Here is a 922,746-nt window from a genome sequence, read left to right on the forward strand (position 1 = left end):
TGACTCCTAGTACATCGATCGTATTATCAGCAATTATCTTCAATTCCTCTGGTGTGCTGTCGAACAAAACATTGGCATCACTCAAGATCTTAACTAGTTTCTTAGGGAAATATCCTTTCACAGCAGGATCTAGATACATATTGTCATCCCACAACGTAGCAAATTCTGCTGCCTTGACATCTTCTGGGTCATTAGTTGCAGGATAAGCGGGAGTGAGGTTTAGAATAGTTCCGATTTTACTATCAGCATTATTCTCCTTACGCCACTTGTTAAACCTCTCTATGGCTTTGGCAGATGCCAAGTTGATATTATAAGCAACTTGAACGGCTGCTGGTCCGTCAACTTTTAGTGGATAATGGAATTGATACAAGTATTCACCATCCAAAATCACCTTAGGCTCATTAAATGTGAACCAGTGTTCCACTTTACTACCGAATAATTCAAAGCACTTTTGTGCGTAATCAGCGAATAGATCAGTTACGTGTTTGGATTCCCAACCACCATACTTTTTGTACAATTCAATTGGTAAATCAAAGTGAAATAGATTGATATAAGGGGTTATTCCATTGTCTAATAGGCAATCAATGACGTTGTTATAAAACTTGACACCATCCTCATCAACTATGCCAAGGTCAACATCAGACATCAATCTTGTCCATTGAATAGAGGTACGCAATGAACGAATACCAGTCTTAGCCATCAACTTAATATCTTGTTTATAATCATTGTAAAAATTAGACGCAGTGTCAGGTCCTACTCCATCGTAGAAATCTTTGGGACTTTTTTCATACCAATAATCGAACACATTTTGATTGGCCTTATGAAAGTTACCTTCAGATTGTGGCCCAGATGTTGCTGCACCCCAAGCGAAGTTCTTTGGAAATTCGAGCATTAATTTACCTCCTTATCAGGATAAGTTTGAAGAAAGTCGACCACTGCCCCACGTAAGTTGGCTTCATCGGTATAATGACAAGCTACCACCTTTGGCTTAATAGATGCAATTTCTACAATATCTCTGATTTTTTCAATTTCTTTATCCACTGATGGAAGCAAATCAGGATTATTTGAAACAGCTCCACCAAGTACTACTAACTCTGGATCAAAACTATATTGTAAATTATAAATTCCTTTAGCTAACGAATAATACATTGTTTGGACTTCTTGTTGGGCACGTTTGTCTCCATTATTAGCGAGATCAAAGACTTCTTTGCCGGAATAATTAGAGATTGGATCTGATGCAGCGTTATATCTATTGGCAACGTTAACCGGTGTGCCTAGGTTACTGAGCGTGTTCTCATTATCAGATAACATGAAGCCAAATTCTCCACCGAACAAGTGGGCACCATGCCAGATCTTGTGATTAATGATCACTGAACCACCGACACCCGTTCCAATAATCAAGAAGATCAAGCTATCAACATCTTTACCGGCACCAGAATCAAGTTCTGCGAGTGCTGCACAATTAGCGTCATTTTCAATGCTTACTGGAAGGCCAAACTTTTCTTCAAGTGCTTGTTGAATCTTGAAGTTATGAATGTAAGGAAGAGCTGAAGCTCCTTCTATCACACCGGACTTTTTGTTAACGGCACCTGGTGAACTGATTCCTACACCAACGATCGATGCAGTTTGTTTCATCTGATTAACTTTGTCGACTAGTTCGTTGTAGAACTCTCCTAGTGTTGAAGGAGTTGGTATCGACTTTAATTTTTTCAACTTATTATCTTGCCACATGGCGAATTTTATAGATGTTCCACCAATATCGATCAAACCCAAATTTTTCATTAATTACGACCCACTTTCATCTCAAACGGCGCCAATGGTGCTCCGTATTCATTAAATATCGTACATTGAGGGTGATTTTTATACTCATATCTAATCTCTATCGCCTGTTTTGCATTAGGGATCATTATTGTATCGCCTAGTACATAGACCTCTTGCTTGATCCATTGTTGGTTATTTCTGATCAGCATGTAAGCGTTACCCTTTATACTTAATGTTACGGCATTTTTGGCAAATAGCAATAACCCTTCACTTACAACTTCTTGTTTGTAAATTGTCGGTGTATCACTATACTGAATTCCTGAAATAATATCTCCGAGACGAGTTCCTGCAACTCGCTTTGATTCTGGGTGAATATTATGTTTATCACCAGTATCTGCTATAGAAACTAGATGAACATCACCAATTCTTTGGACTACGCTTAATTGACTCTGTCTAATCTTGGCCCAAGAATCCTTTGGTTCATCAAAGTAACCTGGCAACTGGACTACATAAAATGGCAATGAATTATCCTTGAATAACTTCCTCCAACTAATAATTAAACCGTACAACAACTTCTCATATACTTCTGGATTGGGTGCATCATTTTCACCTTGGTACCAAACAACTTTGTTGAATGAATAATTCTTAATTTTTTCAATCATTGTATGATATAGCCCATTTGGTCTCAGAAATGACGTATTCGTCATTGGAGGTGGCCATGGTGTATGTCCCACTTTATCCTTGGCATCACTCAAAGAAACTTCTGGATACTTTTTGGTGAACGCGTCTAGCTTAGTATTGTGATCATCGACTTTGGCATAATATGCACTAAGTTCTTCTTTAAAGTCATCCTCAGTCTTTTTATCGACTGCCTTATGAAATGGCTCTATAAAGGTAGAAACTAATAATGCATCATTTTGTAAGACTTCTTCTGGCACCCAAGATGATGCCGAAGTCCCACCTTTGTAACAGTCAATAATTCCAACTACTTGATTCGGGTGTATCTGCTTAATACGTTTTAGCATCCAATATCCAACGGCCGATAGACTACCGACTGTTGTATCTTTTACCATCTTCCAAGAAGGGGTGAGTAAATCATCTGGTAAAGTCTGTTTCTCATCTTGATACTCAAGCTTTGGGATATTTATATAGTAGGAATCTTTAAAGTCTATATCATTTACCTGTTCTTGGTACTCACAGTCATTCTTGAACTCATACTCGATATTTGATTGACCAGTCAAAAGGATAACTTGTCCGGTTTGGACATTTTTGACGGTTAATTGGTCATCTAGACTTTTAACTTTCAAAGTTGTTTTAACATTTGTGTCTATTGGTGCGACTGACACTACCCAATTGCCACTATCATCTGAAGTTGTACGCAATACTTGATCATCTATCTCGATATAAACATCAGTATTACTAACCGCAAGACCGCTTATCTTAAAGGGTTTGTTTGCAGGTATAATCATGTTTTCTGAATATATGGGATCAAGTCTTAATTCATCACTTGCCATAGAATCATTCCTTATTCTTAAGAGAGTTTATTTCTTCATGTAGATTAATAACTTTTTCAGCAACAGTCATCATAATATCGGCTGAAATGAAATGATCTTGTGAGTGAATCAGCATAATTGATTTTTCAACCTTTTCACCATTCATCTCATCTGTCATCCATTTAGTTTGGATATTGTGTGCCTCATGCAGTGTTTTATGTGCTTCTTTTAATTCTTCTCTAGCTTTTTTTATATCGCCAGTTTCAGCTGTACTCATTGCTGTAATACATTGTGACTTAGCAGTTCCTGCAACTGAGATCAACTCCATGGCTCTTTTTAATTGTTTCTCATCCAAGATATATTCCTCCTATGCACCAAGTGCTTCTGTAGCAGCATTTTCCATTTCTTTATCAGGATTATCAGGATTCAATTTGTTATCCATTCTAATAAATGGAACGTAGATTGCAGTTGTAATAAGAACGATTACTGCTTGTACGATCAATCCGTTGATAGAACCTGTGTACAATAGCCCTGAAAGTAATGTTGGTACCGTCCAAGGAACGTTATTAACGATAGGTCCGATGAATCCGATTCTTGTGAAGAATAATCCGATATAAAATGCCAATGGTTGTGCAACTAACCATGGAATAAAGTACAAAGGATTCAAGATAATTGGTAGACCAAATGTAACTGGTTCTGAAATATTAAAGATAGCAGGCATTAAGGCAATTTTTGAAACCTTTTTGGCAGCTAATCTCTTTGAAAAAAGCATTAAAGCTAAGACTGGTGATACTGAACATGATCCAGCAGCAACAGTTGAAAAGTTCATAAATAATGTTGAATAAACGTGTTGTGCTTGGCCTAGCATATTCTGTGTATCATTGATATTCCATGTTAAACCAAAGATTGGACCCCAAATTGATGTTGGGTGAATACCGAACCATTGAAGTAAACTCCATGTGATCTGTGATACAAAGGCGAACAATCCTGTACCAGAAATAGCAAGTGCTGGCTTTTGGAGTGCTGTTAGTAATAATTCTGGCATTGTTTCGCCAGTGAATGTTGTACTGATACCTGTAAGGATAATGAAGACACCCATTGTGATAACACCAGGAATCAATGATTCAAAACTACGAGCAACTGCAGGTGGAACTGAATCTGGCATCTTAATAGTAAAGTTCTTAGCAAGTACCTTATTGTAGATCCAGACTGCAAATCCAGAGATAAGTAAGGCGGCGAAGACACCTTTTGTACCAAAGAATGTAGTATCCATATAGTTCAAAACATCGATAGGCTTCTTAGCACCATCTGGTGTGTATTGGAATTTCCAAGGCATACAGATGAAGAATGCACCTAAGGCATAAAGAACTGAAGTCATATGTTCCTTACTCTTTGGGAAATACTTACGTGAAAATGTATGTGAAAAAATAACTACAAGTAAAATAGCGAAAGTATTCAGAGAACCATTTGAAACTAATCCAATCAAGTTCCCAGTCGTTGTTAAACCATTAAATAATCCTGACTTACCCCAAGCAGCCCAAGAACCACTGATGAGTCGTCCAAGTCCCAATCCTTGTTTACCAAAGATAAGACCATTAGTAGGATCAACGAAAACATTTTGAATCATGATAGCAAATCCGGCAATCATTGATGTAGCAGCAACAATGATGAACGAATCACGTAGTGTCAAGAGCAATTTGTTCGCAGCGATTTTACCGGCAGTCTTGGTAAATTCAGCTTGGAACTTTTGGTAACCTTTCCCTTTAGCCATATTAATCTATTCCCTTCTCTTTCAATACGTCTACTAATACTTGACCATCCATACTACCGAACTGTTGCATAGTTAATAGGATAACTTTTGTATTTGGATGGCCTTCTTTAGTCTGATCAAATGCCCAACCAATTTGTGGTGCTAGTAAGATAACATCTACATCGTCCCCAACTTCATCGACCATACCAAAGTCATAGGCATCGACTTTTACATCCTTCTTCTCAGCATCGTAAACCTTTTGCATTTTTGCCCCGATTAGACTAGTGGAAAATCCACCGCTACAGAAAATAGCAATTTTCAATTGTTTCATAATTGAAACCCCCTTCGTTTTTGTTAACGGTTTCATTATAAGTTCAGTCTCCACTTTAAGTCAATACAAATTATTAATTTGTTATAACAAATTATTTTTGACATAAAAAAAGACATCAAATTATCAAAATGCAAATAATTAAATGTCTTAAATTGATTCATGTATTGAAAATTGTGATGATCGAATGTATGTATATGCATACTCAAAAATCTGTCCATTATCCAAAAAAGACCTTTGCTCCACTGTTATCAGCGGTTCAGGCTCAACTAGACCTAGCTTTGTTTTCACTGGTTCAGCAGACATTTCACTTGATATTGTCCGAATGCCTGAATCGACATCTAGGTCCAACTCCTTGTCGATAAAGTCATAAATGGACCCCTTTAAAGAATCCATCTGCATCCCTTGAATAATTTTTACAGGCATAAATATCTTTTGTAGCGCAATGACAGTATCTTTGTCTTTAATTAAACGTTCGATTCCATAGGTGAAGTCGAACTGATTGATATTCAACTGATCCATGACCTCACCAGATGGTTTATCAACACCAAAATTCAAAAGTTCAACTTCGTATTTGTTGAAATCAAATATTTCTAAAGATCTTTTACCATTATTGAATCCAGTATTTGCTTGATTGTCTTTAACAAAGGTCCCAGAGCCTTGGATCCTATAGATCAGTCCTTCATCTACCAGTATATCCAAGGCCTTTCTAACGGTGATCCGACTAACATTTAGTGAAGTCGCAATCACAGTTTCTTGAGGTAATTGTTCATTGATTTGATATTCTTTTTCTAAGATCTGCTGTCGTAAACGATTCGCCACCACCACATACTTGGGTGTTTCTTTCATAAATTTTCCTCCGACATCATTACACAGCATCTAAAATTTGTTATAACTATTTCTAGATGTGTCTTTGCTATTATAACGCATTTACTAAATAATCATATAGTGACTTATAGTATCAATATTAACCCATTTCAAAACTGATACCCACAAAAAAACAACAATAAAACAAAACAAAATGTTTAAACACTTATGACTATAAATTTATTCATAAAGGTTATACAATAAAGTGGATAATTGTCTTTTTTATGTATTTTTTACATAGACTCACTTAAATATGCCTATTGGGAGGAATAATCTTGGAGGACTCATTGAATATTCTGGCACCAATATCTGGAAAGGTCATTGATTTAACCACGGTGAATGATCCTGTATTTTCAAAAAAAATGATGGGAGAAGGTTTTGGGATTCTCCCCAGTGATAATTATGTCACTTCACCAGTATCCGGAACTATCACGCTAGTGGCAAAAACTAAACATGCTATAGGAATCACTACACCAAACGGTGTTGAAATCCTAATTCACATGGGGATAGACACTGTAACTTTAAATGGTACCCCTTTTGAGATCCACGTCAAAGTAAACGATAAAGTATCAGCTGGACAACTTATCGCCATTATGGACCTTACTGCAATAATAAAGTCTGGAAAAGACCCGACTGTCATAGTCGCAATAACCAACTCTGATAAGTTAAACGACATCAAGATACATCTTGGAAAAGTTGATTCTGGTCAAATAGTCGCGACTACAAAGTTTCATTCAAATTCTGACAAAGAAGTCGATGTCCCAACAAATTACCATCAAATAGCCGAAGCAATCATTCAAAATATCGGTGGCGTTGAGAACGTATCTTCGCTCATTCATTGTATGACAAGACTACGCTTCTATCTTATAAACGATAAGTTGACTAATGATTCTGCTATCAAGAATATTGATGGAATTATAAACATCGTTCGTGCAGGTGGGCAATATCAAGTTGTCATCGGTCCATCAATTGACGATATTTATGCTGCTGTAGTTGATATTCTTGGTCCCAAATTATCACAAAATAATTCAATTAAAAATGACGCACCGAAGAGTTTTTGGGCCGAATTCAAGAATTACCTGAATTCATTCATCCATGTTCTGACAGGTTCAATGCTTCCTATCATTGGGCTTCTAGGTGGATCTGGTATTTTGAAAGGAATCCTTGGTGCACTTTGTGGATACGGAATCTTGGAGAAGTCCAGTGGCACTTACTTATTATTCTCAGCCATTGGAGATTCTCTATATTACTTCCTACCAATAATCCTCGGATTCACCACCGCAAAAGTACTTGGAGCAAATCCGATCACGATGGCTGTGGTCGGTGGAGTATTGACCTATCCGTCATTAATCACTGCTGGTAATGAAGCGATTCAACTGACGGTGTTTAGAATACCGGCTCACATCATGAGTTACACGTCGTCTGTCTTCCCAATAATATTTGCGGCTTGGGTGGGAAGTTACTTGGAGAAGTGGCTAAAGAAAGTCATCCCTTCAGTGATTCGCTCAGTCTTCCTTCCCATCATAGAAGTGATTCTACTTAGCCTATTGATATATGTCGGAGTCGGCCCAGTTATGCTTTATTTGAGCAAATTATTATCTCTTGGGGTTGAGTCAATTTACTTTGTAAATCCTGCTTTAACAGGCGTATTAGTCTCTGGATTATATCAAATATTAGTAATATTCGGACTACATTGGGCGATCATTCCCATACTAGTCAACGACTTAGCCATCAATGGGCACAGTTACCTCAATGCCATGATCTCAGTAACTATGGTCGCTCAAGGTGCTGCTGCAATGGCCGTTGCACTAAAAACTAGAGACAAAAAATACCGTGATCTATCCTGGGCAGCAACTCTTTCAGCCTTTTGTGGCGTTACTGAACCAGCAATCTACGGTATTACTTTGAAATATAAACGTATTTTCATTCTATCAAATATCGGTAGTGCCATCGGGGGATTCCTTGCTGGATTCTTCAAAGTAGATGCCTATGCCTTATCCGGCTCACTTATCGGCTTTCCAGCTTTTATAAATCCCAATGTCGGAGTTACTTCCAATCTACAAGGATATGTTATCGCCCACATAGCTACTCTGATCGTTACATTTATCTTAGTTTTTGTTTGGGGCGATAAAGATCCTGTTTCAAATTAGAACGACTTGAAATCTACCATTGAAAAGTTGTTGGGAACATACCTAGTTTGCGTGTGCTCAAATAGACTTCCAGTATCGGTATAAACAAACTTAGTTAACACACCTACACAGTTCATATCGTCAATATCCAACACCTGCATATCACGTTTGGTGGCTGATTCTACTGTAGTAGTTGAACGTTCAGCCGCAATCTTAAATAGATTATTATCACGAATATATTGATAAATAGAACTCTTAGCATCTTCAACCGTCATATCCTTCAACATGCTCTTGCGGAAGTAACTATTATCAACAACAAGGGCATTGCCGTCAAATAAACGTAATCTTTCAATATAAAATGCCTTATCACCTGCATTAAAAGAGGTGATTTTTTCGATTCTTTCATCTACTTCAACTTCTTCAAAGGATAAAACTTCAGTTGAAAGTTCTTGAATGAACTTGTTCTGTGGAAATTTTTTTAATCCTTCAAATCCTATATTATTATCAGCAGTAAATACGACCTTATCATCACGGATAGGTTCTAAAACAACTACTCCACGTCCTTTAACGGCATAAACAAGCCCATCACTTTGGAGTTCTTTTAGTGCACGTCTGACGGTATTTCTAGTCACATCAAATCGTGCTGCAAGATCTTCTTCACCAGGTAATGTATTTCTTGGTGGATAGACTTGCTTATTGATCTCATCTTTCAATGTGTCATAAATGTCAGAATATAACTTTTTTGGCATGGTAGTTTCTCCTCAATTAAGCAAATTATGTGGTATATGTTTAAACATATGTTAAAATTGGTTAACAAATTATAGGTGTTTAAACATCTACAATCTAGTAAGATTATAACATATGATTACATCATTTGAACTGAATTATATAAAATAATAATAATAATTTATCATCGAATGACTTTATCTGGAGGACAACCATGACAATAGTTAATACCTGGACTCAAGAATTCTCGTACTTCCCAAATATTAAGCGTATCAATCATAACAAAACCCAAACCATGACCGTATTCCAGTCAATAAGTACTAACAAGATACGGATATTGGTCAATAACCAATACGGTAGACTGCCACTAGAGATAAAGAGTATCAAGATCATTGTCGCTGATAAGACTTATGACATCAAATATAATAAAAAAACGAGCTTCAGTATTGCCGCAAAGCAAAGTATCTGGAGTGATTGGCTTACTGTACATCTGATGGAAAATAGTTACTTCAAAATACAGATCACCGCATTCAACCGTTCTATTCACACATTAGGATCGACCATTTCATCCGACATAATCAGTTGTGACAACTACCAAAGTGGCGAAACAAGCTACTTCTTCGGTGTATCTGCCATTCAAGCTGATACCAGCTCCCTGATTGAAAAACTGGCCTTTTTTGGAGATTCATTGACCAATCAAGGGACCTTTACTGATGCCTTATCCAAGGTGATGTCCAAAGAGAATATTGTTACTGCTAATTATGGAATATCTGGTAATCGTCTTTTACATAAGGGTAATAGTACTTCCAAGTGGTCCAGCAGTTTTGGCCCTGCCGGAATCGATCGTTTCCAAAAAATGATTGATGAATTCTGTCCAAATACTATTGTATTACTAGAAGGGACAAATGACTTAATGCAACCTGGAACTGGAACTCCTCTAAAAGAATTACCAACTGGCGAAGAATATATTGCTGGCCTAAAAGGTATCGAAAAAACATGTCAAAAAAATAATATCAAGTTGATTTGTTTAACGATTCCTCCATTTAAGGGATCTATCATTGATGGCATAGCTGCCTGGAATCCTGATAAGGAAAATATTCGAATACAGATTAATAATTATATTCTTGAGATCCCGCACTCTATTGATTTGGCAACTTTTGTTAGTAACGATGAGCAGACTCAATTATCTGATGAGTTTGATTGTGGTGATCATGCACATTTTTCCAAGGCTGGTGGTAAGCTTATTGCTCAGTTCTTGGAAAATAGTCTTAATGGTTTATATGTTTAATTTTTGATTGTACAATTTATCCTTTTCCTTGTTTGCTTCGCAAACGCGTAAAAACACACAATTTCTTCCGCTTAGCGCTAAAAATGGGGTCTTCACTTTCGTGAAGGCCCCATTTTTGATTGTACAATTTATCCTTTTTCTTGTTTGCTTCGCAAACGCGTAAAAACACACAATTTCTTCCACTTAGCGCTAAAAATAGGGTCTTCACTTTCGTGAAGGCCCCATTTTTGATTGTACAATTTATCCTTTTTCTTGTTTGCTTCGCAAACGCGTAAAAACACACAATTTCTTCCACTTAGCGCTAAAAATAGGGTCTTCACTTTCGTGAAGGCCCCATTTTTTGTGCTAATGCTCGGAAATTCCCGTGTGTTTTTACGCTCTACTCCTGGAACTGGCTATTATACATATTTGCATAAAATCCATTAACTTCCATCAACTCATCATGTGTACCTCGTTCAATAATCTCACCATCTTTTACTACTAAGATAATATCAGCATTCTTAATAGTAGAAAGTCTATGGGCGATGACAAATGAGGTCCTACCTTTCATCAATAGATCCATTGCTTTTTGGATTTGTTCTTCGGTTCTTGTATCAACTGAACTTGTGGCTTCGTCAAGAATCAACATTGGTGAATTCTTGATCAATGCTCTAGCAATGGTCATCAATTGTTTTTGGCCGACTGATAGACTGATTGAATCATCTAAAACTGTATCGAGTCCTTTTGGCAAGGTATCGATAAAGTGATCAATACCAACAGCCTTGATGGCTTTTTGAATTTGTTCTTCGGAAACATCTTTCTTGTTATATACTAGATTATTTCTTACTGTATCATCAAATAACCATGCATCTTGAAGCACCATATCGAATTGATCACGTACGTCAGAACGTTTCATATCTTCAATATCGACGCCGTCCATTTTAATCGTTCCACTATTCATATCATAGAATCTCATCAAAAGATTAACTGTCGTTGTCTTACCTGAACCTGTAGGACCAACGATAGCAACTTTTTGTCCGGGTTTAGTATGAACTGTAAAATCTTTGATAATTGTTTGACCTGGTAAATATCCAAATTTAACATGGTCAAATTCAACATCACCAGTTACTTTTGGTACTTCGACATCCTTGTCAGAATCATCTATTTCTTCTGCTTCTCCCAAGAATCCAAAGACACGTTTCATTGCGGCTTGAGCTGATTGTAAACTGGCAAAAGCTTGAGCTATTTGTGATAGAGGTTGTGAGAATAGACGTACATAAATCATAAAGGCAACGATAGTACCCATACTGATCTTACCGTCAATTGCCATAACTCCACCGACGATACAGACCATCACATATCCAAAGTTACCAACAAATCCCATCAACGGTTGCATGATACCTGACATAAATTGTGATTTCCAAACTGAATCGTACAATTTATTATTCATCCCATCAAAGTTCTCTTTAGCATCATCGGCATAATTTGAAGTCTTAACGACTGCGTGTCCTGAATAAATCTCTTCTGTGTAACTTGAGATATCGGCCAAACGGTTCTGTTGACTATTGAAGTACTTTTGAGATCTACTCATAATCACAATAGTCAGTACAAATCCTATCAACACTGAAACAATCGCTGTGATACTCATAACAACATTTGTGATAAGCATCATGACGACACATCCGATAAACAAAGTGATAGATGATATCAATGTACCTAGACTTTGGTTCAATGATTGTCCCATTGTATCCAAGTCATTAGTAACTCGACTCAATGTGTCACCTTCGTTATGAGTATCGAAGTAGTTCAGTGGTAATTTATTGATTTTGTGAACAATATTATTTCTTAGTTTTTGTGTAAACTTCTGAGTTACTGTGGCCATTATGAATCCTTGACCATATGACATCACTGCCCCAGCAACGTAAATAATTCCCATGATCATAGTTATCTTAAGTACTTGAGCAACGTCTATTTTACCCATCAATCCATTAGTGATAAGATCAGTGATCTTGCTCAATTGACTGGGTCCAATTATAGAAGTAATACTGCCTAGTGCAGCGAAAACTACAGCAAACAGTACTGGTGCAATGTAGGGTCTACCATACTCTACTACGCCATCTTTGATATTGATATCTCTGGTATTTGCTCTACGCATTAGGCAAGTTCCTCCTTTGATAGTTGTGAATAAGCGATTTCTTGATATACTTCATTATCTTTGAGCAACTCTTCGTGAGTTCCTTGACCGACAACTTGTCCTTTATCAAGAACAATAATCTGATCAGCATCGATAATAGTACTGATACGTTGGGCAACAATAACCTTAGTAGTATCTGCATCTTTTTCTTTTAAGTCATCACGTAACTTTTTATCCGTCTCATAATCTAGTGCTGAAAATGAGTCATCAAACAACAATATTTCTGGTCGACGAGCAATTGCACGAGCAATCGCCAATCTTTGCTTCTGACCACCTGAGAAATTATCACCATGTTGAGCAACATTAGACTCTAAACCATCTTCTTTTCCCTCAACAAAATCACGTGATTGTGCAATCTCTAGTGCATCATAGGCATCTGAATCACTTATATCATCAGCTTTGTTAGAACTCTCACCAAAGTCAATATTGCTCTTGATGCTGCCACTAAATAAGACAGCCTTTTGTGGGATATATCCGATTCGATCATTTAGTTCTTTTTCTGAATAATCTTTAACATTGACACCATCAATTAATACTTGACCATCTGTAGCATCATATAGACGCGGAATAAGGTTCAAGGCTGAACTCTTACCACTACCAGTGGAGCCAATAAGCGCAATAGTCTGACCCTTTTGTGCTTTAAATGATAGCTTAGCAACAGCTGGTATCTCAGCATCGGGATATTGGAAACTTACATTTTCAAACTGAATAGTACCTTTCTCACTTGGTTCTTTGGTTGTTTCATTATTGAATTTAATTGTAGGATCAATATCCAACACATCATTGATTCTTCCTGCAGATACAGTTACACGAGGAAGAATTACAAAGATAATCGATAATAATAAGAATCCTAAGATAACTTGAATAGCATATGATGAGAACACGATCATGTCACTGAACAGCGACAATCTTTGGGCTCCACTTGCTTGTTGAATAATAATGGCACCAATAGCGTATACAGCTAGCGTCAATGAACTAGAAATGAAGCTCATTCCCGGATTCATTAATGCCAAGACACGGTTTGCATACAGGTTCGTATTAGTTAAGTCATCATTGGCTTTGTTAAACTTGTCATTTTGATATTCTTCTGCATTGTATGCATGTACTACTCTGACACCTGATAAGTTCTCTTGTGTAACCAGATTCAATCTATCAGTAAGCTTTTGGACCATTTTGAATTTGGGTTGAACTTTGGTCAGAATAAATGTCAACATTATACAAAGTATCAAGACGGCAACAGCTGTGGCAGTAGTCCATTGCCATCCCTTACCAGCAATTTTAGTGATAGCCCAAACTGCTGTGATCGGTGCTTTGATAATAACTTGAAGACCCATAGCAACGAATTGTTGGATCTGAGTAATATCATTTGTTGAACGTGTTAGTAAACTTGAGACTGAAAAGTTCTTAATATCTTGTGTAGAATAATCCATGACTTGATTGAAGACGTCTTTTCTCACTCTAGCCGTAAATCCACCGGCAATCTTGGCGACGAAGTAGCCAGTTACAATGGCTACTAGAACACTTAGAACTGATAACAATAGCATCATCAATCCAGGTGCTATAATATCTCCAATAGTCGAGCCTTTAGTTTCAATTTTTTCAGTAATTGTGGACATATAACTTGGAATACTCAATTCCAACCAAACTTGAATGACAATGAAGGCTGTACTGATCACCATCATGCCATATTCTTTTTTGTTCATTCTGCTAAGTAATTTAAACATTGGCAACTCCTCTTTGTACGAGTTCGTACACGTTTCTATACGTTAAAAAATAAAATGCTTATTCAGCATTGTCATGGATCTTTCTTAATACTTTAAAAAATACCTTTAAATCTTCGGCTGAAATATCCCGCTTTAAAGAATTCTCTAAGTGGTCGGCTGCAGTATCTATCTTATTCATCTCTGACATGGTCTCTTTTGTTAATCTGATACGTTTGTATCTGGCATCATGCTCAGAAGGTGTTCGCTCCACCATGCCGTTTTTGACCATGCGACTTACTAGTCCACTAGCGGTGGATTTACTGATAGACATTGCTTCTTCAAGATCCTTTTGGAAAACTTCTTTGTTTTTATTACGATAGAAGAAACCAATGGCCATACTTTGAGTTTTTGACATGGGACCTTTGCCCTCATGAAAAATCGGATATTCGCTTTTTACGTAGCGATCCAACTTCAAATGCAGATTCCTAACTTGAAAAATAATTGTTTCTCGTGGATCAATCATATAATCCCTCCATAATTTTCATATGTTAGTTCGCATACGAATAGTTGGCATGCGAACTATATTACTTTCTTTTTATTACGAAGTCAATACTTTGTTACTAAAAAATTAATTGGACGAAAAAAAATGCTTTATAACCTTGATGGTTATAGAGCATTTTTTCTACATAATTGTAGGATTAAGTAAATATTTCTAATCCAGTAAAACAACTCCAACCCCTACTAACCCAGGGCCAGTATGAACACCAAGTGCCGGTCCGACTTGGCCGAAGAATTGTTTACTACCTTTAATATTATCTTCACCAAGTAAGTCGACCATTCTTTTACCTGCGACTTCATCGGCACCATGACCTACCGCCAATAAATAGTCCTTGTGTCCATCGACAAACTTGTTAACAAAATCAAGCATTAACTTCTGTCCCTTTTTCATCCCACGAGCCTTAGCAGCAGTTGTATAGATACCTTCATCGTTACAAGTAATAATTGGAGCAAGCTTCAACATATTACCAACAACTGATGTTACCAATCCAATACGACCACCGGCACGTAAGTATTCTAGAGTTGGGATACAGAAATAAACCACCGTGTTATTGATCATTTTTTTAACACCTAAGGCTACCTCTTCATAACTCTTACCAGCATCGACCATATCCTTGGCTCCAACACCAATCAATCCTGCGGCAACGGCAACTTGCTTGGTATCAAAAGCTGTAAAGGTGAATCTGTCATCATCTTCAAGCAATACCTTCAAGAAGTTGTATGTTCCACTAAGTCCAGATGAAACAGATATTGAAATAATATGGTCATATCCATCATTGTGTATCTTATCCAACATATCAGTAATACACTCACCACTTGGAAGCGACGTCTTTGGTATCTCTTTATCTAGGTTGTTATAGACTTCAATCGCTGTAATATCTATTCGATCCTTATATGTTTTATCTTTATAAATAATCTGTAGTGGCAATTCATAAACGCCAGCCTTTTGTAAATATTCCTCAGGAATATCGCAACAAGAGTCCATTAATATAGCAATACGTTCTGTCATTTTTCTTCACTCTTTTCCTTTGAGGAATTCTCATTATCCAGCAACAATATCTTCTTAGTTACCCATTTTGATGCAAAAGAAATTGTTACCATCTCAACCATTAGATACTCGGATGAATCATTACCCTGTGACAATTTTTGTTCTTCAGCCCGATGGTTGATCATTTTTAAAGCCATCTCTTGTTTCTCACAGAAAAAGTCAAAGGCATTATCAATCCCACCATTTAGTTTGGTCATTAATTCAATGCCCTCTTCAATCTCATTAATAGAAACAACTTGCTTCAAGAATGTGATGGCAATCAAATATGCCAAATGTTCTCTGGTATATCTTTTTTTGACTGGATGTGGTAAAAGTCCATTTTTAACATAGTTATTGACCATTGACGCTGTCACTATCGGACCATCATCCAACCAGATGGGACCGAGATATTTATCTATTAAGGTTAATAATTGATCTCGATATAAATCCAACTCAGGCAAATCTGCCCAACGTGGTAACTTGAATTCTTCTAAATTATCTAACCATTTCTTTAATTCATCCATTAAAAGGCACCTCTTTATAATTACTAATACAATTTATCATAATTCTAAATACTATTCAATCTAGTTTTAATAACTAGATAATAATAAAAGTAAAAAAGCTAAATAATTTCGGCTTTTCTTTGTAACATATGTATGGGGAGGGTTATTAAATAAACAATTAAAAATTATATCAATAAACAATACTATTTCACAGGCTACCATTAGGATATAAGAATTCACTTCTGTAGAATATTATTCATCGGAAGTTCAGACGGTGGCTAACTAATTAATTAATTATATTAAGGAGTGATGCCTATGGAATTTCGCGTTATTGAGTGTCCCTTCAGTGAGGGTGGACATGACGGTCTTTCAAGTGTTATCTCTAATGATTGCTTTTGCGTTGTTAGTTATTGAAATTCTGAAATTTAACCGAAAAAAATAACCGCTGATTTTGACTTTGGACAGTCATGCGGTTACTTTTTCGTATGATAAAACCACCGCCTTGGCGGCCGATTCTTCACAGCAAGCCAGTGGGGCTTGCTTTTTTATTACACCGAAAGTATAACAAGGTTACTTTGTTTTTTCAATTTTTAAACATCATACTTTTATGATACTGATTGCATTCAAATCTAACGTAATAGAATCATTAGATAAGTTTATTAATTAAGAATTATATCAATAAACAATACTATCTCACAGGCTACCATTAGGATATAATTATCCACTTCTGTAGAATATTATTCATCGGAAGTTCAGACGGTGGCTAACTAATTAATTATCTGTATTAAGGAGTGATTCCTATGGAATTTCGCGTTATTGAGTGTCCCTCCAGTGAGGATGGACATGACGGTCTTTCAAGCTTTATCGCTAATGATTGCTTTTGCATTGTTAGTTATTGAAATTCTGAAATTTAACCGAAAAAAATAACCGCTGATCAAGACTTCACCAAGTCACGCGGTCATCTTTTCGTGATACGGTCACCGCCTAGGCGGCCGATTCTTCACAGCAAGCCAGTGGGGCTTGCTTTTTTTATTACACCGAAAGTATAACAAGATTCTTATGCCATATCAATTCTTAACATTTACAAAATCATGTGTAAAATTCTATCAAAATTTATTTAAAAAATGGTACTAAAAACTCCATTCTAATGATTGCTTTTGCGTCGTTAGTTATTGAAATTCTGAAATTTAACCGAAAAAAATAACCGCTGATTTTGACTTTGGAGAGTCATGCGGTTACTTTTGTATGATAAAACCACCGTCTTGGCGAATGGTTCTTAAAAGCAAGCCAGTGGGGCTCGCTTTTTATTACAACGAAAGTATAACAGGTTTAACTGCTATATCAATCAATTAGTTTGACGTCGTACTAACGCTATTACCTGATAAGCAATCTTCTCACCTACAAGAGTAATTAAGGAACCAAATAGAATCACTACGATCCCAATAATAGTACGTCCACTGATAGCCTCGCCTAGAATAAATAGTGACAAAACTGGGGCTAGTGCTGGTTTGATCAAGAAGATCAATGAAGCTTGGACAATTCCAACTTCTTCCATTGATACAAAATACAAACCAAACGCAACTCCTGTAACTAATATTGAAATATACAAGATCAATGGCAATGTTTGTAGCGTTATACCCTTAAAGAACGGTATATTTACAAACTCGCTATAATGGGCTGGTAAATTTTGTGCTATCGGTGTATGACTTAACAACATCAAAGCACCTAATTCCAATGCACCAAATAAGAATGCAAAGCAGGTCATAGACAATCCATTGATCCCAATCTTACTTCCATTGACACGTGACATAACGCCATAAACACCGAAAATTATCGATGATAATAATCCTAAGATTATTCCGGCAGGATTTGACAAATGGAACGGATTAATAATTATTAACAATCCTACTAGTGTTAGAACTAATGCAAAAACATTGGTTCTTGATAGTTTCTCATGTAAAAATATGAATCCAATGATCAAACCAAAGATTGGGTTCGCACTCAAAATAATGGCAATCACTGAAGCTTGTGTAACTTGAATAGACAACTGATATAGTGTCATGCTGACAACGACAATAACAAAACCTGTTAATGCACATCGAGCATAATCACCTAGTGACATTTTAATATTATTCTTTCTGAGATGAAGAATTGCAAATGGCGATAATGCCAATCCACCAAACAAGAATCTAATAAAATTCAATTCAACTGGATTGAATTGACCACCAGCAATTTTCAAAGCAATTTCCATAGAACTGAATAAGAACATCGGTATTATTATGTATAAAAAACCTTTTAACTTCAAAACGTCTCTTTCATCCCCTAAATAGTAAAGTAACAATAATAGTTTACTCCTATTACTAGGGTAATTTTAAGGGGTGTTATCATGAAAACGTTTTTAATTGGTAAATATATTTAATTCCAGAAATTACAAATACTGGAATTGCAGGAATAAATATTACCATTAAGTAAACCACATTACTTAACCTCGCCGTTCCCATAACTTCATTAAAGAACGGAGACATAGTAACAAACAATGAACTTAATGCAGAGAACGATACTGCAATAATCAATTTGGAATTACTGAACGGATTCCGATTGAATAGCGTTTTGGAACTGCGTGCATCGAATACATTCCACAATTGGCCAAATACCAAGGTCAAGAATGCTACTGTTTGGACTTCTCTAACTTGCATACCACTTCTGGCAGCCAATACAAAGGCGATAAATACGACTAATCCCATGGTTACTCCTCGCACAATAATTCGACTCAACATCCCGTCAGAGAGAATTGATTTATTCGTATCACGAGGTGGATCGTTCATAATATCCGATTCGGGAACATCGTACCCCAACGCAAATGATGGCAGTGCATCACTCACCATATTGACCCACAGAACCATTAGAGCCGTTAAAGTCGGTGTATTACTAGAAACATTACCAATATCTCGTGTAATGAGAAGTAAACCAAACATCAACGAGAGAACTTCGGCAACGTTAGTTGTCAGTTCATGTCTCATGAAGTTTTTTATATTAGTAAAAATCGTTCTACCGGCTTCAACAGAATGTTCTATTGTTGTAAATTTATCATCCAGTAATATCAAATCAGCTGAATCTTTTGTAACGTCTGTACCGTTGATTCCCATTGCTACACCAATATCCGCCGTTCGTAACGCTGGTGCATCATTAACTCCATCACCTGTCATCGCAACCACTTCACCATGTCGTTGCAATTGTTTAATGATTCTTTGTTTGTGTTCTGGAGATACTCTGGCATAAACCCTTAGATTTTCAACCTCGTCATACAATTGATCATCTGATAATTGATCAATTTGTTTACCTTCCATTACTGGCGCAGTGGTATCCGCAATTATTCCCAACTTAATAGCGATAGCTTGAGCTGTTTTTGCATGATCCCCGGTGATCATTACTACATTTATCGAGGCGTTATGTAGCGTCTCTACTGACTTTCTAACTTCCTCACGTGGTGGATCAATAATGCCTGCCAATCCCAACAAATCAATATTTACTTCTAATTGTTCCATTGGTAAGTTCATTGCTTCATCTTCAGAAATAACTCTTTCACCAACTGCCAGAGTACGAAGTGCTGATTGTGCAAATTCGTTGACCTTTTCTTCAAAGGCTTTATTTTCATCTGTCATTACCGCTTTTCTCAATAAAACATCGGGAGCACCTTTAACCAATACTTTAAACGTGTCGCCATTCTTAATTACCACACTCATCATTTTTCTAGTACTGTCGAATGGGAAAATACGTAAAATATCATAGTCCTCTACTGATTTTTGATTGAGCAATTCATGTCGATTCAAATTCATCTTCAACCCTAATACGACTAAAGCAACGTCGGTTGGATTACCAAAGGGAACATAATTATCATTTTCATCCTTTGAGATATTGGCCTCATTGTTCAAAATACTCGCAATAACAAATGGCTTTGCCAATTCCACTTTATCCTTAGGAGTTATTTCACCTAATGGATTATATCCTCTACCTTCAACATCGAATTCAATTCCTTTAGTAAAGAACTTTGTTACGGTCATCTCATTCTTTGTTAATGTCCCAGTTTTATCTGAAGCAATAAAGGTAGTAGATCCGAGCGTTTCAACACTATTCAATGACTTAATTAAGCCTTTACTTTTAGTTAACGAAGTCGCTCCAATTGTTAAAACAATCGATAACACTGCTGGTAGTGCATCTGGTATTGCCGCTACAGCAAGAGCGATTGCAGTTGATAATATTGCCGCAAAACTAGTAAATGAGAAGGTTCCTGTAACTAACCATGTCTTAAGGGATCCAGCAACTAAGGTAAATAACACTACTCCAATCGCTACAAACATCAATTTATGTGTAAGATCATCGACAGTTTTCTCGATGGGAGTCTTTTGATTATCGTCATCATTCAATAATTCCGCAATTTTACCAAGCTCAGTATCCATCCCTGTGGCAGTTACCACAGCATATCCGTTTCCGTTAGTAACAGTTGAACCGGAGTATCCCATATTTTTACGGTCACCCAAATCGGTCTTTTCGGGTAATTCTTCAACTATCTTAGTGATTGGATCTGACTCACCTGTTAAATGTGCCTCTAAAACTTGTAACTCCGAAACCTTTATCCATCTCACATCAGCTTCAATAAAATCTCCAGTTTTGGCGCTGATAATATCACCTGGCACCAACTGATCAACTTTTATTTTGTTCCAATTGTTATCACGTAATACTGAAGCTTGGTGATTGTTCATCTCCCTTAAACTATCAAGAGATTTTCTGGCATTCATAGTTTGCCAAACTGATAGTCCACTATTTATAAAAATCAGGATCAAAATTGCGATTGCTTCATAAAAAGAGGACATTGCATGTTTCACATTGCCACCTGACAGATCATATATCCCACTTATCAAAGATAACAAAACCGCTAGCAAAAGAATTATTACTAGTGGTTCCTTGAATGAATCTATTAAAATTTTCCAGATAGGTGTGGGAGGCTCTTGTTGGATTTCATTTTTCCCATACTTACTAAGCCGTAGTTGTGCGTCTTTGTCCGTCAATCCTTCATGACGATTTGTTTTTAATTCATCTAAAACGTCATTTTTATTCTGATCATAAAACATTATAAGCCTCCCTAGATTTGATTTAGATTTAGTCCTAATTATTAATTAGCCTTACTTTATATTTTAACAATTTTTAACCCAATATACGAATTTTAATCATTATTTGAGACATAAATAATTATATTATGATATTTTATTCCTATTATATATAGTCAGAAAAAAAGTGTGACAGAACACAAGTCTTCGTACAATACACGAAAACTTATGTGTTCTGTCACACTTTTTAAATTATTTTGTAAATCCTGCTTTTGTACTATAACCTTTGCCAGCAGTTAGATCATATTGGATCAATTTATAATCCTTCATCAATTTCTTTTGCTTCTTAGTTAAATCCTGATATGAAATACTCTTGCCAGTCTTTTTGTTAACGTATAAACTCTCAGAATTCCCAACTGTACTTTTGGCCATAGCCGGTTCATCTTCTTGAATCTTTGTTAACATCGCATAAAATGGCGTTACTTTTTGGCCCATTTGTTTATATGCCAAAGCTATGAATCCATTGGGATCGGTAATCTTAGTATTCTTACTTATTTTCTTAGTTCCATAACCATGGTTTATAGCATATTTATTACTATAGATAAAGTAGTCAGTCTCATGTTGCGCAACGTTATACTTCTCCATACTATTACCATCATAAATACCAGGTAAATGATCCCCATACCAAACAACTGTAATGGGCTTTTTAATACTGTCCAGCTTACTTAGAAATTCCTTAGTCGAGGTATCGGTCAAACTGATTCCCTTTGAGAAATTCTCAACTTGTTTCGTATTTTTCCCAGCACCTGAACCACTAACTTTGAAGTTACTATTCTTATACTTATTAGTATAAGGCATATGATTTTGCATAGTTACTAGACTTATAAACTGACCATCTTTAACATGATCGACCTGCCAAAGGACATTTTTATAAGACGACTCATCACTCACATATTGACCACCGTCAGCTGTATCAGTATATTGAAGTGCTAAATCCCCAGTAGTATTGATATTTCTGAAAGTTTGAAAACCAAACTTCTTATATACACTAGCTCGGCTATAGAAATTACCAATGTAAGGATGTATTGCTGATTTAGTATCAAACTGATTGGTGATATTCTCTGGGTTAGTTTGTTTCTGCACTAGTTGAACGTATGGTGACTGTAGGGACTTGGAAAATTGATTATATGCCAAGCCAGTGAAGGTCATATATTCCATATTAGCCGTACCACCACCGTAGCCTGAACTGAGCATCAAACCAGATGTAGTGTTTGCTTTGATATTACGAATATTAGGCATAGAGTCGGTATTAACTTTAACGTTAGGAACTCTACTAGGATCTGAGAAGCTTTCACTCAGAACATAAATCAAAGTCTGTTTATTAATATTGCTATTAGGCCGATTCTTATTAATACTCTCGGCTTCTTTTTTATACTTTTTAACAATTGAATCAATCTTACTTTGACTGTATCCTTTTGGTTCATCCATCACATTGACTCGTACATTAGTCAAGAAAGTAATCAGTGGACCATTGCTGTTAGTTTCCCAAATCAAATTAGCAGTGAAATCAGAACGTCCTGCTTTTGTTAAAAACTTATTAGTCAAGGATCCCTCATCATTAGCAGAATAGAAACTCCCTAAACTCAAAACAGCTAATAATAAGAAGACAATTCTAGTTTGCCATTTCATTCTAAGTAAATATTTACCAAATCTATGTTCCAAAAAGATACAAATACCAATTCCGATTATTAATACGATTGCTACTTCAATAACCAATTTCAAACTGATCATTGTCAAAAGCTCTTTGATATTGCTCAAGAACATCAAGTCACTTGGTAAGATCGGTTCAGTACGATAAATAACTTTCAATCTATTGGCAATAGAGAAAATCAAAAAAACGACATAAAATAACGCCGTTGAATAGAAGAAACGATTGATAATCCCAAATAAACCAATATATATGAAAAATAGTACTAGAACTGTGACCAGATACATTCCCGGGAATGTTGAAGTAGCGTTGGTAAAGGCGAATGATAGTGACCCTGTTTGTGAATAATCAATCACCAACCCCATAATGAAGGCTGATAATATTATAAAAATGAACTGTAAAATATATATTTTATTAAATCTTTTCATTAATGAAACATCCTTATACTTGCATAATTAACTCTTTTATATACTAACCCATATTTTTAATAAATGGAAAATTAATTGAAGATTTGAGTTGTATCAACATATTGGATTCTGATCTAAACAAAATAACCGCTATTTACCAACGTAAATACCGGCTACTTCATATCAATCATCTGATCAATTCATTTTTACCATCACAAGCTAGATAATCAAAAATATCTTCCTTATCAAATAGCGGTGTATCATTCAAAGACTCTTGTGTAAGTACTGAGTTAGCAACTGCAAATCTCAACGTATCTTCATATTTCCAGTTTTCGATCAACCCCGTTATAACGCCACTAGCAAATGCATCTCCGCTACCAATGCGATCTAGAACCTTTACCTCTCGCAATTTTGACTTATACAATTGACCATTATGCGCTATGAACCCTTGGAAATATCTTTTATGCTCATCACTTTTACGATTACTACCTGCAAAATATTCTATATCATAATCAGCTGAAAATTTGGCATATAAATCGGATTCCTTTATCTCTGCATAATCCAACAAATCAGTTAAATCACGCTTACTTCCAAACGCAATATCAACATATTCAAGCATCTCTTGATAAAGTTCCTTCATCATTTGATGACTATTGTTTTCATTTAGACCCATACGATAATTAAAGTCAAAACAAACTTTAACACCTTTTTTGTGCGCTACTTTGGCTAACTCTAGTGCAGCAGATCTAGTTTCTTTAGTTAAACTCAAAGCAATTCCACAGATATGAACATAATCCACTCCTTCAAGTGCGGAATTAAAGTCATATTCATCTGGACCCGTAATACAAAACGAACTAGATAATCTATCTTGATAGGTAACGCGTTGTGGTCTTGATCCGTGACCCAATTCAACGAAAAAGCTTCCCAAATATCCATTAGTGTAACCAACTAAACTATCATCTATACCCAATTTCCTTAAATCAGCTACAGCCTTCTTACCCAAAGAATTATCAGGAACTTGAGTAATCATACCCGTCTCATATCCCAAATGGGATAAGCTGCCTAGTAGGTTAACTCCAGTTCCAACTGTTGACATAAGTACCGTGTCACTCTGCTCTAAGAGCATGTGCTCTGGTACGGTATAACGTAGCATTACTTCACCAAAAGCCAAAATTTTCATCGACTTGACCTCTAAAACTTCTTGATGATTTCATACAATTTAGCAACATCACTTGGTCTAGTATCTCCAGTTGATTTATCAATGATAGAGCTATAAACATGAGGAATAACACGTTTAACTCCAGCACTTTTGGCAATTGATACTATTTCCTCAAAGTTATCTAAGTCAATACCACCAGTTGGTTCAAGGTCAAAGTCATTCTCTGCACAAGCTTTAGCAACGGCTTTGAATTCTTCAATATGTGCTAGTCCCTTCATTGGGAAATACTTGATCGATGAGCCACCCATATCTTTCAATAGTGCAATGGCAGACTCTATAGGAACTTGTGTTTCTGTTGATTGACTGCTCAATGGACCAGTAGCAATGTTTACAAATCCAACTTTGCCTGTAGGTGAAACCAATCCATTAATAATTGTTTCATCTTGACCTAACAATGCACGACTAGCTCCAACTCCAGTAAATACTTGGTTAACGTGTTGTGGTTGAACTTCTTTGGAAACTCTAGCAACCATGCCACTTTGATTAGGATCTCCAGCACCAAGACCAACTGAAACGGCGTTATGGATCACTTCTTTATATTTAAGCATATCTGAAATAGCTGCTTCATCTGTTGGATAGTTCTTTGTTAATACACCAAGAACTACATGTCCTTGTGCTGCGTCGTAACATTCCTTAGCATTCTCCACTGAATTAGCTAGTACATTTAAGCATATTCCGTTATCTAAATAATTAGGTTTCAAGTCCATTATAGAGCCTCCATAATTTCTTTCATTCTTATAATAATTTGATCCATTTCAACATCATCAACTGATCTAATATCAAATTCGATAATACCAACATTGACACGATACTCGCGTGCGTAGATAGCTATATCGCCGTTACGTAACTGCTCACATATTTGCTCTGCCTTATCAGTTTTGACACTTGCTCGATAAATATCTCTACCTGCACCATCTTGAACAATTTTTACATCCAAACCAATAGATTGGAGTTTTTCAACAAACGGTTCCAAGCGTTTTATCATCTGCTGACCATTTTCAGGTCCTTCATCTAGATACTGCTCGATTGCACTAGTAAGTCCAATGATATTTTCTTTACCAATCTTCATCGCACGTCCCATGCCTTTGCTTTGTATCCTGGCCCAACTGATATATTTTTCTTTACCAAAAACGACACCTGAAGCAGGACCCTCAATCGACTTGGCACCGCTATATATCACTGCATCAACACCCATTTGTAGATACTTGGTTAGATCTTCCTCAGCGGCAGCATCTAAAACTAAAGGTAAATCGTGCTTGTGGGCAACCTTTATTGCATCTGGAATTGATAACATACTCTTTTGCACAGTATGATGACTCTTGATATATAAAATTGCAGCTGTCTGTTCAGTAATTTGCATTTCAATATGTTCTGGAGTACACATGTTGGCATATCCAGCCGGGATCATCTTTGCCCCAGCAACACCAAGCATCACATCTACTGGTGCACCGTAATCGACGTCATGTCCCATTGGAAGGATTACTTCGCGCTTAGTGATTCTTGTAGTATAAGGATGATATACATGATACATATCACCTTGACCAATGATTCCGGCTATTACTTGAGCAATACCAGCTGACGCTGAATTAACTATCAGAGCATCTTATGAACCAACAAGTTTGGCAATATATTTTCCAGTTTGTACAACCAAATCAGACATTTCAAAGAAATTTTGTCCACCAATCTTTTGTGCCTCAGCGACTTTGTCAGACACTTTTGAAACTCCAAGAATGGTCATTTTCCCATCCGCATTAATTACGTGTCTCAAATTGTACTTTTCATATACATCCATTTAGATTCCTCCAATTGAATACACATTACCGCCGACAATACTGTACTTCGGTTTGACAAGTGTATCAGTAATTCTTGTATTACCATTTGAATCCGTTAATTCCTTACGTCCATGTTTGATATCAAATATTGTCACATCGGCATCATATCCAGACTTCAATAACCCTTTTCTCGATAAACCAAAGTTCTTGGCGGGACGACTTGTTATCATTGGGATTATCTCTGAAATTTTATATCCCAGTAATAGTAACTTCTCAATACAAGTGGACATATCATAAACTGGCCCATCTTCTCGATTATGATGATAAATATCAGTACTCAAAGTTTCGGGATATAACTTATATTGTTTAGCAATCTCAGCTGTGTGGAAGTTAAAGCTATCAGTCCCATGTCCAACATCGAAAATAATGCCATGCTCATAGCCATCTTGGACAAAGTCCTTGATATTGTCATTTTCATCCAAAATACCATTTGTTTTGCCGTTAAAGCAGTGTGTCATAATGTCGCCTTTATCCATAATTGTCATTATCTCTGACAATTCAGGAGGATTAGTACCCACGTGAACCATTAGTGGTAGATGTTTATTGAGCTTCATTTGGAAGTACTTTGCTTCAACCAGTGGATTGATACCGTTTGAGACCACGACAGACTTACTGATTCTTGCCTTAATTCCAACGATAAAATCAGGATATTCATCGACTGCTGCTTGCAGTTTTTGAAGATTCAATCTTCGCATATCCCCCAGCTCATCTTGTGCTAAAATACCAGTCTCAGAAATATTGATCATAGCGTAAACGTTAGTCAGCTTGTCACGGGTACGTGTGTAAAAGTCCTTGATATTATTGGCTCCGGTTGACCCCGCATCAATGACAGTCGTAACGCCGGTTTTATATCCATCTTCGTCTGGATCATCATAATACAGTGTTAATTTTTCATAACAATGTACATGATCATCAATCCAGCCCGCAGAAACGATCGATTGTCGTTCCAGGTCAATTGTTTTGTCTGCCACAACGTTTCTTATCTTGGAACTAACACGTTCAATTTTTCCATTTGTAATCAACAATTCGATTGGTTCTAAATATTCATTCAGTCCATTCTTTATGTATAAATCGGCCATTATTAAATTTCCTCCAATTTAAACTTAGCCCATGGAGTTATGTAGTCTAATAAAAATAGCTCTTGGTCAGATATTTCTGCGACTTTATTCTTTCTTTCATCACTATGAGCTTGTAGAACAATCTGTAACTCATTTTTATATTTCCCGAATTCATCGTTACCAATGACAATGTCACCACGTTTGAATTCATGTGAGCAATCATTTTTAGGGTTCTTCTCTGCCTTATACTTTTTACGCACTTCAGTTGATCGAACCACTAGATTGGTAATATCACCACGTCTGACATGTTGGTTATCCAATAAAATTTCTTTTTCAACCTTATGGATACAATCACAAAGTTTCACATCAAAGGTAACTTGATATCTATTCAAATTGCCCAATCTGTCCAATTCTTCATCCGAAGCATAGGCGTTACCAATAATCACACAATCGATCAATCCAGTGGCAAATAAGTGCTTAGCCTGTAATTCTATTGGCAGATCTCTGTGCATCTCTAATGTTGGTAGACCATCATTAATACTCCAAGGTCCAATTTTACCGACTTGCGATGTAATAAAGGCAGCGGTTTGAATTCCTTTTTCTTTGAAACGACGTGAACAGGAATTGAAAAAATCAAGTGGTAGTCCTGTTCCACGTTGTGGATAAAAGTTGTGACAGCCGTAAATGAAAGGTTCATTAGCGCAATAGGATAAGATATTGTTCAAATAATCGACATCATTACTCATATTCAATTCAATATTTAATTGCTGTTGATTGTATGAGATCATAGCTTCCTTGCGACCGTCAAATCCTTCATCCAACCTGATACCGTCTGCACCTAATTCAGAGAAGAAACTCAAATCCTGATACGATATCCCTAGTTGATCAAATATGCTAGGGGCAACATCTAGTGTTATCGTATACCCGAGCTTTTTGGCATAAGAAATTAAATCACGATACTTTTCTATGACTGCTTCTTTTCCACCACTAACTTCAAGCATACTCATAAATATTCTAGAAAATCCATGTTGAGACGCTTTAAGTAAATATGCTTTATCCTCATCAACATTACTGTGGTCGGGATAAACTGAGACTCCTAAGGTTCTCTTTGTCATACTTTTTTACCGCCTTCCATATCTGAAAAAACGTTCAAATATTTATTCGAGATGACTGTTGCTAGATAAATTGTTGCTAAAATCACTAATACGGCTGTAATTTTAAGTAACATTCCTATTGCTGCGACAACTAACAAAATCAGTAACGATCTTAGAATTGTTTTACCAGCTGAAATGTTTTTTAGAAATTTGGGCATGATTTTCTTTTGAACCAAAACTTCACTTAATAAGAAGAATCCTGCCAATCCAATCATGTAATACATAATTTTTACTCCTTAGCCAACTGTTGTTTTTCAAATACCTTAAAGAATGGGTAATAGATTGCTAGGTCAATTAGGAAATTGACACAAGTTAAAATCAGCGCTGGAATACTCCAGTTTGTACTGATAAATGCTCCCAGTGGACCCGGTACAGTGAACGGCAATCGAGCCATCATCATTGGGACGACTCCAGTAATAGTTAAGATATATGAAAGTGTACCTGTAACTAATGGTGCGACAATGAACGGAATACCTAATATTGGGTTCATAACGATAGGTGCACCGAAAACAATAGGTTCGTTGATATTGAATAATCCAGGTAGTATTGCTAATTTACCCAAATCCTTTATATACGCTGACTTAGAGAACATGAACAAAATGACAAGTGCCAAAGTACCACCGGCACCACCGATCCAGATGAACCATTGTAAGAATTGTTCTGTAAAGATTGTTGAAAGGTGATGTGCACTCGTTCCACCAGCGAATTCACTCATGTTTTGTGCAATTGACATTTCCCAAAATGGACGAACGATTGGATCCATTATAGCTGCACCATGAATACCTAATGTCCAAAATCCTGTAATAAGGAAGATTGTCAATAGTCCACCGAATAGACTGTTTCCAACCAATATACCCTTCAATGGCATTAAGATAGTGCTTAGAAATGATGCAATATCAAAATCAAAGATGTATCTTACTATCCAAAAGAAAAACAATATTACTGCTGCTGGAATTAATGCAACAAATGAATTAGATACTTCTGGTGGAACTCCATCTGGCATCTTGATCGTAATATTCTTATTTTTTAAGAATCGATAAATTTCAACGGTCAAGAGTCCAGTAACGATTGATGCGAAGAGTGATGACGCACTTAGATTAGCGATATTAATATATCGACCGGCATCGATCACTCCATTAACATTTTTTAATACGTGTACGGGTGCTGCTGTGGAAACTAAGAATGCTAAAACAGCTAACATACCATTGGTGAGTTTATCTAACTTGTAACTTTCGGCCAGTGAAGAAGCAATCCCAAAAGTTGCATATAAGGCCAGAATACCAACAGTGTATCTGAATGGTATATCCAAAATTTCCTTATATGGTGCAAGGAAATTGGCTACTGACTCAATTGGTATATTATTGATAATCGTAAAGAACGATCCCACGATAGTAAGTGGTAGTGTTGAGATTATTCCCTTACGAATAGCTGTCATGTGGCGTTGTGTTCCCATTTTATTGGCAATTGGTAAAACCTTTGCGTTAAGCATATTAACAAAATTATCCATATAACCCTCCTCAATTCGATTACATCATAACATCATAACATTATAATGTAAACGCTTAATACGAAATTATATTTCGTATTCAATTTCATATGGAAACCTATTAGTATCATAAAGTGCTACAGAATATTCAATGACATTTTCAAACCTATCAAAGCCCTTGCGTATCCGTTTAATTGCCAATTCATCAGTTGTTCCAAGTATTTTTTTGTCATCATCACCAAGCTTTACTGCTCTAAAATCATCTTTGAAATTATAAATATCTTGTCCGCTATCCTTTAAAATTTTATACAGAGATTTATGACGTAAATCCTTTAATTCATCTTGAATGCCAACATTGGGAAGATAATGTTCAAAGATAATGAACGGCTCTTTATCAAGTGAATATAAGCGTTTAATATACAAGACTTTTTGTTGCGATTCTTCAAATGGTGTCCCAGCTGGATCGACTAATTTGATTTGTAAAATTTCTTTGGTCAAGTCGCCATGATCATTAACAATTGACGAGAAAGATCTTGCTTTAGACAATTTATTGAAAAGATTATTACTGATCACCTTAGTACCAATACCACTTTTTTTCTCCAAATATCCTTCAGAAACAAGTAACTCAACTGCTTTTCGTATCGTTATTTTACTAACTTTATACATATCTTCTAGTTCATTTTCAGTAGGGATCAATGTTCCAATTTCATATTTATTCGACAGAATATTCTTCTTGATATCCGCTGCAATATTCTGATATAAAGTACCTGTTATCATATGTTTCTCCTTTGATAAAGATTTAATTAAACAGTATATCATTACATTATTATAATACATATATACATTATCAAATATCCAAATAGCAATATATTAATTTTATCCGTTAAAATTAATTATAAACAAAAAGGACAGATCAACTGTCCCTACACACTCCAATCACCTATTAAGTTTTACTTTAGAAACTCTAGTCTAACAGCATTTAGCACCGCTATAACGGTGACACCAACATCGGCAAATACCGCTTGCCACATGCCCACAAATCCAAATGCACCAAGAATTAAGAACAATACCTTGATACCGATGGCAAAGCTGATATTCTCCATCACTATTTTCCTAGTTACTTGAGCTATTTTTATAGTTTTAGATACTTTGGATGGTTCATCACCCATGATAACAATATCGGCAGCCTCAACAGCTGCATCACTTCCAAGTCCTCCCATAGCAAATCCAATATCTGCACTGGTTAAAACTGGCGTGTCATTAATACCATCACCGACAAAGGCGACTTTCTTGTTGCGTTCTCTAGATTTCTTTAATAAGTCAGCTACTATATTGACTTTATCTTCAGGTAATAATTGAGTAAAGGCTTGATCAAGGCCCAATTTATTTGCAGTTTGTAAGCCAACAGACTCATTGTCACCGGTTAACATAACGCTCTTAATTCCACGTTTATGTAATAGTTCTATCGCTGATTTAGCATCATCTTTAGGTTCATCTGCAATGACAATACTTCCCATGAATTCATTATCAGCACTAACGTATACGATTGTCCCGATATTATCATTTTTGATAATATCAATTCCACGCATTGATTTGGCATTGCCAACCACGATCATCTTGCCATTTACAGTTGCGCTTATTCCTTGCCCAGCACTTTCATTAACATTGCTAACAACAAGTGATCGTAAATCACCCTTGAAGGATTTCTCAATTGACTGTGCAATGGGATGGGTCGAATTCTGCTCTACAGCAGCAGCATAGCTCAATAATTCTTGCTTACTAATACTCTTTATTGGAGCAACGTCGATCACTTCAAATTTACCCTTAGTCAAAGTACCCGTTTTATCAAAAGCAATTGTATCTACATCATTTAACAACTCCAAATAACTGCTGCCTTTAACCAAGACGCCTTGCTTTGAAGCAGCTCCAATCCCACCAAAGAAACTTAGTGGTACAGATATAACCAATGCACATGGACAAGAAATAACTAGGAATACTAATGCTCTAGAAATCCACATACTCCATTCACCAGTGACCAATGGTGGTAATATTGCCAACATTAATGCCATAGCAACAACAATAGGTGTATATATCTTTGCGAATCGAGTAATGAACTTCTCTGCAGGAGCCTTTTTGGCACTCGCATTTTGAACCATATCCAAAATTTTGACTACTGTAGAATCACTGTATTTTTTAGTTACTTTTATTTCTAAAGTACCATTTTGGTTGATAGATCCACTCAATGCTTCATCATCTATCGTCAAACTTTGTGGCATTGACTCACCTGTTAAAGCTGATGTATCAACATTTGAGTTTCCCGCAATAACTACTCCATCTAAAGGGATCTTTTCACCTGGTTTAACGACGATCACTTGTCCTATTTGAACCACACTAGGATCAACATGCTTAGTTTTGTCAGACAACTTCAAAGTCGCAAAGTTTGGCTTGACCTCTAGTAGTGCTGAGATTGATCTCTTAGAATTATTTGTAGCAATATCTTCGAACAAGTTACCTACTTCGTAAAAAAACATTACAGCAACAGCTTCAGGATACTCGCCTAATACAAGTGCTCCGACAGTAGCAATAGTCATTAAGAAATTCTCATCAAATATTTTACCGTGAAAAATGTTTCTAACAGCTTTAAATACAATTCCGCCACCAATGACAAAGTAGCCGATAAAGTAAAATAAGATACTAATATTTGGTGCCAATAATTTACTGAATCCAATAATCATAAATATGGCCGAAATAATTAGTTTCCAAATTCTTACAATAGATTCTTGATCCAATTTATTTTTAGACTTTTTTTGTTTATTTTTAACTCCATATTCGGATTGGACATTATATAATTTCATTATAAACGTCCTCCTCTCAGTAATGTAAGCGTTTATATGAATATATGAGCATTCATTCATACTTCATGTATAATATAATATATCCTATATAGAATTTCAATGATTTCTTGAGAAAAAGGTGAACTAATGTCAGCAGCAGATTTTCCAGAGCAAGAACATCAAAATGCTCTAAACCATCTAAAAGAATCGATGCCAGCTAATGAAGAATTAGAATCAATAGTAGGTATATTTAAGGCGTTCGGTGATATGACACGTGTTAAAATCATTCTGGCATTGGCCAAAACACCTTTAAGCGTTGGCGAAATAGCTGACACTTTAGATATGAGTCAATCTTCAATATCCCATCAATTGAGCCTCTTGCGCCAATTAAATCTAGTTTCAAGCGTTCGACATGGGCGAAATATTCATTATCGTTTAAGTGATCAGCATATAATTACTATTTTTAATCAGACCAAAGAACATATTGTTGAAGATGAAAATGATCAATAAAAACTTCGAAGCGAATTTGCTTCGAAGTTTTTTTATTACACCCATTGACTTTTAAAATTACCGAACTATAATGAATTTTGTAATCAGATAGTGAGTGCTCACTTTCTGATAATGATTAAGTTTATAGATGAGGAGTGATATATCATGTTTACAACAATATTTTGGATTTTGGCCGTTTGGTTCATAATTAACCTTATTTGGATGTGGAATAAACGTGACGACAAACAATTGCAAAAAACTCTAGGCTGGGTCAATGTAGTTGCAGTCATTGCAGGATTTTGGACTTTCTATGCAGCTACCAGAGTTGGTAATATCGAGACTTGGTTCAATGTCTTGAATTATGTCAACATTGTGATTGCTGCCACCCAATTATATCTTGGTTATCGTAATGGTGACGGTCACAGTGTCAAACATGCGTAATTTTTTTAAGTGAATTTTAGTATACCCTTGATGAAGCTGGCGCAAAGAAAATTTTGTACCAGCTTTTTCGATATTACTATCTTATAATTGTACTAATATGTAAAATGAGGTTAATAATGAAAAATCTAATTGAAGTTTATAAAGAATCTCCTGAAACCAGTAACATGACAGATAAGCAGATGAAAATTTTCCGATCTGCAATCAAACTTTTTGCTCAAAAAGGATATAAGGATACTAGCACTAAAGAAATAGCTAGTGGAGCTGGTGTTTCTGAGGGTAGTCTATTCAAACGTTTCAATAATAAAGAAGACTTGTTGCTAGCAATACTCAAACCCATTTCACGTGTCATATTACCTGAAGTACTAGTTGAATTATCCACAACCGACCAACAATATGACCATTCTAATTTGCAAGACTTTATTAATGTGCTGGTACGCAACCGCCTAGAATTCTTCATGGAAAATATCGATGTAATTAAAATATTTGCTAATGAATTTATTTACGATGAAAAAATCAGACAAGATATGGTTGCTGAGATGCCACGTGAATATATTACTAATATCAATAACTCATTTGATAAGTTGAAATCAGATCAACAGTTGATTGAGTGGGATAACGTAGAAATATTCAGATTTATTTTTTCGAATATCTTTGGTTATATTGCACAACATTACTTCTTATTTAAATCACCAAAATGGAATGAGAAAAAGGAAATAGATCATTTGGTCGATTTTTTAGTTAAAGGCTTAACTCCAACTATCAACTAAATTACTCTAAAACTTTCATCCATTTGTCTAGCTATCACAATACGTATTTATTCCAAAATTTTTTCTGATAAATAATAAGTATTTATAGTTATTTTTCTGAAAATTTACATGTTTTTTACATAAAATTTACTCCATATTTACATTGGTTCGATATGATTAAATAGATCAAAAATATTAAACCCATGAGGAGAGATTCTAATGAAAAAGACTAAGTCCCTTGTTATCACGAGTTTGTTGTTTAGCACAATGATTTTGAACCCTAGCGTTATTAATGGTGTTATGGTCCAAGCCGCTGCCAATGAAGCCCAAGTTGGACAAGTTGAACCAGGTAAACCAAATCCAGTTACTCCACCTACTACTGCCACAAAAGATGTTACTGTAATTTATTTGGATGCAGCAACAAAAAAGCCAATCGATAACATCAAAAACGGTACAGTAACAGTCGATAAAGACGCTACTTCTGTTGATGAAAAATTAGTTAAAGCTACAGATGGTTTTAAGCTTTCTGAAAAGCAAGACTACACAATTAACGACAAGGGAGAAATCAACGTACTTGTAACTCCTGATTCAGCTGTAAAACCTGATGACAAGAAAACTAAGACAATTACTGTAACTTTTGTTGATACTGATGACAGTAAAGTAACTTTCAATTCATCTGTAGAAGTTCCTAAAGATGCTACAAATATTGATAGTTCAAAACTTAAGGATATTACTCCCAGTGGATATGAAATTTCTCTTAAAGAACTCATAGATATTAAAGATAATCATATTACTGTTTCAGTTAAGAATTTATTCAAAACTGTAACGATTAGATTCCAAGATTCTACAGATAACACTAAAAAGTTTGAATCAACTACTATGAAAGTAGATAGAAAAGCTAAAAAAGTTAAAGGTTCAACAATCAAGGCTCCAAAGGGTTACGTAGTAACCGGTAGAGAACTAATCACTATTAAAAATGGTCAAATGCTTGTTCACATCAAACCAGCAGATTATAATGCAGGTCACGTTGCAAGCAAATCAGATATTTACGTCCACTATATCAACGATAAGAATACATCTGCTAAATTCAAAGAAGCAATTATTAAAGATGTTGCAAGTGACATCACTTCTATTGACAACTCATTAGTAACTGCACCAAAAGGTTACAAAATTGTTGAAGGTCAAAAATTCAATATCAGTTACGGTATGATCAAGGTCCATGTTGTTCCTTCTACTACTAAACCTACTGCACCTACTAAGCCCACTAAACCCGGCCACTCAAATGGCTCTGGTGCAACAACCACTCACGCAAAGCACAAAACAACTGTTCACTTTATTGACAAAGAAACTGGCAAAACAATTCACTCAACATCTATCACTGGTACAGAAGGTCAAAAACACGAAATTGATTTACCAGAAAACTATGAATTAGCTACTGGTGAAACAAATAAGACTTCAACTGGTAAAGCAGATAAGACTATTGAGATCAAAGTTGTTAAGAAAGCTGTAAGTGGTACTATTACTAACCACAAAACAGTTATTTCATCATTGCACGTTGCTACACTATACTCAAAAGATGGTAAAGCAATCAAGAACCGTGCAATCTCAGCAAATTCAAATTGGGCAGCTGATAAGAAACTTGTTCTTAATGGTGTAACTTATTATCGTGTTGCTACTAATGAATGGGTGAAAGCTAGTGATGCATATGAATATGTTGCAGTTAACAAGTCTATTACAACTTCTGGTCACACAGCCAAAACTTTATACAATTCAAATGGTACTGTAATTAAAAGTCGTGCCCTTAGTGCTGGATCAGCATGGCACACAGATAAGACAGCTACTATTAACGGTAAAACAATGTATCGTGTTGCTACTAACGAATGGGTACTTGCAAGCGATTTAGTTTAATTTCAATATTACTCTCCCTGATTAAATATAAATGAAACTAAAATTCACGCAAAAAAACAGCCAATTGGCTGTTTTTTTTTTAATTCTCAAATAAATAAACTATGCTTCCATTTAATTCAAAATGTCACTGAAGTTTTTAACGCTACTTTTGATTAGTTTACAAAAGCATTACCTAACAACCATACCAGACGTTAAGTAACGCTTAGTGAAACAGAAAATACTAATTTATATTGCTATGACACAATAATATCGATAATTGTATTTTTTTTAGTGTTCTCAGTCTTTTAAAATTTGACAGTCAAACTTGCGCAACCAACTGCTACCCGGCCACATGGCTTTTCTTTACTCTTCATAAGCTAAAACCTCATCAGACAAGGGTTCCGCCTTTAAAAACAAACTAAGTACTAGCAATAATCCAGCTAATGGAATTCCCCATCCGAATACCGTTTGAAATGCCTGTAACTGGCTAAGCGTTGGTTTAGCCAATTGTGCTGTTAAAATGACCCCAAAGATAGCTGATCCAAATGCTCCACCTAATGTTTTAAAAAAGTTCAAGGTTCCAGTAGCCGTACCTAAATCCTGGACAGCCACAGTATTTTGGCCAACTAACAGCGATATCTGCGTAAAAATACCAATACCTATACCAATTGGAATTTGCCAAATCATCATTGACCAACTGCTAACTAATTGTGATAACCCGTAAAAGCCGACTAACATTAGTAAGGCTCCAATGATTGGCAGTATTTTATACTTGCCAGTTCTCTCAATAACTATTCCAGCAATCATTGTACCAATAATCAACGCGACTAAAGTTGGAATAATATAAAATCCTGTTCGACTGGTTGTCACTCGATAAACTCGTTGCGCCACCATTGGTACATAAATCATCGCCATAAATAGTGCGGCAGTTGATAATGCAAACATAAGACTTGCTAAGTTGAACGTACCATTATGAAATAATGTTAATGGCGTTAACGCACTCGTCTTAGCTCTTTGCTCGACCACTATATACACAGCTATTAAAATTAAATCTCCTAACAGCATACCCAGCATCATTAGTGACTCCCAAGAAAACATTGTTCCACCTAACGTGACCATTAATAGCGTTAATGTTGTAATACCAGTGGCCAAAATGCCCCCTAAATAATCAATTTTAATCGTCATCGGCTTTGTTTGTGGTAACTGCAATTTGAATCCCAAAATAACCATTGCAACAATGCCAATGGGCAAATTGATAAAGAAAATCCATCGCCACGTTAAGTACTGTACAAAATAACCACCTAATACCGGCCCGGCAATCAACGCCACCATGCTAACTAATCCGAACAAGGCTTGATACTTACCACGTTGACGAGCCGGAACCAAATCAGCAAGTACGGCTTGGACTAACGAATTCAATCCCCCCGCTCCGATACCCTGAAAACCACGAGATAAAATTAATACTAGCATCGATGTAGACAATCCACTCATTAACGATCCAATCATAAATAGTCCTAACGCAAGTTGTAAAATTCGTTTGCGCCCAAAAATATCACCCAATTTACCAAAAATAAGTGTCATGACGGCACTCGTCAAGAGAAAGCTAGTAATTACCCACACCGATTGATTTAAATGACCCAACTCCTTTACAATCCCATTGAGTGCCGTGGTTGTAATAGTTTGATCTAAAGTTGCCATAAATAGAACTAAACCCAAAGATAAAAAGAGCCAATAACTATTTAAACGTTTTTCTAATTGCATTCTATCCACTTCTCCAATTAAGTAACTGAGTTACTTTTTATTTTTATAAAACAGGGCAATTATATAAACTCCACTAAGACATGTCAATAAAAAGTTACTGAGTTACTTTTTTAGAAAGATATGTTATAATTACTTCATGGGAAAACGAGAAATTAAAAAAGCTGCTAAACGGCTTGAAATCTTTAATGTGGCTACAAAACTCTTTGTTCAATTTGGTTATGACAATGTCACTACGGCTGAAATTGCCACTCAGTCACACATTGCTAAAAAAACGTTATTTGAATATTTTTCATCGAAGGAAAATATTATTTTTGACCATGAAACCAATTTAATCGATGCCTTAATTCTTGCATTACCTCCTGAAAGCAACATCTGGGAAGCTTTTATTGCTTTTGTTCGTAAATCTATCATGACCCCAAAATCCCGACAACAGTCCATCATTCCAGAAGCACTGCAGCTCCCGCAAATTATCCAAGATAGTGATGTCTTAACAGGTCGATTACTTAAAATGTGGGCACAAGATGAAAAAAAATTATCTGCTTATTTCCAAACAATTGGGTATGCAGAGGCCCCTGCCCAGGCCTTAGCAATGATTATGATTAACATCTTACGTCAACTATTTGCTACTGAAATTCCATTTGAAACTTTATTGGCGGCGCACGTTGATATTGCAAAACTAATAAGTAATACACCCAATAATTAATGCGCTTCGTCAAAAAGAGCATCACCAGATGAGTTGTCCTCGTCCAGTGATGCTCTTTTTACTCCATTTTATTTTTTTAACCAAAGTATTATTTAAATTAATTTCAAACGTAATAACACCTTTAATATATTAATTTTCAACTCTCAACATTTAGTTTTCAAACAAATAAACTACAGTTCCATATGGAGGTAATATGATGTCTCCACTCTTAACTACATCTGGAGAATCATAGTTACTAATAAGCTTTTTACCACTGCCACTTAGTTCAGGGATATTTACAACCTGACTATCAGTAGCAAAATTGCCAGCAACAAACATAGTGCCTTCACTACCTTTTCTCAAGTAGCAATACGTCTTTGAATTGTCCTTATCTAATAACTCATATTTTCCTGTAGTAATTATCGGTAACTCATGTCTCAATTTTATTAATTTTTGGTAATAATAGAAAACTGAGTTCTTATCTGATAGAACATTTTCGACATTAATTTCTTTATAATTAGGATTTAATTTAATCCAAGGATTTACTGTAGAAAATCCTGCATTAGCCTTGTCTGACCAAGGCATTGGTGTACGTGCATTATCACGCGACTTAAGGTAAACACTACGCATTGTAAAATCTTTAGGTAATTTATATTGATCAATAAAACGATGATAAGTATTAAATGTCTCAATATCAGTATAATCATCAATTGACTGATATTTAGCATTTGTCATACCCAGTTCTTCACCTTCAAAAATAAAGGGTGTTCCCTGTTGCATATGTAAAATGGTACCGAGCATCTTAGCAGATTCAACTCTATATTTACCATCGTCATCCCCAAACCTAGTAACAGGCCGAGCCTGATCATGATTACTCCAATACAAGCTATTCCAACCGTCATGCTCATACATAGCATTTTGCCACTCTGATAATACCCTTTTCAAATCAACAAGTTTGAATCTTTTATCTGAATATTTACCATATTTACCATAATCCAAGTGCATATGATCAAAGTGAAAGACCATATTTAATTCTTTTCTAGAAGCATCAGCGTATAAAACACCATCCTTAGAAGACGTATGTGGTGTCTCACCGACTGTCATAATATCGTATTTACTCAATACTTCACGATTCATTTCTTGTAGATAATCATGGACCTTGGGGCCATTGGCAGCACCGGCATAATAACTACCTAATTTTCTGTTTTGAACTAATGGACCGTCTGGATACTTTGGATCTTTAGAGATCAAAGAGATTACATCCATTCTGAAACCATCTATTCCACGATTTAGCCAGAACTTCATAATATCGTATACATCTTGTCGAACATTGGGATTCTCCCAATTTAAGTCTGGTTGTTCTTTAGCAAACAAATGTAAGTAATATTGTCCTAGTTTATCGACATAATCCCAAGTTGATCCACCAAATGAAGATCCCCAATTATTGGGTGTTTCATCAGGTTTTCCATCTTTCCAAATATAATAATTATGATATTTACTATCCTTACTCTTCAAAGCATCCTTGAACCAAGGATGTTCACTAGAAGTATGATTAACAACCAAATCAAGAATTATTTTAATGCCCATTTCATGTGCACTATTCAAGAGAGTTTCAAACTCTTCATCAGAACCTAATCTTGGATCTATTTTACGATAGTTACTAATATCATAACCATTATCAACTTGTGGAGAAACATAAATTGGATTCAGCCAAATTACATCTACTCCTAATTTTTTTAAATAACCTAATTTTTCAGTAATACCAGCAATATCACCGATACCATCATTATTGGAGTCATTAAAGCTCTTAGGATAAACTTGGTAAACTACACTATTCTTCCACCACTTTATATCATTCATCGTCATCATCGACCTCAACTTGCATAGTATTCACATAAACAATAGCCTCTTTGGCCTGTGAAATAAGTTCTTCAACTTTGCTTGTTGTTAAATACTGATCAGTTGGTTCCATTGCTAACGACAACGCCAACGGTAAGTTCATACCACTAATAATATGTGTGTGTGCACGTGTACGGTAACTGAAGAACTTCTGATTGACACTTCCTGCTGTCATATCTGTTAGAACAACTATTTCAGTATCCTCTGGTTCATCCATAAGATCTTTGATCTTATTTTCGATTGGATCATTATCCATATAGGCTGATAATGTTTCAACTTTGGCCACTCCACCAGTAATGAAGTCCAGTGTATCAGCCAATCCATCAGCTAATTTATGATGTGAAGCTAGTATTAATTTACGTTTCATTTTTATTTTCCCCTAAGCTTTAAAGATTCCTAAGAATGTACCCACAAGTGAAATGGCAATTACTAACAAAATAACTCGTGTTGGTGTCCATTTTTTATTTCCTAATAATTTAAAAATCAAGAATGTAAGTAATGCTGGCAATAATGCTGGCATAATTTTGTCAAAAATACCTGTTTGTAAATTAAGTGTTACTTTTCCAAATTGAAATTTGACTGGTGCGGATATCTTGACCACTGTAGCAATCAATCCTCCAACAACACTCAAGCCCATAATGGATGCGGCCTCTGTAAAAATTGTCAACTTGTTACCTAATGAAGTGATAAGTTTGGTACCAGATGTGTATCCAACATCAAACAACTTTAACTTTAGGAACCAAAAGGCTATGTTGGCAATCAACCAAACGATTGCTCCTAAAGGATTGCCTTGAAGTGCCATGTATCCTGAAATAGAACCCATAATTGTTGGCCATAATACCCAAACTAAAGTATCTCCAACACCAGCTAAAGGACCCATCAAACTTGTTTTTAATGACTGAACAGCATCCTTTGCTTGAATACCATCACGTTCCTCCATTGCTAATGTTGCTCCAAGGATCATTGATGACATTACCGTTGTAGAATTGTAATAGTTAAAATGATTATTTACTGCTGCTTTATACTCATCATCATCTTTATAAATTTTGCGTAAGACTGGTGCCATTGACCAAGCAACTGCTGGACCCATTTGAGATTCATAATTAAAAAGATTGCAGGCCATAAAATTGTAACGAACAGCTACTCTTCTTCTATCTTTTTTTGTTACTTTATATTTATCTACATCATTCATCGTAATCATCATCCTCATCATCACTAGTTGCACCTGTTACGGGCTCACTGACCTTCTTTGATTCACTGAAGAAGTACCAATATGCACCAGCAAAACCGATCAATGCAATACCTAATACTCCAACGTTCAAGTAAGCTGCTAGTACAAATCCAACAATTATATATGGTAGGAACTTCTTAACTGGCATGTAATGTAGTAACATTCCAATACCAACAACTGGAAGCATTCCTCCTGCGACTGTCAAACCGTCTGTAACCCAAGTTGGAACAACTTTTAAAATAAATGTCACAACCTCTGGACCGAAAAATACAATCAAAATTGCAGGTAATGCTGTTTGTAAACTGAATAGAATTGGTCCGAGCCAAGCTTCTAGATTCATCTTTTTCCATTGAGAATTGTTATTATCTGATTGCATTTTATGTGCTAAGAAGTTAGCAATAATTCTAGCGACGACCTCTAATTGAATGGCTAAAAGTCCTACAGGTAGTCCAACTGCAATTGCTGATTTAATACCTGTTCCCGTACGTGTTGCAATGAAAACACCGATAATTGTAGCTAATCCATAATTAGGTGCGGAAGCACCACCTAAAGCTGCTACACCTAGCATCATCAGCTGAAATGTACCAGCAATCGTTAATGCTGTTGTTAAATCACCCATTATTATTCCGGCAATTGTACCAACAATAACTGGGAACCAAGACATGATTACAAGACCATTTTGATCAATTGTCATATAACCTGCCAATATTATTATTAATATATCCTGTAGTAATTGAATTCCAGACATGATAAATCCCCCTAGCCTTTATATGGTTCTTCTGTATCTGTTGGTACATATTGAATTACAGTTGGTATGTTTTTGTCTTGAATAGTCTTTAAATCTGATTTTTCTTTATCGTTCAATGCTACAAACTTAGTAACAGGAACACGTCCATCTTCATTGAAAATAATTCCTAGATCTACTTTGGGAATTTCAACTCCTGCATCAATTAGCTTGATCAAAGTTTCTGGTTCCTTAACTAGTACAAAGACTCTTTGTGCATCATATTTGCCACTTGTAAAATTAGTAATAGCCTTCTCAGTATTGATAATTGACATACCTGTTCCTGCTGGCTTTGACATTCTCATGCTTGCTTTGATATCTTCGTTTTGACTAATCTCATCGTCAACAACCATGAATCTCTTAACTTTCAATGCTTGTGCCCATTGGTTAACTATAAGTCCGTGAACTAAACGTTGATCTATTCTTGCTAATACTACTGTCATAATAAAATTCCTCCATTTGGTATCGATACCATTTTTAATTTTAAAAAAAGAATATAAAAATATTCTTCTTATGCTGACTGTCTTGGTATAACTTCAAGTTTTAATAATTCTATGTTTCTTTCCTTGTTTCCATCAAGTTCCGATATCATCACTTGTGCCGCCTTTATTCCCATTTCATCAACTGGTTGCCTAATTGTGGATAAAGGTATATTTAATTTTGAGGACATCGGCTGATCATCAATCCCTAGAATTCCCAGCTGAGAAGGAACTAAAACGCCACGGCTTCTGGCCTCTTCTACAATTCCGGCGGCGACTTCATCACTACCTGCAATGATCGCATCTGGCTTATCTTCTAATTGAAGAATCGAATCCAGAATGTTGTTTCCGTCCTCTTCTGTATGTGCGTTATAAAATATCAAATTAGAGTTATAACTCATATCAGCATCTTGTAATGCATCTTGGAAACCATGGAATCTATCTGAATCAAAATCACTACCTAATGGTGCAATCGACAAGGTTTTTCTACCCGTTGCATATGCAATATTCTTGAATCCTTGTTTTATCAGATATTCTGTTCCTGACTTCAATCCTTGATACTGATCGGCATATATCATTGGAATTGGCAGGTCTTTCAAGTACTCGTTAGCAAGTACAATCTTGCCGAATTTGAGATATTCACTTATTACAGACCATTCATTTTCCAGCGAACAAAGGATTACGCCATCTACTTGTTGCATTTTCAAAAGTTCCAATGCATTCAATTCCTGCTTCTTACTTCCATAGGTTTGAACAATTATGGTGTTGAACTCTGCACTTACTAATGTACGTTCAATTGCATCAATTAAATGTGAAAAGAATGGGTTAACAATTCTTGGAACAACTACAGCAAGAGATTTCGAGCTTGATCCTCTCAATTGTCGTGCCGCTGGTAAAGGAACATATCCCAATTGGTTCATTGCTTCTTTAACTAATTTTCTTTTTTTAGGAGAAACATGTGGACTATCATTTATGACTCTAGAAACAGTAGATACAGATAATCCCGCTAATCTTGCTACATCTGAAATAGTTGCCAATGATATTTTCCTCCCTTCATGAAATCGTTATCATGACATTATAATAGCAAGCGTTTACATAAATGTCAATAGTTTTTGGTATCGATTTCAAAAAAACATTATATATCATTATTCTCAATATAAAAATCATATAATCTAATCGAATCCACTAAAAGTAAGCGCTATATCTATGTTAAACTAGTACTAACAGCAACAAACAAAAACAAACAGGGGGGTGATAAAAATGAAATATACATATAAAATGAAAGCATCGCAAGAAGCTGTCTACCAAGCATTAATGCGTGAACAACTTCATTATTTCCAACAATTCATCCCTGGTCTAAAAAAGTTAAGACCCAGAGTTGAAATAAACAAAAAGCTACAAACAAAACAAAGCAAAAAATCTGTTGATACAACGATCAAGGTATCTGAGATTAAGCAACCAGAATTATATATTCAAGAAGCAGACAGCTCCAATGGTCATATCGTTCAAACATTCAATATTGTTAAGACTGGAGAAACCTGTGAGTTGGTATATTCTGAAGACATGTACACTATCAAAGGTGGCGCAAAAAGAAGCTACGGCTTATTGACCCCTCTTTACAAATATTCATTTAATTCCGCATGTAAAAAACGTGGTATATATTTGGATAAAGTTGCACTTGAACGTTTCACAAAATCTGAAAGTAAAATTTAATTAAGCAAAAAAAGAGCGATCAACTTAAAAGTTGGTCGCTCTATTATTTTACAAATTAATCATTACTTGTAGCAGGATCTGAAGTTGTTTCTTCATTATTCTTCTTCAAATTCTCCATAACAAAGTCTAATGCTTTCTTAGAATCTCTAGTCAATGCAATATATTGTTGACCTTTTGTAGCAACTAATTGGATACCTAAACGATCAGTATCAGCTTTCAAATCGTCGTAGTAAATTCTAACTTGTGGAGCCAAGACAACTAAGTCAAAGTTTGGAAGAATATCACGATGTGATCCGTAAGCTCCGGCACTAGCGATAATAGGAACATTATACTTCTTAGCACCGTCTGTTAAAGCGTTAGCTAGTTGTTCACTTGTACCACCACCGGCACAAAGAACAAGGACTCTAATTTGATGATCTAATTTGGTAATATCTGATGGATCGGAAACTTTATCATTTGAATCTGTATCTTCTGTTGCAACTTCTGGAGTTGCTGTAGTACTTGAACCAGTTGAAGAACCGGCTAACGCAACGCCATCTGTATCTTCTGCTTCTTCTTTTTCGAGATTTTCTGCTTCTTCTTTAACCAAAGTAGCATCGTAAGCTCGGCAGAATGGTAGGTAAATCAATGTATCTAGAACTAATAATAATACCATCAATACTAATGAAATTGGTTGGAAGTTCGTATCAAAGAATGCACCAATTGGACCAGGTATGGCCCAGGATAGAATGTACATAAACCCACGCATACCTAGAACATCGATAAAGAACTTACCAATAACGACGTTTACAACTGGAGCCAAAACGAATGGTATGAAGAAATATGGATTCAAGATAATTGGAGCACCAAACAATAGTGGTTCGTTAACGGCGAACATTACAGGAATAAACGACGCTTTACCGATAGCCTTCAATTGCTTAGATTTCATTAAGAACATAAAGATAAATGGAACAACGAAAGTAGCACCAGTACCACCAAGTTCACCAACGAAGTTACCGAAGTTTTCTGTTAGTGAATGGAATGGGAAATTACCAGCTTTGAACAAGTCCAAGTTAGCAGTAGTGTTACCGTAAAGTGCTGCTGTAATAGCAGGTTTTACGATTGAAGGTCCATGGATACCCATAAACCAGAACAAAGGAATCAAGAACCAGATGAATGCCATACCAACGTAACTTTCAGCACCCTTGAATATTGGAGCAATCAATGTAGCAATCATTTCTGAGAACGGAACATTTAACCAAGCACGTACACCTACATCTAATAATCCCATGATAATAATTGAAAATGAGAATGGGAAGACGTCACGGAAGACTTGTGAAATTGTACCAGGAACTTCCTTAGGCATTTTAATAGTAATATCTTTTTCAACACAGAACTTATAAACAAGTACTGTGATAAAAGCTGAAACAAAGGCTGAAAGAATACCCTTTGTACCAAAGTAATCACCAACAAAGGCACCAGATTTTGTTTGGCTGATAGCCAACATCATAAATCCTGCCATTGAGGCCATTTGTGTAGAAGTAGCGTTAATAAATCTACTTCCTTTGATACGCTGGTTCATTGAACCAGTCAAGGCTCTAGCCGTAGTACCTGCAACATAGAATCCAACGAATCCCATGGTGTAGTTATAGATCTTATTGAACCAATCATTCAAGCCAACCGGTAGATTGACATGGAACAATGGTGGAATATTCGTCAACATAATGAAGACTGACGAGAACAAGATAATTGGCATTGCTGCTAAAAATCCGTCTTTGATAGCCATCAAATAAATATTTTTTGAAATTTTATCAAAAAACTTTTGATGCTTTTCCAACTTATCAATGATAAATTGCATAATATACACCCCTCTTGTATTTTTAACGCAGATAATTAGAATAATAATTTCGTAAAAATAGGTCCTCAATGGAACGACTAATTACCGCGCCTAGTGATTACATCAGAAGTTCTGGTGCAATCACTAGGATCGGTAAACTACCAATCCCATAAAAAAATGACCGCAACACTAGATACAGTAGGATTATTGTCCTACTGATATCCAATGCCGCGGTCATGCCTAATTTGATAGTAACAATCCACGTCTATTAAATTTATTTCATCGTATCTGCAAGTGCCTTGTACCACAAAGCACTCTTCTTGATATAACGTTTTTGTGTAGCAAAATCGATAAAGAACAAACCATAACGCTTATTGTATCCATTGGCCCATGAGAATTGATCTTGTAAGGACCAGATGAAGTAACCATTAACATTGACTCCCTCGTCTCTTGCACGAAGAATTGCTTCCATGTGTTGATCAACAAAGTCGATACGTTTGTCATCCTCAATAATAGTGTCGTCTTTAACATCCTCAGGTAATTCTTCCTTCAATCCCAAACCATTCTCTGTGATGAAGATTTCTTTACTCTCTGGATAATCTGTACTTACACGTTTCAAGATATCGTACAAACCTTCTGGATAAATGTTCCAATCCCAGTCGGTTGTAGGGATATTAGGATTCTTAACTGCTTGGCCAACACCCTTGAACTTGAATGATGAAGTACCTTTTTCACCTGTACCATTGAAGTGATTAGTGCTATCACCAGCATATGCGGCAACAAATGATGGTTGATAATAGTTCAAACCAAAGTAATCATTTTGTGTTGAAGCTTTCTTCAAGATATCCATATCTCCATCTTGAATATCCAACTTGGCATCATTAGCAGTAAGTATTTCATTGATAAGTTTCATAGTTTTGTCGCTATACTCACCTTTGAATGTACCGTCTAATAAGAAGGCATTCATGAAAGCATCTTGAAGATCAGCAGCGTGTTGATTTTCTTTTTTTTCAGGATATGGATAAACTGGTTGAAGTACATGGATCAAGCCAATTTTACCGTCATATCCGCCATCTTTGAACAAGTTAACTACACGGGCATGAGCCAATAGTTCATTATGTTCAGCTTGAATAGCACTTGTAACATCAAACTTGTGGTTTGGTGGGAAGTTACCTTGGATATATTGTGAGTAGGCAAGTGAAATCAATTCATTGATAGTGAACCAATGTTTGATCTCTGTGAACTCATCAAAACAGAACTTAGCATACTCAACGAAGTAATCGATATTCTTTCTGTTCAACCAATCACCATCATCAAAGAGTGTCTTTGGTGAATCGAAGTGATGTAGTGAAACATAAGGCGTGATTCCTTGGTCGATGCATTCTTTGAACAATCTGTGATAGTAATCAACACCAGCTTGAACTGGTTTACCGAAACCTTCTGGGAAGATACGTGTCCAAGAAATTGATACACGGATCGCATTCAATCCATATTTCTTAGATAGTGAAATATCTTCAGGATAACGATTGTAAAAGTCACTAGCTGGATCTGGTGAAAAACGACCTTGTTTCTTCAAGTAGTCATCCCACATTGTTTTACCTTTGCCGTCTACTTTAGTAGAACCTTCGACTTGATACGCTGCAGTAGCTCCACCCCAGACAAATCCTTTTGGCAATTTCTTAACTCTGTTTAATTCAATATCCAAATCGTTACCTCCTCAAATTTTTGTAATAGGTTTTATCCCAACTTTTTCTCAATTTTATTGATTCTATCGTATTCATCAATGAAGAATTCAACTTCATCTTTCAACATCATTGTTGTCATCAAAGTATCTTGACCATGAACCATGATAAATGTGACGTCCATGTCTTCGCCACCAGCTTCTTTACTTAGAAGCTTTGTTTGTTCATTATGTGCATCATTGATGGAATCGTTAGCTGACTCAACTAGCTTATGTGCAGCTTCAATATCACCATCACGTGCTTTTCTTAGTGCTGAGATCAAATCTGTCTTAGCATCACCTGCATAAGCCACGATTGAAAAACCTGTCATTGAAATTTCTTCTTTAGTTGCCATTTGAATTTCCTCCTAATTTAACTATTCGACGATGTCGTCTCAGATTCTTGAATCAATCTTTGAATATGGATAATGAAGTAAACTAATTCGTTATCGTTCAAAGTGATATGAAGGCTTGATTGTAATTTGTCAGTTATTTCATTCGCAATCTCAAATGACTTTGGGTAGAGCTTTTGAAAATCTGATTCTATATCTTGACTCAATAACCTTTTATCTTGTTCATTAGTCTGTAATCTTTCAACCAAATACTGCAGATGGATCATCAATCTATCAAAGTAATTCTGATTGGTGATATTACGTGTAATGCCATATTCCTTAAAGACACTTTGCACCACTTCGTTCACTCTAGTACTGGGATTTTCTTCTTTGGGATGATCCTCTTGCTCAGTACCACGAGCGTTGATAAAGTGCAGTGCCAATGCTTTAGTAGCATCATTTGGAAAATGTACATTTAAGTCATGATTGATCATTTGTAATGCCTTATCTGCGATCTTATATTCAGTTGGATAGCGCTCGCGAATATCTGGAACTGTACTCTTCTCATACTTACCTGCCATTAAATGCTTGTAGGTCTGTGAGATATGATCTGTAAGCGTTACATAAATATAATCAAGCAATGGATAATGGTAAGTTTTCTTGGCCATTTCAATAATGGAAAAACTTGTCATTGTTATATCTATTGGAACATCCTTGAGTAGGGATCCGAAGCGATGTCTTGCTTCATCAGTATCTAGATAAAAGATTCTTTCAACTGACGCTGGTAAAACCTCATCTCCACGACGTCTTTGAAATCCGACACCACGGCCTTGAATAATGGCTTGTTTATTTTTATCAACATCCACAAGCACTGTGTTGTTATTGTAGACTCGATTTACCACCAACAATATAATGCCTCCCATCGGATGAAAAATGACCATAAACCCACAGTACGTTCTGGGATTTATGGTCATGCCTAATTTAATAGTAACAATCCATTTATTTACTTAACTTACAAAATTCAGTGTACACTTTGTAAGCGCTTTTTGCAAACGATTTCAGTAAATGCTTTAGTAAACTTTGTTTACTATGCGACAAAAAAAAGAAGTACATCTTTCGACATACCTCTTCCATGTTCAATTATTCTATTTTTCGTTTTCGTAAATACGTACTTTACTCTTAATAATACTCTCGCATAAGTCAGCGTATGAAATACCAGCGGCCTTGGCCTCACGTGGCATCAATGAAAGTGGTGTCATACCAGGTAATGTGTTAGCTTCCATGACATATAATTCACTATCACGTAATAAGAAATCAACACGTCCATAGTTACTCATACCTAAGGCTTCAAAAGTATCCTTAGTCATTTCTTGCATACGTTGATGTGTTTCATCATCAAGATCTGGAGGAGTAATGAAATGTGTAACATTATTCTCAACAAACTTGTGTTGGAAGTCATACCAACCAGTATCAACTGTGATCTCAACAGCTGGTAATGCATGGTTATCAACCATAGCTACTGAGAATTCTCTTCCTTTGATATATTCTTCGATCAAAACTTCTTTATCAAATCTCAAAGCGTCTGCGATATTGTCTTTAAGTTCTGATTCATTTCTGATGATATGTGTACCAACACTTGAGCCACCATTTGATGGTTTAACTACCATTGGGAAACCAAATGGTATATCATCAGCGGTGATATCACTTGTTGTTGTAGTTGTATAATCAGCTGTTTGAATGTGATTTTGGACAAAAACTTCTTTAGAGAACTTCTTATCCATAGCAATTCCTGAAGCTAGCGATCCGCTTCCTGTATATTTAATATCAAAGACATCAAAGACAGCTTGCATCTTACCATTTTCACCATCTTCACCATGAAGTCCCATGTAGACGATATCGGCATGTTGACAGATCTTCAATACATTCTTTCCAAGTAGTCCAATAGTGTCATCTTTACGCAAAGCATTGATCTTTTCGTCAGTCAAAACTTCATCCGCAATAACCAAGTTCTTTTCGTCTTCTGGTTGAGTAGTGAATAAATCATCGATTCTTTCTTCTTCTACATCTACTCCAAGAAATGAATCAACATATGCGACTTCATAACCCTTACTTCTTAATGCGTTTGTAATCTTCACACCTGAAGATAAAGAAACGTTTCTTTCGGTACTTCTACCACCTGAGAGGACAACGATTTTCATTGTTCGTTTCACCTATTCTTTCTTTTTTTATAAATCAAAGCGATTTCCTAGAACCTATAGGATACCACAAACACTATTTGTTGACTATTTTAAGCGTTTACATTTAGACGATTGTTCCAAAATTCTCGAATTATTCATATTTTTTTGGTTTAATGTAGACAAGGAGGATTTGACTCGTGAAAAAGTTAAATATTGTTTTACTTAGTTTAGTATCTTTAATCACCTTTGGGATTTTTACCACTCAAAGTGTTAAGGCAGACAGCCTTAGTGACCAACCGGTAATGACGCTTGGTACATCATTGACTGATAGCCAAAAGCAAGGTACGATCTCTGCTTTATCATCACAGATCAGTGGTAGTGATAGCAACTATACTACCGTTACTGTAACAGGTGATACCTTAGTTAAGTACCTGAACCCTAGTGGAAGTTCTTTTACAAGTAGTTCTGGTGTATGGTCATCAGCCTTGATCCAAAAGACTTCATCAGGTTCTGGTATTAACGTAAAAATCGTCGATTACAATGGTACCAACAACATTACTACCATCACAGCTGACCAATATCGAAACGCTGCAATTACTGCTGGTATCAGTGATGCCAATATATACGTAACTTCAGCTACTCAAATTGACGGTTCCGGTGCCTTAGCTGGTATTTATGCCGCATATGCAAGTACTGGTAATTCACTGAATCAAAGTCAAGTTAACGCTGCCCAAAACGAAATGGGTGTTTTAAGTGGAATAACTGACGCTAACAAAGGTACTGACGGATATACTGATAAGCAATTGAACAACGCTGTTGCTGGTATGAAGTCAGACATTGCTCAAAAAGGTACTAATATTACCGTTAATCAAATCACAACTATTGTTAATAACAACTTACAAAGAAATGATCTACAAAATATCATTACCGATAATCAAAAACAAAAGATTATTAACTTAATGGTAGAAATAAGAGATTCTGGTGCCTTGAAGAACTCTAATTTTAAAAAACAAGCTTCACGGTTAAGTAGTGATATTACAAGTAAGGCTAAGAATCTCTTCAACAACTTGGATACTCAAGAAAATCGTAACTTTATTCAAAAGATCTGGGACAGTATTGTTTCATTCTTCCAAGGTCTCTTTAATTAGGATTTAGGTTAGGATTTCGGAAACGCAATTTGAATCACAATTTCTTCTCTTTTGAATCTTTTTTAGGCCTTTTAGTACTTTGAGCTTGTAACCTTTCTACTCAAACTTGCTGAAATGCGATTCAAATCTTGGTTTCTTCTCTATTGAATCTTTTTTAGGTCTTTGAGTGCTTTGAGCTTGTAACCTTTCTACTCAATCTTGCTAAAACGCGATTCAAATCACAATTTCTTCCGCTTAACGCTAAAAATGGCGGTCAACACTTTCGTGTTGGCCGTCATTTTTTGTGTTAATGCTCGGAAATTCCCGTGATTTGAATCGCTCTGCTCTCTACATTTTATCCATGGTCTCATTCAACAACTCATCAACGCGGTTATTACCAACGTTTGTCGCATGTCCTTTGGTCCACTCAAAGGTCTTATCTGATACTGTTGGTAACAATTTATCTAGTTCTTTCCATAATTCAACATTGATTGGAACTTTTCCATCAGCTTTTTTAAATCCGCGGCGTTTCCAGCCATTTAACCAATTTTTCGTTATGGCATTAAGTACATATTGTGAATCTAAAATGAAGATTATCTTCCTATTATTAAGTTTCAATTCATTCAATCGTTTAATGCTCTCAATTAGAGCCATAATTTCCATTCGATTATTTGTGGCACCGAACTCTCCATCGGTTCCTTCAAACACTTTGCTCCCAGCGTTGATATGATATGCCCAGGCTGCTCGATCATTACTTTTGACGTGTCCACCTTTGACGTTTCCATGATTACGGGATCCACCGTCGGTATAAATAACGATATCGAAGTCTTTAATATCACTAGATTTGTTGGTCTTAGTCTTTGGTGTATATGAATCCTTACCCTTCAAAAATTCTTTAGCCTCAGCTTCTGTAGTGAAGCTTTTATAACGGGCACCGGTAAAACCGTCAACTTGACTCTTACATTCTGCCCAAGAACGATAAATTCCCGGATTTTTGCCACGTCGTACTGCGTAATATTTTTGCACTGTCTTACCTCGTCTGGTTATAATTTTATACTTTTCATTATATAATAGGTTAGCTGGGGTGAAACAATGGAAAATAAACAATGGCCGATATTTTATATTCACGGCTTTCGTGGTGGGGACTACACGACTGAAAAAATGATTGAGTCTGCATTGAAGTTTAATCATAAAGACGAATATTTAAAAGCTACAATTAGTTGGCGTGGAAAAATCACATATGAAGGAACTTGGACTAGTGATCATCATCCAATAATTCAAGTTGTTTTTAAGAACAAATATGTCGGAAGTACGCAGATATCATACTGGTTATCCAAATTACTATTCAATCTAAGAACTAAGCATGAATTTGATACTTATGATGCAATCGGGCATTCACTTGGTGCTGTAGCTTTACTTTTGGTTAATTTAAAAGAGAAGCTTCATCCCTATATGCCTAGATTAAAAAAGCTAGTTACTATAGCTGGTCCATTTAATGGCATATTAGGTCTAGGGGACCTTCCAAATGTCAACCGTATTAAGCCTGATGGCCGGCCGGCCTTTATGAGTCCGACTTATTTCAGAATTTTTATGGGTAGGAATTCTATATCAGACGATTTGAGAGTCTTGAATATATACGGTAATGTTGATGATCATTCAAATAGTGACAAATATATTTCGGTGACATCTGTAAAATCAATTTCATATATTCTTAAACCTCGTGTCAAAGAATATATTGACTATCCAGTCAACGGATCCAAGGCTGAACATTCTCTTATGCACGATAATTCAGAAATATTAAAGCGAGTAAATAATTTTATTTATTCCAATCCATTAACATAATATTTAATTTATGGTTTATTTAATTGTTTATTTATGTTAACTTGGTTTGTTAGTAACCGAACCATTTAGGAGGGCGACTTTATTAAATCTTTTGAATTATTTAAGTTAGATATTAAACGTACTTTAAAATCAACGCCGGCAACTCTTTTGATGCTAGCGCTGATTATTTTGCCATGCCTTTATTGCTGGTTTAATGTATGGGCATTGTGGGACCCATATTCCAATACTAGTGATTTGAAAGTGGCTGTTTATTCTGATGATCAATCAGTTAAATTAAACGACGAAAAAATTGCGATTGGTAAAGATCTAATTGCCAATTTAAAGAAGAACGATGGTTTAGGATGGACATTTGTCGACTCTAAACAAGAATTGAATCAAGGGGTAAAGGACGGTAGTTATTATGCTGGTATCTATATTCCCAAGAATTTCTCCAAAGATATTATTAGTTTTGCTTCTGGAAAAATAAAGAAGCCTACTTTGGTATACTCTGTTAATCAAAAAATAAACGCTGTTGCGCCAAAACTGACCAGTTCCGGAGCGACGACTCTGCAGAATACAATTTCTGAAGAGTTCATCGGAACCGTCAGTAAGACAATAACTAATGTCTTGAACAAATCTGGCGTAGAAATTGAAAATAACCTACCAATGTTACGTCGTTTATCCAGTCTATTAGTCACGACTGATGATAATCGCGATGAATTACAAGACATCATGGACAAAGTTAAACAAGCTAATACAATCGTGCCTGATTTAAATAACAAATTAAGTGAAGCAAACGAAATGTATGGCTACATTCCACAATTAAATACTGATGCACAAAAGCTCGTTACATTGAATAACTTCTTACCACTAGCTGATTCCGGTGGTACCGCTGTAAAACAACTTCAAAATAAAATACCCGAAATCCAGAGTGCTGGTACTCAGATCAACACTGTTGACACTGATTTTAGCCAAATTTCCAACTTAATGGATAGCAGCATAACTCAGGTCAATAACGGTATCAATGTCATTACATCAGTGGAAAACGTTATGCCAGAAGTTACCGAATTTGGTAAAAGTGCCCAATCTAGCGTTGAAGATGTTAATAACAATCTGATCCCAAAACTCCAAAAGGCACTGCCAGTTATTAAATCAACTGTCGATACTGGATTATCAATGGTTTACAACTTATCCAAACAGATCAGTACTTCAGCAACCAATATAAATACCTTGATCGATAAAATCAAAGAAAATCCTGATAATGATCAGGTACAGTCACAGTTAAAGACGGTACTTCAAAATATCGCTGATAATGGTGCACAGATTGGGAGCGTGGCTAAACAAGTCGCTTCTACATTAACTGATCTGCAGAATACTTATAATCAACTTGCCTCTCAAAACGGTAAGGAACAAACAACAAAACTTGATCGACCAATCAAATTGCTCAATAACTTAGAACCCTTAGGGAATACCTTGGCAACACAGGCCAACTACATTCTTGATAATTACGACAATTTGAGTACTGATGAACTGCAAAGCAAATTGACTGAACTAGCAACACAATCAAATACTCTTGCTGACCAAGTGACTTCGATCCAAAATCTTGGGATTATAGATTCTGTCTCTGATACTATATCCACTACTCAGTCACTGTTAACAAGTGCCAGTACCGTCTTAAGTGACTTAAATACCAGTGTCATCCCTGAGATTCCAGCGTTATTGAACAATACCAAAGGAATCCTGCAAACAGCTCAAACTTATCTACAGAAGTATCAACAACAATTGCCCGCAATCGGTAATGAAATTCACGATGCCAACACATTGCTCAATGGCAATATGAGTAACATCGTTACAGGAATCAATGTTGCCAATGACTTTTATAACAATGACTATCCTAATTTAAAGAAAAAATTAGCTACGGCAACTTTCTTCGTTCAATATCAATTACCTGAAATTGAGAACCAGTTAAGTACAACTTTGAATCTGATCAATACTAAAACACCAGAATTAGAGCAATCACTAGCCGCAGCTAATGACTTCGCTGTAAACGACTGGCCTCAATTAGAAAAAGACGTTCATCACTCTGCCAAGTTATTAAAAGCTGGGACAAAGGATGTCGATCTTTCAGCCATTATCAAATTAATGAAGGCTGATGCTAATACTGAATCTGACTTTTTCTCCAATCCAGTCAAATTGAAGCAAGACAACTTGTATAACATCCCTAATTACGGTTCAGCTAGTGCACCATTTTATCTAGCCTTATGTATTTGGGTCGGAGCCCTACTCCTATCTAGTGTTTTCACAGTTCACTTCAAACTAAACGACAAAGAAAAACTTCGATATGGTTTCAAGCAACAATTCAATGGACGTTACTTAACTTTCTTCTCATTGAATCTATTCCAATCAATCGCAGCATCCCTAGGTAATATCTTCATATTACATGCATACGTTCAAAACAAAGTGGCACTAGTCTTGTTTGCTATGTTGATAAGCTTTGTCTTCATATCTATCCTGTATTCACTTGTGCAGATGTTTGGGACAGTTGGTAAAGGACTTGGAATTATCATCTTAGTACTATCAATTTCTGGTGCTGGTGGTAACTTCCCGGTTGTTCTATCAGACGGATTCTTCCGAGTCATTAATCCATACCTACCCTTCACATATGCGGTAAACTTATTCCGTGAAGCTGTTGGTGGAATTTATTGGCCGAATGCAATCAAAGACATTGTAGTTTTACTAGCCTTTGGTATCGTATTTTACTTGATGGGACTTCTACTAACCGAAAAATTGAAACCACTGATCAATAAACTTCACAAGAGTGCTAAGAAGAGTATGATAATCGAATAATGACAAAATTAAAATCTTACAGACCATTTATAACAAAGAATTTTTTATGGGAATTCCCAACGCATTTTAAATTAAAAGAAGCCAGTGAATTTCTTGGTGACAGCATCGCTGAAACAACTGATTATATCAGTAATACTGCCAAAAACATTATGCGCAACAACAGTATCTATTGGTTTTTACAAGATAAGCGTACTAAGGAACTAGTTGGATTGATTGCTGTTGAAAATATTGATCAAGATAAAAAATCCGGAAAATTAGTAGTACAACTATCCGTTACAGACTCTATCGACAAAGAAGAAATCGCCGATAGATTAGTGACTTTTGTTAAAGAACAAATTGACCTTGATACTTTGGAATTCGAAGCCTTGGACCACATAGTTCAAGAAAAATTCACAAATAATGGTTATAATATAAGTAGTAAAGAATTAAAGAGGAGTTAACAATAAATGTATGGATATTTAGGGTATGGCTTTGGCCCCACTTTCATCTTAGTTATTATTGGTATTGCTATAAGTTTGTGGGCGTCATGGTATGTCAAGCACACTTTTAACAGGTACGACCAATATGACAGTAGTCGTGGCACTACCGGTGCTGATGCGGCTCGTTATATTCTGGATCAATCAGGTCTCCAAAACATCCAAATCAATCGTGTCAGTGGTAATTTAACAGATAACTACAATCCTGGTAATAAGACGTTGAATCTATCAGATTCGACCTTTGCTTCTACCTCAGTTGCGGCTATCGGTGTTGCTGCCCATGAATGTGGACACGCTATCCAAGATAAGAATGCTTATGTACCAATGCGTGCAAGAGCTGCATTAGTTCCAGCTGTGAATCTTGGATCTAATTTCTCCATTCCTTTGATCTTTGTTGGTATCCTTTTAGGAAGAAACCACACTTTGATCATGGCAGGGATTATCTTGTTCTCACTAGTTGTATTGTTCCAATTGGTCACTTTACCAGTTGAATTCAATGCCTCTGGACGTGCAATAAAGATACTTAGTTCTGGTGATTTACTTGAAAAGAACGAAGTACCAATGGTAAGAAAAGTCCTTGGTGCAGCCGCTTTAACTTATGTTGCTGCAGCATTGTCATCAGCACTTCAATTGATACGTTTGATTTTGATATTTGGTAATAACCGAGATTGAAAGAGCGTAACAACACGCGAATAATTTATGAGCATTAGCTCAAAAAAAGAGCCTTCACGAAAAGTGAAGGCTCTTTTTTAGCTAAGCGGAATAAATTGTGTGTTGTTACGCCTATGCAAATCAATCAATATAAAAAATCAACAATCCCAAATACATACTAATCATCTCACCTGTATAAATAGATTTTATTGACGAATTGGGATAAACTCTTTTATATGAAATAAAGGGGAGTTTATATATGATTGATGTCTGGATTATTTGGTTAATATTAATTATTTTATTACTTAATACAATATCAGCACTTATCACCGTCTTCCACAGACCTAGAAATATCGTTACGACCTGGGCTTGGATCTTAGTTTTAATCCTCCTACCGATAGTAGGGTTTTTAATTTACGCTTTCTTTGGGCGTGGAATTGCTCAAGAGAAAATATTCAGTATCAGTAACCAAAAGCACGTTGGTTTAGATCAATTAAAACTAATGGAAATTGCGGATACAACCAAACGTAGATTAATTGAAAATCAGAATAATAACAATGATCCTGCCACAAGATCGGATCAAACACATTATGCAGATCATATTATTAAATTCTTCAATGAAACCGAAGAAGCTCCTTTGACACGACATAATAAAGTAGACTTGTTCTTTGATGGTAAAGAAAAATTCGAAAAAATGTTTGAAGATGTTAGAAACGCCAAAGAAACAGTCCACGTTGAATACTATGCTTTCATAAAAAGTGACATCGGGGACGAGTTTTTGAAACTTCTGACACAGAAAGCTAAAGAAGGACTCGAAGTACGCTTGATTTATGATCCATGGGGTTCAAATGGAACACGTAAAAGCTGGTTTAAGGATTTTGAAGCAGCCGGCGGCGAGGTCCTCCAATTTATTACCTCTAAAAACGTTATTGCCAAAACTCGACTCAACTATCACTTGCATAGAAAAATCGTTGTTATTGATGGATGCATTGGCTGGACAGGTGGATTCAACGTTGGTGATCAATATGTAAATGTTACAGAGAAATTTGGATATTGGCGTGACACCCATGTCCGTATAAAAGGTGTCGCTACTTTACTTCTACAGGAACGCTTCTTCCAAGACTGGAATGCTTCTATTGAAAAAAGTGAAGAGGCATTGGTATTTGACGAGAAGTACTTCCCATCTGATAAGTTCGATGACACTGACAATTCACCTATTCAAATCGTCAGTGACGGACCAGATAGACGTGAAGAGGTACTAAAAGATGGCTTCATTGATATGATTGTCAGTGCAAAAAAAAGCGTTTGGATTCAATCACCTTACCTAGTTCCTGACGATCCTATGTTTACTGCTTTAACAATTGCGGCCAGATCAGGAGTTGACGTCAGGATCATGATCCCATGTATGCCAGATCATCCCTTCATCTATCGTGCCACACAGTATTACGCTAACTTACTAACTAGTTATGGTATCAAGATCTATAGCTATCAAAAAGGGTTCTTACACGCCAAAGCTAGTGTCTTTGATGGCAAGATATGTACTGTTGGATCAATGAATCAAGACTTTAGAAGTTATTCATTGAACTTTGAGGCAAATGCCTTCATCTATGATTCTAAAGTTGCTCACAAAATATCACGTGCCTTTGAAAATGATATGAAAGATAGCCTTTTGATAACGCCTGAAGTAATTAAAAGTCAGGGTCATTGGTTGCATTTCAAACAAAGATTTTCTAGATTATTATCACCTATTCTATAGAACAAAATACAATTTCTTCCATATAAGCCAAAAAAATGATATTTACTTGCGTAAATACCATTTTTTTTGATTTATACACGAAAACTGAACGTGTTTTGGTGCACTCTAATTTTGAAAGCGTAATAAATTGTGTTTTATTCCGCGATTTAGTAAATTTAAGAAACAGAAAAGCAAAAGAGCTTTTCTTTAAACAAAGTTCTCACTGTTCATAATCTCATCAATATCCATGTTTAATGCCTTGGCAACTCTAGTACCGTAATCTTTATCGGCTCCATAGAATTGTTTGATTTCTAATATCTTGATCTCATCTTTCTTCACTTGTCCAAGATTATCTTTGATCGTTTCGATCAATCGATCCTTTTCCTCATCAGACATCAATCTGTAAAGGTCACCGGGTTGAGTCGTATAATCAACGTTATGACTATATGCCTGATTACCGGCCATTCCTTCAACTTCGTAATGTTTGATTGCTGCATTAGGAACTTCTTTAGGGCCATCAAATGAGTTAGGTTCATAGTTAACTCCTGAACCTTGATTGTCGCTCTTCATTGCTCCATCACGTTCATAATTATGTACTTCAACCAATGGTCTATTTACCGGTAGATCTTCGAAATTAGCACCTAGTCTATATCTTTGCGTATCCTTATATGCGAACAATCTACCTTGTAACAACTTATCAGGTGAAGGTTCAATACCAGGGACAAAGTTAGCTGGTGATACAGCAGCCTCTTCAACATCTGTGAAATAATTCTCAGGATTCTTGTTCAAGGTCAACTTACCAACTTTTATCAACGGATAGTCTTTATGAGAAACAACTTTTGTAACATCAAAAATATCCCATTTATACTTCAAACCTTCTTCATATGGAATTATTTGAACATACATATTCCATGATGGAAAGTCGCCTTTATCAATGGCATCGAACAAATCATCTTGTAGATAATCAGTATTTTCAGAGGCAAGTTTATCAGCAAGTTGTGCTGAAATATTCTTAACCCCTTGATTTGACATCATATGGTACTTGATCCAGAACTGTTCTCCATCTTTATTGACCCACTTGAATGTATGTGAACCGTATCCATTCATAGTCCGATATGAAGCTGGAAGTCCACGATCACCCATTAAGTAAGTCACTTGATGTAATGACTCAGGTGAATGTGACCAAAAGTCCCACTGCATATCTTGAGTACGTCTATTAGTTTTGGGATCACGTTTTTGAGAATGGATAAAGTCAGGGAATTTCAGCGGATCATTCACAAAAAATACCGGTGTATTATTACCGACAATATCGTAATTACCCTCTTGTGTATAGAATTTAATAGAAAATCCTCTAACATCTCTAACTGTATCTGGATAACCTTTCTCACCAGCAACTTGAGAAATTCTCATCATAATAGGTGTTTTCTTACCTGCTCCAGAAAATAGATCAGCTTTTGTATACTTTCCCATATCATTTTCTAGTTCAAATACTCCTGTAGCACCCGCACCCTTAGCATGAACGACACGTTCGGGAATACGTTCTCTATCAAAATGTGCTATTTTTTCCAACATATCATAATCTTGGATCAATACAGGTCCCCTTGAACCAGCAGTTTGTGTATGTTGATTATCTGCAAAAGGTTGTCCGGCTTCCGTTGTAAGTTTCTTTGTCATCGTTTAATTCCTCCACATGCATTATTATGCTATTACATAATCGAATTATATCTAAAAATTGTCAAATAAATCAAACTATATACAATCGCTATATTATACGTATATATGCCATACATCTTGTACAGTAAGGGATAAGTCCGTTTAAATAAATGCTATTGTAAAGTTTTAGCACTATTTATGTTCAAAAAAGACAATAATAATTATTTATAAAATGCAGAGCATATCAATTGCATAATTATTATCTTTCACATAATATTAAATTTGTTAAATTAATTGATTAAGGAGAATAATTTTATGATTAACAGAATATCTTTAGAGTCAGAAGCTTTAGCTATTTGTGAGGGAACAGATCCACATCCACGTATTTATGAGGGATCAGCCGATGATGGTAGAAAGATCCTAAATGATCTTCAAAACAGCCCTGTAACTAAGAGTAATGTGGATATACAAGATGTAGCCGTAGATACAGGAGAATGGGGTCAAATCAACGTACGTATTATTAGACCTGAAGCAAACTATGGTAAATTGCCTGTTATTTTCTACATTCATGGTGCTGGTTGGGTGTTTGGTAATGCCCATACACATGACAAACTTGTTAGAGAACTTGCCCTAAGAACTAACTCAGTCGTTGTCTTCCCTGAGTACAGCCTATCTCCAGAAGCAAAATATCCAACAGCCATCGAACAAAACTACGCCGCTTTAAAATGGGTTGAAAAAAACGCTAAAGATATCAATGTAGACATTGATAAACTAACAGTTGCTGGTGATAGTGTTGGAGGTAACATGGCTACTGTTATGACATTAATGGCAAAAGAACGTAAGGGTCCACAGATTAAACAACAATTATTATATTACCCTGTAACTAATGCCAACTTTGATACTGAATCATATAACACATTTGCAGATCACTATTATTTAACAAAGGAAGGAATGGAATGGTTCTGGGATCAATACACAACTGACCCTGAACAAAGAGCTGAGATCACTGCCTCACCTTTACGTGCAACTAAAGAACAACTTGAAGGATTACCAGATGCAATGATCCTAAATGGTGAAGCCGACGTTTTACGTGATGAAGGTGAAGAATATGCCAGACACTTACGTGAAGCCGGCGTTGATGTAACTCAAATCCAATTCCAAGGTATGATCCATGACTTTGTAATGATCAATTCATTAGATGAAGCAAAAGCTACTAGAGCTGCTATGGACGCTTCTACAAAGTGGTTAAACAAGAAGAACAACAAATAATAATCAATTAACACTACATACGATTTCCACAACAAAAAAGTGTAACAAGGCATGCCTTCTGAGTACAAACATGTTTGGTTACACTTTTTGTGTATCTTCAAATTTAATAAATCTAAACACTATCAACCATAGTCCAATCAAGTGTACCTTGATAATCACCAGAGAGCTGTGTTCCATCAAGATTCAATAATAATCCTCCATCATCATCCCATAAGAGTTGTTGATTTCCAGACCCATCATCTCCTATTGTAGATGGAATCGAACCATTAAAGATACTTTGGTTATTGTCATTCAATGTGACAGTTTCACCATTTTCTTTTTTAAATATCAAAGAATCGTTCAAAACGTTCCCTTCAGTCGATGTTAATGGACTAGATACTTTCACCTCTATCGACTTGGTCAGTGGTTGAGCTGGATATGAATAATTGTGAAAGATTATTCCCCAGTCACTTTGACGCTGAACCACACCTTTGGCACTAGGTAGTGACGCTTTAAAATCAACCGATGGGACCTCAATAGATGCTTCATAATATGGTTCTTGTTGCCAAACAATCGTCGAATCACTACTGGATGGATTCGCATAAAGGTTGTATATATCATCTACTGAATAAGTTGGACCTTTTGGATCATGGTCAGTACCATTTAGGACCGTTTGCCAATGATCACTGATATTTGTATAGACCTCAGAAGTAGTATCATCAAAGATCTCCGTGTCATTACCGGGTGGCGTAACTAAACCAATATTACTAGACAGAATAGTCTTGGGGCCTAAGTTTATCTTCCATAAACTGTCAGTACCAGAAAGCGCATCACCCATATCAAGATTGGTAGTATCCCAACTCGAAAGATCCAGTGTCCTTAGTGAAGTATCACCTTCAAATATTGATGACGCACTCGATACCTTGCTCAGGTCAAACTTGGAGACATCGATACTAGTAAGGTTTTTACATCCCGAAAACATTTCACTAATAATAAATGCTTTAGAAAAATCGAAGTTTGCGACCACATCTAGGTTGGTAAATGTCGTATTAGTAAACATATTGGAAAAATTAGTACATTTGCTAGTATCCCACTCTTCTAGATTCAGCCCGCTAAGATCATTCAATGAACTATTTGAAAACATCGTATCCAAACTAGTAGTACTACTAGTATCAAAGCTACCTAGTAAGGTTGTTAAATACTTAGTATTAGAAAACATCCATGACATATTCAAAACTTTACTCGTATTAAAATTGGACAGATCTAGTGTCTCCATGTTACTAGACGCAAACATCAAACTGAAATTCGTTACATTCTCAGTAGTGAATTTACCACCCATATTGATAACAGGATAGGCTGACATCTGTGTGAACATCGACTGCATGGAAGTTGCACTGCTTGTATCCCAATTCGACAAATCAATCTCGGTCAATTTAGTACATGATCCAAAGAACCAAGCAAAATTCTCCACTTTAGATACATCCCAATTCTCAATATCATCAAGAGATTCTTGTCTGGAATTATAAAACATATACTGCATATCTGTGACCTGACTAGTATCCAAATCATTCAATCCCGTAACTTTCAAAGCACTGTCACCAGCAAATAATCTGCCCATATCGACCACATTAGAAGTATCCCATGTGGATAGATCGAGTGTTTTTAGTGAAACAACAGTATCAAACATCCCGTGCATATTAGTTGTTTGACTCGTATCAAAGTTCTTAATACCAGAAATCGTCGTTAAAACTGGACAACTCTTAAACATGTTGGACATATCGTAAACGTTACTAGTATCCGCATTAGTGACATCTATTGTTTTCACATTCGTCAATGAAGCGAATAAGTTCGACGAATCCTGATTGAAAATAACTCCATCATCAATTTTGACGTTAACAATATAATCCACATATGACATCCAATTTCCTGCACCAGCATCTAAAGTTCCTTCATGAATGGTCAAAGTACCATCGGAATCGACATCCCAATCACAAGTCCCAAATACTCCGCTCATCAAAGAATCGTCTTTTGGCTGAATCACAGAAACTGCATCACTACTTGTTGCCTCAGACTCTAAGATAGCATTAACATCCATTAACCGCTGAATCTCACTGTCGTTTTTAGAGGCATGCACAGTTACACCTCTGCAGACAAATAAACATAGTCCGCCCATTGCTATTATCCCAGTCAAAATAGTTTTCCGGAATTTAATGGAAATTTCGTATGTACTATTTTGTGCCATATTTCACCTCGCAAGATTATACATATCAAATAAATTATATTTTAATTATTACATATAATTCACTTTTTTAAATTTATTTTTGCTCAAAATGATAATATGTATAATTTACTGATATTCTTACTGGCAAAATAGCACTATATATCTTGTTCGATCGTTCCAACTGCAAAATGATGATCTTCTGGATCAGAGAAGTTAAATACCAATTGATCTCCTTGAGTGGATATCTCACTAATAGTATTCGCAAACATTTCGATCCTGTCATGAACTTCTCGGATATCGTTAGTCAAAAACATCAATGATGGCATTTCCAAAGAGACCATAGGTGAATATTCTCTGATGAATTCTACATCATATAGGTTGATATTGACTTGATCTAGTACACTCAATTTAATTTCAGTGCTGGTATCGATCATTTCAGTTTCTTTGATCAACGTTGCTCCCAAAGCATCCTCAAAGAATCTGGCTATTAAATCTACATTTCTTACATACAACATAACTTCAAGTTTTTGTAACATAATTTCCTCCAAAAAAAAAGATATACTTCACCAGAAGTATACCTTACTTAAGTAATAAGAGTCTGTGATGGTACTTAGACTCTTTCATACATTTGTTTAGCTATTCTCTTAACCGTTCTACGGTGATATAGATCATTGCCTTGTCCCCAGAAAATAAAGCTTAGCGAGATATAGATTATTGAAACTAATATATCTAATAAATCCAATCCTAATTGCTTTGATATTAACAACCAAAGAATAAATCCGATTGAGACAATTGGAATGATTGCCCCCATCCAATTGATTGAATTATTGGCTAAGACATATTTCTCAAGCAATAACGCAACTAGTGATCCCGCAACAAATAAAATTTCCCTCATAAATACGTCCTCCCCTAAAACAACGTGTTTTTTGCACCATTAAAAATGGTAACATAGTTATTTTCAGAAAATAAGGAATTAGTATTATGAAAGCGTACCCAACGGCAATTATTTCTCTTTTCTAATTAATGGACGTATTTCTTGAATGTTATCAGCGAAGACAAGTGGAATTATAATTCCGGTCAATTTATGCGGTGTGAGTTTCATCCCATCCTTGACCCACTTTTTCAGAACACTTTGAAGTCCTGCCATCAAATAGACCTCTTGATAAGCATCTATATCCAAGTTTATGGGATCAAAGTTCTCAAATAACTTCTCTAACAGACGGGTTTTCCCTTCTACGAAAACCAAATTGCTGAGCCGTTTATGATGATAGAACTCATTCAAGACCATCTCCATACCTTGCATTGGAGAATTGACCATCTCCGAATTGAGTGATTCTAAGAACTCAGCTTCAATATTATCAACACAGCCATATACATCATCAAAATAACGATAAAATGTCGTGCGATTAATATCTGCTAACTTACAGACTTCTGTCACTGTAATATTATTGATAGTCTTGCTCTCAAGTAAAGACAACACCGCGTCTTGTATTACCTTTCTAGTATATTGAGCTCGACGGTTGTTTTTTATTCCTACCATATAAGTAACACTTCCTTTGCGTCATTAATGCAACAAACTACCCAAACGTGTTACACTTACAACAAATTATTTATAATTGATGATTGTTTTTTAGGTAAAAAATTTCTATTATATGAAACATGGTGTTGCAACAATGCAATTTTATCAAAGTTGACTGTAACATTACAAATCTTAAATAAAGGGAATAAAATATGCTGGAATTAAAACACATAAAGAAGTATTTCTATGTCGGCGATTCTGTTACCAAGGCTCTTGATGATGTTTCTGTATCATTCAGACCAAAAGAATTCGTCGCTATTTTGGGACCTAGTGGTTCCGGTAAAACCACTATGCTCAACGGAATCGGTGGATTAGATATATATGATTCTGGTGACTTAATTATTAAGGGTAAATCAACTAAGGATTTTTCTGAAGCAGATTGGGATGCTTACCGTAACAATTCAGTTGGTTTCATTTTCCAAAGTTACAATATTATCGGACATCTAAGTATTCTAGACAACGTCGAAATGGGTATGACACTTAGTGGTGTTGATAATGCCGAAAAGAAAGACAAGGCCATTAAGGCTCTTGAACGTGTTGGTTTAGGACCACATATGAACAAAAAGCCTAACCAATTATCCGGTGGTCAAATGCAACGTGTTGCCATCGCTAGAGCTATCGCCAATGATCCTGAGATCCTTCTTTGTGACGAACCAACAGGTGCTCTGGATACTGAGACCAGTGTTCAGATCATGGAACTTATCAAAGAATTATCCAAGGAACGACTAGTAATCATGGTTACTCATAACCCTGATCTAGCTAAAGAATACGCAAATCGTATCATCAACTTTGCGGATGGTAAGATTCAAGATGATTCTAATCCATATTCAGAGGATACAGACAAAGATAATTTCGAATTAAAGAAGACCAAAATGACATTTTGGACAGCTTTGAAATTGTCATACACTAATATCAAAACTAAAAAGGCTCGTACTTTCCTGACTGCCTTTGCTTCCAGTATTGGTATCATCAGTATTGCCATTGTTTTGGCGCTGTCTTCTGGATTCCAAAAGCAAATTGATAAGACTCAATCCAATACACTTGCACAATTTCCAATCACTATTTCACAAGTTGCATCAAGTCAGACTGCCCCAACTACTAATGACAATAAATTAACGAAGTCTAAGAAGACCAAAGTTACTGCCAAGCTAAGTCAAGCTGACAAAGCAACTCACGTTAACAAGATAACCAAAAAGTACACTAAATATATCGATAACATCGACCCTGAATTGAGTAAGACAATTACTTATACTTATTCAACTGGTATGAACTTACTTAGCGAGAATAACGGCAAAGTCAAGACTGCCACGTTCTCAAATACTGATAGCAGTAGTGCCAATACAGCCAGCGCTATGACAAGCGCCATGGCAACATCAACTGGTATCGGTGGTTCTGTTTATCCTAGTGGTAAAAATGGTCAGGCATTTTTGAAGAAGCACTACAAGGTAGTATCTGGATCAATGCCTAAGAGTGCCAACGATGTTGTTTTATTGGTTGATAGTGATAATTCAACTAACATTAACGCATTGAAGAACATTGGTCTAACAGTTAAAGATGGTCAAAAATTCAACTTTAACAAACTTGTTGGTAAAGAATTCAAAATAGTTAACAACAATGATTATTATAAGAAGTTAGCAACTGGAACATTCTTGCCTAACTCTGCTGACTCAACACTTTATAACAATAGTTCAAACACAACTGTAAAGATCTCTGGTATCTTGCGTGTTAAGTCAAAATCTTCAGAGAATATATTAGCTTCTGGTATTGCATATAGTGATAAATTAACGAAGAATATCATCAACGCAAACAAGAACTCTGATATTGTTGAAGCTCAAAAGAGTAGCAGTACTAACGTCTTAACTGGTGCTAGTGTTGAAGATTCAACAACTAAATCTACACTGATCAGCTACCTTGGTGGATCAACAACACCAGCAAGCATCATGATTTATCCAAACAACTTCAAGAATAAAGACAAAGTTCTCAAGTACTTGGACAAATACAATAGTGGTAAGAAGAAATCTGATAAGGTTATCTATACAGATATGGCCGGTTCAGTTTCCAACCTAACAGGTGGATTGATGGACGCCATTACTTACGTCCTAGTTGCCTTTGCAGGTATCTCACTAGTAACAAGTATGATCATGATTTCAATCATTACCTATACATCAGTCCTTGAGCGTACCAAAGAAATTGGTATTTTAAAGGCATTGGGTGCTAGAAAGAAAGATATCACCCGAGTATTTGATGCTGAGACAACTATTCTCGGTGTTGCATCCGGTGTATTAGGTGTGGTAATTGCCTACTTGGCAACATTCCCAATTAATATCATCTTAAAAAATATGACAGATTTGTCTAACGTTGCACAATTGAACCCAATACATGCAATTGTCCTAATAATTGTAAGTACAGTTCTAACAGTACTTGGTGGACATATTCCTGCTCGTATGGCAGCTAAGAAAGACGCCGCTACAGCGCTTCGCTCAGAATAGAGCGATACACAACACGGTTAATTTCCGAGCATTAACTGAAAAGGGAGCTTGTGACATAACTCTACATTAAAAGAGCCTTCATACAGAAACGTTCGGTTTCCGTATGAAGGCTCTTCTTGTATAATAAAAGAATAATAAAAAAAGAGCACCGGTCCGAACACCGATACTCCACGAAATCACCCTCGAAAGGATGTTCCAAATTATGTTCAATAATTATAACATAAATCAGACAAGTTTAAATATGGCAATCGAATTTATTCCAGAGAAAGATCACGAAGCGTATTATATCAATGAATTAGTGGAATCTATTGAGTTTCACGATAGTTATGAGACAGGACGTCCGCGTGAATATGATTTGCGGGCCGTCCTAAAATTAGTACTATTTTCATATCTTAGAGGTCGCTACACTTGTCGCCAAATTGAGCGAGAAGCTCGCGAGAATATCTATGCACGTTGGTTGACTCAAGAACACGTTCCTTCATATCGCACAATTGCACGCTTTATAGTTTCCGACGAAGCTATGGAGATGATTCAATCAAGTTTTGAATCTATGCGTAGCTTTTTAGTTGAACATAACTTGATTGACGATTGTGTATTTATTGATGGGACCAAGATTTTGGCGAATGCCAATAAATATTCGTTTGTCTGGAAGAAGAAAATCATTCATTATGATGATTTAAACCGCGAAAAAGCTGAAGTCATTCTAAATGAAATAAAAGAAGTTGAAACCACTGCCTTTTCAGAATCATTACCCATGGACTATGATAATTTAGATTTGACTATTGCTAAGTTAGAAGAACGAATTGAACAATTGGATTTAAAAGTAGAAGAAACCAAGAAAATCTCTCCTAACTCTGCGAAGCGGGTGCGGAGAATAATGAAATCCAAGTTAAACAAGACAAAACATATCAGTGAGAAGCATGATAAATATTCAGAAGATATGAAGATTTTTGGTGAACGTAATAGCTTTTCAAAAACTGACCATGACGCTACATTCATGCGAGTCAAAGAAGACCCAATGCAAAACGGACAACTGAAACCTGGATATAACCTACAGATTGCCACTAGTAATCAATTTACCTTGGATTATGATCTGTTCTGGAATCCAACCGATACTCGTACCTTGATTCCATTCCTCAAAACTCTGGAGACCCACCGAGTTTTAGGACGTTTCATAGTGGCTGATGCAGGATATGGTTCAGAATCTAACTACAGATATATTGAAGATGAATTACTAGACCAAACTTCCTTGATTCCTTACGGTACGATGCTCAAGGAAAATAGTCGTAAATGGAAATCAGATGAAAAGAAAGTTCTAAACTGGGACTACCATGATATCGATGATTATTACATTGATCCCAACGGTGTTAGATTCAACTTTCTAAGAGTTACTATTAGAACCGATAAATATAAATTTAAAAGACAGTTTCGTTGTTATAAAGCCGAATCAAAAGATGAGAATCAAGAAATAATTGATGCGGCATTTAATAAAAGTGGAGGTGTCAGATATATTTATATTAATTCTGAATGGGAATATTTCAAAGCACATGAACGAGAGAAGCTTTATGGTAAAGTTGGGGCAAAAATATATGCCCAACGAAAAATCGATGTAGAACCGGTTTTTGGACACCTTAAGGCTTATTTGCATTTTACCAGGTTCACGGTTCGTGGAACTGATAAAGTCAAAAGCCAAATGGGATTAGCCTTAATGGCAATGAATATGGGAAAACTAGCCAAAAGAATGGCTTTTTCTTTAAAAAACAAAAGGACCAGAACAGGAAATCTTCGGATTTCCAAGTTCTGGTCTTATTTTTTATGGAGTTTTGTCACAAGCTCTTTTCAATTAAGCGGAAGAAATTGTGTTGTGTATCGCGTTTACGAAAATAATTTGAGAAACAAACATAGTTTCCCGTGAAACAATCTAAGACATTCTAAGTGATTTGTTAGATAATGGACATCTGGGGGGTGTACTAATGTACAAAGAAATCACTATCAAACAATTATTCGAACTATTGAACAAACAACTTGGTAGACAAAACTGGTGGCCTACTCATAGCACTGAAGAAATGCTAGTCGGGATGATTCTTATCCAAAATACCAACTGGAAAAACGTTGATAAATCCCTTTCCAACTTACAAAAAGCAACAGGATTTGACTTGGATAAGTTGCTAGATTTAACACTTGATGATTTACGTGACTTAATTCAGCCTAGTGGATTTTACAAAAACAAATCAATCTACGTTCGTTCCTTACTTACCGCTTACCGTGATGAATTCAATGATTGGGAGAAATTATCCACTCAATCATTGCGAAAAAGACTATTAAATCTAAAGGGGATCGGCAATGAGACCGCCGATGTATTACTACTCTATTATTTCCATCGTTCTACCTTTGTAGCAGATAATTACTGTATGAGATTATTCATGAATCTTCATGCTTTCACTGAGAAACCAACATATATGCAACTAAAGAATTCCGTTCAAGCAGACTTTGACTTCACACCAGATCAAGCTAGTGAATTTCATGCTCTAATAGATGAATTCGGAAAGTTAAAAAGCGACTTTTTTGATGGCTATCAGCTAGTTTTACCACGCTCACTTACCTAGAATGCCATAAAAGAACACACGAGCCAAGCCATTTGAGTACTTTTTAGTAACAATATCCTTGGTCTTTTTGGCTGTTGCTGGATTCATAAAATAACTCAAAATCATATCAACATACATCAATACCACTTCATCTTGAATGTCGTCACTGATCATATTTTCAGCACGACCCTGTTTCAAAATTTTCCTCCAGAATCCATCTTTACCAGTGTTATATGCTTTCATAACCCGGTCATCCCCATTGGCAGCTTGAAACTCATCAATCATGAAACCCATGAAGTCTTGATTGATGACATTGACCTCACTACTACCAAAGGCTAAGATACTTTCGATCTTTTCTTTGAAGTTCATATTTGATTGTTCCAACTTTTTATCATAAGCTTGATACCCTTCAACAATCATATTGATCATGACTTCTCTAGCAAGCTCAATTTTACTGGGAAAATACTTATACAATGTCACTTGTGACGAATGTGCCTCCTTTGCGATTTCTGCAATGGAGGTATTTTTATATCCATTAGTAGTAAAAGTCTTAGTTGCCGACTTCAAAATGTCATTTTTCTTTTGATTCTTACGTTTTTGGTTATCTGACATAATTTTCTCCCAAAATTTTTTTAAACAATATTTCATTTTTTATACTGGTACATCAATACATTAATTTTCAAATGACAGAATAGTTCATTTCAGCGATATTTAGATATTGACACTTGATATCTTCACAACTAATATACTCTTTGATAAATGAACTATTCAAGAAAAATATTTCATTTTGTTTTAAATTATTCAAGTTAATTGCTCATATTTTGTAAAGGGGATATCTATTATGCAACAAACTAATAACGCTATTTTACATGTTGATCATCTACAAAAGAATTTTGGTAAATTTCAGGCTTTAAAAAATGTTACTTTTGATGTTTATCCTGGGGAAATTTTTGGATTCATCGGCCCTAACGGTGCTGGTAAATCAACAACTATTCGAACACTTCTAGGGATTTTGCGTGCATCGGGTGGCGTTGCTACTTTATTTGGTAAAGACGTCTATAAGGATTCCGTGTCAATTCACAAAAAATTGGCTTATGTACCAGGCGATGTCTATCTATGGCCAAACTTGACCGGTGGTGAAATTATCGATTTGTTTTTGAAACTAGGAAATACTAAACATAACAGTAAAACCGATGAGATGATTAAACGATTCCAATTTGATCCTACCAAAAAAGCTCGAACTTACTCCAAGGGTAATCGTCAAAAAGTCGCTTTGATTGCTGCTTTTTCAACTGATGCCGACTTTTATATATTTGATGAACCAACATCAGGTCTTGATCCATTGAATGAGGAAATATTCCAAAAATCAGTAATGGAGCTAAAAGATCAAGGCAAATCAGTTCTGCTATCGAGTCATATCCTATCAGAAGTTGAAAAAATGTGTGATCGTATCGGAATAATTCGTAGTGGTGAAATCGTTGAAACTGGTTCACTTTCTGATATGAGACATCTAACTAGAACTGTCATCCAATTTCAAACGATGAAACCAACGCCTGAATTAAAAAATCTAGAAGGTATCCATAATGTTAAGTTGGAAAACAGTGGTTTAACAACTTTCTCAGTTGATTCTGACAAGATTGGTTCTGCTATGAGTTATTTGGCAGATAAGCAAATTGTTTCGTTACAATCGACTCCCCCAACTCTTGAAGATCTATTCATGAGATATTATTCGGATGAAAGAAGATAGACTATGGAAAATCGTAATTTTCATCAAACTTGGTTTTTAACACGTTTCAGTTTAAAACGTGACTGGCTAAAATTGGCTCTTTGGTCAGTTACTTTGATTGTTTTATTTGCGGCCGTTGCGGCTAAGTTCACAACTATCTATGACAGTCAGGCTTCAATAGATGAAATCGTCAAAACTTTAAAATCTCCATCAATGGTCTCATTATTTGGGAAATTATCAGGATCAGGTCCTTATACGACTGCGGATGTCTTTGCCGGTGAGATGACCGTCTTTATGGCAATGATTGCTGCCGTTATGAACTTTTCGATCATAATAAAAAATACCCGTGGTGAAGAAGATTCTGGATTATTAGAAATAATTCAATCTCATTCTGTGGGTAAACTATCCAATCTCGCTTCATCTTTGATTGAACTACTAATTATTAATTTAGTTATCGGTATCTTTTATAGCCTTGGATTACAATTTGCTGGACTATCTGGAACTGATACCAATGGTAACTTCTTATTGGGATTAGGATTAGGTGCAGCTGGATTCATGTTCGCCTCCATTGCAGCATTGATGGCACAATTAGTGGACAATTCTCGTTTTGCCATGATTCTTTCATATATCATATTTGGCATAATGTACATTGCCAGAATGTCGACTGATATCTCCAATCCAAACTTAACTTGGCTAATACCATTTGGATGGGTCGAGAAGTTTTCAACTTATCAAGATAATAATTGGCTACCAGTATTCTTGATGCTAGGGTTGTCATTGATTCTGTGTATAACGGCGTTATGGATCAATAATCATCGTGATATTGGTTCTGGAATCATCGCTACAAAGCCGGGACGCGCTACAGCATCAGTATTTCTACGTGGTCCTTTAAGTCTATTTTTTAGACTACATCGTACTTCGATCATCGTTTGGATAATTGGATTAATGATTCTAGGATTCACTTACGGATCGATCTTTAATACCATTGGTGACATTCTCAAAACTAATCCAACAATGGCACAATTAATAGGTGCCAGTGCTGTTCATAAGGCAAATGTTGTTATTATCAAACATTTTGTAGCTATTCTAATGATAGTTTTTGCCTGTTTAGCACTATTCCCAGGTATTCAAATTATCAATTATCTAAAAACTGGTGAAAGCAAAGGCTATTTGGAATTGATCCACTCTAAACCTGTAAGTAGAAGCTACTTATTTACCAGTATTTTACTTCTTGGTATTGCGACAAGTGTTGCTACTTTATTTGCCAGTATGATGGGACTCTACCTAGGTGGTATGTCCGTTATGAAACATCCAGTTGAAATGTCAGTATTCCTTAACAGCTTTGCCGCTTATCTGTCTGCTTTACTTGTAGTACTTGCAATAAGTGGTTGTATAGTTGGACTTATTCCTAGATTTTCAAGTTTTAGTTATCTATATATTGGTTTTGCATTATTCTCTGGATATTTTGGTAAATTGATAGATTTGCCAAAATGGGTCGCAAAGTTGACACCTTTTGGATACATCCCTGATGTTCCCGTTGGAAAAATTGATCCCGGTACTATGTGGTGGCAGCTTGGTATTACATTTGTTTTGATAGTTGTTGGATATATTGGTTATTCTTGTCGTGATTTGAAGAGTTGATTGTTTGCTTCGCAAACGCGCCACAATACACAATTTCTTCCGCTTAATCTAAAAGAGGCTGGTATTTGCATTCGCAAATATCAGCCTCTTTTAGATTAATGCTCGGAAATTACCCGTGTATTGTGGCGCTCTAAATTTGTCCTACTTCGACTTGTACACCAGAGGACAACTTCTTACTTAAATAATCTTGTATCGTTTTATATGAAGTATTAAAACTCATCTGTATTTGTTGTGGACGATTTGTATTAAAAATGACCGCAACTTTTGGTTTTCTTTGTGGAACTTCTATTGGAATCAGCGTTACATGAACTATTTGAGAGTAATCAATAACGCCAGAATAGAATCCATTCATCACGACTTTTTTCTCGCCAATTCCACCGACACCATTCATAATGGTGAGAGTTATAAATGCAGCAGTCATTATGATATATGGTAAGTCACTGCTGGCTGAAAACAACAGCCATGATCCGATAAATGCAGCAAAGATCAACGATGAAACTTTATAGATCGATCGTATCTCGATTTGTGACTGCCAGTATATGTTAAATACTGCCCCGGCTAGAAAAATTACATCTACTACTATTATTAGTATGTCCATATGGCCTCATTCCTTTTTATGTAATTGTAAGTTAGTATCCATCTTTTTACAAATTATTACTTTGATTCAAATCAATTTTCTTGTTGTTAAGCCAACCTAAAATTAATTTTTATTCTTGTTTAAAAAACTACTATAACATGATATCATATTGAGAGATTAAAAAGGGGGATACAAGCTTGAGTGATAAAAACAAAAAACACGATAGCCTGATCCATTACGCAAACGGTCCTTCATTAGAAGAAATAAACGATACCGTTGAAATTCCCAAAGACGCTGGATTCTTCAAGACACTATTAGCATATAGTGGTCCCGGAGCTCTAGTTGCCGTTGGATATATGGATCCTGGTAATTGGGTTACTTCCATCGCTGGTGGTGCTCAATTCAAATACAAACTTTTGACCGTCATTTTGATATCTAGTTTAATTGCCATGTTACTTCAATATATGGCTGCTAAACTAGGGATTGTAACTGGTCGGGATTTGGCACAATTAACAAGAGATAGAACCACCAAAAAGGTAGGTTTTGTACTCTGGATAGTTACTGAGCTAGCTATCATGGCAACTGATATTGCTGAAATAATCGGTTCTGCCATCGCTTTAAAATTATTATTTGGTATTCCAATTCTTTGGGGTGTTTTAATTACAGCCTTTGACGTGTTGCTTCTATTAATATTAATGAAACTTGGATTTAGAAAAATCGAAGCTATTGTAGCCGCATTGATTCTAGTAATTTTAGCAGTATTTATGTATGAAGTTATTCTAGCTCAACCTGATTGGGGACAGATGGTGATTGGATTCGTTCCTGATCCAGTTATTCTACAAAATCAAAGTATGCTTTATATTTCATTGGGTATTGTTGGTGCTACGGTAATGCCGCATAATCTATACTTGCATTCAAGTATCTCACAGGCTAGAAAATATGACCGTGCAGATACAAAGAGTGTTAAACAAGCTGTTCGTTTCTCAACTTGGGATTCAAATATCCAATTAACACTAGCATTTGTAGTTAACACCCTACTATTACTTCTAGGTGCTGCCTTATTCTATGGTACAAAGAGTGACTTAGGTCGATTTGTTGACTTATACAACGCACTACAAGATCCAAAAATTGCCGGTGCTGTTGCTAGTCCAGTATTAAGTATTCTTTTTGCTGTTGCACTGTTGGCTTCAGGTCAAAACTCAACTATCACTGGTACTTTATCAGGTCAGATTGTTATGGAAGGTTTCGTCCACATGAAGATGAAACTTTGGGTAAGACGTGTTATCACACGTTTGCTATCCATCTTACCTGTTATCGCCTTTGCTGTTATTTATCACGGTAATGAAGCAAAAATCGAATCATTATTAACATTCTCACAGGTATTTCTGAGTGTTGCGTTACCATTCTCGATTTTTCCACTAATTGCCTTTTCTAGTGATAAGAAGTTAATGGGTGAATTTGCGAATAAGAGTTATATCAAGTACATCGGGTACGGGATTGCTGTTATTCTAACTATTCTAAATATTTGGTTAATCTTCACAACTCTTAAAGAGGTCTATCATTTCTAAGATTTGTTCTAAAAAGGGACTGCGACATAATGCTTTTTTATGTCACGGTCCTTTTTTTGTTATAATATATACATAGACAATATGGTAATATACCGTTTGTAAATAAATATATTTTAAGGGAGCAAACCTGATTGAATGCACTTGTAAACATGTACGGACCGTTCTTCGACCTTCATAATTGGGCAACCGTTATTGAATCCGGCGAAGATTGGTTAATAATTTTATCATTAGTTGTTATGGAATGTATGCTATCCGTCGATAACGCTGTGGTCTTGGCTGCTCAAACACAGTCATTACCTAACAAAGTCGAACAGGAGAAATCTCTATTCTACGGATTATTTGGAGCGTATATTTTTCGTTTCCTAGTCATTGGTATAGGTGTATACCTGATCAACTTCTGGTGGATAAAGGTCCTTGGCGCTGGTTATTTATTCTACTTATTCTTAAAATACTTCTTTCTTGATAGAAGAAAAAAGGATAAGAAAGTTGAAGTTCCAAGTAAAAGACCTGAACCAACAGGCTGGAAAAAGCACATTCATATTTCTAGATTTTGGCAAGTTGTTATCTCAATCGAATTAATGGATATCGTATTCTCAATTGATTCTGTTCTAGCATCCCTAGCCATCTCAAGTAATCCAGTCATTGTTTTGATCGGTGGTATGATTGGAATCTTAGCAATGCGTGGTATTGCAGAGCTTATCATGGGTTGGATGGAGAAAATCCCTGAATTACAAGGAATGGCATATTTCTTGATTCTCTTCATCTCTGTTAAGTTATTCTTATCTATTCCAGCAATCGATATTGAAGTTCCAAATATGTTATTCGTAGCTGTATTGGTAGTTTCGATCATCGTCACTTTGATAATTCATTATATGAATAAGCGAAAAACTAATAACTAAATATAAAAAAGGTTCTAGTACCCACAAAGTGGATGCCAGAGCCTTTTTCTATTTACTATGTCTGAATTTGGAAGGAGTAAATCCTGTATATTTCTTAAAGGTTTGACTGAAATAACTCAATCTCGTAAAGCCTAATTCATTAGATATTTCTTGGATATTCATATCGGTATCTTTTAACAAAAACATAGCTCGTTGAACTTTTCTTGCATTGAGGTAAACTGAAAAGCTCAACTTTGTTTCTTTCTTAAATAACTTACTGAAATAATAATCAGACAAATATGCCCTATTAGATACCTGATCAAGTGTTAGGCGTTTATCCAAATTATCATCAATGAACTCAATTGCGGCAATAATTGCATGATTGGATGTCGAAAGATTCTTTAATTGTTGCAGCGCAATGGCTTCATTATCATCTAACTCTTCAATCATCGTATCAACATTGACGGGTTGTTTGATTAAGAATTCATCAATTCCTCTATTATTGATCAACAATCTTGCCATTCCCTCAAATAGAAACTTGAGGAACTCTGCTTGTTTTTGTAAATTTTGTAATATTACTAAATTATCTGGACCGGGATTTTTATCAACGTCATGCGCAACGTAAAGCTTCCCAACCATCTGATTAATGGTAGTAACTCGAATAGGAACATTCGTTAATTCAATGTGATATTTGAATCGATTCTTACTCAAGTCAGCAAAATTGCTGACTGTATCCAGTCTTGCAAGAATACTTTTTTTAGGAATCTCATCTATAGTTACATATAATAGTGAATCATTATTATCCAAGACAAAAATAACCAGATCGTTGGTTCTGGCATAATTTTGTAATACTCTGATCAATGCTTTTTCGTTACTAGAAAGAAGGGTCGCTAAGTCGAATTCCTCCATTATTATCCATCCTGTCCTATTTCATCACTATTATTATAAAGTCGATAGATGTTTTCTTCAATTATTATTAATTAGTTTATTAAGATATTCTTCCAAAACTTCTGCATTGTTACATTCTTCATCCTTTGCACCGTATAAGAATAGAACATCTTGTTTTTTTAATTCTTCTTCGACTATTTTAATAAATTCTGTTGTATATTCATTATTTTCGATCTCTTTTGTATATTTGATTTCAAATTCTTCATACTTATCTTCGTCATGTCCGAACCATTTTCTTAACTCTGTTGAAGGTGAAATATTTTTAGCCCACAAATCCAGTTTGGCATTAATTTTGGATATTCCACGTGGCCACAAGCGATCAACCAAAATTCTATATCCAGCGGGTAAGTCCTTGTTATAGATACGTTTGACAACTATTTTTGACATAATATATCCAACCTCTTTTTGAATTAATTTCGCTATCATTGTATCATAGCTAACGTTAGTCATTTTATAGGAGGATTTATGCAGACCGCGAAAGAAATAATTTCATTTCAAGATGTAGCAAAAAACTACCGTGGCGGCAACGACGCTGTCGAGGATATCAACATAACAATTAACGAGGGGGAGTTCGTCTGTCTAATTGGAACATCTGGTTCCGGAAAGACCACAACTATGAGAATGATCAATCGTATGATTGAACCTAGTCGTGGAAAAATCATTTTTAAAGGAAAGAATCTTAAGACATTCGACCCTGTTAAGTTACGGCGTACAATCGGATACGTTATTCAGAATAATGGACTAATGCCTCACATGACCATCAAGGACAATATTACTCTTGTTCCTAAACTACTCAAATGGTCACAGGATAAAATGGATCGTAAGGCTGTGGAATTAATAAAATTGGCCGATCTTCCTGAAAGTTATTTAGAGCGCTACCCTGCTGAACTATCTGGTGGACAACAACAAAGAATCGGTGTCGTTCGTGCCTTAGCTGCCGATCAAGACATTATCTTAATGGATGAGCCATTTGGTGCCTTAGACCCTATCACACGTGACGATCTACAAGAATTAGTTAAACATCTTCAAGAAGAACTTGGTAAGACTATCATCTTTGTTACCCACGATATGGATGAGGCATTAAAATTAGCAACACACATTGTCATTATGGATAGTGGTCATATTATCCAAGATGACACACCAGACAATATCTTACAGCATCCCGCTTCTGACTTTGTTAAAGAGCTATTAGGTGAAGAGCGTTTGCTTCAAGCTCAACAAAATACTCTATCTGTCAGTGACATCATGTCAAAAAATCCTGCCAAGATCACACTTGGTCAATCTCTTGCTGAAGCTATTAGAGAGATGAGTTTGAAACACGTTGATAACCTTTTGGTTACAGATGATAACAACAAACTCAAAGGTTTTATCGATTTGGAGACCATAAACGACCGCTACTCGAAGTATTCGAACGTTTCGGACATCTACCAACCAAATCGTTTTAAGGTCAAGACAACGTCATATTTGCGTGATACAAGTGAGCGTATTTTGAAGCAAGGCTACAAATACGTCCCTGTTATCGACAATGACAATAACCTTATCGGTATAGTTACTCGTGCTTCCTTAGTAAATATCATCTACGACGCTATTTGGGGTAGTGAAGAATTGGATAATCCTGAAGGCATCAAATTACCTGAGTCAATTGCAAAGGAGAGTGATAATGCATGATTACCTTTCTGAACCAGCATGGCTCTGAATTGATAATCAAAACCTGGGAACAGATCTATATCTCAGCTTTTGCCATTATCCTCGGAATTATAGTTGCTGTACCACTTGGCATTCTTCTGACTCGTTACGATAAAACAGCCAAGTATGTCATGTCTATCACTGGGATGCTTCAAACCATCCCTTCACTAGCTTTGTTAGCTTTGATGATCCCGATATTTGGTATCGGTAAAGTCCCAGCTATTGTTGCTTTGTTTATTTATTCATTATTACCAATTTTACGTAATACATATATCGGTATGAAAAAGGTCAATAAGAACCTACTAGACGCAGCCCGTGGTCTGGGGATGACCACGATGCAGTCCATTTTTAAAGTTGAGATACCAATGTCCATGCCTATTATTATGTCTGGTATCAGACTATCAACTGTTTATGTTATTTCTTGGTCTACTTTGGCGTCATATATCGGTGCCGGTGGATTAGGTGATTTCATCTTTAACGGACTTAATCTTTACAATCCAAGTCTTATTATCGGTGGTACTATACCAGTTACTATTTTGGCAATTTTAGCCGATTATTTACTAGGTATATTTGAGAAAAAAGTTACGCCAAAAACTAAACGCAGTGAGGTGTAATTATGAAAAAAACATTCAAAAAATTATTAACAATTATATCTCTTTTAACAATGTTACTAGTATCTGGTTGTGGTTGGCCCGGACTCGGGTCTGGTTCTAAAGATACTATTCGAGTTGCCAGTCTTTCTACAACTGAGTCTATGATCGTGTCAGAAATAATCATGGAACTTATTTCACACGAAACTGATTATAAAACCGAGATCGTCAATAACTTAGGTTCTAATCAACTAGTGCACGCCGCTTTGATGCGTAATAACGCTGATATTGCCGCCGAGAATTTTACCGGTGACGAATTGATTGCTACTTTGAAACATAAACCAATCAAAAATCGTGCTAAAGCAAACCGTACTGTTAAACGACTCTACAATCAAAAATTTGATCAAACTTGGTTCCCAACTTATGGATTCGCTAACACTTATAATATGTTGGTAACACAAAAGATGGCCAAGAAGTATAACTTACACAATATCAGTGATCTGAAAAAAATTGCTCCAAACATGAATATTGGTGCTGATAATATCTGGATCAACCGTCCTGACGATGGTTACCCAGCCTTTTCACGTGCTTATGGATTCACTTTCAAACGTGTCTATCCTATGCAAGTTGGACTAGTCTATTCTGCTGTAGCTGCTGGTAAAATGTCAGCCGTCTTAGGATATTCTACTGATGGTCGTATCAAGAGTTACAACTTGAAGATATTACCTGATAATAAGAATTTCTTCCCTCCATATGATACAAGTATGGTCGTTAATAATAGCTTATTAAAGAAGCATCCTGAGTTAAAACCATTGCTTCACAGACTAGATGGGAAAATATCGTTATCACAAATGCAAACAATGAACTATGAAGTCGATAATAATCTCCGTGAACCGGCAGATGTCGCTCGAGAATTCTTACAAAAAAATAACTATTTCAGAGGTGATAAATAATGGCTGATCAGCCGCTATGGAGACAATTGATCTTTTATTTCACACACAACGGAATATACGTGCTAGAACAATTTGGTAGACACTTTTTGATCTCATTTTATGGTGTTTTGATTGCTGCTATAATTGGTATTCCATTAGGAATATATATTGCCAATCATTACAAACTTGGTAATTTCATCATCAGTATCGCTAACGTTATCCAAACTGTCCCATCCCTTGCCATGTTATCCATTATCATGTTGGCATTAGGATTGGGGCCAAATACAGTTATCGTAACGATTTTCCTTTATTCACTACTACCAATACTCAAGAATACATATACTGGAATGCGAAACGTTGATCCAAACGTTATTGATTCGGCCCGTGGTATGGGGATGACTGGATTGCAATTACTATATATGGTCAAGCTTCCACTAGCAATGTCAGTTATAATGTCTGGTATTCGTACCGCTATGGTCGTTGCTATTGGTAATACTGCCATCGGTTCCTTCGTTGGCGCGGGTGGTCTTGGTGACTTGATCATTCGTGGTACCAATGCTACTGACGGTGCACCATTGATACTTGCCGGTGCCCTGCCAACTGCTCTAATGGCAGTTATAACCGACTTATTGATCGGTCTGCTACAGAAATATTTCGAGCCAACTAATTACATGAAAAAATAGTTTTTTAGCACTCTACTATTCAGAGTGCTAAATTCTTGAATTTCCCCCTGACCAGGTACTATACTGTATTTGTAATGAAGGAAAGGAAGTAATTGATATATGGCAAATGAAATTATGGATCGTCATAACGATACTTTAAGGGACTGGTTTGGTAATTCATTAATGAATAACTTCCCTACATTTTTCAATGACAGTGATATTGATACCGTATTGAAAACCGACATTAAGGAATCTGATAAGGACTACGAAGTCAAAGTAGACATGCCAGATTTTGATAAGAAGAATATTGACATCAACTATCAAAACGATACATTAACAATTAGTGGTCACCGTGACAGTTTCAACGATCATGAAGATAAAAATGGAGATATGATTATGAGTGAACGTTCTAACGGACGTTTTGCAAGACAATATCACTTACCAGCAGTTGACGAACAAAGTATCAAGGCTGATTATACTGATGGTGTTTTGAAGATCACACTTCCAAAAGTTGAAAATAAAAAAGAACTCGGTCACCACATAAATATAGGTTAATAAAAAAGTGAAATCGCATCTGCGATTTCACTTTTTTTGTTTCTTAAGTATTGAATATACAACAATCAACATTATCCAAAAGGCGATGGTAAATATCATCGCCAAACGAGTACTTGAAATTACCAGCAATAATATCAATATTCCAATAAAAAATATCAAACTAAGATAATTTGTATAAGGATATCCAGGCATCTGATATTTACCAAGATGTTTAGTCTGGTGTCTATAAACTACATGAGTCCACAAAAGCACTATCCAAACAATAATAAAATTGATTGTGGAAATCGTGGCGATAAGACTGAAGACACTTGCCGGCATAACATAATTCAGTAAAACTATGACCAACAAAGCAACACTAGAAAACATCAATGACCAAATTGGTACACCATTATTGCCAACCAAAGACATCTTCTTAGGTGCGTTCCCCTTGGCACTTAATCCATAAAGAGTTCGACTGGTACTGAAAAGGCAACTATTGGTAGCTGACAAAGATGCCGTCAAAACTACAAAGTTCAATATTCCTGCTGCTCCTTTAATACCGATTCCTGAGAATACTTGCACAAATGGACTGATATCTGTGGTTATCTGGTTCCAAGGATATACGCTCATGATTGCTACCATAGCTCCAACATAGAACAATCCGATCCTAATAGGAACTGAATTGATGGCCCTTGGTAGATTAAGTTCTGGATTCTTAGTCTCACCAGCTGTGATTCCCACCATTTCGATACCGACAAATGCAAAGACGACCATTTGAAATGACATTAAAAATCCGCTGATACCAGTCGGAAACATCCCACCATGACTGATCAAGTTGCTAAACCCAGCATTACCACTGCCAACTGGCAACTTGAAGATTGCCATTCCTATACCAACAACCACTAGAACAATTATCGCGATAACTTTGATCATTGAAAAGCCTGATTCCATCTCACCAAAAAGTTTAACATTAACAAAGTTCACAGTGACCAAAATTAGCAAAATGACCAGTGCTGACAACCATTGTGGAATAATTGGAAACCAATACTTGATGTAAATACCAGAGGCAGTCAGATCCGCCATAGCTAAGGTGATCCAACAAAACCAATATGCCCACCCAGTAACGAATTCGGCTCTATTCCCCAAATATTGTCGAATAAACTCTAAAAATGAATGCTTAGTAGTATCCGATAGTAACAATTCACCAATTGCACGCATCATCAAGAAGCAAAATAGTCCTGTTATCAAATAAGAAAAGATGATCGATGGTCCGGACTTATGGATTGCTTCACCAGAACCTAAGAATAGCCCTGTTCCAATAGCACCACCGATTGCTATCATCTGAATATGTCTACTACCTAAAGACCTAGATAGTGTTTTCTTCTCTTCCATATTTCACACTTCCTTACATCATTTTTTGTGGTAAATCGATAACATCACTATCCAAAAGATAATTGTGATGATCATTGGAATCCTAGTTGTATTTACAAACAATAATAAAATCAAAATTGCTATAAAAAATATCAAACTAATATAATTACTAAATGGATAAAGTGGCATCTTAAAAATCTTGATACCACTAGGATTTTTCTTTCTGAACAATAAATGTGTCCAGATGAGAATTATCCACACAATAATAAAGTTGATAGTTGAAACTGTCGAAATCAAACTGAATACATTGGATGGCATAAAGAAATTCAAAGCTACGATCACTAATAAAGCTGTCGCAGAAAATATCAATGACCAGACTGGAACTCCGTTATTGCCGACTAATTTGAATTTCTTTGGTGCATTACCCTTCAAACTCAAACTATAAAGAGTCCGGCTAGTACTAAATAGACAACTATTAGTGGCCGACAATGACGCCGTTAAAACAACAAAGTTCAAAATCCCTGCAGCTCCATTGATACCGATTCCTGAAAAGACTTGAACAAAGGGACTAGTAGTTGTTGAGATCCTTTGCCAAGAATAAACACTCATGATGGCTATCATTGATCCAACATAGAACAATCCGATCCTAATCGGTAAGCTATTGATAGCCTTTGGAAGATTGATCTCAGGTTCAGCCGCCTCTCCAGCAGTCAATCCGACCATTTCAATCCCAACGAAGGCAAAAATAACCATTTGAAATGACATCAAAAATCCCTTAAATCCTGTCGGGAAAAATCCTCCATGACTTACCAGATTGGAAAATCCTGCATTCCCACCTGTAACTGGTGTGTGCAAAAAAGCCATCCCAACTCCGATCACCACTAATGCAATAATGGCGATGATCTTTATCATCGAAAACCCAGTTTCTAATTCTCCAAATAACTTCACATTAACAAAGTTCATTAAAAATAAAATTATCAAAATAACCAAAGCTGATAACCATTGTGGAACACTTGGAAACCAATACTTGATATAAATACCAGAAGCAGTCAGATCCGCCATGGCAACCGTGATCCAACATAGCCAATATGCCCACCCAGTAACGAATTCGAATCGGTCACCTAGATAAATTCGAATGAAATCTAGAAACGAATGTTTCGTAGTATCTGATAATAATAATTCTCCAATTGCACGCATCATGAAGAAACAAAAGAATCCTGCAATCGTATATGCCAGAATAATTGATGGTCCAGCTTCATGGATAGCACTACCAGAGCCTAAAAATAGTCCTGTACCAATTGCTCCACCGATTGCTATCATCTGAATATGTCGACCTTCAAGTGACCTTGAAAGTGTTTGTTCTTTTGTGGTAGATTTTTCTTTCATAAATAAACTTCCCTTGATTAAGTTGCAAAAAGCGTTAAAAAAAGACGTCTCTACTACATTTCTGTAATAGGGACGTCTTTAACGCGGTTCCACCCAAATTTGCAATTTCTTGCATCTCTTAAGCTTATATAGGTAGCTGTCCTGTAAATTAGAGCACCATTTTCATTGCTAATTTTCAGCCTAGACTAGCATCTCTTTGGATAAACATGTGTATAGTATAAATGGCATAGTATTAAAAAGCAACTAACATTATGAAAAAAGAATTAATCTATACCAATTATAAAAATGAAAATTCACACTTTTTTCACATTTTGGAATTATTTTTTTCATATTCTTTGGGTATTATAGTAATTGTAGATGAGAGATACAGATATCCCTTTTCTCACCCCCCTATAACATATATATTTAATCCCCTATTTGAAGACACTCCTCCCCAGGGTGCCTTCTATTTTTATTTTTTTAAGTATCAAGTGGTAGTAGTTCTTAACAAAATAAGTTATACTAGTACTCGATAGATATTATATCTATCTTAAGGGAGACAACTATTGTTGTCATTTAAAAAATGGACAAAGAATTTTAATTATAAAAAAGACTTATCATAGACAAGTGGCTATTCAGATTCACATAATTTTCACATTTAACAAGCAAATACTTCATGATAGGCCTGTATTATATAAATTGTAGATAAGAGATACCATAATCCCTTTTCTCATCCCCCCTATAACAATATTTAATCCCCTATATAAAAATACTCCTTCCCCGGGAGTATTTTTTTTTTGTGTATTTTTAGACAAAAAAAACAGCCCTACGTAAACGTAGGACTGTATGTGATGAGGTGCAGCGACCTTCCGAACGTTTTCACGCCGGTCGCGTACCCTCATCTCGGTTTGGCACCATTACTAGTATTGCATGTTTAGTTAACATAAGTCAATATAATTATCCATTCAACATTTTATCGATGTCATCTTGTTGATAATCCTCACACAACTTACCACGTCGTATGAACCTTGATGGTACAGCTTCTTTGATTATTTCATCTTTAAATAATAATTCAAATGACTTCTCACCTATTTCAGATAAACGATGATCAACACTAGAAAAGTCCATCAGAAAACTAATCGGTAAATTCTCCTGTCCGGTAATAATAATATTCTCTTGTTTCATTTCTTGTAACTGACGTTTAGCACCTGCGGCGATTTCATCCCCGTTACAAAAGATAACTTGTAAGTCAGGATCGTAGTTAACAAACTGAGCAGCTGCAGTAATACCGTCAAACATCGTCTTAGATTCACGGAACAACAATTTGTCACTGACTTCTTCACCAAATACTTCTTTATAAGCTTCAGTTGTTAACTTGGCACTTTGACTAGTGTTCTCACTTCGACTTACCGTCAATCCAATGTGAGTATAACCGTTATCCTTTAGTGCCTGCAGTGCATTAACGAATGATTCTTTCCTATTCGTATAAGCCGACGACAATGGATAATTAAAAGTATCCTCACAACAAGTTATCGGACCATACTTCTTGTACTCTACTAGTTTCTCAAACGATACTGCTCTAGAGGTAAATATCAGTCCATCAAAAGCATGATGCTTCAACATATCTAAAAACTTGGTCTCTTCATCTTGATTATAATTTGACTGCAGGAACGTGGCTTGATAGTTATTGGAAAAAGCTGTGCTAATAATGGCATCAGCCAATTTTTGAAAGTATGGGTGATTAACATATGGCAAAACAACGCCAACACGAGAAGTCTTCCCCAGACTCAACGCTCTAGCGAGATCATTTCTATGGTAATTGAGACTTTTCATTGCCGTTTGGATTTCTTCAGCTGTTTTGTCAGACACATAGCCCGTTTGATTGATAACTCGCGAAACTGTTGAAATGGAATGACCTGATACTTTTGCTACATCACGAATATTTGCCATAATTCATCCTCCTAACTCATCTACTTTAATGGTACCTTATGAAACCAGTTCTACAACAAAAATATCTTTTTCGAGAATTGTTATCAGTTTATACAAATATTTTTGTAACATACTAGTATTGTTAGGTAACTACATCTGATTTTGAGGCGAATTATACACATTTATGACCAAATTTATAAATCTTCACAATTTCTTCACATTTTAAATACAAATGATTCACACTTACACGGTAATATATTACTTGTAGATGAGAGACATAAGCCTCTTATCTCGTCCCCCCTATAACATATATTTAATCCCCTAAAAACACATAAGAAGCATTCCTCCCCAGGATGCTTCTTTTATTTTTTTGAATTTTTCATTAGAAATAAAAATTTTAAAATGGTACACTCTTGTTCTAATTTAATAACGCATAAAAACAGCACGTCAACTTGTTTAGTTGGGTGCTGTTTCGTATGCAAAAAATAATAAGGAGCGTGTCATTTTGGAATTTCAACAAAAATTACCACAAAACTTAAAAGAATCACTTATTTTCATGGGGATCATTTCTATTCTCTCTGTAAATATCATTGCACCTATCATTACAGGACTACAAATGGGATTCTCAATTCCACATTACTTGATGGCTGTACACAACATGCCATTTATCTGGATCAGTGTCGTTGCCCTAGTTGTCATAACACAAAAACCAGCCGAAAGATTATCTCGTCGATTCTTAAAACAAGACTCATCATTTCGTTCTACAATGCTGATCAATACAATCTGTAATGTCTTACTTATGTCACTTGTTCTAACCATACTTTGTTCATGGATCGGTGCACGTAACATAACGATGGAACCCATCAATCATTTCTTTATCAAATGGCCTAGAAACTACGCAATTGCCCTAATTGTTGAAGCTCTGATTGCTCAACCACTTGCTCGTTTGGCCATGTCATTGATGCACCGTAATACAATTTCAGATTAAAAAAATAGCTGTTGTTAGCTGTCAAACTATTTTAATTTGACCACTACAACAGCTATTTCTTTCACTTTTATTATATTTTCTTTGTACCGACGTGAATCGCTGCCGATTTCATCATTAACTCTTTGGTCTTTATATCTTCAAAACCAGCATTTTGATACATTTCAACGAGTTGTGAAATACTGACAAATTTATTAACTGAATCATCCAGATATTGATATTCATCTTTCTTAGAAGCAAAAACTTTACCCATCATAGGCATCAACTTATTAAAATAAAGCTTCCAGCCTACTTTGATAACAGGTGTTTGCACTTTGAACGCTTCAAGACAAACGACTTGCCCACCTGGTTTTAAGACACGATATATTTCTTGTAGAACTTTGTTGGCATCTGGAACATTCCGTAGCCCAAAGCCAATAGTTACTACATCGAAACTTTCATCCCTAAACGTCAGATCCATAGCATCTCCTGCTAATAACTCAACGTTTTCAAGGCCTGATTGTCCTACTTTTGATTGACCGATCTTTAACATTTCTTGACTAAAGTCCATCCCAGAAACTCGAGCTAACGGGAATTGTTTACCCAATAAAATAGTCCAATCAGCCGTTCCACAACAAAGATCCAAAATGCGCTTAGGATGGTTGGTAATCATAGAAGTGGCCTTAACTCGCCATTTCTTATGCGTACCTAGACTCATGATAGAATTCATCTTGTCATAGTCAGTCGCAATCGTATTAAAGGTCTTTTTGACGTCGTTTTCCGAAACTTTATTAGTTAATGTCAAAATTACACCTCAATTATATGTTTAGTTAATGTGATTCATTCTTCCATAGTACAACATATATCTCTTACCTGTGGCAGAAATCTTGTATTTTGATACTCCGGCATTATCCGGTTGGATAATATTAGATATATCTGAAGCATTAGTTACGACTTTCATAAATGAACGACTAACGAATCCATGACAGACCACAAGGATCTTTTCGTCACCTTTTTTAGTCATATCAGACATGAAATCATCGACACGTTTGTACACATTAGAATATTCTTCACCATCTTTTGCATACTTTGTGTAGCCTGGTAATAGGAAGTGATTCTCGTCAAATACGTCGGGATATTTGGCTATCATTTCTGTTTCAGTTTTGCCATCCCAACTACCATAATCAGCTTCCAATAATCTATCATCAAATTTAATTTCATGAACATTTTGGTTCAAAATATCTGCTGTTTGTTTAGCTCTCAATAAAGAACTTGAGTAAACCTCATCAAACATATTAATATCAATATTTTTTTCAAGTTCTTCTACTTGTTCAACGCCCTTTTTATTTAAAGGCTTGTTAGTAGACATTCCATTAATCCGACCCTCATAATTTGTGTCGGTCTCTCCATGTCTTACAATGTACAATTCAACCATAAAAATTTTCTCCTCTGTTAGCGCTTTACATTCTACTATTAAGTATTCCATTCTTGCTGTATCTTTTCAACTCTATGTTGACTTATCTTTTCAATTCTATTATGATTAAGAAAATCAAATAGTCCTTTAACATTGGTCCCGTGAGGCTAAAAAGGTACACGTAAAAGTCTTTTATTTCGCATACACGGGATAGAGGACTATTTTTTTCTAAAAATAATTGGGGGAACAAATATGGATGCAAACGACAAGTCCTATAGAAATCCTGAGGCGGTCATTGACCTATATGAAAAGCCACCACTAAGCACTTGGTGGCTTTTATCACTACAGCACTTATTCTCAATGTTTGGAGCAACAGTTCTAGTACCGTTACTAATTGGATTAGATCCTGGTATTGCGTTATTTAGTTCTGGTATTGGTACAATTCTTCATATTCTAATTACCAAGGGTAGAATTCCTGCCTACATGAGTTCGAGTTTTTCATTCATCGTTCCAAGTATTGCTTTAATGAAAACAGCCGGATACGCCGGTGTTGCACAAGGTACTATCGCTGTTGGTCTTGTATATTTGATAGTCGCACTTTTGATTGCGTTTATTGGCTCTGATTGGATCGATAAGGCTCTACCACCAATCGTTGTTGGACCAATTATCATAGTTATCGGATTGTCAGTTGCTAGTAACGCCGCTGACAACGCCATGATGAACAATGGACATTATGACTTGAAATACTTCATTATTTCAATGATCACATTATTCTTAACAGTATTATTCAACATGTACTTCAAGGGATTTTGGAGTAACATTGCTATCTTACTCGGTATCGTTTGCGGTTATGGTATCTCTGTTGCATTTGGTATCGTTGATTTTTCACAGGTCATTTCTACACCTTGGTTCAAATTACCAAACTTCGAATTTCCATTCATTAGTTATACACCTAAAAAAATCTATTGGGATGCCATCTTGAGTTTTGCCCCAATTGCATTCGTTACAATGGCTGAACATCTGGGCCACATCATGGTTCTTGATGAATTAACACACAGAAACTTCTTCAAAAATCCCGGATTACATAGGACACTTGCCGGTGATGGTACAGCTTCAATCTTCGCCGGTTTGGTCGGTGGTCCTCCTATTACATCATACGGTGAAAATATCGGTGTTATGGCTGTTAATAAGATTTTCTCTGTTTACGTTATCGTAGGTGCTGCTATATTCGCTGCACTGTTCGGTTTTGTTGGTAAACTTAGCGCCTTGATCCAAACAATTCCCGGACCAGTTATTGGTGGTATCAGTTTTGTCTTGTTTGGTGTTATTGCATCTAGTGGATTGAAACTTCTTGTCGATAACAAAGTCGACTTTAATAAGAAACATAACTTGATGATTGCCTCTGTAATCTTAGTTATCGGTATCGGTAATGCCTACTTGAAAGTTGGAAGCTTCCAATTCACAGGTATCGGTGTTGCCACGATTGTCGGTATCGTATTGAACTTAATTCTCCCTAAAAAAGCTTTATCAGAATAATTATTATAATTCAGCAGATAGCCCAGCTATCTGCTTTTTTAGTTTCTTACCGATATCTGTATCCCCGACCGTTTTGCGCTTAGCTGATTGTTCAATAACACGCTTTGTGGAAACAACATCGGTCATATCGGCTATAGCCTTTTGACGTGTCGTGAATGGTTCATGAGTGACCAATTGTAATCCATATGAATTATAAAGTAGCGTGTATCCACCAATACCTGTGGTTTTGTGATATGGCTTGGACATCCCACCATCAATGACGAATATCTTACCATTTGCCATAATTGGTGAATGTCCTGATTTGACTGGTGTATGTCCATTTATTATGTGGCCAACTTTGGCATCCAGTGAGAATTCATTGAGTAATTTATCATCGAACCACTCTTCTTTACGCAATGAATAATACGGATTCTTTTTTTCGTGTTGTAATACTTTGTCATCAACAAAATAACGCTCAAACGTTGTCATAGTAGCTTTACCAAATAGTGGTGACAAGCTTCCTGTCCATAAATACCACAAAATATCTGAATTATAACAGTCATTTACTTGGGGATGGTCAAAGGCCTCACGTAAAGTTTTATCGAACAGATCAAATAACTCTTTACCAGAATACTTCTTGTCGCCAAGTTTAAGACTCAACATTTCACCAGCATCATCGACTGGAACACAGCCATGTAGTAAAAGGTTACCGTTATAACGAAGGTACATCGAACCATTTTTAACCATGTAATTCATATGTTTGTGTAACTTCTTCGAGTTAACGAATTGAGTTATCAAATCATCGACAACACTTGCTTCATCAGCTGTTAATTCATATGGTGAGGTTTTATCAACTAGTTGGAAGCACCCATTCATAACGCTGTAATTTTTATCAGAAATAGTTATATATTCTCTATCATCACTGAGTTTACCCAGCATTAGACGATTTGACATTTTAAATGACGGATTACGCTTAATTGCTTGTCCCTCTAGTTTGAATTGTATGATTGCAATCGCTTGTTGAACACAATTATTGCGTTGTTCTGCTTCAGGAGTGATTTTTGTGCCTGTATCAGACTTAGGATCAAATGATTGTTTGGGCTGATAATTCTTCAAAGCAAACTTCTCTAGCTTACTGAAGTCTATTCCATATGATTCACTCAAAATATCCAAATTATCGTATCTGGCACTTATCCTAACTAGATTAGCCATACAAAGTTTGGAACCAGATACACTTCCGATCCAAAGAATATCGTGATTACCCCATTGAAAGTCGATACTGCTACAGTTCTTCATTAAATGTTCTATTATTAGATCAGGATGTGGGCCACGGTCATAAACATCACCGATAATGTGTAAATGATCTACGACCAATTTTTGAATCGTGTGACATGTGGAGATAATGAACGCGTCTGCCATATTTAATCTAATGATACTATCCATGATTTCGGAATAATAAAGGTGCTTGGTCCCATCACTTAGATCAGCGTATAACAATTCTTCAGTTATATAGACAAAGTCACTATCCATCGCCTTTCTAACCTTGGAACGTGTGTATTTATTGGCTGTATACTGCAACATTTCGATCAAGTTATTAAAGGTAGTTATATACCACTGATTCAACTCATCATTACTTTTGAACTTAGTTTTGGTCTGTCTTAATATTTCTGAAGGATAATAAATCAAAAAGGCCAGTTTTTTTTGGCTATCATCAGTTAAGCGACCTGTAAACAATTCACTTATCTTTTGTTTGGTATTACCAGATCCATTGCGCACAATATGTGCGAACTCATCATATTCTCCATGAATATCACTGACAAAAGCCTCAGTTCCTTTCGGTAAATTCAAAATTGCTGAAAGATTAATAATTTCTGACTTAATTTCATTATCACTTGTGAATGTATTTTTCATAAAATTAGCTATACCTTTCGTATATAAATAGTCATCATTACTGTCACATATAAACAATTCGAACTATACCAAATTGTCGAACGTTTTACAAGAATCACAAAATCATTTGCGTTAAAATATTTATATGGAGGTATTAATATGACTTTAAATTTGGAATCCACAGTTACATTGAACAATGGTGTTCAAATGCCACAAGTTGGATTAGGTGTTTGGAAAGTAAATAACACTGGTGCTTCACAGTCCGTTCAATGGGCTATCAAGCATGGCTATAAGGCTATCGATACAGCAAAACAATATGATAACGAAAAAGGTGTTGGCTTAGGTCTTAAAAAAGCTCTCGCTGATAATAATATGAAACGTGAAGATATTTTCTTAACAACAAAGATTTTTAATGGTGATCAAGGATATGATTCAACACTCGAACAATTCAAGGGCCAACTGAAACGTCTTCAGACTGACTATGTCGATCTTTTATTGATCCACTGGCCAGTTGATGGAACATATCTAGAAACTTGGCGTGCCTTAGAAAAGATCTATCATGATGGTTATGCCCGTGCAATTGGTATTTCTAATTTCGATATTACCAAAATGAAGGATATCCTTCTTAACGCATCAGTTAAACCAGCTGTTAATCAAATGGAATTCAATCCACTTTGCCAAGAAGAAGATATCAAAGCATTCTGTGACAAACACAATATCTATCTTGAAGCATGGTCTCCACTTGGTGGTGGGGCTGTTCTTGGCGATACACGTTTGAAAAAAATCGCTGATAAATATAATAAGTCAGTTGCACAAGTTATCTTGCGTTGGGACTTACAACGTGGAATCATTACAATTCCTAAGTCAGTTCACGAAGCACGTATCATTCAAAATGCCGATATCTACGACTTTGAATTGGATGATAAAGACGTTGCTGAAATCAATGGATTTGACGAAGACAAACGTAGTATTTGGTATGGTGGCTTCTTCTGGCATGGCAATCCGGATGGATATAAAGATGAAGTTGACGTTTGGGACGATTAATTTGTTTTAAGTAAAAGAAATAGAGTTTTCTTGATTTCTTACTCAAACTTGCGGTGCAAACGCGAGCCAAACCACAATTTCTTCCGCTTGGTTAAAAATAAGGTCTTCACTTTCGTGAAGGCCTATTTTTACGCCAATGCTCGGAAATTCCCGTGGTTTGGCTCTCTCTATTTAATTTTAACTTCTTCGGCATGATTATTACGATTTAGGATTCCTTCTGCAAAAGTAATTGATTCCTCATTATCTATCAACATTCCACTAAGATATGAGTTCTCAATCAAATTAACAAATTTATTTGTTCCAGAAGCCAATCCAACGTTGGCCCAGATATTGGTGTCAATTAGGTTATCACCAACGATAGCGATGCTTTGAATTGCATCCAGTTCATCCTTTTTTAGATACTTTTCACGTCCGTTTATTTCCACGGTGGAAATAGCGCCATATCTCAAATTATAGGTTTCAAGTGAAGTTCCAAGTTCCCATTCAAAGTCTGTAGAAGGTCTAACGGCAAATTTAGTATCACCATCACCTTCAAGTGAGATTCCGACAATGTTGTCATAATCAAACAATGGGACTAAGAATTTATCAAAGGCACGCTCGATCGTATAACTCTTGATCAGTCTGGTAGGATCTCCATTGAAATAAACATCAAATGATCCATTGCTAAGTTCTCCGATGATAACAGTCTTAGAATAAACTGACTCAAATACTTCAGAGTTCAATAATGGTTCTCTATTTCCACGTTGAAACTTTGATACCAAGGAATTCTCTCTAAAAGGTGAAAATTTCAAGTCCATTTGTTCTAAGTAACGATTCATTCTCTCGTACGTATCGATCATAATATTATCTGCTTGGGAATCACTGTTTTTAAGTGCAATGCGAATAGTGAACGGTATATTCATACTATTGATTGTTTTGTTTAAAAATTTAATCATAGACAATTACTCCTTTATTCAGATTAGTTTTAGTATTTAAATTTTAAGTTTTAATGTGAGTCTATCTCAACTCACAATTCTATTGTAATGAAATTATGTGAATAAAATATGACATAACTCTGAAATTTCATAAGCTTTTACAGAAAAAAATCTCCCAAGAACTTATTCTTGAGAGACTTTCATTTTAGAAATATTTTTTTGGTACTAAAAGATCCATCTCGGAAGTTGATTGTTCCCAACTTTCCATCTACCAACATACCTGTTAAACAAGCACTATCAATTAACTCTGGGAATCTTTTCGTTCCCGCAGAGATACCGGCATTGGCCCAAACAACGGAATCCATCATATCATCACTGAGTATTGTAACTTGTTCCATTTGGCCAACTTGGCTTCTAGGGACACGTTCAAAGTTGAAATTATTGACTGTTGCTACTGACCCACTTTGCATATAGTAAGTAGTCAGTATTTTCTCATCCGATCCAGGCTTCAAAATATTGACACTCCAACGATAATCAGATCCACGACGTGTCTCCATCTTGATATCCTCACCACTTTTTAGTGAGATACCTTCAATATCTAATTCATTAAGTAACGGCTTCAAATATGCATCAAAGACTTCTTCCATTGCCCAACTTTTGACCAGGCCAGTTGGATCATACTTGCCATTGAAGTAGGCACTGAAATAATGCTGTGTCATTTGTTCAGCACCAATAGTCTTGTCATATACCATTTGAAATGGCTCTGAGTTGATTAGAGGACTCTGATCACCTTGTTGAAATTTTGATACCAGTGAGTCTTTCTTTTCAATCGAGAATTCATCATCTATTTGATGTAAGTCGATCTCGATATGGTGCTTAGCCTTATCTAAGTCCTGTTGGATTGATCCATCCGGATTTGTGGTGGCCATAACAATATTAAAAGTGGTATTCATTTGTTTGATTGCTGAAGTTAGGTAGTAGTATTTAGTTTCATCGTCCATATATAGTTCTCCTTATGGTGTATTTATATCGCTAAGATATATTGTTTTCATATGATAAGAAGAATTATAGATGGTGAATGTGAATAAAATGTGATGTGAATTTGTTTATAATTTGAAAAATGAGTGAACATGAAAAAGGGATTCAGTCTTCACTCACGTGACTACTAAATCCCTTTAATTTGAAAATATTATTTTATTTTGTAGTATCAACAATATTCTTAGGTGTTTCACCGTCAATCAAGGCCTTATTTGAATCAAAAGCAACAGTTATCATGTTATGAACGGCTGTTTCTGTATAAAAAGCATTATGTGGCGTGATAATGACATTGATACGTTCTGCCAAGTTCTTGATCTGTGGGTTTGGCAAATTATCAATACTACCCCACTTCTTACCAAATACAGAGTTCTCGTTATCCAAGACATCTAATCCAGCAGCACCAATTTTGCCGCTGTCTAATCCTGCAATCAATGCATCTGTATCAATCAACTCACCACGAGCACAGTTAACAATGAAAACACCATCTTTCATTTGTGCAATGGCATCTTTATTGATCATGTATTTGTTGCTATCAAATAACGGAACGTGCAATGTAATGATATCTGATTGCTTGTAAACTTCCTCAAGGGTATCAACGTACAGTCCTTGTTTCTCAATATCATCGTTATGATATACATCATAAGCAACAACCTTTGCACCGAATCCTTGCAATATTTTGATAACTACCCGGCCAATATGGCCAGTTCCAATTACACCTATAGTTTGTTCACGATATTCTCTACCAATCGTTGGTGCCCAAGTAAAGTCTCCATTATCAAACTTAACGTCAACTTCTGGAACACGACGTAACAGTCTTCCCATTAATAAAACGGTATGTTCAGCAATGGCATTGGGTGAATAAACTGGAACATTAGTTAACTTCATACCAAAATCATTTAAGTCTTTGAATTCAAAATTATCGAATCCCACATTACGAATAGAAATGGACTTAATACCAAATTCCTTCAATTGCTCTAGTGCTCCACGCTCATATGGTGTTGTTTGTAGTGTCACGACACCATTTGATCCCTTTGCCAACTTAGCTGTATCTGGTGTTAAAGTATCGCCAGTATAACCAACCTCAATCTCAGGATTTGCGGCTTCCCACTTCTTCAATGATGATAATTCATCGTCGCGAATTCCGTAAGCAAAAATTTTCATAATTTGTCATTCTCCTTTATTATTAGTCTCCATCTGTATCATATCTGTTTAAGATGTAGATAGCAAAGACAACGATAACTGCACCGATAATTTCGGGAATATTGACACTATATGATAGGAATATGACACTTAGTACAAGTGTGGTAAATGGTTGTACTGCATCTGTGATACTAATAGTTGCGGCCGTTGTATATTTTGTACTGAAGACCATTAACAAGAATGCGACCACGTTACTCAAAAGAATCACCGTTATAACGCCAATCAATGACTTGGTTGATAAATGTGGTGGATTGATCCATATTGGCGTGAAGAAATTAGAAAACACACCAGCAATCAACATTCCCCAACCGGTAACTAATAATCCATTATGCTTAGCAATCAAGCGTTGTGGGATAACAATATACAAAGCGGCCGTTACACCACTTCCAACTCCCCAAAGTACTGATGAGAATGGAATCGATAAGTGAGATATGTCTCCTCTTGTGATCAATAGCACTACACCAATCAATGCTAACGCAAATGAGATAATGTCTATTCTCAAAACTCTCTTGTGACTAAATACTATTGCACCCACCATAATGAACAGTGGTGATAGATACTGCAAAATTGTAGCGGTAGATGAATTACCTGTTTGAATTGCATAAAAAAATGTATACATATTAGCGAATAAACCAAAAATCGAAAAGGCAACTAATGTAAGAGTATCCTTCCATGATTTGAAAATTGAAAAGAATTCCTTTTTCGGTAATATGAACAACGCAACAACCAAAAGAATGACCCCGGCAACTAAAGTTCTAGTTCCAACAAACCACATGGCAGGGATATTTGCATCCTTTGCGACGATTTGCTGAACAGCACCTGAAATACCCCAAGTAACTGATGCAAGGAAGGCTAAGAGAAAACCTTTGCGCAAAGTTTTCTTAGCTATTTGCTTACTTTCTTCCATTGATATTTTCCTCCTGAAAATGTAAAAAGCATTAATAGAATTATTATACAGTTTAGTAAATGAAAAAGCTTGAAAAAAAACTCGCGATTAAAATCATCGCGAGTTAATTAATTCTATAAATTCTTATCCATATCAAATGTTAGTTTTGATAATGTGATTCCTTTTGTATAAAGTTGACCGAAGAATTCATGTGACTTATCAGCCATTTCTTTAACAACCTTTTGGTTTCTATCAGTTAAGAATTGTACAAGTTCTTCGCCTGAATAATTCTTAGCCAACTTATCAGTTTCAGCAACACTCATCTTAAGGTCTTGTCTGATTTCTGTAAGGAAGTCAATGTCAGATTGAATGAACTCTGAATAATGTGATTCAATTAGAACTGACAAAGCGTTGTACATCCAGTAAGCATCTTTGAAGTTGAACTTTAATGATGCATCTTTAAAGCTATCATCAGTATCATTCATATTTGTATAGAATGGGATATATGGTGTATATGTTGGGAATCCAATACATAACCACATAATAGCTGAGAACTCTTTAGGAACATCATTTCTTATTTGAAGAACATGTGAGTTTTGTGTTCTATTCAAGCCAATTGGACGATAACGATACTTGTCATCATCTGATGCATCTGTACTGAATGGGTCAAATGGTGTTTCGTTGTAGTGTGAACCAAGGACATATTCAATATCATCAACAGAGATCTTGTGTTCTGTTTTCATGATAAATGGCAATTCGCCATCTTCTGGATCTTGTTCGATCTCTGGATTGAAGAACTTTTGACCAAACCAAACACGTGGTGTGTTGTAGTGTCTGTCCTTCATATTGTCTGTACCAAATATATGACGGAAATTAAATCCAGTCTTATCTGTGTTCAAGTGATTTGATTCAACGAATTCTTGAATATTATCTGACCACATGAATTGGGCAGAATCGTTAAAGTCAACTTGTTGAATTGAGACACGGTTAGCACAAACGGCATAACTATCATCAGGTATTCTTTGAGCTACCCATTGGTGACCTGTAACGATTTCCATGTACCAAACATCATCTTTATCACTGAATAATACAGAATTACCAGCTGGTGAACCGAATTGTTTGATCAAATCACCAGTACGTTTTACAGCGGCTTTAGCTGAATCAACAAATGGTAGGACCATACGAACTATAACATCTTCATCCATACCATCTTTCACTAGTGGATCAACTGCTAATGCACGTTCGTTACCATATGTACTCTCAGTGGCAGACATAGCGACGTTAGCACCATTAATCCCACTTTCATCGTAGTAACCAAATTGTTTGTAATCTACGTTAGGAACGGCTGGCCATTTATAGTTATCTTCTGGGATCTCTGCTTCAAAGCCGTTAAGCCATGATTTAACAATACGTCCCTTTTCTCCTTTAACAGCCTTGTTCAATACAAAGCTATGTGGTGCGACTGCAAAAAATGTATCGTCATTTCTAGCAATCATAGTAGAACCGTCCATGCTGGCATTCTTACCAACTAAGATAGTTGTACAAGCATCATCCAAATGATTTTTCTTCATTATTGTGAAATCCTCCTAATTAATACTAGTTTATATTTTATCATAATTGAAAACGGTTATCATTTACGAGTTGCTTCCATTTATTTCCGAATTAGTGATATAATTTTTAAAGTAAAGTTATAAAAAGAATAGCAAATCACGAACTAAAACGTTTGTAGTAGGATTTTAGTTCGTTGTGAATTGGCTATTTTCATAAATATATCGGGGAAGGTACAAAATGGACTTAAAAATGCACGATTCTGAAGATTCATTCTTCAAGAATCTACTACTAGGATTTCAACATTTGCTGGCCATGTATTCAGGGGATATTTTGATCCCTATCTTACTTGGTGCAGCATTGAATTTTTCTGCCACACAAATGACATACTTGATTTCAGTAGATATCTTCATGTGTGGTGTAGCCACATTGCTACAAATCAAGCGTACACCACTTACTGGTATTGGATTACCAGTCGTTCTTGGCTCCGCGGTTGAATATGTAACGCCGTTACAAAATATTGGTCAACATTTTGGCCTTGGATATATGTATGGTGGAATTATTGCTGCTGGTATTTTTATCTTATTAATATCAAAGGTATTCTCAAAATTAAAGAGATTCTTCCCTCCAATAGTTACTGGTTCTTTGATCACACTGATTGGATTCACATTGATCCCAGTGGCTTTCCAAAATATCGGTGGTGGTGATGCCACTGCTAAGAGTTTCGGTGATCCTACTGACTTGTTACTAGGATTTGGTACTGCACTTCTTATTATAGTTATTAATATCTGGGGTAGAGGTTTTATAAAACAGATTTCAATCCTTATCGGTATCGTTGCTGGTACCATTGCCGCCATTGCCATGGGTACTATGGGATTTTCTAGCGTTCATAACGCTCACTGGTTCCAATTACCACAACCATTTTACTTCGCTACTCCAAAGTTTGAATGGTCATCTATCGTTATTATGTTACTAGCATCATTAACTTGTATGATTGAATCAACCGGTGTCTACTATGCTTTGTCAGAGATCACACACCGTGAACTGGATGAAACAGACCTACAACATGGTTATGCTTCCGAAGGTATCGCCGCTATTTTAGGTGGTATCTTCAATACATTCCCATATTCAACTTTCTCACAAAATGTGGCTATCGTTGAATTATCAGGTATCAAAAAGAACAAACCAGTTTATTTCTCGGCATTCTTATTGATCCTTTTGGGATTGATTCCAAAAGTTGGTGCTATCGCCACATTGATCCCAACGTCTGTACTTGGTGGCGCTATGCTGATCATGTTTGGTACCGTTGGTGCCGAAGGAATCAAGATGTTAACTAAGGTTGAAATGAGTAGTAACAACCTCTTGATCATGGCCGTTGCCATTGGTCTTGGATTAGGTGTTACCGTTCAACCTACACTTTTGCACTTCTTACCTTCAACATTACAAACGATCCTAAACAACGGTTTAGTTGTTGGTAGTTTTTCAGCCATTATCTTAAATATAATTTTGAATCCTAATACAAAAAAATAACTTCGTTTCTACTCAAGTTTGCAGTAAAAACGCGTGCCAAAACACAATTTTCTCCGTCTAATAAAAAGAAATCGATACTTACTTACGTAATTATCGGTTTCTTTTGCATTATACTCGAAAACTGAACGTGTTTTTCACGCTCTTTTTTTTTGCCCAAGAAAATTGGTTATTAAAGCCCAAATTGCAGGAATAAGATATAGTGGACTAACGATTCCAGCCAATAATAAGATAAACGACCACAATCCACTACCATCATGCATCCTCTTGATTGCAAGACCAATGACTACTTGAATTGCTATATATCCAACAACTAATACTAATCCGGCAATCATCAAGAAAGGTGTTCGTGGTAAATAATAAATCATAGAATAATTATTAAAAATTCGTATGATATCAAAAATTACAGCACCATTGACAATAATCATAATTTGCCACGCCAATAGTTGTGGTAGCGTATTTTTATTTTTCATAGCAATCTCCTTTTTCCTACACTACAGAATATCATAGTTACTATTTTTTAACTTGAAACAAATTTGCCTCTTTTATTTTCAGAAATTAGAGTTACACTTAATAACACAGTTTATTAGAGAATAATTAATCTTCTAATATAATTCAAAGAAAGAGGGATCTGTTATGAAAATTTATGTATTTGGCGTTCGTGGAGATGAAGAAGCACCACTAAAAAAGTGGGCCTCAGAAAATCCAGACGTTAGTATAGATTATACGACTGATATCTTGACTTCCGAAACTGCAGATAATGCAAAGGGTTTTGACGGCGTTTGTTCCGTTCAACGTGAGCCATATTCCAGAGAAGCATTAAAGAAGCTGCATGATTTTGGAATCAGTAAGTTATCAGTTAGAAACGTTGGTACTGATGGATTTGATTATAAGGACCTCAATGACTTCTCATTTACATTGACCAATGTTCCCGTCTATTCGCCTAATGCCATTGCCGAACACGCATCTTTTCTAGTTGGACGCCTGCTTAGACGTGTGCCAGAATTCGATAAGAAATTTGAAAATGGTAATTTCAAATGGGCCCCTACTATTGGTACTGAGATCAGCGGTAAAACCGTTGGTGTCATTGGTACCGGACATATCGGTAGTGTCTTTGCTCGAATTATGCAATTTGGTTATGGTGCCAAAGTGATTGCTTATGACATCGACCCCAATCCTGCCCTTGAAAACCTCGGCATCTACGTGGATTCACTGGATGAATTGTTGGAACAAGCTGATATTATCTCCTTGCATACTCCACTGGAACCACAAGATTATCACATGATCGATGCTGATGCTATTTCCAAAATGAAGCAAGGCTCATACATCATCAACTGTGCTCGTGGTGGACTAGTCGACTCTCAAGCCTTAATTGACGGATTAGATTCTGGTAAGATTGCTGGTGCCGGACTAGACGTTTTGGATAATGAAAATGGTATCTTCCAAAAAGACTTTGGCAGTATCGACGCTGTTCCTAATGAAAAATTCAAGAATCTAGCTAAACGTGATAATGTCATTATCACCCCACATACCGCCTTTTATACTAAAAAGGCCGTACATAACATGGTCTACGAAGCAATGGACACTCAAAAGGCCTTGTTAAGTGGAGAAATCACCAAAAATATTGTTGATACTAAAGAATTTGCAAAAACCGTTTGACAAAGTATTGAACCAGGTGTAACTTATTCACCAATAAATGATTAGAAGTTATTTAATCTTATTAGACGTTGAAGAGAAGAGTAGATTAACGAGTAGTTTGAATAGTGACCGTTAGATAGTGAAAAGACGGAGCAAAAGTTGATCGAAGATGAGCTTGGAGTCTTACCTAGGTGAAAGCCAAAGGTACGCAAGGATGCGATATCATCCCGGACATGTTAGTGTCGTTGAGGTATTTTGGGTAATCAAAATACGAATTAGGGTGGTACCACGGTAATCGTCCCTACATTACAGAGTAATTCTGTGTATGTAGGGACGATTTTTTTTATTTTAAATTTAAAAATTCTCAGGAGGAAAATATTATGACAAAAACACAAACAAAAATCGGTTTTCAACACGTTGGTAGTTTTTTGAGACCAGATGTATTAAAACAAGCTAGAAAAGACTTCGAAGACAAAAAAATAGATCAAACAACCTTGTCTGAAGTTGAAGATGAAGCAATCAGGGATTTGGTTACTAAACAAAAGAACGCTGGATTAGATTATGTTACCGATGGTGAATTCAGACGATCATATTGGCATCTTGATTTCTTCTGGGGATTTGAAGGTGTCGGACATACTGAAGCTGATGAAGGATATGACTTTTCAAGAGGTAGATCACGAAATGACACTGCCGTCCTAACTGATAAAATCAGCTTCAACAAAGATACTCACCCATTCATCCAGCACTTCAAGTTTCTCAAGTCAGTCACTGACGATATCGGTGGTGTCCTTCCTAAACAAACGATTCCAGCTCCCGCACAATTGTATCGTGAGTTGACTCGTGACAAGAACGAAGATGCTCTCAAGCGTATCTATCCTAACGAAGAAGATCTATATGCCGATGTAGAAAAAGCTTATCACGATGCACTTCTAGCCTTTTACGAAGAAGGTGCACGTGTGATTCAATTGGACGATTGTTCTTGGGGTAGATTGTTGGACAAGAAATTTGTCGCAACTCCTGAGGGTAAAAAGCTAGTGGATGGACGTGTTCAAGATATTTATTTGGAACTAAATAATGGCGCTATAAAAGATCTACCTGATGATTTAACGATCAACACTCACATTTGTCGTGGTAACTTCCACTCTGACTTTCTTTTCTCCGGTGGTTATGGTCCTGTTGCTGACAATCTCTTTGGAAAAGAAAATGTTGACACTTATTTCTTGGAATATGATTCCAAGCGTTCTGGTGGTTTTGAACCTCTAGCTAAAGTATCTGGTGACAAACGTGTAGTTCTTGGTCTGATCACTTCTAAAACAGGTGAATTAGAAGACCGTCAAAGTATCATTGATAGGATCAAAGAAGCCAGTCAGTATCTTCCATTAGATAGATTATGGCTATCAACTCAATGTGGCTTCGCTTCTACTGAAGAAGGTAACGTTATTACAGATGAACAACAATGGGCAAAACTTGCCTTGGTAAAATCAATTCAAACAGAAATTTGGGGTAAATAATTATGACAAAAACAACAACTAAAATCGGATTCCAACATGTAGGAAGCTTCTTAAGACCAGATGTTTTGAAACAAGCTAGAAAGGATCTCGCAAATGGTACGATTGATCAAAGCGAGTTAACTGACATTGAAGACGAATCCATTCGTGATCTAGTTTCTAAAGAAAAGAATGCTGGACTAGACTATGTTACTGATGGTGAATTCCGTCGTTCATATTGGCACCTAGACTTTTTCTGGGGCTTTGAAGGAATCGACCATATTCATTATGGTAAAGGCTACAACTTCGCCCATGAAGAGACACGTGACGACACGGCTATCTTATCTGGTAAAATCAAATTCAATGCCAATACACATCCCTTTATCAAACACTTCCAGTTCCTGAAGTCAGTTACCGATGACCTGGGTGGTGTAATCCCTAAGCAAACTATCCCAGCCCCTGCTCAACTCTACATTGAACTAGTTCGTGGGACCAATGCTGACAAGATAAAGGAGTTTTACGATACTGATGAGGATTTATATAAAGATATCAAAAAAGCTTATCACGACGCTATTTTGGCCTTCTACGACGAAGGTGCACGTGTCATTCAACTAGATGATTGTTCATGGGGCTTGTTCCTTGACGCAGGCTTCTTAGCTACTCCAGATGGTAAGGCTTATGCAAACTCTGGTATCCAAGATATTTTACTAGATTTGAATAACGGTGCTATTGAGGATTTGCCAGATGATTTAACGATCAATACACATATCTGCCGTGGTAATTATCACTCTGACTTTGCCTTTGCTGGTGGATATGGTCCTGTTGCTGATACAGTCTTTGCCAAGGAGAATGTTGATACTTATTTCCTAGAATATGATTCAACTAGAGCCGGTAATTTTGAGCCACTTGCCAAGGTATCTGGTGACAAACGTGTGGTTCTTGGCTTGATTACTACTAAATCAGGTGACCTTGAAGATCGTCAAGTGATTATTGATCGTATCAAAGAAGCCAGCCAATATCTTCCTTTGGACAGACTATGGCTATCAACTCAATGTGGCTTTGCTTCTACTGAAGAAGGTAATGTTTTAACTGAGCAACAAGAATGGGACAAGCTTGCTCTTGTTAAATCTATTCAAGAAGAAGTTTGGGGTTGATTTAAATATATGTAAACGTTTCCGAAAAGAGTTATAATGGGTTTGTAAAGAAATTCATTAGATTGTTGGAGGTGTTGATCATGCTAGATATTATTGCTGATATTTTCAACAAAATTGTAGACTATACAATCAACTTCGATTGGTGGGGACTTAAGTAGCTTACGATTTTGTAAGAAGAATGTAAGTGAAACAAATGTAGAATTTACCAAAAAAACTTTAGTATATTTCTCAGGAGGTAAGGATAAATGAGAAGTCTACTAAAGTTTTTATTATTATCAGCTACTATTATAGGATTGGCGTACGTTGGGGCCTGTGCGTACACTAGGGACCGTACGGACCAATTTTCCCAGGCACTGGGACAATACAACTTCTTGGTCAAAAAAGAAGCACGCTACGTAAAAATCGATAATGCCAAAGGTCGTGATGAAGATGGCTATGGCAACTACAATTATAATCTGGCTAGTTACGATGCAGATGGTGATGAGCACCCTATCCAGTTCACAGGGATGGGCAAATTAAAACAAGATCATTACTTAGAAGTAACTACTAAAGGTGCTTATGTTTATACTTACAAAGAAGTTTTCAAAAAAGATATGCCCAATAATGTTTACGATAAATTAAATAATTAGAGATTTGTATGAAAAAATGCCTTGGCAGTCACTTTCGTGATAACTAAGACATTTTTTTTGAAATTATTCGAAAAAAAAAGCCAACAAAATTTAATTTGTTAGCAAAACCGCTATTATTTAGCAGCTTTTTCATCACGACTCTTAAGGAATTCTTTAACGGCTTGAGTTTTTGCCATGCGTTCTTCACCGTTCTTAGAGTTAACGGGACGGCGGTGGCCTGTATAGCCTTTATGTGTATTTTGTGACATCTAAATCCCTCCTCCCTTTTCTAGTATTGTCTTATTATTCAACCCTATTATTGTAAAGGAATCTGTCAAATTATTCAACAACTAATTTATATTATATTTTGATTTAAAAAAAGGCCAATCGATATATGCTCGATCAGCCAAAGAAAACCGTATCAATTGTTTTCATTTAATTTATAATTTTAACCTAAATCATTTTCAGTTTCTAGTTTGCTCGCTTTATTAGTTGATTCTTGTCTATCTTTCTTTTCAACGTAATCTTTAGAATGTACGCGGAATGCTAATAAGAATCCTAAGACGGCCAATACTAATGTAAAGGCGAATCCATAGTGAGCACCATTTGTGAATGCTAGTGAAGTTGAGTGTCCACCATTAGCGAAGTAGCTGTTTTGACCAGCACTCAACAATAGTGTAGCGACACCTGTAGCTACGGCACCAATAACTTGTTGGAAAGTATTGATGATAGCTGAACCATCGGCTGATTGATATTCATTCAATGAATTCAATCCATAAGTTTGTGATGGTGACATTGCTAGTGGCACACCGATCATAAGAACGATATGGGCAGCAATGATATAACCTAGTGAACTGTTCTGATTACTAAATAAGAACATAACAGCACCAATTGCTGAAACTAAGAAACCAAGACGTGCCAACCATTTTGCACCGATACTATCGTATGCACGACCAGCACCAAATGATACAGCAGCATTAATAATACCACCTGGTAACATAACAACTCCTGTTAATGCAACTGCTACTCCAAGTCCATTTTGTAGGTACATTGGTAGTATATACATAGCAGACAATGTAATACCAAAGTTAAGCATAACAAGCACTGAACCAGTAACGAATTCAGGTCTACGTAATACGGCAAAGTCCAAAGTTGGAGTCTTTGCTTTCAATTGTTGTCTGATATAAACAACTAATAAAATTACACCCGCAATTAATGAAACAATTGCGACTGGAACATTACTACTTAAATAACTAACACCAAAGACGATTAAGCCAAAACTGATTGTTGAAAGGAAAATAGCTAGCCAATCAACAGCTGGTTTAGTTACTTCGAAGACATTTGTTAGATTCTTTTCCATAAATACTAATGCTATTAATAGGAAGACAATGAATGAAACAAAGATCCATCTCCATGAAGCTACACCTAAGATAATACCGGAGATTGTTGGTCCGATAGCTGGTGCAAACATGATAACAAGTGCTGCAGCACCAAGAGCGGCACCTAGCTTGTTAGGTGGGAAAATTCTCATAGCAATTGAGAACATTAATGGCAAAATCAACCCTGTAGCGATACCTTGGATCATACGGCCAATTAATAAAATAGCGAAACTTGGTGCAATCGCTGCAATAATTGATCCGATAATGAAGTCAAGTATTCCGAAACGAACTAATCCCCTAGTTGAGAAATGTTTAGTTAATAAACTTGAAAGTGGTAGGACGATGGCAATGACAAGCATATAGCCTGTAACTAACCATTGTGCTGTACCAGTTTCGATAGAAAAAGCTTTCATAATAGATGGAAGAGCAATATTTAATGATGTTTCACTAAACATTCCTACGAATCCACCGATCAAAACACCCATTAAAGCCAAATATGGATGCTCTGGTTTTGTATTGATTTGAGATTTACTCATAGTTACCTCCGTTTTTGTTGCAACAGTGGATTAATATACCAGAAAAAAAAAGTTTTCGTAAGTTTTTTCTGAAAATTTTTTTATTTGTTTACAAAAATTGGCATAATTTCGTTGTATATAGAGGTAGGAATGCGGTTTCTTGTTATGAAAAAAATATCGATTGAGAAAATTTTGATTTCTCAACCGATATTTTTTTAATAAGCCTTATCTATTAATGGAACGAGCCATTCTTTGAATAGCATGACGTTCACCACGAATAGCTTTACTTAGTGCATAGATATTATCAATTGGTGATTGAATTCCCCATGCAGCGTCTCCGATATGTTGAATATCAACACCAATAATCTTATTTCTAATGGCGATATTCTCGATATAGCTTGCACCAGAACCTTCTTGACTAGTACCGATTGTACTCATTACCAGAGCATTTTTGCTATGAGCTAATTTAACGATTTCTTTCAACTCTGCATCATCTAACTCTGGAACTGTACCAACTGCAGGAACCAAAATAACATCAGCACCAGCTTCCAAGAAGCTTTCAGTTGCCTCTTTACTTACGACTGGCTCATTAACACCGGCACCATGCATCTTACCAGCGATGACTAGGCCTTTGAAATTAGCCTTTGCAACCTTGATATTGGCTGCAATTTGAGCATTTGTCACACCAGTTCCTGGATTACCAGTTAAAACAACAAAGTTGAATCCTAATTTAGCGACCTCTTTAATGGTCTTCTCACTGGCCATTCTGCCTTCAGGAATAATCAATCTATCTTCTGACATATCGGCATTAGGATCAACGGGTTCAAGGTTAACACCAATAGGTCTTCCAACTAATTTTTGCAATTTTTTAATACTTTGTCCATCATGATGTGCTTTAGCTGTTGCTAGAGTGCCTTCACCCTCATATAATCCCAATATCAATGGGTTCAAAACATCTAAGCCGTTTAACAGAATCAAATCTGCACCAAAGGCTGCCGCAATTTCTGAAGTTGTTAATCCATCTAGTGCTTCGTGGCCAACGACGTTTTCGCTTAAAACGACACGACCTTCACTGGCTTTGATACTTTGCTTTAATTCTTGGCCGTTCATTGCTAAGACTTCACTTGTATTTGCACTAATTAATCTTTTTACCATACTTGGTTCTCTCCTTGATTGTTTTTTTCTTAAACTGGTTACAATAACTGATTGTGTTAACTTTATTATCCACTAATTTCATTAAGTTAAAATGCATGTTAAGGCGCTGTTTATTTTTGTTTCCTAAACGAGCTGCGCAAAGCAACTTCCTGTGCTTACTACGATTAACGATTGCGTCAACTTCGTTGCCACTATCATTAACCTAGGTAATGCTCAGAAGTTAACCGCTTTGCTCCGCTCTCTATTTTTGCGCAAAGCAACTTCCTGTGCTTACTACGATTAATAATTGCGTCAACTTCGTTGCCACTATCATTAATCTAGGTAATGCTCAGAAGTTAACCGCTTTGCTCCGCTCTCTCTAGATTTCTCCAGCTTCTTCAAGCTTTTGTTGTTTATTCAATGTGTACATGAATGGGAAGTAGATAATTACATCTAATACGACATTGACTAATTGTAATACTGAACCTGTCCAACTATTTGTTGCTAAAAATCCAGAAATAACTGGAGGCATTGTCCAAGGTACAACGGCTCCTATTGGTAATGGAACGATTCCTGTCTTCATGGCAAAATATGTTGTGATTGCATTGACGATTGGAGCTAATACGAAGGCGATTACTAGTGTTGTATTCAAAACAACTGGTAGACCAAACATTGTTGGTTCGTTGATATTGAATAATCCTGGTGTAATTGTCAATGGTGCTAGGATCGTGGCTTGTTTACTGGCTTGGTGTGTAATTACTAAAATACCGATACATAATACCAATCCGATTGTGGCACCGCCACCACCCATATATACAAAGTTATCAATAAATGGTTGTGTAATAATGTGTCCACCATGTGCAAGATCAAGGTTACCAGCCTTGAACAATAGACGGTTGGCATCAGTATTCATCAGCCAAATTGGTTGAATGATTGGATTGATGATGTTCCCACCATGGATACCAACAAACCAGAACAAACTGTTAAGCATAATAGCTACAACTGTCCCGCCTAATGTATCTCCTAATAAACCTAGTGGTTTCGACAAAATATTTAATAATAGTTCATGGGCATTACCGATTCCTGTCCATTCAAGAACTGCATAGATCAAACCGAAAAACATAATAATAACGGCACCTGGAATTAAGGCGCTGAATGACTTAGAAACGGCCGGTGGAACTGTTTCCGGCATCTTAATTTGAATATCGTGATTAATAAACCATTGGAACACATATCCTGTGATCAAACCTATAATAAGTGCGATAAATAAACCTTTACTACCTAAGTATCCATAAGGCATACCTTCTAGCGGAACTTTGTCCCCACTCATAATACTTGGTGTAAGTACGAAGAATGATGAAACAGCAATAACACCAGCTGATTTACCATCAGTCTTATATTGCTCAGCATAACTCGATGCAATACCAAATGCACCAATCACACCTAATAGTCCAAATGAACCATTAGTGATTTTGTTGAACACATCAGCAACAGATACACCATGCGAACTTGTAGCTGCAATCCAATTTGTCCATGCGGTTATTGGTAAACTTCCTAAAATAAGAAATACCGAACCAACAATGATCAGTGGCATTGATAACGCTATACCATCACGAATGGCAATCAGTGGTTTAAATCCACCAATTTTAACAGCAACAGGCATCAATTTTTTCTCAACGAATTCACTGATTCCTGAGTTTTTTTCCTTTGACATAGATCTCACTCCCTCAACTAGTTTTGTAATCGATTACAGCTGAAGTGTAGCATTGCGGTATAGTCCCATTCAAGAAGTAAATATAAATTTATTGATTTTTGATATATTTATAATGCTTACAATCCCGTAATTTGGGTATCGAATTGATATTATTTTTTTTATTAAATTTATTTTCTAATTTATAGTTATCTCACTATTCGTGATTAATTTGAACCATAAAGTGATGAATTGAATTCAGGCAAATAATCTAACATCGAGCAAAACTTTTATTAGAAAATTCTTCACTTTTCTAATGTATCGCTGTATTATTAGAACAATATTAACAATAAGAAAGGCGAACATTATAACTTTCGAGTTTTAATTTGTTCGCTAGAGGCAAAATTATATGGAATATCTCAAATTAATCGGCATTGTAATCATTATATTAGGTTTTGCCCTCCATTTTGATACATTGGCCGTTGTTATTACAGCAGCTTTGGCAACTGGATTGGCATCTGGAATGTCAATTACTCACTTGCTTTCATTACTCGGACAAGGATTCATGGACAATAGAATGGTCTCACTTTTCCTAATAACTCTTCCAATGATTGGAGTCGTTGAAAGACATGGCTTAAAGCAAGCTGCAGTAAACGGAATATCCAAACTCAAGCACCTTTCACCGGGTAAAATTTTGAATCTTTATCTAGCTATCAGAGAGATAACTTGTGCCTTTGGTATTGCACTGTCTGGTCAAGTTCAGTTCATTCGTCCCTTGATTAATCCTATGGCACAAGCTTCTGCCAGTGTTAAAGGAGCTTTATCTCCAAAAAAGGTCGATTTGATAAAGGGCCAGTCAGCCGCAATTGATAATATTGGTAACTTTTATGCCCAAAACCTCTTCATTGCATCCAGTGGCGTATTGTTGATGTCTAGCACGATGAAATCCCTAGGACATGCAGTCTCACCAAATGAGATTGCTCTATATTCAATTCCTGTAGCTTTAATCGCTTTTGTTCTAACATTTTATTACAATATGAGATTTGATAAGAAGCTACAAAATTAATTTTAAGGGGATCATCTCTAATGAACACAAATAATATTTTAGAGTTTTTCTACATGTTGATCGGTTTGATTATGTTATTTTCTAGTATCGAATCATTCCGTGATAAAGAGAATCCTGCCAGAATTGGTACAGGTCTATTTTGGTTGATACTAGCTGTCATATTCGCCTTTGGTGAAGCAATACCAAGTTTTATCGTTGGAATCTTAGTTGTTTTGATTGGGGTCCTTTCATTATTCAAACAAGTAAAAGTCGGACGTATCAAGGAAGTAGACAGCAAAGTAGCTGAGAAATCTGCCAAAAAATTGGGTGCTTGGTTGTTCTTTCCAAGTGTTGTTTTAGCAATCTTGTCCGTCTCGATCGGACAATTTACTTCACTTGGTGGACAAGTCGGTATTGGTATTGCCTCAGTTGTTTCGTTGATCATCGCTATAATCATGACCAGATCCAGTGGTAAAACTGCTTATCATGATAGTGAGAGAATGGTTAGATCAGTTGGTACTGCCGGTATTCTACCGCAACTACTGGCCACTTTAGGTGTTATCTTCACCGCTTCTGGAATTGGGGACTTAATTTCCAAATCTATTTCAGGAATTTTCCCAGTTGGTAATCATCTACTCGGAGTCATCTTATACGGTGTTGCCATGGCTGTATTTACAATGATCATGGGGAATGCTTTCGCTGCCTTTGCGGTTATCACGGCTGGTATCGGTATACCGTTCATAGTCATGCAAGGTGGTTCACCCATTGTTGTTGCCGCATTGGGGATGACTTGTGGATATTGTGGTACTTTACTGACACCAATGGCTGCCAATTTTAATTCACTGCCAGTGGCTTTAATGGAAATGAAAGATAATCTCGGTGTCATAAAGCAACAGATACCAATTGCCTTCTCATTATTAGCTATTCAAATAGTTCTCATGTATGTACTAGCATTTTAAAAAATTAAGGAGAAAATTTATGAAAATTTTAGTTACAGGCTTTGATCCATTCGGTACCGACAAAATCAATCCAGCTATTGAAGCAGTCAAAAAACTTCCTGACAATATTTCTGGTGCAGAAATTATCAAACTGGAGATCCCAACGATTTTTAATAAATGTGCTGAAGTAGTACACAAAAAAATTGAAGAAGTTAAACCAGACTACGTCTTAGATATCGGACAAGCCGGTGGACGCTTTGCGTTAACACCTGAACGAGTAGCTATTAACTTTGACGATGGAAGAATCAAGGACAACGCCGGATATCAACCTAGAAATACTCCAATCCATGAAGACGGTCAAAACGCCTACTTCACACAATTGCCAGTTAAAGCTATGGCAACTGCCATTCAAAATGCTGGACTGCCCAGTTATGTCTCAACTACTGCCGGCACATATGTCTGCAATCACATCATGTATCAAGTCCAATACTTCATTGATAAGGACTTCCCTGACTTAAAAGCTGGATTTATGCACATTCCATTTTTGCCTGATCAAGTTGTTGACAGACCAGGTACAGCTTGCTTGTCGCTGGACGATGATGTCCGTGGTATCACTGCTGCTATTGAGGCTATTGTTCAACGTGATGGTAAGGGTGATCTGGATGTTATTGGTGGTAGTGTTGATTGATTAGATGATAGTAATAGTTTTGAATACTTGAAATAAAAAAGATTCTCATCGTTTTTGATGAGAATCTTTTTATTTCTTACGGATATTAATTGTAAATCATAGTGCCGTTACAAAAGTTAAAATGCCTAAAACAATTCCAGGTAGATTAGCGATTATTACTGGCCAATCCTTTTTTCTTTTCAATAATCCGTAAGAAACCCACAAAGTGCTGTTCAAGGCGGCACATAACGGCTGTAAAGGGCTGCCTTTACTACCAGCCAAATTATTCATTATTTGTGGAATATAAGAAACATACATTAGTATCGAGAAGATTGTTGCTAGTCGACTAACATAAAACAACATATTTTTATTTGCTCTTTGAATTTTTGGTTGATTCATATTTTCCCTCAATATTTCAAATTATCACTAGATAGCATTCTTCCATTAGTATCAATAACACGTTTGTACCATTCAAAAGATTTCTTCTTAGTACGTTTCATAGTTCCATTACCCTGATCATCTAAATCTACATAAATCATTCCATATCTTTTTGACATTTGACCAGTTGAAGCACTAACTAAGTCAATACATCCCCAGGGAGTATATCCAATAATATCAGCACCATCAGATATTGCATCTCCAATGGCTTTGATATGGGATCGTAAATAATCAATCCGATAATCATCGTAAATTTTACCGTTATCTTCAACTTTGTCCTTAGCACCTAATCCATTTTCAACCACAAAAATAGGCTTTTGATAGCGATCATACAACTCATCCAAAGCAATTCTTAATCCAGTTGGATCAATTTGCCAATCCCAATCATTGACCTTCAAAAATGGATTTCTGACACCACCCATCAAATTTCCGGCTACTTGCTCATTAGAAATCCCAGTAACCTCAACTACAGTCGACATGTAATAACTGATAGAAATGAAATCTACTGGATAATTCTTAATCTGTTGCAAATCAGGTTCCGTGATTTCTAAATCAGACATTTCAAAACCATACTTAGAAAACAAACGCTTTGTATATGCTGGATATTGTCCGCGAATTTGGACATCTCCACAGAAATAATTGAAATCTTGATTATTTTGCAAGTTTGCTAACTGATTCCTTGGATCAGAATTATATGCATAAGAAGTCGCATATAACAGCATACAGCCAACCTTGATTTTTGAATTGAAATGGTGTGCAATTTCGACCGCCTTAGCACTGGCAACGAATTGGTTATGCCAAGCTTGGAAGACATTTTGCTTGTCATTACCTCCATTACTTGGAACTAATCCTTGACCCATAACAGGATGCTGCATAGCAGAATTGATCTCATTAAAAGTTAAGAAGTAATGAACCTTATCACCAAATGACTCGATGACTGTCTTGGCATATCTTTCAAAGAAACCAATCAACTGACGATTCTTCCAGCCTCCGTAGTCCTTAGCCAAAGTTAGGGGCATCTCATAATGAGATAACGTAATCACAGGTTCAATTTTATATTTCAAACATTCCTCAATGATGGCTCCGTAGAACTTCAAACCAGATTGATTAGGTTCTTTTTCATCTCCACGAGGATAAATACGACTCCAAGCAATAGAAAAGCGATATGATCTAAATCCCATTTCAGCAAACAAAGCGATATCTTCTCGATAATTATGGTAATGATCAATTCCCAAATGATTTGGATAATTATATTTTTGCTCATCAATTTGCCATTTGAAATCTGGTGATTGAACTACTTCAAATCGTTGCTTTCCTCCGGGAAGTGCATCAGCTATGGACAAACCGCGGCCATCTTGATTGAAACCACCTTCCAATTGATTAGCAGCCGTAGCTCCTCCCCACATGAACTCTTTAGGAAATTCATAATTACTTTTTTTCATTTATACACTACCTACACTTTTAAATTCTTTGTCACCTATTTCAAATTTTGAAATAGCACCGTATAAATTAGCATTATTATAAAATTTTGAACTGACAATTTTAGGCTTTTCTAAAGTTTGATCAACAAACTCATTCTCAGACCTTAATTCGTCAAAAGCTTGTTTTATACCTTCCACAACAATTTTTTGACGTGAAATCCCTCCACCAATAACATATTGATCTACATCCAATACTGTTTGCATATTGTGAATTAATAATGCAATACTCCAGCAAAAATCTTTAAATCGAGCTTGAGCAAAAACATCCTTATTTCTAATTAATTCAAATACTTGTGGACCATCATTTTGATCTACTAAATTATAATGACTAGCAATATCTTGAACTAGCCCTACTGCAGATCCTTTTCCACCCATTAAATTATCTTTATCAAACTTGCCACAACTCATGAAACTAACTTCACCAGCTTGGCAGTGGCTTCCATAAACTAAGTGATGATTCAAAACTATTCCAGAACCTACGCCAGTCCCTAGAACCAACATAACTCCATTATTAATGTCCTCCAATGAACCTTGCCACATTTCAGCTAAAGCAGCAGCCTTAGCATCATTTTCAACAAAGATGGGCAACTTTGTATCAAGTGCCTCTCCAAATGAGATGCCATCTAAAAAGGGAAGTGAACCTCCAAAGCTAACCCTTTTGTCTTTAGCATTAACTTTTCCAGGAACACTAATACCGATACCAGACGCTTGATGGAATTTTTGAATAATTTCATTAAGTCTCTTTAAGAATTCACTTTGCGAAGTCTTGATAGTATCTTCAGAATATTTCTTCAAAAGTTGTCCTTGATCGTTGATCAAGGCATATTTTAGTTTGGTTCCACCAATATCAAAGGCTAAATAGGTTTTCATTTATCTATCTCCTACTCTATTTACTATTACCATATTTTTTATTATCGTGATTCTGTTATTATTAATTTGTTAGTTATCACTTTTTTTTAACAAATAAAGCTTTTTAATTGAGGTACAAATATGAACTTTAAAACAATTACTGACTATTTCCATGATGCAACTAATCTATCGATCTTTATTTTTAACATCCAAAATAAAGATATTTATTTATCTAAAACTCCCATTACCCCGATGCTACCGAATAATCTCAAAATAAAATTACTTAATAATATCAATAAAGAAATAACAATCTCAATTTTTTCAAATATTGGTGCCATTGCTACTTTTCAACTGAATAATACAAAGTTCATTATTTGGGCCACTTCAAATGCCATTACAGGTAATGGAAAATACGATGATAAAATTCCATTAATTGACTTTAATACTTTTAAATCACAGTTGACTCTCTTCTACATATCCTTAACTCAAGACACCCCTACATTCTCTAGTAATCAACTAGATTTAATTGATTATGATATTATTGATCGTCCCAACCAACAAATCGAATCATTCAATGAACATAAGCCATCACACAATGGTTATCTAGCTGAACAAAAAATGTTACTTGGAGTTGAACATGGTAATCTCAATGAATTCAACGACAATTACGTTAATTTCATGAATAAAGGTAACTTCGGAGTTCTATCTCCTGATGATCTACGAAGTAAAAAGAATATTACTGTGGCTGCAACAACCTTATTTACCCGTGCTGCCATTCGTGGTGGTATGTTTGCTGAAGATGCCTATAATTTGAGCGACGAATGTATTAAAAAGACCGAGTCCATCAGAAATATCACTAATATTTACGAATACACACGAACGATTGGTGAGAGATTTGTTAAAAATGTTGCTCAAATCAAGCGTCAGAACATTCCCTCAATCATTTATCGTGCTCAAGAGTATATTTATGATAATTTATCTACTGTAGAAGATGTCGGAGAAATTGCCCAAAGTGTGGGCTGCAGTAAATCTTACTTGATGCATCTCTTTAAAGACACCACCGGTATTAGCGTTATAGAATTTCTAACGGCTCAAAAGATACTTTCGGCTAAGCAATTGTTAATCTTCACACAATTACCAATCAATGAAATTGCCACCTTAATGGGTTATAAAAATCAGTCACAACTATCACGTACTTTCAAAAAAATGACCGGAGTATCACCCATTAACTTCAGAAAAAGCCAACATATTTAAAAATACTCGATTCGTTTTGAATCGAGTATTTTTATTTGAGAAAGTTAGCAATCTTATTCAAAGCTTGATTTGTCTCAGGCATATCGAATAAAACAAATACGTGGAATAAATCTTGCCAAACATTCCAAGTAACATCCACACCAGCTTTTTGGCAGAGATAATTCAATATTTTTGAATCATCATATTTAACTTCTTCACTACCACAATTGATCATTAATGGTGGAAAGTCAGTAAAGTCTCCATAAATTGGTGAAACTAGTGGATTTTTAGCATAAGGATTGTCAAAATATGGAACTGGATCGCCAGCTCCTAAAAGCATTGGGTCACGTTCTTGCATCAAAAACTCTGAGGCTACTGTATTAATCTGCGTAATAACTGGTGAAAAGACCGCAATTCTATCAGGCAAATCTTCACCAGCGGCTTTTAATTGCAGCGTTAGAGTTAACGCCAACGTAGCCCCAGCGGACTCACCGAATACGACAACATGTTGATACTTTTCTTTCAAGAATTTATACGCTGCAACTACATCCTCTTGAGCAGCGGGATGCTTAGCCTCAGGCCATTGTCGATAGTCGACTGAGAAACCGTCATAATTTAATCTATTTAACAGTCCAAAACAAAGATTTCTTCTTGATTTAACTGAACCTGTCGCATACATACCACCATGAATGAATAACAATACTGTGTCATCCTTACTATTATCTAATTGATAATATTCACCTTTAACTTCATCATGATATTCTTCTAATTTCATATTATTGGGAATTGGTACACCATTATGATTATCGGCATCAGTTCTCAAGAATGCCACCTGATCAGCTTTCAGACTGTCAGTTTGTTGTTGCTTAATAGTTTTAGCAATTTCAATTGCTTGTTTTGCCTGTTCACTTAACATGTTTTTACCTCTAATTTTGAGTTTTTATATTATTGGATAATTTATCAATTTCTTTATATTCCAATTTCGAATAATTAATACCTGCTACAGCTGAAAAAATGAACAATACTGCAAAGATAACTAAACCGGCTTCGAAAGTGAAACCAGGCTCTAAATTGTTAAATAATGACGAAATTCCTTTAGCAAAGTAAGGCGAAATTAATGTACCAACATTTGCACAAGTCATAACTACAGACGTTGAAAAAGCAACTTGACTCGCAGATGTCATTCTATTGATATTAGCAATCATTGATGACATAAAGACTGATACAGAAATACCTAACAAAATAACTCCAATTGCACTTACAAATAAAGAATGCGAAATACTTAATAGTAAAAATGATACTGTTGAAAATCCTAATCCGAATGTACTTGTGTATTTAAACCAATGCTTTTGAATATACATAAACAAGAATCCACCCGCAACCATTGCAAAGGCCATTAATCCAAGCAAGGTACTTGCATCAGACGCCGTTCCATAGTTTCTTGAAACAACTAACAAAGCAAACTTAATTGAAATGAAGGCAAATGTTGCATTGAAAAGGAAAGCAAATGTAGCTAATAACCAAATTTTTCCATCAACTTTTTTACTGCTCTTACTTTGACCACTATCAGTTACTGTTTCTGAAACCATTCCAATTGTCTTTGGTACATAAATACCAACTAAAAGAATAATTGGTAGAACAATTAAATAGACCCAATATGACATTTGCCAACCACCATTCAATAAAACACCAGCTGCAAAAGTCATGATAAACATTCCTAATCCTTGACAAACACTTGATAATCCAAGCATTTTTTGTTGATCACGTCCCTTATATAATTGAATAATTAAAGATTGTGAGAAAGACATCAGTAGACCAGTACCCAACCCTAGGACAACTCTTGACACAAGAATCAATGAGAAATTCATTGTAATTGCTGGAACAATTCCACCGATAAATATCAAAACCAACCCAGACATAATAGTTCTTTTGATGCCGATAAAATCTGCCACAATATTACTAATGGGTGTAAAAATAATAATTCCCAATGACGGAATTGTCATCAATAACTCAATAGTTGTAGGACTAATATTCGAAAAGCTCTTCATCATTAATGGTATGGTAGCAGCCGTTGCACCTGTACTAACCGTAAAGACAGACAATATCAAAATTGCAAAACGTGTCATTATTTTTTTCATAATTACTTATCCTTTTTTATTTGTTCAATTTTATAATCCATGAACATCTGATTAATTCGGTCAATCTGTGTTTGAGTTAATGGTGAAAAACCAATGCCTTTCATTTCTTGACTCAACTGCAAAATCGAATAATCTTTGAAATGTTCCATATTGCCAGGTAAATTGAGAAAACCCCAGAATGGAACCAGTTTATTTAACTTATTCGTAATATCTTTATTTCCAATGAACTTAGCCAATGCTGTATGGATGTCAAAGTTGTTCACCAACGGAGTTGTGGTTTGATAACTAATTTCATGGTGGCCATTTGTTAAAATATCTCCGTTCTCATGCTGCACCCCATCGGCTAGCCATGTTTTGGTCTTGGGTAATTCAACCACGGCAGACTGATTATAAGGTAAGTCCAGTATTACTTTGACTACACTACCTGAACTAGATATCTTCCAAGCCACTCTGACTTGTCCAGTAGTTAATTGTGTATAGCCTTCCATAGAACTAAACTTCGGACTAATTTCTGGTTTGATGACCAGTTGGTTGCCTTGTTTAATTCCTAATAAATATTCATAAGCCCACTGCATCACGGCACCAGTCGAATAATGATTTAATGAATTCATCCCATTATCATTAATTTTTCCATCTGGGTTAACCGAATCCCAACGTTCCCAAATAGTTGTAGCACCTAATTTGACCTGATAAAGCCAGCTAGGGTAATCCTCATTTAAAAACAATTGTACGGCTAGTTCATTTTGATTATTTTGTGATAATGCTGGTAGTAATGCCGGAGTTCCAACAAAACCAGTTGTTAAATGATTTCGATCTTTCTCAATTCTTTCTACCAATTTATCTGCTAATTTTCTTTGATCACCATGTGGGTATAGTCGTAGATTTAAACATATGGATAAAGCAGTTTGAGTATCTGTAATTAAACGACCACTTCCGGTAAAGAACTCAGTAATAAAGGATTCTTTTATCTTTTCTGATAGTAATTGATAATATTCATGTTCTCGTTTGGCATTTAAAACTTCAGCACTGTCAGCAACTATTTTGACCGATTGATAATAATAAGCACTGGCAATTAATTCATCTGGAGTTTTGCCTTTCAAATGCATAATATCTTCAGTATCTAAAGCCAACCAATCTCCTAGTTGATCTGCATCTAACCATAGAAATTCATTACGTGTTTGCTTAGCATAGTCATGAACCCAATCGACCCATGACATCATTGCTCCAAAATTCTGAAGTAAAACCGATTTGTCCTTGGTCCTGAGATAACTTATCCATGGAATAATAGTTGCAACATCACTCCAAACGGCTTTTCCACCATCGTCACCGTCAACAGCTGGTACGTAAAGTGGAACTTTTCCATTGTTGATGCTCTGCTCAACCGCTATATCATAAGAATATTTACGATTAAATTGGTAAGTATCCATGTTGTAACTAGCCGTTTTAGCAAAAATTGCTGCATCTCCGGTCCAACCTAATCGTTCATCACGTTGTGAACAGTCTGTCGGAACATCCATAAAATTACTCCGTTGCCCCCATTGAACATTACTGAATAATTGATTAACTAACTTATTATCTGATTTGATATTGCCAATTGATTCCATATCTGAATACAAGGCTCTGGCTTGAAAATTATCTACGTCAAAATCATTAGGAAAACCAATTAGTTTGACATATCTAAATCCAAAATAACTAAAATGTGGCCTTACTGGATGTACTTGTCCATCACTGACATAAGTAAAGGTGGCTCGAGCAGATCTTAAATTACCTCGATATAATTCACCATTTTGAATGATTTCACCATACTCTAATTCAACCTTGGTACCTTTAGGTAGTGTATTTTTGAAAGTAACCCAACCAGCCATATTCTGACCAAAATCTAGTACAACTCCATTACTTGGTGTGATGATTTTTTCTTTAACCCTAAATGATTCATGTTCTTTGATCGGTAAACTGAGGCGATCTTTTAAATGCTTGCTTGGTTGCTCAAAAGTCTTTAATAGTAATTTGTTTGCTAGGACTGTTTGATCAAGATCTTCACCATAATAAATTCCCGAATGAGTAATCTGCGAAGATTGAGCCTGCCAAGAATCATCCGTGCCAATATTGTGTTCAACTCCAGCATTATCGCTATAATCAATTTCAGCATTCGCCATCAAGGCATTACCATATTGGTTTGCCTTGCCACCATGCTCCTTGATACCTAATTTTCCTCGATACCAACCATCACCTAAACTAATCCTTATCGTATGCACCCCTGGTGATTGAAGGAACTTAGTAATATCATGAGTCGCAATTTGAACGTAATAATTATAATTAGTAAAACCTGGTGCTAAATATTCAGTTCCAATTTTTTGATCATCAATATAAACTTCATAAACACCTAAACCACTAACATATAGTCTTCCTTGAGAAACTTCCTTAGGTACATTTATTTGTTTAATTAAATTTAGTCCATGAATACTGGCATCATCAGTTCCAATCCATTGACTATTGTTAAACCCCGTCATCAATCCTGTTTCAAAAAACGCGCTTTTTGAAATTATTTCTTGGGTATCTTTTAATTCAAATTTCACATTATATCTGGTTTTACTTTGTAATTGAAAAACTGGTTTAAAAATTAAATCTTCGGCAATTTGCCATTCTGTTTTAAAAACAATTTCATTATCAGTAGTGATTATTAATCTTTTTTTCAAATTGTCGGGATATTTATCTGCATGAATCGTCCCATTAATGAATAGATCATTTAATTCAAATCCAATAGGATTGTTCATGTGGTTTATTCTTATTTGTTCAATCTCCAAATCATATTCCCCCAATCCATTTTACGTAATCGCTTACAATGAGTATGATATTCGTTATTCAAACGTTTAATTACTATATCGTGTTATTTTTTGGCTTATAGTGCTTATATCTTCGTAAAAAAAACCTCATTCTGTTTGGAATGAGGTTGAAGTATTTTATTTAGTTTTGGGGAATATATCTTATTTCTAATTAAAATCATGAATTATAGGGTTCAAGTGATTATTCATCTAGATCAGTACCATCAATAATTCTATGTAAAAAACTTTTGCCATTTTCTGGTGGTTCAATATCAAAGTATTCTGCACCAGTAGCCCCAACATCGGATAATGTTGATCGATCCCCGACGTACTTATTATGTGTGCCTTCCTTATAAATCATTAATGGTGTACGTTCTCTTGTATGCAAAGTGGAACCTATCGTTGGATCATCCCCATGATCTGCCATAACAATTAAAATATCATCACCTGTATATAAGGGTAGGACTTCATTTAGCTTTTTATCAGCTTTTTCAAGCACATCTGCATAACTCAACGGATCTTCAGCATGACCGGCTAAATCCGTTTCTTGAATATTCATAAACAGTAATCCATTTTTCATATTCTTTGATTGTTCAATAAACTTATCAAACAAATAATTGGTATCAACACCAGGAAATTTTCTATCCGTATTTACATTAATAATATCGGATGTTTTCCCTATCAAAGATACATCAATATTATTTTCATGCAACATAGTCGGTAATTGTACTTTAGGGTCAATTCCGTATCCTAGATGTATAACATGATAATCTTTATTATATACACCGGATTCTGGAGCTGACACACCAACATATTTTCCATGTTCTATTTTACGTGCCTTTAAAATATTTTTAAGATTTACCCCTCGACCTCCAAAGGCAATAACACGTGAAACTTTAACAACACTTCGAACTGAATCACCTAACCTAGTTATCTCATCGAATGACATCTCATCTAAAGCTGCCGTCACGTTATATACTTGACCCGGATCTGCTTCCAAGTTATCACCTATAGTTGCACAATTATTTACTAATAATAATTGATATCCCGGATCGCCATATCTCTCAATTTCAAAACCATCTTTTTTCACTTGATTTTCAATGGTATCAATAACCTCATTAAATGGCTGTAATAATGGCATCTTAGGTTTAGTCCCCATAATTTCTTGGTGGGCCAAATATGAATCTGCACCATGATGCATCAAATTAGAGGTACCCCAGTTTGCAGTATTAGAGAATTTTTTATCTCCTCTTTCTTCACCAATAGAATTCATTAATCCCAATTTTACTAGATTGGGGATTTGGATCTGTGGAACTGCCTTAATAATATTTAAGGCAGTGTTTGAACCAATATCATCTGGACGAACATTAGGAACATCGTCCATTGCACCTACTCCAAAACTATCTAACACAATTATTCCAAATTTACCCATATCATTTAACTCCCTTCGGTAATTCTCTACCTTGACTATCATATAAACCAACCAGTCTTGGATTGCTTGTGTGTAGTCCTCTAACTAATGCAATTGTGCTTCTGGTTACGAACATTTGAGTTCTATATGCCATTACAACTGGTAAACCAGATTTAAATTCTTTATTTAGTTCCAAATAGTAATCAATACTCGAATTATCTAGTGGAAAAACTTCTGCATGCTCAATCTCATTACCATTCTTTACTATTACATTCTTCAAATGACCTCTTCTGTAATATCCGCCACCAAAAACAAAGCTATGGTTTTTAAAACTATGTGATATTTCACTTACATAACAATATGCTGGCTTTTCTGGCAATTTTTTTACAGCATGCATAGGTGTGGTCCCAGTAATGGAATGCCCTGGCTCTCCTTCTGTACCACCCAGTTCCTTAATTAATTTAAGCGATTTAGTAGCGGTTGCTGAGGGTAAACTAACGACAGAACAATTTAGTTCATGCTTATTAAAAATATCCTTAGAAGCCTTTATCGTTGTCATATTAGAGGTCTTCTCATACTCACATTTTTTTTCATCAAAAAGAATAGCGGGAAATGTCGTGATACCGACAATCTCAAGATTCGATAATTGTTTCAATTTCTCTAACTGATTGTCCAATTGCTTCAAAGTAAAACCACCAACTTGACCAGGATATATATCATCTTTATCATCTTGGATTTTTAAAATAATTTTTTGAACTTTATTACTGGATCTTGCAGCCTCATTCAAATCAAAGGCATTTTCATACGAGAATATTGTGAAATACTTAGTTCCGTAATCAATAATCTTTTTGAGTAACATTTTTGGTACCTGTACTAAATGACCAACATTTCCTAATTTCAAATTATTGTTCATAAATACTTCAGCTTCTCTATAATCAACAACGACAGCATTTTCTATCCCCGCTGATTCAATTTCTTTTGCTATTATTGGATTTCTGCCTAATTGTTTTGTCATATAAAGCAATTCGATTCCATACTTTTTTGCTTCGACAACCATTTTTTTTGTGTTTTCACTTATCATGTCTAGATCTATGACATATGTGTCTGGTAATATTTGACCAGTTTTATGTAAATCAAAGGCAAAATCAATTAATTCCGGATTTAATTCTTCAAGTTTTTTTAAAAACATTATCCCACCACCTCATTAATACTACTTTTAAGAATCCGAATTATAGTATCAGCACCACAACGATATGGATTAATTCTTATAGTGGTTTTTAATAGATTGGGATCGTACTCTTTAAATGTTCCTGAAACTCTGTAGAACATTGGTACAATTTCATATTTAGATTCAGCACCCACTGGATTAGGTGCTGCACCAAGAGAACTTGTATATTTCAATACCTCTTCAGCTATTGGTTTTTTAAATTCTACTAATAAAACCTTAGACTGGGCATTGGCAATATATGCATAAGAAATTTCTGATATTTCTTTATTATTAAGTCGTTGAACTAACTCATTAACAACATTTGCTTGATTTGCTAATGCAACCGGAGCATATGTCAATCCACGTAATACATCCAGAGCCTCATGTCCCTGTACCTGTGAACCACCAGAATAATTCTCTTTTTTAAGTAATTCTATTTTCTCCTTATCACCCACAATACATCCGATACCTTCAGGGCCTAATAGCTTAAAGGTTGAAAAGCAGCTTAGATTAGCACCTAATTCGACACCAATTTTTTTTACTTTCATTACTGCATAATTGTCATCTGTAATTATTGGAATATTAGGATACTTATTTTTAAAAAACGAAATAACTTTTTCTATTGAATATGAGTCTTCTGGCTGTTGTCTTGTATATTGAATTAAAATCGCCGAAATATTATTGGGTAATATTTGATTCTCAATATCGTTATAATCTATTTCAATGGTTTTTATTCCCATACTCTCTATTGATACTTTTGTAGTTGGATATACTGGCGCTCTATGAACAAGTACTGTATCTCCAGGATGTAGTACTGAATGAAGTGCCAATCTAATTGCCGCTGTTCCCGATCCTCTAACTAGCATTGCCGCATCTGTTCCAAAAAAACTAGCTAAAATTTCTTCCACTTTCTTTGTATATCTTGGTTGGTTTAACCCAGGAACAACACCTAGATCACCTCGGCTTAGCATTTCATTTCCCATGAAATAGCGTGTCATAATATCAACTAATTTAAATTGTTTTTTTAACGCTTCCTCTATGGATATGCTCTCTAGTGGGTATGTTTTAAATTTAGGCATTAAAATCACCATAGATTCTTTGTGGATTATCTATTAACATCTTATTAATAAATTCTTCTGAAACATTGTTCTTTTTTAATTCGGGAATAAACTTATCTAATAAATATGAATAACCATTACCACCATTTTCTTTGAGATGTGATTTTCTTGTAATATCCATAGACATAACGACTTGGTCCGTATACCCTGCTTTTTCAATATCTTTAAGCATCTTGGTTCTCACTGTATCTGATAAATAGTTATTTTTACCAATTGTGTCAAATTCGACATTTATTCCAGCTTTTAGCATATCGATAACATAGTCAGAGTTTGCGGATAGATCAACATGTCCAATGACAATTTTACTTAAATCAGCTTGTTTTCTAGCAAAATAATTAACTTGTTCATGTCCTAACGTCCCAATAGATGTATGCGTACTAATTGGACATCCAGTTTCCTTCTGAGCAATAACAGCCGCGTTGAATACCTTTTCTTCACCTATGGTCCATTTGTTCTGAGTCGTGGCAATTTCACCAATAACACCGGCTTTTACATTTGTACCCTTAATTCCTTTCTGAATATCCTCTATCATACCTTCTGCCAATTGATTTACTGACAATCTAAAAACTTCAACTGGCAGAAAAGCATCTTGGTAAAACCCTGTAGATTGAACAATATTTATTTTGGATTTCTCAGCCACAGTTTGCGCGTATGGAATATTTCTTCCCATACCTCTATTGCTCATATCAATAACATTCCTTACACCTTTTACATAGAGATCCTTAAATTCTTGAATAACCAATTCTTGGGAATCAAGATGACAGTCCTCATTGTGTTTAACTTCTGACAAATCAATTGGAATATGCTCATGTGAATAAACCATACCAGGTACTAACATTTATAAAATCCTCTTTCTGTTCAAATTAAAATAACATTATTAATCTCAATATATTCAATAAAACTCCCAAAACAATTGCCGCAATTGGCCCAACTGCCATGTCTACTAAAGGTTTCTTGGCTTTCTTATTTAAAAGCCAAAAACCTATTACCCAAAAATATCCCAAATTGGGTGCCATCTTATTACATGCCAATGCAGCACCAATAAGTAATGCTATCGCTATTGTGTCTTGTAACGATGTTCTGATATGTTCTCCCATATCTCTTAATCCAGGGAATTTATCCAATCCTTTAGCAGTAGCTGAAAGAGCTTGAACCTCAATCCACATCCAAACAAATCCAGCTAAAAACGCAAGAATTGGTTGTCCTTTTAATAGCAAACCAATAACAAAGATAATGGTTGTTCCAGCCATACCATAAACGCCAGTTACAATAGCAGTTGAAAATACCAACGGAATAAATCCAATAGCACGTGCAAATGTCGCAATAGCCGCTTCCATAACTTGGTTTTTAACCAATAATTGTTGTGGTAATACATCAACAGCGATTATCAACATACTTGATGAAGCAGTAATCAAACCTCCCATAATGGACAACCAGATCCAATTACTCTTAATTCGACCCACACGTTTTGAAAATACGTTCACCAGTCCAGCGTTTGAATTACCATCACCCTTGATTTGTGCAGCAAAGTAAATCATCGCTATCATTGCAACTAATAAAGACATGCCAATTGCATTCAATGTAACCGTCATACCATCAACTTTGAATGTACCGAATTTTGTGGCTAAAAGATAAGCTAAAAATGTTAGGCCAAAAGTAATCATTCCCTTTTTAGGCCCATGTTGACTTGCAACCGAAAGTGCTGGAAACGCACAAAAAGCTAAAAGGATCGGACCACCTAATAATGAAAGTGCTGGCAAGAAATTAAATGGCAACATCTTAAATAATGAAACGATTGTGGAAAGTCCAAATAACAATCCAATACCATAAATGGCACCAACTACACCTGCCATTGCTGTACCCCATTTAGTATCCGGGGTCCATGTACCAATAATATCTGCTGCAAGCAAAATACTATGTGCAACCAGGATTGTTGATCCAATTGAAACTGGTATACCAAAGCCTATAATCAGTCCAAAACTAACTGCAAAACTAGTAGCTGCTAGTTCCTTCCTGGTTATTTTTCCTTCCAGATATTCGGGCATAATCGGTCTTAATCCATCGTTAAAAACAGCAATACCACGGTTAGCCAAAATAGACCCAACACCTCCAACCGCGGCAATTAATACATAGTTAATCAACGTAGTAACGTTCATTTTTATACCATCCTTTTTTTATTTTCAATATACTGTATAATGTATATTGAAAGATAATTAAATATAAAAAAATTATTTCACTAGATATTTCACTAAAATGGGTAACACTGTGTCTTTTGTATTTATAGTGAATCCAAATGCAACTTTACCTTTACCGTTAATTTCTTCTGCAATTTCTTCCTCAGATAATACCTTGGATGGAGATGCGACTGTAACAGTATGAGTTGATCCTAGTAATGCTGTTGCCATTGCAAGAGCTCCACCTGCACCAGTTTCACAAGCACCAATATAATAATCTGCTTCTCCATTTTTAATTGCCATTGCTGCATCCAAATCATTTTTGATAAAAATATCAACCTCCTTATCACCAATCAATTTTACTAGTGTTTTTTTTATATCATCTTTCCCCATTTGCCCACCAATAACAATTCTAATCATTTTGATTCCTCCTTAATATATTTAAAACATGTAATAGTATATATTGTGTTTCATCTTCATTAAACTTTACTGGTGCTTTAAATTTTAAATCATTCCAGACTGATATGGCAATTTTATACTCTGGTTTACCACTTATTTGTTTCCACATTTCATCTGGCATTCTATCAACAAGTTCATTATCTAGTACCCTACCAATTGCGACCGATAAATGGATCAATAACATTTCATTATCATTACTGTAATAATTTGTTTCAAAATAATCATCAACATCAACTAAAAATTCAAAGGAATCTGAATCTAATTTTCCCATTTCCTTTAAAAGATTTAACTTTTTCTCTGTAGTTTCTTCCATATATATCACCTCCTCAATATTCAGGTAGAATCTCCCCAGATATCACCTCTTTTTGAACAAGAGTGATTTGATTATCATCCGCGTATCTTTGTACAATTTCTTTAATAAACGAATTGTTCTTTTTACAAAGTAATGCTGCACGAGACGACTTATTTACCAAATCGCTATCAATTGAATCGTAAGATACTGGGTAATTCTTTTCCTCCACCTCGTCTCTATTCCAGATAGCAGCGTCAATTTCCCCATTCTCAATTCTTTGTACAATTTGATTGTATGGCGTTTCAATTAATTGGACATTATGATTTTTTACAATTTCTTGTGTCAAAATTTTATAATCTATCGAATGGGAATCCACACCAATACTCATTCCGTCATAAATAAAGTTATTTTTACCTTTTTTATGTACAATTACATGTTCTGAGACATAAGTTTTTTGTGGAAATAAGGATATTAGATCCACATCGTTATTCTTCAATAAATAATCTGCAGTTAATCCAGAAGTAACTATAAAATCATATCGATTACTCTTTAAACCATTTAATCTATTTATTGATCCGTTAACATAGGCTAGATTAAGATTAAGCTTTTTATCTTCAAAGGCCCTATAAAATCCTGTACTGAGTCCTTCATAATACTTGGTATAGGGTAACGGCATAGCACAAACAATATTTCTATCGTCCAAATAATTAAGTAATTTGTCTTGATTTTGATCAACCAAATACGTACCCATATGCCCCTTGGATAATGTCTTAATTGCCCCATCATTTTTTAAAGTTTCCAGAGCACTTTGCATGGTTCCTCGTGAGGTATTTGTTTCCAGACATAATTCATCTACAGTAGGTACTTTATCCCCAATTCCTAATGTAAAAAATTTCTTTGCTAAATAAATCAAAGCAATACCTTTTTTTTGATATTGTGTTTCCTTCATTATTGCATCTCTTTTCCAATATACAGTTTTTAATATATTGCTTTCAACGACATAAGTGTATGCCCTTACATCACTGTTGTCAATATTCTTTTTTTTAATATAATTTTTTATAACACAAAAAGAATATCTATCCTTTCAACATTAATGAATTCATTACAATCCATTTACAAAAAAGAGGTTAGATATTCCTTAATAATTGTACTGTAAAATTGTTATTATTCATAGATGTAAATCACCTAGAAATAATTCGGTATTACTTTTATCTTTTCAATATATTCTCTGACTGTACCCACTTACTGATATTTCCCTTATGTTTTTTCACATATTTAGAATAAATAATATCCAACTGAATGAGCACAGGAATCTGAGGTGAAATATTTCCCAAAGCTTCGTCTGCTGAAAAGTTCGCTGCATAGACTGTTTCCTCACAATAATCAACAATTGGAGAATCCTCATTCGAAGTAATCATTAAAAACTTAGCTCCTTTTGTTCTTCCCACTTTAACAGCTTCCAACATATCCTTGTCCTGACCGCGAAGGGATGCAATTAGTACCAAATCTCCTTTTTGTAAAGAACTAGCCGATAAAGATATAGAGTGTTGGTCACTATAAACCTGTATCACTTTACCAAATCTTGCAAATTTGAATTCAAAATCATTACCAGCAAATGAGTTAAATCCTAATCCCCAAAACATGATAATCCTTGTAGCATCGATAAGATCACAGAAGTTCTCTACTGCTTGACTACGATATGCGGCATCACTTCTCGTGGCCAGAGCATGATAACTAGCGGTAACTGGGGTGGATATATTACTAGCATCCTCAGTTTGATCATTTAAAGAAAGACTATATAAAAAGATCAGTTCTTTGAAGTTATTTAATCCCAATTTCTTACAAAATCTTGTAATTGATGGCGGTGAAACCGAAATTTTTTTTGCTAATTCACTAATACTTAATACTTCTTGTTTACTGATAAAATAATCAGCAATATTTTGTTCTACCGATGTAAAACTATTTCGATGGGATTCAATTAATAAGAATAAGTCGTCAACCTTGTTTTCCATACAGTTACCTTCAATCTTATTTATTAATTTTTATCGTTTTGACCTCACCAGGCTTAAAATCACCACATGAAATATTTTTCATTTTGCCCATGCTTCTTTTTAGTCTTCCAACAAAGTCAGTTTCACTAATAAAATAGAAGTCATTTAATAATACCAAATCATTTCCTCCACATGAATGCTTACTTGGATTATAAACCCTTAAGAGCCATCCTGACTCGTCTTGACTCTCAGTTAAGCTACTAAAAATAAGATTCTTATTTTTAATTTCTAGAAACGGATTACTTTCAATCTGCTTGTCGAGTGGCTGCATTACAAAATACTTCAGAGTATTAGTAAATAAATTTAGATTTTGTTCCTGATAAAACGGCTGACTTATCGCATATATTTGGAAATTCTTCATCATTTCAGCAGGCATGAATCTATCATTTAATTGCAACGCAAATTTAAAATGAAGTTTCTCTATTAATTGACTATCAGGAGTAGGTATATAGGTAAATTGATTACCTGATGCGACACCTGGTCTCCTGATCAAATCTGGTCTACCTAAAAATCCAACAGAACGGAATAACGTAAGTGCAATCTGATTATAATTTTTACCGATAATTTGATACTCTTTATTACCTTTAGCCATAACAGTCCAGCTAGAGTCATCATTATGAACATTTACGTAATGGAGCATAGGGAAAATTGCTGTCGGCTCTTCCTTCCAGCCGAGTTCTTTCCAATCCCTTAAATGAGGATCTACTACTGAACGTCTAATATATCCAAACCCAGTATCTGCATATGAATATTGTGATTCAATATCAGAATTAAAAATTGCACGCATGCGATGATCTTTAACGTCATTCTCAATATCTAGATGAAACTGAATTTGATTATCTCTATCTAGAGTTAATTCTAGTTCATAATTAACGATTCCAGAATTGGTTTTGTTGGCTCTTTCGTCTAAGTCTTTAGGTAAATTCCATTGACCAGTAAGTATCATTTTTTGACCAACTTTACCGTTTTGAACTTTAACTGTGGCATCATTGTAATTCAAATAAATTATATTATCTTTATACGCTGGTGAGTAGTCGTAAGTGTCACCTTCATCTCCGCCATCTTCAAAGATCAAAAGTTTTTCAAATTCTTTATTATTTTTTAAATCCAGTAATGTTAAATCGCCGTTTGAATATTTAATTCTAAGATCACCATTTGAAATTGAATTAGATTCTGTATGGCCTATTACCTCAGCATTACCCATTTTGGGAACTAATTTTAACTTTTTCCACTGCAATGATGGCAACGTTATTTTAGCCTGACAATGAAAAATATAATAGTAATCTGTCTCTTTATACTGAGATTCATCTCTTTTTATCTGGCCATTATATTTCTTCTCAATATCTAAGATATCCACCAATATCTTTTTATCATTATCATATAAATCAAAGTCTTTATTCTTTAATGATACGTTGAATTTTACTATTTTTTCAGTGTTAAAAGGTAGTGTATTAAAAAAGGTTAAATCATTGGGCTCCTTATTCTTTTGAGATTCAGAAATTTTTCTAGTTAAATAATCAACTGCAGAGTACGATAGTTGGTCTGCCTCTTGTAATCGATCCAAAATGATTTTATTAGTTTTATCACTATTACATCCCCCAGCACTATCGTGGGCATGATTTCTTACAATTAATTTCCATATTTTATTTAATAATGATTTTTTATATTCTATTCCCACTCTATCAGCCATGACCATTAAAGGTTCCAGTTGGTAGATCATTCTACGTTCTACTTTGTCATTTAAATACTTTTGATCATATCGTGAAGAATATATAGATCGATGTATTTTGGATACTGAACTATTAATGAACTCACCAGAAACATTATCCAAAGCATTTCTTTTCATATTCATTTTAATGAATAAGGCAGGATAATTACTTTCAAAAAGTTGGATATCTTTATCTTTCAAAGCGTCATTATAGAATTTGATTCTATCTTTTAAATTATAATCAACATATCTTTGATCTCCACCCACTGGCAGGGCAATATCATCAATCGTTGTACCACTAATAACTGTTTTCATCGTGGAGTCTACATTGTCGTCGTCAATTAAACCAACACCAACAAAATATCCATCTTTGATATTCAACGTAGTTACATTTGATCCATCTTCAGAATTCCAAACAAATTCACGATTCCTCGTTTTATCTTCTGACAAACCCCTCCAAAATAATGCATTAGTAATACCCATACCATTATAGATTTTAGGCATATCAGCAGCTTGACCAAAAGAATCAGGTAAATATCCTATTCTTTGACTTCCACCTAATTTATCAGCCATCTCCATCCCTAAGGACAAATTTCTTACAATTGATTCACCGGTAACAATCATCTCATCTGTCTGCGTATACCATGGCCCAATAAATAAACGGCCGTTTCGTACCCACTTAGATAATTCTTCTTTTTTTTCAGGATAGGCATCCAAGTAGTCATCCAAAATACTCATTTGACCATCCAACAGATAATAATCAACAATCTGATCTTCCAGTGCTTTAAAGACTTCATCCATATGATATACAAACTGAATTATTGCCTCATTCCTAGTAAAATACCATTCAAAATCCCAATGTGTATGTTGAATAACATGAATATTTTTCATCGTCTTTTCTCCTCACTATTAAAAAAATGGGAAGACACGTCCTTCCCATTTATCATTTTCTATATACCTTCAATCGTTTCTGTCAAAATTTTGGAATCATTATTTTTTAAAACATTTTCTCTAAATTCATCATCCATTAATTTCCTAGCAATTTTGCTCAACAATTTTAAATGTTCCTTAGCTCCATCTTTAGGAATAGTTAAAAAGAATCCAACTTGAATTGGTTCACCATCTAGTGCTTCCCAATCGATCTTATTATCGAATTTAACTAGGAACAATCCTGGTTCAAGTACACTTTCATCATTACTATGTGGAATTGCTATACCATTCTTAAATCCAGTAGTTGCCTCAATTTCACGAGCCTTCAATCCTTGATAAAAAACTTCATAGCTATTGACATATCCACAATTCTCGATAAATTTTGCAACATTTAAAAATGCTTCATCCTGTGTTTTGCTTTCATGGTCATAAAAGATATGTTCTTGATTAAAAATACTAGTTTCCATCAAAATACCTCATTCTATAAATTATTCAGTTTCAGAACTGTCGAACTGCTCCGCAGCCTCAAGTACCGCATCACTTCTAGTTAGACCTATGATGAGCGCTGTAACAGCAATTCCTGCAGACACACAAAGTATCCATGTAATAAACGGAATTGGTTGTTCGATATATCCAATAAAAGTACCTAAAGGAGAACCGATCCCTCCGTAAAACTTACATCCAGTTGCGGCTACTAATCCACCAGCAACCGCTGATCCTGTGACATTAGCTATAATCATTCTGATTGGATCGGCGGCAACAAACGGAATTGCACCTTCAGTTACACCAACTAACCCCATACCTAATGCGGCACTAGCGGCTGTCTTTTCATCCTTGGAAAACTTCTTCTTCCAAATAATTGTGGCTAACCAAACACCTAAAGGTGCAACTGATATTGCTGCTTGTGAAGCAGTTTGAGGAACGAAGTTAGCATGAGTTGGTCCAAATTTAGCCATGGTATCAGTAAAAACAGCTGTACCAAAAATCAAAGCTGTTTTGTTAACTGGTCCACCTAAATCAAATCCCATCATGGCACCAATAACCGCCCCAAGAACAATAGGAGCACTAGTTGAATTTTCATTTATCCAATTCAACCATGAATACAACCCGTCCATCATTGCAGCTATAGGTTGTCCAATTACATAAAAAACAACTAATGAAATAAATAATGTCGATATAAATGGAATAATCATAATTGGAACAATAGGTTGAATAATCTTAGGCCATTTGACCTTCTTTAACAATTTAACAAAATAACCAACAATGAATGCAACTAGTAGTGCCGAGATAAAACCACCACCTGCTTTTGCATGTAATAAATCAGCATCATTAGCGATATATGCCCCAATCATTGCTGGAGCTATCGCAGGTTTATCAGCTATTGAATTAGCAACAAATCCTGCGAACAAAGGAATCATTAATTTGAATCCAACTTGTCCTACCTGAAATAAATTGGACATCAACATTCCCATTTGCGTATGTGTGTCAAATCCCCATTTAACAATTCTTCCCATATCATCTCTTTGGAAAGCGTATAAATTCGCTATAGTTAAAATTAATCCCGCAGCAATTACCATTGGGATCATATATGAAATACCACTCATTACATGTGTAAAAAATGTGGTCTTTTCTTTATTGTTACCAATTTGAATCTTACCAACTTTGCTACCTTTTTTACCAAAAACAGTTGCTTCTTTTTCAGCTTTTTCAATTAATGCTTTTCCATCATTAATGGCAGCATTTGAATCTGTAACGTACAACCTTTTACCTGTAAATCTGATTGGATCAATTTTTATGTCCGCAGCTACAATAACTAAATCTGCACTACTGATATCTTTTTCCGTTAAAACATTTTCTGCTCCTATGGCACCATTAGTTTCAACTTTAGCTTCATAGCCCATTTCTTTTGCAGCTTTTTCAATTGATTCAGCTGCCATATATGTGTGAGCTATACCAGATGCACACGCGGTTACCGCTATAAGTTTTTTAGACATTTTCATTCCCCCTTGCTTAATTTATAAATTTATATTAATGTATTTATATTTTTTAGTAAACGCTTTCAAGCTATCTTGATTTCATTTACTCTTTAAATGAAAATACTGAAATAAATTTCACGAATATTTAAAGTAATCGAGTAGGAGGTAACTTTAGTTACCGACCTCTCACACCATCGTACGTACAGTTCCGTATACGGCGGTTCATTAATTTAAGCATTCTGAATAGACTGGAATTTCTTGGACATATTTATTAGTCCGAGAGATTCCAGTTTTTTATTCGTTAGAGTGTATGACAATGTCTTACGGATATTAATTGTAAATCACAGTGCTGTTATAAAAGTTAAAATCCAAGTCGTGTGTATCAAAAAAAGGACATCGATTTTAACTATCGATATCCTATAAATTATTTGAGCATTTTATTAAATTATACCTGCTGCCATATGTTTGTTCATTTCAGATTCACTCAAAGTTCTCTTAGTGAAACCTAAAATCAAGGCAGTAATAACGGTACCTATTAAAATACAACCTATATATAACAATGGTTTATTACATGCAACCGGTATAACAAATATTCCACCATGTGGGGCTTGAAGTGTAATATTCAACATCATGCTTAAGGCACCACCAACTGCACCACCAATAACATTAGCGGGAATAGTTCTCAATGGATCAGCAGCTGCGAACGGAATAGCACCTTCTGTAATAAAGCAGGCCCCTAGAATCCAGTTTGCTTTACCTGCTTCTCTTTCTTGATTAGTGAATTTATTCTTAAATAATAATGTGGCTAACGCAACTCCTAATGGTGGAACCATACCACCAACCATCAAAGCAGCTGATGGTCCATAAATTTTAGAAGCAAACATTGCCAAGCCAAAAGCCGAAGCTGTCTTATTAATTGGACCACCCATATCGGAAGACATCATTCCAGCTAGTACAGCTCCCATAACGAAGGCACTTGATCCATTCATTGATTTTAACCATGTAGTTAAGAATTCATTTAAGTTCGACATTGGTGTATTGAGAATAAAGAACATGACGAATCCAACGACAAATGTTGCCAATAACGGAATCAACAAAACTGAGATCAAACCTTGATACGTATGTGGAATATTTTTAGTTTTCTTGGTGATCAACTTCGTTATATAACCACCTAAGAAACCAGCTAACATACCACCCAAGAAACCAGAACCACCATTCATGGCCATCATTCCGCCAATCATACCTGGTGCTAATCCTGGCTTATCAGCAATACTCCATGAAATATAAGCAGCTAAAACTGGAACATATAACTTGAACGCAGCGTTACCACCCATTTCATTAAAGAATGCCGCCCAAATATTATATTGGTCACTCTTAGGATCACTAGCATAAATACCAAACATGAATGAAATAGCGATAAAGATACCACCGACTACAACAAAGGGAATCATATAAGACACACCACTCATGATGTGGGTATAAAATGCTCTAGCAAAACTACTGCCTTTACCTTCATCCTCAGTCTCTTCACTCTTTATTTCTTTATCTGATTTAACATAGCCTGAACTCAAAGCTAATGCATCATCAACAACTTTTTGTGGCTTATCAATGGCTCTTTTAACAGGGATATCTAAGAATTCTCGTCCCTCAAACACATCGGTATCTACCTTAACATCATGTGCTACAACGATTGCATCTGCTTCAGAAATGTCTTTAGCAGTGAGTTTATTCTCCACTCCAGTGGATCCGTTGGTTTGAATCTTATATTTCATCCCACGTTTCTTAGCTTCATTCTCTAATGATTGAGCAGCCATATAGGTGTGCGCAATTCCAGTCATACAAGCCGAAATACCAATTAAGTATTTACCACCATCTTCAGTTACTTTCTTAAGATCATCTTCTTGGGACTTCGTTTCATCTTGTTCAATCAAGTCTTTGTATATTTCATCTTCAGTCATAGCCGTCAATAATTTAGCACGAAAAGTTTCATCCATCAGAAAAGTTGAAATAGTCGATAACATCCGTAGATGTTCATCATTGGCACTTGCTGGTGCAGCAATCATAAATACTAAATTAACAATCTCTTGTCCCCATTTAATTCCACTTAAATTTTTGAGAATAACAATAGTTGCTTTGTCTACACCTTCTGATTTTCCATGCGGTATGGCAACACCATAACCAACAGCTGTTGATATCTCTTCTTCTCGTTTATTGACCGCTTTTTGAAAAGAGGGTATATCAGAAATATATCCATTTGCTCCAAGTAGTGAACTCATCTTTTCGATAGCTTCTTGTTTACTCATGGCTGTATTAGAAATAATGATATTCTTTTTGTCTATCACATCTTTAACATTCATAATTTTCCCCTTCTAAATCAAATGTTGATTTATTTGAAATACAAGCTAGCCTTTCCAGTTGAGTTGAACAAATCCATCTTATATTCAACAACGTCTTGTGCCGCTTGGCGTGCACTAGGCATTAATACATTTGGTTCATAATCATCAGGCTTTTCAACCAATGTCTTACGTAGCTGATTAAAGAATGCTGTCTTCATATCAGTTGAAAGATTGATTTTAGCAACACCATGCTTATATGTCTTTCGAATTTCTTCATCCTTATTATCAGAACCACCATGTAATACCAATGGAATATCAACTGCTTCGTGAATCTTTTCCAATAGATCAATTCTTAATTCTGGCTTTTCAACATGTGCATAGTGGCCATGACGTGTTCCAATAGCAACAGCTAATGTATCGACTCCTGTTGCCTCAACAAACTTCTTAGCATCTTCAGGTTTTGTATAAAGGATTTCATTAACACCGTTACTGTCAACGGACAATTCATTACTTCCAATTGTTCCTAATTCTGCTTCTACAGAGACGTTTACAGCATGTGCTGCTTCAACGCATTTCTTAGTAATAGCAATATTCTTTTCCCATGGTTCAGCAGATGTATCAATCATTACTGAACTATAACCATTTTGAATACCTTTAAGAACATCTTGATAAGTTGCTCCATGATCAACATGAATTGCCATTGGAATACGTGTACGATTTACAGCTTGTCTTACATAAGCAACAAAATCTTCACCAACATAGCTCAATTCATCAGGATGAATTTGAATAATTGCTGGAGCATTCTTCTTTTCAGCAGCATTAATAATGGCCTCTACAAACTCACTATTTGAAACATTATATGACCCAACCGCAAACTCATTCTTGTAAGCTACATCTAGTAAATCAACCATATTCATTAACATTTTAATATCCTCTTTCTTTATTCCATACAGAAATAAAATCCTGTTTATTTTTTGTTTCTAGTAATTTCAATACCGTATCTAAGTTATTGGTATGTACATATACGTCCCTAAAAAAACCCTTATTAACTTCCAACTGTTCAGATGGAATATATACAATAATCAATCTAACTTTCTGATTTCCCCATGTAATATTGGATTTATTGATACCAATTATTACATGAGGGTTATACGAAAACTTGGTTAAAAATGGATGTGGCAAAGCAGTAAAGTTACCAACATCCGTACTAGACATCCCTTCCCGATCCTTAAAATTAGTAAATAAACTTGAATAACCAGCTAATTCTAATAATTTTTCTATAGCAGAGATATTCGAATCCTCATTTATTCTGAAATAGTCAGCAGCATTTATTAAATTTGAAGTTCCAACTGTTGAAATAAATCTTTGAACACTTTGAATATCCATACTGTTAAAATTTCTTGAAATATGTATTAATTTGTCATTTGTATAATATTTAGGATCAGGATATTCGACAATTGTAGTTAAAACTAAATCAAATTTTTCAAAATCTACTGATTCAAAATCGTGGACGATTTTTACTATTTGAATATTTTGGAAAAACATCTCAACTTTGTTCTTAATTAGCCTTGTTTCTATTTGCTTATTATTTACGATCAAAAGCACTTTTAATATTCCGTCTTTTCCTTCATTCAAAACTAATTGAATATGTATTGATAAATATGCGATTTCAGATTCTGGTATAGACAATGAAAGTCGCTTTTTTAAATCGTCATAGATAAAACTCGAAATAGAATAGGCAAATAAATATTCATGTTTTAATTCAGTAAAATAAGGATTGAAAATTGGTATCTTCTCTTTGATTGGATTTAAGAGTCTAGCAATATGATTTACAATTTGATTCTGATAATTTTCATTGGAATACACCGGAATATCAAAATACTTTTCTGCTTTGAATAGTGTTTTCTTTATTGTTGAAATCGTTGACTCATCATTCAAAATTATTTTTGGATTTGTAATATCTAAAGGTAGTGCCAAAAGATAATATGTTAGACTTAGCAATTCCTCTTTAGTCCGTTCAAGTTTGAAAGTATCTATCAAGTCACTAGCCAATTTATATTCTGCAAACTCAGAAACGACATTTTCATAACTGGCCAGTTCCTTCACATGATTTTGATTTTTTATACGATCATTCATAATTATCATATGAATGATTAGCTTGACATAAGTCCAATATTCAACGGTGCAATTATGCGCCGTCAAAATATTATCAATTGCTTTTATATTTTTAGTTAGTTCTTTAATATTGGTCATCTCATTAAAAAAATTATATAATCGTGAAATCAATTTATCTTTAGAGAATATCTTTAATGGAACCAATTCCTCAAGAACCAATCTTTTAGACTCTTCACTTCCAACTAATCTAACCCCCGTAAAAATTTTTGATTCAAATGACAGGCCAATATCAAACTGCTTTATCTTCAAAAATAATTTTTGGATTTTACTACGAATGCTTTCACTTGAATACGAGAGTCGATCAGCAATTACATCAATCTGGGTATACCCAGTACTATTTATAAGTAATAATGCAATTTTAAATAAGATTTCATCATCACTGTCCGAATCATTTTCACTAATATCTTTGGAATCATATTTACTTTTATCGATTTTGTATCCTTTGGCGGTGGAAATAATTAACCTCTCACCATTGGAAAGCTCATTAACTTTAGCTACATAATTTCTTATGCTCCTCTCTGTTACACCAACTAATTCAGATAACTGTTTGTTAGTAATAAAGTCTTTTTGTTGCAGCAGCACATCTAGCATTTTATTAATATTCTTATTCATAGTATTTTCCTAACCAAGTTATTAATAAGAACTACTATTGCTCATCAACAGTTCCTATTATATTTTTTAAGTATCCGCTTACAAAGTTACATTTTTTTCCTATAGGTAGGAAACTTTTCCCACTAAACGGAAGGTATCTTATGCTACCAACTTTCATGCTGAATACACAAAAAAATAGCCATATCCCTAAAACTTAGGAATATGGCCATCCAAAAATCATCTCTTTTAAAATTTTGTAATTTCTTGACATAAATATTTTCTGATAGAATCCAAATTGTTAATTCTTAACAGCATATATATGTGCACCATTTACAAATAAATACAGTTTAACCTTGTTAAAACGATTATTTTTTAATTTCTACTAAAAAGATAAATACACAACAATCAAAATAAAAGCCATCATAAATCTGACGGCTTTCGTTTAATACTCGATGCCTAATTTAAATTACTATTCAATACAGAATACGCTCTGTCGTTCACTAATCTTAATGGGAACAAGACACTGTGATTCAAATGTTTTATTAAGTGTTTTGACTCTCTGCTCAATTTGTCGTACTCCAATCACTCCCATTTCATAAAAGTTCTGTGAAATACTAGTTAGCTGAGGTTGGACGATTTTACACATTTCAGTACCATCTATACTTATGATAGATAGGTCTTGGGGCACTCTCAATCCAAAGTTACGAGCCTGATTCAATATTCCTATCGCGGTTAAATCACTTGCGGCAACGACTCCTGTAATCTCAGTGTCTTTTCCAAATTTTTTCATAGCTAATTCTCCGGCAACATAACTATAATCCCCATACTCCAACCAGGATTGTTTAGGAGTTATACCATTTTCTAACAATGCTCTCGTATATCCAGCAGTTCTTAATCTACCAGTATACGGATATTTATCCAATCCAACTAATCCTATTTTACGATGACCATGTTCAATCAAATATTTAGTAGCAGTATAACCAATTATTTCATCGTCTGAGCTAACGAAGGGTCTATCATCATCAAATCCCATGGATAAGAAGCAATAGGGTGTATTTGATTCATCTAATAGCTTTAAATTATCCTCTGATAAAGCAATGGATAGCAATAAAACTCCCATAACCGGACGTTCGATCACTGTTAATAATGCCTTTTTTTGTTCCTCAGTGTCAGCACTACCAGAATACACGACAATTAAATTGTATCCGTTTTTTGATGCTTCTGCTTGTATTCCATCGATTATTTCACCGGCAAAATTTGTCTTAACAGAACTGACAACTGCCGCAATAACATTACTCTGCTTTTTAACCAATTCAACTGCAGCTTGGTTTTTTTTATATCCCAGTTCTTCAACTGCTTGTTTTACTTTTTTTTCAGTTTCAGGTGTATAGTATTTGGATTTTCCAGATAAAACGCGAGAAACGGTTGATGGCGCGACTCCGACTTTTCGTGCAATATCTTTTATTGTTGCTGACATTCAACCATCTCCCTACTTTATAATTGATTTCAATTTCTAAACAATAAAGAAGCGGTTTTATATAACCGCTTCATTAAGTATATTATTATTTACCTTCATGAACAATGGCGACTGAAAATCCACCAATGACCATAGCAACAAATCCAATAATCATCATCATACTTTGACTATTTCCAACCATTGGGAAAATAATAAAGCTGGCCAATGATCCAATAATCTGTGGTAAACAAACAGCTATATTAAATAGTCCTAAATATGATCCATTGTTTTGTCCATCCAATGATGTTGTCAACATTGCAAATGGAAGTGTGTTGATCGTAAAGTTTCCAATCCCATATAATGCAAATGCGAAGAGTGCTACCCATTGATTTCCTGTAGTAGCAACAATAACAATACTGATTGCATCTGCAAACAAACCAAATGAATACCAGAACTTACGTTTTGTTTCCTTAGTTTTGGCATAATACAATCCCCAAAGTAGAGCAGCAACACTGTAAAATGCAGTCATAACCCCGTACCAATTACCTGCAGCTTGGAAACCTGCAGATACAGGATCACTTGTGTGCCAAATATTATTGGCCATAGCACCTGTTGCATATGTCCATGTATACATAATTCCAATCCAACTAAATAATTGGACTACTGATAATTCCCAGAAAGATCTTGGAGCCTTTTTAAGTAATTTCCATAAACTTGGTGTAACCTTTTGTTTCTTTACATCTATTTTATGGTACTTAGCATATGTCTCAGGATCATATTCTTTAACATTAAAAATAGTGATTAAACTTGTAATTAGGAGCATCGCTGCACCAACTAAATATGCCCATATTACTGTTAATGGTACCTGTCCTTTAGGAGCAGTGTTCGATACACCAAATTTAGTAAGAATAAATGGTAATAATGCCGCTAAAATTCCTCCAGCATATGAAAAAATTTGTTGCCAAGACCAAGCAATATTTTTCTGACCTTCATTAACCATGTCACCGGCAAGCATCTTGTATGGAGCTAAACAAACATTACTAAATAAATCCATTAATGCAATAGCAACGGCTGCATATATCAGAGCCGTCATAGACCCATATCCAAACCCTAACGAACCAGTAAATGGCAACATGATCATTACAATAACTGTTATCGGAGCACCAACTAATAGATAAGGAATTCTTCTTCCCCATTTAGTCCAAGTGATGTCTGAATATTTACCTAACAATGGCTGAACAAACATTCCCAATAATGGAGGTAATAAGAAGAACCATCCAAGATTATTTGGATTTACACCAATTGTTTGGGTAATTCTACTCATTTGTGATCCCTGCAATGTAAATGCCATATTTACACCTATACATCCAAAGGTCATAGCAAAAATTGTTTTCATTGGTAATGTTGGCAATGAATTATCGAATCCAAATGATTTTTCATTCTTTTCTACTTTTACCGACATATTGTCGGATTTTGCATCTGAAGATTTCAATATTTGACTTTCTCCTTTACTAATTAAAATTGATACACCTTAGCTTCATAAGGACGTATTTTATCACCTTGATCATTTGAATAATTGGAGATTATTTCTTTGGCATTATCTGGAATGTCATATTCACGTTGTAATTCTTTATCAGTGTAATTAGCAATAATAAGTAATGTGCCATCTTGACTCTTACGTGTATATGCATATACATCTGGATCTTTATCATTTCCATCCACTAATGCATAAATACCATCTGTAATAATAGGCATTTCATGACGAAGCTTAATTAATTTTTGATAATAATAAAAGATTGAATCATGATTAGCCAAATCCTTTTTAACATTTATCTGCTTATAATTATGATTCAAATGCTCCCATGTTTTACCTGTTGAGAATCCAGCATTTTCAGTATCATCCCATTGCATTGGAGTTCTGGCATTATCTCTACTATGAATTCCTAAGTATTTCAACATTGTTGGTCCATCAAGTAAATGTTGTTCATCAACAATTTGATGGTAAGAATTAATAGAATCAAGATCGACATAATCATCCAAGCTCTTGAAGTTTGCATTTGTCATACCAATTTCCTCACCCTCAAATATGAAAGGTGTTCCTTGCTGGAAATGTAAGATAGTGGCTAACATTTTTGCACTCAAAACACGGTATTCCTCAGTTGAATCATTTCCATACCTTGATACAACACGAGGTTGATCATGATTATTCCAATATAATGAATTCCAAGCTTCCCCTGCCAGTGCAGTTTGCCATTTAGTTAAATTGGCACGTAAATCAGTTAATGTGGCTTTTCTATCTGACCAGTGACCTAAGGCTGGATTTTTATTACCATCTAACCCCATATGCTCAAACTGGAATACCATATTTAATTCTTTACCGCTCAAATTGGAATATTTTTTAGCTTCCTCAGTCGTAACTGCTGGAGCTTCACCCACTGTTACCATATTGTGATTACTCATTACGTTCTTATTCATTTCTTGTAAAAATTCATGGATACGATGACCGTTTGCAACTAGTGGTTCAGGATTGGCATAAAGTTCATCGGATGCTTTCTTGGCATCAGGCAATCCATTTGGCTTAGAAATATAATTGATTACATCCATACGGAAACCATCAATCCCTTTATCAGCCCACCAATTCATCATGTCATATACTGAATGGCGTACATTGGGATTTTCCCAATTTAAATCCGGCTGTTGTGGTGCAAATAGATGCATATAATACTGACCAGTTTGATCATCATATTTCCACGCTGGACCAGTAAAGAATGAACCCCAATTATTTGGTGCCTTATCATCTTTTCCATCACGCCAAATGTAATAATCGCGATATGGATTATCCTTACCTTTACGTGATTCTTGAAACCATTTATGTTCATCAGAGGTATGGTTAACAACAAGATCCATCATTATTTTCAATCCTAATTTATGTGCTTTGTTGAGTAACTCATCAAAGTCTTCCATATTACCAAAATCAGGATTAATGGCACGATAATCAGCAATATCATATCCATTATCAATTTGTGGTGATTTATAAATTGGACTTAGCCAAACAATATCGACTCCTAGCTTCTTAATATAATCTAATCGTTTCGTAATACCTGGTAAATCACCAATTCCATCACCATTACTGTCTTGATAGCTAGCTGGATAAACCTGATAAACTACTGAATTCTTCCACCAATTTTTCAAAATAATCTTCCTCACTTTTATATACATTCTAATTAAGCAAACGTTTGCTTAATTAGAATGTAAACCTTTTCATCTTTATAGTCAAGCAAACGTTTGCTTAATTAGAAAAAATGTGGTTCCTAAATAAAACTTGCGCTAGTAACTGCCAATTTTACATTTTAAATAATATAAAATGTAAATATTCTTTTAAAGGACCACATAGATAGGTAAGCAGATAACAAAGAAACAGCTATTAAGAGTTACCAGTAAGAGATTACATTATGAATTTAAGCCTGTTGAACCCATCCCTTCACGATTCAGAATAAAATACTTGGTGAATACGAAGTATGAAATGATAATCAATCTATACTTGCATCAAACAAAAAAACATATCTGACATCTATGCTCACAGACTTTAATTATTATTACCACAACTCAGGAGTAGATTTGTCGATAAAAATTGTTCCTCAAGCAAAACAGCTAGTAAAAAAATGTTCTAAATTCTACAAAGAATTTCCAAATCTAGATTATCAAGGCAACTGTTAATCCAAGAAAAAAAGCGGGCCATTTCGGCATTAGATTATTTTTGGAGGATATCCAACAGGTAGATATTTTAGAAGAACCACCAACTGCAATTTACGATAATACTAGATAAAAAAAGGATGCAAAATTTGCACCCTATGATTTAAAAAAATATAGATTTCTTCGTTAATAGCTTAATGAAATCATTCTCAATACATTATAATTTCTTTTTTAACAATTTATTGTTAGACGACAAATTAAAAGAAATTTTTTTTGCTTTCTCTGGTTCCTTATCAAGAATATTATTTATTTCTGTACCAATTTCAGTAACCAAATTCACTACCAGAGCATTACCCATAAGAAAATATCTTGCTGATTTAGTTATTCCATCAATATCTGTCCAACCTGATGGAAAAGTGTTGATTTTTTCGGCTTCCTCTGGTGTCAAAAATCTCTGTCTATTATTCTGTGGATCAACAATTACATGTGACATTCTATTAATGCTATGTTCAGATGTAACCATTGTCCTAGCAGGTTTGTCTATGCTATCAGGATACTGAACCTTCCCCATTGCATAAGGATATCTATGACCATCCTTAGTTTTCTTAAAAACAGATGATTTATCTCTAAGCTTCATCATTCTATTAATAGATTTATCAGATAGATACAGAGATTCATCATTAACATCAGTATCAATTATATCCCTAATTGTTATTGAGTTTCTTGTTTTCGCAACGTAGTTAGAAAAATATGCATGATTATCCATCATAAAACCAATTTTCTTAAATCCACCCTTTATACTAAAGTTTTTAGAAAAATCCGATAACTTATTTAGTTTATCGCTGTTTAACGACACGTCCTGAACAGATTCAATTTTTTCATTTGGTAAATTAACGTTAAATGGGCCCGAATGGTTTAACATATCAGCAGGAACTTTTACGTTAAATTCATTTTTAATATCATTGAAATAATTAGTACTTTTATGGAACGCGAAAATAAAGGTTCTTCTTCTTCTTTGAGGAAATCCATAATCAGCAGCATTGACTACTTTCCAGAATACCCCATATCCTCTATCTGAAAGTGTTCTTAGTATCATACCAAAATCCCTTCCTGGATTGTTACTTTTTACACCAGGTGATGTCAATAGTCTATCAACATTTTCAAGGAAAACGAATCTCGGCTTTTTTTCATCTATTGTTCCTATAATATCCCACCAAAGTACACCTTTTTTACCTTGCATGCCCATGGAATGTGATACGGCTTGAACCACTGAATAATCCTGGCATGGAAATCCACCTACCAATAAATCAAAATCAGGTATTTCCGACTTTTTGACTTGGGAAATATCTTCATTAACAATTTCCTTATTACCAAATCTTTTTTTATAAACCTCATATGCAGCCTGTATCTTTCGTTCCGGCTCATACTGATCAGCCCAAACAACACGGAATCTATCAGAACTATTCTCTAATCCCAATCTAAATCCACCGACCCCTGCAAAGAGTTCTGCCACACGAATATCTTTCATTGCCCTATAGTTTCATCCTTTTACGTTCTGAATTAATTAAATCTCTCACAGTATTCAAATAATCATCAGAAATTTCTGGTTTTAGAACATCGCCATCAATGGACTCCTCCATTCTGGCCTCTTTTTCTTTCAATTTATTATATATTTGGCCATCAATAAATCCTAAACTATTAGATTCATTTTTTGTTTGTAAATAATAATATCGGGTATGCTGGTTGGGTGGGAGGCCTAACCTATGAATTCTATCACGTGATTGTAACATGAATGTAAGATTAAAATTATATTCAAAATACACAGCATCATGAACACTTTTATGCAACGATACTGATTCACCTAAAGTTTGTGGATTAGAAATCAAAACATTAACTTCAGAATTTACGTCCAAAAATTCATCAATTAATCCCTTTCTATCTTCATGCTTAGTTGCCCCATATACAATATAAGATTTTATACCAATTTCTTTCAACTGATTATTTATCTTTTCTAGTGTACCTACAAAGATACCCCAAATCAAGATCTTTTTGTTTTCCATAACCAATTTTTTTACTAATTCAATACCAGCATCAAATTTTGGAGAATCAATATTACTTAAATCAAAGTCAGAGTACGTTTTTACTAATTTTTCCTTCTTACTAGGAACATCTATTTCTTGATAAAAATCTTCTTTACTAATCATATCTATATCATTATCAAAACCCATATTAGAATAATCTATTTTATTCTTCAACAACTCCGGATTTGTTGATACCTGAATCAATCTAATAAAAATAGCTAAAGATGATTTTTCATTTGACCATATAGATTCCGCTAATTCTGATTGATTTAGAGACGGCTTTTTTACCAGAAAAATATCCGGATCAGCCGGAGGAACTTGTAATTGTGTCTTATTTGTTCTCCAAAAGAATGGTGCAATTTTTTTATTTATGTCCTGCACTTCAAAATAATTGGGCTTTTTCAAATCACTTGTAGACCATCCAAAAAAAGATTCATATTCATTACCATACAATATATGTAGAAAATTATATATATCAATATAACTATTGGGTAGTGGTGTTCCTGTCAATACAAATTTAGATTTTGCATTCTTCGACAGTTCCAATGCTTGCAACGCTCTCTTACCAATTGGGTTTTTTATTCTATGAACTTCATCAAACACAAGCATTGTATCTGAATTAATCAAGTCCTTTAATTGATCCATATATTTTTCTAAAGATTCATAGTTAACCAACACTAAATTAGATTTGTTCCAATTTCTTCTAATGTCACCATCAAAATTCAAATCTTGTGTATCTATACATACTAATCGCTTTTTTTCAGAATGATTTCCAAAAACACTTTTGAATTCTCGCTTCCATGACTGAAATGCGTTAATTGGAGAAATAACTAAAATTCTATTTATTTTTTCTTCAGATTGTATTTTATCCCTATTTAAATAAGCAAATACACCCAAAATCATTGCTGTTTTACCTGAACCAGGGACGGAAAAATTTGCTGCTCTTTGCATCATATATTCATAAAATGCGGCTTTCAAATGAAGAGATTTAAACTTTCTTACAACTTCAGACTGTACAATATTAGAAAAATGTATAAATTCATCATCATATCTTGAGTCGGTAGTGTCTTTCAGCACCATTCCTTGGGTTTTATATGCCTTGATAGAATATTTTTCTTTACTAATCATATCAATAATTCTAGGATCAATAACGAATTGTATTATCCGATTATTTCTTTTATTCAATCTTTTTAATCTCTCATTTATTAAATCAATAACAGTTTGAATGTCTTGATAAACCAAATCAGATTTAAGGACATATGATTTATCGTCACAGTATTCTCCAAGGTTTCCTTCCATACGAAGACGTCTATCCCTTTGTGAAATATTATCTTTTGTCAAATCCTTAAAAATAATTCTGTCACTATTATCTATGAATTCTAGTTTAAAGATATCTTTATCAGAATCCGTGACTTCATCAGAAGACATAAGTTTACTATTCATTTCTTTCACTCCTGAATGTGCAAAATTCTTGTATTGTTTTATATTCTGATATATTAAAGAATCAATACGTATGGTAATTATCTCTCGTTCTACACCATTCCATAATTTTGAAAAACGCTCTTTATTCTGTAGAATACGTTGTCTACCATTTTCCCCAGAATCCCAGGATGTATCAACGGAAAGACTCTCATAATTGTCCCTTAGTCCACCTATTGATTCATTCGCTGAACCAGTAAAAAAAACAGTTGCATCATTTTCATCAGTTATAAGACCAAACTTATCATGAAAAATTCCCTTATGATTCCTTAAAAAAGCAATTTTTATATTAGCCTGATTGTTTGCAATCATATAAGCCAAATCGCCTAGATTTGATTTCAAACTTTCATTTAATTTTAATTTTTTCTTTTCAATATATGACACTTTATTTAAAACGTCTCGATATTTATAGCCTTTTTTCATCTCGTCGAAATCAGATTCTGAAATATCTTTTGATAGTATAAACTGAACTTGACCGCCATTAGCCGCTAATCTATCAAGACCTATCGAATATAAACTAAGAGCCTTAATCGAAAAATATGCGGACACTCTTTGATAATATTTTGCTCCACTAAGTAGAGGAACATAAAGTTCCTCTGCTAAATTATCTAATGATGTTGTGTAAGATCCTTTAATACTATCTTTCACCTTACAACTAATCATAGTATTTAATTTCCTTGAGATTCCCGACAATATGATAAAGTTTATTTAGAACATCAATCGCATCTTTATATTCATCGGCATTTAAAGCTTTTATATCTTCATTACTGACGTCAGTAACATCATTCAAGGCACTTCTTATGTTATTTAGTGCCTTTTTTCTACCTTCATCACTTTTTCCACGACGTACTAACTGATTTGAATATATCAATAATTGTTCTGCTGAATCACCTGCATTCTTATCTTCAACTATTTTAGTGGATACATCTTCAGCATTCTCAATCACATTGCTCTTTTCGTTATGATACGCATCATATATATCATCAACAAAATCTTGAGTTTGGTTCAAGTATTTAGATTTCTGAGGGGTATCTATAATATTCTCCAGAATTTTACGAATATCTCTAGTAATATCTCCACCTTTTGAATATAAAGAACTCAAAACTGCAAATATTACCTCTCTAACACTTGATTTGTCTTTACCTTTGTATTTTCGTAGTGCTCTAGAAATTTCATGCATTGGTCCATCCAATTTCATATCTTTCGCTAAATAATATGCATTTTCAGGAGCGTTAACAAACTGCAAATACTCAATTATTAATTTTGCTTCTTCAATATCAGTATTCACAGTTCGTACATTTTTATTTCCTTTTTTAGCTGCATATTCTTTAGCTGTAACTATCTTTTGAACTTTAACCGCATCATAAACATCAAAAACTCTGTCAATAGGATCATAATCAATTTTTTCTTCTCTACCAAACTGTAAATCTACTTCCAATAACTTAATATTCTTTTTATCAATATCAGTGGACATGTCAAGTGGAAGTATAACTGCTTCAAAATATTGTGAAATCTCCTTGCGACTTTCGATTTTACGAAGTGCCGTGTAACGCCTATTTCCATCAATCACTCGCCCATCATTCAATACAACTCCTGGTTCTTGCTGACCTTTTTCATCTATTGAGTCCATAGTCAAGCGCATTGATTCTTTATTAGAGTTATATATAAGATTTTCAAGTATTTGATTATATTCCGGGTCTTGGTTGTCTGTGGCAGGCGCAAAATCATCTATCCCACGCTTTACGATAAAACGCTTATACGCCGTATTTATTCGACCATTTTGATTGTTATAATATAAATACTTAAGAGGTATTCTATAAACATCAAAATTAGTTTTGTCAACTCCTGAAATACTCAATTTTTTTACTGCATTAGTTTTCACAACTTCATTTTTATTAATAAGTTCATTCAAAGAAATCATTATAACCTCCTAATGGTTAACAACTATCATCCAATATAGCGCTTACATGTGTATTATAACAAATACAATTCAATGATTAATCCACATATAGTATTATATTACATGAATAAACGATTTCTTTTTCTAAATATTTTTAAAAATACACAATTTGTTAAAATATTAATAGAAATAATTATGCCCGCTGGTATCTAACCATAACTTAATTAAATCCTATATTAACCCAACAAAAAAAGGCACATCCCAAAGGACATGCCAAATCAAACCAATCTAATACCAAGCAGGTTTATCCCCATCAGTACCAGGTTTATCAACACCAACAGACTCGCGGTTAAACTTATCAGGTGCTTGTGTAATATCAACAACCAATTGGGCAATCGACTTACGTGAAACCTCAGTACCCTTGAAGGTTTCATCTTTTTGTGTAGTCTCATAATCAACTTCGTCTTTATCAGTCAACCAAGCTGGACGAATAATTGTATATTCCAAATCTGAATCTTCGACAACTTTGGCAGCGGCTGCATAAGTAGTAATGTAGCTACCAAGTGTACTGTTATTCCACTCACCAAACTTGCCGGGAACTTCGTCATAAATTCCAAGTGTTGAAATCCAGATTAAGCGTTTCACACCTGTAGCGTGCATGGCTTCGACAACTGCCTTAGCTTGCTGCTCAATATTTCCACCAGCAAGGTTAGCATAGACAACATCAACGTCTTTCATTGATTCAACCAATGTCTTTTCATCAGTAGTATCTCCACCAACGATTTCAACCAATTTATTATCAATATCACGTAATCTTTCGGGACGTCTCAAGTACAATCTCAAACTATTATTAGTTGAATCCAAATATATTTGTGTTGCTCGGCGAGCAATCTTACCATTAGCACCAAGTATTAATACTTTTGTCATTATTATATCCCCCTGTTTTCTTTACATTCTCACTATAGTTTAGATCAATATTTAATACAAAAATAGCTTCTCGCAAAATTAAAATAGACATAACTTTGATAATTATATTTATACTGTCATTTATTAGTTACCGCTTCCATTTTATCAAACAGATAAGAAGCAGTCCCAATTTACAATGATTTAATATATTTTACTTCAAAATATCACTCTGAACTTGATCGATCATCTGACCGTAGGCGATAGGTCCTTTATATTGCCAACTAGAGTCGTCACCATACTGAAACAAGTTACCATTTTTAACAGCGGGAATATTCTTCCACAAGGAATTCTTAAACAAACTAGCATCCTTATCACTATTAACTAAGAAGATATAATCAGCATCTAACTTGGCTAACTTCTCCAGTGAAACTGACGACCAATCAGCTGTAGCTTTTTTAGAAACTTCCTTAACTAAAGCTGGTTCCTTCAGCTTAAGATCACCATACAATAATGCCCCACTGGCTGACTTGTCACTAACTATAAATGCCGAATTATTAGTTACCCACAATACAGCGGCTGATTTTCCAGAGGCCTTTTGCTTAAGATTTACACGAGTCTTCTTAACTTTTTTATCATACTTTTTCAAGACTGACTTAGCTTTATCGGACTTATTAACTGCTTTTGCCACATCCAAGAATTGAACACGCCAACTTACATTTTCTCCATTTTTAACGACATAAGTTGGGGCGATTTTTTTGTATTGTGCATATTTGCCATTTTCCACTGCACTATTAGTTCCCATTAATATCAAGTCTGGCTTTGCTTTAGTCACAGCCTCATATGGCAAAGTGTAGTCGATCAAAGGAACATTTTTCAAATCCTTCTTCAAATATTCCTGGGTTCCAGAACCATTCTTTACTGACCACTGTACGACTGGTTTAATACCTAATGCCACCAAGTAATCCTCCAAATAACTACCAACTACCCTTTTGGGATGAGTTGGAAGGGACACTCTATGTCCCATGTTATCCTTCAAAGAACGTGTCGACTCTGAACTATTACTACTATTACTACAAGCCGTTAATAATACCGCAAAAAATACTGTCATCATCAATAATACTCGAACAAATTTATTCTTCTTCAAAATATTCCCTCCCAAATTCACTTGTTACCACAAAACATTAGTAGATACCCTGATTATCAACGGAATAGCTAACAAAAGTCAATAGAATGTAGTAAAATTAGGCCATAAAATATAACCTGAGTATATTACTTTTATACCTAAAATATGTAATATGTGATTGGGATTTGGAGGAGATATTATGAATATAATTGAAACTAAAAATGTCTGTGTAAGCTACGAAAAGAAGCTGACTATTCATGACCTGTCTATCCAAATTCCAAAGGGTCAAATAACTACTTTAATCGGGCCAAATGGTTCTGGAAAGTCTACCTTGATCAGAACGATAGCTCACTTACTACAACCATGTGACGGTGCTGTATTTCTAGACAGCAAAGATATCTGCAATCAAAAAACCAGTAATATCGCCAAGGAACTGGCAGTTCTTCCACAATCAAGTAGTACTGTAAATGATCTAACAGTCAAAGATCTAGTAACCTTTGGCCGTATTCCATATCGTAAACACTTTGCACCACTATCAAAAGTCGATCATGAAAAAATCGACTGGGCCATGGAAAAAGCATCATTACAAGACTTACAGAACAGAAATCTCAGTACCCTTTCTGGTGGTCAAAGACAACGTGCCTTTATTGCTATGGCAATTGCTCAAGATACCGATACGATCATACTTGATGAACCAACAACTTATCTAGACTTGACGCATCAATTAGATGTTATGCTCTTGATCAAAGATCTCAACGAAAAAGAACATCGTACCATCATCATGGCGTTACACGACCTCAATCATGCCGCTAGATTCTCTGACCAATTGATTGCTATTAAAGATGGTACGCTTCAAACAAGTGGTCCGGTTCAAAAAGTCATTACTCGTGACAATCTTCGGAGTATCTTTAATATTGATGCCAAGATCATTGAAGACGACAACAAACCAATGATCCTCACCTATAATCGTTGGAAAAACGGTGTTGCTATATGACAACCAAAAAATTCACTTTCCACTTAGTTTTCGAACTAATCATACTATTTGTGTTGCTTATTTTAAGTATCCGTTATGGCGCCAATCAAAATAGTAACGGTACTGTTTTTAACTCTATATTTAACTATCAAAAAGGAAATCTTGATCAACAGATCATCCGACAGATCCGGCTTCCACGTGTCATTGGCTCCGCAATCATCGGAAGTGCTCTAGCTTGTAGCGGTGCTCTAATGCAAAGTGTCACTAAGAACCCCTTGGCAGACTCTGGACTACTCGGAATTAATTCCGGTGCTGCTTTGATGTTGACGATTTGCTTTATTTTCTTCCCCAAATTTTCAACCGAACAAACAACTGTATTCGCAGTAATTGGAGCTTTGGTAGCTTCGGTTCTAGTCTTTGGAATCAGCTCAATGAAACACTCACAGATGAATCCAGCTATCCTAGTACTAGCTGGTATGGCAATTAGTGCCTTTTTCACCGCTATAAGTGAAGGGTTAGCACTTATTACCCACCTCAAGCAGGACTTGGCCTTTTGGCACTTTGGTGGCATGTCTTCGGTCAGTTGGTCACAACTAACTAATCTGGGACCTTTTATTATTATTGGACTTATTGTCGCACTACTACTTTCACCAAGTTTGAATCTGTTAAATCTAAGTGACGATTCGATCCAAAGTCTCGGTAAAAATACGAATCTGGTTCGTCTACTTTCACTACTTTGTGTCGTTATATTGTCAGGAATCTCAGTAGCCTTAGTGGGCGCTGTTGCCTTTGTTGGTTTAATCATTCCACATATTGCTAGATTTCTAGTCGGCACAGATTATCGCAAGGTAATGCCATTGACACTGCTTCTTGGAGCCAATTTGACTCTTTGTGCTGATCTAGTTGCCCGCACAATAAATCCACCAAATGAAACACCGTTTGGCATCATTATTTCATTAGTTGGTGTGCCATTCTTCATTTATTTGGCCAGAAAGGATGGTCAAAATATATGAAAAATAGAAAGTTGTTCCTCTGGATAACAAGTTTGATTATCTTAATAATAATTCTAGCCGTTATAAATTTGAACACTGGTGAGATGCGTGTTTCGCCAAGTGAGATCTTACAATTGGTCATCGGTAAAGGTACATATGAGAATTCTATTGTTATCTTCAACTTTAGACTACCACGTATCATTGTTGCTATTCTTGTCGGATTTGCCTTGGCGATTGCTGGTAATGTACTACAGATAACTACTCAAAATCCCATGGCAGACACAAGTTTCTTAGGCATCAATGCTGGAAGTGGCTTGGCCGTTATGTTATTCATCGCTTTTGTTAAGGATCAAGATGCTAACTTGTTCTTATTGCCATGTTTGGCCTTACTTGGTGCCATTTTCAGTACTGCACTAGTCTTTATTTGTGCATACAAAAAGGACACCGGTATAACGGCAAATCGCTTATTGTTGACTGGTGTCGCATTATCCGGATGTTTTTCATCCGTTATGGTCTTGTTCACCTTGAAATTATCACCAGAGAATTATCAATTCGTCATGAATTGGTTGACTGGTAGTATTTGGGGAACTAGCTGGTCGTTTATTTTGATATTTATCCCTTGGTTTGTCATTTTCACTGCCTTGATCTTCAGTAAATCAAAGATTCTTGATACCTTCAATCTTGGTGACGACTCCGCTAAGTCGCTTGGAATTTCACTCAAAAAAGAACGTATCATCTTAATTGGTTCAGCTGCCATTTTGGCTGGTGTCAGTGTATCCATCTCTGGATCTATTGGTTTTATTGGATTGATAACTCCAAATCTTGCTCGTCGTGTGATTGGATTTAGAAGTAGTAAGCAACTAATCTTATCTGGATTCTTAGGAAGTTGTCTACTAATCGCCTCTGACACACTTGGCAAAATCATAAGTACTACGACCGAACTTCCCGTCGGTATCATCGTCGCAGTTATTGGTGCACCGTATTTTGTATACATTTTGATCAAATCTAACGTATAATTTCACCTTTATTCGTCCTTTTTACAATTAGTCATTTCCACATGCTATAATTTGGATGTAATATATTGTCTCAAGGAGGCTTATCATGACAAACAATGTGGCCCACTTAATCAAGGTTGCTTCAAATGAGATCTCACGTAGTATCAATGATTTTGCGTCTAAATATAATCTGACCGGTACACAGGTACAAATAATAGATTTTCTAACTAGTCTACCGGAGAAAAAAGATATTTTTCAAAAAGACGTTGAAGCTGAATTCAATATTCGACGTTCAACCGCAACCAATATCCTTAAGAATATGGAAAAAAAGGATCTTATTAAACGTGTCCAAGTTTCAAGTGATTCACGATTAAAAAAAATCATCCTTTTACCTAAATCAACTGAATTAAAAGGTGCAATCGATAAGTTCATGAAAGAAAATGATCAAAAGATTCTCTCAAGTCTTGGCGCATTTGAACGTCTCGGTTTCACCCGTGCATTACAAAAGTTACCTGAAAAACTCAAATCAGATAAAAAGTGAGGTACTAGTTAAATGAAGAAAGTTATTATGGATTGTGATCCCGGAATCGACGATGCTATTGCATTGACAGTTCTATTGGCACATCAAAAACAAGTCGACCTTATTGGTCTAACGACCGTAGGTGGCAACGTTTCACTAGACAAAGTTACTGCAAATGCCAAAAAATTACTGACCTTTCTGGGTTCCAATACACAACTTGCCTCTGGACAATCACAACCACTAGTTAAAGAGATAGAAACTGCTGGTGAAATTCACGGTAAGACTGGTATGGATGGCTATGACTTCCCTAAAGAGAGCAGTGACTATCCATTAACAAGTCATAACGCCGTTACATTCATGTATGACAAAATTTCTAATTGTGACCAAAAAGTGAATATTGTTGCAACGGCCCCACTTACCAATATTGCTCTGTTACTAAAGACTTTCCCAGATGTCTCTAAAAATATTGAACATATCTATATTATGGGTGGCTCAACCTTGCAAGGTAACATAACTACTGCTGCTGAATTCAATGCTTATGTCGATCCAGAGGCTATGAAGATAGTCTTTGATTCTGGATTACCGATTACTCTTTCTGGCTTGAATTTAACTGAGAACAAAGCCTACATGACAATGGATGAGATTGATCATATCCAGGATTTAGGTAAAGTCGGCGTTATGGCACGCTCAATTCTTGAGTTTTATTCTTCAGCTGAACTTGCTAAAGGTATGACAAAAATTCCCGTTCACGATGCTTGCGCCGTTATGAGCATGCTTGCTCCAGAATTGTTCACCAAGAGTACCAATTATTCAATTGATGTCTCACTTTCAAATGATCAATTCCGTGGTATGACTTATCCTGACCGCCGAGTTTATTCTGAAGAACACAACAATATCGAAGTTTTGGAAGATGTTGACCGTGAAGCTTTTGTTCAATATCTGTTTGACTCTATCGCTTCTTATAAATAAATTGGTAACGAAAAAACCGACAATTAATGTCGGTTTTTATTTTTTCTAAGGTGTTTTTTTGCTTTCTTTTAAACTACTAGTGCTCCTCTTATTTACTTCTCAAATTTGCGGCTTAAACGCGCACCAAAACACAATTTCTTCCGATTAACGTACATAGGACGTCATTCACATTCGTGAATGGCGCCCCATATTATGTTAATGCTCGGAAATTTTCGTGTTTTGGTGCGCTCCTCTAGAACTTAGCAAGTCCTCCAGCTGGATTACTCCAATCTGGTGATTGTGCGGTAACAACTAGCTTATCATTCACAAAGGCATTAAGTCCTAATTGACTCATTTCTCTTCCATAACCTGACCCTTTAACACCGCCAAATGGTAGCTCTGGCAAGGATACTAAGAATGAATTTACAAAGACCATACCTGTTTCAATTTTACTTGCAATTTCTTTGCCATGTGCAGGATTTCTTGAAAGTACGATGCCACCCAAACCAAGTTCTGAATCATTAGCTAGGTCAATTGCTTCTTGATCACTGCCTACTTTGAACACTTGTGCCACTGGTCCAAATAATTCATCGTAAAATTCAGGATTATCTTTAGTAATATTTGTCAAAATAGTTGGTTGGATAAATTGACCAGGTAAATCAATAGGCTCATTTCCAAAGGCAACTTTTGCACCACCTTCAATAGCCTTATCAATCTGCCCTTGTAATTTAGACTTCGCACGTGCTGAATTCATTGGTGCATAAGAAGTCTTTGGATCCATTGGATCTCCTGGTTTCAACTTTGCAAAAGCCACTTTTAATTTGGCTAAGAACTCATCATACAAGTTATCGGCAACGATAAATCTCTTATTTGAAGTACATACTTGACCATTATTGTAGATACGAACTCTCCAAGCTAGATCAACAGCCATATCAACATCGGCATCGGATAACACGACAAAAGCGTCTGATCCACCTAATTCCATTGAGTTTTTCTTTAAGTTTTTACCGGCAACGGCTGCGACTGATTGACCACCACGTTTTGAACCAGTCAGTGCAACTCCTTGTATACGAGAATCTGCAATGATGTCACTAACTTGGTCATAACTGGCAAACAAGTTAGTCAAACTACCATCTGGTGCACCTGCTTCTTTAACAATCTTTTCAAACGCTTCAGCAGATCCAGGAGTATTTGAAGCATGCTTCAAGATCATTGGGTTACCAACTATGAAGTTTGGTGCAAAGACACGCATTATTTGATAGTACGGAAAGTTCCATGGTTCAACCATCATCAATACACCGGTTGCTTGATGAAGTATCTCAGCGGCACCAGTGGCTTTTGTAGATATTGGTGTTGGTTTCAACAAGTCTTCGCCATTTTCTGCATAATAATCAGCAATGATCGCGCACAACTCCACTTCACCTTTTGATTCATTCAAAAGTTTACCCATGTCTATTGTGGCAATTTTTGCTAGCTCATCTTCATTTTTTCTCAATAATTCCGCAATTTTATGCAAAATTCTAGCACGATCAGCTATAGGTTCATCGCGCCATTCTTTATATAGTGCATGCCCAGTACTCAAGGCCTTTTCGATTTCATCAGCCGTTGCATCTGGGTATGATTTCACAAGTTCATTATTATATGGATTAACTGTTTTATAAGCCATTTTAATCGCTCCTAATATTCAAAGAATTGAAATAAACTACACCTGAGTTACGGTTTTATTGTAACTTAATCGTTTGTTTTTACAATTATTTTAACTCAAGCGCTTACATTAATAGAATGAATTATTAGGAGATTATTAATTTGATATTTGAAATTTTCTTAGACTAATTCGCCGGAAAGCTCAGTATAATCAACTCCCAGACTATCGCTAACGGCCTTCTCAGTTAAATTACCATGGTAAGTATTAATACCGCTCATAACAGTATGATTAACACTGGCTCTTTGAATCCCTTCATTAGCAATCTGAATCGCATACGGGAGAGTTGCACTGGATAATGCTTCTGTGGCAGTCTTTGGAACGGCTCCGGGAATATTGGCAACTGTATAATGGACAACTCCATGTGATAAGTAGATCGGATCTTCATGTGTTGTAGCTTTAATGCTAGTTTCAAACATCCCACCTTGATCAATCGGAATATCCACCACAACAGACCCCGGTTCCATACTCTCGACCATTTCTTCTGTAACAAGTTTTGGAGCGACCGCACCTGGAACTAAGACAGCTCCAACAACCAAGTCAGACTGTTTGACGCACTCAGCAATATTGTGAGGATTGGACATCAAAGTGTGAATCCTACCGTCAAAGATATTCTCTAATTCAGCCAATCTCTGTGCATTGATATCAAGAATCGTCACGTCAGCACCCATTCCAACTGCCATCTTAGCAGCATTGAATCCCACTGTACCGGCTCCAATAATCGTTACTTTACCCTGTCGAACTCCAGGTGTTCCACCTAGTAACAACCCTTTTCCCTGATGAGGTTCTTCTAAGAAATGTGCACCAACTTGTACTGACATTTTCCCAGCAATCACACTCATTGGAACTAACAATGGCAATCCGCCTCTTGGTCCAACCATTGTTTCATAAGCGACCCCAGTTACTTTGTTATCCATAAGTGCATCTGTCAAAGGTCTATTTGCGGCAAGGTGTAAATATGTATAAATAATTAAGTCTTCACGGAAATACTTGTACTCTGAAGCTATCGGCTCTTTGACCTTAATCACCATTTCACAGTCCCAAGCTTCTTTGGCACTTCCAATTGTGGCACCTATTGATTCATAGTCTGTATCGAGATATCCGGAACCTACACCCGCACTGGTTTCAACAACTACTGTATGTCCAGCCTTTATTAAGTCTGAAACACCGGCTGGGAACATTCCTACACGATCTTCTTGGCTCTTGATTTCTCTAGGTATACCAATCTTCATTTTGAATTCTCCTTTGTTTTTGGAATCGTTTTCCTTAATATGGCTTGAGCATATCATATAATTAATCCCTTCACAATATCAAAAAATATATAATACCTTTTTCCAAAGTAATCCTTGATATGAACGAATTCACCACTAAAAATAAATATTTTATTTTGAAATATTCACAAGATATTTTCGATATTGAATTTTGGATCCACGATACACTCACACCCAAAACCAATTTCAAAATATTACGTCTCAAATCAATGTTTCACCTTGATAAATCAACCTAGAAACCGTATAGTTATAATATTGGTATATTCCACATAGGTACCAACAAGTTCTATAAAGGAGAACAAATTATGGTACTAAAATATCAAGAAATCGCAAGTGACTTAGCTAATAAAGTTAATAATCATGACTACACTGACAAACTTCCCAGTGAAGGTGAATTGATGACCGAATATGACGCCAGTCGCAATACCATTCGTAACTCACTAGACATTTTGTATAATCAAGGATTGATCAAACGTATCCAAGGTAGTGGCTACTTCGTCAACACTGCATTACACGGTGAAGATTACGTTATGAACCTAGCCAACAAAGTAGGAATGAACTCGCTTGGCGTTAAATATCCGATAACTTCCAAAGTTTTGAAGTTAGAATCAATTCAAGCTGACGATAAATTGGCTAAAATACTCGAATGCGAAGTCGGTGCGCCAGTATATTTCATACAACGACTTCGCCACAGTAACAACAAACTCTATGCACTAGAAACGACATATTATTTAAAGGAGTTCATCCCCTATCTTAATAAAGAAATCTGCGAAAAATCTATCTTCAGCTTCATCATCGAAAATTACCACATTTCGATTAAAAACGCCGATGAATATGTTACTATTCATAATTTAACAGCCACTGAAGCCAAGATTACTGAACGCACTGAAAATTCACCAGCTTTGAGAATTGAGGAAATAAATTATCTCAAAAGCGAGCGTCCATTCAATTATTCTAAAACTTGCTACTTCCAAGATGATTTGACACTTTATTATCATGTAAGTAACTACCTAAACTAGAGAGTGAAAAATACCGGGAGATGCCGAGCAGTGCCTAGACTATTGAATGTATCACAAAATGATACATTCAATAGTCGTAGCAAGCACAGACATCTGGTATTTTTCACTCGTTTCAACCAAAAATGTGATGGTAGTATTACTCAAATTTGCAGCGAAAACGTATGCCAAAGCACAACTTTCTCCGTTTAGTTCAAAAAAGCCTAGCATTTACTTTCGTAAATACTAGACTTTTTCGTACTATACTCAAAAGCTGAACGCGCTTTGGCACACTTTATATTTCACACTATCTTTAATCAGTAACAGCATCCCCTGCATCAGCAGCGATTTCTGCACCTTTTGCTTGTTCTTCTGTATATAACTTATTATCGTAAAACTTGATGAATGGATAGTAAATCACTGTGGCAGCTAGTGCTGTTACAACACCCAACACTGCACCTCTCCAATCACCACCGGTACCAATAAATCCACTTAGACCAACTGGTGATGGCCATGGAACTTGAGCAATAACAGCATGGACCATATGGAACTTAATAGCAAAGTAACTGATTGAAGCAGCTACCATTGGAGCTAGGAAGAATGGTACAGCCAAATATGGGTTATAAACCATTGGCATACCGAAGATAATAGGCTCATTGATATTGAAGATCGATGGAACAATGGCAGCCTTACCAAGAGTCTTCAATTGTGTAGATCTGGCAAATAATGTAATGAAAATAACCATACCTAAAGTAGCACCTGAACCACCAACTGTAACGAACATGTTGTTGAATTCACCAGCGAATGGAATATTTCCACCAGCTTGGTTAGCTTCCATATTTGCTAAAACAATAGGTGTAAGGAATGATGTGATGATTGTAGCACCGTGAATACCAACGATCCACAAAGCATGAATCAAGAAGTAAATGACCATGACACCAAGCCATGAACTAGCTAAGTTAGTAACGAAACTAAATGGAATTGAGATCATCTTGAAAATATCTGTTCCAAGAGCAACCAAAGTTCCGTTGATGATCAAAACAACAAATACAATAACAAATGTTGGAATCAAAGCTGTAAATGAACGTGAAACACCTGTTGGTAATGTATCTGGCATCTTAATGATCCAGTTACGTTTAACACAGAGACAATATAATTTAACAGCTAGAATCGACATAATAATTGCTGTAAAAATACCACTAGTACCTAATCTATCGATTGTTGCACTCATACGGAATCCATTAACAACTGTTTCTGTAGAAGTGATTGAGTTAACAAGCTTCAATGTTCCACCCTTAACTACCAATTCTGGTAGACATAAGAAGAATGCGAACATTGATAAAAGAGCACCGTTAAGCGGATTAACAGAGATTTTCTCTTCATGAGCTTGAATCTTGGTATATTCGTAACCAAAAACCAAACCAAAGTATAACGACAAGATTCCCATTGTACATGTATTAGCTAACATGTATAGGTCACTAAATTTGAAAAATGTAGCGTCGAAGAATCCCTTTAGAGCAGGAAATGTATCTGGCAAAATATTCAAAACTAAGAACATTGAACCCACGATAGTGAACGGAATACTGGCCATACCAGCTGCCATAACACCACGAACGATTCTGAATTGAGATAGTTTACCCATTGGCCCCATAAGGTATTTTTCCATAAACTGGAATACTTTATTGTTACTATCCATTTCTACTTCTCCCTATAATATATTTTATAGATTTATCGAATTGCGATAATCCTTAATTCTCGATAATGACTTGTCTAATCCATTACTGATATTGTAAATTTTGCGTTCAAGTACCAGACATCCCAAAGCCCCAATTATTAGGATACTGATCATAAAATTGGCTCCGTTTGGACGTACAAATGGAAATATCTCTGAAAACATTGATGTATAGCTTAATCCAGCCATTATCAGATTAACTAATAACTGTGCCAAATAATATCTGAAAGCATGCGGTACATCGTTTCCTCGATCATGATATTTCTTAACTTGTTCAACTATCACAAAAATAGAACTGATCAAAAGTAGCGCGGGAATAATAGCGGCAGGCTTGTGATAACCTGCGAGTAATATAAACCAATACATATTGGCGAAGAAATATCCGGCTGTTAGATACCGAATCAGTAAGAATCGATTAAAATACATACTGCGAATACTCACCTTGTTCTTATTTCTCTCGAAATCTTTCTTTTCAGCATCAGTCATTAAATATTCCTCCATAAATAGTTGAATTAAGTTAAATCTGCTCCATTGGACTCAATAACTTTCTTATACCAATAGAATGAATCCTTACGTGAACGTTCCATTGTACCAACACCTTCGTCATTTTTGTCCACATAGATAAAGCCGTAACGCTTATCCATCTGACCAGTTCCGGCAGAAACAAGATCGATACAACCCCAAGGTGTGTAGCCCATTAGATCAACGTGATCTAAGACAACGGCCTTTTTTACTTCCTCTAAGTGAGCTCTTAGATAATCGATTCGATAGTCATCGTGGATCTCTCCGTTGGATTCAACCTTATCAAATGCTCCTAAGCCATTTTCAACAATGAATAATGGTAAGTGATATCTATCAGTCAATAGATTCAATGAATATCTCAAACCAATTGGATCAATTGGCCAACCCCAGTCACTAACTTCCAAATAATCATTTTTGGCGATGACATCACTAGGATCTACCAAGTGATCGGCATCTATTTTGTCAGCTGAAACAGTCATTGATTGGTAATAACTGAATCCTACATAATCAACGACACCCTCACTCAGAATTACTTTATCCTCTTCAGTAATGTCACTACGGTAGCCGTTACGCTCAATGTATGCTTCAGTTTCCTTAGGATATTCACCGAATACATGCACATCTGAGAACCAGTTACGACGTTGGTCAACGCGTTGTGCCAATAAGATATCCTTTGGTGCTGAAGTCTTAGGATAAACTGGTGTGTAATTGATCATACAACCTATCTCAAAGTCAGGATTGATCTTTCTGGCTTCTTTGATTGCTAGTGCTGAAGCAACTAATTCATAATGGGCAGCTTGATACATTGCTGCTTCGTTATTTGTGTCCTTTGAGAAGATAAGTCCAGAATTAGTTGTCATCATGAATTCATTGTTAAACGAACTCTGGTTGTCAATTTCATTGAAGGTCATCCAATACTTAACTTTGTTCTTGTAACGCTTGAAACAAGTCGTCGCAAATTTAACGAAAAAGTCGATAACCTTGCGATTGGCAAAACCACCATATTCCTCAACTAGGTGATAAGGCATTTCAAAATGAGCTAGTGTGATTACTGGTTCGATTCCATATTTGTGACATTCATCAAATAAGTCATCGTAAAATTTCAACCCTTCTTCATTTGGTTCCTGCTCGTCCCCCTGTGGAAAGATTCTTGTCCAAGCGATAGATGTTCTGAAACACTTGAATCCCATTTCCGCAAAAAGTTTTACATCCTCTTTGTAATGATGATAAAAATCTATTGCCTCATGATTAGGATAATTCTTACCCGGGATCACTCCATCAGTGATCTCACGTGGTGTTGTATTTGATCCAACCGTCATAACGTCAGCAACAGATACACCTTTACCACCATCTTGCCAGCCACCTTCTAATTGATGAGCGGCAACAGCTCCTCCCCACAAGAAGCCATCTGGAAATTTCATTTCAGACATATAATTTGCACCTTTCTATATTAATTTTATGAAACCGTTTTCTCTACAAGCACTAGTATAATTTGTTGGTACTAATATTTCAAGTACCAATATAATTTAATTGTTAGACAAAATAAAAAAATCGCTATCTCACGCTGTTTAGGCATGTAATAACGATTTTTTATTTAGTGTTTTGGTAAAAAATACATACTTTAAAAATCCTTTGGTTACTTTCACAAATAACTATGCTAAGTTGAAACTATAAACATTTTATTTGGGGGCAGTCAATGAAGCTATGGCATAAGATATTTTTCATCACAATAGGTCTGATTGGATTCATCAGTCTTTGCTTTGTCATTTGGATTAATTATCGTGAGGTTATTGAGACCTTCTTTACCTATACTTTCGACCGCCAAACATTAATCAACTTATTACGGCATCAGGGTAAACATAATATAATTCTATTCATGGCAGTAATAGCTATTGGATCAGCTATTCCCGGTATGCCAATTGCGGCAGTAGCGGTTCTAACGGGGGTCTGCTTTGGTAACTGGCTTGGATTTGCCATAAATGTAGTTGGTATTTTCCTTGGAAACTTACTATCACTATACATTTTAGGCAAATTTCCACACAAAATTAGACCAAGTCGCTTTCGTCCAGTAGCTGATCATCTCAAAAATATGCGCCATCCCCGATTAGGACTTAGTATCGGCTATGCTGTGCCAATGTTGCCAACTCTATTAGTCAATTACGCAGCACTAGAAATGCAAATATCGTTAAAAAACAAGGCTATGTGTATCTTAATTGGTTCCTTACCAGTTTCATTTCTTTACGCATTCGGTGGCAATGAATTGTTAGTGGGAAATACAAAGGCAGGCGTTATAATATTGGCTCTAATCTTATTATTATTTGGATTATACGAAATCATTAAACGAGATCAACGTATTTTGAAAGCTAATGATTAATTCGGATATTCAATAAACTGGAATTCTTTAGGCATATTTATCAAGCCAAGGAATTCCAGTTTTTCATTTATCAAAAATATAATAATTACACCATAAACAGAATGTTTACTAAACTAGTGATATATTGGAATTAACATCAAACTATAATAGAGGTATGAATCATTGAGTGAAAAGAAGTTTAACATCGGAGTAGATGCCGGTGGGACCAAGACTAGAGCCTGTTTATTCGATGGAGACACTGTAATTTCAGAACCCATCACTGACATGGGTAATCCAGTAGAGAATTATGATTTGGCAATGAACAATATTCAATATGCAATCGACTCTGTTTTGCACGATAAAAACATATCGTCTACAGATGTATCTTGTATTGGAATCGGTTGTGCTGGCGCAGATTCATCTGGATTAGTTCCAATTATGGTGCACTCGTTTGAGAAGAAATATAAAACTAAGATAATTATAAAAAGCGACGTCGTTATGAGCCACATCGCCACATTCAACAACAAAGACGGTGTCTTGTTAATATCTGGTACTGGGTCAGCCGTCATCAATCGTGGCAACGACAAATTCATCAAAAAAGGTGGTTGGGGACCAACAATCGGTGATCAAGGTAGTGCCTATTGGATTGGCATTCACTTCGTTAAACAACTGACTGAATATATGGACGATAACCCTGTTGAAAAGGGATTTGAAGAATTGGTTCCTAAACTTCAAGAAACACTCAAAGATAGAAAAGACATTATCGATACAGTTTATTTACGACCTAAGAAAAATGTCGCAAATCTGTCATTAATAACGCTTGAATTCCCAGATAATCTTTATGTTAAAAAACTATTGAACTATGCCGGCCTTGAATTGAGCAAGATGGTACTATCAGTAATTACTTATCCTGAAAATACAAATCTTGCCATTGAAGGTAGCGTCATCAAGAATAATGCCGTTGTCCGTCATGCGATGGAACATAACTTAACTAAACATGGTGTTAAATTCACTTATCGTGATACTGTTTCCGGTTCACATGGGGTTTTATTTTTGAGTTAAAATGTCTAATAACGCATGGCTTTTTCCGCTAAAGTTCAAGACACATTTCGATATTCTTTCTACTTGTTTGCTTCGCAAACGCGTAATAACACATAATTTTTTCCGCTTAATTTAAATATTCCTAGCAATCACGATGTGATTACTAGGAATATTTAAGTTAATGCTCGAAAATTGCCCATGTGTTATTACGCTCTAAATCAATCATAAGCATTGCCACCACTATGCCCACCAACTAGTGAAGCTCGACTTTTAGCAGTTCCAGCATCCAAAAGTGAACTAGCCTTGATCAGTGAATTGAAACCAAAACGTTTACGAATATCATCGACCAAATAATCCAAGTCGTGTGCCTTGATCTGTTTATCTGCCTTTTGGAAAATATCCAGCTGCAGGTCATTATCATCAGTTAGATCTCCAACACTGACACTGATATTCCTAACTATTTCACCGTTATATAGCTCTCTAAACATCAACAATAACTGCGCTACAATATCTTTATTCAAATTAGTGGCTTCAATTTTCTTAGACTTACCAAACCCACTTTTATCACTGATCTGATTGAAACCAAACCCGACATATAAATGGATATTTCGTGCCATCTTATGTCTTGAACGGATACGTGATGCCACCTGCTCACCTATTTCTCTTATGACAATTTCAATATCACGTTGTTTAGTGTAATCCCGTGGCAATACTTGTGAATTACCAAATGACTTAGACTTAGCGTGGAACTTTTGCGTTAATATTGACCGATCCACTCCCCAAGAATGTGCGAAAAGTTGTTCACCAACGACGCCGAATTCTTTTTTTAACCAGTAAGGATCATAACTGGCCAATTCTTTTATCGTATAGATACCTAATTTGTTCAAGCGTTTTTCTGTTCTTTTGTTCACTCCCCAAAAGTCAGTTAAGTTATCGATCTTCCAAACCTTATCCGGTACATTTTGATAGGACCAATATGCCATGAAACTCTCATTGTGCTTGGCTTCATTGTCTAGTGCTAATTTGGCCAGCAATGGATTATCTCCAATACCAACGGTCGTATACAAGCCCAATTTATCTCTAACTTCCCTTTGAATCCTTCTAGCGACATCAAAAGGTGTCTTGCCAAATAACCTCCAAGACTTGGTCAGATCCAAAATACTCTCATCAATTGAATATGGATGTAGATCTTCGTCAGCGACATATTCTCTGAAGATATTATTGATCTGTAAGTTACGATGTATGTACAAGTTCATCCGAGGTGGGACAATTATCATTTCTTTTAACATCGGTAAGTCACATCCGTGCGAAACATTATTCTTAATGCCGTATTTTTTCTTCGCCATTGGAGAAGTTGCTAGTACCAATCCACTGCCGGTATTATCTGCCCTCGACATCACGACTAGTACTGCTTCAAGTGGATTGATTCCCAGTTCGACACATTCACAGCTTGCATAAAATGACTTGTTATCAATGGCAAATATCAATCTGCGTGGTTCATTTTTGTAATCATACACTTCTATCGCCTACCGTTCTCACGTTTCTAATATTATCAAGTTTGACCTTTGTTTCATTGACCATTACGGATTCTTCATTATATCCGAGTACATTTCCGTCAATTTCACACGGTATTTTCCCCTCTAAGTCAAGATTGTTCTCTTGAACGATCACTGTTAATCCACTACTAAAGGAATTGAACAATATCTGTCCTATCTCTTCTTCACTTTGTTGCGGAAGTATCTCAATAATGGTATTTCGCTCTTTGTCTTGTTTGGCCCACTTAATCGTATGATCACTGAGGTAGAACCCCTGCCACTTCTTCATCCCACGATCATTGTAGTTGGCAAAAAACTTATTTAATTCATCATCAGAAAGCATTCTATCACCTTAATCACATTATACGAACGCATGTTCTAAAATGCAATAGTGAATCTTTCTAGCTTTAACAAAATACTCATCAACGAAGATACAAAATAATAAATACCACTTAATCCAATAAAAATATAAATACACTTACTTACTAACTCTAAGTTCATATGGTCAAGTAATTTGCCGGCAACAAAAGTTCCAACTCCGGCACCCACTATTCCTATTAAAATAATCGGTAATTCATTCAAAGTTATGATTCCATTAAAAATCCTAAATGAAGACGTAAATAACATATCAAACACAAAAAAAGACTGAACGGTCGCCATATATTCTTCTTTGGAATCCGACAATGACAAGAAATATAACGCCATTAACGGTCCACCGATACCAAACAGGCCACTGAAAAATCCTGATATCAATACAAATATGACCGCTACCCAAAGTGGGAACTTCTTTTGTGCTGAAGTATGTGTAAACAAAAAATACAATGATAATGCTATCAACAAGCATCCCAACAACACTCTAGATATTTGAACATTCATCATCCCACCTAGATGAATCGATGACGATGCTACGACTGCATATAAAATAAACGGCCAGACTATTCTCTTTAACTTGATATAGTGACGATAATGATACGCCATCATAACAACTGAAATAACAGGTATCATCCCAGCAACACCAGCTGCTTTGGCCATGGGCAAAATACTTGGTAAAAATACCATCAAAACTATTGCTGGACCAAATCCTGTCAGTCCTTGAACTAATCCAGCCAAAATACCGGGGATAATTACTAAATACCAAGGCATGTAAATATTCCTCCTCTAATTTACTAACGAACTCATAGTCGAATTTTGAAATTTTGCAATCAGGTCATGCATTGAACTTAGGGATTCAACTTCCCCATTAATCAACCAAACTCGCCAGATAGAGTAAACTCCAGCACTCATGAAACTAACCCAGTACTTATGCTGAGTCGCAGTTATTTCAACAGGCAACTTTAGTCCTTCGTAAAACTCTAACATATTATCGTCAAATATATTCTGAATAATATACTCAAATCCCCTATCAATCGACAATTTAAGAACATCAGCATATCTAACGAAAAATTCGCCAACTTTACTTAGCTTATCCTCTTTTGAAGACTTTTCTTTTACTTCATCAAATTGCGCTGTTATCAGTGGTTCAAAATAACTAATCAATAGATCATCTAAGGTATCAAAGTTTCTATAAAACGCCATTCGACTGACTCCAGCTTTTTTTACTACTTGGCTGACAGTTATTTGATTCAAGTCATTATGTTTCAACAGTTGCAACAATGCCGTAACTAGATATTCTTTGGAATCCTGCTTAATTAATTGTGCATGCTTGGTAGCTGCCATTACAATTTCTCCATTCTGTCACAGATGCCTTCAATTTCCTTGAAAACACATTACTGTCATTGTAATATTCATCTACAGACGTTACAAGTGTAACGACAATAAAAAAAGAGGAATTTAAAATGACAAACAAATTAGTAGTAGTAACCGGTGGAAGTGGCTTTATCGCATCACACATTATTATCCAATTATTGCAACAAGGATACTCAGTGCGCACAACAATTCGTTCTCCCAAGAAAATCGACCTAATCAAAACATTGTTAACTAATGGAGGAATTACTGACTTTACAAACTTATCATTCATGGAAGCTGATCTGACAAGTGATGATAATTGGAAAGCAGTCATGGCTGGTGCAACTTATGTAATCCACCCCGCTTCTCCCACACCAACTTTGAATTTTAAAAATGAAGATGAGATGATTCGCCCCGCTGTAGATGGTGTCTTAAGAGTCTTACGTTCAGCCAAAAATGCTGGCGTAAAACGAGTGGTTTTAACTTCAGCATATGGTGCGATCTTTGCTGGCCACAAGAATCGTACTACACCGTATACCGAAAAAGATTGGTCAGATTTATCTTCCAAAAAAATTCATCCTTACCAAAAATCAAAGACAATGTCGGAACGTGCAGCTTGGGATTTCATCAAGAATCAAGATTCCTTAGAACTAGCTACTGTTAATCCAGTTGCTGTAATGGGCCCAGTATTGGCATCGGATTATTCCCATTCAAACATCCAGATCCAAGAATTACTCGAGGGTAAAATCAAAGCTGTACCCAATGTTGATTCTGGTTATGTAGATGTCAGGGATGTGGCCAGTTTACATTTGAAGGCCATGGTTTCACCAAAAGCTAAGAATCAAAGATTCCTAGCAACTACCGGAGAAACACTGTCTATGCTTGATGTCGCTAACATTTTACGAGAAGAATTCCCTAAATATGCCAATAAATTACCCAAGAAAACCATTCCCAATATAGCCGTCAAGACTGCTGCAATGGGTAACCAACAATTGAAAATGATTGCTTCATTAGTTGGTGAATATGCAGAAACAAGCAATAAAAAAGCTGACACAATATTAGACTGGCATCCACGTAGTTCACGCGTTGCCATTATTGCGACAGCTCAATCAATGATCGATTTAGGAATTGTAAAATAGATATTTCATTTGGCATTATATTTTCCAATTGTTTCACATGGAACATATGGTATGGTAAATAATTTGTACACTATATATGGTATTCAATCACTATTTTTCCATCTCATCGACACCCCAATTACAGATTGCATCCATAACTGGAACCAATGACTGACCACGGGTAGATAAACTATATTCAACTTTGGGTGGAACTTGTGGATATTCTTTTCGAATAATCAACTTGTCACATTCTAATTCTTTCAAAGAGTTGGTCAAAGTCTTGAAGGAAATACTTCCAACTGCTCTTTTTAGAGCATTATATCTAATTGGTTTCTTATTCATCGACAAAGCATACAAAATGACGATTTTATATTTTCCACCAATCAAATTCAGTGTATAGGCAAAGCCAGTATCTGATAATTTAATATCTTTAATATTCGAAATATCTTCCATTACACTCTCCTTTGGGTTAGTACCGCACTTTAATTACCGTACTTGTTTACTGGATAAGCATAACATATACTTCAATTATCAACTAAAAGGAGACATAACTTTGAAAACAATAATCTATTCACACCTATACGATGGCAGTTTCAACCATGCCATTTTAGATAGACTAACAAAAACATTCGACAATCAAAAAGCTGACTATCAAATAATTAATCTATATAAAGATGGATTCAATCCAGTACTATCTTCTGAAGAGCTTCGTAACTATAGCAAAGGTGAAAGCTTCGATCCACTCGTTAAAAAGTATCAAAAAATGATCAGTGATTCTGATGAATTAATCTTTATTTTCCCAATTTGGTGGCATAATCTACCTGCAATACTAAAAGGGTTCATAGATAAAACCATGGTCAAGGGATTCGCATACAATGAAGACAACGGTTGGACTGGACTATTAACCTATATTAAGAAGACCACCGTAATCACAACTTCTACAATAACCAAAGAGTATCTAAAAACTGAATCTGGCGATCCAATCCAAGGTGTATTCATCAACCGAACTCTTGCCGATATTGGACTCAAACCTGAAAATACAAATTGGATTCACTTTGGCGAGGTAAATATCACCAGTGACGAAGTTAGAACTAAGTTTCTAAAGGATTTACCAGATATTTACAAAAATTAATTACTTATGATAAGTTCTATGATTGATGATCATAAATGATCGATAGATCTGTTCAGTCATAACAAGTCTCATCAACTGATGTGGCAAAGTGAATTTTCCAAAGCAGATACTATAATCAGCCCGCTTAGTGACTTGTGGACTAACGCCTAGAGAACCACCAATGACAAAGGTAATATCACTAGTCCCATATGTGGATAAGTCATCGACTTTCTTAGCTAATTCTTCAGAGGTCAACTCTTTACCACGCAGATCCAACAAAATAACATATTCCTTGTCTTTGATTTTAGACAGTATTCTTTCACCCTCGACTTCTTTAACGTGCACATCTTCTGCGGCACTTAAGTTTTCGGGGGCTTTTTCATCCGGGCATTCAACAATTTCAAACTTACAAAAGGCTCCCAATCGCTTAGAATATTCCGCAATTCCAGACTTTAGATACTTTTCCTTTAATTTACCGACTGTTACTAGTTTTATGTTCATAACTACTCTCCTATGAAACTTTTTAATTAATTACGAATTTTATTTATATTCAACTTATACACAAAAATAAAAAGTTTGTATTAATATGTGGAACATATCAAAAGTCTATTATACCAGTGATTACATGATACTTCTATACAATCAAATTAGTCTTATCAACAGGGTTATTACCAACTGTGGATAACTTTTCGACAGTAGTTTAACTAAATTTTGTCCACTTATCCACAAGTTATCCACATCTGTGGATAAACGTATTTTATTCACGCGATAAAAACACGAAATATATATACACTTTGTCCAATAAAAGTTCAAAAAAAAGCGTGAAACCAGTATTTCGTGGTTTCACGTTTCATTTTACGAAGAAGTTTTTTTAGTTAAATGAACCTTTGTGGTTTTGAGCTTACCGTTATGATAATACGAAACGCTAACTGTGTCACCGACTGAATGCGAATACAAAGCGCTATGTAGGTCAGCAACCGAACTTACAGTTTTGTTTCCCAATTTAACAATAACATCATTCTTTTCTAACCCAGCACTCTTAGCAACTGAGCCTGATGTAGTACTGTAAATTACAACACCTTTAGTGATCTTACTTGGCAATTTCAAACTAGACTGTGAATCATCAGTGATTTGATCAAGATCAACTACTTTGATTCCAAGTGAAGGACGTTCAACCTTACCATTTTGAACTAATTGATTGATAATCTTAACGACTTCATTACTTGGTATGGCGAATCCGATCCCCTCAACTGAGGTTCCGTCAGTATTTGATGCCAACTTCATTGAATTGATACCGACTATTTGGCCTGCCTCATTAACTAGCGGACCACCAGAATTACCAGGGTTAATCGCTGCATCGGTCTGAAGTACTGTAGCCTCACCAGTAACTTGTCCTGTGTTTTGATCTTGTGTTTCAACTGTTCTATTAGTGGCTGAGATGATACCTTGTGTCACTGTTGTCGCATATTGGCTTCCAAGTGGTGATCCAATGGCAATTACAGGATCCCCTGGTGAAACGTTATCAGAGTTACCAAATGATGCTGTGGCAGGAACTTTATTACCATCTATTTCTAGCACTGCCAAGTCAGTTGTAGAATCACTACCAACTAATTTAGCTGAGAACTTTGTACCATCTTCAAGAATTACTTCAAGAGAATCCGAGCCTTCGACAACGTGGTTATTAGTTACGATATATCCCTTACCGTTTTGTTTGGAATAAATCACACCAGATCCTTCGCTATATTCTTGCAGATCAGTTGAATTAGTCGACGATGAAGAACTATCTGATGAATCACTATTAGATGAGTCACTGTTAGACGAATCACTGTTACTATCTGAGCTATCCGATGATGAACTACTATCACTATCACCAAACAGATCTCCAAAAATTGAAGAAAGGCTCCCATCACTAGAAGACTGTTCTTTTTGCTTTTGTAAGTTAATAACAGAAACAACTGCGCCATTTACCTTCTTGTATGCTCCAGTCATCGTAGTAGCGGTATTGGCCTTGCTATTACTTACTTGAGTAGTCCCAGCTGCATTGTTTGAAGCACTACTCGACACTGAAGAGTTATTGCCGAAGTAATTAAATCCTGCAAATGCCACACCGACACCTAACATTGCTGAAATAAACGCAACTAAACTAATTTTCCACAAAGAATTACCCGATTTAGAATCTCGCTTGTTACCATTATTGCTCATTCTAGAATCGTTATTTTGGTTATTATCGTTATCCATTATATAATCACTTCCCCAATAGTCTTTATACCTTAATATAAGCTTAAATTTTGAACAAATTTTGAATTTTTTATATAAAAATAGAGACTTTTTACAGTCTCTATTATAGTAAATATTACAAAGTTATCAACGGATCCGCAACTTTGGGATCTGTATCCATAATCTTGAAGTCATGTCCAACTCCAAAGTCATGTTGTTCCAAGATATCAGTTACTGATGTTCTGGCAACAGTCTTAGTATTATTTTCAGGACTTAAATGACCAAGGTAGATCTCCTTAGTCTTATTACCGATCACATCCATCAAAGTTCTGGCACCATCATCATTGGACAAGTGACCCTTTTCACTCAGGATTCTTTGTTTCAAAGGCCATGGATACATCCCGTTACGTAACATTTCCACATCATGATTGCACTCCATCAAATATGCATCAGCATTTTCAATAGTCTTTTGCACCTTCTCAGATACATAACCAGTATCAGTCAAGATAACAAATGTCTTGCCATTATGATAGAACTTATAAAACTGTGGATCGGCCGCATCATGTGACACCGCAAAACTTTGAATATCCAAATCGTCTAAAGTCATGATCTTGTTGTGTTCAAAAATGTTCTTCTTTTCATCTGGTACTTTACCAATTTTGGATGCCATAGCGTCCCAAGTTTTTTGATTAGCATAAACATTCAGATCATATCGTCTAGCTAAAACTCCAACACCTTGAACATGATCAGAATGTTCATGGGTCACAAACAAAGAATCAATATCATTGATATCTTTGCCGATACTATCAAGAGATTCCTTGATCTTTTTACCAGACATACCTGCATCAACTAGAACATGATGTTTGGGTGTCTCAATATAAGTCACATTACCTGAACTGCTACTAACTAACACACTTACCCTTAAATCATCACTCACTATCGTCACTATCTCCCGTTGTCGTCTCAGTTGTCGTTGCCTTAATAATATTACCTGTAAAGGCGTTGACCTTTTTCAAAGTATCGACTTTGCTATCTTTATTTTGAATTGTCACAAACCAAACTGGAATATAAATCGTACTTCCCTTGGCCTCTGTTAACTTAGAATAAGCTAAGTTTGCATAGACGATCCGAGAGTTATTAGGAATTTCAGAATTCGTATAAAGGTTAGAAATAACATCCTTCTCACTCTTAGTAACTTCTTTTTCGTGAAGAATCATCAAATCGTCTACATAAGTCTGTGTATATCCAATGACTTTTTTATTATCGACCTCAAAGGTAACACGTCCTGTCTTATCGTACAACTCTCCAACATCATCAGTTTGTGCATAAACTATCTGTGAGGAGCTTGAAAGCTGTGGTGCGTACTTATATTTCGTACCATACAAGACATTTGATTCTTTCTTCAAAAAAGCATTCAATTTAGATTCTTTATTATTAGATGTAATAGAAATTGGTTCAGTCAATGAACTGTCCAACTTATGATCAGTCTCATCATATTGAAGTTCTTGATTCTTCAACTTATTAATGTGCTCTGCCAAATCATTATTCGGACGAGAACCCAAGTAATAAGCAGCACCAGACTTCGAATCTAGTTTTCCAAAGCTAATATCACGCTTACGCATCTCAGTAACAGTTGATGTCGTCGTGCTACCACTAGAGACAACCTGTTGGCTATTACGAAATGACAACAGTAAGAAAATATCCAGTGAACAGAAGACAATCAAAAATATTACTTCAATTCTTCTAAAATCCATTGTTATTCCTCCTCTGCAGTATCATTTGTCCAGTCAACATATGCTTTCCAGTGGCCGTTGATTTTAATGTAGTACGTTGGTGTTAAGTCGATTACATCCTCGTTGTCAGATTCACTTTCCCATTGATACCCAGCTTGAATATCTTGGATATCATTAGGTGAATAACCAGCTTTTTCCAATCCTTTTAATATTGAAGTCGTTGACTTCAAGGTAGTCGCAGATTGTTCAGATGGAACTGGAACTTCCAATATCTTATTCAAGAATGATTCTGTAGTTCCATTACGACTGAACTTGATTTTGATGGAGCCAAATTGACTCTTCTTAAAAATTGGGAATCCTTCGACATACTCCCGATACGTCAACTCTTTGTCATCCCAATCAGCGTCGTATAAACGCAAATTAGATACAGAGTTTTGTAAACTTATCGCCTTATTATAACCACGTTGGAAAAACGCTAAACGATCCTTTGGCACTGAAGTATCTGTATAATCATAAAAGCTCAGCTCGCCTTTAGTATGATCAGAAATGAGGCGCTTAGTTTCACCATAGTTATAAGTATAGATATCGTCGTCTTTTGAAGTTACTAGATCATTACTATCAGAATCAAACAATGAAGTCGTAAACTCACTATCCTTCTTCTCACTCATAACGTATGAATAAGTTCTTAGTTTCACGGGCTCTGTATAGAAGGTGAATACACCATGTTTCATTAGATTCAAACGTACCGCCAAGTTGATATTAGCCTTACGTGCTAACTTCAAAATGGGCTTCGATAGTGCGTCCTTTACTCTAGCACGATACACAGCATAGTTTTTATCATTGGCCAAATAAACGTACTTATCATTTTTATTATTGACTGTAAAAATTATTCTATTGAAGGAATAATCGCTCGAACGTCGTAACGTTGAGTTATCCAGTAAATATCCCAAAGTCTTCACAGAAATATTCGTTGGATAAACGAGTTGGACTGCATTAGATTGTTGGATCGTCTTTTGATATCTAGCTCCATCTTTAGAGAACAATTTCTTAGGCTCACCGATATTCCAATCTTTCATAACTTTTTGCATACTCATCGAAATATTTTCTTCACTATTATAAATAAGATGTTGACTGGTACCATTTTGCCAAATAACTTGTGTTGGACTCATTACTTGATCGATCGGTATCTTATTTTTATCCGATTCAGTTGTTGTAACATCGATATTTCTTCCACGCTGATAACGGGCAGTATTGGTCCAAATGAAAAAGGACAGGACAATACTTGTAACTACTGCTATGACTAGCAATACTTGTACTATTAATCGGCTAAATTTCATCCCATTCTCCTCCAGTCTCATTAGGGTCAAATGGTAAGGAAATATAAAATGTTGATCCCTTACCCTCGGCACTATTTACCCAAATTCTACCTTTGTGTTGTTCCACGATCTCTTTGGAAATAGATAATCCTAAACCAGTACCTCCTTGTTTTCTAGATCTGGCCTTATCAACACGATAGAATCGATCAAAGACTTTCTTGATATCCTTTCTAGGAATACCTAGTCCCTCATCAGAAATACTAATGATGATATGCTTATTGGTCTCAAGCAAGCGACACGTTATAACGCCTCCATCTGGAGAATACTTGATGGCATTATTCATAATATTATCAACCACTTGAGTCATCTTATCTGTATCGATCTCAACCCATAGGTCTTTATTAGTGAAAATACGCTTTATACGATAATTTTTAACGACTTTTTTATCGTCTTCTTTAGCATCGGCTTTTTCTTTTTTCAACATCATATCAAATCTATCAAGGATATATGAGAAGAATTCATTAAAGTTAACTAATTCCTCGTCTAACTTGGATCTACCTTGATCCATTCTAGAAAGACTCAATAGATCTTGAATCATACGGATCATACGATCTGTTTCTTCTGCAGTAACGTTCAAGAATTGTGGTGCTAGCTTTTGATCCTTCCAAGCTCCATTATTCAAAGCATCAATATAACTACTGATACTTGTCAAAGGTGTACGTAATTCATGTGAAACGTTAGAAACGAACTGGCGACGTTCACTATCGATCTTTTGTTGTTCAGTGACATCATGTAAAACACAGACCATACCACTGATAAACCCACTATTCCTCTGAATCAAAGAAAAATCAGCGTTCAATATCAATGAATTATCGCCATTAACATCGTAATCTTCAGCGTCTTCATTATTATCATTAGTCTCGATAACCATTGGATCGGGATTCTCTAATAATTGATCAAAACTTACTTTGTCACTAATACCAAGAACTTCTACCAGTGACTTTCCATCAGCTTCATCTTCATCTTTATTCAAGAATTCCTGAGCCATTTCATTGATTACCGTTATGTTACCCAAACGATTGGTAGCAATAACACCATCAGACATCTGGGTCAAAACACTATCCAGCCTTCGTCGCTCAGACTCTGAATTCTCAGTAGCCTCTTCAACTTTGACTGACAGGTCATTAACAGCCATGGCCAATTGTCCAAGTTCATCTGGTGAATAAACACGAACTTGTCCAGAATAGTCACCTTCAGCCATTCTCACAGCTTGTTGTTTCATTTCATCAATCGGTCGTGTGATTGCCCTAGAAATGAAAATGGCAATAATTGCTCCCAATAAACCGGCAACTAAAGACGCCGTAAGGAAAATAACAATAATATTGTTGATACCCTGATAGACTGACTCCATGCTGGCACGAACGTAGATAGCACCAACCACAGTACTATTATCAGTTGATGAAACTGGCGTGATCAATTCATATGAACTACCAGTCCCCTTATCATAATATATCTGGGTTATTTTCTTATCACTACTAATACTCTGTTTGATTTGGTCCTTCATCGTTTTGGTCCCAACGATAGTAGATTTATCAACATCCTTAGTTCCAACGATAATACCATTACGATCAACCACTTGAATATCAGTAATATTGGAGTCATTTCTAGCAAAGTCTTGGATAACGTTGCTGACGTTAGTTCTAGTTTTGTCATCATTATCAGTTAAATTCGTTGAAATTTGATTAAGGTCATATGCTGGAACGACGACTGAGTCTTCAAACTGACTAACATTTTGTTCTTCCAATTGACGTACGAAATAAGCCCCAATTATTTCAATTGTGACGATCAAAATTAAAATAAAAGATAATCCGATTTTGAAATTAATCGAATGTAAAAACACGAATCTATTTTTCAAAATATTTCCACCTATAAATTGCAATATATACACTACATTATACAGCTTTAGAGATAACAAAAAAACTGGCTCGTATTAAGAGTCAGTTTAAAGTGTTAGACTTCTGCATCAGGATCCCTGAGGTAGTAGCCCACACCACGTCTAGTCATAAGCCATTCCGGCTGACTAGGATTATTTTCAATTTTTTCACGAAGACGACGAACCGTGACATCCACAGTTCTTACGTCTCCAAAGTAGTCATAACCCCAAACTGTTTGAAGTAAGTGTTCACGTTTCATTACTTGACCAATGTGTTGAGCTAAGTAATACAATAATTCAAACTCACGGTGAGTTAATTCGATTTCTTTACCATTTTTAGTTACAGTATAAGCTTCGGGTAGAATAGTTAAATCACCAATCTTGATCTCACTATTCTTATTATCATCGTTATGTGCGTTTCTTTGAGATCTTAACCGAGCTTTTACACGAGCAACTAATTCACGATTAGAAAAGGGTTTAGTTACATAGTCATCAGCCCCAAGTTCCAAACCAATAACCTTATCAATTTCGGTATCTTTAGCGGTCAACATAATAATCGGTGTATCTTTTGTCTTTCTTACAGTTCTAGCCACTTCTAGACCGTCAATAACTGGTAGCATCAAATCGAGTAAAATAAGATCTGGATCATCTGCTTCTACTTTGTCCAATGCTTCCTGACCGTCAAAAGCTGTTATGACTTCATATCCTTCATTTTCCAAATTATACTTAACAATATCGGAAATAGGTTTTTCATCATCTACTACTAGAATTTTTTTTGCCATATTATCTCTCCTGACGTAACCATTATACTAGTTATATCCTATTAAAACAAAATAGACGTAAAATAAGCTTAAAAATGAAAATATAAAATATTCCCTGATTTTTTAAAAATCCCATCAAATAATCCCATTATTGAAGTGGAAATCTAGAAATAACCTACTTTTTATACTTTTTTAATAAACTTTTTAAAAAAGTACTTGCTTACTATTTTATTCGTATGGTATTATATATCTCGTTGATTGATTCAACACATCTAACAAATGGGTGGCTAGCTCAGCTGGCAGAGCAACGGACTCTTAATCCGTGGGTCCAGGGTTCGATCCCCTGGCCACCCATCATATAACACTTAGCTGATATTATTGAAGTTTAATACTTCGATATGTCAGTTTTTTTGTGTCTTGGACAATATAAATAATCAGTACTTTTATTACCTTAAGATTTAGATAAATAACTATTAATAGATATTCATCTATTAGATAATATTAACTGGTAGCAAGTTAAGGCGGTGGCTATTTCTGAAAGGCTGGTGGTGCTTATGGTGTAATTTGCCTAAGTGGTTCACATCAAAATGAAGGGGGTAGCCTACTACGGGTCTAGATATCGTTACGTCTTTGATCGTAAAATTCACAGGTATTATTCTAACAAGTTCTATTTTGCTAGAATCTATGATTTTACTAGTAAAAGCGTGGCGTGTATTTATCAAGACATTAAAAAAGTAGACCGCTGATAACTTTGGCGAGTTTATCGGTCTACTGTTTCAAAATATAATTAAGCCACCGTCTTAAACGGGCTATCTGGGGGATGTTCACGCATCCCTCTTTTTGATGCTTTGAATACAACCTAATTCTATCAACAGCTTATAAAACTGTCAACACATCAAGATATTATCATCACTTAAAACGAACATTACAATATATTTTAATAAATCTAAACAACAATATATATTCAAACGTTTTCTACGCCAATTCCAAGCGTTTAAATTAGACGAATTTAAACTACCTCTTATAAAATAAAATTAGATTATTCGAGGAGGATTCATCATGGAGCAACCGTCAGAGCCAGAATCACAGATTATTGGAATTTTGAATAACATGCACATTCTTTTTGATAGGGAACGAACTTTTTCCAATCTGATAAGCAAAACAGAAAACGTCTTATTACCTGTTGATTTCGCATTAAATATCAACGGATTTTTGGCAATAATTGAATATAATGGTTCACAACATTATAAAGCCAAAAATAATACCGACAGTGCACAAGATGCTTTGAGGAGACTAAGTGCCAATGGAACCGCCAGACTCAACTATTGTAGTAAAAATGATATCCCAATACTAATAATTCACTACAAGGATAAAGAAAAGATAATAAAAATAATCTCTTCTTTTATTGATGATGTTAAAAACAACATTCATGGCACCACTAAAGCCTATACCCAACACACTAAGGCCTATTTTAGGAATATTCCCTACCACACTTTTGAAGTAGATCCCACCGGACCGATAAAACCTATTCAAGTTCACGAAAACGATAATTTGGGATATTTGAGTCTAAGCAATGACGCCATTGTTTGGACAAAAAAAGAGCTCGACACCCTACTTTCCAGAACCAAATATTATGAACAAAAAGTTCAACAATACAAAACTGTCACCGCTGATCTGGTTTTAACGATTGATTCATTGCAACATGAACTGGTAGAAAAAGACGCACTACTGCAACATGTTGACTCTACTCAACAACCTGTAGAGACTATAGAAGCTGAAACAAAACCAAAAATACAACTAGATTTCACCGATAAATATTCGACTTCCTTAGAATTCAAAGGTGACTTTAGAAAAACTAACTCCCCCAGAAGTCAATTAACTGATGACGCTAAGATCTTTATCAAAGCTTTATCAAAACATCACGAAAAAGTATCAGAGATTCAAGATTATTTACAGAACAATTATCATGAAAACATATCACTGACTACATTGAAGAAATGTATTCTTTGATCCAGAAAATAATTCGTTAATTAATATTAATAATTACAAATTCATCCCTCTCTAGTATTATTATCAAAGTAATTAGAATTATCGGGGGATTGAATATGGGGAGTTTTCGACTTTTTAAAGAGCAAAATAGTAATTTTTGGCGATATTTCTGGAAATACAGTCAGGTTATTATTCTTGTTCAATTGATTATTAATTTTATCCTGGTACCAGCCTTAAGCGTTCTAACAAATTGGGTGCTTGCACTTGGCGGCATCAAGTATGTCTCATACACTAACTTACTAAGTATCCTCACCAAGCGACCCTTGGTATTTATAGGATTAATAGTGATTTTATTATTGATATTATTATTAGTATTCAGTCAATTTGCGCTAGTACTAATCAGTTTTCAGGCCATTAAATCTCAGGCAAACTTGCGTTGGAGAGATTATTTAAAGACTATTTTCAAAGAAATCACGAGTTTACCATTCAAGGCTTTTGGATTCTTTTTGTTATACTTTCTGATTATCACGCCTTTTGCCGGGATTGGCTTCTCATCTAATTTACTGAGCAAAGTAAAAGTTCCAGAATTCCTTTTAGATTGGCTCTTTACGGAACACTTACCATTTGGAATTGCACTAGTTATTATTTATCTAGCTATTTTCTACATTGGTGTTCGCTGGCTATTTGTCCTCCCACTAATGATTTTTGACAATCGAAGAATTAAAAACGCAATACATCAAAGTTGGAGTATGACTAGAAATAGAACCATCCATTATCTGGTCACTTTTCTTTATATTTTTATCGTTATAACGGTGTTCTCATATCTATTATTCGGGATCATCCTAGCTGGTCAATGGGGCTTTGATCACATATCTACCGTTAGTTTTCCAATTGCCATTGTTAATTTGACCTTAGTCCAATTCATCAATATTTTGATCAGCCTATATGCCACTTCAATGTCAGCACTCCTAATTCTTAGTGAAACAAAAACCCAATATGTTTATAATCCTCGCAAGAATCGTTCTCACAAATGGTTCTGGATGATTTTGGCAGTAGCCACCATATTCAGTTTTATGAGTTACGACACAATGTACTTTAAAGGATGGTTGATGGAACGTCCTGCTACTATTTCTCATCGTGGTGTTGACGATAAAAATGGTGTCCAGAATTCCATCGCAGCACTCAAACTCACTTCTAAATTAAAACCTTCCTATATTGAAATGGATATTCAAGAAACAAAAGATCACCAATATGTGGTTTATCACGACAACACTCTTAAAGCTCTGGCTGGAATAAATAAGCGCCCTAGTCAAATGACTCTGGCACAATTACAGTCAGTAGTGATCCATGAGAATGGTAAAAGCGCGCACATTGCTAGTTTTGACGACTATCTTGCTACGGCAACTAAACTTCACCAAAAACTACTCGTTGAATACAAACCGGTCCGAGGCAATAGTGATGAGTTTGTAGAGAATTTTGCCAAGAAATATGGCCACCAACTGAAAAAAAATGGTGATATGGTACATTCTTTGAAATACAGCTACATCGAACAAAGTAAAAAGGACATGCCAAATGTCCCTGCCGACTACATATTGTCATTCAATCTAACTGGGGTTCCTATAAGTGATGCTGATGGATTTACAATGGAATACACCACTTTGAATTCTAGTTTTGTTGATGGAGCACATGCGATAAATAAGAAAGTATACGCTTGGACAGTCAATGATACTTCGGCTATGAGTCAAATGATGTTTCTAGATGTCGATGGAATAATTACAGACAATTTGTCTGATTTAAAATCCAAAATAAGACGTAATTTTGATCAAGCTGGCTATTCCAAGCGTATTTATAACTATATTTTACAAATGCAAAATCCATTTTAGATATATAAAATCATATTTTGTGAAATCCCTTTCACTAATTAATTGACTAGCCTTCCAGTAACTACGATAATAGACTTGTTATTAACTGAAGGAGGAAACAGAATGAAACAACGTAATATTGGTGAAACAAGTTGGGAAACTTCTGCTGTTGGTTTGGGCATTATGCGTATGAACGCATTAACTTCTGATGAAGCAGCAAAATCAATCGACACTGCTTATAATAGTGGCATTAACTTCATTGATGCTGCTGATATTTATGGTGGCGGAGATTCCGAAAAAATCTTCGGTGAGGCTATGAAGAAGACTAGTGTTAAGCGTGACGACCTCTATATTCAATCCAAAGGTGGAATTGTCTCTGGTGTTCGTTATGACTTCTCCAAACAACATCTATTAGATGCTGTTGATGGATCTCTAGAACGTTTAGGCGTTGACTATTTGGATTCATTTTTACTTCACAGACCAGATCCATTAATGGAACCAGAAGAAGTTGCTGAAGCATTTGATGAATTACAAAAATCAGGAAAAGTTCGTCATTTTGGTGTTTCAAACTTCAACCCTCAACAATATTTGATGGTACAAGAAGCTGTCGACCAAAGACTACTAGTTAATCAATTACAATTCAGTATCATGCATACAGGAATGATTGATTTTGGAATGCATACAAATATGGCTGATACACGTTCTATCAACCATGATGGTGGTATTCTTGAATTCTCTAGACGTATGGGTGTTACCATTCAAGCATGGTCACCTTTCCAATATGGAATGTTCGAAGGTGTATTTATCAACAACGATAAATTCCCAGAATTGAACAAGAAATTACAAGATCTATCTGACAAGTATGGCGTATCCAAAAACGGTATCGCTACAGCTTGGATCTTGAGACATCCTGCAAATATGCAAGTTATTATCGGAACAATGAATCCCGAGCATATTGCTGATAGTGCAAAAGGTGCAGATATCGATCTAACCAAACAAGAATGGTATGATATTTACTTCGCTGCAGGTAACGATTTACCATAAAATATCAAAAATATATTGACTGAGAAATTATTCTCAGTCAATTTTTTTACTATTTTTTAAATTGGTATATATAATAACCGCTTATATATCAAGCATAAATTAATAATTGGGCTAATTTCTAGATACTAGTGTTGTAAGGAACTATAATTCATGGTGAATCAAATAAGGGCATTTATTTACTAAGGGAGATGTTAATCATGAGAATCAAAAGGACGTCCTTTTTGATCAGCATGGTTGCAATTCTAGTAGCTCTTCTAGCTTGGATAGTTCCTAATTCTGGAATTGTAAAAGCAGCTACTAACACAAATACCCAACCAGAAAGTAGTATTGATGTATCTGGTTTGGGGGCAAACGATGCAATCATTTATGATCCAAATGGCAATCCCATTTCAAGTAGTGATCCACTTTATACTTGGAATAATTACAATGTAACTTATAATTGGTCCATTGCTGATGGTGTACCTATAAAAGTCGGTGATACAGCAACTTTTGAGTTACCAAGTTCCATAGCACCAACAGCTGACTTGAACAATGTACCTATGTACAATGAAGACAATGTCCAAATTGGTACATTCTCTATCAAAGCTGGTTCTAAGACCGGTACTATTACATTCAACAATGTCTTATCTTCAACAACAATAGATAGAAGTGGACATTTGAATTTCCACGTTAATGGTACCAACACCGATAGCGATAATCCCGGCTATCTAGATTGGAATATTAACAAAGTTGGTTGGTTATATGATTACGATGAAAACGGCCTTCCCAAATATATTGTTTGGAATATAGCTTTTAACCCAAGAAGTGAAAACCTATCTAATGTCGTTATACATGATAATCTAGGACCTAATCAGAAATATGTTGAAGGATCTGCTTATGCACCCACTGGTGGATATAACAACACTGGTAACTTCATTCCTGACGGTGGTGTTCTAAGTCCAACTGTTACTCAAAATGGGAGTGATCTTCAATTCCACTTTGGTAATGTTTCATCAGCCGTTGACTTAACATTTAGAGTATTGATCAACGTCGATCCATCAATTGACAATGTTTGGCAAAACAATGCTTCTTTAACATCAGATCAATTGACTGGGGACGTAAGTAGCAACGTTCAATATGGTGGTTCTGGTTCCGGTACTGGTACTAACGCCTTAGGAAACGTTGTATTACAAAAGATCAACTCCTCCGGTCAAGGATTGGCTGGAGCTGTCTACGAACTAAAGAATAGTGAAGGAAATGTATTAATAAGTGAAGCTACTGTTGACGAGAATGGTCAATTAGCCATTCATGATATACCTGTCGGAAACTATACTTTAACAGAAGTTAAAGCTCCTGAAGGTTATGAATTGAATACCACACCTATTAGTTTTGCTATTTCTGGAGCAGCCAATAATCAAACAATTAACTTGAGTCAAGAAGATATTCCAGAAACTACTACCGTCCCTCCAGTCGAAGAACCGGATACTGGTAATGTAGTTCTCAACAAGAAATCTGCGGATCTAACACAGGTATTACCTGGCGCAGAGTTTGAATTATTGGATTCTAGTGGCAATGTTATTCAAAGTAACCTAGTTACTAATTCCGAAGGAAGAATCGTCGTCAATGGCTTAAAAGCTGGTGATTATTCCTTTAGAGAAACCAAAGCTCCTGAAGGATACGAGCTTTCAACTGAATTGATTCCATTCACCGTTACAAAAGATCAAACTGTCGAAGTTGAACAAGATGATAATCCTATTGAAACCGAAGAAGATTTTGGTGATGTAAAATTCCTCAAAACTGATTCCAACGGTACACCTTTGAAAGACGCCGTCTATGAGCTTAAAAACAGTGACGGTTCAGTGATCGGTAACGACTATACTACCGATTCTAATGGTCAAATACTCATTGATAATTTACCTGATGGACAATATACTTTGACAGAAGTTAAAGCTCCGGATGGCTATGAAATCAATAAAGAACCTATTGAATTCTCTGTTGAAAAAGGTAAAGTTGTAGAACTTAGTGCTAAAGATGAAAAGACACCTACTACTACTGAACCTTCTGAACCCGAAGAACCTTCCGAGCCAGAGGAACCAATAGAACCTGAAGAACCTAGCGAACCTGAGAAACCTGTTATTCCTGGTGAGCCTGAAGAACCCGGTGAACCTGAGAAACCTGTTATTCCTGGTGAACCTGAGAAACCTGTTATCCCTGGTGAACCTGAAGAACCTAGCGAACCTGAAAAGCCTGTTATCCCTGGTGAGCCTGAAGAACCTAGCGAACCTGAGAAACCCGTTATCCCTGGTGAACCCGAAGAACCCGGTGAACCTAGTGAACCTGTCATTCCTGGCGAACCCGAAGAACCAAATGAAAATAATGATAATGATCAAGAATCAAGTGGTGGGTCATCTACAGAGAATCCTTCCACAGGTTCTCCTGACAATGTAAATTCAGGACAATCTGGAAACTCTGAATCATCTGGAGAATATATGAACAGTGGTTCAAAGAAATTCCCTCAAACTGGTGATCAACAAAATGCTTTAATTACATTAATTGGATTTATTGTTTTAATTGGTATTGCTGGATTTGAGATCAATCATAAACATGTATAAAAAAAGGAGTTCACTTCAAGGTGAACTCTTTTTTGATGGTTATAGTTTTTAGCAAAATGCATCATACTGCATTCTAGTCTTACTTTGTCTTTAAAATGCAGTATGATGCATTTTCAACTTATTTTCCCTTCAAAATGCAGTATAATGCATTTAGGAGGTACAATTATGTTAATTCACAGACCGAATTATTTAAATCAATTAATTTCATTCAAAGATACTGATGTAATAGAAATAATAACTGGTGTTCGTCGTTCCGGAAAATCAGTACTGATGATGTTATACAGAGACTGGTTACTTCAACATAACGTACCCGAAGATCATATTATTTATATCAATTTTGAAGACTATAAGATGCAATTAATAAGAACTGAGAAACAATTACGTACCATTTTTGATGCAAAACTAAAAGAAAATGGGAAAATGTATATCTTACTTGATGAAATTCAAAATGTTGATGGATGGCAACGCCTAATTAACGGTATACGTGTTAGTTTCAACTGTGACATTGTTGTTACAGGATCTAATGCAAACATGTTATCAGGTGAACTAGCAACATTGTTAAGTGGAAGATATGTGGAGATTCCAATATTCCCACTCTCCTTTCCAGAATTTCTCGAAGCAAAGAATATACCCACAGATTCACGCAAAGTTGATTCTGCCTTTAATGAGTATACACGCTATGGTGGTTTCCCAGCAGTTGTACTCGCAAATGAGGCCGTTAAAGACCAGATTTTAAAAGGAATATATGACGCAGTGTTGTTAAACGATGTTTCAATGCGAGGTAATATTAGGGATCTAGTTGCACTTAGGTCACTCGTAGGATTTCTATCCGATAATACAGGACAATTGATTCAGCCTACAAAAATTGCTAATACGTTAAAATCGAATGGTTTAGATATCAGTCCACACACTATATCTAGATATTTAGGCTTATTAGAAAACGCGTTTTTATTTTACCGTGCTCAACAATATGACTTGCGTGGTAGACAATACTTAAAAACCTCTGGAAAATATTTTGTGGTTGATTCTGGGTTGAGACGTTTAGCTGTTGAAAGACGTGATGGCAACTACAGTAATCAACTTGAAAATATTGTCTACATTGAACTTCTAAGACGCGGCTTTAGAGTCTCAGTTGGCAAGCTAGACACTAAGGAAATCGACTTTATTGCTAGAAAAACTGACGAAACTATATACATTCAAGTAACTTACGAACTACCTAAAAACTCGCATGAAACCGACAATCTATTACAAATACCGGATAATTACAAAAAGATTGTCATCACACAACAACACTACGAATTTGATAATATTGATGGAATCCCAATTATAAATATAATCGATTGGCTTTTAAATGAACATTAACAAAAGTCAGAACATGACAAAACGCGTCCAGCTTTCGAGTATAGTACTAAAAAGTCCAACATTTACGAAAGTAAATGCTGGGCTTTTTTGAACTAAACGGAGGAAGTTTCGTTTTGTCATGCGTTTTCACCGCAAATTTGATTAGAAAAAGAGTTATTTAACAGTTCCATTTAAGTAATTATTTCTTTCCTCATATATATTATGAAGCTTTTTTTGAAGCAATACAAGACTGTTATTTACACATCAAACGGACTAATATTAGGTACCTAATATTAGGAGGTATCATAATGGAAGATATTTTCAAAACTGAACAATCTCACTTAAGCTATGTTTACAAAACACTGCAAGACACCTTACAAAGTATCAACGAATCATTGGATACAAATGCCGACACCGCTAAAAGCTTTAAGAAAAAATCCGGCCAAGAAACTGCTCTTAACTTTGACAGTTATGCCGATAATCTAGATACCTTTGCAGCAATCGAAACTATGAATAAACAAATAGATTACTTCAATAATAAGCAAACACAACTGCAAAATATCAAATCAAACATAACACGTCTATTACCGGCACCATACTTTGCTAAAATGGATCTAAAATACCCCGATGAAGAAGAAATATCTTCCTTTTACATTGGTTCAGCTGGATTCTCTAAAACAACTGAAAATCCAATGATACTAGACTGGCGCTCTCCCATTGCTGACTTATATTACAACAACAAAATGGGATCGACTACCTATAACGCTAACAATAGAGCCATAAATGTAACGGTTAAAACACGCCGACAATTCTTGCTCCATGACGATGTATTACAAAATATATTCGACAGTAATCTGGCGATAAAAGATCCACTACTTCTAGAGACACTTCAAAAAAGTAAGAATAACGAAATGAACTCTATTACTGCAACGATTCAAAAAGAACAAAATACCATTATTCGAGATACTACCAGTCAGGCTCTACTAGTTAATGGTATCGCCGGAAGCGGTAAGACTTCTGTAGTTTTACAGAGAATAGCTTATTTACTGTATCATTATCGAAATCAAATAATATCCAATAATGTATTACTACTGACACCCAACTCTTTATTTACTAGCTATATCAACAAGGTCTTACCCAGTTTGGGTGAGGAAGCGCCGTTACAAATGACGTTTGAGCAAATGCTTGAGCCTTATATAGATGAAAAAATCGAATTCGAAGATAATTCCAGTCATCTATCATATATTTCAAATAACTTGAGTAATCTAAATATACCCGAAAAGTCATTCAGAAATATCAAATTGAATGGCTTAAGTATTTTTAACAAAAGTACTATCAAAAAAATATTTGATCAGACGTCAAAATCCATTACGATTGATAAAAGAATCGATGCCACGACAACTGTCATGATAGGCATCATAGAAGAAAATATCGAGTCCAATTCACGAGATGGTAAATTCCAATCTCAATTATCTGAACTAACTGACCTGCAACAAGAAAGAATTTTTGGCCACAACATAACGCCAAATTCAGATAAGACCACTCAATTAGCAACTAAAAAAATGTTGTTTTATCGTAACCGAAAACTAATCAGTTTAATTAAACATAAGAAGTATTTAAATATCAAAAGTATCATCCAATTAATTTTAAATACTGATAGTTTAAATCATTTGGACTATGCATATACCAAATTACGACTACTTAATTTGACTAAAAAAGACTTAAAATTCGTCATGATAGATGAAATTCAAGATTATTCACTCGATCAAATAATCTTCATGATTGCTGCCTTTCCTAACGTGAAATGGACTCTTGTTGGGGATGAATTCCAATCTATCAGAGAATCAAACACGCCACTTAAATTTGATGATTTGAAAGAATTATTTGCACAAAATAATATTAAGACAACACAAAAAGATCTCTATACTAGTTATCGATCCAGTGGTGAAATAACCAAGGCTTTTGTTGCACATGGCTCCACAGAACTAATTAACCGTATAAAGATTATTCAAACTGGTGGTATTAAACCACAATTCCTTGTTAATAGTGGTATCAATGAACTAATGGAACATCTTAAGGCCCAGATGACATCCCTAAATAAAGACACCTTGTCAGCTGTCATTACTAGCGATAGCGATCTAGCAACGACTATTGGTCAAAAATTCAATATTCCCATTATTTCAAATAGCGATAGATTACCTCAAAAAGGTATTGTCGTCTTACCACTAATCCTGGCTAAAGGATTAGAATTTGACGACGTTATTATCGCTGATGCTGGGTCGACATATTACTTGGATAAAGACCTGGGTGAGAATAGACTTTACACTGCCTTTTCTCGAGCTTCTAGGAGTTTAGTGGTTAATGAAACTATTTTTTAACTTCCCGATAAACCAAATAAGAAGTAATCGGCACAGTCATAATAACACCAATTGCACAGATCAACATAGTGAGAACCTCTGCTACAACCAACTTATCATTGATAATATCAAAGACATTATCATGTAATGAGTGAATCAAAAAGAACAACGGAAAAGTGCTAGCAAAGAAATTAAATAATAAGGTGTTAGTCTGTGTGTTTAAAATACGATTACCGACTGAAAATCCATCACTGAATACTTCTGATGGTGTAAGAGTTGGCTTGCTCTCAACAATTTCATTCAATCCACTAGTGATTGCGACACTTGTTTCAGAAATAACACCTAGACTATTAACAATAATAATTGCGACTGCCAATTGAGGGAACGAAACTCCTGCCGCTAGTGAAAATCCTTCTAATTCTTCTTGATCTTCCACACCCATACCATGGGCACTTGCCCAATATTCCAGTGGAATAGTAAGCAAGATAATAACTATTGTAATCAATATTGAAGTTTTAAAGGCGATATTAGCTGTACTAGGGTTTTCGACATTCATAAAAATGGCAACAACCAAAATGATTATCGAAACGATCGATGTAGTTATTAACACATTGAATCCATCTGCTATAAGTATCAATAATCCAATAATAGAAACAATATTAATAACTAAACCGAACAACAAAGAAAATCCACGTCCACCAGCCACTAATAACAGTAATATTACAAAGGCTCCAAACAAATACAGCATTAAACTGGCCTCCTAGAAATCATTTTACTAGCAATAAAACTAGTTATTGGCACTGTTAGAACGATACCAATTGCACTGATCAATAATTGTGCAAATCCTAGACTCAATGTCATTTCAAAGGTGTACCCAATTGAATTACCATTGCTTAGATACAATAAGACAACGTTCAAATGTTCCGCTATAACGATAAAAAGTAAGATGTTGATCAGTGGCCCTATCAGTTCTCTACCAATATTGATTCCTGACTTAAACAATTTCTTTTCAGTCACATCACTAACTTCTTTTTTCATCTCTATTAATGAAGATGAAATATCCATCGTTTCATCCAAGATGACGCCTAGAACACTGAGGATAACCTGCGATATAAAGACACTAAAATATGGCTGCAAACCAAAATCAGTCAACTCCAAATGGATGCTGCTATATCCAGACAATTTCATTAAGAAAATGCTCAATACTATAGATACAGTCGTCGCTATAACGGTACTGGAATATGCCATCAAAGCATCCATTGTAGGACCTAGGATGACGATCAACGCAATAGCTGATATCAACAGTGCCATTATGATTGTTAACAATAGTAATGCACTGTTTCGCGTATTAATTAATAGTTTTATAAATCCATAATAAACTACTAAATTTAACAAAACGCTGGTAAACAATTTACCACGGCTGAACTCCATACAAAATAATAATATAACGACTAAACTTATCGCAAACACCACGACTGTATCACGCTTAACATCATTCAAAGAATAATGTCCACCCGCCTTAGTCAATAGGACCTGTTGGCCCTTTCTGAATTGTTGATCGGTCAATTGTGATTGATAATAGGTATTTTTCAAAGATATTTTATTACCACGTTTGGATGTATTCAAAAAACGACCATTTACCCTTTGTGTTACCTGCGTATCAGTATTCTTATACTCATCAGTATTTTTTTCTTTATTCAAAATCTTTACTGATTCCACTTTTATAACTGGTTGCGAATATAAAAAGGAATCAAAATGTGTAAATATCGTTGCGACCGACATCAATGCAACAACAATTATAATTTTTAGATATTTTTTACTCATATTTCCACCACTCAAAACATTATTATTTACTTAACATTACTTAGTAATTATACTATTTTAAAAATTATATTATCACTTATTTGTAAAATGAGTATAACCCCTGTATATCAAGGAGTACAACGAAAGACATACTTGAATTATTATAATCAAGTGAGGGAATCGAACAATTAAATGTTGACAAACTTTTGAGTTTGAAATATGCTTTTTGACATCAACTACTCAACTGAGTTCAGCTGAAAAAAACTGTTAGGAGATTTTACTTATGAAAACTATTATTTCTCTAAACATCGTCAATAAGCGTTGGCAAAGCCGATAATTCAGGTTGATCCGATATGGATATAACCTGAAAAGGATTGTATCCGTGTCGGCTTATTAAACTAGTTTAAAAAACTTAAGCCCGCATGGAATTTCTTTAAATCTATGTGGGATTTTTTTGTCCAAAGACAATCTCACACGCTATGAGATTGTCTTTTTGTTTTCTATAATACACAATATCTTGGGGGAGAAAAAATGAAACATACCAAACGTTTATACGGAACTATTATCTTCTTATTTGCCTTTTTGATCTTTGCTTTTTTCTATACAGGTCACAACGAAAAAGTAGCCAAAAATAAGATTCCTAAAGTCGGCGTACTTCAATTGATGTCACATCCGGCCTTGGACCAAATCAATCAAGGACTAGACGATACACTAAAAAAGCATGGTTACATCAATGGTAAAAATATCAAAATTGAATTTCAAAACGCTCAAGGTGACCAAAGCAACTTAAGAACCATCAGTAAACAATTCGTTCAAGACAACGTTGATGTTGCAGTTGGGATTGCTACTCCATCAGTTCAGTCACTGAAGAATGCTACTTCTACTATTCCTATTGTCATGGGAGCTGTTACTGATCCTAAAGGGTTTGGTATCATCCCCAGCAATACTAAACCAGGTGGGAATATTACCGGCGTATCCGATCAAGCCCCACTTGAAAGTCAATTGAAGTTAATTAGAGAAATTATGCCAGATCTTAAAAATATCGGAATCATCTATACTTCAAGCGATATGTCAGCCACTACTGAAATGAAAAAAATGAAGAAAATTGCTGCCAAACAAGGACTTAACGTCACTGTTTCAAGTATCAGTAATGTAAATGATCTCGAGCAAGTCTCAACTAGTCTTTCACAAAAGGTTCAAGCAATCTTCGTCCCAACTGATAATACAGTTGCCAGTGGTATGAAGCTTCTATCAAGTATTGCTGCCAAACAAAATATCCCAGTTTTCCCAGCCGCAACAACTATGGTTAAAGACGGCGGTCTTGCTACTTATGGACTAAGTCAATATGAATTAGGTGAACAAACTGGTGAAGACGTTGTTAAGATACTTCGTGGTAAAGGAAAGCCCGCTACAATGCCTGTCACATTTATTAAAAAGGGACATTTGATATTGAATGAAAAACAAGCTCAAAAACTTAATATCACGTTCCCAGAATCAGTCATCAAAAGAGCTCAAAAAGAAGGGAAGATCATAAAATGAATTTAATAATATCAACTATTAGTCAGGGCTTCATTTGGGCTATTATGGCCATTGGTCTTTACATCACATTCAGAATTCTCGACTTTCCCGATATGACTGTTGAAGGAAGTTTCCCACTTGGTGCAGTTACTACCGTAATCATGATTCAACACGGCTACTCACCTGAAATATCCTTACTGGTCGCATTTTTATTCGGCTGTTTAGCCGGTTTTGCTACATCTTTCATGTATACAAAATTACATATTCCCAGTTTATTAGCTGGAATCTTGACCATGACGGCGTTATATTCTGTTAACTTACGGATTCTTGGTAAAGCTAATATGTCCTTAACTAAGTCAAACAATATTTTTAACAGCTACGGATTAGACAAGTTACCGGTTAACTTTAACGGTATCATCTTAGGAATCATTATCATCGCTATCATCACTTCACTATTGATAATCTTTCTCAATACCGAAAAAGGACAGGCTGTTATTGCTACTGGAGATAACGAAACAATGGCCGCTTCTATGGGTATCAATACTACCGTGATGAAGTTCATTGGCATCATGGTCTCAAATGGTATCGTTGCGCTAACTGGTGGATTAATCGCCCAACAAAATGGTTTTGCCGACGTTAACATGGGGATTGGCTCTATCGTTATTGGTTTGTCAGCAATCATTATCGGTGAGGTGATTTATCCAGATGTTCCATTAAGCATCAGGATTATCACAATAGTTATTGGTAGTATCGTTTATCGTTTGATCTTGATGATCGTTCTTCAACTTGGTTTCAATACCAATGACTTAAAGTTGATTTCAGCGATTATTCTAGCGTTATGTCTAGCTCTTCCTACTATTAGAGCTCAATTTTTCCAAGCATTCAGAAATGGGGTCAAAAGCAAATGAAATCATTATTAACTATTAAAGATGCTGTAAAAACTATTTATAACGATAATCAGAATCTGAATATCCTAGATGGCATCAACCTTACTATCAATCCACAAGACTTCGTTGTTGTTTTAGGTACTAATGGAGCTGGTAAATCCACGCTACTAGATGCTATCACTGGTGCCAACACCTTAACATCTGGAAAAATCCTTTTGAATGATGAAGATATTACTCAAAAAAATCTGCCAAAACGTAGTCGCTATATCAGTCGTGTCTACCAAGATCCAAAACTAGGCACATCCCCACGTATGACAGTAGCTGAGAATTTGTTACTAGCCAAACGACGTGGTCTACCCAGACGTTTACGTTTACGCAGATTAAAGGATCATATGGAAGAATTCAAATCATTTACGAAGGATCTTCCTACATTAGACAATCGTTTGAATACATTCACAGACAAATTATCTGGTGGTCAACGTCAAACTTTGAGCTTCTTAATGGCAATTATTCAACAACCTCAACTACTCTTACTAGATGAGCATACCGCAGCCCTTGACCCTCAAACTAGCCAAGAACTTATGGAACTTACAAACAAAGTTATTCTAGAAAAGAAATTAACTTGTCTAATGGTAACTCACAACCTATCTGAAGCAGTTCAATATGGTAATCGTTTGATCGTTCTAAAAAAAGGAAAGATAGTTCTTGATCTAGATCAAGAAGCTAAATCCAAATTAAAAGAAGTAGATCTACTGGAATATTTCTAAAATTAATTACACCTCAATTGAGGTGTTTTTTTTATTATGTATTTATTAGAAAATCTCTTTTGTTAAGTTGATAGTAAGCGCATACCCTTAGTCACAACAGATATAATAAAATTAGAAAGTCTGTAATAAACATTTAAAAAATCCTTGTTTTATCGCGAACAAGAGTGTACTCTTTTTATTAATTTCCAACGAAGAGTTGGGATGATTATATTTCACACATCGAGAAAGGATGATAGCAATGAATGTTGGTCTTGTCGGAGTTACTGGTTATAGCGGAAGTGTACTTTATGAGCTATTACGACGACATCCTAATGTTGACCAAGTCAACTTATATGGACATGCACAAAAAGTAGCACAATCTTTGAATGAAGTGTTACCTCAACTGCGATCACGATCTAGCATATTGCCTTATGATCCTGTAGAAATCACGAAAAATAATCAAGTTGTCTTTTTTGCAACAAGTGCAGGCGTTACGACGAACCTGGCCACTCCATTTATTGAAGCCGGCTTTCCAGTAATCGATCTCGCCGGAGACTTTCGTTTGAAATCACGTGAGACTTATAAGAAATGGTATAAAAAGTCTGCTCCTAAGACTGAATATCTAGAAAAGTCACACTACGGACTAGCCGATTTTTATGAAGTTAACGACGCCAAATATGTCGCTAACCCTGGATGCTATGCCACAGCAACACTACTGGCACTAGCTCCACTAATTCAAAATCACCTAGTTGATACGTCATCGATCGTCGTGGATGCCAAATCCGGTACTTCCGGAGCAGGAAAGAAACCAAATGAAATGACACATTTCACTAAAACAAATGAGAATCTACAACTGTATAAGGTTAACCAACATCAACACATTCCAGAAATTGTTCAACAATTACAGATTTGGGACAAAAGCGTACCTTATATTCAGTTTACGACAACACTATTACCACTGACACGTGGAATAATGGCCAGTTGCTACGCAAAGGCAAAGCCTGAAATAACTGAAGATGATGTACGGAATGCTTTTATTCGAACATATTCAGATGACACCTTTGTGAATGCTACTGAAGGAGTTTTCCCAACTTTAAAACAAGTTGTCGGAACTAACTTCTGTGACATAGGTTATCAATTAAACCCTGTTACCCATCAAATCGTAATAGTCAGTGTTATTGATAACCTCCTAAAAGGTGCAGCTGGACAAGCAATTCAGAATTTCAATTCAATGTTTAACTACACACCGGAAACAGGCCTAGATCTAACGCCTGTTTTACCTTAGGAGGATTTTTTTATGCAAACATCTTTAGAAAACACCAGCGAATATCAGATTATCGAGTTCACTTGGCCAAAAGGTTACCAATCAGACGGTCTGCACGCTGGACTTCGTAAAGTAAAGAATGATATGGGCTGGATTTATTCAACTACTCCAGCAAAAGCAGCTGGTACTTATACAACTAACCAATTCCAAGCTGCCCCAACTACTCTAACTAAAAATACTATTAATAAAAATCACACCTTACAAGCCATTATCATGAACAGTGCTGTTGCCAATTCATGTACTGGAAAACTTGGTGAAAAAAATGCTTTAACTACTCAAAAATTAGTCGCTGAAAAACTTAATATCAACCCTGACTTGGTTGGTGTTGCTTCAACTGGATTGATTGGGGATCAGTTACCTATGGATATCATCACAAAAGGTATCGAAAAACTACAACTGACTGACAACACTGAGGTTACTAATGCAGTTCTAACAACTGATAAGCATGCCAAAACAATCAGCATTCAAATCGATATTGATGGTAAACCTGTTACTATCAGTGGATTCTGTAAGGGGTCTGGCATGATACATCCAATGATGGCAACAATGTTAGGATTCGTTACGACCGATGCAAATATTGAAGATGGCCTATTACAAGAAATACTTAGTTCAGAGGTCGACTCAACCTTCAATCAGATAACAGTTGATGGTGATACATCTACTAACGATATGGTTGTCACAATGGCTAACGGACAAGCTGAAAACACTGAATTAACCAAAGACAGTCCAGATTACCCTAGCTTTGTTTCCGCCTTTCATGAAGTATTGAGCACCTTGGCACAAGATATTGCCGAAGACGGTGAAGGCTCAACTAAGCTAGTCGAAGTCAACGTACAAAACGCCGCTACACACGACGATGGTCAAAAAGTTGCCAAAGCAATTGTCGGTTCTAATCTTGTTAAATCTGCAATTTTTGGTGAAGATGCCAATTGGGGTAGAATCGTGGCCGCCATTGGCCAAACCGACGCTACAGTGGACATTGAACACACATCAATATGGCTAAATGACTTACCTTTAGTTGTTGACAGTCAAGCTGCTGACTTTGACGAAAAAGAAATGAAACAAGCATTATCAAATAATAAAATCACTATTCTAGTAGATCTGAATTCTGGAACTAGTACCGGACAAGCCTGGGGCTGTGATTTAACCTACAATTACGTCCGAATTAACGCCACATACAAAAGCTAAAACAAAAAAATAAAGTATGAGGTGTTAATAATGGAAGGTACAATCGTTATCAAAATCGGCGGAAACGCTAGTAATCAACTACCAGATACATTTTTCCAACAAATCAAGAATTGGTGGGATATGGGTAAACATGTCCTAATTATTCATGGTGGTGGTCCACAGATCTCCAAATGGAGTGAAATGTTGAACCTATCTGTCAAAAAAATTGACGGTATCAGAGTTACCGACGATGCAACTTTGGATGTTACAAAAGCTGTCTTATTAGGCATGGTCCAACCCAAGATCTGCCAATATCTGTCAGAATCTGGATTACCAGTGATCGGTATGAACGCCAGTGATAATCATCTTATTACAGGTGAATATCTTAATAAATCTGAATACGGTGAAGTTGGTAAAGTCACTGGTATCAATAAGCAATGGCTTGATGAAGTCCTTGAAGACCAAATTGGTGTGCTAGCCCCACTTGCTCAAACAAGTGATGGTCAGTGGTTAAACGTTAATGCTGACATGGCTGCCGCTAAGATTGCAGTGGAATTAAACGCCGAATCATTAGTTCTAATAACTGATGTCCCAGGCGTCTTAAATTCCGGCAAAGTAGTTTCTCAATTGACTGAAACCGATGCAGATGATCTATTTAAAAAAGACATCATCAAATCCGGAATGATGCCAAAAATCAATGCTTCTTTCGCAGCACACAAAAATGGTGTCGATCAGACATTCATCACAAACGATTTAAGTAAACCGGGAACTCATTTTCAATAAGTTTAAACAAAAAAATCAATGGAGGTTCATTATGGAACATGTATTCCCTACTTACTCACGTTTTCCATTCGACCTAGTCAATGGACATGATGTATATCTGGACGACAATCACGGCAAAACATACCTAGATTTCACTAGTGGTATTGGTGTTTGTAGCTTTGGATATAGTAATGAAATAATTCAACAAAGTGTTGAAGAACAAATCAAAAAAGTTTGGCATATTTCTAATCTTTACGAGAGTGAACTACAAGATAAAGTTGCTGACCAACTTTGTAACGATGATCAACTTGCCTTCTTCTGTAACTCTGGTACCGAGGCCAATGAAGCTGCCTTCAAATTGGCACGTAAAGCCAGTGGTAAATCAACTGTTATTGCGTTTAACAATGGATTTCACGGACGTACCTATGGTTCAATGTCACTGACTGGTAATCCTGATATAAGACGTGGCTTTGAGCCATTAGTACCAGATATAATCTTTGCCGACTATAACGATGATGCAGCAATCAACTTGATAAATTCAGACGTTGCGGCCGTTATTCTAGAAGTTATTCAAGGTGAAGGTGGCGTCAACAACGGTAACAAGTCTTGGTTGCAAGGTATTCAAAAAGCCTGCCATGATAACGGCGTTATATTAATCATTGATGAGGTACAAACTGGTATCGGTCGTACTGGTACTAAGTTTGCCTTTGAACAATTCAACCTTGACCCAGATATTATCACTTCAGCAAAAGCACTTGGTAACGGAACACCCATCGGTGCCATGATCGGTAAAAAGAAGTTTGCTAAGTTCTTTGGACCTGGTACTCATGGAACTACATTCGGTGGTAATAAAATTTCTCTTGCTGCTGCAACTGGTGTTTTACAACAATTAACTCCTGAATTTTTGGATGGTGTTCAAAATAAATCTAAGACTGTTTGGGATTATTTAAATAACGAGATTGCTCCTCTAAACTCGGTTACAGATATTAGTGGATTGGGACTCATGATCGGTATTCATATTGATGATAAATTCCCTGTTGGTGATGTAATCAGCCAACTACAAGACGCTGGCTTGTTAACTCTGTCAGCTAAATATAATACTTTAAGATTACTTCCACCACTTGTTATGAGTGAAGAAGAGTTGCTGAATGGTCTTGAAAAAATCAAACTAGTTTTGAAATAACATGACTCTTTTCCTACTCAAACTCGCAGTGAAAACGTGTGCCAAAACACAATTTTCTTCGTTTAATAAAAAATAAGTAGACATCCACGCAAGTGGATGTCTACTTATTTTGCATTATACTCGAAAACTGAACGTGTTTTGTCGCACTCTGCCTTTTTGTGACTAAATTTGATCAAATGCCTGCTTCAAATCATCTAATAGATCTTTTGAATCTTCAATACCGACTGATAATCTCACTAATTCATCTTTAATACCATTTTGTAAGCGGATTTCACGAGGAATGGCAGCATGGGTCATGACTGATGGAACCTCAATCAAACTTTCAATTCCACCTAAGCTTTCAGCTAGATCAATCAACTTTAAACTCTCGACAAACTTCTTAGGGTCTAAGCCTGGTTGTAGTTCAAATGAAATCATTGCTCCAAAGGTATTCATCTGTTCCTTAGCAATTTCATATCCTTTTGACTCCTTATTACCCGGATAATAGATCCTTGCGACTTTGTCATTATTATTCAAATAATCATAAACAATCCTAGTGTTCTCATCATGGACACGCATACGTACACCCAGTGTCTTAATTCCACGCATCAATAACCAACTATCATCTGGTCCCAGCACACTTCCGATTGAATTCTGTAGGAATGCCAAGTCTTCAGCAATCTTGTCGTCACTTGTAACAGCAAGGCCTGCGACAACGTCACTATGACCACCAAGATACTTAGTAGCACTGTGCACAACGATATCTGCACCTAGTGTTAATGGATTCTGATTATAAGGTGTCGCAAATGTATTATCAACAATAGTCTCCAAATTATGTTTCTTGGCAATTTTGGCGATTCCTTTTATGTCAGTAATCTTTAACAATGGATTAGTTGGTGATTCAAGGTAGATTGCCTTAGTGTTTTTTTGAATAGCCTTTTCCACTGCATCAAAGTCACTAGTGTCTACTGATGTGAATTCTAGTCCAAATCGTTTTAGAACTTTATTGATCAATCTAAACGTTCCACCATAGACATCGTTTCCTACAACTATGTGGTCACCAGATGAAAATGTTGAAAATACTGCATGAATTGCAGCTGATCCAGAAGCAAATGCGAATCCATATTTGCCATCTTCGATTTCAGCAATTAAAGTCTCTAATGAAGCACGAGTGGGATTGCCTGTGCGTCCATATTCCCACTTAGGACCAGCTCCTAGTTTGTGTTGGTGAAAGGTTGAAGAGCGGTAAATCGGTGTTGAAACTGCCCCTGTCGTTGGATCTTCACTGAAGCCACCGTGAATAAGTTTTGTATTGAATTTCATAATAAATATCTCCTTTAATTTTTAGTTATAAATATGTTTACTTAAATAACGTTCACTAGAATCTGGGAACACCGTTACAATCGTTGAATTGCTTGGTAAGGTTCTTGCTACCTCTAAACTAGCCGCCAAGGCCGCTCCACTGGAACTTCCAGCAAACAATCCTAGATTTTTTGCCATCCATCTAACGTAGTAAAATGCATCATCGTCGTCTATGGTTTGAATATCATCAACTTTGATTTCTTTAAAGAATGGTGGGACAAATTCGACTCCTATACCTTCTGTTCGATGAGAATGTTTAGGCCCTCCATTTAGAATTGAACCAGCAGGTTCAACGGTGATCGACTTCATTTCGCGATTTTTTTCTAGCAATGCCTTGGCTGTTCCAACAAATGTACCACCACTACCTGCCCCCGCTACAAAGGCATCTATTTTCGTTGGTATATCATGTAATATTTCTTGGCCCATTGTCTTGTAATACGTCTGTGGATTAGCTTCGTTAACGAATTGCATCGGTACATAAGAATCATCTATTTGTGAGGCCAAGTCACGTGCTTTTTTTATTGCTCCGACGATACCATCTTCAGCCGGAGTATTGATCAATTCAGCACCTAGGGCTTTCATCAAAACTTGTTTTTCTTGACTGAACTGGTCTGGAACAACTAACTTCACTGTCAAATGATACTTTTGTGCTGCCAATGCAACACCGATCCCCGTATTACCGGCTGTCGGTTCAATAATTGTTGTTTTATCTTTAATAAGTCCTTTTTCAATTCCATCCTCAATTAAATTGACACCTAAGCGATCCTTAATGCTCCCACCAGGATTGAACATTTCCAATTTAGCGTAAATATTGCTTCCGTTAGGTACCTTTATATCAAGTTTCATTAAGGGTGTATTGCCAATAGTTTGGTAAATATTATCAACTAACATTCATCTTCTCCTTAAAATTATATAAAAAAAGGGTGCAGATAATTTTATCTGCACCCTACACGATTATCACTAAACTTTGAGTTCATCGAAAAATTAATTACTCAAACTAGTGGACCGCATAAAGTGCGTTCCACAACAACAACTGTTCTTTGTTTGAATATTAATTAATAACATATCGAAGAACCTCCCGTTTGATTTATGCTTATGACAATAGGCCTATCTACAAAATTTGTCAAACACTTTTTAATCGTTATAACGCCACACTAGTCTGATAATTCCTTGATACAGTGTTGCAAAGCGGTTCTTACAATATCTTTATTCTCTGATCCCATTACATTAATGATCCGCCTTTCTGTTTCATTAAAGTAATCATCGATCTGTTTTGCCAGTGAATGTGCCTTAGGTGTCAAAATGATTCTTTTCAATCTAGCATCTGACTTTACAGGGACTCTTACTAATAGATCACGATCCTCCATTAATTTTAATGAGCTAGTGGCAGTTGCACGTCTAATATTAAATTCTTTTTCAACATCTTTTTGAAAAATATCTTGGTTGTTTTCTTCGTGAGATACATAATCAATAATACTGATCTGCACACTGGTCAATCCAAGTGTTTGCGCATATTTCTCTGCATCTCTATTAACTGCATTATTTGCCTTTTTTATCAGTATACCAAACAATCTATCCATGTCTCTCACTCCTATTGTTATAATTCTAACATTTAATTTATACTAGCACATATAGGGTCAATTGTGTTATAACTTCTTTAGTTAGTTTGAATTCTAACAATAATCTAGAGAGGAATTTTATATGAATCGTCAATTAAATTCAAAATTAATAATTTCAATTATCGCCACAGGACTTCTTTCCTTTTGCGGTGTTGTGGTCGAAACCGCCACAAATATCACTTTCCCAGTTTTAATGAAAGAATTCAGTGTCTCAACTTCAACCGTTCAATGGATGACTACAGGATATCTACTTGTTGCATCAATCATGATGCCTCTTTCAGCTTTTCTAAAAAATAGTTTCACATCAAAAAAACTGTTTTCTACTGCATCAATCCTCTTCATTCTTGGACTACTGCTTGACGTAACTGCGCCAACCTTTATCCAACTAGTTACCGGTAGAATAATTCAAGGAATCGGTGCTGGTATTGCATTACCATTAATGTTCAATATTATTTTGGAACAAGCTCCAATTAATAAAATCGGCTTCTTAATGGGATTAGGAACACTGGTCACAGCAGTTGCACCAGCAATCGGACCAACGTTTGGTGGATTAGTCGTTGATACTTTCAACTGGCGCAGTATCTTTTTATTCCTACTACCAATCGTAATCCTGGCTCTTATCTTAGGTCTTGTATCTATTCAACAAGTAACCAAGCCAAAACGTACCAAGCTAGATTTCATTGGATTGATCTATATAGCTTTGACCTTTGTAGGGATCATAGTCGGCTTCAGTAATTTATCTACTATCGTTACTAGTCCGATGAACTTTTTCATTCCTTTTGTTATTGGTGTTATCTCCTTATTCTTGTTCTTAAGACACTCCGTTAAATCAGACAATCCACTTTTGAATCTCAACGTATTTAGTAACAAATCATTTTCACTTCATCTTGGTGCTTACTTCTTGATTCAACTAATTGCCTTAGGTATTTCCTTTATCCTTCCCAACTATATACAATTGGTGAACAACAAAAGTGCCTTGATAGCGGGATTAATCGTTCTACCAGGTGCAGCGATTGGAGCAATTCTAGCACCATTGAGTGGAACTATTTACGACAAGCTTGGTGCCAGAAAACCTATAATGACTGGAATAATACTTGAAATCATCTCCTTGTTACTATTCTTTATACTTGGTAAAACATTGACTATCACTACGATCCTAGTCATCTATATCATCTTGATGCTCGGTATGGGGTCAGTCATGGGGAATACAATGACCAATGCCTTACAACAGCTAAATGAGACGCAAATTGCTGATGGTAACGGTATGTTCAATACCGTCCAACAATTTGCCGGAGCGGTGGGTACTTCAATCGTTTCAACCATCATTGCCTTCTCCCAGAACTCAAACAGCAGCCTTACTTATTCAGCTAAGACTGCCATCGGCGCACAACACGCATTTTTATTGTTGTTGATATTCATCCTGATTGCTTGTTTAAGTTTAAATCATGCTACCAAGAATTCCAAATAACCCCCCATACTCAATTTTTTAGAACTTTACTTTTTTGCTTCATATTTTATGGCTGCATAAGAAGTATCTGTAGTATTGAAAAAATCTACATCGATCACCTTATTGTCACTTTTCTCTAGTCTTTCAATTGTCATATTCAAATTTTCCGTAAAAATATACTGTCTCTCGGACTCCTCAGCTTCTTCATGATACGGAACCAATTTAATTTGTAACATTTTCTAATGCCCCATCTTCATTATATTTTTCACTACACGTACTATATAACATGTTTTATTGATGAACTGATCCTAATTGCCGTGAAATTTTAGTTTAAAATATTTAATATATAATTCCTAAGTATTATATTACCCAATAATCAAAAAAACACGTACTATCTTCTGTTCAAATTGCATTCATTCTAAACTAAGGTAAAGAATGACCCAAGCATGTCTGAATTACTGAAGGAGTATACGAATGATTAATGAAATCGGTAAAATAATACGTGACAAAAGAAGGTCACTAAGTTTGACCATTGAACAATTGGCTGAAAAGGCTGATGTCAGTGAGAGTTTAGTTTCACAGCTTGAGCGTGGTGTTAATAGCAACATCTCAATAAATAAATTGGAAAGAATCTCTACTGCTGTAGATTTGAAATTGCCCGACCTTTTTGATAAGCCTGCAAATAATGGTATCAAGTACCTCGAGTTACTCGACTTTTTAGCTGACCTTCCCCGTGATAAAAGAGAAGACATATCTGACAAGATCTTAGCGCTATTATCTTCGATGCATACTTTATAGAATATTGATTTCACTATAAAATAAGATTCAAATACATCCGATAAACATTGGTATCATGAACCACTCTCAATATATTACAGATTTTTTAGCAATACAATATGTTTTATGTATTGTATTGAAAATAATTTATAAAAATACGCATTATAAACCATGCAAAAAAAACGAACCCGTATAACGAGTTCGTTTTTTTGTATCTCTATATTGCACTCTTTTTATGAGCTTCACTACTAAATAAATAAACCAAAATTATAATAACCAAAATAATTAAAATCAATGCCGAAAGCATAATATTATGAATTCCTGAAAAGAAGATTCGTTTCATCTCTGGAACGACAGCCTTTGGTAATTCCTTAGCAACTGCCGCGTTGCTCAACTTATTCATCATCGACATTGTAATATGTCCATGGCTTCCTCTGACACCCTTGATCAAGGCTAAGTTTAAAATGACTCCATAAATTGATGACATGAAAGTTTGACTCAAAATCCTGACTAAATAAGCAAATGAAGTGGAGATTGGTACATCTCGTTGTTCGACATCAAATTGCACAGCAATCAATAACGCATTGAAACAAATACCAACACCGAATCCTTCAAAAACACCCATTATCAATAAGAAGGTATAACTAGCGTTTTGACTAGCCCAAAACAATCCGGCAAAAGAAATCAGAAACGAAAGCGTACCAATAGCAATGATCACATAGCGACTCATTCTTCGTTGCATAAACGGCTCCAACTCTGAGCCAATGAAGTTAGCAATTGCGCCCGGGATTTGAGTCATCCCACCGATTAAAGCAGTGAGTCCCATAATTCCTTGAGCCCACATTGGTATATAGATATTAAACGCTACAAACGATCCCCATAATAAAGCAAATAAAATCAAATCAATAACTAATTTTTCATTTTTGAATAAACGATTAGGCACAATCGGGTCTTCAACCTTTTCCTCAACTCGCGACATCCAAAAGATTAACCCCGCTCCTAAAATAATAAACACTAACGTAATCCAAATTGATGAAACTCCAAGTAACTGAATTCCAATCAAAAACGACGTTAATCCAAGAACCATTAAAACAGCTCCGAAATAATCGACCTTTTCTTCATTCAACTTCTCTTTAATATTGAAGTAAATTGAAACGATCGTTATCGAAAGTAATGCCAAAGGTAAATTTATATAAAATACCCAATGCCAACTGAATGAATCAACGATCCAACCACCAATCAGTGGACCAACGATAGACGTTCCACTGAATCCAGCTGAGGCAATTCCGATAACTTGTGAACGGCGTTTTATATTTTTGAAAATTTGTGAGTAGATGATGAACGGAATAGTGTTCATCCCACCAGCACCGATCCCCATGATACTTCTAGCGGTGATAAACCAAATAATGTTGGGAGCTAGTCCTTGAAACAAGGCTCCAATCATGAAAACAATTGTAGCGGTGATATAGGCAACTTTGTTACCCTTCTTCTCCCCAAACTTACTCCACAGTGGTGTTGAAACTGCCATCCCTAACAAGAAAATGGCTACGATCCACCCCATGTATTGAATACCATGCAAATCACTAATAATTGCTGGCAATGCAGTATTGATTATTGTTGCATCGAGTCCAGCCATCATATTCGACAAAACTAACGCAAAAGTAACCAGAATTTTACGATTTCTACTCATGTAATTACTTCTTCCCCTTATATTTTTACAAATGAAAATAAGACTTACACAGTTGTGCAGAGTCTTATTTCAGAAAACATTCAACTACGATTTCCATTACCATACACAATTTGTCATTAATTATAGGCTTATTTTTCTAATCAAACAAATAACCTTATAATTTGCTGATGCGCTCAAAAATAATTATTAACAACTTCAATTTTACTTAAATTTTCTGTGGAAAACGTGTGACAAAATTCCACTTTTTTCACAGAATTCGCTAAGCGCTTGTGACACATAAATGGTTTTCTTACGAAAACGTGTGACAAAACACAATTTTCTCAATATAAGCCCAAAAGGCGATTTTGACATTACTGGTTTTCTAGCGAAAACGTGTGCCAAAACACAATTTTCTCAATATAAGCCCAAAAGAACCCGTATTTACATGCGTAAATACGGGTTCTTTTGGGCTTATAAACGAAAACTGAACGTGTTTTGTCACACTCTAAATATTATTTAATATCTTTAGCAGCAACCCATTCATTTGTAGCAACTTTATACATCTTTTCACCATTAATAGTAGCCATCTTAGTTGTTAACCAGCTAGTCTTGCCACCTAATCCACGGTTTTTAATTGCAGTTCCATCGGCTTTATACAAAGTTGTACTACCCTCAGATATTGTTGTAACAGCGGTTTTATCAGCCTTTACAATTCCATCAGGTAGCGTTGCATCTGTATTAGTGTCAGTATCCGTGTTTGTATCAGTATTTGTGTCTGTACTTGTACTGTCACCTTCAACAGTTACATCAGAACCTTTAGCCCACTCACTTGTAGCTACACGATAATAAGTTACTCCATTTAAGACCAACTTCTTATCAACTGACCAAGCTGAATTTGGTGCTAGGGCACGTGACTTAATAGCACTTCCATCGACTTGATATAAACTTACATTATCTTTGCCAGTTGTTACTACACCTTTAAAGCTAGAGATAGGATCAACCTTTGTTACTGTGACGATTTGTGTATTACCATCTGTTTGGATGGTTACTGACTTATCACTAGCAGCATATCCACTAGGAATCTGCTCATCAGTTAAGTCTACTTTATCTCCAACTTTTTCTGATGAAACAGTAGTTCTGCCGACTTCTGATTCGTCTGCAGTTTTGAATATAATATTGTTTGAAACAACCTTGTTAACAAAAACTGATTGTTCATATGATTTAGCACCATTAGCGTTAACCAAAGTAATAGTCTTATTACCAGCATTTTGTAATGCATATCCTGCTGGAATACTGTTCAAAGTTTGTGTTGAACCCACAGCACCAGTCAATGTTTCAGTTCCAACCAAATTGTTAGTTGCATCATAATAACTGATATTAGCAGTAACGTCTGTATCAGCATCTTTTGTAGCAGCTGCAGTTACTTCTTCAGCAGCGTTAACTACTGCAGGTGTTGTTGTTGCTCCAAAAATCAAACTTGAAAATAAAATACCACTTAAAATTATCGATCTTCTCATACTTAGTATTCCCTCCGATTATAATAACTACCTATAATATAATCTTGGGGGAACGTATGTGCAAGGTTGATATTACAAATGTTAGAAGACTGTAACAAATTATTTCATAGAAATAACAATTTTACCTTTAGCATGATGTGATTCACTAACCTCTTGAGCAGCTTTCACACCATCTTGAGTGAATGGATGTGTGCTATCAATGATAACTTTAACAACGCCTTCACTCACCAAATTAACTAGTTGTGTCAATTGTTTACCATTTGGTCTCAGCCAAATACTTTGGGCGGTGATATCTTTTGCTTTCGCCAAATCTTCATCTATATTGCCTGCAATGGTAATGAGTCGACCACCTTGTTTCAGAACAGAATAGCTCTTAGCCAAGGTATCGCCACCAACAGTATCAAAAACGGCATCTAGGTCATTCAATTCCTTTGAAAAGTCAGTATCATGATAATCGATCACACGCTCAGCTCCCAGACTCTTCAAGAATTCTTCGTTCTTAGCACTAGCCGTCGTATACACATGTGCACCAATATGTTTCAACAATTGAATGGCAATGATACCAACACCACCGGCACCTCCTTGCATGAGAACTTTTTGTCCAGGTTTAACTTCCAAGTAATCATATACACCCTGCCAAGCTGTCATTCCAGCCAATGGTAATGCAGCAGCTTCTTCATATGAGACATTCTCCGGTAGTAAAGCTAATTTATCCTCTTTGACTGCTGTATATTCAGCATAAGTTCCACGATTTGTTAAATCAGGACGGGCCAAGACTTTATCGCCAGTCTTGAATTCTTTAACCTTTCGTCCAGTTCTTGTAATAACACCTGCAACATCCCAACCTAATATAATAGGAAACTTTAATGGGATCGATTCTGCCAAATATCCCTCACGAAGTTTCCAGTCAATTGGATTGACCGATGTAGCTTTCACCTCAACCAATACTTCATCATCGGCTATTTCTGGAATAGTGATGTTTTCCATTTGTAGTTTATCTACATTACCGTACTCATTAATAACTACTGCTTTCATTAAAAATCCCCCTCACAATGCATTTTAACTATGTCTTAGTACAATATGTCAATATTACCAAATTTTCAAACTTTTTGTTTGAAAACGTTTTCTTCGAAAAAAATAAGACAATTCTACCAACAAGGAGTATGATAAGTCACATGATATTAATACAGGTGTTCAGTATTAATGAACACCTTCAAAGGACGGGATTTATTTATGGAGAAGAAAACATTAAGTCGGAGCCTTTCATCTAGACAAATGCAGATGATCGCTCTTGGGGGAACAATCGGTGTCGGACTATTTATGGGGTCAGCTTCCACCATCAAGTGGACCGGTCCATCCGTATTGTTGGCTTATGCTTTAGCAGGGCTAATTCTTTACATGGTCATGCGAGCCCTTGGTGAAATGCTCTATGTGGATCCTTCCACTGGTTCATTTGCCAAATATGCTACAGAATATATCCATCCTGTTGTTGGTTACTTAACAGCTTGGAGCAATGTCTTCCAGTACTTAGTAGTAGGAATAAGTGAAGTTATTGCTGTTGGTACTTACTTGGAGTTTTGGTGGCCCAGTATGCCAAAGTGGATTGCCGGAGTTGTTGTAGTTGTCACTTTATGTGTCGCTAACCTTACTTCTGTTAAAGCTTATGGTGAATTGGAATTTTGGTTTGCTTTAATCAAAGTTGTCACAATTATTTTTATGATTATTCTTGGTCTTTTAGTTATTATTTTTGGTGTTGGTAACCATGGTCATCCAGTTGGTATCAGCAACCTTTGGGTTAACGGTGGATTTTTCACCGGTGGATTAAAGGGATTTGTTTTTGCGTTATCAATTGTTGTTGCCTCATATCAAGGTGTTGAAGTTATTGGTATCACTGCCGGTGAGGCTGAAGATCCACAGAACAATATCGTTCGTGCCATCAGATCGATCGTTGGTAGAATCTTGATTTTCTATATTGGAGCAATTTTTGTTATCGTATCAATTTATCCTTGGGATAAGTTAGGAACAATTGGTTCACCATTTGTTGAAACATTCGCCAAAGTGGGAATTACTTTTGCGGCTGAGATCATCAACTTTGTTATGTTAACTGCTGCTATGTCTGGTTGTAATTCTGGTATCTTCAGTTCCAGTCGTATGCTTTATACACTAGGACTAGAGAAGTACTTACCCAAATCATTCACTAAGTTATCTCCACACAAAGTTCCTTATATACCAGTTATTACAATTTCGGCTGGTATCTTAATTGGTTTGATCTTGAATTATACTTTGCCAGTTTTATTCCACACTTCTAGCAACATATTCGTTATTGTTTATAGTTCCAGTGTTCTACCTGGAATGGTTCCTTGGTTTGTTATCTTGATAAGTGAGCTTAGATTCAGGAAACAAAACGCTGAACATATGAAGAATCATCCCTTCAAAATGCCACTATATCCTATCAGTAACTACTTATCTATCGTTGCCTTACTGATAATCTTAGTATTCATGTTTATGAACCCTGAGACTACAGTGTCACTAATGGTCGGAGTGGTCTTCTTAATAGTAATGACTGCTATCTACTTCCTACATGAACGTGGTAGAGATCATACACAAACTAACGCAACTTCAACTGATGAAGCCTTCGCTGAAGAAGACGAAAAATAATTTACGAACAATCTATATACAAATAGTCCATAACCGTAATGGTTATGGATTATTTTTGTATAATTATGATATTAAATTGGCATATTTTCATAAAACTACGTACTTTTCTGAAAATATATAGTATTATTAAAACAAATCAAATTAGATTAATTTATGTTTAAGAAGGGTGAATAACAATTATGAAAGAGGAAAAATTAAAACGAAGTCTTTCATCTCGACAAATGCAGATGATCGCACTGGGTGGAACCATTGGTGTTGGACTATTCATGGGGTCAGCTTCTACCATCAAGTGGACTGGTCCATCAGTATTGTTAGCTTATGCACTGGCCGGGTTGATTCTTTACATGGTTATGCGAGCACTTGGTGAAATGTTATATGTTGATCCTTCAACTGGTTCATTTGCTAAGTTTGGTACAGAGTATATCCATCCAGTGGTCGGATATTTAACCGCCTGGAGTAATGTGTTCCAGTGGTTAGTCGTTGGTATCAGTGAAGTTATTGCTGTTGGTACTTATTTGAGCTTTTGGTGGCCTAATGCCCCACAATGGATCGTTGGAGTGATAGTTGTCGTTACACTATGTATCGCTAATTTAACCTCTGTTAAAGCTTACGGAGAACTAGAATTTTGGTTCTCACTTATCAAAGTCGTTACTATTATCTTCATGATCGTTTTAGGTTTTTTGGTAATTTTATTTGGAGTTGGTAATCATGGTCATCCAGTTGGTTTCAGTAATCTCTGGGCAAATGGTGGATTTTTCACCGGCGGTCTTAAGGGATTCATCTTCGCATTATCGATCGTAGTTGCCTCGTATCAAGGTATCGAGGTTATTGGTATCACTGCTGGTGAAGCCGAAAATCCTAAAGAGACCATAACACATGCGATTCGATCAATTGTCGGTAGAATTTTGATTTTCTATATTGGAGCAATCTTTGTCATAGTAACAATCTATCCTTGGAACAAATTGGGCACAATGGGATCTCCATTTACTGAGACATTTGCCAAGTTCGGTATCACTTTTGCGGCTGAAATAATCAACTTTGTTGTTTTGACTGCTGCTTTGTCGGGTTGTAATTCTGGTATCTTCAGTTCTAGTCGTATGTTATATACATTAGGTATAGAAAACCGTCTTCCAAAGGCATTCACCAAGTTATCTCGCCATAAAGTTCCCTATCTGCCAGTAATCGTTATATCTACTGGTATTCTAATCGGTTTGATTCTTAATTATGCCTTACCACTTATTTTTCACACTTCAAATAATATCTTCGTCATCGTATACAGCTCTAGTATTTTGCCTGGTATGGTCCCATGGTTCGTTATTTTGTTCAGTGAATTAAGATTCCGGAAACAAAACGCTGAACAAATGGTCGATCATCCCTTCAAAATGCCCTTTTATCCCCTTAGTAACTACCTTTCCATTGCAGCTTTAGTAGTTATTTTGTTCTTCATGTTCCTCAATCCTGAAACTACAGTTTCATTATTAGTTGGTGTAGTATTTCTAGTGGTTATGACTCTGATATATTTCATTAGAGAACATCGAATTGATAAAAATGACAATGTAAGAAAAGATTAGTTTTCACACAAGATTGATTATGGTGTAATATAAAACACATATATTTTTTAAAGAGGCAATTTATATGGGAGTATTTTTTCAAAGTGTTCAGGGAATTTTAATTATCATTATTTTAATTGCAGTTGGTTATGTTTTGGCTCAAAAAAAGTGGTTCTCAGATGAATCAACCAAAATGATCGCCAAACTGGTTACACAAGTGGCTTTGCCAGCTTATATGATCTATACGATCACACACGACTTTACAGCCGCAAAACTAATTAAGTTATTACCTAATCTAGTGATTCCATGTTTATCTATGACTATCCTTATTGGAATATCGGTCATAATGATAAAGGTGCTTCACATTGATAAGGATCATCAAGGACTATTTTCATCAATGTTCTTCAATTCAAATACCGTATTCGTTGGTTTACCAGTCAATATGGCCTTATTTGGACCAGAAAGTCTACCTTATGTTTTGGTTTACTATATGGCCAATACGACCTTCTTTTGGACATTAGGAACTTATTTAATCCAAGTAGATGGCGAAAAAAAAGGAACTTTCAATTGGAAGACAACTATCGGTAAGTTGCTATCACCACCATTATTGGGTTTCATTATTGGTTTGATCTTAGTTATTCTACATATTCAGTTACCAAACTTTCTAATGTCTGATTTCCAATATGTTGGTAATTTAACGATCCCACTATCAATGATATTCATTGGTATTTCAATTTCTAACGCCGGTTTGACCAACGTCACCTTCCACAAGGAAAACGTCGGAGTGTTATTTGGAAGATTCATCTGTGCTCCACTATTGATGAGTGCCTTATTTCTATTCATTCCCGGCCCAGCATTAATGAAACAAGTCTTCATCATCCAAGCTGCCATGCCAGTCATGACCAACGCTCCAGTCGTTGCCAAGCTTTATCATGCGGATTCTAATTATGCGGCTATTATGGTCACAGAAACAACCGTTCTTAGTTTGTTCGTGGTTCCAGTTTTGATGATGATTATCAAATAGAACGTAACCATACACGGGTAATTTTTGAGCATTAACCTAAATAGTCCTAGTAATCACAAAGTGATTGCTAGGACTATTTAAGTTGAGCGGAAAAAATTGTGTATGATTACGCGTTTGCGAAGCAAACAAGGAAACAAAGTTAATTTTTAAAATTTGAAATTGACCAAAGGATCATATTTATCGTTATTCCGACAAATACAAATGGTGGAATAAAGAAAGTTATTAACAGAGAAATAAAGTTTATAAAAAATGATATCCATTCCAAATTTTTTGTTCTATTTATAATTTTCCCCGATTTAGTATCTGCTACTTTCTTGGTTACACTGTTTCGTAAAAAGGCAAATGACATATTATACAAAAGTATATTCACAGCATATAAAATTGCAGGTACTCTGGCGAGAATATCCGACCCCACCCAAGCTGTAGTTGCTGGTAACAACGATACCCAGAAAAGTAAGATTATATTGTACCAAAGAATTCTATTATCTATTTCTTTTACATGGACAAACAGATAATGGTGATTGATCCACATAGTTGAAATAGATAGAAAGGTAAATATATACGTAACAAATTGTGGCACTACACTTATAAGTGCATTGATACTATGATTATCCTCTGGCAATCGTAGTTCAAGTGTAAGTATGGTTAATATTATTGCCAAAACGGCATCAGTAAATGCCTCAAATCTCTCCTTTTTCATAATAATCCCCCTTATTCACGATAATCCAACACCAATGATTCAGATATCAGTAATTCACTATACACATCATAAATATATTGTGCCTCACTCAGTTCGACACCATCTAATAATTCATATAGAAATTCGCGTTCTTTTTCAAATGTATTCATCAAGATCTGTCGTTCCTCAACAGCTTGAAAACCACTGAAAGCATAACGTCTATTATTGACTCCTCGCCATTGAGCTAAGAATTCCTTAACTGTAGTCTTTCTTGTCTGATCCAACAGATCAAACGTGACACTTTCTTTAACAGCCGGTGATATCTCTAAGTCACGAACATAATTTATACCAACGCCAACCATCTTTTCTCTAACCCTTTTGGACTTAAGTAAGATGTCATCATCATCCAAAATTGGATTCAAGATGAACTTAAACAATATTGTTGGTACCAGCATACTCAAAATAATCACGACTGTTTCAGTCAAAAGTATCAAATCAAAATCAGTCCCTTTGATGCCCATTTCTGATAACGAAAACGAAAGAGCTAACGTAACGGCGCCATGAACCCCACCAAATGCAAAAGTTACAGCTTCAATTTTTGAGTTCTTAGACAAGAACCTGGCATATAGATACCTGATCGTCGTTGAAACCACATAGATAGTTATTCCGATCCACAGCCATTTCAAAGTTGTAGACAATTCAACCCGTTGGTCAGTTACAATCCTAGCAATTGAGATTCCAAGTACCACGAATACATAACTATTCAAAACTCCACCAACAAAACTGACCGTCTGATTGAAAAAGCTTAGATAGCGAGGTATCGAGAATCTACTTCGGCTCATTTCACCATTGAATATCAATCCGGCACTAACTACTGCAATGATTCCTGATAACTCGATTCTCTATGCCACTAGATAGATCAAAATCGGCGTTGCAAAGTAAATAAGTAAGTGTGATGAGGTCTCATTGAACCGACTTCTGATGATCATCTGACGAATAACCATCGTTATGAACGCTACACCTGCACCAAGAATTACTCCTCCCACTGCAGAAATCAAGAAATCTCCGAAATTTCTCGTGTATGATAATTCACCAGTTTTGAACCACAAGACAGCTGCTTGCAACAAGATGATTCCTGAAGCGTCATTAAATAATGACTCCATTTTCAAAACTACTTCAGTTCTTTTAGGAACATCTCTACCCTCACGTACTGAATCTAGCGCCGTTGCGTCCGTTGGTGTACTAATGGCGATCATAATTAGCGCCAACGGTAATCCAACCTTGAATATCTTATTAACTGCAAACAATCCAACCGTTGCTGAAATCAACGCCAAAATAATTGCGGTCCCTAAAATCTCCTTGAACTTTCTCTGAACCAAAAAGCTTCTCGTTTGTTGTCCATCAAAGAATAATAACGGTGCAATAACAAAGGACATAAAGAATTCTGAATCAAAGCCTATGACCAGCTTACTTATAAGAGGAATGCATGCAAAAATAATACCCATAAATAAATTAATATAAGTCCTAGGTATTACTTTGATAAACTTGGCCGCCAAATTACTAATGGCAACTAATACCAAAATAATGACTGCTGAAATATACAGATCCATATTCTTCCTCCCCTCAAAAAAATACAGCTCCCTTCAATTAGAAAAGAACTGTATACAAAGTTATTATTGAGATTATATTAAGACAATTTTTTTGTCAATTAATTAGTTATATTACTTATTGATATATGCGTGAATACCACGCTCTAGTCGATTCAAGCCATCTTGAACCCGTGACTTATTAGTAGCCAAGTTCATACGCAAAAACTCACTACCATTACCACGATACTTAGTACCTTCAGCAAGATACAAGCCAGTTTCTTTTCTAATAAACTCGTTTAGTTCAGCTGAATCATCTGTGACTTTAGTACAGTCGATCCAAGCTAGATAGGTGGCATCGCTTTTTAGAACAGTCAATTCAGGAATGTTTTTAGCAACATAATCAGACAATAGTTGACGATTAATACTGATATATTGTCTCAATTCACTCAACCAATCATGTCCCTTAGTATAGGCCGCAATTGTTCCATCGATCGCCAAAATCCCTGGTTCATTATGTCCATCTATAGAGATAGCACGTCTAACTTTGTTACGTAGATTCTCATTTGGTACAAACAAAGTTGATGCATGTAACATCGCTAGATTGAAGGTCTTAGTAGGTGATACCAGTGAAATACTGTTATCAATAATTGACTCATCCAGTGAAGCAAATGGAATGTATGAGTTATTTGGCATTGATAGATCACCATGGATCTCATCAGAAATAATCAAGACATCATTGTCCTTAGCCAATTGACCAATACGGCTCAATGTCTTTGCATCCCAAATATGTCCTGTCGGATTATGTGGATTGCAAACGATCATAACTGTAGTTTGTGGGTCAGATAGCTTATTTTTAAGATCTTCCCAATCAATCTGATAAGCATCGTTTTTATATGTAAGTTCACTGTTAGTGACATTACGTCCATTACTCTCAATTGCCTTATAAAATGAATTATAATTAGGCTCTTGCAACAGAATATTATCACCAACATCTGTCAGATGACGGATTATTGCTGAAATAGATGGCATAACTCCAGTACTGAAGACCATCCAGTCAGTCTCCGGTTTAAAATTGTGCTCCAGTTCAAACCAGTTCTTTACAGCTTCATAATAACTGTCCGGAACGAATTGATAGCCAAAGATCCCGCCATCAATTGATTTTTTCATAGCCTCCATAATTTCTGGTGCCGTTTGAAAATCCATGTCAGCTATCCACATAGGAAGTTCATTTTCCAAAACATCCCACTTCTCAGAATTAGTGTTACGACGATCAAACTCTTTATCAAAATCGTATGACATAATTTCACCCCTCAGTATTCATTGATTCAAATATTATCACTTTCACACTAGAAAAGTTTGTGTTAAAACTTCTATAGTACTCAAATTTATATTATACTAATATGATTAAAAAAAAATTAAAATGGGAGGCTTGAGTATATGCCGTCATTTTTCAGAAAAAAAGACGTTATAAATGACCTTAAAAATAAGGATACTGTCCTGGAGCGAACGCTAGGCTCAAAAGATCTGATCATTATGGGAGTCGGTGTTATCGTCGGTTCCGGTATTTTCATCACCCCAGGTATTATTGCCGCAAATTATGCTGGACCTGGTGTTATTTTCACATACCTCTTCGCAGCACTAGTTTGTATTGGCGCAGCATTTTGTTACTCCGAGTTTGCTTCAACTATTCCCTTAGCAGGTAGTGCTTACACATACTCTTATTCAGTTTATGGCGAAGTAGTTGCTTGGATAGTTGGCTGGTCGTTAGTATCTGAGTACCTCTTTGCGGCCGCATCAACGGCTGTCAGCTGGTCAGCATACTTTCGTAACCTATTAGCTGGATTTGGCATAACTCTCCCCAAAGCCTTACAATCGGCCGCTAACACAAGTGGTAATTCACAAGGAAGATTCGACATTATTGCCTTTGTGATCGTCTTGTTAGCGACAGTATTACTACTTCAAGGATTGACTGAATCAGTCAAGATCAATGCCATCATGGTCTACGTTAAGATATTTGTCATCTTATTATTCGTAGTCGTTGCCGCATTCTTCGTTAAACCCAAAAACTACAGTCCATTTCTACCATTTGGCTGGAGTGGTATCGGTAAAGGAGCATCAGTGGCATTTTATGCTTTCTTAGGCTTTGACGTCGTTTCAACTGCTAGTGAGGAAGTCAAGAATCCCAAAAGGAACATGCCGATTGGAATTATTGCCTCATTATTGATAGTCGCAGTTTTGTACAGTCTAGTATCCTTTGTCCTAGTTGGAGCGGTCAATTATAAGCAACTAAACGTTGCCGATCCAGTGGCACATGCACTAAATATCCTCAATCAAAATTGGGCATCAGGAATTATTTCACTTGGTGCCGTTATGGGAATGACGACTGTCCTTTTAGTAATCATGTATGGTGGTACTCGTTTGATCTACTCATTCAGTCGTGATGGCTTATTACCTAAGGGGTTCAAGTCCGTCAATAAGAATAGTATTCCTGCAAATAGCACAGTCTTGGTAGGATTAGCTGCAGCAATCGCAGCGGCTGTTTTACCAATTGAAAAAATAACTGAATTGGTCAATATCGGAACATTACTAGCCTTTGCCTCGACCTCGATCGGTGTCATTTTTCTTCGTCATGGTAAGAACACACGCGACTTGAAACCGGCGTTTAAAGTACCGCTATATCCAATCTTTCCACTGATTTCATTCTTTGCCTGCATCTATTTGATGACACAATTACAACCATTCACTTGGCATATGTACGGTATTTGGACTGGAATCGGTCTAGTGATTTACTTCGGTTATGGATATGGTCACAGTTTGATCAACAAGAAAAAAGCTAATTCAAAACGTATTTAGAAGCTCTTCCTTTACCAATGATTTTAATAATAGATTGTTCCCTTAATTCAGATAAAGCACGTTTGATGGTGATTTCACTATATTGAGGAATCAATTCAATTAAGTCACGTTTTGACAATGGTCTCAATTCACTTTGTAAATATTTTAAAACTAAGTCAGATGCTGAAACAGGCTGATCTTCTAAAGTATCTATTCTTTCATATAAGTTACGATATGCTTGTAAAACAATGCTTAAGAAGTAATTAATGAACGGCTTATAATCATTTTTGTTATCAAACCAATCTATTGAACTAGCTTTAAGAGATGAGTAATAATTCTCTTTTGTCTTCTCTATCAGCTGCTCAATACTAATATATTTACCAACATCAAAATCACTTTTGTACATTGTCAAAAGTAACAACAACCGAGACATTCGCCCATTACCATCGTTAAAGGGATGAACGGAAACAAAGTCAAAGATAAAAATTCCAGTCAATATTAATGCTGGAATTTTTTTTTCTTTCACTGCGTGATTATATTCATCACATAGGTTCTCAATTAATCCTGGCGTTAAATGAGATGGCGGTGGCATAAAGCGTATCTCCTTTTTACCATCAGAGTACTCTGTAATAATCTGATTGTCAGAATCTTTAAAATGACCACCCCAAGTACTATCTGTGTAATTAAATAATCTCTTATGTAAAGCCAATATTGAATTCTTACTAATAGGAATATATTGGAAATTATCATGAATCAAAGTTAACACATCTCGATACCCAGAAATCTCAGCCTCACTTCTATTATGAGGTTGCGTTTTATCTTCCACCAATTGCTTAAGTCTAGTATCACTGGTATATATTCCTTCAATTCTATTCGAAGCATCTGTACTTTGAACTTTAGCAATATCGACTAAATGGTCTAATACCGATTGAAAGTTAATTTGAACATTGAATAATTTTCCACGTAATTCATATATTTGATTTAACTTATTCACTATTTCATCGTTAAAAATAAATTCATTTAGGTCGGAGTAATTGAATTCTTTCAAGATCATCCCCTCCTTTTCGGTATCATTATACTATAAATGATACCGAAAAGAATTGAGTGATACCAAAAAAAACTAGCGTTATGGTCATCGCCATTAACGCTAGTTTTTTGTATTATTTTCTTATAGAACTACCACGTGTTTACCACTATATTTACCAGACTCTAAGTTTTCTTGAGCTTGACCAACTTCTGCTAGGCCATGATAGACTTTGGCAATCGGAACAGCCAATTTATCCTGTTCGACTTCCTTCAAGATATCATTAAATACCTTTGCTGGTAGATCATTAGCCTCACCAGCATAGCTCGTAAGAAAGGTTCCTGTTGGAATCATAAATGGTGAAAATTCATCTAAGGTCCACTTGCCTGACAAAGCACCTACGAAACACAACTTACCGCCCTCTTTTAAGAAGTTAATATCTTGAAGTAAGGATGTAGTACCAACCAGTTCTAACACTTTGTCCACACCATCAGGCATAATTTGATGCATGTTCTTTTCAAAGTCTTTATCATCCAATAATGGATAAGTTGCTCCATATTTTTCTAGAGTCGTTAAGCTCTCAGAATGACGTGTCGTTGAAATGACCTTTGCCCCAAGATATTTTGCTAGACTAGCTGCCATTAAACCAACTGTTGATGATCCACCTCGAATTAAAAGCGTCTCATTTTTTTGTAGATCTAATCCACGACTAAGTGACCCATAAGCCGTCTGTAACATCTCAGGTAAAGCACCGATAGTTCCCCAGTCAAGGTCAGTCGATATTGGTATAACGTTTTCTTCTTTGGCTTGTGTGTACTCTGCATAGGCGCCATCAATGGATCTTCCCAATCCACCCATCATCGTGGCTACCTTTTGACCAACTTCAAATGAACTGTTCTCACCAACTTCAGCAACTACTCCGACGCCTTCGATTCCTAGTATTCTTGGAAAAGAAAAATCAGCTGATGATTCCCCTTTACGACTAGTTACTTCTGACTCATTCACACCAAAGGCTTTGACCTTTATAACGACATAGCCTGGTTTTATCACTGGTCGATCTACTGATTCAGGTACCAATTCTTTTGTACTCGATTTTTGACTAATACGAATTGCCTTCATTTTATTGTCCATTATTGCATCTCGCTAACTTTATATTTTTAAACAATTGCTTTTTTACTACCGAATTCCATATCCATTGGTCGAATGAATGACCATGTTGATTGGATGACTTTCCAATCACTGCCTTCTTTTTGGTAAACTTCAATGCAATTGTATCGCATATCATTTAGGGATGTTTTTGCAAATAATTGATAAGTTAATACTGCCATATCCACACCGCTTTGTACTCTGGGATACAACATATCATATTTATCAGCAAATAACTTCCCTTCAACATTAGCTAACACCATTTTTTTGATTTCTTGATAAGTATCGACCCGTTTTTCAACAACACCATCAAAGTAAGAAAAGTTATTTTGTGACCAGATATCTAAGTATCCAGACGTATCGCCTTTAAACCACTTGTCTAGTGCACCTTTTTCTAGTGAGATAATCTTATTTGTTAGCGCTTCATTTGATTGTTCGGTCATTTATATTCTCCTTTGCTTTGTCACATCACGATACATTTCATTGTATGCCGTAACGTAACGTGACAGTCAACAAAGGATTTTTATACCAAAAAAGAGACCTTCCGGTCTCTTTTTAATTTGCCATTGGTAGTGATACTGGTAGGTTAAGTTTCTCGTAGCCAATATTGAACACTTGATCAGTATTACTACTATTTAGTACTTTTACATAGCCGGTTTCTTGGAATCCTGCTTTTTTAATAACATGTTGCATACCGAGATTTTCTTGATGTGTATCCACTCTGATGCCTTTAATTGACAGATTCAGTGCTAGTTCATCTAATACAGCATTGAACAGTTTCGTAGACAAACCAAGACCGCGATGCTTTGCGGAGACTGCTACACGATGTAGTGAAATATATTCACCCTCATCAGTTAACCATTTTCCGTCCAAAGTTTGATAGCTCATATCTGGACCCGGAATCGCTGAAACAGTGCCTAGGATTTCCTCATCTTGCGCCAGAACAAAGTTGTACCCATTTTGAATATCGTGGACTAAGACATCCATATTCGGATATTGTCCTCTCCATTGATTGATATTCTGGGCCGCCAGATGGGCCTTTCCTTCCAAGATAATTTGTTCGATTTGTGGTAGATCTTTCATTTCCGCATGACGTAACAACATTGTTCTCACTTCTTTACTTTTTATTTATCTCACTTTTTAATGCTTAGATATCTAAGCGTTAAATTATCGATAATTTAAGTTATAATACCAAAGTAACTGACTGTCAAGCATTTAATTATTAAATATCTAACTATAAGAAACTTAACCTATCAAACGTTATTACAGCAGGCTTATGATATAATTTATATAATTATGTAACGCTGGAGGAAACCATGGATGAGTATGCCCAGGAGATAAACGATTTATTACACTCAATACTTTTTAATCAACAACGACTCTTCAATGAAAAATCAAACAAATACGACTTAACAGTTCAACAGGCAAGAACCCTTGAACTGATCGAAAAGACACCCGGAATGATTCAGCGTCAGATTGCCGAATCATTGAGTATTCGAGATGCTAGTGTATCTAGTATGTTGAAGAATCTTGAACGTGACGGTTATGTTATCAGACGACGTGATCGTCATAGTGACCGTAATAAACGGATTTTTTTAACTGATAGAGGAACTTCAGTTATTAAAGAGTTGGGACATATGTTTGCTGAGGTTGAAAATCAAGTTGTTGAATCTTTATCTTCTACAGAAACTCAGGGATTACTCACGTTACTTCATAAAATGGATAATGAAATCAGTGAATGAAAAGGAGGTTTACTAACATGTCAAAAATATTCATTACTGGATCAACTGATGGACTCGGCTTATTGGCCGCAAAAAAGCTTTCATCAATGGGTCACGAAATTGTTCTACACGCCCGCAATCAAAAGAGAGCCGAAGATGTACATCAAGAATTGCCAAATTCTAAAATACTGATTGGGGACCTTTCTAACCAATCTGAAGTTAAAAATTTGGCCAAACAAATTAATGATATTGGACCTTTCGATACGATAATCTATAACGCCGGTGTGGCTTCTGCCAGTCACCAATTGATTTTCAAAATAAATGTATTGGCTCCATATTTACTAACAGCCTTGGTTGATAAGCCGAAACGACTTATCTATGTTTCATCAGGCATGCATAATGGAGCTTCTCTAGATCTTAACAATCTTGAAACAAACACTGATTATTCTTCATCCAAACTTCAAGTTTTGATACTGGCCAAAGCAATAGCTAGACTATGGCCAAATATTGCAACAAATGCTATTGATCCTGGCTGGGTACCAACCAAGATGGGTGGAAGTGGTGCTAATGATGATTTGGAACAGGGTTATGCTGGCCAAGTTTGGTTAGCAAGTACCAAAGATTCTTCAATTACTGGACAATACTTATACCATTTGAAACCTAGTCATTATGATAGTCGTGCAGACGATACTTCTTTGCAGGAAGAATTGTTAGATCAATTGGCAAAAATCACTGGTATACAACTGCCTCATTAGTTGTTTTGAAAACATTTGATTATAAAAAAATTGCTCGATTTGTTATGGAATAAGTTGTTTCATATTTTTTAGCGATGTTGTAAACATTTAGACCTTTCATTTTTCCCTGCTCTATATTGATGAAACGCGAGTCAAAACACAATTTATTCCGCTTAATTTAAAAAAGGCTGATATCTGCATACGCAAATATCAGCCTTTTTTAGATTAATGCTCAAAAATTATTCGTGTTTTGACTCGCTCTGAGTTTTAACGTACTGAATAATTAGGAGCTTCTTTTGTAATAGTAACATCATGTGGATGTGATTCTTTCAATCCGGCATTTGAAATTTGCACAAATTGTGCATCCTGTAATTCGATTAAGTTATGTGCACCGACATAGCCCATTCCTGAGCGTAGTCCACCTAACATTTGATAAATCACATCGCCAACGGCACCTTTAGCAGCGACACGACCTTCGATACCTTCTGGAACTAGTTTATTTGCTTCGTTAACTCCACTTTGGAAGTAACGATCTGATGAACCATGTGACATAGCAGCTAAACTACCCATTCCACGATAAGTCTTAAAACGGCGTCCTTGATAAATCTCGAAATCGCCAGGTGCTTCATCAGTACCAGCGAGCATTGAGCCAAGCATAACGGCGTTACCACCACCAGCTAGAGCTTTTACCATATCACCTGAATACTTGATACCACCATCAGCGATGATAGTCTTGCCATATTCATGAGCAACGCTAGCAGCGTCATAAACGGCTGTTAATTGAGGAACACCAACACCAGCAACGATTCTTGTTGTACAGATAGAACCAGGTCCAATACCTACTTTAACGACATCAACACCGGCATCGTAAAGGGCACGTGTACCTTCTGCTGTAGCAACATTACCAGCAATCAATGTAGCATCTGGGAATTTTTCACGAATATCTGAGATCTTACGCAAAACACCTGCTGAATGACCATGTGCTGTATCAATAATAATTGCGTCAGCACCAGCATTGAGTAATGCAGATGCACGATCAAATGTGTCGCTTGTAACGCCGACTGCAGCAGCTACAAGGAGTCTACCATATTGGTCTTTAGCGGCATTTGGGAACTGTTCAACTTTTTCAATATCCTTAATAGTTACTAAACCACCCAAACGACCTTCTTTATCGATCAATGGTAATTTTTCAATCTTGTATTTTTGTAGAATCTTTTCAGCATCTTCTAATGAAGTACCAACTGGAGCTGTAATCAAATTTTCGTGAGTCATAACAGTATCAATTTTTACTGAGTAATCACTGATAAAGCGAAGGTCACGGTTCGTAATAATTCCTACGAGTTTTAATTCTTCAGTATTAGAAACAATTGGAACACCGCTTATACGATAAGTATGCATTAAATCCTCAGCTGCACTTACCGGAGCGTCTACAGTTAGATAGATTGGATCGATAATAACTCCGTTTTCAGAACGTTTAACTTTTAAAACTTCGTCTGCTTGTTGTTCGATAGACATATTCTTATGAATAACACCCAAACCACCTTGACGAGCCATTGCGATGGCCATTGGTGCTTCTGTAACTGTATCCATACTTGCACTCAAGATTGGTGTATTCAACTTTATGTTCTTTGCTAATTGAACAGACAGATCAACCTCGTTTGGCAAAACATGACTTTCTGCAGGTATCAATAAAACGTCATCAAACGTGAATCCTTTTTTATCAAATTTTGTTTCCCATGCCGACATGAAGAAGCCTCCTATTTTTTCGTTTTACCTATTATATATAGATAAAATTTATAAACATGGTAGCTGATTTTCACGCGTTAGTCAATCAAACCGGGCCAGTATCCTGAAAAAATGAAAAAGTTTTTATTTTCATTTTTTTATTGAAAATGAGTTCAAAAATATTTTTTTACAATTAAATGCTAAAAAAGAGTTTGTGACATAACTCTTTTTCTACTCAAACTTGCAGTGAAAACGCGTGCCAAAACACAATTTTCTCCCTATAAGTCCAAAAAATCTATATTTACTTACGTAAATAACGACTTTTTGGACTTATAAACGAAAACTGAACGTGTTTTGTCACGCTCTCTTCCTAAACTATCGATCCATCTTAACGGCAACGACATCATAATTCCATATATTTCTCTTCTTCAAGTAGAATTCAAACGCCCGTTTTTCAAGACATAGTTGATATTTCAAGACATTATCTCTCTTTTCAATTGACTCATTGATACGATATAATTTGTGATTACGGTGTTTCATAAGATATCGCTCCGTCTTTTCATCCATGGAGACTTTTGATATTTCATGACTGTCTATTAATAAAGTGCTGCACGCAAAAATCATTCTTCGCCTTAACAGATCATTTACAATTAATGCTAAAATGATGCAGGTCAATACTAATAAAGCGATTCCTCCGTATATTTTAAATAATTCAACATTTACTCTATCCATTTTTATCAACTACTTTGTCTGATTTATTTAAATTTATGGTATCATTTTAAAGTTTTTTCTATCAATTCTTACGCTCAAAACGTGATTGACTAATAGTACATATCACGTAAATTAGTTATTATCACAATCTATCGAGGTGGCAATTATGTCCAGAAGTTGGTTTGAAATTTTCATCGGTGCTTTACTGGAAGTGATCTGGGTTTCTGCAATGAAACACAGTCATTCACTTATATCAGCAGTCATCGTTATCGCAATTTTGATTTTTAGTTTTTATCTTATGATCGACGCCAGTAAGAATATCCCCGCTGGTACGACCTACGCTGTTTATGTTGGTCTAGGATCGCTATTTGTCGTATTAGCAGGCGTTTTGGTCTATCACGAGTCATTTAGTTGGGCAAGGCTGTTTTTCATAATCCTCCTAACTATCGGCGTAATAGGGCTCAAAGTTGTAACTGATATTGAAGAAAGACAGGCACATTAATGGATTGGATTTTTCTAATATTAGCCGGTTGTGGTGAGATGTCTGGAGTGACCTTTTTGGGATTTTACTCTGCATCTAAGAAAAAGCTGGCTCTAGTCGGTATGGTTACTTCGTTTGTCTTCAGTTTTTCATTATTGTATTTATCACTACAGACACTACCCATGTCAATTGCCTACTCCATTTGGACGGGAATTGGAGCAGCTGGTGGATCATTGATGAATATGTGGATATTTCACGAATCTAGAAGCTTCAAACGATTCTTTTTTATTTTTCTGATCATCATTGCTGTGATCGGTCTCAAATTTGTAAATTAATTAGCGTAACAGACATAATTGTATTTAGAAAATTATGATTTGTTACGCTTTTTTATTATTATTCAATAATTATTTATTGTTTATCGATAAAATAATGCTATACTCAAATTACAAATCATTACGAGGTGCTTCATGAAAAAAGAGACGATATTTTTGAGAATAACAATCTATGTTTTTGCACTAATCATGGCAGCTATATGCATAATCGTTGCTCCACATTATATTATTGGAGCCAATAACCTGATGCCAAACAAACCAATACTAACAATCATCTTTGGTGTTGGATTGTATGCGACTGCTATTTTATTCTACTTAGTTTTATATCAAGCTATGAAACTACTTAATCTAATCGATCATAACTCAGCATTTTCCAACAAGGCTGTCATCGCACTTAAAACCATCAAGATCTACGCTTATATCATGTGTGCAATCTATATTCTTGAATCACCAGTTTTCTTTGTATTCGCTGATAGAGACGACGCCCCTGGGGTAATCCTAGTTTGTGCCGTTTTGGCAGGAGCTTCATTAGTCATCGCAATATTTGCTAGTATGTTACAAAAGCTCCTCCACCATGCAATCGAAATCAAATCAGAAAACGACCTTACTATCTAGGAGGTTCCTATGAAAATATCAACGATTTCTTTAAGACTTATCCTCTGTATCATCGCTGCCTTATTAACATCTTTTACAGTGTCAATGTTCCCATCCCTCCTTATGTTCATGCATGATAACGGCGTTACGACCTTCAATATAGTAACTTTTGGAATATTACTTTTTGCTTCAGCAATCTGTTCATATGGGATAATTATCTTGGCTTGGCGCTTATTGTTCTTGATAGATCGTAATCGCTTGTTCTCAGGATCCAGCATCTTTACCTTTAAAATCATCAAATACCTTTTCTATACAATCGCCATCGTTTATTGCTTAGCCGTATTTGGTGTTTTTAAACTTATCAGTATTCAACACATCCCCGCACCCTTTGTAGTAGAAATTATCCTAATAATATTGGGCACAACACTCGGTGTATTCACCAGCCTATTACAAAGAATCATGCAAAATACTGTAGAGCACAGAAGTGATCCGTCTAAATCTCAAACAATATATTTACGTATAATTCTTATTATTCTAGTAATCTTCTTAACATTGATTCTTTTATACTTATTCCCTAATTTCATCTCTGGTGGATATGAAAATAAGCCATCTAATGCCGTCAAAGTCTTCTTCAGTCTGGGATTATATCTCTCCGGAATCATATCCTATCTCATAATTTACTATTCTTGGAAATTACTGTATCTTGTTGATAATAAGAACCTTTTCACCAAATCTGGAATACTTTCTTTGAAGAGGATCAAACAACTATTCTTTTCTATTACCATTATTTATGTGCTCTTGTCACCTATTTTTACGCAAATAGTCTCTGACGACGACTCGCCAATTGGAGTATTGTTAAATGTCTTTTTAATTATGCTTTCTTTGATGCTTGGCCTATTTGTCAATGTTCTCCAAAAAAATTCCACACGTGTAATGAATCCTAATTCAGAAAAAGAGTTAAACCTATGATAGTAATAAACTTAGACGTTATGTTAGCAAAAAGAAAAATGAGTTTAACGCAACTCTCACAAGAAGTTGGCGTCACAATGGCCAATTTATCCATCCTCAAAAACGGTAAAGCCAAAGCTATGCGATTCTCCACTCTTGAAGCGATTTGTCAGGCACTAGAATGCCAGCCTGGCGACATTTTGGAGTATAAATCAAACCTCTGAATCAATAATTATGGTAAAATCCTCGTACATACTATCTTTAGGGGGATATGTTATATGAAAAAATTGGTCCGCGATAAAATACCAGACATTGTCGGAGACAAAGCAAAATTTGATATATTATCTAATCAAGACTATCGGTCCCTTCTTCGCGACAAATTAGTTGAAGAAGCCACAGAGGTTAAATTATCTACAACTCGCGCAAACCTTGTTGAAGAACTAGGGGATCTTGAAGAAGTTATGCGTGCAATATTAGAAGATGCATCAATAAATTATGAAGAAATGGATAGCATTCGCCAATCAAAAGTTATGCAACATGGTAAGTTTGAAGGCAAACATGTTATGCACCTCCAAGATAATTAAATATCAAAAGGATCCGACAAGAAATTTGTCGGATCCTTTTTTAGGTAGGTGAGATATTTGTTATTATTTTGTATGCATTGCTTTAGGGTGTAGGACTGATTCCTTAGTTGGAATTGTCTTATCACGTCCCAAGTACATTTGATAATATGGCGGAACATTATTGACTAGATGTAATAGTTGTTGAGTAACAAGTGGAATCGACTCAGGAGTAATAGTTGGCAGGTCACTTTCTGTGACTTTACCGCTGATACCTCTGAATCTCTTGATACGTTCTAAGAGATAACGAACATCATAACGAGAAGGGTTCACTTCTAAGACGTCTTTTTCAACCCCTAGTAATTCATATACCGCTTCTAATCCAGTTCGGACTGAAGTTTCAACTGTAAAGACAACGTCATCATCAATTTCGATGAATTGTCCTAATAGACCTAGATTTGTACAACCATCGGGAACGACTTTTGGACGATCACCTAATTTTCTTGGCATGAACTGACTTGTACAATAAGGCATCATTGCTGTAGACATATAAGTATGAGCTAAAACTTCATCCTTAATATCCAACATACCCAAGTGATACAAGAGTTCTGTCATGATTTCGTCGCCGGTACAGTCCCACATACGCTTATTTACGTAATTACCAACATTTTCACCGTATAAACCATATCCCCAGCCAACTTCTTCATCATCTGCTTGGTATGGGAAAAATGGCTTATGATGGATTTCAAATGACATATCCCAATTAGAATCTTTAAATGTCATCAAACCACCTGTACCGGCCTTACTACCAGATAATTCTTCAATACGTTTGAAGAACTCCGGATAGTCTTTAACAGTTGGGAAAAATGAGATCCACTTAGTTTTATCTATTTGACCAAGGAATTTCTCAGGATGACCAAATTTAACATCTTTTTTAGCCAAATTCTTCCAAATAGTAAAAGTTCCCATATCCTTTGTATCGGTATTAGTAATAGCAACTGTTTTGTTGTCACCAAATGTACTATTTTCACTGATAGAACCGGTAGTTACAAATACTAAGTCCTGCATGGCAACAGGAATCTGCACTTTTTCACCATTCTTATGGGCTAGTATTTCTTGAACAGTGTCATTTTTATCATCTAATGCCAAATCGTATACAGCAAAGTTATTTACAAAATTAACACCTTTGTCGATCAAGAATCTCTCGATAGGAAGAATAATTGCGTCATATTCGTTATATTTAGTATGAATGAATCCCTCGAGATATTCATGACGACTTATAAAGGTGAATCTTTGCCAATAACGACGACATTCAATAACACTGTGATAATCTTTGAAAGCTAGTTGGCTGTGGAAGCAAGTCCAAAAATTAGTTCTGAAGAAATCTTTATCAAAGAAATCATTCAAACTCTTATCAGCTAGTTCTTCCTCAGAAGAAGCAACAATCTGACTCATTGCTTGTGCATATTGCGGAGCAAGCTTGTATTCATGATAATGACCATCGATCTTACCCTGGTCGACAATTACACGTGCTTCACTATGAATAGGCTCATCACGATTGAAATCAACAACATCATCAAGTACCGTTCTTCCCTCATTTTCTAGTGAGGGGATCTTACTACAAAGATACCAAAGACACTCCATGTATGGTTCTAATTCACGTTCAGCACGACAGAGATAGCCTTGATTACTCTTGGCTCCATCCATAGAACCACCCATAACTGGCTTCTTTTCGTAGATGGTAATATTCTTGGCTGGCATTTTAGCATCATCAATCAAGAATACTGCGGTAGCTAAACCGGCGATTCCTCCACCGACGATATTAGCTTTACGAGCATCCACTCCAACAACTTTTTTGGGATGATACATAGTTTTATAAATATTCATATTACGGCCTTCTTTCATTTTGTATCTGCCATGAACCAACGATAATACCGTTATATGATTGAAACAATTTACAAAAAAAGAGATATGTAAACTATCTTTACACATCCCTCTATCTGTAAATCTATTTAGCATATTTATTAAGTGCCTTTTTGAAATCACCTTCAACTAAGACTCCAGTTTGCTCAACTATATCCTTAGGATCATCCTTCATTCCATCTTTGACCCATTCAAAAATCAAAGAAATAAATGCCAAACTATAAAAGTGAGCAATGAAATCCTTATGATTCTGCTCAACTGACATATCAATGGCCTGACGTTCCACGACAACGATAATGTAGCTATAGATGACCTCATATAAATACTTCTCCAACAAATCACGATAGACTGATTGATAAGTATTCAACACCAAATTCTTATTCTTTTTGATTTCTATCATGACATTATAGAAACCACGTTGCCAATTCTCATAATCAGAAACATTGGCCAAAGCCTTATCAGCCGCTTCACTTGCAGTCCACTCCACTAATTCATATATGTCTGAAAAGTGATTATAGAATGTTTGCCGTGTCAAATCACAACTAGTCACGATATCTTTAACGGTGATTTTGTCGACCTGTTCATTTTGAAGAATTGATACTAGTGAATCAGACAGAATTCTCTTAGTACTGACTTGCATATAACTCATCCCTTCGAAATCATAAAGTCGTTGGGATAATTATATAATTTTTTTAATATTATTTCTCATTTTCTTGACGCTTGATATTTTCCTTACTCAACAAGTCGTATTGTTCCTTATAATCCAGATATAATTTCTCAGAATCATTCATATTACGCTTAACATTTTTCAATTCTGACTCTAATTCCGCGTCTGAATAATCTGACAAATGTAGCTGTACATGGAACGTTTCATTATACACATTGCTTACATATCGATAACTAACTTGCCCAAACGCGACCAATCCGTGTCCAACTTGTTTCATACTTGGCTTTTCACTGAAATGATCGATACTTTGAACTAACTTCTTACTAACACGACCATTCCAATAAGTGATCAATGGTCCCGCGAAGAAAGCGACGATAATAGTAGCGATACCAACTGGTCCACTAGCCAAAACTGCGGCCACTAAGAAAAGAATATCTTGGATCATTCTGGCAATTTTATATTTAATATGTAGTCGAGCTGATGCAATTGGCGCAATAGCATCATATGGTGCAACACCCAGACTTGGTGTCATATAAATCGATGTACCAAATGTAAACAATAATAATCCAATCACTAAGTCTGCGACAATAACTAAAGGCGTTACACTACCGCTATAAAAGTGTTGATAGAGTTGTGAGAACCATTCGATCTCATAACCGACCAAGACCATATTGAGAATAGTTCCGATACCGATCTTCTTACGATCCAAAATGACAATGAAAACAAAAATAATCAAATTGACTCCAAGTTGAAATGTTCCTAGACTCATATTGAATCTAGCAGATAGTCCTGTATTCATGGCTGTAAAAGGATCCAGACCTACTCGACCCTCACGCAAAAAGGCCGCTCCTAATGACAAGATCATAATCCCAATAAAGGACATAATAGTCTTCATAACCGTATTAACGATCTTATTTCTCACTTGCTGATTATTTGATTTACCTGATTCATCCATATAAATCCTCCTGAAAAGTCTAAGATTACAGATATCTTAAAAGGATTACCAATTCATTGCAAGCCGTTTACACATTGTGAACAAAAGGAAAACGGTTTATTATAGTAGAATACCCTAAGAGGAGGGAATAATTTATGGAGATTCTCACTTTATTTCTAGTCGCACTAGTTGCACTAGAACATATTGGAATTGCTTTTTTAGAAATGTTTGCGGAGCCAAAAAAACAAGCAGCCGCCTTCGATATGCCTTTAGATTTTGTTAAACAAAAAAATGCTCAACTTGCTCTATCCAACCAAGGAATTTATAACGGTATGCTGGGAGTACTTATCCTAGCAATGATCCTTTTCTTTACTGGTTCAGTTTTAAAGATCATCATGATCAGTTTGATGATATATATCATTGTTGTTGCCGTATATGGTGCTTTTACAGCTACTAAAAAGATTCTTTATTTACAAGGATTACCTGCATTGATTGCACTTATTTTTGTAATTGTATTCTACAAATAGGAAACAGATAGGAAATTATCGATGAAAAAAGATTCACTACTTAAAAGTTCACTCTGGATTTCGATTTCTGGTATTTTTTCAAGAATTCTAGCTGTTATTTACATTATTCCCTGGAACATCTGGATCGGTGCCGCTTCACTTGGTGCCGCCAATGCGTTATATGGGAAAGTTTATAATATCTACAATCTTTTCTTGATCATTGCTACAGCAGGTATCCCATCTGCTATATCCAAAGAAGTCGCCGCGCATAATGCTCTGGGGCGTTATGATCAATCTGAAAAGTTACTCAAAAAATATACGTTTTATATGACTTTGGTAGGGATTGTCCTTGCCGCGTTGATGTTCTTTGGTTCTAAATATGTCGCAATAATATTTGCCGCTGGAGATATGCGTGTTGTTACACCCATCAAGTATTTGAGTGTAGCGATTTTGATTATTCCCGCTTTAGGAATAATGCGTGGTTATATTCAAGGATATGCTTTCATATCATTCTCTGCCTTTTCACAAGTTATTGAGCAAATTGCCCGTGTTGCCTACATGTTGTACGCAACATATACCATTATGGTCATTCAAAATGGTAGTTATACTAGTGCTGTTAACCAATCTACCTTTGCATCATTCATTGGAGCTACACTAGCTTACCTGTTCCTTATCTGGATGAGGTTACGTGTTAGAAAGTCAATTCCTGCAGAAGACATTAAGACCTCTGCTGAGGTTCCTGATAGTGAATTAACACAAGTCAACTTTGGCTCAATGTTGAAATCAGCTATTCCTTTCTTACTAGTAGATACGATCATGACTGTTTTGCAGTTATTTGATCAAACTAGCTTTGTACTTATCTACCAAAATGTTCTCCACGCTAGCCAACATACTATCGATAATCTTTATTCTATGTTTGGATTCCAAGCTAACAAGTTGATCATGGTCTTAGTATCTCTTGCAATCTCTGTTTCCGCATCAGTTATTCCGGCCCTTTCAGCACAAATAAGTCGTAAGTCTAAGTTTGAAGATATCCAGAAATTGCTTAGAAACATGGTTCAATTCACTATTTTCATTATTCTACCTGCAACCTTTGGGATGATGGGAATCGGTCGTCACCTCTGGACTGCATTTTATATACCTAGTTCACTTGGTACAGCCATTCTAGCAGTATCATGTATTGAAGCTTTCTTCTATTGTATATTCATGATTTTGGAAAATATCTTACAAGTAGATAAGAAGACTAAGACATCTATGATCTACCTAGCACTTGCCTATTTAATAAAAATAGCACTTCAATATCCATTAACCATTTATATGGGGGCTTTTGGCCCAGTTGTCGCAACGACAATCGCCTTCATGGTCATGGGACATTTTGCCTTCAGAATCATTAATAAACAATACCAACTAATTGATAAATTATTAGGATTAAGTTTACTAAAGATCTTTCTTGATTCAGCCATTATGTTAGTAGTCGTCTACGGTGCTGACGTGTTATTATCTAACTTCATCAATGGTCAAACCAAGATTGGAGCCGCCATTATCCTATCTATATGTGCCGTTATCGGTATTATCGTTTATGGATACTTAACTTATAGAGATGGCTCTTTGAAGATCCTCAAAGCTATCCGTGGTACTGATATTTATTAAGGCTTCTGCGTTATAACGCCTATATAGAAACTACTTTCTATCGTCAAACTCTTTTTTGTAGTGTAATTTAAAAGTATGCAAGAAACGAGGAGATAACAATGGAAATCAGCAAGATTGTAAAAAATAAACGTAATGAATTAAACCTCACGCAAAATGATCTAGCAAAATCTCTATATGTGTCCAAACGTTCCATAACAAATTGGGAAACCGGTAAAACAACCCCCGATATCGATACTCTAGTGAGACTAGCAAAGTTGTATGATATTTCTTTAGACGATCTATTGTTAGATAACAAAAAAGCCGTTAATAATATAAAGAAACAAGCCAAGCTTGCTCTATTGAATAAACATTTAATAGCGACAGTTATAACGTTTGTAGCCCTTTTGTTCACACTGTCTACTACTGGACTCTTCGGTGATTTGGCTAAGCCTGTTTTTACAGCTATTTATATCGGCGCATTAGCCAACATTGTTTCTATGGTATATTTTCTTGATGAAATTAATAAATTAGAAGATAAATCAGAACAGGACTTAGAAAAAAGTGCTATAAAATGGACATTTTTGGGATTTATTAGCGTAATTTTGAGCATTATTATTATCGTTATGATTAAATATGGATGAAAAAAGCAGCCAATTGGCTGCTTTTTTATTGTCTTCTAATATTCAATTGCATTTTTATCTAATTGATAAATATCATAACTAACTGATGATTTACCATTTGATAACAAACTAAATTTAAGAGTATCCTCACTATAAATTCGTTCAGTAAAAGTAGCATCACCATCATTAATAAATATTTCAACAGAACTCGTATCAACTAATATATGTAGCTTCAATTTACTAGATGGATTAATTACGGACTCTCTAATCCCATCATCTCCAAATCTATTAACTACTACACGATTGTTATCCTTAAAATACTTAAACTCTAACATCTCATTATTGTCAGTATCTTTCAGACAAAAGCCAAGTTCACTAGCCTCGCTGATATCAAAGTCTACTAATGCCTCATATTGCTTACTGTTAAATTCTAATAACTGTTCTCCGTCAATATCAGTGTTACCTTGCATCAACTTGTTAGTACGAAGTGACTTCAGTTCATCAACCGGTTTCATATAAAGCTTATCATTTTTCAATGTTAATTCTCTAGGAAAAATAAGGGCTCCTGACCAACCATCTTCTTTTTCAGGAAATTCGCTCCCCCACATGTCCATCCATCCAAACAATAATCTGCGACCGTCAGGTGCAAGCATAGTTTGTGTAGCATAAAAATCATGCCCACTATCTAATTCTTGGAAATTGCTTCGATCGAACTTATTATATTTGTAATTAAAATCACCAGTCATATAACCTGTTTCATTTTCATTATTATATCTAATTCCGTCAGCCTTAATACCTTGTGGAGACATTAATAATACCTGCTTGTCGCCCAAAGGAAATAGATCAGGACATTCCCACATGTAGCCTTCTTTTTCACGATCAACTGATTTAGCGGTTGGACCTAAATAATTCCAATCAATTAAATTATCTGATTTATAAAGTAATACACGGCCTAAATTATCCTTACTTTGACTCCCCAAAATTAGATACCAACTACCATTTTCATACCATACTTTAGGATCTCTAAAATGTTGAGTATTATCTTCAGGGGCTTGAGAAATTATAGGATTATTTTCGTACTTCTTAAAGTTTATGCCATCCTCACTAATTGCCAAATTTTGATTTTGCCAGAAATGATCGTGATCATCATCTCCCTCATAATAATGATGTCCTGTATATATTAAATACATTTTATCGTCATGAACAACGGCACTTCCAGAGAAACAACCATCCATATCTTCTTTATCACCTGGTGTAAGTGCGATTGGTAATGTTTCCCAATGTACTAAATCTTTACTACGAGCATGACCCCAATGCATTGGGCCCCATTCTGCAGCAAATGGATAATGTTGATAAAAGATATGATAATATCCTTTAAAATAGCAGAATCCATTTGGATCATTAATCCAACCTGATTTTGCGGCTAGATGATAACCTAACCTATAACGATCATTTGTTATTTCTATTGGTTTTAAAATTTCTTGCATAATAAACTCCTATACATGTCCGATTTGTGGTGTATCAATTTCTTGGTGATTCGACTTTTTTAAAGTGAATACCGCTATTAGTGCAAACGTAAATACAAAGATTCCTAGGTACAAATACGTTGTTTTGAATCCAATTTGGTCATATAATTTACCAACTAATGATGATAGAACGATAGTTCCTATTTGACCGGAGAACTGATAACCAACCAAATATAGAATTGATGAAAGTCTCGATTCAAAGTTAGCATCCAAATATTTGAAGACTGCAACTAATAGAATTGGTAATTCAAGTGAATGAATTAATTTCATCATTGATATTAAAATTGGACCACTGACTATTCCTGAACCTGTGATACGAAATGCCATTAAAAATCCTGCTAATAATAGCGAATTTCTCGCACCAATTTTATTAACTATCTTAGGTGCAACAAACATCATTCCTGCTTCTAGAAAAACTTGGAACGAATTAAGATAACCAAACATTAGATTACCTTCTTTTACAGTGTTGAATTGCTCTGCAAAATATCTTGGAAATTGCTGATCATAAACTCCATATACACATGTAACTCCCAAAACAAAGATAATGAAAAACCAGAAATCTTTCATTTTGAATAGATTAAAAACATCTACTACTTTTACTGATTGTGCTTTTTTTACTTCAACATCAGAAACTTCAATTCTAAGAGATAGCATAATAACAAACATAATAATTGCGGCAATAGATGCAATCCAGAAATTATAGTTTGGATTGATATTAAATAATTGTCCAGCGAAGAAAGTTGCTGCGGCCCATCCTAATGAACCCCACATACGTGCACGTCCATACTCAAAATCATACTTACGACTTATTTTTTCAACATATGACTCAATAGCTCCACATGATGCTAAATATCCAATTCCTAAGAATAATCCACCAGCGATTGAACCTAACAAAACATTATATTTTAGCAATGGACCATATACGTAAATGAAAAATGGACCAGTAAAGATTAAAATACCACTTAAACCAACCAATAAATTTTTGCGTACACCCAACTTATCAGAAATAAAACCGTAAAGTGGTTGCATCAATAAAGTAAATCCTGCATTAATACCAAAAATCAATCCTGTAGCTGCACCATTCAAATGAATCTCTTGTCCTAGCCAAATGGCAAATAACGAATAACATGCGGACCAACTGACGAAGAAAAAGAAGAAGAATGCACTTAGCTTAAAATAAACTTGTTTTCTCATAATGGCTCTCCTATTTTATTTTATACCAACCGGTTGACATACAATAACTAAAACGTTTTCAAAAATCATTGTAAGAGTTATCTTTTCTTATGTCAACCGGTTATCATAAATAATAAAAAAATAGTTAGATCTTATATGATCTAACCATCTTTCGTATTTAAACTGATTTACCATTCCATACCTTTACTGGAATTATCTGTTCCAAAGGTATATTCCTATCACCTTTAATTCTAGAAACTAGAGTTTTTACAGCTACTTTTGCCATTTGTTCCACTGGTTGTTCAATTGTAGTTAGTTCTGGTAATAGTATTCTAGTTGAATTAGCTCCATCATAGCCAACAATCTTCAAATCCTTTGGAATTTGACATCCTAGGCTTGTGGCTACCTGCCAAATTAGTGCGGCATCCATATCATTAGTAGCAAATACTCCATCTACTTCAGGATATTCAACAAACATTTCTTCAACAGCACTTCTCTTTTTTTCTATATCCCAACTAAAATCTACAATATGAGTATGCGGAACCAACCTATGTTCCTTCATAACATCCTCATAAGCTTCACGACGACGATGCGCCGGTGTCTCCAGATTAACAGGACCATCTGTATTAATAATATTTTTGGCCCCACTATTTATCAACAATTCAGTGGCGAGTTTACCACCCATATAATTATCTGATGCAATAACTGGAATATCCTCATTCATTACACGGTCAATCGCAACAACTGGCAAATTCGTATTATGATATTCCTCAATACCTCTATTCTGCGCACCAACGATCAAACCGTCTACTTGGTTAGAGATCAATTCTTTTAAATAAGTCTCTTCTTTTTTGGGATCATTCATTGAGTTACCAATTAGCACTTTGAAGCCAGCATCAAATAGCCTTTTTTCTAAGGCTGCAACCAATTGTCCAAAAAAGGGATTATCTACGGTTGGGAAAATCAGACCGACCAATTTTGTTTCTTTTTTAAAAAGCTGTCGTGCCACCGCATTAGGCTGATAATTCAAAGATTCCATTGCCTCATGAACTTTTTTTATTGTGGCATCACTCAAATATCCACGATTATTCAAAACTCTTGAAACTGTAGTCTTAGAAACTCCTGCAAGTCTTGCTACATCATCAATTTTCACTACCATATAAATTCACCTATACCTTGATTCTGATAAATCTATTATACAGTAGTGAACTACTTCTAAATTATATTTACAACAATTGTAATTGACGACGAGTTTTCATAATGGTATCTTAGATTATTGAAAACGATTGCAGATTTTTTTTGAAAAATGGAGGGAACAAAATTGCTAGTTGGTAGTATTGAAGCAGGTGGAACAAAGTTTGTTTGTGCCGTAGGTGATGAGGATTATAGAATTAAGGATAGTGTTCATTTTCCAACAACGACACCAGAGGAAACTTTACAAAAGACAATTGATTACTTTAAAAAATTCGACATTGAAGCTTTAAGTATCGCTTCATTCGGTCCCATTGAATTACGTAAAAGCTCACCAAAATATGGTTATATCACATCTACGCCTAAGCCAGGCTGGAAAGATACTGACTTTATTGGTGCCATGAAAAAGGAATTCAGTGTTCCAATGTTCTGGACAACTGACGTTAACGGTTCAGCTTATGGTGAATATGTTATGTCGACATTGTCTAACGAAAAGATCGATTCACTAGTTTATTACACAATTGGTACCGGTGTTGGTGCCGGTGCTATCAACAAGGGTGAATTCGTTGGTAATATGGGACATCCTGAAATGGGACATACATTCTTGAAACGTCACCCTGATGACCTAGATTTCAAGGGAATCTGTCCATATCACGGTGACTGTTTAGAAGGATTAGTAGCCGGTCCTACCTTTGATGCTAGACTTGGTAAACCTGGTAAAGACGTTCCTCTAACCGACCACACATGGGATATCCTAGCCTATTACGTTGCACAAGCAGCTATTCAATCAACCTTGATCTTACGCCCAGACAAGATTGTCTTCGGTGGTGGAGTTGTTAGTGAAGCATTCTTAGTTAAAGTCCGTGCACAATTCAAAGAATTATTGAATGATTATGTGGAAGTACCTTCATTAGACAAGTACATTACTATGCCACTTGTTAAAGATAATGGTTCAGCAACACTTGGTGATTTTGCCTTGGCCATTCGTGAATTACAAGCATAATAAAAAATACTAAAAAATAGGAGAAATCTGTGTTCGCAGACTTCTCCTATTTTTTCATATATTCTTCCTAACAAACTCAAGTGCGTCATCCAACTTACAACGCTCACTAGTTTTTGGCCAATTTGTTTCAGCCACTATTTTCTCACGATTAACTGTAGTTATTTCAATACCATCAGGTAATTTTGGCATTACTACTTCGGATATATCAGCCGGAGAATCAATTAACTTCTGTGGTGTTGTAATTCTTTTATCCGTTATAACGCTGACTTTTTTAATTTCCGGATAAGTCACTTTCATAGGTAAGACAAAATTAGGATTAAATACCAAGTTGATCTTATCCCACCAGCTCTCAACTTTATAAAACTCAATTCCACTGGAATCTATCTTTACGTAATTGAGATGCATCGGCAGAAAAATTGGATATATCACCGTTACAAGAACGATAAATGTAATCACTGCCAATAATACACAGGGAAAAAGGTTTCTCCAATCATTACTGGCAAATAATGATAATCCAAACACCAAAAATGAGATTAATATGCAAAGTACAAGCGACCTATACGATTGTTTCTTGCCGAATATCCACTTCATAGCACTCACCTACTTGAATAAATTTGTTTATACAAGTATTAAATATATTAATATACTTATCAAAAAATGAGTACTGGATTTAATAGACAACTGGTATATTTCGTTTTTATGTCATGATATTTTTGGAATGTGATTTAAAAAATTATTTTCTTGCTTAGCTGTTTCCTATCGCGTTTCGTTTCAAATTATAATTTCTCCCGTCTAGCTTTTCCTACAAAATACGGTTTTCTTCACTTTTTTGTTTCCTGCAAAAATTCGTTACAAAATACTGTTTCCTCTTCTTTGTTGTTTCCTTCGGAAACGCGCTACAAAACACAATTTCTTCCGCTTAATATAGAAATAGGTGTCATTCACTGGCGTGAATGGCACCTATTTCTATGTTAATGCTCGGAAATTCCCGTGTTTTGTAGCGCTCTATTTTTTCTTAAATATAATAAACTTACTAAACACATAATTAAGAACGACAACGAATACATTCGCAAATAATTTTACAATCATATCATTTATATGCATCAATGAAACACCAATCGTCATGGTACCTTGATCGATTATCCATGAGCCTCCTCTAAACAGGAAGAATGATCCCATCTCGAGTAAAAATGCTTTCATAGTATTGGTATGTGAATCAAATACCCATAATTTGTTGGTCACATATGCAAACACTACTGATAATAAATATGCGAAAGCATTGGCTAATTGGTAGTTCCATTCAGCAATATATGTGAAGAACCAAAATCCAACATAGTTAACAACTGTTGTTAAAACACCAAAAAATAAATATGGTATCGCATCTTTATACTTACTCCATAATTCTTTAACATCCATAATGATCCGTTCTCCCGCAATTCTAGTGACTTAATTTCCAGTTTTTATACATCAATCCAAAGAAGTACGCTATAACTTCAAAGGCCGAGATAAAGAATGTTACTGGCCAATTCGTGACAAATGCCAAGTACAATCCTAACCAGACACCAGCTAACGACAAACCAACTGAAACCATAATTAACTTAGGAACTGAGTGTACCAAATATTTGGCAGTAGCACCAGGTAATGTCAACAAAATAAATACCAATAATGACCCTACGATCTGTGCACCGATACTAACACTCAAAGCTAGTGTTACTAGGAATGCAATTGACAATAATCTAGTTCTCAAGCCAGCCGATCTAGCACCTATGTGATCAAATGAGTCAAAGGCCAGTGGCTTATAAAAGATAATGAAGACAAAAATAACAAATAATGCCAAAATCATCAATTGATTAACTTCCTTAGCGCTGATACCAACTATGCTACCGAACAAAATGTTTGTCGCATAGCTGCTTGATTCAGATGATAGTGATAAAAATAAAATCCCTAAACCAATAAACAATGAAGATATAGCACTGATTGAAGCCTCACGACGTGACGACTCCGTGCTTAAAGAACCAACCGCTACTGAACTGACCATAGTAAATATGATCATACCAGCTAGTGGTGAAATCCCCACCAAAATACCAAATGATGCTCCAGCGAAGCCAATCTCTGACAAGGTATGTGATAAGAATGACATATTACGCGAAACAACAAATACTCCAACTATTCCAGCCGTTATAGCGATGAAAGTACTTGCTATAAAAGCTTCTCTCATAAACTCGTATTCAAACATATCCTAACCTCACTCAAACATATCTTCTGAAATTTCATCGACATTGATCGGCTTAATTGTGTTATTTTCAAAGAAAAGTGCTCGATGAGTATATTTCTTCGTCAAAGCGTAATCATGAGTGATAAATATTACAGTTAATTTTAATTTTTCATTTAGTTCTTGAACTAAGTCCATTAGTTGCATCTTAACTTCAACATCTAGACTTGCCGTGGATTCATCCAAAATTAAGATTTTAGGATCATTCAACAAAGCCTGAGCCAAATATGCCTTTTGCTTTTCACCACCAGATGCTAAGCCTAACGGACGTTTCCGTAACTTGGTCAATCTGGTCTTCTCAAGTATTTGTTTGATTCTCTCATTATCTTCACTACGCTTCTTGGGGTTCATAGTGAATTTCAAATTTAAGCGCACGAAACTTTCGATATCTAGTGGATAATCAATGTCAATATTGCGAAATTGTGGCACATAACCAACCTGTGTCTTATCCATCAATAATTCGCCAGAAGTCTTTTTTTCCATCCCCATAATGATCTTAACTAATGTAGTTTTACCAGATCCATTAGGACCAACCAAACTGATGAATTCTCCGTCATTAATCTTGAAATTAACATTTTGGAAAACTAATTGTTTACCAAATTTTTTAGTTAGATTTTTTGCTTCAATCACAAGTATCCCTTCACAGACCTTTCATTCCAATTATTTATCAATCAACATTACCTAGAATAAACAAAATAACTTAATTTGTAAATAGTAAAAATTATCATTTACAGCTAAATTTATTGTATCACGCTCTATTTAGAAATATTCTCCAGCTGATTGAGATTATCATTCATCCATTGATAATATCCCAGATTACTTGGCAATGTCTCAGTAAAGTAGACTATTGGTACATTATACTTCTTTGCCAAACCAGTCATCTTAGTAATTATTCCACTCGTAACTTGTTTATTAACAACTAAAAAGTCCACTTTGTGATTTCTCAGACCATTTTCCATATTTTTAACATCTTCAATAGAAGGATCCGTGTCGTCTTCAATAGATTTAGCAAAATGTGGATTATCTATCGTCACGCCTAGATCGTTCAACAAATAATAAGGTAGTGGTTCAGTTACATAGGCTTTTTTTCCATTAAACTTCTGTTTTAATTTATTCTCACGGACTATCAACTTATTTAATTTTTTATAATATTTATGATAATTATCTTTATAGTATGTCTTATATTTGGGATCGATTTTGCTCATTCGTTCATAGACGGTGTAGCTCAACTTTTGCACATTTGAAACTCCAAACCAAATATGCTCGTTGTCCCCATCTTTTTTGTGAAGGACATCTGAGGCGAAGTCAATCAAGTTCTTATCTTGATCATTAGCCGTCACTATTTTGTTGACCCAATCATCATATCCCAATCCACTCGAGATTATTAACTTCGAATCAGCAATTTGCTTAGCATTATTACTCGATGGGGAGAAACTGTGTGGATCAACATTGACTGACTTTATAATTGATTCAACTTTGTATTTATTACCAACAACACTTTGAACTGGTTCCTTATATGTATTAACGGTCGTAGTAATGATGTTTCCAGAAGACTTCTGTTGAGCACATCCGCCAAGGATCAACATCAAAACAAATACTCCCACTATAATTAGTTTTTTTCGCATATATTCCTCTTCAAATCAAAATCAAAAAAATAGAGCTTGGGATTAAGTCCCAACCTCTAGAATAGTATCTAATATTACTTTCAAAGGCAAGCAAATCAAGTTCTACCAAATTTGGAAATACTGACCATTTGCTGGAACAAGGTAGCTTCCTACTGGAGAATCTGAATTCTTGGAATAAATATTCACTTGGTAACCCTCAACATTATTCCATGTGATCTTACCATTAGCAACGTATTGAGTTGTTGCTTTGTCATAAGTATTAGTCAACTGATTAGCCAAATATTCAACAGCTTGATCTGATGTTGTCAAATTTGTTGTTGAATCTGTTGTTTGTGTTGCTTGTTGACTATTTGTATTGTTATCAGTTGTTGTACCTGAATTATTACTTGTTGTTGCTGTTGCTTGTTTGCTTGAATCTGTATCACTATTTGTAGTTGTTGCATCGTTACTTTGATTATCAGCAGAATCATTGCTATTACTGTCACTATTAGTAGCTTTGTTACTATCACTATTAGTTGTTGATTCAGTTGATTTCTTTGGTGTAGCACTCTTGGTACTCTTTTGTGTTTTTTCTGTATTGGTACCAGAATCAGTCGTTTGTGTTGCTTGTTGCGAGCATCCTGTTAGTAAAACTCCCGCCAAAACTACGGTCACAATTGAGATTTTTTTGAACATAATCGTACCTCCCTTAATCAGACAAACAAATTGTCCCTGCTCTATTTTCTATTATAAATGGGGATTTATTACTTATGCAATTGTTACATACGAAACATTAATAAATCTTATCAAAATTTATTTCTTCATTTTTGCGCATTTTTGTCTCTAGTTCGATCGTCTTATCAGCAATAATGCTTTGTGCATCGATTACTGCATATGGATGATCCGGTGCTTTCTCTTGAGCGAAGGATAATTCTGTACATCCCAAAACGATCACATCACACTTGAATTCATCATGCATCCGTTTGAGAATATGGAAATACTTCTCCTTATTCATCTTACCTTTTACTTTAATATCATCATAAATCAGACTTTCAACTTCATCTTTGATATCTTGGTCACCCATAGTCATTTCAAGACCGGCATCTTTTATTTCTTTTTCGTAAATATGATCAGCCAAAGTTCCCTTGGTAGCAATCAGTCCAACTTTTGCATTAGGATATTTCTTTTTCATAGTCGTAACAGCTAGATGAGGCATATGGATAAGCGGAATATCTGTGGCTGCTTGTAATTCTTTGTAATAATAATGAGCTGTATTACAGATAATCACCATAAAAGCTGGATTCAGCGTACTTTGTTGCTTAATATCTTCTAACAATGGAGGTAAAAAGCTGGGTTTACTATGGTCCATAATATGAGCCGTCCTATCTGGAACCGTTGCATGATTGACTAAAATATAGTCCATGTAATCTTGATCCTTACTTGTTTGCGTTCTTTCATTAATTAAATGAATATAACTCTCAGTGGCAAGTGAACCCATACCACCAATAACAGTAAAGAATTTTTGCATAATATTACCCCTCAATATCTTTTAAAATCTTCCTTGCGACAACTGGATCACTCGGATATGGAACATCAACTCCATTTGTCTTTTGATAAGGATCGTCCCCCTTGGCAGCAAGGACTACGATGTCATCCCCACCACTAGTCTCAATCATTTTACGGATTGCTGCGGGTCGATCAATAATAGTTTCGACCTCTACTTTAGAGTGATCGATTCCTTCATCGATCTGTTTACAAATATCAGCTGGATCCTCAAATCCAGGATCATCAGTAGTCAAAATAGCACTGTCCGCTAAGTCCGTTAATACTTTCGCAAAGCCAGCACGTCTAGAAACTCCTTTATTACCCGGACTTCCCACGACAACTTTGATCTTTGACTTAGGATATTCAGTTCTCAAGAATCCAAGTAGAGCTTTCATACTAGCATAATTATGAGCATAATCCACGAAAATTGTTCCATGGCTAACTGTATTGATATGCTCCATTCTACCCGGTACACGTGCTGTACTCAATCCTTCAACAATATCCTTATTATCTCCACCAGCTAGCTTAGAAGCAATTATAGCAGCTGTAGCGTTCATTTCATTAAAGTCTCCAACAACACCTAGTTTGTATTCACCATCAACATCTAATGACTTACCTTTTTGAGTTATTGATGAAATATCAAATACGCTATCACTCAATGTAGCTTCCTTACTAGAGAGGCTGATATCAGAATCCTTACTGTCACGACCAAATAAGTAAATATCTTTGTCATCACTAGTCTGTCTGGCAGCATCAATAACTGTGTCAAAGTCATTTGTTTGGGCATTGATAATATTGACTTTGGAATTAATGAGCAATTGCTTTTTGCAGTACAAATAATCAGCATAAGTCGGATGTTCATTTTCACCGATATGATCTGGTGTGATATTCAAAAATCCACCAATATCAAACTTCAAACCATAAACACGATTCTTTTTGTAAGCTTGAGATGATACTTCCATAACAAGCTTCGTCATACCAGAATCAACCGCATGACGCATATCGCGGAATAATTCCATAGATTCAGGTGTTGTTAAGTCTGATTTGAACTTATCTTCAGGCTTTGGTCCAGTGATGCGGTCGACTGTCGAAAATAATGCTACTTTTCCTGGATAAACCTTGTCCAAAATATTATGGATAAAATATGAAGTAGTCGTCTTTCCCTTCGTACCAGTGAAGGCAATAATAAATAATTCGCGCTCTGGATTACCATAAAAAGCTGCACTCAATAGTGACAATGCCTTTTGAACATCCCTTACGATGATGTTACTGATATTAGAATCAAACTCTTTTTCGGCCACATAGATTGCTGCACCGGCATCTATTGCCTGCTCTAGATATTCTGACTTGAAATTATTACCTTTACAGAAGAATATCCCATTATTCTGATCTTCTCTTGAGTTATAGCTAATATTGGTAACGAAAAGGTCCTTATCTAGTATTTTGCTAGATACCAGCAAATCATGCTCTTTTAATAAATCAATAGCTTTACTTATTTCTAAACTCATTTTTTACTCTCCTAGAATAGATTCGTGAAGAAATGAACTACGTTATCCCACCAATTAGTTGTCTTGGTAGCTACTTTTTTGATTTTTATCTTTTTCTCCGTTTTAGTGTATGGAATATACCCATTCGGCGAATTTATTGCATTTAATTTAACAGTTTTACCATTATAAGTAGTTTTGAATCCCAAATCATTCTTTGATTTCTCATACTTCAAGCTTCCAAGATCAAAGTCACTTGGTAACCACATATAAACATCTTTTTGTGGTGTGTATTTGGTATCGACCTTATCCCCTGGTGTCATGATCTTAGTTCTTGTGTAATTTTCTTTAACATAACGAGCCAAGTTTTGTGTGCTCCGGAACCTCTTATCATTATCCGACTCATCCCCAGTTACATCCATAACAATTGTAACAACTCGTGTGCCATCCATTGGAAGAGTACCTACAAAAGACTCACCGGCTTTTTTTGTAGTACCTGTTTTTAGACCGTCGAATTCATATCCTTCTTGGTAGTCACGTTGATCCTTCAACAAAAGATTCAACGAGTTATAAGTCTTGGTTTCACCATCAACTGGAAATTCCAATTTTGCTTGAGATGTAGTTTTCAAAACTTCAGGATATTCATCAAGAATATGTTTAACAATAATCGCTATGTCATTGACGGATAATTTGTTCTCATTATCCTTATTGCCAAGATACATCCCATTGTACAGATCATCATTGTTCAAGCCTGAAACATTGTAGATTTTTGCATCATTGATTCCCCAGTCCTTCAAAGTTCTCCTCATTAATCTTACAAATGACTTCTGATTACCAGAGACTTTTTGGGCCAACATCATAGCTGCCGAGTTAGATGATACTATCCACGCTGCACTGTAGAGATTCTTGACTGAATAAGTCTTGTCAGCATCAAGCCTTACATTAGTTAGCTCAGCTTCTTGAGTCATATCCGCTTGTTCTTTGGTCGGAGTTAACATATCTGTTTCTTTTAACTCACCAGAGTCTATTGCTTTGGTCACTAGATACAATGTGATTATTTTAGTTATGGAACCGATGGCAACTTTTTCATCAGTATTCTTTGAATACATAATTTGGCCAGTTTTTTCATCAAAAGCCATTGCGGCCTTGGCATTTAGTTCAGGTTCTGTTGCCGCTGCTACAGTTTGTGGTTGAAAAACTGGTATCAATATCATAACTGATGCTAGTAATAGTAATTTTTGTATAATTTTTTTCATTTGATTCCTCACTTAAAAACTGAAGTAAAACGACACACTTTATTTTTTCGGCTCCGAATTTGGGAAATGAATAATAAACGCTGTTCGTTCTTCATTTGATGTAACTGCTATTGTACCACCATGCACTTTAACCATACTCTTAGCAATGGCCAAGCCTAGTCCTGTTCCACCAGTTTCCTTTGACCTAGAGTCTTCTACACGATAGAACCTGTCAAACAGGTGTGACAACGAATCCTTTGGTATTGGCTGGCCGTTATTAGCAATCTGGATAATAACTTCCTTAGAGGTCTTCTCCGCCTCTAACCACAAATGCGTCGCACCTTTACCATATTTAAATGCATTAGTTATCAAGTTGTTAAATACTCGACCGAGCTTTTCAGTATCGCCTAACATCTCGATCTTATTTGGTTTAGTATTAACGATTATTTCCATACCACGCCTGTTAGCCTCTAATTCAAAGTCAGCCGACAATTGGTCAAGCATTTGCGCCATATCAAACTGCGTAAGATTCAAGGTACTAGTGGCATGTTCAACATTGGCATATTCAAATAAAGAATTCACCAAATTTTGCATTTCCAGAGATTTCTTATACGCTACATGGGCATATTTTAATATTTGATCCAGGTCAGAATAATTGTTACTCTCGATCAAGCCTAGATATCCAATGACTGATGTTAATGGCGTCCGAAGGTCGTGACTGACGTTAGCAATCAATTCATCTTTACTCTTCTCAGATTTCTTTTGTTCAGCTATATGTTTATTCGTATTGGAAACTAATAAATTGACACTATCGACCACACTTTGTAATCTCTTGTTGACCTTAAGATTGATCTTGTGATTAAGATCTCCAGCAGCGATTTGAATCAATTCAGCTTCTACCTTGTATACTTCAAATTGACGATAAGACTTTATCATCATATGAATGGAAATAACTAGTTCTATTAGGATAACTAATCCAAAAAAGAACCAAATCACCCAAAATGTTGATTTAGATAAATCTTCATTTAGGAGAGAAAACATGTGATTTAAATTACTGAAATTCTCATTATTATAAAATAGGTCAGATATAACAATCAAAATTATATTTATTATCTGAAATAAAAGAAAGGTGCCTATTCCTTCAAACAGGAGGACACCTTTTTCTTTAACATTCAGTTTGATTCGTTTATTCAAACATCAAACCTCCACTTTGTATCCGACGCCCCAAACGGTCTCAATTACTTTTTCACCGTCTGTAGACTCTTCAAGCTTATCTCGTAGGTGACTAACGTGTACCATAACTGTCTTAGCGGAAACAACTGACTCTTGTTTCCAGACACGTTCGAATATTTCATCAGCTGAAAAGACACGGTTGGGATGGCTAGCTAGAAGATATAAAACACCAAACTCTAGAGCTGTTAATTGTACCTTATTACCAGAACTTGTAACAACTTCATGCGAGTCTTTATAGATAGTAATTGGACCTACTTCTAATTTATCAGGGACATTTTTTGATGTTTGTTGTACGCTTCGACGAAGAAGTGAACGGATACGAGCCATAATCTCCAATGGATTGAATGGCTTAGTTACATAATCATCCGCACCGGTAATAAGACCTTGGATCTTATCCATATCAGTTGTTTTGGCGGATACGATTATAATGGGAATCTGTGAAGTCTTACGTACACGTTTGACAACCTCAATACCGTCAATTCCAGGCATCATAATATCAAGTATCATCAACGCAATATCACTATGTCTAGCCAAAGCATCAAGTGCCTCTTGACCGGAGTTGGCAGAAATAGGCTCATACCCCTCATTTTTTATGTAAATACTAAGTAATTCAACAATCTCTTTGTCGTCATCTACTACTAATATCTTCATCAAATAAACCTCTCAAGCGCACATATTTACAACTAGTAACATTATACAATATTATGTTAGTGTATTACTAACCAGAAAAGAAAGTGAGTATCTATGGACTACTTAAAGAAGCGAATCAGATTCATCCTGATTTTAATATTCTCAGTAGTGATTTTTGGCGTTGTCCAATGGCAAATGTCCACTAATGGGAATTTAAGCGGTACAAAAATACTATGGATTTCGGAATTATTGAAGTCTGCTTGTATTGGATTTGGACTTTATGCGATCGTTATGTTTTTTAGGGTAAAATAATAAAATAGGCACAAAAAATCCAGCATACGTGATGCTGGATTTTTTCTACATTTCTACTTTTCTAAATTAGCACTACGCATGGCGACAGTCTCACTGATTTTCATAAATGGAATATAGAACAAAATTCCAAATATTATTGAAATTCCTTGGACAACTACTGCTCGCCAATCTCCTCCGGTTGCTAAAAAGGCATTTAATAATGGAGGTGTGGTCCACGGAACCATGACTACTGTTCTATTCATAAATCCGACAGCTGTACAGAAGTATGCAAATAACAAAGCAAAAACAGGTGTTAATACAAATGGAATTAGTAATGGTAAATTGAAAACAATTGGATATCCATAAATGACTGGTTCGTTAATATTGAATAGTCCTGGCACTAATGATAATCCTGTAACTTCACGACTAGACTTCATTTTTGAAAATAGTAGTGTTGCAATAAGTAGACATATGGTGCTACCCGTTCCACCCATCATTCCAAAAGTATCTCTGAATACACTGGTAATAATATAAGGTACATCGTGACCAGCAGCAAAAGCTTGCATATTTTTATTAGTATTAATAATTAAAACTGGATCTAGCAAAGTACCATTAATAACTGCTTGATGAATACCGAACCCAAATAGTAAATTACCAATACTGTAAATCAATAAGAACCCTGGCAAACTAGTATTCACTTGACGAAGTGGTTCCTGAATCAATGACGTGATTAATTTGATCATATCTGTATGTCCAAATACTGTTAACAATGCTGCGATAATAGCTAAGATACTCAATGTTAATACAGTTGGAATAAGTGTTAAAAATGAATCCCCAACAGCTGGAGGAACATTCTCACCTAAATTGATTTTAAATTTTTTAATATTGGATAATTTGATAAACATTTCAGTGGCAACTAACCCAATAATTATTCCGGCAAACATCCCTTGAACGCCGATATTATTGAATGAAAGATACCCGGTTATATTAAAGGTATGTTTCTGATCAACTGATGTTGCGCTCAATACAGCCGGCATCATAACTATCAATCCAGACAATGAAACAATGGCAGCACCCAATTTATTAGAATAATTACGATTTCGTGATAAACAATATCCTACTACCGGTGCAATCAATAATCCTGCAATATTCAATGTACCGTTAACCAAATAATTACCAAATGTTTGAAAATTTACTAATATAGCTCCTTTAAAAAATAAAGTAAAAATAACGTTATTAATTAAAACCCCAATACCTGCCAAAATAAATAGTGGCATTATCATAGCAAACGCGTCTCTTAATGATTTCAAATATATTTGATTACCAATTTTAATTGAAATCTCTGTAAACTTATCTATAAATTTTTTCCCAAACTTACTCTGCTCAGTCATCTTTATCACCCAATTCCTTACCATTAGTTTGAATAACATGTTTGAACCAGTAATAACTCTTTTTTGGAACTCTTCTTAAATCTCGTAAATCATGATTACCACGATTAACATATACAAGGCCATAGCGTTTTTCCATATTACCGGTAGAACTAGGAATATCTATCAATCCCCATCCCAAATATCCCATGACCTTAGCTCCATCAATATTTATTGAATCTTCCATGGCTTGAATATGTTCCTTATGATATTCAATTCTGTAATCATCTTGAATAATATCTTTACCATTCCAATTTTCTTTTGCTCCAATACCATTTTCAACCGGAAAAATCGGAAGATTATAGCGGTTATACATTTCAGTAATTGTTGTTCTAAAACCAAGCGGATCAATTTGCCAACCATATTCACTTGTTTTTAGATATTCATTAGAAACTTTTCCTTTACTCATAAAGTAATTAGGAGCAGTTTCCTTAGGAATATTTTCAGAATCAATTACCAAACTGTAATAATAACTAAATGCTAAGAAATCACTTTTTATGTTTGTAAGATTATCAATTGCATTAACCAATGTACTCTCAATTTTTTCTAATCCATTGTTATTCATATAACAAACGACCTCTGAAGATCTTTTACCTGTGGTGAAAAACTTCAGAAAATCATTATTAATAAATTCTTCAGCTTTTCTGGTTGCTGCTACATCCTCGGGCTTAGCAGATGCTGGATACATTTTTTGATATGCAACCATTCCACCAATTTGTAATCCTTTAAATTTATGAATATAGTCTGCGACTTGTGCATAGGCTATCAGGCTATTCGTGGCAATAATATATTGATTCTCAATAGTTCTTTCACCTGTTATATAACCGCTATTTGCAAAACCTTCTTCAAACATTGTGCAATTTTGTTCATTAAACACTAACCAATATTTTACTTTGTCGAAAAAATGATCAATTACAATTTTAGAGAATCTAACAAATGCTTCAGTAACATGTGAACTGGCAAAACCATTATATTTATTAGCCAGTTTAAGTGGCATATCAAAATGATAAAGACAAATTACCGGAACAATCCCTCTTTTTAATAATCCATCAATATATTGATCATAATATTCCAATCCTTCTTCATTAATTTCACCATCCCCGTCAGGAATAATTCTCGACCAAGAAATCTGAAATCTATAACAATTCATTCCAATATTACTCATTAAATCAAAATCTTCATTGAACTTATGATATTCATCTATTGCTACTTTCCAATCACTAGAATTAGCTGTAGATTTTTTAATATCATAAACGGACAAGCCTTTACCATCTTCATCAAAAGCTCCTTCAGTCTGCATACTTGAAACTGAATTTCCCCAAAGAAATTTTTCGTCTTTCATTCCACATCCTCCGTTCACTTTCATATACATGATAACTCAATTATTTAACTTGTAAAGTCAAATAATTAATAAAATACTCAAATTATGTGTAATGTATTCAAATTCTTTATATGATAAACTTGACCTATTAAAGGAGATGACTGATCATTAGCCGCTATAAAGATATTGCTAAAAACATTCAGGATAGAATTCAAAGTGGCGAATATAAGCCAAATCAGATTCTCCCGAGTCAAAAAGATTTAGCAACGGAATTTCAAACATCAAGAGTAACCATCCAAAAGTCATTAGATGAATTATCAAATAAAAATTTAATTATAAGGAAACAGGGGAGTGGATCTTTTGTCGCACCTAATCCACTTTCAACATTGGATATTCTATCTAGTCAATATGAAGGAACCACACAATTATTTCGAGATAAAGGGACCATAACAACAAAAGTTTTAAGGTTCGATATTCGACTACCACAAAAAAAAGAAGCTGAAAGACTCAATATATCCGACACTACACCGGTATATGACGTTTTCAGACTTCGTAATTTGAATGACGAACCATATGAATTAGATCAATCCATAATGCCTCTTTCAGTAATAACTGATTTAACAGAACAAATAGCTAAAGGATCAATCTATAATTTCATTGAGAACAACTTAGGATTAAAAGTTGGTAGCTCAACTAGAAAAATCAGTGCTAAAAAGCCCAATGATGATGATATTAAATATCTAGATTGCAAGAATAACGATCCAGTACTACAGGTTTCACAAACAGTTAGTTTGACTGATGGGCGAATATTTGAATATTCACATACAAAACATCGATATGATAAAGGGAGCATTATAGTAGTTAATAATATTGAAAAATAAAAAAGTCTTCAAAATAATTTGAAGGCTTTTTTTGATATCAAATCTATTTAACTTCCAGATCAACGTTACCCAAACCGTTATCAAATCTTGCTTGCCAATCACCCTTTGTAAGTGATGGTGGTAAGACAAAGGTTCCTGATGATACTTGTTGATCCTTCTTTAAGGTCTTATTTTGCGTTGCCAATTTATCCACCAACCACTTGAGTGACTTGAGTGGATTCCCCAATACTTCTGTTGACTTACCTGATTTCAATTCTTCCCCATTATGAAGCAAGGTACAGTTAACATTTTCCAATGCATCAACTGTCTTGAACAGCTTAGTATCAAATTCATCCCCGTATACTACCAAACCACCAACTGCGGCATCTGCCATAACCATATACTTTGATAAACTAGGGAACCAATCGCTAAATCTAGAATCAGGAACCTCAAGTGCTGGTGCAACTGCTGTCTTGTTCAACAGATCTTCTAGCGTGTCATCTGTACTTAGATCTTCCTTGGCTCGGAAACAAAGTTCCACTTCTACTAGTGGTTCCATCAAGTCATCTAGTTTTACTGATGTTGGTGCATGTAGAAAGTGACTTTTTAGTTGAGCTCCATATAGCGGTTCATCTGAATCAAACATATCTTGAGTCTGTTTACTGGTAAGAGACACTTTATAGCCTCCCACTGGTTCATTCTTCAATCTGGTTAATTCATCTTGAACTCGATACGCTGTCTCATCATTTGTTGCGTAATTTGACCAGTCATCTTCATTCAGTGGGTTTTGAGATTTCCATGAATTGTAAAGTGCTTGTGTTAGTTCAGCTTCATTTGTAGATAATCTTGTACTTGTTAGGGTTTCAGTTGTATTTTGTGTCATAGGTAGAGCCTCCATTTATTTTTGTTATATTCGATATATTAATCTGACCTTTAATCTGACCTTCACTAATATTGGATTCCATAGAGACTCACCTCTTCTAATTTTATTTTAATTAATAAAAAACAAAAGACGCCCTAAGATGAACTAAATCATCAAAGGGCGTCTAAACGCGTTACCACCTTTATTTGCATACATATCACTACATACACCTTGAACAAACTAATACTAATTTGTCAGCACGATAATGGGTGCAACCAGTGACTTCTAATAGGATTCAAAGCACAACTATCAGGTGATAATAATTATTTAGGTAATATATTGTCTCGCATCTACCGACAACTTTCTGAGATACCTTGAAATAGTTAAGTTCCTGATCAACGTCTTTCTTGTTTGTTATTGGTTGTAAATTTATACCCTTTTATTAGATATGTCAATACTAAAATTAAAATAATTAATTATTTTCTAATTTGAGATAATCCAAAACGAAACTTCCGACCGCTTTAGCTGCGATGATCAAACATTTCTCATTCATTAGAAAATCCGGACTATGATGTGGATGATTGGCATGATCATCAGTCATACATCCGACATAGAAAAACGTACTTGGTAACTTTTGTGCGAAATAACTGAAATCTTCAGATGGTTGTTGAACTCCACAATCAAAGACCTTAGTAACTTCTGGGATATCAGCATTCTTAATACTGTCAACAACACGCTTAGTCAAAGTTTCATCGTTAACAAGAACCGGATAGTTATCGTCATAATCAATTTCACACTTAACTTTAAACATTGACTCTACACCATGTGCAATTGTCGTTATTTCCTCACGGATTCTTTTACGAGTGGATTCCTTCATTACACGAACGTCACCTTTTAAAACTACTGACTCTTTAATAGCGTTAAAAGAACCAACTCCATCAAAGGATCCAATTGTAACGCTTGCCGTATCAAATGGGTCAATTCTTCGTGAAACGACAGTTTGTAACGCCGTTACAAAGTAACTTCCAGCGACAATTGCATCATTTGATAATTGTGGCATTGATGCATGACCACCCTTACCAGTGAACTTAATCGTGAAATTAGAACGGCCTGTCTGAGTTTCCCCAGTATGATATCCGATCGTTCCAGTTTCCATTGAAGTCATTACATGAACTCCAACAACATTGTCTACTCCACTTAAAGCACCATCTTCGATCATAGACTTAGCTCCACCAGGAGCAACTTCTTCACCCGGTTGGTGGATTATCCTGATACTCCCGGCTAATTGATCTTTTAGCTCAATAAGACTTCTTGCGACTATCATCAAGTAAGCGGTATGACCGTCATGCCCACAAGCGTGCATTACACCAGGATTCTGTGACTTAAATGGTAAGTCATTGTCCTCTTGCACTGCCAAAGCATCAAAGTCAGCACGTAGTGCTAGTTTGGGGCCTGGATTACCTGAATCAATATCAACAATGATTCCATATCCATCCCCACAGTCTCTGACACTACAATCTAGATTTTTATAAAACTTTTTAATATAAGCTGCTGTATTTTTTTCTTCAAACGAAACCTCTGGATGCGCATGTAAATATTCTCTTATTTGGATTATTTCATCTTTCGAATCATCTAGTTTTTTCATTAATTGTTCACACAAATTTCCCACAAAATTACCTCCTCGAAATTAACTCATACATTTATTTTCTCACAGAATTATTCAGAAGGTACAAAAAAAGACTACCAAATGGTAGTCTCAATATATTCTTCAATTATTCGTGGTTCATTTGATCCATGAATGCCTTAAATGATGACTTCTTAATGTCAGCACCCTTTTTACTAGCCTTTGATTCAGCCAAATGGGCTAATCTTTTCTTCTCACTCTTGTCTAACTTTTTCATCCTTAATACCTCCATGTCTTTTTAAGATCATATGAGTTATTGCAAAGGAAATAGTAGGCGCGTATGCGTTAGGCTCTTTCTAAAGTAATTCATATTATGTAACAACTACATAATAGTTCTTTCATTCTAGAATGCAACTATTTAGAAAAAGGCACGATCATGGATTCCCATGTAACGGCGATACAAGAAGCGAATTCCGTAAGCAATCGCTGCAACGATGAAGTATCCAATTCCACCAAGTGTTGGATTAATTGCTGCTGGTACAAATGACATTGCTCCTAAGAATACGAACATCAACATCAAACCGAATACCAAATATCCGATTGTGATTCCCCAACCTGGACGTTCGCTCTTTGGTTTTTTCATTTGGATATTGAACCATGTCAATAATGTTCCCCACATTGCTGAAAGGATAAGCAATGTAAAGATACCTGTTTGATTATTTGGATCCGACTTCTTAGTTGTGAAAGCTACAACTCCGTATAACAAGCCAAATAATGCAAAGAACAACAATGATGTATCAATTGCTGAAGCCCAAAATGGTTGTTTCTTTACAGGCTTTTTAGGATGTACGATTTCAGTAGCTTTTTTAGTAACTGGACCATACAACGTATTAGCTGTAACACCTTTGATCTGATTCTCAATAATCTCTGACATTAAATCATCGATTGATTGTTTAGCTTCATCTTCAGTAAATCCACCGTCCACTAAGAATCTATTCAATCTGAAGACATATTCTTCATTTTTATTACTTAATCTAGCACGTAAGTCATCTGGTGATGCTGACGCAATTTTTTCTTGTGTCTCTATATTCTTAACTTTTTTAGCAGCATTACCCTTTTGTTTTTCCGCTGCTTGCTTATTCTTCTCTCTTAAATCTTCAGCCATTAATTCTCCCCCAAATTAGACGTTGAATCTAAATTCTATGATGTCACCGTCTTGTACTTCGTAATCCTTACCTTCAACACGTAACTTACCAGCTTCTTTAACTGCTTGTTCACTACCTAATTCATCTAATGCGTCAAATGACATAACTTCGGCACGAATGAATCCACGTTCAAAGTCAGAATGAATAATTCCGGCAACTTGTGGTGCCTTCATACCTTTATGGAATGTCCATGCACGTGTTTCTTTTCCACCAGCAGTGAAGAATGTTCTAAGTCCTAACAACTTATAACTAGCCTTGATCAACTTATCAAGACCAGACTCTTTAACACCCTCTGCTTCAAGGAAGTCACGTCTGTCATCATCATCTAATTCAGCAATTTCTTCTTCTGTCTTAGCTGAAACACCAATAACTTCAGCATTTTCCTTTTTGGCATAATCTTCAATGATCTTGTAGTACTTAGATGTTTCTGGGTCGGCCATATCATCTTCGGCAATATTAGCAACATACAAAACAGGCTTTGAAGTTAATAGGAATAGTCCCTTAACAATTTCTGCTTCATCTTCATCGAAGTCAATTGTTCTAACCGCACCACCATCTTCTAGAACTGGCTTAATCTTTTTAAGTACTTCAAACTCTTCTTGAGCATCTTTATCTTTAGCACTCTTAGCCATCTTTTCTACTTTGGCATAACGCTTATTGACACTATCAAGATCTGAAATACTCAACTCTAGATTAATTGTTTCAATGTCATCTAGTGGATCAACTGTACCTGTAACACTAGTAATATTGTCATCATCAAAAGCACGAACAACGTGCACAATAGCATCAACTTGACGAATATTCTCGAGGAACTTATTACCAAGTCCCTCACCCTTACTAGCACCCTTAACGATTCCGGCAATATCTGTAAATTCAAATGTTGTGTGAATCAATTTCTTAGCAGGAATCAAACTATCGATTCTTGATAAACGTTTGTCAGGTACCTCAACCATACCGACATTAGGGTCGATTGTAGCGAATGGATAGTTCGCCATTTCTGCACCAGCTTTTGTGATGGCATTGAATAATGTTGATTTTCCGACGTTTGGTAATCCTACGATTCCGGCAGTTAAAGCCATTATAAATTATCCTCATTTCCATTAATATTAGGTTGTACAATTTGTGTCTGCTTCAAATAAAATTCTTCTTGGCTCACATCAACTTGCGCAGCTTCAGTAATCACTTTTTTAAGTTTCTTATTAAATTCATTTCTAGGAATCATTACGATATGTCCACATCCTAAGCACTTAACTTTAATATCTGCGCCCATTCGAATGATTTCCCACTTATTTGCCCCACAAGCATGAGGTTTTTTCATCATTACAATATCGCCTAAATTAAACATATACAGTCCTCTAATCTAAACTTATTCCTAAAATATCTAAAATACGATTGAGATCATTAGTGTTAGAAAAATCAATCTCTAGTTTTCCATGACCACCACGTGTTTCCTTAACAGCAACACCAGTATCAAATTTCTCTACCAATTTCTCTTCAGTTGCACGGATATATGGTGATTTTGATTTTGAAACTTTTTTCTTTTTCTTAATATCATGCTTAGTTTCTGTAGCTAATTGTTCAAGTTGTCTAACAGTCAAATCTTCGCTAACTGCACGCTTTGCTAATTTATCAATTTGTTCTTTATCTTTTAAACTCAACAAAGTTCTTGCTTGGCCCATTGATAAGTCACCGTGTTGAACTAGTTTCTTGGTTGCTTCTGGAAGATTCAACAGCCTCAAATAATTGGCAATATATGGACGACTCTTACCAAGGCGTTGTGACACTTGTTCTTGAGTCAAATTTAATTTTGTGATCAAAGTTTTATATGCATCTGCTTCTTCTAGAGGTGTCAGATCTTCACGTTGTAAATTCTCCAACACAGCAATTTCCATCATGCCTGATTCACTTAGTGGACGAACGATTGCTGGTACTGTTGTTTGCTTAGCAATTTTACTTGCACGGAAACGACGTTCACCAGCAATAATCTCAAATCCATTAACACTTTCACGAACAATAATTGGTTGGAATACACCGTTTTGCTCAATGGATTTTGCCAATTCATTCAAAGCGTGTTCATCAAAAGTCTTTCTTGGTTGGTAAGGATTAGGACGGATATCTTCAAGTGACAAGTCTACAACTGTCTCTGAATTTTCATCAATAGCTTCAAATTCAGAAAAAATCGCATCGATTCCTTTTCCCAAACCTTTTTTATTTTTGTTTGATGCCATTACGTTTTAACACCTCCTTAGCAAGATCACAATAAGCCTGTGCCCCACGTGATTTGTCATCAAAATCAACAATTGGTAATCCATAACTAGGTGCTTCAGCCAATCTCGTATTACGTGGCACGATTGCTTTATAAACTCTATCACCGAAGTAAGATTTAACTTCTTCGACAACTTGTGCACCAAGGTTAGTTCTGGCATCTAACATAGTTAGAAGTACCCCTTCGATAGCTAGATTATTATTGAAGTGCTTTTGAACTAGTCGAATTGTATTGAGTAACTGGCTCAATCCTTCCAAAGCATAATATTCACTCTGAACAGGAATAATTATAGAATCTGATGCAGTAAAAGCATTGGTAGATAGCTGACCTAATGAAGGTGGACAATCAATCAAGACAATATCGTATTTGTCATCGACCTCTTCTAATCCAGCTCTAAGTCTAGTTTCTCTAGCCATCATTGTAGTTAATTCCATTTCAGCACCGGCCAATTGGATCGTGGCTGGTACGATGTCTAGATTCTTATGATTAGAATGAATAATTGTTTTGGCAAGTGGATATTCATTTACTAAAACGTCATAAACATCTTTTTCAACGTTAGCTTTTTTAATACCCAAACCACTAGTAGCATTACCTTGTGGGTCAATATCTACTATCAAAACTTTTTGACCTAAGTCAGTTAAGCACGCACCAAGGTTGATAGTAGTTGTTGTTTTACCTACACCACCCTTTTGGTTCGCAACGGATATTTTTCGTGCCATTTTATTCCCCTATTCTTAATATATACATTAAATTTTAACATTTAATAGTGGTTAGTTTAAGGCTATCCACTATTTCACGAGTGGTTTTCTAGAAGGTGTACCTGGTTTACGAGGATACTTGGCTGGGGTATTCTTTTCTTTGTAAATAAAAACAAAGTTTCTAAGTCCTTCATCATTTGGTAATTCAAATGATTTTTGATCTTTAATTGATCCACCGAGAACTTGGATCGAATATTTTGCCTGTTCAACTTCTTCAGGTGCTTTTTCAGATTTCATAGCGATGAATGTTCCACCAACCCTTGTGAATGGCAGACATAGCTCGTTTAATACATTCAATGCTGCAACGGCTCTTGCCGTTACAATATCGAATTTTTCACGATATAATTTGTTTTTTCCAACCTCTTCAGCACGTCCATGAACCAAGGTAACATCATCTAATTCTAATTTTTTAACTAAGCTATCAAGAAACTTGATTCTCTTATTCAATGAATCAATAATAGTTATTTTCAATTTAGGATTAATAATCTTTAACGGAATCGATGGGAATCCAGCACCTGATCCAACATCACAAAGTGTTAGTTCGTCGCTCAAAAGTCTTTCGTCCACAAAATCCAAAACCAACGAATCATAGAAGTGTTTCAAATAAACTTGGTTTATTTCTGTAATCGTCGTTAGATTCATGACTTTATTAGTTTCCACTAACTCATGAAAATATATTTCGAATTGTTCCTTTTGTTTATCAGTAAGTTCAATGTTCTTTTGGGCTAAAGCTTGATAGAATTCTTCTGGTCTCATTTTTTCCTCCACTCGTGAAACAAGTGTTTCACGCTTCTTAATCCTATATTATTATCGACCTTAATTCAATGCCGATTTAACCTATAATATAGATATGATTTTAAGGAGGTTACAAATGATTTCAGTAAAACATACAGATCAACTCGATTCTAAAGAACTGATTGATATATTAAAAGCTCGTGTAGAAGTATTTGTCGTTGAACAAAATTGTCCTTACCAAGAAGTTGATGACGATGACTATAATGATCTACATGTTCGCTTGATTGAAGATAACAATCTCAAAGCTTATACAAGGATTATCGACAAAGGTACAAAAATAAGTTTTGGTCGTGTATTAGTAGTGAAAAAATATCGTAAACAAGGTCTTGGTGAAAAAGTAGTCGCCGCTACAATTGAAGAAATAAAAAAGAGATTTCCAAGTAAACCTATACAAATTCAAGCTCAAGCTTATTTGCAAAAGTTCTATGCTCAATTTGGTTTTAAGCCAATTTCTAAAGTCTATCTGGAAGACAGCATCCCTCATATAGATATGTTTTTGGAATTTTAAAAATTATTTTGTCAGATTAAGAGCATATTGATGCTCTTTTTTGATACTATTACTAATGTATCCTGAGGGGGAAATTTCAAATATGTCAAAGTTTATTAAAAATAATCCAGTCTTGATCGCGATTTACATTCTTATAGCAATTTTATTCTGCATCGTTAACACTTATATCGGCATCGCAAGTATCATCATTGAATTAGTCATTCTTGGTGTCATCTATAATAAAAGTAGCGGTGAAAAGACCAATTCCAATAACTATCTAGCAGAGGTCACAGGTATCGCCAAGTTAGACGAAACTATCGTTACAACGAAGGACTTCTTCGTTATGGAAGGTATTGCATTCATTTTAAATATGCTGTCAATTTTCAGATTGCCTGTCCTTACAATCGATTCAACTATCAATAAGCTCAACCTAAGTAGTGACACGATGAACTCGATCAGCTCACTCTCACATAGAAGTGGTCTAACACTTTTTGATATTGGATTGCTTTTAACAAAGTCAGATATCTCATCACAAACTATTCAATACGGCCAATACGCTATCCTCATCACAATTATCTTGGCATTCGTGGGAATAATTGCACAATTGTTTAGAAAATATAGCAATCAGCTTCTACTAATATCCAGCATCTTACCCGCTGCCTTTTATATTATTTCTTATATTTCTAGTGGTAGTAACGCGATTATCAAAGGCATGATCGACACTGGATTTTATATGGGATTATTATCTTCAATTGGATTAACTACAATCGCCCTATTGAAGATGAGTATTCTAAAGACTACTGCACCTCAAAAAAGAGAACGCGAAGAAAATAGTTTTAAATAGAGCGGGCCAAACATTGGAACAAAAATAGGGACCTCATGAAAGTGAAGTCCCTATTTTTGGCGCCAAACGTAAGAAATTGTGTTTTGTCACGCGTTTTCACTGCAAATTTAAACTATCTATTTATCTTCATTAAAAACTTCGACACAAAAGTCTTTTTCACCACAATTTGGACAAGTTAACTTTCTAGTTTTTATAGTATGTTTAGCAAAAAAGGCTTCTTTAAATCTTGGCTTGAATATTGTATTACAGTTAGGACAAATGTAATTGACCGATCCGAAATAGTACTTTGTTAACCAACAGGCTCCTGCAATAGCAACCAACATTCCCAATCCAAAAATCCACCAGTTACCACTTTTAATGGAATATATTAGCGTAGCAATTTCTACTATGTCAATCGGTAATCCAAAAAGGATCATCCTTACATGTACTCTTCTTAATGACTGTTTATTATTCATAATATAATCTATGTCTTCAACTGAATTGATTGGAAAATTGTCCATATCGGAAAGTCCATTCAAGAAATTATCGACAACTTTTATTTTTTGATCAGCTTCTTTTGCCTGACTTTGTAATGATTTCTTTTGTTCTGTCAAAAGCAATATCATGATTTTAGTTGAATTATTGCTAGATAATATATCCTTGATAGAATTCAATGATAATCCCATACTTTTTAGAAGCATTATTAGCTTTAATTTGTTAAGATCATTATCTGAATATAATCTACGCCCACTTTCTGTTATCTGAGTTGGACACAAAATATTCTTCTTGTCATAATATTGAATTGTTCGAACGGAAACATTCACTTTTTTTGCAATTTCACCAGTCGTGTATTCAGACATAAAACTTCACCTCCATGAATAAACTTACATTATTACCCAACGTCACAAGCAAGTAAGAAACCAAAAATAAATAATTTGTCTTGATTTGGCGTTATGCCATCGTTTTATTTTTATGAAAATCATTTTCATCCAGTCTATACCATTGATGATGGGCAAAAAATAGATTACAATTAATATTATTAAATATTATCAAATAAACATTTAGAAAGTATCGATTCTAAATAAAAAGGAGATGCCTCTATGTATCGATTCTTTGCCCAGCCGCAAGTAAATGAAGAGGACAAGTCTATATTTGGATACGAATTATTATTGCGTACCAATGAAAATGGCTTTTGGACTTTGCCCAAGGATTTCACAAAAATTTCTATTGATGACCAAGCAGCATTGCTTGAAGTCATTTCCAAAAAGTTACACACAGAATTACATGATATAAAATTAGCATTTAATCTCAATCAAAAACAAGCCAGTGATCCGTTTACTTTAGGATCGATCATCGCACTAAAAAAGCGCATCAATCCAGCTGCTCTGACGATTGAATTGACAGAGGCACCAACTTTAGAAGAGATGAAAGAAATCAGTTTTATGTTACATCAATATAAAATTGCTATCGTGCTTGACGATGTTGGTACTGGTTCTAATACATATGACAATGTTAAACATCTATTGCCATACGTTGACCAAATAAAATTTGCAATGCAAAACCTCCGTATGGACGGTGATGCCGAAAAGATTCCTAGTTGTCTGAGTTTTTGGGTCGATTTAGCTAAGAAGTTCCGCTTAGAACTTGTCTTAGAAGGCGTTGAAGACAAAGAAGATCAGTCTCTAGCTAAAAAGTTTGGGATTAATATCCAACAAGGATATCTCTACGGTAAACCAGCGTTGCTCTAATAATACTGGATTGCAAAAAAAGGATTGTGACATAACTCCTTTTCTACTCAAACTTGCAGTGAAAACGCGTGACAAAACGCAACTTCCTCCGTTTAGTTCAAAAAAGCCCAGCATTTACTTTCGTAAATGTTGGACTTTTTAGTACTATACTCGAAAGCTGGGCGCGTTTTGGCACGCTCTCTAATTAAGCAATCGAATCCCAAGGTGCCAATACGATAGGTTCTTGTTTCAACATTTCTAACTCATCAGCACTTAGATACTTCTTATTAATAACAACATCATAGACATTTCTATCGAACCATTGATCATCCATAGTGAAATAGCCTTTTTCACCATTAGCCTCACCCCATGAATTCTCAACTTTAAAACGATTTGGTTGACCATTGATCAAGTTAACTCCAGTCAAAGTCATTGCATGAGTAATCTCAGATTGTTTATAATCCAACCCTTCACCCTTACTCATCTTAGTATCAATACCGAATAATTGATCTATTTGATGCAAATCACCAGATAACAATCCCTTTGTACGGTGTGACTGCTTACCAACATCATTACCGAACCAAACAGTATCATTGCCCTTCATTTGTGCAATACTTAATTCCTTTAAACGTTCGATTGGTAAATTCAGATAAGTTGTTTTTTGCCCACCGACCATATTTCCAGTGGCTTCAACCGTATAGATCTTACCGAATTCTTTGGAATCTTGTGGGGCATTAATAATATCCACATAATCATCTAGCTTCATGGTGAAGTATTGTTTCAAGAATTCCTTTGGAGTAATACTTGCTTCTTCAATCATCTTTTTGCTATCAGTTCCAATCGATAACTCGAATTCCTTAGGTGGTTGTCCAAACGAATAAACACATACCTTGTAAATTTCAGATAACATTTCATCAACTCGTTCATTAATTACAGTCTCTGATTTGTTATCATTAACTAATTCACGTAACTCAATCCCATTCTTGCGCAACATAATACCAATCACTGAATCAAACTCGGCAGTATTACTTGAAGCTGCAGTTTCTGGGAAAGCATAATCAGGAACGACACCATATTTCTTGATCAGGTCAGTCGCATATTGCCAGTATCCACCATCACCATTGGGCCTGCTGAACAAAGCATTCACTTTCCTATCAGTAACTGGTAAGTTGGCAGTTTCAATGATATTTTGATAAAAGTAATTGGCCTTTTCCAAACGATCAAAGAACGATAAATAATTTTGAGATAACTCAAAATCTGCTACGTCATATTTCATAGCGAATTCTGTTCTTAAGTTTGTTAAAGACGAAAATAACCAACAACGACCAGATCTCTTCTGATTTGAGACCTTTCCGGTTGGAACTGTGATGTTAAAAGTAGGGTTCAATTTACTTTTTACATCTGAATTTTGAGCAGTTTGGAAAATTCCCACTTGCGCAACAGCGTTTTTCAAGATATTATTCGAAGCATCTTGATTTAAGTTTTTGTGAAAGTCTGCTAAAATTTTACTATTAATTTCTTTAGTCAATTTAATCACCTCATTAAGATAATATATTACAATAGTTTTAACAACATTGGAGAAAATTATGACTGAAACAATAAAAATTGCTTATTTATACGAAGATTTGATGAATACCTATGGGGATAGTGGCGATGTTAAGATATTATCCTTTTTATTGAAGGAAAAGGGTTACGATACTCAAGTTGATAATATCAGCTTAGGAGCAAAGTTTGACGCCTTTGACTATGACTTCTTATTCTGGGGTGGTGGCCAAGACTTTGAACAATCCGTCGTCGCTAAGGACTTAGTTAGACATAAAGACACCCTCGAGAAATATATCAATGATGATAAACCCATGCTTTGCATTTGTGGTGGTTATCAGTTCCTTGGTGCTTACTATGAAACATCTGGTGGTGAAACAATCAAAGGACTAGGAATTCTACCATTCCATACCATTTTCAAAGCCGATAGCCGTATGATCGGTGACACTGAATACGAAACAGAATGGGGTAAGGTCAAAGCCTTTGAGAACCATTCCGGCCGTACTTACTTTGATGATAAATCTGTTTTAAAACCATTTGGTAAAATGATTGAAGGCTATGGTAACAACCCTGAAGAAGGTAACGAAGGTATGCGTTATAAGAACACTATCGGTAGTTATTCACATGGACCTATTTTGAAAAATGAGAACATTGCCCGTGCCATTGCTGATAAGATTGTTACATCCCATAAAGAACGCATGGCTGCTACAGCTAAGTAAAGTACAGATAAAATTTTACTATTATAATAGCATTATTGGATATGCTACCTTCCTAAGGTACACTTCTGGTAATGCTTTTTTGTACTAAAAAATGGGTAACCCTTTCTGCCGAGGGTTACCCATTTAATATCTAGGGGTTCTAGATTTATATTGCGCGAAGAAATAAGTTGGTGACCAATTTTAATCCGCGCAATTAATTTACAAATTATTGATTAATTGTTTCTAATTCAGAATTAGATTTGTGATTAAACAGAGCAATTTTTTTATTAAATACATCATCTAAAGTACCGATTTTAATTCCTTTAGAATAATATCCGTCTAAAGCTCCGTCTTTAATAAGCTTTGTTTGTTCCATAGCTATATGTGCGTTAAATTCCATAGTATCAACAACAGATACAGCTTTATGGATGGCTGTCATTCCTGACATATCTTTACCGCCAACAGTAATTAATACACCGTGTGAGTTCAACAAATATTCGTGCATCAATGCTGCATCACCAATGTTTGCAATATGCTTTGAAACAAGTTCTGCAAGTTCTTCTGAACAATTTTCCTTAAATGGAAGTGGCTCAACTCCCTTAACCTTTTGTGTTGCTTCGGTCAAATTAGGAATAGGAACCCCCATTGTTGCCCATGCTAGTTGTTCTTTAGCATGTGAATGGAATACTGACTTAATATCTGGATTAGTATCATATATAGCTTCATGCATATTTATTTCTCTAGTAAGATTACCAACTCCGTCCAAAATCTTTCTAGTATGTGGTTCTACAACTAAAATTTGTGCTGGACTAAGATCACCCAAATATGCTTCAGACATCATTGTTGGTGTCATAATTATATATTCTTTATCTTTATCACCATAATCTCCATCTTTATCAGTTACCTTAAATGAGAAATTACCTCCAGCAACATTTGTATCAAAACGATCAAAAATTGTTTTAACTACTTTAGCCATATCTTCACGTTCTAGTTCAAACATCATTCTACCTAAATTACGCATTTCTTTTACCTCTATTATTCAAATTTTTAAATCTCGTTTTATAACCATATTCCTTAAATAAGTAGCAAGTGATTCCAATATAAAAGGGAATTACTAAAATATTAGTTTTGATGAAAATAATGAAAAGTATTATATTGATGAACATCAACAAATCCCAAAAAGAATTACTTCTATTTTCAAAAATTTGCTTCATTATTATCCCTCAGATTTCTTTGTTAAATTTTCATATCTTTGAGATGGAAGTGGTGCCTTACTTATATGTCGATACATTAATACAAACAGTGCCATTAATGCCAAGAATCCGACATAAGCCCACCACTTTCCTTGTGCCATATAGGCAAACATTATTCTTAAATCTGGAGCTTCAATTGAGGACCATGTAATTTCAGATCCTTTAGGAATATTAATTGCTTGTGTCATCTTACCCATCTTTGTAAGAATAGGTGCTAAGAATGTTGCTCCATATAAGAACAAAGGTGTATACAAGAAACTCAATACAATCATTCTTAATAAATTTCCACCAGTCAATAACAATCCACCAACGGCCAAGCAGTAATTAATTACTCCGGCAAATGGTAACGTAGAATTTCCTGGCAATACAATTGCCCAGAACATAAAGAAAATAATATTTATAGTAGCTGTTACCCAAAGTTCGGCACTTTGACCAACGATAGGCCAATCAAGTCCAATATAAAATTCACGGTTCTTGAATTTAGACTTCATGTATTTACTCATAGCTGCACCAAACGGCGTAAGAGCTGATTGAAAATACTTAGCAACAACTGGGAATAAAGCCATAATTGCTAACATATATGTTGCAAAATTCAACACATTAGAAATGGGGGCTCTTGACAAGAGGCCAATTAGAATACCAATAATGAATCCCATTGCCCAAGGTTCTGATAACATTCCTATTTTTTGTTTCAAAGATTTAGCATCAATTCTCTTATTGAAAATTGGAATAAAATCCATAAGTCTATTAACTGGATACATTATGACTGCAGTGAATGTTTCAATATGGGTCACTGTTGTATTTGTGTAACCAAACATATCGGCAATTTGAGATTCCCATAAATCCCCCAGTTTCAATTCGATAATAACCTGAATAGTTGTTAACCCATATGCCCATAAATAAGAGCCTGATACGTAATAAATAATATAAGCTGTTAAAACTTTGCCCCATACATTCCACATATCGGCATTTATTGTTTTAGTCCAATTAAATATCAAAAGGATAAAATTAACACCAATTGTTAAAGCAAAAAATGTAAAAGCTAACGACCAAGCCCAAGAAATAGCGGCAGCTCCCGTCCAACCAACATCAATCGCCGTTAAATGTAATCCAGTGGCCTCACCTAGTCTTTTAGTCATAGGTGTAATCTGATCAACTAAGGCTCCGATAAGAATTGACATTCCAACAAAACCCACTACAAGATCAGCACCAGATTTCACGGCCTTTCTTAACTTCATTTTGAAAAGTAGACCTAAAAGAATAATTAATACCGGTACAAACACCTGAGCACCAGGTGCAAGAATTGCCTGAACTATATCATTCATACCCATTGGTATTTCCCCCTAAACTGAGCTTTATAGCCCAGCTTTCTTTTTGATATTTTCAAAAATTTCTTCTTGTGCATCATCATCAAATGTCAGGTAGGGGTTCATATTATAATGATCTAAATTTAATTCCTCACATTTAGATGTCACTTCATCAGTCTCAACACCAATATATGCGATAATGCTTGAATCTGATTCTAAAATACTCACAGCTTCACCAACTGGATGAACCTCGGTAACAAGATCATTTTCTAAACCAGAATCTTCAATTTGATCATTGAACAATGATGCAGTTGTTTCACTGCTTGCTACGCCACTTCCACAACAAATCAATACTTTTTTCATATTAATATCCTCCAATATGGGTTTAATTCTCTTTATCTAAATAAGTTCTATATAATTCAACAAGTTCAGTTTCAGACCTTGACGTTTCTAATTTATTAATGAAATCATCATTTCTTAATGCATAAATGATATTTTTCAACAATCCAGCTTGTCCTGAACCCTCTTTAATGCCCAAAAAACAAAAATTCGATGTTTCAATTTCTGTGTTGATTGCCATCTGTTTTATCTTTACCGGATTCTCGGTTCTACCAATAAAAATAAATGGAGATTTAACAAATTCAGGGTCAACGTGTGGAACTGCCAAAGTTATTTTTGGAGCTGCCAATCCTGTTGGGAATTCATTTTCACGATTCTTAACCGCTTCTATATATCCAGCATTAGCGTACCCTTTGGAAATCAACTGATTCCCAACATAATCAAAAACATCATTTTCTGTTTTTGCATGTATGTTCAAATTCACTAAATTGTCTTTAACCATATAGCTATAGCCTTTTACCGAAACCAATATTATTACCTCCTGTTTAATAAAGTTCATCTAAGTTCAAAGATGTTCAATTTGTTTACAAATGCATTGTAAGCTCTTTCAATGTTGATGTCAATAACTTTTATTTAATGCGCTTATTTATAGGGCTTCTATAAGATGTAAGAATAATATAACAATTTAACATTATTGAACATGTTTAAACTTTGGGGTATGATAGCCCTATAACGTAGAGCGGGTGATTGTATGATTAGAGAAGAGCGACAAGCAAATATTATTGAAATACTTAACAAACAGGGATATATAAAAACTGAAGAACTTGCAGATATATTAAGTGTCACAGGTATGACTATTAGAAGAGATATATCTGAAATGGAGAAATCTCATCAATTAAAAAGAATACGCGGCGGTGTTGAATCCATCACAGTCAGTAAACGTGAAAAAACAACAAAAGAAAAAGAAGCCCTCAATAGCAACTTAAAACGACAAATTGCTACTAAGATAGGCTCCTTATTAAACGAAGGCCAAAGTATTTTTATTGGTGCTGGTACAACTATTAATATGTTGCTACCAAAATTATTAGGAAAGAATTTACATGTTATAACAAATAACCTCGGAGCATTTACATACCTAATTGATAATAATGAAGACGCAATGCTAACTGGTGGAAAGTTACATAAAATAACTGGTGAATTCTACGGAGAAATAGCCGCCCATTCTTTTGATAATTTAATACTCGATTACTCCATAGGATCAACGAATGGAATCTATAATCAAAATGTGACAACTGCAAATACTGGTGAAGGACATATACAAACAGAAGCTTTCAAACACAGTAAAAAAATCATTATAGTTGCAGATCATACTAAATTTGATGAAAGCGATATGAATACTTTTATCAAGGCTGATGAGGTTGATCGTATAGTGACTGACAATGAAATAAGCGCATCAGTGAAAGAAAAATATTCTAAGTACTTTAAAATTATTTAATTAGGAGTGTTAACAAAATGATATTAACAGTAACAATGAATCCGTCAGTAGATATACTATACAGAATAAAAGAATTCAAATTAGATAACGTTAATAGAACTACTCCAAAAAAGTTTTTAGGTGGTAAAGGAGTTAATGCAGCCAGAGTATCATCCATACTGGGAGAAAAAACATTAGTAACAGGCTTTATTGGTGGCTTTAATGGTAAATATTTTTCTAAGCATTTAAATGATTTATCTCCAACGGAAAGACCAATGAAAAATGAATTTGTTTATTCTGAATTTGAAACAAGAAATTGCATAACAATTATGCACGACACTGAGTTGCAAACTGAGATAAATGAAATGGGATTTACTGTAAATAATTCTGAGATAGAGTCATTATATAAGAAAATTGAACAATCTATTAATTCATATGATATTGATATTATTGTATTGAGTGGTAGCCTGCCAAAGGGTACACCAAATAGTATATATTTTGACCTCATGAAATTTATAAAGAGTTTAAATACATCTATACAAATCATTTTGGATACATCTGATGAAATACTAAAAAGAACTATCGAACTTTGTTCTGAAAATAATATTTATCCAGACGCCGTAAAACCAAATCTTCAAGAATTACAATCTATTTCAAATTTAAAAACGGATAGCATTGATGAATTAATTAACTCAACAGATATTAAAAACATCCCAATAATTCTTGTTTCAAAAGGTTCTAAGGGGTGTTTTGCAAAAATATATGGGAAAAAATTCAGTGCAACCGTTCCAAAAATCATTGCCATTAATCCAACCGGCAGTGGTGATGCCACTGTTGGAGCACTCGCATATGCCTTACAAAACAGCTTGTCTAACAAAGCTTTATTGAAATGTTGTATGACCGCTGGATTATGTAATACTCTAGAAGAAAATATTGGCTATATTTCAAAAGAAACATACAACCAATATTATTCTAAAATACTAATTAAAAATCTATAATAAAAAGAAGTGTCTAAACTACGTTGCTGTAGTTTAGACACTTCTCTTATTTTCATATCAATCCAAAAACTTATTGGCTTTCAAAATAGCTGCCGAAATAGCGGGAGCAATAATAATCGCCGCAATCATTTCTGGAACTCCATTCGTACCAACAATTATAAGCAACAACTTATTGAGCAAATCAGTCTGAGTCGTGTAGGCCTGCGATAAAGCACTGGCATACATTATTCGCATCAATCCCAATACCAAGATAGTATTAGTCAATGAACCAAATGCTGATGCGATTCCCATTGCCACAACTCTTTTTTTGAAACGATTTTTTAAGGCTAAATATAAATATCCAGCAACCAATCCGACAACGATCCGTGGTAAAACAGCGACGAACGGGTTGGTAAACACAGTAGTATCAATAATAGATGTGGGACTAGTAAAGGCACGCACCATAGTTCCTAGTCCCCAAACAAGACCAACAATGGCCCCATCTTTAGGACCAAGTACGATAGCAGCAACAATCACAGTGATATGAATTATTGTTATATTAATAAATCCTGTGGGAATGAATCCCAAAAAAGGCACTAATGACTGAACAAAAATGATCGCCATTAAAATACCCAAAATAGCGATGCGATAAGCTTTTCGTTTTTGCATTAGCTATATTCTCCTCAAATTATTACTTCAATTCTATATTATTATACAAAACTATTCAAAATTTACTAATTACGATTGCGGATTCGACTTAATGACACTGGTGTAATCCCCAAAAATGATGCCACGAAATGTAACGGAACACGTTTTAAAACGATGGGATCATTACTGAGTAATTCTTGATAACGCTGTTCTGGAGAATGCTGAATTTGTGAGAAAAAAATATTGCGATATTCAATGAACCTCTCACAAATGAACCTAGTTATAGATGACTCTATTTCTGGATACTTCACTTTAATCGCATCAAAGTCCTTTTTACTTAGTTTTAAAACCTCAGTGTCTTCAATAGCTTCAATTGAAAATCCACTCGGTTGCCCCAAGTAGAAGCTTTCAAAGGAGGAAACCATTTGATTTTCAAAGAAGAATTGCAACGTAATATCTTTACCGTCATCGTTATGCCACAATCGTAACGCACCGTTGGTAATAATATATATTTCTGTGGCTGTATCTTCTTCGTCCAACAATGTACTTCCTTTTTGAAACTTTTCAGAAATAAATAATGAATGAAGTTCTCCCCAATGTTCTTCAATTTCAGGAAATTTATTTTTTAAATACTCCGACAAATTTTTTTGCATAAAATATCCACTTTCTTACTGTAAATTAACAATTGTTAAGGCGCACTATTAATACTTCTCATAGAATAAGAATCATCAATAAATGCGAGGTATTAATTATGAAAACTATTATTATTTTTGACCATCCATACACAGCAACTGCTTCTGAAAATGTACCACACAATCGTTCTTTCTTGGCAGCATTATTAAAATCTACTATGCAACAACTGAAATCAGAGAATAATGAAATTGATCTCATCGATTTACATGCTGACCATTTCAATCCCGTAATGTCAGCAACTGACCTATCTAATTGGAGACGCGGAAAAGCCATCAGTGAACAAGTTGCTAATTACCAAGATAGACTTCTTGATGCCGATAGGATCATTTTCATGTTTCCTATTTGGTGGGAAGTTATGCCTGCTATGACAAAGGGTTTCCTTGATAAGGTATACGCAAAAAATATCTTGTATCAAGCTGACTCGATGAAAACTGAGTTGAAAAATCCAAAAATAGAAGTCATAACGACCATGAGCACACCAAGTTTCGTATACAAATGTCTTATTGGCTCTCCTTTATCCAAGATGCTTTTTCGTGGAACGTTCCTCAAAACTAGACTATTTAATTTCAAGTGGAAGAATTTTTCCGGTGTAGAAAAAAAGCCCTTAGCCAAACGTGAACAACTACTACGTGACTTCAGACTTTAATTATTATTCACCTTCTGCAGCATCTACAGCTTTTATAACGGCGTTACGGAAACCATATTCTTCTAATGCCGCAACTCCTTTAATAGTAGAACCACCTGGTGATGTTACTTCATCTTTTAATGCAGACGGATTAAGATCAGATTGTAGTGCCAACTTACTTGATCCTAAAGCCATACCAATTGCAGCATCGTAAGCAAGTTTTCTATTCAATCCATGTTTAACGCCCGCGTCACTCAAAGCTTCAATGAATAAATCTAAGAATGCAGGGCTACAACCAGCGACTGTACCAAGAATTCCAAGTTGTGTTTCTGGTACTTCAACTAGTTGACCGGTGTATCCCATAATAGAGATCACTTGTTTCTTTTCCTGTTCGGTAAACTTTTCAGAGTAAGTAATTCCTGTAAATCCTGCACCAACTTTAACAGGTGTATTAGGGATTGCATGAGCAACTTTTGCGTCTGGTAAAGATTGTCTTAACTTAGCCACAGTCGCATTACCAGTGAAGGCAATTATCAACTTATCTTTACTGATGGACTTCAATTCCAAAAGCACACTATCAAGTGCATTAGCACCAACACCAATAAATATTGGATTAACATCTTCCAATTGCTTTATCTTTTGGACCAATTTGAATCCTAAATGTTCCTGCAAAGCCTTTGTTCGATTTGACTTGCCACCTTTAACAACTATTTCTTTGGCATCATAACCATTTTTGATCAATCCAGTGATTACAGCACCACCAATACTACCTGCACCAATAAATCCAATCATATTAATACCTCTTTCCAGTATTCATTACTTCTATTCTATCTAAATTTTAATTTAATTGAAATATAGAACTATTCATACATTACTTGCAACTATCCTGTTTCACTTAAATACCTGATAGTATAATCCTTTTCCAAAGGTTCACACTAGTGTATTCTAAGTACACTAGGGAGGATTAAATTATGAAAAACTATCACTCAAGAGCTGAGCTTAAAAGAGAAGTTAAAAACTTACTCAAGCGCAGATGGACAACTGGTGTACTACTGTACCTGATTCCACTACTTATAACTGGTATGGGTAATACAGCAAATAATCATAATCCAAATACTAAATTTGTATATGGATCCACTGATTTTTATGTAAATTTCACAATGTTATTTAGAGTTCTTGCTATTACAGGAATAATTACCTTTATACTTGGTGTTATTTTTTCACTAATATCCATTTCGGCAACATTTAGAGGATTAGACTGGGTAAATGATCCTGAACTAGATGTTCAACCACTAAAGAGTAACTTCACTTACTTCAGAAGCCCAGACTGGTGGAAGTTGATGCTTACTTACCTATTAGTAAACGTCTTCACTTTTCTTTGGTCACTACTTTTGATAGTTCCCGGCATCATCAAGATGTTTTCTTATTCACAAACTTACTTTATCTATAAAGACCTAAATGACCGTAACCTTGCGGATGATTATTCATTAACAGACTATATAACTAAGAGTAAAGAATTAATGAGTGGTAACAAATGGCGCTACTTTGTACTTCAACTTAGCTTCTTAGGATGGTTCATTTTGGGTGGAGTGACTGTAATTGGTATGCTTTGGGTATTCCCATATTACAAACTTACAATGGCTAATTTCTATAAGGACTTAGCTGAACAAAATAAAGATATTTTAGGATACTAGAGTACACAGAGTGTGAAAAAGCACGTTCAGTTTTCGAGTATAATCGCAAATAAGAGCTTGTGACAAAACTCCATAAAAAATAAGACCAGAACTTGGAAATCCGAAGATTTCCTGTTCTGGTCCTTTTGTTTTTTAAAGAAAAAGCCATTCTTTTGGCTAGTTTTCCCATATTCATTGCCATTAAGGCTAATCCCATTTGGCTTTTGACTTTATCAGTTCCACGAACCGTGAACCTGGTAAAATGCAAATAAGCCTTAAGGTGTCCAAAAACCGGTTCTACATCGATTTTTCGTTGGGCATATATTTTTGCCCCAACTTTACCATAAAGCTTCTCTCGTTCATGTGCTTTGAAATATTCCCATTCAGAATTAATATAAATATATCTGACACCTCCACTTTTATTAAATGCCGCATCAATTATTTCTTGATTCTCATCTTTTGATTCGGCTTTATAACAACGAAACTGTCTTTTAAATTTATATTTATCGGTTCTAATAGTAACTCTTAGAAAGTTGAATCTAACACCGTTGGGATCAATGTAATAATCATCGATATCATGGTAGTCCCAGTTTAGAACTTTCTTTTCATCTGATTTCCATTTACGACTATTTTCCTTGAGCATCGTACCGTAAGGAATCAAGGAAGTTTGGTCTAGTAATTCATCTTCAATATATCTGTAGTTAGATTCTGAACCATATCCTGCATCAGCCACTATGAAACGTCCTAAAACTCGGTGGGTCTCCAGAGTTTTGAGGAATGGAATCAAGGTACGAGTATCGGTTGGATTCCAGAACAGATCATAATCCAAGGTAAATTGATTACTAGTGGCAATCTGTAGGTTATATCCAGGTTTCAGTTGTCCGTTTTGCATTGGGTCTTCTTTGACTCGCATGAATGTAGCATCATGGTCAGTTTTTGAAAAGCTATTACGTTCACCAAAAATCTTCATATCTTCTGAATATTTATCATGCTTCTCACTGATATGTTTTGTCTTGTTTAACTTGGATTTCATTATTCTCCGCACCCGCTTCGCAGAGTTAGGAGAGATTTTCTTGGTTTCTTCTACTTTTAAATCCAATTGTTCAATTCGTTCTTCTAACTTAGCAATAGTCAAATCTAAATTATCATAGTCCATGGGTAATGATTCTGAAAAGGCAGTGGTTTCAACTTCTTTTATTTCATTTAGAATGACTTCAGCTTTTTCGCGGTTTAAATCATCATAATGAATGATTTTCTTCTTCCAGACAAACGAATATTTATTGGCATTCGCCAAAATCTTGGTCCCATCAATAAATACACAATCGTCAATCAAGTTATGTTCAACTAAAAAGCTACGCATAGATTCAAAACTTGATTGAATCATCTCCATAGCTTCGTCGGAAACTATAAAGCGTGCAATTGTGCGATATGAAGGAACGTGTTCTTGAGTCAACCAACGTGCATAGATATTCTCGCGAGCTTCTCGCTCAATTTGGCGACAAGTGTAGCGACCTCTAAGATATGAAAATAGTACTAATTTTAGGACGGCCCGCAAATCATATTCACGCGGACGTCCTGTCTCATAACTATCGTGAAACTCAATAGATTCCACTAATTCATTGATATAATACGCTTCGTGATCTTTCTCTGGAATAAATTCGATTGCCATATTTAAACTTGTCTGATTTATGTTATAATTATTGAACATAATTTGGAACATCCTTTCGAGGGTGATTTCGTGGAGTATCGGTGTTCGGACCGGTGCTCTTTTTTTATTATTCTTTTATTATACAAGAAGAGCCTTCATACGGAAACCGAACGTTTCTGTATGAAGGCTCTTTTAATGTAGAGTTATGTCACAAGCTCTTATTTTGATTAAACGGAGAAAATTGTGCTTTTTCACACGTTTCCACCGCAAGTTTGAGTAGAAAAAGAGTTACGTCACAACTCCCTTTTTAAAATCAAACAAAGAAAATTGCGTTATGTAACACGTTTTAACTATGTTCCAACATCGAATAGATATTTGCATCATGGAACTTACCATCAGAATAAATATGTTCTTTCAAAGTACCATCTAAGTGGAATCCATTTCGAATTGCCACATTGTTACTAGATGTGTTTTCTACTTCTGCCAGTAAAGCGATTTTGTGCATGTCTAACTCTTCAAAGCCAATCTTAATTGCAGCCTTCACTACACGTGTCATAACACCGTTATGTTGATAACCTTTGCCCAACCAATATCCAATGGAACAATGACGATCAGCATGATCAAAGTCGTGAAAGTCAAACATCCCTGCGACTTTACCATCAACCAAAATAGTCACTGGCCAAAGAGCTTTTTTAGTTATTTGTTTCTGGCAATATTCCAAAAACCTATGCTCATTTGCGACAGTCTTAGTATCTTGTGCCCATGGCATATATTTTTCTAGCTGCTGTCTATTCTCATCAACTAAGGCAAATAAATCAGAGTCATCATCTGGCTTAACAATTCTTAATTTGATGTGCTCATCAACTACCCAATCAACTTTCCCACTCACAGAATCACCTCATTATACTATTTAGTATAATGGTATACCACATCTCGTAAAAGTTGTACAACTGGCTTATTAGCTTTGTTATTGTAATAATCTGAGAACCTTTTATCAGTTATATACATATCGACCAATCCACGATGTGTACTAGCACTATAATTGGGCAAACTATAACTCAACCACTTCTTATGATCTTCATATACCAATTTTGCATAAACAGAATCTAAATCAGATTCATCAACTTTCAAAAGATTAACAAACATATCCTCTTCAATTTTTTTCATCTTCTTAATATCCACTTGCCTTAATCCTGCAAATTTATGATTTGATTCATCTACCACATCGTCACCATATTTGTCCCGTATTTCTTTTCCAAACTCAGATTCATTCTCTTTTATTTTAATATTTTTAAAAGCTTCAAACTTATCATTATCAGTCATTGTTATTTTCTCCTGTTTTGCCTTAATAGTTGCATTCACTGTATTGAGGAGTTCATCAAGATTCCTTTGTTTAAGTACCAATAACTCTTGTTGTTCTTTCAAAGCTGTCAATTCTGAATAATCGTCATCATTCATCAATTGTTTTATTTTTGATAGTGAAAACTCCAAAGCTCTGTAGAAGAGTATTTGTTGCAGTCGATCTATCTGCTTTTCTCCATAAATCCTGTAATTATTTTTACTATTATATTTAGGTTTCAACAAATCGATTTGGTCATAATAACGTAATGTACGCGTACTTACACCCGCCAAATCAGCAAGTTGCTTGATTGTATACTCCATCTCTTCACCCCCAACAAAAAGAAGTTTACTGTATAACGTAACGTAAAGGTCAACAAAATTTTCAAATCAATATCACTTTTTTTACTTAACTGTTAATATTAAAGTTAAATAATATAAAAAAAGCTAGGTGAGTGAATTATGAACGAATTTATTCAGGTATTAACCATTGCAGGCTCTGACTCAGACGGTAGCGCCGGAGCTCAAGCAGATCTAAAAACTTTTATGGCACGTGGTGTTTACGGAATGTCTGTCTTAACTGCAGCAGTTGCAGGTAACTCATACGGTATTCATGATAGTATCAATATGCCATCAAGTTTTATCAAAAGCCAGATCAAGGATATCAAAGACGACTTTAATGTTTCTGCATTTAAGACTGGTATGCTTTCTGATTCCGAAATTATTCGTACTGTTGCCGAAGAGATCAAAGACAAACCATTTGGTACTTTTGTATTAGATCCAGTTATTATTACAAAACATGGAGCAATGTTGCTTGAAAGTGAAGCTTATCAAACATTGATCGATGAACTATTCCCACTAGCAGACCTAATAACTCCTAACTTCTATGAAGCTAAGAAATTATCTGGTCTAGAATTAAATAATCATGAAGAAATTGTTGAAGCAGCACATAAATTAAGAGATCTTGGACCTAAGAATATCATGATCAAAGGTGAACATGCCGACGAATCAATGGATTCTGTTGAAGACTTCGTTCTACTAGAAGACGGCCAATCATTTTGGATCTCTGAACCATATGTTAAAACTGAGCATGTTAACGGAACTGGCGACACTTTATCATCAAGTATCGTTGCCGAAATTGCTAAGGGTGAATCTATGGAAAATGCCATTAGAATTTCTAAGACATTTACATATCATGCTATTAAAAATGAAATTGCAGTTGGACATAAATATGGACCTATCAACCATTTCATCAAAGATGATGTAAAATAGTACCTGTAGTGTCAAACGAATCGGAGGGTTAAATTTATGGTAAGAATCACAAAAATTTCTGCCGGAACAATATTATTGATTCTATCAATTATTTTAATGATAAAATCTGGCTTTGAAAATTTTATCGCGGCATTGGTTGGAACTGGTGCAATTGGTGGAGCAGCGGGAATTTTATTAGCTATCACTTACATTATTGCAGCAGCCGTTTATATCTTGACGAACAGATCTTACAGCGTCGTTCCTGATGTTGTCAGCTTCGTTATTTTGATTTTGGGTGGACTAATGGGATTATTTAACTCCAGTCTTCCTGGTACCAAGTTCTTAGTTATTTGGTCTTGGATCGGAATCGTTATCGGTGCTATTGTCTTAATAATCAGCATTGCCGATTTGATCTTGCACCCTGCTACTGAAGAGGATGAAGAACCACTTGATGATAATTATGATCAACCAAATAATTATCAACAAAACCAAAACAATCAATATCCTCAACAAAACTATTATCAACAACCTATGCAATATCAAGATCCTAATCAAAATCAATTCGGACAAAGTCCTTATCAACAACCAAATCCTCAGTTTAATCAGGGTCAAAATGGATACCAAGGACAAAATCCTCAATTCAATCAAAATCAGGGTAGCTACCAAAATAACCAATATAATAATCAAAATAGACAGCCTAATCAATATCCCCAAAATAATTTCAACCCTCAATTTAATCAACAAAACCAACCTAATAGACAATTTGGTTCTTCGCAACAAAGTCAACAGACAAATTATCCAGTTCCAACAAACAATGGACAATTCAATAGAAATAACCAAATTAATAACAATCAAATGAACCATAATAACCAACCAAATCGACCTAATCAATTTGGTAACATGAATCAAAATAACCAAATGGGTCAACAAACAATGAATAGACAATTTGGTCAACAGCAACAAGGTTTCAACCCGCAACAAAACCCAAATCAGCCTAATCAAGCACCCACAAATGGCCCTTATGGTTTTAAGAATTTTGATCCAACTAAGAGTCGTAGTCACAAATAAATTTAAGCACAAAATCATTTTTTTGATTTTGTGTTTTTTTTCAAAATTAGGTGCTTATTGTTGATTATTTCACTAAGTAATCATATGATAAACGTGTATATTTAGGGATTACAAATATTGTTCATAAGGAGGCTATTTACCATGCTTGATATTGGTTTAAGTATCGTCTCTTTGGCTCGTTTTCAGTTTGCTATGACAACCGTTTTCCACTTTTTCTTTGTCCCGTTTTCTATTGGGATGGCGGTTTTAGTTGCAACTATGGAAACTCTCTATGCAGTCAAAAAAGACAAGGTATATCTTGATATGGCGAAATTCTGGGGGAAGATATTTCTTTTGAGTTTTGCTGTTGGTATTGTTACAGGTATTATTCAAGAATTCCAGTTTGGTATGAACTGGTCTGAATACTCACGTTTCATGGGTGATGTATTCGGTGCACCATTGGCTATTGAAGCCTTATTAGCATTCTTCATCGAATCTGTTTTTATTGGGATTTGGATGTTTACTTGGGATAGATTCAAACCAGGCCTACATGCACTCATGATTTGGATGACTGCTATTGGTACTATGTTATCTGCTATTTGGATCCTAGCTGCTAACAGTTTCATGCAACATCCCACAGGATTCAAAATCAACAACACAACTGGACGTATTCAATTAACCGACTTTGGTGCTGTGATTACTAATCCTCAATTGTGGAGAGTCTTTCCACACGTTATTCTAGCAGCTATTATGACTGCTGGATGTGTTATTGCTGGTATGAGTGCTTGGGGACTATTGCGTAAGAAGAAAGATGAGAACCATTTCTTCAAAGTCTCACTACGTTTTGGTCTTTGGGTAAGTTTAATTTTTGCTATTTTATCCGCTGGTGCCGGAGATCTTCAGACTCAACAGATCATCAAAGATCAACCTATGAAGTTCGCTGCTACTGAAGGTATTTATAAAGATACTAAAGACCCTGCTCCATGGACTGTAGTTGAAGCTATTGATGCTAAGAATCACACAGCATCTAGCCAAGTCGAGATACCCAAGGTATTGAGTATTCTTGCATATCACAGATTAAGCGGTTCTGTAAAAGGTATGAATTCTATCAATAAAGAACTACATGCTAAGTATGACAAGAAATTTGGAAAAGATATGAACTACTACACTCCACCTAAGACTTTATTCTGGAGCTTTAGAGTCATGACTGGTATCGACCTTTTGGTAATGTTAATTGCCTTTTTGGGAGTTATCTGGTCACGCAAAAAGAAAGATACTATCGAGAACAAGAAGTGGTTCATGGTTATCGTCGGATTAGCCATCTGGGTTCCATTTATTGGTAATTCAGCTGGTTGGTTCATTACAGAATTTGGACGTTACCCTTGGATTGTTTATGGACTGTTCACTATTGCTGATGCTGTTTCTCCAACCTCAACTGTTGGTACATTATTGTTCAGTAATATCGTTTACTTCTTATTATTCACACTACTTGGTGGCGTTATGATCTGGTATAGCAGACAAACACTCCATCACGGACCTTATTACGAAATGGAAGATTCAAAACAAAATGTTGATCCATTTGCAAAGGAGGCCTTTGTAAAATGACACTCGCTAATTTATGGTTTATATTAATCGGTTTATTATTTTCAATATTCCTATTTTTAGAAGGATTCGATTTTGGTGTAGGAATGTCGACACGCTTTTTGGCAAAGGACTTTGATGAACGACTCGCACTAATGACTTCGATCGGACCTCACTGGGACGGTAATGAAACATGGCTAGTTACAGCCGGTGGTGCAATGTTTGCCTCATTACCACTAATGTATGCTTCATTATTCTCAGGCTATTACATTGTCTTGTTACTAGTCTTAGTTGGTTTAATTCTTCGTGGTGTTTCGTTTGAATTCGTTAAACACGCTGAAACAAGAACTGGTAAAAATATTTGGATGTGGACTTTCTTTGTAGGAAGTTTCATGGCACCATTCTTACTATGCCTAATGCTTTTAAGTATGGTTCAAGGTATCCCCATGAATGCAAACGGTGATGCCTTTCCAAAATTCTTCGACGTTGTTAATTTATTATCAGTTGTCGGAGGTGTTGCTGGTACACTTTTATCCTTAGTTCATGGCTTGAATTTCATCAGATTAAGAGTAGAAGGACCACTACGTGATCGTGCTCGCAAGCTCAATCAAATTCTTTATCCAATCCTTTTCTTAGGTGAAGTAGTCTTTGCAGTACTTGTATTCTTCCAAACAGACTTCTTTACTAAAAGATTCGGTTCATCATTATTTATTACAGTATTAATCGTTCTCTTCTCACTTCTCGGCTACTACGGAGTGTTAAAGGACAAGGAAGGCTTTAGCTTTGCTGGTAGTGGATTATCACTCAGTATGGTTATCGTTCTTTTGTTCAATGGATTATTCCCACGTGTTATGATCGCTACAAATCCTGCACACAGTATTTTAATTAAAAATGCTGCTAACTCGCACTATACATTGACGATTATGACGATTGTTGCTGCTATCTTGATACCAATTGTAGCTATATACTTCATTTGGTCATACACACTCTTTACTAAGAGAATTAATCCAAGGGAACATACGGTGAAATATTAAATGATCGATAAGCGTTTATTAAGCTTACCGGGAACAAAGAGGCTCTTCATAATGCTTGCAGGACTAACGTTCTTGCAAGCATTTGCTATATTATTCCAAGGTAAGTATTTAGCAGAAGCACTAGTAAATTCGTGGGAACAAAAATCGCTCCAAACTATTATTCTACCAATGTCTTTATTTGCAGTAGCCTTTTTATTAAGACATTGTTTTAACTGGATAAATAATAAAGTAGTTGAAAATTATGCCGAAAATACCTCAGAAGAAATACGTTCTAAATTACTTGATAAAGTCTACACATCAGGACCATCAATGATTTCTGAAGAAGGTACCGGTAATTTAGTAACTGCATCTCTTGATGGAATTGACTTAATCGAGAACTATTTCAAACTCATCTTTACAAAACTGATGAACATGTCTATTATTCCACCAGTTTTACTGATATATATTTACACACAAAACTTAGCCTCTGGAATAACTCTTACAGTTATCGTTCCATTGGTGATCCTTTTTATGATTATTCTCGGTCTGGCAGCACAAGCTAAGGCAGACTCTCAATATCATCAATATACGATTCTATCGAATCACTTCTTAGACGCTTTGCGTGGATTACCCACTCTAAAAATGTTGGGACTAAGTAAACGTTATGCTAAGAACATTTATACCGTCAGTGACGAGTATCGTCGCCGTACGATGAATACACTACGTATTGCCATTCTATCGACATTCGCACTGGATTGGCTTACAACGCTTGGCATAGCCATATTAGCTGTATTTTTAGGCCTAGGACTAATAAACAACAGCTTCCCACTATTCCCCGCACTAGTAACCTTGATTTTAGCGCCAGAATACTTCTTACCTTTGCGTGACTTTTCAAGTGATTATCACGCCACACTGAATGGTAAGAATGCACTTAATTCTATTTTTGATATTTTAAATTACAAAGATACCGATACCGAGGATGGTCTGGAATCTCTTGAATGGAATGAGAAGTCAGAGGTTGACATAAAGAACCTTGTCTTCAACTATTCAAGAGACCAAAGTAACATTGATTCTAGTCTTGATATCGATCATCTGAAATTATCTGGATATAAAAATATTGGTGTAATTGGTAAATCTGGTTCTGGTAAAACTACTTTGATCCGTGCACTTGGGGGCTTTTTGACACCAGATAGTGGCGTTATAACGATAAATGATAAATCAATCGAACATTTTAAACAAAGATCTTGGCAAAACGAATTAACATTTTTACCACAGTCACCATATCTTTTCGCTACCACTATCGCTGAAAATATCGCATTTTATAAACCAGACGCTACAAAAGAAGAGATACAAGCTGCGGCTAAAAAAGCCGGATTGACTGAGTTTATTGACACCCTATCACTCGGTTATCAAACGATAATTGGTGAAGGCGGACGTGGTATCTCTGGTGGACAACAACAAAGAATCATGTTGGCTCGTGCCTTTCTTGCAAAGGATCGACACGTTCTTATTTTTGATGAACCTACTGCACATTTGGACATTGAAACCGAATATGCACTAAAAAAGCCGATGGAAGAATTATTCAAAAATCACTTAGTGATCTTTGCTACTCATCGTCTACACTGGATTCAAGAAATGGATTATGTCATCGTTATGAGTAATGGCCAGATTGCTGAACAAGGTACTCCTGAAGACCTTTCTAAGCATAACGGTGCTTACAGTAAATTGATTTCTAATATGCGAGGTGATCAAAATGAACTTCTTTAAAACTTTTAAAGGTGACACATGGGTCAAACCGTATATTAAGCAATACAAGGGATTGTTGATTACCGTTTTACTATTAGGCTTGGTAACTTCCATTTGTGCTTCAGCACTGATGTTTACCTCAGGATATACGATCGATAAGGCCGCAACACATCCTGTTAATATCCTATTGATTTACGTACCTATTCTACTAACACGTGCCTTTGGTATTGGACGCCCAACGTTCAAATATATTGAGAGATTAAAAAGTCACAATTGGGTCTTACGTGTTACTTCTAATCTAAGAACTAGACTCTATACCACCCTAGAAAGTGATGCTGCATTTTTGAATGAACATCATAAAACTGGTGATATTATGGGATTATTGTCAGAAGACATCAGTCATCTACAAAATCTCTATTTAAGAACTGTCTTCCCAACCGTTATTTCCTATCTATTAACTATCATTGGATCACTAGTTCTAGGAATCTACAATCCGGCTTTTGGATTCTTTGTTTTCCTACTACTAGCAATTGAAGTTTTGATTGTCCCTTTAGTCTCTGTTTCCATTGAAAGTGCTAGAAGAGTACGTCAGAAACAAATAAAGGCTAATTTATATACTAATTTGACTGATAATATCTTAGGAGCTGATGATTGGATTATTTCCGGTCGTCAAAAAGACTTCAAGAATTTATCTTCATCCAATATTTCTGAACTGAATAATTCTAAAGATAAATCAAAATCCTTTAGAAGAAATCGTGATTTATTTTTACAATTGATCTTTGTTGGAATTGCCATTTGTTTCATCATTTTTACAAATCTGACAATGACAGATGGACAGGAACAAGCCAACTTTGTTTCAGCCGTTGTTCTTTGTTTATTCCCACTATCTGAAACTTTCATCCCGGTTAGTCAAGGATACGAAGAATGGCCCGAATATCGTGACTCAATCATTAGACTAAATTCACTCAAGCCAGTTGAGTCCAACCTTCCAAAACAAGCACAACTTGATCCAAAGAAGTTCGAAAAAATCGATATTGAAAACATCGACTTTGAATATGACGCAGATTCACCTGTTTTAATTAAAAATTTCTCCCAAACCATACAAAAGGGTCAAAAAATTGCCTTGTTAGGACCTAGTGGGATTGGTAAAACAACTATCTTGCAGCTTATATTAGGTGACTTGATCCCTCAAAGTGGTTCGATAAAAGTAAATGAAAAAAACGTTCAAGAACTTCAAGAACATCGGGAACAAATATTCTCGGTATTAAATCAAAAGCCGTTCCTATTCAACACTAGTGTCATGAATAATGTTCGACTTGGTAATGAAAGTAAGTCTGACTCTGAAGTAAAAGCGGCTCTTGAAAAAGTTGGCTTGAAGGATCTAATTGAAACATTACCAGATAAATACAATACACTTGTAGGCGAAAACGGCTCTAACTTTTCTGGTGGTGAACAGGAACGTTTGGCCCTAGCAAGAATCCTTCTACAAGATGCACCAGTAGTATTATTAGACGAACCAACTGTTGGATTAGATCCTATTACAGAAAATGACTTGCTGAAGACATTTTTCACTGTTTTAGCAGATAAGACAATAATTTGGGTAACTCATCATTTACAAGGTATCAATTATGTTGACCATGTAATATTTATGAATTCCAAAGAGATTGAGATGCAAGGCTCCCCAACTGATTTATACAAAACCAATAAGCATTTTAGAGAGTTGTATAAAATGGACCAGGGTTTTAAGTGAGAGAGCGTGACAAAACACAATTTTCTCCATAGAATTTAAGAAGTAGCTGTGGCATAACTCGTTTTCTAGCGAAAACGCGTGACAGAACACAATTTTCTCCCTATAAACCCTAAAAGACCGATATTTACTTACGTAAATACCGGCCCTTTAGGGTTTATAAACGAAAACTGAACGTGTTCTGTCACGCTCTTAAACTATTTAATACGTCTCAATAATTTATTAACAACTTTTTTCAAAACAATCTTATTTGTATTATTTGGTAATCTGTTGATCCTTTTTAAGGCGTGTTGATTATAAGTTCTAGCAATATCTTTGGCACTATCAAGATAGCCTTCATTTTCAATGATATCTGCTGCCTTTTTAATATCCGAGTCACTCAAATCAGACTCTGATAAGATATTGATCAATCGTTCATTCTTATCTTGTAGTCCAAGAATATATGGCAAAGTGTAGACACCATTCTTTAGGTCTTCCAAGTTAGGTTTACCAGTTACTCGACTGTCACTAAAGTCTAGAATATCATCAATAATTTGAAAAGACATACCAATATCATGTCCAATATTTCTAGATAGACTCGTTAATTTCTCATCCGCACCACTGACAATAGCACCCATTTCAGTACTTAAGCTGAACAATTCTGCTGTTTTGCCAGAAACTTCGCGAATATACATTTTTGCTGTTGCATCAACATTATAATTGATCAACATTTGATCCAATTCCCCAATTAAGATCTTTTTCATGCTTAAAGAGTTCAATAAAATATCACTTTTCTTCACTGAATATCTAGAGATCATCTCAAAGTATAATGTGAACAAGTAATCTCCAGCATATATAGCGTTACGCTTTCCGTAACGGGTATGAATTGTAGTCTTACCGCGACGTAGCGGTGAATCATCAATGACATCATCATGAATCAACGTTGCAACGTGTAACAACTCTACTGAAGCGGCTAGTGGTATTAGTACCTCATCTGGTTTTCTATCAGGTCCAAAAGAACTGAACAATAGAAAAAATGCCGGTCTAAGCATTTTCCCACCAGATGTTAAATCAATTATCATTTGACTTATTTGCCTATTTCTAATCTTAACGCTGCTATGAATAAAGGCAGTCGTCTGATCTAACTTACTATCGACTTGCGGATAGTCTTTCCAAATTGAATGCGCCATGAAATCCCTCTCACCCTATTACTTGTAGTATTGCTTAAACTAATTCTATAATATAGTTTATCAAATCCAAAGGAATGATTTTGTGAAACCGTCTGTATTTTTCGAATTAGTTGAAATTAAAGCAAAAACTGCCAGTGTTTTCCCATTTCTAATGGGAACATTGTACTCATACTATCACTGGCAGTCCATTAATGCTCTTGATTTAATTTTATTCTTCATCGCCATGTTTTTATTTAACATGGCTGTTGATATCAATGATAATTATTGGGACTACAAAAACGCTACTGGAGCAGAGAGTTTTCGTAGGAATACCAACGTTATCGGTGTTAATCATTTGAACATCCATCTAATAGGCTGGATTGATTTTACCTTCACAGTTGTTGCCGCACTTATTGGCATTTTTATCGTATACCGTACAGGTTTACCGTTATTATTCATGGGAATATTCTCATTTGCTGTAGGCTTTTTATATGCCGGTGGACCACACCCTATTAATCGTGGTCCATTAGGAGAATTCTTCTCAGGTTTCACAATGGGGTTCGTAATTTACCTAATTTCAATTTACATCAACGTCTTTGATTCACCTGCAGTGATTTTGGACTTTAAGTTTTACGGTGATGCACTACTCTCTTCACTACTGACCGTATTCTCAATTTCCAATCTTCTTCTAGCCAATAATATTGCTGACGAAGAGGAGGACAAAACACTAGGTCGTAAGACACTCGTCTATTACCTAACCAAGGACAATTCGATTTTTATATTAAAATCCCTATACGTCCTAGGATTCTTAGCCCTCACTTGTTCAGTAATAATTGGCCTATTACCAAAAATGATGCTATTAACATTCTTAATAGCACCAATCGTATATAAAAATACCAAATCATTTTGTGATAATCCTATTAAAAAAGAGACATTTCCCTTTATCATAAAAAATCTCTTGATGATCACATTGACCGAGGTAGTAACTTTCTTAATCGGAGTTTTGACCAACTTCTAAAGAGTCAGTAACTGCGCAAACTTATAAGTATCTTGAGCAATCATTAATTCTTCATCTGTAGGCACTGTATATGCAGCAATCTTGGAATCATCTGTAGTGATACGGACTTCTTTTCCACGTAATTTGTTGTTATCAGCGTCTATTTTTATGCCTAAATAACTGAAAGCTTCAAGTATGTCGCCACGAACTTCAGGAGAATTCTCACCAACACCGGCGGTAAATGCTAATACATCCACTCCACCCATTTCAGCGATATAAGATCCTACGTACTTAATGATACGATTACGGAAAATATCCAACGCCAATTTAGCACGCTTGTTGGTATCTTCAACAGCCTCAATGTCACGCATATCTGCAGAAACACCGGAAATACCGAGTAAACCAGATTTGTGATTCAAAATATCGATCATGTCATCAATATCAGTCAATCCTAACTTCTTCATCAGATAAGGTAAGATAGAAACATCAATATCACCACTTCTAGTACTCATTGTTATCCCAGATAGCGGTGTGAATCCCATTGAAATATCAACGGCCTTGCCATTTTTAATAGCACTTATCGAAGCTCCGCTACCTAGATGCATAACGATAACGTTCTTATCTTCAATACCACCATCGACTAGTTCATTCAAACGTTGTGCAATGTAGCGATGACTCGTTCCATGTGCACCATAACGGCGTGCTTTAAATTGCTTATAGTCGTCCAAATCAACACTATATAAATAATTTACTGCTGGTATGTCAGTGAAAAATGATGTATCAAAAACTGCTACTTCAATTGCTCTAGGAACTAATTTCTTAAAAACATTAATATAATATGCTTCTATTTTGTTATGTAATGGTGCATATTCTGATAATTGAAGAATTTTATCCAAGTTTTCTTCTGTAACAATCTCTGAATTCTTGAATTCCTCACCACCAGCTACAACACGATGTCCAAAGGCCGCGATGTCTTCAAACCTTTCAATAATGTGTCTTTCTTTAAGAGCATCAAGAACTGATAAAACGGCGATATCATTGGACTCAATGGCTTCTTCGTGCTCAATTTTTTCACCATTATATTTGAGTTTAAATATCGACTTAGGTGATCCCAAACGATCGATCATACCAGAAGCAATTGTCTTTTTTTCGGGCATCTCAAACAGTTTCCATTTCAAAGTTGAGCTCCCCGCATTTATGGCCATTATCTTCATATGTAAAACTCCCTTATTTTTGATATTCACATTTAACTCAAGTGGTTGTCAAACCGCTTCACAACAACTTTACACCACTTTAAAAAAATGCTACTCTGTAGTAACTATTATAAGACTTTTGTTGGGGGAATTCATTCGTGAAATTTTTAGATATGCTACGTAAATTAGATAATGAGCCGGAAAAAAGTTCTACAAGTACTGACAGCGCTTCCACTCAGGCGCCAAAAGACAATTCGGATAGTACCGAAAAAGTCGAAGAAAATAATTTAAATAATGAAGTTGCTGAACAAAAAGAACAGCTTCCAGTTACAACGCATGACAAACGCGTGAACATTGAAGAACAAATGGACAGTCTTTCCAACCACTACGCTCAACTCCGTAACGATCTAAAAACAAATCTTTTCTCAGAAAAAGATGAACATGAAACAAAAAAAGAAACCCTCGACAAATATTTGAATACTCTTAAACGTGATCAAAAAGAATCTAATGAAAAGCTTGCAGATATTAAAGCACAAAACGACGATGCCGAGATCGAACGTCTCGCTGGTGTTCATGCTGATCAAAAGGAACAACAGGAATTACTCAACCAATTTAAAGAACAACAACAAGCATTATCTGACAAATTGACTGATGCCAATGACCAATTAAATAATAAGCAAGACGAACTAGAGAAGAATGAAAAATCTGAAACTGACATGTCTGCTTCTATAAAAGAAGAAAAAGACCTTCAGAAGATGATGGTCCTGATGGAAAATCAGAAGAATTCAATCGATAAACTATATAAAGAACGTGCAAATGTTCAAAAAGATATCGATAATATCAAAGCTGATATTAATTCACTTCAAGAAAATGTAGATAACGTAAATAAGAATCTTAACAGCACTACTTCAACTCTTGACCTACTTAAATCTAAGGTAAATCAGATCGAAGATAAAATTAAAAACGACAAAAACTACCGTATTGAAACAACTGCTGGACTGGAAAGACATCTTCAAAGCCTTGCAGATGAACGTGAAACAATTGAGGGTGAACTTAAAGAAGTTAATGACAATATTGACTATCTTGAAAAGTACATCAAAGATGTTTTCCATTCAGCATACTTGGTACGTGATGTTTATTTAGATTCAGACAAAGACTACTACGTAGTGGCTGATTCATTTGATGCTGAGTCAAAACAAGATGTTTTCGATACCATCAAACTAATCGAGACTAAGTTACAAAAGCCAGTTACTCTAGTTTCTACTTTCTATAACAATCACTTAAACGACATAATAGATAAGAGTGCCAAGAAATCTAACATTCATATTCCAAATGTAGTCAGCTTGTTTGACCAATTACAAGCTAGCTCTAATCCAACGACTAATACTGTGTCTATCCCAGAAAACGACGGTTGGGTGACTCGAACAGACGTTAAGACTCATGACACTGTGATTTATGACCAAAGTAACACTTTACTAATGACTGTCGAATATAGTGAAGATAAGAAAATCGATCGTATAAACTACTACAAGAACGATCAAGTAGTTAAAACTAATCTTTATAACGATGCTGGTCAATTGTCATCAGTCAAAAACTTCAATAAAGAGAAGGTTCTTACTGAACATAACTTCTATCGTACAGACGGATCAATTGTTCTTACTGTTATCTTCGAAGATCAAAAAGCTATCAGCTATCAACTATTCGATAAGAACGGATTATTGGAACATGACTTCAATAACAAATCTGAACTAATCAATTGGTGGTTAGAGAGTATTTCACCTAATACCGATAATGCTATTTTCATCGGTAATAATAACGACCTTCTCTACAATCTATTGATCAAAGCAGACAATTTGGATAGTAAATCAACTATTCCATTACTTCAAAACGTATCTGAAAACATCAAAGATATTATCTCGATGCTTGATAAGAATACTGATATAACTAATATCTTAGTTCAATATAGTAAAGATCTACATGCTATAGAAAGTGAAACTAATCGTGATATTTGCGTTAGTGTCATAAGAAGTTCCGCCAGCGGAGAACTTGCATTACCAGAATCATTGGAAATATAATAGAATAAATATTAATGGGTACTCATCTATTTGAGTGCTCTTTTTATAAGTCTAAGAAAGTGACGTAAACTATGAAAACCATATCCGTAATTGTTCCTTGTTATAACGAAGAAGAAACTATCAATTTGTATTACGACGCTATGACGAAGGTCAAAAATGAAAAAAATAAATTCAATTTTGAATATTGGTTCATCGATGATGGTTCAAGTGATAAAACCCTCAAAGTTTTGAAGGAGCTACAAGCCAAGCATAGCGATGAAGTTCATTATATTTCCTTCTCAAGAAACTTCGGTAAGGAAGCTGCGCTATACGCTGGTATAAACGAAGTTAAGGGTGAATATACCGCCGTTATGGACGTGGACTTACAAGATCCTCCAGAGATGCTTGAAGAGATGTTCGATACTCTTGAAGAAGGCGAATATGACTGCGTTGGTACAGCAAGAATGGATCGTGAAGGTGAAAATCCTATAATTTCATTTTTCTCAAACAGTTTTTATGGTGTTATCAACAAAATGTCACAAACCAAGATTGTTTCTGGTGCCCGTGATTTTAGATTGATGACTCGTCAAATGGTGGACGCTATTCTTTCAATGACTGAATATAATCGCTTTTCCAAAGGGATATTTAGTTGGGTAGGATTTAAAACTAAATACCTTCCATATAAAAACCGCAAACGCGTTGCTGGTGAAACTTCATGGAACTTTTGGAAACTATTCAAATATGCCGTAACTGGTATCATTGATTTTTCAGAACGTCCCTTAATGTTCGCCACATGGATGGGTGTATTTTTCTCTGGTATTTCGATACTCGCAATCATCGGTATCATTATTCGTAAACTAGTCTTCCCACTAAGTAGTGTTACTGGTTGGGCCTCAATGGTTTCAATCATCTTATTAATCGGTGGTATTCAATTATTGAGTATTGGTATTTTGGGAGAATATATTGGCAAAATATTCTTGGAAGTTAAAAGACGCCCTATTTATATCGTTAAAGAAAAAAAATAATATATAATCAAAGAATCCCAGCCCATAAATATGAGTTGGGATTTTTTAGTTTATCAAATAAATCTTTCTTAGTTTATTAATATCTTGTTTATTAAAACCTAAGACATTCTCAATATATCCAAGCGGTGTATCTGCTATTAATTTCATAGTTGAGATTCCAGCATCAATCACTTCTTTTCTTGTCGACATTGCATTAGCTAAATACTGCAATGTAACTTTATCATCAGTATATTGCTCATACTCAGCCATTCTTCTAGCATTACGAGCGGAATTATATTTAGCAGTTAACATGTAATCTTTAATAACATCTTGTTCAGAGACTCCCAATGCAAATAGTACCAATGCAGATCCATAACCAGTTCTATCTTTTCCTCCACGACAATGTTGTAAAACAACGGCATCCAATCGAGCAATGTGTAAATCTAAAACATGACGATATAATTCCTGAGCCTTTGGATCTCTCACAAGTTTAATCATACTTTCCTTTAGTCCATCTACGGATAAATCTAAAGTGCCTTGTTTCTTCCTCGCAATTAACTTATCAATTTTTCTCTTATCTGATTTCAAATCTGCACTTGCCATAGCGGCAGTATCATCATCTGGTGATAAAACATAATATTCAGTATCAGGAATCTTTTTATCTGGTCGATTTATACGTTCGTTAATATTACGAAAATCAATGATTGTAGTTAAATGATTATCTACAAACCACTGTACATCAGCTGGAGTCAAAGTATATAAATCATCTGAGCGATATAATCTTCCCCATTTAACCATTCGCCCATCCTCAGTTTTATATCCACCCAGGTCACGAGTATTAAAAGTTCCATCTAATTGGATTAATCGATTATTTTTAAATTCACTCATATTTCTACTCCTTTTCAACTTGTTCAGCTTCTTGCTCTAATGTTTGTCTATCTAAGAACTTAATAAATGGATAGTAAAGTGCCATAGCAATAAACAATTGAATAACTTGCAATACCGCTGTACGCCAATCTCCAACAATCAGTCCAGAAACAACAGGTATATTCCATGGGAATGTGATACCTGTCATCCGTGGAATTAATTTTAACGAAGTTGCTGCATAAGCCAAACCAACTGAGATTACTGGAGATAGTGTCATAGGAATGAACAAGATAGGATTAAGAACCATAGGAATACCAAATTTCATCGGTTCACTAATTCCAAAAATTGCAGGTATAATGGCTACCTTACCAACTGATTTCATATGATGACTTCGACAAATGAATAATAAAAGAAGTGCTAGTGCAAAATGACGAGGTCCTTTCATGACATCAATAAAAGTTTTGGTTAAAATATTTGGTAATGCCTGTCCTGCTGTATATGCGGCGAGATTTTGTAATTCAAGTGGTTGATATAATGTATAAATAATTGCTGACGTAGCCATACTTCCATGAATACCAAAGAACCACAAGAATTCTGAAAAGAAAAGAATAAATAATAATGCCCAAATAGAACCACCAAGATGCTCTAATGGCGTCTGTACAATTGTATAAACCAAATCATGAATATCACCAAATGGTGTAGCACGTAGAATTCCATTTATTACGAGAACAATTCCAGCAATTATCCAAGCTGGCACTAATCCTGTAAAAGAATTAGAGACTGCAGGTGGAACACTATCAGGCATTTTGATAGTAATGTGTTTATTTTCCAGTAAACAATAGAGTCGAGTCACACTTAATGAAACAATCATAGCAACAAACATCCCTTTAGAACCAAGGTAAGTGAGATCTAATCCAACAACTGCACTTCCTTTAACTTTAAAATTACTGATTGGTGTCAAAAGAAAGAAACTCATAACCGATAGAAGTATCGAATTAACCTTTGATCCATTCAATTTTTTAGAATATTCATATGCTAAAGATATCAAAACATAAATAGAAATCAGATTGGTCGTCATTTGAACTCCCATTGCAAAAATCGAACCAAATCCTATTTTATTAACAAATTCTTGATAACCTGGAAAACCTAAATTTCCAAGAATGGCAAAAACTGAACCAACCATTGTAACTGGCAAAAGTCGGATCATACCATTTGAAATTGCAGAAAGAAGTTTATTAGAAGCAAATTTACCCATGGAACTTTGGATCTTATTAGTAAAAGATTGCATTTTGGCACCCATAAATAATTCCCCCTATTTTATATACCTGAATGATTTCGTAATCATGCTTTTAGAGTACCACCCAAAATTATTTCCATTACTATTCGTATTATTTTATAAAATAAATCACTCATTTAAATATATTTTCCAATTTGGAAAATACTTTACAGAATTACAAAGTCATTGAAATTACTGATTTTTAATACTATTCTGACATTAAATGACAACTGGTTTAAAATCTATATTCCATTTTAGAAAATAATGCAGAAAAGGCGTGAATTTTAATGACATCAGCAAAATTTGATCAAAGAATTATTAATCTAACAAAAGATTTAACAACAAATGAGAAAAGTGTAATTGACTATATTCACACTCATACAGCCGATATAAACAAAATGACGATTTCTCAATTGGCACAAAATGTTCATTATTCTAATTCCTTTATTTCTAAAGTCGTTAAAAAAATTGGTTATGCTGACTTTGCTGAAATGCGATATGAATTGAAAGAAGAGAACGAAAAAAATGATATTTCTAAAGAATTTGATGTTATCAGCCAGCAACGTATAGATATCGCGAAAACAAACAGTCTATTACTTCAAACAAAGTTTGATTCCATTAATAAATTGCTGGATGAGGCCACTGCAGTGTATGTTTACGGTACAGGGCATAGTCAGGCAAACTATATACGTGAATTATCACGTAATTTAATGTTACTAGTTAAAGTTCCAGTCATTCTTCTGTCCGGTTTAAGTGAATTCGAATCTGTTCAACCATCTATAAAGAAAACAGATTGTGTTTTAATCGCATCTATCAGTGGAGAATCTCCAACCGTTATCAAAGGGGTTAAATATTTAGTGCTGAACAAAGTTCCTATTATCAGTTTGACTGAATTCTCAGATAATACCTTAGCTTCACTCTCTACTTATAATTTGTTTTATTACTCTACTCCTATCCCTAATCCTACAGGGCGAAAGGATGTTGTATCCTTCCTATCACTTGGATATTGTATTGACTTTGTTATTCGCGAATATATAGATTATTTAAACTGAATTTTTAAATATCTAACCGAACTAAATTTGCTTACATATTAACTATTTTCATTATCATCTGATAAGTGATACAAATACACACGGTCAATAGTATAATGGATATATTGAACATGAGGATGGATAACAAATATGAATTCACGCGACAAACAAGCTGAGAATACGAAGAACGCAATTTTACGAGTAGCTGCTAAAGATTTTTTATCTCAAGGATATCAAGCTACTTCCACTAGAAAAATTGCTCAAGAGTTGAACATCACTCAACCCAATATGTATCATTATTACAAGAATAAAAAGGTTTTATATGCAAAAGCCATTGAAAATGAGGTTGGTGGTTTCAGTGAAAAGTTATATGCTGAATATAATAAAAATAAGGACCTACCGTTTGATGAAATGCTTACAACCATTTCAACTTTTATGGTAAGTAACTTTAAATTAAACTTTTTTATGTTGCGACATGATTTGGATACTGTTTTTACAGACGATGAGAAAAAAGACATCAGTAAAAATTGGGATGGTGGATATTACAAAGTACTATTTAATATCTTCCAGGCACACAAAGAGGAATTACGCTCAGATCTATCGATTCCTGTTCAAGTAGGAACTTTTTTAACAATGTTAGTTCCTTACATTGAATACAATGAAGCAAAGCGCAAACGAAACATTGCAAATCTGAATACTATGATTAAAATATTCATTCACGGTATCAAAAAAGAATAGGAGAACTAATGGAATTTATAACTCTTTTGGCATTAATGCTCTTCCTAACGTTGATCGTTAGTCACATTTTCAATAAAATGAACCTCCCCGCTGTTATTGGACAGCTAATTCTCGGCGTTATTCTTGGTCGAGGGATGTTGAATATCGTCAAATCAACAAACGAATTACAACTGTTTGCTGATATAGGCGTTATACTTTTGATGTTCATAGCGGGTCTGGAAAGTGACTTGAAATTACTACGAAAACACTTAGGTCCCAGTATTACAGTCGCCATTTTTGGAGTTATACTTCCGGTAGCTCTAACTTTACTAACTTCTCTGATTTTCAACATCAATATGCGTGAGAGTATTTTCATTTCGGTCGTATTCGCCGCAACTTCAGTTTCCATTTCTGTTGAAGTTTTGAAAAGTCTCAATTATCTGTCTAGCACTTCCGGGACCGTTATTTTAGGTGCCGCTGTAGCTGATGACATTTTGGCAATTTCAATTTTAAGTGTCATGTCTGGAACGTTGACTGGTAATTTCTCAATGAAGAAAATCTGGACTCTGTTAGCGTTATGGGTATTATTTGTGATCGTAACTTACGTCGCTTATCGCTTTATAGTACCTGCGATCATGAAGCTAGCTGATTACGCAGAGGCCACACATGCACCAACTATTACTGCTCTAGTAATCTGTTTAATATTCGCCTACTTTGCTGATTGGGTCCAATTAGACTCTGTTTTGGGTGCATTCGTAGCTGGAATCGCCATCTCCAATACGCCAAATTATAATAGTAAAATAAATCGTAATATCGAAATTGTCGGCTATTCCGTCTTCATTCCGATATTCTTCATCAGTATTGGACTTAATCTAGAATTCACTAGTTTATTAAAAGACTTCTGGCTGATTTTCTTCTTCACTGTAACGGGTATCTTTGGGAAACTCATTGGAGCTGGATTTGGTGCTAGAATATCTGGTTTCAATATGAAAGATTCCTACGTTATTGGTTCAGGGATGATATCTCGTGGTGAAATGGCTTTGATTGTTGCTCAAGTCGGCTACAGTGTCCATCTATTATCAGAAGAATATTATTCGACCGTTATTATTAGTATTATTTTAATCACCATACTTGCCCCATTTTTCTTGAAACATTCGATTAGTAAAAACCCTATTTAATCTTATCAGTACCACTTATTTATAGAAAAGATATATAATGGTAGCGTAAGCAGCTTTTTAATCAATTATATGAAGGAGAAGGTTAATATGGCACATATTTTAGTACTTGGCGCTGGATACGGTGGGTTAACAGCCGCTCGTGACCTTGCCAAATCCACACCAGCAGGAACACAGATCGACTTAGTAGATAAGAATGTATTGCATGTTGAGAAAACCGGACTACACATGATTGCAGCAGGAACAACAAGGGCGGATGCTGTTACTTTTGATATCCACTCTGTTCTTCCTTCAAATGTAAACTTTATACAAGCTTGCGTTAAAGATTTAGATCTTGATAACAAGACCGTTCATTTTGAAGACCATGACGACATTACTTATGACTATATTGTCGTAGCCCTTGGATTCCGTTCAGAAGACTTCGGTCTAGAAGGTGCTAGTGACAATGCCTTAATCCTCCAAGATTTAGATACTGCTAAAAATATCTATAAAACAATGAACAAAAATATTGCTAATTACAAAGACTCACAAGACCCAGCTGACCTTAGTATCGTAGTTTGTGGTGCTGGATTCACTGGTATTGAGATCCTTGGTGAATTAGTTGATACAGTTAAAATTCTAAAGGCCAAATATGGCGTTCCCGAAATCAAAGTTACATGTCTAGAAATGGCAACAAGAATTCTTCCTATGTTTGATGAAGAACTTGCTAACTATGCCGTTTCATATCTTGAAAAGAATGGCATCAAACTTCTTACAGGCGCAAAGATTACAAAGATCGAACCTAAAGCTGTTGTATACATGGACGGCGAAGAAGAAAAACAAGTCGAAGGTAGCACAATTCTTTGGACTGTTGGTGTTAGTGGTAGTGACGTTATCAAGGATTCTGGTCTTGAAGCTAGAAGAAACCGTGTTACTACAACTTCATTCTTAAACATTGAAGAACACCCCGAAGCATACTTTATCGGTGACGATTCAGCCATGATCCCAGAAGGTGCTGAACGTCCATTACCAACAACTGGCCAATTGGCTTCAGCTGAAGGTGTTGCTGTAGCATACAATATCGGTGCAGCCTTGAATGGTAAAGAATTGAAACCATTCGTTTATACTTCACTTGGTACAATCGCTTCACTTGGACAAAACCATGGTATTGCCGAGATCTTGGGCAAAGGCTATAAGTTCAAGGGTCACACAGCTTCGTTACTCAAACATCTATCAGGAGATAGAAGTTTGATGGAAGTTGCCGGACTTAAAACAGCATTTAAAAAAGGCACTATTTAGAGCGTGACAGAACACGTAAATTTTCGATCATTAATCTAATAAAGGTTGATATCTGCGAAAGCAGGTATCAGCCTTTTTTAAATTAAACGGAAAAAATTGTGTTCTCACACGCGTTTTCACTAATCCAACTAAACCACAAGAAATAGACAATATGTACTTTATCAATCATTCCAAGTTATAAAAATTGTTAAATTAATATAAAAATATTAACATCTTTCATAAATGAGAGGTGATAAAACGTGTCCGTCAAGAAAACTCAAAGCTGTATAATTTGCCATAAACGTTTCTCCCCCATTGAAGGACTCTTCCTCAGAGACCTAAATGACAGCTTAAAACAAGAAATCATTGATAAAAATGATTTTGCTAAAAGTTCAAGTTTTGTTTGCTTACGTGACCTACAGATAATTCGCCTTTCAAAAATGCAACACATCATCGATAAAGATCTAGAGATGGATCAAAAAATGAACGACGAGTTTCAAAAGGAATTATCCAAGAACACCTATGTAATCAGAAACTTAAACGATACCATTCATGGGGAATTGACCCGCGGACAGAAGTTATCTGATGCTGTAGCCAGATTCGGTGGTAGTTGGGGATTTATTATCTCTTTTATTGTCATTTTAATTGTTTGGATGGCTTTTAACGTTGTCCATTTTCTAGGTATCAACTTTGACCCCTATCCATTCATCCTGCTCAATCTGTTCCTAAGTTGTATTGCCGCAATCCAGGCTCCAATAATTATGATGAGTCAAAATCGCCAAGCTCAACGTGATCGTTTTGATGCTGAGAATGACTATCGTACCAATACAAAATCCGAGATGGAAATTAGAATTCTACATGAAAAAATCGATCAATTGAATGAAGTCCAATGGCCTCATTTACTGGATATACAAAAAATGCAGGTGGAGGTCTTGAGTGAACTGGAAAATGAGATTCAATCCAACCGAGCCGAACAAGAACGATCCAATAACCCACAACATCGTCGACATAGGAATAGAAATCAATAGTGCTATTTTATTGAGAATTTCACAATCATGAACTAGTATCATCTTGCAAACTGGAGGATTTAAAAATGAAAAAAACAACATCCTCATTTTCAAAATTGGGTATGCTGATAACTTTGGGAATTGTTTACGGTGATATTGGTACCTCTCCACTTTATGTAATGAACGCCATCATAAATGACGCCGGTAATATGAAGAGTGCCGTTCCCGAGTATATAATCGGCAGTATTTCTTTGATATTTTGGACATTAATGCTCATCACGACTATCAAATATGTCCTAATAGCCATGCGCGCAGACAATAACCACGAAGGTGGTATTTTTGCTTTATACGCCCTAGTGCGTTCCAAGAAATGGTTAATAATTCCAGCTTTGATCGGTGGATCAGCTCTTTTAGCCGATGGTACCTTGACACCAGCAGTGACTGTAACGTCTGCTATGGAAGGATTAAAGGGTCAAGAAATTGGTGGGTTCACCATGTCCAACAGTCAAAGTGTCATCTTGATCCTAGTTACTATCATCTTGTTAACTATTTTCATAATTCAAAAATTCGGTGCTGAACGTATCGGTAAATCATTTGGACCAATAATGTTGATTTGGTTCAGTTTCATCGGTATCGTCGGATTGGTCAATATCTCCAATGATTTCACAGTCCTAAAAGCCTTGTCACCAGTTTATGCCATCAAGATTCTAACTAGCCCCGTGAACCACGCAGGGATCTTCATTCTAGGTAGCGTATTTCTAGCTACTACTGGTGCAGAAGCACTCTATTCTGATATGGGACAAGTTGGTAAATTCAATATCTACGGAACTTGGCCATTTGTTTATATAACGTTGATGCTCAACTATCTTGGTCAAGGTGCTTGGGTTATGTCACATTATATGGACAAGCAATATATGAATCTCAATACCGTTAATCCCTTCTATGAAATGTTACCAGGACAGTTAAAGATATTCGCCATCTTGATTGCTACAATGGCCGCCGTGATTGCTTCTCAAGCCTTGATCACAGGTTCATTCACCTTAGTTGAAGAAGCCATCGGTTTGAAAATTTTGCCTAGACTTCGTGTGAAATTCCCAGGTAATATCAAGAGTCAACTATACATTGGATCAGTCAATTGGTTGTTGTGCCTTGTAACGCTAAGCGTCGTTTGGGGATTTAGAACTTCAGAACATATGGAAGCAGCTTATGGTTTGGCCATCACTATGACTATGTTAATGACGACCATCTTGCTTCACCAATTCTTAGTCATGAAACATCATAAAGTTGGCGCTACGATATTTGTTACCTTCTTTATAATCCTTGAATCACTATTCTTCATTTCAAGTTTGGTCAAATTCGTTCATGGTGGTTATATCACCGTTATAATCACCGCTATAATACTGATGATCATGGTAATTTGGTATTACGGTAACAAGCGCCGTGATTCATATCTAAATGAAAGCCAGTCGGTCTCCTTGCTAGATTATATCCCTCAATTAGAAAAACTTAGCACCGATACGAATATTCCACTTTTTGCCACCAACTTGGTATTTCTCAATCGTATTGAAGATGATTATTCCATCAAACGTTCCATCATTTACTCAATCCTTGACCAAGATCCAAAACGGGCTAAAGTGTACTGGTTTATTACGGTCAATCAGACTAATAACCCTTACGAATGTAACTATAGCGTCGATATGATGAATACTAGAAACGTCGTAGATGTGCAATTGAATCTAGGTTTCAAGAAGTCACAACACGTTAATATCTATATTAGACAGATTGTGAATGCACTGCTCGACGAGAAGATAATCGACCCACAAACTCCTGACTACTCAATGATGAAGAATCGTCGTGTAGGATCATTCAAGTTCGTTATTTTAAATGAACAGTTCCAAGATCTTGGTGCGCAAGAACATATGAAGAGTTTGGACAGATTCTTGATTGGTGGAAGAATCCTTCTCCAAAATATGACTCTACCACCTGCTTTATGGTATGGACTAGAGTTCAGTGATGTTACCGAAGAAAAGGTACCATTGTTCCTAGGCAGTCATGTTGATAACTATCTAGTTAAGGATAGCGTTACAAATGTTAAGAGCGAACCAAAAAATGAATAAATTAGAGTGTGCTTAACACGTTCAGTTTTCGTTTATAAGTTCAAAAAGCCGATATTTACTTACGTAAATATCGGTTTTTTGGATCATATGAAGAAAATTGTGTTTTGGCACAACCACTTTATCGATTTATTTAACTATTTTGGCTCCTAATACCTTCTCAAAATGTTCCAAGGCCCAATCATGTCCCAATTGATTGAATGAAGCTACACAAGAAGAATGAATAACAATATTGTAATTCAAATTATATGCGTCAATCGCAGTATGTAAGACACAAATATCAGTACAAACACCGGCGAGATGAATAGTATCCACATCACGCTCACGAAATCTCATGTCCAGATCAGTTCCTGCAAATGCGCTATAACGAGTCTTGTCGAAGAACTTTAGATTCTCTTCATCAGCATGTTTCTCATACCAAGGCTTCAATTCACCGTACAATTCTCTGCCCCAAGTATCTTGAACATTGTGTGCTGGAAATAGCTTAGTCTCTGGGTGGTAGTGATCAAATGGTACATGAAGGTCAGTTGGTAGCCATACCCAATCCCCATTCTTACGCATTTCTTCTGCCACTTTAATAATATTGGGTTCAATAAGTTGGCCCGGTTTGCCACAAGTCAATGCTCCATTATCTGCTACAAAGTCATTCGTGTAATCCACAATAAGTAAAGCTTCATGTGATGCCATGTTCATCCCTGCTTTCTTAGTTATTTGATTAACTTGATTATTGATGGTTGTTGGTGGGATGTCAATGGATATGTGTTTGGTAAAAAAATCAAAAAAGGCTTTAAAGCGTTGTTTCCTCTGTTATTATTAAATTGTTTAAGTTATAGGAGGAAAAAGTGATGAATAGAAAAACCACCAAGTACAATGTTGGGTTAGATATTGGTACCGCCTCAGTTGGATGGGCTACTACAGGTAACAATTATAATCTGTTAAAAGCAAAAAAAAGAAATCTTTGGGGAGTCAGATTATTTAATACTGCTGAAACTGCCGCAGATCGAAGAATGAATCGTTCTATAAGAAGACGATATCGAAGACGTAGAAATAGGTTGAATTGGCTAGATGAGATATTTTCTAGTGAATTATTCAAGACTGATCCAGGATTTTTAAATCGTATGAAATATTCTTGGGTATCCAAAAATGATAAGTCCCGGACCCGTGACAACTATAATTTATTTATTGATAAAGATTTTAATGATCAAACTTACTATGAAGAATATCCTACTATTTTCCATCTCAGAAAGCGTCTAATTGAGAATCCTGAAAAAGCAGATATACGTCTAGTCTATTTGGCAATTCATAATATTTTAAAATATCGTGGGAATTTCACTTACGAACATCAAAAGTTCGATGTTTCGAGAATGAACGATGGACTTGAATATACTTTGAAAGAATTGAATCAAGCATTGGATCAATTTGGATTGAGTTTTCCAAATGATACTGATTTCAAATTAATTGGCGATATTTTAGTCAAAAAAGATTGGAATCCTAGTAGCAAAGTAAGTCGAATCATCAAGGAACTTAATCCTACTAAAGATATGAAGCAATTCTATACTTATGTAATAAAACTATTAGTTGGAAACAAGGCTGATTTAACAAAACTGTTTAACATTGAATCAAATGAACTAAGTCCTATAAGTTTCTCATCAAATTCGATTGAAAATGACTTAGCCACCGCTGAAGAAGTACTGTCAGATGAACAATATAACATTATTCTGCTAGCTAATTCTATTTACAGCACTATTGTATTAAATAATATTCTAAATGGTAAAACCTATATAAGCTTTGCTCAAGTGGAAAAATATACTGAACATCATGAAGATCTTATGAAACTCAAAAATATTTGGAGAAATGACGAAGACACTGCTGCAGTGAAAAAGGCTCGTAATGCTTACGAAAAATATTTGAATAATGGTAAATATACCATTCAGGAATTTTATAAAGATATAGGCAAATATTTAGAAGAAAAAGATGATGACGATTCAAAAAATGCTTTAGAAAAAATTGACAATAATAAATACTTATTAAAACAAAGAACTAGCGACAATGGAGTAATTCCATTCCAATTGAACGAAGCCGAATTAATAAAAATCATTGATAATCAATCACAATATTATCCCTTCTTAAAAGATAACAAAGACAAAATTCTATCATTAATAAACTTCAGAATTCCTTATTATGTTGGACCACTACAAAGTAAAGATAAAATACAAAGTAAAGATAAAATACAAAGTAAAGATAAAAGCGGTTTTGCATGGATGGCTAGAAAAGAAAATGGTCCGATCAGACCATGGAATTTTGATGAGAAAGTAGATAGAGAAAAATCATCAAATAACTTCATCCGTCGTATGACATCAACTGACACTTATTTAATTGGTGAACCAGTTGTTCCAAAGAATAGTCTGATCTATCAAAAATACGAAGTTCTTAGTGAGTTAAATAACGTAAAAATTGTAAGTACTGGTGAAGGATCAGAGAATCAAGAACGATTACGTGTGGAAGTTAAGCAACGTATCTTTAATGAATTATTTAAAAAATATAATACTGTATCCGCTAAACGATTAAAGGACTGGCTAATAAAAGAAAGTTATTATTCAGCACCTGAAATTCATGGATTATCTGATAAAACAAAATTCGTATCAAGTCTATCGAGTTATCGTAAACTATCCAAAATATTTGGAAATGACTTTGTAGATAATGTGAAAAATCAAGATCAATTAGAACAAATCATCGAGTGGCAAACTGTTTTTGAAGACAGAGAAATCCTCAAGTTAAAGCTCAATAAGTCTAACCAATATGATGAAAAACAAATCAATCAATTAGTAGCCATTAGATATCAAGGTTGGGGAAGATTTTCCAACAAATTATTAACACAATTATTTGTAAATACTAAAATTGGAAATGAGCATGAACCAAGTAATCATTCTATTATTGATTTACTATGGCAAACCAAGAGTAATCTCATGGAAATATTGCGTGATGATAAATACAACTTTGAATCACAAATCAAAGAATTAAATATTGAGGATAGTTCAGATAAAAAACCACTAGAATTAGTCAACGACCTGCATGGCTCTCCAGCTCTAAAACGTGGTATCTGGCAAGCCATCAGCATTGTTCAAGAATTATCTGAATTTATGGGACATGCCCCAGAACATATCTTCATTGAATTTACACGTGATGACCAAGACAGTTCAATAACTAAATCAAGATATAACAGCCTTAAAAAGCGTTATCAGGACATTAAACAAATGGTTACAGATTTAGCACCTACTTTGAAAGAATCTCTATTTCCTACTAAAGACCTTGAAGACCTAATGAAGGACAAAAGAAATTCCCTATCAAATCAGCGACTTATGCTGTACTTCTCACAAATGGGCAGAAGTCTATACAGTGATGCTGAAATTGATATTACCAGATTATTCACATCTGATTATCAGGTTGATCATATCCTACCTCAGTCATACATTAAAGACGATTCTCTTGAAAACAAAGCACTGGTTAAAGCTAGTGAAAATCAAAGAAAACAAGATGACTTACTATTATCCAAAGATATAATAGCAAATAATCTAACTCGTTGGGAATATTTGAAAAAAGCAGGTTTAATGGGACCTAAAAAATTTGCTAATTTAACTAGAACTGTAGTTACTGATAGACAGAAGGAAGGTTTTATTAATCGTCAGTTGGTTCAAACATCCCAAATGGTTAAAAATGTTGCAAACATTCTAGATTCAATTTACCCAGATACTCAAGTTATTGAGACTCGTGCCAGTTTGGGGATGGGATTTAGAGATTCCTTTAGTAATTTGAATAAAAAAACATGGCATTACGAACATCCAGAATTTGTTAAAAATAGGAACGTAAATGACTTTCATCATGCTCAAGATGCTTACATATCAACTATCGTCGGAACATATCAACTTAAGAAATACCCACGAGACAATATGCGATTGGTTTTTAACGCTTACTCTAAATTTTTTGAAGATGTAAAAAAGAAAACCAGACAAGAGCGTGGTAAAATTCCTGCTTACTCAAGTAATGGTTTTATTATTGGATCAATGTTTAATGGTAAAACTCAGGTTAATAAAAATGGTGAGATTATTTGGGATCAGCAAATCAAGGATAGTATTAGTAAGACATTCAAGTTTAAACAGTACAACATCACTAAACAAAACTATATTAATGATGGAGCCCTATACAAGCAAACTATTCTTAACAAAAACAACAAAGAATTAATTCCACTCAAAAAGGATCTTGATCCACATATCTACGGTGGCTACACTGGCGACATCACCTCATACTCTGTTCTTATCGATGTTGATGGCAAGAAAAAGCTGATAAGTATCCCCGTAAGAATTGCTCGTGAAATCACTGCCAAAAGGATAAATATTAAAGACTGGATATCTAATAAAGTAAAACACAAAAAGGAAATCCAAATACTCATTGATGTCGTTCCAGTTGGTCAGTTAGTAAAGAGTGGAGACAAAGGGCTTATTTCTTTACCATCCGGTACAGAAATAGCAAATGCAAATCAATTAATACTTGATTACAAAGAAACAGCACTTCTTTCATTACTAGAACATTCCACTCTAGACAATTACAGATTTATACTAAGTGGTGACAATGAAGATATTTTACAATCTATATATTCTGATTTGATTTTTAAAATCCAAAAATTATATCCACTTTATTCAAGTGAATCAAAACGTTTCAATGATAACTTAGATGAATTTAATAACTGCTCGATTTATGACCAATTTAATATCATCGAACAAATTCTGAATCTTCTTCACGCTAATTCAACTTGCGCCAACTTGAATTTTGGAAACATTAAATCAACACGCCTCGGTAGAAGATCCAATGGTTATGAATTTTCTGATTCTGACTTCATTTACAAATCACCAACAGGACTATATGAATCAATAATTCATATAGATTAACCTAAAAAAGTGCAAAAAAATAGCTCCCACGCGGGAGCGGTCACTTGAGACTATTTAACATAAATGTTGATTTTAACTTAGTATGTCATTCTTAGTAGTTTGAACAAGTTAATTATAAGTTATTCCTACAAAAAAATCAATATAGGAGAATAATCATGGGATGGGAAACGATATATATAACTTCAAGATCCAAACTATCTTATAAATCCAATCATTTGTTAGTACAAACGGTAGCTGACATTCAAGAAATTCCTTTTCATCATATTGGATGCATCGTTATTGCCACAACACAAGCAGTAATTACTGGTTATTTAGTTGAGAAACTAACTCAAGCAGATATTAAAGTTATTTTTTGTGACAGTGATCATAATCCATGTGCTGAACTAAATGGATATTATTCAAATAATAACCGTAATCAAAATATTGAAAAGCAATTTTCTTGGCCAATACCCAAAAAAGAACTTCTTTGGACTAGTATTGTTACCAACAAAATTGAAAATCAAATTAACGTATTGAAACAATATAACTTAGATACAACGGCTATCATACAAGAATTTAATCAAATAAAAGACAATGACAAAACAAACCGTGAGGCAGTAATAGCAATGAAGTATTTCCCAGCATTATTTGGTAGCAACTTTTCAAGAGGTAATAAAGAAGATAATATCAACAAAATGCTTAATTATGGATATACTATTTTGTTATCATCAGTCAATCAAGAGATAATTGCACAAGGATATCTAACACAATTGGGCATTCATCATCACAGTAATCAAAATGACTTTAATTTATCTAGTGACCTTATGGAGCCTTTTAGACAATTCGTCGATCAAATAGTAGTTGAACATAAAGATAGTGATTTTGATCTAGAAACAAAGCTAGATATATTAGCAGTCTTAGAAAAGCAAATATCATACAATGATAAAAATTACATTTTAAAAAATGCTATTAATCAACACGTTCAAAATTGCTTTAAGTTTTTAGACTCACAGAAGCTTTCTGTAGCTAAGGTGGACTTCAAAAATGAGGTGTAGAATTATGAGATTAATGATAATGTTTGATTTGCCAACATTGACTGCTCAAGATAGGAAGAATTATAGACAGTTTAGAAAGAATCTTCTAAATGATGGATTCATAATGATGCAAGAATCTATCTATACTTGTTTATTAGTCAATGGGACTTCCGCAAAATTCTTAGAAAATAAAATCAACGTCTACGCTCCAAAAAAAGGATTGATTCAATCTTTGATTATTACTGAAAAGCAATATGAAGCTATGCGATTAATCACTGGAGAAAAGAACAATCGACCCGAAAATCGTTTTGAAAGACTGGTGGTAATATGAGCCCTGAATCTATTACTATTTTCCCTTATAAGCCATTCGATATCGAATATGGTATGACTATTTTTAATCTTCAAAATGAGGAAGAATTCTCAAACTTATTATTTAATTTGAATCAATTAAAAAAACACGAAGCCTTTATTGATGATGTTGACCAATATATTCATTTTTATGTAGACGAAGAAGATAATTTAAAGACATCTCTTAAGCAAGTAGCCATGCTGGGTGATTTGACTAGTTATAATATCAATTCTGTCGGCAATTTGAAACTAGTATTTCAAAAGATCGTCGCTGATAACCAAGTAATTAACCGAGATAAACTAGAATCATTAAACAAATTAACGAACTTGTTTTTGATTCCATCAATGGTTACGACGAAAATTTTTATTATGATTTAATGCCAGAATTAACAAAATTACTTAAATCAAAAGAACTTTCAATAGATACTAGTAATTGGCAGAATTATTATGATAAACTTCAATCAGTTATTAGATTTTACGTAGAATTCGATAACAAAAGATTGTTATTATTTCATGGGTTAGAACGCCTATGTAGTTTGGAACAAATTAACGAATTGAATGATTACTTAAAATCCGTCGAGTTATCTGTAGTTAGTCTAGAATCATACCCAATGACATTGAAAAGGCCTGGTTTGAACACCCATGTTTATTCAATAGATGAGGATCATGTTAGATTTGATTACTAACATTTAAAGTTAACGTTAACTAGGTGGTTTTAGTAGTATGTCATTCTTAGTAGTTTAGAACCAAAAAAATTGGTAGTTCTTTCACAGGAGCAGTTTTAGTAGTATGTCATTCTTAGTAGTTTAGAACCAAAACGTTAAAAATAAACTGAGTCTCGTGTGTTTTAGTAGTATGTCATTCTTAGTAGTTTAGAACCCTAGAACTGCTGACAAAGCGACTTTTGACAGTTTTAGTAGTATGTCATTCTTAGTAGTTTAGAACCAATGAAGTACTAGTTAAGAACTTTAATATGGTTTTAGTAGTATGTCATTCTTAGTAGTTTAGAACCTGTTCTAAAAATACAAGAGGCAACCAAGCGGTTTTAGTAGTATGTCATTCTTAGTAGTTTAGAACCATATATGTCACGTAGCAAATCAGTAAACTTGTTTTAGTAGTATGTCATTCTTAGTAGTTTAGAACCTGGCGTCAGCGTCAATGTTTGCCATGTTGGGTTTTAGTAGTATGTCATTCTTAGTAGTTTAGAACCTGCTTTGAGTAATTCTTCGATTCTGTTCTCGTTTTAGTAGTATGTCATTCTTAGTAGTTTAGAACCAATGTTAAACAAGATTGAGAGTCAAGCTACGTTTTAGTAGTATGTCATTCTTAGTAGTTTAGAACCTGTAATATGCTATAGTGAGACTATTAAATAGTTTTAGTAGTATGTCATTCTTAGTAGTTTAGAACCATTTTTAACGTTCTCAATGAGTAATATTGAGTTTTAGTAGTATGTCATTCTTAGTAGTTTAGAACCATCTCCTAAAGCAACAATCACGCAGCTAGAGTTTTAGTAGTATGTCTTTCTTAGTAGTTTAGAACCAATATTGAGTGAGCCCCGTACAGTAACACGGTTTTAGCAGTATGTCTTTCTTAGTAGTTTAAAAACTTTGAATAGCTTTAAAAGTAATGGTAATAAGTTTTAGCGACACATAGTGTAATATAGATCCACACAAAATGACGTTGGTGATTGATCATCAACGCCATTTTTATTATTCAAAAATTAATGAAACTCAAAAAGAACATCACACCCTACACTATGGTTCAAGCAACTGAACAAATGAGGTATTATGATGCCCTTAAATCTACTTGAAATGGCAGACGAGAATATTGATATTATTGAATACCACGAAAATTCTATTGGTAAATATGATATAAAAGAATACCAAATAAACACAATTAATATCACATTTTGACCTACTCACCAATTAACACTTTTCATAGCTTCAGATTAGTCTAAAATGCTAATAAATTTAATTTATATGCTATGATTATATCATTATGATCAAGGAGGTGAATCTATCCTGATTAAGACCATGCCACAACTTCCCTATTACTATGGAACCAAAGTACGTATTTTTCCATCTAACAGTCAAAAAAGATTAATCAAGAAAAATAGTGACGCTAGTCGTTTTATCTATAATCAAATGGCCGGAATCAATCAAGAACTATATTTCCTTAGACAAGTTAAAATACCAATCAAAATTGTACAAAAACGTATTGACACACTAGAAGAGCGCTTGAGAAATCCTGCTACTGGAATTTCAAATATTCATGGTTGGCTTAATGATAAAGAACTAGATAGCCTAATGAAGGCCAATGCAATTAGAAACTATCGGTCAGCTTGGAGTATGTTTTACAAAGTACACAATACGGGAATACCAGTATTTCACAAAAAAGGAATTGAACAAAAATATCAGACTTCCTGTATGTATGCTGGCAAATTACCCATAACTAATATGAATAATGGCAATGTTCGGCTACTCAATAATCGATATATCCATCTACCTAAACTAGGAAACATACGATTTAAAGGTATGCCTAAAAAATTACTTTCTCGTAAAGAAAACATTCGCATTGGTACCACCACGGTCTCAATGGATTCTACAGGTTGTTACTATATCTCCTTACAACTGGCATCAGAACAACCATTTGTAACTGTGCTAAATATTAATAACAGCTCTCCAATCGGTATTGACTTGAATACCGATAATTTTATAACCGATTCTGATGGTAATACCATTGATAATCCACGTTATTATCGATCTATTAAGGGCAAACTAGCGAAGGCACAACAAAAGTTATCTCGTCGTGCACTACGTGCAAAAAGAGAGCATAGGTCATTATGCGACTCTAAAAACTACCAAGAACAACGCAAAATTGTTGCAACTATCCAACGTAGAGTAACTAATTGTCGTAAAAATTTCTTACATAATGTATCGACAACACTTATCAAAAACCACGATTTGGTTGTCGCTGAAGAGCTTCGAAGTAAGAATATGTTACAGAATCATGCACTTGCCATGAGTATTGCCGATGTTGGCTGGAAAATATTTTTAAATATGTTGACCTACAAGGCTGAACTTTACGGACAAAAATTTATTACTATTAGTCCATACAATACAACGCAGAAATGCAGTAATTGTGCATTTGTAATGCGCGGTAATCAGAAACTAACGTTAGCAGATCGAAAATGGACATGTCCAAAATGTTGTATGCACCATATTCGAGACCATAATGCTGCCAAAAACATTCTGAATAAAGGATTAATATTGAATTAAATCTCTAAAAAGTCTGTCTGGCAACCTGCAGACTATAAAGTCTTTGGTAATTGGCAAATAAGACCTATAAAGGCAAGTATTAAAAAAGATCTGACCAAATTAAAAATCTGGTCGGATCTTTTTACAAAACGTTACTTATCATCAATACTCTCAACCTCAGTATAATCAAAGTCCTTAGTATCATCGTCAAATTTAACAATCATATCACAAACTTCCTTAGGCTTCTCAATCATCCCCACATGACCAGCACCCAACAAATCCTTAATAACCAAGTGTGGCACACGGCCAATAGTAGCCTTTGCATCTTTAACACCGGCTTCAGTCAAGATTTGATCACCATCAGAGAAAATTGCCAATGTAGGCAACCCAACGACACGAAGACGCTTATTCAAGGCCTTTTCTTCCAAATATTCCTCAGCAATCTTCCCCAACTTCTTATCAGTTTTACGATTAACTGTATTGGCAGCATCGTTAACAACGTTTTGATTCTTCAATTTAGAAGTATCAAAATCTTTAGAGAAGTACAAGCTGGACTTAACTGGCGACTTAGCCAATTTACCAAGCAATGGAATGCTTGCTAGAGATGAATGAGCATCCATATCAGCGTATTTTGCGTTAGCTGGTGTATTTAGTAGCACAAACTTTGAAATAGCAAAGTCACGCAATTCTGCCATTCTCATAGCAATCAAACCACCGATACCATATCCAAATACCATGATTTTCTCAGTGATACGCAATCTAGCAATAACTTCCAACATGCTCCAAGCTTGCATATCAATATTGTACTTTCCGTCATCTGATAAGGTCGACTTACCCTGGCCCAACAGATCAAGCGCCACAACAGTATACTTTTCCTGCAATAATGGTGTTATCTCATCAAAATATTCAATCGTGCCATTAATCCCAGGAATCAAGGCAATAACTGTCTTCTCACTATCAAGATCTCCGGTAACTTTAACGTTTACCTTGCCCTTTGAAATTTCAAATACTTTTTCCAAATTTTATTCCTCTTTTATTTAATTTACTTTTTAAAATCACTTTGCTTACCTACAAAAATATACCGAACTTCTACAACATTTGCATTATTTTAAACATCTTTTTCTTTTTTTTCATAAAACAGAGTTTTTTAATTGACTTTTACCTTAAAACACGTTAAATTGGACTAGACCTGATAAAGAGATGGGAGATTAAAATATGAATATTATTAAAGTTCAAGATCAAGATTTAGGCGGTAAGGAAGCTTTCAATCTTATTGCTACAGATATTAAAAATGGAGCTAAGGTTCTTGGTTTGGCTACTGGTAGCAGCCCTATCACTCTTTACAAAGAAATGACAAATAGCGATATCGACTTCTCAAATATTACATCAGTTAACCTTGATGAATATGTTGGTTTGAACGCAGACAATGAACAAAGTTACCACTACTTCATGAAGGACCACTTATTCAGCAAGAAACCATTTAAGAATTCATACGTTCCAGATGGTTCAAACTCTGATGCTAAAGACGCTACTTCAAAATACGACAAGATCATTGAAGAAAATCCTATCGATGTCCAAGTTCTTGGTATTGGTAGAAATGGTCACATCGGTTTTAACGAACCCGGCTCACCACTTGATGGTAAGACAAGCAAGGTATCACTAACAGAATCAACGATCGAAGCTAACAAGCGCTTCTTCGATGATGAAAAAGACGTTCCCCGTTATGCTTACTCAATGGGTATCGGCTCAATCATGAAAGCTAAAAAGATCATCTTACTAGCTTACGGTGAAAATAAAGCTGATGCAATTGCCAAAACAGTTAACGGACCAGTTACTTCAGATGTTCCAGCTAGTGCATTGCAAAACCACCCTGATGTTACAATCATCGTCGATGGTGCTGCAGCAGCAAAACTTTAATTAAATTATTAAAAATTATTGATAGTCTTTTGAAATAATTAATTTTATTTCAAAAGACTTTTTTTTATTGACATAAACATGTCTAAACCCGTAATCTATAAAGGTTGCTTAGGAGAAAATATGTTAAAAAAATTATTTAAAAAAGCGGATTATAAACAATATATTGCTGACGATTCGCACTTTTCAAAGACTTTAACCAAGAACAATTTAATCGCCATGGGAATCGGCTCGATCATTGGTACCGGGATTTTCATCCTACCTGGTATCGTCGCATATGCAACTTCTGGCCCAGCTATTACTATATCATTTATTCTAGCCGCCATTGTTTGTGTTTTAGCCGCAATGTGTTTTGCTGAATTATCTTCAACCTTTCCGGTTGCTGGAAGCACTTATTCATATGGAAGCATTATTTTTGGACAATTTCCCGGATGGATCGTCGGGTGGGCCTTGTGTTTAGAATATATATTGGGAGTATCTGCTGTGTCATCAGGTTTTTCAGCATACTTCGTCAGTATGTTTAACAACTTTGGGATACACCTACCACACGCCATAACTGGCCCATTTATTCCCTCCGAAGGAACTTTTATTAACCTTCCATCAATTATAGTGCTGATTCTAATTTACTTCCTATTAAGACGTGGTGTCCAATCATCAGCACGCATGAATACTATCGTCGTATTTATCAAATTGGCAGTTATTATCGCCTTTATCGTCATAGGATTATTCTATATAAAGCCGCAAAATTACCATCCCTACTTTCCAATGGGAGGTGTTGGTGTTGTCAAAGGTGCCGCCCTTGTTTTCTTTGCTTATTTAGGCTTTGATGTCATACCGTCTTCTGCACCTGAAGTAAAGGATCCACAGAAAAATATTCCAGCCGGGATTATGATTTCCTTATCAATCTGTGCAGCTCTTTACTTGATCATGGCAGCCGTTTTAACTGGAATGGTCAACTACACCAAGCTTAATGTCTCTGATCCTGTAGTTTTTGCCTTAAAAGAAGTGGGATTAAGTAAAATAACTTTCTTGATTAGTATTGGGGCGTTGGCTGGAATGTTCACCATGATGTTAAATACCATTTATGGAGGTTCAAGATTAGTCTATGCATTAGGTAGAGACAAGTTGATCCCAGAAGTGTTTGGAAAAATCGACAATAAGTCAAAAATGCCTAAGACGTCATTGAATGCCATTACTATTTTGGCAGTATTACTAGGTGGTTTCGTATCATTAGAGGAACTGACCAGTTTAGTAAATATCGGGACACTGCTATCCTTTGTCTTCGTATCTCTTGGTGTAATTAAATTACGTCAACGAAAAGATGTCCCAAAAAGTGGTTTTAAAGTTCCATTTTATCCATGGTTCCCAGCTATTTCAGCCGGTCTATGCATTCTATTAATGACACAAGTAAGTATCAATTCATGGATTGCATCTATAGGGTGGTTTGCGATAGGAATAGGCATTTATTTTGCTTACGGATACAGAAAAGCTGAATAATATTAAACTGAATTTTTTACAAAATAGAATATGAAAAAGCACGTTTTTTCATATATGAACACAAACAAGCCGGTATTTACGAAAGTAAGTATCGGCTTGTTTGTGTTCATTTCTTCATCCAAATTGTTTCATGTGGAACATATTGTATCAAAAACACCTGTTCTCACTAGATATGGTATTGATTTATTTATTACTACTATCAGCCAAATCCGCACAAATCTTATGGCTCAAAATTGACGACTCCGGACTGATTGGATTATCACCACTTGAAGAAACAGCGCTCAAGAATTCCAATATCAATGGTTCAAAACCTCTTGTTACCAAATTTCTTTCCCAATCTGGGCGTGTGGTTTGTTCTTTGATCCCAGTTTGATACGTATCAAGTAAATTCAGATTAGTCACTTGAGCACGTTGCTCACTACTTTGAACTGTAGTTTGTTCAAGATTGACACCACCGACCAAGTTGTTAGTTATCTGAACCTGACTATGTTCACTAGTCAATGTAACGTAACCTTGTTCCAGATACTTGCCCTTTGTAACCAAATGATTATTTACACTCTTTATTGGTTCATCCATTAAATACAGCGCTGTATCAACCGAATGGATCATGAGATCAAAAATAGCAAATTTAGTCTCTTGTTGTGCACCTTCTCGTATCTTCTCAGACATGATAAGTCTCTTGTCTGGAATTGCCTTAAGTACCTGATCAAATGGTGCAAATCGTCTATTAAACCCACATGTCAGCATTAAATCCTTTTCCTCAGCCAACTTATACAAGTCTTTTACAACCGACAGATTTTCTGAAACTGGCTTATCAACGTACACATTGATCCCAGCGTTTAATAATTGACGGATAATTTGTTCGTGGGTACTCGTTGGAGTGTGTACAAAAACTGCCAAGGGCTGTTCTGCGATCAATTGATCTAGTGTCTGATGTACATGAGTGAATCCATATTTCTTAGCCAACTTCTGGCCCTTTTCACTATTTCTCGTGGTCAAATGCCATTCATATTTGTCCTGTAAACTAGCCATAACAGGCAAATATGCTTTTTGTGCAATATTGCCTAATCCGATAACACCAATTTTTTTCATTAAAGTAATCTTCTTTCTAAAAAAATCAAACAGACTTCACTAATTAAGATTGTAGCAAATCAATGACAACGTTTACAGTGAAAAGATCTAACTTCCATCTTCTTCTGCAATGGTAAAATCTATTTTCAGAAAATAAATTAAATCAATCACTAGATTTGCCGTTTAAAATTTCTTGTTTTCTGAAAGTGATAATTGACTTAATCAGATCTTCTGGAAGTTTTTGATCATAAGGAAACTGAATAGCACCTTTAGAAGTCTTATAATCCTTCAACTGTATTGAGAATTCAGCAATCGGTCCTGGTGTAGGATAAAATCCTAGGTGATTTTTCATCCCAGCAAAATGTACGATATTTTCATCCAAATAAAAAGTTGGCATCCCATAAGAAATCTTTTCATTGGCATCACAGAGTTCATTTTTTAATAGATAGTACATCGAATTCAACATCTCTTGTTGATTTTTTGGAGCGTTCTTAATATATTCTTCAATCGGACTCATCTTTACCTCTAATTTTTACCATAATTATACCCTATGCCAAGAAAAAAAGTGCTCACCCAACAGTGAACACTTCTCTATAATTTTTTATGAAATCTTAGCAATTCTACCTTGTTCGATATAAACACTCAAAATTCCGATATCAGCAGGATTGACCCCACTAATACGACTTGCTTGTGCAATCGTTTCAGGTGTTATCTTACTCAACTTTTGAACTGCTTCAGTAGCAAGTGAGGGAACCTTTGTATAATCTAGGCGATCAGGGATTTTCTTTGATTCCATCTTCTTAAGACGCTCAATCTTCATTTGTTCCTTCTTGATATATCCAGCGTACTTAATGGCAATCTCGACTTGTTCCTTAACACGACGATCTACCGGTACACCCTCTGGGTCTCCGATCATAGCGATGATATCCTCATAATGAACCTCTGGTCTTCTCAATAAATGATCAGCCAAGATACCATCCTTTAGACTCTTGAAACCATGGTCTTCCATGAATGATTCTGCCATGCTAGGTGTGATCATCTTACGGTTCAAACGTTTCAATTCTGCTTTTGTAGCGTCACGTTTGTCATTGAATCTAGCATAACGGTCATCACTTATCAGCCCTAGGTCATATCCCTTATCAGTTAAGCGTAGATCAGCGTTATCATGGCGTAATATCAAGCGATATTCTGCACGACTAGTCAACAATCTATATGGCTCATTTGTACCCTTAGTTACTAAGTCATCGATCATAACGCCGATATAAGCTTCGTCACGTCTCAAAATAAAAGGATCTTTATTCTGTGCACGTAATGCAGCATTGATTCCAGCCATCAAACCTTGACCAGCAGCTTCTTCATAACCAGAAGTTCCGTTCATTTGACCAGCAGTAAATAGATTCTTAACAACTTTTGTTTCTAGATTCAACTTCAATTGCCAAGGCTCAATAACATCATATTCAATTGCGTATCCTGGACGCATCAACTTAGCATGTTCCAATCCAGCAACTGAATGGATCATCTTTAATTGAACTTCTTCAGGCATAGATGTTGAGAAATCACCAACGTAATACTCTTTAGTATCTCTTCCTTCTGGTTCAAGGAAGATCTGGTGACGTGGCTTATCAGCAAAGCGGACGATTTTATCTTCGATTGAAGGACAATATCTAGGTCCAACACCTTTTATAACGCCGGAGAACATTGGAGCACGATCAAGATTCTCACGAATGATTGCATGTGTCGTAGCGTTAGTATAAGTCATCCAACAAGACATTTGATCCTTCAAGTATTGTGAGTCAGGTGTCTCAAATGAGAAGTGATTAGGCTCTTTATCACCAGGTTGTTCTTCGGTCTTATCAAAATCAATAGTTGCCTCATTAACACGTGGTGGTGTCCCAGTTTTGAAACGAGTCAATTTGAATCCATGACTTTCCAAATCCTCTGACAGCTTGATTGATGGAATACTATTATTTGGACCAGATGAATATGTCAACTCCCCAATAATGATCTTACCACGTGATGAAGTACCAGCTGTAAGAACTACAGATTTAGCATGATATCTAGCACCAGTAGCCGTTACAACACCCTTACATACGCCATCTTCAACGATCAATTTGTCAACAACACCTTGACGTAATGTTAGATTGGGCTCATCTTCTAAAACTTCTTTCATCATACGGTGATACATATTCTTATCAGCTTGAGCACGTAAAGCACGAACAGCTGGACCTTTACCAGTATTCAACATTCTCATTTGAACATAGGTCTTATCGATATTTCTACCCATTTCGCCACCAAGAGCATCTACTTCTCTGACGACGATTCCTTTAGCGGGTCCACCAACTGAAGGGTTACATGGCATAAACGCTACCATGTCCAAATTTATCGTCACTAAGAGTGTTTTCTGTCCCATTCGGGCACTTGCTAGCGCAGCCTCAGAACCCGCGTGACCGGCTCCTACAACGACGACATCGTAATTCTCTGAATCAAATTCCTTAACTTGCATACTTTCACCTATTTTCCTAAACAGAATTGTGAGAATAGTTGTGTGATCAACTCATCCGGATAGCTCTCACCAGTTATTTCACCTAAAGTATCCCAGCATGATGTCATGTCGATCTGTACTAGATCAATTGGCATACCAGCCTGAATCCCAGAAATAACATCATTAAGATTGATCTTTGCTTGGCGTAATAGCCCTGCTTGTCTAGCACTAGTGATTATAACGTCAGTGCTACTATCTTCAATTCCTGCATTAAAAATCTTTCCGATTGTTTGTTTTATTGTATCGATACCATCATTTTTAATCGCTGATGTAACAATGATTATGTCGTCATCTTTCAGTTGTGAAACATTTTTTGGCGTTATAACGGGTATAAGGTCGTTCTTGTTAAAAATAATGATGCGGCGTTTATCTTTTGTTGCATCTAATAATTCAATATCATCAGATTCTAACTCACGACTAGAATCCAAAACTAAAATCACTAGGTCAGCTTCATTCAAAGCCTTGATAGAACGCTCTACTCCAATTTTTTCAACCTTATCTTGTGTATCACGGACTCCAGCTGTATCAATGAGTTTGAGTGGAACACCGTCAATATTTACATATTGCTCAACAACATCTCGAGTAGTTCCGGCAACGTCTGTCACGATTGCTTTATCTTCATCAAGCAAACGATTCAAAAGACTCGACTTACCAACATTTGGCTTACCAACAATTGCCGTTGCTAGACCATGTTGGAGAATTTCACCAGAGTCTGCTGTTTTCAATAAACTATCAATATTGGACCCAACTAACTTAGCCTTTTCCAACAACATCTTGGTAGTCATTTGTTCAGTATCATACTCTGGATAATCAATATTCACTTCAACTTGTGCCAATGCATCAAGTATTTCTTGACGTAAATTAGAAATCAAATGGTTCAAATTACCATCCAACTGATTCACAGCAACTTGCATTGCCTTGTCTGTTTTGGCACGGATCAGATCCATAACTGATTCAGCCTCAGTTAGATCAATTCTCCCATTCAAGAAAGCACGCTTAGTGAATTCACCTGGTTCAGCCATACGTGCCCCAGCACCGATCAATAACTGCAAAACCTTGTTGGTCGGTACGATTCCACCATGAGTGTTGATCTCCACGACATCTTCTCTAGTGAAGGTCTTAGGCGCACGCATAACGGATACCATGACTTCATCAACTAGACTTTTATCGGTTGGATCATATATATGACCATAGTTGATCGTATGTGTAGCAACCTTGGTTAAATTCTTGCCTTTATAAATTTTCTTAGCAATATCTATTGCTTGATCACCTGAAAGTCTAACAATTGAAATACCGCCTTCCCCAGGTGGTGTTGAGACAGCTGCAATAGTGTCATATTCAGTTACTGTTGGCATAATAATCTCCTTAATTTCTAATTTTGAGCACAAAAAAAGTGCGTAATCCGCCCCAAAAGACGGAAAAGCACTTTGACTACTTTTCTATGTATATAACAATTTAAAAAACAAATTCTCAAACATCTTAACTAGATTTGTTTCAATTGTCAATTATTTACGACGTTTATAGACACGCTTCTTAGCTTTTCTAAGTTTACGTTCCTTTTCACGTTCTTCTTCTTCTTTTTCTCTTCGTTCACGACGATACTTGAAGGGATTTTGGAAAGCCAATGTCTGCAATACTTGGAATGCATTAGTAACAACCCAATAAATAGTGATAGCTGATGGGAATGTTAAAGCAGGAACAAAGATAAAGATCGGCATTACATACGTCATAATCTTTGTTGTAGCATTTTGTGTTGGCTGAGAGTAACTAGAGATGTAGGTACTCAAGAAAGTAAATAAGGCAGCCAAGATAGCCATTATGTAGTAAGGATCAGCTTTACCCAATTGCATCCATAAGAAACTACCATCACGCAATTGTGTTGTTTTGTAAATTGCTTGATACAAAGCAAACATAACAGGCATCTGAACAGCTAGTGGTAAACAACCAGCGACCGGGTTAACTCCGGCTTCACTATAAAGTTTCTGAGTTTCTTCTCTTAATTTCTGTTGTGTGTCAACATCTTTTGCTGAATATTTATTTTGCAGTGCCTTCATTTGTGGCTGGATCTGCATTTGTTTATTCATACTTCTGATTTGGAACCAGTTAAGTGGCAATAAAATAACTCTAATTACGATAGTAAATAGCACAATTGCCCAACCATAGCTGTTCCCAACAAGAGATGCTAACCACAGAATAAATCTTGAGAAACTATAAAGAATATAGTGATCCCAAAATCCAGTGCTCTGACTAGTAATCGGCTCATTTAGGTTAGAACAACCGGCTAAAACTAGAACCACACTCAATAAGAGTGCAACACCTAAGTATTTCTTTAAGCTTTTTTTATTCACCTTTTACACCTATAAGTCTATATATTTTTCTACCCTATTACCTTACCCAATTTTAGTAAGTGTACGATATTTTTCTTTGTCTCAAACATGTCTAAATCAACAGATGGTTTCCTTGCGATAATCAAAAAATCCAATTCTGCTGGTAAATCAGGTTTCAATTCCAATAAAGATTGGCGCACGTATCTCTTGATACGATTACGTCCAACAGCAGTATGGGAAACCTTCTTACCTACTGAAAGTCCGACACGAAAATGTTTTTGGCCAGTTTTTGGCATTTGATACAAAACAAAATTCCGATTTGCACATGACTTTCCCTTTGAATAGACATATTGGTACTCATTTTCTTTTTTAATGCGATAACTTTTTCTCATATGTCACCATAGTCTCTTGAGTCTTGTTTTTATAATAAAAAAAGACCACCAAAATTTAGTGATCCTTCAAAACTAAGCTGATAATACTTTTCTACCCTTTTTGCGGCGTCTTGCAAGAACCCTGCGACCATTACTTGTACTCATTCTTTTCATGAAACCATGGACGCGTTCACGATGACGCTTCTTAGGTTGATATGTTCTCTTTGTAGTCATTCAATAAACCTCCTGACTTTTATACTTTTAATAAATTTAATTCACTTCTTCAGACAATTGCTCGTATATAATACCATGCTTTTGCTTCAATTTAAATACCAAATTTTCCATTAGTAGAAGTTTTAGCAAAATACTTTTAAACATTACGTCCTGTGGATAATTTGTGGATTAAGTTATCAACATTTTTTGTCCACAACTTCCTTAACAAGTTTTTCCAACGAGAATTTTTGCTGTGAACTAGTTATCCACAGGTTTAAAATTCAAGTTGTAAAGTTACTTAGTCCTTTGAGCCTAAAGGGTTTCTAATCAAGCTTTTTGTGGATAACTGTGTTAATAACTCGAAAAGTGCACAATAATCCACAAGCGGTCTTCTTGTTGATAAACACATTGTTAAAATAATTAAATTTAAACATCTGTTCTGTGGAAAACTTTTTTATAGAATGATAAAATATAAACTGTCTTTTTTCCGTGAAAAATTAAGAATAAATTAGATTGGGGGGAAATCTGTGCAAAACATACATAATTCATCCGACGCCTCAATGACTGACTTTTGGAATTACTTTAAACAAAAACTCAAAGAAAATTTGACTCCAGTAAGCTTTAACACTTGGGTTGGAAGTGCTGAGCCTTTATTTATTGAAGGAAACGACATCCACATTGCTGTTCCAACTGAACTCCACAAAGACTATTGGGAACGTCACTACGCTGAAGAAGTTGCCATATATTCTTACAAGTTTAATGGCATTGAATTAAATCCTATTATCGAAACACAAGAAGAGCATGCAAAAAAGGAGCAACCTGAAAATATTGCTCCGAAACAAACAAATAATAATGACTCTGAAAAATCAGGTCATGTTTTCCACAATTCTCATTTAAATCCAAAATACACATTTGATTCATTTATTACTGGCTCTGGAAACCAAATGGCCCATGCAGCAGCACTTGCAGTTGCCGAAGAACCCGGAGTCATCTATAATCCACTATTTATCTACGGTGGTGTGGGACTTGGAAAAACCCATTTGATGCAGGCAATTGGTCATCAAATGATTAAGATTGAACCCGGTGCCAAGGTTAAATATGTCACGAGTGAAACTTTCGCTAATGACTTCATCAATTCAATTCAAACCAGAACTCAAGATGATTTCCGTCAAGAATATCGAAATGTCGATCTACTATTAATAGATGATATTCAATTTTTCGCTGAAAAAGAGGGAACTCAAGAAGAATTCTTCCATACTTTCAATGAATTACACGACAACGGCAAACAAATAGTCATGACATCTGACCGTTTGCCAAACGAAATTCCAAAGTTACAAGAAAGACTGGTATCACGCTTTAAATGGGGGCTTTCTGTCGACATTACTGCACCAGACTTAGAAACTAGGATCGCTATTTTACGTAATAAAGCAGAAGCCGAGCACCTTGAAATTCCTAATGACACACTTTCATACATAGCGGAACAAGTTGATACTAACGTCCGTGAACTGGAGGGTGCATTGATCCGTGTTCAAGCATACTCAACCTTGAAAAATGCCGATATTACTAAGTCGATTGCAGCTGATGCTTTGAAATTATTCAAATTGTCTAAAGAGAAAAAGGGTCTTTCAATTGCTAAGATACAAAATAAAGTTGCCAAATATTATCATGTATCTATTAATGATCTTAAAGGTAAAAAACGTGTCAAAACAATCGTTGTTCCTCGTCAAATAGCTATGTATTTATCACGAGAATTAACAGACCGTTCATTGCCACAAATTGGGATGGAATTCGGTGGTAAAGATCACACAACAGTCATGCACTCATGTGATAAAATAGCTGAGTTAGTTGTTAGTGATAACGACATAAAGATGGCCATCAATGAATTAAAGGATGAACTGAGAAATTAACTTGTTGAAAACTTTCTGAGTTATTAATACTTTTCCACATGTGTTAATAACAGGAAGTTTTCAACAGCCATTTAGCATTTCTATAGTTATCCACAGAATCAACAGCACCTACTACTACTGCTATATATATCTTAATTAATTAAAAGAGGGAGTTACATAAATGAAATTTTCAATCGATCGTTCAAAATTCGTAAATCAAACCACTAATGTCCAGCGTGCAATTTCAACAAAAACTACAATTCCAATACTTACTGGGATGAAATTAGAACTAACTGAATCAGGATTAAGAATTACTGGAAGTAACTCCGATATTTCTATCACTTCTTTCATTGCACAAGATGATGCTGACAATGATTTGACTATCGAAAGTACTGGCTCAATAGTTCTACCAGCTAGATTCTTTAACGAAATTATCAAGAAACTTCCTGGTGACAATTTTGAACTAGAAGTATTAAATAATAATCAGACATTAATTACATCCGGAGTTTCCGAATTTACGATCAACGGTTTGGATGCAAATAACTATCCTCACTTACCAGAGGTTGAAACTGACAATCAACTAATATTTCCTACTGACTTATTTAAAGAAGTCGTCAATCAAACAGTTATTGCTGTATCAAATCAAGAGAGTAGACCAGTTTTAACAGGTGTTAATTTCATTATTAATAATGATGGATTGACTTTGGTCGCAACTGACAGTCACCGTTTGTCACAAAGAAAGATCGATATAACAAGTGATGAAGAATATAACTTGATAATCCCCGGAAAGAGTTTGACTGAATTAGTTAGAACTATTAATGATTCCGTTAAAGAAATATCACTATCAATATCTGAAAACCAAGTATTATTCAGTTTTGACAATGTCATGTTCTATTCACGACTACTAGATGGCCGCTATCCTGAAACTGATCGTTTGATTCCAGAAGACTCAAATACACGTTTAACTTTTGATACTAGTAATTTACTAGCTTCAGTTGAACGTGCTTCGCTACTTTCACATGAAAGTAGAAATAATGTTATCAAGCTTGAAATCAAGTCAGTAGACAAGAAGGCTACACTTTATGGAAATTCTCCAGAAGTAGGTACTGTTGAAGAAGTTCTTGATTTTGAAAATCTTGAAGGCGATGATTTGGATATTTCGTTTAATCCTGACTATCTAAAAGACGCTTTGAGATCATTTGGTAGTAATACAACAATTGAAATGAGTTTTACATCACCACTTCATCCATTCACATTGCGTCCAGTGGATGATAAAGACAATTTTGTACAGCTGATTACACCAGTTCGTACCTTCTAGATCACTTTTCGAATGAATTTAGCCCAGAACATTTCGTTCTGGGCTATTTTTTTACCATATTCCATTTTTAAGGCTTGATTTTTGCCATAAGAGTTTTTCTAGACTTTTTTAGTGGGTGGATACTGGAATTGTCAAAAATTGCTTAGAGGTGCTCTAAATTACGTTTAAGTTGTTTTTTGACTTAAAAACAACTATAATTACATTATGTCTTTAAATGGTATAAATCTAATAAATAGGGTGTTAATATGTCGAAAAAAATTAAAATTGATACTGAATTTATCACATTGGGTCAGCTACTTAAGGATGCTGGAATCATATCAACTGGTGGCCAAGCTAAGTGGTATTTAAGAGAGAATTCAGTAAGCCTTAATGGTGAGGCGGAAAATCGCCGTGGTAAAAAACTACGTACAGGCGATGTAGTTGTAGTTGATGATCAGAGTTTTGAAATCGAATAGTTGTATATAAAAGATCTCAGACTTAGAAACTATCGTAACTACGAGTCTTTAAATATTAGTTTTTCACCAAACATTAATGTGTTTTTGGGACATAATGCCCAAGGTAAAACAAATTTATTAGAGGCTATGTATTTTCTAGCTTTGACCAGAAGCCATCGAACGTCTAATGATAAGGATTTGATCAGATGGGGTAGTGATTTTTCAAGAATCTCTGGATTAGTGATCAAAGATAATACCAGTAAGTTAAAGTTAGATCTTGTCGTTAGTAAGTCAGGTAAAAAAGCAAAACTAAATAATATTGAACAACGTAAATTATCTAGTTACATAGGAAATTTGAACGTTGTTTTGTTTTCTCCGGAGGATTTATCGATTGTCAAAGGCAATCCTGGGATCCGCCGGAAATTTATTGATATGGAATTTGGTCAGATATCCAACCAGTACTTACAAACTGTGAGTCAGTTCCGCTCAGTTTTGAAGCAACGTAACGCATATTTGAAAAAACTTCAGCATCATCAATCTAAGGATTTAGTTTACTTAGAAGTTTTATCTGATCAATTGGCAGGGTATTGTGCTGAGGTTGTAAGAACTAGACTTGATTTTTTAGGAAAACTTCAAGGACATATTGAAAAGATCCATGATCAGATCAGTGATCATCAAGAAATCCTAAAAATTAAGTACTCCAGCTTTTATGACAGCACTGATAAGACTGTTGAAAATATTTATGATATTTATAAGCAGGCTTTCAAAGATAACACGCAAAAAGAAATCCAGCGAGGTGTGACTCTATTTGGTCCACATCGTGATGATATTAAATTTTTGATCAATGATAAAAACGTTCAAGATTTTGGTTCTCAAGGTCAACAAAGATCGGTTGCACTAAGTTTGAAATTAGCAGAAGTTGAATTGATAAAAGAGCAGGTTGGTGATTATCCAGTTTTGTTGTTGGATGATGTTTTATCTGAATTGGACCAAAAACGTCAGACACATCTGCTTTCATCAATTGGAAATGGTATTCAAACTTTTATTACAACGACTTCACTTGAGGATGTTGATCAAAAAATTGTTAAAAATCCAAATATTTTAAATATTACTAATGGAAAAGTTCAACAGGAGGAAATTTAATGGCTGAAAACAGTAGAAAAGCTGAACTAGATAAACAAGAAGAACTAGCTGAAGAATATGACGCTAGCCAAATTCAAGTCCTTGAAGGGCTTGAAGCTGTTCGTAAGAGACCGGGTATGTACATCGGTTCTACTAGTAAGCAAGGTTTACATCATCTTGTTTGGGAAATTATCGATAATGGTATTGATGAAGCCTTGGCTGGCTTTGCAACAAAAATCGATGTAACTGTTGAACCAGATAATTCCATCACCGTTTTTGATGATGGTCGTGGTATTCCCGTTGATATCCAAAAGAAAACTGGCAAACCAGCTTTAGAGACTGTTTATACTATTCTTCATGCCGGTGGTAAATTCGGCGGTGGCGGATACAAAGTCTCTGGTGGTCTTCACGGTGTTGGTGCCTCTGTTGTTAACGCTTTGAGTAGTGAGTTAGATGTAGTTGTTACTCGTGGCGGTAAGAAATATGGTATCGATTTTGAACGAGGCAAAGTAAAACATGCGATGCACATTGTTGGTGATGCTGATGAATATGCACATGGCACTCTGGTCCATTTTGTTCCGGATCCTGACATATTTACAGAAACAACAGTTTATGATGACAAGGTTTTGACAACTAGAATTCGTGAATTGGCATTCTTAAATAAAGGTCTAAAACTTACATTTACTGACAAACGTTCTGATACTGCTGAAAAACTAGTCTTCCACTATGAAGGTGGTATTAAGAGTTATGTTGAGTATATGGATAAGGATAAAGAGGTCGTTTTTGACGAACCAATCTATCTAGAAGGTATTCAAGACGGCGTTACAGTTGAAGTTGCCTTGCAGTATACTGATGAATTCCATACTAATTTGATGACTTTTGCTAACAACATTCATACATATGAAGGTGGTACTCATGAGGTTGGTTTTAAGACCGCTTTAACTCGTGTTATCAACGATTATGCGCATAAGAAGAAGTTCTTGAAGGATACTGAGAAATTATCTGGTGAAGATGTTCGTGAAGGGATGACGGCTGTAGTTAGTGTTAAGCATCCAGATCCTCAATTTGAAGGTCAAACTAAGACAAAACTTGGTAATTCAGATGCTAGAACTATTACTGATAGATTGTTCAGTGAGCACTTTATGAAGTTCATGATGGAAAACCCTGATACAGCAAAGAAAATCGTTGAGAAGGGTAGTTTGGCTACTAAGGCTAGACTAGCTGCTAAACGTGCTCGTGAAGTAACTAGAAAACAAAATGGTCTAGAAATCAGTAATTTACCTGGTAAGTTGGCTGATAATGCAAGTAAAGATCCAGCAATCTCTGAGATATTTATTGTCGAGGGTGATTCAGCCGGTGGTTCTGCTAAAACAGGACGTTCTCGTTTGACTCAAGCTATTTTACCTATCAGAGGTAAGATCTTGAACGTTGAAAAAGCTTCAATGGACAAGATCCTAGCTAACGAAGAAATCAGAACTTTATTTACAGCTATGGGAACTGGTTTTGGAGAAGAGTTTGATATTTCTAAAGCAAGATATCACAAAGTTATTATTATGACTGATGCCGATGTCGATGGTGCTCATATTAGAACCTTATTATTGACACTACTTTACAGATATATGAGACCAATCGTTGATGCAGGATATGTATATATCGCTAAGCCACCTTTGTATCAAGTTCGTCAGGGTAAGATGATGCAATACTTTGATACTGACAAAGAAAAAGATGAGTTCGTATCACAATTACCAGCAAAACCAGAACCAAAGATCCAACGTTACAAGGGTCTTGGTGAAATGGACGCTGATCAATTATGGGATACAACTATGGACCCAGATAAGAGAAGATTGGATCGTGTTAAACTCGACGATGCAATCGAAGCTAACAAGGTCTTCTCAATGTTAATGGGTGACAAAGTTGAACCTAGAAGAATCTTTATTGAAGATAATGCGAAATACGCTGAAGTAGATTATTAGTTTTTAGGAAAGGGAAAAAAGTTAATGGACGATAGAAGAATAGCAAATGTTAATTTAACGGAAGTAATGAAAAAGTCTTTCGTGGATTACGCTGCCAGTGTTATCGTATCTCGTGCACTTCCAGATGTACGTGATGGATTAAAACCAGTTCATCGTCGTATCTTATACGGTATGAATGAATTAGGCGTTACACCTGACAAGCCATATAAAAAGAGTGCCAGATTCGTTGGGGATATTATGGGTAAGTATCACCCACATGGGGACTCAGCCATATACGAGTCAATGGTTAGAATGGCACAAGATTTCAGTTATCGTTATCCATTAGTTGATGGACACGGAAACTTTGGTTCTATTGATGGTGATCCGCCTGCTGCTATGCGTTATACCGAAGCTCGTATGAGCAAAATGGCAGTTGAAATGTTGCGTGATATCAACAAAGATACCGTTGACCTTGTTCCCAATTATGATGGTGAAGAAAAAGAGCCAATGGTCTTGCCAGCTCGTTTCCCTAACCTTTTAGTGAATGGTGCAACCGGAATTGCCGTTGGTATGACAACAAATATTCCATCACATAATTTAAAAGAAGTTATTGATGCGCTACATATTTTGATGCGCAACCATGACGCTACGATTGCTGACTTAATGAAGGTTATCCCAGGACCTGACTTCCCAACTGGTGGAATCATCATGGGTAAATCTGGAATTAGAAAAGCTTATGAACACGGAAAAGGAACCATTATGCTCCGTGCCAAAGTAGACGTTATAACTAAGAAGAACGGTGCAGAACAAATCATCGTTACAGAGTTACCATATATGGTAAATAAGGCTAACTTAGTAGAACGTATCGCCGAACTTGCTCGTGATAAGAAGCTTGAAGGTATCACTGACTTAAATGATGAATCCGATCGTGAAGGTATGAGGATCGTCATTGATATTCGTCGTGATATGAGTGCTTCAGTTGTTTTGAATAACTTGTACAAGTTGACGCAACTACAAATTTCTTATGGTATCAATATGGTTGCAATCGTTGATAAAACACCTCGTGTTCTATCACTTAAAGAAGTCTTGTTGTATTACTTGAAGCATCAAGAAGTTATTATTAGACGTAGAACTGAATATGAATTACGCCGAGCTCAGGCCCGTGCACATATTCTTGAAGGATTGAGAATCGCACTTGATCATATTGATGAGATCATCAAGGTCATCAGAGGTTCTCAAACATCTAGTGTTGCCAAACAAACATTGATGGATCGTTTCGAATTATCTGACAAACAATCACAAGCTATCTTGGATATGCGTTTGGTTCGTTTGACAGGCTTGGAACGTGAAAAGGTTGAAGCAGAATACCAAGATCTATTAGTAAAAATTGCTGAATACAAAGATATTTTGGCAAAACCAGAACGTGTTGATAAGATCATCTATGATGAATTGCTTGAAATTCAAGAAAAATTCGGTGATCCTAGAAGAACTGAAATCCGTGCTAGTGAAGTTGCTAATATCGAGGATGAAGATTTAATCGAAGAAGAGAACATTCTAGTTGTCTTGACACACAAAGGTTATATCAAGCGTTTGTCCACGGATGAATTCCGTGTTCAAAATCGTGGTGGCAGAGGTGTTCAAGGAATGGGTGTTCACGATGATGACTTCATCGAACACATGATTTATACATCAACTCATGATCGTCTATTATTCTTTACTAATACTGGTAAGGTATATAGGACTAAGGGGTATGAAGTTCCTGAATATGGTCGTACTGCTAAGGGAATTCCAGTTATTAATTTATTGAACATTGAAAAAGGTGAGACGATTCAAACGGTTATTAACGTTGATCGAGATGTTGACCGTGAGAACTCATACTTATTCTTTGTTACTAAATTTGGAACTGTTAAACGTACACCAGTGACTGATTTTGCTAATATCAGACATTCCGGACTACGTTCTATCACTCTAAAAGATGGGGATGAGCTTGATAATGTCTTCTTAACTAACGGAGATAAAATCATCTTTATCGGAACACACAAGGGTTACGCTGTAACCTTTAGAGAAAGCGACGTCCGTCCTATGGGAAGAACTGCGGCTGGTGTTCGTGGAATTAAACTACGTGAGGAAGATTACGTTGTTGGTTCATCTATCGTTGAAAAGGGTGAAGAGGTCCTAACTATTTCTGAAAAAGGTTATGGTAAGAGAACTTCTGTTGACGAATATCCTGTTAAAGGACGTGGTGGTAAAGGTATTAAGACTGCTAACGTTACAGAGAAAAATGGCCCTATAGCCGGTGTTACAGCTGTTGATGGTGATGAGGATATTATGCTTATTACTGATAAAGGTGTAATGATCCGTTTTGGCGTTGATAGCGTGTCACAAACTGGACGTGCAACTTTGGGTGTTAGATTGATCAAGGTTGATGATAATTCGATCGTTTCAACTATGGCTAAGATCCAAGAAGAAGAAGTAGAGGAAAATGAAGAGACATCAACTGATGTTAATACTGATTCCAATACTGAGACAATTTCTGAAGAAACAAAATCAGATGATGATTCTAGCGATGAGACATCTGATGGTGACAATAATTAATTAGAAGCAAAAAAACGTTTCTGCGTAATTTGATTATGTATCGTTCAGGATACGTGTCAGGCAGAAACGTTTTTTATTGAAATTTATTATGGTATTCACTGAAAGTTTATGATAAAATTTAACATTGTGAGTATAAAATGTAGTTAATTTATGCTCCTTGTTCTTTCAGTAGAACCATTAGACCATAAGGAGGTGCAGTTATGACACATTACGAAATTACATATATCATCAAACCTGATATTGAAGAAGAAGCTAAGAAGACTCTTATTGATCGTTACGACAAGATCATTACAGACAACGGCTCATCCGTAATCGACTCAAAAGACTGGGAAAAGAAACGTTTAGCATACGAAATCGCTAATTACAAAGAAGGTATTTACCATATTGTAAATGTAAATGCTGAAAATGATGACGCTATCAACGAATTCGACCGTCTAGCAAAGATCGATGAAAACATGCTACGTCACATGATTATCAAACGTGAAGACTAATTTGTTTCACGTGAAACACTTTAAGGAGGCAGACATATGATTAATCGAGTTGTATTAACTGGACGCCTGACACGTGATCCTGAACTAAGATACACGTCTAGCGGGGCTGCCGTTGCTAGTTTTACAGTAGCAGTAAATAGAACATTTACTAATGCTCAAGGGGAACGTGAGGCTGATTTTATCAACTGCGTTATCTGGAGAAAATCTGCTGAGAACTTTTCAAATTTCACTAATAAGGGTTCACTTGTTGGAATAGATGGACGTCTTCAAACACGTTCATATGAAAATCAACAAGGTCAAAGAGTCTATGTAACCGAAGTTGTTGTTGAAAACTTCTCATTGCTAGAATCAAGATCCGAAAGTGAGAAGAGAAATACTGGTTCATCAAATAATAATTTTGGTGATAACAATAAGAGCAACAACAGTAATCCCAATCAAGCTCCATATAATAATCAACAAAATCAATCAAGCCAGTCGCCTTTTGGCAACAACAATTCAAATAATAACAATAATCAATCTAACAACAATAATAACAACAGTAACAACTCAAATAATATGAGCGATCCATTTGCTGACAACAGTAAACCAATCGACATATCAGATGACGACTTACCATTCTAATATAGAAGGGATGACTAAAATGGCACAACAAAGACGTGGCGGACGTAGAAGACGTAAAGTTGACTTCATCGCAGCTAACCATATCGATTATATCGATTACAAGAACACAGACTTACTTAAGAGATTTATCTCAGAACGTGGTAAGATTTTGCCAAGACGTGTTACAGGCACAAGCGCAAAAAACCAAAGAAAGCTTACAATCGCTATCAAGCGTGCAAGAATTATGGCTTTATTACCATTCGTTGCAGAAGACTAATTTTAATTAAGTGTCGAGACTTTTGTCTCGGCTTTTTTTTTACTTAAAAATCCAAAAGATAGTTATTATATCTCGGTATTATTTTCTCAATAAATAGTTGTCGGCTGTGATAAAATTAAGAGGTATATCTAAGAGGGGACTAATATGAAAAAGATAAAATCTAATTTGCGTTTCTTCCTTTCTCGAGTTGATTACTCAACACAATTAACGGCAATCTCATTAGTTGTTATGTTGATTTCAATATTTGTAGTTGGACTGATACACGGCTCTATAAGCGGTTACATTCAGTCTCTATTAGTCGTTATTGCATTTGTCTTATTTGTATACTTATTTTTACTTCTAGGAGAAAAAGCTGGTAAGTATACTAATAACTTGCAGTATCGAATTGACCGAGGAACGGATAACAGTTTTGTCGAGTATCCGTTGGGAATTATGCTTTATGATGATGATAAACAAGTACAGTGGGTGAATCCTTACTTTGTTGAGAAGACAGGAATTGAAACTGTATATAGTACTAATATCTCTGATATTTCATCCGAATTAACAACATTTGTTGATAGTGACGATGAAGAGGACGAACATGGTAAATACCGTACGATCCAAATCGGAGATAAGTATTACTTGGTACAGGTCCAAACTGAATTGAAAGTTATCTATTTTATGGATATTACTCATTATTCAAAAATTGAGAAACGATATGAAAAAAATCGTTCAGTTATAGGACAAGTCTATCTAGATAATTATGCTGAAATCACGCAATCAATGAGTGATCGAGATATTTCTAATTTGGATAATTATGTTACTAACGAACTATCCAATTGGGCATCTAGAGAGCAGATGTTTTTGAAACGTATCGATGATGATCATTTCTTCATTGTTGCTTACACTGGTAAGATTTTTAAGATGGAAGAAAATGGATTCAAAATCCTTGATATGATCCGAGAATATACATCGCAGCAAAATGTTCCATTGACCTTAAGTATGGGATTTTCCTACGGGGTCGATGATTTGAATTCATTGAATGATGAAGCTCAAAAGAATCTTAATTTGGCGCTTGGCCGTGGTGGAGATCAAGTTGTTGTCAAAGAAATCGGACAAAAAGCCAGATTTTATGGTGGTAATACCGACCCTATGGAAAAGAGAACACGAGTTCGTGCTAGGATGATCAGTGAAGCTCTTCAAGAATTGTTGAAGGATAGTGATCAAGTCATCGTAATGGGACACTCACATCCAGATATGGATGTGGTTGGTTCGTCTCTTGGTATTAGAAGAATTGCCTTGATGAATAATACGCCATGTAAAGTGGTTATTGATCCCAAAACAATTCATACAGATGTCAGTCGTTTGTTGCAATTGATCAATAAGGATCCAGCTATTAAAGATGATATTGTGACTCCAGAGGAATCTTTGAATCTTAGAACACCAAATACTTTGATAGTTATGGTCGATCACTCTAAGCAAAGTATCTCGATCAATCCCAACATGTTCAACTTACCAAATGAAAAAGTTGTGGTCATTGATCATCATAGACGTGGAGAAGAGTTCCCAGAGAATCCAATGCTGATTTATATCGAGCCATATGCGTCATCTACTAGTGAATTGATTACTGAAATGTTAGAATATCAACCTAAGAATAAAAAGGCTATAGAAAAGATTGAGGCTACTTCACTATTAGCCGGAATTACCGTGGATACTAAGTCATTTTCATTAAGAACAGGTACTAGAACGTTTGATGCCGCTAGTTACTTACGTTCTGTTGGTGCGGATGAAGCCTTGATCCAGAACTTATTGAAGGAAAATATCGACAGTTTCATCCAAAGAAATCATTTGATCGAAACTATAACAATGGTCGGTGGTAATATGGCGGTCTGTTTTGGAGAAAATGATCGTTCATATGATCCAGTTATCGTTGCTCAAGCAGCGGATACATTGTTATCATTGAATAATGTTGAGGCATCGTTTGTTATTAGTAAAAGACCTGACGGACGAGTTGGAATCTCTGCAAGAAGCTTAGGTAAAATAAATGTCCAAGTTATTATGGAAAAACTTGGTGGTGGTGGTCACTTAACTGATGCAGCAACACAAATTGCGGATGCTACAGTTGACCAAGCTAAGGATCAGTTGATCGATGTGTTATCTGATTACCAGAAATAGAGAGTGAGAACTCTCTTTGTATTCTAAATATATGGAGGATTTATTATGAAGGTTATCTTTACTCAAGATGTTAGAGGAAAAGGCAAAAAAGGTGAGGTTAAAAACGTTGCCGCAGGATATGCTCAAAACTTTTTAATTAAAAATAATAAGGCTATTGAAGCAACTAAGGCTAACATGGCTAAATTGTCAGCTGAACACAATCGCGAAGAAAAGGATTTCCAGGCTGAATTAGAAGAAGCTAAGAAGTTCAAGGCAGAAATTGAAAAAGATACTACAGTTGTAGAGATTCAATCCAAAGCTGGAACTGATGGAAGATTATTTGGTTCAGTTACTACTAAGAAAGTTGCTGAAGAACTTGATAAGCAATATGGAATGAAGGTCGACAAACACAAAATGGAACTCCCAGAAGGAGCTAAAGCACTTGGCTACATAAATGTACCAACAAAGATTTTTGATGGTGTAGAGGCTACTATAAGAGTACATATAGTTGAAAAGAGCTAGTATTGAATGAATAATGATATAAATACACGGATACCGCCCAATGACAAGGATGCTGAACAAGCTGTCTTAGGGGCGGTATTTCTAAGTCAAGATGCATTAGTTGAATCAATGGAATACGTCGAGTCAAAAGACTTTTACCAACATGCTAATCAATTGGTATTCCAAGCCATGGTCAATTTGAATGACCGTGAAGAACCAGTCGATGTTGTGACGGTTCAAAATGAATTAGATAAGATGAATCAAATAGAAGACATTGGCGGAGTTGGCTATCTAGCTGACTTGGCCAATGCTGTCCCAACAGCTGCTAACACGGCTTACTATGCAAAAATCGTTAAGAATAAAGCCGTCCTAAGAAGATTGATCAATGCTGGTACAGAAATTGTCAGCCGTAGTTTTGAAGAGGACGACGATCTTGATACTATTATTGATAAATCTGAACGTGACATTATGGAAGTGTCAGAGAATCGAAGTAACAAAGGATTTCGTAAAATTTCAGATGTTGTTAAGTCATCGTTTGAAGAAATCGATAAGTTATATGATCAAGATACAGATGTCACAGGATTATCAACTGGATATAAAGATTTGGACGCTTTGACAACTGGTTTACATAAAGATGAGCTAGTCATACTGGCAGCTCGTCCTGGTATGGGTAAAACAGCCTTTGCACTGAACTTGGCACAAAATGCCGCAACTAAGGATCAAGCTACAGTAGCGATATTCTCACTAGAAATGGGTGCGGAACAGTTAGTTAATCGTATGCTTTGTTCAGAGGGAAGTATTGACGCTAATGCACTTAGAACCGGACAATTAGATGAGAATCAGTGGAATAGTTTAGTTGTGGCGATGGGAAGTTTATCAAAGACAAATGTCTATATTGATGACACTCCAGGTTCAAAAATGACTGAAATAAGATCAAAATGTCGAAGACTTTTAAAAGAAACCGGCAAACTTGATTTGGTTATCATTGATTATTTACAATTGATCGAAGGTACCGGTCAAGAGAATAGACAACAAGAAGTGTCTGTTATTTCCCGTAATCTAAAAAAATTAGCAAAAGAATTACATGTGCCAGTAATCGCGCTATCACAGCTTTCCCGTGGTGTTGAAGCCAGACAAGATAAGAGACCGATGTTGTCAGATATCCGTGAATCTGGTTCAATTGAACAGGACGCTGATATTGTTGCCTTCTTATATCGAGATGATTATTATCGAGATGAAGATGGTGATGGTGAAAATAGTGAACCCGAAAATCAAGAAGACCAAGATGTCGGCGAAGTTGAAGTTATCGTCGGAAAAAATCGTTCAGGTCCAAGAGGAACGGCAAAGCTATTGTTCGTGAAATCGTATAATAAGTTTTCGTCGATAGCCAACATACCCGAAAACTAGAGCGTGTCGAAAGACGGTAGCTCCTGAGCATTACCTAACTGCTGATGGTATCAACGAAGTTGGTGCAATCAGTAGTTAAGTAAGCGCAGGGAGTTGTCTTTCGTAAACGCGTTTACACCACTAACGAACAAATCCCAAAAAACAAAGTGCAAGAGGAGAAATTGGATATGACAACAGTTGTTGTAGTAGGAACCCAATGGGGCGACGAAGGTAAAGGAAAGATTACTGATTACTTTAGTGGAGAAGCTAATATTATTGCTAGATATCAAGGTGGAGACAATGCAGGTCATACTTTGAATATTGATGGACAAGTTTATAAATTACGATCAGTTCCATCAGGTATTTTATATTCAGATAAAACTAGTGTTATTGGTAACGGAGTAGTTTTGAACCTTGAATCTCTAGCTGATGAATTGAAACGTTTGAACGAACAAGGTGTCAATACAGACAATTTGAAGATCTCAAATCGTGCTCAATTAATCCTTCCTTACCATATCCAATTAGATAAGTGCCAAGAAAAATCACGAGGTAATTCTAAAGTTGGTACTACTAATCGTGGTATTGGACCCGCTTATATGGATAAAGCTGCCCGTGTTGGTATCAGAATGGCAGATATTTTGGATAAAGATATCTTTAAAGCAGAACTAGAAGAAAACCTTAAACAAAAAAATGAAATGTTCACTAAGATTTATGGTGTTGAAGCCATGAAGTTTGATGATATTTTTGATAAATTTTATGAAATCGGACAAAGCTTGAAGGATCGTGTGATTGATACTTCAGCTTACTTAAATAAAGAATTAAAAGCTGGCAAGAACGTATTATTTGAAGGCGCACAAGGAATCATGTTAGATATTGACCATGGTACATATCCATACGTTACTTCATCTAATCCTGCTGGTGGTGTTACAACTGGTGCTGGAATTGGTGCACCATTGATCGATAATGTTATCGGTGTTGTTAAGGCCTATACATCACGTGTTGGTGCTGGTCCATTCCCAACAGAGCAAGATAACGAAATAGGAAACTTCTTACGTGAAGCCGGACATGAATATGGAACAGTTACACATCGTCCACGTCGTGTTGGTTGGTTAGATACAGTAGTATTGCGCCATTCAGCCAATGTCTCAGGTGTGACACATCTATCACTTAATTGTCTTGATGTTTTAACTGGATTGAAAGAAATCAAAGTATGTACAGGATATGATTTGAATGGAAAAGTCATTGATGAATATCCAGCAAACTTGAATATCTTGGCTCAATGCAAACCAGTTTATAAGACATTTGAAGGTTGGAGTGAAGATATCACTCAAGCTAAGAGTTTAAGTGATTTACCTAAACAAGCCCAAGCATATCTAGAATTCTTGAAGAGCGAATTAGGTGTTGAATATGCAACAGTTTCAGTTGGACCTGATCGCGAACAGACTATCGAAGTTCATGACGTCTGGGATAGAGCGTAACAATACACGGGTAATTTCCGAGCATTAACCTAAATAGTCCTAGTAATCACGACGTGATTACTAGGACTATTTAAGTTAAGCGGAAGAAATTGTGTATTGTTACGCGTTTGCGAAGCAAACAAGGAATAATAAGTAAGTAGTAGATGAACAAGAACCTAAGAAAAATTATATGTATTACATGTAAAGTAGATTGAAGCATAAATATAACTGCCTAAAATAAAAAAGGCTAGGACAAGAAATTTTTAAAATTTCTAAGTTCTAGTCTTTTTTTCGAATAAATCAATACCACTAATTATTATGGTTATAAGCCAAAACAGTCAAAGGTGCAAAAATCACAACGATTCCAATTCCGAATAACAATACTAATAACGCTTCATTAGTCCAACTACCAGTTGCCAAAATCTGTCTAATAGCAGTGATGACATAGGTTATTGGATTCATATAGGCAATAAATTGCATAGTTTTTGATAATGTCTTGATAGGAATAAAAGCATTGGATAAGAACGACAATACTAACATAATAGTCAATGAAAGACTTTGAATAGCTGTTGCACTTTTAACTAATAGTCCCAACAAAACGAAGATCCATGAAATTGCCCAACCAGTAAATATAGCAAGTAATCCACTTACGATTACCCAACCAAGACCAGCAACTGGACGCCAACCCATTAAATAACCAGTTGATAGAGCAACGATGGTCGCAAGTACTAAACGAAAAATATCAGCAAAGAGTTGTCCAGCTAATGGTGCAATGTGTGCAATCGGTAATGATTTGAATCTATCAAAGACACCAGAATCCAGATCCTCTCTAATCTGTGAACCAGATCCAGAGGCTGCTGACAACATTGTTTGAATTAATATTCCTGGAACAATTGTTGGCAGATAACTTTGGACATTACCAGAGATAGCACCTCCAAATAAATATCCAAACATCAGCATGAACATAACGGGTTGAATAATCACATCCATGAATCTGTCGGGATTGTGAAATGTCTTTAACAGATTACGATAGGCCATTGTAGCGGTGTTCATAATTAAATTACCACGGTTTGTTTTTACTTCCATAATTAATATTCCTCTTTCCTAATTCTTTCCTACTGTTAAATTCATGAATACATCATCCAAAGATGGTTCTTGAACGGTTAAATTACTGATAGCAATTTTAACTTTTTGTAATGCTACTAGAAGTGGTGCTAACTGATCAATATTATGTAAAGTAGCACTCAATTGTTGACCGGTAACACTGATTGATTCTCCCAATTGATCCTTTACTAGTTTTATAGCTGTATTTATTTTTGAATTATCATTAATAGTGAAGTTCAACTTTGTTCCACCTATTTGTTTCTTAAGTTCTTCAGGAGTTCCGATTTTTACCAATTTACCGTGATCAATCACGGCAATTCTATCTGCTAATTGATCGGCCTCGTCCAGATATTGTGTCGTGAGTAAGACTGTTGAGCCTTGTGCAACCAGTTTTCTGATTGTATCCCACATTTGAGTTCTAGTTCGTGGATCTAGTCCCGTTGTTGGTTCATCTAAGAAAATCAAAGCTGGACGATCAATTAAACTGACTGCTAAATCCAGTCTTCTACGCATCCCACCTGAAAAGTCCTTGAGTGGTTTATCGGCTGAATTTACTAAAGAGAATTTAGTTAATAATTCCTGTGTACGTTGTTTAGAAGATGCTCTAGATAGTTCATTTAATCTTGAAAAGATCATCAAATTTTCTCGAGCGGAAATATCTTCATCAATCGAAGCATATTGACCAGTTAAACCAAACATTGATCGAGAGAGTCGACCTTCTTTAACAGAATCGTGACCGAATATTTTCACACTGCCACTAGTTATCTTCAATAATGTGGTTATCATTCTTAAAGTCGTTGTTTTACCAGCTCCATTTGGCCCTAGTAATCCAAATACTTCACCTTTCTTCACATTAAATGAAATATCGTCGACTGCAGTTTTATTACCATATTTTTTTGTTAAATGATTAACTTCGATAGCATTCATTACCATAATTGTTATTACCTCTTCAGTTTTACTTGGTTAATCAGGTTACCTGATTAACTACATTGTAAGGGCACCTGATTAATTATGCAAGTATTTTGTCAGCCCACCTGACTATCTTTTAAAAAACCAACCGGTATAATAATCTTTGGAGGCTAAAAAATATGTCTAACTTACTAAAACAAAAGAACGCAGCAGGTAAACTAATAGAGTTTGGGATGGTACGTCACACAGTAGACAACATGTATCATAGAGACTCTGATGAAAATGAACATCGTCCAACATTTCAAGGACAAGGCAAAATATTATTAGCATTGTCACAAAATGATGGAATATCTCAAAAACAACTAGCCACAAGCCTTGATCTAACAGCACAGTCAACCGCTGAATTCGTAAATAAACTAGTCAAAAAAGGGTTAGTTACAAAAGAAAAGTCAACAAGTGATAAAAGAATGACAGTCATTCGATTGACTAATGCTGGTCGTGAAATAGCAAATAAAGAATCAAAAGAAATCCCCGAATTTTTAGATGTATTGACCGATGAAGAACTAGATCAATTCGCCAATATCTTAACCAAGATAAATTCAAGACTCTACGAAGAAATACATTCCAATAATTCAACCCTGTTTCAGAAGACACAAAGAGTGATTGAGAACCATTTGCGTGATTGGTTTCTTTAGAGACGAGAGCGCAACAATACACGGGAATTTCCGAGCATTAACCTAAATAGTCCTAGTAATCACGACGTGATTGCTAGGACTATTTAAGTTAAGCGGAAGAAATTGTGTATTGTTGCGCGTTTAATAAGCAAGTTTGAGAAGAAAAAATAGGAGCTCAAAAGTATCAAAGGCCGTAAAAACAGTAAGCGGAAGAAATTGTGTATTGTTGCGCGTTTAATAAGCAAGTTTGAGAAGAAAAAAAGAGGAGCCCCAAAGTATCAAAGACCATAAAACCAGTAATCAGAAGAAATTGTGTATTGTTGCGCGTTTACGATTCAGAGCGTTGAACAGAGAAAATTGTGTATTTTCACAAGTTTACGACAAGTTTGAAAAAATCAATCAATTCCGAGTATCAGTAGAAATAATCCCACGTTGGAATTGAATGAACTTATTGTTATTTCGATCATAAGTCAAAGTATAATAATAAATTTTATTTTTGGTCTGTTGCTTCAAGTAAATCCGTGAATATCTAGGTACGTCAGATAATTGATAACCCACGATACCAAAGTTGGTCACACGTGAATTGGAATTTCTGGCCAGATTATATAAACCATTATTACTATTGTCAGCATCTAACCCTAGATTCAAGGACAATTGGTTGAAGTCACCAGGGTCAGTCGCATTAGTCATAGTTAAATTTGAGTTAATAATAGTAGTTTTAACTCGTTGTATAAATGACTTAGCCTGATCTATTCCAGAACTCCCTAGTTCAACATCTGCAAGCACATATTTTGGTGGATAGAGGTTAGTCTTGGTATTCAGATACTTAGCAGAAGTGATATCTTCACCACTGTAATACAATCTGTAACGATAGCTAACGATATTCTTAGTGTCGTCGTAACGATTGCAACTTATAGTTATATAGTTACCATGAGTGTCTCTACCAAAGTTAAGTAGTGTCATCTTGAAAATATAACGGTGGGACTTTTTATTGATTCGCTTAATCAAAGACTTTTTTTGATCCGTTGATAAAAAGTCTAAAGATTTGTTGTTCTCATATTCCTCATTAATAGTAGCAACTAGACCAATGGCTTTTTCCTTAGTCTTCTCCATATCACCAGTTTTTAGTGAAATAGACTTTGGAGTAAGACCGTCATCAATATTTTTAGGATTAACGATCAATGAAAAGGGAATTGTTAAGCTAGAAATTTTGTCTACAGTTTTATTTTTAATATTATAGATGTTGAAACCGTAGGTAATTACTACAATTAGAACTAATCCTAGTAAAATAAACCATTTGATGTATTTTTTATTTAATTTTTTCAAATTTTTCACCCTTTATAAGTGTGTTACTTTAATATATATAATATACAAAAGATACGTCCATTTGGAGAAAATAATGAAAGATAAGAAAGATTTAAGAGGTAGCAAAGATTATATGCTTATCATAAGTGCAGCTGTTGGTATCATAACGGCTGTAATATTCTTTGTTATGCTTTCAAGAGGAGTTGTAAATGCCGTCGTTACTTCTAAGATATCTGATCAGTATCAAGATAAGGAATTGGAAGTATTGAAGACTGATCTTGATTATCATTCATTGAATGTAATTGGGAAATTGATCGATGTATCTGATGGTCACGTTATAACAACTAGTAATGTTAAGAAGTACAAGGAGTTAGAGACATACATAAGTGCTAGAAAGAAGCGCTCTTCAGATATTTCTGCGTTGTATGATGGCAAGAATAATTATAAAGACGATGTGACAAATGATAAGATCAATAATCTTGATAAAGACTTGTTAAATGAAAAGAACCAAGATGTTTACCAGAAATTGCGAAATAAGCTGGATACGATTCAAATTTGGTATGAACAGACACAAGATGCAGACAAGTATATCTCTAAAGTCTGGAATAAATTCAATGATGATAATTCTAGTCTGACTTTTAAAAAGGTTTCAATGTCTAGTACATACTATAAATTAATCAAAAATAAATCCATCAAAAAGCAATGGGCAAGTGCCGTAGAACAAATGCGTGATTATTACTCTAATCACAAAAATGAAAGTACTCAAGTCGCCGCCGCAAAGCAAGAATTAGAAGAATTGAAGAACTCACCATTAACACAGAAGTATACTCCAGCTAAAGTAGACATTGTTTCAAGTCTGAAATTCTCAAGCGATGCCGAAGATGCACTAGTTGCGGCTGGATTAACCGGTAAGTATGTTTTGTATTATGATTCAAGTTCCAACAATCTTGCTCTAATGACCAAGACAGGTAATAAGTACGTTGCACAAGATGGATACATCAACGTTACTAGTTCTAAAGTATCCAAAGGTAAATATACTATTAAACGCCTAGTTTCAGCTGGCTCAAATGATGCAATCGTTACAGATAGTAATAGTGATAGTTTTGGTCAATACATAACCAATGCTACTGATGATGATTTATCTGAGTTGGATATATCAGATGCTGACAATACTACTGCTGATTTTAACTCAGCTACACCAGTATTTTGGTTCAAGAATAACAGTGATTTAACAAGTTCAATTTACTTTGCGAGTGGTGAATCGATCGGATTCATCTATGCGGGTGGATCTAGCTATGATAACGGAATGCAGATCAGTTCATCTGACTTATCAAGCTTGAAATCTGAAATTTCAACCGGCATCACATTTTATGTTAATTAGAGGTCATTATGCGGGAAACTAAATTAAGGAAAACACATATAAAAAAGCATAGAAAATGGCCATGGGTCATTTTGACTATTCTATTATTGATAGTCGCTTTGATCAGTTTGTTTTGGGCCAAATACGGATATGACATCAAGAATAATATTGCTGATGGTTATTCGTACAGTCAAGGACTAACCAAGAATGACTTTAAACCAAAGAATAGTACCGTTATATACGATCGTAACGGTAAGACTATCAAAAAATTGTCCCAATCAAGTTCTAATTATACATCGATAAATAAGATCAATAAAAACATTACTAAGGGACTAGTTTCCGTGGAGGATCAGCGTTTTTACATTCATCATGGTGTCGATCCGTATGCAGTATTGCGTTCATTTGTGGCAAGACTGTTCCATAGAAGAATTGAGGGTGGATCTACTCTAACTCAGCAATTAGTCAAAAATGTAGTTTTAAAAGATCAATCACAAACAATCAATCGTAAACTCAAAGAAATGGTTATTGCCCAACAATTGGAGAAGAAGTTTACTAAGAAGCAAATTCTGGAGTTTTACATCAATGATGTCTATATGGGACATGGTTCATATGGTTTCAGTAGTGCGGCTAATTACTACTTCTCACAAGATCAAGATAGCTTATCTATTGATAAAGTAGCTATGCTTGTCGGCATCCCTAATAACCCAGTCTATTATGATCCAATCAACTACCCCAAGAGATCAGTATTGCGTCGAAATATGGTTCTATCTATATTTTATAAGAATAAGTTAATAAGTAAAAAGACATATGATAAAGCTAGGAAAGCCCCATTAGGACTGAAAGTCAATGAGCATAAGTATGATAATGATGTTTCAAATAACTATGCGCTGAGTTATGCAGTTTATAATGCGACTGAAGAGTTAATGAAATCATCTGGCTTCAATATAAAATATAACTTCGATACTGCGGCTCAAAGAAAGAAGTATGATTCACAATATCAACAAGCCTACGAGCGAGCTCATGGTGAATTGATGGAAGGTGGATATAGTGTGCACACAACTATTGATATGGATATTCAAAATCAGGTCGAAAGTATTATTCAAAAGCAATATGCATCATATACTGGTAGGGATGCACATAATAAATTAACACCGCAAGTATCTAGTACCGTTATCGATAATAAGACTGGGGATGTTTTGGCCATAGTTGGTGGACGAACGACTGAAACTGATCAAGTTAATCGTGCAATCAGTGGTTACCGTCAACCCGGATCAACAGCCAAGCCACTAGTTGCCTATGCACCAGCCTTTGAACGAGGATATTTGCCACAAAGTACCGTAGTTGATTCAGCCGTCAGCAATATTAGTAATTGGTACAGTGGCTATACTGGAAAAACTACACTGAGACATGCACTAGAAAACTCTATAAATACCGTCGCCTATAAATTGGCGCAACAAGATACTAAACATACCTATTATGATGATTTAACTAAGATGGAATTCGCAAGATTAACTCCTAAAAAAGTCACCCCTGGAGATAATAATCCACGACTGGCATTGGGAAGTTTCACGAATGGTACAACAACAACAGAGATGGCTTCAGCATATAGTTCATTTTCACGTAATGGACAATTTATCCATCCAAGTAACTTAACGAGCATTTATGATACGACAAATGAACGCTATATTTATCAAAATACGCATTTGAAGAAGAAAGTCTATACAGCAAACGCCAGTTATATGATGTTAAATACCATGCAATCAGTTATTACTGATGGATTGGGTAAGGCAGCGGCATTGGATAATTATAGTCACACCGCTGGTAAGACAGGTACAACTGATGATACTAAGGATTCATATTTTGTTGGGATGACTAAGGACTTCACGATTGCTAACTGGACAGGAAACGATATACCGTCCACTTTGACATCCTCTGAGCAATCATTACCAATGGCTACCTTCAAAGCTGTTGGGGAATATTTGGTTGATCAACTAAAAGAATCAGATACTGACTTTAAGAAGCCAAGTACTGTAAAGGTCAGCGGTGATAATTTAAGCGTTGTTAAGAGTACTAAGAAACCAAGCATTCAAGACGTGATCGATACTAACTTTGATAAGTATAATAAAGACCAAGAAACTAAGAATTCAGATCGTTTGTATAATCTAGACTATCGAATAATCTACCATCTGACTAAGAAAGAAGAATATAGTCGTGAGGGTAAGGTTCAAAAAGCGATAGATAAATATAACGAGTCACCAATAGAGAAACAATCTCAATATGATAAGAAACTAGATCAATTGCAAAAGATACGTTATCTGAATGTTAATGTTAAACGACAAAGTGCCAAAATCGAGTTTAATAATCAGATCCTAGAGTTACAAAAAGATCTCAACTTGAAACAAGCCATGTTCCAGTCTGAAAAAGACAATAAGAAGATCTCCGGTTATGAAGCACAAAAAGAAGAACTAGAAGATCAAAGAGACCAAGAACGAAGCGATAAAGTAGCCGAGTTACAAAAACAGTACGATACACAACTAGACAAGGTCAAAAGTGCTTATAAGAATGACGATTCAGATAAAGCAGATCAGAAACAAAAATTAGTTGATATTATGAATGAGATTAGAAGTTATGGTGGAAGTGCACCGGATTTGAAAGTTAATATCTCACAATAAGCGTAAGAGCGTAACAACACACGGGAATTTCCGAGCATTAACCTAAATAGTCCTAGTAATCACGACGTGATTGCTAGGACTATTTAAGTTAAGCGGAAGAAATTGTGTGTTGTTACGCGTTTGCGAAGCAAACAAGGAGAATAAAAGAAAACGGAATATGACATTAGGTCTATTAAAAATGAAACACAAAAAATTATATATCATTACAAGTCGAAGCAAACAAAGAAAAGAGAAAGTATATAACAAGAGATTATCAAGCAACATAATTGATGAGAGCTTTTAACAAAACAGAAAAAACTAATATGCCATTAAACATTGAAGCAAAGCACACCGAAAAAACCGTGCCACATAAGCATCTTGTCTTCTGTAATGCATATGATAATATGAACTTGATTGGTTATAGGGGAGAAAAAATTGAAAAGAATAATCTATAGTACGTTTTTGACCATCATGATATTCTTTGTCGGATTCGTTGTTTCAAAACTGGATACTATAAAGTACAGTAACTTGATGAATAGATTCAATATGAGTGATGATGCTTTGATTCTAAAGTCAAATTCACATCAAGATATTCAAAACACTATAACAAGTGTACATGATGCTAAGTTAAAGAATTATAAGTTGATTTTTTTAGAAGATAAGCATGAGAGCATGGGATACGTCTATAGTGACCATTCTATAAAGGATCTACCTATAGTCTCTGGAGATAGTTTCAATAAGAAAGTCTTTAACTCGCAAATAGTCTTTGCCATCCAAGGAACTTCTTCAAAATTAGAAGATTATAAACCACAAAGTCAAAACTACATTAAACACAACGGTAATTATATTTCGGTTATTGGAAAAATGAACTTTCCCAGTGCTGATATTTTGAATCGACAGACGTTGATATCATTATCTCCTAGACAAAATAACGCAGACGTCTTGTTAAAAAACGTAGCCATAGCCGTTGATGGTGGAATTGTAAATTCTAAAAAGGGATATCATAAGTTAAAGAAAATTCTGAAAGTTTCAGATACTCAAAAATACAGACGACATAATATAAGTGCCTTTGATAAACACCAACTTGTGATGTTTAGAGTTGTGTTAGTCTTCATCGTGGTATTAATAGGTGGGATTGAATATCTTGCTTTGACGCCTATTAAGCATGATTTGAAGAATGCCAAATTAACTGGTGACTTGAAGAATAATTATCGTAATGGATTGTTACTGAAGTATTATCTGTATAGTGTGATACCTTATGGAATTAGTTATTTTCTTATAAATTTTAGGTTCATGATTGTTCGACATTATATCGTTAATACTGTTATGGTGTTTTCGATTTTGATGATGATCGTTATGGGATTGGTTAGGTTGAATTTTTCTGAGGATTCTTAGTGATCGTGATATGAAGTATAAACTTGCTCTTCTTTATTTGCTTCTCAAATTTGCTGAAACGTGACACAAACACAATTTCTTAGCTCTTCTTCTTTATTTATCAAACTTGCTGAAACGTGATATAAAACACAATTTCTTCCGCTTAACTTAAATAGTCCTAGCAATCACTTTGTGATTACTAGGACTATTTAGGTTAATGCTCGGAAATTACCCGTGTTTTATATCACTCTAGTGTTGGGCCATTGGTCCTTTTAGCAATAGCTGGAAGAATCAAGCCTAATAGAATGAAGATAATAGGTGTAGCGATATTAAGTGCTAACTGGAACCACCATGATGATGGGTCACTTGACATGTTCATCTTTGGTACCATTCCCATGATACATGCAAAGGCTGTAAGTAAGAATGTCCATAGGCCGAATCCAAAGCCTACGTACTTATTCTTAACGAACATGTAGTCTGACTTGTACTTATCTAAGTTCAATGTCAAAAGCATGTATGCTAGAAATACCCAAAGGTAACGCATTGGCATAACGATTGAATTAAGATTAAGCATCCAATTGTATAAGTCATTCATTCCGTTGATACCAAGTGCTGGAACGATGATCAAGACTGATACTAGGATTGCTGTCATGTAGTAACCATTGATAGCAATTCCTTTTTTGTTCTTTCTACTTAAGAAGTTAGGGATGTATTTCTTATCAGCATCGTCTAGTAACATACGAAGTGGCGCATCGATTGAAATTGCCAATGCAGCGGCTGAAGCTAATGTATTAGTTAGAGCAAATGCCCAAACAAACAAATTACCAACATGGAAGCTGTTACCAAGGAATTGGAAGGCCTGATAAGCACCATTAGCCATCAAGTCAGCAGGTATGTGGTTTGAATCGACGATCATCCCAATCGCAAATGATCCTAAAACTGCTGAAACAGCAACCATAACGGCCAAAATAATCATACCTAGTGGAAATTCTCTTGAAGCATTCTTAGTCTTATTAACGTAAGGTGAGATTTTCTCAGATCCACCTACCGCAAAAACTAACATGGAGATAGTTGTGAAATACTGTAAATCAAATTTCGGTATGTAAGTGTGAATATCAGTCATGTTAGGTGTAGCAACTTGCACATGAGTGATAAAAGGAGCACTTACTCCTAAGATAATGAACAACATTGACATAAGAAACATCGCAATCCCTGCGATACTACCAATATTATTCAATGTGGCAACACCCTTACTTGCTATCCAAACAAAGGCAAGGAATATTACCAAACTAAGCCCCTGTACTACAAGGGGAGATACATTATTGACAAATGAGCCGTTACCCTTAAATAACCAGCTCAAACTGATCATAATGATCTGTGGTTTCTGTGCTAAATATGGTACGTGAACCACCCAATAAGTCCAAGCAGCGAAGTAAGCTAGTTTGTTGTTTGAAAGCATCTTGATCCACGAACTAACTCCACCACCAGAATTTTGAAACGCTGATCCTAATTGTCCCACCATTAAAGTGTAAGGAACAAAGTATAAGACCATGATTAAAATCCAAGAAGTTACAACAGCTAAGCCTTGATTAGCAAAGTTATTGATAACATTATTCAAACCCCAGACAGAAGTAAACCCAACCAAAGCAATATTCCACCATCTGAAGGCTTTTGCATTATTCTTTGTTTCTGGCATAAAAAAAAATCCTCCTCATAGATAAGCATTGAAACTGGATTATGGTTTCCAATACTCTACGAAGAAAGATTATACATTAAACATATAGTAATTGTGTTCAATTTTTATATTTTTGATTTTCTGAAATAGATGATTCCACGAACAACTGAGATGAGATATTGAGCAGAAAATAATCCGACCGCCAAAAATGCCGCGATCAAAAACGTTGTAATGGCTTGTTCAAGAGAGGCGATGAATCGGTTCTGGACCATATACAGTATAGTTCTATAAGCATTACCACCTGGAACGAGATTAACTAAACAAGGGATATAGATGATATTTTCAGGAAGTTTGAATTTCCTTGATAAGTGGTATGCTAATAGACCAATTATTAAAGCTCCAATCATATTTGCCAGCAAAATATTCACATGAGCGTATGTTTTCAATACCCAAAAAGCAGTCCAACTTAAAGAACCAGTAATGCCAATAATTCCCGCGGCCCTATGAGGTGCATTGGTGATTAAAGAAAAGCCAATTGCAGAGGCTGCACTCAAAATAATATGTAATAAAAGTTCAAGCATGTCTTCTTCCTCTTTCTAAAAAATAATTAAGGCTGTTGCGATACCAAATCCAATACTAGTAGCGACTAAAACGGCATCAAGTATCTTAACCGCACCACTTAAGGCATGTCGCATGACCAATTCACGAAAAGCGTTGGTAATTGCAACTCCGGGAACTAGTGGCATAACAGCTCCAATAATAATATTGTGATAGTTATTAACTAAGTGAATGTCTTTTAAGATGATTCCCAAAAGAGCAATTGTGAATCCAGAAATGAATAAGTCGACATAAGGTAGTGGAGATATCTTTGATAAATAATATGAGATGGCATAACCGATCAATCCAACGATGAAACAATAGATAAAATAATGTACTGGCATGGTAGAGATCAGCATAGGGGCCATTGAGACCAATCCAGCTCCAAAGGCCTTTAAGTAAAACGGGAAATCAGTCGTATGTTTATCGCGATATATTTTGTCTATTTCATGTGCGAATTCTTTTGGAGTCATGACGTGACTAGCGAGTTTTCGTGACATTGTATTGATGTCATCGATCATTTGTAAATTAGTACCACCAAGATTGGATTTTATAAACTTTGAAGTTTCACCATCCACTTCAATAAAAACGGCAGTTACAGTGACATAACAATTAACACGATGGCCCAGTGAGTAGCCGATCCTAGAGATAGTGTCCTCAATTCGATAAGATTCAGCGCCACCATTGATCAATAGATAGCCAGTTTCTAAGCAAACCTCGGAAACTCTTTGGTAACTCATTTTCCGCATGGAACTTGCCCCCTTGTTTCGTATTCTCTAACTTATATAGTAGAAAAAAGTTTCTTGAATTAAAGTATAACGTCAAATTGATTTTTACAAAGTGATTTGACAGAATTGATTAAACTTTTATAATAGTCTTCAATGCATTTGTATGCTTATTTTAATATTTTTGGAATAAATAAGACTGTATAAATGTATTCTTTCTATATATAATGAGTTAAGTAACAATATATAGTATTTTCAGATACACTAATTGGAGTTTAATATGGACAATAATAATAATATGTCTAGAGCACAACGTAAGATTTCTAGAAATTCGGCTTTGTCTAACGGCAATGGCGGTGGTAGTGGTAAGCATCCATTCTTGAAAGTATTGGGGCTGACACTTATGATAGTCTTCTTTGCTGTTGGTGCTTACGGATTCAGATTGTACGCCCAAGCGCAAAATTCTCTAGGGAATACCTACAAGGCACTTGATGGCAAGTCTCCTTCTGCTAGGATTAGTGACAAGAAACCCGTCTCTATTCTGTTGCTAGGAGTTGATACAACTGATAACGGAGTTAGGGATTCTGAGAAAGATTATCGTGGTAATTCGGATACGATGATTATTGTAACGGTCAATCCTAAGACTAAAAAGACAACTATGGTTTCTGTACCTCGTGATACTATGACCCAGATTTGGAAGGGCGTTGGCAGTAACACTAAGAAAATCGCCAAGATTAATTCAGCTTATAATATTGGTAATGAAGAAAGTGCTGTCGTAACAACGGAGAAACTATTGAATGTACCAATCGATTATTACGTCAAAGTCGATTTCAATTCTTTGAAGAAAATCGTTAATGCCGTTGGTGGAGTAGATGTTAAAGTTCCTTTCAGTTTTTCATACGGAGATACCGGTGAAAAAGAATCACACTTCAAGAAAGGCAAGATGCACTTGAATGGTAAACAGGCTCTGGATTATTCTCGTATGAGATATGAAGATCCAGAAGGTGACTATGGTAGACAAAAACGCCAAAGACAAGTTATAACTGCTATTATCAAGAGTGCGGCAAGTGCTAAGACATTTACACGCTATCAAAAGGTATTGAATAGTATCTCTAATTCAATGACAACTAATTTGAGTTTTACTGATATGCAATCAATGTTTATAAACTATAGCAGTGCAGCTAAGAATATTGGATCAGATCATCTTCAAGGTTATGGTTCAATGATCAATGGCTCGTCATATGAAATTGCTTCAACTAAAGAATTACAACGAGTATCTAATAAATTGAGGAAACAATTAGATTTATCACAAGAAACTTTGAGTAATCATGAAACAAAACTTAATAAGTACAATGAGAAACTTGGGTTCTCGTTTGAGTATGCTGGTACGCAAACTCAAAATTATGTAACTACAATAAGTACAACGACTTCTAGCAATAGTAGTGTCGGTAGCACTGGTAGTACAAATAGTGGTGTTGGAACGGAAAATGAAAGTCGATTCACTGGGAGTGGTTCCGGTCCATCTAACTATTAATTAAATATAAAATACACATGAGGGCTGAAACCTGTATTTGTTTCAGCCTTTTGTTATGGTTAGAAGATTAAGGAGATTTAATATGAGTGTTTTAGAAGTACATGATCTAACTCAGCAGTTTTTGGATAAGAAACTGTATGATGATGCAAGTTTACAAGTTAATAAGGAAGATCATTTGGGGATAACTGGTCAAAATGGAGTTGGTAAGTCTACTTTTATCAAGATTTTGACTGGTCAGATTGAACCTGATGAAGGCAAGATCACTTGGCAAAAGCATCTTACTGTCGGTTATTTGGATCAGCAAGCCAAACTTGTCTCAGGGATGACGATAAAAGAATACCTACAGACAGCCTTTGCAAACCTATATGAAGCAAATGACAAATTAACAGATATATATATGAACAATCCAACCGATGATGATTTGGAAAAAGCCGGAAAACTCCAAGAGATTCTGGACGCAAATAACTTTTATGAATTGGATACACAAATAGAACAAGTAGCTACTGGACTAGGACTAGATGCAATCGGCTATGATCATGATGTGTCTCAACTCAGTGGGGGACAACGTTCAAAGATTATTTTGGCGAAGATTTTGTTAGAGAAACCAGACATGATCCTATTAGATGAGCCAACTAACTACCTGGATACTAATCATATCGAATGGTTGTCAGCTTATTTGAATGACTTTGAAGGTGCCTTCATCGTTATTTCCCATGATTATAATTTCTTAGATAAGATAGTTAACTGTGTAGCAGACATTGAATTTGGTAAAATCACCAAATATACCGGTAATTTGAAACAAGTTCAAAAGCAAAAGTCTGCCAATAAAGAAACATATATGAAAGCTTATGTTAAGCAACAAGAAAAAATTGCTAAAACAAAAGCCTATATCAGAAAATTCAAGGCTGGTACTAGATCAAAAAGTGCAAAGAGTCGTGAAAAGCAATTGTCACATATGGACGTTTTAACACCACCTGGTAATAAAAAGATTGGTAGTTTTGGATTTCCATATCAAGAAATACCAAGTTCTCGAATGCTTCTAGAAGTAAATGACTTAAAAATCGGATACGATAAGGCCTTATTTGAACAAGAACTCAATTTCTCTATTGTAAGTGGAGAAAAAATGGTCATCAAAGGATTCAACGGTATCGGTAAGTCTACATTGATCAAAACTCTATTAGGACAGATCAAACCTATATATGGTGACTTTGATTTTTCTGAAGTAGCAAAGATCGGTTATTTCAAGCAGGATCTAGTTTGGAAGAACAATATGGAAACTCCATTTCAGATCGTAAGTCGAGATCACCCAGACAAAGATGGAAAAGAAATAAGAAGAGTACTGGCTAGAACTGGATTAACTAATCAACAGATCATGTCTAACATCAGATCTTTATCCGGTGGTGAGCAGACAAAAGTTAAGTTAGCCGACTTAATGTTTGATCCAACCAACTTCTTATTCATGGATGAGCCAACTAATCATTTGGACGATGAAAGTAAAGCCGCTTTACGAAAAGGGCTTAGAAACTTTGATGGATCAATGATCCTGGTTACCCACGAAGAGGATTTCTATAGTAGTGACTGGATAGATAAGGTACTAGATATCGAAGAAATCAAAAAAAATTAACTTTTTTGCAAAAAGTACTTGCAAAGGTCAGGTCGCAATAGTAATATATATCTTGTTGTTGCGACAGTGCAACGGCGACAACGTCTTGAGAGCTTCCAACTCGATAGACATTGAAAAATTATTTTAAAAAGTTCTTGACTTATAGTTGACTACTTGATAAGATAATTGAGTCGCTTGTTAAGAAGTTCACTTCTTGACAGACAGTAGACCTTTGAAAACTGAACAAAGTTTTAACAATCAATTGTGTAGGCCTTTTAATTAAGGTTAATTTGTAACAAAGTAACAAGAAACATTGACGAAGTCAATGTTCGCTAGTTTTTAATTTTTGAGTCACAAACTTTTAATATGAGAGTTTGATCCTGGCTCAGGACGAACGCTGGCGGCGTGCCTAATACATGCAAGTCGAGCGAACTCTGGTTTTTGATTTTTGGTGCTTGCACCAAAATGATAAAACATTTGAGTGAGCGGCGGATGGGTGAGTAACACGTGGGTAACCTGCCCTAAAGTGGGGGATAACATTTGGAAACAAGTGCTAATACCGCATAACAACATTTACCACATGGTTTATGTTTAAAAGATGGTTTTGCTATCACTTTAGGATGGACCCGCGGCGTATTAGTTAGTTGGTGAGGTAATGGCTCACCAAGACCGTGATACGTAGCCGACCTGAGAGGGTAATCGGCCACATTGGGACTGAGACACGGCCCAAACTCCTACGGGAGGCAGCAGTAGGGAATCTTCCACAATGGACGAAAGTCTGATGGAGCAACGCCGCGTGAGTGAAGAAGGTTTTCGGATCGTAAAACTCTGTTGTTGAAGAAGAACATGCGTGAGAGTAACTGTTCACGTATTGACGGTATTCAACCAGAAAGCCACGGCTAACTACGTGCCAGCAGCCGCGGTAATACGTAGGTGGCAAGCGTTGTCCGGATTTATTGGGCGTAAAGCGAGCGTAGGCGGTTTATTAAGTCTGATGTGAAAGCCCTCGGCTCAACCGAGGAAGTGCATCGGAAACTGGTAAACTTGAGTGCAGAAGAGGAGAGTGGAACTCCATGTGTAGCGGTGGAATGCGTAGATATATGGAAGAACACCAGTGGCGAAGGCGGCTCTCTGGTCTGTAACTGACGCTGAGGTTCGAAAGCGTGGGTAGCAAACAGGATTAGATACCCTGGTAGTCCACGCCGTAAACGATGAGTGCTAAGTGTTGGAGGGTTTCCGCCCTTCAGTGCTGCAGCTAACGCATTAAGCACTCCGCCTGGGGAGTACGACCGCAAGGTTGAAACTCAAAGGAATTGACGGGGGCCCGCACAAGCGGTGGAGCATGTGGTTTAATTCGAAGCAACGCGAAGAACCTTACCAGGTCTTGACATACCATGAAAAGCTAAGAGATTAGTCTTTCCCTTCGGGGACATGGATACAGGTGGTGCATGGTTGTCGTCAGCTCGTGTCGTGAGATGTTGGGTTAAGTCCCGCAACGAGCGCAACCCTTATTACTAGTTGCCAGCATTCAGTTGGGCACTCTAGTGAGACTGCCGGTGACAAACCGGAGGAAGGTGGGGACGACGTCAAATCATCATGCCCCTTATGACCTGGGCTACACACGTGCTACAATGGTCGGTACAACGTGCTGCGAACTCGCGAGGGTAAGCAAATCACTTAAAACCGATCTCAGTTCGGATTGTAGGCTGCAACTCGCCTACATGAAGCTGGAATCGCTAGTAATCGCGGATCAGCATGCCGCGGTGAATACGTTCCCGGGCCTTGTACACACCGCCCGTCACACCATGAGAGTTTGTAACACCCAAAGCCGGTGGGGTAACCTTTTATTAGGAGCTAACCGTCTAAGGTGGGACAAATGATTAGGGTGAAGTCGTAACAAGGTAGCCGTAGGAGAACCTGCGGCTGGATCACCTCCTTTCTAAGGATAAGTGCGAAAGCACTACGGAATACACAAGTTAAAACTTTGTTTAGTTTTGAGAGGTCTATAATCTCTCAACTCGTACCTTGAAAACTGGATATTAAGTAATATTATGAATTAAAGAAACACCGAAAACTGCGCGATAAAAATGACGCAAGTCATATTTTGTCAAGGTTAAGTTATAAAGGGCGCACGGTGGATGCCTAGGCACTAGGAGCCGATGAAGGACGTAACTAACAACGATATGCCTCGGGGAGCTGTAAGTAAGCTTTGATCCGGGGATTTCCGAATGGGGGAACCCAATCATCGTAATGGATGATTACTTGTATGTGAATACATAGCATATTAAGAGGAAGACGCAATGAACTGAAACATCTAAGTAATTGCAGGAAGAGAAAGAAAATTCGATTCCCTGAGTAGCGGCGAGCGAAACGGGAAGAGCCCAAACCAAAGAGCTTGCTCTTTGGGGTTGTAGGACTGACGATATGAGAAAAAAAGTAAGTATAGCTGAACAACTTGGAAAAGTTGGCCAAAGAGAGTGAAAGCCTCGTAAGCGAAATACGAACTACTCTAGTCGGGATCCTGAGTACGGCGGAACACGAGAAATTCCGTCGGAATCTGGGAGGACCATCTCCCAAGGCTAAATACTCCCTAGTGACCGATAGTGAACCAGTACCGTGAGGGAAAGGTGAAAAGAACCCCGGAAGGGGAGTGAAATAGATCCTGAAACCGTGTGCCTACAAGTAGTCAAAGCCCGTTAAGGGGTGATGGCGTGCCTTTTGTAGAATGAACCGGCGAGTTACGTTTGCATGCAAGGTTAAGCAGAAAATGCGGAGCCGTAGCGAAAGCGAGTCTGAATAGGGCGACTAAGTATGTAGACGTAGACCCGAAACCAAGTGACCTACCCATGTCCAGGTTGAAGGTGCGGTAAAACGCACTGGAGGACCGAACTCATGTATGTTGAAAAATGCTGAGATGAGGTGTGGGTAGCGGTGAAATTCCAAACGAACTTGGAGATAGCTGGTTCTCTCCGAAATAGCTTTAGGGTTAGCCTCGGGGAATAGGATCATGGAGGTAGAGCACTGTTTGGACTAGGGGCCCGTCTTGGGTTACTGAATTCAGATAAACTCCGAATACCATTGATCTATACCCGGGAGTCAGACGATGAGTGATAAGATCCACCGTCGAAAGGGAAACAGCCCAGATCACCAGTTAAGGTCCCAAAATTCATGCTAAGTGGAAAAGGATGTGGAAACGCATAGACAACTAGGATGTTGGCTTAGAAGCAGCCATTCATTCAAAGAGTGCGTAATAGCTCACTAGTCGAGTGATTCTGCGCCGAAAATGTACCGGGGCTAAGCATGATACCGAAACTGTGGATGCATCGTAAGATGCGTGGTAGGAGAGCGTTGTAAGAGCATTGAAGCTGTACCGTAAGGAGCAGTGGAGTTCTTAGAAGTGAGAATGCCGGTATGAGTAGCGAAAGATCAGTGAGAATCTGATCGGCCGAAAGACTAAGGTTTCCTGGGGAAGGCTCGTCCTCCCAGGGTTAGTCGGGGCCTAAGATGAGACCGAGAGGTGTAATCGATGGATAACGGGTTGATATTCCCGTACTAGTTTATTTTGTTTGAACGATGGAAGGACGCAGGAGGATGATGTGTGCACACGGCTGGAAAAGTGTGTCCAATCAGAAAGTCTTGGTAAGAGTCAAATGCTTTTACCTTTAAGGACAATCTGTGATGGGGAGCGAAATTTAAGTAGCGAAGCACAGTAACTCACACTGCCAAGAAAAATTCCTAGTTAGAAATAAACTACCCGTACCGCAAACCGACACAGGTAGTCGAGGAGAGAATCCTAAGGTCAGCGAGTGAACTCTCGTTAAGGAACTCGGCAAAATGACCCCGTAACTTCGGGAGAAGGGGTGCTGGTGTAACAGCCAGCCGCAGTGAATAGGCCCAAACAACTGTTTATCAAAAACACAGGTCTATGCTAAATCGTAAGATGACGTATATGGGCTGACGCCTGCCCGGTGCTGGAAGGTTAAGAGGATCAGTTAGCGTAAGCGAAGCTGAGAATTGAAGCCCCAGTAAACGGCGGCCGTAACTATAACGGTCCTAAGGTAGCGAAATTCCTTGTCGGGTAAGTTCCGACCCGCACGAAAGGCGTAATGATTTGGGCACTGTCTCAACGAGAGACTCGGTGAAATTATAATACCCGTGAAGATGCGGGTTACCCGCGACAGGACGGAAAGACCCCATGGAGCTTTACTGTAGCTTGATATTGAGTTTTTGTGTGACATGTACAGGATAGGTAGGAGCCGTTGAAATCGGAACGCTAGTTTCGATTGAGGCATTGGTGGGATACTACCCTTGTTATATGAAAACTCTAACCTGCACCATTAATCGTGGTGAGGGACAGTGTCTGGTGGGCAGTTTGACTGGGGCGGTCGCCTCCTAAAATGTAACGGAGGCGCTCAAAGGTTCTCTCAGAATGGTTGGAAATCATTCGCAGAGTGTAAAGGCACAAGAGAGCTTGACTGCGAGACTGACAAGTCGAGCAGGTACGAAAGTAGGACTTAGTGATCCGGTGGTTCCATATGGAAGGGCCATCGCTCAACGGATAAAAGCTACCCTGGGGATAACAGGCTTATCTCCCCCAAGAGTTCACATCGACGGGGAGGTTTGGCACCTCGATGTCGGCTCATCGCATCCTGGGGCTGTAGTCGGTCCCAAGGGTTGGGCTGTTCGCCCATTAAAGCGGTACGCGAGCTGGGTTCAGAACGTCGTGAGACAGTTCGGTCCCTATCCGTCGCGGGCGTAGGAAATTTGAGAGGAGCTGTCCTTAGTACGAGAGGACCGGGATGGACATACCTCTGGTGTACCAGTTGTGCCGCCAGGCGCATCGCTGGGTAGCTACGTATGGAAGGGATAAACGCTGAAAGCATCTAAGTGTGAAGCCCCCCTCGAGATGAGATTTCCCATTCCGTAAGGAAGTAAGATCCGTTAGAGATTATGACGTAGATAGGCTGCGGGTGGAAGTATAGCGATATACGGAGCTGAGCAGTACTAATAGATCGAGGACTTAACCGAGTAAGTGGTTCGAAGTGTTTCTTATAATAATTCATATTAAACTTAATATCTAGTTTTGAAGGTACGAGTAGCGAATAGTGTGGTGGTAATGGCAAGAAGGATACACCTGTTCCCATGCCGAACACAGAAGTTAAGCTTCTTCACGCCAAAAGTAGTTGGTGGGAAACTACCCGCGAGGATAGGTAGCTGCCACGCAATTCGTTTAGAGGACTGTTAATTCAGTCCTCTTTTTTTGTCTCTAAAATGTAATATAAATAGTGTATACATATTTAATAATAGGCGTAAAATGATTTAATGATATAAGTGTATTAAGAATTTCTTTAATCATATTAAAACACACAGTTTCTGGCAAAAAATCACTTTAATTAAATTGCTTTGTCAGCTAAAATAATTTTGAATTTTAAATAATTATTTTATTAATAAAAACAAGTCGATTTTTTACTATGATATAATTAATTTAACCTGGGGGTGGCGACATTGGATAGTTTTACTGACTTATTTTTATCTAAATCGGAAATAGAAAAGATTCAATTATTCAACAAAATCAAACTTATTAGAACCAATCAATTGGCTAGTGCTGATTTAATTGGTACATATCGTAACCGCAATATTGTTGTCAAAGATATTAATCTTCGTAAGGCTGCTTATCAAATGAATAAGAGCTATGGAAGTGTTTACAATACCTTTTTAGGTATTCAAGAAGACTTCAATGATATTTTGGGGAAGAAAGATTATTCTGTTGAAGAAATGTTCAACGAAACACGTGATGGCTATCACGCATATTTAACTACAAGATCAGATGGTTATTTATTCTTAGATGCCATTGTTAAGAGTAAGGAAACATCATTTAAGCAATTTTATACTGACCTAAATAGTAGTAAGGCAACAGTACTGCGTCACTTGAAGCCAGTTCGTGGATATTTGAAGCGTTTTGGAGTTCGTATTGCATATGAACCAATGCGCTTTGTCGGCGATGAGGAAGCGATTCGTTTGGCTATTGCCGCTTTATACTGGAACGCTACAAGAGGTTACATATGGCCATTTGAGGACTTTACAAAGGAAACTGCTTACAGGGTAGTCGATATTGCTCTTGATAAATATCGTATGAAGCCTACTAATCAAATTACTAAGCTTTTTTATGCATTTGTAGTTATGTCTCATCTATATAGGATCATTGATGGAAACCATATGCAGAATATGGATGCTTTAAACGTTATTAATTATCCTTTCCCTAACATTTTTGAGGGTGCCAGTGAGATGTTAGAAGGTGACGGCGGTAGTGAGAAGATCAAAGAATTGAAACGTGCAATAAAAGAAGATGTTAGTTATGAGGAGCAAATGTTCCAATCAGCTGACTTCTATATTCTTTTGATGTGTGTTCCGACTACATTTGAGGTCTCAGATGAATATTTGCAGTCTGTATCCAAGCAACTTGTAAGATATAATCCATTGTTCGCCAACTTTATTGACGACTTTTTGGAACTTATTCCTATCGATGTAGAACAAACTATCTCAGATATGGCATTGTCCCACAAAGAATTTTTGCGTTATAAATATAATTTAACGACATGTATTATTGGCGTATTGGCACTAGATCGCAATTATATTGAGATACTTAATTTGTACTCTGGATTTGGTGATGCAATTAGTAAAATCAATGATGAGAATCTAGAAAGTAAAATTGGCTCAACTGTTCAACATTTAATGCTTCGTGATAAATATAGTTCTCTAAAAGGTAAATCCAAGCCTATTTCTGAAGCAATTTATGCGATAGCTTATAGATTCTTCTCACTATATAATAAAGATATTCAGGTCAAAATTTATCTAGAACTTGAATCATTCTTCCTAGTGTACTCAGACCTTTCAGTTACACTCCAATCATTACCATATACAAAGATCGTCAGTGATCCTAAAGATGCTGACATCATTGTTACAGCAAATAGTGACGATTTACCTGCTGACGAAATGAACGATGATATCTGTATATATCATTGGATGTATAACGGTGTCGATGGACAAATGGGTGGACTACTAAATCTTATTTATAAGATCTGGACTGAAGAGAAAGTTACTCAAAATCCAAAGCTTTAATTTTAAATTGGTTGCAATTTTTGTGAAAACATATTATGATGTAGCTTGTGCGATGAGTCGAGAGCCATCGAATTTGGATGGCATTCGTGGTAGGGTATCAAGCACTACTCGCAGGATTCGCGGGCGATATCTTCAGAAATTGTTGTGAACCAATTATCTGATTACTCATAAGAGTACTACCGTAAACCATGGTTGATTTTTATACCATGGTTTTTTTATTGGATAAAAAAATATAAGAGGTGAGAAAAGATGCGAGCTCAAAGAATTTGGTTATTAATTTTGAACATTACTTTTAATATGGTGATGGGATTTATATTGCCGGTGAATACAATTTTTATTCACAAAAACTTACATGAATCATTAACTACCGCTGGATTGGCTTTGATGATTTATTCAGCCTTTATGATGGTCGGTAATGCTATTGGTGGTGTGACGTTTGATCGTTTTTCAAGGCGTGGGACACTTTATGCGGGATACATTATTGCTGTAGGATCACTATTAGGCATGTCCATTCATCATGTGTGGCCGACTTATGCAATAATGCTTGTAATATTAGGCTTTGGTATGGGATTATCGTACACGGCGATTAATGCATATACAGCCTTTATTGCGGAGCAAATGTCAGGAGATAGTCGGGTTATTTTTAATAATATGTATTTAGCCGCAAATATTGGTATTGCTATTGGTTCAACTGCGGTAGGATTCATTTTTAAGCTTAGTATCTTTTTGACCTTCTTTATTCCAGTATTATTATTTGTGTTGTGTATTGTAATTTTGATTTTTAGAGGAAATTTGTTAGACCAAGAAAATGAGGCAGAATTAGAAAAGAGTGCCACTAGAACATATATTACTGAGGAAGTTGATCCAAGAATTAAAATCGGGGATTCCAGATTCAAAATTAATTTGATCATTATTTGTGCGGCTATTTTTGCAGTTTGGTTGGGATATTCTCAATGGGATAGCAATATGTCGATATACATGTTGAATAAAGGTTTCTCAACACGTCAATATGGACTTGTCTTCACGTTTAATGCTGCCTCATTACTGATTATTCAACCAGTGATGAATCGTGTCGTATCGAAGTTCTTTAAGCTTTTAAAGAATCAGATCCTGCTAGGAACAGCTATTATGGGCTTGTCATTTTTGATTTTACCTAAGGCACAAACTTATTTGATGTTTATTATCAGTATGTTGGTTCTAACTATTGGTGAATCAATGGTATTCCCAACCATTCCAGCTTTATTGAGTAAGATGTCGACTAATAAGAATCGTGGAACTTTCCAGAGCTTTTATAGTATTTTTGGTTCTTTAGGTAGAGCTTTAGGACCTTATGCGGGTAGTTTAGTGATTACTATGTTGTCATTTTCACATTTATTTATTATTATTACTGTGATGATGTTGATTTTTGCATTTGCTATGATTGGCGTTAAGGAATTAGAATAAGAACGTGAAAAATTAAAAGGAGAGAGTTATGACAATTATTATTATCGTTATATTGTTATTGCTAGCCGTTCTAATTTCGAACGCTCTTTTTTTATATCTACAAAAAAGAGGTTCCAACGCATTGAATGGTTCAGCACCAAAGATCAAACGTGATAGTGGTCTTGATGAGCGTACGGATGAATTTTTGAAAATGGATAAAGAAAAATGGATTATTGATTCTAAGTTTAATGGGAATAAACTAGTCGCATGGTTCACTAAGAATAAAAATTCTAAAGTAACGGTCATATTGGTTCATGGTTTTGCAGTGGATCATACTTCACTAGATATACATGCTCAGTTATTTAATCATCTAGGATACAATGTTTTGCAGATAGATAATCAAGCCTCTGGTCAAAGCGCTGGTAAATACATGGGGTATGGTTATATAGAAAGTCGTGACTTATTAGATTGGATCAGTGAAGTAAATCGGAGAACGGATGATAAAATCGTATTGTTTGGAGCTTCTATGGGTGCGGCAACAGTTATGTTGACATCTGGTGAGAGTTTACCTGATAATGTGTTAGCAGTGATCGAGGATTCAGGATATACTAGTGCGGAAGATATTCTCAGCTATCATTGTAAGGATCGTTTCCATATCAGAGGTTTGTGGCTGATCAAGGGAGCATCTGTGATATCGAGAATTCGTGCTGGATTTTTTTATGGTCAGGCCGATTGTACTAAGGCATTAGAGAAATGCCAATTACCAGTATTATTTATGCATGGGAAAAATGATTTTACGGTTCCATTTGAAATGGAGAAAAAGTTATCCACCTGTGGAAACTTTGACAGAATGATTTATTCTAGTAACGGAGTTCATATCCGAAGCTATTATATAGATTCTGTTAAATATCAAGAAACTGTGGAAAACTTTTTGAGCCATTATCTTTAGGAGGAAAATATGAAAATTGTAATTAGCGACTTTATTGAAAAGGTAACAGAAGGAACATTTGAACAAAATAGTTTACAAATAAGTAAGGATGATTTGTTACAAGAAAGTACTTGGTCAATTGAAAAGGCTAAAGAACAGATTACTAAGGATCTAGCAGACAATAAATTGTCACAAGTCATGATCCATGTGGCTGATTCAGAGTTTGATATTGATTATTATATTGAAACTGGAGTTATCAATTTACCATTTGATGATGGCAAGAAAGTAACTCATTTCTTCGATGACGATGTTGAAGCTGAGACAAAGATATATCTGTCAACTCGTTGTGATTATTTGAATGCATCAAAGTTTCATATTGATTTGATTTCAGAAAAAGACTTGAGTGAAGATGAAATAAAGAAAACTATGAGTATAATGAAAGAGAACTATGAAACTTCTTCTGAAAATTTCAGTAAGAAAGATGAATTAGAGAAAGAAGAATAATTATGAATTCAATGATGCTACTATTGGTAATGGGGATAGCAGCAGGGTGTCTTGGTGCCATTTTGGGAATTGGTGGAGGAATGATCATTACTCCAGTTTTGACCGTTATGATGGGAATGGATATTAAATATGCCATTGGTGCTAGTATTATCTCTGTTATTGCCACGAGTTCTGGTTCTACTATTGCTTATTTGAAGGATGATATGTTGAACCTGCGTGTTGCGATGTTTCTTGAGATTGCAACGACTGTAGGAGCAATTATGGGGGCACTTTTAGTTGGGGTGTTCTCTAGTACTTTCTTATACGTTTTATTCGGATTCTTCCTATTATATTCAACATATAATATGATCCGTAAGTTAATGGACAAAAAAGGTGAGTCAATTTATACAGGCGATGATAAGATCGTTAGTAAATTAAATTTGGCTAGCACTTATTATGATAAAGCTGAGCAAAAACAAGTTGATTATTCAATGAAGAATGTTCCTGGTGGTTTTATCATGATGTGGGCTGCTGGTCTTGCTAGTGGATTGTTGGGTATTGGTAGTGGTGCTTTTAAAGTTATCGCTATGGATACCATCATGAAGATGCCACTCAAACCTTCTAGTGCAACAAGTAACCTTATGATGGGTGTTACAGCTGCTGCTAGTGCCACAGTTTATTTCTTTAATGGTTCGATAAAGCCTGATATAGCTGGACCACTTGCTATAGGTGTTTTAGCGGGTGCCTTAATAGGCGCACGTGTTATGCAAGTTTTGAAACCTAGAATTATAAGAATGATTTTTATTCCTATTATTTTATACATGGGAGTACAAATGGTCCTTAAAGGATTTGGGGTGAACCTATAATGGCTGACAAAACAAATAAAAGCAAACAAAGTATGCATGAAGAAACAAGACAAGTTGAGTTGGTTATTGGTAAGATTCTACGTGTCGGCGTTATAACGTCTGCAATTGTTATATTGATAGGAATCGCTATGTACTTTATGAATGGCGGTGGCGGATATGATAATGGCTTCCCTAAGAGATTTGCATCAATTTTTTCTGGAATAGCTGCTGGTAAATCATATGCGGTTATTATGCTAGGAGTTTTCCTATTGATACTTACACCAGTACTTCGTGTTGTTGTATCTATCTATGCGTTTTATAAAGAGAATGATAAGTTGTATGTGATCATTACCACCATAGTTTTAATAATTCTAGTATTTGCTATGATGTTAGGATATAGAAGTTAAAATGTGACAGAGTGTGACAGAACACGTTCAGTTTTCGTTTATAAGCCTAAAAGGCCGGTATTTACGTATGTAAATATCGGTCTTTTAGGCTTATATTGAGAAAATTGTGTTCAGTCACACGTTTTCGTCAGAAAACAAGTTATGTATCACAACAACCCTGACTTATAGGGAAAAATCGCATTTATGAATAATTAGCGTCAAATATTGAGACATGCGAAAACGTCTGTTTTATAATTGGTAGTGATTTGTTAATACACTGGAAAGGAGCACGTTATGGCGACTAGAATTGGTATCAGACAATTAGTGGAATTCGTTCTACGAAAAGGTGATTTAGTTGAGAATAAGGATAGTCAAAATACAGCTCTGGCTGGTGCAAGAATCCATCGCAAACTTCAAGGTGAACATGGAATCGACTATGAAAGTGAAGTTTATTTGAAGAAGACGGTCACTATGAATGATCAAGATTATGTTATCTCTGGTCGAGCAGATGGTGTTGAGACAAGTGATGATTCGTTATTGATTGAAGAGATCAAGACGTCTGATCAAGCGTTTGAAGACATATCAGATAACACTCATGATTTGTACTGGGGCCAGGTCAAGGTTTATGGTTATTTGTTGTTGGAAGATAATCCAGACTTTGATGAGGTCACACTTGAATTGACCTATGTTCAAGCTAATAAAGAAAAAATAACTAAAACTAAAAAAGTCTTTAAAAGAGCCGAACTAACAAAGTTTTTTAAAGAGTTAATTAAAGAGTATGAATATTGGCTGACGTTACGTGCTAACTTACGTCACAATCGTAACGAGTCAATCAAGAAGTTACCATTTCCATTTTCACAATTTAGAACGGGACAACACGAAATGGCGGGTGCAGTGTACAAGACTATTTCATTGCAAAAAAGACTATTTGTTGAGGCACCGACTGGGACTGGTAAGACTATTTCGACCATGTTTCCAGCTATTAAGGCCATGGGTGAAGATAAAATCGAGCGTCTATTTTATTTAACGGCCAAGCAAAGTACACGCCACGTTGCTGAAGATACGGTTGAGTTAATGGAGAATGACGGATTAAGGATCAAGTGTATAACACTGACGGCTAAGGATAAGATTCGTTTTCCTGAAGAACAAAATGTCGATCCAGAAGATAATCCATTCATGATTGGTTATTATGATAGATTAAAGCCGGCATTAAAGGATTTATTAACACATGAAGATTTAATAACTAGAGTTGTAATAGAGAAATATGCCATGAAGCACACGATTGATCCTTTTGAATTCTCACTAGATACCTCGTTGTTTTGTGATGTTATTATTTGTGACTATAATTACTTGTTTGATCCACTAGTATATCTTCAGAGGTTCTTTACAGAAAAAAAAACTCGAGAATTTCTTCTTGATCGATGAGGTCCATAACCTAGTAAGTCGCTCCCGTGATATGTATTCAGCACAACTATCGGATAGTGGTATTTTCAATTTACTGAAACAAGCTAGAGCAATCAAGACCCAGTCTAGTGAGGATTTTCAGAAACAGGTCAAAAAAATACGTAAGGAATTTAACGGAATAAGTAAATCTTTGCAAGAAGAACAGTTAACTGAACAAATAACTCCAGAACCGCCAGAACAAATGCTGCGTGTGTTGCGTAAATTCACTGACTTTATGGGAGATTGGATGCAACAACAAAAGCCATCAGACTTCTTGGATTCTGCCAAGGACTTTTTCTTTGATTGTTTGACGTTTGTCAAAATAGGTAATCTCTATGATGAAAGCTATCAAACTAGAGTGGTAAAAGAGGATAAGCATGTAACTATTAAGCAGTTGTGCTTGGATCCGAGTGGCTTTTTGAATCAGTCATTAAATATGGGAGCTGGAGCTGTATTATTTTCGGCCACATTATCTCCAATGGATTACTATCAAAATGTCTTAGGTGGTAAGGATAATAGTCTGGCTTATCAATTGCCATCACCGTTCCCGCCTAAGAATCAGGCCATTTTAGTGACCCAATATATTAGAACTACTTATCATGAAAGAGAGAATAGTCAATCGGCCATAGTGGCTAGTTTGTATGCTCTAATTTCCGCTAAGAAAGGCAATTATTTGTTTTTCTTCCCTTCATATGGATATTTACAGCAGATAAAAGAAGCTTTCTTGGCGCTTCACCCAAAGATCAAGATAGTAACGCAGGAAAACAATATGGATAATCAAGCCAGAGTGGATTTTTTAAATCAATTCCAAAAGGATCCTAAGGAAACATTGATAGGGTTATGTGTCTTAGGTGGAATATTCTCAGAAGGAATAGACTTACGTGGCGACAGGTTAATTGGTGTGGCTATTGTCAGTGTTGGGTTACCTGGCTTAAGTGCTGAAAACAACTTGATACGTGATTACTATGATCAAGATGGTGGTAAAGGATTTGCGTATGCATATCAATTACCAGGGATGAACAATGTGTTACAAGCAGCTGGTAGATTGATCCGGAGTAGTCATGATACTGGAGTGATCTTATTGTTAGATCAAAGATTTGCTAGCAGTCGCTATACTGAATTATTCCCACCACATTGGCAGTATTTCAAAAGAGTTCGTTCCATTGATCAATTGTCTAATACAATCAATAACTTCTGGCAGATAACCGAGGATAAGAATAATGAAGACTAAATTAACTAAGAATCTAGAGAGTACGTTATATCAATATTGTTATGAGCAAGGTGCATATGTGGTTGAAGAAGTATCTATGCCAGATAAAAAAGGTATTGTTGACACACTCAGCTATCAGCAATTACCCGATGGAACAATAGAGTGGCGCTGTTATGAGTTGAAAGTTACCAAGTCAGATTTTCATTCCAAAGCTAAACTTTCGTTTATCGGTAACTACAATTACTTTGTCTTTCCGCAGAAACTATATGATGAAATAAAAGATGAAATACCTGCACATATCGGCGTTATGATATATCGAGCTTTCGATAAGAAGGCAATGGATCTAGCACCTCAGACCCTACGAACACCGGGATTTCTAACAATTGCCAAAAAGGCACAATACCAAGAACTCCAAGTTGATGAAAAATCTTTGACATCACACTTTGTGGCTTCATTATTTCGTGAAGTCGACAAGGCCAAACGAGTTGAAAAAGGTTTGCAGTTGTATTCAGATGACCAGTTATATAAGGAAATGCGAAAACGTGATAAAAAAGGCTATGATATTTATAAGCCAAATAGGAATGTCTATGATAGATACGTGGATGATATTAAAGATGATGCCATAACGGCGTTACAAGAAGAGTTAGATGCTAGAAATGGGGAATATCAAGAGTTGAAACTAGAACTTCAGGATATACAAAGCCCAAATTTGGAGGATAAGTTATGATTTATTATCCTTATTTACGTGGAAGAATGTATGATCTGTTGGCTCTTAAAGCCTTATGTGAGAATGAACAATTAGGAAAAAAGATAGTTCCAATAATAGAACCAGTCCGTGATTCAAAAGAATTGCAACAAACCGTACAAGTACTGATCGATTCTACTCAGCCTTTTGGTATAATTGCTAATCCACAAGTTAGTTTGTATGGATTAAATGGAGAAGCCAAGTTATATCCACTACCTAAGCTATCTAACTTGTCATTTTTCCACCCTAGTGCGATATTAGCACCGGATTTTAGTAGCGATTTTTTGCAAACGAATAATGACCAAGAGAGTCTATTGATTGCTAAAAATTATCAGCTATTAAAAGCTTATGAGAATACTAGAGTTTTGAAACACGTTAGTGGAGTGCTTATTCCAGAAGAGGCAAGGTTACATGGTTTAGTTAGTGATAAGGCGATTTCTTTGACTGATCCGTTAGCGTTTGTTGAGCATGTGGCTGATTATAATAATCTTGTTGATGAATACTTTGAACCAGCCAGTTGGTGGGGACAAGTTGATAATTACAATGGATTTGGCGACTATTCAATGGTTGGGAGTCACTACTTTGATAAAGGGATGCCGTCTCGTGCTATTGCTATACACATTATTTATGTTACCAAGGATGGAAGTCTTAGGATACATCACTTCGTTTCAGATAGTAATGAAACTATGGGCGGGCAAAAGGTCAAGTTCTTTCAAGCTCTGCATAAATTGAGTGATTGGGTACCAACTCATTTAAATGGCATAAATGATACACCAGCATTGCAAGAATTAATGGCGTATCAAGCAAAGGATAAGTTCCCTGGGTTAGGAAATATAAAAAAGTTATCATTGATGCATCATTTGCAGCTGATGCATAGATTGTTGGATATAAAATAACGCTCTAGGATTCCTCATTTAAGGGGAATTCTAGAGCGTTATTTATATCCAACAGTTGTTTTCTGAAAAAATATATTTTTTTACATAATCTTTACAACAAATATATATATATTATATATGTAATTGCTATTATAGAATTGTTCCAAAATAAAAGAATACGGAGTAGTGATTTTTATGAGGGTCACAAAAATATTCTTAGTAGTTATCTTCTTGGCGGGTACAATTGTATCCGCTTTTCTAGTTAAACAAATAGAATTAGATGGTATTACAAAAGAACGATATTCCATTGATCGATACTATACACCAATTAAAATCAATGATTTTTCGACTAACGCATCAGATGAATTGAACTCTGGATCTCTAAAGCCATTTATGGAAAAAGCAGCTAAGGATGAGAGTGTTAATTTAATATTTAGAAGTTACAACTACGTTTCTGGAACTAATAGGGACGGGTCTATTAACTATGGTAAGACGTTGTTTAATACTTATGATTACTTATATAAGACTACCGAGAAAACAAAACTAAGTGATTTTTATGATCTCAAAAAATTCAAGATGAATAATAAGGTAGTGGACTTCACAACAAAAGATCAGAAATTCCATTTGTATAATATGAATAATTTGGGTAGTCATGCTAATGGAATATTTTTGATTGAAACAAAGAATAAAAGAGATGTAAATAATTTCAAAACAAGGTTAGTTTCAGTGACAAAAGCAAATCTTAAAATAACGAACAAAGATATTTCTACGTCAATAGTTTTACCTAAACCTGAATTGAAATTACTAGGTAAATATTATAAATTTCTGATATTCTATGCTATTTTTTACATAATTCAATTGGTGTGGTGGTCAATTGTTAAATCCAAAGACATAAAGGTTTTAAAATCTGAAGGTATAACAAATTTTAAAATTTACAATGAGCTTATCGGATACAATTTCTTGATCACTCTGATTAGTACATTCGCCTTGTTGTCGTTTATTGTAATCAAACACTTTTCGTTTTATTTTCTTTTAGTTGAATGTCTGATTTTTTTGTTTTGTTATATAGCAGGTTATATATCGGTTTCTGTAATTAAACTTTCTAACTTTGAATTTAGTTCATCAGAATTAGGTAAATTTCAAAAAAGTGAAGCCTACATTATTTTAGGAATTAAGATTATTATCTCTTTTGCGTTTTTGATGATGTTATTTCCCATAGTAAAAAATGTTCAATATGTATTCAAACAAAATCATACGACAAGTAATGAATATAGCAATAATACTGCCGTTCTTTATCCAATGCATGTTGGAGATCAAATAATTGATATGACCAATAGAAATGAGCAAGCTGAGGAAATCAACTCGCGGAGGATTTCTAGAATAGTTGATAAAAATGAGGGTCAATCGTTTCGTGTCACTTCGCAATCTGATGGTTCACAATTAATAACTGCTAATTATAATTACCTGAAAGAAAATCCGATAAGAAATACTAAAAATGAAATCATTAAATTACCATCGTCAGATAAAATATTGATTCTTATTCCTAAATCATTAGAGTTATCGAGTAAAAAAATTAAAAAAGATATTCTTGGAAAACATTTTGATAATGTAGAAACTGCAATTATCAATAATGTTCAAAATTTCAAAGTAGATGGTAAAAATGAAAAATTTGTGAATGCGTCTATGTTCATTATTAGTTCATACAATAGAACTAATGATTTATTCATCAATGAAGTTAATTCTCCAGATGGTGGAGGAATTGAAGATGCTGTCAGATTCCCATTAAAGGGAAAAAGTACTAAAGTAAAATACGATAAAATGCTCCGAGATTTACAAAAAAATAATCTTCAATATGTTCACCCTACGCTAGTGAAATTGTCAGAAGTAAGTCAAGTAGACCGTGAAAAAGTCATGGGTAGTGTGGCACTTTATAGTACAGAATTAATATCTTCTTTTATGTTTATTTTACTATCTAGTGTCATTAGTTATTCATTATTAATAACTTCAAATAAGAAAAAGTACATGATAAAAAGAGTTTTTGGATATAGTAAATTAAGTACATATTTGAAATTTCTTATTATCCCTATGTTAGAAAGTTTAGTTCTACTTATGTTGTCCATTAAAAATCTTGATTTCTCAATATATACATCGATTGGATTTTTGATGATCATTAACTATCTAGTATTATTCACTATCATCAAAATTATGGATAAAAAAAATATCAAAGAATTATTTAGTGAGGTTTGAGTGTGGATATAGTAGAAATAGAAAATCTAGAAAAAAAATATCGAAAAAACTCAGTTATTAGAAAAATGAATCTGACGATTCCTGACCATAAAATTGTCGCTATATATGGTGATAGTGGGTCTGGAAAAACAACTCTGTTAAATATTATTGGTCTAATCGAAAAATTTGATAATGGTGAAGTTACTTTATTTCAAAAGAAAATTTCAAATATCTCTAAGAAAGAGAAATTGCAAATTTACCGTCAAGACATATCCTTCATCTTTCAAAACTTTGGATTAGTCGATAGCAAAACAATCTATTATAACCTAGGTATCGCCATGCGTTTCAGTTATCCAAGAATGTCAAAAAATGACAAGGAAAAGTTGATGTTGGATGTTTTACATAAATTGAAACTTGATAATCTCTCTTTGAAGACTAAAATTTACAAATTATCTGGTGGTGAACAACAAAGAATAGCAATAGCTAGAGTTATACTAAAGGGATCTAGATTGATATTAGCAGATGAAGCAACTGGATCACTAGATCAAGCAAACAAAGAAGACGTTATGAATATTTTTAAAGAATTAAAAAATGATGGAAAGACCATTGTTATTGTCACTCATGATCCCTATGTCATAGAAAATAGTGATATTTCATATGACATTAAAAATCTTCAATAAAAACAATAGATATGTGATTCAAACGTGCGTCAAAAAACAATTTTCCGTTTAATACAAAAAAGCAGACATTCATTTACGTGAATATCTGTTTTTTCGTATTATAAACGAAAACTGAACGTATTTTGACGCACTCTACTTCAATTTTCGAATCTTATTAAACAATTCTCCACCGTTATTTTCATTAGATGAATCGTCATTCAAACCAATATCATAATCGCTATCTTTCATAGCTTCAACTTGTCCCATTAAGTAGCCGTTACCTACTTGTGAGAAGAAGTCATGATTGGTTGTTCCTGTTGAAATACCGTTCATAACGATAGGATTAACATCTTCAGCGTTACCATCGGGGAATAATGGAGATTGTCCTAGGTTCATCAAGGCTTTATTGGCGTTATAACGAAGGAATGTCATAACTTCTTCTGTCCAATTAGTACCTTTGTATAATTCATTAGTATATTTCTCTTCATTGTCATATAACTCGTAAAGAAGGTCATACATCCAATCTTGCATTTCTTCTTTCTTATCATCTGATAATTCGTTGAATCCTAGTTGGAATTTATATCCGATATAAGTTCCGTGAACTGATTCATCACGAATGATCAATTTGATGATCTCGGCAACATTGGCGAGTTTGTTATTACCTAGGTAATAAAGTGGTGTATAAAATCCTGAATAGAACAAGAAACTTTCCAAGAAGACACTGGCTACTTTCTTTTGTAGTGGTGTGCCATTTTGATAAATATTATTGACAGTTTCGGCCTTTTTCTGAAGATATTCATTGTGATCGGTCCAATCGAATATTTCTTCGATTTCTTCTGCAGTGTTTAAGGTACTGAAAATAGAAGAATAACTTTTGGCGTGAACTGATTCCATGAATTGGATGTTATTGAAAACAGCTGTCTCGGCTTGAGTACGAGTATCTTTTAACATTGCTTCGATACCATCTTGTGATTGTAAAGTATCAAGTAGTGTCAAACCACCAAAGACGTGTCCGACAACTGTTTGTTCAAGTTTACTTAGTGTTCTCCAGTCATCCATATCGTTTGATAGTGGAATACGTGTATCCAACCAAAATTGAGAAGTTAATTTCTCCCAAGTTGCTTTATCTACTACATCTTCCAGTTTGTTCCAGTTCATGGCTTTGTAATACGTGTCGACCATAGTTGAATCCTCCTAAATTGAGCAGCTTTCGCATTCGTTGCTTCCGATTTCATCGTTATTTTCTGTAAATGTACGAATATAATACAATGACTTGATACCTTTGTAATAGGCATAGTTACGTAAAATACTTAGATCACGTGTAGTTTGTTTAGGATCTGTCTTCCATTCATAAAGACCTTCAGGGATGATAGAGCGAACAAAAAGTGTCAAACTCATTCCTTGATCAATGAATCTTTGTGCTGAAGCATAGATGTCTATAACTTTTCTCATGTCAGTATCATAAGCTGATTTATAGTAACCGATGGTATCGTTACTTAATAGTGGAGCTGGGAAGTATAACTTACCGTTTTTCTTCTCTTGTCTCTCTTCAACTAGTCTAGTAATAGGTTGCAAACTAGCGCTTGTATTATTGACATATGAAATAGAACCAGTTGGTGCAACTGCTAAACGGTAGTCGTTATATAGTCCATCACGTTGTACATCAGATTTAAGATTTGCCCAGTCATTTTGATTAGGAATCTTAATACCGGCGAATAATCCTTTAACAATATCTGACTTTGGACCGAAGTCTTCAGCTAGATATTTGTCGAAGTATGAACCATTTGCGTAGTCAGAATTCTCAAAGTTAACGAAGTTTTCGTTACGTTCTTTAGCAATATGATTACTCTCTACTAGAGTCCAGTAGTTTAGTAACATGAAGTAAATCCCGATGAATTCGATTGATTCTGGTGAACCGTATTCGATATGATTCTTAGCTAGATAAGTATGTAACCCCATAGCACCAAGTCCAACTGAATGACTCATTTTATTACCGTGAGCAACAGTTGGAACAGCAGTAATATTGGATGCATCACTGACGAATGTCAAAGCTCTAAGCATAGAACGAATTGATTTACCAAAGTCAGGACTTTCCATCATATTCAAGATATTAGTTGAGCCAAGGTTACAACTGACATCTGTACCGAGTTTGATGAACTCTTGTGCATCATTTAATTCTGAAGGAATCTGAACTTGTTGAATCTCAGTACATAGATTACTCATGATAACTTTACCGTCGATAGGATTATCACGATTGGCTGTGTCAATGTTTAAGACATAAGGATAGCCGGATTCTTGTTGAAGTTTACTGATCTCATCTTCAAGTTCACGTGCGTTGATCTTGTACTTTTTGATCCGATCATCAGCAACCATATTATCGTATTCTTTAGTGATGTCGATATATGAGAAAGGAACACCGTAAACACGCTCTACTGAATAAGGGCTGAACAAATACATATCGGAATTGTTTTTTACAAGTTCGTAATACTTGTCAGGAACGATTACACCAAGTGAAAGAGTCTTAACACGGACTTTTTCATCAGCGTTTTCTTTTTTAGCTGAAAGAAAATCAATAATATCAGGGTGGAATACGTTTAAGTACACAGCACCAGCACCTTGTCTTTGACCAAGTTGGTTACTGTAACTGAAACTATCCTCAAGTAACTTCATAACTGGTAGAACACCAGATGATGAATTATCAATTCCCTTGATAGGTGAACCAGATTCACGAAGGTTTGATAAAGTAATACCAACACCCCCACCGATCCTTGATAATTGTAAGGCAGAGTTGATCGTACGACCGATGCTGTTCATGTCATCAGTTACTTGTAAAAGAAAACATGATACATACTCACCACGGCGTTTTCTGCCGGCATTAAGAAAAGATGGTGTAGCTGGTTGATAGCGTTGCATGATCATCTCAAATGCTAAAGTAGTTGCTTGGTCTTGGTCACCATTTGCGAATAATAGGGCATTAAAAAGAATACGCATTTCGTAATTCTCCAAGTACAGATCACCATCGTTTGTCTTGATGACATATTGATTAAAGAATTTGTATGCGGCCATGAATGATTGGAATTCAAATTTTTGATCTAATAGTGATTGATAAAGCTTGTCGATGAATTCAAAAGGATACTTATCGATAACTTCTCTTTCGATATAATCATTTTGGATGAGATAGTCAATGTGTGACTTAAATGAATCAAATTTCATAGTATTTGGTTCAACGTTCTCAGCAAAGAAAGCTTTAACAGCTTCTCTATCCTTATTCAATGGAATTTTTCCATCAACTGGAATATTGATTTCGTTATTTAGTTTGAAGTAACTTACTTTAGTTACATCCAGATTATTTAGTCCCAAAGTTATTCACTACTTTCTTGAAGTTTTCTACGTCTTTATTTGTACCGTTAAATTCGAATTCGAATACAACGGGAACATCTAGTCCTTTGGCAATGTCGTTAGCTGTGTGATTGTAAAGGGTGTTGAAGTTACGATTGCCACCACCAGCTAATCCAACACAGTTCTTGGCGTTGTCTTTATACTGCAAGAAATCTACGACAGGGTCCATCATATCATCGTCATATGCCGGAACGATGAGAATAAAAGACCGACCCATTTCGTGGAACGGATCGGCGTCGTTAATTTCATATCCATTTAAACCGGTCTTTGAAACGAAACGTCTGGTTTGACCGGTAATTGAGTAGTAGGCTATTTCAACCATTAGTTAGCTAGTGCTTTCAAGCTATCTGGGCGGAAACCGACGATTGGGTCGCTATTTTCAGGCATAACTACTGGTACGCTTTGAAAACCCTGTTGTTTTAAAATGTCTAGATATTGAGGCTCTTTATTAATATTATGTTCTTCAAAGTTGATGTTGTGTTCTTTGAGATATCTCTTTGTCATTTTGCATTGCATGCAGTTGTTTTTACTATATACGATTATATTGTTCATGTGGTCCACTCCCTCGAAATGTAATTCATTCACTAGTATAAAACATTCAATATACCAATACTAGTAATTGTTCTCATAAAAGTACTATATATGGTATTTTAAATAGATTGGTATACATCATAGTGTGGCTGTATCGACCGTTCCAGCGCTTTTTGTCTAGTGAATAATATTCTGATTTTTATTAAAATTTGATGTTTCGTGGTAAAATTACCGTAATGACTATTATAGGTTTTTCAGGTAAAATTACAAATAAGAAAAAGCAATAAACTAGTAGGGAGAAAATTATGAATTCTTGGAATTTTGTGGGAATTATCGCATGGCTATTAGTGATTGCGCTATTAGTACTTGTGGTATTTAATATTAGAAATCGTCATCTAAAAATATTAGTTGTTCAAAAGAATGGAATAACTTGGAAAACGATCACTGTAGATTTTATCGAGATACTTGTGGTTATTTTTGCAGTTAGTGGGATGCTTTATACAACTTTGTTCTCAAGGGTTGATTTGAAAAATAAAGCTGACATTGAGATGACTTATAAATATGAACCAATGATCGTTCAGACTACTGATGATGGTCAAGGTTATTATGTAAAGATCGATAAGAAAGATAAGCATAGTGATAATGACGTCTATCAATACTGGGTAAATAATTCGACATATTCTGTATCAAGTCGTAATGCAGCAATTTCAGATGCTACATTGCCATTTAACGTTTCAGGGATGAGGATTAGTTGGCCAATGAAGAAGATCACAAAGATGGATGCAAAGTATCAACAAGCTTATGTGATCACTGCACATGCAAAGTATAAGAATAACTTCTCAAATGGCTTAGGATTAAAAGCAGGCAGATTTGCGATGGAGTATCGTGTACTACGTGTGCCAGCTAGATCATTTATTAATGTGGAGAATGTAAAGTAGAGAGTTTCTAAACGCTCAGTTTTCGAGTATAACCTAAAAAGAGTCCTAGTATTCACGCAAGTGAATGCTAGGACTCTTTTAAATTAAACGGAAAAAACTGTGCGTAGAAACAAAATTATATTATAATTTTGTTCTATTCTTTAATTTTCTTAATACTTACAACGATCTTGTTGTTTAATTCTGTTTTATTAGAATCATCTTTAGGATCATTCTTTACGATTTCCATCAAAGCTGAGTGCTCATAGACCTTTTCAACTTTACCTTCAAATGGATAATCCATATCTTCATCCACGTTACACTTGTAAATTTCTCCGACTTTCAAATCTTCTATTTTCATATGTATAAATCTCCTAGGATTTTTTACTTAACAGACTAGTATAATAATATAGTAGAAGAAATAATTCAAATATAGGACACTTTTATGGGAAAAAAAATTATTGTTATAACCGGTGCCAGTGGTACAGGGAAGACTACTATCAGTCAATATTTAAAAGAAAAATATAATATTCCAATTGTAATCACTCATACAACTAGATTGCCACGGGTTGGAGAAGTGGATGGAGTGGATTATCACTTCGAAACGGATGAAACTTTTAAAAAGAACCACTACTTAGAACAAGTGGAATACTCCGGATATCACTATGGCTCGTCTCAGGAAAGTTTGAATGCAATGTGGAAAAATGTTGATGTGGCCAGTATTGTTGTTGATACAGCTGGTGCAATTTCTTATGAGAAGAAGTATGGGGACCTAGCAGTGATCATATTTTTAAAGCTTGATCTTGATACTGTCGCAAATAGATTACGTGATCGTGGGGATGACCCAGATAGAGTACAAAGACGAATAAACAGTGACGAATTTAAACGAGATCTGGTAATTCCGGTAGAATTACGTAACAAATCATATGAAATTGTTAACAAAACCATCGAAAAAACCGAAGAAAAGGTCGATAAAATAGTAAAAAGTATAATTATCAAGTAATTTGATTATTCACAAATAGGCTATCAACGCTGATATAACAGCATTGGTAGCCTTTTAATATTGTGAAGAAAAAAGTGTAACATTCTTATACAATTGCTGTAACAATTCTGCAATATTCAGAGTGTATTATAGTCATCGTTGAGTGATAAGGAAATATAATTTAAGAAAATTTAATAAATAAAAAAAACAATTAACCATTACGGGGGATTTTCATTTTGAATAATAAAGTTAAAAAGAGTCTTATTTCATTTACAGCTGCTGCTTCACTTGCAGTTACAGGTTTAGGCGTTTCAAATGCAACAACAACACATGCTGCTACAACTGTTGCCGCACCAAGTGCTGTAACTACAAGTTCAATGACTTTGCTTTACTCTACACCATCAGCATCAGCTAAGACTGTTGGCCGTGCACTTGCTGCTAACACTTCATGGGCCGTTGGTAAAGCTGTACAAGATGACAGTGGTAATACTTTCTACTATGTTGCTACAAACGAATGGGTTAAAGCATCAGATGTAACTGACTCATCAGCTGTTACTGAAGCTGCTGCAGATACAACAACTACAGATACAACTACAGACAACTCACAATCAAGTGTTGATTCTGTTATCAGTACTGCTAAACAATACTTAGGTACACCATACGTATGGGGTGGTAAGACTCCTTCAGGTTTTGACTGTTCAGGATTTACATCATATGTATTCCAACAAGCAACAGGTAAGAGCATTGGCTCATATACTGTAGCTCAAGAATCAGCCGGAACAAAAGAAGCTGTTTCACAAGCATCAGCCGGAGACTTATTATTCTGGGGTGGCCAAGGTTCTTCATATCACGTTGCTATCTACTTAGGTAACAACCAATACATCGCCGCACCACAACCTGGTCAATCAGTTAAGATCTCAAGTATCTCAGGTTACTTCATGCCTTCATTCGCTGTTAAGGTATTGTAAGATAAATTAAATTCAAAATAAAAATCACTTATGACCGCCTTTGGCGGTCTTTTTTTGTACAATTTGATAGTATAGAAGACATAAGAGGTAAATTATGGAAAAATTATTAGAAGAAGCAATGAAACTTATTAAGCCCAAAATGATAGTTAGTTTTGGCGGTGGCAATACAGTAGGTAGATTAATGAAAGAAGTTGCTAAACAGAACTTAGATATCACGGTCTGTACACCTTCAGAAGTGACTAAACAGACTTGTTTAGACCTTGGATTCTTTGTTAAAGAATTGGATCAAGTTGATCACATAGACTTAGGATTTGATGGATGTGACTCACTAGATAAGAATCTTAACGCCTTGAAGAGTAATGGTGGTATTCATGTATTTGAGAAGATTTATGCAAGTATGGCAACTAACTATGTGATTCTAGGTCCCAAAGAACGCATGCAAGAACAACTGAGTTCTGATGTGTTCTTGAGTCTAGAAGTGATTGAGCCTGCCATTGATCAAGTGGTTGATTATGTTAAGAAACTAGGTGGTAAAGTTAAAGTACGCCAATCTAGTGACATTGCAGGTATGGTTAGGACAAAACTTGGCAATGGATTAGTAGATTGTTACTTTGATAATTGGGATAAGATAGATGACATTAATCAAAAGTTAAGTGGCTTCAATGGTGTTGTAGGAACATCATACTTCCACAATCTTGTTACTTTCGCATTGTTATCTGACGGTGATAAAGTTATTCAAATAGGTAACGCAAAATAAATAGCGTGCTAAGACACAATTTTTCCAATCAATTGTGTTTTGGCACGCTATTTTATATTCTAATTAGTTATTTTAGAAATTTCAGTTTGAATTTTAGTTTCATTATATGCAAGTAAGACTACGAACATGACAACATACAAAACAAGTGGAATTATTGCGAAATTAAGATTGATTGCTGAAATTGTGGAAGCTGATTGTGGCTTGTTGGAGACGTAACCAGTTAACTGCAATGATTCAGCGGTGACTAATCCTCCTAATCCTAAACCAAGATTGACGCCCAGGTCATCAGTTGAGGCCAGCACACCTTCAGCCTGAATACCCATAGCTGTCCCGTATCGTATCGTGTCAGCAATCATAATGGAAACCAGTCCGATTATGAATCCATTACCAATAGAATTGACAAAGATGCCGACAAACAAGACTGGTACGCTTTGGCTATAGGCTGCTATGGTAATGATGATCTGACCAACAAAGGCAGTCACAATACCACTTAGCATCGTATTCTTCTTACCGATCTTACCGGATACAAAGTAGATCGAAACGACACCGATCAAAGCTGTCAAAGTAAAGCTGTTAGCCAGTGAAACCAAAGATTCATTTTGCAGGACATATTTGAAATAGTAGATGATGGTCTGATTCTTGATAGCCGTCGTCATCCAATATAGGAAGATAACCACTGAGATAACTATCCAAGGCTTATTTTGTTTCATCATACCCCAGACTTCGGAGAGTGGTTGATGATTTATTTCATCATTGGTGAATCTTTCACGGACATGGAAGAAGGTATTTAGGATCAATATCAAAGATATTATCCCAAATAAGGCAATTGTAAGTAAGAAGCCCTTTTGTTGATTACCACGTCCAAAGAATGCAACCAGCGGTATGGTGAATGTTGCGACGATAATTTGAACAGAGCTACCGAAGAATTGTCTGATGACACCTAGTAAGGTAGTCTCTTTTTCGTTCTCGGTCATAGTTGGTAGGATCGATGTAATAGGTAAGTTCACAGCCGTGTAGAAGAATCCTAAGCCAAGATAAGTTATATATGCCCAAGCTAATTTACCAAAGTGTGGTAAGAAGTTCGGTGTCACAAAGGTTAGGATTGCGAAAACGACATATGGGAAAGAAAACCATAGGAAAAACGGTCTACTTTTGCCCCATCTAGAGTGCGTGTGATCGATCATTACTCCAATCAGTAAACTCTCAAAGACATCAGCTGTTCTTGCTACAACGAAGAGAATAGCCACCTCATTAGGCGTTAAACCGAAAACATCTGTGTAAAAGAAGAGCAGATACATAGTCATCATTTGAAAAACTAAGTTGTCTGCTGCATCACTTAATCCATAGCTAAGTCGCTCTGGTACTGAGGTTTGCCATTTATGCATTTGCCCACCTACTTTTGTTCAGTCAGTCGACGATATATCTCTGCGCCAACTACGTCGTTGGTCCACATCCAAGCAATGTGACCTAGTGCTTCAGATAAATGCTCTTCAGTAGGTTGGTCTGAAGGTGATGGTACAGTCTTCATCAAAGGCATGATACCGATATGGAAGGCTACCCAAATGGCTAATCCAAAGATCGAACCAGAACCGGCCCTGATGTAAGGTTTGTATTGAGCTAAAACTTCATAAATAATAGCGAATGAAGTTGAGAAACCAAAGTGCATCAAATAACTGACCCAAGGTAATTTCTCACCTGAATAAGTATATGTGGCATGCGTCCATTTTTCAGGCATACCAAATTGTTGAAGTAATTTTTGTGGAGGATTAGTTGAGTTACGTTTTGCATCTCTTGGTGGTAAGATGTTCTCCCAACCAAGCTTGACCAATCCAGATGCCACTCCGGCAGTTGTTCCAGCAATAATTGCTGCCTTCAAGTTCTTCTTTTGTTCACGAGATAATTTCATAATTGTGCCACCTCAATTCTAATATAGGTTCATTATAGGACAACTACTCAGATATCTCAGGTGATAGGTCTTAAGCATCATAGATTCTTCATACTTTATTACTTATTTATTCGTAGTTTCCCAGTTAATTATTCATAATTTGACGTTATTATTTAAGCATAGTCAAAAAGAAATAAGAGGTGACAGGATGGACCAACAACTTTAATTCAAATGATATTACCCGTAAATATTTTCTTATAAACTCACAACAAATAGAAAAACCCTTTATATATTAATCCCTATAAATTAAATTTTATTTAATCCCCCCTTAATTAAATAAAACCCCTATATAAAAGCATATAACACATAAAATATATTTCCCCCCTGATATATATTTTGAAATCAAAAAACAGACACCTTGCCTCTACTGCAAAGTGTCTGTTTTTCTAACTTTTGGATCAAAACTGGAGATCAATGTATTTAATTCTTTTACAGTTTCCTTAGGATGATATGTAAAATCTCTAGAGGCATCCAAATAGATTCTCTCCTTATTCTTTAAAATAAGTTCAACACCTAGGGGATTTTTAATCATTGACATACGAGAATAAAAAATACCATATGCAGTTGAAACAGGTAACATGAAATCTAATGATTTTAACTTTCCGGTAGATCCAATTATTTGAATACTAATAACATCGTTTATAGAAATCTCTTTCATTTTAGTTATATAAGGGAAAATCATCATAACTAGTCTATTACTATATTTATCAATATTATTAAATTTAATAATATTCGAATTATATTCCCAGTAGCTAAACAGTCCTGGTAAATTGAAAAAGTAATATCCATTAAATAAAATTACGAAGAATAATATAAAGATGGCAAGACCAATATATTTTGAAAAGATGTTTCCGAAGGCCAGTCCAAATATGGAGGATATTAGAATACTTATTAATAACGGTCTAAAATTAACTTTTTTTCCAAATTTCAACATTATTTTTACCTAGATTCATGATTATTTTTGACTTTACTGCTTCCTTAACCAAATCTAATGTAACATTTGGAAATAAATATTGTTTAAAAATATCCTTAATGCCATATATATTGTCCTGAACGGCTTTATGACAGATTGATTTTACAATTCCTCACAAATTATTCACAAATAGTTATTGATTTATTCGTACTTTCCCAATTAATTATTCATAAATTAACGTTATTATTTAAGCATAGTCAAATAACAAAGAGGTGAACGAATGGTAATGATAAATATCAAAAGAAACATCCTTTAAACATAAAATAGATAAAAACTTAAAAATTAAAATCCCTATAAATTAAAAAACTTTTATTTAATCCCTATTTAAAACAACCCTCATACAATACACAAGTAAAAATATATTTCCTCCCCGATATATATTTTAAAAGAATTTTAAGAACATCAAATTATCAGAAAGAGAGAATAGATCATGTAAATAATAAGAAAAGGAACTCGTGCCGGAAGACGCGAGCCTTTTTGTTTTGTATAATGAAATTATAGAAGACAAAGTAGTTTGTGGAGGATAGTTATGGCTGAATTCGAGGATAAGTATAGATTAACTGACAAGGAAAATATATTTATTGCCAAAAAGAATTTTGTTGCATTGATACATTCTAATTCGAAATTTGAAGGTGTTAATACAACACTACCTGAAACAAAGACAATTGTTGAAGGAATGAGTGTCGCTGGTATCAGCATTGATAGCATAGGCGTAATTGTTAATTTGAAACGTGGCTGGGAATTTGTTATTAATTCTAACAAAGAAATCGACGATGAAGTTGCTAAGACAATTAATGGAATAGTTGCTAGGGATGATTCACTTGATCCTGGTGGAATTAGAACAGGTGAAATCCAAATTGGGGGAGTTGAATATCAACCTAGTATACCGACTGAAGAAGAATTAGCCAATGATATCGACACTCATTTGAGGAACAAGCAAAAGTCTAAAACTCAAAATATCATTGAATTGATGTATTCAATGATGAGGAACCAATACTTTTGGGACGGAAATAAAAGAACGTCTATACTATTCGCTAATTACTATATGATCAGAAATGGAATTGGAATCCTGAATATCAACGAAAAGCAGATGCCAGAATTCAACGAGTTATTGACGAAGTATTATAATACCAACGAATTAGGTGAGCTATTGCAGTGGACGTATGACAATTGTATTTACGGAATAGACCGTTAAACAATCCAACCTCACAGAATCTTCACAAATAGTTATAGAATTATTCGTAATTTCCCAATTAATTATTCATAAATTAACGTTATTATTTAAGCATAGTCAAATAACAAAGAGGTGAACGAATGAAATGGTAAACCTGGCAACAACCCTTATAAATTCTAAAAAATAACAATTACACAAAAATAGATAAAACCCTTAAAAACATATATTAATCCCTATAAATAAAATTTCATTTAATTCCCCCTTAAATTAAATGAAACCCCTCATAAAAGCATATATACACATAAAATATATTTCCCCCCCTGATATATATTTTGAAAAGCAAACCTCACATCTTTAGACGATGTGAGGTTTTTTGTTTATATTTGTGTTTTTATTTCAATATTTGAACCACTCAACCAGTTCATTACATAGTCATTTACATGAACATGTAAGTCTTCGTGACCGTATTCTGGAAGGGTAAACATTTCTTTGTCACAGTTAAGACGATTGAACATGGCAAATTGAGTTGAGGGGAAGCATACGTTATCTTCCAATCCAGTTATTAATTTAACTGGATGTTTAATACGATGTGCCATATTTTTGATATCTATGTAGGATAGTGTATTCAAAATTTTTTCTTCTGTAGTATGAAAAGGATCTGAGAACTTAAAATATCTGAAGAACTCATCATATGGTTCACTTTGATCACCTAATTCAAGAATACGTTTAAAGTCCGATAAGAATGGATAAATTGCAATTGTCAGTTTTATTCTTGGATTCAAGGCTGCAGCAACGATTGAGAGAGCACCACCTTGAGAACCACCATAACTAGATAGTTTATTTTCATCAACAAATGGTTGTCCAGCGATGATTTCGACTAACTGATAAACATCTAAGTAAACATCTTTAAAAAACAAATTGTCTCTTCCATCGATTGCACCACGAACTACGTGACCCTTAACCGTATTACCTGAGTAATTTGAATTGTCATTAGATTTACCAGATTGACCACGAACATCCATCGCTACTACGCCAAGTCCAGCGGCACAATATTGTAAGAGTACTGACCAATCTGATGATTGTCCCATGTAGCCATGGAAATTGAATACGACTGGGACTTTTTTAATAGATTTAGGAAACACACATTTTGAGTAGATAGATCCGCCATTAGTACCTTCAAATCTTAATTCAAAACAGTTAACGTTGGGCAAATTAAAGTCTTTAGGAATTAGTTCAAATTTAGGTGTTGATGGGAGGTTTTCTATATTGTTGTTCCAGAACTCATCAAAATCTTTAGGTACATTCTGACGTCCCTTATATGTTTTCATATCTTCTAATGACATTGTATCTTGCACTGAGATCCACTTCTTTCGATATTAATTAAGTAATGTTTGATGTATCCAAGAGTCGGCTAAGTCCAACCAAATTGCAGTCCTATCATTAATATCCTCATCATGTTGATATCTTTGGGTAGCAAAAGATGCTAATCCAATCCCATGAATTCCGGTATGAAAGGTATTAAATACATGGTATTCAAATGGAATATTTTTGTCTGCTAAAGCTTCAACATAAGCGAGAGTATTCTTAACCGGTACAACTTTATCGGCCATTGTATGCCAGATAAAAGTTGGTGGGGTCAATGGATTAACCATTTCCTCAGCACTCCAGTATTTTTGTTCAGGGCTAATTTTTTGTACATCTTTAATATTTTTAGGAAATCCCATTTTCAAATTTATAACAGGGTAAGCTAATATTTGTGCGTTTGCAGTTTTAAGATTATTGAAATTTAGTTTAGACTTATCTTCATCACTTAAGGAATTCAAGAGGGCGACTAAATGGCCACCAGCGGAGAACCCTAAAGTGATTATTTTATTTTCATCTATATTAAATATTTTAGCATTTTTTCTAAAATATTTAATGGTTTCCAATCCAGCAATTATTGCATTAGGATAGAAAGATTCTTTATTCATTAATGGATATTTTACAATAGCCACTTGATATCCTTTCGCCAGAAATGCCATTGCAATAGGTTCGGATTCTCGTTCTTCAAGTGCTGCAAATCCTCCACCGGGAAAAATCAGTATCAATGGCCAATTTCTAGGATCGGGTATTTCATCGAATTGTTTTTTAATAAATAAATCAATACTGAATTGTTTATTTGGTTTAATGTTTAAGCTTATTTTCTTTTGTAACATTTAAAATAACCTCATATTTTAATGTGTTTCTTTAACATATTTATCATTAACCGTTGATGCGGTTAAACCAACAATGTTGTGTACGTATTTTTTAGGAGCAAAGAAACTAATTATGTAAGAGAATAAGAATGATGTAATGAATGCAACTGTGGCAACAATTAATGATGAATCATTAGTTTGTTGAACATAGACTGTTACAGCGATACTACAGATCAAACCTAAAATAACACCAAATGAATTAGCACGTTTTGTAAAGATACCAACTGCGAATACACCAGCGATAGGAACACCGAATAATCCAGTAACAGTAAGGAATAGATCCCAAGTCTTAGATGCATTACCAATCAATAGGTAAATTGACATGCCTAATCCAAATAGTCCGGTGATGATAATAACGATACGAGCTAGTGTAACATCGGAGATATTCTTCCATTTGTGGTCAAAGAAACGTTGTTTGAAATCTGTAACAAAACATGAAGATATAGCATTTAAACTTGAAGCAATTGTAGATTGAGCAGCGGCAAAAATACCAGCGATAATCAATCCAGCAATACCAGCAGGTACTTTTGTAATAACAAAGTAGGGAACTAAGGCACTTGTATTAAAGTTGTTTGGAAGTGAACCGGTATTTTTATAATAGCTGAATAATACTGTTCCCATACCAAAGAATAGAGGAATTGTAATTAATGCAAGAAAGGCATTTGTCCATAGGGACTTGTTTGTTTCTTTTTGTGAAGCAGTAGTTTGATAACGTTGAACAACGTCTTGACTACCAGTGTATTGATAAACTGTATTAAAGAATTGACCAGCGAATATTAGAGGTAGAAATCTAGTTAAATCTCCAATATTCATATCTTGTGATGAAAGAATCTTATGGTTAGCTACGGCGTCAGTGATAACTGTACCGAATCCACCCTTGGTTGAAAATCCACCAATAAGAACAACTAATAGTGCACCACCAAGTAGTAAGAATCCTTGAATAACATCACTCCAAATAACACCTTCGATACCACCCATGAATGTATAAATTATGCATAATCCACCAACAACACAGGCAATTAAAATTGGATTAATATTTGAAACCGTTGTGATAGCAATAATAGGTAAGTAGATAACAATTGCTACACGACCAATATGGTAAAGCATAAATAATGCAGAACCAATAACACGAATAATGGGACTGAAACGCTCTTCAAGGTACTCATAAGCTGTAGTTACCTGAAGCTTTCTGAAAAATGGAACATAATATTTAATTAAAATTGGAACAATAATAATGATGCTTAATGAACCAACACCATAAGCCCAATCCTTCAAGTAGGCTTGTTCTGGAGTGGACATAAAAGTAATAGCGCTAAGAGTTGTAGCGTAAATACTAAATCCAGCAGCCCATGCTGGAATACTACTTTTTGCTTTAAAAAACGCATCGGTGTTCTTACTAGACTTCTTTGTAAAGTAAACACCAACCCCAAGCATTGCTAACAGATAAACTACTAAGACAACCCAGTTTAAAGTACCAAAACCGACTTTTGTCATACTTTCACCTCATTGAGTATATTTTCTACAGTTTCATTTTGTTTTGCGGATCTTTGAATAAAGAATTTCAATATTAATGGAGCAATTATGGTTGTTACAACTGTTACCACTATCATTGCTGTGTAGTGATTAGAATCAATTAACTTAGCACCTAGAGCTACATTAGCAACGACCAATGCCATTTCACCACGAGAGACCATACCGGCCCCAACAATATTGGATTCACTCCAAGTTAAGTGGAATAGTCTCGCTCCCAATGCACCACCGATTTGCTTACCGATGATGGCGATAACAATAAGTGAAATAATAAATGCAAGGTCACTTTGTAATCCTTTAAAACTTATATTTAGTCCAATGCTTACAAAGAACACAGGAATGAATACTGCGTAACCAATGGGCTCTATTTTTAAAGCTAAACTTCTCTTGAAAGAGGTCTCTGATAAAGCAATTCCAGCAAAATATGCTCCTAGTACATCGCTCATTCCAAGTGCAACGGCGATAGATGCAAATCCAAAACAAAGAATCAATGCACCAGTTGCTTCATTTTCACTAGTTTTTAATTTGCTGAAAAATGACATAAATGGTGGAATAAACCATTTTCCAAGAACAAACATAAGGATAAAGAAAAGTAATTTAGTAGAGATCATTAACCATAATGGTTGATTGCTACTACCAGATGATCCAAAGAAAGCAACGCAGATACCTAGTAAAATGACACAGATAATATCATCGGCCACTGCGGCTCCAAGAATTATTGCACCTTCTTTAGTATTGAGTCGTCCCATCTCTTTAAGAACTTGGACAGAGATACTAACAGATGTTGCACTAAGAACTAGGCCAATAAAAATTGATGTTGTCCATGCAAAATTAAAGAACAAAGCGCATAACATTGCTGCAGAGATAGTGGGTAAAATGACACCTAACGCTGCTACGGTTAAAGCAGGTTTCCAATACTTCATTAGTAATGAAAGATCCCCCTCTAATCCAGCGATAAACATCAAAACTATGACACCAATCTCTGAAAAGTAATTTACAAATGTGGTACCAACAAGGATATGGAGTACGGCTGGACCAGCAATAATACCAACTAATAACTCACCGATTACACTTGGAAAATTTAATATGCTTGATAGATGTGCACCTAGTTTTGTTAAAGCTAGGATAATAACAAGTTGGACAAGGTAGGTCATGATTTAACTCTGTTTGATAGGATTTCGTTAACTTGTTGTATTTGTTCATCCAAGTGTTTAGGTGATATTTCATATTCTAAGAAAACTGGAATTTCATCTGATAACTTTAATAGCATATTTTTCCAATCTGTTGCACCTGTATCTAGCATTACTGTTTCTTTATCTTTGATATCTTTTAAATGGAAAACGGTTATATCATTGTTAAAAACGCTAAATGCGTTACTTGGGCATTCATATATCCAATACCAATTACCTGAATCGAATGTATATCCTAATGGAACCTTTGCTTCTTTCAGTTTTGATAACTGCTCTGTGAAGTTTTCTATAGTGCCATTATCATTAGGTTGATTTTCAATAGTTACGTTTGTTTTAAATTGTTTGAGAAGTTTCGTTAGGTCATTTAATTGATTTTGGGTAATATTTGAAGAATCACCCATGCTTATCTTCAAATGATCAATATTATGTTTATCGGCCATTTTTAAATATTCAATTAGATTATTATTGATTACATTTGTTTGGAATAACTCTTCAGGTATTGAATAGAAGAACTTCCAATTATTTTGCTGACATAGCTCGTCAATTTTATTCAGTTCGTCATCTTTTGTTTTGTCATCAAAAAATTCACCACGAACTTCGATATTATCTATAGGTTTATTAACCAATTCTTTTAGGCAAGAAAATTGAGAACTACCGGAGTGTACTTCATTTGAGAAAACTGCTGTATTAATTGAGACCAACATATTATTTGCTCCACCTTTCAAAAAAAACCGTCACTAATAAACACTTTATGTGTTCATTAGCAGCGGTTGGTTGGATTGAATAACTATTACGTGAAATAATATATCACGATATATCAACGATGTAAACGCTTTTTTGTTAATTATTTTTTCTTTTATAATATATGGTAATTTATAACATATGCTACTTTAACTGAATCTAATTTATGATTATCTATAGGTACATTTAGATAAGATAAAAATTGTTTATTATTTAAGTAAAACCTATTTAACAGGATTTATTGGCTTGTTTGATAATTATTATCATAAAAATGGGTTGCAATATTTATTATCAGGATGTATATTAATGACAGCGGTTGCAGATTGGCTACTATTACAAATAAAAATAAATTTAAATCGAGGGTTAACAATGAAAAAACTATATTCTGCATTAATGACAGCATTTAACGATGACGGCTCAATTGACGAAGCTGGAATAAGAGAAATGGTTCGTTACAATATTGACGTAAATAAGGTTGATGGTTTGTATGTTGGTGGTAGTACTGGTGAAAACTTCAATATGAATCATGATCAAAAGAAACGAGTATTTGAAATTGCTATTGATGAAGCAAAAGACCAAGTTGACTTGATTGCTCAAGTAGGTTCTCTAGATTTGAATGAATCTAAAGAATTAGCTAAGTTCGTTACTGATTTGGGATATCCAAAGATTTCAGCAGTTACTCCTTTCTACTACAATTACACATTTGAAGAAATCAAACATTATTATAATGAAATTTTAAAGGGCGTTGATAATAAGTTGTTGATTTATTCAATCCCAGCACTTACTGGAGTATCACTATCAATGGAACAATTCGGAGAATTATTCGAAAATCCAAAGATTATTGGTATCAAGTATACAAATGCTGATTTCTACCTATTAGAAAGAGTACGTAATACATTCCCTGATAAATTGATTCTATCTGGATTCGATGAAATGTTATTGCCAGCATTGGCATTAGGTGTTGATGGTGCAATTGGTTCAACATATAACTTAAATGCAAAACGTGCTAAGGCTGAGATGATTGCATTTGACGAAGGTAATATTGAAAAAGCTCGTCAACTTCAAAAGGAAAGTAATGACTTGATCACTGCATTGATTAAAAACGATATCTATCCATCATTGAAACTAGTATTCAATGAAATGGGTGTTCATGCTGGAGTTACAAAGGAACCAATGGCTAAACCAACTCCAGAAATGCGTGCCGGAGCAGAAAAAATCTACAATGATTATTTAAAATAAAACTAAGAAGAGATAATGCTATGAAAAATGAATTTTTAAGTATTGTAAATAAAAAATTAATTGTCTCTTGCCAAGCACTATCTGATGAACCACTGCACAGTTCGTTTATTATGTCTCGAATGGCAAGAGCTGCAAAAATGGCAGGTTCAGTAGCTATTAGAGCCAATTCAGTTGTTGATATTCAGGCAATTCAAGATGAGACTAATTTGCCAATTATTGGATTGAGTAAAGTGGACTATGAAGATTCACCCGTTTATATCACTCCTACTATTAAAGAAATGAGAGCGGTAGCCAGTACAGGCGCACAGGTTGTTGCTTGTGATGTAACTGGTCAAGCTCGGCCTAATGGTGAGAAGCTAGCAGATATTGTCAAACAAATGCGTAAGGAATTCCCTGATACATTGTTAATGGCTGATACTGCAACAATTGAAAATGTAAAAGAAGCCAATGAACTAAACTTTGATATTATTGGTACAACAATGCATGGTTATACACCTGACACTGAAGGACTAAATATTGCAGATGATGATTTCAGTTATTTGAAGGAAGTTTTGGAAGTTGCAAAGCATCCAGTAATTGCTGAAGGTAAGGTGGATACACCACAAAAAGCTCGTCGCTGTATAGATCTAGGTTGTCATGCTGTAGTTGTAGGTGGTGCTATAACAAGACCATTAGAAATAGCAACTAAGTTTATTAATACCGTTAATGCTTAGTTACAACAAATAAGACCTAATATTTGCGATGCAAATATTAGGTCTTATTGTCACTATTTAGTTCTGAATTTATTATCAAGAATCATCTCTACAGTATGATTCATACGATCACTATAGGTTTTGTTTTCCAATAGCATTGTGGTTATGATATCTAGTGCATATGTAATAGCAAATTGTGAGTTAATGAAACGAGTATTGTCTACAAAATTACTATTCTTGACTAAAATTGGATAGTCACTTAACTCGTATAGTGGACTTTTCTTAATACCAGTAATTCCAATTACTTTAGTACCATTGAGTTGGGCAGCTTGAGCAGCCCTGTTTAGATCATTTGTATTACCAGATGTGGATAAGGCCAAGATAATATCATTTTTACCCATAATTCCACTTGTTATATACATGATATGACTCTCTGTCATTGGAAATGCTGCTATACCCATTCTGAGTAGACGCTGCGTCATTTCTTGAGCTGTATATCCGGAACTGCCTATTCCAAAGATATAGATTCTATTACACTTAGATATTAAGTCAACAATTGTGCGAAGACTAGTAACATCAAGACTTTCCCAGGTGTCATTCAAAACATGTTTATAGAAACTGAATACCTCATCAGGAATAGAACCTTTTTCTACCTTATTTGAATTTGTAGAATGATTTTCAGTTAGCTTTAGTTTAAAGTCATAGAAATTATGACAATCCATTTTTTTAACAAAACGTGTAATGGTTGCATTACTTACACCAACTGCTTTTGCCAATGTATTAATACTCATTTGTTTAACACTGTCAGGGTCTTGAATCACACGCATAGCAACTTTTCGTTCTTGTCGAGAAAGAGTCGGCAATTTTTCTTCAACTAATTTTAAAGTATCCATTTTAACTCCTTCATTATTTACCAATAGTATACAGTAATAAATATCGTATTTAATTTATCTAATAAATATTAACATAATAGGGGATGAAGATTGTGAGTAATAAATTATTTTTAGCTTTTGATATTGGTGGTACAACTATAAAATATGGAATTGTCGATAACGAATTGAATGTAGTTGATTTTGGTAGTACTGAAACCAAACATAATATTAATGGTTATATCTTAACTGAATTACAAGAGATAACAAAGGATGTTCAAAAAAAGCATGAACTAAGTGGTATTGGTGTGAGTACAGCAGGAATTGTCAAAGATGGTAAAATTCTTTATGCAGGTCCAACTATTCCTGGTTACCAAGGAACAGATATTCAAGGTACTTTAGAGGCACAAACAGGATTAAGCGTGTTTGTAGTAAACGATGTTGATGCAGCATTATTAGGTGAAAATCTAGCCGGAATATCACAAAATAGTGATTCTACATATTGTGTGGCTCTAGGTACAGGTATTGGTGGTGCATATTTAAATAATGATCAGTTGTTAAGTGGTTCTCATGCCTATGCAAATTCAATAGGATATACATTGTATGATGATAAAACAAAGACCAATTATGAGCAACGAGCATCAACACTTACTTTACAACATAATTTAGAGAAATATGATACTGGAGTTATTGACGCATTTGAGTTTGCTAAATTAGATAAACAACCATATTTGAGAATAATAAATGATTGGGCAGAAGAAGTTTCAAAAGGGCTAGTTAATATAGTGCTACTGTATGATCCTGAAGTTCTGGTAATTGGTGGTGCGGTTTCAAAGCAAGGTGATTATTTACTTAAACTGTTGCATGATCATATGAGTAAGATGATTCCTGAGGGGTTATTCAAAACGGAATTAAAGATAGCTAAATTAACTGATAAAGCACAGATTTATGGAGCAGTATCAAAATTTATTTCATAATATCTTCACAAATAGTTATAGAATTATTCGTAATTTCCCAATTAATTATTCATAAATTAACGTTATTATTTAAGCATAGTCAAATAACAAAGAGGTGAACGAATGAAACGGTAAACCTGGCAACAACCCTTATAAATTCTAAAAAATAACAATTACACAAAATAGATAAAACCCTTAAAAACATATATTAATCCCTATAAATAAAACTTCATTTAATCCCCCCTTAAATTAAATGAAACCCCTCATAAAAGCATATATACACATAAAATATATTTCCCCCCTGATATATATTTTGAAAAAGCAAACCTCACATCTTTAGTTGATGTGAGGTTTTTTGTTTATAACTAATTGAGTAATGTAACTATAAATTCAACGAAGACCATTGCAGTAGTAAGAACGATAATTATTTTTTCACCTAGAATATAGTAGCTTTCTAGTGGACGATAGGATTCATGAATATTATCCAAATTACGTTCGCGTAAGCGATTGAAGTAAATGAAAGCTAATATTCCTAACCATAATATTAGGCCGAATAATGGATAAACAAAGATATTTGATTTTATTCCCCAAGGAGAAAGATCAGTAGTAGCAGTTGGTACATAAATCTTGTCAGGTAAAAGTGGATATATTAGGAATGAAACCAAGAGGGGGATAAGTGCATAAAGAGTTTGTTTCTTTAAATTATAATGTTTTGTTTTAGTTAGCATATTGCTCTCCTTTGTTAAATAACCATTTCATAACTATTGGTAGTTGTTTATTCCATAAAGTCCAATTGTGTTGACCAGGATCCTTTCGCCAAGTGAAATTGTCTTTAAAGACGTTTGAAAATTGTGATTTAGACGCTTGATCCATATTTCTTAAGATATCATCAGATCCAGTTGTTATTAGAACATTTAATGAAGAGGAATCTTCAAGATGATTTAATAGATATTCAATATCTATATTACTTCCACTCAATTCATCTGAATTAAAAGCTAGGTCGAAATCGGGCATTGTTTTAGCTTGTTCTGTTTTGAATTTCGCCAAATTTGTTACTGGTGATAAGGCCGCAACAGCATTGAACTTTTCAGGAAAGGTTAGAGCCCATCGTAAAGCTCCATATCCACCCATGGAATTACCGATTAGATAATTGTCACTTTTTTTGGTACTGAGAGGGAATATGAACTGCATTCTATCAGGTAATTCTTTCGTTAAGAAGTCCCAATAATTCGGTCCTTGGAACATGTTTGTGTAAAATCCTCGTTCAGTTTGTGGCATAACGACTGCCACTTGGTATTGAGTGGCAAGTTGTTCTATAGAGGTTCTTCGTAACCAGATAGAAGAATCACCACCCAAGCCATGTAATAACCAAATAGTCGGAAGCTTTTTATTACCTTTAGTAAATTCAGGTAAAACATTTCCATCATTATCCATGGGTTCCGGTAGGATAACTCTTGTTTCGACGTATCTTTTTAAGATATTTGAATAAAAATTATTAATATGTATCGACAAAGTAAGACCTCCTTAATTAAATGTATTAAGATTTATGAATTTATTGTCACTCATAATATGTAATCCAAAATAGTTGGTTAGTAAGTAACTTATTGTATATTCCAAATTAACATCTTCTTTATAAACCCAGCGTTCAATTCTAACGACTATTGTATTAATTGGAACATGAAGGTAGTCAGCAACTCTTTGATTTGATATTGGTACTATTGAATAATTTTGGCTGAACTCTTGCTGTAACATATCTAAATTGGCTTCTTTGTTGATTAAGGCATAAATTGAATTGATCTTACTGGGATGTTTAATGTCATTAGTATCAATTAGATTTTTAGCATACCAAGAGGTTGAATACTCAAAAGGGGCGTTATTAACCTGACGTAATCTCTCAAAATACCAAGTTTCTGTATTTTTAAAATTAGCTTTTAGTGGTGGATTAATAGCATCGTTTGCAATTAATACTGCCACTTGTTCATTGTTTGGATCATAGATGTGGGTATCAGTTATTTTTACGGAAGTTCCACGATTAAACTTAGAGACAAAACTGCCACGTCCTTGTACCCGACGAATATAACCTTCACTGGCCAGAGTATTTAAAACCCGGACAGCAGTAGTGGAACTGACTTGATATTTTGTGCGAATGTCATTTTCACTGTAGAAGGGATCATTCTTTTTGAATTTTGTAGAATTTAATTCTAGTACTAATGAGTTAAAAATGGTTTTATAAATTGGTTCCTTTTTACTGGTCATGATGACTCCTTTTAAGGTTAATGCATTAAATGTATATACTTATTGAAAATAAAAACAATTTATTGTTAAACAAGTCTTGCAAGCGATAAACTTTTGGATTGTTCTATGTTACGCTTGGTACTGGTTAAGCTTAATGCATTAACTTGGATTGAGCAAGACAAATTTCTTAATATTTAAAGGGGATGGAAATATTGGATAAACAGCAAAAACCTTGGATGCAAAAGACCGTTGAAATAATGGGTAAGATTGCAGCTAATCGTTATTTACGTGCTATTCGTGATGGTATGGCTGTCATCATTCCAGTTGCCATTGTTGGATCGTTTTTCACGATTCTTACACAAATGCCAATTGATGCTTGGAAGACATTTATTCAACCATATGCAGCAGGTTTAGCAATTCCAATTAATTTTTCAATGGGATTCATGTCAATTTATGCTGCTTTTGCTATCGCGGGTCGTTTAGCTGAAGAGTATGATTTTGACAAGATTTCAACTGGTGCCGTTTCAGTAATGATCTTCTTATTACTAGCGGTTAAACCAATTACAACAACTCCAGCTGCTTTTAAGGCATTAGGTCTTAAAGCCGCTGCTACAGTCGTTCCACTAACTAATTTCGGTGCGGCTGGATTATTTACTGCTATGTTAGCTGCCATTTTGACAGCAGAAGTAACTCGACTATGTCGAGATCATCACCTGGTAATTACGTTACCAGATGGTGTACCTCCCGCAGTTGCTGCTTCATTTTCAGCATTGATTCCAGCAACAATTTTAATCGTTGGTGCTTGGACAATTCATATCGGATTTAATTTCGATATCAATTCATTTTTACAATGGATATTCAGTCCACTTGGATACTTCGGACGTGATAATCTAGCTTCTGTAATTGTGCCAATTCTTTTGACAGATATTGCATGGTTATTTGGTATTCATGGTGCCGCATTAGCAACACCAATATTCTGGCCATTATGGTATCCGAACTTAAATGCAAATATGGCTGCACTTTCCAAAGGTGCTACAGCCGCAACAGTACCTCACTATATGACTGAGCAATTCTTCCAATGGTTCGTCTATGTTGGTGGTGCCGGTGCAACGCTTTCGTTGTGTATTTTATTAGCCTTTTTCTCAAAGTCTAGTTTTGGTAAGACTATGGGTAAAGTTACACTAGTTCCATCGATTTTTAACATTAATGAACCTGTAATTTTCGGTGTTCCTATTGTTATGAATCCATACTTTGCTATTCCATTTGTTTTTGCTCCACTTGCAATGGGTATTATAACTTGGTTTGCTACAATTACTCACTTGGTTAATAGAACAATTGCCTTAGTTCCATGGACATTACCTGGGCCTATTGGTGCATTTATGGCCACAGGATTTGATTGGAGAGCGGCAGTTTTGAATATTATTAATATTCTTGTTGCTCTAGCTATTTACTACCCATTCTTTAAGATTTGGGATAAGAATCAATTGAAAAAAGAACAACTTGCTGCTGAAGAAGATATAAAAAAAGCTGATGCTTCTGCAGCCACTGCATAATAAGGGAGTTAATTAGATGTTAGGAATTTCAATTTATCCCAATAAAGCTACTACTGAAGAAAATATTGCTTATCTACAGTTAGCAGCAAAATACGGATTTAAGCGGGTCTTTGCGAGTCTTTTAGAGGTAACTCCAGATAATAAGGATGAGGTATTAGGACAATTCAAAAAGATTTTTACCGTTGCCAATGATTTGAAAATGAGAGTTACTTTAGATGTTAATCCTAGATTATTTGGAGTTTTAGGAGTTGATTATCATAATTTAACATTGTTCAAAGAAATTGGAGCTAGTGCTATTCGTCTAGATGCAAACTTTGATGGATTAACCGAATCATTAATGAGCTTTGAGGATTCAGGACTTGATATTGAACTTAATCTGTCATCAGACGCAGGTAATATTGAAAATATTATGTCATATGCCCCCAACAATAAGCGATTGAGCGGTTGTCACAACTTCTATCCACAACGTTTCACAGGACTTGACCTAGATTTCTTCACTAAATGTAGTGCCAAATATAAGAAACTAGGATTAAGAACAGCTGCTTTTGTAACTTCACAAGTAGCAACAACTGGTCCGCATCCATTCAATGACGGATTACCAACTTTGGAGATGCATCGAGACTTGCCAATTGAGGTTCAAGCCAAACATCTTTTAGCTACCGGATTGATTGATGATATTTTAATTAGTAATCAATTTGCTAGTGAGACTGAATTGAAAAAATTGAGTCAAATAAATCAAGATCAATTGAGTTTAGCAGTTGATTTTGCTTCAAATGTTACACAAATTGAAAAAGATATTTTATTGAATTATCAACATTTCTATCGTGGTGATATTAACAGTTATAGTGTTAGATCCACTTTTGTTAAACTTAAGTATAAGAATGAGAGTATTCCTGCTAATAATACGATTGAAGAATTACATCCAGGAGATATTACAATTGGTAATGATTCTTTCGGTCAATATAAAGGAGAAGTGAATATTGTTAAACAGGCAATGCCAAATATCGACCAACACAAGAATGTTGTTGGGCATGTGGCTGAAGTTGAGCAATTTTTGATTCCTTATATTAAGCCTTGGATGAAGTTCCGATTTGAAACTTTTAAGCCATAAGAATTTAGGAGCATGCTATCGTCTGGTAGAATGCTCCTATTTTTTTTAGACAGTAATTCAATTGTATAATTATATTAAGGGGAAAAAGATATGAATGATAAAATCGATTCGTTAACGACAGAGCAACAAAATCCAGATAGCACTAACTTAGATCAGATGTCTACAGAAGAAATAGTCCGACTTATTAATAAGGAAGATGGTAAGATCAGTGACAGTATTAAGTCTCAAATTCCGAACATAACTAAGGCGATTGAATCAGTCGTAGATTCATTTCAAAAAAATGGACGTCTTATTTATATGGGAGCAGGAACTAGCGGAAGACTTGGTGTACTTGATGCAGCTGAATGTGTTCCAACATTTGGAACTGATCCAGAAATGGTACAAGGACTAATTGCCGGTGGCAAAAGAGCTATGACTGATGCTGTCGAGGGTGCTGAAGATTCATATGAACTCGGAGAAACTGATTTAAAAAACATCAAATTGACCGCTAACGATACAGTAGTGGGAATTGCGGCTAGTGGACGTACACCTTATGTAATTGGAGCTTTGAAATATGCCCAATTAAAAGGAAGTCACACGGTAAGTTTAGCCTGTAATAAAAACGCCAAGATTAGTTCGTATTCAGATATTGCCATTGAAGTAAATGCTGGTCCGGAAGTATTATCTGGTTCTACAAGGATGAAGTCGGGAACAGTACAAAAAATGGTATTAAATATGATCTCAACGACATCAATGATAAAAATTGGTAAAGTATATAAAAATCTAATGATCGATGTAAAGCCTACTAATGAGAAGCTAGTCCAGAGAGCTAAGAGAATTATTACCTTAGCAACTGGGGTTGATGATAAGAAAGCTGCTCAGTTATTTTTAGATTCTGGTAAAGATGTTAAAGTTGCTATTGTTATGGCTTTGACAGATTTTTCAGCGGAAGATGCTGTTAAAAAGCTTAAGGATTCTAAGGGATTCGTTCGTGGAGCAATCAATTAAAATTTGAGGTGAAATAATAATGACAGAATTTTCTATCGGTATTGATTGTGGTGGGACTCATACAGTTGCAATTGCCTATGATCAACATGCTGATATGTTGAGGAAAAGTGTTCAAGGACCGGCAAATTTGGCTGTTGATCCAACTGAAGCTGTAAAGAATATTCACGCAGCTATATTAGCAATCACGCAGAGTTTAAATGAAAAAGACTGTAACAAAATATTAATCGGAATTGCTGGATTAAGTGCCTTCAATGAAATTGAACAGTTGATTGCTGAGTTAGACTTTCCCAATTTGGATATTAAAATAATTAACGACGCTCAATTAGCTTTGATTGCTAGATTAAAGGGACAAAATGGCCTGGTGGCAATTGCTGGCACTGGATCAGTCGTAACTGGCATAGTTGATAACAGATCTGTTCGAGTCGGTGGATGGGGACATTTACTTGGAGACGAGGGTAGTGGTTATCAGATAAGTAAATTAGCGTTTCAACAAGTCACTAAAGAAACTGATTTAGATGAAATATCTAATTTTTCTAAGGCATTTCTAAAGGAAATCGGAGCTAAGAATATAACGGATTTGATTAGTATTTTTTATAAATTAAATAAAAAAGAAGTAGCTAATTTCACTCCATTTGTTTTAAAAGAAGCAAAAGACGGTGATAAAGTTGCTCAAAGTATTGTTGAAACTGCTACTAAGGGATTGGCTGATCAGATCAATCTTGCTATGAATAAAACTGATTGGCAGAAATCAACATTGAACTTAGCTTTTTCTGGTTCTGTGGTTGAAAAGAGTAGTTATTATCGACAACTTTTGATTAAAAAAATAAATTGTGAGCACCAAGAAATTAATATTTTACCAGTAGAATCTGATTTCAATAATGCGATTGCAGTGATTTATGCGAAATAAAAAGACTATTAAACGGAATTTTGAATTCCATTTAATAGCCTTTTTGATATTATCAATTTTCACAAAGTTATCTATTTAGTAACGTTAGTAGCAAAGTAAGGTTCATAAACAGCATTACTCAACGTTTCTGCACTTTGAGCATCAAATGTACTTGCTGGAAGCCAGAGGTTTGGCTCTACTTGGAAGTAATAAGCACCATTGATGTTCTTAACGATCTTTGAAACATTGTAAGGAGAACCTGCACCGTATGGATTATGTACGTAAGTGTTAGTAGAAGAGTCATAGAAATCTCTTAATGCTGAACTCTTAATACTGAATGTTGATGCAACATTTGAATTAGAGTATTGAGTTTTTTGCACTGCTGGAGCACCCACACTCATAGATTCTTGTGAGACCCATTGATTAGTAGCTACTCGATAATAGACTGTTCCATTAACAGTCTTCTTAGCATCAACTTTCCATGAAGTATAGTCACCCAGGTAATTCCCATTATAGTTACCATTATCATCTACAACAGATGCTCCACCGTGAAGAACACTTCCGATGTATCCGGGTATCTTTGTTATATTTGTTGCTGGAGTAGTAGTTTGTGTATTGCCTCCAGAGTAGCCCACATTCATGGATCCTGCATCGACCCATTGATTAGTAGCTACTCGATAATAGACTGCTCCGTTGATGGTCTTCTTGGCGTTAACTTTCCATGAAGTATAGTTACCTAAGTAATTTCCATCATAGTTACCATTATCGTCTACAACAGATGCTCCACCGTGAAGAACGGTACCAACATATCCAGACATCTTAACGATATCAGTGTTGTTGTCGACGACAACTGAGTCAGCCTTTATCCATTCATTAGTAGCTACTTTATAGTAAAGTGAGCCATTAATTGTCTTTGAAATCCCTAATTTCCATGAGGTGAAGTTACCTAGGCTACGGTTTACTGCTGAACCATTGCCGTCAACTAAAGCTCCACCGTTTCTTTTAACAACCCCGACCATACTTGAACTTGCTTGTACATTTTGAGAAACATTGCTCAATACTGCCGGTGCAAGAAGTACAGCCATGGCTGTGCCTAATAGAATATTTTCCTTCTTCATAATTGATTCTCCCCATATTATAGTTAATATACATATAGTTTAATGTTTGTGAGTATGTATTGGAACTACAAAAGACTTAACTTAAACATATCTTAATTAATCAAAAACTCATAATATCTATCAAAAAATTGCATATATTGATAACAAAAAAACACGCAACTGGATTGGTTGCGTGTTTTTTAATTACGGAATTCTTTAAAATTCCAAGGTTGTGAGGAGGGATCTGGATTAGGATCTCTTAGAATAATGGTGTTTCCCAATCTGTTACTTAAACGATGCTGCTTTTTCAGCATTGCAATACAAGAAGTGACCGGGCAGAACTTCTTGTAATGATTGATCGTCACTGAAAGGTTGTGAGTGATCAAAATCAATTCTTTGACGAGTTCTTTCGATAGCAGGATCAGGAACAGGAATCGCTGACAAAAGACTTTGTGTATAAGCATGTAAGGGGTTGTCATAGATCTCATCTGAATCAGCTAGTTCAACGATCTTACCACGATACATAACAGCGATACGATCACTGATGTACTTAACCATTGAAAGGTCATGGGCGATGAACATATATGTAAGTCCTTGTTCCTTTTGAATATCTTGCATCAAGTTAACAACTTGAGCTTGAATGGAAACATCAAGGGCTGAGATTGGTTCATCGGCAATAACAAACTGTGGTTCAACAGCCAAGGCTCTAGCGATACCGATACGCTGTCTCTGTCCACCAGAGAATTCATAAGGGTAACGTGTCATATGTTCTGGATTCAAGTGAACCATATCTAATAATTCACGAACACGTTTCTCACGTTCCTCATCATTATGAACAAGTCCGTGAACATCAAGGCCTTCAGCGATAATATCTTTAACTTTCATTCTTGGGTTTAGAGATGCATATGGATCTTGGAAGATCATCTGCATTTCACGACGGAAGTTTTTCATTTGGGGACCATGACTCTTGATCTTACTGATATCTTGGCCGTTAAATAGGATTTGTCCATCTGTTGGATTGTAAAGTCTGATAATACTACGACCAGTAGTACTCTTACCAGAACCAGATTCACCAACTAGTCCAAAGGTTTCACCTTTATAAATATCGAATGAAACATCATCAACAGCCTTTACTTCGTTAGGTTTGCCAATGTTGAAATATTGTTTTAGATGTCTAACTTGAACGATTTTTTCTCTTTCATCTGCCATTATTTAGCACTGCCTCCTAACTTTTGATATCTTTCAAAACGTTGTTTGATTGATGCAGGTGGATCAACTTTTGGTGCATTTGGATGTAATAGCCATGTAGCTGCGTAGTGATTCTTTGAAACTTTGAAGAATGGTGGTTGCTCTTCTTCGTCAATTTCCATTGCGTACTTGTTACGTGGTGCAAAGGCATCCCCCTTAGGTGGATTCAAAAGGTTAGGTGGAGTACCGGGAATTGAGTTCAGATGGTCTGATTCACTAGTTTCAAGTGTAGGCATAGAGTCTAGTAGTCCCCAAGTGTAAGGATGTTGGGGGTTGTAGAAAATATCATTAACAGAACCATATTCTACAAACTTACCAGCGTACATAACAGCCACACGATCAGCGATACCAGCCACAACACCAAGGTCATGGGTGATGAAGATAATCGAAGTACCAATCTTTTGTTGTAACTCTTTTAATAGATCAATGATTTGAGCTTGAACAGTAACGTCAAGGGCAGTGGTTGGTTCATCAGCGATAAGGATCTCTGGATAATCAACGATTGCGATAGCAATGACGATACGTTGTCTTTGACCACCTGAAAATTGGTGAGGGTAGTCTTTCATACGCTCTGTAGGATTAGGGATACCAACTAATCTAAGTACCTCTTCAGCACGCTTCATAGCGTCTTTCTTGGAAACATTGTTGTGAATCAATAGTGGTTCAGCAACTTGTTTACCAATTGTCATAGTTGGATCAAGTGAAGTCATGGGATCTTGGAAGATCATAGAGATCTTATTTCCACGGATCGAATCCATTTCCTTTTCACTTTTTTGTAGGAGGTCATCTCCATGATAGAGAATGCTTCCCTTTGCGATATCTGAGTTTTTTGCCAATAATTGTAGGATGGAACGAACGGTAATTGATTTACCAGAGCCAGATTCACCAACGATAGCTAAGGTTTCACCGGCGTTAAGATCGAAACTCACCCCACGAATAGCTTGGACAGTACCATTGTATGTCGCAAAATTAACATGCAAGTCTTTTACTTCTAGAATTTTATCCATTGCTTATTCATACTCCTTATTTAATCGTCAGACTGTGGATCAAATGCATCACGTAAACCATCACCAAGTAGGTTTGTGGCAATCATGATAATACTTAAGATGATTGCTGGTGCCCACATTTGATATGGCAAGAATCTAAATGCCTTTTGGCCATCTGATAACAATGTACCTAATGAGGCGTTTGGTGCAGGTATACCAATACCAATGAAACTCAAGAAGGCTTCAAAGAATATCGCATTAGGAATTGTAAACATTGTTTGAATGATAATTGTTGAAGATAGGTTAGGAATCAAGTGCTTAGTAGCAATCTTACTTGATGACTCGCCAAGTGTTCTAGCAGCTAAGACATATTCTTGCTCTTTGAGCTGGAATGTCTGAGCACGAATCAGACGCGCCATTGTGACCCAACCGGTAATGGCGATCGCGATAACGATAGAACCAAGACCTGGTTTCAAAACGATCATCATTAAGATAACAACGATTAAGTTAGGAACTGATGATACGATTTCAACGATACGTTGCATAACTGTATCAGTTATACCACCTTTCCAACCTGAGATGATACCGTAGGGAACACCGATGATCAAATCAACAAGTGTAGCCAAGATAGCAACAACTAGTGAAAGACGAGTACCATAGATGATTCTTGATAATAGATCACGACCTAGGTAATCAGTACCTAGTAGGTAATAAGAACCCTTAGATGCTCCAGCTTCTTTATAGGCATCGATCATTTTACCACCCATATTTTGGTAGCCATTAAATCCGGGGATATTCAAATTACCTAGTTTAGGAGGTAAGTTAGATAATGTAACTTGTTGGGCATTAGGATTGTGTGGTGCAACAAGTGGGGCAAAGATTGAGATCAAGACGATGATAGTAAGAAGTATCAAACATACTACAGCGACTCTGTTTGAAAATAGACGGCGACGAACATCTTGTAGATATGTAAGAGCAGGTGTGCCGATCTTTTCTTGTTCATTGTTGTTCTCATCATGGATTAATTTGAATTTTTCCTTTGGTACATTTGGAATTTGTTCCATATTATTCTTTACCTCCGTTTCCTAATCTAATTCTTGGATCGATGAATCCGTAGAGAATATCGACAATCAAGATAACTACAACTAACAAGAATGAATAGAAAATTGTAAGTCCCATGATCGTTGGGTAGTCATTAGTCGTGATCGACTTAACGAATTGTTCACCAATACCGGGAATTGAGAAGATATTTTCAACAACCATTGAACCAGTCATAACTGAAACAGCCATAGGTCCGATGATCGTAACAACTGGAATCAAGGAATTACGAAGGGCGTGTTTTGTAACTACCTTCCAGCTTGAGTTACCTTTTGATTTGGCCAACTCAATATAATCACTACTCATAACATCGACCATTTCAGTTCTCATAAATCTAGCAACGTTACCTAAAGGTAAAGCAGCTAAGGCAAGTGTTGGTAACACACTTGATTGGAAGTTGTCCCATAGAGCAACTGGGTAAATGCGCCATTTGTAGGCTAAGTAGAATTGTAATAGAACAGCTAGAACGAAAGATGGAATCGATAATCCAAGAATTGATACGAATGTAGCAAGTGTATCGACCCATGTGTTCTTACGAATAGCAGCAATGGCACCTAGAAGGATACCAAGAACTGTACCAACGATCATAGCTTGTGCACCAATTTGCATTGATGGGGCAAGACGTTGACCGATTAGTGATGTAACAGGTTCATTGTTAAATTGGAATGATGTTCCAAGATTACCTTGTAATAGACCACCCATATAACGTACATATTGAACAAATACTGATTGATCCAAGCCATATTGAGCCTTAACAATCTTCAATTGATCTGGTGACATACGGTTCTGGTTAGAGAACGGAGTACCAGGTAGTAGCTTCATTAAGAAGAAAGTCAAAGTCGCAATGATGAAAAGGGTCAAAAACAGGTAGAAAATTCTTTTAAGAATATATTTAGCCATATTTAATCTCCCTAACTCCTAATTATTTTTTGTATACAGTGACAAGGTTGTAACTACCATTTGGTGAAATTCTGTAGTTCTTAACGTTAGTTCTTGTTAAGTTAGCTTGGTAGTATTGGTATAGAGGAACAACACCAGAGTCTTCTGCGAGTAGCTTAGTAGCTTGTACTAAATCTTCCCATCTAGCGTCTTCATTATTAGCATCAGTAGTCTTACTCTTCTTGATCAAGGCATCGTATTCAGGATTTGAATATTTACCATTATTTTGAGGATTACCTGTTGTGAAGATATCTAGGAATGTAACGGGATCTGGATAATCGGCGTTCCAACCAGTAACTACGATATCGAAGTTACCACTTGTTGATTTATCAAGTCTTGATTTGAATGGAACATTTTGTAATGTAAGATTCAAGCCTGGTAAATTCTTTTCAAGTTGGCCTTGGATATATTCGTTTTGTTTCTTAGCACCATCGGTATCATCACCTAGTAATGTGAAGTTAAGGTTCTTTTGACCGGTTTCTTTGATTCCTTCTTTCCAAAGTTTAGCAGCGAGCTTTGGATTGTATTCTGTATATTTACTTACTGATTTAAGTTCTGGTTCTTTGGTGAAGTCGACATTTGTCTTAGGATCATAAGACATTCCTGATGGAACAATAGTACGTTCGATACCACCAGTTTTACCTAGGACATTATTTGTTAATTGTTCACGATTGATCGACATTGAGATAGCTTGTCTGATCTTCTCATTCTTGAAGAACTTGTATTTCTTTTGGTTGAATTCAAGATAGAAGTTACTTGCCATCTTATCATTTGAGAATGTCTTGTATGAAGATACTTGACGAGCTGTATCACCACTGATCTTTTGTAGACGGTTGATACGGTTGGCGTCATATAGGTTCAAGCCAGTGTTGTTATCTTTAACAACGTAGTACTTAACCTTATTTAACTTAACAGCTTTGGCATTCCAATAATCTTTGTTCTTAACTTCAGTCCAGCTATTATCTGAAACAGTCCAGTTAGTTAATTTGAATGGTCCATTGAAGACCATACCGGCACTCTTTAATCCATATTGCTTGCCGGCTTTTTCAACTGCTGATTTGTATTGAGGAAAGAACGTTGAATTGGCCATCAACTTGTTGAAGTAAGGAATAGGATCTTCCAGTGTTACTTGTAATTTGTACTTACCAAGTGCCTTAATACCTAAGGTATTGACAGGCTTCTTACCGGAATTGATTGCATCTGCATTCTTAATACCGGAGTAGATGTATGCATATTGTGAAGCAGTCTTTGGATCAACTGTTCTGCGCCATGCATAGACAAAGTCTTGAGCGGTAACGGCTTTTCCGTTAGACCACTTAGTATGTTTCATATCAAATGTATAAGTCTTACCATTATTAGTAGGCTTAACGATTTTCTTAGCTATAGCAGGTTGTAGTGTTTTACCGTCGAATCGGTACAACCCCTCCATAGTATCAGTCAAACCTTGAGCACCGATAACATCTGTGTTCAGTGACGAATCCATTGTTGCAATAACATCACTGGAACTGATAGATAAAGTATCTTTATCATCTTTTTCAGTTGATGATCCACAACCTGTCAAAACTAGCGCAATTGCCAAAATTGGTAACATGGCTAGCAGATACTTCTTAAATTTCATTACGCAACCTCCCTAAAAGCATAGCAATATTATTAGATTACACCATTAAACATTAAATACAAGCAATGTTTATTAAAAATCTTCTAATGTTTGATAAAATCATATAATACCTTTAGTCAAAATGCAAATAAAAACAGAAATATCTACAAAATAGATATTTCTGCTTAATGTTTTTTAATATTAGAATGTTAAATTAGAAAAATGGTCTATACGTTTACTTGGATAAATCGCTCATATTTCTCTAGTTCATCGGGACTTAAATTAGCTTTTAAAACTGAACCATCGTTGGTGAATTCTTTACTGATGATTTGTGAATTCTTCAATATTTCTTCAGTGAATTTCTGTTGATCATAAGGAATCAATAAATCGACTAATTTGTATTCAGCGAATAGTTTCAATTTGATCAAATCAACCATTTTCTTGATTGAATCAGGATCAAGTGCCGAATAGTAAATATTATCTCCTTCTATAGTAGGGAAAACTTGTCCAGCTTTAAGATCAGCCTTATTGAATGCGTAGATCATTGGCTTGCCTGTAACGCCGACTTCATTCAATGTTTTCTCAGTAACTTCCAACATATTCTTCCAATGTTCGTCACTAACATCTATTACTTGAACCAATAAGTCAGCGTCTTTAGCCTCTTTCAAAGTTGTTTTGAAAGACTCAATCAAGTTATGAGGTAGCTTGCTAACAAAGCCGACTGTATCGGACAATAAGAAACTAGTGTTATCTTCAAGATCGATCTTTCTAACACTAGTGTCTAGTGTAGCGAAGAGCATATCTTTTTCAAAGACCTTGCGATCCTCTGATTCTTCTTTATTAAAGTTTAGAAGTCCATTCATAGTCGTTGATTTACCAGCGTTTGTATAGCCGACTAAAGAGACTAGAGGCAAGCTAGTATTAGTACGTCTACGACTTTGAACATTGATAGTTTTATCGACAGTTTTGAGTTGATCCTTCAAATAAGTGATCCGTTTACGAATTACTCGACGATCAAGTTCTAGCTTTGTTTCACCAGCACCACGGTTGGCAAGACCACCGGATGAAGATTGTTGATCCAATGGATTACCTGAGGGATGGATCCTTGGTAGTTGATATTGTAACTTGGCGATTTCAACTTGTAACTTGGCCTGTCTAGTATGTGCTCGGTTAGAGAATACTTGTAAGATTAGTTCTGTTCGATCCATGAAGCTTAGTTTGGTTTCTTTTTCAAGATTTCTAATTTGTGATGGTGTAAGTTCGTCGTTTAAGACGATCGTAGTAACATCATCGGCATTGGCGATCTCTTTGATCTCGGTAACTTTACCAGAACCAAAGTAAGTCTTAGCACTGACACTGTCAACGTTTTGTTTGATGACATCAGCTACTTCCATATTATTGGCTTCAACTAGAGAGCCCAATTCTTCCATTGTGTAGTCAAAGTCTACTTGTTTGTGACTAACTCCAGCAACGATTACGCGTTCTTTACCGTTTGTTGTATTTTCCATATATCCTCCTGGTGGCACCTATACCCCAGGGTATTATGCCAGTTGATTATTTGTTTGATTGAGTGCTTCTTAATCTGATTTCAATCCACATAATTGAAGTACTTCCTTTCGATAATATGGTTATATCATAACATTGTTGATTGGTTTGTTGTATATAATAGGTAGAAAGTAAAGTCATGAATATTTCACCCACTTTAGGACATCAAACACCGTGTTTCGGGATGAATCAGCGTTAAATTATTACTGGCATGTTAGACTAGAGTTTATTATGGAGGGGTGTGTCATGGTTAAAAAAATAAGAATTATTAGTGCAGTATTACTAGTTATGATGTTGATATTCCTATTAGCTGATACATCTTGGTATAACAACTTTTTCTTGAAAATAGGTAGCCTCAATATATGGGGCTCTTTTACTAAGTCATTTCATATAATCCGTCATTTACTGACACTGTAATTACATAAGTGACTTCAACTTCTTAGCTTTACCAATCGAAAAGGTTCTAACTAGTCCCTTATCAAAGGTTATTTTGCGTTTACTAAAGTTGGCCTCACTGATAGATTCAGGATTTATCAAGCAAGATCTATTGGCACGAAACAGTGATGGGTACTTTTTTTCTAATTCATTCAAATTACCGTAGAATTCATATAACCCTGTATGTGTATATAGATTCAATCTATGGGGTATCGTCGATGTTTCTACGATACATACGTCATCTAAACTAACACGATATATTTGGTTTCCCACGGTAAATGAGAAGCACTTTTTTTGTCTTGTCATTGTTTTATCGATCCGTGTTTTGGCAAGTGTCAATGTGTCATAGATGTTTTGTCTGAAATCTTCTATTGGTTGATCTTTAACGATGAAGTCGAGTGCTTCAACTTTTCTCTTGAACGTTAATGGAGCCATTTCATCATGTGTTGTAACGAAGATGATCTTGGCTTGAACATCGATCCTTCTGATTTCTGACGCTAGATCTATTCCGTTCATTTTGCTGTGAAGGTCAATATCCAAGAAATATATCCCACCATTAGTTGGTTGATCGTTCAAAAAACTCAATACTTCATCTGGAAATTGGGTTTTGAGTGCAATATCAAATAGCTCACTGTGGAACAACATGTAATTCTTGACCAAGACTTCGAATTGTTCTAATTGGACCAAATCATCTTCACAAATAATAACAGAATAACTCATTGTATATCTCCTTTCAAAATCACATATTGCAAATGAAATACGTTGTCACGTTCACTATTTTGAATCAGTAAGTTAGGGTAGCGTTTCTTGATTTCTTGGATATTTGATAATCCGAATCCAGAATGATCCTTTTTGGTTGAATAGCCTACCTGATTGATCGAATCAATATTTTCAGCTTCAGAGACAGTGTTGTCGATTATAAAAGTTACCTGTTTAGTCTCATTGATAATGGCTAGTTGAATATTTCCATTATCTTGCTTCTTAACTTCATCGATTGCATTGTCGATGGCAATACCCAACAATCGAACTAGGTCAAAGACATTGATAGGGGAATCATCAATAATATAATGGCATTCAAAAGTACATTCTATGTTTTCTTGATTGATCTTATTCAACTTGCTGATGAAAAGACTCTTCAAATAAGGGTTTTGAATATTATTCAAGTCTTTGTATAGCTTCATTGAGACATTATTGAAATAGTTATTGGAGTAGTTTTCGAACTTATCAAGTGAAGCATTCCATTCATCATTTTGCTTTGAGTCAGCAATAGTTCTTAGACTTAGTAGCATATTCTCATAATCATGTTTGAACTTTCGCAGATTTAGCTGGTCAATTTCTAATTGATCTGTATATGTCTTGAGATTCTTTAATTGTTCTTGGGATAATTGTTGTTGATAGATTGTCTTTTGTCGTTTGGTTTCTAGTAAGAAAATCAAAAGAAGCACAATTAATTGGAGTACAACGAAGAATAAAATACCGATCAAAAACTTGCGGTAGATAGCAAATCTATGGATGAAGTTCATGAAAATCGATAAGACGATGAAGAAGTAACTCAGTAATAATACTGGTATAGGGGAGTTATTGGTATTTATGAAGCGACTGATATGTAATTTACGATATAGTAGTACCACAATAGCTGAAAGAACTAGTTCAAGACCGCTGCTAATGGCAGTGAAGGCGAATCCTTGAATATTTGTGGATGAAACAAACGGTATCAAAATAGCAGACATTAAAATGTCTACTATATATATAGTTATCGCTGTCGTGATTGCACTACTCAATAAGAAGTAATTACGCTTTCTTTGCCAGTTGAATATGAGATACAAGCCAATCACAAAAATCAAATAACTCCAGTCATCGACCAAATAATCAGTGATCGCAGTGATCACAAATAAAATGGCTATTAAGACAGACTTAATTGGATTAAGTTGTAATTTGTCGTTATATATCAAAAAGAAAATTCCAAATGTTATTAACCAAGACAGAGTCAATCCCAATACAAATGCTCCAGTGTTAACGTAGATCATCACAATCCCCCCACTCTTACTTAAGGATACAGTAAGAATCAGGTTAGTGAAATAGTTATAAATCTAATATAACTATTTAAATTTAGCATATTTTGAAAATCAATCATGTTGTTCATGCCAAGCTTTGATTTGAGCTAGTCGGTCTTTGAAGCGGTTCTCATTTCCCTGTTCAGTTGGAGCATAATATTCATGTCCTTCTAGAGATGGTGGCATGGTTTTCATTGTGGTCAGTTTATCTTTAGCGTAATGTGCCAGTTCGTAATCCTTACCATATCCCAAGTCCTTCATCAGCTTGGTAGGTGCATTACGTATTTGTAAAGGAACAGGGTCATTGACGGTTTCTTTGACATCTTTAGCTGCAGCAAGTCTGGCTTTGTAAATGGCATTAGACTTTGGAGCTAGCGATAGATAGGTCACAGCTTCAACCAAATGAACGTCACATTCAGGCATACCGATGAATTGGCAAGCTTGAAAAACATTGATGGTTAGATTGAGAGCATTAGTATCAGCCAGACCGATATCTTCACTCGCGAATCTAACTAAACGACGTGCTATGTAAAGTGGATCTTCTCCACCTTCAAGCATTCGAGACAGCCAATAGATAGCAGCGTCGACGTCACTATTTCGCATGGATTTGTGTAATGCCGAGATAATATTGTAGTGTTCTTCACCATTCTTATCGTATAATACGAACTTTTTGGTAATGAGTTGGCTGAGGTCAGCCATATTTACTAGAGTTCGCTCATCATTCTTGTCTCCATTAAGGATGGCCATTTCCAGTGTGTTCAAGGCTGATCTGGCATCACCATCCGCAAAGTTGGCAATGGCTTGAATCTCTTCATTGCCAATCACAATATTTTGCTTTCCAAAACCATCAGGATTACTCAATGCATTGTTAATTAATTTAATTAAAAACTTGGCAGAAATCTCCTGATTTTAATCAGGTAGATGAATGCCCTAAACTTAGTGTCGCAAGTCACTTTTCTTTTGGCTTTCGATATAACGTTCAACAATATCTTTACTCATATTTCCGAGTGTACTCATATAGTAACTATGTGACCACAAATGACCGCCCAAGAACTTTTGCTGTTTCACTTCAGGATGCTTTTCGAAAAACATACGTGCAGAGCCACCCTTGAAAGCCTTAACAACGTTGGTCGGTGCATATTTTGGTTTAAAGCTAATAAGAAGATGTATATGGTCTGGCATAACCTCCATACGCTCGATAGTGACCTCATTGAGATCGGCAATTCGCCGAAGGATAATTTCCATGTCATTTACCAATTGCGGTGTTGAAAATACAGTATTTCGGTATTTAGTGACCCATATCAAGTGAAAATGGAAATTGTAGACGTAGTTACGTTCGTGAATAATATCATCTAAACGGTCATTCTTTTTTCTCATATGCTTGCTCCTTGAAGTGCTTATTAATAGGCTTAATACGTATAATTTAATACTCATATGTTATAATTAGTATAACACAACTAAGGAGGTGAATTAATATGACTAAAACGATGGCACAGCTATCCTATCATTATGGCGTTAAAGTGCGTATTTTCCCAGCTACTGAACAAAAACGATTGATCAAACGCAATAGTGATGCGAGTCGCTTTATCTACAACGAAATGAATGGCATGAATCGGGAATTATTCATGTTACGTCAGGTGAAGATTCCCATCACAATGGTTCAGCAACGTATTCAGACACTAGAACAGCGATTGAAATCACCATCAACGGGGATTTCAAATAGTCATGGCTGGCTTAATGACCATGATTTAGATAGCCTGATGAAGGCTAATGCTATCAAAAACTATCGTTCTGCTTGGAACCTTTTTCGTAAGGTTCATAGATCAGGCACACCAGTCTTCCATAAAAAGCGAACCGAGCAAAAATATCAAACCTCATGCCTGTATGCTAGTAAGCTAAATAATCCTAGTATGGCCAATGGTAGTGTTCGATTGCTCGACCAACAACATATACAATTACCCAAGTTGGGAACTTTACGATTCAAAGGAATGCCAACTAAGTTACTTAATCGGCAAGATGATGTGCGTATTGGAACGACAACTATCTCAATGGACGCCACTGGTCGGTATTATGTCTCGATGCAACTAGCTTCTGAACGTCCATTTGTAAATAAATTAAGTAATAATACAGCCGTATCTATTGGTATTGACTTAAATATTGATAATTTTCTAACTGATTCCGATGGCAACATCGTTGCCAATCCACATTATTATCGTGCTATTAAGGGTAAATTGGCTAGCGCACAACGTAAGCTTTCTCGACGAGCACTACGTGCTAAAAAAGAGCATCGGCCATTACGTGACGCCAAAAATTATCAGAAGCAACGTGAGATTGTCGCAATTATCCAACTCAAAGTAGCCAATCAACGTAAAAACTTTTTACACCTCGTGTCCACCACACTTATCAAGAACCACGATTTGGTAGTGGCAGAGGAATTACGGAGTAAGAATATGTTACGAAATCACGCACTAGCAATGAACATTGCTGATGTGGGTTGGCGCACATTGTTAGGCATGTTGTCCTATAAAGCTGATATGTACGGGAAAAGGTTTATCACAGTTAACCCTCGAAATACCACCCAGACATGTCATGATTGCGGTTTTGTCATGGGTGCTGGATCAACTAATAAGCTCACACTAGCTGACCGAGAATGGACGTGTCCACACTGTGGTACTTACCACATACGTGATTGTAATGCAGCTAAAAATATTTTGGCAAAAGGTTTAGTATCACTGTAAATATTCAGTCCGTCTGGCAACCTGCGGACTCTAAAGGCTTTGGTAATTAGCACGTAAGACCTGCTTGCAGGCAATCGCTGTATCTAAGCAAATTGTGGTCGTTGCACCAACGGTGTAATTCTCACAAGCTTCCGACTTTAGTCGGGAGTGGTTGACCGATGTCTTTTTGCTCTAGTGGCTTAAGGACAAATACCTTACATCTAGATAATAAAGCCGAGTTGATTTCAAAGGATGGATTCTCTGTCGTAGCTCCTATGAGGATAATGCTGCCACGTTCAACATATGGTAAGAAAGCATCTTGTTGCGCCTTGTTGAATCGATGAATCTCATCGACAAAGACTATTGTTCGTTGACCAATTTCACGGTCAAGTTCAGCCTGTTTCATTATTTTTTTGATTTTGCTAATACTGCTGTCCACAGCACTAAAACTCAGAAACTTTGATTTGGTTTGATTTGCGATTATTTCTGCTAGCGTAGTTTTACCCACACCAGGTGGTCCCCAAAAGATCATAGAAGATACTTGATCGTTTTCAATGATTTCTCTTAGAAGTTTACCTTGACCCAATAAGTGTTGTTGTCCGACAAAGTCCTCTAAACTTCTCGGACGTACTCGACTAGCTAGTGGTGTATTTTCGCTTTGATTTGAGAAAAGTGATTCCTGTTTCATCAATAAAGTACCTCACTTTAAATATAGATGTACTAAATGATAAACCATAACGTTACGTCATGGTCAAGTTAAGGGAAAATTTGAGGTAAACTTGAATTATTAAAGAATGAAAAATTAAGTTCACCAGGAGGTATATATCATGAACTGGCTAAAGGGTTTCGCAATTTCTAGTTATATCCCAGATACGTGGAAGATAGAATTTAGGTCTAGATATGAAGCACATGCATATTACGACTCTGTAATACATTATTTTGATGATAGATTAGGCAGAATAACTGTTAGTAATAATGGCTGGTATATATGGACTAAAATACCAAAGAATAAGTTTGAGGATGCTTTTAATGAATTTATGGCAAAACAAAACATTTCTAAGGATGAATATTCAATTGAATTTATTCTGGTTAGGGGATACTGAGCTCCATTTTAATTTTGAATGTACATTTCATATATTGTTTAAGATGTGAAACCTAGCCATTCAGGACATTTCCAGTCCTCAATGGGCTCTTTGTTTTAAAATAACTTCAGTAGTTAATTTTTGGAGGATAAATGTTGAATAATAGAGATAATGCTAAACAATATATTCATGATTTGTACAATATGCTTAATAAGGAATCAGATAAGTCATCTCACATGTTAAATATCACCGATGTTTTGTTACAGGTCTATTCAAAAATTGATAAGGCTAAGAATCCTGAAGCATTAATCGATCGTTTGGCCAAATATATATACAGTGAGGGAATGGCTGGTAAGATTCACCTCAAAAAAGAAGAGGAAGCCTTGTTGATGGAGTTGGGAACAATTGGCCAAAAGGCTGGATTGAATGGAGCTAATTATGCTGACTTCTCAGATAAGTCATATTTCTACAGTATTTTTGATAACAATAAGATGCCAATAAGATAATCCAATGCATATCTTGAATCCTTTATATTTTTGAACAAGATTCTTTGTTCAAGAGTATAAATAACGTGATTCAGGATATTTTTTTATGTTCCGGGTTATTTGATAATAAAATACTTAGTAGAGGGAGTGTTCAATATATGAATGAAAAGAAATTATTTAGTGAGATAAATAGAGCCTGTGCCAATCCTGAGATCGAAAGAGATATTGAAATAAGGAGTAGTTTGTTAAAATTTGCTCGTCAACTTGAGGATGGAACTAATTACAAGTTGATCTGTGTGAGATTGAGCAATTATATTTCGTTCTATCTAGCATCACACTGGCTACGTGCACCACAAGCCTTATTGGATTTGGGCCAAGATATCAAAGATGATGCTGATGAGTATCGTGGTGTAACATCTGGTGATGTTTTAGTTGATGGCATATTAAGTTAGTAATTATTATGTGTAATACTTGTTTTTTAATATTTGAAAGCGCATACTATGGTTACAAAGTGATATCACATTAATATTAAAGAATGATGAAAGGGATGCACGATAATGATTAGGATTCTATTTGGTATTACGTTAGTTCTTCTTGGAATCTTTCAGATATATAGCACTAAAGGAGCGATTGTTAACTTGAGAGGTAGTAAGTCCACCTCACCATTTATGCTATATGCCTTGTTTTTCTCATTTTTCATTGGTTTAGTCTTCGTTATTTTAGGATTAGCATTGATCTTTAATTTGAAATTTTCAATTTAGGAGAATCGAATTATGAAAATAATAATGTATGTTGTGGGAATTCTAGTCATTTTATTGGGTATCTATCAGATCCACAGTTCAATAAAGTACTTGTCTAATCTTAAGACAAACGGTGGTAAAGATACCTCGCCATTTATTTTATATGCGATATATTCATCTTTTTTAATAGGCGGATTTATGATGTTTTTTGGATTTGGAACAATGTTCTTTTTTAATTGGTAGTCAATTAATGATTTGGGGGGAGTATTGATGATTAAGTTTAGCGGTGTAACAAAATTTATTCCAACTACATGGATCGTTCAATTTCACAGTCATGATGCAGCACATAATTACTATAGAGATTCAATCGCTAAGTTCGACGATGATCTAGGTACTGTAACCGTTAATAATGACACTTGGTATATTGGTACGAAGATGAACGATAAAGAATTCAATGCTGGATTAATCAAGTTTATGGCCAAAGCCAAGATTGCCGATAGTGAATATTCAGTTGAAAAGACTCAAGTTGGTTGGTTTATGATGTGATGATGCATTCTGTGTGTCTAGTCAATTATTTGGCTAGGCATTTTTTTATTAAATATGTTTCAGGGTTGAAAAATTGGTGTCTCAGGTCATTTTCTAAGAAAAAACAACTCTGTTGATACAATTATTAAATGGAGGTAATTATATGAAGGCACTGTCATATTTGAAAAAAGGCGCTATATTTATTTTAATATTATTATTAATATTCGTTATTCAAATCAATAGTATTGTTATGGTATCTAATTCTAGGAATATTATTTCGATGTTCATTACTTTTTTTGTTATCTTATTTCTACTTTTATTTTTGAAGAATAAATTGGGATTTGAATTGGTCGATCAATCATTCAAACTTAAGAATATGGGTTTAACAGTAATGTTGGCAGTTATATCTGTAGTGCAGTCAGTGACATTTTCTTATGTAGCAAGTATAAACACACAGAGTACATCCACATCTAATGACTTGATAGCTAATAGACTTACGTCATCTAATTTAGTAGTAATGATCATAGCCATGATTACAGTTAATCTAACAGGTCCAATCCTAGAGGAGATAGTTTTTAGAGGTATGTTATTTCAACAGATCAATAATATATTCAATTCAGTTATTTATGGATATATAATAACTGCTATTATATTTGCGTATATGCATGGAGGAGGGAGCTTCATGTTTGTCAGTTACTTCTTATCCAGTATTATCACCACATACGCATTTGGTAAGACAGGCAATATATTTAACAGTATTATTTGTCATCAATTGATCAATATATTCTCTACTCTACAATTATTATTAGTTATGAATCTTTGAAATTATCGCATACAAAAAAACATCCTAAATGAAATGGTGTTTTCATTTAGGATGACTTTATATATTTAGAGTATGACATCACATTAATGTGAAAATCAAACTAATGAGATTTAATCCAATATGCATAGCAATTGGATATAAGATATTATAATCTGTGATTTTGTATAGAATCGCAAACAGTACTAAATCTGAGTATGTGAAGATAGATAAATTCAGTATGTCTTGCATTCCACTTAAATGATATATCATAAATAATAATGTCGAAAAAACTATTGGAAGAATTGTTGTAATCCAGCTGTTTTTAAATTTATTATTTAATATATTTGCCAGCTTACCTTGTAAAAAGAATTGAAATAATATCTCCTCAGATATTGGTCCAATGATAACTATTAATATGCTTATCATGATTAATCCGACAATACTATTGTTGTTTAGTTCACCTACTACGGCGCTTTGATTAGAAGGTGTCGATGGAATAATATTTTGAAGTACTATTTGAAACGCTAAGCTTAATATTATAAATAATGGTATTAATATTAATATTAATTTTGTTTTGTTTGTTTTTATCGATATGAAATCATTTCTTAAATATGATTTTATAGAAATTAGTAATGAAATACATAAAAAATATTCAAGTAATACGGTTATAATGCTTGAAATTTTTTGTGTTAAAAACATTTGGAATAGATTCATAGAGAATTCGACAATCAAAAAATATATGGTTAGTAATATCGGTAGTTTAAGACTTTGTTTATTCATTTTCTAAATGTATTTAGTGTATTCATACATAACCCTCCGTTTTTATTATTTGTGTACATTTATTAATCTAATATAAATCATGGATTATTAATCAATAAAATATTAACGGAGTTTTTAAGGTTCTAAACGTGCAAACTTTGAAATGAATAAATACGTTAATGACCGTATATTTAACGTTAATCCAATGTTAGTCATTAACGTAGTACTACTGATATATTTAAATATATAAAATAAAACGATGTAAAAGCAGAAGCTTGGTAATGGGTTATACTATGATAAACGCTACAGTTAAACGTGTTAAAAAATGGTTAAAAAAGTAAAGAAAAAGGATATGTGACAATTTGGTTGAAACTACGTTATTTTGGGGATTTATTCAGAATTTAGTTTTCTATGTTATTGTGGTATCTATTTTACACATGTTTGATAACTCATATAAAACAACTTATTATATTTGCGATATTGGTGTATCGCTTTTTTTTGTTCTAATAAGTGCTTTTTTAGAAGACTTAAGTATCTTATTATTTATGATTGTTTATTTAATTATGATAAGAATTAGGTTGAAAAAGAATATTCACAATTCGTTAATGAGTATAGATCTGCTTTTTTCACTTATTATTGAAATTATTTCCTTCTTAATTAGTACATATATGGGGCGCATTATATTTTTTTTCATAAAAGGAATTTGGAAAGCCGATACACTAGAAAATTTTCAAAATATATTAATTCCTATTAATATTGTTTTAAATATAGCTGTGTTTATCTTCCTTATTTATATTATGAAATTTAAAAAGAATGAAATTTTAAATATTAGAGAAAGAATAGTTGATTTAAAGTTGGAACATAATATTTTTGGCCTGTTGCTATTCGTATTCTTGTCTTTTGAATCTATATTGCTAGTTGGAGATTTAGAATATATAACTATATCAATACAAGGAACAATAATATTGTCATTTACTTTATTACTAATTTTGATGATGTGGCAAATGCTAGCTTTTATCAAGGATTATTCAATCAAACAAGAAACACATAATGAGATTGAACAAAATGAACAATTGAACGATTACTTGGAAAGTGTTAGTCAGCAGTATGATTCTTTGCGTGACTTCAAACATGATTTTAAGAATATAATGCTGTCAATGAATGCTTCTAATGGAAAAGACATTGATCAGTATAAAGAATATTACAATGAAATTATTAATCAGGATGAATATCAATCTTCTGTAGATGGTGAAATAGTTGGTAATTCCGCAAAACTAAAAAATTCTCCATTAAGAGGACTTATAATACAGAAGTATTTGAAATCCAAAGCTAAAGGGATAAATATTGATTTTGAGATATCATCTGAAATATTTATCAGAGAACATGTACTGACGGTCGTTAGAGTGGTAGGAATTTTATTGGATAATGCGATTGAAGCATCTAGCACGACAACAGGCAACATAACATGTGCTTTCATAGATACAGATGGAACTAAAGAAATATCCGTTGAGAATGGATTAATTAATGAAATTAGTTTAAAGGATATTTTTAAGAATGGGTATTCTACTAAAGGGAATAATCGTGGTATAGGATTATATAATATTAAAAAATTGATTAATAAAAATCCAAGTATGTACTTTGAATCAGAGATAGTAAATAAACACTTAATTATGACGTTAATAATTGATGAGGGGTGATAATATGTTTCCTATATATCTTTTGGAAGATGATAGAAATCAACTATCCGAATATAAAGAAACTATTGAAAAGACAATTATGATTAATGATTTTGCTATGTCATTAGTAGGCACAGCTTGCACAGTTGAAGAATTCAATTCTTTTTTTAAAGTAACACAGTATGGTTTGTTCTTTTTGGATATGGAAATCGGTGATGACAAACAGGCGGGATTGAGATTGGCCAGTTTTATTAGGGAAAGAATGCCAATGTCGCAAATCGTCTTTATTACGACACATTCAGAATTGTCATTTTTGACCTTAGAAAGAAAAATAGCACCCATGGACTATGTTCTTAAAGATTTAACTTTAAATGAAATTAAAGAACATATAGGTGCTGATATAGAATTAGCACAAAAAATATATAAGAATACAATTTTTCATAGAGTTAATACTTTTGGATATAAAATTGGATCTAGATTTTTCTCGGTACCTTTAGACGATGTTATTGCATTACATACATCAAAAGAATTTCATGGTCGAGTTATTTTATCATCTTTAAACAAAGAGGCAACTTTTTCAGGTAATCTTAATAATTTAGAAAATAAATATGATATTTTTTTTAGATGTGATAAGAGCTGGTTGGTGAATCTAGACAAAGTTGTTTCGTATGATTCGCATACTAGAAAATTGAAAATGGTTAGAGATTCAGAGTGTGATGTTTCTTATAGAAAGTCAGGTTCTTTAACTAGAGCATTAAAGGATAACGGTAAGTAGGTAAAATTAAACGATTATATTTAAATTATGGGAGAACTATATGATTAACAAAAGAATATACATACCTCAAGTAGATGAGAACGATTGTGGGGTTGCTGCATTGGCAATGGTCCTTAAGAACTATGGCTCACAATTCTCATTAGCTCGGCTTCGTAATTTGGCTAGAACAGATGTTGAAGGGACAACAGCTTTGGGATTAGTTAAAACGGCACAGAGTTTAGATTTCGAGACTCAAGCTATTCAAGCTGATATGGAACTTTTTAAAATTGGTAAATCTACTAACAGGAACTAAAATACCCCATTTGGGGATATATTTCCCATTTTATTCCTCCAATAGGATAAAATATTTACATAAATTTATCGGGGGAGATTACTATGAAATTTAACAAGAAATTCTATAAAGATTTTGATTTTTATTTAGGAATATTAACTAGTTTTACAATGATTGAGAATGTTATGAAAGGTAGCTTTGCCTACTCATTCTGGGTTTCTTTGATTGTTACCATTATATTCTTCAAGGGAAGTTTGTTAGTTAAGAATAAGTAACTATAGATAATTATTCTGGTATTTAGTTATAAAAAGGCCGATTTTTGCAAAGTTGAAGGATAAAAGAGTCTCAACTATTGAAAAAAGGCCGATTTTTGCAAAGTTGAAGGATAAAAGAGTCTCAACTATTGAAAAAAGGCCGATTTTTGCAAAGTTGAAGGATAAAAACATCCCAACTATTGAAAAATGAGCAATAATTACAAAGTTGTAAATCATAAGTGTATAAACACTGAAATCCTTTGTGGTATGTGTTACACTACACTAATATATCAAAACAAATATTAATTGAAATCAACGTCGCCGTTACTTGACACGTTGTTTTTTTACGCGTAAATGCAGGAGGATAGTTAATGTTAAATGTCAATAATGTCAGTATGCAGTTTTCTGATAGGATGCTATATGATGATGTAAATCTTAAATTTACTTCGGGTAACTGTTACGGAGTTATTGGTGCTAATGGTGCCGGAAAGTCTACATTTCTAAAAATCATTGAAGGTAAACTCAAGCCAACTACAGGTGTAGTATCAATGGGTCCTAATGAACGTATGTCTAGCTTGAATCAAGATCACTTTGCCTTTGAGGATAGTTTGGTACTAGATACTGTTATTCGTGGTCATCAAGAACTTTACAGTATTATGACTGAAAAGGACGCTATCTATTCCAAAGCAGACTTCAGTGACGCTGACGGTATTCGTGCTGCAGAATTAGAGACTGAGTTCGGTGAGATGGGTGGTTGGGAAGCTGAATCTGATGCTTCTCAAATCCTTCAAGCTTTGGGAATCGATGAATCACTTCATCAATCCCCCATGAGTGACTTGACGGAGCCACAAAAAGTTAAGGTATTGTTGGGACAAGCGTTATTTGGTCATCCCGATGTCTTACTTTTGGATGAGCCCACTAATGGATTGGACGTACAATCAATCAGCTGGTTAGAAAACTTCCTAGCTGACTTTGAGAATACTGTCATCGTAGTTTCCCATGATCGTCACTTCTTGAATCAAGTATGTACACATATGTGTGATGTTGACCGTGGTAAGATCACTTTGTTTGTTGGTAACTATGACTTCTGGATGGAATCCAGTGAGCTTGCTACTCAATTACAAGCTAACGCTAACGCCAAAAAAGAGGAACAGATCAAACAACTACAAGAATTCGTGGCTCGTTTCAGTGCGAATGCTTCCAAATCTAAGCAAGCAACATCTCGTAAGAAGCAATTAGAGAAGATAACACTTGATGATATTCAACCATCAACTCGTAAATATCCATTCATCAAGTTCAATCCAGATCGTGAATTGGGTAAGGACTTGGTAAGTTTGGAGAATGTTTCTAAGTCGATCGAAGGCGTTAAGATCCTTGATAATGTTAATTTGACATTACGTCCGGATGAAAAAATCGCCTTTGTTAGTAGGAATGACTTAACTACAACAATTCTGATGCAGATAATTGCTGGTGAGATCAAGCCTGATACAGGTGAGGTAACTTGGGGTCAAACAGCCTCAACGACTTATTTACCTAAGAACGTTAATGAATACTTCGCTGATAACAAGATGTCTGTTATTGACTGGTTACGTCAATATGCCTCTAAAGATGAAAATGACAATACATTCTTGCGTGGATTCTTAGGTAAGATGTTGTTTTCAGGGGATGATGTTAACCGTGAAGTTGACGTCATGTCCGGTGGGGAAAAGGTCCGTGCAATGTTATCTAAGATGATGTTGAGTAAGGCCAATGTTCTCTTGTTGGATGACCCAACTAATCACTTGGATCTAGAATCAATCACTGCTTTGAATGATGGTTTAGTAGGATTCAGTGGCAGTATCATCTTCACATCCCACGATCATGAATTTATTCAGACAATTGCTAACAGAATTATCGAAGTCAGTCCTAAGGGTGTCGTTGATAAAGCAGATACTACTTATGATGAATTCTTATCACATAAACAATTACAAGAACAAGTTGCTAAGTTGTACGAAGACTAGAAAAAAATAGCGTTAACACATCTAATCAGAATGTGTTAACGCTATTTTTAGTAGTAAATCTACTAATTATGATTAACAATTTGTCATTTAATCAATGTTGAAAATTTCAGTTAATCGTTTCTCGAAGAAGGGCAGCCAGATGTCGTGATAACCGGCACGTGTTGGGTGAGCATCGTCAAACATATACATTGGATTGCTAGCAGTTTCTAGTCTGATCTGTTGGTTCTTCCAAACGTCAATAATGTGAATTCCCCACTTATCTTGGAGTTTGTATAAGACTCTTCTCAGTTCTTCGTAGTTGGCATCTGGTTTACGTAGACAAGTGAAGAATGCTACTGGGCAATTCCAGTTTTGTTTTGCGTAAGCAATAATATACTCCATTGCACCAATCGTAGTGGTTCTATCGAAGTCTTCAATATCTGTTGACTCACTGATTTCACCAGTAGGAATATCAAATCGAGAATCATTGGTAGATAATTGACACACAAACAAATCAAAGTCTTGGTCTGTAGGTATGTCAGTTTGAAGACGTGATGTGTAAGTTTTGGCGGAAGTCCCACCTAGAGTTGTTCCTGATACATCTGCCTTGGTACTTTTGACACCATCTATAGTTGCCAAGTATTCCGGTAAAGCATCCCCAAATGATCCAGCTCCATAAGTGATTGATGAACCTAAAAAGGCAATTTTTTTACCTTGCAGTTTTGAATCGGGATTCAAAGACATTTTATCTGAAGCTATAGCAGATCTGTTTCCGCGATAAAAAGAGTAACCTTTGTCAATTAGTTTCGTTGTTACTACAGTCGCCGCAGTGGTTGTTAAGAATTTGATGAATTTGTTATTTGTCATTTATTTCTACCTTTCGGATTTTAAGTGTGAAATAAACACTTATCTTAATTTAGTACTTATACTGTAAATCGGAAAGATGTGAATGTAAAATAGTAAAAGAGAAAGAATGATAACCTTTTGGTTATGATTGTATTAAAAGATTGTACGTGACTTGTGAGTGAGCAATTTAAGTTACAAATCATAAAAATATAGTAAAATGTAAGAAGTAAGAAGTAATGAAAAAGAGAGGGATGAGCGAATAATGGATAAAATTACAGATGATTCAAAAATATCAAAAATATCTAGTAAAGGCCAAGTTGTAATTCCCGCAACAATTAGAAAAGCATTACAGATAAATAGTGGAGATAAATTATCTATAACAGTCAGTCCTGATAATGAGATAATTTTAAAGAAACAGCCTAGCGAATTGGATTGGCATAATCTTGTTAAGGATATACCAACAGAAATTGTTGATGTAGATAAAAATGGAAATTATGATCCTAATAAATCTCCTGATTTTCACGATTGGATGGTTAATGGTTGATGGATAATGTTATTCGTCCAATGAGCATTTATATTGCCGACATTATGTTTGATGACTCTATTCAATCGAAACGTAGACCTGCATTGGTAGTTGATATTTATGAGAAGTACGTAGTTGTATTTAAGATAACGTCTAAATACAAGAATAAGTCTGATAATATAAAGCAAATATACTATCCAATTAAATATTGGAAAAAAGCTGGTTTAGTAAAAAAATCATATGTAGATGTGCACAAAACTTATAAAGTTACTAGAGGAGTTGTTTTTAATCATCCACCAATGGGCAAATTGGAATTAGTTGATGTAGATGATTTATATACATTTTTAAAAAATATAAAAAAAAGAAACAAATAATCCACCCAATGAAATCAAACATTTCATTAGGTGGATTATTTGTTTTAAAAGCATAAATTAAGCTAAGTTACCGCCATCACGCTTGTTTTGGAAGTAAGCGATAACTGGCAAGATGACACCGACTGCTACCATCAATAATGGTTCGATGATGTTAAGTGTCAAAACGTGATACCAAGCACCGGTTCCAGTCACTTCATCAGTTGGGAAGATTCCTAAAGTGGCGGCACCAAAGGTAATGGCGAAGCACCAAGCACCAACTAAGATAGCAAACTTTCTATTCTTGATATAAACGAAGTCAGACTTGAATTGTTTCTCACGTAGTCTAACTAATATGAAGGAACTGAACAAGAAACATGTCGCATATGGTGAAACTATCCCGTTCAAGTTAAGTAATTGATTGAAGATAGAGTTCATATTTGGCAAAGTGGCACTTAACACCATGATTACAGTACAGATACCTGTTGTTAACCAGTAACCATTGATAGGAAGGTCGTGTTTGTCTAGTTTTGTTAGTCCTTTTGGTAAGTATTCTTTAGCAGTGTCGGATAAGAACATTCTTGTTCCGGCATCTAACAAGACGGCGAGTTGAGCCATCATATAGATTGCTTGGGTGAAGGAGAATAAGTATAGGAAGAAATTACCCATGCCAAATTCTGAACCCATATATTGGAAGGCGTAGTATGAACCGTTCATTTTAAGGTCATTTGGTAAGTTATGAGCGTTGAAGAATACACCCAATGAAAATGATCCAAGGACTGTTAGGATACCAGTCATAATTGCTAGCATCCACATAGCCTTAGGGAAGTCCTTTTTACCATTCTTCATCTCTGTAACGTATGGTGCAGCGAACTCTGAACCATTCATAGCGAAGATAACTAGTCCAAATGTTGATAGATAATGCATATCAAACTTAGGAATAAATGAGCTGAATGTAAATGGCTGTGTATGTGGTGCATTACCTTGGCCTAAGTAGACGACCGTCATGATAACGTACAAAACGGTAACGATAAACATCGCACCACCACCGATAACACTCAATATTTGTAGTGAGTTCTTTAAAAAATGTTGGATAAAAATAAATAACGTAAAGATCAGAGCTGTCAGTAGAGCAAACATACTGTTGCTCATAGTATCTGACATCTTGTTGGATCCATTGATCAACCAACCAAACGAAATAAGCATCGAATTGGCAACATCGACGATATAAGGAAGACCAGAGACCCAATAAGTCCATCCACAAATATAGCCCCAAAGGTTACCACTAGTACCACGTACCCAAGACGTGATACCTCCACCTTCCTCACTAAATGTTGAACCTAGATGACCAACCATCATCTCATAAGGTACAACGAATAAAAATAACATTAAAATCCAAGTTGTAACGATTCCTAACCCTTGGTTATGGAAGTTGTAAATAATGTCATCAAAACCAATGACAGTAACAAAGTCCATCAAAGCAACTACTGGCCAGCTAATATATGACTTCTTATCAGCAGAGTCAATTTCTGGCAATTTATTCCCCATCGGAAATACACCCCTTTATTTCAAATTTAAGTAACAGTTAATTATATGAAAAATGTTTACTAAATACCACCTATGTAAGCGTCTTTAAAAAATAAACTTACGATTTTGTAAGTTAAAAGTAAGATAAATCCAACGACCCAATTCGATATTTTATTTATGATAGATATATCAAATGGAGGTCAAGAAATGCAAAAAATTGTAGAAGTAAAAAATGTTGAAAAAATTTATGGTAAGGCTGATGAGAAACAATATAAGGCATTATCAGATGTGAATTTTGAAGTTAAACCAGGAGAATTCGTTGGTATCATGGGGGCTTCTGGTTCAGGTAAGACAACATTATTAAATATTTTGTCCACTCTTGATACACCTACAAGTGGTTCGGTCAAAATTGCCGGACAGGATATTACCAAGTTAAATGTAAATGAAATGGCAGATTTTCGTTCTAATCAAATTGGATTCATTTTCCAAGATTTCAATTTACTGGAGAACTTAACAGCATACGAAAATATCGCTTTGCCATTGGCACTACAAAATGTTTCACCAAAAAAAATCAAACCGGCTGTTATGTCGATCACTGAAAAATTGGGATTGGTCGATATCTTGAATCATTATCCAACGGAATTGTCAGGTGGACAAAAGCAACGTGTCGCAGCAGCTAGAGCACTAGTTCATGAACCAAAGATCGTCTTTGGGGATGAACCTACTGGAGCGCTGGATTCTAAAAGTGCCAGAGCCTTGCTGGATACTATGAGCAAGATCAATAAAGAAGACGATGTATCGATCCTTTTAGTAACACATGATCCCTTCTCAGCTAGTTATTGTGATCGTATCCTCTTCATTAAAGATGGTGAGATTGGTCAAGAGTTGAACAAAGATGACCATACACGTGGGGAATTTTATCAAGAAATATTAGATTCACTTGGAACTTTTGTCGAATAGATAAGGAATTATGTATCAAGTTTATAAGGAGATTAAATTATGTTAAACAAACTTGCCCTCAGTGGTATACGTCATCGATTACGTGATTACACGGTATTATTTTCAGGATTAATGATTGCTTCAGCAATTTTCTATATGTTTTTGTCGCTAGCGATTAATAAGTCGTTTTTAAGTTCTAATTCACCAGCTGCGGCTACAGCATTCATCTTTGGATTTGGGATTATCTTGTTGGCGATAATAACTATCGTCTACATAAACTATGCGAATACCTTCTTGCTTAGTATGAGGCAAAAGGAATACGGAATGTTCATGATGCTAGGTGCCAAGAGTAGTAAAATTTCCAAAATGATCTTTGTAGAAACATTTGCCATTGGTGCTATTTCTACAATTATTGGATCAGTTATTGGTATCATTGCTACAAAGTTTGTCAGTCAATGGATGATCGATGCCCTTGATATGCAGGTCAAACACTTTGATAGCTTCTATTTACCAGCATTAATGTGGACCTTTGTTTTCTTCATCGTTATCTTCATCTTTTCTGCGATCAAAAATTCCATATCATTACGTAGAACTAAGATATTGGTACTGTTACACAAAGATAGTCAACCAAGTAAAATCAAGAATAATGGCTTGGTTAAGAGTATTCAAGCAGTTGTTGGTATCATTCTTTTGGCAATTGGTTACTATGCAATGTGGGTCGTTGGTCAAAATGCTTTATTGATCTATATTGGTATACCTGTTGCTTTAGTAACGATTGTTGGTGGAACTTACTTCACTATTACAGCAGCCATCACCGCAGTAATTGCAATGTTAAAACGTAATACTAAGTTCTCACAACGAGGCCTCAATAACTTCACACTTTCACAGTTGAGTTTTAGAATCGGAGATTACACTAAGATTCTTTCAATGGTATCGATCATGTTTGCCTTGGCACTTGGTGCGATCACGGTTGGATTAGGATTCCAAAACCAGATCGATACAGTTGTAAATGGTCAAAGTTACTATGATGTTACAGTTCATAACGCCGATACAGCACAACAAAATCGTATCAATCATTTGAGTGGAGATGAGCAGACTAACTATTCATATAAGTCAGATGATAAGAACAAAGTAGTTTATTATCGTGCTAGTGAATTCAAGAAACAACCACTTCATTATGAGAAGTTCAACATGAATAATATGATTTCCACAACTAAAAAGAGCAGTAATATTAAGATTCCAGATGTCAGTTATACGTTACAACAAAACATGTTGCCACAATATCGAATGAGTAAAGCTGAAGCCGTTAGTGACGCTGAATTTAACAAGATAGCCGGCAAGTCGAACACATTAACGCTGGTTAAGACGGATTCATTCAAGAAGAACTTGAGTAAAATCAAAGTTATTTCTAAAGCTGAAAACAAGCGTTTTAAAGAATTGAAACAAGGCAGCGAAGATAAATATAGTTCATATGTAATAGTTAATGGATTCTTCTCAGGCTTAGAATTCATGGGATTCTTCTTAGGAATCGCCTTTCTAGCCATGTTGGCAAGTTGCTTGATGTTTAAAATCTTGTCAGGTGCGAGTGGTGACGTTAAGCGTTACAACATGCTATATAAAATTGGTACAAAACAAAAGATGTTGCGTTCTACTATTAATAAAGAAATTGCAGTCTTGTTCGCAGTTCCAGCCGGACTAGGGATAATTCATGTCTTACTAGGACTTCAAATGTTCACCAATATCCTGTACAAACCATATATGAATATCGAAATTCCCTTTGGAATATTCATTGTTCTATACCTTGGTTATTATCTATTAACACGTTACTTGTACAAGAAGATTGTTCTAAAATAATTCACCAGTTTCCTTTCGGGGGAACTGGGGTCATCGGGTATTCACCTTATGACCCCAGCTCCTCTGAACAGAGGAGTGTATCCCTCAACAAGATACCTGAAACATCCCCTATAATATGAGAATTCCCGTTCTCAAAGTATCAGAGCGTGACAAAACGCGTCAAGCTTTCGAGTATAGTACTAAAAAGTCCAACATTTACGAAAGTAAATGCTGGGCTTTTTTGCACTAAACGGAGGAAGTTGCGTTTTGTCACGCGTTTTAACTGCAAGTTTGAGTAGAAAAAGAGTTATGTCACAAACTCACTATTTTTGTTAAGCGGAAGAAATTGTATTTTGAAGCGCGTTTCAGCAAGTCTGAATAGAATCCATAACACAACTACACTTTAGAATTAATATAATTTTAGGAGAAAATTTTAATTTATGATACAATTAATTACTTGATAATTTTGTAACAAGATTTTAGTTCGGGAATTGAAACAAATACTAAAATTCAAAATATTTTTTATATTATAAAATGTCTTGATAAAGTATTGATATATAAGAACTTTAGTGCAATAATCGCTCTGTGTTAAACCCGAACCTTTATAGAGTTTAGATGTTTTTTGTTGCTAAATTATTTTTTAAACATTAGAATTTCTTTAATGATTAATTTTAATGAAGATTTATTGGGAATAGAAGGGAGAAAAAGTTATGTCATCAATGATTGAATTCCGTGATGTTCAAAAGTATTACGGCAAGTTCCACGCACTAAAGGACATTAACTTAAAAATCGACAAGGGAGAAACTGTAGTTTTGATTGGACCATCTGGTTCTGGTAAGAGTACTTTGGCTAGAACAGTCAATGGTTTGGAAACTATCGAAAAAGGCCAATTGATCGTTAATGGCCGAGATATCGCTGATAAGGGAACAGATATCAACCGTATCCGTACTGATGTCGGAATGGTTTTCCAACATTTTAATTTATATGCTAATAAAGATGTTTTAGAAAATGTAATGCTAGCTCCAAGAATCGTATTGAAATTGAGTGAAGAGGAAAACAAGAAGGCTGCTATGGCTTTACTAGACCAAGTTGGTTTGGCAGATAAAGCACATAATATGCCTTCACAGATCTCTGGTGGACAGGCACAACGTGTAGCCATCGCTAGATCACTAGCAATGAAGCCTCGTTGTATGCTCTTTGACGAACCTACAAGTGCGCTAGATCCAGAAATGATCGATGATGTACTTGGTGTTATCAAGTATGTTACAAGTCAAAGCGATATGACTTCACTTATCGTTACTCACGAAATGGGATTTGCTCAAGAAGTTGCTAACCGTGTTATTTTTATGGCTGATGGACAAATTCTAGAAGATGATGAGACTAATAATTTCTTTGAGCACCCATCAAATGAACGTGCTAGTCAATTCTTAGGTAAAATTATCAAGCATTAAAATAGGGGGTATTTGATATGAAAAAGAAGTTTAAATATTTATCACTGCTGATCACGTCTTTGCTCCTAGTATTGACGGTGTCTGGTTGTGGATCACAATCCCTATCGTCACAAAATGTTATGGAAAATGACAAAAAGTCTAAAACCATCACATGGGGTGTTAAGGCGGATACAAAATTACTTGGTTTGATCGATGTTAAAGATGGAAAAGAAAAAGGCTTTGAGATCGATTTGGCTAAGGCTCTTACTAAAAAGATGCTCGGTAAAGATGCAACGGCTAAGTTTGTTACCGTTACATCGCAGTCACGTATTCCACTGTTGAAGAACGGAAACATTGATGCCATCATCGCTACAATGACCATAACGCCTGATCGTAAGAAGACGATCGACTTTTCTAACTCATATTTTGATGCTGGACAATCGATCCTTGTCAAGAAGGGTTCTGCAGTTAAAAAGGTTCAAGACTTAAACAACAAAACCATTATCGGTGTTGTAGGTTCTAACTCAGTTCAAAATGTTAAGAAGTTTGCTCCAAAGGCGCAAGTACTTCAATTACCTGATTATGCACAGGCATTAACAGCACTGAAGTCTGGCCAAGGAGATGCATTGACAACTGATAATGTAATCTTAGCTGGTATGGCAGTCAATAATCCTGGCTATGAGCTGACTGGTAAGGCCTTCACGACTGAACCTTATGGTATAGGTATCAACAAGGGTCAAGGAGACTTCAAGACAGCTTTGAACAAAGCACTTGAGGAAGTTCAATCTGACGGAACTTATAACAAGCTTATTCTCAAATGGTTTGGTAATGTTCCTGGATTCAATTACAAGGAGGTGCTAAGGAAATGATAAAATTACTAACAGATAATTGGCCAGCCTTTATTTCAGGATTTGGATGGACTGTTTTATCCAGTGTCTTGGCACTGTTCTTCAGTTTGATTATTGGATCCCTCTTCGCGATCCTAGAGGTTATGCCTAGTAAAGTAGCTCGTGTAATAGGTAATGTCTACGTGGAGATATTCCGTAACATTCCGTTATTAGTTATCACAATGTTCTTTTACCTAGTAATTCCGTTGTATATTGTGAAGATCAATGGATTCACTGCCGGAACTATCGGGTTAACGATCTATACATCGGCTTTTATTGCCGAAACAGTTCGTGCTGGTATTAATTCAGTTGACCTTGGTCAAATGGAAGCTGCTCGTGCGCAAGGTATGACATTTTGGCAGGCTATGAAAAATGTTGTCCTACCACAAGCCTTCAAGTTAGTTATTCCACCTCTTGGTAATCAATTCGTTAACTTAGTTAAGAATTCATCAGTTCTAGCCTTTGTGGCTGGATTTGACTTGATGTATCAAGGTAATGCGATTGCGTCACAGACTTTTGATACTGTTAATACATATGTAGTTGTCGGTTTGTTCTACTTAGTTATTACATTGCCGATCAGTTATTATATGCAACATTTAGAAAGAAAATTAGCTTAGGAGGGGAATGCATATGCAAAATTGGATAGACGCTTATTCATGGATCAATATACGATTCCTGCTCCAAGGCTTATGGGTCACAATATTGATCTCAGTTGTTTCAGTAATATTGAGTTTCATTATTGGTTCAGTCTTAGGAATTATCAGATATGCGAAGATTCCGTATTTATCAAGAATCGTCGGATACATTATCGATGTTATTAGAAACTTGCCATTGCTGTTGATAATCTTCTTCACGTACTTTGGATTACCAGCCTTTGGTTTCAAGCCAGATACGATCCCAGCAGCTATTTTAGCCATGACAGTCTTTGAGTCTACTATGATTGCTGAGATCATCAGGTCAGGTATATTGGCTGTTGATATTGGTCAGATGGAAGCATCTCGTGCTATGGGGATGAAGCTAGGACAGGCAATGTGGCATGTTGTATTGCCTCAAGCTTACAAAAAAATGATCCCAGCATTAGTTAGTCAATTTATATCCTTGATCAAGGATACTTCACTGGCCACAATCATCGTTGTGCCAGAATTGATGCAACACGGTCAAGTCGTCTATGGACAAGATCCTAACTACATCATTCCAGTCTTTGTAGCGATGGCTATTATGTACTTTGTAGTTTGTTATGCATTGTCATTGTTATCTAAGTTTATTGATAGAAGAATGGCTTAAACTTTTTAGAATGCTTATAGCATTCTATTAAAAAAAACAAAGATTAGAAATAAATTAGAAAAATGGCTTGACTTATAATTTAATTACTGATAATATTCAAGTCAATTAAATAAACAAATATAAGTGTCTGAATCAAGTAGTACTGCATCTGTGCGTAAGAAAGCCGGTGGTTGATGTGAACCGGTCAGGGTGTATGTTATGAAATACCAGACATGACTTGGCTTTTCCAAGCGGGTAAAGAGAACCGTTACTTCTCGAGAGTGGAGGATATTTTATCCTCAAGCTGGGTGGTACCACGGTTTATTAGTCGTCCCTGTTGCGTAAGCAATAGGAACGACTTTTTTTATACCTTAAAATTGGAAAGGACAATGATTATGAATAATACATCTGGTGGCAATCCTCGATATTGGAGCAATTAACAAATTCGATAAAATATGAGGAGATTAATTATGAAGAATAAAGTGAGTTTTAAAGAGTCAATTTCAATTTTGGTAGTAATGTTATTAATCTTAGGACTAGGTGTTATCAAGTTTGGTCTTTCACCACAAACACCAGTGTTAGTAGTAATCGGTTTGTTAGTTCTTTGGAGTAAGATTCGTGGTAGTAGTTGGGATGATATTCACGGTGGTATCATCGACGGTGTCAAAAACGGGATCGTCCCAATATTTATTTTCATATTGATCGGTGCTTTGATCGGTACATGGATTGCGGCAGGAATCATTCCATCTATGATGGTTGCCGGATTCCACATGATCTCAGTTAAATGGTTCGTTCCTTCAGTATTCTTAGTTTGTGCAATTATTGGTACATCAGTTGGTAGTGCTTTTACAATTATTTCAACACTTGGAATTGCGTTGTTTGGGATGGGTACAACGCTTGGTGTTAATCCGGCTTTAGTAGCGGGAGCAATTATTTCTGGAGCAATTTTTGGAGATAAGACTTCACCACTTTCAGATTCAACTAACTTGGCTTCAGCAATTGCTGAAGATGACTTGTTCGCACATATCAAAAACCTTATGTGGACTACGATTCCAGCTTTCTTGATCTCATTAGTTCTTTACACAATTCTTGGTAATACAGGAACTAGTGCAAATATGTCAAATATTGATACAACACTTAATGTTTTGAATAGTCACTTTATAATTTCATGGTGGGCAATTTTGCCAGTAGCATTGTTATTCATCTGTGCCATAGCCAAAATTCCAGCCATTGCTACTTTGATCTTGAATATCACCGTTACAGTAGGGATGATATTTATCCAAAAACCTGGTACACCAGTTAAAGATATTGCCGGTTTCATCGAAAATGGATTTGTTTCAAAAACTGGTAACGCCGCAGTTGATGCATTACTTACTCGTGGAGGAATCACTTCCATGATGGGTACAGTTTCATTGATCTTTTTAACATTGTCACTAGGTGGTCTCTTGATGAAGTTTGACGTTATTCAGACAGCTATGACACCACTAACTGCAAAGTTAAAGACCCCAGGAGCCGTTGTACTTGCTACGATCCTTTCTGGTATTGGTGTTAATGTCTTTGTTGGTGAACAATACCTTTCAGTTATTCTTCCCGGTAAAGCTTTCAAAGAAGCATTCAATAAACGTGGACTAGATAATTTAGCTTTGAGCCGTGTACTTGAAGACGGTGGTACCGTAATTAATTACTTGATTCCTTGGGGTGTTGCAGGTGCATTCGCAGCCAATACACTTGGAGTTTCAACACTTGAATTCCTACCATTTTGTTTCTTTAGCTTACTTTCACCAGTCCTATCGATCATCAGTGGATTCACTGGTATTGGATTGAAACGTATTGATAGTAAGAAAAAATAAGTTTCAGATAAGACAGATGCAGTTACTGCTTAGAGAGTGTGACAAAACACGTTCAGCTTTCGAGTATAATGTAAAATAAGTAGATATTCACGTAAGTGGATGTCTACTTATTTTTGATTAAACGGAGAAGGCTGTGTTTTGTCACACGTTTTCACTGCAAGTTTGAGTAGAAAAAAAGTTAAGCTACAATCCTATTTTTTTAGACAGAAAAAATTATTACCACACGTTTTCATTAAAATTTCTTCGCACTACAAAACTTTTTTTCGACTTTTTTGACCTTACAAAATTGTAAGGTCAAGTAAGACAAATCCCACTACAAAGCCATTTATTGATATTAAAATATTAATAGGAATATTAATGAGCTTTTTACAAGTGGGGGAAAAGTATGAAAAGAATCAAAGTTATTATTTGGGGAATTGCAGTAATTATGCTTGGCATCACTTTGTTTGTGGTCCTTGGTAAGGAAAATTCTACTGATAAGCCAAAATATACGACTTATACAGTAAAAACTGAGAACACAAGATATTTTAATGGGGTTGTTCAAGAGGATCAAAAACAAGCTGTATCCCAAGATGTTAAGTCAGCAGACGAAACTCTAGTAGCTAGCTATGTCAATAGTGGGGATCCAGTTACTAAAGGGGAGACTCTATTTTCCTTTTACAACGATATGACGTCTGAAATAAACGGAGTTAATCTAGAGATCAAACAGGCTCAGTTGACGATTCAGGAATTGAACAAGACAACTGATAAAAATACAGATTATCAAATTGAGTTGGCTAAGGATCAAGAAGCTCTGAATGACGCTCAGGATAAGTTAAACAAATTGAATAAGGAACAAAATCGTGTAGTAACTGCTCCAATCAATGGAACTTATTACGAAAGTGCTGGACACAGTTATATTTATGGGTCTCCCATTATTGTAGGAAATGTTAATGAGTTCAGTGTTGATAAGATAAAACTTGGTAAAGAAGTCAGCGTTATAAAAAATAACGGCAAGAAAATCACTGGTAGCTACACAAAAAAGGACAGTATTCCATACAACAATGGTGCTGTGTCATATTATCACTTCCAAGTTAGTACAGATGAAGAGTTACCATATGGTATGCATGTCCAAATCAAGAATCAATCCAAAGGATATAAGATCCCAGAAGCTGCTGTAAAATCTGGTGATACTGTTTATCTAGTTAGGAATGGTAAAAAGCATGAAAGAATTCTTAATCTAACTAAGAGTGGCCATTATTATTATGCTAAAGAAGGAATCAAGGCTGGCGACAAGCTAGTCTTGTTCTAGGCGGTGAAATATGCTAAAAGTAAAAAATGTTGGGAAAGCATATCGGGATTTTGTGGCTTTAGAAAATATCAACTTAGAAGTTGCTGACGAGGAATTCTTGGCAATTATGGGTCCATCTGGATCAGGTAAATCAACGCTCATCAATATCTTGGGATTATTGGATCAAAAGTATAGTGGTGAGTATCTTTTGAATGATGAAAATTATAAAAAGACAAATGATAATCTGTTGTCTCAGATACGTGGTGACAAATTAGGGTTTGTCTTTCAAAATTTCAAACTATTAACAACATATAGCGTTTATGAAAATATTGAAGTCCCATTAATTTATAGTAAAAAGAAACAGAAGAACAAAAAAGAGCTGATTGAAGATGTCATTAAAAAAGTCGGATTATCCGGTAAAGAAAAGAATCTTCCTTCAGAATTATCAGGTGGCCAGCAACAACGTGTGGCAATAGCACGTGCCATCGTTAATCATCCCAAGTTGATTATTGCAGACGAACCAACCGGAGCACTGGATACGAAGACTAGTAGTGAGATCATGGATATATTCACTAAACTCAATCAAGATGGTACAACTATTATCATGGTCACTCATGACGAAGAAGTCGCACAATATGCAATGCGTACGGTTTACATTCGTGATGGCCATCTATATAACGATGAAAAGAGTGTGAAGAAGAATGTTTGATAAATTTTCGATCGCACTGAAATCAATCGGTAAAAATAAGAACCGTAATTTTCTAACTATGCTAGGTATTATTATTGGTATTTCTAGTGTTATTTGTATCCTAGCTATCGGGGATGGATTTACACATCGAATCAATACCGAAAGTGGCGGTCATAACGATAAAAATCGTTTCAGCTTAGATTACACACCGAAAGCTGCCGATGAGAATACTAATAATGGCTTTACTAATAATGATGCTTATATTTTGGAGAATATATCTGGAGTTGATCATGTCAAACTGACCAGTAGTTATGGAGACTCTGACGGTAGTGTAAGTTATAACGGTAAGAAAACGACAATGTCTCTGAATAAGGCGCCTAAAAAATTGAAGTTGTCTAAGGGTAAAGTCAATTCACTAGATCCAGATGACCCAAGTGGCGTGTTTATTTCTAGTGATTTAGCAAGTCGCTTATTCAAGAACAAGTCACCTTTGAATAAGGCCGTAATAGTTAGCGACAATACCTTCATAGTCAAAGGTGTTTATCGTATAGGTGATATGGAATACAAGCCAGATATGTATGTTTCAAAGTCAGTCTTCAAAGAACTGTTCGCGGATCAAATAATTCAAGATGAAGCCAAGATATACGTAACTAGTTCAGCGAATAAGAAAAAGATCGGTAAAATTGCGGTCGAAAAAATGAAGAAGTTTGGTGAGAATAAGCAGACAGGTAAGTATAAAGTATTGAAGCCTGATGCAATGACCAAGTCATTTACTAAGATATTGAATTACGTGACATACTTCGTTGCCTTTGTGGCTGGAATATCTTTGTTGATAGCCGGAATAGGCGTTATGAACGTTATGTATATCACTGTTTCAGAGCGTCGCAAGGAGATTGGGATTAGACGTGCTTTTGGGGCAACATCAAGTGATATAAGGAACCAATTCTTAATTGAAAGTGTTGTTTTGTGTATGATAGGTGGAATTGTTGGTATTCTAATGGGGTATTTATTCGTATCACTGATCAATCTGTTCTTACCTTTTAAAGCGATAATCACTATTTATGCAGTGATCATATCACTTTCAGTTTCAACAGCAGTCGGATTGGTATTTGGTTACATACCATCTAACAAAGCTGCCAAATCACCATTAGTTGGACTACTTAAGGAAGAATAGGGGGAAGAAACTATGAAGAATTTGTATAGATTAGATAGATTAACACTCTTTGCGTTATTTTTGATTTACGCATTCAGTGGAATAACAGCCATGGTTTTGGCAAACGAAGCAACACCAGAAATGGGTAGAGTTATGGAACTAGTTGTTTATGTCGTTGGATTAATAATCGGATTTGTGATCTATTATGGAATCATGTATTTGATTTTGAAAAATAGTGAGTTTGATTTCCAAAAAACTATCTTCGTTAACATTGCTATAGGATTGATAGTCGTAGCATTGTTGTCAGGAATAGTTGGAGCAATCACCAATAAAGGCTTGAATATTTGGGTAAAAGTTATTGTTGGATTATTGGGTAACGGACTTACAATAGCGCTTAATTGGAAGTATTTACAAGTTTCACAGAGTAGTAAGATCAAAGTTAGTATATTGAGTGTTTTGAGTTTTTTTGTTTCAGTTATATAAGAAGAGCGCACCAAATCGCGGTAATTCCCGAGCATTAACATAATATGGGGAGCCATTCACGAATGTGAATGACGCCCTATATTACGTTAAGCGGAAGAAATTGAGATTTGGTGCGCGTTTAAGCCGCAAGTTTGAGAAGCAAACAAGAGGAGCACTAGTGGTTTGAAGTAAAGACAAAGAGTACATTTATAAACCGCTTACAAAAATGATGAAAAAGTGAATGAAAAATCTGGTATAGTATTTATATAAGATTTTTAAGAATTATTCAAACAAAAATTTAAATAACAAATAAAAATCATCATTGTGGCGGTGGTGTAGGGGTGCTATGAGAAAGCTTCTGGGGATTATAGCGGTACTTTTAGCAGTCGGTACGTTGATAAGTTGTAGTAGCAGTGTGAACAAGGCTTATAGTAGTAAAACCGGCAGTGCACAAACAGTTGTTAGGAACAGAGTTGAGATCAATCAAACAAAATGGAATAAGGAAATCAGTGCCGCAAACGTAGAATATCTACCTAGCGACACTGATTTTGATGAAGTCTTTCCAGAAACATGGACCGACCTCAAGAAATCCAATAGCTTCATAATTGAAGGTACCGTACTTAACTATGAAAAAATGAGAGATACTTTGAAAGTTGAAAGTAAGATAACTATACATGTTGATAAAGTCATATATGGCAACAAGGTTCTTGAAAATCAGAATATCGTAACGGTTGTGCCTACTGGATTCTCAACATCAAAAGGAACCGATGACAATACTAAAAAATCTGAACAGGTCCTATATAAGAAGACCAGTTTCCCATTACCGAAGATCGGTTCCAAAGTCATAACTGGCTTGAAGTCCAATGAAGAACGTTATGAGGACAATCCAGCACTAAAGAAATCAATGATAAAATACGGACTGGATGGTAAAGATGCTTATTTAATAGCAATGCCAAATTACAATTTTTGGGTACAAAACAGTGATAATAAGTACGTGATAAATAATCTAGATATTCGTAATATGAAGAAATCCAATCCTAATTATGGGAAAGTATCTGAATTGTTTGATTTAACAGATAAGTTGAATAGAGTGTGAAAAAGCACGTTCAGTTTTCGAGTATAATCGCAAAGAAGTCGGAATTCACGCAAGTGAATATCGACTTCTTTTGATTAAACGGAGAAAATTGTGCTTTTTCACACGTTTTCGCAGCAAGTTTGAGTATAAAAAAGTCATGTCACAATCCTTTTTTTATTAAACGGAAAAAGTTGCGCTTTTTCACACGTTTTCACAGCAAGTTTGAGTAGAAGCAAAGTTTTGTCACACCCAACCTATCTTTACAAAAACAAAATTAAAAACTATAATATTACAAAATATCTAAATATATTATAGAATAATTAGAAAAAGAGGGAGGGAATTGTTTTGGATGTGGATGAATTCATCACGAGCCATACTACTAAGTTTGTTGAATTGTTCAAAGAACTGATCAGTGATAAAGGTATCAGTGCTACTGGAGAAGGAATTAATGAGACAGTGAATTTCTTGACGGGTACGCTTGAAAAATTGCTTGGTGCTAATGTCGAAGTGATTGAGACTGCTGGATCACCAACAATTCTGGCTGATATCAAGGGGAATGCTAGTGAAACGGTCTTATTCTATGGACATTATGACGTTATGACGCCGGGGAATATTGAAGATTGGCACACTGATCCATTTGTTTTGACCGAAAAAGATAATCGATTCTTTGGTCGCGGTGTTGGTGACAATAAAGGACAGTTACTCGCACAAATACTGGGGATGTACTCTTACAAAAAAGTTAATGGAAATTTTCCATTCAACATCAAGTTTTTGATCGAGGGCGAAGAGGAACAAGGTAGCAAGAATCTTCCAATTACGGTTAAGAAATTAGCTGATAATAAGTTGAAAGACGTCGATTTTGCAATTGTAGTTGATGGATCATTCAACCAATCAGGTCAACATGTATTAAGGCTGGGCAATCGTGGCGCACTAGGATTTGAGATTACTGCCACAACCGGTACTCAAGATAATCACTCTGGTAATCTGGGCAATATCATGCAAAATCCTATCTTAGTACTGATGGGTGTAGTCCAAAAAATGTACGATTTGAAGAATAAGAAAGTCTTGATCCCGAATTATTATAGAGGGGTCAACAAACCAGATGCAAAAGAAATTGCATGGATGAAAAAATTACCATTTGATAAAAGTTCCATCACTGAACAAACCGGTGTAAAAACTTTGCCAGCAACTGGTTTAGAATATTATGAAAAGTTAATGTTCCAACCGACTTTCAATATCGCTGGGATCAACTCTGGTTATAGTGAGAAGGGAATCAAGACGATTATTCCTAATCAAGCCATCATGAAGTTGGATCTACGTTTGGTTGGTGATCAAGATGTCTATGCTATTAAAAAATCAATCGATGAATTGTTAGAGACAGAAATTAACAGTGGATTAATTAAGATCAATTACTTAGTTACAGTTCCACCATGTAAGACAGATTCAAATAATGAACATATCGCAAGTATTGTAAAAGCAATCAAGGCAGCAACTGGATCTGACCTAATTGAACCGGTAATGCCCGGGACAGTTCCAAACTACGTGTGGGGTGACATTCTAAAGGTCGACTCCTTCACGATACCGTATGCTAATTTTGATCAACATAATCATGCACCTAATGAGAATCTGACGCAGAGTGCCTTTTATAGCGGGATCAAAACCACTTATGAATTGCTTAATAGTATATAATTAATGCCAGTTTACGGAATGTATTGGAAATAAAAGGGTTTAAAGTGAACATAGTAAAATAAAAGAACTATAATGAACTTGTACTAATCAGAAAGGAAGATTAATTATGGCTGTAGAAGTTGGAAAAACAAGTTTATTAGATAAAAACATGAAAGATGTCTTCGATTGGAGCGATTCAGATATGCCTGTACGTGACGCTATCTGGGATCATTTCATGGAGGCAACAAATCACAGTACTGATAAGACTACAGAAGAAGCAAAGAAGTATGATGACATGGCTGAAGCAGATCTAAAACCAGCAGTTGAGAAATTGTTGAAAAAATAACAATAATATTTGAAATGAAAAAAGCAGGCTAGTTAGCCTGCTTTTTGCGTCTCTATATTAATTGTTCATTAATTGGTTCAGTAGTTCCTTGGCGGATTCATGCAGGCTGTCCTTGGATTTGTCATAACCCAAGTGAGTATAGATCTCACCAACATAAACATTGTTCTCATATAGCTTGTTGAAGACCTTATCAATGATTGGACGAGTTCTTGCTTCTTCTTGAACTGGGCCAAATGGATTGGCGAAGAAAGTAGTACTCATACCAACTTCATCAGTTGTTCCAAGCGCCTTTCTTTTACCGGCGATGAAGGTTGCTTTAGCATGGTCTTCATCAGGAAATTGATGTAGTCCGATTTGAGCATCATAGTTATTGGCATAAACCCACATATCGATACTGTGATGATCGATAACTCGCTTGTATGTATTGGCTGGCAAAATAACACGAGCATTCTTCAATTCAGGATTCAAGTAGATACCACGATCCATATTGTTAAAGGCGACTGAACTACTTAGATCATCCAGTCGAACGAAGGCACCAGTTTCAGTTCCTTGTGCATAGAGATTGCCATCTTTATCAAATGCAAAACTACCCATATCATCAAAAATCGTTTCAATATCAATGATCTTGTCGTCAGCGATTTCTTGCAGAGCTTCAATAGATTCAGACTTTCCGGCACCAGAGTCACCGAAGAAGACAACTGACTTTGTTTTTCCATTTGAAAAGCTGATACGGACCATTGAACCGTGGATAGGTAAACGGTCCTCATAAATCATATGTAAGTTGTGAAGTGTCAGGCACATCTTCTTCATATAACCAAAGTAAGTAGTCTTGTCGTTGTATGGAACTTCACCGACCCAGATGTCATTTGCTTCATCGTGATAATAATGACAAACGTCACCTTCTGTTTCATCTAATCCAAATAATAGGATCTCATCAGGCTTTTGGCCTTTGATACTTTCTTCATCAGCGACGTCAAACAAGTTGGCTAGAGCGACACCACTTACGAAGTAATCACGGTGGAAGTAGATATAAGCAAGGCTTTCACCAATGTGGGCTGGGAAACAGAACCATTCATTTTGTTTACCATCGAATTTAGCAATAGGGTTATTTTCAACGGCACTGAAAACACCTTCACGTTTGTTTGATTTAGTGTGCATCATCATTGGTGGACGTAACATTAATGTATCTAGGAAACGGATACTTTTGAGGCTTTCATAACCAGCTGGTGTTGGCCAGTCGATCGATTGTGTAAGCACACATGCGTTAGTACCAGCATTGACTTGACGATATGTACGATTTGAGAATCCTTGAATTTTTTCTTCAACTGCACGATATAGGTTAATGACAGTTTCGTTAAAGTGATTATCAATGTCCATGAAATTACCAGTGACAATATCACTGTTATGTTTGTTGATTAGAGAAACTCTGAAGTATGAACGATAAAATGAATATAAATCTTCAATACTTGCAAGAATTTGTTCACGATCATATTTTTCATAAACATCTTTGTTATCAATTAAGATAGCCTTGAGAGTTTTGATGTAATCTTTGGGATTGATTCCCTCATAGCTATTAGTCAATGATTTTTGACTTTCTTCTAGATATAGTTTAACTAAATCTGAGAATCCTTGGCTATTGATTAGTTGGAATATATCTTGAATGTATTCCTCGTTATAGTTGATAACTGCGACTGAACGATCAGGGTTCATATAAAACGCGTCTGATTCTACAGCTTTTGATGTTTTAAACATGTATATAAGTTCTCCTTTCAATTTAGGGCTTAAATAACATTCTAAAACATTTTGGGTAAAATTTACATATGAAATTAAATAAAAATTAGAATATTTTAATTAAACATTTCAAAAGTTAGATTAGAATAAAATGAAAGGGCTTTACTTAGTGCGACATGAGATATGGACAAAACGTCTGTTGCGTATAGGGCTTAGGAGCTTATTTTATTAAATAAATAGAATTATTTATAAAATGATTTTATAATTTAAATTAAAAAGGTTGTAATCAAAATTTAATAATGCTATATTAATACCCATAACACGAGTGATCAGTAGTTCAGTTGGTAGAACGCTTGACTGTTAATCATGAGGTCGCTGGTTCGAACCCAGCCTGGTCAGTAAAGGGAAGTCCACAGTGAGTGGACTTCTTTTTTTCTTTTTTAGTTTAATTGAGTGGGGATGAAAATATGGGAGATATCAGTGCATCCGCTGAAATACCCAAAGCACCAAAGAAAAAGTTCAGATTGAGGATGCCGGGTGCGTTTGCAATGTTGTTTATTCTAACAATATTTGCCGTTATAGCGACCTGGATCATTCCAGCTGGAGCGTATTCCAAAATGGTGTACACAACAAACTCCGAGTTAAAAATAACTAGTCCTAATGGAAACGTAACACACGTTCCTGCCACACAAAAGGAGCTAGATAAACTCGGTGTCAAAATAGATATCGATCAATTCACATCTGGTAGTATTAGTGATGCTGTATCAGTTCCCAATACTTATCAAAGGTTGAAGCAAAAGCCTGCACATATCGGTGCAATTACTGAAAGTATGGTTAACGGTGTGATTGAAACCGTTGATATAATGGTATTCATTTTTGTATTAGGTGGATTAATCGGAGTAGTTAAGGCAAGTGGAGCCTTTGAGTCAGGCTTGATGTCACTGACTAAGAAAACTAAAGGCCATGAGTTCTTATTGATATTTACCGTGTCAATTCTGATGATATTAGGTGGAACATTTTGTGGAATTGAAGAAGAGGCCGTCGCTTTTTATCCGATTCTAGTTCCAATATTTATTGCGATGGGTTATGACTCGATAGTATCTGTTGGAGCAATATTCTTGTCGAGTTCAATTGGTACTTGTTTCTCAACTATCAATCCTTTTTCGGCGGTCATTGCATCTAATGCTGCTGGTATTCCCTTTACAGAGGGACTGAATTTCAGAATCATGGGCTTGATCGGTGCGACTATATTCATAGAATTATATTTGCATTGGTATAGTAAAAAGGTGAAGGACACACCTAAGTTCTCTTATACATATGACGATCATGAATCATTTAATAATATGTTTTCAGTTGAATCAGATGATGATAAGAAGGGTATTAAGATTCCTTTCACTTTACGTAAGAAGATTATTTTGATCCTTTTTGTTATCGCCTTTCCAATTATGGTTTGGGGCGTTATGTCAAAGGGATGGTGGTTCCCAACTATGGCGTCATCATTTTTATCCTTTGCAATTATCATCATGTTCCTTACTGCAACTGGTCGTTATGGTATTGGTGAGAAGGGTGTAGTAGATGCCTTTGTTAACGGGGCATCTAGCCTGGTTGGCGTTTCATTGATCATTGGATTAGCACGTGGTATCAATATTATTTTGAACAACGGTTACATATCTGATACCATCTTGCAATTCTCATCTTTATTGGTTAAAAATGTAAGTGGACCAATTTTTATTATTATTTTAATGTTTATTTTCTTTGTTCTGGGATTCATTGTCCCATCTTCATCTGGATTGGCAGTGTTATCCATGCCTATATTTGCGCCATTAGCTGATACAGTTGATATACCAAGATTCGCTGTTGTTACGGCCTATCAATTCGGTCAGTATGCCATGCTTTTCTTAGCACCTACTGGCCTGGTTATGGCTACACTACAAATGCTTGATATGAAATATTCACATTGGTTCAGATTCGTTTGGCCGGTTGTAGCCTTTGTATTAGTATTTGGTGGTTTTATATTGATTATGGAAGTTGTTTTATCTTAATTGGTAAAATGTAATTATGAAATTATAAAGGAGACACCTGATATATGATAAATAGACCTTTAATAAGTATTACAAATGTTATTTGGAGCTTTGATAGTAATTCTGAGTCATTGGTAATCCTACTTTTAAAACGTTCTCAAGATCCATATAAGGGTAAGTGGGGACTTCCCATGACTTATTTACGTGAAGATGAAAGTGCTGATAAAGCATCGCTACGATTAGTTCGAGAAAAGATTGGTGTTGATCTTCCAACGTTTAATACTGAACAATTGATGACATTTACTAACGTTAATCGTGTCGTTGGTGAACGTGCTTTGTCATTGACATATATGATCTATCTACCCAATATGCCAGAATTAGTTGCTGGATATGGTGCAGATGATGCCCGTTGGTTTAAGGTTTCAAGTGGAGTAGACAATTACAGTCTCAGCAATGGAGATATCAAGTTTGAAACTTTATCAGAAAGTATCTCTGAAGAAGACTTCTACATGAATTCAAAGAAGACGATGGTTGCTGATCATGAGTTGATATTGCGTTCAGCATTTACACGTATTCGGAATCGTTTGGATTATAAACCAACGATTTTGTTGGTACTCGGTTCAGTCTTCACACTTCGGCTCGCTAGAATCATTTATTCAATATTCTTACGAATACCGGTTGATGAAATTGACAATTCAAATTTCAGAAAGACACATGGGCACATGTTTTCTGACATGGGATATTCACATAAATCTCAGTCAGGACGTCCCGCTAAAATCTATCAGTTGAAATAAGCTTGACATCGATTAATAGTTGATGTTAAGCTTTTTTTGTCCTTTAAAGGTATTATCTACTTAAATCAATATATTGGTTTTTAGATACAAAATTATTGATATTCCGGAATATCAATTAATCATGAAATTAAAGGGGAAAAACATGCAAGATATGTTGGAGCAAACAGTTACCAAACAAGGCAAGAAATTGCTACTTGTAGTAGGAACTGCCTGGTTATTTGATGCGATGGATGTCGCATTATTATCGTTTATTATGCCATTGATCAAAGTACAGTGGAATTTGTCACCGTCCCAAATTGGGTACGTTAGTTCAGTTACGTCACTTGGTATGGTATTTGGCTCGATTATTTGTGGTTACATGGCGGATAAATTCGGCCGTAAAAATGTAATGATAGTAACATTGATGGTATTTTCAATTGGAAATTTGCTATTGGCGTTTACAACTAATGTAAATCAATTCATGCTTATTAGATTTATCACTGGTATAGGACTTGGTGGTGAACTTCCAGTAGCAGCGACTATGTTGGCTGATAATTTTAAAGGTAAGACTCAAGCCAAGATGCTGATTATGGCTGATAGTTTTTGGGCGATCGGTTGGATTCTGGCTTCGGTTATTTCAACGATCATAACACCTATGTATGGTTGGAGAGTGACGGTTATTGTTACTTTCTTTGTATCACTATATGCATTTGTTATGCGTCGTCATTTACCAGAAAAGTACGAAAAAAAACCAAAAACTAGCTTGCGTATACAGTTTGCTGGAATATTTAATCAGCAACATTTAGGTAAAACACTAGCATTCAGCTTTTTATGGTTCGTTGTAATGTTCTCTTATTACGGGATGTTTCTTTGGTTACCAAGTGTCTTGGTAATAAGAGGCTTCTCTATTATTCATAGTTTTGGTTACACACTATTGATTAGTTTGGCCCAGTTACCCGGCTACTATTTGGCAGCATGGTTGATGGGTAAAATCAGTCACAAGACAATATTAGTATTTTATTTATTAGGTACTATCGTCAGTGCATTTGTCTTTGGTATAGCGAATAGTGTGCCAGTTTTACTATCCAGTGGAGCCTTTTTATCCTTCTTTAACCTAGGTGCATGGGGGACATTGATTGCCTTTACACCAAGCCATTTTGCACAAGAGTATCGTGGTATGGGAGTAGGATTCTCACAATCAATTGGACGTATCGGAGCTACACTTGGACCTTATCTGATTGGGATATTGATTGGGATGGGATTTGGCATCCCGGTAGTATTTTCAATGTTTGTTGTAGCACTTATTTTAGGAGTTGTTGTTTTGATCTTTGGAACATCAGAAACATATTAGAGCGTAACAACACGCGAATAATTTCCGAGCATTAACTAAAAGGGTTCTAGTATTCACAAAGTGAATGCTAGAACCCTTTTAATTAAGCGGAAGAAATTGCGTGTTGTTACGCGTTTGCGAAGCAAACAAGAAGAGATAAGTATACAGTCAGAAAGGAATGACCATAACTAACTAGAGGGAATTACACATTATTCTCCAAGAATCTGATTATAACCAGTAACACGATTGAATCCATCATCACGTTCAAGCATTGTCAAACTAGAATTCCTTGGACTTTGAGTAATGTCAAAGTTCCCAGCGTTATAACGGTCAGTGATTGATCGAATGGTAGTTCCATGTGAAACTAATAGGATCTTATCGCCATCGTGGGCAATTTTATCGATTCTTTCGAATCCACGATTAATACGAGTCCAGTATTCTTCAGCATTTTCAGCATCGTGAAAAGGATCGGCTTCTTTCATAAAGTCCTTTGTAGCATCTAACCCATGTTTTGCAATAATGTCACTAAATGTTGAAGCACCATGAGGTTGACCCACCATGAACCATGCTTCTGGTGAATTCATTCCTTCAAAGTAGCCGTAGAATTGTTCTCTGAATTCCATTAATTTTTGAGGTGTTATTTTATCGTGATTAACGTTTTCGTCAACAATTAATTTACAAGTATCGATTGCTCGGCGTGCATCAGATGAAAATGCAGCAGCAAAATTAACACTTTTGAGTGCTTTAGCGGCAACTTTAGCACCCTCTATACCATCTGGAGCAAGTGGTGTATCGGACCAGCCTTGCATTTTATTATAGCGATTGAACCATGTTCTACCATGTCGCACCATGTAAATTTGATATTTTGCCATATGTTCCTCCTCAAATTCTTTTTTACTATAATTATTCTACTATAACAAGCCATAATTTTAGAGTTTTTGACCTTCTTTGTGTAAAGTTAAAGGTAATGGAGGTATTTATATTATGAAGATTGCAATTATTGGTGCCAATGGTAAAGAAGGTTCTTTGATAGCTCATGAAGCAAGTAGTCGAGGGATCGAAGTTACTTCGATCGTTAGAAGTAAAGAGAAGTCAGTTACAGATGATTATTTGGTGCGTAACGTATACGATATTACAGCTGATGATTTGAAGGGATTCGATGTAGTAGTGGATGCATTAGGATTCTTTGGCGATAATGTTAAAGAATACGTTCCATCGACACAACACTTGATAGATATATTAAAGGATTCAAAGACAAGACTCTTAGTAGTTGGTGGTGCAGGTTCCCTTTACATCGATCCAGATCACTCTCAACAATTGTACCAACAAGCAGATTTCCCAGCTGCAGTTAAGCCATTGAGTGAACAAATGGGTAATTCATTAGACCTTTTGAAGAAGAGTGACATTAATTGGACTTATATTAGTCCAGCAGCTGATTTTGATTACAAAGCCAAACGTACTGGTAATTATATTGTTGCTGGTGAAGAATTCAGCTTTGACTCTGAAGGTAAAAGTAAGATCAGCTATGAGGATTATGCGATTGCAATGGTTGATGAAATTGAAAATGCAAAACACAAAAACGAAAGAATCAGTGTAAGGTGGTAGTCCAATGAAGATATTAGTAACATATATTAGCATGAGTGGTCGAAATGAGAAAATTGCTAAACATTTGGCAGACTATTTGGGTAAAGAGGCTGATGTTGATTTAGAACAGATAGTTGACACAGATGCATATTCACTGTCAGACTATGACGCCGTTATAGTGGAGTCTTATACGTATGGTGATGGTCAAGTTCCGGACGAAGCTCAAGACTTTTACGAGGATTTGGCTGACGTTGACTTGAAACGTACTAAATTTGCAGTTCTAGGTTCAAGTTCAAAGACACATATTCACTTTGGCCGTGCAGTGGATTATTTCACTATGCAATTGAATTCAAGCAATGGTGAGCAGGTCTCTGATTCAGTTAAGATCAATGAAGATCCTGATGAAGACGATATGTTACGAGTTGATCGATTAGGTGATTATGTTCTAAAGAGTTTGAAATAAAAATGGCGAGTGTTGGTTGACACTCTCTTTTTTTGCCTGAAAATATAAGTAATGGAGGTTTTTGTTATGACAGACTATAGGATTGAATCAGATACATTAGGAGAAGTTAAAATTCCATCGGATACGTTGTGGGGAGCCCAAACAGAGCGTTCGAGAAATAATTTTCCTACAGGTGAGAAGATGCCTTTGGTAATTATCAAAGCACTACTTCAAATCAAAAAAGCCGCAGCGAGTTCTAATAAAGAGTTGAAAGTGATCGATCCTTCAAAAGCTGATCTGATAGTTGAAGCCATTGATAAATTACTATCACTTAGCAATATTGATTTGAGAAAAGACTTTCCACTTGTTGTTTATCAAACTGGTTCAGGGACACAGACTAATATGAATACCAATGAAGTAGTCGCTCATATGGCCGCAAAGATTAATTCTGACATTGAGATTCTTCCCAATGATGATGTTAATAAAGGTCAAAGTTCTAATGACATCTTCCCAACTGCAATGAGTATCGTTGCATCAGTTGCGGTGAGTGATTTAGAGAAGTCATTACAACATTTGATTGATGAATTAAAAGTTAAACAAGAGAAGTATTGGAAGGTAGTAAAGATCGGCCGTACTCATTTACAAGATGCAACGCCGCTTACCTTTGGCCAAGAAGTCAGTGGCTGGGTAAGTATGCTAGAACATGATCTAATGTATTTAAAGAGCTTGGATCCAACACTTGGTGAATTTGCAATGGGTGGAACGGCTGTCGGTACAGGCTTGAATGCTGCACCTGGATTCGCAGATATTATTGCTAAGAAAATGAGTGATGTTTATGGTATCGAGTTTAGTGCTGATACTAATAAATTCTATGGACTATCAGCGCATTCTGGAATCAATGTGGTTCATGGTGCAATCAAAACTTTGGCAGCAGATCTAATGAAGATAGCTAACGACGTTAGATTCTTAGCAAGTGGTCCACGTTCAGGATATGGCGAGTTACATATTCCAGCTAATGAACCTGGGTCATCGATCATGCCCGGTAAAGTCAATCCGACGCAGGCCGAAGCTTTGACGATGTCGGCTGTACGTGTCATGGGTAATGATGTTGTGATAGACATTGCATCCAGTCAAGGTAATTTTGAATTGAACGTTTACAAACCAGTCATTATCAGTACATTCTTAGAATCAGCTGAATTATTGACTGGTACTATGACAGGATTTGCGGACAAGATGATTCATGGTCTAAGTGTGAACGCCGATCGTATGGAAGAACTAGTCGACCAATCATTGATGACAGTTACTGCCTTATCGCCACATATCGGTTATCATGAAAGTGCAACTATCGCACAGACAGCAGAGAAAAATGGGACGACTCTTAAGGTGGCCGCAATTGAATCTGGGTTAGTGACTGAATCCCAGTTTGATGAATGGGTCGATCCATTAAAGATGACTAATATCTAATTAGAAAGTAGGGATTACTGTGGCAGATAAATTCAAATTTGAACCAACAAGTATTACGAAATTAAAAAGACATTATGACCTGATCATTATAGGTTCTGGTGGAACTGGCTTAACTAGTGCTATTCAGGCACATGAATTAGGATTGTCACCAGTTATCCTAGAAAAAATGCCAGCGATTGGTGGTAATACAACTCGTGCTTCTTCAGGGATGAATGCCAGTGAAACTTCAGTTCAGTTGGACCATAAGATTGTTGATAGCATGGATGATTTCTATCACGATACCTTTGTTGGTGGTGGGAAGAAGAACAATCCTGAATTATTGAGATATTTTACTACCCATGGAGCTTTAGCAATCGATTGGTTAGCACAGCACGGTATCAAGCTAGACGATTTGACGACAACAGGTGGGATGAGTGTTCTAAGGACACATCGTCCAAGTTCAATGGCACCGATCGGTGGATTTTTGGTCACTGAGTTGTTGAAGCAAGTGGATGCTGAGAATATTCCCTTGTTCACAAATGTCTTAGTAAAAGAATTGATCAAGTCTGATCAAAAAGTCTCTGGTGTGGAGATTGAAGTTGACGGTAATAAATCGACAATTACAAGTGATGCAGTTATTCTGGCTACTGGTGGTTTTGGGGCTAATCCTGAGTTATTAACAAAGTATCGCCCCGATTTGGCTGGTTATAAAACAACTAATCAACCCGGTGCTACTGGGGATGGGATTACTTTAGCTCAGTCAGTCGGTGCCAAATTGGTTGATATGGATCAGATACAAGTTCACCCGACAGTACAACAAGATACTGATCACCCATTCTTAATTGGTGAAGCAGTCCGTGGTGAAGGAGCAATTCTGGTCAATAAGTCAGCCAAGCGCTTTGTTAATGAATTGGACACTCGCAAAAACGTTACAGGCGCTATTGATGAGTTGAATGAAAAAGGAGCTTTTTTGATTCTTGATCAAGGAATAAGAGACCGTGTCAAGGCGATTGAATTCTACGACAAAGTCGGTCTAGTAGTAACTGGTAAGTCTGTTGAAGAGTTGGCTGAAAGAATCGGCTTAGATGCAAAATCCCTAGTATCGACAGTAGATGAATGGAACCAATCAGTTGATAAGCATAACGATACGCAGTTTAATAGGACAACTGGTATGGATCGTGATATTTCCAAAGGACCATTCTTTTCTATACATATTGCACCCGCAGTTCATTACACTATGGGTGGAGTTTCAATTGATTCTGATACACATGTATTGGATGAGAATGGAGCAATAATTGCAGGCTTATTCGCAGCTGGTGAAATTGCCGGTGGATTGCATGGGAATAATCGTATCGGTGGGAATTCCATTGCTGAAACGGTTGTCTTTGGTCGTCAAGCTGGGCAACAGGCCTTTAAGTTTATAGATGGTGAATGATAGATTTGGTTAAATCTGTAAGTAAAATATCGTAATTGGACATATAATGCCAATTACGATATTTTTTTATTGATTTTAATGTTCAGGGTACCTTTTTTGAATTAATAAAAGTATAAAATATTATGTATAAAATAAAACTAGTTGTATGACAATTTAAATGAAACCGTTGACATTGTTTATATGTCGGTTCTATAATGTGGCTATGGTTGTTATATGGATAGTACAAGTTGGTGAGAATGTTGAAAAAGCAGCCATTTTGGCAGTATGAACAAATTAGTAACGAGTTGATAAGACAAATCGAAAGTGGTGAGTTAGAGGTTGAATCAAAGTTACCGTCAGAGAAACAACTGGGAGAAGAATATCAGGTAAGCAGAATAACCGTCCGAAAAGCTTTGGCTGAATTAGAAGAAAAAAAATATATTGAAAAGAGGCAAGGACAGGGAAGTTTTGTTAGAGCTCAACGTAGTGATGATGTTGAAATTAGTTATGTTGATAACCCCAGTGTTCAATTACGTAATTTTGGTCATTCGGTATATATCGAGGTTCAACAATTTCAAGTACTAGTAGATGGTGAAGAACCAAACATTAGAAAAGTTATGCAAATAGGAGATAACGAATATCTGTATAAAATTAATCAAATATATCTTTCTGATCGTGAACCTTTAATACAAAGAACGACTTATTTACTATTTGAAGATTACCCGATGATAAAAATTAATGAGATTCAAAATTGTGAACTTATGCCAATGTTGGTACAAAGATACAATTTAGATCCTAAGTTACTTCATCATGAAATTAGTACTAGTGTTGATCAAATTCCGTCAAGATTAAAGGGATTACCCAGTACAGCACCTAGAAAATCTTATGTTGAAACAACCACTACTTATGTGAATGAAGAAGATCATATCAGCTATATAAGTACTGCCATAGCACCATCTGCATCCAAAGTTTTCTTTTTGAAGCAGAAATTAAGAGGAGGAAATAACATGTCAGAACCACATATTTTACTTACAAGAATAGATAACCGTTTAGTACACGGACAAGTTGGAGTGACTTGGACTAAAACACTCGGAGCTAATTTAATATTGGTCGCAAATGATGCTTCAGCAGAAGATACATTACAACAAAAACTTATGAAGAGTACAGCAGATTCATCTGGTGCACAAATCAGGTTCTTTACACTTCAAAAGACAATGGATGTTATCAGTAAGGCTGCAGATCGTCAAAAAATATTTATTGTTGTTAAGACTCCTGAAGATGTCCTAACTTTGGTTGAGGGTGGTGTTCCTATTAAAGAAGTTAACGTCGGAAATATGCATTTTGCTCCTGGTAAAGAAGAAGTAACTAAAAAAGTATATGTAGACCAAGATGACAAAGATGCACTTATGGGACTTGTAAATAAGGGATTAGATGTTTATATCCAAGATGTACCTGGAGAACATAAGACACAAATCAATTTTTAATCTTTCGTTATTAAATATTAATCATATAAGGGGGATTTAGAATGGCTATTACCATGGCTCAAGGACTTATGCTTGCAATTTTTGCCGCTATAGCAGGATTAGATTCATGGCTTGAAGTTCTATATATATTTAGACCTATAATCAGTTGTACAATAGCTGGATTGATTTTAGGAGATCTACAATTGGGTATTATTGCTGGTGGACTAACAGAACTTGCTTTTGCTGGTTTAACACCTGCAGGTGGTACACAACCACCTAACCCGGCTGTTTGCGGTATTATGACTGTTGTTATTGCACATACAACTAGCGTATCGCCAGCCACTGCAATTGGTTTATCACTTCCATTTGCTATGTTAATGCAATATATTTTGTTAATGTTTTATTCAATTTTCTCAGTATTTATGCCAATGATGGATAAAGCTGCTCAAGAAGCTGATACGAGAAAATTTTCTAGAATACCATATTTGATTATGGCTATTGTAACCATTTCATTCTTTGTAGTTATTTTCTTATCAGCATATGCTGCACAAACACCAATGGCTGCTCTAGTTAAAGCAATGCCAGTATGGTTGATCCATGGTTTTGAACTTGCTGGAGGTGCACTTCCTGCTGTTGGATTTGCAATGTTATTAAAAGTATTACTACGTGTCGAATATACACCATATCTATTGTTAGGATTTGTTGTTGCAAGTTTTATCAATTTCTCAAACGTTTTACCAGCCGCAGTTATCGGTATTGTGTTTGCAATGATTGAATTCTTCCGTGATAAGAAGAATAAGAAGTTGCAGGATCAAATTGATGAAATGAAAGAAAATGGAGTCAGTGGGGGTGAAGAAGATGGCATCTGATGTAAAACAAGACGATACAGATAAGAAACAAGGGAAACTGACTAGTCATGATATAACGATGCTAGGTCTTCGTTCATCACTTCTACAATCAGCTTTCTCGTATGAACGTATGCAAGCTGGTGGATGGGCATGGTCTCAAGTACCTATTTGGAAGAAAATCTTTGGAAAAGATAAAAAAGGTTTGTCCGAAGCTATGCAAGATAACATGGAATTCATTAATACTTCACCACCACTTGTTCCAATTTTGATGGGATTATTAACTAGTTTGGAAGAGGAACATGTTAACAGACAAACTATCAGAGGTTTAAAGAACGGACTATTTGGTCCAATGGCCGGTATTGGTGATGCCATTTATTGGTTCACAATCATGCCAATTATTGGTGGTATTGCCGCATCATTTGCTTCAAAGGGAAATATTTTAGGACCAATTATATTCTTCCTAGTTTATTTGGGAGTGTTCCTATGTCGTATACCATTTGCTCATTTAGGTTATAACTTAGGTGTTAAAGCAATTGATGTTATTCAGGATAATTCAGAGATTATCGCCCGTGTTGCTACAATTATGGGTCTAACGGTTATTGGAGCATTGATTAGTTCATATGTTGGACTGTCCTTAAAAGTTAAAATAGGTTCAGTTTCACTACAAAAGGATTTCCTAGATAAAATTTTCCCTAATATATTACCATTAGCATTCACTTTCTTCCTATATTGGATGTTGAAGAAGAAAGTTTCTCCAATTGTTTTGATTGCTATAGTATTTGTACTTTGTATTGTATGTTCATTCTTTGGAATTATGTAAAGGAGTAAATTCTAATGTCACATTTTCAAACAATTGTAACTGGTCATGGCAAATTTGCCACTGGATTCAAGGGAGCCATTGAATTACTTGCTGGTAAGCAAGATACAATGACATTTGTAGATTTTTCTGAATCGATGAATGAATTAGACTTAGGTAAGAAATTGTCGGAATTAGTTAAAGATGATTCAGTATTAATTTTTACAGATTTGGCAGGTGGAACTCCTTATAAGGAGGCTGCTAAAATTGCTTTTAATAACCCTAAAGTAAAAGTAGTGGCTGGGTGTAACCTAGCATCGTTATTGGAAACGGCGTTCAATGAATATGAGACACTTGAAGCATATGCAAATGACTTAGTAAAAGTTACATGTCAAAGTGCGGAAGTCCTTGATCTTTCTGATTCTGATGATGAAAAAGAAGAACCTGAAGATGATGGAATTTAAAGTGTAAAAGTGAAGAGCTTGTGACATAACTCTACATTAAAAGAGCCTTCATACAGAAACGTTCGGTTTCCGTATGAAGGCTCTTCTTGTATAATAAAAGAATAATAAAAAAAGAGCACCGGTCCGAACACCGATACTCCACGAAATCACCCTCGAAAGGATGTTCCAAATTATGTTCAATAATTATAACATAAATCAGACAAGTTTAAATATGGCAATCGAATTTATTCCAGAGAAAGATCACGAAGCGTATTATATCAATGAATTAGTGGAATCTATTGAGTTTCACGATAGTTATGAGACAGGACGTCCGCGTGAATATGATTTGCGGGCCGTCCTAAAATTAGTACTATTTTCATATCTTAGAGGTCGCTACACTTGTCGCCAAATTGAGCGAGAAGCTCGCGAGAATATCTATGCACGTTGGTTGACTCAAGAACACGTTCCTTCATATCGCACAATTGCACGCTTTATAGTTTCCGACGAAGCTATGGAGATGATTCAATCAAGTTTTGAATCTATGCGTAGCTTTTTAGTTGAACATAACTTGATTGACGATTGTGTATTTATTGATGGGACCAAGATTTTGGCGAATGCCAATAAATATTCGTTTGTCTGGAAGAAGAAAATCATTCATTATGATGATTTAAACCGCGAAAAAGCTGAAGTCATTCTAAATGAAATAAAAGAAGTTGAAACCACTGCCTTTTCAGAATCATTACCCATGGACTATGATAATTTAGATTTGACTATTGCTAAGTTAGAAGAACGAATTGAACAATTGGATTTAAAAGTAGAAGAAACCAAGAAAATCTCTCCTAACCCTGCGAAGCGGGTGCGGAGAATAATGAAATCCAAGTTAAACAAGACAAAACATATCAGTGAGAAGCATGATAAATATTCAGAAGATATGAAGATTTTTGGTGAACGTAATAGCTTTTCAAAAACTGACCATGACGCTACATTCATGCGAGTCAAAGAAGACCCAATGCAAAACGGACAACTGAAACCTGGATATAACCTACAGATTGCCACTAGTAATCAATTTACCTTGGATTATGATCTGTTCTGGAATCCAACCGATACTCGTACCTTGATTCCATTCCTCAAAACTCTGGAGACCCACCGAGTTTTAGGACGTTTCATAGTGGCTGATGCAGGATATGGTTCAGAATCTAACTACAGATATATTGAAGATGAATTACTAGACCAAACTTCCTTGATTCCTTACGGTACGATGCTCAAGGAAAATAGTCGTAAATGGAAATCAGATGAAAAGAAAGTTCTAAACTGGGACTACCATGATATCGATGATTATTACATTGATCCCAACGGTGTTAGATTCAACTTTCTAAGAGTTACTATTAGAACCGATAAATATAAATTTAAAAGACAGTTTCGTTGTTATAAAGCCGAATCAAAAGATGAGAATCAAGAAATAATTGATGCGGCATTTAATAAAAGTGGAGGTGTCAGATATATTTATATTAATTCTGAATGGGAATATTTCAAAGCACATGAACGAGAGAAGCTTTATGGTAAAGTTGGGGCAAAAATATATGCCCAACGAAAAATCGATGTAGAACCGGTTTTTGGACACCTTAAGGCTTATTTGCATTTTACCAGGTTCACGGTTCGTGGAACTGATAAAGTCAAAAGCCAAATGGGATTAGCCTTAATGGCAATGAATATGGGAAAACTAGCCAAAAGAATGGCTTTTTCTTTAAAAAACAAAAGGACCAGAACAGGAAATCTTCGGATTTCCAAGTTCTGGTCTTATTTTTTATGGAGTTTTGTCACAAGCTCTTTTTTGATACCATATAAATAGATAACATATAGGGGGAAAAGGGGATGCTAAGTAAACGTTTCAAACTGATAATAACCAGTTTAGTGGTTTTATTATCTTTTACAGCAGTGGGATTTGTCGCTAATTTGAATGATACAGGTATAAGTATTATTCAAGCGGCACAAAAGATTAAATATATCGGAAAAGACAAATACGACATTGCTCAAGAAGAGCATAAAGCCTTACTAGCTAAGAAAAAGAAATTAACAAAGCAGGTTGATAGCACTAATAACCAAGTAGAGGATATTAAGAATCAAGAAGCACAAAAAGAACAAGAAGAAGCGCAACGATCAGCCCAGGTTCAACCTAGTTCTTCAACTGATACCTCTAGCGACAATACACGTGGTGATATGAATACCTCACAGTCAGGTCAGATAGTCGGGAATAAGAATTCTCATATATACCATGTGCCAGGTCAACGTGGCTACAATATGAATTCTAGTAATGCGGTTTATTTTCAAGATGAACAAGAGGCAATCAATGCCGGTTACAGAAAGGCAAAGGTGTAGGATATGAAACGTTCATTACAGATTTTGTTTGTTGCCTTATTGTCTGTTTCTTTGGCGGGATGTTCTGAAAGTGAATCTAGTAGTAACGATAATACTGCAAAGACTGAAACGGTTAAGAAAGATTACACATATCAAAAAAAGGCTGACAAGCTAGAAAATAGTAATAAGAAACTCAAGAAATCGATAACTAAGCTTCAAAACAAAATCACATCTAATCAAGATTATTTGAGTCAACATAATCAATCACAATATAGTAATAATAATTCAGATACTTCATCAACTGAGAATCTGGCGAAGCTTGATTATACGGGTACTCAAGAAATCATTGTAAACAACAATAATCCTAACTTCTCACAAGAAGATCTGACGACAACAAAAGGTGCATGGCAGACATATGGAGATCTTGATAATTTAAACCGTGCAACGCCTGCAAACGCTCTCTTAAATGTTTCCTTGATGCCAACTGACAAACGTACCGGATTAACGTGGAATCCCACAGGATGGCATAATAAGCGAATCAGCTCGGGATGGTTATACAACAGAAGTCATCTGATCGGTTACCAATTAACTGGTCAGAATAATAATCCTAAGAATCTCATAACTGGGACACGTTCACTGAATAGTCCTGAGATGTTAGCACATGAGATGGATATTGCTTATTATTTGAAGCAAAGCAACAGTCATTATGTTAGATATCGTGTTACACCGGTATTTAGAGGGGACGAATTGTTGGCACGTGGAGTTCAGATGGAAGGGCAATCCATTGGTGATGATGCGGTTCACTTCAATGTTTATATTTTCAATGTTCAATCAGGAGTTACGTTGAATTATAGTGACGGGACTAGTCAAATATAGTAAATAAAAAAAGCAATCTCAAACGAGATTGCTTTTTGTGTCGAAACATCTATTAATTAGTCTTTTGAAACTTTATTTTTCCATGAAGTTGCTGTTTCAGCTAATACTTCGTTTAATTCATCAATGTTCTTCTTACCTTCAGTGTTCATCCACTTCTTACCGGCTTCTTCACCATCTTTAGCAAATGGTTCTACACCGTTTCTCCATGTAGCACGTCCACAAAGAACACCATTGAACTTAGCACCGGCTTCTTTAGCCATCTTAAGTTCTGTTCTGAATGCTTCAGCAGTAACACCGGCACTCAAGAAGATATATGGCAATTCAGTAGCATCTGATTGTTCCTTGAAGTACTTAACTGCTTCTTCCTTAGTATAAACGGCTTTGTTGTCACCATTGAATCCTTCAACATAATCAAGGTTAATAGGAACTTCAACCTTCAAAACATCGATCTTGTATTCAGGTTTTGAGAATTCTTTCATTGTTTCGATAACCTTGTGAGGCTTAACCTTAGCATATTCAGCACTCTTAACATCACCAATTGAGTCATCGTATGTAACAAGTTCAACGAATAGAGGAATGTCTTCAGCAGCACATTCTGAACCAATTCTTTCAACAAATGCTTCTTTACGATCAACGATTGTCTTGTCTTCATCTGGATCAAAGTATAGCAAGAACTTAATTGAGTCAGCTCCGGCTTCCTTTAAACGACGAACAGACCATTCTGGGATCAAGTCTGGCATTCTACCAGCTTCAGTAGTGTCATATCCTGTCTTTTCGTATGAAACTAGAAGACCTGAACCATCGGCACGAACCTTTGCGGCTGGAAGACCATATTCTGGGTCAAGTAGAATTGATGAAGCATAAGGTGTTAATTCACTTGAAATAACTTTCTTAAATTCAACAATATCTTTTTCGTTTGCTGGCTTGCCTGAAGCTGCGGCTAACATTTTCTTTAGTGAACCACGTTGGTCAATAGCAAGTGCGGCGATAACTCCGTTTTTGTCTGACATTTTTTCGAGTGCTGCATATTTCTTTGGTGTCATTTATTCCATTCCTCCGATTTTTTAAAACAATTTTAGTAGTTAACTACGTTTACCTTTTCAAAATAATCTTTATATTGGTTAATGTCAATAAATCCTGTTTTTTCTTGAAGGGTATTCAAGATACCAACAGTCATTGCTCGTTTCATAACGTCTTCTGGACTTTCATGTTTTACAATACCAGCGGCAAGACCAGCAACAGTAGAATCACCTGAGCCAACAGGGTTGATCGCATGAATTTTAGGTATGTTTACTTTAAAGAATTTATCGATGTGTTTTACGAAACAACCCTTTGAGCCAAGCGATACTACTACCCAAGGAATATCTTGGAATATTTCTTCGGTTGCTAATTTTTCTTTCAAGTCGTCTAGATCTTCAACTTCTTTGCCTATAAGTTGAGCTATTTCGTCTTGATTAGGTTTGATCATGAATGGTTTAACATCGGCTTCAAGTGCTAATCTCAAAGCTTCGTTAGAACTATCTAGAATTACGGGTACGTTATGTTTTGCAGCAACTTTAACCATCTTTGTATAGAGGGCTGTTGATAATCCTTGAGGTAGACTTCCAGAAATTGTAACTAATGAAAATTCACTTACTTGTTCTTCAAAATGTTCCAAGAAGTTATTTTCGTCATCTTCTGTAAGACTAGGACCTGATTCAAGAATTTCAGTTTGATCTCCACCATCATGCAAGATTGCAATACAGTTACGAGATTCTTGATTGATTTTCATAAAAGCATGATCGACTTTTTTCTCGTCTAGTTGGTTCAAGATATATTGGCCAATAGTTCCACCAATAATACCTGAAGCTGTAACGGGAACGTCTAATTGTTTGAGAACTCTAGTAACATTTAGTCCTTTACCACCAGCAGTTTTAGAAACTTCTTTAACACGGTTGACCGTGTCGATCTTTAAGTGCTCAAGTGGGTAAGAGATATCAACAGAAGGGTTCATTGTAATTGTAAGAACAGAATTGCTCATTTAATAAAGCTCCTTTTTGGTGAGTCGCTTATTAAGAGCAACTCTATTGATATTGGTAAATGGGTTGAAACGAGTGATAAAAGCCAGATTCCTGCGCCTGCTACGAATACCGAATGCAACACTTCGTGTCACCTTCAATATTCTAGGCAGTGCTCAGAATCTAACCGGCTTTTTTCACTCTCTAAACGAGATATAAAGACCAAATTTCTGTGCTTGCTACGAATTATGAATGCAACACTTCGTGTCACCTTCATAATCCTAGGCAATGCTCAAAATTTAACCGGTCTTTCTATCTCTCTAATCGTGGTAATATCCTTCATTCCACAACTTCATCTCATGGTCATAGAAGTGTGGGTTATCGTGTTGTTCTGGATTATCTGGTTCTAGTGCGTCGATCTTTGCAACAAGAGCGTCGTCTTCACCTTTATAATCAGCAGCAAGATAAGTCTTAACGATATCTTCAGCCAAATGTTCACCGACAACGGCACCACCGAAGCTAATTACGTTAGCATTTAGGTGTTCCTTTGCATATTTAGCAGTTGTTGTATCGTTAACTAAAGCGGCACGAACTCCTTTGTTCTTGTCAGCAGCAGTTGAAATACCAACACCTGTACCACAAAGTACAACACCGTAATCGGCTTTTCCATCACGAACTAAGTTAGCAACACGTAGTCCGTATATTGGATAGTGAGTTCTTGTGTTATCGTATGTACCAACATCGATAACCTCATTACCCATAGCTTTTAACATATCTGAAATTTGCATCTTAACACTTGTGACAATATGGTCGTTTCCTAGTGCAATAATCATAAAATATTCCTCCTGTTATGTAATTCTATTGTGAAATTTATTAGATTAATTTTTCTAGCATATCTAGTCTGATTTGGTGACGTCCACCGGCGTAATCAACACCTAAGTATGAATCAACAATTCCTTCAGCCTTTTTAGGTCCAACGATTCCGGCACCAATAGCGATAGCTTTAGCACCGTTATGTTGTGTTGTCATATGTGCTGTGTTTTCTTCAACAACGTTAGCTGTAACCATTCCATGAATCTTGTTACTTGCCATTGCTGAGCCTGCACCGAATTCATCGAACATAACGCCACGGTCTGCTTTTCCATCAAGAATGTAATGTGATAGTTCAACTGATGAATCTACAAAATCAGCAGCTGGTTTCTCACTAAGGTCAATAACTTCATAACCTTTGCCTTCACCTTGTAAGTAACTCTTGATATGTTCCTTTAATTCAAATCCTGCTTTATCTGTTGCTAATGCAATTTTCATAAATTAATTCCTCCTGTTATCGTTGATAACTCTTACATATTGTTGATAATAATCTATTGTTTCATAAGAAGCACTCTTGTTAGTAATCAGATAATCAACATCATCTAGACTGTAAAAAGTATAAAAATCATTTCGATTCAATTTGTATTTGTCAGCCACGATGTATTTCGTCTGAGAATTATTTAAAGCAACGCTTTGGATACGACCTTCTTCGGTGTTGGCAGTCATGATTTGAGAATTTTGAATACCATTAACACCTACAAACGCCTTATCGAACTTCAATCCACTAACAGCATTGCTTGCTAATGCACCTATTAATGTTCCTGATCTACTACGGTAAATTCCGCCAGCTAAGATCAATTCACATTGAACGTCAGCGTTCTTAAAACTTTCAAAGACAGGAATACTTATGGTTACAATCCGCAAAGAATTAACGTTCTTAATATAGGGAGCGATTAATTCTAGTGTTGTACCAGGACCGACAAAGATTGTATCGAAGTTGCGAATCTCATTGGCTGCTAGTTTTGCTATCTCTTGTTTCTCTCTGATGTGAACTTCACGTTTTTCTAAATGTGAAGCTTCTTCTAATGGAGAAACATTGACCTTTTGAGCACCACCATGAATACGGATAAGTTTTCCGGATTCAGATAATTCTTCAAGATCACGACGTATCGTCATATCGGATACATCTAATAGGGAAGTTAATTCGTTAACAGTTACAATGTCGTTTCGATCAAGTTCCGATATAATCTTTAGAAAGCGTTCCTTTTTTAACAAAAGACCACCTCTTTTTGTTTACTATTGTTCGTTACAAACATAATTTAGCATCAGTTCTGTTCGTTGTCAATGTTTTTATTAATATTTCATAAAACCTTTTCATTTATTTAAAACCGCTATTATAGGAAGATAATACAGAATAATATAAGTTTTTCAATTAATGTTGACAATTTTTATGATAGCGTTTACTATTGTGTTGTAAACAAAAACAAACAACCGATAGGGCAGGTGGTGGTGTTAATGAACAATTTGGCTACTGATCCACTATTTAACGAAAGTGAAGTATTTATTTCAGACGCTTCAACTCAAGAAGAAGTCTTTCGTGAAGTAGCTGAGTCTTTGTATAAAAGAGATCTAGTAACAAAAGATTTCATTAATAATTTGTTAGAACGTGAGAAAAATTATCCAACTGGAATTGATATGTCTGTTGTATCGAAAAAGATACCTAACATCGCTATTCCACATACGGAGAGTGAATTCGTCAAATCACGAATGATCGTTCCTATCAAATTAAACAAAGAAATTTCTTTCCATAATATGATTGATCCAGGAAAGGAATTCGATGTGAAGTTTCTATTCATGATTTTGAATAATGATCCTGAGGGTCAATCCAATATTCTTGCTCAAATCATGGACTTTATGGCTCGTACTTCTGAAAACGAGTTAGTTTCATTCTTTAAAGCTAGCGATCCAAAGGATATTTATTCATTCTTGAATCGTAAGTTTATACAGTATGCAAAAGATAATAATTAAGGAGAGTGTATATTATGTACAAAATTTTAGCTGCTTGTGGTGCCGGAGTTAATTCAAGTCACCAAATCAAGGATGCATTGGAAACAGAAATGAGCAATCGTGGATACGATGTTCAATGTGACGCTGTTATGGTTAAGGATATTACAGAGGATATGATGAAGCATTACGATTTGTTCACACCAATCGCTGCTACAGACTTAGGATTTGAATCCGATGTTCCTGTTGTTGATGCTGGTCCTATCCTTTACAGAATGCCTGCTATGGCAAAGCCTGTATATGACCAAGTTGAACAAGCTATCAAGGATAGTGGTAAGGCATAGGCCTTACTTATCGGCATAAAATTCTAGGGGGAAACAGATATGTCAGGAATAATTGATTTCGCCAACGCGGTGTTCAAACCCTTAATTGACTTAGGTGCTGCACCTATGATGTTAATCGTTTTGACTCTTATCGCATTGGCATTTAGAGTTAAGCTTTCTAAAGCTTTAGAGGGTGGTATTAAATTAGCTATTGCTCTTACAGCCATTAGTGCTGTTATCGGATTGTTGACATCAGCATTCCAGGACGCATTGAATGCTTTCGTTAAGTCAACTGGTATTCAATTATCAGTAACTGACTTAGGTTGGGCTCCATTGGCTACTATTACATGGGGTTCTCCATACACATTGTTCTTCTTACTTATCATGGTTATCGTTAACGTTGTCATGATCGTAATGAACAAGACAAATACATTGGATGTTGATATTTTCGATATTTGGCATCTAGCTTTCGTTGGTTTGCTTGCAATGTTCTTTGGTGCAAACTTACTAATCGCTACAATTCTTGTTATTTTCATTGGTATTTTGAAGATTATCAATTCAGATTTGATGAAACCTACTTTTAACGATCTTCTTCATGCTCCAGCTTCAAACCCAATGACAACAACACATATGAACTACATGATGAACCCTATTATCATGGTGTTTGATAAGATTTTTGATGTTATTTTCCCATGGTTAGACAAATTCGATTTTGATGCTGCTGATTTGAACAAAAAAATCGGATTCTGGGGAAGCAAATTCGCCATTGGTATTTACTTAGGTATCTTTATCGGTTTACTTTCACACCAAGGTGTTAAGGAAATCTTTACACTTTCATTTACAGCCGCATTCTGTTTGGAACTATTCTCACTTATCGGTTCTTGGTTTATTGCCGCTGTTGAACCACTTTCACAAGGTATTACAGACTTTGCTAACAGAAAACTTAAAGGTAGAACTATGAACGTTGGACTTGACTGGCCATTTATCGCCGGCCGTGCTGAAATCTGGGCTGCCGCAAACGTTCTTGCTCCTATCATGTTACTAGAAGCTTTAGTATTACCTGGAAACAAAATTTTGCCACTTGGCGGTATCATCGCCATGGGTGTTACACCAGCCTTGCTAGTTGTTACACGTGGTAAGATTGTTCGTATGATCGTTATCGGTGCTTTGGAACTACCATTGTTCCTATGGGCCGGTACATTATCAGCACCAATGGTTACAGAAACTGCTAAGAAGCTTGGCGCATTCCCTAAGGGTCTTGCATCAGGTACAATGATCTCACATTCAACTATGGAAGGTCCTGTTGAAAAATTCTTGGCTTACCTTGTTGGTAACGCATCTAAAGGACAAATCACATTTGTACTTTATGCTGTTCTTGCATTAGCCGCATACCTATTGATTTTCGTATGGTACGCACGTCAAATGAAGAAGAGAAACAAGATTTATGCTGACGAAGCAGCTGCTGCAGCTGCAAAATAAGATTTAATAATAGGAAGGATATCTCTTAGCTGAGGTATCTTTTTTTTGTGTTCAATATCTCCAAATTGTACATAAGTTAATCTAGCCTAACAATTATGTGGAACTATCAAAGGTTTCCTGGTATGATATAAGTAAGTAATTAGGAAAGACTAAAAAATGGAGGGTCGCTATGATTGAAATTAGAGACCTCACCGTTGCTTACGATGACACACCGGTTTTCACTGATGTTGCCGTTAAATTTAACGCAGGCAAAATAACTGGAATCATCGGACCAAATGGTGCAGGTAAATCAACACTTATAAAGGCGGTACTAGGTCTGATCAACAAACAAAAAGGGACGGTCACGTATAATGGACGCCCCTTTAGTGATGTTCAGAAAAAAGTTGCATACGTAGAACAAAGAAAAGAACTGGATTTTAATTTTCCAATTAACGTCTTAGATGTCGTTATAACGGGTACTTATGGCAAATTGAGCTTATTTAAGAATCCGGGAAAAAAAGAGAAACTGGCTAGCCAAAAGGCACTGGAACAAGTGGCGCTAGAAGAATTCTCAAAACGCCAAATTGGCAATCTCTCTGGAGGACAACTGCAACGAGTGTTTGTGGCCAGGGCAATTGTTCAAGAGGCTGATATTATCATTATGGACGAGCCATTTGTTGGGATTGATCTTCAAAGTGAAACCGCAATAATGAAGATTATGAAGCAGTGGCGAGATGATAATAAGACTATTATTGTTATCCATCATGATTTGAATAAGGTTTCACGATATTTTGATGATTTGGTTATTATGAATCACGGCATCTTGGACTATGGTCCAACTGCTAGGGTCTATAATGCTCAAAACATTGAACATGCCTTTAGTCCGGATCTTTCTGAGGTATTATTTGAAACTCAGGAGGTGAATTCATGAACTCAATAGGTGAATTTATTGATGCTTTAGGTAAATACGATTTCTTACAAAGTGCATTATTGACCGCCATCATGGTCGGTATAATGTCTGGGATTATTGGAAGTTTCATAATCCTGCGTGGTATGTCCTTAATGGGAGACGCCATTTCTCATGCTGTTCTTCCAGGTGTAGCTGTTGCGTATATGCTTGGGATTAATATCTTGATAGGTGCTTCGATATTTGGTATTTTGGCTGCAATTATGATTGGATTTGTAGCTGCGCATAGCAAAATAAAGACAGATACTTCAATCGGGATCGTTTTTAGTGCATTTTATGCATTGGGCTTCATTCTGATATCAATGGCAGAGAGTTCAACCAATCTGCATCATATTTTGTTTGGTAATATCCTAGCAGTTAGTGACAGCGACATTATGACTACTGCTGTGGTATTAGCTATAGTGATTATGTTTGTTTCGATTTTCTATAAAGAATTATTAGTCACATCATTTGATGAGACTTATGCCAAGACATACGGTTTAAAAACACAATTAATCCATTATACTTTGATGTTAGTACTAACACTTGTGACTGTATCGGCGTTACAGACAGTTGGTATTATCTTAGTAGTAGCAATGCTGATAACACCTGCAGCAACGGCCTTCTTGTGGACAGATAAATTGTCGACGATGCTATATCTATCTGCTGGTGTAGGGACTGTTTCCTCAGTAATGGGATTGTATTTAAGCTACACATTCAACTGGGCATCCGGTCCAGCAATCGTGTTGATGGCAGCAGGACTATTTGCAATATCGTTTGTTACTTCTCCCAAGCAAGGTTTCTTAGTAAAGAAATTCACACGAAAAACTAAAAAGGAGTTGCCTATATATGAAGCGGATATTGACTAGCGTTATAGCGGCAATTGCAATTGTGGGTGGGGTGTTCTTATTCTTAAATAATCGTGCGACCACTACTGTAGAAGCTGATAATGATAAGTTACAGATTGTAACGACCAACTCAATCCTAGAAGATATGGTCAAAAACGTGGGTGGAAATAGAGTTGAAATCCACAGTATCGTTAAGCGTGGAACAGATCCACATGAATATGAGCCACAGCCAACAGATGTGGCCAAGTCAGTTGACGCTGATGTGATCTTCCACAATGGTTTGAATCTAGAGACGGGTGGTAATGGTTGGTTCACTAAGTTAGTTAAAACGTCAAATAAGAATTTTGATAAAGACGTTTTTGCGGCAAGTGACGGCATTAAACCACAACATCTAACTACTAATGAGAATGAAGTAGATCCACATGCGTGGTTAGATTTAAAAAATGGAATCATTTATGTTAAAAATATAACTAAGGTTCTAAAGGATAAAGATCCAAGAAACGCTGAATATTATCAACAAAATTCAGATCAGTATATTACAAAATTGACCAAGCTCCACAAAGAAGCAAAAGCCAAATTCTCAAATGTGCCAGAAAATCAACGCTTGTTGGTGACTTCTGAAGGAGCCTTCAAGTATTTCTCAGAAGCATATAAGTTAAAACCAGCCTATATTTGGGAAATAAACACGGAGGCTCAAGGAACGCCTGAACAAATGGAGAAATTGCTATCGATAATAAACAAATCAGATGTAAGAAGTCTGTTTGTTGAAACATCGGTCTCCGCTAAGTCTATGAATAAGGTATCAAAGGAAACTGGATTACCGATCTACTCCAAGTTATTCACTGACTCATTAGCTAGTGAAGGTAGTGAAGGTGATACTTACTATACGATGATGAAGTGGAATTTTGATAAGATTTATGAAGGTTTAATAAATTAAATAATTTGTGATTAGTTTCAAGTAGAGAAAAACTTCTTTACTTGGGACTTTTTTTTTACATTCATTTATCTGGAAAAATCCAATTTGGTAAATGATTAATTGGTTATTAGATTAATAAATATACCGATGTTTTTCCAATTGGCCAATATCAAATTAGTATTATGCTGTTATAATGTGAGTAATGGTATATATCTTTTTGAGGATTTTAAACAATTATTCAAATGGGGGGAATCATGATGGCTAAAAGAAAATTTTTAAAATATACCTCTATTATCTTTTTTCAATTAATCATTGTATTGACCGCATTTGCTTTGAATACAAAAAATATTCAGGCGGAAGAGACGCCATCATATTTGACAGAGATTCCACCTGGTATGGATTATAATCAAGTTAAAAGTAAAATCTTTGTTACTGATACTGCAAGTAAGACCTTGATCACAGGGGATAAAAATGGGTCAGGTATAAGTAATAACGCTTTCGGTTCACCGGTGAACGGCGTTTTTCCAGCCTTTATTGATATCGGTGGTACAAATAGTCCACAAGGTACACTTTGGAGTACTGACGATACCTCATTTGACGTAACGAAAAGCCATACAATTTCTATGTGGACATATTTCAATACCGAACCAATAGATGGAGGACTTGCATTTGTTCTACAAAATGACCCTCGAGGTGTTCAAGCCCTTTCGACAGTTACTAGTGACTCTAAGACTGCGCTTGCTCCAGTAGAGACACTTGGTGTTTGGGCGTCTGATCAAAACAACCTGACACATGTGAGTGGTGCAATTCAAAATAGCTGGGCACTAGAGATGGATACAAGTCTGAATAATAGTGGCTTGGTAAACGATTCTTTTGATGATGGATTGTCTACAACTGGTAATATGCACATAGCAGCTGGATATCCTGGTATGGAGTCTAGTTACACACCGTTATCAAATGGTGCATATAAGCTAAATCATACAGATCCAGACTATCATCTGGTTAGTGGTGAAGGATCCGGATATTTCTGGCATCACTTGGAGATTACATTTAATCCAAATGGTGACGGGACTGCAAATGTAACTTATAAGTTCAATGATAAGAATCTTGATGGATCGAAGAATACTAATACTGGCACCGAAACAGCCACTAATCCTATTGCTTCATCAAATACGTTCAAGATCGATTTGAGTAACTTTAATCTTAAAGATGGTCAAAAATTACGCTGGGGTCTTGTTGGTAGAGGGACTTCAAAGTCAATATCAACATTGGAATCCGTTGATACACTTGTTGATGCTGGTATTACAACAGATACTATTGATACCACTCAAGATAAGACTCTAAGTGGTAGTAATGACTATGTTAATGCCGGTGATAACATGACGTTAAGATATAATTTGAAATATAAGTCTGGTAAAGTTAATTGGGCTAATATATATTCTAAAATCAAAATTCCAGCCAACTTAACGGTTACTGGAGGAATCATTAATTATAGTAATGGAACTAGCGAATCACTTAATGCTAGTGAAGTAAGTAATGGAACTTTGGCGCACCAATTATCTCAATCATTGAATAGCTCAAATGACACCGCAACAGTTGACGTGTATGCCACAACTCCATCCCTTGTCACTAAAGATACCAAGGTCAATGGAGAAGTCGCCGCATTCTTTGGTGATACTTATGCTGGAAATGTAACGACTCAGGACTTTACAATAAGGAATAATGTTACAAAAGATTTGAATATTTCTAGCACCAGTCCAACGTCAACTTCGATTAAGAAGTCAGATTCCGCAACTATAAATGGAAATTTGAAGTACGGTAATGGAAGTGACTTTGATAGCTATGGTGTTGACTTGTATGTGAATATTGACGGTAAGGATCAAGACACAACCCAAATCACACCAGATACTGACAAGTCAGAGTTAAACTTCAGTGAAGTATTGTCTGGGACAACACTTGGTGTCGGTACTCATACGGTCAAGATATATGCGAAGGATTCTTATGGTAATACGTCACAAACACTGACCTTCACGATAACGGTAGAAGATAAATACGCCAATGTGGCTGCTGCTGACGATCTCAAATTCCAAAACATGACTAGTAACTATGTCGGAATAGTTAAACGTGATGGTGATTGGAATATTAAGGTAACAACAGCTAACTCACCTTGGGAATTGACAGCAACCGCAAAGAAATTAGTTGGTAGTGACGGTGATGACTTCGATGGATCGATCATCTACAAAAATGGTAGTTCTATACAAAGTATGCAAGATCAAATCGTGAGAATTGGTGGATCGACAGAAGCTCAAACTGGAACTATTGATATCGGTAAAGAATATTGGAAAGACAGTAATGATGGAGTTCTCTTGCAGTCAAATGCAGGAGATAAAAAAAGTCCAAAGTACACAGGTGTTATTACATGGACGTTAACAGATGATCTTGAAAATGATTAGATCATAAAGGACTCTTGACCGTAATGGTTGGGAGTCTTTTTTTGTGCTCATAATAATTGGTATAGTCAATCTATTTGAAATAAATTGAGTTTTTGTGATTTTTTTAACTTTTATAAGATGTCTAAGCCAAATCATCCTTTGAAATGTGCAGTTAGTAATATTGATTGACGATTCGTATGTGAAAACTATATCAAGCCTTGTTATATCAGTGTATAATCTGTGATGAAAGCTACTTTGAATAGTGGGATATCTTTTCGTCATAGAATAGATTAAACGCACGTAAGATTTTTTAGACTTGAGATTTAAAGATGACCAAAAGAGATATTGTTTAACTTTTCACTATTCTTTGAGAGGAAGTGATTTAGTTGGTATTGGAAGAAACGATTGCTGATCAAGGTTACTTATTTAACACTGGTCAGTCTTTTGAAAGCTTCGGATTCTTAGGTTGTCATGTTCAAGCTGACAACAAAACCGCGTTCAATGTTTGGGCACCAAACGCAAGAATCGTTTCAGTTGTAGGTGATTTTAACGACTGGAGAGATTCTGAACTAACTAAAGTTGGGACCACTGGTATTTGGCACGGTGATTTTGATGGTGTAAATTCTGGAGATTTGTATAAGTTTGCGATTACTGGACCTGACGGTAAAAGAAACTTGAAGATTGATCCTTATGCAACACAATTCGAAAAGAAACCTGGTGATGCAGCACTTGTTCCAGCCATTAGTAAACATAAGTGGCACGATGGACTTTGGCTAGGTAGAAGAAAGCGCAGCAACCCAGATTGTCGGCCATTGAACATCTATGAAGTCCACTTGGGTTCGTGGAAGCGACATGTCGACGATACTTATTACACATACTCAGAGATGGCGGATGAATTGATTCCTTATGTTAAGAAGATGGGCTATTCACACATTGAGCTGATGCCGATAATGGAGCATTTACTTGATGCTTCTTGGGGGTATCAACAATTGGGCTACTTTGCTGCAACGAGTCGCTTCGGCACTCTTGATGACTTCTTGGATTTTGTTGATAAGTGTCATTTGGCAAATATCGGCGTGATAGTCGACTGGGTACCAGGACATTTCATCAGGAATTACGATGCGCTGTACAAGTACGATGGCACGCCAACTTTTGAATATCAGGATGAAAATCGTGCTAACAATAGTCGTTGGGGTGCTTGGAACTTTGATCTGGGTAAGTCTCAAGTGCACAGCTTCTTGATCTCCAGTGCTATGTATTGGCTAGGTAAGTGCCACATAGATGGTCTGAGAGTCGATGCTGTTTCTAACATGTTGTACTTAGATTATGACGAAGGTAAAGAAGGACAAACCAACAAGCTTGGTGATAATCGTAATCTTGAAGGTATTGAGTTCTTGCAATTATTGAACACGGTGATACATAAAAAATATCCCAATGCATTGATGATTGCTGAAGAATCGTCAGCGTATGCAGGGGTAACTGATCCAGTTGAAAAGAATGGCTTGGGATTTGACTATAAGTGGAATCTTGGCTGGATGCACGATACTTTAGAATTCTTCGAAATGGACCCGTTATATCGTAGTGATCATTTCAACTTATTAACATTTGCCTTTGTATATATGAATAATGAGAAATTCATCCTGCCATTTTCACATGATGAAGTGGTCCACGGTAAGAAGTCCTTGATGCACAAGATGCCAGGAGATAGATATAATCAGTTCGCCAATCTACGTACGATGATGACTTATCTAATGACTTTTCCAGGTAAGAAGTTGACCTTTATGGGATCTGAATGGGGGCAATTTCTTGAGTGGCGTGATTGGAGTCAGCTTGAATGGGTCGATTTAGATGATCCGATGAATCAAAAAATGCAACAATTCACTAAAAAGTTGAATCAAATTTATCACGATCAAAGGTCAATGTGGGAACAAGATTATGTTATTGAAGGATTGAACTATACGAATACTGACGATGCTAAGAATTCGACTATGGGATTTATACGTCAGGGGAAAAGTAAGCGTCAATTTACTATTGCGGCATTCAACTTTGTGCCAGTGGAACGGAAGAATTATCGTATTGGGGTTCCTTTTACAGGTGAGTATGAATTACTTTTGAATACCGAAGATGAGTCTTTGGGTGGTACTTGGACAAGATTACAGACTCATTTCTTAGCTGACAAAACACCTTATAAAGGTCAACCAGCGAGTTTCACAGTCACTCTCCCAGCAATGGGAGCATTATTGATCAAACCTATCAAAAGTAGAGGGTGAGTCAAATGGACGAAAACAATGAAATGTTAGCTATTATTCTGGCTGGTGGACAAGGGAGTCGTTTAGGTAAGTTAACCAAATCTACGGCTAAACCTGCGATTCCATTCGGTGGAAGATATCGGATCATCGATTTTACATTGAGCAATTGTGCTAATTCTGGCGTGGATACTGTCGGCGTTATAACGCAGTATCAACCACTGGAATTGAACGCTCATATCGGTAATGGATCCAGTTGGGGATTGGATGATCAAAATGGCGGAGTCACGGTGCTACAGCCTTTTTCTTCTACAGAAGGTGAGAAGTTCTTCGAAGGAACTGCACATGCCATTTATCAAAATATTGAATATATTGATCAACAAAATCCAGAGTATCTGCTAGTTCTATCAGGAGATCATATCTACAAGATGGATTACAGCAAAATGTTGGCCTATCACAAGGCCAAAAAGGCGTCGTTAACTGTGGGTGTGATCTCAGTTACTAATGAAGAGGCCAAGCGCTTTGGAATAATGAACACAGACGAAACAGATCGTATTATTGAGTTTGAAGAAAAGCCTGAACATCCCAAGAGTACCAATGCTTCAATGGGTATTTATATCTTCAATTGGGCAACGTTGAGGAATTACTTAACTACTAGTTTCAGTACAAATAAAACCTTGGAGGACTTTGGTAAGAATGTCATCCCAATGTATCTTGCTAATAATGAGTCTGCGTACGCCTATTCATTTGAAGGTTATTGGCGTGATGTTGGGACTATTCACAGTCTTTGGCAAGCCAATATGGAATTTTTGTCACCACACAATAGTTTGAACATTGGTGATCATAACTGGCGCATTCACTCCAAGGCACAAGTATTACCGCCGATGTTTCTAACGAGTACTAGCAATGTCAACAATTCAATGATCGTTGATAGTTGCTATGTTTCAGGTGAAGTCGATCATTCGATCCTTTCACAACGTGTATCAGTTGGTGCCGGTAGTAAGGTCATTGACAGTATGTTGATGCCTGGGGCAACGGTTGGTAAGAACGCTGTAGTCGATCATGCACTGGTCGGTGAAGAGGCAGTTATTGGAGATGGCGCAGTCGTTAAAGGAACCAGCGAAGATATTGCAGTTGTAGGATATGGCGAAGTTCTGGGGGTTAAAAAATCATGAAACATAATACTGTGAGTGCAATTATAAATTTGGTCGAACCATGGGAAGAATTGAAATCTTTAACAGAGAATCGTCCCGTGGGAACCTTGCCATTTGGTGGTCGCTATCGTCTAATAGATTTCCCTTTATCCAGTATTGCTAATGCTGGAATTAGGAACGTAATGATAACGTCACCACGTTCAGGTCGTTCAGTCGCTGATCATTTGCGCAGTGGTAATGACTGGAACTTGGATACTATTCGTGGTGGATTATTCAATTTTCCATACAATGATTTATCACTAGTTTCACCTGAGAAAAAAGAAGCTTTGATACATCATTATTATGACAACACGATTCTCTTTTTAAAACGTAGTAATAGTGAATATTCGGTCGTTATGGGAACACGCAATATCTGTAATATCGACCTTGCTGCCTTACTTCGTTATCACAAAGAACGCGACAATCCAGTCACCACTGTATATAAGAGTGTGGATGCCAAAAGTGTCGATCCTGACACCAAGGTATTACAGGTGACTGATAATGGGATGGCGACAGCAGTTGTTGCAGCTTCAAATACTAATGTGTCACCAAATGAAGATGGCAAACTTGCTAAGAGTTTGAACATTTACTTGATGAGTACGGTCGATCTTATTGATATCTTAAATGAAGCCAATATGCGTGGAGAGCTGATCAGTTTGGAGCGTTTGATGTTGCGAGCAGTCATCCAACATAACGCTAACGCTTTTGAATATACAGGATTTTATGCCAACATTCATGACATCGGTAGTTACTATGATGCTAGCATGTCGATTCTCGGGGAAGATAATTTCAGAGCACTATTTTACAGTCAACGCCGTATCTACACGAAGGTCAAAAATGAAATCCCGACATTTTTTGCGAAGAGTTCGCAGGTCAAAGGGAGTTTGTGTGGTACAGGTGGATATATTGAAGGTCAGATCAAACATTCGGTCATTTTCCGTAACGTCCTTATCAATCGTAATTCAAAGATCACCAATTCAGTTATTATGCAGGGAACACGGATAGGGGCTGGCACAACTATAGAAAATGTCATTATAGATAAAAATGTCGTTGTAGGTCCCAATTTACAGCTGAAAGGAACTCCGGAGAATCCCCTAGTTATTGGTAAAGGGAAACGGATATTTCGGCAAACGGAGGTAGAAAATGTCTAAGGTTTTATTTGCTGCAGCAGAAGCAGCTCCATTTTATAAGACAGGTGGATTAGGAGATGTAGCCTTTTCACTACCAAAAGCATTGAATGAAGATATAGATGAATTACGAGTGGTTATCCCTTATTATGAAAAGTTATTTCCAGCCAAATATAAGAAGCTTGTGAAAGACTGGATGTATTTTCAAGTTCAAGTTGGGAACAAACCGAAGTATTGTGGTATCAAAACACTGGAATTGAATGGATTAAAATACTATTTGATCGATAACGAAGAATATTTCGGCCGTGATAACTTATATGGATATTGGGATGATGGTGAGCGTTTTGCCTTCTTCCAGCTGGCTATTTGTGAAATGATGGAAAAGATCGACTTCATACCTGACGTATTGCATCTTAATGATTGGCACACTGCATTTATACCTGTGTTATTGAAAGATAAGTATAGTTGGATCCAGTCATATGCACATATCAAAACAGTTCTGACCATTCACAACATTCAATTCCAGGGTGTCTATGATCCTATAGTTCTAGGCAGTTTGTTTGGGATCGGAACTAGGACTTTTGATGAAGGCAGTATTGAATTCTTTGGTAATATCAACTTCATGAAAGGAGGCATAACTTTTGCTGATGCCGTTACAACGGTGTCTCCAAGGTATGCTTCTGAAATACAAACACCAGAGTTTGGTGAACATCTCGAAGGCATTTTGCAGGATAATTCATACAAATTACAAGGGATCGTCAATGGAATCGATATGTCTGTTTATGATCCAGCCACTGATCCATCGATCCCGTATCACTTCGATGCAATAGATACGACCAATAAAATCAAAGATAAACATGCCTTACAAAAGATGGTCAGATTACCAGAAAAAGATGTGCCAATTTTTGCGGTCGTGTCTAGATTGACTCGTCAAAAAGGGATGGATCTGTTATTAAGTGCGTTGAATGACTTTTTGAAATCACGAGATGTGCAAGTTATCATTTTGGGTACTGGTGACAAGGACTTGGAAGATGGCTTCTTGGGTTATCAAGATGCATTCCATGAGAAACTTGCTGCAAAGATCCAGTTTGATGTGAAATTGGCTCAGATGATCTATGCAGGTAGTGACGTGTTCTTAATGCCGTCAGCGTTTGAACCATGTGGATTGTCACAGATGATGGCTATGCGTTATGGCAGTGTACCATTAGTACATTCAGTCGGTGGCTTGAGTGACACAGTTACTCCGTATAATAAGTTCACCAAAGTAGGAACTGGATTTGGCTTTGATGATTACCGTTTTGAAGTGTTAAAAGAAATGATGGATTCAGCGTTTGAGTTGTATCATGATGATCCAAAAGCTTGGGGAAATCTGAGAAGTCAGGGCATGGAACAAGACTTTAGCTGGCACAAGTCGGCTAAGAAATATCGTCAATTGTATCAAGAATTGGCTGACTAAACTGGGTTACTACAGGAGTAAAAAAACATGAAATTAAAAGAATCTGATTTTACAACGGATTTTGTCAATGAGATCAAGGCAATGTACGCTGTAGACTTAAAAGATACGTCAGCTCTAGAGCAGTTTATTGCATTGGGTCAATTACTTAAGCGTTATAACGCCGACAATTGGACCAATACTTCAAAAGGTTATCGAAAGAACGATTTGAAACAGGTTTATTATTTCTCAATTGAATTCTTACCGGGAAGGTTACTTCAATCCAATCTCTTGAATCTTGATATTTTGGACACGGTTAGTAGTGGATTGAAAAAGCTCGGCTTGAATTATGAAAAGATCTGCCAAGCTGAACCAGATCCAGGACTTGGTAATGGTGGACTGGACAGATTGGCAGCCGGCTATATGGATGCAATGGCAAGTTTGGGTATGGCTGGTAATGGTAATGGTATTCGCTATCGTTATGGCTTATTCAAGCAAGTGTTTATGAATGGCTATCAAGTGGAGTTGCCTGATGACTGGCTACGTAATGGCAATGTGTGGGAAGTTCGGCGTGAGAATCGTGCCTGTGTGGTCAGGTTCGGTGGACACGTTTGGCTTCAAGAACAAGCGGACAAAACACTTAGACCAGTATATGATTACACCGACGATGTCTTAGCTGTACCTTATGATATTGGAATGGTCGGCTACCACAATGGGGTGACGAATACCTTGAGATTATGGTCAGCAGAATTACCACCAAGTGCAGATCATACTTATTATTCACAAAAACAACGTGACAATATCAACGACATCACCAAGGTATTGTATCCAGATGACTCCAGTGATGAAGGCCGCTCTTTGCGCTTGCGACAGGAGTATTTCTTCTCATCAGCCGGTATCCAAAGTATCGTCAGACATTACTTCTTGGAGCACAATAATCTGAAGCAATTCGCTCAAAAAGTCGCTGTGCACATTAATGACACACATCCAACATTAGTAATTCCCGAATTGATGCGGATACTACTAGATGAATATGATTGTTCATGGGATGTAGCTTGGCAAATAACTACTGCTACGATGAGTTATACCAATCATACAATTATGCAAGAAGCACTGGAGAGTTGGCCAATTGATATGTTCAAAGGTCTACTTCCCAGAATCTATCAAATAGTGGAAGAAATAGATCGTCGTTATCGTAATGAAAAGACTCCAATTTTTGGTAGTAAAGTGGTGGATAACACAGCTCCACTCGGTAATGGTCAAGTAAGGATGGCTTATTTGGCAGTTATCGGCAGTCACAGTGTCAATGGCGTAGCACCGTTACATACAGAATTGTTGAAGAAGGATGTCTTGGCTGATCTATATCGGATCTACCCTGAGAAATTCAATAACAAAACCAATGGTATAGCTGATCGTCGCTGGTTAGAATTGGCCAATCGACCATTGACCAAGTTGATCGACCAAAGAATCGGAATGAATTGGCATGATAATCCTAAGCAACTACAAACACTGACAGCGTTTGAAAATGACACAGAATTCTTGCATCAGTTGGCTGAAGTGAAGTTGACTAATAAACAAAGACTTGCGGAATACGTTAAGGAAAATATGAATATCACTCTCAATACCGACGCAATTTTTGATGTCCAAATCAAACGTCTCCATGCATATAAACGTCAATTGCTACACGTATTCGAGATCATTCGTGAGTATCAAGATATCAAAGATAACCCTCAAAAGTCAGTCACACCACGGGTACATATCTTCGGCGCTAAGGCGGCACCAAGCTATCATTATGCCAAGTCAGTTATTAAGGTCATCAATGCTTTGGCAGACTTAGTTAATAATGATCAAGCTATCGGTGATAAGTTAAAAGTAGTCTTCGTACCAAACTATGGAGTCTCACTAGGAGAATTGATTATTCCAGCTGCTGATGTCAGTGAACAGATCTCTACAGCATCCAAAGAAGCTTCTGGTACTAGTAATATGAAGTTGATGACCAATGGAGCTCTTTCACTAGCCACATTAGATGGTGCCAATATCGACATTGTGAAAGCAGCTGGTTCTGAGAATGAGTATACTTTCGGATTAACTTCAGATGAAGTTTATGGTTATTATCATCGTGGTGACTACCAAGCTCAGAAGTTCTTTGACGGTAATCAAGAATTACAACGTGTGGTTAATGCGTTGATCGATGGGACAATTCCTGAGATATCCACTGAGGGTCGTGAAATATATAATTCACTCTTACAATACAATGATGAATATTTTGTTATGGCAGATTATGAAGATTATGTAGCTAAGCAAAAACAAATCTCGTCTGATTTCAATGATGTAAAAACTTGGCAGAAAAAATCATTGGCCAATATCGCTGCATCAGGTACTTTCTCTGCTGACTATGCAGTGGCTAGATATGCTGAAGATATTTGGCAAGTACCATTTGATCGGATCTTGAAGTAAGAGGTGTCATTATGAGTATCGTTATAGAATATAATTCATTTCAGACAACAAAAAAAGCTCCCTTTGGCGCGGTACTTGAGGGAACTAAAGTGAGATTTCAGATTGGGGTTCACACTAATGATTCGATCCAACAGGTGAATTTGCATGTGGCACAAGATGGACATTGGGATTCTGAACACAAAATTCCAATGACTTTAGGAAAAATGCACTATCAAACTGAATTCACACCGGAGTTTTCAGGTTTATATTTTTATTATTTTGAAGTTGTAACGGATAAGGAAAGTTGCTTTTATGGTTGTACAGATGGTGGATTTGGTGGAGAAGGAGTGGTCTACTTCCAAAGAAGCGATGTACAAATGTATCAACTGACCGTTATAAATGAAGTAGAAACTATTCCTGAATGGTACCAAAAGGGATTGGCATACCATATTTTTGTGGACCGTTTTAATAATGGTAATGAAGATGGACACATCAATTCGCCTAAACCTAATAGCTTTATTTACGGACAAAAGACTGATTTACCAATGTATATCAGAAATAATAAGCAAGAAGTCGTCCGTTGGGATTTTTATGGTGGCAATTTAATAGGGATTCAGAAGAAAATACCTTATTTAAAAGAACTTGGAGTGACGATTATATACTTGAGTCCTATATTTGAAGCAAGTAGTAATCATCGTTATGACACCAATGATTATTTCAAAATAGATCCAATGTTGGGGACACTGGTTGATTTCGATAATCTGGTTACCACCATTCATGAAGCTGGAATGCGTGTGATTTTAGATGGTGTCTTCAACCATGTTGGAGTCAATTCCAGATATTTTAATAAGTCAGGCGAATACGACACAATTGGTGCGACTCAATCTAAAGACAGTCAATATTTCCCATGGTTCACTTTCACCAATTATCCAAATGAATATGACAGCTGGTGGGGTGTGACAGATCTGCCGACAGTTAATAAGAACAATGAAGATTTTCAAAAGTTCATTTATGGTGGCGATAACTCAGTAATTGATTATTGGACTTCACGTGGAGTTGATGGTTGGAGATTAGATGTTGCCGATGAATTACCGGATGAATTCATTCTGGGAATTCGGCAAACGCTGAATAAATATCCCGATAAAATCTTGATCGGTGAAGTTTGGGAAGATGCCTCGCATAAATTGGCCTATGGCAAACGTCGCCACTATCTTGAAGGTAATATGTTGCAAGCGGTCATGAATTATCCACTGCGAGAATTGATAATTCGTGTCTTAACTGGAGACTTGAAGCCTTTGGAGTGGTGGCTTGAATTAATGACATTGAAAGAGAATTATCCCGATACAGTTTTCAGGTATAATTTTAATAATATAGGAAGCCACGATACACAGCGCATTTTAACTGCGCTACATGGCAATAAAAATTGGTTGAAACAAGCTGTCGGTTTGTTGTTCACTTTGCCCGGTGTACCTTGTGTTTATTATGGGGATGAGGTGGGACTAACTGGTGGTAAAGATCCTGATAATCGAGCCTTTTTCCCATGGAATGATCAAGATGAAGATTTATTGAAGTCAGTAAGTCAGTGGTATAACTGGCGAACTAAACATGCATGGATAGATACGGCGGAGTTCGCACCGTTTTATCTGAGTGAATATGGAATAGGGTTTGTTTATTGGAGCGGTGATAAGAGGTTGGTAGTTGTTTTGAATACATCTTCCAATCAAGCTTTGATCAAGGATAACGACTTTATGATGGACGTTGTTCCATCTGAAGTTTCCGTTGAGATACGGGAGTTGTTTAGTGGTGAGGTTGTTGGTGATTTTCAAACCAGAGAGTGGAAGAAGCCGGAGAGAGTGTCAAAGGACGGGAAACCTTGAGCATTGCCTAGAATAGTGATTTTACTACGCAGTAGTGAAGTCACCATTCGTAGCAAGCGCAGAGGTTTGTCCTTTGTAAACTCGTTTCCACTCCAATAGAAGATAAATACTATACAAGGTTTTAGGTTTTGAATTTTATCTACAACAAAAAAGACTAGAGATTAATTTCCCTAGCCTTTTTTGATTGTTGTCATAAACGAGTTGCAGAAGCCAGATTCCTGCGCCTGCTACGAATAGTAAATGCATCACTTCGTGATACCTTCACTATTCTAGGCAGTGCTCAGAATCTCCCGGCTTCTTCCACTCTCTGGTTTTGAAACGAGTTGCAGAAGCCAGATTCCTGTGCCTGCTACGATTAGTAAATGCACCACTTCGTGGCACCTTCACTAACCTAGGCAGTGCTCAGAATCTCCCGGCTTCTTCCACTCTCTGGTTTACTCTCTAATCCTTGAAATTACCACTCTCAACATCTTTAATAAATGTCTTCAAATGATCAAAGTAAACAGGGGCATTATCAATCATATGATGATGACCACCGTTTGGTGTTGTAACTAGTCTTGCATGAGGGATCTTCTCTTGCATGATCTTAGCTGTTGAAATAGGCATACTTTCGTGTTCACCAAATGTAAGTAGTGTTGGTACTTTGATTTCGTTTAGGTGTTTTCTAAAGTGCCATTCCTTTAATTTACCAGTGATAACGAATTCGTTGTCTCCTTGGAATGCGTTATATACAGGTGTAGCTGTTGTATCGATCAAGTGTGAGATAGCAGCTGGTTGTTTCCTATCAATGTATTCTCTGTTCAATACATCAACGTAACTTTGATATGTGGCATCATCAAGGTCATTTTCAGCTTCTTTTTGTTCCATATACTTAACTTTGTCAGGACCAAGAGCATCCATTCTGCATTGATTGATGCTTGTAACGTATTCGTCAATTTCATCAACCATACTTGAGATGATTGCTCCCTTAAGGTGTTGACCATATTTAGCAGCGTACATTTGTACTAAAGCGCCACCCCATGATTGACCGATTAAGTAGAAGTTGTCTAAGCCAAGCTTTTGTCTAACTTCTTCGACTTCATCAAGGAAGTAGTCATAGCTCAAATACTTTTCAGCAATTTTGGGATCGCTGTAGTCGGGTTGATCTGAGTACCATGAGCCAAGTTGATCATACATTGATACTTGAACGCCTAAATCGGCAAGTTCTTCACCGAAGTTTTCCCAATATTCGTGATTTCCACCTGGTCCACCGTGTAGGCAGAGTAGTTGAATATCGCCATGACCTTGGGTATTTGTCCATAAATGGTAGCCATTATCGAGAGTGATAATTGTTGTGCCTTGTTTCATAAGTTTTCACCTTCCTATTGTTATTAATACAATTATATATCTATATTGTATCCAGTCCAAATACATTTGTAATATTTGAATAAACAAAGTTTTTATAGTTTTTTACAAAACTTGACCGTAATCAAGTTGGACTCTGCTCAAACCTAATACAATGTATTTGTGCTTAGGAGGAAAGATAATATGAAATTTAATATATGGGTTCAAAAAAATCAAAACAAAATGACTGCAGCAATCGCCATTTTGATCGTAATAAGTTTTATTGGTAAATTTGCTAATCTACCAATGGTGGAAACACCAGCAATGATATTAGCAAGTATCATAGGTGCAATTCCAGTGTTCTTACATGCTTTTACAGCTTTAATCAACAAAGTTATCAGCATTGAACTCTTGGTAACAATCGCCGTAATCGGTGCTTTCGTTATCGGAGAATATGAAGAATCAGCAATCGTTACATTCTTGTTCCTATTCGGTAGTTACTTAGAACAAAGAACATTACAAAAGACTCGTTCATCAGTTAAGAACTTAACACAGATGGCTCCAACAACGGCTGAGTTGGTTGACGAAGATGGCAGTGTTTCAACTGTTGATGTTGATGACTTGGACGAAGGGGACCATGTAATCGTTAAACCAGGTGGTCAGATTCCTGTTGATGGTAAGATCATCGAAGGTAAAGGCTACATGAATGAAGCTTCTATAACTGGTGAATCAACTCCAGTTGAGAAGAGTATCGGGGACAAGGTCTTCGCTGGATCATTGACCGACAACGGAACAATCACTGTCGAAACAACATCTGTTGGTGAAGATACAACATTTGGTAAGATTATTGAATTAGTTGAAGAGGCTCAAGATAGCCAATCTCCAGCTGCTAGATTCATTGATAAATTTGCAACATACTATACACCAGCCGTACTTATTATCGGTATTCTAGTCTGGGTATTCACACGTGATTTCCCATTAGCTATCACGGTTTTAGTTCTAGGATGCCCTGGTGCCTTGGTTATCGGTGCCCCAGTATCAAACGTTGCCGGAATTGGTAACGGTGCTAAGAATGGTATCTTGATGAAGGGTGGAAATGCTGTAAACAGCTTCGCCAAAGTCGATACATTAGTTTTAGATAAAACAGGTACATTAACTACAGGTAAAATGAGTGTCACAGGATTGGATCACTTTGGGGATGACAAGAATGCGGATATGGCATTACTTTCAGCCGTTGAAGGTACATCTGATCATCCACTAGGTACTGCAATTAATAAATATATTACTGATCAAGGTATTACAGAGACAAAAGATCTACCAGAATTAGATACAGTTAAAGGTCAAGGTTTACAGAGCAATGACAGTAGAATCTTAGTTGGTAATGAACGTTTGATGAAGCATAACGGCGTTACAATCTCTGATGATGCTCGTAAAGTTATTGATACAAAGATGAATAATGGGGACTCAATTGTTCTTATGGCAGTTGATTCAGAATTGAAGTTAGTCGTTGGTGTTAATGACCAATTAAGAAGTGACGCATTTGAAGGATTAACAGCAATCAAGAATGCCGGAATCAAGCGAGTTGTAATGTTGACAGGTGATAATAAAGTCGCTGCACAACACGTCGCAGACAGATTACCAGTTGATGAAGTTCATGCAGAATTACTTCCAGAACAAAAAGTTGATTTTGTTAAGAAGTTCAAAGAAGAAGGTCACAAAGTTGCCTTTGTTGGTGATGGTATCAATGATAGTCCTTCTCTTGCTACAGCCGATATCGGTATCGGTATGGGAAGTGGTACAGATGTTGCCATTGAAACAGCCGATGTTGTCTTAGTTAAATCAAGCTTTGACGCACTAGCACATTCATACATCTTGGCTAAGAAGACAGTAGCTAATACACAAGAAAATATCATCATCGCCGTAGGAACCGTTGCTCTACTATTATTAGGTTTATTAGTAGGAGTTATCCATATGGCAAGTGGGATGTTTGTCCATGAATTCAGTATTCTAGTAGTTATCTTCAATGCAATGAGATTGTTAAGATTAAAATCTTTCAAAAAATCTCCAAAACTTGACGTAAATCAAGTTAAGACAGCATAAAAGATACTATTATATGACTTGTAAGTTAGTTAAAGATAAATAGGAGGAACTTAAATATGGCAAAAGTAGTATTACAATTAGGCGAATTAACATGCCCATCATGTATGACAAAAATTCAAAAAGCAGTTTCAAATCAAGACGGAGTTTCAGATGTAAAAGTTATGTTCAATGCAGGTAAAGTTAAGGCTGACATTGATGAAGCAAAAGTAAGTGGTGAAGATCTAGGTAAAGTTATCACTGAACTAGGATATGAAGTTAAAAAGATCAAGACAAAGGAGATTGCATAATGACAGAGCTAACAATTGATGAAAAATTCGAGGCAGAACAAAAACAAGCCGACGCCGATCACCACAAACCAACAGCCGGTGCAATGACAGGACACATTGTTTCCAATCATGCATATATCAATATCAAGTTGCATCAACTAAAGTGGTTCGTTAAAGGACCAAACGCTGAAAGCTACAAGTCAGTTTTGAATGATACAATCGATGAGAATAACGCATGGTTCGATAAAGTAGCCGAACAATTGTTGGACGAAGGCGAGTTGCCACCATCAACAATGAAAGAATATACAGATTACACAATGATCGAAGAAAACGGTGCTAATAAGTACTTGAATGCTCAAGACATGATTCAAACAGTTGTAAATGACTTTGCAACTGATAACATGTTTATAACAAGAGCAATCAAACTAGCCCAAAACGAAGATCGCCCATTCATGGCTCAAGTACTAGTAGAGTTACTAGGCTGGAATAATCATCAAATTAGAATCTATCAAGCATTACTTGGTAATAGTGCACGTGTTGGATTTGAAGAAGATGATGAGGACGACGAAGACTAGAGAGTGCAGGAAGGGTGCCCAGACTCTGAGCATTACCTAGATAAGTATCATTATCACGAAGTGATGATGGAACTTATCGTAGTAAGCACAGGAGTCTACCCTTCCGGAACTCGTTTCAGAAGTAAAAAAGAGAGTGCAGGGAAGGTGCCCAGACTCTGAGCATTACCTAGATAAGTATCATTATCACGAAGTGATGATGGAACTTATCGTAGTAAGCACAGGAGTCTACCCTTCCGGAACTCGTTTCAAACCACAGAAAAAGCAAGCAGAGGAGTTTACTTTTTCTAGCAAAACAAAATAAAAAAACTTAGACAAGCAAATAGAAGGGCCAAAAAGGTCCTTCTATTGCTGTATCAAAATAGAAAAGGAGTAAGCCCAATGGCACATTTAGCCCATAACCATACAGCAGAAGATTGTGTAGAATTAGTAACAATATTCCAATCACTTTCAAAAGAGGATACCAAAACAGTTGCGTCACTAGTTTCAGATAAGCATTACCAAAGTGGCGAGTACATCTATCAAGCCGGTAATTCCGCTGATGCATTAACGATAGTTGCACACGGTCAAGCCAAAGTATTTCAAATCGCTACCAATGGTAAAGAACAAATGTTGAGAATTCTTCAAACTGGTGATTTTGACGGAGAAGCTGCACTTTTCAGTAACAAAGATCGTACAAGTTTCGCACAAGCCTTGATGGACACCGATGTTTGTCAGATCAAACGTAGTGACTTTCAGAAGTTGATGAAGACATCACCAGAGTTAGCTGTTAACATGGTCAATGCCTTTGGACAACGAATTGTACAACTTGAACAACAAACCACTGAGGCTGCTACGTCAAGTATTGAAAGCCGTCTAGCCAGTTATTTGTTGGAGACCAGTGCAGGATTGAAAAAGGAACAATTCGAATTACCCCTTAAGAAAAAAGATATTGCAACATATCTTGGAACAACGCCAGAGACAATCAGTCGTAAGCTTAGTTCATTAGCAAAAGATGAATTGATCGAGAAGAAATCTAATACATTGATCAAGATATTGGACGCTGATGGATTGGCTATGGTGGAGTAGAAAACAAAAATGGAGCCGACTCACAATTGAGTTAGCTCCATTTTACTTACCAGATTAATTGGCAATAATCCACTCATTAGTGGCTACTCGAGACATCTTTACATGATTAATGGTTCCAACCCGGTCAGTTTGATATTCATCAGATGATATACTTCCGACAACGTTACCGAATTCATCATATATCTTTGAATCCTTTGACGTTACAATACTTGATACTGGTTGATATTCTAGTACATCAGAAGCTGCGACTCATTCATTAGTTGAAACACGATAATACTTTTGACCATTGAAGTATGCATAACGGTCAGTTGCCCAATCCGTTCCACTCTTCAATGCTCTAGAAGAAGCTTTGCCCGTTGAGTCAATCAACGACTTATTACTATCATAGTAAGCATGTACTTGTGAAAGATTATCATTATAAAGATATGCATCACTTTCTTTGACCCATTGATCAGTTGCCACTCGATAATATGTCTCACCGTCAAGAGTCATTTTCTTATCAGTGACCCAATTACTATATTTTGATAGCGATATTGACACTGCTTTACCGTTAGAATCATAGACAGTAGTAGCGTCCTTTGTGATAGAGAGTTTAGCGTCAATATCAGAAACTTCAGGAGTATCATAATCGCCATCATTATCATCACTTCCACCACTACCTTGATTATTTCCACCACTAGTAGGTTCATCAGCGACAACAGATGCATTCACTACTAATGTGTCATCAGTACTAGAGGCATCAATTACAAAGGAACTATCTTTTAACTTGTAGCCAGTTGGAGCTTTTAATAGAGACTCCACAGTCGTTTCACTAGTTGGAGCATCTGATGTATCACTAGAGATAGTTTTGTTGTTAGCGTCAACGTAATTAATCGTTATCTTGTTAGGCTGACCATAAATTGCTGTAACTGTGATTTCTCTATACGGAGCAGGTGGTAAAAGGTCTGGATCTAATAAAACGTCACTATTACTAGTAATATAGCCTACCGCATCATTAATACTTGTGAACAACCCTGTGAAGGGGAAATCTTGCGACTGATATTGGAACGTGGAAAGATCAAGATTTATGGTATATCCACTTGGAGCATCTGGACTTATTAATACTAAGTTATTTTTGTCCCATGATTGCATTTCATCGTAGATAATTAAGTTACCAATTTGTTGAATGATCTTAATTTTATAATATGGATCTGCTACTTGAACGTTGTATCCAGTATCAGTCTTTTCAAATGATTTATTTTGTAAACTAAACGCATTACCTGATTCATCCTTAAATGTTGAAATGTCTGGAATATCATTAGTTGTGAAATCACCAGAATTCAAATCATAATTATAAAGTGTCTCACTATGAATTGTCTTACCTGTGTCATCAACGTAATTTATCACTGGAAATTCTATATCATTTTTTGTGTACACCATAACAACTTTACTTTTGTCCATATTTACAGTGCCATAACTTGCCATTTGGTCTTCTGAATAGGCACGATCATCATCAGTTTCATTAAGTTCCATTGAATATGTAGATAATGACTTATCGAATGTATATCCAGGGATTTCCTTTCCCAAGGTGTCATAATCAGGTGGATTAACTGTAGTAGTATGATTATCAGGATCTGAAAAATTTAGAGTAGTTGTTGTTGGCTTGCTTATCTCATTTCCTAAACTATCTTGATAGTAAACTGGTATTGGTACTTCAATATAAATATTAACTAAAAATCCAAAACTGATACTATCAAAATCTGTATCATTAGCGGAGTCTATTGTTATAGTAGTATCCTTAGTTGCTGGAATTTTTTCAACCTTATTGTAATCTTCTAGATTAAAAGATTCTTTGTTTACACTATAAGAAGTGGTTGTTTCAGCGATATTATTATTAAAAATTGGAAACTCATTGTTCTCTAGTTGAGACAACTTGAAACTGTCATTAGCATAAAGAACTTTCCACTCAGTGGTTTCTAGTGAGCCATTAGGTAGTCCACTAAAAACATTTGAAAGGTTGCTTAATTTACCATTTACGAATCTTCGTACAATTAAACGTGCCTTGATTCTGGAAACGTCAAAGTAATAGTCGTTAGTATCTTTGTTAAGGGTTATCGAAAATGACGTGAACTGGTACAAATTGTAAATTTTGAGATCTTTGAGTTTCTCATAGGTTGCGTCTTTACCTATTACCTCTCCAACTTTCCCTGTTCCACTATATACGTTGATAGGATTACCATTGGCGTCTTTAATCGTATTATTATCTTCATCTCTCAAATAAATGTTGAACGAAACGTCGTCAGTTTCGTCAGTTTCGTCAGTAGCTGAAGTGTCATAAGAAATTGATTTTGACGCAACGTTGGAAGAATTATCGGAGTTTGAAGCAGTGGCATCTTGACTAACTTGTGTAGGTGTATCAGTTGCAACACTAAGAGCTCTAGTATTGTTTGTGTTAGAAGTTGTATCGCTACTTATTTCTGTAGTTGAATCATCCGAAGTAGTAGGATCTGTATTTGTATCTGTATTTGTATCTGTATTTGTATCTGTATTTGTATCTGTATTTGTATCTGTATTTGTATCTGTATTTGTATCTGTATTTGTATCTGTATTTGTATCTGTATTTGTATCTGTATTTGTATCTGTATTTGTATCTGTATTTGTATCTGTATCTGTATTTGTATTTGTATCTGTATTTGTATTTGTATCTGTATTTGTATTTAAATTTTCAGAACTTACATCGCCAATGTCAGAAGCATTATCTACATCAGTAGTTGAAGTGTCATCACTTGGTAGTGTTTGTGATGTTGAAGAGTCGACACTATCAGCCTTTACTGTATAAGTAGTACTTCCTCCAAAAATGATAGCTGAAAAAAGCGATATTCCTACAATATTTATTTTTTTCATGTTCATCCCCCGCAAATTTAACTTAATAATATCATGTAAATATTAATTTATATAGTACAAAATTAATTATTAACAAATGATAAAGCATAAATTTGATTTAAATAATTAATTAAAAAATATCAATACAAAATGTCTGTAACTGCAATATTTATCAGATGACGAAAAATGGTATTATACCAACGTTTGCAGGACATAACAAAAGTCGTAACTTTTGAAATATACCTATAAAAATGGTAATATTATTTAACTAAAAATTTCGAGGTTAATATGACGGAAAAATCTGAAATTAAGCAATTAGATGAAAAAACAATCGAACAAGATCATCTTGATGATGTTGTCGAAAAAATCAAAATATCTGAGAACAAACTAAAGGAACATATCGATATCGCAGAAGATGACTTGAAAGTTATCAACGGTGCCTTTGATGATATCCATGTTGGTATGGATGGTGATGCTATCTCAATGGATTCAGCACTCTCCATCCATGCTCAGCAACAAATGCTTGATGAGCGTAATAACAGTTGGCATCAGTCAAAACAACGCTTAGAGATACTTAAAAAGCTTGAGAACAATCCATTCTTCGCTAGATTGGACTTCCAAGAAAAGGGTGAACCCAAACGAGAAACAATATATATTGGGTTAACTTCATTTACCGATAAGACGGATCACTTCTTAGTTTATGATTGGCGTGCACCGATCTCATCAATTTATTACGATGGGAAACTTGGAGATGTTGAATATCAAACACCAGACGGACTACAAAATGTCGATCTATTTTTAAAACGACAGTTTTTAGTTGAGAATGGTAAGATACAAGCCTACTTTGATACTCAAGAGACTATTGGGGATCAGATGTTACTGGAAGTATTGGATGGTAAATCTTCGACCCACATGAAGGGTATCGTTAAGACTATTCAATCAGAACAAAACAAGATTATTCGTGATACAAAATCTAAGCTCTTATTCGTTCAAGGTGCCGCAGGTTCTGGTAAGACATCTGCTATATTGCAACGTATCGCCTTTTTACTGTACAGATATCGTGGTACTTTAACGTCTAGTCAAGTTGTAATGTTCAGTCCCAATATGCTGTTCAATGACTATATTCAAGATGTTCTACCAGAGATGGGTGAACAGAATATGGTACAGATGACATATAGTCAATATCTAGCACGCCGTTTGCCTAATATATCTGTTGAAAGTCTTTCACAACAATTCGAAAAACAAGAAGATCCTGTTAAGAAGAATGTTTCCAAGTTCGTCTCTGATATTGAGTTCTTCAAGATCTTGACCAATTATGGTAAGTTATTGAATCAAAGTGGTGTCAGTTTCAAGAATATTAAATTCCAAGGGAACATTTTCATTCCCAAAGAGAAGATTGCTGAGATCTACTATAGTTTTGGTCCACAATATAATCTGGGAAACCGACTAGATGCCACAGTTGAACGTCTCCAGAAGATGTTGCGTCGTAAAGTTGGTTCGGAGATGCGTTCTAAGTGGGTTTCTGAACAAATTGAAGATTTAAGCCAAGAACAATTGAAGATGTTGTATGACACGGCTGACCAAGAGTTCAAAAATGGTGATGATGAGCATAGATTCTTAGCTCGTAAGATCGTCATGGCAGCTATGCAAAAAGTTTATAGCCAGATTATTCACTTGAGATTCTTGAATGTATCAGTTAATTATCTGAACTTCTTGAAGGCAGTACCTAAGATAACTGACTTGAGTAAGCACGGTATTACTGAGGAACAATGGAAAGAAGACATTGATGACTTCGTTGAGTTGTTCAATAATAAGCAGATCTCAATGGATGATCTGAGTCCATACTTGTACTTGTATGACTTAGTTACTGGCAAGCACGGTGAGACAGATATGAAGTTTGTCTTTATTGATGAGATTCAAGACTATACGCCATTCCAGCTAGCTTACTTAAAGGACAAGTTCCCGAGAGCACGTTATACAATGCTAGGAGATTTGAACCAGTCGATCTTCACTAAGAAGAATAGTCAGACACTTTTGTCAGAGGTTCAAGGATTATTTAATGCGGATGAAACACGTGTTGTACAACTGACACACTCATATCGTTCAACTAAGCAGATCACTGATTATACCAAGTCTATCTTGACTAATGGTCAAAGAATCGAGCCATTCAGTCGCGAGGGTGACTTACCTAATTTGTTAGTAGCTAACTCGATCGACGAGTCGTTATCACAAGTTATCGATCAGGTTAACAAGAATGATGAGAAGAACTATACAACAGCTATCATCACCAAGTCACTAAAGGAGTCACAAGAAGTCCAAGAACTCCTCCAAAAAAAGGGTGTAGAGGCGACTTGGATCCGTTCAGAGAATCAACGTCTAGCAACAGGTACGATAGTTCTGCCATCGTATTTAGCTAAGGGATTAGAGTTTGATGCAGTCATTATGTGGGATGCTTCCAAGAATAGATTCGACACAGATGAGCAACAGTTAGTTTATACTATTGCGTCACGTGCTATGCACAGATTAACTATCGCTACTGTTGGTGAATTGTCGCCATTACTGCAACGTGTTCCTGAAAAATATTATACGAAGTAAGATTTTGATTAGAATTGAGTTCACAAGCTGTATAATTAATTACTACGAGATAGTATTAGTGATGAGGGGGCATGTTTTGTGGCAAGCCGAAAAGATACTGCATACGACTACATTAAAGAATCAATCCTTTCAAATAAGATGGTTCCTGGTGCGGTTATAAAGGAAATCGAATTATCTGAGGAATTACAAATGAGCCGAACGCCGATAAGAGAGGCTATTAGAGAATTACAAGTGCAAGGTTTGGTTGAGAGTTTCCCGGCAAAGGGAACGGTCGTTACTAAGCTAACTGAAGAAGATGTAAAGGAAATATTTGAATTAAGAATTGCCTTGGAATCTATTGCACTGGAAAAGAGCATTGATCGCATACTGGATAAGGAATTAGATGATGTTGAAGCGATATTCAACGAAGCGGTTAAGGGTTTCAATTGGGAAAAGCTCCACGAAGCAGATCGAAAATTACATGGATTGATCGTTAACAAGTCAGGAAGTAAGCGCCTGATTCAATTCTTGGATATTTTGAGTATTCAAATAGAGAGATTACGTAGGTTAAGTACTCAAGATCCCAAAAGAAAAGATGATTCCTATAAAGAACATATGGAAATTATCCATCAATTGCGAAATCACGACTTAGACGGTTGTAAAGCTGCTTTGGCACTACATCTAAATGCAGTTTGTACATCAGCGTTGCAGTTTGTTGATTATCAAGGTGATTTCTATTCATAGAGTCTCAAAAAAGTTCTAGCGTTCACAAAAGTGAATACTAGAACTTTTTTTTATGAGAAAAACAATATTATTGTATATTACAATTTATATCTGCTAATTTATCATCAACCCAAGGACGACTATACTCACCGTCATTTCTGATTGTCTTTTTGATTTTGGCTTCTTTTTCCATAATACCGTGAGCTTTTTCTGCTAGATATTGTGCGTCATTTGGATCAATGAAGATCAAACCATCAGAATCACCAACAACTATATCGCCAGGTTTAACGACCTTACCACCGAAGGTGATTGGAACGTTAATTTTACCAGGGCCATTTTTGTATGGACCATTGGGTACAACAGCTTTAGCATATGCTGCAATAGTCATATTATTTAGCTCAGCCTTGTCACGGACACAGCCATCAACTATAACACCAGCCAAACCTCTGCTTTGACAATAAGTTAGCATTATTTCACCGAAGATAGCGTTTCTAGTACCGCCGGCAGCATCAATGACGATAACGTCACCTGGTTTTGCTAGATCCATTGCTTTATGGAACATCAAGTTGTCACCTTGGGGAACTTGAACTGTAAACGCTGGTCCTAAAAGAGGTGTTTTGTTCATTGGTTTTATATCTGGTGAAACAGCGGCCTGACGATTCATACAATCGTCGATATTTGCTACTGGTATATCTTTAAAGAGATTAATTAGGTCTTTACTTGGACGTTTGAAGTCACTGATTATTTGACATCCTACATTTTTATCCATATTTATACATCCTCTATTAATTATTTGGTACTTCCGTATTTACTTCTTTTAGTGCTTTATTTCGCTTAATAATCCTATAAGGTACAGAGATAATGAGTGGATACAACATGATTGGTCCAACTACCATAGTGAAAATTGTGTATCCGTAATTAACAATATTTAAAACTCCAAAGAAGCTGAATAGGGCACATATTATAACGAAGAAAACAGCAATTATTAATTTGCGCATCAATGTAGTACTGTTCTTGATTACTTTCTTGAGAGGCATTTGGAATCTTTCAGATACAACAAAGATGAAGTGCATTGAAGTACTCAACATTGCGGCAATCGATAGTACTACATAAAGTGTTTGACCTAACACGTTGAATTTTCCAAGCGTTGTAACGGCCCAAAGTGTTGGAACAGCTTGTTTCAGTACTCCTGGCATTCCAGAAGAAAAAATTACGGTAAAAATTATTGTCATAAAGGTACAAAGGATCGATGTTAATAAAGAAACTAATAATACGTCTTTTCTTGTTCTTACGATTCCTTTTGAAGCAGGGACACAGGCATCATAGCCATTCATGAAGAATACAACGATAGTGAACATGCTGAAAATAGCGAAGGCTTGTGAGCTATATCCAAAGTCCTTTGGTGTTACACCACTGGAGATAAAGGAGTGCATTCCCGGAAGGGCTGGTCCTAAACATTTATAACCAATGTAAAGTGAAATCAGAACGATTAGAACGGACAAAATGGAGCTAGCCTTTCTGATAAATCCAGCGCCCCAAAGCGATAGGGCAACAACGGCAATTATAAAAAGAATCCTGGTCAATATCTTATTTACTCCATAAATACTGTAGATTAATTCAGCTACGGTGGATATTTGAAGTGCTAAAGAGATTATTACGACCACAATAACTTGAAGTTCTTTGATATTCCCAAAGAACCACTGAAGATGTTTACCTTGATAGATCTGGTTGTAAGCTTCTCGGTAATTATTAGGTTGATAAACTCTATTGATCTCAAATAGTAATAAGCAAAAAACAAAACTAAGCAAGCCAGTTATAAGTGGACCAATAAATACACCAATCGGTCCTTTGTTGAGAAAATAGCTTACGGTTTGAGCTCCAGAGGCAAAACCGGGTCCAGAATATGCTCCAAACATTACGGCACTTAAACTAAAGATGGAAAATAAATGAATTCGTTTATTTTTTGTATCCATAGTTGCATCTCCTTATTTTTGCTGTGACTGTAAATGAAAATACCCCATTTTGGCACGTGCTTCTTTTAAAGTACTGCCATTTTTGACTAGTTGAATAATTCCTTGTTCGTCTTCTTGAATACTAATAGCTACTTTTAGAACCTTTTCTGCCAACTCATCAGGTATTACAACGACACCAGTGTCATCACCCATGATTATGTCGTTTGGACGAACCTGAACTTCTCCAAGCGATACAGGTTCATTCACAGTGTCGATCTGAACTCGTTCTTTGCCGGTCACCATGTAAAATCCCTTGCTATAGACAGGATAGGTTGTACTCAATATGCCGGGTATATCACGACAAACTCCATTGATAACAGTAGCTGCTATGTCTTTTTGGTTTGCGACATTAGTCATGATGTCACCCCAAACAGTACAGTCGGTTCTACCAGCATTATCAATGACAACTACTTGATTGGCTAAGACGTCATCTAGAAAATCACCAACGGTTCCTTTCTTCATTCCGCAGGGAACATAATGTACTGTAAAAGCACGTCCACAAAATGGAATCCCACGCTGAATGGGCTTAATGCCGTAAGCTCCACATGGAATGCCTAGACTGTCTAGGGCATCTGAAACACTAGTGACATCTTGCTTTTTTAGTTCAGTAATTATTTTTTCTTCTTGCATAATATGGTTCCTCCAATTGTTATGTATCTTTTAAGTAATACACATTGTCGACAATTGATATTATAAAGCGTTTCCAATAAAATAGCAACGGGACTATTTGAAATGAAATTTAAAACGCGTTTTCACTGCAAGTTTGAGTAGAAAAAGAGTTATGTCACAAACTCTTCTTTTGCATTATACTCGAAAACTGAACGTGTTATGTCACGCTCTGTAATTCATTAACTTGATCTTCTCAATATGTAAAACGGGATTGTAATCTTCTAGTCGATTTTGATTGGCAGAAAAGTTTACGTAAATTTTCAAAATTGTATTATTTTCAGTTTTGCCTGTAAAGTAGGATCCTGATTCATCACTACCTTGTAAGTCACTCATTTGGTGTAGTTTGAGTTCGGGATGGGACTTCAAATATGACTTGGTCTCATTATCATATCCATATTGTACTGAATCACGACTATAAAGAAGTGCGTTGGTTTCGTTGAGTGCTCGGTTACGTATATTCATGTCACTTGAAGCTAGCAAGATCACTGGGATCAAGGCGATGAATAGGATGATTACTATGGTAGATGTTATTATTTTATTCATAATATTTCACTCCACTATTACTTCTCGACTACATCCTAACACGTAAACACTGTGGAAAATTATTTAGATTTTTCTGAAAATTTATAAAGAATTTGATGATGATAATTTGTTATAAGCACAATTTTTTTGGTTGATTTTATAGTGGAAACGCGTTCCAAAACACAATTTCTTCCGCTTAACGTAATATGGGGCGTCATTCACATTCGTGAATGGCACCCCATATTATGTTAATGCTCGGAAATTCCCGTGCTTTTGTGCGCTCTATCCTAATAGTGTCAGAATAACTCGATTCAATCTCTTAGATAACTCAAACAACTTCTCATAGGTTGGGTCATCTTGGTTTTCTTCGATATTGGATTTTAGCTGTTTCAATTCGAATGGTGTGAAATATGTCTTCAAGTCGTGACTTCCATAAAGGGTCGTCAAAAGAGCGAATGTTTCAGGTGAAACTTTACTTCCTGAATTCAAGAACTCTTTTCTAACGTCACTAACTAGGTCTTCTTTGACACGATGGTCTGGAAGGTAATTGTTAGTCTTAAAAACTACACCCGTTACAGCTTTTGTAACGTCGACTTTATTAACTAGTGAGTCGCCGATTTCGTTGTAGATCTGTTTGGTGATATTTTCTTTTGTTGCCATGGCACGAAGTACGTGTGTAACGCTTTTTCCTTGGTTTTTGTTGATGATTTGGAAGAATTCATTGAGATATTCTTTATCATCTGGTAAAACCTTGTTAATGATGACACTGTTGTCAGTAAGATCGATAATATCGTTTAAAGCCAAGTCGAAAAAAGAACTTTCAGCCAAATACGCTCTACGTCTAGTGTTCTTAAATACTCGTACACTGCCTTTTTCATTGCACGATAAAATAAAATATTTTTGAGGAATATTTAAATTCATAAAGTGCTCCTTTTAATTCGACACTAGTGTGTTTTGTTTGACTAGCGTTGCTTTAATTTCTGGTACAAGTTCGTCCTCTAAAAGAATATAACCATCTTTAGTGAAGTGTAGTCCATCTTTTTGCAGTAATTTGCCCTTAGATGGACAACTTGTCATTTTATGTAGGAGATCAACGTAGGACACTTCTAATTGCTTAGAGAGGTGTTCGGTTACGAGTTCAAATTGTAACTGTCTGGTCCAAGGTCGATTAGGATTTTTGACCCAATCGGTATACGGTGGAGAAAGCAAGATTACTTTTGAAACGCCGATTTCCTTTATAATTGTGGATAGATTCGTTGAGAACTTACCCGGTTTGATTTCATCGTCAATGGAAATGTCGTTGGCACCAAAGCCTAAGACAACAATATCTGGATGTAAGCTTACGATATCTTGATCAACACGTGTCACAGCATTACTGGTTTTGTATCCTGGAATAGACACATTCACGACTTCGTCATTGGGGAACTTTTTTTGGATAGCGTTAGTGAGTATATCACTCATAACACCGTCATGAAATCCCGCCATGATCGAGTCTCCAAATAATACTATTTTTTTCATATATTAAGTCCTTCTAAAAAGTTCTATACTATATAAGAATACCAGAAAAAATGTTAAGTAGGTTTAGTAATATGCAAAATTTATCTAACTATAATAAATTTTCTCGTGAACAATGGGAGAATTTCCATGGGGAATATAATAAACAAGCAATAACTGACGGAGAACTGCGTAAAATCAAGTCCTTAGATGATGAGATATCAATCGATGACGTTAAGTCTATTTATGCACCGATTCGACATTTATTACATATTTACTTGAAGAATTATCGCAAATTAACTAAGTTAAAGAGTGACTTCTTAAATAGTAGTAATAAAAAAGTCCCATTCATTATTGGTGTGTCGGGATCTGTTGCGGTGGGTAAGAGTACTACGGCCCGCTTACTAAAGATTATGCTAGAACGGGCATATCCGCAATATACAGTTTCACAAATGACGACTGATGGTTTCTTGTATCCTAGTAAAGTCCTCAAAGAACGTAATTTGATGGATAAGAAAGGATTCCCTGAGACGTATGATATGCCTAAGCTGTTGCAATTCTTGAGTGATGTCAAAACTAAGAATGGGCCGATATCGTATCCGCTATACTCACACAATATTTATGACATTATTCCAGATCGTCATGAAGAAGTGCAGAATCCAGATATTCTTATAGTTGAAGGAATCAATGTCTTGCAGCTGACTCAGAGTAGTAATATTTATACGAGTGACTTTTTTGACTTCTCTATCTATATCGACGCTGAAGTAGATGATATTGAGGAGTGGTTCTTGAATCGATTCGAAACGCTGCTGGACTTGGCACGAAATGATCCCAATTCATATTATTATCAATATACGCAAGTGCCAGAAGATAAGGCACTGGATATGGCGAGGAATGTTTGGGATACGATCAATTATGTTAATTTGCGTGATTACATCAAACCAACTATGACAAGGGCTGATTTGATATTGCATAAAGCTAAGAATCACCAGATTGATACAATACTTTTGAGAAAATACTAAAAAGCATTTCCAAAAGTATGACAGATAGCAGTTTTTCATATACAATAGAATAAATTAAAACTAGGGGGATATGGATTTGAGCAAAGAATGGCCAGATGCGGACAGCATTATTGTTTTGGACTATGGTAGCCAATATAACCAATTGATTACTCGTAGAATTCGTGATATCGGAATCTATTCAGAGTTGTTACCAAACACGATTACTGCCGCTGAGATTAAAGAAATTAATCCTAAAGGTATTATTTTGTCAGGTGGACCTAATTCAGTTTATGACAAAGACGCCTTTTCAATTGACCAAGATATTTATAAGCTAGGAATTCCTATGCTTGGTATTTGTTACGGTATGCAATTGATGTCTTATAACTTGGGTGGAAAAGTTGAATCTGCCGACAATCGTGAATATGGAAAGGCTGACATCGAAGTTACTGATGAAAATTCTGCCTTGTTCAAGGGATTGCCAAAGAAACAAGTTGTTTGGATGAGTCATGGTGATCTAGTACGTGTTGCACCAGATGGGTTCAAAGTTACAGCCACAAGTAAGAATGCACCTATTTCATCTATCGCTGATGACAAACGTAAAATGTACGGAGTACAATTCCATGCTGAAGTTAGAAATACTGAGTACGGAATGGATATTTTGAAGCATTTTGCATTTGATGTTTGTGATGCTGATGCAAATTGGAAGATGAGTGACTTTATCGACCAACAAATCGAGAAGATTCGTAAAACTGTTGGTGATAAGAAGGTTATTTTGGGACTTTCAGGTGGTGTTGATTCATCTGTTGTAGGTGTTTTACTTCACAAGGCCATTGGTACACAACTAACAAGTATCTTCGTTGATCACGGTCTTTTACGTAAGAACGAAGCTGATGAAGTTATGGCCAGTCTTGAAGGTAAATTCGGTCTTAATATTATCAAAGTGGACGCTCAAAAGCGTTTCATGGATAAGTTGGCCGGAGTATCTGACCCTGAAAAGAAACGTAAGATCATCGGTAATGAGTTCATTCAAGTATTTGATGAAGAAGCAACTAAGCTTCATGGAATCGACTTCTTAGCACAAGGTACTTTGTATACTGATGTTATCGAAAGTGGTACAAGTACTGCTCAAACCATTAAGTCTCACCATAATGTTGGTGGACTTCCAGAAGACATGCAATTCAAGTTGATCGAGCCATTGAGAACATTGTTCAAAGATGAGACTCGTCAATTAGGTGAAGAACTTGGTATGCCACATGACCTAGTTTGGCGCCAACCATTCCCAGGTCCTGGACTTGGAATTCGTGTAATTGGTGAAGTTACAGAAGAAAAACTAGAGATAGTTCGTGAATCTGACTTTGTCTTACGTGATGAGATCAAAAAAGCTGGATTGGATGAAAAAATCTGGCAATACTTTACAGTATTACCAGGGATTCGTTCAGTTGGTGTTATGGGTGATGGTAGAACTTACGATTATACAATCGGAATTCGTGCCGTTAACTCTATCGATGGAATGACCGCTGACTTCGCTAAGATTGATTGGGATGTATTACAAGCAATCTCCGTAAGAATCGTAAACGAAGTCGATCATGTCAATCGTGTAGTGTATGATATTACTTCTAAGCCGCCCGCAACTATTGAGTGGGAATAATTATAGTTTCAAAGAAATAGCTATGCCAAATTTTTGGCATGGCTATTTTTTGTGGAATGAACTTGTATAAGGACATCTCTAAATTGCCTTAGTCGTTAAGTATTCCTCACTTATTTGAGGTTATTTAATATGAATTAAATCAAAAATCGAATGAAATACAGTCTATAAATGTATATTCATTTTCTGATGGAGTTACTCTGATTGACAGAAAGACCCCAGTCTATTACAATGATATTACTTTTTAGGTAATATCATTGTAATAGACTGGGTTAAATATGCAGATTGAGTATAAAAACGGAAAGGTCAAAAAGCAATGCTGTTCCTTAAAAGAGGCGAGGAAAGCGTTCTCTGATAAAATTGCAAAAAAATTAATAAAACTAGTTAATTTTATTGAATCTTCTGATAATTTGGAATCAATAATTAATAATCCAGTTTACCACTTTCATAAATTAAAAGGTAATATGGATGGGTTTTATGCAATGGATATTGATGGACGTTCAAAATCGTATAGATTAATTGTTACGTTTGATGACTATAATGTTGATCAAGTATTTAATGATTCTATTTTGATTGTTCAAATACGGATTGAGGAGGTCAGTAAACATTATGAGTAAAGAGATTGTTTATAAGGATTTGATTGCTTTTCATCCGGGATCATATGTGGAAGATATTATTGATGAACTTAATATTACCCAAGTTGAGTTTGCTGGTAGGCTTGGAACATCACCTAAAACAATAAGTAAAATCATAAATGGTGAAGATAATATCAGTAATGATATTGCTAATAAACTTGCAAAAATCACAGGTATCTCGGTAAAAACTTGGATCAATTTACAGACAAACTATGATTTAAAGGTTATCGAGATTGAGAATAAAAAAGATAAAGATGAAGAAAAAATAGTTAGTTTAATTGCTTTTGATTATTTCAAAAAGAATCGATTTGTTTATGATAAAAAATACAGTATCCAAGAGAAAATTAAAACGCTTAGAAAGTTATTAAGGATATCTGATTTATCACAGTTAAGTAATTTAAGCTCATCGGTTAGTTATAGAAATACTCAAGCCTTTTCAGAAAAATCAATTGTAAATTCTAATGTAATGTTAGAGCTAGCAATAGATGAGGCAAGAAATTTCACTGAGAACAAGTATACGAAGAATAAACTGATAGAAGCTCTTCCTTCTATTAGAAAAATGTCACTTGAAGAGCCTAAAGAATTTTATCCGAAGTTAAAAAAAATCTTACTTGAATGCGGGATAGTTTTAGTCGGTTTGCCAAAATTAACAAATGCAAATTTAAATGGTGCAACGAAAAAATTTAAAAATGGTAGTGTGTTACTTTTGATAACTGATAGAAATAAAAGATCAGATATTTTTTGGTTCTCATTAATTCATGAACTAGGACATATTTATAATGATGATTTTTATTCTGACTATAAAGATGATAATAGTTACAAATTAAAGGAAGAGACAGCGGATAGATTTGCACTTGATTTTTATATACCGCAAAACGTATATGATGAATTTGTTAAAAACGGTGATTTCACCAAACATTCAATTGATAATTTTGCTAATAACTTGGGAATATTGCCTAGTATCGTTGTCGGGAGACTGCAAAAAGATGATTATGTCTCTTACAAGAATAAAAGTTTAAATTCACTTAAACATAGTTATAGTATTGTACGCACTAGATAGATTATGGTTATGTGATATATTATATTGAGTAGAATCCCAAAGTGATAGAAATATTAAATGTAATTGAAAGTGAAAAGTCCCCTAGTTTTGATTTAACGTCAAACTAGGGGGCTTTTCTAATTGAGTAATATATGAAGCAAAAAATGAATTGTAAAAATTCATTTTGAAGGTATTAAGAAAATTAAAACGGATCACTCTGGAAGTCAAAAAAACTTTTTAATTACTGTAAAGAAGTATATTATTTGTCACACTAAAACATAGCAATAGCGTCTGCCAAGCTAGGCAACACTGCAACAGATTGTTTTGCCATCTCTTTACTTGGTTGTAACAAGTCAGGAACAATCACAACGTCAATATTCGCAGCTAGTCCTGCTTCGATTCCACTGGTAGAATCTTCAAAAATAACAGCTTCTTCTGGTGATGCATTAGTTACATCTAGTGCATGTAAGTAGATGTCAGGAGCGGGTTTGTTGTTTGATACGTCATCCCCACTAATTAATCCAGTGAAGTAATCCTTGATACCGACATTCTTGATGTTGAGCATTAGAATATCTCTTGTTGAGGAAGTAGTAATGAATCGTTTGATGTCATGTTGCTTCAAGAATTTGAGTAGTTCCAGTGTTCCGGGCTTGAGGTCTGCTTCACCAGCGAGGACTTTTTCATGATAGAGTTACAATGATTCGTCGAATATCTTTTGGCCTAGTTCTTCATTATTGACGAGTTCTTGAATACGTCTTTTAGTGTCAGGGAACCCCTTGGCAATGTAGTGTGAGTTATCTTCTTTTGTAAATGGGAAACCGTATTTTTTAAGAACGTCTCTTCTAGTTGAATAGTACAGACCTTCTGTGTCAATCAATATGCCGTCCATATCAAAGAATACGAATTTCTTATCATGCAGATTTTTCATAGATTAGTTCTCCTTATTTCATTTGTTTGGTAGCGCTTTATATCTTTGATTGTACACTATGTAATCAAGGTATTATGATAATGAATATACAAAAAGGTCCCAAGAATTTCAATTTAGAGATTCTTGGGACTTTTTCCACTTAAACACAAAAACTAACCACTAAGTAAAAACCTATATACACTCCAGACTATATATGGTGTAATACTCCTATCGAAAGGGTTGTTAGCTGTGAAAATAAGGGTAGATGTTTCGCCAGATTATTCTGAAAAGGAGATCGTTATAAAGTCTCCTGAGGATGATGCAGAATTAAAGGAACTTCTGGATAAAATCAAGAATATAAATAATCAGTTGGGTAAGATCAGTGGGTATATCGATGATACGGTTTATTCGCTGACTCTCAACAGTATTTTGTTCTTTGAAACTGATGATAGAAATGTCTACGCACATACGACTAATAATGCTTATTTGATCCATTATCGTTTGTACGAATTGGAGAATAGTTTGCCGGATAACTTCTTAAGAGTATCCAAATCCTCAATTTTGAATGTTGATGAGGTTGTGTCACTGACCAGATCAGTGACTGGGAACTTGGTCCAATTCAAGGAGTCATACAAGACACTGTATGTTTCCAGACGATTTTTAAAAGGATTAAAGAATAAGTTAGATCAAAAGGAGTTTTGATTATGAGAAATAGGAATGGAATATTTTGGGGATTATTCATGTTACTTAGTGCGGGTATCCTAGTTGTCAGCCAAATGCACTTGATTACTTATACCTTCACATTTTGGACTATTGTAGCAACGATTTTCCTTGTGGCAATTTTGATTAAGAGTTTGGTTTACTTTTCAGTTCCGGGAACGGTATTTTCACTGGCTTTCATGGCAATCTTATACGCCAAACCACTTGGTATTACTGCAATTGTTCCCTGGACACTACTTGGTGCAGCACTATTGGTGTCGATTGGGTTATCTATGATACTTAATCCGCTACTGTCTAAGCATCGTCCTTGGAATAGATATTATCGTCACCATAACAATTGGCATGGTCATTCATATCACCATGGTTACGATCACGAAGTTGATGTTGACAATATAGATATCCCAGACGTTAATGTAAGTGTCAAAATGGGTAGCAGTGTAAGATATGTGACCTCAGATTATTTCAAGGGGGCCAATATAGATGTCTCGATGGGTAATGCCAAGGTGTACTTTGAGAATGTAAAGATTGATGATTCAGCAATTATTAATATCAATGTATCGCTTGGTAGTGTTGAGTTATATCTGCCTAGTCATTGGAATGTTGTAAAGGAGTTGGATAATAACAACATGAGTGGAATTGACGATGTTGGACCAATTCACTCATCTGAAGATTCTCCAACTGTGACGATTGTTGGACAAGCCACATTGTCAGGAATTACGATTCATCGTATTTAAATTAAAAAAGGATCTGAAAAATTTATTTTTCAGGTTCTTTTTACTATATTCAATTACGTTTTAATAATTTACCATCATATTTTTCGACTTGTTGCTCATAATGTTCGACTTTATTAAGTATCTTGTCATAAGTTGCTTGTATCTCATCGCGTTTGGCCTTAATGACATCTAGTTGCTCTGCCAATAAGTCCTTTCTAGCTTGTAAAGTAACATCCCCTTGACTAAAGAGGTCGATATATTCAATCAAATATTCAATACTGACACCGGCATCTCTCATACAACGTGCAAAATCAACCCATTCCAGATCCTCTTGGTCGTAATCTCTGTGACCAGAAGAATTACGAGTGATTTTGGGAATGGCTCCAACACGTTCCCAGTAGCGAAGTGTATCAGCGGAAATATCAAAACGTTTAGCAACATCTTTAATTTGCATATTATTTTCCTTTCAGTTGATTATATTTAACATGGTTTAGATTAATACTTGGATTGGACTCCAAGTCAAGTATTAATTGGAATTCTATTAACTGTGCCATCATTAAGAAGTCTTTAGGGGCTAATCAAAATCAGCAGGCCAGTTAGAAATCAACTGTTTAATAAATACGTTAACACGAGTCTTTTCAGGTTTTAAGTAGTTAGCGTAAATCGGCATTTTGGCATTATCATCAGAAATTGGAATTCTGACTCGGGTGTCACTTCTGTCGGAATCAATATTTATTGAGCCGGTCCGTAAAATATTAGTGCTGAAATATGGGAAGTCAGAGTAACGGGTTATCTCAGAGAAGGCTTCTTGTTGCTCTTGGTAGAAGAACTTGGCCTTAGGGATTGATTTTTGGACGATATCACGCCACAATCCAATATTGCTCAATATCACGAAGCTTAAGTCGTGAAGTTCAGAGAACTTGATACTGGTTTGATTAGCTTGAATCATGAACTTATTGAGGTTAACCGCTAATTGTTCAGTACCAATATATTGTGAATCAATTGTATTATTTGAGATATTCTGATTGGATAAAACCAAGGTGTAATTAGCGTGATTGAGTGCATCATGAATTGTAGTAGATTCGATTTGTTTATCATTTACTTGTATATTACTCGGTAAATCAATGCTATTGACGACAAATAATGGTCCTGGCAAAGTAGATCCGATTCTTATGACACGTTGATTACGGTCGAAGTTTTGAATTCGTGTGATTGCTGATTCATTTACTTGAATCAACTTATTGGCTTCTTTGGCGGCCATTTTACCAGTTTCAGTCAAAGTGATTTTATTAGGTTGTCGATCAAACAGATGTGCACCTAATTCAGACTCTAATTTTTGCATTCCTCGGGTAATGGTCGGTTGAGTCACGTGAAGCATTTGAGCTGTTTCCATCAATGTTCCAGCTTTGGAAAAGGTAACTAGTTCTTCTAGTAAGTAATTATCTATCATGTTTTCCTCCAGTATACTTCGTATGTATACTAGCATGATTAACTAGTAATTTTCAATTATGTGTTTCGAATGTATAGTAAACACAACAAATAAGAGCGGGTGAAAAAAATGGAAAAAGTACCAATAATCAAATTAAACAATAATGTTGAGATGCCACAATTAGGATTCGGTGTATTTCAAGTGCCAGATTTACAACAATGTGAGGATGCAGTAGTCGACGCTTTAGATGCTGGTTATCGATTATTAGATACCGCCACAGCTTATCAAAATGAAACAGCTGTCGGCAAAGCCATCAAGAGAAGTGGCGTTAGTCGTGAAGATATATTTGTAACTTCTAAGCTTTGGGTGTCAGAATTCACTTATGAAAAAGCCAAAAAGGGTATCGATGATTCTTTACAGAGATTGGGCTTGGATTACATGGATCTATACTTACTACACCAACCATACGGTGATGTAATGGGTGCTTGGCGTGCAATGGAAGAGGCGTATCATGCTGGGAAAATTCGTGCAATCGGTGTTTCTAACTTTTACGCAGATCAATTAAAGAATTTAGAATTAACTATGTCAGTTAAACCAGTGATCAATCAAATAGAGGTCAATCCATGGTATCAACAACCAACAGAGGTCAAGTTTAATCAAGATGAAGATATCAGAGTTGAAGCTTGGGCACCATTTGCGGAAGGCAAGAACAATATTTTCACTAATGAAACTATCGCAAAAATAGCTAAGGACCACAATAAGTCAAACGGACAAGTTATCTTACGTTGGTTATTGCAACGTGGCATCACCGTGATTCCCAAGTCAGTTCACAAGAATAGAATGATTGAAAACTTCGATATTTTTGATTTTGAATTGAGTGATTCTGAGATGCAAATAATGGCAACTTTAGATCAAAATGTTAGTCAGTTCTTTGATCATCGTGATCCAGTAGCAATTGAGCAAATATTTGGTTCTAGTTTGAAACAATTATATTAAGAGGAGTGATTAAATGAGTATTCCAACAATCAAATTAAATGATGGTGAAGAAATCCCTGCTATTGGATTTGGAACATTCCAAATACCTAGTGATGGATCAACTTATACTGCAGTCAAGAAAGCATTGGAATTTGGATATCGTCATATCGATACAGCAGTTGCTTATTTCAATGAAGCAGAAGTTGGTAAAGCTATAAAAGATAGCGGGATTCCCAGAAATCAAATCTGGGTAACTAGCAAACTTTGGTTACAAGACCATGGATTCACCGCAGCCACTAAGGCTATTGATGTTTCATTACAAAAATTGGGCCTAGATTACATTGACTTGTACTTGATCCATCAACCATATGGGGATGTACCTGGTGCTTGGCGCGCAATGGAAGAAGCGAAAAAGGCCGGTAAGATCAAGTCGATTGGTGTGTCGAATATGACTCCTAAGATTTGGAGCAAATTCGTACCCCAATTTTCAACTATGCCATCTGTTGATCAAGTTGAATTCAATCCTTACTTCCAACAAAGAGAATTAAGAGATATTTTGAAAAAAAACAACGTTAGATTGGAAGCTTGGTCGCCACTCGGTCAAGGTAATAAGGGACTGTTGTCTAATCCAGTAATTACTAAATTAGCTGAAAAGTATGGTAAAGATGTTGGACAAATCATCTTACGTTTTGAAAATGAAGAAGGAATTATTGTCCTTCCTAAATCAGTTCACGATAGCAGAATAAAAAATAATTTAGACATTTTTGATTTTGAATTAACGAATGATGAAATGTTACTTATTAAATCTCTTGATAAGAACAAAGGCCAGCACGATCCAGATGCAGTCGGAGTAGAAGATATGTTGTTATCAGCTTTTGATGTCCATGCGAAATAATAGAGAGTGACAGATTATGTTTAGTTTTATATGGAGAAAATTGTATTCTGGCACGTAATTTCACTGCAAATTTGAGTATAAACAGAGTCATGCCACAATTTCCCTTTTTATTTACATTTTGTATTAAAAAGTGCTTGCTATGGAGTTTGGTCCAGGGATTATTGTATAAATATAGAAAAGAGAGAGCAGCTCTATTAATAAAAACTTAGGGGGAAATTTATTTATGAATATTGTATTAATGTTATTACCTGCAATAGCTTGGGGTATTTTACCACTTGCCATTGCAAAGATTGGTGGTCGACCAATCAACCAAATCATGGGGACTGCGCTGGGAACTTTGATTGCTGGAATTATTATGCTTATAATCACAAGACCAAATATTGACTTAAGAAGTTCACTTCTTGCAGCACTAGCAGGGGCATTTTGGGTCATTGGTCAACTTGGTCAATATACAGGTTACGAAAAAATCGGAGTTTCAAAGACAATGCCGATTTCAACAGGACTTCAATTAGTTGGGACATCTTTAATAGGAGTTTTGATTTTTGGAGAATGGTCGGAAGCCACGGCTAGAATAGTTGGTGCCATAGGAATTGTATTGTTAGTGGTTGGTGTGTTATTAACATCAATTCGTGATAACAAAGGTTCTAACAAGGCTAATAGTAGTACTGGAACGATTGTAATGTTAGTTTGTACAACACTGGGATACTTGGTTTATAACGCCATTCCACGTGCGTTGAGTAGCTCAGGCTTAGCTATTTTCTTACCAGAGTCAATTGGTATGGTCGTAGCCGTATTGATCTATATTATTGCAACACGTCAGTATAATGTTTTGAAAGAATCAAGTAGTTTTATGAATATCATCGGTGGTTTAGTTTTCTCAATTGCGGCCATCACATATATCCTATCGGTCAATCGTAATGGTGTTAACAGCGCGTTTGTCGTTTCACAGTTATCAGTTGTCATCTCCACTGTTGGTGGGATGGTGTTTCTTCATGAAAGAAGAACCAAAAAAGAATCGTATTTCACATTGAGTGGATTGGGCCTTATCTTGGTTGGAGCAATTGTAACAACATTAATTTAAAAAAAGTACTTGCTATGGAGTTCGGTCCAGAGTTTATAGTTACAAATATAGAGAAACAGATTAATTAAACAAAAGGAGAATTAACTATGTATAAGGAATTAACAGGTAAAGTAGCCGTTATCACAGGCGGTTCAAAAGGAATCGGAACAGCTATCGCCAAACGTTTTGGTGAAGAAAAGATGAGCGTAGTTATCAACTATCATACTGATAGAGTCGGTGCAGAAAAGGCTGTTGCAGAGATTGTTAAAGCAGGTGGCAAAGCTGTAGCTGTGCAAGCAGATATTAGTAGTGAAGAAGACGCTGACTCACTTGTTAACACAGCCGTAAAAAGCTTTGGTGGACTTGATGTTTGGGTCAATAATGCCGGTATGGAAAATAGCCATCCAACTAAGGATCTATCACTTGAAGACTGGAACAGGGTCATTGGTGTTAATTTGACTGGAGTATTCTTAGGTACAAAGGCTGCCTTGAATTACTTTACAGAACATGGTAAAAAAGGAAATATCATCAATATGTCATCTGTACATGAACGTATTCCATGGCCCAACTTTGCTCATTACGCAGCTAGTAAGGGTGGAGTTAAGTTATTTACTGAAACGGTTGCTATGGAATATGCACCACAAAATATCCGTGTCAATGCAATTGGACCAGGAGCAATCAATACACCAATTAATGCTAAGAAGTTCTCTGATCCAGAACAACTAAAAACTACAACAGGTATGGTTCCTATGCAACGTATCGGTGAACCTTCTGAGGTGGCTGATGCAGCAGCGTTTCTAGTGTCTGATCAAGCTAGCTATATAACGGGTGTTACGTTATTTGTTGATGGAGGGATGACACTTTATCCTTCATTCCAAGGTGGCCGTGGCTAGTTAAGATTCGGTGTTGAGTAATTCAAATTCATTAGAGATAGATTGCAATACTGTATTCCACGTAATTTGTGATGCAAAGTGATTCTTATTCTGAAAGGATACCCAACTGTTTTGCATAAATTTACTATGTGATATGGATTGTAGGGTTGATTTCCAATTTTCCCAGTCGTTAACAGAATTACGTTCTTTAATTATGTTGTCAAAAGCAATAATTAGTTTTCTATCGTCTATTAATTCATGAGAATTAAGAATATAGCAATCGTAAAAATCCTTCATTCTGGAATTAGCTAGTCCTCTAGATATTATAGTTTGGAGTTTCTCAGCTAGCATTCTTTCGGGTGGATATATCAACAAGCTTATTTTCTTTTTCAATAATGAAGATTGATATGTAAATGCAATTTCTTTTGGTAATATTATTTCACCAGTTGTTATATCTAAATGAAAATCATCACTCATATTACCCAAAGTTGCTTTAATCGTTATACGTAAACCGGTGTAATTTTTATCTTCTTGAATTGGATGAATTGCTTTTATATCATATTTTGTACCTTCAAATTTGTCTCTGGTAATTTCGTTCATTACCACTGATAATTCTTTTTCTGATAATTTAACATCATGAATTAATGTATCGATATCTACCGTTGTACGCTTCTCTATGCCTGTTATGGCAGATAGTATGAAGCCACCCTTCCAAATGAAATTATCTTTGTATGGTGATTTTGATAATAGGAATAAGAATCCATCAATGAAATATTTTTTAAGTAAAACAGTTGTATTGATTCCAGTGATATTTCGTTGATTTTTAATTTTGTCCTTTAGACTATTAATTCTGTCAGCATCATTCATTAAATTACAACTCCTAGTATATTGCGTACTTTTTCTTCCTTATTCATGCGTTGAGCTATAGTTAAAAGTTTGTTCATGTTTTTGTTTGTAGAATTCAAATATTTTTTATAGGCATTACTTATTTCTTCATTGTCGATCAAGGATTTCTTGTTCAAAATATCTATTAGGGTTCTTTCACGATTATATAAAGTGATTTTCTTTTTTGTACCATCTACTGAAATTTGTTCAATATCTTGGTTAAGAAGTGGGGTTCGGATTTGTTTTACTTTTAAATCGTTTGTCCATCTTTGAAACCTTGACTTAGGTAGAATATATCCTTGTCTAAATGCCATAGTAATATCGAAGTTAAAGGAGTCTGTTAGATTCCATAGATAGAGGGCACTCTGATTGCAATAAATACCATTTTGAAGAACAAGCTGTCTAATAAGATAATCATTTGGTGTGTAGTCATTAGGTACAAATACTCGGTTATCAATATTTGTTATGACCCCTAAGTTAGCCATATTTTTCAATAGTTCGAATTCATTATTAGTTAACTCTGAGATAGTAACGATATTATCGTTTTTGAACCATTTGTTGAGATTCTTGAATTTATTAGTAATCATAAGTTTTACCTCCATAGCATCTTTATACAGTAAAACAATTACAAAATCAAATTTTGTAATTGTTTTTTTAAAAGGTAATTACAAAAATTATTAATAAGTTTAACTTATTAATCACTGAACTAATCCCAATTGGTAAATGTAATCAGTGAATGTAGTATATAACTTGTGATTTAGCAGCATATTAAAACGTTGATATATAATAAAGTAGTTATATTATTTGGGTTAGATTATAATTTGTCATTTATTAATACTAAGTTAGAAATTAGATACTTAAATAAGATTGAGGGAGACTTTCATATGAAAGCAACAGCATTTATAGAACCAGGAAAAGTAGAAGTAAAGAATGTAGAGAAACCAAAAATTGAAAAACCAACAGACGCTGTGATCCGTATTTTGCGTGCTTGTGTTTGTGGATCTGACTTATGGTGGTTCCGTGGTATTTCAAAACGTGATGCCAACACACTTGTAGGTCATGAAGCAATTGGTATTGTTGATGAAGTTGGTTCAGATGTTACTGATGTCAAAAAAGGTGACTTTGTCATTGTTCCATTTACACATGGCTGTGGTCACTGTGCTGCATGTTTAGCAGGATTTGATGGTAACTGTATGAATCAAGAAGCTGGTGGCAATAATGGTTATCAAGGTGAATACTTGAGATTTACTAATGCCAATTGGGCTTTGGTTAAGGTCCCTGGTTCACCTAGTGATTATTCAGATGAAACACTCAACTCATTATTAACACTAGCTGATGTCCTAGCAACTGGTTATCATGCCGCTGCTAGTGCTGAAGTAAAACCTGGTGATACAGTAGTTGTCATGGGAGACGGCGCTGTTGGTCTATGTGGTGTCATTTCTGCAAAATTACGTGGAGCAAAACGTATTATTGCTATGAGTCGTCATGAAGATAGACAAAAATTAGCTCTTGAATTTGGTGCCACTGATATCGTTGAAGAACGTGGTGATGAGGCTGTTAGCCATGTTATGGAATTGACAGATAATAATGGTGCTGACGCAGTTCTTGAATGTGTCGGAACAGAACAATCTGTTGATACAGCAACTAAAGTTGCTCGTCCCGGTGCAATCGTTGGTCGTGTCGGGGTTCCTCAAAAAGCTGAAATGAATACTAATAACTTGTTCTGGAAGAATATTGGTCTACGTGGCGGAATTGCATCAGTTACTACTTATGACAAGAATATTTTGTTAGATGCCGTATTAAGTGGCAAAATCAATCCCGGCAAAGTATTCACAAAGCGCTTTGAACTTGATGATATTCAAAGTGCGTATGAAGCAATGGACAAACGTGAAGCTATTAAGTCATTGGTTATCGTTAGTAAAAATTAAGCATCAAAAATGAAATTAAAAATCAGACTGCATAAAGTAAAATGCAGTCTGATTTTTTAGTACAATCGTAGTAGAACAAATAAAAGAGGTCACTACTATGTTTCAGCAAATGAAGTACTTCATCTCAATAGTAAAGAATCATAGTTTCACAAAGGCTAGCGTTGAATGCAATATTTCGCAATCAGCCATCTCGCAACAAATGAAGGAACTAGAAGCTAAGTTGGGTGTGAAGTTATTGAACCGTAAAGGTCGTAGCTTTGAGGTTACCAAGGCGGGTCAATATTTCTACACACATAGTCAAGATATTCTAGAAGATGTGACTCAACTAGTTGATAATACTGTCAAGATTGTCAAAGATGACCAAGCTGAAATTAAAGTAGGCTATCTTAATAACTTTGGTACTAGTGAATTCTTACAGACAGTAGCACAATTTTCTAGAGAATTCCCGCAAGTTCAAATCAAAATCAAAAGTGGTAACCATGAACAACTTTATAACTATCTACGTAGTGGACAAATAGACTTGAACTTTGCGGATCAAAGACGTGCACTGTCGAATCAATATATTAATACCTTTTTGACTGACAGTAAGTATATGTTGGCGCTAAGTAAAACTTTTTTTCCTGAAGATATTGATAGTATGGATATTTCTGAATTGGCTGATATTTCATGCATTATTATTTCAGATGACGATAAAGTAGAAAATGATAAAGAGTATTACCAAGAGATTCTTGGGGTAAGAAGTGACTTCACAGTAGCTAAAAATTATGATGAAGCACAGATATTAGTGGCATCAAATCAAGGATATTTGATCATTAATGACAGAACTATGAAGCAATTGGACTCTTCGATAGTGAGAACGATCAACTTGATTAATGGTAAACAACAGATGATACAAAAGTATTACGCTTATTGGAGAGCGGATAATTCGGGTTATTACATTGAGAGTTTTGCGAAGTTGCTTAAAGACAGATTTGCGTAATATTAGAGCACTTATCTGGTTTACACACACGGTTATATTTAAAATCGTGTGTGTAAACCAGAAATATTCATAAGTAAGACTTATCAATCCCAACTCAATTTGAAATAGCTACATATCAGATTCTCTAGTATTATTTGAGTTAAATAAGGAGTAATACTATGACTGATGAAGAACAAATCATTGAGCTATATCGTATTGAGAATCAAGCGATGGTTGCTAAAGATATAAGTAAACTGGATGAAATATTGAAATCATCGATGCATTTGACACATATGACTGGCTATGTTCAGTCTAAGTTGGAGTGGATCGATCAAATACAAAATGAAGAGATGAAGTATTTTTCGTCGACTGAAAATAATATCAAAGATATAAAGATCAATGGGAATAAGGCTAGTTTGGTTGGACAAAATCAAGTTAGAGCCAGCATTTGGGGTGGAGGAGTTAATACTTGGCCACTTCAGATGAAAATGTATTTTACTAAGCAAAATGGTCAATGGATTATCTCTGATCAAGTCGCTAGTACTTACTAATGAAATTTTCATACAATTGCAAAAGAGCCAGAGTGTGGCTGAATTCTTTTTATACTCAAACTTGCGGTGAAAACGTGTGAAAATGCACAATTTCTTCCGTTTAACAAAAATAGTGGGGTTGTGACATAACTCCTTTTCTACTCAAACTTGCAGTGAAAACGCGTGCCAAAACACAATTTTCTCCCTATAAGTCCAAAAAACCGATATTTACTTACGTAAATACCGGCTCTTTGGACTTATAAACGAAAACTGAACGTGTTTTGTCACGCTCTCACTATTTATTTAAAGCTGTAATTTGATTGATTGAATCAGCGCTAGCAAGCATATGATATGTTGCCTCAAATACTGGGCAGACATCTGAAGGAATCGCATAATTGTCTGTTGTCTTACGTAATTTTGCAAAATTATTATCCAGATTGTCGCCGTTTCTAGCTGCTAAACACAATTGAACATATTCTTGCCTAACATCAAATACCTCGGGATGATTTTGTCCGTGAGCATTTGTGATAGCCTTTGTATAAAAATCTAATTTGTCGTGGCGTTCATCTAAGTAGTCTTTAACTGTATTCATTATAGAGAGCCTCTTTTCATTTGATGACTCTACTATAATCAAAAATCCCAGATAACTACTTGATGTTTATCAAGTTTACTAACTAAATTTTAAGACCAAGTTTATCTAATGTGTCGAAGTCGTCTTGGCTTAATTCGATATTTTGAGCATTGATATTTTGAACAACATGATCAGTTGAACTTGTACCAGGGATAGGCAAGATAACATCTGAACGTTTCAATAACCAAGCCAATGCGATTTGAGCTGGTTGTGCGTTGTATTTGTCAGCAATACCTTGAAGTTCACTACCTTTTGTTAGTGAACCAGTTGCTAATGGGAACCAAGGGATGAATGCCATATGTTTTTCTTCGGCATAATTTAGCACATCTTCATCTGTACGATCGATCAAGTTGTAACGATTTTGTACAGAAACGATTGGAGCAACTTTTTCAGCTTCTTTAATTTGAGCAACTGAAACTTGGCTCAATCCAATATGTTTGATTTTACCTTCTTGTTGCATCTTAGCGAGTTCACCGACTTGTTCTTCAATAGTGTAGTTGGGGTCAACACGGTGCAATTGTAATAGATCGATGTGATCTAGTCCTAAAGTCATCAAATTAAGCTCAACTTGTTGACGAAGGTAAGCGGGTGTACCAACTGGAGTCCAAATATCTGGACCTTGTCTAGTATTACCAACCTTTGTTGCTACCAAGATATTTGCATCTTTACGTTGTTTCAAAGCTTCTCTAACATATAAGTTTGAGTAAAAAGGACCATAGGCATCAGCAGTATCAATGAAATTGACACCATTGTCGATTGCTGTAGTGATAACTTTCACAGCATTTTCTGGATCCTTTGCTGGACCCCAAACACCTTTACCAGGTAGTTGCATAGTACCGTATCCTAATCGGTTAATAGTTATATCGTTGTCAAAAGTAAATTGTTTATTCATTTATATTCTTCCTTTCAAATTTATAAGATTAACTTACACCATGAAGATAATCTTAATACAATATTTGCTCGTAAAAATTGAAATCATTGTTTAAAGACATATTAAAATGTAATAATATGCTTAATAAATAATTTATATAAAGGAGATAAAACTATGACAGATAAGGAATTTACATTAGATGAATTGAAGCAGTACGATGGACAAAATGGAAACAAAGCATACGTTGCAATTGATGGTGTAGTGTACGATATGACCAATGTTGGACCATGGGAAGGTGGTAATCACCATGGTAATACGGCTGGGAATGATTTGTCAGAGGTTATCCCCAATGCACCACACAAAAAGTCAGTTTTGCCAAAGTTGCCTGTGGTTGGTAAATTAATCAAATAATTTCATCATATTATAATGTTTCTAATAAAAGTCGTATAATATAGTATGAATATACTTTTTAAATTTACGGAGGAACTTATGACTGGAATTATGCATTCTTATGATACATTTCAACCTACACATTACGATATCTTTATAGATATCAATCGTGGAACTAAACAGATTTCTGGAAAATCAGTTATCGACGGTGAAGCTACACAAAAGGATATCTTTATTCAACAAAAGAATATGGAGATCAAATCTGTGACTGCAGACGGAGTCAGTGTTGATTTTCAAGTTGACAACGAAAAAGAAGCTATCAATATTACTTTGCCAAAGGCTGGTAAAACAACATTAGCGATAGAATACAAGGCTCCTCTAACAGACTCAATGATGGGTATTTATCCTTCATATTATGAAGTTGACGGAGTTAAGAAAGAAATCATTGGTACACAATTTGAGACTACTTTTGCTCGTCAAGCTTTCCCAAGTGTTGATGAACCTGAAGCTAAGGCTAAGTTTGACTTGGCTATCAAGTTTGATGAACAAGAGGGCGAAACAGTTCTAAGTAATATGCCTGAAGTTAAGACTGAAAATGGTGTGCATTACTTTGATACTACCGTTCGTATGTCTACTTACTTGATTGCATTTGCTTTTGGTGATTTACAAAGTAAGATCACAACTACTAAGAGTGGTGTGAAAGTTGGAGTTTTCGCAACTAAAGCACACAAAGCAAATGAGTTAGACTTTGCCTTAGATATTGCTAAACGTGCGATTGAATTCTACGAGGACTTCTACCAAACACCTTATCCACTTCCACATTCATGGCAATTGGCACTACCTGATTTCTCAGCTGGTGCTATGGAGAATTGGGGATTGGTAACTTATCGTGAAGCTTATCTAACACTTGATCCAGATAATACATCTCTTGATACTAAGCAATTAGTTGCGACAGTTATAACCCATGAACTAGCTCACCAATGGTTCGGTGATTTGGTAACTATGAAGTGGTGGGATGATCTATGGTTGAACGAAAGTTTCGCCAATATGATGGAATATGTATCAGTTGATGCAATTGAACCTGATTGGAAGATTTGGGAAATGTTCCAGACCTCAGATGTTCCAGCTGCCTTGCAACGTGATGCTACAGATGGTGTACAATCAGTTCACGTCAACGTTGAGGATCCAGCTGAAATAGACGCATTATTTGATAGTGCCATCGTCTATGCCAAAGGTGCTAGAATGCTTGTAATGATGCGTGCCTTGGTGGGCGATAAGGCTCTTCGTAAGGGACTTAAGAATTACTTTAAGGCTCATCAATATAATAACGCCAAAGGAAATGACCTTTGGAATGCAGTTGGGGATGCAGCCGGCATGGATGTCGCCTCAATTATGAATACATGGCTAGAACAACCAGGTTATCCAGTTGTTAACGCCAAGGTTGTTGACGGCAAATTAACTTTGACACAACAACAATTCTTTATCGGTGCCGGTAAAGATGTAGGCCGTCAATGGAAGATACCTCTAAATAGTAACTATGAAGTTGCACCTACTATCATGGGAGACAAAGAGCTTGTTCTAGGTGATTATACTAAATTACGTAAAGAATCCGGCAAGCCATTTCGTGTAAATGTTGGTAACAATTCTCACTTCATCGTTAAATATGACGATACATTGCTACAAGATATCTTGGACAATCAAAGTGACCTAGATGCCATTTCACAACTACAATTATTACAAGATCTACGTTTGTTGGCAGAAGGTAAACAGATTTCATACGCTTCGATCGTTCCATTATTACCAAAATTTGCAGATAGTCATTCAAATGTTGTCAATGCTACTTTGTATCGTGTCGCTAATGACTTGAAGAAGTTCGTTACTCCTGATTCTGATGAAGAAAAACAACTACAAAAGTTGTTTGATCAATTGAGTTCTAAAGAAGTAGCAAGACTAGGCTGGACTAAGAAGTCTGATGAGTCAAATGATGACCAATTGACTCGTCCATACGTTGTTAACGCTGCTTTATATGCAAAGAATCCTAAGGCCATTTTGGCAGCACACGAATTATTTGAAGGTAATTCAAGTGATTTGTCAGCTATATCTGCTGATGTTAGACCGTTGGTTCTTCGTAATGAAGTTAAGAACTTTGGTAATGAAGCATTATTTGATAACTTATTGGATGAGTATCGCAAGTCATCAGACGCAAGCTACAAACAAGACTTGTGTACTGCTCTAACAGCTACACCAGATCCTAAGCTGATAGCTAAATTGATCAGTAAATTTGAAGATGCTCAAACAATCAAGCCACAAGATTTACGTGCTTGGTATCGTGGAGTATTGGCTAATGATGAAGGACAAAGTGCTGCTTGGGATTGGATCAGAAATGACTGGCAATGGCTTGATGATACTGTTGGTGGAGATATGGAATTCACAACCTATATCACCGTTACAGCAATGGTCTTCCATACACCAAACCGCTTGGCAGAGTTCAAGGAATTCTTCGAACCTAAGTTGAATACACCAGGTATGACTCGTGAAATCAGCATGGATATTAAGATTGTTGAAACACGTGTTGCACTTATTGAAGATGAAAAAGATGCTGTTAATGCAGCTGTTTTACAGATAGTTAAATAGATTACAAAAATACAGCACTAGAAATCCTAACGGAATTCCTAGTGCTGTATTTGTTTTTATATCAGAAAGTCAATCTAATTTATCCTTTAACCACTTAATATGGTTTTGTTCACGTTCAATGGCACGGGTAAGTATCAAGAAATGACCGTAATTTTCCTCTTTGTTTGATTCATCTGTAAAAAGTAATGATTTACGTTTGAGTAAATGATCATAATGATCAGAAGTCATCTGTAATTGTTGCTCAAGCAGATTCTTTAATAAGGGATTGTTTCGATCCTTAATAAAATATAATTTCAGAGAAAAATAATCATCTTTGGCTGACAGTGGCTCAGTTAACCAGTTGTTAAGAGTACTTTTCCCGTCGGCTGTAATTATGTAAAAAATCGACTTTGAATCTGTTGTCTCATCATCTTGTTTGATCCAGTTATCATCGATCATTCTTTGTAGTTCAGGGTATATCTGGCTATGTGACGCATGCCAAAATTCACCGATCTCATTATTGAATTCTTGACTGATTTGATATCCGGACATTTTTGTTTGATTGTTGATCAATCCTAATAATATATATGGTAAAACTCTTTTTTTAGGCATTTATTTCTCCTATTATTCGATTAGTACCATGAATATTATCGCATCTAACTAAACAATCTCAACTTTATTTATTGATTCTTTTATAATTCTTGTCAAAATATTTACCAGCACGAATATCATCTGGAAGTGTATCAAAAGGTGCTTCACTGATAACATCTTCATTGTTAATACCAGCATCACCGATATATGTGATATTTGCGAATTCTGGAACTACCAACTTAGGGTATGTTTCATATTTCTCACGTGATTCATGCATTAAGTCAATGTGCTCATTTTGATAAGTAACAGTTATTTCGGGATGTTCTTCAACCCACTTAGGGAAGAATATTGTACCGTGGATTTTTTTCTCATTAGGCAAGAAATCCAAGGCAACGTCTGTTCCAGTGGGCTCTGTCCAAGAAATCTTGTAGATACCTTCTGTCAACATAACGATGTTGGCTTCTTGATCAGTTACCCAACGTCCAGCAACCATACCACCATGGATACGGTAATCTACTGTATGGTCATTTTTTGCATACCATTCATATTCCCAACCGTTATCGTATGTGTAAATAAAGTGTGTTCCTAAAAAGTCATCTAATGTTTTAAATTGTTTTGTCATAATCATCTCCTGTATGTCGTTAACGACAATAACTAGTATATGTCTATAACGACACACAGTCAATGCTTTTTGACGTTGTGATTTAAAATGGGGGGATGATCGTAAAAAATATAGTTCTAGAAATACCTTTATAAGGGGATTTCTAGAACTATATTTAATTGGTTATATTTACAGTTATTGTTTTGATTTTAGATATTAATACCGCATACTTGTAAGTGCAACTTGTCGGAGTGGTGGCTATCTTCTGGAAAGAGAGGTGGAAGCTATGATAGAGAATATTATGGTGGATATTTTGAACGAAAGGAATAGCGATGTATGTTTTTCTTGAGAGTGTGATAGAACGCGTTCAACTTTTGAGTATAATACGAAAAAATTTGGTATTTACGTAAGTAAATATCGGATTTTTTTTATTAGACGGAGAAAGTTGCGTTCTGGCGCACGTTTTCGCGTCGTATTGAGGTCAATCGTTACTGCAGCAGAGAAGCTGTTGATTGAAATCATGCGGTTAGTATTGATTTACAGGTTATTAAAAAAGATGCTAAAAAAATAAGCCCTCTACGACTTGACCGGTCAGTAGGCCTATTTTTTAGTTGAACACCTGCCACCACTTTGGTGGAGTTGTAACGGCAACCCCCTTGTATGGGCTTGTCGTTTTTTATTACAAATATATTCTAGCAGGTATTAATTCAAACCTCAATTAATAACACAACATGATTCCTTAGTTACTATCACCGAAAATAGAAAGGATACTCAAGAAAATATTAATGAAATCCATAACCAAACTAATTGAAGCAACTAGTGCAATTGCACCAAGGTTTTGAGAACCTTGTGCACTGGTATAGATGCGTTTGATATTTTGTGAATCAAAGGCGATGTAGAATAAGAAAACTAGGATAACAGCAATGTTAACTAATAATGCAGCAACAGTACTGTGGAAGATAACAATGTTAAGAAATGAAACAACAATGATTGAAATTAGACCAATCAATAATGTTCGACTCCAACTTGTTAAGTCCTTTTTTGTAAAGAAACCAATTCCAGCAGCTACTACGAAGATCACAGAAGTTACTGCAAGAGATTGAACGATACTTTGAGCGGTGTACATGTAAAATACTGGAACACCGAATACAGCCATTGTTAATAGGAATGCCACATAACTTATAAAGGTCATTAAGTACGAAGTAGTCGCAAATCGATTAGCCATACTAATGAACCCAAACGCTACTGCAATTACTACTAATGAAAAGATAAGACTATGTGCACCCATCATATTAATGATTGAGTATGAAAGTGAAGCGTTTCTGGCAATGGCATTAGCTGCGATTGTCCAAAAGGCTACACCTAATCCAGTGTACAAATACACTAGTGAAGTGAATCGAGCCAAGCCAGTGGCTCTTGTTTTGTCTATTGATTGCATTTATTGCCCTCCTCTTAGTATATGTATTATAACATTCTACAATATAATGATGTTATAAGTTAAGCTGTTAGTCTTAATAGTCTGATAACAGTTGGTTTAATAGTAATCAATCATTACTTGCAAATTTTGATAAACTGATAATAAATAGTCTTAAATTTGAACCATAGATTCCGGCTATATAAAACTTGTCGAAAAAGGCTGATATATCAAGGGTGTTCAGTGGAGGTAAACACATGTACGTTTAGAATGTAACAAAAACTCAATATACATATTATCTAGAAAATGATAATTGTGAAAATAAAACTTTTTTTGCAAAATAACGTCAACCCTCCCAACGAGTTGACTCATATTGCAGATTGTGAAGCCAAAAAGGGCATTGCCAAGCTGTATTGTAAGCGGTACCATGAACTCGGATGCAAATAGTTACTTTATTCACAAAGGAGATTATAATATGCAAATCGCTATTATCAAGGAACAAAAAGAAGGAGAAAGTCGTGTTGCGGCTACTCCTGGGAATGTTCGTAAAATGGTAGAGGCTGGCAATGAAGTCCTTGTTGAAACGGATGCTGGTATTGGAGCAGGTTTTAGCAATGATGAATATGTTGATGCTGGTGGAAAATTAGTTAGCCATGAAGAAGGTTGGAATGCTGAACTAATTGTCAAAGTTAAAGAGCCAGATCCAGAAGAATATAAGTACTTTACAAAAGGTAAAATTGTTTGGGGATTCCAGCACTTGGCATCTTCCAAACCAACTGTTGAAGCAATGATGAAAGCAGGAACTACCGCAATTGGTGGTGAAACCATTTCTAAAGATGGCAAACTCGAATTATTAGCTCCAATGAGTGCAATTGCAGGTAGAAGATCTGTAATTATGGGTGCTTATTATCTAGAAGCACAACATCAAGGACAAGGAATCCTATTACCAGGAATCCCAGGAATCCATGCCGGAAATGTTGTTATCTTCGGTGGTGGTAACGCTGCTATAAATGCTACAGAACTAGCATTAGGTATGGGTTGCTCAGTTGTTATTATTGAATTGAACGACGACAGACTCAAATTCCTTGAAGATAAATTCGCAGGTAAGGCATTTAGAGCTGTTAAATCAAACGAAGAGAACTTGGCTAAAGAAATCAAAGATGCTGATGTATTCATTTCAACAATTCTTATCCCAGGCTCAAAACCACCTAAGTTGGTTAAAGAATACATGGTTAAATCAATGAAACCAGGTAGTGTACTAGTTGATGTTGCCATTGATCAAGGTGGAACCGTTGAAACAATTGATCACCCAACAACAATCGATGATCCAGTCTTCGTTAAAGATGGAATCGTTCACTATGCTGTTCCAAATCAACCAGGTGCTGTACCACGTACTGCAACAATGGCACTATCAAAAGGTAACATCAGTTATCTATTGGAAATTGCTGACAAAGGTATCAATGAAGCAATCAAGACAGATGATGCATTAGCTTCAGGAGTTAACCTTTATGAAGGTAAAGTTACAAATAAAGGCTTGGCTGATTCACTAGATCTACCATATACAGAATTATCAGTTACAGAATAATGAAGTTCTAGAACTAAAAAAATTGCTGGAGGTAGGAATAATGATTAAAGGTGTAGGTGTTGATAACATTGTTAGTATTCAAGATATTGAGGAAGCAAAATCCATTGTTAGCAAATATGCTCGTAAAACTCCATTAGTGCAATCAATGTTCTTAAGTAGAAATATTGTTGGCGGAGATGTTTTCCTAAAACTTGAGAATATGCAATTGACCGGTTCATTCAAATTTAGAGGTGCTAACAACAAAATCAATCACTTGACTCAAGAAGAACGTGATCATGGTGTTATTACAGCTTCTGCTGGTAACCATGCTCAAGGTGTAGCTTTGACAGGACACTTATTAGGAATCGACACAACAGTCGTAATGCCTGATGAAGCACCACAAATGAAACGTGATGCTACAAGAGGTTATGGTGCTGAAGTTGATATTCATGGTGCAACCTTTGATGACGCACATGATTGGATGCATGAACGTGCTGAAAAAGAAGGAAAGACAATCGTTGATCCTTTCAATGACAAGTATGTTATCGCAGGACAAGGAACAATCGGACTTGAGATTCTAGATGATATTTGGGACGTTGATACTGTTATTGTTCCCGTTGGTGGGGGTGGATTAATCTCCGGAATAGCCACTGCCTTGAAATCATTTAATCCTAATATCCATATTGTTGGTGTTCAATCAGAGAATGTTCATGGTATGTATTCATCTGTTAAATCTGGAAAGATCACCAAACATCACGAAGACTTCACACTAGCTGATGGTACTGATGTTGCTACACCAGGTGACATTACATTCCCTATTGTTAGTCAATTAGTTGATGAAATTGTTCTTGTTAACGAAGAAGAAATTGCACATGCAATGAAAGACCTATTGCAAAGAACTAAAGTTGTTGCTGAAGGAGCAGGTGCACTTCCAGTTGCAGCTCTTGAATCACACAAGATTGATGATAGATGGCTTAAGAATAAGAAGATTGTTGCCATGGTATCTGGTGGTAACGTTGATCTTAGCAGAGTAGCAAGTATCATTGATCAATTCCTCAAACCTGTTAAAGCAGATGGTGGAATTGGCTAGAATAAGCTAAGCAAGACAATAAGAGATGCTGCATCAAGTGGTGCAACATCTTTTGTTTTCTAAAATTACTAATACTTTGTCCTTGTATTGGAGGTTAATATTATGAAAGATCAAGATGTTGGCTTAAAGAAAACGATTGGTTTTTTCCCTGCCTTTGCTACAGTTACAGGTACTGTTATTGGTACTGGTGTGTTCTTTAAAGCCTCAGCTGTTACTAATTACACGGGATCAGTCAGTTTAACAATGGTAGTCTGGCTATTAGGTGGATTAATCACCATATGTGCTGGATTAACTGGAGCAGAACTAGCCGCTGCGTATCCTGAAACAGGTGGACTAACGAGATATATCGAACACAGTTATGGCGGGTTTTGGGGTTTCATGGCTGGATGGGCGCAAGCTATTATTTATTTTCCAGCCAATGTTGCCGCTATCTCTATCGCTTTTGGAACGCAATTTGCGCACCTATTCACATTGTCTAATAAGTGGATAGTGCCAGTTGCCATAATTAGTGCACTGTCAGTTACATCATTGAACTGGATCAGTGCCAAGGTTGGTGGAAGAGTTACTTCGATTTCACTAGTTGCCAAGTTAATTCCGCTAGCCTTAATAGTTTTGTTTGGTTTCTTACACAAAGGTACAGTAGATTTCTCGTTATTCCCAGTCGTTGCAGGTCCACATCGAAGCCTTATCACAGGATTAGGAAATGGTCTTTTAGCTGCAATGTTTGCCTACGATGGATGGATACATGTTGGTAATATCGCAGGAGAAATGAAGAATCCAAGAAAAGATTTACCCAAAGCTATTTTCTCAGGAATCGCTGTTATCATGATTGTTTACTTATTGGTGAATGCAGTATTCATGTACGTTTTACCAATTAATCAAATTGCAGGCAATCTTAACGCTGCTTCAGATGCTTCAACAGTCATTTTTGGAAATATGGGTAGTAAGTTAGTTACAATTGGTATCTTGATTTCAGTCTATGGTGGATTGAATGGTTACACCATGACTAGTATGCGTGTTCCATATGTCATGGGTAAAGAACACAAGTTACCATTTGGTGATGTATTCGCTAAGTTGAACAAAGCCGGTATTCCTTGGGCATCAGGTGCTATTCAATTAGTTATTGCCTGTTTGATGATGTTATCTGGTGAGTTTGATGCAATTACAAATATGCTTATCTTCGTAATTTGGGTATTTTATATCATGGCATTCTTTGCAGTAATCAAGTTGCGTCGTACCAAACCAGATCTTTATAGACCTTATACAGTCCCACTATATCCAGTAATTCCTATCATAGCCATATTAGGTGGATTGTTTATATTAATTGTCACATTGTTCACAGAACCAGTTACTACGGCTATTGGTGTTGTCGTTACTGCAATTGGTATTCCATTTTACTTCTACTTAAAGAAGAAGTGGAAATTTGACGAAATAAAATAGAACGAAAAAAACACGGAAATTTTCCGTGTTTTTTATATCACTTATTAACAATTTCAACACGACTTCTACCATCACCGATTTTCTTGATCAAGACTTGTTGACCAATGGTAGATTTCATAGTTTCGATATGACTGATAACACCAACCATACGATTCTCACCGATAGTCTCCAATGCCGTCATGGCTTTTTCCAAAGTTTCGTGATCCAGTGAACCGAATCCTTCATCAACGAATAAGGCGTCTATTTGAACACCATTGGTAGAAGATTGCACCACTTCACTTAGTGATAAGGCAATTGATAAAGCGGCGATAAATGTTTCACCACCAGATAATGTGTCTGATGAGCGAGTTGCTCCGGTCTCATTGTCGTAGACGTTGATATCTAGACCGTGGTCACTTCTTTTGTCCGAACCTTTTGCGGCAATCTCAAAAGTATATCGATTATTAGACAATAGGTTAATGAAGTGATCATTGGCATAATTCAAAACTTTTAGAAGATATTGTCGTACAACATAAGTTTCTAATTTTAATTTATCATCATTACCATCTTTACCAGTTATTACATTGTATAAACTAGTTATTTCAGATGATTTCTTGGCAAAATCACCTTGTTTGCTCATTATTAGTTGTACTTTTGTATAACTTGATTGGGCATTTTCAAAGCGAAGTTTTGCTTCAGTACTTTTTTCGACTGCAAGTTTATTTTGAATTGTTAGATCTGACAGTGTTTGTTGTAAATGTTCAATGTCAGGCGATTTAATATCTTTCAATTCAGTATTCAAATTGTTGATGTCAGCATTCAGAAGCTCTTTTTCTTTTTTATATTCAGAAATAATACCGTTGAGTTTAGATAGATCACCATTATCAACTTCACTGATCCAAGCGTTAAGTACAGCTAGCTCACTCGTTTTGGCATCATCAGCATTCAATGAATCGGATAAAATCTGATTTGAAGCTTTAAGGGATGCATTCAATTTGTCGAGTTGTTCATCAATACCGTCTAACTTAGTATTACCGTTGGACAATTCGAGTTCGTTTTTGTGAGTTTGATTAATTGCATCATCTAATTGTTCTTGGTATGTCTTTATTTCCTGCTCCAAATTATTCTTGGCGATATTTAATTCATCGCTAGTTTGAAGATTATCCTTATTGATATTTTGAGTTATTTTGAGTAATTCATTTTGGTAAGTTTCTTGTTCAGATTTGATTCTTCCTAATTCAATGTTTTTAGTATTTAGTTCGTTTTCACTATCTTTTTGTTCTGTTTCTAAAGACTTGATTTCGTCGATCTGCTTATTAGCGGCACTAATATCTTTGTCGATATTTCTAATGGCCGTGTCGAATGTATCTTTGATATTTTGCATGTCAAAGTCGGTAGAGAAAGTTAATTTTGAATTAGAAGTTAAATCAGTATATGTGCTATCTAGTTTGTTGTTAGCTGATTTCAACTTGATATTTTCAGCTGTTATTTTATCACCGACTTTAGTGATATTTTCGTTAACTGTATTTAGTTTGTTAGTTGCTGTTATATAGGCCTTTTGCGATTGGTCTACCTCATCCATTGACTTTTTCAACTCTGATTCATCAGCATCTACAGTATGAATGATATTGGGATGAACGGTGGATCCACAGACGACACAAGGTTCTCCGTCAGATAATTCTTGTTGGAGCTGGGCAATCATTAATGATTGTCTGGTTCCTATTTTTTCATCATAGATTTTTTTGGCGATATCTAGGTCTGATTGTCTATCTTGTTGCGATTTTTTGTAATCTTTTAAATCATTTTCAAGCTGTTTGATAGTGATAATTAAATTGTCTCGTTCAGTTACCAAGGGTGATAGGGTATCAGTGAATATTTCTTTTTGTTTGGTTAATGTATCCTTTTTATTTTGCAAATCATTGATAGGCACAAGATTATTCTGCTTATTTTCGATAGTTGAAATTAGTTTCTTAGCGGTAGTGTTTTGAGCGTTTATTTCAGCTTCTAGTTGTTTGACTTGTGGTCTTAGTTTGGATAAAGCTACTGTTAATTCTTCAAGTCGTTTAATCTGTGGAATCAAAGTGTTTAATTCTGTTATTTTATCTTTCTTACTATTGAATTGGTCTATTTGGTTATTGAGATTATCCAAAGCTTTTTTAGCGGAATCAAAATTTGCTTTGTATGTTTTGAGTTGTTCTACTAACGTATTCTTATCTTTTAAATTCTGATTATAACTTTTTTCGTCTTTAGCCAAATCTCGAATCGTATCTTTAAGTTTGTTAGCCCAGTCTAGTTCTGTTACATGTTTTCTTTTATCTGCAATATCACTTTTTTTATCAACAATGTTCAATTGAAAGTCATTTTGTAACTTATCTAATCGAGCAAATTTAGTCTTGATGTTCTTAGCATCTTGTAGCTTTTTGTCAGCAGTACTCAAGGACTTTGCGATGTCATTAGCGTGATTATTTGCCTTTGTTAAATTGTCATTTCTTTGATTGACAAATTTTTGGAGCAGGATTACCTTTCCTTCATCTGATTCATGAGTTAGACTGTCTCTTTCTTCGTCAGTCCAAGCAATTGATTCAAGCTGATTTTGTAACTCGTTACTGAATTGTTCGTTTTTCTTTTTCGAATCGTTATATCGATTCTTTAATTTGTCAGTGAAATCACTGAATATTTGAGTACCAAATATTTTTTTGAGAATTTCTTCTTTGTCTGCCGTATTGGATTTTAAAAACTCTGAGAAGTCATTTTGTGGTAACAGGATGATTTTTTTGAATTGATCGGCATTTAAGTTCAAAATATCTTTGATCTCAAGGCCGACGTCCATGGGTTTACTGGCGATACTTTGAGTTTCGATTCCGCCAACTTCTTCAACTACTGAAAGACTAGCGACTGACTTGTTAGAGGCGAGTCCAGTACCTCTTTTTTTGGACAAGAGTTGTTCAGGTTGTCTTTTTATTTTATATAGATTGTTGCCTTGTTCGAAGTAAAAGATAACACTGGTAGCTTCATCTGGAGTAGCAAATTGACTACGCATTTCTTTAGCATCCCGGTCTCCAGTGGTACTGCCAAATAAGGCAAAGGTCATGGCATCAAAAATGGTCGATTTACCAGCACCAGTGTCGCCACCAATCAGGAATATAGGAGCTTCTTCTAATTTCCTAAAATCAATTATTGAATGTTCATGTGGTCCAAAATAATTCATCTCTAAATAAACAGGTTTCAAAGTTATTCTTCCTTTCCCAATTCCGTGAAGATTTCATTAACGATACCCTTTTGTGATTTTGAAAGAGTATCGCCAGTTATTGATGTGTAGAATTGTTCAACGATACCTTCATGATTTGTGGAATCTATAGTTTGTTCTATTGATTGATTATTTGATACTTCAACATTCTTATAATCCAGTTCTACGACTGTTCCATAGATGTCTTGCAGCTGAGATCGTACGTTGGTTTGAGTATGCTCACTTCTTTTGAAGTCTTCAATGGTAATGGCAAACCAGTTTTTTCCAATTGGTTGTTTGGAGTAAAATTCTGGATCCAGCAAAGTCTCCCAAGTTTCTTTTAGAACAATTAAATCTGTGTGTGGGGTGATTTTATGATGAACAAAAGAAATTGGATCATCATTAGTGTCCACAATATCAATACTTTTTTCAGTATTGGCTTCCTTCACATTGAATTTAACTAGACTACCGGAATATCTGATAGTTTCACTTGGTGAAGCAAACTTAGTGTGGATATGTCCCAGCATCACGTAATCAAAGTCTTTGAATTGGTTAGTCGTAAGTGTTGCTAAACCGCCAACTTTGGAGTTGGTTTCACTGGTCAAATCAATTTCAGTATCCTTATTGGGGGATACTGCAAAATGAGTTATTAGTAGGTGTTTCTTATTTTTATCAAACAGTTTGGTCATGTCACTTATGACCAGTGACATAGCCTCACCAATTGTCTTTATATTCGTGATTTTTTGAGGGTCCATACCTTGTTTTTGATAGTAGACACGCGCGTCCATGGGATCGAAGAATGGTAATAAAAATATTTGTGTATCAGATGTTTCAATTGGTGTGAAGGCTTCTTCTAGGAGAGTATTCAGATGAAAGTCTGTGTATTCCATCCACTCACGTCCATAATTCAAACGTTTTGCGCTGTCGTGATTTCCTGAGATAGCGTAGATGGGGATTTTATTTTCCAGATTTATTTTGCGAAGCATTTCATCTAGAGCAATCACAGCCTCAGAACTAGGAACGCCTCGATCATAAATATCCCCGGCAATAACAATGCCATCGACTTTTTCATCTAGGGCAATCTGCAACATTTGTGAGAAGGCGTGTTTTTGTTCATCTAGTAGTGAGTAGCCATTCAGTGTTCGTCCGATATGCCAATCGGCGGTGTGTAAAAGTTTCATATTAATCCTCCGTGTTATCTAGTAATAGTATGAGAAAAAAGTTAGTAGGCAAGATCCTAAAATTATGGCAATTATAGCGGCCATATGCCAATACTTGTTACGCATAAAAATGGCAATGTACTCACGTAAGATAGCATTAGGTAAGAAGAACTTGGCAGTATGTGCACCAATTCCATCGGCCTTTAAACCGGCTTGTTTAGCAACCATCCCTGCACGAAAAGTATGATAACCATTAGTAACAAAGATTGTTTTTGGCTTGTTTTTGTCATCAGCATCTATAATTTCTTTAGAAAAAAGCATATTTTGATAAGTGTTTTTTGATTTGGTTTCAGCTATTCCATTTTCTTTTGGCAAGCCTTGTTTTATTGAGTACGAAAGCATCGCAGATCCTTCAGCGATAGTCTCGTCACTACCTTGACCACCTGAAAAAATCATCGTAGCTAGTTTTCCTTTTTTTAGTTGTTTATTGTAAAAGGCTAATCCACGGTCGATTCGCTGGGCTAGAAGTGGTGAAACAGTGTCACCGTTTAATAATCCAGCACCTAAGACGATAATGTAATCTTTGTTCAAACGTGGGTGATTGAATTGATATAGTACTAACATTGTCAGGTAGTTATAAAACCAAAATAGGACATAGAATATTATTAGATTGGGAATCATAACGACCAAAGTGGCCCATTTTGCAGGTAGATGATTGTTAATGGCACTGGCAAAAAATGGTAATGCGATGATTGCTAAACCTAATATCAATGTCAGCATATTAGCTAGCGTGTGACTTTCTCTTTTCCACACGATCCAAGCATTCCATAATAGTAATAGTGCCTGTAGTGAAAATGTCACTGCTACTATTAATAGGAAGATTACAAATATTGCGATGCTTATTATAATTAATAATTTATTTTCGGTACCTATTATTACCATTGCAAGTGTTGGTAATAGTGTGTATAAAAATAATGAAAACCAAATCCCGTTACTTAATCGACGTTTTTCTCGGCTGTAACTTATTGCAAAGCATATGCCAAAGAAAAGTGGAATTAGACACAGCCAATAAGCAATTAGTGGAATTTGTATCCAGTTTTGTTGACTCGTACTCATAGTGGTTCCCCCCGTAACTAATCTTTTTAGAGCATATCATAATTGGGTGGGTTTGGAATTTGAAACTTAAAAAAATACTGGTTCTAGCAGGATTTATAGCCGAAACGCTATATCAAATGCAGTCTCTTCCGTTTAACTCAAAAAGAATGTCATTTGTTTTTTGTTAAAGTTAAAGTTCTACTTTTTTGCTGGTTGTTTGCTTCGCAAACGCGTAACAACACACAATTTCTTCCGCTTAACATTAAAAGAGATGTCATCCACTGTCGTGAATGGCACCTCTTTTAGTGTTAATGCTCGGAAATTATTCGCGTGTTGTTACGCTCTTTATTTGAAACGCGAAAAAATACACAATTCCTTCCGTATAACGCCACAAAAAAATCTTCACTTTCGTGAAGACCTTTTTGTAGAGTTATTACTCGGGAATTAATCGTGTATTGTTACGGCTCTGTCTGAAACGCGATACCAAGCGCAGTCTCTTCCGTTTAACTCAAATAATCAATATTCACATGCGTGAATACCGATTATTTAATTTAATACTCGGAGACTACCCGCGTTTGTTACCGCTCTTTTTTAGGGCATTGCCAACGGCTTCTTTAATCGCTTTACTAGAAGCTGAAGCTCCGGATATTGCATCTACTTCAATGGAATTTTTAGCTACAATATCTTTGGGCAATTGTTCAATGGCTTTCAAGCCATAATCGTCTGATTCACTTTGTTTCAAAATTTCGACGTTTTTAATATCGTTATTGTCGTCAACTGTTACACGGACTACTATTTCATTGCCCATGCCGGCACTGGATTTTCCGATATATTGATTGGGTCCTGTTTTGAAATTGTCTTTTGAAATATCAGATCCTAACGTACCGATGTTTTTATTTTTGTCATGTTGGCTGGCAGATGTTTCGGCATCATATCCGGTTAGGTCATTAGTGACACCGGCAGCGGCGTTTTCTCCGGCAATTTTACCAATGATTAAATCTTCGGCAAGATTACTACCACCGTTGTATTTACGTCCCATCATACTGCCCAATTCACCGGCAGAATATAGCTTGGGGATGACCTCTCCATCTGTGTCGATCACTTGTGCTTTGGCGTTATGAACTGGTCCACCTACTGTGTTCAATAGTCCTTGAGATAAGGCGATGATATAAAATGGTCCGTCGTTAAAGGCAGTCAATGTCTTAGGGTCACGATTGAAGGCATAATCACGTTTTGCTTTGGCGAAGTAGTTGAAGTCTGTAATTGTATTTTGTATCTTATCAATATCAACGTTCAACTTCTGTGCTAATTCATTTACGTCATTGGCCTTAATAGTGTTCTCTAAGAATTCAGGATAGGGGACATTTGTTTCATTTGATAATTCATCGTATTTCTTTTGGTCGAAGACTAAGAATGGATGTAATTGTGCATTTGGAATTCTCCATTGTCCATGATCTTGTATGTGACCATGTCTGTGAATCTCGTTTTCATCAAAGTAACGAGTTCCATCATCTCCAACTACAAAGACACTACCTTGATGGAATTCTGGCCAATCAAATGGCATAAATAAAGCACGTTGACCAGATTTTGGCTTTGGTGTTAGGCCATGGAAGATTCCGTAGGATTCATAGTTAGCCATATTGTACATCTTGGCGCCAACATCTTGAGCCATATTCACACCGTCACCTTTGTTATAAAGGGAACCAATTGGGTGTAGGCTAGTTTCGCCAAGGTATGTTTGGACCATTTCTGGATTATTCTCAAATCCACCAGTAGTCATAACGACACCATGTCTAACTTTGATATCTAATAATTCATTATTATGCTTTATCTGTACACCGATGATCTCTTTGCTATCGGAATCTTGAATCAGATGAATGGCAGGAGTTTCATATAGTACGTCAATCTTGTCTGATCGGTCTAAGACTTGTTGTCTTAAGTTCTTCCATAGTGCAGCATCAGCGACACCTTCGTGAACGGCAACCAATTCGTGAGTCTTTGATCCGGGTAGTTCAGGGTATTCATGTGCCATGAAGTATAATCCCTTATATAATGGAGAGTCTTTGTGTTCACCCATAACAAAAGGCTTAACACCAAGGTACTTCTCTAAAAATTCGGGAATCTTATACAATCCTTCTACGTATGTATCCATTAGATCTTTGTCAAAATCAAGTGGATAGGCAAGTTGTTTATAGTATTCTTTCAAGTCATCAAGGTTGTCTCCAGATGAAATAACTTGTCCGGCATAACGAGTATTTCCACCTTCATGTCCCTCTGGAGCGGCATCAACCAACAATACTTTAGCACCATTATCTGCCGCAAAACGTGCAGCAGTAGCACCAGCACCACCGAAGCCTAATACTGCGACGTCATAAGTTGCATCCCAGCTAGTATATTTGTCTTTAAACATTTTCTTCACTCCTTAACTATCAATGTATTCATGATTATTATAATTCAATTTTTAGTTTTGTGAGCGTTTACTTTTGTTGTACAGTAACGTTGTGGTCAATTGATTAGTTTATATTCCAGACGAACATACTTGGATGATCCCTTATTAATGAACTTTTCATCTAGATTCATTTGCCAAAGAGTGGAACTTATTTTTAGATTATTTTTATCAATATATTCTTTTAATTCTTTCAATCCCAGACAAATATCCGAACCAGTATTTTCCGTAATCACTGATATATACTCTCCAGATTCTTTAGTACAGATGGGGAAAATATTATCTTTGGTATCGACGATACTTTTAATGATACAAAATGATGCATCAGGATAAAGAGCGGCATTGCTATCTGCAAGTTGAGTCATAAATCCTGCATCTTGTTTATTAGTCAGTGATAAGGAGTCTAGTTTCTTATAGAAATCAGAATAAATTTCTGCGATTTCCTTTTCTGTACACGTGACTGACTGCTTGGATCTCCAAAAGTTTTGCTTTGTATTTGTAATGATTGCAGGGGTATGTAGTTGTTGGCTGAAAGTGTCGGGTATTGTACTGAATCTTGTGGTCAATATTTTTTTAACATTTTCAAGATGATCAATGTTGTTTTGAATGTTAATTAAGATAGAATTCAACTTTGAATTAAGGTCATCATCAGTATGTTCATTAATTATAAAGTCAATATCCTTGATGGATAGGCCCAATTTGCGCAAGCTGAGAATGTATGTTATTTCATATAATTGATCGTAATTGTAGAGCCGGTATCCATTTTTATCAATTTCTATGGGATGAAAAATACCTTTGTTATCGTAATAAATCAAGGTTCTCCTAGTGGTATTTGCGAGTTGTGCAAATTTAGTAATTGTTAGCAAGTTATTTTCCTCCACTGTTGTGTTGTTATTTCTAGTATAACAATAGATACAAAAATAGCAGGAAGCATTGTGTCCAGAACAATGCTTTCTGCTATTTAATTTCAGTATTAAAGAATTTGAATATGGTTTTCGTAACATTTGTCGATCATATCTTGTGGCCAAACACTGGCTTGTACTTCACCAACATGAGCTTTGCCAAGTAGTAACATACATAGACGTGATTGTCCGATACCACCACCGATTGTATATGGTAGTTCACCACGGAGTAACATCTTGTGATATGGAAGCTTGAGTCTATCTTCTGCATCAGCATCTTTTAGTTGCGCTTTCATGGATTCTTCACTAACACGAATTCCCATGCTTGAAATTTCAAGAGCCATTTGTAGAGGTTCATACCAGAATAAAATGTCACCGTTTAATTTCCAGTCGTCATAGTCAGGGGCACGTCCGTCATGTCTTTTGCCTGATTTCATTTTGCCACCGATTTGCATTAAGAATACACAGCCCAATTCTTTGGTAATAGCGTTCTCACGTTCTTTAGGTGTCATATCTGGGAATCTGTCTTCTAGTTCTTGTGTTGTTACAAAGTGGATTTCATCTGGTAAATGGTAGACAGCTTCTGGGAACTTGTACCAAACTTCGTGTTCCATATGTTTGATGACTTTGAAAATATCTTTAACAGTACTCTTCAATGTTTCAATAGTACGTTCGTCTTTTGAAATAACTTTTTCCCAATCCCATTGGTCAACATAGATTGAGTGGATGTTGTCTAAGTCTTCATCTTTACGAATGGCGTTCATATTTGTATAGAGACCTTCATGCAGTCCGAAACCATAACGCTTTAGTGCGACACGTTTCCATTTGGCTAGTGAGTGAACGATTTCAATTGTTTGGTCAGGTAAGTCTTTCATATCGAATGAAACAGGAGTTTCAACACCGTTAAGGTTATCGTTTAGACCTGTAGATTTTTCGACGAACATAGGTGCTGACAAACGTGATAGGTTGAGTTCCTTACCGAATTCGTCTTGAAATGTCTCACGAATATAGCGGATAGCTTTTTGTGTATCGATTACTGATAGTTTAGGGTCGTATGATTCTGGAATTGTTAAATGCATAGGTAGGTCTCCTTCATTTTTTTCAAATTTAATCGATGAAAGACAGGCAACAAAAAAAGTCTTTCATCCCTAATAAAAGGGACGAAAGACTTTCGCGGTACCACCCAAGTTGCTTATTTAAAATAAGCCTACTCAATAAGAGTACAAAAATTCTATACTCTGCCGATGGTAACGTACCGGTTACGTCTAAAACCTACTTTGGCCAAGCCATTTCAGCTAGAAACATAAGAAAGGGTTATTCGGATAAATCAAGCGCTGGTAGGGTTCTCACTATTCCCAATTCACTGTCAGGCTGATAAGTCTTACTCTTCTTTCTTGTCGTCTTTATCTTGTGACACTTATAATAAGCATTTATTCTTAAAAAGTAAAGTGTAAAATTAAAAAAATACTAATTATTTTCAAATTTTTTCATTTATTCTATGAAAATAAATGATACCGATCACTGGTACTACGCTGTTTTAAAACATATTCATGAAGTTAAAGAAAATTGAGATTATTTATCGTAAATAGCTTTTAAACCTGCAATATCGGCATCAGATAAGGAGGTAACTCCTTGATTAGTTGGATACATGATTGAAGTGGCATCATTACTATGATTTAGACCCAATGCGTGTCCAAGTTCATGCATTGTTACAGAATCACTGACTGACTCGGGATATGTCATATTGATCTTGGCAGTGGCGTGATTGATTGCTTGTTTAGTTGAATCATTAGTTCTATAAGTCAATTGAGGTCCACCAGTACCCAGCTCTAGAGTCTTGGCATTGTCGCCTTCGTCTTTATAATAGATTGAGAAGGTAATGCTGTTTGCACTAGCTTGCTTGTTACCTTCAACCAAATTAACTACACCAGTTTGATTATAGGCATATATGGCATCGTTAAAGGCTTGTCTAGCGACCTTTGGTGTTTTATCGGTGAAGTGATAGTAGTAAGTTTTACCAATGACAAATTTGTTGACCATTGAAAACGCTGGTGTTTGGTCAGCTGAGTTGGTCTGTTGGTCAGTAGACGTTGTAGCTTCTTTTTGTGTGGTGCTTGTGGCATTGGAATTATTGATGAAACTATCAGGATTGAATTTACTTATCACTGATTCTAAGTAGCCCTTTGATTTTGACAAGTTAGTTACGATTGGAGCTTGAATGGTAGTTGGTAATACGTCAGTATATTCTGCTAAAAATATACTTCCTAGAACAACAAGTAGTAATAGAGATGTAATATGTCTTCTCATTTAAATCTTCTTTCTTTTGGTCTTGTTCACCTATATTACAATCAAAATCACACATTTTCAACATAACAAATTTGTAAGGCAAATGTAAGCGATTTAGATGTACTTAAAGTCGCTTCTATATTATTATTTTATTTAAAGATAAATAAGAGAGGGGATTCATTATGCATATTCCAATTAAACGTTCGAGTAATAATAAGGTTTTGGCGGGGGTAGTTGGTGGTCTAGCTGAACATTTTGGCTGGAATACTGCCATTGCTAGAGTTTTATGGGTGATTATAAGTTTCACGCCAATTTCTGGGATCATTGCTTATTTAGTATTGTGGTTGTTGATGGAAAAACCTGATTATTGATTTTTAGTTCAGGATACAGTTTAAGTTCAGGTTCAGGTTTAAGATCAAGTGCTTGTTGTCTTTTCCTTGTTTGCTTCGCAAACGCGCACAACAGCACAATTTCTTCCGCTTAACAAAAATAGTCTCAGTATTCACGTTCGTGAATGCTGAGACTATTTGCGTTAATGCTCGGAAATTTTCGTGCTGTTGTGCGCTCTAATCATTTAAATTATATCTAAGTTTCATATGTTCTGACCCAGCGATAACCATGTCACCTAACAACTTAGTTTGACGTTTCAAGGCGTCATTTGCTAATTTATCATTGGCTTCTTCTAGGAATTTACTAATATCTTTTTGTCCAGAAGCTTTTTCGTCGGTATCATTTTGTAGTTTTCTAAATGAACTCATTGTGTCTAGTTCATAATCGTTTCTCATATCAACGTAGAAGTCGTAATCTGTGTCACCGAGAAGTGCTGTTGTACAACTTAACCAGTACATATTATTCAGGTCAAATGTTCCAGTGGCATCTTTGTAACAAGCTGGTGTGTCAGTGATATTTGTGTAGAATGGAACAACTGTATTGAAGGTATTTGCACCATAAGCTAACCATTGGATACCGGCAATTTCACTTGGAACGTTATTTCTGATTTGGAGAATATGAACGTTATGGTTACGGTTGATACCGATGGGACGGAACATTGTTTTCTCATCTTCAGTACCGCTACCGTATGGGTCATATTTTGTATTCTCAAAGTGAGAGCTTAAGACAAACTTGACGTCTTCAATTGAGATCTTTCTATTAGCGTGGCAGATAAATGGTAGATCAGCATCCATTGGGTCGTTTTCGATCTCTGGATTGAAGAATCTTTGACCATACCAAGTACGAGGGTTGTTGTAAACAGTATCTTTAATAGATGCACTACCAAAGATATGACGCAAGTTGTATTTGTCAAAGTCAGGATTCAAGTTGTATTTCTTGATCAAGTCCAACAAGTCATCTGAGCACAATGTGTCGCTTGAATCGAAGTCGAATTCATCAATATTCATACGATTAGGTGCTACAACATAGGCATCATCTGGGATACGGACTGCAGCGAAGTGGTGTCCACCGATTGTTTCAAGCCACCAAACTTCTTTGTTGTCATTAAAGGCAATTCCGTTTGGTTCATAAGTACCATATTCTTTTAATAAGGCACCTAGACGTTGTACACCTTCTTTAGCACTGTGAATATATGGCAAAACTAGTGTGACGATATCTTCTTCACCAATACCATCTTCAACGAATGGATCCATACCTAGAACACGTGGATTAGTAGTGATTGTTTCGGTAGCTGACATACCGACATTTTCACTATTGATCCCTGCGGCTGGCCAAATTCCATTAGTCAAAATTGAGTTAGGAATTGAACTGTATCGTAGTGGGTTATCAGGAAGGTCAATTTGAACTTTGCTGATAACGGATTCGTAGTGTCTAGGTTGTTCATCAGGTGAAACGACGACAAAACGTTGTGGGTCTAGTGCTTCATGACCATCATCATTTCTAGAGATTATTGTAGAACCATCTATAGAGGCGTCTTTACCAACTAAAATTGTCGTACATGAACCTTTGATCCTTTTTTCCATTATTAAGTACACTCCCTTTTTATTTACTAATATCATTATAACGCTTTCATCGATTTTTCTAAATGGTGCCAATATATATAGGAACTTATATATTAATTATTTGAATACTAGTACAATTGATTAATATTACTTAGAGAGGGGACTACATGAACGATTTATTACATAATTATCGAATGTCTAGGACCATGGGGATAGTAGTGTTATTGGGGCTATTCATGTTCGGGACTTTACCGATCATGATCATTGCCTATTGTTATTTGGCTTTGGTGTTAATAATCCATACTTGGGTAAAGATAGGCTTTAGCAAAAAAGTGAAGTCTAGTTTGACTGTTATCTATGGTTTTATGTTGGCTTTTCAAATAACCTTTGTGACGTTGACGGTATTTCCAATGCACAATATCAACTTACTATATTATCCTGCCAAGATATTCGCAGTGGTTCTATTCAGTATTCCTTTTCTTGTGGAACGTTTCATAACGGTCAGCAACGGGGCTGAATTCTACATGCCAACAGTCGAGAGCGTTACGGCTATAAGCTTTGAGGAGTTACGTGACAATACCAAACGGATAAGATCGATGATGCAAAGTGTTTCAAATATGAATCAAAAGATCTCAATAGATCATGTGAAGACTGTCCTAGAAGATATTCCAAGACACAGCTCAGTTCGCTATATCAATCAAGGAACACTGACACAATACTATTTTGATGCCGCAAAAAAGAGTTTGGATGATGAGCATATGTATCTAGTTGTTTCAAATACGGGGAGTCCAGCTAGTGAAATAATCTCAGCTTTTACACAAAAACAGTTCAATCACGTATCTTTGTCGTTTGATAGAGCTTTGGATACTATTATTAGTTATAACGGTGGGGATAATATCTACCCTCCTGGGATGAACGCTGAAACACTTGAGTTCTTCCATCAAAAGTCTGATGCATCGGTGTTGATATATAGTTTGCCGGCAACTGTGGAACAGAAACAATTCTTGATAGATAAAATTGCTGAAATAAATCACAATGGTAGTGCTTATAATCTGCTTGGATTGGTTGCGAAACATTCTTATAAGCCTAATATCATGTTTTGTTCCCAATTTGTGTACAAAATGTTGAAATTAGCCGGCTTAGAATTCTTCGATAAAAAAGACGGTGAAGTTAGACCAACTGACTTTATCGAGTTAGATTATTATAAGAAATTGGACTTTGAATATGAAATTACATTTTAAAAATATAGTGGAGAGGTTAAATGGAAACAGCTGAAAAGAAACTACACTTGATGGGAACGATAATTATAGTGTGGGTAAAAGCCAAGAACCCGCAAGATTTATTGGATATGGCCGAGAAAAAATTAATAGATTATGAGAGCCGCTTCAGTGCTAATGCTAAGTCACATCTTACTAATATTAATGACAATGCTGGAATTAGACCAGTAAAAATCGAGTCAGACTTATTTGAATTAATTAAGATTGGTAAAGAACAAAGTTTGATTAGAAATAGTGCTTTGAACATTGCGATTGGGCCACTGATTCAGGCGTGGAGAATCGGCTTTAATGATGCGAGATATCCGGGCCAAGCAAGGATCAATGAATTACTCAAATTGATCGATCCTGCAGATATTATCTTGGATGAAACTAATCAGACAATTTTTTTAAAGCACAAACAAATGTCACTGGATCTAGGAGCTATAGCTAAGGGATATTTTGCTGATAAAATCATTAATTACTTCAAATCACAACAGGCCAGTGCTGGATTCATTAGTCTGGGTGGCAACGTTTTGACCTTTGGCGATGAGCCAGATCATTTGGATGGAATGTGGAGGATTGGGGTTCAGAATCCATTTTTACCACGTGGTAACTTTGTGGCTACTTTAAAAGTCTTAGATAAGTCAGTCGTCACATCAGGTATTTATGAACGCAAGTTTGTCTTTAAGGGTCATACTTATCATCATATCTTCGATACATCTACTGGATATCCAATCAAAACTAATCTTGAAAGTATTACTATAGTCGCTGATAAATCGATCGACTGTGAAATTTGGACCACTAGATTGTTTGGTCAAAATGCGCTAAAGGCGGTTGAGATATTGAATAAACTCGACGGAATCGACGGGGTGGTTGTTACAACGGATGGACAAATGGCCTATTCAGATGGATTAAAGAAAAAAATAACGCTAGTTCAGTGATAATCAACTTATCATTGGGCTAGCGTTTTTTACTTCAATATCAAATTTTAAATAATGTAAAAATGAATCAACAAGTTCTGTTTCAGCCGCAATCAATGTCTTATCTGCAGGGTGGGCAATGAAATAATTCAGTGAAATCAGGTCCATTGGTAACTTGTAAATATTGATGTTGTCGTTAGCTTTAGGGATGGGAACACTCTCAGGTAAAAATGTAACACCTAGATTATTAGTTGCTAGAGCAACAATTGTGAAGATGTTGTTACTCTCCAGAACAATATTTGGCTGGATCTTGAACTTATGAATCAAGTAGTCAACTTGTCGTCTGATGGCAGATCCGTGAGTGGTGAGGATCAAGTTTTCCTGTAAAAGAGACTTAATAGAGATACTGCCAGGTTTTAAGAATTTTTCTTTGGGTTGATATAGTTTGGAAGATTCAGGGATTATGGCGTAATATCCATGTTTTCCTTGATCATAGACAGTCAGTCTTGGGGAAATAGTCTCAGGATTTTGGCCGATGAAGAAGTCCAAGTCACCGTTGAGAGTTTTCTTTTCATTGATATCAGGTATAGCCTCATATAATTCTATTTTTACATTTGGATGAGACTTTAAGTAAGTTGGCAAAAATAATGGTAATAAATATGTTCCTAGACTAGATAGGACACCAATACGAATAATGGTGTGCTCAGTTGAGGCATATTTTGAGATCTGTTTACGGAAGTTGTCTTGTTTCACTTCCATTGAATTCAAATACTGATAATAAATTCGACCAGCTTCGGTCAACTGCAGTGGAGTATCGTGTCGATTGATAATTTCAATGTCGAGTTCTTTCTCGACTTTTTTTATTGTCTGAGTTAGATAGGGCTGTGAAATATAAAGACTTTTTGCAGCTTTGGTATAGTTCCCATATTTGAGTAAAGTATCTAGATATTGCAACATATTCGGTGAATCGATCATTGGCATTATCAACACTCCTATCCTAATTACCTTAATTATAACAAATTTGTTATGGGTCAATAATTAAATAAATATTTCACAATAACTAGATTGTACACTAGACTTTGAATTAAGGGATTTTCTAGATGTACAATAGTAAATCCATTTTTTTTAAATATATTTGTGAAATAAAGAACAAAAATCAAAAGAGGTATTAATATGAAATTTATCGGGATAGTCGGTACTAATGCGACCAAGTCAACCAATCGTCAATTGTTACAATTCATGCAAAAACACTTCTCTAAAAAAGCTGATTTAGAGGTTTGTGAGATAAAAGGTCTACCAGCATTCAATCAGCCCCAAGATCGTGTATTACCAACAGGACTCAAGGATTTATCGGACAAAATAGAAGAGTCTGATGGAGTAATAATTGCAACACCAGAATATGATCACACTGTTCCAGCTCCATTGAAGAGTGTTTTGGAGTGGCTATCGTATACAACAAGACCCTTTATTGATAAGCCAGTTATGATTGTCGGTGCTTCTTATGGGGCATTGGGCTCATCACGTGCTCAAAATCACTTAAGACAGATACTTGATGCACCAGAATTAAAAGCACGAGTAATGCCAAGTGAAGAATTCTTATTGGGACATTCACTTCAAGCCTTTGATGAGTCTGGTGATTTGATCTATAAGGACAAAGCCACGGAGTTAGAAGAATGTTTTGATCAATTCTTATTGTTTGTAGATATTACTAATCAATTAGTAAAGAATCATGGCTTCCAAGCTGAACAAAACAAAGAATTCACTTGGGAAAAGGCAACTGAAGGGGGCAACAACTAATGAAGTTTATTGGAATAGTTGGAACAAATGCAGAAAAATCATATAACCGTATGTTGTTACAATTTATGAAGCAACATTTCAGTGATAAGGCTGAGATTGAGATTCTTGAATTGTTCGATGTACCAATGTTTGATGAATCAGATGACCAATCTAATAGTGAGATCATCCAAGAATTCAATACTAAGATAAGTGATGCCGACGGTGTCATTATTGCGACTCCTGAACACAACCACTCAGTGCCATCAGCTCTAAATAGTATTATCGAATGGCTATCATTTAATCTACATCCTTTTGATGGTAAGCCAGTCATGATCGTTGGCGCTTCATTACATCCCCAAGGATCATCACGTGCCCAACTGCACTTGAGACAGATACTTGATGCACCAGGTGTTAATGCAGCTGTTATGCCAGGTTCTGAGTTCTTGTTGGGCCAAGCAAAAGATGCTTTTGATGACAATGGGAATTTGAAATCAGAAGGAACGATTGACTTCTTAGATAGCTGTTTCACAAAGTTCAAACGCTTCACAGAAATTGCCAATCTATTAAATGTTCCAGAAGATCTTAATTTTAAACCAGGAACTTTTGAAGTAACGGCTAAAGGACACAATGGAGATCTTCCAATGTCAGTTACTTTATCAGATGATCGAATCGAAGATATTGATATTGATACTTCAAAGGAAACAAAGGGAATCGCTGACGTGGTATTCACGAAGATCCCTCAAGAAATTGTCGATGGTCAGACCTTGAACGTTGATGTGATTTCTGGAGCTTCAATAACAAGTCATGGAGTTATCGATGGTGTTGCTAAAGCTGTGAAAATGGCCGGTGGTAACCCTGAGATATTGAAGAAACGTCCTAAGGCTTCAAATATTGTTCGAAATGATGAAGAATACACAACTGATGTAGTTGTCGTTGGTGCTGGTGGTGCAGGATTAACTGCAGCTGCCAAGATCCTTGATGAAGGTAAGTCGGTTATTATCGCTGAAAAGTTCCCATCACCAGGTGGTAACACAGTACGTGCCGGTGGACCAATGAATGCCGCTGATCCAACATGGCAAAATAAGTTTGATGCCAATGCCGGTGAAGCACACCGATTAAAGGAAATCAAAGATATGAAGCTGGATGATATCGATCCAGAATATCGTGATGACTTCAAAGAGTTACAGAAACAAATTGGTCAATATCTTGATAGTAAAGGTAATTACCTATTTGATTCTAAGCTCTTGTTCAGAATCCAAACTTACTTAGGTGGTAAGCGTACTGACTTGCAAGGTAACGAGATTCACGGCCAATATGATTTAGTTAAGATTTTGACTGACCATGCCTTGGAATCAGTTAAGTGGCTCGAAAAAGTCGGAGTTGAGTTTGATAAGAACGAAGTAACTATGCCCGTTGGAGCTCTTTGGCGTCGTGGACACAAACCTATGGGGCCAGAAGGATTCGCTTATATTAAAGCTTTGAAGAAGTATGTCGAAGATAACGGCGGCAAATTGATGACAGAGACACCAGTCAAAGAGCTCATTATTGAGAATGGTGAAGTAAAAGGAGTCATTGCTCGTGGTAACAGCGGTCAAAAGATCACTATTCATGCAAACTCAGTCATTCTAGCTTCAGGAGGATACGGAGCTAATACTAAGATGTTGAAGAAATACAACACTTACTGGACAGAGATCGACGACGATATCAAGACTTCTAATTCACCAGCTATTACCGGAGATGGTATCAAGCTTGGCTTGAGTGCTGGAGCTGATTTAGTAGGGATGGGATTCACACAAATGATGCCCGTTTCCGATCCAGATACAGGAGAAATATTTACTGGACTACAAGTTCCACCAGCCAATTTCATCATGGTCAACCAATCTGGTAAACGTTTCGTTAACGAATATGGAAGCCGTGATCAACTAACTCAAGCAGCCATTGATAACGGAAACTTGTTCTATTTAATAGCAGATGATGAGATCAAAAAGACTGCATATAATACATCACAAGAAAAAATCGATAATCAAGTTAAAGCAGGAACACTTTACAGAGACGACACACTGACTGGATTGGCCAAACAATTGAAGATAGATCCAGAAGTATTCGTTGATACTATTACCAAATATAATTCCTACGTTGACGCAGGAAATGATCCAGAATTTGGTAAAGACGCCTTCGACTTGAAAGTTGTCAAAGCACCATTTTATGCCACACCAAGAAAACCAGCTATACATCATACAATGGGTGGTTTAAAGATTGACCCAGAGACACACGTTTTGAACAAAGATGGCCAAATAATCAACGGATTATATGCCGCAGGAGAAGTAGCCGGAGGATTACACGCAGGTAACAGATTGGGTGGTAATTCACTTGCTGATATCTTTACGTTTGGAAGAATAGCGGGCAAAGAGTCAATAAATCAGAGAGTGGAACAAAGCGAATAACTTCTGAGCATTTCCAAAAATCAGAGAGTGGAAGATCCCTGGTAGATTCTGAGCACTGCCTAGGGAAACTAAGGTGCCACAAAGTGACGCATTAGTTTCCCGTAGCAGGCGCAGGAATCTGGGATCTGCAACTCATTTCAGTCACAAAAACCACAACACAAATCATTCATTGGAAAAAAATTAAGAGAGGTTCAACCAAACTCTCTAAGGGGTGAAGCACAATGACTAAAGAAATTAATCGTTGGCAAGTTTTGATCGCATCAACTGCAATACTACTTTGTACTGGAGCCGTCTATGCTTTTAGTGTTTTTGCAGGACCATTGAGTGCTGATAAAGGATGGAGTATGGCAGAGATCATGTTAGCCTTTACCATCAATTCAGCAATCAGTCCTATCCCTATGATCTTAGGAGGATTCTTAACCGACAAGCATTTGGCCAAATGGACTATCATTGTTGGTGGACTTATGTTTGGATTAGGATTCTTTTTAACAGGATTAGTTACTAGTCCAAGTATGTTGTATCTGACTTATGGACTCATCGGAGGACTTGGACAAGGTTTAGCATATTCTGGTTGTCTAAGTAATACTATCAAGTTATTCCCAGACAAAAAGGGACTTGCTTCAGGTATTATCACTGCTGGAATGGGTGGAGCAGCTATCATTGCTGCACCGATTGCCAATAGCTTTATCCAAAGTCACGATGCATTATATGCATTCCGTATGTTAGGAATTTTTTATATGATCGTCGTTGCCATTGCAAGTTTCTTTATTAAAGAAGCACCAGTGGGATTCAAACCAGCAGGTTTTAATCCTCCAGAGAGACATGGCAAAGGACTACCTAATAAGAACTGGATTGCGATGCTTAAGACACCATATTTCTATTTAATTTTCTTGATGTTGTTTACAGGTGCCTTTTCTGGTTTGATGATTGCATCTAATGCCGCAGTTATTGGACAACAAATGTTCAAGTTGACTGCTGGTACAGCAGCACTTTATGTAAGTCTTTATTCATTAAGTAACTGTGCAGGACGTGTTGTTTGGGGCAGTGTTTCTGATAAAGTAGGCCGTAATAATGCGTTGAATATTATTCTAGGTGTTATCGTATTGGCATTTATTGTCTTAGTTACAGTGTCATCACAAGCCGGATTTGCAATTGGAATCATTGTTTTGGGATTATGCTTTGGTGGAGTAATGGGAGTATTCCCACCACTTGTAATTGAGAACTATGGACCACTTAACCAAGGTGTTAACTATGGAATAATCTTCTGTGGATATTCAGGAGCAGCATTCTTTGGACCAAAAGTTGCCGCTAATATGGCCGCAGCCAATGGTGGAGATTTCTCAAAGGCATTCTATGTTGCTATTGCCGTTGCACTAGTTGGTTTAGTTCTTAATATAATTTATATTCAATTGAAGAAAAGAGAATCCGCCGAAGCAGTTACTGCATAAAAGTGGATATTAAAAGTGCTAGATAGTTTATCGGGAGTTGTTCTCGATTAATTATCTAGCACTTTTTTAGATTTTATTTATTGGTTTAACCAACAGGTATACTATAACGATATAGTGTCCTGATAAAAAATTAATTAAAGCTCAATTACAAGAGGGTAGAAAATGAATAATATATATGATAATGACAAGTTCTTTGAGAAGTACAGCAAGATGAATCGCAGTATAAATGGATTATCTGGAGCTGGTGAGTGGAGTACATTGAAGCCTATGTTACCCGATTTCACTAATAAGGATGTGCTTGATTTGGGATGTGGATATGGATGGATAGACAGATATGCTGTTGAGAATAATGCCAGAAGCGTTCTTGGCGTTGATTTGTCTGAAAAGATGCTGGCCGTGGCCAAGGAAAAGACGGAAACAGACAAAATTGACTATATCAAAGGTGATATTTCTCAAATTGACTTTGAAGATAATCGCTTTGACATAGTTATAAGTTCCTTGGCACTTCATTATGTGGAGTCTTTTAGTTATTTAATCAAAAAGATTAGTAAGTATCTGAAGCCAAATGGAATATTAATATTTTCAGTCGAGCATCCAATTTTTACAGCACAGGGTAGTGAAGAATGGAACTATGATGAAAATGGTAATATAAAAGACTTCCCGGTTGATAATTATTTTAAAGAGGGCAAACGAGAGACGGATTTCTTGGGTGAAACGGTAGTGAAGTATCACAAAACTCTGACGACTTATCTTGATGGATTATTAACTAGTGGCTTTAGGCTCAATCGAGTTGTCGAACCAATGCCACCAAAAAATATGATGGATATACCAGGGATGAAAGATGAATTACGCCGTCCAATGATGTTAATAATCTCGGCAACAAATATTAAGTAGCTTTTTCTTGAAAAATCATTCTCTTAAGCCTAATATGTTCCCTTAATAATTAAAAGTTACTGGAGGAACTAATATGTCCTTAACTAATGAACAACGAGTTTCAACTGTTAGAGAGTTTCATGAGAATTTAGAAATTTCAGGATTGACCTTTACTCAGATGGCAGACGACTTGGGTACTACTGCAAAAGTAATAGAAGATATCTTGAATTTGAATGTTGAAAAAATTGAAGATCCTTGGATTCTGAGGAATTATTTGATTAAAAAAATTATTTCTTTGAACAAGGAACCAGTACCATTCACGGCTTTAGCCGGAGATTATCATGACTATTGGTTCCTAAATTCCAAGCTGATCGATAAGGAAAAAGTAGTTTAACTTAAAAACAACCAATATTTACGTGAGTAAATATTGGTTGTTTTGCTTTTGCATATATTATTTAGGTAAATTTATGCCGGCTGAATTCAAAGCCGTTAGGTATTTTTTCATCAGCACATTTTTAACATTGAATTGTTCACCATGCTTAGTGAAAGCTACGATTTGGATAACCAGAGTACCGTCGTTTAGATTCGAGAAACCTAAAATTGATGGTTTTTGTGTTATTTTCAATGATTTCAAATCAAGACCCTTGTCCACATGTTCGATAACTTGCTTGATGTTGTCAAATGGTGAATCACTGGAAACTGGTATCTCGATCAATGCTCGCATATCGTTTCTTGAGAGGTTGCTTACTACGGTGATGTTGCGGTTGGGAATAAAGTTAAGCGTTCCATCGACACTTTTAAGTTGTGTAGTTCGAATCCCAACGTATGTGACTGTGCCTTCAATTCCATTGATATTGATGTAGTCACCAACACTGATCTGTTGTTCCAATAAAATAAAGAAGCCATTGACCATGTCGGAAACAAAGCCCTGAGCACCAAGTCCAATTGCCAAACTGAATATTCCGGCACCAGCGATCAAGGTCCCAACGGGTATGCCGATTGCTGAAAGAATCGCATAGATCCAAAAGAATAACAGAATATATTTGAAAATATTGAGTACGATCGTGTAAATCGTATTCATTTTATTTTGTGAAATTGGACTTTTACTCAAGTTCAAATTGCTCTTGAACAGGTGTCTAATTATCTTTTTGCCAATCCAATTTATCAAAAGTAAGACTAGCGTTAGTAGAATCAATTGTGTTATTACTGAGATGACATGTTGTGCTAAACTTTCCCAGTCGAATTTAAATAGTAAGTTCTTAATGAATTTGTTGAGATTTACGGTAAGTTGCAAGGTAAGGGTCCTTTCTTTATTTCTAGTATATTTAATTCATTATTTTTGAGAAGAATTCCAATAGTTAAAATCTATTATATAAATTACTATATATAAATCCTGAAAGCGATTGCATATGTGTATAATTAATATTAAAATTAAGATTGTGAAGAAAATTGCAATTCTTATTTGTGACATTGATCAATGGGAGGTTATTTATGAAAATTGAAGCCATCGTGGGCTCAAACAAAAAGTTATCATATAATCGTAAACTATTACAGTTTATCAGTAAACACTTTACTGACGATGAAATTCATATTAATGAAATAAAAGATATTCCGATGTTCAATGAAAATTACCCAACTGGTAATGATGATAATTATGATCCAGAGTTAATCACAGAATTAGCTAAGAGACTTACTGAGGCAGACGCCATAATCATTGGTTGTCCAGAATATAATCATTCTGTACCATCAGCACTTAAGAGCGTTATCGAATGGTTATCGTATAGGATTCACCCGCTTAGTGGTAAGCCAGTTATGATCGTGGGTGCTTCTATTCATCCCCAAGGTTCATCAAGATCGCAGACTCATTTGCGTGAAATACTAGATTCACCTGGAGTTAATGCTGAAGTGTTCCCAGGAAATGAGTTCTTTTTAGGAACTGCTAAAAAGTCCTTTGATGAAAATGGTGACTTGATCAATCCAGGAACTGTAGCGTTTCTAGAGAAATGTTTCTCAGGATTCAGACTATATTCAGAAGAAATCCATAAGTTCAAATAATACAGAAAGGAAGTTAATTTTATGAAACTTGTTGCTATTGTTGGTACTAACGCAGACTTTTCATATAATCGTATTTTATTACAATATATGAAATGGCATTTTAGAATGTCTGCTGATATCGAAATATTAGAAGTTAAGAAATTACCACCATTCAACGAAGATTTACCAGATAAAGAACAAACTGAAGTTTGGCGGTTCAATACTAAGATAAATAACGCCGATGGAGTAATTATTGCGACACCAGAATACGATCACTCCATTCCTGCAGCTTTGAAGAGTGGACTAGAATGGTTGTCATTCAATCGCGACATTATGAAAAAAAAGCCTGTTATGATCGTGGGTGTTTCATATGGAACACAGGGTACATCCCGTGCCCAGCAACAATTACGACAGATGTTACTTTCACCTGATTTGAATTCTAATGTTCTACCAGGTAATGAGGTGTTGATTGGTAATGCGGCCAAAGTTTTTGATAAGAATGGCTTTGTGACTGATATCAATATTGTTCACAACCTTGAAAACAGTTTTACGGCATTTAATAAATTTGTAAAATCAAATATGCGTTATTTAGAAGAGGGAGACGATAACATGACTGAACCACATATTAGCAGTGATGCGTTGATCAAGTTCCGCACCGGTAGTTTGAGTATTAAAGAGATCCAACAGATTTTCAATACTTTACCATTTGAGATTGATTTCATTGATGCAAATGATAATTTTGCATATTTCTCAGATAAACCCAATCGTGAGCATGTTCGTCATACAGCAGAGATCGGAGAACCCGTTCAACAATGTCATCCGCCAAAGGTATGGCCAATCGTTAAGGGAATACTAGATAGTTTCAAATTGGGAACAAGTGATCATGTTGAGCGTTGCTTACCATTGAATGGCCACAAGGTGTGGATCAATTACTTTGCAGTTCGAGATGAATTCGGCAAGTATCTTGGTACTATGGAATTCACTGGTAACGTAGGCCACTTAGTGAGCTTGGTTCAAGAAGGCAAGTTTGATGGTTTTCCTGATGCAACAACAGGTGCTTCAAAGCATGACGACTCTGATGACTCAGAAGAACAAAGTGGCCCAACGCCTCAAGTTGATGCAACAACAGGTGCTTCAGAACATGATGATGAAAGTGCTGATAAAACTGAGTAATTATGATTGATAATCTTATTCAACACAGAATACATAAGACTGGCTATGCACTAGGGACTAATATTTCGTTAACGACATTTGGAACTTTGAACAGCTTTGGAGTCGATGAAGCTTTTAAATTAATTCAAAGATACGAAGATCTATTAACAGTTAATCGTGGTCACTCAGAGATGATGTCGGTCAATAAGTCCGCAGGATTAGATCCAGTGCAAGTTTCAAATGCTACGTATTCATTAGTTAAAACAGCAATGAAATATAGTCGTCAAAACTTTGGATTCAATGCAGCAATTGGACCACTAGTCAAACTTTGGAAGATAGGATTCGTTGGAGCCAATATTCCTAGTGATGATGATATAAAGAAAAGAATGCGACTAATCGATCCGAGTGATGTTGAATTAGACGACGTCAAACAGTCAGTATTTCTACATAAGTCAGGGATGGAGCTAGATCTTGGTGGTATTGCCAAAGGGTATATTGCCGATAGAATCAGAGACCTGTGGCATTCATTAGGCATTGATAGAGGAATTATTGACCTAGGCGGTAATGTCTTATTCGTTGGAGATAGTCCCAATCAAGCAAACCATAAGTGGATCGTTGGCGTACAAGATCCCACGAGTAAACGCGGTGAGACCATTGAAAATATCCAAATAGGCGAGTGTTCAGCCGTAACAAGTGGTATTTATGAACGATTCTTAGAGATAGATGGCAAAAAATATCATCACGTCATTGACCCAAGAACCGGATATCCACTAAAAACTGATCTAGCAGCCGTCACAGTCTTTGTTAAGAATTCCATTGAAGGTGAATTAGAAGCCAAACGATTGTTTTTCAACAACGGACCAATTCCCAATTGGGGAGCTGATAATGACGATTTGTATGGCGCTGTTTTAGTTTATCAAGATGGACACTTTACAACATTGAAGAGCGTAACAGAACGCGAATAATTTCCGAGTATTAGCACAAAAAATGGGGCCTTCACGAAAGTGAAGACCCTATTTTTTATGCTAAACGGAAGAAATTGCGTTCTGTTACGCGTTTGCGAAGCAAACAGAAGCAAAGATATTATTTGAACCCGAGTTTGAATTTGAACTCAAAATCATTATAGAAACAAGTACTTAATAAGTACGAGCCCCCATCAACTTATGTGGAAGGTAAGGCGACTCTAATAATTCAATATCCTCATCGGTTAAAGTGACGTCTAATGCCTTTACTGCACCGTCTAAGTGATTTGATTTGGTAGCGCCAACAATTGGTGCTACGACTTGTTTCTTCTGTAACAACCAAGCTAGTGCGATTTGAACCCTATCAACATTATGCTTTTGAGCAATTTCGCCAACTCTATCAACAATAATTTTGTCTTGAGCTTCAGTGTTATCGTATTTGGCTTTAGCGATATTATCTGTTTCAGCACGTTTGGTGCTGGCGGTCCAGTCTCTTGCTAAACGACCGGATGCTAAGGGACTATAAGGTGTTACGGCAATATTTTCTTCTTCACAAAGTGGTAACATCTCACGTTCCTCTTCACGATACAAAAGATTCAAGTGGTCTTGCATTGAAACAAACTGAGCAAAGCCATTTGCTTTGGCGATTGCATTTGCCTTTTCAAATTGCCAAGAATACATAGCAGAAGCACCGATATAACGTGCTTTACCAGATTTAACAACATCATTTAGAGCACACATTGTTTCTTCAATGGGAGTGTTAAAATCCCATCTATGAATTATATATAAGTCAACATAGTCCATTTGAAGACGTGCCAAACTACGATCGATTTGTGACAGAATAGCCTTTCTTGAAAGTCCAGACATATTAGGCTTATCACTGCTATCAAAGAATACTTTAGTTGCGACTACTAGTTCATCACGATTCTTGTCCTTTAACGCATTACCCAAATGGTGCTCACTCATACCATTGGAATAAGTATTAGCAGTGTCAAAAAAGTTGATGCCTAGATCTAGTGCGTGTTCAACGATTTTTTTGCTGTCCTCTTGTCCAATTGACCATGGAAATTGACCCTTTCCCGGTGTTCCAAATCCCATAGTTCCTAAGCAGATTCTCGAGACATCTAATCCGGTATTGCCAAGTTTTGTATATTCCATTTAAAATCCCCCTTTAAAGTTAAAACGCTTTCATAATATATTTTACTCATTTTACCATTTTTAGCACCATTATAATGATAGAATTATGGTCACAATCAAATATGTTTCATTTGGAGAATTTGGTGCTATATTTGCATTAGAACCTGAAAGTTGAAGGAACACGATATGAAAACAAGAGATGAAAAAGTACAAACGATGATGGATCAAATCAGTACTGCATACTCTGATAGTCAAGTTAAAAAGAGTCCAGAAGCTATGGAACTATTATTCAACTCAGCCAAAGAATTGGATAAGACGAATGATTATAGTTTGGTTGCGACAAAATTATGTAAAAAAATCACCTATTATTCATTTGAACATCCAAAGGATGGGTTAAATGCCTTGATAGTGTTGTATCACCAGATCAAAGGCTACGCTACTAAATACGATGGAATAGCTCTTGCAGCAATGATGCTTCCAGTTTGGTTTGGTTAAAAGTCGTTAAATAGGCCATATTGATGTATTTTGTTATAATTAATTATGAAAAAAATAGAAGTTTGAGAGGAATAAATAAATGTATCCACAATTAGACTTAGAGAATGCCAAAGGAACTAAGATTACAATTAAGACAAACCATGGCGATATCGATATTCAATTATTCGATGAACTTGTACCAAAGACTGTTAAGAACTTCGTTGAATTAGCCAAAAAAGATTATTACAACGGTGTAGTATTCCATCGTGTGATTCCTGATTTCATGATTCAAGGAGGAGACCCAACAGGAACTGGTATGGGTGGCGAAAGTATCTATGGAGATGCCTTTGAAGATGAGTTCTCAGACCAATTATTCAATCTAGATGGTGCATTATCAATGGCCAACGCTGGTCCCAATACTAACGGAAGCCAATTCTTCATTGTTACAAACCAAAATATGCCCAAAAGAATGATCAAACAAATGGCACCTGCCGGTTATCCAGAAGAGATTATCGCTGAATATAAAAATGGTGGAACACCTTGGTTAGATCATAGACATACCGTTTTCGGTCAAGTTACTGACGGAATGGATGTTGTTAGAGAAATTGCTAAAGTAAAACGTGACCGTAATGATAAGCCTGATGAAGATGTCATCATTGAGAGCGTAACAGAACGCGAATAATTTCCGAGCATTAGCTGAAAATAGTGGGCCTTCACGAAAGTGAAGGCCCACTATTTTTAACTAAGCGGAAGAAATTGCGTTCTGTTACGCGTTTGCGAAGCAAACAGAAACAAGATATATATTATTTGAGCCTGAGCTTGAATTTGAACTTAAGATCAATAAAAAAGTGAAGACCCACTATTTTTAACTAAGCGGAAGAAATTGCGTTCTGTTACGCGTTTGCGAAGCAAACAGAAACAAGATATATATTATTTGAGTCTGAGCTTGAATTTGAACTTAAAACCAATAAAAAAGTGAAGGCTCAATTTTTAGGGCTAAGCAAAAAAACTACATCCAGTCAAAAGAACCAGAAAAACAAAAAAATTATATCAAAAAACAAACATATTAAATTTTCCAATAAACAAACTAGCTTAAATGTAATTCTGAAACTATACTGTTTATCAAAAGGGGAGTGAACGAAATGAAAAATACAAGTTCTGATTGTACTGAGATTCTAGTTGGTAAAGGTGCCAGCATGGATGGTTCCACTATTGTCGCCCGTAATGAAGACGGTTATGGTCCAATCAACCCAATAAAGTTTGTTGTTCATGAAGCAAAGGACCAAAAGGATGCCTTCTATAATTCTGTAACAACAGGTGTAAAGGTACCATTGCCTGATCATGCCTATAGATATACTGCTACACCACAAGCTGATCAAAGTGATGGACAATATGAAGAAGCCGGTATCAATGAATACAATGTCGGTATGAGTTCCACAGAAACTACTGAGACCAATGCCCGCGTGTTAGGGTACGATCCACTAGTGACTGACGGCGTAGATGAAGAAGCAATGTTGACATTGGTATTGCCATATATCAAGACTGCTAAAGAAGGTGCAATCCGATTAGGTGCATTATTAGAGAAATATGGTACTGGTGAATGTAATAGTATTGCGTTCAATGATAAAGATGAAATCTGGCTTTTGGAAACTGCTGGTGGACACCACTGGGCAGCTATGCGTTTACCTGAAGATACTTATGCCATCGTACCTAATCAAACCGTAGTACAAGATATCGATGTTTCTGATACTGATAATTTCCTAGTTGCTACAGACTTGGTTGATTTCGTTGCAAAACACCACTTGAATCCCCAACCAGATAAATTTAACTTCCGTGAAATTTTTGGTACTCATAGTGAAGAGGATGCCTACTACAACACACCTCGTACTTGGTATGGTCAAAAATTATTCAATCCAGAGATTGAACAAGAACCAACAGATCAAAATATGACTTTGGCCAAAAAGCCTAGCAAGAAGATTGCGATTGAAGATGTTCAATACTTCTTGTCATCACACTATAATGGAACAAAGTATGATCCATTTGGTACATTTGCTTCTGGTACAAAAGAAGAACAACGTCAATTCCGCTCAATTGCAATGGACCGTAATCAGGCCTCATCTATTCTCCAGATCAGAAGCGATGTTGATAAGAATCATGCAGCCGTGCAATGGTTGTCACTAGGTTTCTTTGCTTATAGTCCTTATGTGCCATTTTATACAAACATTACTGATACTCCAGAGGATTATAAGAATACGACTAATAATGTTGATGTAAATAACGTCTATTGGTTAGAAAAGACTTTGTCGGTGATGATTGAACCACATTATCATGAATATTCTGACATGATTCATGCCTATTTAAAGGGATGTCAATCTTTTGCTAGACAACGCCTAGAGGCTACAGATGTATCATTGGATAATGTCAATGACAACGTTACTGATGTATTAACCAAGAGCAATATCAAGACAGCAGCTGAAATTTCTAGTCGCACACATAAGTTGTTTGATGGAATAGTCAAAAAAGGTTTAACACTCTCCAAGACTACTTGGGAAAAGGGTCAGAATCTATAGAAATAAGCTAACTAATTGGAGATTTTTTTAAAGTAGAAAACGTTTTCGTGATATTATTAACTTGTTGAATAAAATGAATTTAATAATATTTAATGGGGGTATTTTTCTATGGATGCTACAAAAAAATTAGTTAATAATGACTTCTCGGATATTATGCTGAATCGTCATTCATATAGAAAGTTCAAGAGCGGTGTGTCGATTCCTCGTGAAGAGATTTCTGAAATGCTCAAAGAAGCTACATCTGCTCCTTCAGCATGTAATCTTCAATCATGGCATTTTGTTGTTTGTGATAACAAAGAGGGCAAGGATAAGGCACATTCAGTTATGATGCCGTTCAATTATGAACAGACAGATACAAGTTCAGCCGTTATCTTTGTGTTAGGCGATACACAGTCACATTACAAGTACCGTGATGTTTGGAACAAAGCCTGTGACAATGGTCAAATCACACCTGAAATGCGTGATAAAGTCTTCAAGACATTTTTGCCATTGTATGAAAATGCTGATAGATCATTCTTGGAAAAAGACGCTACTATTGATGGTAGTATGATTGCCATGCAACTATTGTTGATTGCACGTGCCCATGGATATGAAGCTAACCCTATGTCAGGATATGCCTTTGATAAAGTTGCTGAAACATTTGATTTGGATAAAGAAAGATTCATTCCTGTAACAGCGATTGCCATCGGTAAACCAGATGGTGAATTTACTAAGTCAGTTCGTTATGCAGTTGATGAAGTTACTGATTTTATTTAAAACAGAGCAATAAAAGAATAATAGTAACTAAAAAACAGCCTTCCAATTCGGTAAATGAATTGAAAAGCTGTTTTTAATTATAAATAACGGTAACATCAGAATCTGAAATGGTCTTTTTGACAAGTTTTTGAATACCTTTATCTAAGGTATCCTTATCATTTTTACCAGTGTCAGTTAATTTTACAACTACGACTTTGTGTTTCTCATCTTTACTATCTTGCATATTACCAACATATACGTCCTTAATATCATCGCTATATTTTGATGACATTAACTTATCTTGTAATTTATCCAAGCTAGTCTCACTACTAGATGATGACTTGACACTACTTTGCTCTTTTACATATTTGTTGAAAGCATCTGTCGTTATGTAGTCGCCGTTGGTCAATTGATTGATCTTTAGTGAATATCCACCAAGATGATATTCATCTAGGTCGTTTTTCAAAGACTTTAGTCGAGTTTTACTTATGGAGTTTCCGATAATAGACAAGGTGATCTTGTTATTACTGACGTCTTTTTTCGTAACGTAGACACTACTTAATTCTCCAGTAACAAATTGGTCCAACTGTGCTTCCACGTATGATTGTTTAACAATCGTACTAGCAGATATCATGCTGGGGATAATAATTATTACAGCTAAGACAATAGTGAAAACACGATTCTTCAACGGAATATCTAGTTTTTGACCACTTTGAAGTCGGAAGATAATGGTCCCAAGTAACGCTGATAGCGCGATGAAAAAAGCGTTGATCAAGAATAAATAAGCTGCACCACCAATAATCTGCCAATTTGTTTGGCTGATTCCATATCCAACGGTACAAAGTGGTGGCATTAATGCAGTGGCAATAGCGACACCGGGCAGAATATTACCTGGTGTCTTTTTTGATGCAGCAATAATTCCAGCAATTCCACCAAAGAATGCAATCAAAACGTCCCAAAGTGTTGGGGATGTCCGATTCATCAATTGTTCACTGGCCTCTTTCATTGGGGAGAGTGTGAAATAAATAGACGATGCGACTATACCGATGAGTAATTCAATAGCGAATAGTCGTGCTGACTTTTTCAAAAGCCCAGTATAACCACTACCAATGCTGTATCCAATACCAGTTATCGGAGCCATGATAGGTGATATTAACATGGCTCCAATTATTACTGGACTAGAATCCATGTTCAATCCGACACTAGCGATAATGATTGAACAAAAAAGTATGGCAAAATTAGACCAATCCAGTTTGAGATCTTCTCTAACACTAGAATCAATGGTATCAATTCTAAGTTCTGATTCTTCTTCTGATTGTTGATTCATGATTACTCCAAAAAGTTAATTTACCGGTTAAGGTCTTTTGGAATTTGTGGTGATAACTTGGCAGCGTGTTTCAATAAGAACGGAGCGAGTAATGTTGTAAGGATGATTGCTGAAATGATTGCTGAATAATAATCTGATGAAATCAACTTGGATTGATATCCAATCTGAGCAATAATCAAAGCCATTTCCCCACGAGATACCATACCTGCACCAACCATATATGATTCCGCAAAAGTGAAATGTGACAAATGTGCACCTAACCCGGCACCAAATAGTTTAGACAAGATTGCGACAATCGTCAAAGCAATAATGAACCAAAGGTCATTTTCGATACCACTAAGTGACATATTTAGACCGATACTCACAAAGAATACAGGGATGAAAATCGCATATCCAATCGGCTCGATACTGTGATCCACTTCTTCAAGCACTCTAGTCTGAGAAATAGCGATGCCTGCAAAGAAAGCCCCAACTACTGAGCTCAAGCCGATCAAGTCAGCTAAATAAGCCATACCAAAGCAGAGAATCATGGCCATAATCGTTGGGCCAACGGGAATAAATAGTTTTTCACCGATTCTTGCCATATAAGGTGCTAAGAATTTAACAACAAAGTAGATGGCAATAAAGAATAGTATCTGTTCTGTAAAAGTAAGTATCAAGTTTGTACCACTAGATGAACCCTTTACGCCTTCACCCATCAGACTGACCATTACACTCAGAATAATTACAGCTAGGATATCATCGACCACTGCCGCACCCAAAATAGTTGCACCAGCTTTACCGTTTAAAACATCCAGTTCCTTGAGAACAGCGACTGAGATAGAAACTGAGGTCGCAGCAAAAATAACACTAATAAATAAACTTTCTTTAACTCCAAGATTAAATAGTAAACTAACGCCGTATGTCAAGGCGACGGGAACAATAACGCCAAGGATCGCAACTAAGAAACTTGGCTTAAGGTATTTCTTGAGTAACTGTAAGTCACTTTCAATACCGGCAATAAACATCAGAATAATTACACCCATTTCTGAAAAGATGTGAATGAATTCAGTAGGCTTGACCCAATTCAAAATAGCCGGACCAAGAATAATACCTACTAATAGCTGTCCGATAACAGCTGGTATACCCATGCGTGAAGAATAATGACCAACAATGGTCGTGGTGATTAAAATCAAAACTAAAATACCTAAAAATCCCATATATGTGCTCCTTTTAATTTATTTCGGAAAAAAAAGCCCCAAAATAATCCCTCTCACACCCCTGAGAAGGAATTACCTTGAAGCTTTCGCCAACCGATTTATCATATTTATTTTTTAATATAGTACCATATCGAGTTTGTTGATGTATAGGAAACTGTCTCATTACTTAGTATGGTAATTATTAACTTTTTAAAACTTTACATAAATAATACATTAAATATATAAGAAATATACATTTGTTTCCTAATATTAAACGAATACAGGAGGGAACAAATTGAAAACAAAATATTTTAAGAACTTTTTGGCTTTAGTTGGCTTAGCTTTGATGATGGTTATTTTTGCAGGCTGTTCATCAACTTCTAAAACCTCAGCAAAATCAGTTACACATATTACATACTGGCACGTTAATGCTCAAACACAGGGTGGTAGTACAGTTGATAAATTGGTCGAAGAATTTAATAAGACCCATAAGAATATCAAAGTTACTGCTAAATACAACCCCAATATGTATCAGGGATTGATGCAAAATCTTCAATCTGCCCAAGCTTCAGGAAAGGTCCCAGATGTTGTTCAAGTAGGTTGGGCCTATGATAATTACTTTTCTAGCAATTTCAAATACATGACACCAACTGATGCTGCTAAGAAATTCGATGGAAACGATAAGTTTATTAATAATCATTTCACAACTAAAACTTTATCATTTGCTAAAGATGCTAATAAAAAATTAGTAGGATTGCCATATTCATTAAGTACACCAGTGTTATTTGTTAATAATGATCTATTGAAGCAATACAACATTGATGTTAAATCTTTAGATACATGGGAAGGAGTACAATCTGCTGCCAAAGTTATTAAAGATCAAGGTGGTAAGTACGGATTGTACATTCAAGAACCCGGTGATACATGGGCACAACAAGCACTTATGTTAAGTAATGGAGCTAAAATTCAAAAGAATGGTAAAGCTGCGTTCGCTAGTTCAAATGGAACAGGTGCCTACAAACTTTATCAAGAAATGGTGACAGACAAAACTGCACTTCATACACCATGGGCTCAAGGTATGGATTCATTTGTTAAGGGTGATGTAGCAATGGCCTTTACAACAATTGCTCAAGCATCTCATATCAAAAAAGGAGCTAGCTTCAATGCTAGTGCTATCATTGCTCCACACTTTAAGAATCACAAGACTGTTGTTCCTGCTGGAGGATCAATGTTGGCTATTACGGCTCAAGATTCCGCTCAACAAAAAGCTGCATGGGAATTTGAGAAGTTTATGTTCAAAGCAAGTTCATCAGTAACTTGGAGTAAAGGTACAGGATACTTACCACCAACTAAAGATGCACTAGATTCAAAAGAATTCAAAGATTATGTTAGTGAAAATCCAATGCTAGTACCAGCTGTTAAGACACTAGATAAGGCAATTCCATGGACTTCATTCCCAAAAAATGGTTTGCAAGCAGAACAGGCAATGGTTGATGCCCGCGACAAGATTTTATCTGGTAGTGATGTTTCATCTACATTGAAAGCAGCACAGGATAAGATCAATGCACAACAATAAGAAATTTTTACCATTTATTTACTTGTTACCAACGGGAATTTTGTTAACAATTTTTATGATTATTCCTATCATCTATACTTTTTATTTAAGTTTTTTCGATTGGAATTTGATTGCACCAACTAAGGATTTTGTAGGGATGAAGAATTATATTGAAGTCTTTACTGATCCGGTCAATCAGAAAGTATTACTCAATACTTTCTTCTATATTGTTTTGTTACTGGTTTTAAATTTTATCATTCCATATGTGATTTCTCTAATAGTTAAGTTCTTTATCAAACGAATGCAAGGTGTATACAAGATAATTTTCTTTATTCCAAGTTTGTTCTCACTAGTAGTCGGAGCAATGATATTTTCTTGGTTATTGAATCCAGTTTCTGGACCAGTTGCATTTTTGTTTAGGCAAAGTGGATTTGTTCTGCCAAATTGGACTAATTCTGGAGGTCTAGCAATCGTTGTTATCTGTTTAATTACTAATTGGAAAGTCTTTGGATATAACTTTATTTTGTTATTGACGGGATTGGGTTCTATTCCTAAGAATATCATCGATGCTTCAACGGTTGATCGTATCCCTAAGTGGAGAATGATCTGGAATGTTATTTTACCTATGAACAGAAGTATTGCTATTTATGTTTTGATACTAACGATTGTACAAGGATTGCAATATGCCTTTACACCAATCAATGTCATTACGACTGGAGGTCCTTACTACGGATCTTCCAATGTTTTATACCACACGTATTTAAACGCGTTCGTTTTATATAGGACAGGTAGTGCTTCGGCACTAGCAATTACAACATTCATTATTTTCTTAGTACTACTCTACTTGGAGATTAGGTTTGTAGAGGGTAGGTCTAGATATGAATAATAAAAAATATGCCTTGTGGCACATACCATTGATATTGATTGGAATCATTGCACTGTTACCAGTAGTGTTTATGATTTCCAATTCCTTTAAGACATTACAAGAATCGTATCAATCGATTCTGAGTTTGATCCCTAATAAACCAACGACGATCAATTATACAACTTTGAATCATCAAGTTAATTTAGTTCATTTGATTTGGAATACATTTTTTATGGCAACGATAGTAACACTAGGTAAGCTATTCACTGGTTTGTTGGCTGCGTATGCGTTTCGATACTATCAGTTCAAGCATAAGAATCTTATTTATTTGTTATTTGTTGCCACGATCTTTGTGCCGTTCACTATAGTTATGATTCCCAATTATTTAGTGATAGCTAAGCTGAATCTTTTGAATAGTGTGATTGGGGTGGCGTTACCACAGTTATGCGATGCCACGGGAATTATGATTTTTTTGAAAACTATGGAGAAAATCCCTGGTAGTTTGTTTGATTCATTAAAAATAGATGATATTCCGAACCGTAGGATCTTTTTTAATATTGTTCTACCAATTATAAAACCTAGCATTATCAGTGTTGGAGCTATGTTTTTTATTAATTCGTGGAATGAATATGTTTGGCCAACGTTGATTTTGAAGGATAAGAGTAGTTTTACTTTACCATTGGCGCTTCAAAACTATATTTCGAGTGAAGGCGGAACTAACTTTCCATTAGCCATGGCACTTTCATCCATTATGATTATTTTGCCGTTGATTATCTATTTGATTTTCCAACGATACATTTTGAATAGTATTAGCAATAGTGGACTTAAGTAAGGAGCAAAGAAAGAATGAATGATAATAATGCGACCATTGAATTGAAGAAAGTAACAAAGAACTTTAAGAATACCAAAGTCATCGATCAATTGGATCTAAAAGTGGTAGCTGGTGAATTCCTAGTATTGCTTGGACCTTCAGGGTGCGGTAAGTCTACAACGTTAAGAATGATTGCTGGTCTTGAAGTTGCCAGTGATGGTGAAGTATTGATTGACGGGGATGATATTAAAAAAAGCCTCAGTGACGGTCATACTATAGCAATGGTCTTTCAAGACTATGCGCTATATCCAAACATGACTGTTTATCAAAACTTAGAATATGCGCTGAAAGTCCATAAAGTTGAAAAAAATGAAAGAAAAAGAAGATTGACTTCTATTTTGGAAACTTTGAATTTGTCTGATTATAAAGACCGTTTACCGTCAGAATTATCTGGTGGTCAAAAGCAGCGTGTTGCACTAGGTCGAGGGATGGCCAAAAAAAGCAAAGTGTTCTTACTTGATGAACCACTTTCCAATATTGATGTTCAATTAAGAGAAAAGGCACGTGATGAAATTCAAAGTCTACATGATAAAAATAATCAAACGATTGTTTATGTAACACATGATCAACTGGAAGCTATGGCATTGGGTGATCGTATTGCAGTTATGAATGAAGGGATCATTCAAATGATAGATACTCCAGAGAATATCTATAAAAATCCTACTAACTTGTTTGTGGCAAAGTTTATTGGTACACCGCAAATAAATGTTTTACCGATAAAATATCAAGATAGTTGTTTGTTTTTGAATGAATGTAAACTGTTTCAGATTACTGAAACTAAGAATATAGCAAAAAAGACAGATTATTTATTAGGGATTCGTCCGGAACATGTCAGAATTCTTACTGAACATAAAAATGAGTTCTCTATCCAAGCTGAAGTTATTAAGACAGTTGATTATGGAAGATTTATGCAATTGACACTTAATATTGACGAAGAAACTACTATTAAAGCGATAACTGAATGTCTTGATCACAAAGTTGGTGATAAGGTATTTATTCAAATCGAAAAAGAGACAAGTATTATTTTTGATGTTGATTCTAAAAAAAATATTTATTGGGATAGGGTTTAATTTTGAATAATAACGAATTAAAAATAATTCATATAACTGATACGCATTTAACTCCAAGAGGAGCTAGGCCAGCTAATCATCAACAAGTTGACCCATATATCAAATTACAAAATATTTTTCAGGATATCGAATCAATGCCAAAACGACCAGATATGGTTGTTATTAGTGGAGATCTGATACATGAGGGTGTTGAATTTGATTACAAGAAGTTAAGGGATATAGTTAATTATCAGATTGAAAAACTTCAGCTACCAATTTACGTGATATTGGGCAACCACGATCGAACAAATGCCTTCTATCAAGGATATCTGGGTGATAAGCCACAAGAGAAGTATTACTACAATATAGCAACTAGTTTATGTGATATCTATTTTGTTGATAGCACTCACGGCGATATTGAACAAGGGTATGTTAATCAGGAACAACTGGAGTGGTTGGAAAAGTCGCTCAACAAGTCTGATAAAAAAATGTCACTGATCTTTATGCATCATCCAGTTGATGGCCCAGCAGTAACTCATATGCGTTATAGTATTCTCCAAAATAGTCAAGAATTGTTAGATTTGGTCAATGGAAGCAATGTAAAGGCGATTTTTTCAGGCCACATTCATTTTTCAACTGAATTTAATCGTGACGACATTCTATGTATTACAGCAGATTCAAGTGCCTATCACATTAATTGTGACAATCATCATAACCATCTGATAATGGATGCAACCAGCTACAATATTATTACGGTTGAAGATGATAATGTTGGTGTAGAAACCAGAACATTATTGATTCACGATGAGATCATCAATACTGTTTCAGTTGACGATACGGATTGGTGCAAATAAGATTGTTGCGCAATAGGACTTCTTGGCCTAAAATAAAATTAATTGTTATTTAATATTAATAAATAAGCATCACGGAATCCTAGTCTGAACTGACTATGAATACGTGGTGCTTTTTTTGATTAGGAGGGCCTAAGTTGTTCAAAATAATTATGGAACATATCCACGGCAAAGCTCGGGTATTTTTTTTCATGGCACCAGTGATAATGTTGGGGGAAGTATTTTGTGATCTTCAACAACCAACCTTAATGTCACAGATTATTGATTCCGGACTAGCCAAAAATGATATGAGATATGTTTTACAACACGCCGCCTTAATGGCTATGTTTGCTGTTTTGGGACTTATTTTTGGTGGAGCTAGTGGTGTACTAGGAAGTTATGCCTCACTGAATATGGGAAAAAAGCTAAGAAGTCATATGCTTAGTATTGCCCTAGAAGATCGTGATCCCAGTGGCTTAGAACCAGCAACTTTGATCACTAGAATCACTAATGACGTCACACAAATGCAGACTTTAGTAATGATGTTAACAAGAGGGATGGTTAGATCCCCGATGCTATTATTCGGTGGGATAGTTATGTCAGTTATAATCTGTCCTGACCTGGCACCAATTCTATTTGTCATCATGCCGATATTAGTTGTTTTCTTGCTAGTAGTAGTTCGTCGTAGTATTCCGATGTATACCAAGATGCAACAGTCAGTCGATACGGTTAATCGAATTATGCGTGAGAATTTACAAGGTGCTAAGACGATCAAAGCGTATGTACTAGAGAATCATCAACTCGATCAATTCAATTCAGATAATAATCAATTATTAAAAACAAGCCAAAATGCTTCCATGGCAACTGTCATTCTTTCACCAGTTATCCAATTGATGTTGAATCTGGGTGTGGTAGTAGCATTAGGTTATGGTGGCAGTTTATCTATTAGTAATACTATAAGTAACGGTCAAATAATTGCTTTTGTTAACTACATGATTCAAATCACGAGTGCCATGATTCAGACAGTCAATATCATTACTTCATTTTCACGGGCTGTCACTAGTTCAACTCGTGTTCAAGCAGTTTTGAGTGAGGAAAAAGACGAAGAATTACCAGTTACTACTATGAAAAAGCCAGTAGGTAGTAGTATTTCATTTGATGATGTAACGTTTGGCTATAAAGAAAGTGAGCCGATAATAAATCACTTGAGTTTCGAGGTTAAAGATGGTGAGTGGATGGGAATTATTGGTGCGACTGGTTCTGGTAAGAGTTCCATTATCAATCTGTTAACTAGATCTTTTGATCAATACAGTGGAACTATCAAAATAGACGGAGTAGATATTAAAAAACTCAGTTTAGAAGAATTACACCAAAAAGTGGTCGTTGCTCTGCAAGACTCATTATTACTTTCAGGCAATATTCGTAGTAATTTGGCTTATGGGAAAATGGGAGCAACAGATACAGAACTCGATACTTCCGCCAATATTTCTGATTCTGCAGAATTCATTGATAAATTACATAAACGATACGATGCACAAGTCGAACAAAAGGGTAAGAATTTCTCCGGTGGACAAAGACAACGTCTGAATATTGCACGTTCGCTCACACCCAATGCCGATATTTTGGTTATGGATGATGCAACAAGTGCTGTGGATCAAGAGACCAATGCCCGTATCAAGAGTAGGTTGAAAAAGAGTCGAAATAAAAAAACGACCCTGATTATTTCACAGCGAGTTACTAATGTAATGGATTGTGATCAAATCATGGTGATTGCCGATGGTAAGTTGGAGTCGATAGGTACGCATGATGAGTTGTTGACCAAGTCGAATTTTTATCGTCAATTAGTTAAGACTCAGTTAGGAGGTGGCATAAATGGACATGCATAGAAGAGGTCCACGTAATATTCACCCGGAACACGTCGAACTGCAGGATTGGAAAGGCACCGTCATTAGGGTATGGCACTATTTGGATGCACGTAAGATCAAATTGATCATTGTATTCTTGCTGACGATAGTCACTACCGCGGTAACGATCATTGGTAATCGTATCAATGGATTGGTAATTGACGACTATATTTCAAAGAATAAGTTACACGCTTTATTAGTTATTTGTGCCATTATGGCTGTGATGTATTTTGTGTCCAGCTTCTTCACGTATTTTCAGAATTCAATTATTATCAAAGTGGCACAAGATACTAGTGCTAGGATACGCCATGATGTTTTCGCTAATTTACAACGTTTGCCGATGAAGTACTTTGATACGCATGACAATGGGGATGTAATGAGCCGATTGACTAATGATGTCGATAATATCAATACTGCTTTGATGCAGACATTTGTCCAGCTATTCACCGGGATAATCAGTGTTATCGGTATGGGTATTGCAATGCTGATACTATCACCACTTTTGACGGGGATAACCCTTCTAAGTTCAGTCGCAACTTATTTCTTTTCCAAAGCAATTTCTAAAGTAACTCAAAAGGCCTTTATGACTCAGCAACGTGATCTTGGTAGTTTGAATACCCAAATCGAAGAGTCAGTTTCTGGAAAGCAACTTGTACAATTGTTTGATCACACAAAAGAGACTATGAAAGACTTTGATAAAACGAACGAAGAATATACTAACGCTGCCTTCAAAGCCCAGTCACTATCGTCAGTTATTGGTCCATTCAATAATATGACCAATAATATTGCCTATTTATTGATCACAATGGCCGGGGCTATTTCAATATTGACCGGTAGTAAAGTGATTACAGTTGGGGTGATATTCACCTTCTTAATATATTTGCGTAACTTTACTGGACCAATAAATAATGTGTTGAATTTGATCAATACTTTACAGTTATCATTGGCCAGTGCGCAGCGTGTATTTGAGTTGATCGATGAGTCACCCGAAAAAGACCTTCCGAATGCTGAAAGTGTCAAGAATACAAAGGGCAATGTGGTTTTTGATAATGTGTCATTTGCATATGACAAACGTCCTATTTTAAAAAATGTGAATCTAGTAGCTGATCAAGGAGAGATGATAGCGTTGGTTGGTCCAACTGGTGCTGGTAAAACGACAATTATGAATCTATTGACCAATCTGTATCCACTACAAAAAGGACGAGTTTTGCTTGATGGTAGGGATGTTACTACAATAAAGAGGCGTGATTTAAGACATCTAGTAACAGTTGTTCAGCAGGAGTCCTTTCTATTTACAATGAGTATCCGAGAAAATATTAGACTTGGTAGGACTAGTGCATCCGATAAAGAGGTTGAGTTGGCGGCTAAACGTGCCAATGCGGATACTTTCATCAATCAATTGCCTAACGGTTACGATACTATTTTGAGTGAGAACGCACATAGCTTGTCCCAAGGCCAGCGACAATTATTAAGTATTGCCAGAGCTTTTGTTACCAACGCACCAGTTTTGGTGTTGGATGAAGCTACTGCGTCGATCGATAGTAATACAGAAGCTGATGTTCAAAAGGCAATGACAGCCCTGATGAAAGATAAGACAAGTTTTGTAATAGCGCACAGATTATCAACGATTCAAAGTGCGGATCAAATCTTGGTAATAAATAACGGTGAAGTGATCGAAAAGGGAACACATAAGGATCTTTTGGCCAATAAGGGATTTTATGCGGATCTTTATAATAGTCAGTTTGATACTGTGAAGTAAAAAGTTCTTGCCTTAAAGTTAACTTGAAGGTATATGATGCAGTTACTGGTTGAAATAAATCAGACATAAATGAATTGAAGAGGTAGATTGATGACACAATTAACTGAAACATTTAAATTATCTAATGGTGTAGAAATACCCAAAGTTGCATTTGGTACATGGCAAATACCAGCTTCAGAAGCACATAAGGCAGTTTCTGATGCTTTGAAAACTGGATATCGTCATATTGATACAGCTTTAGCATATGCTAATGAAAAAGAAGTCGGTCAAGCAGTTAGAGATTCTGGAATTGATCGTAGTGATATTTTTGTTACTTCAAAATTACCTGGTGAGACTAAGTCATATGAAGGAGCAATGAGAGATTTCAATACAACAATGGATAATCTTGATATTGATTATTTGGATTTGTATCTAGTTCATGCTCCATGGCCATGGGGTGAAATGGGTTCTAATTATGACAAAGAGAATCTTGACGTATGGCGTGCAATGGAAGAAATCTATAAATCAGGCCGTGTAAAGGCAATCGGAGTTTCAAACTTTGGTGTTCATGAACTACAAAATATTTTGAGCGCTGCTAAAGTAAAGCCTATGGTTGATCAAATTCAATATTACGTTGGATATACAGAACCTAAGAACACTAAGTTTGCTAAGGATAATGGAATATTAGTTGAAGCATATTCTCCATTAGCTACTGGTGGATTGATCAATAACAAAGATGTTTTGAAGATTGCTGATAAATATGGAGTTAGTGTTCCACAATTAGCAATTAAGTTTGTTATTCAAAATGATGTCTTGCCATTACCAAAGGCAACGCACATTGCACATATTGAAGCAAACGCTAAGTTAGATTTCCAGATTAGTGCAGAAGACATGGATGTTTTAAACAATATGCCAGATACTGCACCAAAATCTTTCCATAATCCATCACAACAATAAGGTTTATTTTTAAAGAAAAAGACTGACGTTTACGAAAACAAACGTCAGTCTTTTTTGCATTGATGGGGTTAACTATGCTTATTTAAGGATTTGTTCAGTCAGGTTTTGCTGTGTCAAAAGTGCAATTCATTGAAATGATCCACACTACGGAGTACTATCAACAACAATAACCAAAAAAAGTTATTGATGAACTTGGCACGGAAATTGAACCAAGGGATGTTACTAGAATCATTGACATATAATAGAAGGTTTCTGTACAATAATACTTGAATATTGATTTGTAAGTGTCAGTTTTTAAATCCGTTTTTAGGAAAAATGAAAAAAGTTTTTAAAAACACTTGCAATGATTATACTCAACTAGTAATATATATCTTGTTGTTGCGACAGTGCAACGGCGACAACGTCTTGAGAGCTTCCAACTCGATAGACATTGAAAAATTATTTTAAAAAGTTCTTGACTTATAGTTGACTACTTGATAAGATAATTGAGTCGCTTGTTAAGAAGTTCACTTCTTGACAGACAGTAGACCTTTGAAAACTGAACAAAGTTTTAACAATCAATTGTGTAGGCCTTTTAATTAAGGTTAATTTGTAACAAAGTAACAAGAAACATTGACGAAGTCAATGTTCGCTAGTTTTTAATTTTTGAGTCACAAACTTTTAATATGAGAGTTTGATCCTGGCTCAGGACGAACGCTGGCGGCGTGCCTAATACATGCAAGTCGAGCGAACTCTGGTTTTTGATTTTTGGTGCTTGCACCAAAATGATAAAACATTTGAGTGAGCGGCGGATGGGTGAGTAACACGTGGGTAACCTGCCCTAAAGTGGGGGATAACATTTGGAAACAAGTGCTAATACCGCATAACAACATTTACCACATGGTTTATGTTTAAAAGATGGTTTTGCTATCACTTTAGGATGGACCCGCGGCGTATTAGTTAGTTGGTGAGGTAATGGCTCACCAAGACCGTGATACGTAGCCGACCTGAGAGGGTAATCGGCCACATTGGGACTGAGACACGGCCCAAACTCCTACGGGAGGCAGCAGTAGGGAATCTTCCACAATGGACGAAAGTCTGATGGAGCAACGCCGCGTGAGTGAAGAAGGTTTTCGGATCGTAAAACTCTGTTGTTGAAGAAGAACATGCGTGAGAGTAACTGTTCACGTATTGACGGTATTCAACCAGAAAGCCACGGCTAACTACGTGCCAGCAGCCGCGGTAATACGTAGGTGGCAAGCGTTGTCCGGATTTATTGGGCGTAAAGCGAGCGTAGGCGGTTTATTAAGTCTGATGTGAAAGCCCTCGGCTCAACCGAGGAAGTGCATCGGAAACTGGTAAACTTGAGTGCAGAAGAGGAGAGTGGAACTCCATGTGTAGCGGTGGAATGCGTAGATATATGGAAGAACACCAGTGGCGAAGGCGGCTCTCTGGTCTGTAACTGACGCTGAGGTTCGAAAGCGTGGGTAGCAAACAGGATTAGATACCCTGGTAGTCCACGCCGTAAACGATGAGTGCTAAGTGTTGGAGGGTTTCCGCCCTTCAGTGCTGCAGCTAACGCATTAAGCACTCCGCCTGGGGAGTACGACCGCAAGGTTGAAACTCAAAGGAATTGACGGGGGCCCGCACAAGCGGTGGAGCATGTGGTTTAATTCGAAGCAACGCGAAGAACCTTACCAGGTCTTGACATACCATGAAAAGCTAAGAGATTAGTCTTTCCCTTCGGGGACATGGATACAGGTGGTGCATGGTTGTCGTCAGCTCGTGTCGTGAGATGTTGGGTTAAGTCCCGCAACGAGCGCAACCCTTATTACTAGTTGCCAGCATTCAGTTGGGCACTCTAGTGAGACTGCCGGTGACAAACCGGAGGAAGGTGGGGACGACGTCAAATCATCATGCCCCTTATGACCTGGGCTACACACGTGCTACAATGGTCGGTACAACGTGCTGCGAACTCGCGAGGGTAAGCAAATCACTTAAAACCGATCTCAGTTCGGATTGTAGGCTGCAACTCGCCTACATGAAGCTGGAATCGCTAGTAATCGCGGATCAGCATGCCGCGGTGAATACGTTCCCGGGCCTTGTACACACCGCCCGTCACACCATGAGAGTTTGTAACACCCAAAGCCGGTGGGGTAACCTTTTATTAGGAGCTAACCGTCTAAGGTGGGACAAATGATTAGGGTGAAGTCGTAACAAGGTAGCCGTAGGAGAACCTGCGGCTGGATCACCTCCTTTCTAAGGATAAGTGCGAAAGCACTACGGAATACACAAGTTAAAACTTTGTTTAGTTTTGAGAGGCCTACTATAGCTTAATGCTTATTTGGGCCTATAGCTCAGCTGGTTTAGAGCGCACGCCTGATAAGCGTGAGGTCGATGGTTCAAGTCCATTTAGGCCCATTATATTTGAATAGTAGTACCATGGGGGTTTAGCTCAGCTGGGAGAGCACCTGCTTTGCAAGCAGGAGGTCATCGGTTCGATCCCGTTAACCTCCATAGGTAAGGAAACTTACCAAACTCGTACCTTGAAAACTGGATATTAAGTAATATTATGAATTAAAGAAACACCGAAAACTGCGCGATAAAAATGACGCAAGTCATATTTTGTCAAGGTTAAGTTATAAAGGGCGCACGGTGGATGCCTAGGCACTAGGAGCCGATGAAGGACGTAACTAACAACGATATGCCTCGGGGAGCTGTAAGTAAGCTTTGATCCGGGGATTTCCGAATGGGGGAACCCAATCATCGTAATGGATGATTACTTGTATGTGAATACATAGCATATTAAGAGGAAGACGCAATGAACTGAAACATCTAAGTAATTGCAGGAAGAGAAAGAAAATTCGATTCCCTGAGTAGCGGCGAGCGAAACGGGAAGAGCCCAAACCAAAGAGCTTGCTCTTTGGGGTTGTAGGACTGACGATATGAGAAAAAAAGTAAGTATAGCTGAACAACTTGGAAAAGTTGGCCAAAGAGAGTGAAAGCCTCGTAAGCGAAATACGAACTACTCTAGTCGGGATCCTGAGTACGGCGGAACACGAGAAATTCCGTCGGAATCTGGGAGGACCATCTCCCAAGGCTAAATACTCCCTAGTGACCGATAGTGAACCAGTACCGTGAGGGAAAGGTGAAAAGAACCCCGGAAGGGGAGTGAAATAGATCCTGAAACCGTGTGCCTACAAGTAGTCAAAGCCCGTTAAGGGGTGATGGCGTGCCTTTTGTAGAATGAACCGGCGAGTTACGTTTGCATGCAAGGTTAAGCAGAAAATGCGGAGCCGTAGCGAAAGCGAGTCTGAATAGGGCGACTAAGTATGTAGACGTAGACCCGAAACCAAGTGACCTACCCATGTCCAGGTTGAAGGTGCGGTAAAACGCACTGGAGGACCGAACTCATGTATGTTGAAAAATGCTGAGATGAGGTGTGGGTAGCGGTGAAATTCCAAACGAACTTGGAGATAGCTGGTTCTCTCCGAAATAGCTTTAGGGTTAGCCTCGGGGAATAGGATCATGGAGGTAGAGCACTGTTTGGACTAGGGGCCCGTCTTGGGTTACTGAATTCAGATAAACTCCGAATACCATTGATCTATACCCGGGAGTCAGACGATGAGTGATAAGATCCACCGTCGAAAGGGAAACAGCCCAGATCACCAGTTAAGGTCCCAAAATTCATGCTAAGTGGAAAAGGATGTGGAAACGCATAGACAACTAGGATGTTGGCTTAGAAGCAGCCATTCATTCAAAGAGTGCGTAATAGCTCACTAGTCGAGTGATTCTGCGCCGAAAATGTACCGGGGCTAAGCATGATACCGAAACTGTGGATGCATCGTAAGATGCGTGGTAGGAGAGCGTTGTAAGAGCATTGAAGCTGTACCGTAAGGAGCAGTGGAGTTCTTAGAAGTGAGAATGCCGGTATGAGTAGCGAAAGATCAGTGAGAATCTGATCGGCCGAAAGACTAAGGTTTCCTGGGGAAGGCTCGTCCTCCCAGGGTTAGTCGGGGCCTAAGATGAGACCGAGAGGTGTAATCGATGGATAACGGGTTGATATTCCCGTACTAGTTTATTTTGTTTGAACGATGGAAGGACGCAGGAGGATGATGTGTGCACACGGCTGGAAAAGTGTGTCCAATCAGAAAGTCTTGGTAAGAGTCAAATGCTTTTACCTTTAAGGACAATCTGTGATGGGGAGCGAAATTTAAGTAGCGAAGCACAGTAACTCACACTGCCAAGAAAAGTTCCTAGTTAGAAATAAACTACCCGTACCGCAAACCGACACAGGTAGTCGAGGAGAGAATCCTAAGGTCAGCGAGTGAACTCTCGTTAAGGAACTCGGCAAAATGACCCCGTAACTTCGGGAGAAGGGGTGCTGGTGTAACAGCCAGCCGCAGTGAATAGGCCCAAACAACTGTTTATCAAAAACACAGGTCTATGCTAAATCGTAAGATGACGTATATGGGCTGACGCCTGCCCGGTGCTGGAAGGTTAAGAGGATCAGTTAGCGTAAGCGAAGCTGAGAATTGAAGCCCCAGTAAACGGCGGCCGTAACTATAACGGTCCTAAGGTAGCGAAATTCCTTGTCGGGTAAGTTCCGACCCGCACGAAAGGCGTAATGATTTGGGCACTGTCTCAACGAGAGACTCGGTGAAATTATAATACCCGTGAAGATGCGGGTTACCCGCGACAGGACGGAAAGACCCCATGGAGCTTTACTGTAGCTTGATATTGAGTTTTTGTGTGACATGTACAGGATAGGTAGGAGCCGTTGAAATCGGAACGCTAGTTTCGATTGAGGCATTGGTGGGATACTACCCTTGTTATATGAAAACTCTAACCTGCACCATTAATCGTGGTGAGGGACAGTGTCTGGTGGGCAGTTTGACTGGGGCGGTCGCCTCCTAAAATGTAACGGAGGCGCTCAAAGGTTCTCTCAGAATGGTTGGAAATCATTCGCAGAGTGTAAAGGCACAAGAGAGCTTGACTGCGAGACTGACAAGTCGAGCAGGTACGAAAGTAGGACTTAGTGATCCGGTGGTTCCATATGGAAGGGCCATCGCTCAACGGATAAAAGCTACCCTGGGGATAACAGGCTTATCTCCCCCAAGAGTTCACATCGACGGGGAGGTTTGGCACCTCGATGTCGGCTCATCGCATCCTGGGGCTGTAGTCGGTCCCAAGGGTTGGGCTGTTCGCCCATTAAAGCGGTACGCGAGCTGGGTTCAGAACGTCGTGAGACAGTTCGGTCCCTATCCGTCGCGGGCGTAGGAAATTTGAGAGGAGCTGTCCTTAGTACGAGAGGACCGGGATGGACATACCTCTGGTGTACCAGTTGTGCCGCCAGGCGCATCGCTGGGTAGCTACGTATGGAAGGGATAAACGCTGAAAGCATCTAAGTGTGAAGCCCCCCTCGAGATGAGATTTCCCATTCCGTAAGGAAGTAAGATCCGTTAGAGATTATGACGTAGATAGGCTGCGGGTGGAAGTATAGCGATATACGGAGCTGAGCAGTACTAATAGATCGAGGACTTAACCGAGTAAGTGGTTCGAAGTGTTTCTTATAATAATTCATATTAAACTTAATATCTAGTTTTGAAGGTACGAGTAACGAATAGTGTGGTGGTAATGGCAAGAAGGATACACCTGTTCCCATGCCGAACACAGAAGTTAAGCTTCTTCACGCCAAAAGTAGTTGGTGGGAAACTACCCGCGAGGATAGGTAGCTGCCACGCAATTCGTTTAGAGGACTGTTAATTCAGTCCTCTTTTTTTGTCTCCAAAATTTATTTTTAATAATTGTTGTTGTTAATTCGTATACCAAACTAATATGGCTAAATGTTGTACATTCATGGTACTATTAGCCTAATATTTATTGAAGAGGTGATAATATGCGTCAAGAAAGATATCATAAGAAGTCACATAAGAAGGCTATTTGGATCACTTTGATTACGATATTAGTCTTGATAGTACTTGGTATTGTCTTCTTTTTTCCATTGAATAATGCTGTACGTAATATCAGCGGAGGAAATGATACACCTTCTGATAAGGTTGTAAAAAGTGAATTGGTCAAAAAAGTCAGCTCAACTAAAAATGGGAATGCCAAGCATGACGCCAATGTTGAAAAAGCTGCTACTGCACTGAAAGCAACCAAGATGTCCACCATTGTTAATTCGGCTAATAATGAATCTGATGCCGCAAAACTTTTGCAAAAGAATTCTACACTATCTTCATCAGAGTCAAAAGCAGCTGCCAAAACTATTTTTTCTGACAGTAAATATGACGGATTGCGTCAAGCTGTGAGCTCAGGTAATTGGTACTCTGCATACAATCAGTACAAGACATTATCAAATGATGGTTCACTAACAAGTCTTCGAGATAGTATCAGTAATAAGTAAAGCCAAATAAAATATGATTATTTTCAATAACCAAAAGAGACTAGTATTTACGTTGAGTAGATATTAGTCTCTTTTTTGTTTTTTCAAAATAAAAGGCGACAAATTGTAAATTGCGCTTGCATTGAAGTTAGCTTTAAGGTGTTAAATGTACATAGTAAGAACTAAGAAGGGAAATAAATAGATGACTAATTATAAAAATAAATTTTATACCGGCGAACGTTCATTGTTTGGTGAAAAAGATGCCGTTATTTCAAATACTACTTTTGGAGAAGGTGAATCTCCTCTAAAGGAAAGTCGCAATATCAATATTGATAATACAATTTTCAAGTGGAAGTACCCTCTTTGGTATAGCAAACATATCAATGTTGATAATTCTATTTTTGAAACGATGTCACGTTCTGGTATTTGGTACACGGATGATATTAAGATCACTAATAGTGCACTGCAAGCACCTAAATTATTCCGTCGTGGTAAAGATATTGAATTAACTAATGTTCACTTTTCTGATGCTGAAGAGACACTTTGGACTTGTCAGAATATCAAATTGGATCACGTTGTCGCTAATGGTGATTACTTTGGTAAGGACAGTGAGAATATTCGAGTTGATAATTCTAACTTCATCGGGAATTATATTTTTGATGGTGCCAAGAATGTTGAAGTTCATAATTCAACCTTTGTCTCAAAGGATGCTTTTTGGAATTGTGATAATGTTGTTATTTATGATTCAACTATCGATGGTGAGTATCTAGCTTGGAATACTAAGAATCTCACTTTGATCAACTGTACTATTGAGAGTGAACAAGGTCTTTGTTACGTGGATCATCTAACAATGAAGAATTGTAAGTTACTTAATACTAACTTGGCATTTGAATATTGTTCTGATGTTGATGCTGACATTACTTCAAGCATTATTAGTGTTAAGAATCCTATTAATGGTAGGATCCATGCGGAATCTATCGGCAAAATCATTTTTGATGACGACGAAATTGATGCTGGTAAGACAGAAATTAAGTGTGATACACAGGAGTCTGCTAATGTCTAAGTATGATTTTGACACTACCATTGATCGTCGGAAGACAGACTCTGTTAAATGGGACATTGCATCTAATGAGTTACCTATGTGGGTCGCTGACATGGATTTCAAGACGGCTCCGGTAATTGTAGATGCGATTGAAAAAAAGGCTCAGGATGCGATTTTTGGTTATGAAGAGCCACATGATGATTACTTCAGGGCAGTCGCTGATTGGTATGAGTCTGAACATGGATCTCGCCCTGATACTGATTGGATGATGTTTGTTACTGGTGTTGTACCGGCAATTTCTTCAGCAGTTCGAAAGGTGACTTCTGTTGGTGATAATGTTTTGATCCAGGCTCCTGTTTATAATATCTTTTACAATTCTATTGTTAATAATGGACGTCATATTCTGTCCAATGATCTTGTCTATAAGGATTTTGATTATGAAATAGACTTCAAGGATTTGGAAGCTAAGCTCAAAGAACCACTGACAACTATGATGATTCTTTGTAATCCACATAATCCTGTTGGTAAGGTTTGGTCCAAGAGTGATCTGGTGAAAATTGCTCGATTATGTAATAAATATCATGTATTTTTGCTAAGTGATGAGATTCATGGTGATTTAACTTTTGGTGCTGAATATACTCCAATGTTTTCTTTGGATGAAAACTTGATTCAAAATCTGATTGTTTGTGTTTCACCAAGCAAGACCTTTAACGTTGCAGCGATGCATGCGGCGACTATCATTGTTCCTAATGAAAATTTACGTATGCAGGTCAATCGTGGTATCAACACGGATGAGCTTGCTGAACCCAATTCATTTGCGATTCCAGTTACTATTGCAGCTTATGAACATGGTCATGATTGGTTGAAGGAACTTAAGGAGAAGCTGGTTGATAATAAGAATATCGTGGCTGATTTCTTGCAATCAGAATTGCCAGAGGTGAAATTAATTCCTTCACAGGCTACTTATCTGTTGTGGATCGATACTTCTAAAGTATCCACTGATTCAAAAGAATTGGCTGCTTTTATACGTAAAGAGACTGGTCTGTATTTATCAGCTGGTAATGTATATGGTGGCAATGGTGATGACTTTTTGAGATTAAATATTGCCTGTCCGAAGAAATTGTTAAATGATGGATTAAATCGCTTGAAGCAAGGTATCGAGCTGTATCAAGCTAATTTGGTAAAATAAATAATCTTTGGTATAAAAAAAAGAGGTCTTCACGCAAATGAAAATCTCTTTTTGGCACGTTCTATAGTATCGATGTGATCAATCGAAGATTCAAAAAAGTAATAATAGTTGTCAGGATGAAACCAACAATCATGGTTAGTTTGCTGTTGGCGTGAATTCCCATGAGCTTTTTATTACTAGTAAGAATGATCATCGGATAAAGTGTAAATGGAAGAGCGATACTGAGGGCTATTTGGGCATAAACGATTAGATTCTCAAAGTCTTGTTCTTTGAATCCCACTGCAAAGCCGATAAATAAAATGGGTATTAGGGTCACAAATCTGGTTAGTAGTCGTCTCTGCCAAAGCGGTAAGCGGATATTGAGGTATCCTTCCATGACAATCTGTCCTGATAGGGTACTTGTAATGGATGAAATCAATCCGGTTATCAGTAGTGCAAAAGCAAATAATCCACTCATAACGGGACTTGCTAGTGCACCGACGATATTTTGATTATTTAATCCGTTAAAGACGTCTTCAAAATTGGCCAAGTTACTATTAGTATGGAAGAAAAGTGTTCCGCCTAGTACTAGTAAGAGTGCGTTAATGAAGAAGGCAGCCACTAGATGAACGTTGGAGTCCCATTTGGCAAAGCGAAGTGCTTCATTCACTTGTTTGGGATTAGTATGATCATATCTTCTACTTTGAGCTAATGAAGAATGCAAGTAGATATTATGTGGCATGATCGTCGCTCCCATGATCCCCAGGCTGATGATCAACTTCTTGTGATTTTGCCAAAGATCGTTGGTAGGTATGATTCCATTGGAAATGGATGCGATATTTGGGTGTGCTCGAAAGACTTCAACACCAAAGATTATACCAACGGTCAGGATTGCGACTAAGACGATGAATTCGATTCTACGAATTCCAAATCTTAGGAATATCAAAACAATTAATACGTCTAATATGGTCAAAAGAATTCCATAAAGTAATGGTAAGTTAAATAATAATTTTAACGCCACAGCTGTCCCAATTACTCCAGTCATATCGGTCGCTACCATGGCTAGTTCGTTGATGATCCAGAGTGTGTAGCGACCCCATTTGGGTATTTTGGCTGAGATTGCTTGGGCTAGATCTTGTCTAGCTACGACACCTAGCTTGATCGATAGTGTTTGCATGAACATTGCTACAAGAATGGACATCAATAGAACTGATAACAATTCATATCGATATTCACTACCGCCAGATAAGGATGTCAACCAGTTACCTGGATCCATATAACCGACTGCTACTAATGCGCCGGGTCCGCTGTAGGCTAGGAATTTTTGTAAGAAGGATGTTTCGTAAACACTAGGTACGTCGACACTTTCATGAATTTCTTCGAGGCTTTTTTTGTCCATTAATCACTGACCTCATTCATTTTTGCTTGTGCCAAATCAGCTAAGAATTTACTGAAATCGGGGTTTTCATTCATTGGTGGTACTAGTTTGAACTCGTCACCACCACTGGCTTTGAAAGATTGGTAATTTTGAACGTTATCTTCTTCAAGAGTCTCAAGACAGTCGACAACAAAAGATGGTGTGACTATCAAGACGTTACGTTTGCCCATTGCGACTAATTGATTAAGCTCATTTTTCAGGTAAGGCTTCAACCAAGGCATTGGTCCAAATTTGGATTGATAGACTGTTTTTATTTTATCTTCTGGGAAGTCTAGTTGATCAATGGTCTTTGAAGTAGTCTCAAGGCATTGTTTTTGGTAAGGGTCACCGTGTTTGACCATGGCAGTTGGTATGCTATGATAACTGAATAATAATTGATCATAATTGGCTGAGTCCAAAAAGGGTTGGATTTGTGCAGCTAGGATCTTGGTATATTCTGGTTTTTCGTAGAAGTGCTCAATAATTCTAATTGGAACATTTGCTGACTTGGCTTGATCGATAATCGATTTACTGGAACTTTGTGTGTACTGTGGGAACAATGGTAACACGACTATTTCGTCGCAAGTTTTGGCCATATTTTGTAGTGTGTCAACGATGTCTGGTTGCCCGTAAGTCATTGCCATTTGAATATTCCAATCGGGAAGATTTTGTCTGATATTGTCACGAATTATTTTGGTGTATGCAATTAAAGGTGAACCTGCTTTGGTCCAGATATGCTTGTAAAAAGTTGATGAACGCCAAGATCTGGTTGGCAAGATTATGCCATTAAGAATGGGTTGCCAAATAGCTTTTGGCATTTCTATAACGTTAGGATCACTAAGGAATTCCTTTAAGTAAGATTTAACATCTGTTGAATCGGGGGATGTTGGTGAGCCTAGGTTAACTAGTAAAAGTCCATGTGTCATATTTGTCGAACCTCCTGTTTCTATAAACCAATTATAGGATATAATTAATGGAAATGGTTACATCAGCAAAAAAAATATTACTAAGGAAGAAGAACAAATATGACAAAAGTAGCGATAATCACAGGTATTTCATCTGGAATGGGGCATGCGGCTGCACTATACTTTCATCAGAATGGATTCGAAGTATATGGTGGAGCGCGTCGTGTTGAAAAGTTACAGGATCTAAAAGATGCAGGAATCCATACACAAAAGTTAGATGTCACTGATAAGTTATCATTAAGAGAGTTAGTTGATAGAACAGTGGCTGAACAAGGTAGAATCGATGTCTTAGTCAACAACGCTGGTTACGGTGAGTATGGTCCACTTGAAGAGATTCCAGTGGAAAATGCTAGAAAGCAATTTGATGTGAATTTGTTCGGAGTTGATCAATTGACACAGCTAGTAATTCCAGTTATGAGACGCCAAAAGAGTGGTCGTATCGTTAATATTTCTTCAATCGGTGGAGATATGTATACGCCACTTGGTGGTTGGTATCACGCAACAAAAGCTGGATTGAACATGTGGAGTGACGTCTTGGATCAAGAGGTAAGACAATTTGGTATTCGTTCAGTTATCGTTCAACCAGGTGGTACAAAGTCAGAATGGAGTCATGTTGCAGTCGACAATGCTAGAAAGAATCTGGCAGATAATTCACCATATGGTCCATTAGTTGATAGATTAGATAAGTTGTTGTCTAATTCATTCTTTGGTGCCACTTCAGAAGACTTGGCCAAGGTATTTTATAAAGCAGCAACTGATAAAAGACCAAAACGCCGTTATTTCAACGCTTTGAGTGACCATGCTATCGTGACGTTTGCACGTACTATGCCTAATTCTTATAAATTCCTTATTTCCAAAATAATGAAGTAAAACGTGTTCAAACTGCCTATGCTAGAATTTCTCTTAGTTATGTTACACTAAACTCAGAATGAAAAGAATAGGTGAGACTCTTTGGAAGAAGCAATTAAGATTTTACGAGATAACCACTATAAAGTAACTAAACAACGCATGGATTTGATAGACTTTCTTAGTAATTATACAGATAATTATGTACCGATCAGTTCTGTTGATGATTATATGAAGTCGATTTATCCTGGTATCAGTAATAATACAGTTTATCGAAACTTAAAAGAATTCTCTGATATTGGATTAGTAGAATATCAAGAGAAAAACAAAACCATGATTAAGTTCCAATGTGACTTTGATCAAATGCACCACCACCATTTTATCTGCACAAATTGTGGCAAAGTAATTGAGTTGAAAGCTTGTCCATTAAGCTTTTTCACAGATCAATTACCAGGATGTGTTGTTGAGTCACATGCTATGGAGATATATGGATTGTGCCCTGATTGCTCAAAAAAAGAGCGTAACAATACACGGGTAATTTCCGAGCATTAACCTTAATAGTCCTAGTAATCACAAAGTGATTGCTAGGACTATTAAGGTTAAGCGGAAGAAATTGTGTATTGTTACGCGTTTGCGAAGCAAACAAGGAATATGAGGAAAAGAAAACAAAGCAGTAAAATTTTTGAATTTGAATTTGAACTTCAATAAATCCAAAGAAATTGTGTAATGTCACGCATTCACACCACAAATTTCTTAATCCATATACTTCAAACCAACTTCAATAAAATACTGAAATATCCGATTCTTAGTAATTTTACCGACGACCTTAGTAGGGTCGTCTTTTTTTGTGACTGGAAGTGAGTCTACTTGATGTTGATATAGTAGCTTCCCAACGTGAATGATTGACATATCAGCGTCTACAGTCACTAGATTAGGCATACGAGTCATGACCATACTGGCAACCATCGAATCCGCATCAGCGTTATTGATAGTAACCGCCAATAGGTCCTTACGTGAGATTAATCCTAGTAAGTCATTGTTTGAATCTGTCACGTATAATGAACCAACATCATTTATGAAGAGCTTATTGACGCATTCTGGCAAAGTCGTGTCAGGTCGCACAAAGCTTGGTTCAATAAGGATATTATTGATTGATTCTTTGTATAATTCATCAAAATCTAAGCTAGACTTTGGTAATTGTGAGAATTCATATCCTACCTTTGGGCGTGACTTGAGGATCTCTGTTGCCGTAAGCAATCGTAAGTCCCCACGTATCGTAGGTATACTTAATTGCAATTTTTTAGCGATCTGTTCACTAGTCATGGGGCTTTTTTGTTTGGTCATATCTATAATTTGTTTTTGACGGTCAGTTAAATACATGATATCTCCTAGAATATATGTTGTTATATTAATTATAATATCACGTATTATTTTTTGAAAGCTTAATTATTAGGTAAAGCTGCTTGAGCTGCGGCTATTCTAGCAACTGGAATCCTGAATGGCGAGCATGAAACGTAAGAAATGCCGATCTTTTCGAAGAACTGAATTGACTTAGGATCTCCACCAACTTCACCACAGACGCCAATCGGCAATTCAGGATTGGTGTTACGTCCACCATTTACAGCCATACGCATCAACTCTCCGACACCTTCAATATCGACAGATTGGAAGGGATCATTTGGCAATATTTTTTGTGCGATGTATTCAGGCATGAATGAACCTACATCATCACGTGAATATCCAAATGTTAATTGAGTCAAATCGTTAGTACCGAAGCTAAAGAAGTCTGAAACTTCAGCAATTTTATCAGCAGTAACACAGGCTCTAGGCATTTCCATCATGGTACCGATCTTGTATTCTAGTGTTGTATTTTTATTGGTCAATATTTTATCGATCGTTTCAACAACGACATCTCTGACCCATTTCATTTCTGTTTTGGAGTTTGTTAGTGGAATCATGATGTGTGGTTTGATATCAAATCCTTCTTGATTCAGGCGAATTACGGCGTTGACGATGGCAGTAACTTGCATTTGATAGATGTCTGGATAAGTCACAGCCAGTCTATCACCACGGTGCCCCAACATAGGATTCAATTCTTTTAGTGAATCAATACGTGCCTTTAATGCGTCCTTAGTTGTGTTGATTTCTTTAGCGACCAATTCAATTTCCTTGTCATCATGTGGCAAGAATTCATGCAGTGGAGGATCGAGGAGTCTGACGGTTACTGATTTACCAGCCGATAATTTATATAGTTCGTAGAAATCATTTTCTTGTAGCAAAAGGATTTTTTCTAGCGGATCGATACGTCCTTTGGCATTTTTTGCTAGGATCAATCGGCGCATTTGTAGGAGCCGTTTTGGTTTGAAGAACATGTGCTCAGTCCTTGTTAGACCGATTCCGTCGGCATCAAACTTCAGGGCTCGTTTGAAATCTTCTGGTGTATCAGCGTTTGTGTAGACCCCCATATGACTGATTTCTTTGGCCCAATCTAGTAATGTGGCTAGATCATCATTGATGATGGCATCGGTTGTTTCTAGTTGGCCAAGGTACAAGTGCCCGCTAGTACCGTCGACTGAGATCCAGTCACCTTCATTGATAACACAATCTTCAATTGTGGCGGTTTTGTTAGCGTAATCAACTTGCAGAGCATGTGCACCAACGACGCCAGTTGAACCCATACCACGAGCGACGACTGCTGCATGGGAAGTCATTCCACCTCGGGAGGTTACGATGGCCTCACTTACGACCATACCTTCAATGTCTTCTGGGGAAGTATCTTGTCTTAATAAGATCACCTTTTGGTGCTCTTTGTCATGGGCGTTCTTGGCAGTTTCTGCGGTGAAGTAAACTTGTCCACTAGCAGCACCTGGTGAAGCAGGTAGTCCAGTGGCTAGGATATGTTGCTCTAGAGCTTTTTGAGCAAATTCAGAGTGAAGCATGACTGAGATTGATTCAGGATCGATACGTTTGATAGCGGTATTTTTGTCGATCAGGCCTTCATTAACTAAGTCTACAGCGATTTTCACAGCAGCACCCGGTGTACGTTTGCCGGCACGAGCCTGTAATAAGTAAAGCTTTTTGTGCTCAATTGTAAATTCTAAGTCTTGCATATCACGATAATGTGCTTCAAGTTTCTCGGCGATTTTAGCGAATTGGTCATAGATCTCTGGCATTGATTCTTGTAGTGTTGTGATCGATTCAGGTGTGCGTACGCCTGATACTACATCTTCACCTTGAGCATTCAACAAGTATTCACCGAAGAGATTCTTGGTACCAGTCGCAGGATTTCTAGTGAAGGCAACTCCAGTACCTGAATCCTCACCGGAATTGCCGAAGACCATAGTCTGAATGTTGACCGCTGTTCCTAGTGTTTCAGGGATGTTGTTTTGGCGTCGATAGACACGAGCACGATTGTTGTCCCATGATGAGAAGACTGAATCTACGGCTGATAATAATTGTTTTTTAGGATCTTGTGGGAAGTCTTTTCCAGCAACATCTTGATAGATTTGTTTAAATTTAGTAACGATATTTTTTAAGTCAGCTGTTGTCAATTCTAGGTCGGATTGATAATTGTTGATTTCTTTTGTTTCGGATAAGACATTGTCAAAAATCTCTTCACTGATGCCATAAACAACATTTCCAAACATTGCCAGTAGACGACGGTAACTGTCATATGCAAAGCGGTCGTTATTTTTCGCCAAGGCGATAACTGAATCATCGTTCAAGCCAATGTTCAAGATAGTATCCATCATGCCAGGCATTGAAATGGCGGCACCTGAACGCACTGAAATAAGCAGTGGATCGAACTTATCATTGAACTTTTTTCCAGTTGAAGAACTCAATCTATCCAAAGCATGGTCGATCTCTAGTTGCAACGCTTCACTTAACTGATGACTATTTTGTTGGTAAGAGTGACAAGCTTCAGTTGTGATCGTGAATCCAGTAGGTACAGGAAGATTCAAGCGAGTCATTTCGGCCAGATTGGCACCTTTACCACCTAATAAATCACGCATATCCTTGTTGCCTTCGGAAAAGAAATAGATTTGTTTCATATATAACTCCTTAAGTATTAATATGACGTCTTAAACAATAATTAGAATATATATGATGTTTTAAATAATTGCAAGCGATTACAGTGAACGAAGTATACCAATCAAAAAAAGACCAACAGTTAACTGTTGGTCTCATGCCTGTTTGAGTAGGCTTAATAAATTTAAATAAAGATACATAATTTAACTGTACCAGTCTGATTTTTAGTTACTATTTAGCTTCTTTTTCTAATATTGTATTTAATCTTTTGTATTGAGATAACATCCAATTCTTATAAGTCATATCCTTTGGTAAAGTTTCGGTGACTTTTAAAACAGGGATGTTTTCTTTTTTTGCTAAGGAGATCATGTTGTCGACAAGTTTACTGTCAGCTTGTGCGTTATAGACAAGAAATGATATTTTCTTGTCTTTGATACCTTGGCGCATGTTTTTGATGATCTTAGGTGATGGATCAGACCCGTTTTCGATTGATTTCTCAAAGGATTTGTTGCCAACGGTAAATCCCATGGCTTCAATGGAATAGTCAAAAACTGGCTCACTAACGTAGACTTCTTTATTAGAAGTATTTTGGGCGATTTTCTTTAGTGTGGTTAATTCATCTTGAATAGGACTTAGTGATTCGATATATTTCTGAGCATTTTTTTCAAAGTAGGCCTTATTATCAGGATATTTCTTACCCAATGTTTGAGCTAGCTTGTTTGCTAGAGCAGGCATGGTAGTGGGATCGTACCAGATATGTGGATTGGTACCAGTCTTCTTATCCAAGATGTTTTCACCAACTTTGATGAAAGGACTATTTTTACCTTTAGAAAGTTTGTTCATCCAAGAATCATAGCCAAGTCCGTTAGCGATGGTTATATCTGCGTTGTTGACGTCTTTGGCAATCTGGGTAGTGGGTTCATAATCGTGTGGATCTACTCCGGGTTTATTAATAATTGATTGAACGCTACCTTTGTCACCAACGACTGCTTTGGCCACTTCACCGTAGAAGTCAGTCGTTGCCACAATTTTTATTTTGGAATTGGACGAGGTTTTATTTGTTGTACATCCGGTTAAGACAATACCTATGAATATAAGACTTATGGTAGAAAGCGTAACTTTGAATATTTTTGATATCATAAATTATCCCCTCTATAAATAGTAATTATTACTATTAAATAATATCTTACCGAGAAATGTTTGTAAACAGTAATAGTTACCATTTACAAATAACGGCAATTATAAATTGAATATAAGAAATTCATATTTTAACCTTAGTTAATCATCAAGACCCTCTACCTACTGGGATGCTATAACTTATATATGCTTTAACAAAGCGAATAAATGTAATTAGTTAACAGAGGTGAGCTCTTGGCCGAGAAGAGGAAAAAACGATATTTGCATGAGGTTGATCTGATGAGAGTTATTTTCATCGGAGGCGTGTTGCTTAATCATACGACAACAGCCTTTAAAGCAAACATGTCAGATAGTTCGTTCAGTAAATTATTTTTAGAAGCAACACATTTGTCATTACACTTTACACGGATGGGATTCATGTTTATGACCGGACTAGTCTTAGTCCTCAATTATTACCATCGTGATAATCATTGGTTAACATTTTGGAAGAAGCGCTATACCAGCGTTGGGATTCCATATCTAAGTTGGAATGCGATCATTATGTTATTTTCAACAGTCTTTGCCGGGAGTGCCATTATCTGGAGTGACTATTGGAGTCATCTGGTGTATGCATGGTTGCATGGTAACGAGTATTACATGTACTACATTGTAGTTACTTTCCAACTATACTTGATTTTTCCACTTATCATTAAAATGTTTAAAAAATTTGAGAATCATCATCTTACGATATTAGGAATCAGTGCCACATTGCAACTTCTTATTACCATCGGGATCAAGTATTTTCTACCCGGTGTTGATAGATCCGGCTGGCCATATCTACTGAACGCTTATGGATTGAACATATTCACATATCAATTCTACTTTATCGCCGGAGCGTTTGTGGCCATTCATTACGGAGAAGTTGATGCTTTCATAGAGAAATTTCATGAGGCAATCGCATGGACAACAGGAATTTTGGCCCTGGGGACAGTTGGATTGTTCTACTTTGATCAAAATGTTTTAAAACTAAGTATGAGTGGAACTTTATCAATTCACCAACCATTTATTTTTGTTTATGACGTCGTTATGATCGTCTTTGTTTTCTGGATCGGCCGACAATATGCCCACGCCAGAGAACACGGATTACCAGTTTGGATAGACAAAGTAATTAAGAGTCTATCAAAAGTATCATTTGGACTATATCTAGTTCAAAGTCTTCCTGTATTAACACTTTACGGAATCCTTTCATTATTCAGTGCACCATCATGGGTAATGTTACTGCTATTACCAATAGGCTATGCTTTCGTCTTAGGTGGAGCATTCTTAATATCTTGGTTCTGCTACAAGGTACCACCATTTGGAATATTAATCGGAAGACCTCAAAAACTCAAAAGGAGTAAATTCAATGTCAAAAATAACCAATCAATTAAACCAGCAATTGAAAAAGAATAGTGAAAATTTAATTATTAAGGATGAAAGTAGAGGACTGTGGTTCAGCGGTGAAGAGATCAAGTCAGATGTGGATATTATTAAAAATTCACTGATGGACTTACGTGTTGGCCACGGAGACGTGGTTTTAGTATGTTTGGAAAATAACGGTGCCTATCCAGTTATCGTTCAAGCTATCTGGGAAGTCGGAGCAGTTGTTCACCCAATCTCTGATACGACTCCAGCTATTGAATTACAACAAGAACTTACAGAACATCAATATGCAGCCGCAATTGTCAAAGATGATTTGACCACAGCTGTGACTGAAAATCGTGCAGTAACGATTGTTGATGACAGTCTTGTAACGGCGTTACATTTGACGATTATCCGTGATCAGAATATTGTCGGACATATGGACCAAATCCCTACCGAGAATGATCTGGCATTGATCATGAATACTTCTGGAACAACTGGTAAGCCCAAAGGTGTGGGAATAACTCATGAGTTATTGAAGAATGCAGTCGATCACGATATCGAAAGTCACGAGATGACGCAGGCAGATACAACTATGATCGTTATGCCAATGTTCCACATCAATGCTCAAGCCGTCTCGATGTTATCAACTCGCTTGTCTGGTGGGAGGATCGTTATAACGAAGAAATTCAGTGCATCTAGATTCTGGAATCAAGTCCGAGAAAATGGTGTTACATGGGTATCAGTTGTCCCAACTATTGTAAATATTTTACTTATCAATAAGAAGGCCAATGAAGCATATGCTGATGACATTAAGTTGAGATTTGTTCGTTGTTCATCATTTGCGTTACCACTTGATAAATTGACTTCTTTCCAAAATAGATTCCACACAATTATTCTTGAAGGTTATGGCATGACGGAAACAGCAAGTCAGTGCACGATCAATCCCTTCGATGCACCCAAGGTTGGTTCAGCTGGTAAACCATTTAAAACTGAATTGGGAATTTTGATCAATGATAAATTCACCAAAGAAGCTAACCAAGTGGGTGAGATCGCAGTCCGTGGTGATCACGTTATTAAAGATTATATGGAACCACATCCAGATTCCTTCCGAAAAGATTGGTTCTTAACTGGTGATCTTGGTTATCTAGATGAGGACGGATATCTATTCGTTAAAGGACGTAAAAAAGACATCATCAGTCGTGGTGGCGAAAAAGTTGCGCCAGCTCACGTTGAAAATGCCTTGAGTCAATTAGATTGCGTGAAGGAAGTAGCGGTGATTGGGACTCCGGATGAATTATACGGTGAGGCCGTTACGGCAGTTATTATCAGACAAGATAATCAAAGACTTGAGGATACAAGACAAGATATCTTGAATCATGCTAAGAAATCTTTGGCAGTTTTTGAACAACCTACTAAGGTCATTTTCGTAGATGACTATCCTAGAAACGCTACTGGTAAAGTATTACGAGTTAAATTACGTAATCAAATATTAGAAGAAGCTGAAAGTATTGGTGCCTAATGAAAAATAAAAGACGTCTAAAAAAATTATTGATCAGCGTTGTTTTAATATTCTGGGCATGTATCGCCTTTTATGGATTTAAACAGACAGATGCTGGTGCAAGTACATCAGGATTAACTAGCGTTACTATCGGATATCAAAAGGGTGATCCGTTTGATATTGCAAAGCAACGTGGTGAGTTTGCCAAAAAGATGAAGGCCAAAGGATACAAAGTAGTTTGGAAAGAATTCTCTGATGGTAGTTCTTTGATGCAGGCTCTGAATTCTGGTTCAGTTGATTATGCTAGGACCGGTGATACACCGCCAGTTTCAGCACAAGCAGCTGGAACTAAACTAGCTTATGTCGCTGCCGGATATTCTAAGGCTAAAGGCTCTGGAATATTAGTAAGTAAGAGCTCAAGCATCAGCTCAGTTGCTGATTTGAAAGGTAAAAAAGTTGCGTATACCAAAGGAACTAGCTCACAGTATATGTTGCTAAAGGCCTTGAAGAAAGCAGGACTTAGCGCTGATGATGTAACTTGGGTGAATATGGACCAGTCCTCAGCTAGTGTTGCTTTTGCCAAAGGTAAAGTAGACGCGTGGGCAACCTGGGATCCTTATACATCACAGGCACAGATTAATCAAAATGCTAAGCTTTTAGTTGATGGCGAAGGTATTACGAATAATCGTGATTATATTCTTTCCACTACTAGTTTTGCTAAGAATAATAAGACAATCACCAAATACATGATTGAGTACTTGCAAGAAGATATGACTTGGGCAAACGATAATCACAGTGAATTGATCACTATGATGAGTAAGTCGCTGAAAGTATCTAAGTCAGTGGTTAAGAAGATGGTCGAACGTAGGACTTATGGAATATCTGCTATGACTAGTAAGTATGTTAAAGAACAACAACAGATTGCTGATTTGTTCTATTCGGAAGGATTTATTGAGAAAAAGGTTGATGTTAGTGATGATGTTGACTTGAGTAGTGAGTGATTTTTTGGTCGACCTTTTGGTCGGCTTTTTTTATTTTAAAGAATTCATCATATGTTATTATAATATGATAAAATGAATATGCGTAAATACTATCATTTATTAATAAATACGTATGATGAATTCAGGAGATATAATATGGCTCAAAATCTAGTAGAACAGACAACGGACAAAATTATTGAGTATATAAAAAATAATAACATTCAACCTGGAGAAAAACTTCCGAATGAATATATCCTATCGACTGATCTTGATGTTGGTAGAAGCACATTCAGGGAGGCTATAAGAATCCTTATTTCAAGAAATATTCTTGAAGTAAGACAGGGATCTGGGACTTATGTCAGTGATAAAGAAGGACGTTCCACCGACCCTTTTGGTTTGACGATGATACGGGATAAAACAAAGATGATTAGTGATTTTTATGATATGCGTTATGTATTGGAGCCGGAGGTGGCATCTTTAGCGGCAATTCATGCTACTGATGAACAAATAAACGAAATCAATTTATTGTCGAAGGAAATAGAACAATCTTTTAGTGCTGGTAATGATGACCATGTTGAGTTAGACATTAAGTTTCATTCACTGATTGCTAAGGCTAGTGATAATATGGCCTATTCGTATATTCTGCCTATTATCAATACTTCTATTTCACTATTTAACAAGAATTATACTGATGAGGACGCAAAAAAATTCACTGTTAAAATACATAGAGAGATATGTCGGGCAATAGAGGAACGAAATCCTCTGTCAGCGCATGATGCAATGCTTGTTCATATGTCTAATAATCGAATAGCTTTTAAAAGACTAATAAAAAAATAAATTGACAAAGTCATCTGACGTATGATACTTTTAATTCGTCAGATGACTTTCTTTTTTATTTTAAAGTAAGCGCTTACTTTAAACTTTAATAAGAGGTGAATTATAAGTGAGAAAAAGAAAATATCTTTTATTAGATGCATGTATATTGCTACTTTCCTTAGGATTGATATATGCATATACCATAGTAATGATTCCTTTGAAAAATGAATTTGATTGGAGACCGTCTGAACTTTCTATGATTTTTGTGCTCTCAATAATAAGCTTTACCATTGGTAATATAATTGCTGGAAGATTATTGAAAATATATTCTGTTAAAGTTGTTTTTAACCTTGGAGCAGCTTGCATATTTATTGGCTTTGTTGGTTCAGCATTGGCTAACACTCCATATGATTTATTAGTTATTTATACATTATATGGAGTGGTAACTAGTCTTGGTATCGGATTTGTTTATAATGGAATATTGCCCACGATTACTGCCTGGTATCCAGATAAAGTTGGAAAAGCTCAAGGAGCATTGTTAATGAGTTACGGAATGGGTGCTTTTATATTAGGCCCCATTATTACTAAGATTTATTCTATTCTACCGTGGAGGCCTGTGTTTGTAGCAATTGGCATTATTTTTACTGGATTGGTGGTATTTAGTTCGTTTGTCATAAAAAATCCAACACCTGAAGATCATATTGTGAAAATCACTGTTGATAATGTCGACTCATCAGCAACAATAGAGGACAAAGACTTTCATTATATGTTACATGATCCAGTCTTCTATCTATTTTATATGTGGATGGTTTTGTTAGGTGGAGTTGGATTAGGAATATTGGGTATCGGAAAAAGTTTGCCAGATCAGCACAATATCGAAACAACTTTAGCAGCTGTAATTGTTGGTTTAGTTAGTTTAGGTAATGGTGGTGGGCGACTAATAGGTGGTTTTATATTAGACAAATTTGGAAGAAGCAAAACAATGCTATTTTCAAATTTCCTGTACATCATTGCGATAGGTCTTTTACTGCTATCTGAATATAATAATAATGTTTTAATACTATCTTTGGGATGCTTACTATGTGGCATGTCATTTGGATCGATATTAATTATAATGACATATTTTACTAAAACTGTTTGGGGTCTTAAGAATATGGCTTTGAATTTTGGCGTGATTAACAGTTACGGAATTATTTCAGTCTTCATTGGATCTTACGGATCTAGCAAAATATATGAGTATACCGGGTCGTATGTTTCAGTCTTCATTATTATGTTGGTTATGGTAGTACTGGCAATGGTGCTTCTAGCATTACTAAATAGATATTTAGAATCACATAAAAAAGTTACAAATATAGATGCTTTAAATTTAGGAGGAAAATAAAATGAATTTGAACGATTTAACAGGGAAAAAAGCAATTGTTACAGGCGCTGCACAGGGACTAAGTCATGGAATGGCAGAGGGGTTACTTGAAGCAGGAGCAGAAGTTACTATTTTAGATATTAATTCTAAGGCGGTTGATGTAGCAAAAAAATTTACGCAAAATGGATTTACATGTCATGCAGTAATAGCTGATTTGGGTAATGATATTGATCGAGACAAGGCCTTTGAAGAAGCTGTACAAAAGTTAGGTGGTCATTTAGATATTTTGGTTAATGGTGCTGGGGTTCAACGTAGACATAAGAGCGAAGAATTTCCTATGGAAGATTGGGATTTTGTTATTAATGTTAATTTAAGAGCCGTGTTTGGACTTTGTAAGTTAGCTGGACAACAATTTATTAAACAAGAAGGCAAAGGTAAAATAATTAACATTGCATCCATGCTTTCATTCTTTGGCGGATACACTGTTCCAGCGTATGCGGCTTCCAAAGGTGGAGTTGCACAATTAATAAAGGCATTATGTAATGAATGGGCTGACAAAGGAATCAATGTTAATGCGTTAGCTCCAGGTTATATGGCAACTGAAATGAATACTGCGCTATTAGATCCCAAGAATCCTCGATACGAAACCATTACAAATAGAATACCTGCTAAGGCATGGGGCCAGCCGGAAGATATGAAAGGTCCAGTAGTTTGGCTAGCATCGGATGCATCCAATTATATCAATGGGGCGATTATTCCTGTTGATGGTGGATATTTAGTTAAATAATAAAGGATTGGGGATAAAATAATGAAAGTATATATTACTGATTGTGACCACGATAGTATTGATATAGAAAAAAAGGTTTTTTCTGATGCAGGGATGGAAGTCACTCTATGTAATGCGAAAACTGAAGATGAAGTAATTTCTCAATGTAGTGATGGTGAAATTTTCATTGTTCAATACGCGAAAATAACTAAAAAAGTAATGGATGCAGTTCCATCTTTAAAATATATTGTTAGATATGGTGTTGGTGTCGACACAATCGATTTACCGCAAGCAACAAAGCATGGAATTCAAGTTGGAAATGTCCCTGATTATGGTATGAACGAAGTCGCTGATCATGCTATTTCGTTGTTACTAAGTCTTAAGAGAAAAGTTGTTTTAATGAACAATAATACGAAAAATAATAAATGGGATTATCAAAAATCAATACCAATTCATCGTTTTAGCGAACAAACAGTGGGTGTTATTGGATTAGGAAGAATTGGTCGTAATTTTGCTATAAAAGCGCATGCATTAGGCTTCCACATCATAGGTTATGATCCACATTTTAAAAAATCTGAAGAATTCAGCTTTATTAATAATGTGAATCTGGAAGAATTAATAAAAACCTCAGATGCAATCTCCCTGCATATACCTTCAGATGGCAATATTGATTTATTTAATTATGAAGCATTTAAAGAGATGAAAAATACTGCAGTCATTATTAATGTTGCTCGTGGTGGAATTATTAACGAGAATGACTTAGATAAAGCACTAACCAATGGTGAAATTGCTGGTGCAGGAATAGATTGTATGGAAAATGAGCCAGTACCATCAGATGATGAATTATTTAGAAATGAAAATTTGATTGTTACACCTCATATGGCTTGGTACTCGGAGGAAGCTGCAAGTGAACTAAAACGTAAAGTTGCTGAAGAGTCTGTAAGATTTTCAAAAGGTGAAAAAATTCATTATCCTATCAACAGTCTTTAGAGCGTGACTGTTTAAATTAAAAACTAAGAGGATAACAAAATGAAAAGCATCGAAAATGAATTTTTTAAAGCTGAGATTAATGAATTAGGTGCAGAGCTCACCAGCTTAGTGGATAAGAAAAGCGGTGTCAACTATATCTGGGATGGTAATACCGATGTATGGGCGAAACGTGCTCCTAACCTATTCCCTTCAATTGGGAGATCGATGAACGATCACTATTATGTTGGCGGAAAGAGATACGAGATGCCACAACATGGGGTCGGTTTCTTTCATAACTATGAGGCTGAACAAATTTCGGATAATAGTATTCGTTTTATTTTAAAAAGTGATGAAGAAACTATAAAATATTATCCATTCGAATTTGAGTTCTCAATCAAGTTTGAGCTTATTGGTAGACGCTTACGTATGATTGACACTGTTAAGAATTTGAATGATAAATTTATGAGTTTTGCTGTTGGAACACATCCAGCTTTTAATGTTCCAATAGGTAATATTGATAATAATAATTTTGAAGACTATTATTTAACATTTTATCCTGAAGTAAAAAAGTTAAAATATCATGAATTCACATTCAAAACAGGAGTTCCTTTAAGAACAGGAAGAGTTCTAAATTTGGATAGCTATAATGGGGATTATTTACCATTAAGTCATGAATTATTTAAAGATGGATTAATAGTTATGACTGAGGATAATAAATTAACTGGAGTTTCTCTTAAATCTAAAGATGGTAATCATTCCATTAATGCACGTTTTAATGATTTTCCTCAATTATGTTTGTGGACTCAAAATGATGCAAAGGCAAAATTTCTTTGCATCGAGCCATTTTATGGAGTTTCAGATAAGTATGGTGACGAGATTGAGTTGAAGGATAAAGAAGGAAACTGTGTGTTAGAACCCCATCAAGAACGTAGTTTTATAATTGATTATTCTATTGAATAATTCTTAGTATGTATCAAAGAGATTGTCATTTGTATCTATAGATAAATGGCAATCTTATTTTATAAATATAATGAGGTGGGAAAATGTCATTAATATTGAATACATTAATTTTTGCTAAAGACGTTGAAAATGGAACTAGTCAGGTTAGTTTATTAGAATGTGCATCAAAGTTGGGTGCTTATGGCGTCGAGGTACGTCGAGAATATTTTAAGGATATCAAAAATGAGTTATCAGATGTAGCAAGACGGGCAAATGAAGATGGATTAAAATTATATTACAGTGTACCAGACGTTATCTTTGAAGAAGATGGTTCCCTAAATCCTAAGATTACACAGTACTTTTCAGAGGGAGAAACAATGGGAATTAAAAAAATCAAGTTCAACATAGGACACTTTGACAGATTTACTGGTAATCTGAAAAAAGTCTTAGGTGAACTTCCGATTGATAAAATAGAAATGAATGTTGAAAATGATCAAACACAGATTTCTGGATCTGTTTCGTCGTTACTAACTTTTTTAAAAGCTGTAAAAGAAAATAACATAGATATTGGATATGTGTATGATCTTGGAAATTGGGCTTTTACAGAACAGGATGCTGTTGATAGTGCAAAGGCATTAGCGACGTATACCAGATACATTCATTTGAAAAACATTGTAAGTTCAAATGGATCATTGTCAACTTCGGCTGATTTAAATAATGGAATCTTTGATTGGAAAAAAGTACTTACATATTTGCCGAATAATGTGGATTTGGCTCTTGAATATCCAATAGATACGGATGAACAAATAAAATCACAAATGAATATAGTTAAAACGTTGGAGGAATCTTAAAAATGAGTGAAGTTATTACAATTGGTGAACCACTGGTTATTTTTGCTTCCAAAGATTCGGATGTTCCTTTAATCGATGCCGTCAATTTTCAAAAATTAATGGGTGGTGCTGAATTAAATGTGGCTATTGGAGTACGTCGATTAGGACATTCGGTGGAGTATATTTCACAAGTCGGTCAAGATCCGTTTGGTGACTATATTATTAAGACTATTTTAAGTCATGATGTTGGTACAAAGTATATTTCAAAGGATGAAAATAATTTTACTGGCCATCAATTAAAACAATTGGTTACAAAGGGGGATCCTGCAACTTTCAACTACCGAAAAGGGTCAGCTTCCGCACATTTAACTAGTACAATAATTAATAGAGTTGATTTGAATGATGTTAAAATAGCACACATGTCAGGTATTTTCCCTGCAATTTCAGATATTGCTGAAGAAACATTTGAGGTGTTGATGAATAGATTAGTTGATAATGGCATAATGATCACCTTTGATCCTAATTTAAGACCATCATTATGGAGTAGTGATAAAAAGATGATTAGTACCATTAATAAGATGGCATCATCTGCGGACATAGTTCTTCCTGGAATCAATGAAGGGAAAATTCTAGTCGGATCTGATGATCCTGAGGTTATTGCTGACTATTATTTAAAAGGTAAAAGAACTAAGACGGTAATTGTTAAAATTGGTTCCGAAGGTGCGTATGTTAAAACTAGGGATGGGGATAGTTATACTGTTGATGGTTTTGAAGTTAATAAAATTGTTGATACAGTTGGAGCTGGAGATGGTTTTGCTCTAGGAGTTATTACAGCACTATTGGATGGTAAAAACATGAGATCAGCTGTTCTACGTGGAAATGCTATCGGTGCTTTGCAAATTCAAACTCCTGGCGATAACGATGGATATCCTAATAAAGTGGAACTTGAAGAATTTTATAAAAGAGAACAAGTAAGAGAATAAATAGAATATGATTAAATTAGTCGACTAAATGTCGGCTTTTTTTGTACAATAAAGCATTTTCGCAATCGATTACATATATATATTAATGTATGCTTGTATATGATTTAATGAAAATCTCCTGAAAGGAGGATGGAATTGATGAACAATGATTTTTATAAACAAATAGCAGATAAGTATGATGGTCTTACAGCTAATGAACAATTAGTTATAGATTTCATTCTTGCATCCAATAAACCCGATCAACTTAAAATAAAAGATATTTCAGGTAAATTATTTCTTTCTAGCGCAACTATAGTTAGAGCATCCAAAAAGCTTGGGTTTAAGTCGTTTAGCCAATTGAAGTTTTACGTATCTCAATTTGTGAACAGTAAGGAGGAAAAGCTTGAAACTGAAAATTATGACAAGATTGTAGATAGAATGCAGAGTGATTTTAAGAAGACGATTGATATGCTGAGTGAAAAGAAGATTAGCACCTTTGTTTCATATATAAATTCTGCTAGAAGAATATTTTGTGTTGGTAGTGGTTCAAGCGTCAGTGTATCAAATGATTTGAACAGAAAATTAAAACTTTTGAATTATTGGTCCAATGATTACGAAGAACTTTATTCGATTAGAGATATTTCGGACATTTCTAGTGATAAAGATGTAATAATAATTATTTCATTAGGTGGTGGAAACGGTATTGTAAACCAATACTTGCTGGAGGCAAAGTCTAAAGGAACTAAGGTTATTTCTATCACAGGAACTAACGCAAGTTCTGTAATGAAATTAAGTGACGCCAATTTATTGGTTTACGAGTCACCTGTTCCTAGAAAACGTATGAGGTCAAGGCTGATGTTGAATGTGGCTGCTGATATGGTCTTTGAATATATAATTAATTACACTTATGAAAAAAAGTAATTTTTTACTCAAAAAGGTAAAATTTTCTTAATGAGTAGTAAAAAAGTAAAAAGCAATTATTTCTTAATCTGGTGTTATCTTGTAATCAACAAGTTAAGGGGATGTAATTATGGAAGCTCAAGAGGGAAAAAAGAGAAATAATCTCATCAGAGGATTTGAGATGTTTGGTAGATCTTTTTTACTGCCAGTATCAGTTTTGCCTGCTGCCGGTATTTTACAAGGATTGGGTTCGGCATTTACTAATGCAGATACTGTAAAAATGTATCCTTGGATGCAGAATGGAACATTCCAATTTGTAATGGGATTTCTATCAACAATGGGCTCGGCTGCATTTAAGAATTTACCAGTAATTTTCGCTGTTGGTGTTGCCGTCGGACTGGCTAAACACGAGAAAGGATCGGCCGCAATTTCAGGACTGTTAGGTTATTTAACTCTTCAATATATGATGAACTTTTTATTAAGTACTTCTGGAAGATTAGTTGATACGACTGGTATGGATCCAACCAAGGCTGCATTGGCATTAGCTGATAAAATGCAGACAACTGTTTTAGGTATTCAAACAATGGATCTCAATGTTTTTGGTGGAATTATAACAGGTGTAATTGTTTATTTTGTCCACAAGCATGCAATTAAAATGCATGTACCAACTGTTTTGGATTTCTTTAGTGGACCTAGATTAGTACCTATTTTGATTATGCCAGTTATGGCAATGACTGCTGTTGTATTCTTCTTTGTTTGGCCAATAGTACAAACAGGGATTGCAGCATTATCTATCGTGATTCTAAAGTCTGGTACAATTGGAACCTTCCTTTACGGTGTGATTGAACGACTACTATTACCTTTTGGTTTACATCATGGATTAAATTGGCCAGTTAGAACAACAGAATTAGGTGGAATTTTCACAATTGGTGGACGTCAATATCAAGGAACTATCGCTGCATATATGGCATCTTTAGCACACGGTGGAGCCATTAATCCAATGATTACACGTTTTAGCTCTGGAAAATTTGTTTATAACATGTTTGGTCTTCCTGGAGCAGCTTTAGCAATGTATACATGCGCAAAACCTGAAAATAAGAAAAAAGTAGGAAGTTTATTATTCGCAGCAGCTGCTACAGCATTTTTGACAGGTGTTACAGAACCAATCGAATTTACATTTTTGTTTGTTGCACCAGCGCTTTATGTTATTCACGCCGTTTTAGCGGGATTAACAATGGCTGTTACATCTGCACTTGGAGCAGCATACTTAACTCCTACAGGACATGGATTAATTAATTTTATTATTTATGGGGTATTACAAGGAACTAAAACTAAATGGTATATTCTGCCAATAGTTGGAGTATTCTGTTTTGCAATGTATTATGTTGTATTTACATTTGCAATCAAAAAATTTAATTTTAAAACTCCTGGTCGTGAAGATAACGATGATGATATCAAATTGCATGGAAAAGATGAGACAAGAAAGAAAATGGGTGTTCATACTTTAAAGGATGAAGCGAAAGGATCTACAATTCCTGAGGGGAAACTATCCACACATGATCAAGCTGTCGCGCTTATTAAAGCACATGGTGGTTCTGAAAATATTTCTGATGTTGATGCTTGTATCACGAGATTAAGAATTAATGTTAAAGATAAGTCTATAGTTGATAAAAATACTATTGTTAATAATTTAGGAGCAATGGGATTTAATGAATCTGGAATGCAAATGCAATCCATTTATGGTGGGCATGCTAATGTTCTTAAAATGGAAATTCAAGATATTTTAGGAATAGGTGAGTAAATCATGGAAAATAAAAAAATTTTGCTTACGGATCTAGATGGTACATTCGTTATGAATTCGCATTCAATTAGTGAGAATGCTTTAAAAGCATTTAATGAATTAAATAAGAATTTTATTATGGGTGTGGCCACAGGGAGATCTTTGAAAGAAATAGAATATCTTGAGAAAGAAAATAACATTCATTTTGATATTCATGTTGCATTTAATGGTTCTCTTTTACGAGGGAAAAATAATGAAATATTAGTTGATAATCCGCTAAAGCATGATGACTTATGCCAAATTTTAAATTATTTAAATGAAAATAATATTACTTTTGATGCTTTAGATGGAATTGAAAGGATAGGGAATTATAAAACTAAAGATGTTAAACGTCTTTGGGGAATGAATTTGATAACACTGGATGATCCCTTTGAGAGAGTCAGGGGAATGAACGTTTATAAAATTAACGTTAGACCAGGGAAAAAGAATTTTGATAAAATTTTTGAAGAAATGAATTCTATGTTTCCTAAACTGTCAATATATGAAGGTGGAACACAACAACGAATTGAAATTTCAGCAGAGAATAGTTCCAAAGGTACGGCGGTCAATTATTTGAAGAGTAAATATAATAAAGCTGTAATTGTTGTCGGAGATTCAGGAAATGATGCTCCTATGTTTGAAAAAGCTGATGTATCATTTTGTATTTCACATGCCAAATCTAATGTGAAAAATAAAGCTGATCAATCAATAGAAAATTTTGCTGAGGTACCTATTAAACTAAATTCTATTTATAAAGAAGTGATATAAATGTTTGGATTTTTAAAAAATCATCATAATAATAATGAATTACTATCAGTTAGTGATGGTAAAATTGTAAACTTGTCAGATGTTAATGATCCTGTATTTAATACGGGAATAATGGGAATCGGTTATGGGATAGTTCCAACTGATGGAACTGTTTATGCTCCAGTATCTGGTAAAATTTCGATGATTGCAGATACAAAACATGGTTTAGGAATTACATCTCATGATGATCTTGAAATTTTAGTACACATGGGTATAGATACCGTTGAATTGAAGGGGAAACCTTTTGATATCTTAGTTAAAATTGGAGATGAAGTAGAAGCTGGACAAAAAATTGCTTTAATGAACCTTGATGATATTAAAAAAAGTGGGAAAGATATAACAACTATGGTTGTTATTACAAATAGTTCAGACAAGGGATTATCAGTGAGTGTTAAATCAGGCCAAAGAAGCAATGGAGAATTGGCAGCAACTATCAAATTATAAAAAATAAAGCTATTTCAAAATGAAATCAATACATTTTGAAATAGCTTTTTATTTTAATTTTGCCGGAATTATTAATTTTGAGGGGATTTTTTTTGCATCATCGTCATTTAGTAGGTCCATCATAACTTCAGCGGAACTTGCTCCCATTAAAAATGGATTCTGCTCAATTAATTCAGCTTTAGGTTCTATAGCACGTGCCAAGTCAGTGTCAGAAAATCCGGTAGCAGTGACATTCATATCATCAATATACCCATCAGTCATTAGGCCAGGAATAAATTCTAATAACCAGCGTTCCTTAATAGCAAAAATCAGTGTTTTTTCATCTGATTTTTTTATTAAAGACACAATTTCTTTATGAATGTCTTTGTGATTATGAGATTTTTCAGATATTTCAATTACGTCTACATTATTAGCAACCGATTTGATACCTTGATATCTTTCACGACGAGTGGAGGCTATGTTGATTTCTGAACTTAAAATAATTACATGTTTATATCCTTTAGTTTGGAATTTCAACATAGCGTTTCGTGCGGCCTCATAATTGTTTGTTATTACTTGTGGCCAGGGAGATAGTTCGATTTCGCGGTCAACAATGACTATTGGGATCTCCCGTCTTATTTCATTTTCTATTAAGCTCATGTCACTAGTTAAAGGTTGAAATATTAAACCATCAAAACTTTGACTATTAACGGAGTCCATTAATTGAATTTCTCTTTTTTGATTGGTATCCGTATCAAAGAGAACACCGATATATCCGGTACTTTCAAGAATAGAACTAATGCCCTTGAATAATTCAGTGGAAAAATAGTCATCAATATTAGCAACTACCACAGCAATCATTTTACTTGATTTTGTAACCATTTGTCTTGCGGCAGAATTAGGTACGTAATTTAATTTATCTATGGCATCTTTAACTCTTTTTGCAGTTTCTTCAGACATGCGTGACAGGTCGTTATTTAAAAATCGAGAGACTGTAGCAATTGATACTTGAGATAAGGCAGCTACATCTTTCATATTTGCACTTTGTTTCTTCTTCATTATTTAATTTACCACTATTCCTAAAAATACTATTACCACTATATCACACTGAGATGCCAGTTAAGACTGAGATTTATCTAAAAAATTAGGAAAACGTTTTTATATGATACTTTTGACATATAATAATGAATCATTTGTTGATTTAATAGCCTTTTTAATGTTTTTTAAAAAATGCTTGAATTAATTTAGGAAAACGTTTACCATAAGTCTTGTAAAGGGTTACAAAAATAGAATGATATGGAGATGAGCATATGTCAGAGAGAACACAGATCGATTCAGAAAAATTTGCATTGAACTTTGCTAGCTCTAATTATGAGAAGGGGCTCAATAAGAAAGAATTAATTAAGGAATCAAAGGATTATTTAATTAGTTATCTAACCGCATATTATTTGGCACAAGATTTTAATAATGCTGAAAAGAAGAGTTTTGATAATGATGGAATAAAGTTTCAGGATTTAAGTTTTGAGGAGTTAAAAAATAGGGTACGTGATTTAAATAAATATTAATGAGGTGTAACAAAATGACTTTAATTTTAAATACATGGATTTTTGAAAAAGATGTTAAAAAGGGTGCTAGTCAAGTTGATTTGGTAGATCGTGTTGCTAATCTTGGAGTAGATGGCATTGAAGTACGTCGTGAATATTTCAAGGATTTGGATAAAGAATTGCCTGAAACAGCTAAAAAGGCTAAGGAACGTAATCTAATTGTTAACTATAGTGTTCCGGATGTTATTTTTGAAGATGATGGTTCATTAAATCCAATGTTACAAACATATTTTGAAGAAGGTAAGATTTTAGGACTTAAGAAAATTAAATTCAATATTGGTAATTACAGTAAATTTACTGGCGATTTAAAAGAAGCATTAAGTCAATTTCCAATCGATAAAATTGAGATGAATGTCGAAAATGATCAAACACAGGTATCAGGTACGGTTGTAGCATTAACTAAATTCTTGTCAGCAGCACATGAAGCTGGCTTGCCAGAAATTGGATATGTTTATGATTTAGGAAATTGGGCATTTACACATGGTGATGCAATTGAAAGTGCTAAAGCACTGGCACCATATACGCATTATATTCACTTGAAGAACACTATAGATAATCAAGGTGAATTATCAACTTCTGATAATTTGAATGTTGGTATCTATGACTGGAAGAATATTCTTACTTATCTACCAAAGGATGTTTATTTTGCACTTGAATATCCAATGGATACTGACGAACAAATCAAAGAACAAATTGAATTGTTTCAAAAAGAGGTAGGTGCATAGTTTATGAGTTCTACAATAATTGCAATATTATTATTAATTACATTTGCCGCCTTTATTTTTTACATATTAAAGGGCGGAAACTTGATGGTTGGATTTTTCGTAATGGCCATTTTGTGGGCATTAATTGGTATGGTTCCATTTGATACAGCTATTCAAAAAGTATTTGCAGAACCGGCTCTTAATTATGGACCAACTATTATCTACATTGTATTTGGTTCTTGGTTTGGACGTGTTTTAGTTGAAAGTGGTATTGCTCCGGCAATATCTGAACAGACTAATAAGGTCGGTAAGAAGAAACCATTAATAGCCGGAATTTTAGTTATCATTGTTACAGCTTTTATTTTTGTTAGTGCATATGGTGTTGGATCCGTAATAGCTATTGGTGTTATTCTTTTACCAATTCTTTTATCTATTGGTGTACCAAGAGATCTAGCATTATCAGTATTTGCTTTATCAATTGGAGCTCCAATGTATATTAACGTTGTTTTATATAATCAAATTAAGGCTTTCTTCCCCAAAGCACAATATGGTGGTTCATATCTTGTCTTTGGTGTTATAGCAGCACTTGTTCAACTTGCTGCAGTTATTATTTTGTTGATTTTAAATCGCAAAAAGATTGATTCTTCTCAAGCAGAGAAAAATTTGGAAATTATTGGTGCAAGTTCAGATAATGTTGAAGATGGTAATAAAGTTCCTAAAATTGCTTTCATTATCCCTATTATTCCAGTTGCAATGAATATGATATTCAAATGGGATGCAATTCCAGCTTTAACAGTTTCAACATTACTAGCTATGTTATTAACTGGAAAAATGAAAAATTATAAGGAATTTGTCAAGTTTCTTAACGAAACAGTTCAAAAATCAATTAGTGATATTTCCGGATTGATTATGTTCTTAATGGCATTAACAATGTTTAGTGGAGCTGCTTCATTAAATGCTGCACGATTCCGTCCAGTATTTGCTGCAATTTTACCACATGATCATTTAATATTAGCAGTTGCTTTAGGTGTTTTAGCACCACTAGCATTGTTCCGTGGACCACTTCACGTTTGGGGTGCCGGAGCTGCCACTGCTGCTGTTTTATCGGGTACAGGACTGTTCAATGATGCATTTTTACTTCCATTATTATATGTACCAACATTGATGGCTGTTTCTACAGATATTACCCAATCATGGAATATTTGGGGACTAGATTATATGAAAGTTCAATCAAAGAGTTTCTTGAAATATGGTGTACCTGTTATGTGGATAGTCTCAATTATTAATGAAGTTTTAGTTTATTATTTCTTTGGATAAATCAAAAATATATTTATAAATTTAAAGGAGTTTTACTATGAGTGAAGTTATTACAATCGGTGAACCATTAGTTACTTTTGCATCAAAAGATCCAGACGTTTCACTAGTAGATGCCATTAATTTTCATAAAATTATGGGTGGAGCAGAATTAAATGTTGCTATTGGTGTACGACGTTTAGGACATTCAGTAGAATATATTTCTCAAGTTGGAGCAGATCCATTTGGAGACTATATTATTAAAACTGTTTTAGGACACAAAGTTGGAACTAAATATATTTCAAAAGACCCCAATAATTTTACTGGTCATCAATTAAAACAATTAGTTACAAAAGGTGACCCAGATACATTCAATTATCGTAAAGGATCAGCTGCATCACATTTGACAAGTGATGTCATTAATAAAGTTAATTTAGACGATGTCAAAATTGCTCATATGTCAGGTATTTTCCCAGCAATTTCAGATACTGCAGAAGAAACATTCAGAACTTTATTAAAGAGAATTGTCGAAAAGAATATTTTAGTTACTTTTGATCCTAATTTGAGACCATCATTATGGAGTAGCAAAGAAAAAATGATTAGTACTATTAATGAATTAGCTGCTTCAGCAGATATTGTTTTACCAGGTGTTGAAGAAGGTAAAATTTTGATGGGTTCTGATGATCCAGAAAAGATTGCTGACTTTTATCTTAAAGGTGAACGTACAAAGACGGTTGTCGTCAAAATAGGTGCCGAAGGTGCATATGTTAAGACAAAAGATGGTGATAGTTATACAGTTAAAGGGTTCAAAGTCGACAAAGTTGTAGACACAGTTGGTGCCGGAGATGGATTTGCATTAGGAGTTATTACAGCACTACTTGAAGGTCAACCAATGAAATCTGCAGTTCTTCGTGGAAATGCAGTTGGCGCTTTACAAGTTCAGACTTTGGGTGATAATGATGGATATCCAGATAAAGATGGATTGAAAGAATTTTATTCAAAAGAAGGAGTTCAAGAATAATAATGAAGCTTCAAGTGGCCATTGACAGAGTAACTTTAGATGATGCGGTCAAATTAACGCATGAATTGGATGGAGTAGTTGATATTATTGAATTAGGTACTTCCTTAATTAAGGACTATGGTTTGTTGGCCCTTAAGGATGCTCCGTTTAATATACATAATTCAAGAGTTTTGTATGATTTAAAGACAAATGATGAGGGTGCCTATGAATTTGAAAAGGGATTTGAATCAAACGCCGATATATTAACTGTAATGGCTGGATCGTCCTTAGATACAATCAAACAGGTATATGATGTAACTGAAAAATATAATAAAGAAATGTTGATTGATTTATTAGAAGTAGATAATAATAAAATCAAAGATATTACTAGCTTTGATAATGCCATTTATGGGCTACATCACTCAAAGGATTCTAAAGATTCTTTTGATGCAGTAGATACTTTAGATAAATTTAAGAAGAGTTTCCCAGAGGTTAAAAAAATTGCAGTGGCTGGTGGAATCGACTTGAAACAAGCTAAAGCTATTTCTGCTCAAGGAATTGCTAATACGATTATTGTTGGTGGTAAAATAGTTAAGACAGATAATCCGGTAGAATCTGCTAAACAATTCATGGAGGCAATAAAATGACATTAATCAGTCAAATTATGCAAGAAGTCAACGAAGTTATGAATATGGTTGATGAAGATCAAATAGATAGTGCTGAAAAATTAATTCAAAAGGATAAACGTATTTTTGTTCTTGGTGCAGGTCGCTCAGGATTAATGGCAAAGGGATTTGCAATGAGATTAATGCATATCGGATATACTGTATATGTTATAGGTGAAACAATAACACCTTCAGTACAATCAGGTGATGTATTAGTATCAGTTTCTGGTTCTGGTAAAACATCGAGCATCTTGGAATTAACTCAAAAGGCAAAAGAAGATGGCGTCGCAATTGTTGCACTGACAAGTAATGCTGATTCACCACTAGGTCAATTGGGAGATTCAACAATTGTTGTTCCTGGTGCTACTAAAGGTGGAGACGGTGTTAAGTCTATTCAATTGTTAAGTACATTATTTGATCAAAGTGTTCATATTACTTTGGATACACTTTGCCTAAAATTAAGTAGACGTGACCATACTTCGAATAGTTCAGCAAAATCTGCACATAGTAACATGGAATAAGTAGTGTTTAAAAATTTATTGAGGTGGTAATTAAATGTTACAAAAATTAGAGACACTAAAAGATGTTCAAAAATCAGGTGTTGTCGCAGTTGTACGTGGTGCAACTAAAGAAGAAGCCTATAAAGCGTCAAAAGCTTGTATTGAAGGTGGAGTAAAGGCAATTGAATTAACTTTTACAGCACCACATGCGGATGAAATCATTGGTGATTTAGTCGAAGACTATAAAGATGATAAGGATGTAGTCATTGGAGCAGGTACAGTATTAGATCCAGCTACAGCACGTTTAGCAATCATTGCAGGTGCAAAGTTCGTAGTTAGTCCATCATTTTCAAAAGATGTAGCTAAGCTATGTAATCTCTATGCTATTCCATATATGCCAGGTTGTATGACACCTCGTGAGGTTCAAGATGCATTGAGCTATGGATCAGATATCGTTAAGATCTTTCCAGGATCAGTTGTTGGACAAGGTATGGTTTCTGCTCTCCAAGGACCATTCCCACAAGTTAATATTATGCCTACTGGTGGCGTATCTCTTGAGAACATGAAAGAATGGTTTGATAAAGGTGTTATTGTAGTTGGAGCAGGTGGCAATTTGGTTGGACCGGCTGCTAAGGGTGATTTTGCACAAGTTAAGAAAAATGCAGAAGCATATCATGCAGAAATTCTTAAAATTAGAGAATAATAGATGAATTAATGAGAGTGTTTCGTTACTTGAGACACTCTTTTTTTTGTGGATTAAAATATAAAATAATTGTAGGTAAGCGTTTACATTATTACGTTATAATGTTATTATCTATTTGTAAATAAACGAGGGGGACTTGAAATGATTGACTTATATGTGAAGAATGGCAAAACAATTTCTGGTAGTCCCGTTGATGTATTAATTGATCAAGGAAAAATTATTGATATTCAATCACATATTGACGGCGATGTTATTGCAAAAAAAGTTTTAAACTTGGAATCAAAATATTATCTGAGTTCTGGATGGATTGATGACCACGTTCATTGTTACGAAAAATTAACATTATACTATGACAAACCAGATTTAGATGGTGTTGATGCTGGAGTTACAACAATTGTTGATGCAGGCTCTACAGGTGCTGATAATTTAGCTGATTTTTATGAACTAACTAAAAAAGTAAAAACAAATGTTTATGCAATGTGTAATATTTCTAAAACAGGGATTATTGCACAAGATGAGTTAGGACACATGGACCGTATTCAGAATAATTTAGTTAAAAATATGATTGATAAGTATCCAGAATTTGTAGTTGGCATTAAAGCCAGGATGAGTAAGTCAGTTGTTGCTGGAAGTGGAATCCATCCCTTAATAAGAGCTAAGAAAATCCAAAAACTGAATAATAATATTCCATTGATGGTTCACATTGGAACCAATCCTCCAGAGCTAAGTGACATTATGAATCTCTTGAATCCAGGAGATATCATCACGCATTGCTATAACGGTAAACCAAATGGAATTATGAATTTGAATCTACATGAAATCAAACAATTTGCGATTGAGTCATATAATAGAGGAATTATTTTTGATGTGGGTCATGGAACAGACAGCTTTAATTTTGAGGTTGCTAGAGTTGCCAAGAGTATCGGATTAATTCCCAAATCTATAAGTAGTGACCTATATCACAGGAATAGAGAAAATGGCCCAGTTTATAATTTGGCCACGTGTCTAGATAAAATGCTTCATCTTGGTTACACAATGGAAGAAATTATACCGATGATTACAATTAATCCGGCTAATAATTTCAATCTTAAGAATAAAGGATTTTTAAAAAAAGGATTCGATGGTGATTTAACAATTTTTAGTGTAGAGAATAGGGAAAAAGAATTAACAGACTCAAATGGCAACAAAGAAATTGCAAACAAAGTTGTAGTTCCACATTATGCTATCGTCTCAGGAAATGTTTATGAAACAAAAGGGGAATTCTAATGGAAAATATCTATGATAAATATGATTTGAAACAAGTAGTTAATGCCAGTGGAAAAATGACGATTTTAGGAGTTTCTAAAGTTTCAGATGATGTCTTGGAAGCACAAAAATTTGGTGGACAGAATTTCTTTGAAATAAGTGACTTAGTTCTAAAAACTGGGCAACACTTGGCAAAAGTTATTGGATCGGAGGATGGAGTTGTTCTTGCCTCGGCTTCTGCAGCAATTGCACAGTCAGTGGCGGCAATCATTGGTAAAGGTAGTTTACATCATGTATATCACCCATTCGATGAGAGATATACAAATAGGGAAATCATTATTCCAAAGGGACAAAACGTTGATTATGGAACACCTGAAGAAGTAATGATTGAACTAGGTGGTGGAAAAGTAGTTGAAGCTGGTTACGCCAATATGTGTAGTAAAGAACATATTGAAATGATGATTACAGACAAGACGGCAGCAATACTTTATGTTAAAAGTCATCACGCTGTTCAAAAAAGTATGTTGAGTGTTGAAGAGGCAATTGAGGTGGCCCACAAACATAATTTGCCATTAATACTTGATGCTGCGGCTGAGGAAAATCTTAAAAAGTACATAAATATGAATGCTGATGTTGTTATATATAGTGGTGCAAAAGCGTTCTCAGGACCATCATCCTGTCTCACACTAGGCAAAAAGCCTTATATTGATTGGATAAGATTACAATCTAAGGGTATTGGCCGAGCAATGAAAATAGGTAAAGATAATATTCTTGGCCTTACAAAGGCTATTGAGGATTACTTAAAGTTCGGTCCTGAAAATGGTGATTCAATGAAAGAAAGATTGACACCTTTTGTTAAGGAATTGAATAGCATTAAAGGAATTGATGCAAAAGTTGTTCAGGACGCTGCTGGTCGTGATATTTATAGAGCTAGTGTGACAGTCTCCGATAATTCATCTATTGATGCTATGGAATTAATTGATGAATTAAAAAAGGATAGCCCGGCAATTTATACTAGAGAATATCGTGCAAATATGGGAATCATCGAATTTGATATTCGTGCAGTACATGATACAGAAATGAAAATGATAGTTGGTAAAATCAAACAAATAATGAAGGCGGTGTGACATCTATGAATACTATTCAATTAAATACTGCTGCTGAAAAGATAATTCAAGACAGTATTAATCCTAAGAAAACTAGAGAAATTCTTGAGTTTACATTAAATCAAATGAAAACAATTAACTCTATTCCTGATGAAACACAGACTGAAGTCTTAGCAAATCATGTAGCAGAAATGGTTGAAAGATCAGAGGATAATAATCAACTAGATGATGTGGATGTATCGGTATTTGATGGCTTACCAAATGATAGTGTTGAATTGGCAGGAAGAGTTATTGATGAAATTGGTAATTTAAAAGATCAAGAGAAATATATATTAGCAGTGCATTTTGAAGTTGCACGTAAATAAGGAGGAAACAAAGATGGTTAAAATTGTTATTGCAGACAGAATGGGTAAAGGTCAAAAAGTTGCTAAGGGCGTAGAAAATGCCGGAGGAGAAGTTTATGTTGTTCCTGGTATGGGAGCAGATATGCGCTTAGGAGACGAAATGAAAAAGCGTAATGCGGATATTGGTATTTCGTTTTGTGGAAGTGGTGGCGCAGGAGCAATTACTGCGAAGAACAAATATGGATATTCAGAACGCCATAGTATGCGATCGGTTCAAGAAGGAATAACAGCAATTGAAGATGGCATTCAGGCACTAGGCTTTGGATTTATGGATAAAGAAGAATTAGGTACCAAATTAGTTGAAACATATAACCGTGTTCATTCGTAGAAATTGAGGATAATAAAATGGATAACTCTCAAAAAATAACTAATGAAATAATTCAAGTATCTGGAATGGGCCAAGACAAGCAGGAAGCGGTAGCAGATGGTCTATCTAAAATATCTAAAATCGTTAGAAAGAAAAATGAAATTACAGTACAAATCACGCCACTTTCTATAGAGATTGATAAAGCAGAGTGTAAAGAATATACAGAGCGTTTTCTTTTTATTTTTCTACCCAGGAAGAGAAGTATTTACAATGTTTCAATGAGTATAAAGATAGAAATCAAGTACATGGATTTATCAGAAATAGACTTCACTGAGAAACAAATAAAAGATCCCAATGGTGTTAGGTTACCAGGACTGAATTCATTGAGAAGTAGTAAGGGGAGTTAGACATGACAATACTTGTCATTTTATTGAAATCAATTTTAATTGGTGGACTAGTTGGATTTGCGGCAGGAATGGGAGCCGCCAGAATGTTTAATGCACCAACGGTACAAGCACTTGGAGCCTTTAGAACTTTGGGTGAAATGAACGCGTGTGAAGGTGATCCAGCATCTCATTTTTCTTTTGGATTAGGTTTTTTCTTTAATGCTTGGGCATCAACAGTTGGTGCGGGTGCATTTACACAAGATGTTACTCATCGTGTAATACCAAACTGGGCTGCATCGGTCTTATTATTAAAAGATAAAAAAGTTGAAAATACAGTTCATAATCCTAAGAAGATGGCAATTGCCGGTGCCATTATTGGTATTATCGTAGTTTCCTTCTTAAATACGACCGCTTCAGCTATTCCTAAGTCACTTCAAGTTACTGCTGTAAAGGTTCTTGTTCCAGCTGCAGAGTTACTTATTAATATTGTGATGCCTATCATATTTTGGTTATCTGCAATTGACGCTGGTAGACGTTCAGGACTATGGGCAACAATTTTCGGTGGTCTCTCAGCAATGATTATGGGAAATGCAGTTCCAGGAGTTGTTTTAGGTATTCTAATCGGTAAAGGTGTTGATGAACTTGGCTGGGTACGTATTACTAAAGTTATGTTTGGAGCGGTTATTGTACTGTTTGTTTTAAGTGCATTCTTTAGAGGATTTGATATTCAGATGATTGAAAGTTTCAAGCTTCAGGTTCCAAGTTTTATAACTAATATGCATAATGTATTCAATATCAAGTAGGAGGGGAAATCATGGATGAAGAAAAAACAATGGAAATAGATAAAAAAAGTTTTTGGTATTCTGAATGGTCATTCCCAATTTTAGTCGGAATAATGTCGGCAGGGGTTTTTGCTGGTACACATATGTATTTTGTCTATAATGTTGGAGCGTTTAATGAAGTGGCTATTGTTGCAATGTTAAAAGCTGGAATGGATGGTGGATCGTATGGTGCGGCTGCCGCATTTGGTGCAAGTTTCCTATTTGCCCGTATTCTGGAAGGTTCATTAGTGGGAATTTTAGATTTAGGTGGTTCAATTTTAACCGGTGTTGGTATTGGAATTCCTGCAATTTTATTAAGTATTGGTTGGAAGGCCCCTATCACCAATTTCACATTATCAATTACAACAGGGTTAGTTTTAGGATTAATAATTGGTGGGATTATTACTTTGGTTCGTAAATATACCATTAATCAATCAAACGCTACATTTGGAGCTGACGTTATGATGGGTGCTGGTAATTCATCGGGACGTTTTCTAGGACCATTAATTATTATCAGTGCTACTACAGCCTCGATTCCTATTGGAATTGGTTCTGTCATAGGAGCGGTTATCTTTTACTTATGGAAGAAGCCTATAGCTGGTGGAGCAATTCTGGGGGCAATGATTTTTGGAGCATTTTTCCCAGTATCATTAAAATAATTATTTTTTGAGGGAGTTTTATTATGTCAAACATACCTAATTTTTATAAGGATCGTGTTGCATTGAATGTTTTGGCTGGATCAGTTCAAAATGCTAGTGAATGCTATGAAGCCGCTGAACATCACATTGTGCTTGGGGTTCTATCGAAGAACTATGGTAATGATGAATTAGCTATTGAAGATATGAAATTGTATCAAGCAGAAACTGATAATGCTCTTTCAGTTGGCTTGGGTGCTGGTGATCCAAACCAAAGCCAAATGGTAAGCAGAATTTCAGCAAAATTACAACCTCAACATATTAATCAAGTATTTACTGGTGTTGGAACAAGTAGAGCACTGCTAGGCCAACAGGATACATTTATTAATGGTCTGGTTTCACCTACGGGTAAAGTTGGACTTGTAAATATTGCCACTGGTCCATTGAGTAGCAAACAACCCACCGCTGAAGTTCCTGTTGAGACTGCCATAGCTTTATTAAAAGATATGGGAGGTAGTTCAATTAAGTTTTTCCCAATGAATGGTTTGAATCATATTGATGAATTCAAAGCAGTTGCTAAAGCTTGTTCTGACAATGATTTCTATCTTGAACCTACTGGTGGTTTGAATCTTGAGAATTTTGAAGAAATATTTCAGATTGCTGTAGATGCTGGTGTGAAGAAAATTATTCCACATGTTTATAGTTCAATTATTGATAAGAGGACAGGTTACACGCGTCCAGAAGATGTAAAGTCGTTGTTTAAAATTGTTAAAAAAGTATTAGATTAATAATAAATCAAAACCAAAAAAGAAGAATTCATAGCTTATAATAGTAAGCATGAATTCTTTTTTGGAGGTAAGTACATGAAGGTATACTTTGTAAGGCATGGAATGACCATGTTCAACAAAATGAACAAGATGCAGGGCTGGTCGGATACGCCTTTGACAAATGAAGGTATATCAGTATTAGAAAGAACTGGTGAGTATCTAAAGGATACACACTTTGATGCTATCTACAGTTCAGATCTCAAGCGAGCAGTTGATACTGCCAATATTATTAAAGATAAGAATTTGACAAGTACCGCTGATATACAACAAAATAAAAACTTCCGAGAAATGTGCTTCGGTTCATTTGAAGGCGACAGTACTCCGATGGTCTGGGATATTGTTGTAGCAAAGTATAACAATCTAACCAAGGCAAAAATGGAAAACAATTTCTCAGCGATTGTAGCTAAAGGAACACTCAAAAAAGCTGACCCAATGAATCTGGCTGAAGATATAAACGATGTTGGTAAGCGCATTGAGGATGGATTACAACAATTACTTGATGAGAACAATCCTGATTCTACAGTTCTAGTTGTTACTCATGGAGCTTTTCTGGAAACACTTGTATTGAAGTATTTCAGTGATCAATATGATTTAACTAATGCATTTCCGGATAACGGTAGTATTACTGTAACTGACTTAACTAGGGACCATTTCAAGCTTGAAAAATTCAATATAGTTCCAAATTAAAACACTTCATTTTGAAGTGCTTTTTTATTCTAAAAATTACCGCCAGTTTGGGTAGATTTATTTGTAAGACTTTTTTTACCTTCTTGCCTAACAAACTTAATAAACTTTTCAACCTCAGGTTGTTCAAAATGCTTTTTTAATGTTGCCATATAAAAGACTCGTTTCCATTTTGGATATGAGATTGGAATAACTCGTAATGGCATACTATGTAGCAATTCCATGTCGGGCGTTATAGCGATACCAAAGTCATGAGCTACGAGTCCCGCCATTGCTTGATCCTCTTCAACTGAATACACTCCGATGGGATGTCCACCGCTGTCTTCAAACATTTTTTCGATTACTGAATAAAGACCGCTTCTCTTGGAAAATACCACTTGTGGATAGGGAAGCGTCTCTCTCAAAGTGAGGCTAGATTTGTTAGCTAATTCATGATGTAGCGGCGTTATGCAGACCATGTTTTGTTCCTCAATTGGAAAATAGTCAATATCACCGTATTCATCCATTCTAGAACAAAAAGCCACGTCATATTTACCGTCACGCAATGAATTCAAGATATCAGGTGAAAGTCCAGTATCGCTACTGAATTGAAATTTCACTGAGGTATCGTTAGTTTCTTGCTGGAATTTTTGGACGATACTTGGTAGCCAATCAATACTTAGAATTCGTAAAGCACCTATTTGGATAGTCGTCTTCTTACTGTTTAATTCTTCTATTTCAGAGACACTTCGATCTAGCTGTAATAATGCGTTGCCTACGCCTTTAGCAAATATTTTACCTGCGGTCGTCAATACAACGTTACGTCCTCTTTTTTCAAAGAGAGTGACGTTGATCTCAGATTCTAGAGAATGCATTGCCTTGGTCAAGCTTGGTTGTGTAATATGTAACAATTTTGCGGTTTGTGTGTAGTTTTCACTTTGTGAAAGCTCAATAAAATAGCGAAGATGATCTAAATTCATGATATAAAATCTCCTTTCCAGAGACGCTTGAAGCCCTGATATTACGACTATTCTCTAAATAATAATAGCTTTTAGCTATAAATGCAACACGAAAAAGCAATTGGACGGGCAAACTTGTTAACGGTTACACTATTGGCTGTAAACAAACATGTGAAAAATAATACATGCAAAAATAGAGAATATATTTGGAGGAATCAATCATGACAAAATCACATCCAATCACAATCAGTTCGTGGACATTAGGAGACAAGTGTAGTTTTGAAGATCGTGTAAAAACAGCTAGCCAGGCTGGCTACGATGGAATTGGCCTTCGTGCGGAAACTTACATCGATGCGGTAAATGAGGGACTTTCAGATGATGATATTCTGGCAATTTTAGATAAATATGGAATCAAATGTACAGAGGTTGAATACATCGTCCAGTGGTGTGAGGAACCAAGATCATACGAACAAAAATATAAGGAACAAATGTGTTTCCATATGTGTGAATTATTCGGTGTAAAACATATCAACACTGGTCTTATGGAGTCATATTCAGTTGATTATTCAGCTAAGAAGTTACAAGAATTAGCAAGTAGAGCTGGCAAGTGGATCATAGCACTAGAGCCAATGCCTTACAGTGGTCTACCAAATTTGGACAAAACTTGGAAAATCATGCAAAAGGCAGACTGTGACAACGTCATGATGCTTCTTGATATGTGGCACTGGGTAAGAGCGGGTCAATCTTATGATTTGTTAACTAAAGAACAAGCCAAGAAGGTTATTTCGATTCAAATTGACGATGCTTACACACGTCCTTATGCAGAATCAATTCTAAGAGATGAATCGATGCACGACAGATTGGCACCTGGAATGGGTGAGATGGATACCGCTGGATTCGTTAAGATGATCAAAGATGCTGGAGTGGATCCTAAGGTTATCGGTGTGGAAGTTATTTCAGACAATTATCTTGATAAGGGAATAGATTATACGGCTGATTATACATACAAAGGGACAATCAAAGTTTTGAAAGAAGCATGGCCGGAGATTCTAGAAGACAAAGTTAGGGAGTAATAATATGTCAGAAGCAAAAACAAAAACTAAAAATTTTTTACCAACGGCTTTAGCGCTATATTTTGCTTACTTTATGCTTGGTATTGCTTCTTCGATATTGAGTCAATATAAGACTGAGTTTGCGACGGCATGGGGTGCTCAAAACTTACCGTCTGGTGTTATTGATGTAAGTATGGTTGTCTCCGTTGTAGCAGCATTTGGTCTTGGAAGATTAATCGCATATCCATTTGCAGGTCCTGTTTCTGACAAATTAGGCAGACGTGTCAGCGGATTGATCGGAACACTTTTGTACGCATGTTATTTCTTCGGTATAGCATTCTCCCCATCGTTTTGGTTCGCCTATGCCATTGGTGTTTTGAACGGAATTGCTAATTCGTTTTTGGATACCTGTGTGTCACCAAGTCTGATGGAAATGTTTCCTAAATCTGCTTCAATAGCCAATATATTCACTAAGTTTTCAGTTGTCGTTGCACAATTCTTACTACCATTCTTCATTGGATGGGTCGCAATGGCACATATGTCATACAAAACTATTTTCATTATTTGTGGATTATTGATGTTAGTCGATGCCTTTTTGGTTCTTATTTTGCCATTACCAGTTGCCAATGCTGTTGCTGATGAAGATGGCAAAGAAGTGGAAAAAGGAAAACACAAGATTCATTTCACTCCAGCTTCAATTTCTGCAATTTTGATTGGATTTACTAGCTCAACGACATTCATGCTTTGGTTAAATTGTAATCAGGAATTAGGTAAAAGCTATGGTGTTAAAAATCCAAGTTCATTGCAATCGTTTTATGCTGCGGGGGCTGCTATAGCAGTGTTGTTAACGGCTCAATTAATTCGTTGGGGTCTTAAAGAATCAACAGTTCTAGTATTGTATCCAACTATTTCAATTATTACGTTATTACTAAGTTATTTTATTCAAACATCAACAATGCTGTATGTTGCCAGTTTCTTAATAGGTTATGCTGCTGCAGGTGGAGTTTTACAACTTGCCACGTCAACAACTATTGAGTTTTTCCCAAAGGATAAAGGGCTTGCAACGTCGTTATGTATGATAAGTTCTAGTGTTGCCAATTATGCAATGTTATCATTGGCAGCTTTCATCACTAAGAGTACAGGTGGTAGTGCACCTAGAATGATTATCTTGTTAAATATCGTTATAACCATTGTTGGAGTCGGATTAGCATTAATTGTCAAAAAGGGTCAAAAAAAGACTGTTGATAAAAATGAATCTCAAGCAGTCGCTGAATAAATTATTGTTTTGAAATTTTGAAGCAAGGATAAGAGTTGTAAAGCTATGCAAACAAAAGAGTATAAACCAAGTTTAATTGCTGCAACTATTTACTTTAATTATTTTGTTTGGGGTTCTTCTATCTTGATTGTTTCCCAATACAGTCGACAATTTATGCGTCTATGGAATACGGATGTTAAAGGAATCTCAACGGTTATTGCCATGGTGGGTATCGGACATTTGGTAACTGTCATATTTGCTGGATGGATGTCTGATAGATTCGGTCGAAAAAACACTATGATAATTGGATTGATTGCCAACATCATATTTCTTATGGGATTGATCATGAGTAGAAATATCTATATGGCATGTTTCTTTACATTGTTTTTAGGAGCTGCTAATTCATTTGATGATTCAGGTGCTTATCCAGCTTTGACAGAGGCGTTTCCAACTAAAGCTGCGAGTATGAATTCACTGGTCAAAGCATGTATGTCTCTATCACAAACTTTGTTGCCGTTCATTGTTGCAGCTATACCTAGCGTATCTATTGTTTTGCCAATTATGTCACTTTTATTATTCTTGGATATCGTCACTATAGGCGTAATCAAATTCAATAAGGACAGATCTAATATCGTTAAAGATACAGAATCGATCAAATCAAATGTTGAGGATGTATCGGCAAGAACCAGTAAAGCAATAAAGGGCAATTTACCAAAAATGAGTATTGACGGAGTTGGTTTAATTATTGTCGGATTTACGATTTCATTTACATTTTATATGTATTCACAATATATTCCACATTTTGGAGTTACAGTCTTGAAACTTTCTGAAGCAGCGTCAAAGGAGCTGGTTTCTTGGTATGCCTTATCATCTCTTATATCAGTCTTTGTAACGTCGGTAATTATCAGAAAGGCACATCCTTATCGGGTTATGATGTTCTATTCAACAATATCAGGCATATTTTTAATCCTGATGATAACATTTCCGGGGTATCTATTGGTCAAAGTCACTAGTATAGTAATCGGTTTCTTTGCCGCAGGAGGCATATGGCAAGTTGGTCTAACCATAATTTCACAATATTTTCCTGATAAAAAGGGGAAGGTTACTGGCTATTATAGCTTTGCTGCAGCATTAACGTATTTTGTTGGACCATTTATTTCGACATTCATTATTGATGAAACTGCACAAAGCATGATTCGTGTATTCACTATTGATGCAACAGTCACAATAGTTGGAATTTTAGTAATGATGTTCTTAGCTTTCAGAGCTCACAAGTACCATTTTATTTAATATTGTAAATCCATAACTTTTGGCTATGTATTTATAGAAATATAGCAATTGGACTTAACACGTGACAGAGACTAAATTGTAATTGTAAAGTTTTTCACGTGAAGGAATTAACAACTAAATATAACAATTAATTTGGAGGAATCAATCATGACAAAATCACATCCTATTACAATCAGTTCTTGGACATTAGGAGACAAATGTAGTTTTGAAGATCGTGTAAAGGCAGCCAGTCAAGCTGGTTACGATGGAATTGGTCTTCGTGCTGAGACTTATGTTGATGCAGTTAACGAGGGACTTTCAGATGATGATATTCTAAATATTCTTGATAAATATGGAATCAAATGTACAGAGGTTGAATACATCGTCCAGTGGTGTGAAGAGCCCCGATCATACGAACAAAAATATAAGGAACAAATGTGTTTCCATATGTGTGAATTATTCGGTGTAAAACATATCAACACAGGTCTGATGGAGTCATATTCAGTTGATTACTCAGCTAAGAAGTTACAAGAATTGGCAAGTAGAGCTGGCAAGTGGATCATTGCTCTAGAGCCAATGCCTTACAGTGGCCTACCAAACTTGGATAAGACATGGAAAATCATGCAAAAAGCAGACTGTGACAACGTTATGATGCTTCTTGATATGTGGCACTGGGTAAGAGCTGGACAATCTTATGATTTATTAACTAAAGAACAAGCTAAAAAAGTTATTTCAATTCAAATTGATGATGCCTACACACGTCCTTATGCAGAATCAATTCTAAGAGATGAATCAATGCACGATAGATTAGCTCCAGGAATGGGCGAGATGGATACTGCTGGATTCGTTAAGATGATCAAAGATGCTGGAGTGGATCCTAAGGTTATCGGTGTGGAAGTTATTTCAGATAATTATCTTGAGAAGGGAATAGATTATACGGCTGATTATACATACAAAGGAACAATCAAAGTTTTAAAAGAGGCATGGCCTGAAATTTTAAAAGAAGAAGTTAAAGCTTAATTAAGTAGAAAGTGGGAGAAGTTATTATGAGTGATAGTTGGTTAGGATTAGACGGAAAAGTTTGTGTTGTAACAGGTGCTGTTGGTGGTATGGGTACTGTATTCTGTAAGGAATATGCAAAACAAGGTGCCACAGTAGTAATGGTCGACTTATTAGAAGATAAAGTTAATGCATATGCAAAAGAGATCCATGAAGAATACAACGTTCCAACATTGGCAATCAAATGTGACACTACTGATGAAGATGAAGTAGACGCTGCAGTTAAGAAGGTTGTCGATACTTTTGGCAAAGTTGATGTCGTACTTAATACAGCTGCCATTTTAAGATTCTCTCCACTAGAAGATCTTCGCTTGGACGAATGGAAAACTTCTTTAAACGTAAATGTAACCGGTTACTTCCTGATGTCTCAAAGATTCGGTCGAGTAATGATCGAACAGAAACATGGAACATTGTTACATATCTCAACAATTGCTTCACGATTCCCAGAGACATATAGCGCTGGATATAGTACAACAAAAGCTGCAGTTAATATGTTATCCAGACAGATTGCCGCTGAATGGGGACAATATGGAGTACGGAGTAATTGTATTCTTCCTTGTTTTGTTAAAACTCCACTATCAGCAGGATTCTATAGTGATCCAGAAGTTGAAAAGGGTCGTAAGCGTCTAACTGCAAGTCGTAGAATTGGAACAATTGATGATATTGCTAATGCCGTAATGTACTTGTCAAGTGATCGTTCAGATTATACGAATGGTGGCGAATTGACAGTTGAAGGTGGATTTGGAATTATGATGGGTGATATGACACCAAAACCAGGTGGCCGTCGTGGATATGCCGTAGAACATCATCAACCTGCAAAGAAATAAATAACTTATAAAAATATAATCGAACAGAGACAAGAAATTGTCTCTGTTTTACTAAGGAGTATCAATATTATGGAAAAACATATCTCAGGAACAACAGGTCTATTCACACTTCTAGGTACACCGGTGGGTCATTCAGGATCACCTGCAATGTATAACTTCAGTTTTAAAAAGCAAGGATTAGACTATGCTTATATGGCATTCGATGTTAAAAAAGAACAAATGCCACAAGCAATCGATGCACTAAAACTATTCAAAGTTAGAGGATCAAACGTAACGATGCCATGCAAGAGCGTTGCTTCAACACTGGTAGATGATCTTTCACCCGCTGCAAAAATTATTGGAGCTATTAATGTTATTGTCAACAATGATGGTAAGTTAACAGGACACATTACTGATGGTATAGGATTTGTTCGTAATCTTAAGGAAAATGGCGTTGATATTAAAGGTAAGAATATTGTTGTTATTGGTGCTGGTGGTGCCGCAACGGCTATTCAAGTACAGGTAGCTTTGGATGGAGCTAAATCAATTGCAATATTTAACCAAGATGATGAATTCTTCGAAAATGCCAAAGAAACAAAATCAAAACTTAAAGATGAAACTCCAAATGTAAAAGTTGATGTTTATCCATTATCAGATAAAGGTTTATTGAAAGAAAAAATTGAAAATGCAGATATTTTAGTTAATGCAACCATTGTAGGAATGAAACCACTTGATGTCCAATCCTTAGTTGATAAATCCATGTTGCGTTCTGATTTGATTGTTGCAGATACAGTCTATAATCCATTGAAAACAAAATTAATTGAAGATGCTGAAGAAGTTGGCGCTAAGGCAATTCCAGGTAAAGGAATGTTGCTATGGCAAGGTGCTGAAGCATATAAGCTATTCACTGGAAAAGAAATGCCAACCGATGAATATCAAGCATATGAGAAAGAACAAGCAAAAATCTGAGAGGGTGCGTTAATTATGGAAAAATGGATTGATGGTAGAACTAGAATGTTAGGTTTATTCGGTACACCAGTATCTCATTCGGGCTCTCCGGCAATGTATAATTTTAGTTTTGAAAAATCCGGCATTAATTATGCATACTTGGCATTTGATGTTACTGAAGAGCAAATGCCACAAGCAATTAATATCATGAAATTATTTAATATGCGTGGGGCAAATATTACTATGCCCTGTAAGACTGTGGCTGCAAAGTTGGTCGATAAATTATCACCAGCAGCGGAACTTATTGGAGCAGTTAATACAATTGTGAATGATGATGGAATTCTAACTGGTAATAACACAGATGGGGCTGGATATGTTGCTAACATCAGACAAAACGGAGTTGATCCTAAGGACAAAGTATTCACAGTTCTAGGTGCAGGTGGTGCTGGAACAGCTATTGCTGTACAAGTTGCCTTGGATGGAGCTAAAGAGATTAGAATCTTTAATCCCAAGGATGATTTCTTCTCTAATGCTGAAAAGATGGCAAAAAAAATAATGGATAAGGTCCCTAATTGTAAAGTTACAGTTGGCGATATCAACGATGAGAAAGAACTCAAATCATCAATTTCTAGCAGTGACATTTTAGCCAATGCCACAAAGGTAGGAATGGCTCCAAATATTGATAATACCAATATTACTGATACAAATGTATTTCGTGAAGATTTAGTTGTAACTGATACAGTTTATAATCCAACTGAGACAAAAATGTTGAAAGAAGCCAAAAGTAAAGGTAGTAAAGTTATTGGTGGACAAGGAATGCTAGTTTGGCAAGGTGCCGCAGCGTTTAAACTATATACTGGTGAAGATATGTCAGTTGATGAAGTTAAAAGTCTATTTTTTTAAAGCGTAACAACACGCGAATAATTTCCGAACATTAACTAAAATGAGGCGCCATTCACAACGTGAATGACACCTCATTTTAATGTTAAGCAGAAGAAATTGCGTGTTGTTACGCGTTTGCGAAGCAAACAAGAAACAATAAAGAAGAAGTCGAACTAGAATTTCCTATTCAACAATTCAGATAAACAAAAATCAATCAACTTATCATTACAATCTCGAGCTTTTTCAAAATCACGTTCATTCAAGTAATAGACAACGTCATCTCGATATTTCTCTACCTGAGATAAATCATGAAATTGAATGATCCACTTGCCCAAAGTTAGATAAATAGATTTAAAATTCAAAATCAAAAGAGGATAAACCAGATTATTCGAAGAAACTGCCAGTTCATGATAAAAATCAAAGCCTAATTCAGGCTTCTTATTGGAATTCACTTCGTTTTTGAATCTATCATAAATCAAATTAAGTTTAACAAACGATGTTGATGTATTGCACTCCATAATCATGTCGCCTTCAAAAAGCTTGCGAGCACGGAAAATGGATTTTAATAGTGAAGGTCGATAATTTCCTCCATTAAAGTTAATAATAATATTAAAAGTCTCTAAATTACCATCTTCATTGAACTTGGCGATGTAATTTCCCTGTCTTGGGACAACTTTGATAAAACCTAAACGTGACAATTCTTTCAATCCGTTATTAACAACTGAACGGCTAACTCCAAAATTTTGAGCCATTGTACGCTCACTTGGCAACTTATCTCCAATTTTTAATTCTCCAGTTAAAATTTTCTTTTCAAAAAAATCTACTAATTGATCTACCTCTGACATTGATTGAATAGTTTCGAATTTCACGATGATTTCCTTTCTGGATCTGGTTGAACCAGATGCCACCAATGCGATATGTCGTTAAATTAAGTATATCGTTTGTGAATCCGTTTACAATGTAATGCATATATTTAATACTACAAGTAAGAATTCTATTGATCAATGGAAGTTTAATTAATAAGGAGGTTTCATCGTGAAAACTGATTTTGATGTGATTGTAGTTGGTGCTGGAAATGGTGGACTGATAGCTGCCGCAAGCTCTGCTAAGTTGGGTAATTCTACGTTACTGATAGAGAGACATAATTTACCAGGTGGTGCCGCAACTAGTTTTACAAGAGGTAGATTCGAATTTGAACCATCACTCCATGAACTGGCAAAGTATGGATCAAAGGATAATCCAGGTAATATCCGAAACATATTTGATTGGCTGGGAATCGATGTTGAATTCAAAGAAGTTCCAGATGCCTATCGTGTTATTAATACTGGTTCAAATGGATTCGATGTTTCAATGCCAACAGGGATTCCTAACTTTATCAAATCGATGGAACAGGCCGTTCCAGGCAGCTCTCAAAGTGTTGGTAGATTCTTTAAAATTGCAGTCGAGGTTGCACAAGCATTTTCAGAATTAACAACTGACCCAGCAAATATCAACATGGAAGATATTGCTGAAAAATACCCACTGTTTATGAAATATGGAACGATATCTTATCAAAAGGTACTGGATGAATTACAAATACCAAAGAAGGCTCAAGAAATACTCATGGCCTATTGGTGCTATATAGGTATTCCTGGTGACGAATTTGAGTTTGCCTACATGGCCGCAATGGTTGTGTCCTATGTAGCTTTATCTGCGTATATTCCTGTTAATCGATCTCACGAAATCTCAACAGCATTGATTGATTCATTACAGCAAAATGGTGGCGAGGTCTGGTTCAATACTGAAATAACCAAGTTGATTGTTCAGGATGGAGAAGTAGTCGGTGTTCGGACAGCAGATAAGGATATTTATGCTAAGCAAGTTATTATGAATGTCATTCCTGATGTAGTTTATAGCAAAATGCTTGATTCCACGGATGTGCCTATTCGGGAAGTTAAGAAATCTAACGCTAGAAAGATTGGAACTAGTGGATTCTTAGTTTATCTTGGACTCAATAAATCAGCTGAAGAATTAGGGATTAAGGATTACAGCACATTCATTGATGATAATTGGGATTCACATTATCAGTTTGATCATATGGATAATTTAAAAGATAATGGATTCTTCATAATGAATTGTTTGAACGTTGCTAATCCGGGATGTTCGCCTGAAGGAACCTCAATACTATATGCTACACAGCTATTCTTTGGTGATTCATGGGATGATGTTTCACCAGTTGAATATGCAAAACTAAAGGATAAGATTGCCGAAGATTTAATAAGCCGTTATGAAAAGGCGACAGGTATCAATATTCGTGATTATATCGAAGAAATTGAAATTGCTACTCCTGAAACGTTTGCTCGTTACCTACGTGGACCAGAAGGGGAGATTTATGGATACTTTGGAAGCCGTTGGGATCAAATGTTGGCGCGTACAATGAGTTTGGTAAAAGAAGATGAACCAATTAAGAACTTACATTTCTGTGGTGGACATGGATATTTATTAGATGGATATAGTTCAGCCTATCAGTCAGGTTTAGCTGCCGCTAAATTGGCTAATCAAAATATATCGAAGGAGACGGTATAATGGATACTTTTGAAAACCAAATTAAACCGTTCAATAAATTACTTGAAGAACGTAAAGAAAAAATCGATTCAGGATCAACAAAACCTCTAGTTAAAACATTCCCAGTCAATGAGCTGGCAGAACGATTACATCCTGAAAAGCAGTTTTTAAAGGTATTCAAAATTGTTGAACACGGACCAGATGCAAGAAGCTTTTATTTTAAGCCAGATACAGATAATGGAACTAATCATTTGGCTTATTTTAGATCAGGCCAGTACATTTCCTTACGACTAAAGATAGACGATAGCTATGTAACACGTCCCTATGCGATTTGTTCTTCACCAGCTGATGCAATGAATGATATATACATGTTGACAATCAAACTAGTTCAGACTGGATTCGTCACACCATATATCTGGGATAATTGGAAAGTGGGTACAAAGATTGAAGCTTCTGCTCCAGCGGGAACCCTTTATTATCAACCACTACGCGATAAAAAACATATTATCGGAATTGCTGGTGGTAGTGGCATAACGCCGTTTTACTCTATGGCAAAATCAATAAGTGAGGGTGTTGAAGACGTTGATCTAACTATCCTTTATGGAAGTAGGACACATGACAATATTTTATTGGGTGAAGAGTTAAATAAGCTAACTAAAGAGACTGATAAGGTTAAGGTCGTCAATGTTCTTAGTGATGAAAATATTTCTGGATATGAGCATGGTTTTATAAGTGCTGCATTGATTAGTAAATATCAACCTGCACAGGATTATTCTATTTTCATTTGTGGTCCCAATGTGATGTACAAATTTGCCAACAAAGAAATTGCAACACTACATTTACCAGCTGGGAGAGTGCGCCACGAATTAAATGGTGATTTCGGTACTCCATATAATGAGTTGGATTATCCCACCTCTGCTAAGAACAAAATCTTTAATTTAACAGTCAGAGTTAGAGATGATGAACGTGTGATTAAAGCAAAAAGTAACGAGTCATTGTTAGTTGCCATGGAACGTGCAGGAATAAAAGCCCCATCAATGTGTCGTAGTGGAGAATGTGGATTCTGTCGATCCCAGTTAATCAATGGTAAGGCCTTCACGCCGACATCAATTGATGGTAGAAGAATCGCCGATAAAAAATTTGGATATGTTCATACTTGCGATGCATATCCATTGAGTGATTTGACAATTGATGTACCAGTGCATGATTTAGAGAGCGTAACAACACGCGAATAATTTCCGAACATTAACTAAAATGAGGCGCCATTCACAACGTGAATGACACCTCATTTTAATGTTAAGCAGAAGAAACCGCGTGTTGTTACGCGTTTGCGAAGCAAACAAGAAATTAGATATTAATTGAATTTGAATCCCAAAGTAATAAGAAATTTCATGTGTTTTAATACAAAGTACGACCAGAATCCCGTTTAAAATTATCAAAAGACTTAATAGTCAAATCTCTATCATGCTGTTCAAGATTCAAAACGCTCTTATCAGCCAAACCACCGCTAATAAAATCATAAATAAAGTCGTCACGGAAGCCGATATCTGCGGCATCCTTAGCACTATTTCCGTAGTAACAAGTCGAAATGTTCGACCAAATAATTGCACCAAGACACATTGGGCAAGGATATGCATTGGTATACAGAACACATCCAGTTAAGTCGTGAGTTCCCAATTTTTGATAAGCCTCTCTAATAGTCGTGATCTCGCCATGTGCAGATGGATCATGATTTTCTAACACACGATTATGTCCACTGGCAACTACTTTGCCATCCTTAACAATGACAGTACCAAAAGGTCCGCCAATCTGTGTACCTACGTTAGATTGAGCCTCTTTTTCTGCTAGTTCCATAAATTTTTGTTCATATGCCATAACGTCCATCTCCCAATCTAAATACTTCAAGGGCAATATTAACATATTTTTGTAGTAAATATTAAAAGCAATCGCCAAAATCATTGATAGAATACAAATGATTTGTCGATTGCTTATGTATAATAACTTTAAGCTGTCTTCATAACGTGAGGTTTCTCTTCAAGTATTGCATCAAGAACCTTTTCAGCTACTAAGCCAACTTGTCCTGGGTTACGGATATCTTTGGGACCGTCAGTCTCAAAGTAATTAGTTGAATCTTTCATAACGACGATATGGTCGGCCATACGAGCAGCTTCATCAACGTCATGAGTGACAAGTACTGTAGTAAGATTTTGCTTCTTACAGATATCAAGAATTAAATCTTGCATCTTTCTTCTAGTCAAAGCATCCAATGCACCGAGTGGTTCATCAAGAAGTAATATTTCTGGATCAGTCATTAGAGCACGAGCTAGAGCGACCCTTTGCTTTTGACCACCAGACAGTTGATTTGGATAATGGTCTGCATAATCATTCAACTCAACCAAGTCCAATAATTCTTTGGCATGTTTAATGTCTTCTGGCTTTTTAGATTTGAATGAGAGGTTCTCAATGACAGTCATCCAAGGAAGCAAGCGGTCTTCTTGGAACATCATTCTAACAAGTGACTTAGATTTGGTTTTATCAATATCAATTGAACCACTAGTGGGTTTTTCTAGACCCGCTATAAGTCGTAGTAGAGTACTCTTACCACCACCACTCATACCAACGAGTGCAACAAATTCACCGTTATGAATATCTAGATTTACACTTTGAAGTGCGATTTGATTGTTATAAGTTTTACCAATATTATTAACTTTTATCATTGTATTTGTTTTCATTTAAATGTTATTCCTTCCAGTTGTTTGCCATTCTAGCAATAGACTTTCAAAACTCTTTGCGACGAGATCGGATATTTTACCTAATATCGCATAGACTACGATACATAAGACGACAGTCTCCATGTCGACGAAATCTTCGGCGTTGTTTGCCATATATCCAATACCTGAACTGGCTGATATTGTTTCGGCAACAATCAAAGTTGTCCACATAACACCAAGTGCATATCGAACGCCGACTAATATTTGCGGTAGTGCGGCTGGGAAAATGATTTTCTTGAACATATCAAATCGTGATAGTTCGTATGATTTGCCCATTTCAATCAAGTCATTATCAACTGAACGAATTCCAGAATAAGTATTGATATAAACTGGGAACATTGTTCCAATTGCGACTAGTGATATCTTGGCTGATTCATTGATTCCTAACCAGATAATAATCAGTGGAATTAGTGCTAAATGGGGAATATTTCTAAACATTTGGATCGAAGAATCGAATAGTAAACTGAATGTCTTGGACATACCATTGACGAATCCCAAGATGAATCCGATACCTCCACCGATCAATAATCCTAATGTGGCACGATAAAGACTGATGCTGAGGTTCTTTGGTAGTTCTCCACTAGCCGTCAGCGTTATGCCATCTTGTAACACCGCTATGGGTGAGGGTAGAACAGAAGTCGATAACCAGCCAACTGAACTAGCCAACTGCCAGACGACGACTAATGTAACTGGGATTATAAATGGTAGTAATTTTTGAGTTGGGAAGCTGAAATGCCTTGCTGGATTTGAATTAGACGTATTAAGGTCGATAGATTTTTGCATTAATTACGCCTCCTTGACATATTGCTTTTCTTCAATTTCTTTGGCAAGTAAAGTACGTTGAATTTTACCCGTAGCGTTCTTGGGTAATTCTTGCCCGAAGATATATTGAGTAGGACGTTCTGCTGGCATCAATTGATTATTCGCGAGATTTTTGAGCAATGCCAATTGATATCTATGGTCTGTCTGTTCTTCATTTGTAATGATTACCGCTGTAACGGCTTCTCCATAGATTTTGTCAGATGTACCGACTACTGCCATTTCTTTGATGAATGGTAGGACTGTTAAACAGTCTTCAACTGCTAGTGGATTAACGTTTTCACCACCGCGAATGATCATTTCTTTGCGACGACCGACAATGTATAAGTAACCATCATCATCGATTTTTCCAAGATCTCCTGTGAGCAAGTATCCATTGCTGAAGGTTTCGGGTTGTGCATCGAGATAGTGGTCGATCACTGAATCACCCTTGAGAGCAATCTCACCGATTGCGTTTGTCTTCAATTCTTTGTAGTCTGAATCAACTATCAATACATCGGTGCCATAAGGGATTCCAACACTGTTTTGTTTAGTGGCGTTCAATGGATTCTGAGTGATTTGACTGGCGGCTTCGGTCATACCGTAACTTTCAATCAATGGAATATCGAATCTGATCTTGAATTCCTCATGAGTACTGGGAAGTAGTGGTGCAGAGGCAGTTCTCAAGAATCTTAACTTATTTGGTTTGGGTTGTTCATCACGTTGTAAGAGAATCTCAATGATAGCAGGTGTCAAAGATACCCAAGTTAATTGTTCATCGAAGACTTCCTTCCAGAATAAGTGAGCACTGAATTTTGGTCTGAAAAGTAATTGTCCATCTGATAGACGAGTGGCGAGGTTTGAAATGACCATTGCATTAACGTGGAATAGTGGCATAACGATCATTGTGCGGTCATAGTCAGTCAGTTCTTCACTTACGATAATATTGTCGGCATTAGCCAATAATTGATTGTGAGTAAGTCCAACGCGTTTAGGTTTACCAGTTGTGCCAGAGGTGTGCATGATAATGGCAAATTGGTTATCAAATGGCTCTTTTGCCAAATGTGATTCGTGAGTTTTGCGAATATATAGTTCCACTTCTGGTTCATGTAGAGTTGTCAATTTAGGGCGTTTTTCAAAAGTATCGTTGAGAGTATCAGGCTCATCCATATCAGAATTCATGATCATTGCGGAATAGTTATATTGTTCCTCAAGTTCATTGATTTGGATTTCTGTCACAGCAGGGTTGATTGGGTGAACGATTGCACCTATTTCCCATAAGCTTTGTACTACTAAGGAGTAAGTTACTGAGTTAGTTAATGCGACTAAGACGATATCGTTATAACCGATACCTTGAGTTGACCAGTAGTTCAACCATGTTTCACGTTCCTTATTTAAGACTGATCCTGTATACCAGTTCTTTTGTGCATCTTGCATAATGGGACGATTAGGATTATTAGTTAATTGTTGTTTTAGTTGGTTAGTTAGTTTAGACATATATATCACCGAGTCCTTTCAAGTACGTAGGTGTTTTTAATAGATTTATTTTTCTTTAATTGAATAAACCTAGTTTACAAATATGTCGGCATTCTAACTACTGGTTTTCGCTAAGTGTTAAATAAGATTTTCTTATTAAGATACTTATATAAAATTCATTACGTAATTTACCCATAGACAGAACTTGAGGTAGGTCGAAAAGGAGTGGAAATTATATCATATATGATATAATACGTGATGAAGAAAGTTGAATTTGTATTTCTAGTGTTAGATGGAAAAAGTGAAATAATGGAATTTATTAATGGTCTCCCGGTTAAAGATAGGAGTAAGCTGTACGATACAATTAATATCATATCGGAGTTTGGAATCCCAATTGCTGCACGTCAAGAGTGGGTGAAAAAACTTGATTCTGATATATATGAGATTCGATCTAAGGTTGGGACGAATATTCAACGATGTTTGTATTTTCATAAGTATAAAAACATATATGTAATAACTAATGGATTTACTAAAAAGACAGATAGAACCCCACAAAGGGAAATAAGACGTGCTAGATTATTGATGAATAGGAGCAAATCACAAGATGACAAAAGTTGAACTTATTAATGCAGCAGAATATATTGAAAATGAAAAAAGGAAGAATCCTGAATTATCAAGGATGATGGATATAGAAGAAAATAAAATGGAATTAGCTATTAATATTTCAAAGTTACGTCGTTCTCTGGGATATTCGCAAGAAGAATTCGCCAAAAAAGTCAATAAACCACAATCAACTATCGCTCGTATCGAAAGTGGTGAGGGGAATCCTACAATGAAGACTATTTTTGAAATAGGATATGCTGTTGGTAAAAAAGTTAATATTTCTTATGAATAAAGAGCACACTAAAGTGCGGAATTTCTGAGCATTAACATAAAAAGATGGTGCCATTCACGAAAGTGAGTGACGCCATCTTTTATGTTCTGTTAAGCTTTTTTGAATGTAACGGTAAAAATACTTCCGTTGGGTTTATTATCAGAAACGATAATCTGAGCATTATTTAAGATAACCAGTTTAGCCACAATTGCTAAGCCTAAACCACTACCTTTGATCTGGGTGGAGTGGGATTCGTCCACACGATAGAATCGCTGAAAAATTTTGTCCTTTTTATCATCAGGAATACCCATCCCGTTATCAGCAATACTCAAGTTGATATTGTCATTATCTTTTGAAACGTTCACATCAATATGCCCATTTTTAGGAGAATATTTACTAGCATTGTCCAAAAGTGCAATGGTAATCTGTTGAATCAAGTCCAAATTACCATTGATCACTAGATCTGGTTCAATAGATACGTTGATATTTTGTGGTATAGAGGCTTGATAATGGTCACTAAGTTGTTTGATTGTTTCGGATAAGTTAACTTCAGATAATTCAACGTCAGCTTTGTCAGCTCTGGAAAGATGCAACAGGTTCTCAATCAGCTTTTGCATCCTCAAAGATTCTTCGTCAATGAAATCCAGAGATTCAGGGATGACCTCGGGATGTTTGTCACCGCGTCGCTTAATTAGGCTGATGTTCCCGCGAATGGCGGCGATTGGTGTACGTAATTCATGAGATGAATCGGAAACAAATTGCTTTTCACGTTCCAAACGCTGATTTTGAACGTTCAAGAGATCATTGAATGAATTACCCAGTTCATTTATTTCAAGTGGACTGTCAGGAACTGTCAAGGAAGGCTGATTGGTCTCTAGATCTTGAGTTGTTTTCTTAGTCTCATTAACTAGTTCCAATGTTGGTGCACTGAGACTCTTGGCTAATCTTCTAGCCCACCAAGTACCGAATCCCAAAGTTACGAAGACAACAAAGGCTATGACTATCAACAATAACAGTAAGCTCCTTAATAGATTGTTCAAACTGACCCAGAGTTGATAGGTAGTATTGTTGTTTTTTTGTGTGTAATAGAGAAATAGACCATAGCCTGGAATGTAGACCATATTTTTGTTAAAGAAAATATGTAGCTTTTTCCTAGCTAGGAATCGCTTGGATGATGGGGAAGTCATAATAACACTTTGACGTTTTAATGAAGCGGCAGTGACTGACTTGTCTTGGGTCTTGACCCGGATGAAAGAATTTTGCTTGGTGTGTCGCTCATTGGCGTTATTCCATTCAATGAAGTTAGGAATACTCTCAATATTGGAGCGATTCAAGCTCATCATCAAACCTTGCGCATCCCGAGTCGTCATCATAGTTTGTTGAACGCCGACAAATGCTAGAATCAACAGGCTTATCGAAAGGGTAATAATGACGACTAAGCGATTGATTCCTTGATTGATCAGCTTCTCATAAGTAGTGACATTTTTAGTCTTCATTGGCTGTATCCTCAATCGAATAGCCAACACCACGAATTGTCTGGATAAGAGGTCGATCATTTTTGCCATCTATCTTGCTGCGTAGGTAGCCAACATAGACGTCGACGACATTTTGTTGTCCCAAGAAATCTTCACCCCAGACGTTATCCAGTAATTCATCACGAGTGAAGACCTGATTGACGTGCTGTAGGAAGAATAACAACAAGTCATATTCACGTCTGGTCAATTGAATATTGACGTTATTTCTAACCACTTGATGAGACTTAGTATTGAGCGTTAAATCAGCGATTTGGTAAGTTTGATCTGGCTCTGATAATTGTTCAGCACGTCTTTGGATCACACGTACTCTAGCAAGTAACTCTTCTATTTCAAAGGGTTTGGTAATATAGTCATCGGCTCCATTATCAAGACCGGCAACTTTATCACCGACATAATCACGAGCCGTCATGATGATAACCGGTACTTGGTCATGCTTTCTAATACGACGTAATACTTCCATGCCGTCTAGTTTTGGTAACATCCAATCAAGTAAGATAAGTAATAACTCGTTTTGGTGTTCCTCATATTTCTCCATAGCTTCTAGGCCGTCATTAGCTACCACGACATTGAAGTCCTCAAATTGTAGTTCTTTTGTTAGATAACTTGAAAGACTTAATTCATCTTCAACGATTAAAATAGTATTTTTCATTTGAACCTCCAAAAAGGTATTCGATGTATTTATTATAAGTGATAATCGTTTTGTTTAGATATTTTTTATTGAAATATATTACTAAAAAAGGCAGTACCCAAATTGGATACTGCCTAATCTCGTTTTACTTTTTAATTCCCAATTTAACCTGACATTCAGGGCACAACCCATAAACTTCCATATGGTTGCCAGAAATCATATATCCAGAAATGTCGGCGGTCTTTTCTTCCAAGGCCTTCTCATCTTTACTGAATCCGGGATATGATACATCCACAATTTTACCACAATTGGTACATATTGCATGATAATGTGGGGTACCGAAGTAATCATAGTGGGTACTGCCATCGCCATTTTGTAATTCCACGACTAGATGATGCTCAACAAATGTATTTAAAGTGTTATAAATCGTTGATGAACCCATATTCGGAAGATCTTTGCTCAGGCCAGATCTGATGGTTTCAACAGTAGGGTGATTATGATGACTGGCCAAATAGGCCAAGATGATATGACGCTGTGGTGTAACTCGTAATTTGTGCTCTTTTAAAACCTTCAGAGTATCCTCCATGACAGAACTATTAGCCATAAGCAATCTTCCTTTCTACTATTTATCATTAAATTAGAATCATTACAATGTAAGTATAGTACTTTTGTATTGAGAATATCAATTAATGTTTACTTATGTAGCCAACGCTATTGGCAACTTGTAAGTTTACTTTTTTCTGAAAAAGGTTTAATATGTATTCGTTAGTAAGTAAGAACCATTCCAAGATAGAAACGATTACAGATTAAGGAGTGAGGAAGATGCAAAAGAAAAAGAAGAACAGAAGCCTTGCTGAAAAGATAAATGTCATGCGTGCTAGTGTTATGGGTGCTAATGATGGCATTGTTTCAGTTGCCGGTATCGTTATTGGTGTAGCTGGTGCCAGAAGTAGTAATTATGCGATTTTCCTAGCCGGTATTGCTGGTATGCTTGCTGGGACCATCTCGATGGCAATGGGTGAGTGGGTCTCTGTTAGTACCCAACGTGACAGTGAACGTCGTGCAATTGAGAAGGAGTCAGCAGCACTTGATGGCAATTACGATAGAGAATTTGAATTCATCAAGAACAAGTATCAATCGACCGGGATTTCTTCTGATTTGGCATTAAAGGCCACCAAAGAAATGATGAGTGATGATTCACTTGATGTTGCAGTCCGTGAAAGATATGGATTCAATCCCAAAGAACACACCAGTGCCATTGCCGCAGCGTTGGCATCAATGATTTCATTTCCAACTGGCTCGATTCTGCCATTATTATCAATAACCCTGTTTCCAAGTAATATTAAGATTGTCGCAACCGTAGTTGCAGTGATCATTGCTTTGACAGTGACAGGCTATACAGCCGCAGCTTTAGGCAACGCTAATAGACTAAAGGCCGTATTCAGAAATGTTCTATCAGGATTATTAACAATGCTTGTAACTTATTTAATAGGATCGCTATTCGCACACTAAGGATGTGACAAGATTGATGAAAGCAGTAAATGTTGCAAAATCAAAAAAGCAAAAGAAAACAATGGCAGAACGTTCCAACACACTACGTGCCGGAGTTTTAGGATCAAATGATGGAATCTTAACAGTTGTTGGTGTGTTATTTTCAGTAGCCGTCGCAACAACGAATCAGTTCACAATTTTTATTGCCGGCTTGTCCGATCTTCTAGCATGTGCTTTTTCAATGGCTTCTGGCGAATACGCTTCAGTTAGCTCCCAAAAGGATACAGAAAAAGCAGCTATTGAAAAAGAACGTGAACTAATCAAGACAGACTTTGCAGGCGAAGTTCAAGCAGTGGCAGACTTCTACGTAAAACGTGGTGTTACCGAGAATACATCAAAAGAAATTGCAGAAGAATTGATGAAAAAAAATGCCCTAGCTACCGTAGTCAAAGTTAAATATGACCTAGACTTAGGACACTATATGAGCCCATGGGATGCAGCATTTTCATCACTAGTGGCAGCATCTTCAGGTGGTATATTCCCATTAGTAGCAATGACTCTTCTACCAGTTTCACTACAATGGCCAGGAACAATACTAGCCGTAACCTTGTCAGTAGCATTGACAGGATTCTTGAGTGCCAAATTAGGCGACGGGTTAGTTAAAACAGCTATTATTAGGAATGTTATTGTTGGTATTATTACTATGATTATCCATTATTCCGTTGGATTGATGTTATAAAATCAGAGCGATACAATTCACGGGAATTTCCGAGCATTAACACAAAAAATGACGATCAACACGAAAGTGTTGACCGCCATTTTTAGCGTTAAGCGGAAGAAATTGTGAATTGTATCGCGTTTCAGCAAGTTTGAGGATAAAAAAGAAAAGAACAAATTTTTTTACCTGAAAAAATCAAGAAGAGAAGAAATTGTGAATTGTATCGCGTTTCAGCAAGTTTGAGGATAAGAGAGAGGCAAGGTATGAATTCATTTCCTGGAAAAAGGAAGAAGAGAAGAAACCATGTTTTGAATCGCGTTTCAGCAACCAATAAAAATCAAGAAATCATGTAGCAATCCCAATTGCATGCTATCCTATAATAGTAGACTATAGAAAAATTGGTAATAAAAAATGAACAAAGATAAATTAAAAAGATTCCTAAACAGCCAGGGATTTTTCAAGTGCCCCAATTGTGGCGAGAAACTATCATTAAATAATACTAGCTTAGTTTGTGCCAACAATCATAACTTCGACATTTCTAAATATGGCTATGTGAATTTCTTGTTAAATATGAAGCAACAAAAGAACTATGACAAAGATAACTTCGAAAACCGTGGCCTCATTTTGAAAGATGGATTGTATGATCATATATTAAATAATCTGACCAATATTATTTCAAATCTTCCCATTGAAACAATTCTGGATACGGGATGTGGAGAAGGATATTATTCTCGTGAAATTCATAAATCACTTGATAAACAAATGCTGGCGTTTGATATATCAAAGGACTCAATTCAACAAGCTGCTAAAAATGATCAAGGAAACTCTGTTAAATGGTTTGTTGGTGATTTAGCACAATTACCCATTCAAGATAGCAGTGTTGACTGTATCTTGGATATATTCTCTCCAGCGAATTACAGTGAATTTCATCGTATCTTAAAGGATAAAGGGTATTTGATCAAAGTCATTCCAGGCGAAAATCATGTGATTGAATTACGTAAGCAAGCTAGTGAATTTCTCAGAAGTGACAGTTATTCAAATCAGCGTGTACGCGAATACTTTGAAGAGCATTTTGATGTGGTTGATGAGATAAATGCTACTAAAACTTACGATGTGTCAAAAGAAGTGCGTGATGCGTTCATTCAGATGACACCCTTGTTGTTCAATGTTGATAAAACAAAGGTTAATTGGGAAGAAATTGATCAAATCACAGTTGATTCTAAGATTCTAATCGGTAAGGCTTAGCACCTCGAATGTCCCGTTCTTGAAGTGCTCTAAACGCAATAACCAAGAACACATACTCCGCTTACTACGAATATGTAATGCACTACTTCGTAGCACCTCACATATTCTAGGTAATGCTCGAATGTCCCGTTCTTGGTTATTGCTCTATTTTGTTTTCATCATCAAATCTAATGATCCCTGTAAATCTTTTAACTGTTGTTCGTCGACACAATTAACATTTTTGCGAATATTTTGAGCGATTACTAGTTTCATGGCTTTATCGACTCCAGATTTTACAGCTGATAGTTGAACTAAGACGTCGTCACAGGATCTATTATCTTCCATCATTTTTAGGATTCCGTCTAATTGACCGCGGGATCTTTTTAGTTGGCTGGTTATTTTTTTGCTGGCTTGTTCTTCTTCGATAGTTTGAGACATAAGTGCCTCCTGAGTTTATTTATTAGTGTAATTATACCTAGTGGGGTAGTGTACTTCAAATTATATGCTGTAATAGCTTATATTTGGCCAAATCAAAATATTTGATTAGTATTACCCTAGGGGGTATATTGTTAATTGAAAATGAAAAGTGATATATAAGGAGAATTCATATGAGTAATATCAAAGAAATTAGTGACGCAACTTATAATGATCAAACAAATACAGGATTGGTAATTACTGATTTTAACGCAGACTGGTGTCCACCATGTAAAATGATGAATCCAATTCTTGAAAAGTTATCATCAAAGGATGAATTAGGCGATAAGATCAAGTTCACATCAATGAATGTTGATCATAATCCACAGACCCCTGATAACTTCGGTATTCAAGGAATTCCTACATTTATTATCAAAAAAGATGGTAATGTTGTCGGACGTTTGGTTGGTTATCAACCAGAAGAGAAGTTCCGTGCAGCATTAGCACAATATATGTAGAGCGTGACAAAACACGTTCAGTTTTCGAGTATAATGCAAAATAAGTAGACATCCACGCAAGTGGACGTCTACTTATTTTTTATTAAACGGAGAAAATTGTGTTTTGGCACGCGTTTCACTGCAAACTTGAGTAGAAAAAAGTTATGTCATAATCCTTTTTTTATTAAACGGAGAAAGTTACGCTTTTTCACTGCAAGTTTGAGTAGAAAAGGAAGTTTGTCACAACTTTTATTTTAGTTTAAAAATCTAAAATGTATTATCAGTGTAATAGGTAGTATCTAATCCATTAGTGTCATAGTCAGTATTGTCAGGATCTTTGAAATAAGCTGAATTTAACTTATTCAACTTGGTTTCTGTATTGTTCAGTGTCTTCTTACTCAATCCTAGATTGGCACGTAACTTATCAGATGCCGATTGCATGACCTCGGTAGGTAGTATCTGATATGAGCTACCATTGATCCAAGCAGATTGACCTTGTAACTGTTTAGTAGTCAATTTCTTACCGGCACTATGATACTTAATAGGGAATTTCTCCATTTGAGAATCGGTCAAATCAGAATCTACATCTGGGCCTAACTTGGTGATCAAATCAGGTAGTTTAACCAAGTACTTGGGTTGTTCTAGTTTCTTTGTGACAGCCTTTAGGACTTGCTGCTGTCTGATTTGTCTACCATAATCTCCACGTGGATCTTGATAACGCATACGAACGTAACTAAGTGCTTGTTTACCATTCAAGTGATGAGTTCCTTTTGGTATAGTAATACCGTCATAACTAACTTTGATAGGTGTAGTAACGGTAACACCGCCAACGAAGTTAACGGCCTTCTCTAAAGCACCCATATTGATAGCGACACTGTAGTCAACCGGTATACCAAGTAGCTTACTTACAGTTTTCTTAGCCATATCAGATTTACCAATATTGTAGGCAGCGTTTATTTTTTGAACGTTCTTTTGTTTCTTACCAGCTCCGACAATCTCAGCCATTGTATCTCTAGGAATAGAGTACATCACTGATTTATGCGTCTTGGGATTTAGGGTTATGATCATCATGGTATCAGAATTACCACGATCGATTCTACCATCGGCACCAGTGTCAGCGCCTAGTAAAAGGATCGAGATGGGCTTTCCAGTGTTGATTTTGTCAGATACACTGGTAGAGTTTGAGTCCACTGAATCCAGTGCCTTTTTACCTTGATAGATATAAATGCCTAGTGCTACGGCAATAACAGCCAATAATGCTACAATAACAATTACAATTCTCTTAAAAATTTTCATTATATTCTCCAAAGACCACGTATTTGTGAATGTATATATTGTAATCATAAGTACTTAATAATGTAAAGTAATAATTAATCTTTACAAATTTCATGGCTATTGTATTATCTTTTTAATTTAAAGACAAAGAGGTTGCACTATGAAGAAAATATACTTTATTTGTACCGGTAATTCCTGTCGTTCTCAAATGGCAGAGGGTTTCGCCAAGAAATATCTCCCTGACTGGGAAGTCCGTAGCGCAGGCGTTGAAGTCCACGGATTGAACCCAAAGGCTGTTGAAGTTATGGCTGAAAAAGGAATCGATATTTCTCATAATACATCTGATTTAATAGATCCAGAATACTTCAATAAATGTGACTTTGTAGTGACACTTTGTGGCGATGCACGCGACAGATGTCCTAGAGTACCTAGTGGTGTCACACATTTGCACTGGGGATTAAATGATCCGGCAAAAGCTTCTGGTAGTGATGTAGACATTTTGAATGTATTTCGTGAAGTAAGAGACAAACTTGAGCATAAAGTAGATTGCTTCAGCAAGAATACCCATAATATAGGTAATTAAATTGAGAAAAATTGTTACTTTTGTCACAAGGGGTTTTCTCTCGAACTGCAAAGTGTTATTCTAGTCTGTGGAGAATGAAAACGTTTGCAGCAATTTAACCGGGGAGATGATCTTATGACAGACAGCAAAATCATGAGAAGTATAAAGAAATATGTAGATTCACTAGAAGTTAAGGTGACTTTTTCTGAACCAACTAATTTTAATCCTATTAAATATCCACAATTGGAAGAAATGGGACAATGGAGTCATGATAGAGTAAGAAATACTTTGACACTACAAACAAAACACCTGATCGATTATAACGAAGGTGACTTAGTAGATGCCCTAACTGATTCAAGAGTTGATCCTTATAAATATGCTATTGAATCTAGAACATTTGCATAAATAGACCAAAAAATAGGTAATGGGAATTTTCCCATTACCTATTTTTTTTATAGCGTTATATCGGCTGTTATATGACTCTTTTCATATGGAAAATGTGTCTCAGAGATTTCGAACGGTTGTCCGTCATCCAAATAACTCAACTGATTGATCACCATGATTGGTTCACCAAGTTCATTAGCTATACCAGTATCAAGGTCAATCTGTGTGGCTTTTTCAGCACTGATCACACGATGAGACCCTTCAATATTCAATCCTTCTTCTTGTAGATGTGCATAGACCGAGCCATGTAGTACTTCTTTGGTTATCGTTGTGATTTTAGTGGGCATGATCGTGTTCTCATATGCAAATATCTCCTTATTAACATAACGGACACGTCGAATTACATAGACTGGGTCAGTAGGTTGAATAATTAATTTGTTTGCTTCACTGGCTGAAGGCATACGAGCGGATAATTCCAATACCTTACTAGTTACTTTCTTACCTTGGTTAGTGTGAGTAGCACCCAGGGGCTTATCAATAGGTGAGACTGAACCATAATTAGTGCTCTCTTCATCAGAAGCATAGTCTTTTCTCACAAATGTTCCAGAACCGCGCTTTGAATAAACCATCCCTTCAACGACTAATAATTGAATTGCCTTATGGACAGTTATTCGTGTGGTATTAAAACTCTTGGCCAAGTTATTTTGATCTGGCAGTAATTCACCGGGAACATATTTACCGGCTTTGATTTGATCTCTTAATTTATTTGCGACTTCTTTATATTTATATGCCATGATACATTTCTCCTAGATTATACATCTACTATCTTATCATGTTTCACAAACAATAGTTGTTTTAAATGTATATACTTTTATAAAAATAAATGTTTACATTCAAAATAATTGATGTATACTGAAAGCGTATTCAAATTAGTGATTCAAATTTTTTAAGAGGCGGTGCAGTATGACAAAGCAGTTACCAAAAGATTTTGCATGGGGGAATTCAACATCCAGTATGCAAACTGAAGGTGCCTGGAATATCGGTGGTAAAGGTAAATCAGTTTATGATGATCGTCCTGCTACAGAGAATTCTTCAGATTGGCATGATGCTATTGATGAGTATCATCGTTATGAAGAAGACTTCGATTTAATGGCAAAACAAGGGATGAACTTTTATCGATTCCAAATTTCTTGGAGCCGTGTTAATCCAGATGGTGATGGAGAGTTTAATGAAGAGGGCATTGAGTTTTATAGTAAGTTGATCGATGCTCTGTTGGCTCGAAACATCACACCTATGATCTGTTTGTACCATTTTGATATGCCATTACACTTGGCACAAGAATATAACGGATTCTTATCACGTCACGTGGTGGATGCATTCGTTAAATATGGCGCAGAAATGGTCAAGAGATTTGGGGATCGTGTTAAGTATTGGATTACTTTCAACGAGCAAAATCTTTATCATATGGGCGAAGCATTCCGCATTGCTGGATACTTGGAAGGTGATAAGACAGACGATGAATTGTACCAAATCAGCCATCATGTAATGTTGGCTCATGCTGGAGTAGCAAACTATATCCATGACAATACTGATTGTTTGATCGGTGGGATGCTTGCATATAGTGAAGTTTATCCAGCGACATCAGATCCAAAAGATGTTTTATATGCACGCCAAATCAACGAATTCATGAATCGTGATCTATTGGACGTGTTCGCTTACGGTCGTTATTCAAACGAAGTAATGACTTTTGTTAAGAATCATGGAATTGATATGGACTTCCAGCCAGAAGACGAAGATGTGTTCATTAAGTTAACATCTGACTTTATTGCATTCAGCTATTATAGAAGTGACACAATCAGTGCCGCACAAGTTCCAGAAGGAACAATTCCAAATCATTACTTAGACGAAGGAATCAAGAAGAATCCTTATCTAGAGACGTCAGAATTTGGTTGGCAAATTGATCCATTAGGATTCCGAGATATTTTGACAAAGGTTTACAACGAATACGGCATTCCAATGTTCCCAATTGAAAATGGTATTGGTGTTCGTGAAAAATTCGATGGTGGAGAAATCCAAGATGATTATCGTATCAAATACCATCGTGATCACATCCAAGCTATGGAAGATGCTATTTTTGAAGATGGAGTTGACGTGATAGGTTACCTTGGTTGGGGATTGATCGACATACCTAGTTCCAGCGGCAATATGGACAAACGTTATGGAACAGTCTATGTAAATCGTACAAACCATGACCTATTAGATATGGCTCGTGTACCAAAGAAGAGTTATTGGTGGTTGAAACACGTCATTGAAACAAATGGCGCAGATTTAGGTGATATTTAACTAAAATTTTTTGAGGGGTGTTAATATGTCAAAGGAATCAACTTCCGAAAAACTAGAACATAGTAGTTTTTTGGATAAGTTCACGCAAATTTCTGTTACTGTAGGTAACTGGGTTTACCTAAGATCTTTGCGTGATGCGTTCGCTGTTATCCTTCCAGTTTTCATTATTGCTGGTTTGGGTACATTGTTGAACAACACAGTTTTCATGTGGATCTTTAAAGGTGATACATTAACAAAGGTTCAAGTTTTTGGTAACGCCATTTCAAATGGTACTTTGAACGTTGCCAGTGTCTTGGTTGCTCCAATGATTGGATATGCTTTAGCCAAGAATAAAGGCTTTAATAACCCAATCGCTGCTGCAGCTATGTCACTAGCTTCACTATTCATTATGATGCCTGGTACTGTTTCATTAACAGATGCTGCCGGAAAAGCACATAACGTTACTGGTGGTTTGAGCTTCTTGAACACAGGTACACAAGGTATGTTCGGTGGTATTATTATCGGACTTGTAGCTACAGCTATGTTCATCAAATTAGCTGGAGTTAAAAAGTTACAGATCAACTTAGGTGAAAATGTTCCACCTGCAGTTAGTTCTTCATTTAGTGTTTTACTTCCTGCCTTGATCTTAATGTCATTCTTTGCTTTGATTGCTGCATTGTTAGCAGGATTTTTCAATACAGATTTGATCAACTTGATTAAGAACTGGGTACAAGAACCACTTCGTGGATTTAACACAAGTATCTTAGGATTCTGTGTAATCTACTTTGTAGCCAACTTCTTATTCACATTAGGTATTCACCAAACAGTTATTTCAGGTTCTTTGATGGATCCACTTGTACTTATCAACATGAACCAAAACATGTTAGCTTATGCTCACCATGCACATATTCCTAACATCATCACAACTTCATTCGTTTCAAACTACGTTCTAGTTGGTGGTTCTGGTTCAACAATTTCTCTTATTATCGCTATTTTGTTATTTAGTAAAGTTAAGTCAAGTAAAGACGTTGCCAAACTTTCATTAGCTCCTGGTATTTTCAATATCAACGAACCTATGATCTTCGGTTATCCTATCGTCTTCAACTTGCCAATGATGATTCCATTCGTATTGTTCCCAATTATCGGAGCTTTGATGGGTTATTATGCAACATTACTAGGTATTGTTTCTAAGACAGTCGTCTTGGTACCATGGACTACACCACCATTGATCGGACCATATCTATCAACAGCCGGTGACTGGCGTGCCGTAGTTCTACAAGTTGTAATTCTAGCAATTGGTGTTGTTTTGTATCTACCATTCATGAAGATTTCAGAACGTGTTGCTGCAAAACAAGCTGAACAATTACATGCAGAACAAGACGCTGGAACAGTTAATGCTTAAATTAAGAAAAGAGGACATATATAATGAAATTTGAAAGAATTTGGTTCAGTTATATCGCAATTGCTTTGCTGATATTATTGGGATTATTCGACCTAGTGAATTTTGGATTGAGTCTTACTACCATCAGTACATTTGTGGTTGCAATCCTCTTTATCGTTACCTTGCACAATAAACAGAGCGTTAAAAAGCGCGATTAGCTTTTACATATAAGTCAAAAAGTCCTAGTGTCCACAAAGTGGATGCTAGGACTTTTTGACTTATATGCAGGAAGCTGCGCTTTTTAACGCGTTTGCGAAGCAAACAAAAGAAAAATAGAAAACTGTAATTTTTTAAGATGGATTCAAATTTATAATTAGTGAAAAGTATTAAGAACTCTGTGAAAACAAGGTTCTTTTTTGTAAATCAATGAAAAAGGTAATTAATATTTATTTTAATAATTCTCATCAAATTATAATGTAAAATTAAGCTAGAATTATTGTTTACTAAATGTGAACACGTGTATATCCGTATTATAGCAGGAATATAGCCAATTTTGAATCTACAATTGTAACTGTATTTGGTTTATAAATAAGTACGCACATTTGGTATATTTTGAGATATATTTCTGAAAAGTACTTGACTAAATACATGTGAAGAAGTTAACATAAAGTTGCGATTACGGATAAATAGAAAGGACTGGGATTAAGGGTTTGAGGATTGATTCTGTAAAAAAATATTAGTAGAAGGAGGGAACTATTTTGAAAAAACGGTTATCTCAATCGGCTTACGGTGGTGTAGATGGTAACAAATACGTCCCGTATGTGACCGACAAGAATAATAAAGGTGGAAGTTCAACCATCATGATCATGGGTGCCATTTTGGCAGTTATCTTCGCTGCTTCAACGGCATACTCTGGTATGAAAGCGGGTCTTACTGTTGCGGCCGGTATTCCGGGATCCATTATTGGTTCTGGTATGGTCGGAGTATTTGCTAAAAAGAAGGGAATACTTGGTAAGAACCTCTTACAAGGGATGTCTAGTGGTGGTGAATCAATCGCCAGTGGGATGATTTATGTGTTACCAGCTATCATTATTATCGGTGGTAAAGTTAATTTTATTGCTGGTATTGCAGTTGGTGCGCTTGCTGTATTGTTCGCTATTGGTTCAGCTTCATTAGTTCAAAATTACTTAGTAGTTGAAGAACACGGAAAGTTGGTTTATCCAGAATCCATGGCCATCTCAGAAGCACTAGTAGCGTCTGAAGCCGGTGGTGACTCATTGAAGTTTATGGGTATTGGATTTGGTATTGGTGGTATTTTGACGATACTCACAACACAAGTATTCGGCTGGGTAAACAGCATGATCACTTATGTTGGTAGTTCATTTTATCGTTGGAAGATGTCCACAGAAGTTAACCCAATGCTAGCTGGTATTGGATTCGTTGTTGGACTAGAGGTTGCCTTGGTAATGTTTGCTGGATCGGTTCTTTCAAACTTTGCCATTACACCTTTGATTGCTTATTTCACACAAATGGCCGGAAGCTCATCCCACGTATGGAATGACGCAGCTGTATCAGTTTCACAGATGAGTGTTGATCAAGTTGCTGGATCATATTCTAAGTATATCGGTGCTGGTATGATGCTTTGTGGTGGTATTGTTGGTGCTGTCAAGCTCATTCCAGTTATTATTACATCTGTTAAGAAAACGCTTAACGCTAGAAATAGTGAAGATAGCGAAAAGAACACATTAGGTATTTGGGCATTATTAATTGGTACTATCGCAATTTTTGTAGTAGGATTCTTCATCTCAGGCAACTTCTTAATGGCTATTGTTGCTGGAATCCTTTCATTATTATTAGCTCTATTATTCGTCATCGTTTCAGCACGTTTGGCTGGTACGATTGGCTGTTCTAATGCACCAGTTTCCGGTATGACAATCGCTTCGTTAGTTATCATGACGTTAGTATTTGTAATATTTGGCTGGACTAATACGCAGCACAGTGAAATCCTATTGTTATTCGGTGTTTTCATAGTTACCGCAATCTCCGTTGGTGGGGCTTACATGCAAACGCAAAAAGTTAACTATGTAATTGGTGGTAACAACAACGAAATGATGAAGTACTTCATGATTGCTGCAATGATCGGTGTTATTGTAGTTGTAGGTACAACCGTTATCCTTGAACCTCAATTGAGAATAACTGGATCCAATCCACCATTTGGTATGCCTCAAGCCAACTTGATTGCCACATTGACATCAGGAATTATGTCAGGGAACTTGCCTTGGATAATGATTATCGTCGGTGTTGTTATGGCTTTGGTATGTTGGATGTTAGGACTATCGATCATGACAGTTGCTCTTGGCTTTTATCTACCAATGTCAACAACATCAATCATTCTAGTTGGAGCTTTAGTTAAACTATTGATTGAAAACTCAACCAAAGAAAAAGAACTCAAAGAAAGACGTGTACAAAGTGGTGTCAGTCTTTCATCAGGACTTATTGCTGGTGGATCGATCATTGGTTTGATCGGTATCATCTTGCATGTAACTGGAGTTCTTGGGGATGTTACTCCTGGTGGATTCGCTGGAAGTAATGAAATGGGCTTGATCCTATTAGTAGTATTAGTAGTGTCAATGATCCTACCATTAATTAATATCAAAAAAGATACTAAGACTGAATAAGGAGGTTAATAGCTATGGCTAAGGATCGTTCAAATGAACTTACTGAAGAAGATTTGAAACAATTGGTCTTCGAAAAAAACCCAGAAGTTAAATTCAAGCGAAAAGCAGGCATTATTACTATTGTTCGTGAGCAAAATCATCCAATACAAAAATTCTTCCGAAAAATGCATATGCATATTCCTGAAGAGAGCTATCTGGAGTTAGATGCTTATTGTTCCTTTGTATTCAGCAAGATCAATGGACGTCGTAATGCCTATGATATCGGTAAAGAGTTGGTAGAAAAGTTCCCAGAAGCTGACGAGTTTCGCTATACCAGATTGATCTTGTTCTTACAACAGATCGAAAGGGTCGATCATTTGATTCAACGAGTACCTAATACAGAACGAAAAATTGCTTAAAAAAATTTTGGAGGAGAATTAATATGACTACAGATCGTCTAGAATTATCCGCATGTACTTCAATTATGGTTGGTAAAGATGCTTCAATGGATGGAGCAACTTATATCTCAAGAAACGAAGATAGACTTGTTGCGATTCACCCTAAGAAGTTCTTCGTGCAACCAGCTGTATCAGGTCGTAAGGAGACATATGTATCACCATTCAATAAGTTGACTGTACCACTACCAGAAAGTGGCTATCGCTATACATCAACACCGAATGCTGATCAAAGTGAAGGACCTAATGAAGAAGACGGATTCAACGAATTAAACGTTGGTGAAAGTGCTACAGAGAGTGTTTACGCTAATGAAAGAGTTTTGGCATTTGACCCATTTGTAGAGAACGGATTCGCTGAAGATTCACTAACAACACTAGTGTTACCATTTATCAAGTCAGCCAAAGACGGAGTTAGATATCTTGGCGAATTGATCAAGAAATATGGATCAGCTGAAGGTAATGGTATCCAATTCAACGATAAAGATTCAGTTTGGTATATGGAAATAGTTACAGGCCACCAATGGGTAGCTGTACGTATTCCTGACGATTGCTATGCAGTTGCTGCCAACCAGATTGCTATTGAAGATATTGATTTTAACGATCCTGACAACTATATGTGGGCTGATGGTATCCAAGAATTCGTAGAAGATCATAACTTGAATCCAGATAATGGACGCTTTGATTTCAGACATATCTTCGGAACAGATACTGAAAAAGATCATCACTACAACACACCTCGTGTCTGGTATGCACAGAAATGTTGGAACCCATCAATTGAGCAAGATCCAGAATCACCAGAACTTCCATTTATTCGTAAACCAGAACACAAATTGTCAATTGAAGATATCCAATATATCTTAAAATCACATTACAATGAAACAAAATACGATCCACTAGGCAATGGTACAGATCATGAGAAGAGAGTATATCGCTCAATCTCACTATCACGTACAGCCAACTCACATATTCTACAAATGCGCGACTCAGATAAGTCAGGAGCTGCCGGTGTAGAGTGGATCAACTTCGGTGTACCAACATTTTGTCCACACGTACCATTCTTTACAAACGCTAATGACACCGATGAATCATATCGTGAATTAACTGAAAAGATGGATATGAAGAGTGCTTATTGGATGTATGAAGCATTAGCAATGGTCGTAGAATCTCACTACAACGAATTCATCGAACAAGATACAGACTATCAAAAAGCACTATCAGAATGGGCAAGAAGAAAGATCGAAGAAGTAGATCAAAAAGCCCTAACAATGTCAGGTGAGAAATTAACAGCTTATCTAACAGAACAAAACCATGAAATCGCCACACATTATAATGAAGAAACAAAGAAATTCATGGCAGATTTAGTTACACAAGGTTGCGAGTTGTCTAGCCTTGTATTCAAGATGGATCCAAATCTTTAGAGCGTAAAATCACGCGCCCAATTCCTGAGCATTAACGCAAATAATCCCAGCATTCACGAAGTGAATACTGAGATTATTTTTGTTAAGCACAGGGAATTGCGTGATTTTACGCGTTTGCGAAGCAAACAAGGAAATATATATAAAGTAGTTTATTGGTCTTTATTCAGCAAGCATTTAGACAAAATAAAGAATACTGAGATTATTTTTACTAAGCACAGGGAATTGCGTGATTTTACGCGTTTGCGAAGCAAACAAGGAAATATATATAAAGTAGTTTATTGGTCTTTATTCAGCAAGCATTTAGACAAAATAAAGAATACTGAGATTATTTTTACTAAGCACAGGGAATTGCGTGATTTTACGCGTTTGCGAAGCAAACAAGGATACTAGAAGGACTCTTTATTCAGCAACAACAGCCTGCAAACTATCGTAACTGAAAGTCTCACCTTCAATAGTGACACAATTTCTACCACTATTCTTAGATTGATAAAGATACTTATCAACACGTTCAAAAATATCTTTGTATGATAAATCCTTATCAGTCAACTTGGTAACACCAAAACATATCGTGACGTCTAATTTGGTACCATTTAAGAACAATGGAATATCAGCAAGTGTCTTCCTTATATCGTAGACTACTTTTGTTGCGTAGTTTACATCGGTGTCTCTTAATATGACGATGAACTCTTCACCACCATATCTGAATAATTGGCCGTTCGTATCTGGACAACTGACCAATTCACGCTCAGCTAGATGGGCTACGTGTCGAAGGACTTCGTCACCAGTTTCATGGCCATAATTATCGTTGAAGTTCTTGAAATGATCGATATCGAACATAGCGACAGTCAAAGGCTTGTTGTTGTCATGATACTCATCAAAAGCCTCTTTGGAGACAGTGTTAAGGTTGGATCTATTCCGGACACCAGTAAGTGCATCATAGTTTGCCTTTACTTCTAGATCCTTGTAGTCCGCAAATGATGCTCTAAGTCTTACCTCGGTCAATCGGAATAGGAACATGAAAATTTCGAAGAATATCATTGAGATTATGGTGTTGAGTGGATTGAAACGATAGTCTATCCAAAGTAGTGTCCACCAAACCAGTCCATAGATGGATTGGGCAATGGTATATTTGTATCCAGATACTAACATCTCGTCTTTGTGACTATAAACGTAATCTACAGTTATCAATAATACGAAGTATGCACCAATGAAAACTGGCCACAACTTACTGTCTAAACGAGTGAGATTTAAAGACGGATTGTATAAGAAGGGTAGGGCTAGTGTGGTAAGTTCTACTAGCCTATTATTTAAGATCAAGAAGCCGTAAAATGACACGGCAATCTGGGCGTTAGCGTACAGCCAGGCATCTTTCATAATGATGCCATTATTTATGGTCATGAAGACTTCTCGTAGTACAAGTATACTGGCTATTAGGATTAGTGTTTCAACAATGTGCGCTCCAAGACGAATAAAAAACGGAGACGCAGTACTTACTTTCTTTTCAATCGAATAAGATATAAGCGTTATTACTGTAATCAATCCAATTGTTATTAAAAATACAACAAGATCAGAAACGGTTAAATAATTGCTAATGAAATTTGACATTTTATCCAGGCTTTCAGAATATTAATATATTTATTTTAGCATTAATGTTTGCATGATTATTAATTAATGTTATTGTTTTTTTAAATAAATGAAAAATTATAGGAAATTAATGTGATCTTTCATTAGATAAGATAAGAAACAGGGGTGTTTATTATGGCAGACTTACGTTTTAACAGTGTGTTCGACATAATTGGTCCAGTTATGATTGGTCCAAGTAGTTCACATACGGCTGGTGCCGCTAGAATTGGTAAGGTAGTACATGATATTTTTGGTGAAAAGCCAGACAAAATAACCATCGATTTATATGAGTCATTTGCTAAGACGTATCGTGGTCATGGGACTGATGTGGCCATTGTAGGTGGATTATTAGGGATGCATCCAGACGATACTAGATTATCCACTTCATTAAAGTTGGCCTATGAAGACGGGATCAAAGTTGCCTTCGTTCCTAAAAGTGACAAAGTATCTCACCCGAACACTACGAAGATCACCATGATAAAAGGTGACCATAAATTGTCGGTCACTGGGATATCTATCGGTGGAGGCAATATCCAAATATCTGAAATCAATGGATTGAAAATCTCACTAAGCATGGGTGTTCCCACGTATATACTCGTTCAACAAGATGTTCCCGGTGTGATCACTAAAGTTACCGACATCTTCACTAAGCGTGGTATCAATATTGGAACTATGACTGTGACTCGTGAATCCAAAGGCAAACAAGCCATTACAATAATCGAAGTCGATGATACAAAGGATCAAAAGGAAATCATGGAAGAGTTAAGATCATTGGAAAATATGGTCAACGTTACTTTCTTCAACTAGTTTTGTAAATAGAGGTGAAAATTATGTTTTATACAGTAAGTGATTTAATTAAACAGAGTCAAGACTATCCGTCAGTAGCACAGCTCATGATCGAAACTGAGATGGAGAACACTGGACGTACTAAAGAGAAGATACGAGAGCTGATGGGACGCAATCTTGAGGCAATGGAGAATTCAGTTAAACAAGGTGTTGCTGGAGTTAAATCCGTTACTGGCCTTACTGGTGGGGATGCTAAAAGAATGGATGAATACATAGAAAAAGGGGATTTTCTAAGTGGACAACCAATTCTTGAAGCGGCCAGAAATGCCGTCGCAGTCAATGAAGTTAATGCCAAAATGGGACTGATCTGTGCCACACCAACTGCCGGAAGTGCCGGTGTCTTGGCTGGAGTTTTATTGGCAGTCCGTGATAGATTGGACATGTCTCGTGATGATCAATTAGACTTCTTATTCACCGCTGGTGCCTTTGGATTAGCAATTGCCAATAGTTCATCTATCTCTGGAGCAGAAGGTGGATGCCAAGCAGAAGTCGGATCAGCTAGTGCCATGGCAGCCGCAGCACTGGTAAGTATCAAGGGTGGTACAGCACAACAAAGCGGTTATGCCATTGCAATGACACTACAAAACTTAATGGGATTGATCTGTGATCCAGTGGCTGGATTAGTTGAAGTCCCTTGTGTTAAAAGAAACGCCATGGGAGCATCCCAAGCAATGATATCAGCAGATATGGCACTAGCCGGTGTCAAAACAGTTATTCCTGTTGATGAAGTAGTTGAAACAATGCATCGTGTTGGCCAACAATTACCATCAATGTTCAAAGAAACAGCAGAAGGCGGACTTGCTGTTGCACCTACTGCTTTGAAGTTGAAGAAACAGATATTTGGAGAATAGAGCGATTAAAAACGCGGTTAATTTCCGAGTAATAACACTACAAAGAGGCCTTCGCAAAAGCGAAGACCTCTTTGTAGTGTTATACGGAAGAAATTGCGTTTTTAATCGCGTTTGCGAAGCAAACAAGAGGGAGAAAAAATTATGTAGTGTCTATATTACATTCACATCAATATAAAGGGAAAAACAACCCAAACCAAAGCCTCTTTTTGATTATTAAAGCGGTTTATAAGAGTAAAATTATTTAATTTATAAGGATTATTTAATTTATTAAGCTTTTTGCAACAGTTGTGACAAGAAACGGCCTATAATAGATATTGGAGAGGTCCCGTGTGGAATCTTTAATATCAATGAAAGGTAGCAAATGTATGCAGGTATATAAGAATTCAGAAGAATTAATAGACCAAATTAGAAAGAGTTATCAACAATTCATTGATGAATATGAGGGTATTACGGATGATGTTGCGGACGATAGAATCGAGCAAGTCGAGAAGACACCGCGTGAGATGCTTTCGTATCAAGTTGGTTGGATCAATATGATCTTGTCATGGGAAAAGGCTGAAAAGGGCGGCCAAGATATCACGACACCAACTCCAGGTTATAAGTGGGACCAAATAAGACAGTTATATGATGATTTTAACGTCAAATATGGATCACAAGGCTTGGACAATGAAAAAGAAGAACTAGGTAAAGCAGTAGAAGATTTGATTGAGTGGATCAATCAAATGTCACATGATGAATTATTCAAACCTGGTGAAAGAAAATGGGCCACTACAAAAGCAATGTGGCCAGTAGCAAAATGGATTCGTATCAATGCAATTTCACCCTTCACAAATTACAGTCGCCAAGTTAAGAAATGGAAAAATTTCAATTTACGCCAAAAAGCTTAGAGCGTTAAAATACACGCAAGCTTTCGAGTATTAATCTAAATAGGCTCTAACATCCAAGAAGTGGATGCTAGAGCCTATTTAAAATAAACGGAAAAAACTGTGTATTTTAACGCGTTTGCGAAGCAAACAATAAATATGTTAAAACATAGTTTTTTATCAAATTGTGCAACAAAAACGTGTGAAAATGCACAATTTCTTCCGCTTAACAAAAATAATTGGGTTGTGACATGACTCTTTTTCTACTCAAACTTGCAGTGAAAACGTGTGAAAAAACGCAACTTTTTCCGTTTAATAAAAAATAAGTAGACATCCACTTACGTGAATATCTACTTATTTTGCATTATACTCGAAAGTTAAACGCGTTTTTCACACTCTGATCTATAAAGATTCAATCTCAAAATCATATCGAGTCTGCATACCCAACAAATAACTAGATTTCTCTACATCTTTAATGCGGTATTTTTGTCCTTGAGGTGTACCGATCTCGGCACCTTTTTTATAAGCCGTACCATCAAGAATTTTTGCTTTAGTATTTTCATAGAACCAAGCATATGTGTAGAATCCTTCTTTGCCATCTGGACGCATTGAGATGGATGTGTTTTTACTTCCTAGTAGCCATAATGGAACAATGATCACGACTAATCCTAGTGCATTGATAAGTATGGAGAATAATAATTGCATAATATCACCCTTTGTTATTGATATGTCTATTATCGCTTATATCTAACTGAATGTAAACGCTTAATTTGATAAAAGTATATACATTTGATGGTGAATGCTGATTGATTCAAGCGTTATGACAATAGTATGAAACCGTTACCAAATAACTGCTATCATATTAACTGTAAATAAATAGAGTAGGTGAGCAGATGAAAAAATATATCGGACTGGATGTCGGTGGCACGTCTATCAAATATGGAGTTGTGGATGAAACTGGAAAGGTTTCTCACAAGAATAGTTTTAAAACTATCGGAACAAAAGACGAACTTATAACTAAGATATTGGACGTCTTTTTCAAACTCCATCAGGATTTTGGACCATTTGATGGTATCGGCGTCAGTATGCCAGGTGTAGTTCAAGAAGATGGATTCTTAACTACCGCAGGTGCTGTAAAGCCATTTTATGGGATTAATCTACAAAGTATACTGGAAGAGAAAACAGAACTGCCGGTAAAAATTGAAAATGACGCAAATGCCGCAGCAGTTGGAGTTCATAACTATTTGAGCTTAGTACTGGGAACTGGCGTTGGTGGCGGAATTGTCATCAATGATCAAATATATCGTGGTGCGCATGCAAGGTCTGGTGAGTTCGGCTGGATGATAGTTGAAGATGATGATGTAGATGTTGAAATGGGCTCATTGAACTTTAGAGGTGCGACCGTAATCGGCTTGATCCGCAGATATAATCAATTCAGTAGTGACACAGTAGACGATGCACGTGTTATCTTTGAACGAGCCAAGAAAGGTGAAGTATTAGCACAGAATGTCTTCAAAAGCTATTATCATAGTCTAGCTAAAGGGATAATCAACCTAGAAGTATCATTCGATCCAGAAGTAGTAATCATCGGTGGCGGTATAAGTGCCAATGAAACCTTTATGGATGAATTGAACAAAGAAATTACCAATATACAAAAAAGTCATAATAGTATTGTGGATTTAGATTTACCCAAAGTTGTTCCAGCTAAATTAAAAAATGATGCCGGAATGGTCGGCGCTGTCTATCAATTAGTGCAGAGCGCTTCAAAATACGGGTAATTTCCGAGCATTAGCACAAAAAGAGGGCGGTATTCACGAAAGTGAATGCCACCCTCTTTTAGCGCTAAGCGGAAGAAATTGTATTTTGAAGCGCGTTTCAGCAAGTTAAGGAAGAAAAGCCAGAAAGCGGGAACCGCACTGAGAATTCAAAAGTAAAATAAAAAGGAAATTGTATTTTGAAGTTCATTCCAACAAAAATCCCAACGATAAATTAGGTATTCCTAATATGGAACTTCATTATATTGAAAAAAATTTGGATAATATGAACCATAAAAATAGACGACCTGTCTAGAAATAGATTAATTACGGCAATTCTAAAAATAAAAGTAAATAACAAGAATAGTCACATACCACCTAGGTTAACGGTTACATTTTTTGTTATAAATTAAAACATGTGTAACTTTTTGTTAGACACACCTAATAAAACTCTTTACAGTTTCAAATTTTGTAATAGAATTAAGTCGTAGAAGGGAGTGATTAGGGTGTCAAAAACAAAAAATACGTTTGATAGAGTTTTGGTAGGTGTTGATGATTCAGATGATGCACAATTAGCATTTCGCTATGCAATGAGAAGATGTATCACTGATGATTCGACTTTGATTATTACTTCAATTTTGGAAAATGATGAAATGAATGTCTTTCAAGTTCTAACAAAAGATTACGTACATGGTGAAAGAGCTGAGCTTGAGGAACATATAAGAGAGTATCGCGCTGTAGCACTAGAGGCTGGAGTTAAGTGTGTTGAGATGTTTATTGCCGAAGGTGATCCGGGGGAAACGATTGTTAAGGAAGTTATTCCTGAAACAAAAGCGGATCTGTTGGTTATCGGTTCATTATCAAAAAAAAGGTATTAAGAAGCACTTTGGCTCACAAGCCGCATACATGACAAAATATGCACCAATTTCTGTTATGACCGTACGTTGAAAACAAAATAGGGAAACATGTTAAAGGAGATTAATATGGCAGATGAAAATGTTGCTCCACGTAAACATAAACTTATCCAATATGCCAATGGTCCTTCGCTAGAAGAAATTAACGGGACTGTCTCAGTACCAAAAGATAAGGGATTTTTAAAGACATTATTAGCTTATTCAGGACCAGGTGCACTTGTTGCGGTTGGTTATATGGATCCAGGTAATTGGTCAACTTCGATTACTGGTGGTCAAAATTTCCAATATTTACTAATGTCAGTTATTCTAATGTCTAGTTTAATTGCCATGTTATTACAATATATGGCTGCTAAACTAGGAATTGTAAGCAGTATGGACTTGGCTCAAGCCATTAGGTCCAGAACGAGTAAGGCGTTAGGAATCGTATTGTGGATATTAACAGAGTTCGCAATCATGGCTACTGATATCGCTGAAGTTATCGGTGCGGCTATTGCTTTGTACTTGTTGTTCCATATTCCATTGATGATTGCGGTATTTATAACCGTTCTAGATGTTTTGATATTATTGTTACTAACTAAAATTGGCTTCAGAAAAATTGAAGCTATAGTTGTTTGTTTGATCCTAGTTATCCTTTTAGTATTTATTTATCAAGTCGCACTATCAAAGCCTGATTGGGCTGCGGTTGCTGGTGGCTTGATCCCAAATGCTAAGACATTTTCAACTAGTGACAAGATTGCTGGTATGACACCATTAAGTGGTTCATTAGGTATCATTGGTGCAACTGTTATGCCTCATAATTTGTACTTACACTCAGCTATCTCACAAACACGTAAAGTTGATCATAACGATGAAGATTCCGTTGCTAAAAACGTTAAGTTCTCAGCTTGGGATTCAAATATTCAATTAACTGCAGCATTCTTCGTTAATGCATTGTTACTAATTATGGGAGTCGCTGTATTTAAGACTGGTGCTGTTAAAGATCCTTCATTCTTCGGTTTGTTCGATGCTTTATCAGATACATCAACTTTGAGTAATGGAATATTGATTGGTGTTGCTAAATCAGGTATTCTTTCTACATTATTTGCCGTTGCATTGTTGGCTTCTGGTCAGAATTCAACAATCACTGGTACTTTAACTGGACAAGTTATCATGGAAGGTTTCGTTCACATGAAGATGCCTTTGTGGTTAAGAAGACTTGTTACACGTTTGATCTCAGTTATTCCAGTTTTGATTTGTGTTATGTTAACCAGTGGTAAGAGTGCTGTTGATGAACATACGGCACTGAATAATTTGATGAATAATTCACAAGTATTCTTGGCCTTCGCACTTCCATTCTCAATGCTTCCATTATTGATGATGACTGATAGTGAAGCTGAGATGGGTCATAGATTCAAGAATAGTCTTTGGGTCAAAGTTTTAGGCTGGATCTCAGTTGTTGGATTAACAGCCTTGAACTTGATCGGTTTGCCAGATCAGATTTTAGCTTTCTTTGGAGACAATCCAAGTTCTTCTGATACATTGATGTCCAATATTATCGCGTATGCGTTGATAGCAGCGGTTCTAGCACTGTTAGTATGGACAGTTGTGGATTTATATCATGGTGATAAAAGATTAAGAGAGAGCGTTGCTGCTGCTAAATCAAGCAAGTAATGTTTATAGTGTAAAAAAATATACCAACAAGTTTTTTAAACTTGTTAGTATATTTTTTTTACGCTTTTGCGGACAAAGCTTCACTTTTTGATTTTTTCAGTCTTAGGTTCAATACGGTAGTTGTCCTTTACAAACCACAAAGCTGCGTTGACTAAAAGGATTCCTGAGACCACTAAGAAGATCCTCCCAAGATGGAAGAATGGATTGATGGTCATTTCGATAACTGTCAAAATAATTGAAATTAACAATAGGATTAACGTTTTTTTGAAAATCATTGAAGAGCCCCCCTAACTTTTGGTAAAAAGATTATACCAAAATATATTTCAAAAGGGGAAGAAAAAGTTTTACTTAGGAACGGCTAAAAATACACCAAAGAAAATGATGATAACACCCACACTTAATAGAAGGTAATAGATGGATTCTTTCTTTGCTTTGAAGGAAATAGCCGAGATAGCTATTCCAATTATGAAAGTTAGGATTGTTAAGAATATGTGCATAAGATGTTAGCTCCTTGGATTGATTGTACTCTGAAAAATTAACGATAATTGTGCTCAGTAAACTTTGTGCTCTGTTATTTTAATTATATCTAAGTTAAAATATATACGGACTTTTATTTTTTCTATTTACAAAAGTTTTAAAAATTACAATTTAAATTACAAAAACGGGACAATTATCTTTATACTATAAAGGTACTTTATAAGGTACTTCTTTTTTTAGGGGAAACGTAAATGGCTGTATTAAAAAGAGTTTTTTCAGATAAGGTCTTGTGGATTGCTGGTGCAGCAGCAATCCTCACCTCCATATTTATAAGTCCACCGCAATTAATGGATATTAATTGGAAGACGATTGCTTCCATTCTTTCAATGATGATTATAATCCAAATCTATGATTACTTAGATTTTTTGAAGTATTACGCGGCTTATTTAACACATAAAGCTAAGACTACACGACAAATGATGCTCATGCTAGCTAGTATATCCTTTTTTGGCGCTATGTTCTTAACTAATGATGTTACGATTTTGACGTTGGTACCATTATATTACCAACTCTCTAAACATTTGAAAGTAAATCCGATTTTCCCTGTCATAGTAATCGCTATGGCAGCTAATTTAGGTAGTATTTTCACTCCATTTGGTAATACGCATAATTTATTCCTATTGACGCATTATAATTTAGGAATCGGACAATTCTTCATGATGTCGGCACCGATAACTATTGTTAACTTTATAGCAATTTTCTTAGTCACAAGATTCTTCGCTAAGGATAAAGTTGAACTCAGTGAGTTGCCAACAGTTGAATTGAATATTCCAAGTTTGACGCTGACTGTGTTTGTTACAGTTATTATTTTCTTGGGAATCTTCAAAGTCATTCCAATGTGGGGTTCATTGATCGCCGCAATATTGCTGGTGATCTTCATTAATCCACACATTTTGGAATCAGTTGATTATTCGATTGTACTTATTTTTATGTGCTTTTTTATTGCCGTTGGGAATCTCAACCGTGATCCGGCAATCGTTGATCACCTACAGAATTTCATTCAATCAAAAGGTAGCACATATCTAACTTCAATCATTACTAGTCAATTCATAAGTAACGTTCCATCGACCATTTTGATATCTAAATTCACTACATATGTTCATGCTGTGTTCTTGGGAACTAATATCGGTGGTTTAGGTTCTGTTGTTGCTTCATTGGCGAACTTACTAGCCTTTAAGCAATATAGATTCTTTTTCAAAGTACATCCAGGCAAGTATCTAATGTGGTTTAGTATAATTAACTTTTCGATGTTGATTATAATTGGTACGATTGGATATTTCTTAATTGATTTTGGACTTTAGATGACTTCACTTAATTGTGAGGTCTTTTTTGTTAGGATTATAATCCTAACTTATGATAGAATTCGGATAAATTAGAATTATAATCCTAACAAAGTGAAGGGTGAAAATTATAATGATAATTTTGGCCATCAAATTGAAAACATTGTTTACATTGAACTGTTGCGTCGAGGTTACAAGGTTGATATTGATAAAGATGAAGATAGAGAAATAGATTTTGTAGCAAAAAAAGGAAAGAATATAGAATACTTTCAGGTAACTATGCAATTACCGACAGATAGTGATAGAGAAGTCGATAACCTAAAAAAATTGGATGATAATTATAAGAAGACAGTCATTACTGCCAATCGTATGGATACAGGAAACGTCGATGGGATAGGTGTTGTTCATATTGTGGATTGGTTACTTGAGAACTAATTCGAATTACTTAAGTACCTTTTTACAATTGAAAAGATTGCGACTGATAATAGTAAAATGGGGGTAGAGATTGATAAATATGGACTACCAACAGTTATTAGGTATATTTCTATGATTGCCATTATTAGTAGTATTGCTCTTAACATGTAATCGATTGATTTACTCATAAGTTATTCCACTTTCAAAATGTATTTTGTAGAAGGATACTTGATAGTATCCATTAAGTGAATTGTGTCACATGAGTCTGGATGGATTTTTAATCGCTTTTATTTGTTACGTAAAATGTTTCACAGGAAACTTTATAATTTGGTAGGTTTTTGATTTTTTAATGTTTCAACACATAAAAAAGGAACTAGGCTTAATAGCTTAGTTCCCTTTTTTGGTCTGGCGAAAACGCGATAAAAACCAACAGAATCCTGCGCCTGCTACAAATATTGAATGCACCACTTCGTGGTACCTTCAATATTTTAGGCAGTTCAAATTCTCCCGTTGGTTCTAAACGCTCTAATATTCTTTATCCGCAATTTTCTCCAATGTATCTTTAGAAGGAATAAAGAACAAATTACCTGTGATTGGGGTACTGAAGTCTAACAGGCGGTCACTTTTTGTGAACATATTTGTTAACATTCTATTTGTAATTGAGAAGTCTTTGGAATATCCGATGAAGTATGTTCCTTTTAGGTCTTTGGCTGGTTCTGAATAGGGTACGTTCATGCGAACAATTTTATGCTCTACTCCGTTGACTTCGTCTTTTGAAGCTACGTTATGGGCATTTTTTAATTTTTCGTCATCATCTAATTCTCGGTCATTGAACTTGTGTCTACCGATTGATTTTTCTTGGTCTTCTGTCTTTAAGGCATCCCAAGCGTCCATATTATGTGTATATTTTTGGGCAAAGGCATATGAACCGTTGACGAATTCTGGGTCTTCGTTTTCATCGATCAATGTGTAATCCATTGATTCAATTCCGGCTGGATTCTCTGTTCCGTCGATGAATCCGATGATGGCACGTCCTTCAAAGTAACGGAATCCGTGGGTTTCGTCTTCGACTGTTGTAATTGGACGGAGTATGCCCATGAATTGGTCCATTAATTCATAACAAACGGCCATTTTGCTAGCTCTAACGTGGATGAATAAATCTCCGGGAGTAGATACGGCTGTATACTTTGGTCCTTTGATTTCCTTAAAAGGTGTGAGTTGTTTGGGCTTTGGTGCTTCTGGGAAAAGATAATCCCAAGCATCTGATCCAAATCCCCAAGCAATATGTGCTTGAGCTTCTGGTGCACGAACTCTCATACTATTGATGATTGAATTAGACATATCTGAGAATTCAGCGATTGCATCTTTCACAGCAGCCTGGTCATCATGCTTTAACATCAATGTTGTGAAAATAACACTTTCACCAGCATCTTTATAAACATCTTGAGCACGTTTGATATCAACGGTCATATTATTACCTCCAAATATTTAACTTATGCATAAATATTATCACATAAAACGTTTAATCATAGACATATGGGATTGTAAATTTGGAAATATACTCAATGTAAAAATAACTGATAATATCAAGTTTGATCAACGATGAAATGTACGTTTTGGATACATCTTCCTTTTTATGTGACTAATCAAGTTCTACCTGATATTCTTCTCAATAACGTCGTAGGAAATTGTTCAGACGTTTAATAAAAATAATAATAAAATTTAATTTTCGTAAAAATAAATTGTTGATTTTGTCAACAATTTGCATAATAATTATCCATAATATAGTAAAGAACATTGAAGGGAAGCCACATATATGTGCACAAGTATTAGTTATGAAGCGTTAGACGGATCGAAGTTTTTAGCAAGGACAATGGATTTTGCCTTTGAGTTAAATGGACAACCAACATTTTTACCAAGAGATTACGATTGGATCTCATCATTTGATAATAAGACTTATCAAACTAGTTACGCCATTATGGGAACTGGTGCTAAATATGGTAATAACTATATGGTAGCCGATGGATTCAACGAATATGGATTGTCATGTGCTGAATTGTACTTCCCACATGAATATGTCTATGACGAGAAACCAACTGATGGTGATATGAACCTGGTATCTGAAGAATTCATCTTGTGGGCCTTGGGTAATAACAAGACGATTGATGAATTACGTGAGAACATCAAAAAAGTTCACATCATTGAATCTGATAAAGGTGTAATGGGAACTAATCAACCATTGCATTGGATATTTAGTGATGCCACAGGAGACACATATATCATCGAACCAGAAGGTGATGGATTAGTTCTTGAAGAAGATAAGATTGGTGTCATGACCAATACACCTGACTTTGATTGGCATAGAACTAACTTGGCTAATTATTTGGGTGCTTCAACTAATAACTTTAATTCAGCACAATTCGGTGATGAAGAAATCACTAAATTGGGTCAAAATGGTACATTCAGATTACCTGGTGGATATACTGCAGTCGATAGATTCGTTAGAACAGCCTTCAATAGAACACATACTGAAAAACCTGAGAATGCTACCGAAGCAGTACCAACAATCATGCATATCTTGGACAGTGTCGTAGTACCAAAGGGAGTAAACATAGGAGATCGCGGTCCCAGCTATACACAATATCAAGCAATCCTTGATATGACCAACAAGACAATGTATTACATCCCATATTCAAATCAAACAGTCTTTTCCGTAACCATGACAGACGATTTGATCAAAAATCAAACAACACCTAAAGAATTTGAAATCCCAATGACACAAGGTTTTGTTAATCTAGAGCGTGAAAATGCACGGGTAATTTCCGAGCATTAACGCAAATAGTTCCGGTATTCACGAGAGTGAATATCGGAACTATTTTTGTTAAGCGGAAGAAATTGTGCATTTTCACGCGTTTTTGCAAGTATGAGGATGCCCCTATCCACGAATTATCTAAGATCCAAAATTATTTTGGTATGTGTTTTCATAAGCTTATGAGATATAATGATAAAGAAAGATAGCAACCATATAATAAATTGGTACGTTCCAAAAGGGGTAACTATGGCAGATTTGATTTATCAAAAAATAATCAATGCACTAAAAAAGGAAATAGACGCTGGTAAATTTCCAGATATGAAATTACCAGACGAGAGATCGCTAGCTGAAAACTATGACGTTAGTCGTAGCTCGATCAAAAGAGCACTAGCCAATATGTCTGAACAAGGCATAATTTTTAAGAAGCGTGGTTCAGGTACTTTCATCAATCCACTATATTTGAGACAAGATTCTTATTTTAATTACAGTGGCAGTAACTTAGGAATCACGGATAGTTTCAATACAAATGGTCAAAAGCCTGGAGTCAAGGTGCTGAGCTTTGATGTCATTCGACCAGATGAAGAGCTACGTGATAATTTGTTCTTAAAAAAAGGCGAATTTGTCTATGCGTTCAAACGTCTACGTCTATTAGATGATGTAGCGTTTATGATTGAGACAGGATATATTCCGATCAAGTTAGCACCAGAGTTGTCTGAGCAAATAGCTTCCGATTCTATCTTTAATTATGTAGAGTCTGAACTGGGTAAAGAGGTCAACAAGACTTACTTGACCATTTCAGCGAAACCATCTGATGAAGAAGGTCAAAAGTTGTTGAACTTAAAGGCTAATGAACCCATTGGTCTGATGGAAGGTATCTTTTTCTTAAACGATGGGACACCTTTTGAATTCTCAACTATGAAACTTCATTATAAGTATTTCAAATATGATTCATTCGTTGACTTGGATAAGTAGTCAAGTTGTATATAAAATTGGGACGGTCCAATTAATTAAATGGTTGACTTTTTATCGCTAACTGGTTATTATATATTTGTAAATAAATAAGGAGTGTGCTGGTATGACAGATTACTCATCACCAAAATATTTAAACTTAATAGATAAATATTGGCGTGCAGCTAATTATATTTCTGTAGGTCAACTATATTTAAAAGACAATCCATTATTGAAGCGTGAATTAAAAGCTGACGATGTTAAGGTACATCCAATTGGACATTGGGGTACTATTGCTGGTCAAAACTTTATTTATGCTCATTTAAATCGTGTTATTAATAAATACGGTGTAAACATGTTCTATATTGAAGGACCCGGACATGGTGGGCAAGTTATGGTTTCTAACTCATATCTTGACGGAAGCTATACTGAAACTTACCCAGAGATCACACAAGATGAATCCGGTATGCAAAAATTGTTCAAACAATTTTCATTCCCAGGTGGAGTTGCTTCTCATGCTGCTCCTGAAACACCTGGTTCAATGCATGAAGGTGGAGAACTTGGCTATTCAATCTCACACGGTGTTGGTGCTATATTAGATAACCCAGACCAAATCGCTGCAGTTGTTGTTGGTGATGGTGAGGCCGAAACAGGTCCACTTGCTACTTCATGGTTCTCAAACGTCTTCATTAACCCTGTAAATGATGGTGCGGTATTACCAATTCTTAACCTTAATGGTTTCAAGATTTCTAATCCTACTATTCTTTCACGTAAGACAGACGAAGAACTTACTGAATACTTCAGAGGTCTTGGTTGGGATCCAATGTTTGTTGAAGGTGACGACCCTGAAAAGATGCACCCTGAAATGGCTAAAGTCATGGATAGTGCTATTGAAAAGATCGAAAGCATCCAAACAGAAGCAAGAAAACACCCAGCTTCAGAAGCCAAAATGCCTAAATGGCCAGTAATTATTTTCCGTGCACCTAAAGGCTGGACTGGTCCTAAGACTTGGGATGGTGTTCCAATTGAAGGCTCATTTAGAGCTCACCAAATTCCAATTCCTGTTGACCAAAAAGATATGCAACATGCAGACGCTTTAGTAGACTGGATGGAATCATACAAGCCTAGTGAATTGTTCAATGAAGATGGTAGCTTGAAGTCTGAAATTGCAGCAATTGCACCAAGTGGTACTAAGAGAATGGCTATGAACCCTATCGTCAATGGTGGTGTTGATCCTAAACCTCTTAAATTACCAGACTATAAGAACTATGCTTTGAAGTTTGATAAGCCAGGTGAAAAGAACGCTCAAGATATGATCGAATTAGGTAAGTATCTTGAAGCAGTCATCAAGAACAATCCTGAGAACTTCAGACTGTTTGGACCTGACGAAACAATGTCTAACCGTCTATATGACATATTCAAGACAACAAACCGTCAATGGATGGAAAGTGTCAAAGAACCAAATGATCAATACGAAGCTCCATCTGGTCGTATTATTGATTCACAACTTTCAGAACATCAAGCTGAAGGATTCCTAGAAGGCTATGCATTAACAGGTCGTCACGGTATCTTTGCAAGTTATGAAGCATTCTTAAGAGTTGTCGATTCAATGTTGACACAACACTTCAAGTGGTTAAGAAAAGCTGATGAATTGTCATGGAGAAACAAGTATCCATCACTTAACATCATCGCTACATCAACTGCTTTCCAACAAGATCACAACGGTTACACTCACCAAGACCCAGGTATTATCACTCACTTAGCTGAGAAGAAACCTGCCTTCATTCGTGAATATTTCCCAGCTGACACAAACTCATTGTTGCCAGTAATGCCTAAGATTTTGGATGACCAAGAAAAGATCAACCTATTGGTTACTTCAAAACAACCACGTCCTCAATTCTATTCAATTGAAGAAGGACAAGAATTGGCTGATAAAGGACTCAAAGTTATTGATTGGGCTTCAAATGATGACGGTGAACCTGATATTGTTATCGCAGCCGCAGGTACAGAACCTAACCTAGAATCTCTTGCTGCAATTAGTATCTTGCGCAAAGATGTTCCAGATCTTAAGATTAGATTCGTCAACGTTGTTGACCTATTGAAACTCAGATCACCAGAAGTTGATCCTCGTGGATTGTCTGATGAAGAATTCAACAGTATCTTCACAACAAACAAACCAGTACTATTCGCTTTCCATGGTTTCGAAGACATCATCAAAGATATCTTCTTTGACCGTGACAATCACAACTTGTTCGTTCATGGTTACCGTGAGAATGGTGATATTACAACACCATTTGATATGCGTGTAGTTAATGAAATGGACCGTTTCCACTTAGCAGAAGAAGCAGCCGTTGCCGTATATGGTGACAAAGCTAATGACTTCGCAGACAAGATGGAAGCCAAAGTTGATAAGCATAACAAGTACATCCGTGAAAACGGTGAAGATCTTCCAGAAGTTGAAAACTGGAAATGGTAAAACAGAGCGCGACAATGCACGGGTAATTTCCGAGCATTAACGTAAATAGTCCCGGTATTCACGAAAGTGAGTACCGGGACTATTTTTGTTAAGCGGAAGAAATTGTGCATTGTCGCGCGTTTCAGCAAGTTTAGGAAGAAAAGCAAGGGAACAGGAAACCACACTAAGAATTCAAAAGTAAGATGAAAAGAAATTGTGCATTGTCGCGCGTTTCAGCAAGTTTAGGAAGAAAAGCGAGGGAACAGGAAACCGCACTAAGAATTCAAAAGTAAGATGAAAAGAAATTGTGCATTGTCGCTCGTTTCAGCAAGTTTAGGAAGAAAAGCAAGGGAACAGGAAACCGCACTAAGAATTCAAAAGTAATACGAAAAGAAATTGTATTTTGGAGTGCGTTTAAACTGTAAGTTTAATATGTCAACCAAATATAAAGTTTAAAATAATTATCTAAGTTTTTTTCTAAGAACTAGTAATTTTTAGTGACGTTAAAATATGTTTTTTTAGTAAATCACTACTGCCACTTACAATATTTCTTTAATTAATTCTAAGATAGTTAAGTGCTTTATTAGAGCGACTCATGCCACTTTTTAAAAGCTCAAAAAGACGAAATGTAAACGGTTGTAAGTACCTAAATTACATGGTAGTCTCATCTATGGATGAATATATAAGATATTTAAGGGGTGGATTATTATGACAATGCAAATCGTACGTCAATTAACAGAAATATCAATTATGGCAGTGGTAGTAGTGTTCTTAATGTTACTATTCGTAATGCAGAGCCGATATTCCATACCCGCTGTGGCAATCGTCGCCGTGATTATTGCCGTTTTCTCAGAAAATAATTTTACTAAGAAACATAACGTTAAATTCACGATTTAAAGAGATATAGAATACGGGTAATTTCCGAGCATTAACGCAAATAGTTTTGGTATTCACGAAAATGAATACCGGAACTATTTTTGTTAAGCGTAAGAAATTGTATTCTATATCGCGTTTCAACCATCAATTTCAAATCCAGGATGTAATAATAAAAATGAAAGAGACCTTGAAGTTATAAAAACTTCAAGATCTCTTTTTTTGATTATTATTTGGGCAACCCACATATCAGGGGGGAAGGATGGGTTGCCATTTGATTATGAGAATTAATATCTACTTTTTATATGAAGATTATTATATGGGGAGGATATAAGTTAAGAAAGGTTTTCGCTTTCCTTTAGCTTATGGTTATATAATAACTAGTAAATGTGAAGAAATTATGATTCAAATGTTATAGAAAAGAGAAGCTTTCTTTACTAAAATATTACATCAAGTAAATCTTTTTGAGATCTGAAATGTCGTGATCGCTTACTTTTAGTTCTTCTCTGATATAATTGTCTATACTTCCGGAAGTTTCTTCGATTGCCTTTTGAGCAGTTTCAAGGTAATTGATATTAACTGTCATTAGCGCCTTGATAGTATCTACTAGTGTAGGTTCATGTTCAACAACTTGACTTAAAAGATGATCAATAAATGACTTGCTGGCTTTGTTTGTTAACAAGTAGTCATCTTTGATAGTTGTCATTGGAACGTTTAGTGCTGACATTAAGAAGAATGCACCCATCCCTGTACGATCCTTACCAGCACTACAATGGAATAATAAGACTTCATCATTGTTGGAATTAGCCAATAATTCACTAAAGAAGTTTTGGTAAGCTAACTTAGCTTGAGGCCCATTGACCATGTCTAGATATGCTTCTAGCATGTGATTGTATCCGTCGATTGGAACATAGTCTAGATCTGGGATAGATGTTCCTTGAATCTTTGAAGCCTCGGTTTCGTCTTCTTTGAATACTGGAAGAGAAACGTATTTTGTTCCTTTGGGCATTTTATCAGGCTTCTTAGCAGCTTCATCAATTGAACGAAAGTCAATATCAGTCTTCAAACCATAATTACCTAAGAAATTTACATCTTTATCTGAGAGATCGCCAAGACCGGCTGAACGAAGTGCCTTATGATACTTGATGGTTTTACCATCGAGTGTCTTGTACCCGCCCAGTTCACGGAAATTACGACCGTTTTCAAGATTCAAAATACGATGTGTCTTTTTTGTAGCGTTATCCATATTTATACCCTCTATTCTCGATAAGTGTTCTATATCTATTATAACAAAAAGGAAGAATCTTCATGATATTTATCATCGCTCCTGGAAAATATCCTGATAATGTTAGTTCAAGAAAAATTGGTCAGGCTATATACAGTGGAATATCACGTGCCATTCCTAATGCTGATATTGTTACAATGCCAGTTACTGATAGTCGTGACGGAATGCCAGCTTTAGTTAAGCATACTATTGGTGGAGAATGGTTTGAATTACCCTTTTTTGATGCCTTTTGGCAAAATAAGCTAGGGCGTTATTTGATAACTAAGATAGATGGTCAAGATACAGTCATAATGGACTCTGAACAAATAGTAGGTTTGGAATTGGCGATTGGTAAAACACGAGATCAATTATTTCATGCCACTAGTCATGGATTGGGCGAATTTATCTTGGATGCGATCTCTAGTGGTCACAAGAACATTGTCATCTGTTTGGGAAGGACTGCGGTGGCTGATGGTGGGTTAGGAGCCTTGCAGGTGCTTGGAGCGAAGATTTATGATGAAGATGGCACAATTATACCTGAAGGTGAAAACCCGCTTATCAACGCATATAGTGTTGATTTAGATGGTGTCAAAAAGTTGCTACCATCAAGAACACGGATAACTATTCTGTTAAATTACTCAAATAATTACGAGATTCGCTATAAAATTAATTATCTAAATGAAGCTCAAGAAAATTTTTTGGAAGATAATTTGGTTTATGTTACGGAAAAGGCTAATGAGAAGTATAATTTAGACGTACATCCAATGCCCAATTCTGAAGCAATCAAGACTTTAGCTGGGGCGTTTGCAATGATTGATGCACATATTTTCAGATCTTCGTTTGAGTGGATAGCCAATGTTACTGGGATGGATTCAACGATCCGTTCTGCCGATGTCTTAGTAACAGCAACAGATGATATCTCAGCTGAATCAATGCATGACGAAATGCTGTATCATCTAAGCAAGATAGCTGGTAATAGTAAAATACCTACTTTTGTATTATGCAATAATTTTATTGATGATTTTGAAGACTACGAACAATTATTCACGGGTATATTTTCCACTCAAATGTCCAAGTATTATTTGAAAGAATATGATGAACAGACGCTTTTTGATAACTATGAGGCTGTAGCCAACCAACTAGCGCGAACTATGATGTCCTTTCACTGATATAAAGAGTATAAAAGATTGAATAAAATATATTAATGCATTAATCTTACATTAAGGAGTTTTAAATAAATCGCATTAGAAAAGGTAACTTAGAGTGTTAATCTAAGTTCACTTATAGGAGGATCAAATTATGGAACAAGACTATAAAAGAATCTTAGTACCTGTAGATGGATCAAAAGAGGCAGAAATGGCATTTAGAAAAGCCGTGACTGTAGCTCAAATGAATGGTGGACACCTTGACGTATTGACAGTTCTTGATACTAAGCAATTTATTGGTTTGCATGGTGGAATGTTAAATGGCGATGTAATCTATCAACTTTCTGAAGATGCTCAAAAGTACCTTAATGAATTAAAAGAAGAAGCTGTTAAAGATGGATATCCAGAACAAGAAATCGATATTCACGTTCGTTTCGGTGAACCAAAGACAGTTATCTCACAAGAATTCGTTGAAGAATACAAAAATGATTTGATCATGATCGGATCAACTGGTATGAACGCTGTAACACGTCTATTAGTTGGATCTGTTTCAGAATACGTTACTCGTAATGCTAGAACTGATGTTATCATCGTTCGTACAGATACAGATAATAGTAAAATCTAAATGAAAATGGCAAAAAGGCTGAGACAAATGTCTCGGCCTTTTTTCTTATCAAGAGGTTGAAAATGAGATGTCCTTGGGCAGATAGTTCTAAAGAAATGCAGGAGTATCATGATACTGAATGGTGTAAGGTAAGTCATGACGAAAGATACTTCTTTGAAATGTTGACACTGGAGTTGTCGCAAGCTGGATTGTCATGGGAAACGATTATCAAGAGGCGAAGTGGCTATCGGACTTTATTTGACGGATTTGATATTGATGCAGTCGCAAAATTCGATGATGCCAAAAAAGAAGAATTATTAAAAGATCCACGGATCATCAGAAATAAGCTGAAAGTTAACGCGACGATCAATAATGCTAGACAGATTCAAGTGATGCATGAGAATAATCAGAGATTTTCTGATTATATTTGGAGCTTTGTTGATAATAAACAAATAGTGAATCATTATGAAGATATGTCAGAAATGCCAGCTCAGACAAAGTTATCTCAAGATATTAGTAAAAATTTGAAAAAAAGAGGCTTTAGATTCGTTGGACCGACGATAATCTATTCATTTTTACAATCAGTTGGAGTAATTAATGATCATTTAGATAGCTGTGATTTCAAATAGAAGTTTTTTTCAGTATAATAGAACCAATGGAGGATAATTATGAATTCTGAAACTATTAGTAAATTAGCCGAGTGGCTAGATAAGAACGATGTGGATATTGAAAAGAAAACTGAAAAATTGGATGCCTCAAAAGTTTATGACATTATCGATTCTTTGGAAGTATTGAGAAAGCCTATCAAAGACTATTTTGATATGACAGAAGACGATTATTATCAAAATGAGTCTGATCACAGACTTACTCTACAAAACCCAACTCGTAAATTGAGCGAGTTACATGATCGAATCCAAGTTAACCACGTTGATGGATCTCTCTCTGATCACGAGATCAACTTCACATATAACCATGAAGATCCTTATGTTAAAGGCGAGTATAATATTAAAACTGATTTGAACTTGGTTAACTATTCATTTGTAGTTATCGGAGCTGTTTACAACAATACAATTGTCGCTGATATTAGAAACTCTATTTCAAAAGATGCGATCCTTTCTATTGGATTGGCAGCTAGAGCAATTGAGGAATGGCAATAGTGGAATTAATAACTGTTAAAGATTTATCTTTACAAAATGAAGGTTACTTTGCGTTTAAGCATGTGACCTTTTCTTTAACCCAAAATGAAATTTTGAGTATTGTTGGTGACAGTGGTAGTGGAAAATCACAATTGTTAGAAACGTTAGCGAAGATGAAGACGGCAGATAGTGGCAAGATTGAATACACTCCTGGAGTTAGAATCGGATATTTACCACAATTTGATCCACAGATTATTACTAAGTCTGTGCGTAATTACTTAGAAGAGATTCGCAGATTCACTGGTAAATTGGCCGTTAGCCAAAAGCAACTCAAAGAACTTATTGCCTATATGGGGATGAGTCCTTATTTGGATAGACAAATCAGACAATTATCCTATGGACTGAAACAAAGATTAGATTTTTTAGCTGCAGTAGCAGGCCACCCCAATGTCTTGTTGCTGGATGAACCTTTTTCATTTCAAAATAGTAAGTACACTAGCAATATGTTAGATATTATTGGAGATCTGAAGCAAAATGGCTCAGGTATCATTATTGCCAGTACCTACCAAGATAGTAGTATTACCAATTACTTTGATAAGTTTTATATCATGAAAAATAAGTCCTTAGAAGAAGTTAAGAATAAGGCTGAAGAGATCAAGTGTATGCTTATCTTCACAGTGAAGTCTGATTCGATGGCCTTAACGACTGATATTAGTAAGTATCTGGCAAGTAATATCAGCAGTCTAGTTGAGTTAAGGATTCCTTTGGGGATGAAAGATTCCGTTATTAAAGAAATGATCGATCTGAACTATCAATTTGAGGGGGCAAGGATCCTTGAAGGTTAAAGTGTTGTTAATTAATTTTATTAATTTAATATTACGTAATTTCTTATATCCAACCTTATTGATGATCTTTTTGTCATTTGAATTGGCAATAAATTCGTTACTAGAATTGAATATGAATCAAAAGTTTGGACTCTTAGTAATCGGTGTTTTCTTCGTATCACTATTAACAAGCATGAATTTCTTAAAAAACGACGCCGCAGTCAATCGTTATCTGTTTCAAAAGATCAATAATTACTGGCTATATTTCTTGATGCAGGTTTTAACTTTAACCATAGTAGCCATTTTTAGTGCCATTGTAATGTCGATATTTAGCTTCACGTTCAGCATAAACTCAATAGTTGCCATATTGCCATTAGCCACAACTGGCCTTGTGGGTGTAGGTATAGCCTTCATTTGTAAACCACAGTGGAATAATCACCCATACATCGCCCAGATAGGTATAGTAGTATTTGTATATATTGCGCTGGCAGGAACTGGGGATAATATCTTGAATTATATCCAATGGTTCATTCCACCAGTGTCAAAAGTGATTACGATTTTTCAGGAGCAGTCCTCAATTAGAGCATTGATTCCAGTTTCGATACAACAATTGGTTTATTCATGTGTCTTGATTATTCTAAGTGGCACTTTTTATGAAAAGAAGATGTCTAATTAGTCACTGTCTAGATTGAACAGTTAGGGAGGACTTTTTTTATGAGTAGTATTTATTTACGTCAGGCTAAAGCTGATGATTTAAAAAGAGTTATTGAGATTATTAACGGTGAAAAGAGTGCCTTATTGGTACGTGGGGTGAATCAGTGGCAACAAGGTTATCCTGATGAAGAGATATTGAAACAAGATATCGAAGAGGGTATTAATTATGTCTTGATCCTTGACGGCGAAATTGTCGGGACAGCAGCACTACAACAAGGCTATGATAAGAGTTATCAGAGTATTTCAGGTTCATGGAGTGATGAGTCAGAAGTTACTTATTCTATTATTCATAGAATTGCTGTGGAATCAGGTCATCAAGGTGAGAAATTGACCACGGCACTGATTCAACAATTGTTAACAATATCTTATTATTTGGGATATCACGATATCAGAATAGATACTCATCCCGACAACCGGGTAATGCAGCACGTTATTACCGATAATAGATTCATTGAACGTGGAAATATTACTTTGGATATCGATCAAGGTATACGAAAAGCCTACCAAATCATTTTGAAATAGAATGTTGAAAAGTTGAAAATATCTGTGAAAATTGTTGCACAAGTTAGTATTACTGTGTGAAAATAGAGGTTCAGGATAAGTTGTATCCCAAGAATTCATCCTGAACGATTCAAAAAAACCATCTGAATCGGATGGCTTTTTTACTATTTTTTTATTAAAAAAATGATAGTATTGAGATATTGGGAGAACAGAAAATTGAATATTAAAAATTTTGTTAAAAAAGTTTTAAGACCAAAGCCTTCCGCACTCATTTCAGCGCAAACTGATAGTCTTATGCGAAGGTTGAAACCGAGACGGTTCGTTACTGATTATATTACTGATGTTTATAATAATAATGTTAGACCGAATGTGTCAGATAACACGGTGACTCTTTCTGTTCTGACTGATACTCACGCCAAAGCGGTTGCTAGTGCATCATACTATGGAATTAATGGGATCCGTCATATAATTGAGGCTAACAGTGCAGTGGATGATTTGGATATTGATCTAAATGTCCACTTAGGAGACTTGATAGACGGCAGTGATAAGCCAGAGATTAGTCGTGGATTGTTGAGATTTGCCGTTGAGAACTATCAAAATAATGAAAAACCATTTTACATTGCTGAGGGTAATCATGATGAAAATGACAAGTATGATGAACACAAATTCGTCAGCTCTGCCTCATTCAATCGTGATGATTATGATAATTTAGTTACAAAGTTTGACTTTCAACAGTCAAAAATTTTGCGATTGAATCCAGTTTCAAAAGTAAGTTGGTTTGATAAGGGTGACGTTAGGATCATATTCTTGAATACTAGCGATATCCCGTATATTTTGAATAATGGTTCAAAAAAATATGATGTTAAGAAAGTTAGAGGAATCAGGGAGCAACAAATATCTGATTTAATAACTATTCTTGAGGATACGGTAGATAAGCATGTTGTCGTTTTTGGCCATGCTAATTTGATAAGCCCAAGTGGCCGTAGTGCGCTTAATTTTAATGGCGATTTGATTCAACAACTATTTGTAAGTTTCAACAACAAAGATCGCGGGCAGATAAAGAATGAACTTACAGGTGATTTTGGAGTAAATTTACGCTATGATTTTTCATCAACGGGAATTTCTAAAGTGTCCAATTATATTTGCGGACATATGCATTATGAAAAATATTACAATGTTTCAGGTATTAACCATATAATATTAAACTGTTCGGCTTTGATGGGGAAAAAGCACGGATTGACTACGGATTATAATAAGAAGTGGGATAGAAAATATAATGAAATTTCTGAATTAGCTGGATATTTTGTCAATATTGATCCCGACAAGTTACGGTTGCAAATTTTTGGTTACGGAGCAGCAACACGATATGTAAGTTTTGAGATATAAGGGAGAATTATTATGTGTGGAATCGTCGGATTTGTAGACAAGAACATTGCTGATAAAGCACCAGTAATTGAATCTATGATGGATACAATCAAACACCGTGGGCCAAACAGTTCAGGTGAATTAATTGACGGATCTGTAGCACTAGGTTTTCGTCGCTTAAGTATTATCGATATAAAAAGTGGTATGCAACCAATTTATAACGAAGATAGAAGTAAAGCCATTATTTTTAATGGTGAAATTTATAATTATCAAGATGTAAGAAAAGATCTATTAAAAGCTGGACATATTTTTGCAACAGACACAGATACAGAAGTTCTATTACACGGATTCGAAGAGTGGGGCATTGTTGAACTACTGAAGAGGATTCGTGGGATGTTTGCTTTTGTTATTTATGACTTAGAAACAGGCGATATAACTGGTGCAAGGGATTTCTTTGGTATCAAGCCATTGTATTATTATAATCGTCAAGGAACTTTCATTTTTGGTTCTGAGATCAAGTCATTTTTGAAGCACCCTAATTTCAAAAAAGAACTGAATAAAGCCGCATTGAAGCCTTATTTGACGTTCCAATACTCAGCACTTAATGAAACGTTCTTCAAAAATGTCTTCCGTATTCCAGAAGGTCACTACTTTACCTTTAAAAAGGGTAAGTTAAGTATCAAGAAATATTGGGATATGCAATTCAAAGAAAATAATCTTAGTTTCGAAGATACAGTCAAAAGAATCGATGAATCATTACGTGATTCCGTTAAGGAACATGCTATAAGTGATGTTCCAGTTGGCTCACTTCTATCAAGTGGAGTCGACTCAAGTTACGTTACAGCAATTTTGAAACCACAACATACATACTCGATTGATTTTGATACAAGTACTTATGAAGAAGGTAGTTCTGCCAAGGTTTTGGCAGATAAGTTAGGATTGGAGAACACTCGTGGAGTTGTAACGAAGGATGAAGCTATCAAAGCAATGCCTTTGATTCAATATTACATGGATGAACCTGATTCTAACCCTTCGTGTGTACCGCTGTATTTCCTAACAAAATTGGCAAGTAAAGATGTCACGGTAATTTTGTCTGGTGAAGGTGCGGATGAATTATTTGCTGGATATGCCAACTATGGATATCATTCACATTCAAAGGCCATTCGTATATTCGCAGAGGATCTAAAGAAACTTCCTAAGAGTGCACGTTATAGTTTGGCACATGGATTAAAGAAGATGCCAAACTTCCCTGGAAGATTGCATCTATATGAATCAACTGCCAAAGCTGAAGAATTCTTCATTGGCCAAGCTAAGATATTTACAGAGCAAGAAGCAGCTGACTTAGTTAAGCCAGACTTTGAAAAGTCACGTTCAGTCAAAGATATTGTTATGAAAAGCTATAGCAAAGTCACAGAATATAGTGATGAAGTGAAAAAGATGCAATATCTTGATTTACATCAGTTCATGTCCAATGATATTTTGCTAAAAGCCGATCGAATGAGTATGGCTAATTCAATGGAATTGCGTGTGCCATTCCTCGATAAAGAAGTAGCCAAAGTTGCAGAAGGTATCCCAACTAAGTACTTACTTAATAGTAAGGATAGTAAATATGCCTTGCGTGTCGCTGCCGAGAGAGCATTACCAAAAGAGTGGGCAAAACGTGAGAAACTAGGTTTCCCAGTACCTATTCGAGACTGGATTCGTACAGAAGATGTTTACCATAAGTTTTATAAACTATTTAGTGAAGACTATGTGAATGAATTCTTCGATCAAGACAAGATTTTGAGCATGTTGGACGGATTTTATAAAGGTCAAAATGATGATCGTCGTAAAATTTGGACAATTTATACATTTTTGATTTGGTATAAGGTTTTCTTTATTAATGATGGACAAAAACCAACCGAAAATTAGGCGTAACAGAACACGCCTAATTTCCGAGCATTAACGCAAATAGTTTCGGCATTCACGAAAGTGAATACCGGAACTATTTTTGTTAAGCGGAAGAAATTGTGTTCTGTTACGCGTTTGCGAAGCAAACAAGAAGCAAGACTGAACTTGAACTAAAAATTTCAATAAAAGAAATTGTGTTCTGTTACGCGGTGGGTTAAAAGCAAAAAAGTACACCGTTATAGCGGTACCTTTGAAAGAGTAATAAGTATTAAATTATTGTTAGCATACGAATTTAATATGAAATAAATTAATATTTTTTTACGGACGAATCCTTGATATGACAGGTCTACAGAGATAAATCCTATATAGGTATCGTTGTATAAATGGGATTATGGTATAATTTTGGTTGAAATGTGTGTAATTATAAAATATATGAATTAAATAAAGTAAGAGGTTGATACCTATCGAAACTGAATCAGGAAAAAAATTCACGCCGGTATTATTAGGTAGTGATATGAATGTATATGGTATGGCGCGTGCGTTCCATGAATTATATGGTGGTGTGGTTGATGCATATGCCGGTGCACAACTAGCACCCACACGTTATACAGAAATTATAAATTTGACTATTTATCCTGGATTTGCAGAAGATCCTGTTTTTATTAAAAAAATGCGTGAAATTGCCAAGAAATATGAGAATCATGACGAACCAATCATTTTGATCGGTTGTGGGGATGGATACGCTGAACTAATCAGTCAACACATGGAAGAATTGTCCAAGACATTTATCTGTCCATACGTTGGTTATGATTTACTTAAGTCATTGAACAACAAAGAAAGCTTCTATAAAGTTGCCGATGAACATAATCTTCCACATCCATTGACTAAGATAATCACTAAAGCTGCTTATGAGGACTCAGACAAGTCTGGCCTTGAAGTACCTTTTGATTTTCCAGTTGCCTTGAAACCAGCCAACAGTGTTGAATGGTTGGATATTAATTTTGAGGGTAGGAAAAAGGCTTTCACTATTCATTCGAATGAAGAATATATGGATATAGTAAGCAAGATTTATGATAATGGTTATAATTCTGATCTTATTCTTCAGGACTTTATACCAGGTGATGATTCTAACATGCGTGTTTTAAATGCATATGTTGATAAAGAAAATCACGTTAAAATGATGTGTTTGGGACATCCAATCTTGGAAGACCCAACACCCCAATCAATTGGTAACTATGTAGCAATCGTTCCAGAATTCAATCAAGATGTTTATGACTTAGTTCAAAAATTCTTGGAAGATATTGAGTTCACTGGATTTGCTAACTTTGACATGAAATATGATGCACGTGATAAGACATTTAAGTTCTTCGAAATAAATCTTCGTCAAGGTAGAAGTAGCTTCTTTGTTACATTGAATGGCTATAATCTTGCTAAATACGTAGTTGAAGATTATATTGAAGATAGTCTAGATAAACAGCCTACAGTTTATGCTAACAAGAATAAGGCGCAACACAAGTTGTGGCTTGGTATACCTGTTAAAGTCTTCAGAAAATACGCAGCTGACAATGAAGCCAGTGAGTATGCTGAAGAATTAATTAAGCAAGACCGTACCGGTACTACTGTTTTCTATGACAAGGACAAGTCCTTCAAACGTTGGTTGTTAATGACTTATATGTTCCACAATTATGTGAAACGTTTTGATAAGTACTTCCAAGCAAATAAAGGACGCGACTTCAAAAAATAGGAGGGTTTTTTATTAGATGGATGAATTAAAAGAATACAAGGTAAGTAAAATTGAGTATTCCAAGATTTTGATTTGTGTGGATTCAGATGATTTCACATCGTCGAAAAATGCCTTTAATTACGCCTGTTCTTTGGCGAGACATTATGGTGCTGAACTAGGAATAGCGTCAGTATTGGAGACAGGAGATCTGAATATATTTCAGTCACTTGATCCAGAGGTATTAAAAGACCGCCGTAATGAAATTAAAGAGTTGCTTGAATCATATGGACAAAAAGCTAAGACATATGGTGTAGAAAACGTACACCTAATGGTTACAGAAGGTAATCCCGGATCAGTTATTGTTGAAAAAGTGATACCAAGCTTCAAACCAGATTTAGTAATCGTCGGAGTAGAAGAGAAGAATCGCCATCGTAATACGATAGGTTCACAGGCATCAAAAATTGTAAATAATTCTAGAGTTTCCGTTAGTGTTATTAGATAAGAGCGCCAAATCACACGGGAATTTCCGAGCATTAACGTAAATAGTTTCGGCATTCACGAAGTGAATACCGGAACTATTTTTGTTAAGCGGAAGAAATTGTGTGATTTGGCGCGTTTCAGCAAGTTTAGCAAAGAAGAAAGCAAAGCAGAAAAACAAAAGAAAAAATTAATAGAGAAGCAAAGAAAACAGAGTGAGTTCTTATACATTAGTTTCAGCAAGTTAAGCAAATGAAAAAAGTCAAAGCGAGTTTTCAAACGCTTAAAAGGAAAGAATAAAATTAATAGAGAAGCAAAAAAGGCAAAATGTGGTTTAACGTACCTCAGAATTCCAGCAAGTTAACCAAGCAGACCATAATTTTTTTAATAAAAAACAAAGAGTGATATAGTAGTAGTTAAAATCTCAAATGGTGGTGAATGTATTGTTTACTAGTAAAATCATCGGTGGTGCTGGGGATATGGTAAATGCCAAGCCTGCTGATTATAAAGAAAATTTGTACTTAGCTGTAAATGGTGCTTGGCAAGAACACGCAGAAATACCTGCTGACAAACCTCGTACCGGTGGATTCATGGATCTTGACGAAGGTGTCGAGAAGTCACTTATGAAGGAATTCCACGAATTCGCAAATGATGAAGGAAAGATCAATGATGACCTAATGTTACAAGCCGTCAAACTATATCGTTTGACTAATAACGTTGAGCACCTTAATAAGTTCCATCATCAACCGATTCTAAAAGATATCCAAAAGATCAATGATATAACAAGCCTACAAGAATTCAGTGATAATCTGGCTGAACTCTCGAAGAATGGCTTCCCATTACCTATTGATATTTCAATTGATGCCGATATGAAAGATACATCCAAAAATGTAGTCTATATTGGTGGGGCAAGTTTGATTTTGCCTGATAAGACTTATTATGCTAAAGGAAATAAGTCTGGTGAGCAATTATTAGCTAAGTTCTCCGAAGTAGCAACAAAATTGCTATCAATGATTGGATATAACCTTGATGACGCCAAGGCAATTGTCCAAAAAGCGTTAGAGTTCGATAAGTTGTTGGTCCCTATTGTTAAAGGTTCAGAAGAGTGGGCAGATTATACTAAGATGTATAACCCAATGCCATTTGATGAATACGTTACTAAGTCAGATTCAGTCGACTTGTCATCTCAAGTAACAGAACAAATTAATGACACACCAAAGATGGTTATCATTACTGAACCTAGATATCTAGATAATTTGAATAAAATCATCAATGAAGATACTTTTGAAAATATCAAAGCTTGGATGATGGTCAACTTCTTAACTGGCAATGCATCTAGTCTAGATGAAGAGTTCCGTCAAGTTATTGGTGAGTATAATCTTGCCTTAAGTGGTGCTAAAGAATTACAAAACCGTACTAAGTTTGCTTATCACAGAGCTGCTGGCATTTTCAGCCAAGTAGTTGGTGTTTATTATGGTAAGAAGTACTTTGGTGAAGACGCTAAAAAAGACGTTCGTAATATGATTAAGACAATGATCTCAATTTACGAGCAACGAATCAGCGATAACACTTGGCTAAGTGAAGACACTAAGAAAAAGGCTATTGTTAAGTTAGATAAGATAGAAGTTAAAGTTGGTTATCCAGATAAGATTGATGATATTTACAATAAGATAAGTATTAATGAAAATGATTCATTGTATGATAACTTACGTGAAATCAGAAAAATCTTTATTCAAGATTCACTTGACCAATATCATAAGTCAGTTGACCGTACAAAGTGGCTGATGCCAGGACATATGGTCAACGCTTGTTACGATCCATCAAGGAATGATATCACATTCCCTGCAGCTATCTTGCAAGCACCATTTTATAGCTTGGATCAAACAAGTAGTGAGAATTTTGGTGGTATTGGAGCAGTTATCGCCCATGAAATCTCACATGCCTTTGATAACAACGGAGCTCAATTCGATGAGTTCGGTAATATGAATAATTGGTGGACCAAAGAAGATTATTCTAAGTTTACTGAGTTAACACAGAGCATGATTGACGAATTCAACGAAGTTCCATTTGCTGGCGGTAAAGTTAATGGTAAGTTAGTAGTGAGTGAAAACGTAGCCGACGTCGGTGGATTACGCTGTGCATTAGAAGCAGCCAAGACAGAAGACGATTATGATGTTAAAAAGTTCTTCATTAACTGGGCTCGCGTTTGGAGATTAAAAGCAACACAAGAATTCAACGAATTACTATTATCAACAGACGTACACGCACCAGGCCCATTACGTGCTAACGTACAAGCACAGAATATGGATGAATTCTACCCAGCCTTTGACGTTACAAAAGATGACGGTATGTGGCTCGATGAAGATAAGAGAGTTAATATCTGGTAAGAGCAAAAGCAGAGCGCCACAACACGCGGTTAATTTCCGAGCATTAACGCAAATAATCCTGGTATTCACGAAAGTGAATATCAGGATTATTTTTGTTAAGCGGAAGAAATTGCGTGTTGTGGCGCGTTTCAGCAAGTTAGAATCCCCCATACCACCCAAAATAAATATTCTAAAAATGCTATAATATTTATGAGATTTTAAAAATTAAAGAGGCCGTGACATCTGTCCAGCCTCTTTTTGATAGGTGAAGGTGACCAAATGGCATATATTGAAGTCAAAAATGAGTACAAACGTTATCAAATGGGTGAAACACAGATTATTGCTAACGATGATTTAACATTTGATATCAAACGTGGAGAACTTACTGTGATATTGGGCCCCAGTGGTGCCGGTAAATCTACAGTCCTTAATATATTGGGTGGAATGGATACTCCTAGTGATGGTCAAGTTATTATTGATGGAACTGATATCGCACAATTTTCAGAACGTCAATTGACTGAATATCGCCGAAACGACGTTGGTTTTGTTTTTCAATTTTATAATTTGATCCCTAACCTAACTACTAAAGAAAACGTTGAGTTAGCTTCAGCAATTGTTGATGATGCACTAGATGCAACAGAGGTTTTGAATCAAGTTGGCTTGAGCGGACGTATTGATAACTTCCCATCTCAATTATCTGGTGGTGAGCAACAACGTGTCGCAATTGCACGTGCCTTGGCTAAGAATCCAAAGCTTCTATTGTGTGATGAACCAACAGGTGCTCTAGATTATGAGACCGGTAAGCAAGTGCTGACTCTGCTACAAGATGCAAGTCATAAGGATAATAAGACAGTTGTGATCATTACTCACAACTCGGCTCTAGCTGCTATGGCCGATAGAATTATCAGGATCAACGATGCCAAAGTACGCTCAGTTGAAGATAATTCAACTCCAACACCAGTACAAGATATTGAATGGTAGGTGAATAGATTGAAACCATTGACTAGAAATATGTACAGAGATATCGGCAAGTCAAAAGGAAGATTCATTGCTATTATCCTGATCATCATGCTTGGTGTTTTGACCTTTGTCGGTGTCAAAGCAGCAGGTCCCAGTTTGAACGATTCCTTAGATAAGACGGTCACAGCTAAGAAGTTATCTGATATTCAAGTTATATCAACGACTGGATTTACCAAGAAAGATATAGATTTGGCTCAGAAGACTAAGGGTGCCAAAGCTGAAACTGTCAAATACAAACAAGTCACTGGAGGCAAAAGTCACGTAGCCATTTCCTTATATGGATATAAAAAAGCTAATAATCAAAATCAATTAATTGTTAGAAGTGGACGTTTACCCAAGAATAATAGTGAAATAATTTTGGATCAAGTTGCTAAAACCAAATATAATTATAAACTTGGTGACAAGTTCACTTTTGATAAATCAGCTGACTTGAAGTCACGGACTTACAAAGTGGTCGGATTCGCTAGTTCGCCACAATATATTGATAATGAGTCTCGTGGTTCTAGTAATGTAGGTGATGGAACTGTCAGAATGTTTGCTTATATTTATGATAAACAGATGAACTTACCATTTGCCACAGAGCTTAATGTTAGATTCAAGAGTTTACAAGCTAAGAATACCTTTACGAATAGTTATAAAGATGCTGTAGATGATAAGGTGGATTCTTTAAAGGCTCGATTCAAAAATCGTGCTTCAACACGAACTAAGAGTCTACTTGGTGACAACTTGTCTGTGATCAATTCACAACAAGAACAACTAGATCAAGCTAAGTCACAACTACAACAAGCCAAGTCCTTGGGAAGTGATGTTACTTCTCAAGAACAGACATTGAATGCACAACAAGCTAAGTTAACAGCGGCCAAAAAGAAATTGCAGGAACAGACCAAGACAACTTATACTTGGCAGACAAGAGAGGACTTACCGGGATTCTCAGACTATGGTGAATCTTCAGATAGAATCGCTGCTATAGCCAATGTCTTCCCAGTCTTCTTCTTCTTAATCGCGGCCTTGATAACATTCACTACAATTACAAGAATGATCGAAGAAGCTCGTGGTCAAATCGGTACATTCAAAGCACTAGGTTATACCAAGTGGGAGATAGCTAAGAACTACTTCTACTATGCCTTAGCCGCAGGATTGATCGGGACGATTATGGGGGCGGTGATTGGTAATGAGTCATTACCAAGGATCGTTCTAGCACTTTATAAACAGTACATACCACTGACGTGGGATGTTAAATTCCAGTGGGTCTATGCTTTACTAGCATTGGCTTTCTCACTTATTGCTACTGTGGCAGCGGCGATGATCGTTGTCAGACAAGAGTTGTCAGAAGGACCAGCTGACTTGATGCGACCTAAAGCTCCTAAGTCAGCTAAGAAGATTCTTTTGGAGAGAATCAAACCTTTGTGGAATCATCTTAGTTTCAATCGCAAAGTTAGTTATCGTAATTTGTTTAGATTCAAGTCAAGAATGTTTATGACGATCATTGGTATAGCTGGTGGTACGGCATTGATATTGACTGGATTCGGTATTCAAAACTCAATCGGAGCCAGTGGAACTCGCCAATATAATGAGATATTCAACTATCAGGCAGTTGTCAGATTAACAAAAAATAATCAGACGAAAAAGGCTCTGAAAGTTCTAAATGACAGTAAACAATATCGTAGTAGTACCGCTATAAGTGCTACAACTGGTAAGGTTTTCGCCAATGGTAAAAACGTTGACGATGTGAATATTTATACTCCTGAGAATAAGGACTTTTCTAAATATATTCATCTTGAGAATACTAAGAAAAACAAAACAATCAAGTTAAAAGATAATGAAGTGGTTTTGACTAAGAAGATGGCTAATACCTTGAATGTCAAGGCTGGTGACAGTATAAAAATTAATACCACTAATAATAAAGGTGGAAAAATCAAAGTTTCAGCTGTAACTCAAAACTTTGTCGGTCATTTTATGTACCTCAATAAAGAGACCTATAACCAACTGTTCAAAACTCAGCCTAAGGTTAATACCTTGTTGGTCAATCTATCAACGCAGACTAATAAACAGCGCAATAGTTTGGCCAATAAGCTATTGAATCATGGTGGAGTGGTCGGAACTAGTTATACATATGATCAACAATCAACAATTGCTAAGATGACATCGTCATTGAAGCCGATCGTCTTGATATTCATTCTCTTGTCAGGTGTATTGTCATTTGTCGTCTTGTATAATTTGACCAATATCAACGTCTCAGAACGAATCAGAGAATTATCGACTATCAAAGTTCTAGGATTTTATAATAATGAAGTTACCATGTATATCGTTCGTGAGAATATAATCTTGACGATCATGGGAATTATTGTAGGTTATGGAGTTGGTAATCTATTAACAGCGTATATTTTGAATCAAGCCTCAACGCCACTAGTCATCTTCCCATTAACGATAAGCGTTATCGGCTATATTGTGGCGACAGTATTGATGATACTATTCACGATGATCGTCATGTTGATAACACATCAAAAACTAAAGGGTATCGATATGATTGGTGCATTGAAGTCGAACGAATAAATAAATTGTGGTAAACTTAAAGCCAGCTTTAAGAAAGAAGTGCGTATAGTGGAAACGAAGATTTCTGAAAAACAATATAGAATTGGTGATTTTGCACAAGTAACTGGACTGAGCAGTCCGACACTTAGATATTATGAAAAAGAAGGCCTGATCAAGCCACATCGCACAGATAATGGCCTACGTTATTACACAGATCAGGATGCAGGATGGATCAAGTTCTTATTGCATTTAAAAAGTACCGGCATGACGATCGAACAACTCAAGAAATATGTACAATGGCGTGCCGAAGGTGATTCTACGATTGATAAGAGAGTCGCCTTGTTGCAAGAAGTGCATGATAATTTTGAAAAAGAATTCGCAGAATTACAACACAGTTGGACAATCTTAAATGACAAGTTGGATTGGTATAAAGGAAAAGTTAATGGACATATCGAAGATAGCGAGAGCTTTGCTAGATATTTGAAACGACTCAATCACCAAGAGTAGAGCGTGACAAGCCACGGGAATTTCCGAGCATTAACGTAAATAATCCTGGTATTCACGAATGTGAATATCAGGATTATTTTTGTTAAGCGGAAGAAATTGTGGCTTGTCACGCGTTTCAGCAAGTTTGAGGATAATAAAGATAAGAGCTAAACCGCATTAATAAATAAAGAGTGTTAAGCGGAAGAAATTGTGGCTTGTCACGCGTTTCAGCAAATTTGAGGATAATAAGGAGGTGGCAAATAATGATAATAAAAGCACATAAACAAGGAAATTCGATGATGATTACTTTACCAAGCTTTTTAAAAGTAGAAGAAGGAACCAGCTTTGAACCCAGAATGTTAGAAAATGGAACTATTGAGCTTGTGCCTACCACAAAGAATCCTAGTTCAATGAAAGAACTTTTCAAAAATTGGAATGGAAAATATAACCCGGATCCTGAAATGAAAGACTGGGATAATATTAACCCGTCAGGAAACGAAATAATGTAACCATAAAGGGAGCAATAAACGCAATAAAAAGTGTTTATCGTTCTCTTTGTTTTTATTTTTTTAAAACTTCTCTTGACTTGAAGTTCACTTCAAGGTGTTCAATAGTTTTTGTAATCAATTAGAACAAAAAAGGAAGAAACTTAATGGCAAAATTTGAAGAATTAAAGGACGAGGGCGTATTTCCAGTTGGAGATAAGAATGAAGCCTATGCAAAATACTTTATCGGACAAAGTTATCTACAGAATTTAGTATCATCAGATGACAATATCGATGTTTCCGTTGGAAATGTAACTTTTGAGCCGGGATGTCGTAATGATTGGCATATTCATCATGATGGTTTCCAAATACTTCTAGTAACTGGTGGAACAGGCTGGTATCAAGAAGCTGGAAAACCAGCTCAACTATTGAAGCAAGGTGACGTAGTTGCAATCCATGAAGGCGTTAAACATTGGCATGGTGCAACAAAGGATAGCTGGTTTAGTCATGTGGCTATTACAAAAGGAACTTCAGAATGGCTAGAAAAAGTCAGCGACGCAGAGTACGCAAAATTAGGTTAAAACTATAAATCTTAAGGAGAAATTAAATGTCAGTAGAAAATAAAGTAGTCGTAATTACAGGAGCATCATCAGGAATCGGTGAAGCTACCGCAAAGTTATTAGCAAGTAACGGTGCAAAGGTTGTATTAGGTGCCCGTCGTGAGGAAAAACTCGCAAAAATCGTAGCAGATATTGAATCCGCCGGTGGCACTGCAGCTTATAAAGTAACAGATGTTCGTGATCCAAAAGAAGTCTCAGCACTAGTTCAATTGGCCAATGATAAATATGGTAAGTTAGATGTTATTTTTAACAATGCCGGTATCATGCCATCTTCACCAATCAGTGCCTTACACACAGATGAATGGAATGACATGATCGACATCAACATAAAAGGTGTTTTGAATGGTGTTGCCGCAGTTATGCCAGAATTCACTAAACAAAAACATGGCCACATTATTACAACTTCATCAGTTGCTGGAATCAATAGTTACCCCGGTGCTGGAGTTTATGGAGCTACTAAGTTTGCTGTTAGAAACTTGATGGAAGTTATCCGTATGGAAAGTGCTCAAGAAGGTACAAATATCAGAACTTCTACACTATATCCAGCCGCAATCAATACAGAATTGTTGAACACAATTACTGATAAAGATGCAAGAAAAGGTATGGATGCATTGTATAACCAAGTTGGAATCGCTCCAATTTCAATTGCTAGAGTAGTTCAATTCGCCATTGACCAACCAGAAGAAGTCAATGTTAATGAATTTACAATTTACCCTACAAAACAAGCTTAATAATTCATACAGAGGTGATGGCACTCCAAGTTATTGTACCTGTGTATGAGCCAGACGTTGGTTCATTAGGAAGATATAATCTTAATCCGGCCGTTGGTATCCAAGTGATCGAACTCAAAGGACTACCAGATGCAGTGCTTTCAATGACAACAGATCCATCTGCCAGACTTGAATACGTTCCATCTGGATCGTAATATCTCAAGTCTGAATCAAGGACTTGATTCGTGTTATCTGTGTCTTTTTTGTAAAGTGGGGTTGAGGAGATTTGAATCTGACTTTTACCGTCAATCCCTCTTCTACTATCATCAACCGTTAATACATTATTTGGAGAATTAGTTGCCTTTGTTCTATCGAATAACTTGGCACCGGGTTGTTGTAGGTGTGATCCAAATGAAATATCACTTGGATCTAACGATATACCACCGGTCGCAAAATTAATTGTAGTAAATGGACCATTTGAACTGTAATTTTCACTATCAGAGTTGGTACCAGAGATTGTAGGCGCTGTCGTCAGCGTCTCTTTGGTATCAACTTTTGCTATCTTATAAAATATTTCGACAGTGTGTTTTTGATTGAGATCAAAATTCAAGGCACTGCCACTACCACTGTTGGTGGGACTAGATAAAATCACCTCATCATATCCTTTGTTAGAATTGTAATCTTGAGTGATATTGACGCTGTTATTGATCATGGTTCCCTTCAGCATAAGAATAGTGTTATCAAGGGCAACAGTCTGTAGTGTTGAGCCTTTTCTAATGGGGATGACCAACTTACCATTAGCCAAAGTACCAGTGCTACTTTTGTTAGTCAGAGTGTCACTTAAGACTAGTTGATCACCAGTCATAACGTTGTTTAAGACTGAATCACTGTCAGCACCAGTCTGTGTATCAGCAAGCTCGATTTTTTGTGAGATATCTGGGTCACCTTTAGTTAAGACATTCAACTTGGCCTTGTTAGTCTGACCAGTTTGGGTAGAAATTTTCCCAGTACTATCAGACTGTGAAACTTTGACCTTGGCATAATAGTAAGTTCCGTCATCACTTAGAGTAGTCGCAGCAGTGGTGTAGGATAAGCTACTTCCTTTACTAACAACAGTGTCACTTTTCCCATCGGCTGAAACCCTGTGCCACTCAATCGATGTTGAAACATTTCCGGCAGATGAATAACTACCTTGCAGTGTGAAAGTCGCCTTATCACCAACACTTGTAGTCTCATCATCGAGACCACCACCAACTTTTATCTTCGTACTATCAGATAAAGTCGTACCATCAGGATTAGTGTAGACACCACGGATCGTTACAGTACCGTCTTTGCCATCAGTATTTGATGAGACGACACCGGTATTCTCGTCCACACTTGCTATACTAGAATCACTACTATACCATTTGACCGTACCGGTAGCGTTATTTGGTATAGTATTTGTGTGCATAGAAGTAGTATCAGCAGTGGGATAGGTAAATAATCCAGACAAACTTGAAGTTAAGTTGTTGTATAGATAGTTACTACCAGAGCTTACCGTCATTGACTTGGCATTGATTGGATCAGATAAGGTATGAACGTTGATGACATTAGTATATGCTGTAGTATCAAATAATCCCCAAGAAACCAAAGTATACCAATCAGTCCACAGCTGATAATACTTCGTACCGATTGTACTAGGATTGATCGTGAGATTTTTGTCAGTACCTCCATTTGAAGATGAGACTTTGGAGTATATCAAGCCATCAGTAGATGAATACCATTGATAATGAGGACTGGCCGTGAGACTCAGTAGAGTGGAGAAGATAGAACGACCAGCATTGGTGTATAGAGTTATAGGATTATTGACAGTAGTGTAATTGTCAGTATCGGGCTGTAAGTCATAACCAGAAGTTAACCAAATACCTATGATCTTAATAGGTGGGTCAGTTGGCGTCTTAGCCGAAGCTGCTGAAACATCGTATTGTAATTGGAAGTTGCCATCAGACAGAGTAGAAGTTACCTTTATCAGACAGAAAAAAGTTACAGCACACAAAATAGCTGCAACAATTCTTTTGAATTTACACCTCATGTTAAATATTCACCCTCATTTTTTGATATTAACCGCTATTATTATTGCACGATAAGACTTTAAAATATGTCATAATCCGAAAGAAAATATATCATTAAATGAGTTTAATACAATTAGCGTAATATAAAATATCTTCTAAAAAAATCAGGCGTAGAGTACACTAAGAGTATTACTTATAAGAGGGGGATACGTGAATGCTTAATGTACAACATGTGAGTAAGAGCTTTGGTACGTTAAAGGCGCTTGATGACATCAATTTCACAGTTCCAAACGGCCATATTTTAGGGCTGATTGGTCAAAATGGTGCTGGTAAATCTACAACATTTCATAGTATTTTGAATTTCTTACATTATGATGGGGAAATAAGTTGGCAAAATAAACCAATAACTGAGTCAATTTTTGACCAAATTGGTTACTTACCAGAAGAAAGAAGTTTGATGCCCAAGTTAACAATTGAGCAACAAATAGTGTACTTGGCACGCCTAAAAGATAAACCAGCTAAGGAAATTCGACCAATAATCGATAGTTGGTTGGAGAAGTTTGCAGTTAAAGGGAATAAAAAAGATAAGATAAAATCCTTGTCTAAAGGTAACCAACAAAAAGTACAACTGATCTGTACATTGATCCATGACCCTAAGTTGATAATATTGGACGAACCTTTCAGTGGCTTGGACCCAGTCAATTCAGATCTATTGAAACAAGCTATCCTAGAAGCTAAGCAAAATGGTGCTTCGATCATCTTCTCGAGTCATGATATGGAGAATGTCGAAGAGATATGTGATAGCTTGGTTATGCTCAAAAATGGAAGAATAGTTCTGGATGGAACACTTGATGATGTCCGTGACCAGTTTGGTAAGACTAGATTATTTGTCACTACAGATTGGACTGCAGACAAGTTATCACAGTTGCCACACGTTGATTCAGTCGTGCAACAATCGCACAATCGATACTTGTTGAATCTAGATGATCCAAAAGCCGGTAAAGAAATATTTGATCTACTAACGCATGGTCAATATATAGAAGAATTCAGTCAACAACCACCGACTTTGAATGAGATATTCCGTATGGAAGCCGGTGATAATAATGAATAAAATGTGGATCGTAACTTTTGAAACATATTTGAGACAAGTTAAGTCTTGGAGTTTTGTTTCGTTAATATTAGGACCATTTGTTATTTTTGCTATTACGATCGGTGCTGGATATTTGAGCGCTAGTAGTTCCAGCAATAGTGACAAAATTGCTGTATTTGGCCAGAGTGAGTTGAAAACAGCATTTGTTAAACAGAATAAATCTGATATTGATACAAGCATTACAACAACCTCAAAGGCTAATAAAAGAATCAAAGCTGATAAATTAGCAGGATATTTAGTTTTAAAGACGCAAGATAATCAAGTAAAAGCAACTTATCATGGCTCAAGTTCCATTTCTAGTAGTTTGAAGGCCAAAGTAATGGCATTTTCTACAGGCGTTCAGCAACAAGTTAATTACGCTAATGCACAATTAACTTCGACACAAGCCAAAACACTGCAAACTCAGCCAAACTTCAAAGAAGTGATACGTAAGAAGACAGGCACAGATAACTTGGCCAAGATGATTTCATTTTGGATCATCGTCATCATGGTCTACACGATCCTCATTACTTATTCTTCAATAACTGCCCAAGAAATTGCATCTGAAAAGGGTACTAAGATCATGGAAGTGATTTTCTCCAGTACTACTGCAGTTAAGTATTTCATTGGGAAAGTGCTGGGAGTTTTATTGGTGATTCTGACGCAGATATTGATCTATCTAGTTGGTGGATTTGGGATGTTCAATTATGCCAAGCACGCTAGCCTCACCAAGGGAGCAATAGAGCAGAATAAGGATCTCATTGGAACCATTCTTCATAATATTTTGAGTATCAATCTAATCTATTTGTTGCTGGGAGTGGTTATCTATACTATTCTTGCAGCACTCTGTGGTGCTCTAGTCGCAAAAGCAGAAGATGCATCAAAGGCAGCTCAGCCAGTGACAATGTTGAGTATGGTTGCGTTCTTTATTACGTTCCCGTTCCAGAATAATCTAGGCGCTTTGCCAGTTAAGATACTGTCCTACGTGCCATTTTTCTCATCATATTTCATGCCAATGAGGATTATCAATGATGAAGCATCAATGGTAGAAGTTGTTATCTCAATGGGTATCTTAGTTATTGCCATCTTCTTAATGGCATATTATATCGGTAAAATATATCAAGGATTGATGTTACAGACCGATGATTCGAGTTTTTGGAAAAGATTAAAACGTGGAATTTCTTATAGCAAGTAGAGCGTAACAACACACGGAAATTTCCGAGCATTAACACAAAAAATGACGATCAACACGAAAGTGTTGACCGCCATTTTTAGCGTTAAGCGGAAGAAATTGTGTGTTGTTACGCGTTTGCGAAGCAAACACAAAGATCTAGTATCCTAAAATCCAGTCTAAACAATATAATTTTGAATTATAATTTAAATAATTATATACGTACTTATTGTTTTGTTAGAAGGATAAAGTGAGGCATACTTATAAGTGCAACTTGTCGGAGTGGTGGCTATCTTCTGGGAAGAGAGGTGGAAGCTATGATAGAGAATATTATGGTGGATATTTTGAACGAAAGGAATAGCGATGTATGTTTTCTTAGCATTACTTGTAATGCTAGTCGTATTGAGGTCAATCGTTATTGCAGTGGAGAAGCTGTTGATTGAAATCATGCGGTTAGTATTGATTTACAGGTTATTAAAAAAAGTGCTAAAAAAATAAGCCCTGACGACTTGGTAGGTCCAGGCTTATTTTTTAGCTAAACACTGTCACCACTTTGGTGGAGTTGTAACGGCAGACTGTACAGGTCTGTCGTTTTTTATTACAAACATAGTCTAGCAGGTTTAATAAAAAATCTCAATTATATAGGTTCCTAGAATACGGCACTGTATAATTGGACAGCGACAATAGCACCACAGATAGGTGCTACAACTGGTACCCAAGCGTATTTCCACTGACAAGAACCCTTGTGTGGGAATGGTAATATTGCATGAAGGATTCTGGGACCTAGGTCACGAGCTGGATTAAGAGCTGGACCAGTAGGACCACCGAATGAAATAACCAAACACATAACTAAGAATCCAAGACCAATAAAGTCAGCACGTGGATCAACATGATCTGACGTAAGTGCAACTGCACCGAAGACAAGCATGAAAGTACCAATAAATTCATTAATAAATCCGTTCAAACGACTGTTTTCAGCATCAATAGTAGAGAAAGTTCCAAGAATTGATTCAACGTTCTCAGTCTTATTGTAATAAGGTTTGTATGCGGCAACTACTAAGCCTTGACCAATAATTGCACCAATCATTTGGGCAATTATATAAGGTAGAACCTCTGACCATGGAAATTCACTATTAATAGCTAGTGCTAGTGTCATAGCTGGATTGATTTGGCCACCTGAAATTGGACCAAACATCATGGCTGGAATCATAACACCGATACCATAACCAAATCCAATTAAGATCCACCCACCGTGGAAGCCCTTGGTCCCCTTTAACTCAACATTTGCGACAGAACCATTACCTAAGGCTACCATGATAGCAGTTCCGATTAATTCTGCGATACAGCGTGTTAACAACGTATAGTGCATTATTTATACCCCTAATAATATTTTTAATAAAATTTGGAATGCAAAATCTGATTTGGACAATAAAAAAGTGCTTCAAAATGCGAAGCAATCCACTAACATATTTCAGAAAATAAATCAAAGTTTTTGCAAACGACATTTACTAGTGTACCATACAATCCATCTTTCTTAAGAGATTAATTAGAAAACTGGATAGTTTGGCGATAGATGATTATAATGGGAGTTAAATTTTAAGTAAGAGGTATAGGATATGAAAGTTCTAAGCTTGGTTAATTTAACAGATCACCAGAAAGAAAGAATCGAAAAGATTCCTGGTGTCGAACTTGCAGTTATTTCACCTAAAGAAGTAAGTGCAGAAGATTTGTTGGATGTTGAGGTCTTGTATGATTGGACCAATTCTTTGAAAACTGATATTTTGAACAGTCCAAGTTTGAACTGGGTTCAAGTAGTCCGTGCAGGTGTAGATACTTTGCCACTTCGCGAATTATCCGAAAAGGGTATCACTTTGACAACTGGATCAGGAGCCAACGCTATCAATATTGCTGAACAAACAATTGCTTATATGTTGATGTTGATGCGTAACATGCACCTTACCGTATTACAACAGGCCAATAGAGAGTGGAAAGATGTTGAGCCTTACGATGAAGTTTACGGTAAAACCGTCATGATCGTAGGTGTTGGACATATTGGAAGTTTGATTGCACAATACGCCAAAGCACTAGGAATGAGAACAATCGGAGTACGCCGTTCCGACCAATCAGATGCAAATATTGACGAAATGATTCCAATGTCAGATTTGAAAGATGGACTAAAACACGCCAATTTTGTAATCAACGCCTTACCAGATACACCTGAGACAAGTGGATTGTTCAATGAAGAACTATTTGAAGCAATGTCCAAAAAAGCCTTTTATATCAATATTGGACGTGGAAAGACAACTAATATGGATGACCTAGTAGCTGCATTGCAAGAAAGAAAAATTGCAGGATCAGCATTAGATGTAACCACACCAGAACCATTGAATGCAGATAGCCCATTGTGGGAAATGAAGAACGTTATCATTACACCACATAACGCCGGCATGAGCGTACATTATGGAGAAAGAGCCTTTGGAATTTTCAAACGTAATTTAAAGTCATACGTTGAAAATGGTGAAGTCGTTGAGAACGTTGTAGATTTTAAAGAAGGATATTAAAACACAGAGCGCCAAATCACACGGGAATTTCCGAGCATTAACCTAAAAGAAGCTGATATTTGCGAATGCAAATACCAGCTTCTTTTAAGTTAAGCGGAAGAAATTGTGTGATTTGGCGCGTTTCAGCAAGTTTAGGAAATGAAAAAAGCAAAGAAGGGAATCCAAGAAATAAAATTAATAGAGAAACAAAAAAGAAAAGAATATGATTTGGCGCGTTTCAGCAAGTTAAGTAAAAAGAAAAGCCAAGCGAGATATCAAACAATTCAAAAGCAGAGAATAAAATTAATAGAGAAGTAAAGAAAAGGGAAGTGTGATTTGGCGCGTTTCAGCAAGTTAAGCAAATGAAAAAAGCAAAGAAGAAAACTCAAAAAACAAAATTAATAAAGAAACAAAAAAAGGAAAGAGTGTGTTTTAACGTACCTCATGATTTCAGCAAGTTCACCAAATTAACCCTACAAAGTAGCAAACTTCTCCTTAATAGTATCAGCAGAAGCCTGCAACTTATCCTCCTCCTCATCAGTCAATTTCAAGTCGTTAGTATATTCAACCCCATCACTACCAACAACTGCCGGCTGACCAAGATAAGTATCGTATTTTTCATTATAAGAAGAAACGGGACATTCCAGTTGAGAATCAGACAACATAGATTGAGCAAGCTTCACAGCACAAGTGGCAATACCAAAGCTAGTGTATCCCTTACCAGAATGAATAGCCCATCCGCCATGTCGAATCTCCGCTTCAAGATTATCTAAGTCGAGTTCCATGCCACGTTCTCTAGCATATTGTTCAATAGGGTGATTGTTGATAGTAACAGTTGACCACGCTACAAATTGGGACTCACCATGTTCACCTAATACATATCCATTAACGTTTTTTGAGTTAGTATCAAATTGTTCGGCCACAACTCGTTGCATTCTTGCAGTATCAAGAAATGTCCCTGTGGCAATACACTGATTTCTTGATAGCCCAGATGATTCTTGCAAGTATTGGGTAATAGCGTCACAAGGGTTCATTGTATCCACAAGAATTCCGTTGAATCCAGAATTACTGATCTTAGGGGCAATATCCTTTACAATTTCACGTGTATATTCAAACTCAGCCCAGCGGTTGCCGGAATTATCATCCAAAGCGTGGATATTCCCTGAAGTAACAAACAAAACATCAGCATCAGCCAATTCACTGTAATCTTGGATTGTGATCTGTGTCGTGGTGTCCAGTCTCGCTTGGCAATCCTCTAAGTCCAGTTGTTCAGCGACGGCCTTATCTTCATTTTTATCGATCAAAACTAGCTGGTCGGCAATACCTTTTGTAACCAAAGTATATGCTACAGTTACTCCTACATGTCCAACACCAATAACTCCAAATTTTCTCATATTATATTGCCTCCAGATTGCAATTATTAAAATAATCTTAATTTAGAATAAAAAAACAGCCAAGTCGAAAAGATATCAACTTGGCTGCTCAAAGTTTCCAATTGTATCAGGAATAAATCTAATACGACGCCTGATGTAAGGAACTAGATGAACGCAAGTTGATATTAATAATAATGACGACAATAATTAATATAAGAATGTTAATCATGATAGTTCCTCCTTTTATTAGAAAATTATTAAAATTAAGTTAGATAAATAATAAAACTGCGCATGCTGGTTGTCAATAATTATTTTGAATAATATATATCACTTACGAATCTGACCGTCACCTTGAACCAGATACTTGGTAGTAGTCAATTCATTAGCGCCCATAGGACCCCTAGCATGGAGCTTTTGAGTACTTATACCAATTTCAGCACCAAACCCAAACTCATTACCATCAGTGAACCTAGTTGAAGCATTAGCGTACACTACAGCAGCGTCAATTTGTTTCATAAACTTACGACTGGCAGAATAATCCTCTGTGATAATTGATTCACTGTGTTTTGTATTGTATTTATTGATATGTTTAATAGCTTCATCGATATCCTTAACTATCTTGATAGCGATGATATAGTCATTATATTCAGTATACCAATCCAATTCTGTGGCAGGAATAATATCAGGGATGATGGAAACAGCTCCCTTATCTCCACGAACCTGAACTCCATTCTTTTTAAGTGCTTCATAAAGTCTAGGTAAGAATTTTTCAGCAATATCTTGATGTAAAACTACTTTTTCAGCAGCATTACAAACAGAAGGACGTTGAACTTTTGCGTTGATAATGATTGCCAAAGCCTTATCTAGATCAGCCTCTGAATCAACGTAGATATGACAATTTCCAGCACCAGTTTCGATAATTGGCACTTTCGCAGTATTAACGACCATCTTAATGAACTTCCCAGATCCTCTAGGAATCAAAACATCGATATAGTCAGTCAATTGCATCATTTCATTAGCTACCTCGTGACTAGTATCTGAAATTAGCTGAATAGAATTCTCATCTATACCACTTTTCCTTAAAGCACCACGTAGTGTGTTAGCAAGAACGATATTTGAATTGATTGCTTCTTTTCCACCACGTAAAATAACCGCATTACCTGATTTAAAACATAATCCGGCCGCATCAACTGTGACATTAGGACGAGCTTCATAGATCATCCCAATCACGCCCAATGGAACACGCTCTTGAACGATATCTAATCCAGCTTCAGTAGTCCAACCACGATCGATTCTTCCAATAGGATCAGGAAGTGTTACAACTTGTTTAAGACCATTTGCCATAGCAATGATTCTGTTCTCATCGAGTAGCAGACGATCGATCATAGCCTTAGCTGTACCATTTTCTGTAGCCTTGATAATATCTTTTTTATTTTCAGCGATTATGTTGGCACTGTTATTGATCAAAGCGTCGGCCATTTTTAATAGTGCGTCATTTTTTTGAGTTGTACCAATTTGACCGAGGTCAAAAGAGGCAGCTTTTGCATATTTTCCCATTTCAGTTAAATCAGTCATAAAATTTCACTCCTATTTGATTGTAGTAAATAAGGTTCCTATCGGATCCCCAGACAAAATATTGAAGATGATTTCAGGGTCTTTTCCGTTGGCAAGGACCATTTGTTGATGATGCTTTAAAATACGTTCAGCAGCTTTCAACTTAGTAGTCATTCCACCAGTCCCAAACTTAGTACCGTGACCACCGGCCGCAGTGATGATATTGGGTGTGATGTGGTCAATTTGTGAAATCAATCTGGCGTTTGGATTCTTCAGTGGATTGGCGTTGTAAAAGCCATCTATATCTGACAACATTATCAACAGATCTGCGTCGATCAAGTTGGTAACGATGGCTGATAATTGGTCGTTGTCACCAAACTTGGTCAAATGATCCATCTCAGAAACAGTCACGGCATCATTTTCATTAACAATAGGGATAGTGTTGTCCATCGCTAAAAGCTCTTGAAAACTATTCATAACATTAGTGTGACTTTCAGGGTAGTCAATGACGTCCTTGGTGATCAACATTTGAGCAGCACACATATTGTATTTGTGGAGAGCTTCATTGTAGATCTGAATCAATTCAGCTTGACCAATCGAAGAGACAGCTTGTTGCTGAGATATCTTAACTGGACGCTTGCCCAAATGTAACACGCCCATACCAGCACCGATAGCACCGGATGAGACCAAGACGACATCTTTACCGTCTTTTTTTAGAGTACTTAGGACATGTGCTAATTTGTCGATCACTGACAATCGCACCTTGCTATTTTGGTGGATCAAAGTGCTAGTACCGACCTTTATCACGATACGGTCTGCAATTAAATTTCGTTTATTCTGCATAATTTACCTCTAAAACTTGAATTCTCGATTGTAGTATTCTAAATACATCTTTTGTGTTCTAGCTAACGTTACGATCTTAGTAACACTAGCATTGTCTGGACTAGGGAGTGTCATGGGACTTTGAGGTTCAATCACACCTAGTGCTGCAGCCTTAATGGCGAAGCCATGAGTTACAACAATGTATTTTTTGTCAGGAGTATTGAGAGTCTTTTCCAACATAAATGACTTAACACGCGCTACAATTTGAGGGAAAGTTTCACCCTTAGTTGCGACCTCCACGTAATTGGGGAGAACACCATTCAAGTGCTTGTCAAATTATCTAGGGTATTTTGCAATCAAATCTGAATTCTTCTGTCCATCCCATTGACCATAAGATATTTCTAGGAGACGTTCATCAGTAGACATCGGCAAGTTATAGCCTTCATTGAGGATCTTTGCAGATTCGATAGCTCTTTGTAGAGGACTGTGGATCAATTCATCCGCAAAACTGATATTAAAAACTGAATGTAACTTTTTGAGTTGGTTTTTGCCGGTGTCATTTAGTTTTGTGATATCCGTATCGATGTTACCCTGCTTAATGCCTTCAGCGTTAGCGTCAGTCTGTCCGTGCCTGATGAAATAAAATTCTGTCATGTTGTTCTCCTTTTAGTTATTACAATGGAATTATCGGTGAAAATTATTATATATCTGTATTTAACCACTAATAGCATAATTCAACTATAAATGATTAGACAAATTCTTATTATAATTATATCATTTAACATTCATGTTAAATCCCTGTATATTATGCATTGTTTTGTTCTACATATGATATATAATGGCAGTACCATAAGGGAGGGATTTTTTTATGAGTAAAGAGGTAATGCTTAGAAAATCCGGCAATAGCCTTATATTTACAGCTCCATCGAACCTCACCGACAGTGTTGGTGAAAAGTATACCATTCATCAAAAAGAAGATGGAACAGTTATATATTCACCAGTGAAACATGAAAATATATTTGAAAGTTCAAAATTTAAAAATTACGATTTCCAAGCAGATTTAAAAAATATTCCAGAAGCATGAAGTACTATCAGTCAAAAACAATATAAAGATTTAATACCATATGTAATGGATATGTTGGGAATATAAGTAGTGAGGAGGGAACATATGTATAAAGTACTAATAGTTCTCCATGAGGGTGATGATTACATCAGAATGAATAAGGTATTTGTAGAAAACATGCCAACTGCTGGCCAATATATTATTCACTCTGACGGTTTAGCTTATTTTGTTGAAGAAGTAACGACCTTTGTCGGATACGTTAGCAGTAAAGGCGCTACGACGATTCTGGTCGTTCATCCAGCTCCAAAGGATGCGGCGGTCAATGATCTTTATGGGATGAATATTGAAGAAGATCTAGACGATCCAGAATATAATAAAAATTAATAAATGATAATAATTAAAAAAATAGTTTTTGCATAATAAAAGCCTCTAACCTATATGGTTGGAGGCTTTTTGTGCTTATATTTCTATAATTTGATTATAATAATTGTTTTAATTTCTAATGATTCGTTGTACAATCTTAAACAATCACGACTTGAATACTTCAATTCAAAGTGATCAATAAAGGCTAATTCTAAATAGAAAGGGTGTCGAAATGAAACGTTACTTAGTTCTAGAAGACGGTAATATCTATCCTGGACAAGCATTCGGTGCAAGCGCTTCAACAATCGGCGAACTAGTATTTAATACTGGTATGTCAGGATATCAAGAATCAATTACAGACCAATCATATAATGGAGAGATTTTAATGTTCACTTATCCATTAATAGGAAATTACGGAATCAATCCCGATGATTCTGAGTCAAGCACCCCTAGCGTATTGGGTGTAGTAGTACATGAATTAGCCCGACGATCCAACAACTGGCGCATGAATGCGTCATTAGATGATTACTTAAAAGAAAACAAAATCCCCGGCATCAGTGGTATTGATACACGTGCTGTTACTAGACACATCCGAACAAAGGGTGCTATGAAGGCCGTAATGGTTGATGAAGTAACAAAAAACACAGTGTCAGACTTAAAGAACTCAACTCTTTTACACAATCAAGTTGAAACAAGTGCTACTGATGAAGCATATACCGTACCCGCAACAGGCAAAAAAGTTGTTGTGGTCGATTTTGGATTGAAGAATTCGATAATTAGAGAGTTGAATAAAAGAAATTGTAACTTAACCGTTGTACCTGCAAATACTGATGCAAAAACTATTTTGGATCTTAACCCAGATGGTGTCATGTTGACTAATGGACCTGGAGACCCCAAAGATGTTGATGCATTAGAAATGATCCGAGAAGTAGAAAAACAGGTTCCTTTATTTGGAATTTGCTTGGGTCACCAATTATTTGCATTAGCCAATGGGGCAGATACTTTCAAAATGAAATTTGGACATCGTGGATTCAATCACCCTGTCCGTGAACTTTCTTCTGGCCGGATAGACTTTACGTCGCAAAACCATGGATATGCTGTTGATAGTGAATCACTCAAAGGAACTAATCTTGAAGTGACTCACGAAGAGATCAATGATCATACCATCGAGGGAATACGACACAAGATCTATTCGGCTTTTTCTGTGCAATTCCATCCCGATGCAGCACCTGGTCCACACGATGCTGATTATATTTTTGATAGCTTTATCAAGCTGATGGAAGATAATGACAAGGAGAAAGCTAAGAATGAAAAGAACTGATATTAAAAAAATTATGGTTATCGGCTCAGGTCCAATAATTATTGGCCAAGCAGCTGAATTTGATTATTCAGGTACACAAGCTTGCATGGCTTTGAAAGAACTTGATTATGAAGTTGTCCTAGTCAATTCCAATCCGGCCACGATCATGACGGATAAAGAAATCGCTGATAAAGTCTATATCGAACCGATCACCTTCCAATTTGTCTCACAAATACTGCGTAAAGAACATCCTGATGCAATCCTACCAACACTTGGTGGCCAACAAGGCTTGAATATGGCAATGGAATTATCCAAGTCAGGGATTTTGGATGAGTTAAATATTGAATTATTAGGAACTAAGCTAGATGCTATCGACAAAGCAGAAGACCGTGAGAAGTTCCGTCAATTGATGAATGACCTAAATGAACCAGTACCAAAGTCTTCTATCGATTATACAGTTGAAGAAGCTGTTGAATCAGCCAAAGAAATTGGCTACCCAGTTATCGTTAGACCGGCATTTACTATGGGTGGAACTGGTGGAGGTATTGCCAAGTCCGAAACAGAACTAAGAGAGATTGCTGACAATGGACTTAGTTTGTCACCTGTAACACAGATCCTGCTTGAACAAAGTATCGCCGGATTTAAAGAAATCGAGTTTGAAGTTATGCGAGACGCCGCTGATAATGCGATGGTCGTTTGTAATATGGAGAACTTTGATCCAGTCGGGATACACACTGGGGATTCCATTGTTTATGCACCAGTTCAGACCTTGTCAGATAAAGAAGTGCAGATGCTTCGTGATGTCGCATTGAAGTTGATCCGTGCCTTGAAGATCGAAGGGGGATGTAACGTCCAACTTGCACTAGACCCTAATAGCTTCCAATATTATGTGATTGAAGTTAATCCTAGAGTCAGTCGTTCTAGTGCGCTAGCTTCTAAAGCAACTGGATATCCAATCGCTAAAGTAGCGGCCAAAATTGCAGTTGGTTTGACCTTGGATGAAATCATCAACCCAGTTACCGGGACTACTTATGCCGAGTTTGAACCAGCACTTGATTATGTCGTCTGCAAGATTCCACGCTGGCCATTTGATAAGTTCACCAATGCCGATAGATTGCTGGGTACTCAGATGAAGGCAACTGGTGAAGTTATGGCTATCGGTAGGAATATTGAAGAAGCCACGCTAAAGGCAGTTCGTTCACTGGAGATCGGCCTAAATTATCTAGATAAACCAGAGCTACATTCATTGACCGATGAAAAAATAAAAGAGGGATGTATTCGCGCCAAAGATGATCGCCTATTCTACTTAGCAGAAGCAATCCATCGTGGTGTAAGTATTGAAGAACTAGCAGATAAGACACACATAACATTGTTCTATCTGGATAAGTTACTACATATTGTAGAAATCGAAACAGACTTAAAAGAACATAAGTCTGACTTAGAAGTCTTATTGAACGCCAAGAAGAATGGATTCTCTGATGCCACAATTGCAAAATTCTGGAATCAAACAGAGGATGAAATAAGACAATTAAGAATTAACGAAAAATTACTACCAGTATATAAAATGGTTGATACCTGTGCTGGAGAATTTGAATCCGAGACACCTTATTTCTATGGAACATATGAGTTTGAAAATGAAAGTATCGTAAGTGCGAAAAAGTCGATCCTAGTTATTGGATCTGGTCCGATCAGAATTGGTCAAGGTGTCGAATTCGACTATGCGACAGTTCATTCTGTTAAAGCGATTCAAAAGAATGGTTATGAAGCCATCATCATGAACAGCAATCCAGAGACCGTCTCAACTGATTTTTCTATCTCTGACAAATTGTACTTTGAACCATTGACCTTAGAAGACGTTTTGAATGTCATCGACTTGGAAAAACCAGAAGGCGTTATTTTACAATTTGGTGGTCAAACCGCTATCAACTTGGCCAAACCACTGTCAGATCATGGCGTGAATGTCCTTGGTACAAGTGTTGAAGATATCAATCGAGCAGAAGACCGTGATGAGTTCGAAAAAGTCATCAATAAGGCGAAAATCGCCCATCCAACTGGAGATACTGCCAATAATGTTGAAGAAGCCTTGGCAGTAGCCAAAAAAGTAGGATATCCTGTTTTGGTGCGCCCAAGTTATGTTCTTGGTGGAAGAGCCATGAGAATCATTCACCGTGAAGAAGATTTGGATTACTATATGCACACAGCCGTTGAAGCTTCTAATGACCATCCCGTCTTAGTAGATCATTACTTAATAGGTAAGGAATGTGAAGTTGATGCGATTTGTGATGGTGAGACCGTCTTGATACCAGGGATTATGGAACATATCGAACGTTCCGGAATCCATTCAGGGGATTCAATGGCAATATATCCATGCCAAAGCTTCTCACAGGCTATTCAAGACAAAATCGTCGAATATACTAAGATGTTGGCCAAAGACCTGAATTGTATCGGGATGATGAATATTCAATTCGTTATTCATGAAGAAAAAGTCTACATAATAGAGGTCAATCCCAGAGCCAGCAGAACAGTTCCATTCCTATCTAAAGTTACCGATATCAAAATGGCACAAGTTGCCACAAAAGTAATTCTAGGACAAACCCTTAAAGAACAAGGATATAGCGATGGACTAGCTCCAACTGGTAATACAATCCACGTTAAAGCTCCAGTCTTTTCATTCTTCAAACTAGCCGGAGTCGACGGATTACTCGGACCCGAGATGAAGTCAACCGGAGAAGTTATGGGAACAGATATCACCCTAGAAAAGGCATTGTATAAAGCCTTTGAAGCAACCAAGACACATATTCCCAATTATGGGAACATCGTGATCGACAATAATCCACAAGATAACGAAGAAGTATTAGGATTTGCCAAACAATTCGTAGAACTTGGGTATAAGTTATATTCAGTAGGAGAAACTGGCGACTACCTAAAACAAAACGGTGTAAAAGTAGAAACAATCTCAAAAACACAACTAAGCCAAGCAATGTTACAAAAAGACATTCAGATGGTGATCAATAACATCTTGGACGAAAAAGTCGGAGTAGATATAAGAAGCCTATCAATTGCCCATGGAGTACCATTGTTTACAGCAGTTGATACCATTAAGGCAATGTTGGATGTTTTGAGTGAGAGAGCTTATTATACTAAGCCATTATAAGAGAGTGGAGAATCCCGGGAGTTTCTGAGTACTGCCTAGGATAACTGATGTAGCGCGAAGCGATGCATTAGTTATTCGTAGCAGACGCAGGAAAGCTCGTTTCAAAAAGCAGAGAGCAAAAAAAGCCGGGAGATTCTGAGCACTGCCTAGACTAAGTGATACATCGTGAAGCGATGTGTTGCTTAGTCGTAGCAGGCGCAGGAATCTGGCTTTTTTTGCTCGTTTCAACCCACAAAAATTTAACCAACAAAAATAAACCCACAAAAAAAGATCCCAGCATCTTAACAGATACTGAGATTTTTTTTATGCACTAAAACACAAAACCAAACCAAACAAAAAGAGCGGAAGCCTACCACGAACTTCCACCCCGTGCGAGAATTTTAAAGTCAAAGCCTACCACGAACTTTGACTTTTAAGTAGTTGAGAAGGAGTACCACTTTGCGATAATAATTCACATTATTATGTTTATACATCCCCGCTAGTATAAACAACTTAATTATATAGCTTCTATAGAATAATATCTATAATGCTTTCATAAATATTTTGATAAAATAAAAGATTGCTTAAATTATTTTAAATTAATTTAAACAAGTTCAAACAGATTGAAAGGCTTGGTCAATAGGTATAGGTCAATTCAATATAATTTTATTATATAAAGCTGAATTCCAAATCAATAAAAAATGTTAGATAATATCCTCATGAACTTAGATATAAGTTTTGCGCAATGAGCAAGAATACGGGGTATTCATTTTCAATAAAGAAAGGCGGGGAACATCTTGGAGGAAATGGAAAAATATAAGATGGATCGTAAAGAAGTGATTCAAACAATAGAAGAATCTGTTGGCGAATTTAACATGCTTTCCGAGAGTAATCTAATAGGAATCGTTATGCAATATCTTGATCGATTCGAAGACAGCGACTTTGAACCAACTCTATTGGATTTTAGAAGAGACTTGATAGAGTACGATGAGAAGACTGGTCATGTTAACGAACGTGATGTCGATGAATTAGTTTTTAAAATAAATCAGTCTTTTAATGGTTTTAATACATATTAATTAGTAGTTGACTAGGATAATTAATCCTAGTTTTTTTATATCCAAAATAAATATTTTTGTATTCCATGGCTAATCAAGTAAAATTATCATGAGGTGATTGTGATGGTAAAAATTTATCGAAGAATGCTTCAAGATGTGCCGATCCTAGAAGTTGTAGAAGAAAAAAGTCGTTATAGTAAGGTTCCGTTGGTGATTTTTTATCACGGATGGAGATCTGACAAAGAGTTGGTTTTGACACAGGCTCGAAAACTAGCTAGTAAGAATATCAGAGTAGTGTTGCCGGATGCGATGAATCATGGACAACGTAGAGAAGATATCTCGTCGATTCCGTCATTCACTTTTTGGAATAGTATCCAAGGTAACTTAACAGAGTTTGACTTGATCAAAGACTTCTACTTGAGTCGTGATCTTGTTATGGACGAAAAAATCGGTGTCGGTGGTTATTCAATGGGAGGGATGACTACTGGAGCATTGTTGACGCAACATCCCGAAATAAGCGCAGCGACTATTATCATGGGAACACCGAATTTGAACGCATATGCCAAGTTGGTGCGGGATTCAGCCAAAGAACATCATTTGTATGTACCAAAGGATATGAAGAACTTGACGAGTTGGATCGATGATTATGACTTGAATAATTATCCAGAAACAATCAATAATCGACCAGTTTTGTTCTGGCATGGCACTGATGATAAAAGGATACCCTATAATCAATCAAAGGATTTTTTTGACAGTATTCAAGGACAACCCTATGCGCAACAAGTCGCCTTTATTACTGGTTATAAAGCAGAACATTTAGTTGAAACAAGATTGATGGATAAGATTGCCAATTTTTTTGAGTATTATTTGTATTAGGACATAGTAGATTAAGTGCTAATTACTTATTAATGTGTGACAACTATGTATAATAATAAAATAAAAGAGTTATATCTTCTTAAGGAGACTATATTATGAATGATACAAGAAATTTAGATAAGATACTGAAAGAAGTTGAGAACACTAATTTACAGGTTTTGATGAATAGTGCTTTAAATGAACAAAATCCGGATAAGAAAAAAGTATTACTGGCACTTTATACGTATGCATTAGATAAAAAGCAAGATGAGCTAATTAATAGAAAAAAATTTGTGATTTAGTATGAATAGGCCTAGATATATTATTATTGCGGGTGTCAATGGAGCAGGAAAAAGTTCCCTATATGATTTACAACCTGAATTATTTGCTAATACTAAACGAATTAACGCGGATGAGATATTACAAAAAATGGGTGGAGATTGGAGAAAACCAAGCGATAATATTAAAGCTATGCGTAGTGAATTTAAACAAGTGTATGAAGCTTTGGAAACAAAAACTAGTATACATGTTGAGACAACGCTTGCTGGTTCGGGAAAAGCACAACTAAGATTAATAAATAAAGCGCACAATAATGGATTTTATGTCACTTTGTTATACGTTGCATTGGATAGTTCGGAAAAAGCTATTCATCGTGTAAAAGATCGTGTAGAAAAGGGAGGACATGGGATACCACAAAAATTAATAAAAAAAAGATATGAACAATCTAATGCTAATTTATCAATAATAGCTTTTGAATCAGATAGCGTTGATATTTATGATAATAGTAGAAAATTTGTAAATATTTATAGTAGAGAGGGAAAAAATATAAAAAATGATGAATTAAATAAATATCCATGGATTAATAGTGAATTAAGCAATTTAAATAATATAAAAAGTACCAGCCAATTTCTACACGATGATATGTAGTAATGACTGATACTTTTTTATATTTAGGTATATTAATGTAGTTATTATAATTTTTCATAATCAACCGTGTTGAGCTTGCGACGCAGAACCTTACCACTGGCAGTAGTTGGAACAGAGGTAACAAGGCGAAACTCCTTAGGTACCTTATAGTGGGCAAGCTTGTCTCGTCCGAATCCTTTCAGATCCTCGGCGGTCAAATTAGCATTTTCATTCAACATTATGTAGGCGACTGGGACCTCTCCCCAGTCGTCATTTTTTATTCCTACCACAAAAATATTTTCTAATCCTTGAACCTTGCTGTAAGTATTCTCAACTTCTTCAGGATAGATATTCTCGCCACCGGAAATGATCATGTCGTCTTTCCTACCTTTAATGTAGAGATAGCTCTCATCATCAAGATAGCCAATATCACCAGTCCTGTAGAATCCATCTGAAGTCATCTTCTTGTCGAATAAGTCTTGATGGTTGAGATAACCCTTGGCAACGTTTGGAGCCTTGATCTCAATATCACCGATTCCTTCACGTTTGGCATTGGTGATACGAACTTGGACGGGGAACAGTGGTTGTCCAGATGAACCGACTTTTTTGTCGGCGTCACGGAAGTTCAATGCAACAACATTAGATGCCGTCTCAGTCATACCGTATGACTGAATCACTGGAATTTTTATCATATTACAGCGCAATAATGTCCAGTTATCGATCGGACCACCACCGAGCATGACACATTTGAAATGGTCATTGTAACTGGATCCACTAGGTAGCTTGTTTAACAGGCGCTTTAACATAGTCGGCACGAGTGAAATGATAGTTGCCCGTTCATTGATCAAAATTTTGTTGATGTAATTTTCATTAAAACTGGTAACTAGATAAACAGGGATACCGTATATTAATGAGCGCATCATTATTGAGAATCCGGAAATGTGGAACAATGGAACTGCCAAGACCCAAGAATCACGGTCGTTGATACCCAGATTCAGAGAAGTTCCAATCGCGGAATAGAAGTGATTACCAAACGTTTGAAGAACTCCCTTTGGTCGGCCAGTTGTACCAGATGTGTACATGATCGAAGTGACAGATTCGTTGTGAAATTCGGCGGCTGGTTGGTAATTTATGTCAGATTTTAAACTTAGAATGTCAGAGAGAAGTATCTTGTCTGTGTCTACTTTGTCGATCTGTTCGTGATTGCTGGAATCATCAATGATACATAAGTCAGCTTTTGAATCATGAATTTGGAAGTCCAATTCTTCTTTGGATAATCGAGAATTCAAGAAGACAATCTCTACTTCAAGTTGTTGCAAAGCAAGTATGGCGATATAGCCATTGAAGCTATTGCTGATAAAAAGAGCGGCTCGTTGTCCTTTGTGCAGTTTGTTGTGGAGCTTGCTGGCACAGAGTTGAACGGTGGAATTTAGTTCACTAAAGGTAAAATCTGAATGTTCAATTATTAGTGCTGTTTTATTCGGATTGAGTTTTGCACGTTTTGTTAGCCAATTTTCCACGGTTGTTGCTCCTTTTTTTGGTTTTTGTTGGGGTTGTAGTTTGAAATAGCTAAGAAGCTAGATTCTTGTTTCTATTCTGGATGTCGATGTGCTATTTTTCTGGTCAGTGTTTTGGTGTTTTTTGGTTTTGTTCAGGTTGTAGTTTGAAACGAGCCACACAAGCCAGATTCCTGCGCCTGCTACGAATAACTAATGCATCGCTTCGCGCTACATCAGTTATTCTAGGCAGTGCTCAGAATCTCCCGGCTTGTGTAGCTCTCTGCTTTTTGAAACGAGCTGCGAATCCCAGATTCCTGCGCCTGCTACGAGTAACTAATGCATCGCTTCGCGCTACATCAGTTACTCTAGGCAGTGCTCAGAATCTCCCGGGATTCTCCGCTCTCTATGGGAACTTAGGGAACTTATCAAAATCAGGGTCGCGTTTTTCTAGGAACGCGTCTCTTCCTTCTTTTCCTTCATCTGTTGTGTAATAAAGCATTGTTGAATCTCCTGCTAGTTGTTGTAATCCTGCTACTCCGTCTGTATCGGCATTCATTGCGGCTTTTATGAATCTTATTGCGGTAGGGGATTTCTTTAGGATTTCGTTGCACCATTCGATGGTCTCTTTTTCTACGTCAGCTAATGGGGTTACTTTATTGATCCATCCCATTTGGAAGGCTTCTTGTGCTGTGTATGGTTTGCATAGGAACCATACTTCTTTGGCTCGTTTGTGTCCGATTACTCTGGCTAGATAGGCTGAACCATATCCGGCATCAAAGCTTCCTACTTTTGGTCCGGTCTGCATGAACTTGGCATTGTCTGCGGCAATGGTTAGGTCACATACTAGTTGTAGAATGTTTCCACCACCGACTGACCAGCCACGTACCATGGCGATTACTGGTTTGGGGATGATGCGAATCAGGCGTTGTAAGTCCAGAACATTTAGTCTAGCTATATGGTCTGGTCCGACGTATCCACCGTTTCCTCGTACACTTTGGTCGCCACCGGAACAAAAGGCCAAGTCTCCTTGTCCAGTCAAAATAATGGCACCGATTGTTGCATCATCACGGCAAATATTGAAAGCCTCAATCATTTCCTGTACAGTGACAGGTGTAAAGGCATTACGCTTTTCTGGACGATTAATTGTTATTTTGGCAATTTTGCCCATACGCTCAAAAATAATTTCTTTATAATCTTTAATGTTTTCCCATTCACTCATAAAAATAACCTCCGAGGTGTAAAATAATGAACTTATTAGAAAATTTAGGAATAGAAACAGTGGAACAAAATAAGAATCGTGTGACTTTGAAGATGAAAGTTGAAGACAAACACATGCAACCATACAAGATAATGCATGGCGGAATCAACGCTGTACTCGCAGAAACTGCAGCCAGTATCGGTGCTAATCTTAACATATCTGAATCCGATGAAGTAGCTGTTGGAGTAGACATTAATACCCATCACTTGAATGCTGTCAAAGATGGCGTTATCAGTGCCGAAGCAATGCCGATCAGAATAGGCGTGAACATACAAGTTTGGCAAGTTATCACCCATCCAGAAGGTAGCTCGATCAACAATAGTATGAGCACCGTTACGCTCAAAAGAGTTAAGTTGAACTAGTTACGATATAGTCTAGAATTGATGATTTCAAAAAATGCCAGAATAATCAAGCTGACACCAAACAGCTGATAAATAAAAATAATCGTCTTAGGTGGTTGTAGAATGAACATAATTCCAGCAGCCACCAATAAAGCCGAGTAAAAATAATCAAGCCAAGGATTTATATTGACTTGTTTTTTTGCCTCATGAGAATCACGGAATTGGTTGATACCATTGACCAATAAGATGATACCCAAAACAGGAGGCACAAGCTTGATCAATAACTTGGCGATAAATAACACCACAATAGCAACAACCAAAGCCCCAAAACCCAGACCAATAGCAATATTAGTCTCACCAGTCAATCTCTTAATACTCATCCCATCCATTAAAGACAATATCCCATAGATGGCAATATATCCCGAGACCAAGTAAATGATGACATTGAGACTTTTAGTAGGTGCAATAACAATCAAAATCCCCGTAACTAATAAGAATACAAAACGTAACCAACGATAAAGTTGGAATTGTTTGACCATTTCTTCACTTCCTCTATATACTTATGAATGTGTATAGACCTATAATACCAAAAAATCAGAGAGCGGAGAAAGCCGGTTAAATGTTGAGCACTGCCTAGGATAAGAAAGGTATCGCGAAGCGATGCATTTATTATCCGTAGCAGGCACAGACATTTGGCTTTCGCAGCTCGTTTCAGCTAAACAAGTTCAGAAAACGAGTTTAACAACCAACAACCAAAAGACTTTTCAGTATTAAACAAACATTTCACAATAAGAAGTATATCATTATATGAATCCCAAGTTAATAACGTGTAAGCAATTACCTTTGATTGTGAAATTAAAGTGGTATTGTAGAATCAGAGAGCGGAGAGTCCCGGGTAGTTTCTGAGCACTGCCTAGAATAGCTAAGGTATCGCGAAGCGATGCATTAGCTATTCGTAGCAGGCGCAGGGAACTGGGACTCGCAGCTCGTTTCACTTCCAAAACCAAAAAAGGGGAAAAATATATGAAAGTACGTGCATCAGATAAAATGATTGATATCATGTCGCAATGGGGAATCGACAACATCTTCGGCTTACCCGGGGATTCAGTTGATACGACGATTGACGCCATGTATCGTGCGCAAAATAAAATAAAATTCACACATGTATTGCATGAAGAAGTAGCCGCATTATCAGCTGCTGCTCAAGCAAAGTTAACAGGTAAAATCGGTGTTTGTTTATCAATCGGTGGGCCTGGAGCAATTCACTTACTCAATGGATTATATGATGCCAAGATGGATCATGCCCCAGTTCTAGCAATTCTTGGACAAGTTCAATCAAAAATGTTGAATACTGACTTCTTCCAAGAAGTTGATACACACGTATTATTTGATGACGTTGCCGTCTATAACAAGTTGATAATGGATCCACAATCATTGCCACGTATAGTTGATGAGGCCATTAGAACAGCTTACTCCAAACAAGGAGTGGCCGTGTTGACCATACCAGATGACATACCAGACCATCTGATCCAGGACAACTTCACTGCTAATGTAGATAACTTCAAAATTGAAGATTATCAAGTTGATGATAAAGAAATCAAAGCAGTACTTGACCTAATCAAGATACATTCTAATCCGATCGTCTTGGCTGGTACAGGTATTCGTAACGCTAAAAAAGAAACACTCGAATTTATCGAAAAATTCAAAATTCCGATCATTCAAACCATGCCCGCAAAAGGGATGGTCAATGATAATCACCCGTATAATCTAGGACAATTAGGTAAACTTGGAACTAAGCCAGCCTTTGAGATGATGCAAAAGGCTGATCTATTAATAATGCTTGGAACCGATTATCCATATGCACCATACTTGAATCATAAGATAGATGCCATTCAAGTTGATATTAATGGTGACAAATTGGGTAAGCGTCATCGTGTCAATGTCGCCATCCAAGGTGAGACCAAAGAAGTACTGAGCAGAATGATTGAGCTAGGTGAAGACGTTAAAACACGTCCATTCTTAGATACCGCCATCAATCGTATGGCACAGTGGCGTTCATGGATGGAAGATGTCATGAGTAAGAAGCATACCGGAGTCTTACCATCCAAGATGTTTCGTACCTTATCCGACCAAGCAGAGGATAATGCTGTCTTCTCAATAGATGTTGGTACCTCAACGGCATTTGGTGCACGATTCATTGACGCCAAAAGTACTCAAAAGTACACTATTTCGGCATGGCTTGGAACCATGGGATGTGCCTTGCCGGGTGCTATTGCGGCCAAGATGAATATGCCAAATAGACCAGTCTATGCCATGGCCGGTGATGGAGCGTTCAGTATGGTCATGCAAGATTTCGCGACCGCAGTCAGATACAAATTGCCAATGGTTATCACCGTGCTCAATAACAAATTACTTGCGTTTATTGAATATGAACAACAATCAGCTGGCCAACAAAATTACGGTATCGGACTACCTGACATAGATTTCGCCAAGTTTGCGGAAGCCTGTGGAGGAATCGGTGTGACCGTCACTTCAAACGAAGAATACGTCGCAGCTCTCAAGAAATATAAGAATGCCGACAAGCCAGTTTTGATCGACGCTGCCGTTACCGATGAGGCACCACTTCCCGGTAAGATTGTTATGGACGAAGCCAAAGGTTATGCCAAGTTTGGATTCGGTCATGTTATCGACGAAAAGTCCATCCCACAATTACCACCAATGAAAGAAATATTACGTTCATTCTTATAAAATGATAAATTAATTTATTTTTAATAAAAAGGAAACCACAATTTAATGTGATTCCCTTTTTTTATGGACAAAACGTAACCAAATGAGGATTAATTAATAAAAACTCTTGCAACTAAATTAGAAAACTATTAGAATTACAATATTTCAACTATACAAAACAGGGGGCGTCTTTATGGATACAAAAAAAGTAGATCAGAATCATTTGGCTGATCACCGACTGATTCAGCGCGAGAATAAGTACTACGCTAAAGCTTCTCGTATGGATTACTTTGATTTAGTCATTGACCATGCGCACGATGCGACACTTGTCGATGTTGACGGAAATGAGTATATTGACGTCCTGGCAAGCGCATCAGCAGTTAACGTAGGACATACAAATGAAAAAGTGGTCAAAGCAATACAAGACCAAGCTGAGAAATTAGTGCATTACACACCAGGATACTTTCATCATCAACCGGAGCAACAGCTGGCCGAACGACTAGCCAAACTAGTGCCCGGTGAGCCCAAACAAGTGACTTTTGGTAATTCAGGTTCTGATGCCAATGATGCAATCATCAAATTCTCACGAGCTTACACAAAACGTCCATATATCGTGTCATTCATGGATTCGTATCATGGTTCGACTTATGGCTCAATGACACTTTCTGGTGTCAGCCTTAATATGACTAGGAACATGGGACCAATGCTTCCAGATGTTGTCCACGTTCCATATCCAGATCTGTATCGTACAGAACCCGGAGAAAGTGAACATGATGTTTCATTGAGATATTTTGATGAATTCAAGAAACCCTTTGAGACATTCCTTCCCGTTGAGGAAGTAGCCTGTGTTCTAATCGAGCCTATTCAAGGTGACGGAGGTATTCGCAAAGCTCCAGAAGAATATATGCAACTATTGTATAAATTCTGTCATGATAACGGAATCTTGTTCGCAGTAGATGAAGTCAATCAAGGCATCGGACGTACCGGTAAAATGTGGAGTATCCAACAATTCAAAGACATCGAACCCGACTTGATGTCCGTTGGAAAGTCTTTAGCATCAGGCATGCCACTGAGTGCCGTGATCGGTAAGAAGAAAGTAATGGAGAGCCTAGACTCACCAGCCCACGTCTTCACGACTTCAGGCAACCCAGTATGTTGTGCAGCCGCACTTGCCACACTAGACGTGCTAGATGAAAAAGACCTGTTGGAAAAGTCAGTAGAAGATGGCAAATACGTCGAAGAACAATTCCTCAAACTCAAAGATAAGTACGAAGAAATCGGAGACGTAAGATTCTACGGATTAGATGGCGGGATAGAACTAGTAACCGACAAGAAAAGTAAAACACCAAATCCAGACTTCGCTAACAAAGTAATCTATTACGCCTTCGAACACGGAGTAGTAATCATAACATTGAAAAATAACATCTTAAGATTCCAGCCACCATTGGTAATTACAAGAGAACAACTCGACAAAGTACTAAACGTCCTCGAAAAAGCCATAGTTGCTGCAGAAAATGATGAAGTTGATGTACCGGATGAGGATAGTATGGGCTGGTAAAACAGAGAGCGGAGAAAGCCGGTTAAATGTTGAGCACTGCCTAGGATAAGAAAGGTATCGCGAAGCGATGCATTGCTTATCCGTAGCAGGCGCAGACATTTGGCTTTCGCAGCTCGTTTTCAACCAGAGAGCGAAACAAAGCCGGTTAAATGTTGAGCACTGCCTAGGATAAGAAAGGTATCGCGAAGCGATGCATTGCTTATCCGTAGCAGGCACAGACATTTGGCTTTGTGTAGCTCGTTTTCGAACCCCAAAAATAAAAAGTTCAGTTAACAATCTTTGAACATCCAAAACCAAAAAGGGACAAAAATTTAGGAGGAAAATATATGAGTGGTTTTTTTAAACGATTAACATTAAAGGAAGATCCGAGTATTTATGAAGATAAAGACTCACACCTAGTACGAGTACTAACCGTTAAGGACTTCTTAGCGTTAGGTGTCGGGACAATCGTCTCCACATCAATCTTCACATTACCCGGAGTTGTTGCTGCACAACATGCCGGTCCAGCAGTTGCAATTTCGTTCCTAGTTGCTGCTATCGTCGCTGGTTTAGTTGCCTTTGCATATGCAGAGATGGCCGCAGCCATGCCTTTTGCGGGGTCTGCGTATTCGTGGATCAACGTAATGTTCGGTGAGTTCTTTGGTTGGGTAGCAGGTTGGGCCTTGTTGGCTGAGTATTTCATTGCCGTGGCCTTTGTTGCGTCAGGATTGTCGGCCAACTTCAGAGGACTATTAGTTCCACTAGGGCTCAAACTTCCTAATTCCGTTTCCAATACCATGGGAGTTAACGGCGGAATTCTTGATATTGTTGCCGTGATCGTTCTAGTGGCCGTGGCACTGTTGTTATCCAGAGGTGTTTCAGGAGCCGCCAAAGTTGAAAATATCTTGGTTATCCTCAAAGTTCTAGCCATCTTGGCATTTATTGTCGTTGGTTTAACAGCCATTCATGTACAGAATTACTTCCCATTTATTCCCAAATATCACGTCAACGCTGATGGTACTGCCTTTGGTGGTTGGCAAGGAATCTATGCCGGAGTTTCAATGATCTTCCTATCATATATCGGATTTGATTCAATCGCTGCCAATTCAGCGGAAGCTAAGAATCCCGGCAAAACAATGCCTCGTGGTATTCTTGGTTCACTTGCTATTGCCGTTGTCTTGTTCGTTGCCGTTGCCTTAGTTCTAGTCGGGATGTTCAAATATTCTGACTATGCAAATAACGCCGAACCAGTTGGCTGGGCCTTACGTCAAGCCGGACACCCAATCGTTGCCAGTACCATTCAAGCCGTTGCCGTTGTTGGTATGTTTACAGCCTTGATAGGTATGATGCTAGCAGGTTCACGTTTGATCTATTCATTCGGACGTGACGGAATGTTGCCAGCTTGGTTAGGTAAGTTGAACAAGAATAATCTACCAAATCACGCACTATTCACATTGACATTTATCGGAGTTATCATCGGAGCACTTTGCCCATTTGCGTTCTTAGCACAATTGATCTCCGCAGGTACCTTGATTGCCTTTATGTTCGTTTCACTTGGAATCTATGCCTTGCGTAGAAGAGAAGGTAAGGACATAGCAGTTCCAGCCTTCAAGATGCCATTTTACCCAGTAATGCCAGCACTAGCCTTTATAGGTGCATTGTTTGTATTCTGGGGATTAGATTACGAAGCCAAGTTGTATGCAGGAATCTGGTTCGCTATCGGATTAGTTGTGTATTTCGCATACGGGATGAATCATTCATTCCTTGGTAAGAAGGAAAAAGAAAAACAAAATAAGGCAAAATAAAATACTAAGATTTTTGAATATTAAAAGAGGTGGCATTCACAAAAGTGAGTGCCACCTCTTTTTTTAAGACAAAAAAAGAACGACCCAAACATGAAATGGGCCGTCCGATATATCAGGGAGTCGTTATTAATTCTTTTCTATCACTAGTTACTATACACCAAGTATATGAAGAAAGTGTGAATTTATCCAAAATAATTCATTATTATAACCCAAAGTCAGGCTTACTAATGATCTTTTCATTATCCAAATTAAAGTTCAAGCTCAAATGTGACCCATTGAGCCACTCCTTAGATCCAACCTTGAAGAAGTACTCACCAAGATTGTTTCTTGCAATCGTGTATACACGCCAACTAGTGCCCTCAGCGACACCACTTGTCTCATACTTGCCAGTTGACTCATCGAAGAATTGAGTTGAACCATTAGTTACCGTACCAACCTTGACCTGGTCAGTTGGAGTAGGAGTAGTTGTTGTAGTGTTATCAATAGCGTTAATCGCAAACGTAGGCTCTTGAGTCGTGTACTCGTATACAGAATCATCCATGAAACCAAGACCATTGATCCAAGTGTTAGGAGATATCTTGAACCAATATTTGCCCTTAGAATTCTCCACAATAGCAAGAATGTTGTAGATAGTACCTTGAGGATTCTTGTCGGTGGTTAAAGTGTTGGACTCAGTGTTGTAAAGAGTCGCATGGTCATTTAGGGACTGACCAGAGTAGAGCACACTACCAGAATCAGTCGCAGTTATCGTCTTGACCGCAGTAGTTAAGACATATTCGTCAGTAGCCACCTTGTAGAACTGCTTGCCATTCATCGTAACCACAGCACCAAGCTTCCACTCAGTTGCTTGCGGAAGGACATAACCAGTAGGGACCCCATTACTATTGTAGACAGCAGCGAACATTGAGACAATACCAGTCGAGTTGGGAACAGGCGTGCTTAGATTACCGACCGAATTCCCCGAAGCATCCTTGATCGACATAGCACTACCAAGTAACCACTGATTAGTCGCGATGCGATAGTAAGCCTGACCGTTGAACAACTTCATACCAGTCAATTTCCAGCTAGTATTGTTAACGTAGAATAGACCGATCGAGTTCCCATTATCGTCACAAGCAGTCGTACCGTAAGCCCCGTTGTTGTAGCCGACAGTTCCAATATAACCGGTAGTTTTTGTGATACCAGACGCGCTTACAGTATTCGTAGAGGTAGTATTATTGACAGCGTGACCAGTGGAGTCTGCTACATCCATGTCTCCAGCTAATATCCACTGATTAGTTGCTACACGATAATAAGTCAACCCGTTGACGACCTTGCTAGCGTCCAACTTCCAAGAAGTGTAATTGCCAAACGAATTGTCAGTCATATTACCATTGTCATCATAAGATAAAGCACCACCCTTATGAATAGTACCGATATAGCCCGGAGTCTTAGTAATCGTGGCACTAGGAGCACTTTGACCTTCAATCTGGATACCAGATGCCGAGACGTATTCATTAGTTGCTACCTTATAATAAGTAACACCATTTATCGACTTAGTAGCGCCGAGCTTCCAAGAAGTGAAGTTGTCCAAAGTGCGCAGAATAGAATTACCATTTGCGTCGTATAAAGTCCCACCACCACGCTTGATCGTACCGACCAGTGCAGCAGCATCGACATTTTGTTGTGAAACATTACTTAGTACACCAGGAGCAAGTAAGATTGCTGCAGCAGTACCAAGAAGTATTGAGTTTCTTTTCATACCGTTAACCTCCCCAAAATATACATTTAACAACAGCATATTCTCATATATAATGGTAAACAATTGATTCATAAATTCTTATATTATTCTTTATTTTTTGATTAAACAAAAAGGAGTAAGGAACGAAATTTTTAATTTCGTTCCTTACTCCTTTTTAAATACACTTTACTGAATCTTACCATCAGCAGCAGTGATAGTTGAACGACCATCTTTGTTAGCGTTCTTGATGGCACGGAGAATATCATTGTCACTCCATGCGTCAACATTCTTAACACCTTGGTCAGTTAGATCTTGTCTAGCCTTAGCAATATCTGAGTCTGTGATAGTCTTACCATCGACTTCTTTAGATTCAACATCAAAATCCCCATTGGCAGCAGGATTGTCAGAATCATCATTAGATGACGAAGTAGTGTCACTAGAAGTAGTAGAACTGTCAGAAGAAGTACTACTACTACTGTCATTATTATTACTATCAGTAGTGTTGTCAGCCGTAACTGAACTTGCTGGTAGCTTATCTAACAGCTTCTTAGCTTGCTTATAGATATCTGAGTAATACTTACCCTTGATACCCTTTGTACTTGTGAGCTGTTCAAGTAAAGCCCTAGCTTGATCATTATTGTTGTCCGCAATCAATTGCTTAGCAGTCTTGATATTGGCCTTGTAGTCACTACGGTTTCTTTGGATAGTCTTAACTTGACCCAATAGATTCTTAGCACGCTTAGTCATCGACTCATTACCGTTAGATTGATTCTTAACAGTATTCAGAGCTGACTTAGCACTAGAAAACTCCAGTTTGTTCATAGACTTCTTAGCTTTGACCAAGTTCTTAGCTTGAGATTCATAAGCCTTAGACTTTTTAGTGTTCTTAGCCTCATTAGCCGATTTGAAATGATCACTCGCTGAATCATAGTCCTTCTTATTTACAGCCTTATTACCCTTAGACATCTCTGTTTTGTAATCATTATTATTGTTGTCTGATGATGCAGATGACGAACCATTGCTGCAACCAACAAGTAAGATACCAACAGCGGTCGTTGCAAGTAATGCCAATGCTTTTTTCATACAATTCCTCCACTCTTTGACTGTCTGAATTATACCATGTCGCAAATAAATAGAAAAAGTATTTCCGTTTTGACCATTCCCAAACGTTACTGTTTATGTAAGCAACTTATACGGCCGATAAGTGATTACAAAAAAATAAAAGAGGTAAGTAAAAATGAACTGGAACAAAACAACAATCAACATGACAATGGCAAACGAAAACTACACAGACGGAAAAGCAGTAAGAGGATTCCAAAACATAGTAAAAGAACCAACCCCAGAACAACTCAAGACATTCGCAGGAGTATTAGAAACATTATCAAACGGAGATATATTTTTAAAAGCTGAAGTTGTACAACATACAGACATGTAAGAGCGTGTCAACATGCGGGAACACCTGAGCATTACCTAGTCCCATGGATTTACTACGAAGTAGTGAAGCCATGAGACGTAGTAAGCGCAGGGTGTTGCATGTTGTAAACGCGTTTCAGAAGCTGAAAATAAGTAAGAAGCGTATCGAAAAAGGATAGAAAGCACACCAGAAAAACAAAGAAGCGTCTCAATAATATATAACCCAAAAAAGGAGCCCCAAATGAAAAAACTACAACTAACATTCAAAACAGCAGAAGGCCACAAAAAGGACCTAGTATTCAACTATGTGCGTGAAGACCTAGATGCACCCACAGTCAAAAAGGCCATGGATGAAATCATCGCTAGTAAGCTATTTGAAAAGAACAGCGTCCAACTTTATACAGAAGTGGTTGCTGCCAAATATGTGGAACGTGTTGAAACGGGTATTTTGGAAAAAGATTTGGCCATTTAAATAATATACATAGATTTAGCCTACGATTGAATAATCGTGGGCTTTTTTGATACAGTATATGCAGACATAATATAAGGGGAATCATCTTGAAAAAATGGACTAATGTTCGGGGGAACATAGCATTAATCGTATTATTGTACGTAATAATGACACTATTCATGATTATGACGATAAAAAGGGACTTTGTATGGAATGGGGATGATGTATATTATCAGTTCCAAAGAATCCAGAATATTATATATTCGATTCGGGATGCACACACCATACCGACAATCTCTATTAATAACTTTGGTTTGATAGGATATGGCATCAACATCTTCTATCCTTGGGTGACATTGATACCATTTGCGTTAATATCATTTGTATTTAAGAATCAGATTACTACATATTATGTAGGGATTGCATTTTTCTTTTTTGCTTCATTCGCTATCAGCCATTATTCGATGAAGAAATTTTCAGGTTCAACCAAACAGGCCATTATATTTTCGATATTATACAATTTCAGTACTTATAGATTGATAGACTTGATAGCTAGAGCATCCATTGCTGAATATATCGCAACGGTGTTCTTACCGTTGTGCTTATTAGGATTCTATGAAGTTGTCTTTGGGGATGAGAAGCGATGGCAGGATTTGGCGATTGGGATTTCTTTTGTGATATTCTCACATATCTTAACAACGTTTATGACAGTTATATTGTTTGCATTATTGATCATTTGTAATATTGGATTCATCAATAATTGGAAGAAGAGGATTGTATCATTAGGTAAGGCAATCCTAGCCACAATTCTAGCAACCAGTATCTTTTGGGTGCCTTTTCTAATAGAAGAAACTTTCCAGAAATTCGGAGTGCCGTCTCCGACTATTCTAAAAGGACAGAACTTTCGTGATTTAATTAAGTTCAGTTTGGCAAATACTAGTTATCGATCAATTAATGGTAATGTTTATAACTTAGGAACTATTCTGCTTGTGATACTAGTTGTGGGAGTTTTATTTTTTAGGAAATTTGATAGACGATACAAAATCATCTATATAGTTTCTGTTGTTAGTTTGTTTTTTGTTTCAGATTTGTTCCCATGGAGTATATTACAAGATACGCCGATTCAAGTTATTCAATATCCTTTTAGGATATTAATGTTTACTACACTGCTTGCCAGTATGATCGGTTCTCAGATAGTTGTTATGCTTACTACTGACTTAGGATTTAATAATTGGTTGATAATGTTAGGAATATTTACAGTAGTTAATGGTGGTATGTGGATGACATCCATGAGCTCTTCAGTCAAGGACAACTTGCTATCACAAAGGACACAAGTCATCTCTAATAAGATGATTGATGGTGGTATGGTACCAGATTCGTACTTAGAGCAATATGTACCTAGCAATAGTCAGAACAATCTAGGTGGAATTGAACAACACTTAGTAGTAATTAATAAGAAAGAAACCAATATTCAACCTATAATAACTACGAAAGGTAATGAGTTCGTACTCAATAATATCAAGGAGAACTCTACAGTTGATTTACCAGTAATTTATTACAAGAATACAGTGGCCAAGGTTAATGGTAAGAGGCTAACGATTACTAGAAGTAAACGTGGTGGAATAAGTCTCAAATCTAAGCATGCATATAAAAAAATGGTGATAACGACAAATTACCAAAATAAACAACTATACACATTGATAATATTGGTTTCATTAGTAGCGTGGATTTATATGATAAGTATCTTAGCACTATCAAATCCAAAAAAATAAAATAATTCATGGATAAACCTTGAGCCCGAGGTCTATTTCGACTATTATAGTTATAGGCTCTTCGTATGAAGTAAGTAGGTTGGAAAATATCTTTATAATAAAAGACATGCTTGAATGTTACAAAGATATTATTAATAATACAAAAGTGTTACAAAAGACAACGTTTTCCAATTTATGGTTGATTACTAAGCCGGAGTTTCATATAATGATTGTCAGTGGGATAAGCCCACTGAACAAATTAAATAAAAATTCTTTTAGTCCAGGGGAGGATTAACATTGAAAAAATCTATTAAATATGCAGGAATCGCTGCTGCAACACTTCTAACTGTTGCCCCAGTTGCTGCTCCTGTTGTTTCAAACGTAACATCAACAACTGTACAAGCTGCTGATGCATCATACACAACAAGTGATGACGCTGCTGCTTGGTTGAACCAATTTTCAAGTAAGAAATTAGCTACAGGTGCTGATGTGCCAACATTAAGCACAGATAACTACGGTACTAGCTTATCAGCTAAGCCAGCTGATATTACAACTGCTTATACAACACTTTTAAGCAATAATGTTACTGACAGTAATACTTTTGCTGCTGCTACTGATTCTAAAGTTACATCAGTACAAGCTACTGCTGATGATACAGGTAAGGCTTTAAGTCTTTCAGATGCACAATCATATTTAAACAACAGACAAGCTCTTACATTTAAGATTGCTGTTTCATATAAGACAGATGCAGATACAACAGCTACAAAAGATGCTTCAATCGACGTAACATTTGCTACAACAGATGTAGCTACAGTAACATCATTGGCTGCTGCTTACACAACACCATATACTGTTGATTATGGCTCATCTACATATAGAGCACAACTACAAAACTCAACTGATTTAACTTTGAAAGATCAAAGTGGTGACAACTTATTGGCTGATTCAGCTAATGTTACAAGTTATGCTATGGGTGGATTATCAACAACTTATGCTAAGGCTGTTGCTGGTACTGCTGATTATGATGAAACAACATTTGATACTGCTGATACTACATATTACCAACCTATCACAGTTACTGTTGCTGCTGATAGTGCATTAGCTACATATGCTGCAGGTACTACATACAATACTAAGACAACTGTTAATGGTGCTGTTCTTTCAAATGGCTCAGATACAACTGTAAATAATGGTATCGTAAAGGATTCAACAATTACATTTATCCGTGCCGTTAAGGTTGGTTCAGAAGCTGCTGCTGGCTGGACAACAACTAAGACAACAGGTGTTGTAACAACAAAGAGTGATTCATCATATTACACATTGAAGAATAACGATAATGTTACAATCAAGAACCGTGCTCTTGGCGCAAATACTTCATGGCAAACAAATGCTGTTCGTACAAATGCTAACGGTGACAAACAATACCGTGTTGCTACTGGCGAATGGGTTGATGCTGATGATGTAACATTTGATGATGGTACATCAACAACAACACCTTCAGAAGATGGTTTGTTTGATATTCAAAAAGTTTCAGGTAAGGTTTCATTAATTGATGATGGACATGTTTTCCCATTATACAAGAAAGATGGTAGTGCCATCAAATCTCGTATGCTTGCTAGAGGCGAATGGGCTTTTATCAATACTGCTAAAGATTCAGAAGGTAACACATATTACCGTGTTGCTACAAACGAATGGCTAGCTGCTGGTGAAGGTGTTACAGTTACTGTTTACTAATAGTTAAGATTAATTTTTAAAAAGAAGAGATCAGTATGATCTCTTCTTTTTTTATGTTCAAATGTGTTATACACTATTCTATATACAAGTAAATTGATAAAACGGAAGGGATTTTAAATGTCACGATTGATAAAGAAAATGAGCATAGTTCTTGTAGGATTGTTGATTTTACTAGGGTTGTCATTGAAGAGTAATATTTCAAATGTGAAGGCTACAGAGGATAACAGTGCTGACAATACAAAATTAGTCATAGGCTCAACAAAGACGGTATCAGCTTTGCCACTTTATATAGCAGCACAGTATAGATATTTCTCACAAAATGATATTTCTGTTGAGATGAAAACGTATGATTCGACAAAAGATTTGAATAATGCAATTGGTAATGGCGAAGTTAACTTAGCCGTCACTGATTTAGTAAATTACGCTTCCTTGTTGAAACAACAAAATGATTGGAAAATAGGTAGTACCATGCCTGGATATTATGGATTAGTTGCTAACAAATCTATTCATAATATAAAAGATATAAAAGGTAAAAAAATTGCAGTAAATAAAAATGATGGAAGTAAGTATTACATAACTAAACTTTTAAAGAAAAATCATATTAAGATTTCTAAAGTAAAGTTTGTTCAAATTGATTCAGAAAAAAAGAGAGTTTCACAATTAAAATCCAAAAAAATAGATGCTGCAGTGTTGTCTGATCCATCCCTTAGTAATGCCAAGACCGCTGGGAACAAGATATTGAATAAAGGGAAATTAAGTAATGATAATGGCAACATTTTAATTATGTCAAATGATGTCTCAAGTAAAAACGTAACGGATGTTAATAATCTTTATCATTCAATATTTTCAGCGACAAAAGATTTTAATAAAAATCAATACCCCATTGCGACTAATACATTAATTGATTTTGGAGCAACAAAGAAAGCCAGAGAATATTTATTTGGCTTAGATGTTACTATGAAGAAATCACATAAGGTTAAAAAGACTGATTTCAAAAAAGCCTTTAGTTATGCAAAAAAGCAAAAATTATATAATGGTAAAATCAATTATAAGAAATATCAGTTGAGTATTAAGAATATTAAGTAAATAAACAACAATACAGGAATTAGACGAAACGGTTCTTGTAAAATGCTGAGATGTGAAGTTGAAAAAATTAATTTCAACTTCTTTTTTTGTCGTGAATTGTAAAATCAATCAAAACACCTGCGCTAGTATCTGGCAAGTTGACATTTGGAATAATATGAAAATTGAATGTTCTTTTAGATGACCATATCCCTAAATTATGCTGGAGTATGGTCATCACTTGTTTCTGATCTACTTATATAATTGATTTTTACCAATTCAGTATAGTAACTTTACATGGTGACTTGTGGATTACTTTTGAGATTAGTAAGAATTGTATCGGTACCAATAAATTTAGTATTCAATTCGTACCAATAGGTTATCCTACCTTTTAACAATTCATCTTGATCTTCTTTTGAAGTTTGTTTTAGATTGAAAAATTTATTATATGACTGTCGGCTAACACCGACAATGCCTAGTAAAAGTGTCATTGCACGGTGTTTATTTTGATTCACTCTCTGTGCTGAAGTTCCTTCAATTTTTTTGCGTAAGCACTCATAGAAACTACAGTTTTATCAAACCCATTAATTAAATTAGGCTTTTCCGATAAACTAAATTTGAATCTAGACACAAAAAAATCCCTCCATGAAAGTCAAATGAAATTATATTATTTCATCTGACAATCATAAAGAAATTATTGCACTAAGGATTCGTTCATGATAATGCCTTTTTTGTTTGATTTTATAAATTTAACAATTCTTTCTTTTTAGCGTCAAATTCTTCTTGAGTTAAAACACCTTGGTCTAATAGTTCTTTTAGTTTTGATAATTGGTCAATATTATTGTTTTGATTAGCATTAGCAGCTTCATTTTCTTGTTGTGAAGTTACAACTCTTTGTGGTCTATACTCGTTGAATACGTTTTTACCATGAGTGTCACGGTAATTCTTCCAATCAATTTTCCTTACCCAGAATTTATCTCCGCGATTATCAATATCGGATACATACACCTTTGATTCAACCATTCGATAAATGGCATATAGAATAATTGATACGGGAATACCAAAAACTGAGACTATACCTAATGCTACAAGGATTATGATCACATAATCAGCAGTTGACCATCGTCTGTAATATGATTTTACTGGATCTAATTTTTGAAATTGCATTATAAATTCTCCCCATGAATATATTTTGATACCCAGTTAAGTATATTCCTATTTACTAGATTTTCACTATTTTTTTGCAATAATAACGAAACTTTGAACTATTAGTATGAGTTGCTAAATGTGATTTAAAAAGTTCTTTTATTTATATAAAGTATATCAACAAAAAGAGGAATTGCTTCCTTTATTTGATAGTATTAAAATGTGAATTCAATTGATTAGGATTTGCAGTGGGGGATTTTGATATCAAAAAAAGTAAGCTGTTTTTGAAAAATAATTGGTCTATGATTGTAGCTTTGAGCGTTATCTACATTTTGTTACTGATTTTAAATAGCAAGACTTTATATGCTGGTGACGACTATGTCTATAGATTTGCATATATGAGGTCATGGCCATTAGAACATTTAAAAGTGATCAGCACCTTTGCAATCCCACATTCTATGTGGAATCATTATTTCTGGTGGAATGGACGTTTTGTGGCTCATTCAGTCGTTCAGTATTTTATGCAGTTTGATACTAAGGTCATTTTCAATGTTTTTAATAGTGGTATTTTCATTGTGCTGATATTCTTAATTAATAAAGTTGCGACGATTATTACTAAGCATAAGTCTAGTACTTTAATTATAATCTCGATATTTATATTCTTATGGTTCTTTATTCCCAGTTTTGGTCAGACAGTACTCTGGGTTTCAGGTTCTGGTAACTATCTATGGATGAGCGTAGTTTATACTTCTTTCATATTGGCCAATCTTATTGACATTGATATGACTAAGTTTAAGTTTGTATTGATTATTTTATTGAGTTTTTTAGCTGGTGCGACTAATGAGAATTCAGGACCAGCGGCTATCTTAATTGTCATTTTATCGATAGTTTATGGATTTATAAAGACACGTAAGATACATGTATATTCAGTGATTTCTGTTTTGTTTGCAATGCTTGGATTCTATATAATGTTGATGTCCCCAGGATCACAAAAGCGTGGGACAATGCATCGGGATTGGACGAAAATTTCAGCAAACTTGAATGATATTTATAAGTTATCTTTTGGAAATCTGAAATGGGTATATTTAGTGTTGATTGCATTTATTATTATTGGAATTATTTTGAAGCATATTACTGTGGTCAGTCTGGTTCACATAGCTATATTCATAATTGGTCATCTTGCAGCTATATATAGTATGGCGCTGTCACCGGATTATCCTGAGAGAACGTTTTTCGGTGGGATCGTCTTTTTGGCAATTGCATTTTTCATTTCTGTTTATAATATATATGATATTATACCGATGAAATCTATAGTAATTATTGCATGTATTGTTGTGTTTGGATTCAGCTATAGAGATGCCTATTCAGATATTTCTAACTCTTACAATGAAGTCGCGAGTGAATATGAAACGATTCGAATTGCTAAAAGTAATGGAGATAAGGATGTAAAAGTCAAGTTGATGTCAGTTCCTAAAACAACTTATAATGCATATAATGGGACGGTTAGTTTGGCTGAGAATCATTATGATTGGATGAACCAATGGGAATCTAAGTATTTTGGAGTTAAGACAATCAGTGGATATAGATAAGATTTAATTAAGTAATGCTAACTTCTATTGAACTTGTATTCTATAAATATTATGTTAAAACTGGATTCAAATATATTTTTGGAGGGAATACAATGAAAAAATCTATAATTGTAAGTGGACTTCTTTTTTCTGGCATGATGTTGGGATCAGTTGCCACACCTGCTGTTGTTAATGCCGCAGATGATGCTACTACAACATCTGAAACAGAACAAAAGACAATCACAGTACGTTATTATTTGGGTAGTCCATTGAACACAGTTGGGACTGAGACTGTAAGTGGTGGAGTTGGAACAACTCAGACTCTTAAAAAAATCCCAGATGGCTATAAGTTAGCTCCCAATGTTTCAAGTTCAGTTAAATTGGAAAGTAGTATGGGTGACAATTCCAATGTTGTACTTGCTGTTGTTAAATCAACAGATGCAAAGTCTATAACAGCCAACGTTAGTTACTTTGACAATGCTGCACAAAAGTCAGTTGGTACAGAATCTGTAACTGGTGAACTAGGTGCTTCAGTTAAGCTTAATGATATACCAAAGGGCTACTCATTGAAGAATGCTTCTGATAGTTCAATCACATTGGTTGATCCTAATGGTAACGGAAGTTATTCAAGAATTGTTCTTGTTCAATCTGCAGTTGATGGTGTTGTAACTTCTTATAAGGGTGTTGCTACAACAGGTTCAGTTAATACTTCTTTGTATGACCAAAAAGGTAATTTGATTAGATCACGTGCATTGGGTGCAAATACTCCATGGTCAGTTGATAAGAAGTTGGTTCTTGATGGTGTGACATATTATCGTGTTGCTACAAATGAGTTCGTTAAGGCCTCAGATGTATCAATTACTGGTTCTGACGCCAATACAAACACAAATACGGATACAGATGACGGAACTATTAGTTCAGCAACTAATATCCAAAAGGCAGATAGAGTTGCTGTAACAACAACTTCTGATGCACCAACATATCTATATACAATTGATGGAGCTATGATTAAGGGCCGTGCGTTAGGTGGACATACACCATGGGCCGTATTCAAGATGGCTACAATCAATGGCGTTAAGATGTACAAAGTCGCTACTTACGAATGGGTCAAAGCTAGTGATGTTGAATAATATAGTGAACTAATTTCCAATTAAAAAGTACATCTTTTGATGTACTTTTTTTGTCTATGTAAAATTAATTCTCTTAATGGTGCAGAAATAAATAAAAACATTTAATTTTGATCGAGCTTATCAATTAGATCATCAAAGTCAGTCAATGAGCCAATATCTTTTATCTGACCAGTTTCTGCCTCTTTTTTAGCAGTCAAAGCTTCTGGGGAATCTAGGAAGCTAATTAAACGAACTTTATTGTTGCTGATTTTCATATGAAATACCTCCGTACGAATGGAATATTACTCAACGCCCAGACCAATACTAAGCAAACTATAATTGAAACACCGAATACACCAAGGTAGTTAAGTGGATTCAGTACTTGTTGAACCAGCTCTATAACTATACCGTGTGACAAGTATACTCCATAGGTCAATGGTGCAATGAATTCAATGAATCGATTGAAGGATTTGGAATATTTATCTTCGAATTTCTTGAATATAAGAAATAGGGCACTGACAATAATTGGAAGTAAAATGGGGGGAGAATGTCTGATAGAGGCTTGTCTTGTAGTTGACGAGCGCTAATGATATATGAGTCAGTAATTGATATTATTAGTCCAATAAGGAAGATACTGAGATTGATGCTCAGTCTAATATTGGAAGCTTTGATGTGTGATAACTTATATCCTAGTAAGAAGTATCCAATCATTTTTGATAGAAAAACTAAACTACCTAATCCGTAGACTTCAAAATATTGTCCTGAGTTAGTTGGTAGTGACTTAGCTGTATTGGGTAGGATTATATTTGTAATGAACCAAATTATGAGTATGTAATTCATAGTATTGTTATCTACATTATCTACGAAGGCCTTAATGGCCGGTGATAGTAGGTAGAAGCCGATCAATGGGTATAAGAACCAATAGGCTGTGAGAATTGGTTGATGATATATAAGAAGCATACTATTTAATACTGAACCAAAACTCAAACCACCACTGATTAGTTTGAATATGATAGATGATAACAAGGACCATATCAAAAATGGTATAAGGATTCTTGGTAGTCTGTGTTTGAATAGATAAGATAGATTCTTAGTACGTTCACTATTGAGGATAGTTACACCACTGATCATGTAGAAAAGTGGTACAGCAACCGTTGTGATTGTTACCAAAATATTGGCTAAGCCCCAGTGTCTGGTAGTGGGCCCAGCAATGAGCATGTTTGCACATGAGTGAGCAAATACCACAGCCAACATGGCGACTACTCTAATTACATCTATATAAATTACACGACTTCGACTCATTTGTTATACTCCTAAGATTTTTTCTACCTATTAGTATACCTTATTTGATTGTGCTATTAGGAATTGATTACAACAAATCATAATACCTAAGGAAATCTAATGCATTCTGTGCTATCATCAAGAGTATCACGAAGGAGGATATCATGTTAATTAACTTTACAGTTAAGAACTTCTTTTCATTTTATAATAAAGCTAATTTGAATTTTGCATTCAGTCCTAAAGAATCAATTCAATTCAAGAACAATATTATTTTTTCATACATGGACAATGGTCGAAAGAAGAGTGTCTTGAATTCTATGGTTATTTTTGGTTCAAATGCCTCAGGTAAGTCCAACCTTTTGAAGGGAATCATGGCCTTAAAGAATCTATTGGAAAGTGGATATACTAATAATAAAGTCGAAGATATCGCTTTAGAAGTTAGTCCATTTAGATTCAAAGACAATGGTGATATTGAGTTGTCCATCAGTGAAATCTTGCTTAAGGATAGTAAGTACTTTGTTAAGTATGATATAGGGATAGATCCTATTGATTACAGAATAAAATATGAAAAGCTAACTTCAAGGAAGCTTCTAAAAACTAGAATTTCAAATGATGAAAAGGTGATTTTTGAACGTGTGGATCAGGAGATAGTTCATGCGGACAAGGAAATCAGCGCGGTAATTGAACAGTTGAATGTAAATAACAACAACTATAAGCCAATGCTATCGATTGTCGTAAATAATTTTAATTCTTCAAGAAAACAATTTGAATCTACAATATCCTCATGGAGCTATCAAACAATGATTATGTTTTATCACGAGGTTGTAGATAACATAGTTATCGAACAAAATAAATCAGTGCAAAATAAGAAAATTGCTGAAAAATTAATTAATGATTCAAATTTCAAAAGTGAATTATTGAATGAACTTAGGAATTTTGACTTTGCTATCAGTGATTTTGAAGTTAAGGATATTACTCAATCTGTGATTGCCAATCTTGTATCTTTACCAGAAAGTGCGATAGAAACTTTAAGTAGAGACAAGGTATACGATATTAGAACACTGCATAATGTTGAAGGTAAAAAATTCAAACTTGTTTATGACCAAGAATCGGATGGAACTTTGCGTTTTATAAATCAGTTCATTAATATATATGATTGTATTAGAAATGGTAAAACATATATTTGCGATGAATTTGAGAATAAATATCATCCCCTGATCCAGAGAGCAATAATCGATATGTTTATGAATGAAGGAATCGACAGACGCTGTCAGTTTATATTTACATCACATAATGTTGATTTATTGAATAGTGATATCTTTGCCAAGGAACAAATTCAGTTTATTGATAAGACTAGGAAGACGCAAGACAGTGAATTGTATGGTTTGGATGAGTTCAAAGAGGTCAGTTACTCAAATCATAATTGGAAGAATTTGTATATGGATGGCAGATTTGGTGCGATTTGATTGATATTATTAAGACTTGTGTAAGCAAGTCTATTTTTTTCTCTATTTAGGGTATAATTGAAGTAGAATATCTAAAAGGTGGTATTTTCGATGCTTGAAAAAGTTAATGGTATTGTAAAAGTAAATCAAAATAGTCGCTATGTTGTATTTTTGTTTGATACATATGAAATGAGCCGTAAAATGCTTCAAGATAGATTCGTCAAAGGTGAATCTACTTGGTATACAGACGAAAAAGGAACTGGTGATGATGGTAAGGTCTTTTATCGTATTGCTCAAGACGGTGAATGGATCGAAGCGGAGTATGTTGATTTTATTGAAACTACAGAATAATTTACTAGACGGACCTGTTATAGGTTTGTCTTTTTTTTTGTAATTAAATCTTAATCACGTTTTTTTGTGATTCGATGTGATAAAATACAATTAAATGGAAGGAGGAATAATCATGCTAATTAACTTTGAAGTTCAAAATTTCACTTCGATAAAGGACAGGATTTCTCTATCAGCCGAGACAGGTGAAAGATTACGAAAATTTAGAGATAGCAATACAATCACAGAAAATGGTATTTCGCTGTTAAAAAGTCTGCTTATTTTTGGACCAAACGGGTCTGGTAAGTCAAACTTACTAGATGGACTACATTTAATGAGAGGTATGGTTTTAAATAATACTTCTAATGCAACTGAGAATTTTAGATATTATTATCCATTCAAATTAAATAGCAATAGTCAAAAAAATGATGTTTCATTTTTAGTTGAGTTTAATTATGTGAACCAAACCTATAGATATGAGTTTTCATTTAACAGAAATGAAATAACCTCAGAGAAATTGACTTTAATTAATTCGATAAAAGATATGGTTTATTTTGATCGTGATCATCAAAATTTTGATGTATTACCTGACAACTTAAAGGAAGTATCGATAATAACACGAGCTAATTCCCTATTACTTTTTAATGCTCAACAATATAATGATGAAGTTTCAATCAATGTTTTTAAATGGTTTAAACAAGATTTGATTTTTGTAAATGATACTGTTGTGTCGGATCAATTAATAGATTTAATGAAGAATGATTTTATTAAAGATGAATTTTTAAAATTTTTACAATTTGCGGATTTCAACATAGTGAATGTAAATATTAGAGAAGTTGGAATTCCTCCTATTCCAGAACAATTTAAACAAATAATAAATTCACTTGATTCAAATATAGAGCTTCCTACAACGCGTCAAGAATTATATGCGGTACATAAGAAATATAATGATGACGGTGATGTTATTGAGAATGAAGAAATTCCATTGTCAATGGAATCCAGGGGAACTCAAAAAATATTTTTGATAGCATTATCCATAATTGATGCACAGGTTAATGGGAATGGTAAGACGTTATTATTTGATGAGTTTGATGATTCCTTACATTTTGAACTGTCTAACGCTTTAATACATGTCTTTAATTCTGTGCAGAATAAAAATCAATTTATTTTGACTACTCATGAATTACAGTTGTTAGATGCTGACCTAAGAGTAGACCAAATATATCTGATGGAAAAAGACTTTCAAGGAGTAAGTGATTTGAAATCGGTATTTGACTTCAGTGATGCCAGAACTTCAGGAAGACGAGATATTGCATTTATGCGTAGATATATGGAAGGTAGATTTGGTGCGATGCCACAAATAGATGTGGATTCAATGCTTTCTTCGCTTGATTTTTCTTTGAAAGGAACAGGGGAAAATGGGTAGACGTAAGTCAAGGGGAATACCGCTTAAAAAAATCATTGCTATATATTGTGAAGGAGAATCTGAAAAGTCATATTTCGATATGCTTAATAGAAAGTATCATGGAGCTAATGTACATTCTATAAAGTTACAGGTGAATTCAATGGGTTCTTCAGGTGAAAAGTTAATAATAGAAGCAATTGCCAAGAACAAGATACGAAGTAAACAACGTAATATAGATCAAACTTACGTTATTTTTGACAAGGATGAACATACTAAACAGCAATTAGAGCGATGTTTAAAATTGGCAAAGCAACATAATATTAAAATAATGTTTTCAAATATCAGTTTTGAAATATGGATTTTGTTACATTTTGAGATGGTAAGTAGAACTTATACAAACGAGGAATTAGTATCTAGATTATCAAGAAAAGAATTTTTTGATTGTGACTATCACAAATTTAAAGGAAATAATTACAGCGGATACTTAATTGACAGAGTTAAGCAGGCCAAGTTAAATGCCGATGAATTATTTCAAAAAAATAACAATTGGTTAAAGGATGAGCCATTTACTAATATTCAAGAATACTTGGCAGAAATATATGGTGTTGATACATTTTAAATATTAAAAAACCCTATATTTCTTAATATTTAATTGAAGATAATGTCGCGAAATAGTACTCTAACTACATAGATATTATAAGGGGGAGTACGAGTATGAATAAAAAATGGGTCGCTTCTACCGCTGTAGCTAGTGTTTTGGCTGCAATTGGTATTTCTTCCAATACGGCACACGTACATGCCGCCGTTACGAGCAATGATGACAATAATGATAACCAAGATCAAGACTCAGTTAGTTCTACTAAGGATGCAAGTGTTGCCAGTGTAATGGACACGCAAGGTGCACCACTTAGTGACGCTACAGCTGATGCTATTGATTCTGCCAATAGTGATCCTAATACCACTGGGACTAGTGTTTTGGAAAGAAGTGCAGCTACTGCTTTAACACAGGCTACTACTACAAGCACTGTAACTAGTGCGCAACAACAGGCCTTTTTGGCAACTGCTGTGCCGATGGCACAAAAGGCTTCTTCAGAATACAAAGTGTATACCTCTGTTATGTTGGCACAAGCTATACTAGAGAGCGGTTGGGGTCAATCTGGCCTTGCCACACAAGCACATAATCTGTTTGGAATCAAAGGAAGTTATAACGGATCATACCTTTCCATGCCAACTTCTGAATGGGACGCGGACAAGGGATGGTATACTATTTATGCCAACTTTGCGAAGTATCCATCATATTATGAATCCTTTGCAGATAATGGCAATAAGTTGCGCAATGGTGTTTCTTGGGATTCATCATTCTATAGTGGAACTTGGAAAGAGAATTGTTCGTCATATAAAGATGCCACGGCATGGCTTCAAGGAAGATATGCTACTGCACCTACATATGCATCTATCTTGAATAATCTTATTGAGACTTATAATCTTACTCAATACGATGGTGATGCATCTACTGGTGGAGCGTCTGATAACAATTCAGGTGATAATACGAATGAACAGATCAATGGTACTGTAACCAAGACAAAAGATGTCGCTACAGTTACTAATAAAAAGAGTGCAATGTTATATCTATATGCTAATCCAGACCAATCAGCTAATCGTGCATTGGGATATGGAACCTCTTGGGCGGTCACTGCTAAAGTTGTAACACCTAGTGGTCAGGTATATTACAAGGTCAGTTCGACTGAGTATGTTAAAGCCGAAGATGTTCAATTGAAGTCTGTTGAATCGACAGTGACTACTAATCCACCGGTGTCTATTTCTGATTCCGCGATTGTGATCAAGAATGCTGGTACTAAAGTTTATAGTTCAGCAGATAAGTCGACAGCGACTGGTCGAGTGCTCCCATATCAGTCAGCATGGATAACTACAAAGTATGTTACTAATAGTAATAATGAGAAATTTTATTTCGTTGGTACAAATTCATATATATCTGCGGACGATGTTGAGTTGAAATCTGAACAAGCAAATGAGGACTATAAGAGTGATGTGATCACCTCTTATCCTGATATTGTTCACGTGACTGCAACACCAAGTGCGAAGGTATATGATGACAAACATCGAGCTCTTGCTATAAGCTTACTCAATAATACTGATTGGAAAATTGACAAAAAGTCAACGCATTCTGATGGTACTATTTGGTATAGAGTAGCTACAGGCCAATGGGTTAGCGCCAATGATGTACAAGTTAAAGGATCAAATTATATCAAGACTGTATCCGGATCTGTAAAGATCAATTACATCCCTGGATACGGTGTAAATGTATACAATAGTCCCGCAGCCAACAACAAATTCACAGGAACTAGGTTGGCTGACGGTACGACTTGGCAAGTTACATCCCAGCAAATAGTCGATGGTCAAACGTGGTACAAAGTATCATCCGGCTGGGTAAATGGAAAATATTGTATTTATACTGCAAATTAGAGGACGCTTATGCGTCTTCTTTTTTTTGTTTTTACGGGAGGAAAAATAGTGTCTTATAAGTTCGATGATATAGTTCTATCGACAAACTTTTTACTTAATGATGGAATTAACCTGATGTATAAGAAAGAAGATTTCACGGTGGACAACGATATTATTGCGTTAATCAATATCAAAGATACAAATGAGGTCGATGGTCAAACAATCGTTATTCACAATGAATACGGGATATTCTTCGTTGATAAGACGACTAAGCAATTGATGAATGAGTTCCACAAGTACAACCGTGTCGGATTCTTAGTTAGCAAGTTTCTGGCTGGCTTCTTCCATTTGAAATACAATATCCCGATGGTAATGGGTTATTCGGCATACATGCCAATGATTGGTGGAAGCCGTAGCTGTGCAGATTGGATCGGTGTACATTGGGTAAAATCTTGCAGACAAGAGGACAAAGTAGCTATATTCAAACTGGAAGTTGGTGGAGTTATCAGCTTGGCATTCCCGATTGGGGATTTGTCGGATCGAGTCCACAATGTTTGTTTCCTGACCGAGAATCACATAGTGGCACTAGAAGAATTCTCAAAATTAGCCAATGGTCGATATGTCCCAAGTGGACACGTTGGATTATTGCGTCCATACCGTAAGTGTAAATGTAAGGTACATGGCAGTGTTCCCAGTAAGTGGAAGGATGTTAATTACAAAATTGATATGTTGGTGCAATATTTGCTGGATATCATCACACATGGTGAATTGGGTAGTGAAGAGTCGATTACCGTGTTCAAGCAGAAAATCTCACGAGAAAAGAGACTTTATTAAAGTCGCCAAGTTAGAGTTTGGATTGTGAATTATCACGGTTCTTTATTTTTGCATCGTAATAGAATCCCCAGTTATCAAACTTTGTATAGCAACTTAGCAACTAACAATATCAAACTTGTCTTGTTATATTGATTCTTGCCATAAGCGCTTATGAGTAATTGATAGAGGTGAGATTATTGGTCACATTGGAGGATGGCTTCAACAAGGCAATTAAGAATGAGAGATTGATCCACGGCGTTTTGAAACGAGTCAATATTTATCAGAATAGATTCGACTATGAGGATTATTTTCAAGAGGCTGTGATCATATATGCGCACAGTTATGTTCAATATATGTCTGAGCATAACGGTGAGGGTGGATTCGATGTGCATATTTATCAGAAATTAAAATGGAGAATGACGGATCAACTGCGACAAGATAAGCGATTCTTCGAACTGCATTCTTTTGATGAATTGGACTTATCAACAATTAAGTATGAAGCTAACGACTTGCTGGAATGCCTTAATATAAGCGGATTATCCACGATTGAAGCACGAATATTGCAGGAACATTTCATTAACAATAATTCTCTATCGGAATTGTCACAGCGTTACAAGTGTAGTACTCGTAATCTCAGGTACCACCGGAATAGGCTTTTGGTTAAATTACGAGCCAGCATAACGGCGTGAAGGTTACTATCTGGTTACAGATATGTTACTTTCAATTAATTTATGAAAAATCTTGTTATAATTTAGAGGTTAAGAAAATTAACGGCGGGAAGGAAATATTTATTATGGTATCAAAAAAGAAATTAATGGCGAGTGTAGCGACAACTGTTGCTTTGACTGGGGCCGGATTCATGACTGTAGGACAGGTAGTTCCACAGCTTGTTATCCAACAAAACGTTAAGGCTGCTTCAGCAATCAACGACTACATTTCTAATAACAATATTCAACCAGTATCTATTCAAAATGAAGAGGGTACATTCAGTAAATGGTTCGGCTACGAAAATGGTGTAGGGAAGCCTGAAGGTGTCGTAGTTCACGAAACAGCCACTCCTGGTGCTACAGCTAGGAATGAAGTTACATACTTTAACCGTGAATGGTCAACTATGTATTCATATGTTCATGCTTTTGTTGATAATAACGAAATCATCAATATTCACAATACTGATTACGGTGTATGGGGTGCTGGTCAGACAGCAAATGCTAAGTATATTCAGATCGAATTATGTGAAGTAAGTACAACAGATGAATTCGCACGTTCAATCTCAAATGATGCTTACTATATTGCTAGTAAGTTGATTCAATACAACCTACCATTCACACCTGGTACAACGGTTCTATCACATAACGATGTATCAAATAAATACGGTGATACTAACCATACCGACCCAGTTGGCTACTTTGCAGCTTGGGGTTACAGCATGGACCAATTCTATGACTTGATTGGTACATATTATAATAACCTTAAAGCCAGCGGTTCAGTAACTAACGGTGGTGGAAGCACAAGTACAACAGATCCTGATACAGATAGTAGTACAATCAAAGTTAATAACACAGATGGCTACTACGTTCCTATCGTTTCATTTGATAGTACAGGAGTCGCTACAGCAGTTAAGAGTCGTGCGTTAGCTAATAATACTCCTTGGTATACTGATAAAACTAAAGATTACGAAGGTCATACATATCACCGTGTTGCCACAAACGAGTGGGTATCTGATCAATATATAGTAAACTAGAGCGCCACAACACACGGGAAATTCCGAGCATTAACGCAAATAGTCCCGATATTCACGAAAGTGAATACCGGGACTATTTTTGTTAAGCGGAAGAAATTGTGTGTTGTGGCGCGTTTCAAATATAGAGCGCTTCAAAATACGGGTAATTTCCGAGCATTAACGCAAATAGTTCCGGCATTCACGAAAGTGAATACCGGAACTATTTTTGTTAAGCGGAAGAAATTGTATTTTGAAGCGCGTTTGCGAAGCAAACAAGAAACAATCAAGCTTGTACGTAATCATACAAACATGCAAATACCAGCTTCTTTTAAGTTAAGCGGAAGAAATTGTGTGTTGTGGCGCGTTTCCGCAAGTTCAGGAAGGAAGTCAGAGAAGAAAAACACAAACAGGTTCAATTTCTAATTGAAAAATTCCTAAAAAATATTGTCCCGTTGTATAATTGAAAGTATATAGGAGAAAAATCGATGAGAAAAAAATTTTTAACAGTATTGGGGATTTTATTTCTTTTTATCGTACTTTCAGGTTGTGGCAAAAAAGATAATGCACAAGTCACGGATACATCAAAGACCTGGTACATATTCCAAGATCAAGGGGAATCAGATGTAATCTCCATAAAATTTTTGAAAAATAACAAGGCCAAGGTTAAAGATACCTTGTCACTAGGCGATAGTGTCGGGATCGATAGGAAGAATGATAACAATTCTAATCCAAGTTATACTCTAGACCGAGATGGTAAGACGATAACTATTAATTCTAGTAATCAGGTCGTCTTTAAGTTGCTCAAGCCATACAAAGAGAATGTTTATGGTCGGCATATGAAGGGATATTATGTGCAATATCAAGGTCAAACTTACAAGTTTGGCTATATTACCAAGACTGATAAGAAGGTAGCGACTAATAAGTCGAAGTCACAAAATATCGCATACAAGTCGATGTCTAATCATATTGTTAATGTTAATAGTGATGCCACGCCGCTGAAGGACTCTAATTTGGCCGGTAATTTTAACTTCTCTACTATTATTAATTACCGTAGAACCGATGGTAATTTGACTGTTAATACTAATGGGACATATCAGATGACGATGACCGAGCACGCTGCACAACCAAGTACTGAAACAACTGATAGTAAAGTTGTCATCGCTACAACAGTTGAGTCTGGTCAGGTTCAAAGTATGTACGGCAAGGTTTATTTGATACCAAAGAACTTCTTGTCGATATCGTATTATTTCCATGGTCAAAATCAAGACCGGTTATTGCCCAAGAGTGTCAACTTAAAAGTTAACTCCAAAGCAGTCGGTAACCAGATTGATCGAGCAAAGACTCGTATAGAGAATGATAATGGACAAGTCTATCTATTCTCATCTGATTTCACAGTCAGGAAACAAGAGAATCAGACTAATACTTCTGGTAACTTGTTGACGACTTCAAGTACGCCTCAGACTAGCTTGAAGAACGATATCACTCAGACTTATAACTATTATAGAAACTATAAGGCCAATCCAGTGTCTTCGAATGCTGACTTTATGCAACTGGCTGCGGCAATTTCTGATAATAATGATAAGAAACTAGGTAGTGTTGCGGTCAACTTCGGTGGTAAATTCGGAATTGACCAAGTGCCAAGTGACTACACAGGTGTCGATGTCGATGGGAAGAATCAGCCACTGATGCAATATCTATTCTTAGTAACACCTGCTGCTTATAAGGAAAATGGACCAACGATAGCAACCAATCAAGGCAAGTTCTTGATCTATGGCATGCTCAATAATCGACTATTCATCTTAAGACAGCCAGATACAGATTCAGCAACGGTCACGTGGACGCTAGTTAAAGGAGTTTCGTTAAAGGTTCCAGAGTTGAAGTTTACTTTGAATTAGTTCGGGGGGAATTCTTATGGGATATTTTTTATTAGCGATATTCATAGGGTTACTGGAGCTACTATTGATTTTTCGAACGCGTTCTATGTTTAGCAGACCTCCCTTTTTGACAATTGGAACTATGGCGATCCTTTTGACACTATTGTTCATTCACATGATAAATTGTAATGCACCATTAATACTGCGATATTATGTGATTACGATATTCACGGTTGATTCAGTCTTGTTGGTGATTTTATTGTGTTACCTATTGTATGTATATTATTTCTTGCGACATGCGAAGATTCAAGAGTCTGATTATTTGTTGGTATTGGGTACGAATACTTTTACCAAGCGAGTCTCACCAGTCTTGCAAGACAGATTGGATATGACGATAGCAGCGTATCATCGATTGGGTGATTATCCCATGATTATTGTGAGTGGTGGAAGAAACTTCAGACCACCATTGATCGAGGACAATCTAATGAAGGATTATTTAGTCGAACACGGAATCCCGACATCAAAGATCCTTCTTGAGAATAGGTCGACCAATACGATACAGAAGTTAGAATATTCGTCGATTCTATTAAAAGAGGATTGGAATGGCGAGAATGTTCCACGGGTAACTATTATTACTAGTGAGTTTCATATCCCTAGAACGATGCGTTATTTGAAGAACCTAGGCATATTAGTCAGCTATTTACCAGCAAGAACGATGCCAGTTTTTAAGTGGCCAGCTATGTTTCGTGAGTTTACAGTGATAGTCTGGTATTATAGGTACACTATTATGTCGTTGATGTTTATAATTTTAGTATTATTTCTTAGCGTATTAGAGTAAGGGGTGTTGTATGATTTCGTATGATAAATTTGTAGCTAATAAGAGATTGCGACGAATTGTTTTGTTGCTGGCAGTGATTGGATTGTTCTATTTGCTTCGTAGCATGATGAGTATGTTCTTGTTGACGTTCACATTTACGTTCTTGTCAGTTAGATTGGTCCGAGCAGTACAAAGAAAGTTCCCAAAGGTTAAGCCAGTCTGGGTGATCGCACCAGTTTATTTGTTAATAATTGCGGCCTTGACCTTTGCTGTAGCCAATTATGTACCACAAATAATCAGCCAAACGGTCAAGATGTTCCAATCACTGCAGAAGTTTTACCAGAGTGATGAGATGCGATCCAATATTTATCTGACGGCGATATACAATTACTTGCAACAGATCAATCTTGATGCACAGATCAAGACGGCAGTTGCACAAGCGGTCAATTATATATCTAGTGTTGGTGTAATGGGATTGAATATCTTCTTGTCATTTCTACTGAGCTTCTTTTATACGACTCAAGTTGAACAGATGAATAAGTTCGGGCATCAGTTCTTAAGTAGTAACTACGGATGGTTATTTGAAGATCTACGTTATTATGGCCAGAAGTTCGTCAATACCTTTGGTGTTGTTATCGAGGCACAATTGATGATTGCTGTTGTTAATACAACTTTAACAACTATCACATTGTTATTTATGCAGATGCCAAGTGTTATTGCACTAGCTGTGATGGTCTTCATATTGTCATTGATCCCGGTAGCTGGGGTGATCATCTCGCTGATTCCGTTGAGTTTCATAGCGTATACTGTTGGTGGAATTAAGTATGTAGTTTATATTATAATTATGATAGTTGTTATTCATATGATTGAAACATACTTTTTGAATCCACAATTCATGTCGAGTATGACACATCTGCCAATATTCTTTACGTTTGTAATTTTGATTGTTTCCGAGGAACTTATCGGTACATGGGGATTGATTATCGGTATTCCAATATTTGTATTCTTCCTGGATATTCTCGGTGTACATTCGATTGAGAAGAATGAATCTAAGAAGAAGTTAAGTTTGAAGAAATTTCGATAAAAAAGTGTAACAGTCATATATAATAGGGACAACTGAGTAGATGGGAGAATAGGTGTATGTCATTTTTTGATAGAAAAAAGAAGGACAATGATTATTCAAATGAGTCAACAGACCAACCTGATGTTAATGTAGATTCTTTTCAGAATCCACAAAATCAGCAACAACCACAAAATTATGATTATAATCAACAGCCTCAATCAAACCAGAATTATCAACAACCAGAGCAACAATATCAATACGATAATAATGGTCCAGAAGTTAATGGTAATTACTATGAAGAGCAACCAGTTCCTGAGGCATTAGACACACAAGATTGGGTCTATACTCAAGATAACTTGGAGAATACTCTGACTCAAACTGAGAACTTGAAGAGTCAACTTAGACATGAATTACTAGCTGATCGTGGATATTGCAATCATGTGTTGCGTAGTGTTGGTAGTGATCAAGTTGATGAAAGAGAAGCAGCTTCTAAGCGTATTACAACGATCAATGAACAACTGAGAAAGTGGTTTGATACAGATGAGATGGCCAATGAGATTTACCTTGACCCAAATCGTAATTATTTCATTTTCACTGACCAATTGAATCCCAATCCAGAGGATAATGTAAGTAAGCTTTGGCAACAGATTACACAGACGCTGATGGAACACAACTTGATGGCCAATGCTATCTCGGTAACTTATGATGATCAAGTCAATCAGACATGGATGAATTATCAAAATGCCGGTTGGGTCGATCCTAATTCATACTTGTTGAGTATGTACAATGATCTTCAAGGTCGTTCAATGAATATGGTGGCTACTCCTGCTGAGATTCCATTCGAAGAGTCATACCGTATTCAACATGTGAATGATAAGACAGATAAGATTCTTGATGCTGACGACAACTTGGTCATGGAAGTTTCACGTACTTCTAATCAACAGCTACAAGTAATCCGTCACTACAACGATTCTAAGTTGTTGAGTCGTGATATATTTGACGTTAATGGAGTTATCTCCGCAACACAGTTCTATGATCATCATGATCCTAACAAAGTTGTTCGTGAGAACTTCTATAGACAAGATGGCACACTTGTGTTGATTAAGAGTTATACCAATGATGAGCCTTATATCCAACTGTTCACTCAAGGTAACGTCTTGATCAGTACCTTTGATACTGATGAAGGATTGATTATCTGGTGGTTAAAGAACCAAGCTTTGCGCCAAGTACAAGCTACTATCTTTGTGTCAGTCGATTCTGAATACTATAAGAAACTTTTGTCACTTCGTGATAATGGCTTCGAAGTTATTCCAGTTGTTATGACACAAGATCAAAATGCCAAGGTCATTACTGATCTGGTCAGTGGTAAGGATAAGGTCACAGCAGTTTTCGCTGGAACTGATAAGGTTAATAGTTACTTGAATACTAATTCTACTATTAAGATGGATATCTCTACTTTGTCTAATGTTGAGACTCCGGTTTATAAGCAGTAGTATTTGGAGTGTTAGTATATTTTAAACGCGAGCCAAAACACAATTTTTTGAATATAACTACAAACTGATGGGCATTTACTTTGTAAATGCTCATCAGTTTTAGGTTATATTTAAAAATTGAACGTGTTTTGGCTCGCTCTCTTTTTTTTATACTCTTTTTCGTGTAAAATATACTGTTGTATAAGAAATGAAAAGAGGATTTTGAAATGGCAAAATTAGTTTTCATTCGTCACGGACAAAGTCAATGGAACTTATCTAACCAATTTACTGGTTGGGTTGACGTTGACCTTAGTGATGAAGGTGTAAAGCAAGCACAAAACGCTGGTAAGCTTCTTAAAGAAGAAGGCATCCTATTCGATCAAGCATATACTTCAGTATTGACACGTGCTATCAAGACATTGCACTACGCTCTTGAAGGTTGTGACCAATTGTGGATTCCTGAAACAAAGACATGGAGACTTAACGAACGTCACTATGGCGCACTTCAAGGATTAAACAAAGCTGAAACAGCTGAAAAATATGGTGATGAACAAGTTCATATCTGGAGACGTTCATACGATACTTTACCACCATTATTGAAAGCAACTGACGAAGGTTCAGCAGCTAAAGACCGTCGTTATGCTAACTTGGACCCAAGAATTATTCCTGGTGGCGAAAACCTTAAGGTTACTTTGGAACGTGTTATTCCTTTCTGGGAAGACGAAATCGCTCCTAAGTTGTTAGATGGTAAGAACGTTATCATCGCAGCCCACGGTAATTCATTACGTGCTCTTACAAAATACATTGAAGACATTAGTGATGCTGACATCATGGATGTTGAAATGGCTACTGGTGAACCAGTTGTTTATGACTTGGATGACAAGTTGAACGTTGTAAGTAAGAAGAAGCTTAACTAGTAACTCTTAACGACTATGTCGTTTAGAGTTAATTGTGGGGTCGCTTTTTGACCGTGCTAGTAAATATTTAGGACTGCACATTTGTGCAGTCTTTTTTTGTGGTTTATTTTTAATTAGGTATAGAATTGTAGAGTAGAAACAAGAATTGATGAGCTGGAGGGTAAATTGATGAGCTTAAATGTAAATTGCAGAATAAAAGTAGGACTGTAGAGCTCAAAAGCCAATGATACCAAGTGTTATATGGCTTTGAGATGAATTGATGAGCTGGAGAGTAAATTGATGAGCTTAAATGTAAATTGCAGAATAAAAGTAGGACTGTAGAGCTCAAAAGCCAATGATACCAAGTGTTATATGGCTTTGAGATGAATTGATGAGCTGGAGAGTAAATTGATGAGCTTAAAGTTAAATTGCAGAATAAAAGTAGGACTGTAGAGCTCAAAAACCAATGATACCAAGTGTTACATGGCTTTTGAGATGAATTGATGAGCTGGAGAGTAAAGTTAAACGTTGTAAAACTTGAAAACCAATGATATCAAGAAGAAGTAGATTAAAGCATAGTATTAAAAGTTAGAAAACATAATATGGTAGACTTAATAATAAATACGGTAGATTGTTAACGATAAAATATGAGGTGTAATGATGAATACCCCTAAATATGAAATAGAAGATATTTTAAATATTCCAGAGGGTAAGACCTTTGATCGGAAAAGTGCAAAATATGATTTAAATAAATTGGCCAATATTTTAATTGCCTTTGCCAATGCTGATGGGGGAACTGTCGCCTTAGGTATTAATGATAAGAAATATGAAGGTGTAAACTTACTTTCTACACAAAAACAAAATGATATTGTACAGATTGGATCTCAGAGAATAATACCTACATTAGAAGTGGAAATAACTAAGAAACCAATTACTAATATTCAAAAAATGGATGATACAGTCTGGTTATTATCAGTAAACCCGTCTGATGATAAAGTGTATATGAACAAAAAGGATGAGGTTTATCTTAGAATTGGCGATGAAACGCACAGAGTAACTTTTGAGGAACGAAAGAAGCTTGAGTTTGATAAGGGAATTAGAGCCTTTGAAAGTCAGATAGTTGATGATGCAATTCTGGATGACTTAGATGATGAAACTGTGACACAATATAAAAAGTTATATGGTTTTGAAGGTGATAATCTTTGGGATTTACTTTTCCCTAAGGGACTAGCAAAGCGTATTAAAGATCAAAATGGTAACATTGATTATCGATTAACTGTTGCGGGGATACTGTTACTTTCAAAATTCCCGACAGCTTTTGTTCCAGGAGCTAGAATTCGATTCATCCGTTATGAGGGGCGTGAAGCAAAAACGGGTACTAATATGAATATCGTGAAGCAACTGAGAATCGAAGGCCCTCTACCTAAAATGTTACAACAGGCTAGCGATATGATTGAGTCACAGTTACGTACATTCTCTAGTTTGGATATTAAAACTGGTAAATTTGTTGATGTTCCTGAGTATCCTAAGAGTGCATGGTTGGAAGGAATCGTTAATGCAGTAACTCATCGCGCATATAATTATGATGGCGATGATATTAGAATTATAATGTTTGATAATCGTTTGGAGATTCATAGTCCGGGAAGCTTGCCGGCAGTTGTAACTACAGACAATATTAGATATACACATTATTCTAGGAATCCTTATATTGCGCGTGCGCTAACTGACTTCGGATGGGTACGTGAGTTTGGTGAAGGTGTTGATCGTATTTATATTGATATGAAAGAATTCTTTTTAGATGACCCAGTGTATAAAGTTGATGATAATAGTGTTAATTTAGTTCTCAAAAACAATATTGTGATGCGTTCAGTTCGAAAGAATGATGATTTGGCATCTAAAATTGGTGATGACTGGGAGAATCTTAATTTTATCGAACAGGCTGCAATTGGAATGGCATATGAGCATGGAAGCGTTCGTACCCGGGAATTGTTAAATAATGTTGATAATTATAGTATGACTTCTGTTAGGAATGCATTAAAGAATCTAACCAATATGGGAATTTTAGAGCAAGTCGCTTCGGCACCAACCTCACCTAACCAATACTATCGACTAATAAAGTAAAAAAATATATTCGTTGTAACTGTCTTTAATTGGATGATTGTCCAAGCTATGGATGTTCAGGGATACGAGGAAGTGAAACATTATGAAACCTCAAAAAATCATTAAATTACTAAGACAGAATGGTTTCAAGGAAAAGTCACAGAGAGGTTCGCATTTGAAAATGTACAATGCAAAGACTAATGTGACGGTTCCGGTGCCAATTCATCATGATAAGGAATTGGAACACGGGATCGAAAGTAAAATATTGAAGCAAGCGGGAATAAAGCATCATTGAACTACATGTGAGGTTTTGTAGTAGGTGATGCTTTATTTTTTTACGTCAAAATTGTTGATACATGGCATATATTGCCCTTTTATTATTTAATTAAATAGCTTAGTATATTAATTATTATATAAACTAATTTATTTATTAATGAAAAGAGGGTATATCGATGACATGGTCCACTTGGCAGGTACCGCCATTTATAACTAGTGTGTTTTTCATTCTTGGAGTATTTGCCCTTTATACTGTTACTTTCAACTGGCTATCTTCAGGTATGAAAGTATGGAATGTGAATGTTTCTGATGATACTTTGAATGCTTGGTATGGAGTCATTTATATGCTGATATTCGTATTCAGTATCCAAACGGCAGTTATTGATACTAGACTTTCGTGGGAATTTATGAATTTCCAGCTGATAGCAGTGACATTTTGCGCGTATTTCTTGAATATACATATCCCGTATTATTCATTCTTCCCAATCGTGTTGGTTTACATGTTATTCAACCATTCGATAGGCTATTGGCAATCGTGGGGACATGCGATGACGTTGATGGTGTTCTTCTGGGTTTTGAATATTGTTCGTGTGAGATATCGTGAGCACCATTTTGCATTTTTGATTTATATGTTAGTTGATACATTATTTGGCGGGATACTGTGGTTTTGGATGGTATTAAAATTCAATATTTCATTGACGACTTTTGTCCAGGAGTGGATTTATTTAATTATCTTCGAAATACTATTGTATATTTACATTGCAATGTTATCGCAGGATACCGCTGTAAAGCTCAGACTTAAGAATCGTGCGACGCATGATACCTTGACTAATACGGAGAATTTCTCGGCATATACTGAAAATATGGACGATTTATTCGAGAAGAGTCAAAAAGAACGTCTTCCTTTGACTATGATGATGTTTGATATTGATCATTTTAAGAATGTGAATGATACGTATGGTCATTTGGCTGGAGACCGTGTGTTACGACATGTCTCAATGGTGGTACAGACAGTGTTGGCCGAGAATGATGTTAACATCGGCTTTTATAGGACTGGTGGTGAGGAGTTCAACTTGATATTCCCTAGTTATGAGTTGGCGGATTCCAAGGTGGTCATTGAACAGATATTCAATGCTATCAACCATATCGAGGTCCATTCAGACGCGGACTTGATAGACATCACGATATCCATTGGTGTATGTGAGCTTACTAGTGATGATAAGTCACCGATAGACTTCTACAACCGAGTTGATAAGAGTCTTTATCACTCTAAACAAAATGGTCGTATGCAAATTACTGTTGGATAGATAAGTGATGTGTGTATAATATGCCGTAAAGGGGGGTTACAATATGAAATCTGAATCGACTGAGGTAACTCCATCGAAGCATTTAGAACAAGTAATTCAAAAAGAAATTGATGCTGGTAAATTTAAAAAAATTGACTCTAAAAAAGAATTGGACAAGTTCTTGTCTAAAGACTAAAAAAGATACTCGTAAGAGTATCTTTTTGCTTTTCCAATAACTATAAGTTATAGTGTACTAGTAAACTAATACACTAGTGGGAGGCACAAGGTTGAAATTTGACGACAAGATTCCAATTTATTTCCAGATCAAAAATTATCTTTACCATCAAATAATCACTGGTGACCTACAGTCTGGTGAGAAATTACCATCGATTAGACAACTTGCACTTGATGTGACCGCAAATGTGAACACAGTACAGCGGGCATTATCAGAGATGATCGTTGAGGAAGTTGTTATTTCAAAGCGTGGCAAGGGCAACTTTGTCACAACTGATGTGAAAAAGGTTGAGCAGTTAAAGACCAAGCTAGTGCAGGAACAGTTATCATTGGCTTATCAACAACTGCACTCACTAGATTTGAGTGATAATGAGATATTGATAGAATTTAAACATTTCATGGAAAGTAGGGATGCACAGCATGAGTGAATTATTAAAAATTGATAATTTAAATTATCGTCACAGTCTAAAGAATATTTTGAAAAATGTTAATTTGACAATTGAAAGTGGCAAGATCATTGGTCTACTTGGCGAGAACGGTGCCGGTAAGACTACTCTGATGCGTTTGATAACTGGTAGCGCGCATGGTAAAGGGAGTATTACGTTAAGTGGTACGAATAAGATTGCTGAAAGAAAGAGTCATGTTAGTTACACTGAACATCTTGGTGGATTCCAGGGTGGGATGAAGGTCGGTAAGATTTTTGACTTTTATCAGACAGTCTATCCAGACTTTGATGTTGAGCGTTCGAATTCGTTAATTGAATTCTTGAAGATCGATAAGAATTTGAAGTTATCGGCATTATCCAAAGGGATGAAGGAGAAGCTTATCATTGCACTGACTCTATCCCGTCAAGCTGACTTGTATTTATTAGATGAACCATTCGGTGGAATCGACAGTATGAGTCGTAAGAAAATCATCAATAGTATTTTAAAGTGGAAGCCTGAGGAATCTACTATGATTATCAGTGATCATTATGTGACTGAAATCGCCTCTATTCTTGATGAGATCGTTGTGGTCAAGGATCAGACTATCAATTGCCACAAAAAGGCCGATGAGATTCGTGAAGACAATGATATGGGAATTGAAGATTTCTATGAAAGCTTATACGTAGGAGATGATCAAAATGACTAGTTTTTCCAGCATGTTCAAAGTTGATTTGAAGAATAAATTCCGCAATATGAATTTTGTTTTAATGATAGATGTTATTGCGATTGTCGTTGCAATAATCTGGAATGCCATACAAGGTAATTTGAGCAAACAAAGTTACTTGGCTATAGCATTCTCATTTTCCATCATTGTGTACTTTGTATCTTTCGTAATACTAGCTTATATTCAAGAGAAATCATATACGCGTGATAGTTATCGGTTGATTCCAATCAATGATACGAAATTTTATCTAGCTAATTTGGCATCGACTTTGGTAGCGTATCTATACGTTATCGTCGCACAATTAGTATTGTATGCTATCGCTTTTGCAATCAACGCTGAGGAATTCAATGACTACTTACAAATGATATCCATGATGAATGGCCGTGCATCGTTTGACGCACCTAGTGCGATGTTGGGTAGTTTGGCGTTTGTTGCTTCTGTATTAGGAGCTATCATATTTAACTGGGCAACGATCACTCTGATTCACTTGGTGACACGCTCCGCAAGTAACTTCTTGCCAAGTACTGGTAGAAGATTCTTGAACATAGTATTGTACATTATCGTAATCTGGTTGGTAATCGAGGTTACTAGTTCATTAACCAACAATTTGAGTAGCTCAGTTAGTTCACTCTTCAGTGTCACTTATGCTTCTGGATTCTTATTGAAGCTATTGATTTATCTAGTAATTGCGGCAGTTGAGTCTGCTATAAGTATCTTCTTGATGAGTAGATGGGTCGAGACGATTACTGAATAGATCAAAATGATTATCTTTTCTTCCTATTAAACGTATAATTACAGTTACATGGAAGGAATGATGCAAATGGCTACTATTTACGATTTTTCAGAGACTGAAATGAACGGTGACAAGATTGACTTCAATGATTATAAAGGTAAGGTAGTTTTGATCGTCAATACTGCCAGCAAATGTGGACTAGCTCCACAACTTGAGGGAATAGAAGCATTATATAAGAAGTATCATGAGCAAGGACTCGAGGTACTAGGTTTGCCGTCTAACCAATTCCACCAAGAATTGGGTTCAGACGAAGAGACTAGTGAGTATTGTCAAATGCATTATGGTGTAACTTTCCCAATGACCAAGCAGGTCAAGGTTAATGGGGATGATGAAGATGCATTGTTCACATACCTTAAAGAGACAGCGGGACACGGACGTATCAAGTGGAACTTTACCAAGTTTCTAATTGGCCGTGATGGTCAGATGATTGAACGTTTTGCTCCAACTACTAAGCCTGAGAAGTTTGAGTCTGATATTGTTTCAGCACTTGAAGACAAATAAAAATGACATATCCTGATGGGATGTGTCATTTTTGTTTGTCTGAAGATGATATAATTTGAACATTAAGAGAGGAGTATCATATGAAAATATTGAATGTCCCCACAAGTAATATAAATGAGCTGAAAAAATCACCGGAAGCAATTTTTGAAGAGAGTCGTAAGTATAAGACCGGAGTTTATATCCATGATTGCGATATTCCTGTTGGAGTTGTGATTTCGGTACAAGAATATGAGAAATTGGTTAAAGAAAATGACAGATTGCAAGAAGAAATCCTAGATTTAGAAGCTGCCAATCGTTTGAAACAACCATATACATTATTATCAGATGCTAATGTTCGTGGTGATTCGAGTAAAAAACATCCAAAGTTTGATGAAGATGATGGGTGGGAGTGATTGTGGAAAAGGTACAAAAGTATCAGAAAATTAAATAATGAAAGTAAATAAATAGTCTTTAAATTTAAGAAATGCCAAATGTACTCACAATTTTTCATTTTTAAGGATATTTTCTCTTTTAGGTGAGAAAAGTATGACGCCATCTCTATCTTGAACTACATCGTACTCCTTAGCCATAGGTTTGATATTGTCTGGTAAAGTTAGAACATTTGAATTATCAACCTTACAAAGTTTTACACTCATTGAGGAATCCTCCATTATTGCTTTATACGCAAATAATAGACGGGTTCTTTTTTAACTTCAAGCAATGTAACTTTTTAAGCAAAATATTACTACCAGAATCACGTCATAATATACAATATGAATCGAGGTGATGGCTATGGATGATGAGACTAAAAAGGTACAAGTTTCGTTTTGTATAGATAGTGAGGATAATAGAAGAGTTACTGAGGTCTATGAGAAGTTGGGTATAGATTTACCTACTGCATTCAATTTGTTCATCAAAAAAAGTATCAGTGATGGTGGATTTCCATTTGATGTAAGAGATTCTTTCTACAGTGAAAGTAATATTAATGAATTAGCTAAACGGCTTGAAAAAGCAAAAAAAGGAGAAGGCAAAGTGCATCCACTATTGTAGTGAATTGAGATACCTTCTTAATTTTTGCCCTATAAATTAAATTACGAAAAAAGGCTAGCAAATAAAAAATTTGCTAGCCTTTTGTATATATCTTATCCCTCGGCGTTATGAACATCGTCAAGGATATTATCATTTGAAAAGTCGTGTTCCATGTACTCTTTATTATCAGTAGGTAAGTGCTGTTCCAAGTTGTCGAATTGTTGGAAACTGACAACTCCACTAACTGATTCAAAGCTTAAGATGTGTCCGCCAAAGTCGTGTTCATCTGACATGAGGTGACTGTGGAATCCGCCGACTGCAACACCATCGAATATGGCAGGTGAGTAGTAACTTAGCAAAGTTCCTTCAACGGAATCCTTAGTGAAGATACTTTGATTCTCGGCTGTCTTGGCTAGGGATTGATAAGGTTGACTAGACTTTTGAACAGCACGAGTCTTGATGTTCTTGAAGGTACCAGTGATCTTGACAGAGTAGAATGTATTACTACTTTTGGCTGCGTCAGTGATTTGCTTTTGAAGGTTGTTACGACTAATATCTTCAACTTCGAGCATTTCAGCGTAATCAGCGAAGTGACTGTTGGCAAATGGCAATGTGAAGTTGCTATCAACTAGGTTGACGTTACCGTGACTATCGACTTGGTAAGGTGTGCCATCCAAGATGATCAACTCACCGTCAAGTCCTTCACCAGTACCGATCCCAGTGTCACCATGACTTAACAAGTCTTTCATCGTAATAGTTCCATCGAGTAATCCGGGAACTAGTAGTGCAAGTGTTCCGTGTTGATAAAGTGTGTTTGTGTTTGACATAAATTGAGACTATCCTTTCCAGACTAATATTCTTCAAGAAGTGCTGATGCGAACTTATAGTTGTCAGAATAATCAACGGGGATATCGATAACTACAGGACCTGGTGTAGCGAATGCTTTCTTTAAGGCGTCTTTTAGTTCGGCAGTAGTAGTGGCATGCATACCGACTGCTCCGAAACTTTCGGCATACTTGGCAAAGTCGACTGTACCAATATCGACACCAGCGTTACGACCATACTTGGCTTCTTCTTGGAACTTAACCATATCGTAGTAACCATCATTCCATACCAATTGGACGATGTTCAAGTTCAAACGGACTGCGGTCTCTAATTCTTGACCACTGAATAAGAATCCACCATCACCAGATACTGATACGATAGGCTTTTCAGGACGTTCTAGTGCTGCGGCAATTGCCCAAGGAAGTGCAACTCCAAGTGTTTGCATACCATTACTGAACAATAGATGTCTTGGCATGTAACTTCTGAAGTGTCTGGCCATCCAGATATAAAGGCTACCCACATCAACGGTAACAGTAGTGTCATCGTCAACTTGATCTTGAAGTGCCTTGATAATGGCTAGTGGGTGAACGCCCTTTGATGGATCTTCGACGGGAACGTCATCTTGTGACAAGAAGCTGACTTGCATTTGGTGCAAGTGCTCTTTCAAGTCGTCACTCAGTGAAATATCAGTGGGTAAGTTATGAGCGATATCTCGCATTGTCTTGGCGATGTCAGCTTGAACGACCAAGTCAGGTTGATATTCATTGGAGATTTCAGGGGCGATACTATCTAGGTTGATAACTTCACCTTGACGGTCAACGTTCCAAATTCTAGCTTCATATTCAACGGGATCGTAACCTACAGCAATAACGAGGTCACTTTCTTTCAAAATAGCGTCACCGATTTGGTTTCTGAAGAGACCGACACGTCCGTAATAATTCTTCTCGAGATCTCTTGAGATAACTCCAGCACCCTGGAAAGTTTCAACAACAGGAATTGAGAATTTGTGTAGCAAGTGATGGATTGCTTCAGTTACTTCCTCACTTGATGAGCGCATACCAGCAAGAATAACTGGCAACTTTGCCTTTTGGATCTTGTCGATGATTTTGTCGACGATTTCACTGCTGGCACTACCTTGTTGGATTGGGGCTAATGCCTTGATCTCAGGAGTAGTAACTTCAGCGTCTAAAACATCCTTGGGAAGTGAAATAAATGTGGCACCAGACTTTGGAGCCATGGCAATTTGGTAGGCATTGGCGAAGTTCTCAGATAGGTTATTGGGATCTTGGACCTCAACACTATCTTTTGTAGCGTAGCTGAGTAATTCCTTACTAGGGATACTTTGATGAGTTAATCTGGCAACGTCATTACGAGGAACCTGTCCGCCAAGTGCGACAACGGGGTCACCTTCTGAAGTTGCAGTAATTAGACCAGTGGCTAAGTTAGATACACCAGGACCAGAGGTTGTTGCGACTACTCCGGGTTTACCAGTTAAACGACCGATACCAGAGGCGATGAAGGCAGCGTTTTGTTCGTGATGAGTGATAATCAATTTTGGAGCTTTAGGATCGTCACTGTATTCCATTAGATCGAATAACTTGTCTACCTTGGCTCCGGGAAGTCCGAATACATACTTGACTCCTTGATTGATCATAGAATTAAATAATGCTTCAGACCCGTTTTTCTTCGTTGACATTAAGATGTCCTCCTTGAGATTGCTGTATTGAGATGTTATTGTTATTAACATAAATCGTTTGTGTTGATTTGTCAACACGTAACACTTGGAGAAAATTATGAAAAATATCGGTTATCTTGCACAGGATATTTCGATCCTGCATAGACAGTATTATAAAGACACAAAAGAACAATTCGACGCTTTGAATCTGAATCCCACAGCTGCATGTATCTTGTTGTCGATTGGAGATTATCCAGAAATAAGTCAGAATCAAGTTGCTAGATTATTAGTAGTAGATAAAGGTTTGGCTACACGTGAAATCAATAAGATGCAAAAAATGGACTACTTGAGAAAAGTCGATGGCGCTGGTAAAGCTAAGAACCTGTTACTGACAGATATCGGTAGGGATGTGGTCGAAAAAATCCAGCACATCAGGATCAATTGGTGGGAAGAGCGCTTCTCAGATACCGGGATCAGTGCGAATAGCCCCTTGATCGATTCAATTGAAAAAGTCGTTGATGGGTTTACTGACTCTTTGGATGATTAGAATTTTGAGCATGGTAGTATACAGAAGCTTGATCTATTCTTAACATATTATGTAAAATTTTGGTAAAGTCTGTAAAAAATGCGTAAAGTACGAACATATGTTCACGAGGTGATGTATTCTTTATTTATACCACTTTAAAAGGAGAGCATATGTATTTAACTAGGAAAGAACTACCACAAAATTTACTTAATGAACTTATAAAGGGTAAAGAAACTAGCATGATTGAATTTAAAAATGCACAAGGAAAAGATGGCAAAGGTAGTATACCAAAAAGTGTATATGAAACTGTATGTGCATTTTCTAATCATTACGGTGGGAATATTTACTTAGGTGTCGATGACGATGGAACAGTTATCGGTATTGATATGATTAGAATTGAAAAAATGAAAAAGGATTTTATTACCGTAATTCAATCTAGATTAAAATTCATACCACCATTGTTTTTGGAGGTTGAAGACTATAAAGTTGGAGACAAAGTGATACTTCATATTTATGTTCCTAATAGTTCCGAGATACATAGGTTAAATGAGCGCTATATTTTCGATCGTAACGGAGATGCAGATATTGATATTACAAATAATACCAATTCCGTTAACCGAATCTATATGAGAAAACAGACTGAGTATTCTGAGAATAAGGTTTTTACAGAAGTTAAGATTAGTGATTTTCGTAAAGACTTAATAAATAGAATGCGAAATAGTTCTCTTAATTATAAAAACGGGAATCCGTTATTTGAGAATTTAAATGATTTTGATATTCTTAAAAGTCTATCAATGTATAAAAGAGATAAACTTTCTGGTGAAATGGGTTTTACTTTAGCTGCGGTGCTAGTATTCGGCGATGATAAGATAATTAAACAATGTGTACCTTACTTTGCGGTTGATGTACTAGTTAGATTTAAGAATGTTGAGAGATGGGACGATCGTTTGAGATTACAAACCAACTTGCTAGATTGTTTCAGCCAAGTATTGGAATTTTTAACTCGTTATGTAGGTTCACCATTCTATTTGGAAAGAGCTGAGAGAGTTGATGTCACCTATATGTTGTTGCGCGAAGTCATTGTCAATATGTTAGTTCATAGGGAATATGCCAGTCCTTATGTATCAAGGATTGAGTTAAGGTCAAACAAGTTAATTCTGAATAATGCTAATAAACCAATTAATCCTGGATTAATTAAGAAAAATGATATTGCACCATTTGCCAAAAATCCAAATATAGCAACGGTCTTTCATACTCTGGATTTGATTGATGAAATTGGTTCAGGTATGCGCAAAATTTTTAAATACGGACCAATATTATTTGGTGGAGAACCAGTCATTAATAATGATGAGTCATTTCAAGTAATATTACCCATCAATGGTCGAGGATTATCGGTTATTGGCACGATGGTTATTCCTGAAGAGAAGCCATTGTTCACTGATGATCAGATAAACGTGTTGAATCATTTGAATTTTCCTATGAGTTCTAACCAGATGAAAGAATATACAAAATATAATAGTCAACAAAGTTTTAGCAAGTTGGTTCTAAGGCCTCTTCTTAAAGGTGGGTGGATTTCACCAACGATTAAAGATAAGTTAAGTAGTCCAAAACAAACATATTATAGAAATGATGATATGTTTGGTAAGTTGTAGGCTTGAAATTATGTATATCAAGGGATTTATATGAATTAATTTAAATTGTTAATTCTAATTTTTTTAGTGGTTGTAGGCTTAGTTGTAAGCTTGTAGAGTTGATACGGCAACTTTTATTGGGTGATAATTATGATTTTGATGATATCGGCGATTGTAGGCTTAGTTGCAAGCTATCCAAACATAAAACAAAAAAGCGAGAGGCAAAACACATCAAAAAATGTGTTCTACCTCTCGTTTTTCATATCAATACACCATCGAAATGGTCCATCTCGTGTTGAATAATCTCAGCAACAAAATCAGAGAACTCCTGTGTATGTACCTGGAAATTTTTATCTAAAAATCTAACTTCAATATTTTGGAACCTTTCAGTTGAACGTTCACCAATAAGAGACAGGCAACCTTCGTTAGTAGTATATTGGCCGGACTTCTTAGTGATGACCGGATTGATCATCGGCATCGACATCATACCGATACGAAATACCAATATACGTTTGTTCACGCCAATCATGTTAGCAGCCATACCAACACAATTGTCCTTGTGTGCTTCTAGTGTATCTAACAAGTCTTGGATGACCTGTGTGTCAGATTTTGTAGCCGGGGTTAATTTTTGTGATAGTAAAGTTGTGTCGTGATTGATATTTTGTATCATTAGTTTCTCCTGTGAAAATATAATAGCAAACCAATTATAAAGGAAATAGTAAGTTAGTGGAAGAACCATAACCACAAAACTAAGAATGATACAATACGAATATACACAAACTGAGGGGGAAATCATGAACCTATTATTCGCAATCGACGATAACGTAGTCGATCAATTATTGACCACTGTCTACTCAATCAAGATGAACACACCAAACACACCACTGGCTGTATATGTAATCCAAGATACAAGACTATTACAAACTGACAAGATCACCAATTTTTGTCAAAAGTTAAATATTGAATATCACCCAGTCATGATCGACAAGAGTCTATTCAAGGATGCACCGGTGACGGATCGTTATCCAACGACTATCTACTACCGATTATTGGCGCACAAGTATCTACCTACCAACATCGACAGGATACTCTATCTGGATATTGATATATTAGTCATCAACGACTTACTTCCATTATATAACCTCGATATGGGTGATAACCTTTACGCAGCTGCCAATCACGCCGTGACCACCACTGACTTGACTGACTCTTTCAACAAGATACGTCTGGGGAATTCTGAGGCTGAGAGCTATTACAACTCAGGAGTCATGTTGATGAACCTGCCACTGATCAGAGAACAAGTGAAAGCTGACGACATTTTCACTTATATTAATGAAAATAAAAATACTTTGTTATTACCGGACCAAGATGTCCTAAATGGTCTATATGGTCATCAATTCAAACGAATACCAGATGAAATCTACAATTACGATGCCAGGATGAGTGTCGTGTACCAAACTTGGTCTGGTGGTAAGTGGAATCTAGACTGGGTTATTAAACATAGTGTCATATTGCATTTCTGTGGACGAGATAAACCGTGGAAGTCAGAGTACCGTGGTAGATATTCCGGGCTGTATAAACACTACTCACATTTGGCTCAATTGGTATAGTTAATCCTTTGAAAATGCGCTACGAGTGATTTTCAAAAGATGGTTTACATGACAATACGATGGGTATATATTTATTACTGCGGATAAAATTGTGGCACCAGCTAATGATTTTAGCCATAATTTTTTGTTTCAGTGTAGTTAGTATTCCTTATACTAACCTAAAATAAATTTTATACAGGGGATATTTACGTATGGATGTACCTAAAGATATGAATATCAAAGCATTGCTAGCCGCGGACGATGCACAAGCATTACTATTTGGGCTTGCATACTTACGATTGACCTCAAGAATTGATCGTGCATGGCTTCTACAAAACAAGAGTATCAAGTCAGAGTTTGAAACTGTCGATGTACCACAATATCAAGTGGAACTAGAAGCACTGTTTAAGAGGGCGACTGCTGCAGATGAGCAATTGACTACTTCACAGCGCAATGAGTTATTTCCACAATTGATCGACATGTCGATTTTACAAGTTATCAAGCTGGCTCGTTCAATGAATTCACGCTTTTTTCTAGACAGTTACTTACGTTCAAGTGACTCTCTAGAGAGATTATTGATCTCATTAGCTGATATTCAGCCAACGGATACGGTATTGGATCCGACCTTCAGTAGAAGTGAACTGATTTTCAAAATAATGATGAAAAACAAAGCTCAGTCGATAACAGCTGAAGCAATCAATGAAGAGTTCGTTGCGATGGGATATATTGCTTCGTTAGCGTTGGGTGCTGAGAATGCTAGATTGTACACTGGCGAAGTTTTGGATGATCCGCAGTACTTTAACGGAGAACAGCTACAAAAGTTCGACAAGGTCGTGACGATGCCTCCAGTTGGGGTAAAGGTTGAATATACTGACAATGTTGCAGATGACAAATACAATCGCTTCATATTCGGGGTACCATCTCGTAAATCAGCCGATTGGGCGTTTGTCAGTAATGCGGTAAGTTCGATGAATACTGCAGCCGATAGTAAGACTGTCATCGTGGTTCAAGATGGGGCGCTGTTTAGAAGTGGTAGGGATGCCATTATTAGACAAGAGATGATCAATTATGACTTGATCGAGTCTGTCATCTCACTGCCTAATGGCACGCTAGGTACAACTAATACTCCTGTCTCGATTCTAGTCTTAAGACTACACAAGCCAGATAATATGAAGGAAAAGATTCAGTTTATCAAGATCGACAAGGGTGAACTTAGTGGATCGAATTCCAAAGAAGTTAAGTTTGACGACGCTGAGATTGCACGAATCACCAAGTATTATCAAGATAAGGCTGATATTGAAGGAATCTCTAAAGTCGTCAATAATAGCCAGATCAATAAGTCGGAGTTGTTGGTCAATAAGTACGTTTACTCACCATACTTCAATGTAGATGGTCAAAGTATCCAATTTCATCATGATAAGTTGGAAGAGATGAGAACTGTGCCACTCAATCAAATAGTTGAGATAGGTAGAGGATTCAATCTGACAACCAAAGACGAGAATAGTGATGGTAAGTATAAGATACTGAAGATTTCTGACTTGGGAGAATCGATCGACTATGACCAACTGTCACACTTTGACCTAAGTAACAATGTCGATATTGAACGTTACTTAATAAGAAAAAACGATATCGTTATGTCGATACGTGGTAACACCCAAAAGATGTGTCTGATCGAAAAGTGTGTCTCAAGTGTTGCCATTAATTCCAACCTGGTCTTTTTAAGAGTCAAAGCGCACCACTATGATCCAAAGTGGCTGAGTCTGTATCTAGACAGTCCTTTGGTCAAGATATTGTTAAACAAGTCGTCAGTCGGTAGCACCATTGCGCAAATACCGATACGAGACCTAGAGAAGTTACCAGTTCCCGTACTTGATATAAATGAGCAATTGAGAATGACGACTAATTATATGAAGAAAAACGAAAAAGTTGAACAGATGATAAGTCAGATGAGAACAGAACAAAGCTCTTTGAAGAAGATTCTGTATGATCAGATGAATATTATCGATACAATTGAATTGTTGTAAAAAGGTTACAAATCTTTAATATTGAGTATTATGAAATTTTGTTGTGGTAGTATTTAAATATATTTGTATATTATGATTTATTTAAGGAATACTTTAAATTAGATTTACAACATGTATAATGATACTTGTTGGAACCTATAATAAGTATTATATGGCGTATTTCCGAAGAAAGATCATAAAAAACATTTTAATGAATACCAGAGATGGTTGTTATTTGGAGGGTTCCAGTGGGGTCAGAACAAACAATAAGTATGATGCAGATTTTTGCTATATTACGTAAACATATAAAGATGATTTTGGGCACGACATTAGTAGTTACATTTGCAGTAGCATTCGTAACCTTTTTTGTGATGTCACCTAAGTATTCAGCAACTACAGAGTTGCTAGTTAATAGGAAGTTATCAGCTGATATGCAGTCGGCACAATTCCAACAGACTCAAGCTGATGTACAGATGATCAATACTTACAAGGATATTATTACTAGTCCAACCGTTCTAAAGGACGTTAATAAGGAAGTCAGTAATTATCCCGGCTATCCAGGTTCTATGGGAGCCTTGAAGAGCAGTATATCTGTCAGTAGTGAACAGAACTCACAAGTCTTCTCAGTAACTGCTAAAGCAAGTGATCCTAACACAGCAGCTGAGATTGCTAACTTGACTGCAAAGGTATTCAAGAAAAAAGTTGTAAAGATTATGAGTATCAATAATGTTTCGATTGTTTCACAAGCTTCCATTAACAAGAGCCCAGTTAGTCCTAGGAAAAAGCTTAATTTGTTGGCTGGTATCATTGTTGGCTTGATTCTTGGTGTTGGTATGGCCTTTATTCGTGAGATCACTGATAGAACAGTATCTTCAGTTGACTTCTTGACTAATGAGCTTGGCCTTACCAATTTAGGTATTGTTAGTGAAATCGACCAAAGTGAAGTTAAGAAACGTGTTTTCCATAAGACAAAGCTTCATGGTAATGGTAATGCCGGATTGACACCACAAACTAGTCAAAGGAGAGTGTAAAACATGGCCTTTTCGTTGTTTAAGACAAAGAAACAAAAGCAAAAGCTTGATAACACAAGTTTGAAATATGGTATTGGTCTTGTTACTTACACTGATCCTAAAGGACAAGTTTCAGAACAATTCAAGACAGTTAGAACCAATATTCAGTTCTCAGCCATTGATAAGAAGATGAAGTCATTACTATTCACCTCATCAGACCCATCAGAAGGTAAGTCAACTGTTAGTAATAATGTCGCTGTAACATGGGCTGATCAAGGTTCACGTGTCATTTTAGTTGACGCTGACCTTCGTAGACCAACAGTGCACAAGACATTTGGTGTCAGTAATCGTAAGGGATTATCTAGTTACTTACTAGGTAATGCGACCTTTGAGGAGATTATTCAACCAACTGTTATTGAGAACCTTTACGTTATCACTAGTGGACCAGTTCCACCGAATCCTTCCGAGTTACTAGGAAGCATGCGTACACAGGACTTGATAGTTCGACTAACTGATAAGTTCGACTTATTGATACTCGATGCCCCACCAGTCAATACCGTTACTGATGCACAAGTACTAGCTGCACGTGCTGATGGTACTATCTTGGTAGTTCCACAAGGAATCGCTGATAAAGGTGGAGTTAGACATGCCAAAGAAGCCCTAGAGACAGTCAATGCTAATATTCTAGGTGCAATCATGAACCGTGTCACTGAGCAGAAGTCAGGCGGTTACTACGGTGGTAGTTACTATGGTGGCTATTACGGTGGATACTATGGTACTGAAGATAAAGATAAAGAGGACTAAAATTTTTAAATGAAACGAGTTGATAAAAATGGGATTGATTGACTTACATTGTCATATTTTGCCCGGTGTCGATGATGGTGCAAAGGACATGCCGATGGCACTCGAAATGGCGCAAAAAGCAGTAGATCAGGGGATAAGCCATATTTTATTGACACCGCATCATATGGATGCAAATTATACGAACCACAAGAAGGATGTCCTTGTAAAAACTGCAGAGTTTCAAAAGGCCATCAACGATAACGGTATACCATTGACCGTATTCCCAGGACAAGAGGTTCATCTGACGGGTGACTTGCTTAAGGCAATCTTCGCTGATGATATCTTGTATATGGATACAGGCAATCGTTACCTGTTATTGGAGTTCCCACACAATGAGGTGCCTGAATACGCTGAGAATATGATATTTGAGCTTACTTCTAGAGGCATAACACCAGTTATCGCCCATCCAGAACGTAACCAAGGATTCCAGCGTGATCCAGATATGTTGACATCATTTGTTGAGATGGGATGTTTGACACAGCTTACCAGTAGTAGTTACTTAGGAGTCTTCAGCAAGAATGTTGAAGAGTTAACTGAAAAGATAATTAAGGCCAATCTTGGCTTTGCATTTGCTTCAGATGCACATAACTTCAAGGGACGTAGGTTCTTGATGAGGGATGCATTCGTGAAGTTAGAGAAACACGAGGGATCAGATACAGCACGTAGATTCAACGAGAACGCTAAGCATATTATCAACGGGGAAGATGTTGAAGTTGATGATATTAAGCTTATTTCAGAGTTGAAAAAGAAGAAACGATTCGGTTTCTTTTAATTTTGTTATTTAGGAAAGCGGAGTCACTATTTCCTAGATACAGAATATTATTTTCTGATTACTGAATATATTTTGTATATAATGTTTATTACAATTTCAGAGAATACAGAAACATGTTGAGGATTATGAGGGGGTTATAGGGAATGGAATATCTAAACGACCATGTTGACACTAAGTATCAGGAGCATCGATATGTATATAGAAGTGTTAAGAGATTATTTGACCTAGTGGCTAGTTTGATTGGATTGATATTGTTATCGCCAGTATTCTTGATAGTGGCCATTGCAATTAAGATTGAAGATCCAAGTGGCTCTGTGTTTTATTCACAGATTCGATTGGGGAAGAGACAACAGCCGTTTGAAATGTTCAAGTTCAGATCAATGGTAGCCAATGCTGAAAAGCTCAAGGAAAAGTTGATGGAACAAAACGAAGTAGAAGGCGCCATGTTTAAAATGAAGGACGACCCACGTGTTACCAAAGTAGGGAAGTTCATTCGTAAATATAGTATTGACGAACTTCCACAATTGTTGAATGTGCTACTAGGTGAAATGAGCTTGGTCGGACCACGTCCACCCTTGCCTAAAGAAGTTAGTAGTTATACAGAACACGACAAGTTGCGCTTAACCGTTAAACCTGGTTGTACCGGATTGTGGCAGATAAGTGGTAGAAACGATGTCGGATTTGAGGAAATGGTTAGTTTGGATTTGGATTATATCAATAAACGTACGGCTTATTATGATGTTTATATTTTAATTCGGACTGTTGGTGTGTTTCTGTTTCCGAATGGTGCTTATTAATAAATTTTAGATTTAATTTTGAATTGCTTTGTGAGCAGCAATTATTGAGGGGAAATAAATAAGTGAGTAAACAAGAAGTCTTTATTATTGGAGCAAAGGGAATACCTGCTAAATATGGTGGATTTGAATCTTTCGTTGATCAATTAACCGCGCGAAAACAAAACGAGGAGATTCATTATAACGTAGCTTGCCGCCGTGATTTGTCAGATAATAAAGCTGATTTTTACGAATATAATGGTGCAAGTTGCTTTAACGTGGACGTCCCAAATGTCGGCCCCGCTAAGGCAATTTTTTATGATGTAAAGGCTTTTCAACAATCAATCAATATAATTAAACAAAAGAATGTCAAACAACCAATCGTATATGTACTTGCATGTCGAATGGGACCGTTTATTAATCATTTTAAAAAGGAATTACAACAATATGGTGGAACTCTTTTTGTTAATCCAGATGGTCATGAATGGCTTCGAGCAAAGTGGAGTTATCCTGTAAGACGGTATTGGAAGTACTCTGAAAGGTTAATGGTTAAGCATGCTGATTTATTAGTATGTGATAGTCAAAATATTGAGAAGTATATTAAGCATGATTATGAGAAATATAATCCAAATACTACTTATATTGCCTATGGATCAGATATAATCCCATCTAAATATGATTATTCCGATAAAGATGTTAAGTCATGGTATGAGAAGCATAATATTCAGTTGGATAATTACTACTTAATAGTTGGAAGGTTTGTACCTGAAAACAATTATGAGACTATGATTCGCGAGTTCATGTCATCTAACACTGCCAAGGATCTTGTGATAATTACTAATGTTGAGAAAAATAAATTTTATGAGAATCTAAAAACTGTAACTAAATTTGATAAAGATGAGAGAATTAAATTTGTTGGGACAGTTTATAATTCAGAATTATTAAAATTTATTCGAGAAAATGCCTTTGCATATCTACATGGTCATGAGGTTGGTGGAACTAATCCATCATTACTTGAAGCGTTGGGTAGTACTAAAGTTAATTTATTATTGGATGTAGGATTTAATCATGAGGTTGGATTGAATGGTGCGGGTTATTGGACTAAAGAAGATGGTGTCTTAGGCCAGCTAATTGAGAAGGCCGATAATATTACTACTAAAAGGATTAAAGAACTAGATGAGGCATCAAACAAAAGAATAACTGAACAATTTGATTGGTCAATTATTGTCGATAAGTATGAACATCAATTTTTAGGAGCACGCGAATGATAATCTTACACTATACCCTTGGATTTCCTCCCGAAAGAAGTGGAGGATTGGTAAAGTATGCAATGGATCTTATGAACGAGCAGCAAAGTAGTGGAGATGAAGTGATTGCACTTTTTCCTGGTAAAATCAATTTTTTTAATAAAAAAATTGATATTATAAAGTCTTCAGATAAACCTTTGAAAATGTATGAGATGGTAAATAGTTTACCTCTGCCATTATTTGGTGGAATAAAGGAACCTCAAAAATTTATGATGGGGGCTTCACCAGAACTTTTTGAACGCTTTTTCAAAAAGATAGGTCCAGATGTCATCCATGTCCATACTCTGATGGGATTGCCTAAAGAATTTTTAGAGGTTGCAAAAAAATTTTCTATAAAAATAGTTTATACTACACATGATTATTTTGGACTATCACCTAATCCCACATTTTATTTCAATGGGAAGAGCTTTGATAATGACAATTCTGTTATAAATTGGGCTAAAGCTTCAGAGAATGCTTTTTCCACAGCTAAATTAAGGATTTTCCAAATGAAGTCATATCCAAGGATAAGAAAGCTATTATCTAAGTTACATGGATTGTTGTCTAAATGGAGTACTACTACAGCTTCTGTCGATAAGAATCTGCAATTTAGTAATAAGTATTTGGATGAATTGCAGGAACTAAAGAATTATTATATAGATATTTTTAAGTTGGTAGATGTTTTTCATTTTAATAGTCAATTAACTATGAATGTATATACTGATAACCTTGATTTTTCAATTAAAGGGGAAGTTATATCCATTACTAATGCCTTAATTAAGAATAGGAATATAGAGTATAGACCAAGTGGAAATAAGAAAATTAAAATAGGCTATATTGGTAGCAATGAGTCATATAAGGGCTTCTATGATTTTGTACGATTTATTAAATTATTACCAATATCTAAATTTGAGTTTCATAGTTTTGGGTACGATTTTTCGAATGAAATTGAAGGATTAGTTCAACATGGAAAGTATAATTTTAATGAGTTAGGTTCTGTATATGATTCTATTGATGTATTGATTGTACCTAGTAGATGTAAAGAAACGTTTGGTTTAGTCGCATTAGAAGCATTGTCTTATAAAACACCAGTATTTGTAAGTAAAAATGTTGGGTCTAAGGATTTAATTGAGTCTGATTTTATTTTCCAAGATAATACCGAATTAATAAAAGAAATAAGAAAATGGAATCTCAAATATAGATTCAATCACGTAAAAACTATTCAAGAGCATTGTAAAGAATTAAGGCACCTTTATCTAAAGCAATGAAGAATTATAAGGGGAAGTCTATATGAGTGTTTCGATTTTATTAGCAACGTTTAATGGAGATAAGTATTTAAGAAAACAAATTGATTCAATAATTGGCCAGACATATAGTGATTGGAAGTTATATATTAGGGATGATAGTTCGACAGATAAAACACAATTAATTATTGACGATTATGTAGCTATAATACGTTTATTAATGAGTTCGAGAAACTTTATTAATAATATAATTATAAGGTGATGCAAGCGTAAGTTTGTATTTGGGAGGAAGAAAAGAGTGGATAAAACGATTTCTAAAGTGCTTATTGTTAGAAGTGGTCCATATCCAGTAAATATCAATGGATATAATGATCAATTTATAGGATTGGCACGTGCTTTTGCAAAAAAAGGAATTAAATCAGATATTATTTTCTATTCTAAAAACAAAGAATCCAATATTCTTATCGAGAGTAATCCTGAAATTGTGGTTCATAATATTAGAGGGATAAGAATATTAAGAACTGGAATTTATCCGCAGCTTTTAAAAAAAAGCTTTTTAAAGAAATATGATTTAGTTATTACAACTGAGTACAGTCAAATCATGACAGTCCTACTTGGGATTTTTTCAGAAGCCCCAGTTATTTTATATACTGGGCCTTATTATAATCTTTTTAAAATACCTTGCATGTCTGCTATATATGATTTCTTATTTACTAAGACAATCAATAGACATATGGATAAAATAATTTCAAAATCAGAATTAGCAACTAAATATTTAGAAAAAAAGGGATACAGTTCTGTTAAAACATTGGGTGTTGGGCAGGATATTAAACGATTTCAGGAAACTAGTCATATGGATGAAAACGTTAGTAAGATTATTAATGAAATGAAAAAGACAAGAACCATTCTGACGGTAGGAAGTATAGATTCAAGAAAAAACTACTTTTTTACATTATTAGTGTTTAAAAAATTGTTAACAAAAGATCCAGATTTTCAGTTATTAATTATAGGAAATGGTAACGATAGATATATTAAAAAAGGTTTAAAAATGTTATCTAAAGAAGAAAGAAAAAAAGTTAAATTTGGTGGAAGAATAGATAACCAGCAATTGAAATATGTGTATCCCAATGCCTTTGCTTTTTTGTTGCCATCCAAACTAGAAATATTCGGAATGGTCCTTCTTGAAGCTATGTATTTTAAATGTCCTGTAGTATCGTCGATAAACGGTGGTTCGACAACAATGATTGAGGATGGTATAAATGGTTATATCAGAAATATTAATGAAGATGATATTGAAGAATGGGTTAACGTATTGATTAAACTGAATGATAAAGAGACAAGAAAGAAAATCATAGGTTGTGCACGAAACACAATACAGAATGAATTTTCATGGGATAAACTAGCAGATAGTTTTTTAAATTAAATTATAATAATATTATCATCCTAAATTAGAGGAATAAAAAATGAATGAGATCTATACAGAGCAACAAAAGCTGAAATTTAAAATTCAGGAATTATTGATAGGTATAATTTTTATTTTACAGGTTTTAAATAATAGCCAATTGCCCGTGCAATATGAGACAATGTCAATCTTTATTAGAATTATGATATTTATACTGTTACTATTTTTATTTATCGGTACTTTAACTATGACGTTTGATATAAGGGAAATGGTTATTGTTTTGTCGATAGGTATACTGTTTTTCTTAAGTTATCATAATTCAGGAAATGAAATGTTTTTGGTCACATTGTTACTAATTGCTGGGTCTAGAGAATTAAACATTCAATCAATCGCTAGGTCAATGCTATTTGGACAAATTATTGGAGTTACCGTGGTCTTTTTTTTGATGTTATTCAGTATTATTCCTAATGTACAAACAGTGCGACTTGAAGCCGTAAGGTATTCACTAGGATTTTTGAATCCAAATACTATTAGTAGTTACCTGCTAGCGATAATAATTAAATATTCCGTTGCATATAGAGAGAAAATGGATATCAAAATTATCATATTATTAAATATAATAATTTTAGTAACTGTTCGTTTTACAGATTCTCGAACAAATCTGATATTGTTTTTAATTTTTGACTTTTTGCTTTTATTTTATTTTATTTTAAAAAGAAGTAAAAAAAATATGGAATTTTATAATATTCTCTTAAAAAGAGGAACTAAATTAACAGTATTATTTTCTATTGCTCTTACTTGGTTAGTTGGAAAATATTTTTATTTTGGGAGTTCATTCTGGTTAACATTAAATAAGCTATTTAGTGCTAGATTAAGCTCTATATATTCGTTTCAGCAACAGTATGGGTATTCAGTCTTTGGTCAAAAAATTGATAAAATCAGTGGCTATATGGCTGATCAATTAGGAATGAGTGCCAAAATTTTAGATAATGCATATGCTCAATTAGCAATTGAATATGGAATTGTAGTTCTAATTGTCTTTATTGTTTTTTATTTTAAGAGTATTAATATATTTTTTTATCAAAATATTTCCATACTATTAATATCAGCGTTTTTATATGCATTGAGTTCATTTAATGGTGGAAATATATTTGACTGGGATAAAAATATAACCTTGATTTTAGGTGGGGTATTGTTAATTCAAAATGGATTTAATAGGGAGAACTGTAATGGAAAAAATAGGAATAATAACATTTCATAATTCGAATAATTATGGTGCCATTCTTCAAACATACGCACTACAAACAATTTATTTACAGTATTCAGATGATGTTGAAATAATAGATTACATTGATCCAGAGAAAAAAGGATGGTATAAAGCTTTTGATTTTTCTAAGAAAAAAACGCTATTTCAGAATTTTTTTGAAATAGTGAAGCTCCCAAACGCATTTATTATTGCGGTTAAAAATTATAGATTAAATAAATTTACAAAAAGAAATTATCGCTTGTCTGAGGAAACGTTTGAAGGTATGTCTCAGAAATTGAATGAATATGTGAATAACTTTGGCATAATTTCTGTTGGTAGTGACCAAGTGTGGAATTGGGAAAACACCTCTTTTGACAAGGTATATTTTTTGGATTTTAAAAATTGTAAAGCTAAACTAATTTCGTATGCCGCTAGTTTTGGAATGTCAACCGTTCCTAATGATAAAAAATTAGAATATAAAAGACTATTATCAAGGTTCGACGATATTTCTGTTCGTGAATCCGATGGTGAAAAAATATTATCTGATTTAGGAATCAATAAAAAGGTAAGTACTGTGTTAGATCCTACGCTTCTTATTTCAAGTAATACATGGCTTAAATCTGTAAAAAGAGAAAAAATAAATAAGAATTATATTTTGATGTATTCAATTGGTAAAAATCATCATATGGATGAAATTGCAAGAAGCTTTTCCAAAGCAACTGGATTAAGAATCATAAGAATTGCAACGAACTTACGAGATTGGTTTGGCGGATTTAAGACGGTTAATCCTGGAATCGATAAATTTATAAACCTATTTTATGATGCAACTTATGTATTTACTGATTCTTTTCATGGAGTTGCTTTTTCACTTAACTTTAATAAAAAATTTTTTGTTTTTTTAAGGGATGATAATAAAGCAAATAATAGAATTATGGATTTATTATCAAAGGTTAATATGGAAAACACTAGAGTCCATATTTATGAGGATATTAATCTTAGTTTAAAATATAATTATGAATATGCAAATAATCAATTAAAAATCATGAAACTTGATTCAATGAACTACATAGAGAAAGCCATAAGTAATAGGGATTTATAGTATGTTTAAAAAAACAATTGTATCTAATTTTTTTTATCAAGCATCATATCAAGTATTATTAGTAATATTACCACTAGCAACTGTACCAATAATATCTAAGGCACTTGGACCCTCTGGTATTGGTATTTATAATTACGTATCTTCTATTGTTGCATATTTTGTTTTGGTGGCGGGGCTTGGATTATCTAACTACGGAGTTAGAGAAATTGCGGTCGTAAGAGATAATAGGTATGAAAGATCGAAAATGTTTTGGGAATTACAGTTTTTTAATCTGTTTTTTTCAGGTTTTACATTTATTGTTTATATTATTTTTTCTTTCTTTTCCAGTAATTCAACATTATATATAATTCAATCGCTAACTATTATTGGAACTATATTTGATATTAGTTGGTTTTTTGGTGGAGTAGAGGATTTTAAACTAATAACCATAAGAAATTTCATTATTAAACTAGCGTCATTTTTGGCTATTGTGTTATTAATCCATAGTAAATCTGATTTGTATATTTACTTTTTAATACAATCGGTTAGTAACTTGTTGTCAGAAATGAGCCTATGGGTTTCAATAAAAAAATATATTGATTGGGTTCCGGTTACTGCAAGAGAAGTATATAGTCATTTGAAAAATGCATTGGAGTTTTTTATTGCTAAAGTTGCAATGACGTTATATCAAAACTTAACTAAGACTATTTTAGGAATAATGACATCTATGTCTGTGGTTGGCTATTATTCCAATTCCTTGACGCTTGTAATTCTATCTGGAAGTATAATTAATGCTTTGAATACAGTCATGATTCCAAGAATGAGCAATTTGATGAATAAAAAAGAGGATACAATTAAGATTTTGGAAAAAACAATCCACTTTCAACTCTTTGTAACAATTATGACTTCATTTGCAATTATTAGTATAAGTAATTCTCTAGTTCCATGGTTCTTTGGGGTAAAATTTTTAGAAATAAGAAAAATAATTCCATTATTGACGCCAATGTTAGTCTTTCAATCTTTACAAATGTCAATTGCAGCTCAATATTTAATACCAATGAATAAAATGAAGGGATATAACATATCAGTTTTATTCGGTGCAATTGCCTCCATTATATCTAATATTATATTAATACCAGTCTTTCAAATATATGGTGCTGTTGTTGGTATTACAATTGGATATATGGTCATTTGCTTCCTTAGAATAAGTGAGTTAGTAAAAACTACTAATTTCAGATTTAATCTAATTTCTATTTTTAAGTATACAATTTCAGGCATAATAGCATATTACTTTGTTTATTTTAGTACATTTGGTATGAAATCTACTATTATTACGACTGCGTTACAGGGAACAATATTTGTAAGTGTCTACATGGTTTTCACTTATATGATAAAGTGTAATCCTGTTTTTGATTTTTTAAAAAGAAGGTAATTAAGTGAATACAAATTTGAGCAATTCAAACAATAAATTGCAACTAAAAAAAATAATTCCTAGTTCTTTATATGATTACTTAAAAAGTATAAAGAGCTATATAAAAATAAAAAGAATTTATAGTTATGATCAATCAAGATTTAAAAGCGCCTTAAAAGATAATGATTATAAGAAATTAGAGTACTCATTAATGATAGACACACATATTATAGAAAAAGGACTTTCACATGAGAAGTTAAGGATGAATTTTGGTAAAAATGCATTAATTAATTTAAATAAAGATTTAATTCAGTGGAATGATTTAGGATTGTCTAAAAATCAAATTGCATATAATAGTTCTATATCTGTTTTGCAATCATATGTACAAGTACATAGAAAAAATGGATATGAGCCTAAATTAATTAAGGAAATTTTTAATAATCAACTTCTTAATGAGGTTTTTAATAATAAAGATAATATTTCTGGATCACAGTATATTAACTTATCTGATAAAAGCGCTAATCGTAATTTTGGTGAATTGGCCATGTCTAGATATTCTGTGCGTGAATTTGATGATTCAGAAATATCGAATTCAGATTTAATTAATGCAATTAATATTGCACAAAAATCTCCTTCAGCTTGTAATCGACAATCATCTAAGGTTCATGTGATTAGTAATAAAGATTTAATGTTAAAAATATTAAATTTACAAGGAGGCTTCAGAGGATATGAGTTGCCCCCAGTACTATTAGTAACCACTGTTGATACGGAAGCTTATATGAGCCCGGATGACAGAAATATGTTTTATATTGAGGGGGGAATGTTTACCATGAGTTTGCTTTATGCATTAGAAGACGAACTTATAGGTGCATGTCCACTAAATACATCATTTGATGTAAAAAAGGATAGTAAAATTAGAGCATTGATGGGAATGAACGATTCCGAGGTATTTATTAATATAATCCCAATTGGATATTTGAAAACCATAAGTAAAGTGGGTAAAAGTTGTCGACGCAACACGAGCAATATCATTGAGTTTAATAACTAATTAGGAAGGGTAAGTCTGTATGAAAGGGATTATATTAGCAGGTGGATCAGGAACCAGATTGTATCCAATAACCAAGGCACTTTCTAAACAACTAGTGCCAATATACGATAAGCCAATGATTTATTATCCAATGTCAGTACTAATGTTGGCAGGAATCCAGGATATACTAATTATTTCTACACCAGTGGATACACCGAGATTTGAAGACTTATTTGGTAATGGTAATGACTTGGGATTGAACATTTCATATGCTGTTCAAAAAGAGCCTAATGGACTAGCTGAAGCGTTTATCATAGGAGAAGATTTTATTGGTGATGATTCAGTATGCCTTATTTTAGGTGACAACATCTATTATGGTGGTGGACTATCTAAGATGCTTCAACATGCTAGCCAAAAGCAAAAGGGAGCCACTGTTTTTGGATATCATGTTAATGATCCAGAGCGCTTTGGTGTAGTGGACTTTGATGAGAATATGCATGCAAAATCAATAGTTGAGAAGCCAAAAAATCCAGCAAGTAACTACGCTGTCACTGGATTGTACTTCTATGATAATCAAGTTGTCGATATTGCTAAGAATATCAAGCCGTCTGCACGTGGAGAATTAGAAATAACTGATATAAATAAAGAGTATTTAAAACGTCAAGAATTAGACGTAGAACTTATGGGTCGTGGTTTTGCTTGGTTAGATACTGGGACACATGATTCATTACATGAGGCAAGTAGTTTCATAGCTACCGTCCAAAAGCGACAGAATTTAAAAGTCGCATGTCTAGAAGAAATTGCCTATAGAATGCACTATATTGATAAAGAAAAAGTTATTGAACTTGCACAACCATTAAAGAAGAATGATTATGGTAAATACCTATTAAGATTAGTTGAGGGAGATTAGTATTTGAAATGGGAAAATTAAAAATTACTACTACAAAATTACAAGACGTAAAGATTATTGAGCCAGCAGTATTTGGAGATCACAGGGGATTCTTTGAAGAAACATATTCTGACCGTGATTTTAAAGAAGCGGGTATTAACTTTGATTTTATTCAAGATAATCAATCATTATCTACTCAAGCTGGAGTTCTACGTGGTCTACATTTTCAACGTGGAAAAGCAGCACAAACAAAGCTTATTCGTGTAGTTAGTGGTGCAGTTTTGGACTTGATTGTTGATGTACGTAAGGGCTCACCTACTTATAAAGAATGGGAAGGTTATATCATATCTGAGAGTAACCATCGTCAATTGCTTGTACCTAAAGGGTTTGCACATGGATTTGTAACTTTGACTGAAAATGTTAACTTCCTATATAAGTGTGATAACTACTATGATGCAGAAGCTGATGGTGGATTCTCATTTAAGACACCAGAACTTGGTATTCAATGGCCAATAGACTTCGATCAAGCCATTACTTCTGAAAAAGATGCTGCACAACCAACATTCACAGAATTAGAGAAGAATAACCCATTTGTTTACGGGGAAATATAAAATTAAAATATTATCGTATATTTTTATGACAGGAGGGGTTTGAATGGTAAAAATTAATGGGAAAATTACATCTTTCTCTAAATATCAAATTTATCAGTCCGCCTTACGTAAGGTATCCAAAGGTTTTATTTATAATATGTTTTTTAGAAAAAATTTTGGTACGACTTTTATCGGTAAACAAGTAAATCTTTTTAATAAGCAATATATGAATGTTGGAAAAAATGTTAAATTTGAAGATTATTCAGAAATTCAAGGTTTATCAAAACAAGGTCTTTTTTTTGCTGATAATGTGACAATTGGTCGAGGCGTACAAATTAGACCAAGTAGTTATTATGGTGTCGGGAATATAGGACAGGGTTTATGTATTGGGAAAAATAGCTCAATTGGTCCCAATGGATACATTGGTTGTGCTGGAATGATAATTATTGGTAATGAAGTCATGATTGGCCCAAATGTAACAATAATAGCCGAAAATCATAATTTTAATAACAAAAAATTAGATATTAAAGACCAAGGAGTTAATCAGCAGGGAATTACGATAAAAGATAATGTATGGATAGGTGCCAATGTCACTATTTTGGACGGAGTGACCATTGAATCTGGGTCAATTATAGGAGCATCAACATTGGTTACCAAAGACGTTCCCGGTGATACGGTATTCTTCAATAAACGAGAAAATCACTTTGATAAAAGATAGTTTAATGTGAGAGGAATGAAAAAATGAAAAATATTATTGTTACAGGTGGAGCAGGATTCATCGGCTCCAATTTTGTCCACTACGTGGTTAATAACCATCCAGATATTCATATAACAGTGTTAGATAAACTTACATATGCTGGTAATAGGGCCAATCTAGCAGGTCTACCTGAAGATAGAGTTGAACTAGTTGTTGGTGATGTTGCTGACCCTATTATTGTGGATAAGTTGGTTAAGAACGCTGACGCAGTTGTTCATTATGCTGCTGAAAGTCACAATGATAATTCATTAATTGATCCTTCACCTTTTATCCAAACTAATATTGTTGGTACATATACATTACTTGAGGCTTGTCGTAAGTATAATGTGCGTTATCATCATATTTCAACAGACGAAGTGTATGGTGACTTGCCATTGCGTGATGAGAACGGCAATGGTGCTAAGTTCACTACTGATTCTAACTATAATCCAAGTAGTCCTTATTCATCGTCAAAAGCAAGCTCTGACTTACTAGTTAGAGCCTGGGTTCGTTCGTTTGGTCTACAAGCTACCATCTCTAACTGTTCTAATAACTATGGACCATATCAACATATTGAGAAGTTTATCCCTAGACAAATCACTAATATCTTAAGCGGGATTCGTCCTAAGCTTTATGGCTCAGGTAAGAATGTACGTGATTGGATTCATACAAATGATCACTCACGTGCTGTTTGGACAATTCTGACTGAAGGTAAAATTGGTGAGACATATCTAATCGGTGCCAATGGTGAAAAGGACAATAAGACAGTTCTTGAATTGATTCTAAAATTAATGGGTCAACAAGAAGATGCTTATGATCAAGTTAAAGATCGTCCAGGTCATGATATGCGTTATGCTATTGATTCAACTAAGTTGCGTGAAGAATTAGGTTGGAAGCCAGAATATACTGACTTTGAAACTGGATTGCAACATACGATCGATTGGTATACTAATCATGAAGATTGGTGGAAGGCTGAGAAGTCTGCAGTTGAAGCTAAGTATGCAAAGAATGGACAATAATAAATTTTGAATTGAAGGTTAACTGATGAAAATACTGATAACAGGTGCTTATGGTCAATTAGGGACTGAATTAAGATATTTACTAGATGAGAAGAATATCGAATATGTTGGTACTGACTCTAAAGAGCTAGATATTACTGATAAGAATTCAGTAGATAAGTATTTTGATGAGAACCGACCTGAAGTTGTCTATCATTGTGCAGCTTATACTGCTGTGGATTCAGCTGAGGAAGAACCAGGAAAGACTATTGATTATGATGTCAATGCGATCGGTACTAGGAATATTGTTGAAGCCGCTGAAAGAGTTGGTGCTACTTTAATATATATAAGTACAGATTATGTATTTGATGGTACTAAAGATGGGATGTATACAGAAGATGATACTCCCAATCCGAAGAATGAATATGGTCGTACTAAGTTGCTTGGAGAACAAGCAGTCGAGGAAATAATGAGTAAATATTACATTATTCGTACATCTTGGGTATTCGGGGAGTATGGGAAGAACTTCGTCTATACAATGTTGAATCTTGCTAAGACACATGATCATTTAACTGTGGTTGATGATCAAATTGGTAGACCAACTTGGACACGTACACTTGCTGAATTCATGTTATATGCTGTTCAAAATAATGTGGATTATGGATTGTATCAATTATCCAATGAAGGTTCTTGTAGCTGGTATGAATTTGCTACCGAGATATTAAAAGATAAAGATGTTGATGTTAGCCCAGTTACCTCTGAACAGTATCCTCAAAAAGCTTATCGTCCTAAACATTCAGTGATGAATTTAAGGAAAATTGATAGCACCGGCTATGACATAATTGGTTGGAAGGATGCACTTTTAAATTTAAAAAGTGATTTATAATAAATATATGATTAGGGGTAGAAAATATTGAAAATTGCAATAGCAGGAACAGGATATGTAGGTTTATCATTATCTGTATTGTTATCTCAGCATAATGAAGTTCATGCATTAGATATTGTTCCAGAGAAAGTTAAAATGATTAATGAAAAAAAATCTCCTATAATTGATGACTACATTTCAAAATATTTGAAAGAAAAAAATTTGAATTTGCATGCTACCATCGACTATAAAGAAGCACTTGGCAATGTGAATTACATAATTATATCTACGCCTACAAATTATGATTCAGATAAAAATCATTTTGATACATCTAGTGTTGATGATATTTTAGCTAAGGCGACTGACATTAATCCAAACGCAACTATAATTATTAAATCAACTATTCCCGTTGGATTTACTGAGAATGCTAGGATTAAATTCAATAATCCTAATATTATATTTGCACCTGAATTCTTACGGGAAGGAAAAGCCTTGTATGATAATTTATATCCTTCAAGAATAGTGGTTGGAGAGCAATCTAATAGGGCTAAAATTTTTGCTGAACTGTTAAGTGAGGCAGCAATTAAAAATGATATTCCAACGTTATTTGTATCAAGTTCAGAGGCAGAATCTATTAAACTGTTTTCAAATACATATCTTGCAATGCGAGTAGCCTTTTTTAATGAATTAGATACATATGCTGAAGTACGTGGCTTGAATTCTAAACAAATTATCGATGGAGTAGGACTTGATCCAAGAATAGGCGACCATTATAATAATCCTTCATTTGGTTATGGAGGTTATTGTTTACCTAAAGATACTAAGCAGTTGCTGGCTAATTTTGAAAATGTTCCTAATAACATTGTTAGGGCAATCGTTGATGCAAATGCAACGAGAAAGGATTTTGTTGCTAATCAAATATTGAAACGTGATCCTAAAGTAGTTGGAATTTATCGTCTCACTATGAAATCCAATTCAGATAATTTTAGGCAATCATCAATCCAGGGGATAATGAAACGGATTAAAGCCAAGGGTGTTAGTGTTCTTGTTTATGAGCCAACTTTAAATGAGCCAACTTTTTTTAATTCTCCGGTTACTCACTCTTTGGATGATTTGAAATCTGAATGTGATATTATTGTAGCTAATAGAATGTCCAATGATTTGAAGGATGTAGTTGACAAAGTATATACTCGTGATTTGTATGATAGAGATTGATTATTAAATTTAATCTTATTAAGGGGACAAGTGAATGCAACATAAAAAGGGAAATAGAAAAAGCCATGCACTAAGAAATACACTATTAATCTTTCTACTACTATTAATATTCGGTGGAGCAGCTTATGGTATGTCTAAGTACCGTTCAGTTAAGGACTCAGTTAATAGTTCGTTCAAACCATCAGGTCTTACTAAAGAGCGCAATGTAAGTAAGCAATTAAGCAGTAAGAAGCCTATTTCGATTCTTTTAATGGGAACTGACACTGGTGCTCTGGGTCGTGATTACAAGGGACGTACTGATAGTATGATGGTTGTTACAATCAATCCTGAGACTAACAAGACTACTATGACGAGTATTCCACGTGATACAGCTGTTAATATTCCTGGATACAAGGATGATTCTCCAGCTAAGATCAATGCTGCATACTCATTCGGCCAAGCAGAGACAAGTATCAAGACTGTTCAGAAGTTATTGAACATTCCAATTGATTTTTATGCACTTATTAACATGGGTGGTATGGAGAAAGTTGTGAATGAAATCGGCGGTGTTGATATTACACCAACTTTGACTTTTACGTATGAAGGTAATACATATACTAAAGGTAAGAAAGAACATATGAACGGTAAGAAGGCTCTGGGTTACTCTCGTATGCGTTATGACGACCCAGATGGTGACTATGGTAGACAGACTAGACAACGTGCTGTATTGATGGCAATCATCCACAAGTCTGGTTCTATTTCTACATTATTGAATCAGAAGTTCATTGACTCTATTGCTGGTCAAACTCAAACTGACCTTACTTTTGATAATTTAAGAGAAATTGCTACAAATTACCGTAAGGCAACTAAGAATGTTTCTCAAAATCACTTGCAAGGTACAGGTAAGTCAGTTAGTGATCAAAGTATGGAAGTTATGAGTAAGAAGGAGTTACAACGTATTACAAACATTATTCGTGGTGGATTGGGATTGAAGCATGCTAAGACTGGTAATATAGCTTACAGACCTAGTTCAAGTTCAACATCCACTGGTAGTGGTTATGGTACAAGTTCTTCATCTTATGGTACTGGTAGTACTAGTCGTTCTACTTCAAGTACAGGTACTGGTACAAGTAGTTATGGTTCAGGTACAGGTTCCTCTACTACAGGTACTGGAACTGGTACTGGATCTACAAGTGATTCGGATAGTAGTACCGTTACTGAACGTTATAGTGGTAATTACTAATATATTTTGATTTTATGGCTTCTTCGATGTTTGTGAAGAAGCTTTTTTATTTGTTCCAAATATTACGTATCTATTAATTGACTTTTCGTAAATATATCTATAAAGTAATAATCGTGGGATCAAGTCTGGAGTGCCTAAGGGTTCCAGGCTATTTTTTTTACTCAATATTATAAATTTCCATAACATACATGGTAATATATGGATGCGGGTAATTACATTACACCGAGTAAAACCCTTAAGTGATAGAAATATTAAGCGTACTGCAAGTACGTCACTGGGGTTTGGGCCCCACTTAGGTGGGACTTTTAAAGTTAAAGACTAAAGACAAATCACGATTTCTATGATTTGTCTTTTTTAATACACATTTTCCCCACTAAATACCATAATAATAGTGAGAATCCCAACTATTAACGATATAATTATATATATTGAATGATTATGTATTATAGGGGGAAGCTATGCCACATAGGAATAAGAAGAGTCATCCATTGAGGAACACGTTTCTAATTTTCTTATTATTACTGGTATTCGGTGGTGCTGCATATGGTATGTCTACGTATCGTGGTGTGAAGAATTCTGTTAACAGTTCTTTTAAGTCATCTGGTATTGATAAGAAGCGAGATGTGAGTAAGCAACTAAGTGAGAAGAAGCCGATTTCAATTCTTCTAATGGGCACTGATACTGGTGCTTTGGGGCGTGATTACAAGGGGAGAACTGACAGTATGATGGTTGTTACCATCAATCCATCCACCAACAATACGACTATGACTAGTATCCCACGTGATACTGCGGTGAATATTCCAGGATTCCCAGATGACTCACCAGCCAAGATCAATGCTGCCTATGCATTCGGTCAAGCAAAGACTAGTATCAAGACGGTTCAGAGTATGTTGAACATTCCAATCGACTTCTATGCGCTCATCAACATGGGTGGCATGGAGAAGGTTGTGGAGGAGATCGGTGGAATCGATATTACACCTACGATAACTTTTAAATACTCGTGGTTCACTTATACTAAGGGTAAGAAGACACATATGAACGGTAAGAAGGCGCTTGGTTACTCAAGAATGCGCTATGATGATCCACAGGGTGATTATGGTAGGCAGGAGCGTCAACGTGATGTATTGATGGCGATTATTCACAAGTCTGGTTCTGTTTCGGCGTTATTGAACCATAAGTTCATCAATTCTCTGGCTAGTCAATCTCAAACTGACTTGACGTTCGATAACTTGAAGGCACTGGTCAAGGGGTATCGTAAGGCAACCAAGAATGTATCCCAAGACCACTTGCAAGGTGTTGGTAAGTCTGTGAAGGAACAAAGTATGGAGGTTATGAGTAAGAATGAGTTACAACGTGTGACAAACATTATCCGTAAGGGATTGGGATTGAAACACATTAAGACTGGTAATATTGCTTATGGTTCTGATATTAAGAGTAAAGACAGTAGTAAGAAAAATAAGAAGAAAAAGAAAAGTAAAAAGAAGAGTACAAAGTCAGATGTAGCTAGTGTTGCTTCTGACGAAGAGACTGACACTAGTTCAACTGACTCGACTGATTCTAATTCAGCCGATATAACTAGTTCTGTCGGCTCTACAAGTTCCACTGGTACATCGAGTTCATCTAGTTCATCTAGTTCTAATAGATCTAGTGGTGTTAGTGGTAGTTCTACTACTGGAAGTAACAGTAGTTATGGAACTAGTTCCGGCTCTAGCTCTGGGTCTAGTTATGGCTCTGGTTCCAGTTACGGATCGGGTTCAAGTACTGGGACAAGTTCAGGTTATGGTACTGGATCTGGATATGGTACAAGTTCTGACACCAGTACTGGGACGGGTTCAGGTTCTGATAGTGGCTCAGATTATGATTCTGGTTATGGTTCGGATACTGGTTCTTCTGATGATAGTGGTACTAGTCAGGATTATAGTAGTGAGTATTAAGATTGTGTGAAGTTGAAAACTTTTGTTTTCAGCTTTTTTTATTCGAAGTGATTCCAATATTCAGATAACTTGATTTCAAATTATATACAACAATCAGTACAGCTGTTAGAATATAATCATCAATGAGAAAAAATCTCACAGGATTCAGGAGATACATTATGTTATTAGAATTCAGTGTATCAAATTTCAGATCTATCAAGGATAAGGTTACTTTATCAATGGTCGCTTCTGACTTAACAGAACTCAGTGAAACCAATATATTACAGGATTCTGAAGATGTATTAAGTGTTGCAGGAATATTTGGACCTAATTCCAGTGGTAAGAGCAATATTATTAAGGCAATTTCATTCATGATATTTTTTGTTCTCAATTCCTTCGGCTCGAACAGTTTCGAATCAAATATTCCAATTGAAAGTTTCGTCTTTAGTACTGAGATAACTCCGAATTCTCCATCTGAGTTTGATATTGTCTTCAGTAATGATTCTAATGATATTTACGAATATGGATTCACGCTTAATCATAGTGAAATCTTGTCAGAGACACTTACTGTCAATGAAGAGACTGTATTTACTCGTGAGAATCAAAAGATTCATTCTGATGAGAATAAAATCAGTGATCATTTGATGAAGGAAAGAATGACCAAGTCGAATGTATTGTATTTATCAATTCTGGCAGCTACTAATACGGAGGTTGCCACTGACATTGTTTCGTTTTTTAAGGACAAAATAAGCATTATAAATGGTGCTAGTTCGGATATTTCTTGGGAGACTAAGAACATGATTGACCAGGATGAATATAAGTCTAAGATAGTTGAAGCAATACATGGAGCCGACCTGTATATAGATGATTTATCACTGGAAAAGGCGGATTTCAACGTTAAGAATTTCACCGGTGCTGAGACAATACCTCAAGAGATACTAGATCAAGTCGCCAAAAATGCACTTAAAGTTAAGAGCTCACATAGAGTTTACGACATTAACGGAAAAGAAACCGGTAGCTATAGTGGCGATATCAGTAGCCTAGAATCTAAAGGTACCCAAAGTTTCCTTGCGGTGATTGGTCCAGTAATAAAGGCGTTATCAGAAGGAACGATTATTTTTATTGATGAGATGGGTGCCACACTACATCCCTTGATGTCTGAACATTTAGTTAAGATGTTCATGCTTCCGGATAATAAGAAAAATGGACAATTAGTTTTTAATGCCAATGACAGTAATCTACTGAATAATAAGTTACTTAGAAGAGACCAAATATGGTTTACAGATAAAGATTCAAGTGAGTGCACTAGTCTAGTTCCATTAGATTCGTATGTTCATAATGGTAAAAGGATACGCTCGGATGTTAATTATGCTAAGAGATACCTTTCTGGGGATTTTGGTGCTATACCTATATTCAAAAACTAATTTAAACCAGAATGGTTTATTTTTTTTTTCATTTTCACCCTTATGTAAATGAACTTTACAAAGCAAAATGTTAAGCTTAATTATGGAAACTTAATATGAATGTGCGACTTGAAAGGATGATTTGTTTTGGGAATGAATGGATTTTCTACCTCTTCCATAATTGCAGATAATGAATACTTAAAGAAGGCAATGGCATCTAAGTAATTTGATCTGTCACTTGAGATAATTAAGCTAGAACATGAATTGAACCTGTCACAAAAAAGAGCTTCCGACGTTTTGAACATACCTCTTGATATCTTCGTAAGATATGAAGCAGGAGATAAGCGGATACCTGAAGATAGGTATCAGAAGGTTATTGATGATTTGTCCAATTTACGTGATGATAGTGGTAGTGTTTTGAATTAATTAAATTATAAATAAAGGCGACCCCAAAAATAAAAATCAGGGATCGCCTTTTTGTTTTATAATCGTTTTGTGGGAGGATGAAAAAATGAGACAACGACAGTCGAACTTCGAATTGCTTAGGATTATCAGTATGTTTTTGATTGTGCTACATCATTATGGTATTCATGGAACCTTTTACGAGGGAACTTTTTCGTGGCAAAAAGTCGGACTTAACTTAGTTACTTCATTCGGTAAAGTTGGTGTGAACATATTCGTATTGATAAGTGCTTATTTCTTGGTAAACAAGGCCTTTAAGTTAGAACGAATCTATCGATTAATACTTGAGACACTATTTTATTCATACGTCGTCTTAGTGATATTCTGGTTCTTAGACCGTAACAGTCCATACCTCAGTCACGTCAACATAATTCATCTGTTTTTCCCTATTCCTCTGGAATATTGGTTCGTCAATGCATTCTTATTCATGTTGTGTTTATCACCATTTATGAATATCCTGATTCACAACATGGTACGCAAGACGTATGTATTATTATTATCATTTTTGACGGTCATTTGGGTGATTATTCCGACCGTATCAAACCTTAAGCTTGCCGGTTACAGTGATTATGCATGGTTTCTCTACTTATATTTATTAGCAGGATTTATCCGAAACTTTGGTATCAATATCAGCAAAGCAGTGCTGCGTTGGATCCTATTCGGATCGGCGGCGGTAACGATTCTATTAGTCGCCGATTTGAATATTCTCGGTGCGACACATCAATTGTTCATGGACTATGCAATCTTCTTCATTTTCCAAAACAAAATACCAATTGTCTTGATGTCAGTGTCATTGTTCTTATTGGCTAAGGAATGGAAACTTGGTAGTAATCGCTTTATTAACACGGTTTCTTCGGCAACTTTGGGAGTTTATTTGATCCACGACAACGTTGTTATACGAGTTGCATTGTGGACATTTGTTAATAATGCTCAATACAAGACATTATTGAGTTCGATTGGGATGGGAGTTATTATTTCAGCCGTAATTTACGTTTTATGCACTATAGTTGACTTGGTTAGGCAATTATTCCTCGCTAAGTTGATGAATTGGTTAGCGAATAAATTGGCTAGTGGAACTCGTTTGTTGTTTGGAATTCGAGAGTAAGTAATTGCTTAACTTATTGCTTAACTTATTGACAGTCTATCACGTATTTGCCATACTATATTATAGATAATTAATACAAAATGTATTGATTTGGAGGATATAGTATGTTTACTAGCGTGGAATTTGAAAATTATATGTCTTTAAAAAAACTAAAATTAAATATAAAACAAAAGAATGACTTCAAAAAAATTGTTGCGATATATGGTGAGAATGGATCTGGTAAATCAAATATTGTCTCAGCATTCATGAATCTAAGATTATCTCTTGATACTTTGAATGCTAAGAAAAAGCTTGATGAATTCTTATCTAGTGATACCAAAAATGAGAATATAATGAATGTCAAGCATTATACAGCGATGTATAGTGATCGTAGCAGAATAGATAGAGTATTTGAAAACACTTATTTATTAGGAGCTACTGAACCAATGAGTTTGAAATATAATTTCAAAATCTATGGTCATTTCGGTTACTATAAGTTGATTTTTAAAAAAGATAGTAGTGGATCACTGTATCTTGCTTCTGAGGAACTCAACTATCTAATTAAAAAATCTAGTGGTGTTATTTTTCATATAACAAGCGATGAAAATCAGAATATTTCTATCAAAGTTAGCCCGCAATTGTTCAAAAATGCTAATCTTTCTAATTCTATGGATGATTTAATTAAGAGATTATGGGGGAAACATACTTTTCTCGCTATTTTTCAAGAATTTGCAGTAGAGAATAATGAAAAATACATTATTGAGAATGTTTTGAATAATTTCTTAAAAGTACAATCTAAATTCGAACATTTATCATTTAAAACTGATAATGCACGGGGTGCCAATAATTTTAGACAAATGTTACATAATCTGATTAGTGGGACTGTAAATAATGGAAATACAAGGAATAAAATAGAGAATACTTCAGAATCTTTGAATAAGTACTTTGTCCCATTGTACAGTGATATTATGTCTCTTCATTATAAGACGGAAAGTCTTGAAGACAATAAGACTAAATATGAATTGTATGAAAAGAAGAGGATAAGTGATGAGATTGTTGAGATACCATTCGTATTAGAATCGAATGGTACTAAGAAGTTATTGAATTTATTCCCGTTACTGTTGAATGCTGTGAATGGTGATACAGTTATTATTGATGAGATTGATCAGGGTATTCACGACTTGTTGATTGATAGGATTATTGAGAATGTTAAGGATGATATAACAGGTCAGTTGATATTTACGACCCATGATACTCAGGTGATGAAGCAGCTGGATGTATCGTCACTTTACGTAATACAGGTTGATTCTTCTGGTAATAAGCGTGTAAGTAATATCTCCAAAGCTTCCAAGAGTAATATTGCTTCAAATAATAATATTCAAAAGTTATATCTTGAAGGTTATTTTGCCGGTATACCATACGCTGATGATGTCGATTTCTACGATATTATTGAGAATCTTGGGGTAAATCATGATTAATAGGGGTACCTGTGCTGTTGTAATTGTTCATGGTCAATCCGAATATGCGATGATAAGTGCAATCAAGTCAAAGTTAAGGCTAAATATACAAATTTTTGCTAGAGACAAAGGCAAATCAAGTATTCAAATTGATGGATTACATAATGTTTTTGGAAATAAAATTTTTAAAGATTGTAAATCCTTATTAAGAGAATATGGGACAATTGAGCATAAAAAGAAGAAATTATATGATTTCAAAATCTTTACACTTATGGATGTTGATGATTGTAAAGATGATTCTGTAAGAAAAAACTATATTGCTGGAAACATAAGTGGAATTAATGGTCATGAGTTAAAAACGTATATTCAACCGATATATTGTAGTGAGAATTTAGAAGATGTTTTAAATGATATAAACTTTGACTTTGTAGCTAAGACCAATAGAGATAAGGCAAAGTACATCAAGGTTTTTGGAAATATTGATATTAATCTTGAAAGTATGGAGCAACTCATTGGTAAATTAGAGAAATCTAAAAAAACAAATTTGAATATTTTGTTACAATATTTACTTGATCATCGTTCAAATTTTGATTCGTAATACATAAAAATAGATATGTTTAAACAAAAGTATTATTCTTGTTCACAAAGATAATTGTGGGGTAAGAATAATGCTTTTTTACTCGGTTAATTTAGTGATTTTTTTGATTTACAGTTTATTTACCAATACTTATTACAAGAATCATCGGGCGTATTTTTGGCTGATATTTATTCACTTAACGCTACTATTAGGACTACGGTCAAGCATGGTAGGGACAGATACGCTGCAATATGTCGACTTTTACCTTGTCCAAAACTCTGGATTCAATGGTAATGGTGCCATGGTTTATTCCGCCATTAGTAACGCCATCTTCAATCTGACTGGTGGTAATTATCACGTGTTCTTATTTGTACTATCACTGGCGACGATATTCTTTGTTTTGAAGTCGATCGAGCTACTCAATAACAATGAGAACTTTATGTTCTTGAGCATTTATATCTATCTAACGTTTTATTTCTACTTTGAAAGTTTCAATATTCAACGTCAAATGCTGGCAGTGGCGATGACTATGTTTGCGATGGCTTTGTTGTCGCGAAAGAAGTATATCTGGTCGATAATTATATTTGTTTTATCGATTGGGATACACAGCACGGCGATTTTCGCTATTATCGGATTCGTCATCTGGTTTATGAAAAAGAACAAGATAACTTTTTGTTTGATACTGGGAGTTTCGTTATTATCCAATTTGTTCCTGAACAATCTGTTAAACAACTTTTCACAGTTATTCAATCACTATCAAATGTACTCTGACACTGTACTGAGTTCTGGTGGTGGATCGTTAATGCTAGGGATTTTCTTATTGTTGATAGTTATTATAGCGATGTTCTTGACGGACATGTCTGATGACAAGGTCGGTGGATTTGTCACATTTATGACTATGATTGGGGCTGTTTTGTACATTGTTGGTTCCAAGTCACAATTGATAATTCGAATGGCAGATTACTTTGCGGTTTATTCAGTTGTGTTCATCCCGCAAGTTCTTGCTAGGTTATCTAGAAAATTTCATAGGAGATATCTGTATATGGTGCTGGTTGGATTGGTACTTGGGGTTGGTTTGGCGATATTTTACTATAAGTTGGGGAATAATCTGGGTGAGGTGATTCCTTATGGGGTTTTTGATTGAGGTTTTTTGGGTTTCGTCTGCACTTTTTTTCTCCCTCTGTTCCATCCCTTTGGGCTGAAACGCGATCCACAACACAATTTCTTCCGCTTAACGCTAAAAATGATCTTCACTTTGTGAAGGTCATTTTTTGTGTTAATGCTCGGAAATTTTCGTGTTGTGGATCGCTCTAATTTTCTGAAAATAGACGAATCGTAATTTCAACCCTCTTTGCTATACCGCTGTTCACTACATGAATTATCATGTGATGTGACCACAAGATATTGTGTGAAATATAGATTCTTTAGCATCGGGAGTGAGTTTTTGAAATCAGATGAAACGCCTAATATGACAAGCTTAATTGGAGTATTTGATGTTATTTATAGGCATATGAAATTGATCATAATTACTACTTTAATAGTATTGTTCGCCACTGGTTTCACTACGTTTTTTGTTATCAGTCCTAAGTATGAATCGACGACTGAACTGCTCGTTAACCGAAAATTGTCGACTGATTTACAATCGGCACAATTCCAACAGGTTCAAGCTGATGTACAGATGATAAGTACTTACAAGGACATTATTACTAGTCCGGCAGTCTTGAACACTGTTATGAAAAAGGTGCGTGATTATCCAGAAAGTCCAACTTCAAGTGAAAATTTGGCCAAGTCGATCAGTATCAGCAATCAACAAAATTCACAGGTTTTCTCAGTATCTGCCAAATCGGCTAATAAGAATACTGCGGCACTTATTGCTAACGAAACAGCGAGAGTCTTTAAGAGCAAGGTAGGCAAGATCATGAATATTGATAATGTATCGATCGTTTCGACTGCGACACCGAGCTCTAAACCTTATAGTCCTAAGAAAGTCTTGAGTTTACTAGCGGGATTAGTAGTTGGCTTGGTATTGGGTATTTCCTTAGCATTTATTCGAGAAGTCAGTGACAACACGGTTACTAACGAAGAATTCTTGAAGAATATGGGCTGGGTCAATCTGGGTCAAGTTTCAGAAATGGATAATAAAAAGAACAGTCATCAAAAGGAGTAGTTATGTGGAATAAAAAGAAAAAGTTAGATAATAATAGCCAAAAAAACGGCATTAACTTGATTACTTATTCTAGTCCACAAAGTCCTATTTCAGAGCAATTCAAAACGATTAGAACAAATATTCAATTCACTGCGGTCGATAAAAAGATAAAGTCTTTAGTTTTCACTTCGGCTGATCCATCAGAAGGTAAGTCAACTGTCAGCAATAACTTTGCGGTAAGTTGTGCCACTCAAAATACTAAGACAATCCTGATCGATGCGGATCTTCGTCGTCCAACAATCCATCGGACCTTTGGTTTGAGTAATCAAGTTGGATTGTCCAACTACTTATCTAGACATGCGGCCTTAGATGAAATCATTCAACCGTCAATAGTTGAGAACTTATCAATAATAACTAGTGGACCGATTCCACCTAACCCTTCTGAGTTACTGGGTGGTCAAAGAATCAAGGAATTGTTAAAAGAATTGGATGAAAGGTTCGATCTAGTGATATTAGATTCACCACCAGTCAACACTGTCACCGACACGCAAGTATTGGCGAGTGTGGTTGATGGGGTAGTGATGGTAGTGCCACAAGGAATCGCTACCAAGAATGGTGTGATTCATGCCAAAGAATCCCTTGAACTAGTACATGCACATGTTTGTGGAGCGATTATGAATCGAGTAACTAGATCTAAGTCTGGTTATTATGGCACCGAATATTACGGGATATACAAATAGAGGTATCGATCTTTGAATTAATGGGAAATTCAAAGAGGTCCTTTGTATGGAGTATTGGAAACACTCAATTGATGCACTGCATCAGCAGCATCGATATTTTTACAGATTTACTAAGCGGATTTTTGACTTGGTCGCAAGCATTTGTGGCTTGATTATTCTGTCACCGGTGTTCTTGGTGATAGCGATATTGATAAAGTTCGACGATCCACATGGTCCGATATTTTATGAACAGACCAGGGTCGGTAAGTTTCAAAGGTCATTTGAAATGTTCAAGTTCAGATCAATGAGAGTTAATGCTGATAAGCAACTGGGGAAAATTGCTGACAAGAATGAAGTTTCTGGACCAATGTTCAAAATGAAGCATGATCCACGTGTCACAAGAATCGGTCATTTTATCAGAAGATACAGTCTAGATGAATTGCCACAGTTGTTAAATGTGGTGCTCGGTGAGATGAGTCTAGTTGGTCCACGTCCGCCACTTCCAAGTGAGGTGGAGCATTATGATGCCTTTTCTATGCAGCGACTAGATGTCTTGCCCGGTTGTACAGGACTTTGGCAGATAGGTGGTCGTAGTAATGTCAGTTTTGACGACATGGTCAAGTTGGATCTGGAGTATATCAATCGCTGCAGTTTTTCATTTGACTTATATATATTAATAAAAACATTTGTTTTATTTTTCAAGCCCAACGGAGCTTATTAGCGAGGTGATGTTATGGAAGTATTAGAGATTTGTGAAGCATACGGTGGTGGCGTTAAGCGTCAGATCGACTATCTTAATAGATTCGCTGATGACAAGAATATCTCCATGACCACCTTGGTCAGTTCCAAGCGTGGTAGTGAGATTCCAAGAAGTTATCTAGTCGATGACGACCTTTCAGAATATAAGCACATCTTCAGTTACTTATCAGTATTGCGACGTCTGCATAGATTGATAACTAACAAAAAGATCCAGTTAGTTCATGCCCACAGTACGATTGCTGGTTTAACGATGGTCATATACAAGCTGCGTTATCACAACTGTCCGCCGATAGTATTCACACCACATGCATATTTCTCGGAAGTGGATCGTGGCAAGTTCAAGAATATATGTATCAAGTGGGTCGAGAAGTTCATGAGTAAGCATTTTGCCAAGATCATCCATGTTTCAAAAGATGAGCAGGATTATGCAATTGCTAACAAACTAGTTAACAAAGCTCAATCAGTAGTCATCAACAACGGCGTTCCGTGTCATGAGTATGAAAGGCTTCAACATCCCACTTTAAACTTCATCAACGTAGCACGTTGTGACTTCCAAAAGGACCCACAGTTATTCATCAAAGTTGCGGAGAAAATAACCCAAGCTATCCCCAATACTAGTTTTACGTGGGTCGGGGATGGGCCACTTCTCAATGAATGTCGTGCTGAGGTTATCAGACAGAATTTAGGCGACAGGATCAAGTTTATCGGGTATCGCAACAATCCGTATAAGTACTTGGAGTCTGCCGATATATTCTGCTCAACGTCACGCTATGAGGGGCAACCTTTCTCAGTTCTAGAAGCAATCTCAGAAAAGTTACCACTCTTGATCACTGACGTTATCGGCCACAGAGAACTGGTCGATCACAATGGCATCTTGTTAACGAAGAAAATACTGAATGACGACAGGAAATTGACTGATTCATTTTCAAAGGTGATCAAGGATAAGGACAAACTCTCTCAAGCTAGCTACCGGTTGTATAAGAGTAAGTACGATGTGTCAGATATGGTTGATAAGATCGAAGCTATCTATTTAGGCGATGCAACAGTATGAGAGTGGACGTGGTAATACCTTACTTTCATCCACCTTATATCGGTGGGACCGAGACTGTGTTACGCAAATGGGATGAATACTTCGCAACTCAGCATATTAAAAATCTAGAAGTGAGATTTGTCATTCCCTTTGCATATCGTAGCAACAACGTGTTCAACCACTCGGGTAATTATATTTTCGGTTGGCGAATCTTTAACAATGAGCTAGCAAAGTTCATTGGCATATTGAACTTGGCGGTCTATCTAATGTTCACTAAGGCTGACAAAGTCATTGTTCTCTCACCCAAATACATCGCGCTCAGTCATAGATTCAAAAGAATATTTCATAAGCATTATCAAATTATCAACTGGGTCCATTTCTCATTGAATCAAGTCTTCTCCACAGACAATAAACAGTTCAAATCAGCTGATTATCACTTGGCTATTTCGACTGGTATCAAGCAACAGTTGCTGGATATGGGCATCGATAGGAAACGTATCTTTGTAGTTTTCAATCCTATCGAGAAAGCCAAATACCAGATACCAGCCAGTCAAGATCCTAGATATGTTTATGTTGGTAGGTTGGAATATCGGCACCAAAAGAATCTCCAAGAACTACTACATGGATTCGCCATGCTAAAAAAACAATTGCCAAATGCAAGCTTGGACTTGTGGGGAAGTGGTCAAGATATGAGCAAGTTACGTGAATTAGTCACCAAACTAGATGTTTCCCAAGTGAATTTTAAAGGTTGGAACAAGAATCCTTGGTCGCAAATAAAAAGCGTTACGGCGTTTGTCCTGACTTCAACTTATGAAGGCCTACCGATGTCGATTTTGGAAGCAATATCACACGGGGTACCAGTTATTTCCGCAGATATTTTGACTGGGCCAAGTGATGAGATCACTGGTGAGAATGGGTTGTTATACAAAACTGGTGATGTGGCTGAATTAAGGGATGAAATGATCGAGGTATTCGAGAATCGGCAGAATTATCGTAGTAAGGCTATGAAGGCGTCAATCAGTAAGTATTATAGTAAGAATTATTTTGCAAATTTAATTAAGATATTACAGGAAATGGGGTAATCCCATGGATAAATTATTATCGATTGTTATCCCTAGTTATAACGTAGGCAACACTTTGAGCAATATATTGGATAATCTAGTCAATTGTCACACTTTGGATCGATTGGATATTTTGGTGGTCAACGATGGTTCAACTGATCAAACGGCCAAAATCGCTGACAAATATGTGGCTGAATATCCAGAATCTATCCAGTTGATAACTCAGGTCAACGGTGGTCACGGATCGACCATCAACACTGGTATAAAGTATGCGACTGGTAGATTCTTCAAGGTGGTCGACGGTGATGACTGGTTGGATAGCGCTAATCTCGACAGGTTTGTCAATTTATTGAAGCTAGAAGACGTTGACCTTGTTTTGACACCTTTTTGGGTCTTCAATGATAAGACTAAGCGTAAGTATGTCAAAGAGATCAAGTCAGAAGATATTAGATGGAATCAAAAGTATTATTTGAAAGATCGAAAAATAGCCCCGGTCCCATCGATGCACACGTACACTTTGAGGACAAAGCTATTAAAAGAAAATGGTATAAAAATCGATGAACATGCGTATTACGTGGATATTGAATATATCCTCTACCCGATTCCATATGTCAAAACGTATAAGTTCGTTAATTTGCCACTCTACAACTATCGGGTCAATCAAGCCGATCAGTCGATCACTCTAGGCAATATGGTCAAGAATTCCAAGCAACACGAAATGGTCATTGAGCATGTGAATGAATATATTGTTGAACATATTAATGGTATCAATGAGAATCAGCGTGAGTTGATGGTCAATCGTCTCAGCAGAATGATTGCTACACAAATGAAGATCATTTCAGTTGAACCGATCAAGTCAGTGACTAAAGCTAAACTCGTTAAGTTCTATCAACATGCGAAGGATAATTACTACTTTGAGATACAAGATATCAATTTACCGATGAAGATGTTGGTAAAATCACACTTTCTACTGTTCCCACTCATTCATTATTTGGCAATTTGGAAGATGAATCTATTCCATTACTAGGAGGTGAAGTCATGTCTGTTGTAGCACTAGTAGTCACGTATAATCGACTGAATCTATTAAAGGAGTGTCTGGATGGTATTGGTTCACAAGTTGTAGACACGATCGTAGTTGATAATGCCAGTACTGATGGTACTAAAGAATATCTAGACTCACTGGATAAAACTTGTTTCAAGGTGATTCATTTGGCTAAGAATACTGGTGGATCTGGTGGATTCTTTACAGGGATCAAATTCTTTATGGAGAATTATAAGTCAGATTATTTGTGGTTGATGGACGACGACACTATCCCCAAGAAAGACACTTTGGCCAAGTTACTTGAAGTAATCCCAAGTATTGATGAGTTTGGATTCTTAGCCAGCAATGTTCGTTTTACTGATGGCACTCCAGCATTGATGAATATTCCAGTTGTCGATCCACTGGATTGGAATGAATTTGGTTATAAGGGTGAGTTTTTACCGGTGATCAAGTCGGCATCATTTGTGTCGTTATTACTACCGCGTACGATAATTCAACGAGTTGGACTACCGTATAAGGAATTCTTTATTTGGGGTGATGATTCCGAGTATACCTCAAGGATAAGTGCAACGACTACTTCGTACTTTGTTCCAGAAAGCCTAGTTATCCACAAAATGTCACAAAATATCGGAGTAGATATTGTTAATGATGACACTGACCGGATAAGTCGTTACTACTATTTATTTAGAAACAAAGTATTCTTGGCCAGAAAGAAACACGGTAGATCAAAAGTAAAAACATTTGCTGGGATGGGTCTAGAAGTGCTTCAAGTAGGACTTGGTCACAAGGTCACTCACCGGATGAGCAAGTTATTAGTTATGACACGAGGAATTATTTCGGGATGTTTCTTTAATCCGAAGATTTCATATGTACACAAGAATTAAGTGAGGTTATGTCGATGTCGCAGAGCATTTTGAATGCATATTTGAAATATATTTATAAATCAGAGTCACTTTTGAAGTTAATGACACACAATAAGAAGTCGATCCTACCGGGATTCATCTATGATCCATATCACAGAATGGTGGAACGAGAAATTCAACATACAATTATGGATATGCCGACGACGGTTTGGTGTGATGAATTGACTAAAAATGATCCGTTTTTAACTGACAAGGTGATTTGGGTGATGTGGTGGCAAGTTAGCGATATGCCGATATTGATCAAGAAGAATATTGACTTTATGCGCTCCCGTTTGAACAAGCGAGTGATCTTGTTGACCCAGGAGAATATTTCAGATTTTATCGACATACCAAAAAAAATCACGAATAGATTAAATGCTGGCAAAATTTCTACGGCAGCTTTTTCAGACTATATCAGAACAAGAATCATCTTTGAGTATGGTGGCGTCTGGTTGGATAGCTCAATCTATGTTGGTGTTGACGAGGAGTTCTTGAACAACTTGAATTTCTTTGATCATGATCTGATCACGATCAAAGGGATACCAAACTTTGGAAGTAAGTTTATCCCCAAGGGTAGATGGGCGATTTATTGTTTGGGTGGTAGGTCTGGTCAGATGTTATTCAAGTTTGTCAGTGACTGTCTTGGCTTTTATCTGGAAGGTGGTCGACAGATACCGGATTACTTCTTGACTGATTATATTTTTGATATTGCTTACAAGAACAATATTGATGGTTTCAAAGAGAAGTTGAATCGGGTCCCACAAAATAACGTCAATTGTGAATGCCTGTCGCCGATTATGAACGACAAGTTTGACTCGGAGATCATGAGCAAGATGACTGAGAACACTAAGCTTTTTAAATTATCTAATAAGGTTACTTATTATGGTCGAACAAATGATCAAGATAAGACTTTTTATAGTTACTTGTATGAATGAAGGTGATGTTGGTGAAGTATTTAGTAGTAGGTTCAGGATTATTTGGCTCTGTATTCGCATATGAAGCGGCTAAGCGAGGTAAACAGGTTACAGTGATTGAAAAACGTGACCACGTTGGTGGCAATATTTATACCAAAGAAATCGAAGGTATCCAGGTTCATATGTACGGTGCGCACATATTCCACACTCAGTCAGAGGAAATCTGGGACTATATCAATCAGTTCGCCACGTTCAATAATTACATCAACTCACCGATCGCTAACTTCAATGGTGAGATATATAATTTGCCGTTCAATATGAATACATTCAATAAAATGTGGGGTGTGATCACTCCACAAGAAGCCAAAGAAAAAATTGCACAACAAAAACTAGCGTTAAACTTGCCCACGGTGCCCAAGAACTTGGAGCAACAGGCTGAGTCTTTGGTAGGTAAAGATGTGTACCAAAAGTTAATCAAAGGTTATACACAAAAGCAGTGGGGACAAGCTGCGACTGACTTGCCGGCCTTTATAATCCGCCGTCTGCCAGTTAGATTCACTTATGACAATAATTACTTTAATGATCGTTTTCAGGGTATACCAATGGGTGGTTATACTCAGATTATCAATCAATTACTGAATAGTGACTTGATAGATGTGAAAACGGGCGTCGACTTCTTCAATGATAGGGATAGTTACCAAAATGACCCGCAGACCAAGATTGTTTACACCGGTATGATCGATAGATTCTTTGATTATAAGTTCGGAGATCTAAAGTATCGTAGTCTTAACTTTGAGACTGAGGTTAAAGATGTCGATAACTATCAAGGTGTTGCGGTCGTTAACTATACAGATGAACAAACTCCTTATACGAGAATTATTGAACATAAGCATTTTGAATTCGGTAAGGGCAATAAGGGTAAAACCGTTATCACAAAAGAGTTCCCGCAGGCATTCCATCGTGGTGATGAGCCATATTATCCAATCAATAATCACCGAAACAAACAAATCTATGACCAATATGTGAAGCTGGCTAGAGAACAATGTCCCAATGTATTGTTTGGTGGTCGATTGGGTCTGTATCGTTATTACAATATGGATCAGACTATCATGGCTGCACTTCAACTGGTCAAACGAGAGTTTGGATAGATGAGAGTTGTTAAGAATTACCTTTACAATGCGCTTTATCAGATCTTCATTTTACTGATTCCCTTGGTGACAACACCTTATTTGGCAAGAGTTCTGGGGCCAAGTGGAGTGGGTATCAATTCATATACCAACTCGATCATTCAGTACTTCATAGTTCTTGGTAGTATTGGTGTGGATCTTTATGGTAACCGACAAGTCGCCTTTGTTCGCAATGATAAAAAGAAATTGACACAGACTTTTTATGAAATATTCTTTATGCGAATAATCACGGTTATTTTGGCATATTTAGTTTTTTTGATTTTCCTAGAATTTTCTGGTCAGTATAGGATATATTATTTAGCCCAGTCTATATCGTTGATAGCTGCGGCTTTTGATGTTTCTTGGTTCTTTATGGGAGTTGAAAATTTTCATGTGACCGTGATAAGGAACATTGTGATCAAGATCGTAGCTTTGATCAGTATTTTTACTTTCGTCAAGTCATATAGTGACCTGGGAATCTATATTTTAATTTTGTCGCTGTCTTTGTTACTGGGGAACTTAACTTTATTCCCAAGTTTGAAGAGATACTTGTCTAAAGTAGATTGGCATCATTTGAAAATATGGAGACACATGTTACCTTCACTAGTATTGTTCATACCACAAGTTGCCATGCAGATTTATGGTGTATTGAATAAGACAATGTTGGGGGTAATGGTCTCAGTACAGGCGAGTGGTTATTTTGATCAATCAGATAAGATGGTCAAAATGGCACTGGCCATCGTGACGGCGACTGGTACGGTGATGCTTCCACATGTTGCTAGTGCTTTTGCGAAAGGAAGAATTGAGAAGACTAAGGATTATTTGTATCAAAGTTTCCAATTCGTGAGTGCCATCGCTATTCCGATCATGTTTGGTCTGATAGCTGTCACAGCAAAGTTTGTGACGTTATTTTTTACTAAGAGATTCTTGGCGGTCATTCCTATCATGATCATAGAATCTGTCGTTATTTTATTGATAGCTTGGAGTAATGTCTTGGGAATCCAATATTTGATTCCCACCAAGCAAATGAAGAAGTATACTATTTCGGTAATTATTGGTGCTGTTATCAACATCCTATTTAATATTCCATTGATCATGAAATGGGGTGCTATTGGGGCAACTATTGCGACTGTGTTGTCGGAACTTTCAATCACTATTTATCAGCTGATTGCACTTAGAGGACAGATTCAATATCACAGATTATTCTTGGATTGGTACAAGTATTTGTTCTCAGGGTTGTTTATGTTTGAAGTCGTCTTTGAACTTGATAAGATCTTGCCAGTAACTTGGAAGGCGTTGATAATAGAGGTCGTTGTTGGGATGGTCGTCTATGTATTGTTGTTGATTTTATTTAGAGCTCGTATTATTGAGGATGCTAAGAAGTTGATTGGCAATATGTTAAAGTCTTGAAAATATGATGGATAAATATGTTAATCTAATCGATTTCCATGTAGAATTAAAAAGGTGGTGTTTACCAATTAGGGAGATATTATGGATAAAAAGGAATCTTTGTCCCAACACTTGATTGATACGTTGACGTATCAAATTCTAAATGAACTGCGACCTAATGATCGTCTGCCTTCAGAGCGTGAATTAATGGCACAATTTCAAGTAAGTCGGACAACTGTAAGGAATGCTTTGGACAAATTGGAATTGTCTAATTTAATAACTAGACAACATGGTAAGGGAACTTTTGTTACAGCTAGATCAGAGGTTCTGACTAATCTAGCGGACTTGTTTAGTTTTTCAAAGACTATGAAGACTCTGGGACGTGAGCCAAGTGACAAGATCATCAAGTTCAAGGAAATATCAGCTGATGATGAATTGATAGAACGTTTAAGATTAAAGGATAATCTGAATGTCTATGAGGTCGATCGTATTCGGCTGGCTGATAGTAAACCAATGATGTTTGGCAAGAGCTTTTTGCCAGCTGGTATCTTCAGTGATCTTGATAAGAAGACTCTGGAACAAAATTCCATGTATCAGACTTTTGAGGCTGATTACGATGTTCATATCAAAGAGGCCGACGAGTCATGTCGGGCGTCTATTTTGAATGAGAAAATTGCGAATCTATTATTAGAGAAGACAGGAGCACCGTGTTTGCGATTAGAGCGGACCACTTTTGACAAGTTAGATAGAGCGGTTGAATATACGATCAGTTGGGCACGTGCTGATGAGTTCAATTATCGTGTGAAACATTTATATAGGTAGTCAGATAATAATGAAATATATTTGATAATATGCAAAGTGGTATCTTTTGATGAAAAAGTACCACTTTTTTTTTGAGCTTAGAATTCGTTGATATCACTAGGAAACGGCGACAAACCGGCAAATAAATGGTATACTCCACTCGTTGTAAAGATAGGTGCAACCGTATACAATGGGCTTGTGGTTGATACCAGAAAGGGACCGAGTAATATGAAAATCACTCTTCAAGAACAACTAATAAACTTATTAACTAACTATATTCAATCTATGCCGGCCAATGCAAAATTACCGTCTGAGCGAAAGCTTTCAGATAAGTATGAATTATCAAGGACGACAGTACGTTCAGCACTTAATGAACTTGAGGTAACTGGTTTAATTAGGCGAGTTCATGGTAAAGGTACTTTCGTAAATCGTGTTGACTTAAATAGTGACTTGAATAGTAGCTATAGCTTTAATAAGCAGATGATGTCCATCGGCAAGAAACCACAGACGAAAATTCTTAGTTTTGACAGAAAGGAGGCCAATTCATATTTCGCACGCAAACTGGATGTTGAAGTCGGTGACCAAGTAATCAAGATCAAACGATTACGCTTGGCTGATGATGTACCAGTTATGTTAGAACGAACCTATCTGCCAGCCAATCACTTCAATCTGATGACTGAAGATCTGCTGGAGGATAGATCACTATATGATGTCTTTGATAAAGAGTTTAACGAGCCGGTATATTATGCCGATGAGTACTTTTTGGCAGGGATCATCAGTAAACGAGATAGTGAATATCTCGACCTTGCGGAAGGAACACCTTGTTTGAACTTGAAACGATCGACTTATAATTCACATAATCAGGTCATCGAGTTCACCTTGAGTGTTGCCAGAAGCGACCAGTTTGCTTATCACATTCGTCACGATATTAGTAATAAATCTTAGAGAGTGATTTTTAATCACCAAATTTGGAGGAAAAAATATGTCAATTGTTGCAGTAAGAATAGATGAAAGATTAATTCACGGACAAGTTGCCAATTTATGGACAACAAGTCTTCAAGCATCAAGAATCATGGTTATTGATAACGATATTATAAAGAACGATATTCAAAAGACAGCTTTGAAATTAGCAAAGCCATCAGGCGTTAACTTGAGTATCTTAGGTACAGAAAAAGCTTCAGCTAACATTAATGCCGGTAAATACGACAAGCAACGTGTCTTCATTGTTGTAAAGAAACCTGAAACACTTGAAAAAGTTCTCGACAATGGTGTAAAGATCGACACTATCAATGTTGGTAATATGTCACAAAAAGACACAACACAACATCTTACACAATCTATTAATCTTACAAAAGAAGACTATGATTCATTCCAAAATATCTTGGCTAAAGGTGTCAAAATCACAGCACAGATGGTTCCAAGTGACAACATCAAGAAATTTGAGGATGTCTTGAAGGACTATAAACTATAATAATTAAATTTGGGGGAATGAACTATGAGTTTTACTATTGTTCAGATATTGCTTTTAACGGCATATTCCATGTACAACATATATGATGAATTACAAATGAACTCATCATTAAGTCAACCCGTTTGGGCCGGTATGATTTCTGGTTTGATCATGGGGGACATGAAGACAGGACTTATTATCGGTGCTGCTCTTCAATTAACAGTTCTAGGTGTTGGTACATTCGGTGGAGCTTCAAAGATCGATGCTAACTCAGGTACTGTTTTGGCTACAGCCTTTTCAATCGGTACAGGTATGAAAGCTGCTACAGCTATCGCTGCTATCGGTGTTCCGGTTGCTGCTTTACTTACATCATTTGATATTCTTGCTAGATTTGCTAACACATACTTCCAGCACAAAGTTGATAAGGATATCGATAACTTCAACTATAAGGGTATTGAAAGACATACGATCATGGGTGCCATTCCATGGTGTCTATCACGTGGTATTCCTATTTTCCTAGCTTTGGCTCTAGGTCAAGGTGTTGTTAAGACAATGGTTACATATCTAAACGGAGACTTACAATGGTTGAACACAGGTCTACAAACTGCCGGTGCTACACTTCCAGCTGTTGGTTTCGCAATCTTACTTCACTACTTACCAGTTAAAAAGAACATCGCTTACTTGATCTTAGGTTTTACAATTACAGCTTTGTTATCAACAGTATTCTCAAATATCCAAGCACTTGGTGCAGGCTTGAGCGTTGCTAACAAGTCATTTACAACAGTATTCAACGCTTTACCAATGTTGGCTATCGCTTTGATCGGTGGTGCTTTCGCCATTCTTGAATATAAGAAATCAATGGCTAAAATAAACACTGCTCAAGGTCCAAAACCTACTGATGATGACGAAGATGAAGACGACGAAATTGAAGACGCTAACGGGGAGGTAGACGGTGATGAAGAAGAATAAAGAATACGAATTAACTAAGAAAGATTTTAACCAAATCAACAAACGTAGTATGTTTGGTTTCCAAATGGGTTGGAATTACGAAAGAATGCAAGCTTCAGGTTACCTTTATACAATCTTGCCACAGCTTAGAAAAATCTACGGTGATGGTACTCCAGAACTTAAAGAAGCTATGAAGACTCATAACCAATTTTTCAACACAAGTAATTTCTTTAATACAATCGTTACAGGTATCGATCTTGCCATTGAAGGTAAGGAAGGTGTCGATTCACTAGATACTGTTTCAGGTATTAAGACTGGTCTTATGGGACCATTTGCTGCTATCGGTGATTCATTGTTTGCAGCCTTAGTACCAACTATCATGGGTGCTATTGCAGCTACAATGGCCGCTCAAGGTAATCCATTAGGACTATTTCTATGGTTAGCAGTTAACATTGCCATCATGGTCTTCCGTTGGAAACAACTTCACTTTGCATATAAGACAGGTACAAAGCTTGTTTCAGAGATGCAAGGTCAATTAAATGCTTTAACAGATGCCGCTACATTACTTGGTGTTTTCATTGTTGGCGCTTTGATCGCAAGTATGATCAATATCCAAGTTCCACTAGTTGCACACCTTGGTAAAGTTTCACTCAGTGTTCAAACAAACATTGATATGATCCTACCAAAGCTTGTTCCAGCCTGTGTCGTAGGTCTTGTTTACTGGTTATTAGGTAAAAAAGGTATGACATCAACAAAGGTTATCTTCATTGTTATTATTTTCGCAGTTCTATTATCAGCAATCGGTGTATTAGGCAAAATCTAGGAGGTTTTTAAATTATGGCACTAATCTTAATAAGTCATGGAAATATGGCTATTGAAACAAAGAAATCAGCAGAATTAATCATCGGAGAATTACCTAACACGGCTGCATTTGGTCTTCAAAAGTCTGATGGTCCAGATACATTAAAAACAAAAGTCGAATCAGAAATTAAAAAATATTATGGTAAAGAACCCGTCTATGTGATTGTTGATCTATTAGGCGGAACACCGGGCAACGTAGTAGTCAACTTGACTCAAGAATTCCCAGAAATGCAAGTCGTTTCAGGATTGAATCTTCCTATGGTAATTAATTATGCTAATCAAATGTTTGTTTCAAATAAGCTAGATATCAAGGCTTTGATGAAGGAGGCCAAAGAAGGCATCGTTGATGTTAACGACTTTTTGAGCCAAGATTCAGATGATGACGATGAAGAAGAATAAGTATCGTTATACGTTAAGATTAGCCATAGATAAGAGCATCTATAACTATGAAAAAAAACAAGATCTGATTGATTTTGTTAAAAAGTCCAAAGTTAGCGATGTAGCATTTTTTATAAACCAAGAAGAATTGTCAGATTCACATATTACTCTCAAAAAAGCTCAAGAATTAATTACAGAGATCGATACTATATCACAACCACTCAAAGAAATGAACGTCACGATCAGCTTGAATCCATGGACAACAATGAATCATTCTGACCGTGGATTGGGTATCAGATCTGAATTAGACATTAAGCCAATGGTCAGTTATCAAGGTGTGTTAAGTACTTCGATGGCTTGTCCAGGATATGTTGGCTGGATGGAATATATCAGTGATGTTTATGCCATTTATGCCAGTATCAAACCACATGAATTGTGGCTTGAAGATGATTTCAGACACTACAAAAACGCTCCATTTGAACTAGGTTGTTTCTGTGAAGATCACATGAAAAAGTACAATGCTATTGCACATAGTGATCTGACCCGTGAAGAATTCATCAAAAAAATGTTCACAGGTGAAAAGAACAAGTATCGTGATGCTTATCTACAAGTTGCAAGAGACGAGATTCTAAAAGCCGCAAGTATGATAGAAGAAAAGGTACATAAAGTCTCACCAAATACCTCAATGGGATTGATGAGCTCTTGGCCAGAGATACATGCTCTAGAGAATCGAGATTGGCATAAGTTACTTGAAGTATTGAGTGGACCAAATACCCCCGCCGTTTCAAGACCGCATTTACCGGCCTATAACGAAGTAAGTACACTTCAATATGCAAGAGACTTTGAGAAATACACAGTTGCCACAAGAACTCTGATTGGAAACAAACACAAGATCTATCCAGAATTAGAGAACTATATGTATTCTCAATATGCCAAATCAAATCGCTTTACCCAGTTTCAATTGGAAACAAGCAGTAGTGTTAGAGCAGATGGATTGTTAATGAATCTATTCAGCATGATGGGTGTTGGGATAGATAAGACTTATAAGTATGATGAGTTATTGGCTCAAAGTAAGGAATTCGCAGATTTCATGTATCAAAATGGTATTTCAATTGAGGACCGTGATGGAATCATTATCCCTATGACGCAAAAAGTCGCCAAGTACAAGATCGGTGATGGAACGCTTCATGGATTGATGGCTTCTCAGACTCAATGGTTGGAGTTGTTAGCAATCTTTGGCTTTGCAACTAGACCACTTGATTATACTGATCAGAAATTTGTTAATGAAACTATTGCTTTGACAGGTAATTTCTTGAATACCTTATCCAATGCACAAATCACTGAAATGATTCAAGATAACTTCGTATTACTTGATGGGGATGCCTTGATCATCTTGGACAACAGGAATCTGTTGAACTTGATCAATGCAGACTCAATTGAAGTTATTCAACCAAGAACCGGCAAACAAGTTTATGAGCAGTTCGATGGATTGACACTTTCAGGTGTTAAAGATTCGAGAATCACCCTTCAAACACACGTTGGCGCATATGTGAAAGTACATTATCTATCAGATATGCCAAAAGAATCTAACGCTTATAATCGCTATAATGAACTCGTTGGTCCAGCTACTGTTGCAAATGATAAGTTCTACATCATGCCAGTAGGTGAACATGAAAAGTATGGCTGGGAAGGCGAGTATATCGACTTTCGTGAGAAAGACTTGAAGAAGTGTCTGAATGTTTCGTATCTAGTTGATATGTATAATTGCAAGGCTATCTTCAGTGGTAGAAAGATAATTGTCAGCAATTGGTCAATGGATACAACAGACGGTATTAACTTCAAGTTGGACAAGCCAGTAAGTAAGATATCGATCACATATCGTGATGGTTCCAAGGTTAAAAACCAGATCATTGATGTGTCGAGTCATAACAATATCTATCACGCTGATTTCAAAGTTCCAGGATTAGCTGTGGTTTATGTAGAATGTTTGGAATAAATTAATTAGAGAAGGGAACCGATACCATTGTTTAGTAAAACTGATAAAGAACTAGAAGAAATGGGTGCAAAAATAACGACCCGTGAAATTCAACAACAACCTGATTTGTGGAAAGAGGCTTATGAAAATTTCATAAGTAATCAAGATAAAGTCCAAAACTTTTTAGACGAAATAATTTCTAACTTCCCTGATAAAAAAATTCGTGTAATCTTCACAGGTGCAGGTACATCAGCTTATGTGGGAGATACTTTAAGACCATATCTAAATAAAGTCGGTGATACAACACACTTCAATTTTGAAAGTATTCCAACAACTGATATTGTATCTGACCCACTAGATAATCTTAGAAGTGATGATCCTACTATCTTAGTTTCATTTGCTAGAAGTGGTAATTCTCCAGAGAGTGTTGCAACTGTTGAAATGGCTGAGAAAATAGTTAAGGATCTTTACCAGATCACTATTACTTGTGCACCAGAGGGAAAACTTGCTAAAAAGGCTGAAAATGAAGCGGGCAATCTATTATTACTTCAACCAGCCAAGTCAAATGACAAGGGATTCGCTATGACTGGTAGCTTCTCATGTATGACTCTAACAGCTGCATTGATCTTTGATACTAGTAAAGCTGATAAGTCAGAATGGATCGACGCTATCATCAAGATGGGCCAAGAAGTAATCAGTCGTGAAGAAGAGATCCAAGCTATTGCTGATCTTGACTATAACCGTATTGCATATCTTGGAAGTGGCGCATTGTCAGGCCTTACTCGGGAGGCTCAACTAAAGGTCCTTGAACTAACAGCTGGACAATTGACAACTATCTTTGATTCTTCTATGGGATTCCGTCATGGACCTAAGTCATATGTGAACGACAAGACGATCGTCTTTGACTTTATGAGTAATGACCAATATACACGTCACTATGATGTTGATATTTTGGAAGAAGTTAAAGGAGATGCAATCTGTAAAAAGGTTGTTGGTGTTGGAACTAGTGCGAGTGAGAACTTCTCAGGTGATAATTTCTTGATGAAATCTGGAATCGTTGATCTTCCAGAGTTATATCAAGCATTGCCAGATGTCTTGTTTGCTCAAACATTTGCACTACTTAGCTCTATCAAAGTAGGCAACACACCAGATACACCTTCAGCAAGTGGTACTGTTAACCGTGTCGTTAAGGGTGTAACTATTCATGATTATGAATAACACTACATTGCATCTTCTCTCAATTTGAGGGAAGATGTTTTTGTGAATAAAAGTTGTTTTGTGTGGTATAGACCACGATTTATTGTTATAATGTACTTATAATTTTGGAGGATTGAAAATGACATATTACATTCATGCAAAGAAGTTCTTTTTACAAAATACTACTGAAAATGGTGGTTATCTAGAAGTTACTGATGAAGGTAAGTTCGGAGATTACTTTACAGAAGAAGATGACAAACCAACTGGTAAGATCGTTGATTATTCAGACAAGTTTATCGCTCCTGGATTAGTTGATACTCATATCCATGGTCTTGTTGGTGATGATGTTATGAACAACAGCTGGAAAGAATTCAACGAGATGTCAGAGGGTCTATTAAAGGCTGGTGTTACTTCATGGCTTCCAACAACACTTACAGCATCTCACGAACAATTAGATGAGATCTGTAAGACAATTGGTGATAATCAAGGTAAGAGTACTGGTGCTAAGATCCAAGGTATTCACTTTGAAGGTCCTTTCTATACTGAAAAACACAAAGGTGCCCAAAATCCTAAGTACTTCAGAGATCCTAGTATCTCAGAGTTCACAGAATGGCAAAAGTCAGCTAAGGGTATGATCAAGAAGATCTCTATTGCCCCAGAACGTAGTGGTTCAGTTGAATTTACAAAGGCTGTTTCACAAACTGGCGTTACTGTTGCCTTAGGTCATAGTGATGCTACTTTTGAGCAAGCTAAGGCCTGTGTTGAAGCCGGTGCTACAAGTTTCACACATACATATAATGGTATGAGTGGTTTGAACCACCGTGCACCTGGTATGGTTGGAGCTGCTATGTCAATGAACTATGTTGATGATGAGTTGATCTGTGATGGTCATCACGTTAATCCATATGCTGCAAGAACTCTAGTTGACAAGAAGACCCCAGAACACGTTGCACTTATTACTGACTGTATGAGTGCTGGTTTGATGCCAGATGGTGACTATGTATTGGGTGAATTCCCTGTAACTGTTGGTGATGGTCAAGTTAGATTACAACAAGAACCACATAGTTTGGCTGGTAGTATTCTTTTACTTAAGGATGCTATTAAGAACGTTGTTGATTGGAATATTGCTACTGACGAAGAGTCTGTAACAATGGGTAGTCATGTACCTGCTAAGAGTTGTCACATTGATGATAAATGTGGTGCTATTTTACCAGGACGTGATGCTGACTTCATCGTCTTAAATGATGATATGAGTCTAGAAGAAACATACCTTGATGGAGAATCACGTTACCAAGCTTAATTTGAAATTAAAAACCTTCAATTTAATTATTGGAGGTTTTTTTTGCAACACTACTAATAAGATGAAAGTAGCCTTATAATTTCCTTGGAGGATTTGTAAATGTCAAAGAAAATACTTGCTCATAGAGGGATACCTACCATAGCACCTGAGAATACTATGGCTGGGTTTAATGCAGTCATTGATTATGGAATTGATTGGATCGAGACTGATCTGAGCATTACAAAAGATGAATCAGTCTTCGTGATACATGATGATAAGTTGGATAGAACGACTAATGAGAATGGATCAATTGAGACACTTGATGCATCACTAGTCAAAAAGGCAGATGCTGGATCTTGGTTCGCAGAGAAATTCCGTGGTGAAAGGATTCCGACACTGGACCAATTGATCGACTTTTTGAATATCCATAAGTTGAACGCTAATGTTGAATTGAAAGGTGTCGTGGGGGATGACGCCAATCATTTGGCTGATAGTTTGGTTTCTCAGTTTGCCAGTGCTGTTGATCGATTGGATCCAGATGTGCAATTGATCATTTCTAGTTTCAATCCGATAATGTTACAAAAGATGCACGAGTTACGTCCAAGTCTTGATTATGCTATGCTCTTTGATTGCTATGGCATGGGTGAAGATTGGAATCTTTACATGCAAGCTAGTCACGCTAAGTACATCCACCCAGATAGTCGTGGATTGACTGAAGCAAAGGTCAAGAAGATGAAGGAATATGGCTATCAAGTTAACGTCTGGACTGTTGATGATGTTAATAGAGCACAAGAATTATTCTCTTGGGGTGTAGATGGTATATTCACCAATATTGCTGACCGCATGAAATTTCTTGTAAAAAACTAAGCCTTACAAATAGCAAGTAGCACTCCTTAATAATGGGAGTGCTACTTTTTGGTTATGGACAAATTTAAAAGAATAATTATGTGAATTAAATAAAATTAGAGAATGGAGAATATAATTTTTATGAGGAGAATATTATTTCTTCTAGTGATTATGCTCATATTCGTGATCACTGGAGGAATCTCAATTAAGAATGTAACTGCAGATTCCGAAGATGTTAAGCCACTAAATAAGCCTAGTGACCCTCCTCATAGTTTCTTGGGAGTGTGGACCTCGAGTGGGTATACTCTACAACCTGATGCACAGAATTATACGACGCCTGGTCATAAAGTGGTGTTGAATACCAAGGCAGTTAAGTCGGGATGGGGATTCATGGATGCTAATTATCGTTGGTACAAGTCTACTGATGGTGGTGTTAATTGGTCTGAAGTGTCTGACTATGATGCAGGGATGACTAAGAATCTTCACATTACACCCAAAGAAGTGGGGACTACTTATTATCAACAAAAGGCTGTGTGGACTGGTAGTTGGTTCAATTCGACCCAAGTTGCTTGGTCACAAGTGGCAGCGGTTCATGTAGTCCCACAAGATATCTATGCAAAAAAGATCCAATTGTCCCATGATGATGATTATTTGTATAATACCAAAAATGAAATTGCTCCCAACTCTACTCTGGTAAGAGAACAAGTTGATCCTGATAATTACACAGAGGACCTAGTATGGAGTGTTGATAATTCTGAATTAGCCAGTATAGATACAGAAACTGGTGAATTATTCGCCAATTTACTTGGTAAGAGTGGCGTGGTTACGGTTAGTGCCACAATTGACAATCCTGATGGAACAACTATTAGTGCCAGCACCAAAGTGATTATTGGTGGTGGATTAGCGGACCAAGTTACCGAATCTGGTAAAAGTGCTAGATTCACTCTGTTAGGACGCATTGGTAAACTTGATCTGAATAGTAAAGAGGAAAGTGAATATACAATCAAGTGGTTCAGACAACCAGTTGGAACATCACAAAGTATAGAAGTCGATGCTAGTAGTAATAAGGCCTCATTCATCGATGTGACTGATCCGAAGATGAAGAATAGTGGCGATTTGTATTGGGCAGTTATTAACGTTAGAGAAAATGGGAAGGATCATTCTTATACTACTAATAAAGCCAAGTTGACTGTTGAACCGACCGATAAACCTAATATTGAGTTGAATAATGAAGTCAAAAATGAAAGTTTTGATGTTGATAATATTGATACGGTGCTTAACCAGGTTTCCCATAATGATAAAGTCGTCTATGAAAATGATATTATAAACAAAAGTGACGGTGGTTCACTTGTTAATGGCGAATTTGTACTACCGATACGTCCTGGAACAGGGATTGATTCTGTAATAATTGATGGAGTAAAACTAGATCCCAAAGATTACCGCTATGTCGCTGAATATGACGATAAATCTTCTGCGTTGATAATAGACAATATCAATTGCCTACCAGAACAAACGCGCCATATTAAGATAAGTACCACAGTTGGTAGTATCACTCAAAATGAAACACTGATCACTCAGCCTCAGATAGTCTCAAATGAAGAAGACCATTCGTATAGTAAAGTTGGGAATATTCTGACGCTGAATTATGTGACTAACATCTTGAATAAAAGTATCCGAGATATCAGTTATGGTTCCATCAATGCATATTCAAAGGAAAAGATAATCTCAAGAACCCTAGATACCAATATGCCTAATAACGTTGTTGAAATAAAAGATCAACGTAGAGTCAAAAGCCCCTTAAAAGTTTTTGTGTCACAAATATCAAATTTCACCAATGAAAAAGGGATCCTGTTACCAGGATCCCTACGATTGTATGACAATGACAAGTATGTGGATATTATAGAAAATAAATCATTGGTAGAAGCATCCAGACAAAATGAACCAGTGAAGTCCATTGGTTGGAGTGAAAAAAATGGCTTATTACTTTATATGCATGGAAGTCCGGTGTTAGAGGGTAAGTATAGTGCTACTTTGAATTGGACATTTGAGGATAGTGTTTAAAGCAGAGCGCAACTAAACACGGGAATTTCCGAGCATTAGCACAAAAAGGGGGAAGTATTCACAAAGTGAATGCTTCCCCCTTTTAGCGCTAAGCGGAAGAAATTGTGTTTAGTTGCGCGTTTAGACTGCAAGTTTGAGAAGAAAAAAAGAGAAGAGCACCCTCATTTTTAAGGGAAAAGGATTAAGTAAAAGAAATTGTGTTTAGTTGCGCGTTTAGACTGTACAATCTGACCATTACAAAGAAAAAAATATTATATAAAATGAATTATTTGTATATGAACTACATGATATAATCAAAATGCATATTTCATGTGATTCAATAAAAACCCCCATAAAAAGATTTTGGAGGCCACAATTTATGAGAAGGAAAAAGGGAATTGTCTTTGTTACATTATTATTTACTCTACTAACAGTCGTATTTTTTGTGAACGAAACTAGAAGTGTAAGTGCTGACGATACTGAGATTGGTTATTATAAGAAACCAACAGGGGATGTCAGGAAGTTTCTTGGTATATGGTTAACATCTGGATACAACTTACAGCCTAGTACAGATAATTACGTGCAAGTAAATAATACTGTGACTCTTCACACGGATTCGGGTAGATCAGTTTGGGATCGGGCAATCAGTTTGAATGGATTCTCACATTACAAATGGTATCAATCTACTGATGGTCAGAAATGGTCCAAAGTACCGGACAAAGAAAATGGTGATCGTAAGCATATGCCAGTAACGCCAACTACCACAGGTACCGTTTACTACCAACAAAGAGTGGCTTGGTATTATCTTTTTGAGGTACTTACTAGTCCAGTGGTCTATTCTCAAGTCGCTGCAGTCCATTCATTGCCTGATCCAGTTAATGCTACGGATGTGGAAGTAACCACTGATGATGATTATTTGTATAATTCTGACAATGACGTTACAGATACAACAACGTACGCACATGCTGATATAACTCCTGCAAATTTCACCGGAACCTTGTCGTGGAGTATTGATGATACTAATTTGGCTACTATAGATGAAGATACAGGATTGATAACTGCTAATACATTACGAAAATCAGGAACTGTCACAGTTACAGCTACTTTGACCAATCCTGACGGGACAATAACAACAGGTGATACCAAAGTGCAGATCGGTGGGGGCTTGGATGATCAGACTGTTAAAGCAGGTAAGACTGCAACGTTTAGCCTTAGGGGTAACATTGGTGAATTGGACGAAGATGACACCAGTTATAGTGTTAAATGGTATAAGGAAGATCCAATCACACATTATAGAACGCAATTAGATGTTGACAGCAAGGCACTTTCGATCACGACGCCAGAGACAACGCTTGATGATGACGGAACTTTATACTTAGCGATAATTCAAGTGAAAATGGGAACTACGTCAATGTCTTATACGACTAACGATGCCTTCTTGTACGTTACACCAGAAGGTGGTCCTGATATAAATATTGATGACACGTTGGAGAATGAAACGTTCAATGATAATACCAATACAGATACTATGCTGTACGGTGTGATCAATGGCGATAAAGTTACGTATCATAATACGATAACCAACGATAGTCAGACTGGTACTTTATCTGATGGTAAGTATGTTTTGCCACTACACTCGGATACTGAGGTTACAAAGGTGACTTTAGATGGAACTGAATTAAGTTCTGATGAGTATGAAGTAACAGAGAATGATACAACAAAAGAAATCAACTTGATCATTAGTGACTTGAATTTTAAAAATAATCAAAGTCATTCTATAGATGTGGAGACTGTGGTTGGTGGTATTACTAAGAAAGAGACAACGCAGACTATTCCATATATTACTGGTAAAGATGATGATGGCGATAGTTACCAAAAGATCGGTAAAGTAGAGTCTATTAGTTATTCGACAGATATGATTGAACAATCAATAAATGATATCGATTACGGTGAAGTTGTTTCATACGGACAAGAGGCTTTAGTTTATCGAAGTGACGACTTGAATTGGCCGAATAATTTGATTGAGATCGATGATATGCGTAGATATAAAAATCCCGTGACCGTTTCTGTTTCACAAGGTGCTGATTTGGAGAATGAAAAAGGACAGACTCTATCCGGAAATCTACGTTATTATGATGATGACGGTAAATATACTGACTTACTTTCAAGTTCTGCAGTGGTGAAGTCTACAGCAGAAAATGAACAATTAGAATCAATAGGTTGGTATAAGAACAACGGCTTAGTATTGTACCTCAACGGTGCAAGCAGTGCCGGGGTCTACACAACTCAATTGAATTGGGAGATTTCAGATACTATATAGATATTGTATACACTAAAATAACCGATATTTACTTGCGTAAATACCGGCTATTTTTACACAAGCTATTGCTTGTGAATTGTGTTTTTTTAATCAACTTGTATCTTGGGAGGGTTTATATAATGATTGTACTGGCAATCAAATGACTATGTGCAAAAGTTCATCTATCCAATCTATCCGCCAGCTCTACGGTCGATTGAATAGAATGAACCATTATTGTTGGTATCGATTCTATTCATCCCCGTACGTATATATTTAGAATTTTAAAAACAAGGGAGAACCTTGTTCTATCTATCCCATTCATTGTAGTGCTACATCAGCCGCAACATCAGTTTTTTTAAACTGGAGAAGTTTTGGTTAATGCAAACTCAATCTTTGATTGGTAAAGAAATGAGTTTTAAGAAAGTCAAATCTGTTTAAACATATCTGACTTTCTTAAATTCAATTATAACAGGATTAGGTGGAAAAGCAAAAAATTAAGAGCGTAATATCACACGGGAATTTTCGAGCATTAACTCAATATAGACCGGCATTTACGAAAGTAAATACCGGTCTATATTAAGTTAAGTGGAAAAAATTGTGTGATATTACGCGTTTGCGAAGCAAACAAAGCAAGGAATCATAATGTTTTTAAAAATCCTGAAACCTATAAAAATATCTAACGTTTCTATTGTACTTCAGGGTCTTGATTCCTTTTTTGAACTGCTTTTTAAAGGCTTTAGTATATTTAATTGATTTTGGCATTTATTTTGAGGGCCTCAATGTGTCATCAGAGCTAAGTAATTGATCTAATTCTTTAAGATTATGTGCTTCAGGTAGTTTTTCTTTTCCAGATAAATCATCAACAACTTCTTGGATTGAGTCTTTTAACTGCCGATTAGGGATTGAATAATATTTAGGCAAGCCTTCGTTTGCAACTGTTGTTAGTGTCATGCGCATAAAATCAGAAATGGTTAGTCCGTGATTAGCCAATACGTCTTTGGCTTTATTTTTAATGGTTCCGTCAATTCTAGCTTCAATTCTTGCCATTCTCATCACCTCAAAGATATTGTACGCTGTTTGACGTACAAGTACAATTATACTTAACTTGGTTAAATTCTTTAGCATTGCTGATATTGTTAGCAATTTATAGTCATAAAAAGTAGGTGTGACAGAACCTTTTTTCTACTCAAATTTGCAGTGAAAACGCGTGCCAAAACACAATTTTCTCCGTCTAATAAAAAGAAATCGAAAACTGAATGTGTTATGTCACGCTCTGTATAAAAAAGAAGCACATCAAAAGATGTACTTCCAGTTGAAATATGGTCCACCAATACGATTTGACATAGACCCAAAGTTCCCTTAACCAATCACGTCAAGAAAATCCCATAGCATATAAAAATCCTAAAGTCTTTCACGGGGATGCAATGCATATGCCATCACCAATGAAACGATTGAAGTAACTAGTAAAATGTAGAAACTAATACCAAACTGTGTACCATTAACAGCTGTTTGACCAGTTATTAGAGCTGAATTAACTGCACCGGAATAAAAGATTGCAAAGACGACAGCGTAAATAATTGTTGGTAGGACAGTAAACAATCTAACCAGTTTTACACTACCACGATTCCTGAAACATGCAGCAATCATGGCGATGATAGGTGATAGGAAACAAATCAGTCTGATTGCAGAAGATAAGTTGACTATTATTGTGCTGTATTGATAACCAAAGTTGGCAGTGTAACTAGCAGCAGAAGCAATCGTACTAGATAGTGATACGCCGTTAATAAAGGGACCACCAATCGATGCAACGAATCCGATTACAGAAGAACCAATAATGACTTTTTGGCGCATATTCTTACCACGTCTATTATCATGAGTCTTGTGTTTTTTAGGTTCTTTATATTGTTGTTCTTGGTGATCGTTATTTTCGTTATATTCATCAGAACCTGATTGTGGGTGGTTATCTCGCTTGAATTTCTTATTAGCGGATACTTCACCACCATGACTGACTTGAGAAGCTAGGAACCATAGTAATACAGCCAAGGCCAGTGCAATGAATCCATAATTTCGTTTTACTACAAGAAGTATTGCGACGATGATTACTGCAAAGATACATAGGTAAATATTGTTCTTAGCAAACTTACCCATGTTGTGAATCAATCCGTCACTAGTGTCAGATTCTTCTTGTTGCTTCTTCTTTTGTTGTAACTTTTTCATTTCACTTTTCGTTGGTTTGAAAGGATCTTCACTAGTTTTGAAGCGTTCTTTAAACTTCTTACCCAAGTCTTGGGTTTCATTTAGTGAAGGGTCATGTTGCTCTTGTGCTGACTTGGCATATTGATAAGGCTTCTTAGAAGCTTGTCTGAAAGCGTCTTTATCATAGGCGACAGTTCTGTCATCCAAAGTATCGTCTGGAACTTTTTTGGTACTTTCAAAAGTTCTAACAGTATTTTGTTTGGTGTTTTCAACCTCTGAGGCTTGTCTAAGTGAATTGTATTCTTTCTTTTGAGCAGGAGCTTGTTGATAATTATTGATTTCTTTTTCTGGAACAGACTTTGATTCAGGTTCTGAATCGTTAAGTTCTGCCTCAATATCAGCTAGTGACTTAATAGTATCGTCATCTTTTTTAGCTTGATTTTGATCTGATTCGTTACGTTTATTTTTAATTGAAGTTAAATCATAACCACAGTGGTCGCAGAATTTTTGTGATGGATCGACTCTTTGACCGCAATTTGGACAAAACATACTCGCATTCCTCCATTATATTGACAGACTTAAGTATACAAGATAAATATCTTTGTATAAAGATGTTGACATGAAAGTTCACGAAACTTTCACATATCGAATCTTAATTATACAAAAAAAAACTCAGCAAAAGCTGAGTTTTCCCATTTTATTTTTCCAAATAGATATTTCTTAATTGATTTAATTTGTTTTTATCAAACTTCAAGGCTTGAGTGAGGTAATTCTCAAAGCTTCCATAGTAATGTTCTATAGCATCAAATACTGAAGTTATACTTTCAAGGTCTGCTTTGGTCATGTTCATTTTGTTGATATCTTGATCACCAGACTCGTCATTCAATGTTCCGTTTATTACAGAAGGTGAGGCGTACATTAAGTTGGTCAATAGATAATCACGAGTGATGGTTTCATCGTCAACTCCTAGTGCTTTTAAAATGAGGATTGCGGCCATTCCGGTTCTATCTTTACCGGCGGCACAGTGGAAGAGTACAGAATTATTATCTTTATTATTTTCCAGCAATAAGTTAAATAATAACTGATAAGCTTGCTGTCCGTTTTTATCTAATAGTACACTTTGATAGATCAATCCTAGATAAGATGATGTGTTATTCAAGGAGCTAGCAAGCTTGTCACCATTACCTTTGAGCGGATAGACAGGGTCAGAATATATCTTGTAAAAGTCAGTGTTTCTATCTGACCACATTTGTTGTTCGTTATCGCCACGAAAATCGACAACGTATTTTAATCCGTAATTTTTAAGGTATTTTAAAGCTTGTGGCGTTAAATTACTAATATCCCCTGAACGAAGGAGTTTATTATATTTAATTTGTTTACCATCAGTGGTTTTATATCCTCCCAATTCACGTAAGTTTATGGCTCCGTCAAGATTTAAAATTCGTTTCATGTTTTTTCCTCCCCGGATTTGTTGCGTATTTATAGTCATTCGACGTATTATACTATTAAGGTGATTTAATGGTAAAAAATAAACTTTCAATAATAATGACAACATTCAATGCTGCCAGTTACGTAATGTCGATGTTGGACTCATTGATAGCTCAAACCAACAAGGATTTTGAGTTGGTAGTTGTCGATGACTGTTCGACTGACAAAACTCTGGATATTATCGCAAGTTATGAAAAAAAGTACGACTGGATCACAGTGTATGAACATACCCAAAATTCAGGTGTGTCAGCAGCTAGGAATACCGGTCTTAAACATATCTCTGGCAATCTCGTTAACTTTATTGATGGCGATGATTGGTTAGAACCGGGATATGTTGACTTTTTTTTGACAGTATTTGAGAATACTGATACAGATCTTGTGACATGTGGTTTTTTTATGGATACCGAAAATGGTAAGAGTAAAGTAAAAACAGAAAAGCGTCAAAACGGTTTTGTGGACCGTGATGAAGCAATCAAACAGATCACAAAAATCAGTGGTACTGTGATGGGATATACTTGGAATAAGGTATATCGTAGATCCATTATTGAAAATAATGAGATTCACTTTCAGACTGATCTGGATTTAATGGAAGACCAAGTTTTTAATGTGGAATACGCTACTGTAGCGAAGAAGTTCTATCTTGATAACTTGCCTTTGTATCATTATGTATCGCGAAAGGACAGTATAACTAAGAAGTTCTTTGATATAGATAACGTTCGCGATGTAGGTGTTGCCAATCTTAGAGTTTTGAAGACTATTCGAAGTTCCAAATTGGACAAGGATAGTAAAAGAGAAATGGAATAATGTATCCACTTACATTCTAACAAACTTGCTGTTCTATGCGCGTTGTTGTTGCCTTTTTTCTTTGGTATATTTATCTTCGAAACTTTCAATTAGGCGTAGTTCCCCTTCGCTACATTCACTGCTGAAACGCGTAACCAAGCGCAATTTCTTCCGCTTAACACAAATAATCCTGATATTCACTTTGTGAATATCGGGATTATTTGCGTTAATGCTCGGAAATTGACCGCGCTTGATTACGCTCTGCTTTTTTGTTTTACAACTTCTTCTTAAAATGATAAGGAACAACACTCTTATCGGAATCCTTCACTTTTGACTTCTCGTCTTTTGCGAAGTAAACAACGAAACTTTTTTTATCTGAAACATCTTCGGCAATTATCAAGGATGATTCATAAGGATCTTTAGCTTTGTATATTTGTGCGCCACGAACTGCTTCTCCGAAGTCTTTTGAGTTAGCAATTGCATCACCTGGGTTAAAAAATACCATTTCGTCCATAGATAACACATCCTTTCTTTATGGTTATTATACCGTTATCATGTTGTGTATAATAGAAATAACAGTTTGAAAGGTGGAAATAAATGACTGATGTTGAAGATTATATAAAGAAAAATGTTTTTGGCAAGCCTCAATTGAAACCAGATGAGAAAAATAAGTTTTTGGGTAACTTCGCTGAAAGAGTAGGGATTGCTCTGACGGTAGCACAATTGAAGAATCCAGCCAATATGAAAACGGTTGAGGGTGTTATGAAGAAATATCCTCAGTATCATTTGTACTTAAATGGTAAAATAGATTCTTATATACTGGATAAATATCTCCAATTAAGTGTAAAATTAAAGTATAAGTTTACAATCGTCTCGCAGTCTGCCGTGCGCAATAAGGAACGTGTTATGACGGATAATGACATGGGACTTGTGATTGCGGACGAGAGTAGACCAATAGATCGACCAGTATTAATATAATTTTGGAGGACAGGACAGATATGTCTAGTACATCATTAGATAAAATTGCTTTACTTTCTTTGAATGGTAATAAGCCATTAGCCAAGAGGATTTCTGAATATATGGGAGTTCCTTTATTGGATGCTTCCGTTTCTCACTTCGCAGATGGAGAGATCAATATTCAAATTAACGAGAGTATTCGTGGAAAAGACGTTTACATTATTCATTCAGTTTCAGATCCAGTTAATGATAACTTCATGGAATTGATGATTGCCGTTGATGCTTTAAGACGTGCAAGTACAAAACAAATTATTTGTGTATTGCCTTACTTCGCATATACACGTTCAGATAGAAAGTCACGTGCTCGTGAACCTATTTCAGCGAAACTGTTTTCTAATATGTTAGAAATGGGTGGAGTTGATCGTGTTATTGCACTTGATATGCATGCCGACCAAATCCAAGGATTCTTCGATATTCCAGTTGATCACTTACGTGCAATGCCTATTTTTGCTAAGTACTTCATGGATAAGATGGATGACAAAAAAGACGACTTCGTCTTTGTTGCTCCAGACCACAACTCAATGAAACGTGCCCGTTCATTGGCCGAAGTCTTCGGTTCACAAATTGCAATCGTTGACCAAAGATCCACCGAAGAACAAAGCGTTGTTCCCGGTGTTATCGGTGATGTTGAAGGCAAGAAGTGTGTCATTGTTGACGACTTGATTGATACTGGTACAAGAATGATAAATAGTGCTGAAGCCTTGAAAGAAGCTGGAGCAGTTGATGTTTACGCAGCTGCAACCCACCCAATCTTCTCAAAGACAGCAGCTAAAGACTTGCAAAAGTCAGCCTTAAAAGAGATTGTTGTTACAGATTCAATCGTTGTTCCTGACGAATGCAAGTTTGATAAGTTAAAGATTCTTTCAGTTACAGATCTACTTGGAGATTCAATTAGAAAGACAGAATTGGATGAGTCTACTAGTTCATTGTTTAAGGTTAGAGATAGCTATACATTGATTTAGAGCGTTACAAAACACGGGAATTTCCGAGCATTAACTAAAAATGTCCTAGTATTCACAAAGTGAATGCTAGGACATTTTTAATTAAGCGGAAGAAATTGTGTTTTGTAACGCGTTTGCGAAGCAAACAAGAGGAAAAAAAGAGAAGCGCATAAAGTAGCGAATTTGCGAAGCAAAGAGAAAGAGTATAATTTCGTAGCGAATTTGCAGAGCAAAGAGAAAGAACCAAAAAAGGAATACAGTTCGTAGCGAATTTGCAAAGCAAAGAGAAAGAACCAAAAAAGGAAATACAGTACGTAGCGAATTTGCGAAGCAAAGAGAAAGAAAGGAAAAAAACATTTGTATCCCCAAAAAGAAACCGCTAACATATATCATATAAGTAAAACCGAGGGGGTTACTAAACATGACAACAACATTTCCAAAGAACTTCTTATGGGGTGGCGCTACTGCTGCCAATCAATATGAAGGAGCATGGAACGAAGGCGGCAAAGGACCTAGTGATTCTGATATGTTACTAAGTGGAACGTATGATAAGCCACGTGTATTCACAAAAGAATTGAAAGATGACGGATATTATCCATCACACTTAGGTAGTGATTTTTATCATCATTATAAAGAAGACATCAAGTTACTAGCAGGCATGGGTTATAAGACTTACCGTATGTCGATTGCTTGGTCACGTGTATTTCCTAACGGAGATGATGCTACTCCTAACCAAGAAGGACTAGACTTTTATCGCAGTGTCTTTGAAGAATGTCATAAGTATGGGATAGAGCCACTAGTTACTATTTCTCATTACGAAATGCCATATCATTTGACTGATAAGTATAACGGCTGGGGCAATCGTCTGGCGATTGATTTCTACGTTAAATATGCCAAGACTTTGTTTACAGAATATAAGGACTTGGTTCATTACTGGTTAACATTTAACGAGATCAATATCGGTATGATGTTTGGTGGCTACATGTCACTTGGGATGAAAGTGAAAGATGGCAGTGCGCCATTCAATCCTAAACAAACTGATGAAGATATTCAAAATAACTTACAAGGATTACATCACCAATTCGTTGCAAGTGCTTTGGCAGTGAAGGTTGGCCATGAGATTAATCCTGATAACAAGATTGGTTGTATGATTGCTGGTAACGTAAATTACCCATTAACCTCTAATCCTGACGATATTCTTAAAGCGCAACAAACTAATGAAATGATGAATTATTACTGTGGTGATGTACAAGTTCGTGGTGCATATCCTCACTTTGCACAACGTTTCTGGGATGAACATAATGTCAAACTTAACATCACAGCTGAAGATGAAGCAGTATTAAAAGAAGGTGTAGTTGATTATTATACTTTCAGTTATTATTCATCAAATGCTGTAACAACTGATGAATCCAAAGGCGAAGCTGGCGGTAACTTTACGATGGGTGTCAAGAATCCATACCTTAAGTACAGTGAATGGGGCTGGGCAATGGATCCTAAGGGATTACGTTGGTACTTGAATGACGTTTATGGTCGTTACCAGATTCCAATCATGGTAGTTGAGAATGGACTCGGGGCTCGTGATGTGGTTGAATCCGATGGATCAATTAACGATGATTATCGTATAGAGTACTTGCAAGGTCATATTGAACAAATGAAAGAAGCTATTAAGGATGGCGTCGATCTTGTCGGTTATACTCCTTGGGGTTGTATTGATTTGGTTTCTGCTGGTACGGGTCAAATGGAAAAGCGTTATGGTTTTGTTTATGTAAATCGTGATGATAATCAAGTTGGTGATTTTAGTAGAACACCTAAGAAGAGTTATTACTGGTATAAGAAGGTTATTGCGTCTAATGGTGCTGATTTGGATAACTGATTTATTCTTAATATTTATAGTGGAAACGCGATTCTCAGCACAATTTCTTCCGCTTAACAAAAATAGTTTCGGTATTCACTTTCGTGAATGCCGGAACTATTTGCGTTAATGCTCGGAAATTCCCGTGCTGAGAATCGCTCTTTTTTGTTAATGCTCAAAAATTCCCGTGCTTGGTAGCACTCTATATATAAATGGAATTAAAAAGTCTTACAAATATTCCAAAATAGGGTTAAACCCTAGCTTTTTTTAAAAGATATCGTGATAAACTTTAGTTATTGTTGGCAATGTCTTATTTAATTTATTAATATTTAAAAATCACTTTTATATACAAAAGACATTAAATAACTAATATAATAATACTATAATATAGGCATCACATTTGGAGGTTTGATTATGTCCACATTAGAGGTTAAAGATCTACATGTTTCAGTAACAGACGAAGAAAATGGTTTGGGACAAGAGATTCTTAAGGGTGTTGATTTAACTATGAGCACTGGTGAGATCCACGCCATAATGGGTCCTAATGGTACTGGTAAATCAACATTATCACAAGCAATCATGGGTAACTCTAAGTATAAGGTAACTCAAGGTGATATTTTGTTAGATGGTGAAAGTATCCTTGAATGGCCAGTCGATAAGCGTGCTCGTGCAGGGTTGTTTCTAGCTATGCAATATCCAGCTGAGATCCCTGGTGTTACTAATATTGAATTTATGCGTGCAGCGATTAATGCTCGACGTGAAAAAGACGATCAAATTCCAGTTAGAAAGTTTATTAAGAAGCTAGATGAGAAGCAAGAGATCCTTGATATGACAGATGCAATGTCTGGAAGATATCTAAATGAAGGATTCTCTGGTGGTGAAAAGAAACGTAATGAGATTCTACAATTACTTATGATAGAGCCAAGTTTCGCTATTTTGGATGAAATTGACTCAGGTCTTGATATTGATGCCTTAAAGGTTGTTTCAAGAGGTGTTAACTCAATGCGTGGAGACAAATTCGGTTCACTTATCATCACTCATTATCAAAGATTGTTGAACTATATAGTTCCTGATCAAGTCCACATTATGATGGGTGGACGTATTGTTCAAAGTGGCGGTCCAGAACTTGCCAAGAAATTGGAAGATGAAGGATATGCAGGAATTCGTGACGATCTAAATATTGACGTTAAATTAACAGATGAAATATAGGGGGAAAATTATGCGACCAAGTTTAAAAGACAAGTACATGGACGATGTCATTCAATTTTCTCAACAAAATAATGAACCAGATTGGTTCACAAAATTCAGAACTGACAATTTAACTAGTTCATCAGATTTGTCATTACCCACGTATGAAAAGATCAATTATCGTTCTTGGAGATTGGATCGTCCGAGTGACTTTTCAACTACAAGTAATATTTCAGATTATAAACACACTCAATCCAAGAGTTATATAGTTCAATCTGGTAGTAAAACACTAGATTTGAAATTACAACAATCACTTGTCGATGCTGGCGTTATTTTGACGGATATTTTTACAGCAATCAGAGAATATCCAGAATTAATTCAAAAGTATTATATGACAAAGGTTGTTAAGCCAGATGAGAATAAGTTAACAGCGATTCATGCAGCAATGATGAATGGTGGAATCTTTTTGTATATTCCAACTGGCGTCAAAGTTACCGATTCTATTCAAGCTACATTCATTCAAGATAACAACATCAAACGTGATTTTAATCAGCATGTGTTGATCATTGCTGAAGATAACACGGAGTTAACTTACCTTGAAACATTCAGTTCCAAAGGTGATGTTGAAGAGAACAAAAGTAACATTGTCGTTGAAGTGATTGCTGGCAATGATTGTCATATTCACTTCTCAGCTCTAGATCAAATGAGTAAGAAAACAACTAGTTACTTGAGTAGACGAGGAATCACTGGTAATAATTCTCGAATCGATTGGGCTATTGGATTCATGAATGATGGCAATATTATTGGTGACTTTGGAACAGACTTAATTGGTGAGGGTTCACATACAGAAGCCAAAGTTGTGGCAATTACTACAGGTGACCAAGTTCAAGGAATCGATACTAAGGTCACTAATTATGGTAGACATACTATCGGACACATTTTACAACATGGTGTCATATTGGAGTCCTCCACTTTAACGTTTAATGGTGTTGGTCACATCGTCAAAGGAGCACGTGGCTCTGATGCTCAACAAGAAAGTCGTGTCTTGATGCTTTCAAGGAAGGCTAGAGGGGATGCCAATCCTATCTTGTTGATCGATGAGAATGATGTTACTGCTGGACATGCCGCTAGTGTTGGACGTGTCAATGAGGAACAGATGTATTATTTGATGAGTCGTGGAATTGATGAACCAACTGCACAACGTCTCGTTATTAGAGGATTTTTGAGTAGTGTTATTACTGAGATACCTGAAGAAGAGGTACGAGAGCGACTTACTCAAATGATCGAAAGGAAGCTAATCAATGGACAACAATGACTTCCCAATCCTTCATCAAAAAGTAAACGATGAAGATTTAGTATATCTTGATAATGCAGCCACAACTCAAAAGCCCAAGCAAGTTATTGAAGCAATGGAGAAATTTTATTACAACGATAACGCAAATGTTCACCGTGGCGTTCACACATTAGCTGAACGTTCAACAGAACAGTTTGAAGACGCAAGACAAAAGGTTCAAAAGTTTATTAATGCTAAATCTACTAAAGAAATTATTTTTACTAAAGGAACAACAGATTCATTGAATATGGTCGCTCAAAGTTTTGGCGAGAATATTCATGAAGGGGATGAAATAGTCATCTCCATTATGGAACATCACAGTAATCTGATACCTTGGCAACAATTGGCAATCAAGAAACATGCGACTTTGAAGTATATTGAATTGACTGATGATGGTCAACTTGACATGTCACAGGCAAAGAGTCTGATCAATGACCGTACCAAGATCGTCTCAGTGGCACATGTTTCAAATGTCTTAGGTGTGATCAATCCGGTTAAAGAATTGGCTAAATTGGCTCACAAACATGGAGCTGTCATGGTGGTTGATGGTGCACAATCTACACCTCACATGCCGATCGATGTACAGGATATGGATTGTGATTTCTTTGCCTTTTCTGGACATAAAATGCTATCCGAAACTGGAATCGGTGTTTTATATGGTAAAGAGAAGCTACTCGAGAAAATGACACCAGTTGAGTATGGCGGTGAAATGATAGAGTTTGTTAAGAAGTTTAGTACGACTTTTAATGACCTACCTTGGAAGTTTGAGGCCGGTACACCTAATATTGCTGGTGCTATCTCATTAGGATTTGCAATTGATTACTTGAACGGAATCGGAATGCAAAATATTTTTGATTATGAACAAAAAATCGTAAGTTATGTTTTACCTAAGCTTTTGGCTATCGATGGCATAGAAGTTTATGGACCTAAGGATCCTAAGCTACATACGGCAGTAATTTCATTTAACTTGTTGGGATTACACCCACATGACTTGGCTACTGGTCTGGATATGGAAGGCGTGGCAGTTCGCGCTGGACATCATTGTGCTCAACCATTGATGACATATTTAGGATTGTCAGCTACAGCACGTGCCAGCTTCTACTTTTATAATTCACTAGAAGACGCTGACAGACTTGTTGGAGCAATTAGGGCAACAAAGGAGTTCTTTAAACATGGCACTATCTAGAATGGACGATTTATATCGCCAAGTTATCTTGGATCATTCAGATAATCCTCATCATCACGGTGAGTTGTCGAATGCAAACAAAAGTATCGAATTGAAGAATCCTACTTGTGGGGATGTTTTGACACTTGACTTGGATATTGAAAATGATGTGATCAAGGATATGGCATTTGGAGGTTACGGCTGTACTATCAGTCAAGCTTCTGCCAGTATGATGACTGATGCAGTTATCGGCAAGAAGACTTCTGAGGCCGAACAAATGGTACAGACTTTTTCAAATATGATTATTGGTGAAGATGTTGATACTGATAGTCTAGAAGACGCTGCAGTTTTGGAGGGTGTCTCAAAATTTCCTGCTCGAATTAAGTGTGCAACACTAGCTTGGAAGGCACTTCATAAAGCTATGAATAAAAAGGATTCAGAATAGAGGATGTGAAATTATGCCAGAAACAGAAAATACTAAGAATAACGAAGATGCTGTCTCATCAGTTGAGGACTTAGGTTTGAGTGATGACTATGATTTCGGTTTTCACGATGACGTCAAACCAGTATTTACAACTGGTAGAGGTCTAACAGAAGATGTAGTTCGTGCTATTTCTAAGGAAAAGAAAGAGCCCAAGTGGATGTTGGACTTTCGTTTGAAATGTTATGAAACATATAAAAAGATGCCTATGCCTGATTTTGGACCTGATTTGTCGAAGTTGGACTTGAAGAATATGCGCTATTACCAAAAGGCTACTGATAAGAAGTATCGTGACTGGGATGATGTACCAACGGAGTTGAAGAATACCTTTGATAGATTGGGAGTTCCAGAAGCAGAACGTCAATATTTAGCTGGATCATCTGCTCAGTATGAATCAGAAGTTGTTTATCACAATATGCGTGATGAATTCGCTAAGTTTGGTATCATTTTCACTGATACAGACACGGCCTTACGTGAATATCCAGAACTATTTAGGAAGTGGTTCGGTAAACTAGTTCACCCTAATGACAACAAGTTTGCGGCATTGAATGGTGCAGTTTGGTCAGGTGGATCCTTCATCTATGTGCCAAAGGGTGTAAAGCTAGATATTCCTATCCAGTCATACTTTAGATTGAACGCGGAAAATTCCGGACAATTTGAAAGGACCTTGATCATTGTTGATGAAGGTGCCAGTATTCAATATGTTGAGGGATGTACAGCACCTAATTATTCAACTGACAGTTTGCATGCTGCGGTTGTTGAAGTATATGCCCAAAAAGATGCTTATGTACGTTATACAACTATTCAAAACTGGTCTAACAACGTTTATAGTCTAGAAACAAAACGTGCCCAAGCTATGGAGAATTCCACAATGGAATGGGTCGATGGTAATCTTGGATCTAAGATCACTATGAAATATCCTAGTGTCTATCTTGATGGTGAGGGTGCTAGAGGAACTATGCTCTCTATTGCCGTTGCCGGAAAAGGTGTCGATCAAGATGCTGGTGCCAGAATGATTCATAATGCTAAAAATACTTCATCGTCGATTGTTTCTAAGTCGATTTCAAAAGATGGTGGGGCAGTTGATTATCGAGGTACTGTCAGATTTGAACGCAATTCAGATGGTTCAAAGGCCCACGTTGAGTGTGACACAATCATCATGGATGAAGAATCAAGCTCAGATACTGTGCCATATAATGAAATTCTAAACGGTAATGTTTCAATGGAACATGAAGCCAAAGTTTCCAAGGTTTCTGAGGAACAATTGTATTACTTAATGTCTCGTGGATTGAGTGAAGCAAAGGCTACAGAGATGATCATCATGGGATTTGTTGAACCATTTACCAAAGAATTACCAATGGAGTATGCTGTTGAATTGAACCGCTTGATCGGTTATGAGATGGAAGGTACTGTTGGTTAGTTGTGATATAGCGTAACAACATATATTCATTTTTCGAGTATTATTGCAAAGAGGCCAGTAGTTACATAGTTGTCACAATCTCTATTTTTAAGATATGCGTATTAACTGTGGATATCCAATGTGTGCTTAATGTTAATCCAAAATTCTTGATTTCATTGATGATAGATAATATACTTCAGTGAAAGAGGTGATAGTAATGTCTGATACCAGAATTAGTTTACGAATTGATCCGGAATTAAAAAAGGATGCACAAGAGCTATACAGTGACTTAGGTTTGGATTTAACTTCAGCTGTAACAATGTTCTTGAAACAGTCAGTAAGAGAACAGGCGTTGCCATTTAAACCGGAATTGGAAGATTCCGAGAGTGTACAGGCTAGAAAAGAAGCGTTCAAAAAAGATTTAAAGAAGTATAAAACAGTTGATGATTGGTGGGATAATCTTAATGCTTGAGATTGTTCAGACCCCAACATTTGTAAAAGATTTTAAAAAATTGAAAAAGAAACATTATAATATGCTTCTACTAAAAAAAGTAGTTACTCATATTGTAAAAGGTGAAAATGAAATATTAGTTTCAAAATATCGTGATCATGCGCTAAAAGGTAATTGGCAAGGATTTAGAGAAGTACATATCGAAAAGGATTGGTTATTAGTTTATTTGGTAAATAAGGGAGAGTTAAGACTGGCCTTAATTAGAACTGGTTCCCACAGTCAAATATTAGGAAAGTAATATTTGGATATTATCTGATGTAACTTCATTCTTTACCAAAATTTTAGTCTAAATGAGTGCTGAAATATGTTTACTTTGTTGTCTTATTATTATTCCTTGTTTGCTTCGCAAACGCGTAACAACACACAATTTCTTCCGCTTAGCGCTAAAAATGGGGTCTTCACTTTCGTGAAGGCTCCATTTTTTGTGCTAATGCTCGGAAATTCCCGTGTGTTGTTACGCTCTACTTCCAGTTGATTTTAGAAAATACTCGACGCCCAAGTACTTCACGCATGAACATGAACAATGGCCAAGAAACTAGGAAGATTGATAGGTATAAGAATGAGTATCTCCAAATCAAGATACTCTGTATCCCGAATGCCTTATCTGTGTACATAAATGCCAGCATGAAGAGGATAAAGGATACGGCAATCATGATCTTCTTTCGAAGTATCAGTGGATTACTAATCGAAATCAACGCACAGTAACCGATGATACCGATTGAGAAGACACAAAGTGTAGATGTTGTGTGATATGAAAGGTTCATATGATTACCAACGAAGTAAATAATACTTATCATCAGGATATTAACTATGGCTGAAGGTAATGCTATTTCCATAACGTTTCGCATGAAGCGTCCGGCTGGAGGGGTGTAATTGGGCTCTAGAGCCAAGATGAAGGTTGGAATACCAACTGTTAGGGCATTGACTGGAGTGAGTTGTGAGGGCTCAAATGGGTATCCTGTGCCCAAAATGATGAACATTATTGATAAAACGACTGAATAAATTGTTTTGATCAGGAATAACGAAGCCACTCGTTCTACGTTGTTGATAACTCTACGTCCTTCATTAAGCATATAGATCATCGAGTCAAAGTTGCGATTCAATAAGACAAAGTCGGCAGTAGCTTCAGCGGCGTCACTTTCACCAGCGATAGCAATACTACAATCTGATTGCCTCATGGCAAGGACGTCATTGACACCATCCCCAGTCATACCAACAGTCAGACCGTTATCTTGCATAGCTTTGATCAAGGCTGACTTTTGACTAGGGCGAACTCTTCCGAATACTTTGTAGTTCATAACAAGATTAGAGTAGTCTTCATCAAGATGCTCACTCATATCGATATAACTGTTGTTAGTATCAATACCAGCTTGAGCAGCAACGTTAGCGACTGTGACAGGATTGTCCCCAGAGATAATCTTCAAGTCGATTCCTTGATTCTTCAAGTAAGAAAACGTGCTAGTTGCTTGAGGTCTGACTTCATCAGATATCATCAATAGACCAATCAAAGTTTGAAGCTCATTTTTCTCCTTTAATACAGCGATGACACGAAATCCTTGTTGTGCCGCTAAATCTACTTTGGACGTTATTATCTCAGAAGCATTCTTTATGATGAATTCTGGTGCACCCATTATATATCTAGTACCGTCTTTTGAGACGAATCCAGAATATTTGGATTCAGATGAGAACGGAATTACTTCACTTACTTCTTCGTCTGTCCCTTTGATTTGTAATTTGTTAATAGCTAGAGCTGTGGCATTAGTCTCTTTTGTTACGTCCACAATTTTTGTGGCGATAGATTGGACTTGATTTTCACTGTAATTATTGTAGGATAAAGTATCTTTAATACTTAACTTACCAGTTGTGATCGTACCTGTTTTGTCTAGGCACAAGGTGTCAACACGAGCTAGTGTCTCGATGGCACTTAGTGATCGAACCAAGATGTTTTTCTTGGATAGGTTGTAAGCACCAGTTGCCAAAGCAATCGAAGTCAAGACAACTAATCCTTCTGGGATCATCCCGATAACGGATGCAGAAGTACGAAGAATCGATGTAGAGACGTCTCCATTCTTTAAGAATGAGCGGAAAAACAAAAGAAGTCCGATTGGAATAATTGTATATGTTAGAATCTTAATGATGTTGTTTATTATTCGCATAAGAACACTGACAGATCTCTTATCTTTACCAACGGCAGACGATATCTGGGATACATTGCTGTTAAGTCCGACTTGTGTCAATTGAATCTTGGCTTGACCGGCAACGACAAAGCTTCCTGAGAAGACTTCTGAGTCTACCGATTTTACAATACTGTCAGCTTCACCTGTGATACTTGATTCATTAGTCTGCAGGCCATTTGTATAACGAACTATACCATCGGCAGGGATAGTATTACCACGCTTCAAACAGACGATATCGTCTTCTACCAAGTCTTCAATAGCAACATTTACGATTTTTTTATCTCGTAGTGTTGGGAAGTCTTGCTCATTAACTAGGCTGATTTTGTCGACAGTTATCTTGGAGCGAATCTCTTGATAACTACCGATAACGATATTGGCAATGACAGGACCTAAGAAGAATAGATTACGATACGATCCAGTCCAAAATATTAATACGGCGATCACCAAGTTTACAAAGTTGAATAGGGTAAATAGATTGTCTGAAAGAATCTTTGGTATTGGTCGGGATAATTTTTTTATTTGGACGTTAGTTTGTCCATTTGATATTTTTTGATTGATTTGTTGCTGATTCAAACCTGTGTCCAAATCAGTATATTCTGTGGGTCTCTTTACTTTTACCATTTGCTCACCTGCGACAAAATTTGATAGATGATATAATTGGTTCTATACGTTAAATTTAACATAAAAGGATGAATATAATTTGAACAATTTATTTTTTGATTTAGACGGAACAATTATTAATTCTGAACCAGGGATTATGAAAAGTTTGAAGTATATGTACAATAATACATTAGGATATGTACCACACGATGACGACACATTGCGAAAGTTCATTGGGCCAACGCTTGGTGCATCGTTTGAAAAGTACGATGGAATAGGGTTAGATGACCCTAAGGCTAGAGAAATGTTCAACACTTTCAAAGAATACTATGCTGTAGATGGATGGGAACAATTCAAAGTCTACGATGGTGTAAAGGAAATGTTGATGAATCTAAGTGGTGATGGTAAACAAGTATTTATCGCCACTTCAAAGCCAGAAACATTCGCCAAGAAAATTATTGATCAAATAGGCATGAAGCCATACGTAAGACACGTTTTCGGGGCAAGTGATGACGAAGAAACTCGCACACTTAAAGAAGACGTGATAGCATATGGTATTAAGAAAACATCGATAAATTTGAATTCCGATAATCTAGTTATGGTTGGGGACCGTAGCAGTGACATTGTAGGGGCGCACAAGAACAATCTTAAAGCCATTGGGGTAACTTACGGCTTTGGTACACGAGAAGAACTTGATGAAGCATCTTCTGAATGGATTGTTAACAAACCGCAAGACATTGTAAAATTAGCTATGGAGAAGTAATTAATCATGAGTAAATCGTTATCATATAATCGTCATGGATTCACCTTAGTCTTATTATCTCTTTGTTTGATGATAATCGTCTTTTTAGGGATAACACTGTCTACTGTCTTTAATCGAGATTATGTCAAAAAAGTTGTGACTAGTGATACAAATGTCTCTTTGATACGTAGTTATACGAATCAAAAGTTGGGACGTTTGGTTAATAGTTATTCAGAAGTTGGTAATTTATCAGCGACTGACATGTCGGAATCAGACATAAAAAAGATTATAGATGCTGCAGTCGATGATGTATATGATGACGACACCAATCTGACTATTGGGGATGTTATCCTCGAAACGATCGGTGATAATCTCAAGAAAACAGCTAAAAAAAATAACCTAGATATCGATAGTGAAATCGACTCTTCAGTCGACGCGAACAAAGGAATCATGAATCAGATCATTGATGACGATATCGGGCCGATCGAGAGTATGTTGACACAGTTACAAGCTTTGAAGAAAACTATCAAGATAATAATAATTATATCAGGTGTGGTTTTTGTTTTGCTAGCATTACGATTGTGGTCCAAAGTCGATTCTACTATGATCTTCTTTCACCACTTAGGTACAATCGGTATAATCACTTCAATCCTACTGGGACTTCTATTAGCGGGAACTTATTACCCTCTACAAGACTTGATTGCGAGCAATATTGAGTACAATATTCGCGATGTTTTGTATAATATTCTCAACGGTATATTCCTAAGCTACATATCAATCGTGTTCATGTTATTCATTGTGAGCATGGTCGATTGGGGAAGTACTGGAAAATCCAAATATAGATAGGCAGAGGTGCATACAATGAAAATTGAACTTACAAATGAAGCAAAAAACAAATTACAAGCATATGTTGATAATGGCAAGAAGATCATCTTAGATCTTGATGATGGTTACGGTCGTTTCTCCGGTGAAGGTGATTGTGCTTTGATTACTAAGTTTAGAATTATCGCAGTAGATGCCAATGAGAATTTATCTGATTATCCTATAACCCTAGATAGCGAAGTTGGTAAGATTTATTACAAGAAGAGTGCTGAAGATTTCCTTGATGATGGCTTGAAGCTTGAAGTAAATCCTAAGACTCAATTATTAGTATTCAAGAATACAAAAGAAATTATCGATAGTAGCGTTAATATTATCGATTATGACACTGTTAAAGCTAACGCTTAATTAGTTTTAATTGATGGAAGCCCTTTGTGGCTTCTTTTTTTTCGAGATTTTTTGAATAGCGTATAGAACACATTTTCTTTGTTTATCTCTATTTCTCTTGTTTGCTTCGCAAACGCGATACAAAACACAATTTCTTCCGCTTAATTTAAAAGAGGCTGATATTTGCTTGCGCAAATATCAACCTCTTTTAGATTAATGCTCGGAAATTCCCGTGTTTTGTATCGCTCTACTTCAAATCATCGACATCGGTCAATGAAGCTAAATTATCTTGTTTAGTAACAGCGGTCTTATCAACTGATACGTTGAACCAATTTACGAATCCATGATCAAACTCTACAACTTTGAATTTGAAGTTATTCATAGTTAATTCGAAGTCTGGTCCTATGTTTGGATATTTCTCGATAATATAACCACCGATAGTTATGATATCTGATTCTTGGAATTCAGGGATATCTGCTCTGAAATATCTCTCAAAGTCATAAAGGGTAGTTTTACCAGAAACGTTGTAACTGTTATCTGCATTTTTGACGATGTACTCATCTGAGACATCATCGATCTCATCTTTAACAGTCCCGAACAATTCCTCATAGATATCTTTATCAGTGACAATACCACTAGTACCACCGTATTCGTCGACAACGACGACGATTGGTGTTTGTTTCTTGATCATTTTGGATAAGATATCTTGGATAGGCATAGTTTCAGGAACGGTATTAACAGATCTCAAGATACGACTGATACCAATCTCACCATCAACTTGGTTTTGGCGAACTATATCATATGCATAGACGTAACCTAATACCTTATCCTTATCATTGTCAGCAACAACAGGGAATCTTGAGAAGCCTTGTTGTAAGTAATCCTTCAAGACATCTTTGACATTATCAGTTATATCAACAACATACAGACTAGTACGATCGACCATGATATCTTTTGCTACCTTATCGTTCAATTCAAAGGCACGTTGCATGAAGACAACATCGTTTTGATCCATATCGCCACCTTGAACGGCAGATTTAGAAAGACGAAGAATCTCTGATTGTGAGAAAATCTCGTTTTCAGAATCAGCTGGCTTCAATCCCATCAACTTGACGATTCCAGAAGCTGATGAATTCAATAACCAGACGAATGGATAAACAGATAGATGGAAGATACGCATTGGTGTTACTGTTAACATCAACATCTTCAACGGCATATCGATCGAAACGTTCTTTGGCACGATTTCAGTAAGAACAACCTCTAGATATGTTAGAAGTAAAACACCAACGACTGAGCCGATAGCATGAAGACCACCAGATCCATTAGATAGATGAATCAAACCGAAGAAGTCGATCAATAGATATTCGATCGTACTTTCACCGATCCAACCTAATATAATACCAGCGATACTAGTACCTACTTGAGTTGTTGATAGATATTCATTCAGGTTATTGACCATCATTAATGCACGTTTTAATTTCTTAGGATTTCCTTCACCCTTAGAAATAGCATCCTCTAGTTGACTAGGTCTAGTTTGTATCAAGGCAAACTCGGCAGCAACGAAGAAGAAGGCAAAGATGAAAGTAATCAGAATTATGATTAAATTAGTTGTTATAGTGGAACTAGACAATATATCATTTCCCCTTTTCTGTAGTAAGAAGAATTATACACCTAAAGTGGTACAATCTATGATTAGTATAACAATAATTACAACAAAATATACTGATTGCAATTATATCAGTACGTTAAGTGTGATTTGGTGGTTGAAAGTCTGGCACTTTATTTTTATAATTAGGGTAATAGAGATATATCGGGGGAAATACATTTGAGTAAAGCAAAGAGCAGCAAATTTTTAACTCCTGCGAAAGCAGCAGAAGATTTAGGAATCAGCGTGGCAACATTACGCAAATATTCATTGATCGTGGAACACACAACAAAAGACTCTGACTACTTCGAACGTAACAGTCAGAATAATCGTTTGTACACTTCTAAGAATATAGAAGATTTCAAGCAAATGGTAGAATTAGGCCACAGACCAAAGATGACCCTAGATTCTGCTGCCAAACAAATATTCCCAGCAGCTGATGTAGAAGAAGAGACTACCGAAGTAAAGGACGAAAAAGTCGAAGAATTAAAAACGACAATTTCAACCTTAAAAGCCGAAGCCAAAAAGTCAGAAGAAACAATCGATGATTTGAAAAAGAAATTGGCAGATGCTATAGAAGAAAAAGATAGCCTACAGAGTCAATTTGATAGATTTAGAGAAGAAAGCAAGAATAAAGAAGATTCTGTTATTAAAGAAAAAGTTAACGAACAAGTCCAAGAAGAGCATGATAGTAGTAAGGGACATTGGTGGAATAGGTTTGTGAAGTAAGAGAGAAAAAAAGACCGGGAGTTCCTGAGCACTGCCTAGGATAAGGAAGGTGCCACAAAGTGGCGCATTTCTTATCCGTAGCAGGCGCAGGGAACTGGTCTTTTTTTCTCGTTTCAAAACAGAGAGTTAAAGAATCCGGGTAGATTCTGAGCACTGCCTAGGATAAGGAAGGTGCCACAAAGTGGCGCATTTCTTATCCGTAGCAGGCACAGGAATCTGGATTCTTTAACTCGTTTCAGACTAGAGAACTGCTGAATCCCATCAGTGCGCAGGAATCTGGATTCTTTAACTCGTTTCCGCCACAAAAGCACCTACCCAAAAACCAAGTAACTTTTCTCCTACCCAAAACACGAACTATCCCGTATACTATTTAGTGGTAAAAAGAATCTAGGAGGAAATATTTTGAAATTAGCAATGATTGGGCTTGGCAAGATGGGGATCAACTTGACCGAGAATTTAATTAGAAACAACAATGAAGTTGTAGCATATGATTTGTCTAAAGATGCAAAAGCAGATGCTGTAAAGCTTGGTGCAAAAGTAGCCGATTCTTTAGAAGAAGTAATTAATAACCTAGATACACCACGTATTGTTTGGGTGATGCTTCCAGCTGGTAATCCAACTAACTCAACTGTTGATACTTTAAGTGAATTGCTAGATCAAAATGATATTGTTATTGATGGAGGGAATTCATTTTATGAAGATTCTCTAAAACATAACGAGATCCTCAAGAACAAAGGAATCAAGTTCTTTGATGTTGGTACATCCGGTGGAATGGACGGAGCCAATCATGATGGTAACTTTATGATTGGTGGGGATGATGAGAAATTATTCAGTTACATCGAACCAATCTTTGAAGGAATTGCACAGACCGATGGATATTTATACACAGGTAAAGCCGGAAGTGGCCATTACTTGAAGATGGTCCATAACGGTATCGAATATGGGATGATGCAGGCAATTGCCGAAGGATTCGACGTATTAACACATAGCCAATTTGAGTACGATAACGAAGCAGTTGCCAAAGTGTGGTCTAACGGTTCAGTTATCCGTGGATGGTTGATGGAATTAGCACAATCAGCATTTTCAAAAGATTCTAATCTAGAAGAAATCAAAGGTGTAATGCATTCATCAGGTGAAGGAAAGTGGACACTTGAAGAAGCATTGAAATTACAAGTACCAACACCAGTTATAGCAGCATCGTTAATGATGAGATATCGTTCATTAGAAGACGATACCATGACAGGAAAAGTTGTATCCGCCCTTAGAAATGAGTTCGGTGGACATGATGTGGATAAGAAATAAAAGCAGAGAGTAAAAAGCCCCGGGAGATTCTGAGCACTGCCTAGAGTAACTAATGTAGCGCGAAGCGATGCAATAGTTACTCGTAGCAGGCACAGGAATCTGGGGCTTTTTACTCGTTTCAAAAAACAGAGAGCTACAAAGACCGGGAGTTCCTGAGCACTGCCTAGACTCAGTAATACATCGCAAAGCGATGTGTTGCTGAGTCGTAGCAGGCGCAGGGAACTGGTCTTTGTAGCTCGTTTCGGATAAAAAGAGTAACCCAAGTAGCAGACGCAAGAAACTGGTCTTCATATCAAGTCACAGATAAAAGAGCAATCCAACCCCAGATACCAAACAATATAGTAAAAAACCACAACCTCATATGCTATCCTATAAGGATTGAGGTGTAAAAATGACAAAATCAAAATCCTTCATAATTATTTTTATCGGAGCATTTATAGGAAGTAATCTTCGATATGGAGAAAGTCTGTTATTCAAGACAAGTAGTGGTTTTCCCTATGGAACATTGGTGGCAAATCTAAGTGGTGCCTTAATCCTGCCATTTCTTATCCACTATCTTCAAGACAGATTTCACCTTTCAGCAAACGTGATTTTGGCATTGAGCACCGGATTATTGGGTTCATACACAACCTTTTCCACATTTACCGCTGATGCATATCGGTTATATCAGATGCAGAATTGGATAATGTTAATAACTTACTTAACAATTACCATAACCGGTGGATTTATCTGTGCATTGATCGGTAATTATTTGGCCGCAGGTAGTGCCTTTGTGGATTATTCTGAAAGGGGTAAATAATAATTGTCGATATTTTTAGTTGGATTTGGTGCTGGAATAGGGGCCTTTTTTAGAAATGAGCTGACACATTTGTCACGCAAGATTACAGTTGATTTCCCAGTTATAACATTGTTGATAAATATTTTTGGAGCATTTGCTTTAGGAATATTCACGGCTCATATCAATGGATCATTATTATTATTTCTTGGAACAGGCTTTTGCGGTGGTTTTACTACGTACGGCACAATGAATATGGAGCTCAGCCAATTGTGGTTCCAAAAGAAGTTTGTCAGATGTTTCTTATATTTTGCATTAACTTATATTATTGGTATATTAGGGTTTATAGTAGGTATTAACTTGTAGTTAACAATTAATTTTTTTCAAAGAAGGTAAATAATGGAAGAAAAAGAAATCTGGAACGAGAGTGATCGTCCTAACCTTATTAATTCAACCAAGTTATATTTTCAAGATATGTTCGTAGGCGCTAAGCGAATGAGTCGTGCCGATTATTGGTGGGGATTATTTGGAATAACCTTAGTATCCGCAGTAGTAATGGGACTTTTTGCTTGGTTAGTAACAGTTATGCCGATAAATGACTTTTATTGGAGCGCCGTTTGGTCAATTGCCTTGGTGATGACATGTGGATATTATCTTATATCGATTTGGACAGCCTCAATAAGACGACTTCATGATCGTAATATGCGAGCTTGGTGGATGTTTTCATATGTTTTGCCAGTTATAGGTGAAGTTATGATGATTGTACTAATGTGTTTACCGCAACAAAATGATAATAATAATTGGGCAAAATTTGTGGAGGTTGATTGAGATGTTTAAAAAGAACAAGGAGAATCAGCGCTTTGAGGTACATTCAGAGGAATATATTGGACAGCACGGTCTTAGTATAATTACAGATAAGACAACAGGAGTGCAATATATATCTGATATTACCGGTATGGGATCGGGTATGACTGTACTTGTGGATAAAGATGGTAAGCCACTCTTGAATAAAGAGACTTGATTTGAAACACAATTTATTGTGTTAATGTTCAGAGATGAAGTGCCCCAAGAAGGTTAGATAAAAAATCTAACTTTCTTGGGGCACTTTTGAAATTACTGTATTTTTTAGCGCTCTATTTACCACCAAAGTTTAATCAATGCTTGTGTACCATCATTACCAAGATCTTTTTCATCGACTAACTTTTCATACAAAGCTTTGGCTTGTTTGGTAGCTGGTAGATCTAATCCCATTTTTTCACTTTCATCTAGAGCTATTCGTAAATCTTTAAGGAAGTGTTTGGAATAAAAGCCTGGTTTGAAATCTCCCTTTAAAACTCTTGGTCCATAATTATCTAGACTCCAATTATTGGCACTTCCACCACTAACTGTTTTCAAAACTGATTCCATGTCTAGTCCGGCAGCTTTGGCATAGACGAACATTTCGGACATACCTGTCATTGTTCCGGCAATCATTATTTGATTTGCCATTTTTGCATGTTGACCAGAGCCGTATGAACCGAAGTAGTGGTTAGTTTGACCTATTATTTCAAATAATGGTACCAATTCATCGAAGGCTTCTTTAGAACCACCAACCATGATTGTTAACTTACCATCACGAGCACCAACATCTCCACCAGATACTGGTGCATCAAGTGTTTTTACACCTAATTTTTCAGCTTTTTCACCGATTTCTTTTGCAAGCGTTGGCGTACTAGTAGTCATATCAACGATTATCTTACCAGATGTTAAACCGGCAAAAACACCGTTATCCTTGAAGTATACGTCTTTGACATCTTGTGGAAAACCTACCATTGAGAAGATAATATCTGAATTTTCAGCGACAATTTTAGGACTAGCAAACCATTTAGCACCCTCTTTTAAAAGAGGTTCTGCCTTTGATTCTGTACGAGTATAGATGTTGACAGGATAGTTCGCCTTGAGTAGATTGTTGATTATTCCAGTACCCATTACTCCAGTACCTATGAAGCCTAATGTTTTCATAAAAAAACCTCCAAAATTGTATTAATATCTTTAGTATACACTCTTGTAAATATTGATAGGTTTTTGGCAACCTGTGAGATATAATCAGGACTGAATGGCAAAATATTGCCAAATATAAAGAGGGGTGATTTCATGGAATTCATCAAAAATTATTATAAGAGCATATTGGCCGCGTTGTTCTATGGGGTCACTTCAGCGATGGGGATTCAGCTGTTCTTACAGCCGTCTAAGATATATACCAGTGGTGTAATGGGTGCCTCACAGTTGGTAGTCAACTTGTTGGAGCAATTTGCCCATATCAACACACAAGTATACATCTGGTATTTTATTTTCAATATTCCCTTAGTAGTAGTTTCTTGGCTCAAACTTGGCAAGAAATTCACTATATTATCAATGATCGCTATCATATCAGCTTCGGTGTTCATCCTTTTCATTCCACTACATCCAATAACTAACGATCCTATGTTGGCTTCAGTATTTGGTGGAGTAATGACAGGAGTTGGAATTGGTATTTGTTTTAGAAACGGATTTTCAACAGGTGGCACAGATGTTATCGCGTTGATTGTCCAAAAAAGTACCGGACGAACCGTTGGTCAAGTCAGTTTTGCTGTCAATGCGATGATAGTCATTGTTGCCGGAATAGTATTTGGCTGGGAATTAGCACTATACACAATGGTGTCAATCTATATTTCCAATGTATTGGTTGATAAGATGTACATTCAGCAACAAAAAGTTACCGTGGTAGTTTATTCACATTATATTGATAAAATTTCCAAAGAGTTATTACAAACAATCAATCGTGGAATAACACTAGATTACAATCTGACCGGAGCATATTCCGGCGAACCAATCGGATCCATGACAATGGTACTTACCAAGTACGAATTGTTCTTCGTCAAAAAGTCAGTGTTGAAGATTGATCCAAATGCCTTTATAAATATTCAACCTACCGTTGAGATTAAAGGAAACTTTAACGACAATTAAGATCAAGAGCGCTACTAAACACGGGAATTTCCGAGCATTAACACAAAAAATGACGGCCAACACGAAAGTGTTGACCGCCATTTTTAGCGTTAAGCGGAAGAAATTGTGTTTAGTAGCGCGTTTCAGCAAGTTTGAGAAGAAAAAGAAGTAAAACACAAATCTTTTAGAATCTAAAAAAGTAAGATAAGAAGAAATTGTGTTTAGTAGCGCGTTTCAGCAAGTTTACAACAACCTACTTAAATGCACTATCAATATCAACATCACCGCTGATAATTGAATATTCCTTCTTGATAGTATTAGGGTTAGTAATAATTGTAGCGATTGACTTAGCAACGTCAATTCTTGGAATTGAGCCACCTTTTTCAGGGTCAAGGACTTCAATCTTACCAATGGAATCATCATTAGTTAAAGTTCCTGGGTGAATGATCGTGTAGTCCAAGTTACTCCCACGCAGATGCTCGTCAGCGTAATGTTTGGCAATCATGTAAGGTCTGATTCCAGAGGCTTCCCACTTACTACGGTCATCACTGAAGATTGAACTTACCATGACATAACGCTTGATACCAATAGCTTCGGCCGCAATCATTGTCTTGATTGCACCATCAAGGTCGATCTCCATAGTTATATCATATCCAGCGCCACCAGCACCGGCAGAGAATACGATAACGTCTGCACCAGATTCTTTGATAGAGTTGCCAATGTCGTCAAGTGAAGCATTGAGGTCGATGAATTGTGTCTCCATATTATTAGCTTGGTAGGCATCTATTTGTTCTTGATTACGCAAACCGGCAACAAATTCGATGTTGTTTGATTGTAATTCGCCAGTTAGAAGATGTCCCACTTTACCATGGGCACCAATTATTAGTACTTTCATGTATAAAATTCCTCCTTTTGATATGGTACTGTTATAAGTAACCATAACAATATTAATTATAATTTGCTACTGATATGTATTGGTCCGTAGATTATCAGTAAGTTAGGGAGGGTATAAGTTGAAAGTATTAGGAATACTAGCGGCTCATCAAGAACATGGAATAAACGCCAAGTTGTTGAGTGCTGTGTTGGAAAACGTTGATTCCGGGGTTGAAACTGAAACAATCTTTCTTGAAGATTATGATATTACCCCACACAAATATCATGAGAAAAATGAAGTCCTTGATGAGTTATCAGCCAAGTTAGCTGAAAGTGACGTCTGGGTATTTGCGGCACCAACTTATTGGCGTGAATTATCAGGAGTATTAAAGAACTTTTTCGATTGTATGCGTCCCAAGTTCGTTTATTTCAAAGAAAATGGCGATACGATCCCCGGAAAATTTAAAGATAAACACTACCTGAGCATCTCATCGTGTTACGTATCCACCTTAGAGAACTTCGTTACAGGAGTAACTGATGATACGTTCAAGACGATCGACCGCGTCATGTCAGCTGCAGGAGTTATCAAGACAGGCGAGATAGTATTGCCAGGAACCTTTGGTATGAAAGAAGTACCAGAAAGTAAATTAAAGTTGTGTGCAAAATATGGCCACAAGATTTCTCAAAAGAAACGAAAGGATGATTCTACCGTGAAGAGATATATTCAGCTATTTTTTATGATTGCTATAATGGCATTGATTACAATGGGCATACAGTTACCATTGAAACAAGTAATGCCAAGTAACTTTTGGACAGATTATGTGAGCTTTACCATTATTTTCTTCGTGTTGTTAGGTTCAATATTGCATTTTGTTACATTTGTTAAACACCGAAGAAGATAGAGCGCAATTATACACGGGAATTTCCGAGCATTAACACAAAAAATGACGGCCAACACGAAAGTGTTGACCGCCATTTTTAGCGTTAAGCGGAAGAAATTGTGTATAATTGCGCGTTTGCAAAAGCAAGTTTGAGGGAACAACCAAGTAAAGCACAACTATTTAAAGACTATATAAAAGAAAAGAAATTGTGTATAATCACGCGCTTACAAGGAAAGTCTGAGGGAACAAGTAATCTAATTCATCTGATCAACTTGGTCCAAAACCTTATCATAATTAGGTTCAGTAGCTTGTACCTTAAGAATTTCTGAATAAAGAACTTGTTTATTTGTATCCACAAACCAGACAGAACGTGCTAGAATACCTAAATCGGGAATAAATAACTTGGATTTTTCACCAAAGTCATGATTAGTGTCTGAGAGCATTTTCATGTTCTTAACATTCTCTGCAGCACACCAATTTGATTGTTCTTCAATGGTATTCTTTGAGATCGTAACAAAGTTGATCTCTGTATGACCATCGATCTCTTGATTAAAGTGCTTTGTTTGAAGACTACAGATACGTGTATCAATATCTGGGACGACACTGATCAATAGCGGTTTGTCCAACAAACTATCTAATGTAATACTCTTGTTATCTTTATCTAGTACTGTGAAGTCAGGAAACTTCTCACCCACGCTGACAGGAGTGCCAATAGTAGAAACTGCTTTGCCTTTAAAATCTAAATCCATAAAAGTTCACACCTTTCCGAAAAAATACTGTTAATAATCTAATTATAGTTTAAAATGGATTGAAGTCCTAAAAATAAGATTGAAGGGTATACTGTTTTGGGGAAGAATTTAATATATAAAAGAAGATCAATTCGTTCATTTGATGACGAAGAAGTATCTGATAGTTTAATAGAAGAAATAATCAAAGATGCCAGTCACGCACCGTCATGGCAAAATGCACAGCCATGGCATGTTTACGTCGCTAAAGATGGCGTTTTGGATCGAATTAAAGCTGAATATAAGAACGCAAAGAAGAACAACTTACCAAGTAATACAGATATCACCACACCACATCGTGATAATAGGTCTGATTTGTCGATGAAAAACATCGAAGAGTGGGGTGATTCAGTTAAAGAAGCACTTGGAGACCAGGGCACTGATTTACCTGAATTCCAAGAAGCTAGAGCTGACTTGTTCCATGCACCAGCTGTTGCCTACTTGACAGCCAAAAAGAACGCCAGTGAGTTTACGATTTATGATATTGGTTCTTTTGGTCAAACTTTGATGTTGTCAGCTACAAGTTGGGGAATTGGGACTATTCCAGCATATGCGTTGGTGACTTATCCTGATATCTTGAAAAAAGAATTGTTGATACCTGATGACGAAGAGGTTGTTATTGGTATTGCGATGGGATATCCAGACGATAGTAAGCTGAATTGTATCAAAACAACTCGTACAGATGTAGATAATATATTGGATATAAGAAAATAGTCGGTCGGGATTTTTCCCAATCGACTATTTTTTACTCTAACATTTTCTTAATAACGGGTATTTTGCCCATTTCACCAATCTTGTCACCAGATACGACGACGGTATTAGTAGGTGAATTAGCTAGTTCCTTGAAAGCTTCGATACTTTGGTTCTCAAAATATCCAGACTTTGCTTGGTTCAGGATCTCATTCATCTGTGTAATACGATAACTTTCGGCATCAGCACGCGTGCGTGTTGCTTTGGCTTGTGCATCTGCGGTAGCAATTAAGGCTTCATTTTTGGCTTTAGTAGTAAGTTCGATACTCTTAGCTTCACCTTCGGCTTTAGCAATCGCAGCGACACGTTCACGGTCAGCCTTAAGTTGCTTATCCATAGAGTCTTGAATTGATGTAGATGGTTTCAATTCATCAATATTGATACGGTCAACATTGACGCCATATGTATTTGTTAAATCACCAATGGCAGCAGCCAATTCTTGGTTGATCTTAGAAGTAGAACCCAATGCTTCATTCAAATCCATACGACCAATTATGTCACGAAGATGTCCACGAACAAGCTGTGACATTGATTCAACTGAATCAGTATTCTCATACTTGTACTTAACAGCGTCAGTTGTGTGATAGTTAAGTGTCAAACTAGCACGAACTTCGGCGTTATCCTTAGTAATAATGGAATAATCAGGTAGTCTTAACGGATTCATTGCAAGACTGACTGAATATATTCTCTCTATTATAGGTATATAGAAATGGAGACCTGCTTCGACACTGTGGTGATATTTCCCCAATAGCTCCACAAGGCCTTTATGATTTTGATGAACGATTTTTATCCCAAACATTGTATTCAACCTATCCTTTTTTTATTATTTGACTTGTTGAAGGGTGAGGATGTTGCCTGTTGCGCCAAGAATTGTGTATAAACCCGTAGGATCAACTTGTGTGGAGTCGGCTATTATGTAGCGATAATAGATACCGCTGACGTTGACTAATCCACTTTCTGTTAATATGTCGCTCCCTTTTATTGTCTGTCCTACAAATTGCCGATTCTCGAAGGTAGTTTCTTTTGTGTTATTTTGTAAAAGATGCACAATATACTTATTAACACTTCGGTTATCAGCTTCAGCTCTTTTTGCAACTTTTTGGTAGAGATCCTCATCCAAGCGAAGTAAGAATTTTTTATCTGCCATAACTATATGATATCACTTTGATATAATTAGTGTTAATAAAATATATTAATTGAGGAAGAAAAGATGCACTTAATTGGGAAAAAGGTAATTATTAGAAATTTTGAGGAGGGGGATTTTGATTCCTTCTATGTATTAGTGAAGAATAAGGCCAACCATGATTTGTCAGGTATGGAATATACGACAGATATTAATGAAGCAAAGAAGATATTCTATAGATATATGGAAACCCCTGGTTCATATTGCATAGCACTCAAGGAGAGTTCTTTAATGGTAGGAATTATTGAACTCAACGAAAGAGGGATGAGTGGTGAATTACAAAAGACCAGAGAAGTCGGCTTTATAATAGAAGGAAAGTATCGACGTCTTGGTCTAGCTAGTGAAGCTATTGAGTTGATAATTAAGTATGGATTTGAACGATTAGGATTGATAGAGTTGTGGGCATCGGCTGAAGAGGACAACATTGCTCCGCAAAAACTACTTGTCAAACATAATTTCAAATATATTTATGAAGTAAATCAAGCTTTAAACTTCCTTGGTGGGGATGACAAGATCCTCAGGTATTACCTGCTGAAAGGCTAGGTTCACTTCTTGTAAGAATTTCTTAATAAATACGAACTTGTAGAAAGAATATACATGCTAACATAGTAATCGGTAAAGAGATAATAGACTTATTTTTAATGAGAGGTTTTTCAATATGAAAAAAAGACAAAGAACCAGAAAAAGTCTCAAATTGAAAAAGCGAATAGTCGGTTATTTTGCAATTGCCGTAATTGTTCTGGGAGTTGTCGGTGGTTTCAGTGTTAATCATGTTATTGCTGAATCAACTAACAACTCTAATGGATCAATCGCACGTTCTGAAGCCGTTGTAGCTAATACAGATGGTCTCAGTGGTGCTGATGGTTCTAACGCCAACGTTCTTTTGTCAGATGACAACACCGGTAATAATACCGGAGCCACTGTAAAAGATACAAGTAATGTTACTCCATCAGTTAACGTCAATAATATGTCATCTTATCCGCAAACGGGAGATGCGCATGAGTATGGATATATTATCATGGGCTTTTCAATTTTGATTGGTCTGTTCGCTTTTTATACGAAGAAGATCCGCATTTTTGCCACTGATTAAGGATTACAAGAAAGTTCAGATTTTGAAAAATCACTTTACGAAATGTGAAGCGTATTGAAAATAAAATCTGATAATATAGTAATCGTAATCAAGAAGAAGTAAAAAAAAAATAATTTTCTTATATCAGGGAGGATATAAACACCTCAATTGTCAAATCAAGTGCAACACTAAGAATCTATTCTTAGAAGTGGTCTAGTTGCTAAGCTAGTTCAGGCATTAGATCGGCTGGGCAACGATAGTTTAATGACCGCCGCAGCCGGTTGTTTAAGGTATCCTGAGCCAGCTGAATATCAATGAGTGAGGCCAAAACCAAGGATCTACCCTTCGGGAAGAACTCGCGCAAAAGGCCGTTAGTGTTCTCATTGGTTCCGCGTTCCCATGGTGAATAAGGATGGGCAAAGTAGATGTCCGTTCCCGCCACTTGGCTCAAGCTTGAGAACTCGGCACCGTTATCAAAAGTAATGGTTTTAAAGTACTCAGTTCCATAGTCATATAAGGTGTTCTGGAGGGCTTTCAAGCAAGTGTCGGCATGATAATTGGGAAGTTTAACGATGATTTCTAAACGACTAACACGTTCAGTCAAAGTCATTAATGCTGGCTCAGATTCAACTCGTTTACCTTTGACCAAGTCACCTTCCCAGTGTCCAAGCTCTTGACGTGCTTGAACCACAGTGGGACGCTCTTCGATTGAATGGCCCAGATTCTTCTTATTGATTCGGTGATGCTTTGTTCCGGGACGTTTGACTCGGCGACGGAGTTTAGCTGGTAGGTCTGAATTACGGATAGTTAAACGCTGGTCATCAATGTATCGATACACCGTCGGTGTTGAGGGACAGACAACTCCTGGGTAATTAGTCTTGAATTGGTGAACAAAAGTATCCACACTATGCATTCTGGGGCGAGCTTTTAAAGCTGTAACCAAAGCATTACAGAAGGTTTGACAGTGATCAAAGAGTCCACGATAACAGCTGTTTAGCCGGTGCTTACGATAAACTGCTTCGCCAGTTTCCGCCAGATATGACTGTTCGAAGATACGAGTATTAGCGTTAATCTGTGTTGTTGTCCCCCGTCTTAATTCACGCGAAATCGTACTGGGATTACGATGAAGAGCCTTGGCAATCCGGCGGATGGACCAATCTAAGCCCCTTAGGGCTTCAATTCGACCACGTTCAGCTAAATTGAGTTGGTGATACTGATTAGATATGATATTCTTAATTCGGGTCATGAAGATACCTCTTTCTTGTTTGTGGTGAATTAAGAATAGGTCTTCATGGCCTTTTTGACTAGTCTGAATAAAGAACTGGTCTAGTAGAGCAGGTGTTGCACTTCAATTTTAAATCGAGGGAGGATATAAACATGAAATTATCAAAAAACGTTTTAGTAGGTAGCTTAGCTACAACAGGTATGATTCTAGGAATGGTTGCTCCAGCAACTACAGCATTTGCTGCTACAACATCAGGTCTTGTAGGTTCAGACAATAAAGTTACTCCAACTACAGATTTGAAAGAAGGACAAGATGCCGGAGTACTTGGCGGCAAGGATTCAGATCTTGCAATCGCTTATGATGCTGGTGATGGTTCTACTGTTGGTTCAGCAACAGCAACATCAAATGCTAACGTAACAGTTGTATCAGGTATCTTAACACTTGACGCTGTTCCAGACTTTGGATTTGGTTCAGGTGCTTCAGGTACAACTGTTAACTTAAAGTCAAACGCAGCAACTGGTGACGGTGTTGATGGTAACAATGAAGGTTTGCTACAAGTTACAGAATCACGTAGCCAAACTCCTGGATTTACATTAAGTGCTCAATTAGGTGCATTCAAGGATGCAACTACTTCAGATGCTGTTACAACAACAAGTGCATTTAACCTTAACCTTCCTAAGCAAGGATTAGTTAATGCTAAGGGTGAAAATATTGGTAAAGTTGGTGACCAATATACAACAGGTAATGTAGTAAGTACAGGTAATGATACTAGTAAAACTAATATAGATGGTGCAGCTACAGATGTTATGGACGTAAGTGGTGACTATACTACTGGTCCTATCTCAGCATCATATAAAGATGCCAATAGTGCTTCATTAGATATTGCTAACGGTATCGGTGATGGTACTGCTCCTGGTACTGCACAATCACTTAAATCAGAAATCACATGGACATTAACTGCAAAACCTTCAACAAATGCAGCAACACCAAAAGCTTAATTACTAGCTCAATCGGTAGTTAAAAATAATGTTAATTAAACCACTACTTGACGATAGTAGTGGTTTTTATTTTCAAAAAATGGCATTATTATAAGTGATGTAATCGTTTATATTTCAGGAGGGAAATAATGAATAAAACAAAGAAAAGAATATCTGTATTAATGATTGCAATCCTTTCGTTAATGTTTGGACTTTCTTTTAATACCGTATCAACAAAAGCGGCAACTTCAGGTGATTATGCACTTAAAGTCGCAGGTGATGATACTGATAACGTTAATATTGATCAAGGTAATTATCAGATTACTGGTAAACCTGGCGATGAGACTGAGGTCAAACTTGGAGTCTTGAATAAAGCCAAGAGTAAGAGAAAGTTCTATGTAAGTGTTAATTCTGCTTACACATCTAATCAAGGTTCAGTTTCATTTGATAAAGCAAAAGTGTCAGACCCTAATCTAAAAATACAGACTGGTAGTTTATTTACTCCCAAGAATGCTGTGTTTTCAGTTCCTGGTGGTACAATGGCTACACTTACATTCAAGATGAAGATACCTGAAAAGCAATACAAAGGTACTTTAATGGGTGCCTTCACGGTTAGTCCTTATAAGGAAAAGGCTAAAGGAACCGTTTCGTCAAATGGTACATTAATTAAAAATAAGTTTAGTTATTCTATTCCTATTCAAGTTCATCAGACTACTAGTTCTAATCAAGATGTGAAATTTGCTGTAGCAACAGTTAAGCCAGCACAAGTTTCACAAAGTGGTGGTCCTAAGCCGGGGGTTGTAGCTAAATTAGCTAATTTAAATAATGCATATATTAGTGAATTGAATACTAAAGCAATTGTTACTAAGAAAGATGATAAGTCATTTAAGATTACTGACAATAAGAGTGGCCAAGCATTGGCCCCAACATCAAGATATGATTACTCTATTTCTTGGGGTAGTAAGGCTCTTAAAGCAGGTAGTTATCATCTTAAACTTAAGCTGAAGACAAAAGATGGTATTAGATCTTGGGAAATAAACAAGGACTTTACAATCACGAATTCAGACGCTGCTAAGTACAATAAGCTAGCCGGTATCAAACCTAACTATCTATGGCTATATATCCTATTAGGAGTTCTTGCATTAGCAATTATTCTAGGATTAGGTATTTACCTTGGTAGAAGGAACAATAATAAGGGTGACAACAGTGGCAACAACAAGCCTAATAACCGTCGTCGTCGTTAATATTTGTTAATAAAAAAATAAATTAAGCTGTTCCAAGACTTGGAGCAGCTTTTTTAGTATTATCATAGGTAGAGATAATACTAATGGGGTTTTGATATGAATAAAAAATGGATTTATTGGTTTATAATGACTACTTTTTTAATAATTGGATTCTTTAACGCATCTACAACTACTTTCGCAGATGTTGATGGTGTTACTGTCACACCATTAGTAGGTGACTCAGACGTGACTGATAGATTTCAAATTATCAGTAAAGATGGTGGAGAAAGAGACATCAAGATCTCGATAAGTAACTTTGGGATTAGGAAGCTATACCTAAAGGTAGTTCCAACTAACGCTACAACGTCCGCAGATGGCAAAATGGTCTACACTGATAATGTCAAAACCGGCCAATTCGGACTACAAGCTTCATTTGGATCTATGACAAAGGAACAAAAGGTCACACTCAAGCCTAATCAAACTAAGGATTTAACTTTTAAAGTTAAGATTCCTGATAAGAAGATAAAGGGTCTAATTATGGGTGGTTTCAATATTTATGACACGACAAGACCAAGTGGTGGATCGTCTTCGGTACCAGTCTGGATAACAGAGGACAATAAATCCGTTGGTGGAATTTTGAAACTATACGATTTGTCATTGGGAGTACAGCACAGTCAGCCGTTCATATATGTTAACCTACAAAATACACAACCCGGAATTATGAAGAAGGTAATTGTGCATATGAAGGTCAAACGTGAAAGTTGGTTGGATCGGTTCAATCTAGGACCTAACGCTATGATTGCTGACTTGACTTATCCAAAGGTTGCACCTAATTCAAAGGTGCCAATTGAGTTCAATCAGAATCAAACACCGATCAAAGCAGGGACTTACAAGGTAAGTGGTGTCGCAAGAAGTGGTAAGGCGGTCTGGAACTTTAAGAAGACCTATACCATAACTGAGAAACAGGCCAATGATATAAACAAGCGTTGTAAGAACCTTGTATATGACAAGACCGTTACATATGTTTTAATTGTGTTAGTACTTGTTTCACTAATCTTCCTTATTTTCTGGGGACTATGGCGTCAGAATAGGAGTTAAAAGCATGAAAAAATTATTAATATTCTTATCAACTGTGGTGTTGCTTTTGGTGGGTGTTTTATTACCTACTAAAGTAGACGCCGCAACTGATAAATCATATTCAGTTCAAGCAATATTACCTGATAATCAGGTCGACAAAAACGAATCTTACTTTGATTTGAAAGTTGAACCTAATCAGGAACAGACATTAAAAATTATGATCATTAATACTGGTGCAAAACCAATCAAGGTATCCGCTGAAGTTAATAACGCTTATACAGCTGACTCCGGAGTTATTGGTTATGACAAAGAGAATGTTAAATTATATAAAGGGCAGAATCCGTCACTTACATCATTGCTAAATGGCAAGCAAAAGACCTCTGTCAACTTGAAAGTAGGACAAGCTAAAACTGTATCGTTCAAGGTCAAATCACCTACAGAGGAGTACACAGGGATTATTTTGGGTGGTGTGACAACAACAGCCAATGTTAGTCCTACCAAATCTAAGAATATTAATATTAAGAACCAAGTTCGTTATGTCAAAGGTGTAGTGTTACGTTCAAAAGACGACGGAGTCTTACTTAACATGCATATGACTAACGCTTACCCTAAGTCTGTAGCAGGTAACTCAGGTATTGCGTATACTTTGGACAATACTGCTCCAATCAACTTAAATGAGGCAACGCTAAAAGCTAAAATAACTCATTATGGAAAAGTTAAGAATTACAGTGCTAAGAATCTACAGATTGCACCAAATTCTAAATTCAATTATTTTATACCGATCAAGGACTTGAGTGCTGGTAAGTATAAAACTAAAATTACGATTTCTAGCAAAGGATATAAGAAGTCATTTACACGTACGATTACGGTAAGTAAACGTTCTGTGGATGATATCGAGAGTCAACAAAATGTTGTTCAAGAGCATCACACTAATCAATGGATAATTATCATTGTCGGTATTGTTGTCTTGGTATTTGTTGTTCTTTGGATGTACTTGTATTACTCACAAAGAAATAAAGCCACTGGTTCTCACGGTAAAAAGAAGAAAGTTCGTAAATAATTAGACAAAAAAAATAGACCGTAAGGTCTATTTTTTTGCTTTCTTAGCGTCACGTGCTTTTAGTTTGTTCACATAAACTGAGTTCAATCTGACTAACAGCCAGATATAATCAGTTCTGGAAGCAGTTATATTCCAAGATACAACTTGCATGTTATCAGGATAGAGTTCCATCTCTTCATCTCTAGGTAAGACATCTAGAGTCGTTATTAAGACGTCGACGTTGCTGTATTGATCACTAGGAACTACATCGATGAATTCCAAAGTTCTAATATTTCTCAAGACGACCTCTTCGGTAGGGTTTCCGGGATCAACTAGGACTTTGACATGAATATAATCTTCTTTACGGATAGTATTTATGTAGCTAGGTAATATCTGATATAGGTCATAAGCGATAGCTTCAGCCGCATTTTTGACACCTTTGTATTCTTCCTCATCGACACCTGAGAAAAATGTCAATATATCTTGATAGAGGGATGAGAAGTGCTTGGTATCTTCTGGATCTTTGTCATAATAGTTACCTTTGACGATTCCATCATTGGCCATTATGTAATAGAAGATGATGTCTCGTGAAACGTAGGTCATGATATCTTTTAGTACTTTTTGATTATGATAGACTGTCATGTCATCTCGATAGTGTTCTTTTAAGAAATCTATAAAGTGATAAACCAAAGCATAAAACTTAGGATTGATCCTAACGTCAAAGTTCATTGGTTCCTTATAAATCTCGGCACTAGTTTGGAAGACCATTTTGTGGAATAAGTTGATCAGTTTGTTCTCGTTATCTAGAGCATTAGTGGGGACGATGGAGTAGTCTTCACGACGTAAAACATCAGAGCCTAGCTTTTGATTATTGAAGACATCGTCATAAGTGTCCATGTTGTTAATATAATTACGTTTAATCAGTCTAATCCTTGAAATGGCGAGGAAATATTCGAACTGAATATAAGTGATAGGGTTACTAAAGGTCTTGTCAGAACGGTCGATAATGCCGTCTATGGAGTCTTGTTGAATAAGTCGAAATGGCCATTCTTGACCATGGTAGATATACCAATAGACAAAGTATGCCATCCAACGAATGTTTTTTTCATCGCCCTTTATTTCCAGCGTCGAATTAGAAATTTTCAATCCGAAGTGTTTAAGGAATGTTCTAAAGGCAGACATTCTTCTATTAAGAGTCGACTTACTAGTAAAATGTTCATTACTAAATGCTTCAAAAGATGGGTTAGCGTTAGTTAAGCCATAATTAAAAGCTTGGAAGACGATGGAATTTTGAACTAGATACAATCTATAGGTATCGATGGCAATCATCGAGAAGTCGATTGATTCTATTTTTGTGGCTTTAGGATCCATTGTCGGCACGACTTCCATGATATCTTCTAATAATGCTTGGAAGATATTGTAAGTCTTCTGATATGTAAAGCTCATTCTATTACTGATATTACTAAGATTGAGCTCTTGAGGCGGTAAGGCTTTGATAACAGAAAGCATTCGATATTTTTCAACATCTTGTTTAACTAAGAAAACTTGCTCCAACATGTTTCATTCCCCCGAATAGGCATATTAAATTAAATCATAATTATTTGTGACACCACTTGCTACTATGTTAACATTTATTTATAATATTTTGTAATCAGATAGAGGCGCATTGTCAATTATTAGCACTTTTGAGTACTATAGGGTACAAAGATTTAGTGTAAAAGGTGGAAATGCCGAAATCAACTCACCCCTATTCGGTGATTTGATTGGGCCGTTATTTAAAAAATAGCGGACTGTCGTACATTTGTACGTTGAGCTATTGGTCGTTTGGATGAAAATCCTTATTATCAGTAGTTTCTTCTGGTAATAAGGATTTTTTTAATCCAAGATGGGAGAAACGAAGAAAATGGAAAATACTGATGTGAATCGTTCGTTGAAGACTAGACATCTGTCCATGATCGCCCTTGGTGGGTCGATCGGTACTGGACTTTTTGTCGCAAGTGGTTCATCGATTTCAACGGCCGGTCCCGGAGGTGCATTGATAGCGTACGTTGCTATTGGTATCATGGTTTACTTTTTAATGACTAGTTTAGGAGAGATGGCGACTTATATGCCAGTGTCAGGATCTTTTTCAACCTATGCAACAAAGTTCATTGATCCTGCATTTGGATTTGCTTTGGGTTGGAATTATTGGTTCAATTGGGCAATTACACTGGCCGTTGATCTTTCAACTATTTCGCTAGTTGTCAGATATTGGTTCCCTGACTGGTCATCATGGAAGATCAGTTTGGCGTTTATGGTTGTTTTATTGATTATTAACTTGGTCTCCGTTAGTTCGTTTGGGGAGACTGAATATTGGTTATCATCTATCAAGGTAACTGCAGTTATTGTGTTTTTAATTGCAGGTGTCTTGACGATTATGGGTATATTGGGTGGTCACGGAGAAGTCGGCCTATCTAATTATACATATAAAAATGCTCCGTTTGTTGGCGGTGTGCCAGCTGTCTTGAGTGTATTCGTTGTTGCTGGGTTCTCATTTCAAGGTACTGAGTTGATCGGTATCACAGCCGGTGAGTCAGCAACTCCTGAAAAAAGTATCCCTAAGGCTATCAAACAAGTATTTTGGAGAATTTTATTGTTTTATATTTTCTCGATCGCTGTTATTGGAGCATTGATTCCATATACTAGTCCGAACCTCTTGGGTTCAGGTGCTGGAGATATTGCTATCAGTCCGTTTACCATCGTCTTTAAGAAGGTTGGTATTCCACTAGCTGCAGGTATTATGAATGCTGTTATTTTGACCTCTGTTATCTCGGCAGCTAATTCTGGATTATATGCTGCTAGTCGTATGCTTTGGTCAATGAGCAAGAATGACATGGCACCACATATCTTTGAAAAGACCAATAATCGTGGTGTTCCGATATTTTCTCTACTATTAACTGCATTAGTTGGTGGGGCAGCTTTGTTCACCAGTTTATATGGTGATTCATTCTATGAATTATTAGTTGCTGCAAGTGGTTTGACAGGATTCATCGCCTGGATCGGTATTGCGTTTTCACATTATCGCTTCAGAAAAGCCTATCTTTACAAGGGGTATGACTTGGATGATTTGAAGTACAAGGCCAAGTGGTTCCCATTTGGACCAATTCTTGCCATCATCTTAGGTATCATCATTATTATTGGCCAAGATATTCGTTCATTGGTTGATTTCAACGTTGTACGTTTATTGATAAGTTACAGTGGGTTGATTATACTATTTGTCTGCTGGGCATATTATAAACTCAGATATCATACCAAGTTCTTGAAGCTTGAAGATATTGACGTTAAAGAAGTAAAGAAACAATATCACTATTAATTTGAATTTTGAGTGATTTTAAATTATGATATAGATAAATACAAAAGCTAATAGAGTACCTATTAAAGAATCTTCCAGAGAAGCGATGGTTGGTGTGAATCGTTAAGGTTTTTATTCCAGTATTCTGGCTAACGGGCAATGCCGTTCGGATTGATCCGATAAAGTCTTAGAGTGCAATGTATTTATGTACATTGAAACTGGGTGGTACCGCGAAAATAGTCGTTTCGTCCCTTTATTTGGGAATGAGCGACTATTTTTTTATATAATTTAGGAGGAAAAGTATATGTTAGATATCAAAATGATTCGACAAAATCCAGACTGGACTAAGGATAAGTTATCTTCACGTGGCGTTACTGCTGAAGAGATTGATCATTTATTAGACTTAGACAAAAATCGTCGTGAATTATTAGTTCAAAGTGAAACTTTGAAAGAAAAAAGAAATAAAGTTTCGCAAGGTATTGCTACTAAGAAACGTAATAAAGAAAATGCTGATGAAGAAATCGCTGCTATGAAGCAAGTTGGTAGTGATATTAAAGAAATCGATAAGAATCTTGAAGATACTGCTGATAAGATGAATTATATCTTGGTTCGTCTACCTAATATTCCTGATGATTCAGTTCCTGTTGGTCCTGATGAAAGCTACAACACGGAAGTTCGCAAGTGGGGAGATATTCCAGAATATAACTTCACACCAAAGCATCACTGGGAAATCGGTGAAGACTTGGGTATTTTAGATTTTGACCAAGCTGCTAAGGTTTCTGGTAGTCGTTTTGTTTACTACATTGGCTTAGGTGCGAGACTTGAACGTGCCGTTTACAACTTTATGTTGGATCAACACCAAGAAGAAGGCTACACAGAAATGATCACACCATACTTGGTAAATAATCAAGCAATGTTTGGTACTTCTCAATTCCCTAAGTTTACTGAGGATGTTTATACCGTTATGGTTGATGAGAATCCATTGACATTGATTCCAACGGCTGAAGTTCCATTGACTAACTACTTTGCTGGTAAGATTCTTGATGGTGCAAAACTTCCTGAAAAGGTAACTGCTTTATCACCAAGTTTCCGTTCAGAAGCTGGTAGTGCAGGCCGTGATACACGTGGATTGATTCGTATGCATCAATTCAACAAGGTAGAGATGGTTAAGATTGCTAAGCCAGAACAATCATTTGATGAATTGGAAAAAATGACAGCTGATGCTGAGAATATCTTGAAGAAGTTGAATCTTCCTTATCACGTGATCGTATTATCAAGTGGGGATGCTAGTTTCAGTTCAACTAAGACATATGACCTTGAGACATGGTTACCAGGACAAGGCAAGTATCGTGAAATATCAAGTTGCTCAAATTGTCTAGACTTCCAAGCACGTCGTGCTCAGATCCGTTATCGTGATGAATCTGGTAAGACAAAATTGGCTCATACATTAAATGGTTCAGGTTTGGCTGTTGGTAGATGTGTGGCTTCAATTCTTGAAAACTACCAAAATGAAGATGGATCAGTAACGATTCCTGATATCTTAGTACCATATATGGGTGGAGTTACAAAAATTACTAAAGAAAATGCCAAATAAATGTTGACCTTTTATTAGTAGATTGATAGAATTTAATAGTTGTTGAAAAGCGACTATTAATTATTCCGGATTAGCTCAGTTGGTAGAGCATCTGACTGTTAATCAGGGTGTCGTCAGTTCGAGTCTGACATCCGGAGTTAAAATTACTTAGGAAAACCTAGGTGCGCCGATAATACATCTAGTTCATATGAATTAGATGTATTTTTTTATAGGCGTTTTTATGCCATCTTAGCTCAGTTGGTAGAGCATCGGTATCGTAAACCGGCGGTCACAGGTTCAAATCCTGCAGATGGCATTTTGAGAATAAAAGAGAACGGAAGTTCGTGTAAACAAAAAGTAGGGAGGCTGTTAATTCAGCTTTCCTACTTTTTTTATTTCTGAGAAAGGAAGAGAAAATAAAAACCGTGTGCACATTCCTTTGCACAAAGTGATATTTGACAAAAATAAAAACACTCAACGTGCAAAAGTTTGGTACAGAAGTTTGCACAAGTTGTGCTAAAAATCATCGAATAAGCCCTCCAGACGGGAATCCTCGTCCTGCTGAACAGCACGCATGATATGGGCATAAGTCTTTAGTGTTATTTCAGGACTAGCGTGTCCGACACGCTGGGAAACATAAAGTAAACTGAATTTGTGGGCAAATAGGTAAGATACATGGGTATGTCTTAATCCATGTGGAGTGATCACATCTTTAATATCTGCTTCTATTAGAAGCTCTTTGATCATATCGCTGACGGCTTTGTTACTTGGATTTTCCTGCTTCTTATTTCTAAATACAAAATCATGTTCATTTTTAATATTTTTAGACTTGTAATAATTTTCCTGAATAGTCTTTTGTTTTTTTAACAGTTCCATAGTTTTGGGATTAATTGTGATGGTTCTAGTCGATGTTCGATTCTTAGTATCTTTAATATCTTTCTTACCCGACGGGATAGCCTGCATAATCGTGACGGTATTATTTTCAAAGTGAACATTATTCCAGCTCAAGGCGTGAGCTTCCTCAAACCTAACTCCAGACGCTCCGATGAATATTACTTCTAATGCTGATGTATTTGATAGGTCATACCTTAACTCTGCATGATGGAGCAATTTAGAGAAGTCGCTTAGTTGCAAATATTTATCTTCCTCATTTACTGGTTGAACGCCAAAAACTATTTTTACATTTCTAGTAAAGTTTCGCCGCATGATTCCTTCATCGATAGCTTCCTCACACATAGCCTTTACATACGAATTCATTCGGCCAACTGTTGACTTAGATTTTGTTTTACCGTACTCGTTTATAAATTCTTGATAGTCTGATCTAGTCACATCAATAAGTCGCTTACTGCCAAAATGTTCTTTTATTTTTTTTCCATAATTCTTATATCTTTTAACACCATCTTCGTTAACACTAGGGTAGCGATATAATTTAGACCATTTTGTATAGTAATCAAAAAGAGAAATATCTATCTTTTCAAAATCTAATTTCTTTTTATCAAGTGACATAGATCTTTCATAATCTTGTGCAGCACTTTTACGATCAAAGGTTGCACTTTTAGTTCGGTATTTCCCGTGGCTATCTTTATATGAAACGCGAGCTTCCCACTTGCCACTTCTTTTTTTAATTGACATAATACATTTTCCTTTCTTTTGTTCGATTAACCGTTAAATTTATAGATATTTGTATCAGAATGAGCCATAAAAGAAACGAGTCAACTATTATACGTTTCGTATAGGGGCACATATGTTCTTTTGAAGCTAAAAATAAAAAGCCAATCAAGGCTTATTATTCATCAATCTAAATTGATTGTAATATCATAAGTTTTATATGCGTTATCGTCATCCATGTTGTCCGTATCGTAATCAGCGTCCCACTTCAATCTAATATTTTTTAGATCTTTAGGATTATCCAACGTTGTCAATGTGAACATAACATTTCCTGATTTTTTAGCATTTTTAGCAATTTGACCATCAAAATTATCACTAGAATATGAATTTGCATCTACTTGTTGCCCATCGTTAGTTACTAACGTTCCTTGTGTAGGGTAGAAGTCTATATCTTGAGATGCACTTACGTTAAAGTGAACAATAACAATTCCTTTGTAAACATTGTTATTTTCTTCTTCGTCTTTAAAGGGTTTGATTGTTGCGACTTTAACTCTATCAATATTTACTTTTGTTCCAGCCCATGAATCGTCATTATAATTTGGATTGTAACTAACTTCTTTAAGAACAGTTGCTTCATCATTATCTAATTCAATTGTCTTAGATTTACTTTTAGCAGAATTTGAATCGTCAGCATCTTTTGTCGTATTAGAGGTCTTTGCGTCTTTAACATCAGAACTCTTTGAACTATCGTCATCAGATCCCCCAACCATCGCTGGCACAACCCCGATAAGAATAATAACTACAATTAACCAGAACCACCATTTTTTATAAAATGGTTTCTTTTCTTTAACGGTATATTCTTTTCCGTCTTTTCCTACTATTTTTTTAGACATAGTAGAGTCCCCCTTGTAACATATATTCAGCTTTTAACGTCATCAGTTGTTGGACACAAATTTAAAAAGTACGTTTTGTTTGAATCAATCTGCCAGCAATGAATATTTCATTCATATCTGATCCTACAAATATCCTTGGTTGGTAGCTGGGATTAGACGCTGTTAATACAATAGAATTATCTTTTTTAGTAACATGTTTCAATGTTCCTTCTTCGCCATCAATAATAACCGCATATATTTTCCCATTCTCAATTTCAACATCTTTTCTAATTAAAGCGGAATCTCCATCAAAGATCCCATCGCCAATCATAGAATCGCCCTTTGTTTTTAACCAAAAATAATCTTTTGGATCCCCAATTTCTGATTTTTGAACAGGTTCATAACCAGTCTGATCTGATAAGGCCAATCCATCGGGCCCACATTTAATAGTTCCAACAACAGGTATCGCAATCGTCTCCTCATTATCGAATGGAGTTATTTCTCCAAGGTTTTCAATTATTTTGTTTTCAGTCGTTTCTTGATAACCAGCCAAAGACAAAACGATGTTAGCGGGTACTCGCAAACCGTGAGCCATACGTTTTAGCGTGTCCGGTTTAGGTATATTGCGTTCTCCGCGTTCAATAAGAGACCAATATGAAGGCGAAATAGCAGATTCGGATTCAGTTTTTGACTGATACGATACCTGACGGAGCGAATAGCTATGTTGATCTCTTATTTTTTTTATTTCTTGTCCGAACTGTTTTTTATTAATTCTTTCAGGCATATAATCAATCCTTTCATCAGCAAAAGTATAACAAATGTTTTACTTATTTTTGATATTTGTGTAAATTTGTACACAAAAACTGTTTACAAAAGTTTTACAAGTGTTATTATATATATGTACTTAAAAAGAGGTGATTGAGAAATGGCAATCTATGTAAAAGATAAAGACAGAATAAACGAGCTTCTTATTATAAATAATTTCACACAAGTAGATCTTGCAAACGAAGTGGGAGTAGGACAATCATACCTATCTTCGATTTTAAATCAGCATAAGCCGGTCGGGACAAAGACCGCGAATAAGATCAGCTCGTTGCTAAGTTCAAATTTTGAGGATATTTTTACGTTCAAACCGTCCACAAAAGTTTTACAAAATTAATCAACTTCAACATTCTAATAATAACTTTGTATAAGGAAACAAAGAATAGACATTCCGTATTAAGGAGGTGATCAAAATTGAACGATGTAAATGTCTTTAAAGAGTTGGTTGATCTAAAGAATCGGGATCATCTTAGCTATGAAAACATCGGAGATGCTGCAGGGTGTGTTAAAAGCACAGTGCAGAAATGGTTTGTTAAATCACACCACGTCGATGAACGGTATTTGTGGGGAATCGCTAATGGTGTTGGAGATAATCGCTTTAAACTAGCAGTACTTTGCTACCAAACTAAATTACCATCAGCGATGCTTAATATTCTATCTAAGTACAATAGCAATTCGTTTTCTATGTTAGTAGGAACTCAAATAGAAGACGCGGATAGCGATACAGCTATTGTCCGATTGATTCAAGAATTAAGTAAGCCGAAACCTGACGAATTAGAAATAGCAAGTTGCACTAACGAAATGCTGGATACAGGAATAATGATGATCCTATCAGCATTTGAAACACTGAACGAATATAAGATACCGATTCACAGAGCGGTATTAGAAAGGAGCTATCAAGGTGCTAGAAGCTAAGCAAATAGAATTTGAAGTAATCGCCGAGAAAGATAACAAGGTTCTTGGCTGGATTAGCAAAGATACACTTCACGAATTACAAAGTGAACCTGAATCTGATCCAATCGAAAATATGAAATGGGCAACCAAAATCACAAAAGTTTCCGCAAAAACACTCAAAAAAATTTTGGATCAACCTTTCATAAAAAAAGAATTAGACATGGAAAATGGTGGTTACGTCAGATATGCACCAATTAGCGGTAGTCCTTGGAAGTTTCAATCAAAAAAGTTTAAAAAGTTTGTTGACGAGCACCCACAATATTTTGTGAAAGGAAGATTTTAAAATGTTTGAATCGATTAATACTGATCAATTTAAGAAAGAATGTAGATACGAAAGAGAGTTAGGAGAATATCAGAGAAGACTTTCAGAATTGCCATTGGAAATTAAGTTAGCAATTCATAAGGGATATACCTCAATCCAGAAATCATACATATTTGAAATATCTGATGAAGATATAAATAAATTAGAAGAGATGAGAATACACACAGAAAAAGGAAATAATTACATCGATTCTCCGTATCACACGTACATTTTCAGGTTCTGGGAGTTGGCAACATTATGATTTATATTTTTATCGCAGGACTTTCATTTTTAGCGGGATATTTTGTACATGAATTTGGAGGACTTCTAGAACTATTCGATTTTGATGAAAGGTGGGTAGCCAAACAACATGAAATTTTTAAAAAGATTGTTAACTCATTCTTCTAATAGCGGTTATTTAACCAAAACATATACAGAACTTGCTCCAGAAATTATAAAAAAAGACCTTCTATCCGCAAAATAGAAGGTCAGTAAAATTAGAAAATATTCAATACATAAATTATATCACAAACGAGGTAAATCAATGATACCTAACTACGATGATAGCTATCTTTTCGATGAGGATAGATATAGAAGCATTTTTTCATACAGTAATAACGAAAATCAAGATTACGACGAAGACAATGAGGAGGAATAACTATGCTTAATCCATTTTTTAAAAGTGAAGTTAACAATATTCAAAAAGAGGAAAGTCAGTTACCAAATGAAATTCTTGATCCAAAACAAGTTAATTGGTATTTCCGTAAAATCAAAGCTTTGAAGGAAGAAAATAAGTCGATTGATGAAAGCGCTGATCAAGAGGTTGATCGAATTAATACTTGGCGTGAAGTTGAACAAAAGACAAATAACAATACTATTGATCGTTTCCAAGACACGCTTCTTTCATATTATCGAATCAAAAAAGATCAGGATAAGGATTTTAAAATTAACACTCCATATGGAAAGATTTCAGATCGAAAGACACCAAAGAAATGGAACTATCAAGATGAAAATGCTGCGGTTAAGTCACTTGAAGAAAGTGGTGAAGATGATTTCATCAAGAAAACTTTAAATAAGAAGTCATTGAAACAATCATCAACTGTTGTAGATGGAAGAGTGGTTACCGAAAATGGTGTTCCTGTTGATGGTATTGAAGTAGAGCCACAGGGTAGATCTGTGACAGTAAGTATCAAGGAGGATTAATTATGCAAATGTCAGAAAATATTGATAAGTGGACAAAAGGAATGATTGCGTTTCGTCAGAAGTTAACACAGCCTTCTAAGACAGCCGAGAATCCATTCTTTAAAAGCAATTACGTGACATTAGACGGCATAGTTAAATCTGCCGATGATGCTATTAAGGCGTTAGGAGAATCGTGTGGAATCGTGTATTCACAGGAATTATCTAGTGATGTTAATGCTGGTGTCGTATCTGTTACTACACTGGTATCTCATGAAAGTGGTCAGTATGTCATGTTTGGACCACTTCAAGTAGTTATAACCGGTAAGCATGACGCTCAAGCAGCTGGTTCTGCTGGTACTTATGCAAAGAGATATGCGTTAAGTGCTGCACTAGGCATCACAAGCGACATTGATGACGACGGTAATGGTGCTTCTATGAACAAGTCAAATCAATCAAATAATAGCTACTCCAATAGATCTAATAGTAACCAGTATCAAACTAAGAAGCCTACAACTAACTTTGCTGATAAAAAGATTAATAAGGCTAAGGAAAATCAGATCATTGACATGATCACTCAAGCATCAGAATTATTTGAAATGGATAGAAAAGAATTTGAATCAAGTCTATTTAACAAGTATGGAGTACCCACTGTTAAGGACATCTCAAATGCTATTGGTGATCAAATGATTACTTATCTATCTAAGGGTATTGAACAAGGGAAACAAGCACAACTAAGCAATCAAGAAAAAGAAAATAAGAAGCAAGCGGTTTAATCCTTGCTTTCATCAAAGGAGGTGTCGCTTTGAATTATCTTAAACAGATCTTGGCATTCTATGATTCGCTCGAACTAAATCCATTGAACTCATCAGAAATTGCCTTATGGCATGCCTTAATGTCCATAAACAATAAGTCTGCATGGTCGACTACATTTACGGTAGCGTCATCGGTGCTATGTCTAAGATCTGGTTTAAAACAAGCGAACTTCTTCAAGACAAGAAATACATTACAGCAAAAAGGTTTTATCGTCTGGGAATCAAGAGGCGGTAATGTTGCTGCTAAGTATCAAATTAAAGTTTTATACCATGACGTGTCTACAAATAGTGTAGACAGTAGTAGAGACAATGAGCCTTTGTCTACATATAGTGTAGGCACTAGTAGAGACAGTCGTATAGACAGTAGTAGAGACAACAGTATAGGCAGTAGTAGAGCATTAAATAAACATAAACTAAAACAAAACAAAAAAGAAACAAGTAATAGTAATAACGACGATGACGAACGTAAGTCCTTGTTTGAATTCTATCAACAGGAAATTGGAGTTCTTAGTCCGCTGGTCAATCAAGAACTTGATTACAGCATTCAGGATTTTACCGATGAGGGAACTTCTGAACAAGAAACAATCGAGATCATCAAATTAGCTATTACGCGAAGTGTTGAGAATAACGCTCGAAGTTGGAAATACACCCAAGCAATATTAAGTGACTGGTTAAAACACAGTTTATTTACTTTGGAGAATATTAAAGCAAGTCAGAATCAGCATAGTAGTTATTCAAACCAACCACAGAATTACGATATTGCTGGAGATGAATTGCCGTACTAGGAGGTGGCGAGAGTGGTATCAATGGGATTTGCTATTGATCAAATGGTTAAGAAATTAGCAAAAAAAGGCATCAAGATTGATCCCGACAACGTTGATGACAATCGAGAGAAGCGACAGGAACAGGAGTCTATCCGATTCACTAAACAACTGCATCAAAACGAGCGTAAGCGAATGTTTAAAAGCTCGCTTGTCAGTGATCCTGATGACTTAAAGACGACATTTAATGACTTCAATGCTGATTCAACACAATTGCAACAAGAGTTATCACGGGCTAAATGGATAGGCGCCAATATCCGTGATGGTTCTAAGGACAATTACTTATTCAGTGGCAAGCCTGGACGTGGTAAGACGATGCTTGCTGTCAGTATATTAAATGCATTGAACTCAATACCGAGTTGTGAGTTAAGCTGCTTGTTCGTCAGCGTAGAAATGTTCATGAATCTGGAGTGGACCGTATACAAGAATAATAATTCTTGGGATAAAGATGAATTATACAAGGCGGAACAATGTATAAGAAACTGCGATGTTCTTGTTTTAGATGATCTAGGTAGTGAGGCTACGTTTAAATCTGGTAAAGATGTTGAACAGGCTACTAAACACAAACAAGAAGTTTTATTTAGAATTGCCGATTATCGAAAAAGTAAGACAAATATTATAACAACTAATAACACTGGAAAAGAATTACAAACGATGTATCACCCAAAGATCGTAAGCAGGTTATTAACGAAAGACGCCTCACATTATATTGAATTTGTGGGCGAAGACAAAAGGAGAAGTTAAAAATGTTAGACGCGAAAGAAATTAGTGAAGAAGTATCAAGCAAGAGTATCGAGTTCCCACCTTACGGAAGTGAGATGGCTCAACGCGAGTTAGATTGCTGTTTAAATAATCTTGATGAAGTATCCAGCAGAATGAAAGTTATAACTAATAGGCTTAAATCATTAAATCATGATAACGATGTTTATTCTGTTAAGAATTCAACTATGGAGCATAGCTACATGGTTCGAGGGTTGGTTAATATCCTTCAAAAAGAATTACAAGAAGATCTAGAAAACGTTAAGAAAATTTAGTTGGAGGTGTCAGCATGAAATATGAATATCTAATCATCAGTGAGTGTCTACCTGCGATTACCAAGGAATTAGCTAAAAAGTGGCGCCAATTAGATTTGGAAAATCAAAAGACGATGTCAGCTTTGGTTGATGATCACTTAAATGATTTAGAGCAACATCTTAAATTTTTAGATAACAATTTTGGTTGGGTTGACAAAGCAAAATCACATCGTGGTGATGTTAATTGGAAATGGCTATTTTGTGAGAAGAACAACCGGTTTAGAAGTTTCGTAATGAGTGACAAGGTGAGGTTCTAAATGGAACATAAATTACAAATAGTTATAAAGGGCAATCCGGTATCGGCATCAAGGCCGGTATTCAATTCTAGTAGCAAAGGTCGAAAAGCATTTATAGCTCCAAAATATCGAGCGTATAAGAATGGGATTGAGGTTGATTATTGGAACAAATATCGAAACAAACAATTATTTGATAGAGGTGTTCCACTATCCGCAAGGATTTATGTTTATAGATCTATTCAAAAAGGATTATCTAAAGCGGAGTATTCCAGACGCGCAAATCATGAGGTCAGACCAACAGTTAAGCCTGATTTGGATAATTACATTAAGGCAATCCAAGACGGCTTAAAACGTGCTTGGTTTGATGATGGGCAGATAGTTGAGTACGATGCCAAAAAGTTTTATGACGAAAATCCGCGGGTTGAAATTGAGATCAAGGAGTTGAATTCAGTTGAAACAGATTAGATTAGAAAACAGAATGCAGGAAATCATGGATGCGAAGCATTTAAATAACCATCAGGTTGAAATGCTAAGCGGAATACATCACGACACCATCAGTAAGTTAAAAAATCAGCCTGATAAGACAATTCAAATGGGGGTACTAGAGAAACTATGCAACACCTTCCAAGTTGAACCTAGTTACTTCTTTAAAGAAATAGAGATAGGCAAATGATACAAAAGGCCATTTTAATCGTTTTGCTAATTTTGATAATTTCAAGGTTCGATCTATTTCGTCAAAACAAGCAAAATGGCAAAAGTTTAATTGAGAAAAAGCAGGATGCAACTGGTACAAGGATTTCACGTAGGAATAATTTAATTCAGAAAAGAAAATAACGGAGGGGAAGGCTTATGAATAACTTACAATTATTCAATTTTAAAGGTTACGACATTCGAGCTGTTGAGATTAACGGCGAACCGTATTTTATTGCTAAAGACGTTGCCAAAACACTGCAGTATTCAAATACAGCAAATGCTGTTAATGCTCATGTTCCGGATAAGTATAAAGGGGTCACTGATTTGATGACCCCCGGAGGCAAGCAATCATTTGTGATTATTAGTGAGGCTGGACTTTATAAATTGGTATTCAATTCTAAAATGCCACAAGCTGAGGAATTCACGGATTGGGTAGCTGACGAGGTACTTCCTTCGATTCGTAAGCATGGCAATTACATGACTGATCAGAAAGCCTATGACATAACTCATAATCCTGATTCACTTGCTGATCTATTAATGCAAGCAGGCGAACAGCTCAAGCAGAAAGATATTCGAATTTCAGAATTGACCCCAAAAGCACAATTTGCTGATCAGATTTCAAAAAGTGATGACACCATTCTGATTAGGGATTTAGCAAAATTACTTTTCAAGAATGGTATCGCTATTGGTCAAAAAGAACTGTTTAGATGGCTAGTTGAAAAAGGTTATTTGATTAAGCAGCACAACGGTTATACGCCAACTCAAAAAGCCGTTAATTTAGGAGTATTCGAGGTTAGAGAAACGCCAGTGATCCATCGATACACAAACCCAACAGTTAGTTTTACAACGCTTGTTACGACTAAGGGACAAAAATACTTTATTAAGAAGTTCTTAGATGTTAATCAGGAGGTTCAAGCATGATTAACACCGTAGCGTTAACAGGACGCCTGACACGTGATCCAGAACTTAGATACACGTCAAGCAATAAACCGGTAGCAAGCTTCAAGCTGGCAGTTAACAGGCAATACACCAACTCAAATGGTGAACGAGAAGCAGACTTTATTGATTGTGTTATCTGGCGTGGCGCTGAGGCATTAGTCAACAACACGAGTAAAGGTTCACTTATTGGTGTTGAGGGACGTTTACAAACACGTTCTTATGAGAATCAGCAAGGCTCACGTGTATTTGTGACTGAGGTTGTATGCAGCAGTTTCTCATTTTTGGAGTCTAAGTCAGAGAAACAGCAGAAAAATAATACTGATACCAATGGTTACAGCAATAAACTAGCAGAAAAGACAAATAAACCTGCAGCAAATAAGAATGCCGATCCATTTGCAGATAACAGCAAACCGATAGATATATCGGATGACGATTTGCCATTCTAATTAGGAGTAAGACATGAATAAATGTGAGTTATTTAATGACAATTTCCAGAATTATAAAAGGTATGGTATTCCAAAAGCTCAATTAGTGATTGCGGATATTCCATATAATCTTGCTAATAATGCTTATGCATCCAACCCTGTTTGGTATGTAGATGGCAATAACAAGAATGGCGAGAGTGATAAGGCGAACGCTACATTCTTTGATACAGACGTTAATTTCAATATAGCCGAGTTCTTTCATTTCTGTAGCCATATGTTAGTCAAAGAGCCGAAACAGTCAGGAAAGGCTCCGGCAATGATTGTATTCTGTTCCTTTCAACAACAAGAAATGGTTATCAAATATGCAAAAAGATATGGATTTGAACATTATATTCCGATCACATTCGTTAAGAAGACATCAGCACAAGTGTTGAAAGCTAACATGCGGATAGTAGGTGCATCAGAGTATGCGCTTGTCTTATATAGGGATAAGTTACCAAAATTTAATAACGATGGGTTGATGGTCAAGAATTGGTTCGAATGGGAAGTCGATAATAGTTATCCTAAGATACACCCGACACAAAAGCCCATTCCAGTTTTGAAAAGATTGATCAGAATATTTACAGATAAAAATGATGTCGTGATTGATCCTGTTGCTGGTAGTGGATCAACGTTATTGGCTGCTGCCGAACTGGAACGGGAATCATTTGGATTTGAGATAAATAAGAAGACGTGTAGGGAAGCAAATGAAAAAATGCTAAAGAACATATCATTGTCCTTACTTTGATGGGAGGGATTCCGATGAATTACAAACAGATTTATAAAGCTCAAATTGATGATCTATTCAATGACCAGAGCCACTCAATAATTAAGATGGTCATCTATATTAACAAACGCTACGAAAAAATGCCTGATGACTTCAAAGAAGCGTCAAAAAAGCTAAAAGATTATGAAAAGAACGAAATCATTACAAGAGCATATATCAATTATGAATTTGATAAACACGCCTGATATAGGAGGTATTACATGAATGATGATAATTTAGCAGTCTATCAAATGCGAGAAAATAGATATAAGAATAAAGAAATAGCAGCTGCTATGCATAAAGAGCTTTTTTATATAGAAGACATAATACGTCAGAACAACAGGATCGGTAAAAAATTATATAGAGAAGATGATGAGTGTCAGACGTTGAATGCTAGAAGGAATAAACACAGGAATGAGTTGTTGGAGGCAAAAAAATGAAGTTTTTAGACTTATTCGCCGGAATCGGTGGTTTCAGACTAGGACTTGAACAAGCAGGACACACTTGTGTTGGATTCGTTGAAATAGACAAATTTGCTAGAAGAAGTTATGAAGCAATTTTTGATACAGAAGGAGAATATACAGAACATGACATTAACTGCAGTAACACAAAAGAATTACCCGAAGCAGACATCTGGTGTTTCGGCTTCCCCTGTCAAGATATTTCTGTCGCAGGAAAACAAAAAGGTTTTGAAGGAAATCGCTCCTCGTTATTCTTTGCCGTTACAAGAAAACTTCATGAACTCGAAGACAAAAAGAAACCTTCCTATTTACTCATTGAAAATGTTAAAAACTTACTTTCAATTAATTCAGGATGGGACTTTGCAAGCCTCCAAATTGAGTTGGACTCACTCGGGTATGACATCGAGTGGGACATTCTTAACTCAAAAGAAGTCGTGCCTCAAAACAGGGAAAGAGTATTCATTATCGGACATTTTAGAGGACGATGTACCAGAAAAGTATTTCCTATCGAAAGAAAAGGTGAACCAATTGATAGCCCAAAACAAAAAATAATTCGCGTGTTTGACGGGCGCAACACTGGCACTTATGGAAGCCAAGACGTTGTTTCACCAGATGGCATTGCCGGAACACTAAATACTATGGGTGGCGGTAACCGTGAACCTAAAATTGCTATCCGTGAAGCAACTAAACAGGGCTACGCCGAAGCAGTGGTGGGTGATTCAGTTAACTTTACACAGCCAAATAGCAAAACGAGACGCGGTCGCGTTGGAAGTCAAAGAGCTAACACATTGCAAACTGGATTAAATCAAGGTGTGGTTGTTCCAGTATTAACGCCTGATAGGATTGTTAAGCGTCAAAACGGTAGAAGATTTAAAGAAAATGAAGATCCTATGTTTACGTTAAATACACAGGATAGACACGGTATTTATGATGGTATGAGTATTCGCAAACTTACACCTCGCGAATGTTGGCGACTTCAAGGATTCCCAGACTGGGCATTTGATCGAGCAGAGAAAGTAAATAGTAATTCACAACTTTATAAACAGGCTGGTAATTCTGTGACAGTCCCAGTTATTTATGAAATTGCTAAAAGAATGAATTAGGAGGACTAATTAAATGGACAACGTAAGAATTTTAAGGGGATATAGCAAGGATGAACAAAAAGAATTAGAAGATGCTAAAAAGTTTATGAATTGTAATGACTTGATAAATAACATCACTAGCTATAGAGCAAACGTGGAATGTGGTTCCATCAAGGATAAATATGATGCAGCTTATACAGACGAACGAATTTCCATTATTAAGGATATTTTAGATTTCTATATTGATGATGCTACGTTTACAGAGCCTAAAAAATATTATGTGCATTTTATTAAAGGCAATGAATGCTCTTATTTAAATACCTGTTTTGATGAGAGACCACTAATAGATAATAATTCTGATCTTATGGGCTTGAAAACTAAGTTCACACGTGACGAAGTAGTTGCTATTAATCCAAAATTTGTGCCATTTATGGAAGAGGTAGAAGATGATGAGTAATAGACCTTCAGCTAAACAAAGAGAAAGAGTTCATGAAATTGTTGATTCAATATTAGATTCATATCATCCAAAAGTAAAAATTGTAACTAAAGCTAGTAAAAAGATTATGACTATTGAGGCTGATATTAATGATTACAAGGTGGAGAAATGAGGAAAATCAAGTTCAGAGAATGGCTTGAAGAGCCTGATTATAACGACATACCTATTTAGATTATCTATAAATTGGAGGATAACAATGAAATATAAATTAAAGCTAGATTACACGGAAGACGAATTAAATGAATTAAAAGAACTCAGGAAAGATTACAAGAGTCCTATAAATGCAATACACCAGATAATCATAGTAACAAGTTGTGATGATCCATTCAGAAACTTGCGGGCAAAATATTTCGCAATTGGACATGAAGACGAATTTGATTTTATGGCCGACATTAACAATGTTGTAATGGGAACTGCTATTTTTCCTAATAAACTGTATATCGTTCATGACACTAATACGAACAGCGTTATTTACCATGACGATATCAACAACAAATTAATTTGGGCTCCATTATGTTTTTATCGTCCAGTTAAAAGAACTAAAGAGGAGTGGCTAGAAATTAACCCGGCATATGAACCAATGTTAGAAATGGTAGAAGACTAATGAATGAAGCAAAAATGATAGGTCTTTCATAAAAAGAATTAAATAAAAAAGCCACCCACAACGTGAGCAGCTAATTAATTGTTTTCGACAAATTCAATTATATCACAAAGGGGTTGTTATAAAGTGGGATTGTTACCAGCAGTTAACTCAAATAGAACTCAAGATAATGTTAGAAATTTTCTAACTGACGAATTTCCACGCTTCATAGTTAAATCGGGGTACAGCCAACTAGAGGTGCAATCCCCAAGGATTTCGGATCTACCAAAGTCACAGATAGTTGGAAACAATATTGAAGATGGGATGATTGATTATTTTGAATCAAATAGAATTGTTCTAGCTGTCGTTAAAGCAATTGATAGATGTCCTAAACCTTATTCTAAAATTTTGAGAATGGCTTATATTGAAGAAATGAATGACACAGATATTATTGTTACTGTTCCTTATGAACGTAGCCAATTTTATAGATTAAAAGCAAAAGCATTTTTGTGGTTTGCAGACACGTTTGAAGATACATGTGATTTACATATTTATGCTAAAGAAAATGTTTGAAATGGTACTAACGTGCGACTTAGGTGGGACTATGATGGGACACGGATGGTACTGATTACGTTGTATATTGGTATCGTACCAAAATCAGAAAAAGGAGAAATACCTTTTTCAAGTGAAAATTTAAATAAAGGAGATGAATCCTCCAATATTTGTTACAACACAGTATTGTTATTTCTCAATTAAAAAAGAAAATCCTTTAAAAGGTAGCGAACAACGCGAATTGCTTATGAGAACGGCAATTCAATTTTGATCAGTGATGATAAAGCTGGTCATTACGTGGATACTGGCGTAGTTAACTTGTAGGTTCGATTCCTACTATCCACATTGGCCGGCGGAAAACGGTCATAAAATAGATTTTTCCAATGATACAAGTAAACCATTCTTGGTAGACACAACGTGGCTAGGTTCGATTCCTAGCATGGTTATATGAGTGATGGTATCTCTACGGAGACCATTGCGGGGATCAGTCAATTATGGCTGGTCTTTTTTATTAGGAGGATAACAATGGAAAATAAAATTTCAGAAGAATATATTAATGATTTGATCAATAGATCGGATATTGAGGTTAAAACAGTTTATGACAAGGTTACGTTAGTTACTTGCAAATTACCAAATGGATTCGTGTTAGTAGAATCTAGTGGAGCTGTCAGCAAAGAAAATTATGATCTGGATATGGGTAAGCAAACTTGCATGGAACATATTAAGAACGAGTTATGGAAGCTAGAAGGTTACTCACTAGCAAATAAATTGATGGGGGCAAAATAATGGAATACGAAGACACGTTAAAGTTAATTAAGAATAAGGCTTCAATTGAGATGCGATTACCACAATGGCACGCACATACTAGAATTGGAGTTAACAGATTGAATCCCAGCTCACCGTATTTGGAAGTCAGATCCGATAATGGTGTTATTCCGTGGATTCCAACGTATCCGGAAATGTTTTCAACAAATTGGCAAATTTATTAGATCACTCCTTTGAGTGATCTTTTTTTATTGGAGAAAATTATGAAAGAAAAAAGTGAATCAAATGGAATTAGCTTTGTAGGATTGCTAACGCTGATATTTGTTATTGCCAAGTTATTCGGGCTGATTCATTGGAGTTGGTTGTTAGTATTTGCACCAGTGTTAATTGAAATAGTATTAGCGTTATTACTTTATACCATTGCTGGTTTAATTCTATTAGTTAAATATCTCATTATGAAATATCAAATTTGGAAATTTGATAGGGAGAAATAATAATGATGATTCGTACAAAGATTGGATACATGACGCCTATGGAGGCAAGCTGCATCGGTCATATTGATAAAGAATTAGCACGAGATAGGAGGAAACAAAGACGTGAGCAAGAGAGAAGAAAACAAGTTACCAAGGATAACTTCAATGAGCTTAACAAAAAGTCAAAGGCAAGAAGATCTATATAACATTAATCGTGAATTTGAATCAGTACGTGAATCGGTTAGTGATGTTGACGGAAATTTATCCAAGGAAATTAAAGATAACTATTCAAATCTATCCAACAAGATTAAGGATGACTATTCGGATTTATGCAAATATTCTAACGGCAATACTAATAGAGTAACTGAAAATTTGAATAGGGAAACATCAAGATTGGATAAGAAAATCAAATATCTAACTATTTCATTGGTGGTTATGGCAATCTTGATTATAATTCTGGCAGTAGGAGTGTTGATCTAATGAATGAAGAAATGAAAATACAAGTCGTTTCAATTGATAGCATTACACCTTATCCAGACAATCCACGAAATAACGATGATGCTGTGGAACCTACTGCGGAATCTATTAAACAATTTGGGTGGCAACAACCAATTGTAGTTGATAAGAATAACGTTGTTATTGCGGGTCATACAAGGTTAAAAGCAGCCGAAAAATTAGGCTTGGAGACAGTTCCAATTGTAGTGGCTGATTTGTCTGATGAGCAGGCAAGAGCCTATAGACTGGCTGACAATAAGACTGGTGAAATGGCATATTGGGACGATAAATTGTTGGATCAAGAACTAAGCAAAATTACTGATATTGATATGAATTTGGTTGGATTTAATTTAGATGATATAGAACCAGAATTACCACAAGATTTTTTTGAAGAAAATCCAGATAGTGAATCCGATTCTGACACTAAGAATTATCTTGAATGGGGAAGTAATAAAGTTCTGCTATCTCAAAACGATATTAAGATTCTTGATGATCAATTTAAGAAATTCAATGATGGTGGAGAAAATGGAAGTTTTGTAACTTTTTTGGTAGATAAATGACAAAGCTGTATTTGTCGGCGTTAGGCACAAATTATTCAGATTTAACTAGTAAAAGCATATATACCAGTAGATATATTTTGGAATCTTACTTTTACATAACAAAGGCTATTAATAACAAGCAATATATTGCTGATGTTCTTGATTACAACAAAAGAGATAGGTTGTTGTTGGATAGTGGTGCATTTAGCTTTATGAATGGTAAGCAGGTTACTGAAAAAGAAATGGATCAATATTGCATTAATTACGTTGAATTCATTAAGAAATATAATATTAAGTATTTTGTTGAAATGGATATTGACGCTATTTTTGGTTATGAGAAAGCACTCGAATATAGAAGATATATTGAAAAAGAGTGTGGTAGTCAGGCTATACCAATATTTCATAAAGAGCGTGGTATTAACGTATATAAGCAAATGGTTAGTGAATATGAGTATGCCGGTATTGGTGGCATTGCCATGAAAAATATTAAACCATCAGAGCATAAGTATTTTAGAGAATTAAACAAATATGCCAATTATTATGGGACAAAATTACATGCAATGGGATTCACTCCAACAAGAGATTTAAATTCATATGGATTTTATTCGGTGGATTCATCTTCTTGGGCAAGTGGCGTCAGATTCGGAAAGATTTATCACTATCAAAACAAAATTATTAGAGGGATACTACGTCCTAAAGGTACAAGAGTCAAACTAAGTGGAAAAGAAACGCAAAATCACAACTGGCTTGAATGGTGTAAGTACCAACGTGCCGTTGATAAATAAAGGAGTTCATTATGGATAAAAAAGATAAGAAAATAAGCACAGTTACATTTATGTATTTAATTTTCACATTGATGTTTGTTAGTGCCGTATTAATTGGAAATGTATTAGCATCTAAACAAATTGGATGGGGAACATTTGGTATTCCAGCGGGAACTTTAGTATTCCCCTTGAGTTACATCATGAGTGATGTAGTTGGTGAAGTATATGGTTACAAAGCTATGAGAAGAATTATTTGGATTGGATTTGCATTCACTATTTTGCAAGCTGTTCTAATGACATTAGCAAGCTATTTGCCATATCCAATTTGGTATCAAAATAATGAAGCATTTCAAACTATTGCTTTAAGTGCTCCAAGAATCTTATTAGCACAGATTACTGCTTATTTAGTAGGAGAATGGGCAAACGCTGCAGTTATTAGCAAAATGAAAGCAAATCACTATTCAAAGACTAATAGCAAAGGTGCTTTTTCTATTCGTGCCGTTGTTTCAACACTAGCAGGAGAATTTTTAGATAGTGCAGTATTTATTCCAATTGCATTTTTAGGAGTTAATCCAACAAACACAATGATTGCATCGGTTATTCTTTTAACACTTATCAAAGTTGCTTATGAGATTATTATGTTGCCATTTACGAATTGGTTAGTTAATAAGGTAAAACATCATGAAGAGATTGATCATGTTGATCTCAATATTAAATACAATTTAGTCGGAAAAGTTCAAAACAATTAAGGGGAGAAAAATATGAAAGCAGTAGTTTTATTATCTGGCGGAATGGATTCTGCCGTCTGTTTGGCAAAGATTATCGAAGAATATGGAAATAACAATGTAATGGCTGTTGGATTTAGATATGGACAAAAGCACCAACAAAATCATTATTATGCAAAGAAGATTGCTGACTACTTCAATGTAAAGATGATTGATTTAGATATTGATGTTAGAGCATTTAAAGGATCCGATTCAACACTTTTAAACGATAAAAAAATTAAGCACGAAAGCTACGCTCAGGTATTAAAAGACAGTGACACGGGTATTGCAGACACGTATGTTCCATTTAGAAATGGATTGATGTTGTCACAGGTTGCGGCACTTGCATATAGCCAGAAAGCAAACTATGTGGTATATGGTGCACATAAGGATGATTATGCTGGAAATGCTTATCCTGATACCTCACCAGCATTTTATAAAGCCATGAATGAGGCTATTAATGTTGGAACTAATGGCAAGATTAATGTTATTGCACCATTGATAAATATGGATAAAGCAGGAGTAGTAAAACTGGGCACACAATTAGGTGTGCCTTTTGAATTTACTCGAACATGTTATGAGGGTGACGACGTTTCATGCGGAGAATGTGCTACTTGTTTAGACCGGATTAATGCTTTTAAGCAAAATGATCTAGTTGATCCAATTCCTTATGCAATTAATATTGATTGGAATAACTAATTAACGAACTGATTTATAAAGGAGGGGTGTCAATGTGCTATGGCTAAGTATAAAGAGTGGTTAACAGAGGAAGGACTTCTTAAATTAGAGGGAATGGCTCGTGACGGATTAACCAATGAACAAATAGCACATACGATACGTGTGAATCCTGACACTTTATATACATGGATTAGGAAGTATTCCGAGATATCCGAGGCCCTAAAAAAAGGTAAAGATGTAATTGATAGGAAAGTAGAAAATTCACTGTTAGATAGAGCCATGGGGACATCTACAACCGTTACAACATATGCCATGGTTAAAGTTGATGATGAAGTGCTAAAGGTTAGACGGTTCAATTTTCTAAACGAATATAAGTTAGATCATCCTGATTTGAGTAAGAAACAATTAGCCATGGTTGCTATTGATAAGGTGCCGACATACGAACGTATTCCGATTAAAGAGGTTCATAACGAGTTACCTCCTGATACGAGTGCAGCTATATTCTGGCTGAAGAATAGAAAGCCTGACATTTATCGTGATCAATCATTTAAGAATCTTAATGAGGCTAATACCAGAAAAGCAACTGCAGAAGCTAAGATTGCGGAAGCTAAAGCTATTGACGTATCTAACGGTACCGACCAACAAATGGAATCTATCGATAAATTATTATCGACAATAACATCGGAGGTGGAACAAGATGGCGAATCTGACTAAATTGTTCACACCTAAACAGTTAAAGGTTCTTGATCAAGTTATTAACAATAGCGATTGGCGTTTAATGATTAATTATGGCGCTGTCCGTGCTGGAAAGACGTTTGTAGATAACTTTATATTCTTGCTGGACGTAAGGCATGCTGCACAGGTTGCTCAAGGCCAAGGTGTTACACACCCGCAATATATATTGGGCGGTGTATCAAGTAAGACTATTCAGAATAATGTTCTTAATGAGATCACTAATACATTTGGGATTGAATTTCATTTCGACAAACATAATTCGTTCAATATTCAATTTGAGGGATTACCACCAGTCAAGATTATTCAAGCGTTTACGGGTTCGATTGCTGGTTTAGGTGCTATCCGTGGTATGACAGCTTATGGCGCTTATATTAATGAAGCCTCGCTATCTAATGAGCAGGTCTTTGCAGAAATTAGAAATAGATGTTCGCCAGAAGGTGCGCGTGTTGTATGTGACACCAACCCAGATATACCAACTCACTGGTTAAAGACTAAATATATTGATAATCCTAACCACTCAAAGACAATAATTAGTAATCATTTCGTTATCGATGACAATACATTTCTATCGCCTGATTTCATTAGGACTACTAAAGAAACAGAACCGACAGGAATGTATTATGATCGCGCTGTATTAGGGCTGTGGGTATCTGGTGAGGGTACCGTCTATAAGGATTTCAACGAGAAGACCATGTTAATTGATCACGCTGATGTTCCAGATAATCTTAGATATGTGGCTGGCGTCGATTGGGGATATGAGCATAAAGGCTCAATCGTTGTTATTGGTGTTGATGATTCAAATAACAATAAGTATCTAGTTGAAGAACACACAGCTCAATTTGAAGAGATAGACTACTGGACAGACGTTGCGATTGATATTAAGCAAAGATATGGCAATATACCTTTCTACGCTGATTCGGCACGTCCAGAGCATGTAGCTCATTTCCAAGAAGTAGGATTAAATTGTATGAACGCTTATAAATCAGTTTTAACAGGTATCGAATACGTGGCTAAGTCCATGAAAGTCGGCGCCTTTTTTGTTGTTAAACAAGCAATTGACAACACGGGATTGGATAAGAAATCTAATAACTATCATTATTTTCTTGATGAGATTTATACCTACGTTTGGAATGAAAAGACTGGCGAACCAGTCAAAGAAAATGATGATGTCATGGATACAATACGTTATGCCATTGCATCAGACGAAAGAATGAAGTTGAAACCTAAAGTTAATAGCCATGCTAAGAATATTAGTGACTTACGTGGTTTAGGAGTTATTTAAAAAGAAAGGAGTGGTTAAATGGCAACCGATATTGATAAGGGTGCAGTTGATCGAAGTATTAACATGCTTAATGGTAAGCGATGGGGTCAATATGGATTCGAAGAAGTAAATAAGATCTATATGATGCCAGAAGATGACTGGATCAAGATTAAGAATGACCCACTTCAAATTATTAAAGTATTGAAGTATTTCCTGCGACATCATTACGATAAGCAACTACCGAGAATCCTAGGGTTAGAACGATATTATAAAGGCGATAATAATATTCACTATGCCAACTTTAATAAGAGTTCTACCCGTGCTGATAATCGTGTTACGAGTGGGTTTCCTAAGTTTATAACCAATATAGATGTAGGTTATCAGGTTGGTAATCCTATCAAGTTCCAATATAACGATGATAAGGATAGCGATAACGAAGATACCGATCTAGAAGATGCGGTTACTGACTTCAACAGCCGTAACGATGAGGCGTATCACGAAAAGGTTATGAAAAAGAATCTTAGTGTTACCGGTCGAGCTTATGAATTGGAATATGTCAGAAGTGGAACTAATGAAGTTGCAATCAAACCAATTGATCCTGCTAATGCGTTCGTTGTGTACGATACGACAGTCGAACAACACTCATTGTTTGCAGTCAGATATTATCTTGTTAATTACATGAACAAGCCAAAATACTACGTTGAGGTGTACACAGACGATACCGTTTATTACTTCACAGACGGGCAGAACCCTGCTACTGATTTAAAGTTTGATCACAAGGAAGAACATTACTTCTTTGATGTTCCGTTAACCGAATATCTCAATAATGATGAGCGTATAGGTAAGTGGGAACTCGAAATAGATAAGATTGATGCCATTGATAAATCATTGTCCGAAATGGCTAACAGTCAAGAAGACTACAGTAATGCAATTATGTGGATTAATGGCGACTTTGATATTACTGGCGAAGATGGCAAGCAAAATGAACACCCTGCAATTGACCGAAAAGCTGGAGTAATTTGGATGAAACCATCAGTGATTAATAATTTGAGTGGAACTGGTAGCACAGTTATTCCCGCTTCCATTGGATATGTTACTAAAGATGTTAATGTAGGCGATTGGAAGATTTATGTTGATCTACTCTCGGCACAGATTCACAAGGATACGAACACATTAGATACCACCGATAGTAATTTTGCTGGTCAACAAACTGGAGAGGCTATGTCATTTAAGCTGTTGGGTAGTGATCAAGAACGTTCTATTCAGGAATCGTTATATACCCGTGGTGTCATGCGTCGTCTAAGGTTGCTTTCAAACTATTTGGAAGTCACTGGTGTTATATCGCACGCAGATAACGTGGAGAATTTCCATATTATCTACACTCCTAACCTACCTAAGAACGATGAAAAGATTGTGGCTAATTCTGTATCACTTGTTAATACTGGCAAGATTTCAAATGAAACATTTTGGGATAGCATTGAGCCTATCACTGGTGTTAATGCTGAAACTGAGAAGAATCGCGTTGATGATGAGCAGAACGACGAGCTGGAGAAAGACCCACTTCAAAAAGTGTTCACACCAAAAGAGAATGAAACAGGTCAATCAATTGATAGCAAGGAGGTAGCCAACGATGATAGTAAAGTTAAATGATAATTATTCAACTTTTGCATTAGGTGACGCCGCAAAGCTCTTTCAAACTGCTAATAGCCCTGATGATAGAGAACTTCAATTAAGCCCACATGATTTGGAAATATGGGAACTGTTTAACATTACAACAGAAAATACTTTCAGATTTAGTTCAATATATTTCCGTGCCAAATATGTAGATACAAATAGTTTAAGAGTATTCGGGAACCCAATTAAGGGAAATCTAAGCAAAGAATCTTTAAAGGCTATCGGAGTGGAAGAGAACGATATAAAAGATCTAATTGGCTTGACCAAACCAATTAGGATAATTAAATTGTTGGAAGATAATTATGAAACTATCTAAAGATCAAGCTATTAGATTAGCAAAGTTAGTTTATGGTCAGGAAAGTAAGCGGGTCAAAGAGATTGAACAGGCTTATAAGCAATTGCAGACCGATACAATCGACACTATTAATTCTTATGTCAACGATGATAAGAGCTGGAATGCTAAAGCTCCATTAGATGACATCAAGCAACTATTGGAAGACGTTAAAAACTTATATGATGATCTGAACGATGATGAACAGAATCTCGTTAGAATGGCATTTAGTGATAATAAGTTGAAGTCAAATGGCGATATGTTGCTGGCCAAAGTTACCGGATTGATTATCGGAGTAGCAATATATCAAAGACGCCAATTAATTGGTGGTACTGCTGATATTTCCAAGGCTTATGAAGTTAAAAGTTACCAGTCTGCTAAGAAAATAATAAAAAAAACGCCTAAATTGAGTGGTAAAACTCAAGGAAGACGTTTTTCAAGTAATGTTGATGTAATTATGCAAAAGATGGCAAGAAATGCTGTTCTGGATCGACATATTGATACAGATATTATTTCATCAATCAATAAACAAACACTTCAAACTATCCGAAAGGTACGTGATATTGCTGAACGTGCAGCCAAATCTAATAAGGATTCATTAAACTGGCAAAACGAGGTGGCTAACGTATTAACTGGTGGTAATAGATTAACTAACGGTCAAATGGGAAGAGCTGCAGGAATGATTCGAACAGCTACAGCTCAATCTATTAATAGAACAACGTTAGAAGGTCTAAAGAAACGTAAGGTTAAGCGGTACAAATTTGTATCACTTGAGGCACCAACAACTTGTGCTGATTGTCATAATTTAGATGGCAAAATATTCAATGTAGCTGATGCTGAGGAGGGCGTTAACTACCCGCTGATACATATAAATTGCCAATGTATTGTTACGGAGGTTAACGAAGATGATGATTGGGATACGTCAACTCACGACATTACAGAAGATTTCAAGAAGCTATAGTTTTTTAATGCTATCGATATAATAATTGCACAATTCTTCTAAATCTTTCTTTGTACTGCCAGGGTATGGAGTAAATTTATCGGGGTCATTGCCATACGTTTCTACAGCACCATAGTGCATGTCTTCCTTATCGATAAAATATCCTTTTCCTAACATCAAGAGTTCTCTTTCCCTTTTATCAGGGATATTCATAAGTCTTGAGTCAATCCAGTCATTGAATGAACTGGCATCAAAAAAGAATTTATTAGCATGATCTATAGTTTCCATATCCTGATCCGTAGTTTCTAAAAAATCACCACTTATGAAACCAACCATTATTTTTTTAATTGAATCAATATGCTCATTTTGTGTTTCAATTTGATCCTTAATTTTTTGATTGTGTAGTCGCTGGTCTCTGATATTTTGTACATGTTGTTGATATATAGGCATAAATACAGCAATAACTAATGCGACCAGTGATGATCCTATTTGTACCCATTGAGTTAAATTCATTTTGTTGCCTACTTTCATTAATTTATATATCAATCATACCAAGTTAAATCACTCTTTTTTCTAGAAATTTGAGTGTTTTTTTATTGCCATTTTTTCGGTAGCTGGCATAAAAGAACAACTGATAAGTTATACCACTTAAAAAGTATATGGAGGAATTTTCTAATGAAATCACTATTAAAAGCACCATTAAAGTTAAATTTACAATTTTTTGCCGAGGGTGACGGTGGCACTGAAGGTAGTCAACCTGCTGGAAATGACAATCAGGTAGCAACAGAAGACGAAAAGGAAACAGATGGCGAAGATGATCCAAAAGATAAAGAAGACGAGAAGAAATATACTCGCGCTGATTTCCGCAAGATGTTCGCTGGTCAAATGAATGAATTTAAATCTAAAGAGTTACCCGATTTGTTAAAAGAGGCAGAACAACGTGGAGCGGAACGTGCCAAGATGTCGGATAAGGAAAAGGCCGACGCTGATAAAAAGCAACGTGAAGACGAATTAAATAAGAGAGAACAGGCTTTAAATCAACGTGAAGCACTTGCCGATACTACGACACGTTTATCCAACGAGGGACTACCTACATCATTTGCACCAATGTTAAATGATCTTGATGCTGATAAGCGAGCAACTAACATTGATAACTTTAAAAAGGTATTCAGTGAGGCTGTTCATACTGGCGTTCTTGATCAAACTAAAGGTGGCAAAACACCAAGTGCTGGAGATGGTGCAACTCATGAAGAAAATTCTGGTGCTCAATTTGCTGAACAAGCAAACAAGCAAGGTCAAGGGACAATTAAAGATGACCCTTGGAAATTAAAATAGGAGGAACGATATATGTATTACGGAGAAAATAATCACGTTGAAGAAATTAATTTTTTAGACAGTGAAAAATATGTTTCATTTCCATACAAAGTTAGTGCTGAAACTGTCGGCGTAGTTAATGGTGTATTGCCTGCTGGATCAGTTATCCCAACTAACGATGCTAAAGCAGTAGCGGTAACTATTAATGATGTTGATGTATCACACGGCACACAAATGGTAGGTGGTATCGTCGATGGATTCATTAACGCTGCTAGATTACCAGTAGCACCAACTGCTGATGCAATTACAGCACTCAAACGAATTACATTTTCAAATACTGAAACAGAAAGCGAGGCTTAATAAATGGCTGACATTTTAAAATTATTTAGCACAAAGAACGTATTATCATACGTTCAAAACCGTTCATATCAAACTTATTTAGGCGACACACTATTTCCTGCTCGTAAGGTTCCAAGCCTTGAAACAGAGATTCTGGAAGATACTTACACAGCACCAACTATTGCGCCAATTTCTGCATTCGATACAGAAGCACAAATTGGTAGCCGTGAAGCCAACGTTCGTATGGCTGAACTAGGTTATATGAAACGTAAGATTCAGCTCAAAGAGAAAGATCTAGTAGCATTAAGAAACCCGCGTACAGCAGAAGAACAAGCATATTTAACTCAATTGGTTTACAACGATACCGACAAGATGGTTACCGGTGTTCTTGCACGTATTGAGTTAATGCGTATGCAAGTTTTAGCAAACGGAATTGTTTTGCCTGATGATAAAGATGTTAATTGGAAAGTTGATTACAAGTTACCAAAAGAACATCAAGTTAAGGCGGATTGGAGCGACAAAGACGCCGACATTATTGGAGATATTCAAACTTGGGTAGATACATTAGATAGTGCACCAACACGAGTTATCACATCTAATAAGGTTAAGAATGCAATGTTACAAAATAACATGATTTTAGATTACTTCAAGCGTCTAAATCTTATTCCATCACTGACAGGATTAAATCAAGTTATGGACCAATTAGGGTTACCAATCCTTGTAACTTATGATCTAAAGTATCGTGAAGCTGATGCTAAAGGAAAATTGACTACAAAAAGTTATTTCCCAGAAAATAAATTTGTAATGTTTGATGAAAACACAACAGGCGAAACACTTTACGGTCCAACACCTGAAGAATCACGACTATTATCAAACAGCAATATCAATATGACAGTTGGCAATGTGTTTGCAACAATGTATGAAGAGGGAAATGACCCAGTCGGAACTTGGACAAAAGCTGCAGCTACTTCATTACCAACACTTGCAAATACAGAGCAACTATTCCAAGCAGAAATTACTTTACCAGCGTCAAAATAGAACCGCCACGAAATAGTGGTGGCGATATTCCAATGAAACCAACTAACGTAACAGTTAATCCAACAATTGATGGTGCTGCTATTAGTGTTAAATAAGAGGTAATCTAATGGTCGAAGAAATTGAATCAAATATTTTGAATGATTTCAAAGTTCAAAAAGGTATTAAAGATACAGAAATGGATGAAATTTTAAAAATATACATTCATCAAGCAATACAAGAAGTTGAATTATACATAGGCGAAAGTAAGTTACCTGATATTTTGAGTGGAATCATAACTCAAATGGCCGAGGGAAAATTTACTAAAGCCGGCGCCGAGGGAACTACCGCAACAAGCGAAGAGGGATTATCATACACATTCAGCGCCAATGATCTAACTCCATTTCTACCTTCAATTGATGGTTATATTCGTAATAAAATTGGCTCAAAAAGTATAGGAAAGGTGGTAACTTTTGATTGATATTAAAAGATATTATCTTATTAACTAAACAAACTAAAGCCAGTGCAGACCCATTAAATCATACTGTGACCTATTCTGAGAAGCCGTATTTCTCCGCAAAAGTAACCGAATTAAATGGTGCTACTGCTCAAAATAATTCTATAGGAGCTCAATATGAGCATACCTACGTTATTAGATTACAGGGTATTCATCAAGCTGATAAAGTTGCTTTTGCAAACGAATGTAATTCATTTAATAAAAGATCATACGAGATAATTCAAATAAGACACCATCATTTTAAAACTGATATATACGTTGGTATAACAAAGGTATCATCATGAGTTGGAACAATGATCATATCCCAACTGTTAGAATTACTGCCGAAGACGAATACAGTCATGTGATGACTGATATGGCAAGTAAATTTAAACAGCTTGGAGATGAAGAATTATCCAAAAGCATTTTAATGGATAAGTCAAGGCTAAATACAAATATTCCAAAGTCTGTCGAAAAGATTGCTAATGATGAAGTTGATGGTGCTATGAGGTTAATCAAAGAACGACAATATCACTCTAAAAGTGGCTATGTTGGCCACGGAAATCTTTTGCATTCAATTCGTGCTGAGTTTAAAAAAAATGGTTTCCAAGCAGATATTGCGCCACACGCAATGTCTAAAAATGATTACGAATATGGTCAGGCATTTGAATTTGGATTAAGACATAAAAACTATCCTGCACAGCATCCCATGCGAGATAGCGGAAAAAGTCTTAATGCAGATAAGTACACAAATGATGTTATTAACAATTCAATAAAGTAGGTGGTCAAAATTTCGCCTCAAAGAGATTTAATGATAAGTGCTATTACAGAATTAAACAAATTTGGAATACCTGTATTTGATATTGAAGATAGTGACAGTGATCAATGCCCACAAATTATCGTTTATATTGAAAATACAAGTAACTCTAATCGCGCTAAAAATGAAAGAAGATCATCATACACATTAAATGTTGATTATTATGACGTTAAAGATAATGATAATAGTCAAATGATGGATAATTGTTACATGATTCGACAATTGCTTCAATATTTGAAGTTATCTAATTATTATTGTCAATCGGTTGGGTTTGATGAAAGAACCTCAATTGACACATCAACTTCACAAATATTAAGACGTCATAATATGATGATTGATTATGAAATAACAGAACGAGCATTCTTTTAAAAAAGGATGTCTATTTTTTTATCAAAAAACACAATGAAAAGAGGAATATTTCATGTCTCAAACAGGAAATATTGGTAGCAAGATTAAAGCAACTGCGTCTGGTCGTGACGCTGATAAGATTTTATATTTTTATAAGCGTATAGAACATGAACCAAAATCTAACACAATTCATATTTTAGGATTGCAGGGTGCCACATCTGGGACCAATACCAAAACTGCTCAATCAACCGCAACTAAAACTGCGACTATTAAAGGAATTGGTGCAGCAAACCAACAACGAACTGTTGATACAATTTTCCAAAATCCTAAAGAAAACGAAAAAGATTTGTATTGGGATTTATATGCTGCTTGGGAAAAAGGTGAAAAGATGGGATTATGGCGTGTTGACTTTAATACAGTCCACGGCACAAAGCCAAATCGAAAAGTGCAAGCACAATTCTCACAAGCATATTTACCCAATTTGCCAAACACAGAAGCACTTGCAGGTACAGCAACATCTAACCTTCAATTTGAAGTTGATGGATTGGAACGCGCGTTAAATACAGACGAAAATGCGTTTGAATTAGATGAAGTTGATTTTGATGACGGTGTATTTGATAGCGTTAACAAATTATACAATTTCTCACATGGGATTGATCTTGGAGTTGATGAAAATGGGAATGTTGTTGACGAAACCTTAGATGATGATTCAATTATGGTTCAAAATACTACAACTGGTGAAGATGTCTACGGTCCAGCATACAAATCTGTTGATATCGGAAATGAATCAACTCCGATTAATCCAACTGATGTAACTGCAAGGCCAACAATTGATGGAGCAGATGTTGCAACGAAATAAAACAATAGGAGATTTTAAAAATGGAAGATAGAACTAATGAAATTTTAAATATTTATGATAAAACGGGAAAAATTGTAGCAACAGGAATTAAGGGAGCAACAACAGCGGCAATCACAGAACTATCAGCGGGAACGGTGGTTAACGCTGGAGATTACAAAGTTTCATTCACCGATGCAACTTCAAAAATTGAATCTGAAAAGATTGATGTCCCAGTATTTACAGTTCTTTTAGCGACTGATGCGCCATCAGAAGTTAAGACAACAGCAACTAAAGATGGCGCAACAATTTCAGTAGAATAGTTTAAAAATGAGCATACTCACTCGGTGAGCGGTGGTGGACGGAAGTTAAATTAAAGGGAGAAATCGTAATGATTCAATTAACAATCAAAAAAAATAATGTACAACCAGATTATAATTTTAGACTTTATAAAAATATCGTTGGTTCAAAAAAAGAACAACAAGACGAAAATTTTAGTAATTTTATTCAAGGTTTGTGCGATGACAATCCCGATGCAATTATTGATTTTGGAGTGGCTGTTTCAGGACATGAATTGACTGACGTTGCGGTTGCTGATCAGTTTGGTGAACAAGGCATGTTTGATGACGTTGAAGCAACTTCAAACGAAATTATTGATGGGTTGTTATCAAACGGTTTTTTAGCAGCGAAAGTAAAAATGTTCTTGAATTCCGAAAAGTTATCAATCAAGAGAATGAAGCAAGCTCAAGAAATTGGTACATTGAAAGATTCAGACAAAACGGAAATGGAAATGACAATCAAAATGACGGAAGATTCTCAGAAAATTCACGAAAAGAAATTGAGCAAGAAAAGCAAATAAAGCCGGCATTTGATTTTGATGATTTGTTAATTGAATCGCGCCGAACAATTGGTATTGTTGATGTTGATGATTTTTATAAATTAACTCCTAACGAATTTAAAGACTTAAAAAAGGGCGCTCAATTAGCAATTTACGATGATCTTGTTTATTCACAAATTAAAGCAGGAATGGTAAAACCAATTGCTCTAATCGATGATGTTAAAAGTCAATCCGAAAACATCACTCAAGTATTGGAACAGTTTAAAAATGATATTGAAAATGATGGAACTCAAGCAAAACACAGTGTTGATATGAATCGATTATACGATTTACTTTTGAGGAAAGGAGGAAAAAAATAATTGCCTGACATTGTTGTTAACAAAATAATTAAATATAGTGCTGAGGACGCTTTGACGCCTGTTGCTAATCGATTAAAGAGTGTAATTGATAATTTTACTAAAAATCATACAACAAAGTTTGATGGAACATTTGATGATACTAAAATCAAATCGTTTAAACAAGAAATCAATGGTTTACCAAAAGAAGCCAAAACAGAATTAAATGCAATGGCTGAGCAAAGTGGTTTCAGGAATTTTAATCAATATTTGAAGTCATTACCTAAAATTCAACAAACAAAACTTGAAGCAATGATCAACAAAAGTGGTTTTACAGCTTTTAAAGCAGAATACAAATCGTTGCCTAATTCTAAGAAAACAGAATTACAATCAATTGCTAAAATTGAAGGTTTTAAGAATTTTGATGATATGTACAGAAAAGTTCCGAAAGAAGCAACAACTAAACTAAAAGTTGTTTCTAACAAAAATTCTATAAATCAATTTGAAAATGCCATTAAGAAAATTCCTGATAAACATAAGACGACACTAACGGCACAAGATAATACTGGTGGTGTTTTTTCACGATTATTTGGTAATCTTAGAAAATCACGAGATGAAGCGACCAAAACACACGGTATTTTTGGGTCAGTATTTGGAGCTTCGATAATATCGTCGGCGGCAATAAGTGGATTTGGTACCTTAAAGAATGCAATATCAAGTGCCAAAGATGAAGCTGTACAATATGCACATGATCAGCAAACAATGAATGCAACCTGGTTAACTTTGACTGGTAATGCTGACAAAGGTAAAAAGATGGTTGATATCACCAATCAAATGGCAAGCGCTGCTAACAACTCTGTCAAAATGGTTGATGAGTTAAACCAAAAATTTTATTCGGTAACTGATAATGTCGGATTAACTAAGAATTTGACTAACTCTGTTTTAACGTTGCAAGATGCCTTTGGTAAAACCGATGACGCAGTTATGAATTTCGGAACGCAATGGGGTCAAATGGAAGCAAATGGCAAAGTTTCCGCACAAGACATGATGTCGTTTGTTAACGTGTTTCCTAAAATTCGTCAAGAACTATTAAAAACAGAACAAAAAATGACCGGTAATAGTAACTTAACTATGCAGCAAATGAACGATATGATGTCTGCAGGGAAGATCTCCAGCGACACAATGAATAAAGTGTTAACGGGAATGGCTGGCAAATATGGTGATGCTACCAAGAATTTCGGTTCAACAATCGATGGAATGGGTAGAACTATCAAAACACAAGTTCCATTATTGCTATCATCATTTACGAAACCGTTTGTTAACGCTGAAAGTCCTATTTACAAAGCTGTTTCCGATTGGATTAGTGATCCGAAAACTAAAAGTAAGTTTGCTGATTTGGGTACCACTGTATCAACTGGAATGAATAATGTTATGAAGGCATTTTCTGGCGGATCTAGCTCAAAGGATATTTCTAAAGGCATGAATAATGCTATTGATAATATTCAAGCTGGATTTAAGTCATTTTTTGAATACATAGCAAAACATGCCGATGATATTAAAACGGTAGCTAAATCATTAGGAACAATTTTGAGTATTATTGGTAATACTGTTTTTAAAACTGCCGGAATTGTTTTTGAGACAATTGCTGATTCGCTCGGATTAATGTCTAGCAATTCTAAAAAGTCTAATGATCCTTTAAAAACTTTCGCTGATATTATGGGAAATATAGCAAAACATCAGACAGCTATTAAAGTAATTACCACTTCATTATTAGCACTTTTTGCAGCTAAAAAAATTTCGAGTTTTGCGTCAAGTCTTGGTGTTATTAAAGATAATTTAGGTAAAATTGCAGGAACAAAACTTACAAATTTAGGCGGATTGAAGGACGCAAATACATATCTTGGTGCCGAAGCATTAAAACCGTCAAACGCAAAAGCAACCGTTGGAATGAGAATGGAAACAATGTCAACGGCAGGCAAAGTTGCTACCGGAGCCGTTGGTGTCGGCATTGCAGCAAGTGCCGGGATTGATATTTACAAAGCAATAAAAACCAAAAATCCTACAAAGAAATTTGAAGAGTTTGGTAAAGCAACCGGTACAGTTGTTGGTGGCGGTATTGGATTTATGCTAGGTGGACCAGCAGGTGCAGCAATCGGATCACAAATCGGGGGTGTTTTAGGCAAAGCCGGTGGTAACGCCGCCAAACAATTTGGTGATGAATGGGGTAAAGCTGGTAAAAAAGATGCTAAACCGCCAGATGGATTGGTACCTAAGGCAAGTTATTATGCTCGTAAAGCAGTAGATGGAATGACTGCTTGGGGACGTGGTATAGCTGATTGGGTCAAAAAGCATAAAGAAGAATTAATTTTAACTATGGTTAATCCATTTTTAGGTATAGCTGATTGGTTGTTGAAAGACACTAAATCAGGTAAAAAGTTTCAAAAATGGGTATCGAAGATTGTAAAAGATATTCAATCTGGATTTAAATCATTCAATAAAAAAGCCGAAAAAATTGGCAGTAACATAGTAGATGGAATTGTTAAGGGAATGAAGGGCTTTGGTAAATTAGCACTTTACGCTTTAGCATTACCAGTCGGAATAGTTGCTACTATTATGAAGCCGTTGTCGAAACCACTTAAAAAAGTAATGACGTCGTTAAGCAAAGATTTAAAGAAGGATTGGAAAGGCTTCACAAGCTGGTTAGGCGATATTTTTGACCCAATAGCAAAAATCTGGGATAAATCTTGGAAGAAAATATCTAAAGTTATTAAGCCAGACACTATTTCGAAAAACGTTTCTAATGAGCTCGGAAAAATGTCAAAAGATGTTAAAAAGTCTAAATGGGCTCAAGATTTAGGCAATGATTTTGATAAAGCTAAAAAGACGGCCAATACTTGGGGATCTAACATGGGCTCATGGTGGTCAGACTTTAGCTCTGATTTTAGCAAAAGTTGGAATTCTACTTGGTCGAACGCAAGTACTCATATGAGCAAAAAATTTAGTGGTTTGAAAAAATGGTATGGTGACTTTTCAGGTGGCATGAATTCATGGTGGTCACAATTTAGTTCTAGTTTTTCAAAAAGCTGGAAATCTGTTTGGCAAGGTATATCAGATACATTTAAAGATATATTTGATGGATTAAAAAAAATTGCCAAGAATTCTTGGAATGGCATAATTACCGTTATCAACAATGGTATAGGGGCAATTAATGGAGTGATTACTACGTTTGGAGGCAGCAAACTAGGAACCATTAAAAAACTTGAAACTGGTAGCAATTATCATCCAGGTGGTTTAGCGAGAATTAATGATGCTAATTCACCTGTTTATCGAGAAATTGTTAAAAACAAAGATGGGCATATGTATTCACCTATCGGTAGAAACGTAGTTGTTCCACTTGAAGCTGGATCATCCGTTTTACCAGCCCAGCAATCAAGGCCTTATGTTGAATCTGGCATGATTCCAGCGTATGAAAACGGTATCGGTGATAACCTTTCTAATTTCTTTGATTCAGCGACTGGAGGAATTTCCGACAAATTAAGTGATGCCGGTTCGTGGGTAACAAGCAAAGTTAAAGATATCGGTGGAGACATTGAAAAGGGAATTAAGTTCGCTGCTGATTTTATTAAAGACCCTATTGGGAATTTAACCAAAGCGTTTGAATCTGTTACGGATGGCAAGTTTGCTAAAGAAGAATTTTCTTCAAAAATGGGTCCAGCGACCGGAAAAGGAATAGTTAAAGGTATATCTGACAAAGTTAAATCTTTAGCTACATCATTTAAAAAGTCACTTGAATCTGTCACAAGTTCAAGCGGTTCAATGCCAGCAGGTTCTTATGGTTCGATGATTAGAGCAGCTGCAGCATATATGCATCAAAGCGTTACTGATTTTAATGTTGACATGATTGAACGAATTATCGGTAATGAATCTGGTGGAAATCCTAAGGCCATTAATTTAACTGATAGTAATGCAAAGGCGGGACACCCTTCAAAAGGAATCCTTCAATACATTGATGGAACTTTTAAGAATTATGCAATGCCTGGTCACACCGATATTTGGAATCCAATGGATCAATTAATTGCTTTATTTAATGATGCTACATGGCGTTCTGATATGGGTATGGGTTACAACGGCAAGTATGGTGAATGGCGTGGCTCTGCTTCAGGACCATCAGGACCAAGACTAATGGCTGAGGGAGCACATGTTTGGAATGCTACCAATGCAATTATTGGAGAATCTGGAGACGAGTTTGCTATTAATCCAAGCAAAGCTAGCGCATTGCCATTAACAGCTTCACTAATTAATCGTTTAAGCGATTTTCATCCACAATTGAAGACTTCAAGTTTAACTTCAAATTTGACATCAAACGTTGGAGATAAATTAACAGCAGTGATCAACTTATTGAGTTCAATTAACGATAAGGATTATCAACCACAACTAAGTTTGACGAGAACTTCGTCAGATATGAATCAACAAAATAAACGTGATACTGATATCTATGCATATCAACAAGGAAGGAGACAATAATTTGACAGAAAGAGTATTTAAGGACGATTTAGCGACAGCCAAACCACATGCTTATGGGTTTTCACACGGTCATGACAGGCCAGGATTGCCAACTGAGCCGATTGAGGTAGCGATAAGTTCAAATGGTGAAAATTGGCAATCGTATTATGATAATGATGAATTTGGAAGAACATTCTGTTATGACTGGGATATTCCTTTAGTAAATCCAGTTGAACAATTTCAAAAGATTAATACTCGCGATGGCCAAAATTTGAATTCTTCTTCGTTTGATAGTAGAGATATAACAACGACATGGATAATTGATAGCAATAGCAAGGCTGAATTTCTTCAAAGATTTCATGAAATTCAAAAGTTTTTCATGTCACGCGATGGATTTTGGTTATCGTTTGGTAATCAACCTGCATATAAGTATCGCGTTAAAACACGAGTATTTACTCCAACATATTTTAATGACCGTTCTGCCAGTATTTCAATTATTTTCAACAACTATACCGGCATGAAAGAATCCACAGGAACTTCATTAGAAATATTTGATAGTACTAAAGATTTCTTCGATTTTGGTATGGGAATCCCCAATACTGATAATTTAAAATGGAAATTTAATACTAACAATTTCAATGTATTCAATCCTTCAGATCTAGTCATTGACCCATTATCACAACATCATTTTTTAAAAATACATATTAAAGGTGTTGGAATACCAACTATTGTTAATAAGACGACGGGGGAAACTTTTTCTTATAGTAAATATTTAAGTGGAAATGATGAATTAGTTGTTGATGGCGTTGATCCTGTTATTAATGGGATAGCTGACGGAATTAATTCAAATCATGGAACAATCAGTTTAAATCGCGGTTACAACGAATTTGATATTTCTGGTTTATCAAATTTTGAAGTATCCTTTGAATTCTACTTCATATATTTCTAATGAATGGGCATAAATTATTTGTCAAGTCAGCTGACAATCAGAACGAAGAATGGCTAACTTGCATTAATGAAGATACCTTTCAACTTTCAAGCCAGATAAGTGATAATTTTCAAATAAGTTTTACGGCGTGGCTGTCAGATGATGCGAAAGTGTCTTTCGACATGCTTCAAGGTGAATCTTATGTCATTTATGACGGACAAAAATATGTGATTAAACAATGTATTCAAAAATATGTTGATGATCTAGTAACCAAAGATATAACCGCAGTTCATGAGATATTTGGGATACAAAATTTTAGACAATTTAAAATCAATAGTGGAAGTGATTCATATTCGATTGATAGCATGCTGAAGTTTATATTTGATAGTCCTTACAACACCGAGGGCTTTGACTATAAAATAATTGGGACATTTTCTAAAGTTGATATAATTGATTGGGGAAATTGCTCTGGACTTGACGCAATACAAAAAGCCGTTGATAGTTATGGAGCTAAGTGGCTGCCAAATGGTAAGACCGTGATTTTGTATGATTCTAATAGTTATAAGAATCCAACAAACAAGCAATACATTTGGGCTCATAATACAAATGATATTGAATTATCTGTGGATTATACATCGATTCAAAATGGTGCAATGCTTTATGGAGCTACAAAAGATGATAGTCATACACAAACGCCAGATAGCAACACTGTAATTGATAGTGCTGGTATTTCGATGACAGCAACTCCAACGGGCAAAGACACCAAAGGAACTATTTCAAGTATGTCCGGAGCACCTGTTTACAGTTCACCAACAAAGAAAATAGCAACTGGCCAAATTCTTGATAATGGAACTACTTGGAAAATCAGTAAGCAAGTCACAGTTGATGGAACGATTTGGTATCGTGTTGCAACTAATGGATGGGTCTCTGAAAAGTACTTTCGCTTTGATCAACCTGATGATGTTAAACCGGAAACTCATTCAATTAATTTGGTTTATGGCCAAGGGACAATTAAAATGGATGATTCAGATTCATCTGATGATGACAATTCGACATCAGAAACAACAACCGGACCAGCATCGGGCACAATTTCAACTATGGAAACTGATGGGGCACCCGTTTATAGCGACCCATCTGATTTAACGTCGATTGTTGATCATTTAGCAAACGGAACATCGTGGGCAATATTTAGCAAAAAAACAATTAAAGATGTTGTTTATTACAAAGTAGGAGTTAACGAATGGGTTTCTGGAAAATATATTCCATTTGATAAAGATGGAGACGTTAAACCGGAAGACCACACAATTCAAAAGGTTTCAGGTCAAGGAACCATCAAATCAGATGATACTGTTTACGTTTATGATTCTGCATTCACTCCTCAAAATAAAACTGGTGTAGAACTAGCAAAGGGAACACAATGGAAAATCAGTAGTTCGGTATCTGATGGCGCTCAAGGGAAATCGTGGTATTTAATTGGAACCAATCAATGGGTATCTCAAGACATGTTCGATTTTAGTGGTAAAACCGATGTTGAACCAGTAGAAGTTGTGACTCCATCAAAGGGAGCTGAAGTTTTTAATTCTCCATTTACACCTCAAAAAGTCATCAGATATCTTTTTGATGGCACTCAATGGAAAATTAATGGCTCGGTGTCTGATGGTGCAAACGGAAATTCATTTTATCGAGTAGCAACTAACGAATGGGTTAATCAATCGAATTTTGATTTTAGTGGTGCTACTGATGTTGAACCCACCGAAACTGATGGAACTGACGGAACTGATGGAGACAAAGAAAATTATGTTTTTACACCGTTTTTTTTATTTTAATTCACAATCACGTAGCGAATTTGGATTAAAGATAGGCGAAGATATTACTAATGATCAAATCAAAGATGTCGAAGCAATGAAGAAATATGCTGATTCAAATATGCAAACAGAACCAGTTGTTGAATTGTCTGTTAATGTGTCTTATCAAGATGACGACATGAAAATAGGTGATACAAGTTATTTAAATGCAGAGCCTCTCGGAATTCAAACAATGATCACATTGAATGGAATCAGCGGGAATCCATTAACAAATGATAGTCCTATGACAATATCATTAGACAATTCAAAATTATCACACAAAAATATTAATTATGAGATTTCCGATAAATTACGATTATCGGAAAGGAATAATAACTTATTGAATAAAACAATAAAAAAGCTAACTTCAAGAATTAATATGCTTGAAGTTAACCAAAATGAGGAGGCGTAGCAATGACATACGATGGTACTCAACAATTTTATTCAAGTGATCCGTTTAAAAATTTACAATTGATTGAATATGGTCGAGATCCAAATAGTCAAATTAGTTCAGCGAGTGAAACCGGAACTACTTATGTAGACAAATCTGGTAATAAGATCATCAAAATTGTTGGCAAAGATAGTAATGGAAATGTAGTTACTAAGCAATATCAATTAATGGATATTGCTAACGAAATCAATGTACCTAAATTGCAGCAAATTTCTGGTTTTGATGGGCAACAAATTCATTTAGATAAATTAACCCAAGAGTCGATTGGCTCATCAATGTTTCATGCTCAAAATTATAATCTCGATGAAATTGAGAAAGCAATTAATTTATTACTTCAAAATCAAGCTATTACAACAAATAATCAAAATAAAATCATCGATTTTTTTAACGGATTATCGCAAGAAGAAATTACGCAAATCTCTATTAACTTGTCTACCGCAATTGAAAAAGATTTTTATAAAAAATCAGATGTAGATATTAAAATAAATAATTTAGAACGTGAATTAGAAAATATTCAAAGCAAAATTCAATATAAGCCAAATGCTGGTGGTGTTTTCCCTCCAAGTTATACAGGAGATAAGGCATCGAATATTGATATTAATGATGACATTACGGATTATAAAACATCAGTCAAAATTGATGAATTAAATAATAATATTATAAAGGAAGGGGACTAAATTATGGTAGATCTTGGAATGACAACAGAAAATGGAATGTCAGTTACACCGCCTCTTCAAAATCCAGCTAGTCCAAATTATGAGAAGTTAAATACAGATATACCACTAGAACAACCACTAATTTTCTATTTGGATAACTCTAAAACGTTTTACTTGCCTCACGAATCAACAACAGATGAGGACGTTCATTCGCCACAAAATGTTGTTAACACATTAACGAAAGAGCGCATATTTGAACAAGTTAACATTCGACAAGGTCAATCTGGAATGCAACATATTAATTGCTTGTTTCTCACAAAAGATGGTCCAGTTGATTTAACGAATATTGTTATACGTTTTGCTGGTAAAGACGCGAGTGAAGCAGAAATTTCAGATGATGAAATATTTGACACAACCCAAGCAAGTTTAGGACGACTAACTTGGAAACCAAGTGCAGTGATCTCTCAGGTCGCAGGAAGGTACAAGACGGCTCATTTTGTTATTGAGAATGCTGACAGAACTAAAATTTTAACAACATTAGATTTTACAATTAATATTATTGCCAATGACGTGAGCTATCCACGTGCATTGGCTTTTTATATGTCTGAATATCAGCGAGCCTTATTTCACATAAAGGAAATGGAAACCAATGCAGATAAGCAACTAAATTATTTGTTGAATTTTGAATCTGTTGTTATTTCTGATTCGTTAAACAATTTAAAGATTCAAGTCCAAGAATCAATTGACGATGCAAATGAAAAATTGAAAGCAGGAACTGATAAAGTTGATCAATTTATTAGCATTTCAAATAATAAATTAACCGCTGTTAATGCAAGTATTGACGATGCTCAAAAAAGAATGGATGGAATTGATTCTCAAATTAAAAGTAACAATATTTTAACAAACGATACTGTTATTGGAACAATGCAATCTGCTTTGGATAGTGGGCAGATAACTATCAACGTTGATAATTTGATATTAGACCATGTTGTGTCGGCTAGAATCGATGAGTTAAATGACTACATAACTGAGTCAGAAGGAGGAATTGCCTAATGAATATGTTAACCAAAGTGGGGAAGCTGGCAACTCGATTAATTACGGGAGCTTACTATACAAAATCTGATGGTACTAAAGTATATTTGAAAAAAGATGATAAAAATTTTTTAAATCTTTCAACTGCATTTTTAACAAAAGAAGAATCACAGACAACAATTTCTGATGTTGTTGATAAATTAGATACCAGTGATAATTTCGATGATGCAACGGTTTCAACCAAAATAGACACTTTAAATTCAGCAATTGACGAGTCAGAAAAGGCAGGTAATTAAACATGGCTACATCAAATAAGCTAACAAGAACGGCAAGAGTTGCATCACATGCGTTTTTGTCAGCGCAATACGAAGATAAAAAAGGAAATGTTGTTGTATCAAAGCCAGTTGGCGATGGCAATACTCTTGATTTAGCAACCATTTTTAAAAACTCGGGATTTAGTGGTGGTACCAGTGGAGGAAATAGTGGTACCGGAGGTAATGATGGGGGCGATGATATAAATCCACCATCAGCTGGCGATGATATTTATCCAGGCGATGTTACAAAAGGTGAAGTAACTAAACGATATCCAATTTGGTCAGGAAATCAAAATATTACTGAAACAACGCCTATTGAAGTTAATCAGCCACTTGATCAAGTATTTGCTAACTACGATGGATTGCAATTTGACGTATCGCTTAATAAAGTAACTCATTTAGGAGATTCAAGTTCTGATTCAATCAATGTTCAACCAACAAACACTGATAATCAAGATAATCAATTTAGTACGTCAATTCCTATTCCAATTTCAATTGAGTCAAATACTTTTTTAAATAAGAAAAAGGTAACCATTCCTTTGACTGGAAATGCTGATAATAAGATAATTCATGTTTCGAAGCTTACTAATACAGGAATAATTCCTATAACCGCTGCAGAATTACAATCTGAATCAACAGTTCCTGGTTTGGGTGCTGGATATACCAATATGCCTAAAACAACAAACGTTAGTATATCAGCAACTGCTGTGTATAGGAATTTGACTTCTATTACAGAAAATGCTGACAGATCTAGTGAAGAGATTGTTGTATATAAAGACGATGTCATTTACAGTGTAGGGCAACCAGGATGCCAATTTATGACAATCGATGGGTTAATTCCGAACACTAATTATGCTTCGAATCAATTTTCGTTTTGTTACAGAAACTCAATCAGTAAAATTGAAAGCACTCATGTTGGTATTCAAGCATTTACTACAAGAGAGATCACTAATGTGAGTGCAATTCCAGCAACGATAGTATTTGATACTGTTAATATCAAAAGCTATTCATATGCACATGGTTTTGGCTTTTTCTATCAGCAATTACAACAAGGATATTCATTAGCACTTTTTGACGCTGATAATAAAATTATTGCTAAAGGTATTCCAGGAGTACCTTTTGTGTCTATTGATGGATTAGATGCTGAGTCTTCTTATAAAGGATTAGGAATTTCGGTTGGTTTAATATGTTCAGAAGATTTGCCTAAAGATTCAGTTGTCAGTGCTCCATCGATTACCATCGAATATACTAACGACCAATCTTTAACAATTTCATCAACAAATGGAATAACAAAATTGGCTGATGGAACTGATAAACAAGATTATTCCGTTTCACTAAGTGGTATCAACACTTTCAAAAAACAAAGTTCAGTTTCACAAATGGCCAATTCATATCTTTTTGTTGGTAATTCAGATAAAGTTGATTTCACTAATATAGATTCAAATTTTGACAATATTGATGATGGGTTGGAAATTTGTTTGGTAGAAAAAATTGTAACGGCCCCCGGATATAGAACCACTTTGGATGAGTTAGGATTGCCAAGTAAATTTCGTATATCGAAGAAAAAATTGTTGTCAGCAATGAATTCTTATGATTTATTTGATAAATATTTTGCTATGGAAAAAGCTCATTATCCAAAATCAATTGAATCATTAGAAAATGGAATTTGGAAGAGTTATAGTGGGGACGTAAATGTTGGTATTGCTGGAACGAAGTGCAACCTTAAAATTAGTAATAGTACGTTAACAATCGATAGTGATTTTAAGGCTGCTACTTCTGTCATGAGTCCAAATTTAAGTAGTATATTAAATTCGTCAAATGCGGTTCAATTCAAAATTGCATCAGTTAAAACATATAAAGAGGAGGCAAAATAATGACGAAAGTAGCATTAATGCTAGATGATAATCGTAATATTACTAATTTTGCAGAATATCCGTATTCATTAAATCAAGATACGTCAAAAGGTTGGATTCTCGTTGAGAGTGATCCAGCCTTTAATATTTCAGACATATCAAATTGGACAATTCGAGGCTCTGACAACAAGTTAGTTCATATCTCAAGCAATCAAACCCCTGATGAAGAGAATCAAAACGCAATCACTGAATTGACAAAGCAAGGTTTAAATCAAGTTTTGACAGTTGGACAAATTCAATCAGCAGTCACAGAAGTTACCAAGCAAAATTTAGATTTAGCTCGAGACAATATTCAACTTAAGCAGGACAAGACAGACATGCAATCGGCTATAACCGAATTAACTAAGCAAGTTATTACATTATCAACGCCAGTGTCAACAACAGAAACTACAACTAAATAGGAGGAAGAAATTATGATCAACTTACTAAAAATGGAATTCGGATGGGGAACTTTAAAGAAGGAAGATATTACTGGATATATTCCAGCTGTCATTTCAAAGGAAGATTTTAAAACCATCACAGGTGACGATTTCACAGACGACTAGCGTAAGCTAGCCTTTTTAATTTAAAGAGGTGATTAAATTGAGATACATAAGGCAGAATCGCTTATGGTTTTTCACAGGACTTGAAACTCTGGCACTGGGCATTTGCTTTGCGATGTCAGATAACTTTGTTGACAGACCACCGCATGCTCCTGAAATAATCGATACGGTTAATAAACCGTTTTTTGCGATTGTTTTAATTTTGATTGGAATATTTGTAAGCATCATGTCGAATAGCCCGTTTGATGGAAAAATGCGATCAATAATCATATTTCTGTTGTCATTAGTTTGGGTCTTTTATTCGATAATTTTTTTGATTCACGATTATTACGCGCCAATATTCGTACCACATTTAGACACGATATTAATCATATTTGTGGCCACACGAATCACTTTTGAATCAGCTTGGAGTGATCATCGATGACGGATATTGTGGTAGCTGTAGTCTCGGCGATTGGCGGTGGTGTCATGACCGGATTCTTTAATGTTTGGCAAGCTAAGCTTAAAAATCAAGGCTCAAATGAGAGCGTATATGCTGATCATACGAAAGAACTATTTGAAAGATTAGATCAGATAACACAGGAGAGAGATGATTTAAAGGATCAAGTCAATGACTTGCAGCTGAAAATTGATTATCAAAGTAATATCATTGAAAAACAAGGTAAAACAATTGATGCTTTAAACAAGCAAATGGGTGAATTAAACAGTAAGTTTGATTTATGGGAGGAAAGTTAATGGATATAATTCAAAATTTAAATTTAATCAATGCAACAGAATTAATACTGATTGCATTAATATGCTACGGTTTAACTCAAGCAGCTAAGCAATCCAAACTTAAAAGCACCTACATGCCATTCATATCAATGGTTGTAGGTGCTTTTGTCGGCATAATTGTTGCATTAATTATGCACGATTCAGAACTTGGAAAAGCTGGAATCGTCGGTTTCTTAGTTGGTGGTTGGACGTCGGGTTTATTTACTGGCGTCAAAGCTGTTATTAATGATAAGAAGGAGATACTTAAATAAATGTTTAATCCAAACGTAATTAAAATGAACCATGTGCTATCTGGTGATCAAGGCGATGCACGAGTTGCTCAAAAAAAATATATCATTGTGCATGAATCGGGTAATGACAAGGATACTAAATACGCTGACATGTTATCGAATGAAGTAACATTTATGCATAACAATTATTCAAGTGCCTATACAACACATTTTGTTGGATACATGGATACTTCTAATGAAGCTCAAATCTACCAAATTGGGACACCAGGTTATGTAAGTTGGGGTGCTTTATCAGCAAACCCATACGCCCCAGTACAAATTGAATTCGCACGTGTTTATCAAAATGATAGAGCTAAATTTAAACAAGCATATCACCTATATATAGAAGCAATTCGATATTATGCAGGTTTGTATGAAATTCCGTTGAAACTAGATGAAGCTGGTAATGGCGTTAAATCTCATCAGTGGATTACCAATAATTATGGTGGTGATCACCAAGACCCCTATGCATATTTTGCTTCGATGGGTATTTCAAAATCGCAATTTAAACACGACGTTGAAAATGGGATTGATGAAGTTGTTCAAGATACTAAAGTTAATCGAACCACGATCACTATTCAAAATGGACCTAAAAGTGGTATAGCCGGTTGGACATTGGAAGGTAAAATCATCCCTGGATCTAATTCAAAATTGGTTAATGGTAGTTCTTGGTTATCTAACGGTTTAAAGAAAATTAACGGATTGCCAATGTACAAAATTGCTAACGATGAATACATTCCCAAAAAGTACACCGACCAAGCAGGAATCGTGACAATCAACGGTGTTGGTGGGATTAGTTCGGTTACATCAACAGGCGAAAAGAATATAGGCAGCGAAAGTAAGTTTCAAGATTTAACTCAGTGGAAGACAACGGATAAGTTGTATCAAATCGCAGGACGATATTATTTTAAAGTTGCTACAGATGAATACATTGATGCCTTCTACACAATTGGAGGCGGAAATAAATAAAAAGAGCTCTCAACCGTTTCGGTTGGGGGCTTATTTTTTTGTGTTCTAATAAATATCGGCTGTAAATAATATATATTAATTGTAAATAATCTTTACAAAGTGTAAATGATGTTATATACAACGTATTTCACTAGCAAAATGGATAAATAAAAATTGGAGGTCATTAAATTTATAAAAGAAGTAGAAATAATTGAAACTTTAAACAAGTTGTTGAATAATGTATAATTCATAGAAGGAGGTGACGATTATGACTAAATTATTCAAAGGATTAAACAATATTATTTTTAATGTAAACAAGCAAGTATCAAGTATAGCTTTTGATACGTTACGAATTACGAAATCTGATAATAGTAGTCTTAAAAGCCATATTGTCATTAATTCTTCTTATTCTAATAGCAAACAAAAAGAAAAAAATGCAATAAAATCTGACTTTGATGCTATTGGGAAGGATCTTTTCAAGTCTTTGAAACAATATGAAAAATCAAAATTCAATGGAGCATAAAGAAAATAGTACCGAGACGGATGACGCTACTGTCACTGATAATGCTGATGAAAGTACAGTCAATAGTGAAATAAAAGCCACGGTTGATAATTTTGAAAAACTTGCGCCGAAGCAGAGAGAACAAGTTATTTCAAAACTTGAGATGTATAGTGGTCCCATACCACATCCTGATATTTTAAAAAAATATGATGATATGTATAATGGTGCAGCACAGGAGATAATAGACAACGGAGTGCAAGAGTCAGTTCATAGAAGATCTATGGAAAGCGAGTATTTAAAACAAAATACAGTACGAAATCGCAGACGCGATTGGATGGGCTTTCTTATTGGAACTCTTGGCATCGTATTTGGATTCTATCTACTATATCTCGGTCATACCGTTGTAGGAAGTATATTTTCTGGAGGAACTTTAGTAACCTTGGTATCTGTCTTTGCTTCAAATAATAATTCTGAATCTTCTGAAGAAGAAGATAATGATGGTAAAGATTCTGAGAATTAATAATCTCTACCAATAACAAATATCACTATTATTTTTAGTCAAAATACCGTAAATAATTTTTAAAATTAAATAGAACAGAAACACTTTGCACTAATTTAGCACAATAACACTATGAACGTTGATATAACAGCATTTGTAAATCCTGCAGATGGCACTTTAGAATGTAGAAGAATAAATAAACCCTCTAGTTTGGATATTACGTCCAAGCTGGAGGGTTTATTTTTTTACCACCTTATTTAATCAACATGTTGATTTCTTCAACTTCATTTGAAGAGAATTCAAGATTATTCAAAGCTTGAAGATTCTCATCTAGGTGGTCATTGTTAGTAGTACCAATAATAACGCTGGCAACAACAGGATCTCGTAATAACCAAGCAAGTGACATCTGACTTAGTGTTTGGTCACGGTTCTTGGCCAATTCATTGAGTTTATTCAATTTAGCAACTAAGGCGTCACTTCCGTTATCCAAGAGGCTCTTATTAGTATGATGAATATTGAAGCTATCAGGGATACCTTTGAGATAGCGCTCAGACAATAGTCCTTCACACAATGGTCCGTAAGCAATTACTCCGGCACCATTGTCCTTAAGTAATTGCGATAGGCCACTAGTTTCAACGTGATTATTCAATAAGTTCATACTCATTTGATCAAGAACAAATGGAGTATTGAGCTTTTTGAACATCGCAATTGCCTTTTTTAGTTCGGGTACTTCGTAGTTAGATACACCAACGTACAGGGCTTTACCTGATTTGACTACGTCATTTAAGGCTGTGACGGTCTCTTCGATCGGTGTAGCATCATCATAACGATGTGCGTAATAAACATCAACGTAATCTAGGTTCAATCTTTGAAGCGAGTCGTTGATACCTTGGATGATTGACTTACGAGAAGTTCCAATACCGTAGGGTCCGTCATGTATTTCATAGCCGACCTTAGTAGAAATAACTAGTTCATCACGATATGATTTCAAGTCGTCCTTTAGGATTTGACCAAGAAGTTCTTCAGAAGTACCAAAGCCAGTTTGTCCATCACCATAATGATTAGCAACGTCAAAGTGAAAGATTCCTTTGTCAAAGGCGTGTAAGATCACATCACGTCTATCACTTAATGGATCGGCACTACCAAAATGGCGCCATAATCCTAGAGAAATCGGTGGTAACATCAAGCCGGTATTACCAGCGTGTCTAATAAAATTATTTGTATAACGATTATCTGATGCAGAATACATTGTAATGACCTCCTAATTACTCATATCCTTTAATAATAAGGCAACACGGATGGTTACTCAAGCAAGATGGTAAGCGCTATCTAATTTGTATAATAAAAAAAGTCCAAAAAAAATAAGCCTGTCTCTTGGGGGGACGGGCTTAATTTTTTGCTACACACACTGTGTAACGGGTTACCAGTAGTGTTAGAGAATAGATATGGGTTGTGAGGTTTCCAAATTTGTCAAAAATAGAGAGGGATTTTATTAATTAATTGAAAGCATTCAATCAGTGATCATCGAAACGTGAAAATGGGAACTGACGAAACTTTAACTTAATAAATGGAAAATTGATTGAGGGGGGCAATTTTCATTTACATGAGTCAAAAATGGAAGTTGTAACGATATGAGGATGTATATCGCAACTAATCCATTTATTTAATAAAAGGAAGGAATTGCATTGGCAACCATATCTATATCTCTTTCACAACTAAGAGTATACAACATATGTTTAAACAGTTCTATCCATTTTAGACAAAAATTTTTATTTGTTTTTAATATCACAAATCGATGGTTTTGTATGATAATATAAGTACTTCTCAGATTGCGGTCAAAAATTGGTATTTGGTTAGTGAGGGGAAGCAAAACATTACTGTTGCAACATTTCGGGTGCTTTGATTATTGAGGCATATTTTTTTAGTAAGTTTAGTTAAGCGCTTACAGTGCTAGACACTTTGTCAACAGCAATAGTTTTAGTTATCACAAAAAAGGATGGTAGATACTATGAAGGTTAGTATTATTGGTTGTACACATGCAGGTACATTTTCAGCAATGAATATTTTGAAGGCACATCCAGATTGGGAAGTCTCAGTTTTTGAAAGAAATGATAACTTATCATTTCTATCATGTGGTATTGCCCTTTGGGTAAGTGATCGTGTTTCAGATCCAAATAAAATGTTCTACTCAAGTCCCGATGATTTAGCAAAACTAGGTGCAAAAATGCATATGTTGCATGATGTAACTAGTATTGACTTTGATAATAAAAAACTACACGTTAAGAATCTTGAGAATAATGAAGATTTCGAACAAGATTATGATAAATTAGTCCTTACTACAGGTTCCTCACCGATCGTACCAAATATTCCCGGAATCAATTCCAGTAGAGTTCAATTATGCAAGAACTGGACAAATGCTACAGAGTTGAAAGAGAATGCTAAGAATATTAATAGTGCAATCGTTATCGGTGCCGGCTATATTGGTGCTGAATTAGCTGAAGGTTATGCTACTCTTGGCAAGAAGACGACATTGATCGATGCACTTCCAGATGTTTTGGCAAAGAATTTTGATAAGAATATGTCTAAAGTAGCCGAAAAAGATTATATCGATAATGGCGTAACACTTGGACTTGGCGAGAAAGTTCAAGCGTTCGAAGAAGTAGAAGATGGCGTTATTGTTAAAACAGATAAGAACGAATACAAGGCTGATGTTGCAGTTATGAGCGTTGGATTCCGTCCTAACACAGATATGTACAAAGACGAGTTCGAAACACTACCAAATGGTGCGTTGATCGTTGATAAGTATATGCACACAAGCAAACCAGATGTATTCTCAGCCGGAGATGCTGCATCAGTATTTTATAATCCAACAAATGATAATCAATATATTCCATTGGCAACCAATGCAGTTAGACAAGGTATCTTAGTTGGAGCTAATATCGAAAAAGATACAGCAGAATATATTGGTACACAATCATCATCTGCCGTTGAATTGTTTGGCAGAACATATGCCGCAAGTGGTTTAACAGCTGGACATGCAAAAGCTCTAGGTAAAAAAGTTGAAACAGTATCACTTGAAGACAACTATCGTCCTGAATTCATGTTGTCAACTACACCAGTATTGATGAACTTAGTATGGGATCCAGAGACAAGAGTAATAGTCGGAGGAGCTTTGACAAGTATGTATGATGTATCTCAATCAGCTAATTTGTTGTCATTAGCCATTCAAAAGAAAGTCACAATTGATGAGTTATCAATGGTAGACTTCTTCTTCCAACCAAACTTTGATAAACCAGTTAACTATGTAAGTGCTTTGGCAATTGCAGCAGTTGAGAAAGCAAACTAGAGCGATACAAAACACGGTTAATTTCCGAGCATTAACATAATATAGGGTGCCATTCACGAATGTGAATGACGCCCTATATTACGTTAAGCGGAAGAAATTGTGTTTTGTATCGCGTTTCAGCAAGTTTGAGGATAAAAAAGAAAAGCACAAATTCTTTTGACCAGAAAAAAATAAGAAGAGAAGAAATTGTGTTTTGTATCGCGTTTCGGCAAGTTTAGGCAGAAACAAATACAACTGAAACCAAATTCACAAATTATTCCATATTTACGCGGAATTACTTCATATTATCAAAGTACTATATGTATATGGTCAAAAACGAAAAGGCCAAATCAAAGAGGTGAATCATATGAAGAGACATCCATTTTTAGCCATTGCCGGAGTTTCAGTCCTCGCAACTGTATGTGGCAGAGCGGTTAAGAACTATAACGCAAAGAAACTATTCAACTAAAACTTAAAAGTAAAATAACAAAAACAATCAAAATAAAAATAAAGAGGTATCGATTATGTCTAATAAAAAGATCAAAGGCTTGCGTCAGCAAGCCTTTTTTGGTGTAATCGGCTTGATTATATGGTATTAATTATTAGAATGAAGAGTAGCGTTTTACGGGAGTTTACTTGATGATTAAAAAAAATCGTATCTTATATTATATAGGTGCTTTTGGTATAAATTTGGCCATAATATCAGTTATCTTTTGGATCAATGGGTTAGTTCCATTTGGAAATTATAACTTTTTGACCAGTGACTTGGGGACACAATACATTGCGTTTTTGACAGAGTTAAGACGTCAATTGGTCAGTGGTAATTTTCATTTGTATTTATTCAGCCAATCCTTAGGAGATAATTTCTTTCCTATAATCAGTTATTATTTATTATCGCCGTTTAATTTGTTACTGGTCTTTTTCAAAGCCCAAAGTGTACCGATCGCAGCTGATGTCATAATCATGTTGAAGATATCGACCATGGGTGTGACAATGGCGTATTTCTTCAAACAATATTTCAAACAGTCGAATCCGTCCAACTACATATTCACCGTGGCTTACGGCTTTTGTGGATTTGTTGCTTCGTATTTTTATGATCTCATGTGGCTAGATGCTTTAATTATGTTGCCGATTGTTGCCGTTGGAGTTATGCGAGTTATTCAACAGCATAAGTATGTTTTATATTATTTTTCGATATTATTATCTATTATATTTAATTATTACTTAGGATATATGTTATGTATCTTCTCAGTTTGTTTCTTTATTTACTTGGCATTAGAGAACAATTTAATGAAGCAAAGTAATCGTTTCGTGATAATTAGGAATTATCTTATCACCTCAATATTGGCTGGGCTTAGTTCAGCAGTCGTACTCGTACCAACTTTTGCTGGGATGTTGAAAACGGCGAAGACTTCGTTTGATGGCTTCAATTATTTACCATCAGCCAGTTTTGGATTTGAGGCATTTACTCAACTTGGCATAGGTGGCAATACCTTTACCCAGAGATTACAACATGGACCATCAGTTTTTATGACATCGACAATTCTGATTTTGTTGTTGAGTTATTTCTTTAGTGACCGTGTCGAAAAAATCGACAAGAATCATTCGTTATTCTTAATAGGGATTTTATTAGCCAGTATGTTTATTACGACCTTCAACACAATATGGCATATGTTTCAAAATCCAGCCGGATTCCCGTTTCGAAATAGCTTTATCTTTTCATTTGCTTGCATATTTATAGCAAGAAAAGCCTTCTCGGCTGGTGTGTTTAAAGATACTTCAACAATTATTAAAGCTACTTGTACTGCCGGAGGACTAATTAGTATTGGATACGCTACTGAATGGTTGATTCCACGTTTTATTGAGAGAATGGGTTATGAAAGACCTGATAACGAATACAATAGCTATTATTTCTGGCTGAGTTTGATATGTATTGTCATATCGGGATTTTTGATCTATCTGTTCCAGAAGAATCATTACTTTGGAATTTTGATTTTATTGATGGTTTCATTTGAAGGATTCTCCAATTTTAATTCGGTGTTGGGGACTGCTTATTTGGGTGATCAACGAGTATACAGTCATCAGTATTCACGTGAAAATGATATTTTAGAGGACGTAAAGCACAGTAGTCATCCGGGACACAGAATAGTTGTCTCTAAATCTGGATTGAATAAGGCTTTTCCAGAACAATACAATAATTATAATGATCCAATATTGTTTAATATCAATGGATTGAGTCTTTATAGTTCGACACTCAATCAGGATACGATGATGATGATGAATAACTTAGGCTATTTTAGCTTAAATGTTAGACGTGTGAGTTATTTTGGTGGGACAGCACTGACCAATGCACTTTATGGTGTTTATTTTGATGTAAGTCAGTTGAATAAGCTATACAAGGTCAACGAGAATTACGATGCACCAACTTTGGGCTTTCTTGTTAACAAAGATGTCTACGATTTTCAGATGATACCAAATCGTGCCTTAGATAATCAGAATCGATTATGGCAGGATTTGAATGGAAATAATACTGAATATTTGAAGAATGCTTCGATCCAGAATATGTCGCAAGAAGATGTCAAAAAGAGAACAAAGTACATTTATCAGCTGAAAACTGAAGCAAGAGGACCGTTATACTTCTACGTTTCTCCATTCAATTACTATAGCTCAAAAATATACGTGAATGGTAAGCGTATCAGCACTCCTCAAATCAAAGTTCAAAAGTCTGCCGTTATGGACTTGGGTGATTTTAAGAAAAATGAATCAGTCAAAGTTGAAATACTGACTAGCAATCCACTTGAAATCAATCCTAGCTACTTTAGGACCTTGGATTCAAAAGTATTTGAACCTACTGTTGATAAGTTTAGAGCCAATTCAATGAAAATATCGTCTGATTTGAATCATGATACGATCAAAGGAACTATTAAAGTTAAGGATGCTTCACCGTTATTATTGAGTGTGCCATATGATAACGGTTGGAGCGCATATGATAATGGAAGAAAAGTCGAAATACACAAGGTTGTCAGTGATTTGATGGCGATTGATCTTAGTAAGGGATATCATAAGATAGAGTTGAAATACCAAGTTCCTGGATTGAAGTTGGGATGGATTATTTCAATTACTTCAATGATCACTTTTGCCTTATATTTTGGTTATGATAAATATAAGAATAAGAACAAAAGTCAAGTGAAATAACTAATTATTATAAATAAGGCGTATAGTTTTCAATAATTGGTTATTTATTATAGAATTTCAGTATGAAACGCTTACATTAAAGAGATGAGGTGCAGAAATGTTAAATGAGTACATTATGGCAATTGATGAAGGAACAACTAGTACACGAGCAATCATTTTTGATAAACAAGGAAGCAAGGTTGCTGATGCACAACGTGAGTTCACACAGCACTTTCCAGAACCAGGTTGGGTAGAACACGATGCCAACGAGATTTGGAATGCTGTCCAATCAACTATCGCCAATGTCTTTATTGAATCCGGTGTTAAACCAAACCAAATAGCAGGTATCGGTATTACTAATCAACGTGAGACAACTGTGATCTGGGACAAGGAAACTGGATTGCCAATTTATAATGCAATCGTTTGGCAAAGTCGTCAAACAACCGATATTGCTAATAAGTTAAAAAAAGATGGATATGATGATTTGATCCATGAAAAAACTGGATTGTTGATTGATTCATACTTCTCAGCTACTAAGATCCGTTGGATCCTTGACCATGTAAAAGGGGCTCAAGAACGTGCTGAACGTGGAGAATTGTTATTTGGAACGATCGATAGCTGGTTATTATGGAAGTTATCTGGTGGGGCAACACATGTGACTGACTATTCAAATGCTAGTCGTACTATGTTGTTCAACATCCACGACTTGAAGTGGGATAAGGATATTTTAAAAATATTGAATATTCCAGAAGCAATGTTGCCAACAGTTCGTCCTAATTCAGAAGTTTATGGAAAAACAAAGGATTATCATTTTTATGGATCAGAGGTTCCTATATCAGGTATGGCAGGTGATCAACAAGCAGCCTTATTTGGTCAAATGGCTTTTGAACCAGGAATGGTCAAGAATACATACGGAACTGGTGCTTTCGTTGTTATGAATACAGGTGAAACACCACAATTATCAGATAATAATTTATTAACAACTATTGGTTATGGAATCAATGGCAAGGTTTATTATGCACTCGAAGGTAGTATTTTCGTAGCCGGATCAGCTATTCAATGGTTACGTGATGCTATGAAATTAGTTGATTCAGCACCAGAATCAGAAGAAGCTGCTAAGAGTTCAACAGATAATGATGAAGTATATGTCGTTCCTGCCTTTACAGGGTTAGGTGCACCATATTGGGATTCAGATGCTCGTGGAGCTGTATTCGGTTTGACTAGAGGTACTACTAGAGAGGACTTTATCAAGGCTACTTTACAGTCTCTAGCTTATCAATCAAGAGACGTTATAGAGACGATGAAAAAGGATACCGGGATCGATATCCCAACATTGAAAGTCGATGGTGGAGCCGCCAACAACAAATACTTAATGCAATTTCAAGCTGATATAATTCAAACGCCAGTCCAACGCGCTAAAGACTTGGAAACAACCGCACTAGGGGCTGCATTCTTAGCTGGATTAGCAGTTGGTTATTGGAAAGACTTAGATGAAATCAAAAAAGACTATGCTACAGGTGCTATATTCAAACCATCTATGGACAAAGATCGTGCTGATTATCTGTACGAGGGTTGGCAACAAGCTGTCAGTGCTACTAGACAGTTCAAGCATAAAGCTATTAAATAGAAGTTAATAATACTGGCTAAATGTGAGGATAAAAATGGATAAAGAACAATATGTGTTAGCAATAGATGAGGGTACAACAACAACAAGGGCAATTATCTTTGATCATACTGGTAAGAAAATAGTTGCGGCTAGACATCCAATTAGACAGATCATGCCAAATCCTGGTTGGGTCGAACATGATGCGACTGAGATCTGGAATGCGGTTCAAACTACTATTGCAACGGCGCTGATCGAATCAGGTATTAAACCTGACCAGATCAATTCGATCGGTATCGCCAGTCAACGTGAAACTAGTGTAATTTGGGACAAGAAGACAGGATTGCCAATTCACAACGCAATTGTTTGGCAAAGTCGTCAGACTTCAAAGCTTGCCAATGAATTGATCAAGGATGGTTATGAAGATGAGATTCATCAAAAGACCGGCTTGATCGTTAGTCCATATTTCTCTGCAACGAAGATTCGTTGGATTCTAGACCATGTGGATGGTGCGCAAGAACGTGCCGAAAATGGTGAATTATTATTTGGGACTATCAATACTTGGTTGTTGTGGCAATTAACTGATGGACAGAGCTTTTTAACGGACTATTCTAATGCGAGTCGTACGATGTTATTTAATATTAATGACTTGAAATGGGATACTAGCTTGTTAAAATTGTTCAATATTCCTGAAAAGATGCTTCCTGAAGTCCGTTCTAATTCAGAATTATTTGGAACTACTAAGAATTATCACTTCTATGGTTCAGAAGTTCCAATCACTGGGATGATCGGTTCTCAACAAGCTTCGTTGTTTGGACAGATGGCCTTTGAGCCGGGGATGGTTAAGAATACTTATGGAACTGGTGCTTTCGCTGTTATGAACACTGGAAATAAACCGGCTCTTTCAGATAATAATCTTCTTACTACTATTGCTTATGGAATTAATGGAGAAATAAAATACGCTCTAGAAGGTAGTATCTTTGTGGCCGGTGGTGCACTTCAATGGCTTCGTGATGGAATGAGAATGATCAAGAATACTCCTGATACTGATGCCTTTGCGAAGAAATCCACTAGTCAAGATGAAGTATATGTTGTTCCGGCATTTTCTGGATTAGGTGCACCTTATTGGGATGACGCAGCTCATGGTACTGTGTTTGGAATTACTCGTGGTACAACAAACGATGATTTCATTAAGGCCACTTTACAAGCCATTGCCTACCAAACTAAAGATATTATCGACACGATGAATTCGGATTCTGGTATACCGATCGAGGTCTTGAAGGTCGATGGGGCCGCCACTAAGAACGATTATCTGATGAAATTCCAATCTGATCTATTAGGAATTCCGCTACAAGTGTCATCTGAATTAGAGACGACGTCTCTTGGTGCCGCATTCTTAGCCGGTCTAGGTAATGGATATTGGAAAGATATCGAAGACATTAAAAAGAATTACAAAACTGGCACAGTTTATGAACCTGATATGGATGAGAAAACTAGAGATAACTTATATGATGGTTGGAAAGAAGCCGTGAATGCCACTATGGCCTTCAAACATCATAGATAGAGATAGATGGTACTTTTACTGACAAAAGTCAGTCCTATATTATGCTTCAAATTCAAGTAAACTTGACTTTATTCACACGTTTATTGGTAATTGAACTGCTTTTTTCAGAAAATTGAATAATTACATAAATAAGAGCTTATATTAAAAGACTCTTATTTTTTTTGTTGATATAACAACATTTCTGATTTAAATATTAAAAAAGTTTTGACAGATTATCTATAAGAGCTTAATATAAGTCTATCGTTGTGTAATGTGAGGAGAGAATTTTTAATGGATGATAAGAAGAAGGACCGAGGTTTCTTCGGACAACCTATAGGTCTGCGAACTTTATTCTTAACTGAATTCTGGGAAAGATTCAGTTATTATGGTATGCGAGCCATCTTACTTTTCTATATGTACTATGCAATAGATAAGGGTGGACTTGGTATGAACCAAGTCACGGCCGCATCAGTTATGTCTATATACGGATCACTTGTTTATATGTCCAGTGTTATTGGTGGATATATCAGTGATAGAATCTTAGGTGCCAGAAGGACTGTCTTCTGGGGTGGGGTATTGATCATGCTTGGTCATATCGCATTATCATTCCCATTAGGGGAATCTGGATTATTCCTTTCAATTGGATTGATCACTATTGGTACTGGTTTATTGAAACCAAATGTTTCTGAAATGGTCGGTGGATTATATACAGATGATGATCCTCGTCGTGATTCTGGATTTAGTATTTATGTCATGGGTATCAACTTGGGTTCACTTATTGCACCACAAGCTGTTAGTGTAATGTGGCATAGTTTTAGTTTCCACGCTGGATTCTCATTGGCCGCCATTGGTATGTTTATCGGACTTATTGTTTACTGGTGGGATGGTAAGAACCTTCCAGATACAAGTTTGAAAGCTCCAGATCCAATTTCTGGACCAGAATTAAAACAATTTTATAGACGTGTGACATATGGAGTAGTTGCAATTATTATTATTGTTGCTATCATGGCATTCGCTAGTGCATTAACTGTTGATAACTTTATTATTATCTTGAGTGTTCTTGGTATTGCCTTGCCAGTTGGTTACTTTGTAATGATGCTGACAAGTAAAAAGGTAACAAAGATCGAACGCTCACGTGTTGTTGCTTATATCCCATTATTTATTGCTGCTGCAATTTTTTGGGCAATTGAAGAACAAGGTTCAGTTGTTTTGGCATTATTTGCCGCAGAACAAACACAACTACACTTTGCAAACTTCAGTATTTCAGCACCACAATTCCAGATGCTTAACCCATTTTTCATCATCATTTATTCACCAATATTTGCATGGTTATGGCTTAAGTTAGGTAAGAGACAACCATCTTCACCTTCTAAGTTCTGGATGGGTCTTGTAGCCACAGCTGTTTCATACTTTGTACTTATGATTCCTCTAGTTGGCTTAAGTCCAGCAGGGAAAGTTAATCCGCTATGGTTAGTTCTAAGTTGGGGTATTATTGAAATTGGTGAAATGTTGATTTCTCCAGTTGGTTTGTCAGCTACTACTAAATTAGCTCCTAAGGCATTCTCGTCACAAATGATGAGTATGTGGTTCTTAGCTGATTCAGCCGGACAAGCAGCTAATGCTCAACTTGTTAAATTATTCGAACCTGGTAACCCAAGTAACGAAATGATGTTCTTTGGTGTTACTGGTATCGTTACTCTTGTTGTAGGTGTTCTTTTGGCTATCTTAGTTCCTAAGATCAAACCACTTATGAAGGGTGTTAATTAAATCAGAGTGTTAAAATGCACGGGTAATTTCCGAGCATTAACGTAAATAGTTTCGGTATTCACGAAAGTGAATATCGGAATTATTTTTGTTAAGCGGAAGAAATTGTGCATTTTCACACGTTTTCAATGCAAACTTGAGTGAAAACAAGGTTTCATCACAACTTTTTTTATTTGTAAAAAAATTATTTTAAAAATACTTGAAATGTATAAATATTTTCGGTAATATTATTAAGTCGAGTAAAGACATGGAGGGGTAGCGAAGTCTGGCTAAACGCGGCGGACTGTAAATCCGCTCCTTCGGGTTCGGTGGTTCGAATCCACTCCCCTCCATTAATTGGGTTATAGCCAAGCGGTAAGGCAATGGACTTTGACTCCATCATGCGCTGGTTCGAATCCAGCTAACCCAATATGGTTAAAGGACTGATAAAATATCAGTCCTTTTTTTTATTATTTGGCAAAACTACTGTATAATCATAACTAATAGTGCGATCAACTGCTCAAAGGAGAAATTCAAAATGAGAGTTCCAGTTTACATTCAAATACATAATAGAATAAAAAAAGAAATCGAATCAGGTAAGTGGGCAGTCGGTGAAAGAATTCCTTCTGAACGTAAATTAGCTGAGGATTTTGATGTGAGCCGAATGACTCTTAGACAAGCAATCCAAACGCTAGTAGATGAAGGTATCTTACAACGACAAGTTGGTTCAGGTACTTATGTTTCTAGCAGTAAAGTTCAAGAGAAAATGTTTGGAACAACTAGTTTTACTGAAATCACTGAAGGACAGGGTAAGAAACCATCTAGTAAGACAGTTTCCTATCATACAGCAGACCCTTCAATGAGTGAGATGGAAAAGTTAAAATTGGCTGATGGTGATCAAGTCTTACGAATGGAAAGAATTCGTTATGCTGATGATCAACCAATCTGTTTTGAAGTCACAACAATTCCCTTGTCTATTGTTAGCAACCTAAATAAAGAAGACATAACATCTTCATTGTATAAAGCACTTGAAAACAAAGCAGAATTAAGACTTGGCAGTGCTACTCAAACAGTTTCAGCAATGCTTGCCTCTGAAAAGATTGCAACTTTGTTGAGTGTTAAACGTGGATCTGCTATCCTTCGTTTACGCCAAGTAACAACGCTAGATGATGGTCGTCCGTTTGAATATGTTCGTTCACAATATGCAGGCGACAGATTTGAGTTTTATCTAGAAAGATAAAGTCAGTTATTCTTTTAATACGTAATTTAGAGTAATATTGAAACAACTTGTTTCAAAATATTTAGCTAGGAGTCATTTATGCAAAGTTTTGTAAAAAAATACAGTATCTTTTTGATGCTATATATTGTATTTCAACCAATATTAGATTCAATCACAGGATTAATGATGCGTTTGAATATGGATGTTACTTTTGGAGTGTTCATTCGTATGATCGTCATGGCGGTCACCGTATTTTATCTATTGATTTATTTGATATTGAATCTTGATAATAAAAGAGGATTCATGATTATTGGATACTTTGTGCTCTTGGCATTGATGTCCGTAATAAATCTGTATATTAACTATAGAACAAAGACTTTATTTGTGGCTTCACTTGAGATAACAACATTAGCTAAAAGCTTATATTACCCAATCATGTTATTAGGCTATTTCTTTACGTTTGAGGAATTGGCTGAAGATAGGGTAATCAACAAGTATTTTCCAAAGGTGATTTTTTATGCTGTTAATTTGATTACTATTATTATGATAGTAGCTCACTTTACTAATACTGCGTTTAGTTCATATTCATATTACAAACTAGGTGAAAGTGGCTGGTTCTATGCCGCTAATGAGTTAAGTGCGATTGTGTCCATTACCATTCCTATTATGATTTGGTATGCACTCGAAAAAATCGACACTCTTACACGTGTATATTATTGGATAACGATCATCTTAGCTGTTTATTCAGCCTTGCTGATTGGTACTAAGGGTTCTTTAATAGCCATCATCTGTGGTATTTGTATGGGAATCTTGGCAACAGTTGTTCAATTCTTTAGACGTGGTTCAAATAAGAAGCTGTTGGCAGGATTGTGTGGATTATTAGTGATTACCTTAGGTGGTATATTTGTCGCTTATCCAGCAATGGCTGTATCTAGAACTGCTGAATTACACACTGAAATGATAAAGTATAAGAAGAAACAAGCTAAGACCAAAAAGGGTATAACCAAAGATCAAGAGAAATACGTCAAGACTAATAAGACGGTATCTTATCTGTTGAGTGGTAGAACGGTTTACTTTGAAACTGCTGCACACAACTTCCAAAAGGCAACTCCTGCACAGAAGATATTTGGTATGGGATATGCTACTAACTTTAAGAAGGTCAAAGATGCTAAGTTAGTTGAGATGGATTACATTGATATTTTCTTCCAGTTTGGTTTCTTAGGAACGATTGTCTATATGGCACCACTTGTTTACTGTTTGGTTTATCTCATTGGATTATTCTTTAGAAAATTCAAGTATATGTGGTCGTTCAAATGGTCATTATTGGTGGCTAGTGTAGCGTTAGGATTTGGTATGGCACTACTAACCGGACACGTTATTGAAGCTCCATCAGTAAGTATTTATTTTGTAACAATACTTGCTTATGCAATGTTCAATGCTAGGGTGTTCTTTAGAACAAATGAGGATCCGGATACTATCGGAGTCGAGAAATAATAAAAAGAACGTGGAAAATTAATTTTCCGCGTTCTTTTTTTCTTTCTTTATTAATCTCATGTACTTGGGAATTGCTAACATACGTCCGATTCTTGTTGGTTCTTTGATCAATCGATATAACCATTCCAAATTTAGTTTTTGAAAGATACCAGGTGCACGTTTCTTCGTTCCAGAGAAAACGTCAAAGCTTCCACCAACACCGATCCAGATGGCATCGATATTCTTGCGATACTCATCGATAAAGAATTCTTGTTTAGGATATCCAAGAGCAACCAAGATAACATTTGGTTTCTTTTGAACGATTTCATCAATGACAATTTGATTATCTTTGAAATATCCATCGTGATATCCTACCAAGTCTATTTGTGGATATTCTCTTTCGATACGTTTGGCACTAGCCTTTATGACTTCTTCTTTTGCGCCGAGTAAATAAACTTTCAGTTGCTTACGATTAGCTGTTTTAATTAAATACATCAAAGTATCAAATCCAGTGATACGCTCATGCATAGGTGTTCCTAATGTTTTTGCGCCCTTAATTATTCCGATGCCATCTGGAATAACATAATCAGCACTATTGATCACTTTTGAAAATTTGGGATTTTTTTGAGCTGAAAGGACCATTTCTGGATTAGCGGTAACGATGAATTTGTTAGATCTGGCATCCATGTCATCACTTAAGTACTTTTGAAATTGTTTTTCAGTGAAGTTGTCAAACTCTGTACCCAAAATATTTATTCTATTCTTGTGCATACCGTTCTCCTTTACTGTATTATTATACACGAGAAAAGATTATTTTGAGAGGTGCGCTATGAGGGTTTTACATATTAATGCTGGTAATGAAGACGGCGGAGCTAGAACTTATATTGTTAATTTAATGAAAGGTCAACAAGTGACCCATACAGAGTCTAGCTTGCTTACTTTCGAAGATGGGCCTGTTGCCAAGATGGCACGTGAAAATGGCTTGAAGGTGGCTGTAATGCCACAGAAGCAACGTTTTGATTTATCAATACTAAAACCGCTAGTTACATATATTAATAACAACCAAATCGACATTGTTCACACCCACGGTCCTCGTGCCAATTATATTGTTTCGATGATCCACAAAAAAATCAACGCTAAGTGGGCTATTACGGTTCACTCAGATCCAAGAATCGATTTTTCAGGCTTGAAAGGTAAGGTCATGCTTAACTTGAATCTTCACGCTTTGAAAAAAGCTGACTTTTTATTCTACATGAATCCAGATTTGAAGCTATACTTTGAAAAGTTGAAGATCCCAGACAATAAGTTATTTGAAGTATTTAATGCTATTGATTTTTCTCATTCTAATCCACTACCAATCAAACATCTGACATTTTCCATTTTGGAAGTCGCACGTTTGGTTGAAGTTAAGAATCATGAATTGTTGTTAAATGCTCTGAGTAAGGTGAAGTTCAATTACAGGCTTACTTTGGTTGGTGATGGTCCAAGGATGTCTGAATTACAGAAAATGTCTAAGGACTTAGGAATTGACGACAAAGTGGATTTTGTCGGTTTCAAAGAACACACTGGCGATTATTATGAAGACTGTGATATTTCAGTTTTGACTTCTAGATCTGAGAGTTTACCAACTGTTTATCTAGAGTCAGCCTATTATGGTCGTCCAGTTATTGCTACAAATGTTGGTGCTACTAATAAGATCATCAACAATGAAACTGGCTGGTTGATCGATTCTGAGAATGAAGAACAACTTATAGATGCATTGTATGATGCATATACAAATTGGAAAAACGACACATTGAATCAATTAGGATTGGCGCTGTATCAAGAGAGTCGTGAGAACTATTCGATTGAGAAATTAGCCGAATTGGTAGACCAAGGATACAAGCAAATTTAGTTTTCGTGTTAAAATAAAAACTGTAAATTTTATACCATCAAAAATCAAGGAGATATGATGACTCAATACCAAGACGAAGGTTTGACTTTACATACAGATTATTATGAATTGAATATGATGTATACATATTGGAAGAAGGGATTACATAATCGAAATGCCGTTTTTGAATGCTTTTTCAGAAGCTTACCATTTGATAATGGATTCGCTATATTTGCTGGATTAGATCACGTTATCGATTATTTGAATAATCTGAAGTTTTCAGATTCAGATATCGAATACTTACGTGAATACGGTGAGTTCGATGAAGAGTTTCTATCTTGGCTAAAGGATTTTAAATTCAGCTGTACAATTCGTTCTGCAAAAGAGGGGGATTTGGTTTTCAATGAAGAACCAATTTTCCAAGTGGAAGGACCCCTTGCACAATGTCAGTTAATCGAAACAGCTGTATTAAATATGATCAATTATCAAACTCTAGTTGCTACTAAAGCTGCTCGTATCAAGACAGTTTGTGGGGATGATCCTGTATTGGAGTTTGGTTCTAGACGTGCTCAAGAAGTTGATGCAGCACTTTGGGGTAGTCGTGCTTCATATATCGGTGGATTTGATGCAACAAGTAATGTTCTTGCCGGTAAGTTGTTCGGTATTCCTATCTCAGGTACACATGCACATGCGCTAGTACAGACTTATCGTAACGAGTATGAAGCGTTTAAGGCATATGCAGAGACCCATAAGAACTGTGTATTCTTAGTTGATACATATGACACGTTAAAGAGCGGTGTTCCGAATGCAATCAAGGTTGCTAAGGAAATGGGCGATAGGATCAATTTTCAAGGTGTTCGAATTGATTCAGGTGATATGGCTTATATTTCTAAGCGTGTCCGTGAACAATTGGACGAAGCTGGATTCACTGATGCTAAGGTCTATGCTTCAAATGACCTAGATGAAAAGACGATTCTTAACTTGAAGATGCAAGGTGCCAAGATCGATGTTTGGGGTATTGGTACTAAGAATATCACGGCATTTGATCAACCTGCTCTAGGTGCTGTATACAAGTTGGTAAGTATTGAAGATGATCGTGGTAACATGATGGATACTTTGAAATTATCAAGTAATGCAGTTAAGATTTCTACACCTGGTAAGAAACAAGTGTGGAGAATAACTAATAATGAGAAGAATAATAAATCCGAAGGTGATTACGTTACACTTTGGAATGAGAACCCTAGAGAACACTCATCTCTATATATGTTCCACCCTCAATATACATATATCAATAAGACCGTTGAGGATTTCCAAGCTGAGCCATTACTACATGATATATTTGAAGATGGTAAGCAGATTTATACAAGTCCTAGTGTGCAGGATATCAGAGATTACTGTGCCAAGAATCTAGATTCGCTGTGGGATGAGTATAAGCGTATTTTGAATCCTCAAGTATATCCAGTCGACTTGTCATCTAAGCTTTACAGTCATAAAATGAAATATATTGAAAAGATTAGAAATGATGTAAATAACATTAGAATAGGTGACTAATTAATGAGACCACTTCAAAAGGAAATTATTGCATACGAAGGAACTAAGCCTGTAATTGATGTTGACGAAGAAATCCGTCGCTCAGTCGACTTTTTAAAGAATTATTTATTAAAAAACAAAGGATTAAAATCTCTAGTATTAGGTATTTCCGGAGGACAAGATTCAACCTTGGCTGGACGTTTATCACAGATTGCTATGACAGAACTCCGTGATGAAACAGGAGATAGCGATTACAAGTTTATAGCAGTCAGACTTCCTTATGGTGAACAAGCTGATGAGTCAGATGCGATGCAAGCTATCGAGTGGATGCAAGCAGATGTTGTCTCACGAGTTAATATCAAAGCTAGCGTTGATGCTTTAGTGCGAGCTGTTGAAGAGAATAATTATAATATTACAGATTTTAACAAGGGTAATATCAAAGCCCGTACGAGAATGATTGCACAATATGCAATTGCAGGTGATAATAAGGGTGTAGTGGTTGGAACTGATCATGCAGCTGAAAATATCACTGGATTCTTTACTAAATTTGGTGACGGTGCTGCTGATATTACACCGTTATTTCGTCTAGATAAACGTCAAGGACGTGCTTTGTTAGAGAGACTAAATGCTCCAAAGAACCTTTATGAGAAGACACCAACGGCTGATCTTGAAGAGGACCGTCCAAGCCTTCCTGATGAATTAGCTCTTGGTGTTTCTTATACAGATATCGATAATTATCTTGAAGGAAAAGATATTCCTGAAAAGAGTGCAGAGATCATTGAGAATTGGTATAAGAAAACTGCACATAAGCGTAGAAATCCCTATACAGTATTTGATAAGTAAAAAATTGGACATTCGTTTTTGGAATGTCCAATTTTTAAAAATGATTAAAATATAGTACGCAAGTATGTTAAGATATGCGCAAAGAGGTGTTTAAACATGAAGAAAAATTTAATTTCATTAATGAAACCAGAAGTTTTGGCTCTAAAACAACAGGATATCTTTAAGTTTAATGCACGCGCTAAGGGTATTCCTAATGTTATCAATATGACTATTGGTGAACCTAATTTTCCAACACCAGATCATGTGAAATTGGGTGCAATCAAGGCAATTGAAGAGAACAAAACTCATTACACAGTTCCAGAAGGTAATCACGAACTATTAGCTGCTGTAGCGAATTATTTGAATGTTAAATATGGACTAGATTATGATCCATTGACTCAAATCGTTGCTACAACTGGTGTAACGGAAGGCGTTTTCTCTGCGTTTAATGCAATATTACAACCAGGTGATGAAGTATTGATTCCTTCACCATCATTCACTATTTATGGTCCAGATGCTAGTTTTAATAAAGCAACTCCTGTTTATATAGATACTTCTAAGACAGGCTTTAAAGTTACTCCAGAAGTATTGGATCAGATTATGACGACCCATCCAAAAATCAAGATATTTTTGATAAACTTCCCAAGTAATCCGACTGGTGTCAGCTATACTCATGATGAGTTAGTTGAGTTATCAGACATACTAAGAAAATATGATGTTTTTGTTTTAAGTGACGAAATTTATAGTGAATTAACGTATAATTATAAGCATGAATCATTCGCAAGCTTCTTGCCAGAACAGACTATTTTACTCAATGGGCTTTCTAAGTCTCATGCAATGACAGGATGGCGTTTTGGTGTAGTGTGTGGTCCAGCTGATATCGTGGCTCAAATTAATAAGATTCACGAGTTAGCAACGACTTCTATTACTTCAATTACTCAAGCTGCTGCACTGGAAGCATATACGAATGGATTCGATGATCCTATTGCTATGCGCGAACAATACTGTGCGAGAAGGGATGTCTTAGAGGCTGGTTTAACTAAACTTGGCTTCAAGTGTCCAGATCCAGATGGAGCCTTCTATTTATTTGGTAAGATTCCTGACGGATTAGATCAAGACGATGTGCAGTTATGCAATGATATTCTAGATGAAGAACATCTGGCAATTTTACCGGGTAGTTTCTTTGGAGTTGGTGGAGCTGGTTATATTCGTTTCAGCTATGCATCAAGTATGGAGAATATCAATGGTTGTATTTCTAAGTTAGGTGACTTTATCAAGAATCATACTCACGCTAACGAAACTACTGCGTAAAAAGCAAAATCAACAAGGATTATTAAGAGGGAAATATGCTTAACAAATTTCAAGATATTATAAGTAAAATTTTATTGATCTGTGTTGCTATATTTACTTCAGTAGTGTTTGTTCAAATGATAATTTATTACAGTAAAACTTATTTATCGTATGAACCAGTATTTAATGTACTGGTTCTTATTTGTGCAATCATTTTGACACTTTTAGCGGCACTAGTTCTTATCAGGATTTCTGATGAGAATAAAATAAAGAATAGATTAGTTCTATACACATTGATTGCAATATTTGCAATCGTAGCAATTATTTGGATAAATGTGGTCCCTAGCACTCAAATAAGTGATTTTAGTGCTTTTTGGCAATATTCAGCAAAGGCTCTATCCGGGAAGCCAATTACGATCACTGACAATGATTACTTTGCTAAATGGGCCTATCAAACTGGATTCTTAGTATACGTGATGGCTGTTGTAAAGGTATTTGGCCAACATATTATAGCTATCCAGTTATTGAATGTCTTATATCAATCATTAATATTAGTGATGATCTATAAGCTAGTTGTAAAAATATTCAATAATATCAAGATGGCTCGTTTGGCAGTATTATTACTGATGATCGATCTCGATTGGTTTGCTTTGAATAGTCAAGCTTGTAATCAATACCTAGGAACACTGTTGTTCTTAGTCACTTTTTATCTAGTCATGTTCAATAAATATTGGTCTTATGTACTGGCTGGTGTAACATTAGCTATTGGTAGTATTATTAGACCAATTGGTCCAGTTATTATAGCTGGAATAGTAGTGTATGGAATTATTTATATGCTAATTAAAAATAATAAGTTTGATATTCATGCAATCTGGAAGTTATTAATAACTCTAGCCATATATTTTGCGATATTCAGTGGAGCCAGTGGACTGATCAAAGCTACAGGACTTAATGAATATGGATTAACTAATCGCGATTCCGAATGGAAATTCGTGACCGGATTGGACTATAATTCTAAGGGTGTTTATGATCAAACTATGGTGGACCAATTTGATTTGAATGCTAGTCGTAGCCAGATGAGTAAAAAAGAATATCAAATTATTGATAAACAAGTTAAGTTTCTAAATGAAAGTCCGAAGAGATGGATCAGTTTATTCTGGGCTAAAAACGCCACTTTGTGGGCTAAGCGGTCAACGGCCACGGACTTTACGGAGTTTGTGAAGATTCATTCAGCACGTGCTACCAATATAATGAATCTATTAGCTTATGTCGGAAGTATAATTTTGATAATTTTCTCATGGATCGGTTCATTAGAATTATTCAAGAAAAAGTTTAGTAAACGTATTTATTTGTTATTATTAACATTGATGGCATATGCTGTAGTTCAATTATTGATCGAGGTTCAAGGAAGATATCGAATTGAATTGTTACCAGTTATCACAATCCTTGGTAGCGTTGGGTTATATAAAGTAGTGAAATGGATTGACACAAAATTGAGGAGTCGATAAATTGTTTAAGCTAAGTATTGTTGTACCTTGTTATAACGAACAGGAAGTACTTCATGAGACAACAAAGGAATTAACACAAATCGTTAACAACCTTATTAATGAGAAAAAAATAACGGCTACCAGTAAAGTGGTGTTCGTTGATGATGGTAGTAGAGATAAGACTTGGAGTTTAATTGATGAGTATTCCAGCGAAAATGATCTGATCAGTGGTGTTAAATTGAGTCGTAATTTTGGACATCAAGGAGCACTACTCGCTGGTGTAACAGCTGCTTCTAAGGATTCTGATGCAGTTATCACTATTGATGCTGATCTGCAAGATGATGTTAATGCGATTCCTAAAATGGTCGATAAATTTATCGAGGGCTCAGAAGTTGTCTATGGCGTTCGTAATAATCGTGATACAGATAGTTCGTTTAAACGTGGTACAGCTGAACTCTTCTACAAGTTCATGGGATGGTTAGGTGTTAAACTGGTACCTGATTCTGCTGACTTCCGCTTGATGAGTAAGCGAGCCTGTGAAGTGTTATTGAGTTATAAGGAAACGAATTTATTTTTGCGTGGAATCGTTCCAATGGTTGGTTTCAAGTCTGATAAAGTATATTATGCGAGAAAAGAAAGATTCGCTGGAGAATCAAAATATCCACTAAAAAAGATGATAAAGTTTGCGGCAGACGGAATTACGTCATTTTCAATTGTTCCTATTAAGATGATAATGGGATTAGGATTTTTTATAGTGTTGATCAGTATCTTCTTACTGATATATACCATTGTCCAAAAGATAAACGGACAAGTTGTATCTGGTTGGCCATCAATGATGATCTCGATTTGGGCACTTGGTGGAGTACAACTGATCTGTATTAGTGTGATTGGTGAGTACGTTGGTAAGATATTCAGTGAAGTTAAGCACCGTCCAAGATTTACTATTGAACGAGATATTTATACAGAGAAAACTTTGAAAGAAAATAAGAGGTAGTTATTTATGAATGCAGCACAAAAGAAGGCCATGGTTTATGGCAATTTGATCAATAACACAGTTCAATCTATTCAAGATGAACAAGACAAGTTGAATCCAGAATTTGAAACATTGAGAAAAGCCTTGGATCGTGATCAGATCGAACGTATTGATTCTGTTGAATATACAAAGATTATGCATGACTTCAAAAAGGGAACAGATTCTTATCAAGATCTATTGACCAAACTACAAAAGGCCAAGGCACCAGCAAGATACATGGGAACACACATGTCTTTAGTAGCAGCGTTCAAAAAGTACGTTGAAGGTTGTACTGAAATGACTGAAAGTATTGGTGAAGATCAAAAAATCGATCGTGAGAAATTCAATAATGCTGAGAAAGTCCAAGATGAAAACATGGACAAGTTCTCTAAGTACATGCAAAAGATGACTGAAATTTAATGAACAATGAAGATCTAACTAGATTAATACAAAAGGTTTCCCAAGATAATTTTGGGAAACCTTTTGTTCACAAAGCCTTTTTTAATAATAGATTGCGTACTACCGGTGGAAGGTTTCATTTGAAAGATCGGCATATAGATATTAATCCTAAGGTGTATCAACAATATGGAACAGAAGAGTTAGTTGGTGTTATTAAACATGAACTGTGCCATTATCACTTGTATAACGCAGGGATGCCATCACAACACAAAAGCCGAGAATTCAAAGTTTTGTTGAAGCAAGTGGGTGGATCTAGATTTGCACCACCATTGAATAATTCGAATAAACATAAGACCCTTCATATATATGAGTGTTCCAATTGCCATACAGTTTATCAACGTGTTAGAAAGATAGATACTAGACGATTCGTCTGTGGAAAATGCCGTGGTAAATTAAAATTCATTAAAGATATCAATATTTAATTACTTTAATTAAACTTATACTTGATATTGAAATTAATGAACTGTAGAATATTACTTGTACGCGGGTATGGCGGAATTGGCAGACGCGCAAGACTAAGGATCTTGTGGAGAATTATCTCCGTGGAAGTTCGAATCTTCTTACCCGCATAAATAAGTATTAAAAGAGACTTACTATATTAAAGTAAGTCTTTTTTTTATATCCAAAATGTACAATAATTATAATATTAAAGCAAATATTTAATTTGTTGTATACATATTTTTTGTATTTTGACATTATCCTGTCTAATATTGATTGTAGTCTAAGATAAAGGAAGACAGAAAAGTGAAAAATAAAACTATTATTACAATGATAATAGCTTTTCTCGTTATGAGCTTTTCTTCACTACAGTATAATACGGTGCAAGCTGAATCAGTAACTGGTGCAGGTTATCTTGCCGAAGTAAGTTCAAACCCAGGAAAGCTATATAATTCTTCAGATGAATATATTGGGAAAACATTACCGTATGGCAGCAAATGGAAGGTAGGTAAAGTCTTAGATGTCAATGGAATACAATTATTTAGAGTTGGATATGATGAATATCTAAGTTCAAAAGACAGTTATCGTTATCAATTACGCCCAGAAGTAATTGAAGTGGAAGATCCTAGTGGTGAGGTTGATGTTTATAATCACAACTTTGTTGAAAGCACATCCTTAGCATTGAAATCGGACACTTATTGGTATTCTGATACTGTTATCTACACATCTTCTGGTATGCCATTTGTCAGAGTAGCTACAGGTGAGTATGTTCCAATGTATGAAGTTATCTCACAGAGTTTTACTGAGTCATTTTAAATCTAATAAAAAAATAAAATTAAATAATAAAAAAGCATGAAATCGTTTTAAATTGCGATTTCATGCTTTTTAATTCAAATTATTAAAAAATTAATAATAATAAGTAGACCGTTTGTATTGTAATTGTTTAGTAAATTTTGTACTATAAGGGTAACAATAATATAAGGCAAAATGCCAATTGCCAACAAATAGTTATTGTGTGTGATTTGCTTAAGTTTTAAGTTCTATGCCAGTAGAACTTTTTGTGTACTTGAATTTGTGTGTTTTTTTAATATCTAAAAATAAAATAATATATATACGGGGAAACTATTATGAAAAAAAATGCGATTGTTTTATTAGCTATGGCATTATTTAGTACAAGTGCTGCAGTTGTGCCAGCAACTACAACAGAAGCTAAGAGCGTTAGCTCTAGTTATAAGGTCGAAGTAAGTACAGATTCTGATTCCGATGCTACTTTATATAATGCATCAGGTGACCAGACAAGTAATACTGTATCTGACAGCAGCAAGTGGTCAGTAAGTAACATTTCCAATATTAACGGTAAAGATTATTACAAAGTTTCATCAGACGGTTATATCAGTTCCGATGATAGCTTTTTATACAAAAAACGCCCCGAAGTTATAAAGGTAGCCACAGACCATGAGGTCTCTGTTTACAATCATAAGTTCGAGGAGAGTACTAAAGTCAAATTAGAAGCAGGTAGTAAGTGGTACTCAGATAGTTCTATTTATACATCTGCCGGTATGCCATTCTTAAGAGTAGCTCCGGATACATATGTCGCTATGTTTGATGTTGTTGAACAATCATTTACTTCTTCTGTAAATTAATTTAATTTCTATTTATGTTTTGTGTGTGTGATATTCACAGTGCCAGCTGTGAATATCTTTTTTTTTGCTTAAGTTCTATGCCAGTAGAACTTTTGATGTATCTCTTATTTGTGTGTTTATATATACGAGGTATCTATCTTTATTACAGTTACTATAGTACTATCATTTGCTCGATAGTTTTGTTCACATTTTGTAAGAGACTTTTTCCTAAAGTGAAATAAATATAAAATCCCTTATTCGGAAGATAAATATAAGAGTTTCTTATAATGTTCTTAGCTTATTTTAAATACATAAATATAAATTGTATATTATTATTTACGGGGAACGGGAAATTCTAAGTTAAAAACGAGAGGGAGTATACAAATTGAGGAAGAAGCTAGCTTTTATAGCTACTTTTTTGGCGTGCTTTTCGCTAATTGCAGTAGCCTGCTCTAAAACTAGTTCTAAAAGTGACAATGGTAAGATTTTGAGTACTGCTCAGATTAAGAAGAATATTGGCTCAAAGCTGATTACGACCAGAGAGAGTGCGCAGGATCCTTTAACCAAGAAGTATAAGAAAATCGTTAAGGATACATCTTACACGTTTGATAATCCATATGTTAAGTTGAATCCATACAAGACTTCACCACTGACTGCATTGGTTATCTTTTACACTGATAAGAATGCCAAAGTAAGCTATACAGTTGAAGGCGAAAGTGACGATACTAGTATCACAAATACAGTGAATGGTGATTATTCAAAGACTCATCAAGTTCCAGTAGTTGGTTTATATGCGAACAAAACTAACAAAGTTACTGTAAATATTACATATGAAGATGGAACTACTGATAGTAAAGAAATAGAAATCAAGACGGATTCACTTCCTAAGTATGTTAAGAATGCAACTATCACAGTTAAGAATACTGATAAGTCCAAGATGGATATTGGTGACAATAAGTTGACTATTATTAATAGAACAACTAAGGAACCGTTTGCCATTGATGCTGATGGAAACGTTAGATGGTATTCAACTAATTATTCACAACATACAATAGAACAAATCTCTAATGGTCATATGTTGATTTTGACTAAGAAAAAGGAAAGTTCAAAAGTTTACAATGATTTAATTGAAACTGATGTTCTAGGAAGAGTTTATAAGGAATACAGTTTTGACCCCGGTACAAAATATAATGATAGTGGTAATTCCAAAGATGAAACAACTGTGATCCATCACGATTTGGTGGAATTACCAAACCACGACATCCTAGCAACTGTTAGTGACGGATCCAAGTACAAAGAAGATGTCATGGTTCAGATCTCTCATAAGACGGGTAAAGTAGTCAAAGTTATTGACCTTAAAAAGATACTACCTAGTTCAATGTATAAGAATTATAAAGCCGGATCTGATAACAAGGTTGACTGGTTCCATCAAAATGCAGTCGATTATGATTCTTCCGATAACAGTATTATGATATCTGGTCGTAATCAGGATATGATCATGAAACTTGATTATAAGACTGATAAGATTATTTGGATTTATAGTGGTAAGAAAAAAGCCACTTGGCCAAAGAAATATCGTGATAAGATATTGACCCCAACACAAGGAACAACAATCACCGGCGGTCAACATGGATTGTATCTATTGAAACATGATGGTGACAGTGAAGATATTATTCTTTATGACAACAATATCGATGTTACAAATGGAAATAAGAAGACATCTGGTAAGTATTCACAGGCAGTTGAATATAATATTGATACTAAGAATATGACAATCGATCAAACTTGGTCATATGGTAAGAGTCTAGGCAAAGCTAACTTTACAAGTATCATTGGTTATGCCGAAAGAGAATCAAATGGTAATACGTTGGTTGACTTCGGATTTAAAGATAATGGTAAGGAAAGTAATATTATCGAAGTAGATTCATCAGGTAATCAAGTGTTTAATGTGACTGTTAAAAATTCCGCTTCCAAAGCATATGCTTATCGTGCATATAGAGTTCCGTTCTATTCATCAAGTTATGTCTTTGATGTTAATGATTAAAAGAGTGTGAAAATACGCGTTTAACTTTCGAGTATAATGCAAAAAGCAAGTAGATATTCACGTAAGTGGATGTCTACTTGCTTTTTTATTAAACGGAAAAAGTTGCGTTTTTT

General features: G+C 36.0%; 871 protein-coding genes, 9 tRNA genes, 6 rRNA genes, 12 pseudogenes, 1 CRISPR repeat array and 1 riboswitch (1 of these 900 only partly in view). Of the genes and pseudogenes, 577 read left to right on the plus strand and 321 right to left on the minus strand.

Annotation, left to right across the window (positions count from 1 at the left end; genetic code table 11):
- From BTM29_RS01475 to BTM29_RS01505, 7 genes are all read right to left on the minus strand, one after another.
- Nucleotides 1-892, minus strand: the 5' portion of a protein-coding gene (locus BTM29_RS01475) for a glycoside hydrolase family 1 protein (RefSeq protein WP_076613805.1). The gene continues 500 nt to the left of window position 1, outside the view; only the first 892 of its 1,392 coding nucleotides appear in the window; it begins with the start codon at nt 890-892; its stop codon lies off the left edge, out of view.
- Nucleotides 892-1,782: an ROK family protein gene (locus tag BTM29_RS01480; protein ID WP_076613806.1), complete on the minus strand. Its 891-nt coding sequence runs from the start codon at nt 1,780-1,782 to the stop codon at nt 892-894. Before BTM29_RS01480 ends, BTM29_RS01475 begins: the two co-directional genes overlap by 1 nt.
- Nucleotides 1,782-3,275 carry a sialate O-acetylesterase gene (locus BTM29_RS01485; RefSeq protein WP_076613807.1) on the minus strand — a complete coding sequence of 498 codons (1,494 nt, stop codon included), beginning with the start codon at nt 3,273-3,275 and terminating at the stop codon, nt 1,782-1,784. Before BTM29_RS01485 ends, BTM29_RS01480 begins: the two co-directional genes overlap by 1 nt.
- Before the next feature lie 4 nt (nt 3,276-3,279).
- Nucleotides 3,280-3,609: a PTS lactose/cellobiose transporter subunit IIA gene (locus BTM29_RS01490; protein ID WP_076613808.1), complete on the minus strand. Its 330-nt coding sequence runs from the start codon at nt 3,607-3,609 to the stop codon at nt 3,280-3,282.
- A gap of 12 nt (nt 3,610-3,621) precedes the next feature.
- Nucleotides 3,622-5,025 carry a PTS sugar transporter subunit IIC gene (locus BTM29_RS01495; RefSeq protein WP_076613809.1) on the minus strand — a complete coding sequence of 468 codons (1,404 nt, stop codon included), beginning with the start codon at nt 5,023-5,025 and terminating at the stop codon, nt 3,622-3,624.
- Nucleotide 5,026: 1 nt separating this feature from the next.
- Nucleotides 5,027-5,335: a PTS sugar transporter subunit IIB gene (locus BTM29_RS01500; RefSeq protein WP_083685890.1), complete on the minus strand. Its 309-nt coding sequence runs from the start codon at nt 5,333-5,335 to the stop codon at nt 5,027-5,029.
- Nucleotides 5,336-5,482: 147 nt separating this feature from the next.
- A complete protein-coding gene (locus BTM29_RS01505) occupies nt 5,483-6,181 on the minus strand; it encodes a GntR family transcriptional regulator (protein ID WP_076613810.1) in 699 nt (232 codons plus the stop codon).
- Between the two features lie 293 nt (nt 6,182-6,474).
- Here BTM29_RS01505 and BTM29_RS01510 point away from each other — a divergent pair, with 293 nt between their 5' ends.
- Nucleotides 6,475-8,349 (plus strand): PTS sugar transporter subunit IIABC, encoded by a 1,875-nt coding sequence (locus BTM29_RS01510; RefSeq protein WP_225972218.1) that lies wholly within the window; start codon nt 6,475-6,477, stop codon nt 8,347-8,349.
- Here the strand turns inward: BTM29_RS01510 and BTM29_RS01515 are convergent.
- Nucleotides 8,346-9,077, minus strand: a complete 732-nt coding sequence (locus tag BTM29_RS01515; protein WP_076613812.1) for a GntR family transcriptional regulator — start codon at nt 9,075-9,077, stop codon at nt 8,346-8,348. The genes BTM29_RS01510 and BTM29_RS01515 overlap by 4 nt on opposite strands.
- Before the next feature lie 191 nt (nt 9,078-9,268).
- On the opposite strand from BTM29_RS01515, the gene BTM29_RS01520 reads away from it, so the two are divergent.
- On the plus strand, nt 9,269-10,342 hold the full coding sequence (locus BTM29_RS01520; RefSeq protein WP_076613813.1) for an SGNH/GDSL hydrolase family protein: 1,074 nt from the start codon (nt 9,269-9,271) through the stop codon (nt 10,340-10,342).
- Between the two features lie 379 nt (nt 10,343-10,721).
- Here the strand turns inward: BTM29_RS01520 and BTM29_RS01530 are convergent, their stop codons facing one another.
- The 5 genes from BTM29_RS01530 to BTM29_RS01550 all read right to left on the minus strand — a co-directional run bounded on the left by BTM29_RS01530 (nt 10,722) and on the right by BTM29_RS01550 (nt 16,327).
- Nucleotides 10,722-12,476, minus strand: coding sequence for an ABC transporter ATP-binding protein (locus tag BTM29_RS01530; protein ID WP_076613815.1), 1,755 nt, complete (start codon nt 12,474-12,476; stop codon nt 10,722-10,724).
- Entirely contained in the window at nt 12,476-14,239 is a 1,764-nt protein-coding gene (locus BTM29_RS01535; RefSeq protein ID WP_076613816.1) for an ABC transporter ATP-binding protein, read from the minus strand. The genes BTM29_RS01530 and BTM29_RS01535 overlap by 1 nt, the downstream gene beginning before the upstream one ends.
- A gap of 58 nt (nt 14,240-14,297) precedes the next feature.
- Nucleotides 14,298-14,741 (minus strand): MarR family winged helix-turn-helix transcriptional regulator, encoded by a 444-nt coding sequence (locus tag BTM29_RS01540; protein ID WP_076613817.1) that lies wholly within the window; start codon nt 14,739-14,741, stop codon nt 14,298-14,300.
- A gap of 189 nt (nt 14,742-14,930) precedes the next feature.
- A complete protein-coding gene (locus BTM29_RS01545) occupies nt 14,931-15,785 on the minus strand; it encodes a DegV family protein (protein WP_076613818.1) in 855 nt (284 codons plus the stop codon).
- On the minus strand, nt 15,782-16,327 hold the full coding sequence (locus BTM29_RS01550) for a DUF1836 domain-containing protein (RefSeq protein ID WP_076613819.1): 546 nt from the start codon (nt 16,325-16,327) through the stop codon (nt 15,782-15,784). The genes BTM29_RS01545 and BTM29_RS01550 overlap by 4 nt, the downstream gene beginning before the upstream one ends.
- Before the next feature lie 337 nt (nt 16,328-16,664).
- Between BTM29_RS01550 and BTM29_RS13155 the strand changes: the two genes are divergently transcribed.
- A complete protein-coding gene (locus tag BTM29_RS13155; RefSeq protein WP_353846882.1) occupies nt 16,665-16,748 on the plus strand; it encodes a putative holin-like toxin in 84 nt (27 codons plus the stop codon).
- A gap of 401 nt (nt 16,749-17,149) precedes the next feature.
- Complete coding sequence (locus BTM29_RS12915; protein ID WP_225972236.1) at nt 17,150-17,233, plus strand: putative holin-like toxin; 84 nt, start codon at nt 17,150-17,152, stop codon at nt 17,231-17,233.
- A 418-nt stretch (nt 17,234-17,651) separates the two neighbouring features.
- Here BTM29_RS12915 and BTM29_RS01555 read toward each other — a convergent pair whose 3' ends face one another.
- The 12 genes and pseudogenes from BTM29_RS01555 to BTM29_RS01610 form a co-directional block, all read right to left on the minus strand.
- A complete protein-coding gene (locus BTM29_RS01555; RefSeq protein ID WP_076613820.1) occupies nt 17,652-18,647 on the minus strand; it encodes a DMT family transporter in 996 nt (331 codons plus the stop codon).
- A 43-nt stretch (nt 18,648-18,690) separates the two neighbouring features.
- Nucleotides 18,691-21,438 (minus strand): cation-translocating P-type ATPase, encoded by a 2,748-nt coding sequence (locus BTM29_RS01560; RefSeq protein ID WP_076613821.1) that lies wholly within the window; start codon nt 21,436-21,438, stop codon nt 18,691-18,693.
- Between the two features lie 225 nt (nt 21,439-21,663).
- Complete coding sequence (locus BTM29_RS01565; RefSeq protein ID WP_076613822.1) at nt 21,664-23,547, minus strand: LTA synthase family protein; 1,884 nt, start codon at nt 23,545-23,547, stop codon at nt 21,664-21,666.
- A 166-nt stretch (nt 23,548-23,713) separates the two neighbouring features.
- Entirely contained in the window at nt 23,714-24,706 is a 993-nt protein-coding gene (locus BTM29_RS01570) for a sugar kinase (protein WP_076613823.1), read from the minus strand.
- Nucleotides 24,707-24,717: 11 nt separating this feature from the next.
- Entirely contained in the window at nt 24,718-25,452 is a 735-nt protein-coding gene (gene dagF / locus BTM29_RS01575; RefSeq protein WP_076613824.1) for a 2-dehydro-3-deoxy-phosphogluconate aldolase, read from the minus strand.
- Nucleotides 25,452-26,537, minus strand: a pseudogene (locus BTM29_RS01580) (DgaE family pyridoxal phosphate-dependent ammonia lyase). Before BTM29_RS01580 ends, dagF (BTM29_RS01575) begins: the two are co-directional and overlap by 1 nt.
- The gene (locus BTM29_RS01585) at nt 26,538-27,656 is read right to left on the minus strand and encodes an amidohydrolase/deacetylase family metallohydrolase (protein WP_076613825.1); all 1,119 of its coding nucleotides are present in this window, start codon (nt 27,654-27,656) and stop codon (nt 26,538-26,540) included. It abuts the pseudogene before it with no gap.
- Nucleotides 27,657-27,658: 2 nt separating this feature from the next.
- Nucleotides 27,659-28,750, minus strand: coding sequence for a DUF871 domain-containing protein (locus BTM29_RS01590; protein WP_076613826.1), 1,092 nt, complete (start codon nt 28,748-28,750; stop codon nt 27,659-27,661).
- Complete coding sequence (locus tag BTM29_RS01595) at nt 28,747-29,013, minus strand: hypothetical protein (protein WP_076613827.1); 267 nt, start codon at nt 29,011-29,013, stop codon at nt 28,747-28,749. The genes BTM29_RS01590 and BTM29_RS01595 overlap by 4 nt, the downstream gene beginning before the upstream one ends.
- Nucleotides 29,014-29,018: 5 nt before the next feature.
- Entirely contained in the window at nt 29,019-30,296 is a 1,278-nt protein-coding gene (locus BTM29_RS01600) for a PTS sugar transporter subunit IIC (RefSeq protein WP_076613828.1), read from the minus strand.
- 66 nt (nt 30,297-30,362) lie between these two features.
- Nucleotides 30,363-31,052, minus strand: a complete 690-nt coding sequence (locus BTM29_RS01605; RefSeq protein ID WP_076613829.1) for a GntR family transcriptional regulator — start codon at nt 31,050-31,052, stop codon at nt 30,363-30,365.
- 173 nt (nt 31,053-31,225) lie between these two features.
- The gene (locus BTM29_RS01610; RefSeq protein WP_076613830.1) at nt 31,226-33,130 is read right to left on the minus strand and encodes a heavy metal translocating P-type ATPase; all 1,905 of its coding nucleotides are present in this window, start codon (nt 33,128-33,130) and stop codon (nt 31,226-31,228) included.
- A gap of 126 nt (nt 33,131-33,256) precedes the next feature.
- Here BTM29_RS01610 and BTM29_RS01615 point away from each other — a divergent pair, with 126 nt between their 5' ends.
- The 4 genes from BTM29_RS01615 to BTM29_RS01630 all read left to right on the plus strand — a co-directional run bounded on the left by BTM29_RS01615 (nt 33,257) and on the right by BTM29_RS01630 (nt 36,693).
- A complete protein-coding gene (locus tag BTM29_RS01615) occupies nt 33,257-33,619 on the plus strand; it encodes an ArsR/SmtB family transcription factor (RefSeq protein ID WP_076613831.1) in 363 nt (120 codons plus the stop codon).
- A 144-nt stretch (nt 33,620-33,763) separates the two neighbouring features.
- Nucleotides 33,764-34,039, plus strand: coding sequence for a hypothetical protein (locus tag BTM29_RS01620; protein ID WP_076613832.1), 276 nt, complete (start codon nt 33,764-33,766; stop codon nt 34,037-34,039).
- 116 nt (nt 34,040-34,155) lie between these two features.
- Complete coding sequence (locus BTM29_RS01625; protein WP_157886431.1) at nt 34,156-34,806, plus strand: TetR/AcrR family transcriptional regulator; 651 nt, start codon at nt 34,156-34,158, stop codon at nt 34,804-34,806.
- A gap of 198 nt (nt 34,807-35,004) precedes the next feature.
- Nucleotides 35,005-36,693, plus strand: a complete 1,689-nt coding sequence (locus BTM29_RS01630; protein WP_076613834.1) for an SLAP domain-containing protein — start codon at nt 35,005-35,007, stop codon at nt 36,691-36,693.
- A 342-nt stretch (nt 36,694-37,035) separates the two neighbouring features.
- Here BTM29_RS01630 and BTM29_RS01635 read toward each other — a convergent pair whose 3' ends face one another.
- Nucleotides 37,036-38,433: an MDR family MFS transporter gene (locus BTM29_RS01635; protein ID WP_076613835.1), complete on the minus strand. Its 1,398-nt coding sequence runs from the start codon at nt 38,431-38,433 to the stop codon at nt 37,036-37,038.
- A gap of 136 nt (nt 38,434-38,569) precedes the next feature.
- On the opposite strand from BTM29_RS01635, the gene BTM29_RS01640 reads away from it, so the two are divergent.
- A complete protein-coding gene (locus tag BTM29_RS01640; protein ID WP_076613836.1) occupies nt 38,570-39,136 on the plus strand; it encodes a TetR/AcrR family transcriptional regulator in 567 nt (188 codons plus the stop codon).
- Nucleotides 39,137-39,286: 150 nt separating this feature from the next.
- Here the strand turns inward: BTM29_RS01640 and BTM29_RS01645 are convergent, their stop codons facing one another.
- The 6 genes from BTM29_RS01645 to BTM29_RS01670 form a co-directional block, all read right to left on the minus strand.
- A complete protein-coding gene (locus tag BTM29_RS01645) occupies nt 39,287-40,975 on the minus strand; it encodes a glycoside hydrolase family 13 protein (RefSeq protein ID WP_076618589.1) in 1,689 nt (562 codons plus the stop codon).
- Nucleotides 40,968-41,381: a PTS sugar transporter subunit IIA gene (locus BTM29_RS01650; protein WP_076613837.1), complete on the minus strand. Its 414-nt coding sequence runs from the start codon at nt 41,379-41,381 to the stop codon at nt 40,968-40,970. Before BTM29_RS01650 ends, BTM29_RS01645 begins: the two co-directional genes overlap by 8 nt.
- Before the next feature lie 12 nt (nt 41,382-41,393).
- Nucleotides 41,394-42,224, minus strand: coding sequence for a PTS system mannose/fructose/sorbose family transporter subunit IID (locus BTM29_RS01655; RefSeq protein WP_418236008.1), 831 nt, complete (start codon nt 42,222-42,224; stop codon nt 41,394-41,396).
- The gene (locus tag BTM29_RS01660; protein WP_076613839.1) at nt 42,199-42,993 is read right to left on the minus strand and encodes a PTS mannose/fructose/sorbose/N-acetylgalactosamine transporter subunit IIC; all 795 of its coding nucleotides are present in this window, start codon (nt 42,991-42,993) and stop codon (nt 42,199-42,201) included. Before BTM29_RS01660 ends, BTM29_RS01655 begins: the two co-directional genes overlap by 26 nt.
- An 11-nt stretch (nt 42,994-43,004) precedes the next feature.
- Nucleotides 43,005-43,472: a PTS sugar transporter subunit IIB gene (locus tag BTM29_RS01665; RefSeq protein WP_076613840.1), complete on the minus strand. Its 468-nt coding sequence runs from the start codon at nt 43,470-43,472 to the stop codon at nt 43,005-43,007.
- Nucleotides 43,473-43,540: 68 nt separating this feature from the next.
- Nucleotides 43,541-44,545 (minus strand): LacI family DNA-binding transcriptional regulator, encoded by a 1,005-nt coding sequence (locus BTM29_RS01670; protein ID WP_076613841.1) that lies wholly within the window; start codon nt 44,543-44,545, stop codon nt 43,541-43,543.
- 223 nt (nt 44,546-44,768) lie between these two features.
- On the opposite strand from BTM29_RS01670, the gene BTM29_RS01675 reads away from it, so the two are divergent.
- On the plus strand, nt 44,769-45,221 hold the full coding sequence (locus BTM29_RS01675; RefSeq protein WP_076613842.1) for a DUF3284 domain-containing protein: 453 nt from the start codon (nt 44,769-44,771) through the stop codon (nt 45,219-45,221).
- Nucleotides 45,222-45,276: 55 nt separating this feature from the next.
- Here BTM29_RS01675 and BTM29_RS01680 read toward each other — a convergent pair whose 3' ends face one another.
- The 5 genes from BTM29_RS01680 to BTM29_RS01700 all read right to left on the minus strand — a co-directional run bounded on the left by BTM29_RS01680 (nt 45,277) and on the right by BTM29_RS01700 (nt 51,287).
- A complete protein-coding gene (locus tag BTM29_RS01680) occupies nt 45,277-47,058 on the minus strand; it encodes a PTS lactose transporter subunit IIBC (RefSeq protein WP_076613843.1) in 1,782 nt (593 codons plus the stop codon).
- A 253-nt stretch (nt 47,059-47,311) separates the two neighbouring features.
- A complete protein-coding gene (lacG, locus tag BTM29_RS01685; RefSeq protein WP_076613844.1) occupies nt 47,312-48,742 on the minus strand; it encodes a 6-phospho-beta-galactosidase in 1,431 nt (476 codons plus the stop codon).
- A 32-nt stretch (nt 48,743-48,774) separates the two neighbouring features.
- A complete protein-coding gene (locus BTM29_RS01690) occupies nt 48,775-49,113 on the minus strand; it encodes a PTS lactose/cellobiose transporter subunit IIA (protein WP_076613845.1) in 339 nt (112 codons plus the stop codon).
- Nucleotides 49,114-49,130: 17 nt separating this feature from the next.
- Nucleotides 49,131-49,991 (minus strand): PRD domain-containing protein, encoded by an 861-nt coding sequence (locus tag BTM29_RS01695; RefSeq protein ID WP_225972238.1) that lies wholly within the window; start codon nt 49,989-49,991, stop codon nt 49,131-49,133.
- A 243-nt stretch (nt 49,992-50,234) separates the two neighbouring features.
- Nucleotides 50,235-51,287 (minus strand): D-alanine--D-alanine ligase family protein, encoded by a 1,053-nt coding sequence (locus BTM29_RS01700; RefSeq protein WP_076613846.1) that lies wholly within the window; start codon nt 51,285-51,287, stop codon nt 50,235-50,237.
- A gap of 176 nt (nt 51,288-51,463) precedes the next feature.
- Between BTM29_RS01700 and BTM29_RS01705 the strand changes: the two genes are divergently transcribed.
- On the plus strand, nt 51,464-52,414 hold the full coding sequence (locus tag BTM29_RS01705; protein ID WP_076613847.1) for a DUF1002 domain-containing protein: 951 nt from the start codon (nt 51,464-51,466) through the stop codon (nt 52,412-52,414).
- 327 nt (nt 52,415-52,741) lie between these two features.
- Here BTM29_RS01705 and BTM29_RS01710 read toward each other — a convergent pair whose 3' ends face one another.
- Nucleotides 52,742-53,419 carry a ribonuclease H family protein gene (locus tag BTM29_RS01710; RefSeq protein WP_076613848.1) on the minus strand — a complete coding sequence of 226 codons (678 nt, stop codon included), beginning with the start codon at nt 53,417-53,419 and terminating at the stop codon, nt 52,742-52,744.
- Nucleotides 53,420-53,485: 66 nt separating this feature from the next.
- On the opposite strand from BTM29_RS01710, the gene BTM29_RS01715 reads away from it, so the two are divergent.
- The 5 genes from BTM29_RS01715 (at nt 53,486) to cls (ending at nt 59,944) form a co-directional block, all read left to right on the plus strand.
- The gene (locus BTM29_RS01715) at nt 53,486-54,235 is read left to right on the plus strand and encodes an alpha/beta hydrolase (RefSeq protein WP_076613849.1); all 750 of its coding nucleotides are present in this window, start codon (nt 53,486-53,488) and stop codon (nt 54,233-54,235) included.
- Between the two features lie 111 nt (nt 54,236-54,346).
- Entirely contained in the window at nt 54,347-57,061 is a 2,715-nt protein-coding gene (locus BTM29_RS01720; RefSeq protein WP_225972239.1) for a YhgE/Pip domain-containing protein, read from the plus strand.
- On the plus strand, nt 57,061-57,501 hold the full coding sequence (locus tag BTM29_RS01725) for a GNAT family N-acetyltransferase (RefSeq protein ID WP_076613851.1): 441 nt from the start codon (nt 57,061-57,063) through the stop codon (nt 57,499-57,501). The genes BTM29_RS01720 and BTM29_RS01725 overlap by 1 nt, the downstream gene beginning before the upstream one ends.
- A 6-nt stretch (nt 57,502-57,507) precedes the next feature.
- Nucleotides 57,508-58,209, plus strand: a complete 702-nt coding sequence (locus BTM29_RS01730; RefSeq protein ID WP_076613852.1) for a zinc metallopeptidase — start codon at nt 57,508-57,510, stop codon at nt 58,207-58,209.
- A 238-nt stretch (nt 58,210-58,447) separates the two neighbouring features.
- A complete protein-coding gene (gene cls / locus BTM29_RS01735) occupies nt 58,448-59,944 on the plus strand; it encodes a cardiolipin synthase (RefSeq protein WP_076613853.1) in 1,497 nt (498 codons plus the stop codon).
- A 186-nt stretch (nt 59,945-60,130) separates the two neighbouring features.
- Here the strand turns inward: cls and BTM29_RS01740 are convergent, their stop codons facing one another.
- Nucleotides 60,131-61,597 (minus strand): catalase, encoded by a 1,467-nt coding sequence (locus tag BTM29_RS01740; RefSeq protein WP_076613854.1) that lies wholly within the window; start codon nt 61,595-61,597, stop codon nt 60,131-60,133.
- A 294-nt stretch (nt 61,598-61,891) separates the two neighbouring features.
- Here BTM29_RS01740 and BTM29_RS01745 point away from each other — a divergent pair, with 294 nt between their 5' ends.
- Nucleotides 61,892-62,845, plus strand: coding sequence for an alpha/beta hydrolase (locus BTM29_RS01745; RefSeq protein ID WP_076613855.1), 954 nt, complete (start codon nt 61,892-61,894; stop codon nt 62,843-62,845).
- A 112-nt stretch (nt 62,846-62,957) separates the two neighbouring features.
- Here the strand turns inward: BTM29_RS01745 and BTM29_RS01750 are convergent, their stop codons facing one another.
- The 4 genes from BTM29_RS01750 to BTM29_RS01765 form a co-directional block, all read right to left on the minus strand.
- Nucleotides 62,958-65,066: a BspA family leucine-rich repeat surface protein gene (locus BTM29_RS01750; protein WP_083685894.1), complete on the minus strand. Its 2,109-nt coding sequence runs from the start codon at nt 65,064-65,066 to the stop codon at nt 62,958-62,960.
- A gap of 134 nt (nt 65,067-65,200) precedes the next feature.
- Nucleotides 65,201-65,581, minus strand: a complete 381-nt coding sequence (locus tag BTM29_RS01755) for a VOC family protein (protein ID WP_076613857.1) — start codon at nt 65,579-65,581, stop codon at nt 65,201-65,203.
- A gap of 74 nt (nt 65,582-65,655) precedes the next feature.
- Complete coding sequence (locus BTM29_RS01760) at nt 65,656-65,940, minus strand: hypothetical protein (RefSeq protein ID WP_076613858.1); 285 nt, start codon at nt 65,938-65,940, stop codon at nt 65,656-65,658.
- Nucleotides 65,941-66,048: 108 nt separating this feature from the next.
- Nucleotides 66,049-66,585, minus strand: coding sequence for a TetR/AcrR family transcriptional regulator (locus BTM29_RS01765; protein ID WP_076613859.1), 537 nt, complete (start codon nt 66,583-66,585; stop codon nt 66,049-66,051).
- Between the two features lie 191 nt (nt 66,586-66,776).
- Here BTM29_RS01765 and BTM29_RS01770 point away from each other — a divergent pair, with 191 nt between their 5' ends.
- The 3 genes from BTM29_RS01770 to BTM29_RS01780 all read left to right on the plus strand — a co-directional run bounded on the left by BTM29_RS01770 (nt 66,777) and on the right by BTM29_RS01780 (nt 71,719).
- The gene (locus BTM29_RS01770; RefSeq protein WP_076613860.1) at nt 66,777-69,113 is read left to right on the plus strand and encodes an ABC transporter ATP-binding protein/permease; all 2,337 of its coding nucleotides are present in this window, start codon (nt 66,777-66,779) and stop codon (nt 69,111-69,113) included.
- Nucleotides 69,114-69,315: 202 nt separating this feature from the next.
- Nucleotides 69,316-71,028: an IS1182 family transposase gene (locus BTM29_RS01775; protein ID WP_083685895.1), complete on the plus strand. Its 1,713-nt coding sequence runs from the start codon at nt 69,316-69,318 to the stop codon at nt 71,026-71,028.
- A 58-nt stretch (nt 71,029-71,086) separates the two neighbouring features.
- Nucleotides 71,087-71,719 (plus strand): endonuclease III domain-containing protein, encoded by a 633-nt coding sequence (locus BTM29_RS01780; RefSeq protein ID WP_076613861.1) that lies wholly within the window; start codon nt 71,087-71,089, stop codon nt 71,717-71,719.
- Here BTM29_RS01780 and BTM29_RS01785 read toward each other — a convergent pair.
- The gene (locus BTM29_RS01785) at nt 71,708-72,310 is read right to left on the minus strand and encodes a TetR/AcrR family transcriptional regulator (RefSeq protein ID WP_076613862.1); all 603 of its coding nucleotides are present in this window, start codon (nt 72,308-72,310) and stop codon (nt 71,708-71,710) included. The two genes, BTM29_RS01780 and BTM29_RS01785, sit on opposite strands and share 12 nt — an antisense overlap.
- A 229-nt stretch (nt 72,311-72,539) precedes the next feature.
- Here BTM29_RS01785 and BTM29_RS01790 point away from each other — a divergent pair, with 229 nt between their 5' ends.
- Both BTM29_RS01790 and BTM29_RS01795 read left to right on the plus strand, forming a co-directional pair.
- On the plus strand, nt 72,540-73,445 hold the full coding sequence (locus tag BTM29_RS01790; protein ID WP_076613863.1) for an ABC transporter ATP-binding protein: 906 nt from the start codon (nt 72,540-72,542) through the stop codon (nt 73,443-73,445).
- A gap of 3 nt (nt 73,446-73,448) precedes the next feature.
- Nucleotides 73,449-75,065 (plus strand): ABC transporter permease, encoded by a 1,617-nt coding sequence (locus BTM29_RS01795; RefSeq protein WP_076613864.1) that lies wholly within the window; start codon nt 73,449-73,451, stop codon nt 75,063-75,065.
- 130 nt (nt 75,066-75,195) lie between these two features.
- On the opposite strand, the gene BTM29_RS01800 is transcribed toward BTM29_RS01795, so the two are convergent.
- A complete protein-coding gene (locus BTM29_RS01800; RefSeq protein ID WP_076613865.1) occupies nt 75,196-75,663 on the minus strand; it encodes a hypothetical protein in 468 nt (155 codons plus the stop codon).
- A 176-nt stretch (nt 75,664-75,839) separates the two neighbouring features.
- On the opposite strand from BTM29_RS01800, the gene BTM29_RS01805 reads away from it, so the two are divergent.
- Together BTM29_RS01805 and BTM29_RS01810 are read left to right on the plus strand one after the other, a co-directional pair.
- Nucleotides 75,840-77,210: an Nramp family divalent metal transporter gene (locus tag BTM29_RS01805; RefSeq protein WP_076613866.1), complete on the plus strand. Its 1,371-nt coding sequence runs from the start codon at nt 75,840-75,842 to the stop codon at nt 77,208-77,210.
- A 149-nt stretch (nt 77,211-77,359) separates the two neighbouring features.
- On the plus strand, nt 77,360-78,109 hold the full coding sequence (locus BTM29_RS01810; RefSeq protein WP_418236009.1) for a TerC family protein: 750 nt from the start codon (nt 77,360-77,362) through the stop codon (nt 78,107-78,109).
- A gap of 48 nt (nt 78,110-78,157) precedes the next feature.
- On the opposite strand, the gene BTM29_RS01815 is transcribed toward BTM29_RS01810, so the two are convergent.
- On the minus strand, nt 78,158-78,997 hold the full coding sequence (locus BTM29_RS01815; RefSeq protein ID WP_076613868.1) for an AraC family transcriptional regulator: 840 nt from the start codon (nt 78,995-78,997) through the stop codon (nt 78,158-78,160).
- 57 nt (nt 78,998-79,054) lie between these two features.
- Nucleotides 79,055-79,423 carry a DUF488 domain-containing protein gene (locus BTM29_RS01820; protein WP_076613869.1) on the minus strand — a complete coding sequence of 123 codons (369 nt, stop codon included), beginning with the start codon at nt 79,421-79,423 and terminating at the stop codon, nt 79,055-79,057.
- 78 nt (nt 79,424-79,501) lie between these two features.
- Here BTM29_RS01820 and BTM29_RS01825 point away from each other — a divergent pair, with 78 nt between their 5' ends.
- The 5 genes from BTM29_RS01825 (at nt 79,502) to BTM29_RS01845 (ending at nt 83,461) form a co-directional block, all read left to right on the plus strand.
- Nucleotides 79,502-80,704 carry a betaine/proline/choline family ABC transporter ATP-binding protein gene (locus BTM29_RS01825; protein WP_076613870.1) on the plus strand — a complete coding sequence of 401 codons (1,203 nt, stop codon included), beginning with the start codon at nt 79,502-79,504 and terminating at the stop codon, nt 80,702-80,704.
- The gene (locus tag BTM29_RS01830) at nt 80,701-81,336 is read left to right on the plus strand and encodes an ABC transporter permease (protein ID WP_076613871.1); all 636 of its coding nucleotides are present in this window, start codon (nt 80,701-80,703) and stop codon (nt 81,334-81,336) included. The genes BTM29_RS01825 and BTM29_RS01830 overlap by 4 nt, the downstream gene beginning before the upstream one ends.
- Nucleotides 81,337-81,338: 2 nt before the next feature.
- Complete coding sequence (locus BTM29_RS01835; protein ID WP_076613872.1) at nt 81,339-82,265, plus strand: osmoprotectant ABC transporter substrate-binding protein; 927 nt, start codon at nt 81,339-81,341, stop codon at nt 82,263-82,265.
- Nucleotides 82,265-82,927, plus strand: a complete 663-nt coding sequence (locus BTM29_RS01840) for an ABC transporter permease (protein ID WP_076613873.1) — start codon at nt 82,265-82,267, stop codon at nt 82,925-82,927. The genes BTM29_RS01835 and BTM29_RS01840 overlap by 1 nt, the downstream gene beginning before the upstream one ends.
- A 99-nt stretch (nt 82,928-83,026) precedes the next feature.
- The gene (locus tag BTM29_RS01845) at nt 83,027-83,461 is read left to right on the plus strand and encodes an Hsp20/alpha crystallin family protein (protein WP_076613874.1); all 435 of its coding nucleotides are present in this window, start codon (nt 83,027-83,029) and stop codon (nt 83,459-83,461) included.
- Nucleotides 83,462-83,488: 27 nt separating this feature from the next.
- Here BTM29_RS01845 and BTM29_RS01850 read toward each other — a convergent pair whose 3' ends face one another.
- The 3 genes from BTM29_RS01850 to BTM29_RS01865 all read right to left on the minus strand — a co-directional run bounded on the left by BTM29_RS01850 (nt 83,489) and on the right by BTM29_RS01865 (nt 88,126).
- Nucleotides 83,489-84,832: an amino acid permease gene (locus BTM29_RS01850; RefSeq protein ID WP_076613875.1), complete on the minus strand. Its 1,344-nt coding sequence runs from the start codon at nt 84,830-84,832 to the stop codon at nt 83,489-83,491.
- A gap of 18 nt (nt 84,833-84,850) precedes the next feature.
- Nucleotides 84,851-86,197 carry an amino acid permease gene (locus BTM29_RS01855; RefSeq protein ID WP_076613876.1) on the minus strand — a complete coding sequence of 449 codons (1,347 nt, stop codon included), beginning with the start codon at nt 86,195-86,197 and terminating at the stop codon, nt 84,851-84,853.
- Between the two features lie 936 nt (nt 86,198-87,133).
- The gene (locus BTM29_RS01865) at nt 87,134-88,126 is read right to left on the minus strand and encodes a LacI family DNA-binding transcriptional regulator (protein ID WP_076613878.1); all 993 of its coding nucleotides are present in this window, start codon (nt 88,124-88,126) and stop codon (nt 87,134-87,136) included.
- 484 nt (nt 88,127-88,610) lie between these two features.
- Here BTM29_RS01865 and BTM29_RS01870 point away from each other — a divergent pair, with 484 nt between their 5' ends.
- Nucleotides 88,611-89,093 carry a hypothetical protein gene (locus tag BTM29_RS01870; RefSeq protein ID WP_076613879.1) on the plus strand — a complete coding sequence of 161 codons (483 nt, stop codon included), beginning with the start codon at nt 88,611-88,613 and terminating at the stop codon, nt 89,091-89,093.
- A gap of 70 nt (nt 89,094-89,163) precedes the next feature.
- On the opposite strand, the gene BTM29_RS01875 is transcribed toward BTM29_RS01870, so the two are convergent.
- Both BTM29_RS01875 and BTM29_RS01880 read right to left on the minus strand, forming a co-directional pair.
- Entirely contained in the window at nt 89,164-89,874 is a 711-nt protein-coding gene (locus tag BTM29_RS01875) for a demethylmenaquinone methyltransferase (protein WP_076613880.1), read from the minus strand.
- Between the two features lie 21 nt (nt 89,875-89,895).
- Nucleotides 89,896-90,504, minus strand: a complete 609-nt coding sequence (locus BTM29_RS01880) for a histidine phosphatase family protein (RefSeq protein WP_076613881.1) — start codon at nt 90,502-90,504, stop codon at nt 89,896-89,898.
- Nucleotides 90,505-90,735: 231 nt separating this feature from the next.
- Between BTM29_RS01880 and BTM29_RS01885 the strand changes: the two genes are divergently transcribed.
- A complete protein-coding gene (locus BTM29_RS01885) occupies nt 90,736-92,019 on the plus strand; it encodes a solute carrier family 23 protein (protein ID WP_076613882.1) in 1,284 nt (427 codons plus the stop codon).
- Nucleotides 92,020-92,022: 3 nt separating this feature from the next.
- On the opposite strand, the gene BTM29_RS01890 is transcribed toward BTM29_RS01885, so the two are convergent.
- Nucleotides 92,023-93,909, minus strand: coding sequence for a fructose-1,6-bisphosphatase (locus BTM29_RS01890; protein WP_076613883.1), 1,887 nt, complete (start codon nt 93,907-93,909; stop codon nt 92,023-92,025).
- A 138-nt stretch (nt 93,910-94,047) separates the two neighbouring features.
- Here BTM29_RS01890 and BTM29_RS01895 point away from each other — a divergent pair, with 138 nt between their 5' ends.
- Nucleotides 94,048-94,932, plus strand: coding sequence for an aldo/keto reductase (locus tag BTM29_RS01895; protein ID WP_076613884.1), 885 nt, complete (start codon nt 94,048-94,050; stop codon nt 94,930-94,932).
- Between the two features lie 167 nt (nt 94,933-95,099).
- On the opposite strand, the gene BTM29_RS01900 is transcribed toward BTM29_RS01895, so the two are convergent.
- The 5 genes from BTM29_RS01900 to BTM29_RS01920 all read right to left on the minus strand — a co-directional run bounded on the left by BTM29_RS01900 (nt 95,100) and on the right by BTM29_RS01920 (nt 100,541).
- Nucleotides 95,100-95,867: a hypothetical protein gene (locus tag BTM29_RS01900; RefSeq protein ID WP_076613885.1), complete on the minus strand. Its 768-nt coding sequence runs from the start codon at nt 95,865-95,867 to the stop codon at nt 95,100-95,102.
- Nucleotides 95,868-96,046: 179 nt separating this feature from the next.
- Nucleotides 96,047-96,847 (minus strand): hypothetical protein, encoded by an 801-nt coding sequence (locus tag BTM29_RS01905; protein ID WP_076613886.1) that lies wholly within the window; start codon nt 96,845-96,847, stop codon nt 96,047-96,049.
- A 193-nt stretch (nt 96,848-97,040) separates the two neighbouring features.
- Entirely contained in the window at nt 97,041-98,045 is a 1,005-nt protein-coding gene (locus BTM29_RS01910) for a D-2-hydroxyacid dehydrogenase (RefSeq protein WP_076613887.1), read from the minus strand.
- Between the two features lie 22 nt (nt 98,046-98,067).
- Nucleotides 98,068-98,991 (minus strand): DMT family transporter, encoded by a 924-nt coding sequence (locus BTM29_RS01915; RefSeq protein ID WP_076613888.1) that lies wholly within the window; start codon nt 98,989-98,991, stop codon nt 98,068-98,070.
- A gap of 113 nt (nt 98,992-99,104) precedes the next feature.
- On the minus strand, nt 99,105-100,541 hold the full coding sequence (locus tag BTM29_RS01920; RefSeq protein ID WP_076613889.1) for a C69 family dipeptidase: 1,437 nt from the start codon (nt 100,539-100,541) through the stop codon (nt 99,105-99,107).
- 217 nt (nt 100,542-100,758) lie between these two features.
- Here BTM29_RS01920 and BTM29_RS01925 point away from each other — a divergent pair, with 217 nt between their 5' ends.
- A complete protein-coding gene (locus tag BTM29_RS01925; protein ID WP_076613890.1) occupies nt 100,759-102,048 on the plus strand; it encodes a nucleobase:cation symporter-2 family protein in 1,290 nt (429 codons plus the stop codon).
- 134 nt (nt 102,049-102,182) lie between these two features.
- On the opposite strand, the gene BTM29_RS01930 is transcribed toward BTM29_RS01925, so the two are convergent.
- Nucleotides 102,183-102,518 carry a hypothetical protein gene (locus BTM29_RS01930; protein WP_076613891.1) on the minus strand — a complete coding sequence of 112 codons (336 nt, stop codon included), beginning with the start codon at nt 102,516-102,518 and terminating at the stop codon, nt 102,183-102,185.
- A 163-nt stretch (nt 102,519-102,681) separates the two neighbouring features.
- Between BTM29_RS01930 and BTM29_RS01935 the strand changes: the two genes are divergently transcribed.
- From BTM29_RS01935 to BTM29_RS01950, 4 genes are all read left to right on the plus strand, one after another.
- Nucleotides 102,682-103,704, plus strand: a complete 1,023-nt coding sequence (locus tag BTM29_RS01935) for a D-2-hydroxyacid dehydrogenase (RefSeq protein ID WP_076613892.1) — start codon at nt 102,682-102,684, stop codon at nt 103,702-103,704.
- A gap of 359 nt (nt 103,705-104,063) precedes the next feature.
- On the plus strand, nt 104,064-105,194 hold the full coding sequence (locus BTM29_RS01940) for a 5-methyltetrahydropteroyltriglutamate--homocysteine S-methyltransferase (protein WP_076613893.1): 1,131 nt from the start codon (nt 104,064-104,066) through the stop codon (nt 105,192-105,194).
- On the plus strand, nt 105,194-106,324 hold the full coding sequence (locus BTM29_RS01945) for a 5-methyltetrahydropteroyltriglutamate--homocysteine S-methyltransferase (RefSeq protein WP_164510785.1): 1,131 nt from the start codon (nt 105,194-105,196) through the stop codon (nt 106,322-106,324). Before BTM29_RS01940 ends, BTM29_RS01945 begins: the two co-directional genes overlap by 1 nt.
- Nucleotides 106,325-106,569: 245 nt before the next feature.
- Nucleotides 106,570-106,953 (plus strand): YxeA family protein, encoded by a 384-nt coding sequence (locus BTM29_RS01950; protein ID WP_076613895.1) that lies wholly within the window; start codon nt 106,570-106,572, stop codon nt 106,951-106,953.
- A gap of 113 nt (nt 106,954-107,066) precedes the next feature.
- Here BTM29_RS01950 and BTM29_RS13030 read toward each other — a convergent pair whose 3' ends face one another.
- The 4 genes from BTM29_RS13030 to BTM29_RS01965 form a co-directional block, all read right to left on the minus strand.
- On the minus strand, nt 107,067-107,201 hold the full coding sequence (locus BTM29_RS13030; RefSeq protein ID WP_257787695.1) for a hypothetical protein: 135 nt from the start codon (nt 107,199-107,201) through the stop codon (nt 107,067-107,069).
- A gap of 179 nt (nt 107,202-107,380) precedes the next feature.
- A complete protein-coding gene (locus BTM29_RS01955) occupies nt 107,381-108,847 on the minus strand; it encodes an MFS transporter (protein WP_083685897.1) in 1,467 nt (488 codons plus the stop codon).
- 204 nt (nt 108,848-109,051) lie between these two features.
- Nucleotides 109,052-109,981: a DUF7916 family protein gene (locus tag BTM29_RS01960; RefSeq protein WP_076613896.1), complete on the minus strand. Its 930-nt coding sequence runs from the start codon at nt 109,979-109,981 to the stop codon at nt 109,052-109,054.
- 358 nt (nt 109,982-110,339) lie between these two features.
- A complete protein-coding gene (locus tag BTM29_RS01965; RefSeq protein WP_076613897.1) occupies nt 110,340-111,674 on the minus strand; it encodes a PTS sugar transporter subunit IIC in 1,335 nt (444 codons plus the stop codon).
- Between the two features lie 385 nt (nt 111,675-112,059).
- On the opposite strand from BTM29_RS01965, the gene BTM29_RS01970 reads away from it, so the two are divergent.
- From BTM29_RS01970 to pcp, 3 genes are read left to right on the plus strand one after another with little or no spacing between them, the layout of a single operon-like run.
- The gene (locus BTM29_RS01970) at nt 112,060-112,716 is read left to right on the plus strand and encodes a DUF969 domain-containing protein (protein WP_076613898.1); all 657 of its coding nucleotides are present in this window, start codon (nt 112,060-112,062) and stop codon (nt 112,714-112,716) included.
- 20 nt (nt 112,717-112,736) lie between these two features.
- Entirely contained in the window at nt 112,737-113,654 is a 918-nt protein-coding gene (locus BTM29_RS01975) for a DUF979 domain-containing protein (RefSeq protein WP_076613899.1), read from the plus strand.
- A 19-nt stretch (nt 113,655-113,673) separates the two neighbouring features.
- On the plus strand, nt 113,674-114,321 hold the full coding sequence (pcp, locus tag BTM29_RS01980; protein WP_076613900.1) for a pyroglutamyl-peptidase I: 648 nt from the start codon (nt 113,674-113,676) through the stop codon (nt 114,319-114,321).
- A 96-nt stretch (nt 114,322-114,417) separates the two neighbouring features.
- On the opposite strand, the gene BTM29_RS01985 is transcribed toward pcp, so the two are convergent.
- Genes BTM29_RS01985 through BTM29_RS01995 form a run of 3 tightly spaced genes read right to left on the minus strand, consistent with a single transcriptional unit; the run spans nt 114,418 to nt 117,089 of the window.
- Entirely contained in the window at nt 114,418-114,699 is a 282-nt protein-coding gene (locus tag BTM29_RS01985; RefSeq protein ID WP_076613901.1) for a SemiSWEET family transporter, read from the minus strand.
- Nucleotides 114,700-114,707: 8 nt separating this feature from the next.
- Nucleotides 114,708-116,180 carry a glycoside hydrolase family 1 protein gene (locus BTM29_RS01990; protein ID WP_076613902.1) on the minus strand — a complete coding sequence of 491 codons (1,473 nt, stop codon included), beginning with the start codon at nt 116,178-116,180 and terminating at the stop codon, nt 114,708-114,710.
- Complete coding sequence (locus BTM29_RS01995; protein ID WP_076613903.1) at nt 116,181-117,089, minus strand: ROK family protein; 909 nt, start codon at nt 117,087-117,089, stop codon at nt 116,181-116,183. It lies immediately after the preceding gene.
- 120 nt (nt 117,090-117,209) lie between these two features.
- Here BTM29_RS01995 and BTM29_RS02000 point away from each other — a divergent pair, with 120 nt between their 5' ends.
- Nucleotides 117,210-118,322, plus strand: coding sequence for a helix-turn-helix domain-containing protein (locus BTM29_RS02000; protein ID WP_076613904.1), 1,113 nt, complete (start codon nt 117,210-117,212; stop codon nt 118,320-118,322).
- Between the two features lie 31 nt (nt 118,323-118,353).
- Here BTM29_RS02000 and BTM29_RS02005 read toward each other — a convergent pair whose 3' ends face one another.
- From BTM29_RS02005 to BTM29_RS02130, 27 genes and pseudogenes are all read right to left on the minus strand, one after another.
- Nucleotides 118,354-119,217: an alpha/beta hydrolase gene (locus BTM29_RS02005; RefSeq protein WP_076613905.1), complete on the minus strand. Its 864-nt coding sequence runs from the start codon at nt 119,215-119,217 to the stop codon at nt 118,354-118,356.
- A gap of 10 nt (nt 119,218-119,227) precedes the next feature.
- Nucleotides 119,228-120,439 carry an MFS transporter gene (locus BTM29_RS02010; protein ID WP_076613906.1) on the minus strand — a complete coding sequence of 404 codons (1,212 nt, stop codon included), beginning with the start codon at nt 120,437-120,439 and terminating at the stop codon, nt 119,228-119,230.
- 2 nt (nt 120,440-120,441) lie between these two features.
- Nucleotides 120,442-123,243: a family 78 glycoside hydrolase catalytic domain gene (locus BTM29_RS02015; protein WP_076613907.1), complete on the minus strand. Its 2,802-nt coding sequence runs from the start codon at nt 123,241-123,243 to the stop codon at nt 120,442-120,444.
- Between the two features lie 220 nt (nt 123,244-123,463).
- On the minus strand, nt 123,464-124,693 hold the full coding sequence (locus tag BTM29_RS02020; RefSeq protein ID WP_076613908.1) for a phosphopentomutase: 1,230 nt from the start codon (nt 124,691-124,693) through the stop codon (nt 123,464-123,466).
- Between the two features lies 1 nt (nt 124,694).
- Nucleotides 124,695-125,861, minus strand: coding sequence for a YhfX family PLP-dependent enzyme (locus BTM29_RS02025; RefSeq protein ID WP_076613909.1), 1,167 nt, complete (start codon nt 125,859-125,861; stop codon nt 124,695-124,697).
- A complete protein-coding gene (locus BTM29_RS02030; protein ID WP_076613910.1) occupies nt 125,861-126,958 on the minus strand; it encodes an aminotransferase class I/II-fold pyridoxal phosphate-dependent enzyme in 1,098 nt (365 codons plus the stop codon). The genes BTM29_RS02025 and BTM29_RS02030 overlap by 1 nt, the downstream gene beginning before the upstream one ends.
- Nucleotides 126,951-127,835 carry a phosphotriesterase family protein gene (locus BTM29_RS02035; RefSeq protein ID WP_076613911.1) on the minus strand — a complete coding sequence of 295 codons (885 nt, stop codon included), beginning with the start codon at nt 127,833-127,835 and terminating at the stop codon, nt 126,951-126,953. The genes BTM29_RS02030 and BTM29_RS02035 overlap by 8 nt, the downstream gene beginning before the upstream one ends.
- A gap of 25 nt (nt 127,836-127,860) precedes the next feature.
- A complete protein-coding gene (locus tag BTM29_RS02040) occupies nt 127,861-129,153 on the minus strand; it encodes a YhfT family protein (RefSeq protein WP_076613912.1) in 1,293 nt (430 codons plus the stop codon).
- Between the two features lie 72 nt (nt 129,154-129,225).
- The gene (locus tag BTM29_RS02045) at nt 129,226-129,591 is read right to left on the minus strand and encodes a DUF2620 domain-containing protein (protein WP_076613913.1); all 366 of its coding nucleotides are present in this window, start codon (nt 129,589-129,591) and stop codon (nt 129,226-129,228) included.
- Nucleotides 129,584-129,943, minus strand: a complete 360-nt coding sequence (locus BTM29_RS02050; protein WP_076613914.1) for a PRD domain-containing protein — start codon at nt 129,941-129,943, stop codon at nt 129,584-129,586. The genes BTM29_RS02045 and BTM29_RS02050 overlap by 8 nt, the downstream gene beginning before the upstream one ends.
- Before the next feature lie 13 nt (nt 129,944-129,956).
- Entirely contained in the window at nt 129,957-130,871 is a 915-nt protein-coding gene (gene yhfZ, locus BTM29_RS02055) for a GntR family transcriptional regulator YhfZ (protein ID WP_076613915.1), read from the minus strand.
- A gap of 259 nt (nt 130,872-131,130) precedes the next feature.
- Entirely contained in the window at nt 131,131-131,934 is an 804-nt protein-coding gene (locus BTM29_RS02060; protein WP_076613916.1) for a MurR/RpiR family transcriptional regulator, read from the minus strand.
- Nucleotides 131,935-131,950: 16 nt separating this feature from the next.
- The gene (locus tag BTM29_RS02065; RefSeq protein WP_076613917.1) at nt 131,951-134,572 is read right to left on the minus strand and encodes a glycoside hydrolase family 38 N-terminal domain-containing protein; all 2,622 of its coding nucleotides are present in this window, start codon (nt 134,570-134,572) and stop codon (nt 131,951-131,953) included.
- 59 nt (nt 134,573-134,631) lie between these two features.
- Nucleotides 134,632-135,078, minus strand: a complete 447-nt coding sequence (locus BTM29_RS02070; RefSeq protein WP_076613918.1) for a PTS sugar transporter subunit IIA — start codon at nt 135,076-135,078, stop codon at nt 134,632-134,634.
- A 21-nt stretch (nt 135,079-135,099) separates the two neighbouring features.
- Entirely contained in the window at nt 135,100-136,605 is a 1,506-nt protein-coding gene (locus tag BTM29_RS02075; protein ID WP_076613919.1) for a PTS fructose transporter subunit IIC, read from the minus strand.
- Nucleotides 136,606-136,817: 212 nt separating this feature from the next.
- A pseudogene (locus tag BTM29_RS12925) lies at nt 136,818-136,910 on the minus strand (reverse transcriptase); the annotation flags it as partial.
- A gap of 117 nt (nt 136,911-137,027) precedes the next feature.
- On the minus strand, nt 137,028-138,944 hold the full coding sequence (locus BTM29_RS02080) for a PTS fructose transporter subunit IIABC (RefSeq protein ID WP_076613920.1): 1,917 nt from the start codon (nt 138,942-138,944) through the stop codon (nt 137,028-137,030).
- A gap of 29 nt (nt 138,945-138,973) precedes the next feature.
- Entirely contained in the window at nt 138,974-139,846 is an 873-nt protein-coding gene (locus tag BTM29_RS02085; RefSeq protein WP_076613921.1) for a ketose-bisphosphate aldolase, read from the minus strand.
- Nucleotide 139,847: 1 nt separating this feature from the next.
- Nucleotides 139,848-141,710 carry a BglG family transcription antiterminator gene (locus BTM29_RS02090; protein WP_076613922.1) on the minus strand — a complete coding sequence of 621 codons (1,863 nt, stop codon included), beginning with the start codon at nt 141,708-141,710 and terminating at the stop codon, nt 139,848-139,850.
- A gap of 448 nt (nt 141,711-142,158) precedes the next feature.
- On the minus strand, nt 142,159-143,166 hold the full coding sequence (locus BTM29_RS02095) for a LacI family DNA-binding transcriptional regulator (RefSeq protein WP_076613923.1): 1,008 nt from the start codon (nt 143,164-143,166) through the stop codon (nt 142,159-142,161).
- 85 nt (nt 143,167-143,251) lie between these two features.
- The gene (locus tag BTM29_RS02100; protein WP_076618597.1) at nt 143,252-144,607 is read right to left on the minus strand and encodes an SLC45 family MFS transporter; all 1,356 of its coding nucleotides are present in this window, start codon (nt 144,605-144,607) and stop codon (nt 143,252-143,254) included.
- 53 nt (nt 144,608-144,660) lie between these two features.
- Nucleotides 144,661-146,337, minus strand: a complete 1,677-nt coding sequence (locus BTM29_RS02105; RefSeq protein ID WP_120270335.1) for an alpha-glucosidase — start codon at nt 146,335-146,337, stop codon at nt 144,661-144,663.
- 718 nt (nt 146,338-147,055) lie between these two features.
- Nucleotides 147,056-148,366, minus strand: coding sequence for a DNA (cytosine-5-)-methyltransferase (gene dcm / locus BTM29_RS02110; protein ID WP_076613925.1), 1,311 nt, complete (start codon nt 148,364-148,366; stop codon nt 147,056-147,058).
- Between the two features lie 4 nt (nt 148,367-148,370).
- Complete coding sequence (locus BTM29_RS02115; RefSeq protein WP_225972219.1) at nt 148,371-151,046, minus strand: SNF2-related protein; 2,676 nt, start codon at nt 151,044-151,046, stop codon at nt 148,371-148,373.
- Between the two features lie 7 nt (nt 151,047-151,053).
- Nucleotides 151,054-152,319, minus strand: a complete 1,266-nt coding sequence (locus BTM29_RS02120) for a ParB/Srx family N-terminal domain-containing protein (protein ID WP_083685898.1) — start codon at nt 152,317-152,319, stop codon at nt 151,054-151,056.
- 267 nt (nt 152,320-152,586) lie between these two features.
- Nucleotides 152,587-153,225: an SDR family oxidoreductase gene (locus BTM29_RS02125; RefSeq protein WP_076613928.1), complete on the minus strand. Its 639-nt coding sequence runs from the start codon at nt 153,223-153,225 to the stop codon at nt 152,587-152,589.
- 190 nt (nt 153,226-153,415) lie between these two features.
- Complete coding sequence (locus BTM29_RS02130) at nt 153,416-154,228, minus strand: ABC transporter substrate-binding protein (RefSeq protein WP_418236010.1); 813 nt, start codon at nt 154,226-154,228, stop codon at nt 153,416-153,418.
- Nucleotides 154,229-154,526: 298 nt separating this feature from the next.
- On the opposite strand from BTM29_RS02130, the gene BTM29_RS02135 reads away from it, so the two are divergent.
- The 5 genes from BTM29_RS02135 (at nt 154,527) to BTM29_RS02155 (ending at nt 158,776) form a co-directional block, all read left to right on the plus strand.
- Nucleotides 154,527-155,321 (plus strand): ABC transporter ATP-binding protein, encoded by a 795-nt coding sequence (locus BTM29_RS02135; protein WP_076613929.1) that lies wholly within the window; start codon nt 154,527-154,529, stop codon nt 155,319-155,321.
- Between the two features lie 50 nt (nt 155,322-155,371).
- Nucleotides 155,372-156,313 carry a FecCD family ABC transporter permease gene (locus BTM29_RS02140; protein WP_236906181.1) on the plus strand — a complete coding sequence of 314 codons (942 nt, stop codon included), beginning with the start codon at nt 155,372-155,374 and terminating at the stop codon, nt 156,311-156,313.
- Nucleotides 156,310-157,308 carry a FecCD family ABC transporter permease gene (locus BTM29_RS02145; RefSeq protein ID WP_076613931.1) on the plus strand — a complete coding sequence of 333 codons (999 nt, stop codon included), beginning with the start codon at nt 156,310-156,312 and terminating at the stop codon, nt 157,306-157,308. Before BTM29_RS02140 ends, BTM29_RS02145 begins: the two co-directional genes overlap by 4 nt.
- Nucleotides 157,309-157,393: 85 nt before the next feature.
- Nucleotides 157,394-157,828 carry a MarR family winged helix-turn-helix transcriptional regulator gene (locus tag BTM29_RS02150; RefSeq protein WP_076613932.1) on the plus strand — a complete coding sequence of 145 codons (435 nt, stop codon included), beginning with the start codon at nt 157,394-157,396 and terminating at the stop codon, nt 157,826-157,828.
- Between the two features lie 12 nt (nt 157,829-157,840).
- Nucleotides 157,841-158,776, plus strand: coding sequence for a nucleoside hydrolase (locus BTM29_RS02155; protein ID WP_076613933.1), 936 nt, complete (start codon nt 157,841-157,843; stop codon nt 158,774-158,776).
- Nucleotides 158,777-159,008: 232 nt separating this feature from the next.
- Here BTM29_RS02155 and BTM29_RS02160 read toward each other — a convergent pair whose 3' ends face one another.
- A complete protein-coding gene (locus BTM29_RS02160; RefSeq protein ID WP_076613934.1) occupies nt 159,009-160,421 on the minus strand; it encodes an NAD-dependent succinate-semialdehyde dehydrogenase in 1,413 nt (470 codons plus the stop codon).
- Between the two features lie 158 nt (nt 160,422-160,579).
- Nucleotides 160,580-161,689 (minus strand): alanine dehydrogenase, encoded by a 1,110-nt coding sequence (gene ald / locus BTM29_RS02165; RefSeq protein ID WP_076613935.1) that lies wholly within the window; start codon nt 161,687-161,689, stop codon nt 160,580-160,582.
- 344 nt (nt 161,690-162,033) lie between these two features.
- On the opposite strand from ald (BTM29_RS02165), the gene BTM29_RS02170 reads away from it, so the two are divergent.
- Nucleotides 162,034-162,747: a GntR family transcriptional regulator gene (locus BTM29_RS02170; protein ID WP_076613936.1), complete on the plus strand. Its 714-nt coding sequence runs from the start codon at nt 162,034-162,036 to the stop codon at nt 162,745-162,747.
- 289 nt (nt 162,748-163,036) lie between these two features.
- Here BTM29_RS02170 and celB read toward each other — a convergent pair whose 3' ends face one another.
- Genes celB through BTM29_RS02185 form a run of 3 tightly spaced genes read right to left on the minus strand, consistent with a single transcriptional unit; the run spans nt 163,037 to nt 166,407 of the window.
- Entirely contained in the window at nt 163,037-164,419 is a 1,383-nt protein-coding gene (celB, locus tag BTM29_RS02175) for a PTS cellobiose transporter subunit IIC (protein ID WP_076613937.1), read from the minus strand.
- A gap of 24 nt (nt 164,420-164,443) precedes the next feature.
- Entirely contained in the window at nt 164,444-164,941 is a 498-nt protein-coding gene (locus BTM29_RS02180; protein ID WP_076613938.1) for a hypothetical protein, read from the minus strand.
- Nucleotides 164,942-164,967: 26 nt separating this feature from the next.
- The gene (locus tag BTM29_RS02185) at nt 164,968-166,407 is read right to left on the minus strand and encodes a 6-phospho-beta-glucosidase (RefSeq protein WP_076613939.1); all 1,440 of its coding nucleotides are present in this window, start codon (nt 166,405-166,407) and stop codon (nt 164,968-164,970) included.
- A 266-nt stretch (nt 166,408-166,673) separates the two neighbouring features.
- On the opposite strand from BTM29_RS02185, the gene BTM29_RS02190 reads away from it, so the two are divergent.
- The gene (locus BTM29_RS02190; protein ID WP_076613940.1) at nt 166,674-167,351 is read left to right on the plus strand and encodes a TVP38/TMEM64 family protein; all 678 of its coding nucleotides are present in this window, start codon (nt 166,674-166,676) and stop codon (nt 167,349-167,351) included.
- Between the two features lie 162 nt (nt 167,352-167,513).
- Nucleotides 167,514-168,392: a BadF/BadG/BcrA/BcrD ATPase family protein gene (locus tag BTM29_RS02195; protein WP_076613941.1), complete on the plus strand. Its 879-nt coding sequence runs from the start codon at nt 167,514-167,516 to the stop codon at nt 168,390-168,392.
- 197 nt (nt 168,393-168,589) lie between these two features.
- Here the strand turns inward: BTM29_RS02195 and BTM29_RS02200 are convergent, their stop codons facing one another.
- Genes BTM29_RS02200 through BTM29_RS02215 form a run of 4 tightly spaced genes read right to left on the minus strand, consistent with a single transcriptional unit; the run spans nt 168,590 to nt 171,622 of the window.
- Nucleotides 168,590-169,888, minus strand: coding sequence for a Y-family DNA polymerase (locus BTM29_RS02200; RefSeq protein ID WP_076613942.1), 1,299 nt, complete (start codon nt 169,886-169,888; stop codon nt 168,590-168,592).
- Nucleotides 169,881-170,249: a hypothetical protein gene (locus BTM29_RS02205; protein ID WP_076613943.1), complete on the minus strand. Its 369-nt coding sequence runs from the start codon at nt 170,247-170,249 to the stop codon at nt 169,881-169,883. The genes BTM29_RS02200 and BTM29_RS02205 overlap by 8 nt, the downstream gene beginning before the upstream one ends.
- Before the next feature lie 35 nt (nt 170,250-170,284).
- The gene (locus tag BTM29_RS02210) at nt 170,285-171,049 is read right to left on the minus strand and encodes a sulfite exporter TauE/SafE family protein (RefSeq protein WP_076613944.1); all 765 of its coding nucleotides are present in this window, start codon (nt 171,047-171,049) and stop codon (nt 170,285-170,287) included.
- A gap of 15 nt (nt 171,050-171,064) precedes the next feature.
- Complete coding sequence (locus BTM29_RS02215; RefSeq protein ID WP_076613945.1) at nt 171,065-171,622, minus strand: TetR/AcrR family transcriptional regulator; 558 nt, start codon at nt 171,620-171,622, stop codon at nt 171,065-171,067.
- Nucleotides 171,623-171,741: 119 nt separating this feature from the next.
- Between BTM29_RS02215 and BTM29_RS02220 the strand changes: the two genes are divergently transcribed.
- The gene (locus tag BTM29_RS02220) at nt 171,742-172,770 is read left to right on the plus strand and encodes an SDR family oxidoreductase (protein WP_076613946.1); all 1,029 of its coding nucleotides are present in this window, start codon (nt 171,742-171,744) and stop codon (nt 172,768-172,770) included.
- Between the two features lie 90 nt (nt 172,771-172,860).
- Here BTM29_RS02220 and BTM29_RS02225 read toward each other — a convergent pair whose 3' ends face one another.
- On the minus strand, nt 172,861-173,202 hold the full coding sequence (locus BTM29_RS02225; RefSeq protein ID WP_076613947.1) for a winged helix-turn-helix transcriptional regulator: 342 nt from the start codon (nt 173,200-173,202) through the stop codon (nt 172,861-172,863).
- Between the two features lie 100 nt (nt 173,203-173,302).
- Between BTM29_RS02225 and BTM29_RS02230 the strand changes: the two genes are divergently transcribed.
- Entirely contained in the window at nt 173,303-173,881 is a 579-nt protein-coding gene (locus BTM29_RS02230) for an NAD(P)H-dependent oxidoreductase (RefSeq protein ID WP_076613948.1), read from the plus strand.
- Here BTM29_RS02230 and rlmH read toward each other — a convergent pair whose 3' ends face one another.
- The 7 genes from rlmH to yycF all read right to left on the minus strand — a co-directional run bounded on the left by rlmH (nt 173,882) and on the right by yycF (nt 181,841).
- A complete protein-coding gene (rlmH, locus tag BTM29_RS02235; protein ID WP_076613949.1) occupies nt 173,882-174,361 on the minus strand; it encodes a 23S rRNA (pseudouridine(1915)-N(3))-methyltransferase RlmH in 480 nt (159 codons plus the stop codon).
- Between the two features lie 354 nt (nt 174,362-174,715).
- Nucleotides 174,716-176,098, minus strand: a complete 1,383-nt coding sequence (locus BTM29_RS02240; RefSeq protein ID WP_083685899.1) for a S1C family serine protease — start codon at nt 176,096-176,098, stop codon at nt 174,716-174,718.
- A gap of 115 nt (nt 176,099-176,213) precedes the next feature.
- Entirely contained in the window at nt 176,214-177,017 is an 804-nt protein-coding gene (locus tag BTM29_RS02245; protein ID WP_083686012.1) for an MBL fold metallo-hydrolase, read from the minus strand.
- Nucleotides 177,007-177,831, minus strand: a complete 825-nt coding sequence (locus BTM29_RS02250; RefSeq protein ID WP_076613951.1) for a two-component system regulatory protein YycI — start codon at nt 177,829-177,831, stop codon at nt 177,007-177,009. The genes BTM29_RS02245 and BTM29_RS02250 overlap by 11 nt, the downstream gene beginning before the upstream one ends.
- Nucleotides 177,832-177,833: 2 nt before the next feature.
- Nucleotides 177,834-179,147 carry a YycH family regulatory protein gene (locus BTM29_RS02255; RefSeq protein WP_076613952.1) on the minus strand — a complete coding sequence of 438 codons (1,314 nt, stop codon included), beginning with the start codon at nt 179,145-179,147 and terminating at the stop codon, nt 177,834-177,836.
- Complete coding sequence (gene walK, locus BTM29_RS02260) at nt 179,137-181,041, minus strand: cell wall metabolism sensor histidine kinase WalK (RefSeq protein ID WP_076613953.1); 1,905 nt, start codon at nt 181,039-181,041, stop codon at nt 179,137-179,139. The genes BTM29_RS02255 and walK overlap by 11 nt, the downstream gene beginning before the upstream one ends.
- 95 nt (nt 181,042-181,136) lie before the next feature.
- The gene (yycF, locus tag BTM29_RS02265) at nt 181,137-181,841 is read right to left on the minus strand and encodes a response regulator YycF (RefSeq protein ID WP_076613954.1); all 705 of its coding nucleotides are present in this window, start codon (nt 181,839-181,841) and stop codon (nt 181,137-181,139) included.
- A gap of 260 nt (nt 181,842-182,101) precedes the next feature.
- Here yycF and BTM29_RS02270 point away from each other — a divergent pair.
- From BTM29_RS02270 to BTM29_RS02300, 7 genes are all read left to right on the plus strand, one after another.
- Nucleotides 182,102-182,174, plus strand: a tRNA-Lys gene (locus BTM29_RS02270).
- 705 nt (nt 182,175-182,879) lie between these two features.
- A complete protein-coding gene (locus BTM29_RS02275; RefSeq protein ID WP_076613955.1) occupies nt 182,880-183,830 on the plus strand; it encodes a hypothetical protein in 951 nt (316 codons plus the stop codon).
- 95 nt (nt 183,831-183,925) lie between these two features.
- Nucleotides 183,926-185,692: a glycerophosphoryl diester phosphodiesterase membrane domain-containing protein gene (locus BTM29_RS02280; protein ID WP_076613956.1), complete on the plus strand. Its 1,767-nt coding sequence runs from the start codon at nt 183,926-183,928 to the stop codon at nt 185,690-185,692.
- Between the two features lie 102 nt (nt 185,693-185,794).
- A complete protein-coding gene (locus BTM29_RS02285; protein ID WP_076613957.1) occupies nt 185,795-186,715 on the plus strand; it encodes an aldo/keto reductase in 921 nt (306 codons plus the stop codon).
- A 197-nt stretch (nt 186,716-186,912) separates the two neighbouring features.
- Entirely contained in the window at nt 186,913-189,306 is a 2,394-nt protein-coding gene (locus tag BTM29_RS02290; RefSeq protein WP_076613958.1) for an LPXTG cell wall anchor domain-containing protein, read from the plus strand.
- Nucleotides 189,307-189,471: 165 nt separating this feature from the next.
- Nucleotides 189,472-190,668, plus strand: coding sequence for an ATP-binding protein (locus BTM29_RS02295; RefSeq protein ID WP_076613959.1), 1,197 nt, complete (start codon nt 189,472-189,474; stop codon nt 190,666-190,668).
- A gap of 287 nt (nt 190,669-190,955) precedes the next feature.
- Nucleotides 190,956-193,025 carry a HelD family protein gene (locus BTM29_RS02300; RefSeq protein ID WP_076613960.1) on the plus strand — a complete coding sequence of 690 codons (2,070 nt, stop codon included), beginning with the start codon at nt 190,956-190,958 and terminating at the stop codon, nt 193,023-193,025.
- On the opposite strand, the gene BTM29_RS02305 is transcribed toward BTM29_RS02300, so the two are convergent.
- Nucleotides 193,015-193,752 (minus strand): YibE/F family protein, encoded by a 738-nt coding sequence (locus tag BTM29_RS02305; protein ID WP_076613961.1) that lies wholly within the window; start codon nt 193,750-193,752, stop codon nt 193,015-193,017. The two genes, BTM29_RS02300 and BTM29_RS02305, sit on opposite strands and share 11 nt — an antisense overlap.
- Entirely contained in the window at nt 193,752-194,828 is a 1,077-nt protein-coding gene (locus BTM29_RS02310; protein ID WP_076613962.1) for a YibE/F family protein, read from the minus strand. Before BTM29_RS02310 ends, BTM29_RS02305 begins: the two co-directional genes overlap by 1 nt.
- A gap of 510 nt (nt 194,829-195,338) precedes the next feature.
- On the opposite strand from BTM29_RS02310, the gene trpX reads away from it, so the two are divergent.
- The 7 genes from trpX (at nt 195,339) to BTM29_RS02345 (ending at nt 202,394) form a co-directional block, all read left to right on the plus strand.
- Nucleotides 195,339-196,346, plus strand: coding sequence for a tryptophan ABC transporter substrate-binding protein (gene trpX, locus BTM29_RS02315; protein WP_076613963.1), 1,008 nt, complete (start codon nt 195,339-195,341; stop codon nt 196,344-196,346).
- Entirely contained in the window at nt 196,343-197,233 is an 891-nt protein-coding gene (locus BTM29_RS02320; protein ID WP_076613964.1) for an ABC transporter permease, read from the plus strand. Before trpX ends, BTM29_RS02320 begins: the two co-directional genes overlap by 4 nt.
- Complete coding sequence (locus BTM29_RS02325; RefSeq protein ID WP_076613965.1) at nt 197,230-197,979, plus strand: ABC transporter ATP-binding protein; 750 nt, start codon at nt 197,230-197,232, stop codon at nt 197,977-197,979. Before BTM29_RS02320 ends, BTM29_RS02325 begins: the two co-directional genes overlap by 4 nt.
- Nucleotides 197,980-198,217: 238 nt before the next feature.
- The gene (gene argC, locus BTM29_RS02330; protein WP_076613966.1) at nt 198,218-199,243 is read left to right on the plus strand and encodes an N-acetyl-gamma-glutamyl-phosphate reductase; all 1,026 of its coding nucleotides are present in this window, start codon (nt 198,218-198,220) and stop codon (nt 199,241-199,243) included.
- A gap of 12 nt (nt 199,244-199,255) precedes the next feature.
- On the plus strand, nt 199,256-200,470 hold the full coding sequence (argJ, locus tag BTM29_RS02335) for a bifunctional glutamate N-acetyltransferase/amino-acid acetyltransferase ArgJ (protein WP_076613967.1): 1,215 nt from the start codon (nt 199,256-199,258) through the stop codon (nt 200,468-200,470).
- Between the two features lie 30 nt (nt 200,471-200,500).
- A complete protein-coding gene (gene argB / locus BTM29_RS02340) occupies nt 200,501-201,232 on the plus strand; it encodes an acetylglutamate kinase (RefSeq protein WP_076613968.1) in 732 nt (243 codons plus the stop codon).
- A 31-nt stretch (nt 201,233-201,263) separates the two neighbouring features.
- Entirely contained in the window at nt 201,264-202,394 is a 1,131-nt protein-coding gene (locus tag BTM29_RS02345) for an acetylornithine transaminase (RefSeq protein ID WP_076613969.1), read from the plus strand.
- A 162-nt stretch (nt 202,395-202,556) separates the two neighbouring features.
- Here the strand turns inward: BTM29_RS02345 and BTM29_RS02350 are convergent, their stop codons facing one another.
- The 3 genes from BTM29_RS02350 to BTM29_RS02360 all read right to left on the minus strand — a co-directional run bounded on the left by BTM29_RS02350 (nt 202,557) and on the right by BTM29_RS02360 (nt 205,315).
- On the minus strand, nt 202,557-203,696 hold the full coding sequence (locus tag BTM29_RS02350; protein ID WP_076613970.1) for a trans-sulfuration enzyme family protein: 1,140 nt from the start codon (nt 203,694-203,696) through the stop codon (nt 202,557-202,559).
- 21 nt (nt 203,697-203,717) lie between these two features.
- Nucleotides 203,718-204,626, minus strand: a complete 909-nt coding sequence (locus BTM29_RS02355) for a PLP-dependent cysteine synthase family protein (protein ID WP_076613971.1) — start codon at nt 204,624-204,626, stop codon at nt 203,718-203,720.
- A 263-nt stretch (nt 204,627-204,889) separates the two neighbouring features.
- Nucleotides 204,890-205,315 carry a MarR family winged helix-turn-helix transcriptional regulator gene (locus BTM29_RS02360; RefSeq protein ID WP_076613972.1) on the minus strand — a complete coding sequence of 142 codons (426 nt, stop codon included), beginning with the start codon at nt 205,313-205,315 and terminating at the stop codon, nt 204,890-204,892.
- A 121-nt stretch (nt 205,316-205,436) separates the two neighbouring features.
- On the opposite strand from BTM29_RS02360, the gene BTM29_RS02365 reads away from it, so the two are divergent.
- Nucleotides 205,437-206,822, plus strand: coding sequence for a DHA2 family efflux MFS transporter permease subunit (locus BTM29_RS02365; RefSeq protein ID WP_076613973.1), 1,386 nt, complete (start codon nt 205,437-205,439; stop codon nt 206,820-206,822).
- Between the two features lie 26 nt (nt 206,823-206,848).
- On the opposite strand, the gene BTM29_RS02370 is transcribed toward BTM29_RS02365, so the two are convergent.
- Nucleotides 206,849-207,037, minus strand: coding sequence for a hypothetical protein (locus tag BTM29_RS02370; RefSeq protein ID WP_076613974.1), 189 nt, complete (start codon nt 207,035-207,037; stop codon nt 206,849-206,851).
- Nucleotides 207,038-207,275: 238 nt separating this feature from the next.
- On the opposite strand from BTM29_RS02370, the gene BTM29_RS02375 reads away from it, so the two are divergent.
- Nucleotides 207,276-207,599, plus strand: coding sequence for a helix-turn-helix domain-containing protein (locus BTM29_RS02375; RefSeq protein ID WP_076613975.1), 324 nt, complete (start codon nt 207,276-207,278; stop codon nt 207,597-207,599).
- Nucleotides 207,600-207,795: 196 nt separating this feature from the next.
- Here BTM29_RS02375 and BTM29_RS02380 read toward each other — a convergent pair whose 3' ends face one another.
- The 3 genes from BTM29_RS02380 to BTM29_RS02390 form a co-directional block, all read right to left on the minus strand.
- Entirely contained in the window at nt 207,796-209,268 is a 1,473-nt protein-coding gene (locus BTM29_RS02380; RefSeq protein WP_076613976.1) for an MFS transporter, read from the minus strand.
- 491 nt (nt 209,269-209,759) lie between these two features.
- Entirely contained in the window at nt 209,760-210,764 is a 1,005-nt protein-coding gene (locus BTM29_RS02385) for an SLAP domain-containing protein (RefSeq protein ID WP_076613977.1), read from the minus strand.
- A 99-nt stretch (nt 210,765-210,863) separates the two neighbouring features.
- Nucleotides 210,864-211,799 (minus strand): NADP-dependent oxidoreductase, encoded by a 936-nt coding sequence (locus BTM29_RS02390; protein ID WP_076613978.1) that lies wholly within the window; start codon nt 211,797-211,799, stop codon nt 210,864-210,866.
- A gap of 198 nt (nt 211,800-211,997) precedes the next feature.
- On the opposite strand from BTM29_RS02390, the gene BTM29_RS02395 reads away from it, so the two are divergent.
- From BTM29_RS02395 to BTM29_RS02405, 3 genes are all read left to right on the plus strand, one after another.
- On the plus strand, nt 211,998-213,422 hold the full coding sequence (locus BTM29_RS02395; protein ID WP_076613979.1) for an amino acid permease: 1,425 nt from the start codon (nt 211,998-212,000) through the stop codon (nt 213,420-213,422).
- Between the two features lie 179 nt (nt 213,423-213,601).
- Nucleotides 213,602-214,993 carry an amino acid permease gene (locus tag BTM29_RS02400; protein WP_076613980.1) on the plus strand — a complete coding sequence of 464 codons (1,392 nt, stop codon included), beginning with the start codon at nt 213,602-213,604 and terminating at the stop codon, nt 214,991-214,993.
- Between the two features lie 64 nt (nt 214,994-215,057).
- The gene (locus BTM29_RS02405) at nt 215,058-215,996 is read left to right on the plus strand and encodes an AEC family transporter (RefSeq protein ID WP_076613981.1); all 939 of its coding nucleotides are present in this window, start codon (nt 215,058-215,060) and stop codon (nt 215,994-215,996) included.
- Nucleotides 215,997-216,135: 139 nt separating this feature from the next.
- Here BTM29_RS02405 and BTM29_RS02410 read toward each other — a convergent pair whose 3' ends face one another.
- The 4 genes from BTM29_RS02410 to BTM29_RS02420 form a co-directional block, all read right to left on the minus strand.
- On the minus strand, nt 216,136-216,696 hold the full coding sequence (locus tag BTM29_RS02410; RefSeq protein WP_076613982.1) for a TMEM175 family protein: 561 nt from the start codon (nt 216,694-216,696) through the stop codon (nt 216,136-216,138).
- An 11-nt stretch (nt 216,697-216,707) separates the two neighbouring features.
- Nucleotides 216,708-217,517, minus strand: a complete 810-nt coding sequence (locus BTM29_RS12670; RefSeq protein ID WP_125673059.1) for a cation:proton antiporter — start codon at nt 217,515-217,517, stop codon at nt 216,708-216,710.
- A gap of 60 nt (nt 217,518-217,577) precedes the next feature.
- On the minus strand, nt 217,578-218,285 hold the full coding sequence (locus tag BTM29_RS12675) for a cation:proton antiporter domain-containing protein (RefSeq protein ID WP_083685902.1): 708 nt from the start codon (nt 218,283-218,285) through the stop codon (nt 217,578-217,580).
- Between the two features lie 111 nt (nt 218,286-218,396).
- Nucleotides 218,397-219,563: a MalY/PatB family protein gene (locus tag BTM29_RS02420; RefSeq protein ID WP_076613983.1), complete on the minus strand. Its 1,167-nt coding sequence runs from the start codon at nt 219,561-219,563 to the stop codon at nt 218,397-218,399.
- A 138-nt stretch (nt 219,564-219,701) separates the two neighbouring features.
- Between BTM29_RS02420 and BTM29_RS02425 the strand changes: the two genes are divergently transcribed.
- The gene (locus BTM29_RS02425) at nt 219,702-221,117 is read left to right on the plus strand and encodes an amino acid permease (RefSeq protein WP_076613984.1); all 1,416 of its coding nucleotides are present in this window, start codon (nt 219,702-219,704) and stop codon (nt 221,115-221,117) included.
- On the opposite strand, the gene BTM29_RS02430 is transcribed toward BTM29_RS02425, so the two are convergent.
- From BTM29_RS02430 to BTM29_RS02445, 4 genes are all read right to left on the minus strand, one after another.
- Nucleotides 221,098-222,150: a Fic family protein gene (locus tag BTM29_RS02430; RefSeq protein WP_076613985.1), complete on the minus strand. Its 1,053-nt coding sequence runs from the start codon at nt 222,148-222,150 to the stop codon at nt 221,098-221,100. The genes BTM29_RS02425 and BTM29_RS02430 overlap by 20 nt on opposite strands.
- A gap of 114 nt (nt 222,151-222,264) precedes the next feature.
- Nucleotides 222,265-223,251, minus strand: a complete 987-nt coding sequence (locus BTM29_RS02435; RefSeq protein WP_225972220.1) for a zinc-binding dehydrogenase — start codon at nt 223,249-223,251, stop codon at nt 222,265-222,267.
- A gap of 26 nt (nt 223,252-223,277) precedes the next feature.
- Nucleotides 223,278-223,709, minus strand: coding sequence for a hypothetical protein (locus BTM29_RS02440; RefSeq protein WP_076613986.1), 432 nt, complete (start codon nt 223,707-223,709; stop codon nt 223,278-223,280).
- A 112-nt stretch (nt 223,710-223,821) separates the two neighbouring features.
- A complete protein-coding gene (locus BTM29_RS02445; RefSeq protein ID WP_076613987.1) occupies nt 223,822-224,370 on the minus strand; it encodes a GNAT family N-acetyltransferase in 549 nt (182 codons plus the stop codon).
- A 212-nt stretch (nt 224,371-224,582) separates the two neighbouring features.
- Here BTM29_RS02445 and BTM29_RS02450 point away from each other — a divergent pair, with 212 nt between their 5' ends.
- Both BTM29_RS02450 and BTM29_RS02455 read left to right on the plus strand, forming a co-directional pair.
- Entirely contained in the window at nt 224,583-225,008 is a 426-nt protein-coding gene (locus BTM29_RS02450; RefSeq protein WP_076613988.1) for a MarR family winged helix-turn-helix transcriptional regulator, read from the plus strand.
- A gap of 17 nt (nt 225,009-225,025) precedes the next feature.
- Nucleotides 225,026-225,742, plus strand: a complete 717-nt coding sequence (locus BTM29_RS02455; protein WP_076613989.1) for an SDR family NAD(P)-dependent oxidoreductase — start codon at nt 225,026-225,028, stop codon at nt 225,740-225,742.
- Nucleotides 225,743-225,988: 246 nt separating this feature from the next.
- Here BTM29_RS02455 and guaB read toward each other — a convergent pair whose 3' ends face one another.
- Both guaB and BTM29_RS02465 read right to left on the minus strand, forming a co-directional pair.
- The gene (gene guaB / locus BTM29_RS02460; RefSeq protein WP_076613990.1) at nt 225,989-227,467 is read right to left on the minus strand and encodes an IMP dehydrogenase; all 1,479 of its coding nucleotides are present in this window, start codon (nt 227,465-227,467) and stop codon (nt 225,989-225,991) included.
- Between the two features lie 354 nt (nt 227,468-227,821).
- Nucleotides 227,822-228,178: a hypothetical protein gene (locus BTM29_RS02465; RefSeq protein WP_076613991.1), complete on the minus strand. Its 357-nt coding sequence runs from the start codon at nt 228,176-228,178 to the stop codon at nt 227,822-227,824.
- A gap of 145 nt (nt 228,179-228,323) precedes the next feature.
- Between BTM29_RS02465 and BTM29_RS02470 the strand changes: the two genes are divergently transcribed.
- From BTM29_RS02470 to BTM29_RS02495, 6 genes are all read left to right on the plus strand, one after another.
- Nucleotides 228,324-228,659, plus strand: coding sequence for a DMT family transporter (locus BTM29_RS02470; protein ID WP_076613992.1), 336 nt, complete (start codon nt 228,324-228,326; stop codon nt 228,657-228,659).
- On the plus strand, nt 228,659-228,973 hold the full coding sequence (locus BTM29_RS02475) for a DMT family transporter (RefSeq protein ID WP_076613993.1): 315 nt from the start codon (nt 228,659-228,661) through the stop codon (nt 228,971-228,973). Before BTM29_RS02470 ends, BTM29_RS02475 begins: the two co-directional genes overlap by 1 nt.
- A gap of 132 nt (nt 228,974-229,105) precedes the next feature.
- Nucleotides 229,106-229,585 (plus strand): DUF2975 domain-containing protein, encoded by a 480-nt coding sequence (locus BTM29_RS02480; protein ID WP_076613994.1) that lies wholly within the window; start codon nt 229,106-229,108, stop codon nt 229,583-229,585.
- Nucleotides 229,586-229,594: 9 nt separating this feature from the next.
- Nucleotides 229,595-230,533, plus strand: coding sequence for a DUF2975 domain-containing protein (locus BTM29_RS02485; protein ID WP_076613995.1), 939 nt, complete (start codon nt 229,595-229,597; stop codon nt 230,531-230,533).
- Nucleotides 230,530-230,736, plus strand: a complete 207-nt coding sequence (locus BTM29_RS02490) for a helix-turn-helix domain-containing protein (protein ID WP_076613996.1) — start codon at nt 230,530-230,532, stop codon at nt 230,734-230,736. The genes BTM29_RS02485 and BTM29_RS02490 overlap by 4 nt, the downstream gene beginning before the upstream one ends.
- A 54-nt stretch (nt 230,737-230,790) precedes the next feature.
- Complete coding sequence (locus tag BTM29_RS02495; RefSeq protein ID WP_076613997.1) at nt 230,791-231,096, plus strand: nucleoside triphosphate pyrophosphohydrolase; 306 nt, start codon at nt 230,791-230,793, stop codon at nt 231,094-231,096.
- 63 nt (nt 231,097-231,159) lie between these two features.
- On the opposite strand, the gene BTM29_RS02500 is transcribed toward BTM29_RS02495, so the two are convergent.
- The 3 genes from BTM29_RS02500 to BTM29_RS02510 all read right to left on the minus strand — a co-directional run bounded on the left by BTM29_RS02500 (nt 231,160) and on the right by BTM29_RS02510 (nt 234,617).
- Nucleotides 231,160-232,959 carry an oleate hydratase gene (locus BTM29_RS02500; protein WP_076613998.1) on the minus strand — a complete coding sequence of 600 codons (1,800 nt, stop codon included), beginning with the start codon at nt 232,957-232,959 and terminating at the stop codon, nt 231,160-231,162.
- 121 nt (nt 232,960-233,080) lie between these two features.
- On the minus strand, nt 233,081-233,635 hold the full coding sequence (locus BTM29_RS02505) for a TetR/AcrR family transcriptional regulator (protein ID WP_076613999.1): 555 nt from the start codon (nt 233,633-233,635) through the stop codon (nt 233,081-233,083).
- Between the two features lie 58 nt (nt 233,636-233,693).
- A complete protein-coding gene (locus BTM29_RS02510) occupies nt 233,694-234,617 on the minus strand; it encodes a YczE/YyaS/YitT family protein (RefSeq protein WP_076614000.1) in 924 nt (307 codons plus the stop codon).
- Nucleotides 234,618-234,751: 134 nt separating this feature from the next.
- Here BTM29_RS02510 and BTM29_RS02515 point away from each other — a divergent pair, with 134 nt between their 5' ends.
- The 3 genes from BTM29_RS02515 (at nt 234,752) to BTM29_RS02525 (ending at nt 237,372) form a co-directional block, all read left to right on the plus strand.
- The gene (locus tag BTM29_RS02515; protein ID WP_076614001.1) at nt 234,752-235,123 is read left to right on the plus strand and encodes a DUF1304 domain-containing protein; all 372 of its coding nucleotides are present in this window, start codon (nt 234,752-234,754) and stop codon (nt 235,121-235,123) included.
- A 21-nt stretch (nt 235,124-235,144) separates the two neighbouring features.
- A complete protein-coding gene (locus BTM29_RS02520) occupies nt 235,145-236,752 on the plus strand; it encodes a putative polysaccharide biosynthesis protein (RefSeq protein WP_076614002.1) in 1,608 nt (535 codons plus the stop codon).
- A 98-nt stretch (nt 236,753-236,850) separates the two neighbouring features.
- Nucleotides 236,851-237,372, plus strand: a complete 522-nt coding sequence (locus BTM29_RS02525) for a helix-turn-helix domain-containing protein (protein WP_076614003.1) — start codon at nt 236,851-236,853, stop codon at nt 237,370-237,372.
- A 35-nt stretch (nt 237,373-237,407) separates the two neighbouring features.
- On the opposite strand, the gene BTM29_RS02530 is transcribed toward BTM29_RS02525, so the two are convergent.
- The 3 genes from BTM29_RS02530 to BTM29_RS02540 all read right to left on the minus strand — a co-directional run bounded on the left by BTM29_RS02530 (nt 237,408) and on the right by BTM29_RS02540 (nt 241,209).
- Nucleotides 237,408-238,838: a glycoside hydrolase family 32 protein gene (locus BTM29_RS02530; protein ID WP_076614004.1), complete on the minus strand. Its 1,431-nt coding sequence runs from the start codon at nt 238,836-238,838 to the stop codon at nt 237,408-237,410.
- Between the two features lie 9 nt (nt 238,839-238,847).
- The gene (locus BTM29_RS02535; protein WP_076614005.1) at nt 238,848-240,071 is read right to left on the minus strand and encodes an MFS transporter; all 1,224 of its coding nucleotides are present in this window, start codon (nt 240,069-240,071) and stop codon (nt 238,848-238,850) included.
- A gap of 157 nt (nt 240,072-240,228) precedes the next feature.
- A complete protein-coding gene (locus tag BTM29_RS02540; RefSeq protein ID WP_076614006.1) occupies nt 240,229-241,209 on the minus strand; it encodes a LacI family DNA-binding transcriptional regulator in 981 nt (326 codons plus the stop codon).
- 162 nt (nt 241,210-241,371) lie between these two features.
- Here BTM29_RS02540 and scrK point away from each other — a divergent pair, with 162 nt between their 5' ends.
- Nucleotides 241,372-242,244 carry a fructokinase ScrK gene (gene scrK / locus BTM29_RS02545; RefSeq protein ID WP_076614007.1) on the plus strand — a complete coding sequence of 291 codons (873 nt, stop codon included), beginning with the start codon at nt 241,372-241,374 and terminating at the stop codon, nt 242,242-242,244.
- A gap of 54 nt (nt 242,245-242,298) precedes the next feature.
- On the opposite strand, the gene BTM29_RS02550 is transcribed toward scrK, so the two are convergent.
- The 11 genes from BTM29_RS02550 to BTM29_RS02600 all read right to left on the minus strand — a co-directional run bounded on the left by BTM29_RS02550 (nt 242,299) and on the right by BTM29_RS02600 (nt 252,268).
- Nucleotides 242,299-242,835: a hypothetical protein gene (locus BTM29_RS02550; protein WP_076614008.1), complete on the minus strand. Its 537-nt coding sequence runs from the start codon at nt 242,833-242,835 to the stop codon at nt 242,299-242,301.
- Nucleotides 242,836-243,249: 414 nt separating this feature from the next.
- A complete protein-coding gene (locus BTM29_RS02555; RefSeq protein WP_076614009.1) occupies nt 243,250-243,660 on the minus strand; it encodes a GtrA family protein in 411 nt (136 codons plus the stop codon).
- A gap of 22 nt (nt 243,661-243,682) precedes the next feature.
- Nucleotides 243,683-244,480, minus strand: coding sequence for a metal ABC transporter permease (locus BTM29_RS02560; RefSeq protein ID WP_076614010.1), 798 nt, complete (start codon nt 244,478-244,480; stop codon nt 243,683-243,685).
- Between the two features lie 9 nt (nt 244,481-244,489).
- Nucleotides 244,490-245,146: a metal ABC transporter ATP-binding protein gene (locus BTM29_RS02565; protein WP_083685903.1), complete on the minus strand. Its 657-nt coding sequence runs from the start codon at nt 245,144-245,146 to the stop codon at nt 244,490-244,492.
- Between the two features lie 125 nt (nt 245,147-245,271).
- Nucleotides 245,272-246,141, minus strand: a complete 870-nt coding sequence (locus BTM29_RS02570; protein WP_076614012.1) for a metal ABC transporter solute-binding protein, Zn/Mn family — start codon at nt 246,139-246,141, stop codon at nt 245,272-245,274.
- Between the two features lie 102 nt (nt 246,142-246,243).
- The gene (locus tag BTM29_RS02575) at nt 246,244-246,816 is read right to left on the minus strand and encodes a hypothetical protein (RefSeq protein ID WP_076614013.1); all 573 of its coding nucleotides are present in this window, start codon (nt 246,814-246,816) and stop codon (nt 246,244-246,246) included.
- Between the two features lie 97 nt (nt 246,817-246,913).
- Nucleotides 246,914-247,648: an aspartate/glutamate racemase family protein gene (locus BTM29_RS02580; RefSeq protein WP_076614014.1), complete on the minus strand. Its 735-nt coding sequence runs from the start codon at nt 247,646-247,648 to the stop codon at nt 246,914-246,916.
- Nucleotides 247,649-247,652: 4 nt separating this feature from the next.
- Nucleotides 247,653-249,173 (minus strand): UDP-N-acetylmuramoyl-L-alanyl-D-glutamate--2,6-diaminopimelate ligase, encoded by a 1,521-nt coding sequence (locus tag BTM29_RS02585; RefSeq protein WP_076614015.1) that lies wholly within the window; start codon nt 249,171-249,173, stop codon nt 247,653-247,655.
- An 11-nt stretch (nt 249,174-249,184) separates the two neighbouring features.
- Nucleotides 249,185-250,405, minus strand: coding sequence for a D-alanyl-D-alanine carboxypeptidase family protein (locus BTM29_RS02590; RefSeq protein WP_076614016.1), 1,221 nt, complete (start codon nt 250,403-250,405; stop codon nt 249,185-249,187).
- Nucleotides 250,406-250,444: 39 nt separating this feature from the next.
- Nucleotides 250,445-251,323, minus strand: coding sequence for a sensor histidine kinase (locus BTM29_RS02595; protein WP_225972221.1), 879 nt, complete (start codon nt 251,321-251,323; stop codon nt 250,445-250,447).
- Between the two features lie 258 nt (nt 251,324-251,581).
- Nucleotides 251,582-252,268 carry a response regulator transcription factor gene (locus BTM29_RS02600; protein WP_076614018.1) on the minus strand — a complete coding sequence of 229 codons (687 nt, stop codon included), beginning with the start codon at nt 252,266-252,268 and terminating at the stop codon, nt 251,582-251,584.
- A gap of 93 nt (nt 252,269-252,361) precedes the next feature.
- Here BTM29_RS02600 and BTM29_RS12850 point away from each other — a divergent pair, with 93 nt between their 5' ends.
- Nucleotides 252,362-252,559 (plus strand): hypothetical protein, encoded by a 198-nt coding sequence (locus BTM29_RS12850; protein WP_125673058.1) that lies wholly within the window; start codon nt 252,362-252,364, stop codon nt 252,557-252,559.
- Nucleotides 252,560-252,612: 53 nt separating this feature from the next.
- On the opposite strand, the gene BTM29_RS02605 is transcribed toward BTM29_RS12850, so the two are convergent.
- Nucleotides 252,613-253,929, minus strand: coding sequence for a PTS sugar transporter subunit IIC (locus tag BTM29_RS02605; protein ID WP_076614019.1), 1,317 nt, complete (start codon nt 253,927-253,929; stop codon nt 252,613-252,615).
- Nucleotides 253,922-255,307, minus strand: a complete 1,386-nt coding sequence (locus BTM29_RS02610; RefSeq protein ID WP_076614020.1) for a glycoside hydrolase family 1 protein — start codon at nt 255,305-255,307, stop codon at nt 253,922-253,924. Before BTM29_RS02610 ends, BTM29_RS02605 begins: the two co-directional genes overlap by 8 nt.
- Nucleotides 255,308-255,471: 164 nt before the next feature.
- Between BTM29_RS02610 and BTM29_RS13035 the strand changes: the two are divergent.
- Both BTM29_RS13035 and BTM29_RS02615 read left to right on the plus strand, forming a co-directional pair.
- Nucleotides 255,472-255,639, plus strand: a pseudogene (locus BTM29_RS13035) (GntR family transcriptional regulator); the annotation flags it as partial.
- A 33-nt stretch (nt 255,640-255,672) separates the two neighbouring features.
- The gene (locus BTM29_RS02615; protein WP_225972222.1) at nt 255,673-256,167 is read left to right on the plus strand and encodes a UTRA domain-containing protein; all 495 of its coding nucleotides are present in this window, start codon (nt 255,673-255,675) and stop codon (nt 256,165-256,167) included.
- 43 nt (nt 256,168-256,210) lie between these two features.
- Here BTM29_RS02615 and BTM29_RS02620 read toward each other — a convergent pair whose 3' ends face one another.
- From BTM29_RS02620 to rsmG, 9 genes are all read right to left on the minus strand, one after another.
- Entirely contained in the window at nt 256,211-257,029 is an 819-nt protein-coding gene (locus tag BTM29_RS02620) for a 2-keto-4-pentenoate hydratase (RefSeq protein WP_076614022.1), read from the minus strand.
- A 451-nt stretch (nt 257,030-257,480) separates the two neighbouring features.
- Nucleotides 257,481-258,653, minus strand: a complete 1,173-nt coding sequence (locus BTM29_RS02625; RefSeq protein ID WP_076618613.1) for an amidohydrolase — start codon at nt 258,651-258,653, stop codon at nt 257,481-257,483.
- A gap of 127 nt (nt 258,654-258,780) precedes the next feature.
- Nucleotides 258,781-258,909: a hypothetical protein gene (locus tag BTM29_RS13040; RefSeq protein ID WP_257787696.1), complete on the minus strand. Its 129-nt coding sequence runs from the start codon at nt 258,907-258,909 to the stop codon at nt 258,781-258,783.
- Nucleotides 258,910-259,050: 141 nt separating this feature from the next.
- The gene (locus BTM29_RS02630) at nt 259,051-259,797 is read right to left on the minus strand and encodes a DUF1129 family protein (protein ID WP_076614023.1); all 747 of its coding nucleotides are present in this window, start codon (nt 259,795-259,797) and stop codon (nt 259,051-259,053) included.
- A 15-nt stretch (nt 259,798-259,812) separates the two neighbouring features.
- Complete coding sequence (gene ychF, locus BTM29_RS02635; protein WP_076614024.1) at nt 259,813-260,916, minus strand: redox-regulated ATPase YchF; 1,104 nt, start codon at nt 260,914-260,916, stop codon at nt 259,813-259,815.
- A complete protein-coding gene (locus tag BTM29_RS02640; protein ID WP_076614025.1) occupies nt 260,916-261,182 on the minus strand; it encodes a DUF951 domain-containing protein in 267 nt (88 codons plus the stop codon). The genes ychF and BTM29_RS02640 overlap by 1 nt, the downstream gene beginning before the upstream one ends.
- Before the next feature lie 10 nt (nt 261,183-261,192).
- Complete coding sequence (locus tag BTM29_RS02645; RefSeq protein ID WP_076614026.1) at nt 261,193-262,065, minus strand: ParB/RepB/Spo0J family partition protein; 873 nt, start codon at nt 262,063-262,065, stop codon at nt 261,193-261,195.
- The gene (locus BTM29_RS02650) at nt 262,046-262,822 is read right to left on the minus strand and encodes a ParA family protein (RefSeq protein WP_076614027.1); all 777 of its coding nucleotides are present in this window, start codon (nt 262,820-262,822) and stop codon (nt 262,046-262,048) included. The genes BTM29_RS02645 and BTM29_RS02650 overlap by 20 nt, the downstream gene beginning before the upstream one ends.
- Before the next feature lie 69 nt (nt 262,823-262,891).
- Nucleotides 262,892-263,617 carry a 16S rRNA (guanine(527)-N(7))-methyltransferase RsmG gene (gene rsmG / locus BTM29_RS02655; protein ID WP_076614028.1) on the minus strand — a complete coding sequence of 242 codons (726 nt, stop codon included), beginning with the start codon at nt 263,615-263,617 and terminating at the stop codon, nt 262,892-262,894.
- A gap of 115 nt (nt 263,618-263,732) precedes the next feature.
- Between rsmG and BTM29_RS02660 the strand changes: the two genes are divergently transcribed.
- On the plus strand, nt 263,733-264,164 hold the full coding sequence (locus tag BTM29_RS02660; RefSeq protein ID WP_076614029.1) for a GNAT family N-acetyltransferase: 432 nt from the start codon (nt 263,733-263,735) through the stop codon (nt 264,162-264,164).
- Between the two features lie 82 nt (nt 264,165-264,246).
- A complete protein-coding gene (locus tag BTM29_RS02665; protein WP_076614030.1) occupies nt 264,247-264,987 on the plus strand; it encodes a hypothetical protein in 741 nt (246 codons plus the stop codon).
- A gap of 116 nt (nt 264,988-265,103) precedes the next feature.
- Here the strand turns inward: BTM29_RS02665 and BTM29_RS02670 are convergent, their stop codons facing one another.
- Entirely contained in the window at nt 265,104-265,826 is a 723-nt protein-coding gene (locus BTM29_RS02670; protein ID WP_076614031.1) for a MerR family transcriptional regulator, read from the minus strand.
- 240 nt (nt 265,827-266,066) lie between these two features.
- Here BTM29_RS02670 and BTM29_RS02675 point away from each other — a divergent pair, with 240 nt between their 5' ends.
- A complete protein-coding gene (locus BTM29_RS02675; protein WP_076614032.1) occupies nt 266,067-266,714 on the plus strand; it encodes an EAL domain-containing protein in 648 nt (215 codons plus the stop codon).
- Nucleotides 266,715-266,898: 184 nt separating this feature from the next.
- Here BTM29_RS02675 and BTM29_RS02680 read toward each other — a convergent pair whose 3' ends face one another.
- Nucleotides 266,899-268,221: a C1 family peptidase gene (locus BTM29_RS02680; RefSeq protein WP_076614033.1), complete on the minus strand. Its 1,323-nt coding sequence runs from the start codon at nt 268,219-268,221 to the stop codon at nt 266,899-266,901.
- Between the two features lie 58 nt (nt 268,222-268,279).
- Between BTM29_RS02680 and BTM29_RS02685 the strand changes: the two genes are divergently transcribed.
- Entirely contained in the window at nt 268,280-268,954 is a 675-nt protein-coding gene (locus tag BTM29_RS02685) for a type 1 glutamine amidotransferase (protein ID WP_076614034.1), read from the plus strand.
- Between the two features lie 205 nt (nt 268,955-269,159).
- Here BTM29_RS02685 and BTM29_RS02690 read toward each other — a convergent pair whose 3' ends face one another.
- The 4 genes from BTM29_RS02690 to BTM29_RS02710 form a co-directional block, all read right to left on the minus strand.
- Nucleotides 269,160-269,954 (minus strand): class II aldolase/adducin family protein, encoded by a 795-nt coding sequence (locus BTM29_RS02690; RefSeq protein WP_076614035.1) that lies wholly within the window; start codon nt 269,952-269,954, stop codon nt 269,160-269,162.
- 195 nt (nt 269,955-270,149) lie between these two features.
- Nucleotides 270,150-271,517, minus strand: a complete 1,368-nt coding sequence (locus BTM29_RS02700) for a PTS transporter subunit IIC (protein ID WP_076614037.1) — start codon at nt 271,515-271,517, stop codon at nt 270,150-270,152.
- Nucleotides 271,518-271,541: 24 nt separating this feature from the next.
- On the minus strand, nt 271,542-271,856 hold the full coding sequence (locus BTM29_RS02705; protein ID WP_076614038.1) for a PTS sugar transporter subunit IIB: 315 nt from the start codon (nt 271,854-271,856) through the stop codon (nt 271,542-271,544).
- A gap of 22 nt (nt 271,857-271,878) precedes the next feature.
- A complete protein-coding gene (locus BTM29_RS02710) occupies nt 271,879-272,361 on the minus strand; it encodes a PTS sugar transporter subunit IIA (protein ID WP_157886432.1) in 483 nt (160 codons plus the stop codon).
- Nucleotides 272,362-272,583: 222 nt separating this feature from the next.
- On the opposite strand from BTM29_RS02710, the gene BTM29_RS02715 reads away from it, so the two are divergent.
- Complete coding sequence (locus tag BTM29_RS02715; protein ID WP_076614039.1) at nt 272,584-273,327, plus strand: DeoR/GlpR family DNA-binding transcription regulator; 744 nt, start codon at nt 272,584-272,586, stop codon at nt 273,325-273,327.
- A 17-nt stretch (nt 273,328-273,344) separates the two neighbouring features.
- On the plus strand, nt 273,345-274,304 hold the full coding sequence (locus BTM29_RS02720) for a 1-phosphofructokinase family hexose kinase (RefSeq protein WP_076614040.1): 960 nt from the start codon (nt 273,345-273,347) through the stop codon (nt 274,302-274,304).
- Nucleotides 274,305-274,361: 57 nt separating this feature from the next.
- Here BTM29_RS02720 and BTM29_RS02725 read toward each other — a convergent pair whose 3' ends face one another.
- Together BTM29_RS02725 and BTM29_RS02730 are read right to left on the minus strand one after the other, a co-directional pair.
- Nucleotides 274,362-274,952: an ECF transporter S component gene (locus BTM29_RS02725; protein ID WP_076614041.1), complete on the minus strand. Its 591-nt coding sequence runs from the start codon at nt 274,950-274,952 to the stop codon at nt 274,362-274,364.
- Nucleotides 274,953-275,017: 65 nt separating this feature from the next.
- Complete coding sequence (locus BTM29_RS02730) at nt 275,018-275,584, minus strand: Crp/Fnr family transcriptional regulator (RefSeq protein ID WP_083685905.1); 567 nt, start codon at nt 275,582-275,584, stop codon at nt 275,018-275,020.
- Nucleotides 275,585-275,682: 98 nt separating this feature from the next.
- Between BTM29_RS02730 and BTM29_RS02735 the strand changes: the two genes are divergently transcribed.
- Nucleotides 275,683-276,270: an NAD(P)H-dependent oxidoreductase gene (locus tag BTM29_RS02735; protein WP_076614042.1), complete on the plus strand. Its 588-nt coding sequence runs from the start codon at nt 275,683-275,685 to the stop codon at nt 276,268-276,270.
- A gap of 3 nt (nt 276,271-276,273) precedes the next feature.
- Here the strand turns inward: BTM29_RS02735 and proC are convergent, their stop codons facing one another.
- Nucleotides 276,274-277,041, minus strand: coding sequence for a pyrroline-5-carboxylate reductase (gene proC, locus BTM29_RS02740; RefSeq protein WP_076614043.1), 768 nt, complete (start codon nt 277,039-277,041; stop codon nt 276,274-276,276).
- Nucleotides 277,042-277,220: 179 nt separating this feature from the next.
- On the opposite strand from proC, the gene BTM29_RS02745 reads away from it, so the two are divergent.
- Nucleotides 277,221-277,943, plus strand: coding sequence for a DUF975 family protein (locus BTM29_RS02745; protein ID WP_076614044.1), 723 nt, complete (start codon nt 277,221-277,223; stop codon nt 277,941-277,943).
- Here BTM29_RS02745 and BTM29_RS02750 read toward each other — a convergent pair.
- From BTM29_RS02750 to BTM29_RS02760, 3 genes are all read right to left on the minus strand, one after another.
- Nucleotides 277,891-279,630, minus strand: a complete 1,740-nt coding sequence (locus BTM29_RS02750) for an IS1182 family transposase (protein ID WP_076614045.1) — start codon at nt 279,628-279,630, stop codon at nt 277,891-277,893. The genes BTM29_RS02745 and BTM29_RS02750 overlap by 53 nt on opposite strands.
- A gap of 286 nt (nt 279,631-279,916) precedes the next feature.
- Complete coding sequence (locus BTM29_RS02755) at nt 279,917-280,459, minus strand: GNAT family N-acetyltransferase (RefSeq protein WP_076614046.1); 543 nt, start codon at nt 280,457-280,459, stop codon at nt 279,917-279,919.
- A gap of 17 nt (nt 280,460-280,476) precedes the next feature.
- Complete coding sequence (locus tag BTM29_RS02760; RefSeq protein ID WP_076614047.1) at nt 280,477-281,232, minus strand: MerR family transcriptional regulator; 756 nt, start codon at nt 281,230-281,232, stop codon at nt 280,477-280,479.
- A 135-nt stretch (nt 281,233-281,367) separates the two neighbouring features.
- Between BTM29_RS02760 and thiD the strand changes: the two genes are divergently transcribed.
- The 6 genes from thiD (at nt 281,368) to cydC (ending at nt 289,296) form a co-directional block, all read left to right on the plus strand.
- A complete protein-coding gene (gene thiD / locus BTM29_RS02765; RefSeq protein WP_076614048.1) occupies nt 281,368-282,180 on the plus strand; it encodes a bifunctional hydroxymethylpyrimidine kinase/phosphomethylpyrimidine kinase in 813 nt (270 codons plus the stop codon).
- Nucleotides 282,181-282,216: 36 nt separating this feature from the next.
- Entirely contained in the window at nt 282,217-283,227 is a 1,011-nt protein-coding gene (locus BTM29_RS02770; RefSeq protein ID WP_076614049.1) for a hypothetical protein, read from the plus strand.
- A gap of 141 nt (nt 283,228-283,368) precedes the next feature.
- Nucleotides 283,369-284,811, plus strand: coding sequence for a cytochrome ubiquinol oxidase subunit I (locus tag BTM29_RS02775; RefSeq protein ID WP_076614050.1), 1,443 nt, complete (start codon nt 283,369-283,371; stop codon nt 284,809-284,811).
- Nucleotides 284,808-285,821 carry a cytochrome d ubiquinol oxidase subunit II gene (gene cydB, locus BTM29_RS02780; protein ID WP_076614051.1) on the plus strand — a complete coding sequence of 338 codons (1,014 nt, stop codon included), beginning with the start codon at nt 284,808-284,810 and terminating at the stop codon, nt 285,819-285,821. The genes BTM29_RS02775 and cydB overlap by 4 nt, the downstream gene beginning before the upstream one ends.
- Nucleotides 285,822-287,567, plus strand: a complete 1,746-nt coding sequence (cydD, locus tag BTM29_RS02785) for a thiol reductant ABC exporter subunit CydD (protein WP_076614052.1) — start codon at nt 285,822-285,824, stop codon at nt 287,565-287,567.
- A complete protein-coding gene (gene cydC, locus BTM29_RS02790; protein WP_076614053.1) occupies nt 287,554-289,296 on the plus strand; it encodes a thiol reductant ABC exporter subunit CydC in 1,743 nt (580 codons plus the stop codon). Before cydD ends, cydC begins: the two co-directional genes overlap by 14 nt.
- Nucleotides 289,297-289,490: 194 nt before the next feature.
- Here cydC and BTM29_RS02795 read toward each other — a convergent pair whose 3' ends face one another.
- The gene (locus BTM29_RS02795) at nt 289,491-290,462 is read right to left on the minus strand and encodes a polyprenyl synthetase family protein (protein ID WP_076614054.1); all 972 of its coding nucleotides are present in this window, start codon (nt 290,460-290,462) and stop codon (nt 289,491-289,493) included.
- A gap of 82 nt (nt 290,463-290,544) precedes the next feature.
- Here BTM29_RS02795 and BTM29_RS02800 point away from each other — a divergent pair, with 82 nt between their 5' ends.
- The gene (locus tag BTM29_RS02800; protein ID WP_076614055.1) at nt 290,545-291,459 is read left to right on the plus strand and encodes a 1,4-dihydroxy-2-naphthoate polyprenyltransferase; all 915 of its coding nucleotides are present in this window, start codon (nt 290,545-290,547) and stop codon (nt 291,457-291,459) included.
- Here BTM29_RS02800 and BTM29_RS02805 read toward each other — a convergent pair.
- On the minus strand, nt 291,456-292,652 hold the full coding sequence (locus tag BTM29_RS02805) for an acetate/propionate family kinase (RefSeq protein WP_076614056.1): 1,197 nt from the start codon (nt 292,650-292,652) through the stop codon (nt 291,456-291,458). The two genes, BTM29_RS02800 and BTM29_RS02805, sit on opposite strands and share 4 nt — an antisense overlap.
- A 137-nt stretch (nt 292,653-292,789) precedes the next feature.
- On the opposite strand from BTM29_RS02805, the gene asp1 reads away from it, so the two are divergent.
- Nucleotides 292,790-294,706 (plus strand): accessory Sec system glycosyltransferase Asp1, encoded by a 1,917-nt coding sequence (gene asp1 / locus BTM29_RS02810; RefSeq protein WP_076614057.1) that lies wholly within the window; start codon nt 292,790-292,792, stop codon nt 294,704-294,706.
- 71 nt (nt 294,707-294,777) lie between these two features.
- Nucleotides 294,778-295,710 carry a glycosyltransferase family 2 protein gene (locus BTM29_RS02815; protein WP_076614058.1) on the plus strand — a complete coding sequence of 311 codons (933 nt, stop codon included), beginning with the start codon at nt 294,778-294,780 and terminating at the stop codon, nt 295,708-295,710.
- A 45-nt stretch (nt 295,711-295,755) separates the two neighbouring features.
- Here BTM29_RS02815 and BTM29_RS02820 read toward each other — a convergent pair whose 3' ends face one another.
- Together BTM29_RS02820 and BTM29_RS02825 are read right to left on the minus strand one after the other, a co-directional pair.
- Nucleotides 295,756-296,577 carry a tyrosine-protein phosphatase gene (locus BTM29_RS02820; protein WP_076614059.1) on the minus strand — a complete coding sequence of 274 codons (822 nt, stop codon included), beginning with the start codon at nt 296,575-296,577 and terminating at the stop codon, nt 295,756-295,758.
- 4 nt (nt 296,578-296,581) lie between these two features.
- Entirely contained in the window at nt 296,582-297,856 is a 1,275-nt protein-coding gene (locus BTM29_RS02825; RefSeq protein ID WP_083685906.1) for a PTS sugar transporter subunit IIC, read from the minus strand.
- Between the two features lie 263 nt (nt 297,857-298,119).
- On the opposite strand from BTM29_RS02825, the gene BTM29_RS02830 reads away from it, so the two are divergent.
- From BTM29_RS02830 to BTM29_RS02855, 6 genes are all read left to right on the plus strand, one after another.
- Nucleotides 298,120-298,884: a MurR/RpiR family transcriptional regulator gene (locus tag BTM29_RS02830; RefSeq protein WP_076614060.1), complete on the plus strand. Its 765-nt coding sequence runs from the start codon at nt 298,120-298,122 to the stop codon at nt 298,882-298,884.
- A gap of 129 nt (nt 298,885-299,013) precedes the next feature.
- Nucleotides 299,014-299,601, plus strand: a complete 588-nt coding sequence (locus BTM29_RS02835; protein WP_076614061.1) for a TetR/AcrR family transcriptional regulator — start codon at nt 299,014-299,016, stop codon at nt 299,599-299,601.
- Between the two features lie 8 nt (nt 299,602-299,609).
- Nucleotides 299,610-300,758, plus strand: coding sequence for a cation:proton antiporter (locus tag BTM29_RS02840; RefSeq protein ID WP_076614062.1), 1,149 nt, complete (start codon nt 299,610-299,612; stop codon nt 300,756-300,758).
- Between the two features lie 87 nt (nt 300,759-300,845).
- Nucleotides 300,846-302,033 carry an NAD(P)/FAD-dependent oxidoreductase gene (locus BTM29_RS02845; RefSeq protein ID WP_076614063.1) on the plus strand — a complete coding sequence of 396 codons (1,188 nt, stop codon included), beginning with the start codon at nt 300,846-300,848 and terminating at the stop codon, nt 302,031-302,033.
- Between the two features lie 419 nt (nt 302,034-302,452).
- Nucleotides 302,453-303,040, plus strand: a complete 588-nt coding sequence (locus BTM29_RS02850; RefSeq protein ID WP_225972223.1) for a DUF1003 domain-containing protein — start codon at nt 302,453-302,455, stop codon at nt 303,038-303,040.
- A 65-nt stretch (nt 303,041-303,105) separates the two neighbouring features.
- Entirely contained in the window at nt 303,106-305,136 is a 2,031-nt protein-coding gene (locus BTM29_RS02855; protein WP_076614065.1) for a KUP/HAK/KT family potassium transporter, read from the plus strand.
- 126 nt (nt 305,137-305,262) lie between these two features.
- Here BTM29_RS02855 and BTM29_RS02860 read toward each other — a convergent pair whose 3' ends face one another.
- A complete protein-coding gene (locus BTM29_RS02860) occupies nt 305,263-305,820 on the minus strand; it encodes a cysteine hydrolase family protein (protein ID WP_076614066.1) in 558 nt (185 codons plus the stop codon).
- 158 nt (nt 305,821-305,978) lie between these two features.
- Between BTM29_RS02860 and cas9 the strand changes: the two genes are divergently transcribed.
- The 6 genes from cas9 (at nt 305,979) to BTM29_RS02890 (ending at nt 314,715) form a co-directional block, all read left to right on the plus strand.
- A complete protein-coding gene (cas9, locus tag BTM29_RS02865) occupies nt 305,979-310,076 on the plus strand; it encodes a type II CRISPR RNA-guided endonuclease Cas9 (RefSeq protein ID WP_076614067.1) in 4,098 nt (1,365 codons plus the stop codon).
- A gap of 155 nt (nt 310,077-310,231) precedes the next feature.
- Nucleotides 310,232-311,110 carry a type II CRISPR-associated endonuclease Cas1 gene (gene cas1 / locus BTM29_RS02870; RefSeq protein ID WP_076614068.1) on the plus strand — a complete coding sequence of 293 codons (879 nt, stop codon included), beginning with the start codon at nt 310,232-310,234 and terminating at the stop codon, nt 311,108-311,110.
- 4 nt (nt 311,111-311,114) lie between these two features.
- A complete protein-coding gene (cas2, locus tag BTM29_RS02875; RefSeq protein WP_076614069.1) occupies nt 311,115-311,420 on the plus strand; it encodes a CRISPR-associated endonuclease Cas2 in 306 nt (101 codons plus the stop codon).
- Nucleotides 311,417-311,815, plus strand: coding sequence for a P-loop NTPase family protein (locus tag BTM29_RS02880; protein ID WP_076614070.1), 399 nt, complete (start codon nt 311,417-311,419; stop codon nt 311,813-311,815). The genes cas2 and BTM29_RS02880 overlap by 4 nt, the downstream gene beginning before the upstream one ends.
- Nucleotides 311,779-312,123 carry a type II-A CRISPR-associated protein Csn2 gene (gene csn2, locus BTM29_RS02885; protein WP_236906182.1) on the plus strand — a complete coding sequence of 115 codons (345 nt, stop codon included), beginning with the start codon at nt 311,779-311,781 and terminating at the stop codon, nt 312,121-312,123. Before BTM29_RS02880 ends, csn2 begins: the two co-directional genes overlap by 37 nt.
- 26 nt (nt 312,124-312,149) lie before the next feature.
- A CRISPR array of direct repeats spans nt 312,150-313,043; the repeat unit is 36 nt; unit sequence GTTTTAGTAGTATGTCATTCTTAGTAGTTTAGAACC.
- 418 nt (nt 313,044-313,461) lie between these two features.
- A complete protein-coding gene (locus BTM29_RS02890) occupies nt 313,462-314,715 on the plus strand; it encodes an RNA-guided endonuclease InsQ/TnpB family protein (RefSeq protein ID WP_076614072.1) in 1,254 nt (417 codons plus the stop codon).
- Between the two features lie 131 nt (nt 314,716-314,846).
- Here BTM29_RS02890 and BTM29_RS02895 read toward each other — a convergent pair whose 3' ends face one another.
- The gene (locus tag BTM29_RS02895) at nt 314,847-315,713 is read right to left on the minus strand and encodes an alpha/beta fold hydrolase (protein ID WP_076614073.1); all 867 of its coding nucleotides are present in this window, start codon (nt 315,711-315,713) and stop codon (nt 314,847-314,849) included.
- Nucleotides 315,714-315,909: 196 nt separating this feature from the next.
- Here BTM29_RS02895 and BTM29_RS02900 point away from each other — a divergent pair, with 196 nt between their 5' ends.
- Both BTM29_RS02900 and BTM29_RS02905 read left to right on the plus strand, forming a co-directional pair.
- The gene (locus tag BTM29_RS02900; RefSeq protein WP_076614074.1) at nt 315,910-316,611 is read left to right on the plus strand and encodes a glucosamine-6-phosphate deaminase; all 702 of its coding nucleotides are present in this window, start codon (nt 315,910-315,912) and stop codon (nt 316,609-316,611) included.
- Nucleotides 316,612-316,731: 120 nt separating this feature from the next.
- A complete protein-coding gene (locus BTM29_RS02905) occupies nt 316,732-318,105 on the plus strand; it encodes an APC family permease (RefSeq protein WP_076614075.1) in 1,374 nt (457 codons plus the stop codon).
- A gap of 183 nt (nt 318,106-318,288) precedes the next feature.
- On the opposite strand, the gene BTM29_RS02910 is transcribed toward BTM29_RS02905, so the two are convergent.
- The 7 genes from BTM29_RS02910 to rpmH form a co-directional block, all read right to left on the minus strand.
- Nucleotides 318,289-319,197, minus strand: a complete 909-nt coding sequence (locus BTM29_RS02910) for a Gfo/Idh/MocA family protein (protein WP_076614076.1) — start codon at nt 319,195-319,197, stop codon at nt 318,289-318,291.
- A 142-nt stretch (nt 319,198-319,339) separates the two neighbouring features.
- Nucleotides 319,340-319,693: an iron chaperone gene (locus BTM29_RS02915; protein ID WP_076614077.1), complete on the minus strand. Its 354-nt coding sequence runs from the start codon at nt 319,691-319,693 to the stop codon at nt 319,340-319,342.
- An 84-nt stretch (nt 319,694-319,777) separates the two neighbouring features.
- Nucleotides 319,778-321,679: a tRNA uridine-5-carboxymethylaminomethyl(34) synthesis enzyme MnmG gene (mnmG, locus tag BTM29_RS02920; RefSeq protein ID WP_076614078.1), complete on the minus strand. Its 1,902-nt coding sequence runs from the start codon at nt 321,677-321,679 to the stop codon at nt 319,778-319,780.
- 8 nt (nt 321,680-321,687) lie between these two features.
- Nucleotides 321,688-323,076: a tRNA uridine-5-carboxymethylaminomethyl(34) synthesis GTPase MnmE gene (gene mnmE, locus BTM29_RS02925; RefSeq protein WP_192844209.1), complete on the minus strand. Its 1,389-nt coding sequence runs from the start codon at nt 323,074-323,076 to the stop codon at nt 321,688-321,690.
- Between the two features lie 147 nt (nt 323,077-323,223).
- Entirely contained in the window at nt 323,224-324,066 is an 843-nt protein-coding gene (gene yidC, locus BTM29_RS02930; RefSeq protein ID WP_076614080.1) for a membrane protein insertase YidC, read from the minus strand.
- A 29-nt stretch (nt 324,067-324,095) separates the two neighbouring features.
- A complete protein-coding gene (rnpA, locus tag BTM29_RS02935; RefSeq protein ID WP_076614081.1) occupies nt 324,096-324,437 on the minus strand; it encodes a ribonuclease P protein component in 342 nt (113 codons plus the stop codon).
- Between the two features lie 72 nt (nt 324,438-324,509).
- A complete protein-coding gene (rpmH, locus tag BTM29_RS02940; protein ID WP_076614082.1) occupies nt 324,510-324,650 on the minus strand; it encodes a 50S ribosomal protein L34 in 141 nt (46 codons plus the stop codon).
- A 539-nt stretch (nt 324,651-325,189) separates the two neighbouring features.
- On the opposite strand from rpmH, the gene dnaA reads away from it, so the two are divergent.
- The 13 genes from dnaA to BTM29_RS03005 all read left to right on the plus strand — a co-directional run bounded on the left by dnaA (nt 325,190) and on the right by BTM29_RS03005 (nt 340,802).
- Nucleotides 325,190-326,536 carry a chromosomal replication initiator protein DnaA gene (gene dnaA / locus BTM29_RS02945; protein WP_076618627.1) on the plus strand — a complete coding sequence of 449 codons (1,347 nt, stop codon included), beginning with the start codon at nt 325,190-325,192 and terminating at the stop codon, nt 326,534-326,536.
- 160 nt (nt 326,537-326,696) lie between these two features.
- A complete protein-coding gene (gene dnaN, locus BTM29_RS02950; protein WP_076614083.1) occupies nt 326,697-327,833 on the plus strand; it encodes a DNA polymerase III subunit beta in 1,137 nt (378 codons plus the stop codon).
- A 245-nt stretch (nt 327,834-328,078) separates the two neighbouring features.
- The gene (gene yaaA, locus BTM29_RS02955; RefSeq protein WP_076614084.1) at nt 328,079-328,288 is read left to right on the plus strand and encodes a S4 domain-containing protein YaaA; all 210 of its coding nucleotides are present in this window, start codon (nt 328,079-328,081) and stop codon (nt 328,286-328,288) included.
- Nucleotides 328,289-329,410, plus strand: a complete 1,122-nt coding sequence (gene recF / locus BTM29_RS02960) for a DNA replication/repair protein RecF (protein ID WP_076614085.1) — start codon at nt 328,289-328,291, stop codon at nt 329,408-329,410.
- Nucleotides 329,410-331,362: a DNA topoisomerase (ATP-hydrolyzing) subunit B gene (gene gyrB / locus BTM29_RS02965; RefSeq protein WP_076614086.1), complete on the plus strand. Its 1,953-nt coding sequence runs from the start codon at nt 329,410-329,412 to the stop codon at nt 331,360-331,362. Before recF ends, gyrB begins: the two co-directional genes overlap by 1 nt.
- Nucleotides 331,363-331,386: 24 nt before the next feature.
- Nucleotides 331,387-333,936, plus strand: a complete 2,550-nt coding sequence (gene gyrA / locus BTM29_RS02970; RefSeq protein WP_076614087.1) for a DNA gyrase subunit A — start codon at nt 331,387-331,389, stop codon at nt 333,934-333,936.
- 200 nt (nt 333,937-334,136) lie between these two features.
- The gene (gene rpsF, locus BTM29_RS02975) at nt 334,137-334,427 is read left to right on the plus strand and encodes a 30S ribosomal protein S6 (protein ID WP_076614088.1); all 291 of its coding nucleotides are present in this window, start codon (nt 334,137-334,139) and stop codon (nt 334,425-334,427) included.
- 36 nt (nt 334,428-334,463) lie between these two features.
- Nucleotides 334,464-335,048: a single-stranded DNA-binding protein gene (ssb, locus tag BTM29_RS02980; RefSeq protein WP_076614089.1), complete on the plus strand. Its 585-nt coding sequence runs from the start codon at nt 334,464-334,466 to the stop codon at nt 335,046-335,048.
- 19 nt (nt 335,049-335,067) lie between these two features.
- The gene (rpsR, locus tag BTM29_RS02985; RefSeq protein WP_076614090.1) at nt 335,068-335,304 is read left to right on the plus strand and encodes a 30S ribosomal protein S18; all 237 of its coding nucleotides are present in this window, start codon (nt 335,068-335,070) and stop codon (nt 335,302-335,304) included.
- A gap of 144 nt (nt 335,305-335,448) precedes the next feature.
- A complete protein-coding gene (locus BTM29_RS02990) occupies nt 335,449-337,458 on the plus strand; it encodes a DHH family phosphoesterase (RefSeq protein ID WP_076614091.1) in 2,010 nt (669 codons plus the stop codon).
- 45 nt (nt 337,459-337,503) lie between these two features.
- The gene (gene rplI, locus BTM29_RS02995) at nt 337,504-337,959 is read left to right on the plus strand and encodes a 50S ribosomal protein L9 (protein WP_076614092.1); all 456 of its coding nucleotides are present in this window, start codon (nt 337,504-337,506) and stop codon (nt 337,957-337,959) included.
- A 6-nt stretch (nt 337,960-337,965) separates the two neighbouring features.
- Nucleotides 337,966-339,345 carry a replicative DNA helicase gene (gene dnaB, locus BTM29_RS03000; RefSeq protein ID WP_076614093.1) on the plus strand — a complete coding sequence of 460 codons (1,380 nt, stop codon included), beginning with the start codon at nt 337,966-337,968 and terminating at the stop codon, nt 339,343-339,345.
- Nucleotides 339,346-339,512: 167 nt separating this feature from the next.
- On the plus strand, nt 339,513-340,802 hold the full coding sequence (locus BTM29_RS03005) for an adenylosuccinate synthase (protein WP_076614094.1): 1,290 nt from the start codon (nt 339,513-339,515) through the stop codon (nt 340,800-340,802).
- Between the two features lie 288 nt (nt 340,803-341,090).
- On the opposite strand, the gene BTM29_RS03010 is transcribed toward BTM29_RS03005, so the two are convergent.
- Both BTM29_RS03010 and BTM29_RS03015 read right to left on the minus strand, forming a co-directional pair.
- The gene (locus BTM29_RS03010; RefSeq protein WP_076614095.1) at nt 341,091-341,867 is read right to left on the minus strand and encodes an ABC transporter permease; all 777 of its coding nucleotides are present in this window, start codon (nt 341,865-341,867) and stop codon (nt 341,091-341,093) included.
- Between the two features lie 18 nt (nt 341,868-341,885).
- Nucleotides 341,886-342,812 (minus strand): ATP-binding cassette domain-containing protein, encoded by a 927-nt coding sequence (locus tag BTM29_RS03015; RefSeq protein WP_076618631.1) that lies wholly within the window; start codon nt 342,810-342,812, stop codon nt 341,886-341,888.
- 161 nt (nt 342,813-342,973) lie between these two features.
- Between BTM29_RS03015 and BTM29_RS03020 the strand changes: the two genes are divergently transcribed.
- Nucleotides 342,974-343,489, plus strand: coding sequence for a MarR family winged helix-turn-helix transcriptional regulator (locus BTM29_RS03020; protein ID WP_076614096.1), 516 nt, complete (start codon nt 342,974-342,976; stop codon nt 343,487-343,489).
- 378 nt (nt 343,490-343,867) lie between these two features.
- Here BTM29_RS03020 and BTM29_RS03025 read toward each other — a convergent pair whose 3' ends face one another.
- Nucleotides 343,868-344,794: a hypothetical protein gene (locus tag BTM29_RS03025; protein ID WP_076614097.1), complete on the minus strand. Its 927-nt coding sequence runs from the start codon at nt 344,792-344,794 to the stop codon at nt 343,868-343,870.
- A gap of 73 nt (nt 344,795-344,867) precedes the next feature.
- Here BTM29_RS03025 and BTM29_RS03030 point away from each other — a divergent pair, with 73 nt between their 5' ends.
- The 4 genes from BTM29_RS03030 to BTM29_RS03040 all read left to right on the plus strand — a co-directional run bounded on the left by BTM29_RS03030 (nt 344,868) and on the right by BTM29_RS03040 (nt 350,179).
- Nucleotides 344,868-346,154 carry a synaptonemal complex protein 1 gene (locus tag BTM29_RS03030; protein ID WP_076614098.1) on the plus strand — a complete coding sequence of 429 codons (1,287 nt, stop codon included), beginning with the start codon at nt 344,868-344,870 and terminating at the stop codon, nt 346,152-346,154.
- An 8-nt stretch (nt 346,155-346,162) separates the two neighbouring features.
- Entirely contained in the window at nt 346,163-348,805 is a 2,643-nt protein-coding gene (locus tag BTM29_RS03035; RefSeq protein ID WP_076614099.1) for a transglycosylase domain-containing protein, read from the plus strand.
- Between the two features lie 302 nt (nt 348,806-349,107).
- Complete coding sequence (locus tag BTM29_RS13045; RefSeq protein ID WP_257787697.1) at nt 349,108-349,239, plus strand: hypothetical protein; 132 nt, start codon at nt 349,108-349,110, stop codon at nt 349,237-349,239.
- The gene (locus BTM29_RS03040; RefSeq protein ID WP_076614100.1) at nt 349,220-350,179 is read left to right on the plus strand and encodes a hypothetical protein; all 960 of its coding nucleotides are present in this window, start codon (nt 349,220-349,222) and stop codon (nt 350,177-350,179) included. Before BTM29_RS13045 ends, BTM29_RS03040 begins: the two co-directional genes overlap by 20 nt.
- A 223-nt stretch (nt 350,180-350,402) precedes the next feature.
- Here BTM29_RS03040 and BTM29_RS03045 read toward each other — a convergent pair whose 3' ends face one another.
- From BTM29_RS03045 to BTM29_RS03055, 3 genes are all read right to left on the minus strand, one after another.
- The gene (locus BTM29_RS03045) at nt 350,403-351,854 is read right to left on the minus strand and encodes an amino acid permease (protein ID WP_076614101.1); all 1,452 of its coding nucleotides are present in this window, start codon (nt 351,852-351,854) and stop codon (nt 350,403-350,405) included.
- Nucleotides 351,855-351,958: 104 nt separating this feature from the next.
- Nucleotides 351,959-352,414: a threonine/serine exporter family protein gene (locus BTM29_RS03050; protein WP_076614102.1), complete on the minus strand. Its 456-nt coding sequence runs from the start codon at nt 352,412-352,414 to the stop codon at nt 351,959-351,961.
- Nucleotides 352,415-352,429: 15 nt separating this feature from the next.
- Nucleotides 352,430-353,179 (minus strand): threonine/serine exporter family protein, encoded by a 750-nt coding sequence (locus tag BTM29_RS03055; RefSeq protein ID WP_076614103.1) that lies wholly within the window; start codon nt 353,177-353,179, stop codon nt 352,430-352,432.
- A 256-nt stretch (nt 353,180-353,435) separates the two neighbouring features.
- On the opposite strand from BTM29_RS03055, the gene BTM29_RS03060 reads away from it, so the two are divergent.
- The 16 genes and pseudogenes from BTM29_RS03060 to BTM29_RS03135 all read left to right on the plus strand — a co-directional run bounded on the left by BTM29_RS03060 (nt 353,436) and on the right by BTM29_RS03135 (nt 374,654).
- The gene (locus BTM29_RS03060; protein ID WP_083685908.1) at nt 353,436-354,689 is read left to right on the plus strand and encodes an LCP family glycopolymer transferase; all 1,254 of its coding nucleotides are present in this window, start codon (nt 353,436-353,438) and stop codon (nt 354,687-354,689) included.
- An 82-nt stretch (nt 354,690-354,771) separates the two neighbouring features.
- On the plus strand, nt 354,772-356,313 hold the full coding sequence (locus BTM29_RS03065) for an ABC-F family ATP-binding cassette domain-containing protein (RefSeq protein ID WP_076614104.1): 1,542 nt from the start codon (nt 354,772-354,774) through the stop codon (nt 356,311-356,313).
- Nucleotides 356,314-356,654: 341 nt separating this feature from the next.
- A 16S ribosomal RNA gene (locus tag BTM29_RS03070) occupies nt 356,655-358,231 on the plus strand.
- 172 nt (nt 358,232-358,403) lie between these two features.
- Nucleotides 358,404-361,320, plus strand: a 23S ribosomal RNA gene (locus BTM29_RS03075).
- A gap of 78 nt (nt 361,321-361,398) precedes the next feature.
- Nucleotides 361,399-361,515: ribosomal RNA gene (gene rrf / locus BTM29_RS03080) — 5S ribosomal RNA — on the plus strand.
- The 16S, 23S and 5S rRNA genes sit together here, the layout of an rRNA operon.
- Nucleotides 361,516-361,788: 273 nt before the next feature.
- Complete coding sequence (locus BTM29_RS03085) at nt 361,789-363,411, plus strand: helix-turn-helix domain-containing protein (protein WP_225972224.1); 1,623 nt, start codon at nt 361,789-361,791, stop codon at nt 363,409-363,411.
- A 249-nt stretch (nt 363,412-363,660) separates the two neighbouring features.
- Nucleotides 363,661-364,854 (plus strand): MFS transporter, encoded by a 1,194-nt coding sequence (locus BTM29_RS03090; protein WP_076614106.1) that lies wholly within the window; start codon nt 363,661-363,663, stop codon nt 364,852-364,854.
- 28 nt (nt 364,855-364,882) lie between these two features.
- A complete protein-coding gene (locus tag BTM29_RS03095; RefSeq protein ID WP_076614107.1) occupies nt 364,883-365,782 on the plus strand; it encodes an alpha/beta hydrolase in 900 nt (299 codons plus the stop codon).
- Nucleotides 365,783-365,791: 9 nt separating this feature from the next.
- Nucleotides 365,792-366,265 (plus strand): hypothetical protein, encoded by a 474-nt coding sequence (locus BTM29_RS03100; protein WP_076614108.1) that lies wholly within the window; start codon nt 365,792-365,794, stop codon nt 366,263-366,265.
- A 2-nt stretch (nt 366,266-366,267) separates the two neighbouring features.
- Nucleotides 366,268-367,110, plus strand: coding sequence for a sulfite exporter TauE/SafE family protein (locus BTM29_RS03105; protein ID WP_120270340.1), 843 nt, complete (start codon nt 366,268-366,270; stop codon nt 367,108-367,110).
- On the plus strand, nt 367,110-367,496 hold the full coding sequence (locus tag BTM29_RS03110; protein WP_076614110.1) for a DUF1634 domain-containing protein: 387 nt from the start codon (nt 367,110-367,112) through the stop codon (nt 367,494-367,496). The genes BTM29_RS03105 and BTM29_RS03110 overlap by 1 nt, the downstream gene beginning before the upstream one ends.
- A 273-nt stretch (nt 367,497-367,769) precedes the next feature.
- Nucleotides 367,770-370,149: pseudogene (locus BTM29_RS03115) on the plus strand (helicase C-terminal domain-containing protein).
- On the plus strand, nt 370,139-370,855 hold the full coding sequence (locus tag BTM29_RS03120; RefSeq protein WP_076614111.1) for a hypothetical protein: 717 nt from the start codon (nt 370,139-370,141) through the stop codon (nt 370,853-370,855). The pseudogene BTM29_RS03115 and the gene BTM29_RS03120 overlap by 11 nt, the downstream one beginning before the upstream one ends.
- On the plus strand, nt 370,852-371,769 hold the full coding sequence (locus BTM29_RS03125) for a sce7725 family protein (protein WP_076614112.1): 918 nt from the start codon (nt 370,852-370,854) through the stop codon (nt 371,767-371,769). Before BTM29_RS03120 ends, BTM29_RS03125 begins: the two co-directional genes overlap by 4 nt.
- Nucleotides 371,770-371,943: 174 nt before the next feature.
- Entirely contained in the window at nt 371,944-373,995 is a 2,052-nt protein-coding gene (locus tag BTM29_RS03130) for a hypothetical protein (RefSeq protein ID WP_076614113.1), read from the plus strand.
- A 2-nt stretch (nt 373,996-373,997) separates the two neighbouring features.
- Nucleotides 373,998-374,654, plus strand: coding sequence for an ATP-binding cassette domain-containing protein (locus BTM29_RS03135; RefSeq protein WP_225972225.1), 657 nt, complete (start codon nt 373,998-374,000; stop codon nt 374,652-374,654).
- Between the two features lie 132 nt (nt 374,655-374,786).
- Here BTM29_RS03135 and nrdF read toward each other — a convergent pair whose 3' ends face one another.
- The 4 genes from nrdF to nrdH are packed head-to-tail and all read right to left on the minus strand — an operon-like array spanning nt 374,787 to nt 378,584.
- A complete protein-coding gene (gene nrdF, locus BTM29_RS03140) occupies nt 374,787-375,815 on the minus strand; it encodes a class 1b ribonucleoside-diphosphate reductase subunit beta (protein ID WP_076614115.1) in 1,029 nt (342 codons plus the stop codon).
- A gap of 12 nt (nt 375,816-375,827) precedes the next feature.
- Nucleotides 375,828-377,993: a class 1b ribonucleoside-diphosphate reductase subunit alpha gene (nrdE, locus tag BTM29_RS03145; protein ID WP_076614116.1), complete on the minus strand. Its 2,166-nt coding sequence runs from the start codon at nt 377,991-377,993 to the stop codon at nt 375,828-375,830.
- Nucleotides 377,980-378,354, minus strand: a complete 375-nt coding sequence (gene nrdI / locus BTM29_RS03150) for a class Ib ribonucleoside-diphosphate reductase assembly flavoprotein NrdI (protein WP_076614117.1) — start codon at nt 378,352-378,354, stop codon at nt 377,980-377,982. Before nrdI ends, nrdE begins: the two co-directional genes overlap by 14 nt.
- On the minus strand, nt 378,354-378,584 hold the full coding sequence (nrdH, locus tag BTM29_RS03155) for a glutaredoxin-like protein NrdH (protein WP_076614118.1): 231 nt from the start codon (nt 378,582-378,584) through the stop codon (nt 378,354-378,356). Before nrdH ends, nrdI begins: the two co-directional genes overlap by 1 nt.
- Before the next feature lie 284 nt (nt 378,585-378,868).
- Between nrdH and BTM29_RS03160 the strand changes: the two genes are divergently transcribed.
- Nucleotides 378,869-379,501 (plus strand): LVIS_2131 family protein, encoded by a 633-nt coding sequence (locus BTM29_RS03160; RefSeq protein ID WP_076614119.1) that lies wholly within the window; start codon nt 378,869-378,871, stop codon nt 379,499-379,501.
- Nucleotides 379,502-379,634: 133 nt separating this feature from the next.
- Here BTM29_RS03160 and BTM29_RS03165 read toward each other — a convergent pair whose 3' ends face one another.
- A complete protein-coding gene (locus tag BTM29_RS03165; RefSeq protein ID WP_076614120.1) occupies nt 379,635-379,838 on the minus strand; it encodes a DUF2187 domain-containing protein in 204 nt (67 codons plus the stop codon).
- Between the two features lie 84 nt (nt 379,839-379,922).
- Here BTM29_RS03165 and BTM29_RS03170 point away from each other — a divergent pair, with 84 nt between their 5' ends.
- The 3 genes from BTM29_RS03170 (at nt 379,923) to BTM29_RS03180 (ending at nt 382,184) form a co-directional block, all read left to right on the plus strand.
- Nucleotides 379,923-380,480 (plus strand): guanylate kinase, encoded by a 558-nt coding sequence (locus tag BTM29_RS03170; protein WP_076614121.1) that lies wholly within the window; start codon nt 379,923-379,925, stop codon nt 380,478-380,480.
- A gap of 215 nt (nt 380,481-380,695) precedes the next feature.
- Nucleotides 380,696-381,427 (plus strand): C40 family peptidase, encoded by a 732-nt coding sequence (locus BTM29_RS03175; protein ID WP_076614122.1) that lies wholly within the window; start codon nt 380,696-380,698, stop codon nt 381,425-381,427.
- 94 nt (nt 381,428-381,521) lie between these two features.
- On the plus strand, nt 381,522-382,184 hold the full coding sequence (locus BTM29_RS03180) for a ribose-5-phosphate isomerase A (RefSeq protein WP_076614123.1): 663 nt from the start codon (nt 381,522-381,524) through the stop codon (nt 382,182-382,184).
- Between the two features lie 59 nt (nt 382,185-382,243).
- On the opposite strand, the gene BTM29_RS03185 is transcribed toward BTM29_RS03180, so the two are convergent.
- The 3 genes from BTM29_RS03185 to BTM29_RS12855 all read right to left on the minus strand — a co-directional run bounded on the left by BTM29_RS03185 (nt 382,244) and on the right by BTM29_RS12855 (nt 384,787).
- The gene (locus tag BTM29_RS03185) at nt 382,244-383,569 is read right to left on the minus strand and encodes an MFS transporter (protein WP_076614124.1); all 1,326 of its coding nucleotides are present in this window, start codon (nt 383,567-383,569) and stop codon (nt 382,244-382,246) included.
- Nucleotides 383,570-383,577: 8 nt separating this feature from the next.
- Entirely contained in the window at nt 383,578-384,090 is a 513-nt protein-coding gene (locus BTM29_RS03190; RefSeq protein ID WP_076614125.1) for a YagU family protein, read from the minus strand.
- A gap of 403 nt (nt 384,091-384,493) precedes the next feature.
- Nucleotides 384,494-384,787, minus strand: a complete 294-nt coding sequence (locus BTM29_RS12855; protein ID WP_125673068.1) for a hypothetical protein — start codon at nt 384,785-384,787, stop codon at nt 384,494-384,496.
- A gap of 844 nt (nt 384,788-385,631) precedes the next feature.
- On the opposite strand from BTM29_RS12855, the gene BTM29_RS03200 reads away from it, so the two are divergent.
- Complete coding sequence (locus BTM29_RS03200) at nt 385,632-386,297, plus strand: Fic family protein (protein ID WP_076614127.1); 666 nt, start codon at nt 385,632-385,634, stop codon at nt 386,295-386,297.
- A 356-nt stretch (nt 386,298-386,653) separates the two neighbouring features.
- On the opposite strand, the gene BTM29_RS03205 is transcribed toward BTM29_RS03200, so the two are convergent.
- The 5 genes from BTM29_RS03205 to BTM29_RS03225 are packed head-to-tail and all read right to left on the minus strand — an operon-like array spanning nt 386,654 to nt 391,934.
- On the minus strand, nt 386,654-387,631 hold the full coding sequence (locus tag BTM29_RS03205) for an acetylxylan esterase (protein WP_076614128.1): 978 nt from the start codon (nt 387,629-387,631) through the stop codon (nt 386,654-386,656).
- Between the two features lie 21 nt (nt 387,632-387,652).
- Nucleotides 387,653-388,471, minus strand: coding sequence for an alpha/beta hydrolase (locus BTM29_RS03210; protein WP_076614129.1), 819 nt, complete (start codon nt 388,469-388,471; stop codon nt 387,653-387,655).
- A gap of 18 nt (nt 388,472-388,489) precedes the next feature.
- Nucleotides 388,490-390,004: a sodium:solute symporter family protein gene (locus BTM29_RS03215; RefSeq protein WP_076614130.1), complete on the minus strand. Its 1,515-nt coding sequence runs from the start codon at nt 390,002-390,004 to the stop codon at nt 388,490-388,492.
- The gene (locus BTM29_RS03220; RefSeq protein ID WP_076614131.1) at nt 390,001-391,194 is read right to left on the minus strand and encodes a cation:proton antiporter; all 1,194 of its coding nucleotides are present in this window, start codon (nt 391,192-391,194) and stop codon (nt 390,001-390,003) included. Before BTM29_RS03220 ends, BTM29_RS03215 begins: the two co-directional genes overlap by 4 nt.
- Nucleotides 391,191-391,934 (minus strand): sugar phosphate isomerase/epimerase family protein, encoded by a 744-nt coding sequence (locus BTM29_RS03225; RefSeq protein ID WP_076614132.1) that lies wholly within the window; start codon nt 391,932-391,934, stop codon nt 391,191-391,193. The genes BTM29_RS03220 and BTM29_RS03225 overlap by 4 nt, the downstream gene beginning before the upstream one ends.
- A 406-nt stretch (nt 391,935-392,340) precedes the next feature.
- Between BTM29_RS03225 and BTM29_RS03230 the strand changes: the two genes are divergently transcribed.
- On the plus strand, nt 392,341-393,210 hold the full coding sequence (locus BTM29_RS03230) for an N-acetylneuraminate lyase (RefSeq protein WP_076618634.1): 870 nt from the start codon (nt 392,341-392,343) through the stop codon (nt 393,208-393,210).
- A gap of 20 nt (nt 393,211-393,230) precedes the next feature.
- Entirely contained in the window at nt 393,231-393,923 is a 693-nt protein-coding gene (locus tag BTM29_RS03235) for an N-acetylmannosamine-6-phosphate 2-epimerase (RefSeq protein WP_076614133.1), read from the plus strand.
- Nucleotides 393,924-393,976: 53 nt separating this feature from the next.
- On the opposite strand, the gene BTM29_RS03240 is transcribed toward BTM29_RS03235, so the two are convergent.
- Nucleotides 393,977-394,795: a MurR/RpiR family transcriptional regulator gene (locus BTM29_RS03240; protein WP_076614134.1), complete on the minus strand. Its 819-nt coding sequence runs from the start codon at nt 394,793-394,795 to the stop codon at nt 393,977-393,979.
- Between the two features lie 83 nt (nt 394,796-394,878).
- On the opposite strand from BTM29_RS03240, the gene BTM29_RS03245 reads away from it, so the two are divergent.
- Complete coding sequence (locus tag BTM29_RS03245; protein ID WP_076614135.1) at nt 394,879-395,748, plus strand: ROK family protein; 870 nt, start codon at nt 394,879-394,881, stop codon at nt 395,746-395,748.
- Nucleotides 395,749-396,092: 344 nt separating this feature from the next.
- Here the strand turns inward: BTM29_RS03245 and BTM29_RS03250 are convergent, their stop codons facing one another.
- Genes BTM29_RS03250 through BTM29_RS03260 form a run of 3 tightly spaced genes read right to left on the minus strand, consistent with a single transcriptional unit; the run spans nt 396,093 to nt 397,983 of the window.
- Nucleotides 396,093-396,455, minus strand: a complete 363-nt coding sequence (locus BTM29_RS03250) for a hypothetical protein (protein WP_076614136.1) — start codon at nt 396,453-396,455, stop codon at nt 396,093-396,095.
- Entirely contained in the window at nt 396,445-397,239 is a 795-nt protein-coding gene (locus BTM29_RS03255) for an alpha/beta hydrolase (RefSeq protein WP_076614137.1), read from the minus strand. Before BTM29_RS03255 ends, BTM29_RS03250 begins: the two co-directional genes overlap by 11 nt.
- A gap of 12 nt (nt 397,240-397,251) precedes the next feature.
- Nucleotides 397,252-397,983: a GntR family transcriptional regulator gene (locus tag BTM29_RS03260; protein WP_076614138.1), complete on the minus strand. Its 732-nt coding sequence runs from the start codon at nt 397,981-397,983 to the stop codon at nt 397,252-397,254.
- A 215-nt stretch (nt 397,984-398,198) separates the two neighbouring features.
- Between BTM29_RS03260 and BTM29_RS03265 the strand changes: the two genes are divergently transcribed.
- The 4 genes from BTM29_RS03265 to BTM29_RS03280 all read left to right on the plus strand — a co-directional run bounded on the left by BTM29_RS03265 (nt 398,199) and on the right by BTM29_RS03280 (nt 402,520).
- The gene (locus tag BTM29_RS03265) at nt 398,199-399,515 is read left to right on the plus strand and encodes a PTS sugar transporter subunit IIC (protein ID WP_120270450.1); all 1,317 of its coding nucleotides are present in this window, start codon (nt 398,199-398,201) and stop codon (nt 399,513-399,515) included.
- Nucleotides 399,516-399,531: 16 nt separating this feature from the next.
- Complete coding sequence (locus BTM29_RS03270) at nt 399,532-400,626, plus strand: DUF871 domain-containing protein (RefSeq protein ID WP_076614140.1); 1,095 nt, start codon at nt 399,532-399,534, stop codon at nt 400,624-400,626.
- Between the two features lie 90 nt (nt 400,627-400,716).
- Nucleotides 400,717-401,613, plus strand: coding sequence for an N-acetylmuramic acid 6-phosphate etherase (gene murQ, locus BTM29_RS03275; RefSeq protein ID WP_076614141.1), 897 nt, complete (start codon nt 400,717-400,719; stop codon nt 401,611-401,613).
- A 19-nt stretch (nt 401,614-401,632) separates the two neighbouring features.
- Nucleotides 401,633-402,520 carry a BadF/BadG/BcrA/BcrD ATPase family protein gene (locus BTM29_RS03280; RefSeq protein WP_076614142.1) on the plus strand — a complete coding sequence of 296 codons (888 nt, stop codon included), beginning with the start codon at nt 401,633-401,635 and terminating at the stop codon, nt 402,518-402,520.
- A 71-nt stretch (nt 402,521-402,591) separates the two neighbouring features.
- Here the strand turns inward: BTM29_RS03280 and BTM29_RS03285 are convergent, their stop codons facing one another.
- The 7 genes from BTM29_RS03285 to hflX form a co-directional block, all read right to left on the minus strand.
- A complete protein-coding gene (locus BTM29_RS03285) occupies nt 402,592-403,617 on the minus strand; it encodes an SLAP domain-containing protein (RefSeq protein WP_076614143.1) in 1,026 nt (341 codons plus the stop codon).
- A 264-nt stretch (nt 403,618-403,881) separates the two neighbouring features.
- Complete coding sequence (locus tag BTM29_RS03290) at nt 403,882-404,805, minus strand: ABC transporter ATP-binding protein (RefSeq protein WP_076614144.1); 924 nt, start codon at nt 404,803-404,805, stop codon at nt 403,882-403,884.
- Complete coding sequence (locus BTM29_RS03295) at nt 404,805-405,851, minus strand: ABC transporter ATP-binding protein (protein WP_076614145.1); 1,047 nt, start codon at nt 405,849-405,851, stop codon at nt 404,805-404,807. Before BTM29_RS03295 ends, BTM29_RS03290 begins: the two co-directional genes overlap by 1 nt.
- 20 nt (nt 405,852-405,871) lie before the next feature.
- A complete protein-coding gene (locus BTM29_RS03300; RefSeq protein WP_076614146.1) occupies nt 405,872-406,894 on the minus strand; it encodes an ABC transporter permease in 1,023 nt (340 codons plus the stop codon).
- Between the two features lies 1 nt (nt 406,895).
- The gene (opp3b, locus tag BTM29_RS03305; RefSeq protein ID WP_076614147.1) at nt 406,896-407,828 is read right to left on the minus strand and encodes an oligopeptide ABC transporter permease; all 933 of its coding nucleotides are present in this window, start codon (nt 407,826-407,828) and stop codon (nt 406,896-406,898) included.
- Nucleotides 407,829-407,850: 22 nt separating this feature from the next.
- Nucleotides 407,851-409,485, minus strand: coding sequence for a peptide ABC transporter substrate-binding protein (locus BTM29_RS03310; protein WP_076614148.1), 1,635 nt, complete (start codon nt 409,483-409,485; stop codon nt 407,851-407,853).
- A gap of 206 nt (nt 409,486-409,691) precedes the next feature.
- Entirely contained in the window at nt 409,692-410,972 is a 1,281-nt protein-coding gene (hflX, locus tag BTM29_RS03315; RefSeq protein WP_076614149.1) for a GTPase HflX, read from the minus strand.
- Nucleotides 410,973-411,255: 283 nt separating this feature from the next.
- Between hflX and BTM29_RS12770 the strand changes: the two genes are divergently transcribed.
- A complete protein-coding gene (locus BTM29_RS12770) occupies nt 411,256-411,426 on the plus strand; it encodes a hypothetical protein (RefSeq protein ID WP_157886433.1) in 171 nt (56 codons plus the stop codon).
- Here the strand turns inward: BTM29_RS12770 and BTM29_RS03320 are convergent, their stop codons facing one another.
- The 4 genes and pseudogenes from BTM29_RS03320 to tnpA all read right to left on the minus strand — a co-directional run bounded on the left by BTM29_RS03320 (nt 411,427) and on the right by tnpA (nt 414,875).
- The gene (locus BTM29_RS03320; RefSeq protein ID WP_076614150.1) at nt 411,427-412,164 is read right to left on the minus strand and encodes a LytR/AlgR family response regulator transcription factor; all 738 of its coding nucleotides are present in this window, start codon (nt 412,162-412,164) and stop codon (nt 411,427-411,429) included.
- Complete coding sequence (locus BTM29_RS03325; RefSeq protein WP_076614151.1) at nt 412,161-413,471, minus strand: GHKL domain-containing protein; 1,311 nt, start codon at nt 413,469-413,471, stop codon at nt 412,161-412,163. Before BTM29_RS03325 ends, BTM29_RS03320 begins: the two co-directional genes overlap by 4 nt.
- A gap of 99 nt (nt 413,472-413,570) precedes the next feature.
- Nucleotides 413,571-414,377 (minus strand): annotated as a pseudogene (locus BTM29_RS03330) (AAA family ATPase); the annotation flags it as partial.
- 57 nt (nt 414,378-414,434) lie between these two features.
- Entirely contained in the window at nt 414,435-414,875 is a 441-nt protein-coding gene (gene tnpA / locus BTM29_RS03335; protein ID WP_076614152.1) for an IS200/IS605 family transposase, read from the minus strand.
- Between the two features lie 98 nt (nt 414,876-414,973).
- On the opposite strand from tnpA, the gene BTM29_RS03340 reads away from it, so the two are divergent.
- On the plus strand, nt 414,974-416,236 hold the full coding sequence (locus BTM29_RS03340; protein ID WP_076614153.1) for an RNA-guided endonuclease InsQ/TnpB family protein: 1,263 nt from the start codon (nt 414,974-414,976) through the stop codon (nt 416,234-416,236).
- A 157-nt stretch (nt 416,237-416,393) separates the two neighbouring features.
- Here BTM29_RS03340 and BTM29_RS03345 read toward each other — a convergent pair.
- A pseudogene (locus tag BTM29_RS03345) lies at nt 416,394-416,903 on the minus strand (AAA family ATPase); the annotation flags it as partial.
- 139 nt (nt 416,904-417,042) lie between these two features.
- Between BTM29_RS03345 and BTM29_RS03350 the strand changes: the two are divergent.
- From BTM29_RS03350 to BTM29_RS03380, 7 genes are all read left to right on the plus strand, one after another.
- Nucleotides 417,043-417,318 (plus strand): hypothetical protein, encoded by a 276-nt coding sequence (locus tag BTM29_RS03350; protein WP_076614154.1) that lies wholly within the window; start codon nt 417,043-417,045, stop codon nt 417,316-417,318.
- A 131-nt stretch (nt 417,319-417,449) separates the two neighbouring features.
- Nucleotides 417,450-417,803, plus strand: coding sequence for a bacteriocin immunity protein (locus BTM29_RS03355; protein ID WP_076614155.1), 354 nt, complete (start codon nt 417,450-417,452; stop codon nt 417,801-417,803).
- A 137-nt stretch (nt 417,804-417,940) separates the two neighbouring features.
- Entirely contained in the window at nt 417,941-418,234 is a 294-nt protein-coding gene (locus tag BTM29_RS03360; protein WP_076614156.1) for a bacteriocin immunity protein, read from the plus strand.
- Nucleotides 418,235-418,339: 105 nt separating this feature from the next.
- On the plus strand, nt 418,340-418,543 hold the full coding sequence (locus BTM29_RS03365; RefSeq protein ID WP_076614157.1) for a hypothetical protein: 204 nt from the start codon (nt 418,340-418,342) through the stop codon (nt 418,541-418,543).
- A 12-nt stretch (nt 418,544-418,555) separates the two neighbouring features.
- Nucleotides 418,556-418,765: a hypothetical protein gene (locus BTM29_RS03370; RefSeq protein ID WP_076614158.1), complete on the plus strand. Its 210-nt coding sequence runs from the start codon at nt 418,556-418,558 to the stop codon at nt 418,763-418,765.
- Between the two features lie 27 nt (nt 418,766-418,792).
- Nucleotides 418,793-419,068, plus strand: a complete 276-nt coding sequence (locus BTM29_RS03375) for a hypothetical protein (RefSeq protein ID WP_076614159.1) — start codon at nt 418,793-418,795, stop codon at nt 419,066-419,068.
- A 142-nt stretch (nt 419,069-419,210) separates the two neighbouring features.
- On the plus strand, nt 419,211-419,870 hold the full coding sequence (locus tag BTM29_RS03380) for a CPBP family intramembrane glutamic endopeptidase (protein WP_076614160.1): 660 nt from the start codon (nt 419,211-419,213) through the stop codon (nt 419,868-419,870).
- A gap of 78 nt (nt 419,871-419,948) precedes the next feature.
- Here the strand turns inward: BTM29_RS03380 and BTM29_RS03385 are convergent, their stop codons facing one another.
- Nucleotides 419,949-420,581, minus strand: coding sequence for a CPBP family intramembrane glutamic endopeptidase (locus tag BTM29_RS03385; RefSeq protein ID WP_192844200.1), 633 nt, complete (start codon nt 420,579-420,581; stop codon nt 419,949-419,951).
- A 389-nt stretch (nt 420,582-420,970) separates the two neighbouring features.
- Between BTM29_RS03385 and BTM29_RS03390 the strand changes: the two genes are divergently transcribed.
- From BTM29_RS03390 to BTM29_RS03405, 6 genes and pseudogenes are all read left to right on the plus strand, one after another.
- Nucleotides 420,971-422,305 carry a sensor histidine kinase gene (locus BTM29_RS03390; protein ID WP_076614162.1) on the plus strand — a complete coding sequence of 445 codons (1,335 nt, stop codon included), beginning with the start codon at nt 420,971-420,973 and terminating at the stop codon, nt 422,303-422,305.
- 4 nt (nt 422,306-422,309) lie between these two features.
- Nucleotides 422,310-423,059: a response regulator transcription factor gene (locus BTM29_RS03395; RefSeq protein ID WP_076614163.1), complete on the plus strand. Its 750-nt coding sequence runs from the start codon at nt 422,310-422,312 to the stop codon at nt 423,057-423,059.
- Between the two features lie 40 nt (nt 423,060-423,099).
- Nucleotides 423,100-423,327 (plus strand): annotated as a pseudogene (locus BTM29_RS03400) (cysteine peptidase family C39 domain-containing protein); the annotation flags it as partial.
- Between the two features lie 107 nt (nt 423,328-423,434).
- Nucleotides 423,435-423,605 carry a hypothetical protein gene (locus tag BTM29_RS12775; RefSeq protein WP_157886435.1) on the plus strand — a complete coding sequence of 57 codons (171 nt, stop codon included), beginning with the start codon at nt 423,435-423,437 and terminating at the stop codon, nt 423,603-423,605.
- Between the two features lie 52 nt (nt 423,606-423,657).
- Entirely contained in the window at nt 423,658-423,795 is a 138-nt protein-coding gene (locus BTM29_RS12860) for a hypothetical protein (protein ID WP_192844201.1), read from the plus strand.
- Between the two features lie 160 nt (nt 423,796-423,955).
- Nucleotides 423,956-425,584 (plus strand): ABC-F family ATP-binding cassette domain-containing protein, encoded by a 1,629-nt coding sequence (locus BTM29_RS03405; protein WP_076614164.1) that lies wholly within the window; start codon nt 423,956-423,958, stop codon nt 425,582-425,584.
- Between the two features lie 87 nt (nt 425,585-425,671).
- Here the strand turns inward: BTM29_RS03405 and BTM29_RS03410 are convergent, their stop codons facing one another.
- Nucleotides 425,672-426,430 carry an SGNH/GDSL hydrolase family protein gene (locus BTM29_RS03410; protein WP_076614165.1) on the minus strand — a complete coding sequence of 253 codons (759 nt, stop codon included), beginning with the start codon at nt 426,428-426,430 and terminating at the stop codon, nt 425,672-425,674.
- Between the two features lie 241 nt (nt 426,431-426,671).
- Between BTM29_RS03410 and BTM29_RS03415 the strand changes: the two genes are divergently transcribed.
- Both BTM29_RS03415 and BTM29_RS03420 read left to right on the plus strand, forming a co-directional pair.
- On the plus strand, nt 426,672-426,953 hold the full coding sequence (locus tag BTM29_RS03415) for an AbrB/MazE/SpoVT family DNA-binding domain-containing protein (protein WP_076614166.1): 282 nt from the start codon (nt 426,672-426,674) through the stop codon (nt 426,951-426,953).
- Nucleotides 426,953-427,306, plus strand: a complete 354-nt coding sequence (locus tag BTM29_RS03420; RefSeq protein WP_225972227.1) for a type II toxin-antitoxin system PemK/MazF family toxin — start codon at nt 426,953-426,955, stop codon at nt 427,304-427,306. The genes BTM29_RS03415 and BTM29_RS03420 overlap by 1 nt, the downstream gene beginning before the upstream one ends.
- Nucleotides 427,307-427,363: 57 nt before the next feature.
- On the opposite strand, the gene BTM29_RS03425 is transcribed toward BTM29_RS03420, so the two are convergent.
- Complete coding sequence (locus BTM29_RS03425; protein ID WP_418236011.1) at nt 427,364-428,818, minus strand: APC family permease; 1,455 nt, start codon at nt 428,816-428,818, stop codon at nt 427,364-427,366.
- A gap of 198 nt (nt 428,819-429,016) precedes the next feature.
- Here BTM29_RS03425 and BTM29_RS03430 point away from each other — a divergent pair, with 198 nt between their 5' ends.
- The 14 genes from BTM29_RS03430 (at nt 429,017) to BTM29_RS03495 (ending at nt 443,673) form a co-directional block, all read left to right on the plus strand.
- Nucleotides 429,017-429,769 carry an ABC transporter ATP-binding protein gene (locus BTM29_RS03430; protein ID WP_076614168.1) on the plus strand — a complete coding sequence of 251 codons (753 nt, stop codon included), beginning with the start codon at nt 429,017-429,019 and terminating at the stop codon, nt 429,767-429,769.
- Between the two features lie 39 nt (nt 429,770-429,808).
- Complete coding sequence (locus tag BTM29_RS03435) at nt 429,809-431,602, plus strand: FtsX-like permease family protein (RefSeq protein ID WP_076614169.1); 1,794 nt, start codon at nt 429,809-429,811, stop codon at nt 431,600-431,602.
- Between the two features lie 698 nt (nt 431,603-432,300).
- A complete protein-coding gene (locus BTM29_RS03440) occupies nt 432,301-433,032 on the plus strand; it encodes an amino acid ABC transporter ATP-binding protein (RefSeq protein ID WP_164510789.1) in 732 nt (243 codons plus the stop codon).
- A gap of 17 nt (nt 433,033-433,049) precedes the next feature.
- On the plus strand, nt 433,050-433,880 hold the full coding sequence (locus BTM29_RS03445) for a glutamate ABC transporter substrate-binding protein (RefSeq protein ID WP_076614171.1): 831 nt from the start codon (nt 433,050-433,052) through the stop codon (nt 433,878-433,880).
- Nucleotides 433,877-434,515, plus strand: a complete 639-nt coding sequence (locus BTM29_RS03450) for an amino acid ABC transporter permease (protein WP_076614172.1) — start codon at nt 433,877-433,879, stop codon at nt 434,513-434,515. Before BTM29_RS03445 ends, BTM29_RS03450 begins: the two co-directional genes overlap by 4 nt.
- Nucleotides 434,516-434,528: 13 nt before the next feature.
- A complete protein-coding gene (locus tag BTM29_RS03455; protein ID WP_076614173.1) occupies nt 434,529-435,182 on the plus strand; it encodes an amino acid ABC transporter permease in 654 nt (217 codons plus the stop codon).
- A gap of 449 nt (nt 435,183-435,631) precedes the next feature.
- Nucleotides 435,632-437,011, plus strand: a complete 1,380-nt coding sequence (gene nhaC, locus BTM29_RS03460) for a Na+/H+ antiporter NhaC (protein WP_225972228.1) — start codon at nt 435,632-435,634, stop codon at nt 437,009-437,011.
- A gap of 385 nt (nt 437,012-437,396) precedes the next feature.
- Nucleotides 437,397-438,302 carry an efflux RND transporter periplasmic adaptor subunit gene (locus BTM29_RS03465; protein ID WP_076614175.1) on the plus strand — a complete coding sequence of 302 codons (906 nt, stop codon included), beginning with the start codon at nt 437,397-437,399 and terminating at the stop codon, nt 438,300-438,302.
- Between the two features lie 10 nt (nt 438,303-438,312).
- The gene (locus BTM29_RS03470; protein ID WP_076614176.1) at nt 438,313-438,990 is read left to right on the plus strand and encodes an ABC transporter ATP-binding protein; all 678 of its coding nucleotides are present in this window, start codon (nt 438,313-438,315) and stop codon (nt 438,988-438,990) included.
- Nucleotides 438,983-440,143 carry an ABC transporter permease gene (locus tag BTM29_RS03475; RefSeq protein ID WP_076614177.1) on the plus strand — a complete coding sequence of 387 codons (1,161 nt, stop codon included), beginning with the start codon at nt 438,983-438,985 and terminating at the stop codon, nt 440,141-440,143. The genes BTM29_RS03470 and BTM29_RS03475 overlap by 8 nt, the downstream gene beginning before the upstream one ends.
- A 12-nt stretch (nt 440,144-440,155) precedes the next feature.
- Complete coding sequence (locus tag BTM29_RS03480; RefSeq protein ID WP_076614178.1) at nt 440,156-440,605, plus strand: hypothetical protein; 450 nt, start codon at nt 440,156-440,158, stop codon at nt 440,603-440,605.
- Nucleotides 440,606-440,930: 325 nt separating this feature from the next.
- Nucleotides 440,931-441,680 (plus strand): hypothetical protein, encoded by a 750-nt coding sequence (locus tag BTM29_RS03485; RefSeq protein ID WP_076614179.1) that lies wholly within the window; start codon nt 440,931-440,933, stop codon nt 441,678-441,680.
- Nucleotides 441,681-442,010: 330 nt separating this feature from the next.
- Complete coding sequence (locus BTM29_RS03490; protein WP_225972242.1) at nt 442,011-443,348, plus strand: M20/M25/M40 family metallo-hydrolase; 1,338 nt, start codon at nt 442,011-442,013, stop codon at nt 443,346-443,348.
- 106 nt (nt 443,349-443,454) lie between these two features.
- Nucleotides 443,455-443,673, plus strand: coding sequence for a P8 family protein (locus BTM29_RS03495; protein WP_076614180.1), 219 nt, complete (start codon nt 443,455-443,457; stop codon nt 443,671-443,673).
- Nucleotides 443,674-443,730: 57 nt separating this feature from the next.
- Here the strand turns inward: BTM29_RS03495 and BTM29_RS03500 are convergent, their stop codons facing one another.
- On the minus strand, nt 443,731-445,425 hold the full coding sequence (locus BTM29_RS03500; protein WP_076614181.1) for a phosphoenolpyruvate carboxykinase (ATP): 1,695 nt from the start codon (nt 445,423-445,425) through the stop codon (nt 443,731-443,733).
- Nucleotides 445,426-445,730: 305 nt separating this feature from the next.
- Between BTM29_RS03500 and BTM29_RS03505 the strand changes: the two genes are divergently transcribed.
- From BTM29_RS03505 to BTM29_RS03520, 4 genes are all read left to right on the plus strand, one after another.
- Nucleotides 445,731-445,803 (plus strand) — tRNA-Asn (locus BTM29_RS03505).
- A 68-nt stretch (nt 445,804-445,871) separates the two neighbouring features.
- Nucleotides 445,872-447,446, plus strand: a complete 1,575-nt coding sequence (locus BTM29_RS03510; RefSeq protein ID WP_076614182.1) for a YfcC family protein — start codon at nt 445,872-445,874, stop codon at nt 447,444-447,446.
- Between the two features lie 44 nt (nt 447,447-447,490).
- Nucleotides 447,491-448,219: an NrtR DNA-binding winged helix domain-containing protein gene (locus tag BTM29_RS03515; protein WP_076614183.1), complete on the plus strand. Its 729-nt coding sequence runs from the start codon at nt 447,491-447,493 to the stop codon at nt 448,217-448,219.
- 142 nt (nt 448,220-448,361) lie between these two features.
- Entirely contained in the window at nt 448,362-449,549 is a 1,188-nt protein-coding gene (locus BTM29_RS03520; protein ID WP_225972229.1) for an MFS transporter, read from the plus strand.
- 188 nt (nt 449,550-449,737) lie between these two features.
- On the opposite strand, the gene BTM29_RS03525 is transcribed toward BTM29_RS03520, so the two are convergent.
- Nucleotides 449,738-450,400, minus strand: a complete 663-nt coding sequence (locus BTM29_RS03525; protein ID WP_076614184.1) for a histidine phosphatase family protein — start codon at nt 450,398-450,400, stop codon at nt 449,738-449,740.
- Nucleotides 450,401-450,512: 112 nt separating this feature from the next.
- On the opposite strand from BTM29_RS03525, the gene BTM29_RS03530 reads away from it, so the two are divergent.
- From BTM29_RS03530 to BTM29_RS03580, 11 genes are all read left to right on the plus strand, one after another.
- The gene (locus tag BTM29_RS03530) at nt 450,513-451,133 is read left to right on the plus strand and encodes an NAD(P)-dependent oxidoreductase (RefSeq protein WP_076614185.1); all 621 of its coding nucleotides are present in this window, start codon (nt 450,513-450,515) and stop codon (nt 451,131-451,133) included.
- 4 nt (nt 451,134-451,137) lie between these two features.
- Nucleotides 451,138-451,575: a flavodoxin domain-containing protein gene (locus BTM29_RS03535; protein ID WP_076614186.1), complete on the plus strand. Its 438-nt coding sequence runs from the start codon at nt 451,138-451,140 to the stop codon at nt 451,573-451,575.
- A 66-nt stretch (nt 451,576-451,641) separates the two neighbouring features.
- Nucleotides 451,642-453,018 carry a class II fumarate hydratase gene (locus tag BTM29_RS03540; protein WP_076614187.1) on the plus strand — a complete coding sequence of 459 codons (1,377 nt, stop codon included), beginning with the start codon at nt 451,642-451,644 and terminating at the stop codon, nt 453,016-453,018.
- A 19-nt stretch (nt 453,019-453,037) separates the two neighbouring features.
- Nucleotides 453,038-454,432: a flavocytochrome c gene (locus tag BTM29_RS03545; RefSeq protein WP_076614188.1), complete on the plus strand. Its 1,395-nt coding sequence runs from the start codon at nt 453,038-453,040 to the stop codon at nt 454,430-454,432.
- A gap of 236 nt (nt 454,433-454,668) precedes the next feature.
- A complete protein-coding gene (agaB, locus tag BTM29_RS03550; protein WP_120270344.1) occupies nt 454,669-455,895 on the plus strand; it encodes a PTS galactosamine transporter subunit IIB in 1,227 nt (408 codons plus the stop codon).
- Nucleotides 455,896-455,936: 41 nt separating this feature from the next.
- Entirely contained in the window at nt 455,937-456,743 is an 807-nt protein-coding gene (gene agaC, locus BTM29_RS03555; protein WP_076614189.1) for a PTS galactosamine transporter subunit IIC, read from the plus strand.
- Nucleotides 456,733-457,542: a PTS galactosamine transporter subunit IID gene (gene agaD / locus BTM29_RS03560; RefSeq protein ID WP_076614190.1), complete on the plus strand. Its 810-nt coding sequence runs from the start codon at nt 456,733-456,735 to the stop codon at nt 457,540-457,542. The genes agaC and agaD overlap by 11 nt, the downstream gene beginning before the upstream one ends.
- A 14-nt stretch (nt 457,543-457,556) precedes the next feature.
- Nucleotides 457,557-457,982, plus strand: coding sequence for a PTS sugar transporter subunit IIA (locus BTM29_RS03565; RefSeq protein ID WP_076614191.1), 426 nt, complete (start codon nt 457,557-457,559; stop codon nt 457,980-457,982).
- Nucleotides 457,983-458,154: 172 nt separating this feature from the next.
- Nucleotides 458,155-459,810 (plus strand): IS1182 family transposase, encoded by a 1,656-nt coding sequence (locus tag BTM29_RS03570; protein ID WP_076614192.1) that lies wholly within the window; start codon nt 458,155-458,157, stop codon nt 459,808-459,810.
- Nucleotides 459,811-459,833: 23 nt separating this feature from the next.
- A complete protein-coding gene (locus tag BTM29_RS12680) occupies nt 459,834-460,337 on the plus strand; it encodes a sunset domain-containing protein (protein WP_083685910.1) in 504 nt (167 codons plus the stop codon).
- Between the two features lie 3 nt (nt 460,338-460,340).
- Nucleotides 460,341-461,192, plus strand: coding sequence for a DNA/RNA non-specific endonuclease (locus BTM29_RS03580; protein ID WP_076614193.1), 852 nt, complete (start codon nt 460,341-460,343; stop codon nt 461,190-461,192).
- Between the two features lie 56 nt (nt 461,193-461,248).
- Here BTM29_RS03580 and lacD read toward each other — a convergent pair whose 3' ends face one another.
- From lacD to BTM29_RS03605, 5 genes are all read right to left on the minus strand, one after another.
- Complete coding sequence (gene lacD / locus BTM29_RS03585) at nt 461,249-462,235, minus strand: tagatose-bisphosphate aldolase (RefSeq protein WP_076614194.1); 987 nt, start codon at nt 462,233-462,235, stop codon at nt 461,249-461,251.
- Between the two features lie 32 nt (nt 462,236-462,267).
- Nucleotides 462,268-463,212, minus strand: a complete 945-nt coding sequence (locus BTM29_RS03590) for a hexose kinase (RefSeq protein WP_076614195.1) — start codon at nt 463,210-463,212, stop codon at nt 462,268-462,270.
- A gap of 297 nt (nt 463,213-463,509) precedes the next feature.
- The gene (lacB, locus tag BTM29_RS03595; RefSeq protein ID WP_076614196.1) at nt 463,510-464,022 is read right to left on the minus strand and encodes a galactose-6-phosphate isomerase subunit LacB; all 513 of its coding nucleotides are present in this window, start codon (nt 464,020-464,022) and stop codon (nt 463,510-463,512) included.
- 40 nt (nt 464,023-464,062) lie between these two features.
- Nucleotides 464,063-464,497: a galactose-6-phosphate isomerase subunit LacA gene (gene lacA, locus BTM29_RS03600; RefSeq protein ID WP_076614197.1), complete on the minus strand. Its 435-nt coding sequence runs from the start codon at nt 464,495-464,497 to the stop codon at nt 464,063-464,065.
- A gap of 3 nt (nt 464,498-464,500) precedes the next feature.
- Nucleotides 464,501-465,274 carry a DeoR/GlpR family DNA-binding transcription regulator gene (locus BTM29_RS03605; RefSeq protein WP_076614198.1) on the minus strand — a complete coding sequence of 258 codons (774 nt, stop codon included), beginning with the start codon at nt 465,272-465,274 and terminating at the stop codon, nt 464,501-464,503.
- A 240-nt stretch (nt 465,275-465,514) separates the two neighbouring features.
- On the opposite strand from BTM29_RS03605, the gene BTM29_RS03610 reads away from it, so the two are divergent.
- The 13 genes from BTM29_RS03610 to BTM29_RS03670 all read left to right on the plus strand — a co-directional run bounded on the left by BTM29_RS03610 (nt 465,515) and on the right by BTM29_RS03670 (nt 483,237).
- The gene (locus tag BTM29_RS03610) at nt 465,515-466,027 is read left to right on the plus strand and encodes a PTS sugar transporter subunit IIA (RefSeq protein WP_076614199.1); all 513 of its coding nucleotides are present in this window, start codon (nt 465,515-465,517) and stop codon (nt 466,025-466,027) included.
- Between the two features lie 14 nt (nt 466,028-466,041).
- The gene (locus BTM29_RS03615; RefSeq protein WP_076614200.1) at nt 466,042-466,347 is read left to right on the plus strand and encodes a PTS sugar transporter subunit IIB; all 306 of its coding nucleotides are present in this window, start codon (nt 466,042-466,044) and stop codon (nt 466,345-466,347) included.
- Between the two features lie 39 nt (nt 466,348-466,386).
- Nucleotides 466,387-467,805, plus strand: coding sequence for a PTS galactitol transporter subunit IIC (locus BTM29_RS03620; RefSeq protein WP_076614201.1), 1,419 nt, complete (start codon nt 466,387-466,389; stop codon nt 467,803-467,805).
- A 169-nt stretch (nt 467,806-467,974) separates the two neighbouring features.
- Nucleotides 467,975-468,715: a metal ABC transporter ATP-binding protein gene (locus BTM29_RS03625; protein WP_076614202.1), complete on the plus strand. Its 741-nt coding sequence runs from the start codon at nt 467,975-467,977 to the stop codon at nt 468,713-468,715.
- On the plus strand, nt 468,712-469,599 hold the full coding sequence (locus BTM29_RS03630; protein WP_076614203.1) for a metal ABC transporter permease: 888 nt from the start codon (nt 468,712-468,714) through the stop codon (nt 469,597-469,599). The genes BTM29_RS03625 and BTM29_RS03630 overlap by 4 nt, the downstream gene beginning before the upstream one ends.
- On the plus strand, nt 469,580-470,515 hold the full coding sequence (locus BTM29_RS03635; protein ID WP_076614204.1) for a metal ABC transporter substrate-binding protein: 936 nt from the start codon (nt 469,580-469,582) through the stop codon (nt 470,513-470,515). Before BTM29_RS03630 ends, BTM29_RS03635 begins: the two co-directional genes overlap by 20 nt.
- Nucleotides 470,516-470,751: 236 nt before the next feature.
- Nucleotides 470,752-472,947 carry a hypothetical protein gene (locus BTM29_RS03640; RefSeq protein WP_076614205.1) on the plus strand — a complete coding sequence of 732 codons (2,196 nt, stop codon included), beginning with the start codon at nt 470,752-470,754 and terminating at the stop codon, nt 472,945-472,947.
- 371 nt (nt 472,948-473,318) lie between these two features.
- Nucleotides 473,319-475,196: a 1,4-alpha-glucan branching protein GlgB gene (gene glgB / locus BTM29_RS03645; protein ID WP_418236012.1), complete on the plus strand. Its 1,878-nt coding sequence runs from the start codon at nt 473,319-473,321 to the stop codon at nt 475,194-475,196.
- A gap of 5 nt (nt 475,197-475,201) precedes the next feature.
- The gene (locus BTM29_RS03650; protein WP_120270346.1) at nt 475,202-476,347 is read left to right on the plus strand and encodes a glucose-1-phosphate adenylyltransferase; all 1,146 of its coding nucleotides are present in this window, start codon (nt 475,202-475,204) and stop codon (nt 476,345-476,347) included.
- The gene (glgD, locus tag BTM29_RS03655; RefSeq protein WP_076614207.1) at nt 476,344-477,516 is read left to right on the plus strand and encodes a glucose-1-phosphate adenylyltransferase subunit GlgD; all 1,173 of its coding nucleotides are present in this window, start codon (nt 476,344-476,346) and stop codon (nt 477,514-477,516) included. The genes BTM29_RS03650 and glgD overlap by 4 nt, the downstream gene beginning before the upstream one ends.
- Nucleotides 477,509-478,948, plus strand: coding sequence for a glycogen synthase GlgA (glgA, locus tag BTM29_RS03660; protein WP_076614208.1), 1,440 nt, complete (start codon nt 477,509-477,511; stop codon nt 478,946-478,948). Before glgD ends, glgA begins: the two co-directional genes overlap by 8 nt.
- Before the next feature lie 27 nt (nt 478,949-478,975).
- Nucleotides 478,976-481,381 (plus strand): glycogen/starch/alpha-glucan phosphorylase, encoded by a 2,406-nt coding sequence (locus BTM29_RS03665; RefSeq protein ID WP_076614209.1) that lies wholly within the window; start codon nt 478,976-478,978, stop codon nt 481,379-481,381.
- Nucleotides 481,382-481,392: 11 nt separating this feature from the next.
- A complete protein-coding gene (locus BTM29_RS03670; RefSeq protein WP_076614210.1) occupies nt 481,393-483,237 on the plus strand; it encodes a glycoside hydrolase family 13 protein in 1,845 nt (614 codons plus the stop codon).
- Between the two features lie 441 nt (nt 483,238-483,678).
- On the opposite strand, the gene BTM29_RS03675 is transcribed toward BTM29_RS03670, so the two are convergent.
- Nucleotides 483,679-484,584: a proline-specific peptidase family protein gene (locus BTM29_RS03675; protein ID WP_076614211.1), complete on the minus strand. Its 906-nt coding sequence runs from the start codon at nt 484,582-484,584 to the stop codon at nt 483,679-483,681.
- 180 nt (nt 484,585-484,764) lie between these two features.
- Here BTM29_RS03675 and BTM29_RS03680 point away from each other — a divergent pair, with 180 nt between their 5' ends.
- The 4 genes from BTM29_RS03680 (at nt 484,765) to BTM29_RS03695 (ending at nt 488,566) form a co-directional block, all read left to right on the plus strand.
- Nucleotides 484,765-486,660 carry a heavy metal translocating P-type ATPase gene (locus BTM29_RS03680; protein ID WP_076614212.1) on the plus strand — a complete coding sequence of 632 codons (1,896 nt, stop codon included), beginning with the start codon at nt 484,765-484,767 and terminating at the stop codon, nt 486,658-486,660.
- 56 nt (nt 486,661-486,716) lie between these two features.
- Nucleotides 486,717-486,947, plus strand: a complete 231-nt coding sequence (locus BTM29_RS03685; protein WP_076614213.1) for a heavy-metal-associated domain-containing protein — start codon at nt 486,717-486,719, stop codon at nt 486,945-486,947.
- Entirely contained in the window at nt 486,947-487,501 is a 555-nt protein-coding gene (locus BTM29_RS03690) for a ferritin-like domain-containing protein (RefSeq protein WP_076614214.1), read from the plus strand. The genes BTM29_RS03685 and BTM29_RS03690 overlap by 1 nt, the downstream gene beginning before the upstream one ends.
- Nucleotides 487,502-487,879: 378 nt before the next feature.
- A complete protein-coding gene (locus tag BTM29_RS03695; RefSeq protein ID WP_076614215.1) occupies nt 487,880-488,566 on the plus strand; it encodes a Crp/Fnr family transcriptional regulator in 687 nt (228 codons plus the stop codon).
- 249 nt (nt 488,567-488,815) lie between these two features.
- Here the strand turns inward: BTM29_RS03695 and BTM29_RS03700 are convergent, their stop codons facing one another.
- A complete protein-coding gene (locus BTM29_RS03700) occupies nt 488,816-491,449 on the minus strand; it encodes an SLAP domain-containing protein (RefSeq protein ID WP_157886436.1) in 2,634 nt (877 codons plus the stop codon).
- Nucleotides 491,450-491,716: 267 nt separating this feature from the next.
- On the opposite strand from BTM29_RS03700, the gene helD reads away from it, so the two are divergent.
- On the plus strand, nt 491,717-494,023 hold the full coding sequence (helD, locus tag BTM29_RS03710; protein ID WP_076614218.1) for an RNA polymerase recycling motor HelD: 2,307 nt from the start codon (nt 491,717-491,719) through the stop codon (nt 494,021-494,023).
- A 78-nt stretch (nt 494,024-494,101) separates the two neighbouring features.
- The gene (locus tag BTM29_RS03715; RefSeq protein WP_083685911.1) at nt 494,102-494,746 is read left to right on the plus strand and encodes a GntR family transcriptional regulator; all 645 of its coding nucleotides are present in this window, start codon (nt 494,102-494,104) and stop codon (nt 494,744-494,746) included.
- Nucleotides 494,747-494,813: 67 nt separating this feature from the next.
- Here BTM29_RS03715 and BTM29_RS03720 read toward each other — a convergent pair whose 3' ends face one another.
- From BTM29_RS03720 to BTM29_RS03745, 6 genes are all read right to left on the minus strand, one after another.
- Nucleotides 494,814-495,494: an RraA family protein gene (locus BTM29_RS03720; RefSeq protein WP_076614219.1), complete on the minus strand. Its 681-nt coding sequence runs from the start codon at nt 495,492-495,494 to the stop codon at nt 494,814-494,816.
- A gap of 16 nt (nt 495,495-495,510) precedes the next feature.
- Nucleotides 495,511-496,698, minus strand: coding sequence for a hypothetical protein (locus BTM29_RS03725; protein WP_076614220.1), 1,188 nt, complete (start codon nt 496,696-496,698; stop codon nt 495,511-495,513).
- Nucleotides 496,699-496,710: 12 nt separating this feature from the next.
- Nucleotides 496,711-497,367 (minus strand): RraA family protein, encoded by a 657-nt coding sequence (locus tag BTM29_RS03730; protein ID WP_076614221.1) that lies wholly within the window; start codon nt 497,365-497,367, stop codon nt 496,711-496,713.
- Between the two features lie 201 nt (nt 497,368-497,568).
- Nucleotides 497,569-497,949 (minus strand): hypothetical protein, encoded by a 381-nt coding sequence (locus BTM29_RS03735; RefSeq protein ID WP_076614222.1) that lies wholly within the window; start codon nt 497,947-497,949, stop codon nt 497,569-497,571.
- A gap of 261 nt (nt 497,950-498,210) precedes the next feature.
- Nucleotides 498,211-498,849 carry a GPP34 family phosphoprotein gene (locus BTM29_RS03740; RefSeq protein ID WP_076614223.1) on the minus strand — a complete coding sequence of 213 codons (639 nt, stop codon included), beginning with the start codon at nt 498,847-498,849 and terminating at the stop codon, nt 498,211-498,213.
- A 12-nt stretch (nt 498,850-498,861) separates the two neighbouring features.
- Entirely contained in the window at nt 498,862-499,446 is a 585-nt protein-coding gene (locus BTM29_RS03745) for an SGNH/GDSL hydrolase family protein (protein ID WP_076614224.1), read from the minus strand.
- Between the two features lie 71 nt (nt 499,447-499,517).
- Between BTM29_RS03745 and coaA the strand changes: the two genes are divergently transcribed.
- From coaA to BTM29_RS03765, 4 genes are all read left to right on the plus strand, one after another.
- Nucleotides 499,518-500,444, plus strand: coding sequence for a type I pantothenate kinase (gene coaA / locus BTM29_RS03750; protein ID WP_076614225.1), 927 nt, complete (start codon nt 499,518-499,520; stop codon nt 500,442-500,444).
- Nucleotides 500,445-500,514: 70 nt separating this feature from the next.
- Nucleotides 500,515-502,071: a glutamine-hydrolyzing GMP synthase gene (gene guaA, locus BTM29_RS03755; RefSeq protein ID WP_076614226.1), complete on the plus strand. Its 1,557-nt coding sequence runs from the start codon at nt 500,515-500,517 to the stop codon at nt 502,069-502,071.
- A gap of 275 nt (nt 502,072-502,346) precedes the next feature.
- Nucleotides 502,347-502,685 carry a type II toxin-antitoxin system RelE/ParE family toxin gene (locus tag BTM29_RS03760; protein ID WP_076614227.1) on the plus strand — a complete coding sequence of 113 codons (339 nt, stop codon included), beginning with the start codon at nt 502,347-502,349 and terminating at the stop codon, nt 502,683-502,685.
- Nucleotides 502,678-503,763, plus strand: a complete 1,086-nt coding sequence (locus BTM29_RS03765; protein ID WP_076614228.1) for a HigA family addiction module antitoxin — start codon at nt 502,678-502,680, stop codon at nt 503,761-503,763. Before BTM29_RS03760 ends, BTM29_RS03765 begins: the two co-directional genes overlap by 8 nt.
- 250 nt (nt 503,764-504,013) lie before the next feature.
- On the opposite strand, the pseudogene BTM29_RS12935 reads toward BTM29_RS03765, so the two are convergent.
- A pseudogene (locus BTM29_RS12935) lies at nt 504,014-504,670 on the minus strand (HAD family hydrolase).
- Nucleotides 504,671-504,898: 228 nt separating this feature from the next.
- On the opposite strand from BTM29_RS12935, the gene BTM29_RS03780 reads away from it, so the two are divergent.
- On the plus strand, nt 504,899-505,351 hold the full coding sequence (locus tag BTM29_RS03780; protein WP_076614230.1) for a LytTR family DNA-binding domain-containing protein: 453 nt from the start codon (nt 504,899-504,901) through the stop codon (nt 505,349-505,351).
- A 2-nt stretch (nt 505,352-505,353) separates the two neighbouring features.
- Complete coding sequence (locus BTM29_RS03785; RefSeq protein ID WP_076614231.1) at nt 505,354-506,103, plus strand: LiaF transmembrane domain-containing protein; 750 nt, start codon at nt 505,354-505,356, stop codon at nt 506,101-506,103.
- 49 nt (nt 506,104-506,152) lie between these two features.
- Here the strand turns inward: BTM29_RS03785 and BTM29_RS03790 are convergent, their stop codons facing one another.
- Complete coding sequence (locus BTM29_RS03790) at nt 506,153-506,536, minus strand: MerR family transcriptional regulator (RefSeq protein ID WP_076614232.1); 384 nt, start codon at nt 506,534-506,536, stop codon at nt 506,153-506,155.
- Nucleotides 506,537-506,656: 120 nt separating this feature from the next.
- Nucleotides 506,657-507,532, minus strand: a complete 876-nt coding sequence (locus BTM29_RS03795) for a LysR family transcriptional regulator (protein WP_076614233.1) — start codon at nt 507,530-507,532, stop codon at nt 506,657-506,659.
- A 108-nt stretch (nt 507,533-507,640) separates the two neighbouring features.
- On the opposite strand from BTM29_RS03795, the gene BTM29_RS03800 reads away from it, so the two are divergent.
- The 4 genes from BTM29_RS03800 to BTM29_RS03815 all read left to right on the plus strand — a co-directional run bounded on the left by BTM29_RS03800 (nt 507,641) and on the right by BTM29_RS03815 (nt 511,334).
- Nucleotides 507,641-508,507 (plus strand): aldo/keto reductase, encoded by an 867-nt coding sequence (locus BTM29_RS03800; protein ID WP_076614234.1) that lies wholly within the window; start codon nt 507,641-507,643, stop codon nt 508,505-508,507.
- A 13-nt stretch (nt 508,508-508,520) separates the two neighbouring features.
- Entirely contained in the window at nt 508,521-509,381 is an 861-nt protein-coding gene (locus BTM29_RS03805) for an aldo/keto reductase (protein ID WP_076614235.1), read from the plus strand.
- Nucleotides 509,382-509,604: 223 nt separating this feature from the next.
- Nucleotides 509,605-510,462 carry a GRP family sugar transporter gene (locus BTM29_RS03810; protein WP_076614236.1) on the plus strand — a complete coding sequence of 286 codons (858 nt, stop codon included), beginning with the start codon at nt 509,605-509,607 and terminating at the stop codon, nt 510,460-510,462.
- An 86-nt stretch (nt 510,463-510,548) separates the two neighbouring features.
- The gene (locus tag BTM29_RS03815; RefSeq protein ID WP_076614237.1) at nt 510,549-511,334 is read left to right on the plus strand and encodes a glucose-1-dehydrogenase; all 786 of its coding nucleotides are present in this window, start codon (nt 510,549-510,551) and stop codon (nt 511,332-511,334) included.
- On the opposite strand, the gene BTM29_RS03820 is transcribed toward BTM29_RS03815, so the two are convergent.
- Together BTM29_RS03820 and BTM29_RS03825 are read right to left on the minus strand one after the other, a co-directional pair.
- The gene (locus BTM29_RS03820) at nt 511,335-512,180 is read right to left on the minus strand and encodes a nucleotidyl transferase AbiEii/AbiGii toxin family protein (protein WP_076614238.1); all 846 of its coding nucleotides are present in this window, start codon (nt 512,178-512,180) and stop codon (nt 511,335-511,337) included.
- Nucleotides 512,180-512,785 (minus strand): type IV toxin-antitoxin system AbiEi family antitoxin domain-containing protein, encoded by a 606-nt coding sequence (locus BTM29_RS03825; protein ID WP_076614239.1) that lies wholly within the window; start codon nt 512,783-512,785, stop codon nt 512,180-512,182. Before BTM29_RS03825 ends, BTM29_RS03820 begins: the two co-directional genes overlap by 1 nt.
- Before the next feature lie 297 nt (nt 512,786-513,082).
- Here BTM29_RS03825 and BTM29_RS03830 point away from each other — a divergent pair, with 297 nt between their 5' ends.
- The 3 genes from BTM29_RS03830 to BTM29_RS03840 all read left to right on the plus strand — a co-directional run bounded on the left by BTM29_RS03830 (nt 513,083) and on the right by BTM29_RS03840 (nt 515,635).
- A complete protein-coding gene (locus BTM29_RS03830; protein WP_076614240.1) occupies nt 513,083-514,126 on the plus strand; it encodes a zinc-dependent alcohol dehydrogenase family protein in 1,044 nt (347 codons plus the stop codon).
- A 97-nt stretch (nt 514,127-514,223) separates the two neighbouring features.
- Nucleotides 514,224-515,105: a LysR family transcriptional regulator gene (locus tag BTM29_RS03835; RefSeq protein ID WP_076614241.1), complete on the plus strand. Its 882-nt coding sequence runs from the start codon at nt 514,224-514,226 to the stop codon at nt 515,103-515,105.
- Nucleotides 515,106-515,263: 158 nt separating this feature from the next.
- Nucleotides 515,264-515,635: a nuclear transport factor 2 family protein gene (locus BTM29_RS03840; RefSeq protein ID WP_076614242.1), complete on the plus strand. Its 372-nt coding sequence runs from the start codon at nt 515,264-515,266 to the stop codon at nt 515,633-515,635.
- A gap of 274 nt (nt 515,636-515,909) precedes the next feature.
- Here the strand turns inward: BTM29_RS03840 and BTM29_RS03845 are convergent, their stop codons facing one another.
- Complete coding sequence (locus BTM29_RS03845) at nt 515,910-516,206, minus strand: hypothetical protein (RefSeq protein ID WP_076614243.1); 297 nt, start codon at nt 516,204-516,206, stop codon at nt 515,910-515,912.
- An 82-nt stretch (nt 516,207-516,288) separates the two neighbouring features.
- Nucleotides 516,289-517,137 (minus strand): aldo/keto reductase, encoded by an 849-nt coding sequence (locus tag BTM29_RS03850; RefSeq protein ID WP_076614244.1) that lies wholly within the window; start codon nt 517,135-517,137, stop codon nt 516,289-516,291.
- A gap of 153 nt (nt 517,138-517,290) precedes the next feature.
- On the opposite strand from BTM29_RS03850, the gene BTM29_RS03855 reads away from it, so the two are divergent.
- Both BTM29_RS03855 and BTM29_RS03860 read left to right on the plus strand, forming a co-directional pair.
- Nucleotides 517,291-517,527 carry a cytochrome b5 domain-containing protein gene (locus BTM29_RS03855; RefSeq protein ID WP_076614245.1) on the plus strand — a complete coding sequence of 79 codons (237 nt, stop codon included), beginning with the start codon at nt 517,291-517,293 and terminating at the stop codon, nt 517,525-517,527.
- A 78-nt stretch (nt 517,528-517,605) separates the two neighbouring features.
- Nucleotides 517,606-520,140, plus strand: coding sequence for a M1 family metallopeptidase (locus BTM29_RS03860; RefSeq protein WP_076614246.1), 2,535 nt, complete (start codon nt 517,606-517,608; stop codon nt 520,138-520,140).
- 69 nt (nt 520,141-520,209) lie between these two features.
- On the opposite strand, the gene BTM29_RS03865 is transcribed toward BTM29_RS03860, so the two are convergent.
- The 3 genes from BTM29_RS03865 to BTM29_RS03875 form a co-directional block, all read right to left on the minus strand.
- On the minus strand, nt 520,210-520,731 hold the full coding sequence (locus BTM29_RS03865) for a PadR family transcriptional regulator (RefSeq protein ID WP_076614247.1): 522 nt from the start codon (nt 520,729-520,731) through the stop codon (nt 520,210-520,212).
- 64 nt (nt 520,732-520,795) lie between these two features.
- Nucleotides 520,796-521,332, minus strand: a complete 537-nt coding sequence (locus tag BTM29_RS03870) for a phenolic acid decarboxylase (RefSeq protein WP_076614248.1) — start codon at nt 521,330-521,332, stop codon at nt 520,796-520,798.
- 718 nt (nt 521,333-522,050) lie between these two features.
- Nucleotides 522,051-522,749 (minus strand): Bax inhibitor-1/YccA family protein, encoded by a 699-nt coding sequence (locus BTM29_RS03875; RefSeq protein WP_076614249.1) that lies wholly within the window; start codon nt 522,747-522,749, stop codon nt 522,051-522,053.
- Nucleotides 522,750-523,200: 451 nt separating this feature from the next.
- On the opposite strand from BTM29_RS03875, the gene ald (BTM29_RS03880) reads away from it, so the two are divergent.
- From ald (BTM29_RS03880) to BTM29_RS03890, 3 genes are all read left to right on the plus strand, one after another.
- On the plus strand, nt 523,201-524,310 hold the full coding sequence (gene ald, locus BTM29_RS03880; RefSeq protein WP_076614250.1) for an alanine dehydrogenase: 1,110 nt from the start codon (nt 523,201-523,203) through the stop codon (nt 524,308-524,310).
- A gap of 40 nt (nt 524,311-524,350) precedes the next feature.
- Nucleotides 524,351-525,379: a bifunctional threonine ammonia-lyase/L-serine ammonia-lyase TdcB gene (tdcB, locus tag BTM29_RS03885; protein ID WP_076614251.1), complete on the plus strand. Its 1,029-nt coding sequence runs from the start codon at nt 524,351-524,353 to the stop codon at nt 525,377-525,379.
- 102 nt (nt 525,380-525,481) lie between these two features.
- Complete coding sequence (locus BTM29_RS03890; protein ID WP_076614252.1) at nt 525,482-526,819, plus strand: APC family permease; 1,338 nt, start codon at nt 525,482-525,484, stop codon at nt 526,817-526,819.
- 37 nt (nt 526,820-526,856) lie between these two features.
- Here BTM29_RS03890 and BTM29_RS03895 read toward each other — a convergent pair whose 3' ends face one another.
- The 7 genes from BTM29_RS03895 to BTM29_RS03925 form a co-directional block, all read right to left on the minus strand.
- Nucleotides 526,857-530,027 (minus strand): AAA family ATPase, encoded by a 3,171-nt coding sequence (locus BTM29_RS03895; RefSeq protein ID WP_076614253.1) that lies wholly within the window; start codon nt 530,025-530,027, stop codon nt 526,857-526,859.
- A 2-nt stretch (nt 530,028-530,029) separates the two neighbouring features.
- The gene (locus tag BTM29_RS03900) at nt 530,030-531,205 is read right to left on the minus strand and encodes an exonuclease SbcCD subunit D (RefSeq protein ID WP_076614254.1); all 1,176 of its coding nucleotides are present in this window, start codon (nt 531,203-531,205) and stop codon (nt 530,030-530,032) included.
- An 18-nt stretch (nt 531,206-531,223) separates the two neighbouring features.
- Nucleotides 531,224-532,300 (minus strand): YdcF family protein, encoded by a 1,077-nt coding sequence (locus BTM29_RS03905; protein WP_076614255.1) that lies wholly within the window; start codon nt 532,298-532,300, stop codon nt 531,224-531,226.
- A 544-nt stretch (nt 532,301-532,844) separates the two neighbouring features.
- The gene (locus BTM29_RS03910) at nt 532,845-534,689 is read right to left on the minus strand and encodes an FAD-binding protein (protein WP_076614256.1); all 1,845 of its coding nucleotides are present in this window, start codon (nt 534,687-534,689) and stop codon (nt 532,845-532,847) included.
- Nucleotides 534,690-534,784: 95 nt separating this feature from the next.
- Nucleotides 534,785-535,591, minus strand: coding sequence for a MerR family transcriptional regulator (locus BTM29_RS03915; protein ID WP_076614257.1), 807 nt, complete (start codon nt 535,589-535,591; stop codon nt 534,785-534,787).
- Nucleotides 535,592-535,698: 107 nt separating this feature from the next.
- Nucleotides 535,699-536,706 (minus strand): aspartate--ammonia ligase, encoded by a 1,008-nt coding sequence (asnA, locus tag BTM29_RS03920; RefSeq protein ID WP_076614258.1) that lies wholly within the window; start codon nt 536,704-536,706, stop codon nt 535,699-535,701.
- 493 nt (nt 536,707-537,199) lie between these two features.
- Complete coding sequence (locus tag BTM29_RS03925) at nt 537,200-537,934, minus strand: matrixin family metalloprotease (RefSeq protein ID WP_076614259.1); 735 nt, start codon at nt 537,932-537,934, stop codon at nt 537,200-537,202.
- Nucleotides 537,935-538,095: 161 nt separating this feature from the next.
- Between BTM29_RS03925 and BTM29_RS03930 the strand changes: the two genes are divergently transcribed.
- Nucleotides 538,096-538,284: a PspC domain-containing protein gene (locus BTM29_RS03930; RefSeq protein ID WP_076614260.1), complete on the plus strand. Its 189-nt coding sequence runs from the start codon at nt 538,096-538,098 to the stop codon at nt 538,282-538,284.
- 195 nt (nt 538,285-538,479) lie between these two features.
- Here the strand turns inward: BTM29_RS03930 and BTM29_RS03935 are convergent, their stop codons facing one another.
- Nucleotides 538,480-539,886, minus strand: coding sequence for a C69 family dipeptidase (locus BTM29_RS03935; RefSeq protein WP_076614261.1), 1,407 nt, complete (start codon nt 539,884-539,886; stop codon nt 538,480-538,482).
- A gap of 146 nt (nt 539,887-540,032) precedes the next feature.
- Here BTM29_RS03935 and BTM29_RS03940 point away from each other — a divergent pair, with 146 nt between their 5' ends.
- Nucleotides 540,033-541,106, plus strand: a complete 1,074-nt coding sequence (locus BTM29_RS03940; RefSeq protein WP_076614262.1) for a C40 family peptidase — start codon at nt 540,033-540,035, stop codon at nt 541,104-541,106.
- A 20-nt stretch (nt 541,107-541,126) separates the two neighbouring features.
- Nucleotides 541,127-542,062: an FAD:protein FMN transferase gene (locus tag BTM29_RS03945; RefSeq protein ID WP_076614263.1), complete on the plus strand. Its 936-nt coding sequence runs from the start codon at nt 541,127-541,129 to the stop codon at nt 542,060-542,062.
- Nucleotides 542,063-542,065: 3 nt separating this feature from the next.
- Here BTM29_RS03945 and BTM29_RS03950 read toward each other — a convergent pair whose 3' ends face one another.
- On the minus strand, nt 542,066-543,022 hold the full coding sequence (locus BTM29_RS03950) for a LysR family transcriptional regulator (protein WP_076614264.1): 957 nt from the start codon (nt 543,020-543,022) through the stop codon (nt 542,066-542,068).
- A 192-nt stretch (nt 543,023-543,214) separates the two neighbouring features.
- On the opposite strand from BTM29_RS03950, the gene BTM29_RS03955 reads away from it, so the two are divergent.
- The 5 genes from BTM29_RS03955 (at nt 543,215) to BTM29_RS03975 (ending at nt 548,976) form a co-directional block, all read left to right on the plus strand.
- A complete protein-coding gene (locus BTM29_RS03955) occupies nt 543,215-543,838 on the plus strand; it encodes an NADPH-dependent FMN reductase (protein WP_076614265.1) in 624 nt (207 codons plus the stop codon).
- Entirely contained in the window at nt 543,838-546,261 is a 2,424-nt protein-coding gene (locus BTM29_RS03960) for a flavocytochrome c (protein WP_076614266.1), read from the plus strand. The genes BTM29_RS03955 and BTM29_RS03960 overlap by 1 nt, the downstream gene beginning before the upstream one ends.
- Before the next feature lie 221 nt (nt 546,262-546,482).
- Nucleotides 546,483-547,709, plus strand: coding sequence for an L-lactate MFS transporter (locus BTM29_RS03965; protein ID WP_076614267.1), 1,227 nt, complete (start codon nt 546,483-546,485; stop codon nt 547,707-547,709).
- Nucleotides 547,710-547,871: 162 nt separating this feature from the next.
- Complete coding sequence (locus tag BTM29_RS03970) at nt 547,872-548,603, plus strand: class I SAM-dependent methyltransferase (protein WP_076614268.1); 732 nt, start codon at nt 547,872-547,874, stop codon at nt 548,601-548,603.
- A gap of 73 nt (nt 548,604-548,676) precedes the next feature.
- Nucleotides 548,677-548,976 (plus strand): DUF2316 family protein, encoded by a 300-nt coding sequence (locus BTM29_RS03975; RefSeq protein WP_076614269.1) that lies wholly within the window; start codon nt 548,677-548,679, stop codon nt 548,974-548,976.
- Nucleotides 548,977-549,033: 57 nt separating this feature from the next.
- Here the strand turns inward: BTM29_RS03975 and BTM29_RS03980 are convergent, their stop codons facing one another.
- Nucleotides 549,034-549,663, minus strand: coding sequence for a mechanosensitive ion channel family protein (locus tag BTM29_RS03980; RefSeq protein ID WP_225972230.1), 630 nt, complete (start codon nt 549,661-549,663; stop codon nt 549,034-549,036).
- A 410-nt stretch (nt 549,664-550,073) separates the two neighbouring features.
- Between BTM29_RS03980 and BTM29_RS03985 the strand changes: the two genes are divergently transcribed.
- From BTM29_RS03985 to BTM29_RS03995, 3 genes are read left to right on the plus strand one after another with little or no spacing between them, the layout of a single operon-like run.
- On the plus strand, nt 550,074-550,637 hold the full coding sequence (locus BTM29_RS03985; RefSeq protein WP_076614271.1) for an NADPH-dependent FMN reductase: 564 nt from the start codon (nt 550,074-550,076) through the stop codon (nt 550,635-550,637).
- A gap of 21 nt (nt 550,638-550,658) precedes the next feature.
- The gene (locus tag BTM29_RS03990; protein ID WP_076614272.1) at nt 550,659-551,789 is read left to right on the plus strand and encodes an NAD(P)H-dependent oxidoreductase; all 1,131 of its coding nucleotides are present in this window, start codon (nt 550,659-550,661) and stop codon (nt 551,787-551,789) included.
- 2 nt (nt 551,790-551,791) lie between these two features.
- Entirely contained in the window at nt 551,792-552,733 is a 942-nt protein-coding gene (locus tag BTM29_RS03995; RefSeq protein ID WP_076614273.1) for an FAD:protein FMN transferase, read from the plus strand.
- A gap of 171 nt (nt 552,734-552,904) precedes the next feature.
- Here BTM29_RS03995 and BTM29_RS04000 read toward each other — a convergent pair whose 3' ends face one another.
- Nucleotides 552,905-553,888, minus strand: a complete 984-nt coding sequence (locus BTM29_RS04000; RefSeq protein WP_076614274.1) for an aldo/keto reductase — start codon at nt 553,886-553,888, stop codon at nt 552,905-552,907.
- Nucleotides 553,889-554,053: 165 nt separating this feature from the next.
- Here BTM29_RS04000 and BTM29_RS04005 point away from each other — a divergent pair, with 165 nt between their 5' ends.
- From BTM29_RS04005 to BTM29_RS04020, 4 genes are all read left to right on the plus strand, one after another.
- The gene (locus BTM29_RS04005) at nt 554,054-554,362 is read left to right on the plus strand and encodes a bacteriocin immunity family protein (protein ID WP_076614275.1); all 309 of its coding nucleotides are present in this window, start codon (nt 554,054-554,056) and stop codon (nt 554,360-554,362) included.
- Nucleotides 554,363-554,441: 79 nt separating this feature from the next.
- A complete protein-coding gene (locus BTM29_RS04010) occupies nt 554,442-555,023 on the plus strand; it encodes a peptidylprolyl isomerase (RefSeq protein ID WP_076614276.1) in 582 nt (193 codons plus the stop codon).
- Nucleotides 555,024-555,483: 460 nt separating this feature from the next.
- The gene (locus tag BTM29_RS04015; RefSeq protein ID WP_076614277.1) at nt 555,484-556,911 is read left to right on the plus strand and encodes a C69 family dipeptidase; all 1,428 of its coding nucleotides are present in this window, start codon (nt 555,484-555,486) and stop codon (nt 556,909-556,911) included.
- Between the two features lie 108 nt (nt 556,912-557,019).
- A complete protein-coding gene (locus BTM29_RS04020; protein ID WP_076614278.1) occupies nt 557,020-557,667 on the plus strand; it encodes a nitroreductase family protein in 648 nt (215 codons plus the stop codon).
- Between the two features lie 73 nt (nt 557,668-557,740).
- Here BTM29_RS04020 and BTM29_RS04025 read toward each other — a convergent pair whose 3' ends face one another.
- Nucleotides 557,741-558,973, minus strand: coding sequence for a DUF389 domain-containing protein (locus BTM29_RS04025; RefSeq protein ID WP_076614279.1), 1,233 nt, complete (start codon nt 558,971-558,973; stop codon nt 557,741-557,743).
- A gap of 20 nt (nt 558,974-558,993) precedes the next feature.
- On the minus strand, nt 558,994-560,172 hold the full coding sequence (locus tag BTM29_RS04030) for a cation:proton antiporter (protein ID WP_076614280.1): 1,179 nt from the start codon (nt 560,170-560,172) through the stop codon (nt 558,994-558,996).
- Nucleotides 560,173-560,446: 274 nt separating this feature from the next.
- Between BTM29_RS04030 and BTM29_RS04035 the strand changes: the two genes are divergently transcribed.
- The 16 genes from BTM29_RS04035 (at nt 560,447) to BTM29_RS04110 (ending at nt 578,515) form a co-directional block, all read left to right on the plus strand.
- Nucleotides 560,447-561,727, plus strand: coding sequence for an ABC transporter substrate-binding protein (locus tag BTM29_RS04035; RefSeq protein ID WP_225972231.1), 1,281 nt, complete (start codon nt 560,447-560,449; stop codon nt 561,725-561,727).
- Nucleotides 561,714-562,592: a carbohydrate ABC transporter permease gene (locus BTM29_RS04040; RefSeq protein WP_076614281.1), complete on the plus strand. Its 879-nt coding sequence runs from the start codon at nt 561,714-561,716 to the stop codon at nt 562,590-562,592. Before BTM29_RS04035 ends, BTM29_RS04040 begins: the two co-directional genes overlap by 14 nt.
- Nucleotides 562,585-563,403 carry a carbohydrate ABC transporter permease gene (locus tag BTM29_RS04045; RefSeq protein WP_076614282.1) on the plus strand — a complete coding sequence of 273 codons (819 nt, stop codon included), beginning with the start codon at nt 562,585-562,587 and terminating at the stop codon, nt 563,401-563,403. The genes BTM29_RS04040 and BTM29_RS04045 overlap by 8 nt, the downstream gene beginning before the upstream one ends.
- A 14-nt stretch (nt 563,404-563,417) precedes the next feature.
- Complete coding sequence (locus BTM29_RS04050; RefSeq protein ID WP_076614283.1) at nt 563,418-564,512, plus strand: ABC transporter ATP-binding protein; 1,095 nt, start codon at nt 563,418-563,420, stop codon at nt 564,510-564,512.
- Between the two features lie 2 nt (nt 564,513-564,514).
- Nucleotides 564,515-565,345 (plus strand): metallophosphoesterase family protein, encoded by an 831-nt coding sequence (locus tag BTM29_RS04055; protein WP_076614284.1) that lies wholly within the window; start codon nt 564,515-564,517, stop codon nt 565,343-565,345.
- A 134-nt stretch (nt 565,346-565,479) separates the two neighbouring features.
- The gene (locus tag BTM29_RS04060; RefSeq protein WP_076614285.1) at nt 565,480-567,207 is read left to right on the plus strand and encodes an ABC transporter ATP-binding protein; all 1,728 of its coding nucleotides are present in this window, start codon (nt 565,480-565,482) and stop codon (nt 567,205-567,207) included.
- The gene (locus BTM29_RS04065) at nt 567,194-568,984 is read left to right on the plus strand and encodes an ABC transporter ATP-binding protein (protein WP_076614286.1); all 1,791 of its coding nucleotides are present in this window, start codon (nt 567,194-567,196) and stop codon (nt 568,982-568,984) included. The genes BTM29_RS04060 and BTM29_RS04065 overlap by 14 nt, the downstream gene beginning before the upstream one ends.
- Nucleotides 568,985-569,074: 90 nt before the next feature.
- On the plus strand, nt 569,075-569,920 hold the full coding sequence (locus BTM29_RS04070; RefSeq protein ID WP_076614287.1) for an aldo/keto reductase: 846 nt from the start codon (nt 569,075-569,077) through the stop codon (nt 569,918-569,920).
- A gap of 661 nt (nt 569,921-570,581) precedes the next feature.
- Nucleotides 570,582-572,158, plus strand: a 16S ribosomal RNA gene (locus BTM29_RS04075).
- Between the two features lie 87 nt (nt 572,159-572,245).
- Nucleotides 572,246-572,320, plus strand: a tRNA-Ile gene (locus BTM29_RS04080).
- Between the two features lie 23 nt (nt 572,321-572,343).
- Nucleotides 572,344-572,416: transfer RNA gene (locus tag BTM29_RS04085), tRNA-Ala, on the plus strand.
- A gap of 115 nt (nt 572,417-572,531) precedes the next feature.
- Nucleotides 572,532-575,448: ribosomal RNA gene (locus tag BTM29_RS04090) — 23S ribosomal RNA — on the plus strand.
- A gap of 78 nt (nt 575,449-575,526) precedes the next feature.
- Nucleotides 575,527-575,643 (plus strand): 5S ribosomal RNA (rrf, locus tag BTM29_RS04095).
- A gap of 155 nt (nt 575,644-575,798) precedes the next feature.
- Nucleotides 575,799-576,305, plus strand: coding sequence for a hypothetical protein (locus BTM29_RS04100; RefSeq protein ID WP_076614288.1), 507 nt, complete (start codon nt 575,799-575,801; stop codon nt 576,303-576,305).
- 181 nt (nt 576,306-576,486) lie between these two features.
- Nucleotides 576,487-577,347, plus strand: a complete 861-nt coding sequence (locus BTM29_RS04105) for a DUF3737 family protein (protein WP_076614289.1) — start codon at nt 576,487-576,489, stop codon at nt 577,345-577,347.
- Nucleotides 577,340-578,515, plus strand: a complete 1,176-nt coding sequence (locus BTM29_RS04110) for a MalY/PatB family protein (RefSeq protein WP_076614290.1) — start codon at nt 577,340-577,342, stop codon at nt 578,513-578,515. Before BTM29_RS04105 ends, BTM29_RS04110 begins: the two co-directional genes overlap by 8 nt.
- Nucleotides 578,516-578,576: 61 nt before the next feature.
- Here the strand turns inward: BTM29_RS04110 and BTM29_RS04115 are convergent, their stop codons facing one another.
- On the minus strand, nt 578,577-579,893 hold the full coding sequence (locus tag BTM29_RS04115) for an Nramp family divalent metal transporter (protein WP_076614291.1): 1,317 nt from the start codon (nt 579,891-579,893) through the stop codon (nt 578,577-578,579).
- Nucleotides 579,893-580,837: a ferrochelatase gene (hemH, locus tag BTM29_RS04120; RefSeq protein WP_076614292.1), complete on the minus strand. Its 945-nt coding sequence runs from the start codon at nt 580,835-580,837 to the stop codon at nt 579,893-579,895. The genes BTM29_RS04115 and hemH overlap by 1 nt, the downstream gene beginning before the upstream one ends.
- Before the next feature lie 99 nt (nt 580,838-580,936).
- Between hemH and BTM29_RS04125 the strand changes: the two genes are divergently transcribed.
- Nucleotides 580,937-581,746, plus strand: a complete 810-nt coding sequence (locus BTM29_RS04125) for an SDR family NAD(P)-dependent oxidoreductase (protein WP_076614293.1) — start codon at nt 580,937-580,939, stop codon at nt 581,744-581,746.
- A gap of 81 nt (nt 581,747-581,827) precedes the next feature.
- Complete coding sequence (locus tag BTM29_RS04130; RefSeq protein ID WP_076614294.1) at nt 581,828-582,274, plus strand: Fur family transcriptional regulator; 447 nt, start codon at nt 581,828-581,830, stop codon at nt 582,272-582,274.
- A 201-nt stretch (nt 582,275-582,475) separates the two neighbouring features.
- On the opposite strand, the gene BTM29_RS04135 is transcribed toward BTM29_RS04130, so the two are convergent.
- The 3 genes from BTM29_RS04135 to BTM29_RS04145 all read right to left on the minus strand — a co-directional run bounded on the left by BTM29_RS04135 (nt 582,476) and on the right by BTM29_RS04145 (nt 586,891).
- Entirely contained in the window at nt 582,476-583,102 is a 627-nt protein-coding gene (locus tag BTM29_RS04135) for a CBS domain-containing protein (RefSeq protein WP_076614295.1), read from the minus strand.
- A 62-nt stretch (nt 583,103-583,164) separates the two neighbouring features.
- Entirely contained in the window at nt 583,165-585,774 is a 2,610-nt protein-coding gene (ppdK, locus tag BTM29_RS04140; RefSeq protein ID WP_076614296.1) for a pyruvate, phosphate dikinase, read from the minus strand.
- A gap of 208 nt (nt 585,775-585,982) precedes the next feature.
- The gene (locus tag BTM29_RS04145) at nt 585,983-586,891 is read right to left on the minus strand and encodes a metal ABC transporter solute-binding protein, Zn/Mn family (protein ID WP_076614297.1); all 909 of its coding nucleotides are present in this window, start codon (nt 586,889-586,891) and stop codon (nt 585,983-585,985) included.
- A gap of 258 nt (nt 586,892-587,149) precedes the next feature.
- On the opposite strand from BTM29_RS04145, the gene BTM29_RS04150 reads away from it, so the two are divergent.
- The 14 genes from BTM29_RS04150 (at nt 587,150) to BTM29_RS04215 (ending at nt 601,361) form a co-directional block, all read left to right on the plus strand.
- Complete coding sequence (locus BTM29_RS04150; protein ID WP_225972243.1) at nt 587,150-588,319, plus strand: acyltransferase family protein; 1,170 nt, start codon at nt 587,150-587,152, stop codon at nt 588,317-588,319.
- Entirely contained in the window at nt 588,273-589,790 is a 1,518-nt protein-coding gene (locus BTM29_RS04155) for an AMP-binding protein (RefSeq protein ID WP_076614299.1), read from the plus strand. Before BTM29_RS04150 ends, BTM29_RS04155 begins: the two co-directional genes overlap by 47 nt.
- The gene (locus BTM29_RS04160; RefSeq protein ID WP_076614300.1) at nt 589,790-590,770 is read left to right on the plus strand and encodes an aliphatic sulfonate ABC transporter substrate-binding protein; all 981 of its coding nucleotides are present in this window, start codon (nt 589,790-589,792) and stop codon (nt 590,768-590,770) included. The genes BTM29_RS04155 and BTM29_RS04160 overlap by 1 nt, the downstream gene beginning before the upstream one ends.
- 135 nt (nt 590,771-590,905) lie before the next feature.
- Complete coding sequence (locus tag BTM29_RS04165) at nt 590,906-591,586, plus strand: FadR/GntR family transcriptional regulator (RefSeq protein WP_076614301.1); 681 nt, start codon at nt 590,906-590,908, stop codon at nt 591,584-591,586.
- 106 nt (nt 591,587-591,692) lie between these two features.
- On the plus strand, nt 591,693-592,946 hold the full coding sequence (locus BTM29_RS04170; RefSeq protein ID WP_076614302.1) for an MFS transporter: 1,254 nt from the start codon (nt 591,693-591,695) through the stop codon (nt 592,944-592,946).
- 1 nt (nt 592,947) lies between these two features.
- Nucleotides 592,948-593,712 (plus strand): SDR family oxidoreductase, encoded by a 765-nt coding sequence (locus BTM29_RS04175; RefSeq protein ID WP_076614303.1) that lies wholly within the window; start codon nt 592,948-592,950, stop codon nt 593,710-593,712.
- 21 nt (nt 593,713-593,733) lie between these two features.
- Complete coding sequence (locus BTM29_RS04180; protein WP_076614304.1) at nt 593,734-594,681, plus strand: C-terminal binding protein; 948 nt, start codon at nt 593,734-593,736, stop codon at nt 594,679-594,681.
- A gap of 39 nt (nt 594,682-594,720) precedes the next feature.
- Nucleotides 594,721-595,620 carry an aldose 1-epimerase family protein gene (locus BTM29_RS04185; RefSeq protein WP_076614305.1) on the plus strand — a complete coding sequence of 300 codons (900 nt, stop codon included), beginning with the start codon at nt 594,721-594,723 and terminating at the stop codon, nt 595,618-595,620.
- Nucleotides 595,621-595,703: 83 nt separating this feature from the next.
- Nucleotides 595,704-596,450, plus strand: a complete 747-nt coding sequence (locus BTM29_RS04190; RefSeq protein ID WP_076614306.1) for a sugar phosphate isomerase/epimerase family protein — start codon at nt 595,704-595,706, stop codon at nt 596,448-596,450.
- A gap of 2 nt (nt 596,451-596,452) precedes the next feature.
- Complete coding sequence (locus BTM29_RS04195) at nt 596,453-597,412, plus strand: sugar kinase (protein ID WP_076614307.1); 960 nt, start codon at nt 596,453-596,455, stop codon at nt 597,410-597,412.
- 138 nt (nt 597,413-597,550) lie between these two features.
- Nucleotides 597,551-598,312, plus strand: a complete 762-nt coding sequence (locus tag BTM29_RS04200) for a MurR/RpiR family transcriptional regulator (protein ID WP_076614308.1) — start codon at nt 597,551-597,553, stop codon at nt 598,310-598,312.
- Nucleotides 598,313-598,421: 109 nt separating this feature from the next.
- Entirely contained in the window at nt 598,422-600,092 is a 1,671-nt protein-coding gene (locus BTM29_RS04205; RefSeq protein WP_076614309.1) for a PTS transporter subunit EIIC, read from the plus strand.
- A gap of 3 nt (nt 600,093-600,095) precedes the next feature.
- Complete coding sequence (locus BTM29_RS04210) at nt 600,096-600,878, plus strand: HAD-IIB family hydrolase (protein ID WP_076614310.1); 783 nt, start codon at nt 600,096-600,098, stop codon at nt 600,876-600,878.
- Nucleotides 600,879-601,361 carry a PTS sugar transporter subunit IIA gene (locus BTM29_RS04215; protein ID WP_076614311.1) on the plus strand — a complete coding sequence of 161 codons (483 nt, stop codon included), beginning with the start codon at nt 600,879-600,881 and terminating at the stop codon, nt 601,359-601,361.
- Nucleotides 601,362-601,409: 48 nt separating this feature from the next.
- Here the strand turns inward: BTM29_RS04215 and BTM29_RS04220 are convergent, their stop codons facing one another.
- Entirely contained in the window at nt 601,410-602,399 is a 990-nt protein-coding gene (locus BTM29_RS04220; protein ID WP_076614312.1) for a LacI family DNA-binding transcriptional regulator, read from the minus strand.
- Between the two features lie 251 nt (nt 602,400-602,650).
- Here BTM29_RS04220 and BTM29_RS04225 point away from each other — a divergent pair, with 251 nt between their 5' ends.
- The 16 genes from BTM29_RS04225 (at nt 602,651) to BTM29_RS04300 (ending at nt 614,227) form a co-directional block, all read left to right on the plus strand.
- Nucleotides 602,651-602,905, plus strand: a complete 255-nt coding sequence (locus BTM29_RS04225; protein WP_076614313.1) for a hypothetical protein — start codon at nt 602,651-602,653, stop codon at nt 602,903-602,905.
- Between the two features lie 14 nt (nt 602,906-602,919).
- Nucleotides 602,920-603,669 carry a sugar phosphate isomerase/epimerase family protein gene (locus BTM29_RS04230; protein ID WP_076614314.1) on the plus strand — a complete coding sequence of 250 codons (750 nt, stop codon included), beginning with the start codon at nt 602,920-602,922 and terminating at the stop codon, nt 603,667-603,669.
- 3 nt (nt 603,670-603,672) lie between these two features.
- On the plus strand, nt 603,673-604,965 hold the full coding sequence (locus tag BTM29_RS04235) for a transporter permease (RefSeq protein ID WP_076614315.1): 1,293 nt from the start codon (nt 603,673-603,675) through the stop codon (nt 604,963-604,965).
- A 37-nt stretch (nt 604,966-605,002) separates the two neighbouring features.
- A complete protein-coding gene (locus BTM29_RS04240; protein ID WP_076614316.1) occupies nt 605,003-605,962 on the plus strand; it encodes a sugar kinase in 960 nt (319 codons plus the stop codon).
- Nucleotides 605,963-605,964: 2 nt separating this feature from the next.
- Entirely contained in the window at nt 605,965-606,588 is a 624-nt protein-coding gene (locus BTM29_RS04245) for an orotidine 5'-phosphate decarboxylase / HUMPS family protein (RefSeq protein ID WP_076614317.1), read from the plus strand.
- The gene (gene hxlB / locus BTM29_RS04250) at nt 606,585-607,127 is read left to right on the plus strand and encodes a 6-phospho-3-hexuloisomerase (RefSeq protein ID WP_076614318.1); all 543 of its coding nucleotides are present in this window, start codon (nt 606,585-606,587) and stop codon (nt 607,125-607,127) included. Before BTM29_RS04245 ends, hxlB begins: the two co-directional genes overlap by 4 nt.
- A 34-nt stretch (nt 607,128-607,161) precedes the next feature.
- Nucleotides 607,162-607,809 carry a bifunctional 4-hydroxy-2-oxoglutarate aldolase/2-dehydro-3-deoxy-phosphogluconate aldolase gene (locus BTM29_RS04255; RefSeq protein ID WP_076614319.1) on the plus strand — a complete coding sequence of 216 codons (648 nt, stop codon included), beginning with the start codon at nt 607,162-607,164 and terminating at the stop codon, nt 607,807-607,809.
- A gap of 141 nt (nt 607,810-607,950) precedes the next feature.
- Nucleotides 607,951-609,075, plus strand: a complete 1,125-nt coding sequence (locus BTM29_RS04260) for an amidohydrolase/deacetylase family metallohydrolase (RefSeq protein ID WP_076614320.1) — start codon at nt 607,951-607,953, stop codon at nt 609,073-609,075.
- Nucleotides 609,075-610,181 carry a DgaE family pyridoxal phosphate-dependent ammonia lyase gene (locus tag BTM29_RS04265; RefSeq protein ID WP_076614321.1) on the plus strand — a complete coding sequence of 369 codons (1,107 nt, stop codon included), beginning with the start codon at nt 609,075-609,077 and terminating at the stop codon, nt 610,179-610,181. The genes BTM29_RS04260 and BTM29_RS04265 overlap by 1 nt, the downstream gene beginning before the upstream one ends.
- A 5-nt stretch (nt 610,182-610,186) precedes the next feature.
- Nucleotides 610,187-610,525, plus strand: coding sequence for a hypothetical protein (locus BTM29_RS04270; protein WP_076614322.1), 339 nt, complete (start codon nt 610,187-610,189; stop codon nt 610,523-610,525).
- 13 nt (nt 610,526-610,538) lie between these two features.
- Complete coding sequence (locus BTM29_RS04275) at nt 610,539-610,892, plus strand: SFCGS family glycine-rich protein (RefSeq protein ID WP_076614323.1); 354 nt, start codon at nt 610,539-610,541, stop codon at nt 610,890-610,892.
- A gap of 17 nt (nt 610,893-610,909) precedes the next feature.
- The gene (locus BTM29_RS04280) at nt 610,910-611,278 is read left to right on the plus strand and encodes a DUF4312 family protein (protein WP_076614324.1); all 369 of its coding nucleotides are present in this window, start codon (nt 610,910-610,912) and stop codon (nt 611,276-611,278) included.
- 2 nt (nt 611,279-611,280) lie between these two features.
- On the plus strand, nt 611,281-612,060 hold the full coding sequence (locus BTM29_RS04285; protein WP_076614325.1) for a DUF4311 domain-containing protein: 780 nt from the start codon (nt 611,281-611,283) through the stop codon (nt 612,058-612,060).
- Between the two features lie 11 nt (nt 612,061-612,071).
- Nucleotides 612,072-612,737 carry a DUF4310 family protein gene (locus tag BTM29_RS04290; RefSeq protein ID WP_076614326.1) on the plus strand — a complete coding sequence of 222 codons (666 nt, stop codon included), beginning with the start codon at nt 612,072-612,074 and terminating at the stop codon, nt 612,735-612,737.
- Nucleotides 612,738-612,760: 23 nt separating this feature from the next.
- A complete protein-coding gene (dagF, locus tag BTM29_RS04295; protein WP_076614327.1) occupies nt 612,761-613,501 on the plus strand; it encodes a 2-dehydro-3-deoxy-phosphogluconate aldolase in 741 nt (246 codons plus the stop codon).
- Between the two features lie 75 nt (nt 613,502-613,576).
- Entirely contained in the window at nt 613,577-614,227 is a 651-nt protein-coding gene (locus tag BTM29_RS04300; protein ID WP_076614328.1) for a histidine phosphatase family protein, read from the plus strand.
- A 29-nt stretch (nt 614,228-614,256) separates the two neighbouring features.
- Here BTM29_RS04300 and BTM29_RS04305 read toward each other — a convergent pair whose 3' ends face one another.
- Complete coding sequence (locus BTM29_RS04305; protein ID WP_076614329.1) at nt 614,257-615,183, minus strand: LysR substrate-binding domain-containing protein; 927 nt, start codon at nt 615,181-615,183, stop codon at nt 614,257-614,259.
- Between the two features lie 200 nt (nt 615,184-615,383).
- Between BTM29_RS04305 and BTM29_RS04310 the strand changes: the two genes are divergently transcribed.
- The 7 genes from BTM29_RS04310 to aroE all read left to right on the plus strand — a co-directional run bounded on the left by BTM29_RS04310 (nt 615,384) and on the right by aroE (nt 622,454).
- A complete protein-coding gene (locus BTM29_RS04310; protein WP_076614330.1) occupies nt 615,384-616,235 on the plus strand; it encodes a sugar phosphate isomerase/epimerase family protein in 852 nt (283 codons plus the stop codon).
- A gap of 4 nt (nt 616,236-616,239) precedes the next feature.
- Nucleotides 616,240-617,490: an MFS transporter gene (locus BTM29_RS04315; RefSeq protein WP_076614331.1), complete on the plus strand. Its 1,251-nt coding sequence runs from the start codon at nt 616,240-616,242 to the stop codon at nt 617,488-617,490.
- Nucleotides 617,491-617,535: 45 nt separating this feature from the next.
- The gene (locus tag BTM29_RS04320; protein ID WP_076614332.1) at nt 617,536-618,759 is read left to right on the plus strand and encodes an MFS transporter; all 1,224 of its coding nucleotides are present in this window, start codon (nt 617,536-617,538) and stop codon (nt 618,757-618,759) included.
- A 147-nt stretch (nt 618,760-618,906) separates the two neighbouring features.
- Complete coding sequence (locus BTM29_RS04325) at nt 618,907-619,758, plus strand: sugar phosphate isomerase/epimerase family protein (protein WP_076614333.1); 852 nt, start codon at nt 618,907-618,909, stop codon at nt 619,756-619,758.
- Nucleotides 619,759-619,784: 26 nt separating this feature from the next.
- Nucleotides 619,785-620,624: an SDR family NAD(P)-dependent oxidoreductase gene (locus BTM29_RS04330; protein WP_076614334.1), complete on the plus strand. Its 840-nt coding sequence runs from the start codon at nt 619,785-619,787 to the stop codon at nt 620,622-620,624.
- Between the two features lie 69 nt (nt 620,625-620,693).
- Nucleotides 620,694-621,572, plus strand: coding sequence for a shikimate dehydrogenase (locus tag BTM29_RS04335; protein WP_076614335.1), 879 nt, complete (start codon nt 620,694-620,696; stop codon nt 621,570-621,572).
- A 15-nt stretch (nt 621,573-621,587) separates the two neighbouring features.
- On the plus strand, nt 621,588-622,454 hold the full coding sequence (aroE, locus tag BTM29_RS04340) for a shikimate dehydrogenase (protein ID WP_076614336.1): 867 nt from the start codon (nt 621,588-621,590) through the stop codon (nt 622,452-622,454).
- 152 nt (nt 622,455-622,606) lie between these two features.
- On the opposite strand, the gene BTM29_RS04345 is transcribed toward aroE, so the two are convergent.
- The gene (locus BTM29_RS04345) at nt 622,607-623,302 is read right to left on the minus strand and encodes a FadR/GntR family transcriptional regulator (protein ID WP_083685915.1); all 696 of its coding nucleotides are present in this window, start codon (nt 623,300-623,302) and stop codon (nt 622,607-622,609) included.
- Between the two features lie 166 nt (nt 623,303-623,468).
- Here BTM29_RS04345 and BTM29_RS04350 point away from each other — a divergent pair, with 166 nt between their 5' ends.
- Together BTM29_RS04350 and BTM29_RS04355 are read left to right on the plus strand one after the other, a co-directional pair.
- Complete coding sequence (locus BTM29_RS04350; protein WP_076614337.1) at nt 623,469-624,998, plus strand: phytoene desaturase family protein; 1,530 nt, start codon at nt 623,469-623,471, stop codon at nt 624,996-624,998.
- On the plus strand, nt 624,998-626,212 hold the full coding sequence (locus BTM29_RS04355) for an FAD-binding oxidoreductase (RefSeq protein WP_076614338.1): 1,215 nt from the start codon (nt 624,998-625,000) through the stop codon (nt 626,210-626,212). The genes BTM29_RS04350 and BTM29_RS04355 overlap by 1 nt, the downstream gene beginning before the upstream one ends.
- A gap of 163 nt (nt 626,213-626,375) precedes the next feature.
- Here the strand turns inward: BTM29_RS04355 and BTM29_RS04360 are convergent, their stop codons facing one another.
- The 4 genes and pseudogenes from BTM29_RS04360 to BTM29_RS04375 all read right to left on the minus strand — a co-directional run bounded on the left by BTM29_RS04360 (nt 626,376) and on the right by BTM29_RS04375 (nt 630,043).
- Complete coding sequence (locus tag BTM29_RS04360) at nt 626,376-626,852, minus strand: nucleoside deaminase (protein ID WP_076614339.1); 477 nt, start codon at nt 626,850-626,852, stop codon at nt 626,376-626,378.
- A gap of 128 nt (nt 626,853-626,980) precedes the next feature.
- Nucleotides 626,981-627,616: pseudogene (locus BTM29_RS04365) on the minus strand (ABC transporter ATP-binding protein); the annotation flags it as partial.
- A 93-nt stretch (nt 627,617-627,709) separates the two neighbouring features.
- Nucleotides 627,710-628,531, minus strand: a complete 822-nt coding sequence (locus BTM29_RS04370) for an ABC transporter permease subunit (RefSeq protein ID WP_076614341.1) — start codon at nt 628,529-628,531, stop codon at nt 627,710-627,712.
- A gap of 3 nt (nt 628,532-628,534) precedes the next feature.
- Nucleotides 628,535-630,043 carry an AMP-binding protein gene (locus BTM29_RS04375; protein ID WP_076614342.1) on the minus strand — a complete coding sequence of 503 codons (1,509 nt, stop codon included), beginning with the start codon at nt 630,041-630,043 and terminating at the stop codon, nt 628,535-628,537.
- 237 nt (nt 630,044-630,280) lie between these two features.
- Here BTM29_RS04375 and BTM29_RS04380 point away from each other — a divergent pair, with 237 nt between their 5' ends.
- Both BTM29_RS04380 and BTM29_RS04385 read left to right on the plus strand, forming a co-directional pair.
- Entirely contained in the window at nt 630,281-630,640 is a 360-nt protein-coding gene (locus BTM29_RS04380) for a type II toxin-antitoxin system RelE/ParE family toxin (RefSeq protein ID WP_076614343.1), read from the plus strand.
- Nucleotides 630,627-630,917 carry a helix-turn-helix transcriptional regulator gene (locus BTM29_RS04385; protein ID WP_083685916.1) on the plus strand — a complete coding sequence of 97 codons (291 nt, stop codon included), beginning with the start codon at nt 630,627-630,629 and terminating at the stop codon, nt 630,915-630,917. The genes BTM29_RS04380 and BTM29_RS04385 overlap by 14 nt, the downstream gene beginning before the upstream one ends.
- A gap of 89 nt (nt 630,918-631,006) precedes the next feature.
- On the opposite strand, the gene BTM29_RS04390 is transcribed toward BTM29_RS04385, so the two are convergent.
- The 3 genes from BTM29_RS04390 to BTM29_RS04400 form a co-directional block, all read right to left on the minus strand.
- Nucleotides 631,007-632,392 carry a HAMP domain-containing sensor histidine kinase gene (locus BTM29_RS04390; protein WP_076614344.1) on the minus strand — a complete coding sequence of 462 codons (1,386 nt, stop codon included), beginning with the start codon at nt 632,390-632,392 and terminating at the stop codon, nt 631,007-631,009.
- Entirely contained in the window at nt 632,382-633,080 is a 699-nt protein-coding gene (locus BTM29_RS04395; RefSeq protein WP_076614345.1) for a response regulator transcription factor, read from the minus strand. The genes BTM29_RS04390 and BTM29_RS04395 overlap by 11 nt, the downstream gene beginning before the upstream one ends.
- Nucleotides 633,081-633,204: 124 nt before the next feature.
- Nucleotides 633,205-633,663, minus strand: coding sequence for a Fur family transcriptional regulator (locus BTM29_RS04400; RefSeq protein ID WP_076614346.1), 459 nt, complete (start codon nt 633,661-633,663; stop codon nt 633,205-633,207).
- Between the two features lie 218 nt (nt 633,664-633,881).
- Here BTM29_RS04400 and BTM29_RS04405 point away from each other — a divergent pair, with 218 nt between their 5' ends.
- From BTM29_RS04405 to BTM29_RS04415, 3 genes are all read left to right on the plus strand, one after another.
- Nucleotides 633,882-634,571 (plus strand): VIT1/CCC1 transporter family protein, encoded by a 690-nt coding sequence (locus BTM29_RS04405; RefSeq protein WP_076614347.1) that lies wholly within the window; start codon nt 633,882-633,884, stop codon nt 634,569-634,571.
- A 16-nt stretch (nt 634,572-634,587) separates the two neighbouring features.
- Nucleotides 634,588-635,289, plus strand: a complete 702-nt coding sequence (locus BTM29_RS04410; RefSeq protein ID WP_076614348.1) for a VIT1/CCC1 transporter family protein — start codon at nt 634,588-634,590, stop codon at nt 635,287-635,289.
- Between the two features lie 390 nt (nt 635,290-635,679).
- Nucleotides 635,680-636,513, plus strand: a complete 834-nt coding sequence (locus tag BTM29_RS04415) for a methyltransferase domain-containing protein (RefSeq protein WP_076614349.1) — start codon at nt 635,680-635,682, stop codon at nt 636,511-636,513.
- A gap of 144 nt (nt 636,514-636,657) precedes the next feature.
- On the opposite strand, the gene BTM29_RS04420 is transcribed toward BTM29_RS04415, so the two are convergent.
- Nucleotides 636,658-636,930, minus strand: coding sequence for a metal-sensing transcriptional repressor (locus BTM29_RS04420; RefSeq protein WP_076614350.1), 273 nt, complete (start codon nt 636,928-636,930; stop codon nt 636,658-636,660).
- Nucleotides 636,931-637,100: 170 nt separating this feature from the next.
- Here BTM29_RS04420 and BTM29_RS04425 point away from each other — a divergent pair, with 170 nt between their 5' ends.
- Entirely contained in the window at nt 637,101-637,424 is a 324-nt protein-coding gene (locus tag BTM29_RS04425; protein ID WP_076614351.1) for a thioredoxin family protein, read from the plus strand.
- A 246-nt stretch (nt 637,425-637,670) separates the two neighbouring features.
- Here the strand turns inward: BTM29_RS04425 and BTM29_RS04430 are convergent, their stop codons facing one another.
- Nucleotides 637,671-638,699: an LCP family protein gene (locus BTM29_RS04430; RefSeq protein ID WP_076614352.1), complete on the minus strand. Its 1,029-nt coding sequence runs from the start codon at nt 638,697-638,699 to the stop codon at nt 637,671-637,673.
- A gap of 139 nt (nt 638,700-638,838) precedes the next feature.
- On the opposite strand from BTM29_RS04430, the gene arsC reads away from it, so the two are divergent.
- Together arsC and BTM29_RS04440 are read left to right on the plus strand one after the other, a co-directional pair.
- Complete coding sequence (gene arsC, locus BTM29_RS04435; RefSeq protein WP_076614353.1) at nt 638,839-639,261, plus strand: arsenate reductase (thioredoxin); 423 nt, start codon at nt 638,839-638,841, stop codon at nt 639,259-639,261.
- 114 nt (nt 639,262-639,375) lie between these two features.
- Nucleotides 639,376-639,645, plus strand: coding sequence for a hypothetical protein (locus BTM29_RS04440; protein ID WP_076614354.1), 270 nt, complete (start codon nt 639,376-639,378; stop codon nt 639,643-639,645).
- 47 nt (nt 639,646-639,692) lie between these two features.
- On the opposite strand, the gene BTM29_RS04445 is transcribed toward BTM29_RS04440, so the two are convergent.
- Nucleotides 639,693-640,418, minus strand: a complete 726-nt coding sequence (locus tag BTM29_RS04445) for a GntR family transcriptional regulator (protein ID WP_076614355.1) — start codon at nt 640,416-640,418, stop codon at nt 639,693-639,695.
- Between the two features lie 169 nt (nt 640,419-640,587).
- Between BTM29_RS04445 and BTM29_RS04450 the strand changes: the two genes are divergently transcribed.
- The 7 genes from BTM29_RS04450 to BTM29_RS12865 all read left to right on the plus strand — a co-directional run bounded on the left by BTM29_RS04450 (nt 640,588) and on the right by BTM29_RS12865 (nt 648,247).
- The gene (locus tag BTM29_RS04450; protein WP_076614356.1) at nt 640,588-641,967 is read left to right on the plus strand and encodes a glycoside hydrolase family 1 protein; all 1,380 of its coding nucleotides are present in this window, start codon (nt 640,588-640,590) and stop codon (nt 641,965-641,967) included.
- A 25-nt stretch (nt 641,968-641,992) separates the two neighbouring features.
- Complete coding sequence (locus BTM29_RS04455; RefSeq protein WP_076614357.1) at nt 641,993-643,348, plus strand: PTS sugar transporter subunit IIC; 1,356 nt, start codon at nt 641,993-641,995, stop codon at nt 643,346-643,348.
- Between the two features lie 23 nt (nt 643,349-643,371).
- Nucleotides 643,372-643,545, plus strand: a complete 174-nt coding sequence (locus BTM29_RS12780) for a hypothetical protein (protein ID WP_157886437.1) — start codon at nt 643,372-643,374, stop codon at nt 643,543-643,545.
- A 540-nt stretch (nt 643,546-644,085) separates the two neighbouring features.
- Complete coding sequence (locus BTM29_RS04460; RefSeq protein ID WP_076614358.1) at nt 644,086-646,005, plus strand: OPT/YSL family transporter; 1,920 nt, start codon at nt 644,086-644,088, stop codon at nt 646,003-646,005.
- A gap of 14 nt (nt 646,006-646,019) precedes the next feature.
- Nucleotides 646,020-646,403, plus strand: a complete 384-nt coding sequence (locus tag BTM29_RS04465) for a coenzyme PQQ biosynthesis protein PqqD, pqqD (protein WP_076614359.1) — start codon at nt 646,020-646,022, stop codon at nt 646,401-646,403.
- Nucleotides 646,404-646,426: 23 nt separating this feature from the next.
- Nucleotides 646,427-647,857: a C69 family dipeptidase gene (locus BTM29_RS04470; protein ID WP_076614360.1), complete on the plus strand. Its 1,431-nt coding sequence runs from the start codon at nt 646,427-646,429 to the stop codon at nt 647,855-647,857.
- 60 nt (nt 647,858-647,917) lie between these two features.
- On the plus strand, nt 647,918-648,247 hold the full coding sequence (locus tag BTM29_RS12865) for a hypothetical protein (protein WP_192844202.1): 330 nt from the start codon (nt 647,918-647,920) through the stop codon (nt 648,245-648,247).
- A 9-nt stretch (nt 648,248-648,256) separates the two neighbouring features.
- On the opposite strand, the gene BTM29_RS04475 is transcribed toward BTM29_RS12865, so the two are convergent.
- Nucleotides 648,257-649,462 (minus strand): GGDEF domain-containing protein, encoded by a 1,206-nt coding sequence (locus tag BTM29_RS04475; protein WP_083685917.1) that lies wholly within the window; start codon nt 649,460-649,462, stop codon nt 648,257-648,259.
- Nucleotides 649,463-649,615: 153 nt separating this feature from the next.
- On the opposite strand from BTM29_RS04475, the gene sdaAB reads away from it, so the two are divergent.
- From sdaAB to BTM29_RS04490, 3 genes are all read left to right on the plus strand, one after another.
- Nucleotides 649,616-650,287, plus strand: a complete 672-nt coding sequence (gene sdaAB, locus BTM29_RS04480; protein WP_076614362.1) for an L-serine ammonia-lyase, iron-sulfur-dependent subunit beta — start codon at nt 649,616-649,618, stop codon at nt 650,285-650,287.
- A gap of 23 nt (nt 650,288-650,310) precedes the next feature.
- A complete protein-coding gene (gene sdaAA / locus BTM29_RS04485) occupies nt 650,311-651,177 on the plus strand; it encodes an L-serine ammonia-lyase, iron-sulfur-dependent, subunit alpha (RefSeq protein ID WP_076614363.1) in 867 nt (288 codons plus the stop codon).
- A gap of 365 nt (nt 651,178-651,542) precedes the next feature.
- Complete coding sequence (locus BTM29_RS04490; protein ID WP_076614364.1) at nt 651,543-652,064, plus strand: ClbS/DfsB family four-helix bundle protein; 522 nt, start codon at nt 651,543-651,545, stop codon at nt 652,062-652,064.
- Nucleotides 652,065-652,442: 378 nt separating this feature from the next.
- Here BTM29_RS04490 and BTM29_RS04495 read toward each other — a convergent pair whose 3' ends face one another.
- Nucleotides 652,443-652,745 carry a hypothetical protein gene (locus tag BTM29_RS04495; protein WP_076614365.1) on the minus strand — a complete coding sequence of 101 codons (303 nt, stop codon included), beginning with the start codon at nt 652,743-652,745 and terminating at the stop codon, nt 652,443-652,445.
- Between the two features lie 188 nt (nt 652,746-652,933).
- Between BTM29_RS04495 and BTM29_RS04500 the strand changes: the two genes are divergently transcribed.
- The 3 genes and pseudogenes from BTM29_RS04500 (at nt 652,934) to BTM29_RS04510 (ending at nt 656,358) form a co-directional block, all read left to right on the plus strand.
- A complete protein-coding gene (locus tag BTM29_RS04500; protein WP_076614366.1) occupies nt 652,934-653,818 on the plus strand; it encodes an ROK family protein in 885 nt (294 codons plus the stop codon).
- Between the two features lie 482 nt (nt 653,819-654,300).
- A pseudogene (locus BTM29_RS04505) lies at nt 654,301-654,742 on the plus strand (universal stress protein).
- A 35-nt stretch (nt 654,743-654,777) separates the two neighbouring features.
- Entirely contained in the window at nt 654,778-656,358 is a 1,581-nt protein-coding gene (locus tag BTM29_RS04510) for an Nramp family divalent metal transporter (RefSeq protein WP_076614367.1), read from the plus strand.
- 80 nt (nt 656,359-656,438) lie between these two features.
- Here BTM29_RS04510 and BTM29_RS04515 read toward each other — a convergent pair whose 3' ends face one another.
- The gene (locus BTM29_RS04515; RefSeq protein ID WP_076614368.1) at nt 656,439-656,633 is read right to left on the minus strand and encodes a hypothetical protein; all 195 of its coding nucleotides are present in this window, start codon (nt 656,631-656,633) and stop codon (nt 656,439-656,441) included.
- Nucleotides 656,634-656,702: 69 nt separating this feature from the next.
- Nucleotides 656,703-656,855, minus strand: a complete 153-nt coding sequence (locus BTM29_RS12870; protein ID WP_192844203.1) for a DUF6095 family protein — start codon at nt 656,853-656,855, stop codon at nt 656,703-656,705.
- 231 nt (nt 656,856-657,086) lie between these two features.
- On the opposite strand from BTM29_RS12870, the gene BTM29_RS04520 reads away from it, so the two are divergent.
- Both BTM29_RS04520 and BTM29_RS04525 read left to right on the plus strand, forming a co-directional pair.
- Nucleotides 657,087-658,196 (plus strand): SLC13 family permease, encoded by a 1,110-nt coding sequence (locus BTM29_RS04520; protein WP_076614369.1) that lies wholly within the window; start codon nt 657,087-657,089, stop codon nt 658,194-658,196.
- Between the two features lie 93 nt (nt 658,197-658,289).
- Nucleotides 658,290-658,610, plus strand: a complete 321-nt coding sequence (locus tag BTM29_RS04525) for an ATP-binding protein (RefSeq protein WP_076614370.1) — start codon at nt 658,290-658,292, stop codon at nt 658,608-658,610.
- 504 nt (nt 658,611-659,114) lie between these two features.
- Here the strand turns inward: BTM29_RS04525 and BTM29_RS04530 are convergent.
- Complete coding sequence (locus BTM29_RS04530) at nt 659,115-660,059, minus strand: Dyp-type peroxidase (protein WP_076614371.1); 945 nt, start codon at nt 660,057-660,059, stop codon at nt 659,115-659,117.
- Nucleotides 660,060-660,405: 346 nt separating this feature from the next.
- Between BTM29_RS04530 and BTM29_RS04535 the strand changes: the two genes are divergently transcribed.
- The 4 genes from BTM29_RS04535 to BTM29_RS04550 all read left to right on the plus strand — a co-directional run bounded on the left by BTM29_RS04535 (nt 660,406) and on the right by BTM29_RS04550 (nt 665,701).
- Nucleotides 660,406-661,422 carry a choloylglycine hydrolase family protein gene (locus tag BTM29_RS04535; RefSeq protein WP_076614372.1) on the plus strand — a complete coding sequence of 339 codons (1,017 nt, stop codon included), beginning with the start codon at nt 660,406-660,408 and terminating at the stop codon, nt 661,420-661,422.
- 225 nt (nt 661,423-661,647) lie between these two features.
- Nucleotides 661,648-662,373, plus strand: coding sequence for a GntR family transcriptional regulator (locus BTM29_RS04540; RefSeq protein ID WP_076614373.1), 726 nt, complete (start codon nt 661,648-661,650; stop codon nt 662,371-662,373).
- A gap of 103 nt (nt 662,374-662,476) precedes the next feature.
- On the plus strand, nt 662,477-664,825 hold the full coding sequence (locus BTM29_RS04545) for a phosphoketolase family protein (protein WP_076614374.1): 2,349 nt from the start codon (nt 662,477-662,479) through the stop codon (nt 664,823-664,825).
- Between the two features lie 687 nt (nt 664,826-665,512).
- Nucleotides 665,513-665,701 carry a hypothetical protein gene (locus tag BTM29_RS04550; RefSeq protein WP_076614375.1) on the plus strand — a complete coding sequence of 63 codons (189 nt, stop codon included), beginning with the start codon at nt 665,513-665,515 and terminating at the stop codon, nt 665,699-665,701.
- 421 nt (nt 665,702-666,122) lie between these two features.
- Here BTM29_RS04550 and BTM29_RS04555 read toward each other — a convergent pair whose 3' ends face one another.
- The gene (locus tag BTM29_RS04555; protein ID WP_076614376.1) at nt 666,123-666,923 is read right to left on the minus strand and encodes a tyrosine-protein phosphatase; all 801 of its coding nucleotides are present in this window, start codon (nt 666,921-666,923) and stop codon (nt 666,123-666,125) included.
- A gap of 62 nt (nt 666,924-666,985) precedes the next feature.
- On the opposite strand from BTM29_RS04555, the gene BTM29_RS04560 reads away from it, so the two are divergent.
- The 18 genes from BTM29_RS04560 to BTM29_RS04645 all read left to right on the plus strand — a co-directional run bounded on the left by BTM29_RS04560 (nt 666,986) and on the right by BTM29_RS04645 (nt 685,560).
- Nucleotides 666,986-668,110: a glycerate kinase gene (locus BTM29_RS04560; protein ID WP_076614377.1), complete on the plus strand. Its 1,125-nt coding sequence runs from the start codon at nt 666,986-666,988 to the stop codon at nt 668,108-668,110.
- A 130-nt stretch (nt 668,111-668,240) separates the two neighbouring features.
- A complete protein-coding gene (locus tag BTM29_RS04565) occupies nt 668,241-668,711 on the plus strand; it encodes a universal stress protein (RefSeq protein ID WP_076614378.1) in 471 nt (156 codons plus the stop codon).
- A 62-nt stretch (nt 668,712-668,773) separates the two neighbouring features.
- Nucleotides 668,774-669,319 (plus strand): DNA-3-methyladenine glycosylase I, encoded by a 546-nt coding sequence (locus tag BTM29_RS04570; RefSeq protein ID WP_076614379.1) that lies wholly within the window; start codon nt 668,774-668,776, stop codon nt 669,317-669,319.
- A 39-nt stretch (nt 669,320-669,358) separates the two neighbouring features.
- A complete protein-coding gene (locus BTM29_RS04575) occupies nt 669,359-669,847 on the plus strand; it encodes a hypothetical protein (RefSeq protein WP_076614380.1) in 489 nt (162 codons plus the stop codon).
- Entirely contained in the window at nt 669,838-670,671 is an 834-nt protein-coding gene (locus tag BTM29_RS04580; RefSeq protein WP_076614381.1) for an ATP-binding cassette domain-containing protein, read from the plus strand. Before BTM29_RS04575 ends, BTM29_RS04580 begins: the two co-directional genes overlap by 10 nt.
- Nucleotides 670,661-671,326: a hypothetical protein gene (locus BTM29_RS04585; protein ID WP_076614382.1), complete on the plus strand. Its 666-nt coding sequence runs from the start codon at nt 670,661-670,663 to the stop codon at nt 671,324-671,326. Before BTM29_RS04580 ends, BTM29_RS04585 begins: the two co-directional genes overlap by 11 nt.
- Before the next feature lie 38 nt (nt 671,327-671,364).
- A complete protein-coding gene (locus BTM29_RS04590) occupies nt 671,365-671,886 on the plus strand; it encodes a GNAT family N-acetyltransferase (RefSeq protein ID WP_076614383.1) in 522 nt (173 codons plus the stop codon).
- A 162-nt stretch (nt 671,887-672,048) separates the two neighbouring features.
- Nucleotides 672,049-673,251, plus strand: a complete 1,203-nt coding sequence (locus tag BTM29_RS04595; RefSeq protein ID WP_120270354.1) for a metallophosphoesterase family protein — start codon at nt 672,049-672,051, stop codon at nt 673,249-673,251.
- A gap of 12 nt (nt 673,252-673,263) precedes the next feature.
- Nucleotides 673,264-675,141, plus strand: a complete 1,878-nt coding sequence (asnB, locus tag BTM29_RS04600) for an asparagine synthase (glutamine-hydrolyzing) (RefSeq protein WP_076614385.1) — start codon at nt 673,264-673,266, stop codon at nt 675,139-675,141.
- A gap of 493 nt (nt 675,142-675,634) precedes the next feature.
- Nucleotides 675,635-676,864 carry a carboxylate--amine ligase gene (locus BTM29_RS04605; RefSeq protein WP_076618679.1) on the plus strand — a complete coding sequence of 410 codons (1,230 nt, stop codon included), beginning with the start codon at nt 675,635-675,637 and terminating at the stop codon, nt 676,862-676,864.
- 16 nt (nt 676,865-676,880) lie between these two features.
- The gene (locus tag BTM29_RS04610) at nt 676,881-677,345 is read left to right on the plus strand and encodes a universal stress protein (protein ID WP_076614386.1); all 465 of its coding nucleotides are present in this window, start codon (nt 676,881-676,883) and stop codon (nt 677,343-677,345) included.
- Nucleotides 677,346-677,799: 454 nt separating this feature from the next.
- Nucleotides 677,800-679,707, plus strand: a complete 1,908-nt coding sequence (locus BTM29_RS04615) for a M13 family metallopeptidase (protein ID WP_076618683.1) — start codon at nt 677,800-677,802, stop codon at nt 679,705-679,707.
- A 258-nt stretch (nt 679,708-679,965) separates the two neighbouring features.
- Complete coding sequence (locus tag BTM29_RS04620) at nt 679,966-680,667, plus strand: ABC transporter ATP-binding protein (RefSeq protein ID WP_076618686.1); 702 nt, start codon at nt 679,966-679,968, stop codon at nt 680,665-680,667.
- Between the two features lie 9 nt (nt 680,668-680,676).
- A complete protein-coding gene (locus tag BTM29_RS04625; protein WP_076614387.1) occupies nt 680,677-683,259 on the plus strand; it encodes an FtsX-like permease family protein in 2,583 nt (860 codons plus the stop codon).
- 48 nt (nt 683,260-683,307) lie between these two features.
- The gene (locus BTM29_RS04630; RefSeq protein WP_120270358.1) at nt 683,308-683,745 is read left to right on the plus strand and encodes a MerR family transcriptional regulator; all 438 of its coding nucleotides are present in this window, start codon (nt 683,308-683,310) and stop codon (nt 683,743-683,745) included.
- Nucleotides 683,746-683,987: 242 nt separating this feature from the next.
- Complete coding sequence (mazE, locus tag BTM29_RS04635) at nt 683,988-684,233, plus strand: type II toxin-antitoxin system PemI/MazE family antitoxin (RefSeq protein WP_083685918.1); 246 nt, start codon at nt 683,988-683,990, stop codon at nt 684,231-684,233.
- A gap of 143 nt (nt 684,234-684,376) precedes the next feature.
- Complete coding sequence (locus BTM29_RS04640; RefSeq protein WP_076614388.1) at nt 684,377-684,790, plus strand: cupin domain-containing protein; 414 nt, start codon at nt 684,377-684,379, stop codon at nt 684,788-684,790.
- Between the two features lie 26 nt (nt 684,791-684,816).
- Nucleotides 684,817-685,560 carry an SDR family oxidoreductase gene (locus BTM29_RS04645; RefSeq protein ID WP_076614389.1) on the plus strand — a complete coding sequence of 248 codons (744 nt, stop codon included), beginning with the start codon at nt 684,817-684,819 and terminating at the stop codon, nt 685,558-685,560.
- A 4-nt stretch (nt 685,561-685,564) separates the two neighbouring features.
- On the opposite strand, the gene BTM29_RS04650 is transcribed toward BTM29_RS04645, so the two are convergent.
- Nucleotides 685,565-687,610 carry an Ig-like domain-containing protein gene (locus BTM29_RS04650; protein WP_076614390.1) on the minus strand — a complete coding sequence of 682 codons (2,046 nt, stop codon included), beginning with the start codon at nt 687,608-687,610 and terminating at the stop codon, nt 685,565-685,567.
- Between the two features lie 194 nt (nt 687,611-687,804).
- On the opposite strand from BTM29_RS04650, the gene BTM29_RS04655 reads away from it, so the two are divergent.
- Both BTM29_RS04655 and BTM29_RS04660 read left to right on the plus strand, forming a co-directional pair.
- Nucleotides 687,805-688,701 (plus strand): ABC transporter ATP-binding protein, encoded by an 897-nt coding sequence (locus tag BTM29_RS04655; RefSeq protein WP_076614391.1) that lies wholly within the window; start codon nt 687,805-687,807, stop codon nt 688,699-688,701.
- A complete protein-coding gene (locus BTM29_RS04660; protein ID WP_076614392.1) occupies nt 688,694-689,914 on the plus strand; it encodes an ABC transporter permease in 1,221 nt (406 codons plus the stop codon). The genes BTM29_RS04655 and BTM29_RS04660 overlap by 8 nt, the downstream gene beginning before the upstream one ends.
- Before the next feature lie 625 nt (nt 689,915-690,539).
- On the opposite strand, the gene BTM29_RS04665 is transcribed toward BTM29_RS04660, so the two are convergent.
- Nucleotides 690,540-691,259, minus strand: coding sequence for an MIP/aquaporin family protein (locus BTM29_RS04665; protein WP_076614393.1), 720 nt, complete (start codon nt 691,257-691,259; stop codon nt 690,540-690,542).
- A gap of 247 nt (nt 691,260-691,506) precedes the next feature.
- Between BTM29_RS04665 and BTM29_RS04670 the strand changes: the two genes are divergently transcribed.
- Together BTM29_RS04670 and BTM29_RS12785 are read left to right on the plus strand one after the other, a co-directional pair.
- On the plus strand, nt 691,507-692,451 hold the full coding sequence (locus BTM29_RS04670) for a D-2-hydroxyacid dehydrogenase (RefSeq protein ID WP_076614394.1): 945 nt from the start codon (nt 691,507-691,509) through the stop codon (nt 692,449-692,451).
- A gap of 138 nt (nt 692,452-692,589) precedes the next feature.
- A complete protein-coding gene (locus BTM29_RS12785; RefSeq protein ID WP_157886438.1) occupies nt 692,590-692,748 on the plus strand; it encodes a hypothetical protein in 159 nt (52 codons plus the stop codon).
- Nucleotides 692,749-692,903: 155 nt separating this feature from the next.
- Here BTM29_RS12785 and BTM29_RS04675 read toward each other — a convergent pair whose 3' ends face one another.
- From BTM29_RS04675 to BTM29_RS04690, 4 genes and pseudogenes are all read right to left on the minus strand, one after another.
- A complete protein-coding gene (locus BTM29_RS04675) occupies nt 692,904-693,824 on the minus strand; it encodes an L-lactate dehydrogenase (RefSeq protein ID WP_076614395.1) in 921 nt (306 codons plus the stop codon).
- 306 nt (nt 693,825-694,130) lie between these two features.
- Nucleotides 694,131-695,378: a glutamate-5-semialdehyde dehydrogenase gene (locus BTM29_RS04680; RefSeq protein WP_076614396.1), complete on the minus strand. Its 1,248-nt coding sequence runs from the start codon at nt 695,376-695,378 to the stop codon at nt 694,131-694,133.
- A 12-nt stretch (nt 695,379-695,390) separates the two neighbouring features.
- Complete coding sequence (gene proB / locus BTM29_RS04685; protein WP_076614397.1) at nt 695,391-696,200, minus strand: glutamate 5-kinase; 810 nt, start codon at nt 696,198-696,200, stop codon at nt 695,391-695,393.
- A 9-nt stretch (nt 696,201-696,209) separates the two neighbouring features.
- Nucleotides 696,210-696,833, minus strand: a pseudogene (locus BTM29_RS04690) (histidine phosphatase family protein).
- Between the two features lie 214 nt (nt 696,834-697,047).
- Here BTM29_RS04690 and BTM29_RS04695 point away from each other — a divergent pair.
- From BTM29_RS04695 to BTM29_RS04730, 8 genes are all read left to right on the plus strand, one after another.
- On the plus strand, nt 697,048-697,263 hold the full coding sequence (locus BTM29_RS04695) for a hypothetical protein (RefSeq protein WP_076614398.1): 216 nt from the start codon (nt 697,048-697,050) through the stop codon (nt 697,261-697,263).
- Between the two features lie 84 nt (nt 697,264-697,347).
- Nucleotides 697,348-697,626 (plus strand): LysR family transcriptional regulator, encoded by a 279-nt coding sequence (locus tag BTM29_RS04700; RefSeq protein ID WP_076614399.1) that lies wholly within the window; start codon nt 697,348-697,350, stop codon nt 697,624-697,626.
- Nucleotides 697,627-697,837: 211 nt separating this feature from the next.
- Nucleotides 697,838-698,926 (plus strand): carbamoyl phosphate synthase small subunit, encoded by a 1,089-nt coding sequence (locus tag BTM29_RS04705; RefSeq protein WP_076614400.1) that lies wholly within the window; start codon nt 697,838-697,840, stop codon nt 698,924-698,926.
- On the plus strand, nt 698,892-702,059 hold the full coding sequence (gene carB, locus BTM29_RS04710) for a carbamoyl-phosphate synthase large subunit (protein WP_428840463.1): 3,168 nt from the start codon (nt 698,892-698,894) through the stop codon (nt 702,057-702,059). Before BTM29_RS04705 ends, carB begins: the two co-directional genes overlap by 35 nt.
- 785 nt (nt 702,060-702,844) lie before the next feature.
- Entirely contained in the window at nt 702,845-703,114 is a 270-nt protein-coding gene (locus tag BTM29_RS04715) for a hypothetical protein (protein ID WP_125673052.1), read from the plus strand.
- Between the two features lie 102 nt (nt 703,115-703,216).
- Nucleotides 703,217-703,969: an alpha/beta fold hydrolase gene (locus tag BTM29_RS04720; protein ID WP_076614403.1), complete on the plus strand. Its 753-nt coding sequence runs from the start codon at nt 703,217-703,219 to the stop codon at nt 703,967-703,969.
- Between the two features lie 95 nt (nt 703,970-704,064).
- On the plus strand, nt 704,065-704,250 hold the full coding sequence (locus tag BTM29_RS04725) for a hypothetical protein (RefSeq protein ID WP_076614404.1): 186 nt from the start codon (nt 704,065-704,067) through the stop codon (nt 704,248-704,250).
- Between the two features lies 1 nt (nt 704,251).
- Complete coding sequence (locus BTM29_RS04730; protein WP_076614405.1) at nt 704,252-704,875, plus strand: zeta toxin family protein; 624 nt, start codon at nt 704,252-704,254, stop codon at nt 704,873-704,875.
- A gap of 44 nt (nt 704,876-704,919) precedes the next feature.
- On the opposite strand, the gene BTM29_RS04735 is transcribed toward BTM29_RS04730, so the two are convergent.
- Together BTM29_RS04735 and menB are read right to left on the minus strand one after the other, a co-directional pair.
- Nucleotides 704,920-706,374: an o-succinylbenzoate--CoA ligase gene (locus BTM29_RS04735; RefSeq protein ID WP_076614406.1), complete on the minus strand. Its 1,455-nt coding sequence runs from the start codon at nt 706,372-706,374 to the stop codon at nt 704,920-704,922.
- A 382-nt stretch (nt 706,375-706,756) separates the two neighbouring features.
- On the minus strand, nt 706,757-707,572 hold the full coding sequence (menB, locus tag BTM29_RS04740) for a 1,4-dihydroxy-2-naphthoyl-CoA synthase (protein WP_076614407.1): 816 nt from the start codon (nt 707,570-707,572) through the stop codon (nt 706,757-706,759).
- A 26-nt stretch (nt 707,573-707,598) separates the two neighbouring features.
- Between menB and BTM29_RS04745 the strand changes: the two genes are divergently transcribed.
- Entirely contained in the window at nt 707,599-707,973 is a 375-nt protein-coding gene (locus BTM29_RS04745) for a PaaI family thioesterase (RefSeq protein WP_076614408.1), read from the plus strand.
- Here the strand turns inward: BTM29_RS04745 and BTM29_RS04750 are convergent.
- On the minus strand, nt 707,970-708,491 hold the full coding sequence (locus BTM29_RS04750) for a DUF308 domain-containing protein (RefSeq protein ID WP_076614409.1): 522 nt from the start codon (nt 708,489-708,491) through the stop codon (nt 707,970-707,972). The genes BTM29_RS04745 and BTM29_RS04750 overlap by 4 nt on opposite strands.
- Nucleotides 708,492-708,975: 484 nt before the next feature.
- Between BTM29_RS04750 and BTM29_RS04755 the strand changes: the two genes are divergently transcribed.
- From BTM29_RS04755 to BTM29_RS04765, 3 genes are all read left to right on the plus strand, one after another.
- Nucleotides 708,976-710,700, plus strand: coding sequence for a pyruvate oxidase (locus BTM29_RS04755; protein WP_076614410.1), 1,725 nt, complete (start codon nt 708,976-708,978; stop codon nt 710,698-710,700).
- 172 nt (nt 710,701-710,872) lie between these two features.
- Nucleotides 710,873-712,237 carry an aspartate aminotransferase family protein gene (locus BTM29_RS04760; RefSeq protein ID WP_076614411.1) on the plus strand — a complete coding sequence of 455 codons (1,365 nt, stop codon included), beginning with the start codon at nt 710,873-710,875 and terminating at the stop codon, nt 712,235-712,237.
- Nucleotides 712,238-712,563: 326 nt separating this feature from the next.
- Nucleotides 712,564-714,021 carry an APC family permease gene (locus BTM29_RS04765; protein WP_076614412.1) on the plus strand — a complete coding sequence of 486 codons (1,458 nt, stop codon included), beginning with the start codon at nt 712,564-712,566 and terminating at the stop codon, nt 714,019-714,021.
- Nucleotides 714,022-714,223: 202 nt separating this feature from the next.
- Here the strand turns inward: BTM29_RS04765 and BTM29_RS04770 are convergent, their stop codons facing one another.
- Both BTM29_RS04770 and BTM29_RS04775 read right to left on the minus strand, forming a co-directional pair.
- Nucleotides 714,224-715,762, minus strand: a complete 1,539-nt coding sequence (locus BTM29_RS04770; RefSeq protein ID WP_076614413.1) for an SLAP domain-containing protein — start codon at nt 715,760-715,762, stop codon at nt 714,224-714,226.
- A 165-nt stretch (nt 715,763-715,927) separates the two neighbouring features.
- Nucleotides 715,928-716,824 (minus strand): hypothetical protein, encoded by an 897-nt coding sequence (locus BTM29_RS04775; RefSeq protein WP_076614414.1) that lies wholly within the window; start codon nt 716,822-716,824, stop codon nt 715,928-715,930.
- Nucleotides 716,825-716,978: 154 nt separating this feature from the next.
- Here BTM29_RS04775 and BTM29_RS04780 point away from each other — a divergent pair, with 154 nt between their 5' ends.
- The 5 genes from BTM29_RS04780 to BTM29_RS04805 all read left to right on the plus strand — a co-directional run bounded on the left by BTM29_RS04780 (nt 716,979) and on the right by BTM29_RS04805 (nt 722,176).
- Nucleotides 716,979-717,176 carry a DUF1659 domain-containing protein gene (locus BTM29_RS04780; RefSeq protein ID WP_076614415.1) on the plus strand — a complete coding sequence of 66 codons (198 nt, stop codon included), beginning with the start codon at nt 716,979-716,981 and terminating at the stop codon, nt 717,174-717,176.
- 219 nt (nt 717,177-717,395) lie between these two features.
- Complete coding sequence (locus BTM29_RS04785; protein ID WP_076614416.1) at nt 717,396-717,626, plus strand: DUF2922 domain-containing protein; 231 nt, start codon at nt 717,396-717,398, stop codon at nt 717,624-717,626.
- Nucleotides 717,627-717,790: 164 nt separating this feature from the next.
- Nucleotides 717,791-719,377 (plus strand): hypothetical protein, encoded by a 1,587-nt coding sequence (locus BTM29_RS04790; RefSeq protein ID WP_125673053.1) that lies wholly within the window; start codon nt 717,791-717,793, stop codon nt 719,375-719,377.
- 276 nt (nt 719,378-719,653) lie between these two features.
- Nucleotides 719,654-721,090, plus strand: a complete 1,437-nt coding sequence (locus BTM29_RS04800; RefSeq protein WP_076614419.1) for a hypothetical protein — start codon at nt 719,654-719,656, stop codon at nt 721,088-721,090.
- A gap of 117 nt (nt 721,091-721,207) precedes the next feature.
- On the plus strand, nt 721,208-722,176 hold the full coding sequence (locus BTM29_RS04805) for an ABC transporter substrate-binding protein (RefSeq protein ID WP_076614420.1): 969 nt from the start codon (nt 721,208-721,210) through the stop codon (nt 722,174-722,176).
- A 269-nt stretch (nt 722,177-722,445) separates the two neighbouring features.
- Here the strand turns inward: BTM29_RS04805 and BTM29_RS04810 are convergent, their stop codons facing one another.
- Both BTM29_RS04810 and BTM29_RS04815 read right to left on the minus strand, forming a co-directional pair.
- Nucleotides 722,446-722,667 (minus strand): hypothetical protein, encoded by a 222-nt coding sequence (locus BTM29_RS04810; protein WP_076614421.1) that lies wholly within the window; start codon nt 722,665-722,667, stop codon nt 722,446-722,448.
- 226 nt (nt 722,668-722,893) lie between these two features.
- On the minus strand, nt 722,894-723,319 hold the full coding sequence (locus BTM29_RS04815; protein WP_076614422.1) for an SHOCT domain-containing protein: 426 nt from the start codon (nt 723,317-723,319) through the stop codon (nt 722,894-722,896).
- A 263-nt stretch (nt 723,320-723,582) separates the two neighbouring features.
- On the opposite strand from BTM29_RS04815, the gene BTM29_RS04820 reads away from it, so the two are divergent.
- A complete protein-coding gene (locus BTM29_RS04820; protein ID WP_225972232.1) occupies nt 723,583-724,887 on the plus strand; it encodes a DUF3329 domain-containing protein in 1,305 nt (434 codons plus the stop codon).
- 92 nt (nt 724,888-724,979) lie between these two features.
- Nucleotides 724,980-725,996, plus strand: a complete 1,017-nt coding sequence (locus BTM29_RS04825; protein WP_076614423.1) for an SLAP domain-containing protein — start codon at nt 724,980-724,982, stop codon at nt 725,994-725,996.
- A gap of 101 nt (nt 725,997-726,097) precedes the next feature.
- Here BTM29_RS04825 and BTM29_RS12875 read toward each other — a convergent pair whose 3' ends face one another.
- Genes BTM29_RS12875 through BTM29_RS04835 form a run of 3 tightly spaced genes read right to left on the minus strand, consistent with a single transcriptional unit; the run spans nt 726,098 to nt 727,277 of the window.
- Nucleotides 726,098-726,250 carry a hypothetical protein gene (locus BTM29_RS12875; protein WP_164510782.1) on the minus strand — a complete coding sequence of 51 codons (153 nt, stop codon included), beginning with the start codon at nt 726,248-726,250 and terminating at the stop codon, nt 726,098-726,100.
- Complete coding sequence (locus BTM29_RS13145; protein WP_353846881.1) at nt 726,247-726,513, minus strand: acyltransferase family protein; 267 nt, start codon at nt 726,511-726,513, stop codon at nt 726,247-726,249. The genes BTM29_RS12875 and BTM29_RS13145 overlap by 4 nt, the downstream gene beginning before the upstream one ends.
- A complete protein-coding gene (locus tag BTM29_RS04835; protein WP_076614424.1) occupies nt 726,408-727,277 on the minus strand; it encodes an acyltransferase in 870 nt (289 codons plus the stop codon). The genes BTM29_RS13145 and BTM29_RS04835 overlap by 106 nt, the downstream gene beginning before the upstream one ends.
- Nucleotides 727,278-727,420: 143 nt before the next feature.
- Here BTM29_RS04835 and BTM29_RS04840 point away from each other — a divergent pair, with 143 nt between their 5' ends.
- From BTM29_RS04840 to BTM29_RS04940, 22 genes are all read left to right on the plus strand, one after another.
- Nucleotides 727,421-728,722, plus strand: a complete 1,302-nt coding sequence (locus tag BTM29_RS04840; RefSeq protein ID WP_076614425.1) for an AAA family ATPase — start codon at nt 727,421-727,423, stop codon at nt 728,720-728,722.
- 90 nt (nt 728,723-728,812) lie between these two features.
- A complete protein-coding gene (locus BTM29_RS04845; protein ID WP_076614426.1) occupies nt 728,813-729,052 on the plus strand; it encodes a hypothetical protein in 240 nt (79 codons plus the stop codon).
- Between the two features lie 112 nt (nt 729,053-729,164).
- Nucleotides 729,165-730,454 (plus strand): AAA family ATPase, encoded by a 1,290-nt coding sequence (locus BTM29_RS04850; protein WP_076614427.1) that lies wholly within the window; start codon nt 729,165-729,167, stop codon nt 730,452-730,454.
- Complete coding sequence (locus BTM29_RS04855) at nt 730,447-731,052, plus strand: RloB family protein (RefSeq protein ID WP_076614428.1); 606 nt, start codon at nt 730,447-730,449, stop codon at nt 731,050-731,052. Before BTM29_RS04850 ends, BTM29_RS04855 begins: the two co-directional genes overlap by 8 nt.
- Before the next feature lie 95 nt (nt 731,053-731,147).
- Nucleotides 731,148-732,917 carry a glycoside hydrolase family 73 protein gene (locus BTM29_RS04860; RefSeq protein WP_076614429.1) on the plus strand — a complete coding sequence of 590 codons (1,770 nt, stop codon included), beginning with the start codon at nt 731,148-731,150 and terminating at the stop codon, nt 732,915-732,917.
- 48 nt (nt 732,918-732,965) lie between these two features.
- Nucleotides 732,966-733,730 (plus strand): hypothetical protein, encoded by a 765-nt coding sequence (locus BTM29_RS04865; RefSeq protein WP_076614430.1) that lies wholly within the window; start codon nt 732,966-732,968, stop codon nt 733,728-733,730.
- A gap of 176 nt (nt 733,731-733,906) precedes the next feature.
- Nucleotides 733,907-734,398 (plus strand): sigma-70 RNA polymerase sigma factor region 4 domain-containing protein, encoded by a 492-nt coding sequence (locus BTM29_RS04870; protein ID WP_076614431.1) that lies wholly within the window; start codon nt 733,907-733,909, stop codon nt 734,396-734,398.
- A 104-nt stretch (nt 734,399-734,502) separates the two neighbouring features.
- Nucleotides 734,503-735,450 carry a peptidoglycan recognition protein family protein gene (locus BTM29_RS04875; RefSeq protein ID WP_076614432.1) on the plus strand — a complete coding sequence of 316 codons (948 nt, stop codon included), beginning with the start codon at nt 734,503-734,505 and terminating at the stop codon, nt 735,448-735,450.
- A 464-nt stretch (nt 735,451-735,914) separates the two neighbouring features.
- The gene (locus tag BTM29_RS04880) at nt 735,915-737,324 is read left to right on the plus strand and encodes a hypothetical protein (protein ID WP_076614433.1); all 1,410 of its coding nucleotides are present in this window, start codon (nt 735,915-735,917) and stop codon (nt 737,322-737,324) included.
- Nucleotides 737,325-737,409: 85 nt separating this feature from the next.
- Complete coding sequence (locus tag BTM29_RS04885; RefSeq protein WP_192844204.1) at nt 737,410-738,141, plus strand: YdcF family protein; 732 nt, start codon at nt 737,410-737,412, stop codon at nt 738,139-738,141.
- A 10-nt stretch (nt 738,142-738,151) separates the two neighbouring features.
- Entirely contained in the window at nt 738,152-739,204 is a 1,053-nt protein-coding gene (locus tag BTM29_RS04890; RefSeq protein WP_076614435.1) for an AI-2E family transporter, read from the plus strand.
- 56 nt (nt 739,205-739,260) lie between these two features.
- On the plus strand, nt 739,261-740,676 hold the full coding sequence (locus tag BTM29_RS04895; protein ID WP_076614436.1) for a hypothetical protein: 1,416 nt from the start codon (nt 739,261-739,263) through the stop codon (nt 740,674-740,676).
- A gap of 206 nt (nt 740,677-740,882) precedes the next feature.
- Nucleotides 740,883-741,572 (plus strand): 2,3-diphosphoglycerate-dependent phosphoglycerate mutase, encoded by a 690-nt coding sequence (locus BTM29_RS04900; protein WP_076614437.1) that lies wholly within the window; start codon nt 740,883-740,885, stop codon nt 741,570-741,572.
- 639 nt (nt 741,573-742,211) lie between these two features.
- Nucleotides 742,212-743,672 (plus strand): ATP-binding protein, encoded by a 1,461-nt coding sequence (locus tag BTM29_RS04905; RefSeq protein ID WP_076614438.1) that lies wholly within the window; start codon nt 742,212-742,214, stop codon nt 743,670-743,672.
- 82 nt (nt 743,673-743,754) lie between these two features.
- Nucleotides 743,755-743,946, plus strand: a complete 192-nt coding sequence (locus BTM29_RS04910) for a type II toxin-antitoxin system HicA family toxin (protein ID WP_076614439.1) — start codon at nt 743,755-743,757, stop codon at nt 743,944-743,946.
- 157 nt (nt 743,947-744,103) lie between these two features.
- Nucleotides 744,104-745,234 (plus strand): GGDEF domain-containing protein, encoded by a 1,131-nt coding sequence (locus tag BTM29_RS04915; protein WP_076614440.1) that lies wholly within the window; start codon nt 744,104-744,106, stop codon nt 745,232-745,234.
- Nucleotides 745,235-745,277: 43 nt separating this feature from the next.
- Nucleotides 745,278-745,409 (plus strand): hypothetical protein, encoded by a 132-nt coding sequence (locus BTM29_RS13050; protein WP_257787698.1) that lies wholly within the window; start codon nt 745,278-745,280, stop codon nt 745,407-745,409.
- A gap of 91 nt (nt 745,410-745,500) precedes the next feature.
- Complete coding sequence (locus tag BTM29_RS04920) at nt 745,501-745,875, plus strand: GntR family transcriptional regulator (RefSeq protein ID WP_076614441.1); 375 nt, start codon at nt 745,501-745,503, stop codon at nt 745,873-745,875.
- Nucleotides 745,868-746,578: an ATP-binding cassette domain-containing protein gene (locus tag BTM29_RS04925; protein WP_076614442.1), complete on the plus strand. Its 711-nt coding sequence runs from the start codon at nt 745,868-745,870 to the stop codon at nt 746,576-746,578. Before BTM29_RS04920 ends, BTM29_RS04925 begins: the two co-directional genes overlap by 8 nt.
- The gene (locus BTM29_RS04930) at nt 746,571-747,350 is read left to right on the plus strand and encodes a hypothetical protein (RefSeq protein ID WP_076614443.1); all 780 of its coding nucleotides are present in this window, start codon (nt 746,571-746,573) and stop codon (nt 747,348-747,350) included. Before BTM29_RS04925 ends, BTM29_RS04930 begins: the two co-directional genes overlap by 8 nt.
- Before the next feature lie 66 nt (nt 747,351-747,416).
- Nucleotides 747,417-747,890: a glutathione peroxidase gene (locus BTM29_RS04935; RefSeq protein WP_076618705.1), complete on the plus strand. Its 474-nt coding sequence runs from the start codon at nt 747,417-747,419 to the stop codon at nt 747,888-747,890.
- Nucleotides 747,891-747,970: 80 nt separating this feature from the next.
- Nucleotides 747,971-748,282 (plus strand): type II toxin-antitoxin system Phd/YefM family antitoxin, encoded by a 312-nt coding sequence (locus BTM29_RS04940; RefSeq protein ID WP_076614444.1) that lies wholly within the window; start codon nt 747,971-747,973, stop codon nt 748,280-748,282.
- A gap of 84 nt (nt 748,283-748,366) precedes the next feature.
- Here BTM29_RS04940 and BTM29_RS12790 read toward each other — a convergent pair whose 3' ends face one another.
- Nucleotides 748,367-748,525, minus strand: coding sequence for a hypothetical protein (locus tag BTM29_RS12790; protein WP_157886441.1), 159 nt, complete (start codon nt 748,523-748,525; stop codon nt 748,367-748,369).
- A 136-nt stretch (nt 748,526-748,661) separates the two neighbouring features.
- On the opposite strand from BTM29_RS12790, the gene BTM29_RS04945 reads away from it, so the two are divergent.
- On the plus strand, nt 748,662-748,919 hold the full coding sequence (locus BTM29_RS04945) for a type II toxin-antitoxin system RelB/DinJ family antitoxin (protein ID WP_076614445.1): 258 nt from the start codon (nt 748,662-748,664) through the stop codon (nt 748,917-748,919).
- A gap of 92 nt (nt 748,920-749,011) precedes the next feature.
- Here BTM29_RS04945 and budA read toward each other — a convergent pair whose 3' ends face one another.
- The gene (gene budA, locus BTM29_RS04950; RefSeq protein WP_076614446.1) at nt 749,012-749,725 is read right to left on the minus strand and encodes an acetolactate decarboxylase; all 714 of its coding nucleotides are present in this window, start codon (nt 749,723-749,725) and stop codon (nt 749,012-749,014) included.
- A 23-nt stretch (nt 749,726-749,748) separates the two neighbouring features.
- Nucleotides 749,749-751,419, minus strand: coding sequence for an acetolactate synthase AlsS (gene alsS, locus BTM29_RS04955; protein ID WP_076614447.1), 1,671 nt, complete (start codon nt 751,417-751,419; stop codon nt 749,749-749,751).
- Nucleotides 751,420-751,516: 97 nt separating this feature from the next.
- Between alsS and BTM29_RS04960 the strand changes: the two genes are divergently transcribed.
- Together BTM29_RS04960 and BTM29_RS04965 are read left to right on the plus strand one after the other, a co-directional pair.
- Nucleotides 751,517-751,945, plus strand: coding sequence for a MarR family winged helix-turn-helix transcriptional regulator (locus tag BTM29_RS04960; protein WP_076614448.1), 429 nt, complete (start codon nt 751,517-751,519; stop codon nt 751,943-751,945).
- Nucleotides 751,946-752,094: 149 nt separating this feature from the next.
- Entirely contained in the window at nt 752,095-753,576 is a 1,482-nt protein-coding gene (locus tag BTM29_RS04965) for an RNA-binding domain-containing protein (RefSeq protein ID WP_076614449.1), read from the plus strand.
- Nucleotides 753,577-753,814: 238 nt separating this feature from the next.
- On the opposite strand, the gene BTM29_RS04970 is transcribed toward BTM29_RS04965, so the two are convergent.
- Nucleotides 753,815-754,225: a peptide deformylase gene (locus tag BTM29_RS04970; RefSeq protein ID WP_076614450.1), complete on the minus strand. Its 411-nt coding sequence runs from the start codon at nt 754,223-754,225 to the stop codon at nt 753,815-753,817.
- A 124-nt stretch (nt 754,226-754,349) separates the two neighbouring features.
- Here BTM29_RS04970 and BTM29_RS04975 point away from each other — a divergent pair, with 124 nt between their 5' ends.
- The 50 genes and pseudogenes from BTM29_RS04975 to BTM29_RS05220 all read left to right on the plus strand — a co-directional run bounded on the left by BTM29_RS04975 (nt 754,350) and on the right by BTM29_RS05220 (nt 807,873).
- Nucleotides 754,350-755,165: a glycosyltransferase family 8 protein gene (locus BTM29_RS04975; RefSeq protein WP_083685921.1), complete on the plus strand. Its 816-nt coding sequence runs from the start codon at nt 754,350-754,352 to the stop codon at nt 755,163-755,165.
- A gap of 191 nt (nt 755,166-755,356) precedes the next feature.
- Entirely contained in the window at nt 755,357-757,168 is a 1,812-nt protein-coding gene (locus BTM29_RS04980; protein ID WP_076614452.1) for an N-6 DNA methylase, read from the plus strand.
- Nucleotides 757,169-757,395: 227 nt separating this feature from the next.
- Nucleotides 757,396-758,178, plus strand: a complete 783-nt coding sequence (locus BTM29_RS04985) for a YveK family protein (protein WP_083685922.1) — start codon at nt 757,396-757,398, stop codon at nt 758,176-758,178.
- A 3-nt stretch (nt 758,179-758,181) separates the two neighbouring features.
- On the plus strand, nt 758,182-758,961 hold the full coding sequence (locus BTM29_RS04990) for a CpsD/CapB family tyrosine-protein kinase (protein ID WP_076614454.1): 780 nt from the start codon (nt 758,182-758,184) through the stop codon (nt 758,959-758,961).
- Nucleotides 758,962-758,989: 28 nt separating this feature from the next.
- Nucleotides 758,990-759,772 (plus strand): tyrosine-protein phosphatase, encoded by a 783-nt coding sequence (locus tag BTM29_RS04995; RefSeq protein ID WP_076614455.1) that lies wholly within the window; start codon nt 758,990-758,992, stop codon nt 759,770-759,772.
- 143 nt (nt 759,773-759,915) lie between these two features.
- Nucleotides 759,916-760,569 carry a sugar transferase gene (locus tag BTM29_RS05000; protein WP_076614456.1) on the plus strand — a complete coding sequence of 218 codons (654 nt, stop codon included), beginning with the start codon at nt 759,916-759,918 and terminating at the stop codon, nt 760,567-760,569.
- A 62-nt stretch (nt 760,570-760,631) separates the two neighbouring features.
- On the plus strand, nt 760,632-761,813 hold the full coding sequence (gene cps2T / locus BTM29_RS05005) for a beta 1-4 rhamnosyltransferase Cps2T (protein ID WP_076614457.1): 1,182 nt from the start codon (nt 760,632-760,634) through the stop codon (nt 761,811-761,813).
- Nucleotides 761,810-763,099, plus strand: a complete 1,290-nt coding sequence (locus tag BTM29_RS05010; protein ID WP_076614458.1) for a glycosyltransferase — start codon at nt 761,810-761,812, stop codon at nt 763,097-763,099. Before cps2T ends, BTM29_RS05010 begins: the two co-directional genes overlap by 4 nt.
- Nucleotides 763,100-763,121: 22 nt before the next feature.
- A complete protein-coding gene (locus tag BTM29_RS05015) occupies nt 763,122-763,337 on the plus strand; it encodes a glycosyltransferase (protein WP_076614459.1) in 216 nt (71 codons plus the stop codon).
- A gap of 36 nt (nt 763,338-763,373) precedes the next feature.
- The gene (locus BTM29_RS05020) at nt 763,374-764,498 is read left to right on the plus strand and encodes a glycosyltransferase family 4 protein (RefSeq protein ID WP_083685923.1); all 1,125 of its coding nucleotides are present in this window, start codon (nt 763,374-763,376) and stop codon (nt 764,496-764,498) included.
- A 40-nt stretch (nt 764,499-764,538) separates the two neighbouring features.
- Nucleotides 764,539-765,738 carry a hypothetical protein gene (locus BTM29_RS05025; RefSeq protein WP_076614460.1) on the plus strand — a complete coding sequence of 400 codons (1,200 nt, stop codon included), beginning with the start codon at nt 764,539-764,541 and terminating at the stop codon, nt 765,736-765,738.
- Nucleotides 765,707-766,822: a polysaccharide pyruvyl transferase family protein gene (locus BTM29_RS05030; RefSeq protein ID WP_076614461.1), complete on the plus strand. Its 1,116-nt coding sequence runs from the start codon at nt 765,707-765,709 to the stop codon at nt 766,820-766,822. Before BTM29_RS05025 ends, BTM29_RS05030 begins: the two co-directional genes overlap by 32 nt.
- Before the next feature lies 1 nt (nt 766,823).
- On the plus strand, nt 766,824-768,233 hold the full coding sequence (locus BTM29_RS05035; RefSeq protein WP_076614462.1) for an oligosaccharide flippase family protein: 1,410 nt from the start codon (nt 766,824-766,826) through the stop codon (nt 768,231-768,233).
- A 37-nt stretch (nt 768,234-768,270) separates the two neighbouring features.
- Entirely contained in the window at nt 768,271-769,260 is a 990-nt protein-coding gene (locus tag BTM29_RS05040) for a nitroreductase family protein (RefSeq protein WP_192844205.1), read from the plus strand.
- Between the two features lie 19 nt (nt 769,261-769,279).
- Nucleotides 769,280-770,149, plus strand: coding sequence for a glucose-1-phosphate thymidylyltransferase RfbA (gene rfbA / locus BTM29_RS05045; protein ID WP_076614464.1), 870 nt, complete (start codon nt 769,280-769,282; stop codon nt 770,147-770,149).
- A gap of 8 nt (nt 770,150-770,157) precedes the next feature.
- Complete coding sequence (gene rfbC, locus BTM29_RS05050) at nt 770,158-770,739, plus strand: dTDP-4-dehydrorhamnose 3,5-epimerase (RefSeq protein ID WP_076614465.1); 582 nt, start codon at nt 770,158-770,160, stop codon at nt 770,737-770,739.
- Between the two features lie 43 nt (nt 770,740-770,782).
- Complete coding sequence (locus tag BTM29_RS05055; protein ID WP_076614466.1) at nt 770,783-771,436, plus strand: acyltransferase; 654 nt, start codon at nt 770,783-770,785, stop codon at nt 771,434-771,436.
- Between the two features lie 23 nt (nt 771,437-771,459).
- The gene (gene rfbB / locus BTM29_RS05060) at nt 771,460-772,473 is read left to right on the plus strand and encodes a dTDP-glucose 4,6-dehydratase (protein WP_076614467.1); all 1,014 of its coding nucleotides are present in this window, start codon (nt 771,460-771,462) and stop codon (nt 772,471-772,473) included.
- 25 nt (nt 772,474-772,498) lie between these two features.
- Nucleotides 772,499-773,338: a dTDP-4-dehydrorhamnose reductase gene (gene rfbD / locus BTM29_RS05065; protein WP_076614468.1), complete on the plus strand. Its 840-nt coding sequence runs from the start codon at nt 772,499-772,501 to the stop codon at nt 773,336-773,338.
- 27 nt (nt 773,339-773,365) lie between these two features.
- Nucleotides 773,366-774,532, plus strand: a complete 1,167-nt coding sequence (locus BTM29_RS05070; RefSeq protein ID WP_076614469.1) for a nucleotide sugar dehydrogenase — start codon at nt 773,366-773,368, stop codon at nt 774,530-774,532.
- A 34-nt stretch (nt 774,533-774,566) separates the two neighbouring features.
- Nucleotides 774,567-775,754, plus strand: a complete 1,188-nt coding sequence (locus tag BTM29_RS05075; protein ID WP_076614470.1) for an LCP family protein — start codon at nt 774,567-774,569, stop codon at nt 775,752-775,754.
- Between the two features lie 458 nt (nt 775,755-776,212).
- Nucleotides 776,213-777,160: pseudogene (locus BTM29_RS12940) on the plus strand (LCP family protein); the annotation flags it as partial.
- A gap of 686 nt (nt 777,161-777,846) precedes the next feature.
- Nucleotides 777,847-779,091 carry an AAA family ATPase gene (locus BTM29_RS05085; protein ID WP_076614472.1) on the plus strand — a complete coding sequence of 415 codons (1,245 nt, stop codon included), beginning with the start codon at nt 777,847-777,849 and terminating at the stop codon, nt 779,089-779,091.
- Nucleotides 779,092-779,334: 243 nt separating this feature from the next.
- Nucleotides 779,335-779,496 (plus strand): hypothetical protein, encoded by a 162-nt coding sequence (locus tag BTM29_RS12880; protein ID WP_192844206.1) that lies wholly within the window; start codon nt 779,335-779,337, stop codon nt 779,494-779,496.
- A gap of 85 nt (nt 779,497-779,581) precedes the next feature.
- Complete coding sequence (locus tag BTM29_RS05095) at nt 779,582-780,637, plus strand: acyltransferase (RefSeq protein ID WP_076614474.1); 1,056 nt, start codon at nt 779,582-779,584, stop codon at nt 780,635-780,637.
- 104 nt (nt 780,638-780,741) lie between these two features.
- Nucleotides 780,742-782,094: an AAA family ATPase gene (locus BTM29_RS05100; protein WP_076614475.1), complete on the plus strand. Its 1,353-nt coding sequence runs from the start codon at nt 780,742-780,744 to the stop codon at nt 782,092-782,094.
- Nucleotides 782,087-782,671: a hypothetical protein gene (locus BTM29_RS05105; protein WP_076614476.1), complete on the plus strand. Its 585-nt coding sequence runs from the start codon at nt 782,087-782,089 to the stop codon at nt 782,669-782,671. Before BTM29_RS05100 ends, BTM29_RS05105 begins: the two co-directional genes overlap by 8 nt.
- A gap of 70 nt (nt 782,672-782,741) precedes the next feature.
- On the plus strand, nt 782,742-783,794 hold the full coding sequence (locus BTM29_RS05110) for an EpsG family protein (RefSeq protein WP_076614477.1): 1,053 nt from the start codon (nt 782,742-782,744) through the stop codon (nt 783,792-783,794).
- 324 nt (nt 783,795-784,118) lie between these two features.
- Entirely contained in the window at nt 784,119-784,817 is a 699-nt protein-coding gene (locus tag BTM29_RS05115; RefSeq protein ID WP_076618714.1) for a YveK family protein, read from the plus strand.
- A 2-nt stretch (nt 784,818-784,819) separates the two neighbouring features.
- Nucleotides 784,820-785,536, plus strand: coding sequence for a CpsD/CapB family tyrosine-protein kinase (locus BTM29_RS05120; RefSeq protein WP_076614478.1), 717 nt, complete (start codon nt 784,820-784,822; stop codon nt 785,534-785,536).
- Between the two features lie 46 nt (nt 785,537-785,582).
- Complete coding sequence (locus BTM29_RS05125) at nt 785,583-786,236, plus strand: sugar transferase (RefSeq protein ID WP_076614479.1); 654 nt, start codon at nt 785,583-785,585, stop codon at nt 786,234-786,236.
- A gap of 12 nt (nt 786,237-786,248) precedes the next feature.
- A complete protein-coding gene (locus BTM29_RS05130) occupies nt 786,249-787,325 on the plus strand; it encodes a glycosyltransferase (protein ID WP_076614480.1) in 1,077 nt (358 codons plus the stop codon).
- Nucleotides 787,322-788,386, plus strand: coding sequence for a glycosyltransferase (locus BTM29_RS05135; RefSeq protein WP_083685926.1), 1,065 nt, complete (start codon nt 787,322-787,324; stop codon nt 788,384-788,386). The genes BTM29_RS05130 and BTM29_RS05135 overlap by 4 nt, the downstream gene beginning before the upstream one ends.
- A gap of 4 nt (nt 788,387-788,390) precedes the next feature.
- Entirely contained in the window at nt 788,391-789,392 is a 1,002-nt protein-coding gene (locus BTM29_RS05140; RefSeq protein ID WP_076614482.1) for a glycosyltransferase family 2 protein, read from the plus strand.
- Nucleotides 789,393-789,403: 11 nt separating this feature from the next.
- Nucleotides 789,404-790,291 (plus strand): glycosyltransferase, encoded by an 888-nt coding sequence (locus tag BTM29_RS05145; RefSeq protein ID WP_076614483.1) that lies wholly within the window; start codon nt 789,404-789,406, stop codon nt 790,289-790,291.
- Between the two features lie 14 nt (nt 790,292-790,305).
- Nucleotides 790,306-791,244 carry a capsular polysaccharide synthesis protein gene (locus BTM29_RS05150; protein ID WP_076614484.1) on the plus strand — a complete coding sequence of 313 codons (939 nt, stop codon included), beginning with the start codon at nt 790,306-790,308 and terminating at the stop codon, nt 791,242-791,244.
- The gene (gene glf / locus BTM29_RS05155; protein WP_083685928.1) at nt 791,241-792,371 is read left to right on the plus strand and encodes a UDP-galactopyranose mutase; all 1,131 of its coding nucleotides are present in this window, start codon (nt 791,241-791,243) and stop codon (nt 792,369-792,371) included. Before BTM29_RS05150 ends, glf begins: the two co-directional genes overlap by 4 nt.
- Complete coding sequence (locus tag BTM29_RS05160; protein WP_076614486.1) at nt 792,372-793,799, plus strand: oligosaccharide flippase family protein; 1,428 nt, start codon at nt 792,372-792,374, stop codon at nt 793,797-793,799.
- Between the two features lie 81 nt (nt 793,800-793,880).
- A complete protein-coding gene (locus BTM29_RS05165; RefSeq protein ID WP_076614487.1) occupies nt 793,881-794,600 on the plus strand; it encodes a GntR family transcriptional regulator in 720 nt (239 codons plus the stop codon).
- Nucleotides 794,601-794,807: 207 nt separating this feature from the next.
- The gene (locus tag BTM29_RS05170) at nt 794,808-795,524 is read left to right on the plus strand and encodes a GntR family transcriptional regulator (protein ID WP_076614488.1); all 717 of its coding nucleotides are present in this window, start codon (nt 794,808-794,810) and stop codon (nt 795,522-795,524) included.
- A 37-nt stretch (nt 795,525-795,561) separates the two neighbouring features.
- On the plus strand, nt 795,562-796,050 hold the full coding sequence (locus BTM29_RS05175) for a PTS sugar transporter subunit IIB (protein WP_076614489.1): 489 nt from the start codon (nt 795,562-795,564) through the stop codon (nt 796,048-796,050).
- A 24-nt stretch (nt 796,051-796,074) separates the two neighbouring features.
- Nucleotides 796,075-796,998, plus strand: a complete 924-nt coding sequence (locus BTM29_RS05180; protein ID WP_076614490.1) for a PTS mannose/fructose/sorbose/N-acetylgalactosamine transporter subunit IIC — start codon at nt 796,075-796,077, stop codon at nt 796,996-796,998.
- The gene (locus BTM29_RS05185; RefSeq protein WP_076614491.1) at nt 796,985-797,800 is read left to right on the plus strand and encodes a PTS system mannose/fructose/sorbose family transporter subunit IID; all 816 of its coding nucleotides are present in this window, start codon (nt 796,985-796,987) and stop codon (nt 797,798-797,800) included. Before BTM29_RS05180 ends, BTM29_RS05185 begins: the two co-directional genes overlap by 14 nt.
- Nucleotides 797,801-797,814: 14 nt before the next feature.
- Nucleotides 797,815-798,237: a PTS sugar transporter subunit IIA gene (locus BTM29_RS05190; RefSeq protein ID WP_076614492.1), complete on the plus strand. Its 423-nt coding sequence runs from the start codon at nt 797,815-797,817 to the stop codon at nt 798,235-798,237.
- On the plus strand, nt 798,215-800,212 hold the full coding sequence (locus tag BTM29_RS05195; RefSeq protein ID WP_125673054.1) for a hypothetical protein: 1,998 nt from the start codon (nt 798,215-798,217) through the stop codon (nt 800,210-800,212). Before BTM29_RS05190 ends, BTM29_RS05195 begins: the two co-directional genes overlap by 23 nt.
- A 27-nt stretch (nt 800,213-800,239) precedes the next feature.
- The gene (locus BTM29_RS05200) at nt 800,240-801,409 is read left to right on the plus strand and encodes an SIS domain-containing protein (protein WP_076614494.1); all 1,170 of its coding nucleotides are present in this window, start codon (nt 800,240-800,242) and stop codon (nt 801,407-801,409) included.
- 118 nt (nt 801,410-801,527) lie between these two features.
- Nucleotides 801,528-802,688, plus strand: a complete 1,161-nt coding sequence (nagA, locus tag BTM29_RS05205; protein WP_076614495.1) for an N-acetylglucosamine-6-phosphate deacetylase — start codon at nt 801,528-801,530, stop codon at nt 802,686-802,688.
- Between the two features lie 99 nt (nt 802,689-802,787).
- Complete coding sequence (locus BTM29_RS05210; RefSeq protein ID WP_076614496.1) at nt 802,788-803,534, plus strand: glycerophosphodiester phosphodiesterase family protein; 747 nt, start codon at nt 802,788-802,790, stop codon at nt 803,532-803,534.
- 120 nt (nt 803,535-803,654) lie between these two features.
- Nucleotides 803,655-805,574, plus strand: a complete 1,920-nt coding sequence (locus BTM29_RS05215; RefSeq protein ID WP_125673055.1) for a hypothetical protein — start codon at nt 803,655-803,657, stop codon at nt 805,572-805,574.
- Nucleotides 805,575-805,932: 358 nt separating this feature from the next.
- Nucleotides 805,933-807,873 (plus strand): hypothetical protein, encoded by a 1,941-nt coding sequence (locus tag BTM29_RS05220; protein WP_076614498.1) that lies wholly within the window; start codon nt 805,933-805,935, stop codon nt 807,871-807,873.
- 741 nt (nt 807,874-808,614) lie between these two features.
- On the opposite strand, the gene BTM29_RS05225 is transcribed toward BTM29_RS05220, so the two are convergent.
- The 3 genes from BTM29_RS05225 to BTM29_RS05235 all read right to left on the minus strand — a co-directional run bounded on the left by BTM29_RS05225 (nt 808,615) and on the right by BTM29_RS05235 (nt 811,498).
- The gene (locus BTM29_RS05225; RefSeq protein ID WP_076614499.1) at nt 808,615-808,899 is read right to left on the minus strand and encodes a type II toxin-antitoxin system RelB/DinJ family antitoxin; all 285 of its coding nucleotides are present in this window, start codon (nt 808,897-808,899) and stop codon (nt 808,615-808,617) included.
- A gap of 354 nt (nt 808,900-809,253) precedes the next feature.
- Complete coding sequence (locus BTM29_RS05230; protein ID WP_076614500.1) at nt 809,254-810,597, minus strand: zinc-ribbon domain-containing protein; 1,344 nt, start codon at nt 810,595-810,597, stop codon at nt 809,254-809,256.
- Nucleotides 810,598-810,745: 148 nt separating this feature from the next.
- On the minus strand, nt 810,746-811,498 hold the full coding sequence (locus BTM29_RS05235) for a tyrosine-protein phosphatase (protein WP_076614501.1): 753 nt from the start codon (nt 811,496-811,498) through the stop codon (nt 810,746-810,748).
- A 68-nt stretch (nt 811,499-811,566) separates the two neighbouring features.
- On the opposite strand from BTM29_RS05235, the gene BTM29_RS05240 reads away from it, so the two are divergent.
- A complete protein-coding gene (locus tag BTM29_RS05240; RefSeq protein ID WP_076614502.1) occupies nt 811,567-812,340 on the plus strand; it encodes a glycosyltransferase family 2 protein in 774 nt (257 codons plus the stop codon).
- Nucleotides 812,341-812,593: 253 nt separating this feature from the next.
- On the opposite strand, the gene BTM29_RS05245 is transcribed toward BTM29_RS05240, so the two are convergent.
- A complete protein-coding gene (locus tag BTM29_RS05245; RefSeq protein ID WP_076614503.1) occupies nt 812,594-812,833 on the minus strand; it encodes a hypothetical protein in 240 nt (79 codons plus the stop codon).
- 83 nt (nt 812,834-812,916) lie between these two features.
- Here BTM29_RS05245 and BTM29_RS05250 point away from each other — a divergent pair, with 83 nt between their 5' ends.
- The 10 genes from BTM29_RS05250 to BTM29_RS05295 all read left to right on the plus strand — a co-directional run bounded on the left by BTM29_RS05250 (nt 812,917) and on the right by BTM29_RS05295 (nt 822,444).
- On the plus strand, nt 812,917-813,297 hold the full coding sequence (locus BTM29_RS05250) for a YueI family protein (RefSeq protein ID WP_076614504.1): 381 nt from the start codon (nt 812,917-812,919) through the stop codon (nt 813,295-813,297).
- Nucleotides 813,298-813,317: 20 nt separating this feature from the next.
- On the plus strand, nt 813,318-814,298 hold the full coding sequence (locus BTM29_RS05255) for a ribose-phosphate diphosphokinase (protein ID WP_076614505.1): 981 nt from the start codon (nt 813,318-813,320) through the stop codon (nt 814,296-814,298).
- Between the two features lie 400 nt (nt 814,299-814,698).
- A complete protein-coding gene (locus BTM29_RS05260) occupies nt 814,699-816,150 on the plus strand; it encodes a glycoside hydrolase family 1 protein (protein ID WP_076614506.1) in 1,452 nt (483 codons plus the stop codon).
- Nucleotides 816,151-816,543: 393 nt separating this feature from the next.
- On the plus strand, nt 816,544-817,338 hold the full coding sequence (sufC, locus tag BTM29_RS05265; protein WP_076614507.1) for a Fe-S cluster assembly ATPase SufC: 795 nt from the start codon (nt 816,544-816,546) through the stop codon (nt 817,336-817,338).
- A gap of 10 nt (nt 817,339-817,348) precedes the next feature.
- Nucleotides 817,349-818,632: a Fe-S cluster assembly protein SufD gene (gene sufD / locus BTM29_RS05270; RefSeq protein ID WP_076614508.1), complete on the plus strand. Its 1,284-nt coding sequence runs from the start codon at nt 817,349-817,351 to the stop codon at nt 818,630-818,632.
- Entirely contained in the window at nt 818,619-819,836 is a 1,218-nt protein-coding gene (locus BTM29_RS05275) for a cysteine desulfurase (RefSeq protein ID WP_076614509.1), read from the plus strand. The genes sufD and BTM29_RS05275 overlap by 14 nt, the downstream gene beginning before the upstream one ends.
- Entirely contained in the window at nt 819,823-820,260 is a 438-nt protein-coding gene (sufU, locus tag BTM29_RS05280) for a Fe-S cluster assembly sulfur transfer protein SufU (RefSeq protein WP_076614510.1), read from the plus strand. The genes BTM29_RS05275 and sufU overlap by 14 nt, the downstream gene beginning before the upstream one ends.
- A 13-nt stretch (nt 820,261-820,273) precedes the next feature.
- Nucleotides 820,274-821,716, plus strand: coding sequence for a Fe-S cluster assembly protein SufB (gene sufB, locus BTM29_RS05285; RefSeq protein WP_076614511.1), 1,443 nt, complete (start codon nt 820,274-820,276; stop codon nt 821,714-821,716).
- 196 nt (nt 821,717-821,912) lie between these two features.
- Complete coding sequence (locus BTM29_RS05290; protein WP_076614512.1) at nt 821,913-822,167, plus strand: type II toxin-antitoxin system RelB/DinJ family antitoxin; 255 nt, start codon at nt 821,913-821,915, stop codon at nt 822,165-822,167.
- Entirely contained in the window at nt 822,160-822,444 is a 285-nt protein-coding gene (locus tag BTM29_RS05295; RefSeq protein WP_076614513.1) for a type II toxin-antitoxin system YafQ family toxin, read from the plus strand. The genes BTM29_RS05290 and BTM29_RS05295 overlap by 8 nt, the downstream gene beginning before the upstream one ends.
- A 223-nt stretch (nt 822,445-822,667) precedes the next feature.
- Here BTM29_RS05295 and BTM29_RS05300 read toward each other — a convergent pair whose 3' ends face one another.
- Nucleotides 822,668-825,004 (minus strand): HAD-IC family P-type ATPase, encoded by a 2,337-nt coding sequence (locus tag BTM29_RS05300; RefSeq protein WP_076614514.1) that lies wholly within the window; start codon nt 825,002-825,004, stop codon nt 822,668-822,670.
- Between the two features lie 79 nt (nt 825,005-825,083).
- On the opposite strand from BTM29_RS05300, the gene BTM29_RS05305 reads away from it, so the two are divergent.
- Genes BTM29_RS05305 through BTM29_RS05315 form a run of 3 tightly spaced genes read left to right on the plus strand, consistent with a single transcriptional unit; the run spans nt 825,084 to nt 826,952 of the window.
- Complete coding sequence (locus BTM29_RS05305; protein WP_076614515.1) at nt 825,084-825,746, plus strand: HAD hydrolase-like protein; 663 nt, start codon at nt 825,084-825,086, stop codon at nt 825,744-825,746.
- A gap of 6 nt (nt 825,747-825,752) precedes the next feature.
- Nucleotides 825,753-826,571: a hypothetical protein gene (locus BTM29_RS05310; RefSeq protein ID WP_076614516.1), complete on the plus strand. Its 819-nt coding sequence runs from the start codon at nt 825,753-825,755 to the stop codon at nt 826,569-826,571.
- Between the two features lie 15 nt (nt 826,572-826,586).
- Nucleotides 826,587-826,952: an iron-sulfur cluster biosynthesis family protein gene (locus BTM29_RS05315; RefSeq protein ID WP_076614517.1), complete on the plus strand. Its 366-nt coding sequence runs from the start codon at nt 826,587-826,589 to the stop codon at nt 826,950-826,952.
- A 226-nt stretch (nt 826,953-827,178) separates the two neighbouring features.
- Here BTM29_RS05315 and BTM29_RS05320 read toward each other — a convergent pair whose 3' ends face one another.
- The gene (locus tag BTM29_RS05320; RefSeq protein ID WP_076614518.1) at nt 827,179-828,561 is read right to left on the minus strand and encodes a hemolysin family protein; all 1,383 of its coding nucleotides are present in this window, start codon (nt 828,559-828,561) and stop codon (nt 827,179-827,181) included.
- Nucleotides 828,562-828,756: 195 nt separating this feature from the next.
- Here BTM29_RS05320 and BTM29_RS05325 point away from each other — a divergent pair, with 195 nt between their 5' ends.
- From BTM29_RS05325 to BTM29_RS05350, 6 genes are all read left to right on the plus strand, one after another.
- Entirely contained in the window at nt 828,757-829,305 is a 549-nt protein-coding gene (locus BTM29_RS05325; protein WP_076614519.1) for a MerR family transcriptional regulator, read from the plus strand.
- Between the two features lie 402 nt (nt 829,306-829,707).
- Nucleotides 829,708-830,607 (plus strand): phosphogluconate dehydrogenase (NAD(+)-dependent, decarboxylating), encoded by a 900-nt coding sequence (gene gnd, locus BTM29_RS05330; protein WP_076614520.1) that lies wholly within the window; start codon nt 829,708-829,710, stop codon nt 830,605-830,607.
- A gap of 391 nt (nt 830,608-830,998) precedes the next feature.
- Nucleotides 830,999-831,406 (plus strand): fluoride efflux transporter FluC, encoded by a 408-nt coding sequence (locus tag BTM29_RS05335; protein WP_076614521.1) that lies wholly within the window; start codon nt 830,999-831,001, stop codon nt 831,404-831,406.
- 3 nt (nt 831,407-831,409) lie between these two features.
- Nucleotides 831,410-831,748 (plus strand): fluoride efflux transporter FluC, encoded by a 339-nt coding sequence (locus tag BTM29_RS05340; RefSeq protein ID WP_076614522.1) that lies wholly within the window; start codon nt 831,410-831,412, stop codon nt 831,746-831,748.
- A 33-nt stretch (nt 831,749-831,781) separates the two neighbouring features.
- The gene (locus BTM29_RS05345) at nt 831,782-832,210 is read left to right on the plus strand and encodes a DUF805 domain-containing protein (protein WP_076614523.1); all 429 of its coding nucleotides are present in this window, start codon (nt 831,782-831,784) and stop codon (nt 832,208-832,210) included.
- Between the two features lies 1 nt (nt 832,211).
- On the plus strand, nt 832,212-832,403 hold the full coding sequence (locus BTM29_RS05350; protein WP_076614524.1) for a DUF6440 family protein: 192 nt from the start codon (nt 832,212-832,214) through the stop codon (nt 832,401-832,403).
- Nucleotides 832,404-832,519: 116 nt separating this feature from the next.
- Here BTM29_RS05350 and BTM29_RS05355 read toward each other — a convergent pair whose 3' ends face one another.
- On the minus strand, nt 832,520-833,383 hold the full coding sequence (locus tag BTM29_RS05355; protein ID WP_076614525.1) for an NAD(P)-dependent oxidoreductase: 864 nt from the start codon (nt 833,381-833,383) through the stop codon (nt 832,520-832,522).
- Between the two features lie 132 nt (nt 833,384-833,515).
- Here BTM29_RS05355 and BTM29_RS05360 point away from each other — a divergent pair, with 132 nt between their 5' ends.
- On the plus strand, nt 833,516-834,367 hold the full coding sequence (locus BTM29_RS05360; RefSeq protein WP_076614526.1) for a YitT family protein: 852 nt from the start codon (nt 833,516-833,518) through the stop codon (nt 834,365-834,367).
- A 232-nt stretch (nt 834,368-834,599) separates the two neighbouring features.
- Here the strand turns inward: BTM29_RS05360 and BTM29_RS05365 are convergent, their stop codons facing one another.
- A complete protein-coding gene (locus BTM29_RS05365; protein ID WP_076614527.1) occupies nt 834,600-835,241 on the minus strand; it encodes an SDR family oxidoreductase in 642 nt (213 codons plus the stop codon).
- Between the two features lie 118 nt (nt 835,242-835,359).
- Here BTM29_RS05365 and BTM29_RS05370 point away from each other — a divergent pair, with 118 nt between their 5' ends.
- The gene (locus BTM29_RS05370; RefSeq protein WP_076614528.1) at nt 835,360-836,121 is read left to right on the plus strand and encodes a flavodoxin family protein; all 762 of its coding nucleotides are present in this window, start codon (nt 835,360-835,362) and stop codon (nt 836,119-836,121) included.
- 233 nt (nt 836,122-836,354) lie between these two features.
- On the opposite strand, the gene tpx is transcribed toward BTM29_RS05370, so the two are convergent.
- Nucleotides 836,355-836,849 (minus strand): thiol peroxidase, encoded by a 495-nt coding sequence (tpx, locus tag BTM29_RS05375; RefSeq protein WP_076614529.1) that lies wholly within the window; start codon nt 836,847-836,849, stop codon nt 836,355-836,357.
- 96 nt (nt 836,850-836,945) lie between these two features.
- Between tpx and BTM29_RS05380 the strand changes: the two genes are divergently transcribed.
- Nucleotides 836,946-837,599, plus strand: coding sequence for a nitroreductase (locus BTM29_RS05380; RefSeq protein ID WP_076614530.1), 654 nt, complete (start codon nt 836,946-836,948; stop codon nt 837,597-837,599).
- Between the two features lie 31 nt (nt 837,600-837,630).
- On the opposite strand, the gene BTM29_RS05385 is transcribed toward BTM29_RS05380, so the two are convergent.
- The gene (locus BTM29_RS05385; protein WP_076614531.1) at nt 837,631-838,434 is read right to left on the minus strand and encodes an SPFH domain-containing protein; all 804 of its coding nucleotides are present in this window, start codon (nt 838,432-838,434) and stop codon (nt 837,631-837,633) included.
- A gap of 24 nt (nt 838,435-838,458) precedes the next feature.
- The gene (locus BTM29_RS05390) at nt 838,459-838,782 is read right to left on the minus strand and encodes a type II toxin-antitoxin system antitoxin (protein ID WP_076614532.1); all 324 of its coding nucleotides are present in this window, start codon (nt 838,780-838,782) and stop codon (nt 838,459-838,461) included.
- A 63-nt stretch (nt 838,783-838,845) separates the two neighbouring features.
- Here BTM29_RS05390 and BTM29_RS05395 point away from each other — a divergent pair, with 63 nt between their 5' ends.
- On the plus strand, nt 838,846-839,361 hold the full coding sequence (locus BTM29_RS05395) for a GNAT family N-acetyltransferase (RefSeq protein WP_076614533.1): 516 nt from the start codon (nt 838,846-838,848) through the stop codon (nt 839,359-839,361).
- A gap of 115 nt (nt 839,362-839,476) precedes the next feature.
- Nucleotides 839,477-839,908 carry an LPXTG cell wall anchor domain-containing protein gene (locus BTM29_RS05400; protein WP_076614534.1) on the plus strand — a complete coding sequence of 144 codons (432 nt, stop codon included), beginning with the start codon at nt 839,477-839,479 and terminating at the stop codon, nt 839,906-839,908.
- Nucleotides 839,909-840,107: 199 nt separating this feature from the next.
- Here BTM29_RS05400 and BTM29_RS05405 read toward each other — a convergent pair whose 3' ends face one another.
- Nucleotides 840,108-841,133, minus strand: a complete 1,026-nt coding sequence (locus BTM29_RS05405) for an IS30 family transposase (protein ID WP_043023465.1) — start codon at nt 841,131-841,133, stop codon at nt 840,108-840,110.
- Between the two features lie 131 nt (nt 841,134-841,264).
- Between BTM29_RS05405 and BTM29_RS05410 the strand changes: the two genes are divergently transcribed.
- The 4 genes from BTM29_RS05410 (at nt 841,265) to BTM29_RS05425 (ending at nt 845,449) form a co-directional block, all read left to right on the plus strand.
- Nucleotides 841,265-842,110 carry a WxL domain-containing protein gene (locus BTM29_RS05410; protein ID WP_076614535.1) on the plus strand — a complete coding sequence of 282 codons (846 nt, stop codon included), beginning with the start codon at nt 841,265-841,267 and terminating at the stop codon, nt 842,108-842,110.
- Nucleotides 842,111-842,238: 128 nt separating this feature from the next.
- Entirely contained in the window at nt 842,239-843,333 is a 1,095-nt protein-coding gene (locus BTM29_RS05415) for a DUF3324 domain-containing protein (RefSeq protein WP_076614536.1), read from the plus strand.
- Between the two features lie 96 nt (nt 843,334-843,429).
- Nucleotides 843,430-844,410 (plus strand): WxL protein host-binding domain-containing protein, encoded by a 981-nt coding sequence (locus BTM29_RS05420; RefSeq protein ID WP_076614537.1) that lies wholly within the window; start codon nt 843,430-843,432, stop codon nt 844,408-844,410.
- A gap of 4 nt (nt 844,411-844,414) precedes the next feature.
- Nucleotides 844,415-845,449, plus strand: a complete 1,035-nt coding sequence (locus BTM29_RS05425; protein WP_076614538.1) for a DUF916 domain-containing protein — start codon at nt 844,415-844,417, stop codon at nt 845,447-845,449.
- A 27-nt stretch (nt 845,450-845,476) separates the two neighbouring features.
- On the opposite strand, the gene BTM29_RS05430 is transcribed toward BTM29_RS05425, so the two are convergent.
- Complete coding sequence (locus tag BTM29_RS05430) at nt 845,477-846,985, minus strand: helix-turn-helix domain-containing protein (protein ID WP_076614539.1); 1,509 nt, start codon at nt 846,983-846,985, stop codon at nt 845,477-845,479.
- 91 nt (nt 846,986-847,076) lie between these two features.
- A riboswitch (Lysine riboswitch) is annotated at nt 847,077-847,252 on the plus strand.
- Nucleotides 847,253-847,331: 79 nt separating this feature from the next.
- On the opposite strand from BTM29_RS05430, the gene BTM29_RS05435 reads away from it, so the two are divergent.
- The 4 genes from BTM29_RS05435 to BTM29_RS05450 all read left to right on the plus strand — a co-directional run bounded on the left by BTM29_RS05435 (nt 847,332) and on the right by BTM29_RS05450 (nt 850,648).
- A complete protein-coding gene (locus tag BTM29_RS05435; RefSeq protein ID WP_083685930.1) occupies nt 847,332-848,780 on the plus strand; it encodes an amino acid permease in 1,449 nt (482 codons plus the stop codon).
- 283 nt (nt 848,781-849,063) lie between these two features.
- Nucleotides 849,064-850,353, plus strand: a complete 1,290-nt coding sequence (gene serS / locus BTM29_RS05440) for a serine--tRNA ligase (protein ID WP_076614541.1) — start codon at nt 849,064-849,066, stop codon at nt 850,351-850,353.
- 64 nt (nt 850,354-850,417) lie between these two features.
- Nucleotides 850,418-850,490, plus strand: a tRNA-Asn gene (locus BTM29_RS05445).
- An 85-nt stretch (nt 850,491-850,575) separates the two neighbouring features.
- Nucleotides 850,576-850,648, plus strand: a tRNA-Thr gene (locus BTM29_RS05450).
- Between the two features lie 200 nt (nt 850,649-850,848).
- Here the strand turns inward: BTM29_RS05450 and BTM29_RS05455 are convergent.
- The 3 genes from BTM29_RS05455 to BTM29_RS05465 all read right to left on the minus strand — a co-directional run bounded on the left by BTM29_RS05455 (nt 850,849) and on the right by BTM29_RS05465 (nt 853,596).
- Nucleotides 850,849-851,964, minus strand: a complete 1,116-nt coding sequence (locus tag BTM29_RS05455; protein ID WP_076614542.1) for a tyrosine-type recombinase/integrase — start codon at nt 851,962-851,964, stop codon at nt 850,849-850,851.
- 161 nt (nt 851,965-852,125) lie between these two features.
- Entirely contained in the window at nt 852,126-852,833 is a 708-nt protein-coding gene (locus BTM29_RS05460) for a hypothetical protein (RefSeq protein ID WP_076614543.1), read from the minus strand.
- 61 nt (nt 852,834-852,894) lie between these two features.
- Nucleotides 852,895-853,596, minus strand: a complete 702-nt coding sequence (locus BTM29_RS05465; protein WP_076614544.1) for a helix-turn-helix domain-containing protein — start codon at nt 853,594-853,596, stop codon at nt 852,895-852,897.
- Nucleotides 853,597-853,737: 141 nt separating this feature from the next.
- On the opposite strand from BTM29_RS05465, the gene BTM29_RS13150 reads away from it, so the two are divergent.
- From BTM29_RS13150 to BTM29_RS05635, 36 genes are all read left to right on the plus strand, one after another.
- Nucleotides 853,738-853,971 carry a helix-turn-helix transcriptional regulator gene (locus BTM29_RS13150; protein ID WP_076614545.1) on the plus strand — a complete coding sequence of 78 codons (234 nt, stop codon included), beginning with the start codon at nt 853,738-853,740 and terminating at the stop codon, nt 853,969-853,971.
- Nucleotides 853,972-854,150: 179 nt separating this feature from the next.
- Nucleotides 854,151-854,549 carry a hypothetical protein gene (locus BTM29_RS05475; RefSeq protein WP_125673057.1) on the plus strand — a complete coding sequence of 133 codons (399 nt, stop codon included), beginning with the start codon at nt 854,151-854,153 and terminating at the stop codon, nt 854,547-854,549.
- Nucleotides 854,536-854,871, plus strand: coding sequence for a DUF771 domain-containing protein (locus BTM29_RS05480; protein ID WP_076614547.1), 336 nt, complete (start codon nt 854,536-854,538; stop codon nt 854,869-854,871). The genes BTM29_RS05475 and BTM29_RS05480 overlap by 14 nt, the downstream gene beginning before the upstream one ends.
- Nucleotide 854,872: 1 nt before the next feature.
- The gene (locus tag BTM29_RS05485) at nt 854,873-855,151 is read left to right on the plus strand and encodes a hypothetical protein (RefSeq protein WP_076614548.1); all 279 of its coding nucleotides are present in this window, start codon (nt 854,873-854,875) and stop codon (nt 855,149-855,151) included.
- Between the two features lie 398 nt (nt 855,152-855,549).
- Nucleotides 855,550-856,092 carry a host-nuclease inhibitor Gam family protein gene (locus BTM29_RS05490; protein WP_076614549.1) on the plus strand — a complete coding sequence of 181 codons (543 nt, stop codon included), beginning with the start codon at nt 855,550-855,552 and terminating at the stop codon, nt 856,090-856,092.
- Between the two features lie 2 nt (nt 856,093-856,094).
- Nucleotides 856,095-856,844, plus strand: coding sequence for an ERF family protein (locus tag BTM29_RS05495; protein ID WP_076614550.1), 750 nt, complete (start codon nt 856,095-856,097; stop codon nt 856,842-856,844).
- A gap of 29 nt (nt 856,845-856,873) precedes the next feature.
- A complete protein-coding gene (locus tag BTM29_RS05500; protein ID WP_076614551.1) occupies nt 856,874-857,668 on the plus strand; it encodes a DnaD domain-containing protein in 795 nt (264 codons plus the stop codon).
- A 21-nt stretch (nt 857,669-857,689) separates the two neighbouring features.
- Entirely contained in the window at nt 857,690-858,448 is a 759-nt protein-coding gene (locus BTM29_RS05505; protein WP_225972245.1) for an AAA family ATPase, read from the plus strand.
- Nucleotides 858,449-858,450: 2 nt separating this feature from the next.
- Nucleotides 858,451-858,738 carry a hypothetical protein gene (locus BTM29_RS05510; RefSeq protein WP_076614553.1) on the plus strand — a complete coding sequence of 96 codons (288 nt, stop codon included), beginning with the start codon at nt 858,451-858,453 and terminating at the stop codon, nt 858,736-858,738.
- Nucleotides 858,739-858,752: 14 nt separating this feature from the next.
- On the plus strand, nt 858,753-859,034 hold the full coding sequence (locus BTM29_RS05515) for a hypothetical protein (protein WP_076614554.1): 282 nt from the start codon (nt 858,753-858,755) through the stop codon (nt 859,032-859,034).
- The gene (locus BTM29_RS05520) at nt 859,035-859,478 is read left to right on the plus strand and encodes a RusA family crossover junction endodeoxyribonuclease (protein WP_076614555.1); all 444 of its coding nucleotides are present in this window, start codon (nt 859,035-859,037) and stop codon (nt 859,476-859,478) included.
- 13 nt (nt 859,479-859,491) lie between these two features.
- Nucleotides 859,492-859,686, plus strand: coding sequence for a helix-turn-helix domain-containing protein (locus tag BTM29_RS05525; RefSeq protein ID WP_257787700.1), 195 nt, complete (start codon nt 859,492-859,494; stop codon nt 859,684-859,686).
- A 176-nt stretch (nt 859,687-859,862) separates the two neighbouring features.
- A complete protein-coding gene (locus BTM29_RS05530; RefSeq protein WP_076614557.1) occupies nt 859,863-860,627 on the plus strand; it encodes a phage antirepressor KilAC domain-containing protein in 765 nt (254 codons plus the stop codon).
- A complete protein-coding gene (gene ssb, locus BTM29_RS05535; RefSeq protein ID WP_076614558.1) occupies nt 860,624-861,091 on the plus strand; it encodes a single-stranded DNA-binding protein in 468 nt (155 codons plus the stop codon). Before BTM29_RS05530 ends, ssb (BTM29_RS05535) begins: the two co-directional genes overlap by 4 nt.
- A gap of 13 nt (nt 861,092-861,104) precedes the next feature.
- On the plus strand, nt 861,105-861,857 hold the full coding sequence (locus BTM29_RS05540; protein ID WP_076614559.1) for a DNA-methyltransferase: 753 nt from the start codon (nt 861,105-861,107) through the stop codon (nt 861,855-861,857).
- A 14-nt stretch (nt 861,858-861,871) separates the two neighbouring features.
- A complete protein-coding gene (locus BTM29_RS05545; RefSeq protein ID WP_076614560.1) occupies nt 861,872-862,081 on the plus strand; it encodes a hypothetical protein in 210 nt (69 codons plus the stop codon).
- Between the two features lie 15 nt (nt 862,082-862,096).
- Nucleotides 862,097-862,315: a hypothetical protein gene (locus BTM29_RS05550; RefSeq protein ID WP_076614561.1), complete on the plus strand. Its 219-nt coding sequence runs from the start codon at nt 862,097-862,099 to the stop codon at nt 862,313-862,315.
- A complete protein-coding gene (locus tag BTM29_RS05555) occupies nt 862,312-863,439 on the plus strand; it encodes a DNA cytosine methyltransferase (RefSeq protein ID WP_076614562.1) in 1,128 nt (375 codons plus the stop codon). Before BTM29_RS05550 ends, BTM29_RS05555 begins: the two co-directional genes overlap by 4 nt.
- Before the next feature lie 13 nt (nt 863,440-863,452).
- A complete protein-coding gene (locus BTM29_RS05560; RefSeq protein WP_076614563.1) occupies nt 863,453-863,875 on the plus strand; it encodes a hypothetical protein in 423 nt (140 codons plus the stop codon).
- Nucleotides 863,865-864,026, plus strand: coding sequence for a hypothetical protein (locus BTM29_RS12795; protein ID WP_157886442.1), 162 nt, complete (start codon nt 863,865-863,867; stop codon nt 864,024-864,026). The genes BTM29_RS05560 and BTM29_RS12795 overlap by 11 nt, the downstream gene beginning before the upstream one ends.
- An 84-nt stretch (nt 864,027-864,110) precedes the next feature.
- Nucleotides 864,111-864,518, plus strand: a complete 408-nt coding sequence (locus tag BTM29_RS05565; protein ID WP_076614564.1) for a hypothetical protein — start codon at nt 864,111-864,113, stop codon at nt 864,516-864,518.
- A gap of 123 nt (nt 864,519-864,641) precedes the next feature.
- Entirely contained in the window at nt 864,642-865,067 is a 426-nt protein-coding gene (locus tag BTM29_RS05570; RefSeq protein ID WP_076614565.1) for an ArpU family phage packaging/lysis transcriptional regulator, read from the plus strand.
- Between the two features lie 504 nt (nt 865,068-865,571).
- A complete protein-coding gene (locus BTM29_RS05575; protein ID WP_076614566.1) occupies nt 865,572-865,832 on the plus strand; it encodes a Gp49 family protein in 261 nt (86 codons plus the stop codon).
- On the plus strand, nt 865,832-866,035 hold the full coding sequence (locus BTM29_RS05580) for a hypothetical protein (protein ID WP_076614567.1): 204 nt from the start codon (nt 865,832-865,834) through the stop codon (nt 866,033-866,035). The genes BTM29_RS05575 and BTM29_RS05580 overlap by 1 nt, the downstream gene beginning before the upstream one ends.
- Before the next feature lie 39 nt (nt 866,036-866,074).
- Nucleotides 866,075-866,305 carry a hypothetical protein gene (locus BTM29_RS05585; RefSeq protein ID WP_076614568.1) on the plus strand — a complete coding sequence of 77 codons (231 nt, stop codon included), beginning with the start codon at nt 866,075-866,077 and terminating at the stop codon, nt 866,303-866,305.
- Nucleotides 866,306-866,307: 2 nt separating this feature from the next.
- Nucleotides 866,308-866,490 (plus strand): hypothetical protein, encoded by a 183-nt coding sequence (locus tag BTM29_RS12800; RefSeq protein ID WP_125673045.1) that lies wholly within the window; start codon nt 866,308-866,310, stop codon nt 866,488-866,490.
- Complete coding sequence (locus BTM29_RS05590; RefSeq protein WP_125673046.1) at nt 866,450-866,764, plus strand: hypothetical protein; 315 nt, start codon at nt 866,450-866,452, stop codon at nt 866,762-866,764. The genes BTM29_RS12800 and BTM29_RS05590 overlap by 41 nt, the downstream gene beginning before the upstream one ends.
- The gene (locus tag BTM29_RS05595; RefSeq protein WP_076614570.1) at nt 866,764-867,339 is read left to right on the plus strand and encodes a ParB/RepB/Spo0J family partition protein; all 576 of its coding nucleotides are present in this window, start codon (nt 866,764-866,766) and stop codon (nt 867,337-867,339) included. Before BTM29_RS05590 ends, BTM29_RS05595 begins: the two co-directional genes overlap by 1 nt.
- Nucleotides 867,336-868,103, plus strand: a complete 768-nt coding sequence (locus tag BTM29_RS05600; protein WP_076614571.1) for a hypothetical protein — start codon at nt 867,336-867,338, stop codon at nt 868,101-868,103. Before BTM29_RS05595 ends, BTM29_RS05600 begins: the two co-directional genes overlap by 4 nt.
- 11 nt (nt 868,104-868,114) lie before the next feature.
- Complete coding sequence (locus BTM29_RS05605) at nt 868,115-868,831, plus strand: queuosine precursor transporter (RefSeq protein ID WP_076614572.1); 717 nt, start codon at nt 868,115-868,117, stop codon at nt 868,829-868,831.
- 12 nt (nt 868,832-868,843) lie between these two features.
- Nucleotides 868,844-869,545, plus strand: coding sequence for a 7-cyano-7-deazaguanine synthase QueC (gene queC, locus BTM29_RS05610; protein ID WP_076614573.1), 702 nt, complete (start codon nt 868,844-868,846; stop codon nt 869,543-869,545).
- A 39-nt stretch (nt 869,546-869,584) separates the two neighbouring features.
- The gene (locus BTM29_RS05615; RefSeq protein WP_076614574.1) at nt 869,585-870,238 is read left to right on the plus strand and encodes a helix-turn-helix domain-containing protein; all 654 of its coding nucleotides are present in this window, start codon (nt 869,585-869,587) and stop codon (nt 870,236-870,238) included.
- On the plus strand, nt 870,222-871,541 hold the full coding sequence (locus tag BTM29_RS05620) for a PBSX family phage terminase large subunit (RefSeq protein WP_076614575.1): 1,320 nt from the start codon (nt 870,222-870,224) through the stop codon (nt 871,539-871,541). The genes BTM29_RS05615 and BTM29_RS05620 overlap by 17 nt, the downstream gene beginning before the upstream one ends.
- Before the next feature lie 18 nt (nt 871,542-871,559).
- Complete coding sequence (locus BTM29_RS05625) at nt 871,560-873,170, plus strand: phage portal protein (RefSeq protein ID WP_076614576.1); 1,611 nt, start codon at nt 871,560-871,562, stop codon at nt 873,168-873,170.
- A complete protein-coding gene (locus BTM29_RS05630) occupies nt 873,151-873,510 on the plus strand; it encodes a hypothetical protein (protein ID WP_076614577.1) in 360 nt (119 codons plus the stop codon). The genes BTM29_RS05625 and BTM29_RS05630 overlap by 20 nt, the downstream gene beginning before the upstream one ends.
- Entirely contained in the window at nt 873,497-874,486 is a 990-nt protein-coding gene (locus tag BTM29_RS05635) for a minor capsid protein (RefSeq protein ID WP_076614578.1), read from the plus strand. The genes BTM29_RS05630 and BTM29_RS05635 overlap by 14 nt, the downstream gene beginning before the upstream one ends.
- Here the strand turns inward: BTM29_RS05635 and BTM29_RS05640 are convergent.
- Complete coding sequence (locus BTM29_RS05640) at nt 874,481-874,978, minus strand: hypothetical protein (protein WP_076614579.1); 498 nt, start codon at nt 874,976-874,978, stop codon at nt 874,481-874,483. The genes BTM29_RS05635 and BTM29_RS05640 overlap by 6 nt on opposite strands.
- A gap of 162 nt (nt 874,979-875,140) precedes the next feature.
- Here BTM29_RS05640 and BTM29_RS05645 point away from each other — a divergent pair, with 162 nt between their 5' ends.
- The 26 genes from BTM29_RS05645 to BTM29_RS05775 all read left to right on the plus strand — a co-directional run bounded on the left by BTM29_RS05645 (nt 875,141) and on the right by BTM29_RS05775 (nt 895,997).
- On the plus strand, nt 875,141-875,800 hold the full coding sequence (locus BTM29_RS05645) for a DUF4355 domain-containing protein (protein WP_076614580.1): 660 nt from the start codon (nt 875,141-875,143) through the stop codon (nt 875,798-875,800).
- Between the two features lie 12 nt (nt 875,801-875,812).
- Complete coding sequence (locus tag BTM29_RS05650) at nt 875,813-876,139, plus strand: hypothetical protein (RefSeq protein WP_076614581.1); 327 nt, start codon at nt 875,813-875,815, stop codon at nt 876,137-876,139.
- A 3-nt stretch (nt 876,140-876,142) separates the two neighbouring features.
- Nucleotides 876,143-877,156 carry a major capsid protein gene (locus BTM29_RS05655; protein WP_076614582.1) on the plus strand — a complete coding sequence of 338 codons (1,014 nt, stop codon included), beginning with the start codon at nt 876,143-876,145 and terminating at the stop codon, nt 877,154-877,156.
- Between the two features lie 106 nt (nt 877,157-877,262).
- Nucleotides 877,263-877,613, plus strand: coding sequence for a phage head-tail connector protein (locus BTM29_RS05660; RefSeq protein ID WP_076614583.1), 351 nt, complete (start codon nt 877,263-877,265; stop codon nt 877,611-877,613).
- The gene (locus BTM29_RS05665) at nt 877,610-877,933 is read left to right on the plus strand and encodes a hypothetical protein (protein ID WP_076614584.1); all 324 of its coding nucleotides are present in this window, start codon (nt 877,610-877,612) and stop codon (nt 877,931-877,933) included. Before BTM29_RS05660 ends, BTM29_RS05665 begins: the two co-directional genes overlap by 4 nt.
- A complete protein-coding gene (locus BTM29_RS05670) occupies nt 877,930-878,409 on the plus strand; it encodes a hypothetical protein (RefSeq protein ID WP_076614585.1) in 480 nt (159 codons plus the stop codon). Before BTM29_RS05665 ends, BTM29_RS05670 begins: the two co-directional genes overlap by 4 nt.
- Before the next feature lie 30 nt (nt 878,410-878,439).
- Nucleotides 878,440-878,814: a phage tail terminator family protein gene (locus tag BTM29_RS05675; protein ID WP_076614586.1), complete on the plus strand. Its 375-nt coding sequence runs from the start codon at nt 878,440-878,442 to the stop codon at nt 878,812-878,814.
- 52 nt (nt 878,815-878,866) lie between these two features.
- A complete protein-coding gene (locus BTM29_RS05680; protein WP_076614587.1) occupies nt 878,867-879,652 on the plus strand; it encodes a hypothetical protein in 786 nt (261 codons plus the stop codon).
- A gap of 20 nt (nt 879,653-879,672) precedes the next feature.
- Entirely contained in the window at nt 879,673-879,951 is a 279-nt protein-coding gene (locus tag BTM29_RS05685) for a hypothetical protein (RefSeq protein WP_076614588.1), read from the plus strand.
- 68 nt (nt 879,952-880,019) lie between these two features.
- A complete protein-coding gene (locus BTM29_RS05690; protein WP_076614589.1) occupies nt 880,020-880,487 on the plus strand; it encodes a hypothetical protein in 468 nt (155 codons plus the stop codon).
- A gap of 23 nt (nt 880,488-880,510) precedes the next feature.
- A complete protein-coding gene (locus BTM29_RS05695) occupies nt 880,511-880,825 on the plus strand; it encodes a hypothetical protein (RefSeq protein ID WP_076614590.1) in 315 nt (104 codons plus the stop codon).
- Nucleotides 880,826-885,325, plus strand: a complete 4,500-nt coding sequence (locus tag BTM29_RS05700; protein ID WP_076614591.1) for a tape measure protein — start codon at nt 880,826-880,828, stop codon at nt 885,323-885,325.
- A gap of 1 nt (nt 885,326) precedes the next feature.
- Complete coding sequence (locus tag BTM29_RS05705; RefSeq protein ID WP_076614592.1) at nt 885,327-886,253, plus strand: phage tail domain-containing protein; 927 nt, start codon at nt 885,327-885,329, stop codon at nt 886,251-886,253.
- Nucleotides 886,253-888,058 (plus strand): phage tail protein, encoded by a 1,806-nt coding sequence (locus BTM29_RS05710; RefSeq protein ID WP_076614593.1) that lies wholly within the window; start codon nt 886,253-886,255, stop codon nt 888,056-888,058. Before BTM29_RS05705 ends, BTM29_RS05710 begins: the two co-directional genes overlap by 1 nt.
- The gene (locus BTM29_RS05715; protein WP_076614594.1) at nt 888,030-888,488 is read left to right on the plus strand and encodes a phage tail protein; all 459 of its coding nucleotides are present in this window, start codon (nt 888,030-888,032) and stop codon (nt 888,486-888,488) included. The genes BTM29_RS05710 and BTM29_RS05715 overlap by 29 nt, the downstream gene beginning before the upstream one ends.
- A 2-nt stretch (nt 888,489-888,490) precedes the next feature.
- The gene (locus BTM29_RS05720; RefSeq protein WP_076614595.1) at nt 888,491-889,204 is read left to right on the plus strand and encodes a hypothetical protein; all 714 of its coding nucleotides are present in this window, start codon (nt 888,491-888,493) and stop codon (nt 889,202-889,204) included.
- A gap of 3 nt (nt 889,205-889,207) precedes the next feature.
- Nucleotides 889,208-890,236 carry a BppU family phage baseplate upper protein gene (locus BTM29_RS05725; protein WP_076614596.1) on the plus strand — a complete coding sequence of 343 codons (1,029 nt, stop codon included), beginning with the start codon at nt 889,208-889,210 and terminating at the stop codon, nt 890,234-890,236.
- Nucleotides 890,236-890,511, plus strand: coding sequence for a hypothetical protein (locus BTM29_RS05730; RefSeq protein ID WP_076614597.1), 276 nt, complete (start codon nt 890,236-890,238; stop codon nt 890,509-890,511). Before BTM29_RS05725 ends, BTM29_RS05730 begins: the two co-directional genes overlap by 1 nt.
- Nucleotides 890,512-890,513: 2 nt before the next feature.
- Nucleotides 890,514-892,403, plus strand: a complete 1,890-nt coding sequence (locus BTM29_RS05735) for a hypothetical protein (protein WP_076614598.1) — start codon at nt 890,514-890,516, stop codon at nt 892,401-892,403.
- Complete coding sequence (locus BTM29_RS05740; protein ID WP_076614599.1) at nt 892,403-892,843, plus strand: hypothetical protein; 441 nt, start codon at nt 892,403-892,405, stop codon at nt 892,841-892,843. Before BTM29_RS05735 ends, BTM29_RS05740 begins: the two co-directional genes overlap by 1 nt.
- A 12-nt stretch (nt 892,844-892,855) precedes the next feature.
- A complete protein-coding gene (locus BTM29_RS05745) occupies nt 892,856-892,987 on the plus strand; it encodes an XkdX family protein (protein WP_083685936.1) in 132 nt (43 codons plus the stop codon).
- 417 nt (nt 892,988-893,404) lie between these two features.
- Nucleotides 893,405-893,719, plus strand: coding sequence for a hypothetical protein (locus BTM29_RS05755; protein ID WP_076614601.1), 315 nt, complete (start codon nt 893,405-893,407; stop codon nt 893,717-893,719).
- Nucleotides 893,719-894,009: a hypothetical protein gene (locus BTM29_RS05760; RefSeq protein WP_076614602.1), complete on the plus strand. Its 291-nt coding sequence runs from the start codon at nt 893,719-893,721 to the stop codon at nt 894,007-894,009. The genes BTM29_RS05755 and BTM29_RS05760 overlap by 1 nt, the downstream gene beginning before the upstream one ends.
- Nucleotides 894,010-894,996, plus strand: coding sequence for an SLAP domain-containing protein (locus BTM29_RS05765; protein WP_076614603.1), 987 nt, complete (start codon nt 894,010-894,012; stop codon nt 894,994-894,996). It begins immediately after the preceding gene.
- Nucleotides 894,997-895,243: 247 nt separating this feature from the next.
- Entirely contained in the window at nt 895,244-895,498 is a 255-nt protein-coding gene (locus BTM29_RS05770; RefSeq protein WP_076614604.1) for a hypothetical protein, read from the plus strand.
- On the plus strand, nt 895,470-895,997 hold the full coding sequence (locus BTM29_RS05775; protein WP_083685937.1) for a DUF2335 domain-containing protein: 528 nt from the start codon (nt 895,470-895,472) through the stop codon (nt 895,995-895,997). Before BTM29_RS05770 ends, BTM29_RS05775 begins: the two co-directional genes overlap by 29 nt.
- A gap of 232 nt (nt 895,998-896,229) precedes the next feature.
- Here the strand turns inward: BTM29_RS05775 and BTM29_RS05780 are convergent, their stop codons facing one another.
- Nucleotides 896,230-897,225: an aldo/keto reductase gene (locus BTM29_RS05780; protein ID WP_076614605.1), complete on the minus strand. Its 996-nt coding sequence runs from the start codon at nt 897,223-897,225 to the stop codon at nt 896,230-896,232.
- Nucleotides 897,226-897,984: 759 nt separating this feature from the next.
- On the opposite strand from BTM29_RS05780, the gene BTM29_RS05785 reads away from it, so the two are divergent.
- The 9 genes from BTM29_RS05785 to BTM29_RS05825 all read left to right on the plus strand — a co-directional run bounded on the left by BTM29_RS05785 (nt 897,985) and on the right by BTM29_RS05825 (nt 910,077).
- Nucleotides 897,985-899,322 carry an FAD-dependent oxidoreductase gene (locus tag BTM29_RS05785; protein WP_076614606.1) on the plus strand — a complete coding sequence of 446 codons (1,338 nt, stop codon included), beginning with the start codon at nt 897,985-897,987 and terminating at the stop codon, nt 899,320-899,322.
- A gap of 618 nt (nt 899,323-899,940) precedes the next feature.
- Nucleotides 899,941-902,496, plus strand: coding sequence for a YfhO family protein (locus BTM29_RS05790; RefSeq protein ID WP_225972234.1), 2,556 nt, complete (start codon nt 899,941-899,943; stop codon nt 902,494-902,496).
- Nucleotides 902,497-902,593: 97 nt separating this feature from the next.
- Nucleotides 902,594-904,102 (plus strand): glycerol kinase GlpK, encoded by a 1,509-nt coding sequence (gene glpK, locus BTM29_RS05795; protein ID WP_076614607.1) that lies wholly within the window; start codon nt 902,594-902,596, stop codon nt 904,100-904,102.
- Between the two features lie 34 nt (nt 904,103-904,136).
- Entirely contained in the window at nt 904,137-905,642 is a 1,506-nt protein-coding gene (gene glpK / locus BTM29_RS05800; RefSeq protein ID WP_076614608.1) for a glycerol kinase GlpK, read from the plus strand.
- 270 nt (nt 905,643-905,912) lie between these two features.
- Nucleotides 905,913-907,388: a peptide MFS transporter gene (locus BTM29_RS05805; RefSeq protein ID WP_076614609.1), complete on the plus strand. Its 1,476-nt coding sequence runs from the start codon at nt 905,913-905,915 to the stop codon at nt 907,386-907,388.
- A gap of 246 nt (nt 907,389-907,634) precedes the next feature.
- Nucleotides 907,635-907,717: transfer RNA gene (locus tag BTM29_RS05810), tRNA-Tyr, on the plus strand.
- A 5-nt stretch (nt 907,718-907,722) separates the two neighbouring features.
- Nucleotides 907,723-907,794: transfer RNA gene (locus BTM29_RS05815), tRNA-Gln, on the plus strand.
- 108 nt (nt 907,795-907,902) lie between these two features.
- A complete protein-coding gene (locus tag BTM29_RS05820) occupies nt 907,903-908,604 on the plus strand; it encodes a GntR family transcriptional regulator (RefSeq protein WP_076614610.1) in 702 nt (233 codons plus the stop codon).
- Nucleotides 908,605-908,682: 78 nt separating this feature from the next.
- A complete protein-coding gene (locus BTM29_RS05825) occupies nt 908,683-910,077 on the plus strand; it encodes an O-antigen ligase family protein (protein WP_076614611.1) in 1,395 nt (464 codons plus the stop codon).
- An 18-nt stretch (nt 910,078-910,095) separates the two neighbouring features.
- Here BTM29_RS05825 and BTM29_RS05830 read toward each other — a convergent pair whose 3' ends face one another.
- Entirely contained in the window at nt 910,096-910,827 is a 732-nt protein-coding gene (locus BTM29_RS05830) for a WecB/TagA/CpsF family glycosyltransferase (protein ID WP_076614612.1), read from the minus strand.
- 58 nt (nt 910,828-910,885) lie between these two features.
- Between BTM29_RS05830 and BTM29_RS05835 the strand changes: the two genes are divergently transcribed.
- From BTM29_RS05835 to BTM29_RS05890, 12 genes are all read left to right on the plus strand, one after another.
- Entirely contained in the window at nt 910,886-911,950 is a 1,065-nt protein-coding gene (locus tag BTM29_RS05835; RefSeq protein WP_076614613.1) for a glycosyltransferase family 4 protein, read from the plus strand.
- Nucleotides 911,951-912,007: 57 nt separating this feature from the next.
- Nucleotides 912,008-913,480, plus strand: coding sequence for a nicotinate phosphoribosyltransferase (locus BTM29_RS05840; protein WP_120270367.1), 1,473 nt, complete (start codon nt 912,008-912,010; stop codon nt 913,478-913,480).
- A gap of 3 nt (nt 913,481-913,483) precedes the next feature.
- Nucleotides 913,484-914,302, plus strand: a complete 819-nt coding sequence (gene nadE, locus BTM29_RS05845) for an ammonia-dependent NAD(+) synthetase (protein ID WP_076614615.1) — start codon at nt 913,484-913,486, stop codon at nt 914,300-914,302.
- Nucleotides 914,303-914,398: 96 nt separating this feature from the next.
- On the plus strand, nt 914,399-915,592 hold the full coding sequence (locus BTM29_RS05850; RefSeq protein ID WP_083685938.1) for an aminotransferase class I/II-fold pyridoxal phosphate-dependent enzyme: 1,194 nt from the start codon (nt 914,399-914,401) through the stop codon (nt 915,590-915,592).
- 35 nt (nt 915,593-915,627) lie between these two features.
- A complete protein-coding gene (locus BTM29_RS05855) occupies nt 915,628-917,079 on the plus strand; it encodes a hypothetical protein (protein WP_076614616.1) in 1,452 nt (483 codons plus the stop codon).
- A gap of 1 nt (nt 917,080) precedes the next feature.
- Nucleotides 917,081-918,052 carry a glycosyltransferase family 2 protein gene (locus BTM29_RS05860; RefSeq protein WP_076614617.1) on the plus strand — a complete coding sequence of 324 codons (972 nt, stop codon included), beginning with the start codon at nt 917,081-917,083 and terminating at the stop codon, nt 918,050-918,052.
- Nucleotides 918,053-918,058: 6 nt separating this feature from the next.
- Nucleotides 918,059-918,490 carry a hypothetical protein gene (locus tag BTM29_RS05865; RefSeq protein ID WP_076614618.1) on the plus strand — a complete coding sequence of 144 codons (432 nt, stop codon included), beginning with the start codon at nt 918,059-918,061 and terminating at the stop codon, nt 918,488-918,490.
- Nucleotides 918,490-918,951, plus strand: coding sequence for a SprT family protein (locus tag BTM29_RS05870; RefSeq protein WP_076614619.1), 462 nt, complete (start codon nt 918,490-918,492; stop codon nt 918,949-918,951). Before BTM29_RS05865 ends, BTM29_RS05870 begins: the two co-directional genes overlap by 1 nt.
- A gap of 61 nt (nt 918,952-919,012) precedes the next feature.
- Nucleotides 919,013-919,098: transfer RNA gene (locus BTM29_RS05875), tRNA-Leu, on the plus strand.
- A 175-nt stretch (nt 919,099-919,273) separates the two neighbouring features.
- Nucleotides 919,274-919,783 carry a hypothetical protein gene (locus BTM29_RS05880; protein WP_076614620.1) on the plus strand — a complete coding sequence of 170 codons (510 nt, stop codon included), beginning with the start codon at nt 919,274-919,276 and terminating at the stop codon, nt 919,781-919,783.
- Between the two features lie 311 nt (nt 919,784-920,094).
- Nucleotides 920,095-920,610, plus strand: a complete 516-nt coding sequence (locus tag BTM29_RS05885; protein WP_076614621.1) for an SLAP domain-containing protein — start codon at nt 920,095-920,097, stop codon at nt 920,608-920,610.
- Between the two features lie 364 nt (nt 920,611-920,974).
- Nucleotides 920,975-922,633 (plus strand): aryl-sulfate sulfotransferase, encoded by a 1,659-nt coding sequence (locus BTM29_RS05890; protein ID WP_157886443.1) that lies wholly within the window; start codon nt 920,975-920,977, stop codon nt 922,631-922,633.
- Nucleotides 922,634-922,746 lie beyond the last annotated feature (113 nt).

The organism is Companilactobacillus allii (assembly GCF_001971585.1).
Taxonomy (GTDB): Bacteria; Bacillota; Bacilli; order Lactobacillales; family Lactobacillaceae; genus Companilactobacillus; species Companilactobacillus allii.

Coding starts and splice junctions, on each gene's coding strand:
- BTM29_RS01480 (WP_076613806.1), bottom strand. CDS start 1,782: ATGAAAAATTTGGGTTTGATCGATATTGGTGGAACATCTATAAAATTC.
- BTM29_RS01485 (WP_076613807.1), bottom strand. CDS start 3,275: ATGGCAAGTGATGAATTAAGACTTGATCCCATATATTCAGAAAACATG.
- BTM29_RS01495 (WP_076613809.1), bottom strand. CDS start 5,025: ATGGCTAAAGGGAAAGGTTACCAAAAGTTCCAAGCTGAATTTACCAAG.
- BTM29_RS01500 (WP_083685890.1), bottom strand. CDS start 5,335: ATGAAACAATTGAAAATTGCTATTTTCTGTAGCGGTGGATTTTCCACT.
- BTM29_RS01505 (WP_076613810.1), bottom strand. CDS start 6,181: ATGAAAGAAACACCCAAGTATGTGGTGGTGGCGAATCGTTTACGACAG.
- BTM29_RS01515 (WP_076613812.1), bottom strand. CDS start 9,077: ATGCCAAAAAAGTTATATTCTGACATTTATGACACATTGAAAGATGAG.
- BTM29_RS01520 (WP_076613813.1), top strand. CDS start 9,269: ATGACAATAGTTAATACCTGGACTCAAGAATTCTCGTACTTCCCAAAT.
- BTM29_RS01530 (WP_076613815.1), bottom strand. CDS start 12,476: ATGCGTAGAGCAAATACCAGAGATATCAATATCAAAGATGGCGTAGTA.
- BTM29_RS01535 (WP_076613816.1), bottom strand. CDS start 14,239: ATGTTTAAATTACTTAGCAGAATGAACAAAAAAGAATATGGCATGATG.
- BTM29_RS01540 (WP_076613817.1), bottom strand. CDS start 14,741: ATGATTGATCCACGAGAAACAATTATTTTTCAAGTTAGGAATCTGCAT.
- BTM29_RS01545 (WP_076613818.1), bottom strand. CDS start 15,785: ATGACAGAACGTATTGCTATATTAATGGACTCTTGTTGCGATATTCCT.
- BTM29_RS01550 (WP_076613819.1), bottom strand. CDS start 16,327: ATGGATGAATTAAAGAAATGGTTAGATAATTTAGAAGAATTCAAGTTA.
- BTM29_RS13155 (WP_353846882.1), top strand. CDS start 16,665: ATGACGGTCTTTCAAGTGTTATCTCTAATGATTGCTTTTGCGTTGTTA.
- BTM29_RS12915 (WP_225972236.1), top strand. CDS start 17,150: ATGACGGTCTTTCAAGCTTTATCGCTAATGATTGCTTTTGCATTGTTA.
- BTM29_RS01565 (WP_076613822.1), bottom strand. CDS start 23,547: ATGAAAAGATTTAATAAAATATATATTTTACAGTTCATTTTTATAATA.
- BTM29_RS01570 (WP_076613823.1), bottom strand. CDS start 24,706: ATGAAAATTTTGGCTTTTGGTGAAGTAATGCTACGTTATACCGTACCA.
- dagF (WP_076613824.1), bottom strand. CDS start 25,452: ATGGACTTGAAACCTAATTATTTAGATAACGGAATATGCTTAAATGTA.
- BTM29_RS01585 (WP_076613825.1), bottom strand. CDS start 27,656: ATGGCCGATTTATACATAAAGAATGGACTGAATGAATATTTAGAACCA.
- BTM29_RS01590 (WP_076613826.1), bottom strand. CDS start 28,750: ATGACAAAGAGAACCTTAGGAGTCTCAGTTTATCCCGACCACAGTAAT.
- BTM29_RS01595 (WP_076613827.1), bottom strand. CDS start 29,013: ATGTATTACATGATTGGATTGGCAGGATTCTTCTTATTAAGTGAAGTT.
- BTM29_RS01600 (WP_076613828.1), bottom strand. CDS start 30,296: ATGGATAATTTTGTTAATATGCTTAACGCAAAGGTTTTACCAATTGCC.
- BTM29_RS01605 (WP_076613829.1), bottom strand. CDS start 31,052: ATGATAACAGGTACTTTATATCAGAATATTGCAGCGGATATCAAGAAG.
- BTM29_RS01610 (WP_076613830.1), bottom strand. CDS start 33,130: ATGAAATTATATAATGTCCAATCCGAATATGGAGTTAAAAATAAACAA.
- BTM29_RS01615 (WP_076613831.1), top strand. CDS start 33,257: ATGTCAGCAGCAGATTTTCCAGAGCAAGAACATCAAAATGCTCTAAAC.
- BTM29_RS01620 (WP_076613832.1), top strand. CDS start 33,764: ATGTTTACAACAATATTTTGGATTTTGGCCGTTTGGTTCATAATTAAC.
- BTM29_RS01625 (WP_157886431.1), top strand. CDS start 34,156: ATGAAAAATCTAATTGAAGTTTATAAAGAATCTCCTGAAACCAGTAAC.
- BTM29_RS01630 (WP_076613834.1), top strand. CDS start 35,005: ATGAAAAAGACTAAGTCCCTTGTTATCACGAGTTTGTTGTTTAGCACA.
- BTM29_RS01635 (WP_076613835.1), bottom strand. CDS start 38,433: ATGCAATTAGAAAAACGTTTAAATAGTTATTGGCTCTTTTTATCTTTG.
- BTM29_RS01640 (WP_076613836.1), top strand. CDS start 38,570: ATGGGAAAACGAGAAATTAAAAAAGCTGCTAAACGGCTTGAAATCTTT.
- BTM29_RS01645 (WP_076618589.1), bottom strand. CDS start 40,975: ATGAATGATATAAAGTGGTGGAAGAATAGTGTAGTTTACCAAGTTTAT.
- BTM29_RS01650 (WP_076613837.1), bottom strand. CDS start 41,381: ATGAAACGTAAATTAATACTAGCTTCACATCATAAATTAGCTGATGGA.
- BTM29_RS01655 (WP_418236008.1), bottom strand. CDS start 42,224: ATGAGGATGATGATTACGATGAATGATGTAGATAAATATAAAGTAACA.
- BTM29_RS01660 (WP_076613839.1), bottom strand. CDS start 42,993: ATGTCTGGAATTCAATTACTACAGGATATATTAATAATAATATTGGCA.
- BTM29_RS01665 (WP_076613840.1), bottom strand. CDS start 43,472: ATGACAGTAGTATTAGCAAGAATAGATCAACGTTTAGTTCACGGACTT.
- BTM29_RS01675 (WP_076613842.1), top strand. CDS start 44,769: ATGAAATATACATATAAAATGAAAGCATCGCAAGAAGCTGTCTACCAA.
- BTM29_RS01680 (WP_076613843.1), bottom strand. CDS start 47,058: ATGCAATTTATCATTGATAAGTTGGAAAAGCATCAAAAGTTTTTTGAT.
- BTM29_RS01690 (WP_076613845.1), bottom strand. CDS start 49,113: ATGGCAACTAAAGAAGAAATTTCAATGACAGGTTTTTCAATCGTGGCT.
- BTM29_RS01700 (WP_076613846.1), bottom strand. CDS start 51,287: ATGAAAATCGTTGTCCTCTCAGGTGGTAGAAGTACCGAAAGAAACGTT.
- BTM29_RS01715 (WP_076613849.1), top strand. CDS start 53,486: ATGGAAAATAAACAATGGCCGATATTTTATATTCACGGCTTTCGTGGT.
- BTM29_RS01725 (WP_076613851.1), top strand. CDS start 57,061: ATGACAAAATTAAAATCTTACAGACCATTTATAACAAAGAATTTTTTA.
- BTM29_RS01730 (WP_076613852.1), top strand. CDS start 57,508: ATGTATGGATATTTAGGGTATGGCTTTGGCCCCACTTTCATCTTAGTT.
- cls (WP_076613853.1), top strand. CDS start 58,448: ATGATTGATGTCTGGATTATTTGGTTAATATTAATTATTTTATTACTT.
- BTM29_RS01740 (WP_076613854.1), bottom strand. CDS start 61,597: ATGACAAAGAAACTTACAACGGAAGCCGGACAACCTTTTGCAGATAAT.
- BTM29_RS01745 (WP_076613855.1), top strand. CDS start 61,892: ATGATTAACAGAATATCTTTAGAGTCAGAAGCTTTAGCTATTTGTGAG.
- BTM29_RS01750 (WP_083685894.1), bottom strand. CDS start 65,066: ATGGCACAAAATAGTACATACGAAATTTCCATTAAATTCCGGAAAACT.
- BTM29_RS01755 (WP_076613857.1), bottom strand. CDS start 65,581: ATGTTACAAAAACTTGAAGTTATGTTGTATGTAAGAAATGTAGATTTA.
- BTM29_RS01760 (WP_076613858.1), bottom strand. CDS start 65,940: ATGAGGGAAATTTTATTTGTTGCGGGATCACTAGTTGCGTTATTGCTT.
- BTM29_RS01765 (WP_076613859.1), bottom strand. CDS start 66,585: ATGGTAGGAATAAAAAACAACCGTCGAGCTCAATATACTAGAAAGGTA.
- BTM29_RS01770 (WP_076613860.1), top strand. CDS start 66,777: ATGCTGGAATTAAAACACATAAAGAAGTATTTCTATGTCGGCGATTCT.
- BTM29_RS01775 (WP_083685895.1), top strand. CDS start 69,316: ATGTTCAATAATTATAACATAAATCAGACAAGTTTAAATATGGCAATC.
- BTM29_RS01780 (WP_076613861.1), top strand. CDS start 71,087: ATGTACAAAGAAATCACTATCAAACAATTATTCGAACTATTGAACAAA.
- BTM29_RS01785 (WP_076613862.1), bottom strand. CDS start 72,310: ATGTCAGATAACCAAAAACGTAAGAATCAAAAGAAAAATGACATTTTG.
- BTM29_RS01790 (WP_076613863.1), top strand. CDS start 72,540: ATGCAACAAACTAATAACGCTATTTTACATGTTGATCATCTACAAAAG.
- BTM29_RS01795 (WP_076613864.1), top strand. CDS start 73,449: ATGGAAAATCGTAATTTTCATCAAACTTGGTTTTTAACACGTTTCAGT.
- BTM29_RS01800 (WP_076613865.1), bottom strand. CDS start 75,663: ATGGACATACTAATAATAGTAGTAGATGTAATTTTTCTAGCCGGGGCA.
- BTM29_RS01810 (WP_418236009.1), top strand. CDS start 77,360: ATGTACGGACCGTTCTTCGACCTTCATAATTGGGCAACCGTTATTGAA.
- BTM29_RS01815 (WP_076613868.1), bottom strand. CDS start 78,997: ATGGAGGAATTCGACTTAGCGACCCTTCTTTCTAGTAACGAAAAAGCA.
- BTM29_RS01820 (WP_076613869.1), bottom strand. CDS start 79,423: ATGTCAAAAATAGTTGTCAAACGTATCTATAACAAGGACTTACCCGCT.
- BTM29_RS01825 (WP_076613870.1), top strand. CDS start 79,502: ATGCAGACCGCGAAAGAAATAATTTCATTTCAAGATGTAGCAAAAAAC.
- BTM29_RS01830 (WP_076613871.1), top strand. CDS start 80,701: ATGATTACCTTTCTGAACCAGCATGGCTCTGAATTGATAATCAAAACC.
- BTM29_RS01835 (WP_076613872.1), top strand. CDS start 81,339: ATGAAAAAAACATTCAAAAAATTATTAACAATTATATCTCTTTTAACA.
- BTM29_RS01840 (WP_076613873.1), top strand. CDS start 82,265: ATGGCTGATCAGCCGCTATGGAGACAATTGATCTTTTATTTCACACAC.
- BTM29_RS01845 (WP_076613874.1), top strand. CDS start 83,027: ATGGCAAATGAAATTATGGATCGTCATAACGATACTTTAAGGGACTGG.
- BTM29_RS01850 (WP_076613875.1), bottom strand. CDS start 84,832: ATGGAAGAGAAGAAAACACTATCTAGGTCTTTAGGTAGTAGACATATT.
- BTM29_RS01855 (WP_076613876.1), bottom strand. CDS start 86,197: ATGAAAGAAAAATCTACCACAAAAGAACAAACACTTTCAAGGTCACTT.
- BTM29_RS01865 (WP_076613878.1), bottom strand. CDS start 88,126: ATGGCAAATATTCGTGATGTAGCAAAAGTATCAGGTCATTCCATTTCA.
- BTM29_RS01880 (WP_076613881.1), bottom strand. CDS start 90,504: ATGGTTGAATTGTACATTGTAAGACATGGAGAGACCGACACAAATTAT.
- BTM29_RS01885 (WP_076613882.1), top strand. CDS start 90,736: ATGGATGCAAACGACAAGTCCTATAGAAATCCTGAGGCGGTCATTGAC.
- BTM29_RS01890 (WP_076613883.1), bottom strand. CDS start 93,909: ATGAAAAATACATTCACAAGTGATAATGAAATTAAGTCAGAAATTATT.
- BTM29_RS01895 (WP_076613884.1), top strand. CDS start 94,048: ATGACTTTAAATTTGGAATCCACAGTTACATTGAACAATGGTGTTCAA.
- BTM29_RS01900 (WP_076613885.1), bottom strand. CDS start 95,867: ATGATTAAATTTTTAAACAAAACAATCAATAGTATGAATATACCGTTC.
- BTM29_RS01905 (WP_076613886.1), bottom strand. CDS start 96,847: ATGGACGATGAAACTAAATACTACTACCTAACTTCAGCAATCAAACAA.
- BTM29_RS01910 (WP_076613887.1), bottom strand. CDS start 98,045: ATGAAAATTTTTGCTTACGGAATTCGCGACGATGAATTATCATCATTG.
- BTM29_RS01915 (WP_076613888.1), bottom strand. CDS start 98,991: ATGGAAGAAAGTAAGCAAATAGCTAAGAAAACTTTGCGCAAAGGTTTT.
- BTM29_RS01920 (WP_076613889.1), bottom strand. CDS start 100,541: ATGAAGAAAAATCATTTGGATGATGCTTGTACAACTATCTTAGTTGGT.
- BTM29_RS01925 (WP_076613890.1), top strand. CDS start 100,759: ATGGACTTAAAAATGCACGATTCTGAAGATTCATTCTTCAAGAATCTA.
- BTM29_RS01930 (WP_076613891.1), bottom strand. CDS start 102,518: ATGAAAAATAAAAATACGCTACCACAACTATTGGCGTGGCAAATTATG.
- BTM29_RS01935 (WP_076613892.1), top strand. CDS start 102,682: ATGAAAATTTATGTATTTGGCGTTCGTGGAGATGAAGAAGCACCACTA.
- BTM29_RS01940 (WP_076613893.1), top strand. CDS start 104,064: ATGACAAAAACACAAACAAAAATCGGTTTTCAACACGTTGGTAGTTTT.
- BTM29_RS01950 (WP_076613895.1), top strand. CDS start 106,570: ATGAGAAGTCTACTAAAGTTTTTATTATTATCAGCTACTATTATAGGA.
- BTM29_RS13030 (WP_257787695.1), bottom strand. CDS start 107,201: ATGTCACAAAATACACATAAAGGCTATACAGGCCACCGCCGTCCCGTT.
- BTM29_RS01955 (WP_083685897.1), bottom strand. CDS start 108,847: ATGAGTAAATCTCAAATCAATACAAAACCAGAGCATCCATATTTGGCT.
- BTM29_RS01960 (WP_076613896.1), bottom strand. CDS start 109,981: ATGGTAAAAAGATTAATTAGTGCAAATACAAGTGAAGTCTTAGCAATG.
- BTM29_RS01965 (WP_076613897.1), bottom strand. CDS start 111,674: ATGTCAAAGGAAAAAAACTCAGGAATCAGTGAATTCGTTGAGAAAAAA.
- BTM29_RS01970 (WP_076613898.1), top strand. CDS start 112,060: ATGGAATATCTCAAATTAATCGGCATTGTAATCATTATATTAGGTTTT.
- BTM29_RS01975 (WP_076613899.1), top strand. CDS start 112,737: ATGAACACAAATAATATTTTAGAGTTTTTCTACATGTTGATCGGTTTG.
- pcp (WP_076613900.1), top strand. CDS start 113,674: ATGAAAATTTTAGTTACAGGCTTTGATCCATTCGGTACCGACAAAATC.
- BTM29_RS01985 (WP_076613901.1), bottom strand. CDS start 114,699: ATGAATCAACCAAAAATTCAAAGAGCAAATAAAAATATGTTGTTTTAT.
- BTM29_RS01990 (WP_076613902.1), bottom strand. CDS start 116,180: ATGAAAAAAAGTAATTATGAATTTCCTAAAGAGTTCATGTGGGGAGGA.
- BTM29_RS01995 (WP_076613903.1), bottom strand. CDS start 117,089: ATGAAAACCTATTTAGCCTTTGATATTGGTGGAACCAAACTAAAATAT.
- BTM29_RS02000 (WP_076613904.1), top strand. CDS start 117,210: ATGAACTTTAAAACAATTACTGACTATTTCCATGATGCAACTAATCTA.
- BTM29_RS02005 (WP_076613905.1), bottom strand. CDS start 119,217: ATGTTAAGTGAACAGGCAAAACAAGCAATTGAAATTGCTAAAACTATT.
- BTM29_RS02010 (WP_076613906.1), bottom strand. CDS start 120,439: ATGAAAAAAATAATGACACGTTTTGCAATTTTGATATTGTCTGTCTTT.
- BTM29_RS02020 (WP_076613908.1), bottom strand. CDS start 124,693: ATGGGTAAATTTGGAATAATTGTGTTAGATAGTTTTGGAGTAGGTGCA.
- BTM29_RS02025 (WP_076613909.1), bottom strand. CDS start 125,861: ATGTTTTTAAAAAAACTTGAAGAATTAAATCCGGAATTAATTGATTTT.
- BTM29_RS02030 (WP_076613910.1), bottom strand. CDS start 126,958: ATGCCTAAATTTAAAACATACCCACTAGAGAGCATATCCATAGAGGAA.
- BTM29_RS02035 (WP_076613911.1), bottom strand. CDS start 127,835: ATGTTAGTACCTGGTATGGTTTATTCACATGAGCATATTCCAATTGAT.
- BTM29_RS02040 (WP_076613912.1), bottom strand. CDS start 129,153: ATGAACGTTACTACGTTGATTAACTATGTATTAATTGCCGCGGTTGGA.
- BTM29_RS02045 (WP_076613913.1), bottom strand. CDS start 129,591: ATGATTAGAATTGTTATTGGTGGGCAAATGGGGAAAGATGATATAAAA.
- BTM29_RS02050 (WP_076613914.1), bottom strand. CDS start 129,943: ATGGAAGAAACTACAGAGAAAAAGTTAAATCTTTTAAAGGAAATGGGA.
- yhfZ (WP_076613915.1), bottom strand. CDS start 130,871: ATGAAGGAAACACAATATCAAAAAAAAGGTATTGCTTTGATTTATTTA.
- BTM29_RS02060 (WP_076613916.1), bottom strand. CDS start 131,934: ATGGAAAACAAGGTTGACGACTTATTCTTATTAATTGAATCCCATCGA.
- BTM29_RS02065 (WP_076613917.1), bottom strand. CDS start 134,572: ATGAAAAATATTCATGTTATTCAACATACACATTGGGATTTTGAATGG.
- BTM29_RS02070 (WP_076613918.1), bottom strand. CDS start 135,078: ATGGAAACTAGTATTTTTAATCAAGAACATATCTTTTATGACCATGAA.
- BTM29_RS02075 (WP_076613919.1), bottom strand. CDS start 136,605: ATGTCTAAAAAACTTATAGCGGTAACCGCGTGTGCATCTGGTATAGCT.
- BTM29_RS02080 (WP_076613920.1), bottom strand. CDS start 138,944: ATGAATGTTAAAGATGTGATAGACAAAAAGAATATCATTATTTCTAAT.
- BTM29_RS02085 (WP_076613921.1), bottom strand. CDS start 139,846: ATGTTAATGAATATGGTTGATTTACTAGATGTAGCTTACAAGAATGAG.
- BTM29_RS02090 (WP_076613922.1), bottom strand. CDS start 141,710: ATGAATAAGAATATTAATAAAATGCTAGATGTGCTGCTGCAACAAAAA.
- BTM29_RS02095 (WP_076613923.1), bottom strand. CDS start 143,166: ATGTCAGCAACAATAAAAGATATTGCACGAAAAGTCGGAGTCGCGCCA.
- BTM29_RS02100 (WP_076618597.1), bottom strand. CDS start 144,607: ATGTCGGTAAAAGTAGAAAAGAATGAAAAATCATTTGGATTCGATAAT.
- dcm (WP_076613925.1), bottom strand. CDS start 148,366: ATGAAAGATATTCGTGTGGCAGAACTCTTTGCAGGGGTCGGTGGATTT.
- BTM29_RS02120 (WP_083685898.1), bottom strand. CDS start 152,319: ATGATTTCTTTGAATGAACTTATTAATAAAAATGAAGTTGTGAAAACT.
- BTM29_RS02125 (WP_076613928.1), bottom strand. CDS start 153,225: ATGACAAAAGTATTAATACTTGGTGCTAATGGTAAGATTGCTCGCCGA.
- BTM29_RS02130 (WP_418236010.1), bottom strand. CDS start 154,228: ATGGGACATAGAGTGTCCCTTCCAACTCATCCCAAAAGGGTAGTTGGT.
- BTM29_RS02135 (WP_076613929.1), top strand. CDS start 154,527: ATGAATATAATTGAAACTAAAAATGTCTGTGTAAGCTACGAAAAGAAG.
- BTM29_RS02145 (WP_076613931.1), top strand. CDS start 156,310: ATGAAAAATAGAAAGTTGTTCCTCTGGATAACAAGTTTGATTATCTTA.
- BTM29_RS02150 (WP_076613932.1), top strand. CDS start 157,394: ATGACAAACAATGTGGCCCACTTAATCAAGGTTGCTTCAAATGAGATC.
- BTM29_RS02155 (WP_076613933.1), top strand. CDS start 157,841: ATGAAGAAAGTTATTATGGATTGTGATCCCGGAATCGACGATGCTATT.
- BTM29_RS02160 (WP_076613934.1), bottom strand. CDS start 160,421: ATGGCTTATAAAACAGTTAATCCATATAATAATGAACTTGTGAAATCA.
- ald (WP_076613935.1), bottom strand. CDS start 161,689: ATGAAGATTGGTATACCTAGAGAAATCAAGAGCCAAGAAGATCGTGTA.
- BTM29_RS02170 (WP_076613936.1), top strand. CDS start 162,034: ATGGTACTAAAATATCAAGAAATCGCAAGTGACTTAGCTAATAAAGTT.
- celB (WP_076613937.1), bottom strand. CDS start 164,419: ATGGATAGTAACAATAAAGTATTCCAGTTTATGGAAAAATACCTTATG.
- BTM29_RS02180 (WP_076613938.1), bottom strand. CDS start 164,941: ATGACTGATGCTGAAAAGAAAGATTTCGAGAGAAATAAGAACAAGGTG.
- BTM29_RS02185 (WP_076613939.1), bottom strand. CDS start 166,407: ATGTCTGAAATGAAATTTCCAGATGGCTTCTTGTGGGGAGGAGCTGTT.
- BTM29_RS02190 (WP_076613940.1), top strand. CDS start 166,674: ATGAAGCTATGGCATAAGATATTTTTCATCACAATAGGTCTGATTGGA.
- BTM29_RS02205 (WP_076613943.1), bottom strand. CDS start 170,249: ATGCTTTCTGATGATGAATTAAATAAGTTTTTTGCCAACTACAATGAT.
- BTM29_RS02210 (WP_076613944.1), bottom strand. CDS start 171,049: ATGCCTTGGTATTTAGTAATTATCCCCGGTATTTTGGCTGGATTAGTT.
- BTM29_RS02215 (WP_076613945.1), bottom strand. CDS start 171,622: ATGGCAGCTACCAAGCATGCACAATTAATTAAGCAGGATTCCAAAGAA.
- BTM29_RS02220 (WP_076613946.1), top strand. CDS start 171,742: ATGACAAACAAATTAGTAGTAGTAACCGGTGGAAGTGGCTTTATCGCA.
- BTM29_RS02225 (WP_076613947.1), bottom strand. CDS start 173,202: ATGGAAGATATTTCGAATATTAAAGATATTAAATTATCAGATACTGGC.
- rlmH (WP_076613949.1), bottom strand. CDS start 174,361: ATGAACATAAAACTAGTAACAGTCGGTAAATTAAAGGAAAAGTATCTA.
- BTM29_RS02240 (WP_083685899.1), bottom strand. CDS start 176,098: ATGGATAACGATAATAACCAAAATAACGATTCTAGAATGAGCAATAAT.
- BTM29_RS02250 (WP_076613951.1), bottom strand. CDS start 177,831: ATGGATTTTAGAAGAATTGAAGTAATATTTTTGATTGTCTTCTGTTCA.
- BTM29_RS02255 (WP_076613952.1), bottom strand. CDS start 179,147: ATGAAATTTAGCCGATTAATAGTACAAGTATTGCTAGTCATAGCAGTA.
- yycF (WP_076613954.1), bottom strand. CDS start 181,841: ATGGCAAAAAAAATTCTAGTAGTAGATGATGAAAAACCTATTTCCGAT.
- BTM29_RS02275 (WP_076613955.1), top strand. CDS start 182,880: ATGGAGCAACCGTCAGAGCCAGAATCACAGATTATTGGAATTTTGAAT.
- BTM29_RS02280 (WP_076613956.1), top strand. CDS start 183,926: ATGGGGAGTTTTCGACTTTTTAAAGAGCAAAATAGTAATTTTTGGCGA.
- BTM29_RS02285 (WP_076613957.1), top strand. CDS start 185,795: ATGAAACAACGTAATATTGGTGAAACAAGTTGGGAAACTTCTGCTGTT.
- BTM29_RS02290 (WP_076613958.1), top strand. CDS start 186,913: ATGAGAATCAAAAGGACGTCCTTTTTGATCAGCATGGTTGCAATTCTA.
- BTM29_RS02295 (WP_076613959.1), top strand. CDS start 189,472: ATGTTAATTCACAGACCGAATTATTTAAATCAATTAATTTCATTCAAA.
- BTM29_RS02300 (WP_076613960.1), top strand. CDS start 190,956: ATGGAAGATATTTTCAAAACTGAACAATCTCACTTAAGCTATGTTTAC.
- BTM29_RS02305 (WP_076613961.1), bottom strand. CDS start 193,752: ATGCTGTATTTGTTTGGAGCCTTTGTAATATTACTGTTATTAGTGGCT.
- BTM29_RS02310 (WP_076613962.1), bottom strand. CDS start 194,828: ATGAGTAAAAAATATCTAAAAATTATAATTGTTGTTGCATTGATGTCG.
- trpX (WP_076613963.1), top strand. CDS start 195,339: ATGAAACATACCAAACGTTTATACGGAACTATTATCTTCTTATTTGCC.
- BTM29_RS02320 (WP_076613964.1), top strand. CDS start 196,343: ATGAATTTAATAATATCAACTATTAGTCAGGGCTTCATTTGGGCTATT.
- BTM29_RS02325 (WP_076613965.1), top strand. CDS start 197,230: ATGAAATCATTATTAACTATTAAAGATGCTGTAAAAACTATTTATAAC.
- argC (WP_076613966.1), top strand. CDS start 198,218: ATGAATGTTGGTCTTGTCGGAGTTACTGGTTATAGCGGAAGTGTACTT.
- argJ (WP_076613967.1), top strand. CDS start 199,256: ATGCAAACATCTTTAGAAAACACCAGCGAATATCAGATTATCGAGTTC.
- argB (WP_076613968.1), top strand. CDS start 200,501: ATGGAAGGTACAATCGTTATCAAAATCGGCGGAAACGCTAGTAATCAA.
- BTM29_RS02345 (WP_076613969.1), top strand. CDS start 201,264: ATGGAACATGTATTCCCTACTTACTCACGTTTTCCATTCGACCTAGTC.
- BTM29_RS02350 (WP_076613970.1), bottom strand. CDS start 203,696: ATGAAATTCAATACAAAACTTATTCACGGTGGCTTCAGTGAAGATCCA.
- BTM29_RS02355 (WP_076613971.1), bottom strand. CDS start 204,626: ATGTTAGTTGATAATATTTACCAAACTATTGGCAATACACCCTTAATG.
- BTM29_RS02360 (WP_076613972.1), bottom strand. CDS start 205,315: ATGGATAGATTGTTTGGTATACTGATAAAAAAGGCAAATAATGCAGTT.
- BTM29_RS02365 (WP_076613973.1), top strand. CDS start 205,437: ATGAATCGTCAATTAAATTCAAAATTAATAATTTCAATTATCGCCACA.
- BTM29_RS02370 (WP_076613974.1), bottom strand. CDS start 207,037: ATGTTACAAATTAAATTGGTTCCGTATCATGAAGAAGCTGAGGAGTCC.
- BTM29_RS02375 (WP_076613975.1), top strand. CDS start 207,276: ATGATTAATGAAATCGGTAAAATAATACGTGACAAAAGAAGGTCACTA.
- BTM29_RS02380 (WP_076613976.1), bottom strand. CDS start 209,268: ATGAGTAGAAATCGTAAAATTCTGGTTACTTTTGCGTTAGTTTTGTCG.
- BTM29_RS02385 (WP_076613977.1), bottom strand. CDS start 210,764: ATGAGAAGATCGATAATTTTAAGTGGTATTTTATTTTCAAGTTTGATT.
- BTM29_RS02390 (WP_076613978.1), bottom strand. CDS start 211,799: ATGAAAGCAGTAGTTATTAATGAGTACGGTAATGTAGATAAACTACAA.
- BTM29_RS02395 (WP_076613979.1), top strand. CDS start 211,998: ATGGAGAAGAAAACATTAAGTCGGAGCCTTTCATCTAGACAAATGCAG.
- BTM29_RS02400 (WP_076613980.1), top strand. CDS start 213,602: ATGAAAGAGGAAAAATTAAAACGAAGTCTTTCATCTCGACAAATGCAG.
- BTM29_RS02405 (WP_076613981.1), top strand. CDS start 215,058: ATGGGAGTATTTTTTCAAAGTGTTCAGGGAATTTTAATTATCATTATT.
- BTM29_RS02410 (WP_076613982.1), bottom strand. CDS start 216,696: ATGAAAAAGGAGAGATTTGAGGCATTTACTGATGCCGTTTTGGCAATA.
- BTM29_RS12670 (WP_125673059.1), bottom strand. CDS start 217,517: ATGAGCCGAAGTAGATTCTCGATACCTCGCTATCTAAGCTTTTTCAAT.
- BTM29_RS12675 (WP_083685902.1), bottom strand. CDS start 218,285: ATGGATCTGTATATTTCAGCAGTCATTATTTTGGTATTAGTTGCCATT.
- BTM29_RS02420 (WP_076613983.1), bottom strand. CDS start 219,563: ATGTCATACGATTTTGATAAAGAGTTTGATCGTCGTAACACTAATTCT.
- BTM29_RS02425 (WP_076613984.1), top strand. CDS start 219,702: ATGCCGTCATTTTTCAGAAAAAAAGACGTTATAAATGACCTTAAAAAT.
- BTM29_RS02430 (WP_076613985.1), bottom strand. CDS start 222,150: ATGATCTTGAAAGAATTCAATTACTCCGACCTAAATGAATTTATTTTT.
- BTM29_RS02435 (WP_225972220.1), bottom strand. CDS start 223,251: ATGGACAATAAAATGAAGGCAATTCGTATTAGTCAAAAATCGAGTACA.
- BTM29_RS02440 (WP_076613986.1), bottom strand. CDS start 223,709: ATGACCGAACAATCAAATGAAGCGCTAACAAATAAGATTATCTCACTA.
- BTM29_RS02445 (WP_076613987.1), bottom strand. CDS start 224,370: ATGTTGTTACGTCATGCGGAAATGAAAGATCTACCACAAATCGAACAA.
- BTM29_RS02450 (WP_076613988.1), top strand. CDS start 224,583: ATGGATGAGTATGCCCAGGAGATAAACGATTTATTACACTCAATACTT.
- BTM29_RS02455 (WP_076613989.1), top strand. CDS start 225,026: ATGTCAAAAATATTCATTACTGGATCAACTGATGGACTCGGCTTATTG.
- guaB (WP_076613990.1), bottom strand. CDS start 227,467: ATGTCGGCATGGGAAACAAAATTTGATAAAAAAGGATTCACGTTTGAT.
- BTM29_RS02465 (WP_076613991.1), bottom strand. CDS start 228,178: ATGGATAGAGTAAATGTTGAATTATTTAAAATATACGGAGGAATCGCT.
- BTM29_RS02470 (WP_076613992.1), top strand. CDS start 228,324: ATGTCCAGAAGTTGGTTTGAAATTTTCATCGGTGCTTTACTGGAAGTG.
- BTM29_RS02475 (WP_076613993.1), top strand. CDS start 228,659: ATGGATTGGATTTTTCTAATATTAGCCGGTTGTGGTGAGATGTCTGGA.
- BTM29_RS02480 (WP_076613994.1), top strand. CDS start 229,106: ATGAAAAAAGAGACGATATTTTTGAGAATAACAATCTATGTTTTTGCA.
- BTM29_RS02485 (WP_076613995.1), top strand. CDS start 229,595: ATGAAAATATCAACGATTTCTTTAAGACTTATCCTCTGTATCATCGCT.
- BTM29_RS02490 (WP_076613996.1), top strand. CDS start 230,530: ATGATAGTAATAAACTTAGACGTTATGTTAGCAAAAAGAAAAATGAGT.
- BTM29_RS02495 (WP_076613997.1), top strand. CDS start 230,791: ATGAAAAAATTGGTCCGCGATAAAATACCAGACATTGTCGGAGACAAA.
- BTM29_RS02500 (WP_076613998.1), bottom strand. CDS start 232,959: ATGAATATTTATAAAACTATGTATCATCCCAAAAAAGTTGTTGGAGTG.
- BTM29_RS02505 (WP_076613999.1), bottom strand. CDS start 233,635: ATGCAAGTCAGTACTAAGAGAATTCTGTCTGATTCACTAGTATCAATT.
- BTM29_RS02510 (WP_076614000.1), bottom strand. CDS start 234,617: ATGGATGAATCAGGTAAATCAAATAATCAGCAAGTGAGAAATAAGATC.
- BTM29_RS02515 (WP_076614001.1), top strand. CDS start 234,752: ATGGAGATTCTCACTTTATTTCTAGTCGCACTAGTTGCACTAGAACAT.
- BTM29_RS02520 (WP_076614002.1), top strand. CDS start 235,145: ATGAAAAAAGATTCACTACTTAAAAGTTCACTCTGGATTTCGATTTCT.
- BTM29_RS02525 (WP_076614003.1), top strand. CDS start 236,851: ATGGAAATCAGCAAGATTGTAAAAAATAAACGTAATGAATTAAACCTC.
- BTM29_RS02530 (WP_076614004.1), bottom strand. CDS start 238,838: ATGCAAGAAATTTTAAAACCAATAGAAATAACAAATGATCGTTATAGG.
- BTM29_RS02535 (WP_076614005.1), bottom strand. CDS start 240,071: ATGAGAAAACAAGTTTATTTTAAGCTAAGTGCATTCTTCTTCTTTTTC.
- BTM29_RS02540 (WP_076614006.1), bottom strand. CDS start 241,209: ATGGTAGTGAAAATTGATGATGTAGCAAGACTTGCAGGAGTTTCTAAG.
- BTM29_RS02550 (WP_076614008.1), bottom strand. CDS start 242,835: ATGAAGTGGATATTCGGCAAGAAACAATCGTATAGGTCGCTTGTACTT.
- BTM29_RS02555 (WP_076614009.1), bottom strand. CDS start 243,660: ATGGATGTTAAAGAATTATGGAGTAAGTATAAAGATGCGATACCATAT.
- BTM29_RS02560 (WP_076614010.1), bottom strand. CDS start 244,480: ATGTTTGAATACGAGTTTATGAGAGAAGCTTTTATAGCAAGTACTTTC.
- BTM29_RS02570 (WP_076614012.1), bottom strand. CDS start 246,141: ATGCGAAAAAAACTAATTATAGTGGGAGTATTTGTTTTGATGTTGATC.
- BTM29_RS02575 (WP_076614013.1), bottom strand. CDS start 246,816: ATGTTCAAAAAAATCTCAATTGTGACCGTAGTTTTGGCGGGAGTTTTA.
- BTM29_RS02580 (WP_076614014.1), bottom strand. CDS start 247,648: ATGCAAAAATTCTTTACTGTTATTGGTGGTATGGGTTCACTTGCCACT.
- BTM29_RS02585 (WP_076614015.1), bottom strand. CDS start 249,173: ATGAGTTTAGAAATAAGTAAAGCTATTGATTTATTAAAAGAGCATGAT.
- BTM29_RS02590 (WP_076614016.1), bottom strand. CDS start 250,405: ATGAAAAAAATTATACAAAAATTACTATTACTAGCATCAGTTATGATA.
- BTM29_RS02595 (WP_225972221.1), bottom strand. CDS start 251,323: ATGATGATAAAGTCTTATCGTCAATTTGAAGTATACAAGGTAGAAGCT.
- BTM29_RS02600 (WP_076614018.1), bottom strand. CDS start 252,268: ATGAAGATATTAGTAGTAGATGACGACAAAGAGATTGTTGAATTACTT.
- BTM29_RS12850 (WP_125673058.1), top strand. CDS start 252,362: ATGGACTACTTAAAGAAGCGAATCAGATTCATCCTGATTTTAATATTC.
- BTM29_RS02605 (WP_076614019.1), bottom strand. CDS start 253,929: ATGACTGAGCAGAGTAAGTTTGGGAAAAAATTTATAGATAAGTTTACA.
- BTM29_RS02610 (WP_076614020.1), bottom strand. CDS start 255,307: ATGAAAGACGAAAAATTTCTTTGGGGAAATTCAGTTTCAAGTATGCAG.
- BTM29_RS02620 (WP_076614022.1), bottom strand. CDS start 257,029: ATGACACAAAATACAACTGAAACCCTAACAAGTACAAGATTATCTACA.
- BTM29_RS02625 (WP_076618613.1), bottom strand. CDS start 258,653: ATGAAAAAACTAGATGATTCGAAAGATGAAATAATCCAAATAAGAGAA.
- BTM29_RS13040 (WP_257787696.1), bottom strand. CDS start 258,909: ATGAAAAAGTTAGACAAGAGTGAGAAGAAAAGATTAGCCCATTTGGCT.
- BTM29_RS02630 (WP_076614023.1), bottom strand. CDS start 259,797: ATGGCTGAAGATTTAAGAGAGAAGAATAAGCAAGCAGCGGAAAAACAA.
- ychF (WP_076614024.1), bottom strand. CDS start 260,916: ATGGCTTTAACTGCCGGAATCGTAGGATTACCAAACGTCGGAAAATCA.
- BTM29_RS02640 (WP_076614025.1), bottom strand. CDS start 261,182: ATGTTTAATTTAGGCGATATTGTAATGATGAAAAAACCTCATGCTTGT.
- BTM29_RS02645 (WP_076614026.1), bottom strand. CDS start 262,065: ATGGCATCAAACAAAAATAAAAAAGGTTTGGGAAAAGGAATCGATGCG.
- BTM29_RS02650 (WP_076614027.1), bottom strand. CDS start 262,822: ATGGCACGAAAAATATCCGTTGCGAACCAAAAGGGTGGTGTAGGTAAA.
- rsmG (WP_076614028.1), bottom strand. CDS start 263,617: ATGAGACCAGAAGAATTCTATCAAGCTTTAGCCCAAAAGAACATTGAA.
- BTM29_RS02660 (WP_076614029.1), top strand. CDS start 263,733: ATGATTTCAGTAAAACATACAGATCAACTCGATTCTAAAGAACTGATT.
- BTM29_RS02665 (WP_076614030.1), top strand. CDS start 264,247: ATGTCAAAGTTTATTAAAAATAATCCAGTCTTGATCGCGATTTACATT.
- BTM29_RS02670 (WP_076614031.1), bottom strand. CDS start 265,826: ATGTCTGAATACACGACTGGTGAAATTGCAAAAAAAGTGAATGTTTCC.
- BTM29_RS02675 (WP_076614032.1), top strand. CDS start 266,067: ATGTATCGATTCTTTGCCCAGCCGCAAGTAAATGAAGAGGACAAGTCT.
- BTM29_RS02685 (WP_076614034.1), top strand. CDS start 268,280: ATGACTGAAACAATAAAAATTGCTTATTTATACGAAGATTTGATGAAT.
- BTM29_RS02690 (WP_076614035.1), bottom strand. CDS start 269,954: ATGCGTAATTTAGGTAGAATGATGTTTGAACTAGAACGTGAAGATATG.
- BTM29_RS02700 (WP_076614037.1), bottom strand. CDS start 271,517: ATGGGTATGAATGATATAGTTCAGGCAATTCTTGCACCTGGTGCTCAG.
- BTM29_RS02705 (WP_076614038.1), bottom strand. CDS start 271,856: ATGAAAAAAGTATTGATTTGTTGTGGAAGTGGCGTAGCAAGCAGTGAA.
- BTM29_RS02715 (WP_076614039.1), top strand. CDS start 272,584: ATGATTAGAGAAGAGCGACAAGCAAATATTATTGAAATACTTAACAAA.
- BTM29_RS02720 (WP_076614040.1), top strand. CDS start 273,345: ATGATATTAACAGTAACAATGAATCCGTCAGTAGATATACTATACAGA.
- BTM29_RS02725 (WP_076614041.1), bottom strand. CDS start 274,952: ATGCAAAAACGAAAAGCTTATCGCATCGCTATTTTGGGTATTTTAATG.
- BTM29_RS02730 (WP_083685905.1), bottom strand. CDS start 275,584: ATGCAAAAAAATTTGTCGGAGTATTTAAAAAATAAATTTCCTGAAATT.
- BTM29_RS02735 (WP_076614042.1), top strand. CDS start 275,683: ATGAAAACTATTATTATTTTTGACCATCCATACACAGCAACTGCTTCT.
- proC (WP_076614043.1), bottom strand. CDS start 277,041: ATGATTGGATTTATTGGTGCAGGTAGTATTGGTGGTGCTGTAATCACT.
- BTM29_RS02745 (WP_076614044.1), top strand. CDS start 277,221: ATGAAAAACTATCACTCAAGAGCTGAGCTTAAAAGAGAAGTTAAAAAC.
- BTM29_RS02750 (WP_076614045.1), bottom strand. CDS start 279,630: ATGTTCAATAATTATAACATAAATCAGACAAGTTTAAATATGGCAATC.
- BTM29_RS02760 (WP_076614047.1), bottom strand. CDS start 281,232: ATGGAGTATACAATCAAGCAACTTGCTGATTTGGCGGGTGTAAGTACG.
- BTM29_RS02770 (WP_076614049.1), top strand. CDS start 282,217: ATGGTAAGAATCACAAAAATTTCTGCCGGAACAATATTATTGATTCTA.
- BTM29_RS02775 (WP_076614050.1), top strand. CDS start 283,369: ATGCTTGATATTGGTTTAAGTATCGTCTCTTTGGCTCGTTTTCAGTTT.
- cydB (WP_076614051.1), top strand. CDS start 284,808: ATGACACTCGCTAATTTATGGTTTATATTAATCGGTTTATTATTTTCA.
- cydD (WP_076614052.1), top strand. CDS start 285,822: ATGATCGATAAGCGTTTATTAAGCTTACCGGGAACAAAGAGGCTCTTC.
- cydC (WP_076614053.1), top strand. CDS start 287,554: ATGAACTTCTTTAAAACTTTTAAAGGTGACACATGGGTCAAACCGTAT.
- BTM29_RS02795 (WP_076614054.1), bottom strand. CDS start 290,462: ATGGCGCATTCAATTTGGAAAGACTATCCGCAAGTCGATAGTAAGTTA.
- BTM29_RS02805 (WP_076614056.1), bottom strand. CDS start 292,652: ATGAAGATAATGGCCATAAATGCGGGGAGCTCAACTTTGAAATGGAAA.
- BTM29_RS02815 (WP_076614058.1), top strand. CDS start 294,778: ATGAAAACCATATCCGTAATTGTTCCTTGTTATAACGAAGAAGAAACT.
- BTM29_RS02820 (WP_076614059.1), bottom strand. CDS start 296,577: ATGAGTGAATTTAAAAATAATCGATTAATCCAATTAGATGGAACTTTT.
- BTM29_RS02825 (WP_083685906.1), bottom strand. CDS start 297,856: ATGGGTGCCAAAATGCAATCTTTTACTAATAAGATCCAAAGTTCCATG.
- BTM29_RS02830 (WP_076614060.1), top strand. CDS start 298,120: ATGACATCAGCAAAATTTGATCAAAGAATTATTAATCTAACAAAAGAT.
- BTM29_RS02835 (WP_076614061.1), top strand. CDS start 299,014: ATGAATTCACGCGACAAACAAGCTGAGAATACGAAGAACGCAATTTTA.
- BTM29_RS02840 (WP_076614062.1), top strand. CDS start 299,610: ATGGAATTTATAACTCTTTTGGCATTAATGCTCTTCCTAACGTTGATC.
- BTM29_RS02845 (WP_076614063.1), top strand. CDS start 300,846: ATGGCACATATTTTAGTACTTGGCGCTGGATACGGTGGGTTAACAGCC.
- BTM29_RS02850 (WP_225972223.1), top strand. CDS start 302,453: ATGCAACACATCATCGATAAAGATCTAGAGATGGATCAAAAAATGAAC.
- BTM29_RS02855 (WP_076614065.1), top strand. CDS start 303,106: ATGAAAAAAACAACATCCTCATTTTCAAAATTGGGTATGCTGATAACT.
- BTM29_RS02860 (WP_076614066.1), bottom strand. CDS start 305,820: ATGGCATCACATGAAGCTTTACTTATTGTGGATTACACGAATGACTTT.
- cas9 (WP_076614067.1), top strand. CDS start 305,979: ATGAATAGAAAAACCACCAAGTACAATGTTGGGTTAGATATTGGTACC.
- cas1 (WP_076614068.1), top strand. CDS start 310,232: ATGGGATGGGAAACGATATATATAACTTCAAGATCCAAACTATCTTAT.
- cas2 (WP_076614069.1), top strand. CDS start 311,115: ATGAGATTAATGATAATGTTTGATTTGCCAACATTGACTGCTCAAGAT.
- BTM29_RS02880 (WP_076614070.1), top strand. CDS start 311,417: ATGAGCCCTGAATCTATTACTATTTTCCCTTATAAGCCATTCGATATC.
- BTM29_RS02900 (WP_076614074.1), top strand. CDS start 315,910: ATGAATATTATTAAAGTTCAAGATCAAGATTTAGGCGGTAAGGAAGCT.
- BTM29_RS02905 (WP_076614075.1), top strand. CDS start 316,732: ATGTTAAAAAAATTATTTAAAAAAGCGGATTATAAACAATATATTGCT.
- BTM29_RS02910 (WP_076614076.1), bottom strand. CDS start 319,197: ATGAAAAAAATTGGTGTTATCGGATTAGGCAATATTGCACAAAAAGCA.
- BTM29_RS02915 (WP_076614077.1), bottom strand. CDS start 319,693: ATGAGTCCGATTGAAGAATATATTAAGAACGCTCCAAAAAATCAACAA.
- mnmG (WP_076614078.1), bottom strand. CDS start 321,679: ATGCAAGTTAAGGAATTTGATTCAGAGAATTACGATGTCGTCGTTGTA.
- rnpA (WP_076614081.1), bottom strand. CDS start 324,437: ATGAGAAAAAGTTATCGCATTAAAAAAGAAAATGAGTACCAATATGTC.
- rpmH (WP_076614082.1), bottom strand. CDS start 324,650: ATGACTACAAAGAGAACATATCAACCTAAGAAGCGTCATCGTGAACGC.
- dnaA (WP_076618627.1), top strand. CDS start 325,190: ATGACTGACTTTTGGAATTACTTTAAACAAAAACTCAAAGAAAATTTG.
- dnaN (WP_076614083.1), top strand. CDS start 326,697: ATGAAATTTTCAATCGATCGTTCAAAATTCGTAAATCAAACCACTAAT.
- yaaA (WP_076614084.1), top strand. CDS start 328,079: ATGTCGAAAAAAATTAAAATTGATACTGAATTTATCACATTGGGTCAG.
- gyrB (WP_076614086.1), top strand. CDS start 329,410: ATGGCTGAAAACAGTAGAAAAGCTGAACTAGATAAACAAGAAGAACTA.
- gyrA (WP_076614087.1), top strand. CDS start 331,387: ATGGACGATAGAAGAATAGCAAATGTTAATTTAACGGAAGTAATGAAA.
- rpsF (WP_076614088.1), top strand. CDS start 334,137: ATGACACATTACGAAATTACATATATCATCAAACCTGATATTGAAGAA.
- ssb (WP_076614089.1), top strand. CDS start 334,464: ATGATTAATCGAGTTGTATTAACTGGACGCCTGACACGTGATCCTGAA.
- rpsR (WP_076614090.1), top strand. CDS start 335,068: ATGGCACAACAAAGACGTGGCGGACGTAGAAGACGTAAAGTTGACTTC.
- BTM29_RS02990 (WP_076614091.1), top strand. CDS start 335,449: ATGAAAAAGATAAAATCTAATTTGCGTTTCTTCCTTTCTCGAGTTGAT.
- rplI (WP_076614092.1), top strand. CDS start 337,504: ATGAAGGTTATCTTTACTCAAGATGTTAGAGGAAAAGGCAAAAAAGGT.
- dnaB (WP_076614093.1), top strand. CDS start 337,966: ATGAATAATGATATAAATACACGGATACCGCCCAATGACAAGGATGCT.
- BTM29_RS03005 (WP_076614094.1), top strand. CDS start 339,513: ATGACAACAGTTGTTGTAGTAGGAACCCAATGGGGCGACGAAGGTAAA.
- BTM29_RS03010 (WP_076614095.1), bottom strand. CDS start 341,867: ATGGAAGTAAAAACAAACCGTGGTAATTTAATTATGAACACCGCTACA.
- BTM29_RS03015 (WP_076618631.1), bottom strand. CDS start 342,812: ATGAATGCTATCGAAGTTAATCATTTAACAAAAAAATATGGTAATAAA.
- BTM29_RS03020 (WP_076614096.1), top strand. CDS start 342,974: ATGTCTAACTTACTAAAACAAAAGAACGCAGCAGGTAAACTAATAGAG.
- BTM29_RS03030 (WP_076614098.1), top strand. CDS start 344,868: ATGAAAGATAAGAAAGATTTAAGAGGTAGCAAAGATTATATGCTTATC.
- BTM29_RS03035 (WP_076614099.1), top strand. CDS start 346,163: ATGCGGGAAACTAAATTAAGGAAAACACATATAAAAAAGCATAGAAAA.
- BTM29_RS13045 (WP_257787697.1), top strand. CDS start 349,108: ATGCCATTAAACATTGAAGCAAAGCACACCGAAAAAACCGTGCCACAT.
- BTM29_RS03045 (WP_076614101.1), bottom strand. CDS start 351,854: ATGCCAGAAACAAAGAATAATGCAAAAGCCTTCAGATGGTGGAATATT.
- BTM29_RS03050 (WP_076614102.1), bottom strand. CDS start 352,414: ATGCTTGAACTTTTATTACATATTATTTTGAGTGCAGCCTCTGCAATT.
- BTM29_RS03055 (WP_076614103.1), bottom strand. CDS start 353,179: ATGCGGAAAATGAGTTACCAAAGAGTTTCCGAGGTTTGCTTAGAAACT.
- BTM29_RS03060 (WP_083685908.1), top strand. CDS start 353,436: ATGGACAATAATAATAATATGTCTAGAGCACAACGTAAGATTTCTAGA.
- BTM29_RS03065 (WP_076614104.1), top strand. CDS start 354,772: ATGAGTGTTTTAGAAGTACATGATCTAACTCAGCAGTTTTTGGATAAG.
- BTM29_RS03090 (WP_076614106.1), top strand. CDS start 363,661: ATGCGAGCTCAAAGAATTTGGTTATTAATTTTGAACATTACTTTTAAT.
- BTM29_RS03095 (WP_076614107.1), top strand. CDS start 364,883: ATGACAATTATTATTATCGTTATATTGTTATTGCTAGCCGTTCTAATT.
- BTM29_RS03100 (WP_076614108.1), top strand. CDS start 365,792: ATGAAAATTGTAATTAGCGACTTTATTGAAAAGGTAACAGAAGGAACA.
- BTM29_RS03105 (WP_120270340.1), top strand. CDS start 366,268: ATGAATTCAATGATGCTACTATTGGTAATGGGGATAGCAGCAGGGTGT.
- BTM29_RS03110 (WP_076614110.1), top strand. CDS start 367,110: ATGGCTGACAAAACAAATAAAAGCAAACAAAGTATGCATGAAGAAACA.
- BTM29_RS03120 (WP_076614111.1), top strand. CDS start 370,139: ATGAAGACTAAATTAACTAAGAATCTAGAGAGTACGTTATATCAATAT.
- BTM29_RS03125 (WP_076614112.1), top strand. CDS start 370,852: ATGATTTATTATCCTTATTTACGTGGAAGAATGTATGATCTGTTGGCT.
- BTM29_RS03130 (WP_076614113.1), top strand. CDS start 371,944: ATGAGGGTCACAAAAATATTCTTAGTAGTTATCTTCTTGGCGGGTACA.
- nrdF (WP_076614115.1), bottom strand. CDS start 375,815: ATGGTCGACACGTATTACAAAGCCATGAACTGGAACAAACTGGAAGAT.
- nrdI (WP_076614117.1), bottom strand. CDS start 378,354: ATGGTTGAAATAGCCTACTACTCAATTACCGGTCAAACCAGACGTTTC.
- nrdH (WP_076614118.1), bottom strand. CDS start 378,584: ATGAACAATATAATCGTATATAGTAAAAACAACTGCATGCAATGCAAA.
- BTM29_RS03160 (WP_076614119.1), top strand. CDS start 378,869: ATGAATTCTTGGAATTTTGTGGGAATTATCGCATGGCTATTAGTGATT.
- BTM29_RS03165 (WP_076614120.1), bottom strand. CDS start 379,838: ATGAAAATAGAAGATTTGAAAGTCGGAGAAATTTACAAGTGTAACGTG.
- BTM29_RS03170 (WP_076614121.1), top strand. CDS start 379,923: ATGGGAAAAAAAATTATTGTTATAACCGGTGCCAGTGGTACAGGGAAG.
- BTM29_RS03180 (WP_076614123.1), top strand. CDS start 381,522: ATGGAAAAATTATTAGAAGAAGCAATGAAACTTATTAAGCCCAAAATG.
- BTM29_RS03185 (WP_076614124.1), bottom strand. CDS start 383,569: ATGCATAAATGGCAAACCTCAGTACCAGAGCGACTTAGCTATGGATTA.
- BTM29_RS03190 (WP_076614125.1), bottom strand. CDS start 384,090: ATGAAATTATCTCGTGAACAAAAGAAGAACTTGAAGGCAGCAATTATT.
- BTM29_RS12855 (WP_125673068.1), bottom strand. CDS start 384,787: ATGAAAGAGATTTCTATAAACGATGTTATTAGTATTCAAATAATTGGA.
- BTM29_RS03200 (WP_076614127.1), top strand. CDS start 385,632: ATGGCTGAATTCGAGGATAAGTATAGATTAACTGACAAGGAAAATATA.
- BTM29_RS03210 (WP_076614129.1), bottom strand. CDS start 388,471: ATGTTACAAAAGAAAATAAGCTTAAACATTAAACCAAATAAACAATTC.
- BTM29_RS03215 (WP_076614130.1), bottom strand. CDS start 390,004: ATGACAAAAGTCGGTTTTGGTACTTTAAACTGGGTTGTCTTAGTAGTT.
- BTM29_RS03220 (WP_076614131.1), bottom strand. CDS start 391,194: ATGACCTACCTTGTCCAACTTGTTATTATCCTAGCTTTAACAAAACTA.
- BTM29_RS03225 (WP_076614132.1), bottom strand. CDS start 391,934: ATGTTGGTCTCAATTAATACAGCAGTTTTCTCAAATGAAGTACACTCC.
- BTM29_RS03230 (WP_076618634.1), top strand. CDS start 392,341: ATGAAAAAACTATATTCTGCATTAATGACAGCATTTAACGATGACGGC.
- BTM29_RS03235 (WP_076614133.1), top strand. CDS start 393,231: ATGAAAAATGAATTTTTAAGTATTGTAAATAAAAAATTAATTGTCTCT.
- BTM29_RS03240 (WP_076614134.1), bottom strand. CDS start 394,795: ATGGATACTTTAAAATTAGTTGAAGAAAAATTGCCGACTCTTTCTCGA.
- BTM29_RS03245 (WP_076614135.1), top strand. CDS start 394,879: ATGAAGATTGTGAGTAATAAATTATTTTTAGCTTTTGATATTGGTGGT.
- BTM29_RS03250 (WP_076614136.1), bottom strand. CDS start 396,455: ATGCTAACTAAAACAAAACATTATAATTTAAAGAAACAAACTCTTTAT.
- BTM29_RS03260 (WP_076614138.1), bottom strand. CDS start 397,983: ATGACCAGTAAAAAGGAACCAATTTATAAAACCATTTTTAACTCATTA.
- BTM29_RS03265 (WP_120270450.1), top strand. CDS start 398,199: ATGCAAAAGACCGTTGAAATAATGGGTAAGATTGCAGCTAATCGTTAT.
- BTM29_RS03270 (WP_076614140.1), top strand. CDS start 399,532: ATGTTAGGAATTTCAATTTATCCCAATAAAGCTACTACTGAAGAAAAT.
- murQ (WP_076614141.1), top strand. CDS start 400,717: ATGAATGATAAAATCGATTCGTTAACGACAGAGCAACAAAATCCAGAT.
- BTM29_RS03280 (WP_076614142.1), top strand. CDS start 401,633: ATGACAGAATTTTCTATCGGTATTGATTGTGGTGGGACTCATACAGTT.
- BTM29_RS03285 (WP_076614143.1), bottom strand. CDS start 403,617: ATGAAGAAGGAAAATATTCTATTAGGCACAGCCATGGCTGTACTTCTT.
- BTM29_RS03290 (WP_076614144.1), bottom strand. CDS start 404,805: ATGGCAGATGAAAGAGAAAAAATCGTTCAAGTTAGACATCTAAAACAA.
- BTM29_RS03295 (WP_076614145.1), bottom strand. CDS start 405,851: ATGGATAAAATTCTAGAAGTAAAAGACTTGCATGTTAATTTTGCGACA.
- BTM29_RS03300 (WP_076614146.1), bottom strand. CDS start 406,894: ATGGAACAAATTCCAAATGTACCAAAGGAAAAATTCAAATTAATCCAT.
- opp3b (WP_076614147.1), bottom strand. CDS start 407,828: ATGGCTAAATATATTCTTAAAAGAATTTTCTACCTGTTTTTGACCCTT.
- BTM29_RS03310 (WP_076614148.1), bottom strand. CDS start 409,485: ATGAAATTTAAGAAGTATCTGCTAGCCATGTTACCAATTTTGGCAATT.
- hflX (WP_076614149.1), bottom strand. CDS start 410,972: ATGGAAAATACAACAAACGGTAAAGAACGCGTAATCGTTGCTGGAGTT.
- BTM29_RS12770 (WP_157886433.1), top strand. CDS start 411,256: ATGGTTAAAAAAATAAGAATTATTAGTGCAGTATTACTAGTTATGATG.
- BTM29_RS03320 (WP_076614150.1), bottom strand. CDS start 412,164: ATGAGTTATTCTGTTATTATTTGTGAAGATGATTTGGTCCAATTAGAA.
- BTM29_RS03325 (WP_076614151.1), bottom strand. CDS start 413,471: ATGATCTACGTTAACACTGGAGCATTTGTATTGGGATTGACTCTGTCT.
- tnpA (WP_076614152.1), bottom strand. CDS start 414,875: ATGAGAAAAAAGAATGACCGTTTAGATGATATTATTCACGAACGTAAC.
- BTM29_RS03340 (WP_076614153.1), top strand. CDS start 414,974: ATGACTAAAACGATGGCACAGCTATCCTATCATTATGGCGTTAAAGTG.
- BTM29_RS03350 (WP_076614154.1), top strand. CDS start 417,043: ATGAACTGGCTAAAGGGTTTCGCAATTTCTAGTTATATCCCAGATACG.
- BTM29_RS03355 (WP_076614155.1), top strand. CDS start 417,450: ATGTTGAATAATAGAGATAATGCTAAACAATATATTCATGATTTGTAC.
- BTM29_RS03360 (WP_076614156.1), top strand. CDS start 417,941: ATGAATGAAAAGAAATTATTTAGTGAGATAAATAGAGCCTGTGCCAAT.
- BTM29_RS03365 (WP_076614157.1), top strand. CDS start 418,340: ATGATTAGGATTCTATTTGGTATTACGTTAGTTCTTCTTGGAATCTTT.
- BTM29_RS03370 (WP_076614158.1), top strand. CDS start 418,556: ATGAAAATAATAATGTATGTTGTGGGAATTCTAGTCATTTTATTGGGT.
- BTM29_RS03375 (WP_076614159.1), top strand. CDS start 418,793: ATGATTAAGTTTAGCGGTGTAACAAAATTTATTCCAACTACATGGATC.
- BTM29_RS03380 (WP_076614160.1), top strand. CDS start 419,211: ATGAAGGCACTGTCATATTTGAAAAAAGGCGCTATATTTATTTTAATA.
- BTM29_RS03395 (WP_076614163.1), top strand. CDS start 422,310: ATGTTTCCTATATATCTTTTGGAAGATGATAGAAATCAACTATCCGAA.
- BTM29_RS12775 (WP_157886435.1), top strand. CDS start 423,435: ATGAAATTTAACAAGAAATTCTATAAAGATTTTGATTTTTATTTAGGA.
- BTM29_RS03405 (WP_076614164.1), top strand. CDS start 423,956: ATGTTAAATGTCAATAATGTCAGTATGCAGTTTTCTGATAGGATGCTA.
- BTM29_RS03410 (WP_076614165.1), bottom strand. CDS start 426,430: ATGACAAATAACAAATTCATCAAATTCTTAACAACCACTGCGGCGACT.
- BTM29_RS03415 (WP_076614166.1), top strand. CDS start 426,672: ATGGATAAAATTACAGATGATTCAAAAATATCAAAAATATCTAGTAAA.
- BTM29_RS03420 (WP_225972227.1), top strand. CDS start 426,953: ATGGATAATGTTATTCGTCCAATGAGCATTTATATTGCCGACATTATG.
- BTM29_RS03430 (WP_076614168.1), top strand. CDS start 429,017: ATGCAAAAAATTGTAGAAGTAAAAAATGTTGAAAAAATTTATGGTAAG.
- BTM29_RS03435 (WP_076614169.1), top strand. CDS start 429,809: ATGTTAAACAAACTTGCCCTCAGTGGTATACGTCATCGATTACGTGAT.
- BTM29_RS03440 (WP_164510789.1), top strand. CDS start 432,301: ATGATTGAATTCCGTGATGTTCAAAAGTATTACGGCAAGTTCCACGCA.
- BTM29_RS03445 (WP_076614171.1), top strand. CDS start 433,050: ATGAAAAAGAAGTTTAAATATTTATCACTGCTGATCACGTCTTTGCTC.
- BTM29_RS03450 (WP_076614172.1), top strand. CDS start 433,877: ATGATAAAATTACTAACAGATAATTGGCCAGCCTTTATTTCAGGATTT.
- BTM29_RS03455 (WP_076614173.1), top strand. CDS start 434,529: ATGCAAAATTGGATAGACGCTTATTCATGGATCAATATACGATTCCTG.
- nhaC (WP_225972228.1), top strand. CDS start 435,632: ATGAAGAATAAAGTGAGTTTTAAAGAGTCAATTTCAATTTTGGTAGTA.
- BTM29_RS03465 (WP_076614175.1), top strand. CDS start 437,397: ATGAAAAGAATCAAAGTTATTATTTGGGGAATTGCAGTAATTATGCTT.
- BTM29_RS03470 (WP_076614176.1), top strand. CDS start 438,313: ATGCTAAAAGTAAAAAATGTTGGGAAAGCATATCGGGATTTTGTGGCT.
- BTM29_RS03475 (WP_076614177.1), top strand. CDS start 438,983: ATGTTTGATAAATTTTCGATCGCACTGAAATCAATCGGTAAAAATAAG.
- BTM29_RS03480 (WP_076614178.1), top strand. CDS start 440,156: ATGAAGAATTTGTATAGATTAGATAGATTAACACTCTTTGCGTTATTT.
- BTM29_RS03485 (WP_076614179.1), top strand. CDS start 440,931: ATGAGAAAGCTTCTGGGGATTATAGCGGTACTTTTAGCAGTCGGTACG.
- BTM29_RS03495 (WP_076614180.1), top strand. CDS start 443,455: ATGGCTGTAGAAGTTGGAAAAACAAGTTTATTAGATAAAAACATGAAA.
- BTM29_RS03500 (WP_076614181.1), bottom strand. CDS start 445,425: ATGTTTAAAACATCAAAAGCTGTAGAATCAGACGCGTTTTATATGAAC.
- BTM29_RS03510 (WP_076614182.1), top strand. CDS start 445,872: ATGGGAGATATCAGTGCATCCGCTGAAATACCCAAAGCACCAAAGAAA.
- BTM29_RS03515 (WP_076614183.1), top strand. CDS start 447,491: ATGATAAATAGACCTTTAATAAGTATTACAAATGTTATTTGGAGCTTT.
- BTM29_RS03520 (WP_225972229.1), top strand. CDS start 448,362: ATGCAAGATATGTTGGAGCAAACAGTTACCAAACAAGGCAAGAAATTG.
- BTM29_RS03525 (WP_076614184.1), bottom strand. CDS start 450,400: ATGGCAAAATATCAAATTTACATGGTGCGACATGGTAGAACATGGTTC.
- BTM29_RS03530 (WP_076614185.1), top strand. CDS start 450,513: ATGAAGATTGCAATTATTGGTGCCAATGGTAAAGAAGGTTCTTTGATA.
- BTM29_RS03535 (WP_076614186.1), top strand. CDS start 451,138: ATGAAGATATTAGTAACATATATTAGCATGAGTGGTCGAAATGAGAAA.
- BTM29_RS03540 (WP_076614187.1), top strand. CDS start 451,642: ATGACAGACTATAGGATTGAATCAGATACATTAGGAGAAGTTAAAATT.
- agaB (WP_120270344.1), top strand. CDS start 454,669: ATGTTGAAAAAGCAGCCATTTTGGCAGTATGAACAAATTAGTAACGAG.
- agaC (WP_076614189.1), top strand. CDS start 455,937: ATGGCTATTACCATGGCTCAAGGACTTATGCTTGCAATTTTTGCCGCT.
- agaD (WP_076614190.1), top strand. CDS start 456,733: ATGGCATCTGATGTAAAACAAGACGATACAGATAAGAAACAAGGGAAA.
- BTM29_RS03565 (WP_076614191.1), top strand. CDS start 457,557: ATGTCACATTTTCAAACAATTGTAACTGGTCATGGCAAATTTGCCACT.
- BTM29_RS03570 (WP_076614192.1), top strand. CDS start 458,155: ATGTTCAATAATTATAACATAAATCAGACAAGTTTAAATATGGCAATC.
- BTM29_RS12680 (WP_083685910.1), top strand. CDS start 459,834: ATGCTAAGTAAACGTTTCAAACTGATAATAACCAGTTTAGTGGTTTTA.
- BTM29_RS03580 (WP_076614193.1), top strand. CDS start 460,341: ATGAAACGTTCATTACAGATTTTGTTTGTTGCCTTATTGTCTGTTTCT.
- lacD (WP_076614194.1), bottom strand. CDS start 462,235: ATGACACCAAAGAAATATGCAGCACTCGAAAAAATGTCAGACAAAAAC.
- BTM29_RS03590 (WP_076614195.1), bottom strand. CDS start 463,212: ATGAGCAATTCTGTTCTTACAATTACAATGAACCCTTCTGTTGATATC.
- lacB (WP_076614196.1), bottom strand. CDS start 464,022: ATGATTATTGCACTAGGAAACGACCATATTGTCACAAGTGTTAAGATG.
- lacA (WP_076614197.1), bottom strand. CDS start 464,497: ATGAAAATTGCATTAGCAACAGATAAAGCAGGATTTGAATTAAAGGAA.
- BTM29_RS03610 (WP_076614199.1), top strand. CDS start 465,515: ATGAACAATTTGGCTACTGATCCACTATTTAACGAAAGTGAAGTATTT.
- BTM29_RS03615 (WP_076614200.1), top strand. CDS start 466,042: ATGTACAAAATTTTAGCTGCTTGTGGTGCCGGAGTTAATTCAAGTCAC.
- BTM29_RS03620 (WP_076614201.1), top strand. CDS start 466,387: ATGTCAGGAATAATTGATTTCGCCAACGCGGTGTTCAAACCCTTAATT.
- BTM29_RS03625 (WP_076614202.1), top strand. CDS start 467,975: ATGATTGAAATTAGAGACCTCACCGTTGCTTACGATGACACACCGGTT.
- BTM29_RS03630 (WP_076614203.1), top strand. CDS start 468,712: ATGAACTCAATAGGTGAATTTATTGATGCTTTAGGTAAATACGATTTC.
- BTM29_RS03635 (WP_076614204.1), top strand. CDS start 469,580: ATGAAGCGGATATTGACTAGCGTTATAGCGGCAATTGCAATTGTGGGT.
- BTM29_RS03640 (WP_076614205.1), top strand. CDS start 470,752: ATGGCTAAAAGAAAATTTTTAAAATATACCTCTATTATCTTTTTTCAA.
- BTM29_RS03650 (WP_120270346.1), top strand. CDS start 475,202: ATGGACGAAAACAATGAAATGTTAGCTATTATTCTGGCTGGTGGACAA.
- glgD (WP_076614207.1), top strand. CDS start 476,344: ATGAAACATAATACTGTGAGTGCAATTATAAATTTGGTCGAACCATGG.
- glgA (WP_076614208.1), top strand. CDS start 477,509: ATGTCTAAGGTTTTATTTGCTGCAGCAGAAGCAGCTCCATTTTATAAG.
- BTM29_RS03665 (WP_076614209.1), top strand. CDS start 478,976: ATGAAATTAAAAGAATCTGATTTTACAACGGATTTTGTCAATGAGATC.
- BTM29_RS03670 (WP_076614210.1), top strand. CDS start 481,393: ATGAGTATCGTTATAGAATATAATTCATTTCAGACAACAAAAAAAGCT.
- BTM29_RS03675 (WP_076614211.1), bottom strand. CDS start 484,584: ATGAAACAAGGCACAACAATTATCACTCTCGATAATGGCTACCATTTA.
- BTM29_RS03680 (WP_076614212.1), top strand. CDS start 484,765: ATGAAATTTAATATATGGGTTCAAAAAAATCAAAACAAAATGACTGCA.
- BTM29_RS03685 (WP_076614213.1), top strand. CDS start 486,717: ATGGCAAAAGTAGTATTACAATTAGGCGAATTAACATGCCCATCATGT.
- BTM29_RS03690 (WP_076614214.1), top strand. CDS start 486,947: ATGACAGAGCTAACAATTGATGAAAAATTCGAGGCAGAACAAAAACAA.
- BTM29_RS03695 (WP_076614215.1), top strand. CDS start 487,880: ATGGCACATTTAGCCCATAACCATACAGCAGAAGATTGTGTAGAATTA.
- BTM29_RS03700 (WP_157886436.1), bottom strand. CDS start 491,449: ATGAAAAAAATAAATATTGTAGGAATATCGCTTTTTTCAGCTATCATT.
- helD (WP_076614218.1), top strand. CDS start 491,717: ATGACGGAAAAATCTGAAATTAAGCAATTAGATGAAAAAACAATCGAA.
- BTM29_RS03720 (WP_076614219.1), bottom strand. CDS start 495,494: ATGGATAAAAATGTAGGATGTCAAATAATCAGTGACTTCAAACGTCCA.
- BTM29_RS03725 (WP_076614220.1), bottom strand. CDS start 496,698: ATGGATACAAAAAATAAACGAATTCATTTATTTTCCATCTTTAGTTTA.
- BTM29_RS03730 (WP_076614221.1), bottom strand. CDS start 497,367: ATGCAAGAAGAAAAAATAATTACTGAACTAAAAAAGCAAGATGTCACT.
- BTM29_RS03735 (WP_076614222.1), bottom strand. CDS start 497,949: ATGAATAAAATAATAACATCTACCATAGTAATCATCCTATTCATCGCC.
- BTM29_RS03740 (WP_076614223.1), bottom strand. CDS start 498,849: ATGAATTTAAATATTCCTCAAAAATATTTTATTTTATCGTGCAATGAA.
- BTM29_RS03745 (WP_076614224.1), bottom strand. CDS start 499,446: ATGAAAAAAATAGTATTATTTGGAGACTCGATCATGGCGGGATTTCAT.
- coaA (WP_076614225.1), top strand. CDS start 499,518: ATGCAAAATTTATCTAACTATAATAAATTTTCTCGTGAACAATGGGAG.
- guaA (WP_076614226.1), top strand. CDS start 500,515: ATGGATTTGAGCAAAGAATGGCCAGATGCGGACAGCATTATTGTTTTG.
- BTM29_RS03760 (WP_076614227.1), top strand. CDS start 502,347: ATGCAGATTGAGTATAAAAACGGAAAGGTCAAAAAGCAATGCTGTTCC.
- BTM29_RS03765 (WP_076614228.1), top strand. CDS start 502,678: ATGAGTAAAGAGATTGTTTATAAGGATTTGATTGCTTTTCATCCGGGA.
- BTM29_RS03785 (WP_076614231.1), top strand. CDS start 505,354: ATGAGAAATAGGAATGGAATATTTTGGGGATTATTCATGTTACTTAGT.
- BTM29_RS03790 (WP_076614232.1), bottom strand. CDS start 506,536: ATGCAAATTAAAGATGTTGCTAAACGTTTTGATATTTCCGCTGATACA.
- BTM29_RS03795 (WP_076614233.1), bottom strand. CDS start 507,532: ATGATAGATAATTACTTACTAGAAGAACTAGTTACCTTTTCCAAAGCT.
- BTM29_RS03800 (WP_076614234.1), top strand. CDS start 507,641: ATGGAAAAAGTACCAATAATCAAATTAAACAATAATGTTGAGATGCCA.
- BTM29_RS03805 (WP_076614235.1), top strand. CDS start 508,521: ATGAGTATTCCAACAATCAAATTAAATGATGGTGAAGAAATCCCTGCT.
- BTM29_RS03810 (WP_076614236.1), top strand. CDS start 509,605: ATGAATATTGTATTAATGTTATTACCTGCAATAGCTTGGGGTATTTTA.
- BTM29_RS03815 (WP_076614237.1), top strand. CDS start 510,549: ATGTATAAGGAATTAACAGGTAAAGTAGCCGTTATCACAGGCGGTTCA.
- BTM29_RS03820 (WP_076614238.1), bottom strand. CDS start 512,180: ATGAATGATGCTGACAGAATTAATAGTCTAAAGGACAAAATTAAAAAT.
- BTM29_RS03825 (WP_076614239.1), bottom strand. CDS start 512,785: ATGATTACTAATAAATTCAAGAATCTCAACAAATGGTTCAAAAACGAT.
- BTM29_RS03830 (WP_076614240.1), top strand. CDS start 513,083: ATGAAAGCAACAGCATTTATAGAACCAGGAAAAGTAGAAGTAAAGAAT.
- BTM29_RS03835 (WP_076614241.1), top strand. CDS start 514,224: ATGTTTCAGCAAATGAAGTACTTCATCTCAATAGTAAAGAATCATAGT.
- BTM29_RS03840 (WP_076614242.1), top strand. CDS start 515,264: ATGACTGATGAAGAACAAATCATTGAGCTATATCGTATTGAGAATCAA.
- BTM29_RS03845 (WP_076614243.1), bottom strand. CDS start 516,206: ATGAATACAGTTAAAGACTACTTAGATGAACGCCACGACAAATTAGAT.
- BTM29_RS03850 (WP_076614244.1), bottom strand. CDS start 517,137: ATGAATAAACAATTTACTTTTGACAACGATATAACTATTAACCGATTA.
- BTM29_RS03855 (WP_076614245.1), top strand. CDS start 517,291: ATGACAGATAAGGAATTTACATTAGATGAATTGAAGCAGTACGATGGA.
- BTM29_RS03860 (WP_076614246.1), top strand. CDS start 517,606: ATGACTGGAATTATGCATTCTTATGATACATTTCAACCTACACATTAC.
- BTM29_RS03865 (WP_076614247.1), bottom strand. CDS start 520,731: ATGCCTAAAAAAAGAGTTTTACCATATATATTATTAGGATTGATCAAC.
- BTM29_RS03870 (WP_076614248.1), bottom strand. CDS start 521,332: ATGACAAAACAATTTAAAACATTAGATGACTTTTTAGGAACACACTTT.
- BTM29_RS03875 (WP_076614249.1), bottom strand. CDS start 522,749: ATGCAATCAATAGACAAAACAAGAGCCACTGGCTTGGCTCGATTCACT.
- ald (WP_076614250.1), top strand. CDS start 523,201: ATGCAAATCGCTATTATCAAGGAACAAAAAGAAGGAGAAAGTCGTGTT.
- tdcB (WP_076614251.1), top strand. CDS start 524,351: ATGATTAAAGGTGTAGGTGTTGATAACATTGTTAGTATTCAAGATATT.
- BTM29_RS03890 (WP_076614252.1), top strand. CDS start 525,482: ATGAAAGATCAAGATGTTGGCTTAAAGAAAACGATTGGTTTTTTCCCT.
- BTM29_RS03900 (WP_076614254.1), bottom strand. CDS start 531,205: ATGAAACTTTTACACACCGCCGATTGGCATATCGGACGAACACTGAAT.
- BTM29_RS03905 (WP_076614255.1), bottom strand. CDS start 532,300: ATGAGTACGAGTCAACAAAACTGGATACAAATTCCACTAATTGCTTAT.
- BTM29_RS03910 (WP_076614256.1), bottom strand. CDS start 534,689: ATGTTTAAAGACAAATATACTAGCTGGGATGCAACTTATGACGTCGCA.
- asnA (WP_076614258.1), bottom strand. CDS start 536,706: ATGCATTTAACAATTCCAGAATCATACGACCCTAAACTATCAGTAATC.
- BTM29_RS03925 (WP_076614259.1), bottom strand. CDS start 537,934: ATGAGAAGACATATTACATCTCTATTACTACTTGTTGTTCTAGGAAGT.
- BTM29_RS03930 (WP_076614260.1), top strand. CDS start 538,096: ATGCATATTCCAATTAAACGTTCGAGTAATAATAAGGTTTTGGCGGGG.
- BTM29_RS03935 (WP_076614261.1), bottom strand. CDS start 539,886: ATGGAAAAAAGGATCAAAGGTTCATGTACGACAATTTTAGTTGGTAAA.
- BTM29_RS03940 (WP_076614262.1), top strand. CDS start 540,033: ATGAACGATTTATTACATAATTATCGAATGTCTAGGACCATGGGGATA.
- BTM29_RS03945 (WP_076614263.1), top strand. CDS start 541,127: ATGGAAACAGCTGAAAAGAAACTACACTTGATGGGAACGATAATTATA.
- BTM29_RS03950 (WP_076614264.1), bottom strand. CDS start 543,022: ATGCCAATGATCGATTCACCGAATATGTTGCAATATCTAGATACTTTA.
- BTM29_RS03955 (WP_076614265.1), top strand. CDS start 543,215: ATGAAATTTATCGGGATAGTCGGTACTAATGCGACCAAGTCAACCAAT.
- BTM29_RS03960 (WP_076614266.1), top strand. CDS start 543,838: ATGAAGTTTATTGGAATAGTTGGAACAAATGCAGAAAAATCATATAAC.
- BTM29_RS03965 (WP_076614267.1), top strand. CDS start 546,483: ATGACTAAAGAAATTAATCGTTGGCAAGTTTTGATCGCATCAACTGCA.
- BTM29_RS03970 (WP_076614268.1), top strand. CDS start 547,872: ATGAATAATATATATGATAATGACAAGTTCTTTGAGAAGTACAGCAAG.
- BTM29_RS03975 (WP_076614269.1), top strand. CDS start 548,677: ATGTCCTTAACTAATGAACAACGAGTTTCAACTGTTAGAGAGTTTCAT.
- BTM29_RS03980 (WP_225972230.1), bottom strand. CDS start 549,663: ATGAATACGATTTACACGATCGTACTCAATATTTTCAAATATATTCTG.
- BTM29_RS03985 (WP_076614271.1), top strand. CDS start 550,074: ATGAAAATTGAAGCCATCGTGGGCTCAAACAAAAAGTTATCATATAAT.
- BTM29_RS03990 (WP_076614272.1), top strand. CDS start 550,659: ATGAAACTTGTTGCTATTGTTGGTACTAACGCAGACTTTTCATATAAT.
- BTM29_RS03995 (WP_076614273.1), top strand. CDS start 551,792: ATGATTGATAATCTTATTCAACACAGAATACATAAGACTGGCTATGCA.
- BTM29_RS04000 (WP_076614274.1), bottom strand. CDS start 553,888: ATGGAATATACAAAACTTGGCAATACCGGATTAGATGTCTCGAGAATC.
- BTM29_RS04005 (WP_076614275.1), top strand. CDS start 554,054: ATGAAAACAAGAGATGAAAAAGTACAAACGATGATGGATCAAATCAGT.
- BTM29_RS04010 (WP_076614276.1), top strand. CDS start 554,442: ATGTATCCACAATTAGACTTAGAGAATGCCAAAGGAACTAAGATTACA.
- BTM29_RS04015 (WP_076614277.1), top strand. CDS start 555,484: ATGAAAAATACAAGTTCTGATTGTACTGAGATTCTAGTTGGTAAAGGT.
- BTM29_RS04020 (WP_076614278.1), top strand. CDS start 557,020: ATGGATGCTACAAAAAAATTAGTTAATAATGACTTCTCGGATATTATG.
- BTM29_RS04025 (WP_076614279.1), bottom strand. CDS start 558,973: ATGAATCAACAATCAGAAGAAGAATCAGAACTTAGAATTGATACCATT.
- BTM29_RS04030 (WP_076614280.1), bottom strand. CDS start 560,172: ATGGGATTTTTAGGTATTTTAGTTTTGATTTTAATCACCACGACCATT.
- BTM29_RS04040 (WP_076614281.1), top strand. CDS start 561,714: ATGCACAACAATAAGAAATTTTTACCATTTATTTACTTGTTACCAACG.
- BTM29_RS04045 (WP_076614282.1), top strand. CDS start 562,585: ATGAATAATAAAAAATATGCCTTGTGGCACATACCATTGATATTGATT.
- BTM29_RS04050 (WP_076614283.1), top strand. CDS start 563,418: ATGAATGATAATAATGCGACCATTGAATTGAAGAAAGTAACAAAGAAC.
- BTM29_RS04065 (WP_076614286.1), top strand. CDS start 567,194: ATGGACATGCATAGAAGAGGTCCACGTAATATTCACCCGGAACACGTC.
- BTM29_RS04070 (WP_076614287.1), top strand. CDS start 569,075: ATGACACAATTAACTGAAACATTTAAATTATCTAATGGTGTAGAAATA.
- BTM29_RS04100 (WP_076614288.1), top strand. CDS start 575,799: ATGCGTCAAGAAAGATATCATAAGAAGTCACATAAGAAGGCTATTTGG.
- BTM29_RS04105 (WP_076614289.1), top strand. CDS start 576,487: ATGACTAATTATAAAAATAAATTTTATACCGGCGAACGTTCATTGTTT.
- BTM29_RS04110 (WP_076614290.1), top strand. CDS start 577,340: ATGTCTAAGTATGATTTTGACACTACCATTGATCGTCGGAAGACAGAC.
- BTM29_RS04115 (WP_076614291.1), bottom strand. CDS start 579,893: ATGGACAAAAAAAGCCTCGAAGAAATTCATGAAAGTGTCGACGTACCT.
- hemH (WP_076614292.1), bottom strand. CDS start 580,837: ATGACACATGGACTTTTACTAGTTAACCTAGGCTCACCAACATCCCCC.
- BTM29_RS04125 (WP_076614293.1), top strand. CDS start 580,937: ATGACAAAAGTAGCGATAATCACAGGTATTTCATCTGGAATGGGGCAT.
- BTM29_RS04135 (WP_076614295.1), bottom strand. CDS start 583,102: ATGTATTTAACTGACCGTCAAAAACAAATTATAGATATGACCAAACAA.
- ppdK (WP_076614296.1), bottom strand. CDS start 585,774: ATGAAACAAATCTATTTCTTTTCCGAAGGCAACAAGGATATGCGTGAT.
- BTM29_RS04145 (WP_076614297.1), bottom strand. CDS start 586,891: ATGATATCAAAAATATTCAAAGTTACGCTTTCTACCATAAGTCTTATA.
- BTM29_RS04155 (WP_076614299.1), top strand. CDS start 588,273: ATGTCAAAAATAACCAATCAATTAAACCAGCAATTGAAAAAGAATAGT.
- BTM29_RS04160 (WP_076614300.1), top strand. CDS start 589,790: ATGAAAAATAAAAGACGTCTAAAAAAATTATTGATCAGCGTTGTTTTA.
- BTM29_RS04165 (WP_076614301.1), top strand. CDS start 590,906: ATGGCTCAAAATCTAGTAGAACAGACAACGGACAAAATTATTGAGTAT.
- BTM29_RS04175 (WP_076614303.1), top strand. CDS start 592,948: ATGAATTTGAACGATTTAACAGGGAAAAAAGCAATTGTTACAGGCGCT.
- BTM29_RS04180 (WP_076614304.1), top strand. CDS start 593,734: ATGAAAGTATATATTACTGATTGTGACCACGATAGTATTGATATAGAA.
- BTM29_RS04185 (WP_076614305.1), top strand. CDS start 594,721: ATGAAAAGCATCGAAAATGAATTTTTTAAAGCTGAGATTAATGAATTA.
- BTM29_RS04190 (WP_076614306.1), top strand. CDS start 595,704: ATGTCATTAATATTGAATACATTAATTTTTGCTAAAGACGTTGAAAAT.
- BTM29_RS04195 (WP_076614307.1), top strand. CDS start 596,453: ATGAGTGAAGTTATTACAATTGGTGAACCACTGGTTATTTTTGCTTCC.
- BTM29_RS04200 (WP_076614308.1), top strand. CDS start 597,551: ATGAACAATGATTTTTATAAACAAATAGCAGATAAGTATGATGGTCTT.
- BTM29_RS04205 (WP_076614309.1), top strand. CDS start 598,422: ATGGAAGCTCAAGAGGGAAAAAAGAGAAATAATCTCATCAGAGGATTT.
- BTM29_RS04210 (WP_076614310.1), top strand. CDS start 600,096: ATGGAAAATAAAAAAATTTTGCTTACGGATCTAGATGGTACATTCGTT.
- BTM29_RS04215 (WP_076614311.1), top strand. CDS start 600,879: ATGTTTGGATTTTTAAAAAATCATCATAATAATAATGAATTACTATCA.
- BTM29_RS04220 (WP_076614312.1), bottom strand. CDS start 602,399: ATGAAGAAGAAACAAAGTGCAAATATGAAAGATGTAGCTGCCTTATCT.
- BTM29_RS04225 (WP_076614313.1), top strand. CDS start 602,651: ATGTCAGAGAGAACACAGATCGATTCAGAAAAATTTGCATTGAACTTT.
- BTM29_RS04230 (WP_076614314.1), top strand. CDS start 602,920: ATGACTTTAATTTTAAATACATGGATTTTTGAAAAAGATGTTAAAAAG.
- BTM29_RS04235 (WP_076614315.1), top strand. CDS start 603,673: ATGAGTTCTACAATAATTGCAATATTATTATTAATTACATTTGCCGCC.
- BTM29_RS04240 (WP_076614316.1), top strand. CDS start 605,003: ATGAGTGAAGTTATTACAATCGGTGAACCATTAGTTACTTTTGCATCA.
- BTM29_RS04245 (WP_076614317.1), top strand. CDS start 605,965: ATGAAGCTTCAAGTGGCCATTGACAGAGTAACTTTAGATGATGCGGTC.
- hxlB (WP_076614318.1), top strand. CDS start 606,585: ATGACATTAATCAGTCAAATTATGCAAGAAGTCAACGAAGTTATGAAT.
- BTM29_RS04255 (WP_076614319.1), top strand. CDS start 607,162: ATGTTACAAAAATTAGAGACACTAAAAGATGTTCAAAAATCAGGTGTT.
- BTM29_RS04260 (WP_076614320.1), top strand. CDS start 607,951: ATGATTGACTTATATGTGAAGAATGGCAAAACAATTTCTGGTAGTCCC.
- BTM29_RS04265 (WP_076614321.1), top strand. CDS start 609,075: ATGGAAAATATCTATGATAAATATGATTTGAAACAAGTAGTTAATGCC.
- BTM29_RS04270 (WP_076614322.1), top strand. CDS start 610,187: ATGAATACTATTCAATTAAATACTGCTGCTGAAAAGATAATTCAAGAC.
- BTM29_RS04275 (WP_076614323.1), top strand. CDS start 610,539: ATGGTTAAAATTGTTATTGCAGACAGAATGGGTAAAGGTCAAAAAGTT.
- BTM29_RS04280 (WP_076614324.1), top strand. CDS start 610,910: ATGGATAACTCTCAAAAAATAACTAATGAAATAATTCAAGTATCTGGA.
- BTM29_RS04285 (WP_076614325.1), top strand. CDS start 611,281: ATGACAATACTTGTCATTTTATTGAAATCAATTTTAATTGGTGGACTA.
- BTM29_RS04290 (WP_076614326.1), top strand. CDS start 612,072: ATGGATGAAGAAAAAACAATGGAAATAGATAAAAAAAGTTTTTGGTAT.
- dagF (WP_076614327.1), top strand. CDS start 612,761: ATGTCAAACATACCTAATTTTTATAAGGATCGTGTTGCATTGAATGTT.
- BTM29_RS04300 (WP_076614328.1), top strand. CDS start 613,577: ATGAAGGTATACTTTGTAAGGCATGGAATGACCATGTTCAACAAAATG.
- BTM29_RS04305 (WP_076614329.1), bottom strand. CDS start 615,183: ATGAATTTAGATCATCTTCGCTATTTTATTGAGCTTTCACAAAGTGAA.
- BTM29_RS04310 (WP_076614330.1), top strand. CDS start 615,384: ATGACAAAATCACATCCAATCACAATCAGTTCGTGGACATTAGGAGAC.
- BTM29_RS04315 (WP_076614331.1), top strand. CDS start 616,240: ATGTCAGAAGCAAAAACAAAAACTAAAAATTTTTTACCAACGGCTTTA.
- BTM29_RS04320 (WP_076614332.1), top strand. CDS start 617,536: ATGCAAACAAAAGAGTATAAACCAAGTTTAATTGCTGCAACTATTTAC.
- BTM29_RS04325 (WP_076614333.1), top strand. CDS start 618,907: ATGACAAAATCACATCCTATTACAATCAGTTCTTGGACATTAGGAGAC.
- BTM29_RS04330 (WP_076614334.1), top strand. CDS start 619,785: ATGAGTGATAGTTGGTTAGGATTAGACGGAAAAGTTTGTGTTGTAACA.
- BTM29_RS04335 (WP_076614335.1), top strand. CDS start 620,694: ATGGAAAAACATATCTCAGGAACAACAGGTCTATTCACACTTCTAGGT.
- aroE (WP_076614336.1), top strand. CDS start 621,588: ATGGAAAAATGGATTGATGGTAGAACTAGAATGTTAGGTTTATTCGGT.
- BTM29_RS04355 (WP_076614338.1), top strand. CDS start 624,998: ATGGATACTTTTGAAAACCAAATTAAACCGTTCAATAAATTACTTGAA.
- BTM29_RS04360 (WP_076614339.1), bottom strand. CDS start 626,852: ATGGCATATGAACAAAAATTTATGGAACTAGCAGAAAAAGAGGCTCAA.
- BTM29_RS04370 (WP_076614341.1), bottom strand. CDS start 628,531: ATGCAAAAATCTATCGACCTTAATACGTCTAATTCAAATCCAGCAAGG.
- BTM29_RS04375 (WP_076614342.1), bottom strand. CDS start 630,043: ATGTCTAAACTAACTAACCAACTAAAACAACAATTAACTAATAATCCT.
- BTM29_RS04380 (WP_076614343.1), top strand. CDS start 630,281: ATGAAGAAAGTTGAATTTGTATTTCTAGTGTTAGATGGAAAAAGTGAA.
- BTM29_RS04385 (WP_083685916.1), top strand. CDS start 630,627: ATGACAAAAGTTGAACTTATTAATGCAGCAGAATATATTGAAAATGAA.
- BTM29_RS04390 (WP_076614344.1), bottom strand. CDS start 632,392: ATGAAGACTAAAAATGTCACTACTTATGAGAAGCTGATCAATCAAGGA.
- BTM29_RS04395 (WP_076614345.1), bottom strand. CDS start 633,080: ATGAAAAATACTATTTTAATCGTTGAAGATGAATTAAGTCTTTCAAGT.
- BTM29_RS04400 (WP_076614346.1), bottom strand. CDS start 633,663: ATGGCTAATAGTTCTGTCATGGAGGATACTCTGAAGGTTTTAAAAGAG.
- BTM29_RS04405 (WP_076614347.1), top strand. CDS start 633,882: ATGCAAAAGAAAAAGAAGAACAGAAGCCTTGCTGAAAAGATAAATGTC.
- BTM29_RS04410 (WP_076614348.1), top strand. CDS start 634,588: ATGAAAGCAGTAAATGTTGCAAAATCAAAAAAGCAAAAGAAAACAATG.
- BTM29_RS04415 (WP_076614349.1), top strand. CDS start 635,680: ATGAACAAAGATAAATTAAAAAGATTCCTAAACAGCCAGGGATTTTTC.
- BTM29_RS04420 (WP_076614350.1), bottom strand. CDS start 636,930: ATGTCTCAAACTATCGAAGAAGAACAAGCCAGCAAAAAAATAACCAGC.
- BTM29_RS04425 (WP_076614351.1), top strand. CDS start 637,101: ATGAGTAATATCAAAGAAATTAGTGACGCAACTTATAATGATCAAACA.
- BTM29_RS04430 (WP_076614352.1), bottom strand. CDS start 638,699: ATGAAAATTTTTAAGAGAATTGTAATTGTTATTGTAGCATTATTGGCT.
- arsC (WP_076614353.1), top strand. CDS start 638,839: ATGAAGAAAATATACTTTATTTGTACCGGTAATTCCTGTCGTTCTCAA.
- BTM29_RS04440 (WP_076614354.1), top strand. CDS start 639,376: ATGACAGACAGCAAAATCATGAGAAGTATAAAGAAATATGTAGATTCA.
- BTM29_RS04445 (WP_076614355.1), bottom strand. CDS start 640,418: ATGGCATATAAATATAAAGAAGTCGCAAATAAATTAAGAGATCAAATC.
- BTM29_RS04450 (WP_076614356.1), top strand. CDS start 640,588: ATGACAAAGCAGTTACCAAAAGATTTTGCATGGGGGAATTCAACATCC.
- BTM29_RS04455 (WP_076614357.1), top strand. CDS start 641,993: ATGTCAAAGGAATCAACTTCCGAAAAACTAGAACATAGTAGTTTTTTG.
- BTM29_RS12780 (WP_157886437.1), top strand. CDS start 643,372: ATGAAATTTGAAAGAATTTGGTTCAGTTATATCGCAATTGCTTTGCTG.
- BTM29_RS04465 (WP_076614359.1), top strand. CDS start 646,020: ATGGCTAAGGATCGTTCAAATGAACTTACTGAAGAAGATTTGAAACAA.
- BTM29_RS04470 (WP_076614360.1), top strand. CDS start 646,427: ATGACTACAGATCGTCTAGAATTATCCGCATGTACTTCAATTATGGTT.
- BTM29_RS04475 (WP_083685917.1), bottom strand. CDS start 649,462: ATGTCAAATTTCATTAGCAATTATTTAACCGTTTCTGATCTTGTTGTA.
- sdaAB (WP_076614362.1), top strand. CDS start 649,616: ATGGCAGACTTACGTTTTAACAGTGTGTTCGACATAATTGGTCCAGTT.
- sdaAA (WP_076614363.1), top strand. CDS start 650,311: ATGTTTTATACAGTAAGTGATTTAATTAAACAGAGTCAAGACTATCCG.
- BTM29_RS04490 (WP_076614364.1), top strand. CDS start 651,543: ATGCAGGTATATAAGAATTCAGAAGAATTAATAGACCAAATTAGAAAG.
- BTM29_RS04495 (WP_076614365.1), bottom strand. CDS start 652,745: ATGCAATTATTATTCTCCATACTTATCAATGCACTAGGATTAGTCGTG.
- BTM29_RS04500 (WP_076614366.1), top strand. CDS start 652,934: ATGAAAAAATATATCGGACTGGATGTCGGTGGCACGTCTATCAAATAT.
- BTM29_RS04510 (WP_076614367.1), top strand. CDS start 654,778: ATGGCAGATGAAAATGTTGCTCCACGTAAACATAAACTTATCCAATAT.
- BTM29_RS04515 (WP_076614368.1), bottom strand. CDS start 656,633: ATGATTTTCAAAAAAACGTTAATCCTATTGTTAATTTCAATTATTTTG.
- BTM29_RS12870 (WP_192844203.1), bottom strand. CDS start 656,855: ATGCACATATTCTTAACAATCCTAACTTTCATAATTGGAATAGCTATC.
- BTM29_RS04520 (WP_076614369.1), top strand. CDS start 657,087: ATGGCTGTATTAAAAAGAGTTTTTTCAGATAAGGTCTTGTGGATTGCT.
- BTM29_RS04530 (WP_076614371.1), bottom strand. CDS start 660,059: ATGACCGTTGATATCAAACGTGCTCAAGATGTTTATAAAGATGCTGGT.
- BTM29_RS04535 (WP_076614372.1), top strand. CDS start 660,406: ATGTGCACAAGTATTAGTTATGAAGCGTTAGACGGATCGAAGTTTTTA.
- BTM29_RS04540 (WP_076614373.1), top strand. CDS start 661,648: ATGGCAGATTTGATTTATCAAAAAATAATCAATGCACTAAAAAAGGAA.
- BTM29_RS04545 (WP_076614374.1), top strand. CDS start 662,477: ATGACAGATTACTCATCACCAAAATATTTAAACTTAATAGATAAATAT.
- BTM29_RS04550 (WP_076614375.1), top strand. CDS start 665,513: ATGACAATGCAAATCGTACGTCAATTAACAGAAATATCAATTATGGCA.
- BTM29_RS04555 (WP_076614376.1), bottom strand. CDS start 666,923: ATGGATAACGCTACAAAAAAGACACATCGTATTTTGAATCTTGAAAAC.
- BTM29_RS04560 (WP_076614377.1), top strand. CDS start 666,986: ATGATATTTATCATCGCTCCTGGAAAATATCCTGATAATGTTAGTTCA.
- BTM29_RS04565 (WP_076614378.1), top strand. CDS start 668,241: ATGGAACAAGACTATAAAAGAATCTTAGTACCTGTAGATGGATCAAAA.
- BTM29_RS04570 (WP_076614379.1), top strand. CDS start 668,774: ATGAGATGTCCTTGGGCAGATAGTTCTAAAGAAATGCAGGAGTATCAT.
- BTM29_RS04575 (WP_076614380.1), top strand. CDS start 669,359: ATGAATTCTGAAACTATTAGTAAATTAGCCGAGTGGCTAGATAAGAAC.
- BTM29_RS04580 (WP_076614381.1), top strand. CDS start 669,838: ATGGCAATAGTGGAATTAATAACTGTTAAAGATTTATCTTTACAAAAT.
- BTM29_RS04590 (WP_076614383.1), top strand. CDS start 671,365: ATGAGTAGTATTTATTTACGTCAGGCTAAAGCTGATGATTTAAAAAGA.
- BTM29_RS04595 (WP_120270354.1), top strand. CDS start 672,049: ATGATAGTATTGAGATATTGGGAGAACAGAAAATTGAATATTAAAAAT.
- asnB (WP_076614385.1), top strand. CDS start 673,264: ATGTGTGGAATCGTCGGATTTGTAGACAAGAACATTGCTGATAAAGCA.
- BTM29_RS04605 (WP_076618679.1), top strand. CDS start 675,635: ATGAATGTATATGGTATGGCGCGTGCGTTCCATGAATTATATGGTGGT.
- BTM29_RS04610 (WP_076614386.1), top strand. CDS start 676,881: ATGGATGAATTAAAAGAATACAAGGTAAGTAAAATTGAGTATTCCAAG.
- BTM29_RS04615 (WP_076618683.1), top strand. CDS start 677,800: ATGGTAAATGCCAAGCCTGCTGATTATAAAGAAAATTTGTACTTAGCT.
- BTM29_RS04620 (WP_076618686.1), top strand. CDS start 679,966: ATGGCATATATTGAAGTCAAAAATGAGTACAAACGTTATCAAATGGGT.
- mazE (WP_083685918.1), top strand. CDS start 683,988: ATGATAATAAAAGCACATAAACAAGGAAATTCGATGATGATTACTTTA.
- BTM29_RS04640 (WP_076614388.1), top strand. CDS start 684,377: ATGGCAAAATTTGAAGAATTAAAGGACGAGGGCGTATTTCCAGTTGGA.
- BTM29_RS04645 (WP_076614389.1), top strand. CDS start 684,817: ATGTCAGTAGAAAATAAAGTAGTCGTAATTACAGGAGCATCATCAGGA.
- BTM29_RS04650 (WP_076614390.1), bottom strand. CDS start 687,610: ATGAGGTGTAAATTCAAAAGAATTGTTGCAGCTATTTTGTGTGCTGTA.
- BTM29_RS04655 (WP_076614391.1), top strand. CDS start 687,805: ATGCTTAATGTACAACATGTGAGTAAGAGCTTTGGTACGTTAAAGGCG.
- BTM29_RS04660 (WP_076614392.1), top strand. CDS start 688,694: ATGAATAAAATGTGGATCGTAACTTTTGAAACATATTTGAGACAAGTT.
- BTM29_RS04665 (WP_076614393.1), bottom strand. CDS start 691,259: ATGCACTATACGTTGTTAACACGCTGTATCGCAGAATTAATCGGAACT.
- BTM29_RS04670 (WP_076614394.1), top strand. CDS start 691,507: ATGAAAGTTCTAAGCTTGGTTAATTTAACAGATCACCAGAAAGAAAGA.
- BTM29_RS12785 (WP_157886438.1), top strand. CDS start 692,590: ATGAAAAAAGCAAAGAAGGGAATCCAAGAAATAAAATTAATAGAGAAA.
- BTM29_RS04675 (WP_076614395.1), bottom strand. CDS start 693,824: ATGAGAAAATTTGGAGTTATTGGTGTTGGACATGTAGGAGTAACTGTA.
- BTM29_RS04680 (WP_076614396.1), bottom strand. CDS start 695,378: ATGACTGATTTAACTGAAATGGGAAAATATGCAAAAGCTGCCTCTTTT.
- proB (WP_076614397.1), bottom strand. CDS start 696,200: ATGCAGAATAAACGAAATTTAATTGCAGACCGTATCGTGATAAAGGTC.
- BTM29_RS04695 (WP_076614398.1), top strand. CDS start 697,048: ATGAGTAAAGAGGTAATGCTTAGAAAATCCGGCAATAGCCTTATATTT.
- BTM29_RS04700 (WP_076614399.1), top strand. CDS start 697,348: ATGTATAAAGTACTAATAGTTCTCCATGAGGGTGATGATTACATCAGA.
- BTM29_RS04705 (WP_076614400.1), top strand. CDS start 697,838: ATGAAACGTTACTTAGTTCTAGAAGACGGTAATATCTATCCTGGACAA.
- carB (WP_428840463.1), top strand. CDS start 698,892: ATGACAAGGAGAAAGCTAAGAATGAAAAGAACTGATATTAAAAAAATT.
- BTM29_RS04715 (WP_125673052.1), top strand. CDS start 702,845: ATGGAAAAATATAAGATGGATCGTAAAGAAGTGATTCAAACAATAGAA.
- BTM29_RS04720 (WP_076614403.1), top strand. CDS start 703,217: ATGGTAAAAATTTATCGAAGAATGCTTCAAGATGTGCCGATCCTAGAA.
- BTM29_RS04725 (WP_076614404.1), top strand. CDS start 704,065: ATGAATGATACAAGAAATTTAGATAAGATACTGAAAGAAGTTGAGAAC.
- BTM29_RS04730 (WP_076614405.1), top strand. CDS start 704,252: ATGAATAGGCCTAGATATATTATTATTGCGGGTGTCAATGGAGCAGGA.
- menB (WP_076614407.1), bottom strand. CDS start 707,572: ATGAGTGAATGGGAAAACATTAAAGATTATAAAGAAATTATTTTTGAG.
- BTM29_RS04745 (WP_076614408.1), top strand. CDS start 707,599: ATGAACTTATTAGAAAATTTAGGAATAGAAACAGTGGAACAAAATAAG.
- BTM29_RS04750 (WP_076614409.1), bottom strand. CDS start 708,491: ATGGTCAAACAATTCCAACTTTATCGTTGGTTACGTTTTGTATTCTTA.
- BTM29_RS04755 (WP_076614410.1), top strand. CDS start 708,976: ATGAAAGTACGTGCATCAGATAAAATGATTGATATCATGTCGCAATGG.
- BTM29_RS04760 (WP_076614411.1), top strand. CDS start 710,873: ATGGATACAAAAAAAGTAGATCAGAATCATTTGGCTGATCACCGACTG.
- BTM29_RS04765 (WP_076614412.1), top strand. CDS start 712,564: ATGAGTGGTTTTTTTAAACGATTAACATTAAAGGAAGATCCGAGTATT.
- BTM29_RS04770 (WP_076614413.1), bottom strand. CDS start 715,762: ATGAAAAGAAACTCAATACTTCTTGGTACTGCTGCAGCAATCTTACTT.
- BTM29_RS04775 (WP_076614414.1), bottom strand. CDS start 716,824: ATGAAAAAAGCATTGGCATTACTTGCAACGACCGCTGTTGGTATCTTA.
- BTM29_RS04780 (WP_076614415.1), top strand. CDS start 716,979: ATGAACTGGAACAAAACAACAATCAACATGACAATGGCAAACGAAAAC.
- BTM29_RS04785 (WP_076614416.1), top strand. CDS start 717,396: ATGAAAAAACTACAACTAACATTCAAAACAGCAGAAGGCCACAAAAAG.
- BTM29_RS04790 (WP_125673053.1), top strand. CDS start 717,791: ATGACGATAAAAAGGGACTTTGTATGGAATGGGGATGATGTATATTAT.
- BTM29_RS04805 (WP_076614420.1), top strand. CDS start 721,208: ATGTCACGATTGATAAAGAAAATGAGCATAGTTCTTGTAGGATTGTTG.
- BTM29_RS04815 (WP_076614422.1), bottom strand. CDS start 723,319: ATGCAATTTCAAAAATTAGATCCAGTAAAATCATATTACAGACGATGG.
- BTM29_RS04825 (WP_076614423.1), top strand. CDS start 724,980: ATGAAAAAATCTATAATTGTAAGTGGACTTCTTTTTTCTGGCATGATG.
- BTM29_RS12875 (WP_164510782.1), bottom strand. CDS start 726,250: ATGAAAATCAGCAACAATAAAGTTCGTTTAATTAGCTTCCTAGATTCC.
- BTM29_RS04835 (WP_076614424.1), bottom strand. CDS start 727,277: ATGAGTCGAAGTCGTGTAATTTATATAGATGTAATTAGAGTAGTCGCC.
- BTM29_RS04840 (WP_076614425.1), top strand. CDS start 727,421: ATGTTAATTAACTTTACAGTTAAGAACTTCTTTTCATTTTATAATAAA.
- BTM29_RS04845 (WP_076614426.1), top strand. CDS start 728,813: ATGCTTGAAAAAGTTAATGGTATTGTAAAAGTAAATCAAAATAGTCGC.
- BTM29_RS04850 (WP_076614427.1), top strand. CDS start 729,165: ATGCTAATTAACTTTGAAGTTCAAAATTTCACTTCGATAAAGGACAGG.
- BTM29_RS04855 (WP_076614428.1), top strand. CDS start 730,447: ATGGGTAGACGTAAGTCAAGGGGAATACCGCTTAAAAAAATCATTGCT.
- BTM29_RS04860 (WP_076614429.1), top strand. CDS start 731,148: ATGAATAAAAAATGGGTCGCTTCTACCGCTGTAGCTAGTGTTTTGGCT.
- BTM29_RS04875 (WP_076614432.1), top strand. CDS start 734,503: ATGGTATCAAAAAAGAAATTAATGGCGAGTGTAGCGACAACTGTTGCT.
- BTM29_RS04880 (WP_076614433.1), top strand. CDS start 735,915: ATGAGAAAAAAATTTTTAACAGTATTGGGGATTTTATTTCTTTTTATC.
- BTM29_RS04885 (WP_192844204.1), top strand. CDS start 737,410: ATGTTTAGCAGACCTCCCTTTTTGACAATTGGAACTATGGCGATCCTT.
- BTM29_RS04890 (WP_076614435.1), top strand. CDS start 738,152: ATGATTTCGTATGATAAATTTGTAGCTAATAAGAGATTGCGACGAATT.
- BTM29_RS04895 (WP_076614436.1), top strand. CDS start 739,261: ATGTCATTTTTTGATAGAAAAAAGAAGGACAATGATTATTCAAATGAG.
- BTM29_RS04900 (WP_076614437.1), top strand. CDS start 740,883: ATGGCAAAATTAGTTTTCATTCGTCACGGACAAAGTCAATGGAACTTA.
- BTM29_RS04905 (WP_076614438.1), top strand. CDS start 742,212: ATGAATACCCCTAAATATGAAATAGAAGATATTTTAAATATTCCAGAG.
- BTM29_RS04910 (WP_076614439.1), top strand. CDS start 743,755: ATGAAACCTCAAAAAATCATTAAATTACTAAGACAGAATGGTTTCAAG.
- BTM29_RS04915 (WP_076614440.1), top strand. CDS start 744,104: ATGACATGGTCCACTTGGCAGGTACCGCCATTTATAACTAGTGTGTTT.
- BTM29_RS13050 (WP_257787698.1), top strand. CDS start 745,278: ATGAAATCTGAATCGACTGAGGTAACTCCATCGAAGCATTTAGAACAA.
- BTM29_RS04925 (WP_076614442.1), top strand. CDS start 745,868: ATGAGTGAATTATTAAAAATTGATAATTTAAATTATCGTCACAGTCTA.
- BTM29_RS04930 (WP_076614443.1), top strand. CDS start 746,571: ATGACTAGTTTTTCCAGCATGTTCAAAGTTGATTTGAAGAATAAATTC.
- BTM29_RS04935 (WP_076618705.1), top strand. CDS start 747,417: ATGGCTACTATTTACGATTTTTCAGAGACTGAAATGAACGGTGACAAG.
- BTM29_RS04940 (WP_076614444.1), top strand. CDS start 747,971: ATGAAAATATTGAATGTCCCCACAAGTAATATAAATGAGCTGAAAAAA.
- BTM29_RS12790 (WP_157886441.1), bottom strand. CDS start 748,525: ATGAGTGTAAAACTTTGTAAGGTTGATAATTCAAATGTTCTAACTTTA.
- BTM29_RS04945 (WP_076614445.1), top strand. CDS start 748,662: ATGGATGATGAGACTAAAAAGGTACAAGTTTCGTTTTGTATAGATAGT.
- budA (WP_076614446.1), bottom strand. CDS start 749,725: ATGTCAAACACAAACACACTTTATCAACACGGAACACTTGCACTACTA.
- alsS (WP_076614447.1), bottom strand. CDS start 751,419: ATGTCAACGAAGAAAAACGGGTCTGAAGCATTATTTAATTCTATGATC.
- BTM29_RS04960 (WP_076614448.1), top strand. CDS start 751,517: ATGAAAAATATCGGTTATCTTGCACAGGATATTTCGATCCTGCATAGA.
- BTM29_RS04965 (WP_076614449.1), top strand. CDS start 752,095: ATGTATTTAACTAGGAAAGAACTACCACAAAATTTACTTAATGAACTT.
- BTM29_RS04970 (WP_076614450.1), bottom strand. CDS start 754,225: ATGATACAAAATATCAATCACGACACAACTTTACTATCACAAAAATTA.
- BTM29_RS04975 (WP_083685921.1), top strand. CDS start 754,350: ATGAACCTATTATTCGCAATCGACGATAACGTAGTCGATCAATTATTG.
- BTM29_RS04980 (WP_076614452.1), top strand. CDS start 755,357: ATGGATGTACCTAAAGATATGAATATCAAAGCATTGCTAGCCGCGGAC.
- BTM29_RS04990 (WP_076614454.1), top strand. CDS start 758,182: ATGGCCTTTTCGTTGTTTAAGACAAAGAAACAAAAGCAAAAGCTTGAT.
- BTM29_RS04995 (WP_076614455.1), top strand. CDS start 758,990: ATGGGATTGATTGACTTACATTGTCATATTTTGCCCGGTGTCGATGAT.
- BTM29_RS05000 (WP_076614456.1), top strand. CDS start 759,916: ATGGAATATCTAAACGACCATGTTGACACTAAGTATCAGGAGCATCGA.
- BTM29_RS05010 (WP_076614458.1), top strand. CDS start 761,810: ATGATAATCTTACACTATACCCTTGGATTTCCTCCCGAAAGAAGTGGA.
- BTM29_RS05015 (WP_076614459.1), top strand. CDS start 763,122: ATGAGTGTTTCGATTTTATTAGCAACGTTTAATGGAGATAAGTATTTA.
- BTM29_RS05025 (WP_076614460.1), top strand. CDS start 764,539: ATGAATGAGATCTATACAGAGCAACAAAAGCTGAAATTTAAAATTCAG.
- BTM29_RS05030 (WP_076614461.1), top strand. CDS start 765,707: ATGGAAAAAATAGGAATAATAACATTTCATAATTCGAATAATTATGGT.
- BTM29_RS05035 (WP_076614462.1), top strand. CDS start 766,824: ATGTTTAAAAAAACAATTGTATCTAATTTTTTTTATCAAGCATCATAT.
- rfbA (WP_076614464.1), top strand. CDS start 769,280: ATGAAAGGGATTATATTAGCAGGTGGATCAGGAACCAGATTGTATCCA.
- rfbC (WP_076614465.1), top strand. CDS start 770,158: ATGGGAAAATTAAAAATTACTACTACAAAATTACAAGACGTAAAGATT.
- BTM29_RS05055 (WP_076614466.1), top strand. CDS start 770,783: ATGGTAAAAATTAATGGGAAAATTACATCTTTCTCTAAATATCAAATT.
- rfbB (WP_076614467.1), top strand. CDS start 771,460: ATGAAAAATATTATTGTTACAGGTGGAGCAGGATTCATCGGCTCCAAT.
- rfbD (WP_076614468.1), top strand. CDS start 772,499: ATGAAAATACTGATAACAGGTGCTTATGGTCAATTAGGGACTGAATTA.
- BTM29_RS05075 (WP_076614470.1), top strand. CDS start 774,567: ATGCAACATAAAAAGGGAAATAGAAAAAGCCATGCACTAAGAAATACA.
- BTM29_RS05085 (WP_076614472.1), top strand. CDS start 777,847: ATGTTATTAGAATTCAGTGTATCAAATTTCAGATCTATCAAGGATAAG.
- BTM29_RS05095 (WP_076614474.1), top strand. CDS start 779,582: ATGAGACAACGACAGTCGAACTTCGAATTGCTTAGGATTATCAGTATG.
- BTM29_RS05100 (WP_076614475.1), top strand. CDS start 780,742: ATGTTTACTAGCGTGGAATTTGAAAATTATATGTCTTTAAAAAAACTA.
- BTM29_RS05105 (WP_076614476.1), top strand. CDS start 782,087: ATGATTAATAGGGGTACCTGTGCTGTTGTAATTGTTCATGGTCAATCC.
- BTM29_RS05110 (WP_076614477.1), top strand. CDS start 782,742: ATGCTTTTTTACTCGGTTAATTTAGTGATTTTTTTGATTTACAGTTTA.
- BTM29_RS05115 (WP_076618714.1), top strand. CDS start 784,119: ATGACAAGCTTAATTGGAGTATTTGATGTTATTTATAGGCATATGAAA.
- BTM29_RS05120 (WP_076614478.1), top strand. CDS start 784,820: ATGTGGAATAAAAAGAAAAAGTTAGATAATAATAGCCAAAAAAACGGC.
- BTM29_RS05125 (WP_076614479.1), top strand. CDS start 785,583: ATGGAGTATTGGAAACACTCAATTGATGCACTGCATCAGCAGCATCGA.
- BTM29_RS05130 (WP_076614480.1), top strand. CDS start 786,249: ATGGAAGTATTAGAGATTTGTGAAGCATACGGTGGTGGCGTTAAGCGT.
- BTM29_RS05135 (WP_083685926.1), top strand. CDS start 787,322: ATGAGAGTGGACGTGGTAATACCTTACTTTCATCCACCTTATATCGGT.
- BTM29_RS05140 (WP_076614482.1), top strand. CDS start 788,391: ATGGATAAATTATTATCGATTGTTATCCCTAGTTATAACGTAGGCAAC.
- BTM29_RS05145 (WP_076614483.1), top strand. CDS start 789,404: ATGTCTGTTGTAGCACTAGTAGTCACGTATAATCGACTGAATCTATTA.
- BTM29_RS05150 (WP_076614484.1), top strand. CDS start 790,306: ATGTCGCAGAGCATTTTGAATGCATATTTGAAATATATTTATAAATCA.
- glf (WP_083685928.1), top strand. CDS start 791,241: ATGAAGGTGATGTTGGTGAAGTATTTAGTAGTAGGTTCAGGATTATTT.
- BTM29_RS05160 (WP_076614486.1), top strand. CDS start 792,372: ATGAGAGTTGTTAAGAATTACCTTTACAATGCGCTTTATCAGATCTTC.
- BTM29_RS05165 (WP_076614487.1), top strand. CDS start 793,881: ATGGATAAAAAGGAATCTTTGTCCCAACACTTGATTGATACGTTGACG.
- BTM29_RS05170 (WP_076614488.1), top strand. CDS start 794,808: ATGAAAATCACTCTTCAAGAACAACTAATAAACTTATTAACTAACTAT.
- BTM29_RS05175 (WP_076614489.1), top strand. CDS start 795,562: ATGTCAATTGTTGCAGTAAGAATAGATGAAAGATTAATTCACGGACAA.
- BTM29_RS05180 (WP_076614490.1), top strand. CDS start 796,075: ATGAGTTTTACTATTGTTCAGATATTGCTTTTAACGGCATATTCCATG.
- BTM29_RS05185 (WP_076614491.1), top strand. CDS start 796,985: ATGAAGAAGAATAAAGAATACGAATTAACTAAGAAAGATTTTAACCAA.
- BTM29_RS05190 (WP_076614492.1), top strand. CDS start 797,815: ATGGCACTAATCTTAATAAGTCATGGAAATATGGCTATTGAAACAAAG.
- BTM29_RS05195 (WP_125673054.1), top strand. CDS start 798,215: ATGATGACGATGAAGAAGAATAAGTATCGTTATACGTTAAGATTAGCC.
- nagA (WP_076614495.1), top strand. CDS start 801,528: ATGACATATTACATTCATGCAAAGAAGTTCTTTTTACAAAATACTACT.
- BTM29_RS05210 (WP_076614496.1), top strand. CDS start 802,788: ATGTCAAAGAAAATACTTGCTCATAGAGGGATACCTACCATAGCACCT.
- BTM29_RS05215 (WP_125673055.1), top strand. CDS start 803,655: ATGAGGAGAATATTATTTCTTCTAGTGATTATGCTCATATTCGTGATC.
- BTM29_RS05220 (WP_076614498.1), top strand. CDS start 805,933: ATGAGAAGGAAAAAGGGAATTGTCTTTGTTACATTATTATTTACTCTA.
- BTM29_RS05225 (WP_076614499.1), bottom strand. CDS start 808,899: ATGGCAAGAATTGAAGCTAGAATTGACGGAACCATTAAAAATAAAGCC.
- BTM29_RS05230 (WP_076614500.1), bottom strand. CDS start 810,597: ATGTTTTGTCCAAATTGCGGTCAAAGAGTCGATCCATCACAAAAATTC.
- BTM29_RS05235 (WP_076614501.1), bottom strand. CDS start 811,498: ATGAAACGAATTTTAAATCTTGACGGAGCCATAAACTTACGTGAATTG.
- BTM29_RS05240 (WP_076614502.1), top strand. CDS start 811,567: ATGGTAAAAAATAAACTTTCAATAATAATGACAACATTCAATGCTGCC.
- BTM29_RS05245 (WP_076614503.1), bottom strand. CDS start 812,833: ATGGACGAAATGGTATTTTTTAACCCAGGTGATGCAATTGCTAACTCA.
- BTM29_RS05250 (WP_076614504.1), top strand. CDS start 812,917: ATGACTGATGTTGAAGATTATATAAAGAAAAATGTTTTTGGCAAGCCT.
- BTM29_RS05255 (WP_076614505.1), top strand. CDS start 813,318: ATGTCTAGTACATCATTAGATAAAATTGCTTTACTTTCTTTGAATGGT.
- BTM29_RS05260 (WP_076614506.1), top strand. CDS start 814,699: ATGACAACAACATTTCCAAAGAACTTCTTATGGGGTGGCGCTACTGCT.
- sufC (WP_076614507.1), top strand. CDS start 816,544: ATGTCCACATTAGAGGTTAAAGATCTACATGTTTCAGTAACAGACGAA.
- sufD (WP_076614508.1), top strand. CDS start 817,349: ATGCGACCAAGTTTAAAAGACAAGTACATGGACGATGTCATTCAATTT.
- BTM29_RS05275 (WP_076614509.1), top strand. CDS start 818,619: ATGGACAACAATGACTTCCCAATCCTTCATCAAAAAGTAAACGATGAA.
- sufU (WP_076614510.1), top strand. CDS start 819,823: ATGGCACTATCTAGAATGGACGATTTATATCGCCAAGTTATCTTGGAT.
- sufB (WP_076614511.1), top strand. CDS start 820,274: ATGCCAGAAACAGAAAATACTAAGAATAACGAAGATGCTGTCTCATCA.
- BTM29_RS05290 (WP_076614512.1), top strand. CDS start 821,913: ATGTCTGATACCAGAATTAGTTTACGAATTGATCCGGAATTAAAAAAG.
- BTM29_RS05295 (WP_076614513.1), top strand. CDS start 822,160: ATGCTTGAGATTGTTCAGACCCCAACATTTGTAAAAGATTTTAAAAAA.
- BTM29_RS05300 (WP_076614514.1), bottom strand. CDS start 825,004: ATGGTAAAAGTAAAGAGACCCACAGAATATACTGATTTGGACACAGGT.
- BTM29_RS05310 (WP_076614516.1), top strand. CDS start 825,753: ATGAGTAAATCGTTATCATATAATCGTCATGGATTCACCTTAGTCTTA.
- BTM29_RS05315 (WP_076614517.1), top strand. CDS start 826,587: ATGAAAATTGAACTTACAAATGAAGCAAAAAACAAATTACAAGCATAT.
- BTM29_RS05335 (WP_076614521.1), top strand. CDS start 830,999: ATGACAAAATCAAAATCCTTCATAATTATTTTTATCGGAGCATTTATA.
- BTM29_RS05345 (WP_076614523.1), top strand. CDS start 831,782: ATGGAAGAAAAAGAAATCTGGAACGAGAGTGATCGTCCTAACCTTATT.
- BTM29_RS05350 (WP_076614524.1), top strand. CDS start 832,212: ATGTTTAAAAAGAACAAGGAGAATCAGCGCTTTGAGGTACATTCAGAG.
- BTM29_RS05355 (WP_076614525.1), bottom strand. CDS start 833,383: ATGAAAACATTAGGCTTCATAGGTACTGGAGTAATGGGTACTGGAATA.
- BTM29_RS05360 (WP_076614526.1), top strand. CDS start 833,516: ATGGAATTCATCAAAAATTATTATAAGAGCATATTGGCCGCGTTGTTC.
- BTM29_RS05365 (WP_076614527.1), bottom strand. CDS start 835,241: ATGAAAGTACTAATAATTGGTGCCCATGGTAAAGTGGGACATCTTCTA.
- tpx (WP_076614529.1), bottom strand. CDS start 836,849: ATGGATTTAGATTTTAAAGGCAAAGCAGTTTCTACTATTGGCACTCCT.
- BTM29_RS05385 (WP_076614531.1), bottom strand. CDS start 838,434: ATGTTTGGGATAAAAATCGTTCATCAAAATCATAAAGGCCTTGTGGAG.
- BTM29_RS05390 (WP_076614532.1), bottom strand. CDS start 838,782: ATGGCAGATAAAAAATTCTTACTTCGCTTGGATGAGGATCTCTACCAA.
- BTM29_RS05395 (WP_076614533.1), top strand. CDS start 838,846: ATGCACTTAATTGGGAAAAAGGTAATTATTAGAAATTTTGAGGAGGGG.
- BTM29_RS05400 (WP_076614534.1), top strand. CDS start 839,477: ATGAAAAAAAGACAAAGAACCAGAAAAAGTCTCAAATTGAAAAAGCGA.
- BTM29_RS05405 (WP_043023465.1), bottom strand. CDS start 841,133: ATGACCCGAATTAAGAATATCATATCTAATCAGTATCACCAACTCAAT.
- BTM29_RS05410 (WP_076614535.1), top strand. CDS start 841,265: ATGAAATTATCAAAAAACGTTTTAGTAGGTAGCTTAGCTACAACAGGT.
- BTM29_RS05415 (WP_076614536.1), top strand. CDS start 842,239: ATGAATAAAACAAAGAAAAGAATATCTGTATTAATGATTGCAATCCTT.
- BTM29_RS05420 (WP_076614537.1), top strand. CDS start 843,430: ATGAATAAAAAATGGATTTATTGGTTTATAATGACTACTTTTTTAATA.
- BTM29_RS05425 (WP_076614538.1), top strand. CDS start 844,415: ATGAAAAAATTATTAATATTCTTATCAACTGTGGTGTTGCTTTTGGTG.
- BTM29_RS05430 (WP_076614539.1), bottom strand. CDS start 846,985: ATGTTGGAGCAAGTTTTCTTAGTTAAACAAGATGTTGAAAAATATCGA.
- BTM29_RS05435 (WP_083685930.1), top strand. CDS start 847,332: ATGGAAAATACTGATGTGAATCGTTCGTTGAAGACTAGACATCTGTCC.
- serS (WP_076614541.1), top strand. CDS start 849,064: ATGTTAGATATCAAAATGATTCGACAAAATCCAGACTGGACTAAGGAT.
- BTM29_RS05455 (WP_076614542.1), bottom strand. CDS start 851,964: ATGTCAATTAAAAAAAGAAGTGGCAAGTGGGAAGCTCGCGTTTCATAT.
- BTM29_RS05460 (WP_076614543.1), bottom strand. CDS start 852,833: ATGTCTAAAAAAATAGTAGGAAAAGACGGAAAAGAATATACCGTTAAA.
- BTM29_RS05465 (WP_076614544.1), bottom strand. CDS start 853,596: ATGCCTGAAAGAATTAATAAAAAACAGTTCGGACAAGAAATAAAAAAA.
- BTM29_RS13150 (WP_076614545.1), top strand. CDS start 853,738: ATGGCAATCTATGTAAAAGATAAAGACAGAATAAACGAGCTTCTTATT.
- BTM29_RS05485 (WP_076614548.1), top strand. CDS start 854,873: ATGTTTGAATCGATTAATACTGATCAATTTAAGAAAGAATGTAGATAC.
- BTM29_RS05490 (WP_076614549.1), top strand. CDS start 855,550: ATGCTTAATCCATTTTTTAAAAGTGAAGTTAACAATATTCAAAAAGAG.
- BTM29_RS05495 (WP_076614550.1), top strand. CDS start 856,095: ATGCAAATGTCAGAAAATATTGATAAGTGGACAAAAGGAATGATTGCG.
- BTM29_RS05505 (WP_225972245.1), top strand. CDS start 857,690: ATGGGATTTGCTATTGATCAAATGGTTAAGAAATTAGCAAAAAAAGGC.
- BTM29_RS05510 (WP_076614553.1), top strand. CDS start 858,451: ATGTTAGACGCGAAAGAAATTAGTGAAGAAGTATCAAGCAAGAGTATC.
- BTM29_RS05515 (WP_076614554.1), top strand. CDS start 858,753: ATGAAATATGAATATCTAATCATCAGTGAGTGTCTACCTGCGATTACC.
- BTM29_RS05520 (WP_076614555.1), top strand. CDS start 859,035: ATGGAACATAAATTACAAATAGTTATAAAGGGCAATCCGGTATCGGCA.
- BTM29_RS05525 (WP_257787700.1), top strand. CDS start 859,492: ATGCAGGAAATCATGGATGCGAAGCATTTAAATAACCATCAGGTTGAA.
- BTM29_RS05530 (WP_076614557.1), top strand. CDS start 859,863: ATGAATAACTTACAATTATTCAATTTTAAAGGTTACGACATTCGAGCT.
- ssb (WP_076614558.1), top strand. CDS start 860,624: ATGATTAACACCGTAGCGTTAACAGGACGCCTGACACGTGATCCAGAA.
- BTM29_RS05540 (WP_076614559.1), top strand. CDS start 861,105: ATGAATAAATGTGAGTTATTTAATGACAATTTCCAGAATTATAAAAGG.
- BTM29_RS05545 (WP_076614560.1), top strand. CDS start 861,872: ATGAATTACAAACAGATTTATAAAGCTCAAATTGATGATCTATTCAAT.
- BTM29_RS05550 (WP_076614561.1), top strand. CDS start 862,097: ATGAATGATGATAATTTAGCAGTCTATCAAATGCGAGAAAATAGATAT.
- BTM29_RS05555 (WP_076614562.1), top strand. CDS start 862,312: ATGAAGTTTTTAGACTTATTCGCCGGAATCGGTGGTTTCAGACTAGGA.
- BTM29_RS05560 (WP_076614563.1), top strand. CDS start 863,453: ATGGACAACGTAAGAATTTTAAGGGGATATAGCAAGGATGAACAAAAA.
- BTM29_RS12795 (WP_157886442.1), top strand. CDS start 863,865: ATGATGAGTAATAGACCTTCAGCTAAACAAAGAGAAAGAGTTCATGAA.
- BTM29_RS05565 (WP_076614564.1), top strand. CDS start 864,111: ATGAAATATAAATTAAAGCTAGATTACACGGAAGACGAATTAAATGAA.
- BTM29_RS05575 (WP_076614566.1), top strand. CDS start 865,572: ATGGAAAATAAAATTTCAGAAGAATATATTAATGATTTGATCAATAGA.
- BTM29_RS05580 (WP_076614567.1), top strand. CDS start 865,832: ATGGAATACGAAGACACGTTAAAGTTAATTAAGAATAAGGCTTCAATT.
- BTM29_RS05585 (WP_076614568.1), top strand. CDS start 866,075: ATGAAAGAAAAAAGTGAATCAAATGGAATTAGCTTTGTAGGATTGCTA.
- BTM29_RS12800 (WP_125673045.1), top strand. CDS start 866,308: ATGATGATTCGTACAAAGATTGGATACATGACGCCTATGGAGGCAAGC.
- BTM29_RS05590 (WP_125673046.1), top strand. CDS start 866,450: ATGAGCTTAACAAAAAGTCAAAGGCAAGAAGATCTATATAACATTAAT.
- BTM29_RS05595 (WP_076614570.1), top strand. CDS start 866,764: ATGAATGAAGAAATGAAAATACAAGTCGTTTCAATTGATAGCATTACA.
- BTM29_RS05600 (WP_076614571.1), top strand. CDS start 867,336: ATGACAAAGCTGTATTTGTCGGCGTTAGGCACAAATTATTCAGATTTA.
- BTM29_RS05605 (WP_076614572.1), top strand. CDS start 868,115: ATGGATAAAAAAGATAAGAAAATAAGCACAGTTACATTTATGTATTTA.
- queC (WP_076614573.1), top strand. CDS start 868,844: ATGAAAGCAGTAGTTTTATTATCTGGCGGAATGGATTCTGCCGTCTGT.
- BTM29_RS05615 (WP_076614574.1), top strand. CDS start 869,585: ATGGCTAAGTATAAAGAGTGGTTAACAGAGGAAGGACTTCTTAAATTA.
- BTM29_RS05620 (WP_076614575.1), top strand. CDS start 870,222: ATGGCGAATCTGACTAAATTGTTCACACCTAAACAGTTAAAGGTTCTT.
- BTM29_RS05625 (WP_076614576.1), top strand. CDS start 871,560: ATGGCAACCGATATTGATAAGGGTGCAGTTGATCGAAGTATTAACATG.
- BTM29_RS05630 (WP_076614577.1), top strand. CDS start 873,151: ATGATAGTAAAGTTAAATGATAATTATTCAACTTTTGCATTAGGTGAC.
- BTM29_RS05635 (WP_076614578.1), top strand. CDS start 873,497: ATGAAACTATCTAAAGATCAAGCTATTAGATTAGCAAAGTTAGTTTAT.
- BTM29_RS05640 (WP_076614579.1), bottom strand. CDS start 874,978: ATGAATTTAACTCAATGGGTACAAATAGGATCATCACTGGTCGCATTA.
- BTM29_RS05645 (WP_076614580.1), top strand. CDS start 875,141: ATGAAATCACTATTAAAAGCACCATTAAAGTTAAATTTACAATTTTTT.
- BTM29_RS05650 (WP_076614581.1), top strand. CDS start 875,813: ATGTATTACGGAGAAAATAATCACGTTGAAGAAATTAATTTTTTAGAC.
- BTM29_RS05655 (WP_076614582.1), top strand. CDS start 876,143: ATGGCTGACATTTTAAAATTATTTAGCACAAAGAACGTATTATCATAC.
- BTM29_RS05660 (WP_076614583.1), top strand. CDS start 877,263: ATGGTCGAAGAAATTGAATCAAATATTTTGAATGATTTCAAAGTTCAA.
- BTM29_RS05670 (WP_076614585.1), top strand. CDS start 877,930: ATGAGTTGGAACAATGATCATATCCCAACTGTTAGAATTACTGCCGAA.
- BTM29_RS05675 (WP_076614586.1), top strand. CDS start 878,440: ATGATAAGTGCTATTACAGAATTAAACAAATTTGGAATACCTGTATTT.
- BTM29_RS05680 (WP_076614587.1), top strand. CDS start 878,867: ATGTCTCAAACAGGAAATATTGGTAGCAAGATTAAAGCAACTGCGTCT.
- BTM29_RS05685 (WP_076614588.1), top strand. CDS start 879,673: ATGGAAGATAGAACTAATGAAATTTTAAATATTTATGATAAAACGGGA.
- BTM29_RS05690 (WP_076614589.1), top strand. CDS start 880,020: ATGATTCAATTAACAATCAAAAAAAATAATGTACAACCAGATTATAAT.
- BTM29_RS05710 (WP_076614593.1), top strand. CDS start 886,253: ATGAATGGGCATAAATTATTTGTCAAGTCAGCTGACAATCAGAACGAA.
- BTM29_RS05715 (WP_076614594.1), top strand. CDS start 888,030: ATGTTTTTACACCGTTTTTTTTATTTTAATTCACAATCACGTAGCGAA.
- BTM29_RS05720 (WP_076614595.1), top strand. CDS start 888,491: ATGACATACGATGGTACTCAACAATTTTATTCAAGTGATCCGTTTAAA.
- BTM29_RS05725 (WP_076614596.1), top strand. CDS start 889,208: ATGGTAGATCTTGGAATGACAACAGAAAATGGAATGTCAGTTACACCG.
- BTM29_RS05730 (WP_076614597.1), top strand. CDS start 890,236: ATGAATATGTTAACCAAAGTGGGGAAGCTGGCAACTCGATTAATTACG.
- BTM29_RS05735 (WP_076614598.1), top strand. CDS start 890,514: ATGGCTACATCAAATAAGCTAACAAGAACGGCAAGAGTTGCATCACAT.
- BTM29_RS05740 (WP_076614599.1), top strand. CDS start 892,403: ATGACGAAAGTAGCATTAATGCTAGATGATAATCGTAATATTACTAAT.
- BTM29_RS05745 (WP_083685936.1), top strand. CDS start 892,856: ATGATCAACTTACTAAAAATGGAATTCGGATGGGGAACTTTAAAGAAG.
- BTM29_RS05755 (WP_076614601.1), top strand. CDS start 893,405: ATGACGGATATTGTGGTAGCTGTAGTCTCGGCGATTGGCGGTGGTGTC.
- BTM29_RS05760 (WP_076614602.1), top strand. CDS start 893,719: ATGGATATAATTCAAAATTTAAATTTAATCAATGCAACAGAATTAATA.
- BTM29_RS05765 (WP_076614603.1), top strand. CDS start 894,010: ATGTTTAATCCAAACGTAATTAAAATGAACCATGTGCTATCTGGTGAT.
- BTM29_RS05770 (WP_076614604.1), top strand. CDS start 895,244: ATGACTAAATTATTCAAAGGATTAAACAATATTATTTTTAATGTAAAC.
- BTM29_RS05775 (WP_083685937.1), top strand. CDS start 895,470: ATGAAAAATCAAAATTCAATGGAGCATAAAGAAAATAGTACCGAGACG.
- BTM29_RS05780 (WP_076614605.1), bottom strand. CDS start 897,225: ATGTATTCTGCATCAGATAATCGTTATACAAATAATTTTATTAGACAC.
- BTM29_RS05785 (WP_076614606.1), top strand. CDS start 897,985: ATGAAGGTTAGTATTATTGGTTGTACACATGCAGGTACATTTTCAGCA.
- BTM29_RS05790 (WP_225972234.1), top strand. CDS start 899,941: ATGATTAAAAAAAATCGTATCTTATATTATATAGGTGCTTTTGGTATA.
- glpK (WP_076614607.1), top strand. CDS start 902,594: ATGTTAAATGAGTACATTATGGCAATTGATGAAGGAACAACTAGTACA.
- glpK (WP_076614608.1), top strand. CDS start 904,137: ATGGATAAAGAACAATATGTGTTAGCAATAGATGAGGGTACAACAACA.
- BTM29_RS05805 (WP_076614609.1), top strand. CDS start 905,913: ATGGATGATAAGAAGAAGGACCGAGGTTTCTTCGGACAACCTATAGGT.
- BTM29_RS05820 (WP_076614610.1), top strand. CDS start 907,903: ATGAGAGTTCCAGTTTACATTCAAATACATAATAGAATAAAAAAAGAA.
- BTM29_RS05825 (WP_076614611.1), top strand. CDS start 908,683: ATGCAAAGTTTTGTAAAAAAATACAGTATCTTTTTGATGCTATATATT.
- BTM29_RS05830 (WP_076614612.1), bottom strand. CDS start 910,827: ATGCACAAGAATAGAATAAATATTTTGGGTACAGAGTTTGACAACTTC.
- BTM29_RS05835 (WP_076614613.1), top strand. CDS start 910,886: ATGAGGGTTTTACATATTAATGCTGGTAATGAAGACGGCGGAGCTAGA.
- BTM29_RS05840 (WP_120270367.1), top strand. CDS start 912,008: ATGACTCAATACCAAGACGAAGGTTTGACTTTACATACAGATTATTAT.
- nadE (WP_076614615.1), top strand. CDS start 913,484: ATGAGACCACTTCAAAAGGAAATTATTGCATACGAAGGAACTAAGCCT.
- BTM29_RS05850 (WP_083685938.1), top strand. CDS start 914,399: ATGAAGAAAAATTTAATTTCATTAATGAAACCAGAAGTTTTGGCTCTA.
- BTM29_RS05855 (WP_076614616.1), top strand. CDS start 915,628: ATGCTTAACAAATTTCAAGATATTATAAGTAAAATTTTATTGATCTGT.
- BTM29_RS05865 (WP_076614618.1), top strand. CDS start 918,059: ATGAATGCAGCACAAAAGAAGGCCATGGTTTATGGCAATTTGATCAAT.
- BTM29_RS05870 (WP_076614619.1), top strand. CDS start 918,490: ATGAACAATGAAGATCTAACTAGATTAATACAAAAGGTTTCCCAAGAT.
- BTM29_RS05885 (WP_076614621.1), top strand. CDS start 920,095: ATGAAAAAAAATGCGATTGTTTTATTAGCTATGGCATTATTTAGTACA.